804 protein-coding genes, 4 pseudogenes, 4 riboswitches and 3 other annotated features (2 of these 815 only partly in view) are annotated in these 922,746 nt (G+C 45.1%); of the genes and pseudogenes, 246 read left to right on the forward strand and 562 right to left on the reverse strand.

Annotated features, from left to right (window positions below; genetic code table 11):
• Positions 1-3,131, forward strand: partial view of a GH32 C-terminal domain-containing protein gene (locus F0220_RS16045; RefSeq protein WP_105598867.1) — the 3' portion only. The gene continues 673 nt to the left of window position 1, outside the view; the window shows 3,131 of its 3,804 coding nt (coding positions 674-3,804); its start codon lies beyond the left edge, outside the window; its stop codon occupies positions 3,129-3,131.
• A gap of 120 nt (positions 3,132-3,251) precedes the next feature.
• On the opposite strand, the gene arr is transcribed toward F0220_RS16045, so the two are convergent.
• Complete coding sequence (arr, locus tag F0220_RS16050; protein ID WP_105598868.1) at positions 3,252-3,668, reverse strand: NAD(+)--rifampin ADP-ribosyltransferase; 417 nt, start codon at positions 3,666-3,668, stop codon at positions 3,252-3,254.
• Between the two features lie 380 nt (positions 3,669-4,048).
• On the opposite strand from arr, the gene F0220_RS16055 reads away from it, so the two are divergent.
• From F0220_RS16055 to F0220_RS16095, 10 genes are all read left to right on the forward strand, one after another.
• Positions 4,049-4,531 carry a MarR family transcriptional regulator gene (locus F0220_RS16055; RefSeq protein WP_017688279.1) on the forward strand — a complete coding sequence of 161 codons (483 nt, stop codon included), beginning with the start codon at positions 4,049-4,051 and terminating at the stop codon, positions 4,529-4,531.
• 11 nt (positions 4,532-4,542) lie between these two features.
• Positions 4,543-5,127 (forward strand): nitroreductase family protein, encoded by a 585-nt coding sequence (locus tag F0220_RS16060; protein ID WP_223199701.1) that lies wholly within the window; start codon positions 4,543-4,545, stop codon positions 5,125-5,127.
• Between the two features lie 17 nt (positions 5,128-5,144).
• Entirely contained in the window at positions 5,145-5,630 is a 486-nt protein-coding gene (locus tag F0220_RS16065; protein ID WP_105598869.1) for a nitroreductase family protein, read from the forward strand.
• An 88-nt stretch (positions 5,631-5,718) separates the two neighbouring features.
• Complete coding sequence (locus tag F0220_RS32515; RefSeq protein WP_179198702.1) at positions 5,719-5,871, forward strand: hypothetical protein; 153 nt, start codon at positions 5,719-5,721, stop codon at positions 5,869-5,871.
• A gap of 368 nt (positions 5,872-6,239) precedes the next feature.
• Positions 6,240-7,106 (forward strand): carbohydrate ABC transporter permease, encoded by an 867-nt coding sequence (locus tag F0220_RS16070; protein ID WP_105598870.1) that lies wholly within the window; start codon positions 6,240-6,242, stop codon positions 7,104-7,106.
• A 17-nt stretch (positions 7,107-7,123) separates the two neighbouring features.
• Positions 7,124-8,002, forward strand: coding sequence for a carbohydrate ABC transporter permease (locus tag F0220_RS16075; protein WP_091020998.1), 879 nt, complete (start codon positions 7,124-7,126; stop codon positions 8,000-8,002).
• Positions 8,003-8,038: 36 nt separating this feature from the next.
• The gene (locus tag F0220_RS16080) at positions 8,039-9,196 is read left to right on the forward strand and encodes an efflux RND transporter periplasmic adaptor subunit (RefSeq protein ID WP_105598871.1); all 1,158 of its coding nucleotides are present in this window, start codon (positions 8,039-8,041) and stop codon (positions 9,194-9,196) included.
• Between the two features lie 40 nt (positions 9,197-9,236).
• Positions 9,237-10,568: an ABC transporter substrate-binding protein gene (locus tag F0220_RS16085; protein ID WP_105598872.1), complete on the forward strand. Its 1,332-nt coding sequence runs from the start codon at positions 9,237-9,239 to the stop codon at positions 10,566-10,568.
• 94 nt (positions 10,569-10,662) lie between these two features.
• A complete protein-coding gene (locus tag F0220_RS16090; RefSeq protein WP_105598873.1) occupies positions 10,663-13,575 on the forward strand; it encodes a hypothetical protein in 2,913 nt (970 codons plus the stop codon).
• A 310-nt stretch (positions 13,576-13,885) separates the two neighbouring features.
• Entirely contained in the window at positions 13,886-14,647 is a 762-nt protein-coding gene (locus tag F0220_RS16095; protein ID WP_105598874.1) for a pentapeptide repeat-containing protein, read from the forward strand.
• A gap of 62 nt (positions 14,648-14,709) precedes the next feature.
• Here the strand turns inward: F0220_RS16095 and F0220_RS16100 are convergent, their stop codons facing one another.
• Positions 14,710-15,672 (reverse strand): NAD(P)-dependent oxidoreductase, encoded by a 963-nt coding sequence (locus F0220_RS16100; protein WP_223199702.1) that lies wholly within the window; start codon positions 15,670-15,672, stop codon positions 14,710-14,712.
• 164 nt (positions 15,673-15,836) lie between these two features.
• On the opposite strand from F0220_RS16100, the gene F0220_RS16105 reads away from it, so the two are divergent.
• The 3 genes from F0220_RS16105 to F0220_RS16115 all read left to right on the forward strand — a co-directional run bounded on the left by F0220_RS16105 (position 15,837) and on the right by F0220_RS16115 (position 18,281).
• Entirely contained in the window at positions 15,837-16,397 is a 561-nt protein-coding gene (locus F0220_RS16105; protein WP_091021004.1) for a helix-turn-helix domain-containing protein, read from the forward strand.
• 214 nt (positions 16,398-16,611) lie between these two features.
• Positions 16,612-17,844, forward strand: coding sequence for a CynX/NimT family MFS transporter (locus tag F0220_RS16110; protein ID WP_105598876.1), 1,233 nt, complete (start codon positions 16,612-16,614; stop codon positions 17,842-17,844).
• Positions 17,845-17,849: 5 nt separating this feature from the next.
• Positions 17,850-18,281, forward strand: a complete 432-nt coding sequence (locus tag F0220_RS16115) for a universal stress protein (protein ID WP_105598877.1) — start codon at positions 17,850-17,852, stop codon at positions 18,279-18,281.
• A 163-nt stretch (positions 18,282-18,444) separates the two neighbouring features.
• On the opposite strand, the gene F0220_RS16120 is transcribed toward F0220_RS16115, so the two are convergent.
• Positions 18,445-20,001, reverse strand: a complete 1,557-nt coding sequence (locus F0220_RS16120) for a glycine betaine uptake BCCT transporter (protein ID WP_091021007.1) — start codon at positions 19,999-20,001, stop codon at positions 18,445-18,447.
• A gap of 449 nt (positions 20,002-20,450) precedes the next feature.
• Here F0220_RS16120 and F0220_RS32520 point away from each other — a divergent pair, with 449 nt between their 5' ends.
• The 7 genes from F0220_RS32520 (at position 20,451) to F0220_RS16145 (ending at position 25,251) form a co-directional block, all read left to right on the forward strand.
• The gene (locus tag F0220_RS32520; RefSeq protein WP_179198703.1) at positions 20,451-20,606 is read left to right on the forward strand and encodes a hypothetical protein; all 156 of its coding nucleotides are present in this window, start codon (positions 20,451-20,453) and stop codon (positions 20,604-20,606) included.
• Positions 20,566-20,991: an ATP-binding cassette domain-containing protein gene (locus F0220_RS16125; protein ID WP_223199703.1), complete on the forward strand. Its 426-nt coding sequence runs from the start codon at positions 20,566-20,568 to the stop codon at positions 20,989-20,991. The genes F0220_RS32520 and F0220_RS16125 overlap by 41 nt, the downstream gene beginning before the upstream one ends.
• Positions 20,992-21,150: 159 nt before the next feature.
• Complete coding sequence (locus F0220_RS16130) at positions 21,151-22,815, forward strand: hypothetical protein (protein WP_188310482.1); 1,665 nt, start codon at positions 21,151-21,153, stop codon at positions 22,813-22,815.
• A gap of 345 nt (positions 22,816-23,160) precedes the next feature.
• On the forward strand, positions 23,161-23,709 hold the full coding sequence (locus F0220_RS16135; protein WP_105598879.1) for a hypothetical protein: 549 nt from the start codon (positions 23,161-23,163) through the stop codon (positions 23,707-23,709).
• A 170-nt stretch (positions 23,710-23,879) separates the two neighbouring features.
• Positions 23,880-24,272, forward strand: a complete 393-nt coding sequence (locus tag F0220_RS32930; RefSeq protein ID WP_223199994.1) for a pentapeptide repeat-containing protein — start codon at positions 23,880-23,882, stop codon at positions 24,270-24,272.
• Positions 24,175-24,528, forward strand: a complete 354-nt coding sequence (locus F0220_RS32935) for a hypothetical protein (RefSeq protein ID WP_223200027.1) — start codon at positions 24,175-24,177, stop codon at positions 24,526-24,528. The genes F0220_RS32930 and F0220_RS32935 overlap by 98 nt, the downstream gene beginning before the upstream one ends.
• Before the next feature lie 90 nt (positions 24,529-24,618).
• Complete coding sequence (locus tag F0220_RS16145) at positions 24,619-25,251, forward strand: histidine phosphatase family protein (RefSeq protein WP_091021010.1); 633 nt, start codon at positions 24,619-24,621, stop codon at positions 25,249-25,251.
• A gap of 138 nt (positions 25,252-25,389) precedes the next feature.
• Here the strand turns inward: F0220_RS16145 and F0220_RS16150 are convergent, their stop codons facing one another.
• Positions 25,390-26,958 carry an FAD-dependent monooxygenase gene (locus F0220_RS16150; RefSeq protein WP_105598880.1) on the reverse strand — a complete coding sequence of 523 codons (1,569 nt, stop codon included), beginning with the start codon at positions 26,956-26,958 and terminating at the stop codon, positions 25,390-25,392.
• A gap of 130 nt (positions 26,959-27,088) precedes the next feature.
• Between F0220_RS16150 and F0220_RS16155 the strand changes: the two genes are divergently transcribed.
• Entirely contained in the window at positions 27,089-27,748 is a 660-nt protein-coding gene (locus tag F0220_RS16155; protein ID WP_091021012.1) for a TetR/AcrR family transcriptional regulator, read from the forward strand.
• 124 nt (positions 27,749-27,872) lie between these two features.
• On the opposite strand, the gene F0220_RS16160 is transcribed toward F0220_RS16155, so the two are convergent.
• Positions 27,873-28,130, reverse strand: a complete 258-nt coding sequence (locus F0220_RS16160; RefSeq protein ID WP_091021013.1) for a GlsB/YeaQ/YmgE family stress response membrane protein — start codon at positions 28,128-28,130, stop codon at positions 27,873-27,875.
• Between the two features lie 158 nt (positions 28,131-28,288).
• Between F0220_RS16160 and F0220_RS16165 the strand changes: the two genes are divergently transcribed.
• From F0220_RS16165 to F0220_RS16180, 4 genes are all read left to right on the forward strand, one after another.
• On the forward strand, positions 28,289-28,996 hold the full coding sequence (locus F0220_RS16165) for a response regulator transcription factor (RefSeq protein WP_105598881.1): 708 nt from the start codon (positions 28,289-28,291) through the stop codon (positions 28,994-28,996).
• 41 nt (positions 28,997-29,037) lie between these two features.
• On the forward strand, positions 29,038-30,420 hold the full coding sequence (locus F0220_RS16170) for a sensor histidine kinase (protein ID WP_105598882.1): 1,383 nt from the start codon (positions 29,038-29,040) through the stop codon (positions 30,418-30,420).
• A gap of 125 nt (positions 30,421-30,545) precedes the next feature.
• Positions 30,546-31,250 carry a hypothetical protein gene (locus F0220_RS16175; RefSeq protein WP_223199704.1) on the forward strand — a complete coding sequence of 235 codons (705 nt, stop codon included), beginning with the start codon at positions 30,546-30,548 and terminating at the stop codon, positions 31,248-31,250.
• A 520-nt stretch (positions 31,251-31,770) separates the two neighbouring features.
• Positions 31,771-32,199, forward strand: a complete 429-nt coding sequence (locus F0220_RS16180; RefSeq protein WP_223199705.1) for a nuclear transport factor 2 family protein — start codon at positions 31,771-31,773, stop codon at positions 32,197-32,199.
• Positions 32,200-32,498: 299 nt separating this feature from the next.
• On the opposite strand, the gene F0220_RS16185 is transcribed toward F0220_RS16180, so the two are convergent.
• Positions 32,499-33,068, reverse strand: coding sequence for a TetR/AcrR family transcriptional regulator (locus F0220_RS16185; protein WP_076327468.1), 570 nt, complete (start codon positions 33,066-33,068; stop codon positions 32,499-32,501).
• A 163-nt stretch (positions 33,069-33,231) separates the two neighbouring features.
• Between F0220_RS16185 and F0220_RS16190 the strand changes: the two genes are divergently transcribed.
• The 3 genes from F0220_RS16190 to F0220_RS16200 all read left to right on the forward strand — a co-directional run bounded on the left by F0220_RS16190 (position 33,232) and on the right by F0220_RS16200 (position 37,785).
• Positions 33,232-34,743: an FAD-dependent oxidoreductase gene (locus tag F0220_RS16190; RefSeq protein WP_223199706.1), complete on the forward strand. Its 1,512-nt coding sequence runs from the start codon at positions 33,232-33,234 to the stop codon at positions 34,741-34,743.
• Positions 34,744-35,048: 305 nt separating this feature from the next.
• Entirely contained in the window at positions 35,049-36,473 is a 1,425-nt protein-coding gene (locus tag F0220_RS16195) for a glycoside hydrolase family 1 protein (RefSeq protein ID WP_105598885.1), read from the forward strand.
• A gap of 133 nt (positions 36,474-36,606) precedes the next feature.
• Positions 36,607-37,785 (forward strand): MFS transporter, encoded by a 1,179-nt coding sequence (locus F0220_RS16200; RefSeq protein ID WP_105598886.1) that lies wholly within the window; start codon positions 36,607-36,609, stop codon positions 37,783-37,785.
• Between the two features lie 92 nt (positions 37,786-37,877).
• Here F0220_RS16200 and F0220_RS16205 read toward each other — a convergent pair whose 3' ends face one another.
• Complete coding sequence (locus F0220_RS16205) at positions 37,878-38,630, reverse strand: MurR/RpiR family transcriptional regulator (RefSeq protein WP_091021020.1); 753 nt, start codon at positions 38,628-38,630, stop codon at positions 37,878-37,880.
• 267 nt (positions 38,631-38,897) lie between these two features.
• Here F0220_RS16205 and F0220_RS16210 point away from each other — a divergent pair, with 267 nt between their 5' ends.
• The 5 genes from F0220_RS16210 (at position 38,898) to F0220_RS16230 (ending at position 45,377) form a co-directional block, all read left to right on the forward strand.
• Positions 38,898-40,760: a beta-glucoside-specific PTS transporter subunit IIABC gene (locus F0220_RS16210; protein WP_105598887.1), complete on the forward strand. Its 1,863-nt coding sequence runs from the start codon at positions 38,898-38,900 to the stop codon at positions 40,758-40,760.
• Positions 40,761-41,168: 408 nt separating this feature from the next.
• Positions 41,169-42,335, forward strand: a complete 1,167-nt coding sequence (locus tag F0220_RS16215; RefSeq protein WP_223199707.1) for an MFS transporter — start codon at positions 41,169-41,171, stop codon at positions 42,333-42,335.
• A gap of 402 nt (positions 42,336-42,737) precedes the next feature.
• Positions 42,738-43,301: a GNAT family N-acetyltransferase gene (locus tag F0220_RS16220; protein WP_105598889.1), complete on the forward strand. Its 564-nt coding sequence runs from the start codon at positions 42,738-42,740 to the stop codon at positions 43,299-43,301.
• A 254-nt stretch (positions 43,302-43,555) separates the two neighbouring features.
• The gene (locus F0220_RS16225; protein ID WP_105598890.1) at positions 43,556-44,131 is read left to right on the forward strand and encodes a TetR/AcrR family transcriptional regulator; all 576 of its coding nucleotides are present in this window, start codon (positions 43,556-43,558) and stop codon (positions 44,129-44,131) included.
• Positions 44,132-44,336: 205 nt separating this feature from the next.
• Positions 44,337-45,377: an NADH:flavin oxidoreductase gene (locus tag F0220_RS16230; protein WP_105598891.1), complete on the forward strand. Its 1,041-nt coding sequence runs from the start codon at positions 44,337-44,339 to the stop codon at positions 45,375-45,377.
• A 255-nt stretch (positions 45,378-45,632) separates the two neighbouring features.
• On the opposite strand, the gene F0220_RS16235 is transcribed toward F0220_RS16230, so the two are convergent.
• A complete protein-coding gene (locus tag F0220_RS16235; protein ID WP_105598892.1) occupies positions 45,633-46,652 on the reverse strand; it encodes an alpha/beta fold hydrolase in 1,020 nt (339 codons plus the stop codon).
• 144 nt (positions 46,653-46,796) lie between these two features.
• Between F0220_RS16235 and F0220_RS16240 the strand changes: the two genes are divergently transcribed.
• From F0220_RS16240 to F0220_RS16260, 5 genes are all read left to right on the forward strand, one after another.
• Positions 46,797-47,705, forward strand: coding sequence for a LysR family transcriptional regulator (locus F0220_RS16240; protein WP_105598893.1), 909 nt, complete (start codon positions 46,797-46,799; stop codon positions 47,703-47,705).
• 66 nt (positions 47,706-47,771) lie between these two features.
• Positions 47,772-48,488, forward strand: a complete 717-nt coding sequence (locus tag F0220_RS16245; protein WP_105598894.1) for a class I SAM-dependent methyltransferase — start codon at positions 47,772-47,774, stop codon at positions 48,486-48,488.
• A gap of 256 nt (positions 48,489-48,744) precedes the next feature.
• Complete coding sequence (locus F0220_RS16250) at positions 48,745-50,679, forward strand: fructose-1,6-bisphosphatase (RefSeq protein WP_105598895.1); 1,935 nt, start codon at positions 48,745-48,747, stop codon at positions 50,677-50,679.
• Positions 50,680-50,948: 269 nt separating this feature from the next.
• On the forward strand, positions 50,949-51,299 hold the full coding sequence (locus tag F0220_RS16255) for a DoxX family protein (RefSeq protein ID WP_223199995.1): 351 nt from the start codon (positions 50,949-50,951) through the stop codon (positions 51,297-51,299).
• 99 nt (positions 51,300-51,398) lie between these two features.
• On the forward strand, positions 51,399-51,824 hold the full coding sequence (locus F0220_RS16260) for a MarR family winged helix-turn-helix transcriptional regulator (protein WP_091020165.1): 426 nt from the start codon (positions 51,399-51,401) through the stop codon (positions 51,822-51,824).
• A 155-nt stretch (positions 51,825-51,979) separates the two neighbouring features.
• Here F0220_RS16260 and F0220_RS16265 read toward each other — a convergent pair whose 3' ends face one another.
• Together F0220_RS16265 and F0220_RS16270 are read right to left on the reverse strand one after the other, a co-directional pair.
• Positions 51,980-52,546 carry an NAD(P)-dependent oxidoreductase gene (locus F0220_RS16265; protein WP_223199708.1) on the reverse strand — a complete coding sequence of 189 codons (567 nt, stop codon included), beginning with the start codon at positions 52,544-52,546 and terminating at the stop codon, positions 51,980-51,982.
• Positions 52,547-53,082: 536 nt separating this feature from the next.
• Positions 53,083-53,976 carry an alpha/beta hydrolase gene (locus F0220_RS16270; protein ID WP_223199709.1) on the reverse strand — a complete coding sequence of 298 codons (894 nt, stop codon included), beginning with the start codon at positions 53,974-53,976 and terminating at the stop codon, positions 53,083-53,085.
• A 98-nt stretch (positions 53,977-54,074) separates the two neighbouring features.
• On the opposite strand from F0220_RS16270, the gene F0220_RS16275 reads away from it, so the two are divergent.
• The 5 genes from F0220_RS16275 to F0220_RS16295 all read left to right on the forward strand — a co-directional run bounded on the left by F0220_RS16275 (position 54,075) and on the right by F0220_RS16295 (position 59,286).
• Positions 54,075-54,995, forward strand: a complete 921-nt coding sequence (locus F0220_RS16275; protein WP_105598899.1) for a LysR family transcriptional regulator — start codon at positions 54,075-54,077, stop codon at positions 54,993-54,995.
• A 97-nt stretch (positions 54,996-55,092) separates the two neighbouring features.
• The gene (locus F0220_RS16280; protein ID WP_149846699.1) at positions 55,093-55,380 is read left to right on the forward strand and encodes a carbohydrate binding domain-containing protein; all 288 of its coding nucleotides are present in this window, start codon (positions 55,093-55,095) and stop codon (positions 55,378-55,380) included.
• A 420-nt stretch (positions 55,381-55,800) separates the two neighbouring features.
• Positions 55,801-56,658, forward strand: a complete 858-nt coding sequence (locus tag F0220_RS16285; RefSeq protein WP_223199996.1) for an ABC transporter permease — start codon at positions 55,801-55,803, stop codon at positions 56,656-56,658.
• A gap of 17 nt (positions 56,659-56,675) precedes the next feature.
• Complete coding sequence (locus tag F0220_RS16290) at positions 56,676-57,554, forward strand: carbohydrate ABC transporter permease (protein WP_105598902.1); 879 nt, start codon at positions 56,676-56,678, stop codon at positions 57,552-57,554.
• A gap of 46 nt (positions 57,555-57,600) precedes the next feature.
• On the forward strand, positions 57,601-59,286 hold the full coding sequence (locus tag F0220_RS16295) for an extracellular solute-binding protein (protein ID WP_105598903.1): 1,686 nt from the start codon (positions 57,601-57,603) through the stop codon (positions 59,284-59,286).
• 70 nt (positions 59,287-59,356) lie between these two features.
• Here F0220_RS16295 and F0220_RS16300 read toward each other — a convergent pair whose 3' ends face one another.
• Both F0220_RS16300 and F0220_RS16305 read right to left on the reverse strand, forming a co-directional pair.
• Positions 59,357-60,997: a response regulator gene (locus F0220_RS16300; protein ID WP_181155430.1), complete on the reverse strand. Its 1,641-nt coding sequence runs from the start codon at positions 60,995-60,997 to the stop codon at positions 59,357-59,359.
• Positions 60,975-62,705, reverse strand: coding sequence for a sensor histidine kinase (locus F0220_RS16305; RefSeq protein ID WP_105598905.1), 1,731 nt, complete (start codon positions 62,703-62,705; stop codon positions 60,975-60,977). The genes F0220_RS16300 and F0220_RS16305 overlap by 23 nt, the downstream gene beginning before the upstream one ends.
• Positions 62,706-63,028: 323 nt before the next feature.
• Between F0220_RS16305 and F0220_RS16310 the strand changes: the two genes are divergently transcribed.
• The 12 genes and pseudogenes from F0220_RS16310 to F0220_RS32940 all read left to right on the forward strand — a co-directional run.
• Complete coding sequence (locus F0220_RS16310; RefSeq protein ID WP_181155460.1) at positions 63,029-64,246, forward strand: DNA polymerase IV; 1,218 nt, start codon at positions 63,029-63,031, stop codon at positions 64,244-64,246.
• Entirely contained in the window at positions 64,243-64,611 is a 369-nt protein-coding gene (locus tag F0220_RS16315) for a YolD-like family protein (protein ID WP_091020148.1), read from the forward strand. The genes F0220_RS16310 and F0220_RS16315 overlap by 4 nt, the downstream gene beginning before the upstream one ends.
• Positions 64,595-64,963 (forward strand): YhjD family protein, encoded by a 369-nt coding sequence (locus tag F0220_RS16320; RefSeq protein WP_091020147.1) that lies wholly within the window; start codon positions 64,595-64,597, stop codon positions 64,961-64,963. Before F0220_RS16315 ends, F0220_RS16320 begins: the two co-directional genes overlap by 17 nt.
• Before the next feature lie 429 nt (positions 64,964-65,392).
• On the forward strand, positions 65,393-66,283 hold the full coding sequence (locus F0220_RS16325; protein ID WP_105598907.1) for an RCC1 domain-containing protein: 891 nt from the start codon (positions 65,393-65,395) through the stop codon (positions 66,281-66,283).
• Positions 66,284-66,635: 352 nt separating this feature from the next.
• Entirely contained in the window at positions 66,636-66,836 is a 201-nt protein-coding gene (locus F0220_RS16330; protein WP_105598908.1) for a cation transporter, read from the forward strand.
• A gap of 80 nt (positions 66,837-66,916) precedes the next feature.
• Complete coding sequence (locus F0220_RS16335) at positions 66,917-69,304, forward strand: heavy metal translocating P-type ATPase (protein ID WP_262928157.1); 2,388 nt, start codon at positions 66,917-66,919, stop codon at positions 69,302-69,304.
• Positions 69,305-69,331: 27 nt separating this feature from the next.
• Entirely contained in the window at positions 69,332-70,210 is an 879-nt protein-coding gene (locus F0220_RS16340; RefSeq protein ID WP_223199710.1) for a DUF8832 domain-containing protein, read from the forward strand.
• Positions 70,211-70,226: 16 nt separating this feature from the next.
• Positions 70,227-70,856, forward strand: coding sequence for an NAD(P)/FAD-dependent oxidoreductase (locus F0220_RS16345; RefSeq protein WP_181155432.1), 630 nt, complete (start codon positions 70,227-70,229; stop codon positions 70,854-70,856).
• A 5-nt stretch (positions 70,857-70,861) separates the two neighbouring features.
• The gene (locus F0220_RS16350; protein ID WP_105598911.1) at positions 70,862-71,065 is read left to right on the forward strand and encodes a heavy-metal-associated domain-containing protein; all 204 of its coding nucleotides are present in this window, start codon (positions 70,862-70,864) and stop codon (positions 71,063-71,065) included.
• Positions 71,066-71,098: 33 nt separating this feature from the next.
• Positions 71,099-71,338 carry a glutaredoxin family protein gene (locus F0220_RS16355; RefSeq protein WP_105598912.1) on the forward strand — a complete coding sequence of 80 codons (240 nt, stop codon included), beginning with the start codon at positions 71,099-71,101 and terminating at the stop codon, positions 71,336-71,338.
• Positions 71,339-71,476: 138 nt separating this feature from the next.
• Positions 71,477-71,794 (forward strand): metal-sensitive transcriptional regulator, encoded by a 318-nt coding sequence (locus F0220_RS16360; RefSeq protein WP_105599150.1) that lies wholly within the window; start codon positions 71,477-71,479, stop codon positions 71,792-71,794.
• 240 nt (positions 71,795-72,034) lie between these two features.
• A pseudogene (locus tag F0220_RS32940) lies at positions 72,035-72,128 on the forward strand (IS200/IS605 family transposase); the annotation flags it as partial.
• A gap of 231 nt (positions 72,129-72,359) precedes the next feature.
• On the opposite strand, the gene F0220_RS16370 reads toward F0220_RS32940, so the two are convergent.
• Positions 72,360-73,670, reverse strand: a complete 1,311-nt coding sequence (locus tag F0220_RS16370; protein ID WP_105599151.1) for an amidohydrolase family protein — start codon at positions 73,668-73,670, stop codon at positions 72,360-72,362.
• A 169-nt stretch (positions 73,671-73,839) separates the two neighbouring features.
• Between F0220_RS16370 and F0220_RS16375 the strand changes: the two genes are divergently transcribed.
• The 3 genes from F0220_RS16375 (at position 73,840) to F0220_RS16385 (ending at position 76,339) form a co-directional block, all read left to right on the forward strand.
• Positions 73,840-74,268: a MarR family winged helix-turn-helix transcriptional regulator gene (locus F0220_RS16375; RefSeq protein WP_105598913.1), complete on the forward strand. Its 429-nt coding sequence runs from the start codon at positions 73,840-73,842 to the stop codon at positions 74,266-74,268.
• Positions 74,269-74,693: 425 nt separating this feature from the next.
• A complete protein-coding gene (locus F0220_RS16380) occupies positions 74,694-75,140 on the forward strand; it encodes a GNAT family N-acetyltransferase (protein ID WP_091020142.1) in 447 nt (148 codons plus the stop codon).
• A gap of 407 nt (positions 75,141-75,547) precedes the next feature.
• The gene (locus F0220_RS16385; RefSeq protein WP_091020140.1) at positions 75,548-76,339 is read left to right on the forward strand and encodes an SDR family oxidoreductase; all 792 of its coding nucleotides are present in this window, start codon (positions 75,548-75,550) and stop codon (positions 76,337-76,339) included.
• A gap of 484 nt (positions 76,340-76,823) precedes the next feature.
• Here F0220_RS16385 and F0220_RS16395 read toward each other — a convergent pair whose 3' ends face one another.
• On the reverse strand, positions 76,824-77,081 hold the full coding sequence (locus F0220_RS16395) for a GlsB/YeaQ/YmgE family stress response membrane protein (RefSeq protein WP_105598914.1): 258 nt from the start codon (positions 77,079-77,081) through the stop codon (positions 76,824-76,826).
• A gap of 199 nt (positions 77,082-77,280) precedes the next feature.
• On the opposite strand from F0220_RS16395, the gene F0220_RS16400 reads away from it, so the two are divergent.
• The 11 genes from F0220_RS16400 (at position 77,281) to F0220_RS16450 (ending at position 99,950) form a co-directional block, all read left to right on the forward strand.
• Positions 77,281-78,933: an extracellular solute-binding protein gene (locus F0220_RS16400; protein ID WP_181156141.1), complete on the forward strand. Its 1,653-nt coding sequence runs from the start codon at positions 77,281-77,283 to the stop codon at positions 78,931-78,933.
• A 74-nt stretch (positions 78,934-79,007) separates the two neighbouring features.
• Positions 79,008-80,846, forward strand: a complete 1,839-nt coding sequence (locus tag F0220_RS16405) for a sensor histidine kinase (RefSeq protein WP_105598916.1) — start codon at positions 79,008-79,010, stop codon at positions 80,844-80,846.
• A 3-nt stretch (positions 80,847-80,849) separates the two neighbouring features.
• Entirely contained in the window at positions 80,850-82,391 is a 1,542-nt protein-coding gene (locus tag F0220_RS16410; RefSeq protein WP_105598917.1) for a response regulator, read from the forward strand.
• 153 nt (positions 82,392-82,544) lie between these two features.
• Positions 82,545-84,593, forward strand: coding sequence for a glycoside hydrolase family 16 protein (locus tag F0220_RS16415; RefSeq protein WP_223199711.1), 2,049 nt, complete (start codon positions 82,545-82,547; stop codon positions 84,591-84,593).
• A 237-nt stretch (positions 84,594-84,830) separates the two neighbouring features.
• Positions 84,831-85,244, forward strand: a complete 414-nt coding sequence (locus tag F0220_RS32525; protein WP_181155434.1) for a hypothetical protein — start codon at positions 84,831-84,833, stop codon at positions 85,242-85,244.
• 353 nt (positions 85,245-85,597) lie between these two features.
• The gene (locus tag F0220_RS16425; RefSeq protein ID WP_091020132.1) at positions 85,598-86,167 is read left to right on the forward strand and encodes a histidine phosphatase family protein; all 570 of its coding nucleotides are present in this window, start codon (positions 85,598-85,600) and stop codon (positions 86,165-86,167) included.
• A 481-nt stretch (positions 86,168-86,648) separates the two neighbouring features.
• The gene (locus F0220_RS16430; protein WP_105598918.1) at positions 86,649-88,703 is read left to right on the forward strand and encodes an alpha-galactosidase; all 2,055 of its coding nucleotides are present in this window, start codon (positions 86,649-86,651) and stop codon (positions 88,701-88,703) included.
• Positions 88,704-88,854: 151 nt separating this feature from the next.
• Positions 88,855-91,185, forward strand: a complete 2,331-nt coding sequence (locus tag F0220_RS16435) for a glycoside hydrolase family 95 protein (RefSeq protein ID WP_105598919.1) — start codon at positions 88,855-88,857, stop codon at positions 91,183-91,185.
• A gap of 100 nt (positions 91,186-91,285) precedes the next feature.
• Positions 91,286-92,818 carry a response regulator gene (locus tag F0220_RS16440; RefSeq protein WP_105598920.1) on the forward strand — a complete coding sequence of 511 codons (1,533 nt, stop codon included), beginning with the start codon at positions 91,286-91,288 and terminating at the stop codon, positions 92,816-92,818.
• A gap of 250 nt (positions 92,819-93,068) precedes the next feature.
• Entirely contained in the window at positions 93,069-97,658 is a 4,590-nt protein-coding gene (locus F0220_RS16445; protein ID WP_149846700.1) for an S-layer homology domain-containing protein, read from the forward strand.
• Positions 97,659-97,838: 180 nt separating this feature from the next.
• On the forward strand, positions 97,839-99,950 hold the full coding sequence (locus F0220_RS16450; protein WP_105599152.1) for an alpha-galactosidase: 2,112 nt from the start codon (positions 97,839-97,841) through the stop codon (positions 99,948-99,950).
• A gap of 66 nt (positions 99,951-100,016) precedes the next feature.
• On the opposite strand, the gene F0220_RS16455 is transcribed toward F0220_RS16450, so the two are convergent.
• On the reverse strand, positions 100,017-101,774 hold the full coding sequence (locus F0220_RS16455; RefSeq protein WP_181155436.1) for a cache domain-containing sensor histidine kinase: 1,758 nt from the start codon (positions 101,772-101,774) through the stop codon (positions 100,017-100,019).
• A gap of 265 nt (positions 101,775-102,039) precedes the next feature.
• On the opposite strand from F0220_RS16455, the gene F0220_RS16460 reads away from it, so the two are divergent.
• The 3 genes from F0220_RS16460 to F0220_RS16470 all read left to right on the forward strand — a co-directional run bounded on the left by F0220_RS16460 (position 102,040) and on the right by F0220_RS16470 (position 105,611).
• Positions 102,040-102,954, forward strand: coding sequence for an ABC transporter permease (locus F0220_RS16460; protein WP_373564964.1), 915 nt, complete (start codon positions 102,040-102,042; stop codon positions 102,952-102,954).
• A gap of 28 nt (positions 102,955-102,982) precedes the next feature.
• Positions 102,983-103,873 (forward strand): carbohydrate ABC transporter permease, encoded by an 891-nt coding sequence (locus F0220_RS16465; RefSeq protein WP_029880772.1) that lies wholly within the window; start codon positions 102,983-102,985, stop codon positions 103,871-103,873.
• 133 nt (positions 103,874-104,006) lie between these two features.
• On the forward strand, positions 104,007-105,611 hold the full coding sequence (locus F0220_RS16470) for an extracellular solute-binding protein (protein WP_105598923.1): 1,605 nt from the start codon (positions 104,007-104,009) through the stop codon (positions 105,609-105,611).
• A 363-nt stretch (positions 105,612-105,974) separates the two neighbouring features.
• Here F0220_RS16470 and F0220_RS16475 read toward each other — a convergent pair whose 3' ends face one another.
• The gene (locus F0220_RS16475; RefSeq protein ID WP_258170173.1) at positions 105,975-106,229 is read right to left on the reverse strand and encodes a winged helix-turn-helix transcriptional regulator; all 255 of its coding nucleotides are present in this window, start codon (positions 106,227-106,229) and stop codon (positions 105,975-105,977) included.
• A 72-nt stretch (positions 106,230-106,301) separates the two neighbouring features.
• Here F0220_RS16475 and F0220_RS16480 point away from each other — a divergent pair, with 72 nt between their 5' ends.
• Positions 106,302-106,403: an ester cyclase gene (locus F0220_RS16480; protein WP_244660857.1), complete on the forward strand. Its 102-nt coding sequence runs from the start codon at positions 106,302-106,304 to the stop codon at positions 106,401-106,403.
• Between the two features lie 136 nt (positions 106,404-106,539).
• On the opposite strand, the gene F0220_RS16485 is transcribed toward F0220_RS16480, so the two are convergent.
• The 4 genes from F0220_RS16485 to F0220_RS16500 all read right to left on the reverse strand — a co-directional run bounded on the left by F0220_RS16485 (position 106,540) and on the right by F0220_RS16500 (position 109,289).
• Entirely contained in the window at positions 106,540-107,010 is a 471-nt protein-coding gene (locus tag F0220_RS16485; protein ID WP_105598924.1) for a DinB family protein, read from the reverse strand.
• A 104-nt stretch (positions 107,011-107,114) separates the two neighbouring features.
• Positions 107,115-107,696 carry a TetR/AcrR family transcriptional regulator gene (locus F0220_RS16490; protein ID WP_105598925.1) on the reverse strand — a complete coding sequence of 194 codons (582 nt, stop codon included), beginning with the start codon at positions 107,694-107,696 and terminating at the stop codon, positions 107,115-107,117.
• Positions 107,693-108,154, reverse strand: coding sequence for a nuclear transport factor 2 family protein (locus F0220_RS16495; RefSeq protein ID WP_105598926.1), 462 nt, complete (start codon positions 108,152-108,154; stop codon positions 107,693-107,695). Before F0220_RS16495 ends, F0220_RS16490 begins: the two co-directional genes overlap by 4 nt.
• 298 nt (positions 108,155-108,452) lie before the next feature.
• Positions 108,453-109,289 carry an alpha/beta fold hydrolase gene (locus F0220_RS16500; RefSeq protein WP_105598927.1) on the reverse strand — a complete coding sequence of 279 codons (837 nt, stop codon included), beginning with the start codon at positions 109,287-109,289 and terminating at the stop codon, positions 108,453-108,455.
• Between the two features lie 342 nt (positions 109,290-109,631).
• Between F0220_RS16500 and F0220_RS16505 the strand changes: the two genes are divergently transcribed.
• From F0220_RS16505 to F0220_RS16520, 4 genes are all read left to right on the forward strand, one after another.
• A complete protein-coding gene (locus tag F0220_RS16505) occupies positions 109,632-110,090 on the forward strand; it encodes a nitroreductase family protein (RefSeq protein ID WP_223199712.1) in 459 nt (152 codons plus the stop codon).
• Positions 110,091-110,668: 578 nt separating this feature from the next.
• Positions 110,669-111,037, forward strand: coding sequence for a nuclear transport factor 2 family protein (locus tag F0220_RS16510; protein ID WP_091020109.1), 369 nt, complete (start codon positions 110,669-110,671; stop codon positions 111,035-111,037).
• Positions 111,038-111,428: 391 nt separating this feature from the next.
• Positions 111,429-112,619: a glycine C-acetyltransferase gene (locus F0220_RS16515; RefSeq protein WP_091020108.1), complete on the forward strand. Its 1,191-nt coding sequence runs from the start codon at positions 111,429-111,431 to the stop codon at positions 112,617-112,619.
• A 36-nt stretch (positions 112,620-112,655) separates the two neighbouring features.
• Positions 112,656-113,615, forward strand: a complete 960-nt coding sequence (locus tag F0220_RS16520; RefSeq protein ID WP_105598928.1) for an NAD-dependent epimerase/dehydratase family protein — start codon at positions 112,656-112,658, stop codon at positions 113,613-113,615.
• A gap of 348 nt (positions 113,616-113,963) precedes the next feature.
• Here F0220_RS16520 and F0220_RS16525 read toward each other — a convergent pair whose 3' ends face one another.
• On the reverse strand, positions 113,964-114,557 hold the full coding sequence (locus F0220_RS16525; protein WP_105598929.1) for a TetR/AcrR family transcriptional regulator: 594 nt from the start codon (positions 114,555-114,557) through the stop codon (positions 113,964-113,966).
• 197 nt (positions 114,558-114,754) lie between these two features.
• Here F0220_RS16525 and F0220_RS16530 point away from each other — a divergent pair, with 197 nt between their 5' ends.
• From F0220_RS16530 to F0220_RS16595, 13 genes are all read left to right on the forward strand, one after another.
• A complete protein-coding gene (locus tag F0220_RS16530; RefSeq protein WP_091020102.1) occupies positions 114,755-115,414 on the forward strand; it encodes an SDR family NAD(P)-dependent oxidoreductase in 660 nt (219 codons plus the stop codon).
• Positions 115,415-115,453: 39 nt separating this feature from the next.
• Positions 115,454-116,098, forward strand: a complete 645-nt coding sequence (locus F0220_RS16535; protein ID WP_105598930.1) for an NAD(P)H-binding protein — start codon at positions 115,454-115,456, stop codon at positions 116,096-116,098.
• A 43-nt stretch (positions 116,099-116,141) separates the two neighbouring features.
• Entirely contained in the window at positions 116,142-116,582 is a 441-nt protein-coding gene (locus tag F0220_RS16540) for a DsbA family oxidoreductase (protein ID WP_091020099.1), read from the forward strand.
• A gap of 178 nt (positions 116,583-116,760) precedes the next feature.
• Positions 116,761-116,952, forward strand: a complete 192-nt coding sequence (locus F0220_RS16545; protein ID WP_181155438.1) for a hypothetical protein — start codon at positions 116,761-116,763, stop codon at positions 116,950-116,952.
• 134 nt (positions 116,953-117,086) lie between these two features.
• Complete coding sequence (locus F0220_RS16550) at positions 117,087-117,752, forward strand: GntR family transcriptional regulator (RefSeq protein ID WP_091020097.1); 666 nt, start codon at positions 117,087-117,089, stop codon at positions 117,750-117,752.
• A gap of 17 nt (positions 117,753-117,769) precedes the next feature.
• The gene (ilvD, locus tag F0220_RS16555; protein ID WP_105598931.1) at positions 117,770-119,461 is read left to right on the forward strand and encodes a dihydroxy-acid dehydratase; all 1,692 of its coding nucleotides are present in this window, start codon (positions 117,770-117,772) and stop codon (positions 119,459-119,461) included.
• 303 nt (positions 119,462-119,764) lie between these two features.
• A complete protein-coding gene (locus F0220_RS16560; RefSeq protein ID WP_223199713.1) occupies positions 119,765-120,217 on the forward strand; it encodes a GNAT family N-acetyltransferase in 453 nt (150 codons plus the stop codon).
• Between the two features lie 429 nt (positions 120,218-120,646).
• Positions 120,647-121,642: a glycoside hydrolase family 43 protein gene (locus F0220_RS16565; RefSeq protein ID WP_105598932.1), complete on the forward strand. Its 996-nt coding sequence runs from the start codon at positions 120,647-120,649 to the stop codon at positions 121,640-121,642.
• Positions 121,643-122,020: 378 nt separating this feature from the next.
• A complete protein-coding gene (locus F0220_RS16575) occupies positions 122,021-122,959 on the forward strand; it encodes a VanZ family protein (RefSeq protein ID WP_091020093.1) in 939 nt (312 codons plus the stop codon).
• Between the two features lie 811 nt (positions 122,960-123,770).
• Complete coding sequence (locus F0220_RS16580) at positions 123,771-124,733, forward strand: phosphatidylinositol-specific phospholipase C/glycerophosphodiester phosphodiesterase family protein (RefSeq protein WP_091020090.1); 963 nt, start codon at positions 123,771-123,773, stop codon at positions 124,731-124,733.
• Positions 124,720-125,418 carry a response regulator transcription factor gene (locus F0220_RS16585; RefSeq protein ID WP_105598933.1) on the forward strand — a complete coding sequence of 233 codons (699 nt, stop codon included), beginning with the start codon at positions 124,720-124,722 and terminating at the stop codon, positions 125,416-125,418. Before F0220_RS16580 ends, F0220_RS16585 begins: the two co-directional genes overlap by 14 nt.
• Positions 125,393-126,709, forward strand: a complete 1,317-nt coding sequence (locus F0220_RS16590; protein ID WP_105598934.1) for a sensor histidine kinase — start codon at positions 125,393-125,395, stop codon at positions 126,707-126,709. Before F0220_RS16585 ends, F0220_RS16590 begins: the two co-directional genes overlap by 26 nt.
• Before the next feature lie 245 nt (positions 126,710-126,954).
• A complete protein-coding gene (locus F0220_RS16595; protein WP_223199998.1) occupies positions 126,955-127,374 on the forward strand; it encodes a polymorphic toxin type 8 domain-containing protein in 420 nt (139 codons plus the stop codon).
• Here F0220_RS16595 and F0220_RS16600 read toward each other — a convergent pair.
• Positions 127,303-128,367 carry a GntR family transcriptional regulator gene (locus F0220_RS16600; RefSeq protein ID WP_091020083.1) on the reverse strand — a complete coding sequence of 355 codons (1,065 nt, stop codon included), beginning with the start codon at positions 128,365-128,367 and terminating at the stop codon, positions 127,303-127,305. The genes F0220_RS16595 and F0220_RS16600 overlap by 72 nt on opposite strands.
• Before the next feature lie 262 nt (positions 128,368-128,629).
• Here F0220_RS16600 and F0220_RS16605 point away from each other — a divergent pair, with 262 nt between their 5' ends.
• From F0220_RS16605 to F0220_RS16655, 11 genes are all read left to right on the forward strand, one after another.
• A complete protein-coding gene (locus tag F0220_RS16605) occupies positions 128,630-129,967 on the forward strand; it encodes an ABC transporter substrate-binding protein (RefSeq protein WP_105598936.1) in 1,338 nt (445 codons plus the stop codon).
• An 84-nt stretch (positions 129,968-130,051) separates the two neighbouring features.
• Positions 130,052-130,948, forward strand: coding sequence for a carbohydrate ABC transporter permease (locus F0220_RS16610; RefSeq protein WP_091020079.1), 897 nt, complete (start codon positions 130,052-130,054; stop codon positions 130,946-130,948).
• Position 130,949: 1 nt separating this feature from the next.
• Entirely contained in the window at positions 130,950-131,798 is an 849-nt protein-coding gene (locus F0220_RS16615; RefSeq protein ID WP_105598937.1) for a carbohydrate ABC transporter permease, read from the forward strand.
• Between the two features lie 27 nt (positions 131,799-131,825).
• On the forward strand, positions 131,826-132,809 hold the full coding sequence (locus F0220_RS16620) for a family 43 glycosylhydrolase (RefSeq protein ID WP_105598938.1): 984 nt from the start codon (positions 131,826-131,828) through the stop codon (positions 132,807-132,809).
• 1,100 nt (positions 132,810-133,909) lie between these two features.
• Positions 133,910-134,947, forward strand: coding sequence for a LacI family DNA-binding transcriptional regulator (locus F0220_RS16625; RefSeq protein WP_105598939.1), 1,038 nt, complete (start codon positions 133,910-133,912; stop codon positions 134,945-134,947).
• 133 nt (positions 134,948-135,080) lie between these two features.
• Positions 135,081-137,543 (forward strand): hypothetical protein, encoded by a 2,463-nt coding sequence (locus F0220_RS16630; RefSeq protein WP_105598940.1) that lies wholly within the window; start codon positions 135,081-135,083, stop codon positions 137,541-137,543.
• Between the two features lie 170 nt (positions 137,544-137,713).
• A complete protein-coding gene (locus F0220_RS16635) occupies positions 137,714-139,105 on the forward strand; it encodes an extracellular solute-binding protein (RefSeq protein WP_105598941.1) in 1,392 nt (463 codons plus the stop codon).
• Between the two features lie 42 nt (positions 139,106-139,147).
• The gene (locus F0220_RS16640; protein ID WP_181155439.1) at positions 139,148-140,125 is read left to right on the forward strand and encodes a carbohydrate ABC transporter permease; all 978 of its coding nucleotides are present in this window, start codon (positions 139,148-139,150) and stop codon (positions 140,123-140,125) included.
• Positions 140,125-141,006, forward strand: coding sequence for a carbohydrate ABC transporter permease (locus F0220_RS16645; protein ID WP_105598943.1), 882 nt, complete (start codon positions 140,125-140,127; stop codon positions 141,004-141,006). The genes F0220_RS16640 and F0220_RS16645 overlap by 1 nt, the downstream gene beginning before the upstream one ends.
• An 18-nt stretch (positions 141,007-141,024) precedes the next feature.
• Entirely contained in the window at positions 141,025-147,372 is a 6,348-nt protein-coding gene (locus F0220_RS16650) for an S-layer homology domain-containing protein (RefSeq protein WP_105598944.1), read from the forward strand.
• 384 nt (positions 147,373-147,756) lie between these two features.
• Positions 147,757-149,739 carry a glycoside hydrolase family 127 protein gene (locus F0220_RS16655; protein ID WP_105598945.1) on the forward strand — a complete coding sequence of 661 codons (1,983 nt, stop codon included), beginning with the start codon at positions 147,757-147,759 and terminating at the stop codon, positions 149,737-149,739.
• Positions 149,740-150,001: 262 nt separating this feature from the next.
• Here F0220_RS16655 and F0220_RS16660 read toward each other — a convergent pair whose 3' ends face one another.
• Positions 150,002-150,922: a helix-turn-helix domain-containing protein gene (locus tag F0220_RS16660; RefSeq protein WP_105598946.1), complete on the reverse strand. Its 921-nt coding sequence runs from the start codon at positions 150,920-150,922 to the stop codon at positions 150,002-150,004.
• A 160-nt stretch (positions 150,923-151,082) separates the two neighbouring features.
• Here F0220_RS16660 and F0220_RS16665 point away from each other — a divergent pair, with 160 nt between their 5' ends.
• The 4 genes from F0220_RS16665 (at position 151,083) to F0220_RS16680 (ending at position 161,816) form a co-directional block, all read left to right on the forward strand.
• Positions 151,083-152,393, forward strand: coding sequence for an ABC transporter substrate-binding protein (locus F0220_RS16665; RefSeq protein WP_105598947.1), 1,311 nt, complete (start codon positions 151,083-151,085; stop codon positions 152,391-152,393).
• Between the two features lie 126 nt (positions 152,394-152,519).
• Positions 152,520-153,392 (forward strand): carbohydrate ABC transporter permease, encoded by an 873-nt coding sequence (locus F0220_RS16670; RefSeq protein ID WP_105599155.1) that lies wholly within the window; start codon positions 152,520-152,522, stop codon positions 153,390-153,392.
• Positions 153,393-153,395: 3 nt separating this feature from the next.
• The gene (locus F0220_RS16675; RefSeq protein WP_308737301.1) at positions 153,396-154,250 is read left to right on the forward strand and encodes a carbohydrate ABC transporter permease; all 855 of its coding nucleotides are present in this window, start codon (positions 153,396-153,398) and stop codon (positions 154,248-154,250) included.
• Positions 154,251-154,499: 249 nt separating this feature from the next.
• The gene (locus F0220_RS16680; protein WP_188310483.1) at positions 154,500-161,816 is read left to right on the forward strand and encodes a DUF5695 domain-containing protein; all 7,317 of its coding nucleotides are present in this window, start codon (positions 154,500-154,502) and stop codon (positions 161,814-161,816) included.
• 150 nt (positions 161,817-161,966) lie between these two features.
• Here the strand turns inward: F0220_RS16680 and F0220_RS16685 are convergent, their stop codons facing one another.
• Positions 161,967-163,175 carry a sugar efflux transporter gene (locus F0220_RS16685; protein ID WP_105598949.1) on the reverse strand — a complete coding sequence of 403 codons (1,209 nt, stop codon included), beginning with the start codon at positions 163,173-163,175 and terminating at the stop codon, positions 161,967-161,969.
• Positions 163,176-163,966: 791 nt separating this feature from the next.
• Between F0220_RS16685 and F0220_RS16690 the strand changes: the two genes are divergently transcribed.
• The 3 genes from F0220_RS16690 (at position 163,967) to F0220_RS16700 (ending at position 165,472) form a co-directional block, all read left to right on the forward strand.
• Positions 163,967-164,362, forward strand: a complete 396-nt coding sequence (locus F0220_RS16690; protein WP_105598950.1) for a VOC family protein — start codon at positions 163,967-163,969, stop codon at positions 164,360-164,362.
• A 29-nt stretch (positions 164,363-164,391) separates the two neighbouring features.
• On the forward strand, positions 164,392-164,925 hold the full coding sequence (locus F0220_RS16695; protein WP_105598951.1) for a DinB family protein: 534 nt from the start codon (positions 164,392-164,394) through the stop codon (positions 164,923-164,925).
• A 145-nt stretch (positions 164,926-165,070) separates the two neighbouring features.
• On the forward strand, positions 165,071-165,472 hold the full coding sequence (locus F0220_RS16700) for a DUF3888 domain-containing protein (protein WP_105598952.1): 402 nt from the start codon (positions 165,071-165,073) through the stop codon (positions 165,470-165,472).
• Between the two features lie 189 nt (positions 165,473-165,661).
• Here the strand turns inward: F0220_RS16700 and F0220_RS16705 are convergent, their stop codons facing one another.
• The gene (locus F0220_RS16705) at positions 165,662-166,267 is read right to left on the reverse strand and encodes a GNAT family N-acetyltransferase (protein WP_105598953.1); all 606 of its coding nucleotides are present in this window, start codon (positions 166,265-166,267) and stop codon (positions 165,662-165,664) included.
• A 502-nt stretch (positions 166,268-166,769) separates the two neighbouring features.
• Between F0220_RS16705 and F0220_RS16710 the strand changes: the two genes are divergently transcribed.
• Both F0220_RS16710 and F0220_RS16715 read left to right on the forward strand, forming a co-directional pair.
• The gene (locus F0220_RS16710) at positions 166,770-167,258 is read left to right on the forward strand and encodes an NUDIX hydrolase (RefSeq protein WP_105598954.1); all 489 of its coding nucleotides are present in this window, start codon (positions 166,770-166,772) and stop codon (positions 167,256-167,258) included.
• A 200-nt stretch (positions 167,259-167,458) separates the two neighbouring features.
• Positions 167,459-168,136 (forward strand): hypothetical protein, encoded by a 678-nt coding sequence (locus F0220_RS16715; protein WP_223199714.1) that lies wholly within the window; start codon positions 167,459-167,461, stop codon positions 168,134-168,136.
• Between the two features lie 690 nt (positions 168,137-168,826).
• Here F0220_RS16715 and F0220_RS32950 read toward each other — a convergent pair.
• Positions 168,827-169,101: pseudogene (locus F0220_RS32950) on the reverse strand (phosphatidylglycerol lysyltransferase domain-containing protein); the annotation flags it as partial.
• Positions 169,102-169,236: 135 nt separating this feature from the next.
• Between F0220_RS32950 and F0220_RS16725 the strand changes: the two are divergent.
• The 9 genes from F0220_RS16725 (at position 169,237) to F0220_RS16765 (ending at position 187,103) form a co-directional block, all read left to right on the forward strand.
• On the forward strand, positions 169,237-170,373 hold the full coding sequence (locus tag F0220_RS16725; RefSeq protein WP_105598955.1) for a GntR family transcriptional regulator: 1,137 nt from the start codon (positions 169,237-169,239) through the stop codon (positions 170,371-170,373).
• Between the two features lie 171 nt (positions 170,374-170,544).
• Entirely contained in the window at positions 170,545-172,770 is a 2,226-nt protein-coding gene (locus F0220_RS16730; RefSeq protein WP_105598956.1) for a hypothetical protein, read from the forward strand.
• A gap of 27 nt (positions 172,771-172,797) precedes the next feature.
• Positions 172,798-175,872: an alpha-mannosidase gene (locus F0220_RS16735; protein ID WP_105598957.1), complete on the forward strand. Its 3,075-nt coding sequence runs from the start codon at positions 172,798-172,800 to the stop codon at positions 175,870-175,872.
• 46 nt (positions 175,873-175,918) lie between these two features.
• A complete protein-coding gene (locus F0220_RS16740) occupies positions 175,919-176,812 on the forward strand; it encodes an ABC transporter permease (RefSeq protein ID WP_105599157.1) in 894 nt (297 codons plus the stop codon).
• Positions 176,813-176,824: 12 nt separating this feature from the next.
• Positions 176,825-177,721, forward strand: coding sequence for a carbohydrate ABC transporter permease (locus F0220_RS16745; protein WP_091020055.1), 897 nt, complete (start codon positions 176,825-176,827; stop codon positions 177,719-177,721).
• Between the two features lie 80 nt (positions 177,722-177,801).
• Positions 177,802-179,457 (forward strand): extracellular solute-binding protein, encoded by a 1,656-nt coding sequence (locus F0220_RS16750; protein WP_149846702.1) that lies wholly within the window; start codon positions 177,802-177,804, stop codon positions 179,455-179,457.
• Positions 179,458-179,501: 44 nt separating this feature from the next.
• Positions 179,502-181,508: a glutaminase family protein gene (locus F0220_RS16755; protein ID WP_149846703.1), complete on the forward strand. Its 2,007-nt coding sequence runs from the start codon at positions 179,502-179,504 to the stop codon at positions 181,506-181,508.
• 24 nt (positions 181,509-181,532) lie between these two features.
• Entirely contained in the window at positions 181,533-184,820 is a 3,288-nt protein-coding gene (locus F0220_RS16760; RefSeq protein WP_149846926.1) for a glycosyl hydrolase, read from the forward strand.
• A 246-nt stretch (positions 184,821-185,066) separates the two neighbouring features.
• Complete coding sequence (locus F0220_RS16765; RefSeq protein WP_105598961.1) at positions 185,067-187,103, forward strand: GxGYxYP domain-containing protein; 2,037 nt, start codon at positions 185,067-185,069, stop codon at positions 187,101-187,103.
• A gap of 226 nt (positions 187,104-187,329) precedes the next feature.
• Here F0220_RS16765 and F0220_RS33420 read toward each other — a convergent pair.
• Both F0220_RS33420 and F0220_RS16770 read right to left on the reverse strand, forming a co-directional pair.
• Positions 187,330-187,419, reverse strand: a pseudogene (locus F0220_RS33420) (putative holin-like toxin); the annotation flags it as partial.
• Between the two features lie 25 nt (positions 187,420-187,444).
• Complete coding sequence (locus F0220_RS16770) at positions 187,445-188,404, reverse strand: carotenoid biosynthesis protein (protein ID WP_105598962.1); 960 nt, start codon at positions 188,402-188,404, stop codon at positions 187,445-187,447.
• Positions 188,405-188,559: 155 nt separating this feature from the next.
• Here F0220_RS16770 and F0220_RS16775 point away from each other — a divergent pair, with 155 nt between their 5' ends.
• The 5 genes from F0220_RS16775 to F0220_RS16800 all read left to right on the forward strand — a co-directional run bounded on the left by F0220_RS16775 (position 188,560) and on the right by F0220_RS16800 (position 192,856).
• On the forward strand, positions 188,560-189,129 hold the full coding sequence (locus tag F0220_RS16775) for a TetR/AcrR family transcriptional regulator (protein WP_197997660.1): 570 nt from the start codon (positions 188,560-188,562) through the stop codon (positions 189,127-189,129).
• 45 nt (positions 189,130-189,174) lie between these two features.
• Positions 189,175-189,522: a hypothetical protein gene (locus F0220_RS16780; protein WP_105598963.1), complete on the forward strand. Its 348-nt coding sequence runs from the start codon at positions 189,175-189,177 to the stop codon at positions 189,520-189,522.
• Positions 189,523-190,583: 1,061 nt separating this feature from the next.
• Entirely contained in the window at positions 190,584-190,970 is a 387-nt protein-coding gene (locus F0220_RS16790) for a hypothetical protein (RefSeq protein ID WP_105598964.1), read from the forward strand.
• 330 nt (positions 190,971-191,300) lie between these two features.
• Positions 191,301-191,981 carry a helix-turn-helix domain-containing protein gene (locus F0220_RS16795; RefSeq protein WP_188310484.1) on the forward strand — a complete coding sequence of 227 codons (681 nt, stop codon included), beginning with the start codon at positions 191,301-191,303 and terminating at the stop codon, positions 191,979-191,981.
• A 14-nt stretch (positions 191,982-191,995) separates the two neighbouring features.
• Positions 191,996-192,856 (forward strand): IS3 family transposase, encoded by an 861-nt coding sequence (locus F0220_RS16800; protein WP_188310485.1) that lies wholly within the window; start codon positions 191,996-191,998, stop codon positions 192,854-192,856.
• 434 nt (positions 192,857-193,290) lie between these two features.
• Here the strand turns inward: F0220_RS16800 and F0220_RS16805 are convergent, their stop codons facing one another.
• Positions 193,291-194,280, reverse strand: a complete 990-nt coding sequence (locus F0220_RS16805) for a YhdH/YhfP family quinone oxidoreductase (protein WP_091020040.1) — start codon at positions 194,278-194,280, stop codon at positions 193,291-193,293.
• A gap of 112 nt (positions 194,281-194,392) precedes the next feature.
• Here F0220_RS16805 and F0220_RS16810 point away from each other — a divergent pair, with 112 nt between their 5' ends.
• The gene (locus F0220_RS16810) at positions 194,393-194,812 is read left to right on the forward strand and encodes a MarR family winged helix-turn-helix transcriptional regulator (RefSeq protein ID WP_105598965.1); all 420 of its coding nucleotides are present in this window, start codon (positions 194,393-194,395) and stop codon (positions 194,810-194,812) included.
• 162 nt (positions 194,813-194,974) lie between these two features.
• On the opposite strand, the gene F0220_RS16815 is transcribed toward F0220_RS16810, so the two are convergent.
• The 4 genes from F0220_RS16815 to F0220_RS32970 all read right to left on the reverse strand — a co-directional run bounded on the left by F0220_RS16815 (position 194,975) and on the right by F0220_RS32970 (position 197,079).
• Positions 194,975-195,373, reverse strand: coding sequence for an RDD family protein (locus tag F0220_RS16815; protein WP_149846706.1), 399 nt, complete (start codon positions 195,371-195,373; stop codon positions 194,975-194,977).
• 312 nt (positions 195,374-195,685) lie between these two features.
• On the reverse strand, positions 195,686-195,895 hold the full coding sequence (locus tag F0220_RS32960; RefSeq protein ID WP_146117078.1) for a hypothetical protein: 210 nt from the start codon (positions 195,893-195,895) through the stop codon (positions 195,686-195,688).
• A 415-nt stretch (positions 195,896-196,310) separates the two neighbouring features.
• Positions 196,311-196,856, reverse strand: a complete 546-nt coding sequence (locus F0220_RS32965; RefSeq protein ID WP_223199715.1) for a TroA family protein — start codon at positions 196,854-196,856, stop codon at positions 196,311-196,313.
• Entirely contained in the window at positions 196,810-197,079 is a 270-nt protein-coding gene (locus F0220_RS32970) for an ABC transporter transmembrane domain-containing protein (protein ID WP_223199716.1), read from the reverse strand. The genes F0220_RS32965 and F0220_RS32970 overlap by 47 nt, the downstream gene beginning before the upstream one ends.
• Positions 197,080-197,467: 388 nt before the next feature.
• Here F0220_RS32970 and F0220_RS16830 point away from each other — a divergent pair, with 388 nt between their 5' ends.
• Together F0220_RS16830 and F0220_RS16835 are read left to right on the forward strand one after the other, a co-directional pair.
• A complete protein-coding gene (locus F0220_RS16830; RefSeq protein ID WP_091019408.1) occupies positions 197,468-198,025 on the forward strand; it encodes a helix-turn-helix domain-containing protein in 558 nt (185 codons plus the stop codon).
• A gap of 54 nt (positions 198,026-198,079) precedes the next feature.
• Entirely contained in the window at positions 198,080-198,553 is a 474-nt protein-coding gene (locus F0220_RS16835) for a YbaK/EbsC family protein (protein ID WP_105599018.1), read from the forward strand.
• Positions 198,554-198,706: 153 nt separating this feature from the next.
• Here the strand turns inward: F0220_RS16835 and F0220_RS16840 are convergent, their stop codons facing one another.
• From F0220_RS16840 to F0220_RS16885, 10 genes are all read right to left on the reverse strand, one after another.
• Entirely contained in the window at positions 198,707-201,214 is a 2,508-nt protein-coding gene (locus F0220_RS16840) for a WG repeat-containing protein (RefSeq protein ID WP_105599019.1), read from the reverse strand.
• Positions 201,215-201,389: 175 nt separating this feature from the next.
• A complete protein-coding gene (locus F0220_RS16845) occupies positions 201,390-202,805 on the reverse strand; it encodes a DUF4179 domain-containing protein (RefSeq protein ID WP_105599020.1) in 1,416 nt (471 codons plus the stop codon).
• Positions 202,806-202,818: 13 nt separating this feature from the next.
• Positions 202,819-203,361 (reverse strand): sigma-70 family RNA polymerase sigma factor, encoded by a 543-nt coding sequence (locus F0220_RS16850; RefSeq protein WP_105599021.1) that lies wholly within the window; start codon positions 203,359-203,361, stop codon positions 202,819-202,821.
• A 218-nt stretch (positions 203,362-203,579) separates the two neighbouring features.
• Complete coding sequence (locus F0220_RS16855; RefSeq protein ID WP_091019417.1) at positions 203,580-203,858, reverse strand: hypothetical protein; 279 nt, start codon at positions 203,856-203,858, stop codon at positions 203,580-203,582.
• On the reverse strand, positions 203,845-205,677 hold the full coding sequence (locus tag F0220_RS16860) for a hypothetical protein (protein WP_105599022.1): 1,833 nt from the start codon (positions 205,675-205,677) through the stop codon (positions 203,845-203,847). The genes F0220_RS16855 and F0220_RS16860 overlap by 14 nt, the downstream gene beginning before the upstream one ends.
• Positions 205,678-205,681: 4 nt before the next feature.
• The gene (locus tag F0220_RS16865; protein ID WP_105599023.1) at positions 205,682-209,236 is read right to left on the reverse strand and encodes a DUF4132 domain-containing protein; all 3,555 of its coding nucleotides are present in this window, start codon (positions 209,234-209,236) and stop codon (positions 205,682-205,684) included.
• 19 nt (positions 209,237-209,255) lie between these two features.
• The gene (locus F0220_RS16870; protein ID WP_223199717.1) at positions 209,256-210,479 is read right to left on the reverse strand and encodes a VWA domain-containing protein; all 1,224 of its coding nucleotides are present in this window, start codon (positions 210,477-210,479) and stop codon (positions 209,256-209,258) included.
• Positions 210,464-212,917 carry a DUF5682 family protein gene (locus F0220_RS16875; protein WP_105599024.1) on the reverse strand — a complete coding sequence of 818 codons (2,454 nt, stop codon included), beginning with the start codon at positions 212,915-212,917 and terminating at the stop codon, positions 210,464-210,466. The genes F0220_RS16870 and F0220_RS16875 overlap by 16 nt, the downstream gene beginning before the upstream one ends.
• Positions 212,905-214,005: an ATP-binding protein gene (locus F0220_RS16880; RefSeq protein ID WP_105599025.1), complete on the reverse strand. Its 1,101-nt coding sequence runs from the start codon at positions 214,003-214,005 to the stop codon at positions 212,905-212,907. Before F0220_RS16880 ends, F0220_RS16875 begins: the two co-directional genes overlap by 13 nt.
• Positions 214,006-214,425: 420 nt before the next feature.
• The gene (locus F0220_RS16885; protein ID WP_223199718.1) at positions 214,426-215,439 is read right to left on the reverse strand and encodes an aldo/keto reductase; all 1,014 of its coding nucleotides are present in this window, start codon (positions 215,437-215,439) and stop codon (positions 214,426-214,428) included.
• A gap of 147 nt (positions 215,440-215,586) precedes the next feature.
• On the opposite strand from F0220_RS16885, the gene F0220_RS16890 reads away from it, so the two are divergent.
• The 4 genes from F0220_RS16890 to F0220_RS16905 all read left to right on the forward strand — a co-directional run bounded on the left by F0220_RS16890 (position 215,587) and on the right by F0220_RS16905 (position 219,045).
• Complete coding sequence (locus F0220_RS16890) at positions 215,587-216,792, forward strand: cytochrome P450 family protein (protein ID WP_105599026.1); 1,206 nt, start codon at positions 215,587-215,589, stop codon at positions 216,790-216,792.
• 40 nt (positions 216,793-216,832) lie between these two features.
• A complete protein-coding gene (locus F0220_RS16895) occupies positions 216,833-217,174 on the forward strand; it encodes a ribosomal protein L7/L12 (protein ID WP_223199719.1) in 342 nt (113 codons plus the stop codon).
• A gap of 170 nt (positions 217,175-217,344) precedes the next feature.
• Positions 217,345-217,629: an ArsR/SmtB family transcription factor gene (locus tag F0220_RS16900; protein ID WP_036613842.1), complete on the forward strand. Its 285-nt coding sequence runs from the start codon at positions 217,345-217,347 to the stop codon at positions 217,627-217,629.
• 231 nt (positions 217,630-217,860) lie between these two features.
• Positions 217,861-219,045: an MFS transporter gene (locus tag F0220_RS16905; protein ID WP_105599027.1), complete on the forward strand. Its 1,185-nt coding sequence runs from the start codon at positions 217,861-217,863 to the stop codon at positions 219,043-219,045.
• Positions 219,046-219,154: 109 nt separating this feature from the next.
• Here the strand turns inward: F0220_RS16905 and F0220_RS16910 are convergent, their stop codons facing one another.
• From F0220_RS16910 to F0220_RS16950, 9 genes are all read right to left on the reverse strand, one after another.
• Positions 219,155-219,910, reverse strand: coding sequence for an SDR family NAD(P)-dependent oxidoreductase (locus F0220_RS16910; RefSeq protein ID WP_105599028.1), 756 nt, complete (start codon positions 219,908-219,910; stop codon positions 219,155-219,157).
• 323 nt (positions 219,911-220,233) lie between these two features.
• On the reverse strand, positions 220,234-221,961 hold the full coding sequence (poxB, locus tag F0220_RS16915) for a ubiquinone-dependent pyruvate dehydrogenase (protein ID WP_105599029.1): 1,728 nt from the start codon (positions 221,959-221,961) through the stop codon (positions 220,234-220,236).
• A gap of 258 nt (positions 221,962-222,219) precedes the next feature.
• Positions 222,220-222,981 (reverse strand): SDR family NAD(P)-dependent oxidoreductase, encoded by a 762-nt coding sequence (locus F0220_RS16920; RefSeq protein ID WP_105599030.1) that lies wholly within the window; start codon positions 222,979-222,981, stop codon positions 222,220-222,222.
• Between the two features lie 154 nt (positions 222,982-223,135).
• Entirely contained in the window at positions 223,136-223,441 is a 306-nt protein-coding gene (locus F0220_RS16925; RefSeq protein ID WP_076317704.1) for a Dabb family protein, read from the reverse strand.
• A 438-nt stretch (positions 223,442-223,879) separates the two neighbouring features.
• On the reverse strand, positions 223,880-224,131 hold the full coding sequence (locus F0220_RS16930; protein ID WP_062834756.1) for a type B 50S ribosomal protein L31: 252 nt from the start codon (positions 224,129-224,131) through the stop codon (positions 223,880-223,882).
• A gap of 144 nt (positions 224,132-224,275) precedes the next feature.
• Complete coding sequence (locus F0220_RS16935) at positions 224,276-224,524, reverse strand: HPr family phosphocarrier protein (RefSeq protein ID WP_017688214.1); 249 nt, start codon at positions 224,522-224,524, stop codon at positions 224,276-224,278.
• Positions 224,525-224,707: 183 nt separating this feature from the next.
• The gene (locus F0220_RS16940) at positions 224,708-225,775 is read right to left on the reverse strand and encodes an NAD(P)-dependent alcohol dehydrogenase (protein WP_105599031.1); all 1,068 of its coding nucleotides are present in this window, start codon (positions 225,773-225,775) and stop codon (positions 224,708-224,710) included.
• 81 nt (positions 225,776-225,856) lie between these two features.
• Positions 225,857-227,998 (reverse strand): alpha-glucuronidase family glycosyl hydrolase, encoded by a 2,142-nt coding sequence (locus F0220_RS16945; RefSeq protein WP_105599032.1) that lies wholly within the window; start codon positions 227,996-227,998, stop codon positions 225,857-225,859.
• Positions 227,995-230,184: a glycoside hydrolase family 52 protein gene (locus F0220_RS16950; protein ID WP_105599033.1), complete on the reverse strand. Its 2,190-nt coding sequence runs from the start codon at positions 230,182-230,184 to the stop codon at positions 227,995-227,997. Before F0220_RS16950 ends, F0220_RS16945 begins: the two co-directional genes overlap by 4 nt.
• A 220-nt stretch (positions 230,185-230,404) precedes the next feature.
• Here F0220_RS16950 and F0220_RS16955 point away from each other — a divergent pair, with 220 nt between their 5' ends.
• Entirely contained in the window at positions 230,405-231,316 is a 912-nt protein-coding gene (locus F0220_RS16955; protein ID WP_105599034.1) for an AraC family transcriptional regulator, read from the forward strand.
• A gap of 34 nt (positions 231,317-231,350) precedes the next feature.
• On the opposite strand, the gene F0220_RS16960 is transcribed toward F0220_RS16955, so the two are convergent.
• A complete protein-coding gene (locus F0220_RS16960) occupies positions 231,351-232,754 on the reverse strand; it encodes an aldehyde dehydrogenase (protein WP_091019444.1) in 1,404 nt (467 codons plus the stop codon).
• Positions 232,755-232,847: 93 nt separating this feature from the next.
• Positions 232,848-233,150, reverse strand: coding sequence for an ArsR/SmtB family transcription factor (locus tag F0220_RS16965; protein WP_076331658.1), 303 nt, complete (start codon positions 233,148-233,150; stop codon positions 232,848-232,850).
• Between the two features lie 273 nt (positions 233,151-233,423).
• On the opposite strand from F0220_RS16965, the gene F0220_RS16970 reads away from it, so the two are divergent.
• The 5 genes from F0220_RS16970 to F0220_RS16990 all read left to right on the forward strand — a co-directional run bounded on the left by F0220_RS16970 (position 233,424) and on the right by F0220_RS16990 (position 237,576).
• On the forward strand, positions 233,424-234,098 hold the full coding sequence (locus F0220_RS16970) for a GntR family transcriptional regulator (protein ID WP_091019605.1): 675 nt from the start codon (positions 233,424-233,426) through the stop codon (positions 234,096-234,098).
• Positions 234,099-234,139: 41 nt separating this feature from the next.
• Entirely contained in the window at positions 234,140-235,207 is a 1,068-nt protein-coding gene (gene uxuA, locus F0220_RS16975; protein ID WP_017688206.1) for a mannonate dehydratase, read from the forward strand.
• A complete protein-coding gene (locus tag F0220_RS16980; protein WP_105599035.1) occupies positions 235,204-236,067 on the forward strand; it encodes an SDR family oxidoreductase in 864 nt (287 codons plus the stop codon). The genes uxuA and F0220_RS16980 overlap by 4 nt, the downstream gene beginning before the upstream one ends.
• Positions 236,068-236,449: 382 nt before the next feature.
• A complete protein-coding gene (locus F0220_RS16985; RefSeq protein ID WP_105599036.1) occupies positions 236,450-237,178 on the forward strand; it encodes a DUF421 domain-containing protein in 729 nt (242 codons plus the stop codon).
• 26 nt (positions 237,179-237,204) lie between these two features.
• On the forward strand, positions 237,205-237,576 hold the full coding sequence (locus F0220_RS16990) for a DUF4363 family protein (RefSeq protein ID WP_105599037.1): 372 nt from the start codon (positions 237,205-237,207) through the stop codon (positions 237,574-237,576).
• 114 nt (positions 237,577-237,690) lie between these two features.
• Here the strand turns inward: F0220_RS16990 and F0220_RS16995 are convergent, their stop codons facing one another.
• The 6 genes from F0220_RS16995 to rpmG all read right to left on the reverse strand — a co-directional run bounded on the left by F0220_RS16995 (position 237,691) and on the right by rpmG (position 241,887).
• On the reverse strand, positions 237,691-238,392 hold the full coding sequence (locus F0220_RS16995) for a M50 family metallopeptidase (protein WP_105599038.1): 702 nt from the start codon (positions 238,390-238,392) through the stop codon (positions 237,691-237,693).
• 43 nt (positions 238,393-238,435) lie between these two features.
• On the reverse strand, positions 238,436-238,918 hold the full coding sequence (locus F0220_RS17000) for a hypothetical protein (RefSeq protein ID WP_091019451.1): 483 nt from the start codon (positions 238,916-238,918) through the stop codon (positions 238,436-238,438).
• Positions 238,919-239,083: 165 nt separating this feature from the next.
• Positions 239,084-240,154, reverse strand: a complete 1,071-nt coding sequence (locus F0220_RS17005; RefSeq protein ID WP_105599039.1) for a metal ABC transporter substrate-binding protein — start codon at positions 240,152-240,154, stop codon at positions 239,084-239,086.
• Entirely contained in the window at positions 240,141-241,034 is an 894-nt protein-coding gene (locus F0220_RS17010) for a metal ABC transporter permease (RefSeq protein WP_105599040.1), read from the reverse strand. The genes F0220_RS17005 and F0220_RS17010 overlap by 14 nt, the downstream gene beginning before the upstream one ends.
• On the reverse strand, positions 240,980-241,687 hold the full coding sequence (locus F0220_RS17015; RefSeq protein ID WP_105599041.1) for a metal ABC transporter ATP-binding protein: 708 nt from the start codon (positions 241,685-241,687) through the stop codon (positions 240,980-240,982). The genes F0220_RS17010 and F0220_RS17015 overlap by 55 nt, the downstream gene beginning before the upstream one ends.
• Positions 241,688-241,737: 50 nt before the next feature.
• Positions 241,738-241,887, reverse strand: a complete 150-nt coding sequence (gene rpmG, locus F0220_RS17020; protein WP_036613813.1) for a 50S ribosomal protein L33 — start codon at positions 241,885-241,887, stop codon at positions 241,738-241,740.
• Between the two features lie 169 nt (positions 241,888-242,056).
• Here rpmG and F0220_RS17025 point away from each other — a divergent pair, with 169 nt between their 5' ends.
• A complete protein-coding gene (locus F0220_RS17025) occupies positions 242,057-242,914 on the forward strand; it encodes a stalk domain-containing protein (RefSeq protein ID WP_036673729.1) in 858 nt (285 codons plus the stop codon).
• A 69-nt stretch (positions 242,915-242,983) separates the two neighbouring features.
• Here the strand turns inward: F0220_RS17025 and F0220_RS17030 are convergent, their stop codons facing one another.
• Positions 242,984-244,183: a GTP-binding protein gene (locus tag F0220_RS17030; RefSeq protein WP_105599042.1), complete on the reverse strand. Its 1,200-nt coding sequence runs from the start codon at positions 244,181-244,183 to the stop codon at positions 242,984-242,986.
• Positions 244,184-244,406: 223 nt separating this feature from the next.
• On the opposite strand from F0220_RS17030, the gene F0220_RS17035 reads away from it, so the two are divergent.
• Together F0220_RS17035 and F0220_RS17040 are read left to right on the forward strand one after the other, a co-directional pair.
• Positions 244,407-245,447, forward strand: coding sequence for a permease (locus F0220_RS17035; protein WP_105599043.1), 1,041 nt, complete (start codon positions 244,407-244,409; stop codon positions 245,445-245,447).
• A gap of 82 nt (positions 245,448-245,529) precedes the next feature.
• Positions 245,530-246,519 carry a TIGR03943 family putative permease subunit gene (locus F0220_RS17040; RefSeq protein WP_105599044.1) on the forward strand — a complete coding sequence of 330 codons (990 nt, stop codon included), beginning with the start codon at positions 245,530-245,532 and terminating at the stop codon, positions 246,517-246,519.
• A 118-nt stretch (positions 246,520-246,637) separates the two neighbouring features.
• Here F0220_RS17040 and F0220_RS17045 read toward each other — a convergent pair whose 3' ends face one another.
• The 6 genes from F0220_RS17045 to F0220_RS17070 form a co-directional block, all read right to left on the reverse strand.
• On the reverse strand, positions 246,638-247,939 hold the full coding sequence (locus F0220_RS17045; RefSeq protein WP_036613808.1) for a pyrimidine-nucleoside phosphorylase: 1,302 nt from the start codon (positions 247,937-247,939) through the stop codon (positions 246,638-246,640).
• A 234-nt stretch (positions 247,940-248,173) separates the two neighbouring features.
• Positions 248,174-248,881: a purine-nucleoside phosphorylase gene (gene deoD / locus F0220_RS17050; protein WP_149846707.1), complete on the reverse strand. Its 708-nt coding sequence runs from the start codon at positions 248,879-248,881 to the stop codon at positions 248,174-248,176.
• A 95-nt stretch (positions 248,882-248,976) separates the two neighbouring features.
• Positions 248,977-250,155 carry a phosphopentomutase gene (gene deoB / locus F0220_RS17055; RefSeq protein WP_091019466.1) on the reverse strand — a complete coding sequence of 393 codons (1,179 nt, stop codon included), beginning with the start codon at positions 250,153-250,155 and terminating at the stop codon, positions 248,977-248,979.
• A 31-nt stretch (positions 250,156-250,186) separates the two neighbouring features.
• Positions 250,187-251,374 (reverse strand): NupC/NupG family nucleoside CNT transporter, encoded by a 1,188-nt coding sequence (locus tag F0220_RS17060; protein WP_091019468.1) that lies wholly within the window; start codon positions 251,372-251,374, stop codon positions 250,187-250,189.
• Between the two features lie 229 nt (positions 251,375-251,603).
• Positions 251,604-252,254, reverse strand: coding sequence for a deoxyribose-phosphate aldolase (gene deoC / locus F0220_RS17065; protein WP_076250397.1), 651 nt, complete (start codon positions 252,252-252,254; stop codon positions 251,604-251,606).
• Between the two features lie 226 nt (positions 252,255-252,480).
• The gene (locus F0220_RS17070) at positions 252,481-253,419 is read right to left on the reverse strand and encodes a DNA-binding transcriptional repressor DeoR (RefSeq protein ID WP_062836066.1); all 939 of its coding nucleotides are present in this window, start codon (positions 253,417-253,419) and stop codon (positions 252,481-252,483) included.
• A gap of 236 nt (positions 253,420-253,655) precedes the next feature.
• On the opposite strand from F0220_RS17070, the gene F0220_RS17075 reads away from it, so the two are divergent.
• Entirely contained in the window at positions 253,656-254,282 is a 627-nt protein-coding gene (locus tag F0220_RS17075) for an FMN-dependent NADH-azoreductase (RefSeq protein WP_091019470.1), read from the forward strand.
• Between the two features lie 279 nt (positions 254,283-254,561).
• Here F0220_RS17075 and F0220_RS17080 read toward each other — a convergent pair whose 3' ends face one another.
• The 13 genes from F0220_RS17080 to F0220_RS17140 form a co-directional block, all read right to left on the reverse strand.
• Entirely contained in the window at positions 254,562-254,912 is a 351-nt protein-coding gene (locus F0220_RS17080) for a hypothetical protein (protein WP_036613800.1), read from the reverse strand.
• An 85-nt stretch (positions 254,913-254,997) separates the two neighbouring features.
• On the reverse strand, positions 254,998-256,185 hold the full coding sequence (locus tag F0220_RS17085) for an MFS transporter (protein ID WP_091019472.1): 1,188 nt from the start codon (positions 256,183-256,185) through the stop codon (positions 254,998-255,000).
• Positions 256,186-256,267: 82 nt separating this feature from the next.
• A complete protein-coding gene (locus F0220_RS17090) occupies positions 256,268-257,485 on the reverse strand; it encodes a M24 family metallopeptidase (RefSeq protein ID WP_105599045.1) in 1,218 nt (405 codons plus the stop codon).
• Positions 257,478-258,323 carry an ABC transporter permease gene (locus F0220_RS17095; protein ID WP_105599046.1) on the reverse strand — a complete coding sequence of 282 codons (846 nt, stop codon included), beginning with the start codon at positions 258,321-258,323 and terminating at the stop codon, positions 257,478-257,480. The genes F0220_RS17090 and F0220_RS17095 overlap by 8 nt, the downstream gene beginning before the upstream one ends.
• Positions 258,316-259,233: an ABC transporter permease gene (locus F0220_RS17100; RefSeq protein ID WP_105599047.1), complete on the reverse strand. Its 918-nt coding sequence runs from the start codon at positions 259,231-259,233 to the stop codon at positions 258,316-258,318. Before F0220_RS17100 ends, F0220_RS17095 begins: the two co-directional genes overlap by 8 nt.
• The gene (locus F0220_RS17105) at positions 259,230-260,360 is read right to left on the reverse strand and encodes an ABC transporter ATP-binding protein (RefSeq protein WP_091019478.1); all 1,131 of its coding nucleotides are present in this window, start codon (positions 260,358-260,360) and stop codon (positions 259,230-259,232) included. The genes F0220_RS17100 and F0220_RS17105 overlap by 4 nt, the downstream gene beginning before the upstream one ends.
• 72 nt (positions 260,361-260,432) lie before the next feature.
• On the reverse strand, positions 260,433-261,569 hold the full coding sequence (locus tag F0220_RS17110; RefSeq protein ID WP_105599048.1) for an ABC transporter substrate-binding protein: 1,137 nt from the start codon (positions 261,567-261,569) through the stop codon (positions 260,433-260,435).
• Between the two features lie 76 nt (positions 261,570-261,645).
• On the reverse strand, positions 261,646-263,619 hold the full coding sequence (locus tag F0220_RS17115; RefSeq protein ID WP_105599049.1) for a hydantoinase B/oxoprolinase family protein: 1,974 nt from the start codon (positions 263,617-263,619) through the stop codon (positions 261,646-261,648).
• On the reverse strand, positions 263,616-265,664 hold the full coding sequence (locus F0220_RS17120) for a hydantoinase/oxoprolinase family protein (RefSeq protein ID WP_105599050.1): 2,049 nt from the start codon (positions 265,662-265,664) through the stop codon (positions 263,616-263,618). Before F0220_RS17120 ends, F0220_RS17115 begins: the two co-directional genes overlap by 4 nt.
• 41 nt (positions 265,665-265,705) lie before the next feature.
• A complete protein-coding gene (locus F0220_RS17125) occupies positions 265,706-266,434 on the reverse strand; it encodes an FCD domain-containing protein (protein WP_223199720.1) in 729 nt (242 codons plus the stop codon).
• Between the two features lie 284 nt (positions 266,435-266,718).
• A complete protein-coding gene (locus F0220_RS17130) occupies positions 266,719-267,381 on the reverse strand; it encodes a class II aldolase/adducin family protein (RefSeq protein ID WP_091019484.1) in 663 nt (220 codons plus the stop codon).
• Between the two features lie 69 nt (positions 267,382-267,450).
• A complete protein-coding gene (locus tag F0220_RS17135; protein ID WP_105599051.1) occupies positions 267,451-268,941 on the reverse strand; it encodes a rhamnulokinase in 1,491 nt (496 codons plus the stop codon).
• 125 nt (positions 268,942-269,066) lie between these two features.
• Positions 269,067-270,857, reverse strand: a complete 1,791-nt coding sequence (locus F0220_RS17140; RefSeq protein WP_105599052.1) for an L-fucose isomerase — start codon at positions 270,855-270,857, stop codon at positions 269,067-269,069.
• Positions 270,858-271,273: 416 nt separating this feature from the next.
• On the opposite strand from F0220_RS17140, the gene F0220_RS17145 reads away from it, so the two are divergent.
• The gene (locus tag F0220_RS17145; protein WP_105599053.1) at positions 271,274-272,290 is read left to right on the forward strand and encodes a LacI family DNA-binding transcriptional regulator; all 1,017 of its coding nucleotides are present in this window, start codon (positions 271,274-271,276) and stop codon (positions 272,288-272,290) included.
• Positions 272,291-272,521: 231 nt separating this feature from the next.
• Here the strand turns inward: F0220_RS17145 and F0220_RS17150 are convergent, their stop codons facing one another.
• Genes F0220_RS17150 through F0220_RS17160 form a run of 3 tightly spaced genes read right to left on the reverse strand, consistent with a single transcriptional unit; the run spans position 272,522 to position 275,176 of the window.
• Positions 272,522-273,415, reverse strand: coding sequence for an NAD-dependent epimerase/dehydratase family protein (locus F0220_RS17150; protein WP_105599054.1), 894 nt, complete (start codon positions 273,413-273,415; stop codon positions 272,522-272,524).
• A gap of 12 nt (positions 273,416-273,427) precedes the next feature.
• A complete protein-coding gene (locus F0220_RS17155; protein ID WP_091019492.1) occupies positions 273,428-274,165 on the reverse strand; it encodes a class I SAM-dependent methyltransferase in 738 nt (245 codons plus the stop codon).
• Between the two features lie 30 nt (positions 274,166-274,195).
• Positions 274,196-275,176, reverse strand: coding sequence for a Gfo/Idh/MocA family protein (locus F0220_RS17160; protein ID WP_105599055.1), 981 nt, complete (start codon positions 275,174-275,176; stop codon positions 274,196-274,198).
• A gap of 189 nt (positions 275,177-275,365) precedes the next feature.
• On the opposite strand from F0220_RS17160, the gene F0220_RS17165 reads away from it, so the two are divergent.
• Positions 275,366-275,950, forward strand: a complete 585-nt coding sequence (locus F0220_RS17165) for a bifunctional transcriptional activator/DNA repair enzyme AdaA (protein WP_105599056.1) — start codon at positions 275,366-275,368, stop codon at positions 275,948-275,950.
• Positions 275,947-276,765, forward strand: a complete 819-nt coding sequence (locus F0220_RS17170) for an SPL family radical SAM protein (RefSeq protein ID WP_105599057.1) — start codon at positions 275,947-275,949, stop codon at positions 276,763-276,765. The genes F0220_RS17165 and F0220_RS17170 overlap by 4 nt, the downstream gene beginning before the upstream one ends.
• A gap of 167 nt (positions 276,766-276,932) precedes the next feature.
• On the opposite strand, the gene F0220_RS17175 is transcribed toward F0220_RS17170, so the two are convergent.
• From F0220_RS17175 to F0220_RS17200, 6 genes are all read right to left on the reverse strand, one after another.
• The gene (locus F0220_RS17175) at positions 276,933-278,039 is read right to left on the reverse strand and encodes a Gfo/Idh/MocA family protein (RefSeq protein WP_091019500.1); all 1,107 of its coding nucleotides are present in this window, start codon (positions 278,037-278,039) and stop codon (positions 276,933-276,935) included.
• Between the two features lie 96 nt (positions 278,040-278,135).
• Entirely contained in the window at positions 278,136-278,861 is a 726-nt protein-coding gene (locus F0220_RS17180; protein WP_076217226.1) for a ThuA domain-containing protein, read from the reverse strand.
• Between the two features lie 71 nt (positions 278,862-278,932).
• Complete coding sequence (locus tag F0220_RS17185) at positions 278,933-280,105, reverse strand: Gfo/Idh/MocA family protein (RefSeq protein WP_091019501.1); 1,173 nt, start codon at positions 280,103-280,105, stop codon at positions 278,933-278,935.
• A 54-nt stretch (positions 280,106-280,159) separates the two neighbouring features.
• Positions 280,160-281,209 carry a LacI family DNA-binding transcriptional regulator gene (locus tag F0220_RS17190; protein WP_105599058.1) on the reverse strand — a complete coding sequence of 350 codons (1,050 nt, stop codon included), beginning with the start codon at positions 281,207-281,209 and terminating at the stop codon, positions 280,160-280,162.
• A 279-nt stretch (positions 281,210-281,488) separates the two neighbouring features.
• Positions 281,489-282,571, reverse strand: a complete 1,083-nt coding sequence (glpX, locus tag F0220_RS17195; protein WP_091019505.1) for a class II fructose-bisphosphatase — start codon at positions 282,569-282,571, stop codon at positions 281,489-281,491.
• A 690-nt stretch (positions 282,572-283,261) separates the two neighbouring features.
• Complete coding sequence (locus F0220_RS17200; protein WP_105599059.1) at positions 283,262-283,780, reverse strand: spermidine/spermine N(1)-acetyltransferase; 519 nt, start codon at positions 283,778-283,780, stop codon at positions 283,262-283,264.
• A gap of 123 nt (positions 283,781-283,903) precedes the next feature.
• Between F0220_RS17200 and F0220_RS17205 the strand changes: the two genes are divergently transcribed.
• On the forward strand, positions 283,904-284,494 hold the full coding sequence (locus F0220_RS17205; RefSeq protein WP_105599169.1) for a YczE/YyaS/YitT family protein: 591 nt from the start codon (positions 283,904-283,906) through the stop codon (positions 284,492-284,494).
• Positions 284,495-284,630: 136 nt separating this feature from the next.
• Here the strand turns inward: F0220_RS17205 and F0220_RS17210 are convergent, their stop codons facing one another.
• From F0220_RS17210 to F0220_RS17300, 19 genes are all read right to left on the reverse strand, one after another.
• Positions 284,631-287,210 (reverse strand): glycosyl hydrolase, encoded by a 2,580-nt coding sequence (locus F0220_RS17210; RefSeq protein ID WP_105599060.1) that lies wholly within the window; start codon positions 287,208-287,210, stop codon positions 284,631-284,633.
• A gap of 382 nt (positions 287,211-287,592) precedes the next feature.
• The gene (locus F0220_RS17215; protein WP_105599061.1) at positions 287,593-288,111 is read right to left on the reverse strand and encodes a (2Fe-2S)-binding protein; all 519 of its coding nucleotides are present in this window, start codon (positions 288,109-288,111) and stop codon (positions 287,593-287,595) included.
• On the reverse strand, positions 288,108-290,579 hold the full coding sequence (locus F0220_RS17220) for a molybdopterin cofactor-binding domain-containing protein (RefSeq protein ID WP_105599062.1): 2,472 nt from the start codon (positions 290,577-290,579) through the stop codon (positions 288,108-288,110). The genes F0220_RS17215 and F0220_RS17220 overlap by 4 nt, the downstream gene beginning before the upstream one ends.
• 32 nt (positions 290,580-290,611) lie before the next feature.
• Entirely contained in the window at positions 290,612-291,526 is a 915-nt protein-coding gene (locus tag F0220_RS17225; protein ID WP_181155449.1) for an FAD binding domain-containing protein, read from the reverse strand.
• A 272-nt stretch (positions 291,527-291,798) separates the two neighbouring features.
• On the reverse strand, positions 291,799-292,458 hold the full coding sequence (locus tag F0220_RS17230) for a nucleotidyltransferase family protein (RefSeq protein ID WP_181155450.1): 660 nt from the start codon (positions 292,456-292,458) through the stop codon (positions 291,799-291,801).
• A complete protein-coding gene (locus tag F0220_RS17235) occupies positions 292,430-293,707 on the reverse strand; it encodes an XdhC family protein (protein ID WP_105599065.1) in 1,278 nt (425 codons plus the stop codon). The genes F0220_RS17230 and F0220_RS17235 overlap by 29 nt, the downstream gene beginning before the upstream one ends.
• Before the next feature lie 41 nt (positions 293,708-293,748).
• On the reverse strand, positions 293,749-295,071 hold the full coding sequence (locus F0220_RS17240) for a 5'-deoxyadenosine deaminase (protein WP_091019519.1): 1,323 nt from the start codon (positions 295,069-295,071) through the stop codon (positions 293,749-293,751).
• A gap of 95 nt (positions 295,072-295,166) precedes the next feature.
• Positions 295,167-296,762, reverse strand: coding sequence for a gamma-glutamyltransferase (gene ggt, locus F0220_RS17245; RefSeq protein ID WP_105599066.1), 1,596 nt, complete (start codon positions 296,760-296,762; stop codon positions 295,167-295,169).
• On the reverse strand, positions 296,756-297,997 hold the full coding sequence (locus F0220_RS17250; RefSeq protein ID WP_105599067.1) for a pyridoxal-phosphate-dependent aminotransferase family protein: 1,242 nt from the start codon (positions 297,995-297,997) through the stop codon (positions 296,756-296,758). The genes ggt and F0220_RS17250 overlap by 7 nt, the downstream gene beginning before the upstream one ends.
• Positions 297,998-298,003: 6 nt before the next feature.
• A complete protein-coding gene (locus tag F0220_RS17255; RefSeq protein ID WP_105599068.1) occupies positions 298,004-299,311 on the reverse strand; it encodes a Zn-dependent hydrolase in 1,308 nt (435 codons plus the stop codon).
• Entirely contained in the window at positions 299,308-300,711 is a 1,404-nt protein-coding gene (gene allB, locus F0220_RS17260) for an allantoinase AllB (protein WP_105599069.1), read from the reverse strand. Before allB ends, F0220_RS17255 begins: the two co-directional genes overlap by 4 nt.
• 43 nt (positions 300,712-300,754) lie before the next feature.
• Positions 300,755-301,126, reverse strand: a complete 372-nt coding sequence (gene uraH, locus F0220_RS17265) for a hydroxyisourate hydrolase (protein ID WP_317451991.1) — start codon at positions 301,124-301,126, stop codon at positions 300,755-300,757.
• 5 nt (positions 301,127-301,131) lie between these two features.
• Positions 301,132-302,637 carry a factor-independent urate hydroxylase gene (pucL, locus tag F0220_RS17270; protein ID WP_105599070.1) on the reverse strand — a complete coding sequence of 502 codons (1,506 nt, stop codon included), beginning with the start codon at positions 302,635-302,637 and terminating at the stop codon, positions 301,132-301,134.
• Between the two features lie 239 nt (positions 302,638-302,876).
• On the reverse strand, positions 302,877-304,499 hold the full coding sequence (locus F0220_RS17275; protein ID WP_091019529.1) for a PucR family transcriptional regulator: 1,623 nt from the start codon (positions 304,497-304,499) through the stop codon (positions 302,877-302,879).
• A gap of 428 nt (positions 304,500-304,927) precedes the next feature.
• Positions 304,928-307,672 (reverse strand): CHASE3 domain-containing protein, encoded by a 2,745-nt coding sequence (locus tag F0220_RS17280; RefSeq protein WP_223199721.1) that lies wholly within the window; start codon positions 307,670-307,672, stop codon positions 304,928-304,930.
• A 178-nt stretch (positions 307,673-307,850) separates the two neighbouring features.
• Positions 307,851-309,239, reverse strand: a complete 1,389-nt coding sequence (fumC, locus tag F0220_RS17285; protein WP_105599071.1) for a class II fumarate hydratase — start codon at positions 309,237-309,239, stop codon at positions 307,851-307,853.
• A 132-nt stretch (positions 309,240-309,371) separates the two neighbouring features.
• Positions 309,372-310,382 (reverse strand): aldose 1-epimerase, encoded by a 1,011-nt coding sequence (locus F0220_RS17290; RefSeq protein WP_047843331.1) that lies wholly within the window; start codon positions 310,380-310,382, stop codon positions 309,372-309,374.
• A 179-nt stretch (positions 310,383-310,561) separates the two neighbouring features.
• Positions 310,562-311,371, reverse strand: a complete 810-nt coding sequence (locus F0220_RS17295) for an MBL fold metallo-hydrolase (protein ID WP_091019540.1) — start codon at positions 311,369-311,371, stop codon at positions 310,562-310,564.
• A 180-nt stretch (positions 311,372-311,551) separates the two neighbouring features.
• The gene (locus tag F0220_RS17300; RefSeq protein ID WP_047843332.1) at positions 311,552-311,824 is read right to left on the reverse strand and encodes a hypothetical protein; all 273 of its coding nucleotides are present in this window, start codon (positions 311,822-311,824) and stop codon (positions 311,552-311,554) included.
• 235 nt (positions 311,825-312,059) lie between these two features.
• On the opposite strand from F0220_RS17300, the gene F0220_RS17305 reads away from it, so the two are divergent.
• The 4 genes from F0220_RS17305 (at position 312,060) to F0220_RS17320 (ending at position 316,385) form a co-directional block, all read left to right on the forward strand.
• Positions 312,060-313,292 carry an aminopeptidase gene (locus F0220_RS17305; protein ID WP_091019542.1) on the forward strand — a complete coding sequence of 411 codons (1,233 nt, stop codon included), beginning with the start codon at positions 312,060-312,062 and terminating at the stop codon, positions 313,290-313,292.
• An 89-nt stretch (positions 313,293-313,381) separates the two neighbouring features.
• Positions 313,382-314,614: an aminopeptidase gene (locus tag F0220_RS17310; protein ID WP_091019543.1), complete on the forward strand. Its 1,233-nt coding sequence runs from the start codon at positions 313,382-313,384 to the stop codon at positions 314,612-314,614.
• A gap of 249 nt (positions 314,615-314,863) precedes the next feature.
• Complete coding sequence (locus F0220_RS17315) at positions 314,864-315,454, forward strand: RNA polymerase sigma factor (RefSeq protein WP_074095416.1); 591 nt, start codon at positions 314,864-314,866, stop codon at positions 315,452-315,454.
• Positions 315,432-316,385 (forward strand): hypothetical protein, encoded by a 954-nt coding sequence (locus tag F0220_RS17320; protein ID WP_105599072.1) that lies wholly within the window; start codon positions 315,432-315,434, stop codon positions 316,383-316,385. Before F0220_RS17315 ends, F0220_RS17320 begins: the two co-directional genes overlap by 23 nt.
• Positions 316,386-316,387: 2 nt before the next feature.
• Here F0220_RS17320 and F0220_RS17325 read toward each other — a convergent pair whose 3' ends face one another.
• Positions 316,388-316,900 (reverse strand): hypothetical protein, encoded by a 513-nt coding sequence (locus F0220_RS17325; RefSeq protein ID WP_105599073.1) that lies wholly within the window; start codon positions 316,898-316,900, stop codon positions 316,388-316,390.
• 232 nt (positions 316,901-317,132) lie between these two features.
• On the opposite strand from F0220_RS17325, the gene F0220_RS17330 reads away from it, so the two are divergent.
• A complete protein-coding gene (locus F0220_RS17330) occupies positions 317,133-317,777 on the forward strand; it encodes a hypothetical protein (RefSeq protein WP_105599074.1) in 645 nt (214 codons plus the stop codon).
• 69 nt (positions 317,778-317,846) lie between these two features.
• Here the strand turns inward: F0220_RS17330 and F0220_RS17335 are convergent, their stop codons facing one another.
• The 18 genes and pseudogenes from F0220_RS17335 to F0220_RS17420 all read right to left on the reverse strand — a co-directional run bounded on the left by F0220_RS17335 (position 317,847) and on the right by F0220_RS17420 (position 333,928).
• The gene (locus tag F0220_RS17335) at positions 317,847-319,163 is read right to left on the reverse strand and encodes a hemolysin family protein (protein WP_091019552.1); all 1,317 of its coding nucleotides are present in this window, start codon (positions 319,161-319,163) and stop codon (positions 317,847-317,849) included.
• A 382-nt stretch (positions 319,164-319,545) separates the two neighbouring features.
• A complete protein-coding gene (locus tag F0220_RS17340; protein WP_105599075.1) occupies positions 319,546-321,120 on the reverse strand; it encodes a sigma-70 family RNA polymerase sigma factor in 1,575 nt (524 codons plus the stop codon).
• A gap of 224 nt (positions 321,121-321,344) precedes the next feature.
• A complete protein-coding gene (gene gerQ, locus F0220_RS17345; protein WP_373419893.1) occupies positions 321,345-321,803 on the reverse strand; it encodes a spore coat protein GerQ in 459 nt (152 codons plus the stop codon).
• A 75-nt stretch (positions 321,804-321,878) separates the two neighbouring features.
• Positions 321,879-322,301 (reverse strand): cell wall hydrolase, encoded by a 423-nt coding sequence (locus F0220_RS17350; RefSeq protein ID WP_091019611.1) that lies wholly within the window; start codon positions 322,299-322,301, stop codon positions 321,879-321,881.
• Between the two features lie 160 nt (positions 322,302-322,461).
• A complete protein-coding gene (locus tag F0220_RS17355) occupies positions 322,462-324,147 on the reverse strand; it encodes a hypothetical protein (protein ID WP_146117076.1) in 1,686 nt (561 codons plus the stop codon).
• Positions 324,148-324,351: 204 nt separating this feature from the next.
• Positions 324,352-325,101, reverse strand: a complete 750-nt coding sequence (locus tag F0220_RS17360) for a glucose 1-dehydrogenase (RefSeq protein WP_076250310.1) — start codon at positions 325,099-325,101, stop codon at positions 324,352-324,354.
• A gap of 147 nt (positions 325,102-325,248) precedes the next feature.
• Positions 325,249-325,641: a DUF2500 domain-containing protein gene (locus F0220_RS17365; RefSeq protein ID WP_105599077.1), complete on the reverse strand. Its 393-nt coding sequence runs from the start codon at positions 325,639-325,641 to the stop codon at positions 325,249-325,251.
• A gap of 209 nt (positions 325,642-325,850) precedes the next feature.
• A complete protein-coding gene (locus F0220_RS17370; protein ID WP_091019561.1) occupies positions 325,851-326,075 on the reverse strand; it encodes a hypothetical protein in 225 nt (74 codons plus the stop codon).
• Between the two features lie 175 nt (positions 326,076-326,250).
• On the reverse strand, positions 326,251-327,408 hold the full coding sequence (locus F0220_RS17375; RefSeq protein ID WP_149846708.1) for a collagen-like protein: 1,158 nt from the start codon (positions 327,406-327,408) through the stop codon (positions 326,251-326,253).
• A gap of 311 nt (positions 327,409-327,719) precedes the next feature.
• A complete protein-coding gene (locus F0220_RS17380) occupies positions 327,720-328,313 on the reverse strand; it encodes a C39 family peptidase (RefSeq protein ID WP_149846709.1) in 594 nt (197 codons plus the stop codon).
• A 41-nt stretch (positions 328,314-328,354) separates the two neighbouring features.
• Positions 328,355-328,849 (reverse strand): AAA family ATPase, encoded by a 495-nt coding sequence (locus tag F0220_RS17385; protein ID WP_149846710.1) that lies wholly within the window; start codon positions 328,847-328,849, stop codon positions 328,355-328,357.
• A gap of 60 nt (positions 328,850-328,909) precedes the next feature.
• A complete protein-coding gene (locus F0220_RS17390; protein ID WP_149846711.1) occupies positions 328,910-329,656 on the reverse strand; it encodes a class I SAM-dependent methyltransferase in 747 nt (248 codons plus the stop codon).
• Positions 329,657-329,737: 81 nt separating this feature from the next.
• Positions 329,738-330,163, reverse strand: coding sequence for an NUDIX hydrolase (locus F0220_RS17395; protein WP_105599083.1), 426 nt, complete (start codon positions 330,161-330,163; stop codon positions 329,738-329,740).
• Positions 330,164-330,229: 66 nt separating this feature from the next.
• Complete coding sequence (locus F0220_RS17400) at positions 330,230-331,009, reverse strand: phosphotransferase family protein (protein ID WP_188310486.1); 780 nt, start codon at positions 331,007-331,009, stop codon at positions 330,230-330,232.
• 60 nt (positions 331,010-331,069) lie between these two features.
• Positions 331,070-332,248 (reverse strand): serine hydrolase domain-containing protein, encoded by a 1,179-nt coding sequence (locus tag F0220_RS17405; protein WP_258170226.1) that lies wholly within the window; start codon positions 332,246-332,248, stop codon positions 331,070-331,072.
• Positions 332,194-332,862 (reverse strand): serine hydrolase domain-containing protein, encoded by a 669-nt coding sequence (locus F0220_RS33250; RefSeq protein ID WP_105599086.1) that lies wholly within the window; start codon positions 332,860-332,862, stop codon positions 332,194-332,196. The genes F0220_RS17405 and F0220_RS33250 overlap by 55 nt, the downstream gene beginning before the upstream one ends.
• Before the next feature lie 21 nt (positions 332,863-332,883).
• Positions 332,884-333,057 (reverse strand): annotated as a pseudogene (locus tag F0220_RS32975) (class I SAM-dependent methyltransferase); the annotation flags it as partial.
• A 352-nt stretch (positions 333,058-333,409) separates the two neighbouring features.
• Positions 333,410-333,928 carry a DUF3231 family protein gene (locus tag F0220_RS17420; RefSeq protein ID WP_105599087.1) on the reverse strand — a complete coding sequence of 173 codons (519 nt, stop codon included), beginning with the start codon at positions 333,926-333,928 and terminating at the stop codon, positions 333,410-333,412.
• A 473-nt stretch (positions 333,929-334,401) separates the two neighbouring features.
• On the opposite strand from F0220_RS17420, the gene F0220_RS17425 reads away from it, so the two are divergent.
• Positions 334,402-335,247 (forward strand): MBL fold metallo-hydrolase, encoded by an 846-nt coding sequence (locus F0220_RS17425; RefSeq protein ID WP_105599088.1) that lies wholly within the window; start codon positions 334,402-334,404, stop codon positions 335,245-335,247.
• Between the two features lie 145 nt (positions 335,248-335,392).
• Here F0220_RS17425 and F0220_RS17430 read toward each other — a convergent pair whose 3' ends face one another.
• Together F0220_RS17430 and F0220_RS17435 are read right to left on the reverse strand one after the other, a co-directional pair.
• Positions 335,393-335,602, reverse strand: a complete 210-nt coding sequence (locus F0220_RS17430; RefSeq protein ID WP_017688124.1) for a hypothetical protein — start codon at positions 335,600-335,602, stop codon at positions 335,393-335,395.
• Positions 335,603-335,750: 148 nt separating this feature from the next.
• A complete protein-coding gene (locus F0220_RS17435) occupies positions 335,751-337,028 on the reverse strand; it encodes a WD40/YVTN/BNR-like repeat-containing protein (protein ID WP_181155452.1) in 1,278 nt (425 codons plus the stop codon).
• Between the two features lie 335 nt (positions 337,029-337,363).
• Here F0220_RS17435 and F0220_RS17440 point away from each other — a divergent pair, with 335 nt between their 5' ends.
• Positions 337,364-338,293, forward strand: coding sequence for an L-lactate dehydrogenase (locus F0220_RS17440; protein WP_091019581.1), 930 nt, complete (start codon positions 337,364-337,366; stop codon positions 338,291-338,293).
• A gap of 278 nt (positions 338,294-338,571) precedes the next feature.
• Here F0220_RS17440 and F0220_RS17445 read toward each other — a convergent pair whose 3' ends face one another.
• The 5 genes from F0220_RS17445 to F0220_RS17465 all read right to left on the reverse strand — a co-directional run bounded on the left by F0220_RS17445 (position 338,572) and on the right by F0220_RS17465 (position 344,925).
• Positions 338,572-339,492 carry a tyrosine-type recombinase/integrase gene (locus F0220_RS17445; RefSeq protein WP_091019582.1) on the reverse strand — a complete coding sequence of 307 codons (921 nt, stop codon included), beginning with the start codon at positions 339,490-339,492 and terminating at the stop codon, positions 338,572-338,574.
• Between the two features lie 93 nt (positions 339,493-339,585).
• Positions 339,586-340,665, reverse strand: coding sequence for a hypothetical protein (locus tag F0220_RS17450; RefSeq protein WP_105599090.1), 1,080 nt, complete (start codon positions 340,663-340,665; stop codon positions 339,586-339,588).
• A gap of 258 nt (positions 340,666-340,923) precedes the next feature.
• Positions 340,924-342,360: a branched-chain amino acid transporter BcaP gene (locus tag F0220_RS17455; RefSeq protein ID WP_223199722.1), complete on the reverse strand. Its 1,437-nt coding sequence runs from the start codon at positions 342,358-342,360 to the stop codon at positions 340,924-340,926.
• A gap of 522 nt (positions 342,361-342,882) precedes the next feature.
• Entirely contained in the window at positions 342,883-344,253 is a 1,371-nt protein-coding gene (locus F0220_RS17460; protein WP_373419891.1) for an amidohydrolase family protein, read from the reverse strand.
• A gap of 120 nt (positions 344,254-344,373) precedes the next feature.
• On the reverse strand, positions 344,374-344,925 hold the full coding sequence (locus tag F0220_RS17465; RefSeq protein ID WP_105599091.1) for a CGNR zinc finger domain-containing protein: 552 nt from the start codon (positions 344,923-344,925) through the stop codon (positions 344,374-344,376).
• A gap of 144 nt (positions 344,926-345,069) precedes the next feature.
• On the opposite strand from F0220_RS17465, the gene F0220_RS17470 reads away from it, so the two are divergent.
• The 6 genes from F0220_RS17470 to F0220_RS17495 all read left to right on the forward strand — a co-directional run bounded on the left by F0220_RS17470 (position 345,070) and on the right by F0220_RS17495 (position 351,109).
• Positions 345,070-345,570, forward strand: a complete 501-nt coding sequence (locus F0220_RS17470; protein ID WP_105599092.1) for a DinB family protein — start codon at positions 345,070-345,072, stop codon at positions 345,568-345,570.
• A gap of 84 nt (positions 345,571-345,654) precedes the next feature.
• A riboswitch (FMN riboswitch) is annotated at positions 345,655-345,808 on the forward strand.
• Between the two features lie 144 nt (positions 345,809-345,952).
• Entirely contained in the window at positions 345,953-346,933 is a 981-nt protein-coding gene (locus F0220_RS17475; protein WP_074095439.1) for a DMT family transporter, read from the forward strand.
• A 325-nt stretch (positions 346,934-347,258) separates the two neighbouring features.
• Complete coding sequence (locus tag F0220_RS17480) at positions 347,259-348,755, forward strand: amidase (RefSeq protein WP_105599093.1); 1,497 nt, start codon at positions 347,259-347,261, stop codon at positions 348,753-348,755.
• Between the two features lie 148 nt (positions 348,756-348,903).
• Positions 348,904-349,521: a DUF1989 domain-containing protein gene (locus F0220_RS17485; RefSeq protein ID WP_091019596.1), complete on the forward strand. Its 618-nt coding sequence runs from the start codon at positions 348,904-348,906 to the stop codon at positions 349,519-349,521.
• Positions 349,522-349,638: 117 nt separating this feature from the next.
• Complete coding sequence (locus F0220_RS17490) at positions 349,639-350,265, forward strand: LysE family translocator (protein WP_017688112.1); 627 nt, start codon at positions 349,639-349,641, stop codon at positions 350,263-350,265.
• Positions 350,266-350,347: 82 nt separating this feature from the next.
• Positions 350,348-351,109: a YqcI/YcgG family protein gene (locus F0220_RS17495; RefSeq protein WP_091019597.1), complete on the forward strand. Its 762-nt coding sequence runs from the start codon at positions 350,348-350,350 to the stop codon at positions 351,107-351,109.
• A 56-nt stretch (positions 351,110-351,165) separates the two neighbouring features.
• Here F0220_RS17495 and F0220_RS17500 read toward each other — a convergent pair whose 3' ends face one another.
• The 4 genes from F0220_RS17500 to F0220_RS17515 form a co-directional block, all read right to left on the reverse strand.
• Positions 351,166-352,512 (reverse strand): amino acid permease, encoded by a 1,347-nt coding sequence (locus F0220_RS17500; RefSeq protein ID WP_105599094.1) that lies wholly within the window; start codon positions 352,510-352,512, stop codon positions 351,166-351,168.
• 641 nt (positions 352,513-353,153) lie between these two features.
• On the reverse strand, positions 353,154-354,047 hold the full coding sequence (locus F0220_RS17505; protein ID WP_091020765.1) for an aldo/keto reductase: 894 nt from the start codon (positions 354,045-354,047) through the stop codon (positions 353,154-353,156).
• A gap of 134 nt (positions 354,048-354,181) precedes the next feature.
• Positions 354,182-354,955 carry an SDR family NAD(P)-dependent oxidoreductase gene (locus tag F0220_RS17510; protein ID WP_091020764.1) on the reverse strand — a complete coding sequence of 258 codons (774 nt, stop codon included), beginning with the start codon at positions 354,953-354,955 and terminating at the stop codon, positions 354,182-354,184.
• A gap of 296 nt (positions 354,956-355,251) precedes the next feature.
• Entirely contained in the window at positions 355,252-355,740 is a 489-nt protein-coding gene (locus tag F0220_RS17515) for a GNAT family N-acetyltransferase (protein ID WP_091020763.1), read from the reverse strand.
• 178 nt (positions 355,741-355,918) lie between these two features.
• On the opposite strand from F0220_RS17515, the gene xerS reads away from it, so the two are divergent.
• Positions 355,919-357,025, forward strand: a complete 1,107-nt coding sequence (xerS, locus tag F0220_RS17520; RefSeq protein WP_091020762.1) for a tyrosine recombinase XerS — start codon at positions 355,919-355,921, stop codon at positions 357,023-357,025.
• Positions 357,026-357,242: 217 nt separating this feature from the next.
• Here xerS and mobB read toward each other — a convergent pair whose 3' ends face one another.
• Complete coding sequence (gene mobB, locus F0220_RS17525; protein WP_091020761.1) at positions 357,243-357,803, reverse strand: molybdopterin-guanine dinucleotide biosynthesis protein B; 561 nt, start codon at positions 357,801-357,803, stop codon at positions 357,243-357,245.
• Positions 357,804-357,810: 7 nt separating this feature from the next.
• Positions 357,811-359,100, reverse strand: coding sequence for a molybdopterin molybdotransferase MoeA (gene glp / locus F0220_RS17530; protein ID WP_105599170.1), 1,290 nt, complete (start codon positions 359,098-359,100; stop codon positions 357,811-357,813).
• A gap of 199 nt (positions 359,101-359,299) precedes the next feature.
• Between glp and F0220_RS17535 the strand changes: the two genes are divergently transcribed.
• Complete coding sequence (locus F0220_RS17535; protein WP_105599095.1) at positions 359,300-359,590, forward strand: HNH nuclease-like protein HlpB; 291 nt, start codon at positions 359,300-359,302, stop codon at positions 359,588-359,590.
• A 112-nt stretch (positions 359,591-359,702) separates the two neighbouring features.
• Here F0220_RS17535 and F0220_RS17540 read toward each other — a convergent pair whose 3' ends face one another.
• From F0220_RS17540 to F0220_RS17560, 5 genes are all read right to left on the reverse strand, one after another.
• Entirely contained in the window at positions 359,703-360,440 is a 738-nt protein-coding gene (locus tag F0220_RS17540) for a DUF4247 domain-containing protein (RefSeq protein ID WP_091020759.1), read from the reverse strand.
• 12 nt (positions 360,441-360,452) lie between these two features.
• Entirely contained in the window at positions 360,453-360,959 is a 507-nt protein-coding gene (locus tag F0220_RS17545) for a DUF4178 domain-containing protein (protein ID WP_076317633.1), read from the reverse strand.
• Between the two features lie 23 nt (positions 360,960-360,982).
• Positions 360,983-361,384 carry a DUF350 domain-containing protein gene (locus tag F0220_RS17550; RefSeq protein WP_036613690.1) on the reverse strand — a complete coding sequence of 134 codons (402 nt, stop codon included), beginning with the start codon at positions 361,382-361,384 and terminating at the stop codon, positions 360,983-360,985.
• A 95-nt stretch (positions 361,385-361,479) separates the two neighbouring features.
• On the reverse strand, positions 361,480-362,151 hold the full coding sequence (locus tag F0220_RS17555; protein WP_091020758.1) for a PspA/IM30 family protein: 672 nt from the start codon (positions 362,149-362,151) through the stop codon (positions 361,480-361,482).
• Between the two features lie 111 nt (positions 362,152-362,262).
• A complete protein-coding gene (locus tag F0220_RS17560; protein ID WP_051447323.1) occupies positions 362,263-362,604 on the reverse strand; it encodes a prenylated flavin chaperone LpdD in 342 nt (113 codons plus the stop codon).
• Between the two features lie 155 nt (positions 362,605-362,759).
• On the opposite strand from F0220_RS17560, the gene F0220_RS17565 reads away from it, so the two are divergent.
• Positions 362,760-363,551, forward strand: a complete 792-nt coding sequence (locus F0220_RS17565) for a polysaccharide deacetylase family protein (RefSeq protein ID WP_105599171.1) — start codon at positions 362,760-362,762, stop codon at positions 363,549-363,551.
• A 107-nt stretch (positions 363,552-363,658) separates the two neighbouring features.
• Here the strand turns inward: F0220_RS17565 and F0220_RS17570 are convergent, their stop codons facing one another.
• The 3 genes from F0220_RS17570 to F0220_RS17580 all read right to left on the reverse strand — a co-directional run bounded on the left by F0220_RS17570 (position 363,659) and on the right by F0220_RS17580 (position 366,898).
• Entirely contained in the window at positions 363,659-364,333 is a 675-nt protein-coding gene (locus F0220_RS17570; RefSeq protein ID WP_105599096.1) for a 3D domain-containing protein, read from the reverse strand.
• A 2-nt stretch (positions 364,334-364,335) separates the two neighbouring features.
• A riboswitch (cyclic di-AMP (ydaO/yuaA leader) is annotated at positions 364,336-364,531 on the reverse strand.
• Positions 364,532-364,752: 221 nt separating this feature from the next.
• Positions 364,753-365,475, reverse strand: coding sequence for an amino acid ABC transporter ATP-binding protein (locus F0220_RS17575; RefSeq protein WP_105599097.1), 723 nt, complete (start codon positions 365,473-365,475; stop codon positions 364,753-364,755).
• Positions 365,462-366,898: an ABC transporter substrate-binding protein/permease gene (locus F0220_RS17580; protein WP_373419913.1), complete on the reverse strand. Its 1,437-nt coding sequence runs from the start codon at positions 366,896-366,898 to the stop codon at positions 365,462-365,464. The genes F0220_RS17575 and F0220_RS17580 overlap by 14 nt, the downstream gene beginning before the upstream one ends.
• A 210-nt stretch (positions 366,899-367,108) precedes the next feature.
• Between F0220_RS17580 and F0220_RS17585 the strand changes: the two genes are divergently transcribed.
• Both F0220_RS17585 and F0220_RS17590 read left to right on the forward strand, forming a co-directional pair.
• Entirely contained in the window at positions 367,109-368,284 is a 1,176-nt protein-coding gene (locus F0220_RS17585; protein ID WP_105599099.1) for a M20 family metallopeptidase, read from the forward strand.
• Positions 368,285-368,551: 267 nt separating this feature from the next.
• Positions 368,552-370,318: an alpha-glycosidase gene (locus F0220_RS17590; protein ID WP_105599100.1), complete on the forward strand. Its 1,767-nt coding sequence runs from the start codon at positions 368,552-368,554 to the stop codon at positions 370,316-370,318.
• Between the two features lie 142 nt (positions 370,319-370,460).
• On the opposite strand, the gene glgA is transcribed toward F0220_RS17590, so the two are convergent.
• Positions 370,461-371,903, reverse strand: a complete 1,443-nt coding sequence (glgA, locus tag F0220_RS17595; protein ID WP_105599101.1) for a glycogen synthase GlgA — start codon at positions 371,901-371,903, stop codon at positions 370,461-370,463.
• Entirely contained in the window at positions 371,900-373,906 is a 2,007-nt protein-coding gene (glgB, locus tag F0220_RS17600) for a 1,4-alpha-glucan branching protein GlgB (RefSeq protein WP_091020748.1), read from the reverse strand. The genes glgA and glgB overlap by 4 nt, the downstream gene beginning before the upstream one ends.
• A gap of 193 nt (positions 373,907-374,099) precedes the next feature.
• Between glgB and F0220_RS17605 the strand changes: the two genes are divergently transcribed.
• Entirely contained in the window at positions 374,100-375,326 is a 1,227-nt protein-coding gene (locus F0220_RS17605) for a glucose-1-phosphate adenylyltransferase (RefSeq protein WP_149846713.1), read from the forward strand.
• Between the two features lie 120 nt (positions 375,327-375,446).
• Here F0220_RS17605 and F0220_RS17610 read toward each other — a convergent pair whose 3' ends face one another.
• The 5 genes from F0220_RS17610 to F0220_RS17630 form a co-directional block, all read right to left on the reverse strand.
• Positions 375,447-376,946, reverse strand: a complete 1,500-nt coding sequence (locus F0220_RS17610; RefSeq protein ID WP_105599103.1) for a sensor histidine kinase — start codon at positions 376,944-376,946, stop codon at positions 375,447-375,449.
• A complete protein-coding gene (locus F0220_RS17615; protein ID WP_017688086.1) occupies positions 376,943-377,641 on the reverse strand; it encodes a response regulator transcription factor in 699 nt (232 codons plus the stop codon). Before F0220_RS17615 ends, F0220_RS17610 begins: the two co-directional genes overlap by 4 nt.
• Positions 377,634-378,962, reverse strand: a complete 1,329-nt coding sequence (locus F0220_RS17620) for a hypothetical protein (RefSeq protein ID WP_223199723.1) — start codon at positions 378,960-378,962, stop codon at positions 377,634-377,636. Before F0220_RS17620 ends, F0220_RS17615 begins: the two co-directional genes overlap by 8 nt.
• A gap of 13 nt (positions 378,963-378,975) precedes the next feature.
• Positions 378,976-379,701: a phosphonate ABC transporter ATP-binding protein gene (locus F0220_RS17625; protein ID WP_091020744.1), complete on the reverse strand. Its 726-nt coding sequence runs from the start codon at positions 379,699-379,701 to the stop codon at positions 378,976-378,978.
• 83 nt (positions 379,702-379,784) lie between these two features.
• Complete coding sequence (locus tag F0220_RS17630; protein ID WP_105599105.1) at positions 379,785-380,975, reverse strand: MFS transporter; 1,191 nt, start codon at positions 380,973-380,975, stop codon at positions 379,785-379,787.
• Positions 380,976-381,182: 207 nt separating this feature from the next.
• Between F0220_RS17630 and F0220_RS17635 the strand changes: the two genes are divergently transcribed.
• Positions 381,183-382,103, forward strand: coding sequence for an ArsR/SmtB family transcription factor (locus tag F0220_RS17635; RefSeq protein ID WP_105599106.1), 921 nt, complete (start codon positions 381,183-381,185; stop codon positions 382,101-382,103).
• A 49-nt stretch (positions 382,104-382,152) separates the two neighbouring features.
• Positions 382,153-382,917, forward strand: a complete 765-nt coding sequence (locus F0220_RS17640; protein WP_047843374.1) for an HAD family hydrolase — start codon at positions 382,153-382,155, stop codon at positions 382,915-382,917.
• A 35-nt stretch (positions 382,918-382,952) separates the two neighbouring features.
• Here the strand turns inward: F0220_RS17640 and F0220_RS17645 are convergent, their stop codons facing one another.
• The 9 genes from F0220_RS17645 to pdhA all read right to left on the reverse strand — a co-directional run bounded on the left by F0220_RS17645 (position 382,953) and on the right by pdhA (position 395,145).
• Complete coding sequence (locus tag F0220_RS17645) at positions 382,953-385,292, reverse strand: type IA DNA topoisomerase (RefSeq protein ID WP_105599107.1); 2,340 nt, start codon at positions 385,290-385,292, stop codon at positions 382,953-382,955.
• 125 nt (positions 385,293-385,417) lie between these two features.
• Positions 385,418-385,909 (reverse strand): ferric iron uptake transcriptional regulator, encoded by a 492-nt coding sequence (locus F0220_RS17650; RefSeq protein WP_036613667.1) that lies wholly within the window; start codon positions 385,907-385,909, stop codon positions 385,418-385,420.
• Between the two features lie 231 nt (positions 385,910-386,140).
• Positions 386,141-387,628, reverse strand: coding sequence for a glutamate synthase subunit beta (locus tag F0220_RS17655; RefSeq protein ID WP_091020740.1), 1,488 nt, complete (start codon positions 387,626-387,628; stop codon positions 386,141-386,143).
• A gap of 616 nt (positions 387,629-388,244) precedes the next feature.
• Positions 388,245-388,733 (reverse strand): dihydrofolate reductase, encoded by a 489-nt coding sequence (locus F0220_RS17660; RefSeq protein ID WP_036613663.1) that lies wholly within the window; start codon positions 388,731-388,733, stop codon positions 388,245-388,247.
• A 50-nt stretch (positions 388,734-388,783) separates the two neighbouring features.
• On the reverse strand, positions 388,784-389,578 hold the full coding sequence (thyA, locus tag F0220_RS17665) for a thymidylate synthase (RefSeq protein WP_091020739.1): 795 nt from the start codon (positions 389,576-389,578) through the stop codon (positions 388,784-388,786).
• A 505-nt stretch (positions 389,579-390,083) separates the two neighbouring features.
• A complete protein-coding gene (gene lpdA, locus F0220_RS17670; RefSeq protein WP_036613658.1) occupies positions 390,084-391,499 on the reverse strand; it encodes a dihydrolipoyl dehydrogenase in 1,416 nt (471 codons plus the stop codon).
• Positions 391,500-391,502: 3 nt separating this feature from the next.
• Complete coding sequence (locus F0220_RS17675) at positions 391,503-392,822, reverse strand: dihydrolipoamide acetyltransferase family protein (RefSeq protein ID WP_105599108.1); 1,320 nt, start codon at positions 392,820-392,822, stop codon at positions 391,503-391,505.
• Positions 392,823-392,998: 176 nt separating this feature from the next.
• Positions 392,999-393,976, reverse strand: coding sequence for an alpha-ketoacid dehydrogenase subunit beta (locus F0220_RS17680; protein WP_076210115.1), 978 nt, complete (start codon positions 393,974-393,976; stop codon positions 392,999-393,001).
• Between the two features lie 101 nt (positions 393,977-394,077).
• Complete coding sequence (gene pdhA, locus F0220_RS17685; protein ID WP_017688072.1) at positions 394,078-395,145, reverse strand: pyruvate dehydrogenase (acetyl-transferring) E1 component subunit alpha; 1,068 nt, start codon at positions 395,143-395,145, stop codon at positions 394,078-394,080.
• Positions 395,146-395,401: 256 nt separating this feature from the next.
• On the opposite strand from pdhA, the gene F0220_RS17690 reads away from it, so the two are divergent.
• Entirely contained in the window at positions 395,402-396,136 is a 735-nt protein-coding gene (locus F0220_RS17690; RefSeq protein ID WP_091020737.1) for an alpha/beta hydrolase, read from the forward strand.
• A 165-nt stretch (positions 396,137-396,301) separates the two neighbouring features.
• Here the strand turns inward: F0220_RS17690 and F0220_RS17695 are convergent, their stop codons facing one another.
• Complete coding sequence (locus F0220_RS17695) at positions 396,302-396,772, reverse strand: low molecular weight protein-tyrosine-phosphatase (RefSeq protein ID WP_105599109.1); 471 nt, start codon at positions 396,770-396,772, stop codon at positions 396,302-396,304.
• A gap of 1 nt (position 396,773) precedes the next feature.
• Positions 396,774-397,475: a trimeric intracellular cation channel family protein gene (locus F0220_RS17700; RefSeq protein ID WP_091020735.1), complete on the reverse strand. Its 702-nt coding sequence runs from the start codon at positions 397,473-397,475 to the stop codon at positions 396,774-396,776.
• Between the two features lie 182 nt (positions 397,476-397,657).
• Between F0220_RS17700 and F0220_RS17705 the strand changes: the two genes are divergently transcribed.
• Complete coding sequence (locus tag F0220_RS17705; RefSeq protein WP_091020734.1) at positions 397,658-398,299, forward strand: thiamine diphosphokinase; 642 nt, start codon at positions 397,658-397,660, stop codon at positions 398,297-398,299.
• Positions 398,300-398,595: 296 nt separating this feature from the next.
• On the forward strand, positions 398,596-399,096 hold the full coding sequence (locus F0220_RS17710) for a C40 family peptidase (protein WP_091020733.1): 501 nt from the start codon (positions 398,596-398,598) through the stop codon (positions 399,094-399,096).
• Positions 399,097-399,205: 109 nt separating this feature from the next.
• Here F0220_RS17710 and F0220_RS17715 read toward each other — a convergent pair whose 3' ends face one another.
• From F0220_RS17715 to metH, 27 genes are all read right to left on the reverse strand, one after another.
• Positions 399,206-399,910, reverse strand: a complete 705-nt coding sequence (locus tag F0220_RS17715; protein ID WP_105599110.1) for a response regulator transcription factor — start codon at positions 399,908-399,910, stop codon at positions 399,206-399,208.
• 119 nt (positions 399,911-400,029) lie between these two features.
• On the reverse strand, positions 400,030-401,085 hold the full coding sequence (locus tag F0220_RS17720) for a ThiF family adenylyltransferase (RefSeq protein WP_105599111.1): 1,056 nt from the start codon (positions 401,083-401,085) through the stop codon (positions 400,030-400,032).
• A complete protein-coding gene (locus tag F0220_RS17725; protein WP_105599172.1) occupies positions 401,082-401,849 on the reverse strand; it encodes a thiazole synthase in 768 nt (255 codons plus the stop codon). Before F0220_RS17725 ends, F0220_RS17720 begins: the two co-directional genes overlap by 4 nt.
• Positions 401,850-401,851: 2 nt before the next feature.
• Positions 401,852-402,055, reverse strand: a complete 204-nt coding sequence (gene thiS / locus F0220_RS17730; protein WP_091020730.1) for a sulfur carrier protein ThiS — start codon at positions 402,053-402,055, stop codon at positions 401,852-401,854.
• Entirely contained in the window at positions 402,052-403,224 is a 1,173-nt protein-coding gene (gene thiO / locus F0220_RS17735) for a glycine oxidase ThiO (RefSeq protein ID WP_181155453.1), read from the reverse strand. Before thiO ends, thiS begins: the two co-directional genes overlap by 4 nt.
• 17 nt (positions 403,225-403,241) lie before the next feature.
• Positions 403,242-403,904 carry a thiamine phosphate synthase gene (locus F0220_RS17740; RefSeq protein WP_219845529.1) on the reverse strand — a complete coding sequence of 221 codons (663 nt, stop codon included), beginning with the start codon at positions 403,902-403,904 and terminating at the stop codon, positions 403,242-403,244.
• A 225-nt stretch (positions 403,905-404,129) separates the two neighbouring features.
• A riboswitch (TPP riboswitch) is annotated at positions 404,130-404,239 on the reverse strand.
• A 75-nt stretch (positions 404,240-404,314) separates the two neighbouring features.
• Positions 404,315-405,865, reverse strand: a complete 1,551-nt coding sequence (locus F0220_RS17745; RefSeq protein WP_036613631.1) for an ABC-F family ATP-binding cassette domain-containing protein — start codon at positions 405,863-405,865, stop codon at positions 404,315-404,317.
• 138 nt (positions 405,866-406,003) lie between these two features.
• Complete coding sequence (locus F0220_RS17750; protein WP_105599114.1) at positions 406,004-406,987, reverse strand: hypothetical protein; 984 nt, start codon at positions 406,985-406,987, stop codon at positions 406,004-406,006.
• Positions 406,974-407,525 (reverse strand): hypothetical protein, encoded by a 552-nt coding sequence (locus F0220_RS17755; RefSeq protein WP_105599115.1) that lies wholly within the window; start codon positions 407,523-407,525, stop codon positions 406,974-406,976. Before F0220_RS17755 ends, F0220_RS17750 begins: the two co-directional genes overlap by 14 nt.
• Positions 407,522-407,920, reverse strand: a complete 399-nt coding sequence (locus tag F0220_RS17760) for a hypothetical protein (protein ID WP_105599116.1) — start codon at positions 407,918-407,920, stop codon at positions 407,522-407,524. The genes F0220_RS17755 and F0220_RS17760 overlap by 4 nt, the downstream gene beginning before the upstream one ends.
• Positions 407,921-407,936: 16 nt before the next feature.
• The gene (locus tag F0220_RS17765) at positions 407,937-408,422 is read right to left on the reverse strand and encodes a hypothetical protein (RefSeq protein ID WP_053780893.1); all 486 of its coding nucleotides are present in this window, start codon (positions 408,420-408,422) and stop codon (positions 407,937-407,939) included.
• A 62-nt stretch (positions 408,423-408,484) separates the two neighbouring features.
• Positions 408,485-410,551, reverse strand: coding sequence for a hypothetical protein (locus F0220_RS17770; RefSeq protein ID WP_105599117.1), 2,067 nt, complete (start codon positions 410,549-410,551; stop codon positions 408,485-408,487).
• Entirely contained in the window at positions 410,541-412,367 is a 1,827-nt protein-coding gene (locus F0220_RS17775; protein WP_149846715.1) for an ATPase, T2SS/T4P/T4SS family, read from the reverse strand. Before F0220_RS17775 ends, F0220_RS17770 begins: the two co-directional genes overlap by 11 nt.
• 7 nt (positions 412,368-412,374) lie before the next feature.
• Complete coding sequence (locus tag F0220_RS17780; RefSeq protein ID WP_105599234.1) at positions 412,375-413,205, reverse strand: CpaE/TadZ family protein; 831 nt, start codon at positions 413,203-413,205, stop codon at positions 412,375-412,377.
• A complete protein-coding gene (locus F0220_RS17785) occupies positions 413,202-413,915 on the reverse strand; it encodes a hypothetical protein (protein WP_149846716.1) in 714 nt (237 codons plus the stop codon). The genes F0220_RS17780 and F0220_RS17785 overlap by 4 nt, the downstream gene beginning before the upstream one ends.
• A 75-nt stretch (positions 413,916-413,990) precedes the next feature.
• Positions 413,991-415,010, reverse strand: coding sequence for an SAF domain-containing protein (locus F0220_RS17790; protein ID WP_105599236.1), 1,020 nt, complete (start codon positions 415,008-415,010; stop codon positions 413,991-413,993).
• Positions 415,011-415,036: 26 nt separating this feature from the next.
• Complete coding sequence (locus F0220_RS17795) at positions 415,037-416,515, reverse strand: serine/threonine protein kinase (RefSeq protein ID WP_105599237.1); 1,479 nt, start codon at positions 416,513-416,515, stop codon at positions 415,037-415,039.
• 226 nt (positions 416,516-416,741) lie between these two features.
• Positions 416,742-417,791 (reverse strand): SAM-dependent methyltransferase, encoded by a 1,050-nt coding sequence (locus F0220_RS17800; RefSeq protein WP_105599238.1) that lies wholly within the window; start codon positions 417,789-417,791, stop codon positions 416,742-416,744.
• 6 nt (positions 417,792-417,797) lie between these two features.
• Complete coding sequence (locus F0220_RS17805; RefSeq protein ID WP_149846928.1) at positions 417,798-418,571, reverse strand: ABC transporter ATP-binding protein; 774 nt, start codon at positions 418,569-418,571, stop codon at positions 417,798-417,800.
• Positions 418,572-418,573: 2 nt separating this feature from the next.
• Complete coding sequence (locus tag F0220_RS17810) at positions 418,574-418,891, reverse strand: thioredoxin family protein (protein WP_091020717.1); 318 nt, start codon at positions 418,889-418,891, stop codon at positions 418,574-418,576.
• Positions 418,891-419,229 carry a cyclic-phosphate processing receiver domain-containing protein gene (locus tag F0220_RS17815; protein WP_105599239.1) on the reverse strand — a complete coding sequence of 113 codons (339 nt, stop codon included), beginning with the start codon at positions 419,227-419,229 and terminating at the stop codon, positions 418,891-418,893. The genes F0220_RS17810 and F0220_RS17815 overlap by 1 nt, the downstream gene beginning before the upstream one ends.
• A 19-nt stretch (positions 419,230-419,248) precedes the next feature.
• On the reverse strand, positions 419,249-420,097 hold the full coding sequence (locus F0220_RS17820; RefSeq protein WP_105599240.1) for a deoxyribonuclease IV: 849 nt from the start codon (positions 420,095-420,097) through the stop codon (positions 419,249-419,251).
• The gene (locus tag F0220_RS17825; RefSeq protein ID WP_091020715.1) at positions 420,087-420,908 is read right to left on the reverse strand and encodes an Fpg/Nei family DNA glycosylase; all 822 of its coding nucleotides are present in this window, start codon (positions 420,906-420,908) and stop codon (positions 420,087-420,089) included. Before F0220_RS17825 ends, F0220_RS17820 begins: the two co-directional genes overlap by 11 nt.
• A 6-nt stretch (positions 420,909-420,914) precedes the next feature.
• The gene (locus F0220_RS17830; RefSeq protein ID WP_091020714.1) at positions 420,915-421,724 is read right to left on the reverse strand and encodes a TIGR01457 family HAD-type hydrolase; all 810 of its coding nucleotides are present in this window, start codon (positions 421,722-421,724) and stop codon (positions 420,915-420,917) included.
• An 81-nt stretch (positions 421,725-421,805) separates the two neighbouring features.
• Positions 421,806-421,952, reverse strand: coding sequence for a hypothetical protein (locus tag F0220_RS32540; protein WP_157116158.1), 147 nt, complete (start codon positions 421,950-421,952; stop codon positions 421,806-421,808).
• A gap of 128 nt (positions 421,953-422,080) precedes the next feature.
• Positions 422,081-423,019: a ribonuclease Z gene (gene rnz, locus F0220_RS17835; RefSeq protein ID WP_017688042.1), complete on the reverse strand. Its 939-nt coding sequence runs from the start codon at positions 423,017-423,019 to the stop codon at positions 422,081-422,083.
• Positions 423,020-423,096: 77 nt separating this feature from the next.
• Complete coding sequence (gene metH, locus F0220_RS17840; RefSeq protein WP_105599241.1) at positions 423,097-426,537, reverse strand: methionine synthase; 3,441 nt, start codon at positions 426,535-426,537, stop codon at positions 423,097-423,099.
• Positions 426,538-426,716: 179 nt separating this feature from the next.
• Here metH and F0220_RS17845 point away from each other — a divergent pair, with 179 nt between their 5' ends.
• Entirely contained in the window at positions 426,717-427,262 is a 546-nt protein-coding gene (locus F0220_RS17845; protein WP_047843398.1) for a cupin domain-containing protein, read from the forward strand.
• Between the two features lie 96 nt (positions 427,263-427,358).
• On the opposite strand, the gene F0220_RS17850 is transcribed toward F0220_RS17845, so the two are convergent.
• The 8 genes from F0220_RS17850 to F0220_RS17885 form a co-directional block, all read right to left on the reverse strand.
• On the reverse strand, positions 427,359-428,033 hold the full coding sequence (locus F0220_RS17850; protein WP_091020712.1) for a GntR family transcriptional regulator: 675 nt from the start codon (positions 428,031-428,033) through the stop codon (positions 427,359-427,361).
• A gap of 102 nt (positions 428,034-428,135) precedes the next feature.
• On the reverse strand, positions 428,136-429,770 hold the full coding sequence (locus F0220_RS17855) for an ABC transporter substrate-binding protein (RefSeq protein ID WP_105599242.1): 1,635 nt from the start codon (positions 429,768-429,770) through the stop codon (positions 428,136-428,138).
• A 35-nt stretch (positions 429,771-429,805) separates the two neighbouring features.
• Positions 429,806-430,678, reverse strand: coding sequence for a carbohydrate ABC transporter permease (locus tag F0220_RS17860; RefSeq protein ID WP_091020710.1), 873 nt, complete (start codon positions 430,676-430,678; stop codon positions 429,806-429,808).
• A gap of 12 nt (positions 430,679-430,690) precedes the next feature.
• The gene (locus F0220_RS17865) at positions 430,691-431,620 is read right to left on the reverse strand and encodes an ABC transporter permease (protein ID WP_373419911.1); all 930 of its coding nucleotides are present in this window, start codon (positions 431,618-431,620) and stop codon (positions 430,691-430,693) included.
• A 587-nt stretch (positions 431,621-432,207) separates the two neighbouring features.
• On the reverse strand, positions 432,208-432,999 hold the full coding sequence (locus tag F0220_RS17870) for an HAD family hydrolase (RefSeq protein ID WP_091020708.1): 792 nt from the start codon (positions 432,997-432,999) through the stop codon (positions 432,208-432,210).
• Between the two features lie 28 nt (positions 433,000-433,027).
• Positions 433,028-433,537 (reverse strand): hypothetical protein, encoded by a 510-nt coding sequence (locus F0220_RS17875; RefSeq protein ID WP_091020707.1) that lies wholly within the window; start codon positions 433,535-433,537, stop codon positions 433,028-433,030.
• Between the two features lie 125 nt (positions 433,538-433,662).
• On the reverse strand, positions 433,663-433,872 hold the full coding sequence (locus F0220_RS17880; protein ID WP_017688036.1) for a DUF896 domain-containing protein: 210 nt from the start codon (positions 433,870-433,872) through the stop codon (positions 433,663-433,665).
• A gap of 95 nt (positions 433,873-433,967) precedes the next feature.
• Entirely contained in the window at positions 433,968-434,345 is a 378-nt protein-coding gene (locus F0220_RS17885) for a LysM peptidoglycan-binding domain-containing protein (protein WP_076210088.1), read from the reverse strand.
• Between the two features lie 297 nt (positions 434,346-434,642).
• Here F0220_RS17885 and lexA point away from each other — a divergent pair, with 297 nt between their 5' ends.
• Entirely contained in the window at positions 434,643-435,269 is a 627-nt protein-coding gene (gene lexA / locus F0220_RS17890) for a transcriptional repressor LexA (protein ID WP_017688034.1), read from the forward strand.
• A 105-nt stretch (positions 435,270-435,374) separates the two neighbouring features.
• Here the strand turns inward: lexA and F0220_RS17895 are convergent, their stop codons facing one another.
• Complete coding sequence (locus tag F0220_RS17895; protein WP_105599243.1) at positions 435,375-436,676, reverse strand: aldehyde dehydrogenase; 1,302 nt, start codon at positions 436,674-436,676, stop codon at positions 435,375-435,377.
• Between the two features lie 890 nt (positions 436,677-437,566).
• On the opposite strand from F0220_RS17895, the gene F0220_RS17900 reads away from it, so the two are divergent.
• Positions 437,567-438,034 (forward strand): hypothetical protein, encoded by a 468-nt coding sequence (locus tag F0220_RS17900; RefSeq protein ID WP_105599244.1) that lies wholly within the window; start codon positions 437,567-437,569, stop codon positions 438,032-438,034.
• A 626-nt stretch (positions 438,035-438,660) separates the two neighbouring features.
• Here F0220_RS17900 and glnA read toward each other — a convergent pair.
• The 20 genes from glnA to F0220_RS17995 all read right to left on the reverse strand — a co-directional run bounded on the left by glnA (position 438,661) and on the right by F0220_RS17995 (position 463,680).
• Positions 438,661-439,989 carry a type I glutamate--ammonia ligase gene (gene glnA, locus F0220_RS17905; protein ID WP_036613569.1) on the reverse strand — a complete coding sequence of 443 codons (1,329 nt, stop codon included), beginning with the start codon at positions 439,987-439,989 and terminating at the stop codon, positions 438,661-438,663.
• Between the two features lie 129 nt (positions 439,990-440,118).
• Positions 440,119-440,532: a MerR family transcriptional regulator gene (locus F0220_RS17910; protein WP_017687924.1), complete on the reverse strand. Its 414-nt coding sequence runs from the start codon at positions 440,530-440,532 to the stop codon at positions 440,119-440,121.
• 82 nt (positions 440,533-440,614) lie between these two features.
• The gene (locus F0220_RS17915) at positions 440,615-441,868 is read right to left on the reverse strand and encodes a methionine gamma-lyase family protein (protein ID WP_105599245.1); all 1,254 of its coding nucleotides are present in this window, start codon (positions 441,866-441,868) and stop codon (positions 440,615-440,617) included.
• Positions 441,869-441,951: 83 nt separating this feature from the next.
• Positions 441,952-443,238, reverse strand: coding sequence for a GTPase HflX (gene hflX / locus F0220_RS17920; RefSeq protein WP_105599246.1), 1,287 nt, complete (start codon positions 443,236-443,238; stop codon positions 441,952-441,954).
• A 119-nt stretch (positions 443,239-443,357) separates the two neighbouring features.
• Positions 443,358-444,329 (reverse strand): AAA family ATPase, encoded by a 972-nt coding sequence (locus F0220_RS17925; RefSeq protein ID WP_091011956.1) that lies wholly within the window; start codon positions 444,327-444,329, stop codon positions 443,358-443,360.
• Positions 444,330-444,439: 110 nt separating this feature from the next.
• Positions 444,440-445,003, reverse strand: coding sequence for a ribonuclease FAU-1 family protein (locus F0220_RS17930; RefSeq protein WP_036672757.1), 564 nt, complete (start codon positions 445,001-445,003; stop codon positions 444,440-444,442).
• A 288-nt stretch (positions 445,004-445,291) separates the two neighbouring features.
• A complete protein-coding gene (locus tag F0220_RS17935) occupies positions 445,292-447,964 on the reverse strand; it encodes a PBP1A family penicillin-binding protein (protein ID WP_105599247.1) in 2,673 nt (890 codons plus the stop codon).
• 170 nt (positions 447,965-448,134) lie between these two features.
• Entirely contained in the window at positions 448,135-448,377 is a 243-nt protein-coding gene (gene hfq, locus F0220_RS17940) for an RNA chaperone Hfq (RefSeq protein WP_017687918.1), read from the reverse strand.
• 373 nt (positions 448,378-448,750) lie between these two features.
• The gene (miaA, locus tag F0220_RS17945; RefSeq protein WP_197997655.1) at positions 448,751-449,707 is read right to left on the reverse strand and encodes a tRNA (adenosine(37)-N6)-dimethylallyltransferase MiaA; all 957 of its coding nucleotides are present in this window, start codon (positions 449,705-449,707) and stop codon (positions 448,751-448,753) included.
• A complete protein-coding gene (locus tag F0220_RS17950; protein WP_105599248.1) occupies positions 449,688-450,473 on the reverse strand; it encodes a class I SAM-dependent methyltransferase in 786 nt (261 codons plus the stop codon). Before F0220_RS17950 ends, miaA begins: the two co-directional genes overlap by 20 nt.
• 17 nt (positions 450,474-450,490) lie before the next feature.
• Positions 450,491-452,719 carry a DNA mismatch repair endonuclease MutL gene (mutL, locus tag F0220_RS17955; protein WP_091011952.1) on the reverse strand — a complete coding sequence of 743 codons (2,229 nt, stop codon included), beginning with the start codon at positions 452,717-452,719 and terminating at the stop codon, positions 450,491-450,493.
• 21 nt (positions 452,720-452,740) lie between these two features.
• Entirely contained in the window at positions 452,741-455,548 is a 2,808-nt protein-coding gene (mutS, locus tag F0220_RS17960; RefSeq protein ID WP_105599249.1) for a DNA mismatch repair protein MutS, read from the reverse strand.
• Positions 455,549-455,933: 385 nt separating this feature from the next.
• Entirely contained in the window at positions 455,934-457,184 is a 1,251-nt protein-coding gene (locus F0220_RS17965; RefSeq protein WP_223199724.1) for a putative amidoligase domain-containing protein, read from the reverse strand.
• A 202-nt stretch (positions 457,185-457,386) separates the two neighbouring features.
• The gene (locus F0220_RS17970) at positions 457,387-457,947 is read right to left on the reverse strand and encodes an outer spore coat protein CotE (protein ID WP_062835006.1); all 561 of its coding nucleotides are present in this window, start codon (positions 457,945-457,947) and stop codon (positions 457,387-457,389) included.
• A gap of 75 nt (positions 457,948-458,022) precedes the next feature.
• Positions 458,023-459,000 carry an aromatic acid exporter family protein gene (locus F0220_RS17975; RefSeq protein ID WP_091011949.1) on the reverse strand — a complete coding sequence of 326 codons (978 nt, stop codon included), beginning with the start codon at positions 458,998-459,000 and terminating at the stop codon, positions 458,023-458,025.
• Between the two features lie 131 nt (positions 459,001-459,131).
• Positions 459,132-459,281 carry a hypothetical protein gene (locus F0220_RS32545; RefSeq protein ID WP_167544411.1) on the reverse strand — a complete coding sequence of 50 codons (150 nt, stop codon included), beginning with the start codon at positions 459,279-459,281 and terminating at the stop codon, positions 459,132-459,134.
• 67 nt (positions 459,282-459,348) lie between these two features.
• Entirely contained in the window at positions 459,349-460,140 is a 792-nt protein-coding gene (locus F0220_RS17980) for an ABC transporter permease (RefSeq protein ID WP_373419790.1), read from the reverse strand.
• Between the two features lie 38 nt (positions 460,141-460,178).
• Complete coding sequence (locus tag F0220_RS17985) at positions 460,179-460,973, reverse strand: ABC transporter ATP-binding protein (protein ID WP_091011947.1); 795 nt, start codon at positions 460,971-460,973, stop codon at positions 460,179-460,181.
• 28 nt (positions 460,974-461,001) lie between these two features.
• Positions 461,002-462,006 (reverse strand): ABC transporter substrate-binding protein, encoded by a 1,005-nt coding sequence (locus F0220_RS17990; protein ID WP_091011946.1) that lies wholly within the window; start codon positions 462,004-462,006, stop codon positions 461,002-461,004.
• 159 nt (positions 462,007-462,165) lie between these two features.
• Positions 462,166-463,680 carry a carboxypeptidase M32 gene (locus F0220_RS17995; protein ID WP_091011944.1) on the reverse strand — a complete coding sequence of 505 codons (1,515 nt, stop codon included), beginning with the start codon at positions 463,678-463,680 and terminating at the stop codon, positions 462,166-462,168.
• A gap of 349 nt (positions 463,681-464,029) precedes the next feature.
• On the opposite strand from F0220_RS17995, the gene F0220_RS18000 reads away from it, so the two are divergent.
• The 4 genes from F0220_RS18000 (at position 464,030) to F0220_RS18015 (ending at position 466,228) form a co-directional block, all read left to right on the forward strand.
• Positions 464,030-464,605, forward strand: a complete 576-nt coding sequence (locus F0220_RS18000) for a beta-class carbonic anhydrase (RefSeq protein WP_105599250.1) — start codon at positions 464,030-464,032, stop codon at positions 464,603-464,605.
• 173 nt (positions 464,606-464,778) lie between these two features.
• On the forward strand, positions 464,779-465,345 hold the full coding sequence (locus F0220_RS18005; protein ID WP_091011941.1) for a PadR family transcriptional regulator: 567 nt from the start codon (positions 464,779-464,781) through the stop codon (positions 465,343-465,345).
• 98 nt (positions 465,346-465,443) lie between these two features.
• On the forward strand, positions 465,444-465,944 hold the full coding sequence (locus tag F0220_RS18010; protein WP_091011940.1) for a hypothetical protein: 501 nt from the start codon (positions 465,444-465,446) through the stop codon (positions 465,942-465,944).
• A 5-nt stretch (positions 465,945-465,949) separates the two neighbouring features.
• Positions 465,950-466,228, forward strand: coding sequence for a YxcD family protein (locus F0220_RS18015; protein WP_017687903.1), 279 nt, complete (start codon positions 465,950-465,952; stop codon positions 466,226-466,228).
• Between the two features lie 155 nt (positions 466,229-466,383).
• Here F0220_RS18015 and tyrS read toward each other — a convergent pair whose 3' ends face one another.
• From tyrS to F0220_RS18055, 8 genes are all read right to left on the reverse strand, one after another.
• Positions 466,384-467,646, reverse strand: coding sequence for a tyrosine--tRNA ligase (gene tyrS / locus F0220_RS18020; RefSeq protein WP_091011938.1), 1,263 nt, complete (start codon positions 467,644-467,646; stop codon positions 466,384-466,386).
• A gap of 115 nt (positions 467,647-467,761) precedes the next feature.
• Positions 467,762-467,989: a binding site (T-box leader), on the reverse strand.
• 98 nt (positions 467,990-468,087) lie between these two features.
• Positions 468,088-468,537 (reverse strand): DMP19 family protein, encoded by a 450-nt coding sequence (locus F0220_RS18025; protein ID WP_105599251.1) that lies wholly within the window; start codon positions 468,535-468,537, stop codon positions 468,088-468,090.
• A 20-nt stretch (positions 468,538-468,557) separates the two neighbouring features.
• The gene (locus tag F0220_RS18030; protein ID WP_105599252.1) at positions 468,558-469,001 is read right to left on the reverse strand and encodes an Imm63 family immunity protein; all 444 of its coding nucleotides are present in this window, start codon (positions 468,999-469,001) and stop codon (positions 468,558-468,560) included.
• A 154-nt stretch (positions 469,002-469,155) separates the two neighbouring features.
• Positions 469,156-470,625, reverse strand: a complete 1,470-nt coding sequence (locus F0220_RS18035; RefSeq protein WP_105599253.1) for a protein adenylyltransferase SelO — start codon at positions 470,623-470,625, stop codon at positions 469,156-469,158.
• A gap of 341 nt (positions 470,626-470,966) precedes the next feature.
• Positions 470,967-472,283: a nucleobase:cation symporter-2 family protein gene (locus F0220_RS18040; RefSeq protein ID WP_105599254.1), complete on the reverse strand. Its 1,317-nt coding sequence runs from the start codon at positions 472,281-472,283 to the stop codon at positions 470,967-470,969.
• 323 nt (positions 472,284-472,606) lie between these two features.
• The gene (locus F0220_RS18045; RefSeq protein ID WP_105599255.1) at positions 472,607-473,377 is read right to left on the reverse strand and encodes an NRDE family protein; all 771 of its coding nucleotides are present in this window, start codon (positions 473,375-473,377) and stop codon (positions 472,607-472,609) included.
• A gap of 46 nt (positions 473,378-473,423) precedes the next feature.
• Positions 473,424-473,723, reverse strand: coding sequence for a Dabb family protein (locus tag F0220_RS18050; protein WP_105599256.1), 300 nt, complete (start codon positions 473,721-473,723; stop codon positions 473,424-473,426).
• Between the two features lie 55 nt (positions 473,724-473,778).
• On the reverse strand, positions 473,779-474,360 hold the full coding sequence (locus tag F0220_RS18055; RefSeq protein ID WP_091011927.1) for a TetR/AcrR family transcriptional regulator: 582 nt from the start codon (positions 474,358-474,360) through the stop codon (positions 473,779-473,781).
• Between the two features lie 223 nt (positions 474,361-474,583).
• Here F0220_RS18055 and F0220_RS18060 point away from each other — a divergent pair, with 223 nt between their 5' ends.
• From F0220_RS18060 to F0220_RS18070, 3 genes are all read left to right on the forward strand, one after another.
• Entirely contained in the window at positions 474,584-475,699 is a 1,116-nt protein-coding gene (locus tag F0220_RS18060; protein ID WP_223199725.1) for an NADH:flavin oxidoreductase, read from the forward strand.
• Positions 475,700-475,923: 224 nt separating this feature from the next.
• The gene (locus F0220_RS18065) at positions 475,924-476,775 is read left to right on the forward strand and encodes an AraC family ligand binding domain-containing protein (RefSeq protein WP_105599258.1); all 852 of its coding nucleotides are present in this window, start codon (positions 475,924-475,926) and stop codon (positions 476,773-476,775) included.
• On the forward strand, positions 476,772-477,701 hold the full coding sequence (locus F0220_RS18070; RefSeq protein ID WP_105599259.1) for a DMT family transporter: 930 nt from the start codon (positions 476,772-476,774) through the stop codon (positions 477,699-477,701). The genes F0220_RS18065 and F0220_RS18070 overlap by 4 nt, the downstream gene beginning before the upstream one ends.
• Positions 477,702-477,763: 62 nt before the next feature.
• Here the strand turns inward: F0220_RS18070 and F0220_RS18075 are convergent, their stop codons facing one another.
• On the reverse strand, positions 477,764-478,465 hold the full coding sequence (locus tag F0220_RS18075) for a pseudouridine synthase (protein ID WP_105599260.1): 702 nt from the start codon (positions 478,463-478,465) through the stop codon (positions 477,764-477,766).
• A gap of 204 nt (positions 478,466-478,669) precedes the next feature.
• Here F0220_RS18075 and F0220_RS18080 point away from each other — a divergent pair, with 204 nt between their 5' ends.
• The 5 genes from F0220_RS18080 (at position 478,670) to F0220_RS18100 (ending at position 484,320) form a co-directional block, all read left to right on the forward strand.
• On the forward strand, positions 478,670-479,302 hold the full coding sequence (locus F0220_RS18080; protein ID WP_091011919.1) for a DUF1963 domain-containing protein: 633 nt from the start codon (positions 478,670-478,672) through the stop codon (positions 479,300-479,302).
• A 344-nt stretch (positions 479,303-479,646) separates the two neighbouring features.
• On the forward strand, positions 479,647-480,855 hold the full coding sequence (locus F0220_RS18085) for an MFS transporter (RefSeq protein WP_091020557.1): 1,209 nt from the start codon (positions 479,647-479,649) through the stop codon (positions 480,853-480,855).
• A 90-nt stretch (positions 480,856-480,945) separates the two neighbouring features.
• Positions 480,946-482,184 (forward strand): aspartate aminotransferase family protein, encoded by a 1,239-nt coding sequence (locus F0220_RS18090; protein ID WP_091020559.1) that lies wholly within the window; start codon positions 480,946-480,948, stop codon positions 482,182-482,184.
• A gap of 277 nt (positions 482,185-482,461) precedes the next feature.
• Positions 482,462-483,511 carry a zinc-dependent alcohol dehydrogenase gene (locus F0220_RS18095; RefSeq protein ID WP_105599261.1) on the forward strand — a complete coding sequence of 350 codons (1,050 nt, stop codon included), beginning with the start codon at positions 482,462-482,464 and terminating at the stop codon, positions 483,509-483,511.
• Positions 483,512-483,582: 71 nt separating this feature from the next.
• The gene (locus F0220_RS18100) at positions 483,583-484,320 is read left to right on the forward strand and encodes an HAD family hydrolase (RefSeq protein WP_105599262.1); all 738 of its coding nucleotides are present in this window, start codon (positions 483,583-483,585) and stop codon (positions 484,318-484,320) included.
• A gap of 140 nt (positions 484,321-484,460) precedes the next feature.
• On the opposite strand, the gene F0220_RS18105 is transcribed toward F0220_RS18100, so the two are convergent.
• The 7 genes from F0220_RS18105 to F0220_RS18135 all read right to left on the reverse strand — a co-directional run bounded on the left by F0220_RS18105 (position 484,461) and on the right by F0220_RS18135 (position 510,248).
• Positions 484,461-484,643 carry a YjfB family protein gene (locus tag F0220_RS18105; RefSeq protein ID WP_105599263.1) on the reverse strand — a complete coding sequence of 61 codons (183 nt, stop codon included), beginning with the start codon at positions 484,641-484,643 and terminating at the stop codon, positions 484,461-484,463.
• A 132-nt stretch (positions 484,644-484,775) separates the two neighbouring features.
• The gene (locus F0220_RS18110; RefSeq protein WP_105599264.1) at positions 484,776-494,597 is read right to left on the reverse strand and encodes a non-ribosomal peptide synthetase; all 9,822 of its coding nucleotides are present in this window, start codon (positions 494,595-494,597) and stop codon (positions 484,776-484,778) included.
• A 35-nt stretch (positions 494,598-494,632) separates the two neighbouring features.
• Entirely contained in the window at positions 494,633-506,521 is an 11,889-nt protein-coding gene (locus tag F0220_RS18115; protein WP_149846717.1) for a non-ribosomal peptide synthetase, read from the reverse strand.
• Positions 506,522-506,792: 271 nt separating this feature from the next.
• On the reverse strand, positions 506,793-507,998 hold the full coding sequence (fabD, locus tag F0220_RS18120) for an ACP S-malonyltransferase (RefSeq protein ID WP_105599266.1): 1,206 nt from the start codon (positions 507,996-507,998) through the stop codon (positions 506,793-506,795).
• 293 nt (positions 507,999-508,291) lie between these two features.
• Positions 508,292-509,149, reverse strand: a complete 858-nt coding sequence (locus F0220_RS18125) for a Cof-type HAD-IIB family hydrolase (protein WP_105599267.1) — start codon at positions 509,147-509,149, stop codon at positions 508,292-508,294.
• Positions 509,150-509,223: 74 nt separating this feature from the next.
• Positions 509,224-509,682: an SMI1/KNR4 family protein gene (locus F0220_RS18130; RefSeq protein WP_091020573.1), complete on the reverse strand. Its 459-nt coding sequence runs from the start codon at positions 509,680-509,682 to the stop codon at positions 509,224-509,226.
• 50 nt (positions 509,683-509,732) lie between these two features.
• Positions 509,733-510,248 carry a GNAT family N-acetyltransferase gene (locus F0220_RS18135; RefSeq protein ID WP_091020617.1) on the reverse strand — a complete coding sequence of 172 codons (516 nt, stop codon included), beginning with the start codon at positions 510,246-510,248 and terminating at the stop codon, positions 509,733-509,735.
• Positions 510,249-510,468: 220 nt separating this feature from the next.
• Here F0220_RS18135 and F0220_RS18140 point away from each other — a divergent pair, with 220 nt between their 5' ends.
• Entirely contained in the window at positions 510,469-511,629 is a 1,161-nt protein-coding gene (locus F0220_RS18140; protein ID WP_091020575.1) for a S8 family peptidase, read from the forward strand.
• A 121-nt stretch (positions 511,630-511,750) separates the two neighbouring features.
• Here F0220_RS18140 and F0220_RS18145 read toward each other — a convergent pair whose 3' ends face one another.
• The 11 genes from F0220_RS18145 to F0220_RS18195 form a co-directional block, all read right to left on the reverse strand.
• On the reverse strand, positions 511,751-512,149 hold the full coding sequence (locus F0220_RS18145) for a RidA family protein (RefSeq protein WP_091020576.1): 399 nt from the start codon (positions 512,147-512,149) through the stop codon (positions 511,751-511,753).
• 314 nt (positions 512,150-512,463) lie between these two features.
• A complete protein-coding gene (locus F0220_RS18150) occupies positions 512,464-513,906 on the reverse strand; it encodes a 6-phospho-beta-glucosidase (protein ID WP_105599268.1) in 1,443 nt (480 codons plus the stop codon).
• A gap of 34 nt (positions 513,907-513,940) precedes the next feature.
• Complete coding sequence (locus tag F0220_RS18155) at positions 513,941-515,854, reverse strand: beta-glucoside-specific PTS transporter subunit IIABC (protein ID WP_105599269.1); 1,914 nt, start codon at positions 515,852-515,854, stop codon at positions 513,941-513,943.
• A gap of 445 nt (positions 515,855-516,299) precedes the next feature.
• A complete protein-coding gene (locus F0220_RS18160) occupies positions 516,300-518,237 on the reverse strand; it encodes a beta-glucoside-specific PTS transporter subunit IIABC (protein WP_105599270.1) in 1,938 nt (645 codons plus the stop codon).
• 167 nt (positions 518,238-518,404) lie between these two features.
• Positions 518,405-519,247: a BglG family transcription antiterminator LicT gene (gene licT / locus F0220_RS18165; protein ID WP_105599271.1), complete on the reverse strand. Its 843-nt coding sequence runs from the start codon at positions 519,245-519,247 to the stop codon at positions 518,405-518,407.
• A gap of 224 nt (positions 519,248-519,471) precedes the next feature.
• Positions 519,472-519,777 (reverse strand): hypothetical protein, encoded by a 306-nt coding sequence (locus tag F0220_RS18170; protein ID WP_105599272.1) that lies wholly within the window; start codon positions 519,775-519,777, stop codon positions 519,472-519,474.
• A gap of 58 nt (positions 519,778-519,835) precedes the next feature.
• Positions 519,836-520,396 carry a DEAD/DEAH box helicase family protein gene (locus F0220_RS18175; protein ID WP_105599273.1) on the reverse strand — a complete coding sequence of 187 codons (561 nt, stop codon included), beginning with the start codon at positions 520,394-520,396 and terminating at the stop codon, positions 519,836-519,838.
• 167 nt (positions 520,397-520,563) lie between these two features.
• Positions 520,564-521,721 (reverse strand): acyltransferase, encoded by a 1,158-nt coding sequence (locus F0220_RS18180; protein ID WP_146117073.1) that lies wholly within the window; start codon positions 521,719-521,721, stop codon positions 520,564-520,566.
• A 71-nt stretch (positions 521,722-521,792) separates the two neighbouring features.
• Positions 521,793-522,332, reverse strand: a complete 540-nt coding sequence (locus F0220_RS18185) for a GNAT family N-acetyltransferase (protein ID WP_105599275.1) — start codon at positions 522,330-522,332, stop codon at positions 521,793-521,795.
• Positions 522,307-522,780: a putative immunity protein gene (locus F0220_RS18190; protein ID WP_091020589.1), complete on the reverse strand. Its 474-nt coding sequence runs from the start codon at positions 522,778-522,780 to the stop codon at positions 522,307-522,309. Before F0220_RS18190 ends, F0220_RS18185 begins: the two co-directional genes overlap by 26 nt.
• Before the next feature lie 154 nt (positions 522,781-522,934).
• Positions 522,935-525,517 (reverse strand): family 78 glycoside hydrolase catalytic domain, encoded by a 2,583-nt coding sequence (locus F0220_RS18195; RefSeq protein WP_317451992.1) that lies wholly within the window; start codon positions 525,515-525,517, stop codon positions 522,935-522,937.
• Positions 525,518-525,760: 243 nt separating this feature from the next.
• Here F0220_RS18195 and F0220_RS18200 point away from each other — a divergent pair, with 243 nt between their 5' ends.
• The gene (locus F0220_RS18200; RefSeq protein ID WP_105599277.1) at positions 525,761-526,645 is read left to right on the forward strand and encodes an AraC family transcriptional regulator; all 885 of its coding nucleotides are present in this window, start codon (positions 525,761-525,763) and stop codon (positions 526,643-526,645) included.
• 13 nt (positions 526,646-526,658) lie between these two features.
• Here the strand turns inward: F0220_RS18200 and F0220_RS18205 are convergent, their stop codons facing one another.
• The 4 genes from F0220_RS18205 to licT (F0220_RS18220) form a co-directional block, all read right to left on the reverse strand.
• Positions 526,659-527,225, reverse strand: coding sequence for a 5' nucleotidase, NT5C type (locus tag F0220_RS18205; RefSeq protein WP_105599278.1), 567 nt, complete (start codon positions 527,223-527,225; stop codon positions 526,659-526,661).
• A gap of 168 nt (positions 527,226-527,393) precedes the next feature.
• Positions 527,394-528,857 (reverse strand): glycoside hydrolase family 1 protein, encoded by a 1,464-nt coding sequence (locus tag F0220_RS18210; RefSeq protein ID WP_105599279.1) that lies wholly within the window; start codon positions 528,855-528,857, stop codon positions 527,394-527,396.
• 49 nt (positions 528,858-528,906) lie between these two features.
• A complete protein-coding gene (locus F0220_RS18215; RefSeq protein WP_105599280.1) occupies positions 528,907-530,826 on the reverse strand; it encodes a beta-glucoside-specific PTS transporter subunit IIABC in 1,920 nt (639 codons plus the stop codon).
• Between the two features lie 145 nt (positions 530,827-530,971).
• Positions 530,972-531,814, reverse strand: a complete 843-nt coding sequence (licT, locus tag F0220_RS18220) for a BglG family transcription antiterminator LicT (protein ID WP_105599281.1) — start codon at positions 531,812-531,814, stop codon at positions 530,972-530,974.
• A 356-nt stretch (positions 531,815-532,170) separates the two neighbouring features.
• On the opposite strand from licT (F0220_RS18220), the gene F0220_RS18225 reads away from it, so the two are divergent.
• A complete protein-coding gene (locus F0220_RS18225; RefSeq protein WP_105599282.1) occupies positions 532,171-532,704 on the forward strand; it encodes a stalk domain-containing protein in 534 nt (177 codons plus the stop codon).
• Between the two features lie 36 nt (positions 532,705-532,740).
• Here the strand turns inward: F0220_RS18225 and F0220_RS18230 are convergent, their stop codons facing one another.
• From F0220_RS18230 to zwf, 4 genes are all read right to left on the reverse strand, one after another.
• A complete protein-coding gene (locus F0220_RS18230) occupies positions 532,741-533,841 on the reverse strand; it encodes a metallophosphoesterase (protein ID WP_105599283.1) in 1,101 nt (366 codons plus the stop codon).
• Positions 533,842-534,086: 245 nt separating this feature from the next.
• Entirely contained in the window at positions 534,087-535,505 is a 1,419-nt protein-coding gene (gndA, locus tag F0220_RS18235) for an NADP-dependent phosphogluconate dehydrogenase (RefSeq protein WP_105599284.1), read from the reverse strand.
• 60 nt (positions 535,506-535,565) lie between these two features.
• Positions 535,566-536,231, reverse strand: coding sequence for a fructose-6-phosphate aldolase (gene fsa, locus F0220_RS18240; RefSeq protein ID WP_091020607.1), 666 nt, complete (start codon positions 536,229-536,231; stop codon positions 535,566-535,568).
• 35 nt (positions 536,232-536,266) lie between these two features.
• Positions 536,267-537,790 carry a glucose-6-phosphate dehydrogenase gene (gene zwf, locus F0220_RS18245; RefSeq protein WP_091020609.1) on the reverse strand — a complete coding sequence of 508 codons (1,524 nt, stop codon included), beginning with the start codon at positions 537,788-537,790 and terminating at the stop codon, positions 536,267-536,269.
• A 112-nt stretch (positions 537,791-537,902) separates the two neighbouring features.
• On the opposite strand from zwf, the gene F0220_RS18250 reads away from it, so the two are divergent.
• Positions 537,903-538,787: a LysR family transcriptional regulator gene (locus F0220_RS18250; RefSeq protein ID WP_036672843.1), complete on the forward strand. Its 885-nt coding sequence runs from the start codon at positions 537,903-537,905 to the stop codon at positions 538,785-538,787.
• A 96-nt stretch (positions 538,788-538,883) separates the two neighbouring features.
• Here the strand turns inward: F0220_RS18250 and F0220_RS18255 are convergent, their stop codons facing one another.
• The 7 genes from F0220_RS18255 to F0220_RS18285 form a co-directional block, all read right to left on the reverse strand.
• Positions 538,884-540,899: a chemotaxis protein CheA gene (locus tag F0220_RS18255; RefSeq protein ID WP_105599285.1), complete on the reverse strand. Its 2,016-nt coding sequence runs from the start codon at positions 540,897-540,899 to the stop codon at positions 538,884-538,886.
• Between the two features lie 14 nt (positions 540,900-540,913).
• A complete protein-coding gene (locus F0220_RS18260) occupies positions 540,914-541,339 on the reverse strand; it encodes a chemotaxis protein CheW (protein ID WP_105599286.1) in 426 nt (141 codons plus the stop codon).
• 24 nt (positions 541,340-541,363) lie between these two features.
• On the reverse strand, positions 541,364-542,953 hold the full coding sequence (locus F0220_RS18265) for a methyl-accepting chemotaxis protein (protein ID WP_105599287.1): 1,590 nt from the start codon (positions 542,951-542,953) through the stop codon (positions 541,364-541,366).
• A 547-nt stretch (positions 542,954-543,500) separates the two neighbouring features.
• Positions 543,501-544,181: a hypothetical protein gene (locus tag F0220_RS18270; protein WP_105599288.1), complete on the reverse strand. Its 681-nt coding sequence runs from the start codon at positions 544,179-544,181 to the stop codon at positions 543,501-543,503.
• 207 nt (positions 544,182-544,388) lie between these two features.
• A complete protein-coding gene (locus F0220_RS18275) occupies positions 544,389-544,985 on the reverse strand; it encodes a cupin domain-containing protein (RefSeq protein ID WP_105599289.1) in 597 nt (198 codons plus the stop codon).
• Positions 544,986-545,120: 135 nt separating this feature from the next.
• Positions 545,121-546,077 carry an aldo/keto reductase gene (locus F0220_RS18280; RefSeq protein ID WP_223199726.1) on the reverse strand — a complete coding sequence of 319 codons (957 nt, stop codon included), beginning with the start codon at positions 546,075-546,077 and terminating at the stop codon, positions 545,121-545,123.
• A 134-nt stretch (positions 546,078-546,211) separates the two neighbouring features.
• Positions 546,212-547,006, reverse strand: coding sequence for a helix-turn-helix transcriptional regulator (locus F0220_RS18285; RefSeq protein ID WP_223199727.1), 795 nt, complete (start codon positions 547,004-547,006; stop codon positions 546,212-546,214).
• Between the two features lie 174 nt (positions 547,007-547,180).
• On the opposite strand from F0220_RS18285, the gene F0220_RS18290 reads away from it, so the two are divergent.
• A complete protein-coding gene (locus tag F0220_RS18290) occupies positions 547,181-548,719 on the forward strand; it encodes a hypothetical protein (protein WP_105599292.1) in 1,539 nt (512 codons plus the stop codon).
• Between the two features lie 84 nt (positions 548,720-548,803).
• Here the strand turns inward: F0220_RS18290 and F0220_RS18295 are convergent, their stop codons facing one another.
• From F0220_RS18295 to F0220_RS18315, 5 genes are read right to left on the reverse strand one after another with little or no spacing between them, the layout of a single operon-like run.
• Positions 548,804-549,526 carry a GntR family transcriptional regulator gene (locus F0220_RS18295; protein WP_105599293.1) on the reverse strand — a complete coding sequence of 241 codons (723 nt, stop codon included), beginning with the start codon at positions 549,524-549,526 and terminating at the stop codon, positions 548,804-548,806.
• Between the two features lie 10 nt (positions 549,527-549,536).
• Positions 549,537-550,550, reverse strand: coding sequence for a sugar kinase (locus F0220_RS18300; RefSeq protein ID WP_091017798.1), 1,014 nt, complete (start codon positions 550,548-550,550; stop codon positions 549,537-549,539).
• Positions 550,543-551,298, reverse strand: coding sequence for a 2-dehydro-3-deoxy-phosphogluconate aldolase (gene dagF, locus F0220_RS18305; RefSeq protein ID WP_105599294.1), 756 nt, complete (start codon positions 551,296-551,298; stop codon positions 550,543-550,545). Before dagF ends, F0220_RS18300 begins: the two co-directional genes overlap by 8 nt.
• Positions 551,295-552,404: a DgaE family pyridoxal phosphate-dependent ammonia lyase gene (locus F0220_RS18310; protein WP_105599295.1), complete on the reverse strand. Its 1,110-nt coding sequence runs from the start codon at positions 552,402-552,404 to the stop codon at positions 551,295-551,297. The genes dagF and F0220_RS18310 overlap by 4 nt, the downstream gene beginning before the upstream one ends.
• Entirely contained in the window at positions 552,382-553,431 is a 1,050-nt protein-coding gene (locus F0220_RS18315) for an amidohydrolase/deacetylase family metallohydrolase (RefSeq protein ID WP_197997680.1), read from the reverse strand. The genes F0220_RS18310 and F0220_RS18315 overlap by 23 nt, the downstream gene beginning before the upstream one ends.
• 261 nt (positions 553,432-553,692) lie before the next feature.
• On the opposite strand from F0220_RS18315, the gene F0220_RS18320 reads away from it, so the two are divergent.
• Positions 553,693-556,023 carry a helix-turn-helix domain-containing protein gene (locus tag F0220_RS18320; protein WP_105599296.1) on the forward strand — a complete coding sequence of 777 codons (2,331 nt, stop codon included), beginning with the start codon at positions 553,693-553,695 and terminating at the stop codon, positions 556,021-556,023.
• 74 nt (positions 556,024-556,097) lie between these two features.
• Here the strand turns inward: F0220_RS18320 and F0220_RS18325 are convergent, their stop codons facing one another.
• The 4 genes from F0220_RS18325 to F0220_RS18340 form a co-directional block, all read right to left on the reverse strand.
• Positions 556,098-557,114 carry a glycoside hydrolase family 130 protein gene (locus F0220_RS18325; RefSeq protein ID WP_105599297.1) on the reverse strand — a complete coding sequence of 339 codons (1,017 nt, stop codon included), beginning with the start codon at positions 557,112-557,114 and terminating at the stop codon, positions 556,098-556,100.
• A gap of 97 nt (positions 557,115-557,211) precedes the next feature.
• Complete coding sequence (locus tag F0220_RS18330) at positions 557,212-558,822, reverse strand: extracellular solute-binding protein (protein ID WP_105599298.1); 1,611 nt, start codon at positions 558,820-558,822, stop codon at positions 557,212-557,214.
• A 38-nt stretch (positions 558,823-558,860) separates the two neighbouring features.
• Positions 558,861-559,772, reverse strand: coding sequence for a carbohydrate ABC transporter permease (locus F0220_RS18335; protein ID WP_091017811.1), 912 nt, complete (start codon positions 559,770-559,772; stop codon positions 558,861-558,863).
• Positions 559,773-559,788: 16 nt separating this feature from the next.
• Positions 559,789-560,766, reverse strand: coding sequence for an ABC transporter permease (locus F0220_RS18340; RefSeq protein WP_105599299.1), 978 nt, complete (start codon positions 560,764-560,766; stop codon positions 559,789-559,791).
• 369 nt (positions 560,767-561,135) lie between these two features.
• On the opposite strand from F0220_RS18340, the gene F0220_RS18345 reads away from it, so the two are divergent.
• Together F0220_RS18345 and F0220_RS18350 are read left to right on the forward strand one after the other, a co-directional pair.
• Positions 561,136-561,747: a CPBP family intramembrane glutamic endopeptidase gene (locus tag F0220_RS18345; RefSeq protein WP_105599300.1), complete on the forward strand. Its 612-nt coding sequence runs from the start codon at positions 561,136-561,138 to the stop codon at positions 561,745-561,747.
• Between the two features lie 23 nt (positions 561,748-561,770).
• Positions 561,771-562,424, forward strand: coding sequence for a MerR family transcriptional regulator (locus tag F0220_RS18350; protein WP_105599301.1), 654 nt, complete (start codon positions 561,771-561,773; stop codon positions 562,422-562,424).
• A gap of 323 nt (positions 562,425-562,747) precedes the next feature.
• Here F0220_RS18350 and F0220_RS18355 read toward each other — a convergent pair whose 3' ends face one another.
• On the reverse strand, positions 562,748-564,100 hold the full coding sequence (locus F0220_RS18355; protein ID WP_105599302.1) for a glucoamylase family protein: 1,353 nt from the start codon (positions 564,098-564,100) through the stop codon (positions 562,748-562,750).
• 405 nt (positions 564,101-564,505) lie between these two features.
• Positions 564,506-565,573 carry an ankyrin repeat domain-containing protein gene (locus F0220_RS18360; RefSeq protein ID WP_105599303.1) on the reverse strand — a complete coding sequence of 356 codons (1,068 nt, stop codon included), beginning with the start codon at positions 565,571-565,573 and terminating at the stop codon, positions 564,506-564,508.
• A 180-nt stretch (positions 565,574-565,753) separates the two neighbouring features.
• Between F0220_RS18360 and F0220_RS18365 the strand changes: the two genes are divergently transcribed.
• Entirely contained in the window at positions 565,754-569,245 is a 3,492-nt protein-coding gene (locus F0220_RS18365) for an SIR2 family NAD-dependent protein deacylase (protein ID WP_105599304.1), read from the forward strand.
• Between the two features lie 73 nt (positions 569,246-569,318).
• Here the strand turns inward: F0220_RS18365 and F0220_RS18370 are convergent, their stop codons facing one another.
• Positions 569,319-569,582, reverse strand: coding sequence for a DUF6809 family protein (locus tag F0220_RS18370; protein ID WP_105599305.1), 264 nt, complete (start codon positions 569,580-569,582; stop codon positions 569,319-569,321).
• A gap of 129 nt (positions 569,583-569,711) precedes the next feature.
• Between F0220_RS18370 and F0220_RS18375 the strand changes: the two genes are divergently transcribed.
• Together F0220_RS18375 and F0220_RS18380 are read left to right on the forward strand one after the other, a co-directional pair.
• Positions 569,712-569,921 carry a helix-turn-helix domain-containing protein gene (locus F0220_RS18375; protein WP_105599306.1) on the forward strand — a complete coding sequence of 70 codons (210 nt, stop codon included), beginning with the start codon at positions 569,712-569,714 and terminating at the stop codon, positions 569,919-569,921.
• Between the two features lie 81 nt (positions 569,922-570,002).
• Entirely contained in the window at positions 570,003-570,983 is a 981-nt protein-coding gene (locus tag F0220_RS18380) for a serine hydrolase domain-containing protein (RefSeq protein WP_105599307.1), read from the forward strand.
• 97 nt (positions 570,984-571,080) lie between these two features.
• Here F0220_RS18380 and F0220_RS18385 read toward each other — a convergent pair whose 3' ends face one another.
• Complete coding sequence (locus tag F0220_RS18385) at positions 571,081-572,103, reverse strand: serine hydrolase domain-containing protein (RefSeq protein WP_105599308.1); 1,023 nt, start codon at positions 572,101-572,103, stop codon at positions 571,081-571,083.
• A 143-nt stretch (positions 572,104-572,246) separates the two neighbouring features.
• Positions 572,247-572,840, reverse strand: coding sequence for a TetR/AcrR family transcriptional regulator (locus F0220_RS18390; RefSeq protein ID WP_091017834.1), 594 nt, complete (start codon positions 572,838-572,840; stop codon positions 572,247-572,249).
• Positions 572,841-572,945: 105 nt separating this feature from the next.
• On the opposite strand from F0220_RS18390, the gene F0220_RS18395 reads away from it, so the two are divergent.
• On the forward strand, positions 572,946-573,959 hold the full coding sequence (locus F0220_RS18395; protein ID WP_181155468.1) for an alpha/beta fold hydrolase: 1,014 nt from the start codon (positions 572,946-572,948) through the stop codon (positions 573,957-573,959).
• Positions 573,960-574,100: 141 nt separating this feature from the next.
• Here the strand turns inward: F0220_RS18395 and F0220_RS18400 are convergent, their stop codons facing one another.
• Together F0220_RS18400 and F0220_RS18405 are read right to left on the reverse strand one after the other, a co-directional pair.
• Positions 574,101-574,829, reverse strand: coding sequence for a DUF1361 domain-containing protein (locus F0220_RS18400; protein WP_105599309.1), 729 nt, complete (start codon positions 574,827-574,829; stop codon positions 574,101-574,103).
• A 30-nt stretch (positions 574,830-574,859) separates the two neighbouring features.
• The gene (locus F0220_RS18405; protein ID WP_091017837.1) at positions 574,860-575,396 is read right to left on the reverse strand and encodes a hypothetical protein; all 537 of its coding nucleotides are present in this window, start codon (positions 575,394-575,396) and stop codon (positions 574,860-574,862) included.
• Between the two features lie 139 nt (positions 575,397-575,535).
• On the opposite strand from F0220_RS18405, the gene F0220_RS18410 reads away from it, so the two are divergent.
• Positions 575,536-576,177, forward strand: coding sequence for a spore coat protein (locus tag F0220_RS18410; RefSeq protein WP_373419867.1), 642 nt, complete (start codon positions 575,536-575,538; stop codon positions 576,175-576,177).
• Between the two features lie 242 nt (positions 576,178-576,419).
• Complete coding sequence (locus F0220_RS18415; protein ID WP_105599310.1) at positions 576,420-577,373, forward strand: hypothetical protein; 954 nt, start codon at positions 576,420-576,422, stop codon at positions 577,371-577,373.
• Positions 577,374-577,472: 99 nt separating this feature from the next.
• Here F0220_RS18415 and F0220_RS18425 read toward each other — a convergent pair whose 3' ends face one another.
• Together F0220_RS18425 and F0220_RS18430 are read right to left on the reverse strand one after the other, a co-directional pair.
• On the reverse strand, positions 577,473-578,408 hold the full coding sequence (locus F0220_RS18425; RefSeq protein WP_105599311.1) for a sigma-70 family RNA polymerase sigma factor: 936 nt from the start codon (positions 578,406-578,408) through the stop codon (positions 577,473-577,475).
• 33 nt (positions 578,409-578,441) lie between these two features.
• Entirely contained in the window at positions 578,442-578,888 is a 447-nt protein-coding gene (locus tag F0220_RS18430) for a carboxymuconolactone decarboxylase family protein (protein WP_105599312.1), read from the reverse strand.
• 406 nt (positions 578,889-579,294) lie between these two features.
• Between F0220_RS18430 and F0220_RS18435 the strand changes: the two genes are divergently transcribed.
• Complete coding sequence (locus F0220_RS18435) at positions 579,295-580,341, forward strand: aromatic ring-hydroxylating oxygenase subunit alpha (protein WP_105599313.1); 1,047 nt, start codon at positions 579,295-579,297, stop codon at positions 580,339-580,341.
• 410 nt (positions 580,342-580,751) lie between these two features.
• Here the strand turns inward: F0220_RS18435 and F0220_RS18440 are convergent, their stop codons facing one another.
• Positions 580,752-581,585, reverse strand: coding sequence for a cupin domain-containing protein (locus F0220_RS18440; protein ID WP_105599314.1), 834 nt, complete (start codon positions 581,583-581,585; stop codon positions 580,752-580,754).
• Between the two features lie 151 nt (positions 581,586-581,736).
• Positions 581,737-582,786, reverse strand: a complete 1,050-nt coding sequence (locus F0220_RS18445) for a leucine-rich repeat domain-containing protein (RefSeq protein WP_105599315.1) — start codon at positions 582,784-582,786, stop codon at positions 581,737-581,739.
• Between the two features lie 108 nt (positions 582,787-582,894).
• On the opposite strand from F0220_RS18445, the gene F0220_RS18450 reads away from it, so the two are divergent.
• Positions 582,895-583,212, forward strand: a complete 318-nt coding sequence (locus F0220_RS18450) for a hypothetical protein (RefSeq protein ID WP_105599316.1) — start codon at positions 582,895-582,897, stop codon at positions 583,210-583,212.
• Between the two features lie 95 nt (positions 583,213-583,307).
• Here F0220_RS18450 and F0220_RS18455 read toward each other — a convergent pair whose 3' ends face one another.
• Genes F0220_RS18455 through F0220_RS18485 form a run of 7 tightly spaced genes read right to left on the reverse strand, consistent with a single transcriptional unit; the run spans position 583,308 to position 588,359 of the window.
• Positions 583,308-583,919, reverse strand: a complete 612-nt coding sequence (locus F0220_RS18455; RefSeq protein WP_105599317.1) for an SMI1/KNR4 family protein — start codon at positions 583,917-583,919, stop codon at positions 583,308-583,310.
• Positions 583,919-584,362, reverse strand: coding sequence for a hypothetical protein (locus F0220_RS18460; RefSeq protein ID WP_105599318.1), 444 nt, complete (start codon positions 584,360-584,362; stop codon positions 583,919-583,921). The genes F0220_RS18455 and F0220_RS18460 overlap by 1 nt, the downstream gene beginning before the upstream one ends.
• 32 nt (positions 584,363-584,394) lie before the next feature.
• A complete protein-coding gene (locus F0220_RS18465) occupies positions 584,395-585,696 on the reverse strand; it encodes a hypothetical protein (RefSeq protein ID WP_105599319.1) in 1,302 nt (433 codons plus the stop codon).
• A 21-nt stretch (positions 585,697-585,717) separates the two neighbouring features.
• Complete coding sequence (locus tag F0220_RS18470; protein ID WP_091017860.1) at positions 585,718-586,452, reverse strand: SMI1/KNR4 family protein; 735 nt, start codon at positions 586,450-586,452, stop codon at positions 585,718-585,720.
• A 43-nt stretch (positions 586,453-586,495) separates the two neighbouring features.
• On the reverse strand, positions 586,496-587,056 hold the full coding sequence (locus tag F0220_RS18475; RefSeq protein WP_091017861.1) for a hypothetical protein: 561 nt from the start codon (positions 587,054-587,056) through the stop codon (positions 586,496-586,498).
• Positions 587,053-587,703 (reverse strand): hypothetical protein, encoded by a 651-nt coding sequence (locus tag F0220_RS18480; protein WP_091017863.1) that lies wholly within the window; start codon positions 587,701-587,703, stop codon positions 587,053-587,055. The genes F0220_RS18475 and F0220_RS18480 overlap by 4 nt, the downstream gene beginning before the upstream one ends.
• Before the next feature lie 47 nt (positions 587,704-587,750).
• A complete protein-coding gene (locus F0220_RS18485) occupies positions 587,751-588,359 on the reverse strand; it encodes a hypothetical protein (RefSeq protein ID WP_105599320.1) in 609 nt (202 codons plus the stop codon).
• A gap of 280 nt (positions 588,360-588,639) precedes the next feature.
• Here F0220_RS18485 and F0220_RS18490 point away from each other — a divergent pair, with 280 nt between their 5' ends.
• From F0220_RS18490 to F0220_RS18500, 3 genes are all read left to right on the forward strand, one after another.
• Positions 588,640-589,629, forward strand: a complete 990-nt coding sequence (locus tag F0220_RS18490) for a multicopper oxidase domain-containing protein (RefSeq protein ID WP_105599321.1) — start codon at positions 588,640-588,642, stop codon at positions 589,627-589,629.
• Positions 589,630-589,682: 53 nt separating this feature from the next.
• Positions 589,683-590,372, forward strand: coding sequence for a Crp/Fnr family transcriptional regulator (locus tag F0220_RS18495; protein ID WP_091017869.1), 690 nt, complete (start codon positions 589,683-589,685; stop codon positions 590,370-590,372).
• A gap of 190 nt (positions 590,373-590,562) precedes the next feature.
• Positions 590,563-590,988 (forward strand): YlbF/YmcA family competence regulator, encoded by a 426-nt coding sequence (locus F0220_RS18500; RefSeq protein ID WP_091017871.1) that lies wholly within the window; start codon positions 590,563-590,565, stop codon positions 590,986-590,988.
• A gap of 101 nt (positions 590,989-591,089) precedes the next feature.
• Here the strand turns inward: F0220_RS18500 and F0220_RS18505 are convergent, their stop codons facing one another.
• Both F0220_RS18505 and F0220_RS18510 read right to left on the reverse strand, forming a co-directional pair.
• Entirely contained in the window at positions 591,090-591,812 is a 723-nt protein-coding gene (locus F0220_RS18505) for a ZIP family metal transporter (protein ID WP_091017873.1), read from the reverse strand.
• Positions 591,813-591,950: 138 nt separating this feature from the next.
• On the reverse strand, positions 591,951-592,673 hold the full coding sequence (locus tag F0220_RS18510; protein WP_105599322.1) for a YwiC-like family protein: 723 nt from the start codon (positions 592,671-592,673) through the stop codon (positions 591,951-591,953).
• 71 nt (positions 592,674-592,744) lie between these two features.
• Between F0220_RS18510 and F0220_RS18515 the strand changes: the two genes are divergently transcribed.
• Positions 592,745-593,446 (forward strand): Crp/Fnr family transcriptional regulator, encoded by a 702-nt coding sequence (locus F0220_RS18515; RefSeq protein ID WP_091017875.1) that lies wholly within the window; start codon positions 592,745-592,747, stop codon positions 593,444-593,446.
• A gap of 122 nt (positions 593,447-593,568) precedes the next feature.
• Here F0220_RS18515 and F0220_RS18520 read toward each other — a convergent pair whose 3' ends face one another.
• The 6 genes from F0220_RS18520 to moaA are packed head-to-tail and all read right to left on the reverse strand — an operon-like array spanning position 593,569 to position 602,751.
• Positions 593,569-595,080 carry a nitrate/nitrite transporter gene (locus F0220_RS18520; protein ID WP_105599323.1) on the reverse strand — a complete coding sequence of 504 codons (1,512 nt, stop codon included), beginning with the start codon at positions 595,078-595,080 and terminating at the stop codon, positions 593,569-593,571.
• The gene (gene narI, locus F0220_RS18525; RefSeq protein WP_105599324.1) at positions 595,081-595,806 is read right to left on the reverse strand and encodes a respiratory nitrate reductase subunit gamma; all 726 of its coding nucleotides are present in this window, start codon (positions 595,804-595,806) and stop codon (positions 595,081-595,083) included.
• Complete coding sequence (gene narJ, locus F0220_RS18530; RefSeq protein WP_105599325.1) at positions 595,803-596,495, reverse strand: nitrate reductase molybdenum cofactor assembly chaperone; 693 nt, start codon at positions 596,493-596,495, stop codon at positions 595,803-595,805. Before narJ ends, narI begins: the two co-directional genes overlap by 4 nt.
• Positions 596,480-597,949, reverse strand: a complete 1,470-nt coding sequence (narH, locus tag F0220_RS18535; protein ID WP_105599326.1) for a nitrate reductase subunit beta — start codon at positions 597,947-597,949, stop codon at positions 596,480-596,482. The genes narJ and narH overlap by 16 nt, the downstream gene beginning before the upstream one ends.
• The gene (locus F0220_RS18540) at positions 597,939-601,691 is read right to left on the reverse strand and encodes a nitrate reductase subunit alpha (protein ID WP_091017885.1); all 3,753 of its coding nucleotides are present in this window, start codon (positions 601,689-601,691) and stop codon (positions 597,939-597,941) included. Before F0220_RS18540 ends, narH begins: the two co-directional genes overlap by 11 nt.
• A gap of 58 nt (positions 601,692-601,749) precedes the next feature.
• A complete protein-coding gene (gene moaA, locus F0220_RS18545; RefSeq protein WP_091017887.1) occupies positions 601,750-602,751 on the reverse strand; it encodes a GTP 3',8-cyclase MoaA in 1,002 nt (333 codons plus the stop codon).
• A 320-nt stretch (positions 602,752-603,071) separates the two neighbouring features.
• On the opposite strand from moaA, the gene F0220_RS18550 reads away from it, so the two are divergent.
• From F0220_RS18550 to F0220_RS18570, 5 genes are read left to right on the forward strand one after another with little or no spacing between them, the layout of a single operon-like run.
• Positions 603,072-603,305, forward strand: a complete 234-nt coding sequence (locus F0220_RS18550; RefSeq protein WP_105599327.1) for a DUF2249 domain-containing protein — start codon at positions 603,072-603,074, stop codon at positions 603,303-603,305.
• A gap of 17 nt (positions 603,306-603,322) precedes the next feature.
• Positions 603,323-603,697 carry a hypothetical protein gene (locus tag F0220_RS18555; RefSeq protein WP_091017890.1) on the forward strand — a complete coding sequence of 125 codons (375 nt, stop codon included), beginning with the start codon at positions 603,323-603,325 and terminating at the stop codon, positions 603,695-603,697.
• On the forward strand, positions 603,684-604,295 hold the full coding sequence (locus F0220_RS18560; RefSeq protein ID WP_105599328.1) for a DUF2249 domain-containing protein: 612 nt from the start codon (positions 603,684-603,686) through the stop codon (positions 604,293-604,295). Before F0220_RS18555 ends, F0220_RS18560 begins: the two co-directional genes overlap by 14 nt.
• A 13-nt stretch (positions 604,296-604,308) precedes the next feature.
• Positions 604,309-605,541 (forward strand): hypothetical protein, encoded by a 1,233-nt coding sequence (locus tag F0220_RS18565; protein ID WP_105599329.1) that lies wholly within the window; start codon positions 604,309-604,311, stop codon positions 605,539-605,541.
• Positions 605,542-605,572: 31 nt separating this feature from the next.
• On the forward strand, positions 605,573-605,872 hold the full coding sequence (locus F0220_RS18570; protein WP_036613395.1) for a metal-sulfur cluster assembly factor: 300 nt from the start codon (positions 605,573-605,575) through the stop codon (positions 605,870-605,872).
• A 227-nt stretch (positions 605,873-606,099) separates the two neighbouring features.
• Here F0220_RS18570 and F0220_RS18575 read toward each other — a convergent pair whose 3' ends face one another.
• The 9 genes from F0220_RS18575 to F0220_RS18615 form a co-directional block, all read right to left on the reverse strand.
• Complete coding sequence (locus F0220_RS18575; RefSeq protein ID WP_105599330.1) at positions 606,100-606,441, reverse strand: cupin domain-containing protein; 342 nt, start codon at positions 606,439-606,441, stop codon at positions 606,100-606,102.
• A 143-nt stretch (positions 606,442-606,584) separates the two neighbouring features.
• Complete coding sequence (locus tag F0220_RS18580; RefSeq protein WP_105599331.1) at positions 606,585-608,543, reverse strand: ABC transporter permease; 1,959 nt, start codon at positions 608,541-608,543, stop codon at positions 606,585-606,587.
• The gene (locus F0220_RS18585) at positions 608,518-609,288 is read right to left on the reverse strand and encodes an ABC transporter ATP-binding protein (RefSeq protein ID WP_017687815.1); all 771 of its coding nucleotides are present in this window, start codon (positions 609,286-609,288) and stop codon (positions 608,518-608,520) included. Before F0220_RS18585 ends, F0220_RS18580 begins: the two co-directional genes overlap by 26 nt.
• A 192-nt stretch (positions 609,289-609,480) precedes the next feature.
• A complete protein-coding gene (locus F0220_RS18590; RefSeq protein WP_105599332.1) occupies positions 609,481-610,479 on the reverse strand; it encodes a sensor histidine kinase in 999 nt (332 codons plus the stop codon).
• The gene (locus F0220_RS18595) at positions 610,476-611,189 is read right to left on the reverse strand and encodes a response regulator transcription factor (protein ID WP_105599333.1); all 714 of its coding nucleotides are present in this window, start codon (positions 611,187-611,189) and stop codon (positions 610,476-610,478) included. The genes F0220_RS18590 and F0220_RS18595 overlap by 4 nt, the downstream gene beginning before the upstream one ends.
• Before the next feature lie 83 nt (positions 611,190-611,272).
• Positions 611,273-612,247, reverse strand: a complete 975-nt coding sequence (locus tag F0220_RS18600; RefSeq protein WP_105599997.1) for a diacylglycerol kinase catalytic domain-containing protein — start codon at positions 612,245-612,247, stop codon at positions 611,273-611,275.
• A 68-nt stretch (positions 612,248-612,315) separates the two neighbouring features.
• A complete protein-coding gene (locus F0220_RS18605; RefSeq protein WP_091017902.1) occupies positions 612,316-613,359 on the reverse strand; it encodes an SPFH domain-containing protein in 1,044 nt (347 codons plus the stop codon).
• A 198-nt stretch (positions 613,360-613,557) separates the two neighbouring features.
• The gene (locus F0220_RS18610; protein ID WP_181155470.1) at positions 613,558-617,934 is read right to left on the reverse strand and encodes a glycosyl hydrolase 53 family protein; all 4,377 of its coding nucleotides are present in this window, start codon (positions 617,932-617,934) and stop codon (positions 613,558-613,560) included.
• Positions 617,935-618,189: 255 nt separating this feature from the next.
• Complete coding sequence (locus F0220_RS18615; protein WP_105599335.1) at positions 618,190-618,906, reverse strand: YceI family protein; 717 nt, start codon at positions 618,904-618,906, stop codon at positions 618,190-618,192.
• Between the two features lie 192 nt (positions 618,907-619,098).
• Between F0220_RS18615 and F0220_RS18620 the strand changes: the two genes are divergently transcribed.
• A complete protein-coding gene (locus F0220_RS18620; protein ID WP_091017907.1) occupies positions 619,099-619,785 on the forward strand; it encodes a response regulator transcription factor in 687 nt (228 codons plus the stop codon).
• Positions 619,770-621,236, forward strand: a complete 1,467-nt coding sequence (locus tag F0220_RS18625) for a HAMP domain-containing sensor histidine kinase (protein WP_105599336.1) — start codon at positions 619,770-619,772, stop codon at positions 621,234-621,236. The genes F0220_RS18620 and F0220_RS18625 overlap by 16 nt, the downstream gene beginning before the upstream one ends.
• 66 nt (positions 621,237-621,302) lie before the next feature.
• Here F0220_RS18625 and F0220_RS18630 read toward each other — a convergent pair whose 3' ends face one another.
• Complete coding sequence (locus F0220_RS18630) at positions 621,303-622,115, reverse strand: AAA family ATPase (RefSeq protein ID WP_105599337.1); 813 nt, start codon at positions 622,113-622,115, stop codon at positions 621,303-621,305.
• 561 nt (positions 622,116-622,676) lie between these two features.
• Here F0220_RS18630 and F0220_RS18635 point away from each other — a divergent pair.
• On the forward strand, positions 622,677-622,829 hold the full coding sequence (locus F0220_RS18635; RefSeq protein ID WP_076209985.1) for a DUF1540 domain-containing protein: 153 nt from the start codon (positions 622,677-622,679) through the stop codon (positions 622,827-622,829).
• Between the two features lie 202 nt (positions 622,830-623,031).
• Positions 623,032-624,489, forward strand: coding sequence for a 4-hydroxyphenylacetate 3-hydroxylase family protein (locus F0220_RS18640; RefSeq protein ID WP_105599338.1), 1,458 nt, complete (start codon positions 623,032-623,034; stop codon positions 624,487-624,489).
• A 20-nt stretch (positions 624,490-624,509) separates the two neighbouring features.
• On the opposite strand, the gene F0220_RS18645 is transcribed toward F0220_RS18640, so the two are convergent.
• Genes F0220_RS18645 through F0220_RS18655 form a run of 3 tightly spaced genes read right to left on the reverse strand, consistent with a single transcriptional unit; the run spans position 624,510 to position 626,393 of the window.
• Complete coding sequence (locus F0220_RS18645) at positions 624,510-625,076, reverse strand: nitroreductase family protein (protein WP_091017915.1); 567 nt, start codon at positions 625,074-625,076, stop codon at positions 624,510-624,512.
• Positions 625,077-625,128: 52 nt separating this feature from the next.
• Positions 625,129-625,935 (reverse strand): hypothetical protein, encoded by an 807-nt coding sequence (locus tag F0220_RS18650; RefSeq protein ID WP_105599339.1) that lies wholly within the window; start codon positions 625,933-625,935, stop codon positions 625,129-625,131.
• Between the two features lie 5 nt (positions 625,936-625,940).
• Positions 625,941-626,393, reverse strand: coding sequence for a flavodoxin (locus tag F0220_RS18655; protein WP_091017919.1), 453 nt, complete (start codon positions 626,391-626,393; stop codon positions 625,941-625,943).
• 293 nt (positions 626,394-626,686) lie between these two features.
• Between F0220_RS18655 and F0220_RS18660 the strand changes: the two genes are divergently transcribed.
• The 3 genes from F0220_RS18660 (at position 626,687) to F0220_RS18670 (ending at position 628,822) form a co-directional block, all read left to right on the forward strand.
• Positions 626,687-627,550, forward strand: a complete 864-nt coding sequence (locus F0220_RS18660; RefSeq protein WP_017687801.1) for a class I SAM-dependent methyltransferase — start codon at positions 626,687-626,689, stop codon at positions 627,548-627,550.
• 2 nt (positions 627,551-627,552) lie between these two features.
• The gene (locus F0220_RS18665; protein WP_105599340.1) at positions 627,553-628,284 is read left to right on the forward strand and encodes an RluA family pseudouridine synthase; all 732 of its coding nucleotides are present in this window, start codon (positions 627,553-627,555) and stop codon (positions 628,282-628,284) included.
• Between the two features lie 193 nt (positions 628,285-628,477).
• Complete coding sequence (locus F0220_RS18670) at positions 628,478-628,822, forward strand: MGMT family protein (RefSeq protein WP_105599341.1); 345 nt, start codon at positions 628,478-628,480, stop codon at positions 628,820-628,822.
• Positions 628,823-628,931: 109 nt separating this feature from the next.
• Here F0220_RS18670 and F0220_RS18675 read toward each other — a convergent pair whose 3' ends face one another.
• The 23 genes from F0220_RS18675 to F0220_RS18785 form a co-directional block, all read right to left on the reverse strand.
• Positions 628,932-630,443 (reverse strand): DHA2 family efflux MFS transporter permease subunit, encoded by a 1,512-nt coding sequence (locus F0220_RS18675; protein WP_091017924.1) that lies wholly within the window; start codon positions 630,441-630,443, stop codon positions 628,932-628,934.
• On the reverse strand, positions 630,440-630,886 hold the full coding sequence (locus tag F0220_RS18680) for a MarR family winged helix-turn-helix transcriptional regulator (RefSeq protein ID WP_036613308.1): 447 nt from the start codon (positions 630,884-630,886) through the stop codon (positions 630,440-630,442). The genes F0220_RS18675 and F0220_RS18680 overlap by 4 nt, the downstream gene beginning before the upstream one ends.
• A 276-nt stretch (positions 630,887-631,162) precedes the next feature.
• A complete protein-coding gene (locus F0220_RS18685) occupies positions 631,163-631,603 on the reverse strand; it encodes a MarR family winged helix-turn-helix transcriptional regulator (RefSeq protein ID WP_105599342.1) in 441 nt (146 codons plus the stop codon).
• A 228-nt stretch (positions 631,604-631,831) separates the two neighbouring features.
• The gene (gene gyrA / locus F0220_RS18690; protein WP_149846718.1) at positions 631,832-634,294 is read right to left on the reverse strand and encodes a DNA gyrase subunit A; all 2,463 of its coding nucleotides are present in this window, start codon (positions 634,292-634,294) and stop codon (positions 631,832-631,834) included.
• Between the two features lie 12 nt (positions 634,295-634,306).
• Positions 634,307-636,286: a DNA topoisomerase IV subunit B gene (parE, locus tag F0220_RS18695; protein ID WP_091017927.1), complete on the reverse strand. Its 1,980-nt coding sequence runs from the start codon at positions 636,284-636,286 to the stop codon at positions 634,307-634,309.
• A 76-nt stretch (positions 636,287-636,362) separates the two neighbouring features.
• Entirely contained in the window at positions 636,363-637,352 is a 990-nt protein-coding gene (locus F0220_RS18700) for an ABC transporter permease (protein WP_036613298.1), read from the reverse strand.
• Entirely contained in the window at positions 637,345-638,310 is a 966-nt protein-coding gene (locus tag F0220_RS18705) for an ABC transporter ATP-binding protein (protein WP_105599344.1), read from the reverse strand. Before F0220_RS18705 ends, F0220_RS18700 begins: the two co-directional genes overlap by 8 nt.
• Positions 638,311-639,180: a GDSL-type esterase/lipase family protein gene (locus F0220_RS18710; RefSeq protein WP_105599345.1), complete on the reverse strand. Its 870-nt coding sequence runs from the start codon at positions 639,178-639,180 to the stop codon at positions 638,311-638,313.
• A 292-nt stretch (positions 639,181-639,472) separates the two neighbouring features.
• Entirely contained in the window at positions 639,473-640,285 is an 813-nt protein-coding gene (locus F0220_RS18715) for a CAP domain-containing protein (protein ID WP_105599346.1), read from the reverse strand.
• Positions 640,286-640,543: 258 nt separating this feature from the next.
• Positions 640,544-641,002: a GNAT family N-acetyltransferase gene (locus F0220_RS18720; protein WP_017687788.1), complete on the reverse strand. Its 459-nt coding sequence runs from the start codon at positions 641,000-641,002 to the stop codon at positions 640,544-640,546.
• Positions 640,992-642,179: a formate-dependent phosphoribosylglycinamide formyltransferase gene (gene purT / locus F0220_RS18725; RefSeq protein WP_091017934.1), complete on the reverse strand. Its 1,188-nt coding sequence runs from the start codon at positions 642,177-642,179 to the stop codon at positions 640,992-640,994. Before purT ends, F0220_RS18720 begins: the two co-directional genes overlap by 11 nt.
• A 251-nt stretch (positions 642,180-642,430) precedes the next feature.
• Positions 642,431-643,453, reverse strand: coding sequence for an NAD(P)/FAD-dependent oxidoreductase (locus tag F0220_RS18730; RefSeq protein WP_149846719.1), 1,023 nt, complete (start codon positions 643,451-643,453; stop codon positions 642,431-642,433).
• A 62-nt stretch (positions 643,454-643,515) separates the two neighbouring features.
• Positions 643,516-644,505, reverse strand: coding sequence for an ABC transporter substrate-binding protein (locus F0220_RS18735; protein WP_105599348.1), 990 nt, complete (start codon positions 644,503-644,505; stop codon positions 643,516-643,518).
• Positions 644,506-644,636: 131 nt separating this feature from the next.
• The gene (locus tag F0220_RS18740) at positions 644,637-646,139 is read right to left on the reverse strand and encodes an AraC family transcriptional regulator (RefSeq protein WP_181155471.1); all 1,503 of its coding nucleotides are present in this window, start codon (positions 646,137-646,139) and stop codon (positions 644,637-644,639) included.
• A gap of 348 nt (positions 646,140-646,487) precedes the next feature.
• Entirely contained in the window at positions 646,488-648,338 is a 1,851-nt protein-coding gene (locus F0220_RS18745) for an ABC transporter ATP-binding protein (RefSeq protein WP_105599350.1), read from the reverse strand.
• Positions 648,335-650,107 (reverse strand): ABC transporter ATP-binding protein, encoded by a 1,773-nt coding sequence (locus F0220_RS18750; protein WP_105599351.1) that lies wholly within the window; start codon positions 650,105-650,107, stop codon positions 648,335-648,337. Before F0220_RS18750 ends, F0220_RS18745 begins: the two co-directional genes overlap by 4 nt.
• 324 nt (positions 650,108-650,431) lie before the next feature.
• On the reverse strand, positions 650,432-654,118 hold the full coding sequence (locus F0220_RS18755) for a dynamin family protein (protein WP_105599352.1): 3,687 nt from the start codon (positions 654,116-654,118) through the stop codon (positions 650,432-650,434).
• 308 nt (positions 654,119-654,426) lie between these two features.
• A complete protein-coding gene (locus F0220_RS18760) occupies positions 654,427-654,699 on the reverse strand; it encodes a hypothetical protein (RefSeq protein ID WP_017687779.1) in 273 nt (90 codons plus the stop codon).
• Positions 654,700-654,722: 23 nt separating this feature from the next.
• Positions 654,723-655,418: an endonuclease III gene (gene nth / locus F0220_RS18765; RefSeq protein ID WP_036607558.1), complete on the reverse strand. Its 696-nt coding sequence runs from the start codon at positions 655,416-655,418 to the stop codon at positions 654,723-654,725.
• A 163-nt stretch (positions 655,419-655,581) separates the two neighbouring features.
• Positions 655,582-658,320 (reverse strand): S-layer homology domain-containing protein, encoded by a 2,739-nt coding sequence (locus F0220_RS18770; RefSeq protein ID WP_105599353.1) that lies wholly within the window; start codon positions 658,318-658,320, stop codon positions 655,582-655,584.
• Positions 658,321-658,392: 72 nt separating this feature from the next.
• Positions 658,393-659,070 (reverse strand): GerMN domain-containing protein, encoded by a 678-nt coding sequence (locus F0220_RS18775; protein WP_105599354.1) that lies wholly within the window; start codon positions 659,068-659,070, stop codon positions 658,393-658,395.
• 35 nt (positions 659,071-659,105) lie between these two features.
• The gene (locus tag F0220_RS18780; RefSeq protein WP_076250034.1) at positions 659,106-660,515 is read right to left on the reverse strand and encodes an N-acetylmuramoyl-L-alanine amidase family protein; all 1,410 of its coding nucleotides are present in this window, start codon (positions 660,513-660,515) and stop codon (positions 659,106-659,108) included.
• A gap of 258 nt (positions 660,516-660,773) precedes the next feature.
• Positions 660,774-662,180, reverse strand: coding sequence for an N-acetylmuramoyl-L-alanine amidase family protein (locus tag F0220_RS18785; RefSeq protein ID WP_105599355.1), 1,407 nt, complete (start codon positions 662,178-662,180; stop codon positions 660,774-660,776).
• Between the two features lie 275 nt (positions 662,181-662,455).
• On the opposite strand from F0220_RS18785, the gene F0220_RS18790 reads away from it, so the two are divergent.
• From F0220_RS18790 to F0220_RS18800, 3 genes are read left to right on the forward strand one after another with little or no spacing between them, the layout of a single operon-like run.
• On the forward strand, positions 662,456-663,130 hold the full coding sequence (locus tag F0220_RS18790; RefSeq protein ID WP_105599357.1) for a response regulator transcription factor: 675 nt from the start codon (positions 662,456-662,458) through the stop codon (positions 663,128-663,130).
• The gene (locus F0220_RS18795; RefSeq protein ID WP_105599358.1) at positions 663,115-664,212 is read left to right on the forward strand and encodes a HAMP domain-containing sensor histidine kinase; all 1,098 of its coding nucleotides are present in this window, start codon (positions 663,115-663,117) and stop codon (positions 664,210-664,212) included. Before F0220_RS18790 ends, F0220_RS18795 begins: the two co-directional genes overlap by 16 nt.
• A gap of 51 nt (positions 664,213-664,263) precedes the next feature.
• Complete coding sequence (locus F0220_RS18800; RefSeq protein ID WP_105599360.1) at positions 664,264-665,736, forward strand: serine hydrolase domain-containing protein; 1,473 nt, start codon at positions 664,264-664,266, stop codon at positions 665,734-665,736.
• A gap of 200 nt (positions 665,737-665,936) precedes the next feature.
• Here the strand turns inward: F0220_RS18800 and leuD are convergent, their stop codons facing one another.
• The 5 genes from leuD to F0220_RS18825 all read right to left on the reverse strand — a co-directional run bounded on the left by leuD (position 665,937) and on the right by F0220_RS18825 (position 672,630).
• Positions 665,937-666,539, reverse strand: coding sequence for a 3-isopropylmalate dehydratase small subunit (gene leuD / locus F0220_RS18805; RefSeq protein WP_036607574.1), 603 nt, complete (start codon positions 666,537-666,539; stop codon positions 665,937-665,939).
• A gap of 31 nt (positions 666,540-666,570) precedes the next feature.
• Positions 666,571-667,992, reverse strand: a complete 1,422-nt coding sequence (leuC, locus tag F0220_RS18810; RefSeq protein ID WP_036607575.1) for a 3-isopropylmalate dehydratase large subunit — start codon at positions 667,990-667,992, stop codon at positions 666,571-666,573.
• Between the two features lie 360 nt (positions 667,993-668,352).
• Complete coding sequence (locus tag F0220_RS18815) at positions 668,353-669,810, reverse strand: glycoside hydrolase family 1 protein (protein ID WP_091017958.1); 1,458 nt, start codon at positions 669,808-669,810, stop codon at positions 668,353-668,355.
• A 45-nt stretch (positions 669,811-669,855) separates the two neighbouring features.
• Positions 669,856-670,716: a BglG family transcription antiterminator LicT gene (gene licT / locus F0220_RS18820; protein ID WP_411157701.1), complete on the reverse strand. Its 861-nt coding sequence runs from the start codon at positions 670,714-670,716 to the stop codon at positions 669,856-669,858.
• 15 nt (positions 670,717-670,731) lie between these two features.
• Positions 670,732-672,630, reverse strand: coding sequence for a beta-glucoside-specific PTS transporter subunit IIABC (locus tag F0220_RS18825; RefSeq protein WP_105599363.1), 1,899 nt, complete (start codon positions 672,628-672,630; stop codon positions 670,732-670,734).
• Between the two features lie 361 nt (positions 672,631-672,991).
• Between F0220_RS18825 and F0220_RS18830 the strand changes: the two genes are divergently transcribed.
• Entirely contained in the window at positions 672,992-673,912 is a 921-nt protein-coding gene (locus F0220_RS18830; RefSeq protein WP_105599998.1) for a LysR family transcriptional regulator, read from the forward strand.
• 246 nt (positions 673,913-674,158) lie between these two features.
• Here F0220_RS18830 and F0220_RS18835 read toward each other — a convergent pair whose 3' ends face one another.
• The 4 genes from F0220_RS18835 to F0220_RS18850 form a co-directional block, all read right to left on the reverse strand.
• Positions 674,159-674,344: a hypothetical protein gene (locus F0220_RS18835; RefSeq protein ID WP_017687767.1), complete on the reverse strand. Its 186-nt coding sequence runs from the start codon at positions 674,342-674,344 to the stop codon at positions 674,159-674,161.
• Positions 674,345-674,434: 90 nt separating this feature from the next.
• Positions 674,435-675,256 (reverse strand): carbon-nitrogen family hydrolase, encoded by an 822-nt coding sequence (locus F0220_RS18840; protein WP_105599365.1) that lies wholly within the window; start codon positions 675,254-675,256, stop codon positions 674,435-674,437.
• A gap of 73 nt (positions 675,257-675,329) precedes the next feature.
• A complete protein-coding gene (locus F0220_RS18845; protein WP_105599366.1) occupies positions 675,330-676,952 on the reverse strand; it encodes an AraC family transcriptional regulator in 1,623 nt (540 codons plus the stop codon).
• Between the two features lie 201 nt (positions 676,953-677,153).
• Positions 677,154-678,149, reverse strand: a complete 996-nt coding sequence (locus F0220_RS18850; RefSeq protein WP_091017968.1) for an ABC transporter substrate-binding protein — start codon at positions 678,147-678,149, stop codon at positions 677,154-677,156.
• A gap of 260 nt (positions 678,150-678,409) precedes the next feature.
• Between F0220_RS18850 and F0220_RS18855 the strand changes: the two genes are divergently transcribed.
• The 7 genes from F0220_RS18855 to F0220_RS18885 all read left to right on the forward strand — a co-directional run bounded on the left by F0220_RS18855 (position 678,410) and on the right by F0220_RS18885 (position 685,836).
• Positions 678,410-679,618 (forward strand): pyridoxal phosphate-dependent aminotransferase, encoded by a 1,209-nt coding sequence (locus F0220_RS18855; RefSeq protein ID WP_105599368.1) that lies wholly within the window; start codon positions 678,410-678,412, stop codon positions 679,616-679,618.
• Between the two features lie 64 nt (positions 679,619-679,682).
• Positions 679,683-679,897, forward strand: a binding site (T-box leader).
• Positions 679,898-679,978: 81 nt separating this feature from the next.
• Complete coding sequence (proB, locus tag F0220_RS18860; RefSeq protein ID WP_076317457.1) at positions 679,979-681,082, forward strand: glutamate 5-kinase; 1,104 nt, start codon at positions 679,979-679,981, stop codon at positions 681,080-681,082.
• Positions 681,083-681,140: 58 nt separating this feature from the next.
• Positions 681,141-682,388, forward strand: a complete 1,248-nt coding sequence (locus tag F0220_RS18865; RefSeq protein ID WP_105599370.1) for a glutamate-5-semialdehyde dehydrogenase — start codon at positions 681,141-681,143, stop codon at positions 682,386-682,388.
• Between the two features lie 36 nt (positions 682,389-682,424).
• A complete protein-coding gene (proC, locus tag F0220_RS18870) occupies positions 682,425-683,285 on the forward strand; it encodes a pyrroline-5-carboxylate reductase (RefSeq protein ID WP_036671976.1) in 861 nt (286 codons plus the stop codon).
• Positions 683,282-684,505: a 2,3-diketo-5-methylthiopentyl-1-phosphate enolase gene (locus F0220_RS18875; RefSeq protein WP_179198571.1), complete on the forward strand. Its 1,224-nt coding sequence runs from the start codon at positions 683,282-683,284 to the stop codon at positions 684,503-684,505. The genes proC and F0220_RS18875 overlap by 4 nt, the downstream gene beginning before the upstream one ends.
• Complete coding sequence (locus F0220_RS18880; RefSeq protein WP_105599371.1) at positions 684,502-685,179, forward strand: 2-hydroxy-3-keto-5-methylthiopentenyl-1-phosphate phosphatase; 678 nt, start codon at positions 684,502-684,504, stop codon at positions 685,177-685,179. Before F0220_RS18875 ends, F0220_RS18880 begins: the two co-directional genes overlap by 4 nt.
• Positions 685,180-685,182: 3 nt before the next feature.
• Positions 685,183-685,836 (forward strand): methylthioribulose 1-phosphate dehydratase, encoded by a 654-nt coding sequence (locus F0220_RS18885; protein ID WP_091017978.1) that lies wholly within the window; start codon positions 685,183-685,185, stop codon positions 685,834-685,836.
• 161 nt (positions 685,837-685,997) lie between these two features.
• On the opposite strand, the gene F0220_RS18890 is transcribed toward F0220_RS18885, so the two are convergent.
• From F0220_RS18890 to F0220_RS19010, 25 genes are all read right to left on the reverse strand, one after another.
• Entirely contained in the window at positions 685,998-687,296 is a 1,299-nt protein-coding gene (locus tag F0220_RS18890) for a multi-tm2 domain protein (RefSeq protein ID WP_188310487.1), read from the reverse strand.
• Between the two features lie 28 nt (positions 687,297-687,324).
• On the reverse strand, positions 687,325-687,777 hold the full coding sequence (locus F0220_RS18895) for a hypothetical protein (protein WP_105599373.1): 453 nt from the start codon (positions 687,775-687,777) through the stop codon (positions 687,325-687,327).
• Positions 687,770-688,270: an RNA polymerase sigma factor gene (locus F0220_RS18900; protein WP_244660843.1), complete on the reverse strand. Its 501-nt coding sequence runs from the start codon at positions 688,268-688,270 to the stop codon at positions 687,770-687,772. The genes F0220_RS18895 and F0220_RS18900 overlap by 8 nt, the downstream gene beginning before the upstream one ends.
• 248 nt (positions 688,271-688,518) lie before the next feature.
• The gene (locus F0220_RS18905; protein ID WP_105599377.1) at positions 688,519-689,223 is read right to left on the reverse strand and encodes a DnaD domain-containing protein; all 705 of its coding nucleotides are present in this window, start codon (positions 689,221-689,223) and stop codon (positions 688,519-688,521) included.
• Between the two features lie 20 nt (positions 689,224-689,243).
• The gene (gene asnS, locus F0220_RS18910) at positions 689,244-690,539 is read right to left on the reverse strand and encodes an asparagine--tRNA ligase (protein ID WP_091017987.1); all 1,296 of its coding nucleotides are present in this window, start codon (positions 690,537-690,539) and stop codon (positions 689,244-689,246) included.
• Between the two features lie 101 nt (positions 690,540-690,640).
• On the reverse strand, positions 690,641-691,846 hold the full coding sequence (locus F0220_RS18915) for an acetate/propionate family kinase (protein ID WP_091017989.1): 1,206 nt from the start codon (positions 691,844-691,846) through the stop codon (positions 690,641-690,643).
• The gene (locus F0220_RS18920) at positions 691,843-692,715 is read right to left on the reverse strand and encodes a 3-hydroxyacyl-CoA dehydrogenase family protein (RefSeq protein ID WP_017687750.1); all 873 of its coding nucleotides are present in this window, start codon (positions 692,713-692,715) and stop codon (positions 691,843-691,845) included. The genes F0220_RS18915 and F0220_RS18920 overlap by 4 nt, the downstream gene beginning before the upstream one ends.
• A 132-nt stretch (positions 692,716-692,847) precedes the next feature.
• Positions 692,848-694,350 carry an AAA family ATPase gene (locus F0220_RS18925; protein WP_091017991.1) on the reverse strand — a complete coding sequence of 501 codons (1,503 nt, stop codon included), beginning with the start codon at positions 694,348-694,350 and terminating at the stop codon, positions 692,848-692,850.
• Complete coding sequence (locus tag F0220_RS18930) at positions 694,343-694,870, reverse strand: hypothetical protein (RefSeq protein WP_105599378.1); 528 nt, start codon at positions 694,868-694,870, stop codon at positions 694,343-694,345. Before F0220_RS18930 ends, F0220_RS18925 begins: the two co-directional genes overlap by 8 nt.
• A 421-nt stretch (positions 694,871-695,291) precedes the next feature.
• Positions 695,292-695,822, reverse strand: a complete 531-nt coding sequence (locus F0220_RS18935) for a DUF5590 domain-containing protein (protein WP_105599380.1) — start codon at positions 695,820-695,822, stop codon at positions 695,292-695,294.
• 39 nt (positions 695,823-695,861) lie between these two features.
• A complete protein-coding gene (locus tag F0220_RS18940; RefSeq protein ID WP_105599381.1) occupies positions 695,862-697,169 on the reverse strand; it encodes an amidohydrolase in 1,308 nt (435 codons plus the stop codon).
• Positions 697,156-697,809, reverse strand: a complete 654-nt coding sequence (locus F0220_RS18945) for a redox-sensing transcriptional repressor Rex (RefSeq protein WP_036607616.1) — start codon at positions 697,807-697,809, stop codon at positions 697,156-697,158. Before F0220_RS18945 ends, F0220_RS18940 begins: the two co-directional genes overlap by 14 nt.
• A gap of 213 nt (positions 697,810-698,022) precedes the next feature.
• Positions 698,023-700,884 carry an ATP-dependent DNA helicase DinG gene (gene dinG, locus F0220_RS18950; RefSeq protein ID WP_091017997.1) on the reverse strand — a complete coding sequence of 954 codons (2,862 nt, stop codon included), beginning with the start codon at positions 700,882-700,884 and terminating at the stop codon, positions 698,023-698,025.
• Positions 700,885-701,025: 141 nt separating this feature from the next.
• The gene (locus tag F0220_RS18955) at positions 701,026-701,673 is read right to left on the reverse strand and encodes a tetratricopeptide repeat protein (protein ID WP_091017999.1); all 648 of its coding nucleotides are present in this window, start codon (positions 701,671-701,673) and stop codon (positions 701,026-701,028) included.
• Between the two features lie 93 nt (positions 701,674-701,766).
• The gene (gene panD / locus F0220_RS18960) at positions 701,767-702,150 is read right to left on the reverse strand and encodes an aspartate 1-decarboxylase (RefSeq protein ID WP_017687742.1); all 384 of its coding nucleotides are present in this window, start codon (positions 702,148-702,150) and stop codon (positions 701,767-701,769) included.
• Entirely contained in the window at positions 702,143-703,039 is an 897-nt protein-coding gene (gene panC / locus F0220_RS18965) for a pantoate--beta-alanine ligase (RefSeq protein WP_091018001.1), read from the reverse strand. Before panC ends, panD begins: the two co-directional genes overlap by 8 nt.
• The gene (panB, locus tag F0220_RS18970) at positions 703,036-703,914 is read right to left on the reverse strand and encodes a 3-methyl-2-oxobutanoate hydroxymethyltransferase (RefSeq protein ID WP_105599385.1); all 879 of its coding nucleotides are present in this window, start codon (positions 703,912-703,914) and stop codon (positions 703,036-703,038) included. The genes panC and panB overlap by 4 nt, the downstream gene beginning before the upstream one ends.
• 344 nt (positions 703,915-704,258) lie before the next feature.
• Positions 704,259-705,236 carry a biotin--[acetyl-CoA-carboxylase] ligase gene (locus F0220_RS18975; protein ID WP_105599387.1) on the reverse strand — a complete coding sequence of 326 codons (978 nt, stop codon included), beginning with the start codon at positions 705,234-705,236 and terminating at the stop codon, positions 704,259-704,261.
• Positions 705,223-706,521: a CCA tRNA nucleotidyltransferase gene (locus tag F0220_RS18980; RefSeq protein ID WP_223199728.1), complete on the reverse strand. Its 1,299-nt coding sequence runs from the start codon at positions 706,519-706,521 to the stop codon at positions 705,223-705,225. Before F0220_RS18980 ends, F0220_RS18975 begins: the two co-directional genes overlap by 14 nt.
• 62 nt (positions 706,522-706,583) lie before the next feature.
• Positions 706,584-707,744 (reverse strand): N-acetyl-alpha-D-glucosaminyl L-malate synthase BshA, encoded by a 1,161-nt coding sequence (gene bshA / locus F0220_RS18985; protein ID WP_091018005.1) that lies wholly within the window; start codon positions 707,742-707,744, stop codon positions 706,584-706,586.
• Positions 707,745-707,843: 99 nt separating this feature from the next.
• Positions 707,844-708,542: a bacillithiol biosynthesis deacetylase BshB1 gene (gene bshB1 / locus F0220_RS18990; RefSeq protein ID WP_105599388.1), complete on the reverse strand. Its 699-nt coding sequence runs from the start codon at positions 708,540-708,542 to the stop codon at positions 707,844-707,846.
• Positions 708,539-708,979 carry a methylglyoxal synthase gene (gene mgsA, locus F0220_RS18995; RefSeq protein WP_017687735.1) on the reverse strand — a complete coding sequence of 147 codons (441 nt, stop codon included), beginning with the start codon at positions 708,977-708,979 and terminating at the stop codon, positions 708,539-708,541. The genes bshB1 and mgsA overlap by 4 nt, the downstream gene beginning before the upstream one ends.
• Before the next feature lie 11 nt (positions 708,980-708,990).
• Positions 708,991-709,794, reverse strand: coding sequence for a 4-hydroxy-tetrahydrodipicolinate reductase (gene dapB, locus F0220_RS19000; RefSeq protein WP_036607633.1), 804 nt, complete (start codon positions 709,792-709,794; stop codon positions 708,991-708,993).
• 80 nt (positions 709,795-709,874) lie between these two features.
• On the reverse strand, positions 709,875-710,399 hold the full coding sequence (locus F0220_RS19005) for a tetratricopeptide repeat protein (RefSeq protein ID WP_105599390.1): 525 nt from the start codon (positions 710,397-710,399) through the stop codon (positions 709,875-709,877).
• Between the two features lie 50 nt (positions 710,400-710,449).
• On the reverse strand, positions 710,450-710,779 hold the full coding sequence (locus F0220_RS19010; protein WP_017687732.1) for a nucleotide pyrophosphohydrolase: 330 nt from the start codon (positions 710,777-710,779) through the stop codon (positions 710,450-710,452).
• A 172-nt stretch (positions 710,780-710,951) separates the two neighbouring features.
• On the opposite strand from F0220_RS19010, the gene F0220_RS19015 reads away from it, so the two are divergent.
• A complete protein-coding gene (locus F0220_RS19015) occupies positions 710,952-711,821 on the forward strand; it encodes a YitT family protein (RefSeq protein ID WP_105599392.1) in 870 nt (289 codons plus the stop codon).
• A gap of 121 nt (positions 711,822-711,942) precedes the next feature.
• Here F0220_RS19015 and F0220_RS19020 read toward each other — a convergent pair whose 3' ends face one another.
• The 32 genes from F0220_RS19020 to mtrB all read right to left on the reverse strand — a co-directional run bounded on the left by F0220_RS19020 (position 711,943) and on the right by mtrB (position 740,093).
• Positions 711,943-712,812: a sporulation protein YpjB gene (locus tag F0220_RS19020; RefSeq protein WP_179198573.1), complete on the reverse strand. Its 870-nt coding sequence runs from the start codon at positions 712,810-712,812 to the stop codon at positions 711,943-711,945.
• Between the two features lie 66 nt (positions 712,813-712,878).
• Complete coding sequence (locus tag F0220_RS19025) at positions 712,879-713,505, reverse strand: DUF1405 domain-containing protein (RefSeq protein ID WP_091018277.1); 627 nt, start codon at positions 713,503-713,505, stop codon at positions 712,879-712,881.
• 112 nt (positions 713,506-713,617) lie between these two features.
• Positions 713,618-714,502, reverse strand: a complete 885-nt coding sequence (locus F0220_RS19030) for a menaquinol-cytochrome c reductase cytochrome b/c subunit (RefSeq protein ID WP_091018012.1) — start codon at positions 714,500-714,502, stop codon at positions 713,618-713,620.
• 21 nt (positions 714,503-714,523) lie between these two features.
• Positions 714,524-715,195, reverse strand: a complete 672-nt coding sequence (qcrB, locus tag F0220_RS19035; RefSeq protein ID WP_017687726.1) for a menaquinol-cytochrome c reductase cytochrome b subunit — start codon at positions 715,193-715,195, stop codon at positions 714,524-714,526.
• A gap of 15 nt (positions 715,196-715,210) precedes the next feature.
• Positions 715,211-715,750: a QcrA and Rieske domain-containing protein gene (locus F0220_RS19040; RefSeq protein WP_036607648.1), complete on the reverse strand. Its 540-nt coding sequence runs from the start codon at positions 715,748-715,750 to the stop codon at positions 715,211-715,213.
• Between the two features lie 192 nt (positions 715,751-715,942).
• The gene (locus F0220_RS19045; protein WP_105599393.1) at positions 715,943-716,365 is read right to left on the reverse strand and encodes a DUF2487 family protein; all 423 of its coding nucleotides are present in this window, start codon (positions 716,363-716,365) and stop codon (positions 715,943-715,945) included.
• A 152-nt stretch (positions 716,366-716,517) separates the two neighbouring features.
• Positions 716,518-716,697: an IDEAL domain-containing protein gene (locus F0220_RS19050; RefSeq protein ID WP_105599395.1), complete on the reverse strand. Its 180-nt coding sequence runs from the start codon at positions 716,695-716,697 to the stop codon at positions 716,518-716,520.
• Positions 716,698-716,720: 23 nt separating this feature from the next.
• On the reverse strand, positions 716,721-717,227 hold the full coding sequence (locus F0220_RS19055) for a gamma carbonic anhydrase family protein (protein ID WP_105599396.1): 507 nt from the start codon (positions 717,225-717,227) through the stop codon (positions 716,721-716,723).
• 44 nt (positions 717,228-717,271) lie between these two features.
• Positions 717,272-718,390 (reverse strand): hypothetical protein, encoded by a 1,119-nt coding sequence (locus F0220_RS19060; RefSeq protein ID WP_091018018.1) that lies wholly within the window; start codon positions 718,388-718,390, stop codon positions 717,272-717,274.
• Positions 718,391-718,623: 233 nt separating this feature from the next.
• Positions 718,624-719,223: a histidine phosphatase family protein gene (locus tag F0220_RS19065; protein ID WP_105599398.1), complete on the reverse strand. Its 600-nt coding sequence runs from the start codon at positions 719,221-719,223 to the stop codon at positions 718,624-718,626.
• A gap of 43 nt (positions 719,224-719,266) precedes the next feature.
• A complete protein-coding gene (locus tag F0220_RS19070; protein ID WP_105599400.1) occupies positions 719,267-719,902 on the reverse strand; it encodes an anti-sigma factor family protein in 636 nt (211 codons plus the stop codon).
• Positions 719,899-720,492 carry an RNA polymerase sigma factor gene (locus F0220_RS19075; protein WP_036607662.1) on the reverse strand — a complete coding sequence of 198 codons (594 nt, stop codon included), beginning with the start codon at positions 720,490-720,492 and terminating at the stop codon, positions 719,899-719,901. Before F0220_RS19075 ends, F0220_RS19070 begins: the two co-directional genes overlap by 4 nt.
• A 726-nt stretch (positions 720,493-721,218) precedes the next feature.
• Positions 721,219-722,313, reverse strand: a complete 1,095-nt coding sequence (locus F0220_RS19080) for a prephenate dehydrogenase (RefSeq protein WP_074095636.1) — start codon at positions 722,311-722,313, stop codon at positions 721,219-721,221.
• A 26-nt stretch (positions 722,314-722,339) separates the two neighbouring features.
• Positions 722,340-723,440, reverse strand: a complete 1,101-nt coding sequence (gene hisC, locus F0220_RS19085; RefSeq protein ID WP_105599401.1) for a histidinol-phosphate transaminase — start codon at positions 723,438-723,440, stop codon at positions 722,340-722,342.
• A gap of 86 nt (positions 723,441-723,526) precedes the next feature.
• Positions 723,527-724,333, reverse strand: a complete 807-nt coding sequence (gene trpA, locus F0220_RS19090) for a tryptophan synthase subunit alpha (protein ID WP_105599403.1) — start codon at positions 724,331-724,333, stop codon at positions 723,527-723,529.
• Entirely contained in the window at positions 724,330-725,529 is a 1,200-nt protein-coding gene (gene trpB / locus F0220_RS19095; protein ID WP_091018026.1) for a tryptophan synthase subunit beta, read from the reverse strand. Before trpB ends, trpA begins: the two co-directional genes overlap by 4 nt.
• Positions 725,526-726,227, reverse strand: coding sequence for a phosphoribosylanthranilate isomerase (locus F0220_RS19100; protein ID WP_091018278.1), 702 nt, complete (start codon positions 726,225-726,227; stop codon positions 725,526-725,528). The genes trpB and F0220_RS19100 overlap by 4 nt, the downstream gene beginning before the upstream one ends.
• Before the next feature lie 35 nt (positions 726,228-726,262).
• Entirely contained in the window at positions 726,263-727,051 is a 789-nt protein-coding gene (trpC, locus tag F0220_RS19105; protein WP_076250003.1) for an indole-3-glycerol phosphate synthase TrpC, read from the reverse strand.
• Positions 727,041-728,081 (reverse strand): anthranilate phosphoribosyltransferase, encoded by a 1,041-nt coding sequence (gene trpD / locus F0220_RS19110; RefSeq protein ID WP_091018280.1) that lies wholly within the window; start codon positions 728,079-728,081, stop codon positions 727,041-727,043. Before trpD ends, trpC begins: the two co-directional genes overlap by 11 nt.
• A gap of 68 nt (positions 728,082-728,149) precedes the next feature.
• Entirely contained in the window at positions 728,150-729,718 is a 1,569-nt protein-coding gene (gene trpE, locus F0220_RS19115) for an anthranilate synthase component I (protein ID WP_091018030.1), read from the reverse strand.
• 729 nt (positions 729,719-730,447) lie between these two features.
• Entirely contained in the window at positions 730,448-730,825 is a 378-nt protein-coding gene (gene aroH / locus F0220_RS19120; RefSeq protein WP_105600000.1) for a chorismate mutase, read from the reverse strand.
• A gap of 5 nt (positions 730,826-730,830) precedes the next feature.
• On the reverse strand, positions 730,831-731,925 hold the full coding sequence (gene aroB, locus F0220_RS19125; RefSeq protein ID WP_105599405.1) for a 3-dehydroquinate synthase: 1,095 nt from the start codon (positions 731,923-731,925) through the stop codon (positions 730,831-730,833).
• Between the two features lies 1 nt (position 731,926).
• Positions 731,927-733,096 carry a chorismate synthase gene (aroC, locus tag F0220_RS19130; RefSeq protein ID WP_105599406.1) on the reverse strand — a complete coding sequence of 390 codons (1,170 nt, stop codon included), beginning with the start codon at positions 733,094-733,096 and terminating at the stop codon, positions 731,927-731,929.
• Between the two features lie 178 nt (positions 733,097-733,274).
• Complete coding sequence (locus F0220_RS19135) at positions 733,275-734,069, reverse strand: CheR family methyltransferase (protein ID WP_047843560.1); 795 nt, start codon at positions 734,067-734,069, stop codon at positions 733,275-733,277.
• Between the two features lie 25 nt (positions 734,070-734,094).
• The gene (ndk, locus tag F0220_RS19140) at positions 734,095-734,538 is read right to left on the reverse strand and encodes a nucleoside-diphosphate kinase (protein WP_017687704.1); all 444 of its coding nucleotides are present in this window, start codon (positions 734,536-734,538) and stop codon (positions 734,095-734,097) included.
• Between the two features lie 154 nt (positions 734,539-734,692).
• On the reverse strand, positions 734,693-735,667 hold the full coding sequence (locus F0220_RS19145) for a polyprenyl synthetase family protein (RefSeq protein WP_105599408.1): 975 nt from the start codon (positions 735,665-735,667) through the stop codon (positions 734,693-734,695).
• A 343-nt stretch (positions 735,668-736,010) separates the two neighbouring features.
• Positions 736,011-736,631 (reverse strand): UbiX family flavin prenyltransferase, encoded by a 621-nt coding sequence (locus tag F0220_RS19150; RefSeq protein ID WP_017687702.1) that lies wholly within the window; start codon positions 736,629-736,631, stop codon positions 736,011-736,013.
• The gene (locus F0220_RS19155) at positions 736,632-737,498 is read right to left on the reverse strand and encodes a UbiA-like polyprenyltransferase (protein ID WP_105599410.1); all 867 of its coding nucleotides are present in this window, start codon (positions 737,496-737,498) and stop codon (positions 736,632-736,634) included.
• Positions 737,491-738,219, reverse strand: a complete 729-nt coding sequence (locus F0220_RS19160; RefSeq protein ID WP_036607690.1) for a demethylmenaquinone methyltransferase — start codon at positions 738,217-738,219, stop codon at positions 737,491-737,493. Before F0220_RS19160 ends, F0220_RS19155 begins: the two co-directional genes overlap by 8 nt.
• A 15-nt stretch (positions 738,220-738,234) precedes the next feature.
• Entirely contained in the window at positions 738,235-739,098 is an 864-nt protein-coding gene (locus F0220_RS19165; RefSeq protein ID WP_105599411.1) for a heptaprenyl diphosphate synthase component 1, read from the reverse strand.
• Positions 739,099-739,199: 101 nt separating this feature from the next.
• Positions 739,200-739,751, reverse strand: a complete 552-nt coding sequence (locus F0220_RS19170; protein ID WP_105599413.1) for a hypothetical protein — start codon at positions 739,749-739,751, stop codon at positions 739,200-739,202.
• Between the two features lie 120 nt (positions 739,752-739,871).
• On the reverse strand, positions 739,872-740,093 hold the full coding sequence (gene mtrB / locus F0220_RS19175) for a trp RNA-binding attenuation protein MtrB (RefSeq protein ID WP_017687697.1): 222 nt from the start codon (positions 740,091-740,093) through the stop codon (positions 739,872-739,874).
• A gap of 146 nt (positions 740,094-740,239) precedes the next feature.
• Between mtrB and F0220_RS32550 the strand changes: the two genes are divergently transcribed.
• Positions 740,240-740,401 (forward strand): hypothetical protein, encoded by a 162-nt coding sequence (locus tag F0220_RS32550; protein ID WP_179198574.1) that lies wholly within the window; start codon positions 740,240-740,242, stop codon positions 740,399-740,401.
• Positions 740,402-740,467: 66 nt separating this feature from the next.
• On the opposite strand, the gene F0220_RS19180 is transcribed toward F0220_RS32550, so the two are convergent.
• The 23 genes from F0220_RS19180 to F0220_RS19285 all read right to left on the reverse strand — a co-directional run bounded on the left by F0220_RS19180 (position 740,468) and on the right by F0220_RS19285 (position 760,102).
• The gene (locus tag F0220_RS19180; protein WP_024630670.1) at positions 740,468-740,740 is read right to left on the reverse strand and encodes an HU family DNA-binding protein; all 273 of its coding nucleotides are present in this window, start codon (positions 740,738-740,740) and stop codon (positions 740,468-740,470) included.
• Between the two features lie 217 nt (positions 740,741-740,957).
• Complete coding sequence (locus F0220_RS19185; protein ID WP_017687695.1) at positions 740,958-741,944, reverse strand: ABC transporter permease; 987 nt, start codon at positions 741,942-741,944, stop codon at positions 740,958-740,960.
• Positions 741,941-743,458: a sugar ABC transporter ATP-binding protein gene (locus F0220_RS19190; protein ID WP_105599415.1), complete on the reverse strand. Its 1,518-nt coding sequence runs from the start codon at positions 743,456-743,458 to the stop codon at positions 741,941-741,943. Before F0220_RS19190 ends, F0220_RS19185 begins: the two co-directional genes overlap by 4 nt.
• Positions 743,459-743,571: 113 nt before the next feature.
• Positions 743,572-744,669 (reverse strand): sugar ABC transporter substrate-binding protein, encoded by a 1,098-nt coding sequence (locus tag F0220_RS19195; RefSeq protein ID WP_105599417.1) that lies wholly within the window; start codon positions 744,667-744,669, stop codon positions 743,572-743,574.
• A 217-nt stretch (positions 744,670-744,886) separates the two neighbouring features.
• The gene (gene spoIVA, locus F0220_RS19200) at positions 744,887-746,365 is read right to left on the reverse strand and encodes a stage IV sporulation protein A (protein ID WP_091018048.1); all 1,479 of its coding nucleotides are present in this window, start codon (positions 746,363-746,365) and stop codon (positions 744,887-744,889) included.
• Positions 746,366-746,820: 455 nt separating this feature from the next.
• A complete protein-coding gene (locus F0220_RS19205; protein ID WP_105599419.1) occupies positions 746,821-747,600 on the reverse strand; it encodes a YphF family lipoprotein in 780 nt (259 codons plus the stop codon).
• A 46-nt stretch (positions 747,601-747,646) separates the two neighbouring features.
• Positions 747,647-747,997: a 2Fe-2S iron-sulfur cluster-binding protein gene (locus F0220_RS19210; RefSeq protein ID WP_105599420.1), complete on the reverse strand. Its 351-nt coding sequence runs from the start codon at positions 747,995-747,997 to the stop codon at positions 747,647-747,649.
• 11 nt (positions 747,998-748,008) lie between these two features.
• Complete coding sequence (locus F0220_RS19215; RefSeq protein ID WP_105599422.1) at positions 748,009-748,626, reverse strand: hypothetical protein; 618 nt, start codon at positions 748,624-748,626, stop codon at positions 748,009-748,011.
• A gap of 83 nt (positions 748,627-748,709) precedes the next feature.
• A complete protein-coding gene (locus F0220_RS19220) occupies positions 748,710-748,889 on the reverse strand; it encodes a DUF2768 family protein (RefSeq protein WP_017687688.1) in 180 nt (59 codons plus the stop codon).
• A 173-nt stretch (positions 748,890-749,062) separates the two neighbouring features.
• The gene (locus F0220_RS19225; RefSeq protein WP_017687687.1) at positions 749,063-749,338 is read right to left on the reverse strand and encodes a stage VI sporulation protein F; all 276 of its coding nucleotides are present in this window, start codon (positions 749,336-749,338) and stop codon (positions 749,063-749,065) included.
• Positions 749,339-749,441: 103 nt separating this feature from the next.
• The gene (locus F0220_RS19230) at positions 749,442-750,482 is read right to left on the reverse strand and encodes an NAD(P)H-dependent glycerol-3-phosphate dehydrogenase (RefSeq protein ID WP_091018053.1); all 1,041 of its coding nucleotides are present in this window, start codon (positions 750,480-750,482) and stop codon (positions 749,442-749,444) included.
• On the reverse strand, positions 750,475-751,098 hold the full coding sequence (plsY, locus tag F0220_RS19235; protein WP_091018054.1) for a glycerol-3-phosphate 1-O-acyltransferase PlsY: 624 nt from the start codon (positions 751,096-751,098) through the stop codon (positions 750,475-750,477). The genes F0220_RS19230 and plsY overlap by 8 nt, the downstream gene beginning before the upstream one ends.
• 11 nt (positions 751,099-751,109) lie before the next feature.
• Positions 751,110-752,432, reverse strand: a complete 1,323-nt coding sequence (gene der, locus F0220_RS19240; RefSeq protein WP_076209907.1) for a ribosome biogenesis GTPase Der — start codon at positions 752,430-752,432, stop codon at positions 751,110-751,112.
• Positions 752,433-752,617: 185 nt separating this feature from the next.
• Positions 752,618-753,832 (reverse strand): 30S ribosomal protein S1, encoded by a 1,215-nt coding sequence (gene rpsA / locus F0220_RS19245; RefSeq protein WP_036607712.1) that lies wholly within the window; start codon positions 753,830-753,832, stop codon positions 752,618-752,620.
• A gap of 142 nt (positions 753,833-753,974) precedes the next feature.
• Positions 753,975-754,562 carry a lysophospholipid acyltransferase family protein gene (locus tag F0220_RS19250; protein ID WP_105599424.1) on the reverse strand — a complete coding sequence of 196 codons (588 nt, stop codon included), beginning with the start codon at positions 754,560-754,562 and terminating at the stop codon, positions 753,975-753,977.
• The gene (gene cmk, locus F0220_RS19255) at positions 754,559-755,263 is read right to left on the reverse strand and encodes a (d)CMP kinase (RefSeq protein WP_076209905.1); all 705 of its coding nucleotides are present in this window, start codon (positions 755,261-755,263) and stop codon (positions 754,559-754,561) included. The genes F0220_RS19250 and cmk overlap by 4 nt, the downstream gene beginning before the upstream one ends.
• Positions 755,264-755,366: 103 nt before the next feature.
• The gene (locus F0220_RS19260) at positions 755,367-755,591 is read right to left on the reverse strand and encodes a hypothetical protein (RefSeq protein WP_105599426.1); all 225 of its coding nucleotides are present in this window, start codon (positions 755,589-755,591) and stop codon (positions 755,367-755,369) included.
• 62 nt (positions 755,592-755,653) lie between these two features.
• A complete protein-coding gene (locus tag F0220_RS19265) occupies positions 755,654-756,307 on the reverse strand; it encodes a flagellar brake protein (protein WP_017687679.1) in 654 nt (217 codons plus the stop codon).
• A 147-nt stretch (positions 756,308-756,454) separates the two neighbouring features.
• Positions 756,455-757,801, reverse strand: a complete 1,347-nt coding sequence (gene ypeB / locus F0220_RS19270) for a germination protein YpeB (RefSeq protein WP_091018059.1) — start codon at positions 757,799-757,801, stop codon at positions 756,455-756,457.
• Positions 757,802-757,922: 121 nt separating this feature from the next.
• Positions 757,923-758,093 (reverse strand): hypothetical protein, encoded by a 171-nt coding sequence (locus F0220_RS32555; RefSeq protein ID WP_165980215.1) that lies wholly within the window; start codon positions 758,091-758,093, stop codon positions 757,923-757,925.
• 114 nt (positions 758,094-758,207) lie between these two features.
• Entirely contained in the window at positions 758,208-758,903 is a 696-nt protein-coding gene (gene prsW / locus F0220_RS19275; RefSeq protein WP_017687676.1) for a glutamic-type intramembrane protease PrsW, read from the reverse strand.
• A 43-nt stretch (positions 758,904-758,946) separates the two neighbouring features.
• On the reverse strand, positions 758,947-759,561 hold the full coding sequence (locus tag F0220_RS19280) for a genetic competence negative regulator (protein WP_076209900.1): 615 nt from the start codon (positions 759,559-759,561) through the stop codon (positions 758,947-758,949).
• A 187-nt stretch (positions 759,562-759,748) separates the two neighbouring features.
• Positions 759,749-760,102: a hypothetical protein gene (locus F0220_RS19285; RefSeq protein ID WP_047843572.1), complete on the reverse strand. Its 354-nt coding sequence runs from the start codon at positions 760,100-760,102 to the stop codon at positions 759,749-759,751.
• A 94-nt stretch (positions 760,103-760,196) separates the two neighbouring features.
• Here F0220_RS19285 and F0220_RS19290 point away from each other — a divergent pair, with 94 nt between their 5' ends.
• On the forward strand, positions 760,197-761,093 hold the full coding sequence (locus F0220_RS19290) for a polysaccharide deacetylase family protein (RefSeq protein ID WP_105599427.1): 897 nt from the start codon (positions 760,197-760,199) through the stop codon (positions 761,091-761,093).
• Positions 761,094-761,138: 45 nt separating this feature from the next.
• Here F0220_RS19290 and F0220_RS19295 read toward each other — a convergent pair whose 3' ends face one another.
• Genes F0220_RS19295 through F0220_RS19305 form a run of 3 tightly spaced genes read right to left on the reverse strand, consistent with a single transcriptional unit; the run spans position 761,139 to position 763,008 of the window.
• The gene (locus tag F0220_RS19295; protein WP_181155472.1) at positions 761,139-761,912 is read right to left on the reverse strand and encodes a metallophosphoesterase; all 774 of its coding nucleotides are present in this window, start codon (positions 761,910-761,912) and stop codon (positions 761,139-761,141) included.
• A 53-nt stretch (positions 761,913-761,965) separates the two neighbouring features.
• Complete coding sequence (locus F0220_RS19300; protein ID WP_105599430.1) at positions 761,966-762,418, reverse strand: hypothetical protein; 453 nt, start codon at positions 762,416-762,418, stop codon at positions 761,966-761,968.
• Positions 762,415-763,008, reverse strand: coding sequence for a CPBP family intramembrane glutamic endopeptidase (locus F0220_RS19305; RefSeq protein ID WP_036607728.1), 594 nt, complete (start codon positions 763,006-763,008; stop codon positions 762,415-762,417). The genes F0220_RS19300 and F0220_RS19305 overlap by 4 nt, the downstream gene beginning before the upstream one ends.
• A 335-nt stretch (positions 763,009-763,343) precedes the next feature.
• Positions 763,344-763,574 (forward strand) — a binding site (T-box leader).
• A 200-nt stretch (positions 763,575-763,774) separates the two neighbouring features.
• On the opposite strand from F0220_RS19305, the gene serA reads away from it, so the two are divergent.
• Positions 763,775-765,370, forward strand: a complete 1,596-nt coding sequence (gene serA, locus F0220_RS19310; protein WP_017687669.1) for a phosphoglycerate dehydrogenase — start codon at positions 763,775-763,777, stop codon at positions 765,368-765,370.
• Positions 765,371-765,683: 313 nt separating this feature from the next.
• Here the strand turns inward: serA and F0220_RS19315 are convergent, their stop codons facing one another.
• From F0220_RS19315 to F0220_RS19535, 45 genes are all read right to left on the reverse strand, one after another.
• Entirely contained in the window at positions 765,684-770,396 is a 4,713-nt protein-coding gene (locus F0220_RS19315) for a BclA C-terminal domain-containing protein (protein ID WP_149846721.1), read from the reverse strand.
• Between the two features lie 194 nt (positions 770,397-770,590).
• Positions 770,591-771,988, reverse strand: a complete 1,398-nt coding sequence (locus tag F0220_RS19320) for an ATP-binding protein (RefSeq protein WP_223199729.1) — start codon at positions 771,986-771,988, stop codon at positions 770,591-770,593.
• A gap of 55 nt (positions 771,989-772,043) precedes the next feature.
• Positions 772,044-772,760: a response regulator transcription factor gene (locus tag F0220_RS19325; protein ID WP_017687664.1), complete on the reverse strand. Its 717-nt coding sequence runs from the start codon at positions 772,758-772,760 to the stop codon at positions 772,044-772,046.
• Positions 772,761-772,899: 139 nt separating this feature from the next.
• Positions 772,900-774,162 (reverse strand): cytochrome c biogenesis protein CcsA, encoded by a 1,263-nt coding sequence (gene ccsA / locus F0220_RS19330; protein ID WP_091018068.1) that lies wholly within the window; start codon positions 774,160-774,162, stop codon positions 772,900-772,902.
• Complete coding sequence (locus tag F0220_RS19335) at positions 774,159-775,832, reverse strand: cytochrome c biogenesis protein ResB (protein ID WP_105599432.1); 1,674 nt, start codon at positions 775,830-775,832, stop codon at positions 774,159-774,161. The genes ccsA and F0220_RS19335 overlap by 4 nt, the downstream gene beginning before the upstream one ends.
• 14 nt (positions 775,833-775,846) lie before the next feature.
• Positions 775,847-776,374 carry a redoxin family protein gene (locus F0220_RS19340; RefSeq protein WP_017687661.1) on the reverse strand — a complete coding sequence of 176 codons (528 nt, stop codon included), beginning with the start codon at positions 776,372-776,374 and terminating at the stop codon, positions 775,847-775,849.
• Between the two features lie 134 nt (positions 776,375-776,508).
• Entirely contained in the window at positions 776,509-777,258 is a 750-nt protein-coding gene (locus tag F0220_RS19345) for a pseudouridine synthase (protein WP_036607741.1), read from the reverse strand.
• A gap of 196 nt (positions 777,259-777,454) precedes the next feature.
• Entirely contained in the window at positions 777,455-778,273 is an 819-nt protein-coding gene (locus tag F0220_RS19350) for a S1 family peptidase (protein ID WP_105599434.1), read from the reverse strand.
• A 63-nt stretch (positions 778,274-778,336) separates the two neighbouring features.
• A complete protein-coding gene (locus tag F0220_RS19355) occupies positions 778,337-778,870 on the reverse strand; it encodes a spore maturation protein (RefSeq protein ID WP_017687658.1) in 534 nt (177 codons plus the stop codon).
• A gap of 6 nt (positions 778,871-778,876) precedes the next feature.
• The gene (locus F0220_RS19360) at positions 778,877-779,503 is read right to left on the reverse strand and encodes a nucleoside recognition domain-containing protein (protein ID WP_036672256.1); all 627 of its coding nucleotides are present in this window, start codon (positions 779,501-779,503) and stop codon (positions 778,877-778,879) included.
• Positions 779,504-779,534: 31 nt separating this feature from the next.
• Positions 779,535-780,722: a D-alanyl-D-alanine carboxypeptidase family protein gene (locus tag F0220_RS19365; protein WP_105599435.1), complete on the reverse strand. Its 1,188-nt coding sequence runs from the start codon at positions 780,720-780,722 to the stop codon at positions 779,535-779,537.
• Positions 780,723-780,885: 163 nt separating this feature from the next.
• Complete coding sequence (locus F0220_RS19370; RefSeq protein ID WP_105599437.1) at positions 780,886-781,689, reverse strand: sigma-70 family RNA polymerase sigma factor; 804 nt, start codon at positions 781,687-781,689, stop codon at positions 780,886-780,888.
• Between the two features lie 66 nt (positions 781,690-781,755).
• Positions 781,756-782,463: a lytic transglycosylase domain-containing protein gene (locus F0220_RS19375; RefSeq protein ID WP_105599438.1), complete on the reverse strand. Its 708-nt coding sequence runs from the start codon at positions 782,461-782,463 to the stop codon at positions 781,756-781,758.
• Between the two features lie 62 nt (positions 782,464-782,525).
• On the reverse strand, positions 782,526-782,741 hold the full coding sequence (locus tag F0220_RS19380; RefSeq protein ID WP_105599440.1) for a hypothetical protein: 216 nt from the start codon (positions 782,739-782,741) through the stop codon (positions 782,526-782,528).
• Positions 782,738-783,112, reverse strand: coding sequence for a hypothetical protein (locus tag F0220_RS19385; RefSeq protein ID WP_105599442.1), 375 nt, complete (start codon positions 783,110-783,112; stop codon positions 782,738-782,740). Before F0220_RS19385 ends, F0220_RS19380 begins: the two co-directional genes overlap by 4 nt.
• Positions 783,113-783,190: 78 nt before the next feature.
• Positions 783,191-783,565, reverse strand: a complete 375-nt coding sequence (locus F0220_RS19390; RefSeq protein ID WP_192131001.1) for a hypothetical protein — start codon at positions 783,563-783,565, stop codon at positions 783,191-783,193.
• Between the two features lie 146 nt (positions 783,566-783,711).
• Positions 783,712-784,278: a sigma-70 family RNA polymerase sigma factor gene (locus tag F0220_RS19395; protein WP_105599445.1), complete on the reverse strand. Its 567-nt coding sequence runs from the start codon at positions 784,276-784,278 to the stop codon at positions 783,712-783,714.
• 599 nt (positions 784,279-784,877) lie between these two features.
• Positions 784,878-785,294: a Na-translocating system protein MpsC family protein gene (locus F0220_RS19400; protein WP_105599449.1), complete on the reverse strand. Its 417-nt coding sequence runs from the start codon at positions 785,292-785,294 to the stop codon at positions 784,878-784,880.
• A gap of 234 nt (positions 785,295-785,528) precedes the next feature.
• Entirely contained in the window at positions 785,529-785,726 is a 198-nt protein-coding gene (locus F0220_RS19405; protein ID WP_105599450.1) for a hypothetical protein, read from the reverse strand.
• Positions 785,695-786,018 carry a hypothetical protein gene (locus F0220_RS19410; RefSeq protein WP_105599452.1) on the reverse strand — a complete coding sequence of 108 codons (324 nt, stop codon included), beginning with the start codon at positions 786,016-786,018 and terminating at the stop codon, positions 785,695-785,697. The genes F0220_RS19405 and F0220_RS19410 overlap by 32 nt, the downstream gene beginning before the upstream one ends.
• A 156-nt stretch (positions 786,019-786,174) precedes the next feature.
• A complete protein-coding gene (locus tag F0220_RS19415; protein ID WP_105599454.1) occupies positions 786,175-787,089 on the reverse strand; it encodes a hypothetical protein in 915 nt (304 codons plus the stop codon).
• Positions 787,090-787,107: 18 nt separating this feature from the next.
• Positions 787,108-787,503: a hypothetical protein gene (locus F0220_RS19420; protein WP_105599456.1), complete on the reverse strand. Its 396-nt coding sequence runs from the start codon at positions 787,501-787,503 to the stop codon at positions 787,108-787,110.
• On the reverse strand, positions 787,500-788,060 hold the full coding sequence (locus tag F0220_RS19425; protein WP_105599458.1) for a hypothetical protein: 561 nt from the start codon (positions 788,058-788,060) through the stop codon (positions 787,500-787,502). The genes F0220_RS19420 and F0220_RS19425 overlap by 4 nt, the downstream gene beginning before the upstream one ends.
• A 13-nt stretch (positions 788,061-788,073) precedes the next feature.
• Entirely contained in the window at positions 788,074-788,865 is a 792-nt protein-coding gene (locus F0220_RS19430) for a hypothetical protein (RefSeq protein WP_105599459.1), read from the reverse strand.
• A 16-nt stretch (positions 788,866-788,881) separates the two neighbouring features.
• The gene (locus F0220_RS19435) at positions 788,882-789,835 is read right to left on the reverse strand and encodes a hypothetical protein (protein ID WP_105599461.1); all 954 of its coding nucleotides are present in this window, start codon (positions 789,833-789,835) and stop codon (positions 788,882-788,884) included.
• Between the two features lie 3 nt (positions 789,836-789,838).
• Entirely contained in the window at positions 789,839-790,903 is a 1,065-nt protein-coding gene (locus F0220_RS19440; RefSeq protein ID WP_146117055.1) for a hypothetical protein, read from the reverse strand.
• Between the two features lie 13 nt (positions 790,904-790,916).
• Positions 790,917-791,225 carry a hypothetical protein gene (locus F0220_RS19445; RefSeq protein ID WP_146117054.1) on the reverse strand — a complete coding sequence of 103 codons (309 nt, stop codon included), beginning with the start codon at positions 791,223-791,225 and terminating at the stop codon, positions 790,917-790,919.
• Between the two features lie 46 nt (positions 791,226-791,271).
• Positions 791,272-793,038 carry a hypothetical protein gene (locus tag F0220_RS19450; RefSeq protein WP_105599467.1) on the reverse strand — a complete coding sequence of 589 codons (1,767 nt, stop codon included), beginning with the start codon at positions 793,036-793,038 and terminating at the stop codon, positions 791,272-791,274.
• 59 nt (positions 793,039-793,097) lie between these two features.
• A complete protein-coding gene (locus F0220_RS19455; RefSeq protein ID WP_105599468.1) occupies positions 793,098-794,231 on the reverse strand; it encodes a hypothetical protein in 1,134 nt (377 codons plus the stop codon).
• 16 nt (positions 794,232-794,247) lie between these two features.
• The gene (locus tag F0220_RS19460; protein WP_149846722.1) at positions 794,248-798,936 is read right to left on the reverse strand and encodes a hypothetical protein; all 4,689 of its coding nucleotides are present in this window, start codon (positions 798,934-798,936) and stop codon (positions 794,248-794,250) included.
• A gap of 45 nt (positions 798,937-798,981) precedes the next feature.
• Positions 798,982-804,780 carry a hypothetical protein gene (locus F0220_RS19465; protein WP_105599471.1) on the reverse strand — a complete coding sequence of 1,933 codons (5,799 nt, stop codon included), beginning with the start codon at positions 804,778-804,780 and terminating at the stop codon, positions 798,982-798,984.
• Positions 804,781-804,881: 101 nt separating this feature from the next.
• Positions 804,882-806,018, reverse strand: a complete 1,137-nt coding sequence (locus F0220_RS19470; RefSeq protein ID WP_105599473.1) for a hypothetical protein — start codon at positions 806,016-806,018, stop codon at positions 804,882-804,884.
• Positions 806,019-806,031: 13 nt separating this feature from the next.
• Complete coding sequence (locus tag F0220_RS19475) at positions 806,032-807,951, reverse strand: hypothetical protein (protein WP_105599474.1); 1,920 nt, start codon at positions 807,949-807,951, stop codon at positions 806,032-806,034.
• Between the two features lie 11 nt (positions 807,952-807,962).
• Positions 807,963-808,373, reverse strand: a complete 411-nt coding sequence (locus F0220_RS19480) for a DUF8551 domain-containing protein (protein ID WP_076331348.1) — start codon at positions 808,371-808,373, stop codon at positions 807,963-807,965.
• 18 nt (positions 808,374-808,391) lie between these two features.
• Positions 808,392-808,808, reverse strand: coding sequence for a hypothetical protein (locus tag F0220_RS19485; RefSeq protein ID WP_105599476.1), 417 nt, complete (start codon positions 808,806-808,808; stop codon positions 808,392-808,394).
• On the reverse strand, positions 808,808-811,948 hold the full coding sequence (locus tag F0220_RS19490) for a M23 family metallopeptidase (RefSeq protein WP_105599477.1): 3,141 nt from the start codon (positions 811,946-811,948) through the stop codon (positions 808,808-808,810). Before F0220_RS19490 ends, F0220_RS19485 begins: the two co-directional genes overlap by 1 nt.
• 15 nt (positions 811,949-811,963) lie before the next feature.
• The gene (locus F0220_RS19495) at positions 811,964-813,316 is read right to left on the reverse strand and encodes a hypothetical protein (protein ID WP_105650870.1); all 1,353 of its coding nucleotides are present in this window, start codon (positions 813,314-813,316) and stop codon (positions 811,964-811,966) included.
• A gap of 100 nt (positions 813,317-813,416) precedes the next feature.
• A complete protein-coding gene (locus F0220_RS19500; RefSeq protein ID WP_105599481.1) occupies positions 813,417-814,067 on the reverse strand; it encodes an S-layer homology domain-containing protein in 651 nt (216 codons plus the stop codon).
• Positions 814,068-814,081: 14 nt separating this feature from the next.
• A complete protein-coding gene (locus F0220_RS19505) occupies positions 814,082-817,939 on the reverse strand; it encodes a hypothetical protein (protein WP_146117053.1) in 3,858 nt (1,285 codons plus the stop codon).
• A gap of 67 nt (positions 817,940-818,006) precedes the next feature.
• Positions 818,007-818,339 carry a hypothetical protein gene (locus F0220_RS19510; RefSeq protein WP_223199730.1) on the reverse strand — a complete coding sequence of 111 codons (333 nt, stop codon included), beginning with the start codon at positions 818,337-818,339 and terminating at the stop codon, positions 818,007-818,009.
• 20 nt (positions 818,340-818,359) lie between these two features.
• The gene (locus F0220_RS19515; protein WP_076331342.1) at positions 818,360-818,839 is read right to left on the reverse strand and encodes a hypothetical protein; all 480 of its coding nucleotides are present in this window, start codon (positions 818,837-818,839) and stop codon (positions 818,360-818,362) included.
• Between the two features lie 128 nt (positions 818,840-818,967).
• Positions 818,968-819,789, reverse strand: a complete 822-nt coding sequence (locus F0220_RS19520; RefSeq protein ID WP_105599484.1) for a hypothetical protein — start codon at positions 819,787-819,789, stop codon at positions 818,968-818,970.
• Between the two features lie 253 nt (positions 819,790-820,042).
• Positions 820,043-820,681 carry a hypothetical protein gene (locus F0220_RS19525; protein ID WP_105599486.1) on the reverse strand — a complete coding sequence of 213 codons (639 nt, stop codon included), beginning with the start codon at positions 820,679-820,681 and terminating at the stop codon, positions 820,043-820,045.
• On the reverse strand, positions 820,665-821,756 hold the full coding sequence (locus tag F0220_RS19530) for a glycosyltransferase (protein ID WP_105599487.1): 1,092 nt from the start codon (positions 821,754-821,756) through the stop codon (positions 820,665-820,667). Before F0220_RS19530 ends, F0220_RS19525 begins: the two co-directional genes overlap by 17 nt.
• The gene (locus F0220_RS19535) at positions 821,734-822,393 is read right to left on the reverse strand and encodes a glycosyltransferase family 2 protein (protein WP_105599489.1); all 660 of its coding nucleotides are present in this window, start codon (positions 822,391-822,393) and stop codon (positions 821,734-821,736) included. The genes F0220_RS19530 and F0220_RS19535 overlap by 23 nt, the downstream gene beginning before the upstream one ends.
• 190 nt (positions 822,394-822,583) lie before the next feature.
• Between F0220_RS19535 and F0220_RS19540 the strand changes: the two genes are divergently transcribed.
• The 4 genes from F0220_RS19540 to F0220_RS19555 all read left to right on the forward strand — a co-directional run bounded on the left by F0220_RS19540 (position 822,584) and on the right by F0220_RS19555 (position 824,549).
• Positions 822,584-823,324: a GT-D fold domain-containing protein gene (locus tag F0220_RS19540; protein WP_105599491.1), complete on the forward strand. Its 741-nt coding sequence runs from the start codon at positions 822,584-822,586 to the stop codon at positions 823,322-823,324.
• A 183-nt stretch (positions 823,325-823,507) separates the two neighbouring features.
• Positions 823,508-823,777: a hypothetical protein gene (locus tag F0220_RS19545; protein WP_036607821.1), complete on the forward strand. Its 270-nt coding sequence runs from the start codon at positions 823,508-823,510 to the stop codon at positions 823,775-823,777.
• Between the two features lie 175 nt (positions 823,778-823,952).
• Positions 823,953-824,180, forward strand: a complete 228-nt coding sequence (locus tag F0220_RS19550) for a hypothetical protein (protein WP_105599493.1) — start codon at positions 823,953-823,955, stop codon at positions 824,178-824,180.
• A 180-nt stretch (positions 824,181-824,360) separates the two neighbouring features.
• A complete protein-coding gene (locus F0220_RS19555; protein WP_146117051.1) occupies positions 824,361-824,549 on the forward strand; it encodes a hypothetical protein in 189 nt (62 codons plus the stop codon).
• A gap of 29 nt (positions 824,550-824,578) precedes the next feature.
• Here the strand turns inward: F0220_RS19555 and F0220_RS19560 are convergent, their stop codons facing one another.
• From F0220_RS19560 to F0220_RS19690, 28 genes are all read right to left on the reverse strand, one after another.
• Positions 824,579-825,346 carry a peptidoglycan recognition protein family protein gene (locus F0220_RS19560; RefSeq protein ID WP_105599495.1) on the reverse strand — a complete coding sequence of 256 codons (768 nt, stop codon included), beginning with the start codon at positions 825,344-825,346 and terminating at the stop codon, positions 824,579-824,581.
• Entirely contained in the window at positions 825,343-825,768 is a 426-nt protein-coding gene (locus F0220_RS19565) for a phage holin family protein (protein WP_036607828.1), read from the reverse strand. Before F0220_RS19565 ends, F0220_RS19560 begins: the two co-directional genes overlap by 4 nt.
• A gap of 162 nt (positions 825,769-825,930) precedes the next feature.
• A complete protein-coding gene (ytfJ, locus tag F0220_RS19570) occupies positions 825,931-826,413 on the reverse strand; it encodes a GerW family sporulation protein (RefSeq protein ID WP_105599496.1) in 483 nt (160 codons plus the stop codon).
• Positions 826,414-826,560: 147 nt separating this feature from the next.
• Positions 826,561-827,292 carry a DUF2953 domain-containing protein gene (locus tag F0220_RS19575; RefSeq protein ID WP_105599498.1) on the reverse strand — a complete coding sequence of 244 codons (732 nt, stop codon included), beginning with the start codon at positions 827,290-827,292 and terminating at the stop codon, positions 826,561-826,563.
• A 188-nt stretch (positions 827,293-827,480) separates the two neighbouring features.
• Positions 827,481-828,137, reverse strand: coding sequence for an SMC-Scp complex subunit ScpB (gene scpB / locus F0220_RS19580; protein ID WP_105599500.1), 657 nt, complete (start codon positions 828,135-828,137; stop codon positions 827,481-827,483).
• The gene (locus F0220_RS19585) at positions 828,106-828,906 is read right to left on the reverse strand and encodes a segregation and condensation protein A (protein WP_076328266.1); all 801 of its coding nucleotides are present in this window, start codon (positions 828,904-828,906) and stop codon (positions 828,106-828,108) included. The genes scpB and F0220_RS19585 overlap by 32 nt, the downstream gene beginning before the upstream one ends.
• A 104-nt stretch (positions 828,907-829,010) precedes the next feature.
• Positions 829,011-829,478 (reverse strand): 6,7-dimethyl-8-ribityllumazine synthase, encoded by a 468-nt coding sequence (ribE, locus tag F0220_RS19590; RefSeq protein WP_017687651.1) that lies wholly within the window; start codon positions 829,476-829,478, stop codon positions 829,011-829,013.
• A 102-nt stretch (positions 829,479-829,580) separates the two neighbouring features.
• Positions 829,581-830,813 (reverse strand): bifunctional 3,4-dihydroxy-2-butanone-4-phosphate synthase/GTP cyclohydrolase II, encoded by a 1,233-nt coding sequence (locus F0220_RS19595; RefSeq protein ID WP_076318983.1) that lies wholly within the window; start codon positions 830,811-830,813, stop codon positions 829,581-829,583.
• A 32-nt stretch (positions 830,814-830,845) separates the two neighbouring features.
• Positions 830,846-831,514 (reverse strand): riboflavin synthase, encoded by a 669-nt coding sequence (ribE, locus tag F0220_RS19600; RefSeq protein ID WP_105599501.1) that lies wholly within the window; start codon positions 831,512-831,514, stop codon positions 830,846-830,848.
• Between the two features lie 22 nt (positions 831,515-831,536).
• Entirely contained in the window at positions 831,537-832,640 is a 1,104-nt protein-coding gene (ribD, locus tag F0220_RS19605) for a bifunctional diaminohydroxyphosphoribosylaminopyrimidine deaminase/5-amino-6-(5-phosphoribosylamino)uracil reductase RibD (protein ID WP_167483687.1), read from the reverse strand.
• 323 nt (positions 832,641-832,963) lie between these two features.
• Positions 832,964-833,130: riboswitch (FMN riboswitch) on the reverse strand.
• 168 nt (positions 833,131-833,298) lie between these two features.
• Positions 833,299-834,606: a hypothetical protein gene (locus F0220_RS19610; protein WP_223200003.1), complete on the reverse strand. Its 1,308-nt coding sequence runs from the start codon at positions 834,604-834,606 to the stop codon at positions 833,299-833,301.
• Between the two features lie 113 nt (positions 834,607-834,719).
• Positions 834,720-835,151 carry a peptidylprolyl isomerase gene (locus tag F0220_RS19615; protein WP_017687646.1) on the reverse strand — a complete coding sequence of 144 codons (432 nt, stop codon included), beginning with the start codon at positions 835,149-835,151 and terminating at the stop codon, positions 834,720-834,722.
• Positions 835,152-835,397: 246 nt separating this feature from the next.
• Complete coding sequence (gene lysA, locus F0220_RS19620) at positions 835,398-836,729, reverse strand: diaminopimelate decarboxylase (protein ID WP_105599504.1); 1,332 nt, start codon at positions 836,727-836,729, stop codon at positions 835,398-835,400.
• A gap of 104 nt (positions 836,730-836,833) precedes the next feature.
• Positions 836,834-838,444, reverse strand: coding sequence for a spore germination protein (locus tag F0220_RS19625; RefSeq protein WP_374954408.1), 1,611 nt, complete (start codon positions 838,442-838,444; stop codon positions 836,834-836,836).
• An 81-nt stretch (positions 838,445-838,525) separates the two neighbouring features.
• Positions 838,526-838,954, reverse strand: coding sequence for a stage V sporulation protein AB (locus F0220_RS19630; RefSeq protein WP_181155474.1), 429 nt, complete (start codon positions 838,952-838,954; stop codon positions 838,526-838,528).
• Positions 838,935-839,591, reverse strand: a complete 657-nt coding sequence (locus tag F0220_RS19635) for a stage V sporulation protein AA (protein WP_105599509.1) — start codon at positions 839,589-839,591, stop codon at positions 838,935-838,937. The genes F0220_RS19630 and F0220_RS19635 overlap by 20 nt, the downstream gene beginning before the upstream one ends.
• A 543-nt stretch (positions 839,592-840,134) precedes the next feature.
• Positions 840,135-840,296, reverse strand: a complete 162-nt coding sequence (locus F0220_RS32560) for a hypothetical protein (RefSeq protein ID WP_179198578.1) — start codon at positions 840,294-840,296, stop codon at positions 840,135-840,137.
• 94 nt (positions 840,297-840,390) lie between these two features.
• Complete coding sequence (gene sigF, locus F0220_RS19640) at positions 840,391-841,146, reverse strand: RNA polymerase sporulation sigma factor SigF (protein WP_036607856.1); 756 nt, start codon at positions 841,144-841,146, stop codon at positions 840,391-840,393.
• Positions 841,147-841,160: 14 nt separating this feature from the next.
• Positions 841,161-841,616, reverse strand: a complete 456-nt coding sequence (gene spoIIAB / locus F0220_RS19645; protein WP_105599511.1) for an anti-sigma F factor — start codon at positions 841,614-841,616, stop codon at positions 841,161-841,163.
• Positions 841,613-841,966: an anti-sigma F factor antagonist gene (gene spoIIAA / locus F0220_RS19650; RefSeq protein ID WP_017687636.1), complete on the reverse strand. Its 354-nt coding sequence runs from the start codon at positions 841,964-841,966 to the stop codon at positions 841,613-841,615. The genes spoIIAB and spoIIAA overlap by 4 nt, the downstream gene beginning before the upstream one ends.
• A 143-nt stretch (positions 841,967-842,109) precedes the next feature.
• The gene (locus F0220_RS19655) at positions 842,110-843,285 is read right to left on the reverse strand and encodes a D-alanyl-D-alanine carboxypeptidase family protein (protein ID WP_105599512.1); all 1,176 of its coding nucleotides are present in this window, start codon (positions 843,283-843,285) and stop codon (positions 842,110-842,112) included.
• Between the two features lie 247 nt (positions 843,286-843,532).
• Positions 843,533-844,357 carry a purine-nucleoside phosphorylase gene (locus tag F0220_RS19660; protein ID WP_036607861.1) on the reverse strand — a complete coding sequence of 275 codons (825 nt, stop codon included), beginning with the start codon at positions 844,355-844,357 and terminating at the stop codon, positions 843,533-843,535.
• 129 nt (positions 844,358-844,486) lie between these two features.
• Positions 844,487-845,377 carry a tyrosine recombinase gene (locus F0220_RS19665; protein WP_105599514.1) on the reverse strand — a complete coding sequence of 297 codons (891 nt, stop codon included), beginning with the start codon at positions 845,375-845,377 and terminating at the stop codon, positions 844,487-844,489.
• 75 nt (positions 845,378-845,452) lie between these two features.
• Positions 845,453-845,695, reverse strand: coding sequence for a DUF4227 family protein (locus F0220_RS19670; RefSeq protein WP_076215836.1), 243 nt, complete (start codon positions 845,693-845,695; stop codon positions 845,453-845,455).
• Between the two features lie 158 nt (positions 845,696-845,853).
• The gene (locus F0220_RS19675; RefSeq protein WP_036607866.1) at positions 845,854-846,321 is read right to left on the reverse strand and encodes a ferric iron uptake transcriptional regulator; all 468 of its coding nucleotides are present in this window, start codon (positions 846,319-846,321) and stop codon (positions 845,854-845,856) included.
• 107 nt (positions 846,322-846,428) lie between these two features.
• Entirely contained in the window at positions 846,429-847,058 is a 630-nt protein-coding gene (spoIIM, locus tag F0220_RS19680; protein WP_105599516.1) for a stage II sporulation protein M, read from the reverse strand.
• Between the two features lie 162 nt (positions 847,059-847,220).
• Positions 847,221-848,441, reverse strand: a complete 1,221-nt coding sequence (locus F0220_RS19685) for an endonuclease Q family protein (protein ID WP_105599517.1) — start codon at positions 848,439-848,441, stop codon at positions 847,221-847,223.
• Positions 848,442-848,443: 2 nt separating this feature from the next.
• Positions 848,444-849,037: an NUDIX domain-containing protein gene (locus F0220_RS19690; RefSeq protein WP_105599519.1), complete on the reverse strand. Its 594-nt coding sequence runs from the start codon at positions 849,035-849,037 to the stop codon at positions 848,444-848,446.
• Between the two features lie 347 nt (positions 849,038-849,384).
• Here F0220_RS19690 and F0220_RS19695 point away from each other — a divergent pair, with 347 nt between their 5' ends.
• Positions 849,385-849,519 carry a Z-ring formation inhibitor MciZ gene (locus F0220_RS19695; protein ID WP_091018103.1) on the forward strand — a complete coding sequence of 45 codons (135 nt, stop codon included), beginning with the start codon at positions 849,385-849,387 and terminating at the stop codon, positions 849,517-849,519.
• 149 nt (positions 849,520-849,668) lie between these two features.
• Here F0220_RS19695 and F0220_RS19700 read toward each other — a convergent pair whose 3' ends face one another.
• The gene (locus tag F0220_RS19700; RefSeq protein WP_105599521.1) at positions 849,669-850,802 is read right to left on the reverse strand and encodes a M20/M25/M40 family metallo-hydrolase; all 1,134 of its coding nucleotides are present in this window, start codon (positions 850,800-850,802) and stop codon (positions 849,669-849,671) included.
• Positions 850,803-850,884: 82 nt separating this feature from the next.
• On the opposite strand from F0220_RS19700, the gene prli42 reads away from it, so the two are divergent.
• A complete protein-coding gene (gene prli42, locus F0220_RS19705) occupies positions 850,885-850,986 on the forward strand; it encodes a stressosome-associated protein Prli42 (protein WP_017687624.1) in 102 nt (33 codons plus the stop codon).
• Between the two features lie 26 nt (positions 850,987-851,012).
• Here prli42 and lipB read toward each other — a convergent pair whose 3' ends face one another.
• The 5 genes from lipB to lpdA (F0220_RS19730) form a co-directional block, all read right to left on the reverse strand.
• Positions 851,013-851,720 (reverse strand): lipoyl(octanoyl) transferase LipB, encoded by a 708-nt coding sequence (gene lipB / locus F0220_RS19710; RefSeq protein ID WP_091018106.1) that lies wholly within the window; start codon positions 851,718-851,720, stop codon positions 851,013-851,015.
• 111 nt (positions 851,721-851,831) lie between these two features.
• Positions 851,832-853,277 (reverse strand): dihydrolipoamide acetyltransferase family protein, encoded by a 1,446-nt coding sequence (locus F0220_RS19715; RefSeq protein WP_105599522.1) that lies wholly within the window; start codon positions 853,275-853,277, stop codon positions 851,832-851,834.
• Positions 853,278-853,324: 47 nt separating this feature from the next.
• Positions 853,325-854,311, reverse strand: a complete 987-nt coding sequence (locus F0220_RS19720) for an alpha-ketoacid dehydrogenase subunit beta (RefSeq protein ID WP_017687621.1) — start codon at positions 854,309-854,311, stop codon at positions 853,325-853,327.
• A gap of 2 nt (positions 854,312-854,313) precedes the next feature.
• A complete protein-coding gene (locus F0220_RS19725; protein ID WP_036607878.1) occupies positions 854,314-855,342 on the reverse strand; it encodes a thiamine pyrophosphate-dependent dehydrogenase E1 component subunit alpha in 1,029 nt (342 codons plus the stop codon).
• A 139-nt stretch (positions 855,343-855,481) separates the two neighbouring features.
• Positions 855,482-856,906: a dihydrolipoyl dehydrogenase gene (gene lpdA, locus F0220_RS19730; protein WP_105599524.1), complete on the reverse strand. Its 1,425-nt coding sequence runs from the start codon at positions 856,904-856,906 to the stop codon at positions 855,482-855,484.
• Between the two features lie 224 nt (positions 856,907-857,130).
• Between lpdA (F0220_RS19730) and F0220_RS19735 the strand changes: the two genes are divergently transcribed.
• Together F0220_RS19735 and F0220_RS19740 are read left to right on the forward strand one after the other, a co-directional pair.
• Positions 857,131-857,448: a DUF2627 domain-containing protein gene (locus F0220_RS19735; RefSeq protein WP_017687618.1), complete on the forward strand. Its 318-nt coding sequence runs from the start codon at positions 857,131-857,133 to the stop codon at positions 857,446-857,448.
• A 63-nt stretch (positions 857,449-857,511) separates the two neighbouring features.
• Positions 857,512-857,859 carry a potassium channel family protein gene (locus tag F0220_RS19740; protein ID WP_091018111.1) on the forward strand — a complete coding sequence of 116 codons (348 nt, stop codon included), beginning with the start codon at positions 857,512-857,514 and terminating at the stop codon, positions 857,857-857,859.
• 8 nt (positions 857,860-857,867) lie between these two features.
• Here the strand turns inward: F0220_RS19740 and F0220_RS19745 are convergent, their stop codons facing one another.
• Complete coding sequence (locus tag F0220_RS19745; RefSeq protein WP_091018113.1) at positions 857,868-858,080, reverse strand: hypothetical protein; 213 nt, start codon at positions 858,078-858,080, stop codon at positions 857,868-857,870.
• A 176-nt stretch (positions 858,081-858,256) separates the two neighbouring features.
• Here F0220_RS19745 and F0220_RS19750 point away from each other — a divergent pair, with 176 nt between their 5' ends.
• A complete protein-coding gene (locus F0220_RS19750; protein ID WP_017687615.1) occupies positions 858,257-858,856 on the forward strand; it encodes a thymidine kinase in 600 nt (199 codons plus the stop codon).
• A 115-nt stretch (positions 858,857-858,971) separates the two neighbouring features.
• On the opposite strand, the gene F0220_RS19755 is transcribed toward F0220_RS19750, so the two are convergent.
• The 5 genes from F0220_RS19755 to F0220_RS32565 form a co-directional block, all read right to left on the reverse strand.
• Positions 858,972-859,448, reverse strand: a complete 477-nt coding sequence (locus F0220_RS19755) for a hypothetical protein (protein ID WP_017687614.1) — start codon at positions 859,446-859,448, stop codon at positions 858,972-858,974.
• A 535-nt stretch (positions 859,449-859,983) separates the two neighbouring features.
• Positions 859,984-860,634, reverse strand: coding sequence for a hypothetical protein (locus F0220_RS19760; protein ID WP_036672336.1), 651 nt, complete (start codon positions 860,632-860,634; stop codon positions 859,984-859,986).
• A gap of 205 nt (positions 860,635-860,839) precedes the next feature.
• Complete coding sequence (locus F0220_RS19765; protein WP_091018114.1) at positions 860,840-861,877, reverse strand: NAD(P)/FAD-dependent oxidoreductase; 1,038 nt, start codon at positions 861,875-861,877, stop codon at positions 860,840-860,842.
• Between the two features lie 154 nt (positions 861,878-862,031).
• Positions 862,032-864,005 carry an AraC family transcriptional regulator gene (locus F0220_RS19770; RefSeq protein WP_105599526.1) on the reverse strand — a complete coding sequence of 658 codons (1,974 nt, stop codon included), beginning with the start codon at positions 864,003-864,005 and terminating at the stop codon, positions 862,032-862,034.
• Positions 864,006-864,249: 244 nt separating this feature from the next.
• Positions 864,250-864,423 (reverse strand): hypothetical protein, encoded by a 174-nt coding sequence (locus tag F0220_RS32565; protein WP_188310488.1) that lies wholly within the window; start codon positions 864,421-864,423, stop codon positions 864,250-864,252.
• A gap of 464 nt (positions 864,424-864,887) precedes the next feature.
• Between F0220_RS32565 and F0220_RS19775 the strand changes: the two genes are divergently transcribed.
• A complete protein-coding gene (locus tag F0220_RS19775) occupies positions 864,888-865,700 on the forward strand; it encodes a FlxA-like family protein (protein ID WP_105599527.1) in 813 nt (270 codons plus the stop codon).
• Between the two features lie 184 nt (positions 865,701-865,884).
• On the opposite strand, the gene F0220_RS19780 is transcribed toward F0220_RS19775, so the two are convergent.
• From F0220_RS19780 to spoIIIAA, 26 genes are all read right to left on the reverse strand, one after another.
• Positions 865,885-866,841, reverse strand: a complete 957-nt coding sequence (locus F0220_RS19780) for a GGDEF domain-containing protein (protein ID WP_105599529.1) — start codon at positions 866,839-866,841, stop codon at positions 865,885-865,887.
• 423 nt (positions 866,842-867,264) lie between these two features.
• The gene (spo0A, locus tag F0220_RS19785) at positions 867,265-868,071 is read right to left on the reverse strand and encodes a sporulation transcription factor Spo0A (RefSeq protein WP_091018123.1); all 807 of its coding nucleotides are present in this window, start codon (positions 868,069-868,071) and stop codon (positions 867,265-867,267) included.
• A gap of 195 nt (positions 868,072-868,266) precedes the next feature.
• Positions 868,267-869,595: a SpoIVB peptidase gene (gene spoIVB, locus F0220_RS19790; RefSeq protein ID WP_105599530.1), complete on the reverse strand. Its 1,329-nt coding sequence runs from the start codon at positions 869,593-869,595 to the stop codon at positions 868,267-868,269.
• A gap of 120 nt (positions 869,596-869,715) precedes the next feature.
• Positions 869,716-871,434 carry a DNA repair protein RecN gene (recN, locus tag F0220_RS19795; RefSeq protein WP_105599532.1) on the reverse strand — a complete coding sequence of 573 codons (1,719 nt, stop codon included), beginning with the start codon at positions 871,432-871,434 and terminating at the stop codon, positions 869,716-869,718.
• A 54-nt stretch (positions 871,435-871,488) separates the two neighbouring features.
• Positions 871,489-871,938: a transcriptional regulator AhrC/ArgR gene (gene ahrC, locus F0220_RS19800; RefSeq protein WP_017687604.1), complete on the reverse strand. Its 450-nt coding sequence runs from the start codon at positions 871,936-871,938 to the stop codon at positions 871,489-871,491.
• Positions 871,939-872,022: 84 nt separating this feature from the next.
• Entirely contained in the window at positions 872,023-872,508 is a 486-nt protein-coding gene (locus tag F0220_RS19805; RefSeq protein WP_091018127.1) for a hypothetical protein, read from the reverse strand.
• A gap of 84 nt (positions 872,509-872,592) precedes the next feature.
• Entirely contained in the window at positions 872,593-873,438 is an 846-nt protein-coding gene (locus F0220_RS19810) for a TlyA family RNA methyltransferase (RefSeq protein WP_091018128.1), read from the reverse strand.
• Between the two features lie 22 nt (positions 873,439-873,460).
• Positions 873,461-875,368, reverse strand: a complete 1,908-nt coding sequence (gene dxs / locus F0220_RS19815) for a 1-deoxy-D-xylulose-5-phosphate synthase (protein WP_105599534.1) — start codon at positions 875,366-875,368, stop codon at positions 873,461-873,463.
• Positions 875,369-875,651: 283 nt separating this feature from the next.
• Complete coding sequence (locus F0220_RS19820) at positions 875,652-876,575, reverse strand: polyprenyl synthetase family protein (RefSeq protein WP_149846724.1); 924 nt, start codon at positions 876,573-876,575, stop codon at positions 875,652-875,654.
• On the reverse strand, positions 876,550-876,807 hold the full coding sequence (gene xseB, locus F0220_RS19825) for an exodeoxyribonuclease VII small subunit (protein ID WP_017687599.1): 258 nt from the start codon (positions 876,805-876,807) through the stop codon (positions 876,550-876,552). The genes F0220_RS19820 and xseB overlap by 26 nt, the downstream gene beginning before the upstream one ends.
• Positions 876,797-878,161, reverse strand: coding sequence for an exodeoxyribonuclease VII large subunit (gene xseA, locus F0220_RS19830; protein WP_091018131.1), 1,365 nt, complete (start codon positions 878,159-878,161; stop codon positions 876,797-876,799). The genes xseB and xseA overlap by 11 nt, the downstream gene beginning before the upstream one ends.
• 10 nt (positions 878,162-878,171) lie before the next feature.
• Positions 878,172-879,029: a bifunctional methylenetetrahydrofolate dehydrogenase/methenyltetrahydrofolate cyclohydrolase FolD gene (gene folD, locus F0220_RS19835; RefSeq protein ID WP_017687597.1), complete on the reverse strand. Its 858-nt coding sequence runs from the start codon at positions 879,027-879,029 to the stop codon at positions 878,172-878,174.
• A gap of 117 nt (positions 879,030-879,146) precedes the next feature.
• A complete protein-coding gene (gene nusB, locus F0220_RS19840; RefSeq protein WP_017687596.1) occupies positions 879,147-879,599 on the reverse strand; it encodes a transcription antitermination factor NusB in 453 nt (150 codons plus the stop codon).
• A 222-nt stretch (positions 879,600-879,821) separates the two neighbouring features.
• On the reverse strand, positions 879,822-880,055 hold the full coding sequence (locus tag F0220_RS19845; RefSeq protein ID WP_017687595.1) for a DUF2273 domain-containing protein: 234 nt from the start codon (positions 880,053-880,055) through the stop codon (positions 879,822-879,824).
• Positions 880,056-880,069: 14 nt separating this feature from the next.
• Positions 880,070-880,609: an alkaline shock response membrane anchor protein AmaP gene (gene amaP / locus F0220_RS19850; protein WP_017687594.1), complete on the reverse strand. Its 540-nt coding sequence runs from the start codon at positions 880,607-880,609 to the stop codon at positions 880,070-880,072.
• A 146-nt stretch (positions 880,610-880,755) separates the two neighbouring features.
• A complete protein-coding gene (locus F0220_RS19855; RefSeq protein ID WP_017687593.1) occupies positions 880,756-881,166 on the reverse strand; it encodes an Asp23/Gls24 family envelope stress response protein in 411 nt (136 codons plus the stop codon).
• A gap of 216 nt (positions 881,167-881,382) precedes the next feature.
• Entirely contained in the window at positions 881,383-882,726 is a 1,344-nt protein-coding gene (accC, locus tag F0220_RS19860) for an acetyl-CoA carboxylase biotin carboxylase subunit (RefSeq protein ID WP_091018133.1), read from the reverse strand.
• Between the two features lie 55 nt (positions 882,727-882,781).
• Positions 882,782-883,246, reverse strand: coding sequence for an acetyl-CoA carboxylase biotin carboxyl carrier protein (gene accB, locus F0220_RS19865; RefSeq protein WP_091018285.1), 465 nt, complete (start codon positions 883,244-883,246; stop codon positions 882,782-882,784).
• 139 nt (positions 883,247-883,385) lie between these two features.
• A complete protein-coding gene (locus F0220_RS19870; protein WP_105599537.1) occupies positions 883,386-884,216 on the reverse strand; it encodes a SpoIIIAH-like family protein in 831 nt (276 codons plus the stop codon).
• Positions 884,217-884,282: 66 nt separating this feature from the next.
• Complete coding sequence (gene spoIIIAG / locus F0220_RS19875) at positions 884,283-884,921, reverse strand: stage III sporulation protein AG (protein ID WP_091018137.1); 639 nt, start codon at positions 884,919-884,921, stop codon at positions 884,283-884,285.
• 15 nt (positions 884,922-884,936) lie between these two features.
• Positions 884,937-885,767, reverse strand: coding sequence for a stage III sporulation protein AF (spoIIIAF, locus tag F0220_RS19880; RefSeq protein WP_179198579.1), 831 nt, complete (start codon positions 885,765-885,767; stop codon positions 884,937-884,939).
• 31 nt (positions 885,768-885,798) lie between these two features.
• Positions 885,799-886,941 (reverse strand): stage III sporulation protein AE, encoded by a 1,143-nt coding sequence (gene spoIIIAE / locus F0220_RS19885; protein ID WP_373419868.1) that lies wholly within the window; start codon positions 886,939-886,941, stop codon positions 885,799-885,801.
• Positions 886,942-887,009: 68 nt separating this feature from the next.
• Positions 887,010-887,399 (reverse strand): stage III sporulation protein AD, encoded by a 390-nt coding sequence (gene spoIIIAD, locus F0220_RS19890; RefSeq protein WP_017687586.1) that lies wholly within the window; start codon positions 887,397-887,399, stop codon positions 887,010-887,012.
• 32 nt (positions 887,400-887,431) lie between these two features.
• Complete coding sequence (spoIIIAC, locus tag F0220_RS19895) at positions 887,432-887,635, reverse strand: stage III sporulation protein AC (RefSeq protein WP_017687585.1); 204 nt, start codon at positions 887,633-887,635, stop codon at positions 887,432-887,434.
• A 29-nt stretch (positions 887,636-887,664) separates the two neighbouring features.
• Positions 887,665-888,183, reverse strand: coding sequence for a stage III sporulation protein SpoIIIAB (gene spoIIIAB / locus F0220_RS19900; protein ID WP_036614389.1), 519 nt, complete (start codon positions 888,181-888,183; stop codon positions 887,665-887,667).
• Positions 888,176-889,180 (reverse strand): stage III sporulation protein AA, encoded by a 1,005-nt coding sequence (gene spoIIIAA / locus F0220_RS19905; protein WP_036674989.1) that lies wholly within the window; start codon positions 889,178-889,180, stop codon positions 888,176-888,178. Before spoIIIAA ends, spoIIIAB begins: the two co-directional genes overlap by 8 nt.
• A 263-nt stretch (positions 889,181-889,443) precedes the next feature.
• Here spoIIIAA and F0220_RS19910 point away from each other — a divergent pair, with 263 nt between their 5' ends.
• Positions 889,444-890,193, forward strand: a complete 750-nt coding sequence (locus tag F0220_RS19910) for a 2-phosphosulfolactate phosphatase (RefSeq protein ID WP_091018142.1) — start codon at positions 889,444-889,446, stop codon at positions 890,191-890,193.
• Between the two features lie 82 nt (positions 890,194-890,275).
• Here F0220_RS19910 and F0220_RS19915 read toward each other — a convergent pair whose 3' ends face one another.
• From F0220_RS19915 to F0220_RS19935, 5 genes are all read right to left on the reverse strand, one after another.
• Positions 890,276-891,529, reverse strand: a complete 1,254-nt coding sequence (locus tag F0220_RS19915; RefSeq protein WP_149846725.1) for an aspartate kinase — start codon at positions 891,527-891,529, stop codon at positions 890,276-890,278.
• 190 nt (positions 891,530-891,719) lie between these two features.
• Entirely contained in the window at positions 891,720-892,277 is a 558-nt protein-coding gene (efp, locus tag F0220_RS19920; RefSeq protein ID WP_017687580.1) for an elongation factor P, read from the reverse strand.
• A 288-nt stretch (positions 892,278-892,565) separates the two neighbouring features.
• Complete coding sequence (locus F0220_RS19925; RefSeq protein ID WP_105599539.1) at positions 892,566-893,639, reverse strand: M24 family metallopeptidase; 1,074 nt, start codon at positions 893,637-893,639, stop codon at positions 892,566-892,568.
• 39 nt (positions 893,640-893,678) lie between these two features.
• The gene (gene aroQ, locus F0220_RS19930; RefSeq protein WP_036614400.1) at positions 893,679-894,122 is read right to left on the reverse strand and encodes a type II 3-dehydroquinate dehydratase; all 444 of its coding nucleotides are present in this window, start codon (positions 894,120-894,122) and stop codon (positions 893,679-893,681) included.
• A 76-nt stretch (positions 894,123-894,198) separates the two neighbouring features.
• Entirely contained in the window at positions 894,199-894,777 is a 579-nt protein-coding gene (locus F0220_RS19935; protein WP_091018144.1) for a YqhR family membrane protein, read from the reverse strand.
• 213 nt (positions 894,778-894,990) lie between these two features.
• Here F0220_RS19935 and F0220_RS19940 point away from each other — a divergent pair, with 213 nt between their 5' ends.
• A complete protein-coding gene (locus tag F0220_RS19940) occupies positions 894,991-895,983 on the forward strand; it encodes a DUF1385 domain-containing protein (protein ID WP_047843628.1) in 993 nt (330 codons plus the stop codon).
• 5 nt (positions 895,984-895,988) lie between these two features.
• Entirely contained in the window at positions 895,989-896,321 is a 333-nt protein-coding gene (locus F0220_RS19945) for a hypothetical protein (protein ID WP_091018145.1), read from the forward strand.
• 61 nt (positions 896,322-896,382) lie between these two features.
• Here the strand turns inward: F0220_RS19945 and F0220_RS19950 are convergent, their stop codons facing one another.
• The 3 genes from F0220_RS19950 to mntR all read right to left on the reverse strand — a co-directional run bounded on the left by F0220_RS19950 (position 896,383) and on the right by mntR (position 899,722).
• Positions 896,383-897,384 (reverse strand): patatin-like phospholipase family protein, encoded by a 1,002-nt coding sequence (locus F0220_RS19950; RefSeq protein ID WP_105599541.1) that lies wholly within the window; start codon positions 897,382-897,384, stop codon positions 896,383-896,385.
• Positions 897,385-897,473: 89 nt separating this feature from the next.
• On the reverse strand, positions 897,474-899,084 hold the full coding sequence (locus F0220_RS19955; RefSeq protein WP_105599542.1) for a family 10 glycosylhydrolase: 1,611 nt from the start codon (positions 899,082-899,084) through the stop codon (positions 897,474-897,476).
• Between the two features lie 209 nt (positions 899,085-899,293).
• Positions 899,294-899,722, reverse strand: a complete 429-nt coding sequence (mntR, locus tag F0220_RS19960) for a transcriptional regulator MntR (protein WP_036614415.1) — start codon at positions 899,720-899,722, stop codon at positions 899,294-899,296.
• A 192-nt stretch (positions 899,723-899,914) separates the two neighbouring features.
• Between mntR and splB the strand changes: the two genes are divergently transcribed.
• Positions 899,915-900,985, forward strand: a complete 1,071-nt coding sequence (gene splB, locus F0220_RS19965) for a spore photoproduct lyase (protein WP_047843632.1) — start codon at positions 899,915-899,917, stop codon at positions 900,983-900,985.
• A 151-nt stretch (positions 900,986-901,136) separates the two neighbouring features.
• On the opposite strand, the gene F0220_RS19970 is transcribed toward splB, so the two are convergent.
• The 16 genes from F0220_RS19970 to pflB all read right to left on the reverse strand — a co-directional run.
• The gene (locus F0220_RS19970) at positions 901,137-901,850 is read right to left on the reverse strand and encodes a cytochrome c biogenesis CcdA family protein (protein ID WP_036614418.1); all 714 of its coding nucleotides are present in this window, start codon (positions 901,848-901,850) and stop codon (positions 901,137-901,139) included.
• A gap of 48 nt (positions 901,851-901,898) precedes the next feature.
• A complete protein-coding gene (locus tag F0220_RS19975) occupies positions 901,899-902,702 on the reverse strand; it encodes a metal ABC transporter permease (RefSeq protein WP_017687569.1) in 804 nt (267 codons plus the stop codon).
• A gap of 56 nt (positions 902,703-902,758) precedes the next feature.
• Entirely contained in the window at positions 902,759-903,517 is a 759-nt protein-coding gene (locus tag F0220_RS19980) for a metal ABC transporter ATP-binding protein (RefSeq protein WP_105599544.1), read from the reverse strand.
• Positions 903,518-903,616: 99 nt separating this feature from the next.
• Positions 903,617-904,675 carry a metal ABC transporter substrate-binding protein gene (locus tag F0220_RS19985; RefSeq protein ID WP_105599545.1) on the reverse strand — a complete coding sequence of 353 codons (1,059 nt, stop codon included), beginning with the start codon at positions 904,673-904,675 and terminating at the stop codon, positions 903,617-903,619.
• A 254-nt stretch (positions 904,676-904,929) separates the two neighbouring features.
• Positions 904,930-906,990, reverse strand: a complete 2,061-nt coding sequence (metG, locus tag F0220_RS19990) for a methionine--tRNA ligase (protein ID WP_149846726.1) — start codon at positions 906,988-906,990, stop codon at positions 904,930-904,932.
• Positions 906,991-907,455: 465 nt separating this feature from the next.
• On the reverse strand, positions 907,456-907,707 hold the full coding sequence (gene yidD, locus F0220_RS19995; protein WP_091018158.1) for a membrane protein insertion efficiency factor YidD: 252 nt from the start codon (positions 907,705-907,707) through the stop codon (positions 907,456-907,458).
• 2 nt (positions 907,708-907,709) lie between these two features.
• On the reverse strand, positions 907,710-908,174 hold the full coding sequence (locus tag F0220_RS20000) for a Fur family transcriptional regulator (RefSeq protein ID WP_074095707.1): 465 nt from the start codon (positions 908,172-908,174) through the stop codon (positions 907,710-907,712).
• 338 nt (positions 908,175-908,512) lie between these two features.
• A complete protein-coding gene (locus tag F0220_RS20005; RefSeq protein ID WP_105599548.1) occupies positions 908,513-910,765 on the reverse strand; it encodes a stalk domain-containing protein in 2,253 nt (750 codons plus the stop codon).
• A 274-nt stretch (positions 910,766-911,039) separates the two neighbouring features.
• Entirely contained in the window at positions 911,040-912,677 is a 1,638-nt protein-coding gene (nagZ, locus tag F0220_RS20010; RefSeq protein WP_105599550.1) for a beta-N-acetylhexosaminidase, read from the reverse strand.
• Positions 912,678-912,705: 28 nt separating this feature from the next.
• Positions 912,706-914,337, reverse strand: a complete 1,632-nt coding sequence (locus F0220_RS20015; RefSeq protein WP_105599551.1) for a response regulator transcription factor — start codon at positions 914,335-914,337, stop codon at positions 912,706-912,708.
• Positions 914,334-916,169 (reverse strand): cache domain-containing sensor histidine kinase, encoded by a 1,836-nt coding sequence (locus tag F0220_RS20020; protein WP_105599553.1) that lies wholly within the window; start codon positions 916,167-916,169, stop codon positions 914,334-914,336. Before F0220_RS20020 ends, F0220_RS20015 begins: the two co-directional genes overlap by 4 nt.
• Positions 916,170-916,201: 32 nt before the next feature.
• Positions 916,202-917,032, reverse strand: coding sequence for a carbohydrate ABC transporter permease (locus F0220_RS20025; RefSeq protein ID WP_105599554.1), 831 nt, complete (start codon positions 917,030-917,032; stop codon positions 916,202-916,204).
• Positions 917,032-917,916, reverse strand: a complete 885-nt coding sequence (locus tag F0220_RS20030) for a carbohydrate ABC transporter permease (protein WP_076250991.1) — start codon at positions 917,914-917,916, stop codon at positions 917,032-917,034. The genes F0220_RS20025 and F0220_RS20030 overlap by 1 nt, the downstream gene beginning before the upstream one ends.
• A gap of 51 nt (positions 917,917-917,967) precedes the next feature.
• Positions 917,968-919,335, reverse strand: a complete 1,368-nt coding sequence (locus F0220_RS20035) for an ABC transporter substrate-binding protein (RefSeq protein WP_105599556.1) — start codon at positions 919,333-919,335, stop codon at positions 917,968-917,970.
• Between the two features lie 416 nt (positions 919,336-919,751).
• Entirely contained in the window at positions 919,752-920,504 is a 753-nt protein-coding gene (pflA, locus tag F0220_RS20040; protein ID WP_091018172.1) for a pyruvate formate-lyase-activating protein, read from the reverse strand.
• 89 nt (positions 920,505-920,593) lie between these two features.
• Positions 920,594-922,746 carry the 3' portion of a formate C-acetyltransferase gene (pflB, locus tag F0220_RS20045; protein ID WP_091018174.1) on the reverse strand. The gene runs 106 nt beyond the window's last position, so only the last 2,153 of its 2,259 coding nucleotides appear in the window; the start codon falls outside the window, past its right edge — the gene reads right to left on this strand; the stop codon is at positions 920,594-920,596.

Raw genomic sequence — 922,746 nt, forward strand, 5'->3', positions numbered from 1 at the left:
TGGGTACGGTGCTTTCTAACAAGGGAAAATGGCAGCCTGATATCAACGGAAAAAGAGGGACGGTAGAACAGGAGAGCAAAGCACAGCAAATCTATAATAAAGAGGCAACTGATATGGTCTATGAAGGGAATATTACCCTTCGTCCTGATTCTATTGCAGCTCTCGCATTTCGATCTTCAAGCGATGGAGCTGAAGGATATGAAGCTACTCTTACGAAGGAAGGAGATCAGGTCCGTGTAAGTTTGACGAATACAAAAGGAACAGTGATTGCAAGTTCGCAACGTACTTATCCGAGTCAGATGGGAGCCAAACATCATGTGGAAATCAAGGCAAAGGGAGATCGAATTCAGGTCTTCCTGGACGGGTACACTACGGCCGCGATTGACGTGAAAGATTCAACCTACAGAAGTGGAAGTACTGGAATCGTCGTAAAAAAGGGAACGGCTTACTTTCAGGATACTTATGTGACAGAACAGAGCCAATATTACAATGAGATATATCGTCCACAATATCACTACACACCAATACGTGGTTCAGCGAGTGATCCGAATGGACTTGTCTACTTCGAAGGAGAATATCATCTCTTCCATCAGGATGGGGGAACATGGGCGCATGCGGTAAGTAAAGATATGCTGAACTGGAAACGGCTTCCGATTGCACTTCCCTGGAATGATCACGGACATGTCTGGTCTGGGTCGGCTGTTGCGGATATGACAAATGCATCTGGTTTATTCGGAGATTCAGGAGGCAAGGGCCTTATTGCATACTACACTTCCTTTAATCCGGATAGCCCAAATGGGAACCAGCGTATAGGTTTGGCCTACAGTAAAGACCTAGGCCGTACTTGGGAGTATTCGAAGGAGCGCCCGATTGTGATCGAGAACCCAGGTAAGAGCGGAAATGAAGTTGGGAATTGGGATTTTCGCGATCCGAAAGTGATCCGTGATGACGAGAATAACCGCTGGGTTATGGTTGTGTCCGGAGGAGATCATATTCGTTTCTACACCTCAACGAATTTACTTGACTGGACATTGACAGATAATTGGGGATATGGGGATTACGTCCGCGGAGGCGTATGGGAATGCCCTGATTTGTTCCAGCTTCCGGTAGACGGAACGTCACAGAAGAAGTGGGTTCTGATGATCAGTACAGGAGCGAATCCCAAAACAGGCGGATCAGATGCCGAGTATTTTATCGGTCATTTAACAGCTGATGGTAAATTCGTGAACGATAATCCGGCGGGTAAGGTGCTAAGAACAGATTTTGGTAAAGAATTTTACGCTTCGATGTCTTTCGCTAACATGCCTGATCATCGCACAGTGATGATGGCGTGGATGACGAATTGGGACTATCCGTTCGCTTTCCCAACGTCCAATTGGAAAGGTGAACTAACCATCCCGAGAGAAGTATCATTGGTAACGACCGAAGATGGAATTCGTATGGTGCAAAGTCCAATCAAAGAATTGGAATCACTGCGTAAACCTTTGTATTCTGCTTCTAACAAGTCGGTGAGCCCTTCTTCCGGGAATCTGCTAAAAGGTATTATTTCAGGTGCTTACGAAATTGAAGCTGAAATTGAAATCCCTGAAACCAGCACAGTGACCGAGTTTGGCTTTAACATTCGTGAGGGTGCAGATCAGAAGACGGTCGTGGGTTATAAGGCAAGCGATAGTCGTATGTTTGTGGACCGAACTGCATCGGGCGAAACGGATTTTTCTAACCTTTTCAGTAAGAAACATGAAGCACCTATGCAAATGGAGAATAATCGGATCAAGATGCGTATTCTTGTGGATGAGTCTTCCCTTGAAGCCTTTGGTAACGACGGCAAAGTCGTCTTTTCAGATGTTATATTTCCGGATCCTGCTAGTAGAGCAATGAGTTTTTACGTAAAAGGTGGGAATGTGAACGTTGTTTCCTTGAAAGTGCATCAACTTGAATCTGTCTGGAATGAGGATATTCCTTCAAAAGCTCAAATAAAGATGGATACGAGTGTTCGGGAACTGGGGGTAGGCGAGTCGGATACACTGCAGGCGATGGTTGAGTACGGACCAGGTTTAGGCGTTCAACCGCTTAAGTGGAATTCCAGTAATAACGAAGTAATAACCATAGACTTGGCAGACAACTCACACGCAGTTATTAAGGCAAAAAAAGAAGGGGAGTCCACAGTCACTGTATCTACTCCGAATGGTAAAACTTCCACTAGTGTGCTCGTTAAAGTCATAGGTGGCGAGTTCCGGACAAACCTCAGTGGATGGACTAAAGATCTGTCTGCTGCTTCATGGTTAGTTAGTGAACATGGGATTCGTGGTAAATATTTTAGCGATGCGAATTATATTGCCAAAGAGAAGGCTGGGAATTTTACGTATGAAGCAGACATGATGCTCAGTGAAACAGGAGGGGCAGGTTCTATTTTGTTCAGGGCTAGCGAAGATGGTCGCAGTGGTTATTATCTGAATCTAGACCCTAACATGAAGGCAATCCGTCTGTTCTATAAAATCAATGGAGGATTTGAAGAACGGCAGGTTCTTGCAAAAGTACCATCTTTCATTCAGCCAGGTCAAACGTATAAGGTGAAAATAGAAGCGAATGGTCCGCATATTGTTGTTCACGTGGACAGTCAAAAAGTCATAGATATCATGGATGGTACTTTTGCAGAAGGCCACTTTGGACTCCATGTATTTGGCGGCTCCGCATCTTATCAGAACGTCAATGTCAGCAACGATGAACCTGCAAACATCACCAAGTCCAGCCTTGTAAATACCGTAACACAGAAATCCATTTATACAGTGAACCTTGTCAACGGGGAGCCCGTTACCTTGCAGGATGCAAGTGCGGCTTCCGTCCAGAAGTGGGTATTTGTTCCGACAGGCGACGAAGCAGATTCGTATTCGATTCGTACTACGGGCGGTCAGACGCTTGATCTGGATATAGGGCAAAACAAACTTCAGCTGTATCATTACTTAGGGTACAATAACCAGCGTTGGGTCCTTCACGAGAACAAAGACGGATCAGTTCATATTACTTCAGCTCATCATCAAAAAGCATTAGAAGTATCGGAAGATGGGACCGAACTCTTCCTAAATGAACTGAATCCATCACTTGATCGACAAAAATGGATATTAACGAAGTAATTAAAATTTATTGCATGATGGCATATCTCATAGATATTCCAATAAAGAAGTGCCGCGGGACAGGAACATTGTTCTATTCAAGTCGCTATTATAGCGGCTTTTTTCTTTTAACGAGAGGAATCAATCATATATTATATTTTTTCCTTCTTCACTTAGTTTTCTCAAAGATGTAATCATGTGATTAATCTCTTCTTCAGTGTGTCTTTCCCATGAAGCTAATTCAGCTACTATTTTAAGTGGCGATTTAGATCGATATGAACGTGTTGGGTTTCCAGGAAACCTTTTATCAGTTACGTTTGGATCACTTTCAAAATCTCCTAATGGTTCTACAATGTAGATTCTTTCTTTTGCATTAGATCTTGCCAATTCAGCACCCCATTTGGCAGCATTTAATGTTGCAGTAAAGTATATATGGTTAGAATTTTTCTCTTGGTAATTTGATAAGAACTGTGGTTCTAATAAATCACCAATTTGCAGTTCTGCTTTTGTACCATGAAAAAAAGGACCTTGATCTATGATCACTTTTTTGTCATCCATACTGATCCACCTCTTTTTTAGTATTGTATTTAGCAGTATAGTGTAGGAATTTCAAAAAAAACAGTCTATAAAAAAATAAAAAATAACGGTATAATTTAAGTAGAGAGAATGATACTGAGTCCAATAACCCAAGTTTAAGAAGACAGCCGATCAGCGTGATCGGCTGTTTTTTATTAACTAACGAGCAGCTTAAAAGATAATCCGTTCAAGGCAGGTCTCTGATTATCGAGTAGTGTTGTAATGCCAGAATATATAGTTGATAAGAATTATCATCCATGATATATTGTTAACCAGTAAACTAAATATAAGAATTTATTCAGAAACACCCCATTTTTAAAATTGATATTTTTGTTTACAAGTAAATAAGGAGCGATCAAAGAATGATCTCAAAAGATCGAACAAAACAGTTGCTTTATGACCAATTTATCCGTTTTTTACATGTGTATGAGAACCACAAGGATACAGAAATCGAGCATTTCCTAAGTATCGCCCAGCGAGAAAGCATCGAGAAAATCCCTCAGCATTTGACCGCGGTTCATATGATAGATTGCATTGGCAAGCATGAGCCCATTAACAACACGGGTATTGCCGAGGCGATGAATTTGTCCAAAGCAAGTATCACCAAAATTGGCAACAAACTGCTGGAAGAAGGATTCGTCAAACGTACGAAAATGAATGACAACAAAAAGGAGAGCTATTTCCGGTTGTCACCGCAAGGCAAAAAAATCTTTGAACTGCATGAACGTCTGCATATACATGAAGCAGAGCGCTTCTATCGTACTCTCGACAAATATTCGGAAACGGAGCTAAAAGTAATCCATCAATTTCTTCAAGACAGCAGTATAAATATTGAATCCAGATAGAACAAAGGAGAGTGAAACATTTGAGTCTGGCGGAATTGATCAGGGAGCGCAGGAGTATTCGTAAATGTAACTCTACGCCGGTGGACCAGGAGTTAATTGTAGAATTACTGCGTAAGGCTATACGGCTTCAACCATTTGTTGAGTCTGGCTCGTGGCGTGTAGTATATGCCGGAACGCCGGAAGCGCGCAAACGGTTGGTGGACTGCATGCTGGAACAGATGTCACAGAGCAAGCTCGGCAAGCTGATTCCCGGGAAACTTCTGGATGTTTTTAAAAAGAGATTTACCGATATTCCTGCCCACGTCATTGTTATGTCCACTGTAGGACCGAATCGTCTGACCAATGACCGTAATTATGCGGCTGCCTGCGGGGTGATGCAGAGCTTCCAACTGCTGGGCTGGGAACGAGGGTTAGGCATGTTGTGGGATACAGAGTCCATGATTCAGCATGAAGGGTTCTTCAATGGTATTGGCTTACGTGAGGATGAAAGATTTGTTGGGATTCTTCATATAGGATATTACGACAAAGCGCCAAGAAGTCGGAAAAGGACACCAGCCGAGCAAAAGTGGACCGTATTGCGAGGACAGTCTACATAGAAGAGGAGGATATGAAAATGAAATTGTCAGATCTGGAAGGAGACATGGACGGTCCGAGTGAGTTTTTGGAACAACCGGTATCGCAGGATCTAATCCTTGAAATGCTCAATCATGCCGTATGGGCGCCAAATGATGGCCTCCGAGAGCCGTGGCGATTCATCTTTGCCGATAACCGGTATGGGGACATCATGCAGGGATTACAGGGGCCTGCCCCTGCATATCTTCTGGTCTTGGTGAAGGAAGAGGCGGATCAACATAAGCGAGAAGAAGACTTTGCGGCTGTCTGCTGCCTAATTCAGAATTTCCGCTTGCTGGCTCATGAGCAAAGTCTGGGCGTGCGTTGTTCCTTGCATGACTGGATGTACGACCCGAGCCGTACTGAAATGTTTGGTGTACTGAGTAACGAGCGCATTGCTGCGGTTCTGGAATTGGGATACGGTGAGAATCAGTGGAAAGGAAATACGGAGTTACCTGAGACTCAACTTCATTTTGAACTGCTGTAGGGGTGGAGATGATGGGATGAGACTCCAAATGGAAAACCTCGGCTCGTCATCGTCTTGAGCCGCTTATTACATAATAAATATAGGAGGTATGATTAGGGTCAAGAAGAAAATGTCCACAGCACTCAGTGCAGCTTTAATCGTTTCTATGCTGGCTACTGGCGTAATAGTCGCTATTCAAGGTACAACAACGTTAGAAGTAGCGAAGTCAGCAGGGGATAAAAAGGTTGAAGTTATTAAATAAAGCATACGCGAGACCTGCTAGAAAGTTAAAAAAACCTCAGCTCGGTTAACCCGGCTGAGGTTTTTTTCTGTATCATTATGCATTGAAAAAATGCATGCCTAGATGAAATAAGAATAGAAAAAAAGTAAAGTGATGCTGCGGTGCAAGAACTTCTACCAAATGCCTATTAGGCGTATCTAATCGTTATTTTCCCTTTAATTCGTTAAGCTGTTCACGAAACCGCAAAATCAGTAATAAACTTTAGAATTTTTTAATATCTTACCACTATTTTCTTAAACACTCTTTTCTAAAATGAGTGGAAAGGGAGGCAAAACAGGAAACAGAATGAAAGACTAAAGTTAACAGTGAAAGGAGGAATTTAGAAAACCATGAATAAATGGCTCCGTAAGGATGCTTCGGCGGCCATGTTCTTCCTTGTGCCAAGCGGCATCGGATTTGCACTCTTTTACCTTATCCCGTTTGCCATGGGCGTGTATTATTCGTTTATGAGCCATTCGGTAGACGGTCATTTTGTGGGACTCGATAATTATCGTGAGCTGCTCGGAAGTGCTTCTTTCCTCAAAGCAGCTTCCAACACGTTATACTTCAGTACGATCAGTGTTCCACTTATGATCCTGCTGTCATTGGGGCTCGCGATGCTTCTGCATAAAAATGTCTATATTCAAAAATGGCTTCGAACAGCTTATGTGATGCCGCTTGTTGTGCCCGCCGCCTCGATCATCATGATTTGGCAGATCCTTTTTGATTGGAATGGGTCCCTTAACGCCTGGCTGGATAGTTTCGGATACGGACGGGTGGATTGGATGAAATCCGAATCGGCACGTATAGTCGTGATTATGGTCTATATATGGAAGAACATAGGTTACAACGTTATCTTATTCCTTGCCGGGCTTCAGCAAATACCGAAGGATTACTATGAAACGGCTCGTATTGAAGGTGCAGGTCGTTTACGGCAATTTGGGAGTGTTACACTGGTTTATCTGACTTCAACGATGTTTTTTGTAGTGATTATGTCCATTATTAACTCATTTAAAGTGTTTCGGGAAACGTATCTGATTGCAGGCGACTATCCCCATGACAGTATTTACATGATGCAGCACTATATGAACAATATGTTCATATCACTCGACATTCAGAAACTAACCGCAGCGGCATCCTTGATGTTTGTCAGTATACTGCTGGTTGTTCTAGCTCTGTTTGCGATGGAGCGTCGGCATCGGCAGTACATGGAATAGGAGGTGAAGCAAAGTCTGTGCGAATAGTCTACATATTGAAAAATGGTGTGTTAACATTCATCCTGAGTGTTATTGCCTTGATCTTAATATCACCTATTGTGATTATATTCACAAATTCTATGATGACAGAACTGGAAATTGGGATCAATTATGGTCTCATCGGGCAAATGAATGAATCAGCCGTCGGTAGAGATGGTGTATTTGCAAACTTGAAACTGATACCGGATAAGGTGTCCTTTGCACAGTACGGCAAGGTATTTCTCGACAACCCGAAATATCTGATGATGTTCTGGAATTCGGTGTTCATGGTCGTACCGATTATTGTAGGTCAGACTCTTGTTGCGGCTCTGGCTGCCTATGCATTCTCCAAGCTAAAATTTCGCGGCCGGGACTCTATGTTTTTGGTATATGTCATGACGATGCTCATGCCATTCCAAGTCACGCTGGTACCCAATTACATTATGGTCGATATGCTTGGGATGCTGAATACTACAAGTGCTATCATTCTTCCTGGCATCTTCGCAGCTTTTGGCGTGTTTATGCTCAGACAATTCATGCTGGACATTCCCTACGCCTATATTGAAGCTGCCAAAATGGACGGAGCAGGACATTTAAGGATATTTGTTACGATGATTGTTCCGATGATCAAGCCAGGATTAGCGGCACTTGTGATTTTGCTCTTCGTTGATTATTGGAACATGGTGGAACAGCCTCTTATTTTTTTAGACGACCCGTTCAAGCAGCCGCTGTCCGTCTTTTTATCTACGATTAATCAAAGTGACAAGGGTATCGCTTTTGCTGCATCCATGCTCTATATGGCCCCGATGGTGATGGTATTTCTGTATGCGGAGTCGTATTTCATTGAGGGTATTCAATTATCCGGAGTTAAAGGTTAACTTTTCAGTGCTGGTTTTGGGAGGAGAAGAAAGGATATGGAGTTAAATACAGGGGCTGCTGAGCAAAGACGAAAGCGAATTATTGTAGTCGTGTTCATAAGCTTTATGGGATTGCTGCTGCTCTTCACATTGTTTAGCAATACGCTGCAATCGCTGACCTTACCGAAAGTGACTACGGAGCAGCCCAAAATGGGAGACATTCAGTTAGTTATTGAAGGTAGCGGAATCCTTCAGCCGATTGCTGAAGCCAAGTTATCCGGTTCAACAGAACGGAAGACTCAGCAGATTCTTGTGAAAGAAGGCGAACGTGTAAAGAAAGGACAGAAGCTTATCACCTATGATAGTCAATCGACAAAACAAGAAATTGAACTTGAAGTAACAAATCTGGATAAGCAGAAGATCGAGCAGCAGAATTTTCAGGACCAATTCATCCAATCGTCCCTCGAAGAAGATGAACTTAAGCTGCGCAGCGCACAACGTGAAATTGAAAAAGGCAAACTTGATATTGCTGCGCAGGAGCGCAAGATCAACGAAATGAGAGAAAAACTGTCCAAAGATCAGGTACTGACCGCTCCGTTCGACGGTATTATAACGAAGTTGAACGCGGTAGAAGGACTGGCTTCCGCAGGCGAACCAGATATCATTGTCTCGAACAGCGGGGAAGGTTACAAGTTCGAGGTTAATGCGGATGCAAAGCGTTTATCCAGGTTAGGGGTATCCATCGGAGAACAGGTCAAGGTAGAGGTAGATACAGATCAAGAGCAGCAAGCCAACAGCATGGATGGCATCATTGAAGAAATCATTAATGCGGAGCCACTTATAGAGGGAGCCTCTGATAAAGGAGCGGGGATGGTAACCATCCCGCAAAAGATCCTTCGTATTAAGCTCCTCAATGCCGAACTGAAGGGAGGTGAGCAGGCTCGGATTAAAATCGAGAAAAGTTCTCTCGATCAAGGGCTGCTTGTTTCCAATGAAGCTATTCATCAGGACCGGGAAGGCACTTATGTTTTTGTAGTCGAGGAGAAGCCGGGGGCACTCGGTAATGTATTTGTTGTTCGCAAAGTCAAGATTGAGTCCAGCGAGAAGAATGACAAAGAAACGATGATCCAAACCGACATCATCTACGCAGAGGATAAGATCATTCTGAACAGTAGCGAGCCTCTGCAAGATGGTGACCGTATCCGCTTGGAATAGTGAGACGTAACAATAAGAAGAGTTCAGGAGGAATTTTACAATGAAAAAATGGCTTTTGCTCCTTTCTATGGGGGCTATTATCACGAGTTTAACCGCATGCAGTTCAGGGGGAAGTAGTACAGCAGATAAAGTGACATCGAAAGATGGAAAAACAGTGCTTACCCTGTCTGTGACAGAGTCGACCCCATTCTATCAAACAGTGGAGAAAAAATTCGAAGAGAAATACCCGGACATCGATCTTCAGATCAATGCATATAAGACGGGAGAACAATGGGGATCAGGGGAATACGAGAAGTATCGGAATTCTATGAATACAGCCATGTTATCGGGAAAAAGCATGGATATCATTGAAGTTGATGACCTACCGTTGAAAGAATATGTAAGCAAAGGTTTTCTTCTCGACATGAACGACTTGCTCAATAAAGATCAGACATTGGATAAAGACGATTTGCAAATGAATATTTTGGACGGTTTGAAGGTGAATGATGGAATGTATACCGTACCTTTGGGGTACAGGTTACGAGCATTTGTAGGAGATGGGGAAATGCTGAGCAACGCTAATGTTAAGTTTGATGATAAGACCTGGAACTGGAAGGAGTTTGAGAAGGTTTCAAAGGAAGTAATCCAAAAGAAAAGTGGTACCGATAAGCTTTATGCCTTAGCGTCCTACCCGCCGGAACTCCTCTTTCAGGAGATGCTTGTTGAGAACTACGCTGCATTTGTCGATCCTTCGGCCAAAAAGGCAACATTCGATTCTCCCGAATTTGTGAATCTGTTCGAGCAGGTTAAACAAATGTACGAGGAAGAGATTGTGACATCGGAAGAAGCAAAGCCGGGCAATCAAATGTTCAATTCCACATCAATTACGTCGCCAATTGATTTTATCGAAGGTCCCTACATGCTTTTTGATCAACCCAAGCTGCTGCAATCACCGCAGGCGGGAGAAACCGGAGATCGAAAAGGCTCGCGAGTATCTACTATAAAACAGTTCGCAATCCATGCCAAATCGCCCGTAAAGGATGAGGCCTGGAATTTCATCAGCTTCTTATTGTCGGAAGAAGTGCAAATGTTACAAGATCGAGAAGGATTCTCGATGCTTAAATCCGTGAATGAAAATAAGATTGATAATCTTCGAGAAAAAGTTAAAAATGGCGAATACAAGCTTCCAAATGGGGAGATGGCAAAAGTATCGGATGAACAGTTCGCCGTGTTTAAACAAGTTGTTCAATCCGCCGATCAATATGTAGATCTGGATGTTAAAGTGTTAAGTATTGCCGGAGAAGAGTCCGTTGCATTCTTCAGCGGACAGAAAACTGCCGAGGAAGTAGCCAAACTGATCCAAAACCGGGTCACAACTTATCTAAACGAATAGGTAAATGGCGGGAAGCAGCCTGCATTCGTGCTATGCTTCCTGCTTCACAGAATGAAAAGCGGGCAAATGTCTTTTTATACAGGGAGGTAGATTCATGTATAGGCCGAAAAAAACATATGTGACAATACTACTCACTGCCGCCGTGTTGGGTCATTTCATGGCCCTTGACGTATACGGGGCATCCACGGCTGATCACCTCGTTTCCAAATCTACTGTAGCCACGTCTGGTCTGACATTAGATCAACTGGGATCAGTTTCGTTGAAGCAGAGCGTCCATGTAAAGCTGACGGAGATGGATGTTTTTACTCAGCCAGGTGGAAGTATTCTCATATATACGCTTCGTTACAGTAACAGCAGCGGCAATAGAATGGATCTTATCGATTATTTTTCCAAGGTTTCTACGCCGAGTGGTACGACTATAAAAGGAAAAGCAGTGACCCGTGATGCTGATAAACGAACGGTGCCTGCGAACAGCAGCCTGTCTGTGACGTACTATGCAAACATTGGAAACTCGACAAAGGTCAATGGGATCAAAATTTCCATGTTCGGATGGGATTTTAACAGTACAAATTATCAGAAAAAGCTGGGACAATTCACGGTTCCTGCCCAGTACTCATCTGTAATTCCGATAGGTAAGAGCAAAAAGATCACAATAAATAATCTTCCTGTTACAGCCAAGGTGGATACCTTGCAGAGGTATAAAATTAATGGAAAAGTGTATGTTCAATTGGGACTCAGGCTCTCAAACGGAGGAACCAAAATGCTGAGTGACCCTGGATATAAAGCATATCTAAGGTCAGCGGGCGGTTCAACATTTCAGCTTGTACCCGATTCAGCCAGCTCAGGCTACAAGCTTCAGTCTCAGGAGAGCAGAGTCATCAGTTATTGGGCTGAGATACCCTCCACGATGAAGACACATGGCATGACTCTGCAGCTTGCGCAGGAAGATGAAGTATTGAAGATCCAGATCCCAGTGCAATCGTTCAACCTTCCCGATGCAGCCCCGGATGTTGCTGTAGTGCAGGGCAAAAGCACCAAGATCATGATGAAACAGCAGCCAGTCACGGTCAAGGCGGAACGGATGCAGCGAATGAATCATAATGGAAAAGTATACATGAGAGTGGCCGTTCAATATGCAAACAGGGGCAAGAAGGTACTAAGCGATCCCGGATATAAAGCACAACTGAAATCGGCCGGGGGCTCAGTATTCGATCTTGTGCCTGAGGATGATACAGGGAGCAGCTTCAAGATCCAGCCAGGGCAGAAACGAACGATATATTATTTAGCAGAGGTTCCATCCAACCTTAAAGCAGAACTTATGACGATGCAATTTACGCAAGAAGACGAAACGTTGAACATGATGCTACCCGTAAAAACCTTCAAGCTGCCAGCTGTTACCGCTGATAAGCCTGTGCCGGATTATGGCATCAGAAAAATTTCGATGAGCCATCAAACGATTGAAACGCAGCTGAAATATGCTTCTGTATATACTGAGAACAATACTGGCAAATGGAATATTCAATTCCGCATTAAAAATCTCGGTGAAAAATCCGTGAAGCTGCCAGCTTATGAGCTTTCTATTAATACGGATGAAGGCTACAGCATTCCGGTGAACGCCAAGGCAATTGACCATGTTACCCTGAAGCCGATGGAGGAGAAGCTTATTGATCTGGATGTAGATGTGCCATTGCATATGAAACAGAATACGCTGCAGCTGCAATTGACGGAGCCTGCTACGGAAGGGAAGATTAGCTTCCCGACGGCACTTTATAAAGTTCCATATGCTCAAGAAGGCAAAAGCCATCCGGGCTTAGAAGATATCATTGAGAATAGTCACGGGACATTTGGCGTGAAGCTTAGCTCATATCAGCGGCTGCCATGGGGAGATAAAGATCAGATCGTAGCCCGAATCAGCATTCGTAATACCAAAACGACGACCGTGCAGCTGCCTGTGCTGAAAGCAGCAATAAATGCTGGAATGCGGGATCTCAGTAGTACAGGCCAAATCGTGGTACAGGATAACCAAACGACCTTGGCGCCCAATGAAACCGCGGAACTCTATGTCCTTGCTAACATGCCGTATTCGTATAATTTCAATCAATTACGAATTGAGCTCCAGGAAACAGCAGGCGAAGACGTTACTAAATTTCTGTCGTTGAACTTCAACCCGTTCAACAACGCTATGAGCCTGGTTCCTGCAGGCGACGCTTATCCCATCCATACTCCAGGCAAGAAAACAGAAGTCCGTGAACGCTTGACCACCATTTACCATGATGCTAAGTCCAATCTAATGTACACGGAACTGGAAATGACCAACCAGGAAAAACGGCAATCCAAGCAGTCACAGTTAGTTGCTTACTACAAAACACCAGATAACGAGTATTTTGAGGCAGAGGTCAGCCAATCGTCCGCCAAGACCAGTCCGAAAGGAAAAAACCTGGTGACGGTCTGGAGCAAGCTTCCACTAAATGTGAATACTTCGCAGCTTGAACTGTATGTCGGAGAAGGGGTTGCGAATGGAAAGATGGCAGATGTCGGGGATGAACTCACGGGCTCTATTAATACTGTTCGTTTAGCACTTAGCCCTAGAGTTGTACAACCAGCAACGAACCTGCAACATGTGGAATTGTTTCCGTATCAGCTCAACATTACGAGAGGTGAGGGGACGCTTAGCGCAGGGAAAGATATGCTTAATATTGTTATTTATTATGATCTCTTAAGAAATGGAGATTATGAGACAGGTTCTACTGACCATAAGCTCATTATGGAAGTCATTGACCCGAGCGGGAAATCCATAGAGAAGATATTAACACTCGGTACCGATTTAACCGTTGGCAACAATAAATCATACTTCATGAACTTGAATACCAACTTCAGCAAAATCGTAACTAGTGGGACAGTTCGAATCAATCTGTATGATGAGTTCCAAGGGCGAAGAATGTTGCTCGGAAGTCAAGTCTATCCATTCATATATGAAGAGCAGGAGAATAAACCAGATAGCGAATAAAAATAATAATACACATGCTATTGAAGGACAACATCTCTGGAGATATGATACTATATTTTCGGAGATGTTTTTTGTCGACGGACAAGAACATACTCCCATCAAGGTCACTATTTTAGGCGACTTTTTATTATATCGGTACAAGTTCGTATCCCAGATACGGTCAACCTGCATTGTATGAAGAAGGAGAATGGCAGTACAATCACAGGTATGACAGAGACTAATCATGGAGTTGCGTTCCATGCCTGACTCAAAGTAGGGAACTTATATTAGTAATAACAATTCATGTCGAGGGACTGATAGGGTGATAGGGATGAGAAGACTTGAGTCGGATATGTCAGTAAACAACGAATTGTTTTCTGATATTGTCAGGTACGAACACGAAACGATAAGCGGTACGACCATAATCAACTCAAATGTTGGTTCACCCATATTTTGGAACTGTAACCTGCAACATCTTATATTTGATACCTGCGATCTTACAAATGCGAGATTTTTTGCCGGTAGTACGATTGATCATTGTACATTTATTCGTTCCGACTTGCGCTCTGTTGGCATCGCCAAAGACGAAGCTGTTTTCACCAATTGCGAATTTTCCTCCTGTGATATGAGAGGGATGACATTGGAGAACGCTACGTTTATCGACTGTACTTTTTATAAATGTAGATTCAATGACCGGATTTTACAAGCAGCGAATATCGTCAATTGTTCCTTTACCGGCAAGCTAGTGGATATTACGTTTGAGGGAAATGGCCAACAAAAGCTAATCGCCAATTTTGAAAACTGCATCCTTGACGGTGTTCGTTTTGTAAGCTGTGATCTGACGCAATGTATACCGCCAAAATCCAAAAACCATTTATATGTTGAACAGGTATCCGCACGTGTGAAAAATGCTCTGACGAAGATAGACGATGACCCTACTCTATCTGACGATGATCGGAAAGTACTGATACGCAGTCTGCGCAAGCTGGCGCAAATGGAACAATATATATTTAACACAGCGCAGATGAAGAAAATATATGGTGATTTTTTTGTTGAACAATTTTTCAGCAGTCTGGATTGTAACATTGTGTAAACAAGAGACAAAATTTTAAAAATGGATTGAAGTGAAAGGAAAGGGGCCGCTGCACCAAAACATCATAACTGATTGAGCTTGCTTTCAGGCTCTTCACCATTTTCTACACGTTTTATATTCTTTATAAAGAAATCATATCTTGTTTTATGAAATTTCCGACCATCAGGCATTCCTGCTGTATGGGGAGTAAGTATCACATTACCCAGATTCCGGAGCTCACTGTCAATCGGAAGCGGTTCAGATTCAAACACATCCAGGCATGCACCTGAAATATCCCCGTTTTTTAATGCATCAATCAAGTCTCTTTCGTTAACAATGCCGCCGCGGGCTGTATTGATAAAAAGAGTGGTATTTTTCATTTTTTTGAATGCCGCTTTGTTGATCAGCTGTTTGGTTTGCTGATTCAAGGGTACATGTACACTGACGATGTCCGATGTGCTTACAAGAGTATCGAAGTCCGTCATTTTCACAAAAGCGTCCGATTGTACAGTGGCATTTTTCGCATTCGCCAGCACATTCATATCAAAAACCCTGCAAAACGAAGCTACTTTTTTTCCAATAGCACCCAAACCGATAATTCCAATCGTTTTTCCTTTTAACTCACTCCCTGCATAGTCCAATTGATTTTCATCCATCTTGTTTTTCATGAAAGTATCAAGAAACGGTATGTTTTTATAATAAGACAATATCAGTGCCATTACGTGTTCGGCCACTGCCTGTGCATTCACTCCTCCAGCATTGGCCACCCAAATGCCGCGCTGTGTACAGGCAGGGACATCCACATTATCAAATCCTGCACCCGTCTGTACCAATTTTAATTTTTTTGCGTTAGAAAGCAGACTGTGATCCACTTTAATATGTTCAGGGATGATTACCTGGCTATCTTCAATATGATCCAACATTTCTTTTCCGGGCGGAACAATTACAACGTTCCAGTCTTGCGGAAAACACCTTGTAATATTTGATTTTGAGGTCTCGCTAAAATAGCCAACGATGAGAATTTTCATTGCTAAGCCACCTTTCATAAGCTATACCGTTCTTCGAATAAAACCCGATTGATGCACGTCATTTTATCCTTTTAATACAATTTTATCAAGAAAATCTCGCCAAGTTCTATTGAATTGGAATGGAAAAGAATCAAGATAAACAATATACTAGCTATATAGTTTTTTATTGAGGTGAATATCAAATGGATGAAATCGATGAGTCAAAACAAATTGTACTACAAATCGGCGGTGCATTAAAAAAGTATAGAAAAGAAAAAAACATGACCTTAGACGACTTATCAGAATTAACGGGCGTAAGCAAACTTACTCTGGGGAATATCGAACGTGGTGAGACAAATCCAACTTTGGCCATCATATGGAAAATTTCAAAAGGTATATCTTTACCGCTATTGGCTTTGTTCACATCAGAGAAACCTGTTAGTTTGTATCGAGCAGGGGAGGGACTGCGGTTTTCTAATGATGAGAAAAATTGGATCATTGAACCCGTCTTTAAAAGCAACGATATTGAAATGTGTCGGGCTTACTTACAGCCAAATAGCTCGTATTACCCTGAAGGTCACCATGTGAATACCACTGAAATTGCGACAGTAATGACGGGTTCCATCGAGTTACAAGTCAATGGAGAGATTTACACATTGAATCAATATGATACGATCAGTTTTCGTGCAGATTATCCGCACGCTTATACCAATCATACGAATAACGAAACAGTGCTCCATATTTCCTTAAAATATGGTTTCTAGTCGTCGAAAATTCACTTATTAAATGCAACTCCGAATTCCATGACGGGAATTCAGAGTTGTATTTTTTATTCAATTTTAGTATATCATAAAATAATTATTGTTTATTAAAGTATATTATACTATACTTTTGTTATTCGCGCGGATGTTATAGCAAAGTTTTCAGCCAACAAGTAGCAAAAATAAGACGTAATAATTCAGGAAGGAGAAATGAAGAATGCCGAATAAACAAAATAATAAATTCGTGCCAGCCTCTGCAGCGCTGATCATTCTCGGCATTATTGTTATTGCAGCTAATTTACGTACTCCCTTAACCTCAGTTGGTCCTTTAGTGGGTTTTATAAGGGATGACGTTCATATTTCAAATACATTAGCAGGTCTGATCACAACGGTACCCTTGCTTGCTTTTGCTTTATTATCACCTCTTGTACCAAAATTAGGACGGAGGTATGGGGTTGAGCGTATCATTTTGATTGCCCTAATCTTTCTGACTGTTGGTATTGTAATACGATCTTTATCTGGCGCAGCTAATCTCTTTATTGGAACAGCAGTTCTTGGATTCGCCATTGCCGTTTGTAATGTATTATTGCCCAGTATAATTAAACGGGATTTCCCAAATAAAATTGGATCCATGACAGGCGTTTACTCCATTTCAATGAATTTATCTGGGGCAATCGCTTCGGGAGTCAGTGTACCGCTAGCCATAAACGGAGGGCTAAAATGGCAAGGAGCACTTGCGGTATGGGGGATACTAAGCTTTGTATCGATCCTGTGTTGGTTACCCCAATTAAGAAATCAAACGAACCAAACAGCCAAGACGAGTCAACAGATGGCCAGCAACGATGTGAATGTCTGGCGATCTCCGCTTGCCTGGCAAGTAACAATCTTTATGGGGATACAGTCCATGGTTTTCTATGTGTTGATCGCATGGTTGCCCGAAATTTTAAAGCAGCAAGGAATTGAATCCAACCAATCAGGCTGGTACCTCTCGATCATGCAGTTAGCGATGCTTCCATTTACCTTTATTGTCCCTGTTATTGCTGGGCGTATGTCTAACCAACGTTTGTTAGTAATCATCACAACCATTTTGCTTTTGACGGGGACACTCGGACTTCTTTACGGAAGTTCCAATGTCATTCTGTTGTGGATCGTCATACTCGGAATTGGTGGAGGTTTCGCCTTTAGTTTGGCCATGATGTTTTTCGGATTGCGCACTGAAAATGCGCATCAAGCAGCGGAACTATCTGGCATGGCCCAATCGATCGGATATCTTCTTGCCGCAATCGGTCCAGCCCTTATAGGATATCTGCACGATGCAACAAATAGTTGGAACCTGCCACTTTTCATTCTTCTTGGGGCTTCGGTCTTACTCTTTTTAGTTGGTATCGGAGCAGCGAGTAATCGTGTTGTAGGTAGTCAAAATAGATACGAAATCTCACGGAAAGGATGATAACTATGTTTGACAAAATTCTGGTCGCCATTGATAAAGGTGAAATAACGAACAAACTCCTTGATGCAACCGTTGAAATAGCCCAAAATAAACAAGTTCAAGTTACCTTGGTTCATGTTAGCCAGAGTTATGTGCCAATCGGCATGACGTTTTTACCAGAGAATTTTCTGGAAGACATAATGAACGAAATGGAGAAAGCGAGTTTGGAACAGTTGTATCAAGCCAAATCTAAATTAAAGTCTGCGGGAATTAACCCGGAAACTGTTCATCTTAAGGGAGATCCCGGGCATGAAATATTGAATTATGCAAGGGATACCGAGCAGCAACTTGTTATTATCGGAAGCCGTGGGCTAAGGGGCATAAAAGAAATGATGCTTGGAAGTGTCAGCCACAAGGTTTCACAGCTATCAAGTTGCCCGGTCCTCATTGTACATTAACCCTCTAGGAACTGGAGAACGTTAATAGTATAAATAAGTGTTAGAAATCATTCCGCTTGGGGTTCAAACAGAATTCATGACAGATCTCAAAAACTCAATACCATGAAATAATAAAAAGCCCGCAAAAACGCGGGCTTTTGTTCGTTTTAACATCAAGTATACATTACCTGCCGGAAATTTCATTCAGCGAGATTTCTTGTTCCTCCAGCAGTCGTTTCAGCTTTTGGCGCTGCCGTTTTTCCTTCTGACGGCGCTCTTTGTCCTCAGCCTTTAGAGCCTTGAGCAGGGAGAAACACATACCAATAAGGACAATAGCGAACGGCAATGCGGTTACAATGGATGCCGTCTGGAGGCCAGTTAACCCCCCGCTGATTAGCAGTACTACCGCGATAGAGGACTGCATGATTCCCCAGGTTAATTTCACTCTTGCACTTGGGTCCAGCTTGCCATCTGAAGTAAGCATGCCCAGTACAAAGGTAGCTGAATCAGCCGACGTAATAAAGAAGATCATGATCAGCATTGTGGCGATGAATGCCACGATCGTGCCCAAAGGCAGCTGCTCCAGCATAAGGAATAAAGCGGTTGTTGTATCTTCCTTGACAGCCTCCGCCAGATGAGCGGCATTGAACAATTCCATGTGAAGTCCTGTTCCGCCAAAGACGGAGAACCAGATAAATCCGAAAAGACTTGGAATAACCATGACGTAAATTACAAATTCCTTTATGGTTCTTCCTCTGGATACCCTTGCGATAAAAGTGCCGACAAAAGGAGCCCACGAGATCCACCATGCCCAGTAAAATAACGTCCATGCTCCAATCCAGGTTTCTCTTGAGAACGGGGTCAGTCTCAAACTCATGTTAATAATGTTCTGCATGTAACTGCCCAAGGTCGTCGTGAATGTGTCAAATATGAAAGAAGTCGGACCAGTCACTAATACAAACATCATCAATAGCACAGCTATAACGAGGTTGGTGTTGCTCAGAATCTTAATCCCTTTATCCAGACCGGTGGTTGCCGAGATCAAAAACAGTACGGTTACAACTATGATAATGACAACCTGAGACAGAGTCGAGTTAGGAATACCGAATAAGTGATTCAGACCCCCGCCGATCTGAAGTGCACCCAGCCCAAGCGAGGTCGCAACACCAAAGATGGTGGAAATGACCGCCAGAATATCAATGACCTTTCCAAGCCAGCCTGCAGCAAGACGCTCACCTATCAGAGGAATAAAGGTGGAACTGATCAGCCCTTTGTATCCTTTCCGGAACTGGAAGTAAGCAAGCGCTAGGCCGATGACGGTATAGATAGCCCAAGGATGCAGCCCCCAGTGGAAAAAGGAATAACGCATTGAAAGTATGGCTGCTTGCGTTGTTTCGGGTACCGCCCCCTCAGGGGCAGATAAATAGTGGGATAGCGGTTCAGCTACTCCCCAAAAAACCAGCCCAATGCCCATACCAGCGCTAAACAGCATGGACAGCCAGGAAAGCGTAGAATACTCCGGCTCATCATCGTCATCCCCAAGCCTAATACCGCCAAATCGGCTGAACGCCAGATAAAAAGCAAAGACCAGGAAGAACAGTGTCGCTAGCAAATAAAACCAGCCAAAATTCTGAATAGAGAAGTTGTAGGCAACATTAGCCACATCCGCCAGCTGATCAGGAGCGACGGCTCCCCATATTGCAAATAGTGCAACGATGATAATTGTGATTGTAAATACCATGATGAGACCTCCGTTATGTAAGCTTCAGCCAACTGTTCCTTAGTATGTGCTAGTCCGACTTGTAATATTTCGGAAAGCTAGCTTTTGATAACTTAAAACAAACTGCAGTGTAATGAAACACCCGTCGGTTTATTCGTTCCCTTTTTAGTGAGGAATTAGTGACAAAGATTCAGGATTTAATTAGGATATTTGTATTAATTCAGAATCCGAGCATAATTATTTATGCATAAGAACGAATACCCATTATGGTCGCTATTTTTGCGGCTTTTTGTTGTATCACATAGACTTTTATCTGTAAATACAAGGAGTTATAACGTTCAAAATAGAATTCTAGTTTAGAGTGATTGTCTACTTCCAATATTAGTAATATTGGTCAAGTGACACGATTCACCTATTAAAGGGATATTACTTCTTATCCTTTTATGAAAAAATTGAAGGGATTGATACGGATGAAAACTAAACAATTATTAGATATGAATAATAACGTGAACAACGGCATGTACGGTTTTATTGAAATTCCAGGTAAACAAAAAATGAATTGGTTTGAAAGCGAGGAACAAATAAATGAAATTGGTCTTACAAAATGTAGAGAAGAGTTTTGGTGAAAAAAAAGTATTAGCCAATTTAAGTTTTCAATTTGAAAAGGGAAAGATCTATGGCCTTCTTGGGCGCAATGGCGTCGGAAAAACAACGTTATTCAATTGTTTAGGTGGCGAGATCCAAGTGGATGGCGGCAAAATGAAACTTGTCAACGGATCTAAAACGCGTGACTTGGAAATGGATGATGTAGGATACGTTTACTCTTTGCCACTGTTACCAGAATTTCTGACAGGATATGAATTTGTACGTTTTTTCATCGATGTTAACGTAGATGTGATTGAAGGACGAGGAAACAATATTGATGCCCTGTTTGATATGATGCACATTGCTCAGGATGACCGACATAAGCTCATTAAACATTACTCGCATGGGATGAAAAAAGTGATTTAAAAAAAGATCATATCCTAATTTTCTCGACCTATATATTGCAATTGGCAACGGATCTGTGTGATGAGTTAATTATTTTAAATTATGGGAGTTTAACACAGATTTCACCCGAAATCCTTACTCAGCCCGACTTTGAAGAACAGGTAATTGAATTATTACGGAATGAAAGCCAAAGCGGAAGTACGAAGGAGAACGCCGATGACGGGAATGATTAGTACAATTTCTCGCATATGGCAGTTACAGATGATTACGCTGGTCAACCGTTTGGTCTATTTCACGCAAAAGTTACCGTTTGTAGGTCATTTAATCAGTGAACAAACTTATGCTGCTTTTCGGACGAAACGTGCAATTGGTGCAATTGCGGTTATTTTATTATTTGTCGCTGGTTTATTGGAAAGCTTATTATATTTCGGGGGAATGTTTGTATTGCCCATGCTCTTATGGACAGAGAATGTTAATCCTACGGAGCATTTTAACCTTCTTCTTCACATGTATTTTTGCATAAGTGGCGTAATGGCTGGGGTAACGAGTGCAAAAGTGTTGGAATCAAACAAAATGAAGTATACATCTATCCGACTTATGCGGATAAACCCAACCAAATTTATGCGAGCTACGCTATTTTATCGGTATACGACATTTTTCATCTATCAAGGGATTGCTATGACTCTGGTTGCGGTACTTTTTAAATTTTCAATTCCTCATGCATTGCTGATTGTGGGAATGATGACTTTTTGGCGAGTGATATGTGAATCTTTACATTTGGCATTATTTAAATGGAAAGGCATTATTCTTGTACAGAAAATATGGGCTACGAGTTTGAGCATGTTGCTGGCACTGACTTTTGCTTACCTTCCCTTCACAAAACTAAACCTTCCTCTATTTGGATCTGTGATATTGGATCAACCGGGGCTTTTGATACTGATATCGTTGTTCGGGGCTATCTGTGGGTATGTTTTACTAAAACATACGGATTTCACATCTGCAGTGCGCGCAGTAATAAACCATGCTGATCCATTGTTAAATCCAGAAATACGGATGGCTGATCTTCAACAGAGAATGGTTCAGTCAAAAGAACATGATCTTAGTAGCCCTACGTCGTCTAACCTTCATGTCAACGAGCAGCGCACATTAGAAAAAAAGGGATACGAGCAATTACATGAAATTTTGGTTACCAGGCACACCGCTCTCCTCCGTGCACCGTTCCACAGACGTTTATTGGCTATTATGATCATAGGCATACTCCTACCTTTATTGGTACTCATTTTCAAAAATCATCTTTCACTAGATTCAATTGAAAGATTCTCACCTTTGATCATTATGTTCATGCTAAATCTGACCGTAGGTAGCCAGATTTGTAAGGCTCTATTCTACCATGTTGATGAGCCGTTGATGCGCTATCCATTTTACCGCCAGCATGCGAAGCAGCATTTTCTGTTACGATTTAGAAGTATATTAAGCATAAATCTTAAGTTAGGTTCTTGTTTAGCAGCTGTAGTAAGTGTATCTATACTTGTATTAACTGGAGGACAAGATATAAGTTCACTACTTCCTATCTGGGTTACAACCATTGCACTGGCTGTATTTTTCTCAGTACATCATCTGTTGTTATACTATGTGATTCAACCTTATACCACTGAGTTGGAAACCAATAGTCCTCTTTTCTCATTCGTAAACGGCCTTATTTCATTGAGTTTTGTTGTGGCGATGTATCTAGGACCTCCGCTATGGGTACTAACCGCTATTATCATCGTGTTGACTATAGCCTATCTATCCATTGCTGTCCTTCTCGTAACCAAATATGCTCAAAACAATTTTAGAGTGAAATGAGAAGGAGTTTCCAAAGCATTGAGTCTTAATCCCCACTAGGGCCTATGTAATGTAGGAGGGATGAGATTCAATGCTTTTTTTGATTATGAGGAGGCATTATAAAGGGGATTTTTAACAGAAAAGGATGTTGGAGAAGGGCTGAATGTTCAGCAAGTTTATTAGCAACATTGCTTCTGTTTTAATCTAATCGTTATTTTGTGATAAATGTTTTCCCTTTTTTATTGCAGGAAAATGGGAATCAGAGCACGAAATATGTTGATAATTATGCTATAAAAGTTGCTTTGTGCACAATGATGTATCCAAAGCTGGATGTGCTTGAGCAAAGAGAAAGGTGTGTCACTATCCATGAAAGAACCATCTGAACACCTCATTGCCATGCTAGGTCAGCCTTATGATTCCAGGCGTGTTCTACAAGTATTGCAATCCTTCGGTGTCAAACGTATGCCGAAGGCGAGTGATTATTTTAGTGACGACATTATTTGGTCTGTAAAGTCATCTATCCGCCTAGACGTTTATCGCTCACCGAAAATTCATGAACTGACTGGACGTGACGATCTGAACACGGATGAATGGATAATCGGCGCCGTCCATTTTCTTGCTCCTGGATCGGATGACCGAATCCATACCCCGTTTCCAGGACAGCTTCCTGCCGGAATGACAATGAACTCAACGCCAGATATGTTGATTCGTGAATACGGTCAACCTGCATTGTATGAAGAAGGGGAATGGCTCGGGGGCAGCGGTCCGTTTCTGGCTTGGCGTGAATCCGGCATCAATGTCGCCATTGAGTATGAAAAGAACGAGGACGACAGTGCAATGACATGTTATACTGCCTGTTTAGTTGGATGTATCGGCGCTTGGCGAAAGGATTACCCGGAGGTTTTTGCTCCCTGAAGAAATCAAAAAAAGAAGCACCCACGCTTGTCTGCACACCCATGGTAGGACTGAGACCAAGCATGGAGGGGCGTTCCATTCCTAGCTCAAATTAGGGAACATATATTAGTAATAACAATTCATGTCGAGGGACTGATAGGGTGATAGGGGTGAGAAGACTTGAGTCTAATATGTCAGTAAACAGCGAATTATTTTCTGATATTGTCAGGTACGAACACGAAACGATAGGCGGTACGACCATAATCAACTCAAATGTTGGTTCACCCATATTTTGGAGCTGTAACCTGCAACATCTTATATTTGATACCTGCGATCTTACAAATGCGAGATTTTTTGCCGGTAGTACGATTGATCATTGTACATTTATTCGTTCCGACTTGCGCTCTGTTGGCATCGCCAAAGACGAAGCTGTTTTCACCAATTGCGAATTTTCCTCCTGCGATATGAGAGGGATGACATTGGAGAATGCTACGTTTATCGACTGTACTTTTTATAAATGTAGATTCAATGACCGGATTTTACAAGCGGCGAATATCGTCAATTGTTCCTTTACCGACAAGTGACCTGACACAATGTATTCCGTCAAAATCCAAAAATCATCTGTATGTTGAACAGATATCCGCACGTGTGAAAAATGCTTTGATGAAGATAGACGATGACCCTAATCTATCTGAAGATGATCGGAAGGTACTGGTACGCTGTCTTCGCAGGCTTGAGCCTATGGAACAATATATTTTTAACACAGCCCATATGAAGAAAATATATGGTGATGTTTTGGTTGAACGATTTTTCAGTAGTCTGGATTGTAACATGGCGTAGATTTTCTCGAACGATTCCGTAGAATGATGAAGCGCGCTGTATAAGTTATCGCAATAATGGGGAGTGTAGAAGAAAAAAGGTGGAAGAGAAATGTTCCGATTATTCATTTTGATACCCTGTTTTTTTCTGTTGCTTGGAACAACTTATAGTGCCTGGGGAGCAGAGATTACCGGATCTTCTCTCATAAAAGATCTTCAAAAAGGCGGATACATCCTTTATATCCGACATGGAGATGCAACTGTAGGGGCAGATCAACAAAACTTTAGTCTAACAGATTGCACTACGCAGCGGAATTTAAGTGTATTGGGAAAGGAACAAGCTGAAAAATATGGCGAGGCTATCCGTAAATTAAACATTCCCCTCCAAATACCTGTAGAAGCAAGTCCTTTATGTAGAACCCTCCAAACGGCTCAGATTGCTTTTGGTACACAACAGGTAAAAGTAAATGATTTCTGGTTAAACATATATAATCTCAGTCAAAATCCGAGCACTGAAAAAATAAATAGTACATTGCGAGCATTTACAAATGAAATTGAGCAAATACCTCCGACTCATGTTAACAGAGTAATTATAGCCCACTCTTTTCCTCCCGGGATAGGAGTAGGAGAACTTGCGAGTATGGAGACCGTTATTCTAAAACCACTGGGAGATCAAAAAGGGTATGAGGTTATTGGAAAATTGACATTAGAAGATGTTTTACAGCTAGCCGGAGTGTCAAATTAGATCAAAGATTGTATTTCAAGAGGAAAAATTTAAAAAAATGGATTGAAGTAAAAAGAGAGGGGCCGCTTTTGGTGACAAAAGTTGCCCTTCTTTGATTTCCTCTTGTATTTATCTTATTTCCCGTTGGTCTTGTCCAAATCAGTTTGCCCGATATATGGAATTCAAGTAATTCGAAATTGATGAAGCATCATCAATGGAGGTACGCATTGCAATATATCCGTCAGGACGAATCAATACAAGTTCTTTACTTGTTACATCGTAAATTCGATAGGCATTACCTGCTGTGTCTATTAAACCTTCCGCTGCCCTCTCCACGTTGGATGGCAGAATATAATGTATGTTGAGTTCGTTGTTGGTGAAGTTCTTCAGCGAAGGATCGACGCTGTTTGCAAAAGCCAAAAGCGTCCAGTGTTGGCCTCGCAATAGGTCAAAGAGACTTCCTGCAAATCCGGTGCCTTGCAGGCCCGTAGCATTAGGAGCACGATCCCCAGGAAATGAACGGGTAGCATTTGTTCGAGCAGAACGACGGGTAAGCGAACTTGAGCGATAGGAAATGAGTAGCCCACTCGTCAGATCGTCGGATATGGTGCTCAACGATTGGGACAACCCTCCGCCTTCAGTCGCCGTTCCTATGACCACTCCCATCTTCTTCGTGCTGTCCTCAAGAACAGCTTGAGCCACTGGGCGGCGCTCCTCATCGTACGTGTCGAGTAAGGCGGTGTCCGCTCCTCGTATCACATCCGCCAGCTTCCAGCCGAGATTGTACGCGTCCTGCATCCCCGTATTCATGCCTTGACCACCGGCCGGCGAATGAACATGAGCAGCATCGCCGGCAAGGAAGACCCGGCCGTTGCGGTAACATTCAACCATACGAACGTTCACCCGGTAGATGGACAGCCAGGAAGCAGCCGTAAGCCGAACACGTCCGGCCCCTGCGCGACGATCAAACATGGCTTGATACGCCTCTAGCGAAGGCTGCTCTGGTTCTTCGATGTCTTCCGGAATTGTAGCCTGCAGTTGCCAAATATCGGATTTTGGCAGAGGGGTCACCCCGATCATCCCCTCCGAAGAAGTCCAGATATGGATATGGTCACGATCTAACCCTTCCAATCGTACATCGCCAAGATACCATCGCTCTTGATCGTGTGTTTCCCCAACCAGCGGTAAGTGAATAAACTTGCGGATATTGCTTTTGCCCCCGTCAGCGCCAACTACATAACGAGCGCGAATTTGCTCTTCTCCTTGTGGTGAATTCACGGTTATCGTTACACCATCCTCATCCTGAACAAGACTTATGGCTTCCATGCCCAACTCAACTTGACCGTCAAGCATTGCATATCGGTCGCGCAATGCTTTTTCTACATCATATTGAGCAATCCAGACCGGATCGCGATAGGGTGTTTCAAGTTCGGGGCTGGCTGCAACGGTAATAGACGGCTTGTCCACACTCCTGCCATCTGCGGTATAATAACGAACAGGCAAATCCACAACACCTGTGTCAATAATGTAGTGGACGGCCTCCAAATCATCCACAACTTCAAGCGAGCGAGGCTGTATTCCTTTGGCGCGAGAAGCAACGTTAAATAAGGAGCTTCGTTCAATAATACGATGGTCGATGTTTCGACGGGCCAGATCACAGGCAAGGGTAAGCCCTGTAGGACCGGCCCCGACAATAAGAACATCAACAAAAGACGGCTTGGTATTCATGAATAGAATCCTCCTTGATCATTGATTTGATATGCTACATTTGTTATACTACACCGTGCAGTGTAGTTTGTAAACAGAACAGAACTCTAATCAATTTCTGATGGTATACCTATAAGGGGGCAACGTAAGAATGGATTATACGGAAAACAAGAAAATCCGCAAAGGCTCTTCAGACAAAAGAGCTAAAATTATTGCGGCAGCACGAGACCTGTTTCTTTCCGATGGGTTTGATCGATCCAGCGTCGATGCGGTCGCAGCTAAAGCGGGAGTTTCCAAACGGACAGTTTATGATTATTATGGCGACAAACAGAATCTACTGCTTGCCGTTGTTGAAGAATCCAGTTTGGCGGTTCTTGACATGATTGAGCAAGGGATTTCAGATCACCTCTTGGAATTCGAGGATCTGAAGCAGGCGCTCATCTTATTTTGCGAACAAATCGTAGCTTCTGCGAACGGTTCGTCCGATTACATGGCTTTGATCCGTCTGGTTATGGTGGAAACCGCCAACCTGCCAGACTCGTTTTTTGATAGGCTGGATAATGCCACTGAAGAGGGGATTATCAAGAGGTTTACAGAGTTTGGACAAACCGGATTGCTCCATGTGCCCGATCCTGAAATGGCTACAAAGCACTTCGCTGCATTAACGTTTTTATTGGTATTTAATCAACCTAGAAAAACAGAGGCATTGGAAGAGGAACAAACCAAACGTATCATCACTGAAGGGGTACGTGTCTTTCTTTGCGCTTATGCGCCTCGTAGCGTTCAAAAGGAAGATCAACCATCATACTGAATGCGATTTTGTTCAAATATAAAAAAAGGACTGTAAACATTCATCTTCTATCGATGAATACTTTCGGTCCTTTTATGTTTATCCCGTACTAATAAACCACGGGATCGGTTTCCGCCTCTCTTTGTTAACGTCTTCGGAAGGCTCCGCCACGTGCCAGAGCGAAGAAGATGAGCAGGGCAATAACCGAGCCAACAATGGCTGGAATAATATGAAATCCGCCAATCACCGGTCCCCTTGGTCCCAGCAATTCCGTTCCTAACCAGGAACCGATAAAACCCGCAATAACGTTCCCAAGTACACCGCCCGGTACGTCTCGCCCAATCAAGTTGCCGCTTAACCAACCAATAAGTCCACCAACAATGAGTACCCAGAGCAGATCCATGGATTGTTCGCCTTTCTTCGGGTTTAATACAAGTTATGTTGGGTTCGTTGGAATATACCTCATCTTCCTGTTGGTGGAGGAATCTAAAGCGTCTGTGCTAATATGGGTTAATATATGATTGAAGCTGGAGAACAAGCTAGATAGGGGTGCTTGTACATTTGAAGAAAATCCTAGTCATTGATGATGAAATCGCAATTCGAGATTTAATTGAGCTGGTGCTAAGGCGAGAAAACTATGATGTGCAGACCGCAGAGGACGGCAAAACGGGCCTGCAGCTGCTCGACTCTTTTCAACCCGATTTAGTGGTACTTGACCTGATGCTGCCAGACTGCTCCGGATATGACTTGTGTAAGGTAATTACCGGAAAACGTGCCATTCCTGTGATCATGCTCTCTGCCAAAAACGAGGTAATCGACAAGGTGCTCGGACTAGAGTTAGGGGCGGAAGATTACATGACCAAACCCTTTGACAATCGTGAATTGCTCGCTCGGATCAAGGTGATTCTGAGAAGAAACGAGAGCAAGGAAGAATCCAGCGAAGAAACAGAAGTGAAATCTACACGCATCATTCATGAAGAGCTGACATTTGATCTGGAAAGCCGCAGGGTACTTAAAAACGGTGTACCCGTGTCTTTAACGGCCAAAGAGTTCAAAATACTGGAAACGTTACTCAAAAGGCCAGACAAAATTTATACCCGGGATGAGCTGCTGCAGATTGGATGGGGATATGACTTTATGGGAGACAGTCGCAGTGTGGATATGACCATCATGCGACTACGGAAGAAGCTCGAGGATAACGCGGACGAACCGAAGTACGTCAAAACGATCTATGGATTTGGCTATCAACTTGGAGGTGGCGAGGCCTGAAGTATGCAACCCGGTTACTGCTGAATTATTTATTTTTCTCCGTGCTGTCTTTTGGCATCATCATTTTTGCGGTAAATAAAGCTATCGATTACTATAGCTTCGTTACCATTGAGAAACAGATGATGGAGAAGGCAGATCTGTCGGAGTTGTCCTTCCGTGAGGTGTTGGCACAGCATAGGTCCTCGTCAGGAGAGCCCCAGACGAAGGAAATTGTCAGACTTGCTCTGGAGAAGCTGAAAGCTTCAGGCAAGGAAGTACGTATCTATGACAGCTCCAAGCAGTTGCTGGGCCTAGCTGTGGATGGCATCATCATTAATGATGGCAAACCGCTTATTTTTGACAAAAATATTGAGAAAGCACTAAGGGGCAGTTATGCCTACACCGTCACGGAAGATCATCTGCTTTATTTTGCGACGCCCATTCAGGATCAATTCTACGAAAACGCTTATGTGTATGAATTCGTGGATGACATTTCCTACTTTTATGCGATCATGGATCAAATTCGTTATATCCTGTTTGTCGGTGCAGGCGGATTTATTGTGCTGATTACGTTATCCAGCCTGTGGATTGCGCGCAACACAACCAAGCCGATTAAGATACTGCTTGGCGCTGCGCAAAGTTTCTCCAGACAGGAGTTTCGGAGAGTTCATCTAAAACGGAAGGATGAGCTGGGCATGCTGGCAGATGGGCTGGATTCCATGGGGCGGCAGCTTCATGATTACATTCAGTACCAGAAACAATTTGTCTCCAACGTATCTCACGAGTTAAAAACACCCTTGGCAGCCATTCGTGGTTTCTCTCAATACTTGGTTGAAGGGGAGACCGAGAACAAGGAGCTGCAAAAAATCTATGCTCATCTGTTGCAGGAATCGGATCGGCTCACCCGCTTGATTAATGAACTGTTGTTGCTATCCCGATTCGATAAGGCTGGTTCTAACGATTTGGAAGTCGAGAAGACCGAAATGAACGAACTAATTCAGCAAGTTGTAATGAATATGGGAGCGAAGGCTAAGGATAAAGGGATCGAGATCAGAGTTAGTCAGGCGGAGGAAGAACCGGATGATGAGGGTACGACAAGAGTGCACGCCAACGTGAATCCAATGCTGATGTCCCATGCGATCGCCAACCTTGTAGACAATGCCATCAAATATTCAGGCAGTCCATCGCTGATCGAATTGAAGTTGGAACATACGCCAAGTGAGGTAGTTATACGGATACGTGATCAAGGCATAGGCATCGCGGGCGACGAGCTGGAGCGAGTGCAGGAACGCTTTTACCGGGCGAAAAATGCAAGTACAGCAAACGGTTCAGGTCTTGGACTTTCCATTTGCAAAGAGATTGTAGAGCGGTTTAATGGATATATCGACATCGAAAGTCAAGTGGGAAAAGGGACAACCGTTACAATTGTTTTGCCTCGTGCGTAGACCTGCATCTAAACCCAAGCCTAAATAGGTAACGTTACAAGATTGGTACATTTCTGTTATGAGACTAACAAATGTTTTATTTATAATCACTTCATAAGAACAAATCACACATTTATGGAGGGATCATGATGAAATTGATAAACAAAGCTGCAGGTTTTATCGTACTAGGTGCTTTACTAACGGTGGCATTAACGGGCTGTCAATCCAGTGAAGCTACATCGCCAGCAACCGGACAGAACACTGCAAATGAACAGAACACAGGCGAAGGTGCAACAAATGCTACTGCGCCTGCTTCCGGAAGTTCTGAAGAAAAGGGTACTGAAGCTATTAAAGAAGGTTCGATGGAGAAGGAAGGCAATGTGGTGCTGAAGGAACTTGCTTTTGTCTATAATGAGCACACCATTGCGATTTCGGATACAGCGAATGAAGATCAGATGGAACAGATGCTGGGCAAACCGGATAACCTGAAATCTCATACGTACAGTGCCGACGATGGAACAAATATGGATAACTTAATCGGTTTTACGGAAAAAGTGTACACGTATCCTGGTCTGGAGATTAAAACAATCAGTATACCGAAGGGGAAACAAGACTCCATCTTTCATATCGAAATCACAGATCCTAAGTACGCGACAGTGCGAAACATTAAAGCAGGAGATAGCCTGGATACACTCAAAAACGCATACCCTGAGGGGAAACTGCTTGGTGATGGAGCCCCTGATGAGGAGGATGATTTCCGTTACGAGCCATCCAATTATGTGGATGTGATGTCGTTTCATATCAAGGATGCCAAGGTAGAGAGCATTCAGATCTTCAGCCTTCTGGACTAATATTTAGTGATCGATGTTGGCAAGCCATTCATTCGATCCACCTTTAACACCTGTATAAAATGAAAGTTAACCCTCTTACATCCTGAAAAGGAGTATTGAGGGTTAGCTTCATTTTAGGACTTTTAAATGAAGCGCTGCTTGGGCAAATGCAACCCATGATAAGCGAGTTTGCAAACTGAAACTTTGTTACGTTTCGTCCCCGATGAGCGGTTAAATCCGGCTATAGCTTCTGCGTCCAATCATGTCTGGCTACAAGCTTCCCGTCCGTTTTCTGCACAAGATCAACCTCGAACAAACGGCCCTCGATTGACCTCTCTCTGAACCTGTAGGGAATTCTTAGAGTTCTCATAAGATAGATACTAGCATTTTCAACCTCTTTTTATTGTTCGAAAATTTTCGAATTATGTATTGCAGCTATGTGGGAAGTGTGATATATTTCTTTTCAGGCCAAACAGTTCGAAAATATTCGAACTGAAACTACACTGCATAAGACAGTATAGACAATATAGGAGGTAATAACATGTCCAATACAGCAACCGCTGGCAATACTAACAATTCACTGAACACCGATGCAAACATCACGATGTTAAATAACTATTTTCGCTTGTTTGATGCATCTCGCACTGACGACCGGGCTATGAAGGATTTGTTATCCCTGTTCACGCAGAATCCTGAAATTGTTTCAAACGGTAGCAGTCGTACAGGATTCGAGGTGGTTATTAAGACTTTTTATGAATACAATAAAGACATTAAACATATGTGGGATGCATGGGTTCTTCAGCCCGACGGCAGTTATCGAACTAACTGGGCAGTATGCGGGCAAGCAGTAGATGGCACGGTGTATGCGAAGGCGGGTATAGATATTATGCGTGTGAACGAGTCAGGGCAGATTGTGTATCTGAAGAACGTGCAGACGACTGAAGATGCTTACAATGAATATAACTCGTAAGATGAATATAGGTGGTTGTTACTTCATAGGTCTCTGGTAAGCAACCATTGCTGATTTGCTACATAGTAACCCATTTTTTTGATCAGTAGGCATAATTTTTTCGACTTATATTTAAGATTCACAGCATCTGAGGCCTTCAATCGAACTATCCTAAAACCAAAGAAACCGATGGGACTTTACATAAGTAAAATGCCCATCGGTTTTTATTTTATCTCAACAATAAGATACCTTCTTATTCTGGTGAAAATATGTCATATGGGATAATTTTGCTATGTGCGTAGCGTAGAGTGAGCTTCATGCTAGTCTAACATGATTTTCTCGTTAACCATTTGATAGTAATACTCATCCATCTGTTCCGCCGTAACATCTTCTTCAAGATGATATATCCACCACGTCACAAGTAAACTAATGACCCCTGAATGATATTCGGCTAAGAGTTCTATGGGAGGTGAAAATGGTTTTCCTCTTCTTTTTAGTTCCAGAAAATCTCTTCTGGATATATCTCCGATATAGTTTTTGAAAAAGTCAGTAAATCCCTTGTCATTCTTCTGGTTTTGAACAATTGGCTCCAGTAAATTCTCCAACATGAATCTAGATAGGCTTTGCAAGGGCTGCCGAAGCCGATCTTCTATACTCATTTGTAAATAATCCTGAAGAACCCACGTGAGGGTAGCGGATAACAGCGCAAATTTATCCTCAAAATGTTTGTAAAACGTTGTACGGTGAACCATCGCTTTGTCACATATCTCATTAATCGTGATATTGCTGAATAGTTTGCCTTGCTCAGATAACAGATCTCTAAAGGCCGTAATTAACAATTTATGAGTCCGGGCAACTCTTAAATCAAGCTTTTTTTCATTGATTTTCATCTACACCACTTCCATATCGTAGTTTAACTATATACCATCCCTATATTGATTCTTACTATAAAAGAAATTTTGATTATATTGGTATTATAAGTAATATTTTGATTTTTCAACAAGTGTAGATTAAAATCTAATTTCTAGAAAGGATGAATCTTCGGTGTCCGACATGAAAAAAGCTGTGGTGATCGGAGCAGGGATTGCTGGATTAATTACTGCAAGAATGTTAGCTGATTATTATGAGGAAGTATGTGTGATTGAAAGGGATGAATTCCCTTCGGAGCCAAATAACCGACAGGGTGTGCCTCAATCTTTTCATCCACACCGCGTACAACCACGCGGCGCGCTGATTATGGAACATTACTTCCCAGGATACAATGACGAATTGATAGCATTGGGAGCGATCTCTTCACACGATGAGAAGCTTATAGTTACTAATCGATACGGTACATTAGTTAACAAGGAGGATCCTTCTTCATTTAAAATTGCATCGTGCAGCAGAGCTTTGCTGGAATGGGTGCTGCGCAAACGAATCCAAAATATCCCTCATATAAGCTTCTTAACAAGTATGGAAGTTACTGGACTCATCGTATCTGAAGACCAGCATGCTGTTACAGGCATTTATATCAAAGAAAGAAGCGGTGAAAAAAGGAAAGACCAACTTCCAGCGGATATGGTTATTGATGCTTCAGGACGTTCTTCCAAATTGATTAGGTGGCTTGATAAATTAGGGTTGAATGTGCCAGAACCAGAAGTGCTAAAGGTATCTCTTGGTTATAGCACCCGTTATTACAACATTAAATCCTCCATTCCGAACGAATGGGTGATGTCTGATTCAGATCCTGAGCAAGGTATTCGTGCAGGCATATTTACGCGCATTGAGGATGATATCGCTGGACTCATTCTTTTCAATGCTGGAGGAGATGAGTATCCGTCCACTCAGCCCGAAGAGTTTCAAGATCAAATCAAGCATCTATTTGCTTCAGATAAAATTGTGAAGTTAATGGAGCAGTTGGAGCCATTGCAAGGGCCTAGGGGGTACCGTATTTCCGAGTCTGTTCGTCAGCATTTTGAACTCATGGAAGATTGGCCCTCTGGTTTACTCGTCCTTGGTGATGCATTTTGTAGCTTTGATCCTATTCACGGACAAGGTATCACCGTTGCTGCGGTCGAAGCTGAGACTATAGGAAAGTCTTTGGAAGCAAAGCGCTTGCATCCCGATCCGCAGTTTGAACGGAACATATTGCTTCGTATGCAGCAGGCCATCGATCCGGCTTGGTGGCTTAGTTCCGTGGCTGACCTGCGTTGGAGAGGGGTAGAACATGGTGGGCCTTATGAACTGAAAGGAGTGGATTTTGCTCAGAAATATATCAACTTATTTACGAAGCAAGCGATGAAAAAAGCAGATCAGGAAAAAGATAACCATCTCTTTTTTATGCAATTCCTAATGAATGCTTTGATCCTTCCTCCAAGTGAATATTTCAAAGCGGATGTCCTGGACATGATTCTAAACGACAATGGTTCAGAAGAAGAAATTGAATTAAGAGCAGCGCTTCGTGTCCAGGATTCGGATTTGTTCCAGCAAAAATTAGATGAGATCATTCCATTATTCCAACCCGAATATGATGAAGAGATTAAGAAACTGCTGGAAACACTTGAGCCTGCCTCTTTTAATGGATAACTTATCATGATGAAGTCGTCATTTTGACGGCTTTTTTATTTTGTGTCTATTATGATGGCGTGTTAGAAGTACAGTTACCTTTGAGCTAACATGCAACAATCCTTTAAAAAAATGAAACACTACGTTACTTTTATGTTACAAATGTGAATCTCTGATACCTTGTACTAAATACGAAATAACATGTATTTTATGCATTAATCTATGTAACATAAGTTGTGAAAACAAATACATGATAAAAAACCGATAAAGCGAGATTCATTTATATCCAGATCCGCTCAAGGTTTAAAAGAAAGGTGGCTTACCAAATGAGTCAAACATTTCAATTTCCGAATGGTTTTTTGTGGGGAGGTTCCGTCTCTGCAAACCAAATTGAAGGTGCATACCAAGAAGACGGAAAAGGACTTTCCATTCAGGATATCATGCCAAACGGCATTCAGACACCTCCGACGATTGAACCAACAGAGGATAATATGAAGTTATTTGCGATTGACTTCTATCACCGATATAAAGAAGATATTAAACTTCTTGCAGAAATGGGTTTCAAAGTTTTTCGTACGTCTATAGCTTGGTCCAGAATCTTCCCGAAAGGGGATGAACTTGAGCCAAACGAAAAAGGTCTCCAATTTTACGACAACCTCTTTGACGAGTGCCGGAAATACGGGATTGAACCTCTAGTTACGATCTCTCATTATGAGACTCCTCTACATCTCGTTAGGGAATACGATGGCTGGGCGAATCGAAAAATGGTCGATTTCTATGAACGATATGTGCGAACCATTTTTGAGAGATACAAAAGCAAAGTGAAGTATTGGCTCACATTTAACGAGATTAATTCGATTCTTGAACACCCGTTTGCAAGTGGCGGGATTAACACGCATAAGGATCAACTTAGCAAACAGGCCCTGTACCAAGCGGTTCACCACGAGTTTGTTGCAAGTGCAATGGCGGTTAAAATTGGGCATGAAATTAACCCGGATTTCAAAATTGGTTGTATGGTCATTGCTATGCCGATTTACCCATTGACTCCTGACCCTAATGATATGATCAAAGTGATGGAAGCGGATCATAAGAACACAGGTTTTACGGATGTTCACGTGCGTGGTTATTACCCAGGTTACATGAAACGTTATTTGAAAGATAACGGGATTACCATTCATTTCGAGCCTGGCGACGAAGAAATTTTGAAAAACACCGTTGACTTTATTTCCTTTAGCTATTATCAAAGTAGTTGCGAAACGGCTGATCCTGCCAAGCAAATTAAAGGAGAAGGAAACCTGATTGGTGGTGTTCCTAATCCGCTCTTGACTGCGAGTGATTGGGGTTGGCAGATCGACCCCAAAGGCTTAAGGTACATCATGAATGCAATGTATGATCGTTATCAGAAGCCATTGTTCATCGTTGAAAATGGATTAGGAGCCGTAGATGAACTGATCACGGACGAAAATGGTAATAAAACCGTTATTGATGATTATCGCATTAAATATTTGAAGGAGCACTTGCTTCAAGTCGCTGAAGCCATTCAAGATGGTGTTGAATTAATCGGATATGCATCATGGGGTTGTATTGATTTGGTTAGTGCAACAACTGCAGAAATGAAAAAACGGTACGGCTTTATCTATGTGGATCGTCATGATGATGGTTCAGGAACATTGGAACGCTATCGTAAGAAGTCCTTCCACTGGTATAAAGATGTCATTCAGAGCAACGGGAGCAGCTTGTTTCGTGAGTAGCAGGTGCTAATGTTGGAACATTGTTGAATACAGATCAGCTTAAAGGCCTACAGAATAAAACTAAGAAAGGGCCGCCAGTCAGCGGCTCTTTCTTAGTCTAATAATTGATATTTGAACGATTAGGGAGTAGAAGATGAGAAGAAAAATGTTTTTAATTATTGCTTTATTTGTTGCTACATTGAATTTGCGCCCGGCTATTAATTCCATATCTCCGCTGCTAGATACGATTCGGGAGGATCTGGGGATGAGCGCTGCACTAGCCAGTTTGCTAACTTCAATACCTGTACTATGTATGGGCGTATTTTCACCTTTTGCCGTCAAAGCAAGTGGGAGATGGGGAATAGAACGAATCATAGGATATTCCCTGATCGTGGTCGGAATCGGAATAGCTACTCGGCTATTTACACAGTCTACGTCCGTTTTACTTTTATCAGCATTGATCGTAGGTATCGGGATCGCTTCGATCGGCCCGTTAACTTCAGGTTTTATTAAAAAGTATTTTCCCGATCATGTTCCATCTATGATTGCACTCTATAGTATTGCAATCACTTTAGGGGCTGCGGTCAGTTCAATGGTATCGATTCCCTTAAAGACATACTTCAACTCTTGGCAGATAGCAGTAGGAGGGTGGGCAGTCATTGCCTTTGTAGCAGCGATCATTTGGTGGATCATGGTGAAGCCTCGATCTGAATCTGCTAATGCTAATGTGAGTGAAATAAAAGAACGTCCGATAATTAAACTTCCTTGGGGAAATAGAAGCGCATGGACGCTTACGCTTTCATTTGGATTAATGGCTATGTTGTTTTATTCTTTTACAGCGTGGCTCCCGTTAATGATTCAGGAAATGGGGTATAGCAAATCCTATGCAACGCTTTGTCTGACCATATTTGTTGTCATCCAAATCCCGATTAGCTTTGTCCTTCCAGTATTATTGAAGAACTTTCCTTCAAGAAGAGTATGGATGGTTGGTGAATCTCTGTTCATGATTGTTGGGTTGATTTTATTGATGATGAATTTCATACCGATGGTTTCCGTTGTACTCTTTGGAGTTGGAGCAGGGGGCTTGTTCACCTTAAACCTGATGTTACCGATTGATTCTACAACCAATGTGAACGATGCAACTTCCTGGTCAGCGATGCAGCAATCTGCCGGGTATGTTATTGGAGCGCTGGGTCCAATATTGCTAGGCTGGATTCATGATGCTTCCAATAGTTTCACACCTGCTATGATTGGAATGATTGTGATCATCATTCTAATGATTATGACGCAAATTGCAGCAACACGAAGGAAAAAAGTAATGGAAAGCGTCTAACGTACTCATCCCATCGAGAGCCATAGTGACTTAAAAGAGAGCCCAAAAGGCTCTCTTTCTGGTCTTTATTTATAGAGAGATCGAGTTCTTTCTCATAGCTCCAATTCTGTATTTACCATTTCTTTGAAAACCTCTCGTCCCAGCCATTCCAACAGGAAAGTAACAGGAACCTGAGTGGTGATGTTCGTGGATTCGTAATACTCTTCTTTTACATAATAAGGGATACTTACATCTGATATTTTAGCCATGGTGGATTGGCGATCGTTCGTTATCGCCACAATTTTATTTTTCTCCTGCTTGATCCGTTGGAGATAAGGTAGCACAAACGGGTTTTCACCTCGCGTAGATAATGCAATCGTAACACTGTCTTTTTGAATTCTGGTATGGATGGGGTAATGAGGATCTTTTATGTACACGGAACAGATCCCTAGATTTGAGAAAAATCGGGCTCCATACTCTCCTATTATTCCGGAGCTCCCGATACCAATAAAAATAACGCTACTGGCATTAGCAATTAACTTTGCTGCCGTCCGAATTTTCTCCTCCAATTCAGGAGCTTGAGAACGTTCAAAAAACCCATACACTGCATGATGTGGACTTTTCAACTCCTGCTTCGTTAGTTTATCTTGTTGGGAAACGAGCATCTTAAGTTTTACTTTAAATTCGGAAAATCCCTCACATTGATTCTTTCTGCAAAATCGCAGAATGCTGGCTGTAGATACATGAGTTTCATCGGCCAGTTCTCTGATACGCATGTACGCCACTTTTTCCATGTTCTGAGAAATATAGTTATATAAAGATAGTTCCAATTCGTTATAGGATGAGATTTGCTCACTGGTGAACATGGATATGCACTCCCTTAGACCATAATAAAAATAATAGGTAACCTGCTTAGGCAGTATACATTACCTTTGTTTAAAAAACAACGTGTTACATTTTTGTAACAAAAATCATCTCGTGTCAAAGGAAACTAAACACTTAAATCATATATATTTTCTTTTCTGTTCTGAGTAACATGACGTTATAACATATGTTTCGCACTTCCATTATAACTGGCTAGACGCGTCCATGGTCAGAGAATACCTTATTATACGTCGAAGGAGCCTTACAACATGGATAAACAACAATTGTCCAAAGATATTCTCAAACTGGTTGGTGGGGAAGAGAATATCGATCAAGTTACACACTGCATGACTCGACTCAGATTCAATCTAAACGATAACAATCAAGCAGACAGAACAACGTTAAAAAACACACCTGGCGTTATGGGTGTAATGGAAAACGGTGGACAGTTTCAGGTGATTATTGGCAATGAAGTTTCCGAAGTGTACAGAGCACTAGTGACCAATATGAGCATGAAGCCTAACGCAGAGAGTGCTCCAAAAGGTGGAAAGAAACAAAGGAATCCGATCAGCGCATTATTTGACTTCATCTCGGGCATGTTCACGCCAATTCTGCCAGCAATTGCTGGCGCAGGTATGATCAAAGGGATCGTGTCCATTCTGGTGGCTCTTGGTTGGATGACGAATACAAGCTCAACCTATATCATTTTATCCGCCGTTGGCGATGGTGCATTCTACTTCCTGCCTATTCTTCTGGCCGTTAGTGCTGCGAAGAAAATGGGTAGCAATGTTTATGTGGGAGCTGCATTAGCGGCTGGTCTTATGCACCCAACCATTACAGCCTTGTTTCAAGAGGGTAATACATCGTTTGCAGGCATTACAGTTATTGCTACATCCTATGCATCATCGGTTATTCCCATCGTCATTGCAATCTGGATCTCTGCTTACGTGGAGAGAGCTATAGACCATGTTACGCATGCTTCACTCAAAATGATTGTTGTACCCACTGTAACGTTACTTATTATGGTACCGCTAACCTTGATCGCGATCGGGCCACTGGGTGGCATTATTGGAAACGGTTTATCTGGGGGTATCAGATGGTTATTTGATAACGCATCCATTTTTGCAAGTATTTTAATTGGTGGCACGATGTCTGTACTGATTATTACTGGCATGCATTACGCACTGTTGCCGCTTGCAGTTGGTTCGATTGCAACACTTGGTTACGATTTTATCGTTCCATTAATGTTCGCAGCTAATATGGCCCAGGGTGGTGCCGCATTTGGTGTGGGCTTCAAGTCTAAAAATACCCAAACCAAATCACTTTCATATTCTACAGGACTGACCGCTCTTATGGGAATTACGGAGCCAGCCATGTACGGAATTAACATGAAATTCAAAAAACCATTTATTGCAGCGCTCATTGGGGGCGCAGTCGCTGGAGCGTTTCTGGGAGCCTTTTCGGTTAAAGCCTATTTCATTAGCACTGTAGGTCTTCCGGGAGCTGCCTCATATGTCGGTCCAGACATTAGCAACCTGCTCTATGCACTAATTGCTGCTTTGATTGCATTCGTTGTCGCTAGCGTCATTACTTATATTCTGGGCTTCCAGGAAGAGGTACCTGCACCATCAGCAACGTCTGCAACTATATCTGTAGTAACTGAAGACACTGAATTACAGGATGAACAAATATTCAGCCCTATCAGTGGGGAAGTTAAGCCACTTAGCCTGGTTCCAGACCCTGCTTTTTCAGAAGAAATGATGGGTAAAGGATTTGCCATTCAACCTGCAGAAGGACGTGCAGTTTCCCCAGTTAACGGCACAGTATTCTCTGTTTCTAAGAGTGGTCACGCTATTGGTCTCGTAAGTGATCTTGGCGCAGAGATGCTCATTCACATTGGGATTGATACGGTAAAGTTGAAAGGCCAATTTTTCTCGCCAAAGGTACAGGCTGGAGCAAAAGTATCCGTAGGCGACCTATTGATGGAATTTGACCGTGAAGAGATTGAAAAAGCGGGTTACAACATGATTACGCCGGTCATTATTACGAATATGCATCAATATACCGATGTGGAATCAGCTGGTCGTACCAATATTCTTGAAAAAGAATGGATGTATACAGTCAAAGTTTAATCTGGTTATATCCATAACGACAGTGTTCCAAAGCATCTTTGGAATACTGTCGTTTTTGTCTTGATGTTGCATAGCAAAACCCAAAAAACTCCTTCTACATAATATTAAGCTGATACAAAACACTGCGTAACATTTGAGTAACAAATGTGATCTCATGTTAATTCAAACTAAAAGGCTGAAAGGTATATATTTATTTGAACAATAAAAGTAACATAAGTTATGCAAATGAGAATCTCTTATGGATTTAACACTGAAAGGTGGAACACAAATGAATCTAACCATTCGCTTAGGGGCTGTTTTTCTGTGGGAAAGTCTCTAGCTACTAATTCAATAGTATCTGGTTGAGAATATTTAATATATCTATTTTTCTAGAAATATAGAAATAAGAAGGTGCAATTGTTGAAAAATATGTGGAAAATATATTTATTAGCTGTAATTAGTTTTCTTAATGGATCATCAGAATATGTTATTGCCGGAATCCTGGACAAAGTAGCTGAATCTAGCAACATTTCAGTTTCTTCTGCTGGACAGCTCATTACTGTGTTCTCTATAGCTTTTGGTGTAGGGACTCCTTTCTTAATTGCTTTTACATCTAAATTAGACCGAAAAAAGCTCTTAGTTTATGCATTAACGGTATTCTCTGTTGTTAACATTTTAATTGCAACGATCACAGGATATGAGATGCTTATCGTAGCTAGAATTATTTCAGCACTTAGTGCCGGTGTTATTCAGGTTACGCTCCTTACTCTTGCTGCAGCTTTGGCTGCTCCAGGCAAACAAGGCAGTTCAATTGCTACTGTTATCATGGGAAATAGTACGGCATTAGTTATCGGTGTACCTATAGGCAGGGTTGTAGCTTCCCATTATGATTGGAACATTATCTTTATTGGTCTTGGAGTAGCCGGACTTATTCTCTTATGCCTAGCGCTGCTGATCATACCTAAAGTCGTTGCTGAAAAAGCGGTTCCTTTGCGTGATCAGTTTACGTTCATTATGCAACCCCGTATTGCAGCAGCGTTGCTGATTACGTTCGTGTGGTTAGGTTCATATTCCATTTTATTTACGTACATTTCGCCGTATCTCCTAAATATATTTAACATGAGTGATCAAGGTGTAACGGTAGCCCTGTTTATATTTGGTATTGCCAGTGCTATTGGTTCCAAAATAGGAGGACTCAGTACAGATAAATGGGGTACATTCCGTACCCTAGCTGGTGGAATGATACTCCATGCCATTGTATTACTGTTGTTCCCGTTTATAGGCCAATCCATATTTCTTCTATATATATTACTTATTTTCTGGGCACTAGCAGCCTGGTCCTCAGGTACGCCGATCCAATTTCAGCTTATAAGTCTCGCTCCTGCCGCTTCTGGCATTGTACTGAGTCTGCATAGCGCGATTGGACAAGTTGGAATGGCTGCCGGAGCTGGAGTTGGGGGTATTGCTGTCAACCACAACTTGTTGAACTATATTCCATGGATCGGTGCGCTTGCCCTTGTGATTGGCATCGTAACAACGCTGCTTGAAACTCTCTATCTAAAAGAAAACAAACGAAACAATCTTTGCAATAAATAATCACTTGTATTATCTTTCTTTGATACATGCCGGTTAACGATATACAAAACCTCTATAACAATAAGAAAGCAGCTGACCCAAGTGATCAGCTGCTTTCTTTGTTTTATAATTCATAACTCATTAACCTTAAAGAGTAATAAAGTCTGAACTATCCTACATTTTCCAGTTGATGACTTGGTCAGTATCCAACCCGAGACAATCAATAGTTACACTACAAATGTCGCGGGACGATAACATACTGCCATTGAAGTCACTATTACAGCATTTTTTGTTTTATTCATTGTTATCTGATGTTGAAGGTTTGTAATAAAATTCATAAAAAGTATAATGACTGTATTAGCCTATCGTCAGGCAAGAGAAGGGTGATCACGAAAATCTGAATTAACGCTGGAGGCGAAGGAGATGCTTGAATTAGAGTTTACTACTATAGAGGAGTGGGATGAAGCATTGTGGGCGCGGATGGAGCGAATCTATCATGAGGCTTTTCAAAGCGGTGCTAAGACAAAAGCGATTTTGCACAGTATGCTGGACCGCAAAATTGGTTATTTACACGCGGGCATGCATCATGGAGAAGTGGTTGCGATGGCTGTTACTGGACTGGAGGGGAAGGTTGCGGACCGCATCCTGATCATCGATTACCTCGCGGTTGAACAGAAGCTGCGAGGGTTGAGCATAGGGACCTGGATGCTGAAGCAGATCAGAGCCTGGGCGTTAAGGGAACACCGGATCAAAGGTATGATTATCGAGGCGGAGTTCGGGACAACGGAGGCTCATCAGGAACGCATTCAGTTCTGGCAACGCAACGGGTTCATCCTAACCTCCTATGTCCATCAATATAGAATGGTGCCAGAGCCGTATCAGGCAATGATGCTGCCACTGGATACAAATACGCATGTGCCTGACGATGGTGAAGCACTGTTTCGTTATATCAATGCTTTTCACAAGGTTGCTTACCGGAAGAGTTAGACCGCATTCAATGGAGTTGTGGAAATGAATAGAGTCAAGTTAAATATAGCACCATTCTCTTTTGTGTTTAGTTTAATGTAAGGACCATTAAAAACGGACATATGAAGAACCAGTCTTCAAACTTTGGGGAGGATCGGTGATTTTTGTTCATTTATATAAAAATTTATGTTTATCCATTGTAACCATCTTCTTTCAAATAGGATGTAAAACGATCAGTTCTTGACTGCGCGGTCAATAACTGATACATTAATCCCATGAGCAGACCAAGAGAATTTGATGTCGATCGTGTATTACACCAGTCTATGGAAGTGTTCTGGAATCAAGGCTTCAAAGCAACTTCTTATGAGGACCTTACGCGTACTACAGGAGTCAAAAAGCAAAGTTTGTACTGTGTTTTTAAAGACAAGCGATCGTTGTTCCTGAAGGCGCTGGCACTTTACCGTGAACAGGTTATAGCGAAACTGAAAGAGATTGAAGCCCTGGATTCGTCTCCCGTTGATAAACTGGATGCCTTACGATATTCCCTTCTAGACGATGAAACTGGCTGCCAAGGGTGTCTAATTGTGAATGCATCACTCGAATTCGGAACAGATGACGAGCAGGTCACACGCGAAGCTGAGCTCATGGTAGAAGAGGTTCAACTGGTATTAGAGAAGATCATAAGTAGTGGCCAGAAACAACAATTAATTTCCACCCGGTATACGAGTATAGAGCTTGCATCTTACCTAAATAACACCATTCTTGGTGTGAGAGTTATGGAGAAATCAGGTTCATCCCGTGAACAGATCGAGACGGTTCTGCGTATTTCATTTGGCATGATCATGTCTTGATCTTTTTTTTGTGAAATTCTTGACTACAAAGTCAAAAATAATTGAAGGCGGATTAAACCACCACGAAACCTTGAAGGAGGTGGGGCTTTTCGATAAAAAGCGTGTATTGATTCATTTGGAAATAACGTCTAGCTGTTAACCAGGCTGGTTGCTGTTTAACATCTCCTAGGTCAATTTATATAAAACAAAATTTGTGGAGGTTATTATGAATTATTCTCAATCCGTAGAAGCATTGTTCCAACCTATAGAGTTAGGTCACTTGAAGTTATCCAATCGGATCGTGATGGCGCCGATGACGCGTCAATTTTCTTCGGACGGTATCCCGGGTTCGAATGTTGCGGGCTATTACCGCCGCAGAGCAGAGAACGCAGTGGGGCTTATTGTGACAGAAGGGACAATAATTAATCATCCGGATGCATCCAATCAAGCCAATGTGCCGCACTTTTATGGCGAAGCTGCAATGAATGGTTGGGCACATGTTGTATCTGAAGTACATGAAGCTGGCGGTCGAATTATTCCACAGATCTGGCATATGGGAGCCAAGGGTCATGTTAATGATTATTCGGAAGCTGAGATTGCAACAATCGTTCAGGAATTCGCACAAGCAGCCTCAGAAGCGAAACGCGTTGGGTTCGATGGTGTTGAAATTCATGGAGCACACGGCTATCTGATCGACCAATTCCTGTATGAGAAAACCAACTCTCGTACGGATCGTTATGGTGGAGATATGATGGCTCGCACACGTTTTGCAGTTGAAGTGATTGAGGCTTGCCGTAAAGTAGTGGGATCGGAATTCCCTATTGTACTGCGTTTATCTCAGTGGAAGACAGATGATTATCAGGCTAAATTGGCTGAAACACCGGAATTACTGGAGCAGCTTCTCGCACCGTTGGTTCAAGCTGGAGTTGATATCTTCCACTGTTCCACACGCCGTTTCTGGGAACCGGAATTCGAAGGGTCTGATCTGAATTTTGCTGGATGGACCAAAAAACTGACTGGCAAACCAACAATTACTGTTGGATCGATTGGTCTTGATGGTGACTTTACAAGTCTGTTCACAGAAGGTAAAGGCGCAAGTAACGTCGGTATCGAGGGATTGGTACAACGACTTCAGAATGATGAGTTTGATCTGGTTGCTGTTGGACGTGCTATTCTGGTCGACCCTGAATGGGCTAAGAAAATTCAAGAAGGACGTACTGGTGATCTGGTTCCATTTACAAGAGAGGCGATGACTGTACTTACTTAATTGTAGTTATAATCATTAGGAATATGTATTAATCAAACACACCTTCAAGAGAATGAAACCTTGTCGTAAGATAGGGAGATCATCTTGGAGGTGTATTTGTAATAGCAACCAGAGTGAGTTATCCGGTGGAACTAAAGATGAAAGCCATAGAAATGAGACTGGCAGAGGTACAGGTATCTAAATGGAAAATTGCACTGTTTAGAGCAGAACAGGGAATCTTGCTAGGCCTGACAGACATCCCATGCAAGTGACGATCTATTCATTAGTGTTAAGTGACAACAAGTGTTTTAGATTGTCATCAATAAATTGATTATCGGCACTGTTGATTCCACGACCAGCAAAATGGCCCCAGATCGATTGGATTGGTTTCAAGACAGCATTAGGTATACGCTTAGCTTCGTATTCATTATCGGCCGCAGTGCAGAAGAGATCCGTGCTTCCGGGCATGATACAGGCAAAAGCTTTTATGCTATGAAGTGCTTTATCAAAGTCTCCGTTATAGGAGGGGTTTGCACTGATATCTGCATGTTGACCTGTCCATAACATGGCCAGAACATTATGCGGATCCATATTCATAAAGCTATTTTCCCAGACACCAGCTACAAAATCCTCCAATGTGTCAAATCCCATCTCACGGTAAAGCTCTTCTCTATAAAACGCATGTGATAGTCCCCATCCTGCATAGACCCGACCAACGGCACGCATGTCTGTCGAACTTAGTTGGTTTAATTTACTTGAGTCGAAGCCAACTGCAGATAGCAGGGAAGCTTTCACGCCTTCCAGGACCACAAATGTGTGTGGCCAAGGTTTGGCGATGCCTCCGAAAGATGCGATTCGTTCGACCATCTCCGGGTAACTTGCCCCCCATTGAAATGCCTGAATGCCTCCCATCGACCACCCGACGACGAGAGCAATCTTTTGAATACCGAATTTTTCGGTCAGCAGTTGGTGCTGGAATCGAACGTTGTCATAGATGGTTACCTGTGGAAAGTTAGCCCGATCGAATGGAAGAGGCGTGTTACTGGGAGAGGAAGAGAGTCCATTCCCCAGCAAATTGGGAACGATAATAAAATATTTCTCTGGATCCAGTGCCATCCCACTGCCAATAAGCCATTCATTCTGAACATGCTGATCCCCAAAAGCCGTTGGATAGACAATAACATTATCCTTCTGTTCATTTAATTTTCCGTAAGTTTTGTAAGCAAGAAAAGCGTTTGGTAACGTCACTCCTGATTGTAAGAGTACATCACCCAAATTAAAAATTTCATAATCCATCGTATAATAGCTCCCTTCAAAATGAAAAACCACATGTTCACTGTGATCTCTTGTACTGAGTATAGAGCTGTGTTACCCTCAATAAAAGTGAATATAATTCAAGATAGTATTCAATAAAATTGAAAGATGAAGGGGGATCATTGGATGGAATTGCGTCAACTGAATACGTTTTGTACGGTTGCAACAACGTTGAATTTCACACGAGCAGCAGAAGCGCTGAGCTACGTTCCTTCCAACGTCACGATGCAAATTAAAGCATTGGAAGATGAGCTAGGTGTTCGCCTCTTTGATCGGTTGGGCAAGCAACTCGCGCTCACAACTGCGGGTAAACGCTTTTTAACACACGCCCAAGGCGTTCTTGAAAAAATGGACGAAGCTCGCAGTGCTGTCCATGATAATGAAAAACTAAGTGGTACCTTAACGATAAGTGCAAATGAGGTTATTTGCTCCTACCGGCTTCCACCTGTCTTCCAACGGTTTCGTTCGCAGCATCCGGGAGTTCGCCTAATTTTCCGCTCAGTGCCGAATCAAGAGCTCAAGCAAACGCTCTTTGAGGGAACCACGGATATTGTTTATATGTTGGATGAACCCATTCGCTCGAGTGGACTTTCCGTGGAACCTTTGCTGGAAGAACATTTCCGATTGTTAGCTGCTCCAGATCACCCACTCGCCAAACGAACTGTGCTGCAATTGGAAGATTTTCATGAAGAAGTGTTCCTGACAAATGAGAAGGGTTGTCCATATCGAACGATGTTTGATCGGTCATTTGAGAAAGAGGGGATTGATAGCATTACATATTTAGAGTTTCAAAGTGCTGAAGCCATTAAACAATGTGCAATTTCAGGCATCGGTATTGCCTTTCTTCCTGAGATCGTCGTGGAGTCTGAAGTTGAACGTGGAGAACTTGTTGTCCTCCCATGGCAAATTCCGGACTTGCAGGTATATACACAGATGTTGTGGCATAAAGACAAATGGATTTCACCAATGATGTTATCTTTTATAGAAGCAACCAGGGAAATTTTTGGTTCACAGAGTGAGAATAAAACCGTATAGCTTATGTACGAGACATCAAACTGTTGAGCACAGTAAAACGCTGTTGAAAGTGGGGAAATATTATTTATGATTCCATTAGTATATGACCAGATTAACCATTGGGGAAAAGACGATGAATTTTTCCTTGCATTGTTAAAGAGACAAAAAGTAGAATTTATAGCTGACCTGGGCTGTGGAACAGGAAGATGGACTACTCATCTTGTTCAGCGCGGTTATAAAATTACCGCTATAGATCCCAATGAAGAAGCGATTGAGATGGCGCGAAGTAAAGATAATTCTGGAAATGTGAATTGGATTATAGGTGATAGTGCGGATTTACAAACCAATACCTATGATGCGGTGATTATGACAGCCAATGTTGCACAGGTATTTCTTACAGATGATAGTTGGAAGCGAGTGATCTCAGACGTATTCCGATCCCTAAAAATGGGGGGGCACTTTATTTTTGATACAAGAAACCCTTTGGTAAAAGTATGGGAAGAATGGGAGAAGGACAAAACTCCTGACTTCGCTAAAGATAGACTAAGCGGAGATCCTTTAGAAATTCACACAGAATATGAAGGGTTTGAGGGAGATATTTACACTTTCTATGAAATTGTAAAAAATACCAAAACAGACAAAGTGTTAGTTCATGAAAAAATGCAGCTGAGGTTTCGAAATCAAGAAGAATTCGAAGAGTCGCTGAAACAAATCGGTTTTTCAAAAATCAAAACATATGGTGATTGGGAATTTAAACAAGCAAATTCTGAGAATAGATCGTTTATTTTTCATTGTGTAAAATAGCAGTTAGTGAAGAAAATATCGAGGGACAAGTACCCATTGAACACAATTCTTATTCCTAAAATAACTACAGACAAATTTCATTCAAATCCATTCAATGAAATTTGTTCATATATGATGAACTGGAGTATGATGGGGGAAGGCGATGCTGATAATTATCATATAATCAATACCAAGTATAGCGTGTAATTTTATATAGGTCTAAAGCTTTTGGACCCGGCTACACAACACCATACTTCCTTGAAGGGGGACATCTGTTTTGGATGAGCAGTTTCTAGATTTATTGGCCGAGAAATATGATACGGAAGAAAAAATCATAACAGAGATCATCAACCTTGAAGCGATCTCCAATCTCCCGAAGGGAACCGAGCATTTTGTCAGTGATTTGCATGGGGAGTTTCAGGCTTTTCAGCATGTACTAAGAAACGGTTCGGGTACCGTCAAAGAGAAGATCAAAGAATTATTCCGGGAAACTTGGACGGATCAAGAAATCCATGATTTTGCGGCATTGGTTTATTACCCGGAAGAAAAAATACAGCTGGTTATAGGGGAACTGAGCAATAAACAGGCTTTGAACCAGTGGTATAGACTAACAATTGAGCACATGCTTAAGCTTATTTCTTATGCCTCTTCCAAGTATACACGCTCAAAATTGCGTAAAGCTCTGCCGGAGCAATATGTATATATTGTAGAAGAGCTTTTATACAAGACGGATTCGACCAACAATAAGGATCCTTATTACGAGGAAATATATCGGCAAATTATATCCTTGGGCCAGGCGGACAATCTCATTATCGGCCTTGCTTATACGACACAACGCCTGGTGGTTGACCATCTTCATGTGGTTGGAGATATCTATGACCGGGGGCCGTACCCCGATAAAATTATGGATACATTGATCAACTACCATTCTGTAGACATACAGTGGGGGAACCATGATGTCCTCTGGATCGGAGCCTACGCAGGTTCTCTGGTCTGCCTTGCGAATATTATTCGGATCTGCGCCAGATATGACAATCTGGACATCATTGAAGATGTATACGGAATCAATCTGCGCCCACTGCTAAATCTGGCGGAGAAATATTATGAAGACAATCCGTCCTTCAGACCTAAGTTACAGGCTGGCCATAATGTATCGGAGCAGGAAATTCTGCAGATCACCAAAATTCACCAAGCCATTGCCATGATTCAGTTTAAACTTGAAATTCCGATTATCAAGAGACGCCCATACTTTAATATGTCTGAAAGACTTTTGCTGGAGCAGATTGATTACGACAACAATGAAATCAACATCTGCGGTAAAACCTACCTGCTGGAAAACACCTGTTTCGCAACCGTAAATCCGCAGAAGCCTGAACAATTGCTGGAGGAAGAACGCCAGGTGATGGAAAAACTGCTGTTCTCCGTTCAGCATTCCGAAAAGATGGCCAGACATATGAATTTCCTCATGAAAAAGGGTAGCCTTTATTTAAAATACAATGGGAATTTGTTAATCCACGGCTGTATTCCTTTGGATGAAGAAGGAAATATGGAAGAAATGCAGATTGAAGACAAGACATATGCGGGCCGTCAATTGCTTGATGTTTTTGAGGATTATTTACGTTACGCCTTTGCACATCCGGAAGAAACAGAAGATCTGGCGACGGATATGGTATGGTACATCTGGACAGGGGAATGTTCCTCACTCTTTGGCAAGAGAGAAATGACCACTTTTGAACGTTATTTTATTCAAGAAAAAGAAGCACATAAGGAGAAAAAAAATCCTTACTACCATTTACGTGAAAATGAAGAGATCTGTCGAAGAATCTTGCAGGAGTTTGATTTGAATCCGGATCATGGACATGTCATTAACGGGCACACGCCAGTCAAAGAAATAAGTGGAGAGAGCCCTGTTAAAGCAAACGGAAAAATGATCGTGATTGACGGCGGTTTTTCCAAAGCCTATCAATCCACCACAGGCATTGCCGGATATACCTTGCTGTACAATTCTTTTGGCATGCAGCTCGTCGCCCACCAGAAATTTAAATCAAAAGAAGATGTGTTATGCAACGGAACGGACGTATTGTCTGTGAAAAGACTGGTGGACAAAGAACTGGAACGGAAACTGGTGAAGGAAACCAATGTTGGGGAGAAGCTGCTGCAGAAAATCTCGAATTTGAAGGACCTTCTGGAGTATCGTAACCCTGTTCAATAGGAATTGCGGTTAGATCGTTAAAATCACTTTCAAGCATATGTTATAGCATGTACTTGAAAGTGATTAATTTTCTAATCGACATCAGATATTATTAATTTCATTGTATGAACAATCAATTCAATACGAGTAAATTTTGGATTGGTGGTATCCTTTGAAAGGAAGTTAGTGTACTTTAAATATCTCTTAAAGGTTGACAAATTGAATCATATCACACAAAATACATGCTATAGCATATATTAATCCTATATGTACAACTTAATGAAAGAAGGATAGCTATGTTCATTTTTATTACCGTTTTACAGATTCTTTTAGGTCTCTTTTTCCTATTCACAGGAAGCAAAATTATTTCGGGTAAAATGGCCGACGAATTCAAACGATTTGGATTGCCCTCTTACTTTAATGTTCTGACCGGTTCGTTTGAGATTGTGGGAGCCATTGGTATGATCGTTGGCATATGGATACCTATTTTTGCACTTTTGGCGGGTGTGCTTCTAGGTGGAACGATGCTTGCTGGGGCGTTTACCTTGATTGTTTTAGCCAAAGACCCCATACAAAAGGCCATTCCTGCACTCATTTTGTTTGTTCTTAGCTTGATGGTGTCGATGTATCATTTCTTTTAAACGACTTATTTAAGGCATGATGGCGATATAAAGTAGTTTGTAACAATCGTTCAGATCACCTATAATTGGTGTAAGAACATGATGAATGAGGGTACAACAATGGACTTATACGATGTGACTGGTTTTTTAATTCACCGTACTGATCTTAAGCTTACAAATTATTTTATCAAACAATTGAAACCTTATAAGGTCACGCCTGAACAATGGAGTATTATTTTTTATATGGATATTGATAAAGCTACGACTCAAAAAGAGCTGGCAGAGGCAATCGATCGGGATCAAACAACTGTCGTGAGGATGATACATTCGTTAGAACGTAAAGAAATGGTTCGACGTATGATTAATGATCAAGATAAGCGTTCACATCATTTATATTTGTCTCCTAAAGGAGAAGAAGTAAAGCAACAGTTGTTGTTAACGGTCAAAGACGCTCATAATTACGTCACACGAGGGTTAGAGCCGGAGGAACTAAAACAGTTAAAAGTAATATTAGAAAAACTGTACATGAATGTGCAAGAGGATTAACCGAATTGACACGCTAGGTTTTAAAGCCCCCCAAATACATGCTGTAGCATATATTTGGGGGGCTTTAAGCGACTCTGCTTTCTTCTTGCAATTTGCAAAGCAGGTGCACTCCTGGGAACTTGAAGAAAATGAACAGACGAATGTTAGGTGAATATCTAATTGAATTTACTTTCAGGCTCTTCACCATTTTCTACACGTTTTATATTATTTATAAAGAAATCATATCTTATTTTATGAAATTTCCGACCATCAGGCATTCCGGCTGTATGGGGAGTAAGTATCACATTACTCAGATTCCGAAGCTCACTATCCATAGGAAGTGGTTCAGATTCAAACGCATCCAGGCATGCGCCTGAAATATCTGCGTTTTTTAATGCATCAATCAAGTCTCTTTCGTTAACAATCCCACCGCGGGCTGTATTGGTAAAAAGAGTGGTATTTCTCATTTTCTTGAATGCATTTTTGTTGATGAGCTGCTTGATTTGCTGATTCAAGGGAATATGTACACTGACGATGTCCGATGTGCTTATAAGTGTATCGAAATCCGTCATTTTCACCACGTCCTCAGATTTTACAACAGCTTTTCTTGCATAAGCCTGCACATTCATATCAAAAACCCTGCAAAACGAAGCCACTTCTTGCCCAATAGCGCCCAAACCGATAATCCCAATCGTTTTCCCCTTTAACTCACTCCCTGTATAGTCCAATTGATTCTCATCCATCAATCAATGCCAACGTTCCAGTCTTGCGGAAAATACGCTGTAATATTTGATTTTGCAGTTTCGTTAAAATAACCAACGATGAGAATTTTCATATCTATACCACCTTTCATAATCTATCCCATGCTAATCGTATGGAAAAGATTCCAGAATAACAATATAGCTCCTGATTTCAGTGAGTGGGGGAGTATGTCAATGTTTGATTACTCTAATAGTGGAGCTAAAGCCAAGAAAATATTAATGAATGAAATTTACGAATAGACTTGATTCTGGAAGTTGCACCTGAGACTGAAGTTCTTCTACGTACTGCTGATGTATCAGATAAGCAAGCTGTTCAAAAATATGTAGATTATACGGTTCAAAAGACGTTTTGGTAAACCTGAAGAAGTAGGCCGTCTTGTTGCCTTCCTGTTATCTTAGGCAATGTCCTGATGAGGATACCTACAATGAAGAAAAAGAGCAGGTCATCCAGAAGATGGCTTGCTCTTTTCTTGCGCTGATTTTTTGATATCTACACTTCACTTCTAACGCGATCGCTCCTACTTACCTCGACTCTGGATAATATCCACCATCTGTTTAAGCGCCTTTTTGGCTTCGGGTATAGGAAAAACGGGGAAGACATGATTCATTTTGGGATACTCGAAATAGTTGATATCAACCGATTGCCGGATAGCTTTTTCTTTGAATTTTCGGGCATCCGGAAGGAATAATTCATGTGTTCCTATAAACAGTGAAATTTTACCCAAATTTTTAATTTCCCCATGAATCGGACTGAGCAAGTAGTGTGAGTGCGGGGTTTCACCTGCATATCTTTTCCCAGACTCAACCAGCATGTCCCAGTTCAACATCGGCTCTTTATCCATCATGGCGATTACTTCAGGGTTGCTTAATGTAATATCAAGCCATGGAGACAGCAAAATAATGTCCTTTGGCTGTGGCAATCCTTGTTCCAATAAATATTGCGCAAAAGCCAAGGAAAGACCACCACCAGCAGAATCGCCCATTAAGACGATGTTTTCCGGTTTAGTTATTTTTAATACATGCTCATATACCCTAAGAACACTCTCAATTGCATCCATGTACTGATAATTCGGTGCTTTCGGGTAAATTGGCGCATACACCGTGCAATGAAGTTGCTCCGTTAAGTTGTTTAAAAAATGCCAGTGCCATATCAGTGGTTGCTCAACATATCCTCCACCAGGCAAATACAGAACAACTCGTTCGCCCGAGCGAGATTTGGATTTCAACATATACGTGTCTACCGGGAGACTGTGTTCTTTGGTAATATTATACTTCTGCTTAAGTTTGGCAGGTAATTCATAGGGCATGCTGTTACTCTTTCCGCGTTCCTCCATAAACTCATTCACATCAAGCTTCTTTTTGGTCATTCTCAGCAACAATTCGACTAAGAAACTTCGTATACTCCGCATCATATCGACCTCCTATATAAAGAATACTTGAATACAATCATAAAATATATTTAAATATAATTTAGTATCATAAATATTATTTTAAGGATAAGAGGGATGAAATGAATATTTCACAGTTGCAATATTTATTATCTGCTGCACAGTGGGGTTCATTCACGAAGGCCGCGAGCGTGCATCATCTCACCGTGCCAACGATTAGTCAGTCCATCAAACAATTGGAAGAAGAGATGGATACCGTTATTTTTTACCGTACCAAAAAAGGAGTCGTACCAACAGCAGAAGGAGAGCTTATTCTGCAGCATGTGGCAGCCGTCCTCAAAAATATTGAACACATGCAGAGTGCATTGCTCAGTTTCAAGGAAGAATCCTCAGTGTGCATCACGATTTCCACCATTCCTGGATTTGTTCCTCAAGTGGTGCAGACCATGTTGGAACTGATGAATACATATCCCACACTCAAAGTTCAGATGATCGAAGGAGATACACTAACGGTGATGAAACATGTTCAAGAGGGTTATGCGCACATGGGATTACTCTCATATAATAAAAGCCAACGCGACAACTTGTTCGAATGGGTTCCTATCGTTGAAGGCAACGCAGTGTTGATCATAAACAACCGGTCGTCATTACGCTTTTTCAAAACAATTTCACCTGAAGACTTGCATAATGAAGTATTTGTTTTATACAAAGACGAACATATTGAAAATATCGCTCATACGTTAATGTCCACTAATCTTACCAACCGTATCGCCTTGATCACGAATAACATCGATGCATTGTGCCAAATGATTGTTTACGGCAATGCTATAACGATTGCTCCAGATTTTATATTAAATGCGTTGTCTTCCACCTATCGTGAACAATTCGTAACAGTTCCTTTACAACAATTCAGCTCTGAGAAAGCCATCTTGGGGAGAATCACACGAACAGATGAACCGCTTTCTAACATGGTCGAAGAATTTACAACCAAGCTGGCTAACCTCGTGCAAAACCCAAAAGGCTCTTCGTTGGATCACCCGTAGTTCTTGAAGCTGGAGGATATATCCCCGATGCGATTTCTAAGTAATAACGGTAGTAGACATTCTGATGCAGCATAGTTTATGACGCTCTACATAGCAGATGATAACATTTTGTTTTTTTGAAGATGGTACACTTCAGGGATGGACTGCACGGATTGGTACGAAAAACCTCACAGTAACAGAAAAGGAAGCACATGAAGGGAAGTCAAGCATCTTAGTTGCCAACCGTGAACGCTCCTATCATGGACCCATGTTCTCGATGAAAGAGCTGCTTCAGCTGCCGAAAGCTGGAATTCGATCGACAGCTTACAGATCCTTAAAGCGCAATGGAATACTTGGCATAAGGTCACTGGAACATTCCAGTACAGCGATGACCCTGCTGAGCTGAAACTATTCATTGAAACGCCTTACATCTCTGAGGATAGCGTATGGCATTCTCTCTTTTGTAGGAAAAGACAAACATTAAATCTTCGTTAGTTATCACTGTAAAGTCAGAACCCTCGTACTTGTGGAGAGAACGATCCATATGTACGGGGGTTCTTTTCGTGCAAACAACAAGTCATATTAACAATTTGTTATCGAAGCTATGGTTTTATCATGTTGACTTGGAGGGAGCCAATCTATACTTAAACCTACGGAGATTAAACAGAACCTTGACTGACGTCTCTGAAACCAATAGAGAAAGAGGGGGAGCACACGAATGAGTAATGCCAAAGCCACCACACCCACCCAAGTCGATGTGATTCGTCCGAGTCCCCGGCGTACCAAACGCAAAAAAGGCTCCAGCCGAACGCTGGCACTGGATCTGATGTTATTGCCAGCAGTTATTTTGACGTTCATATTTGCGTACATACCGATGGGCGGATTGGTCATTGCTTTTCAGGATTATAAGCCCTGGCTCGGGTTTGCAAAGTCTTCCTGGATCGGACTGGAGCATTTCCAATTCCTGTTCAGTATGCCGGAGAATGTGCAGGTGATCTGGAACACCCTGATTATTGCAGGTTTGAAACTGATTGGAGGTCTGATTGCACCGCTGATCTTTGCCTTACTCCTTAACGAAGTACGAAAGGAAACCTTCAAGAAGAGTATACAAACGTTCGTTTATCTGCCGCACTTTCTGTCATGGGTCATACTAGGCGGAATTTTGCTGGACATGCTTGCAACAAAAGGTATGATCAATCAGTTTCTTGGGGCGGTGTTTGGTCTTGAACCGATCTTTTTCCTTGGGGATGGCACTTGGTTTAGAATCGTCGTTGTTACAAGTGATATCTGGAAGGAATTCGGGTTTGGTGCCATTATCTTTCTTGCCTCGCTGGCAGGCATTAATCCAGCACTGTACGAGGCAGCTGAGGTGGACGGAGCAAGTCGCTGGCAGCAGACCTGGTCCATTACGATTCCGGCTCTCATTCCCATCATGATTGTTGTAGGAACGTTGTCCCTCGGGAATATCCTGAACGGAGGATTCGATCAGATTTTCAATCTGTATAATCCGCTCGTTTACGATAAGGGAGATATCATCGACACCTTTGTTTATCGGGTAGGTCTCATCGATGGTAAGTTTGGATTCTCGGCTGCAGTCGGACTTTTCAAATCGGTGGTTGGATTCGTGCTGATCGTGATCGCATACCGTGCAGCGTATAAATTTGCGAACTACCGTATTTTCTAGAAAGGAGACCTCACCGCATGTATCATAAAACCAAGCCGTACAAAGTATTCACCGTGTTTAACTATACGTTCTTAATTTTATTATCACTACTCTGTATAATCCCGTTGATTCACATTCTCGCAGTCTCCTTCAGCGGTAAAGCAGCTGCCAATGCGAATCTGGTTGGACTCTTTCCGGTGGAATTTACACTTGATGCTTATGAGAAAACATTGGCCAATGAGAACTTCCTTCGTTCCCTATGGATTGCAATACAGCGAACCGTGCTGGGTACAATCCTGAGTATGGTTATTGTCACGCTGGCGGCCTACCCTTTATCCCGGGAGAGTCGCAGCTTCAAACGACGTAACATCTACACCTGGTATTTTGTATTTACGATGCTGTTCAGCGGAGGATTAATTCCATTCTACATTCTTATCCAGAAACTCAATTTACTCAACACGATGTGGGTGCTTATCCTTCCTGGAGCGGTATCTGTCTGGAACATGATTCTTTTATTGAATTTCTTCCGCAACGTTCCCAAAGAGCTGGAGGAGGCTGCCTTCATCGATGGTGCGGGTTACTTTCGAACATTGATCTCTGTCTTTTTGCCCGTGTCGATGCCAGCCATCGCTACACTATCCCTGTTCTCCATGGTAGGACACTGGAACGCCTGGTTCGATGGGTTGATTTTCCTGACGGATCACGAAAAGTATCCTTTAGCCACCTTCCTCCAGACGATCATCGTACAGCAGGACTTCAGTAAAGTTTCCGTGCGACCTGAAGACTTGGAGAACATCTCACAACGGACGATCAAGGCAGCTCAGATATTCATTGGCATGGCACCGATTTTGGTTGTATACCCCTTACTGCAACGCTTTTTTGTTAAAGGGATTGTACTTGGTGCTGTTAAAGAGTAAGACGGATTCAGATCTAACCAATTTAGAATGATATGGGGGAGACAACATGTTTAAAACATGGCAAAAACCGCTTCGCATATTGATGGCTGCCACAATGTTATCTGGTGTGCTCGCAGCGTGCAGCAATGAATCGACATCAGAGAACAAGCCTAGCGACAGTAATGAATTTTATTCCGCTCCGTTTGAAAATGGTAAATATGTTGAACCGGTTACCATTTCGACTGTATTTCCGATCACCAGCAGCTTGAAGTTCAAAAATGGGGAAAACATTGAAAATAACGTTCATACGAAGTGGGCTCACGATACACTGGGGATCGATATTAAATACTTATGGACGGTGAGTGAACAAAATAATGCGTACCAGACCAAACTTCGTCTCATGTTAACCTCGGGTCAGAAAATGCCGGATATTATCTCTTTCCGTGGTGACTCTACGCTAATCAGTGATTTGATCGAATCCGGTCAATTTACGGATGCGGGGGAATTATTTGATAAATATGCCTCCGATGTATACAAAAAAGCGATGGCGGAAGATCCAAACGTATGGAACCCTTATATCCGTGATGGCAAGCGAATGGCTATTCCAATTCTGGAGAACGCTTACAATAATGATCCCGTCATGTACATTCGGGAAGATTGGCTCAAGAAGTTAAACTTGAAAGCACCAACCACTTTAGCCGAGTTGGAGGCGGTGATGGATGCCTTCGTCAATCAAGATCCGGATGGCAACGGCAAGAAGGATACGATGGCTCTGTCTGTAGGTTTCAAGAATGATCTGAACACCTGGATGTCGGAATCCGGCTGGATTTTTGGCATGTTTGGAGCGATGCCTAATCAGTGGAACAAAGCCGCAGACGGTTCACTTGCCTACGGCTCCATCCAGCCAGAGATGAAACCCGCACTGACGAAAATGAAAGAATGGATGGAAAAAGGATACATTGATAAGGAAGCGGGACTTTATGATGAGCCCAAAGCAACGGAGGCGTTTACTGCAGGCAAGTCCGGTATAATCGTTGGCCCTTACTGGATGACAGGCTGGCCGCTCCCGGATCTGCAAAAAAACGTGCCTGATGCTGAGTATAAAGCATATCCACTTCCGGCCGGCCCTGACGGGAAGATGGGACGACATGGAACGCCAATAAGTACAGGAGCCGTTCTCATTAATAAGGATATGGAACATAAAGATGCATTCTTTGTATATCAGAACTATTTGTTTGATCACTGGGCTAATCCGGACAGCACAACGTTCGTGCACGGATTTGCTAAAGGTTATGATTATGACATCGCTCCAGACGGAACCGTCTATAAAGAACTGCAAAGCGACAAAATTCCTGGCGGCTGGATTGATGCGATCCGTTATACGTTGACGTTTGACGGCGCGATTATCCCTAACCTGATGATGAATACCCTGGCAGAACTTGCAGGGGGTAAAGAACCAACCACTCAGTATGAGAAAAACCTGGCAGACCGTATCCCTGAACAGATTAAGGCCGCCAAGATTGTCATTGACCAAAAAGATATTATCATGCCTGAGATGTTCACGGGTGTACCCACGAAAACACAAGTTTCCCGAGGCGATATGCTGAGCAAGCTGGAAAAGGAAGTGTTGAATAAAATCATTTATGGCCAAGCACCTGTTGATGATTTTGATGCATTTGTGCAACAGTACATGTCTTCTGGCGGTAAACAGATCACGGAAGAAGTAAACGCATGGTATGACACGATAAAATAAAAAAAACGAACCGCACTTCATGTATAAGGAGTTTCATTTACCTGTGTACATGAAGTGCGGTTTTTTAACTTTATTGCTCACGGTAATCCTGAGGCGTCATACCGAAATTATCGCGAAACACCTTGATGAAGTATTGGGAGTTGGCGTAGCCCAGTTTATCGGAAATCTCATATACCTTATCCTGCGAATGATTAAGCAGGTAGAGGGCAAGATCCATTTTGACACTTAGAATGTACTCACTCAAGCTGATGCCTTGTAATTGTTTAAACAGTTTGGAGACATAAACCGGATGCAAGGATACATGATCTGCGATCGATTGGAGACTGAGGGAGTGCAGATGGATGGAAACAAACGTCTTGATCTGATGTATGACATCATGTTGCTCATCTAAAGACTGTTCTTCCAGCTTCGTTCGCAGCCGATCAAGCATGTTTTCAGCCCAATCTGTAAGTTGGGATACAGACCGAAAAGGCATACGCGGAACCCATTCGTTTCCGACCAAATCGGATAACAGCGCATGATTTTTGTGGGCAATGTAATGAAAAGCCGATAACAATATAATCTGAATCTCATCCAGATGTTCTACAGTTTGTTCAGGCAGCGTGCTATACCCAGCCTCAATTCGGTGCAGACGTTCTTTGAATACTTCCCATTGTCCCGTTTCAAGCAAATGATTGAAGGTTGGTGGTTCATATAATATATGCAAGGAACGAATGGACACAGGACGATAGCTTTCCTGAAGGGAAAGGAAGTACCCTGTACCGTTACCTACCTGCTTTTTCAGAGCGGACTGGGCTTGCTCATACATGTCCCGGATATCATGCTGGAGTTTACCCTTCTGGCTCAGGATGACGGAAATGCCACCTTTCAGATATTCATTGACATTATGATGCAGCTGTAGGGAGATATGCGTGAGACCCTGATTCTGATCCTCCAGCTGATCCTCCAGCTGATCCTCCAGCTGATCCTGCTCCGGCAATTGCTTACTGTGACTTAACTTTAACAAGAAAACCAGATAATCGTAATGATCACGACAATGCCAGGTATGAAAAGCTGTGTTGTATAACTCACATGCGATGTTGGTCACGGCATACTCAAACAACTGCAAGCTGCTCGTTGTATGCCTGGTAAAATGTTCTTCCAGGCGTACCAGAACGAGTTGAACTTCATCTTCGGCATGGAAGGGCAGATGATAGTGTGCCAACTTGTCGTTCAAAGCATCTTCTGCATAACGATTACCTTCAATCAACTGATTCAGCAGCCTGTCCTTCAACGAAGGCAGGTGCTCGCGAAACGAGTTCATCGCCTGTTCATAGGACAAGGCTCTGCGGATTTGTTCCTCAATGGACAGCACCGTCTTTTCCAGACATGCCGCCAGTTTTTCGACATCAAGCGGTTTTAGCAAATACTCAACAACCCCGTGTCTGGTCGCTTCTTTCGCATACTCGAACTCGGCATAACCGGTGAGCAAAATACAGGGCAGGTTGGGTTTAGCCGCCTTGATCTGCCGAATCAGCTCAAGTCCGTTCATCACCGGCATTGAAATATCGGTAATCACGATATCTACGGTCTGTTCATCCAGAATGGATAAAGCCTGCATTCCGGAATATGCTTTGTGAATACGCTCGATCCGATATTCATCCCATGGAAATGAGATCTCAAGATCGTCAATCACATAGGATTCATCGTCAACCAACAGAATCTGATGCATCTGCAATATCCTCCTTATGTATAGTAATGATGCACAGGGTACCTTCATATAAGCTGGATTGAACGGAAAAGCCCGATCGTTTACCATATGTGAGTCTGATTCGCTGATTGACATTTCGAACTCCTGTTCCGATCTGTTCCTCTGGGCGGGTTAGTTCATTCATGTGTTTGCAGATCAGTGACAGTCGCTCTTCCGGCATGCCCACACCATTATCTGCAACGATGATACGGATGACCTCATGGTCCTGCTCCGCGCGAATCGTAATTTTCCCTGAACCCATGGAGGGTTCAATCCCATGTTTGACCCCATTTTCAACGAGTGGCTGCAAAATCATACGAGGGATACGGACCGAGAGAAGCTCTTTGGGTACATCGATATCAAAAGTGATCGTTTTTTTTCGCATATGAATAATGGACATGTAATGATTCACAAAACGAAGCTCTTCACCCAGCGTCGAATCCATATCTTCAATACGATGAATATAACGGCAGTAGGAAGCCAGCTCCAAGGTCATGGCTGTGACCGATTCATAATCCTTTACACTCGATTTGCTCTGGATATAGTTGAGACAGTTGTATAGGAAATGGGGATTGATCTGAGCCTGATACTGCTTGAGTCTGGCCTCTTTGACGGAAAGTTCTCCAATAAGGACCTGCTCAATTAATGTCTGCGTATTCTCAGCCATTCGGTTGAACGATCGACCCAGGATTTTAAATTCCATAATTTGAGTTTCGTCGACACGGCTGGAGAAATCTCCCCGGTCAAACCGGTCGATCGCTTTACGCAACCGAATAATGGGTTGTTGAATCTGATTACGCAGAGCCAAGATGTACAAAAGCGAAAGAAGCAGCAGGGCTACAAGTGCCAGCACAAACAGCGTATTGTTACGTGAAATCGATTGCTGAAGCTGATTGGTTGGATGATAGTCGATAAAGTACAAATCCAGAATACTTGCTTTCATATAAGTGATGAAGTAATTCCTGTCCTGAAAGGAGATTTCAAAGAAACCTCTGTCATTTCTGAGCTGTGGAACAACCTGAGCATCAGCCTGGGCAAGTCCAAGGGAGCCTGAACCTCGAATGGCTGTTTTAAAATGGGAATCATACAGCATCGGTGTTCCGGATGTATAATCAGACATCATTTTCTGCAAAACATCTAATGAGATCCTGATCTCGATATACATCGGCCCTCGATGTCCCTTGGTGAGATGTGAATAATAACCTGTACCATCCTTGTTCATATGTAATATCCATTGATCGAGCGGATCTTTGGACATGGAGAATGATAGAAATGAAAACTGGGGATCAGAAGATACCGTGTCCTTTTGATCCGGATAATACAAAATAATGGTATTGTTCCATGAGGTGGAAGCACTGTTTAATGCCAGCTTCTCAATGAGCTCCAGCTTGGCCTTGTATTTAGCAAAATCATTTCCGTAATGAAGAACATATGTATAACCTCTGACGGATTGATCCTCTGATAATGTTAGCGCATTCATTAATACCTGCTCAAATTGATTCGATAGCTGGGAGGACATGAATCGCACTTCGCCCAATTTATTCTTTTCTAACTCTCGTTGAATATCTTCCACATTTAATCGATAGATCCACCAGAAGATCAGTACAATCAGCATAAACATCAAAACTAGACCGAGTGCCAGCTTTGAAAAAATAGAGCCGTTCTCTGTGGGACACTTTTCCTTCAACATGTCATTTCCTCCTGTAGAATAAGAACGATCATCTCTAGCTTTATTCTACAATATCTAGCTTTATAAGGGGAGGGAACATGAGGACAAGGGGCTTACAAAAGACACCACTTAAAGGTGGATGTCAACGAACAGAACCCTGGAGCTGCGTAATTCTATAGTAAATGGGGTTTGTATAAATCGGACGCTCCGAATTCGATGGTCATATGCCAAATATAAATATTTACCTCTTGCATAAAGAACGTATGTTCGGTTTATAATATATAGAAACATACGTTCTTAAATGTACAGGAGTGATTTCAGTGTGGACTAAGCAGCGAACCATTATGCTCATTGATATGCAGAGTTTTTATGCTTCAGTCGAAAAGGCAAAAATGCCCCAATACAAAAATAAACCACTCGCCGTTGCAGGCGATCCAGCAAGACGTTCTGGCATTATCCTTGCCGCTTGTCCGTTGGCCAAAGCTAAAGGTGTATCTACCGCGGAACCACTCTGGCAGTCTCTTCAGAAATGCCCTGAACTGATCATTGTAAAACCTCACATGCAAGAATACATCGAAGTTTCCACTCAGATCATGTCCATTATTGAGGAATTCACCGATCTGGTCGAGCCATACAGTATAGACGAATTATTTGCTGATGTTACAGGGTCTATGCATCTATTTGGTAATGATCCAATCGATCTGGCCAAACAAATTCAAGACAAAATCTATAATGAAACAGGGGTTTATGCCAGAGCAGGGATTGGTGAAAACAAAATTATCAGTAAATTGTGCTGCGATATGATTGCTAAAAAAGCGGAGGGTGGCATTTTTCACTTAAAGAAAGAGGAGTTGCATCTTCACATTGGAGATAAGCTCATCCGCGATATGTGGGGGATTGGCTCAAGAATGGAAAAACATCTGTGGAAGATGGGTATCCGAACCATTAAAGACCTGGCGAATACGCCTCTTTCCAAATTAAGAAGCAAGTGGGGTGTTAATGGAGAAGTCATCTGGAGAGTCGCCAATGGACTCGACAATTCGCCGGTAACCGTCAACACACACAGCACACAAAAGGATATCGGAAACGGAATGACCCTGCCTAGGGATTTCACAGAAGCATGGGAGATCGAAGTGGTTATTCTCGATATCTGTACAGAAGTGTGCAGAAGAGCCCGTAAAAAAGGGCTGATGGGTAGTGTCATATCTGTGAGTGTATCGGGAGCAGATTTTGATCACCCCACTGGTTTTCACAGGCAAGTTAAACTGTCTGATCCTACAAACATAACCGTTGATGTGTGCAAGATCGCCAAACGCATATTCCATCAACATTGGGATGGGCAACCTGTGCGCCGTGTAGGCGTATCCCTGTCTCAATTATCCAATGCGGATACATATCAACTATCTTTCTTTGATGATCAAGAGCAGAAACGAGCCATTGATCAGGTGATGGACAACATTAAGGATCGATATGGCGACATTGCCATTCTTCGAGCGAGCTCCATTACGGCTGCGGGTCAAGCGATTGATAGAGCATCTAAAATTGGGGGGCATTACAAATGAGCAAAAAACTGGAGGCCAATGGATTATGGGAATCGAGCCGCATGATGCTTCCACAACATAAAGAACGAATTATACAGCATCGTACTCAAATTCATCATCAAGCGAAACCACTGATTCATGAAGATGAGTGGGAGATTATTGCTCAACATATAGATATGTCCCTCAACTATACGTTGCAAGCCACCTTTGAAGTGTTTAATGAGTCAGGCAATCGGTATATACACGGAATCGTCACTTCAGTCAGCGCCTTTGGAAAAAAAATAAAAATTGAAATGGATAATGGATTTGAATGGGTCGATTTTGATCAATTGGTCACTGTAAAGTTTGAAGAAGGAGGAGGTGTGTACGGTGAGACAAACTTCTGAGGAACTTGCACTCGTAAAGAGGCTGGTAGAGCTTCCGTATCTTTTAGGTGCTCTGGAGGTAGATAAGCATAAAATATACGCTTCAAACTTTAAAATGAAATCGGTGTATATTGATTACCTGGACGGTACCCAAAAGAAAATTGCTTTAGAGATGTACAAATCAAAACAAAGTTTAAAGGAACATCATATAAAAATCATTGAAGAGGAGAGATCCGAGCTGAGTTTAACAGTAAATTATTCGGTAAGAGGTTACCTTCACAAAATGACATTATTGTGGAGCAAAGTGAAAGTGGATGTGACCTTAATGCTTACGGAACATATGAGCGTTGATATTACTGATATGCCAACATAAACATAGAGTTAGAGCAGAATACAGTATATAACGTCATGGGGTGGATATAATACAGCTATAACCATTGTTTTCTTCTCCCGATTTGGGTAAACCGACCTTTGAAATTGAAGGGTCGGTATTTTTTGTCTCAAAATTTTGCATTGGTATATTAAACATATAAAATGAGAGAAATCACGCGGCAGATACATTTATCCATATTGTTTCGACTAAAACAAGGATGAATCCTTCAGAAGGGTGATACCAACATACCTGGATTAGTACGGCGTGGTTCCGTTATCTTGACAGCCAAGATTATTACATACAACGTTGAATAAGAGTAATATGTTGATGTCCTCTTGAGCATGTTTTCTGTGAAAGATATGAACGCTAAACGTTATGTCTTGTAGTTGAACTAACGGCGGATTTTCAATTTGTGGAGGGGAGAAAGAAATGGACTACAACAACTCACGGAATGAAGCGGTTTTTGAGACGAAACGGCTCCGTAACTGTACCATAGCGGCGGGTCGTCGTCATACCGTTGCTCTTAAATCTGACGGAACAGTAACAGCTGCGGGTGATAATAAATATGGTCAATGTAAGGTAAGCGATTGGTGCGATATCGTCGCAGTTGCAGCGGGTAATGTTCATATGGCTACGAATACAGGTAATGCCCATACCGTTGGTCTTAAATCTGATGGTACGGTAACAGCTATAGGTTGGAATAAGCATGACCAATGCAATGTAAGCGAATGGCGCGATATCGTAACCGTTTCGGCAGGTTGGTGCCGTACGGTTGGGGTTAAATCAGATGGCACCGTGGTTGCGGTGGGGCGAAATAATGAAGGGGAATGCAACGTGAGCAGCTGGCATGATATTGTATCGGTCACGACGGGTGACTGGCATACAGTCGGTCTAAAAATAGACGGAACGGTAACAGCGGTTGGTAACAATAAGTATAACCAATGTAACGTACACGACTGGGGCGACATATTAGCTGTTTCGGCGGGGTATCTTCATACAGTTGGGCTCAGATCGGACGGCACGGTATTGGCTATGGGTAGAAATAATAATGGCGAATGCGACGTAAGCGGTTGGCGCGATATTGTAGCAGTTGCAGCTGGGAGTTATCATACCGTTGGTCTTAAGTCTGATGGTACGATGGTTGCTGTGGGTTCGAATAAACATCACCAATGTGATGTAAGTGGCTGGCATGACATTAGAGCTGTTTCGGCGGGCTGTGCCCATACGATTGGACTAAAATCGGATGGTACGATGGTTGCTGTGGGTGATAATGATTATGGACAATGTGATGTAAGCGGATGGAGTATCATTCAACAATAAATAAAGGAATTTCATATCGAGGGACTAGATCATGGTCCCATTGAAGTCGCTATTTTAGCGGCTTTTTTGTTTTATCGGTACAAGTTTTATTCCCAAATCAAGGACAAGAACATGGTCCGATTACCAATCAGCGTATAAATAATCGGTTCTTCTCTCCATAAATTCATTGATCTAACGAGAAGATAGTCCATATAGGGTATGGGGGTATAAAAATATGTTGACTAATATAGGGTAGGGGGGTATTGTATTGTACAAGAGCTTGATGAGACCTGAAAAACTGGCCTCGAGAGTTTAGCCCATCGTTTAGGTCAAACTAAACCAAAAAATCACCCACAAGAAGGGACGAAATTAGATGAAAAACATTGTTTTGAATGTACAAGGTATGAACTGCCAACATTGTGTAAACTCCATCGAAGGTGCTCTGAAAGAAATCGGAGTGAGTGGCAAGGTGAACCTCAGTGATGATTCGGTTGAAGCGACGTATGATGAACATCAAGTCTCCTTGGAGCAAATTAAAGAAGTTATTGAAGAGCAAGGCTACGAAGTAGCGTAAGTAATGGACGAAGAGGGGAGTGAGTTATTTTGGCTACAGCAGAGGCTCAGACGAAACAGTCGAGTATACAAATTACAGGTATGACCTGTGCAGCTTGTGCAAACAAAATCGAAAAAGGACTCGGCAAAATGGACGGGGTCACATCAGCGAATGTTAACTTTGCTTTGGAGAGGGCAAGTGTAACGTATGATCCCACGAAAGTGGAAATGAAAGAACTTGAGGAAAAAATCAAAAAACTTGGATATGGTTCCGTATCAGAGGTTGCGCAATTCAATCTTGAAGGCATGACCTGTGCAGCATGTGCGAACAAAATTGAAAAAGGCCTGAACAAGCTGCCCGGCGTTACTAACGCTTCAGTAAACTTCGCCATGGAAACTGCCCGAGTTGAATTTTCCTCTGGTGAAGTTTCCATCGAAGACATGAAAAACAAGGTGAAAAAACTCGGTTATACGGCAATCGTCAAGCAAGACGGTACCAGCAATGGTGCAAGTGACCATCGTGCTAAAGAACTGAGTAATCAAAAACGGAAATTACTGATTGCGGCGATTCTTTCCTTGCCGCTGTTGTGGACTATGGTAGGTCACTTCTCGTTCACTTCATGGATCTATGTACCGGAATTGTTTATGAATCCGTGGTTCCAACTAATTCTGGCTTCACCAGTACAATTTTATATTGGTAGACAGTTCTATGTGGGTGCGTATAAGGCTCTCCGGAACGGGAGTGCCAACATGGATGTGTTGGTATCACTTGGTACCTCAGCAGCCTACTTCTATAGTTTATATTTAACCATTCAATGGTCAAGTATGGTTGAAGGGATGCATCATGGTCCATCCCTCTATTATGAAACGAGTGCGGTCCTGATTACATTGGTTCTTATGGGTAAATTGTTTGAATCACTTGCGAAAGGCCGAACATCAGAGGCGATTAAATCACTGATGAGTCTGCAGGCGAAGACGGCATTAGTGGTTCGGGATGGCAAAGAACTTACCATTCCAGTGGATGAAGTCATTGTAGGAGATGTTGTCCTTATTCGTCCAGGAGATAAAGTTCCTGTAGACGGAGAGGTGCTGGAAGGGATCTCATCTGTAGATGAATCCATGCTTACGGGTGAAAGCCTTCCAGTAGAGAAAAAAGTCGGGGATGCTGTGATTGGAGCTACGATTAATAAAAACGGTATTCTTCGGATCAAAGCAACCAAAGTAGGTAAAGAAACCGCTCTTGCACAAATTATTAAGGTTGTTGAAGAAGCTCAGGGATCAAAAGCACCAATTCAGCGGGTAGCCGATGTGATCTCGGGCATATTCGTCCCGATCGTTGTAGGAATTGCAATAGTTGCTTTTGTGGTTTGGTACTTCTGGGTTACACCAGGCGATTTTGCAGGTTCGTTAGAAAAAGCAATTGCGATTCTTGTTATCGCATGTCCTTGTGCACTTGGACTTGCAACCCCAACATCCATTATGGCGGGGTCTGGTCGTTCGGCTGAACTAGGGGTGTTGTTCAAAGGCGGGGAACATCTGGAGCAGACGCATAAAATTGATGCGATCCTTCTGGATAAAACCGGTACTGTTACAAAAGGTAAACCTGAATTGACTGACGTCGTCGCTCTTGGCAATGAAAATGAATTCCTGAAACTTGTTGGAGCTGCAGAGAAAAATTCTGAGCATCCACTTGCAGAAGCCATCGTTGTAGGCATCCAGGAACGAAATATCGAACTACCAGGAACTCAATCCTTTGAAGCATTTCCGGGTTTCGGAATCCAAGCAATGGTTGAAGGTAAACAGCTACTCGTGGGTACACGTCGACTGATGGAAAAGTATAATATCGATGCAAAAGCAGCTTATCATTCGATGTCACGTTTGGAAGAAGCGGGCAAAACTGCGATGCTGGTTGCCATTGATGGTCAATATGCAGGTATGGTCGCTGTGGCAGACACAATTAAAGAAACTTCGAAAGCTGCAGTAAACCGTCTGAAAGAAATGGGCATTCAGGTCATTATGATTACAGGTGACAATGAACGGACGGCAAAAGCCATCGCTGCTCAAGTAGGTATTGAGCACGTTCGTGCAGAGGTCTTACCTGAAGGAAAAGCGGAAGAAGTGAAAAAACTGCAATCACAAGGTAAAAAAGTGGCCATGGTTGGCGATGGTATCAATGATGCACCCGCTTTGGCAACTGCAGATATTGGTATGGCGATTGGTACGGGGACAGATGTAGCGATGGAAGCAGCTGATGTAACACTCATGCGCGGCGATCTATCCAGTATTCCTGATGCTATCTACATGAGTCGTAAGACTATGCGCAACATTAAGCAAAACTTGTTCTGGGCACTTGGTTACAACACCTTAGGCATTCCTATTGCAGCTATCGGTCTGTTAGCACCATGGGTTGCAGGCGCAGCGATGGCCTTGAGTTCGGTATCCGTCGTTCTAAACGCCCTGCGATTGCAACGCGTAAAAGTACGTCACTAGTCAAGTACTAGAACAGGAGCGAACATAATGATGATGAGGAGTAAAAAAATCATGCTAATGTTAACCGGTGTTTTAGCTTTCGGTGTGTTGTCTGCTTGCGGAACCCCTAAAGAAAGTGCACATACAGATGGACATGGTGGTATGAATCATACTGAGATGAAATCTGAAACTGAAGGTGCGAGTCATGATCACGCAGGGCCTCATGCTGATTCAACAGCAAATGCCCTTGAAACCTCGTTCTCCTTTGCATCAGATGTGAAGGCCAATGAAAATTCGCTTCTGACAATCCAAATCACGGACGTCGATGGTAATCCGGTTAATGATTTTGAAATGGGGCACGAAAAACGAATGCACCTTATCGTGGTGAGTAAAGATCTTTCTTACTTTAATCACATTCATCCAGATTTTAAAGGCGATGGAAAGTTTGAGATTGAAACTTCATTTCCAGCTGGTGGAGAATACAAAATCCTTGCCGACTTTGTTCCAAAAGGTGGAGCGAGCACTACACCCAGTGAATGGGTGAACGTTTGGGGTCCAGAAAAAGCCCAAGAGCCTGTTCAAGCGGATTCCAACCTTATAAAAGAAGTGGATGGTAAAAAAATCGAACTTTCATTGAATACCAAAAAGGCCAACGAAGACGTAAATCTGACCTTTAATATCATGGATGCGAAAACGGACGAAGGGATCAATAATCTGGAACAATACCTCGGTGCTGTAGGTCATGTTGTTATCCTTTCTGAGGATGCAGAGCAATATCTGCATGTACATCCAACAGAGGAAAAGGCAACAGGTCCAAAAGCAGAATTTATGACCTCTTTCCCGCATAGCGGAACCTATAAAATCTGGGGTCAATTCCAACATGATGGGGAAGTCTTTACAGTACCTTTCGTCGTAGATGTAAAGTGAGTAGAGAGGTATGAGCATGGGAGATAAAATTAAAATAGCGATTAGTCCAGCAATCCAACTTGGTGGAAGCTTATTCACTCCGGAGCAACTAGTTAAAATTGGCGAGATTACTGGTCCAGATTCAAAAGTGGAGATGACACCCTTTAAGCAACTCTACGCAGAAGTATCGATTGAACAACGAGATCAGATCAAAAATAAACTTGAAGATCACGGTCTTGAAATAAACCCTGCAGGATTTGTAACCAAAAGTCTGATCGCTTGCAACTTTTGTAGAGGTGCAGAAGAAGCAGGCATGGAAACAGCCAAAAGTTTAAATCAAGCCATTTCCGGTATCGATACGCCTACACCACTCAAGATTGGATATGCTGGATGCGCCTTAGGCACTAGTGAACCGTTGATTAAGGATATTGGGATCGTAAAGATGCGCGATAAGTTCGATGTTTATGTTGGTGGCGAGTCGAAGGGGCTTAAACCCTCCTTCGCCAAGCTGCTACATTCCGGATTAATGGAGGATCAGCTTATTCCTTTTGTTACCGCAATTATTGATTATTATAAGATACATGCGAAAGGCAAAGAAAAGTTCAGCAAATTCGTTAATCGAATGACACTGGAAAACTTGAAGTCAATGACGCTTGAAAGGGGGTGAAAACAGTGAAAGAAGCAACTGTAAAAATTCTAGGTATGTCTTGCCGTTCTTGTGTATCTAAAATTGAAGGTGCAATTAGCGCTCTTGGCGCTGAAGGCCACGTAAATTTTGAACAGGGAACAGTAGAAGTTCGATTTGACGATTCTAAAGTTCAAATCGCTGAAATTGAAGAAGCGATCCGTAAAAAAGGATATAACGTCGGAGCGTAATATATATTGAAATACAAGGGAGAGTAATTGGGCATGACGGAATCCATTCAAATTTATTCAATCCCAACCTGCAGCGATTGCAATTATGCTAAACGTTACTTTAAAGAGCGTGAGCTTCCCTATACGGATTACAATTGTGAAGAAGATGCCAAGTACGCTGAGGAAGTCTGGAAGTTGACTGGCAAACAGGTTGTTCCAACCATTGTCATTGGAGATAAGGTCTTTGTAGGCTTTGCGGAAAATCTCACTGAAATCAGCGAGTTAATTAAATAACTGTTATGACCCTGGTCAACTTCCGCGCCTGACAAGCCGTTCTCTTAGCACGTACCATGATACTTCTTGCTCCCTTTACATAGGGTAGGGGGGGATGGTAATGTGTTAATAAAGGAGTTGATCTATTTGGATGATACGATACTTGAGGCCGCCTCATGTGACCATACATCTTCAAACGAGCGGAAAAGCCATCATTCGGAGAGTACAAAGCGAAAGTTAATTAGCCGGTTGAATCGGATTGAAGGGCAAGTGCGTGGAGTAAAAGGAATGATTGAGAAGGACACGTATTGTGATGACGTATTGCACCAAATTGCCTCCATTCAATCCGCGTTGAATGGAGTAGGAAAGCAGCTTTTGGAACATCATATGAAAAGCTGTGTCATTGAACGGATTTCAGAGGGCGATCACAAAGTTTTGGATGAACTGATGATCACTGTAAATAAGTTAATTAAATAAGCTAGAATATTGGAGGTACCTCTTGTTGTATTCAGGCAAAAAGAATGTCAGGAACAAGAATATGCTCCCGTTGAGTCGCTATTATAGCGGCTTTTTTGTTTTATGGCTTTAGCTCAGTGAGTGCGTGTAACGCGCGAAACAAAAAACCACCCACTATGCGGGTGGGGGGACCTGAGGTTTGATCACCAAGACCGTTCCGATAAAATTAGATGTTCAGGCTGGGTGAAGGAATGATCTAGGGTGGCAAACAAGAGCTGCAGCCTAGCTCACACAAAAGTGGATGTGTAAATCCCACATTGTATTCACCCCGAAGTATAGACGGAAAGAAATCTATAGATACTATGTAAGTACAGTTATAGAAAGTACTCTAAATGACTATATTAACAAATTTAACGCCTTCCACTAAGGAGCTGGTAGCAGAAGGGGATCTAATTGCAACTCATTTTCGCTGGGCATCGTTCCAAAAAATTAGTAGATGGATAAATAGATTAAAGTCGAAGAGAGACTGCATTTTGCACTCCCTCTTCTTAGTGATTTTACAATTAGGAAATATAAACTACTAGTTTTAGCCTAGTTTTTGCGAACCATTGAACCACACAGATTTGATTGACAAGGTATCTGAAATATTAGTGATCGGATCACCGTTAATGAGAATAAGATCAGCACGTGCACCTTCGGTAATCCGGCCACGATCATGTAGACCAAAGCAACGGGCCGGTTTGGAAGTAGCCGACTGAAGAGCTTCGATCGGAGTGAACCCAGCCTTCACCAGTAGCTGCATTTCGTGGTGAACACTGGCCCCATGAGCAAGGCCACCAAGGTTCGGAACGGGAACCGGTGCAACATCCGTCCCTACAAGAATATCAACTCCGGCACGGTGAAGATCCATCACATTTTTAAAGCTGTTCTCCATATTGCCTTGTGGGAACGTATTGAAGCTTGAGTTCAAGATATCGATCCAATCTGGGCTTAATTTGGAATGAACTCGTGGATCATTAGCCAATTCTGATGCCGGATTACCTATAATCGATGAATTCAACACCAAGCACGGTGTAACAAAAGCTCCAGAATCAGCTATGGATTTGACCAATTCGGACGTGTACTCGGGTCTGTCGATAAACAAGTGCCCCAAACCGTCGACTCCAAAATCGATGGCTGCCTTCGATGAAAGAGCCGTCAAGACGTGGGCAATAACCAACTTATCAAATTTGTGGGCTTCAGTAACAGCTGTTTTTAGAATCTCGTCACTTAGAACAGGCAGGCCAGGTGCACCCATGACCGTTCCCTCTTCAATCATGATCTTAATATAGTCAGATCCATTCTCCACTTGGGTATGCACATGTTTGATCGCTTCTTCAACCGTCGTCACTTGAGGTATTTCGTCGTGATCGTGAGCGTAGGCGGCCAACATTGCTTCCCGGTCTTCCTCCGATAACTTCTCTAGTTCCTTTAATACAAATTCAGGTATTTCATCTCCATCAGGCATTAATTCATCTGGGTGCCCATCAGGAGCGGTAATCGCTGTACCAGCAGATCGGACGTCTGCGATGTCATCCACATTTTTAAGCTGAATTTCGCGCCCTCTTTTAGTAAAATCGCCGTTCATTTCAAGTTCTGTTGTAACACCGAATTTTAAGGCATCTCGTAATCCGCCAATTGAGGTATGAACATGTGCATCAATGAGACCAGGTATTAATGTCGCATTTTCTCCATCGATAATTGTTGCATCGCTCGGGATGTCTCCGCCCACTGAGATAATGGACACCCCTTTTATGACAATATGTCTGGGAGCAATAATTTGATATCCATCAAAGATCCGTACATTTGTAATCGCCGTAATTTCTTCTAATCCAGTATTTTGATTTAATTTCTCCATCATAAAAAATCCTCCTAATGTGTTTGTGATTCAACACTTCGGAGTATAACTGTTAGGTATCTAACAGTCAATAGTCTAACAAATGTTTGACAAGCCTACTGGGAACACTGTATATTTTAGCTACTTACAATTAGATTCCTAACAATTACGGAGGGGACGATGGACGGTCATGCATTCCCGAGAAGATACGCCTTATATGGAATTGTTTCAAATTATCGGTCTTAAGTTAAAGAAAAGAGCGGATGAGAGTATAAAAGAGTTAGGATTAAGTTCTCAACAAGGAAAAGTAATTGATTATATTTATGAGAATCAAGATAATCATATTATTCAAAAGGATCTTGCAGATCGGTTCCATCTGCGTGGGGCAAGCGTTACAAGCATGCTTCAAGGTCTAGAGCAAAAAGGTTTCATCGAACGTAAAATCCCGACCAATAATGAACGGCAAAAAAATATTTATGTATTACCAAAAGCGGTTGACTTGATTGAAGACTTCAATAACTCATTTCAAAAAGTGGAGGATGAAATCGTTCAAGCCCTTAATGACGAGGAGAAGCAAATCTTAAAGAAATTATTGATCAGAATTAATGAACGCATATAACAGAAGGGCAGGCAGAGGTAACTGGTGGCCAGAACACTGATTTAATATTGTCTAGAAAAAATTGTATAAGGACAAGAACATTAGTTCAGTGAAAGTCACTATTTATGGTCATAATCCTGTCAAGTAGACAAAAAGACGAAATTTACGCTACGACCGTTTCTCGGTATTCCACCGGGGGATGGTCGTTTGGATTATGAGACATACAAAAACTGCAATATTTAAAAATAAAAGTGAGAGGAGCATCATTAATGTTTGATGACATTGATTTCTCACCAAGAATTATTGCTTACACCTCGAATAATTTACATAACTTGGTCCAAGAGTGCTCTAAATATGTAAGGGAAATAATAGGATGAAGATAGTTGACACTTAATAGAGTAAATACTTCATCGTTTGAAAATCTTTCTATTTAAGGAGGTATATTAATGAAAAAACTTGAAATTAAAGTATCTAACTATGATCCCAAGTATGCTGAACATACAGTGAAAATGTGGAGAGATAGTAAGGAACGGGCAATTCGTCAGGCTGAAAACCATAGCTTCGAAAACCATCTATATTTTTTAAATCATATACTATCTAAACAGTATCAAATAGATTTAGCCTTAATTGATGAAAAAGTAGTTGGAATGATTGCCTATAGTGAAACTGAGATAAGCCAACTTTATATTCATATTGATTATCAAGGGAATGGAATAGGGCGAACCTTGCTTAATAAAGCAAAAGCACAAGCAAATGGAAAATTAACTTTATATACATTTGAAGTTAATAAAAATGCCCAAAGATTTTATGAGAATAATGGTTTTGAAATCACTGGTAGAGGACAAGAAAATGAAGAGAATTTACCTGATATACGATATGAATTGAAGTTGTAAAAATCGAATATAAAGTTACATTCAAAAAAGTGAACAGTCTGCAGGTTAGCTGGATGCTTGACCACCCAACCATATTCACTGGAACTGTAATCCCATGTATTTATTATCTTGACAGTAATTGAGTCTGACTCGTAATATTTGAAGTGGAGATGTAGGAAAGGGGACTCGCTGGACAATGTGGAATTCCTTGTAATGATTATCTAAACTGGATCGCTCGACTTGGTGTTTTGGTTATTACCACACGCCTCGTTTGTGATGCCGATCTGCAATCATTCAAGGGACGCGAGGAACCGTTTGATCAAACCCGGGCGCGGATACTTGATGTATCCGTTTTTGTTATACCTAGGATAATTCCATCTCCAATGAAAAATGGATTTCTCCCTCCCTTATTAAACGGAGGAAATAAAATGACCAAACTACATGGAAAAACCGCTATCGTGACAGGCACAAGCCGCCCTGGAGGGATCGGAACTGCCGTCTGCCGCACGTTGGCACACGAAGGCGCTAATGTGTTCTATACCCATCTGTACGATTACGATAAGACAGAGAATCCGGGAGATGCCGACAAGAACTGGCCGGATCTCTTCGCTGAAGAACTTCGCTCTTATGGCATTAAGGCAGCGCATATGGAGGTCGATCTTACCGATCCCACTTCTCCAGCGCGAGTGCTTGATGCGTGCCGGTCGGCTGTCGGGCTGCCGACCATTCTCGTCAACAACGCTACGTACAGCGTATCAGCTGATTTCCGTCAATTGACTGCATCACTGATCGATGCGCACTGTGCCATGAACATTCGAGGTACGTTCATGCTATCGGCCGAATTTGCGCGTATGCTGGAGGTTGAACTGGCCGGCCATCAGGCCCTTAACAGCGGCCGGATCATCAACCTTACGTCCGGTCAGGGTAAGGGGCCGATGCCTGGCAATCTCGCTTATGCCGCAACAAAAGGCGCCGTCTCCACCTTTACCGAATGTCTGTCTGCTGAACTAGCTCCTTTTCACATTACTGTGAATGCTGTTGATCCCGGTCCTACCGATACGGGTTGGATGTCAGAAGAAGTGAAAAAAGCCTTGCTACCGGGATTTCCGATGGGCAGGATCGGTCTTCCTGAAGATGTATCCCGTCTGATTGCTTTTCTGGCAAGCGACGATTCCCAATGGATCACCGGACAAATCATCCATTCTAGAGGTGGGTTTTAATTAGGAAAACAGTTCATTAACGCACGGGATACAATAGTTCCATAAAACCAAATAAAGCCGCCGATCAACAGGATCGGCGGCTTTATTCAATTACTGAGCAGTAAAGTTTAGTTATAATCAACTTTTATCACCAGAAAATAAAGTGTGTTTGGTAGAATTGTGAAGTGAAAATCACATTAACTGGAGTGGATACTATGCTTTCGAGGAAGATTATGCGAAGGTGGCGAAAGAAGCTTTACATCAATACCCAATCATTTGGGAAAAACTTGTGTATCTCGGAATGAGTGATAATGTTACATTTCAAGTTCAGACCAACGATGATAATCAAAAGTATCTTATCAAAATCCATATCTCAACGATTTCCATTCACTCAAAAGGGAATGTCGCATCAGAGCTTATCTGGCTTGAAACTTTGGTTAAAGATACAAATCTCGTCGTACCTGCCCCTGTCAGAAATTTTCAAGATGATCTGGTACTCCGCCTGTTAACGTCTTCGGAACGCTCCACCGCGTGCCAGCGCATAGAAAATTAAGAGAGCAATGATTGACCCAACGATCGCGGGTATGATATGAAATCCACCCACTACCGGCCCCCTCGGTCCCAACAGTTCATACCCTAACCATGATCCAACAAAACCAGCAATGATATTTCCGAGTACGCCTCCCGGCACGTCCCGTCCAATCAGATTTCCGCTTAACCAGCCAATTAGCCCACCAACAATGATTATCCAGATTAAATACACGAATTGGTCTCCCTTCCATTGATTTATTACAAGTTATGTTTCGTTAGGGGGAATGTTGCGGATCATCTGAGAATTGACCATGAAATGATTTCCATTTTAATCCAAGGGTAGTAAAATCGGTTGTACCACCACTCGTATGAATGCTGGTGCAGATGGGGATTGGAGATGGCGAGTATAGAAAGGAGGCGCTTAGGTGTTCATGTTTCGAAGTTCTTTTATTTTAGCTTTGTTGATGATGTGTCTGATGTCAGGTTTGGCTGCTTGTTCTGAGTCAGAGCAAGCGGAAGATAAGGGTGCTTCGACAAAGGCTGACTTCACAGAAGAGATGCAGAGCCTCAATCTGAATCTGGATGAACCGTCATGGAAGCTGGATACCACCCCCGTGAATCTAACGTGGTTCGTTGGGGCCGAATGGTACGGGCACACTTGGGGTGAAAGCCTGACTTCCAAATATGTCACCCAAAAAACAGGGGTCAATATCGAATTTGAAGTACCTACTGGTGAACCAAGCGAGATGTTATCACGGATGTTGACGACCGGTAGTCTGCCGGATTTGATAACCATCGGCTCCTGGGAGAGTGCGGTTAACAAACTTCGGGAGAGTAATCTCATCTATGCCCTGGATGAGCTCGCCAACCAGTATGATCCTTACTTTTACAAGGTAGCAGGTGATGGTGCTCTACAGTGGTATCGGCAGGAAGACGGGCATACCTATGTCATTCCTAATGATGCATACAGTCCCGAACAGATGCGTTCAACCGGCTTGACGGGAGCGAACCAAACCTTTCTCGTACGTAAAGATCTGTATGAATCGATGGGCAAACCGGACCTTAGCACGCCGAAAGGTTTTCTAAATGCACTACAGTTGCTAAAGAATCAATATTCAGTTTATAAAGGACAGCTGATCAGTCCATTTTGGGCACAGGGGAATGCATCCTATGGGATGACCGAATATTTGCAAAATCTGCTTGCAATCCCCCATGAGCAGAACGGTAAAGTATATGATCGAATGACAGATCCCGATTATATCGAGTGGCTGAAAACATTTCGTACCGCTTACGAGCAGGGCCTGATTAATGTTGATTTTCTGGTCGACTCCAGTGCACAGGTGCAGGATAAAACCCACCATGCCCAATATTTTATGATGATTCGGGAATGGACAGACATATCGGACCTCAATTCGAAATTGGAAGTCCTTACGAATCAGAATTCAACCTATATTGCTGTAGATGGACCCCGGAGCAGCAGGGGAGAATCCGCCAAACTATTCCCCGGCAGCATGGATGGCTGGATGGTTACGATGATTAGCAAATCCACGAAAAACCCTGAACGAGCCATCCGTTTTTTGACCTATCTGGCCAGCGAAGAAGGCCAAAAGGATTTATTTTTGGGCAAAGAAGGTGAAACCTGGACGATGGAGAACGGCAAACCCCGGTTGACGGCGGCAATGGTCCAGTTGCATGACACGGATCGGGAGCGGCTGGAAAAGGAATATGGCATTATGGATACCTACTGGATGCTGCGAAACCCTGCTTTCGTTAACCCGTGGAGACCAGAGCATACTCCGTCCATTAAGCAAATGGAGGCGTTCGCTAACCAACACGCCGATCTGGACAGCGGCATCTATAAGGGACTCGATCCTGTAGGAGATTCCGATATAGCGTTAGCCTGGTCACGTATTTCTCAGAATTGGGAAGAAGTGCTGCCAGAACTGATTACAGCGAAGGATGAAGCTGCCTTTGACAAAATTTTTGAAAATTTTCTGATACGTCGTGTGAACTACGGCTTTAACCAGGTGATGGAATATCGCCAGGCTGAACTGGAGCTGCGAAAATCCAAGATAGCCAGATAACCATTCCCTAATACATCGTTATCTACGAGATAACTAGTAATATATGGTATAACAAAGGTGGTGAATACATCAGAATGAAATACCTGCTGAAGAGATTCAGGAAGCTTTATCGCAATGCCCGTATATCCCAAAAGCTGTTTCTGGCATTTAGCCTGATGATTGCGATACCTGTTATTTTGATATCCTTTGTGTATATCCGTATGCAAGAAAACCAGCTATATAAGGACGCTATGGCAACGGGCAACAGCCACGTTTCATGGCTGAATGAACAATTACGCAGAAGAATGGACATGATTGAGAACGTTTCCAATACAGCCCTCACTCAAAAGTCATTTGTGGATTTTATTCATTCCAATATGATTGTGGATGGACTGCGTCTGGTAAAGTTCAAGCAAAACCAGTATGAGCAAATGCTCAATATCATTCAAAGCAATGCGATGATCAGTGAGCTTAGCTTTTACGTCGATAACCCAAACTTGTATGAAATCTGGCCTGAAATCTATCATTACAAGAAATTTTCGCCGCAGGATTATTGGGTAAAGCTTCGAGATGAAGGTGGTGCGGCTTACCGCTTATTTTCTTTTAGGGATGGTGAGCACACCTTATCCTACTATCGTCTGGTTCGCCTTCAAGGGCAGGAGCAAAAACGCCCTAGCATTATGGAAGTGCGCGTTCCCCACAGCATGTTTTTCAGCGACCTGCTACAGGAGAACAAGGGGGACTTCTTTTCGGTGTTGATGAACGAAAGTAATCCTCCCCAGTATGTTTACAATCCCCAGCATGAGTTTTCTGAGAAGTACGGGCTGGGGCTGGAGGAGATCCTTGGCAGTATTCATCGCCAGCTGGATATATCGCCGCAGGAAAGCCCACTTCAGATCAGGGTGGGAGATCAGAGTTACTATGTATTGTATCGATACATCGCTCCGTTGAACACTTATGTAGTCGATATTGCTTCCCATCAGGCATTGATGAAGGGACCGCGCAGTTGGTATGCATTTGTGGTAACGATTACATTATGTGTATTGCTGCTATTTATGCTACTCGTATCCCAAACGACGCGGCGTATTTTCCGGCGATTGGACAGCGTACTCGTTTCAATGCGTCAGGTACGGAAAGGCGAGTTGGATGCAATAATTGATACAGGCCTTGATGAGAACGAAAGAGGAGATGAAATCGATGAGGTGGCGGTGAATTACAATAAAATGTTACATGAGGTCAAACGTTTAATGACACAGGTCGTGGATAAGCAGTTAATTGCCAAAAACGCACAGTTACACTCCCTGCATTCGCAGATTAACTCCCATTTTTTATATAACGCCCTGGAATCGATCCGGATGGTGGCAGAGGTACAGAGGCAGCCTGCTATAGCCAATTCATTGGTGTCGTTGGGCTCGCAGCTGCGCTACAGCATGCAGTGGCGTAGTGATACCGTTGCTGTTCGTGAGGAGCTTGCCAATATCCAAAGTTATATTGAATTTATCAACTTCATGGAAGGCGGCAATATCGTTATGACGGCAGATCTTCCGCAGGAGATACTTCGCTACGCCATTCCCAAGATGTGTATGCAGCCCATCGTTGAAAATGTTGTTCATCACGGGGCACCTTCAGGCGGTAGCGTATCTATAGAAATTACCTTTTCTGTGGAGAATGACAGTCTGCTATTCATTAACATAAGAGACGACGGAGAGGGGTTAGAGCCTGAGATGTTACACCGTCTTCAGGCAGTACTGCGAAGCGAATCGGATACGCCGATGGTTACTAGCAGAAGTGGACTTGGTTTGGAAAACGTGAATAAGCGGTTGCAGCTTCATTATGGCAAGAATTGCGGTCTTTGGATTGATAGTGTGCAAGGTGCATACACCTGTGTAACGATACGCTTGCCTTGGGAAAATGTAAATCTTGGAGGGTGGTAGGGCATGATTAATATCCTGATTGTGGACGATCAAAAACACATTCGTGACGGCCTGCAGGCCATGCTGCATCAATTCCCTCTGGAACTGAACAACATATATTGTGCCGCGAGCGGGATGGAGGCGCTGTGCCTATTGCGGCAGCATTGCATTCACATCGTTATTACCGATATCAGGATGCCGGATATGGATGGGTTGGCACTCATGGCTCAAACCAAAGAGGAATACATGGATGTGGAATACCTCATTATCAGCGGTTATAGTGATTTTACATATGCCCAAAAAGCGATCGGGCTTGGGGCAAAGGGCTACTTGCTAAAACCTTTGAAGCGAAAGGATCTGCAAAATTCCCTGGAGCATGTATGGCAAGAGATTCAGACACGGCAGGCACTTACGCATAATATGCAGCATGTATCCCGTCTCGCCCAAGAGACCGAGAGTAAAGAATTAAGAATGTTTATGCAAGGTGCGTTAAGTGATGACGCATGGATTCTTCAGATTGAGGAAAAAAATGATCCGTTATGGCGTAATTATCGCCTAGCCCTGCTGAGGGAAGAAGTTGGCATTAACCAGCCCGGAGCCAGCAGCACCCATAGTATGGAATCCATTGCTCATCGTGTGTTTGGCAGACAAGGTTGTATTTGCCTGCAACATCGCCCATACCTGATCCTTGCGGTGGATGCGTCCATAGATCCAAGTGTTTATCCTACAGCGCTAAAGGAAGGAAATATCAATGCCATAACGGCCATGACTAACCCGATTCAGGGGTTAAAAGAACTACCAGACAGCTATAACCAAGTACTTGAGCTCTATCGCCACAGTTACTTGTTTCCTGATCAGTGCAGTATCTTCCCAGCACATATTGAGCACATGGAGCAGCAGTGGCAACTTCCCTATGAAGACTTGTATGGACTCTTCCAATCAGTTGGAACAGATAACAGTGGAATAATTACTCAGGGTATTTCTGCACTATTTCACAAAAAGGTACTGCAGCGCTATCCTATTCGCTATACCCAACAGCTCTGCGCCGCCACCGTTCAGATGATGGAGGAATACGAACGAGTTATCCGTCCTTATATGGGGGAAGACGAGCTGGACCTTGAATCATTGCGTAATCTCTTTGATTATCAAGGGATGCGTGATTATATACAAGCATTGCAACAGCAGCTGCTCCGGCTGAATCAGTTCTATTATGACTATAAGTGCAGCTATCGCCATTCGCAGGATCTAAATGAAGCCATTCGTTATATACACGAGAGTTACCATAAACCGCTGGACCTTGCGATGGTATCCAATCATGTATCGCTTAATTATGCTTATTTTTCAAATCTGTTTAAGAAGAATATGGGTAAAGGTTTTGCTGAATACCTACGAGATGTGCGTCTGGATAAAGCACGGCGGCTTCTCGCCGAAACTGATCATAAAATTGTTGAGGTGGCTGCTATGGTTGGATATGAAAGCTACAAAAGCTTTACACGGGCGTTCCGACATGTGATGCAGATCCAACCCACAGAGTACCGACAGATGATGCGGCAGAAGGCAGATTGAATCAAAAGCCAAAAAAATGGGATACCACAAAAACAATTGTACCTTTTCAGCGAATTAACCTATTCGATAGAATAAAGATATCCCTTCATGTAAGCGATTTCCTTAATGCGCATGGATTGGGAGAAGTTATTATTCTATTAAAGGAGGGCAATTATGAATCCATCTCACTTTAGGGAGAAACGCTTTATGAAAAAGGTACTCGGTATGTTGCTTGTGGTTGTGATGCTGACTAGTGTTGGCATACTGCCAGCTTCAAAGGTTCAGGCAGCGGGAACTACCGTAACCTCAATGGAGTACTTCTCACCCGCAGACGGGCCTGTTATTTCAAAATCAGGGGTTGGCAAGGCCAGCTACGGATTTGTTATGCCTAAGTTCAATGGGGGCTCCGCGACATGGAATGATGTTTACAGTGATGTAGGCGTTAATGTAAAAGTGGGCAACAACTGGGTTGATATCGACCAGGCAGGCGGTTATATCTATAACCAAAACTGGGGGCACTGGAACGATGGCGGCTTCACTGGCTATTGGTTCACCCTCTCCGCAACAACCGAGATTCAACTGTACTCCAAAGCGAATGGTGTTAAGCTGGAGTATCAACTTGTATTTCAAAACATCAACAAAACAACCATTACAGCGATGAATGCAACACAAGGTCCACAGATCACAGCAAGTTTCACAGGCGGTGCAGGCTTTACATATCCAACGTTCAACAACAATCCTGCGGTCACTTATGAAGCTGTTGCGGATGATTTGAAGGTGTATGTCAAACCTGTAAACAGCAGCACCTGGATTGATATTGACAATAACGCAGCCAGCGGCTGGATCTACGATCAAAATTTTGGCCAATTCACGGATGGCGGCGGTGGGTACTGGTTTAACGTAACGGAGTCGATCAATGTCAAATTGGAATCAAAGACTTCTTCGGCTAATCTTGTTTATACGATTACATTTAATGAACCTACAAGAAATTCATATGTCATTACGCCATACGAAGGAACAACCTTCACAGCAGATGCGAATGGTTCCATTGGGGTTCCGCTTCCGAAAATTGATGGGGGGGCGCCAATCGCCAAGGAATTGGGCAATTTTGTATACCAAATTAACATCAATGGACAATGGGTTGATATGAGTAACTCCAGCCAGAGCAAATTTGCATACTCCGGTAATGGGTACAACAATATGTCCGATGCCAACCAGTGGGGATACTGGGCCGATTACGTCTATGGCCTTTGGTTCCAGCCGATCCAAGAGAATATGCAGATTCGTATCGGCTATCCACTGAACGGTCAGGCAGGCGGAAATATTGGCAACAACTTCGTCAACTATACCTTTATCGGCAATCCCAATGCTCCACGTCCGGATGTATCCGATCAAGAGGATATCTCAATCGGAACACCAACCAACCCGGCTATCGCGGGCATGAACCTCATCTGGCAGGATGAGTTTAACGGAACTACGCTGGATACAAGTAAATGGAACTATGAAACAGGATATTATCTCAACAACGATCCCGGTACATGGGGGTGGGGTAATGCAGAGCTGCAGCACTACACGAACAACACCCAAAATGTATATGTACAGGACGGAAAGCTGAATATCAAAGCCATGAACGACAATAAATCTTTCCCGCAAGACCCGAATCGGTATGCACAGTATTCTTCAGGAAAGATTAACACCAAGGATAAACTGTCCTTGAAGTATGGCAGAGTCGATTTTCGTGCCAAGCTTCCTACCGGTGATGGTATATGGCCAGCACTGTGGATGCTTCCACAAGACTCGGTATACGGCACTTGGGCTGCATCAGGTGAAATTGATGTTATGGAAGCGAGAGGCCGTCTGCCTGGATCAGTAAGCGGTACCATACACTTTGGTGGACAATGGCCCGGGAACCAGTATTCGGGCGGCGATTATCACTTCCCGGCAGGGCAAACTATTGCCAACGATTATCATGTATACTCGGTAGTCTGGGAAGAGGACAACATTAAATGGTATGTAGACGGCAAGTTTTTCTATAAAGTCACTAACGAGCAGTGGTATTCCGCAGCTGCACCGAATAATCCGAATGCACCTTTCGATGAGCCGTTCTACCTCATTATGAACCTGGCAGTCGGCGGAAACTTTGACGGCGGCCGTATCCCGAACGCCTCCGATATCCCGGCGACTATGCAAGTGGATTATGTACGCGTGTATAAAGAACAGTAATAAAACAGCTGTTTCCATAATTAAAAAAACCGTTGATCTGATTCAGATGATCAACGGTTTTTTATTGTTCATTAGTCTGCGCGAGCTTGAGCATATGGATTAATATGGTCAGAATGAGGACAGAGTACAGTTCTCTGTCCTGGATTGTAAAGTGATGTTGTAATGTCAAAGAATGAAGTTGATAATAATTATCATTCATGCTATTTTGTTCACCAGTAAATAAGGAGCGATCACAAGATGACTTCAAAAGATCGAACAAAACAGTTGCTTCATGACCAATTTATTCGTCTTTTACATGTATATGAGAACCACAAGAATACAGAAATTGAGCATTTCCTAAGTATCGCCCAGCGAGAAAGCATCGAGAAAATCCCTCAGCATTTGAGTCTGGCGGAATTGATCAGGGAGCGCAGAAGCATTCGTAAATGTAACTCTACGCCGGTGGACCAGAAGTTAGTTGTTGATTACTACGTAAGGCTAATCGGCTTCAACCATTTGGTGAGGCTCGCTCGTGGGGTGTGGTATATGTCGGAACTTCAGAAGCACGCATACGGTTTGGTGGACTGCATGCTCGAACAGATGTCGCAGAGCAAGCTCGGCAAACTGATTCCTGTTCTTGGATCAAGAAGATATTTTTCAAGTCAGGTATGATTGTGGAACGAATATTATTATTGATGTTGGGTGGTATGGGAAGGAGTTTGCTGTGGTGGTAATTAAAGATTATGATTGGGATAACCCACTGATGGAAAAACGATGTGTAGACTTGAATAAGTTACATGAATTCGTCCAAAAGTGCTCTGAATATGTAAGGAATATGATAGGCTGAAAATAGTTGACGCTTAATAGAGTGAATACTGCATCTTAGAGAGATTAATAATTCCCAAGTGATCTCAGCTCCAATTAAAGTAATGAAATAAATACACAGAATCATGATACTTGGTAGCGAGTGTCGATGGACAAGATTAAAGCGACTTACATAAATACGTAGGAAAAGAGGGATATAAATGACTACGCTAGGATTGATACGACATGGAGTCACGGATTGGAACGATGAATATCGAACACAAGGCCATTCCGATATTCCGCTTAATGAGAGAGGTCGAAACCAAGCTGAACTATTGTCCAAAAGAATTGGCATGGAACATTGGGACTATATTTATTCTAGTGATTTGTCCAGAGCACTTGAAACAGCGGAAATCATCGGTAAGATCAAGAATATTGAAGTGAGAACAGACCCGCGCTTAAGAGAAATGAACTGTGGGCTTATAGAAGGAACGACAGAACAGGAACGCGTCAAACGGTGGGGATATGGATGGTCCAGACTAGATCTTGGTATCGAATCAAACGATGAGATTGTAAAAAGAGGAAAGCAGTGCCTTACCGACATATCATTAAGACACCCAGACCAGAAAATATTAATTGTGAGTCACGGTGCATTCCTTGGAATGACTCTGAAGAGACTCGTACCCCATGTCGACATGACAGAAAGTCTCTTGAATACATCGATTACCCTGCTGAATACAGGGCAATCGCGATGGAACTGTTCGCTGTATAATTGCACTAAACATTTATAAATCTTTAGCTGTTATCGAAAACATCATAGGCCAAGCAATGCATCGTTAAAGATGAGCTCCTAGAAGAAGTCAAGAAAACAAGAATATGTTCCCATTGCCGATTAGTTGATTAACTAAGTAAGGGCGATGGGTCTTTTTTTTATAACTGAAATACTAAAAGGCTGATTTGTCGTCGCCAGAACCTACCTTGAGCGACAGGGAGACGAGAGCACGGGCTCGAGCCTGTTCTAGATCCGAATCTTCTTGGCGCACACCCTTCATTTCAGATCGACCGCAACTTCGCTGCCTCTTCCAGGGGCTGTGTGCATAGAGGTGAAGATCAATTGTGATAACGCTTGAGTTGAGTTAAATCGCGTCATGTATCGGAAGATTGTTGCATGGAAACTACTCTATTCGGTCTTTATAATGAGGGCAGACTTGGGCAGGAGAGACATAACCGGCTCCGCTCAGGGCACAGCATGCAACAATAAGGAGGCACATCATGCTAACTAGCGATATAGCCGTACAAGTGCATCAACAGGATAATAATCTTGTAAGCGTTACAAATGGGCACGTGAGCCTGGAGATTAATCTTGAAAATGGTGAAGTGTCATGCATCGGCAATCATTCTTCCCAAGTGAAAGGCATTCGTAGTGCTTTTCGCTGGCAGGGCCGGGAATACAGCACGGATCATTATCAGAACCATGAGCTAACGACACAGGAAGATATTGTTCGAGAAGGTTTTGGAAAAGGTATCCGCTTGGTTGTTCTGCATACAGCCTCGTTGCTGCCGCAACTGGAGCAGCATTTCTATATGTATGAATCCTCACCGTATGTACTGGTGCAGACCGCTATAGCAGGTGATGAAGAGCTTAAGGCGAATCGCATGGCTGTCATCCAATCCAAAACCATATCCCTTGGCGGAGAATCCGGCCAAGATGAACCAAGCATTCTATGCGTTCCGTTTGATAATGATAAATGGGTCAGATATACGGTGGTCAAGCCGCCGCTTGATGTGGAAAGCTACGAAGCGACAGCCTTGTTCGCGCCCCAGAGCCGCCGGGGAATTGTGATGGGTTCACTTACGCATAAAGTATGGAAAACAGGGATTCGTATGCAAAGCGAAAAAAGTGGACAGCTTGAGGGACTTGATCTGTACGGTGGTGCCGTGAGTGAACTGACTCGCGATTCCCAGCCTCATGGTTATGTGAAGGGAAAAAGAGTGGAATCTCCCCTGGTATTCGTCGGGTTCTATGAAGACTACCGTGAAGGTCTTGAAGCTTATGGTCAGGCGAATACCTGGATTGAGGCTCAATTGCCTTGGGAGGGCGGTGTTCCGATCGGGTGGAACAGCTGGTCTGCGGCCATGAGTGATCTGGACTATGATCTGTATACAGCGACCAGCGATTTTCTAAAAAATGAAGTACAGCCGCTTGGATTCGAGAATGAGAATACGTTATACATCAACTTTGATGCGTTCTGGGACAATTTTACGCCGGAAGAAATGAAGAGTGCGTTGGACCGGGTACGGCAAAATGGACATAGAGCAGGCACCTACTGGACCCCATTTGCCTTCTGGGGAGGGCCTGATCAGTTCGGTCAGGTGGTTGAAGGAACGAACGGCAAATACACCTATGCAGATATCCTGTTGCGTGACAGTGAAGGCGAGATCCTGCCGGATGTAGACGGTGGTCTGGCTATTGACCCGACACATCCTGGAAACCTGCAAAGGATTGACTGGTTCACGGACAAATTCATCTCGGAAGGTTTCGAATATATCAAATTGGATTTCTTGGCGCATGGCGCGCTGGAAGGGCAGCACCACAACCCGGATATTACAACAGGAATCGCGGCTTATCATTATGGCATGTCTTATTTGCAGCATAAGCTCTCACCAGACGTAATCGGACGACCGTTTTTCATTAACTTGTCCATCGCTCCATTATTTCCTTATGCTTTTGCCCACAGCCGCCGTATTTCCTGTGATGTCTTCGGTACACTTGCAGATACGGAATACCTGCTGAACTCATTGACACACGGCTGGTGGATGAGCAATACGCTCTATCGCTACAATGATCCTGATCATTCGGTGTTGTACAAGAGCTTCAACCAGGAAGCTACCGGCTGGCATGAAGGACGCAGTCGTCTGACCGCTTCAGTTATTGCCGGTACGGTGCTCTTGCTTGGGGATGACTTCCGCAAAGAGGAAGCAGCCGAACGAGCAAAAGAATGGCTTGGCAACAAGGATATTTTGAACGTTGCTCGTATGGGCAAAACCTTCCGTCCAGTTGAAGGTGATTATGGGAAGCTGTCTTCTGACGTGTTTGTCCTGGAATCGCCGGAAGAGAAGGGTTTCTTTCTTGCCGTCTTCAATTTTGATGCTGCACAGGCTGCGGAGAAATCCATCTCGCTGAAACGGGCAGGGCTAAACGCCAATGCCCTATACAATGTGCAAGATCTGTGGGAAGGCTCACAAGGGGAAACGTCTGGAGAGCTCACGGTCTCACTGGAACCGGCGGAATCCAAAATCTTTAGATTGACTGTGAAGGGAAACTGACTGGGCGAGGTGACCATTCAAAGCCGTGATTCCATTTTAAAATAAAAACAAAGTCAAACGCGCGCTTATGTATCTCACAGATCGCGCGTTTGTCTATTTTGGGAACGAGTCTATTTCTAAAGATAATCATTATTGGACTGGAGGACATGATATGAACGATTTTACTTTATGGTATTCAACTCCTGCTACGGATTGGTCTCAAGGCCTGCCGCTGGGCAATGGTAGGATAGGAGCAGTAGTTATGGCGTCTTCGCATCGAGAGGTATGGAGTATGAGCGAGGTTACCTTCTGGTCGGGTCGGATTGAACAAGAACAGCCTTCCGAAGGAGGCAAGGCCGCACTGGAAGAGATGCGTAGCTATTTCTTCTCCGGCGATTATGACGAAGGAGATCGTCTTGCCAAACAACATTTGCAGCCAAAGAAGGGTAATTTCGGTACCCATCTTGGAATATGTGAAGTTGTTATTGATATGGAGAAGAAGAATTCGAATTCGGATGAAGGGGGAAATTTCCAACGTGAGCTGGATCTGACTCAAGCGCTTGTCGGAGCGTTCTGGAAGGATGACGACAGCATGATTCGACGTGAAGTTTTCGCTTCCAATGTCGATGATCTAGTGGTCTCCAGAGTCTGGAGCGAAGTTCCGGGTGGGGTAGCCTTTACACTCGGCTTACAGGCAGGCACGGAATCATTCAAGGTTGTAGCCTTAGATGACAATACACTTGCATTCCAAGGACAGGCAACGGAAAATGTACATAGCGATGGGACTTGTGGCGTATGGTCCAAGGGTTTAGTCAAGTTGGTTATTTCCGGGGGAACCATCACAAGTAGAGATGGTCAATTGATCGTGACCGGAGCGGATGAGGCATGGATTTATTTTGTTGTTAGTACGGATTATCGCCGTACTGATCAGGATTGGGAAACAGAGAGCGAGTCTACGCTGTTGAAGGCTTTAAATAAAGGTTATACCTCACTGAGGGAGGATCATATCCGCGATTACTGTGAGCAATTTGACAAGGTAGCTATTCAGCTCGGGGTCAAGGGGTTATCCGATCTCACTACAGATCAGCGTATTCGTTTGTTGGAACAGAGTGGTGGGGATGAAGATCCGCAGTTGTTCGCCTTGTTTTTTCAATATGGACGGTATTTGACCATCGCGGGATCTCGCGAGAACTCTCCATTGCCACTCCATCTCCAGGGAATCTGGAATGATGGTGAAGCGTGCCGAATGGGCTGGAGCTGTGATTATCACCTTGACGTAAATACTCAGATGAATTATTACCCTACAGAGATTACAAATCTGGGGAAGAGTCATCTTCCGTTATTTCGGTATATTGAGGACCTGGCACAGACGGGCAGGGAAACAGCTCGTCATGTGTATGGTTGCGACGGATGGGTCGCTCATGTCTTCTCCAATGTATGGGGTTTTACGCTGCCTGGATGGGAAACCTCGTGGGGGCTGAACGTTACAGGCGGATTATGGCTGGCTACACACCTGATTGAGCATTATGAGTACAGTCAGGATCGTGTTTTCCTTGAGAATGTGGCTTATCCTGTACTTAAAGAATCCGCGGCCTTCTATCTGGATTACATGTGTGAGCATCCTCGGAACGGTTGGCTGGTGACGGGTCCTTCCAATTCGCCGGAGAACCATTTCTATCCCGGTAATTCGAGAGAAGGGACACAACAGCTGTCCATGGGAACGACAATGGACCAGATGCTGGTGGGCAGACTCTTTGAGTTTTGTCTTCATTCAGTTGAACTTTTGAACAAAGACGAAGAACTCGGACGCAAGCTGGAAGAAGCAATTGGCAATCTTCCACCTCTACGGATCGGCAAGAAAGGCCAGTTACAGGAGTGGCTTGAGGATTATGAGGAGGCGCAGCCGGAGCATCGGCATTTGTCTCATATGTATGCGCTGTATCCGGACAGTAGGATTACACCTGACCATACACCGGAACTCAGTGCGGCAGTAAGGATAACGTTGGAGAACCGCATGGTCCAGGAAGAGTTGGAGGATGTTGAATTTACAGCTGCTTTGTTTGGACTGGGTTTTGCGAGATTGCATGATGGGGAGACGGCATATAAACACCTCTCACATTTGATTGGCGGCCTGTGCTTCGATAATCTGTTCACCTATTCCAAATCCGGAATTGCTGGAGCAGAGAGTAATATTTTTGTCGTTGATGGAAATTTCGGCGGTACAGCTGTCGTAGCGGAGATGCTGCTGCAAAGTTATGCGGGCGAGATTCACCTTCTCCCAGCGCTGCCACAGGCATGGAACACAGGCTCAATAACCGGGCTGAGAGCAAAAGGGAATGCCGAGGTTGACATCGTCTGGGAGAACGGACAGTTAATTTCTACGAACATTCAAACTTTCTCTGCAGGAACGTTCACTATTTGTTGGGGCAAACAAAGAACGATCCTTCATGCCGAAGCAGGCGAAATGTACTATTTCAATAGCGAGCTGGAGTTGGTAAAATAACGATCTATACTTGAAAATGACTTTCATTGATATGAACCATGGTCCCACGGGGGGAAAAACATATAATAGAGACAGAAAGAGACAAAGGGAGGGGACATGGATGTACAGTATTTTTTTGGTAGACGATGAAGAGCTGGGACTCGAGATGATGAGGGATTATATCCGTTGGGAAGAGATGGGGATCTATATCATGGGAACAGCGAGTAATGGCAGGGAGGCCTTGGAGAAGATTGAGGCTACCCAGCCGGATATCGTTCTTACCGATGTTCAGATGCCGATCATGAACGGTATTGATCTGGCTAGAAAGATATATGAGAGCTACGACTCGATCCAGGTGATGTTTCTGACCGGACACGATGAATTTCAATATGTAAAATCGGCTATCAACGTAGGGGCCGTGGGGTATATGTTAAAACCTTTGGATATGAACGAAATTGAAAGCGTTATCAGTAAAGTTAAACAGCGTTGTGAAGAGGTTGCAATGAAGAACCGTTCCATGGAGGCGGCCAAAGCCAATATCCTGAAGGAGTTATCTTACGAAAAAAATGAGGCTCGTGCTAATGATCTTGCTTGTAGTTACAGCCGTCTAACCCGACAACCGGAGACCGACCGATATGCAATGGCCTTGTTCAGTATCGATCCCAAGGAGGCTGAAGAGGAACAGCAAAGTCTGGAGGAATGTACAGGTCGGCTGGTGGCTTTTCTCGACCATTTCTTCAAGGCGAAAAACATGAAAGCGATCTTTGTGGATTACAAGGAAGGAGAGACAGGTGTATTTATGGAAGCGGCACAGCAGCCGGGACATTATGCGTGGGAAGACTTGGCTGAGGCTATTCGTAGTGCACTGGATTTCACGGTGACGGCTGCTGTAGGCAGACAAGAGACCGCGTTATCCCATATTCACTGTCTGTACGAACAGACGCGAACCATCTTGAATGAGCGTTTCTATGAAGGTTCAGGCACAATTATTCATGGGGGGAAGCTGTCGAACCAGTTTTATACAGAACATATGCCCCCTTTTGAACAAAAGGAATGGTTTGAGGCCATTAACCGACTGGATTTTGAATGGGCGGCACAGAAGCTGCACGGGTATATTGAGGGATTGGCAACACTGAGAGTCAAGAAAAAAATCATCTGCGACTGGTCGATAGATCTCGTGAATGAGCTGCTGGAGCAGCTTCATAAACCTGTTCCGAAGCGGGCTGAGCTATATCATTCCATCTATAATGCACTGACTCTGCATGAGATCGAGGATCTGATTCTCGGTACTGCGGAAGATGCGGTGAGCATGCTGGGCGAGCGGTTTATGGACAAAAATGCAAAATTGATTCACAAGGTCCGTACCTTCATCGATCAGAATTACAATCAGCCGATTACCATCAACAGCCTGTCTGATCAGGTCTATTTGTCACCGAACTATTTGAGATCCATTTTCAAGGACAAAACAGGGATGACAATTCACGATTATCTGACACGCATCAGACTGGATAAAGCCAGGGAACTGCTGGCAGACGGCTCGCTCAAGATTCACGATATCGCGCAGACCGTGGGCTATGAGAGTACATCCTATTTTATTTCTCTATTCCTGAAGACACAGGGCGTAACACCCAACGAATACAGGAAAAGTATATGACGATAGAGGCTGTCTGGTAATGTTGGTATTGATATGGCAAATGAAAGAGGCTTTCCTGTATGAATAGTAACATTGTGGTATGGAACATCCCCCTCCTCCTTTTTACAATTAGGCATATAGGAAAGGAAGGAGGAGAGAGGGGATTTGATTTGACAGCTCTTTATGAAAGCGATTACAAAAATGACTGTGAACCACTGCAGGAATAGGCATAGGGAGACCTAACTCAATCATTAGATAATGGAGGCATGTTATGTTGGGACGGATGATGAAAAAAGGATTTGTGTTCTTTATCATTTTTTGCTTGGTAGTTGGCGGGGGCCAGTTCGCCCGAACAGCTCACTCCGATGATATGAATACCTATGAAGCCGAAGCGGAAGGGAATACTTTGCTAGGTAACGCGATGATCTCTGATAGCCCGACGGCTTCAGGCGGCAAGAAGGTTGGAGGTATGTATCAGGGCAGTTCCTTGCAATTTAATAATATTGCTGTAAGTGAGACAGGAAATTATAAGATTTCCGTTTACTACATTTCAGGTGATTCGCGGCCATTCAATATTAGTGCGAATGGCGGGGAGAAGCAATATGAAGAACCGTCCAAGACATTCGACTGGGATACGGTGGGAACATATGATGTGACCCTTCCGTTGAACGCTGGGACCAACACAATCCTGATTGATGACAACAACTGGTATTCTCCCGACATCGACAAGATCGTGATCCGCGGTTTGGACAGTGGCCACCCGGGAGAAGGGGACGGAGACGACTGGAAGAAAAATTTGCATGGTGCAGTTATCGAGGCAGAAGCGGCCGACAATATCTTGAAAGGCAATGCCAAGGTGGTAGACAGCAGCATTAGTTCGGGTGGGAAGAAAGTAGCCGATCTGAACAAAAACAGTTCACTCCAATTTACGAATATCAACGTACCGGCAGATGGTACATATTTGATCCGAATATCTTATATCTCCGGTGATCAGCGACCTGTTTATATGCAGGTGAACAATGACACGGACGAGATGATTGATCTGCCCAAAACGGCAAGCTGGGACACGATTGGCATGTATGATGTGGAGGTATCTCTTCATAAGGGTGTCAATATCATTACGTACTCGGATCATGATTGGTACTCCCCCGATTTTGACCGAATTGAAGTCATCCCGTATACGCTTAGTTATGAAGCCGAAGATTCGGGCAATACGCTGACTGGTGAAGCGCGTGTAACGGAGAGTCCGAATGCTTCCGGCGGCAAAAAGGTCGGCTATCTGAATGGCGGGAGCTCCTTGACGTTCAATAAAATTATAGCCCCCATGACAGGTGATTACCGCGTTAAGGTAGATTATTTTTCCGGTGATCCACGGAGTTTCTATGTTCATGCGAATGGTGGGGAAGAGCAGTTCCATGACCTGCCCAAAACATCGGATTGGGATACGGTAGGTACGTATGATCTTACACTCCCATTAACTGAAGGCGAGAATACGATTACCTTTTCAGACAACAATGGCTATTCTCCCGATCTGGACCGGATTATCGTAGAGCCTGCGATAGAGACAGAACCCGAGAATCCTGGTGAAGGAGATGATGATCTGGGAACACCGGGTGACTCGCAACGATACGGGGATATTACAGTGACTGATTACACGCATGGCCTTCTGGTATCGAACGGACAATACGAAGTGTCTTATAATACCCAGACTGGATTCGTCGGTTATAGCTGGGCAGACGGACAGAAGATGCGGGGTATCTTCAGTAGCATTAAAATTGGTGAGAGTCTTGTGGAAACCAAAGGGTATGAGAGTCATACGAGCGGTGGAGCACCGCTGGAGATTCAGGATGGATTCGGCAAAGGCATCGAGTTGAGCTTTGTTCATACGTCAACTGGTAAACCAACCATGAAGCAGATTTATCGGTTTTATGAAGATCAATCGTATTTCCTCAACCGTCTGGACGCCATCAGTGATACAGAAATCCAGAGTAATTACATGTCACCAATTACTGTGAAAAACACGGGTGGTGTGGATATCGGCGTCAGCTCGGATAACCGCGTGCTTACGGTGCCTTTTGACAACGATGCATGGATTCGCTATAAATCTCAAACCATGAACCGGGCGGATACCAGCTATGAGATGACAACGGTATTCAATAACTCGACACGTAACGGTCTGGTGATCGGTTCAGTAACCCATGACACCTGGAAGACCGGTATTGACTGGAAAGGCTCAGCTAATCGTCTGAATGAATTTACTGTGTATGGCGGGGCAGCGAGTGACGTTACCCGCGATTCCCAGCCACATGGCAGCCTGTCCGGTACTGAACTGTCCTCACCACTGATTATGGTAGGTGGTTTCAGTGACTACCGCATAGGGCTTGAAGAATACGGTAAAGCCAATGCGATTATCACACCTCCGCTGGCGTTGAATCCAGTGCTGCCACAAGGTGTTCCAGTGGGCTGGAATAGCTGGGGAGCCTATGACAGCGGGCTGTCGTATCAGAATGTAGTGGATGTGTCCAATTATTTCAAGAACAATCTTAAGAAGTTCAACAATAACGGCAATGTATTCATTAATATGGATTCCTACTGGGATAATCTGAGTGATGCTGAGCTTGCCCAAGCTGTATCTGTCATTAAGGACAATGGTCAGCATGCAGGCATCTATTGGGGACCATTTGTGTATTGGGGCAATGATATGAGCCAAAAAGTAGATGGTACCAACGGGCAATATACGTATGGTGATATTGTGCTCAAGGATGCTAAGGGGGAACCTCTGCCGACACTGGACGGAGCATATGCACTGGATGTGACACATCCGGGGAGTCAAATGCGCATGAATTATTTTCTGGATAAGTTTAAATCACTTGGATTCACATTCATCAAACTGGATTTCCTAACACACGGCTCACTGGAAGGTCAGCATTATGATACAACCGTGACGACAGGAATCCAGGCTTACAATGAAGGGATGCGTTATGTCGAAGAGCGATTGGATGGGAAAATGTTTATTAGTGCGTCCATTGCACCGATCTTTCCAAGTCAATATGCGCATAGCAGACGGATCTCTTGTGACACCTATGGCAAAATCAATGAGACGGAGTACATGCTTAATTCATTGACATATGGATTCTGGCAAAATGGGACGATTTATTCCTATACAGACCCTGATCATCTGGCATTAAGCAGAGCATCAAGCTTGGAGGAAGCCCGCAGCCGGGTAAATTCCGGTGTAATTGCCGGCACGGTGATGATGGATTCCGATGATGTGAACGATCCCAAGGCACAGGAATACATGACATCATTGTACAATAACACGGATGTTCTTCAGGTGGCGCTGAAAGGCAAAGTATTCAAGCCGCTTGAAGGAAATACGAATGCAAATGCCGCAGATTCGTTTGTTCTGAAGGAAGGCAATGATTATTACCTTGCTGTATTTAATTACAACGGCAACAGTTCAGCAAACAAAACGATCGATCTGGGCCGCGCCGGACTGAATGATTCCAAAACCTATACTTTAAAAGACTTGTGGACAGGTGAATCTTCGTCAGCCACAGGTTCATGGTCCATCTCGCTGGGGCCGGCTGAATCGAAGTTGGTTAAATTGACCGAAAAAACGATTATCCCTGAAAATCCAGGCAACCCAGGAAACCCAGGTAATCCAGGAAATTCAGACACTCCTGGCAACAATGGCAATAACAACAATAATATTAGCGGAAACTCCGGCAGCACCGCTGCTGAAGGGAAAGATACAGCAACACTGGTCATCAAAGCCGATATGCTGAAAGTGGACAGTGAGGCAGGGAAAGTCGTCATAGACATCAAGGCTGGTACTCAGGAGTTGCAACTTTCATCTCCTGTCTTACGCCAACTCGGCAACCATACACTGAAAGTGAAATCAGGCAAGTTAACTTTGCAAATCCCTGCGAGTTTGTTCCAGCAGCTATTGGATAAGTTACCAGCAGGGCAACAGGATGATAGTACAATTTCCTTGAAAATGGTTCCGCTTGGCAGCAAGGCCAAGGAGGTCGTTGCAGCAGTGGAAACATCTTTCCGGTCAACGGTTTCCCTTAAGGGAGAAATCTATGAATTCAGTCTTTCGGCAACAACTAAATCAGGTACAACCGAAACACTCGCTGCGTTTGATCACCCGGTTACGCTGAGTCTGGCAGCGGAAGAGGGGTTCGACCCTTCACAGGGAGGAATGTATTATATTAACGAAAATGGAGAACTGGAATTTTTAAAATCGGATTATGCGAATGGTGTATTAACGACTAAAGTGAGCCACTTTAGCAAGTATGCTGTTCTGGAACTGAATCGGACGTTCGCTGATGTTCCGGCCAATCATTGGGCCAGCTCTGTCATCAAAGAGTTGGCGGCTAAGCTGTTTGTTGATGGCACAAACGAGGAACGATTTGAGCCAGGACGTGCAGTCACCCGCGCGGAATTCACCACCATGCTCGTTCATTCTCTGGGGCTGACCGTACCAGGAGAAGTACAATTTTCAGATGTTGCGACAGATGCCTGGTACGCGGAACCTATCTCGATTGCGACACAAGCCGGTATTGTGAAGGGACGAAGCGCAGTCAGCTTCCAGCCGGATTCACAGATTACCCGGGAGGAAATCACGGTGATGCTGATGAAGGCATATGAACTGAATGTTGGAAACGTGCCTGTTGGTTCTACCGATATCTTGTTTACCGATATGGATCAGGTTTCTTCATGGGCAGCTGATTCGGTAAAGGATGCAGCCCGACTAGGACTGGTCCAAGGCCAAAGACAGGGACAGTTTGTGCCTAAAGGGATCGCATCCCGTGCAGAAGCGGCTCAGGTCATCTATAACCTGATTTTGAAGTAAGCTTTAAGGCTGCGAATTATATCGCAGCCTTATTTTCATAATTTTGAGATGACAGATGATTTCCCCTATGGATTGTAAGAATGCGATATGGCTAATCCGCCTGCTGCTTCCTACAATAATATGTATGTTCACAACACACAGCATATAGGTACCAAAACACGGAACCTGAAAGGGGTAAACATGACGATTCAATATCATGAACAATTGCGTATATTTGCAATACAGACACAACATTCATCCTATATTTTCGGAATTAATGAGAGAGAACACCTACAGCATCTGTATTGGGGAGATCCAGTGAGTATCGAGGACAGCGCTCCGTTGCTCCAACTACAATCCCATAGCTCTTTTGACGCGGAAGTGGAAGGAGAGGTGGGGGAGTACAGCTTCTGGGGAGGAGCATCTTATACAGAGCCATCTCTGAAACTGCGGATGCCTGATGGTGTCCGCGATCTTCAGGTTAGATATGACCGTCACGTGGTCATTGAACAGGATGGCAGACAGACGCTGATTATTACGTTGAAGGATCAGGTATATGCACTTGAAACGCAGCTGGTCTATCGGGTCATCCCGGAATTCGACTTGGTGGAGCGTTATGCCAATATCATAAATACGGGTCAGGAGGATATTGTGCTGGAAAGCATGCAATCCGCAGCCTGGACTTTGCCATATCTCCATGATTACCGTCTGACGCATGTTACGGGTAAATGGTCGGGTGAATTCCAACTGCGCAATACCATTTTGACAGAGGGAAAAAAGGTACTTGAATCGCGGAGAGGTTTCACAGACGGCCATGCCAACCCATGGTTTGCCATAGATGACGGCCTTTCGACTGAAACAGGAGGTGGGGTATGGTTTGGTGCTCTCGCCTGGAGCGGCAACTGGAAGATTGTCGCTGAGAAGACGCCATTCATGCATGTGCGGGTCACAGGTGGCATCCATGATTTTGACAATGAATGGTTGCTGGGTGCCGGCGAAACGTTTGAGACACCTGTCTTTGTCGGCGGATTCAGCCCTGAGGGCTTTGGCGGCATGAGCCACCGCTTGCATCAGTATCAATATGATTACATACTGCCGCGCAGTGAAATCGGTAAAGTGCTGTACAACTCCTGGGAAGCTACCTATTTCGATGTTAATGCCCAGGACCAAATGGCGCTTGCCGAAAGGGCAGCCAAAATGGGTGTGGAACTATTCGTTGTGGATGACGGCTGGTTTGGGCAGCGGAATTCCGACCGTGCGGGGTTGGGTGACTGGAACGTGAACAAAGAGAAGTTCCCGAACGGACTTGTCGAGCTGATTGACCGGGTTCATGGACTTGGGATGGAATTCGGCATATGGGTGGAGCCGGAGTCGGTCAACCCGGATAGTGATCTCTACAGAGCACATCCGGACTGGGTATATCATTTTGAGACACGGGGACGTACGGAGCTTCGTAATCAGCTGCTGTTGAACATTTCCAAGCCAGAGGTCAAGCAATACATTATCGATTTTATGACCGAACTGCTTGGCAATCATGAGATTAAGTTCATTAAATGGGATATGAACCGGACCATTACGGAACCGGGCATGAAGGGTCACCCCATTAACCGTCAGAAAGAAGTATGGGTAAGGCATGTCCAGAGCTTGTATGATATCTGGGCACGGCTGCGAGCCAAGTTCCCGGATGTCGAGTTTGAGACCTGCGCAGGAGGTGGCTCGCGGATTGATCTGGGCATCTTTCGTTATGCCGATCAGTCCTGGCCGAGTGACAATACGGATGCGTTCGACCGTTTGAGCATTCAGGAAGGCTTCTCGTATACATACGCACCACGTATGATGACCTGTTGGGTAACCGAGTCGCCTACAGGAATGAACGGCCGCAACGTCTCTCTGAAGTATCGCTTCCACAGTGCAATGATGGGCACACTTGGTATTGGTTCCAATCTGAACGAGTGGAGTGATGAGTGGATTGGGCAGTCCGGGGAATTCATCGATCAGTACAAAGCCATTCGCCACCTGGTGCAATTCGGCAGACAATTCCGCCTGACTGCGCTTCGTCATAAGGGAGTTACCGCTGTCCAGTACAGCGATGCAGCCGGAAGTGACCATGTGCTGTTCGCCTTTCTTCACTCGCAGAAGCTGGGTGAACCGTTGCCAAGACTCCGTTTGGCAGGTCTTCAGGCTGACAAGACCTATCTCATTGAAGTGCTGGGGTTATCGGTTAGTGGACGTGCACTGATGAACATTGGGGTGGAATTGCCTCTACGCGGTGATTTCGACAGCCTGGTGTATCGCATCCTTGAGCAAGTATAACGTTCTGGAAGAACTGTTTAAAAGGAGTGCTTTGCAAGCCACTAGTGGCTGCATTGCACTCCTTTTTTATTGGATCTCTTTTTGCGGCAGACGGATCTGTACGGTAGTTCCCATACCAATTTTGCTATACACTTTAACACCGTAGTATTCACCAAATTTCAGCTTAATCCGCCGATCCACATTTGAAATCCCATAACCCCGTCCTTCTTTCTCTTCAAACAAAGCCTCAAGCTTCTCTCGCCGCATGCCCATTCCGTCGTCTATAACCGATAAGATGATACTATTGTTCTCAATGACACCCTTGATATGGATATTTAGAGGCCGATCCTGATTCCAAAGAGCGTGAATGACTGCATTCTCCACAAAAGGCTGCAGCGCAAGCTTCACGGTCGAGTAGGGCAGGATCGATTGATCTATCGTGTAGATGATGTTCAGCTTTCCCTTAAATCGAATAAGCTGAATGGCATTATAGCTCTGCGTCAGTTTTAATTCCTCATTGATGGTCAGGATACTCTTTCCTTTATTCAGGGATATCCGATAAAACTTGGCCAGATGAAGGACCATATCCTGAATCTGTGGATCTTGATGCTTTACGGCCAGAGAGGAGATCGAGCCCAGTGTATTATACAGAAAATGAGGATTGATCTGAGCTTGAAGCAGGTCAAGCTCGGCTTCCTTGCTCTGCAGCTCCTTTTGGTAGACCTCCGTCACCAGGCTTTTCAACCGGGTTGTCATCTGTTCGAATGCAAAGTGAAGCTGGCCGATCTCATCACTGCCCATTTGTTCCTCATGGGTAGGGTTGAAATCTCCCCGTTCAATGCGCCGAATCATCCGTATTAACGTCCTGATGCGTTTGCTGAATAGCGATGCGGTAATATAAATGAGCAGCAGCGCCACGCCGATGAAGCCTAGTGAAATTTTGATAATAAGCTGAGAGAGAGCTTTGGCATCCTTGATAATACTGTCATAAGGGAAAATGGATACCGTTTTCCAGCCGTTTTTGAGCGTGTTATAGACCGCTAGGGCCTTTACGCCTTGATACGTTGTATCAAATCTCCCTGAAGCCGCATCGTCAAAATGTTGATGAAGCAGTTCGGGCAGGCTTGTATTAATTAACTGTTTGTCGGCGGAGGACAGAATCATACCTTTGTCATTTATGATGAAAATATCTTTGCCGCCTGCTTCCTTTTCCATTAAGGAATAGATGACCGACTCCGAGATTTGAAAGACCAGCATCCCGTAGGGATACTGATTACTATTGTTGTTCAGCAGCCGGGCGAGTGTAAACATGGCAGGACCGTTCTCTGTCTGCGGCGTTGAGAGATGAATAATGTTCCCATAGGATTGCTGCAGCTTGTGAAACAGTTCCGTGGTCTGAACTTCGGGTGTGATCGGCCGGATATAAAAATTGTCTTTGGGCAGCGACGGATTATCCGAATAAATGAATGCGCTATCAAAATCAGGGTAGGCAGCCATCACGGTGTCAATTCGATTGCCAATGTAATTATAGACGTCCAGATAGGATGGGTCATCCTGATACTCGTTTGTCAGGTAATTGGCAAGGCGGTTATCCAAATAAATGGAGGCGGAAATGTGTTCGTAGCTATCCAGTTTGTTCTCCAGATTTTTAGTGATCTGAGCTGTTGAGTTCGTCATATTGATGTAGATCTGCTCGGTAAGTTTCGTTTTGGTAAGTTCATAGGAAAGATAAACCAATAGCATCATTGGAATGATGGTGACCAGAACAAATACCATGAACAACTTGGAACGAAAGCTCAGGTTAACAAAAGGCATGTATATGTATTTTCGATAGAATTGGCGCATCCGGAAGCCCTCTCTTGACTGAATATTCGTTGCACAGTTCATCATAGCAGAGTGAATATGGAAATCCAATCCTCACTTTGCACAAAAACATCTTTAAAAAGCGGTATCTTTCGGAGAATTCAACTATGGCGAGTAATCCGTGTCAAATTTATGATTAATAGGAGAGAAGTTGAATCAAGATATGGCCGACCATGCTGCTGTATAGAAAAAGGGAGGGTACTTAATGCATAAGGTAAGCGCTATCAAAACAGTCAGGAGCAATAACTTGATAAGCAGACTAAAAGAGCAAAAATGGTTATTCGTGCTTATGCTTCCTGCCTTCATTGCGACATTGTTATTTTCCTATGGTCCGATGTTTGGACTGTATATGGCGTTTACAAATTATCAACCGGGTGGGGGATCGTTCTTTTACCAGTTCTTCCATGCCGAATTTGTAGGTTTCCAATGGTTTGAGTATTTCTTTACTACAGGGGATTTCTACCGGGTTATGCGTAATACGCTTGCGACAAGCTTGCTCACGCTGTTCTTCGGATTTCCTGCCCCGATCATCCTCGCGCTTGTGCTGAATGAAGCGAGACAGGGATTTTTCAAACGTTTTGTGCAGACGGTTTCTTATCTGCCACATTTTATCTCATGGGTTATTGCAGCCAACATTGTGATTACGCTGCTGGCTTCGGATGGAATGCTTAACAACATTCTGGTTCTGCTGGGCATTGTCAAAGAACCCGTTGCATTTTTGCAAAACGGTCCTCTGTTCTGGTGGATTATCGCATTGTCGAACATGTGGAAAGAGATGGGGTTCAGTGCCATTATGTATCTGGCTGCAATCGCTTCCATTAATCCGGAGCTCTACGAAGCGGCCAGGGTGGACGGAGCCAGCCGATTCAAGCAAATGTGGCATATAACGCTGCCATCCATGCGCCCTACCATTGTCATATTGGCTATTCTCGCGGTCGGAGGCATTTTGAATGCAGGATTTGAACAGCAATATCTGCTGCAAAATAACACCGTACTTGAATACTCCGAAGTTATTGATATTTATGCTTACAAATACGGACTACAAAACAGCATGTTCTCTTATGGTGCTGCTGTGGGGATGTTCAAATCCGTTGTCGCCTTCATTCTTGTCCTTATCGTGAACCGGATTTCCAGAAAAGTGAACGACCAGGCGTTGTTCTAACTACAGAAGACAGAGGGGAGCGCTTGTAATGATTCTGAACCGATTCGGGGATCGTATTTTCAAAATAATTGTGTATTTCATTCTTATTCTCGTATTACTGGTTACATTTCTTCCGTTTTGGAATATACTCGTTCTTTCATTGAATAGCGCGGAAGATACGGTACGAGGCGGCGTCTACCTGTGGCCAAGGGATCTGACCTTGGATAGTTATCAGCAGATTCTGAAAGATAGCGAAATATTGAACGGGCTGTGGGTAACCGTCAAACGAACGCTGATTGGCGCACCGCTATCGGTTCTCGTCATTACGATGCTTGCGTATCCGCTAAGTCGGCGGAATCTGATTGGTCGCAAAGGCTGGAACCTGTACTTTATCTTTACCATGTATTTCAGTGGCGGACTGATTCCGTTCTACATGGTGCTTAAAGCGCTGAATATGATCGATACCTTTTCGGTGTTCATTTTGCCAAGTTTGATGAATGTCTTCTATATGATCATTGTCCGTACTTTCATGGAACAGCTACCCCATGAGATTGAAGAATCGGCGAGGGTAGACGGGGCTAACGATCTGACAATTTTCTTCCGAATTGTGATGCCGCTGACAACACCTGTACTTGCAACGGTGGGCCTTTTCCAAGCCATTGGACATTGGAATGCCTGGTTTGACTCCTATGCGTTTACCTACAGCTCAGACCTGAAGACTCTGCAGGCCGTGCTTGTCAAAATATTGAATCAATTTCAGACCGGTGGCATGATTTCCCAAACGCAAATGTTGGCTAATTCAGCCAAACGAAACGCCGTTTCCAGCGATACCATTCGAATGGCTGCTACGATGGTAGCCACCTTACCAATCGTTATGGTGTACCCGTTCCTGCAAAAATACTTTGTTAAAGGCATGACTTTGGGAGCGGTGAAAAGTTAATCTGTTCCATAATCCGGTTACAGGGAAGGCTTGTCCGGTGGTCTCTCCCTGAAAGGGGGTGGGCAAAGATCGTTTTGGAAATGCTCAATCTAGCACAACAGGAATTTATTCATTGGGAGGAATTAGGGTGTCAATGACAAAGACTAAAAAATGGATGACCATGGGAATTACAGCTGCAATAGCGGTTGGTTTGCTGGCGGGTTGCTCCTCCAATGATGGGGAGAACAATACAGCAGGTAAAGACGGGGAACAAGGGCCGATTACGCTGACTTGGTTTGATGGCAATACCAAAGGAGAACCATTTACCGATGCAGTTGCCCAGGAAATCACCAAAAAGACTGGCATAGAGATCTCCATCCAGCAGCCAACAGGTAACCCAACGGAAAAACTGAGCCTGATGCTCGCCAGTGGTGACTATCCGGATGTGGTAGTCATGAGCCGAGGAGATGCTTCCCTCGACAAATACATTTCAAGTGGGGCATTCATTCCACTGGATGAGTTAATTGAGAAATATGGTTCTGATCTGAAAGAAATGTACGGAGATACCTTGACCAAAACACGTAATACAGACGGCAAGAACTACTATCTGGCAAACTGGTATGGACTCGACAGTGATCCGGTTTTTGGTATGCTGATGAGACAGAGCCTGTTGGAAGAGTTTCTTCCGGACAAAGCAGATGGTTCACAGCCCCTCACAACAGACGAATTCGAAGCACTCCTGAAAAATTTTAAAGAGAAATACAATACGATTGATGGCAAAGAATCCATTCCGATGACGATGAACGGGGAGAACATGGGTGCGAATCTGGGCACATTCAAAGGCATGTGGGGCTTAAAAACGTATTATGACAACAACGGACGTCTGCAATATGATGTCAAGGACCCCAAATATCGCGAGATGCTGTTATACATGAATCGCTTATATAGAGAAGGTCTGATCGAAAAGGAATTTGCGATTAGCAAAACACAGACCTGGATTCAAAAGCTGACGACTGGTGCGGTATTTGCTACCCCAGGTGCATATTGGGACCCGGGGAACGGCAATGCGGCCTTGAAGAAGGATGGCGGGGAAAAGAATCAACTCTTTGCTTACAAAGTTGTTGCTCCAGGTGTAGATCCGACTCAAACGACGTTTGGCCCAAGAAGTTCGCTTGGATGGGATGCAATCGCCATTACCAAAAACAACAAACACCCGGAAGAAACGATAAAGCTGTTTAATTATCTGGCGAGTGATGAAGGACAGCATTTGCTGCTGTGGGGCAAGGAAGGCGAACAGTACACCATGGTGGATGGCAAGCGACAACCAAAACCTGAATTCCTGCAAAGCTTCAAGGATAATTGGGATGATACGGTGAAGAAAAGCGGCGTTCGCAAATGGTTATGGTTTATCAAAAATGGTCTGGACCCGAACGGACAGCCGTATGACATGGCAGTTAAATTCCAGCGCAGTGAAGTGGATGAACTGGCCATTAAGAGTCTGGGCGATTCCGTATGGGATACAGCGCAGTATGACAACCTGAATCCGGATGGGGGAACACCTCAAGCTCTGACGGCCCAGAAAGTGAAGGATATTATGGATCAGAGTATTACGAGAGCCATTATTGCCCCAAGTGAGGCCGAAGCCAATTCGGTATTCGACAAGATGCTGGAGGATATGAAAAAGGCTGGCGATGAGAAAGTGGAAGATATCATCAACGAAAAATATGCTCAGCGTATGGAACTTTGGTCTTCCAAATAATTGGATATCAACTTATAAATAAATACTTATGTCAAAAACCTATTTTTTTTAAAACCCGTTAATCTGTATGAGATTAACGGGTTTTTGTTGGGATAAAAATGATGGGGGGCGGCAGATATTTTAAAAATACATCAGAGAATTATCTAAGGGAAATCTCTCTTTTGGGTTTATCTTCATGCAGTAGTAATATTGCAGAAACTGGTGTTCAAAGATCAACTTTCTCTTACAAATCAATGGAGGACACATGAGTCCTCCATTGATTTTACTTGGAGGTGAAAATACATGATTTGTGATTCCTTGGGAGTAATAGAAGAGTTTATTCTATTTTGAAATGACCGTAAGCAACCTTTGACCTCATTCACTCTACTGAGTATCGTTTGGAAGTTCATCATTGAGTTTCTGGTACCCAAGTCCCCATGTTTCCATAGAGAATATAATTGGCTTAAGCGAATTTCCTAATTCACTTAAGCTGTATACAACTCTCGGAGGAACTTCCGCAAAAACAGTACGAATGACAATTCCATCCTCTTCCATTGAACGTAAATTTTCAGTGAGTACCTTTTGACTGATCTCCGGGATACTTTTACGAAGTTCTCCGAATCGTTGAGTTCCCTTCAAGAGATCCCTCATAACCAATAACTTCCACTTCTCGGTTTTCCACCAACACGAAAAAAAATCGAAGTAAATGCAATGAATTTTTATCGGATCTCTAATGGCCAGATTAGTGAAGAGTATGGTCAACCCGATATGCTTGGCTTGCTTCAACAAATAGGGGCAATTCCAAAAGCATAGAAACCGACCTTATTCCAACTTTAGTAGGATTTAAGGTCGGTTTGTTCGTTTAAGTGAAGGGACACTACTAATAATGTAATAAGAAAACTCAATATTTCGTGGCGAGACATTGGTTTTAACAAATCCTTTACTAATCCTAACTGTCAATAATGCTCTTGATATTTTTAATTGTTGCAAAATGCATTGCTTCATGGTAAATCAGAAAACCCAGTAATTGTTCTACATTTGTAAAGATAAGTCCTGTAGAAGACTTGTAATGAGGATTGATTTCTTCTTTCAATTTGCTTAAAAGTAGCGATTCAACCCTTTCAATTTGTTCAATTAACAAGTCGATTATTTGAGACAACGTTGGAGGCTCTATATTCCAGTCAGATGGTTTAGTTCCTGAATCAAACAACTTATTAAAATTAGCAGGATAATTGCTTTCTTGCCCAGTAAGTTGAAAAGCGAACTTCTCATGTATAACATACATGTGGCCTAGATTCCACTTTATATTGTTTTTCAAACCTGTTGGAATTATTTCCGAGGCAGAGTCATTTATATTCCTCACATAATCAATTGCCTGACGGCGAACAAATCCCAATTGTTTTGCGACAAAATTGTTCATAATATTGACCTCCGATAAAGTCGCTAATGAAATCGTTAAGAAAAAATCACTTGTTTTTTTGGGGTGAAGAAATTCCGCCAGTTTTACTAAAATACACTTTTGTGTCAATGACCAGACTTGCTTTTAGAAACATAAGTTGAGACTCGTTGTGACAGATTTGCCAACGTACGTTCAAAATAGGATTCATCATGAAGAGCTCTACTCAGAATTAATCCCCCTTGAATACTAGCAATTGTTTCCTCTGAAATTTGGTCAGCAGTCTCTTTAGAGATCCCTGTTTGAACTAGTGCCGCGCTTAGGGCTTCAATCCATCTCACAAAATATTGCCGAATAACAGCAGCGAATCGATCTCTGGTTTCGTCCAAAGCGAATGCACCAATAAGGCATATACGCTGACCGGATTGAAAATAAGTATCGACCTCTTGCCACATATGATCAATGGCTGCCCGGGGTTCATTCTTTTCGAGCGGTTCAAAAATGTTCTTGATAAACCATTGATCAATATGTGCAAGAATTTCAGCAGCCATCTCATCTTTTCCACCCGGAAAAAAATAATACAAGCTTCCTTTAGATAGACGCGTACGGGCTGTAATTTTACTCAAAGATGCGCCCTCATAACCTAATTCACGAAATACCTCAGCAACGAGAGGGATGACATCAGCTTTTTCAAAAACAGTACGAGTCATAGGTTTAACTCACTTAGGCTTGGATGATCAGCGGGGCGCGTGCCGAGAGGCCAATGAAATTTGCGATCTTCTTCCTTAATCGGCATGTCATTAATCGAAGCAAATCTACGTTGCATTAAGCCGTCATCAGCGAATTCCCAATTCTCGTTCCCATACGATCTGAACCAATTGCCACTATCATCACGCCATTCATATGCAAATCTTACTGCAATACGATTATCCGTATATGACCAAAGTTCCTTAATAAGGCGATAGTCCAGCTCTTTAGCCCATTTTCGAGTTAATAAAGAGACAATCTCTTGGCGGCCTGTTATAAATTCGCTCCGGTTTCTCCAATAACAATCCTCAGTATATACAAGGGAGACGCGCTGAGGGTCTCGGCTATTCCAGCTGTCTTCAGCCATACGCGTTTTTTGGATTGCTGTCTCAAGAGTAAATGGGGGAGTTAAATTATTCATTAGATTTCCTCGCTTTCTAAACTGTTTGTATCAGTATAAACCGATCGGTTTATAAATTCAAGTTTACATCCGAAATTCAATACAAATTTCGAAACGGTTCAGATTCATAATGTACCAAGTAGCCATCAATCATATGCATAGTGGCACTTTTTGTGTATTACTAATGATCAAGAAGGTGTTCATTCTTCATATGCATTTCCTATAAAATAATGAAAGAGCAGGACGTCTCCTCTATAGGAGACGTTCTACTTTTTCTCTCATTTTGTTCTTTTGGTTAAAATCATCAGTCGAACTTAATTTAACCCTGTAAAAATTCGATCAATGCTGCATTAAATTGTTCAGAATGGGTTGCATTAAATCCGTGTGGTCCACCTTCGACAACGACCAGACGACTGCCAGGGATGGATTCATGAGTACGTTGTCCACTCACCTCCAAAGGCACAATGGCATCTGAATCACCATGGATAACCAGTGTTGGAATGTTGAACTTCTCCAGATCCTGACGGAAATCCGTAAGGGCAAAGGCAGCAATACAATCCAATGTGCCTTTAGGTGAAGCCAGAGCTGCAATATCACGGTTATAAATACGGAATGGTTCGCTCACAAGGTCTGTACGATCTCCAGCAGCGAAAAAGTTGCTTGTAAAACCATCCAAAAATGCTAGCCGATCCGCTTTAACCCCGTTTTGGAATTCTGCAATCGTTGCATCATCCAACCCACCTTGAGGATTGTTTTCGGTTATATAGAGATATGGAGGAACCGCTCCCGCGAATACGGCTTTGGAAACACGCTCTGTTCCGTAGGTTCCCACATAACGTGCAACTTCGCCGCCACCCATGGAGAATCCGACTAATGTGGCATCGTGCAGATCAAGGTGCAGTATCAATTTATGCAAATCCGAAGCGAAAGTATCATAGTCATAACCATCCCAAGGTTGGGAAGACTGACCAAATCCACGACGGTCATATGTGATAACACGGTGGCCTGCTTCAATTAGGGCAGGAACTTGCTTCTCCCAGGATCGCCCACTCAAAGGCCAGCCATGAATCAGAATAATTGGTTTTCCCTCACCATGATCTTCATAATACAGTTCAATTGGTTGTTCATTCTCAGCGCCTACATTTACTTTAGACATAGAAAATACCTCCATGAGTTATTATATTTTTGTTCATACAGAAGCTATAAGCTCAGAAACATGAATGGGGGCTTGTTCATGGATCGCCTCACTCTCTATACTGTTTGTATTAGTATAAACCGATTGGTTTATACTTGCAAGTTTATATCTTAGCGTGGGTACTCAGTTAATCATCAACATATTCCTTTGAGAAGCGCGAAAGGTCGATGACGAATCCCACCCAAGATTATCAGCATTGTCAGCCTACTTCACAAGATGAACAAAAGAGAATTTAAAATGAGAAAACTCGTTTAATTTTTGCACGCATCGCTTGACGGTTTTGCAGGAGGGCCGAAAGGTGAAATGGGAGTTTGGCTGGTTTCCTACGATGCTGATTTGGAGAAGCATGCGAAAGGAATTCTGAGTTCTGCCGACAATGTCATTAATCTGGCGCAATTGATCAGGGAGCGAAGGAGTATTCGTAAATGTAACTCTACGCCAGTGGACCGGGAGTTAGTTGTTGAATTACTTCGTAAGGCTATTCAGCTTCAACCATTTGTTGAGGCTGGCTCGTGGCGTGTGGTATATACCGGAACTCCTGAATCATCTAAACGGCTGGTGGACTTTATGATGCAACAGATATCACAGAGCAAGCTGGGGAATCTGATCCCTGGAAAACTAATGGAGGTTTTTAAAAAGAGATTTACCGATATTCCCGCGCATGTCATTGTTATATCCAATGTCGGTACTGATCGACTGACCAATGACCGCAATTATGCGGCTGCCTGCGGGGTGATGCAGAGCTTCCAGTTGTTGGGCTAAGAACGAGGGTTAGGCGTGTTGTGGGATACAGAGTCCATGATTCAGCATGAAGGGTTCTTCAATGGAATTGGCTTACGTGAGCATGAAAGATTTGTTGGTATTCTTCTACATATAGGATATTTCGACAAAGCGCCAAGAAGTAGGAAAAGAACGCCAGCCCAGCAGAAGTGGACCATATTGCGTGGGCAGAATACATAGGAGAGAGGAGGATGTAAAAATTAAATTGTCGATCTGGAAGGTCATGGACGGTTCCAGTGAGTTTTTAGATCGAACGGTATCGCAGGATCTAATCCTTGAATTGCTCAATCATGCCGTATTGGCTCCAAATAAGTAACGAGCGCATTGCTGCGGTTCTAGAATTGGGACGGTGCAATGAGTCAATAGGGAATACTGAGTTACCAGAGACTCAACTTCATTTTGAACTGTTGTAGCAGGATTTGAACGTTTTCCCTATTAAAAGAAGGATTAAACTGAATGAGCAGAGTTATCATGTACATTCTTCTTTTCCGTTCATTTGATATAATTGATTCAAAACACTAGTTTAGAAATACGCTTAATTAAAAAATAGAGGAGTACTTATGAAAGAAGAAATTATAAAAAAATATTTCTTTATGTGGGTAAGTAGAGATTTTACGTCATTAGATACGTATTTTTCGGATGATATTATCTACCGCGAATGTTATGGAGCAATGTATGTGGGTATAGAGGAAGTCCATTTGTGGATCAAAAAAATGTTACTGAAGCAAGTTGTCTTAGAATGGAAGATAAAAAATATTCATCAAGTAAATGAAACCTTATTTTTTGTAGAATGGTATTTTGAAGCAAAAGAAAAACAACTTTATTCATTTGATGGTATATCAATGATTAGATTTGATGGAAATAAAATCCGATTAATAGAAGAGTATGAAGCTAAACATGAAACTTTTAGACCATGTAAGATTGACTAAAGATGTCGCGGGACAAGAACATGGTCCCATTGAATTGAAGTCGCTATTTTAGCGACTTTTTTATGTGATCGGTAGAAGTTCGTGTCCCGAATCAAGGAAAAGAACTTCTACCGATTGCCGAATGAACAAGAACATATTCCTTTTTCAGATTAGATATATATCTAATTAATTAAGAGTGCATAACTTCGGCAAACGCTTCCGCTACTTTCGGGGAAGGGGGAATAATCACTATATTTATTTGCGTATTTTTCACTTTTTTGTCCTCCACATGTGTACAAAGAATAAAAAAGATGCTACATTGAAATTAGTCAAACCCCCTTTATAACAAGGTTTTTTCGCATAATGACATGTCTCCTGTACAAGGACAAACGTATATCAAGGAGGGAATCAAATGTCAAGTCAAGCATTGGACCAATTTTTAAGTTCGAACATCGAAGATCTAAAGAATAAAGGTCTATATAACTTCATCGATACACTGCAGGGGGCAAATGGTCCTGTTATTCGTATTGACGGAAAGTCCCTAATCAATTTGTCTTCTAATAACTATCTGGGCTTGGCAACAGATTACCGCCTGATTGACGCTTCAGTTAAGGCGGCGCAGACATACGGGGCAGGAGCAGGGGCTGTGAGAACAATTAATGGTACGATGGATCTTCATATTGAGCTTGAAGAAAAACTGGCTCGTTTCAAAAAAACGGAAGCCGTTATCGTGTATCAATCGGGATTTAACTGTAATATGGCTGCTATATCCGCTGTAATGGACCAGCATGATGCGATTTTATCCGATGAGCTGAACCACGCTTCCATTATTGATGGCTGCCGCCTGTCGAGAGCCAAGGTGATTCGCTTTAAGCATTCGGATATGAATGATTTAAGACAGCAGGCAAAAGAGGCCAAGGAATCCGGTCAGTACCATAAAATTATGGTCATCACCGACGGGGTTTTCTCCATGGATGGTGATATAGCAAAACTTCCCGAAATCGTGGAAATAGCAGAAGAATTCGATCTGATTACTTATGTCGATGATGCACACGGTTCGGGCGTTCTCGGAGCAGGTGCAGGAACCGTGAAGCATTTTGAATTGTCCGACCGCATCGACTTTCAAATCGGTACTCTTTCCAAGGCGATCGGCGTTGTCGGCGGTTATGTGGCGGGTAAAAAACAGTTGATCGAATGGTTGAAGCTGAGAAGCCGTCCGTTTCTGTTCTCGACATCGCTACCTCCGGCTGCAATCGCTTCCTGTAGCGCTTCTATCGACATTTTGATGAATGACAAAGAACTGATCGAGAAGCTATGGGCGAACGGCAATCATTTGAAAAATGGCTTGAGCCGGCTTGGATATGATGTAGGCCAAAGCGAAACTCCGATCACACCTTGTATCATTGGCGATGAAGTAACCACCCAACAGTTCAGCAAACGGCTCTATGAAGAAGGCGTTTACGCCAAGGCAATCCTGTTTCCTACGGTTCCGAAAGGAACTGGAAGAATACGCAACATGCCGACAGCTGCCCATACCAAGGAGATGCTCGACCAAGTGATCTCTGTTTATGAGAAAGTTGGCAAGGAAATGAAGCTGATTTAGTGCATTCGCGGGAGTATATTTCGGGAGGAATGTCTTATGAACAAGATTTTGGTGACCGGGGCACTCGGCCAAATCGGTTCTGAGTTAGTTGTTAAATTACGTGAGATTTATGGTGCGGATTATGTCGTTGCTACGGATCTCAGGTCATCAGCCCACGAAATTACCCGATCCGGACCATTCGAGCTGCTGGACGTGACGAATGATAAGGCGATGTTCGAAATCGCCAAGCGGTACGAAGTTGATACCATCATGCATTTGGCTGCGCTGCTGTCGGCTACCGCAGAGGAGAAACCCCTGCTTGCCTGGAATTTGAATATGGGCGGATTGATGAATGCACTTGAAATATCCAGAGAGCTCGGCTGCCAATTGTTCACTCCAAGTTCCATTGGATCTTTTGGCCCTACGACTCCGAAATACAATACCCCGCAGGATACAATCCAGCGGCCCAATACGATGTACGGCGTGAACAAAGTGTCCGGTGAACTGCTTTGTGATTATTACTTTCACAAGTACGGCCTGGATACTAGGGGGCTGCGATTCCCAGGATTGATATCTTATATGACGCCTCCCGGTGGAGGAACGACGGATTACGCGGTGGAAATTTATTACGCAGCCGTGACGACTGGACGGTATACATCTTATATCGCCAAGGGCACAGACATGGACATGATGTATATGCCGGATGCCCTGAACGCTATTATCAATTTAATGGAAGCGGATTCATCCCGATTGATACACCGAAACTCATTTAATGTCACTGCAATGAGCGTGGATCCGGAGGCGATTGCTGCAACGATTCGGGAGGAATTTCCCGGTTTTATCCTAGATTATGACGTTGATCCGAAGAGACAGGCGATAGCCAATAGCTGGCCGCATTCCATTGATGCGACAGCAGCAAAAACAGAATGGGGATTTCATGCCCGCTACGACTTGAAGGCCATGACGAAGGATATGCTATCACAGCTAAGCGAGAGACAAATGCTTCGCAAAGCTTAAATCTATTATAAATTCACTGTGCCAAGCGAGTAGAAATACAAAAGAATCTGCATCAAGAGGAGGTTTGACGTTACCCGGACCTTTTGTTGCAGCTTCTTTTTTTTCATCCTCCATCTTGCGAGAGGAAATAAGGCTGGGTTGAAGGAACAGGACATGTTGATTACGAAATGTATCATTTACATTAAGCTAACGGGCAGAATAGTTGTAAAGCGAAGAGCGGAGGTATTAGTTTATCTTCAAGCGTACAATAATATTTTTTGAAAGTGTAATAACAGAAAAGGAGCCCTCATTCGAGGGGCTCCTTTTCTTTCCTATCTAGCCAGCTACTGTTCGCAAGCATTTATCACTTTAATCATCGATTGAAATACCTGCGGCTTTTAAGTGTCCATGAGTTAAAATTTTTCCGAATTGAGAAGCGAGTTCATTTGGAGTATAAGAAAAATCATTTTTAACCCACCATATTACAATGCCCATAAAAGTAGATGCAATATATTGAAGTAATAATTCCTTTGAAATCTTCAGGGAAATATCATCCAAGCCATCTTCCACTGTATTTTTTATAATTTCCTCCATCTTTGATTGAAAACCATAGATTCTATTCTCATCTAGTAACAATGCTCTGTAAAAGGGAATATTGTCCTTAATTTTCTCCAGTATGGTTTGCATTAGTTGTTCAAGCATAGAGCCGCTTACAGGAGTTTTGCTGCTTGAGCATTGCTTGAGTGTACTATTTAGTTCTTCTAGTAATTCGTCCATAGATACGTTTAACAAATCGGGTTTGTTCTGATAATGAAGGTAAAAGGTATTTCGGTTAATCATTGCCTTATCGGCAATATCTTGAATCGTAATTCCTTCGTACCCCTTTTCATTAAGAAGTTCTATAAACGCTTTTTTTATCGAATGTTTGGAGCGAAGGATACGCAAATCGATTTTTTTGTTCATTATGGCTCATTCCCTTAACTTTTTTTGTTAGATATACGACATTTAAGTTGAAACTGTATTTTATCTCTCAAAATCAAAATTATTAAACATTGAAGGCTGACCTTATATTCATCATAATAAACAAAAGATAAATATACAACACGTTGACCATTATTTATCTTACTGATAATTAACTCTAATTAAAGGGGAGATTTTAGATGAAAACGATAGCGATTGTTGGAGCAGGAGCAGGTTTAGGAATGTCCATCGCGAAAAAATTCGGGCAAAATGGCTTCCGCGTAGCGCTTATTGCGCGAAATGAAGAAAAGTTGAACCAACTGGTTATTGAATTAGAACAATTGGGAATCGAAGCTGCTTCTTTTCAAGCGGACATATTAAACAAAGAACAAATTGAGATGGCATTTGCCGCTATTAAAGAGAAATACGGATATATTGATGTTCTTGAATACAGTCCAACGCCGAGCTTTGACACAGTAGCGCCAACACTAGATGTAACTGAAGAAAATGCGTTATACCAATTTCAATATAATGTTTTAGGTGCTTTATCGAGCGTTAAACAAGTGCTTCCGGATATGTTGGATAAGCAAAGTGGTGCCCTGTTATTTACGACTGGAGGCTCAGCAATTCACCCGGTACCGATGATGGGCAATGTCGGAATTGCAATCTCAGGACTTCGTAATTATATCTTTAATTTGAACAGCGAATTATCGGATAAAGGGGTTTATGCGGGTCATCTTTCAATTGGAATTTGGATGCAACCGAACTCAGGAGTTCAAGATAAAATCGCTGATATTTGGTACGACATGTACACCAAAAGAGACAGAGTAGAAGAGTTTATAACTGAAGATAAAGTGTAAGTTGAATAATTTATTTTGAAGGAGATACAAGAAAAGAATATGAACATCACTGTTTTTGGTGCAAGTGGTGCAATTGGACAGCTTGTAACCCAACTTGCATTAGATCACGGAGATTTCGTTACGGCATACGTTAGAAACCCCAAAAAAATCAGTCTCAAACATCCAAATTTGAGCCTTTTACAAGGGGAAATTTCAAATACTTCAACCATCGAGAAAGCCATTGCCGAATCCGATGTCGTAATCAGCACATTGGGTCCAGCATCCGATATGTCACGAAAGCTTAAAGGCACGCCGATTGCTGACGGGCACGAACTGATGATTAGGGCTATGAACAAACTTAACAAAAAAAGGTTCATTACACTTGCAACGCCAGCTTTGCAATCAGATGACGATAAGAAAAACATGTCCACGATACTTCCAGGTGTATTAGCCAAAGTTCTCCTTCCAAACGGTTATGCAGAAATGAAGAAAATAGAAGGAATGATTAAGGAATCGAATCTGGATTGGACAGTCGTTCGAATTATTAACCCCAATGTTAAATACACAGGGCAGTCTTATGACTATTCATTCGGAGATCAATCGGCTAAAATGTCTGTTTCCAGAGAAAATGTTGGCAAATTCATGTACTCTGCTGCTCGTGACAACCAATTGATTAGAAAAATGCCTATTATTTATAACAAATAAGCTCAATAAAAATGTAGTATTCACCGATTAAGGTTGGTATGGTATGAGTATCGAGCAAGCGAAAAAGGCACATGCTGAACTTGAACAACAAGCAGCAATGATGGGTCTCGTGTATAATATCGACCAAATAAAGCCCACCAATACGTTTGATGCGCATCGTTTAACCCAGTATGCCAAATCTGTGGGTAAAGATCAGGAATTAGCAGAGAAGCTGTTCTACTCTTATTACACGGACGCCAAGCTAATTAGTGATCATGTTACTTTAGCAGATATTGCAGAATCAGTTGGAATGAATAGGGACGAGTCAATCGCAGTTCTCCATGATTCATCCAAATATGCTAGCGAAGTGCGTTCAGATGAAGCCACAGCAAAACAATTAGGGATAACAGGAGCACCTTTCTTTGTCATTGATAGAAAATACGCGATATCCGGCGCACAACCAACAGAGGTATTTTTAAAAGCTCTTAACCAAGCATCTCAATAAATAAAACCAATAAGCATTGTAAAAAAAGGTGTCGACTGCTTTTTGTCGGGACCTTTTTTTATTGTATAAGCCCTTTGATGAGAGATTCGGATAAATCCAAAGTGGATGCGTATATGCACCAAGCTGTTGATCAATAGTATCCTACTATAATTGAGTCAATGTGAGTTGAAGTAATTGAATGAAGAGAAGGACAGGAGACAAATATGAGAAAGGCTGGATGCTATGTTTCCATCCGGATTTGATTAGAAAAAGTGCTTTAGGAAGTAAAATGGATGAGTATTCTTTCTTTTCTTATGCAGCTAATGAGGCGCTTCATTTATCAGAGAAAGAGAAGGATATCGTAACCAAAAATAGTGCATATCCTCATTGAGGATTTCAACCTAAGCTCGGCTTCGAATATCCGGACAAATTAATGGAGTGAGTAATAAAATGAAATAATAATTGCTTCTCAATCGTGTATGCGATATATTGCATATAAGAATAATTGTAATGAGGATGAAAACCATGCCAATTCCTAAAGATTTTTCCTTGCCCGTCCGTATGTCCGCAAAAGAAAGAGCGTTTTCTCAGATTCAGCGATGGATCATTGATGGAACACTGCAACCAGGTGAAAAGCTTATTGATGCGGAAATGGCTGAATCGCTTGGAGTTAGCCGGACACCGATTCGGGAGGCATTTCAGTTACTCGAAGTTCAAGGCCTCGTGTCTATGCATCCAGGAAAAGAAACAAAAGTAACGAATATTGAGAAAAACGATATTTTTAAGATGTATTCAACAATGGCCGCTCTTCAAGCTTTAGCTGCTGAAATCACCGCCCAAATTATTGTTCCAGAACAGATTGAGAAACTAAGATCACTAAATTTGGAATTCGCAAGTTCCATTAAAAATGGGCAAGTTTATCAGGCTATGGAGGTGGATGAGCAATTTCATAATTATATTGTGGAGCTCTCAGATAATCCTTATGTGGCCACATTTAATACCTCTCTCCAGATTCACATTAGGCGATTTAAATATGTGTTTTTAAAACAACCTATTACAGCTACACTTGCTTCAGTCGAAGAGCATGATTTGATTATTAAAGCTTTTGAAGGCAAAAATAGTGAGGATGCTCACGTAATAATGAAACAAAATTTTATTCGACCAATGCAGGAACTGAACGAAATACTTTGAAATGAGGGGTAAGGGACATGGAAAACAAAAAAGATCTTCGTATTCGAAGTAAAGTGATCAGTGAAGGTGCTAACCGGGTTCCGAACAGAGCGATGCTGCGTGCAGTTGGTTTTCAAGATGAGGATTTTAAAAAGCCAATGATCGGAATAGCGAGTACGTGGAGTGAAGTAACACCGTGTAATATGCACATCAATGATTTAGCGGTGCAAGCTAAGCAGGGTGCACGTAATAACGGCGGTGCTCCACTAATTTTTAATACAATTACCGTGTCAGATGGGATCTCCATGGGGCACGGCGGGATGTTGTTCTCACTACCAAGTCGAGAAGCTATAGCTGATTCGATTGAAATTGTAACCGGAGCAGAGCGTTTTGACGGCGTGGTTGCGATCGGTGGGTGTGACAAGAATACGCCTGCATGTCTGATGGCTATTGGACGGATGAACATTCCTTCCGTTTATGTATATGGAGGAACCATTCAACCGGGTAATCTCGATGGTAAAAATGTAGATATCGTTTCGGCTTTTGAAGCCGTGGGTCAATATCAAGATGGGAAAATAACAGATGAACAGCTGCATAAGGTCGAATGTAGCGTTTGTCCAGGTCCAGGGGCTTGTGGCGGCATGTATACCGCTAATACGATGGCGGCAGCTGCAGAAGCAATGGGCATGTGTTTACCTGGTTCTTCTTCAACATCAGCCATTTCAGCCGATAAAGCATTGGAATGCGAAGCAGCTGGTAAGCAGGTCATCTCACTTCTTGAACAGGAAATCTACCCAAGAGACATTATGACGAAGAAAGCATTTGAGAATGCGATCACGGTTGTTATGGCTCTAGGCGGGTCAACCAATGCGTTTCTCCATCTGCTAGCGATTGCGCACTCGGTTGAAGTAGATCTAACCCTGGATGATTTTGAGCGTATTCGTTTGCGTGTTCCTCATTTGGCGGATCTGAAGCCAAGTGGTCAATATGTCATGCAGGACTTGAATGATATTGGTGGTGTTTCCGGGGTAATGAAGCTATTGCTTGCTGAGGGTTTACTTCATGGGGATTGCCTCACCGTAACAGGTAAAACGTTAGCGGAGAATTTAGCGGAATCTGCTCCACTTGAAAATGACCAAGAGATTATACGACCGCTCAATAATCCACTTAAGCCAAATGGACCACTGGTTGTACTTCGAGGAAATCTCGCCCCTGAAGGCGCTGTTGCGAAAATGTCAGGCATGAAGATCCAACAGTTCTCTGGCCCGACTAAGGTGTATGATAGTGAAGATGAGGCGACAGTAGCGATTATGAATGATGAAATTAAAGAAGGAGACGTCGTGGTCATACGCTATTGTGGTCCGAAGGGTGGACCGGGTATGCCTGAGATGCTTTCCGTTACAGCACTCATCGTAGGAAAGGGGCTCGGCGGGAAAGTAGCTCTCATCACAGATGGTAGATTCTCTGGGGGATCGCATGGATTTGTAGTCGGCCATGTATCACCTGAAGCACAAGTAGGTGGACCGATCTCGTTGCTTAGAAATGGGGATATTATTACCATCGATAGCGACATTCAGGAGATGAAGGTTGAGTTATCAGAAGAAGAGTTAGTTGCTAGAGCACAAGCTTGGGTACAACCGCCACTGAAAGTGAAATCCGGTGTACTCGCCAAATATGCTAAATTAGTTTCCTCCGCTTCCAAAGGGGCAGTAACCGATTTGATGGAATAAACCAAATACAATCGATAAATTTTAATGAGTACTTCTTCAAGTCGCTCCGCTATGCGGGGCGTCTTTTTGTTACTATCTATCACATGAACGATATAGATATTGCGATTGAAAACAGAGTTCATTATGGATAGGAGACAATGTTGAGAAGGTTATTGGAAGGCTGAACCTTGAGGATTTATTAATGCTGGCAAATATGTAGTTATTCAACCTAAAGTAAAGGAGCTTTTGTTAGAAAAAGCTCTTTTTTAATTTAAATGTACTTTGATAATTTTAAAATTGCATGGTTTAATCATTCACACAAAGTTGGCAGAGAAAGAAGATATCAGAGTTCTGCTTGATGTAAGAAATAACAAGGACTTATTTACCACGTATTTGAACCAACAAGAAAAAAAGGAAGTGTATCTCCTAGTTGCTGAAATGGATAGATCAACAATTTTGGGGTTCGGTCTTCTAAAACTTAGTAGTTACGTATCTCCCAAATTGAGTGACTTATATGTAAATGAAAATTATCGTGGCAGTGGTATTGGTTCGAGTTTAATTAGACATCATGAAAAACTTGCAAAGAAACTCGGCTATTCTGAAATATTCGTTGGTGTTGACCCAATTGGGAATCCAAAAATGATAAAGCTTATAACTAAGCTTGGATATAAAAGAATTACTGAACCATACTCAAGAACAGCTCTATTCCACAATGAAGACGGGACAACGTATGAGAAAACTTATACAAGGGTTGATTTGAAGAGGTCATTGAACTAACGGGGAACGTTAGTTCAATAAAACCAAAGAAGCAGGGTAAACCAAATGCGAGCATTTGGTTTATATTTCCAGTATAATGAAATGGGCGGAAATTGTACATTTTTTCGGGGGAAGATCTTTAGTATGTGTATAGGAAAAAACAATAGGGACTTATACAATAGAGATTGTAAACGCTTGCTTTGAATTCTGAGGATCCAATCACTGAATTACCGTAATCCCGTAATCGCCGGATATTTGAGCGCTATTCCTGGGCCAAGCGCGGGAATGCCTACATGCTGGACGATGAGGTGCCTCCCGTGTTCGCGTGCCTCAGCAAGCGGCTTCACCCGGCGTCTGCTCGGGACTGCGTGCCTCGAGCAACGGTACAGAGAACGCCAGCTCTGCTTATTATGAAGGATTCTATTATTCCAATACTAAAGGAGATGCCTTATGAATCAACAACAACTACCTAAGCCACACCAGCCGCTCGTAACCCACATCTTCACTGCGGACCCGTCCGTCCATGTCTACGAAGGCAAAATCTACATCTATCCTTCCCATGACCTCGATCATGACGAGCCGAGCAACGATAACGGCGACCAGTATAAAATGGAAGACTATCATGTCCTCTCGATGAACAACTTCGATTCTCCGGTGGTTGATCACGGCGAAGCGTTGCATCTGAGAGATATTCCGTGGGCCTCCAAGCAACTCTGGGCACCGGATGCCGCTTATAAGAACAATACCTATTACTTGTTCTTCCCGGCACGGGATCATGACGGCATCTTCCGTCTGGGTGTGGCAACATCAGAGTCTCCGGCAGGCCCGTTCACGCCGCAGCCGAATTATATGGAAGGCAGCTTCAGTATCGATCCGGCCGTACTGGTGGATGAAGACAATCAGTCATACATCTATTTCGGCGGACTCTGGGGCGGCCAGCTGGAGAAATGGCAGACCGGCAGCTTCGTGCCAGATGCAGAAGGACCTGCTCCTGACCAGCCGGCGCTTGGACCGCAAGTTGCACTGCTTAGCGACGACATGCTGTCCTTCCAGGGCAAGCCTTCCGAGATATCGATTGTCGATGAAGACGGAAATCCGATTCTGGCCGGGGATGAGGAACGAAGATATTTTGAAGGCCCATGGGTGCATAAATATAACGGCTATTACTACCTGTCCTACTCTACAGGAACCACGCATAAGCTCGTATATGCGATCGGCAAGAACCCGATGGGACCATTCACGTTCAAGGGCGAGATTCTCTCTCCGGTTATCGGCTGGACAACCCACCACTCCATAGTGCAAGTTGAAGACAAGTGGTATCTGTTCTATCACGACAGTTCCCTATCGGAAGGTGTCAACCACAAGCGCTGCGTTAAATATTCCGAGCTGAAATACAACGAAGACGGAACGATCCAGAAGATCAATCCTTATCCGGATGCCGAGTAAGCTGGAAGGGTTAGCGGAAACAGATAAGATTACAAGATAAGGCATAACATGAGGCAGCTCCTGGCGGGGCTGCTTTTTTGATAGGAGGATCAGTTGTGTCACTCAAACTTGTGAAAATTTCTGTTGAACAAAGAATATTTTTACTATGACACTATGTGTAGAACAGTAGAAAATGATTCTTTCTATTGAGGACCATTACCATTAATCATAAGAGATCACGGAGTCATGGAAGAAGGAAACGTTAGGCGCTCCGATGTAGGGACACTACAAGGCGGCGTCATCTCACCCCTGTTGGCGATTCGAATCAAGCTAAGGGGTGCATGAAACGGGTAAATAAGGTATAGTGATGGATGGAAAAATAGAGTGGAGGAGTTAACCATGGTCAAACAACGCAAGATTTTATTAACTGTAACCGTATTGTACACATTGCTTGTTCTTTATTTTATGTTCTTCGCTTTCGGCAGAGGAGAGGATTTGGAGAACATTACCCAATATACCTTTATTTTCATGCCCGAGAACTTCCTTAAGTTGCCGTCTCCATTTGATCTTCTGCATCCCAGCCTCATGAGTATGGTGGGTTTCGGGAACACTATTGCGTTTATTCCTTTCGGTATATTGATTCCATGGCTGTACCGGGTCAGCTTCGTCCGGTTCATCACCTTATTCTTCATCGCGATTCTTGTGCTGGAAACGATCCAGGCCCTTACATTCCTGGGCAGCTTCGATATCAACGACGCTCTTCAGAATTCGATTGGAGCAGCCCTCGGTTTTGGGGCGTACAAGCTTGGTTTCCGTTACCGGAGCCTCGGGCGCAATCTGGTGGCAACGGCTATATCGGGTATGATTCTTTTTATAGCTTTATGGGGATTAGGGGCGGCGGTAGACAAAATAACAACAAAAGTAGAGGGCCCGTTTGTGGCGATCAATGACTGGACGGATACTTCGGGCCATTCATCCGCTGGAGACAAGCCGGACAGCATCCTAATCAACGGACAGAAGGTACCGCTTCGCTATAACCTATATGGTGCTGAAGACGGAGATTCCAGAACGTTCACGTACAAGTCTGAGGGACAGACGATTTTCTCCTTCGATTACGGATGCCCCGAACCAACGGATTATTCTGGTAGTATCAGTGTTACTCGGGATGGCAATGAAATATTGACCGGCTCTGGAGAAGATCAGCAGAGTAATCCCGATCTATTTCCGTCGCTATTCAAAATCCCGCTTGAGCCGGGCGATGAGCTGAAGATCACGATTAAGGGCGACATGAAAGCATGGGATGTCGGGTATACGCGGATGCAGTATTTCTGGAACTGAGTGCTTAAAGGGACTTCGCCCCATTTTATCATGAATTACACCTCGCGCTTGGGTTTTCAAGCGTTTTTTTGCTTTTGAGATCGGGATTTTTCAGAAGGGGCTGTCCAAAAAGTCAGTAAAACGACCATTGGGCTGCCCCTTTATGATGGTATGTAAAAAATAGGAACAAAAATCGCAGGACCGACTCGCTGAGGTTTAGTATAGATAACTCCGGATCAGTAGTAGTTCTTTAGTATAAGCACATTAAGGATTATGACTTGCCTCCTAACTGGCAAGAAATTATTAAAACTCGTTAAACTAACGGTAAACAATAGCTAATAAAACCAATCTTCATTTTAAAATCCACTTATATACAAGCGTATAGAACTTGTACCAATTACCGATAAGGACAAAACAAAATCCGATTAACCAATTAAAGCCAGTCGGCAAGTCTGGAACACATTTATAAGATGTATTGAGAAGAAGAGAAAAAATAATGACCAGACAAGACTTTGGCAAAATCATATTAAGAATGCGAAGACCTAAAGCGGTTTTAGTAAGGTGATAGCTCGCAAATAAGGCTCCGATAATCCTCCCTAATTGATTGTCCCATAACTTGACTACAAGCTACGAGTCCCATCGAAGTATCTGAGAAACAACCATTTAGTATAAGTTGTGCTTGTGCTCCAGGGAGCTACAACGTTATCACGAGATCTGAATCTCTCGTTCAGCAATGTATACAAACTTCATAAATTCATTCGTTTTTATACCACTCCTTCTTCATTTGAGTCCTGTAGTATGACTTACATCGGGATAACGAAGGAGCAAAAGAATGAAGAAAACGATGATGTTAACTTTACTCATAATCATAACGGCAGGAATGATCTGGTGCAGCTGGGGGCTTGTTAGGACAGATCAGAATCACCCGGACTCTGCAGCTGGCACCAGCGGCTGGCAGGAAAACAGGCTTATTGCACATGCATTTGGTGGAGTTGACGGTGCTAACTATACCAATTCTTATGAGGCATTTATAACCAATTACAATAGAGGGTACCGTTTGTTCGAGGTTGATCTTGTGCAGACGACGGATGGGAAGCTTGTAGCCAGACATGATTGGTCGCAGAAGCTACAGCCGGACTTGGCCGCTCATCGCGGACAAAACGTAACAAAGCTTCAGTTTGCAAACTCGCTTATTATGGGAAGATTCCACCCTCTTACCCTGCCGGACATATTGCACCTGATGAAACAATATCCTGATTTCGACTTAATTGTGGACACGAAAGCAGGCAGCAAAGAGCAAATTCAGCAGCAGTTTGCGCATCTAGTCAATGAGGTTCGACGTACGGATCCTGCACTGCTCAACCGGGTTATACCTGAAATCTTCAGCCCGGAAATGTATGACACGGTTATGGGAATCCACCCCTTTCCAAACAAAATATATTCACTTTACAAAACTGGCGCCTCCGCCGAAAGTATTGTAGAATTCGTAAGGGACAAACAACTGACAGCCGTTGCCATGCCTGCATACCGCGTGTATCTAAACCCCAATTTAGTTCCAGCACTGAATAAGTTTGGGGTAAAAAGTTATGTTCATACTGTCAACAGCAGACCGGTAATGCAGATTCTGTCCAGGTTTGGGGTACATGGGTTTTACACGGATCAGGAAGAATCACCAGAGGAGCTGATGCTTGCAGACGCTCCCCCCGGCCATGTTGAATTTTCGGGATACATGAGTTCCGGATTAGCAAGTATAAGAAATATCGTGATGAAGGTGAGAAATAATGGCTATCAATAACATTCTTGTTGTAGACGATGAACCGGAAATTCGAGAAGCGCTCGTTATTTATTTGAAAAGCGAAGAAGTGGATGTATTAACTGCCTCTAACGGATTGGAGGCGCTGGAAATTCTTGAACAAGAAACCATTCATCTTATTATTATGGACAACATGATGCCGCAGCTCGATGGAATTAAAACGACATTTAAAATTCGTGAAAACAAAAATATACCGATCATTATGCTTTCTGCCAAGTCAGAAGATAGCGACAAGATTTTGGGACTCAACGTGGGCGCTGATGACTATATAACGAAGCCGTTCAATCCTCTAGAGCTGATTGCCAGAGTCCGATCTCAACTGCGCCGGTTTACGAATTTAGGTTCCTTCCAGTCAAACGGGGATGAGCTCATTCAAGTAAGGGGACTCGTGCTGAACAAAAGCTCGAAGACTGTTGAGATAGATGGAGAGGACGTCAGATTGACCCCGAAAGAATACAAAATTTTGGAGCTGCTGATGGAGAACAAGGGTAGAGTTTTCTCGATTGAAGAGATTTATGAGCGCGTGTGGAATGAACTGATCTTCACTTCAGAGAATACGGTTGCCGTACATGTGAGAAACATCCGTGAAAAAATTGAAATCAATCCCAAAGACCCAAAATATTTAAAGGTGGTATGGGGAATTGGATACAAAATCGAGAAAAAATAAAGCCGATTGGAAGGTTCCAATCGACCTTATTGTCATCATTGTCGCCGCGATCTTATGGATCCTCTTACTCATAAACGAGTATTCATACACGGGGTTGAGTCTGAGCTATTCAACTTCAAGTTACATTCAGGCACTGCTTGCCTTTATTATTCTTTGCTTACTGGCAAGCAGATTGTTTCTTTATTTTAAGGCACCCCACAGTAGTCGTTCCTTCTGGCATGGCAGTCTGCTGATGGATTACTTTCACATTTGGAGAATCGGTCTTAGAGCCAGTTTGCAAAACTGGAGACTAACGTTTGGTCTCATCATGATGCTTTTGCTAACCGCGATAGCCGGCATTTGTATTTGGCAGGCAGCCACATATTACAGCATATATCAACAGTTTTTTTTCATACTTTATGTATTGCTGTATGTGCTTTTTCTGGTACCGTATATCCTTTCCAAGCTTGGACGTTTCATCGCTATCATCAACGGGAGCAAAGAAATTGCTGAAGGAAATATTCAGAATACGATTCAAGATACCGGCAAGGATGCCCTATCCAAGCTTGCTGGCTATATTAACAATATGAAAGCCGGGTATCAAAGCGCGCTGGAGAATCAAATGAAGAGCGAACGGTTAAAAACAGAGCTGATTACCAACGTATCGCATGATTTGAAGACTCCGCTTACTTCTATTATCAATTATGTAGATTTATTAAAAAAAGAAGATCTGTCTACGGAGACTACCCGAGCCTATATTGAAACCCTGGACCGGAAGGCGCTACGGATGAAGCTGTTGATTGAAGACCTGTTCGAAATCTCAAAGATGGCCAGCGGTACAGTAGAGCTGGATATTGAGTACGTGGATGTAGCGACATTGTTGACACAGGCGATCGCCGAGTCCAATACCAGTATGGGACAAACGTCGCCTGTGATTCGGGAGAGGATTGCAAAATTCCCCATCCATGCACATTTGGACGGCAATAAAATTTGGCGTGTATTCGAAAATTTAATTGGCAACGCGCAGAAATATTCACTTCAAGGAACCAGAATCTATATTTATTTGGACCAGTCTGATAATCAGGTACAATTCAAAATTCAAAATACTGCTGCTTATGAGATTGATTTTGCTGCGGAAGAGTTGTTCGAGCGTTTCAAAAGAGCAGATGAATCCCGCCAGACAGAAGGCTCCGGACTAGGGCTGTCCATTGTGAAAAGCATCGTTGAGCTGCACGGCGGGGAGATCAAAATCGAGATTCATGGCGATCAATTCAACGTTATTCTGCATTTGCCCAAGCAGCGCTTAATTTAAAAGTCATAGAACTAGGTTAACCCTCATGCTCCCTTTCAGGATGTATGAGGGTTAACTTTACTTCAGGCTCTTTTCCAACCCCTTTTGCTATAAAAATAATTATAATTTTGGAACAAAATCGTTTCCTGATTACCAAGAAGAATATGCTTGCTCACATTGCGCATTACTTTAAAACAAAAAATCATGAAATAAATAAACGATAAGACTTTTTTCTCTGAGCAGGAAAACAAACTAAACTGAAAGGAATAGCAAATGAAGATAAGGTTTCAACTTCATTACGAGGAGAAATCAAACTTGATCTAAATGAAATTAAAAGAAAAAAACGCAAAAATGTAAGAGTTCCTCAGGGATACCAGATGCAGCACAAACGTGGTTTCGAGGCAAGAAAGGGTTACGGTTACGAACACAGTGTTTTAAATGTTACTGAAGATGATGAAGGTAACAGGATTGATGTTGCCGTTCCCAGAATTTCGACCGATGTCGAGGGAAAAGAACATATTCCCATTGAAGTCGCTATTGAAGCGGCTTTTTTTATTTTATCGGCACAAGTTCTTGTCCCGAGCCAAGGACAAGAACTTGCAACGATTGTCGTGTCAAGGGAAGATGAGTTGCACGGGAATAATGGCGTTCTTAGGAGAATAAGTATCTTCCATCTGTTCACGTAACAGCCTTACGGCTGTTCGTGCCATTTCCTGTTCATTCTGCTGCACATAAGCTACGCCTGAAAGATGTGGATTATCAAAAGATAGCAAATCGATATTGGAGTGATCGTTCAGACGACGGATAGCGGATGATGTAAGGCGTGCTGTTTCTTCAGTCAAGGAGAAAGCTGCCGAAATTTCACTGTGGTTCTGCAAGAATTCGCTTACATAGTCCAATGCATGCTCGCTGCGTAGAATGTTGAGAGGGATGTGACACCACAAGCTCTTGTCAATTGAGATACCTTGATCTGTATATGCCTGCTCGAAGCCAAGCGTGCGATCCTCGACGGCTGTATTGGCATTTTCAGGTGAGATGAGCGCAATCTGCTGATGACTCTTGGATAACAAATGGGATACAGCCTTATACGCACCGCCGTAATTATCGGATGTAATGGTGTACGTCTCAATGTTGCGCAGATAGCGGTCGATGAACACACACGGAAATTTGTCGAGCGACAGACGCAGTAATGATTCGTTGTACTTCTCATCTTCCGTCGGAAAAACGATCAGCCCCTTCACACCGAGTTCCGTTAGTGTACGGATGACGTTTGTTTCGATAGAGGAGGACTCTCGCGTGATGCTAAGTACCATGTTGAGGCCGGCTTCTTGCAGGAATTGTTCTGTGTAGTCAACGAGCTTTTGAATGACACGGGTTCTCATCGTCGGAATGATGAAGCCGATGAGTGGTATGGAGGACGCGCTGCCTTCGGATGGGGGAGAATGGATGCTAGAAACAACAAGACTTGAAGAGACAAATGAGCCTTTGCCTTGTACGCGTATAATTAATCCTTCGTCAGCGAGTAGGGTTAGGGCGTTCTTGACGGTTATTTTACTTACTCTGAATTCGTCCATTAGTTCTTGCTCAGAAGGAATGCGGTCTGTGGGCCGAAGCTGCCCTGATTTAATTTTCTGTATAATATTTTCTTGAATTTGTTTGTAGAGCGCCAGCTTTTTCAAAGAGTAGCATCTCCCCATAAACTTTATGATTTTATAATCAATTGGTTATATAAAGCTTATTTCATATATATTATAATACGGCATGTAAAGCGCTTACAATATGGAATCTAAGAAATTTTTGCGAAGGGGTCTTTTCTTTGAACGGTTAGAATTATGTTAAGGATGGTGGTGCCAAGGTAGATTGAAACCGCTTAAATTAACAGAACTAACTAGTCAGCCGACTTTTCAAATGCATAACACAAAAAGAGAGGATGACGAAGAAATGAAGAAACGCAGTACGTTAATCTCCATCGTTACAATCCTTATGATGTCCCTTTTTTTTACAGCATGTGGTAATGCATCTGATTCAAAAACGGAAACACAGCAATTAGGCGCTAATGCCGGTGAGAATGCAACAGAATTGTCATTTTGGACATTCGTAGATTTGCACGGCAAGCATTTGGATAAAATGCTGGGTTTATGGAACCAAGAGAACCCAGACAAACAGATTAAGTTGAATGTAACGGTTATGCCTTACGATGATATGCACAACAAGCTTTTATTGGCAGTTACAAGCGGAAAAGGTGCTCCTGATATCGCGGATATCGAGCTTGGTCAATTCCCTAAATTCCTGGAAGGTGACAACGTTCCACTGGAATCTTTGAATGATGTATTTGCACCATACAAAGACGTTGTTGTTCCTTCGCGTGTCGAGATTTACTCCAAAGCCGATCAGGTTTATGGCTTTGATTATCACGTAGGTGCAACACTTGCTTTCTACAACACTGAAATTCTCGAACAAGCAGGTGTTGACTACAAGAAAATCATAACGTGGGAAGATTACAAACAAGCAGGTATCAAGGTTTATGAAAAGACTGGCAAGTACTTAGGTACTGCTGATACATCTGCTACGTGGCAAGCATCGTTGCTGTTAGCTCAGCAAAACACTGATTTTACAGATGAAAATGGTAATCCAAAAGTTAACTCGCCTGAAATGATTAAAGCGTATGAAATGTTAGTTGATCTGCAGAAGAACAATGTTATTCATACGATCCCAGGCGGACAACCCGACACAGAAGAAGCAAAAGGCGAATACAACAAAGGCAACTACGCAAGTGCATTGATGCCTGAGTGGTACATGTCCCGCTTTGTAAACGAAATGAAGGACCTTAAAGGTAAGTATGCAATTGCTCCATTGCCTGTATTTGAAGAAGGTAATCCTCGTTCCGTTGGCTTAGGTGGTACTGGCACAGTTGTTACTAAGAGTGGTAAAGACGTTCAATTGGCCAAAGAATTTGTAGCCTTTGCTAAGCTTTCGAAAGAAGCTACTACTGAAATCTGGAATACACTTGGATTTGACCCAATCAACATGGAAGTATGGAAAGATGATGCAGTAACGAAAAACCCTGATAACGAGTACGTACAATACTTTAAAACAAATGCATTTGATACTTTGAATGAAATCAAGGACGAAATTCAAGCGATCAAATCCGTTAAAGCTTCACCGACCATCGGCAATATCTTCAATACGGTTACTTTGAACGCCATCTTTGAAGATGGTCAAGACGTGAAGGAAGCGTTGGATGAAGCACAAGCAGCAATTGAACAAGAATTGAAATAAATATAATAAGTAAATGATTTGGTTAAACCTGTCGGCAGGTATAGTAGTCGACAGGTTTAACCTTAATCAAGGGAGATTGAGAATATGATAAAGAAATTTGTATACTCTCAAAAAGTTGCACCTTATGTTTTTGTACTGCCATTTATACTCATATTTTTGATATTCTGGTTTTTTCCACTTGTAAATTCATTCGTAATGAGCTTTCAAGATCGGATGTTGGGACAGGATCCTAAATGGATTGGTGAAGCAAATTATTCGAAATTACTTACCGATAAAGTGTTTTTGACATCTATTAAAAATAGCGTTGTGTACATGTTGGGAACCTTAGTGCTGTTAATTCCTTTTCCAATGTTATTCGCCGTTATGATCAACAGTAAGTTAATGAAGGGAAGAGAGTTTTTTAAATCTTCGTTCTTTCTACCTGCGTTGACATCTGTCGCAGTTGCGGGTACCATTTTCCGCCTTACATTCGGTGAAATGGAAGGTTCATTAATGAATAGTTTGCTGGGTCTATTTGGTATAGAGCCTATTAAATTTTTGAAAGACGGAAATTGGAGTATGGCAGCACTGTTAATCCTCGCATGTTGGAGATGGACAGGTGTTAATATGCTTTACTATCTATCCGGTTTGAAAAGCATTGACAATGAATATTATGAGGCTGCTTCAATTGACGGGGCATCTGCTTGGCAGAAGTTTAGAACGATTACAATGCCATTATTGAAGCCGACCACGGTATATGTTACAACAATTAGTGTTTATGCAGGTTTAGCCATGTTTACCGAGAGTCTGATGATGTTTAACGGTAACAATTCACCCAAAAATATTGGCTTAACCATTGTTGGATACCTGTATAGGCAAGGGATTGAGCAGAATAAGCTGGGTTACGCAGCTGCAGTTGGTATCATTCTGTTAGTCATTGCTATGGTTATCAATTTAACGCAGCTGAAATTTAGTGGAATGTTCAAAAAGGAGGAGGATTAAAGTGGGCAAAAGTCAGACGAGGAGTGATTTCATCTCTAGAATAGTAATTATTTGTTTATTCATTATACTATTCGTTTTAATTATGATTCCATTCTATGCAGTGGCCCTCTCTTCCTTTAAACCAGGTGAATCATTAGTTAGATATGGTCTTAACCTAAGTTTGGATTTTGAAATCATGAGTTTTGATAATTTCATCTATCTGTTTACTGGACAACATGATTATTTTGTGTGGTTTTGGAACAGTATGATTTTAACAATCGTTCAAGTGGTTTTAACACTTTTTGTAAGCTCATTTGTTGCTTATGGTTTTGCAGCATATGATTTTAAAGGTAAGAACTTCCTCTTTATATGTGTTTTGCTCATTATGATGGTGCCTTTCGAAATACTGCTGGTTCCTTTGTATAGCCTAATTAATGATTTGGGAATGGTGAATAGCTATTCGGCAATCATTTTGCCGGGTATAGCCAATGCCGCGACAATATTTTTCTTCAGGCAATATCTAAGAAGCATACCCAAAGAAATTATTCAATCTGGGCGGGTTGATGGGGCAAACGAGTATGCGATATATTTCAGACTAATTATGCCGATTATGAAGCCATCCTTTGCAGCAATGGCCATTCTGAATGGTATGAATAGCTGGAATAATCTGTTGTGGCCATTCATGGTGTTGGGAGATCAGAGTAAATATACACTTCCAATCGGTTTGAAAACGTTATTAACTCCTTATGGCAATAACTATGATCTATTGATCGTGGGCTCCTTCTTCTCCATCATTCCAATTTTTATACTGTTCATTGCTTTCCAGAAATACTTCATAGACGGTATGACTGCAGGTGCTGTTAAAGGGTAGTAATATTATGATGAAACAGGTGATAAGATGGCAGTCCAAAAAAGAGTGTTACACGACGTACAACCATTGATTGAGCAGAGAGCTGATCCTTTTATTTACCGACATTCGGATGGTTATTATTACTTCGTAGCATCCGTTCCGGAGTATGACCGGATTGAAATCCGTAGAGCCCGGAACCTTGAGGGGCTTGTTACATCAACTCCTGTTGTGATCTGGAGAAAACGCGAGACGGGTATCCTTAGTGCCAATATTTGGGCACCTGAACTGCATTTTATTGATGACAAATGGTACGTGTATTTCGCTGCCGCACACACGACGGAAACGAATGAAGGCTTGTTCGACCATCGGATGTACGTACTAGAGAATGAAAATGTCAATCCGCTCGAAGGCAGTTGGGTGGAAAGAGGACAGGTTCGTACCGCGTGGGAAAGCTTCGCCCTCGATGCCACTACCTTTGAGCATAATGGAATCCGTTATTACGTATGGGCACAAAAGGATCCGAATATTGAAGGTAACTCTAATCTGTATATATCTAAAATGAGCAATCCGTGGACGTTGACTGGGCCGCAAACGATGATCTCGATGCCGGAGTATGACTGGGAGATCATTGGTTATAAAGTGAACGAAGGCGCGGCTTTTCTTCGCAAGGGTAATCTGGTATTCCTCTCTTACTCGGCTAGCGCCACCGATTTCAATTATTGCATGGGCCTGCTTGAAGCCGATGCGGATGCGGATTTGCTCGATGCCGCCTCATGGCGCAAGTCACAAACAGCGGTTCTCTCGACAGATGAGAGCATCTCGATGTATGGTCCCGGTCATAATTCCTTCACGGTGTCAGAGGCCGACGAAAAGACGCTATTTGTGTTCCACGCAAGAACGTACAAGAATATTATAGGAGATCCGCTGTACGATCCGAATCGTCATACATTTGTGACGGAGCTTTTGTGGACGGCTGACGGCAGACCCGATTTCCCCGGCTCTGTTGCAGCACTTGCACGTTCTGTAAAGTGAACGAGTGTCCCAACAAGGTTGGTTGATGGATTTGAGTTCGTTTATCCAACTTACCAAAGAGAGACAGTAAGAACATCGAAGGCACTCTACTGGGTGCCTTCGATTTCGCTCTACAGATAATACGCTGAACCGTACCATAAGTAGTGGTAAGTTGCTCATTCTATTTTCATTAAGCTAACGGGCAGTTTAGTTTAACAAGCTACTTAGATTGGGCGAACTGGGCGGTATTGTACAGTGCGATTAAGTGATCAGCTAGCTATTATAGCGGCTTTTTTGTTTTAAACCAATTTCTTGTCCCAAGTTGAAGACAAGAACTTGGTGTCATTTCGGATTAGGTAGATTTCTAAATAGTATGATGCTGGAACTTCCATGGCGAGATAAAAGCCACATAAATATAAGACTTCGCTTGAATAACGACTTTTCTTGTATCAGGACCTAAGGCAAGAACTTAGTATCATCGCTGAAAAGGTTAAGAACATGGTACCAATGTCGATTAGAATATTTATCTTTTCATTAAGCTAATCCGACTAGTGGCATTTTCACGAGGAATGGCTGGAATGATGCTATCTGCGCGAAACATAGGTGGATATATTAATAAATTCGTTCCGGGTGGTAATGGGCTGGATCTTCAACTATATTTACCCCTTGTGATAACTGTGTTTATTTACTCGTGCTTCATTCAAAGAAAACAAAGAATTTTTCTGGAAAAAACCTCATTTAGTTGTCTTCATATTTTCATTGCATTAATAAGCTGTTTTTCTGCTTGTGTAGTTTTACTTTTGATTTAATCCTAATTGGTGTTACGCTAGCGGGGAGCGTTAAGTTTAAACATAACAGACCAGCTGGCGAGCGGCTGTTTTTAATATGCTAAATGAGCTGTTAAGCTCAGTAGGTATGGAATTTTAAGGATACTATAAAGTCTAATAAAAGAGATTATTAGTCATAATCAACGCAAGTGTCTCAGTAAAAAAAAGTGGAAGTAAAACCCAAAATAAAGATTGCTTAATCAGTGATTGTAAGGTAAGATTCAACTATCAAAAAAATCTAAACGTTTAAACAGCTAATGAACGATGGTTCGTATGCTTAGACAGGAGAGACCTATGAGAAAAACTAGCATAAAGGACATCGCACTTAGGGCTAATGTTTCTATTGCTACAGTCTCCTATGTACTCAACGGCACTCGCAATGTGCGTCCCGAAACGCGCAGAAGGGTCCAGGAGGCCATCGAAGCATTGAATTACAAACCGAACGAGATTGCTAAAAGCCTCCAACGTAACCGTACCAACACAATTGGTGTTATTACGGAGGATGTGACTGTTTTTAACGCTCCGAATATTATCGATGGTATTAACGACTTTGGAGACCGTCACGACCTTCATATCCTGCTGGTTAACCTTAGGCTCGACAAACGAATTGGCCGTAATTTTCAAGACGTCGAAGCTTACCGTAAGTATGCAGGCAGTGCTGTATCTGAACTGCTTGGTAAACAGGTGGATGGTATCATTTACATCGGAGTTCACACTCGCGACTTGACAGGTCTAATCAATGTTGAAGGTAAACCGATTATATACACCTACGGTTACACACAAGACGATATTTCAATTCAGTATAATGATGAACAGGCATCTTATGAAGCGATGTCGTACTTGGTACAAATGGGACACAGTCGCATCGCCATTATTAGTGGTTTAATGGATTCAATCCCTTCAAGACGCCGATTAAACGGTTATTACAAAGCAGTCACCGATTTTGAATTGCCGTTTGATCCTTCCTTAATAAAGATGGGGGATTGGGAAAGAGATTCGGGCTATAGGTACGCTAACGAGCTACTCGACATGGACAATCCGCCGACTGCGATCCTGTCAATGAACGATGTTATGGGCGTCGGGGTTCTTCAGGCCGCGAAGGAAAAGGGGCTAAGCGTTCCTGAAGATATTTCTGTAGTTGGTTTTGATGATCGGGAATTCAGCGATTACCTGAGCCCACGTCTGACAACAATGGGATTACCGCTTCATGAGATGGGATATTTAGCGATAGAAACCCTTTACCGCCTAATCCATGGAGAAGATATTCAAAACCTAACCATGCCGGAATGTCGCTTGATCGAACGCGATTCCGTTCGGAAGCTTAAAAGCTAAAAAGGCGCATGCCAGTTTCCATATATAGAACCAACGCAGGTAGGCTTTGCAATACCAAAGAGGAATTTAAGTTTCTCTTTTCAAAGTAATTTAAACGTTTAACTTAATTCTGATCAATGAAAGGGAGATCTGAGTGACCATTCTTAGTAATGAAAAATTCAGGATCGAGTTTGGTGAACGTGGTACCGTTCAGTCCTTGGTGATGAAAGATGATCCGCATGAGATGAATTGGGTCGTAGATCCTCATTATTTGCAAGAGGTTGGATTCCAAGAGGATGAGGATAAGCTCTTTGGCGAATGGAGTATGCAGTTGAATGATAGGTTTGTTCAAAGCTCGATGTTTGAGCCAAATATTACGAAACATAGCACGAACCATGTTACTGTTGAGTTCAAAGATGTACAGGTCAAGATCTTGTTTTCATATTTGCTGGAAGGCGATCAATTCCGCTGGGGTATCAAACTGACCAATGAATCGGATACGAACATTAAAATTCAAGGGTTGCATGTGTGGTTTTCTCTCGCCTACATTATGTTTCGGACGCAAGATGTTTACCGTAACATGCATGAATCCTGCGCCGTATTTACGCACATCGGGGGGAACTTTGCCAAGTTTGCTGCTGTACGACGAAGTAACGACGGTCCTCATCTGGGAATCTACACGCTCAGAGGGAATACATCCACCATGGGTTCTCATTGTCGTTATTGTAACCGCTTTCTAGAGCAAGTTTCTCCATCTTTGGACGGCTTGTTATTCCACAGACTTTCTTTAGTGGAGGATGGGACCTCATTGAAAGATTTGGTACTTACCGATTGGATCTATAATGACGCTTACAACTCTTTAACGTTAACACCAGGGCAAGCGGAAAATTGGGAGTACGGATTTGTGTCATTCCAGAATCTGACGGATTTCTACCACCAAGGCAAGGTCCTCGGACATCCTCACTGGAGCTTTACACCCGTTGTGCCTGAAGGAGGACAATTCACAGCCTCAGTCCGTTTGCCTAGGGATCTTGAAATAAGGTCGTTAAAGCTATACAGTGCGCCTGGACACCAGAATGGCATTGAAGAGCAGGATATCTCCGCACTACTGGTTCCTTCAGAAAAGTCTATATCACTAGACGTAGGCTCTGATCAAATTAGCAACCTCGTCGTTGAACAGGAGTTCATAGTAACCCTACCCGCTGACGTACCAGGAGAACGTAAGCTGGAGTTGATACTCAAGGACGGACGTCGTGACATGCTGGTTTGGAATGTCCTTGAACCCGTTCATACATTGCTTGAAAAGCGAGCAGAATGGCTGGCAGTAAATAGCTATGAAGGCGGGGAGGCAGCGGTTCGGCCCCATGCGTTCCGTCCGTTATCTAACCAAGGTGAGTCACTGGGAAAATTGGCATTCTTATTGATGAAAAATGGGAGGTCTTCACCTGTTCCCGAGCAGGTTATGAGGGCGGAAGCAGCAGCGGTGCTGGATATGAAGGTGCACTGGTTCATTGAAGGTGATTTGTCCCGGCCGCAAACTTTGTACGGTAACTTTTATCGTATCTACGATTTCGATTATATTGCGCACGTTTTTTATCTATTATCACAAATGGATGAAGAGCTGCTTCATTTGCATTCTCCTTCCAAGTATTTGAAATGGGCCGCCGAAGTTATGTGTTTGCGACTTGATCCAGATTGCCATTCAGGTCAGCGAGAAAAGGACGAATCACGTCTAAATGGTGTGTTTATCCTTTACATACGTGAACTGCTACAAGCGTTGAAAGACAAGGGATATGCTGAATTACATAATCAACTACGACAGCTATGGGATCGCTTTGGTCGGGAAATGGAAATTGGTGTTCGGCACTACGGCGGAGCCGTTACAGAGCACTTTTATGATAATGCCGGATTTGGTCCAACGTGCACAGCATTATGTTTCCTTGGGCATACCGACAAGGCTTCACAATATGGTCAGCTTATTTTGGCAAATATCGGATTCAGCAACGACTATAGGCTGCAGAATCCGGATCGATGGTGGGAAGCACTATCTCCAATGATTCATTCCTTATGGGGCGGACTAGCGGCATCGTCGGCATTGGTTGCGTATGAACATCTCGGTAATACAGAATATCTGGAAGCAGCTTATCGCTCTACAATGGCAATCTTTCATTGCTATGACTGGAATGTAAAATCCACTCCGCGAAGGCTGGCGCAAGGTGAAGCCGCATCGACGTATAGTGTATCTGCACCCAACTTGAACATGCCGGAATTGTCGCGTAATCGTTTTGGGCAATCGGTGTTCGTGGGAGCAGACGATCCGCTGTTTGCCGCTTTGTTCTCCGATGTATCGGGGGATGATTGGGATATGGGTGAGGAATTAGTAGCTTATTTGCTGGGGTTTGGAACTACGACGTACCTCTATCGAGATGAAGGAGGCACTTTAAGATGTGTCAACGGATTCGTGACAGAAGAGCATGATGGTTGGACCGTGAAAAGTTATGCGGCGTATCCGTCCAGGTACGTATTCCGTGAAGAAGACTTAGAGTTCAGAGCTCACCAAGGAACGTTGCAAAAGAGCATTCGCCTGGAAAATGGAAAGTTCTGCGCTTGCCTTTGACGAGTCTCCTAACTTGGCAGTTCCCACTTGTTCTATAAAAGGAAGTACAGACTTGGTTAACGAACAGCACCATATAATCATTCGGATATGAAACAAGACCATGTTTTTAAGTTAAACGATTAAATTCGTTGACTTGAAATAAATAGCATTGAAAAAGGGAGGAAACAAACATGAGGTTTGGTAAGCGCAAGTTGGTTCTGTCTCTCGCATTAACCTTGGCTTTCTCCACGTTAGCAGGTTGTTCCGGCAATTCGGACACTTCCGGCAATGCCAAAAACGCAACAGCAGGCAACGGGGATCCGTCCGGTGGGGGCATCACCCTTGAGTTGCTGTATTGGGGGGATGACGTACAGAAGCAACTGGTGGAATCCGCTGCAGAAAAATATACAGCGGACACCGGGGTGAAAATTAATGCGCAGGTGCTGCCGGCAGACGGCACATTTGACACCTTCATCCAGACGAGGCTTCAATCCGGAGAACTGCCGGACATCAGTTACATGGGGGAAGCTGACATTCAAAAGTATAATGAGATGGGCATTTTGGAGGACATTTCCGACCTGCTTGCGGATGGAACCATTCCGGAGAAACTTCCTGCAATCACCATCCATACTCCAGAACAGAAAGTTATTGGTGTAGGCTTGTCCAACCAAATGGAACTGCTGTTTTATAGCAAATCGAAATTTGATGAAGCAGGCGTCCCATACCCACCTACTAAGGTTGAAGAAGCCTGGGATTGGGTTACCTTTGTTGCCAATGCTAAAAAGCTAACCAAGGATTCGAGTGGTAAGACAGCTGCCGATGCTGGATTCGATGCTGCATTGACTGAAAACTATGGTCTTGGTTTTACGGCAGGTCGTGAATTTCACCATTTCTGGGCAGCGAACGCCAATGGAGGAGGCATTGTATCCCCGGATGGAAAAGAGTTTCAATGGGATTCGCCCCAAACGACAGAAGGTATTCAAAAACTGGCTGATCTTGTGAACAAAAACAAAGTTGCTTCTGCCTTTAGCTACACTTGGAGTACAGGAATAGGCTCCGCTGTGGATGCGTTAAGCGGGGGTTATGCTATGGCTGTGAGCGGATCCTGGGATTTAGCAAATATCAAAGGCAATGAGGACATTGGTGTAGGTGTGCTCCCGAAAATGGAGAAAGCAGTAACCATGAATGCTGGAGCTCCACTCGTTGTGTACAACACTTCCAAACATATCGATGAAGCAAAAAAGTTCTACGCCTATATGGTTAACCCAGAAAACAGCCTAGACTTGCTGAAAAGCGGAGCATGGCTGCCCAATCAGGCGGACTGGTATACAGATCCAGCTTTAATTGATCAATGGACTGCTGATCTACCAGCTAGCGCAAAGGAAACCATCCTTAGCTATGCTACGACCGAGGGTGCCATTGTCCAATGGCCAGCGTATTATGTTCCGGCTTATTTAAAAATGAACACGGAATACGAAAAGTCGATCGACCAGGCATTATCCGGCCAGAAAAGTGTCAAAGAAATTTATGATGCGATTATGCCGGCAATTAAGTCGCTGTGGGAAAGCGGAAAGGTTTCCTAACCATAGGAAGGAAGTTTGAATTCGAAAAGAGAGGCTATGCTTATGAATCCAGAACGCAAAATCGGTTCAGAAACCGTTCCTGCCAGAAGATTTGCAAAAGGTGCCACTAAAGAGGCCATTGCCGGATATCTATTTGCTGCCCCCGCCATTATCGGATTTTTGGTGCTGACGATGTACCCAATGCTCGCCAGTTTATATTACAGTTTTCATAAAATTACGATTATGAGCGGCAGTCAGGTCATGGAATGGATTGGGCTAGATAACTTCAGGTATATTTTCAGCAATCCAAGCTCTGAATTTAAAAAATCGATTACGGTTACGCTGGTTTACGCCTTTGTCAACGTTACGCTTGTTATCGTGTTCTGCCTGATCGTTGCTTTGCTACTGAACCGAAAGTTTATTGGGAGAAATTTGCTAAGAGCTATCTTCTTTCTGCCATCTGTCATACCGATGCTTGCGACAACGATCGTATGGCAGATGTTATTGCAAAATCAGGCCAAAGGCGGGCTCGTCAACTGGGTTCTACTACAAATGGGCATTGCGCCATGGGATTTTCTCAACGATCCACTTCGGATCTTTTACACCTTGTTTATCATGAGTCTGTGGACATGCGGCGGGACGATTGTTGTATTTATCGCCACGTTGCAGGATGTCCCCGGAGAATTGCTGGAGGCCGTTGAGATGGATGGAGGCAATGCCTGGCACAAGTTTTTAAAGGTGACTTATCCAACGATTAAACCCGTACTCTTTTTTCAGCTCATCATGTGTATGATGACGTCGATCCAGATTTACACCCAAAGCGTAGTGTTGTCGAGAAATGGCGCGCCTGACCGAATGACATACTTTATCAACGTCATGATCTACGACCATTCCTTTGTACAGGTGGGCATGCGAGGTTTGGCATCGGCGGAAGCCTGGATCGTATTTCTCATCACGTTGGTGATTACGGGCGTATTGTTTTACTTTCAAGGCGCACTCAAACGTGATGATTCCATGGGCAAACGAAAGTGGGTGAGATAATGGAGACGGCACCTGCACCGATGAAATATACGAGCATCAAGCAGGCAAAAAACCGAAGAAGAGCAATTCATTTCGGCTTGATTGTGTTATCTCTCCTTCTTGCATTCATTTTTGCTTTTCCATTGTACTGGCTGTTACGCGGCGCAATGGTGAGTCATTCGGAAATATTGGCCAGACCGCCTGTATTTTTTCCGAAGGAGCTTGGGTTTGAGAATTTCAGGCTAGGGCTGGAACGGATTCAGTTCTGGCGGCAGCTATGGAATTCGGTCTCCATCGTTGTTCCATATGTCATTGGGACCGTCATAACGACCAGCTTTGCAGCATACGCATTTGCCAAATTACGTTTCCCCATGCGCGGCGCCTGGTTTGTGCTCGTTATCAGCAGTATGATGCTGCCTAGTGCAGTTACACTGCTGCCACAATTTTCGTTATATACATCGCTTGGGCTTGCAGGCAAACCTGCCCTAATTATTCCAGCCTTTTTTTGCGCAGGCGGCAATGCATATTTCGTTTTTCTGCTCAGACAATTTTTTATGACAATCCCTGCTGAACTGAGCGAGGCGGCCAAAATCGATGGCGCGGGTTATTTCCGCATCTATTACCGGATCATGCTGCCTCTCATTCGTCCTGCCATGATCGTTGTTGCACTATTCAGTTTCATCAATTGTTGGAATGAATTTTTCTACACCATGATTTATCTGAAAACCGTGGCCGATTATACCTTGCCTATGGGCTTGTACATGGTGAACGGAATGCGTATTCCAAACTATGAGCAGGTCATGGCGCTTGCACTCATCGTAACACTTCCCTGCCTGGTGTTTTTCCTGATCGGCAACAAATATTTCGTAGAAGGCATTACGTTGACGGGAATTAAAGGTTAATAAGGAGGAGACGAAGCAATGGCGACAAAGAAGAGGAAATGGGCAACAAAAATGTGGGTGGCCGCTTTGGCTACCGTCGTAACTTTGAATACAGGCATCATACCTGCATCGGCGAACTACACGACAGACTTTGTGCATGAAGGCGTAGGTACCGATTATGGCGATGCAACGTGGAAGAACAATCAGATCGTAAGCGAGCCCGTGGATTTCAGTCAGGAAACTGTCGGTCAAATGATGAAAGCAATCGAAGATTTTGATTTTGACCAGTTTGCTGCAGATCATGCCGACTTGCCATGGCTCGATAAGTTGCTGGTTAACGAGGGTGTCATCCCAGACGATAACAACGATGATGGCAGCGCCAACACGCTTTTCAGCCGGGGGAGCGCGCTGTACATGAAAACGCAGGATAACCGGCAGCTCGGTTTTGTCGGGACGGTACATTATGCGGATACGCTCAACAAGGATACGATGTACAACATAACTCTATCTACGGGAGCCGTAGCGGAAGACAAGGCTGCTCGTAAAAACTACCCTAGCCATGCTGACCAAACCTACAAGAGTGGCGGTTTGGACATCAGTCAGCGTAAATTCATTACCTCCTCTAACAGTGCTGTTACTTTACTGAAGTTAACCAATAACGGTAATGCGCCAATTACGTTAACGATGACAGTCAAATCTCCATTTGTAACGGAAACCGAGGGAGATGAATTGATCGGTAAACGGGTGGCTGCTCCAATCATGGTTGGACGCGCCGGAGAAGAGTATGTTGAAGCGATGTCCCATGTAGACGTGCATCTCAGCGGAGATGGCATGACGCCTGTTGGCAATGATTTGGTCAAAGAAATTACGGTCCCTGCAGGTACCTCGGTGGATGAAAAAGTGGTCATGGGGTGGTCGGCGGAAGAAATCCCGGCCTCGAAAACACAGTATGCTGAATTTAAAGCAAGTAATAATGAAAAGGCTTTCAGTGACCAAGTGAAGGAATACAACGAATGGTGGGCACAAAATATCCCCTACATCGATATTCCTGACGAAAATGTGAAGAAGGTTCTGTATTATCGCTGGTGGTCCAATCGCTTCAACTTGCTGGAAGCAAACATCCCCGGAAACGACTGGCAATTCCCGATGAACATGGAAGGGGTGCTGGGTTATAACAACGGCATCACAGTAAGTGTTCCGTGGGTGTTGCAAGATTTGAAGTGGCTGCGAGATCCATCTTATGCATACGGGACTTGGCTGGCCCAAGGCGAGTATTCTGAAAACGCCAACTACAAAAACAATCCGGGACGACCAAATATCTGGACGTGGGACATGATGCAAAACACCTCGCAAGTCGGTTGGGAAGCGTACAAGATTTATGGTGGCGGAGAAAAGGTATTGAAAAAATTCGCTGATTTCTCGGCAAGCGATGTGACGGGTACACTAAATCATTTCCGGGGAACCAATCCTGATTTGGTTTATTACAATCACGGACCAATTACCGGCAATGATGGAGACACGGTGTCCATGCACTGGAAAGGAAATGGAAACTATGCGCGTTTGGACGGTTCTTCCACAGCTTATGCAAACGCAGTAGCCACGCAACAAATGTACGAACAACTCGGGGATGACGCAAACGCGAAACGCATGGATGAGGTTGCGCAGCGCATTCGGAACGCCATTCTGAACAACATGTGGTACGACGAAGCGGATTTTGACGATGATGGCGAAGCTGATACGAACGGCGAAGGCAGCTTTTTGCACAAAAAAGTCATCAACCAACAAGACGTATTCAATCCATGGCGTGACAACAATATGTTTGTGTTTAACTTCGGTGTAGTGCCGAAAGAAGGGGAGGCAGGATACGAATCCAAATACTTGACCCAGTTATCCGATTACGGTGATCCAAACTATTATCCGATTTTCCCATTCTTTACGGCAGATCAGCACAGTATCATGAAACGTGTGGAAGCATTCCAGAATGGAGAGACCAGCGCATTCGGAACGGATCAGTTCGCTTGGTGCAACTTTGGAAATTACATCAATACAATTCGTGCTTCCTTACGTCATTATCCGGTGGAGAATATCAACACCGACACCTACAAAACATTGTTTGACTGGGGCGCTTGGTTACATACGGTTGAACCAGGCAATACCGATCACCTGGATTCCAATGAGTTTTTCTGGCTTGAGGATTATTTCTTCGGTACGCCTTGGACACCGCAAAATCCGCCAAACCCAAGTGGCAAAATGGTTCGTGCCTGGATTCACCACGATACGCTGGGCATGATGAATTATTCCGTCATGGAAGATATGGCAGGCATTCAGCCAAGAGCGGACGATAAAATCGAGCTATGGCCACTTGATATCCAATATGACCATTTCGCCGTGGACAATGTGCGTTATCATGATGCCAATCTGTCCATTGTGTGGCAGGACCCGGCCAAGTACAGCGATAGTGATCCATATTACAAGGATATCCCCGTCGGATACTCATTGTTCATCAATGGCGAACGTGTCATGACGACGGATGAAATGTCGCATATCATTTTTGATACAGCCACGGGCAAGGTGGAAAAACCGGACGGAGACGTGACAGGGGCAGTTGGAGACAACACAAACACCAACGTTATTTATGAAATTGGCAGCGCTGTTAATCTGGCTTCTGCAGACGATACTTCACTGGGAGGCAATGAAAAAACAGTTGATATGTTCAATAAAGCTGGAGTTGATGTGGAGCATAACGGCGTAAATCTGGCAACGGCATCTGGTACTACGGTTGAATCCAGCTATATCCGTAGCAATTCCAATGTGAACAGACTGGCAGACGGTTCTACGATTGCATCCATTAACCATACCTCGAATACTGCGTTGTTCGGCGGCTCGCCGAACCCATCTGATTCAGTTACGTTTCAATTTGATGGAGCCCAAACGGTGGATAATGTAAAAGTTTACTTTTATAACGACCGGCGGCCAAGCGGCTATGCAGCTCCACAAACGTTTGGTGTGGAATACTTGGATGCGGACGGCACCACATGGAAGCCTGTAGAAGGGCAATTCCGTTATCCGAATTATGTGGCCGCGAATTACAATAATGTTGAATTTAATGCGGTGAACACAAAGGCTATCCGAGTCCATTTTACGCATGCATCGGGCTATTCAACAGGAATTAAGGAAATTCAAATCTACAATAATGACCTGAACGTTACGCCTTCGGAGAATCTTGCACCAAAAGTGCAACTAGACCTGCCGGTGAACGTGGAGCAAGGAGCTCCATTGAAGTTGGCGCCAGTAATTACAGATGATGGTCTGCCAAGCGGGCGTTTGACGTATGCATGGAATCTAGTATCAGGCGACGCTGGTGCGGTGCAGGCAGAGGCACTGGATCAGGCGACATTGAATGTGACATTTGACGCGGTAGGCGAATACGTCTACGAGCTGAGCATTAGTGATGGGGAAGAAGTCACGAAGGTAGAAGTGCCCATCACGGTATACGTAGCTACAGCCGAATTGTCTAATGTCATTGCCAAGTTTGCAGATCGGGTATCGCCGCAGGGCAAACTTGTCCGCAATGCCGATGATTTCACGCCGGAGTCGTGGCAGGCATTGCAAGCCGCGTTGATTGAAGCCAAGGAACTGCTTGCGCGAGATGATTATTCGCTGGATGAAGTGCAGTCCATGACGAATCGAGTGCGCCTTGCTGAAGAGAGTCTTCGTTATCGTAATGCTGCTCTGTTGGCTACACCAAACGCCTCCTACACATCAGCATGGGAATCTTTAACATCTGTGAATGACGGGTATATTCCTTTAGTCCCTGGGAGCATGGGTAGCCCAGAGATCGAAACGCAGTATGGAAACTGGGGATCGCCTAACCAGAGTCATTGGGTGGAGTATACATGGAAAACGCCTGTGACCCTGTCTGGCAGTTCAATGTACTTTTATGATGATGGAGGCGGCGTACAGGTTCCTGCCGATTACGACTTTGAGTATTGGGATCAGGAGGCGGGCGAGTATGTGGCGGTTAGCGGACTTAGTGAGAAGAAAATGGAAAAGGGCAAATTCAACCAAGTCACCTTTAATGAAGTCACGACCGACAAATTACGTTTAACGATGGAAAACCAAAGCAGTTCGGTGTATACCGGTTTAAAAGAATGGCGGGCTATATCGGCCAAACCTGACGGGGAAGAACCACCTCAAACGGACCATGGAGCGATAACAGCCATTGAGCCAGCATCAGTTAATACGACCATCAACGTCATGCCTGAGTTGCCTTCACAAGTCACGGTGACCTATGAAGACAAAACGAAAGGGCTGGCTAATGTCGTGTGGGATGAGATTCCCGAAAATAAGCTTTCCATCGCAACCGATTTTGTTGTGCTTGGTAGCGTGGAAGGAACCGACCTGAGAGCAAGCCTGCGTATTTATGTCAAATACGATAAGTCCCGCCTGAAAGCGGCAATTGATGCTGCATCAGATCCTTCCGTGAACGAAGAGAACTATAGTGGCACACCCGAACAATGGCAAACGTTGCAAGCAGCTTTGCAGATGGCTAGTGACGTATATAATAATGACGCTTCAACCGAAGGAGATATCGATGCGGCATACAAAACGTTGCTCGAAGCTTTTGAAACCCTAGAGCCCGTAGAAGAACACAATGTAACTATTATTGGTATTAACATTCCAGGCGGTTCTGTGGATCAATTGGCCAAGGAAATTGTTATTCCTGAAACGACAACGCTGGAGGAACTTACAACGGGCTTAAACGTTCCCGCAAGTGTGACATTTGCGGTTTACGAATCTGATGGGTTGACGCCAGCTATTGATTTGAAGACAGGATACAAAGTGACGTTAACAGGTTCTGATCAAATCACGACGAAGACGTACACTGTCCTGAAGGTTACAGAAAATCCGCCAGTGAATACAGCTGCGCTTCAAGCAAAGCTGAATGAAGCAAGGGCGTTGAAGCAAGAACGCTACACTGCGGCAAGCTGGCAGAACTTAGCGGAAAAGATCTCCACTGCCGAACAATTCTTGACGAGCGGATCAGCTTCACAGGCTGACATTGATGCTGCGGTTATTGCGCTGGATTCTGCTATTGCGGGATTAAAACTGTTGCCAACACCTACACAGACTCCAAGCCCATCACCATCGGCTCCAACACCAGTTCCAGTTCCAGCGCCAGCTCCTACGCCTACGGATCCGAAAGAGCTTACGTCAGTTACCGTGAGCCAAGGCAGAATCGAAGTAAAGGCAGCTGCCACCGGCAAAGATGGTAAGGTCAAAGTTCAGGTCACAGACAGCAATATTAAAGCAGCGCTGGAAGATATGAAGGACGGGAAGTTAACCATTGTCATCCAAAAGGACTTGGAAACACAACAAGTCGAAGCCGTGCTTCCGTGGAAAACGCTTAGTACTACGAAGTCTTTGACCAGTGTAAGGATTGAAATGGAATCAGCCGTTTTGACGATACCTCATCAATTCCTGACTACGTTTAAGGACATCACTAATCTGGGAGTGGTCTTTGAAGCCGTCGAACCAAGCCAGTTGCCAGAACAAGCTGGAAAACTTCTTGAAGCAGACTTGGTCAGCAACATCACAGTGAATGCAGATGGGAAAAGTATTTCTTCTAAAGAACTACATGGAAAAGGACTTAGACTAGCCATGCCTTATCAGTTGAAGGAAGGGATAAAAGGGCATCAGGTTGTGGCCTTCAAGCTGAACGATGCCGGAGTGGCCCAAGCTATTGTCGGTGGTAAATATGATGAATCCACAAAAATGTTTGAGTTTAACATGGCGCAGAACGGCATGTTCGGAGTACTTGGCGTAAACGCTGCCTTTAAGGACTTGATCAATGTGAACTGGGCTGTGGAAGGTATTGAAGCACTTGCAGCCAGAGGAGCTGTTGAGGGAACGGGAGCTGGAGATTTTAATCCGTCATCTCAAGTAACCCGTGCAGAATTCCTTAAAACGTTAATGACTACATTCGATTTATTGGATAAAACAGCAACAACCACATTTAGCGATGTCAAAGAAGGGACCTGGTATAGCACACCAATCGCAAGTGCGCATAAGCTGGGCATTGTCAAAGGCAAAGCAAATGGCACTTTTGGTCCCAATGAACCCATCACCCGTGAGGAAATGGCTGTAATGATTTATCGGCTTGCAGAAAATTTAAATGTGACATTATCAACCGAAGGGGAAGATGATTCTGTGAAGTTTGTTGATTTGGAGAATCTTTCTTCTGAATCTTCATCAGCAGTAGAGGCTGTTCGCAAGGGTGGTTTAATTACAGGCATGCCGGATGGCCACTTTATCCCTAATGGCCAGACCACACGTGCGCAAGCGGTGACGGTTATTTACCGATTGCTTACAAACCTAGAAAAGTAGAATCAGGACAACTCCAAAATCAACATGTGACAAAAATAATGGTTGCCCAACATATTTTTGAGGGGCAACCATTATTTACTCTATTCATCATAAGAATAGGGAGTTGTTGTACTGACCAGTTTGTTCCACACATTATGAATGATCATTGTAATGGGATACAGAACTACTCAGCGAGGTATATGGTACGGGTGGTCTTGTTCTACCAGACCAAACTGTTGAAGAGACGAAGGCTGTGGGGAACGAAGCCCGAATAAGAACAAATGTAGCAAGGAAGGCGGTCGTGAAAGGTTGTAATCATGTAAAATTCAGTTGGAAATGATGATTTCGTCCTGATGTAATGATTTGTAAAATAAGGATATTAAAATAGAACAAGGAGAGGTTCCCATGACAAAACCAGATGTACCACACCATCCATATCCAGTGTGTAGCCATACAATCAATGATCCATTCTGGTCGCATTATATCGAATTGGTCCGCAACGTCGTTGTTCCCTATCAATGGGAGGCGCTAAATGATCGTATCGAAGGAGCTGAACCAAGCCGGGCCATTCGGAATTTCCGCATCGCTGCAGGGGAAGAAGAGGGCGTTCATTATGGGATGGTATTTCAGGACAGCGATGTTGCGAAATGGATTGAGGCAGCTTCGTACCTGCTCTCCGCGAAGCCCGATCCGGAACTGGAAGTCCTCGTGGATTCCGTTGTTGAAACCATTTCACGGGCACAGCAACACGATGGTTACCTCAACACATACTTTACCTTGCGTGAACCTGGCGCGCGCTGGACGAACCTCGCCGAATGTCATGAACTCTATTGTGCAGGACATATGATTGAGGCTGGTGTGGCGTATTATCATGCCACAGGCAAGCGCATGCTGCTGGATGTGGTTATTCGTCTGGCGGATCATATAGGCACCGTGTTTGGTACAGAGCCTGGACAATTGCCTGGTTATGATGGGCATCAGGAGATTGAACTTGCACTCTTCAAGCTGTATGAGACGACAAAGGAAGAGAAGTATCTCGAACTGAGCCGTTATTTTCTGGATCAGCGGGGAGCGAGACCGCATTTTTTTGTAGAGGAATGGGAACAAAGGGGCCGTACCCTACATTTTGGCGAGTTGGATATGGTTCACCGGCACACCTACTCCCAGTCCCATCTCCCCATTAGGGAGCAGTCGACAGCAGAAGGCCATGCAGTTCGACTGGTGTACATGTGTGCGGCTATGGCAGATGTAGCTGCTGAGACGGGGGATACATCGCTGAAAGAAGCCTGTGAACGGTTATGGAGTAACACCGTGAGTAAGCGAATGTACATTACGGGAAGCATTGGTTCATCAGCCAAAGAAGAAGCTTTTACAGGAGATTATGATCTGCCGGGAGATACGGCCTACGCAGAGACTTGTGCCTCGATTGGCCTGATCTTTTGGGCGAAGCGCATGCTTCAGATGAAGCAGGATAGTCGGTACGCAGACGTTATGGAGCGGGCCCTGTACAATACGGTGATTAGTGGAATGTCCCTGGATGGTCAACGCTTCTTCTATGTGAATCCGCTTGAAGTCGATCCGGAGATTCAACGTGTGAATCCTAATTATGCCCACGTGCGAACACGCCGGCAAGGGTGGTTTGGCTGTGCCTGCTGTCCGCCGAACATTGCACGATTACTTGCCTCATTGGATCAATATGTGTATACCCCAGTTGAGGAACAAGCTACGTTATATGTGCAATTGTACATCGGCGGAGAAGGGGAATTCACACTAAAGGGCCGGAGAGCAGCGCTAACCATGGCCTCTGACTATACCTCCACCGGAGAAGTGAAGCTGATCGTTCGACCTGATTCCTCGGAGGGAATGCAGTTTACGATAGCTCTGAGAAAGCCGGACTGGTGCGAGATTCCCGAGCTGTGGATTAATGGGGAGAAGACGGAACAGAATGGGTTTACTTTTGAGTACGGTTACATGAAGGTGACCCGTACGTGGAAAGCCGGTGATGAGATCAGGCTTCGCTTCCCTATGGAGTTGCTGCGGATGAAAGGGCACGATCAGATCAGAGCCACTTTCGGAAAAGTAGCCATACAGCGGGGACCGTTTATGTACTGTCTCGAAGAAGTCGACAATGGCCGTGGATTGCATCGCATTCAACTGCCCCGGGACGCTGAGTTTCATATCGTTAGCGGGGATCAAATGCCTCTTGGGGTGCCGGCACTTACAACCATTGGGCACCGAGTGGTATCCCATGAAGACTGGGGAACACATCTGTATCGCAGTGATGTCCACTGGGATGCCCAGCCTGCCGAGCTTTGCTTTATTCCCTATTTCACTTGGGCCAATCGGGATGAAGGAGCAATGAGCGTTTGGATTCGGGAGTGCGAATAAGGGAGGGTCTTACCAGGAGAGAAAGTGGTGAGCGAATGTAGACGGTACGATTACCGTTCAAGGAACAGTGGAACTGAACGAGTAAAATGCTGTTGCCACAACGGATGATTACCCATCCTATGGAACAAGAACCAAAAGGAGGGCTAAAGCTTGGGCTGAAAAGCGCTTCTTCAAAAAGGTAGACAAAGAGAGAAAGCGTCCGATATATCCGGGATGCGTTGTAAGATAACGCGATCTCTGGTAAGCGGACGCTTTTTATTTTTCAAGGTATCGGTTCTGAATGAGCCGGTTTATTTTCTGTGTTGGTAAACTTGCTGCGGAAGTTGGAAGGAGAGATGCCCTCTTTTTTGGAGAAACAGGAAGAGAAGTAGGATACATGATTGAAGCCGATCTCTTCGGCGATGCGAGCAACGGACCAGGCGGTTTGCAGCAGCATCTTTTTGGCCTGCTCGATTCTGTAATGCAGCAGATATTCCATGGGTGTCATCCCATACACTTTCAGCATGCTACGTGCCAGATAGTTTGGATGGTAATTGAGTTCCTTTTGCAGCAAGGGATTAGAGATCGGTAGAGGGTAATTGTGGCGAATGTAGAGTTCAATTTTCTCGGCAATCCGGATGGCGGCAACATCGGACAGTGAGGACAGCCCAAGGTCCAGATGCTGCATAAACTGCTGGAATGTCGCCTGTCGTTTCCAGTTGCGCATGGATTGAGGCTCCTGATCAAGCTGAGAGAAATGCTCCAGCAGCTCCATGTCTTTGGTTGTAATGTGCATATGTTTCGGGATGAAGATGGAACAGACATCACAGTGGTTCAGATACGCGCTTACCTTATGTGTCTCGATTAGTTCGGCCTGATTGGCAAGGCATTCGTCCATGGTCGCAGACTCTCTCCAGCTGCCATAGGTTTGAAAATGAATCCAGATCATTTCCGTTTCCGTCTCACAGGCTGCGCTGCCGTAATGGTGTCCATCCGGCTTAAGGATCAGCGCTTCTCCTTGCTTCAAAAGCCATTTCGTCCCGTTTTCACTAATGGCGAGTGAACCGCGAGTAACAACAATCAGGTCAAAGACACCGATGTCACTGCGGCTGATGTGATATTCACCGGCTTCGTAATAAGCACGTCCGCAATCTATAAAATAGGGAATGGGCGGGGTGATGAAATGAAGGATGGGCGAGTCCAATCCGGCACCTCCGAACAGGTTGAAATATTTAAAATTCATGTTGGCATCGAGCATTTATTTTTTATGATACAGCAAGTAACATAGAAAATAAAGCGCTTACGAATTTCAGTTTTCCATCCTTAAACGGAATCAGATTACAACCTTAGGAAGGGGATTGTACATGAAGAAAATGCAGGTTTGGTTAGGGGTATGTCTTCTTGTGATGGTGGTGGCTCTGAATGGTTGCAGTACAACAAAGGAAGCATCAGGCGGGACATCTGAAGAGGCAGGAAGCGGAGGAGTGACCAAACTGGTCTTCTGGACTTTTGTGGATGCCCATCAGAAATTTTATGAGAGCATGGCAGAGCAGTGGAATCAGGACCATCCTGATCAACAGATTGAACTCGAAGCAACCACGATTCCATATGACGATATGCATACCAAGCTATTGCTTGCCTTACAATCCGGTGTTGGTGCACCTGATCTGGTTGATATCGAGCAGAGCAAATTCCCCAATTTTATGAAAGGTGTACCGCAGCTGGTGGATCTGACTGACATGATTCAGCCCGAAATGAATAACATTGTGCGATCCCGGGTGGAGATCTACAGCAAGGAAGGCAAATACTACGGCATTGATTATCATGTGGGGGCAACCGTCATGTATTACAACCGGGACATTCTGGATCAAGCGGGTGTTAACGCAGATGAGATCAAGACATGGAGCGATTTCGAGCAGGCAGGGAAGCAGGTGCTCGAGAAGACAGGCAAACCAATGATCACATTTGAAGGTAACGGGAACTGGTCCTGGTGGCCAGCCATTAGTCAGCAGAAGTCGGATCAGGTGGATGCCGATGGCAACGTAACGGTGAATGCACCCATCAATATTGAAACGATGAAGTTCTTTCAGAAAATGGTCCAAGAAGGTGTTGCTGCTGTCGCGCCCGGTGCTGGACATGACACGGAAGAATACTTCGGATACATGGATAAGGGGAATGCAGCAGCAGTGTTTATGCCGTTCTGGTTCATGAACCGGTTCACCGACCACATTCCCGATCTCAAAGGCAAAATGATCATTCGTCCACTGCCGGCTTGGGAAGAGGGCGGTAATCGTTCCGCAGGCATGGGGGGGACTGCAACGTCCATTACCAACCAGTCCGCTTCAATTGAACTCGCCGAGCAATTTCTCGCTTATGCCAAACTGTCCAAAGAGGGTAACATTCAGATCTGGAAGCAGCTTGGATTTGACCCGATTCGCACAGACGTATGGACAGATGCAGCCATGAAGGAGTCAAACAAATACACGGATTATTTCGGAGATGATATTTTCGACACCCTGCTCGGGGTGAAGGATGAGATTGCTCCAGTCCACATTCGGGAGAAGTCACCTGAGGTGTTCGATGCGGTGCGTAATAAAGCGATGCCAGAGATTTTCATTAATCTGAAGGATCCTGAACAAGTGCTTAATGACGTGCAGGCTGAATTGACTCGGTAAATGGTGTGGTCGGATCGTTTTTGATATAGAGTATATAGCTTATTCCAGGTTGGAGGTTGGTCCACCGTGCAGTTGCATAAGGAAACAGCGGCTTCCGTACGCGCTAGCAGGCGCAGAAGCATCAGAATGAACTCAAGAACATGGGCTCCGTATTGGTTTGTGTTACCGTTTATCTTGTCATTTCTCATTTTCTTCGCTTATCCCTTATTTCGGGCTGGAATGATGAGCTTTCAGCAGGTTCTCCCTGGAGATGTTCAGTTTGTGGGGCTTGAGCATTACAGCAAACTCTGGAACGCCGACTTTCGGGCCGCACTGTGGAATAGCACACGTTACACCTTCTGGACGCTGCTGCTGTTGGTTCCGGTACCCATGATGCTTGCCGTATTTCTTAATTCGAGTCGCATGATGGCGCGCAATCTCTTTCGCTCAGCCTTGTTTATTCCTGCACTGACTTCGGTAGTTGTAGCAGGAGTTGTATTCCGGCTCATCTTCGGAGAACTCGACGGGGCACTGATGAATTCCATTCTGAGTGTTTTTGGCATTCCAAGGCAGCAGTGGTTGTACAGTTCGTCCCTCGCAATGGTTGCACTGGTCGTGCTCGCAGGCTGGCGCTGGATGGGCATTAACATGCTGTACTTTCTCTCCGCACTGCAGAGCATTCCCAAGGATCTGTATGAGGCCGCAGATATCGATGGTGCTGGAGTGATGAGGAAATTCACGAGTATTACGGTGCCCATGCTTAAGCCAATTACAATCTATGTGATTACGATTACGCTGTATGGAGGGTATTCGATGTTCACGGAGAGCTACATGCTGTGGGCAGGCAAACCCTCTCCGCAAAATATCGGACTGACGATGGTAGGTTATATCTATCAGCAGGGATTCCAATATTTTAATCTCGGGTTCGGTGCAGCTATTGGCATCACATTACTGGTCATCACGCTTCTGATCAGCATGCTTCAGCTGACCGTGCTGGGCATGTTCAGGAAGGAGGATTAGTACTTGGGGACACGAAAAAATAAAATTAATGCTGCTTCGCTGCTGTTACTGGTGTTGTTCGCGGGTTTGGCTGTTTTGATGTTATTTCCTCTCTATGCACTGATGCTTGCTTCACTGAAACCTGCTGCCGAACTGTTCCGGTACGGCCTCAACGTTCGATGGGACTGGGCCTTAATGAGCCTGGACAATTATAAGACGATCTTCGCCGGATCGGGAGCAGCAGGTCACTACTTTACATGGTACAAAAACAGTCTGGTCATTACAGCGCTGTTCACGGTACTGAGCCTGTTGTTTTCGTCCATGGTCGGTTACGGACTCGGCGTGTACCGCTTCAGAGGACAGAGTCTGATCTTCACCTTCGTGCTGGTTGTGATGATGATTCCGATGGAAATTATTATCCTGCCTCTGTATGAACTGACGATTAAACTGAAGCTGATTAATACGGTGTGGGGCGTCATTCTGCCTTTTGTGGTGGCCCCTTTGCCAATCTTTTTCTTCAGGCAATTTGCTCAGGGGTTGCCCAAGGATTTTATGGACGCAGGCAGAATTGACGGCTGTACCGAGTTTGGCATCTTCTTCCGCATCATGGTGCCGCTGATGGCCCCGGCATTTGGCGCAATTGCCATCTTGCAGGCCATGAACAGCTGGAATAACTTTCTCTGGCCGCTCATTGTCCTACGGACAACGGAGCAGTTCACTCTGCCGATCGGGCTGGCTTCCTTCGTATCCCCGCTGGGCAATCATTATGAGGAACTGATCTCGGGAGCCGTGCTTGCCATCGTGCCCATCTTGATTCTGTTTCTTTTCTTTCAGCGCTTCTTTATCTCAGGTCTCACGGTTGGCGGGGTGAAAGGTTAATGCAAACTCCCTCTAGAGGAAATTGATGTGTGAATTATCAACATCTTGTTAACTTGGTACACATGGATCTTGAACGTTTTAAGGACTCGATGACATCTTAACAATTTATTTCGCGGTTCTATTTTAACAGAAAGCATGAACGTCATTTTCTATTGATCGGTCAAAGGTATTTCGTAGAAAGACTTTACTTACCGGTTTAAGAGAATTAAACCCCTAATGAATATGATCACATATATACAGGAGGTTATAATGACAATGATTTCGAAGAAGTGGAAGCCGCTTATGATCGCGCTGCTCCTGGCATTTCCAAGTCTGCCGTTGCAGGTTAGCGCTTTGCCTGGGGTCGCGGTGGCTGCAGTAAAGACCAGTATCTCCAATGCCAGCCTGTCGGCCAAAGTCGGCGATTTAGGTCAGATTGAGGAGCTCTATATCAACAACAATCCTGCCAATAAACAGGGGAAGCCAATCAATTTCGTCCTGCCTAACACTACATCACCGCAGAATGGTACACAGCACCAGTGGATGGGTGAAATGATCTTCTCTTACCGTACGGGTGCCAATGGACAATTCCCTGACAACAGGGACGGCTTTGTAGAAGTTGATACCAATAAAACATTGGCTGCGGGGGGATCTACACAAGTTTCGACCATTAATCCGGATAACCCCTATATGAACAAGACCGCATCAGCAGACGGCAAGAAGGTAGAAGTCAACTTTATTGGACAGAACCTAAATTCTACAGACCAGCGGGTAATGAAGGGCTTTGATGTGAAATCCGTTTTTGATATGGAGACCGATGACGGTTCACTGCTTTGGGAAATTACGCTGAAGAACAAGAGCAATCAGTATATCGAATTCGGGGATATCGGCTTGCCGATGCCTTGGAACAACAAATACCAGACCTTATCCGATACCTATGATGACCGTGTGACGGTGCATAATTTCGCAGGTGCTGATAGTGGATATTCATATGCCATCCGCACCAGTGGTGAGGGGAACTTCATGCTCTTCACCCCAGTGCCGGAAAGCGGAGCTCGGATCGAGTATGTAGATTATTGGATGCATGAAGCAGGAGAGCGGCGTGCTGCAGATACCTTTAAGAACTGGACAGGGGACAGTGGCGGTTGGTATCCGGGACTGAACGTGCTCTATATCCACTCCAAAGAAATCCAGAAAACGGGACGCGGATACTTTACTGATGCTTCCAGCCTCGTCCTAGGACCGGATGAGTCCAAGACATATAAGTTTAAATTCTCAGCAGTCCGTGGAGGTGACAATACGCCGCAGGAAAGCGCCCAAAGCCCAAATAACAGTTCAACTTCGATGGAGGATCGCGAAGCCAATCTCCGGTCCATCCTATATAAATCAGGCATGATTGATGCCATAGCGGTGCCAGGCTTCCAGACAGCAATCAATATGCCTGTCAAGCTAGACCTGCACTATGACGACAGTATCATTGATGTACAATCCATCGATATTCAAAATGTGGCAGAGAATGATCCGTTTGATGAAGCGCATATTCCGGATATTAAGCCTGGGAAGAGCAGAAAGGAAATGGTTGACAACTCGCGGGCCGGACGTGGACTGCCTGACGGGAACCCTGGCTACAACGAATCGGTTGAGTTTGTGGAGACCAAGATCGTGAATGGCGAACAGCATCATATCTATTCACTTGAGTTTGATTCGATCGGCAACAACAGTGTGCACATCAATTATAAGCTGAAAGACGGTAACGAATGGGTGGATAAATTCACTCAATATGAATTCAATGTTCTAACCGAGCTGGATGCAATCTCGGATGCCCATTCCGATTTCATGGTCCAGAAAACACAGGATAAAAACCCGGAAAGTCCGACTTACGGTAACTATTTCGACTGGTATCTGTCAAGCGGCATGGATCTCAACACAAGCCATTGGGGAGATGACTGGAGCCATGATAACATCAACTTCATGACGATAAAGAACTATCTGGCACCCAACCCTGATGAAATTCGCTCAATCGAAACATACCTGATCGACTTCATGTGGGAACGATATATGAAGAATACTCAGGACAGCTATATCGTTGCAAACTGGCTGAAAGATTCTGGAGCGTACACCGACAAAGATAAACCTTATACACGTACCTTCTCCGAAATCATGGAAGCTACTGGATTTTTCAACATGTACCGGATTCAAAAGGCGTATCCCAATCTGATCGAGTACCGTGAATCGCCTCAGTATTATCTGGAAAAAGCATATAACATCTACGATAAGCGTGTTTCCACCGAAGCCATCGGATTCTATGGTGAGCAGCAGATCCCGGATATGATTGAAGCTCTGAAGGAAGAGGGAATGCAGACCGAGTCGGCCAATCTACAGAAGAAGTTCGCCTTCGACAAAGGACGGAATATGACTAGGGCCTCTTATCCTTACGGCTCGGAATTTGAATATGATAACACTGGTGAAGAAGGAGCCTATGCAGCAGCGAAGGCGCTGCGCACTTACTATCCTACAGACACGCTTGCAGGCGCAGCTGAGAAAAGTATGGAAATGGCTGACTGGAAAACACGCGCCATGCGCGGGATTCAACCTACCTGGTTCCATTATTCAGTGCCCGTCTTCCGCGGTGGTGAAGGCTGGTGGAATTTTCAATATACTGCGTCTTTAGCAGGATATATTATGGATGACTGGCTCCGATATGAGAATGACGGCAGATCGATGGAGCAGACCGCAATTGCACAGCAGCGCAATTATGCGGGGAAGATTTCGAACTTCAACGCCGTCAATATGGGTCAGATTTCGGCGAATTCAGTTGGCAGCACCTCTTGGAGATATTCGATGTATAAAGGAGGCACGGGCACTAAGGACGTATACGATGGCGGATCACGCGTCATGAGTAACGGCTGGAATGATTTTTCGGGCGAATCGGAAGAAGGCCTCTATGGTTCCCTTCTCAGCATCAGCTCTGATATTGTTACAGATCCGATATTCGGGCTGTTCGGATATGGCGCGCTGGTCACTGACGAAGGAAACAGCTATAACATTATGCCAAAAGACGGTTTCGGCAAGCGGATCAATCTGATCGACGAGAAAATTTACTTGGAGCTGGAAAGCGATAAAATAGAAAGCGCGAAAATTCAAAAAGATGGTGAGGGTTTTACTCTCCAGCTCCTAAATCCCTCAGGGAAAGAGCATACTTCACGGATTTTGTTCGATGGAGTGGGGATGGAGAATGGCTACTATACCATGAAGCTAAATGGTGCAGCTGCCGGACAGTTCTATGTTCAGAACAATGAAGGCGTTGCCATGTTTCAGATGGGCAGTGTGCAGCGTGCCGAATTGACCATTGAAAGATCGGCCGGCGGTGAAAATGAAGCTCCCCAAATTACTGTAGAGGTGGCGACACAACATCCACAAGCGTTAATTCCATTTATGCTTAATGGTATTGTAACCGATGATGGCGCTCCAGAAGGCACTCTGTCCTATCAATGGGAAGTGGTCAGCGCCCCGGAAGGTGGCAAGTTAACCTTTAATCATCCGAAAGCAAGTATTACACAGGCTACGGGTACCAAAGAAGGCTCCTATACCGTTAAGCTTAGCGCAAGTGATGGACAACTGACTGGCTCCAGCCAGATAATCTTCGAACTGGCTTCACCGCCGGATAAACAGCCTCCAGCAATTGGCCAAGTGACTGCTGTTCAGGATGTTGCCAATAACAGTATCGTGGTATTGTCCGGGGAAGCCATTCCTGACCCTGTGCATACCGAGGCAGAAGAACCCCAGTTGAAGTACGCTTGGGCCATCAAGCAAAAGCCTGAAGGTTCAGCAGACATTTCATTTGTGGATAGTGACAAGGCAGCGGCCTATGCACGTATAAGCACGGCAGGCACCTACATGTTTACCTTCAGTGCGGCAGACGGAGACAAGAAGGCTAGCAAGGATGTAACGATAGAGATCAAGGAAGATACCGTTGATGCTTACCGTGCAATCAGCGTAGTGATCAAGAAGGATATTGAACCAGAACTCCCCAGACATATCTATATTCTGTCAGAGGACGGGTATCTAGAGCAGGAAATCACTTGGGATGCTATTGATCCAAGCAGTTATGCTAGTGCAGGCCAATTTGAAGCCAGAGGAAACGTCAATGGCATTGCTCTGGAGGTTTGGACTACCGTACATGTCGTGAATACTGAGCTGCAAAATGCGGCGCTGACAGCCAAGGCCTCCGCCAGCTTTTCTGGTGGCGACGGATATCCGGAAGCGATGAATAACGGCATTGAACCTAAAAGCTCGGCAGATTTCTCGCCGAACCGCAGTGCCCCCAACAGTGCATGGCATAACTGGGGTAGAGAAGGAGATCCAGCATGGGTGACGTATGAATGGGATCAGCCATTCCTGGCCTCATCCATGGATGTATATGTATTTCAAGACAACGGCGGTAACTTCCGTCCAAAGGATATGCAACTTATGCTTCGCGGCGAAGATGGGAAATGGTACACCCCGCGGGACATAAAGGGATTGGGCAATGAACTTAATAAATACAATACGACTACCTTTGAGCCCGCCTATATTACAGGTGTTCGTATGGACATGAAGCCTACCGTTAATGGCAGCGGTATTCTGGAATGGAAGGTATACGGCTATACCGGAGCGGTAGATAAGTCAGAACTGATCAAGGTCTATAACTATGTAAATACATTAAATGCTTCGAACCTTGCAGATCCTGGTCTTGCGCCAATTGAAGCGGCAAAGACAGAAGCATCTGCTGTGATCAAGAATATGAATACCACAGACGAAGAAGTTACTCTGGCGCTTGAGAAGCTGCTTACGGATTTGCGTCTTCTTAGTCCGAGAGATGGCAATATGGCCTTCCTCGCAAATGTTTCTTCTAGCTATACCTCTCCTTGGGAGAGTCTGGCTGCAGTAAACGACGGAAAGAAGGATGGCAGCAACATTTCGCATTGGGGAACCTGGGGCCATGAGGGCGCAGAGGAGTGGGTGCAATATGAATGGCCGCAGGGTGCATCTATCCGAAGTTCGAATCTGGTGCTGTGGTCAGATGCCGGCGGAATCAAGCCGCCTACCCAAATTGTATATTCCTACATCCCGGCGGATAGCGTTACTAATGAATGGGTAACAGCGGGAACGGTTACAGAAGGAATCAAAGTGGTTGATCATTCTCCGACGGAATCTTCCAATCCATACACATTTGATCCAGTACTTGAGGTCAAGGCGCTGCGAGCCACCCTGACCAAGCAATCACAGGCAGGAGATAACGGTGTAGGCCTATGGGAATGGGAAGTTCACCAGGCCATATCCAGTCCTGATCGTGAGGCTCCAGTAACACCGGCCGGTGTGGCACCGTCCATTCCTGATGGAGATGACGGCAAACTGATCGGTGTGACAACAGAAATGGAGTATAAGAAGGAAGGCGAAGAAGAATATATTGCTATTTCAGGAATTGAGGTCACAGGTCTCACCGCCGGTAAATATTATGTCCGGTATATGAAGACTGGTTCGCTGAGCGCCAGCCTGGATAAGGAAGTCGTTATTCCGGAAGGGCAGACACAGGAGCAGGCTGCACCAGATGCAAGTGGATGGGTGATCTCACACGCCAATTCGGATACCGACACAAAAGGCAAAATTGAGGGTTTAAATGATACGATGGAATATCGGAAGCTGGGCGAAGAGGACTACACGCCTGTTCCAGGTTCAAGTATCAACGATCTGGAGCCTGGCAGTTATCAGATCCGGTATGCAGCCACAGACAGCCTAAAGGCAAGTCCGTCGGTAACCGTGGACATTCGCAATGAAGCTAAGGAAAACAGAGATGCACCAACAGCGGAAGGACTGGTTATTACACCGCCTACAGCGGCAGGCGGAAATGATGGCAGAATTGAAAATGTGACTGCCGATATGGAGTACCGGAAGGCCGATCAAGGTGGTTACATGCCGGTCAGTGGAACCAGCATTGAAGGCCTGACGGCCGGTAGCTATGAGCTCCGGTACGCCGGAACAGATATGAGCAATCCAAGTCCTGCTATCCTGATCGTCGTTCCTGACGGAACCAAGCAGGAGCAAAGTCCGCCGTCCAGTGCAGAGGTCAAGGCTGTAAATGTCAGTGCAGCTGGGGCCAAGGATGGTAAGATCACTGGTGTAAGTCCTGTAATGGAATATCGGCAAGTGGGAGTGGACGCTGGCAGCTGGAATGCGATCACAGGCACAGAGGTTACAGGTCTTGGTAACGGAATCTACGAAGTAAGATATAAAGAAACGGCAATTCATCATGCGAGCCAATCCCTTACTGTCGTTATCAGCAATCCAGTCATCAATCCGAAGCCTACGGAAACACCGCCGTCAACGGATGCACCTGTGTCAGTGACCACACCTTCACCGACTCCTGAAAACATCAAAGTCGAAGGGAATTGGATTAAGATTGTGGCACCACAGACGGATACCAAAACCGGTAAAGCTAAAGGAGCACCCATCCGCCAGGAAGACCTTAATAAGGCTCTGGAGCATGTAAAGGCAAATAGCAGTAATGTTAAAACGCTTATGGTGGACATACCGAAAGCAGAGGGAGCCAATTCCTATGCGGTTGAGCTTCCTGCAGCTGCACTAACCGCAGCGCATGCCAACATCAAGATCGAGATTAATACGGAATTTGGATCCGTTACAGTACCTTCTAATTTGCTGAAGTATATATCAGGTGCCAAAAGTGTGGAACTGACACTAAGCTGGCTAGATACGGCAAAGCTACATTCAGAAGTAAATTCCGTAACAGCCAGCAGACCTGTTATTGCATTCGCTGTTCAATTAGATGGAGAAGAAATGGTAGCCTTGAATGCACCGGTTGAAATCAGACTGCCTTATACTCCTGATGTTGAAGAATTGGCCAATTCCAAATACCTTACAGTTGCGTACGTGGCTGCAAATAGTACATTTGTTCAGCTACTGAATGGCAAATACGACAGTGCTCTACAAGCCATGGTTTTTCCAGCGGCAAACACAGGTCAATATGCAGTTGTTTATACGAAGAAGTTCTTCAATGATGTCATCAAGGATTCGTGGTACGCACCAGCGGTTGAAACAATGGCGTCCAAAGGATTCATCGACGGGACATCAGCAACAAGCTTTAGTCCTGGCCAAAAGGTCACAAGAGGTGAGTATCTAGCTTGGTTGGTAAGGACACTGGATCTCAAAGCAGAGTTCAACACCACCTTCGGTGATATGAAGCAAACAGACCTCTATTATGAGGAAATCGGAATCGCCAAAGCACTCGGGATCGCCCTGGGCACGAACGGCAGCTTCTATCCGGAAACGGAAATTGCTAGACAAGATTTGGCTGTGCTGACCATGCGGGCTTTGCGGGCAGTGGGGAAAACTGAGCAGACCCATACAGCTGAGGATCTCAAGAGATTTACAGATGCAGCAAACGTAGCAAAGTACGCAGTTGATGATATGGCTGCAATGGCTAAAATGGGTTTCATAAACGGGCGAAGCAATGTAACCTTGAGTCCTGACGGAACGACAATCAGAGCAGAAGCTGCTCAGGTTCTATATAAAATTTTCTTGCAACTATAATTGTAGAAACCGACCTTCATCCTGTTTTCTGCAGGTCCAAGGTCGGTTTCTTTTTTAGGGAGTGCTTCAAGCATAATGCCGTGCCCAATGTTAATTACCTATACGTAGAAAAAGCTTAAAAATCTAAACTACCCCGTTGAATCGACGTAGTTAGGTTGAAATTTGCGGTTCATCTGAAGGCTGTCGTCCACTTACCACAAGCATAATTACAGCAATGATGATAAGTATAAAGCAGAAGATAAATGAATATCGGTAACCTACAATGCTGGCTACTCCACCACCAACAAGACTACCAAGCAGTCTACCGATTGTGGATGAATTCGAATAGAGTGTGGAAGCATATCCCGGCATACTAGGCAGCAGGTCCTGAATGTAGCTAATTCCAATCGCAGAAATGACGGCGACAAAAACAGCGAGCAAAATTTGTGCTGCAAGCATTTGCCACATCTCGTTCGAGATAAGTATAACGAAATAATAAGCTCCTCCAAAAATAGCCCCGCAAAACACCAAGATTCGGTTACTATACTTTGCACTAAGTAGACCGAGTATAATCATAAAGGGAATTTCCAACGCGGCACATATACTGCTGATTAAACCGACATGACTTGTCGTACCCCCAAGATTGTTTGTAATAAAGAGAGCCGTGTTTATGCTGCTCATCCAATGAGCCGTATACATGAGTGTCAGAATGAGAAAAGGAATTAAAATATCCCGGTTTTGAGTCAGTCGGAAACTTTTTATATTCGCTTCAGCATTATTGTTCTTCATTTCTGTGTTTGATTGGAGAAACAGGAAAACAAGCAGAGCAACGAGTAGGAAAGCTCCGATCGTTCCCAAAAAAATCCCCTTAAATCCAATAGCAGCGAGTAATAAAGTGCCGATTAAAGGACCTGTAATAAAGCCAAGAGAGAAAGCAGAACGCAAGGTAGAATTAGCAAACGCACGCTCCGTAAAATGACTCTTTATCACTGCTTCTCTAGAAATAGCGAACAACTGGGGCATTCCTGGTGCACCAAGGGCAGTAAACACAGTCATGTAAATGAACAAAATCGGAAAATCTTGAATAAACAAGTATCCACTAAAGGCCAGAACATTAGAGAGAGTAGAGAAAAGATAAACGCTCTTCCGATTCAAGCCGAGATCAGAACGTCTCCCGATTAGCGTACTGATCCATATTCCTGCAATTAGTGTAACGGCTAGATAAAGACCAAACATTCCAATAGATACGCCAAGCTGTTCCGTGAAATAAATAGATAAAAAGGGGGCACTGAGTGAAATGCCCATTCCCTGTAATGCCATACACATAAAGAGTAGCGCATACGAAGGAATGGAAAATAAGCTGATAAATCGATTGATCATAGTGTAAAATTACTCCTCAGAATTTGTGTTGTGTAATTACCATACATGACCTTGCTTTATCTCGTCTAATTGTATCTTACTGGTGAATGCTTCACACTACTTTGGGAAGCTAATAAAGGCTCACATTCATGGCTGAATAGAATCAATCGTGCATCTTTATTATGTACTAAATGACAACACAAACAATATAACATTCGTGCCAAATGCTTGCCTAAACCTATCATAGACTCGTGTAAGTGTATGTACAGTAAAGTAAAGGCAGTTTCCCGGAAAAATGAGGTTCCACTATCAACAGGTAGTTATTAAGGAAATACATAGACATTTTTAAGACAGTACATGTGGAGCATGATCCAAGGCCTCATTCTGCTGTAAACTATGCTTGAAGCCACCAAAAATCCCTTACAAGATAGAGGAATGAGCACCAAATGAAGGGAGATGGGGCTGCCGGTCGACATCATAGGATCAAACGATGATTTCGCAAGCTATAAGCTCCTGCTTATACCAATGGCTTAAAACTACCTGTGAACGGTGCTTATATCTTGCGACGGAACGTGTCGAGGGACAAGAACATAGTCCCATTGACGATTAGGCGTATATCTAATCGGTATCTTGCTCCTCGATTCATTATACTAACGGGCAGGTTAGTTGAATATGAACGTCGAAACACATATTGCATACAGAAAGTTCCAACCAAGCGAAATTGAGTTACTGGATGTAGAGTAGAAGGAACGAACAAGCAAACGACCGGAATGATTCGAGAGTTTTCTAATAAATGATAGGAGCGGATGTAGATGGGGATAACTGGCTGGGGGAATAAAATTACCGAAATCACATTATTTGTGGAAGATCTGCAGCGGTCGAAGACGTTTTACCAAGAATCGTTTCAAGTATTAATCCAATACGAAGACGAAAACTGTGCAGTATTTGATTACGGTAATACATGCATAAACCTCTTAAATCAATCAAATGCACGAGAATTGATTGATCCGGCTCAGTTTGGTCGTGTCGAGGATGGTGCAAGGTTCCTGTGTACAATCCAAGTGCCCGACGTTGATCGGGTATGCAACGAGTTGGAAATACGGGGCGTTACATTGTTAAATGGGCCAATAACGCGTCCTTGGGGGCGGCGAACGGCTTGTTTTGCCGACCCTGACGGGCATATTTGGGAGATAGCGCAGGTGCTTTAACGACTATTATGTGATGGGGTGAAAACCTTATGTTAAAAAATGATTCCGTGGCTATTATCGAGCAATATAAGCGAAACCTGGCTGGATATACGATAGACCAGTTGCGATATAAATTCCAGGAAGACGTTTGGTCGATTGGACAAATGTATATTCACGTGATCGATGTGGCAGAAGAGTATATCGATCATATTCAAACTTGTACGATGGAGACTCAAGAAAAAAATGGAGGCAAGACTGAAGTCGGAACGAAGGCGTTTATCGAAAAAGTGTGGCCCGATGTCCGTGTTAAACTTGAGGAACCAGTCAACAGGACCCGTAACCCCAATAGTAAGGAAGAGATCATAGCCGGTCTAGAGCAGGTGTTAAAAAAAATGAGATACTGGGAGGAACACGTTCGCGGAACGAATCAGGCTTGCAAGGTGCGTCATGGCTGGTTTGGCTGGCTTAACGCGCGTGATTGGTTTGAGATGATTGGCATGCACAGCAGGCATCATTTGCACCAAAAGGTAAGACTTGACGAGAAGCTTGTGGAGGCAGGCTTATGTAATAATTCACTAAATTAACGGGAAACGATAGCTCATAAAACCAACAAAGCAGCTGATCAATGTCATCGGCTGCTTTTGTTCAACTAAAGGGCAGGTTAGCTTAATAAATTATCTTCATTTAGTGAAAACTACCCTTAAAAATCTGGGGATGAGGGTTTCAGAAATGAAAAGATTTATAGGATCATTGCTAACAGCCATCATTTTCTTGATGGTAATCCAGCCCATTTGTGCAAAGCCAAACGATGAACCATTGAAACGGCTTGTACTTACTTTGTTAGCTCCAAAAATACAGGAACAGATTAACCACTACTACAAAAATAAATCCACTGTAACACCTACGTTTACGCCTTTTTTGGATGGAACTGATGTAGACGTTAAATATCATTCTTCACATATTGTTGTTCAGGTTAAAACTATTCCGTATGTAGGACCTCATTTGGATGTTGGACTCGACTCGATGAGGTTTAGTATAGATAACTCCGGATCAGTAGTAGTTCTTGAGTATAAGCACATTAGGAATTATGACTTGCCTCCTAACTGGCAAAAAATTATTAAAACTCATTGAACTAACGAAGAAACTATGGCTCAATAATACAAAGAAAGCCAGGTCAACGTGATCGGCTGCTTTTGTTCAAGTAACGGGCAGGTTAGCTCAATAAAGGCCCTTGTTACGATGGGCTTTTATTGAGCTATCCAATGGCATTTGGCTAGGAAAATATCAGGGTGCTTCTTTTACTTTCTTTTGTACAAACATCTATCTTGTGTTTTTTGGGGAGTATTTTATATGGATCATATGTTCAAGAGTGCTTTTTACCTCCGGCCAGTCGTTATCCGTAATGCTATAAAAAACATTGTCATGAAATCTACCTTGAGTATCCCGCCTATGCTTCCTAAAAATGCCCTCTTTAGTTGCCCCAATCCGTTCTATCGCTCGCTGTGACCTTATGTTATTGCCGCTGATGGAAAATTGCACGCGAACTAGCGCTAATTGTTCGAAGCAATAATTTAACAGTAAAAACTTGCATTCCGTATTTACACCTGTACGCCAGTAAGTCGGTGTTAGCCATGTCCAGCCGATTTCCGCATTTTGATTGATCATATCAATATCTCCGATTCTTGTGGTTCCAATAATTTTTTCCGACATGAGTTCAACGATGACGAAAGGGAGTTGGGTGCCATGAAGCTGGTTTTGTATGGCTTGTTCGATTAAATGCTTAATATCATCATATGTTGCATTTTTTCTCCAAGTAAATTCCCATATGTTTGGATTCATTAGTGTTTCAAGTAAATCTTCTTTATGTTTAGATTCTAGGGGTAAGAGTTTTATTGTCTTGCCTATTAAAGTAACATTTTGATTCATGTCATTTACACCTCCGATTCCGTTGTGATTCATTATCTTAACGTGGTGGGATTAGTATATATTTATTGGTATCGACGTTGAATGCATTAACCGTTGAATTATTGTACTTTCATGCATCACAAATTCCTTTTAATATTGATTGGGATGAGGCTGAGGTACCCTCAATTCAAAATGGAGAAGAATATGATTGAAATGGGGTGGACATTCAGGTCATGCTTTTACTAATTATGTAATATCTCCGCCATTACCAAATAGATCAACTGCGGTTTACAACTAGTGGATGATAATAGGGATCGTTGCAGAAATGCTGACGATCCTTTTTATATACCTTTAGGGACGGTAGAGAACGAAGAAATTATATTAGAGTGATGATGCCTCATTAAGCCAACGGGCAGGTTGTTTCAATCATGCCGGCAGTATCTTTTAGAAATTCACAAAGGCAGGAAAATGTAGGAATTGTGCGGAATAAATATACAACTTTATCTTATTTGGAGGTTGTAAAATGGCGTTCCCGACACATATTGTATCTGCAGGCGGAATTGTAGAAGATGGAACTGGAAATATCCTTTTAGTAAAAGCTCATGACGATGGTTGGGTGTATCCTGGTGGGATAACTGAAGTAGGAGAAAACCTAATTGATGGCGTCATTCGTGAAATCAAAGAGGAAAGTGGAATAGTTGCCACGGTTAGCCATTTGATTAGTGTTGTTTCGAATACAGCAATCCATAAGTGGTATGACGGTGTGACTGATGTGCCTACGAAGGTCATGTTTGATTTTGTGTGTAAAGCTGTGGGTGGAGAGTTAGCGACTTCTAATGAAACGAGCGAATGTAGGTGGGTACCAAAGGAAAGTGTTCTGGATTTGGTTACTTTACCTGGAATCCGCATGCGTTATGAAGCTTATTTGAACTTTAACGGATCTGTGAATTATATGGAGTATGTAACTGCGTCAACGATAGAATTTGATGTCAAGCTTCAAAGGAGTGTTTAGTTGTATTAGGGTAAAGTGTATTAAGCAAACGGGGAACGATAGTTCAATAAAAAAACAAGGAAGCAGCTGACCAATGAAATATCTTCGTGGGTTAATGAAAAGCGCTGATGAACTAATAAGGACCAGCACAATAAAGTGGTAGTTTTATGGATATGCAATAGTCGCCGAATGGAACTTGGTATTATAAGGAGGCAGAACACATGCTAGAAGAACAGGAAATATTCGCGGGCGAAGGATATAACAGGTCGTACGCAATCGCTACGGGTATGCCGATTTTGAATCTTAGGGGTAGCATACCGCGTGAAGGTAACGGCCAACTATCATTTCCGTGGGTGACAACGGGCATAAGGATTGATAAAGAACAGATGTTGGAAACCGTTATGAAGCAAAAGACACTCGAGTATTTGTTTAACATGCAATTCAGTAAGGAGGAGATGACCGACCGCAATTTGGTTGTAGGCTGTTATGAATACAGGAATCCGAATGACAAGGAACAAATATTACTATATGCGCTGGTTTCGTTGAAGGAATTTCTCGCGAGATACGGCGATGAACGGGCATCAGAGATTCTGATGCGAGTTGGCTGCACATACGAGAAGATTATGGAGGAATGCGATGAAGCCATTGAAGAACACTTTGCAGTGTTGCGCCGGTCACTTCATTTAAAGAATTTGAGGGACAAATATGATGTCGTTTACGAGTGGAGTGAAGAGGAAGGGGTAAAGACGTACATTATCAGATACACCAAATCGAGTTATACGAAGATTAAAGCTAAATCATTCGAAGAGTTGACTAAACTCTATGACGAGCAACGTAAGAAGGATGCAAAGAAGACGTTCGCGATTCTGGAACCGTTAGAAGCATTTATGCAAGCCTAAGAAAACCGCCCCTTTACGGGGCGGTTTTTCACCATTTCATCGAAAGAAGATTCGAGGATGTCGCGGGACAAGAACATTGTTCCTTTGCCGAAATGGACACGAACTTGTTCCCATTTCCGATTAGACAAAAACCTGAATAATGAGTAGATACAACTAAGAAATGCACCGCTGAAGCAGCTAGCCAGCACAGTCCCTACACCTATAGGTCCTTTAAGAGATCATGTGTCGGCAGGTGGTAGCCGCAGCAACCCCTCGGCGAGCACTTGCGTGCTGAAGACCTGTTGGCAAATGCCCAGTGAAGCTTGGGGTTTTCACGGTTCCGACGATCGCGACGCCAAAGGCGCTGCCGAATTCCCGGATTGTAGACTCTTTTCCAATGGCTAGAGTACCGGTGCCAGTTCGCAACCTAGGTTTTTTACACTTTCAAGCAATAACTCAAATCAAGTAAACACATCATATATCTGCAACCACGTGCTGCTTGACTAGTACTGTTGAAATAATAATGAGTATAGAAATGATTGCAATAATTAAAGGTATAGTACGGTTAAAGACATGACCACCTCTTAACATTAGGTAGATTGTTAAAACGTGAATGCTTGGAAATCCGCTACATAATGCAATTAATGTTTGAAAATGGACCATTCTGTTCCGGAATGCAAGAGCAATCAATACCCCCAGATGAAAGGATACATATTGAAATGCTAGACGGGGGAATCTCTCTTCGCGATGAGCATTTGAATTTTCACCTACCCGGGATAATGGAGACATTCCCAGATTGAAATAGGAGTATCCTTGTTCTTTTGCCCACTCCATTAGATTTACAAATAAGACATCCATCGTACCATTAGGAGTTTCGTTTAAATGTCTCCTTAAATCAATAGAGATCAATCTGTTGTGGTCATAACCTGGTGCTAGTGTTGCAAAGGCAAAATTTTGCCTTCGGCATCCCGGAGCAGAGCAATAGGGAATCACTGTAATAAAGAAGGTGAGTCAAGGAATGAAGGATTGACAGGCATTATACGGTTGTTTATTGTACTTATATGTGTAAAAATATATTTTATATATAAAAATATAATGAATGAATTGGTGATGTGATTATCATGAGTACGAATGATAGAATACCGTTGTACCAACAAATTCAAGACTACATCCGCAAATTCATTGCTTCCGAAAATATGAAGCCGGGTGATCGAATACCGACAGAGAAGGAACTCATGGATCGATTTAACGTTAGCAAAATTACAGTTGTGAATGCCCTGACAGGCTTGGCTAACGAGAAATTGATTGCACGCGTCCCGGGGAAAGGAAGCTTTGTCGCGGAAGGCACAGATGCAGCAGACACCTCATTTTCTGAATTTCCGGCAGTAAAAGGAGGCAGATCGAGTACAAAAATGATTGGGGTGATCATGCCTACGATTCACGACTACTTTGCGATTCGACTCATCGAAGGGATCGAGCAGTCACTCAATCAGGAAGGCTATCGCAGCATGATCATGCTGACACATGGCAACATTGAGAAAGAAAAGGATGCGATCAGGGAGTTAAAGGCACTTGGAACTGAGGGGTTGTTAATCTTTCCTGTGGATGAAGGTAACTATAACGAGGAGATTCTCGGCATGAAGTTATCCGGCTTCCCTTTTTTGCTGATTGACCGATATTTGCCTGGCGTCGAAACCCATTACATTGCGGCTGATGGAAGGTTGGGCGTGAGGCTGGCCGTTGAACATCTATGGGAGCTTGGACATCGTGATATAGCGATCTGCTCGGATTCTCCATTGCAAACCGTCACGGTCCAGGAGCGAATTGATGGTTATATTGAAGCACTGAAGGATAAAGAAGCATTGATTAACCCTGCACATATGATTACAGATTTCAAACCACTGTCTGTTCTGAAGGATGCAGAAGCCCATCCATTGTACCGATATATCAGCAACAAGATGGTGACTGCTTATATATCGCTGAATGGCAGGCTGGGGGTTCAGATCTATCAAATGGCCAAGCAAGCCGGTCTTCGCATTCCCGAAGATGTATCGATTGTAAGCTTTGATGACCCCACTTCCATCGTGGAGGAATTCAGTATTTTTACGCATGTAAAACAATTTGAGAGAGAGATGGGAATCCGAGCAGGCAACCAGCTTCTCGAAGTCATTCGGAATAGCCGCGAGATTACAGGTTTCAGCAAAATTCTGATTGAACCTGAACTTGTCGTTCGTCAAACGACTGGAAGCTGTCCCTAATCATCATATCAATGCTTAAATTTAAGTCTTTTCCGTAGATGTACGGAAAGGGCTTTTTTATTTTTTTCTTAAAAAACATATTGAATATATTCTTAATGTATATTATATTTTGTAAAATGGTGAATATTTACAACGAAAGACCAATCCAACAGGGGCAGGGAGGTCATAGCTGTGGTTAGAGATCGGAAAGAAGAACGAACCGGATTCCAGGAATCAGCACCCTATCATCCTGATTATGATCTGCAAACGGATTTTGTCATGGTCTATGGAATGGACGATACGATGCCGCAACGTATTCAGGAATGGAAGGATAAAGGGTACGTGGTTCATTTAATGACAGGAGTAGCATGGGGGACCTATAACGACTATCTGGACGGGGAAGTAGACGGGGAAACGCACTGGGATGAAGCCCAGATGGATCGAGATGGCGAGATGATTGTCCATGGGAAGGAACCTATTATTCCTTACATGGTTCCAACGGTTTCCTTTGGTAAATATATCGCTGAACGCATACGTGCAGCTGTTGATTCTGGCGTGGAGGCGATCCATCTGGAGGAACCTGAATTCTGGGTAAACGGGGGGTACTCGGAATCGTTTAAGAGAGAATGGCAGTTGTATTACAAAGAACCCTGGAGTCCGCCTCACTCCTCACCCGATGCACAGTTTCGGGCTTCCAAATTGAAAGCGTATTTATACACACGTGTGTTAGACCGATTGTGTACCGAGATGAAAGATTACGCTCTGAAACGTTACAATCGCATCTTGCGATTCTACGTTCCGACCCACAGCCTGATCAATTATACGCAGTGGCGAATTGTTAGCCCGCAGTCTCGATTGATAGAGCTCCCCTCCGTAGATGGATATATTGCTCAAATCTGGACCGGGACATCACGAACACCGAACGTGTATGAAGGGGTGCGCAAAGAACGAACTTTTGAAACCGCTTACCTGGAATATGGTGTCATGCAAGAGCTTGTGCGGGGTACAGACAGACGAATGTGGTTTCTGCATGACCCGATCGAGGACAATCCGAATTATACATGGGCCGACTATAAACAGAACTACCTGAAGACCGTTGCTGCTTCCCTGCTTCATCCCGGGGTTTCCCATTACGAGGTCGCACCTTGGCCGCGAAGAATTTTCAAAGGAACTTATCCTTCCGATGAAGGCACGCATAAAGAACGGATTCCACCTGACTATGCAACGACATTGCTGCATGTCATGCACACGCTTGGCAACATGGATCAGGACAATATCGAAACAGAAGGTGAATCTCTTCAAATTGGTGTATTGATTGCCGACTCGGCCATGTTTCAACGCATGAAGCCTGAGCCGGAGGCACCGAATGCTGGAAAATATGACGGTACAGATCCGGAAGGATTCCAAGCGGATGGCGACACGGAGCTGCTGGATTTCTCTTCATTCTATGGTCTTGCTCTGCCATTGCTTCAACACGGAATACCTGTGAGACCCGTCCAGTTTGATAATGTGAGGCGCTATCCACATTACCTGGTTCCATATCGTGTCCTGCTGTTGAGTTATGAATACATGAAACCGGAGCACTCCGATATCCATTATGCACTGGCCCAATGGGTACAGGACGGTGGTGCGTTGATCTATGTGGGAGACGACAGCGACCCCTATCACAACATCCGGGCATGGTGGAATGATGACCAGCGCAGGGAAAGCACGAATACCATATATACCTCACCACGCGAGCACTTGTTTGAACAGCTAGGGCTTAAGGGAGAACAGGAAGGGATTCATCCTGTGGGCAAAGGGGCGGTGCATTGGCTTCCTGTACATCCGGCTGCATGTACGTCAAGTAAAGCGAGTGCAGATCAACTTCGCCAGACTGTGAAAGAAACATGGGAGAGACTACAGGATTCCAACTTCCGTTGGGAAGCCAAGCATTATTTTAAAATTAAACGTGGGCCCTACATCATAGCCTCTGTCCTGGAAGAGTCCATATCCGAAGCACCACTGGTTATCCCAGGTCCGGTGGTGGACTTGTTCGATCCTGACCTGCATGTTCGGCAAGAAGTAAGGTTGGCTCCTGGTGAGCAAGCACTGTTATACGACATTACGGCCGGAAGGCCACAGCAAGAAAAGGTGAGCCTGATCTCTGCCTCTTCCAGAATTGAAGATCTGACGATAACGAATACAGGTTTTCAATGTGTAGCCAAGGGTCCGACCAACATGCAGGCCACCGCCAGATTCTATTGCCCATTTGAACCCATATCCGTTTGCAGTATAGATCAACACCAGACTGTACCTGCCGAATGGAAATGGGATTCCAAATCGAAAACCGTACTGCTGAACTATGAGCATGGCAGCAAGAACAAGGTGGAGATTCAAGTAAGGTGGGATCGTGAGAATGCAAAAGCAAAAGCTTGATGAACGAGAGGAGAGAACAAAACAATTATGCCATATGAACCGATTAGACTCGGACATTTGAATCAAATGCTGTCCAAACTCCGTGAAGCCATATATGAGCCCATTGCCAAGCTGAATGTGACGGCATGGGTTACCCCGGAGCCTGTTCCATTTGAGGAAAGAATGTCAGGTCAGCAAATCACTCTTTCACAGAGCGAGCGTTGGGGGGAATTATGGGATTGTGCCTGGTTTTGTTTTACAGGGAGCATTCCACCGTCCGGTAGTGACGCCAAGGCTGTTCTTCTGCTGGACGTGAACGGCGAACTCTGTCTGGTGGACCACGAAGGAACGCCTGTACAGGGATTGACAACGATTAATTCAGAGTTTGAATTCACACTGGGTCTCCCTGGGAAAAGAGTTGTTGAACTGGACCATTCGTCGATAATGGTGACGGACGGAGCATTCGAACTGTGGGCTGACGCCGGCAATAACGACTTATTTGGCAAATACCAGGGCGGTACGGTAAAAGAAGCGATTTTGGCACATTGTCGTGAAGATATAAGAAGTCTCTATTACGACACCGAAGTGCTTCTGGAGACGGCAGAATACCTTCCTGTCAACATGGCGCGCAGAGAAAGGATTCTTCAATCCCTGTATGACGCTTCCATAATATTGACGGAATTAACGCCTGACCGCATACATCGCGCCAAGTTATTATTGAACGAACCATTATCACGTCGTGGTGGCGATCCTGTGCTGAACATAAGTGCGGTTGGGCATGCACATATTGATTTGGCCTGGTTATGGCCGATCCGTGAGACGATCCGAAAGGGCGCAAGAACATTCTCCACGGTGCTTCGCATGATGGAGCGTTATCCCGATTATGTGTTCGGAGCGAGTCAGCCTCAGCTATACGATTGGATGAAACAGCACTATCCCAAGATGTATGACCAGATCAAGGAACGGGTGCAGGAAGGCAGATGGGAACCGCAAGGGGCCATGTGGGTCGAGTCGGATACCAATGTGCCAGGCGGTGAATCTCTTGTACGCCAGATTCTGTACGGCAAACGTTATTTCCAACAGGAATTTGGAATGGAGATGAAGTCGCTGTGGATGCCAGATGTATTTGGCTACTCCGCAAGCTTGCCGCAGTTGTTGAAGAAATCCGGTGTGGATTACATGATGACCCAGAAGCTCTCCTGGAGTGAGTACAACCGCCATCCTCACCATTCCTTTCTGTGGGAAGGGATCGACGGTTCCTCGGTGTTAACACATATGCCACCTGAGGATACGTACAACAGTCCGGCCGCTCCACGTTCCATTGCCAAAGCAGAGCGGGAGTATCTGGACAAAAATGTTTCCAGCCACGCATTGATGCTCTTTGGCATTGGAGACGGCGGCGGCGGGCCGGGAGAAGAACATTTGGAACGGTTGGAGCGGGAGAAGAACCTGCTCGGTCTGGCGCCTGTTGTGCAGGAACCTTCCTGGAAATTTTTTGAACAATTGAATGAAGAAAGAGAGCGATTCCAGACCTGGCGTGGGGAGTTGTATCTAGAAAAGCACCAAGGAACCCTGACCAGTCAGGCACGGAGCAAGTGGTATAACCGCAAGATGGAGAAAGCTCTGCGCGAGCTGGAGTTTGCTGCTGTACTGGCTGCCCGCATGGGCAAGTCTTATCCGGCCGAAGCATTGGAGACGATCTGGAAGGAAGTGCTTCTGTACCAGTTCCATGATATTCTCCCCGGATCTTCGATTAAGCGAGTATATGATGAGTCGTTAATACGGTATGAAGCATTGCTCCAGCAGACGGAAGGCATGATCACCGAAACCTACAGCTATATTACAGATTATATCTCTTCCCAAGAGGAAAGCTCCAATTCAACTGTGGTATTCAACTCACTACCGTGGGAACGTCAGGAGTGGCTGCACCTCCATGGACGATGGCATAAGGTGCAGGTTCCATCCATGGGCTACACCGTGGTATCTGATCATGAAGATCAGGAGGTCATGGGGGAGATCGCAACTGGTATTGAAACGGATGTTGCTGCGCTGGAAACAGATTTCCGTGACACAGCCAAGGAGTACAGTATGGAGAATGACATTCTCATCGTGAAATTTGACCCCAATGGCAGCATCACCTCGATCCTGGATAAGCTGGAGGCACGTGAAGTTATCCTACAAGGACAGCTGGGGAACGACCTTCGTGTATATCATGATGAAGGCGATGCCTGGGATTTCCGCCATGATTATTCAGCGCAAGTGGGGATGCCATTAATTCTGAATGATATCCGTGAGCTTCGGGATGGTCCGAAAGTTGGGTTGGTTTTTGATTACAGCTACGGAGAATCGTCTCTAACCCAAACCGTTATTTTAACGGAGGGCAGTCGGCGTATTGATTTTGAGACGGTCGTGGATTGGCAGGAATACGGTAAAATGTTACGCACTTCGTTCCCGGTGCAGATTCGTACCGATCAGGTTCACTGTGAAATCCAGTTTGGCAGCCTGAGCAGGCCGACTCACCGCAATACGATGTGGGACTTTGCCAAGGATGAGATTTGCGCTCACCAATGGGTGGATATATCAGAACCGGATTACGGAGTCGCCTTACTCAACGATTGCAAATACGGACATCGAGCCATTAACAATGTACTTGACCTTCATTTGCTGCGCAGCAGTTCCTACCCGGATCCGGTGGCGGATCGTGCAGAGCACCAATTCACCTATTCGTTATATCCGCATCAGGGGAACCATGTTCAGGCTGAAATTTATCGAAGAGGCAATGAACTCAATATTCCGCTGCGCCTGAGTTCCTTGTCTGCACCTTCAATGGATGTAGAAGAGGAAAAGCTGCCTTACACGAAAGCATTCCTGCAGCCGGATCATCCGCACATCATGGTGGAGTCAATCAAAAAAGCCGAGGACAGCAATGACATTATCGTCCGTCTGTATGAGACCTCGGGAACCCGGGTCAAAACGAAACTGTCAATCGGTTGGAATGCTGAAGAAGTCTGGGAAGTGGATCTCATGGAGAATAACATTTCATCGCTGGAGCTTCAGGATCAAGCCGACGTAGTTTTGTCCTTTACACCATTCGAGATCATCTCGCTGCGATTGAAAGGTTAGGTTAAGGGAAAGGAGCGTTGGGAATGTGATTAAGAACAGTGTGTTAATGAAGCGAATCTGGAAGCATAAGCTCTTTTACTTGTTCATGTTACCTGGCATCATCTGGTTTTTTTTATTCTCCTATGTTCCCTTATATGGAATTCAGGTTGCCTTCAGGGACTATACCTTTGTTGGGGGTTTTACCGGAAGTCCCTGGGCAGGTTTCAAGTACTTTCAACAGTTCTTTAACTACTATCAATCCGGTGATATCATCCGCAACACGGTGATTATCAGTCTTATGAAGCTGTTAATCGGCTTTCCTATGCCAATCATTCTTGCCATTCTTTTAAACGAAATACGACTAATCCGGTTCAAGAAAACCGTTCAGACACTTTCCTATTTACCCTACTTTGTATCCTGGATTGTGGTTGTCACCCTGATGCAGAGATTGCTCACGCCATACGGCGGGCCAGTGAATGATTTGCTGGGGTCGTTCGGAACTGATCCAATCCAATTCCTGAACAATCCCACCTGGTTCTATCAGATGATTGTTGGATCGGATATTTGGAAGAACATCGGCTGGAACTCCATCATATTCATGGCTGCGATTGCAGGAATTGACCAGCAGCAATATGAAGCTGCCAAGATCGATGGTGCAGGGCGTTTCCAACAGATGTGGCATGTGACCCTGCCGGGTATACGTAATGTCGCCATTATATTATTTATTCTCGCCGTGGGTAACTTGATGAGCGCGGGTTATGAGCAGCTGCTTCTCCTGAATGGACCTGCGACCGCTGGCATGGGCAGTGTTCTCGACGTGCACGCCATTAACTCGGGTATCCGGGAAGGGCGTCTGAGCTACGCGGCAGCTGTGGGGCTGTTCCAGAGTGTAATTGGGCTGATTTTGGTGCTAACGGTCAACCGGATTGCCCGCAAAGTCAGTGATGTATCCCTGTTCTAAGGAGGTGATGTGATGACACGCAAATGGTCCTTATTTTCAGTTATAAACTATACCATTCTCGCTTTGGTCGGATTCTCCATGATCTACCCGTTTATTTACATCCTGGCGTACTCGCTGAATGACGGCAAGGATTCCATGCAGGGCGCGATCTATTTCCTTCCACGACAATTTACATTGGAGAACTATGCCCAGGTATTTGATAACGCACGCATCTGGAAGGCATACCAGATCACCATCATGCGAACCGTGCTGGGTACGTTCCTTCATGTAATTCTGTGTACATTGATGGCTTACGCGCTCTCGAAGAAATCATTGCCGGGCCGTTCATTTTTCACCTTTTACATCTTCTTGCCTACGATTTTCAGTGCCGGATTCATCCCGTTCTTCATTACGCTTCAGAAGCTGCATCTGATCAATACGTTCTGGGTGTACGTCTTGCCGCTGTTATTCAACTTCATGCATATCATCATTATCCGGACCTTTCTGCAAGGAATTCCGGAAGAGCTGGAGGAATCAGCCCACATTGACGGGTATGGGGATTTTCAAATCTTCATTCGCATCATTCTGCCTCTCTCGGGACCCGTACTGGCAACCATCTCCCTCTTCATTGGGGTCGCCCACTGGAATGACTGGTTCTCGGGTGCCTACTATGTGTCCAACAAGGATCTGATTCCGGTGCAAACCCTCTTGCAGGAGATGCTGACCGAAGCGGAGTCGCTGTCCAATTCGATGCAGCGCGCAGCACAACAGGGCGGGCAGACGATTGGCAGTTCAGGCGGAGCGGGTGCGACACCCGAATCCCTGCGTATGGCTTTGCTCGTCATTACGGTCTTCCCGATCCTGTGTATCTACCCGTTCCTGCAACGATATTTCGTAAAAGGAGTGATGATCGGTTCGGTGAAAGGTTAGGTGATCCTAACCTGGAATTTGCTGAGTTTTATCAGGCTTGACCCAGATCATTCATCATCATATTTCAGGAGGCGATTGGTTTGAACCGAATTTGGTCGAAAGGCGTATCCGTATTACTCGTGTCCATCTTGGTTGGAGGATCGTTGAGCGGATGCACGGATTCATCAGGAAACGGGAATAGCGGAGAAGCAGCTGATGGTTCATACAAACTCAAAATATTGCACAACTGGAACGGTTCGGGTGGTTCGGATAACGGAATAACGCCTGTGGAAGAAGTCATCAAGGAGAAGACTGGCGTCACGCTGGATTGGGAGTATACCAAAGGCAGTGAGACCGAGAAGGTAAACCAGATATTTGCTACGCAGGATCTGCCGGATATCTATACCGGACCCGCATGGGGGGGCGAGTTGGATGGCATTATCAAGGCGGCCAAAGAAGGGCAGCTCGTCGATATTTCCGACAAATTGGGGGACTATCCTAACCTCGCGAAATCCATTGCTGAAGAAAATGTACCCCCAGCGCTTTACGAAAAAGCAATAAATGCATATGACGGCAAAAAATATTTGCTTCTGCAAAACCAGCCTTCCCAGAATGAAGATGGCATGGATTGGCTGTACGGCTTTTACGTTCGTAAAGATATCGCGGATAAGGTGGGTATAGACCCTCAATCGGTCGTAACGAAGGAGGAATTCTATAACTTCCTCAAAGCCATCAAGGATGCCAATCTGCAAGAGAACGGGCAGCCGGTCTTTCCACTGGGTGGCTTCAGCAACGGCTGGTCCGTCGGCATCGGCAATACCATGTTCAATTCGGGTGGCAGTTATGTTGACAAAGGTGACGGAACGGTAGAGCATAACTTTTTCACGAAAGGCTATGAAGAGTACACGTTATTCTATCGGAAGTTGGTTCAGGAAGGGTTAATGGACCCGGAAGCATTCACCCAGACTGACCCGATCGCCAAGGAGAAAATCAATCAGGGCCGCATCGCCATTCTGGCCGCACACTATCCGGCCATTCTGGATGCCTCCAAAGAATATGTTACTTCACATCCTGGAAGCGATTACATCCCGATCGGCCCTTTGGAGCGCGCAGATGTTGAACCGAATCGCCCTGCGGATCTGGGCATTCAGGGCAACAACGTAACAGCGATCACCAAAAACTGCAAGGGCGCATGTGTAGATGCGGCGCTGAAGTTCCTCGATTACATGGCTTCCGATGAAGGATTTATGCTGGCAAGATACGGAGTGCAGGGCGTTCATTGGGATATGAAGGAAGGTAAACCCGTTGCCAATAAGGAGTGGTTCGATAAATTTACGGCAGATCAATCGGGTAAAGTTCGCAAGAACGAAGGCATCTCCATTGGTCTGGAATCCATCACGGGGCCTGATCGAATCAATTCGGTCGCAGGCGGAGATATCTGGGCCGATCAGAAACGGCTTGATGCCATGGAACAAGCCAGAAAAATTCTGCGTCCTAATGGCATTCATGTCATTACAGCCTATAACCCGGGCGATGTGATGACCAAAGCACCGGAATGGGAGATGCTGAAGCCTTCCATGGACCGGATGGGTGATGCCTGGAAGGAAGCAATCTTTGCGAAATCGGATGAAGCGGCGTTGGGCATTATCAACGAGCTTCGCGAGCAGCTTCGAAAGACCGGATATGATCAAGCCATGCAGTTTACGAACGAAAACTTGAAAGGGAAAGACGTAGTTACCGTTCAGATGCCGAACTGATCACCTCCATATTCTTACTTTTAATTTGAAGGAGTTGCATTCATATGACGACTGAGTTTAGACCGCCTTCCGTACCTCTGGTTACTGTGGACCCTTATTTTAGCGTATGGTCAGCCACGGACCATCTGTATGAAGATCATACCCGGCATTGGACGAACAAAACGAATGGCATGGTGGGCTTGGCGGTGATCGATGGAAAGCTTCGACGATTTATGGGGAAAGTGGGATCGGAGGAGCGTACAGCTGTCCAGGAACCTGAAGTGCTGGTGCAGACCAACCTGACTGTCCAGCCCGTAACGACTCGATATACCTTTCAAGGCGAAGGAATAGAGCTTAATGTTCAGTTCACCACACCTTTATTGCTGGATGATTTGGACCTGTTATCCAGGCCGGTGACCTATTTGAATTTTCAGGTCAAATCGATCGATGGGGCCTCACACCAAGTCAAAATTTACGTAGATGTAACAGGCGAATGGTGTGTAAACACAACCGATCAGCACGTAACCTGGGAACGCCATGTGATTGAGGGGCAATGGAATGTCATGTCCATGGGCACTGTGGATCAGCCCGTATTACAGCTTGCCGGTGATGATACACGAATTGATTGGGGATATATGGTTCTCGCTGTTCCTCAATCCTCTCATATCCAGACGGCCATTCACTCAGTTACAGGCCGCGAACAGTATGTACGCTCCCGTCAATTGCCGACAGAAGATGATCATCCTCAGCCGCGAGCTGTATCGGACAACATGCCGGTTATGGCCGCCGAGATCGATCTGGGGGCTGTCCGGGACGAACCGATATCCGAATTTCTCATGCTTGCGTATGACGATATCCATGCGATTGAATATTTTCAACAGCCTTTACATGCCTATTGGAAAAGAAATGGATTAACGTTTCATGAAATGCTATTACTGGCAGCCCAACAATACGAAGAGATTCAGCAGCGCTGTGACAGCTTTAATCTTGAACTCATGGCAGAGAGTCAGGCCGCAGGCGGTGAGAAATACCGGGATATTGTGGCGCTAACCTACAGACAGGCGATTGCAGCGCATAAGCTGGTTGCCGATGAGGAGGGGAATGCTCTATTTTTCTCCAAAGAGAATTTCAGCAATGGATGTATCGCTACGGTGGATGTCAGTTACCCTTCGATCCCATTATTCCTGAGATACAACCCTGAACTGATCAAGGGCATGATGCGTCCAATTTACAAGTATGCGATGAGCCCGGATTGGACGTTTGATTTTGCTCCTCATGATGTAGGAACCTACCCTAAGGCCAACGGTCAGGTGTATGGAGAGAATAAGCTGGAATACCAGATGCCGATTGAGGAATGCGGCAATATGCTGCTGATGGCTGCGGCGGTCAGCAAATATGAGAGAGATATCGAATTTGCTCGGCAGCATTGGGAACCTCTTACGCGATGGGCAGATTATTTGCTGCACAATGGACTCGATCCTGTAAACCAGCTGTGCACGGATGACTTCGCCGGGCATCTGGCGCACAATACCAATTTATCGATCAAGGCCATATTGGGTATTGCTGCGTATTCCTACCTGTGTGAAAAGCTCGGTTTGCAGGAAGGGGCGAAGTACCTGGAGGAAGCTCGGAACATGGCTCAGGAGTGGGTGTCCATGGCAGATGCCGGGGACCATTATAAGCTGACGTTTGACAGTCCAACCAAGTCATGGAGCATGAAGTACAATCTGGTGTGGGATCATCTGCTCGACCTGTACCTGTTCCCGAAAGAGATCGCCGCCAAAGAACTTGAATATTACATGCACAAACAAAACCGCTATGGCCTGCCGCTGGATAGCCGTGAAACGTATACCAAATCCGATTGGTTGGTATGGTGTGCCTCCATGAGTTCAACGAAAGCGCAGTTTGAGTCTTTCATTTCACCGCTGTGGGATTTCATGAATGAAACTTCGTCTCGTGTTCCCGTAACGGATTGGTATGACACGATCACCGCTAAGCAGATGAATTTTCAGAATCGTTCTGTGGTTGGCGGCTTCTTTATCCAATTACTCATGCAACAGTCTACAGACTGATGGGTGTGAAGGCAGGTGGTGAATATGAAGGCAGGCGCAGAGGAAGTCTGTGATCATTTACAGCAGCTCAAGCAGCAATTTGCGAATCCGGATGCAACGTATCGTCCGCAGCCTTTCTGGTTTCTGAATCATGCGCTGGAGAAGACCGAACTGGAGAGTCAGATTCAATCCATGTATGAAGCGGGTGTCGGCGGTGTGGTTCTGCATGCCCGGCACGGAATGCTAATCCCATATCTCTCGCCGGAATTTATGGATGTGCTGGAGTTTTGCACAGCAGAATGCAAGAAACGGAATATGGTCGTCTGGCTGTACGATGAGGAGAATTGGCCGAGCGGAACCTTGGGCGGCAGACTGACACGGGAACAACCGGAATATCGCATGCGTTATTTGAGAATAGAGGAAAAGCGATATGTACGAGATGTGCCGCAGGAAAGCTTGAAGCTGGATTTTGCCTCCCATGATCACAATGAGCTGATCGCCATCCTGGCCTATCGCGCGGTTAACCTCGATGGAGAGTGGTTGCTTCATGATGAACCGGAAAATATCACACATTGTTGGGGAGAAGAGTGGAGTCCGGGTCACGCCCATGATTCTTATATTGTTCTCGCTTGCTGGTCATGTGAGATTGCCGAGGGAATCACCTTCGCTAAAGGGTATTACCTGGATACATTGAATCCGGAAGCGGTTCAGTCTTTCATTGGGATGTCTTATGAACCGTTTCTGGCATTAAAGCCCTATTACGGATCAACCATTCAAGGGGTGTTTACTGACGAGCCGGGTCTTATGATTCACGATGGCTTCTTCGGGGTGGAGGCCATCCGAACCGCCGTTCATGATGTGGAGGCTACTTTGCCGGGGCTCGTCTTCGCTTGGACTGAGGGGATGGTCGAACGATATCAGCAAGAGAACGGGTATGATTTAATCCCGCGGTTGGGGGCATTGTTGTATCCCATGACAGACGGCAGCCGATCCACAAGGCAGCAATATTATGATACGATCACCCGTTGGTATGTGGAGGGATATCATGCCGCGATTCGTTCATGGTGTGAACAATCCGGTCTGCTCTATATCGGTCATACGCTGGAGGAGCCTGTCTGGGGGCAGGCTCGATCTCAAGGCAATCAAACCCGGGTATTGCAGCAATTCCACTATGCAGGCGTGGATTATCTCACTCCCGGCATCGGGTCAAAGGCGAATCCGCATCGCATTGTGTCCGTCAAGACGGCGGCTTCTGTCGCGCAGCTGCACAGGAAGGAACGGGTGATCTGTGAAGCCTTTGGTGCAAGTGGTCATGGTTATTCCATGCGCCAGCGGCGACTTGATGCCAATTTTATGGCCTTTTTGGGAGTTAATCTGTTTATTCCGCATGCATTCTATTATTCGTTTGCCGGGTATCGGAAGACCGACTTTCCACCGACTGAATTCAAACATGCACCCCATTGGCTGCATTATCGTGCTTTTGCCGATTATATAGGGCGATTGAGTCTGCTTGGAGCAAAAGGAAAACGAACGCCGGAAGTTCTGCTGTTATCGCCTATCCATACGGTATATGAAACCATGTTCACATCAGGCGAAGCAAACATGCAGCCTTCATCAGATGTGCTGTTCTCGCTTTTGTCAGATCGCTTGCTGCGATCATCTATCGACTACGACTATGTGGATGAATGCCAGCTTCGCGAAGCGCTCCTTGTTGAAGGAGAGGGTTTGCAATTTGATGGCCATGGCCATGGATATTCGATCCTCGTTATGCCGGAAATAGAGGTGATGTCAAGGGATGTTGCAGCCAGGCTTGTATCCTTTGTTAACCAGGGCGGCACGTTAATTGCGATAGGTACGATTCCGCAGCATAGTGAATCTTTGCGGCATGATCCGGTGTTGTTGAAGGATATCCAGCAGCTGTTTGGTACCGATCCGCCGCACGGAAAATTACGTGCTGTTGGCAAGGGGCACAGCCTCTTTTATTCCATGGATGACGCTGTTCATCAAGGCGGCCAGAGTCAGCGTCTGGATCAACTCGAAGCGTTTTGTATTCAATTAGGGGAGTTGATCAGGGAACCACCGGTAATACGATGGGATTGGATTGAAGGTCAGTCTGACGATTTGATTAGCGTCGAACGCAGAATTGGAAATCTGGTGTATGTATGGTTGATGAATTGGTCAGAGCACTCCGTGACCATTAAGCTCATTTGCGATGAAAAGAAAGGTCACTTGGAAGAGTGGGAGTTGGAGAATGGAAGAGTATGCAGCATTGACGCTGAATCGTTCCTTTCGTTCGTACCCGGAGAGCTGTGTGTGCTGTCGGTAAGCCCTCAAGAGAGCTCCTCTTTTCCGCAAGAACGTACGGATCATGCGGAGTATATAGAGCAAGCGTGCCTGGGAGATAAATCTTTTTCCACGAATGTGGTAGAGGTCATTCTGGATGAGCAGTGGGGGTTCAGGACCGCAGGCCCCAACGTTCTTCTGCTAGATCAATGGCATGTCACGTTGAATGACCGACATTCCAGGATGAACGCGACCATGCCCGGGCAAGTAAATACGTATCGCACGACATTTGGCATGACGCCAAAATTGATTGAACGGCTTCAATCCCCGCGTGGTTCGGATCGTTCCGGTAAGGCGGGAGAAGAATCATGGGGCAGGGTGGAATTGCTTCTGGATGATGTAGATCAGAACATTCCATCCCATATCGGATTTTTGCAGCGTAGGCGTAATCTGGAAATATTCGTCAATGGGGTACGTCAGGAAGCGTTAAGACACTCTTCGTGGCAGGATGGTGATTATGACAGTGTAGATCTCACTCCACATTTGTTGGCTGGTGAGAATGAGCTGGAAATTCTGACGGTTTCGTTATTGGAGCCGATGCCTGCTATTTCATTCCCAGCCTTTCTGATTGGTCCGTTCGCGATAGAAAATGATACGACGTTAAATACCGATGTGGAACAATGGGGTGGATGTTGGAATACTGCTGGCTATCCTTATTATTCAGGTACGGGTGTCTACTCGCAGCAGGTGGATCTGTCTAACATAAACTTAGCTGCAAATGAGGAGCTATGGCTGGTAGCCGAAGATATAAGGGAGACAGCAAGCCTATATGTGAATGATATTGAAGCAGGTATTCGTTTATGGCCGCCTTACCAATGGAACATAACGCCATATATTCAAGAAGGATTGAATGAAATGAACTTACATGCCGCAAATACACTGGAGAATTTGTATGGAAAGTCAGCGCTGACATCAGGAATCAATGGACAGGTGAGGTTGATCCGACGTACGCGAAGAACATCACAGACGCAACATCACAACAAATCATAAAAACATTAAAAGTGCGTGCTCAAAAAGTCAGGTTTTCAGCACCGAGAAGCTTGGATGAAGCTAGGGACAGAGTAGCGGAGCTACACGTTTTTGGAGAAAACGGCTTCGGAAGCATGTGCTTGAGAACCTACGTGAGCAACGGAAGGCCCGGCTGAATTCAAGATTCGATGTCGAAATTGCTTCTCGAGTTACCTCGTGATCAAAAGTTGACTTTTTGAATTACCTCTAAAAGGAGATATGAACTTTATGATTCGTAAATTAACCTTTTTGTGTGTTGCCCTGGTCTGTACAACCGTGTTATCGGCTAGTGCATTTGCTGCCACAGATGAGTTGAAGCATACCAACTCTTTGAAGTGGCCGCAAAATCAAGCGCTTCCAACTTTCAATAAAGTAGAACGTTTGGATGTGGCGAATGTATATGAGGAATCTGGCGATATCAAATTGCTTTTGACGACGCTTGAAGGGGTAATCAATCGAGAAAAGCCGCGAATCTACATTCAACAGAATAAAGTAGACCCTTGGCTGCAGGACTTGAACGTCCCTTATAAGCAGCATGACATCGTAATGGATGTTCTCAAGAAATATGCAAAAGAGATCAAAGGCATTATCGTATATGATCCGCAGCTGCCGGACTCCATTAATGTGGCAACGACACTTGCCGGACTCAAAAATGCTGTTGTTGCCAGTCCTGAACTGGCTCAACAATTGACTTCTGCACCGTATCACCTGTCGGTAATCGAAGACTTGCAGGACAAGTTCAAGAATCGTATGGATGCATACAACTGGCAGTATGAGCATCTCTGGAGCCAGACGACTCAACGAATGTTGGTCGGATTGAGTCCAGACACCTCCATCCCGATTCCGTCCGGAAATTTTGATTCATTCCAAACGGTTGGAGTCGAGAAGGAACAGATTCGTGATGCAAGCAACAGGAAGACCTATGACTATGACTTGTCATCCTATTTGGGAAAAGAAGCGGTCTACCTCCGCTTTAATGATGCCTTTCCTCAGGATGGCTGGGGGCCTGCCGTTCATCAAGTGACGGTGAAAGCAGATGGACAGATTCTTGCGGATTTCAAAACGGGTTCTTCTGAGGAAGAAGCATTTCTCTATGACCGACATAACTCCAAATTTTTGCCTGGTAGCGATCACCGCTTCGCAGATAACGGAAACTACTTTGTATACGAATTTAAGCCTGCAGCGGACACAAAGCAACTAACCGTGACGATCGAGATGTGGAACCAATACAAGGTATCTGCGAGCAATGTTCAACCACTCTCGTCAGAAGAAAAGGAACCTTATGGCTATCTCCGCGATTATGCTGTAGCGAACAAAGCCATGGTGTTCTGGTTGTCTACCAGTGTGCCAGAAGAAAAGGCGCTATTTGAGAAGATTCTGTCTGATGTAAAACCAGGGACACCTTATCTGGGTTGGTTCGACAATGATTTTGAAGGCGAAGTTGCTGGCATAGAACTCACATCTCGTCATGGTGTCTATGTTGTTCCTTCCGACTGGTTCCATAACATGACCGTATTTTCAGGAACAAACGTAAAACAACAGCCTGCTCCCAAACCGGTAAAATCCAAGCTGGAGAACAAAATCTATGTAACCTATACCTTTGGGGAAGGTGACAACCTGCAATACGATCAGAATCATATGCGCAACCTGTGGGCTGATCCCGCTCGGGGTAAAGTGCCCATCAACTGGACTTCCAGTCCGTTACTCTACGATGCAGCGCCTGCCATTCTAAACTATTACCGTTCAACGGCGACACCAAATGATCAGCTAGTTGCAGGCCCATCCGGAGTGGGTTACTTCAATCCAAATGTCTGGCCAACAGACACATTCCCGGAGTATCTGAAACAAACCTTCTCTTATCTGAAGAAAACAAACATGTCGTACCCTTTTGTGCTCAATCGTGAACTTGGAAAAGACGTTCCGCTGAGTGATTCGATTGCAGCTGCGTATGAGAAGAACTATAAACTTCCAGGCCTGTTCCTCGCAGGCGAGGACAAAGCCAATGTTCAAATCATGAATGGCAGCCTACCGGTTTCCATTCTGCGAGGCATCTCAACGGTGCAGGATGGTAAAGATATTTTGAATCGTACCAAGACCGAATGGGATGGCAAATCTCCAACGTTTATTTCGGTTGGGATTAATGCATGGAGCATGACCCCATCGGATGTGCTGGCGATTACGGAATCTCTTGGAGCCGAGTTCCAGGTAGTTAATGCGGACGAATATTTCTCGCTGATCCGAAAAGCGTACGGCTTTTCCAAGTAAGATGTCAAAGTGAGCTTAAGGACCTTTGGGTCGTCTACAAAGCAATCGGAAGCTGGCGATTTATAGATATTCAAATATCATTCGGCCAATAAAAGACCTGCTGGATCCTTGCGGATCCGGCGGGTTTTTGGCTTGTTAATACGTTTATTATGGTAGAAACAAGAAATTATACAATTGAAACTACATAAAGAGCAGTCGGCCGCTAGGTGGTGGTCGGAATAGACTGTTACCTTAGGGTGGGCGGTCTATTTCTTTTCATGTAAGCAAGAAGCACCAAAATTAAAATACCGAAAAGGAATAGTAATGAAAGTGTGTCTTTGCCTCAATGCTTGGGTTTATGGTTATTTCGTGATTGGACTTGCTTTTTTACCCATAATGTAAATTCCAATCCAGCCTAGCAATAAGAAAATCTGAGCCAGAGCGACCAGCCACAACACTTCCGTATAACCGCCTATAATGCAAAATATAGTATTGACTAGGGGGAACCCTACGAAAGTAAACATGATAGGAAAATCTTTTTTGGGCGTGATTGAATAATTAACCTTCCGGTCCCAAAACTTTATAAAAGCTAATGCTAAAATTCCGATTGTAATTACAGAAAGTGTAATCAACATCACCCATTGCATATTAGAGGTTCTTTCGAAGAACGGCCCCATATAATTAAGGAAGTTAGATAAAGGTGAGAACATACAGGCTAATGACAGAATGGCCGCCAGAAACGGATAGATATAACCAATTGATTTACTGTAGCCTTTCTTTTTATGCCACCATTCTCCAATTAGAATAAAGACGGTCCAATATCCCGCTATATAAATCCATCCTGTAAAATTCATCACAGGTTCCCCATAGATTTGAGGCTCACCGGCTAGCGGATAATAAGTCCATCTTGCCATGAGTCCATCTGTAGTCTGAAATATCTGTTTGACAGCCACCGGGTCCAGTGAAAAGTCAAAAACCATAGCGCTCAATCCCGTAATAAATGGTTTAGTCCAGGATGGTATATTTACAGACTTTAGAACACGCAAAGTTGAATAAATGATCAGAAACTCAATAATAGGGACAGTAATCGGTATATTAAATAACATTAAAATACTCCGCCCATAGGCGTAAAAACCTTCCCCAAGCGATGAAGCAGTAATTTCAAAAACGGCTGCGTAAAAAAACACAAAACCTATAAACTGCAGTAGAACCGTTTTGGGATGTGTTTCCTTATCAAGGATATAGAAAACCATTAGAACAGCAGCAATTAAGACTATAATATCTTGAATTATCCATACAGGTACTACAGTTATATCACCCATATTTTACCTCCATTTAAGTTTAAAAATAGAATTGAACGTTCAAATAAATTATAATTTCACTGTGTTACTTAAACAACAGGCTGTTCGATTGAGATATGTTAGTTATCATACAAACTACCTTAGATTTGTTCATTATTTTAAATTGGGAGGATATTATGGCAGACAAAAAAACAGATCACAGAGTGAGATATACAAAAATGGTTATCAAAGAAAGCCTGTTGAAGCTTTTGACAGAACGGTCTATCAATAAAGTTACAGTGACCGACATTTGCAGAGAAGCAGGGATTAATCGCAACACCTTTTATACACACTACGCTAATCAGTTTGAGCTTCTTTCAACGATGGAAAATGATCTTTACGAAGACATTAAGCAAGTTGGGATGAGTTCTTCAAATCCTCAAACGCTATCTTATGAATTATGTAAGTATATAAAAGCGAATAAAACGATATGTGAGGTTCTGTTCTCAGAGCATGGCGATAAAGAATTATTAGAACGAATCCTTTATATCAGTCACGATTTAACTATTGAACGATGGAAGACGGAATTAAAATATTTTGATCCACAATTATTTGAGTCCTGGTATACGTTCACCGCTCATGGCAGTATAGCTATTATTAAAAAGTGGGTGAGTAGTGGTCTGAAGGAAAGCCCTAGTAAAATTGCAGCTTTTATTGATAAAGCTACGGAATCCGTATCTAAAGCTTTTTATTCTGAAGAATTGTAGGATTTCCCCGCTTCTCACCAAAAAGCCCGGCAGCTTTTACGCAGTATGAGTGTTGAAACTCACGCCGGCAAGGTGTGGGGTATTGTATTCGTAGGTCATATCAAAGGAATTATCCCTATCGACGAAACTGAGTTTGGAAACGGGGCACGATTGAGAGATGCTGTCGGTACGTCAATCTATTACAAAGTTCTTCAACTTGACCGTAACTCAGCAATTTTTGGTGCATCAAGCAAACAATCTATTGACCATCTTCAAGGACTGACTTGGGATCAGCTTCGAGAGAATATGGTCATTGAAGCTAAATATAGTTCATGGGACCATTGGTTTCATCCTGAATTGCATTGGTGTTCGAAGTGTATGGAGGGGGGAACATTCTTGACTGCATCAGTTTAAACTTCTGGATGAATGCGCATTTCATGATCTAAATTGAATAATACTTGCCCTAACTGTAGATCAACAATACCTTTCTTGTTGTCGAATAGACAGTTAGAACATGCATTTCAGTGCAAGTGTGGATATGCCTGGAGCTTAGAAAATTGAATGAAACGATTGAATTCCCTGAAATTTGTCCCTATGCATATGCTTTTGTTTTTTGGAAAAAACCTCTGTTAAAGGAGAAGCATTTCTATGGCTTTAATTCGTTAAGAACAAGCTCATTTAGCACCACTTCTAATCAGGGAGCTTCTGGAGTATTTCTCTGATCAGGTCGTTAAATATCAAATGAAAGTCAGTAGAAGTATTGATATGGGGGGCTTTCCTGGATTCTTGAAAAACTGATCTTGCAGTTTTGTGAGAATTTCTTCTGTGTATGGATGAAGACCGCAGGGAAGAAAAGCAAAGAAATTAGCGTACCTTCTTGGAAGGAAATTGAGAATATGAGGGATCACTCGTTTCCAGTTGTTGCTTTCAAAAATAATTTTGATGAGAGAAGCTCATCGAGCAGCATTGAATATTATCATTTACAAAACAGAGAACCGTTGTTGACTAACAAATGCAATTGTCCGAATCAACATGAAACCGCTAAATAAGATATTCAATCAATGATATCGTATATACCACAAAAAGTTTCCATGCTGAACATAGTAATCCATGTGATGATTATAAGATTCTCCAAAATGCGCAGGCCAACCAAGTGTCGAGGGACAAGTCTGGTGCTCATAAATACACCCCAGGGCATGGCCGAATTCATGCATGACGGTTCTTTCGAACTCCGATTCCTCGGTATCCTGGTCAAACCAGCCGAAATTCATGGTTGACCCCCATATTGGACAGCAGCGTATCCGTCCCTACGGCCGAGTAGGCTTTCCCTTTGTCGCGAAAGGTAATCTATATTATGAACCAAGGATCACCCGGTACCCGGATTAATTTTTGGGAAATCGGCAAATGCGCTGCAGTGGCTTAACACGTTAACAAAAAAAGCTGCTCAAGTCTTAGGTTTATCTGGCGAGCCTAATATGTACACCAGCCTGCATGGTAATATCGGTAATGACTCTGGGAAAGCATCAAGACTCTCAACATTTAAATCTTATATTAATACCTACGAAAGATATGTAGTTGATGGCGTGGAATATAATAATAAAATGGAAGCACTAAGCTGGGGCGGAACAATTGCATCTATGGTATTATTTTACCTCACATATTCCGGCCCTGCTGGATGGGTAACCATGGTTTTAAACTCTTCTAATGCATTAACTATACTAATTGGAATTACCTCATCAGCTTATGGAACCGCTTCTAGACTTACAATAACTAAAATACAGCTCAATACCAACAATATGCTATTGATCAGGTTTATGTTCAACGATGCTAATTACGGTATAAACTACAAACCGGGCTTCTAATTTTAAAAAAAGGGGGTGAGATCATTTTTCAAAGAATAGGATACGCTGTCCCCCTATTAATTATTATTATAGCAGACATCGGGTTACTCATATTTATCCTTAGAAATGGTAATGGATTATCCGAAAGCGGAATCTTTGGTATGATACTGTTCGTGTTTTGTTTATTGACTGTGCTTATTATAATCTCAATATACCGTTACTATACTTGGATTAGAGACAAAAAATTATAATAAATGTAGTAAAGACCGCCTTGGAGAATGATATGCTCCCATCATAGTAGACAGTAGAAAAAACAAAACTTCTACCTCTACCTTGATGGGAGTTTTTGTAATGTCAAAAAGAAGCCCAATTTCATATGAAATAAAGATTCAGGTTGTAAGGCGTTGCCTGCGACATGAATCCAATCCCAACCAGGAGGCAAAACAACTGGGGGTCCATAAAAACACGGTTACCGATTGGATAAGAAAATATCAAGCAGATGAAGTGGAAGGATTAAACGAATCCAAAAGTTGGAAAGTTTATTCCAAGGAGCTACGACTGGCAGCGATTCAGGATGTACTCTCCGGGAACTACTCCGTTCGAGCTGTAACCAAAAAGTATCATATATCGAGTAAAAGTGTGTTGGTGAGATGGATTTCCAAGTATACTGAGGGAAAACCAACTCGGAAAAGGATCGGATCCTCACACATGAACAAAGGACGGAAAACCACTTACGAAGAACGCATTGAAATTGTACAATATACCCTCGCTCATGATTTGAATTATCAGAAGGCAATCGAAAAATACAAGGTCTCTTACCAGCAGGTATACGCTTGGGTCCGTAAATTTAAAACCCATGGTCAGGAAGCTCTTCAAGATCATCGTGGTCGTAAAAAACCGCTAAAGGAGCTAGATGAGCAGGAACAATTAAAGCTTCGGATTAAGGAACTCGAAGCACGTAATGAGTATCTTGAAATGGAGAATGCATTTGCAAAAAAGTTGGCAGAGATCCGGCGAAGAAAACCGCGCTAACCTTCGTTCGGCATGTGGACATCTATCGAGCGATTAAGGAAATGCATGAAGAAAAAGGATATGCGGTCACAAGACTCTGTGAGCTCGCAGGGATTGCCCGATCGGCCTACTACAAGTGGCTGAAATGGACGCCATCTACCAGAGAACTCGAAAATCTTGCACTGGCTGAAGAAGTCAAACGTCGCTACGACAAACGAAGCGGGATACTTGGTTATCGCCAAATGCGTATTCAGTTGAATCGTAAGCTTAAAAAAAGCTACAACCGTAAACGGTATTATCGCATCATGCGTGCACTTGAATTAAGAGCAGTGATTCGCAAAAAACGGCCAAATTACGTGAAAGCTCCAGCCCTTCATATCGCTGAAAATGTCATGAACCGAAAATTCCAAGCGGAGGCACCCAACCAAAAGTGGTGCACGGATGTAACAGAGTTAAAGTACGGAAATGGCCGCAAGGCCTATCTGAGTGCCATTATTGACGGATATGACAACGCTGTTGTTTCATGGGTGCTCAGCCGTTCCAATAACAATGAGCTTGTCATGAATACGGTAAAGAAAGCTTACCGAAGAAACCCGGGCGCTGAGCCGCTTTTACACAGTGATAGAGGCTTTCAATATACCTCGCTCGAGTACAAGCGACTTCAAGTGAAATACAAGTTTAGGACAAGTATGTCTCGTGTAAGCCGGTGTTTGGACAACCAGCCTATTGAACGATTCTGGGGTACCTTTAAAGCAGAACGATTTTACTTGGAGAAATATGACACGTACGACGATCTCCTGCGAAGTGTACAAACCTATATGCGCTATTACAATAATTATCGATACACCGAACGACTAAATGGTTTATCCCCTAACGAATATCGACGAGCAGCTTAACGAAGAAAAAATAAATCCCCTCAGCTTGGATAACCGAGGGGATTGCACACGGATGATTTTGTTTTTTTGTCTGTCTACTTGACAGGGTGCACTTCAGAATACCAGGCGGTCTTTACTACTTAACTTCACTCAAACAACAAACCCAACGGACATTGGCGAACGCAGTATGCCTTTCTTAGTCAAGTTCCGGTTTTGACCTTCGTCCGAATCTGCGGCTTAAGCTGATGTAAAGAGAGAGTATTATCTAAGAAAATAAGAGCATATGAATACATTACATTAATAGATATCAATTACGCCAACAGGAAACGATAGCTCAAATATACAAAGAAAGCAGTTGATCCCTATGATCGGCTGCTTTTTAGTCAACTACTTGAATGTGATGGAGGGGTAATTTATAAGAATAAAAAATACTTTCATCTGATAAATACCTCTAGCTATGCGTATTTTATAATTGTTCTCCCTAAATGGTTTCCGTGTTTTATAGCTTCAATCGTTTGAGATAGTTCTTCAAGTGTAATTTCTCTCACGAGAGTACTTTGACAGATATTCCATTCATTTGCTAATTTACCCCATATATATCCGCGGTTTTCAATAGGTACATTTACAGAATCAATGCCCAAGAGGCTGATTCCTCTAAGTATAAACGGCAGTACGGTCGAGGTTAGTTTTATGCCGCCTGCATTCCCACACATACTCATACTACCACCATAAAAAATTTGGGGAATTAATATGGAAGCAATATCTCCACCTACAGTATCTAAAACAAAATCAAACTTTTGCTTATTTAGTGGCTTAATTTGCTCACCTAATGTTTCTGCGTAAACGACATCTGTAGCACCTAAAGATCTTGCCACCTCTAATTGATGTTCTTTTCTAATTAAGGCAGAAATATTTTTGTAACCGATTTTAGATAAAATTTGTAAAGCAATACTACCTACTCCACCAGTTGCACCGGTGACTAGGATTTTAGGATTTTTATTTATGTCCATACCGTTTTTCTCTAAAGCCATTATAGAAAGAGCAGCCGTAAACCCTGCGGTTCCAAAAATCATAGCCTCTTTGGGGGAGAAGTTCTCTGGCATAGGAACAATCCAAGCTGCAGGGACCCTTGCATATTCCGCAAATCCTCCTGTATGACTCATACCAACAGCAAACCCTGTAACAATGACTTCCTGTCCCACATGGTAACGACTATCTGCTGTGTGAACAATCGTTCCACTCAAATCAATTCCTGGAATCATAGGGTAATCTCTTATAACACCACCATTTTTTTGGACAGCCAACATATCCTTAAAGTTTATTGAAGAGTAAGATACCTTAATTAAAATCTCCCCATAGGAGAGACTATCCAAATTAACAATTTCCAAACTGTAACTTACTTGACCGTTATCTTCATTTACGACGATTGCCTTGAAGTTATCCATAAAATCCCCCTTAGTTCTGTAATAGAATATTTCTGTAACAGAAATGTTTTATAACAAAATCTAACATGGTATAATAGGTATTGTCAAGATGGGGGAGAGTGGGACAGAGACTATGGAACTAAATGATTGCATGAACTTTCTATTAAGTGTTAGTCAGAACAAAGTTTTTAAATATTTCAGCAAGCTTTTAGAAGAATATGGAATAACACCGTCTCAATATGGCGTGTTAAATGTTTTATGGAGAGAAGGGCAATTAACCCCAAAACAAATTGGAGAAATGTTATTTTTAGAAGCTTCAACTGTCTCGGGGGTATTGGATAAAATGCACAAGGCAGAATTAATCGAACGTTCTGCAGATCCAAAAAATCGTAGAAATGTCTTCGTGATAGCCACTCAAAAATCTTTAGAAATCAGAAATGGTGTTGAAGCAGCAACTATTAAGTTGAATCAAAAGGTGCTTCTAAACATGACTGATAATGATAAATTAGCACTAAAAAATGCATTAAATACAATAATAATGACTGAATTTTAATATTGCTGTTCAACGAGTTGTATCAATTATTAAAGGGGGGGATTTCTTAAAAGCTTTTAAAACTAGTACATATGTACAAAATACGAGTTTTGTGAAACAGTACTAATGATTTAAAAGCTGCACAGTGATTTTTACCCCTGCACAGCCAGTTCATTCTTCGAGTTAATCCCAAACTACTTCTGTTCCTGCTATAAAATCGTGAATCGCACGTCGATCCTCACGCAAACCAACCATAAAAGCACTCACAATAACTCCGATACCCAAAGTTATTATATACACAAGTCCAGCCACGACAACTCGCATCAGCATCGTACCAATTTTTGGCGGTTCGTGTGTATCGTATTGGCGGATTCGAATTCCACATATACGTTTGCCTATGGTTCGACCATACCAGTAAACTGGTAATAAAATTGAGTATATTGCACTAAGTAGTTTGGCAATCGGCTCATCCGTATCAAAGTTACCCGTAAGCACACCTGCAATAATCACTAACGGAATTGAAATAATAAGACTATCCAACACATTTGCTCCTAATCTAATCCAAAAACCTGCTTTATACAAAATGCTTTCCTCCAAACTACAATTTTAAACTAAACGGCTAATTTACTTCATGAACTCCCTTCATTAAAATATCTAACTTTATGTACACAACTCAAATAGTATAACAGAAAATTTTACCTTTTTACGATAAAACTCCTATTTCATTTACTTGCATCTTTTGTGAATTTTATAACAAACTATCGAATTAACTTGACTGCTGTTCATATTCACTACTTACTCTTACATAATCCTTTCTAATATTGTATTTAGCTTCTGAGTCTTCATGAAAACACCATAATAATTATGTAAACTAAGAAAGCTACTCAACATTTGTTAAGTAGCCTTCTGTTTGTTCTGCATCTGCCCTCTTCGCCAAATCTTATTCTCCACAAGGCCATAGACTAAACCGGCGATGGCAAATATCCATATCGATGTCATTCGGTTCAGATGGTATCCATTCACGAAATATGGATTGTACATGAGATCAAAAACCCACAGCCCGCCCCATCCAAACCCAATCATATAGATGAAAGTTCTCATCATAGGAAAGCATACATATTTCCGCAGCAGCCATGAGATCGGGATAAGAATAACAATATAAAAAGCGACTAAATAGTGACCGAATCCCAGGATAAGCGACAAAATATATATCAAGCCCCCTAGATTACGTAAGCCGTAATACTCTGTCGTTGTAATATGGTACCCTTCAATCCTCTCAAGAACGATGAGTGCTGTAAAGAAGATCCCGATAAATATCAGTCCTAATACCATGTAACGTTGAACCGCGTTCACCAACATCAGATCACCCCAATGTCTAAACGCAGCCAGAACCGTTCAAGTTACATGATTTCGAACAAATTACACAATTACACATAGGCGTTATTAGGTTCTGTTAAATGTTAAAAGTTAATCCATCGTAAATTGCTCTAATCCAACGACTACTTCTGACCTTCCAGAATCATCGTACCCAGGCGGTCCATAAGCTCCATTCTCCCCATCGCTGTGTACGAATAATTGTAATTATCGACATTAGAGATTTCAGGCCCCATTCACCGTATAACATCTCAGCTGCACCTTTATCGGAATAGATGACCAGGTTGTTTGGATATGTCTCAATTACGGCAAAGGATTCACCATGTACAGCCGCCTCCAGCTTTTGTTTCCACTCTGCCGATTTCGCATCATACTTGGCCAGATATTCATCTTTCTTGCTTTCTTCTCCAAACGTATCTGCCAAGAATGTCAGGTGATCTCTCCAATCATAGTAAGAGTAAGGCAATGCAATTGTAGGTCCCATGATGCCTTCCAACCCAATGGAAGCTGACTTCAATTCATCAAAAGAACGACGCAGCCGTTCAAAACGTTGGCCCCCCATATTGTGAGCCTTAATCTCACGAATACCGCTCAGGTATTCCTGCAGCCGGCTGGCGGCTTCGTTTTTGGCTCGAACATGGTTCTCACTCAGTCGTGCCTGAATTGAATCCGTAAGCCATAACAGAGCCACACCTAAGGGAACCGCAATTCATAGCTACGGCCATTCTCCAATCCACCAACAGAAGCCCGCCAAAAGCAAGCACAGGAAGCACAATTGCACTGATTAGCTGCGACAGATTGTGAGAGATCGTATGCTCAACCTGACCATAATCACTCAAGATCAGATTCTTCAGATCCCCAGGATCATGTTTTCCGAAAAATCTTAACGACAGATGACGAATATGTTCGGCCAACTACAACCTTCCTGAGGCCGCGAGGCTGTATGGTGCCCGATAGGTCTTGTCATAGAGCGAGACATAAGCCGCATACTCCACCAGAAGCCACACAAACAAGATTATAAGCCCTATTGGACATATGACCTCGTCGCTTAACTTGAGAATGAATGGTGAAGTATTTACATTCTCGCCAAGCAAAAGAAGTGTTGTTGGAGAAAGTTTTCGTTTTTTATTGTATAGACAAATATGACTTCTTTGATCTGTCACTCCCGTAATATTTTCCATTTAGTATGGATAAATATGTGAAGGAGTTACTTACATCATTAAACTGTCGCCTATTGAATCCAACTGCTAGTATGTTATATTATAGTTTAAAATGCTATAACATACAAAAAGGAGTGATGCAATGCAATCGCCAGTATTAACCATTGGAGAACGGTTAAAAGAAATACGAGCAACTAGAAATCTTACACTTGAAGATGTTTCTAAACTTACTGATGTAAGTAAGCCTATGCTTGGACAAATTGAAAGAGGACAGTCTTCACCAACGATTACAACTCTTTGGAAAATCGCAGTCGGCTTAAAAGTCCCTTTATCTTTATTATTGGAAGAGCTAGAAGATGAGTGCAGTGTGGTTGATACACGGTCCAAAGACGCTATCATTGAAAATGATGGAAAAATGAGAGCATTTCCTGTTTTTCCTTTTGACCCTACCCGTAACGTAGAAATATTTTATATCGAATTTGATCCTGGATGTCACCATCCATCTGAAAGGCACCTTGATGGTGTGGAAGAATATGTTTTTGTGGTACAAGGTATGTTAGAAATGGTAGTCAACAAAAAGAAAATTGTTTTAAAAGAAAATCAGGCACTCCGCTTTCGTGCTAATGTTTTTCATTCCTATAATAATCTCTATCAAGAACCATGTATCATTTACAACATGATTTTTTACCCAAGAACATAGGCAAGTTTCATCTATGATCTTCTAGAAAATATTTTAAAATGAGGTGTGCTGATTATGGCAATTGAAAAAGTAAAAGATTTTTTTAAACAATATGGTATGGATTCTCAAATTATCGAATTTGAAGTATCTAGTGCAACCGTGGATTTGGCTGCAACTGCATTAGGTTGTAAGCCAGAGAGAATCGCAAAAACACTTTCTTTTATAGTGAATGGACAAGCTGTTTTAGTAGTTGCTGCGGGGGATGCAAAAGTGGATAACAAAAAATTCAAAGAGTATTTCAAAACAAAAGCAAAAATGCTTTCTCCTGATGAAGCCATTGATATGGTTGGTCATGCCATTGGAGGTGTTTGTCCATTTGCTATCAAAAATGATGTTTCTGTTTATCTAGACATATCTCTAAAACGTTTCGATACAATGTATCCTGCTTGCGGGAGTAGTAATAGTGCTATTGAACTTACAATAAAACAATTAGAAAAATTCTCTAGTTATTCAGAGTGGATTGATGTATGTAAAGGATGGAATGATTGATTTATAGTAGTTCTACATGGGGTAGCGCCAACATTTTGACTGTTTTATACGCTAAGTATTAACGAACATTTGCTTAAAATAGGAAAAATTCGCTGTCTTTGCTCCCTAACGTCCTTAGCGTATATTTGGTTAAAATGTTGGCTGTACCCTCAATCAACTATGGAAAGCTTTCCAGAACGAACCTTCTGTATTAATGATATCCTTGATCTGAACAAACGGAATTGTAAACGTTGGAAACCCTGCTGCATAGGGTGCGATATCATATGGGTTGAAGTAGAGATGCAGAGCATCCGCTGTGACAAAAAACGGCTGATCCGCACTAATCCCCGTATAGGTGTCCGGAAATACATACGAGTATTGAGGATCATTTTTGATCTGATCCCCCACAATCTGGCTTAACACTTTTACGTAGTCACTATTCGGCTTAAATAAATCCTTCAGCTCATACAACTGACCATTCGTCAGATTAATAATCGCATAGATCATCGTAGGCATACCATGCGCCGCACCAGCCGGGTAGTTATAACCTGTGAGTTGCAGTTGCAGCAGTTGCTGCTGATAAAACGTAATATCAAAATCACCTGTATACGTATAATCCAGCTGCTGATCCGCAGGGATCGGTTTAACCTGGGAGAGTTGCTTCAACTTGGCATTCAGCGCAAGCTGCTCCGCTTGGTTCATTAATCCTTCCACATGCGGATAATATACGAGATAGTCCCTGTTCGGTTTGTACTTCTCTTCGCGGACACGGTACGGCGGATGAAGCGGAACGATTGTATTTTGCCGCCAGATGATCTGTCCGGCCCGATTCACATACGATAAGCGCTGGTCTACATAGGCCTTAATCAGATCTGGTGCCACGACCTCCAGCGTACCCGAACCTTCTACATGCGGATACCCAGCGGCAGGTCTTCCACTAAGATCCAGCAGATAGGTTTGTCTTCCATCCGATGCGGAAGCAAGGCCGTTTTTGTAATTACCTACTTCGCGATATAGGAACTCCGTAAGTCTTCTGCCATTGGTATCTGCAATCGCGTATACAGAGCCAATGTAAGGCTGTTCCGGATTAATTGCTTGCCCCAGCGCATAACGATGCTCGCCTAGTTCGCGGATGTCATTATAGGCGGGTTGAATGATAAACGATCCCTCCGTATTAATGACACCATAGTTCGATTTGTAATCCTCTGCTGTATTAACAATCGCTTGCCCGCCGCTAAAAGGAAATGCCGATGAAAACTTGGGCTGAATACGAATATTACCCCGTTCGTCGATGTACCCATATTTGCCCGAGGTTTCTTTTTGAAAAGCAAGCAGTCCATCCCCCAGTGGTCCCACATAGGCATATGGATACGTTGCGAGCCGATGTCCATTGCGATTAATGAGTGCATATTCATTGTCCTTAATCTGCACAACTGCTTTGCCATCTTGAAAATCGTTCGCCGAAGCGAACTGTGCAGGTATCACCTCATTGCCCGACGCATCCAAATAACCATACCGACTCACCGAACCATCTGCCTGACCAGGGTTTGAATCGTAAAATAACGCTCGACCGTCGTTCATATTCGAGATATACGGGTACGCCCGTTTGGTCAGGACTATACCTTGTTCATTAATCATCTTAAATCCTTGAGAATCAATTGTTATCGCCCGTTCTTCGGAAAAGGAATTGATGGAATCGTATACAGGTTGAACGACATACTGCCCCTGAAGATTAATAACACCGGCACGACTGTCCTTCACAACCACAGCCAACCCATTGGGCTGAAACGCTTGCGCGTCATTCAATACCGGCTCAAGCCGAATGTGGCCTTGTGCATCCATATACCCCCAACGCGTCCCACTCGTAGTTCGAACGGAGATTGGATATAACCACGTTGTTACCCGGGCATGGCTTATAGGTACCATCGCCTGCTTAATTTTCTTTTCGAGCTCTTGTAGTACCTCTCTGGAAGGATACGCTTCCGGGAAACTGAGTGCCTTCTGAACGGAAGCGAGTGCTGCCGGATACTGGCCGGCATGGTACTGAGCATCCGCAAGGTAATACCAGTAAAAGATATAATCAGGGTATTGCTGGGTTAGTTGCTCGTAATATTGCACCACTTTGGGATAATAGGTTGCATATACATCCGGTGCAGGAACCCATTTCCCATTCTGCCATCGGATAATCTCCACACGATAGGCTTCCCCTGTATCATGAATCCAGAGTGCAATCTCCACCTTGCCATCTCGACCATGTGGACCAGGAATATCTATAATCTCTGCATAGCTATAGTATAGATCGTCAGGCGCCAGATCTTTGAGCCCGGATTCCGTCCAGTCATATACGGCAAGCTTAGACCAAATAGAACCAATCCGCCAACCGATAATGAGATTATTCCTTGCCGTTGAAGTTACAGGGGCTCCAGTCATTAAAGTCACCCCGTACCCCAATCCCTTGATTAGTGCCATCTTGATCCAGTGTCCTTGAACAAATTTCAGAATGAGCAGGTACAGCTCACCATTCAACTGGTAGACTGCAGCAATCTCTGGCATACCATCACCGGTAAGATCTGCCGCGTAGATCGCTGGATGTTGAACAGGTTTATCAATAGTGACGACCGTTGCACCAGCCGGGATATGTTGATTCACAATTTGCGTTAACAGCGGTTCGCTCATGGACATCTCAGTTTCCTCCCTTATGACCGCATTCGCCTAATGGTATGCTTCATAAATCGGGATATGACATGTAATTCATTTTATATAAGTTGAACTAAAGAATACTCACACTTACCACTCTTATGACAGAACAAACTTCCGATCGCATTTACCCCCCCGATTCTTTGATTCACTTTTCATATTATCTATCTTGCAAAGTTACTTTCTCCCCATTGAGTAGCAGATAGCTCACATCATTCACCGGAATGGTCTTAGGGGATATCCACTTAATGAGATCCTGATCCAGCTGGAGGAAACCAGATTTGCCAGTCAACTTGGTACCATCCTTCAGGTGAACTTCAATACTCAGATTCTCCATGCGAATCTTGCTCCGAGCCTCACCTGTAAGTGTGACGCCAACTGCGGAAAGGGTTACATTTGCCTGTGAGGCTCCATTTGCATCAAGCTGAACGTTTCCTGTTTTACTCAAACCATTTTGACTCAAGTTAAAGGTCGTTTTCCAATTCCCTTGAACAACTTCACTAATACTCGTAAAGCTGCCTTGAAGTCTCAGCTTATCTAATTCGTCAACAGCAGACAGATCATACACAAACTCCTCATAATCTCCTCCATACCCGACCCCATCTTTCATATAATGTCCATAGCTAACGGAATATTCAGGTATATCGAGCTTTCGACCTTGCTCATCCGTGAAGTAGAAATATCCATGATTATACTCGCCAATCTCATTATCCGGATTAATCTGAATGTGTAACTTGCCATCCACAAAACCCATATTGGAAATATGCATCCAATCAATACCGGAAACGGGGACATTCGTTACATCTTGATGCAGTACCGGAATTGGATCATTTTCCATATGAATATCGGTTTTACCTCCCAAGCCACTTATACGATCTTGATCCACGATATCGTAGTTATTGTTTTGCTTTTCTTGGAACAACTTCTCCCAGTCCACTTGTACGTTGTAACCATCTCGAAGAGATGTACCTGACATTAGCGTATTAATCTGAACGGTAATCCGATTTTTGCTGACTTTTCCTTGAATGAGGAATCGAACAATAGCCGTTTTATTAGCTTCATCATAATGAATAATTTGAGCGTTGTTTGCATTACCTCCGGTGACCCTGTAATCATATACATCCAGCGTCTCGTCAATACGTTGACCCGTCAGATCTGACAAAGAAACATAGATTTCCGTTGTATCTCCGTCCCTGACAGCACCTATAACCTCCATTCGAATCCCTTGATCTTCACTCACCTGATGAACAGACTGAAGAATGCCAATCCGATCTGCACCTAGAAAATGAAGAATAGAAGGCAGGTCAATGATGCCCATGGATGCAGCTGCCCCTGTAACAAGACATAACGATAACGCAGCGGTTACAGGAATATAGATGGCTTTGCGATACCTTTTTCTTTTATTCATGGACTTCTTGGTCTGTGCGGATGGAGCGGATGGATATAATACAGGTGGATAAAATGATGAATCTGATCTCGTAATGGTCGGTGGTTCATTCAGCGCCAATTTATCATAGAACAACTTTTTAATATTAAAGAGGTTCTGCTCAGTGAATTCTTTGTCGGATTTTCGCATTTGATCGCCTCCTTTATTTCCTGTTCATCCACCATGTCCTCAATCGTTGCCTGGAGCGATAAAGCTTGTTATGGACTTGCCTAACGTGTAGGGACAACGCTTCCGATATCTCATGGGGTCTCTGTCCTTCGTAAAACCGACGTTTCATAATCTCCCGTTCCGGTTCTGGAAAAGAGTCAATCATTTGATTAAGTTCCGTATACGTCTCTTTACTAATCATCTGAACCAACAAATCATCCGTTTGCACCGAATGAATCTCCTCTTCATATGTAAGTTCAAATCTTCGATTAAGTTTCCGGTAGCGATCAATCGCTTTATGTTTTGTGATTGTTGCAAGGTAATTTTTCAAGCTACTTCGCCCAGATTGGAATGCATCCGGATTCTGCCAAAAAGCAAAAAATGTATCTGCTACGCATTCTTCAATCTCTTCTGCCGATGCACGATGTAGGATGGAATAAGCAATCTTCCATAACAAACCTGCGTAGTGGTTCATCACCCATTCCATGGCTTCAGGATCACGATTCACTACGGCCTTCCGTATCTGTTCTTCTTCCACGATTATGTATCCCTCCCTTCCATGCTCATATCACGAATGCTCGTGTTGATCCGTGCTTCCTACCTATATTCGTTTGGCAAATGACTTTTACTTACTCCACGATAAAAAAAGATTTGCAGTGACCTAGAGGTCTTCTGCAAATCTTCTATATTCTATACTATATCTTATTTATTACATCATATCGCTTCATGTGCCTTCGCTTGGAATACTAACCAATATTACGCCTCTTCTTGCACACTGAGCTGTACATATTGGGTGAGACGACAATACTGAAATAACAGCAACTCTTCATTACCTTGTCCAAGAGCCACGCTACGCCCTTCCTTGATGAGGTGATTCAACAACTCATACAGGAAACTCATCTGCAACCGCGAGGATTCCGCTGCGAGCTGCTCAAGCACCTCAATATCCCGGATCGTAAACTGGGATAACCCGCGCAGCAGCAACTCTTCTGACCAGCCGTTAATTCTCTGCATGAACTGATTATATTCTTCCAAGTCTGCCCATCCTCCCATTACCGATATCCAGTTTCAGACTGAGCACCGTTTGACCCTTCAGGAAACTGATTGGGCTAATCCGTTTGGGTTCCACACGCACAAAGGCATAGAAGTATTCAAGCGATTGGGAACCATATCCTGACTCCAGTCTTTGGATCATCGCCTGCCAGTCCGATGAATACGGGAGAGTGAGTGCCAGTCTTTCCCCTTCGGTATTCTCAACTGTCAGGACAAGCTCCTGCGTTTGTTTGACAAAGTTATGGTCCACAATTCGAGCAACTTTGATCACAGCCAATCGTTCTTTGGGAGCAGCAAACAAGTCGAACGATCGCGATTCCTCTTGAAGTACAGAGTTTACATCTTGCATGGTTTTGCCCAGATTCAACGTTTCCACACCCGTTCGTGGCAAAATCGCAAGTTTGGCACCTTCCCCGGAAGAGATCCGGCGTTCTTCATTCACTTTAACGGAATGGAATTGAACTTCTTCGCCCACGAACTGGCGAAAGGTCAGATTAGGCAGCCATGGTGTGAATGCACCATAATGCTCTGTATATGAGAACTCCTGATCATCATAATATACAGCACGTACATCGCTATAGGTGTAGATTTCCTCATCATCGAAGCAATAGAAGTAATAGGTGATTCCACGGAAACCGGATCGTGTCTCCCACGCATCAGCTCCCAGTCCATACAGGTGAAGTGAAGGAACCGTAAAGTATTTACTTCGAAAACTGCCAATGAGCTGACTCTGCTGAATGACAGACACCTTTTCTTCTTCAAGAACCCGGAGTGCAAGATACAGCTTACTTATCCGATCCAACATGGATTGCATGGAGAAACGTATATGTCTGTTAAAAAATAACTGTAGTTCCCCTTGAATCCCTCGCAAATTGCGTTCTATGTCAGGCAGGTTGCCACTATGAGCTGCAATTGCCAAAGTCTCCAGTTGTGCCATGTAGGACTGAGGAAGGCGGGCCAGTCCCGTCTTCAACAATCCTGCGAGCATCATGCGACATTCCTGCACCGTCTGCAGAGAGAACTTGGCTTCGTACACCCTTCCACTTAATGCATCCGTATCATCCAGCCCTTTTAGTGAACGATATCGTAGCAAAGCTTCAAGCTTGGCCATTTTCCCGGCTGTCTGCGGCAACTTGCAAAGAGCTTTCGCAAGACTGGCTTCCTCGGTAAAAGACACCTCCATATCCTGACTTGTCAGCTGTACCGTAAGAAGTGAATCTACGATGATCTTCACCTCTTCAGGGTACCTTAGGCGGAATACAACTTCCTCCAACATGGAAGCGCTATATGGTTTAATTAACACGCTAAGGTCAGACTCCGTCATCCAGTGAAAGCGAGACTCCATTTCAAGAGATGGCGAATGCGAAACTACGTTTGAATCATCCCTATTTGATGCGGAGTTTGATACTGATTCTGTTACTGATACGTCTTTTGATGCGTCCAACGAATCGTTATCCGAAATCCCTGAGTCTTTATCCAGCACATGGTTTTCATCTGCACTCATCGAATCCTCTAACGAAAGTTCCCGTTGATCATATAGAATTGCAATCAGCACATGCTTGCAGATATGCTCTGACGGACAGGAACAATTCCAATGATCCAGCGTATTTTCAAGCGTACATTGTGTCCCGTCACTGAGCTGACAACTCACAGATGATTCATTCCATTTGTACGTTACACTTACACCATTGTCCAACTCTTTCAAAGACCTTTTGTACAACCCTTTGTTGGCATACCGAATCAGATAATCCTCTGTACACAGCTTCGAAAAACTTCGGAATTTCTCTTTGAATCCACTCACGTCATCAACGCCCCGTTGCTCTCAATATATCGTAGATCGTTTCACTGAATACTCGACCTGGAACGTTGCCCAGAGCAATCGGTTTGTTGTCCCCATAGTAATAATATTGCTTGTTATTCGGTTTGAAGAAATGAAGGGATTCCAGGGTAATGTCATCCAATCCCTCGTAATACGTGATGCTCGTACCGCTGAATTGTAATTCTGCAACAAGATCTCCGTACTCTTTATAAAATTCATGATACCAGCCGCCGTCCTGTGCCGGCCCTTTGATCCAGCCATATTTCTCCAGTGCTTTGGGGAAAGCCGTTGGTGAGAAATCAGACTCAGGCAGATGATCGTATTCATTCTTCGTTTTATCCTCATCTTCCGGCTGGTGAATCTCACGATTCAGTTGCTCAAATGGCTGCTTGATCTCATAATCCTCCAACTGCGTTGTCCAACCTTCAAGCGTTACCTGATCCAGTTCCAACGGATGTATAAGTCCCACCTGCGCACCCGAAGGCAGATCAACCTCGTCTTCATCCACGGAATTGAATGTGCCGTCCTCCATATAACGGAAGGTGCTGATCAGTGCGCCATCCTCATACGTTCCCCAGATCAGACCAACAGCAAATTTTTGCATAATGACATTTTGTACAAACAAGGCTTTCCACTCATCGGCAGACCACAGACGTTGTTTGGATAATGATTCTTCCAGACGCTGCGCCTGAATGTTAACCATGGATTTGAGATCTTTTTTCAGCTGTGTGAAACGTGCCTTGGACTGTGCTGCCAGATCAGCATCATCTTTCTGTGCAGGAGCAGGCAGACTCTTCACGGATTTGCCCGTTTCTTCATTGAGAACAACCACTTGCAAGTCTCCATTGACCTTAACCAGGAAGGAGCGCTCTCCGTAACTCAGCTGCATGGTTCCTTTTTCATCAAAACCCAGTGTAGTGACAAGTCGATCTTCCAGTTGTTCCGAGGTAAGTCCCATATTATCGGCTGCAAGCTGCAATGCTTCTTCTGCTGCACCTTTCACCTGACGGTTCTTCACGCCACGTTTGATTTTGTCAATCGCCATAAGAGCGGATGGATCTTTCAGATAAGCAAGCACTTTCACAGCATCTGCTGCAATCGCCCCACGACTGTTTTCTGTCCATTCCTTAATTTGCGGAGTCAGAATATTTACAATCTGAATATCGCCAAAAAGTGCTGAAACATACATCACCCACTTTTCTTTCGCGGGGGCACCTTCCTGAATCCAGACCTGAAGCAATTCACTTGCAAAACGAACGAGTGATGCCTCACTTACGTAGTCCCGTAATTCATTTAATCTTTCATTGGGTCCTGACGTGTGATCCAGCGATTGCACCATAACATATAGCTTAATTCGGTCATCTAACGGCTGATTGTCCTCTGTTCGCATCAGGGAAGGGAGATCTTTCAGGGACAACCAACTTAGTCTGGACAGCTTTTTGTTATCTGCCTGATCAGCAAGCGCAGCATGAGCATACTCCGGGCTCAGATCTGCGGTATTGAGCAGAATTTGAATCAAGTTCTTCCAGTCCGCTGCCTTCTCTTTCTTCAAAAGCTCACCGTACAGCTCCTTGCTATTTTCCAGACTGCGGATTGCGGTCAGAGCCATCTCTTTGATTCCCGCTTTTTTCTCCGAGAGGTATACGAGCGTATACAAGTCCTGATCAGGAATCCGGTTGAATTCGGCTAAAGCCACGCCGCTCGCCTTCTTGGACGAATCCTGTAGTCCAGCACGAATCGCTTCGGCCAATATTTTCTTCGATAACTCATCACGCTGTTCAAAGGTAATCTCCAGAATTAGAATGCGCGTATCCGTTGGCAGTTTCTTGTACTGTGTCAGTGCATAGTCCAGATTCTGCTGAATGATTCGGCGGTATTCGTCATGTGGCATGGATTTGTATCTATAGTCGGTCATACCATTAAGTGAGATCAGGCTGGTTAGCAATTTCTCACGTTTCACTTCAGGATCTTGCCCATAACGTTGAAGAAGCTGCTCTCCACTAAACGCGTATGAATTGTACATGTCTGAGACGATATCCAGCGTCCAATCAGGATGAGTGGTCAGGATTGCGAACCTGCGCATCGCCTCTGAGTCCAAGGGCAGAAAACTAATACTAATGAGGTTGTGAACACGCTTCTTATCCCGATTCAGTTGATTAAACAACCCGCGACTATTCGGGTCCTCCCAATATTCTTCAAGGGTGTTTTCCCCACTTAAATATCTTGCAATCGCAATTCCTTGACGTCCCCCGTCCAAAGGATGCCGCAGAGCGTTGAATACCGCTTGCTCCACTGACTCCTCCGCATTAGGCAATGCCAATCCTTGATCCTCCATGAATTTCTGAATGCAAAGTTTGAGGAATGGCGGTTTGATCATCTCGTATGCTCGAATCGCTTGTTCAGGACGATTTGCGATCGCGGATTGTAGCATGTTCCAGGATACCGTGTACGAATTAAGCTCGTCCCGCAACATTTCAACTAACTGATAAGGCTCATCCAGAGGCACAAGTCCAGCAAGCAGATCATTTGGACTCTTTGCTCTCGGGTCCATACTTAGCAGGTAACTGCGAACTTCAAGTGGATAAATCTCATGTAACTGATGCAGGGTGTGAAGCAAAACATGCCCAATCTCACTATTTGCATCAAGAAAACGTTGTTTACCTCCACTAATGTTAATCAGGTACAACAAGGCACTGCTCACCAGTACCATCGTTTGATGGAATACAGCGTGTGAACATTGCTCTTTTGGAGAGAAAGACGTATTGGGATATAGCTCCGCTATGAGCTGATTACGCTTTTGCTTGAGGAATTCATCCTTCAATTCTTGGGAAGATCCGTTATGCTTCCCTTGAATATTACTGACCACTACAGGTTCAATCAACGTATGTAGCTCTTCCCGCAACTTATCTGGATCATTAGCCATCACATGTTGAAACAACGCTGGCAACGATTGAGCAGAAGATTCAACCTCTGCATGAGAAGGGGTATTACTTAGCTTCGAATATAGCTGCAGGAGCATTAATGCATTAATGACATCCCGATAATTCCCCTGACTGTCCGCTTTTTTGGAATCAAAAAGCCACTGGGCACGTTTTAATTTACTCTTCAATTCAGCCAGAATTTCGTTCTCGCCCGCAAACTGTTTGATCTTCTCCAACCGGGCCAACAACCCGCCCATGCGATCAGAACTTTTGCTCTTCCCGCTTAAGCCGTAGGCTTCTGAATCATTTCCCATACAGATGGTAAAGGCATCCGTTCTCCATGTATTTCGTTTGGAATAAGTCGATTCCAGATATATCACAATAGCCCCGGCACGGTAAAAGATGTCGCCGTCCTCTTTTTTGGCGAGCTTCATGAGCAGATCAATCGTCTGATACACATAATGACTCGAATTTCCCAACATATCCGGGAACTTGTCTGATGTTCCCAAGACATAATCAATAATTTCGGAGCTTCGATCTGTTTTTAATGAATACTCGTTTGAACAAGTTACTGCGAATTTCTCCACCAATGTTTCTACTGCACGGTCTGTGGTAAGCATTACACATTCCTCCTCAAATTTAAGTGATGATCTCGCCAATCCAATCCGCAAGCTCGTTTGGGGTAATTGCGGCTACATGTGCGCCCATATTGGTCAACGTCTGTGCTGCATGTTGGTTATAGACTGAATCCCCGTTAAAATCGAGTGCGGTGAGAACCAGCAATTTGCATCCTGCATCGATGATATCTTTACACGCTTTGTACATCTGCGCGATTGGATAGCCTTCCTCCAGATCGCTGACAAGAATAAAGATCGTTTTGCCTGGATTATCGATTAACGTCTCTCCGTAACGCAACGCTTTGGTAATATGTGTCCCCCCGCCGAGCTGTACATTCATGAGCACGTCTACCGGGTCCTCCAGCCTGTCGCTCAGGTCAACCACCTGTGTATCAAAAATGAATAATTTCGTGCGCAGCGCATTCAAGCGATAAAAGATGCTGGCCATCACCGAACTGTAGATGACTGAATCGAGCATACTGCCGCTTTCGTCCACACCAATAATAATGTTCCACTTGTTATGCGGCTGTATATTCCCGTCGAAATAGAGACGATCAATCACAAATCTGCGCTTATTTTTATCATAATTTTTCAAATTTTTGGTGATGGTTCGTTTGAAATTCAGATTGCGCAAGGAACGTACCGAACTGGAGGTATAACGACTGCGCTTGCCCATGATACTGGCTCGAGTCTGAGATTCCAGCTTGCTGCGGAGTTCTTCAACCACGGTTCGAACGATATCCTTGGCGCTCTTTAACACCTCACCTTTCATCCGTCCTTTGAACTGCATAATGTTCTTGAGCAGATTCATGTTGGGTTCAAGGGATTCAAGCAACTTTTTGTCCGTTAACAATTCTGTCAGCCCATAACGATCAAGCGCCTGTTTCTCCAATATTTCGACCGTTGGTTTGGGGAATAGATCCCTGACCTTGTGCAGCCATTTCGGTACAGTCAGGTTAGACGCACCGCGTCCTCCCTCTTTTCGATAACCTTGTTCTTCACCGTATTCACGGTTATAGAGATACCCCAGAATCTCATCGATTTCCGTATATTGAAATTCAGCCGAAGTATATTGGTCTGTATTACACAACCCTTCTTCAGCGGATTCACCGAGAATCAGACGCCATCGATTTAAGGTTTCAGCAGAATGTTGATCCCCTCGGTTGCTTCCATCCGGATTGGAACTTTCATTGATTTCTCTGGTTTCGTCCGTGCTCCGATTCGCTTCATTCATATTAGCTTCCATGCGGTAAACTCCTTTCGAAGCGCTTCATCCCACGTCTTGGACTGAATCAGCATCTGTTCATCGACTGCTGCCCTCAACATTTCCTCTGGCTCAACCTGATGCAGACTCGCCACCCGTTCAGCAATCAAGCCTGTCTCCATTGGTGTAAAGTAGGTGAATGCCAACCGCAATTCCGGTACCATACTGATGAAGTCGTCGTATGAGAGCTGTTCAATCAGATAATTCAACTCAGACAAGAGCTGATCCTCATATAAAAAAGCATCACGTGCTACAGTGAATACTCCCTGTAAAAAAAGTGCCGTTTGACGGGTCTGATCCGGTGTACCATGGATATAACCGCGAGCACGATCAACAATCTCATCTCTGGTCCTGTCGCCGAGCCCTGAGGAAATAGCCACACACACACCCTCCAGCTGAGCCGGAAGCTGGTGATCCGACAGAAGCTCATTTAGATGTATTCGGAATGTCTCATCCTGAAAATGCGCCTCTGATGACTCCGCGAGCATGGCTAGTAACTTCAATCCCTGAATAATGGCTTCATGCTCATCCGGGTTGGCTCTGGAGAGCTGTAACAGCTTGTCTACGGCATTCCTGTAAGCCTCAGATACCAGCTCAGGGAGTTGTTGCTCGTCAGATAATCCCAGTAGCCTGCGGTGCTGATGAATTCGGTTCAAGACATGCAGACTGTTACATAAGGAAAGGAAGTTCCCATCGGTTCTCAGCGCCGAGCGCACCTGTTCATAAAGCTTCATCGCTGTGTCCTGAAGTCCCATGAGCAACGCTTGAAGCATGAGTCGGGCAAGTTCACCGCTATGATGATCCGGTATGTCTTGCATCTGTTCTTCCATTTTGCGTGTGGCTGCTCCAGCAAGTGTTCCGCCATAAAGAGAGTTTTCTATCAATCTGGCTTCAATACGGGATGAGTACATATAAACCCAGGTTTCGCGCACGAGATTCATGTCCCGTTCTGCGATCCAGTCCGGCCCCGATTGCCGTTTCGCAAATTCCGGAACCAGATAGGTAATGCATTGAATCAATTGGCTTATCTGACGGTGCTCCGGTTTCGCATATAGATCCAGCACTTTCTTGTGTTGTCCTGTTGTGCGGATCTGCAGTTTGTGTCCTGTACAACGGACTTTGAAGTCCTCCACGATGGGAATACTGAATGAATTGGGAGCTACGCTTCCAATGACGTCTCCTGTCAATAACTGCTGAAGCTCTTGCAGCGGTTTATCGGTCGCTAGGGTAAGTTCCCCCTTCACAAAGGAAGAGAGTGCTGCATCCATCAACTCATAGACGCCGCCTTCCCTTTTTCCTCGAAGCCCGGCAAGACCCTGAATCATGCTGTATGCCTCAATTGCATCACTGGTTGATACATGTTCGTGACCGTCCCGTAATTTGCGCATCAGCCGAGATAACAAGTCCAGAGCCGTTAGATTGTACGGTGTACTCTTCTTGCGAAGCAGCTGGTTCCAGATCTGATCGTAATAATTCACATATGGCATGCCGCTTGCATATCCATTAAGCCGATCCACTTCAGCAAAAGTATAGACCATCGGATACATCTGTTGGTGAACCGCACTTTGTTGAGACGTACCTGGTTTACCTTGCCCATCCGAACGTTGGTCTGCATGCTGTTTATCCATCTCTGGCTTTTCCAATTCTGTTTCATGTTCCTCTGACATCAACAGTCCATACGTATGAAATCCACCGGTAATGACAAGCACACGATCATGCTCTTGCACCGCTTGATTAATACGTTGTTTCATATGTGCTTCTCTTATCAGATCACCTGAAGACTGTAATCGTTCCGTGGCATAACACATTCGGGATAAAGTACAATATGTGAATACATCCTGCACGAATGCCTCAGTAGACTTCTCCAGGCCACCAATCTCAAACACCTTTTCCCACAATTCATCAAAACTGCGACAGTTTGTTTTTTGACACAACCGGTTAATGAAATCAGACCCCGCAAGCAAGGTTTCGTCCTGGATGGAGATCTCCTTTTGTTCTGTCTGCCCGGATTTGGATGCACGAGTGGAGAAGTGTTGATAGTCCAGATCAATAAACTTCGCCGGAATGTCCAGCCGTTTTGCTTCTTTCAAAGCTACATATTCAGGCGAATAACGAAGCATCGGATAATAACAGGCTTCTCTCTGCAACTCACTCTCATAGGTGTAGTACAGACTGACAGGAGGCAAGGTTGCCTCATCACTCAGAACCGAAATTAATGGATTACCGCTCTCTGGTCCTTCGATTAGAATGATATCCGGCTTGTACTCTTCGATTAATCGTAATAAGTGATATGAACATGCAGGGCTATGGTGTCGTATTGGGTAATAGACCGTATGATTACTCAGGTTATAGACATGGGACTTGAACAAGGATTGTAACTGATCAACATCAGGGTCCAGAACTGCTGTTAACCGATCCATTTTCTCTCCTCATAATAGTCCTTCCACATTCTCTCTTCCCTGGAACGCTCTTTAACAACCTTGGAGAAGTAGGTTTTGAGAATGGACAGATCCTTGTCGTTTTCCTTCGCAATGGTCCCGAGCATGTTCTGCACTAACCGATCCAGCGCAATAGCCTTATCTTCGTAGTAATAGGAAGTCATCGCACTCTGGACATAGACAGACACCGCTTCCGCCGTACTCATGGAGGCTTGAGGTGTATCAAGCTTATAACCTTCCCGTGTCATACCGGTGCGCAGTTCCATAAATGTTGTAGCCAGCAATTCAACCACATCCGGGTTAATTTCAATATCAATTCCACTATGTAATAACAGGCTTCGTGCCTGGGATTCAATAATTTTGGCTTCCATTTTCACGTTATGAATGGGCTTGATCGTTTCGAAATTGAACCGCCGTTTCAAGGCACCACTCATCTCGTTTACACCTTTATCCCGAATATTGGCTGTAGCAATAACGTTAAATCCCGGCTGGGCAAACAGTACACCGCCATCCAGTTCAGGAATGCTCATGACCTTGTCACTGAGAATACTAATCAGACTATCCTGCGCTTCGGCGGGACAACGTGTAATCTCTTCAAAACGGGTAAGAATGCCTTTCTTCATTCCGTTATATAACGGTGATGGCACAAGTGCCGCTTCCGAAGGGCCTTTATCAAGCAACATGGCGTAATTCCAGGAATACTTGATCATATCTTCCGTCGTGCCTGCCGTACCCTGAATCGTATTCAGGCTGGTTCCGGAGATTGCTGCGGTCAGCAGTTCGCTAAGCATGGTCTTGGCTGTCCCGGGTTCTCCCACGAGCATTAATCCTCGATTGCCTGCCAGAGTAACCACTGCACGTTCAATTAACACGTCATTGCCATAGAATTTGCGGGTAATCGGGATCTCTTCTCCATTCAATAATGCAGGCTTATCCCTGCCTATAATAAAATCGCGCACATAGGCGGGAGATAACAGCCAGTTCGGGGGGCGTTTCCCCTGATCTTCCTCTCGCAGCGCGCGTAATTCAACCTCGTATAATGTCTCGGCGGGTGGCTTAAGCATCTCCATCGTCAAGGTGTCTCCTCTCACTTAAACAGATCGTATGTTCTTATTCCTATTATTTTATCACAGCCCTCGAACAACTACCCCGTAAAACGATAAAAATGGTTGAAACGTCCTTCTTATCAGCACTCTCCCTATGTCCATGGACATAGCCTCTAGCGCAAATATGCAGGTGAAATATCCTTACAACCGTGCCAACACACTGGTTTCGGATCTTAATCAGCATGCTTATTACCCATGTAAACGCATTGTAGGCCATATGACCTCAGGATTCATTACACTTTCGATCATGTGTTTCAACCAAATGAAGCTGAATATCACAAAGAAAACACAGGCCATTAGCAGCCTGTGTCTTCTATATGTTCAAATTTCACCCAACATCTATAAATTTTAATCGAAACTAATCAATCTCTCAGAATTCCCTACTTACATTCTACGCCCGCATGAAGCGGAATACAGCTCGTACCACTCATATCGGGTAAGCTCAATATTCGTTGCATCACGACAGGCCAGAATACGTTCTGGTCGAATCGAACCAATGACAGGTTGTATCCCTGCTGGATGCTTCATTAACCAAGCCAGTACAATAGACTCCGGTGTCACCCCACGCTCCTTGGCCATTCGATCAACCAGTTGAGCCGTATGCTCAATCTCCGCGCGCTGTCCCTCAACTACCCTGCCAGTAAATCGCCCCTGAGCAAGGGGACCCCAAGCTTGCAGTTGAATATGCTCTGCCTGACAATATTCCATCGTGCCATAGGGAAACACGTTGTCTCTGGCTTGGGGCCGATTAACTGTCACACCGGCTTCTACGAATCCGATTTTATCCAGACTCATCTCCAACTGGTTCACAATCAGGGGTACTTTACTATGAAGCTGAAGAAGGCGAATCTGTTCAGAACCCATATTGGACACACCAAAATGGCGCACTTTACCGGAATGATGCAGCTCAGCCAGTGAGTCTCCAATTTCTTGCGGATGGGCGAGCGGATCAGGACGGTGTAACAGCAAAATATCCAGATAATCGATCCCGAGCCGTTCCAGGATACCGTCCACACTCGCCAGGATATGTGCACCTGAAGTGTCATAACGCTGCGGTCCTTCATCATCACCCACAAGACGTATGCCACACTTCGACTGTATAATGATCTGTTCACGCAAACCAGGAGTTTCGGATAAAATTCGCCCCAATACATGCTCTGCCTTACCGCGTGTGTATATATCCGCCAAGTCAAAATGGTTTATGCCTATTTCGATAGCCGCTTCGACCGCTCGATGACCCTCCACGACAAGATCTGAAGTAATGGGGAGCCCGTCCCATTCGCCCCCAAAACGCATACAGCCAAGAACCATTCGACTTGCCGGAATCCGGTGTTGATGCAAAGGAAGTTGTGTGTAAGACATGTCAGCGTTCACCTCGTTTTCATTTTTACCAAGCATAATAACCAATTCTATCTACCATGTCTTCTTCCATCTTCCTCTATTTTCCTGCTCAATCATCCACTTGGACCAAAAACAAGGTTTCAAAAGCTTATGTATTGAATATATAGAGGGTGCAGGTATTATCTAGGAATATGAGAGGAGATTATGCATTTGAACCCGAATGAACCCAACGAATCCTCAAAGTCAGGAATTTTCACGAAAGAATTCACGCATAACCCTTACCCGGTGTATGAAAAGTTAAGAAAAGATGAGCCCGTTTTCCGAGTCATGTTTCCTCAAGGAGAATTCGGCTGGATGATTACCCGATACGAGGATGCAGTCCAGATTCTGAAAGATCCTCGCTTCAGCAAAGACATGGTCCGACGTTACGGCGCTGACAATCAAAGCATTTTCTCGAATAATATGTTGTTCTCCGATCCGCCAGATCATAAACGTCTTCGCGGACTGGTGCAGAAAGCGTTCACGCCCAAACTGATTGCAAACATGCGAAGCCATATTCAGCACATTGCTGATGATCTGCTGGACAACCTCCCGTCACAGGATAAAATGAATCTGATCGATGACTTTGCCTTCCCGCTGCCCATCATTGTTATTAGTGAAATTCTGGGGGTCCCTGCCCAGGATCGTGATCAATTCCGCATATGGTCCAATACGGTAATTGATGCTTCCACAGCCGAGAGCGCTGAGCTGTTTGAGCAGCATTCCAAGGAGTTTACGGATTACCTTACGGCTTGGTTCGCCAAAGTACGTCAAGACCCGGGCACAGATCTGATCAGCCAGCTCGTCATTGCAGAAGAATCCGGGCAGCAGTTAACTGAACAAGAACTGCTTGGCGTTGTCTCTTTATTAATCATTGCTGGTCATGAAACAACCGTTAATCTCATCGGCAATGGGATTCTCGCCCTGCTGGAGCACCCTGAGCAACGCGAACTGCTGATCAAGCAACCCGAGCTTATTCACAATGCTATTGAAGAGATGCTGCGTTATAACGGACCGGTGGAGTTCAGCACATCCCGGTGGGCTCTTGAAGATATTGAATTCCGTGGACAGCATATTGCTCAAGGTGAACTTGTCATCGTTGCGCTTGATTCCGCCAACCGGGATGAACAGCAGTTTAAGGATGCTGATATTTTCGATATCACACGCGAGAAGAGTTCGCATCTGGCTTTTGGCAAAGGCATTCATCTCTGCCTGGGAGCGCCGCTTGCTCGTCTGGAAGGTGAGATTGCAGTCAGCACACTTCTGAATCGTTTTCCAAATATACAGCTTCAGGCAGATGTGAATGAACTGGAATGGAGACCTGGCATGATTGTTCGTGGTGTCAAGGAAATCCCGGTTCAACTTAAATAATGGCCAAATATGAACAAATGAGAGCGAGGCACATGACATCATGGAAATGAACACCTTGGTATGGATCGTTCTGTCGCTTCTGATCCTTGTATTGTTGGTTCGAGTCACCAGCCTGCAACGCCAATTGAATGAATTGAAAAGAGATGTGGAGCGCCTGGAGAACGGTTCAACCGTCAGCGCCCGCTCCGATTTCAATTACACCTTGTCGCCCAAGGAAGCATCTCCTTCCCAATCAAACCCACCGGGTCAAACTGATCTGGATTTGGAGCTGCTTACACTTATACAACAAGGGAAAAAAATTATGGCGATCAAACGACTGCGTGAAGCCAGAGGTCTTTCGTTGAAGGAAGCCAAAGACTATGTTGATTCCCTGGATCGGTAATATACAACTCACATAACTCTCGGGGGAAGTTACTCCAGACTTTCGGCTGTTAACACAGACGCAGTAGAAATTATGGAATCTTCGTCCGAGAGTTTACTTTTCAAATGACATATGCTACTGTATTTCTATATTACTAGAAATAAGAAATAAAGACGAAAGGACGGATCATTATGCAATCAAACTCGAATGAGATTGAACAAGTCGTCAAAATTCATAAAGCACTGGGCGAGCAAACACGGTACAAAATCATTCAGATCTTATCGGGCGAAAGCAACCTGTGTCCTGCCGATCTGGAGAGCCGCCTTGTTACGGTTGCCCTATCAACTCTGTCTCATCATCTGAAACAGCTGTCCGATTGCGGCCTGCTTACATCGCAGAAGAAAGGTACTTATATCTACTACAGCCTGAACACGGAGACCGCACAAAAGTTTGTTCCCTATCTGCTAAATAAATAAAAAAAATTTGAGTTATATTTCTATATAATTAGAAATATTGAAACAACGCACGATATTTATTAGTAGAACTAGGTCACTTAAGTTTACGCTTATACCATTATTCATTATCTAGGTTGTAACATCACCGTTCGTAGATCGGTTGCATTCAGAGCATCCATGTCTTGTTCTATCGTCTTTATTTCTATATTTCTAAAAATATAATAATTATAATCAGAAAGAGGTTATGTTTCCATGTCTTCTACGCTCAAAATCTATGTTCTTGCCTTGGTCAGTTTCCTTGTAGGAACGTCCGAATATGTCATTGCCGGCATTTTGGATCGCATTGCAGATACCATGAATATCTCTTTAATCGCTGCCGGACAGCTCATTACGATTTTTTCACTCGTATATGCGCTAGGTACACCTGTCATTATTGCACTGACTTCGCGCTGGGACCGTCGCAAGCTGTTGCTATACTTCCTCGGTCTATTCGTTGCGGCTAATGTTCTTGCCTATCTGTTGCCGGGTTATGGACTGTTCGTCACAGCACGCGTGTTGATGGCTTTGGGCGCGGGCGTTGTTGTTGTCACGGCATTAACGGTCGCTTCCCAAATAGCGGCTGAGGGCAAACAAGCTAGTGCAATCGCCACAGTAATCACTGGATTTACGGCTTCCCTGATTGTTGGTGTTCCGCTCGGAAGGCTCGTTGCTGCATCTTGGGATTGGAAACTCGTTTTTGCCGGCATAGCCGTTCTTGGAATCCTCGCCATGCTGGTAATTGCGGCCGCCATTCCGCCTTCCAAAGCAGAAGCCCCTGTTCCACTGAAGAAACAACTGTCTTTGCTCAAACAGCCACGAATTGTACTGGCATTGCTGGTGACCTTTTTCTGGTTAGGTGGTTATTCCATTGCCTACACGTACATTTCACCTTATCTTGTATCCGTTTCAGGAATGAGCGAAGCACTACTCAGTTCAGCTTTACTCGCATTTGGTATAGCTAGTCTGATCGGTTCAAAAGCAGGAGGATTCGGTGCTGACCGTTTGGGTGTCAAACGAACGCTGATCACAGGCATGACATTGCATATCGTGAGTCTGGTCCTGTTGAATATAACAGCAAGCTCTCATCTCGCTGTCTTCCTTGTTCTTATTTTGTGGTCTTTTGCCGCATGGTCCTCAGGTCCAACTCAGCAATATAACCTGGTCACCATGGCTCCGGAATCCTCTGGCATTATGCTAAGCCTGAACAGTTCGGTGATGCAACTGGCGATGGCTGCCGGCGCAGGTATTGGTGGAATTGCTGTCAGCAGCGTTTCATTGTCATCCATCACCTGGATTGGCGCTGTCGGGGTTGCTGTTGCCATCATCATCGTTATAAGCTCGTATCGTTCAGCGCCTTTCAAAAGTACACAAACCAATACATCGCACAACAGTGCATGATATGAATTCGTAGTACAACAGACAAACCAAAAAGAGAGGTCACTGTATGCATACAGAGGCCTCTCTTTAAACATTTTAACGACTATTCTATTAAGGATAAGCAGAACTCTTATTGGGCCGTAACTGCACCATCGATCGGATATACTGCACCATTGATATACGGCGCTTCATCTCCAAGCAGGAAGGAAACCAGGTTAGCAATCTCTTCAGGTCTTCCCAGACGTCCGGATGGAATGCTATCAACGGTTGCCTTGAACACTTCAGGGTTGTCTTTACCGAACTGAATGACCATCGGCGTCTCAATTGTACCTGGAGCAATCGCATTTACACGAATGTTGTCCTTGCCATATTCAATTGCAGCAGTACGCGTCAAGCCAACCACGCCATGTTTGGTTGCTGCGTAAGGTGCGACTGCGGGTACACCAACAATACCAGCTGTGGAAGCCGTGTTCACAATGGAACCCCCACCTGTTTTGAGCATTTCCGTAATCACATACTTCAACCCGTAGAATACACTTCTCAGGTTAATATCAATAATCTGGTCAAACTGCTCGATCGTATGTTCAATCAACTTGATCCCAGGACCCGCAATCCCTGCATTATTAAAGAACATGTCGATTCGTCCGAACTCTTCGACTGCTTTTTTCACATAATTCTCAACTTCAGGTGCTTTACTCACATCTGCCTTTACAAAAATAGCTTTACTTCCCAGCTTCTCAATCTGCTTAACCGTTTCAAGACCTGTCTCTTCGACAAGATCCACAACAACAATGGATGCACCCTTCTCAGCCAGCTTGAGTGCTGCTGCTTGGCCCAATCCACTTCCTGCTCCAGTAATAATGGCTACTTTTCCTGCGTGACTCATGTTGATCTCCTCCATGTGTATGTGTCATCTTGTGATTGGATCGATGAATACGATATGAAACGTACTTACATGCAATGATGCAATATGTAGGACAAAAATGGCATAAAACCTTCTTGACTTTACCTATTCTAATAGACTTTCGACATAAAAACAAATCATATAATATGCATTCATACTATATCACGCGTCACATTTTCAGCATTTTTATTGAAGGAGCATACAACTATTACGCCTTGTTGCATGCTCCTCTTTTACATATACAATATCTTTTAAGTCAGTATCTCTACAACTTCAAATGGTGCATATCCGCTTATCAAAACACTTTAACGCAGCAAATTCGTTTTTGCCAATTCAATAATTTCGTCACCGCGTCCGTTGAGCACAGCTTTCATCATCCATAAGGTGAATCCTTCCGCCTGTTTGATATCAATCTTCGGAGGTAAGGACAATTCCTGACGATTCACCACCACATCAATCAACACAGGACCGTCATGCTGAAGCGCACGCTGCACAGCTCCCTCCAGTTCATCCGGATCCTCAACCCGAATACCTTCCATGCCCATGGCTTGAGCAACCATCGCAAAGTTGGGATTGACAAGCTCTGTTCCCGATTCCAGGAATCCGGCAGCTTTCATCTCCAGCTCAACAAAACCGAGTGCCCCATTATTAAACACCACAACTTTGATCGGCAGATTATGCTGTTTCAGTGTCAACAGATCACCCATCAGCATCGTAATACCACCATCACCCGACAACGAGATGACTTGTCTGCCCGGATCAGCGACCTGAGCGCCAATTGCCTGTGGCAAAGCGTTTGCCATCGTACCATGACTGAATGAACCGAGCAGCCTGCGGTTGCGGCTCATCTCGATATAACGGGCCGCCCATACTGTCGGCGTACCGACATCACAGGTGAAGATGGCATTTTCAGCTGCGGCATCACTAATGACTTTGGTCAGGTACTGCGGATGGATGGGCTTTTTACCCGGTTTTCCAACGGCCAGCTCGTCCAGATCTTTACGTACTTTCACATAACGATCCACACTTTTACGCAGATGTTTGTCACTGTGTTCCTCTGTCAGATAAGGAAGCAAGGTTTCAATGGTCGCTTTTACATCCCCACATACGCCGTAATCCAGCTTCGTGCGCCGACCCAGATGGGAAGATTGAATGTCGACCTGAAGGACTTTCGCATCTTCGGGATAGAATTGACGATATGGGAAATCCGTCCCCAGCATTAATAGTACATCACAGTCCATCATGGCATGATAACCGGATGAATACCCAATTAGACCCGTAAGACCCACGGAATAAGGGTTCTCATACTCCAAATATTCCTTGCCTCGTAGCGCAATAACCATCGGGGATTTCAAACGATCAGAGAGTTGCATAAGGGGCTCCCGAGCGCCCGCGCAGCCTGCACCGCACAATAAGGTAATTTTTTTGCCTTGATTCAGATATTCCGCCAGTTTCACAAGTTCAGGCTCAGAAGGATGTACCACTGGATTAGTCGCATGATACACGTGCTCAGGTACAGGCAGATCCGCTGCTTCAAGTCCTGCTACATCCCCCGGCAAAACAACGACGGACACACCTGAACGTGCCACTGCTGTCTGAATGGCCATCGTCAGAGAACGCGGCATCTGTTTTGCTGTTGTAATGACTTCACAATAATCGCTACATTCCTGGAACAGATACTCCGGATGGGTCGCTTGAAAATATTCACTGCCAATCTCGTCACTTGGGATATGTGCAGCAATGGCGAGTACAGGAACACGATTGCGGTGGCAATCGTACAGACCATTGATCAGATGCATATTACCAGGACCACTGCTACCTGCGCAGACAGCGATACTTCCACTGACCTGAGCGTCCGCCCCGGCAGCAAATGCAGCTACTTCTTCATGCCGTACATGAATCCACTCGATCTTCCCCGAACGACGAATGGAGTCGAGTACCGCATTCAAGGAGTCTCCAACAATGCCATATATGCGTTTGATGCCAGCGTTCAATAAGGATTCAACCAGAACGTCCGCGACTGTTTTTTTCATAATAGGTGGGTCTCCTTTAATTGCTCATTTTGATTATGTTTCCACTCGGTTAATATACCTATTCTTATACCCCAATCTTCTGAAAACCGAACCAACCCAATATGTATGTCTGGATATATGAAACAAAACCGGCCCCTTAAACCTTTATTCCAGCCACAACAAAAATGCCAAAAAATCCGTTTGTCATTTGACAAACGGATTACAGTTAAACTAGGTTTATTTGTTATTTCATGTGAATTCCCGAATCCCAAGCGTACACTAGATGGCAGGCATCACATTGCCACCACTTACCGGGATATAGGCACCCGTGATAAATGAGGACAGATCCGAAGCGAGAAAAGCTACCGCATTGGCGATTTCCTGATCTTCACCCCTGCGTTTGAGTGGTACAGTCCGCGTATATGCCTCATCATGTCCAGGCTCACTGGAGCGGTCACGTTCGCTAATTGTCCATCCAGGTGCTACCTGGTTCACGGTAATCTGATACTCGCCAACCTCCTTGGCCAGCACGCGATATACGCCATCCATTCCACGTTTACCAGCGGTGTAGGCCGATTGGTGAGCGAAGTTTTGCATCGCACATTCGGTATTAATGCCAATGAACCGCCCGGATCTGACGTTTTGCATATGTGGTATGAAAGCTTTGGCAAGATACACACTCTGCATGACACAGGATTCAAACTGGCTCAAGTAATCTTCAGGAGACTGTTCCAACACCGTTGTCCATTCATATTGAATGACCGCATTGGCAACAACGATATCCACACCGCCGAGGACAGGCTGAATTTCATCACGCATCCGAAATGCCGTATCCTGCTTGGTAATATCCCCCTGTACAATTACAGCCTTACGACCGAGTGCTTCAATCTCACCTTGAAGCTCCCGAGCCTTGGTATCATTATTTATGTAATGTAGAGCCAGATTGGCGCCACAGGTTGCCAACGTGCGGGCGATGACTCTCCCCAGTTGTCCGGTTGCGCCTGTAACCAGAGCCGTTTTTCCTGAGAGATCCAATTGCATAACAGTGAAAACCTCCTTAAATTTCATTCGATTCGAAAACGATTTCGAAAATAAGGTATTTTTGTTCATTAATTACGCATTATTCAGAGAGATATACAGCATTGTTCAATGCTGTATATGGTAGTTCAAGTTTTTTTCCTCTATGTGGAAACTATTAATTATGATGTTGAATAAGATCAATTTCCTGGAAGCGACTGACTTCCTTTTCCCAACGCTCTTCTACATATTGACGGTGAACCGGGTGATTGTTGTATGCATCATACGCAGCCTGATCCGCAAAGACCATCGAGAAGCTGTAGTCAAACTCATTCTTCTCACTTACCTGTTTCAGAACCTGAAATTGCTCTACGCCAGGAATGACAGCCAGTGCATCCGAACTTTCCTTCAAAAAGGCTTCGGCCTCCGGTGTATCTTTACCCGCGTAAAGTGTAAACGTTACCATATGTGTGATGCTGCTCATCTCTATTTCCTCCTCCAATATGTTCGTACTCGTTTCCTAGTGTACATCCGAATGTGTTGTAAGCGCAATAATTGGTTGAATTAATTTTTAATCAGATGGTTATCTCTATATAAATTGAACTAAAGAATATTTACACTGGTCACTTCGATGACAGAACAACCTTCCGATCGCTGTTATCCCCAGATTTTTTTGATTCCTTCTATAAAAGGGGTAAATTCGGGGATAGCTTATGCTTCCGATGTAGCTTTCTTGCAGAAAGCTTGTAGGCGAACGCTACGCTTCTTCAGGTTCTTTCTGTCCTCTCCGTTTTGTGTAAATGTTTAGTTCAATTTATATAGTTACAAATATTAATTAAAAATCACAAGGTTTTACCCTGAATATGTACACAAAAAAACCTCAGGACAAATCCCGAGGTTTTCTTGTAATGTATGGATAAACTTATTTGTTGATGTTGTATTTACGGTTAAATTTATCAACACGACCACCGATATCCACGTTTCTTTGTTTACCAGTGAAGAACGGGTGGGATGCGGAACTAGTGTCCACACGGATTACTGGGTAAGAGTTACCGTCTTCCCATTCCATAGTTTCGTTAGAGAACTTCGTGGAAGAACTCAGGAATTTGAAATCAGCACTTGCATCGTAAAAAATTACGAGTTGTGTCTTTGGATGGATGTCAACTTTTGGCATAATCTATTTACACTCCTTTAATATGGGTACTTCTTTAGAATCAAACTACATTTTATTATACTCTTTTTTCGGACAAAGTACCAGCAGGATTTGAGGAATAGCTAAAAAAATTATGATATCTGTGATTTTACACCTAATCAGGTGTCACGCCGTCCCTTTCTCCAGTACATTCAACATGTACTCCAAAGCCTCCAGTTCATCCCTGCCTCTTGTCTGTAATCTGACAACACTACCATATCGAATGGGTAGTAACGCCATTCCAAGCAGGCTTTTGACATCTACACGATGCTCATGCTCAGACTCCATATACGACAAAATAATATCCGAGGAAAAACGCGACGCTTGAGAAGATACCGACATCAGATCATCCCGATGAAAATCAGCGTGTATCATAAATTCATGTACTCTCACAACCTTCAGTTCCTTTCGCTAAGTACTTATTCACCAATATGGTGTGTATCCATTTATATATTAAAATCTTCATGAATTATACCATGTTATGGGAGCTTGACCCATACTTTTTTGCAAAAAAAACAAAAAAAGAGTCCTATACCGCAGGACTCTTCCAGGTTGTTCTTACATACCGTTCGGATATACCATGACCTTCAGACTGCCGCTTTTATTGTGTAATGCGCGCTCCATCGCCTGCTGTGTCTCTTCAAGTGGATAACGATCTGTAATCAAGGACATCACGTCATGCTGGCCGGAGCTCAGGAACTCAATTCCTGCCGGATACGTATTGGCATAACGGAATATGCCATAGATATCAACTTCATTGTCCGCAATAAATGGAACATTGAGTGCGATCTCGTCCTGTGCAGGCAGGCCCACAATCGCAAGTTTCCCTCCACGTCGAAGTGAATACAGAGCAGATTGTAGCGCCTTTGGATTGCCCGCTGTTTCCCATGCGGTATCCACACCAACACCACCTGTTAACTCGCGAATCACAGCCAGCGCATCTTCATTCCGCACATTAATGGTATGCGTGGCACCCATGCGGCGAGATGCTTCCAGCCTAACATCCTCCAGATCCGTTACTATGATCTTCTCTACACCGAAAGATTTGGCAGCAGCCACGGCCATGAGTCCAACGGGACCCATGCCCATAATCGCCAGGGTTGTACCCGGAGCCAATTTGCTGCGGCGTGCAGCGTGAATACCAACGGAGAATGGCTCGTTCATAGCTGCTTCCTCATAAGACAGATGATCCGGGATCGGGAATACCATATCTTCACGCATCACCATGTATTGTACAAATGCCCCATCCACCGGAGGGGTCGCCAGAAATTGTACATCCGGACACAAGTTATAACGACCTTCCTTACATGCCGTGCAGCGTCCGCAAGTCACGCCAGGCTCAATAGCAACCCGATCCCCTGTTTTCAGACGTGATACGTTCGAGCCAACAGCAGCAATGATCCCCGCACACTCATGTCCCAAAATGATCGGTTTCTCCACCACAAATCTGCCAATGCGTCCATGTTCAAAATAATGCACATCCGAGCCACACACCCCGACAGCCATCACCTGGATTAACACCTCATCCGCTGCCGGTTGCGGGACGGGTTGTTCCTCAATAATAATGTGTCCTGGCTCTATCATGACAGCGGCCTTCATCGTCTCGGGCAGTTGATGTTGTCCCATACGGTTCTCCTCCTCATGTATGTCCATGCTGTCTATTGTACATCAAAGATAACAAGGTATCTTCTTTCTTCACATCACCAATCAATAGATTGTTCTGCCTTGTTCATCCGCAATGCCGCTCTTGCGATAAAAGTACGTATTGATCATGTCCCGCCATTCCTTCGCATGTTCGGCCTGGTTGTCCTGTAATGAAGCAACTTTACTGAACATGACCGGGTCGATTTTGCCCTCCAGCCCTCTCCATGTCTCGGCTAACGCCTCCGCCTGCACAACACCTTCAAAGTGTGTATCATAAATATGCTGAATGACCGTTTTACCCGAATGCAGAACATGGGTGTACGGCACGTGATGGAAAAATAAGATCAACTCATCCGGACAGGTGTCTACGGACTCATAACGATCAGCATTCTCAGGGTGATACTGTGAGGTATATCCTGTACCGCTGTTCACGGTTCGATCTACACCAATGCCATGACAATCGGCAAAGTGATACGTTCCCCATTTGGAATACTCATACCCATCTACATTCGGCCCGTAATGATGTTCCGGATTAACCATCCAACCCACACCGAGAGGCGCAGTGTAATTCTCATAGATATCTAGTGAAGTCAAAAGCATGCCCGTAACTTGCCGCACAACTTCGTCTTCATGTCCAAATGTGAGTCTCACCCACTCATCGGCAATTTCTTCCGCGGACAGCTCCGGGTTCCACGCAAGTCTTCCATATCCATATAAATTCGCCTGCGCGAGTGGATGTCCTGTCCAACAGGCATCTGCACCAATATTGGATACTGCGGCGAAGCCGCTGTGAGGTCGTTTATACAGAGAACCATCCGCAATGCGTTTGATCTCTGAACCTTCGCCTTTGGCGTATGTGTCAAAGTCCAATACTTCTTTCCACTGGGGAACCAGATAACAGAGATGACGCTGTTGCCCGGTATATTCCTGTGTAATCTGGAATTCAATCACCTGATTCGTATTCTCCATGGCTCCGAACAACGGGGATACCGCCTCCCTCACCTGAAAGTCCATCGGCCCGTTTTTGATCTGCAAAATGACATTTTCAGCAAAACGCCCATCCAGCGGCGTAAAGTGGTCATAGGCTGCACGTGCACGGTCAGTGGAACGGTCCCGCCAGTCCTGCTTGCAGTTATAGACGAAGCAACGCCAGATGACCAATCCACCGAAAGGCCTAAGGGCTTCAGCCAGCATGTTCGCACCATCGGCATGATCACGGTTATACGTGAACGGTCCCGGACGATTCTCGGAGTCTGCCTTGATCAGGTAACCGCCAAAATCCGGAATGGCTGCGTACACCTTGGCCGTTTGCATGTTCCACCATTCCCGTACCTGCGCATCCAGCGGATCTGCCGTACGTAACCCACCAATCTCGATTGGACTCGCGTAGTTGGCGCTCAGGAACAATCGAATACCATACGCTCTGAATTCAGCAGCAACCTTCGCCACATCGCTAAGATAACGTTCCGTCAGAAACAGACTCTCACGGCGGTGTACATTGACGTTGTTGATCGATATGGCATTAATGCCTGTCGAAGCGAGCAAACGTGCGTAGTCCCTGATGCGGTCCAAGTCCAGTGTGAATTCCCCGTTATCATAGAAAATGGAGTCTCCTGCGTAACCACGTTCAATGCTGCCGTCCACGTTATCCCACTGATTGATCATCCGTAGCGCATTGGTAGGCTGCTCTGTAATGAAACTCCATTTACTCACAGCGACATCCGCCTCACTTGCACTTCCTTGATCCATTGTCAGTTCCCGAAGCAGATGGAATGCACCATACAATACACCTTGGGGAGTCTCTGAACCAATGACCAGCACACCCTCGCTCTCACGAATGATGTACCCTTCTCCTTGAACAGCAGAACGCTCTGTCTCACTGAACGACGCAGCCACCGAATCGCTCCCTGTCCAAGTACCGATTCGTATGGCGGGATCGGAATCGTGATTGTGCCGCTCACTTTGCTGAGCATCAGACAGCTGACTGACTGTCGGTTTCACGCCATACAGCTTCTCCAGTCCCCGTGTAAGTTCGGTCAGCGCTGTTGTGATTACGCCATGCTTCTCTTCCGCCAGTATCCGCTTGCTCCACGGAGGAGCATTCTTACGGGCAATTCCATTCGCTTTTGGCAATTCGGAGTGATACCCCAGCCATGCATCATACTGTGGACCTGACAAAGCAGATTGAACGATAGATTGGTTCATTGTACCGCCTCCTTGATAGCATAGATCTGTGCAAGGCGATTCCCTTTTCCTTCGAGTAGCCATAGAATCGACGTTACACCACGCGGATAGTACTTGCTGCCAACTGCTACACCAGACAGGATCTGGTCACTCCAGCACCAGTAGGATTCCTCCGGATGCAGCAGCCAGTTGACATGAGCGGCGTCTGCTGCCTTGCCTGTCTCATTCCATTCCACACCCAGCAGCTCTCTAGCGATGAACTGGGACAGATAGATTTTGCTCAGCCACGAGTTATTGCTTGTTGAGGACAGTTTCCAGCCACCATCTTCGAACATACATGTTCCCGGTACAAGAACCGTCTTCAGATGAGTTTGGAGTGCTTTCAGATAAGGTCCAAAACGACCATTGACATCCAATGCTGCTTCACAGCCTGTAAAGTAAGGGAATACAAGACCTTCAATCGCCGGAATGATTCTGGAATCATTATTTTCTGCAATAACAGCTGGAATGTAGCCGCCATCCGTCAACTGTGCAGCAATACTGGCTGCGCAGCGATCCGCCTGAAGCCCTGCTTGATGTGACAGATCCGCCAACTTCTCCGTTGCGAACAGCTTCTCCAATGCAACATAGACCGCCCAACATTTACCCGCCAGATAGATATTATTGCGAGACTGACCCAGTGACACATCCAGGCTGTCGTAAGTTGTAATTTCTGCTCCACCTTGGGTACGGCTGCTATCGAGACCCATCAGACCGTTACGCTGCTCCGCGTTAGGATGGTCACGATTAAGCATACTTTCGAAGCAATCCTGGATAACAGGAAGCATGTTTTTCACAAATGCTTGATCCTGTGTCTGTTCAATGTATACGGTCGCGCAGCAGAGCCAGTTCACCAGTTCCTCGTGGCTCATCTGTGAAAAGCAGTCGTCAATGCCAACCAGTTCATATGCCGAGTGTCCAGGGCGTGAGAACACGTTGGCAACACCCATATCATGGGTAAAGGTAATTCCGCCCGGATGTAACTTTTCTTCCCCCGGGAAACGAACCTGATCGGTATAACTGTATCGTTTGAAAAACCACTCCAGCTCATTACGCACCGTCCATGGATTCAAGGCAAGCTCGAAGTACAACTGATCAACCGTCAGATCAAGTGTGTTCATCATCCGATACTCCCCTTCGTTCACCACCCAGAGTGGTTCGCCATCGGCATCCAGCAGTTGGGTACTGGCATAATAGCTGTGAATGGAATGAGCAAGCATGAATGATTGATCTTCGGTCAAAGCCGCTGTTCCAAGGCGCTGTTCAACCTCTCCACAGGATGCAGTCAACTCACTGAAGCGTTGGAGTGCATACGCTCCTGCTGCCTGAATATCGGAGAAATAGCGCGTATACCAATACATGGTGTCCATTCCAGTTGTCACAATGCCCCCGCGATAGAAACATACGGCGAATTGATACGTGCGTTTCTCTCCAGCCGCTACCTCCATCAGTAGTGCAGCGGTTGAGCCAAGTCCAAATGCCAGATTATCCGTATGTTGCTCCTGCAAGAGTTTCTCCAGCGTAAATCCGCGTGCTGGCCACAGTCCGTCATCTGCCGACATAATCGCTGTAAGTCGACCTTGTCCCACACCTGTAATGGAACCGCCCTCCGGTCCCCCGATCAGACGCATCGCAGAGTACGGATCATTGCCCTGATAGCCAAAATAGGCTTTACGTGCTTGTTGACCTTGCGTATTGTCAATCGTCATCTCTACCAATACGGCAGGTACGAGTGCATCCATTAAGGCTTCACGCTCTCCACTTGTTGGATCAGGTACTGGACGTACAGGCGAGTAGATACGGAACGTCAGATCTCCTGCAGTCCATGTATCCGTACCTGAGGTGAATTCACGGGTAATCTCTTCATCACGAAAAGCCGCAATCAGAGGTTGCGGAACTTTGGACGCTTTGGTCAGCGCCGTGTCCCCATTTTCCAACTTCTCTACATCATAACGGCTGCTCTCATCCTCGGAAGCTTCATAAAAAGGAAGCGCCTGATAATTCTCTCCATCGCGAGATTGTAATCCAATATATACATTCTGGTCTGCCGGTTTGCCGAGCTCAAGACCCAGCCCGCCTTTGGCTCCTTTGTATCCCAGTGTGAAACTCGCAAAAGCACCGATCGGTGCGTGATGCGCATTATAAAAGATGGATTTCGATGTGCTCACGAATCATAACCCCTCTCAAAATCGTTTGCATACGTTTTCATTAGCCCCATCCTAACACGTGGTTCCACCTCAGACCATGATCAAATCAATCTGATATTTACCCAAATCAAGCTGATAGACTATAATGGATTAAAGCGGTTACACAAAATCATTCCATTTGATATTAGTGCGTAATCAAAATCACACATTTTTGAACAACCTCTATAAAGGGGGATCTCCCATGTCTTCAACGTATTTACCTCCTGCTTTGGGAGAAAGTGTCCATGAAGTTTTTTATCCAGATGTGCAAACAACGGTCAATCTGTTCGCCATTCATTTACGGAGTGTTGGTACGGACTGGGATTATCCGGCGCATGAGCACCCTCAATATGAACTGAATTATGTTACCGAAGGCGAGCAACGCATGATGGTGAACGGTACCCTATATATTCAAAAGGCTGGCGAACTGCTCCTGATTCCACCGGGAAGCATTCATTCCAGTCAGAGCCATAACGGCAAGGGATTCACGTATTTTTGTATGCACTTTGATATTGATGATCAGTTGTTCCTATCGTTGTTGGCACGCATCAAACAAGTACGATTCAGCGCGGATAGTCCGGTTACACAGCAGATTGAGCCAGTTTTACGCAAATTGATGTCATCTGCGGATGATGAAACAACAAATACGATGGTGCAGCGTATGCAGCTGCAATCCGCAGTATTCGAACTATTTGGCCATCTGTGGGAGGCGGTCTCGCAAGAGGCAGCGCAATGGTTTACCGACGGACATGAAAAGATCGAACTCGCCCACCAGATTCGTAATCGATTGCAAGGCCTGATGAGTCAGCAATTCAAACAGGGACATGAATCGAATGGTCACTATGGCATTGATGATATTGCAGCAGAGCTGGGCATCAGTTCTTCTCACTGTAATCGCGTGTTCAAGCAGGTGTTCGGTCAGTCTCCACGTGCTGTATTGTCCCAATTGGTTTTGCATGAAGCGAAGCTTCTTCTGGGCAATCCGCAGCTGTCCGTTCAGAATATTGCCGTCATGCTTGGTTATAAGGATATTGCCCATTTCAGTCGTCAATTCAAGCGCTGGTCCGGCATGTCACCATCCCGTTACCGACAGGAACAGCCTGCTCTGGAATGAAGTCCAGTAGCAGGCTGTTTGTCTTTCTTATTTTTTATTTCAACAAACGCTTAATCAACTTCAGCTTGTTATCATACGGTGGATATAGAATTGGCAGATTCAATTTGGTGCTTTTTTTCAGTACACTTTTCAGATGGGAGAAGGTTTCGAAGCTGTACTGCCCATGATACGAGCCAACACCAGAATGACCAACACCGCCAAACGGCAGACGTGGATTCGCTACATGTGTGATGGTATCGTTAATGCAGCCGCCTCCAAAAGAAACTTCGCGCAGCACTTTGTCCTGAACCCGGGTGTCGGAAGTAAACAGATACAAAGCGAGTGGTTTCGGCCGCTTTACGATTTCTACAATCGCTTCATCGAGGTTACGGTAGCTGATGATCGGCAGAATCGGTCCAAAAATCTCATCTTCCATCGTCGCTGCATCCCAAGACTCCGCATCAATCAGTGTAGGTTCAATAAAACGATCTTCCTCATCCGAAGCTCCCCCATATATCACTTTGGCCTGATCCCGCTCAATCAAATTCGTCAAACGTTTAAAATGTCCCTTGTTCACGATTCGCCCATAGTCCTTGTTGTGCTGGATATCCGAACCAAAGAAGGACACGATTGCTGCCTTCATCTCCGTAATTAACGGTTCCTTCACGCGCTCATGCACAAGTAAATAATCGGGTGCGATACAGGTCTGTCCTGTATTGAGCAGTTTGCCCCATATAATGCGCTCGGCCGCTACTTTGATATCCGCCTGTTCATCAACGATGACCGGACTTTTGCCTCCCAGTTCTAACGTAACAGGAACGAGATTTTTGGCAGCTGCCTCCATCACAATCTTGCCTACCGGTACACTGCCTGTAAAAAAGATATAGTCGAATGGCGCGTTAATCAGCGCTGTCGTTGTATCTTTTGCACCATCAAGCACTTGTACGTATGAGGGTTCGAACACGCTCGCAATCATCTCACGTACAACAGCGGACACCGCAGGTGTATTCTCTGACGCTTTGAGTACGGCTGTGTTGCCTGCCGCAATAGCACCTACCAATGGTTCGATTAAGAGTTGAAATGGATAATTAAACGGTCCGATGATCAGAACCGCCCCGTAGGGTTCGGGTATGATATAACTTTTCGAACCCAGGAGTGCCATTTGCGTTTTCACTTTAACGGGTTTCACCCATTTATTCACTTTACGAATGGTGTGTGTGATGCTATCCATCATAAATCCGATCTCGGTTGTGTAGGATTCGAACTCACTTTTGCCCAAATCCTGATAGAGAGCTTCTGTCAGTCTGGATTCGTACTTTTGAATGGCCTGTTTCAGTTGGGTCAGACGGGCAATTCGAGCTTCTGCCGATCTTGTGGCCCCGGAACGAAAGAACTGTCGTTGCTGCTCCAAAATCTGTTCAACTTCATGACTGGTTACTTCCTGTATCGTCGTTGTCATAATATATACATACTCCTCTGTTTATTATGGATCAAATGTTTAAACATACGAACCTATAAAGCACATGCAAAAGCATGTTTTGTCACGATTAATCTACAGACACTCTTCTTCCAAAGCAGCTACCAGTTCCTTCAACAGTTCCACCGATGCATTCAATGAAGCCGAATAATAACGCTGTGTGCCCTTCTGTTCCACAGATATAAGCCCCTTCTCTAACAACAGCTTGAGATGATGAGATATAGCTGGCCGGGATAGGCTGGATTGTTCGGTAATTTCATTCACGGTCATTCTGCCCTTCTCGGTGAGTGTCAGCAAAATGGCTTGACGATGGTTGTCACTTAACACCTGAAATAACGGAATACAGGTTTGAAAAACACTAATTGCTTTTTGTCCCATGGTTTCACCTCTATACTATTTCTTCTTCATTATTTCTACGTATATTTTCTCTGTTTGATGTCTGTTCGTTTAAACATTCGAACCTTATAAACTGAATTCTACTCTCCATTACCTTGAACTGCAAGTGAATCATCAACTAAATTTAATATAATGCCGATAAAGCGCTTCCATACTACCATACAAGTATGGTAGTATGTCAATGAAGGAGTTGAAGTTGTGGAATATACCCCAAAGTTATCATCCAAAGCCGGTTTGTTGCCTGTTGCGAGTAGTATGTCTTCCATGAATAAGCAATCTTACTCAACGCGAGATGTCGTATACTTCACGCTGAAACAACTCATTTTGAGTCTGAAAATGCCTCCGGGAACAGCTATTTCTGAGAAGGAAATTTCGCTGGAGTTCCAAGTCAGCCGGACACCTGTTCGAGAAAGTTTTGTAAGACTTGCACAGGAAGGTCTGCTGGAAGTGTATCCACAGCGTGGCACATACGTCTCTCTGATTCAGGTCGATCTCGTTGAGGAAGCACGATTCATGCGTGAACAGCTCGAACGAGCCGTAATCAGGCTCGCCTGCGAGAACTTTCCGAACGAACAGATGATGGCACTTGAACAGAACCTTGCGTGGCAACAGGAATGCAGGGTCAAACCGGATGATGAACGAATGTTCCAATTGGATGAGGAATTCCATAGCACTCTTTTTGCAGGCTGCAATAAAAGCAACACCTGGACTGTTATCCAGCAGATGAATGTACATTTGAATCGAAGTCGCATGTTACGCCTGTCCTCGGACCACCAGTGGGATCACCTGATTGAACAGCACCGGTCTATGGTCAAGGCCATTCAGCAGCATGATGCCGACACAGCAGAGCGACTGATGCAGGAACACTTGCATTTAACTGTCACCGATTTGGCTGTCCTGCAGGATACATATCCGTCCTATTTTCAATGACTGAATTTTTTCTTCCTACTATTCATGATGAGGTGAACGTGATGAGAATGGTTTTTCGCTGGTTCGGCGAAGGCAATGATACGGTAACGCTGGATCATATCCGGCAGATTCCGGGTGTTGAAGGTATTGTGTGGGCACTGCACGATGTTCCTGCTGGCGAGGAATGGCCGATGGACAAAATACTCGCTGTCAAAACAGCAGCGGACAAGGCCGGGTTACATCTGGATGTCGTTGAGAGTGTGAACATCCATGAGGATATCAAGTTGGGCCTGCCATCAAGGGATAAATACATTGCGAACTATATTAAAACGATGGAGAAACTGGCTCAGGTGGGTGTGAAGGTCATCTGTTACAACTTTATGCCGATCTTCGACTGGCTTCGCACGGATATGCACAAGGAAATGGAGGATGGCTCAACTGCCCTCTTCTATGAGCACAGTAAACTCGCAGATATAGAACCTCTAGAACTCGTTCGACGCATTACGGAAAACTCCGCACTCACCATGCCAGGCTGGGAACCGGAACGATTGCAGTATTTAACAGGTCTGTTCGAAGCCTACAAGGATGTAACTGAGGATCATATGTGGGAGCACGCACGTTATTTCCTGCAAGAGATTATGCCTACAGCCGAACGGCTGGGGATTCGAATGGCCATCCACCCGGATGACCCGCCATGGCCAATTTTTGGATTACCAAAGATTATTACAAGTCAGGAGAATGTTCGGAAATATTTGAATCTTTATGATAGCCCTTACAACAGCGTGACACTATGCAGTGGCTCTTTGGGAGCGAATGCTGATAATGACATTATCGGGATGATACACGAGTTCAAGGATCGGATTCCATTTGCCCACATTCGTAATGTCAAAATCTACGAAAACGGCGACTTTATCGAAACCTCACATCGCAGTCAGGATGGCAGTGTTGATATTGCGGGGGTTGTTGAGGCTTATCACGATATCGGTTATGAAGGTTATGCAAGACCCGACCACGGTCGTCATCTCTGGGGAGAACAGTGCCGACCTGGTTATGGACTGTATGACCGGGCTTTGGGGATCATGTATCTCTGGGGCGTCTGGGATTCCCTGCAAAGGAGGGCAAAAGCATGAGTGAACACCAATATGAACGCTCATCTCGTCTCAATGGCAGAACGGCTGTAATCACTGGAGGTGCCGGAGTACTATGCCGCTCCATGGCGGAAGAACTCGCTCGGCACGGTGCAAGTGTAGCCATCTTGAACCGTACTGTGTCCAAGGCGCAGGAAGTTGTAGCTGCGATTGAAGCTGCCGGTGGCAGAGCGATTGCTATTGCCTGTGACGTAACCCAGGCCGATAGTGTGCAAGTGGCGGCAGATACTGTGCTGGAACAGCTTGGGCCATGCGACATTCTGATCAATGGCGCGGGTGGCAATAACGCCAGTGCCAACACCACAAATGAAATTTTCAGATTGGAAGATCTGGAAAAGAGCGATGTCACTACTTTTTTCGATGTAAGTGTAGAGGGGTTTCGTCAGGTGATGGATCTGAATTTTGTCGGTTCCCTCATCCCTACTCAGATCTTTGCAAGACATATGATAGAGCGCGATGTTCCTGCCACTGTCATTAACATTTCTTCCATGAGCGCCCCATCGCCCATGACGAAAGTTCCAGCATATAGCGCTGCGAAGGCAGCCATTAACAACTTCACGCAGTGGCTCGCCGTTCATCTCGCCGAATCCGGAATTCGTGTCAATGCTATTGCACCCGGGTTTTTCCTGACTGAGCAAAACCGTAATCTATTACTCCAACCAGACGGCTCACCAACGGAACGTTCCAGTAAAATTATTGCTCATACACCCATGCGCCGCTTTGGCAAACCGGAAGACCTGCTTGGCACATTGATGTGGCTTGCGGATGAAAGACAGTCCGGCTTTGTCACTGGCACAGTCATTCCGGTAGATGGTGGATTTATGGCGTATTCCGGTGTATAACGATTTATTACACTGGCACTCCGATGAAAGAACAACCTTCCCATCGCTGTTATCCCCAGATTTTATCGATTCACTTTTCAGAAGGAGAAATCCGGGGATAGCATATGCTTCCGATGCAGCTTTCTTTCAGAAAGCTTTTAGGCGAGCGCTTCGCTGTTTCAGGTTTTTTCTTTCCTCTCCGTTACGTGTAAATGAATCAGTTCAACTAATATAGGTATTTAATGAAACCGAAGCTTGGGATACATACCCAGGTTTCGGTTTTTTGAGTTCAAGCATAAGATCCTACAGCATAGGAAAAGCTTGTTATAATACGTGTTCAAAAGCAAACTTTTTAAACAACCTCTTAATACAGCTACGGTGAAAAAAGGAAGGTGATACATATATGATGGAAGAAACATGGGTTGTTGCCGTACGGTCTATTATTGCCTTTCTGACCCTGATCATCTATACAAGGGTGCTAGGCAAGCAGCAGATGGGTAACTTGACGTATTTTGATTACATTAACGGTATTACAATCGGTTCCATTGCGGGTACGTTTGCAACCGATCTCTCGTCCAAGGCGTGGATTCATTTTGTGGCCTTGACCATTTTCACAATCATTACGATCATCTTTCAGTATATTACGCTGAAAAATCGCACCATTTCCAAACTAATGGACTCTGATCCTACATTGATCATCCAGAACGGTAAAATTCTCGAACAGAACCTGAGTAAAATGCGAGTCAAATTTGACGAATTGACCATGATGTTGCGGCAAAAGGATGTATTTGATATTACAACGCTGGATTATGCGATTCTGGAACCGGATGGTAGCCTCTCGGTTGTTTTGAAACCTGAGAATCAACCGGTAACCGCCAAAGACATGCATATGCACCCGCCCAAGAGCAAGCTGATGACCGAGATTATCATTGATGGCCTGCTGATTAAGCAAAATCTGGAGGAAAGAAATAAAGATATCAACTGGCTCAGTGAACAGCTTAAGAAACAAAAGATCACGATACAGGATATTGCTTTTGCCGCCATATTGCCCAATGACAAATTGTATGTTGATCTGTTCGAAGATAAAATCACCGAAAAAATCGATATGGGCGATTATGAGGGACCTTTCTAAACTCTTTACTTCAAGGAGGCGGTTGAATGAAAACGCGTTTCTGGCTGTTATATGTGCTTCCGATCTTCCTCATTCTTGTGTTCGTTGCAATTATGGCTAGCGGAGCCTTTCTCAAAAAGCCCTTTGGCAACGATGATCGCTTGCTTGAATCTATACAAATATTAGAGAAACAGGTTGAGGGTAAAAAATGGACTGAAGCCAAGTCTCAAGTCGATTACGCAATGCAGGCCTGGGAAAAAATCGTCGACCGCATTCAGTTCAGTGTGGAGCGTGAAACAATATATGATATTCTGGGCACCCTTGCTCGGATCAAAGGCGGCGTTGCGGCAGAGGATGATAAGGCGATTATGGAAGAGATTTATTACTTTTATGTGTTATGGGATAATCTCGGAGATTAGGTTCGATATTTTTAATATCAGACTTTAATATCAGATGTAAGTCCATAAACAAAAGGCACTATCCTTTTATGAAGAAAGGAAGTGCCTTCTTTGCTTTTATATAACTTATATCCGTTACGCTCTTCGTAATCCCCGAGACCGTGACGGTCGCGAAGTACCTTCTTTGCGGAAAAAGAGACCGAGTGCTCCCTTGGCACACCATAGTGCAAACAAAGCAAACAACGTTCCCCAGAATAACGCCGGAAGGAATGTCTGCTGAGCGAGGTTCGCTGCATCCCCTGCCCGTGAAGGCTGAGTCCATGACATGAATCCAACGTATACAGCACTCACGACCGACTCTTCCAGCGTAAGAAACGCCAGTATCAGATAATAGAATTTCACGATCTTGGCGCCAAAAATCATCATGACAACGTTCAGTACGATGAACCCGGTCAGCCATAACATGCCGAACTCCCCTCTTACATATAACAAGAGTGACACCAGAGCGACAGCCGTCATAATACCGAGTCCCCACATGTGCAAGCCTTTGCGGTATAAGTAAAACAACAGCAAGGCGAACAGTGATGCACTGATATATCCCGCCAGAGAAACCAGGATCGATCTGCCTGGCGTCAGCATGGAAGAGTAAGTTACACCACTATGATCAGCGTATAATTCAATGCGCAGCACTTTACCGGACAATACTAGTGTCATTAGTGCATGACCGAATTCGTGAATCATCGTATCCAGGTTACGGAACAAGGACGAAAATGGGATGAATCGTGTAAGAAAGACGGAGCCTAGTAGAAAAAGTATCGTTTTGACCCACTTATTCAATCGTGCCATACCTCCTTTACCTTCAAATAAACAAGCCTATCCCTTATACTACGCTTTTTTCACTTGATTCGTTTCGGCTTCCAAACTGTAGGGCACAGTGCTCCATCCACCAGCAGAAGCTCCTATTGTGTCCAATGAAAAAAGAAGACAGATCATAGCGGCCCTTTTCGGCCTCTAGCGTAACGAGCAGTCGATTCCGCATCCGACGGAGAGCATAGTGTACGAATTGATCTGCAACCTCACTTTGTATCAGGGTAACATAAGCATAAAGGGAATGATCGACAGGTTCATCAAGCGGACTCACCCCTGCACATGAAAATTCCGTCCTCACGCCCGCACTCTGAAGTATGGACAATGCCTTCACGAGTTCGGCATCAACTTCAACACCGTTCCAAATCTCTATTTTCTTCGCGGATACTGTATGTTTGTCACGTTCCGTCCAGTGCATCAGCTCCAGCTTCCGCCGTCTCCACAGATGGGCAGGCTGTTCACTTAACAGCACTTCATGTTCCTCATTTAAATTCATGCAATGCGTCCTCCTGTTCTCCTCGATCCGGTCACCTTATTCAACAAAGAGAGAGCACATCCCTGTGCTCTCTGCTTTGCAAAAAGGCAAAGGAATGGCGATCCATTCCTTAGCATGTTGTATTATTGTACCTTTTTCGGTGAGAGGCATCAAATCGATCTTTTATTATTCGTTCAGCGCCAGTTTCAGAGCCTCCAAATTTTGTCTCATCACGCTGATGTAGTCCATTCCCGACGCTATCTCTTCCTCGGTAAGTCCCTCAATCGGGTTCAATACAGCCGTTTTGGCTCCCACTTCACCCGCGATCGTCTCAGACACTTTGGATGAAACCAGTGTTTCGAAGAAAATGGTCTTCACCTGATGCTCTTTTGCAAAATCAATGACAGATGCCATCTGCGCTGCTGAAGGTTCTTGCTCAGGAGACAACCCTGCGATGGGCACCTGTTGCAATCCATATTCCTTGGCAAGGTAGCCAAATGCAGCGTGTTGTGTGATGAAATCCTTGCGTTTGCTATCCGTCACAGCCGCTTTGAAGTCCTGATCCAGTGACTCCAGTTGAGCAATGTAAGCATCTGCATTCTGCTTGAACTGTTCAGCATGTTCCGGGGAAGCCTGCGCCAGTCCTGCTTCAATATTGCGCACTTCTTTTACAGCCAATGCAGGTGACAGCCATACGTGGGGATCAAGTCCACCGTGATCGTGATCATGTCTTTCTTCTGCCTCGGCGTCATGATCGTGGTCGTGTTCTTCAGCAGTTGCTTCATCTGCATGATCGTGGTCATGCTCTGTTGCCTCTGAATCTTCATGATGGTGATCATGCTCTCCACCTTCAAGCAGGTTGATGCCCTTGCTTGCTTCCACCTGAATGAGCGAAGCGTTGCTTAGACTTCCGGTGACCTGATCCATCCATGATTCCATACCCGCACCGTTGTATACAAGCACATCCGCTTTTTCAATGCTGGCAATATCTTGTGGTGTGGGCTCCCAATCATGAGGCTCCATTCCTGCTGGAACGAGGGTTTGCACCTCTGCCAGATCACCTGCCACATTTTTGGTGAACTCGTACATCGGGTAGAAGCTGACCTGCACGTTTAATTTTGCGGTTTCCGTCTCGACTGGAACGGAAGTGCCTGTCGAAGCTGTATTTGCATCAGAAGCGGATTTTTGTCCGCAGCCTGCGACGATAAGTGTAAGACTAAACAACAATCCGAGCGTAGCTTTTTTACTGAATTTCATGTGGTGTATTCCTCCTAGAATGGTTGATCAGGATGACGTGCTGTGATTTCGTTTCTTTACGATGACGTTTGCGATTATATCGTGCAATCAGCTTTTGCGCTGATATTCCAGTCAACAGGATGACCAACAGGATGAGTGCAATTGTTCCTCCCGGTGGTGTATTTAGATGGTAAGATGTTGTGAGTCCGCTAAAAATACCGATTAATCCTGTAATTACCGCTACAATGATGGCTGCTGTAAAACTGCGAGACACTCGGAGTGCCAAGGCAGCAGGCAATACAATGAGAGCAGACACCAGTAACACACCGACGATCGGCATGGCTGAAGCTACAGTCATTCCTGTCAGAATGGCAAAGGCAAACGATAAACCTCTCACCTGAACGCCCCCAATGGAAGCTGTCTCTTCATCAAAGGTAAAGTTATACAACGGTCTTCGGAGCAGGATGAAAAAAAGCAAACCTATGACACATACTCCGGCCATCATCCACAACTGCATATCGCTAACCGCGACAATAGATCCAAATAAGTATGAACTGAATGTCTTGGACAGATTGGTTTTGAGACTCATCAACACCACAGCAAGAGCCAGCCCTGAAGTCATGATGATCGCCACAGGTACCTCGCTGTAGGTTCGGTAACTTCGCCGAAGTTGTTCAACCAGTAATGCACCAATAATTGCAATCGCGAATCCGCAGATCACCGGGTTAAGATTCATGACCGAACCGAGCGCAACCCCTGCGAGTGAGACATGGGATAACGTGTCTGCCATAAGGACCTGCCGCCTGAGCATCAGATATACCCCGAGAATTGGAGCGATGACTCCAATCAGTCCACCTGCCCAGAAGGCACGTTGCATGAATTCGTATTCAAACACTGCCATTCCTCACTTTCTTGCCGCTCCAAAGTAATCGTTCGATCCAATCGATCTCCCATCTCTTCCAGTCCGTGAGTAACCATAATAATCGTTAACCCATGAACATCAGCATAGTGGCGCATCAGATTGTAAAACCCTTCACGGCTGTGGCGGTCCATTCCCGTTGTTGGCTCATCCAGTACCAGAACCTGCGGTTGCCCAGCCATAGCTCTTGCAATACAGATCCGTTGCTTTTGTCCACCGGACAGCTCACCGACACGTGTATTCCGATATTCCCACATGCCAACTTCCCGCAGACTGCGTTCAACGATGGCATCCTGCTCTGCTGTGAAGCTGCGGAATAGTCCCAGCCTGGTGTAACATCCTGACCGAACAAGTTCAATCACCGTACTGGGAAATCCACTATTGAACGATGCAACCTGCTGGGGCACGTAACCGATATTGAACTTGTTCCCACGTTTCAACTGCGGATTCATATGTATCGTGCCGCTCCAGGGCTTCAATAGCCCTAGCAGCAGCTTTAACAGGGTCGTTTTGGCAGAACCATTGGGACCTGTGATGCCTATGAACTCTCCCACATGGATATCCAGCGACAGTTGATCAATGACCGGCTCTTTGCCATATCCAAATACAACATCACGCATGGATGATAGAATCATGCCAATCCCTCTTTTCGTAAATATTACGATTTAAAAACAACAAAAAAATTTTATCTGGTTTCCCGGTGGATCGTCATTTTCTTCAAACGTGGGGAGTATTTCTTCATCTCAAGTCTCTCCGGATGGTTCCGTTTGTTCTTGGTTGTTGTGTAGTTGCGGTCCCCGCACTCGGTGCAAGCTAAGGTTACAATGACTCTCATGGTTGTTGCCTCCTCTTATTTAATCGTAATTATTACTATTTAATGATAGTAGCCTATGCCTTTTCTTTTGTCAACTCCATATCTGCGAAAGTAAAATTTTGTATGCACATTATAATTACATATGATATACTGCTTTGGTATCATTATACTTTACCTACGGAGGAACTAGATGAAGATCAAAAAATCAACTTTTATTGGGTCATTGGTAGCATGCAGTTTGGCTTTCGGTGCCCTCGGTGTAGCAGCTTCAAACGGAATTCAAGATATTGAAGCAGCACTCGACAGCAACATTAGCTTTAAAGTAAACGGTTTGTCTTGGACACCCAAGAATGAAGCCGGAGACAAACTGAATGCACTGGTATATGACGGTGATGTTTACCTGCCTGTAAGTACCACAGCAGAAGCGCTGGGAGCCAACGTATCTCTGAATGTTAGCAACAAAGTTGTAAGTATCACTAATTCAGGTAGCGGTAAGTCAAGCAGTTCGAGTAGTAATAACAGCAGTACAGGTACCAAAGGTTCTGAAGATTCAAGTAAACCAAGTAGTTCAAGTAACTCAAGCACTTCTGGCTCAATCAAGATGACTGGAACTGACGCTCAGATGATAGTCAAATTGCAAAAAGAATCTTTAACATTGATCAAAATGTATGGTAAAGCACTTAAAACAGGAAGCACTAGTGAATTTGATAAATACATAGATGCTAAAGTTATTGAAAATCCCGAGATCGACATTTTTGATCTGGGTAAGCAATCCCAGAAAGATAAATTTAAGACTACAGTCAAAGGTATCATTGCAGCAAATGATAAAAAAACGCTGACTAAATATGCTGATCAGTTGATTAATGTGAAATCAGCTGATTTTAAAGTGATTGCAATGAATGACAAAACCAAAACAAGACACAGTTACAAAGCCATTTATTATCCACAAGGATGGACAGGTTCCTATGGAGTGTACCTTACCTTTGTGTTTAGTCCGCAAAAAAGTGGCAACGGTGATTTTTATCTTGGCGATTTGTACTTTAGCTAAAGTCCTTAATACATTATAATCATTGATCTTCAGGGGCATTATTGCACTTGAAGATCTTTTCTTTTCACTTCAACTCCACGCTGGAAAAGGATCTTTCAGTTCACGCCGGTTCATCCCCATTTCCTCCTCCGTAAGAAGAGTCTCATCCAATGTACGTTCAATCTCTACCCGATCCATATCAATGCCGATAAATACTAATTTGGTTACACGGTCACTCCACTCATCATCCCAGTCTGGTATGCTTGGCAGCGTGTCGCCAAAATGAAGTTGCCTTTCCTCCTCACTCATCGCACCTACCCATATTCCTGCGGGCGCAAGCTGCTTTGATGTGCCTGCATGACTGAAAGAGATCGCCATATGGTTCCTTGTTGCCAGCCACATCAGGCCTTTGGATCGCACGATATTATCTGGCCATTTCGCAATCCAACGCAGCAATCGTTCCGGGTGGAATGGACGTTTACGATGATAGACAAATGAATGAATTCCATATTCTTCAGTCTCCGGGGTATGTTCCTCTTTCATTAATTCGCGGATCCAACCCGCGGACTGGCTTGCTTTTTCAAAATCAAAACGTCCCGTATTCATTATCTCTCTCGGATCAATCTGCCCATGTGTTGTTCGAATGAGCTTGGCTTCCGGTTGCATGGCATGTAGTGCCTTCTCAAGCTTCGAAAGTTCTTTCTCCGAAACCAAATCACATTTGTTCAGAATCAGCACATCACAGAATTCCACCTGATCCGTCAGCAGATGAACGATTCCGCGAACATCGTCCTCCCCCGCTTGTTGTCCACGATCCTTCAATGTCTCTTTGGAATAAAAGTCACGCCAGAACTGAGCAGCATCGACTACCGTAACCATCGTGTCGAGTCGGGTGAATTTCGTCAAATCAATGCCAAGTTCCTCGTCGATATACGTAAACGTCTGCGCAATAGGTACCGGCTCACCAATACCCGTCGATTCGATCAATATGTAGTCAAAAGAACCATCAAGCGCCAGCCGCTCAACTTCTTTCAGCAGATCCTCCCGTAAGGTGCAGCAAATGCAACCATTGGACATCTCTACCAGTTTCTCATCAATACGTGATAATCCTCCACCATCTCGTATTAAACCTGCATCGATGTTAACCTCACTGAGATCATTAACGATAACAGCAACCCGCATCCCCTCGCGGTTATGAAGCACATGATTGAGAAGTGTAGTTTTGCCTGCACCCAAATATCCACTAAGTACGGTTACTGGAACCCGCTGTTGAACCTGCTGATCTGACATTTCTGCTTCCTCCACTCTGTTTAAGTTGTAACCATAATCGTAATTATTACAATTAAGGATGATCAATCCGAACTATACCGCAATTTTCTTTAGGTTGTCAACTCTAATATGATGAAGAATCTTGATTAATCGTAAAAATGTTGATTAGAACCTAGGAATGATGTATGTTGCCGCACGTACAAGCATATATTTTAGCAAAGTCCTAGTTGTGGAGGTCTGTTTCATGAAAATGGCAGCCAATCTGAAGCTCCTGTCCTTCCTGGTACCTTGTGCATTTCTTGTTCCCGTGTTGATCACAATGGCTCCAGACTTGAAGGAAGCATGGAACAGTGAAGCTTTGCAAAATATGAAAACCGTATTCATAGGTATCTTTCTTGAAGCCGCACCATTTCTGCTCATGGGTGTGTTATTGTCCTCGCTCATGCAATGGTTTGTATCCGAAGAAATGGTCCGCAAACTCACGCCCAAGAATCCGATCGGCGGTGTGCTGGTCGCAGGGTTGCTCGGTATTATTTTTCCCATTTGTGAATGTGGCATGATCCCGGTAGTGAGAAGGTTGATGCACAAAGGCATGCCAGCCTATATTGCAGTGACGTTCATTCTGAGTGGTCCCGTAGTCAATCCCATCGTATTTACCGCAACCTTGCTCGCCTTTCCCTCCCATCCTGAGATTACCATTGCCCGCATGGGACTGGCCTTTGCCGTAGCAGCTTCCATAGGCATGCTTGTGTATGTGTTTGTTCGTCGAAATCCCCTTCGGTTGCCAAAAGTCGCAGTGACAGAGGTCAAGACACATCCTGGATTTAAAATGGCTCAACCTCATGCTCATGCACACGCAAATGCTCATGACCACAACCATGTGAAAAACTGGCGCAGCTTCTTCATTCATGCCGGAGATGAATTCGTCGATATGAGCAAATATCTGGTGATCGGTGCCCTGATTACAGCCTGCATCCAGACATTCATTAGCCGCAGCGATCTCATCTCACTTGGCAATGGCCCTATTGCCTCCTATGTGTTCATGATGGGATTTGCATATGTATTGTCTCTCTGCTCCACGTCTGATGCGTTTGTGGCTTCTGCGTTCTCACATACGTTTGCACTTGGGCCGCTGGTATCCTTCCTTGTGCTTGGTCCAATGCTGGATTTCAAAAGCACCCTGATGCTGCTCTCGACCTTCCGTACCCGGTTTGTTATTGGTCTAAGTCTAGCCATTATCACGCTCGTCTTCGCCGGCTCGTGGTTGATTAATCTGCTGGTCTAAAGGTTGAGCAACATACTTCATGACCTAAATAATTAATCTCATGAACTTTCATCCTGACGATTAATAGAAATGAGGTGATGTTATGAACCACACGATCTATACGGTGACCAAACCTCCTGTTCCAAGGTCACACGTCATCCAATGGCATAACCTGATCCGTGCGGTCTGGATCGGCGGTCTTGCGGTATACATTATTCATTTGAATTCAAGTGACTCGCTTCATTATTATTTGGCTCCTACCATGCAAAAACTGCTATTATGCTGCCCTGTTCCCTTAATGTTTATTGCCGTTATCATGGCATGGCATGGACTGTTCAGTAGTAACGAAGTTCATTGCGACTGCGAACATCCACCACCTTCCGGATTCCTACGCAGCTCAATGGTATATGGTCTGATAGCCATACCCTTGTTGCTGGGGTTTCTGTTACCTGATCGGGCTCTCGGCAGCTCTATGGCCAGTCAGAAAGGGATGTCTCTCACCTATGCACCTCCCGAGATTCGTCGAAAAGAGCCTATACCTGAAACAGCAAAATTAAATGTACAAGATCTTGCACAGCAAAAACAGCAACAAACCGCTGTTACATCTACATCGGCCACCAATGTGCAATTTGTACCGCCGGATGAGTATAGCCGCGAATTCGCAGAACTGGCTGAGAAGTTGTATGCAGAACAGGTCATTCGAGTCTATCCTGAAATTTTCTCTGAAACACTCGGTACGATCGACATGTTCCAGCGACAATTTGCAGGCAAAGATATCTCGTTAACCGGGTTCGTTTATCGAGATAAAAGCATGGATCATGAATCACATTTTGCACTGGGACGATTTCTCGTCATGTGCTGCCCCGCGGATGCAGCTCCCTTCGGCGTGATGATTCACATCCCAGAAGCGAATAGCTTCCCTACAGATAGCTGGGTGCAAATCGATGGTAGCATCGGCTCTGCCCAGGTGAACGGTAAGGATACAATTGAGATTCGGGCAACAAAGGTGACACCTGTGGCTGAGCCATCCACGCCTTATATTTATACCAACGCGGACTCGGTGATGGCGTATGAGAAAATAAAGAGCCAGTAGTTGCTCGCAATAACTAACAGCATACTTTTCAACGACAAAAAGCCCCAAAGCTATGGATTACATCGCTTTGGGGCTTTCATGTTCAGTCAGACATGAGATTAAATCTCGTCTGCTCTGATTATTCCGTTACGATATCATGAACCAATACAGGAGCATCGGCATGATCTGCAATTGTAATGTTTTCTTTGATCTTCGCGATGACATCTGCTACGTCTTCACGATTGGCATGGATCGTTACGAGGGACTCGCCCGCTTTGACTGGGTCTCCGACTTTTTTGTTCAGCATCAGACCAACCGCGAGATCGATCTCAGACTCTTTTGTTGCACGGCCTGCGCCGAGCAGCATTGCTGCAGTTCCGATCTCGTCAGCTACGATTCCGGCAACATAGCCGTCTTTGTCTGCTGGGACTTCAACCAGATATTGTGCTTGTGGCAAACGATCTGGATGATCCACAACCGAAGCGTCTCCGCCTTGGTTTGCCAAGAAATCTTTGAATTTCTCCAGTGCTTTACCGTTCTGGATCACTTCTTTCAATTTCTCCTCAGCATGCTCCAAGGAATCTGCCTTGCCAGCAAGGAATACCATCTGACGTCCAAGTGCCAGACACAGTTCTTCCAAATCTTTTGGACCTTTACCTTGCAGTGTGAGGATGGCTTCTTTCACTTCAAGCGCGTTACCAATCGCCAGACCCAGTGGTTGGGACATATCGGAGATAACAGCCATCGTTTTACGGCCAACATTGTTACCGATGCTTACCATGGCATGTGCCAATTCTTTAGCATCTTCCGTTGTTTTCATGAATGCACCAGCACCCGTTTTAACATCCAATACGATTGCATCAGCACCTGCTGCAATTTTCTTACTCATGATGGAGCTGGCGATCAGTGGAATGGAGTTAACGGTAGCTGTTACGTCACGCAGTGCATAGAGCTTTTTGTCTGCAGGCGTAAGGTTACCACTTTGTCCGATAACCGCAACCTTATGTTCGTTGACGAGTCGAATGAACTCTTCTTTTTCAAGCTCTACGTGGAAGCCAGCAACGGATTCCAGTTTGTCTGTTGTACCACCCGTGTGACCAAGTCCACGTCCGGACATTTTGGCAACAGGAACATCCAGCGCAGCAACAAGCGGAGCGAGTACCAGTGTTGTTGTATCGCCCACACCGCCTGTGGAGTGCTTGTCTACTTTGATACCTTCGATAGCGGACAGGTCAATCGTTTCACCGGAATTCACCATCGACATAGTAAGATCGGCACGTTCCTTGTCTGTCATATCTTTAAAGAATACCGCCATCGCCCATGCGCTGACTTGATAGTCGGGGATTTCTCCTTGTGTGTATCCTTGAACAACAAAATCAATCTCAGCTGTTGTCAGTTCTTTTCCGTCGCGTTTCTTGGCAATAATGTCAACCATTCTCATGATGATCTCTCCTTGTGTGTGTATTGATTGTATAGAACACTTTGTTGTTTGTCCGTTCCGGCTCCGGATCGTTCCTTCGATCGCTGTTGTCTCCAAGTTTTTTTGATTCCATTTGCAATGGAGAAAACTCGGAGACAAAGGCGAACGCTTTGCTTCTTCAGAATCGATTCCGGGTCCTTCACTACGTGCTTAAAACAAAAGTTTCGATCCACATCAATTGATTATGAATAACAATTACAGTGTGATTGCTGTGTCCAAAGCAACGATCATCATGTCGTTGAACGTTTTTTGACGCTCTTCGGCAGATGTTTCTTCCCCTGTCAGCAAGTGGTCACTTACCGTCAGGATGGTCAGTGCGTTAACACCAAACTTGGCAGCGATGGTGTACAGTGCTGTTGTTTCCATCTCTACGCCGAGTACGCCGTGCTTCATCAATTTCTCAGTGATGGAACGATCATCGCGGTAGAAAGAATCGGAACTGAACACGTTACCGACATGAATCTTCATGCCTTTAGCTGTTGCACGGTCATATGCTTCTTTCAGCAGAGAAAACGTAGCGATTGGGGAGAAGTCATATCCACCAAATACATGTTTGTTCATGCTGGAATCGGTACATGCTGCTTGTGCAAGGATGACGTCACGTACACGTACATGCTCCTGCATACCGCCACAAGTCCCTACACGAATCAGGTTTTTCACGCCATATTCGCTAATCAATTCGTTAGCATAGATTGCAAAAGACGGAATGCCCATCCCTGAACCTTGCACCGAAATCCGGTGGCCTTGATATGTACCTGTGTAACCGAGCATTCCACGAACCTCGTTGTAACATACAACATCTTCAAGGTACGTATCTGCAATATATTTCGCACGCAGAGGATCTCCTGGCAATAGGATTGTTTCTGCGATATCTCCGGGTTTTGCTCCAATATGTGTACTCATGAATGAATCTCCTCCAGTTATATATTTAGTCTATTATGATGGCAGGAACCGGAGCAGCCTCAACTACTCCGACATCCCCTATCCAGTTTTAAAACCTATTTCAAATCTTTAAGGAAGCTGGTGCCGTATTCCGGCATTTTCACTCCAAAGTTCTCGGCTACAGTTGCGCCAAGGTCAGCAAATGTGCTGCGCAGATCAAGCTGTTTGCCCTCGCTGAAGCGCGGAGAGTAGGCAAGCAGCGGTACATATTCACGTGTATGGTCTGTACCACGGTAAGTTGGATCGTTACCATGGTCAGCTGTAATCAGCAGCAGGTCATCGTTGGTCATTTTGGCAAAAATCTCTGGCAGCCTTGCATCATAGTCTTCAAGCGCCTGAGCATAACCTTGCGGATCACGACGGTGACCGTACAGGGCATCGAAATCAACCAGGTTCAGGAAGCTGAGTCCAGTGAACTCTTCATCCATCGTTTGGGACAACTTGTCCATGCCGTCCATGTTAGAGACGGTACGAACAGCTTTGGTCACACCTTCACCATCGTAGATGTCCGCGATTTTACCTAGGGCAATCACATCAAATCCGCCATCTTGCAGTTCATTCATAACCGTACGACCAAAAGGTTTAAGTGCATAGTCATGACGATTCGCAGTACGTTTCCAGTCACCGTTCTCACCTACGAATGGACGTGCAATAATGCGGCCGAGCATGTACGGATCTTCAAGTGTAATTTCACGGCAGAACTCACAGATCTCATACAGTTCTTTCAATGGTACAACATCCTCATGTGCTGCAATTTGCAGAACCGAATCCGCGGATGTATATACGATGAGCGCGCCAGTTTCAACATGCTCCGCACCCAGCTCATCCAGAATTTCCGTGCCGCTGGCCGGTTTGTTACCAATGACCTTCCGGCCCGTTTTCTCTTCAATGCGCTGAATCAACTCATCGGGGAAACCATTCTCGAACACACGGAAAGGTGTATCAATGTAAAGACCCATCAGCTCCCAGTGACCTGTCATGGTGTCTTTGCCTCTAGATGCTTCCTGCATCTTGGTGTAATACGCTTTAGGTGTATCCGCTACAGGGACACCCTCAATTTCTTTGATGTTGGACAGTCCGAGACTGGCCATGTGAGGCATTTTCAGACCTCCGCGTTCACGTGCAATGTGACCGAAGGTATCTACATCAAAATCATCAAATTCTGCTGCATCCGGCGCTTCGCCGATCCCTACAGAATCCATAACAATCAGATGTACTCTTTTAAAAGTTGACATAACTTTAAGCACTCCTTCCAAATAATCCAGCTTACAAGAACAGTCCAGTAATAATCGCTGACAGCACGCTGACGAGCGATGCACCGTAAAGCAGCTTCAGACCGAAGCGGGCGACCACATTACCTTGCTTCTCATGGAGTCCCTTCACCGCACCTGCAATGATACCGATGGAGGAGAAGTTGGCGAACGACACGAGGAAGACGGATACGATACCCGTTGTTCTGGCAGACATTGCAGTCTCCTTCAGATTAAGCATAGCGACGAATTCGTTGGATACCATTTTGGTTGCCATAATACTTCCTGCCTGAATCGCTTCTTTCCATGGAACACCCATGATGAAGGCAAATGGTGCAAACACATAACCGAGTAGCTCTTGGAACGAAATGCCAAGCACCGAGCTGAAAACTCCGTTAACAAGTGCAATCAAGGCAACAAAACCGATTAACATCGCAGCTACGATGATAGCAACTTTGAATCCATCCAGGATGTACTCGCCGAGCATTTCGAAGAACGATTGTTTCTCTTCATCCTGCACTTCCAATATATCTTCTTCTTCCGTCACCCGATAAGGATTAACGATCGAAGCAATGATAAAACCGCCAAACAGGTTCAGTACAAGAGCTGTAACCACATATTTCGGCTCGATCATGGTCATATAAGCACCTACAATGGACATCGAGACCGTGGACATCGCCGAGGCACACAAGGTGTACAGCCGATGTTTTGGCAACAACCCAATTTGTTTTTTCACAGAAATGAACACTTCAGATTGCCCCAATACAGCCGAAGCAACCGCGTTATATGATTCCAGTTTGCCCATTCCGTTGATTTTGCTTAATACCAGACCAATATATTTTATAACAAAAGGCAAGATTCGGATATACTGCAATATCCCAATGAGTGCCGAGATGACAACAATCGGCATTAGGACGTTCAGGAAGAATGGAACACCGCCAGTTGCGTCTTCAACCTTCGTCAAATCTCCGAATACAAACGCAATCCCTTCATTTGCATAATCAAGCAAACTTTTAAATACGGTGGCGAAGCCGCCAATCAGCCATGTCCCGATCCCTGTATTCAGCAAGGCATACGCCAAGATCACCTGTAAAACAACCATTACGGCCAGCGGCCGGTAGCGAATCTTCTTTTTGCCGTTGCTTGCGATATAAGCCAGTCCAAAAACAACGAGTAAGCCGATAATGGCAATTAGAAATTTCATTTGATCTCTCCTTTGAAGGTAGTTAAGCCGGATGTGGAAATTCAGCTCAAAGGGCTCTTAAGCATTCTTATCAGTAATCTTTCAGAAAACTTATGAAGCGCTTACAATAAGTTCCGTTAATTAGAATTAAGTGTAATTTGCATTCCCTGTACCTGAGTCGAACGCCCAAGTACAGAGAATATAATATTACTTTTATTTATTAAGCTTTTTTCTTGATAAGATCTTTTGCTTAATAAGACGATGAAGACTGTTCGCCCTGCATAATCTTCACGCCAGAGCTTGCACCGATACGAGTCGCACCCGCTTCGATCATTTTTTGCATATCTTCCAGACTACGTACGCCACCGGAAGCTTTAACGCCAACATCAGGACCTACAGTACGACGCATCAAAGCGATATCTTCTGGCGTTGCTCCACCTGTGGAGAAACCTGTAGAAGTTTTAACAAAATCAGCTCCAGCTCGCACAGCTGCCTGACAAGCACGTACTTTCTCTTCATCCGTCAACAGACAAGTTTCAATAATAACTTTCACCAAAGCTTTACCCGCAGCCGCTTCAACAACAGCACGAATATCTTGTTCAACGAAATCATCTTTGCCATCTTTCAAAGCACTGATGTTGATGACCATATCGACTTCAGTTGCACCTTTAGCAATCGCATCTTTCGTTTCGAAAGCTTTTGTCTCCGATGTAGATGCTCCCAGAGGGAAACCAATAACGGTGCAGATATCTACGCCAGAACCCTGCAACTGCTCAGCAGCATAAGCAACCCAGCCTGGGTTAACACATACGGAAGCAAACTGATATTGCTTTGCTTCTTCGGTTAACTTGGCCATTTCACTTTGCGTTGCGTCCGCACGAAGCAACGTATGGTCGATCATTTTAGCTAATTGTGGTGTAGTCAATTGAATCTCTCCCTTATCTGAACTAGTTATTTTCTATACCCTTACACTAACATGAACATATGTAAAAATCAACTTGAACTTTTGTTCACAGTTACACTTGTATTTCTTTCTTCGTTATATTTTCTTCCTAAAAAAGCAAAACATCCGCCCCTTTTGTGTGGCAGATGTTGTCAACCATATCCAATTGAAATTAAATTTGAAATTAAAATCGAAGTAATGCCTGCGCTGTGTACTGGTCCGTGACCAGAATATTTGCGTAATGACCTTTGAGCGCGGCGTGAATGGCTTCAATTTTGCGTTGTCCCCCGGCAACAAGAATTGATTTTTCCTTATTTCTCAACTCGGCTAGATCAATTCCAACGGTTCTGCTGTTAATCTCTTCACTAATCAACTGACCTTCCGCGTCGAAAAAGCGTGAACAAATGTCACCTGCACCGGAGTTCATCAGCAATTGTTGCTCTTCTTCATTGAAGTAACCGAGCCTGAACAATAATGCATCTTCTTTCACAGTACCCACAGTAAACAAAGCAATGTTGGCCTGTCTGCCAAGTTCCACGATTCTACCTATATGCCGATCCGCTTCCACCATGTTTTTCACTTCAATGTTGTCGAAAATAACAGGCAGCGGCAGATACCTTGGTACCGTATGGAATGCCTCAGCGAACAAATGAACAATCTCAGCGGCATACGTATTGACATGGGAGTGGCTTACGCCCCCCTTCAATTGCACGACTTCGACACCCTTGACCTGCTTGGGACGAAGTTGGCGTGCTACAGCATGCATGGTTGTTCCCCAAGTCACCCCGATAATATCTGCATCCTGAACCGTCTCTTGAAGATAATCCGCTGCTCGTTTGCTGATATGCTTCTGTATTTCCTCATCACTCTTCAACGGGGCAAAACACACAAGTGCCGTATCCAGATCATATTTTGACTTAAGTTCTCCGGCAATGATGTCGATATCCTCCAGCGGGTCCATAATTTCAATCCGGACATATCCACGATCTTTGGCGTACTGAAGTAACCTTGATACGGTTGGACGCGACACACCCAACCTTGCGGCAATATCCTGCTGGCTATAATCGGACTGATAATACAATTTCGCTGCTTCAATGCTTAATCGTTGCTTCTCCAGGTCCATTCCCATGTGCGCTCATCTCACTCATCCTATTGTCTTTGGAAAATAAATACTCGTCCTGTATATTATACATGGATTGAGTATCTGGTCACTATATAGCATCCAATTCAGTATCATGATCAATCCATTCATATCCCTTTCTGACGTATAAAACAGGGGAAACGATGCATACTACTGCGGTCGCTTCATCATTGCCAAGATCGCTTCACCCCATTAATCGCACAGAGAGGAAGAACAACATGTCTACCTTATTGTATATTACTGCCCATCCTCATGATCACGAAACCTCCTTCAGCATGGCTACAGGCAAAGCGTTTATTGATGCGTATCGTGAAAGTCACCCTTCTGATGAGGTTGTTCACCTCGATCTGTATCGTTCGGATATTCCGCATATCGATGCGGATGTCTTTAGTGGTTGGGGCAAACTGCAATCGGGCAGTGATCTGACTGCTGAAGAGCAGACCAAAGTAAGTCGTTTGAATGAACTGTCGGATCAATTTGCCGCAGCAGATAAATATGTTTTTGTAACACCGATGTGGAACTTCTCGTTCCCTCCTATTCTGAAGGCTTATGTGGACTCGATCTGCGTAGCTGGCAAAACATTTCGTTATACCGAACAAGGTCCTGTTGGACTGTTGTCTGACAAAAAAGCGTTGCATATTCAGGCTCGCGGTGGTATTTATTCCGAAGGCCCAGCGGCTCAGATGGAATCCGGTCATCGTTACTTAAGCATTATCATGTCATTCCTCGGTGTGCCGAAGCTTGATGGCATTTTTGTAGAGGGGCATAATCAGTATAAAGATCGTGCAGATGAGATTAAGCAACAAGCTATAGAGCAAGCACGCACTGTCGCAAAACAGTTTTAAAAAGGTAGTTCAAAAAGTCCGCTTTTGATTACGAATTATGCCTAGGGCATCATCAGCATCGAATATGGGATTCACCCGAAATATCCGTTGCTCACGTAGCACCCTACGCTCCGCTACTCCATTTCTAGCTTCATCCCATCTTCTCGGTACTGAAAACCGACCTTTTTGAACACTCACTTAAAGTGTAGTAAAACAATCAAAACATAAACAAAACCCGCGTGCGTCCCGGAGATATTCCCAGGAAACACGCGGGTTTTCAATGTATAATCAACCTAGAGCTTATTGATGTCCAGCGCTGGCACGGCTCATGGTTTCAAGTTTACGTGTGATCGCATGACGGTCTACTTTCAATCCCCAGATCATTTCAATAATCTGCTCTTTCTCCTCAGGACTGTCGGCATGCTTCAGTTGCATTAACAGATCATGCATTTGTTCATTAATGCCTTCAAATTGAATCCATAAATCCTGTCTTACCTCTTTGGAATCCAGATGATGATTGGCATCGACTTCTTCCTTCAATGCTTGCAGAATAGCATCTTTCCATTCGTCATCACCCAGCTGTTTCGCAATGTTCAGGAGATCCAGATAATCGTCAACAAGAAGTGAGTTCAATTCAGCATGTGTTTTCATCGTTTATTGCATCCCCTTTTCGTCCATTTACCAAGTATTATACTCGGTATTTCAGGATATGCAATAGCTGTCGTAAAAAGTTGCTTTATGTAACCTGTCCCTTTAACCTGTGAACAAGCAAATTACACAAGACAAAACCGATCAAAACATACACACCAATCAAACCCACAATGCCTATCCATCCAAGATGACTGTAAAGCAGTCCGCCTCCTGTTCCACTTACGCTTGAACCAAGATAGTAGAAAAATAAATACAACGCATTGGCCTGGGATTTGTGCTGATTGGCCACGAGTCCAACCCAACTGCTTGCGATCGAATGGCCACCAAAGAAACCAAAGGCAAACAGAGCGAGTCCGATAATCTTGACCCAAAGCGCTGGATGAACGGTACAGACTGCACCCGCCAGAATAATTCCCAGCGCGATTCCAAGCACATGTGATCTGCCGTAACGATCTGCCAGTCGGCCCATCCAGGTGCTGCTTACCGTGCCCATCAGATATACCACAAAAAGACTTCCAACGATAGACTGGCTAAGATGATAGGGTTCACCCGTTAATTCAAAACCGATATAGTTGAACAGGGTCACGAATCCCCCCATCAGGAGAAAACCGAGTCCATACAGGCATAACAGCCTTGGATTGCCACATTGTGACCACAAAAGAGGTATTGGATTTTTGAATCCAGGTGCAGCTTTGACAAAATGACGGGATGGCGGAATGACAAACCAAAAAATAACGGCTGCACACAGTCCAAGAATACCAATGAAACCCACAGCAGCGCGCCAACTGAACCAATCTGTCACCACACCGCTGATGAAACGGCCGGCCATGCCACCTATTGAATTGCCGCTGATATATAGGCCCATAGCATAACCAAGACTTCTAGGCTCAATTTCTTCTGACAGATATGTCATGGCTATCGCTGGCAACCCCGCGAGTGCCACACCCTGGAGAATACGAAGCAGAAGAAGCTCCGTATAACCCGGGCTGAATGCGCTCAGCAAAGCAATAACAGAAGATATCACCAGTGCCGTTGTCATAATAAAGCGTCGGCCCACAGAATCAGACAAGGACCCGATGAACAGCATCGTCAGTGCCATGGCGATCGTTGTAACCGATAACGTAAGACTGGCGTGTGCCGGCGTAATGGAGAATGCGTCGCTAATCTCAGGCATCAGGGGCTGGAGGCTGTAGAGCAAAGCAAAAGTGACAAAACCTCCAGCGAACAGTGCAAGGCTAATGTTACGAAACGTCTTCGTTCCCTGCTGAATCATGGATGTTCCAACTTTCTCAGTAAGAAAGCTTCTTGGATCGACTGTGGCCTGATCGCCGGTCAGTGAAGCCTCCCATTTATCGTTATTTGGTGAACAGTTTCCGCTCCATATGGGTCAGAAACTCATAACCATCTGGCGTTACGACTATTGTATCCTCGATTTGGAATCCACCAGCACCTAGCTCGTAATATGGTACCTCAACACATAACACCATACCGGGCTCCAGTATCCGCTGGTCAACCGGGGAGAGGGTTATATCGTCGTACAGTTCCAACCCGATAGCATGTCCGACATGCTGACGTCGGTAATGTGGAATCCCTTCACGCTGTACGCGAGATACTGCCGCATGGAATACTTCCGACGCCTTGACGCCAGGGCGCACGGTTTCAAGTGCCGTCTCCCATCCACTTTTGACTGCATCAAAATGCTTTTTCATCCAGGCGGTAGGCTCCCCTGCAACAACCGTGCGGCCCGTATCTCCCCAGTATCCTTCCAGCTGCAGGCAGAGGTCGAAACGGACCTGATCTCCAACCTCAATCGTATGAAAATAATTTTCAATGAGTGGCAACGCACTGCGTGGCCCTGCCCCTACCGCTGTCATTGCCGGAGTTCCACCTGCTTGCATCACAGCCAGACGATAATGATCGGCAAGTTGCTTCTCATGAACACCTGCGGCAATCAGGTCAATGAGTTCCTGCTCAATCCGTTCATTTAATTGGGCAGCCTGACGCAGTTGCTCGATTTCAAAAGGTGTCTTGACCAGACGGATTTCTCGGAACAACTTATATGCGGGAATTACCGGTCTGTCAGGAGCCTCCTCCTTGATTCTCGTCAGAATATCGGGAGCAATCCGCATCTCATCGATTCCAATCGGCTGATCTTCGATCTCAAGCTGATTTAATGCAGATTTAAGTGCTTCAACAGGACCTGGATGAATAACCGTCGTCTGCAGGAGAGAATGAAAGAGATCAATGTCGTCAGTGGAAGGTTTGCCTTCGATCGAACCTTCTACGAAGAAATCACTATAGGCAAATATATCCACCCCCGTGATACCAAACTGGGCTACAACGCCCAACCGATTCGTTGGAATGATGATACACGGCTTAGCAGATCTGTCGGCAGGCAGAACCGCATAAATCTGCATGGTCCAGTTGCTTGCACGCAGTTGGGACCCGATGACATAGTGTATGTTCTCCGGAGTAGTTGCGATCAGGGCACTTAGTCCCTGCGCTTTCATCACTTCTTCCGCCCGATCCCGATTCAGACCTGAGCTATGGGATAGATGCTGTGAATTATTCATTTTGATCCAGACCTCCTTTTGTTTTCCTGCGACCAAACAAACTTTCAAGTCCTGGTACAGAGCGCAGCACTAGTTTAATCGTCATAAACAGAGCCAGCGCAAACGCGATCAGAACGACAGACACAACAGCAATTGTTGGGTCCTGCCATTTCTCCATATACAGGAATAGCTGTATTGGCAACGTGTAGCTATCCTGACGGAGCAACAGCAGTGCAGCCTCAACCTGATCGAAAGTGAAGACAAAAGCGATTGACCCTGACAGAAGCAGGGATAGTCGGAGCTGTGGCAGCGTAATTGTGAAAAAAATGCGCATCGGCCCTGCGCCAAGGTCCGCGGCAGCTTCACGATGAGCCGGGTGCAGATTAGCTAACGCACTGCCCACAATAGTGAGCACAAATGGAAGCACAATGACCGCTTCACCCAAAATAAGCGCAAACAGTCCGCCGGCAATATGCATTTTTGAGAATAAAATCAGGTAGGCGATACCCAGTGTAATCTTTGGCATAACCATCGGAGACACAAAAAATGCCCTTAAGATACCCGAGCCCGGGAAAGGGTATTGCACGATTGCTAGCGCTGAAAGTGTACCTGTAATCAAAGCCAGCAGAACCGCCCCTGTCGAAGCAATGAGACTGTTCTTGAATGCATCGAGAAACTGGGTCTGCTCACTCAAATTGGCGTACCATTTCAAGGTGAGACCTTCTGGCGGAAATTTGCTGGCTGAACCTGAGCCTACAGATGTCAACATAATCATCAGCAGTGGCAACAGCAAATAAATCGCTACGGCACCCACAAAGATATAGAGCATCAGCTTGGTGCCCCTGTTCGACTTAACCATATGCCTGACCTCCCTTACGGGAACGACGGAACATCAACATTTCTGCTCCTTTATTCACAAGTAACGAGACAACAATGGAAGACACAAGTAAGAACAGGCTAGCAACCGCAGCCATCGGCCAGTTCGTGTCCAAGGTTCGCTGGTATATAAACACCGGAAGTGTCATGACTCTTCCCCCACCGATCAGTTGAGGTGTGGTGAACGCGGTGAGGCATAACGTGAACACAATCTGTACCCCGCTTGCTATACCTCTTGCCGATAAAGGCAGGGTAATGGTCAGGAATGTTCTCCAGCTGCCCGCCCCCAGATCCTGAGCAGCTGCCTTTAGAGAAGCGTCACTTTGGGACAACACATTCAGAATCGGGAAGACCATAAATGGCAGGAAAATATGGACAAGGGCCACGACAACACCTGTCTCGTTATATATCATGCTGAATCCTTCCTCGGTTAGCCCTAGACGGATGAACAGCCAGTTCATGAAACCCTGTTTGGACAGCAACAGCTGCCATCCATAAGAACGTACAACCGCACTGACCAGTAGCGGTAGGAACGTGAGCAGCAGCAACATTTGCTTCATGCCAGGCTTCTTTAGACCGGCTATGCAATAGGCCAGCGGATATGCAAGCAGAAGACTCCATAGCGTAACCTTGAAGGCAATGCGAAACGTTGTCCCAATCAGCTTCCAGTAATAAGGGTCGGACAGAAAAGCACGATAAGCGCCTAAATCCCAGCCCCGAATAAGCTTTCCATTCTCATACATATCAAAGCTATATCTGCCAAAGATCAGCAATCCGCCCAGATAAACGATGCCCATCAGAGCAAGCGCTGGCAACAGAAGCAGCAACCGGGTTACCCATGGGCGGTTTCCAAAGGAATACAGATTCACGATCTGTTCCGCGATCCGGTTCATATTCTTGCCCCCTGTACACGGTCATCAATGGGTTCGGACAACAAGAGTGCGTCCTCTGGGTAAAAGCCAATTAGTATTGGCTCACCTGGACTATAACGTGAAGCTCCCCGCTGATGCAGCACACTGGCCTGAACTAGAAAACCTTCAGCAATCTGCACACTGTATCGAATATTTGCTCCGCCATAGACCGCTTCAATCACGTGTCCATCCAGCTTGTTTAGGCAATGAGTTGCATCTTCTCCAAGTCGAATATACTCATTGCGGATCGATAAGGAATGTCGTGCTCCCACTTTTGGTACGGCATTGCCATCACTGACTTTCACCAGCAATGAATTGCCAAAACATTCTACCCGAATTCCATTGATATCATCTCCTAACACTTTCGTCTCAAAGAGGTTGGTGTCTCCAATGAACTTGGCTACGAAACTATCGGCCGGTCTTTCATAGATTTCATCAGGGGTTGCGTATTGTAGCAGCTTTCCGGCGCGCATGACGCCAATTCGGTCAGACATGTTCATGGCTTCGCTCTGATCATGCGTTACAAAGATAAACGTTCCGCCGAACTCACGCTGGATGCGTTTCAGTTCACGCTGCATATCTAGACGCAGCTGCATGTCCAATGCCGAGAGAGGTTCATCAAGCAGCAGCACTTCGGGCCTGTTGATCAGTGCGCGAGCAATGGCGACGCGTTGGGCCTGCCCCCCGGACAGCTCGGATACAGCACGCCTGCCATAGTCTCCGAGTTGGACCAGATCAAGTATTTCACCTACCTGCCGTTGGATATCGGCTTTTGGTAGCTTCTTCACCTTTAGTCCATAGGCAATGTTGTTGAATACATCCATATGAGGGAACAACGCAAGCTGCTGAAAAATCATATTGCTATTACGTCCATAAGCCGGAATGCCGGTAACATCCCGACCTCCCAGCATAATGTTGCCCTGATCCGGTTGCTCAAGTCCGCCAAGCATTCGAAGCAATGTGGTTTTGCCACAGCCACTCGGACCAAGCAAGGAAACGAATTCTCCCTTTTTCACTTGGAATGTTACTTGATCAACGGCCGCTCGCTCACCATAACTCTTCGTGACTTCCCTTGTTTCAATGGATATGGTCTCTTGTCCGCTGCTCATCTCTGATTCCCTCCCATCGATTCCGGGTTCAGAACAGAACCCGGAATCGTTTTGTGCCTGGCAACAATCCTTTTATTGAAGCTTTATTTTCACGAGTCGATCCCATAGTTCCTTCCAGGAAGAGCTGTTCTGTGCGAGCACATCCCAGTCTGGATTAATGCCGCTACTTTGCGTTTCAACGGAGAATGAAGGATCATCCTTGTACTTGTCTGGAACTGCAGCTGTCGTACTGGTTACCGGCGTACCCGTCGCCTCTGCGTATTGTGACAGCGCCTCTGCGCTCAACAATTCGTTAATGATTTCGTTTGCAACACGTGCCTGCTCAGGTGTTGAGCCCTTCACGACCTGAAGTGTGTACGGGAAGGAGATGGCACCTTCGCTTGGATATGCTACGGCCAGTGGAGAACCTCCATCAATCCATGTCTGTGCAACCTGTGCACTGAATGGGGCAATGAGTGCATCACCTGACTCCAGCAGCGCTTTCAGCTGATCATTGGATGAAACCAATGTGCCAATCTGGTCACTGCGATCTGCCCAGAACTGGAAGGCTGGCTCGGGATTTTCATAGGATGCGCCAATTTCTTGACCTTTGGTAGCAATAAGCGGGGAGATATAGGAATAGAACATGTAATCCCAGAGCGCAGTTTTTCCTTTGAACTCCTCGTTATCCCACAGATCGTTCCAGCTGGTAGGCGGCGTTTTTACCAGGTCTTTGTTATATACCAGGGCGAAGCTCGAAACGCCCCAGACCACACCTTTATTGTCTGGCTTGTGGAAGGACTCCGGGATATCCTTGATATTGGTTACGATGCTTGTATCTAATGGCTCCCACATGTCATCGTTCAAACCTTTAGCCGTCGCATCTGCATTGAAATAACCGAAGTTGACGACCGGATTGTTGGCATCAGCCTGCTTGCCTGCCACCATCTTTGGATACATTACCGAATTGGAGGACTCCTCAAAAGTGACTTCAACGTTGGGATGTTCTTTCACATACTCGGCAACCACTTCTTTAGGAACAACATCCTGATTGGAACCGGCCCAGATAAACATCGTCAGCTTAACTTTGTCTGCGCCTGCTCCTGAAGAATCACTCTCTCCGGCAGTATTACTTGAGTTACCGGCTCCACCACAAGCGGAAAGCACCAATGTACTGGCCAGTGTCAGTGAGGCGAGGCTGAGAAAGCGTTTTTTGTTTGATTTAAACATGCATTTTCCCCCATCCATGTAGTTGGTTTTACGGTTTTATCGATAAGACGGAACTAGATATCCTCCATACACTTGATCAATTCAACCCTATTTGCTGGCGTATCCCTTCCATAATGTCTGAGATCTCCCGTGGATCTACTGTTAGGGATTCCTTACGTTTCTCCTCTACAATGCCCATGGTCTGACGTTTCAGGTAGTCTCTCAGTGCAAGCGGAGCATTCAGCAATGCCTGATTCAGCGTTACCTGCATCTCATCGCTCCATATGTCTTCAAATTGTTCCCGCGCCTTGCCATAGGCGAACTCCTCCTGCTGACGCACTCGCTTCGCTCTCATTTGTTCAGTATCGCTCTCGTTTAGCTCCAAGCCGTCAATCACAACACCGTATAACTCAAGAGCTTTATCCGTGGATACCAGCCCTCTTCTTACATCTTCCAGAACCAGACGAGAATCACGTTCATACGGATCGCCATATCCGCCTCCGCCTTGCGAAAGGAACGTAACCGTTTCTCCAGGCTGAAGTAACAGCTCATCAATTCTTCCCAGATGATGCTCACTTGCACGCCCAGCATTTAAAATCGCTTCTCCATGTGAACCTACGCCGCCACCGAGCCTGCCCCACGGCTGAAACTCCATACGCTCCATGTTTCTGGCCGTCATCACAGTATCCGGTGTTAGAATTCTGACACACAGGTCAATCCCGCTTCCACCCCGGAAGGTTCCTGCACCTGCCGAGTCAGCACGAAGACCATAATGCTCGATTAACACAGGCATCTCGGATTCAACCGTTTCCGCAGGAATATTCCGTAGATGACCGACCGCAAAATCCATGCCGTCAATCCCGTCTTTCATCGGCCTAGCTCCGGAACCTCCGCAGATCGGCTGAATTACGCCCACCTTTTTCTTGCCATCGGATGCATCTGTCATCGCCATCATGACAATGCAGGCTTGTCCAGCTCCTGCCGCGGGGACCATATTGCCCTGAGCTTTCCCCAGGGCTCCCGTGATTACGTCCATCAGCCGAATAAAGGTCGCGGCACGTGCCCCAACAGCTGCCATCGGCTCAGGGTTGAGTACAGAAGCAGGCGGTGCGTTATTTCGCACCATGCGAATCATGCCCGAATTCCACGGAATGGTCGGATCGAGTGTACGGAAGTAACGAATGAGTGCGGGTACCAGCATGTAATGTCCCTGTTGATTGTGGGTAGGAATATTGAATGAAGCCCTGACCTGAGGATCGGTGCCGCTAAAGTCCAGATGAATGTCACTGCCCGCGATCGTCATTTTGCATCGCAACCGGATGGGATATCCTCCGGACCCCTTCTCCAGGTAGTCCCAGAAGTCATAGGAACCATCCGGAATATCCTGCACGATGGCACGGGCCTTCAGCTCGGCGTACTTCAACAAATGTTCGATACCCTGCTGAATTTTTTCCACGCCATAACGTGCAATAAGTTCCTGAAGCCGCTGCTCTCCCCGATTTAAGGCAGCCATAAGCGCTTTGAGATCACCAAGATTTTGTTCCGGAATTCGGCTGTTGTCCAGAAACATGCGCAGGATCTGCTCGTTCAGAACACCAGCTTCATATAGCTTGACTGGTGCAATCCGAATGCCTTCCATATGAATATCGTAGGCGCTGGGAGATACACTCCCCGGTACCTTACCACCCACGTCAGAAGAATGAACAAAGCACATGCCATATGCAATAATTCGCCCTTCGTGAAAATAAGGCTTGATGAGATGAATGTCTGGAAGGTGTGTGACCATGCCTTTGGTGGAATAAGGATCATTACATATGACGAGATCCCCTTCCTTCCAGTCTTCTATACTGTTAATGGTCGCAGCAGCAGGAATGCCCAGGGACAGATTGTAGCCTGTCTCCAGCGGCGAGCCGAACGTTTCTCCGGATGGAGATAAGAGGTAGGTTCCAAAATCGCCCGTTTCTTTGACAAAAGCGGTGAATCCTGTGCGCAGAACGACATTCGCCATTTCTTCCACGGCGGCTTGAATCCGGTTGTTAAAAATCTCAAGAAAGACCTTGTCACCGATCATGCTTCCACCTCCCCAATCACGTTCCCGTGAGCATCCCGGTATACCTTAAATCCAGGCGGGATAAAGATCGTTGTATCATATTCCTCCACAATAATAGGCCCGGGGATGGGAGCAACCACCGATGGAATCTGTCCCCTTTTCAGTACCCTGGCTGTCTGCTGTACATGGTCAAAGGTAAAGATCCGTTCTTCCGCCTCACTCTCATCGAATGGCAAATTTACTGGAACTACCGTGTTATGAGTAGGCAAAACACCAACAATGGTCGCTCTGAGACTTACAAACATAACCTCTGCCTCTGGCTGACTAATGCCAAACACGTTTTGGTAAGATGAATGGAATTTCATTCCTGCCTTTTTAGGGTCTTCAATTTCTTCCAATGTCAGCGTGACCTCAAGATCAAATGCTTGTCCTTCATAGCGCATATCCGCACTGTATAGGCAATAGATATTGTCCAGCTTGACACCGCCTCGCGCTTCCTCATCGATCCAGCTACGTCCCTGGTTTTCCAGTTCAGCGAAAAGAGAACCTAATTCGCCAGACACCAAAGTCTGGGTGCTTTTATGTAACGTATAAACGAAATCATTGCGAAGATTGGCAACCGTGCAGCCCATGGCACACAGCGTTCCCGGAGATGGCGGGATCAGCACTCTGCCAATGCCTACCTCACGTGCCATCAGAAAAGCATGCATCGGGCCAGCTCCACCATATGCGAGCAACGTAAAATCGCGGGGATCAACACCCTTGCGAGCCATTAGGGGAGAAAACTGGGCATACATATTGGCGGTTGCCACATCGAGAATGGCTTGTGCGGTATGTTCAGCATTCAGTCCAAGCTTCTCTCCCAGATTGGATAGAGCACGCTCTGCAAGTTCGGGATACAGACGCATTTGTCCACCAAGGAAACGATCAGCATGCAAGATACCGAGCTGTAGATAGGCATCTGTGGTTGTCGGCTCTTCTCCCCCGCGCTGATAGCAGGCCGGACCCGGGTTGGCTCCTGCGCTACGTGGTCCAACCTTGAGTACGCCTACGGAATCAAGCCAGGCAATTGAACCACCACCTGCTCCTATAGCCGTTACATCAACAGCAGGAATAATGACAGGAAAATCACCAACCTTGTTCTCGGATGAATAGGTTGGTTCTTTGTCAATGAGAGCAACGTCAACGCTTGTCCCGCCCATGTCAAATGTGATGACCTGATGAATCCCAGCTCGTTCAGCGATATGGGTCGCGGCGATTACGCCGGAAGCAGGCCCGGATAGAAGCGTGCGTACCGGCTCATTAGCCGCTCTGGCAGCTGTCATGATTCCACCGTTGGACATGGTGGACAGCAAGTTGGCTTTGAGGCCATATGCCTGAATCCCTTCTTGCAGACGCAGGAAGTAAGACCCCATCCGTTCACCTACATAAGCGTTCATCGCCGTTGCGAGTGTTCGTTCGAACTCACGCTGTTGTGGCCAGATTGCGCTGCTTCGGCAGATGAACAGTTGTGGATAACGTTCCCTGATCAGATCTTCCGCAAGCTGTTCATGCGCAGGATTCACATAAGCATGCAAAAAACTGATGGCCAAAGCTGTAACGCCATCCTCCACCAGCTCATGCACCGCTTGCAACAGCTGTTCTTGATTCAGTGGCTGGAGTATCCTCCCACTCGCAATCACACGTTCATCAACTTCCTTAACGCGATGTCTCGGTACTAAAGGATCTGTCTTGTCACCGTACAGATTGGTTGTATCCTCAAGTCGCAACCGCCGGATTTCAAGAATATCGCGGAATCCTTTAGTGACCAACAGGCCTGTAACGGCACCATTTCGTTCGATTAACGTGTTGACGCCAAGTGTTGTTCCATGCACAAATAGATCAATCTCACGAATGTTCACGCCATTCGCCTTGAGTTGATCAAGTACGTTGAAAATCGCCTGTTCTGGAGCTGCTGCAATCGATGGCGTCTTCAGCGCCGCAATCACCCTGTTCTGATGGTCCATCACCAGTGCATCCGTGAAAGTACCTCCGATATCTATACCTAAACGATAGAGTGTGTCCACAAGCTCAACTCCTTTAACACCGGGTTTCGTTCAAAGGTGTTTTATTGGTTTTGCATGGCGAAATAACGTTTGACATCATTAATCATTTGGTTAATATGGTTCACCATCGCCGCTTCAGCCTGCTCTGGAGAGCCGGCTACAATAGCATCCAGAATCTGCTGATGGTCCACAACTAATTCACTTCCTACTCTCCGGCGAATATATGCTGTCTCCAGAAAATCACGGCTTGTCTCCCATACCAGTTCAACCGCGTGCAGAAGAATTTGGTTTTGCGCAGCATAAGCCAGCAATCTGTGAAACTCCCGGTCCTGTTCGTATGGTATAATATTCTTGGAAAGCAATTCATGCTGGTTCACAATCGATGCTTGCAACAGTAATATGTATTCTTTCGATGCACGCTGTGCTGCCAGAGAAGCAATCTCCCGCTCAAGTGCCCTTCTGGCAACGAGAACATCCACTAGAGCCTTTTCCCCGGAATGATTCAGCATCTGAATTAACTGTGAATTCACGCTTTTTTGCTGCAACTCTCTTTCTAATATATTTATTCGATCCAGACCCTGTTCGGTCAAAGTCCTTCCCTTGCGGCCTTCCAGAACTGTAAAACCTTCAACATCCATCTCCATAAGTCTTCTTCCGATGGTTGCCTGACTCAGACCATACGTTTTGCCCAAAGTATGAACCAACGTACTGGCCCCGATGGGAGCGCTGGCGTCTCGAAGCTGCTTCAGCAGTTCGTATTCCAGCTCCATTTCGTTTAGCTCAGGACCCACTGCATTCACCCCCCTCTTAAATACTTAATTGTTATTTATTATGCTTTTAGTTGTTACTCATTGATGATTAACGATAGTATAACTTCAAGCCATCTCAGTTTCAACAAATCTCATCAAATTAGTACGAATTATTCACTTCCGCTTTAATATTACGTTTTCTAATTCGACATTAAAAAAGAGCATTTCACATCCTTTATTCCAACGTTTAGCCGGAGGATGCAAACTGCCCTTAAGGTAGTAATATTTTGAACCATGAACACACTCACAAATGAACAAATAAGGTCTCAGGACTTGAGTTGTTGCAATAACTGCACACGGTAGGCTTCACTTTCAAGCGATTGAATTTCCTTATATTCTTCGGCAGTAAGCACTTTGGGTTCCCCGGCTGCTTTTGCGATCATATATACCTTCGCGCTTTCTTCCACTACCTGGGTGCGATAATAGGCTTCGCGGAGGTTTTTACCCGTTGTGACCAATCCGTGATTGACGAGAATGAGTGCCGTATGTTCTTCTACCTTTGCTGAGACTGCATCGGCAAGTAGTTTCGTCGTTGGCAGAACATATGGAACGAACCCGATATCGCCCACCAAAGCCGACTGATCAGGGAACAAGTGTGGCAATTCATCGAAAACAAGACTAAGTGCAATCGTATAGGCCGGATGCGTATGCACAATGGCTTGGATATCAGGATTCACACGATAACTGTACAGATGCATCAAAACTTCGGAAGAAGGGCGTGTTGTTCCCGCACGAGTCTCTCCTGTCTCGATATCAATGGCGATCCATTCGTCAGGCTCCAGATCCTCAAGTGCATAACCACTCGGAGACAATAACATCGTTCCCCCAGAGCGAGCGCTCAGATTCCCACCGGGTCCTACCACCAACCCTTGGGCAACTGCTCTGCGGGCATATTTCGTCAACTCTTCCCTTATTTGCTGTTCAGACATGTTTTCTCCACTCCTCATACTTTTCTTTTTAGCATTTTGCGTCCATGCTCATTGCATTAAATCTGTTCATTACCTTTTGATTTGATTCAGACTTTGGTAGTTTTCATAAGCTTCCTGCCACAGCTCTGTATCCTCAGGCTCATAGGTCTCGGGGGAAAAGGAAGCAGCCATGACCTCCCGTACCTCGGCCAAGCTACTCACTTCTCCATGCGCAAGGAATTGCAGCATGCAATTCCCGGCTGAAGTCGCCTCTGCCGGGCCTGCCACCACCGGGACACCGGCTGCATTGGCTGTAAACTGGCATAATAGTCGATTGTGTACACCACCACCAACCATATGAATGACACGAGGTCTTGTACCTGTAATCAACTGCATTTCATCCAGCGTCTGTCTGAATTCCAGTGCAAGACTTTCCAGAATGCAGCGTACAATCGCTCCAGTCGTTTCGGGCACTGTCTGTCCGGTGAGACTGCATTGTTGCCGTATTCGTTCAGCCATATTCCCTGGCGCCAAATACACGCCATCTCCCGGCGATACATAACTTTGATGCGGCGTTGCCAAGGCAGCCAATTGAATCAGTTCTTCATGTGTAAAAAGTTGATTCTCCCGCTCCCATTGCCGTTTGCATTCCTGTAGCAGCCACAAGCCTGAACGATTTTTCAGGGTGCGTACTTTTCCACTTACCGTCCCTTCATTCGTGAATCCCCGTGCACGACTTCGATCATCCAATACAGGTGTATCACGCTCCACCCCCATCAGAGACCAGGTGCCACAGCTGATAAAAGCGAAATCCGAATCATTCGCAGGGATTGCTGCCAGGGCAGATGCCGTATCATGTGAGCCTACAGAGACTACCTGCATCGGTCCAGTCCGTAACTCGGCGCACAACTCATTTGTTAAATCGCCCAGCACGGTACCCGGTTGAACGAGTTTTGGAAATAATGTTTCCGGTATACCGAGACGCCCGATCAGATGTTCATTCCAACGCGCCTCACCTGCATGCAACAGTCCACTGGTACTTGCAATCGTATACTCACAAGCCTGCTGACCGGATAGATAATAGTGAAACAAATCCGGCATAAATAACATGCGTACATCCGGACGCAAACCTTCGACATGCTCTCGCACACTGCCTAGCAATTGGAATACCGTATTGATTTGCTGCGGCAGAACGCCGGACATGGCGTACAGTTCTTCTTCTTTCACAAGGTGCAGAACTTCTTCCATCCACTGCGCATTGCGTGCCTCCCGATAGTGACGTGGATTCGAGCATAATCTTCCCGCCCCATCTACCAGTCCATAGTCCACTCCCCACGTATCCACAGCTATAGAACGGACCGTTGGAGAGATGCCTTGCGTCCCTTTCACAATGCCTTGTTTTAATTCATGAAAAAGTCGCAAGAAATCCCAATACAATCCATCGCCCAGCTGCACGGGTACGTTGTTGAATCGATGAACTTCTTGTAACGAGAGTCTGCTTCCATCAAAAGAACCCCGGACTACGCGTCCACTCCCAGCGCCGTAATCGGCAGCAAGCACATGTGTTGCTTGATCGCCCATTTTTTCAAGCCTCCTTAACTCTACGCGATAAGCCGTATTCGAGTTCTGAACGCAGCTTTCAAGAGAACGCCATGTTACCTTCAATTCATAAGGAACATGGCGTTTGACAGGAATGGAACTTTATTTTAACGATATAACGGGCCAAATACACTGCAAGCACGGTAGTCTGCGCTTTCCGGCTCACTTGTGCCGAACAATCCCCATGCACGCGGACGGAAAATCTCCGATTCAGGTACATTATGCATATTTACCGGAATGCGCAGCATGGAAGCCAGCGTAATCAGATCAGCACCGATGTGTCCATACGAGATGGAGCCATGGTTAGCGCCCCATTGATTCATGACCTCGTATACGGAAGTAAACGCTCCCGATCCGGTTAGAACAGGTGCAAACCAGGTGGATGGCCAGGTAGGGTCTGTCCGTTGATCCAGCGTATCATGCACATCTTCAGGCAGATCGACCGTGTAACCCTGAGCGATTTGCAGCACCGGACCCAGTCCTTTGACCAGATTCAGACGTGTCATCGTTACAGGCATGCCACCTTTGGTCAGGAAATCCGCTGAATAGCCGCCCCCGCGGAAATATTCTACGGATGCCGGTCTCCAGGATGTTGCTTTTAGGCAGTCCTGTACTTCCTCATCTGTAATTTCCCAGAATGGCTTGAGCACAGGCTTCCCATCTCTGGACTGTTGTCCGGTGCCATCCAAGGCTGCGGAACCGGAGTTAATCAGATGCAAAATGCCATCCTTCGCGTTTCCTTCCAACTGGTGCCCCGTCACACGCTGTACCGAATCCGGACTCCAATACGTGCGCACATCAGCAAAGATCTGTGCCGTATGTGTCAGCAGCGAACCGAATAACATCGATACCCCGTTCAGGCTGTCATTCTCCGTTGCAACTAGATAAGGCGCACGTTTGCCATTCCAGTCAAAGGAAGAGTTTAATATCGACTCCAGAAAATCTCCGTTAGGTGAATGATCTGTCCACTGCCGTTGTCCCTGGAAGCCGGATACAATCGCGTGGTGGCCCATCGATTCCTCTGTGAAACCAAGCTCAGCCAATCTTGGATTGCCCGCCATCAAGTCACGCACAATTTGGGTCATTTTCACAACGGTCTCCCATTCGTACTCTTTGCGTTTGCGATCCGTTTGTAGATGGGCAGCGTTGTTGTCCGGACCTTCGTTACAATTCTCCTTCACCCAGGCCAGTGCGAGCTTATACTCTTCAGGATCGTAGATTTCTTCTTCAATACGACGAGTGAGCTCGCTCATATCCACATATTCGTTTCTCATGCCCAGATACTCTTGGAAAAATGAATCGTTCACAATCGAACCTGCAATCCCCATGGATACCGATCCAATGGACAGATACGCTTGCCCTTTCAAGGTAGCGGCTGCCAGACCCGCACGGCTGAACCGGAGTAATTTCTCACGCACGTCATCGGGAATTGTTGTATCCCCGCCGTCCTGAACATCCTCTCCATAGATCCCAAAGGCCGGAATCCCCTTCTGTGCATGGGCAGAGAGAACTGCCGCCAGATATACAGCACCCGGACGTTCAGTTCCGTTAAAACCCCAGATAGCTGTTGGAGTGGATGGTGACATATCCATCGTTTCCGTACCATAACACCAGCATGGTGTCACGGTGATCGTTACGCCCACGTTGGAACGGCTGAATAGTTCTGATGCTGCGGCCGCTTCGGCCACTCCGCCAATACAAGTCTCGGCCACAACACATTCCACCGCGGACCCGTCAGGATAACGCAGTTCGGCTGCAAGCAGTTCCGCAACAGATGTCGCCATCCGCATCGTTTGCTCTTCCAGTGACTCCCGAACACCCTTGCGTCTTCCATCAATCGTGGGACGAATACCAATCTTGGGGAAAGCCTGCTTATAACGATAATCCTGATGTGTCATACTGGAATGTCCTCCTTCAATTCGTTTCATAGAATTATTTGGGTTGAATTGAGAAACCTTCTGTCTGATCCATATGCAGTGATTGGAATGAGATAATGACGGAAATACAACCGATACCCGGGTGGCATGCAAGAGCTGCATACACAGATTATCAAGAGCATTACTTGGAATTGAATGCGTTTACATATTTAAAAAAAATACCAATAAACCATTTCATTAATCAGCCTTGTATGTAGTTCCTCTTTTCAAGGAAATGGAACGTGCATGAGCGAATTCAACGAAATGGTTTATGTAGTAAAGACGTTCAGAACCCTTTAGGGTTATCGGTAACCCTAACATAGCATGAGCCTATCTTGCTGTCAATTGGCATTATCCTATAGAATGGTAAGACTATGTTGCGGAAAGGTTAGATTCTAATGATTACCATTTACGATATTGCCAAAAAAGCCAACGTCTCCGCCATGACGGTCTCCAAAGTCATTAATCATACAGGCCGCATAAGTTCCGCGACACGCGAACGTGTGCAACAGGTGATCGACGAACTGGGTTACATCCCGAACTCCAATGCACGCAGTCTTGTGCTTCAGCGAACCCAGATGCTCTCGCTGCTTATTACGGATATTACCAACCCTTTTTATACAACACTCGCCCGCGGTGCTGAAGATGCAGCCCATCTTCGTGGGTACCGTCTTTTATTTGGCAACAGTGACGAGGATTACCATAAGGAAAAGGACTACGTGGATGCAATTCTGTCAACTCGCGTCGATGGTGTACTCTTTGCCCCTGCAGGAGATCGTTCTCTCACTCATCTGAAACAGTTGCAGGAACGTCACATTCCGTTTGTCTTTCTAGACCGAACCGTCCCTGGCATTACGTCAGATGTCATTGCCGGAGATAGCCGGGAAGGTGCGATTGAACTGATCCGATATCTGGTGCAATTGGGGCACCGGCGCATTGCACTGGTCAATGGTTCTTCAGAGGTTTCTACCGCCAGACTGCGGGAGGAAGGTTATGTAGCGGGTTTGCGTGAGGTCGGAGTTGATATCGATCCCGAACTTGTGCTTCGAACCGGGTACCGGGATTTCAGCGATGAAGAGGGACTGGATCAACTACTCTCACAACCGGAGAAACCAACAGCCATTTTTGCCGCCAACAACATGCTGGCGATTGGGGTCATCCGGCTTTTGCGCAAACGAGGACTACGTGTGCCAGAAGACATCTCTGTCGTATGCTTCGACGATCTGGATCTGGCTTCTGCTTTTGATCCTTTCCTGACTGTAGCAGCACAGCCAGCATATGACTTTGGGTTTCAGGGCGTACAGATGCTGATTGACCGGATTGAGGGCAAGGCCCCTTCCGAAGCCCAAACCGTCATTCTACCATCAGAACTGCGCATACGGGCTTCAGCTACTGCTCCACGTGAGCAAAAATAGAGTTAAGCACCAGAGTTGACTAAATATTATCGTGTAAATGATTAGTCCCACCTATCTAGATTAGCTCCCGTTCCAATTCGAAAAAATGTACAACATGAACAGGGTGCACCGGAGACTTCACTCTGGTTGCACCCTGTTTGATGTTCATACGTTGGAATGACCCAATTCGTCCGAACCGGTTGGTTCGTCAGATTCATTCAGTTTCATTTTGGTTCCATCCGAGCCGATATTCTACCGCTCCGACTGTAATGCGAGAGCAACCTCACGAACGAGTCCCGGGAACCAGTCCATCAGAGGTTCGAACGTATATCCCGCTTGTTCTGCCTTGGTCGTCACCATCGTCCATGATTGCTCAACGCCGAAGGGTGACATATCTTCTTTCACCGTTTCCATGAGGATCTGGGACTGCATGCCCGTGACCGTCTCGATCAGATGTATCATGGCTGACAGCGTAATTGCACCCTTGGAAGCTGCATTCACTGGACCGGTAATGGACGAATGTCCAAGCCAAGCGAGAAATCTTGCCGCTTCAGTGGAATTGATAAATCCAATCTCCGCATCCGGATTTGGCATGCCGATCGGTTTTCCTTTTTGCACATGTTCAATATGAAAATGGAGTCTTCTCGTATAATCATCAATCCCGAGTACAATGGGAATGCGCATCGCTACAACCGGGAAATCCGCTACTTGGAAAAATACAGCCTCTGCAAGCCGTTTGCCTTCTCCATACGAAAAATCCTCCGCACTCCCATACTGTAATGGATATGTATACGGGTCAAAATCCGTTTCCTTAAATCCAGGTTTGGGATCACCGTACACCGAGAGTGTGGATGTCAGAACGTATCTTTTGGTGCGTCCTGCAAAAGCTTCACATGCCGATTTCGCCGCATTTGGGGAGTAACAGATATTGTCGTACACGACATCCCACATGTCTGTCTGCGCAACCTCTGCCAGAGATTCCGGGTCTTCACGATCCATCTTGATTCGGTTTACTTCGGGTCCGAAGTCAACATCCGTTTTACCACGAGTGGCGACTGTGATCTGAGACTTCCCTTCCCACAGCAAGTGATCCACCAGACGTTTACCGAAAAAACGTGTACCCCCAAGTATAAGGACTTTATTCATCCAAAAAACCTCCTATCTTGTTCGATTATGTTTAACAATGTGAAGCATGGTGTGAGCGTTCCGTTGAAACTCATATGAAGTTGGTTCTTCGGATACCGTGCACCCACGCTCTTCGAGTATTAATTTTAACTCATCCATGTGCTTGTAACGTTGGCCAGACAGATCCACTGTTGGAAAAATGCGAACCTCTCGTTTGGTCACACGCAGTAGTTCCATCACGGTTGCAACATGAAAATCAACATCCAATCGATCCGCGTACGTAAACAGGAAATGGGCGGATAACGTCAGATCAAATTGTCCATCCGCAAAGGGTAGATCCGGGAGCACAGACGCCACATAACGGTCAGGAAACATTCTCATATCTGCGATGCAATCTGTGATGGCACGAGTTCGTTCTTCCTTTAACCCCTGGATTGATCCAAATTGATCCCACACATATATGTTTTGCACGGGTTCCATCTGTTTCATCGTATGCTCAATGTCCTGATATCCCTTTACTTCAAGCTCGTCGATCCCGTATTCGTAGGCAATATCTACCGCTACAGGGTCTGCACCCAACTTGCGCGCCTGACTGCTGAACGAACATGCTCCGCCGGGACAATCCAGAATCGACTTGCCAGTAATCTCTTCTACCGTTAAGTTGAACATCTTCATATATTCCTCGAAGGTTCTTCCTATGAAAACAATCTGTGACAGTTCCAAACCACCAGAATCATTGGAGGGTTTGTTGCTCTGCTCATCTCTGCTCATCTCGTCTCAGCTACCTTTCCTGTTTTTGAATCAATCGTTAGGGAACACAAGCCCAATCTGCTTCCGAATCTGATCCATGACCTGCATCGTAACATAGGAGCGTTCATACGTGTTCATGTCAGACTCCTTTTTGCCTTCCTGAACCAGATTCACGAACTCCTCCACTTCATAATACATCGCCGGATGGTTTTGTTCGACTGTGAGCTGCTCCACCGTACCGTCATTGTAACGTATCTCTGCATGTTCCGGTGAGCCAATCTTGTCAATGATGATGCTGCCCAGTTCCCCCATAATTTCGCTTGGTACATGAGAATTGGAGATTTTGGAGTATGTAACAACCGCATCCATCCCATCATAATCCAGTAGCACACTGCCTTGTCCATCCACACCAGATTCCAGCATCATCGCTTGGGATTGAACCCGATTAGGTGCACCGAACAACGTAATCAATGGATAGAGACAATACACACCGAGATCCATTAACGCCCCATTAGCGAGTTCAGGCTTGAACGCGTTCAGGACAATCCCCTCTTTGTACTTGTCGTAACGCGAAGAATACTGAGAGTATCCTGCTACATATTTGCGGACAGGACCGATTTTATACAGGCTCTTCTGCACCATTTTGAACTGGGGGACAAGGGTCGATTTCATCGCTTCCATGAGCAGAACCTCGTGTTCTCGTGCTGTATCGATTATGCTCCGAACTTCGGCACTGTTTGCAGCCAGAGGTTTCTCGCACAATACATGTTTACCGTTTCTCAGAAAAAGCTCAGCCTGCTCTGCATGAACCGTATTTGGTGTGGCAATGTAGACTGCATCAATCACATCACTTGCTGCCAACTCTTCCAGATCGGTGAAGCGGTGTTCAACATCATATTTATCTGCAAATGCATTAGCCTTATCTTCAGTTCTTGAATACACGGCGGTTAACTTGAATCCATCAACCTGTGCTGCGGCTTCGAGAAGCCTTTCTGTAATCCAGTTGGTACCCACTACTCCAAAACGAACCATGCTTACCTACCTCTTTCATCTATAAATTTCATTTGAGATATAAACCACTTCCATCTTGTATATTGTAGCTCATATTTCGTTCAGATTGAAGGAAGGTACTTTATCCCAGATATTGATATCTTGCTTTTTAAGTTGAAACTTCGTCAATCCCTTGGAACTAGGGGTATAATTAGAGATGAGGTGATCACCGTGAAAAGTCCAGATCAAGATCGCATACTGCCCGAATCGATAGATGAAAAATACTGGCATGCCATCATCAACAACGATAATTCTTATGATGGAACGTTCTTTTACGGTGTGCAAACAACGGGTATTTTCTGCCGACCTTCCTGTAAGTCCAGAGCACCCAAAGCTGAAAATGTGCTGATATTTCAACATGTTGAAGAAGCGTTGGCACGAAAGTTCAGACCCTGCAAACGTTGTAAACCAACAGGCGAGCGGGTACCTGATCAGGAGTGGATATACGGGATCACGGATTACATCGAACATCATTACGCCGAACCTCTAACCTTGGATATCCTTGCCACTGTAAGTCATGGCAGTCCTTATCATCTGCATCGTGTGTTCAAGCGGATTACAGGTCGCACACCGGTTCAATATATTCAGGATAAACGAATGACCGAAGCCCGGAAGTTGCTTGAACATACCGGACTTACCGTCACCGATATTGGCCGCCATGTCGGTATACCTAACTCAGCTTATTTCATTACTGTATTTCGCAAACACACAGGTCTCACACCTGCACACTACCGCGAAAGGCATGAGAACTTATGAAAACCAACCTTTCTTACAAAATACCCAAAACGTTACTGAACAAAGGAACAGGCTTCCTTAATGGATATACACATACGTTGAATCCTTACACAGGCTGCGCCTTCGGTTGTTCCTATTGTTATGTCAGACAGATGCCTGTCTCCTTATTTCGCAAAGAGGATTGGGGGAGTTGGGTGGATGTGAAACAGGAGGCCTCCCGAGTGTTCGCCAAAGAATTGAAGCGTGCCCTGGCGAAAGGCAAAGTCACTCTGTTCATGTCATCCAGTACAGACCCGTATCAACCCGCTGAGTACAAGGAGTGTATCACGCGTTCATTGCTTGAAACGATGGTACAGTATCCGCCCGATTTTGTATTGGTCCAAACCCGCAGTCCCCTCGTTACCCGGGATATAGATCTCTTACTACAGTTAGGAGACCGGGTTCGGGTCAGCATGACTGTGGAGACGGATCTGGACGATATGCGCAAGCATTTCAGTCCTTCCGCTCCCCCAATTGCAGGCCGATTACGTGCATTGGAACAGTTGCGGGATGCCGGAATACCGACACAGGTTGCGATTGCTCCCGTATTACCCAGCAGTGAACAGTTTGCTGCCGTCTTACGACCGCTGGTTCGGCGCGTATGTATTGACGATTATTTCATGGGCGATGGTAGCGAGGGTAAGCGCACCCGTCGACTCGGCATGGAGTCGCTCTATCAAGAAGTGGGGATGGAGCACTGGTATCATCCAGAGGCGTATCAGACTGTTGTTCAACGGATGAAAGACTATTTTCCCGAGGATGAAATCTGGATCAGTCAGGCGGGATTTGAGCCATAAATGACTATATAAGTTGAATTAAAGAATATTTACACTGGACACTCCAATGACCGAACAACCTTCCGATCGCTGTTATCTCCAATTTTTCTTAAATTCAATAAAAACAGCCCCTTTCCGTGTTCGAAGGAAAGGGGCTGTTGGTCATGATATAAGCCATGATGGCTATCTTATTTATCCAATGTATACAATGGCAGATCCACCGGCAATGCAGCCGGGCGCTGACACGAGCTTTTCATCTGGTAAAAAGTCTGCTCATCTGATGAATCATGGAATGCCCACATGGCCTCAAGTACGTGGTATGCCAGTTCCCCGCTCGCACGGTGTGCACGTCCACTTTGGGCTGCATAGGCCATATCTGCCACACCGATGCCGCGTGTATTTTCCTGATATCCTGGGAGAAGCGGAACTTCCGTCCATTCATGTTCACCCAGCAAGCGGTAACGAACCGGACCGCCGAAGGTGTTGGGATCAGGTACCTGCAATGTGCCATGCGTGCCGTATATCTCAATCGGTGGCAGTGCACTTCCGCCAAATACGTCAAAGCTCGTAATTAGCGTGCCAATGGCACCCTGCTCAAACTGCAACAGACCCGTAACGTGAGTTGGAATTTCGACGGGAACCACTTGGCCTCTCTTTTTCTCACTCGTAATCGTCCGTTCTTCCATGGCTTTACCTGTCATGCCCGCAATGGACTTGATCGGTCCCATCAGTTGAACCAATGCCGTGAGGTAGTACGGACCCATGTCAAACATTGGCCCACCGCCTGATGCGTAATAAAACTCCGGATCTGGGTGCCAGTGTTCATGACCACGGCTCATCATAAATGCGGTTGCCGCAACCGGCTTGCCGATTACCCCTTCTTCTACCAATTGAAGTGAAGTCTGGATACCTGAACCAAAGAAAGTCTCTGGCGCGCAGCCCACGAGCAATCCTTTACGCTTCGCTGTTTCGAGCACAGCCTGCCCTTCTTCACGGGTAACAGCGAGTGGTTTTTCCACATAGACATGTTTGCCTGATTCAAGCGCCCGCAAGCATACATCCGCATGAACGGAAGGAATCGTCAGGTTGATGATCAGCTCAATCTCAGGATCAGCCAAGATTTCATCCACGCTGTATACGTTTGGCACGTTATAGGCTGCAGCCTGCTCCTCTGCACGTTTCCGATCAAGATCCGCAACAGCAACAAGTTCCAGCACCTCGAACCGGTGACAATTTTCCATATAAATACCGCTGATTTTACCGCAGCCAATAATGCCTACTTTCATTTTTTTCATGCTTGGGGCTCCCTTCGCCGTGGATCAGAAATGGTTTATCCATTGAGGATGAATGGTTGACACTGAAGTTACGTTTACGATCAAACTACAATCTCATTAGTTCTGATTGTCCGCCATACCTGTATACACTTCGGTTGCTGAACTTACTCGACTCTTGGCAAGCTCTTTGCCTGCTGCTGTCCATTTGAATCCACTGCGCATCATTTCAGTCACGGGTTTCATGTCTACAATGTCTGCATGGTGTCCCAGTGAGTTGTAGAATACTCGCCCTGCGCCCCAGCGTTTCGTCCATACAACAGGCATATCTACGGGTCCATTCGCTGCATGCGGACCAGTCACCACGGGGAAACGAGTTGTTGCCAGCACTTCCACTGCCGGGTCTACGTGCAGGTAGTACTGTTCACTTTTTACCTGAAAATCTTCAATATGATCCAGTAACGGGCTAGAGCCACGTTTCATGTTCACCATGTACTCCACACCATCGTTACCTGGATGAGCAACCCATTGTCCACCCGTCATAAACTGCCAGTCTACGTTATTTCGGAAGGCATCACACATCCCGCCATGAAGACCAGCCAAGCCCACACCGCTCTGAACAGCCGCTGATACGTTATTGACCAATTCCTGCTCAATCTGTCCCATCGTCCACAATGGCACGATCAGATCCAGACCCATCAGCTTCTCTGCATCCGCATAAGACTCCAACGTATTCGAGACTTCAACCTCAAACTGCTCTTCCTTCAAAATACGCTCAAAAATCGCTGCTACCTGCTCCGGTTCATGTCCATCCCAGCCGCCCCATACAATCAGTGCTTTACTCATCGTTTATTCACTCGCTTTCAACTAGTTTAGTTGTGCTCAACGCTAATCCTGACTTACTCCGCCTTGCTTACTTACATCTCTTCAAGTGTCACCCAGCGTCGCTCCGTCACCGAACGTTCTACCGCTTCCAGTACAGCCTGACAGGCGACCCCATCGTGGAAACTCGGTGATGGTTGTCGTCCTTCAGAGATCGCAGTTACCAACTCCAGCATTTCATGCGTGAACGTGTGCTCGAATCCAATCGTATGTCCGGCAGGCCACCAGGCTTCGGAGTACTTGTGTGCCGGATCGGTTGCCAGTACACGGCGGAATCCCTGTACGTCCTCTTCATCCTTTGTAAAATATACTTCCAGTTCGTTCATCCGCTCAAAATCAAACCGTACACTGCCGAGACTGCCATTAATCTCAAACGAGTTCGTACTGCGATGCCCCGCTGCAAAACGTGTAGCTTCGAAGCTGCCCAGCGCCCCTCCTGCGAATCGTGCCAGGAACAACGTAGCATCGTCGACGGTCACTTCTCCTTTCGGTGCATCCGCATTCGAACTGCCCTTTGCACTCAGCCCGGTCATCTCTGCTGCAAGTGGTCGTTCTTTGATAAATGTTTCGCTCATGCCGATGACTTCCTGGAATTCACCAACAAGGAAACGAGCCAGATCGATTAAGTGCGCGCCCAGATCCCCATGGGAACCAGAGCCAGCCACTTCTTTTTGCAAACGCCATACCAGCGGGAACGAAGGGTCCATGATCCAGTCCTGCAAGAAAAAAGCACGGAAATGATAGATCTTACCCAGTCGTCCGCTCTCCACCAGATCCTTCGCCAATTGCACCGCTGGTGAGAAACGGTAGTTGAACCCGACCATATGTGCGACTCCGGCCTCCTCTGCTGCCTGAAGCATCTCACGCGAATCCGCGAGGGACAGAGCAAGTGGTTTCTCACAAAACAGATGTTTGCCCTGACGAGCTGCTTCCAACGCAATTTCCTTATGGGCATCACTTGGCGCGTTAATATCAATCAGATCGATATCATCTCGCTTCACCAGTTCACGCCAATCTGTTACACTTTCGGACCAGCCGAACTGATTCGCTGCCTCCTGCACTCCCTGCTCGTTACGTCCACAGATCACAGACATCTCGGGCTGCAGCGGAGCAGACGGGAAAAACATCGGCAGACTGCGATAGGCATTACTGTGGGCCTTCCCCATAAACTTGTATCCAACCATTCCGACACGAAGACGATTTGACATGGTCATTTCCTCCTTTGGAATAATAAAAAGTCTTTCAATTTGTGTACCAATAAACTATTGACGGATAGAAGAAGCACGGATGATCAGTTCGGTAGGCAACAACGCTCTCGCTGATTCGGTTACCGCTACAACAGAGTTATTCGCTTTATGTGTATCACCCACAGACCCATGCATAAGCTTCGATACTGCAAATTCACCCATCTCAAAAAATGGAACCCTGACGCTACTCAGCGGCGGAACCGCCATCTCGGCGGCATCGGAGTCGTCATAACCCACAAATGCCGGAAAATCCGCAGGCCCTATTCCCCGCTCACGCAAACCATGCATGACACCAATGGCCATCCGGTCATTGGCCGCAAATACAGCATCAATCTCATGTAGGCGATCTGCTACAATCGCTGCCGCCTCAATGCCACTTCGTCTACTATAATTCCCCTCAAGCAATAGACTCGGGTCCAGCTCCATACCTGCTTCTTGCAGGCCAAGACGGACACCTTCCATTCGCTCCTGGCTGTTGGAGTAGCTGTCCGGACCATTGAGAAAAGCGACTTTGCGATATCCCTGATCCGTAAGATGACGTATGGCAAGCCTGCTTCCTTCCACATGATCCGCATCCACTTCCGTGAATGATTGGCCCTCAAAATGCTGATTCATGACACAGAACGGGTGTCCTTCCTTGTGAAGCTGCTGCATGGCCGCCAGTTCTTCATGATCGTCTCTGGCACCTAGGATAATGCAAGCGTCCACTTTCTGACGCCGGAACAGATCCGTATAATTCATTACTTCACCGGGTGTCCGGAACATAACCAACAGGTCCATGCCATTGTCTCTGGCTTTGCTTCCAATCCCACTCAGCATTTCCGAGAAAAAATACGCCGAGAACAGATGCGCCTTCGGAACATAAGGTAATACCACGCCAAGGTTCCCGCTTTTACTTCTGGCAAAACTGCGAGCAAGAGCGCTGGGCACATAGCCTAACTGTTCAGAAGCTTCAAGAACCTTGCGGCGTGTCTCTTCTTTAATAGGACCTACCCCATTAAGCACCCGGGAGACCGTTGCCTCGGAAACACCCGCAAGATCAGCCACTTCTTTACGAGATGCCATGATTTCACCCCCTTCTAGCTCACCTATAAATGATGTAATAACTAAAAATCGATATTTATGTACGCGCGTACATTTTCTCATGCCATGTAACCGTTGTCAATGCTTTAAACAAAAAATAACGAGAGCTCGGGTAAATCCAAGCCCTCATTATTATCTTGCCAGAGATGGTACTTTCATTGAATCCGAGCACCCTGTAACCTTAGGGGGTCCAAGTTACTTATCAAACACACTACAACGATTACGGTTGCTGCTATTTGTACAATTAATGGGGAGTGCAGCTCACAATGTCGTTGTAACGCCAAGATCAACGGAGGATTGACTAAACTCAGCCTGCTCCATCGTTTTCACAAGATTCGGAATGCGGTCCGATGGTTCAGGCGTGGATTGAAGCTGTCTTACTTTGTGCAGCACTTCTTTGTTAGGCAGGAAGTGTTGGGAACGAATGAATCGAATGGTCTTCGTTTTGGCACGCATGACAATCGAATCCGTCTCAGCCCGATCATCCGCAAGATACCGTACCCCTCCCAGAATCTCACCTGGCGTCACACCTGTTGCAGCAAAAATGACATCCTCTGTGCCGATCATATCCTGCATCGTTAACACTTTGTAAGGATTATCAATTCCCATCTGCAAGCAACGTTGGAATTCGTCTGCGTTGGCAGGCATCAGACGACCTTGAATCTCACCCCCAAGGCAAGATAGCGCTGCAGCAGCCAGCACACCTTCTGGCGCTCCTCCAGATCCGACATAGAGATCGATACCCGCCTCCGGGAAGGCCGGTGCCATCGCCCCAGCAACATCACCGTCACTGAGGAACTTGATCCGTACACCGACCTTGCGTAGAGTCTTAATTGTGCTCTCATGGCGCACACGATCCAGAATCATCACTGTCAGATCCGAGATGTTTTTGTTCAATGCGGCAGCGGCTTTCTCCAGTGTGACTTCAACCGGGTCTTCAATGCTTACCTTGCCTACAAGCGCAGGCCCTACCGCAAGTTTCTCCATATACATGTCCGGTGCGTGGAGCAGGTTACCTTTTCCCGCCACTGCAATAACCGATAGAGCGTTGTTTAGTCCTTTGGCCACGATTTCTGTACCTTCGAGCGGGTCTACAGCCACGTCAACCTCAGGCCCCTCAGCGTTGCCCACTTCCTCGCCGATGTACAACATGGGGGCTTCATCCATTTCTCCTTCACCGATTACCACCGTGCCGCGAATGGACACGGAATCGAACATGGCGCGCATGGCCAAAGTAGCCGCTTCATCTGCACTGTTCTTGTCGCCTCGTCCCATCCAGGGTGCTGAAGCTAACGCAGCCAATTCTGTTACTCTGACAATTTCCAACGCCAGTTCGCGTTCCATTTTTCCCACTTCCTTTCCAATTTCCAAAAGCATAACGTGAAAGCGGTACTAAATCCATCGCAAATCCATATGAAATTGATCTATAAAAGGCGTAGTAGCGCCTTTCGAACGATTCATACCTTATTTATCCAATTAATATTTTGATTGATTCTGCTCCTTTTTTCGGCTGGTTTTAAGAGTCCAATCCTCCTGATTTCTTACTTGAAATATTAATTTTATTTTCCATTTTCCGCTCGAAAACTAAATAATTCAACATGGTGGATTAACACGTCCGTTTCACGTGCAAAAAGTTCTTTTAACATGAGGTATATACAACTTATATTCTGATTATTAAGACTTAACCTTATCTAACAGACTACAAACGAAAACGATTTTCGGCTGACTGTCCAAACGTAGAATTAAACTAATAAATTATATTGACGATCCTTGAGATCAGCCTATTACCTTCACGATTATTGAGCAAAATTATACTGCCAGTTATGTATTAATCAGGCCTTTAACTTTTACTAAAGCCATAGATGCAGCTTATGAAGGTCATCGAAAATAATAAGTTTACATAATATTTATTATGTATTAATATTCGTCAATTTCTTCATTTTATGATTCAACGGTTCTGGCAAAACATAAAAAAGCCCGAAAGAATTCTGCTCAATAGCATTTTTCTCCCAAGCTTTTCCCTCGATGATCCAGTTACAGTAGCGTTTTGGTCATTATCAAATCAATCTGTTCCTCATCTCCCATGTAAAAAGCATGGGCTCCTGTCTGTACAAACCCCATCTTTTCATAAAAGGCGATAGCATTTTCATTTTTCTCCCACACACCTAACCAAATATTTGTTTTGTGATGTTCTTTTGCCATCGCTATGGCTTTATGGAGCAGCACTTTACCAAGGCCATGTTTTTGGAACTCTTTTTTGATGTACACCCGCTCGATCTCAAGGGATTCCACGCTCATCTTCTCAGACTGCGCATCATTGATATTCACCTTCATGTACCCAGCAACTTGATTGTTGACATAAATAAAAAGAAATTGCGAATCCGCCATGGACAGTTCCGTTTCCAATTGCTCCCGATTAAACGCCTTTTCCAGATAAGCTTTCATATTTTCGGGTGAATTTTGCGCTTTAAACGTTTCATTAAACGTCTCATAACTAATCTCCTGCAGTTCACATACATGTTCAATGGTACATCTCTCTATACGAATCGTCATCTATATTCACATTCCTTTAACAAGTTAATCGTTTGTTGCAAATGCAATAAAAAAGGGTTACATTGAATTTAGCTCAATTTTGTTGTATTTGCAACATAATATTAAAAAAGAGGTTGAATGAATTTGAAATATGTACTTTTTGTCGCAGGTATTCTCATCTTAACACTTGGCATTTCCCTTACCATCCAATCTGAATTGGGTACCTCACCGTTTGATGCACTTCTGGTAGGGCTGTCACATCATATAGGGCTAAGTGTAGGTAGCTGGGAGGTCATCATTGCTTTCCTATTAATTGGATGTAATTCGCTTTTGCAGCAGCAAAAACCCGAGTTTTTGGGACTCGTCACCGCATTCATTACTGGTGTCGGGATTGATATCTGGCTTTATGTATCTGATTCCTTGATCACACCCGAAGTTTGGTACAGCAAATTAATGACTTTTGTCATTGGTTTAGTGATCATAAGTATCGGCACGGCAATTTATTTACAGACCAATTTTGCACCCATTCCGATTGACCGCTTAACATTAATTTTGCGCGAAATCACGCGAACCCCCTTATTTGTATCGAGAACATTGATTTACTTTGTATTTTTGATGCTGGCATTCCTTTTTGGTGGACCGATCGGGCTTGGTACATTATTAACTGTGTGTTGCGCAGGTCTGCTTCTTCAGTTCATCATGGGCCATACGAAAAAGATAATAGATCGCATATGAACAGACATGGATACATCGTCACGTTCTAGAAGTGATAAAGAACATTCCGTCTAATCGGTGTACACCTTCTACACCATAAAAAGGCTGAATCAGAGGTTCAACCCCTGATCCAGCCCATTAAACGTGCTACCTACCTTTACGGCTCAATTCCCCATACCAGCTGACCGTTCACATACCCGGTGACCTTATCATGGTTTGCGAACTGACTACCAGATGCCTTAAACGAGTAATCATTAGTCTGTGTGTAATTCGTCCAATTGTTTTTGGAAAAGCGAGTTTGAACCTCTGCGCTCTGGCCCGCATTCAGTGATCCCGCTGCACTTGTAAAGCCCACTTCAAGATAATGATCCGCTCCGGCAACTGGAGTCGCCAGTTTAACGAATTGGCTCGTTACATTTGTGCTGCCCATACTGGCCCAGTCGGACCAGAAACTCTGAGCTTCCTCCCCGTCAATTGTATAGTAATACCGGAGTTTTACATCACTTAACGGAATAGCCGAATTGCCTGAGTTGACCAATTTGAATTTGGGTGAAATTCCGTTGGTGGATGCAATTGTATTGCCGTTAAAAGCTTGAATCGTCAAATCCCCTGCTGGGACAGTAACGGTGCTATCTATGACGTTCACCGTTAGCACAGCGTCATTTCCTCCATTGAAGTGAAGGGTCAATACGTTCTGGCCCAGCGGAAGCGTGGCAAGATAGGATTTGTTCAGAACAACAGCAGAGCTGGATGCTGTATAATTCTGACCCGCTACAAGCGTAGCATTCCCCTTCGTGATGCTTGTGAGCTGACGGCCGTTTAAGGTGAGAGATACGGAAATATCCTGTGCGGGATTCGTCGCTTTATCAAATGTTGCATTCACAGGAGAAATCACAGCATTTGTACCCGGTGTTGAATCCACAATTTTGACTTTTAACACAGGGTCCTGACCTTGAATAAAATCCAGAACAATCGAATGCTCACCAACTGGCAGGGTTGCCAGATAAGCTTTTTTCAGCAGCAATGTGCTTCCGTTCAAGGTATAGTCTGTCGTTGCGGTCAACGCATTGTTGCCTGCCCGGAGAGCAGTTAGCGTATTGCCGTTTGCATTCACGGTTACGGTTTTATCGCTTTGATTGGGTGTGTATTTGTCAAATTCAACGTTTCCAGGTGTGATGGATGCACTGGGGTTGGGATTGTTAACCTTTAGATTTGGCAGCTCATCCAACGTAATGACATAATCACTTTGATAAAGCGTTTTCAGTGTTGCCGGGTAATTAAATGCAGAACTCATCAGATGCTCGCCATACCAAGGACAGAAGTACAGCCATCCTGACTTCTCCTCTGTCAGATTTTTCACGCTTGGAATCGTGTCGTTCTCCGTCATCGCTACCATTTTTGTACCGCCCGTCAACTCAACAAGCTTATAGAAAATCGAGGTAATCGCATCCTCATTGGGCACGCCCGACAAACCGTCATAACGGTTGTAGATCGTATTGTATTTGTCGTATCCGACAAGATCTACCTGGTCATCACCCGGATACCAAGCCGGAGAAGTACTATATACATAGCTGTTGTAGGTCCAGATCAGATTGTGCAAGCCATACGTCTCGGTCAGTTCGGTATAGAGCAGATTCCATAGCTGTTTGTATACGTCTGCGCCTGCCGAAGCCCACCAGAACCATGCGCCTTCCCCGTTCAGCCCGCCGTTGCCTTCTGCTTCATGATACGGACGGAAAAGCACTGGCACATCGTTATCTTGCAAAATCAGCAATTGTTCGGCCAGATCCTCGATGGTCATCATCACGTACTGATACTCTTTCGTACCGGGAATTACCGCATTTGCTGTATTAAAATTCGTTTCGGTTGGCTTGTACGTAGCTTCTTTCCAATCCACAAAGTCCCCAAGCTCATACGTATTGAAATTACGAGGCACATTGATATGCCAGGAAGCTGTTGCAATACCTTCACGGTTATTCACCCAATCAATCATGCGATCGGTTGTGCCGTCCTCCCAACCATACAACGGATTATAGTTCATCAGATCAAAGCCACGGATAGCCGGATACTTTCCGGTCAAATCATGAATCCACTCGAATTCAAGCCCTGTATCTCCGTCATTCCCTCCTCCGTAGATCTCTTGCTGACCAGAAATAATGTTGTTTCCGTATACCTCCGTTAAATAATTCATCAAAATTTGAGTTTCCGGTGTAGCTTCAGGATCAGTGAGAACTGGCTGCACATTCAGGGGATCCAGATCAGCATGATCCACTGTAAAAGTATCAAAATACGCGAAGCCCCAGCCAGCCTTCAGCTCAATCGTATTGACACCCTGATTCAGCTTGTGAAAGCCAAAATCGAAGTCTGACCATGTTGTCGTGTAAGGCAGCATGTACGCACCTTTCGTAACACCATTCACAATTAAATTTTGTGACCTGCCATCTGCACTGAGCTCCTGCATATATCGTGTGGAGATTGCGTACATGCCGGTTTCCGGGACAGTAACTGTGAAGGTTAATGTGCCAGAGTTCTGCATCCAGACAAATCCGGCCCCTGAGAATCCGGGCTTGGGTTGTCCATAGATTGAAGTAACCACTTGAAGATCCGGGGTGAGCTGCGCATTTTCGCTTTCGATGGTGAACAATGGTGTGTCTGCATGAACGGGCGCTGTCATTAATCCAAGCAGTAGGACCAATGCCAGCATCATTGCGGTTGCCTTTTTGAGCAAATTTTTCATCAATTCCATCTTCCTTCCCAAGTGAAATATGATAATGAAATGTCAATGAACCCATTCATGATGGCGCTTTCATTGTAAACATAGCATGCACATCAATATTTGTAAATATATGGTGAATACGAATGTTGGTAATTCTTTTGTACCAGTACTTTGAGTGATATTTTTTCTTCATTCAACCCAAATTGATAAAAATCGAAAACGATTCATTATCTAACCAGAATCGGGCCTAAACCTCATCTCCCGTTATATGATTTCACTTGGGAAAACCTAAAAAACAAAAAAAGCATTCCTGGATCGAATGCTTTTTCAAAGAATGATTCTTCAATTCTCCTTGTTCTTGTTTTTATGCCTACGTCCTACGTCCTACGTCCTGCGCACCAACTCAACTAACGGTTTCCTGGGCAGACGTCTCCTTTGTCGCACAGCGTTCCCCTGCCTTGCGTACCGCCCGAATAATGCCACCATAGCCGGTACAACGACACAGATTCCCGCACAATCCCGTTTCAATCTGTTCTTGAGAAGGCTCAGGATGTGCATCCAGTAATGCCTTGGTTGAGATCACCATGCCCGGAGTGCAGTAGCCGCACTGGAAGCCACCTTCCTCCACAAAAGCCTGTTGAATCGGATGCAGAGTGCCTTTCTCATCCCCTTGCAGACCTTCAATCGTCATAATGTCACTTCCCTCACATTGATAAGCCATGATAAGACAGGAGTTCACAGGCTCTCCATCCATCAGAACCATACATGCGCCGCATCGACCGACTTCGCAGGATACTTTGGTACCCGTTAGTTGCAAATGAGTCCGTAGCACATCGACAAGCCGGGTCGTTTGCGCGATCTCCAGATGTTTCTGTTCGCCGTTCACAACGGCTGTCCAGTGACTCTCAAGTGGTTTACTCATGACGGGCTCACTCCTTCCTGCAAAGGTACATTTAAAGGTCTGACCAGTTGTTCCCTCGGTACAGGAAGACGGTTAACCCATACGCCTGTCGCCTGATGTATTGCGGCAGTAATGGCTGGCGCAAGCGCTACGGAACCAATCTCACCGATCCCCCTCGGTCCAAACGCATCACCTTCGGGTAAGTCTTCAATAGCTTCAACCTCCAGATTGGTATGAATATCCTGAATGGTTGGGATCATATACGTGTCAAGATTAGTGGTTACATAACGGCTGTCCTGCATGACCGCATCCTCGGTCAACGTGAATCCCAGCGCCATGACACTGCCGCCTTCAATCTGTCCGATATAGCCCATAGGGTTGATAACTGGACCTGCCGCAACAACATGGCGCGTATCCAGCAGCTTGGTTTCTCCGGTCAATGTATTTACTTCCACCTCTGCCGCAACCGCTGCATACGTATACAAATAATGCCCGCCTACCACGTTGTCTGGCGTAGTTGGGTAATCAAACTTTGTATCGAAAATCCATTCATCGGCTTCGCCCTGCGTTGCGAGTTCAGCATACGAAACCACAAAGCCTGATGAGACACTCTCTTTCACCAGGTGTTGAGATAAACCTAAATAACTTTCAGCAGTTTGATCACTTTCATTCCCTATAGCAGACGTTTGTTTTACGCCTTCCAGGGCCAATGTTACTTCCTTCTCACTCTTTCCTGTCCCTTGCACATCTGTTTCTACTTCTGAAGTTTCGGCAGGAAGCTGGCCTTTGCGCCATATTCCCCCAGGCCCTGTCACCAGTTCATCTGCCGGAACGCCGGACATTTCAGACGCGACATCGAGAACACGGGAACGAAATGGAATCTGCAAGCGTTGAAGAGCCATCCATGCCATCGTTGTTGAACGTGAAGCTGTGCTTGATCCGCTGTGTGGCACACGATCCGTATCTCCAATGATGATACTGAGATCCGATGTACTGCATTGGAATAGATCACATAACATAATTTCCAGCGTTGCAACGAGCCCCTGACCAAATTCCTCGTAGCTGAACGCCACCTCAATCTTGCCTTCGTTATTCAGGGACAGACGGCCTCCTGCAGGATCTGGAATGCCATAACCCAGCCCTGCACCGTGCATGGCGATGGCCGCTCCGACACCTCGTTTGATCCACGGCGGCAGAGTAGGATCTGCGGGGGAACTCTGATGTTTTTGCCACAGTTCGGAGCGATCCAATGCCTCCCATACTTGGGACAGTCCATCCGTGACCAGAATGCGTTGATTCAGCGGTCCAGGATCATTTTTTTCCCTCATATTACGCCTGCGGAACTCCCAAGGGTCCATGTTCATGATTGCTGCAAGCCGATCCATCTGGCCTTCCATGGCAAAAATCGCCTGGTTCCCACCAAATCCGCGAAACTCACCCGACAATCCATTATTCGTATACACAGACACACCTTCCACATCCACATTCGGAATGGCGTATGGTCCAAGGCAATGTTCGGTACAGAAGTTCAGCACGGGTGCACCCAGGGTGGCATACGCTCCCGTATCTGCTGTAATACGGACACGATGCGCTTGTATGATACCTTCTCGACTCATACCGGTCTGCATTTCAATCTTCATTGGGTGCCGTTTCAGCCCTGCACGCACGGATTCTTTACGTGAATTATGCATTTTCACAGGACGTCCGCATCTCAAGGCCAGCAGTGCACCATAAGGCTGTACGTTGAGTTCATCTTTTCCGCCAAATGAACCACCAATCGGTGAAGACACCACGCGAATATCTTCTTCAGGACAGCCAATAATGCGCGCAAGCTGCATCCGATCCTTATAACCGTGTTGCGTTGCCGCAAATACATTCAGCCTACCCTCTTCATCCGGGACAAACAGGCCACCTTCTGTCTCCATGTACGCATGCATCTGGCGAGGCGTATAATACGTCTCTGTCACGATATGATCACACGTGGCAAAAGCTTGCTCGGCGTCTCCACGTTTGATCTCCGTCCGATGCAGCACATTACCTGGACCATGCTCATGCAGCTCTGGTGCGCCGGGAGCCAATGCAGCGTCTGTGCTATTCAGCGGAGTGAATTCCTCATACTCTACGCGAATCGCATCCAGCGCAAGTGCCGCACGTTCCGGGGAATCCGCAGCAACCGCTACAATGGCATCCCCAACATAACGGACAATATCCTCGCAGAACACGGGCTGATCCGGGGTTGCTATGCCAAAACGATTCAGACCAGGTACATCTTTGGAGGTCAGAACCGCATAGACACCTTCCAACGCCTCAGCTTCCGAAGTATCTATAGACAATATGCGAGCATACGGATATTCGCTTCGCAATACTCTGCCATGAATCATGTCAGGTAGCGTCATATCCGTCAGATATTGAAGCTGACCTGTTACTTTGGGTGCCCCATCTGGCCGCAGGTGCCAGCGTTTCCCGCTCTGTTTCCGATTCAGCAGCATAATCCTCTCCCCCTTTGCTTGATCCCTTTTATCTATACGTGAAGTGCCTCCCATAGCCCGGCGCCCAGCAGGTTGCCTGCGGTCTGTTTACGATAATGTTCCGTTGCAAATGCATCGCCATAAGTCGTAAATTCGTCAGTCACAGCTGTTGTAAGAGTCGCCGCTTGCATGACAGAAGCTTCGCTGTTAAGAAGCTGTTGTTCTGACTCCAGAAGTCTCATTGCCATGCCTGAGCCCCCGCCTGCAGCAATCGCAATCTTAGTCCAGCGATGATCCGAATCAATTTCACCGTATAACGCAACCGTCACCAGCGATGCACTGAACGTCTCCCGTCGACCCAACTTGCGGTAAAAGGAAACTTCTCGTGCAGCAGGCTTGTGCCCACTGTCCACATCAAGCAGAGAGGACGGTCTCATCGGGATATGAATCGAGATTAATACGTCCCCTGGGTTACGCCTGCCATCCGGTCCACCCTGAAGCCAGGAAGACACACTGCGGATTTCAATTCCGCTATCCGTCAACCAGTGCAGCTCCGCATCATATACAAGCAAAGCAGTCAGTGTATCCCCTACTCCGGACACAATATTCCCGCCAATGGTTGCCACATTACGAATGGAAGGGGCAGCAATTCCATTCACCGCTTCTTGCAGGATCGGCAGTTGATACAGCAACCCTTGTGAAGCACATTCCTTTAATCGGGTCATTGCGCCAATGACGATCTCATCTCCACGATTAGATATCCCTCTCATTTCAGGAACACGAGCCAGGCTTATCATGTGTTCAGGTGCAGGAATCAAGCCTCCTTCCCACTGGGTTCGCAGCAATGTTCCGCCTGCCGTGAAACAACATATCCCCTTGAGTCTACTTCTTAACGTTTGGAGTTCTTGCAGGTTCTCAGGCTGCCATACCGATGGCAATGCTCCAGAACCGTATGCCGGTGTTACCATCGCCGCATCCCCTTTCTCTCTCTTCCATGGGCAGGACATTCAACCGTCTGATCCAGATAATTCTTCAAATCATATGAGAGTTAAGCAGCAACGTCAATTACCTTCACATCGTTTTGGATAAATGTATAAAACCTGTGTTCTATTTGTGCTTGATGCATTATGATCTATCAAAAGCTAACATGAAGTTTCTTTCACCACACGTGAAAAAAAGACAAACAGGCCAACCAGACTGCCTGGCTGACCTCATCATGTAATTAAATTATACATAGTCATTAATCTTCTCCTGTTATATAGTCTGCCTGCCCCGATTCATATACATGATTCAAAATGCGTTCCAATTCCGGTTCTGTATCCGCGTCCCAGAAACTCGTCTCAGACAGTGGTACATGTACTCCTGAATAATTAGCGCTGCGCATAATCTTGCGTGCCCCCTCATCTCCATGCAGAGACAACAGAGGACCGAACATATGGGAGCGAAAAGCAACGGGCGGCTTGCCACCCTCACCGTCGGTAGCTGCCACATAGTCACACAATTTGTGAGTCGCCAGTGCTGTAGTCACCCGATTAATATCCTTCGCTTTTAATAGAGGCTGATCACCCAGCAACATGAGAATGCCCTCCGGTTTGTACTCCATGGCCGACAACACGCCAGAATGAAGAGAATTCGCCATGCCGCAGGCATAGTCTGCACAGACAACAATTCGAAGTCTCGCTGTGGGATGATAGGCATAAGTGGCAGAATCAATCCATTTTACAGGCAGCCATGCCAACGAATCTTCCGGTTTGACCACACAGACCACTTGATCCAGCTCCGAATTCAGCGCAGCTTCCAGTGACCATGCAGCCAGTGACCTCCCGTCTGGCATGACAACCGAGAGTTTATCCCGACCAAGGCGACAACTCTTACCTGCTGCCAGAACTATGCCCGTCATTCGCATGTGCAACGCTTCCCTTCTGCCCCACCTCGGAACTCAAGGAAGAAACCTTATGTTTACATGCGATCAATTCCGCTGCAATGCTGATGGCGATCTGTTCGGGACCGTCCGCCCCGATGCTCAAACCAACGGGAGAATGTACATATTTCAACGGTGGTAAACCATCCAGCAGACGGGCTGTTCGTGTTTTGGAACCCATGATCCCAAGATACGCATACTCACAGTCCACTAACATCTCCAACAGTTCACGTTCGCGGGGGAAATTGTGACTCATCAATATCAAATAATCCCCTTTGGTTACCTTTAACAGAGGCATGATCTCACATGGGAAACCCAGTACGAGTTCGGTTTCAGGGAATCGTTCCGAAGTGCATAAGGACTCTCGCCAATCGGCTACCACTACACGGAATCCTGCGGACCGGGCGAGTCTGGCAACAGGAATAACATCATTTCCGGCTCCGATGATAATCAGGCGAGGTTTGGGTGTGTACTGTGAAGTAAGTTGCTGCGGGAGATCCCAGGGATTCGTTGAAATCGCATCGTTAGTCGGTATATCAGCCTCAGAGATATGTTGTGAATCACCGGACGGAGTGGTAGAGTGAGATCCGTTTGACGTAGCAGGTACCCTTTCAGGCACAAGCGTAAGGCGAGGTATATCGCGAGAATGTTGTGTTAATGCCGTATGTTCATGCTTGATATTCCCACTGCTGTGTTGTACATCAACCTGCAATGAAGTTAGATTATAATATGCCACACGATCATGAGGGGGGACGAGCGAAGGACGCAAGACTGGCTGGTGCCCTTTTTCCGTAGGCTCAATCCGTTTCCATCCATATTGAACCCTTGTGTAATCATCTTGGAACGTTCGGGTTAACGCTGTTGCAGCGCCGGATTGCAAACACTCATGCATCTTCTGCAACGTAGATCGGAGTTCACCACACACTGGTTCAAGCAACACAACAACGAGTCCGCCGCAGCCAATCGTCTCCCCCCAGGACAGATCATCCTCGGGACGCATGTCGTACTCCGCGAATTCCATCTGGTTTGTATCCAGCACATGGCTCACCCGGGCCTGAAGATCACTCTCCAGGCATCCCGGACTGATACTGCCATACATTTGGCCCTCCTCGGTCAACAGCATAGAGACTCCCTGCTTACGGTAAGCATGACCCTCTACCTTGATCGCTGTTGCGAGCACACAGCGCATTTCACGGGCTGCGATTGTACACAGATCATGCATTTCCATATCGGTCTCCATCCTTTCTAAATTGCATACGTTTCCTTCGATCAGATGCGCTTCATCAATCTCGCAATGCTTTTATCCGACTCACGCAGCACAATACCACGATCAATTGTCTGAATCTTGCGATTCTTTAGTACAATGCTGCCATCGATAATTACGGTGTCCACACAACTACGTGTTGCGGAATAGACCACGCGTGAATAGACATCCGTCTCATAAGAAGGGTACGTGTGAAAATCATCCAGATCCAGCAGTAACATATCTGCCTTTTTGCCCACTTCGAGACTGCCAATTTCCTTCGACAAGCCGAGCACCTCCGCACCACCCATGGTAGCCATGCGCAATACGGTCCGGGCATCCATCACCGTTGGACCATGAGGAATCTTCTGCATCAGCGCTGTGAGGCGCATCTCCTGAAACATATCCAGATTGTTGTTACACGCCGCACCATCAGCCCCGATCCCAACCGCGATCTGACGATTCAGCAGATCCGGAATATCCGCTACTCCGGAGGAAAGCTTCATATTCGATCCAGGACAGTGAGTGACTTTGACTCCGCGCTTGCGGATGATCTCTTTCTCTTCCTCACTCAGCCATACACAGTGGGCCAGCACCAATCTTGGGGTAGCCAGACCAATATGATCGAGGTATACGATGTTACGCATTCCGCGTTCGTGTTCTACCAGTTCGATCTCTCCGCGATTCTCGGAGGCATGGGTGTGGACTTTGACATGATATTTATTGGACAGGTCGCGGACCTCTATCAGCAATTCTTCGGTACACGATACAACAAAGCGTGGACAGAACGCATATTGAATGCGACCTCCGCCAAACCCGTTCCATTTCTCCAGCAGATCCACACTCTGTTGCAGCGAAGTTGCTGTATTCTCACGCAGAGGTTCCGGAACCTCGTCTCCATGATCCATCATCACCTTGCCGGAGATGACCCGGATGCCGCTCTGTGCCATCGCCTGAAACGCCGAGTCCGTGTGATGTACCGTCTCCATATCCAGAATCGTCGTGGTTCCGCTGGAGATCAATTCGCCAAGTCCGAGCATTGCTGAATAATACACGGACTCCTCATCATGCGCTGCTTCCAGCGGCCAGATCCGTTGACGGAGCCAATCCATCAGTTCCAGATCGTCTGCACGTCCACGGAACAAGGTTTGACACAGATGAATATGCGTCTGGATGAAGCCCGGTAGCAGCACTTTGCCGCGAGCATCAATGACCTGGTCAGCCTGAACATCGATATGCGTTGCAATCTCCTTGATTTTGTTATCCTCGATCAACAGATCTCCAATGAACACTTCTTCTTCTGCATTCATCGTCACAAGCTGTGCGCCTTTCAGCAGGATTGTTCCCATGCCAATCTCCCCTATCTGTGTCTGTCTATATAGTACAACTCATACATACTTACACTTGCACTCCGATGACAGACTAACCTTCCGATCGCTGTCTGTTACCATCCAATAGCTATACCATCGCCTCTGGGGTCTGCCGCGCCACTAATCATGCCGTCCTCACGAATGACAATGCCTTGCGACTGTCCCATAATACCGTCCCAAGGTGCTCTCGCTTCAACGTTATGTCCCCACTGGGCAAGGGTTGCACATACATCATCATGATATCGGTTCTCCACACGCATCGTATCGCCTTCTTCGCCCCAGGTACGTCCGTACACCCAACGCGGCAAGCTGATTGCTTCCTGAATGTTCAGCCCGTAATCAAGCACTCCGGTAAGTACCGATAATTGTGTCTGCGGCTGGCCTTCTCCCCCCTGTGTACCCACGAGCATATATGGTTTGCCATCTCGTGTAACAAGGCCCGGCATGAGCGTGTGGAATGAGCGTTTGTTGGGTTCCAGAACGTTGGCATCCCTCGGGTCTAAGGAGAAAAACGACCCCCGGTTCTGCATGATAACCCCCGTATCCCCTGGGACATAGGCTGCACCGAAGTCAAAATACAGGCTTTGAATGAAGGAAACGGCATTGCCTTCGCTATCAACAACCGCTGCATACGCCGTGTCCTGACCTATCGTTTTGGACAAAAACGGCTGTGCCACAGGTGGAGCAGACTGAATCTCATTCCACAATTGGTCTCCGTAATCCTTGGATAACAGATGTTCCAGCGGAATGTCTCTGAAATCCGGGTCCGTCAGATATTGGTCACGATCACGAAACGCCTTTTTTACCACTTCCGCCATCAGATGATAAAATTCCGGTGAGGTACGTGCTACAGAGGACAGATCCGTATGCTCCAGCATATTTAACATCATCAGCATCGAGAATCCCTGCGAGTTTGGCGGCATCTGATAAACTTCATAGCCACGATACCCCGTACTGACCGGTTTCACCCACTCTCCACGATGCCCTGCAAAGTCCGCTGGTGCAAGCATGCCCCCATCCTCACGAATAGCCGAAGTCAGACGATCCGCAAGTTCTCCTGTATAAAAAGTATCTCGCCCTTCCGTCTGAATCAGACGAATGGAGGCAGCAAGATCAGGCTGGATCAGCAGCTCACCTTCCTGCAAAAGTGTACCCAAAGGCGCAAATACCGCTCGCAGCGGTGTATGCCCCATGATGAAATCTTCATCCCTTTCCATCCACAGTCGGAGATTCCGGGATACAGGGCATCCTTTTTCTGCATACTGCGCAGCAGGTTCAAGCAGTTGCTCCCACGGTAACTTACCGTACCGGGACCAAACTTCCCACCAGGCATCGACCATTCCCGGAACCGTGATGGCACTAAGTACACCGCGCTGAGGAATAGCACTCATACCCATCGCTTTGAACGTTTCCGCATGAATGCCCGCGGCTGAGCGGCCACTTCCGTTATAGGCGGTAATCTCACCGCTGGCTCCATCATGAATCAGGAAGAAGGCATCCCCGCCAAGTCCGGTCATATGCGGATATACCACACCCAGCGCTGCACTGACCGCAACAGCAGCGTCATAAGCATTCCCGCCCTGCTGGAGGATGGAGCTTCCCACTGCACTCGCCAGATAATGAGGAGTAGTAACCATGACCTCTCTGGAGATTGGCATCTGATTTAACATAAAGCGCCCTCCTTCCCTGCATACACATCCAATGCCGCCTGCACTGCTTCACCGGCTGGTAATACGTAACGATGACGGAGAAGAACAGCTTCCAGCGCTCCCAGCACATGAAGTACATTCTTGCGTTGGCAGCTGAATCCCATGGTACCGATCCGCCAGATTTGCCCTTTCAACGGGCCAAATGAACTGGCAATCTCAATGCTGAAATCGTTTAGCAACATGCTGCGCACCGACTCACCATCAATCCCTTCCGGAATAGTAATACAGGTGACCACCGGAAGTTTACTGGACATATCCCCGTACAGTTGCAGTCCCATTCCCTGTATTCCAGCGACCAACGCACGTTCATTCACCAGATGTCTCTGGAACCTGGCCTCCAATCCTTCTTGCAGCAGAATACGTAATCCTTCGTGAAGACCGTAGAGCATGGAGGTGGCTTCTGTATGGTGGTTCAGCCTGGCCGAACTCCAGTAATCCTGCAATTGGCTCAGGTCAAAATAATTGCTGGCAATGGTGCGGCCTTCTGCCCGCGCACTGGTTGCGTCTCGGAGTCCGCGTTCAACGGTTTTGCGGCTCATCAGCTTCTGTTCCACACGACTGTTGTACGTGAGAGGTGCCATCCCTGAAGGAACGGACAGGCATTTCTGCGTTCCGCCCATCACCGCATCCAGATACCAGGCATCCGTCTCCACCGGCGTCCCGCCAATGGTTGCTACAGCATCCACAACGAGTAAAATATCAAGGTCGCGACAGGCTTTGCCAATCTCGGCAAGGGGCTGCATCTGACCGGTGGAAGTCTCACCATGAACCATCGCAACCAGACTCGGTTTATGGGCATGGATCGCCTTGATCACCTCTTCCGGATCAAATACCGTTCCCCATTCCGTTTCAAAAAAAACGACCTCTGCACCACAGCGTTCCGAGATTTCAACCAGCAGATGTCCGAATCGTCCGTAGATCGGGACGAGAACTTTGTCACCGGGCTGGATCAGACTGACCAACACAGCTTCAATGCCTGAACGCGATGTGCCATCGACTGGATAACACCACTCGCTATCTGTCATATATAACTCACGCAGCATCGCCATCGTCTCGTTCATCAAGGACGTGAACTCCGGGTCAAACTGCCCGAGGATCGGAAAGGATAATGCTCTGAGTACGCGTGGATCAACCTCAACGGGGCCCGGGGTCATAATGGTCCGCAAGGACGGAGATAACTCTTTATAGTTGGACATCTGCATTCAACTCCCGTAACCGTATTTATAGAGTAGCCGGACCAGAACCCGAAAACCGTGCAGCAGGTCAGCTTCAGCTGTATATTCAAGTGGATTATGACTGATACCGTCCTGACTCGGCACAAAAATCATGGCTGTCGGACAAGCTGGCTGAAAAATCTGCGAATCATGTCCCGCACCACTTGGCATTAGCCAATAGGACAACTGCTCCTGCTCACAGGTATCTTGGATGTCTGAGATCATCTGCGCGTTCATGGGAATGGGTGTGACGGATAGATGCTCTTCCCAATCCAATCCGAGCTGCTGCTCGGCTGCGATACGACTAAATGCCTGGAGCATATCCTGCCAGCAGCGATCAATACTCTCCTGCCGGATATGGCGGATATCCAGTGAAAACACCGCCCGTGCTGCAACCACATTCCCAACACCCGGATCGGCTGTGATTCGCCCAACCGTGGCTACCAGCGGTTCTCCTGCTTCCAATGCGACATTCCTTACGGCAGTAATCATCTCAGCTGCTCCAGCAAGTGCATCTTTGCGCCAGGACATTGGCGTTGTTCCGGCGTGATTTGCTTCTCCGCTGACGGTGATACTGAAACGCTTCTGACCTACAATATCGGATACAACGCCAATCGAATGTCCGAGACGTTCCAGAACCTGACCTTGCTCAATGTGAAGCTCAATAAAGGCACCATATTTTTTTGCGGCCGGTCTATATGCACTATCGGGTCCAAAGCCCGCATCGCGGATCGCTTGTGCAAAGGTAACGCCGTCTTGATCCTTCAGATGCTCTACATCTTGCAGAGACGTTATTCCTGTTATACTGCGTGAACCCCAATATGCAAAAGGGAATCGACTTCCCTCTTCTTCGCATAACGATACCACTTGAAGTGTGCGCTTCGGTGCTCCAAAATGCTTCTGCAAATACTCCAAAGCAAGGACACCCCCCACCACACCGTAAGCACCATCATATTTGCCACCATACACCACAGTATCCATATGTGATCCGGTCACGATCGGTAATTCTTCAGCACCATTCGCTGATCCCTCACCCTCGCCCTTCAGTGTGCCATACAGATTACCGGACTGGTCGAATTCGGGAGAAAGTCCTTTCTCCTGCATCTTGGCTGCGAGGGCATGCTGTGCTTCACACCAAGACGAGTCATACAACAGTCGTGTGACGCCGCCCTGTGCATCCGCACCATATGTCGACAGCCAGTCAAGCATGGCTTGCAGCTCCACCTGTTCCACATTTAGCAAAGGAAGCTGTGCGTTATTGGTACCGGATGACCGGTATACTCCAGACTCCGTCATGGCGTCTCCTCCGTTCCCGCTTCGATGGGAATAGAAGAATAAGCCGCAATGTGTTGCCCGACAGGCACAGGAGATAACCCGGATTCCGAGTTGTAGACGCGCTGACCACGGCAAAATACATCTGCAATCTGACACTTAAAGGTACGTCCCACATAAGGGCTCTGTTTATGCGTGTAGAGCAGATCTTCCGTGTTCAGGGTCGCGCTCTTACCCCAGTCAATCAGAACCAGATCTGCATCCATGCCAATTGCAATCTCCCCTTTATTCTCCAGACCAAGCCTTCTGGCAGGCTGCAGAGAGAGCACTCTTCCGAGCAACGGAAGGTCGATATTTCGCTGAAGATGTCCTTCCTCCAGCATGATTAGCAGTGTGCTTTGTGCCCCGGATATGCCGCCCCAGATTTCAAAGAAGTTATCCGATTGTTTCATGGATGGTGGGCAAGGAGAATGGTCTGAGGCGATAACATCAATCAATCCTGAAGTCAGTGCATCCCATAACTGCTCCTGTTCGGAAGAGCTGCGCAGAGGTGGAGCGCATTTTGCTACAGCACCCAATCGGACCACATCCTTCTCGGTCAGCGTCAGATAATGAGGACATGTCTCTGAAGTTACGTTTTGCCCACGCCGTTTGGCTGCTGCAATCAGATCCAGCGCTTCCCGGGTGCTGATATGCACAAAATGCAGCGCACACCCGGTCTGTTCGCCGTATTTCAACGCTCGGGCAACAGCGACGACTTCAGCTTCCACAGGACGAGACCGGATATAATCCATCGGTTCCGTCTTTCCCTCTGCGATGCTTCTCGTAGCAAGTTCGGCAACGATGCCTTCGTCCTCTGCATGAAGTGCCAGCACACGGTTTAATGTTGCAAGTTCTTTCATCCCGTCCAGCAGGGTATGGTCATCAGCTCTGGCAAAGATGTCCTCCCCATCTCCACCCGGCTCGGACATAAATGCCTTGAATCCCGCAGCCCCCAGCCGTGCCAGTGGAGCAAGTTCATCCCGGTTGCCGGGAACCAAACCTCCCCAGAAAGCAAAATCAACATACGATTGGTCTGCGGCTGCTTTCATTTTCATCTCCCATGCTTCCGGCCTTGTGGTTGGCGGTACGCCGTTAAGCGGCATATCAACATAGGTCGTGATTCCCCCTGCGGCAAGGGCTGCCGAACCCGATCGGAACCCCTCCCAACTGGCGAGTCCGGGTTCATTGAAGTGTACATGAATGTCCACGACACCCGGCATCACTGTAAGCCCCTCAGCTTCTATGATGCAAGTTGCTTCAGCAGCGGTCAGCCGAGTGGACAGTTCCGTAATTTTCTCACCCGTAATGCCAATATCCAGTTGCTCTACCCGATCTTTCAACACCACCCGGGCCCCCCGGATGATGGTATCAAACGTTGTCATGTGGATGACCCTCCCCCTGAATCCGAACCGGATGCGTGAATTCTCAGCTTCCCCGGTATGTACTGTAACCTCCTGGAGCAATCAATAATGGAATATGGTAATGGCTTGAGGCATCAGATACGGCAAAACGAATCGGAACAATTGTCCATAATGCCTGCCCCAGCTCCTCCAATGAACGATGTGCGTAATAACTCTCGACATGGAATTGAAGCTCATATATCGCTGGCTCCAACTTGCCTCCATCCAGCAGCGGTGCATCCAAACGCCCATCCGCATTGGTCACCGACTCAGCTACTTTTGTCTTGTTTTCCTGTTCTCCATCCCTCTTCAGGGTATACAGTTCGATCCGAACACCCGCAGCAGGCACACCTTTGGAGGTATCCAGCACATGTGTTGTAATTCGGCCATCAGACATCGACATTAGACGTCACCTTCTTTCCCGGCGTCACGGCCGTCTGTTTCCAGATCATCCCTTGTCATCGAGAAACCCTGGAATCCATAAGGTGGTCTCGGTTCGGTAAATACTTTGCCTTCTCCCTCTTTCACTTCCTCCAGCACTGTTTCCCAAGTCCGATTGTTGGATTCAAATGAAACTTCACTCAGTTGCTCAAATCGACTTAACAACCTTCGTCCAATCTGGTAGATCAGATGTTGAATGGAAGCGGATCGACACTCATGAAACACCGCAGCAGCCAAATCTCTGACCTGTTCCGCCGCTACATACCGTCCACGCTGATCATCCATGCCATCTCTCGGATCTTCATAACGCCAATTGATGTTCAGGAAAATAAATAACGGCCGATCCCATGTCTCTGGAAGAGTGGTATATTCATCCTGCATAAATCCGGCAAATTCACTGCCTTTGACCTTGATCAGTCTCAGATCGGCTACACCACTGAAATGGTTGCTTAATTCGATCGAGTCTCCTGTTCGTTCTGCTTCCACGGCAGCTGTCGCACGATCATTCTGTGAATAACGAAATACGAGCGTACTCGGTCGATAACTTCCTTCCAATCCAATGGGTATATCTTCAAAAGGGATCTGGTCCGCTGTCATCTGAACCTTGCTCATCTGCGGATACGTCTCCAGGAAACGACGGCTTACCAGCGCAAGAAATCCTTCCACCGTTGCCCCTGTATAATCCGCTGCATGTTTGAGAATGAAATTTTTCATTGAATCGGTTGCGACCACCAGCGAATTATCCCCTTCTGCAAAAGAAGGCAAGAATTCATCACCCTGCACAGCGACCTTAATGTTTAATCCAAACAGAATATTGCTGCGTCCCATGAACGGCGATTCCGGAATGGACTGTATGCCCGTCAACGGTTTGGCGTAGGAACGGTACATCCACACATCCCCTTTGCCGTAATACATGGTCCGCTGCTGCACTGCGGCTGGCTTGCTGACGAACTCATGTTCATGACCGATCTGTGCAAGCCATTGCTCCAAACGTATGCCTGCAATCTTGAATACTTCCTTCAATGCAGTCTCGAATTCCTCTTCCCTTCCTCGGCGATGACGTTGCCTCATGGATTCGAGGATGGAGCTTGCGGTATGGCCTTTTACAGCCAGTATGAATGAAAAGCCGAATTGGCTTGTATATGCTTTGTTTAATTGTTGAAGTTCGTTGTACTGCTCTTGTGAGAGTGAATCAAGCCCTGCTCCAGCTTGTTCCTGAACGGAATTGCTGCTCATGCTGATTCGCGCTCCAAGATCCGGGTGATTTCGAAGCAACTGCAACTTCACCTGGTCATCCGATGCCTGAACCACATTCTTCATCACTTTCATCATCTGTTCAAATGAATCGAAAGGTCGTAAAAGCCCGGAACGTTCAGCCACCCATGGTGATTCCTCAAATAAGCCGCCAAACGTATGCACGAACTGCGTGATAGACCAGTTGTTAACAAGTTTAATTAAGTCGCTCATGTTAGAACCTCCGGTCTGTTGTGGATTATTGTTCTTCATTCTAAGTGTCGTTCAATGTCGCGACAACAATATTTACGCAATTTTGTAATATAACATAACATCAGAGTTGTGATTTGTTTGCTATGCACGGGAAGTTCAGCTTTTATTGTCCTTAAACATGAAAAAACCGCATTCCATCAAGGGAATGCGGTTCATGGGTCTGAGACCCAGTAGCATTGTCATCTTGCACAATGCGCGGTTTAGAGTTGCACATTGTGCGGTCTTGCAGCTGCTTTGTCCCGCACAAACTTGCGGAAGGTGAATACCAGCTTTAATTTCAGCAGATCATTTGTTTTCTTAAAGTCCATTTGCAGCAAGCTGCCGACTTTCTCCATACGATAAGTGACTGTGTTACGATGCACAAACAGCTGCTTGGCAGCTTCATTGATCAGTCCATCATTCTCAATAAAGGACTCCAATGTATTCATCAATACCTGATTGGGATCACCATCCCTGGCAAGTAACGGTTCAAGTACTTTATTGCAGTAATTCTCCATGATGTTATCCGGTACATGTTGGAACACATAGGCAAATTCGAGCATTTCAAATTGCAACGCACGGTCTTTCATGCCGAATCGACGAGCCAGTTGTCGGGTATCCAGACATTCCTGATACGCTTCACGGAGCGATTTGGGTTCGTGTTTCATTTTGCTGATCCAGAAACGCGGAGCCGGTGCGCCTTTTGCTTCTTGTGCTGCCAGCACATCACCGAACCGGTTCAACAGAAAACCTGACAGTTCCTCTCCATAGTCTCTCCCTGTTGGACAGGTATAGATGGACAGAATGCCATCTTCAATCTGAAAATGCTGTGAGGCCGTGAATTGCATCAGCGGATTGTATTGTAATTCACGATGAATCTGTTTAAGCAGCTTTCCCTCGGCAAAGAGAGTCGGCTCAAGCGTGATCAGTACGCACTGATACGTTCCCTGGAACAGATGTACACCTTTGTTTTCACTCAAGGTGGTCAATTCCTGAATAGTCATTTTGTTATCCAAATACTGTGAAAGCAGCGTACGCATCTCATCTTGAACGGTCGGATTAATATGCTCGCGATAAGTCATATCCATATAAAATGCCAATACATCGGCAGCCTGTTGGAACAGCTCCTCCTCTGCCCGAAGCGATAAGGCTGAATCGGTAAACACCAGCAACGATCCGTATTCTTCATCATTTTGCTTGATCGGTACGCGATGACAACTACCCTGATTCCATTTCACTCGGTGCATGACCGATTTCCATGGCCAGCCCTGGGTTACAGCATCTCCTGCAATGCCTTCACTACCATAAAGCACATGCCCACGAGAACCAATGACGGCAAGCGGATAGTTCAGCACCGTGGCAAGTTCGGCAAACACATTCCGATGTGGCTGTTGTTGCAGTGCAAACTGCATTAATTTTTTCTGTTTCTGCACAACCTCATGCAGCAATCGGTTGCTACGTTCATGTTCAGCCTTGAACAAGGCATTCATCTGGTCCGAGAAAGTGAATTGAAAGGGGAGCTCAAGCAATGGTAACCGAAGCCGATCAGCTTCCTCGACAATACCTTGGGGAATGGACTGCCAGAAACGTCCCAGTTTGATGCCGAGTCCTGCACAGCCGCGTTCATTCAAACGTCGCATCAAACGTAGTGCATCCGTCTCACTGTCTTTCATAATAAAAGCGGTAGTGAACAACATTTCTCCGGATTTGATCCAATCCGCGATATCAGGAGCGTCCATGACATTAACGGATTTCATCATCCGTGAAGTCCCTTCTCCACCCGCAACCAGTTTGGCCTCGGACAACGGGTATACCTGTAAAGCCTCTTTAACCGTAAGTTGCATGGACACTACCTCCCATATATCTAACACAATATAATCTCATTCTGATTAACGAAACTAATTTTTGTATAATTTTTCTAGTTAAATCCATATTCATGTGTTTAATTTTTTATTTGTTGTTAAGTATTATAACATCAAATTTCTAAATAAAGCTCACACGACAAAAAAATAAAACCTATGACCTAATTACAGCGCACTTTCCTGTAATCGGCATAGGTTTTATTAAAATTATTATGATCCACATAAGTTGAAGTAATCCATTTACACGATAACGGAGAGGGCAGAAAAAACCTGAAAAAGCGAAGCGCTCGCCTTTATCCCCGGATTTTCCCCTTTAAAAAAGGGAATCGAAAAAATCTGGGGATAACAGCGATTGGAGGGTTGTTCTGTCATCGTAGTGTCAGTGTAAATAACTTTTAGTTCAACTACGATCAGATTTCCATGGTTTCGTGATTCATCCATAATTTCATACGGGATAATACATCTTTGATATTCAGTGGTTTGCTGAGATAGTCCGAAGCACCTGCTGCAATACATTTCTCCCGATCCTCTTTCATGGCCTTGGCTGTCAGCGCAATAATCGGAAGCTGAGTCAGACCAAGTCGTTCACGGATCTGGCGAGTTGTCTCATAACCATCCAGTTCCGGCATCATAATATCCATCATGATGATATCAGGCTTGACGCCTCCACGCTCCAACAATTCCAGACACTCGTACCCGTTCTGGGCTGAAATGACATTCATACCGTATTGCTCAAGAGCGTTAGCCAGCGCATATACATTTCGTATATCATCATCAACGACAAGTACTTGGCGTCCGCTGAGCAACGCTTCTTCCAGAGGTGTCAATAAAACATCCGATTGTTCGGAAGTTATTGAAGGAAGCTTATTGACCTGAGGTGTAGTGGTAGCCACCTCATTCAGGAACAACCGCGATGCATTCATAGTCTCAGGTTCATCTCTTCGCAGTGGCAGGAACAGCGTGAACACACTGCCATGTCCTTCACGACTTGTTGCCGAGATTGAACCACCCAGCAAAGTCGCAAGCGATTGAGAGATCGACAGCCCAAGTCCCGTTCCGCCATATTTACGTGCCGTAGCCCCATCCGCCTGTTTGAATGCATCAAAGATCTGCAGAAGTTTGTTTTCCGCAATGCCAATCCCTGTATCACTGACGGAGAAAGCAATCACGTCGGTCTCTTGGTCTTTCAATTCAGGATGAGCCAGACTCATTTTGGAGATGGTTAAGGCAACTTCACCCTCACTCGTGAACTTGAATGCGTTCGAAAGCAGATTTCGGAGAATCTGGTGCAATCTCATCTCATCCGTCACGATGGTTTCCGGTAAAGGACTTTGGAGCTGAATCCGGAAATCTATTTTTTTCTGTTCCGCTGTTTTCAGGAAATACTGGTTCATGACTTCAGGTAGACTACCCAGATAGACATCATCAAAATCCACTTCCATCTGTCCGGCTTCCACCTTGGATAAATCCAGAATATCATTGATCAGATTCAGCAAGTCCTTACCAGACTTGTGTATGACCGAAGCATAGTTCTGCTCTTCACTATTCAAGTGTTGGTTTTTATTTTCAGACAATATTTCCGACAAAATCAACATGCTGTTAAGCGGTGTCCGCAATTCATGGGACATGTTCGCCAAGAATTCGGATTTGTACCCCGAGCTTGTTCGTAACTGATCTGCCACAACTGCAAGTTCATCGGCTGATGTCTCAGCAGCGCTCTTCTGTATTTCCAAGCGTTCATTAAGCATATGAAGTTCTTCGGTCTGCATTTGTAGTTCCTCAGTTTGAGACAGCATTTCTTCGGTCTGAGACTGAAGTTTCTCCGATTGTGCCTGTAATTCTTCATTCAGAACTTGTGACTCATCATATAACTGCTGTAATTTCATGCGAGTGACAGTCGAGTGTAAAGAAACACCAAAAATGTCCGTCAGTTCTTGCATCAGCCTCATATCATTCTCTTGCAATGGCTTCATTGAAGCAAGCTCAATGACCGCAATCGTTCTGCCTTCGAAGAGGACCGGTACTACGGTAAGTGATGTGGCAGATGTATATCCGAGACCCGAAGAGATTCGAATATAGTTCTGTGGCAAATCATTCATACGTAAAACTCGCTTCTCCACAGCACTTTGACCTACCAGCCCCTCACCCGGGGCAAGCGACACTTTACCGAGCGAACGTTCTTTCTCTCCATCCGCAGCATATGCAGCCACGCGCAGCAGTCGATTGTCTTTCCAGTAATATAAGACGCTATAGGGAACTTCAAACAACATGGCAAGCTCGCTCAGGAACAAGCGTGACAATCCCTCCAGATTGGTCGGGTTCTGTAAGAGTGTCGCAATGCCTGTGATCTGGTCCTTGACCCGATTCTGTTCCTGTACTTCATCCAGTAATTTGTTGGTTTCGTGACCCAGGTCCCCCACTTCATCATGTGTCCGCACCTGAATTCGCTGCTTCAGGTTTCCACCTTTGGAGATATCACTGATGGTTTGCATAACATCTCGCAACGTTTTGACGATATTTCCTGATATCACAATCGCAGCTGCAATGGATAACGCTGCAATAATCCCCCACAGCGTATACATAATCGTCAACAGCGTGGAGCTGCGTCTGGCAAGTTCACTAACCCTCGCCTCGGTCAGCGCGATCTCTGTGTTACGGAAGGTTGTAAGTTGAGAGCGCAGTAGATCAATTTCTGTTTTACCCGGATCAGATTGAAAGAATGCAACAACTTTGGCTTGGTCCCCTTGCTTTTTCAACTCCACCAACGGCTCCCCAGCAATCTCGATCCAGCGCGTAATATGAGCTTTGATGCTTTGCAGACTCTGCTGCTGCGAAGGATTGTCACTAATGAGAGCATTCAACTGATCATAGTTGGAACTCCACTGGGATAGGCCTTGGGAATAAGGCTCCAAGTAACTTTCATTGCCTGTAATCATGAATCCACGCTGTCCTGTCTCCATGTTCAAGACATTTTTTTCAATCGCGTTGGTCAGATTATGTACTTCCAGATCATGATGAGAGATAAAATCATTTTCCTTCTGTAACACATTAATTTGGGCCGTAAGCACTAGCAGAACAACTCCAAATAAAAGCACAACCACAAGATAGCCCAATAGAATTTTGGAGCGTATCGTAAATCTTCTCGTTTTAGACAACGCGGAAACCTCCAAATATATACGAATCCCATTCAATTATATTAAAACTGGTGCATATGTAGTTTATATGGATACGTATAGTCTGACAAGCTTTAAGTTCATCGGTAAGCATAAGAAAAACGACCTGCTTGTGCAGGTCGTCCTCTTCAGTGATCTATATTGCTCATTTGGGCTGATTTTAGGCCTTTGGAGCGATCATTTTGGCCGGATCGACATATTGATCAAATTGCTCTTCGGTAAGCAGGCCCGTTTGTAACGTCGCCTGTTTCAAAGACAAGCCTTCTTTATGCGCAAGCTTCGCAATTTTGGCTGCATTCTCATAACCAATATGCGGGTTGAGCGCTGTAACCAGCATCAGCGAATTGTTCAGATTATGTTTAATCTGATCCAGGTTAGGCTCAATGCCTACGGCACACTTGTCATTAAACGCAATAATGGAGTCCGCCAGCAGTTGTACGGATTGCAAGAAGTTATAGATGATAACCGGTTTGAATACATTCAGTTCAAAATTACCCTGACTTGCCGCGAAACCAATCGCTGCATCATTACCCATGACCTGCGTAACCACCATAGTAATGGCCTCGCTCTGAGTTGGGTTGACTTTACCCGGCATAATGGAGCTGCCTGGCTCATTCTCAGGAATACGGATCTCGCCCAGTCCACTACGAGGACCACTGGCCAACCAGCGGACATCATTGGCAATTTTCATCAAATCAGCTGCAAGCGCTTTAACGGCACCGTGCGCATACACAACTTCATCATGACTTGTAAGTGCGTGGAATTTGTTTGGTGCAGATACAAAATCTTTCCCCGTATGTTTGCCAATCTCCTTGGCAGTGAAATCCCCAAAATCCGGATGAGCATTAATGCCCGTTCCGACAGCTGTACCGCCAATTGCAAGCTCCTTCAGATACTGTACACTTTCACGGATCATACGCTCACTCTTGCCCAGCATGGCTTCCCAACCACTGATCTCCTGGCCAAGCGTAATTGGTGTTGCATCCTGGAGGTGAGTACGTCCAATCTTGATAATATCCTTGAATGCCTCCGACTTGTCTGCAAAAGTGGCTTTTAATACCGCAATGGCAGGCAAGAGTTGATCCTCAACAGCCAGAACACCTGCGACATGCAGAGCCGTTGGGAATGTATCGTTGGAGCTCTGGGACATGTTCACGTCATCATTTGGATGCAGACGCTCTTCCTTACCCTTTTGCTCCAGCAGTTGGTTCCCCAGATTGGCAATCACTTCGTTCACGTTCATATTGGATTGTGTTCCACTTCCCGTCTGCCATACTACCAGTGGGAAATGGTCATCAATTCGGCCTGCAATAATCTCGTCTGCTGCATAAGCAATAGCATCGGACTTAGCCGCAGATAATTTACCTAATTTATGGTTACTTGCCGCAGCACTTTTTTTCAAAATGGCAAGGGCACGGATAACTTCCATCGGCATATGTTCACTGCCAATCGGGAAATTCTCCTTGCTGCGCTGCGTCTGAGCTCCCCACAGCCTGTCGGCTGGTACTTTCATTTCGCCTAACGTATCTCTCTCAATGCGGTATTCCACTTGCTTGTCCTCCTCCAAAAAGATGGTTTGGGTCTCTACAAAGCTTGTGTATCTCGTCATATTATACATGATTTACGAGCAGGTTTTCACCTTTTCGACAAAATTGTAAGCGCAGCGCAAAATGAGCGTGAATTATTTTTGTGACGCAATTGGATACAATCGGCTGCTCTGTTCGAATAGTTCACCTGGTTCCAAACCGATCAATCCGATTTCTTCTGCAGGTATGCCTTCAACATTAGGAGCGTTAACCAGGTTCATCTGTGGTTCAGGACAGAAGAATTCGCCACCCATGTTATTGTTCCAGATCATCCAGTGCTTGTAGGAGGTACCCACATCGTATACCAGTTTGTCTCCAGTACGGTGATCCGTAAGTTCCATATAGTTACGTCCATTCTGCGGCTCCGCAGTGTAATGATTATCCATGGCAGCAAAGAACGGACTAACCCCGTCTTTTTTCAATTGTTCTTCCTCAGGTGTAAGCGGTTGAAATTGTCCTGTTGGCAGAGAACGCTCATTCAATTCACGACGTTGTCCAATCGTAACTTTGGCCGTGTAATCCGAGGCCTGACTGTCCGGTGCAAAAGGTACAGCAATCGCCGTGTGGAATGCAAACAAATTCGGCATATATTCAGTCCCGTTGTTGCGGACGATCAATTGTTGCTGAAGTCCTTGGCTACTCAAAGAGTAACGGAGCGTCACTGTGAACGTAAACGGCAGGTACTGATGGAATGTATGCCCTTCTTTCACGTCCTGGCTAAGCAACACATAACTCTCCAGCTGATCCGAACCGTATCCCTCAACCTTCCACTCGGCATCATGCAAAAATCCATGCAAATGGTTACCTGTAGCCGGTTCGTTCACAGGCAACTGATAAACTTTACCATTCCAGGGGAAACGTCCATCCTCATAACGGTTTGGTGGAGAAAGAATCGGAATTCCATAGACCGCAGGTGCAGCCATAAATTCATCCATCTGATCCTGATTCGGCTCTCTCAAGTAACGGAAACCCTTTTCTGTATCACGAAAAGCAACGAGGTTGGCACCCACGCTAGGAATAACTGCCGCTTCAAACTGATTAAAACGAAGCCAAACGGCCGGAATCCCTCCAAATTGTTCTTCAAATGCTGCATTTTGCTGTGTCATCGTTATATGTACCTCCTGCATACTAAGGTTATATTATACGGCTCGACTATATCATGCCCGAGCGCAAAATACCAATCTATGATAGAGAACAAATTCATAATAGAAAAACAAAAAAGACAGGAAAAAGACAGCTGCAATACGTTACGGCTGTCTCTGCTGTCTTTCATATGATGGTTCAATTAATCCACATATTTTCCTTGATCCGGCACAGTGCTCTCTTCAAAGTCCAGATCAAGCCGCTTCAAGGATGCACTCAGCATATCTCCGCTCAAGGCATGCCCATGCCCGGTAATCGCAAGTTTCGGTTCCAGATGCCTTATATGCTGGACAGATTGATGAGCAGCCTGCCAATCGGTTGTGAAATAAGATGGTGGGCCATGCAACTGTTTGTCCTGAAGCAACACACTCCACAGCGACTCCTGCTTCACTGTGATGATTGCGTCTCCCGCAATTAACAAACGGTCTGCTTCCCGAAACAGCGACACATGTCCAGGCGTATGACCTGGCGTGTGCACCCATTCCCATCCTGAGACGCCTGGAACGGAATGATCTTTGGGTAAACTGAATATCCGATCATCCAGATTGATTGCCTCATTGGGATAAGCGAATGACAACCTGGACATCAAACCTCCACCTACAGAAGGGTCCGCTGGCGGGTAATCTTTTAATCCCGTTAAATACGGAATTTCAAGCGGATGAGCATACACTGGCACACCCCAGAATTGTTCCAGTTCAATAACGGTCCCTACATGGTCGAAGTGACCATGCGTCAATATGATTGCAGACGGCGGACCTTGAAATCGTTCTGTTGCAACCTGAACAATATGATCTGTGAACCTCGCCATTCCGGTGTCCACGAGGACCCAGTTCCTGCTTCCTGGCTCTCCGATGAACACGACATTCACGAATAGTGTACGTAGACTGAGAATATCGGGCGCGACTTCTTCAAGTCCCGTCAACCCTTCTGTAATCAGATTGTCAGATGCCATTCACGGTTACCTCCCATTAGGCGGATTGTCTCTCTGGTTCCATTCATCTCGTAGACTTCCCTTTTCTGGATCATCTATTCAACATTTCCAATAAAATAGACGGTATACACCCTGTTTCGGGCATACACCGTCTAGTATAGTCATCGACACAACACAATAGAACAAGAACATCTCGGCTAGTTAAGCCGGAAATGCCTCCAAAGCAGCATCGAGCAATTGATTGTACAGATCGTCATCATTTTCAAGCAACTCGTCCATACGCAGTAACTCTTCTTCATCACCGGATTGCTCCGTGAAATGCAAGCTATAGTCCCAATCTTTTCCGTTCTTGCTCATGAAGGTAATCTCATATACTGACTTTTCGCCTTCTGTGCGGTAAACGGTATTTCCCACGTATCCTTTTTCACCTTCACGGCGCATTTCAGCACTTATAATTTCAATATTCACAATCATTCTCTCCTTTAATCTTTCATCTACAGGCGGTCTCCAACATTTCTGGTAAACCTAGTTTGGTAATTATTATTGGTTAATTGTACAATATATAACGTAGCAACGTATACCTTATTCAATGAAGGAACCATTCTGAGTCCTTACATAGTTGTAATGAGGATTATAAATACGTGTTTGACCAACATCTATAATAGCCAACAAGCTACGATATTATTATCACATTGGAGGAAAAAATAGCATGAATACTTTTGAAACGAATCTTCAGCAATATGCTGAACTGGCTGTACAAGTCGGTGTCAATGTCCATCCAGGACAGACACTCGTGGTAAACGCTCCAATCTCGGCAGCACATTTTGTACGACTGATTGTCAAAGCAGCTTACGGTAAAGGTGCGAAATTGGTCAAAGTAAACTGGAGCGATGAAACCGTTACACGTCTTCATTACGATCTTGCACCTGATGAAGCCTTCTCCATTGAACCGAAATGGTTTGCAGCTGAAATGACTGAACTCGTTGAAGAAGGTGCCGCTATTCTGCACGTCATCGCTGAAAATCCTGATCTGCTGAACGGTGTAGCTCAGGAACGGATTGTTACCAGCCAAAAAGTGCGCGGCAAAGCGCTCGAAAAATATCGTTCTTATCAGATGGCTGACAAATTCAGCTGGTCTATCGTAGCCGTTCCTTCTCCGGAATGGGCAGCTAAAGTGTTCCCGGATCTTCCAGAAGCACAACAAGTCGATCGCCTGTGGGACGTCATTTTCAAAACCGTACGGATCGGTGAGCAGGATGCTGTTGCCGAATGGAAAACCCATTTGCAAAACCTAGATTCCCGTGCTGATCTGCTGAACAACAAGAAATACAAGAAGCTTCACTATACAGCTCCAGGCACAGACTTGACCATTGAACTTCCAGAAGGCCATATCTGGGTATCCGGTGGAAGTGTGAATGAGCAAGGACATGTCTTTATTGCCAATATGCCTACGGAAGAAGTATTCACGGCTCCGCTGAAAACGGGTGTTAACGGTGTAGTTCGCAGCACGAAACCACTGAGCTATGGCGGCAACCTGATTGACGGATTCTCCCTTACATTTGAGAACGGTCGAATCGTAGATTACACCGCTGAACAAGGACTGGATGCACTCAAAAACCTAATCGAGATGGATGAAGGTGCACACTATCTGGGTGAGGTAGCCCTCGTTCCACATCAGTCACCAATTTCAGATACCAATATTTTGTTCTATAATACTTTGTTTGATGAAAATGCCTCCAACCATTTGGCGATTGGTAATGCCTATGCCTTCTGTCTGGAAGGTGGTAAAACGATGTCCAAAGAAGAATTGATTGAACGTGGCATGAACTCCAGTCTCACTCATGTTGACTTCATGATTGGATCCGGAGAAATGAACATCCACGGTGTGACCTCCGAAGGTGCGGAAGAGCCGATCTTCCTGCAAGGAAACTGGGCATTTTAATCCCGTTTGATGTGATTTAGGAGAGAGGAGATTACTCCTCTCTTTTCCTGCGTCAACAGGTCAAAATTCAACAATTGGAGGGAACTCACATGTTAAGTTTTGAACAAAAAATGGATCGTTACGCTGAACTGGCTGTAAGAGTAGGTGCTAACGTGCAGCCAGGACAAGTATTTGTCATCTCTGCGATGATTGATACCGCTGAATTCGTACGTTTGCTGGTACGAAAGGGGTATGAAGCTGGCGCCAAGCAGGTGATTGTAAAATACGGAGATGAAACCGTCAATCGATTGCGGTTTGAGATGGCCCCTGAGGAATCCTTCCAGGAGCCGCCGAAATGGCATGCAGCGGAGCTTGAAGAACTGGCGGCCAATAATGCAGCCTTTCTAACCGTATTGTCATCCAGTCCAGACCTGATGAAAGGTATTGACCCGGAGCGGATTTCCACCCATCAGCGTACATTTGGTCAGGCAATGGCCAAGTACCGTCAGTATCAACAGGCGGATAAAATGAGCTGGACGGGTGTGGCTTGTCCTTCCCCCGATTGGGCAGCCAAAGTATTCCCGGATCTCCCGGCAGCCGAGCAGGTTAGCCAGCTGTGGGAAGCCATTTTTTCTGCAGTGAGAGCCGATCTGGAGGACCCTGTAGCGGCTTGGGAACAGCATATCGAACGACTGGAGACCAAAGCCGTTGCCCTGAACAACAAGAAGTATCAAGCATTGCATTTCCTCTCACCGGGGACGGATCTTACTGTCGAGCTTCCAGAAGGTCATATCTGGGCGCAGGCAGGTAGCGTGAATGAGCAAGGCACCCCTTTTGTCGCCAATATTCCAACAGAGGAAGTATTCACTGCTCCAGCCAAACATGGCGTTAATGGCAAAGTGTCCAGCACCAAACCACTCAGCTATGGCGGCAGTATCATTGATCGTTTTTCACTCACATTTGAGAACGGACGTATCATTGATTTTCATGCCGAAGAAGGTCAGGATACGCTGGAAAGACTCATTTCCATGGATGAAGGATCTCATTACCTCGGCGAAGTCGCTTTGGTTCCCTTCCATTCACCGATCTCTGAGAGTGGTATCCTGTATTACACTACATTGTATGATGAGAATGCATCGTGCCATCTTGCGATTGGCAGTTCCTATGCATTTAATATCGAAGGGGGCAAGACGATGTCTCCCGAAGAACTTGCCGCTCGCGGCATGAACTCCAGCATTACTCATGTGGATTTCATGATGGGCTCTCCCGAAACGGACATCTACGGTATTACGGCAAACGGCGAACGTGAAGCCATCTTCCTCAATGGAGACTGGGCATTCTAACAGATAACGGTTGATTTCTCCCCCGTTATATATTTTCACTGAAACTGTCATCCAGGCTGTCTTGCAACCATGTGTTCATGGTTGCAAGACAGCCTTTTTATTAATTTTCAGCAAACTGTCCTGGAGGCTGCACACGCTCACTCCATCTGGTTTTTCTCGGACCAACCTCCCATTGTATCGTTTCCATATTATGTTGTAAAATGTAATGATACCAATGTTTGTGGATTGTTCACCAGAAAGGAGAACATCATGGCCAATCGGCTCCAGTTATTACTAGCCTCAGATTTCCATAATTTAGGCTCTGCACTTCAAGAAGAAGTGTATTATGAATATTATAATATGGTACATGGTCTTATCGTTTATATCATCAAGGAGCGTGCTGCAGCAGAAGATATTATTCAGGAAGCTTTTATCAAAATTATTAAAAACAAACCCATCTTTGAAGACGAGGTCAAACTGAAAGCCTGGCTCAAGGTTGTCACACGGAACACAGCTATTAATTATCTGAGAAAAAATAAAAATAACCGTAACCAATTGGATACGGATAGTGTTTTTATAGATATGGAGACGATGAATCAGACGGCAGCTTCCGTGGAAAGCATGGTAGAAACGCAGATGATGGAAGAGTCCATTGAATATTATCTCGGACAGCTCAAACCGGAATATCGTGTACTGGTGGAGTTACGGTGGAAAAAAGGTCTCTCCTACCGAGAGATGGCCGAACTGCTGGATACCTCCGAAGACATTGTGAAGCAACGCTTGTTCAGAGCCCGTGGCAGTATCAAGAAGAAATTACATAAGGAATGGGGTGGAAGCATTGAGCAAAGGCAAGTCCGATAAAAACGTGGAGCAATACGATTCAGAGCTGGAAGACGAATATTTCGACGCTGCGTTTGACCTAGCTTTTGATGAAGCTTTCCATCAGGCCGTTTCTGCCCCTTCCGCCTCCCATACCGAATCTATGCAGCAATCCTGGCAGAAGGTACAACGGGAAATTAACAGAATTGGTTTACGTAAAAAAAGAATACGTACCTTGCGACTTTCAGTTGTCGTAGCTGCGTCCGTGACCATCGGAGCCGTTATTTTCAGCCTGCCATCTGGTACGCAAGCGGTATCCCCTTTTGTGCAATCCATCAAAGATTGGGGTAATGGCATGAAATCCATTATCATCGAGGATCGCACGACCCATCTGGGGGCTGATCCATCAACAGCCAAAACGCCTCCACCACCGGAAACCAGCTTAGACGACATTCTTCAATTACAAGAAGAAGAAGCTCTTAATACACCTTCGTATGAGTTATCGAGCCATCTGCTTCGTCCAGTACTTGTTACGGAAGAGATCGCACGCGAAGGGTTCATGGGTGACTTTCTGTTATCCAAGGCCATTCCCGAGCGATTCAACAAGGTCAAATTCGAACTCGTGCTTGATACTGAAAACCCTGTGAATCCAGACGATTATTATGAGTCCACACAAATGAGAGTTCAATATACCAGTGAAGGCAAGAGCATAGAGGATGAGATCATCCAGTTTGATTATGTCTATGTCATGCCTGGGGAGAAAATTGAAGGGGCCATGCTTCGTGATATGAGCACCGTAAAGCTGGCGGATGGCTCGGAAGCACTGATGTATATCGGCCCACCCTATAACTCTTTTCAGTGGATGATGGGTTCCAACAATATGAGTCTGTTTGGAACCCTTTCGGAAGAAGAAATGACTGCGATTGCCAACGATTTTCAAGAGCAAAAGTTTCCCGGCAGCACCCGTCGATAAGATCAGAATAACACAGTGCCAGAGACATGTTTGCTTGTTTCCGTGGTACTTCCATCATACGCTGTATGAATACTGGTAACGCGATAATAATATCCTGGCATAACGGTCCAATCCGATGCGGCATTCAGTAAGTTTGTATTCGTTGCATTGTTGGAATTCATTTTAAAAGTTACCCATGCTGTTCCTGTCCAGCGCTCGAGTCGATAATCTACGGAAATTGTCTTCATTGCTGTATATGTCATGGTCTTGGTATTGACGATAGCCGATAGTCCACCCCCAGGAATGACTGCACCGACCGCTTGATAGATATGTCCAAGTTCTCGAGTGTTAGCAAGCGAATGGATGGATGGTTCCGGCGGAGGTGGGGGTGTAAGAGCACCAGAGGACACGTTGATCATCGGGCTTGCAAAGGCTGGTTCGGACGTAGGTATAGCTAGGATTGTTGGCACCATTAACAAGGCAACAAGGGTTATTTTTAGCATAGATGCTGCACTCTTTGTTTTCATTTTCCGCATATTGATCCATCCTCCGGTTCCATATTTGATTTTGTGTAAGGGTATAAACGGACGGATCGGGTGACAGGTTTCAAAAAAAATTAGACGCTCCGATGTTTCTGTCGGCAGCGTCTTTTATCTTTGCATGCATCTCCAGCATGGTTGAAACCTAAATTATTCCAGCCCGTATGTATTGGGTAATGGATTCACGAAACCATATTAACCAACAAGATTTGCAAATGAGGTATATAACTTGAGTAAGCTTCAATCCAAATCCAAAAGGCATCGTCAAAGCTCCAATCCGAATGAACTACACATCGAAGTTTCCAGCTCGTTCAAACGTTGGCTTATTATCTTGGTGAGTGCGCTTACCGCAGGGACCTTAATATATTTCTTGGCTACAGCTCGGGAAAGCTGGATAAGCATGGGGATTGACCGCTATGTATTGCCCTTTATGATCTGGGGACTTGTACTGTCCCCCATCCTTGCTTTTCTTTTCCTCAAGCAGAGCGGACGAACCCTTTCCCATGTCAAATTTTTACGTGTTTTCGGGATTGCTTTCTGCCTTCTGCCTCTGGTACTTCTGTTTTATGTGCTACCCGTAACACTTCGCATGGTGAATGATCACTTAACCCAGTATAAACAAAATCCGGTGTTATCCACCACTAAGGTGGGGGACTACAATTCCTACGAGGTTACTTTCGTTGACATGTACGATATCATCACGATAAAGACACCGACGACAACCAAATCCACTCGAAAAAAGCTGAATATCCAGCATGATCTCGCTCCTGGAGAGAATGTTTATGTTACTTATAAGCGAATTTATATCAAAAATAGCTTGGTCACAGAGAACCGTTACGCCGATATTGTCATTCACGCACCCCAAGAATCATGAGCATGCAAAGAAGCTGTACGATGACCATTACGTCACCATACAGCTTCATTTGTACCGATTTCGATCTGGCTATGCGCCTTCTTCTTCAACCAACAGTTCCAGCTTAATCACATTCACTCGGGAAATCCGCTTATGCTCTGTCTCTTGAATGACAAATACATAACCCCCATACTCAACCGATTGACCGACCTCAGGTGGAATGGCATCTACTCTGGAGTATAACCAGCCCCCGATGGTGTCGTAATCGGCACGATCCATCTCCAGTCCGAATCGTTCGCTGACTTCTTCAATCAGCATCAATCCATCAATAGAGTATTCCATCTCATCCACTTGCTCAATGGCAGGACGCTCATGGTCGAATTCATCCTGAATCTCGCCTACGATCTCTTCCATGATATCTTCAAGTGTGACAAGCCCGGAGGTTCCGCCGTATTCATCAATCAGAATCGCAATCTGTGTCTTGCTACGCTGCATACGTTTGAGCAGATCACTGATGAGCGTGGTATCTGGCACAGCCAGGATGGGCCGGATCACGGAGATGGTATCCGTAAGTTGGGATCGCATCAGATCCTTAATGTGAATAAAGCCGATAATATGATCCTTGTCTCCGTTATATACCGGATACCTTGTTCGCATACTCTCACTGGCAATCTCCAGATTCTCCAGCATGGACTCATTGGCATTCAGACAGATCATTTCCGTCCGTGGAATCATAATTTCACGGGCAGTTGTATCCGTAAAATCAAATATATTATCAACAAGTGCTAATTCAGTGTTATCAATTAAACCGCTCTTATTGCTTTCTTTCATCAGAATGCGTATTTCATCTTCGCTATGTGCAGAGTCCATCTCCGAAGCTGGTGCCATTCGGAACAGTCTCAACAAGCCGTTAGCCATACCGTTCAGTGCCCATATGAATGGATACATTAACTTGTAGAAGAACGTTAGCAAAGCCGCAGACCACAACGTGATCGTCTCAGACTTTCGAATCGCCATCGTTTTGGGAGCAAGTTCTCCCAGTACAATGTGCAAGATCGTAATAATCACAAATGCAATGGCAATAGAGATTCCATGAACGTAGACTGGTCCCAGTCCAAATGCGGTAAACATGGGCTCTAACAGATGTGCAATTGCCGGTTCTCCCAGCCACCCGAGTCCCAGTGAAGCCAAAGTTATACCTAGTTGGCAAGCTGACAGATATGCATCCAGATTACGTACGATATTGGAAGCATAGATGGCATTTTTGTTGCCTGTTTCCACCAAAGCCTCAATCCGGCTTCCACGAACTTTCACCATCGCAAATTCCGCCGACACAAAGAAACCATTCATTAATACAAGTAAACCAATTATTACTAAATTTAAAATACTCGGTAAGGGGTCACTCAAATTTTCATCCTATTTGCCGTCATTCTTCGGCAAATAGGTCCACCTCCTTCGAAAATGTAGGATATTAGCCATTCTGCCGTTCATATGCAATTTCAACTTCCCAATGCTTCCACCTCCACCTTGTTCTGTCGAATAACAAAGATATGCTTCTTTTATTATATAATTCTACACTACACAGTCAATCCGTGTCCTATGACAACGAAATGGCACAAACGCCTTTTTTCTTTAACAAAAGTCTCGATTACGCTGTTTTATTTACATTTCACAAACATTGGTTTAAGGAAACCAAAGAGAGCATCCTCGCTCATGCTTCCGCATGGCTGGATACTCTCTTTATGCAATACTGTTATTTTCTCCAGATTCTATCCGCTAATTACGATGTCTACTCAATCTCCACTACGGTTTCCGAAGCGGGGTTCCAGCGCCAATTGGCTTGTTTCCCGCTTGGGTTATGCAATCCACCGATCCAGAATTCATCCTGCTTCAGCAGTGCCCAATCGACTTCTCCATTCAACACCTTAATTCCGAGTTCCGTTAGTGACAGGACTCCGTCACGGAATTTTTCATCATGCTGCTTGAAATTAGGGAAAGTGGTTGCACCGCTCATCTGAAGAAGGGCATGAGGTCTTTCTGTCATCCGCCTCAGATGTGCCCAGTACTCAAGATCACCCATCCCGAGAATATGCAGCTTGTCCCCTACCTCGTGAAATAATGAATACGGATGCTCCCCACCTGCTCTAATGGTCTCTAGTGTTGTCTGCTCAATGAGCCCCAGACCGTTCGATACAGATGGCAGACGGGACAAATGTGCCTTAAAGGCAGCTTTCGCAAAGGGTAGCGCAGAAGTGTCTGCCTGCAAGTAATCCAGATGATGCCGGAAATCAGTCGACGTATAAGCTTCCCAGAACTGTGCACCGGCTTGTAGCTCCTTTTTCTCAATCAGATGCCAACTGCCGGACAGACGTTCCATCTGTGTGGAAGTAAGCTGTCCCAGTCCTCTAAAATGCTCAATCTCTGGATACGAGTCAATGCAGAGCAGATTCAATTTCGTATTCTGGAGTGCTTGTCCTCTGAAATAATGCAATAGGTAAGATAACATCGTCTGATCATAGAGATCGTATTCGAACCATAAGACAATTTCCTTGTATTGTTGAAACGAATGCAACTTGCGTTCAAGCTCCTCAATCTTCAAGTATTCCGTCTGTGGAATGCCCAACTGCTGCTCTAACACGGATGCCCGATTCTGCCGCTCCTTTGTACCTCCCATCTCTTTGGCTACCGGGCCGAACGTATACAACTCTCTCCATACCAGGATGTCTCCCTGAATCCCACTCTCTCTTAAACGATTGGCAGCGTGATCCCCATTCATAATGTGTAACAATCCTTTTCCCCCTTCATACAAGTCACTGAATACAGAGACCAGATCCCTTACAGGCATAGAACGCTTGAGTTTGGATCGGGCATCGAACAATCTTTTCTTTAATGCAGGTACCTTGACCCCGAGGAAATCCGATATTTCCTTGAGCGAGTATCCTTCCAAATAAAACAGTTCAACAGCAATCCGCATCGATGATGGCAGTATTGCAATGGAATTACGAAGCGTACGATGCATTTCATTTTGCACCGCTTGTTTTTCCGGATCATGCGCCTGATCCTCTTCATGGAATACATGCTCCAGCTCCTGAACTGGAATCATCGTATGCTGCTTGCGTCTTAGCCAGCGATAACACTGCCTCTCCACGATCACCTTGAACCACCCGGGAAAAGCCTCAGGAGCTTCCAGCTTGGACAGATTGCCAAAGGCTTCAGTAAACGCCTCCTGTACGACATCTTCAGCCCAAAATGTATCTCCTAAACGATTGTAGGCAACAGCAAGAGCCATCCCGCGATATTGAGACATCAGTTGTGTGTAAGCTTCGGTTTCGCCCTTCATCGCTCCTTCAATCCATGAATTCAATGCTATGGACTCCCTTCATATAAGCATGTTGCTTGTTCTATTCATGTATAAGTGCCATGTTATCGCCAAAAGGTTACGTATGACTCTAAACTATAGTAACCTTCGTATATATGTTTATGTAAAAAGCTGTCCTGTCTGCGGATTACCTCCACATTCAGGACAGCGAAGTAAATCATTATGTGTTAAACATGTCAATTATCATTCAAAATGATGCGGGCCAATGATTATCTGCTTGGAGCTTGCGGGTAATTGCCTACCACTCCTGGATATTGATACAACAACGGCTCATCAAATGTAGCATAGTCAAAGTTGACCATCAACAGCATGATCCGTCTTCCAGTCTTCGGATCGCTGATAATAATATGGTCACGGCCCGCTGCTTCAATAATACCTTGGAATATGCGAGCATTCCATTCTTTGTTACCTTCGTATGTCATGTAGAATGTACCGAATTTACCAAGGTTCAAACGTAGAATATTCTCAATGTACGATTGCTCAAACTGTGGAGCCGTTGTCGTAACTACAGCACCCGTAGGTGTCATTGGACTTCCGCTGGATACGAGTGGCGGTACGCTAGTCGAGCTAGGGGATACCATCCCTGGTGTTGGCGACATGGAAGGCATTCCGTTACCGATTTTGTATGACGTACCTTGAACCTGAGAATTGGCTTGTTGACCCAACACAGAATTCGCTTGCTGACCCAGTGTTTGAGTCATTGGTTGATAAGGCTGATTAATCATAGTGATTCCTCCCAAAATTTAATATACTTCCGGACAATCGTCGCCTGTCGGACTGAAGAAACAATGTGCTTTGAAACGTCCTGTATTTTGCTGGTCATACCACGTTGGTGGGCAGTCGCCCACAGGTCGGAAAAACCACAATGAATTGCTCGCTGGCCAGATGCGCTCTCCATTGATCACCCGTTGTGCGAGACGAATCTCGGACTGTCTTGCCCGTTGGTAAAAGTACCCCTTCTGTGTTGACTCGTAGCCTCCTGGATTCTGGAATACCATACGATTGATATCGCGAATATCCTTAAAGTCCAGACAATCCGCCAACACCCGGTTCACACCTACATTGCCCACAAGCAACATACCCTGTTCGCCGTCACCTTCAGCCTCTGCCCTCATGAGCCTAGCCAGCAGCTTGACGTCCTCTGAGTTGGCTTTAATAACAGCCATAGTCTGTTTCCTCCCTTGTTTCAGCTGTTCATCACCGTACATCGTATTGTGCAGGAGCCCATTCGGTGACACGATTCCATCTTTTTTCCATAAAAAAAAGCCCGGAACCTCACCCAAGGTGAAGTTCCGAAGCAAGTTATTTCTTATAATACTCGCCTGTTTAAGGCTTGGCTTCAATCCAATAATCATAGGCATGTACAATATTGCCCTGGTAAGCCTGATGTTCGGCCAGCAGATCCGGAAGCTTGGCAAGCTGAAGTTCCATCTCCGCTGCCCCTTTCTCATAAAAAGAAATATGAGGACCTTCGTGGTTCTGCTTCATTTCTACCGAAATCATCAACCTTTTTCCCAGACGATCTGCAATCTCCATCTCCTGACTCACAACAGCAGCAATGCCATTGGACCCTTCGGCCTGATTACGGAATGCCATCATCGACACATGATCAAGTGTATCAATCATGAACTCTGTCACAGACATGTCTTTTCCCGGCAACGGGAAGGTATCCAGCCATACAGCAAGGTCTGCACTTGTTTCGAGATCACTGTCCTTCTTCGTTTCTTCCTGGAAAAATGTAATGTTGGCAGCCCATTCGGTCAGAAGGGTGTCCCGACTATTCTCCCACTCCGGCAAGGTGTAAGGCTCAATATCCAGATGGATGCCTTCAAATCGTTCATCCGGCTCGGATTCCGCATTATAGTTTTTCACATAATCAATCAAGCGCTTAATGCGTGGACGGTTCTCCTTCTTGCCCCAGATGGGGTGTCCACCCATCGCATGGATCTCGATGCCCTCTGCTTTTGCCCGTTTCACAAAACTGCGGTAACTGGAATAGGGTTGATCCAGATCTAACCGCACATACAACCAGTTAATATTCTGCTCTCTAGCAAACGCTAGTATGTGATCTCCCCCGTCATTCGTCACCTGAGAGGCCTCCCAGATATACGTTCCCCGAATCTCTGGCTGATTGGATGGAATCTCCGGTGATGGCAGTTCTGACGGCTCCAGTTGTCCCCAGTATACGATGTCATGTACAGCAGAACCGACGTAAGATGTATGTTCACTGAATGCGGAGGCAACTTCTTCAATAACGCTTTCCAGCTGCGCTGCACCTTTACCGGCAAAAGTCGTGAATTCCTCGCCAGGCATTGGCTTGGTGTTCAACCCAACGGTGACGCTCACATTGCTGGCATCGGCCCAGTTCATTTCCTGTTCAATTAAACGTATAATACCATTGTTCCCTTGCGCGTTATCACGGTAAGCGAGTAAAGTGACATGCTCCACTCGTTCAATGAACCAACGTGACAATGGTTCGTTATCTGCATCCTCAGAGATTCTATTTCCTGTGACGGTATAGGAATCCAGCCAAAATGGCAGGTCAATATTCACTGCAATTGCGCCATCCTGTCTCACTTGCTCAAATAACAGATTCATATTGGCTACCCAGGATTGTACCAGTGGCTTGGCATCTTCTTTCCAGGCTGGTAACACATAGGGCTTGATATCCAGATGTATGGCATCAAATTGCTCGTTGGTCTCAGCAGCTTGATTGTAATCACTTACCCACGACGCTAATCTTAGCATGGGGCCTTCACGGCCACTGAGCGCCCAAGATGGATCGCCTCCCAGCGCTTCAACCGCAATACCCGCACGGCTTGCTTTGGCTATAAACGTCTGGTATACCTCCTTGGGCAGCGACATGTCTACATTCACGTACAGCCTGTTTATCTTATGTTTAGCTGCATTGGCCAACAGCTCATCTCCGTTGCTAACAGACTGTGCCTGCCATACCCAGGCCGCCCGTATATCTGCGCCGTCAGCTTCAGCAGGTGACTCATTCCCTATCATTATCATCCCTCCGATCAGCAATAACAGCCAAAATACCTTCCGGGATTGTTTCCCGAACATATACTCCCTCCATTCTTCTACTGTTGTAAAATCACATTTATTATAGCAACCGAGTTATTAAAAACAAATAAGCCCAAGTGCTTAACTTGGGCTTATTACTCTTAAGTTGGGACAGCTTAGGGCTCGCCCGGCTTAATCCCGGTTCTAGTCCTCATATATCATTTTTCGGGTCATGCCTCCATCAATAACGAGGTTGGTCCCTGTGACAAAGGTATTGCTTGGATCAGACAAATATAGACAAGCACGGGAGATATCCGAAGGAACACCTACACGACCGGAGGGATGCTGTTCATGATCCTCCTTTTTCAATTTCTCCACGTCACCTGTCTCAATCCATCCCGGACTGATACAATTGACCCGAATTTGGTCCTTGCCCAGTGAGACCGCCAGCGCATGTGTCAGAGCTACAATCGCCCCTTTGGATGCGGCATAAGCTTCGGTATCCGGCTCAGACATCAGCGCACGGGTAGAAGCCATGTTGATAATGGCACCCCCGTGTTCATTGCTTTTCATATGTTTGGCTGCTTCCCGACTCGCCAAAAAGCAACTTCTCACATTGGTATTGAGTACATCGTCCCATTCTTCCAGCGTCAGCTCATAGGGTGACTTCCACTTGGCGAGTCCCGCATTATTCACCAAAACATCAATTTGCTTGAATTCTTCCACGGTTGTACGAAAAAGATTCGTAATATCCTGCTCGCTCCGAACATCACATTGAACAAAGATGGCTTCTCCGCCTTCATTACGAATGGAAGCTGCGGCTGCCGCACCCTCGGCTTCCTTGTGATCGGCAAGTACAACTTTGGCTCCAGCGACCGCATAAGCCTCAGCCACACTTCGTCCTATCCCTTGAGCAGCACCGGTTACAACAACGACCTGATCTGTAAATGACATATTGTTTGCCTCCTCTATGGTAATGATCCTTCGATCATAATCTTATTAAGCCTCTTCTTATATAAAAACACGTTAGGCCCATTAAGAAACGCTTGTCCAGTAATTAATCAAAAAAAGCTCACGCCATCCTGGCGCAAGCTGCTCAGTTTAACCCCGTAGGCGTTCAGAATATACGCGATTATATCGCTCGAAACCTACATAACGCGTTCCTTTGAACGAGAGCCGTCCTTCATCCCCCTCAGCGCACAAACCATACTCTTCGCCATCGACTTTGAATTCAAGCCGATCTCCACTTTCTACTTCAAAGGTGACGTAGTATAACGTTCGTGCTGTACTGCCCGGTTCAGATTGCGACTGACTCATCTTCATCCGTCTGCTGGTGATTCGTGAAGGCACGGTCAATAGCGGCTCCGAGTTGTTGCGTCCCCACTTCCATACCTCCTTTCCCATCGACAGAAGGACTATACCTATAATCAGAACAAATACAACCGGAAAGACGGTTCCAAACAAATCAAACATCCAGGATGATTCAATGCCCATGTCTCTCCCTCCGTTCATACAACTTAGGACAGCCGGAGTCTTGACCCGTCTCCTGTAATGTATATGCACGTAAACAAGGAACTTGTTATCGGGATTGAAATCGAACGGGTTCGAAGGGAAAACCCTCCGGCAGAATACCGAAGGGTTGTTTCATACGAAAATAAGTACTATTTCATTATCTAATACATTGCTTAACTAGCAGCCCTGTTTTACTTAAAGGTTGTTGCAAATCGATGATCCAACAATATAACCTGATTGACCTGTCCCTCTTTTGTCAGCATAAACGATGCACGATAGATAGCCAGATCATCTTTTTCAGCTTGCAGCCCTTTCTCATCCAGGAATGTTTCCTTCTGAATATGATAGGCATAATCGATATTACGTTCAGATTCGACTAAAACATGTTGCTTGCCATACAGTGACGTTTTCACCATTCCTCACAAAACAAAAAGAGTATCCGATATGTAGTTACTCCTGTACCATTATCCGCTCCAACTGAGATAACAGCCTCAGGTAAAACACTGCTATCTCAGTTCAAGCAAACCCATGTTACCGTTGTGGATGCATATTTAATAAAGTTGAGAAAAGTTTGCTAGCCTGTTAACGGACTCATGCTAATTGTGTGATCACAAGATGTGCGGATACAGGTCTAGTTCCGCCCGCAAGTGGCGTGATTGTTAATGCTGTAGCATTACCAGCCGGGTTCCGCACGGTCAGAATAGAATTAATCACGGTTGTCTGCACCAAAGCCATATCAACAATCTGAGACGTTCCCGTTGCTCGCCCAACTACAGTAGGAGCCAAGTCTGCCCCATTGAGAGTTAAGATTAATTGACCTGCTTCATTGATACTCACCTGGAATAAAATCTGATACGTACCAATGGCTGCTAGATTGAATGAACTAGGCCCCGTGCGGGCGATAGTTGTTCCACTTGTTGGCCCATCCTGAGGAAAGCTTACATCCGTACCGGGAGCAACCGTTGCTGCATTATCAGGTGGCATCAGTGCGAAAAAGTCAGCGAATCCCAGCACGCTTCCGGATGCTCCTGTTGCACCTGTAGATCCTGTTGCCCCAGCAGGACCAGCTACTCCTGTCGCTCCTGTCGGGCCTACTGCTCCAGCAGGACCCACCGCTCCTGTTGCACCGGCTGGGCCTGCCGGGCCTACTGCTCCAGCAGGACCTACCGCTCCTGTTGCACCGGCTGGGCCTGCCGGACCTACTGTTCCAGCGGGACCTACCGCTCCTGCTGCACCGGCTGCGCCTGCCGGACCTGCTGCTCCTGTCGCACCCGTCGGCCCAACTGCTCCAGCGGGGCCAGGAAAACCTTGAGGTCCAATCGCTCCGGCAGGGCCTGGATTACCTTGCGGACCTTGTGGCCCTACAGCCCCTGCTTCTCCCGGAATCCCCTGTGCTCCCATGGGTCCAGCAGGTCCGACCGGACCTTGAGAGCCTACCGCTCCAGCAGGACCAGGCTGTCCCTGAGGTCCTTGTGGTCCAGGTGGCCCCCCCGCTGGTCCTTGGGCTCCAGGCGGCCCTTCTGCCCCTTGTTTACCTGGAATACCCTGTACGCCCTGTACGCCTTGTATACCTTGTGGTCCTGTTGGGCCAACGACAGTAGGGGTAGATATGTTCACCTCTGGAGGCGGACATTTTACTTGAACGAACTTTTTAACGACTTTCAATCGGCGGTCTTTTCTTTTAACTTTACATGGATGTAATGTTGCCTTTTTTCTCTTCATACGTTTTTTCACTTCTGAATGACTCACCGTGTGGACACCTCCCTATGGACATAGTTTAACGTACGTATGTAGATGAATAGATGCGTGGACGAACAACCAATTTAATTAAAAAGCTTATCTGATTTATAAGAAAAACTATAAATTCGGTAGCAACTGCCCATACGTTTTATCTATACTTCATAACCATCGATTAAAGCGAGCTTGTTTACGTGAGGAGATTTGTTCACAGAAAAACTCATGCCAATTGGGCATGAGTTTCATGTTTTAACCATGCAGATTTTTCGAATAATGCCAATTCGTTCGTTCAAAGTAAATACCTTTCCCTTGAGCGGGACTTCTTAAGTCTGCTTCGGATGTACGACGATATATGAGTTTTGACAAAAGGGTAACCATGACCCCCATACCGTGTTGAGTTCACTTATGCTGATTTTTCGGTTGTAATACTCTTCATCACAATTAATCTTGTGATCTAACGATTCTGCCAAGTAAAAATGCGTTTCATCATAACCAACGACGGGAACAAAATGCAAATAACGTTGTTTGGCATGTACTCTAATAAATAAAATAACAGGCACCCCTTGGCTGATCTGTTTCTTCAACGTATTCACATTTCCACGTAAGTACATTGCCTGATATCCTAGTTTCCTGAAAAAAACAACAACTGCTTTGGGGTATACGGTTCCATCTAGTAATTTGCGAGGATAGGTCTCATAAAGCTTAGTTCCGTTGGACTCCAAACCGAAATGTCTCAAGACGAACGCACTGGAAAATGCAGCACATTCGTAGTTTTTCTGAATATCCAACCGATTTGAAGATTGAATGTAATATGTGCTTGGTACATTGACTGTGTACATGCGATCTTTCTTAGGAAAACTGAAATAAAAGGAGATCACCCAGAGAATAATCAACCAAAGTAATACATTGAGAAACAATTCGTGACCTCCTTCGTCTCATCAAGATGTCTTTTAGATGTTCATTCCTCGCACCAGTTCTTTAAAACCCATTTTTTAATTTGTTCAGCTACTCCCACTGCTGTAAGCTCTGTCGTATCAATTGTTTGCATTGGCGGGTCAAATGCAGTTTTCGAATTTTGGAGTAGCCAATTTGCAAAATTCTTGTGATCTTCGATCGAGTTTTCATCCCACCCACGAGCTCTTAAACGCGTCTCGCGAGTAACGTCGTCACAATGCAAATTCATATATAGAATTCGATCAAATCGATCTATGTAATCTGACAATGCAATGTTTTCCGGCACCATCGTTCCACATAGAACAGTCCCTCGTCCACTTAGGGATATGCTATACGCAATCCTCAACCAATTCTCTTTGGCAATCTGCCAATCCACATTATCGATGATATCCATATCAAAGACGTCAAATTCGGGAAGCTGCTTGCGAACAAACGAAGAGATCGTTGTTTTTCCTGTTCCACTTGCGCCCGTCACTATAAATAGCGGTAATTTTCTCATAACTAGCTCCTTTAGTTAAAATAAAATTTGATAGTCCGCTCTCCGATTCACTTCATTTAATCATCGTTTTCTTGCTTTAATCACAAAGGTAACAGGTAACATCTTCGCTCTTTTAAGGAGATTATCGCTATTATCAAGTAATTGCATGAGATCCTCATCGGATTCCTCGATCATTTGTTCAATGACAAATTCCGCTTTCGCCAATGCATTGATATAGGTTGATATTTGACGATCCGCTAAAGTTAGTTCACCCTGAACAAAATCAGGAGATACCGCATACCATGATTCATCAGAATATGGCTTATTAAAGATAAATCTATCATTTTCTTCAACAACACATCTATGAATTGGATGAGACCAACTGAAAATAAAAATGCCATCTTTCTTTAAATAAGAAGCGATTCGGCTGAAAGTACCTTGAAGATCAGTGGTCCAACCTATGGCGTAAATCGAATACACAGCGTCAAAATAATTCGTAGGAATACCACATTCCTCTTCCATAGGTGAACATATCAATGTTGCCGAAATACCGTGTGTACTCAAGTGTTGTTGTGTCTTTTCTATCTGTTTCTGGGATATATCCATACCCCATAGCTCGCCAGCTTTGTGGTCTCCATGATACTGCAAGGATTGACCATCTCCACAGCCCATCTCTAACATCTTTAATCCTGAGACATCACCAAAAAGTTGGTGTTTTTCTTCTGAGATAAACGCTCCATAATGTGGAAGCACGATCGCTCTCAAAAAGTCATTCCCTTTTGTATTCCAATAGAAGCTGTTTGTTTCATAAACACTGTTCTTGTCCATCTGTTAACCTCCCTTTATACACTACATCCAGAACATCACTTGTTACCCTCGTTGAAATATGTAATCTCATTTCCGGAAACATTAAATATTATTCTTATCACTGAACTCAATGCAAAAAGGTTGCATCTCAGGGTTCAAGCAATACTCTATTCTTTCTCTGAAGTTTTTCCATTCGACTTTTAAAATCGCTTTTTCAATTGGAAAGAAACCAGAGTCTAAACTCTCAGATGATGTCGTTAATTCCCCGCCTATCGGTCTTGCTAGAAATAATGTGTTACATATTGAATTTTCGATATTCTGAAATATTCCACAAAACTTGATGATTTCAATGTCGATGCCAGATTCTTCTTTCGTCTCTCTAATTGCAGCTTGACTAAGAGATTCTCCTTCTTCTACTTGACCACCTGGCATTTCCCATCCTCTTCGCGGCCCTCTAATAAGTAATAATTCATTTTTGTCGTTTATCACGATTGCAGCGGCAGATAAGATGTGTTTTGGAGGGCTCATTTTTTCGACTCCTTCTAAAGAGATTGGATATGCATTTGAAGAACGTAATATAAAAACAAAAACACACTAAAAGAAGTTATATATCCCGTCTTCAAAATAATTGTACTCTTCATCCGTGACTCTTAACTTTCCATACCCCTTATAAAATATTACTTTATCTCTTTCATTATCAAACGCATTAGGTTTTGGTCTAATGGCTAATGCTACATCATATCTTGGATCGCCATAAGCGGCACCTGCCCAGTCAATAACTCCAACAATATTGCAATCATTAACTAGCACATTATCTATAGTAAAATCTCCATGAATGAAAGTGTTCTCTATTGGTTTTGGTCTTGCTTCTTTCAACTGTTGAAGTAGTTCTGCTGATCCGTCTACAGCAAAATGATTTAGATTATATTCTGCTTTGTTAAGCATTGTATCTAACCAGGGACTGTCATTGTTCAATAATTCAATGGGACAAGAGCATTCATGTATTTTCTTTAAACAAAGCCCAAAGTTAAAAATCGCTTTTTCTTTACTTTGGAGGTCAGGCATCTTAGCGAGAAATTCTCTTAAACTTATTCCGTTAATATAATCCATCAGAAGCCATCTCGATGTGTCCTCCGTATGAAATGAATATACCTTTGGAACAGGGAGTCCCGAATGATGAAGGTATTGAAGCACCTTATATTCATCGGATAACCATTCATTATATAGATCGTTTTCTGTCTTCTTGATGATGTACTTTTGGTCAAACGTATCCAGTATAGCCACAGTAGAAGTATGACCCTGCTTAGGAAAAGTGATTTTCTGAACTTTCCCTATATGTTCTTTTATTTCAATTGGGAGATCTTGAATGTTCATAGTTTTATCCTTTCTACAATTACATGCCCTTTTGATCATGTTCTCGTCGATAATTTCGCTCTAAAAGTACAAATCCCATCCCATAATAAAAGCAGCAAATAGGAAAGCCGACATGCCAGACATGATGTATACCGCCTTTTGCTTGTTACTGTAACTTCTCTTCAGCAGTTTGTAGAACATCAAGACAAGGTACGCCACAGCTAGAATTACATAAAGCAGGTTTAAAATGAGATGTATGCGTAACGAAGAATAAGGGGCAAAGCCTAAGGCGCGCATGAATAATAGGATCGTATTCAAAATGAATGCCAGACTGGCAATATTAATGGCAATATGATATTTATCAAATCCTGTGCCGGGTCTTTCCCAGTTTTTTAATTTGTATTTGGATAACCGAATAAAATAGCCAATTATAGCTCTCAAACTGAGCAGGATGGCTACTGCAAGAGCAATGAAAGATGCTTTGATCAAGTATATCGTTAAATTGGATATGGGCAAAAAGTCATTATAAGACATAGAAACCTTCTCAACAGTGCCATTACGCTCAACAGCATTTGCAAAATTACTAAGGTCAAATGTGGTATACTTCTGCAGACTTAACATTGAATACGCCTTCGTAAAACCGGAAACGACCCGTCGCGCAGGCAGATAATATCCTCCACTCTCAGATGTAACCGAATTTGTACTGAAGCTACTTCCAAACACCTTCTGGACAAGACCAATGTTATAAGCCATTTCATTTGACTGGTTTGTCATGACCACGAATCCAAAATTAGACTCCGGATCAAAAACAAATTTACTTGTAAATCCCGCCGTACTTCCAGCGTGTTCCAGTACAGGCACCCAGTACTCTACTTCAAAGAAACCATGTGCAATACGAGGAGTAGAAGTCCCATCGTAATATAGACTGGTTGACAGCATCTCGTCTAACGTTTCCTTGTTCGTGAATAATAAATTGCTATGATCCACCGGCATTAAGGCTGCGAGAAATTTAGCTGCATCCTCTGCTGTACCAATGGCGGCCCCCGCAGGGTATAAGCTTATGTATGCTCTGTTCTTAGGGATGAGTTTCAGACTCGTGGTGTATCCTTGAATCTCATTTCTCTTTTTCAAGACGTTTAGATTATCATGCTGTGACGGGTGAATCGAAGTTTCTTTCATATTCAGCGGTTTAAATATATGTTCATTTACATATTTATTAAAGGGTTGTCCGCTCTGTAATTCAACGATGTAAGCAGCCATAGCCGTACCATAGTTTGAATAAGCAACAACACTCCCAGGTTTATCGATCTGCCTTGGTTCAAATTTTGTAAAGCTTCACCTAATTCCACAATATCACTCTCGGATGAATACCATAAATCGATCAATCTATCCTCCCATCCTGCGTTATGATGCATAAGGTTCATTAGGGTAATGGGAGCATCATATTCAAGCTTCTTTAGAAAACCTTCTGGTAAATAGTCCTGAATATCGGTATCCAAATCAAGCTTTCCCTGTTCTACAAGCTGCATAACACTCGTCCAGACCAATAGTTTAGAAGTTGAACCCCATTCAAATACAGTAGAGGTGTCTGCCTTTCTCTGTTGCTCAAGATCTGCGTATCCATAGGCCTTATTTACAATAGTCTCACCGTTCTTGATAGCTACAACCGAAACGGCAGCGGTGTTCTTCTGATTCGTAGCCATATATGAATCAATCGTTTCCTCTAGTGAAGACAACGCAATCCTGGAGGGCGTAGTCTCCACCTTCTCTACCTCAGCGTGCGCAGGTACCGCACATGTCATAATGATTAAAGCGAGTGACAGAAAACAAGTAACTGCTTTGTTAACATAGTAATATTTTTGATTAATCTTCATTGGCTACCCCCTTATTATCTACTATAGTTTTCGTGCCTTTACCACAAAGGTTATAGGGAGCATCTTTGCTTTATTGGCAAAATCATCGTTTTGCATTTGCTTTAATCCTTCATCAGATTCCTCAATCAATTACTCAATGGCAAATCCCGCATTTGCCAACGCATTCACATAGGTTGATAGTTTACGGTCCGATAGTGGTGGCTTAAATCAATTCCACATTTTGAGAAAATCACCTTAATTATTTATATAATAACCTGTGCTGCAATATTTGCGAAGTACATTTAAAAGCGCATACATTTCACTCCAAATCAAAAAAAACCCTCCCGTAGGTGCGTTCTCCGTGAATATAGGCTAAGCGTATATCAGATCCATCTTACTATCTTTTCGCTGACATACGTTTGTAGTTGTACAAGCTGATTTATTGCTTCCTATCTCAGTTTCTAATCCTCAACAATAAGTGGTTACTTATTAATCCAGCACCATAATTTATTTTAAAATATAAAAATCCCTGCTAACTTTTATCGTCAGCAGGGATTTTTATAAATTTTTAAACCCCGACAGCTTCCGGTCTTTTCACTTGAAGAGGCGGAGGAATAAGCCAGCCTTTTTCTTTACTCATTTGGAGAATACGAAGGCCTAAAGCGGTTTTAGTAACGTGATATTTCGCAAATAAGGCTCCAATATCTTCTCTAATGGATTGGCCCATAACTTGACTACAAGCAACTAATCCCATCGAAGTATCAGACGCAATTTTTGCAGCTATCTCCGGATCTGTAAACCTTGCACCAACAGGAATGTCTTCCAGTTTTACTGGAGGTCTTTCAGGTAAAACTGGCGTTGGAGCAATTCCGTTATCAGTGAGGAGGGTGTCACACTCTTTAATCTCAAGTTTAGCTTGATCAATCAGTGCTTCCAATGTTTTTTTCAAATCTTTATCTCCTGCATGATTAGAAAATGCTTGGTAAAAGGAAAGAGCACCCTTAGCGACCATTGAACATTGCCATACGCTGAAAATTTCACCATAATGCATAGGTTCATTTTTTGGATTACCACTTAATATTCCCATCATAACAGCTCCTTCATATTTTATTTCCCACCAGAACTATAGTTCCATGTTCCGGAGATACATATTCATAAGTAATAAAATACCTATTTTGTAAGGAATGGTTTTTGGAAGCGATATAATTTTGTCTCTAGACAAACTAAGTATCAATAGAGGGAAAAGTTCATCCCTCTATTTGATTTAACTATCAGCAATCGTTTCTTTTCAATTTAATTACTAGCTGTAGCATCTAGATCATCACTGATTTTATGTAGATGTATGATTAACCAATGGTTGGTACTATATCATTTGCAGTTTCCCATTGTTTCCACCAGAGATCTGCTTGTAAAGCGACATGAATGCAAGGCGGTACTCTTGTCCATTGACAGTTTTTTACTGTATATATCCATCTGCGGAGGCTACGGAAAGTCGGATAATTTTAAACTTCTGGGTATACTACAGCAAGTCAATTCAACAACGTTAAGGAGGATGAGCTAATGAAAGAAGAATTGAATTACGGTACAGATTATAAGTTTGTCCCGGTAACTTCAGTTGGAAGTGGTGTAGGGACTGAAATATTACCTGATTTATTTTGCTACACTATCCAAATTGTAAATATCTGTTTAGTGGGTAACCCGAAATCTGACGAGTTCGTTTTAGTAGATGCCGGAATGCCAAAGTCAGCAAATGAAATAATTTCTGTCATTGAGGAACGTTTCGGTGCAAACAGCCGGCCCAAAGCGGTAATTTTGACCCATGGACATTTTGATCATGTCGGAGGGGTGATCGAACTCGTAGAACACTGGGGAGTTCCGGTTTATGCACATCCGCTAGAGCTCCCCTTCCTCACAGGGGTAAAAAAATACCCGGAACCAGACCCTACGGTTGAAGGTGGTTTGGTAGCGAAGATGTCGCCATCCTTTCCCAATGAACCAATAAACCTTGGAAGTCATGTACAAACGTTACCCGCGAACGGAAGTGTACCCCATATGCCAGGATTTAGATGGATTCATACCCCAGGACATTCTCCAGGTCATGTTTCGTTGTTTAGGGAAAGTGACGGAGCGTTAATCGCAGGTGACGCCTTTGCTACTGTAAAACAAGAGTATATGTATAAAGTATTAAATCAGGAATTAGAGATAAGTGGACCCCCTCGCTATTTAACAACAGATTGGGAAGCTGCAAAGCAATCTGTTGTTAAACTTGAGAGTTTAAAGCCATTGATTGCTGTAACTGGTCATGGACTACCGATGTCTGGTGAATTACTAACAACAAGCCTGAGAAAACTGGTTAATGAATTTGACCGCATTGCCGTGCCGGATTATGGAAAGTATGTAAACTAATTTTCCTCTTTGAGCATTGTACTGTGAAGTGTTAAATATGAGTGCGCTGTGGAAATGTGATTTTTTCAGTTGTTTTCAAAAAAAGAAAGCCCCCTGTTGGGGGCAAAACGTTGATATATCAGCTTTTTGTGATCAGTTTTGATTACTATGCGTACATCAAGTCCATATACCCGCGAGTTACATCTCCACCTTCAGCTGGTTCGGGTTGGTCTGCCTGTGCGTGTTCTGCCATGCAAGCCTTCACTGCATCCTCTGTTGTACAACGATTGGCATCGTCACATGTGTAGCATAATTGAAGCATGTATCTGGTTAATTCATCCGCCTGCGTGAATTGAGTTTGACCGTTGGTTCTCATCTTCATCACTCCTTCTCTTGTTGAGTTAAATATATCACCTTCTAGTGGATTTATTTGTGATTTATTTCACAAACTAAACAAAAAAAGAAAAGGAACCCTTAGGCTCCTCTCCTTTCTCTTATCTATTCACAACGATAACACTCTACGTTTATAGTACTTTCCAATGTACACCGCCATCTACCGTTTGCAATAACAACGATCTTTTGGCATCTGTATTTTCAACCAATATCCAGCCTAGCTTGGGGTTAACCATCTGAATCTTCACAATTTCCGGATAATCTTCGAGAATTTTCTCCAGTACACTGCTTGCTGGAAGTGCACTCCACGTTTTGCCCGCATCCTTGGTGTGGTAGGTTATGCCCTTTTGCATCGCCCAACCTTCCGATGCGTTCAGAAATACTGGTGAAAGGTTACGATTCGGACCCGTTTGTTTGTTTAAAGTAAAATTGGACAGCTTCCAGCTCTTTCCACCATCGGTGGTAAAGAATCCATTAAAGGTCGTGCTCTCTCCTTGAGAACAGGACATGGACATCCAGGCTGATTGCACTTCACGTCCAAAAAATTGTGGTGAACTAACACTGAAATTACCACACCCGTTAAATTTGTTTCGATCAAAGAAGGATGGCCCAGTATTCCAGTTCTCTCCGCCGTCTGATGTTACATACAACTTCGGTGTGCCGAACTCCAGCGCTGTTAAGAAACCATGTTTTGGATCCGAGAAAGTCATCCCCGTGGTGTATCCACGTTTGGAAATCTCTTCTGCTTCCTGTTTGCCATCTTCATCACTGGATGACATCCGATTCCAGGTAATTCCACCGTCCTCGGTAAAGTAAAGTTTCTTATCCTGTTTACCAATAGCGGTATCGTCCGTGGTGAGAATCCATCCTTTTTCAGGAGATACAAATGAGATCGCAGTCACTTTATCCGTCTTGGACAGAGAGGACAGGCTCCAAGTTACGCCCCCATTGTTGGTGCGAAGCACCATGGTATCTGTTCCACCCATACCTTCACGAACAATCCAACCATGTGCACGATCTACAAAATAAATGCTTTGTCCATATTTAGGGTTAGCCGGAAACTGTACATTTTCCGAAGGTGAAATATTGGTCCAGGTCTTTCCCTGATCCTGAGTGTAGTACAGGCGCAGCGCATTCCGCGTCACACCCCACGCCAATCCCCCGTTGTCATTGAGCAACTGAAAATCGGTTAATCGGGTCTGTATCTGGTACTTGGCCATATCTGCAGATTCTGTACTGTTTACAGGGGGAACAACAGTTAATGTCTGCCCTGTATTCCCGGCGTCCTCTTGCTGCTGCGGAGGTTCTGCTACCGGAGGTTGATCTGAGTCGGTGCATGCAGCGAGTAAGGCTGCTATACCTATAGACAGCAATGCTGTCTGCGCGATTTTGATCCATTGCGAACGCAAGTGGGTTCCACCTCTCTCATCCAATATACAGGCGCGCATGCCTGTCCTATGGCGTTATATTTACGATTCATCAGAATCCACTGCTCCTATTCTAACACAAACCTTATGTAAAAGGCTCATTGCCTACTCTTGGTTGGCCCGTTCCCTTTTTCCAACTCATACTCTGGGCTATAGGTCGTACATTTATTACCATTAATTTCATCCTAAACTGTTTTTCGACGGAATAATTAGTAAAAAGACATGAAATGTGAACTATTTTATAGACAACACTCGCTTTATATTCTCTGATCCCTTAATATGGATGGGAGTATAACCCAAAAGGAGTGGATATGAACATGACAAATAGTGCAGCATTGAAACCAAGTCGTGTCGTGATTGTAGGCATGGGTGCGGTGGGAACAACAACGGGATACACGCTAATGTTGAGACAGCGTTCGTCCGAGTTGGTATTTGTGGATGTGAATCATGATAAAGCAACCGGCGAAATGCTGGATATGAACCACGGTCTTCCGTTTACGGGTGGCGTGAAAGTATGGGCTGGCGATTATTCCGACTGCAAAGATGCAGATATCATTATTATTACAGCTGGTGCTTCCCAGAAGCCAGGTGAAACCCGGATTGATCTGCTGAAGAAAAATGCAAGCATTTTCAAAGATATTATAGAGCGTATTACTGAAGTGAATTCTCATGGTATTTTGCTGATTGCAACCAATCCTGTAGATATTTTGTCCTATACTTCATGGAAACAAAGCGGATGGCCTGCTTCCCGTGTCATCGGTTCAGGTACATTGCTCGATAGCGCACGTTTCCGTTACCTGATTGGTAAGAACAAAGGGATCGACCCGCGTAGTATTCACGCACACATTATTGGTGAGCATGGAGATTCCGAAGTACCCGTATGGAGCCTGGCTAACGTTGCAGGAACAGATCTGGAATTGGATGAAGAAACACAGCGGGATATTTTTGACCGTACCAAAAATGCAGCGTATGAGATTATTAATGCCAAAGGAGCGACTTCCTATGCAATCGCCCTTGCTCTAGACCGCATTGTAGCTGCAATTCTCGGCAACGAAGGCTCCGTTCTGAACGTATCCACTTACCTTGAAGACTACAATGGTGTATCGGATGTTTATCTGGGTGTTCCATGTGTTGTCGATCGCAACGGTGTGCGCGAGATTCTGCCTCTTCCGCTGAATGAATCCGAGAAAGTGGCTTTCCAGGCATCTGCTAACAAATTAAAAGAACAGATCGCTGGATTGGAATAATCCTGCCACAAAACACGCAACCATTCATGGTGTGAACGATTTAGCATGTTAAACGTTGTGAATTAAGATATCCGCGCTAGCCAAAAGAACCATTTGTTCTTCCAGAGAGAAGAACAAATGGTTCTTTTGTTTGGCTTCTATTTATATGCCTATTTAGTTATCAGATAATCAGTTTACATAATATTAATTATGTTCAAATCTCCACCATCAAATCAATAACAAAAAAAGCCTGTCACTTGGACAGACTCCTTTTTGTGTTAAATATTAGCTATTCACTTCTAATATGACGGAAGTTTAACGTCCAGCAGAGCCATAGCCTCTTCTTTCTCCCTGCTGGTGACGTGTGTGTACACGGTTGTTGTTTGAATCGACGCGTGACCAAGCAGTTCCTGCACCGTACGCAAGTCGGCTCCACGCCGTAACATCATGGTCGCGAAGGAGTGACGCAGCTTATGACTGGAGTAGTTTTGACGTTGATTGGCTGGTGATTCCTGCTGGAAGCGTTCAAACGTTTCCGTAGATATGAGCTGGATACTGCGAATAGACAGTCTTTTCCCTTTTTGCGAGACAAATAACGCTTCCTCTTTTGGCCTCCAAGGATCGAGACGCTCAGCCATCGCTTGAGATAATACTTTTGCCACGGTCTCCGGTACAGGGAGCGAGCGCCATTTACGACCTTTACCAAATACATCCAATGTACGCCGCTCCGCATTATAGTCTTTGCAATCCAACGCATGCACTTCTCCGACCCGTAATCCCATATATCCCATCAGTAGAAAAACAGCCAGATTACGTGTGCGATACTTCCCATCTACCGACTCCAGAAAACGTGTCAAACCACTTTCATCAAGGAAAACGGGCGCGCGGTTTTTCTCGGTTTTGGATTTCTTAATCCCAAAAGCCGGATTATTCGTTAACAATTCGAGTTCAATGAGGGACTTGTAAAAACAGTTCACCGCCGCATGTTTGCGATTTCTCGTGGCATCACTAACCCCACGCTCCCGCGCACGTGACAGAAAAGACAATACATGCAGCTTTTTGACCTGCTCCAGTGACTTTCCTTGAATGGAGACCAGGAATTCCACCACGTCACCCGTGTATGATTTTACCGTATGGCCTGTATATCCGGCGTCCTTCATCCATATGTGAAAAGCTTCTAGCTCGTCCGCATATTGCTCCTGAATCTCCTCGGTCATCATCTGTCTACGTCACCTCGATTCAGTTAAAATTGACTATGATTATTTACACGGGCACTGCGATGACAGAACAACCTTCCTAAGTTGAACAGTGCTCTACGCTTCATCCACAATGACAATGTCAATCAGCGGAATGATCGCTTCGGGTTTGCCTTGACTACGGGTAAGTACAAACGATGGCAATGGATTCTCGTGCAGGCCATTCACGGATTCACAGATCTGAGTATATAAATCCATGTGCAACGTCTCGCCTTCACCCGCCACATCAATGACAGGCCAATCGTTCTGAACGCAGGCAGGCCAGTAAGCTAGTTCATTCGCAGGTACGATACTTAATTGTTGAATGGACGGATCAATACGGTAGATCCCTTGCCGTTCAGGTTCATCACCCAGTTTGTCCATGGCAAGTATTCCAGCCGACTGCTCATCTGGTGCAGAATAGAGTGAATAACACCACGGAGTCACGCCCCAGGCAATCGCCATCAGCCCCTCTTCCAGCAAAGTATCCGACAGTTCACCTTCCGTAAATTGTTCGATCAGATTGTGGTTACCTGGTCCAATCAGTTCCTCCACACGCTTAGCGAGTCGAGGCAGGTCAGCGAGGATGAATCCTCCTCTGCCGTAGGAGTCAAATACATGATGGTTTCTGCTCCACACAGCTTGAGATGGCGAACTCAACGACGCTGCTTCTGCCGGAAAAAGCGATATAAATGTGGTAATCACCTGCGCGTACTTAACCATTGCAATCTGCTCAGGTTCGAGTGCACCTTCAGCAATACGTGGTGTTTTCATATGCAGGGAGATTCGAAGTTCGTATTCCCCTTCTATAAATTCTGACCAACCAAAATCAACAGAATGTTCAACGCCTTTAATAGAAGCAATGGAGATCGAGCTATCCGGTTTCAGGTTAACAGCATACTGCACGTATGCTAACTCCTGACCGTAGATGATATTGGCATCCTGACGATTGACGGGCGAATCCAACTGTTGTGCAATGACAGATACCTTACGTCCATCCTTCAGAAGACGCTGCGGATCAATATCCAACTGCAATCCGTCTTCACGTCCTAATTGTGAAACAATTAACTGCGCCTCTGCAAGTACGGATGAGTCAGCTAGTGCAAATCCAAAAGCTACATTTTGATGATCTGAATTCGTATGTAATGGTGTGTTCATGATACATCCCCTCTCTTATGTCTGATGGCATGTCACATCCCCAAATATATTTCATATTTGGCTAAGCCGCAACCCCTCCCCTGTGATTAAGTTGGTTACGTCCCTTATTACTTACCCATATATGAAGAAAATTCCAACCTTCCCCTGCTGTTATCATCCTTTATCTTTCTATATAAAAAATCCCCATCCCGCTTCGCCTAAGCGATACGAAATGAGGAAAAATGAAGATGTTCTCGGTTAAAGACCTTCTCAACTAATCTATTTGTCCTTCGCTCTGAACGCACTGGAGATCCGGCGTGCCGGATTCAGATGACTGTAATGCCGTCCATACGCAAAGTAGATAATCAATCCGATGATCAACCAAGCAAAAAACGTTATCCATGTCAGAGCCGCAAGGCGTGTCATCAGGTATACACAACCCAAAGCACTCAGAATCGGAATCAGTGGCACAAGTGGAACGCGGAATCCGCGTTTGAGATCAGGGTTATTTTTACGCAACACAATAATGCCCAGACTTACAACTGCAAAAGCAAACAACGTTCCGATGTTCGTAAGCTCCGCTAAATGTCCCAACGAGATGAATCCGGAGAACAAAGCCACGATAATGCCTGCAACCCATGTTCCTACCGCTGGTGTCTGACTCTTGCCACTAACCTTGGAAAAGACCGGAGACAGCAGTCCGTCACGAGACATGGAATAGAGCAAACGTGTCTGACCATACATCATGACCAGTAATACGGTCGTAATGCCGGCAATCGCTCCAAGAGATACAATCCAGGACAATCCCTTCAGTTGAACAAATTCAAATGCAAACGCAACCGGATCACTTACATTCAACATGTTATAAGGTACAATCCCTGTGAGGATCAACGATACAACAATGTAGAGAACGGTACAGATTGCCAGTGAAGCAATAATTCCAATCGGCAAATCCCGTTGTGGCTGCTTAACTTCTTCTGCCGCTGTGGAGACCGCATCAAAACCGATATAAGCAAAGAATACGGTTGCTGCTCCCGCAGTTACACCTGAGATACCAAAAGGCAAAAATGGCTGCCAGTTGGTTGGCTCTACATAGAAGACACCCACACCAATAAAGATTAACACCACGATAATTTTAATGGCTACCATGATGCCGTTCGCACGAGCCGCCTCTTTTACCCCTCGGGTTAGCAGGAAGGTGATAATTAACGTAATGACCGCAGCCGTGATATCAAAATAGGTTCCCTTTTCCGGGCTGAACGCACTCGTCAGTGCATGTGGTAACTCCAATCCGAATCCGGACAATAACGTCTGGAAATATCCAGACCACCCGCTGGCTACTGCCGCACTCGCGAATCCATACTCCAATATTAGATCCCATCCCAGAATCCAGGCAATCACTTCGCCAAAAGCCGTATAACTATACGTGTACGCACTACCCGATGCCGGTATGCTTGATGCAAATTCCGAGTAACATAATGCCGCGAATGCACATATGATACCTGCCAGTAAAAATGATAATACAAGTCCGGGTCCGGCATACGTTGCGGCAGCTACACCGGTCAGTACGAAAATGCCTGTTCCAATAATGGCACCTACCCCGAGTGTGGTTAAGTCCAACGGACCGAGTGCCCGTTTCAATGCACTGTTGTTATCGCCCCCGGAGGCAATTGGTTTTTTGCGAAATAATGAAGATCGTTGTTCGTTCTCACGCATAGTCATGTTCCTCTCGTCATGAATCTTGAATGTGCTATGGATGTAGCAGAGATTGGATGCCTTCCCATCTGTTCTATGAAAAAGTCATTTGTTCTATCTTATCGATCACCTATAAAAACCTATCGAATTCTACACGTTATCGCGTTGCTTGGTTAAATTTATTTTTAAGGATCTCTTATTTTGTTCTTTTTTCGCGAAAATTATCATGAACTGTTGCACGGGGATGAATATGAAAATCGATTTAAAACAAAACTGCGTATAATTTATATTATGCGCAGTTTTTATAAGCCTTATTTTATATAAAAAATATCCTTAATGCCTTGTTATCTGAAGTTACGAGAATGAGAGCTTTTTTCGTCTTTTTCCGCTGTCTCTTCTTCCGTTATCCTGTCTATTTCGACGATATGCAAGCATGTAAAAGAGCCACATCGCATGATATGGCTCTTCCTTTCCTCTTTATACAGCTAAAGGTGTATATGAAAATACGAAGTAAATATTTCTTGGCTTTTATGAAAAAGCGAATTATGAAAAAGCAATTCTCTCCGCGTCCGACATCCGGTATTGGGATAATAAATAATCTTTGCTCTGCATTGCCGCATGACGAATCGCATCTAAATCAACATTCAACAGCTTACCCTCTCGCTTCACAAGGCGACCTGCCACAAACACGGTATCCACATTGGATGGATTAGCGAACTGAACGACAGCGCCGATTGGATCATGAACGGGGAACATATTCAGATCGGTGGTACGAATCATGATCAGATCCGCTTCCTTTCCTGGGGTCAGCGTTCCGACCTTCTGCTCCAATCCTAATGCTTGGGCACCAGCCGAAGTTGCAAATCTCAGTACTTGGCTGGACTGCAAGTTCAACTCACCAGGCATCTCACCCTGCTGCAAAAGTTGTTCATTGGCTCTGGATCGTTCAGCTTGAAGTGCAAACTTCATCTGCGAGAACATATCTCCGCCTGTGGACGTTACCACATCTACACCAAGTGTAGGGGTTCCCCCATGTTCGAGAAAATAGCCGGTGGCCGGATATCCATGACCCATCATCATTTCAACCTCAGGTGTGACCGACAAGGAAGCGCCGCTATCTGCCAGCATTTTGTATTCATCCATGCCCATGGTGTTACCATGAACGATATTCACCCGTGGACTTAACAGTCCCGCTTCGTACAATTGACTAATCGAGCGATCCACAGATCCCCAACTGCCAAATCCTGCATGCATGGAACAGATGGCATCCAACTCTTGTGCTAGCTCGATCTCTTTTACCGTTGTATCCCAATGACTGAACTCCGGACCACGAATGGCAAGCCCATAAGTAAGCAATTGATCCCGTGATGAAAAATAACGTTCTTTGACTCTTCTCACATCATTATTCGAATACGTGAGTTGACTATCCCGATTCCAGTAGTCGGTCTCACCAGGGACTCCGTGAGCAAATACCGCCCGAATGCCAGCATCCTGAAGTCCACGAATCAATTCATCCGTATGGTCAGGGGAATACGGCATGCTCCAATCCATTACTGTCGTAACTCCTGCATTAAGCGCTTCCAAGGAACCAAGTAGGTTGGCAATATAACTATCTTCTGGACGGAGCTTGCTCCCCATCGCACCATAATAGAGATTCTGCAAATAAACGGGTAACGACCAGTTGGTTCCCGCTGTTTTGACAAGGGATTCCCACATATGCCGATGCGTGTCCACCAGCCCAGGCATAATAATCATCGATGAAGCATCAATGACCTCCGCACCCGGAATATCCAGGTCGGGCTGGATCGCCATGATCAGTGAATCCTGAATCAGAACGTCCGCCCTCTTATACTGTCCAATTCGAGCATCCATCGACAACACACAGCCATTTTTCAACAGATAACTTGTCCGCACAAGACACATCTCCCATCTAATTTGGTTTGAAAGACGATCACATCCTGCTTACGAATCCGTACTGCTTCTGACTATTTTTTCGCTAGTATATATACATTATATAGTTATTGTTAGTATTTATCAATTTTGGGATTTGTGTTTCGCCCGAAATCTTCTGACCTTCATCAGGTTGCCGCACATCTTATCATCACAGTACTTCTGTGTTCTGCTTCGGGTAACATCATAGAACATCCAGCGACAATCCGAATTATCACAGATCCGAATCCTACGCCCTTCTCCCTCCACCAAAGTTGTAGCAAAGTCAGCAGCTACCTCAGCCATAACCTGATGCCAATGTGCTTTTATAGCTACCAGTTGGAGTTTCATTTCCTGATCAATTGTAGTCAATGTTCTTTTTAAATGCCCTGCTTCCATAACACCATTCAGCCACTGTTGCTCTTCATCCGTTAATGATGCTCCAGAAGATAAGCGAGCTCCAAGAGCCATCAATTCGTTCCTGAAGTTTCTCATCGACAACTCATCTTCTGGAGATGCAGGGACAGAAGCGTTAAGTTGCCATCGATCCAGAAAGTCTTGCTGCCAGCTCGCCTTCCCGAGTCTGTCCTCCGATCGATCTCCCCCACGCCAGTCGTGATAATCGCTGTTTACAAAATCGGTCCAAAGTCTGTCCATGTCTACCTCCGTTTAATGTAACTACCTTAATTCAATAAAGGTGGTTACACCCTGCCTTTGATGTGTTATATTAAGTGTAACCTCATTAATCAGTTTTAGCTAGTTACATCATACATCACAATAATTCTCAAGGAGGAAACGGCAATGACGAAAACAACAGCATTAGATGTGTTACTGATTCAAAAGGATAATACATGGGATCAATGCAATTGGATTGTACCTTTGTCGAAATCCTTGGAGGGTCTTACAGCAGAACAAGCAGCCTGGATTCCACCCTCAGGGGGATTAAGCATCTGGCAGTTGGTTAACCATATGTATTATTACAACCATCGCTTATTGTGTCGCATGCAAAGTAAGGAGCCTACCCTTCCTGCTGTAGACTCCAATGAATACACATTTGGGAATCCGGGAGATGCAACGGATGCAGCTGGTTGGAATACACTGCTACAGGGTACAACTCGATTAGCCCAGCAGTTGCGAGATCAATTGGCTGCACTCGAAGAGTCAGATCTTGAAGCCGCATATATGGACTCCGAAGAGAAATGGGCACACGAACTGGCTCTTTGGGTACTCCATGATGCGTATCACGCAGGTCAGATCGTGCTTCTTCGCAGACAGCAAGGAAGCTGGAAAATCGTTTTCTAAAAAAAATGCTTGAACTGCTAGCGCTTACAGGAATAAGATGAACTTATTAATGTTACAGCTTGTTTAACACACTATATAATTGAATAGGATCTTCGGGGTAGGGTGCAATTCCCAACCGGCGGTGATGTTCTTCGGAACCAGCCCGCGACTCGCTATTTGTTCTTAACGAAGGACATTTAGCGACTGACTTGGTGTGAATCCAAGGCCGACGGTACAGTCCGGATGAGAGAAGATCAACACATTGACATGCCGTTCACGGGAAGGCCTCTTTCCTGACGCATGTCCTTGGATGAGCCCCCGTTTATTTGGTATATACCAAAACGGGGGCTTCTGTCGATTTTGCCAACTGAAGATTCCGTGTTCTGACGAAGGAGTCCTGAATATGGAAAAGACATCAGCAGCATCACCTGTTTACCGCAAGGAACGAAGTAATACCGGATTCTGGCTTGTAGTTCTCGGCGCCGCCTTATGGGGGGTCGACCCACTCTTCCGCATTATTTTGCTAAATACGATGACATCCACGCAGATTGTACTGGTGGAACATATCATCGTCAGTCTTATTGCCATTCCCGTGCTATGGAAATTCCGGTCTGACCTGAAAAACCTGCGCGCTCGCCACTGGATTGCCGTGATTTTTATCTCATGGGGAGGTTCAGCACTTGCAACGGTGTTGTTCACCATGGCACTAACACATAACGATCCGAACACAGTTCTATTATTGCAAAAAATGCAACCACTCTTCGCTATCGTGCTGGCTAAACTGTTATTGAAAGAAACGTTGCCTCGTCGCTTCGGTGGATTGTTCTTCATAGCATTAGCAGGAACCTACCTGCTTACATTTGGCTTCACATTGCCATTAGGTAACTGGGACAACTGGATTCATGCTGGAAGCTTGTTATCCCTTGGGGCCGCTGCCTTATGGGGAGGTTCAACCGTTATGGGACGATTGATGCTGGGTCAGGCGCGTTACGAAACCGTCACCTCTCTTCGTTTTGTCGTTGCTCTCCCGCTCCTGATTTTTATGACGTGGAACGAAGGTGCGGCATGGACGTTTCCGTCCGGAACGGGTGAACAGACCGCTGTCATCCTCAACATTCTCGGTCAGGCATTGTTACCAGGTTTGCTCAGTCTTCTGTTGTATTACAAAGGTCTGTCGTCAACCAAAGCTTCTGTTGCAACACTCGCAGAACTTAGCTTCCCGATGGCGGGTGTGTTGGTGAACTGGATCGCTTTCCGTACGCTGATTACATGGGAGCAGTTGCTTGGTTTTATTTTAATCTGGGTGGCCCTCTTCGCCATTTCCAGACAGCAGGAAAGATCATCAACTGCGGCGGATGCTGCACCGAAGCTGCGTACAGAGTAAGTGGATATATCCGAGGTTCTCCTATAAACAAATAGTCAAATATAAAAATAAAACCATTGCATATCAAATTAGATGAGCAGTGGTTTTTTTATTTCCATTTCTCGATGTTACTCGATCATTTTTTCAATTAGCAATATAAGGTATTAACCCTGTCCTTTATTTCTATATCGCAAATACAAATACTCCCCTCTTTTCCCTCCAACCTCATAACGGATATGCATATCATCGCACTTCGTCTCTTCTATGTTTTGTCTTTTGTCTAATCCGGTGGTACGATGACATATGGAATAAACAGATGAATTATATTCAGAGAGGAACGATCATAATGTCTTCATTCTCATATACCTCCTACGACGCTATAGGTTTGGCTGAACTGATCCGATCCCGGGAAGTATCCCCGGTTGAATTGCTGGAAGCGGCGTTTGCACGCCTTGAAGAAGTGAATCCGCAACTTAATGCAGTTATTCGTACATATGAAAATCGTGCACGGGAGGAAGCCAGTTTGGTTCGCCCTGGAGAACAACCTTTTGCCGGTGTGCCCCTGCTCCTGAAAGATATCTCGCAATCCTTGGAAGGTGAATTTCTCACTTCAGGCTCCCGTCTGTTCAGCGAGCATCGCGCATTACGCAATTCCAATTTTGTCACTCGACTCCGTGATGCGGGTTTTATCATCATAGGACATACGAATACGCCCGAATTTGGCTTGAAAAATATTACGGAGCCCCGCCTCCATGGCCCAAGTCGCAATCCCTGGAATATCAATCACTCTCCAGGTGGATCTAGCGGTGGTGCCGCTGCCGCTGTAGCTTCGGGTATTGTTCCTCTGGCCGGAGCCAGTGACGGAGGCGGTTCGATTCGTATCCCGGCTTCCTTTAGCGGATTGTTTGGATTGAAGCCAACCCGCGGGCGCACTCCTGTAGGACCGGGAGTTGGTCGTCAATGGCAAGGCGCATCGATTGATTTTGCCCTCTCTCGCTCGGTTCGGGACAGTGCTGCATTGCTTGATACCTTACAAGTCATACAGCCTGAAGCTGCATTTCATGCGCCACTCTTTCCAGGCAGTTACTTGGCAGATATGAGCTATCCACATCAACGCAAACTGAAAATTGCATACACAACCGATTCGCCCGTAGGTACACCCGTCAGCGTAGAAGCCAAAGAGTCTGTACTCAAGCTCGTTTGCTGGTTGGAAGATCAAGGTCATCATGTTGAAGAAAAACTCAGTCCAGTCAATGGAGTTAGGTTGATGGAGAATTATTACATGATGAACAGTGGTGAAATGGCCGCGATGATCTCTTCCATGGAACGATCCATGGGTCGGGCTCTGACCTCCGATGATATGGAGATTGAATCCTGGGTTCTGGCTGAAGCTGGAAAAAAGGTGTCCGCCGCGGAATTTGTACATAGCTTAGCTGAATGGGATGTAGCTGCAGCTCAGATGTCCACCTTGTTTGAGCGTTATGACTTCTATGTCACACCCGTTAATGCTTTTTCTGCGCCTAAGATTGGAGAATTAACACCTCAAGACGAACAGATCCGTAATCTGATGCGAATTAGTGAGTTGGACAAGACCCAGCAGCAGCAACTCATTTATGAAATGTTTGAGCCCAGTCTTACGTATACACCTTTCACCCAGCTTGCAAATCTGACCGGCCAGCCTGCGATAAGTGTACCTCTTCATATGACACCAGAAGGTTTGCCAATGGGTGTACAGGTTATGGCAACCAAAGGCCGTGAAGACTGGTTGCTGCATCTCGCTGGTCAGTTGGAAACATCCGAACTTTGGATTGGGATGAAAGGTAATCCTCTGTTCCCAGCATAAACGCAATATTTTACACGTTTCTGATGAGTAATCTTTCATCCACTCTATTCTTATTTTTCATATTCGCATGCCTACATTACTTGCTATAGTGCATGAAAGCAATGTCGTCTCCGCATACTGAAGTAAAAAGACATCGGAGGAGACAGTGATGAATTCAACGGAATCTCATAAACAATCTATTCACATTCCTGCCAAGACAGGCTACGCTCTTAGAGTGAAAAAAGGCTCACTGATCCGTATAACTGATTTGGAAGGGCAGCAAGTGGTTGACTTTGTCGCTTATGATGCACAGAATATTAATAATCGGCTTGATCCCGGGGTAACCCTCGATGTCCTGCGCAATTACAGAATTAAACCGGGGCAATGCCTGTATTCCAACCGTTATAAACCTCTCATTTCCATTGTCAGTGAAACTGTAGGCATTCATGATTTTTTCAATTCGGCCTGTCGTCCGGAAATGTATGAGGTCTTATATGATAAAAAGGACCATCCCAGTTGTTATAATAATCTGAATACTGCTCTTGAACCTTTCGGTATCTCTCCCCCGGATCAACATTATCCTTTCAATCTGTTTATGAATTCCGTAGTAGATGGTGAAGGCAAAATTGATGTTATCGCTCCCGAATCATGTGCAGGGGATTATGTTGAAATGGAAGCTTTGATGGATCTGATCATCGGTTTATCGGCTTGTCCGTGCGAGGAAAGTTCTTGCAATGGCTATCATTGTACACCTGTTCAACTCGATGTGGAGTCGCCTGCTGGTTAAAGTGCTATATCCTCACAGTTTGTTCTAATTCACTCCTTGCGGGAATACGATGACTTGTACCCATTTTATGTGACTACTGGTACAATTCGTCGAACCCGTTAAGGAGTGAACGTATTTATGTCTGTACTGTTCAGTTATATTATTCTGGGAATATCATTGTCCGCTCCAATCGGTCCGATTAATGCTGCTCAACTGGACCGTGGAGCTCGACATGGATTCATGCATGCCTGGATTCTAGGACTCGGAGCTATGTTTGCAGACTTGGTGTATATGCTGCTGATTTATTTTGGAGTTGCCCATTTTCTGGACACGCCGTTTATGCGCTCTTTTCTCTGGTCATTTGGCAGTTTTATTCTGATTTACACGGGAGTGGAAACGCTCTCGAAGCTGAAACAGGGGATTCAAGGTACATCTACTGCGGAGGCGACTGTTCGAAAATCGTTTATTTCTGGCTTTTTGATGGCTCTGTCCAATCCACTGAATATTTTGTTTTGGCTTGGGATCTATGGCTCCATTCTCGCGACAACTGTAAAGCATACGGACACCGCTCATTTACTGCTCTACAGTTCAGGCATATTTATTGGCATTCTGGTGTGGGATGTCATTATGGCTGGAATGGCCAGTCGATTCCACAAACATAGCAGTGAAAATGTATTGCGCTGGATCTCCATCATTTCGGGAATCTGCCTGATCGGATTTGGTTTGTATTTCGGTTACGAAGCTGTGCGTTCCATATTTTTCTGACAATAAAATCAGGCTGGACAGTCACCCAACTTCCCCCACATTAATACTGTAACGGTATCATGTGGAATGGAGTTGGGAATCAATGGCGGAGCTGTATAGTGCCGACGAAATAAATAGTTTATATGAGCGTCTACCATCTTGGCAGCAGGACGCTTATTCGCAATTTGCAGATATGATCGCCGATGAAAATAATACGTATCCATGTGTACCTGGACGAATGGGATTTCTGTCCGGACATTTGAGGTATGGCTTTACGTGTGACCCCCGATCTGAACAAGCTGCCGAAGATATGGCGGATCTGCTTAGACAATATGGTCCTGTATCCAGAGACACCGGTCATTACGCTTCCATGGTTGTGATCTGTGATACGCCAACTGATCTGAAAGATCATACAACGGTAGAGCAATATCAGACGTTATTCTGGCAAATGCTTAATCGGGTAAGTTCACACGATACCGAGCCGTGGCCAGAACATATTTCAACCGATCCTCATGATTCATCATGGGAATTTTGCTTTGGCGGAGAGCCTTACTTTTGTTTCTGTGCAACTCCTGCACATGAACTCCGAGCCAGCCGGCATTTTCCTTATCTCATGTTTGCTTTTCAACCACGGTGGGTATTCGAATCCATTAATGACAATACCCCTCTTGGCCGTAAAATGAAAACCTTGATTCGCAAACGTCTCGCTGCGTATGATGCTGTACCTGCTCACCCTTCGCTGATGTGGTATGGTCAGCAAGATAATCTGGAATGGAAACAGTATTTCTTGCCTGATGATGAGCAGACACCCTCCAAATGTCCATTCATGCGGATGAAGCAAGCCCTAGGCAAGTTGACGAAATAATCTTAAAGCACTCATTAATCCGTTGTGCGACATCCACGAAAGTTGCTGAAAGGTACTTATGGTTTGGATGGTGCTGACTGCGGTGGTTTCGAGCCACGAACCTTATGAACAACATACGTGATGATCCCAAGAAATACGACAAGTCCCACACTTGCCAGCAGACCCGTTCTGCTGGCTTTTTCCATCGCTGTTCCGGCCACAGCGGCCACAATTAATACCATGGCAATCCACACTTTGATGCGATTCCACTTCACAGGCTTCATTTTTTTAATGTACGTGATGCAGATGAGCAGCCATGTATACATTAATACCAGACTACCTGCTGTCGTCACATATTCAAACAAACTCTTGGGCATCCATAATGCCATCAAGGTAGACAGGACTAATCCAGCCGCTGTACAGCACAATGCCTGAAGTGGCATGTCCTTTTTTCCCCAGGTCTTCGTGAACAGCTTTGGTGCATCTCCATCTTCTGCGAGTTTCACCAACATGGACGTAATGGCATATAACGAAGCCACCATCGTCGAGAATCCGGCTATAATCAGAATTCCGTTGAGAATGTGGACCACAACGGTTAATCCAATGGTTGACATGGCTTTGACAAGCGGGCTTTCATCTGGAGTTAACTGAGTTGAAGGCACAAGCAACAGGATCAACGCAATTGAAATCACATAGAGTGTACTCACCGATAATAACATTACTCGACCTGATTTCACTGCATCTTTTGGTTCTTTCAGGTTAGCTGCCATCAACCCCATAACCTCGATCCCGGCAAAAGCAAAGAATGCATAGATGAAACCGGTCCATACGCCTTTACCCCCATGCGGGAACCACTCATTCTTCAATTGCTCTGGTGTCACTTTTACCGGTAGCCAACCTAGACAAGCCGCTCCTGCTATAGCTATAAATGCAACCGTTGCAGCAAGTTTGATTACAGCAAGAATATTCTCCGTTTTGGTTAATCCCTTTGCTCCCAGTGCAGCAATGAAGAGACCTATAGCGGCATAGATCGCAACAAATGTCCAAAGCGGAAACTTGGGAAACCAGAATTGAGAGAACAGCCCAAGTGCCGTTAATGAGCTGCCCATGATGAGCATTTCAGAGAACCAGTACATCCATCCACTACCAAAACCAGCCCAAGGTCCGAATGCTTCGCCTGCATACGTTCGAAAAGCGCCTTCCTTTGGATCTTCTGCGGTCATCTGTGCCAGCGCACCAAATACAAAGTAAGTACCTGCTGCCGCCAGCACCAACAATATAAGTACGGATATCCCAGCCCAATGAATCGCCAGACTGGTCCCTAGAAAAAATCCCGTTCCCAGTGTGCAACCCGCGCCAAACAGGGATAAGCTGACCCAACTTAGTTTTTCGTCGTCGTTTTTACGGTGTTGCTGACTTTTCATGAAGCTCCTCCTTCTACCTTATCCCCTTACGATTTACAGGTCATGGAGGTTTTATGTCTGTATTGCCAAAAAGAATTATTATTAGTTTACATAATATTTAATATGTTTCATTTATTCTGATGATGCTTTTAAGCTGTATGCTTTTTAAGCTGTATGCTTTTTAAGATCAGAATAAAGATATATTTTCAATTCTATTTAAATCCGCAAAAAAAGTGGTTGACTTCAATCGCTTAGAATGGTTTTCCTTTTAAACATGGTGGTGCGTCAATGTGGCTATATGAGAGATGGTAACTAAGGTGGGAAAATGATCTCTCTATTGTGAATTTTTCATATGTTGAAATTTTATAAAATAAGTCGTTATTTCTTTTAAATTGAACGTAGACTGTTACTTTTTCGTATTTTCTCAATAGCTTCGTCGTTTTTTATAAATTTAGTCGTTTATAAGAAGGGCTGCCTCCTGGGATTTTTCCTTTTTATCCTTTTTCACCAGTTTTCGAACTAGGCTGACGTATAGGCATTATCCCCTAAAATTTATCGCAGCCTCTGTTCGAATACTGTTATGAATTTTTCATATATTGAAAATATTTTATGTTGGTCATAAAAAAAGCCGCCATAAAGGCGACTTCGCTAATATTTCCAATTTAAGTCCGGCCAGTCCAATCTGTTCCGGCGATTTCTTTCCATCGTGTTCTAATCTCATCATATATTTCCTGTGGTAATGTGCCTTTAGCCACAAGGTCGGCATTTTGCTGCCAGCGATTGGGCTTGGCTGTTCCTACAATAGCCGTATCTACTCCTTCGGTACTTAGCGTAAAACGCAGTGCTGTTTCCACCGCTGCCTGGGCATCCTCACCCAGAAAACCATAGTTAAGTTCACTTAAGCGCTTCCAGTATATGAATGGATAAGCCTCTTCCGAAAGTGTTTCATACGTCCAGGCCGCATTGGCAATAGGTCTTTTGGCCATTACTCCCATGTTTCTTTTTCTTGCCTCAGGCAACGTAAGATCAATTGCTTCCTGATCTGCGATATTTAATGAAGTCTCCAGGCTGTCAAATACTCCGGTCTGAATCGCATATAGCGCATCTGTTGTATCCCCACTATATCCGATAAATCTGGTTTTTCCCGTTTCCTTGGCACGTTGCAGTACTTCGATTACTGCTCCTTGTCGGAGTACTTCTTCAGAGCAGCTATGCAAATGGATAACATCCACATAGTCTGTTTTCAGCCGTTTCAGACTGCGTTCAATCGTTTGCTCCAGTACTTTGGCATCCCAATCCGGACCTTCAATCCCGGCAGCATGTCCACATTTGGTGAACAAATAGTAGTCATCACGCCGATGTGACAGCACCTCACCGATTAATTCCTCGCTGTCACCGTAACATTCAGCCGTGTCTATCACGTTTAATCCAGCATCCAGGGCACTATTCAGCAATGTCGCTACATCCGTTTTGGATACATTTTTGCCTATTTCCGCTCCGCCAAATCCAAGTGTACTTACGTTCATGCCAGTATTACCGTACTTGCGCGTTTCCATGGTTATCTTCCTCCAAGTTCAGTGAATTGGGTACAGATAAATAGAAATACAGATTAACTTCAACTTCCCTTATGTTATTACCCATGAGTTGGTTATGCCACCCACTTTTCCAGACTGCACCCAAGTTAATTTATTTAGAAACCATAAATGGACATTCCACCGTCAACCAACAACGTTTGACCCGTTATATATCCCGCTGCATCTGATGCCAGGAATACAACTGGCCCTACCACTTCTTCCAGTTCTCCCACTCGCTGTAGCGGTGTACGACTTACAATTTCCTGCAAATACTGGGGATCATCCAGCAGCTTTTCAGTCAAAGGTGTTCGGAAATACCATGGCCCTACTGAATTGACACGGATTCCATACTTTCCCCATTCCAGTGCGAGCACTTTGGTCATATGAATTAACGCAGCTTTGGTCGCACCATATACAACCCCTGTCCGCAAAGCCGTATGCCCACCTACCGAAGAGATGTTAATGATCTTCCCAGTCCCACGTTCTTTCATATGCTGACCCGCTAATTGCGAAGCAAAAAAAGCCGATTTTAAGTTTGTCTGCATGATGGTCTCCCACTGCTCGTCCGTAACTTCAAGTGCTGGTGTCCGTATGTTCATACCTGCGTTATTCACCAGAATGTCCAGACTACCCATCTCCGAGATCGCCTCTTGAAACGTCTCTTCCAGTTGTTCTTTTGATGTCACATCCGCAGTCAGAGCTAGCGCTTTACGCCCCGTCTGTTCATAGATGTAGGCGGCTGTCTCCTCAATTTCTTTCATTGTTCGGGATACAAGTACAACGTCACTGCCTGACTGGGCAAGTCCTATCGCAACTGCTTTTCCGATCCCTCTCCCCGCGCCTGTCACCAGTGCTGTCTGTCCATCGAGATGGAATGTGGGTACGTTCATGTGACTCACTCCTTCATCAGATTTATAAGTTGAACTAAAGATTATTTACACTGACACTACGATGACAGAATAACCTTCCAATCGCTGTTATCCCCAGATTTTTTGATTCCCTTTTTCCGAAGGGGAAAATCCGGGGATAGCTTATGCTTCCGATGCAGCTTTCTTTCTGAAAGCTTTTAGGCGAACGCTTCGCTTTTTCAGGTTTTTTCTGTCCTCTCCGTTATCGTGTAAATGATTAGTTCAACTTATATCGCATTCATGCAAATACTTGATATGTAAGTAAACCCCGATGGGAATCAGGTTACAAAATACTGGCTTGGATTACCCAGTTCCGGATGGAACTTCTCTCGAAAGCGGCCTCCGGTATAATCCCCTATAATTTTTCGCCAGAACGCCTGCGCAATGACATTGTTACGAACCTGGGTTACTTTCCATCTTCCTGGAAAACGTCTAAACAGCTCATAGGCTGCCCGAGTACCCAATCCACTGCGCCGATATTTTTGCATCACAAAAAACTCAGTCAAATAGTAGTCATTATCCTTACTACCAGGCTCCAATTTCTCCACCAGAGCAAACCCTGCAGGTGCCCCGTCACTTGTAATCAAAAAAGGAAACTTGCGGTCTTCTTCTGCCCAGAATGCCTCCAGACCCGGATATTCCGGAAAAATGCCGTTACTGTCCACATCAATATTCAGATATTTGGTAAAATCATATAGATAAAATTGCATTAAATGCCGAATCACCTGACTGCGTTCCCGGGGAACCAGTTCTATTTTCATATTCATCCGGTTCACCTCCTCTGCTTTACGTATACTAATTACTTTAAAGGTTTACGCGCCGAAGGGCAAGGAAGCATCCCCTACTTACTGCCTGCTTTAGTGAACAAGCTGTGAGCATGTAAATTATGGTACACTAGAGCATAGAATACGATTAAATTGAATATTCATTTTATATGTTTTTCACATGGAGGTGTCGAACTTGACCAACGTGCAAAAAGAGATTGATCGACGCAAGCTGGATGACAAACTACCTTCCATGCCTTGGTTCGTTCAGCAATTCATGGACTACAAGCTGCCTGACCTGTCCCCCTCTACCCTGCTCGAATATCTGAGAGATTACGAAGCTTTCTTCGGATGGTTGCGAGCAGAAGGGCTGTCCGAGGCAAGCTCTAATAAAGAAGTTACCTTGACTGAACTGGAAGTCCTACGCATGGATTCGGTTACCGCCTATCGGTTATTTCTCACAACCAAACGGGAAGGAACCAATTCCAGAATTACCGTCTCTCGCAAACTCTCTTCCCTTCGATCCCTTTTCCATTACCTGAGCCAGATTGCGGAAGATGAAGACTTTTATCCTCTGCTGAAGCGGAACATTATGGCCAAAATCGAGATCAAGCGTACCCATAAACCCAAGGATACCGCTGCCAAACTCAAAGGTAAAATTCTGGAGGAAGAGGAACTGCTTGAATTTATCGGCTATATTCTTGAAGGTTACGCTGTTGATATGGAGAAGAACAAACAGGCACTGTATTCCCATGAGCTCAACAAAGAACGGGACGCCTGCATTGCCAGCCTGATCCTCAATTCAGGTTTACGGGTGTCGGAAGTTGTCAACCTGAACGTCGATGATCTCGATCTGAACAACAAACTCCTGTATGTTTATCGCAAAGGTAACAATGATGAGACGTACAAAACCCCCGTTTATTTCAGGGAACAGGCCAAGGACGAACTTGCGACTTATATGAACCTGCGGCAATCACGTTACCGTACGCCCAAGCGGGAGAAAGGTCTGTTCATTGCTTTGCGCAACGGAGATTCGGAAGGCAGCCGAATGACCAAAAGAGCGATCCAGGCCATGATTATGAAATACGCCAAACGTTTTGGCAAACCATTCTTGACCGTGCACAAATTACGCCATTCATTCGCAACCGACTATTATCTGCAAAATGATATTTACAAAACGAAGGAGCAGCTTGGACACGCTTCTACAGAAACGACCGAGATCTATGCTCACCTTACTGATAAAACGATGTCCGAAGCCATCGAACGTCGTACAGAAGATGGGATGTAACATCCCGAACATAATAAAAGCAGCAAGCCGTATCAAGGATTTCGATCCGAGAAAGGTCTGCTGCTTTCTGTTTTTTTGCATCATTCAAGGAGAAGAGCACAAGCAGAAATAATTTAGTTTACATAATAAAAATTACGTTATATCCAAAGGCGATCAATCATACTCTCTGTACATTCAATCATATCCAGCGATTATAATATCCCACTTCTTGACGTTTCTACGATTCGACTTCACCATTCTGCCTACACTCGCTCTCAACCATCGCTAACAACGCTTTGGCTAGATCCTCCGTTTCATGAACCGAGTACCATTTTATATCTCTGCTTACGGTGCTCCGCTCTATAAACTGCTCTGAAGGTAACCATGAGATCACACCCACTACCCCTTCAAGCTGATCAACCAAGGTCAGATCTTTCTCCTCTCGGACCATCACGAATTTAGGATAAGAAGCATCCTTGAATCCTTCAACAACAATCCAATCATAACCGGGCAGATGACTTAACATATCCTCAAGCTTGGTTGGCTGTCGCTTCATAATCGCAGTACGTTTCTCTGACATAACAACCACCGCCGAGGCCCCAGCCTCTCCAAATCGATACGAATCCGTTCCTTCTTGATCCATCTCAAAATGGTCATGTCCATCATGCTTAATTGCTGCTACTTTAAGTCCCATAGAAGAAAAGTGCCCGATCAGCGCGGCTGTCAGGGTTGTCTTGCCCGTGTTTTTGTATCCAACAATCTGTATGATATGTGGTTTTGTATCACTCATTGTAGTCATCTACCACTCACCTCACATGACCTGAGGGCAGTTTGAGAATGCGTACCTGCTCACCCGCAGGAATGCCTTTTTTCTCAGGTGGAACAACAATCAGGCAATCACTGTCCTTAATGGTGATCATCACGCTGGATTCATCTACACGGGCAGCAGCCGGTATCGCGTATACCATGCCGTTGCGGATCTCTGTGCGTCCACGTACGAAACGTGTAAAATTATTAACTTTGGTGTACTCTTCTTCCAAGATCGCAGTCCATTCTTCCATATAAGGATGAGCATCCGCCTGCATGGAACGTATGGTTGGGCGAACAAACAAACCAAATCCTACAAAACAAGCCCCCGGGTTACCCGAAAGCGCAAAAAGCAATTTATCTTTATATACAGCAGCTGTAGTCACACTGCCTGGTCGCATCGTCACTTTGTTAAACAACATCTCCACCTGTTCTTCCAACACAAGTTCGCCCATAATATCATAATCCCCGACGGATACACCGCCTGTGGTCACCACGATATCATTATCTTGAATGGCTTCTTCCAGCTTGGCCCTTGCCGTATTCACATCGTCTGCAATAGAACCGTACATCACAGGCTCTCCACCTGCTTCAACAACCAGAGAGCGCAGCATGTAACTGTTGCTGTTCCGAATTCGACCTGGTTGTAATGGCTCATCTACATTAAGCAATTCCGTGCCGGTTGCAAATATCGCTACCTTTGGACGTTGAAATACGGGAACTTCTGCTATGCCAAAAGTAGCTAAAACAGACTGCTCTCCTGCCCTGATGATCGTTCCTGCTTCGAGCAGTTGCTGTCCCTCTTGGACTTCCAGTCCGATTGGGGTGATGTTAGCACCCGACAATATGTGCCGTTTCAATGTAATCCACTGTTCTCCGTCCTCTACCTTGCTCTCGGTCATCTCCATCATAACTACCGCATCCGCACCTTCCGGAACCTGTGCACCGGTCATGATGCGAGCCGTCGTACCTGAAACAATGGTGTGATCCGAGGTGTAGCCGCAAGGAATTTCATCAATTACTCGAAACCAAACTTGATGATCACTCGATGCATCTATCGTATCTGTACTTATAATCGCGAATCCATCCATACCCGATCTCCGAAAGAATGGATACGGATGGGGTGCCTGAATCGCCTCTGCAAGTGTGCGGCCATGAGCAGATTCAAGATGAACTTTCTCTATGGAGCCTACAGTAACTCTTGCAGCTATTTTGGCTTGGGCATCCGGTACCTGTACAGCTGTTCGATTGAATTTGGCAGTTGTCATATCATGTGAATGTGAGTTCATTTTCAAAAGTATTCTTACCTCCTAAAGACTATCATCCTTTAAGAAAGTGTAGCCCGAATACTGTAAGATAACAAGTACATCACTATTGAATCCTGTGACAAAATCTTATTTCTTACAGTTGTAACATTCCTTGACCTTTGTTCAACATGAAAGGCATCTTGTCTGCCCATAATATAATTGTCAAAGGGAGGCGATGATCATGATTAATCGATGTGAATTATGTGGAAGAGAACCTGTGAATACAACCGTTCATCATCTGACACCCAAAGAAATGGGCGGAACATTGCTGCCAACAGCCAACCTGTGCATCCCCTGTCACAAACAGATTCATTCGCTATACACCAATCGCGACATTGTAACCCTTGGTCTCACGGATCTGCAATCCTTGAGACAGGATGAACGAATGATTCCATTTATCCGCTGGATTCGCAAACAGCCAGCTACAACGATTCCCCGTGTACGTAAATCCAAGCATGTTCGCAAATCGTAAATCAAAAAGAACAGCTCCAAGGTCATGTGCCGGCGAGGTGAATCCGCCTTCCCTTGTCACTGTTCTTAAATGAATTATGCGATTGGCAGCCATTCTTATGATTAGATGTTTATTATCTTCGCCTCTTAATTCGGCCGCCGCCCACTCTGGTTTTCGGTTTTTTGTAGGATTTCTTAGGTGAATCAAACAACCCACCACTGCTCTTATTGCGATCAATGGTTCCCTTGCTCTGATCCTTGTTGCGGTTGAATAATCCTCCGCCAGATCCCACGCTTGAATCTTTATCGCTTCCGCGCCTTGTAATCGTACCTTTCCGATCGACAGTAATAGGTGGAGCAAGCTTCTTGTCATTACTTGTTGGCGTACGGTAAGATCCTGCACTCGGTTTATACGTATCTTTATTGGTATACCCCCGATAGTTGCCGTAACCTCGCCCGCCAAAAGAATCAAAAAGATTACCAATTAATGTAGCGGTGAGGTAGCCTTGTAGAAAAGATGAATCGTAGTTCTGCCGAACATATTCTTTGGAGTCCACCTCAACCAAGGTATCCTCCGGCTTGTTCGGGTCTTGTTGCAGGTGATAATACTCGTCCTGATACACGAGGAACATACGCTCTGTGTTCTCTGCCGAGATCTGATCCGGTTGCCTTTGGTCAGACAATTCCTGAGCCACTTCTGGAACGGTGCGGTCCGAAGCCCGGTACACATAAGACGTTGAGTTACCACTGCCGTTAACCGATTCAAGCGGATATGTGTCCTGAACAGAAGGTGCTCCGCACGCGGACAACAGAGACATCACAAGGCTGAGGACCAGCATTAATTTTAATCCATGTGCCAAGCGTTTTTTCATTGGGAACCTCTCCTAGCTCGAACGAATCACTTTGATATCCGCAGGAAGAATGGACTCACCCTCATACAGTGTAAATCTTCTGTCTTGCCACTCCACCCGAAGAAGCATATTATCATCCGACTGATACTGCCATACCAATTGTTCTCCAGCCTGGCCATATGGAGTTCTACCTGCCGTTGATACCATGCCTCCATACTCTTCCTCCAGATGATATGCGCGTCCATCCAGGTCCAGCAATGTGGGCACCTCATCAGGTGCATCAAGCCTGCCATCAATGGGTGTATATAGAGCGTAACGTGTGAGTTCCCGTTCTTCGATATGCAAATATCGAAATGCGGTACCATCCTGCAGCGTGAGCACAACTGCATTTCGAGCGCGATTTTGTACCCGACCAACGACTTCATAAGTAACCAGAGAAACCTCACAGATATCACCAGGTGCAAGCTGAAGCATCGTTTTCTCTGCCTGCGGTGGTTCAGGTTTTGTTAGTATTCCTTTAATTCGTTTCCATACACTCATGAGAATTACTCCTGTTCCTTATCTTATAAACAAGCTGCAATAATCAGTGCGCCCACGATATGTAAAGCGCCAGAGAACAATCCGTATCCTGTCTTCCCTTGTTGAATTCCTGTATCCAGATCCAGATTGGCCCATTTGCGAATCATAAAGTGTACAACACTCTCCAAAATCAACAAAATGATAAAGGATACAACGGAGACCAACAATGCTTCTCCAAGATGACCAGCCGTAGAAATGGACGTAGCGAGTACATACCCTTGTGCAAATAATTTCATAACCATCCGTGTAGTAACGGCCATATTGCCAGCCTTAACTTCAGCAAAATCCTTATATTTCGTGAACAGTGAATCTACATACATCAAGACAAACAGCAAAACCGAACCAGATCCGGTCCAGACCAGCATCGCCAAAATATTCAAATCCATTTACACAGCCCCCACATATCAACATGAACCGCATTTAAAAGCGAAGGAGAAATACTCTTCTCCTCCGCTGGTTAACCCTGCTGACAACCAAGGTATTAGTTCTTATTATCGTACTGTTTCATCAATGCTGCGAGTTCGTCTTCAACAGCCTGATCTTTACCCAACTTCTCGAACTCTTCATCCAAAGACTTGCCTTTGGAAGACATTTCGTTACTTGCTTCCGCCTGTGCTTCCATCTGCATCATTTTCTCTTCCATACGCTTCATACCAGCACTTGCAGTATCAGAACCAAACCCATTCAACGCTTTGTTGATTTCAGTTTGGGCTTTTGCTGCATTGTAACGTGCTACCAGTGTTTCGCGTTTGTTCTTCATTTGAGTCAGTTGCTTACGCATCTCGTCGAGCTTGCCACGCAGGTTATCTGCCGAAGCCTTGTTTTGGTCATAGCTGGTTTTGTACTCAACCATCTTCTCCTCAGCAGCCTTTTTCTCTTCCAGGGCACGTCGAGCCAAATCCAGATTCTGAGCACGTGCCGCCGTATGCGCCTGCTCTTCACGTTTCTTCACAAGAGCTTCCTGCTCTTCGAATAACTGCTTGAATTTCTTCTCAATGGCGATCTGTTGAGCTACTGCCTTCTCTGCATCTTCCAAATCCTCTTGCATGTCACGGATATATTGGTCCGTCATCTTGATTGGATCTTCCGCCTTGTCAATAATGGCGTTGATGTTAGACATGGTTAAATCACGCAAACGTTTGAAAATGGACATTATGTTATTCCTCCTAGTCGATATTACATCGTATATAAACATACATACGTAACAATCTACAACTCGTTTCAATTTTAGCAAATAAAATCAAAACATTCGATGGCTCTTATGTCAGGAAGACCGTTTATCTTTGTTCAGATGATCCTCCATCAACCTCTCTGCAGTCTGCACGATTTCGTCGATCTGCATCCGCGTGATGGAATCAAAATGAATACCCATGATCACCGTAACAGTTACTTTCAGCTGCAGAGCAGCCTTTCGGGCAAGCCGCTCACACAGTTCTTGTTCCTTATGCCCAGGAATATGTACCGTCGTCCCGCTGACGCGCTCATGATCCACGTAGAACGTAGCTACGGCGCCAATATGCGCCTTTCCTCCGGTAACGAGAAAAACCTTATCTTCTCCTGCTTCAATCACCTGTAAACGTATGGATTTCAAATCATATGTACTCATACCCATCCACCTATCCTTTTCTATATATGTTATATATGGAGGAATTATGGCTGTCATGAGCTAAATCGGCAATGAAACTTCTCACACTGCGCATATTTTATGGAACCCCCGGGTATACCAAGGAGAACGTCATTTTGGAAAAGGAGGCCGATATTATGCGCGTACGCCTCATTATGCTGATGGTTATCGTTATTTTTCTCGGAGGATATCATGCTCCAGTTTCAGCGCGGGAAGTTTCAAGCCCGCCAAGTGAATCAGTATCAGGTTCGGATTCTGCGGAAGAAGAACAACTGACATTGGGACAGTTACGTCAAAAATATGCCGATACGTTCAAAACCAATGGTCCTTCAACCAAGAAGGTTGCACTGACTTTCGATGATGTACCTGATCCACGGTTTACTCCACAAGTACTGGATGTATTGAAGAAATACAATGTCAGAGCTACATTCTTCATCGTGGGTAGTCGTGCTGAGAAACATCCGGATCTTGTGAAACGCATCGTTAAGGAAGGGCATATGGTTGGTAATCACAGCTACAATCATCCTGAATTCAGTAAACTGTCGATGAATGCCTTTCGCAAACAAATTTTACATACCGAGGATATTATTCGACGTTTGGCGGGATATACGCCCAAGATGATTCGGCCGCCTTATGGAGACATTAATGAAGAACAGCTGAGATGGGCTGCCAAACAACACTATAGCATTGTGAACTGGAACGTAGACTCCCTGGACTGGAAAGGCCTTTCAAAAGAACAGGTGAAAGATAACATCCTGTCTGCCGTGAAACCCGGCTCCATCGTTCTGCAACATGCTGGAGGCGGTGTAGGATCAAACCTGAACGGCACGGTTGAGGCTTTGCCTGAAATCATTGAAGAATTGCGTAATCGGGGATATGAACTGGTCACCTTGGACGAAATGTTGGGATTGCCAAAGGCCAAAGATTAGGATGACCGTGATACCAAATAATGAGAATATTAAAAGGGTGCTGTTCAATCGCGAATTAGCGACTGGCAGACACCCTGTTTGAATTCATTTTAAATGTTATTTTCTCTCTACTTCAGAATGTACAGCTCGATATCCTGAAAACCAAATGAGCTTACAGACTGTTTGCTACCCGGGATAAAGATATCAATCCGGTGACCTTTGATTGCACCGCCCACATCTCGCGCTGTGGCTACAAAAGCCTGTTTTGGCAATCCTGGATGGCTATGACCAGTTACCAGTACTTTGGTTCCGAGTGGAATTACACTAGGATCAACTGCAATCGTGCCCAGTTCAAGATCATTTCCGAAATAATCGACTGCACCCCAGCCTCCATTTTCAGACGGATCTGCAGAGTATGCCGTTGCTTTTACGTTCACAGCTTTGCTGTAATCGAATGTTTTACCCCAGGCTTGAACAACTTTGTTATCTGCGTTAACGTCCAAGCTCGCTGTAGTAACAGTCTTCGCTTGGGTCTTGCTCTCCGCTGCCGCAGCGGCTGCTACATTGTTTGACTTACCGGGAATCGTAATTTTCAAACCACCATAAATGTTGTAAGGCGAAATGTCGTTGTTTGCTTTAACTAACGTGTTAATTGCTACTCCGTATTGTTTCGATAAGGTGTAGAAGGTATCCCCCTCTTTGGCCACATGAACTGAATCGGCGTGAGCCGGAACGGCTTGAATGAGCATTGCTGTTGTCATTAATGCTACTGCTGTTTTGGCTATACGTTTCTTGTTAATCATGGTCTTCCTCCCTCATTGTGCCTGCGAAGTTAGTTGTCGGATTCGGATGAGGAGCCCACCCTATAGGTTCATCATTACATTTGAAACGATATGTACCCCTAATTCACCCCAAGCAGTGTGCTGTAGATCTTCCCCTGCACAATCTGCATCGTTACATCCCCCGCACTCCCTGTCCGGAAGTTTCGGCAGAGTTCAATATATCACAATTTTGTAACCTGAACTTGTAGTAATTCTTACCAAATGGTTTTAACATGTGTAAGCACGTGTAAGAATACTGAATACTCTAAAACTGTTGGGCGAGATGTCCCCTATATATTTGGTAACAGAATAGTTACTTTTCCGAATCCTATATTTGATTATTTTCAAACAAAAAATAGCGTCACCGACTCGAGGTCAGTAACGCTATTTAATCACTTCATTTAGAGTACTTTCGCAAGAAAATCACGTGTGCGTGAATTTTTCGGTGCTCCAAACACCTCATCAGGTGTTCCCTCTTCCACAATAACCCCGCCATCCATGAACAGGATCCGGTCTCCCACTTCACGTGCAAAACCCATCTCATGGGTTACGATGACCATCGTCATCCCGCCTTCTGCAAGACGTTTCATGACATCCAGTACCTCACCGACCATCTCGGGGTCCAATGCCGACGTAGGCTCGTCAAACAGCATGACATGAGGCTGCATGGCCAATGCTCTAGCAATGGCGATCCGCTGCTTCTGTCCACCGGACAGCTGATTCGGGAATGTATCTTTTTTATCATACAAGCCCACGGTATTAAGCAAATCAGCAGCAATTTTCTCCGCTTCCAGAGTGGATTGTTTCTTCACTTTAATCGGAGCAATCGTAATGTTTTGCTCTACCGTTTTGTGTGGGAACAGGTTGAAGTGCTGGAACACCATGCCCATTTTCTCACGAGTTGCGTTAATGTTATGCTTGGGGTCCGTGATTGACACGCCTTCAAAATCAATCTCTCCTGAGGTAGGCTGTTCCAGTAGGTTCAAACAACGCAAGAATGTACTTTTACCTGAACCGGAAGGACCGATGACCACGACAACCTCACCTTTGCCAATCGTCACGTTTATGCCCTTAAGCACATCGTTATTACCATAAGATTTGTGTAATTGTCTAACGTCTATCACTTGCACTCAACTTCCTTTCCAGTCGTCCCAGCAGCTTGGACAAAATGAACGTCATTACAAAGTAGATGGCTGCTGCAATCAAAAATGGACTCAATCCTTGGTACGTAATGTTTTTGACAACACTTGCCTGATACATAATATCCACCATACCGATAACGGAGATAATGGAGGATTCTTTAATGATAGTTATGAATTCATTACCAATCGCTGGTAATACAGCTTTGAAGGCTTGTGGCAATATGATATAACGCATCGCGGCGCCTCTTCCCATACCTAATGAACGCGCTGCCTCCAACTGACCACGATCCACACCTTGGATACCCGCACGGAAAATCTCCGCCAGATAGGCACCACTGTTGATTGAAAGTGTAATGATACCTGCCTGAAGTGCAGTGAAGTTAATGCCAAAGCTCAGGGAAAAACCATAGTAAATAATCATCAATTGTACCAGCATCGGTGTGCCACGGATCACTTCAACGTAAGCTGTACCGATCCAGCGCAAGATTGCAGCGTCATGCAAACGGAACAAACAGATGATCAATCCAATAATTACCCCGAAGATAACCCCAAGTGCAGACAACAGAAGTGTGTATCCTACACCTGTAGCATAGAAACTTTTATATTCCCAGAATACTTGGAAAATATTTTGTGATTTGTTCGCTTTATCCGCCATTAAGAGGCTGGCGTCCGTCACCATCTGATTGATTTTATCTTCACTTTTCAATCGCTCCAGTGTTCCATTTACTGCAGCTAGCAGCTCGGTATTACCTTTGCGAATCCCGATTGCCGCTTCTGCTTGCTCTTCGTCCGGAACAGCAGCAGCAAGTCCAATGATATCGTCCAGATAACCTGCAGCAACGGTATCTTCAACGATTGCCGCGTCAATGCGTTTTGTTTGCAGTTGAAGCACAATATCCGAGATTTTATCAAGCGCAGTAAGCTTCGCTCCTGGAATACTCTGTCCGATCGTTTCCTGAATGGAGCCTTTCTGAACGCCAATTTTCGCATTTTCAAGTTCTGCCATGGTTGGATATTTGTCTTTATCCACATTGCGAACCATAATCACTTGTTTTGATTTATAATAGGTGTCGGAAAAATCGATACTTTTCTTCCGCTCATCCGTCGGCGTCATACCTGAAATTACCAGATCAACACGCCCGCTCTGCAATGAAGGCAGAAGACCGTCGAAGCCCATATCCTCAATCACAAGTTCTGCGCCAAGATCTTTGGCAATCTCTTTGGCGATCTCAATATCGAAACCGACGATTTCATCTTTGCCATTAATCACTTTATGGAATTCATAGGGTGCAAAATCGGCACTTGTACCGAGCACCAGCTTTTTACTGCTTGAATTGTCTGTAGTCCCACTTGCAAGTGCCACAGGAACGGCAGTTGTCAGCAGAACGACAAAGGTCAGCAGCATTATGGTGTAACGACTTATTAATTTCAACCTTGTTCTCTCCCCTTACAATACTTTGTATGCTTCTCATGTTGATGACTGAGTCATTATAAAGTACAATGCATGATTATGCAATGCATTTTGGCATTACAAATCTTGACTTGTTTCTGAAAAATTGAAGCAAACATGATATAATCAATGAATTATTTTCATTTTTGCATAAGGAGTTTACTAATGACAGCTAACAAATCACAAATTCTGACGGTTATTGATCAATATGCTTCCCGTTTTAAAGCCATTTCATCATATATCGGTGCCAACCCCGAACTGGGAAATGAAGAGTATCTCGCTTCTGCCCGTTTGAAAGAAGAACTGGTCTTCCACGGTTTCACTGTAGAGGCTCCAATCCTTGGACTGGAGACAGCCTTTATCGGAACCTATTCAGCGGCCAAACCCGGCCCTACCATTGCATTATTGTGTGAATATGACGCCTTGCCGGAGATTGGTCATGCTTGTGGTCACCATCTGATCTGCATGATGAGTCTTGGAGCTGCTGTTGGGCTGAAATCCATTCTGGATGAAGTAGGTGGAACGATTAAAGTGTTTGGCACCCCCGCTGAAGAGACACGTGGTGCCAAAGTACCGATGGCTGAAGCAGGTTTGTTCGATGACTGTGATGTCGCTCTCATGGCGCATCCATATTATGCCTACGAAAAGTCAGGCAGCTCGCTGGCTATTGATGCAGTGCAATTTGAATTCCATGGCCGATCTTCACATGCTGCTGCAAGTCCGCACGAAGGTATTAATGCTCTTGATGCCGTCATTCAAACGTTCAACGGAATCAATGCATTCAGGCAACAAGTGAAAAGTACCGTTCGCATTCATGGAGTGATCAACAACGGAGGTCAGGCAGCTAATATCATTCCCGACTATGCTTCAGCACAATTTTATGTACGGGCAGCAACTCGCAAAGAACTGAATATCCTCACAGAACGTGTGATTCAGATCGCTGAAGGTTCTGCTCTCCAGACAGGATGCAAGCTGGTGACATCCAACTATGAAACGTCCTATGACGAGATGGTTACCAATGAAGCATTCTCAGCTGCGTTTAGTCAAAATCTGATGGAACTTGGTATCCCCCAAGAAGAGATTGTGAGTGGTAATGATCACGGCTCTATGGACATCGGTAACGTTTCCCTGAAATGTCCTGCAATCCATCCCTACATTCGTGTTGTGGATGAGGTTCATACCCTGCACTCCATAGCCTTCCGTGACCTTGCACTTCAGGAGCGCGCGCTGGATGGCATGATTCTGGGAGCAAAGGCACTTGCTACAACAGCCTATGACGTACTGAGTCAGCCAGAGCTGCTTCAAACCATCCGCACGGAGTTTGAGCAAGCTATTCGCTAAAATTCACTTTCAACATGTTATATAGGGGTGCCCTGAACAATCTTGAATTCCAAGCTGTTCAGGGCACCCTTTTTTCTAAATTAGCTGTAAGTATATTCAGCACAAAGCTGGAAATGCTGTGAAAGAAACCTTTGAAAACGATGAAAACAATACATTTTATTACAGTAAATGTGATTCATTTGCTGGCTAACTTGGTTAATTATAACTATAAGTGCGTGTTCTAAAGACCTGTTTTTATAACTTATCCTATATTCAGGAGGTGCTGTCATGCTGCTCGAAGCCATGTATCATGTTCCTCGTGACAAATGGGCTTATGCTTATAATTCGTCTACCATACATCTGCGCGTACGAACCAAACGTAATGATGTGCAATACGTGACTGCACTGACCGGAGATAAGTACGATTGGAACGGAACATACAAGGAAATTCAATTGGAGAAGGCTGCTTCGGATAACATGTTTGATTATTGGGAGGCTGCCGTCAAGCCACAATTCAAACGTCTCACCTATATATTTCGGATAACTGCCGGTTCAGAAGATGTTTTTCTTGCGGATAATGGAATTCATTATGAAACCCCCTATCCAACTGGAGGATATTATGAATTCTCGTATATACATGAAATTGATGTGTTTAAGGTGCCCGAGTGGGCCAAAGAAGCTGTCTTTTATCAGATCATGACGGAACGGTTTGCTAATGGAGATCCAAAGCTGAATCCAAAAGAAACTCATGACTGGGGTGGCAAACCTGAGTTGGACAATTATTTTGGTGGAGATCTGCAAGGTGTGCTGGATCATCTGTATGACTTAACTGAACTTGGCGTGAACGCCATTTACTTTACCCCGTTATTCCAGGCCAATTCTTACCACAAATACGACACGATTGATTATAAAAAAGTCGACCCTCATTTCGGCGATAATGCCCTGCTCAAACAATTGACAGAAGAATGTCATCGCCTGGGTATACGTGTCATGCTTGATGCGGTGTTTAACCATTGCAGCGAAGACTTCCCTCCTTTTCAAGACGTACTCCAGAATGGAAAAAACTCTAAGTATGCCGATTGGTTCCACATCAATGAATATCCGGTTCAGATCAAGGACGGTATACCAACCTACGATACATTTGGGTTCTATGGCAACATGCCCAAGTTCAATACAGCCAACCCTGAGGTTAAGGCATATCTACTGGATGTAGCTGAGTACTGGATCAAGGAAATTAAGCTGGATGGGTGGCGTCTGGATGTAGCGAATGAAGTGGACAACCATTTCTGGCGTGATTTTCGCAAGGTTGTTAAAGCAGCGAATCCTGAAGCCTATATTGTTGGTGAAGTATGGAGCGACTCCTTGACCTGGCTTATGGGAGATCAATTCGATTCCGTCATGAATTATCCATTTGCCGACAAAGTACTTCAGTTCTTCTGTGGTTCAATGGACGGTTATAACTTTGCCAACGAGATGGGTTCACTGATTATGCGCTATCCGCAACAAACCAACGAAGTGATCTTTAATATGCTGTGCAGCCATGATACCCCACGACTGCTCACCCGGTTAGGAGAAGACAAACGCCGATTAAAGTTGTCTGTTGTATTTCTTTTCACCTATATCGGTACACCTTGTATCTTCTACGGCGACGAAGTTGGGATTAGTGGTGATGCTGACCCGGATTGTCGAAAATGTATGGAATGGGACCCCGCCAAGCAAGACAGAGAATTGTATGATTTCTATCGTCTGATGATCGATTTACGCAAAAGCAATGAAGCCCTGCGCAAAGGACGCTTCCGATTCCTTAAGGCTGATCACCATGATCCCTGTATTGTGTACGAACGTGTGGATGACAACCTTCACTTTACCGTATGGATGAATAATACACCTCAAGATCGAACGCTTTCTCATCCCATGGAAACGAAAGACTGGAAAGATGCATTAACTGAAGAGCCTGTGTTTCCAACCGATGGAATGATGAATATTAAGCTTGACCCCTATGGGTACCGCATTTTGTATAGACAGCTTGACCCTACAACCATCCTACACAACTGAGGTTTGAATTCAGACAGTCATCTTAAAAAAAGAAAAACACTTCCACCGTCTCAGATGATACTTCATTCTGAACTTTGGAAGTGTTTTGTTTTTTAATTAAAAAAAGCCACAGCAGGAATGCTGTGACTCATTCAAAACTACATCAATTTACAGGGTCAAGTGTGATCCGACGATAAATGTCCATATATTCTTCAGCTGAGACGTTCCAGCTGTATTCTCCGCCCATTGCATTTTTCACGATTTTCTTCCAGTGTTCTGGCTGTTTGTAGATCTCCTCAGCACGCCGAATGGTACTCATCATGTCATGTGCGTTAAAGCTTGTGAATGAGAAACCATTCCCTTCTCCAGTAAACTCATTGTATGCCTGCACAGTATCGTTCAGACCGCCTGTTTCCCTTACGAGAGGCACACTACCATATCGCAGAGCCAGTAGCTGACTAATACCACATGGTTCGAACCTCGATGGCATCAGGAAGATATCACTGCCTGCATAGAAACGGCGGGATAACCCATCGTTAAACGTGATCTGGGCAGACATTTTGAGTGGATAACGATTAGCGGCTTCACGGAACCAGTGTTCATACATCGGCTCTCCTGTTCCCAGTACCGCGAATTGAATGTCATCATAGTACAGCAATTCATCCAGGATACGGCAGACCAGGTCAAGTCCTTTAGAGTCCACGAGCCTTGTCACCATCACCATAAGTGGTACATCAGGACGAACAGGAAGTCCAAGTTCCTTTTGCAGCTCAATTTTGTTCTCCGTTTTCTTGGACAGACTTGTTCTGTACTTCACTGGAATTTTGTTGTCCGTTGCCGGGTTGTAACTCTTGGTATCAATCCCGTTCACAATCCCGCTGAAACGATCTCCAAGCGAACTGAGCAGTCCGTCTAGTCCGTAACCATAATAAGACGTTTGCACTTCCTGTGCGTATGTTGGGCTTACGGTTGTCACATGGTCAGCATACACAATTCCTGCTTTCAAGAAATTGACGTTACCGTAATATTCGGCTCCATCCACGGTGAAATATCGATCGTCCAGTTCAAGGATATCACTGAATAACTCATGCGGGAATACCCCTTGGTACAACAAGTTATGTATGGTGAATACCGTACGAATATCACTGTAGAATGAATCATGTCTGTAATGGGCTTCAAGCACTAAAGGAATCATTCCTGCATGCCAGTCATGACTGTGCAACACGTCAGGCTTGAACTCAATCTGTGGCAACACTTCGAGAACTGCACGGTTGAAGAAGGCGAAACGCTCGCCATCATCCATATAACCGTACACTCCATCACGCCCAAAATAATACTCATTATCCACAAAATATACTGGAATCCCATCATGAACCAGCATTTCTATTCCACAATAGGGTCTGCGCCAGCCAAGAGGCACATCCGTTGTAATTACGGGCTGTAATGCGTCTTTATATTCATCGGGAATACCCTTGTACTTAGGCATAATCACCCGCACATCTGCCCCGTTCTTCTTCAATGCAAACGGGAGAGCACCAATTACGTCAGCAAGGCCTCCTGTTTTGATAAATGGATGTACTTCAGCAGCAGCAAATAGAATATTCATGCCTTTGTCCTCCTCTTCGGTTTGAGCGTGTTGCTTTCATTTTTATTCTTCGTTTTTGAACTGACGGAAGTTATGCTCGCAGGTGATTCATCCGTTTTCCGACGTGTGTTCTTTTTTAGAATCACGATGCTAAGCGGAGGCAATACCAATTCGAGACTATGCGGATGCCCATGAAAAGGAATCTTTTCGGTAGGCAGTTGCATATCATTAGTAATGCCTGAACCGCCGTAAACGTAATGGTCACTGTTCAGTACTTCGGTATACATACCGGGACGCATGACACCAATCCGGTAACGCTCCCGCTTGACCGGCTGAAAGTTAATGAGCACAAGGAGTGTATCCGCAGGTTTTTTTCCTTTGCGTACGTATGAAATGACACTCTGGTCCTGATCATCCGGAGTGATCCATTCATAACCGTCCAAGGAATGATCAAGCTCCCACAAAGCTTTTTCACTCAAGTACAGGTTAGACAGCTCACGCTCAAACTTATGCAAATTGCGGTGACTGTCATAATCCAGCAAGAACCAATCCAGTTGATCCTCATCTTTCCATTCGATGAACTGGCCAAAGTCTCCACCCATAAACAACAGCTTTTTCCCTGGGAAAGTCATAAAATAGCCCAGAAAAGCACGCATGCCGGCAAATTTCTGCTCATAAGTTCCTGGCATCTTGTCGAGGAGCGACTTTTTGCCATGAACAACCTCGTCATGTGACAGAGGTAGCACATAATTTTCAGCAAAGGAGTATACGACCGGGAAAGTCAGCAAATGATGTTTGGAAGGACGCTCATGAAAATCAGATTCCATGTAATCAAGCGTATCGTTCATCCAGCCCATGTTCCATTTGTAGTTAAAGCCCAGACCACCTTCATCTACAGGTAAAGTCACCATTGGCCATGCACTGGATTCTTCAGCCATCATCAATGCATAAGGGAAATACTTGAACACTGTCTCATTCAGCTGCTGCAAAAAGGCTACAGCTTCCTTGTTCTCAAGACCACCTTCATCATTGGTACGATATTGTCCTGGCTGCTTCTCAAAATCAAGCCGAAGCATACTCGTAACCGCATCAACACGGAGTCCGTCAAAATGATACATCTCCATCCAATATAATGCATTGGAGATCAGAAATGAACGAATCTCAGGTTTCGAATAGTCAAAGCTAAGTGTACCCCAGCCTGGCTTCTCTGCTAACATCGGATCTGCATACTCATACAAAGGCGTACCATCAAACATACGCAACCCATGAGCGTCTTTGGCAAAATGTGCAGGTACCCAATCAAGCAATACGCCAATCCCAGCCTGATGTAGTGTATCCACCAGATACATCAGATCTTTTGGATGCCCATAACGACTAGTCGGCGCATAAAACCCTGTGTTTTGGTAGCCCCACGAAAGGTCATATGGATGCTCACTGAGGGGCATCATTTCAACATGTGTATATTTCATTTCTAATAAGTAAGGAACAAGCAAATCAGCCATCTCTCGATAACTATAGAGGCTTCCGTCTTCTTTGCGCTTCCAGGTTCCCATGTGCATTTCGTAAATATGTAGAGGTTTGTTATACATGGCACGTTGTTTGCGTCTCCAGGCTCCATCATTCCATTTGTACCCTTCGATCGAACTGGTGACAGAGGCTGTCTGAGGTCGAACCTCTGCTTGAAACGCATATGGGTCCGCTTTGAGCAATTCTGTTCCATCTTCCGTTAATATACGGAACTTGTATAAAGTTCCTTCGCTGATTTCCGGAAAAAAACGACTCCAAAATCCTGATTCGGGTATCTTATATAAAGGTTCCTTTTCGCCTTTCCATTCATTGCGGTCCAGAGCCAGTCCTACTTCTACGGCATTTGGTGCCCACACGGTAAAGCGATACCCCTGAAGGCCATCGCAAGTCTCAGGCTGCGCGCCCAACATTCGATAACTGTGATGAAGGTTACCTTCATGAAATAAATAAATATGCTCCGGCAATATGTCCGGGTGTGCTAACGGTTGAATGGCCAAGAGATCACCTTCTTCTCAAGAAAATAGATATAACAGTAACCATTACCCCAGTCTAGCCAAGTTGAAAAGAAAAATGCGGTGAATTAGAAAATGTTGTACATTTTCAGAATTTTTACAGTAACAATCGTTTCATCTGCTCTACTTTGCGTTAATGATGTACTACAATGCACAATATTTTGGGAGGGAAACGATTATGTTTAATAAAGATTGCATCGCTATGCTGTTGGCGGGAGGAGAAGGGAAGCGATTAGCCCCTTTAACCTCAAGTATCGCAAAACCCGCTGTACCGTTTGGCGGGCACTACCGGATCATCGATTTTCCTCTCAGTAACTGCGTAAACTCAGGGATCGATACTGTAGGAGTATTGACGCAGTACCAGGCGGAATCTTTACACGATCATATCGGTGGAGGAGAACCATGGGGACACGGTAACTCAAGTGAGGCAGGAATCTCCTTGCTTCCATCTTATCATACAGGAAATGACGAATACTTGGGAACGGCGGATGCTATTTATAAAAATATCGACTATATTGATCAACAAAACCCCGAAAATGTTCTAATTTTGTCGGGTGACCATATTTATCATATGAATTATCGTGATATGTTGGAGGCTCATCAAGCCAATAATGCCGCAGCAACGATTTCAGTTATGGAAGTTCCATGGGATGAAGCACATCGCTTTGGGATCATGGCTGCCGATGCTGATTTGCGTGTAACCGAGTTTGCCGAGAAACCGGCTGAACCAAAAAGTAATCTGGCTTCAATGGGCATTTACATGTTCAAATGGGATTATCTGAAACGCCATCTCATGGAAGATGCCGCTAACCCTGAATCCAGCCATGACTTCGGTAAAGATGTCATTCCTCAAATGTTGAACGAAAATAATCCCCTCTTTGTCTATAACTTTAATGGTTATTGGAAAGACGTAGGTACGGTTAAGAGCCTATGGGATGCACATATGGATCTGTTACACAACGAGGAAGACTGGAGTCTGCAAAAAGAAAACTGGCCGATGTTTACTCGCGACTGGCGCTCCAAACCAAGTGCTTACAAAGCAAGACATACAAAGATCGAACATGTTACTTCCATGATTCACGACTCTTGTGCAATCGAAGGTCGTTCAGAACGTTCCGTTATCTTCTGCGGCGCAGAAGTGGGTAAAAGCTCTGAGGTTAAAGACAGTGTTGTTATGCCTAACGCACGCATAGGCCGTGGGGTTCACATCGAACGTGCCATCATCGGTGAAGGTGCAATAATCAAGGACGGTGCAATCGTTAAAGGTACGGCGGATGAAATTGTAGTCGTTGGACCTAACGAGATCATCTCTGCCAAACCTGCAGTCCGTACACAACCTGTTCGTATGTTGAAAGAAGTATATGAAAAAAGTGGACGCCTGCGCACTGGTGAACTTTCTTCATAATGAAGTAAACATAATATGTAAAAGGCGAGCCTCAGATGGCTCGCCTTTTTTTGTGTTATGGATGTTATAAAGTGTACATGTTCGATCATCAGGTAGAAAAATCGCTTATCTTTTAAAACCTTAAGACTTTTCTAGATCCGATTTTGTATCGCTTGCTGTTCGCTCATCTGTGACTTCAGCATCACCAGACGCGGTTACAGGTTCTTCTGGACCCATCTCCTCAGCCACAGCCGGTAATGTAACCGTCACGGTTGTACCAGATCCAAGTTCACTCTGCATCGTGATGGTTCCCTCATGCAGTTCTACCAGTTCCTGCGTAATCGCAAGCCCCAGTCCCGTTCCCCCATTCTGATGATTCACCTGGAAGAAGCGGTCCCGCACTTTAATTAAGTGTTCCTCACTGATGCCGATACCGGTGTCCTGAACAGCTGCAATGATCTGACCATTCTCCTCTTTGACCGACAAGAAGATCCAGGAATTCTCATGTGAAAATTTGATCGCATTATCCACAACGTTTAAAAAGACTTGTTTCAGTCTGTTGCCGTCTCCATGGACATTATAAGCACGAGTCTCGTCCGTTTCCAACTTGAGATGGACCTGTTTTTGTTCCGCTTTGGCCCAGACATTCAACATCGTTTCCTGTACAATTTCACGAATGTTGACGGTTCCTTTGACCAGCTTCATCTGATTCTGCTGCAATTTGGAGAAATCCAGCATCTCTTCAACAAGTCCAATCAGTCGTTCGGTTTCCTTGGAGATAATACTCATACCGATACGGGTTTCTTCCGGATCATAACCGCCTGAATCCAGTGTCTCGCTCCAGCCTTTGATACTGGTCAAAGGTGTTCTTAATTCATGTGAGATGGAAGAGATAAAATCATCCTTGATCTGATTACTCCGCACAATCTCATGTGCCATGAAGTTAAGTGTTGATGCCAATTCGCCCAGTTCGTGCTTATAATTCCCTTTAACCCTGACATCCAGCCGTCCTCTGGCCATTTGGGCAGATACTGCGGTGATGTTGTTGATTGGACGTACAATGGAATTTGCCATACCAATGCTGATGATCAACACTATAGCAAGCACGCCAACACCGACCGCAGCGGCAAGTAGCCCCATATTCAACAGCTTTGAATTCACATCTTCGAGTGATGTCAGATATCGAATAACATAAGTATTTTCGCCGCCCAGATCAAACTTGTGTGAAACGGCCATGACGGATTCTCCAGTACCTGGTTGTCTTCCAATCCAGCGTCCCATATCCCCATTCAGAGCCTGCATAATATCACTGGTTTGCAACACAGCACGGTCAGATTCAAAAGCAGTCGAACTCGCCAATACGCGCCCGTTCAGATCCAAAATTTCCAATTCAGTATTGGACAATGCCAAGTTCACAAGGAGTCTGGACAGATTATTGCCATCCTCCGTAGTATTCTCACGAGCGATCGGCTCGAAAAAGTCCTTTGAATTAGAAATGTGGGTACTAATCGTATTGTAGATACTCTCATAATAATACCTTTGAACTGCCAACATAAATACGAATTCGACCAACAGCAGAGCGAGAAAAACTACAAAGAAATAATGTAGTACGATCTGCCGTGTAATGCCTTTTTTAATCATTGCTCCCGGCCCTTCCATTTGTACCCGTGACCCCATACTGTCTGCAGGTATTCGGGCTCGGAAGGATTGTTCTCAATTTTTTGGCGCAGACGACGAATGTTGACATCCACAATTTTTGGATCACCCATGTACTCTTTTCCCCATACATGATCTAACAATACATCGCGGCTGAGCGGTGTATTTTCTTTTTCCAGGAAAAATTGAATCAAGGAAAACTCCGTTGGAGTCAGCTCAATGGCTTCATTCTGTTTCTTGAATTGCTTCGAGATAAGGTCCAGTGAAAATGGTCCGGACTGGAACGTAACCTTCGCCGCAGTTTCCCGATGCACGTTCACACGACGCAACAATGACTGAATACGTGCAATCAACTCTGTTGGGCTGAAAGGCTTGCTGACGTGATCATCTGCACCAACGGAGAGTGCGTACACTTTATCCTGTTCCTGAACTTTCGCGGTCAGAAAGATGATGCCCAAACGTTCATTGGTTTCACGGATCCGTCGACACACCTCGAATCCATCAATACCTGGTACCATGACATCCAGCAGAGCCAGATCAATATCCGGTACTGTCTGCAGTATGCGAAGCGCTTCATGACCGTCACCCGCTTCAAGCACTTCGAATCCGTTTCTCTTTAAATTAATCACTATAAAACTGCGGATGGATTCTTCATCCTCAAGAATAAGTACTTTACTCATTAAGTTCTCCCTTTCTATTCAGCTGAGAAGTATTGCTCAGTGCATCTTTACCCGCCTCTGATTGTGCTACCCGTGAAGCAATAACCCGATCTTTGGTACGCGTAATTTCCTTCCAGCTTTTACCCTTCTCCTGTTCCCACTTGGAAAGGGTGAAATATTTGATCTCTGCTACGGTTTCGTCCGTATCAATCATTTTAAATCGAATATATTTTTCCTTTTCCGATTTGGTATCAATAGTGATCTTACCGTACCACTCTGGTTTGAGATTTAGATGAAATAAATCAGCATCATCCCGGAATTGGAATGAGACAAATTTCTTGCTGTCTTTGCCATCCCATTGATAATAGGTGTAAAACCACAACCGAGAGTCAAATACGTAATGCTCCCAGCCTTTCGGAGTCTCTTTAAGTCCAAACTCAATAATACCATCATTATCAACATCACCGCTTAAAATTTTGTCATCTCTATACGTTTGATCCGGTGATTTGAAAGCATTGACTAACTTGTTATCTTTAACATACATAATTTGCGAGAAGGAACTCCGATCATCCAGCTCGGCATCCAGTACAATGCCCATCTGTCCTTTGGCGATCTCTCCGCCCAGAGCATTATAAACTTCTTTAACGGTATAATCGGTCTGTACCCGATCAACTTCCTTGAAGCTGCCATCTTCGTACTGATATAACGCAATCGTTGCAAAACCGCTGTTGTTCAGCGAAATGATAACAAAATCACTCTTACCATCTCCGCTCAAATCCAGCGTGTTCCCCTGCGCATCATCAATGATATATTGATTATACGGAACTCCACCCAAGACCTGCTCCAGTGCCCCGCCCTTGTACGAATATGCAGTCAGGGCCTTCTGCTCCTGCAGACTTACACCAAGAATAATATCCGGATTTCCGTCATTCGTAATATCCAATACTTTAAAGGATTGCAGCTCATTTCCCGGCACATCAAATGTAAGTTTTTTAACCCAAGTGCCTCCCTGCTCTTCCAAAATCATGCCATGGATTCGTACATTCTCATTTGGTGTCTCATAAAAAACAATCGCTTCCCGAGTTCCATCCCCGTTCAGGTCTTCCACCCGAATCATGCTGGTATTATTCATATCCTTGGGACGAATCAATGTACTCTCTGGCGGCAGTTTAACCTGAACCACGTTGTACAGTTTCTCCTTATCGGTGGACATCATTGGTTTTCTCATCAAACCCTTGGGGTCACTTATGACTGTGCATCCGCTCAGAACAGAACCAAGCATAATTGCCATAGTTCCTGCTGCAATGAAGCGTCCCCACCGTGAATTAAACAATCTCATCACTCTTTTCAATAGTTTAAATCTGGTTTTTTTCTTGCTGTGTCAGTCTTCGTCCACGAATATCAAAAGCGATTTTGCCGTCTGCCAGTCCCCAGATTCGCGTGGCATGTTTCTCAGCAAGTTCAATAGGCAATACTGCAATGACCGTTGCACGTTCTTCTTCACATAATTTGCGCAGCGTTTCCAGCACCGAATCTGCTGTATGAGGGTCAAGACCAATTACAGGTTCGTCGGCCAAAACCACTTTGGCACCATGAGCAAGTGCTCTTGCAATGGCAACACGCTGCTTCTCGCCACCACTGAGCTTCTCTGCGATTTGATGTGCTTTATCGAGTAATCCCAATCCTTCGAGATAATCCATAGCACCCATATAATCATCGGAACGTACCATACCGGTTACCATTCTCCATACGGGAGTCTGACCCGATCGTCCGATTAATACATTTTTAAGAGCCGTACGTCTCGGAAATAATTCTGGATTCTGTTCCAAGTATGCCCATTCCCGTTTGATTTTTCGTTTTCCAGACCAGCCTTCTTTCAAAATCTCAGCACCATCCACCGTAAACCGGCCGGAATCCCATTTTTCCATCATGGCCAAACATTTAAGTAACATGCTTTTACCACTACCGCTTGAGCCAACTACAGCTATCATCTCACCCTGTTGCATATCAAATCGAATATCCCGTAGAACGGGAACGCGGTCCACGCCAACGGATTTACTCAAGTTCTCTACTCTGATCATCGCGATGTCTCCTCTTGTCCATGTTTTTCCCTACCACTAGTGTACTCGGAAATGGACATCAATTTCCATGCGAACACCAGCTTCTATTTTAACACAGATTCGAACTCAGGTTTACGACGAAATAATAAACCTGCCACGCCGAAAAGAAGGTACATGATTCCCAGCAATGTGAACATGCTTCCTGGTGAAATCCAGTTGATCATCTGACCGCCCAGATTCGGTCCAATAATACTTCCAATCGTGAAATGAAAGGAAGCCACAACGTTGGCTGCAGGCAGCAACACTTTAGGCAAAATGTCTGCGGCATAAGCCAGGCCCAGTGAGAAAAAGGAACCGACCAGGCCACCTGCGATTGTTAACAATACAAGCGTCCACCAGAAATGCGTACCTGCGACTGGAACCAGCATGAAGATGATTCCTCCGCTGATGCCCGCAAACATTAATACCTTCTTTCGCCCATATCGGTCACTCAACATACCCAAAGGCAATTGAAGGAACAAACCTCCAATCCCGATAAAGGGAAGCAACGACGAAATCTGATCAGTGTCGAACCCAATACGCAGGCCATACACGGGGAAGTTACTATTCATGCCAGCCTCCATATATCCGTATAAGAGTGCTGGTAAAAGTGCATACCAGGCCCATGCCAGACTTCGACGGAAGCGACGTTCCGGCAGTTGGCCATGCTCTGCTTTTTCCGGTTTCGTATTCGGAAGCTTCATTAATACCAGTATAAGTACTGCTGCGATACATATGAACAAGACCCAGAAAGGGACAGCATCACCAAAGCCAAGCAGCTTAATTCCCAGTGGACCAATACTGAATCCAAGACCGTAGGACATGCCATATAGTGATATGTAGCGTCCACGCTTTTCAGGAGCGGTAACAAGTAGCACCCAGAGCTGAGCCGCATAATGAAGTGCGCTGTCTCCTATTCCAACGATCAGACGCAATATGAACCATATTTTAATATCTGGAAAATACGGAAATAGTATTAATGGGACCATGACTAATATCAGGCCACCTACAATCAGCTTTTTGAACCCTAATGCTCCCAATAACCGTTCCGCAACGAGAGTCATGGCAAAAGACCCAATGTACAACGCGGCGGCGTTTAATCCGTTTAAACCTGGCGAAACCCCTTTTTGCTCCAAAAAAATCGAAAGCACAGGCAGCAAAAGCCCCTGACTTATTCCCGCCACCACAATAACCGTAATCAAAATGAGATAGTTGGCTGTCGAGTGTGATAGTTTGGGACGAGTAATCGATGACACGAATTCATTCCTCCTGCGAGCACACAAAGAAAAATCGCCATCGCTGACGACTTTTGTATGGTATACATATGGTTTTAAACTGCTATTCAAAGATCAGGGCTTTGCCCCGGACTTGAACATTATAGTGGACAACGCCCTGCAAAACAAGCCATAATAGAGGTTAAGTCGCTGCGTACATTTAGATGTGACGGGAGGATTCTGCAACATATGGCTTATCATGTGAAAATTGATGTTTCACCGATATATGAAATGCTTAACAGCTTTCTGGTTTATGTCACGAAAAAATGGATTCAGCATCTGGATATTGGTCCTGAATGGATTCTGGAGGTGGAAGGCAAACTAAGTTCCAATGTACGAGCTGCTCTCGCACCTGCTGCCACTTGGCCTTTTGATGATTTTGATGTTTTGTTTGCATGGGCAGCCTATCAAAATGATACATCGGAGAATCGTGATTTCCTGGACATGCTTGCCGGAATGACAGCGGAAGACCTGTTTGCACGCGTGTCTCCTCTTCTGCCGGCTCTTACAATAGAAGAATCTACGCGCATTCGGAACAGTTATGTCCCATTATTGCGACTATGGGATGAAAACTACTGTCAGAATATGAGCGAAGATCAGCGTGTGTGGCTTGAAGAAGATGCCGAAGAAAAACGCATTTTGCTTGATAAAATGGGACCTGAACTTCTTATTGAATATGCTACAGCGGGCGTTCTTGTTGAACCGATGCCTGGACTGAACGAAGTCATCCTGTTTCCAACGGTGCACAATCGCCCTATTAATATGTACTGTTTCTATGAGGGTATGATGATCATGCAGTATCCCGTAGATGCACCAGAAGAGAATGAAGACCAGCCCCCAACATGTCTTTTACGTTTTACCCATGCACTAGCTGATCCCGAAAGACTTCGCCTGCTTCGTTACGTATCGGATGAACCCAAATCCCTCGCTGAGATGTGTGAAGAACTGGGTAAAGACGAAGACACGGTTAAAGACCAGGTGATGGCGCTTCGCATCGCAGGTCTGCTACGGACCCATCTGCTCGGAAGTAACCGTAAAGAGAAATACAGTATTCGGCCGGATGGCGTATCTGAGTTGAATATGTTCCTGGAATCCTATATTCGCATTTAATTTAGTTGAACCATTGTGGATTTACTGGCTACAAGGAGTGAGTTAGATCATGAAAATAATGAAACAACATATTTTGTTTGACCTTGATGATACACTCGTATATTGCAACAAGTACTTCAACCTGATTTTGGGAGAATTCTTTGAGAATATGCAAGAGTGGTTTGATGGACATTCTCTGACAACACAAGAGATTCGGGAAAAACAGCTGGAGATCGATGTAACCGGAGTGAACAAGCTTGGTTTTGCGAGTCATCATTTCCCGCAATCCCTGATTGATACCTATCGTTATTTCTCCAGCAAGTTCGCCAGATTAACCTCTCCCAGAGAAGAGTCTTATCTGAGTAAATTGGGTATGAGTGTGTACGATCAGGAGGTTGAACCCTACCCTCATATGGTTGAAACGCTTGAGAACCTCAAAGGTGCCGGACATTCCCTCTACTTATATACGGGCGGCGAAACCGTGATCCAACAGCGCAAGATTGATCAGATGAAACTCTCGGCTTATTTTGATGATCGGATCTATATCCGACAACACAAAAACGTTGAAGCACTGGAAGGCATTCTGTCTAACGGTCCGTTTGATCGTCGTGCAACTTGGATGATCGGTAACTCACTGCGGACAGACATTATGCCTGCGGTAAAAGCCGGAATTCACAGCATTTATATCAAACAACCAAATGAATGGCAATACAACATCGTGGAACTTCAACCTAATCCGGAAACATCGATGTATACCATCACTGCACTGGAAGAGGTACCAAAAGTCATACACGAAAATATACAACAGCAGCAACAAAAAAGGACCCTTGGATAAGGGTCCTTTTACTGTATGTTAACTGTTAACTAACATCAAGCATCCTGTTTCTCACCAGATAACTTGCCTGTTACTACGTCCTGCAAAATAATCCGTGCCTTCACCGTACTCCCGTCTTTTCGTTTGAACGACAGTACTTGGGTACTGCCCTTCTCAATCAGCGATTTTAACATCGTACTGGTGATTTTCTTGCCTGCATACTCTTTCCAGACCACAAATGAACAGCCTTCCTTGAAACGTGAGCATCCATAACCCTTCTTGCCCTCTATAATCTGACCCGTACAGCCGGGAGAAGGACAAGGTGCCAGTAACTCTCTCACTCCGGTTGGGCTCGCAGTTGAGGAAGGTGCCTTGGTGGTCGTGCTTTTCCCACTGCCAGCTCTGGACGAAGATGCCGAAGTCTGACGGGACGTTTTTACAGTTGAACTGCCACTAGCCGTCTTGGCAGATGTCCTTGTATTGCTGGCTTGGGTTCTGGCTCCCTTGCCTTTCCCCCTGCCTGCCCGTGAATCTTCTCCAAAAGCATCTGCTGGAGCAGGAGCTTGTACACGCACTTTCTCAATGATGGACAAGGTGAATTTCTTGACGTTCTCCATGAACTTGTCCTGACCCGCCTCACCTTTGGAAATCTGATATAATCTTCTTTCCCATTGCCCGGTCATCTCAGGTGAAGTTAACAGATCTACACCCGCACGGCGAATCAACTCAATAGCTGTTCTGCCTTTGAGCGTTAACTGCATTTTCTTCCCTTGCAGCGTAATGTAACCTACGTTTTTGAGGCGTTCAATTGTAGCCGCACGTGTAGCCGGAGTACCCAGACCACTATCTTTCATCGCATCTCGTAGCTCTTCATTCTCGATCTGCTTGCCTGCACTCTCCATCGCTTTGAGCAATGTTCCCTCGGTATAACTTTTGGGAGGCTGGGTCGCCTTCTCCTTGAACTCACTCTTCGTACATTGAACAGGCAATTCAGGTTGTACAGCAAAAGCCTTGTCCGTCCACTCTTCAGCTTCCTCATCCTCATTGCCGTTTTTCTTGGTCTTTTTCTTGCCTGCACCGCTCTGTTCCTGATCTCCAGAACCAAGAACCACTTTCCATCCGAGGGACAGCAGCTCTTTGACAGATGTCTTAAACTGATGTTTCTCCACTTCGGTGAGCACGGTATGTTGCTTATACTCCGCCGGAGGATAAAAGTGAGACAAGAAACGCCTGACAATCAAATCATAGATGTTCTGCTCATCCTTGGATAAGGTACCTGGTCGCTTCAAAGTAGGTAGGATCGCATGGTGATCCTCAACCCTGCTCGGATTACATACCCCTTTATTATTCTTATGAACAAGCTCTGGCTTGGCCCCTTGCGCAAGCTCACTATAGGTACCATTTTTAAGCAGGTTTAGTGTTTTGTGCATACCTTCAATATTCTGTTCTGTAACATAGTTGGAGTTTGTCCGCGGATACGAAATCACCTTGTGTTTTTCATACAAGGCCTGTGCAATATCCAGTGTTTTTTTTGCTCCATATCCGAACTTGGCATTGGCTTCACGCTGTAAAAGGGTCAGGTCATACAAACGATACGGATACTCCTTCGTCTGCTTTGCTTCGTATTTGGTAATCTGCCCTGTCTTGCCCTTCACACTGGCTGCAATGGCCTCTGCTGCCTCCGCATCGGTCAACTTATCTCCCTGACGCAGTCCCCGGTACTCGACACCTTCCTGCCGAAACCAGGCAGCTACTTCATAAAAGGTCTGTGACTGGAACGCTTCAATCTCTATTTCACGATCATAGATTAGCGCGAGTACCGGCGTCTGAACACGACCTACAGACAACAATGCATTATGGCGGGTTGTAAACGCCCGTGAGGCATTCATTCCGATCAGCCAATCGGCTTCACTTCTGGCGCGAGCAGCATGGGTCAAATTTTCAAATTCAGAGGCATCCTTCAGACCATCAAAACCACGTCTAATGCTCTCTGCCGTCAAATCCGATATCCATAAACGCTTTACAGGCTGACGCAGCTTCAATTGCTGTTGTATGAGGGCGAAGATGTACTGACCTTCTCTCCCTGCATCGCAAGCATTAACGATCGCTGAAGCCCGTTTTGCCAGTTCTCCAATCATTTTAAGCTGATCTTTTGTCCTCGGATTGGGTACAATCTTGAACTGATCGGGTATGATTGGCAGGTCCGCTATATTCCAGCGTTTGTACTTTGTATCATAGGCATCCGGTTCAGCCAGTCCAAGCAAATGCCCTATCGCCCAAGTGATGATGTAATGCTCACCCTCCAGATACGTGCGATTGTTCTTGGCCTTTGGTTCTATGACGGCGGCAATGGTTCGACCCATGTCGGGTTTTTCCGCTATAACCAGTGTCTTCATCCGTCCATCTCTCCTCCTTCACCGTCCGCATGACGGCAAAAAGGGGCATTCCGCCGACGGAAGCCCCTTGCTTCTGAAACTCATTATATCAGATTTTGGATTCGGGAGCACCTTCCCGAAATGAATTATCCTGCTGCTTGTTCCTTTAGTACATGCTTTTGTCTGCACTCTTTACATACACCCTGGAAATCCAGACGATGATCCGTAACAGCAAAGCCATACTGACGCTCGATTTGTTGTTCCAAACGAAGCAGACCATCTTCCATAATCTCTTCCACTTTACCACATTCTGTACAGATCAAATGATGGTGGTGATGGGAACCGTCTGTACTTCGCAGATCAAAGCGCGCAGCGCCGTCACCAAAGTTAATCTTTTCAACGACCTGAAGGTCACTCAGCAGTTCGAGAGTGCGGTATACGGTAGCCAATCCAATCTCAGGGAACTGCTCCTTAACCAGGAGAAATACTTCCTCTGCGCTAAAATGATCCTTTTCATGTTCAAGCAATACACGTACAGTAACTTCCCGTTGTTGTGTTAACTTATATCCTTTTTCAACCAATTGATTTTTAATGTGAAAAATCTGTTCTGAAATGGACTTGTCCCGGTTACTTGCCATAGCAGGTCGCACCTCCGATTTATATTCATTGAAATTTACGTTTATCGTACGAATTCATGGTTTCAGTTAATCCTTATTTATAATCATTATAATATAATAATAAATCTTTATCACTTAAAAAGCAATGATATTGCTCACACTTACATGAAATATGTAGTCAGATTGGTTAAAATAACAGCAAACAACCCTCGCTGATCGCGAAGGTTGTCAATGATATCTTGTTCTATACTTTTACACCAAAACCGAAGCACCCATCAAGTATTTGTCCACTTCACGAGCAGCCTCACGGCCTTCATTAATTGCCCATACAACCAAGCTTTGACCACGACGCATGTCACCTGCTGCAAATACTTTATCCACATTGGTGTTGTATTTGCCGTAACGTGCCTTAACGTTTGTGCGACGATCTGTTGCAAGTCCCAGTTGCTCTACCAACGTTTGTTCCGGTCCATCAAAACCAATGGCAATCATGGCCATCTGAGCCGGGAATACACGCTCTGTACCTGGAATCGGCTGATAAATCTTGCGACCAGTCTCATCCACAATACGCTCGATCTGTACTGTATGCAATTCTTTGAGGTTCCCCTCATCGTCTCCGACAAATTTCGTTGTCATGATGGAGAACTCACGCGGATCTTGACCAAACAACGCTTTGGCTTCCTCTTGCGCATAATCAAGTGTGTATACGTTCGGGAATTGCGGCCAAGGGTTGTTAATGCGATCACGTTCCATAGGCGCTTGTGTATGCGTACCGAATTGAGTGATCGTACGACAACCATGGCGCAGCGATGTAGCCACACAGTCAGATCCTGTATCACCGCCACCAATGACGATAATATCTTTATCTTTAGCGGACAGATATTGACCATCTTCCAGATTGGAGTCCAGATAACTCTTAATGCTGCCATTCAGGAAATCCATGGCGTAATGAACGCCTTTCAAGTCGCTGCCTTCAATATTGAATTCACGCGGCTTCGTTGCACCACCGCACAATACAACAGCGTCATATTCATCCACCAGTTGTTGTGCTGCAATATCTTTACCAATCTCGGTGTTCGTAATGAATTGAATGCCTTCTGCTTCGAGCAGATCAACACGACGTTGAACTACCTTTTTATCCAATTTCATTGTTGGGATACCGTACATCAGCAATCCGCCGACACGGTCCGAACGCTCATATACGGTTACCGAATGTCCTGCCTTATTCAACTGAGCCGCAGTAGCTAGTCCCGCTGGACCTGAACCTACCACAGCTACACGTTTACCCGTACGTTTTTCAGGAGGCTCCGGAACCACCCATCCTTCTTCGAAACCTTTTTCAATAATTGCTTCTTCAATCGTTTTGATGGTTACAGGCTGACCAATTAAGCCAACTGTACATGATCCTTCGCAAGGAGCTGGACAGATGCGACCTGTAAACTCTGGGAAATTATTCGTTTTGTGAAGGCGTTCAAGTGCTTCTCTCCACAGTCCGCGATATACAAGATTATTCCATTCTGGAATCAGGTTATGCACGGGGCAACCTGACGTGCCACCAATCATATCTATACCTGTATGGCAATACGGGGTACCACAATCCATGCATCGTGCACCTTGTGTTCTGAGCTCTTCTTCAGCCATGTGTTTATGAAACTCTTCCCAATCCTTAATCCGCTCCGCTGGCTCACGATCTGTTGGCAGTTGACGTTTGTATTCCATAAATCCAGTAGGTGTAGACATCTTACGTTTTCCCCCATCCGTTCTTGTCTTAATCCCTTCATGTGCATGGTTCTATATGAAATGGATTACTCATTACTTGAGTTTTTGTCTATTGTATCACAAAATCTTCTCGAAGATATTTCAATTATAGTAGCATTTACTGTACTGAATATTAAATGGATTATCCGCATAATTATTTGTATTTTATACATCATATCTTTCAAGTCTACCCATGGTCAATACCCTTATTTTGGTGTTAAATGCGGTTCTGAACTGCGGAATCTGGTGTGTGTTAAAGAAACAAAAGGTCGAAACGTTAAGTGAATGTTAGATAATTTATCATCATATCCAACATATTTTGCTATAAATCGTTCTCAATTCCGAATATCAGACTCGTTTTAGGGCTTCACAACGTTAAAACCTCAAAACTTTTACACTTTTTTACTGTTTAATGCTTGGTCGTATGTATATTATACATAAATACCAATTAATCATGTTATATTAATGTTATATGTATTCCAATTTAAACAAGTGACTCTTTTTTTTATAAAAGAAAAGACGCTGTTCACGAATATTTCGCAATCAGCGCCTCTCATCATACAAATACGACCGAAGTCAGGAATTTCTTATGCCACATTTACCGTTTACGTTCGTAAAATTCAAATGTATACGCATGAACATTTTTTTCATCCTGTTCGCCTTCAATCTGTTCAATCAGTTCCCATTCGGACCAGTCCACTTCAGGGAAAAACGTATCTCCCTCAAAATTCTCATGAATTTTGGTCACCACAAGACGATCTGCAAGTGGCAGGAACTCACGATACACTTGGGAACCTCCAATTACGCACAGTTCCTCACCTTTGGTTACACTCAGACCCTCTTCAATCGTATGTACGATTTCAGCCTGTTCCACCTTGTAGTTCAGATCTCTTGTCACTACGATATTACGACGCTGAGGAAGCGGCTTACCGCCAAAAGATTCCCACGTATTACGTCCCATGATAATCGTTTTGTTTAATGTACGTTGTTTGAAAAAGGCCATATCCTTGGGTAAACGCCATGGAATCGAATTATTTAATCCGATCACGCCGTTCTCCCCCATTGCCCATACCAATTCAATACTCATGGGTAATACACTCCTTCAATCCAAGTCTCTTGTCGAGATTGAACACATAATTAGACTGCAATTGGAGCTTTAATGCCCGGATGATGCTGATAGTTCTCAAACTCGAAATCTTCAAACTTATAATCAAAAATAGAATCCGGCTTACGTTTGATTACCAGCTTAGGTAAAGCATAAGGTTCACGCTCCAGCTGAGTTTTGACCTGATCAACATGGTTGGAATAGATGTGAACATCCCCACCAGACCAGATGAAATCACCCACCTCAAGGTCACATTGCTGCGCGATCATATGAGTCAAGAGCGCATAACTCGCGATGTTAAACGGCAATCCGAGGAACGTATCTACGGAACGCATCGTAAGCATACATGATAATTTACCCTCTGCAACGTAAAACTGAAACGCAAAATGACAAGGTGGAAGCTTCATATGGTTGATCTCAGCCACATTCCATGCGCTGACAAGGTGACGACGCGAATCCGGATTATTTTTGATCGAATCAATGACTGCAGAGATCTGATCGATCTTCTCCCCATTAGGTGCTTCCCAAGTACGCCATTGTGAACCATATACCGGACCGAGGTCGCCATTTTCGTCCGCCCAGTCGTCCCAGATCTTCACACCGTTTTCTTTCAAATAAGATATATTGGTATCGCCACTCAAAAACCACAACAGTTCATGAATAACCGATTTGAGATGAATTCGCTTGGTTGTTACCAGCGGAAATCCTTCGGAGAGATCATAACGGAGCTGTCTGCCAAATACAGATTGTGTTCCTGTTCCTGTACGGTCTCCTTTATGCACGCCGTTGTTCAGAATATCCTGCAATAAATCGAGATAGTTTTTCATGTTGATATCTCCTCACACTTTTATTCGTACTAAACTAAAGATTATTTACACTTACCACTCCGATGACAGAACAACCTTCCGATCGCTGTTATCCCCAGATTTTTTTTGATTTCCTTTTCCAAAGGTAAAATCCGGTGATAAAGGCGCAGCGTATGCTTCCGATGCAGCTTTCTTTCAGAAAGCTTTTAGCTCCGCTTCTTCAGGTTCTTTCTGTCCTCTACGTTCTCGTGTAAAAGATTAATTTAACTTAAATACTAAATACATAGACCGTGATTGGCTTGGAGCCACATCATAACTGATCATTACTACAGTGTACCACAATTAAGTTGTTGGATAAAATCAATTCACTAAAACTTGTGAGCGTGTAAATTTTCATCATATTACATACATGAGTATCTTAAATTTCTCGGCTCTTGCTCAGAAAAAAGAGACGAATAACGCGTTAACGTCATTCGTCTCTTCTGATATACGTATAATGCCGGACGGATCTGAAGCTTAGATGATCTTAACGGGAGATGATGTGGATCGGGTGACCCATAACCAATTCCGCAGCTTCCATCACGATTTCGCCCAAAGTTGGGTGAGCGTGAATTGTGAGAGCCAGATCTTCCAAAGTAGCGCCCATCTCAATTGCCAAACCAAGCTCAGCAATCAGGTTGGAAGCTTCCAGACCTACGATTTGGCAACCCAATACAAGGCCGCTTTCTTCGTCAGCTACGATTTTCACGAAGCCTTCAGCGTGGTTCAAAGATACAGCACGGCCGTTACCCGCATAAGGGAATTTGCCAGCTTTTACTTTGTAACCTTTTTCTTTAGCTTCTTTCTCAGTGTAACCTACGCTGGAACACTCTGGATCTGTGAAAACAACAGCTGGCATACATTTGTAGTCAACTACAGATGGTTGTCCTGCGATTGCTTCAGCAGCCACTTTACCTTCATAAGAAGCTTTGTGTGCCAGAGCCAGACCAGATACGATGTCACCGATAGCGAAGATGTGAGGAATGCTGGTACGACCTTGGTGGTCAACTTTGACAAATCCACGCTCGTCAACGTCAACACCAATCATGTCGAGACCAAGTTCTCCATCTGTGTTTGGACGACGTCCAACAGTTACCAGCAGGTAATCTGCAGTTACTTCTTTGGACTCACCATTTACAGAGTACTTAACAGTTACATCTTTATCCGTTTGCTCAGCACTTTCAGCTTTTGCACCCGTTACGATTTCGATGCCTGTTTTCTTCATGTTTTTAGCCACGAGGCTAGTCATGTCTTTATCGAAACCTGGCAGTACTGTATCCAAACCTTCGATTATTGTTACTTTCGCACCGAATTTGGAGTACATTTGACCAAGCTCAGCACCGATATATCCGCCACCAATAACGATCATGCTTTTTGGTACTTCAGGCAAGTTCAGAGCTTCTGTCGAAGACAGAATACGTCCGCCAAATGGGAAAGGTTTCAGTTCGATTGGACGGGAACCTGTTGCAATAATTGCATTTTTAAATTTGTAACGCGGAGACTCGTGGTCATTGAATACACGAGCTTCGTTTTCGTTGATGAACATGCACTCACCGTTGAAAACTTCAACTTTGTTGCCTTTGAGCAAACCAGCTACGCCGCCAGTCATTTTCTTAACAACACCGTTTTTGAACTCTTGAGTTTTGCTGAAGTCCACTTTTACGTTCTCAGCAGAGATACCAAAAGCTTCACCGTGAAGTGCAGACTCATATTGGTGTGCAGCAGAGATCAGGGCTTTGGATGGAATACATCCACGGTTCAAACAAACACCGCCCAGTTCGGATTTGTCTACGATCAATACGCTTTGGCCCAGTTGAGCAGCGCGGATGGCAGCTACATAGCCGCCAGGACCCGCACCAATTACTAATGTGTCGATATTGAGAGAAGCGTCGCCTACTACCATATCTTACACCTCCATAACAAGCAGCTCAGGGTTAGCGAGCAGCTGTTTAATGTAATTCATAAAGTTTTGTGCTGTTGCGCCATCGATGATACGGTGGTCAAAGCTCAGGGAAAGAGCCATTACAGGTGCTGCAACTACTTCGCCGTTTTTGATCACTGCTTTTTCGCTGATGCGTCCTGTTCCGAGAATAGCAACTTCAGGGAAGTTGATGATTGGAGTGAAGAACATACCGCCAGCAGAACCAATGTTACTGATGGAGATTGTGCTTCCTCTCATTTCATTCGCGCTCAATTTGCCCTCACGACCACGAGCAGCCAAATCACGGATAGAATCAGCAATCATCCAGATGGATTTACGATCAGCATCTTTGATAACAGGAACGATCAAGCCGTTGTCTGTATCTGTAGCGATACCGATGTTGTAGTATTTTTTGTAAACAATTTCGTTAGCTTCTTCATCAATCATAGCGTTCAGAGCCGGGAATTGGCGGGAAGCCGCAACCAGTGCTTTAACGATGAATGGCAGATAAGTAACTTTTGTTCCTTTTTTCTCTGCAATTGGTTTCATGCGAGTACGGAAAGCAACCAATTCAGTTACGTCCACTTCGTCCATGATTGTAACGTGAGGTGCTGTGTAAGCCGATTTAACCATTGCATTAGAGATTGCTTTACGGATACCTTTGAATGGTACGCGCTCTTCTTCAAGGTATTGATCAGCTGCAGCCGCTGCTGGTGCGGATTTTTTCTCTTCTTGAGCCGGAGTTTCGGAAGATGCCGCTGCGGAAGAACCGCCACCGTTTTTGAAGGATTCAACATCTTCTTTGGTTACTTTACCGTTGTTGCCAGTTCCGTTAACCTGTGCGATGTCTACACCTTGTTCGCGAGCAAATTTACGCACGCTTGGTGTTGCCAGAACGTCTTTGGCAGGTACTGCCGGAACGCTGTTGTTGCCGCCTTCTTTAGCTGCATCCGAGCTGGAAGCTGCTGCAGAAGAACCGCTTGTGTCAGCTCCGCCTTGCGCTGCATCTTTCTCTTGCTCGCCTTGATCGCCAGCAGGAGCGTCGTCTTGCTCAGGAAGTTCGCCTTCTGCATCGATGATCGCTACAACTTCACCAACGTGGCAGACTTGACCGTCTTTAGCGAATACTTCTGTAACTGTTCCGTTAACCGGACAAGGTACTTCTACAACCGCTTTGTCGTTCTGTACTTCCATGATGATGTCGTCGTCAGTTACTTTGTCACCGACTTTGATGTGCATCTTGATGATTTCGCCTTCGTGCAGGCCTTCGCCCAATTCAGGGAATTTATATTCAAATTTAGCCAACTGAAAAACCTCCTTGATTATGTGCTCAATCCTGAAAACAACCCTTAACTCCAAGAAACAACTGTTACTGCTAATGCAAATAACTGTTACTCAAGGGGCTAATGGCTGTTTACAGTGCAGCTTGCGCTGCGGTGTGAATCACCATACTGCGCCTTGCGGCATGTCAGATGATTAAATTAGAAATTTACGACTTTGTTAACCGCAGCAACGATACGCGCCGGGTTAGGCAGCCATGTATCTTCGATTTGTGCAAATGGATATACAGTGTCCGGACCAGCTACACGCAGAACCGGTGCTTCCAAGTGCAGGATTGCTTTTTCATTGATTTGGGCAATGACTTCAGCTGCAACACCTGCGCTCTTTTGAGCTTCCTGTACAACAATTGCACGGTTTGTTTTCTTAACGGAAGCAACGATAGTATCGATGTCGATCGGGCTAACCGTACGAAGGTCGATAACTTCAACTTTGATTCCTTGTTTTTCGAGTTCATCTGCTGCTTTCACAGAAGTGTGAACCATCATACCGTAAGTAATGATTGTTACATCAGAACCTTCACGAACAACGTTCGCTTTACCCAACTCAACAACGTAATCTTCTTCAGGCACTTCTGCACGGAAAGCATGGTACAGGTTCAAGTGCTCCATGAAGAATACAGGATCGTTATCGCGAATAGAAGCGATCATCAGACCTTTTGCATCGTAAGGGTTAGAAGGAACAACGACTTTGATACCTGGTGTTTGCGTTAGCAGACCTTCCAGGGAATCTGTATGCAATTCTGCCGCTTTTACACCGCCACCGAATGGTGTACGGAATACGATTGGAGAATTGTATTTTCCACCGGAGCGGAAACGCATACGAGCAGCTTGCACTACCATTTGGTCAAGGGCTTCAAAGATAAAACCAACGAATTGGATCTCAGCAACCGGACGGAAGCCTTGAACACCCAGACCTACAGCCAGACCACCAATAGCGGACTCAGCCAGTGGTGTATCAAATACACGCTCTTCGCCAAACTCTTTTTGCAGACCTTCCGTTACACGGAAAACGCCGCCTACATTACCTACGTCTTCACCGAAAAGCAGAACGTTAGGATCACGTTTCAACTCCACGCGAAGCGCATCACGGATTGCTTCTTTCATGTTCATTTGTGCCATTTGCTTCATTTCCTCCTTAAACATTGACAGTTCACATTTGAATTCGTACATGTATACCGGGACATTAAAGTCGCGGATGTTTATGCTTTATCGGAAAAAACTTATTGGAAATCAGCTTTTTGCTCTTCCAAGTGCTTAGGCGTTTGTTCGAACATGCTGTCGATCAAGCCTGAAATCGTCATTTTCTCGGTTTTTTCCGCTTTTTTGATCTCTTCGTTCACTTTAGCTTTTGCTTCTTCTTTCACACGTGCTGTATCTTCTTCAGTCCAAAGACCTTTTTTCTCCAGATATTTAGCGAAACGTGCGATAGGATCTTTAGCAGACCATTCTGCCTCTTCTTCTTTTGTACGATACTTGGAAGCATCATCCGAAAGGGAGTGAGGACGGAAACGGTAAGTTACTGCTTCGATCAATGTTGCGCCTTCTCCGTTACGTCCACGTTCAGCAGCTTCCTGAACAGCTTTGATAACAGCGAAGATGTCCATACCGTCAACTTTAACACCTTTGATACCTGCTGCTACCGCTTTGTGAGCGATGGACAGAGCTGCTGTTTGTTTAGCAAAAGGAGTTGTGATGGCATAACCATTGTTTTGTACAAAGAAGATAACAGGCAGTTTGTATACACCAGCGTAGTTCAGACCTTCGTAGAAGTCACCTTCAGAAGAACCGCCATCACCTGTGTACGTGATAACAACTTGTTTTTGTTTCTTCAATTTGTAACCCATAGCGATACCCATTGCATGCAGAATTTGTGCACCAATGATGATTTGTGGCATCAATACATTAACGCCATCTGGAATTTGTCCACCATGTTGGTGTCCACGGGAGTACAAGAATGCTTGATAAAGAGGAAGTCCATGCCATACGAGTTGCGGAATGTCACGATAGCCAGGACATACAAAGTCTTCTTTTTCAATTGCAAATTCACTACCAACCATTGTAGCTTCTTGACCAGATACTGGAGCATAGAAACCAAGACGACCTTGACGGCCCAGGTTTACTGCACGGTCATCCCAAGTACGGGTAAATACCATGCGGTACATAATTTCTTTTAATTGATCATCGGAAAGTGTAGGCATCATGTCTTTGTTAACAATTTCGCCGTCAGGAGACAGCACGGACAGAGCTTCTACATCCTCTGTATACACTTCATAAGGAACCTTGCTCATTTTTTTCTTCACCTCAACAAAAAATTTGAATATCAAGTTCCGCTGTTATAATATTATTATACACCTGTTTCACTCCATACGTCAAAGAAATCCGTAATTTTTTTATGTTTCCTGCCGGATTGTATGTATAACAGGGGCTTAATATTGGTATAACAGCATAATACATGATTGCGTGTTTGACCTAACCCCGCACAAGGGTAATCTTACCGTATTGCGCGGTCGAATGCAAAAAATTAACCGAGAAAGGTGACGTTTTATGACGGATTCCCGCTATTTGAAACGCACGATTGTGAAGGAAGAGATTGAAAGTCGCTATCTCGGAGAGAAGCGAACGCTCCGTATTTACCTCCCTCCGGGCTATAACGAATTGCTTAGCTACCCTGTCGTATATTGTCAGGATGGCGAAGAATTTTTTAATTTCGGACGAATTGCTACAACAGCTAACCAAATTATTCTGGACGAAGGAGCCGAACCTTTCATTATTGTAGGGGTTCAGGTCGATGTGTCTGTGAGAACGCAGGAATATGCTCCATTTGGTGATCGGTTCAAGGCATATACCGCTTGCTTCGCTGAAGAGATTATTCCCTATATAGAAGAGAAATATCCTGTGCGCCGTTCTCCGCAGGAACGCATTCTTGCCGGAGACTCGCTCGGTGGCAGTGTTTCGCTTCATCTTGCTCTGTTATATCCGGATCTGTTCACACGTGTGATCAGCATGTCTGGCGCTTTCTACTCTGCTTCTCAGGAAATCTATGCCGCAGCTGAAGATCTGTCTTGGCTCTCGATCTGGATGATTGTTGGTTTGCAGGAGACTGATTTTGAGGCAGACACGGGTACGTATGATTTTGTTCAATTAAACCGGGATACTCGAGAATTGCTGGAAAAACGTGGTGCCCTCGTCTCCTACCAGGAGAAAGACGGAAAACACCAATGGGGTTTTTGGCAGAAGGAATTGCCAGAAGCATTACTTTATTTTCTCCAGGAAAGATAACAGGACCACACTAACAGGCGGCTGAAATGCCGCTATTGTTTTCCACCGCAATGATACCGCTTACAATTGTAATCTGAAAAAGAAGCAGGATATCCTGCTTGCTTTAAGTGCTCTAATCCTGCTTCTTTGTCGAATTACAAATTAAGCATGAATTTCGTTTACTTTTTAGGCTAAGGAATGTTCGGCTTCAATCTTTTTCAACAGAACATCGCAGCCTGCGTTAACCAGCTCGTACACCTCTTCAAAATTGCCTGTGTAATATGGGTCAGGTACTTCTCTGAGTTTTTCATCAGGAAGCATGTCCATGAACTTGATGATGTCTGCATCAGCTCCGCCTGGAACATTGCGTATATTATCTGCATTAGAATTATCCATAACCACAATGTAATCAAACTGAGTAAAGTCTTCGCTGGCGAATTGTCTCGCTGCCATGTTGGCATAAGAAATCTGGTACGAATCCAGCAATTTCCGAGTCCCTTCATGTGGAGGTTTACCAACGTGCCAGTCGCCTGTACCCGCTGAGTCCACGCGAATCTGGTGTTCTAGCCCCTTCTCCAGGACTTTGTGACGCAAAACGGCCTCAGCCATTGGTGATCTACATATATTGCCCAGACATACAAACAAAACATTAATCATATTAATCCCCCTTGCTTAACGTACCTTGAAGTACCGACGATGTTGGCTGTGTCACAATGCTCTCCGGCTGATGACTGACGTTCCCGGTCTCAGATGGTACGAGCGAACGACGTGGCAGTTTCCATTTATAATGTACAGAACACATCCGGAAGAACACAACTGCCGCAAAACAAAATAATAATCCAGCATTCGTTGTTAACCAGCCCATACCTATGACAAAACCAGCTGTCATTGCCCATACAGCATAAATTTCGTCACGCAATACAAGCGGTTTACGTCCAGCAAGCACATCACGAATAACGCCCCCACCAATACCGGTCATTACTGCTGCAACGATAACTGCGCTAATGGGATGTCCCATGTTCGCAGCGTACAGCGCCCCTTGAATTGCAAATGCTGCGAGTCCGATTGCATCAAACAACGCCTCTGTTCGCTTCCAGTGACTAATCCACTTGAGAGGTAATATAAACGCAATCGCTACAGATACTAAGGCTAACATAATAAGTGATCCCTGGCTCCACAGTGTCGTTACAGGTATACCTATAAGTACATTCCGGATAATCCCGCCTCCGAATGCCGTGACAAGTCCAAGCACTAGTACACCCAGAATGTCATACTCCTCTTCCATTGCCACGAAAGCGCCGGACATTGCAAATGCGATAGTGCCTATAATGCTGAATACTTCAAAAATGTGTAAGTCCAACCTGTTCAAACCTCACTTTTCAAGTCATCTCCATGTCGCTCTACCCATTGTATCCGCGAGCACTGAAATTGTGCAACCACATTTTGTGGATTATACTGGTTTGGTGAATATATTTGTACAGGTTCCAACATTATATTTGAACAATGAACTATTTTTCTCTGAATTAGGAAGGATGAAATAAAATGACGGTGAAACGGATAGTTATTTTTACAGGCGGAAACTTATCTGTAGAATTACTTCAGGAAATACGAGAAGATGATATGATCATCGCGGCCGATCGCGGTGCATTATTTTTAATTGAACACGGCATTCAGCCTCACATTGCAGTTGGAGACTTCGACTCCATTACTGAAGAGGAACGTATCATTGTAAGCAACAATAGCATTCGGTTCATTACATGTGACCCTGTTCATAAGGATCTTACTGATACAGAAATGGCTTTTGAGACAGCGCTAGATTACGAACCTTCTCACATCTTAATGTTAGGTGCTACAGGTACACGTATGGATCACACTCTCGCTAATGTACATATCATGGTTCGCGCGATGCAACATCATATCTCCTGTGCCATTCAGGACAAGCACAACTACATGACACTGACAACATCCAACGCTGTGGTTGAGCACCGAGACTATAAATATGTTTCTCTGCTGCCCTTGACTCATGAAGTTACAGGAATAACTCTAGATGGTTTTATGTATCCGCTAGATCAAGCCACCATTCGCATGGGACAATCCCTGGGTGTAAGCAACAAGCTCTTAGGTTCCTCCGGTACAGTCACTATTGATAGTGGCTTATTACTGATTATTCAGAGCAAAGATTGAATCTATTCGTATGCTTCATAGTTATTTATTACGTTTTTGTAACCAGTGATTCAATGAAAAAAATAGGTTCACACATAATAAAGACCCTTGATCTTCAAGGGTCTTTGTTGTTTCATCATTATTCTTCATCCGTCAATGATTAATTTTTTGACATTTTTAATCATATTTTAATAAACATACCCAAACCATTGTGGCGCAAGGGATTACACTTCCCTATCCAATTTCTAGGCTGTTACAAAGCTGTTATACTCGCTCTAGCAACTTAACGAAAACGAATTTTGGAGGTACTAACTAACATGAAAACAAACATCTTTGTCCAAAAGGCCGTAACCGTCGGGTTGTGCGCTACACTAGGTTTTGGAGCTGTATTAATGACTAACGCACCTGTTGCACAGGCAGCAACTGCTTCTGTATCCACAGGTCAACAAATTGTTAACTATGGCAAAAAATTCACTGGAACTCCATATAAATTTGGTGCTTCAACATCAACAACCAAGGTTTTTGACTGCTCTTCTTTTATGAAATATATTTTCAAAAAGTATGGTGTAGATTTGCCGCGCACTTCCGTGAAACAATCCAAAGAAGGTAAAGCTGTGTCTAAAGCTAATCTGCGTGTCGGAGATCTGGTATTCTTCTCCAGTGGTAGCCGTTCTACTGGTTCCAATGTCACTCACGTAGGCGTATATGCCGGGAACGGCAAGATTCTGCATACGTATGGATCTCCAGGCGTAACCATCTCAGATCTAAACTCCGGTACTTGGAAGAGAACGTATGTTAAAGCTCGCCGTGTACTCTAGAACTTATCATAGCTAATCAGTAAGGACCGGAGGTTACTATCCGGTCTTTTATTTTTACCCTCTTTTTGCCACACTCTAAACTGGTGATTCATGGAACTAACTGCGTAATCTAATTTTTATCATGCAGCATATAACCGATCCCACGCACAGTATGAATCAGTTTTACACTCCTTCCTTTATCCACCTTAACCCTCAGATGTTTGATATACACATCCACAACGTTGGTATCCATCGCATACTCATATCCCCATACTTCCCGCAAAATATCACTCCGGGTACATGCTTCATTCACATGCAGGGCCAGATATTCCAGCAATTCGTATTCTTTTGGCGTTAATGTCAGGTATTCCCCCGCACGATTTACCCGCCTCGAACGCAAATTCACTTTAAGATCATGGACTACAATTACTTCTTCACCCTCTGGTGATGCATTCGCAAAAACACGCAATAAGTTTCGTATTCTGGCAAGCATCACGTTCAAGTGAATGGGTTCCTCCATCACGTCATTAGCTCCGTAATCCAGCCACTCCACGATGAATTGAGGAGATGCGTTAGACGTGATAACCAGTAGAGGTATAACTTGACCTTTATCTATCCATCGTTTTAACTCTAATTTCTGAGCCTGGCCACAATGTTCCTTCCCCTCTTCCCGGTCTACCAGGATGATCAGGTTAATATGCAGCAACGAAGGCTCGACGGATTGGTTTAGTTCAGACCACTCCATTCGTTGCACTTCATACCCTTCGCTACATAAAACATCCTGAATAAGGCTGACCCGCTCTCCTGCTCCAATCAGCAAAATGGCTGTTTTCACTCTTTTTCACCCGGCCTGTCTCTATCCCCACTGCTCGTACCAATGGTTGGTACAGATAGCATGCCGTAAAATGAAAAAGTCCATTCCCTCAAGGGAACAGACTTTGCTTCTTTCTTGCTTTAACCAAAGTAACGATGGACGAGCGTACGTGCTTCAGCTGTGTCTTTTGTTCCGTGTACGAGGACACGTCCATCTTGGAAAATGACCATTCTATGGACTCCTGTTGTAAAAGAAACCAGAAACGGATTGGATTCCACTTTTCCTTCTTGAAGCCTGTTCAGACGATCCGCTGTATGTTGAAGATCCAGATTCATACGCCGTGCAGGTCGGATCTGAACGGTGTCCCTGCCACACAACACATCGGTTTTCTCCAGATTGGACGCAGAAAGATATGGATACGTTGCTGAAGTGCCGCAGGAAGGACAGTTTTGCTTTTTCGCACCATCCACATTAATGGATATGTATTCGTTCCTCCACACGTCAAATGACAATAACTTACGTCTCAATGCATTTGCATTGCCGCTAAGTAACTTCATCGCCTCTGCGGTCTGATTCGCCGTTACCATCTGTACTGCTTGAGGTATGATGCCAGACGTATCACAGGTATCTCCACCCAGAGGGACTTCACCCAGCAAACAATTTAAACATGGCGTATCTCCAGGCATAAATGTATAGGTAATACCGTAACTACCTACGCATCCACCATAAATCCAGGGAACACGGTGCTTCTGTGCCATGTCGTTAATGAGTAGTCGGGTATCAAAGTTATCCGTTGCATCCATGATCAAGTCGGTATGCTGAACGAGTTCTTCCAATTCATCTACTCTGACGTCCAAAACTTTCCCTTCCACATGAACCGTGGAATTAATGGCAGATAAACGTTTTTCCGCCGCCATTGCCTTCGGTATCCGCTCAAGCGCGTCCTGTTCTACATATAATTGCTGCCGCTGCAGGTTACTCCACTCCACATAATCACGATCCACAATCGTTAAGTGTCCGACTCCTGAACGAACTAACGTTTCTGCAATTCCTGTTCCGAGTGCGCCAGCCCCTACAATTAAAACTCTGCTGCCCTTTAATCTGGCCTGGCCTTCCTTGCCAAGTGGCGCGTACCGTTCCTGTCTGGAATAACGATCGGCCTGTTCTGAGGATGAAGATGTTAATTGATCTGTCATGTATGAACCATTCCTTCCACCGGACTACTGGCTGCTGCATAACGCTTTACTGGAATCATGCCTGCCTCATATGCCAGTCTACCCGCTTCTACCCCCAATCGCATCGCTTTAGCCATGCTCACTGGATCCCCTGATCCGGATACGGCTGTATTTAACAATACGCCATCTGCACCAAGTTCCATCGCATAAGCAGCATCTTTTGGGGAGCGCAACCCTGCATCCACAATCACAGGCACAACGGCCTGCTCAATGATGATCTCAAGGTTATAGGGATTGATAATGCCTCTGCCAGCTCCGATGGGAGAAGCGCCAGGCATTACAGCATGTACGCCAAGCAATTGTAGCCTTTTGGCCAGAATGACATCATCTGAAATATAAGGCAATACCGTGAAGCCATTTTCAAGCAAAATTTCGCAAGCCTTGTACGTTTCAATTGGATCTGGGAGTAACGTCATTCCATCTCCGATGACTTCAACTTTTATCATATCACAAAGTCCTGAAGCCCGCGCAAGCTCGGCAATCCGCACCGCCTCTTCCGCAGTGGAAGCCCCTGCCGTATTCGGAAGAAGTGTGTATTTGTCCAGATCCAACGTATCCAGGAAATGCTTCTGATTACGTTCCTCCAAATTCAGACGACGAACAGCAAAAGTCAAAACTTCCGTTTCAGATGCTTCCACAGCCTGACTTTGCACTTCCAGATCCGAAAACTTGCCTGTTCCGAGCAACAATCTGGACTCAAACGTATATTTACCAATGTTCAACATCATCAACCGCCTCCTACAAAATGTACAATCTCAATTCGATCGCCTTCTCTTAATGCCGTCGTTTCATGATACTCACGGGTTAAAATATGCTTGTTCAGCTCTACAACTACAGTCTTGACTTGCAGATCAAAAGATTTAAGCAGTTTATCCACACGATTCAATCTGTCTTCAATCTCCATCCGTTGACCATTAACGATGATATTCACTGCACCACTCCCTTTCTGTTCAATCGCTCCGGACTCAGCGCCTCAATTCCGAGTTCTTCTGAGATTTTGCCAGCGAGCAACTCAGCGATAAGCCTGCCTGTTATCGCACTAAGCAAGATACCGTTGCGGTAATGCCCAAAGGCGGCGAACAGCCCGGGTATACTCTTGCAAGCACCTATATAAGGCAATCCATCTGGAGTTGCTGGTCTTACGCCTGCCCACGCTCGTATAAATTGCGCTTCCTTCATCCCAGGCACCCAGTGGGTAGCCGCTGTTAGCAGCTTTTGAACACCCTGTACAGAAACGTTCAAATCCGTTCTGCCTGGCAGACTGGTTGCCCCAAGCCAAACTTCGCCATTGGCTTTGGGAACAATATAGATATCCTCTGCATAAACCGTTCTGTCAGGTCTGTACCCTGCATGTTCATCTGAGAACTGAACGGCAGCTATTTCACCTTTCACCGACCACACAGGCAAGCTCAGATTTACATGTCTCATCAACTCTTCACTCTGTAATCCAGCCGCTATAATGACATGTTTGCATTTCATCTCACCGATCGATGTGGTGATCCCCTGAACGCCGTGTTCGTTTGCTTGCACACGTATATCCTGTATGTCCTCCATAACCCGTGCTCCCAATGCTTGAGCGGATTCGGCGTATGCCTTCGTTAGATGGATTGGAAGAATTTCACTCTCGTAAGGTCTGTAATAGGCTCCATACGTATCTCTGTTGAGCCATGATGCCTCCTGTTGCACAACGGAACGATCCCACCATACCTCATCAGTAGAAGCAGACAACGCAGACTTCCGATTGTCCTTATACCTACTTAATTCACTGTATGAACGAAAAGGAGTTAGGAATCCCTGGCGTTGCAGGCCAGTCTCTACCTCACTGAGTGTAGCCATTAGCACCTGTTGTTCGATAAGTAACTGTCTACTCTGCCTGGCGAGCTTAGCCATCAAAGGATGAGCAAAATCCTCACTATCTGCCGCCAGCATTCCAGCCGCCGCGCAAGAAGTGCCTCCTGCAATCGCCGAACGCTCCAGCAACAGCACATCCTGTCCACGGGAAGCAAGCTCATATGCGATGGCACATCCAACAACGCCTCCGCCTACAATAATCGTTTCTGCATGAATCTTATCCGGTCTATCAGTAATGATCTTTTTCATCCTCTCATCTCCTTGATTCAGCGGCTCAGACCTTCTGTAGCAACGATACCCTGCCTTAATAATGCAGCCGCCCGATCCGGGGAAACGCTCGCCCATACATTCGAGATCACAGCAACTCCCTGTGCGCCTGCAGAGCGAATAGCGTGAATGTTTCCCGGTTTGATTCCCCCAATCCCCATGACAGGAATGGAGACACCAGAGCACACTTCAGCCAGAGCATATAATCCTCTTGGTTCAAGATCAGGCTTACTGTTGGTTGAGTAGACATGCCCGAAGAAAAGGTAATCGGCTCCCCGTTCTTCAGCGATTTTTGCCTCATCGATTGAATGAACAGATACACCCAGACGAATTCGCTGGACATTGCTTATAACAGCAGGGTTGTAGTTACGTATAGCCTCTTGCCCCCAATGTACACCGCCATAGATGTCATTCTGTGGTGGCAGTTCTGAACCATTGATAACGATGCGACAAGATGGAACGCCAACACCACGCAGACTTTCAGCCCAACCGATCTTTTGTTGCCATGAGAGTTGTTTCTCTCGTATATGGATGTAGTCCACCCATGGCCAAACGTCCTTTGCAGCTTTTACAAAAGATGCTTGATTCCCTACACCCGTAGATACAACATGCAGTTCAAATGATCCGTGTACACGTTCATGAGAAATTACCGTACTGTTCATCTCCTTCCAGGCGTGAATGCTATGAAAACACAAAAAAGCCACTCCCGTAGGGGAGTGGCTGCGTGTTAATTATAGGACCAGATGACTGACTGAAGCATACAGTTCATTTCGTGTAATAAAGCTATAGACCTTATAGCCTTAACGTTATACACGCAACTGCATGTTTCAATTCGTTAAGCAGACGGTTGAAATCCTTTCGAATTGCCGTTGCTCACGTCATTCACTGAAACGCGCTCGCCACTTCCCTACGCTGGTATGATCCAGATCAGGTGCAAAGGGTCCGGAATCGCATTCTTCCATCTCAGCCGCATCGTGCGGCCCCCCTAGTGTTCATATGAAGTTGTAGCCTATGTTACCATAGACGGATTTTTTTGTCACCGTCATTTCTGTTAAACATGGTCTTGAATCTTCTAGTTTTTCTCAGACCATTCTTCGACATTCCATGTTTTGGTAACCCAACCCTCGTAGAAATCAGGTTCATGAGATACAAGTAACACCGTTCCCTTGAATTCTTGCAAAGCACGCTGCAACTCCGCTTTGGCTGTGACATCGAGATGGTTTGTCGGCTCATCGAATAAAATCCAGTTGCTTTCACGCATCAAAAGTTTGCATAAACGAACCTTGGCTTGTTCTCCACCACTCAGCATGTTAAGCGGACGGGTAATGTGCTCATTTTTCAACCCACAGCGAGCGAGATGACCCCGGACCTCATTCTGGGTCAAATGTGAAAACTCATTCCAGACGTCCTCGATAGGCGTGATATTTCCAGCACGAACTTCCTGCTCAAAATAGGCCGTTTCGAGATAATCTCCCAAAAAGGTCTTTCCACTGAGTGGAGATATTTTGCCTAGGATAGTTTTCAGCAGTGTCGATTTACCCACACCATTACAACCTACGATGGCAATTTTCTCACCACGTTCAATTGTCATCGTCATTTTGGGCAGCAAAGGATACGTATATCCAATTTCAAAATCAATGCCCTCAAAGACCGTTTTGCTGCTCGCGCGGGCATCCTTGAATTTGAACGTTGGTTTAGCTGCTTCATCCGGACGATCAATACGTTCAATTCTGTCCAGCTGTTTCTCCCGGCTCTTCGCTCGACCTGAAGTTGAAGCACGTGCCTTGTTACGCTGAATGAAATCTTCCTGTTTCTTGATGTACTCTTGCTGCTTCTCGTATGCATCAATATGCTGGGCTTTATTCATATCAGCCATCTCGAGGAACTTGTTATAGTTCGCTGCATATCTCGTTAATTTGGCAAATTCCAAATGATAAATGACATTTACGACTTCATTCATGAATTCCGTGTCATGGGAGATTAAGAGGAACGCGTGCGGGTAGTCCTTCAGGTAACGTGACAACCATTCAATGTGTTCTACATCCAGATAGTTGGTCGGCTCATCCAGCAAAAGCGCTGTAGGTTTCTCGAGCAAAAGCTTGGCAAGAAGCACCTTGGTACGTTGTCCACCACTTAGAGCTGCGACATCTCGATCAAGACCAATTGCGGACAAACCAAGACCATTGGCCATCTCTTCCACTTTTACGTCAATCAGATAAAAGTCGCCCTGTTCCAGTTGTTCCTGAATATCGCCCATCTCTTCCAGCAACTGCTCCAGCTTATCTGGATCTGCATCTGCCATCTGGTCCGTAATATTCATCATTTCTTTTTCCAATTCAAGCAACGGAAGGAATGCATCCTTAAGGACGTCACGAATGGTTTTGCCTGGCGTAAGCTTCGTGTGCTGATCCAGATATCCATAACGGACCTTAGGTGTCCATTCCACTTTTCCACTATCTTTAAGCAATTTACCGGTAAGGATGTTCATTAATGTTGATTTACCCACACCATTGGCACCAACAAGTCCTACGCGCTCTCCGGCAAGTAAACGAAACGATACATTTTTAAATAACGTGCGATCTCCAAAATTGTGACTTACGTTCTCTACTGACAATAAACTCATAAGATGAGGTTGCTCCTATCTATTAGACATTACTTTTGTTATTGTTCCGAAACCCTATTCTAGCACAGGTCCCGTCTTTTCTGAAAGTAATGTAAACAGTTCAGGAACCTCTTACATGATTTTGTCATGCAGGCTACCCTAACGATTAGAGCATTTATATTCGAAATAGCCCTGTGTAGCTGCTTGTCTTGCGTCTGTAAACACCTCTTCAGCACGGTAACCATTACCACATGTGGAGGGATAGTAGTACTTGATACCCGTTAAAGGATCTACCCCACCTACGATGGCGGTTTTCTTCACAAGTCTGCCTCCACCAATTGCGTAATTGTTGATCTTCTGGTCACCCACACCTATACCTTGGACAAAGGCCATAATCCCTGTATCGTTAATGGAGTTGTACCAATCTTCCTGCGCAATCAGGGGCATCGTAAACGTATAGGAAATACCGTTCTTTCTGGCAAACTCATTATGGCGGTTAATCACATCAGCCAGATCACCCTGAACAGTAGTCACAATCCGGCTTTGTCTAACTTGCTCAAATACGCTGGTATTCTGAATTAAAGGAATCTGTGTGGTTGAAGCCAGTTCTTTTTGGAATCCCTCAATCCATTTCCCTGCGCTTGCGTCAAAAGCATGTACGTAGTCGTCCATTGTAAAGTTAATACTGTTACCATCAGAATCTGAATATGTATAAGGTTTCTTGGGACTCCACACTTGCCTGAAAGAATCTTCACGGTGACCCGTCATCTCTGTTTCTGTGGACAACATATAATATCCATCATAATCCAGAATAACCACGGCAGGAATGTAATTAAACATGTTTCGAATAGCTGCGGGATCATCCTGAATCCCCATATTCAAAGCCATCGTCTGCGTAAATGTCAACAAGGCAAGCTCCTTGTCCGCTTTAACAAACTTGGTTGAATCATAACCTGCTTCATCATTTTGTTTCTCATTCTGATGCATGACTGCACCTGCATCCATGACTGCAGTTTGAAGTGCAGATCTGTATCGTTGGCCAAGATATTGAGCCTCTTCGGCATCTTGGGTATGGAGTGAGATGATCCAGAAGAGCGGGAAGAAGATCAGCACAAATACAATGGATAGCTCAGTAATCTTCATTGAGGACCATACCTCCGTATGTTACAAATACTGCTGAAGCCTGAGCCGTGCCACTCAACCATTCACGAATGAGCATGGAAGGTGTACGATTTGTATTCTGGAGCGTCACGGTGAAAAAATCCCCTGTCATCATCGTATATCTTCGGCCGGGATCATCAACCGGTATCACCCCTGAGGATGGGAATAGTCTTTCTCGAATCTGAGCTGCATAATATCCATCCTGCACTACCTCATAGGTCCCGTTAAAACTGTTATTGTCCATCGGGTCCGTATAATGAGGTACATATTTTTTATGTAAATGTTCCATCGACACCTCATACAGATTGCCCGTCTGTGCCAGTTGCTCCTCAAACTCAGTCAACATTCGAGGTGAGATATATCCTTTCGTGCGGACAGCATCAACAAAACGTGTTACATTCTGAACAGCCGTCATACGTGTTATATCATCCTGCCGATCGGCTGTTTCAGCAGCTGGATACACATAGAGCAGAAGGACTGCGAGCAATACGGCAAGCAGCTTGGATGCGGCATTAATCAATTCATACTGGCCTCCTTCAAAAAAACAATCTTGAGCAGTTCTCCAGTTTCATTTCGTATAAACTCCGGTCTGTAGGTAGCATCGAGCTGGACAGGAATAGTCGCTGTTTTGCTGACAAGTGGATCGATCACATACGATGTCCCATCTACCTCCACAGGAATGCTAGTGCCTGTCATCTGTCTCACAGTATGCAACACTTCCGCACCACTATACTGATACGGATTGGTGGTATGCAGTGTTGTTGCCAGCCGACCTTCCATACCTGCTGTTGTCCGTACTCTGTCATTCAATGAAGCTGATAAAATCTTAACATTCTGTTGCCCGTACAGGCAGGCTGTCACAAACAGGACAACCGCCGTACAAAACAACATGAGATGCTGTGTATTCCGGGACATGTTAAACCAACTCCTGTCAGGATTGCTGGAAGATCAGCCCTCTTACCACGTTGGATCGGTCTTTTACGATAATGGCTTTGAATTTACCACTTGGATTGACATATTGATTGTCCTTTTCACTCATGGTCTGGTTAATAATCCCCACTTTATCGTCAGGAGCAATAACCGAGCCGTAGTCCGCATTATTGAGATCCTGTGAAATGTTCAATTGATTGCCGTACCATTGACCCCCTTTATTTTTACCTGTAATGACTTGAATACCGAACTGATCCTTGTCCGCATATTTACGCAACGCATTCGTTACCTGTGATCCACTGATGGTTGTTCCGTCATACACGGTAAATGCAGCCTGAGACAACTCGGTCTGGATATCAGCAAAATTGTTCTGGGCCGTCTTGGTTGCCTCCTGAGCCGAAATAAACAACAGAACTACAATTGTGATCAAAGCGATTGTTAAGAATATCCCTGCCGCCACCTTTAAAGCGCTTGATGCATTGTTCATGATAAATCCTCCCAAGTTATAAGTTATTAAATTATTTCAGACTGTCACACAGATGAATTGTGCTAAAGTTTCTGAATTTGTTCATAATAAATGTTCATCTGCAAGAAGCTCATACCAACCAATGGAATGACAAGGTACAAAAAGATTAGGGCATACATAGGAGTAAATCCGATGGTTCTCCCCCATGATGCTTTGACATCAATCATCTTGCTGTACTCTTGCTTTCGTTGTTCAAAATAGAATGCCATCATGCTCTCAAGATCATCGAAGGCTTCACGTATTGAGATTTTGCCAAGGGCAAGCTGTAATTTATCAACCAGTCGCTGGAACTCGGGCAAGCCCGCCTCTTCCTTTAATTGTTCAAGTGCAAGCTCTGGACCATGTTCAAAATGCAACAAACATTTTTGCAGCGGACGCTTGAAAATGACGGCAAATCGATTAAGCCATTCCAATATCTCCTCGACGGACATTCGGTCCATCTCACGCAAAATGGATATCACTGTCTGGAATTGATAGATTTCATGTCGCATATCCAACCTTCGCATTTTCCGTTGAAATAACATGAGCCATACAGGCATGTAATACCCTGTTACACCCATAAGAATGGCTATAATCATCTCCCACCAGCGTACATATTGTTTGTTATACACCTCAAGTTTCTGCATAATGCGCGTGATGGTCTCATTCTGGGCATCATGGTCTAACTGAACTGGAGATAACTGCTGTAATGCTTTGGAGACTTCTTCGTATGTAGCTCCTCGGTTCATTTCTACACTTGCCAACACGGATTGATCTAACGCTGTTTTTTCCTCAGCTTTCCTGAGATCCGCTTCAGCCATTGCACCAAACATTCGATCATCTCGGATCGGATCATACAAGATGTGGTTCCGTTCAACCTGGTGCAACAGCAAGATGCAACCCATTGTAAGGACCAAACAACCTGCGAATAACATCACTCGTCGAATGGCAAACCATTCGTATTTCAACTCTGAGCTGCTCTCCCTCATGAGCCGTATCGTTTGACTGTACTGTGCACTGCCAGGTTTCGCTGCAAACAACATCGCCAATTTCCGTATGAAGGTCTGCCTGTACAGAAACTGATCCAACCATGAATGCTTATGCCCTGACCGGTAAGGTGTCTCATCGTATTGCTGGAGCCTTTGCAGAAGCAAATAAGCAAGGATGATGATGACATAGATTGATATTTTGGTAATAAAACCAATTTTGCTGCGATAAAATTCATCCATCGTTGGAAAACTGACTCTGGCCCAGCGTTCGATCGGAGCGGTGAATAATACCGGAGCGAGCGCGATGATATTAAGTCCTTTGAGCAGGTAATCCAATTTATCACGCCGCAAAATCTCCAGATGAATCTCCTGAGTCAGGTTACCCAGTCCTTTAAGATAAATAGAGCCTTGTGCTCTGTCCTTATCCCCAAACTCCATGACCATATAGGAAACGCCGGCGAATCCTTTGAGAAAACGGTTGGGAGCCACTTCATAATAACGCTCAAGTGCTTCATTCGGATCTGGAGAAGTTAGAGCTTCGTAGATCAGTCTTACTTGTTCTGCTGCTTCTCCCGTACCTGCTTCAGCGGCTTCATAGAGCGCTTCCTCAACCATGCCATGCTGGTGATACCGATGCCTTACATCTGCAAAGAGATCCAACATCTGCACCAGCAACCTTTTTTCCATACGACTGAGGCACATATCCAATACCAGGCTGTTTAGTACCACAGCACAGAGTACGGAAAGTATTACAAAAGCGATACCCGGCTGCAGAAGAAACAGAATGACACTTATGCCTCCATAACCTCCAAGAATAATCAGAACCACTGTCATCGTCAGCCTGCGAAGTGAAGGCTCATCCCCAACATGGCGGAATGAAATACGTTTCTGCACCTGTAGAATATAAGCTGATAGCAGTGGCACTTTCATTCCAAGACGGTAGGACTGCAACAAGATTGATCCCAGTCCCTTAAATCCCTTCCCGCTAGGAGCAAAAATCACGCCGGATTGACTTGTTGAACCACCTCCTCTATGACGTAACATACTTAAAACCAGAAGTGTGATCAGCAAACCTCCTGCACAAATACTTAATACGAGGAGCAAAATCCATTTAATTGTCATGCTGATCACCCCAGTGTTGCTTCATAAACTGTTCAAACTTCTCGGCATCCTGTAATGTCATCTGTTCTCGCATATCCACCATGCTTCCAGAGGAGATTGGAGCTGTTGCAACATACTCTCCATCTCTGTACTCCACAACATTATGAAATGTAAAACCTGCCCTCTCTTCCACGCTATCACCTTGATTCGCACGAGGAAGACACTCCGTAATTCGTTCGATATATCTTCGTCCCTCAGCATCTTTCTTCATATGAACATCAAAGTTAATTACACTCACAACCTGCTCCTCAGCAATATGCTCATGCTGGAACATACCTGTCTTGAGCAAGGAATTACGGAGGGAGAAGACCAGATCACGAAACGTTTTGGCATGGTGGGTAAACAGGGTGAACAGACTGGCAACCTGAGACATTTGAATCATCCATGCGGCCACCTCATCACTCGCAACTTCACCGAGAATATTGACGGTACCATCCGTTTTTTTCTGCAAATCAAGCCCTTGTTGACCTGAAATGTGTTCAGTCTCTCGGAAACTCAAAATATTACGTCGGCTATAGATCCGTCTTAATTGAAGTTCAAACGCCATCTCCTGCACCCGAAGGGTGTACGATGCATAGATGTGTTTGACCATAGCCATAAGCAGCGTCGTTTTGCCAGAACCCTGTGCTCCGGTTACAGCTGTGATCCGACTTCCTTTCATCAAATATTGAAGCAATATAATTGGCAGATCTGCGTTGTTACCCGTAATCAACTGTTCAAGTGAAGCATTCGGGATATCGAACTTCCTAACGAAGAACGCCCACGATTCTGCGAAAGGAGGTCTAACAACTACGACACGGGAGCCGTCTTTCATCTCGTTCACCTTGTAGCCACTTGCTTCCGACAACTGTCCGGGATAATTGTATTTGTATATATTCTGGCATACCCTTTTCAGTTCACGAATACTGCCGAAGGACAGAAAGGATAGATGAATGGACTTACCTTTATAGAAAATCCAGACACTTTCCATGCCGCTAAGCGGTTCTACATGTGTAGCATCCTCCAGTCCCTGATCCAGCAAATCATTCCATGATGCCGGTTTTCGAAGTCCCATATTATGAACAGCATCAAGCATACCGCTAACACCACCACTAACGCCGTCAATACGTTGGTCCCTTATCTCATCAACAACCGAGAATCCTTTATAATGCTGATAGATACGTTGCACGATGATATCCGTCTTTTCTCTGAATCCAAGCTCTCGATATTCGCACTCGAAAACATAGTGAATGTCTTCCTCGGAAATATAATAACTCCCTCCGTCCTCCGTACCTTCCTCCATTCTCAGCCTTCCCAGATCGTAGGTATCAATCATTCGGGAGAGTGCATCCACACCGAATTGCTGTCGGTACAGATAAAACACAATTTCGAATCGGTCCTGAATCGTCAACAAATCTGGTTCTGCAAACAAAATAACTTCATCTACATTGGATTTGTTCAGCCCTATGCTTCGGGTCAGGAGATCCCCTATCAGATTTTTGACATACGTTTTGTCGCTGATACTGCCTGAGACACAGCCCTTCAGTGCTTTTCTCATCTCGGCACGTTGATTAATTCTTCGACGATATTCTTCTTCATGCAGACCCGCATCCGCGAGCTGACTATGACTAAGCTCATGAAGTGAGTTCTTCACCTTCTCAATCAACATGTCAATCGTGAAAGATTCCTGTTCAGGAACACGAGCATTCTTTTCACGAAGAAACGTTCTATACTTGAACCAGATATAAGTCAGGCACAGAATCAAAATCAAACTTATCCATATGGTATTCCAGAGCATCGGAGGTTCAGGCTCCCCTTTCCAGCCTCTTCAGAACTGTGCGCATACCTGCACCGTCCATAATCAGGCGAGCGAGTTCGCTCATGCTTGCAGCAAAACTCCCTTTACGAATATCCTTATCCTCAGTCAAACTTTCCAACTGCAAATATCTAGCAACATCTCGCCGATTCATTGCATCCAGGTATCCGGTTGTGTACGGTATCGCAGATATCGTGCCTTTGTATCTGAACTGGCGCCGAATATTGGAAAGCGTTGCACGGGAATGCAAATCGTATTTGTTAATTACAACATGTATATTCTTATTGTTCATTCGTTCTGGCAGGATCTCTTCAAAGAACAACTCCAGATTTCGCATATTTTGATCGAGATTAATGACAACATAGTCCGCTTGTTGCAGCTTGAGCTGTGAGTCAACACCAGCATGATCCGCATCCAGAAGAACCAGATCATAATACTCGTTAGCTACATTTAGCAGCTTTTTCACAGTCTCACCATGTTCCTGCGGGGAACGTTCCATCTCATCAGTTCTTCCGGTTAGGAAATCAAGTCTTTCCTTCAGAAGTGGCTTGGTATAATCCCTGAGATTGTGCTTATTCAGACTTCCGCTCGAATGCAGCCGTTCAATCGCATCCCAGCCACCCTCTTCGAAGGAGAACATAAAATCCTCTGAATCCGTATCTTTGGACGGTAGAGCAGCTTCTGTGCCAGTTCCGGCGAGGCCTGCATTAACAAGTAACACTCTTGTCCTGTAGTGAAGCGCCATCGCATAAGCACTAATTAATGTGCTCGAAGTGCAACCTGTTCCTGCAAAAGGGCTCCAAAAGGTAATGGTGCTCATGCTCTCATCCTCTCTGCTTCTTTCATCGCACGGCGACTGCGAACACTTTCCCAACCTGTTAACTGCTCGACCACGCGACACAACGAATTTTTGTAATTTCGTGACAAAGGTCCAAGATGAACTCGGCGATGATGCTCATTCTCAAGCTTAACCGCAGCTGTTAACTCATCCCACGGAAGCACTAAGGATTCTCCTGTCCATACAAACGGACTGCCCTCCAGATACGCCCACAGATAACGAGCTTCAAGCTTGCAGTCAACCCCGTTAATTAAGATCCGCTGAAATGACAGCTCACCAGGTAATGATTGTTCTTCAAGCAACCGCTTCAACCAGCCCTTGCCACGTTCCAGATTGTAACGCTCATAATCACTCACCCAGACTCTTACATCAGCATTCAGCCAGAGATTACGGGAAGCAAAGTGTGAGGTCTCCATGTCATATAACACATAGTCATAACTGTCTAATCGCTCTCCATTTACTTCAAGATGATTCTCTACAGCTGCTGAAGTGACAAAATGACAAGCGATATCAAATCCTTCAAATTCCGTAATTCGCAAAGACTGCTTACTGTCACCTACACCGTACCCATACTTCTGTTGTAAGGTTCCATCTACGAGCAAGACCTTGTTGCCTGTCGAAGCCAATATCTTGCATAGATATAACATCAGATCATTTTTCTCACATAAACCCGCAAAGATCCATGTATGCATAGATGTTACAACTCCTTTCTTATTCCAAAACTCCTTGTTATCTGAATTATTCTAAAGTAAACCTCGGATTTCGCTCTATTCTCCACCCGTTAGCAAGCGCTGCTGTTCTGTTTGTAAAGCTTCAGCAGGATCATTTATGCTTCCAGAATTAGCTCCTGCTCCGTTTCCTGAACCATCATTCCACATCACTCCATCCGACGTTGCCGGATTATTTGATGATGGACGACTGTTATATGTAACTGAGGATTGTGCCACATCCTGTTCAACCCCTTTTGATGGTGCTGTCATGGAGGCGGCCAGTGAACTTTCAAGCGAACTTCGCACCTGTCTGGATAACTCCTGCTCGGCTCGTCGAACAATATTCGGATCACTCTCCAGCAGTTTTAATACTTCTGAATTGGCAGGATACGTCGCGATTGCAGGTGTCTGAAACTGTGGTTCTACATAGGTTAAGGCATAGATTGAAGCTTTATGTAAATAGGCATCTACAATTGCACTTGAGAGTGACAGAATCTCTTCCTCCGTCATCGTAATCCATAAGGTAGCTGCATTAAGTCGTTCCACTTTTTTCTTCGATAAGAGAACATAGTCCTGTCCGGTAGGGAATTGGATACGAACATCAATAATATCTCCCTTAACAAGGGAGGACGGCAGTAATACAACTTGCAGCTCTCGATTTCTTAAATCGGGCGGAGCCGGTGTATCCTCATACACCATCTCAGTGGTAATGGCTGTTCCTTTTTTTAACTCTATTTTGGCCACTTGGCCTTCCATCTGCTTAGTACTGGACCAGAGATTTCGCGGTGCTTGTGCATCCGGAACAGCAATGAGCTTCAGATCCTCCGGTAATATCGGTTCACCTGCTTCAATATCCCGAATCGTAATCCATCCTTGTGCTCCCGAATCCCATTGTTGCTTTAATTCAGCTTCCTTTTCCTCATATGCCGATAAATAACGGGCTTCTACGGCTGACTTGACATCACTCATCGTTTTGACATTGTAGATAACATATCCTCCGAACACCAACCCTACAGCTCCTGCTCCGATAAGTCCGGCATAGATCAGTTGACGGCTTTGTTTTCTTAATTTAGACAAAAGAGGCTCTCCTTTCGTAATCTCTTCTAATCATGTACTTTCCTTCGTGAAAAGAACGAACGTTTCTTGGGCTGCTGTGCCATCATGTGCGTTAAAATATGAGAAAACACTTTATCCATCTGTGCGTCCTTGTCAAAAGGGTCAATATGTAACGGCAGCCCATATACACTCGATGTATCCAGAGCTTTCCGAATGCGCTGAACTGCTTCACTTGCTGCCAGAGGCAGACAATATATCCATTTCTCTCGTGGATACCGATGATGTGTTCGAACAAAAGCACCAATCTCCGCCTGTCTCCATTCGGCACCTGAGCCTATAACAATAGGCAGATCTGCACGCAGGAATTCTTCAAGCCGGTTCTGGTCCTGACCACTACCAAGATCCATCACGATGAATTGATAACTCCCCCCAAGCAAAGACAAAATATCCGCTCGCCCGGATTGTTTCCAATAATGCACACCATCCACTGCAAACTGTCTGCCTGCTGGCACCGGTTTACCCGCTTGAGCGATTTGTTGAATCCTTGCAAAGGATTGAGAGCGAGGTGACATTTCTATCACAGCTACTTTGAAGTTTTGCCTTTCGAGATAATGACTGATAGCTATAGCCGTGTGGGTAACCCCTACACCAGATGAAGCACCAGTCAGGGCAATAACTCTTGTTCCCCCATTCAATGTCATCGTTGCATCTCCACCGGGCATTGTTCCGCCGGGTATTCGGAGCAGTTCCTTCCTTACCTCATCGGCAGATTGGAATCGCTCCTCGGCATTATACCTTAACAGTCTTCTCGCCACAGGGATGTATGTCCTCGGAACATCACTCCGGATAGAGCTTTCTACACCCTGAATCCATTCCGTATACGCCCCACTTGTCATAAGATACAGCAGCAATGCTCCGAGTCCATATAGATCTGAACGCGCATCGGTCTGACCCGAGCCATATTGTTCTGGAGCGGCAAAACCAACGGTTCCCAACTTAACGGTATCTTCAGCATTGTGCGGTTTGTAACTTCTGGCGATGCCAAAATCAATTAATCTTACTTCATGTTCCGGGGTGATCATGATATTTGATGGTTTCAGATCCCTATAGATCACAGGTGGATTCAGATTATGCAAATAACTCAACACATCCAGCAATTGAAGTACAAGCTCAGTCAATTGCTCCATCGGGATCTTCCCACGACACTGCTTGAAATACTCACTGAGCGTTAACCCGTCGATGTATTCCATCACCAAGTATGTGTACCCGTCTTCATCCGGGACAAAAAAATCAACAATTTGCGGCAATCTTGGATGGCAAAGTGATGTCAGAAGAGCGGCTTCCGTCTCCATACTGCCTTCATATGGCATAATCGTTACGCTTTCTTTAATTGCCCATATCTTGCCCGGCAACTTCAGATCCTCCGCCTCGTATACATGGCTCATTCCGCCTGTTCCCAGAATGGATACGATACGATATCTACCTCCCAGCAGGCTTCCGCGTTCCAGCCTGGCCGGATGTCTCATACCAATTCCTCCTTCAATACACAACAAAAAAGGGAAAGCTTCACCGAAGAAGAACAGACCGGATATCCGGTTTCGTTCACTTCGGGATGCTTTCCCTCAGGTTTGTTATGGTTAATATTGGTATCATTATAGTACAGGCAGGAATAGATTGTAAAGCACAAAATTTAATGTGCTTTATCGAATCAATTTCATAATACCCTAACTGCTTTAATCAAGGCTAGATCTCTTAATATTTGACCATATAAAGTGTAATCTCTTCCCGGTTATGGAACAACTGCTTGGAACGTTGAATCTGCATCCGCGAACGCTCAAACGTATCGATAACATCCTTAATAAGTGCGAGCGGTTTTTTATGCAATAACTTCACGGTAACAATCGCTGTTCCCCCAGGCTGAAGGCTATATAGAAGATCCGACACAAGTCGGCTCATCAGCTTCGGACTCCAACTCATATCACATACGAGCAGATCGAACTCTCCTTCGCGGAAGCGCACATCCCCTGCATTTTTCTTCAAAAAAGTTAGTTTTGGTGATGCCAGCAGCGTTGCGTCCATCTTCGCCGGATCTACCGCCGTTACTTCAAGCCCACGTTCAAGCAGGAAGGAGGTCCATCCACCTGGTGCTGCACCGATATCAAGTGCCTTATGAAATGAAGTAAAGTCAATGCCAAACGTTTGCTCGGCTTCAAGCAATTTGAACTTAGCACGCGAGATCTGCCCATCTTCTTTTTGAAAACGTACGGCTCCCCCGCTCCAGTCTGACAGGTTCTGTTCAGGTCTGGATATGCCAGCATACAACATATCATTCGCAGCAAATACAGAAATGACATATTCAGCATCACGTACAACCCACTCACAGCCTAGCTCATCCAGCTTTTCAGTTAGCAGTTGCTTCAATGAGGCTGCATTTTCTTGCCAAAAGGACCCTTCTGTCTTCCGCACCTGCAGCACGACAGGGGTACCGGTCAGTTCCTTATGATTCAACACAAATGCAATCAATTTCTCAATAGACTTCTCCGAATCTTCTGTATTCTCCTGAAACTGAACAGGTTGAATATGACGTAAAAACGTTGGATACTCTGCCCACAGCTTATCTGCAACTTCTTCCTCCGCTACAGGCAGACCCGCAAGCAGTATTTCTCCTGGTACGAGTACCGTGCTCTTCACCGCTCCAAACGTACGGCGCAACTCTTCCTGAGCATAAGGGGCAAAGCCATGATTGGCCGTGCAGATAAAACGGGAGAAGTTGCCTTCTTCCCAAGACGATTGTGTACTCAAATTGTGTTACCCTCCAGAACGTACGCGTATCCACGGACGACCATTATCCCACTGGATATCGACCGGAACATCGTACGTATGCTTAATTGTATCTTGTGTCAAAACTTCATACTTGGGGCCAGCTGCCGCGATACGTCCATCGCGGATCAAGGCCACATGCGTAAATAAAGGTACGATCTCTTCAACATGATGTGTTACATACACAACTGTAATGTTACGCTGGCGCAGACGATCAATCTCAGCCAGCATTTTCTCACGTTCATATAAGTCTAGTCCGGCACAAGGCTCGTCCATAATCAGCAATTTGGGCTCAACCATTAATGAACGAGCAAGCATGACTTTTTTGCGCTCCCCTTGGGATAACGTTCCAAGCGGGTTGTTGGCCAAGTTGGCAAAGCCCATGTCATCTAACAAACTCATTGCCTTTGCTTTTACTTCATCAGGAATTGTCTGATAAAAACGCAAAAAAGCATAAGCTCCTGTAGCGACGACTTCCCATACCGGATCTCTGGGTGTGAGTTTCTCAATCAACGTTTGGCTGATATAACCGATTTCCTTACGTACTTCCCTGACGTCACATTGCCCATACAGATTACCGAGTACTTCAATACGTCCCTGGCTTGGAAACATATATCCATTCATCATCTCCAACAACGTTGTTTTGCCAGAACCATTCCGACCCAGAATAACCCAATGTTCGCCTTGTTCAATGTGCAAATGTACGTTATCCAAAATCTGATTCTCTTCTCGTCTAAGTGAGACATGTTCCATCGAGATTATACTCATTTCAGCACCACCTTCCGGATCTCCGAGAGCAAATGCTCCACAGAGCTCATCCGATAAACCATTTTTGGAACATCTTGTTGGCCATCAAAAAGCATCACTGCTGGAACGCTTGAAATTTGAAATTGTTGTACAAGTTCAGGAATATCATGAATGTTCATTTCAGATAAAATACCTTCTGGCAGCATGTGCTCAACGACCTCTAACATACGCCGTGCTGCCGCACATGTCCCACATAAAGGGGTATATATAAATACAGCCTGTGGCATGCCTTCCCATACACTACGCATTAACATTTTGGATGTAATTGGCTTCATTAACTTTCTTCTCCCGCAGCAACACGCAGCATGACCTCACCCGTCATTGGTCCATTATGAATGGTTACCGAATCCGGTTTATTGCTATATAACACCTCGTACATCTGGCGTTTCCCAAACATACTGGACGTATGCAAATAGATCTCGCGCGGAAATAAACCTTCTCGTACAATAGATGCCGCGACCTCACCGCCATTGGGCGAATCTGGACCAAGCTCATAATCCAGAGACAAAATGTCCACGTCACCTTCTCTTAGCAGCATCAGGCACTCTTCTGCATTCGTTGCCAGAACAAAACCTTTCGGACATGCCCGATAGTCATCCAAAAAAACATGCATACAATCGCTCCTCTCCCCATTATAGCCAGGAACGCATGAGCGCTATATCATCACGGTGCGTTCCATCTTCGCCCGTTTCTGTCTCGAGCACAACAACCGCATTTTGGAACTCAGGCGCCTTTAACAATGCTTTCATTGATTCATTTCCTATATATCCCTGTCCGATCCTTGCATGTCTATCCTTAGACAAACCAGATGCATATTTGGAATCATTAAAATGTATAGCAGCAACATTATCCCAATATCCGAGCATCCTGCCCTTATCGAGCATCGCCGCTTCGTTTCCTGACGACCACAAACCTGAAGCAAAAGCATGGCATGTGTCAAAACAAAAAGCAATATGCTCCGGATATCGGCTTAATTTGCGAATCTGTATCATTTCTTCCATTGTCGTGCCCATGGGGCCATGATCACCTGCCTGATTCTCAAGCAGCACCTTCGAATGACCATTCCAATTCTCCAAGGCGGTATCCAGACAATGAATGAGGTTCTGATAACCCTCCAACGGATCGTTTGTTTTGATATGTCCAAAATGGACCACCGTCCCAACGGAACCGCAAGCATTCGAAATTTCAAGATCATTGCGAATAGAAGCTATTGTGGCATGAAACCCCGCCTCTCCACGGGTCATGCCCAACGCCGGATTCGTGGGATAGGGTGAATGGGCAATCGAAGCAAGTCCATGCTGTTCACACCAATCCCTGCACTGCTCAGCATCCTTGAGGTCCAGACTTTTCAGGCTGAGACTACGCGGGTTCTTCGGAAAATACTGAAACGCCGTAGCCCCCATCGCATGTGCTCTTTTGGCTGCCTGAAGAAATCCACCTCTGGTGCTGACATGTGCCCCAATTCCGGTTTTAGGCTTCATGCTGGCATTTCGGACAGAAGAATGCCTTCTTGCCCGTAATTTCCACTCGTTCAATTGTTCCCCCGCAGCGCGGACAAGTCTCGCCTTCCCGATCGTATACGCGACATTGCTCGTCAAAACTTCCTGTCTTCGTATCCCCTTGCATCAGTGGCATTTCCATATAGCCACCCTCAGAAGCTGCTTCACGCAACACGGACTGCATCGAATGGAACAAGCGCTCCGTCAACTCTGGTGAAGTCGCGATGTTCTGCGTTTTAGAGCTTGGTCTCAGGCCGGCAGCAAAAGCAATCTCATCCGAATAACAGTTGCCAATTCCTGCAATGATATGCTGGTTTACCAATGTTGTCTTAAGTGTACCCCGACGACCTTTCAACAAAGAAGCAAAACGTTCCACGTTCATCCGTCGATCCAAAGGTTCAGGTCCAAGATCAGACATCGCCTCTTCGGTTTCTTTCGAAGTAAGCAGATGTAAATAACCCAAGCGCAGACCAATGAAGAACAAAATGTGATCGCCAAACTGGATTTCCACTTGTGTGGAACGATCAGGGCGTTCCTCTTCCGTGCCCCAGAAAATCATACCGCCCAACATGAGGTGCAGCACCAGACGTTTGCCATTAGCCAAGTGGAAAATCAGATGCTTCGCGCGGCGCTCAACAAATATGATGCGATTACCTGTAAGTTCATTGATGAACAGATCAGGCTCCGTATTTATCGTTTTATCGCGGTTAATTACAACACCTGTAATCAGTAGATCAAGTATTTCCTCGGACAGCAAGGTCCGGTAATTTTCCATTTCCGGCAGTTCCGGCATCGTACATTACCCCTTTTTGGAAGCTTGGTCTGCCTCTTGCGACAGCCACTCCATCAATTTATGCAAATCTTCAAACACATGATCAGGTCGAGCCTTCGCTGCTTGAATGTGTCCATCCATATTATCCCGGGTTGTCACACCGGTAAGTACCAACAGCGTCTCACAACCTGCTGCCACTCCAGCTGCAATATCGGTTCGCATATTATCTCCGATCACTGCCACTTCATGAGACGCCAGGTTTAGCCGGCTAATGGCCGACTTCATTATAACACTCGATGGCTTGCCTATGACTGTAGGATGGACTCCGGTCGCGGCTTCAATTGCTGCTCCAATAGTCCCCGCTCCAGGTGTCAGTCCATCATCGGAAGGAAGCTGCAGATCCGGGTTGGTCATGATGAATTTTGATCCCGCATTAATCCACCTTAGCGCCTTGGTCAGTTTATGATAGGAAAATTCACGATCAATCCCCTGTATCACGTAATCTGGTGCATCTTCCGTCAGCTGAAGTCCTGCTTCTTCTATGGCTTCCAGCAGTCCTGCTTCTCCAATACATGCCACTTTTGCACCCGGGGACTCTTCAGCAACATATTCAGCAGCCGCCACAGCAGAAGTACATACTTGAGACGCGTCGGCAGGTATGCCCATCCCGTTCAAATGATCTGCCACACCTTGTGGTGTACGGGAAGAATTATTTGTTACGAATAAATACGGCTTTCCTAGCTCTTGCAGTGTTCGAATAAGCTGATCGGCTCCTTCGATACGATGTCTGCCATGATAGAGCGTACCATCCAAGTCAATCAGATAGGCCTTAATCACACACAGCACTTCCTTTCTTCATTCCATTAACGTTTCATGTCCTTAATCATTTACCTCGAACTTGAACGCGAACCTATGTATTCAGGCAAAAAATAATGGCTTGCTGGCATATGCACGCAACAAGTCGAACCGGATCGAACACCGACGGTTTAACTCGCGCGTCTTCTGTACAAGCTTGTCATTTCCTGCGCTTTCCCGGAAAATAATTTGAATCATTTCCCTCTTCATATTGCCCATCCTACACGCTTTCTGGCCAGATTGCAAAAGGGACCGCGGGAGTTCCTCTCCCTCAGTCCCGTGCAATTACCCGGATCTTTATATGACGTGTTTAACCGTGAACTGGTTCGCAATCAGGGTTAAGATTCTTGCTTGCGATGCACGACAGGAATAAGCTGGTGTTCGTTTGCAAGTCTGGTATTCGGGAATACGGACTGCGCCTCTTCCAAAAGTGGCTGAAGTTGATCCTCATCCTTATAGCGTGAACTGAAGTGAGTCATGATTAGTTGCCCTACATTGGCTGCTCTAGCCGCTTCTGCCGCTTGTTTAGATGTACTATGATAGTACTCATGCGCTGTATCAGCCAAGTCATGCATGAATGTAGCTTCATGCACAAGTACATCTGCATTGATGGAAAGTGGCTGTACGTTGTCACATGGACGTGTATCACCCAATATGGTGATAACCATGCCTCGTTTTGGCGCTCCCAATACATCTTCTGGACGAAGCGAATCACCGTTATCCAGCGTAATGGTTTCTCCACGTTTCAGCCGGCCGAACAATGGGCCTGGTTTCAAACCGTATTCCGCCAGTTTGGCTGGGTCCAGGCTTCCTGGACGATCTTTTTCCGTAATCCGGTATCCATAGCTGTCAATCCGATGCTCAAGCAAAGCAGCTTCCACGATAAAACTGTCATCCTCGAACAGGACGCCGCCCGTATGTTCCACGATATTCAAATCATAGTTAACCCGGGATTGGCTAAGCTCCATTGTTGTACTGATCATTCGTTCCGTACCTGGCGGACCATATACGGTTAATGGTGTGGTGCCACCTTGATAGGCTCTGCTTGAAAGCAGTCCTGGAAGTCCAAATACATGATCACCATGCAGGTGAGTAATGAATATTTTCTCCAATTTACTTAGTTTAAGCGGAGAACTTAATATCTGGTGCTGCGTTCCTTCCCCGCAGTCAAACAACCACAAAGCTCTGCGCTCATCCAACATGCGTAGCCCAATGGAAGTTACATTCCGTTGAAGCGTAGGTACACCAGCATTAGTTCCCAGGAAATATAGTTCCATTCTGGATCGCACCTCTTTCTGTTGCCAGCAAAAAACCTCCGACAATGCGGAGGGCTTTGCCTGACACTCTACTGAATTTATGCCTTCTCTACATTAAAATACTTAGCTTGCGGATGGCTGAATACCATCGCTGATACGGAAGCTTCAGGTTCCATCATGAAACCTTCCGTCAATTCCACACCGATATCCTCAGGCTGCAGCAACTTGAACAGCGGTCCTTGGTCTTCCAGATCCGGACAAGCTGGATATCCAAAAGATACCCTGATCCCTTGATAACGTGCACCGTGACGTTGCTTCATGGTCATCTGGGCAGAATCCGGGAATCCCCAGATATCTCTCATCATATGATGCACACGTTCAGCTAATCCCTCTGCTACTTCAAGCGCTACGGATTGCAGAGCATGCGAGCGAAGATAATCCCCTTGATCTTTCCACGCCGTGGATAGTTCACGTACACCGTGTCCGGCCGTAACAACCATGAAACCAACGTAATCCATCTGACCAGATTCAACAGGTTTCAGGAAGTCGGACAGGCACAGGAACGGCTCGACTTTTTGACGTGGGAACGTAAAAGTATGCAAAATATTGCTGGTGTCCTTTGGATCATAGATGATGACGCTATTACCACTGGACTGAGCCGGGAAGAAACGATACATGGCATGCGCCTGAATAATCCCGTCACGAACAGCCTCTTGCATGATATCATCCACGACTGCTTTCAGGTTAGTAGCCTTCTTATCACCTGAAGCAAGCAGTTGTTCTACTGAACCGCGCAACCCCAGATGATGTCCAAGCAACATCTGCATGTTCACATATGGCAAGATATGTGATAATGGGTAGTTACGCATCGTATGCCGCTCCAGATCAGGCGGGACAAGAACCGGGTTATCTACAGCGATATCCGAACGTTCCACTCGCGTAAGGGCTGGAAGAGTCTGAACAGCTACAGCACTTGAAGCATCAGCTTCTTTTTCTGCTTCCATCTCCAGTTGCATCGCTTCACGTGAAACGGGGTTCATCAATTTGTTCGCCAGATCCAGACCGTCCATCGCGTCTTTAGCGTATACAACCATTCCGTTATATTCAGGACGAATGCGATTTTTGGTGAATTTACGTGTTAGCGCCGCTCCACCAACCATAATAGGCACATCAATACCTGCTGTTCGCAAATCCTGAGCGGTAAGAATCATCTGTTGCGCTGATTTTACCAATAGCCCCGAGAGGCCGATAGCATCGACTTTTTCTTCTCGGTACGCCTCAATGATACGTTCTGGTGGTACTTTTATACCCAAATTAATGATCTGGTAACCGTTATTGGACAGGATGATCTCAACCAGGTTTTTACCGATGTCATGCACATCGCCCTTGACAGTGGCCAGAATGATCTTGCCTTTAACCGAAGTCTCGTTCTTCTCCATGAATTGCTCCAGATATGCTACAGAAGCCTTCATAACCTCCGCACTCTGCAACACCTCAGCTACAATTAACTCATTGTTGTTAAAGAGACGACCTACTTCCTCCATCCCCCGCATCAGTGGACCGTTAATCACTTGAAGTGCTGTGTATTTGGCAAGTGCCTGTTCGAGATCTGGCAGCAATCCTTCTTTACTTCCTTCTACTACATATGAAGCGAGACGCTCTTCTAATGAAAGGTTCGAGATTTTTTCCTTCTTCTCAACCTTCTTGTTACGGAACGCCGCTACGAACGCCGCCAAAGTTTCATCATTTGTGTTATATAAAAGCTCTTCCGAGAGCCTGCGTTCTTCTTCTGGAATGGACGCATAACGCTCCAGTTTCTCTGTGTTCACGATGGCATAGTCGAGACCTGCTTTGGTACATTCATACAAGAATACAGAGTTCAGCACTTCACGACCTGCTTCAGGCAGTCCGAATGAAATGTTACTGATCCCGAGTATCGTATGACATTCAGGCATCGCTTCCTTAATCACTCTTATACCTTCAATAGTTTCTTTGGCTGAACCGATGTACTGTTCATCTCCCGTACCAACCGGGAACACCAACGTATCGAAAATGAGGTCTTCTGGTTTGAGACCATATTTGTTCACCAGCAAATCGTAAGAGCGCTTCGCTACGTCAAGCTTGTCTTCCCGACTAATCGCCTGACCCCGTTCGTCAATCGTTCCGACAACAACCGCACCACCATATTTATGAAGCAACGGCGTAATCAGCTCAAATTTCTCTTCGCCATCCTCAAGGTTAATGGAGTTAATTATCGCTTTACCTTGTGAGTACTGAAGGGCCAGATCAATTACTGAAGCATCTGTCGTATCAATCATGAGAGGAACCTTAACTTTTTTCACAACAAGTTCAAGGAACTTCACCATGTCTTCAGACTCTTCGCGGTCTGGGTCTTGTACACAAACGTCAACAATGTGCGCTCCATTTTTCACTTGAGCACGTGCAATTTCCGAAGCTTCTTCATATTTGCCCTCTACAATGAGTCGTTTGAATTTCCGTGATCCCAGCACGTTCGTACGCTCACCAACCATGTATGGACGATTGTCCTGTTCAATGTAGATTGGTTCTATACCAGACAATGCCGGTGGATGTGTTCCGTTCATTTCTCTTGGGGGATACTGGGCAAGTGTATCGCGCATCGCCCGAATATGTGCAGGGGTTGTCCCGCAACACCCACCAGCGATATTCAACCAGCCCTGTTCGGCAAAAGCACCAATCTTCTGAGCAAGCGAGTCTGGTGACTCATGGTAATTACCATTCTCATCCGGAAGACCCGCGTTCGGGTAACAACTAACGGCAACCGATGCCATAGCGGAAAGTGAGCGAATGTGATCACGCATGAACTCCGGACCTGTAGCACAGTTTAGTCCTACCGAAATTGGGTTAAGGTGTTCTAAGGATATATAAAAGGATTCGATGTTCTGACCTGCAAGGGTCGTTCCCATCGGTTCTATCGTTCCTGATATCATCAGGGGCAGTGTAACGCCACTCTGTTCGAAGGCCTGCTGAATTCCAATGCTGCCTGCTTTTACATTGAGGGTATCCTGTGAGGTTTCGAGTAGTAGCGCATCAACGCCTCCCTCTATTAAAGCAAGCGCTTGCTCCAAATAACTGTCGATAAGTTCCTGGAACGTTACTCCCCCAGTTACAGACAGTGTTTTGGTTGTTGGTCCCATCGCACCTACCACATAACGTGGAGATTCAGGTGTAGAGAAACGATCAACCGCAGCTTTCGCAATTCTGGCTGCTTCCAGGTTAATCTCGCGTGCCCGATCCTGAATATCGTACTCAGCAAGCACAACGGATGTCGCACCAAATGTATTAGTTTCAATTAAATCGGCGCCAGCCTCCAGATATTCTTCATGAATGCGCTGGATCAGCTCTGGACGAGTAAGCACTAACATTTCATTACATCCATCCAGATCTTCGCCGCCAAAATCTTCGCCAGTCAGATCAACTTGTTGAATCATGGTCCCCATTGCACCGTCGAGGATTAATATTCGTTGTTTTAATGCATCGTGTAGACTAATCTTATCCAATATCTTCACCCCCGCAAAACGTTAGATCTTAGTTTAACAGAAACTAACTTAATGTGAAAGATCGGGTTTGGTCCCGAAACATGGCGGGTTTGCGCGAATATGAACGGAATTTGAGAATCGACAAAAACAAAGCAATCCGATATAATTCAATTAAACCAAGTGGAAAAGAGGGAAAGAACATGGCTGAAATTGTTATCCGAAATACGAACGAACGCATCACTGGTGACGAAAATGTTCGAAATTTCTTGAACAAATACGAAGTATTATATGAGAAGTGGGACGCTTCCAAACTGAACACTGATCTGCAAAATAACTTTGGATTAACTGATGAACAGAAAACCGAGGTTTTGGAAACTTACGATTACGAAATCAGAGATTTGGCTGCACGTCGCGGGTACCAGATCTGGGATGTCATCACGCTGTCCGAACAAACACCCGATATCGAAGAAAAGCTGGCCAAGTTCGAAGAGATCCACACCCACGCTGAAGATGAGATCCGTGCAATTGTCGCTGGTAAAGGAATCTTTGTTATCAAAGCTACAGATGATGTGGGCTACTTTAATGTAGAACTGTCTCCTGGAGACGTTATCTCTGTACCTGAGAATACACCGCACTTCTTCACTTTAATGGAGAACAAACAAATAATTGCTGTACGTCTGTTCATCGAAAAAGATGGCTGGATTGCAGATCCATACCCTGATCCTACTTTTATCAAACAAGCCTAACACTCTCGTGTTACAACTTGCTTAACCAAAACCCCTGTTCAATTGAACAGGGGTTTTCGCTTATTCATATGGAGAGTAGTATACAACATCGGTGCATTATATAAAATAATGCGGGTATTTCGCCTTAATCGATTCCTGTTCAATAACAACTAGTCTAAGGTGAGCTTCCATCACCTGAACAGCTTGCTCGGTCTGACGTTCTGTGATAAGACGATAAATCTCTTTGTGCTGGGAGATAATGACCTCCAGGTTGGAGTCTTCCGCTAGACGTAATAAACGCAACCGATTAAACGGAATATTCAGTTGTTGCAACATTTTCCATGTTCTCAGCTTACCCGTGCCCTGGAACAAAATCTGATGAAACTCTTCATCCAGTTCAAAAAGCCGATAGAAATTGTTTTTCCCTATACAGACTTCCTGCATTGCAATGTTGGTTTCAAGTCGAAATCTGAACTCTTCAGGAAAAGAAACACAAGCCAAAGTCACGATTTCCTTCTCCATCTTCTCCCGCATAAACCTGCCTTCTTCCACATGCTCCAGATTAATATGAGAGACGATCGTCCCACTCTGGGGAATAATGTCCAGCAGTTCTTCTTCAGCAAGCTTCATAAATGCTTCTCTCACGGGTGTTCTGCTCACCTGCAGTTCATCTGCAATCTCTTTCTCCGAAATCTTGGTACCCGGCTTAAGTTCCAGATGAAGAATCCGTTCTTTTAACAGGTTATATGAATATGCCCGGGTCGAGCCTCTAATTTTTTGATTAAGTGACATGCCTAGACCTCTTTCTATCAGCCGTATTCATTCATCTTAGCACAAATTACCGTTCCACTTATATATCGGTGTGAAACGGTAATCTGGCCAGCATCAACTATATTATTGCTTGTTTTCTTTGTAGGCTTTGTACGTATCATTTGCCAGTTTCAGATAATTAGACAACCCTTGGCTATCCAGCTCTTTGGCAAACGTATCGAATTCAGACAAGTCCCGCTCACCCAAGATAAATTTAAGCGTATTTTGATCCGAATAATCTTTAAGTGGTGTACTCAGAAGCGTCACCCGTTCACGGTCCTCAGAAGAGTAAGGAATCGGTGGTTCTGCCGGGATCACTTCCTTGGTATCCTTCATGTCTTGTTGGAATTTCAACTCTTCTTCACTAAACATCGATTGCAGCAGATCTGTGGTACCACCATAGGCAAATACTCCACCAGAGAAACCAAAGTCAATACGCAGATCTTTCGTTCCTTTCGGATTCAAGCCATTGTAGTTCACGTCTTCTACCAATTTACGTGTTCCGCCCTCTTTGGTAAATGTTTCGCCTTCAACGCCCCATTTGGCGAACTCTTGACCCTCATCGCTGTAGTATAACCAATCAATAAATTGCATAATAGCTTTGAAGTTTTCGCTTTTTTTAATTTTTCCGGATATCATGACACCGTTTTCAAGTCTGGAGCCAGACATTAATTGCCCTTTTGGTCCACCAGGTACTGTAATCTTTGCAACTGAGTATTTACCTTCTCCCAGCGTTTTGTTCATATCATTTCGGTGCAGCACCACCGTTTGGGAATTACCATTAATCATGAATGATTTGCCGGATACAAATTTCTGTACAGCCTGATCATCATCCTGTGTGAAACTTTCTTTGTCCAGCAATCCTTCGGATACCAACTTGTTAAAGTACGTTAGCATCTCTTTGTATTCTGGTGTTGTAGCCGTGTACACAAATTGATCCTGATCTTCCTTATACGTCAATCCGTTACCAAAACCCCATCCAGCCTTGGTACCAAAGCCGGTAGCCGCAATACCTAATGTGCTATTAAATTTGAAACGGTCCGAGAACGGAGTGGAATCCGGGTACAGCTCTTTGAGTTTCTTTGCTGCGTCATACAGTTCATCCCATGTGGTTGGGATAGCAATGTTATTTTCTTCAAAAACATCTGTTCTTACGATTAATGTATAATCTGGCCATACTTCTTCATGCAGACCCGGGAGTACATAATACTTGCCATCTTCCTGTCGAAGTCCTTCGATTTCTTCTTCCAATCCCCATTTTTCCACTTTATCCTTGAAGTTGGGCATCAAATCAATATAATCACTAACGGGCAGAATCGCACCGGAGGATACAAAAGCAGATTCTTCACCAGGATAGGTCTTTGGAATAACCAGCGGTGCATCACCAGAACTGATTAGAAGAGATCTCTTCTGAGAATAGTCACTCATAGGAACAATCGTTGGCTCAAGTGTAACACCAGTCATTTCAGTCATCTTTTCGAAAAGCAACCAGTCTTTTTTGTACGGATAGGTAGGTTGATCACTATACAGTATCGATAGATTAAACGGCTCACTCGCCTTGAATGTATCCCCTACATTGTACGTCTCCATCGCTGCCTTGGTTTGAACTTCAGTGACGTCACCTCCAGCTCCAGTACCGCTGCTACATGCTGCCAGAACAACGGTCATCATTGATGCCAACACCATTTTACCAACAAACTTACGTGGTTTTTGATTCATTTAGGTTATCCCCCTGAATTTGGTTTAGGTTGACCTTACTGCTTAACAGACCCTAACATGATACCGGTTACAAAGTATCTTTGGACAAATGGATAGATGGTGAGTATCGGCAAGATGGTGAGTACCATCGTTACTGACTTAATATTGGCAGCAATCTGTGTCAGGTTATCAGCTGAGGTTGCACCGGCAGTCGCCCCGCTAGTCGCTCCTGCAATCATATTGCGCAAATAAATGGTGACCGGGAACAGTTCTTTTTTGTCCAAATACAGAAAGGCTGGGAACCATGAATTCCAATGACCTACTGCGTAGAACAGCACCATGGTTGCCATAACTGCTTTACTTAGCGGCAATATAATGCGTAGCAAGATCCCGTAGGTGTTCAAACCGTCAATGGAGGCAGCTTCCTCCAATTCTTCAGGCATATTTTCAAAAAATGACTTCATGATCAGCATGTTGTATATGCTAATTGCGCCAGGAACAACAAGTGCCCACATGGTGTTGTTGAACCCAAGGGAATTAATCAACACATAGTTTGGAATCAATCCACCACTGAAGAACATCGTGAACACGGCGAACATCGTCAAAAACTTGCGACCCATCAACCTCTTTTTGGACAGGGCATAGGCGAAAATAGTCGTCATGAACATGGAGATTAACGTACCTACTACAGTGTAAATAATTGTATTTTTATAATTAGTCCAGAACATGCTGTCACGCGAGATGGTCTTATACGTCTCCACATTGAATCCTCTTGGGAACAAACTAACCTTACCCGAATTAATATACGACTCACTACTGAAGGATTGTGCCACGACATTTAAGAATGGATAGAGCGTTATAAATACCACGAACAGCAGAAAGATGACATTGAATACTTTAAATACCTTATAAGATCTGGATTCCTGCATGATGCTCCTCCTTTACCATAAGCTTCTTTGTGTCAGTCTGCGTGAGATGGCATTTACGGAGAACACCAGAATCAGACCGATCAGCGATTCGAACAAGCCAATTGCGGTAGCATAACTGAAGTTACTGGATTCCAGTCCGACCCGATACAGGTAAGTGGAGATCACATCAGATGTCTCGTAGATCAGCGGGTTGTACAAGAGCAAGATTTTTTCAAATCCAACAGCCAGGAAATTACCCATGTTCAAAATCAATAACGTCACAATCGTTGGCAAGATCCCTGGTAACGTTACATGAATCGTCTGCTTCCACCGGTTGGCACCATCGATACGTGCAGCTTCATACAAAGAATCATCAATGGTTGTCAGTGCAGCCAGATACAAAATCGCTCCCCAACCCATACCCTGCCATACCTCAGACGTGATATAGATTGTTCTGAACCACTCAGCCCGCTGCATAAAAGGAATATTGTCTCCGGTGAAGAAAGCCACCAGTCCATTAATGGAACCATTCACTGCTGTCAGCTGCAGGATCATACCTGCAACGATAACGATAGACAGAAAATGAGGCAGATAAGACGCAGTCTGTACAAACTTCTTGAATCGTTTACTTTTCACTTCGTTAAGCATCAAGGCAAAAATGATTGGAACCGGGAATGTAAAGAGTAACGCAAGTCCGCCTAACATCAGCGTATTACCGAATACTCTCCAGAAGGTAGGGTCCTCAATGAACATTCTGAAGTACCTTAATCCAACCCACTTTTCTCCAAATATACTTCCCCCGGGAACAAAACGTCTGAACGCAATCACATTACCAATCATCGGTCCATATTTGAAAATAAGGAGATAAATGATGGGAAGGATTAATAGTGAATACAGCTGCCAGTCTTTGCGGAACAAAGTTGCTGCCGTTCGTAATCTGCTCTCTTTACGTAAAGATGTCATGGTTAACGTTGTTTTAGCGGTTTCCGACTCCATGTGTTTTCACTCCGATCCAGGACTTGATAAGTAAGAGTAATTCATGTACATTTCCCATCGTTTCTCCTCTTATAGAAGACAACAGCTCCTTTAACTTCACCCCCACTACGAAATAGATAATTGCCAAATGTAAGCGATATCAATTTGATGTATTATGTAGAATCACACAATCCAAGGTGCTTTACATCATTCATTAGCACTTAATAAGTGGTGTGATCTCCAAATCGAAAGAAGCTATTCTAAAATATTAAGCGCTTACAATTAATCGAAAATAATAAGCAATAACTCCCTGCTTCCCTTTAATGAAGTAAGTCAAAAAGAAATTGCTTAGGACAATCTAAATACTAGTCATACTAGTATGTTAGTTATATTTTAATCCAGCTCCCCCCTAATTTCAATAACTTTTAGCAAAATAAATGAAAATCTCATTTAACAAGGTAACTTAGTCGATAAAATCAAATAAAAAAACATTGGTAACTTCAAGAACGATATCATCGTTCATTGAAGCTTCCAATGTTTCAGGGTGCTGAGGTAAGATGTTATAGCTGATCTGCTCAGAACTTAGCAATAAGTTGATCTAATTCGGATAAATGCGTGATTTCATGGTCGGGCGCATACGTTTCATTGTTGGTCTTATGCTCACGGTTAATCCATACGGCTTGGATGCCTGCTGATAGAGCACCACGAATATCCGTCGTCAACTTGTCCCCAACCATCATGCTCTCTTCGGGTTTAACACCCAGTTTACTCAAAGCATGCTCAAATATGGACGGATCTGGTTTTCCTTTTCCAAAGTTACCCGAGATAATAATCTCATCAAAGAAAGGAGTCAATTCAGGTACACCATCCAACTTCTCTTGTTGCAAAGCAGGACAACCGTTCGTTAACAGCAACAGTTTGTATTTCCCTTGTAATTGACGCAAAGTATCCATCGTTTCTTCGTACACATGAGGTCTGGATCTACGTTCTACTCCAAACTGTGCGGCCAGTTGTTCAGCAAGATCTTCCCGATCTATACCCAACTTCAACAAGCCACGACGCCAGGATTCTTTACGGTAAACTGGAGCAAGTTGTTCCAACTGACGGAACTCAGCTTGATCCCCACCTGTAAAGTTGGCCCAAAGGCCTTCAAACGGATTGATTCCAATCATTTTGGTAAAAGGAAAGGTCTCATAAGATTCATACAGTGCACGTGCCTCGTTACGAACAGCTTCTTCAAGTTCCTCCGGTTTGACCCCAGTCTCTTGTGCTGCAATTAGACAAGTCTCATGAAAAGCTTCTCGAACACTACGCTCATCCCATAATAAAGTATCATCCAGGTCGAACAAAATCGCTTTTAACGCCATTCCGATCATCTACCCCTTTATGAAATAATTACTTTTCGACTGTTTCCACGGTGATCTGGTGTGCTTTTGCAAATTTCAGCAAACGTTCTGCAATCGCATCTGTATCGTAACGGTTCAATAACTTGGTGAACACCCATCTTTTCCCGCGACTGTTATGTTCGATAACAACTGTACCCGGTTCAATTCTGAATTTGACGATATCTTCAACCCCGATTGAACGTTCACGATTACCCTTCGTCGTTATAATCCGATTACTGCTAATCTTGATGTATGGACGGCGAAGCATGAAGATGACTGCCAAAAATACGTAAAGCAGCATGGTCACCCAGTCCCAAGTTGTCATTGGAGCTTGCACAAGGAATGTGCTCATAAACAGATACAAAAAGGCGAGACCGATCAAAAATATTGGGAACAACAAGCTGCGTCCCTTAAAGACTTCTTCACCTGGTGTACCAGTGATTGGTTGACCACTTTTTTTGCGTTGCTGATTTAACTGCTTGGAATTTTTCTTAACCGTTCTCTCGAACGAACGCGACATGTGAATCCCCCTTATGTGTCTTTGTATCGGCTTACATAATTGCAAACCAACATTTCCCCCTATAAATTGCACACTCAAAATAACAGGAAGAAACCTAAATATCATAATGATATCATTAGGTTTCGTTAGTGTTTGAGTTTGCCTTGGTGGCCTTTGTCATTCTCATCATCAACAATCTCAATGGTATCCAGTTGTTGTCTGAAATTGCTGCGAATATTGCTCAAATAAATCTCTCTTAGCTCGGCACGTTCAGCAAGTTCTTCCTCTGACAATCCAGTGGACTTTTGCTTACGAGCCAATTCGTTAATGCGTGCTACCAGACTATCTATATCCAAGCTTGTCCCCTCCAAAAATACAAAGTCATATTAACTTTGCCATTATAAAGGCTGCTTGTCAAGCTGACACGCGCTAACACTCATTGACGTGCATTTTATTCTGCAAATTGCGGTAGAGCTAGTACTTGACCCACTTGGATGGAAGTCGTATGAAGTTGATTCACTTTCTTAATTGCTTCTATATAAATACGTGTATCCATATTCGTCGGTTTATGTTCCAAAGAAATACTCCATAAGGTTTCCCCTTGTGAAACGGCAATCTTCCCTCCAGGCAGAACATCATTCTCATTGCCAGCAAATACAGTTAAAACGGTGCTGCATCCAATAAATATAATCATAGAGGTAATTGCTACCTTTAACATCCATGAAGAAATCTTGAAACGCGCTAAAACCTTCTTGTAGTTCCCTATGTTAGACTTCACCAGTTCCGAATTCATTGGTTCATAAATGCTTTGATAAGTAGAATATCTCATTAAATACCCGCCTCCAAACGTTTGTTCCTATCTGTTGAAATCAATATAACACGAACACTTGTTTTGTTCAATAGATTTTCAGAACAATTGTTCGCTTCTTTTTTAGAAGGAGAAATTTCTTATTTCACTTCCTTTTGCAAAGCATTTGCAGTATTATGCTCTGACTTTTGGACAATTACTGTTCTATAAGTTAAAAAACACTGATTTAATGCTATTTTATTTAGAACTTATGTTTGTACGAACGGAGGTTCTATGTTATAATTTTCCCAAACGTTACTAAAATGGGGTTGATACGGTATGTCGAAGATATCCAGCAGGCAGCAGGCTATTCTGGAGTTTATACGAAATGAAGTCCGGTTGAAGGGGTATCCTCCTTCCGTACGGGAAATTGGTGAAGCGGTTGGACTGGCTTCCAGCTCAACAGTACATGGACATTTGGATCGTTTGGAGAAAAAAGGTTTGATCCGACGCGACCCTACCAAGCCAAGAGCCATTGAGCTTCTGAGCCAGGAAGAGTCTGAGCATTCTCATCAATTTGCTCATAGCGTTGCACGTATTCCTGTTGTTGGTAAGGTTACAGCCGGGGTTCCAATCACTGCAACCGAGAACATTGAAGACTACTTCCCTCTTCCTACACATTATGTAGGCGAACAGAAAGTGTTTATGCTTTCGGTAGTCGGAGATAGTATGGTGGAAGCTGGAATCGTTAACGGAGATTACGTTATTGTCCGTCAACAGCAAACTGCTGATAACGGTGATATCGTCGTTGCAATGACTGAAGACGATGAAGCTACAGTGAAAACGTTCTATAAAGAGAAAGATCATATTCGCCTTCAACCGGAGAATGCGACCTTCGAACCTTTACGTTTGAAACATGTTAGTATTCTGGGTAAAGTCATTGGCCTTTTCCGAGATATTCATTAATATTTAACTTGAGTAACAAAACTAGATGTAATGAAATACGAAAGAGGTTGCCCTGATGAACAGGGCAACCTCTTTTTTTCATGTTTATGTTATTTATGCGGCTAATTATTCACTGCGTTTCAGAACACTCTTGTGATGCGAGAACACATCAAAGCTCTGTTGTCCGTGGTATGAGCCCATACCACTCTCTCCGACACCACCAAACGGGAGATAGTGTGAAGTCATATGAGAAAGTGTGTCATTAATACATCCCCCACCGAAGGATACTTGATTCAGAACCTGATCCTGCAGTTGCTCATCCTGTGTGAAGAGATATAGCGCCAATGGTTTTGGCCGGCGAACAATCTCATCCAGCATAGGATTCAGGTCACTGTACGTAAACACAGGAAGAATCGGACCGAAGATCTCTTCTTGCATCACAGCTGATTCCCATTTCACATCTCCAAGTACAGTCGGCTCAATGAGCAACTGCTCACGTACAGAACGCCCACCAATTAGCGTTTTGCCATCTGTGAGGAATTTCGACAACCGATTAAAGTTACGTTCGTTGACAATATGCGGGAAATCAGCGTTTTGTAACACATCATCCCCAAATTTATCTTTGATCTCTGCGCCAATCAGATTGATCAATTCGTCATGAACTTGTTCATGTACAAGCAAATAATCCGGAGCAACGCAAGTTTGGCCTGCATTCAGGAACTTACCACGAACAATACGCTGGGCCACCAGCTTCAGATCTGCATCACTATGCACAATAGCCGGACTCTTACCACCCAACTCAAGAGTTACAGGAGTCAAGTGCTCCGCAGCTGCCTTCATCACAATGCGACCAACACCTGTGCTTCCTGTGAAGAAAATATAATCAAACTTCTCTTTCAACAATGCTGTACTGGCCTCAACTTCTCCTTCCATAACCGCAATATACTCCTGAGGGAAGATCTCCCGAATCAGATCATACGTTAGACGAGATACGGCTGGTGTTAATTCAGAAGGCTTGATAACTGCACAGTTACCGGCCGCAATTGCTCCAATAAGTGGGCCAAAGGCCAGTTGGAACGGATAATTCCAAGGTGCAATAATAAGCGCCACTCCGTATGGTTCCGGGTAAATGGTACTCACCCCATCCGGCATAGCCGAATTGGTTGGGACTTGTTTGGGTGCAGCCCATTCCTGCAGGTGTTCTAATGCAAAATCCAGTTCACCCAGAACAATGCGAATCTCGGAACCGTATGCTTCCGCCTCAGATTTGTTCAGATCAGCCCGAAGTGCATCTTGAATCCGTTGTTGATACTTTTCAATTCCCTTTCTAAGCTGTTGCAGCGCATTAATCCGATACTCGATATTTTTAGTTTGTCCTGTATAAAAAAATGTACGTTGTTCTGTCACTAGTTGTTTTGTCTGATCCATAATAACATCTCCAATTAATTATTTAAAATTAAATTGTTCAAAATTTAATTAAAGTATACCTCTTTTATATGAAACTTTCAACATATAGTTGAAACATTGATTTGAAACTATCTGAAATTTGGTAGAAGTTTTAAGATATGAGAAAGCTATTATTCTTTTTAATGCAGGTATCCAGTGATTATAGCGAATTATTGGCATTATTAGAATTCATCTTTATTTCCACAGAAGATTATATGTACTGAGATCTGAAGAGATAGATGTAGCCTTGTAGATCTTACGCATTCAATGTCAACATCTGCCAACATATGTCCTAATTGCGGATAACATCGCGGACGAGGAGAAGTGGTTTCTCTAATTCAATGATTTGTGATTTTATCATTGGGTTTGTTTGCATAGTAAACAAAGGAGCCGGTGAAGATGGCTCCTATTTTTGCACCCTATACTCGAATGTATCACGAAAGTTTCTCTTTCCCATGTTCTTAATGGATACTGTGCGCTACGCTTCTACTACTCCTCCATAGTCAATGTTTTAGTACATACCAGATAGATACCCGAACCTACATAAGGCTACCGGGAGGAAATCATCTTTTATAATAATGTCTTATATATTTTTATCTTATTATCAACCAAACCTATTAGTTCGATAAAAGGCATGTTTGTTGCAAAAATAGATCATTACTATCAATTAGTCAACCTTAGCATTCCAAAAGAATATCCATAAATCCAACATTTTACAACTATATCATTTACAAATAACGATCTTATATGGTATATTTAACCATGGTTGGCCAACCTAATTATGTGAGATCTACTCGATATCTTTAATTTCAAATAACAACTTAAAACAGAATCTTACTCTATTGGTTCTAGTATATTTGGGAGGTTTGAATATGAAAAGATTAAGAAAATTCTCTATTTCTGTTATGGCAACTGCTTGTCTATTAGCATTCGGTTCCAGCTCTGCATTCGCTAAAACTGGTTGGGCTGATTCATTTGAGACAGCAGAAGTGATGTACTCAAGTGTAAACCAGTCTTCTGGATTTAGCGCAACACAGTATTTAGATAGCATGAGCGACAACGATTTTTATGTAGTCGACAACACAAACGGTTCATCCGAAATCACATATTCTGTTATAGCCACTCCACCAGCTAACTTCGACATTGTTATGGGTGTTATTAAAATGAATGCAAGCGGGGCGATCCTGTCCATTCAAATGGATAACTGGAATGGACGGGGATACCCTGAGGCAATTAGTTGGAATGCTAAACCTGGTGAGAAGGTTTACTTCAGAATTATGGATAACGGTATCAACAACTATAACGAGCCTTATACAATTCAATTCACAAAAACCAGCTAAATAATATTTTAGTAGATATTCAATGGCTCCCCGCTATATTAATGGGTGGCCATTTTTTTATACTTTGTCAATAAGGATGAGTACAGTGAAACATTCATTTTTCGTTTTCCAGAGAGAATGCCCTTTAATTTGTTGAATTGTAACTCAAGAGAATTTTTCATCGAGTCAATATTGCTTATTCAGATTGAGAAGAGCTTTATTATCTACTATTTAAATGAAGTAATAATTTAGTGATCGAATCAATTTATTCTCTCTGATTGACATTTTCCATCAAATTCTCGGAATAGCTATGCATCATATTTTATCATTTTCAAAGTTTGAACGAAGATTTTTTACTCATGGTTAGGAAACAGAATTCAATAGAATATTTTAAGGTTCGTTATTGAATCTAAAGTTATCAGAATTTTACAACATTGTGATCTTCCCTCCCTTTCCGTTCACTATCTCATACCTGCGTGGTTCTTTTACTTGAGTGCGGGGAAGATATGAAATTCACTGAAGAAATTTTCGAATAGAAAAATATTTTGTGGGCATTTTGTGGGCACTTTGATTTTTCTTTAAATATATAGGTACTTGCCCACAAAAAGAAAAACCCCTCAGCGCTAGAGCGCCAAGGGATTGAGCTATTAGTACAACGTGATATATTGATCGCGTTCCCATTGGTGGACTTGTGTTCTATACATATCCCACTCAATTTCTTTCAGCTCATAGAAGTGAGCCAAGGCGTGGTCGCCGAGAGCATCACAGATTACTTCGCTGCGGATCAATTCATTCAATGCTTCTTTCAGGTCAGCTGGCAAGCTTGGAATGCCTTCTTCCACACGCTCTTCTTCTGACATGATGTAAATGTTACGGTCAATCGGAGTTGGTAAGGAAAGCTCACGTTTGATTCCGTCCAGACCTGCTTTCAACAGAACAGACAAAGCCAGGTAAGGGTTAGCAGCCGGATCCGGGTTACGAACCTCAACACGTGTACTCAGACCACGGGAAGCTGGAATACGAATCATTGGGCTACGGTTACTAGCAGACCATGCTACATAACAAGGTGCTTCATAACCTGGTACAAGACGTTTGTATGAGTTCACAGTTGGGTTAGTAATTGCTGCAAACGCACGTGCGTGCTTCAGAGTTCCAGCCATGAAGTGACGAGCAGTTTTGCTCAGACCCAACTCGTCCGACTCATCAACGAATGCGTTCTCATTGCCTTTGAACAAGGATTGGTTACAGTGCATACCGGATCCGTTCATACCAAACAGTGGTTTCGGCATGAATGTAGCATGTAAACCATGCTGACGTGCAATCGTTTTAACAACGAGTTTGAACGTTTGGATCTGGTCAGCTGCTTTCAGAGCATCAGCATATTTGAAGTCGATCTCATGCTGACCTGGAGCTACCTCATGGTGGGAAGCTTCGATCTCAAAGCCCATTTCTTCAAGTGTGATAACGATGTCACGACGACAGTTTTCACCAAGATCCGTAGGCGCAAGGTCGAAATAACCACCTTGGTCATTCAGTTCGTTAGTTGGATTTCCTTTTTCGTCTGTTTTGAACAAGAAGAACTCGGGTTCAGGACCAACGTTAAAGGAAGTGAATCCCATATCTTGGGCTTCCTTCAGGTTTCGTTTCAAGATGCCACGTGGATCTCCTGGGAACGGATTACCATCCGGAAGATATACGTCGCAAATCAGACGTGCAACACGGTTCTCTGCAACCCATGGGAAAATAAGCCAAGAATCTAGATCTGGATAGAGGTACATGTCGGACTCTTCAATACGTACATAACCTTCAATGGAAGATCCATCGAACATCATTTTGTTATCCAGAGCCTTAGTCAACTGACTCACAGGAATCTCAACGTTTTTGATAGCTCCAAGCAAATCAGTAAATTGCAATCGAATGAATCGTACGTTTTCTTCTTTCGAAATGCGGAGAATGTCTTCTTTTGTATAACTCACTATAACCTCTCCCTTTCTTATCTGCGTATTTGGCTTGCCTGTTATATTTGTACATTAGAAAGTTCCACGGGTCAAGGAGTCTCACACCAAAAGTGCATGTTTTCCCCTCACTCGCCAAGTTATGCGAATTTAGTTTTTATTAAAGAATCGGGAAAGCTCTCCCTGAATGAGAGATACTTGTCCTGGTCTCTTACCTGATACAAGCTGCTGCTTCAGCAAGCGGTGCAACTGCGTATCGGACAGCTCTCTGCGTTTAACTTCAGTATCTGGCGTGATAACTGTAGCTTCCTCGGATTCTTTCGAAACAGGATTCATCACTTGTTTGATGCCCGCGATGTTAACTCCTTTTTCAATCAAAGCCTTGATCTCTAGCAATCTCTCTACGTCATTAAAAGAGAATAACCGTTGATTACCTGACGTTCTCGCAGGAACGATCAAGCTGTGCTGCTCATAGTAACGAATCTGACGTGCAGACAGATCCGTAAGTTTCATTACAATACCAATTGGGAATAAGGCCATATTTCTGCGGATTTCATCACCCATGTTCATCAACCTTCCAGTCATCTATTCTTCACCCTATTGTACATTTAGTTATTACCAAGTGTCAATGACGTGTTAGATAAACTCACAATAATTTACGATCTTTCATCGTCTGTAACGCCATTAAAACGCCATATTTGACATGAGAGTACGTTAATCCGCCTTGCATATACCCGATATACGGCTCCCGAATAGGCGCATCGGCTGATAATTCCAGACTTCCACCCTGAATGAACGTACCTGCCGCCATAATGACAGGGTGCTCATAACCCGGCATATCCCACGGTTCAGGAACCACATGACTATCCACAGCTGCTGCACGCTGAATCCCTTGCACGAAGGCGATCAGATGCTCAGCAGAGCTAAACTTAACAGCCTGGATCAGATCTGTGCGAGCTTCATTCCAGGCGGGTTTGGTTACAAATCCGGTTTCAGCAAACATCGCAGCAGCAAACGTACTTCCTTTGATAGCTTGTCCTACAATTGTCGGTGCCATGTAAAGTCCTTGGTAGATGCCACGTGTTGTCCCCAGCATTGCTCCCACCTCTCCCCCAATTCCAGGGGCTGTCAGACGATAAGCTGCCAACTGTACGTATTGTTCCTTCCCACATATGTATCCACCAGTTTCCGCAATGCCTCCACCAGGGTTCTTGATCAGTGACCCGGCCATCAGATCAACTCCGACTTCTGTCGGTTCACGTTCCTCCGTGAATTCACCGTAACAATTATCTACGAATACGATAACATCTTCCTTCATCGCTTTAACACGCGTAACCATCTCAGCGATCTCAGCAACGCAGAAAGAGGAGCGCCAGTCATAACCCCGTGAACGTTGAATCCCAATGACTTTTGTAGCTGGTGTAATGCTTTTTTCAACTGCTGCCCAGTCCACTCCACCTTCATCAGTTAAGGCCGTCTCACGGTAACCGATGCCAAAATCGCGTAATGAACCTGTGCCATCACCGGGTTTGCCAATAACTTTATGCAAAGTGTCATAAGGCTTACCCGTGATGTACAATAATTCGTCACCTGGACGCAAAACGCCAAAGAGAGCTGTACTAATCGTATGAGTACCTGAAGCAAAATGAGGACGCACCAACGCGGCCTCCGCGCCGAAAACATCAGCATATACTTCATCAAGCACTTCACGCCCACGATCGTTATAGGCATAACCTGTTGAACCTGCAAAGTGAAAATCACTTACTTTTCGCTGTTGAAAAGCATTAATCACCTTCCATTGATTGTGATCTGTGATCCGATCAATCTGTTGCAGTTTTCCTTCAATCTGACGCTCCACTTGATGTTGAAGTTCAGATATTTCTGAATCAAAGCTTACCATCTTACTTCATTCCCCTTCATAGCACGAATCTGACGTTGAATAGCCATTATCGTGTAACTTATCACATCAATATGTCATGAGTATTACGCTTCAATAAAATTTTCGAGCATATAACCAAATTTCTCATATTCACCTTTTTGCAATTCAACTTCATAAATGACATCATTCTCTTCAAAGCTGGTATCCACCACATCACCAATTTTGTAGAGTATGGACGTTAGATCACCACGTTCTGCTGGAATACGGAAGCGTTTCGTATCACCTGTCAGCTCTATCTGAATTAATTCACGGATTTTAAGCAGATCCTCAGAGTCTAATGCGCTTACTTTAATATGGCCTTTATCCAATGGAAGCATCTCAAGCTGCTCTGGTGTACATGCATCTTTTTTGTTATACAGTACTAACTGCGGCTTGTCCCCTGAACCAAGTTCTTGCAAAATTGTGTTAACCGTCCGCATTTGATCTTCGCGCATAGCTGATGAGGCGTCCACAACATGCAGGATGAGATCTGCTTCATTCACTTCCTCCAGCGTTGCCCGGAAAGCTGCAATCAGATCATGTGGCAGATTTTGAATAAAACCAACCGTATCGGTAAGGACGATTTCTTTACCACTTGGAAGTTCCATGGTACGTGATGTTGGATCCAGAGTAGCGAATAGCTGATCTTGAATATACACATCTGCAGCCGTCAACTGCTTGAGCAAGGTCGATTTGCCAGCATTGGTATAACCAACAAGTGCCACCTGTACAATACCTGTTTTTTTGCGGCGTTCACGATGCAATTTACGATGACGAGTCAATTCTTCCAAATGACGCTTCAGATCATCGATACGACCACGAATGTGACGGCGGTCTGTCTCCAGCTTGCTTTCACCCGGGCCTCTTGTTCCAATTCCGCCCCCGAGTCTGGACAGGTTCTTGCCATGACCAGACAACCGTGGCAGCAAGTAACTATGTTGAGCCAATTCCACTTGAATAATACCTTCTCTAGTGTTGGCCCGTTGTGCAAAGATATCCAAAATCAGTTGGGTACGGTCAATAATTTTGAGATCAAGGGTTTCTTCCAGATTACGAACCTGCGCACCTGACAATTCCTGATCAAAAATAGCCGTAGTTGCTCCGAGTTCCTCCGCGATTGCACGGAGCTCTTCCACCTTACCTTTACCAATGAACCATTTGGTATCACGTTTTTCCCTGTTCTGAGAAAGTACACTTAGCACTTCCACTCCAGCTGTCTCGGCAAGTTTCACCAGTTCCTCTAAAGAGTACTCAGGGTTGATACCTGTACGTTTTACATCATCCGTAACAAGACTCACCAAGACGGCGCGATCTTTTTTGACCATATCAGTATCATGTGTGCCATTTGTCATGTATATGTTCACTCCCTCTAATTACTATTCCGTTGATATTCATTTCCACGAATATGCCATGGCATGCCTTAAGCCGAACCGGTTGGCCCGGCCGGCTGGTGTAAAAACTATATTATCGCTTACTTTCGCTCAAAGTTCAAATCCTCTGTACGGATTGTCATCAGCTCCAGTTTTCCTGGGCTGCCTTCCGTGTATTGTTCCAACAAACGAACCGCCTGATGCCTGATCGAACGCTCAATGGCATTACGAACGTATCTGGCGTTACTGAACGCATGCAGCGAATCATTTTTTTCCTGAAGCAAATGTTGCTTTAGCTTGAGTATGGTCTGAGGCATTAGAATATAATCACGCTCTTTGGCCATAATCTCAGAGATTTGAATCAACTGATCAATGCTATAGTCTGGAAACTCCACTTGAATGGGGAAACGGGAAGGTAATCCAGGGTTCGTCTGGAGAAAAAAATCAATTTCTTCCGAATACCCGGCAAGAATCAGTATAAACTGATTTTTGTTATCTTCCATGGACTTTACAAGCGTATCAATAGCTTCCTTGCCAAAATCCTTCTCTCCCCCGCGGGCCAAACTGTAAGCTTCATCAATGAACAATATCCCACCGAGTGCCTTCTTGACCAAATCTCTTGTTTTCTGCGCCGTGTGACCGATATATTCCCCAACCAGATCCGCACGCTCTACTTCAATAAGATGCCCTTTACTCAACACACCCATCTTCTGAAAGAGTTTGGCAACGATCCTCGCCACGGTGGTCTTACCGGTCCCCGGATTGCCTTTGAAGATCATATGATACACGTGCGCACCACTAAGTAAACCTGCTTCAGTACGCATCTGAGCAATCTGTAGAAAAGCATAGATCTCAAATACCAAGTCTTTGATATTTTCAAGTCCAACCAATTGCTCCAATTCACCCTGTATCTCCTGAAAGTGCGCATGTTTGGTTATACTCTTGGCTGCCTGTACTGCCGCTGCTTCATCTTTGACCAACATCTGAGGTTCCTGGTTACGCAACACAATATTAATTTGTCTGGATGGTCTGCCTCCTGGTTGCTCTCCTGCAGCCATGACCCGTCCGTTCATTCGCCATCACCTCTATTTTATCGGGCTGAACTCTCCTGATTATTAATGTATTCTATCAGGTGCTCCAATATTAGAAGGATCATGAAGAATTCTACGGATAAGTAGATGTCTCAAATCTGAATGTTTTTTCGAAACTCTCCGTTCTCAAACAAACTCGGCCTATGCTTCAGTGATAACTGAAAGTATGGGAATACATGGGCATCAATGGCATGTAGCAGTTCCTTTGCAGTCTTGTTAGCCAAGTCATAATCACCGGTCGTAATATGCTTACGTGACAGTGCATCTTCAAGCTCATCTTCATCCAGCAAAAATACTTCTCCATCTTTCAGTACAACGACATCCAGATACAGGTCATCAAACCAAGGAACGCCCTGATCGGTTATCCCCTGACTACGACATGTATCAATGTACCACTCTACAATCCGTTCCTGATCGTCAAACATCGCCGTAACAACAAAGTGCTCTCCCTTCGGATAGTATTGCAGCCAGGAATAACCTTTATCTGCGATACAGAAGGTACTGCCTCCATAAGTTTTCCACAAAGGTTCTTTTAAATCCTGTATGGTGTACAACGTAATATAACCTGTGAAAATTTTGGATTGAACGAACCGGCATGTGAATTGTCGGTTCGTAATCCGGCGCCAGTTCGCGCGGTCCCCGAATTTCCGTTTCATACGAACCCCTCTTTGCCGACTACAGGTCCGTGACCTGCTCTGATGTTATTGGTGAACAATGTAATAACGTCCGCCTGATGGATTCCAGCGCTCTGGGCCCGCCCTTGCACAACGTATTACGAATAGTTACAGCTTACCATATTTAAGGTTTACACTCAAAATCAAGCTTTGTCCCACCTATTCATCAAATCAGCTTCCATTGAGAGTTGTTCCGTATAACAAAAAAACTGCTTCACCGGTTTTCCGGGAAGCAGTTTTTTCAATGTAGTTATTTAGTGATTTAATGGCTTAGCCGCCGGTACCAGCTTGAGAATCTACAGGTGCATCTGTTCCTCCAGTATCCCCACTTGTTCCGCTGTCCGGAGTTACAACCTCGCCCGGCGTTGTTACGCCCCCATCATCGGAGCCTTCATCGGTACCGCCTGGCTCTGTTGTGCCCTGACCAGGTGGGGTCGTGTTTCCTCCCCCAGGTTGACCGTTTCCTTGGCCGGGTCCACCGTTATTGCCACCGTTGCCATTGTTTCCGTTATTACCATTACCATTTCCGTTGTTGCCATTTTCATTTCCATTACCGTTATTACCGTTCGAGTTGCCATTATCCGGTGAACCATTGTCCGGATTCTCCGTACCTGGCTGCTCAGGATCTATCTCTGTTCCAGGGTCTATACCAGGATCAGGTTCCTCCGGCGGCATTTCCTGTGCTTCAATCATCAAGGAAATGGTGTTGGAAGGATCCGTCTCAAGTCCTGATGCCAGGTCGTAAGCTGTCACATAGTACTCATAGGTTAGACCAGGCAACGCACTTAAATCTTGTGCATTGGTCGCTCCTATTGCATCAATGAGATGAGTGAACTGGGCTTCCGATGTTTCTTTCCGATAAATCCGATATTGCGTACTCGCGTCACCCGTTCCAGTCCAACTCAGAGAGACGGTTTGTGCATTTGGATCGTATGATCCACTCAGCCCACTAACGGACAGAGCCGGCTTTTCTGGTTCTTCCACTGGCGGAGGTGCCTGCCCTCCAGCTGGTGCTTTGAATTGCTTCACTGGAACGCCTTTTAAAGCATCTCCCATGACTTTGGCAAAGAAAGCTGCCGACAGCTTACTGCTGTTCTTAAGCATATGATTAGCATCCGGATTGTCGTAGCCCATCCAGACTGCGGCAGTCCATTCCGGCGTGTATCCAACAAACCATACATCACGGTTGGCACTGTTGCCAGAGATACCACTTTGAACAGTTCCTGTTTTACCCGCTACCGGACGATCCAGACGCGCTGAACGCCCTGTACCGTCATTAACAACGTTCTGCAGCATCTGTGTAAGCTGATACGCATTTTGCTCACTCATGACACGCGTTGTGTCCGAATTATCGTGTTTGTACGTGGTTTTGCCTGCGCTATCCTTAATTTCCTTAATCGAATAGGCTTGACGGTATTCTCCAAGGTTAGCAAATGCACTATAGGCTTGCGCCATTTCCAGTGTATTTGTACCTTTACTTAGACCACCGAGGGCAATCGCCAAGTTTTTGTCTTCATCTGTCAGCTGTATACCTACACTCTTGGCAAAATTAATGCCTGTGTTAACGCCTATTTTATCAAGCAGCCAAACCGCAGGAATATTTTCCGACTTCGTAATGGCTTCCGTCATACTGATCGTTGAAGAATATCCATGCAAGTTACCAGGACAGTAGTTACCAAAACATTGCTTCGCATTACTCAGCGAGGAGTTGGCACTGTAATTGCCTGATTCAAGCGCCGGTGCATAAGACACAATCGGTTTAAAAGCTGAACCTGGTTGTCTTCGACTCTGCGTTACACGGCTATAACCTTTAGTCTGATAATCCCGTCCACCCAAGAGGGCAACGAGGCTACCATTCTCATGGTTCATGATAACCATGGAGCCTTGGACCTGTTGATCGTCTTTACTTGCCTCGAACAGATTATCATCTGTAAAAGCAGTTTCCATGGCTGTTTGAGCCTGAGCATCCATAGTTGTATAGATTTTGTATCCGCCGATATTCAAATCATCTTCCGTTTTGCCTGTTACACGTTCAGCTTCACGGAGCACATAATCGATAAAGGCTTGATATTTCTGATCTTTTTCTGGTCGCTTGTAGTTATAATCTACTGCTTTAGCTTTATCCATCTCTTCCTTCGTGATGTAGCCTTGTTCATACATTAGCTGGAGTACAACACCACGCCGTGCCTTGGAATCGTTTGGATTGCTCACCGGATTGTAGGCAGAAGGCCCCTTGGGCATCGCGGCGAGTGTGGCAATTTCCCACAATTCAAGCTTATTCAAATCTTTTTCTCCAAAATAAAATTCAGATGCTGCTTTAATCCCGTAACGCTGATGACCGAAGAAAATCCGGTTCAGATACATCGTCAGGATTTCGTCTTTTGTGTACTTGCGCTCTAATGCCATGGCAATCGATACTTCCGTTGCTTTACGGAAGAACGTTTTGTCACGGGACAAGAACATGTTCTTGGCAAGCTGTTGGGTTAATGTACTACCACCTTCCACCATGGAACGAGCCATGACGTCCTTAACCGCCGCACGCCCAATGGACCAGATATCCACGCCCTGATGATCGTAGAATCGCTTATCCTCTGTTGCAACAAAGGCTTGCTTCACCAGCTCAGGAATATCATCTTCTTTGACGGGGTCAAGCTTCTGAATGGATAGCTCCCCCATTAATTGGCCATTGCGATCATATACTTTTGAAGTTTCATTAATTGTAGTTTTGTCCTTGTTGGCTTTGAGCAGATTTTCACCACTCACCATAATAAATAAATATCCGCCTAGTGCACAGAATATGGCGATTGCCATTGTGAAAAACAGTGTCCATCCAACGCGTTTACCCGTAATTTTTTTCTTTTTAGAGGTCTTCGGCTTCGCTTTTTTGGGTGACTTGTTATTGTTGTTGCGATTGTTAGACCTCGACAACGGATCGTTTGGCATGTTACCTCCTGACTCCCTTTCGGTTGCATAATTTCTAATCGTCTGTAGGCTCAGGCATATATTAAACATATTTTGCCCGGAATGAAAAGAACAACCCTTTATTCAGGTTGCTCTGTTTCAATACCTATACTTGTAGACGAAATGGTTGGTGAAAAGGTTTCGTAATTTTTTTAAGCTTCGCCACTGTTATCTTGCTGCATCAGCGATACGCTGCGTTGCGGCGTGAACGTGGAGATGGCATGCTTGTAGACCATTTGCTGGCGTCCGTCGCTGTCAATGACGATCGTAAAATTGTCAAATGCCTTGATCGTCCCGCGGATTTGGAAGCCGTTGGTCAGATAGACCGTAGCAGGAATATTTTCTTTCCGCAGTTGGTTCAAGAACGTATCTTGGATGTTGATGGACTTGTTCATTAGCCGTACCCCCATTGGTTCATTTGAATTCGTGTTCAAGTAATATTCAATATCGCTGAGTAGCTTTCGTGCTATTATATCATGAACAGTTTCATATAATCCACAAAAACCCCTTGTCTGCTATTTTACACCCATTCTTGGCGAGGCGAACAAATAGAAGACTTATCCATTATACACCGCTTGCCAGTTTTGCAAAAGAGGGACAAACTCTTCATTTTAAAGCTCATTTATTCATTGTTTAGCGAATCCTTAATCTCAACAACCTATTCTAGTGATAAATAAAAACCTCTATCCTTTTGATAACCAAAAGGTAGAGGTTTACATATCTTGATCTATTCGATGCCTGTCAGAAGAATACTAATCATCGCTCAAATCAATCAAATTTCCGTGTAATCAATTCACTTATCTGCTTGTATTTTCCTTCAAAATCCTGGGTATCCGTCATGTCCACCCATTTAATATCCTTCATATGGCGGAACCAGGAAAGCTGCCGTTTGGCAAACCGGCGCGTATCCCTCTTCAACCACTCCACCGCAGCTTCCCAACTCACTTCCCCTTGCAGGAACGCTGCAATCTCCTTATATCCCAGTCCTTGCATGGAAATATGACCTCTGGCCACTCCTCGTTCCAACAAACATTTCACTTCATCTACCAGACCTTGTTCGATCATCAGATCAATCCGTTCTTCTACCCGGGCATACAACTTCTGGCGATCCATTGTCAAACCAACAATAAGAAGGTCATAAGGTGACTCTTTCTTCTGTACTGCCAGCTGATCAGACCACTTCTCGCCTGTGAGGTGATGGATCTCAAGCGCACGTACAATTCGCCTTTGGTCATTCGGATGCAGACGATCTGCACTGACCGGATCAACTTCCCTCAATCGATCATGAAGGGCCTGTGCGCCATGTTGCTCCGCATAGCTGAATTGTTGCTCCCTAAATGCTTCATCCGAACCACTATCGGAAAATTGGAAGCCGTAACATACCGATTCCACATACAGACCGGTGCCACCTACAATAAAAGGCATTTTACCACGTTCATGGATTTCACTAATCAATCGGGTGCAACTCTCCTGAAACTCTGCCACAGAATACGGGTACTCCGGTTCATGAATATCAATGAGATGATGAGGTACACCCTTCATTTCTTCAGAGGTAATCTTGGCTGTTCCGATATCCATTTCACGATATACCTGCATTGAATCCCCTGAGATAATTTCACAATTGAAAGCTTGGGCAAGCTCGATGCTCATTCTTGTTTTGCCTACTGCTGTTGGTCCAACCAACACAAGCAGTTTGGGTTTTGGTTTAACTTCCACGTTCAACATTAATCACTCCGTACAGGGTTTTTGCATTCGCCCGATCAAGTATTTCAAATCCGAGCCTGTCAAACTCCGCGCTGCCGCGCTTTTCTTTCATCACTACCCGTTTACGGGCAACCCGTTTCGCTTCCATAATGCTCTGTTCATCCAGCGCGTGAGCATTTGCATAATCTCGCAAGGGCTGTATAGCACTTGAATCCATCATTGGTTCACGGAACATGGGGTCAAAATATACGGTGTCACAGCTTCGATCCGGCATGGACCGGAGTAACTCAAGATGATCCACATGCCGCAGATCTATGCGCCGGAAAGCCTCATCCACCAAGGGCTGATTGCTCTTATAATGAGACATGCCCTCCAGCAACAGGGTATAGAGCGGTTGAGAACTTTCACAGGCGATGACTTGTCCACTCTTCCCAGCCGCAACCGAAAATACCAGCGCATCTGAACCGAGTCCAGCGGTACAATCAACAATGGTGTCTCCTTCGAGTACTGCACCAGCTTCCAGCATAGGATCGGCTTCACCTCTCAGAACACGTTTAGCGCGAACAAATCCCATACTGGGGTGAAACTCAAGCTCCGTCGCATCTTTGCGAAACAAACGCGCTCTGCCATTGAGCACGACCAGGATTTCGTTGATACCATAATGTTCAATCAGTTTGGGTAAAGATGTTCTATTGCGCGGAACGTAGGTACCTCCTGTCGTTTCGGCGAGCTTACGTGCACGCTCCACCTGAGAGGCTATCTCCTTGTCACCGGTTGTAATGTACATAATGTCCCCCTAAATAGCTACATCACTCGTTTAAATAATTTTTCCAGATCATACGTTGAAAATGAAACCACAATCGGCCGCCCATGCGGACAAGTGTACGGCTGCCGACAAGAACCCAGACGCTGAATCAGCACTTCTGCTTCCTGATCCGTCAGCTTCTGGTTAGCTTTGATAGACGCCTTGCAGGAACACATGATGGATGCAGCTTCTCGCATTTTGGCTACATCTATGCTGCGTTCGCTTAGAACCCATTCGGACATCTCTTCGATAATGTCTTTCTCATCCCCTTTGGGGAACCAAAACGGATGGGAGCGCACACGGAACGTCTGTCCACCAAAATGCTCCAAATATACACCCGCCTGTTCGAACCAGGCCAGTCTTGTTTTCAGCTTTTCCGTCTCCGAAGGTGTAAACTCCAGCGTAATCGGCAGCAGTAACTCTTGTGAGGCCTGGGCAGGGTTACCGAATTTCTCGTAATAGTATTCATAATTCACACGTTCATGAGCGGCATGCTGATCAATCAAATATAAACCTTGATCATTTTGCGCGATCAAATACGTACCATGATGCTGTCCAATCAGACTCAGCTCAGGAAATTCGGGCATGGATGCATCCGATTTAATGGCTGCAGCAAGTTTAGTGGCATCAGGTAGACCTGAGGTTTTCCACGTCCGTTCGCCTCTTGCAATCGAAGACGGGTTGTAGGTTGACCGAGCTTCCCTAACCGGTGAATTTACAGATTCGGAGCGATACGTAGCTGGTTTACCTTCAGCCAACGGTTTTTCTGTTGCTCCACGATCCCCACCATCTTGAGAAGAGAGGTCAGATTTGGGAACAGTTTCGGTAGAACTTGTACTTGAACTTGTACTTACATCCTTAGTACCTTCCTGCACTTTAGAGATTGTCTGCCCCCCATCATTACTCGCCCCCTTCTGCAAAATATCCTCGTTCCAACTTTCTAACTGCTCAGGGGGGTGTGTAACCTCAGGTGGAGCTTCGGGCAAAGGCACGGTTTGTTTCTGTTCAGATACCGGCTGTACTGCGGACACATCCGCCGGAGCATCCAAATCCAGATCATCATCTTCCGTAGTCAACTTTAACAATGCATTAGAAGGTTTCCCGAGTGGACCTTCTTGCCCATACCCTTCTGCATCAGACTGGTCTTTCAGCGGACCACGTGGAAAGAGAAATTGTTCCTGAATAAAGGAACTATCGTCTCCACGTCGAATCTGCTGTTTTTTGACCTGTGGAATTAATACCTCCTGCCGGAGTATACCCCGCAACGTCGTCTCTATAAATTCATACAGTTCTGGTTCCTTGCTGAAGCGAACCTCCAACTTGGCTGGATGCACGTTCACATCCACAAGAGAGGGGTGCATCTCCAACTGCACCACGACAAGTGGAAAGCGATTAATGGGCAGCAAGGTATGGTAGGCTTTGAGAATCGCCTGATTGAGACCGTAATTGCGAACAAATCGCCCATTAACAATCGTTGACATACCATTACGATTCGCTCGTGTCCATTCTGGCAGGCTGATCAGCCCGCTCACCCGGTAATCCAGACTTTCACCCCGGATGGGAAGCATCGCTTTGGCAGCACTTGTCCCATAGATCGCTGCAACCACTTGCAGCAGATCGCCATTACCCAATGTCTGAAGCAACACATTCTCATTATGGCGCAGTCGGAACGAAATGTTTGGGTGAGACATCGCCATTCGGTAAAGGACATCTGATATATGTCCCAGTTCCGTCTGGATCGTTTTCATATATTTGAGTCTGGCAGGTGTATTGTAAAATAGTTCTCTCACTGCAAAATCTGTACCTTGGGGTGAGGTTGCATCTTCATGAGAGACAAGGTTCCCGCCTTCAATCACGATGCGGCGTCCTCGCCCGTCATTGTCACTTGCCGACAATACCTCTACCTTGGATACTGCCGCGATACTCGCCAAGGCTTCTCCACGGAATCCAAGACTTGTGATCTGGAACAGATCTCGGCCATGAGCTATTTTGCTGGTCGCGTGACGATAAAAGGCGGTTTCCATATCCTCTGGCTCGATACCTGAACCATTGTCTTTGACACGAATACTGAGGAGTCCGCCCTCTTCCACCGTCACTTCAATCTTGGTGGCGCCTGCATCCACCGAGTTTTCGAGCAACTCTTTGACAACTGAAGCAGGCCGTTCGACCACTTCACCCGCCGCGATCTGGTTGGCAATATGTTCATCAAGCACATGTATTTTCGCCACAGGTTTTCCCCTCCCTTATACTCAGGATAATTGCTGTGCCTTCAATTTGAGTTCATTCAATATCTGCATCGCCTGAAGAGGCGTCATATTCATGACATCGATATCTTTCATCGTACGGATGAATTCTCGCGCTGGTTTATCCACCGCAACTACATCCGGTTTCGTTGCCACATTCGGCTCATCATCCCCAAAGATGGACAGTTGAACCACATCCGAATGGTTTGCGCTGGACTGTGCTTTGCTGTTTGATTTCTTGGCATGCTGCTTCCCAGCCCCGGTCGAATCTTCAATAGGAGATGTGTAATCTGCACTTTCCGCAGTATCATGCTCCCGGAGCATAGACGCTGAATCCGTGTGTTGGAGCTCTCCATCTTTTAATTTCAAGCCTTCTTCCTGCTTCTCGTTTCCGATATATTCACTGCCCACCGCAACCTGAGCTGCCGCATGTTCAAACCCATGCAAAAGTCCATTCGCCCGCTCAATAATACTATCAGGCAGACCTGCAAGGCGCGCACAATAGATACCATAACTGCTGCTGGCTGCCCCGGCAATCAATTTGCGCAGGAAATTAACTTTGTCACCACTCTCCTGTACCGCCATGGAGTAGTTGGCCAGCTTGTCCAGACTCTCCTCCAGATGAGCAAGCTCATGGAAATGAGTTGATACAAGGGCTTTACAGCCGATGATATCATGTACATATTCAATAACAGACTGAGCAATAGCCATGCCTTCGCTGGTTGACGTTCCCCGTCCCAATTCATCGATTATAATCAGACTGCGTGGTGTGGCTTTGTCCGTCATGACCTGAATGTCGGCCATCTCCACCATGAATGTGCTTTGTCCACCAATGAGATCATCCGCGGCACCGATCCGTGTGAAAATACGATCCATGATCGGCACTTCCGCCTGAGCTGCAGGTACAAAACAACCCACTTGTGCCAAAATGGAGATTAAAGCGACCTGTCGCATATACGTACTCTTACCAGCCATATTTGGTCCAGTAATCAGCAGAATACGTGCCTCTTCCTTGGTCATTGCCGTGTGATTGGCAATAAATGCGCCATCTCGCATGACCGCCTCAACGACCGGATGGCGTCCTTCTTCCACAACCAGATCATAACCGTCGGTCAACGTGGGCCGTACAAAGTTGCGCTCAGCACTGATCACCGCAAAAGATTGATACACATCAATTTCCGCTACCTGTTCAGCCAGCTTCTGCAATCTTGCAATCTCTTTGTTCAGCCGCTCGCGCAGCTCTGCGAATAGTCCATACTCAATATCAACCATTTTGTCCTGAGCTTCGAGAATCAGCGTCTCTTTTTCCTTCAACTCCGGCGTAATATATCGTTCTGCATTGGCAAGTGTCTGTTTACGTTCATAACGTCCCTCTGGCAGCGCGGACAGATTGGACTTGGTGATCTCGATATAATAACCAAACACTTTGTTATATCCAATCTTCAGCGATCGAATGCCCGTCGCCTCACGCTCTCGCGCTTCCAGCTCTGCAATCCACTGTTTCCCGTTGACCGAAGCCTCACGCAATTCATCCAGACGTTCATGATACCCTTCACGAATCAGGCCTCCGTCCCTTACCGATACAGGCGGCTCGTCCACAATGGCTTGCCCGATCGCTTCACGCAGATCATTGCAATCATCCATCGTTTCGGCAATATGTTGCAGTGTTGCGGAAGATGATCCTGCGCAATGCTGACGGAGTCCTGGAATTTTCTCCAGCGATGATTTGAGCGCATTCAGGTCACGACCATTGGCATTACCAAACGCAATTCGGCCTACCAAGCGCTCCAAATCATAGATGTCTTTGAGTTCTGCACGCAGGTCCTCACGCAATATAAACTGGTTGTACAACGTATCCACTGCTTCAAGACGCTCATTAATCTTCCCTTTTTGCAATAATGGCTTATCGACCCAGCGACGCAGCATTCTTGCACCCATGGACGTCTCGGTCCGATCAAGCAACCAGAGCAATGAACCTTTTTTGGAGCGTTCACGCACGGTTTCAACCAATTCCAGGTTCCGGCGGGTAAACGGGTCCAAGATCATATAATGATCCGGCTCATACGTTGAGATTTGGGTTAATTGTCCCAGAGAACGTTTCTGTGTCTCACTCAGATAGGAGAAAAGACGTGCAATGCACGCTTGACGTTCAGGCTCTAATCTTGCCCATACAGCCTCACCAAACTGCTGACGGACCAGTTCTTCCTTATTCTTTGTCCACGCCGTGTAGACCACAGGGCGACCGATTGGAGATGCCTCGGCTTCTACCGTTTCGAGCAGCGCTGCATCCCCCACCAGCTCCGATGGTTCATAGATGCCGATTTCATCCTTAAGCCATTCCTTGGAATATGGTACCGAAGTCACATACAACTCACCCGTTGACAGATCACAGGCCGCGAGCGCCAGCGTATTTTGATTACCTGTAAGACACACCATGTAGTTATTGGACTTGTCCCCTAGTGTTTTGCCTTCCATTACCGTTCCGGGTGTAACCACACGAACAATTTCACGTCGTACCATGCCTTTGGTTACACTGGCATCTTCCATCTGTTCACATATCGCAACTTTATATCCTTTTTCAATCAGACGCTGTATGTAATTGTCAGCCGAATGATAAGGTACACCGCACATCGGGATTTTGTCATCCGTGCCCCCGTTACGTGCAGTCAGCGTGATCTCAAGTTCACGAGCAGCATTAATCGCATCCTCGAAGAACATTTCATAGAAGTCACCCAGTCTAAAAAATAAAAAAGCATCTTGTGCTTCGGCCTTCACTTGCAAATATTGTTGAATCATTGGCGTATACTGAGCCATGATGAATATCCTCCATCCCGTTCCTATAATGTCAGGAAGAAACGCGTCCTGGAAGGACAATAAGACGGTCAGGCACTGTGTTTGCGCCTCCGCCTTATGTGTTGGCTAATCGCCACTTCCTTCAAAGGTTGCTGCTCCATATCTTCCGTAGCTCTCACTTATAAAGGTTGTTCAAAAAGTCCGCTTTTGATTACGAAGGATGCCTAGTGGCATCATCAGCGTCGAATATGGCATTCAGCCGAAATGTCCGTTGCTCACGTAGTTTTCCTACGCTCCGCTACTCCATTTCTAGCTTCATCCAATCTTCTCGGTACTAAAAACCGTTCTTTTTGAACTCGCACTTAAAAAGACTTGTTTCTTATTATATCAAAAAAACGTCCGTACTTCATGAACCTGCCCGAATATTCCAGAGTTTGCGAATATCGCGGCTCTCATCCCAAGTTCTTCCCAGTTTTAATTGAAGGAGTAACGGACACGCGTACCGTTCATAACGTGCATATCCATCCAACCTCTTCAGATCATCTACCAGAGTTGGAATGTGTTCCTGAATCACTTCGCGCTTTCCCTCATAAAAAGCGGCATGAACCTCAGCTTTCGCCAACGGACGCTGCCGTAATTGAGTATACCCGCTCGCGATCAGACCTGCCAAGGCCACAACACCTTTCGCAACAAGGGGCGACACAAGAAAGCTGGGTAACGTACGGTACTCAAACCCACCATAGGATTTCAGGCGAAAATCACCAAGCGCTCCATAACGGGGTCGTCTTCCCGATCCACGTGGGTCTTGCAGAAATGCCAGTGGCAATGCCAGATAATTGTCCAGTGCACGAAGCAGTTCCCCGGTAAGATTCACCCCGCTAAAATGAATATGACCACCCAGAGGTAACCCCCGTTGTGGCATCCCTCCTGCCTGCCAGATGAGCGAGTGATCACTGATGCTGCGGGAAGCGGCTGCGAATGCCCTCATCAGATGAGCCAGCAGTTCTCGTGGTTCGGAGCTGGGAGCAGGCCGCAATTCGGCAACCGGATATATGCGCCGTCCACCAATCGTCACGGAATCACAGCCTGCCATTCCTGTACGTTCAAGAAATCTGGAGGCGGGTACGATTTTGGATTCCGGCATCTGCACCAGAAGAAACTCCGGGTCCATGCCGAGTATCGGAGTGGGTCTGTGACTCTGCTCCTCATCCAGCAGTTCCTGATGCTGCTTCCAGCTTTCCCTATAGGTAGCAGCAAGGTTGGTCACCCCTTTCCAGGGACACGGGTCAATCGAAATCACTGCACAGCCGCCATTCCCTGAGGATTCCATTCGAACAGCTCCATGATCCAGTCCTAACGTATACAGCGTTTTGATCGCAAGTCGTTCTACGCGCTTGAACAAGGTTGAACTCCCTTCACGCTCCACCAGAGTTTCCTGTGCCCCTCCCATGCCACTAGTATCCTTGCGTTTGATCCGGATCGCCTGCAGACAACTTATCTCTACGTCATAGCGTACACGCAAGCCTGGTTCACGTTTGCGCCGATCGTGCAGTGACAATACTTCAATGCCTGCCTGTTTCAACCGTTCTGCACGTTGTCCAGAAGTCATCCTTTCATATCGTCGCAGCGCTTCCTCCGCTTGTTCCATCACATTCATTACGTCCCCCCTCCCGGATCATGCAACCAAAAATAAAAATAACCCCGCAATGCGGAGCCTTCCCGTGAAAGGTATTCCAGGCACATTGCGAGGCTCGTTACCACCCATTTTTCAATATTTAAGAAGAAAGAGGGCTTACGCCCTCTTCACCGCGCCTTCTGGCGCATATGATACCTTAGGTTATCCATTACAGGCGTCAAACTCACAGTTCATCGTCGAGCAGATCGGGATCGAGATCGTCATAATCTCCATCGCCACTGCCAAAGTCATAGTCCTTGTCTTCGTAATCACCGCAACCATCTGTGCAGACCTTCACACAAACTTTGGTTTCGGCAACGAGTTCCACAGCGAATTCCCGTTCAACCCGGATAATTACACTGCTTCCACCTGCTGATACTGTGGCTTCCACACAGCTGGGTTCCTGCGTTGCATCCGCAGATACCTCCACTGTGGAAGTCCGGTGTTTCGGGTCCAGATAGGACAAAGGCACATGTTCTACATACGAGACCGTTTCTTTGGCTACATCCGTCTGCGAATTCTTGTCGTAGGAATACCAAATGTTGATATCGTAAGTACCAATAACTTCAATTCCGTCACCCGCTGATACGGCTTCATATTGGTGGTTGATAATCCAAGCCCCCAAAATACTTGTCGGACCATTTGGCGGAGTCACGGTATGTGTTACGGTAGAGAACTTACGACCTTTGCCGCAGATCGCCTTCGTGATAATCTCTCTACATTGATGTTTATGACTCAATGACATCTTTAAACCTCCTCCATACAATCATTCACTACAAGTGTATGCAGGGCATTCGTCTAGGGTGACAACTATTTTCTATTATTCGTTTGTAGATTGGGACCGGTCCGAGATTGGGGACGGTGCTTTGTCCTTCTTCGCGACTTTCAGATACAGCGCGAGTTCACGGCACAACTGGAGAATTGCGGAACGAATCTCGAATTCTTCCCTTGTATCCGGCAGCTCCATACGTTTGAATTCTTCTTGCACATTCGCAAGAAGTTTTTCAGTTCGTCCGGTGTAGGATTCAGTAAGTACATCCTGACTAAGCTGATCGAACAGTTCCGATACCATTTCCGCATGTGGCATCTTCTGATAGATCTGGGACACCAGATGCATCATGTGCTGGATGGAGTCCAGCTGCGTTTTGCGCATATAGAAGTAGACACTCCATTCCTCATTCGGATGAATCACCTGATTCTCCAGAGAACGCTTGGCAGCATCAATACCGCCAAGGATCGCTTGATCTGCTTCAATCAGCTCTCTCCCCGCCCATGCTTCATTGGGATTACGCAGCGTGGCCGCAAATTCCTTGAAAATCTTCGAGAAGAGTTCATCGATTCGTTTGCGAATGCGTAGCATCTGTGGATCCGCTGCCGGCATATAGGCCAGGTTAACCACCATTGCGGAACCAAGACCAATTAACAACAAAGCAATTTGTACGAGGACGACATGCACGTCCATCTCCCCGCCGCCGAACACCCGAAACACAACAACAGAACCTGTAACAATACCTTCTTTGAAGCCTACCCGGACAATAGCCGGGAATGCGATCAATATGTATACCGCCAGCACCCAATAATGGAAGCCTAGAAAGTGAAAAAGTACACTTGCAAATAAAAGTCCAACTACGGAAGCAAAGAACCGCGCCGATATGGTGCGAATACTTCGTTTTCTCGTTACATCCACGCCAAGAATGGCAAGCAATCCCGCTGATGTTGGTCCCGGCAAGCGACACCAGTCTGCAATCAATACAGCCATTAATGCGGCGATTGCAGTTTTAATTACCCTAAAACCCATTTAACATTCCATCTCCTCTAAGCTGCAAAAAAATTCTTAGCCAGCTCGTCGCCTCATTCATTTATGATGACTAGTATGTCTCATCCAAATGTAAACTAGACGACATCAACCGACATGCGCATGCATGCCGGTCACAGCAACACGCCCCGAATGAGGGACGCTGGCAAGTTAGATCGTTGCGACAGAACCTCAAGGCCCTCTTCTCCAATCATCGCATTCATTCCGGATCTGCGCGGAATAATCATACTAAATATGGTACTTGATTTTACAGTATCGGGCAACGTGACACCCCTTGTGAAATTGTATACATACCATACCCGGTCACATTACGAGTAAAACACTTCCGAATCACCTGCGGCCAGCCAGCATTTTGCGTTCTGCATAGACAACAAGTTGGTACATGGCTGTTGCAACTGCAGCAATAATTAACAGACTCGATAATACAAGTGTGAAGTTGAATACCTGAAATCCGTAGATAATGAGATAACCGAGCCCTTGTTTGGCGACCAGAAACTCACCCACAATTACACCCACCCAAGCCATGCCAACATTCACTTTCAAGGTGGATACAATCGCCGGAAAAGAAGCAGGTAATACAACTTTTGTAAAAATCTCGGAACGGTCCCCACCAAACGTACGAATGACTTTAATATAATTGGGATCGACTTCATTGAAGCTGTTATACACCACCAGTGTCGTGATAATGACCGTGATGGACAATGTGGTCATGACAATCGCTGTAAAACCCGCGCCGAACATCACAATAAAGATCGGGCCAAGTGCTACCTTTGGCATACTGTTGAACACAACCATATAGGGGTCCAACACTTTGGACAAAAAAGGAGACCACCAAATTAAAACCGCAAGCAAGGTTCCAACGAGTGTTCCCAATAAAAAACCAACTGCCGTTTCCCCTACGGTTACCCCAACATGTGCCCACAACTCGCCACTAGCGATGTCCTTGCCAATCTGGACAAAAACTTTACTCGGATAACTGAACAACAACACATCAATCCAGCGAAGTCTGCCTGCCACTTCCCATAGCAAAAACATACATACTAGCATAGATAACTGTACGGCAAGCACTTGATGTCGCCATCTGGCCACCTGCTGAATATGATTCCGATGCAGCTGTCCCATCCATTCGTCACGCTTTTCCTGCTTCGGATTCATTGGATTCACGCGTCTTCTTCACCTCCCCCGGACTGATCCAGTTCACTCCACAATGCCTGAAACAACGCATTGAATCCTTCTTGCTCCCTGGCATGAAACGGCTGAGATTTACGAATTCCATCGGGAATGATAAATTCACGACGGATGCGGCCCGGATTGCGATCCAGTACAATGACGCGGTCACTGACCGCAATGGCTTCAGACAAATCATGGGTGACGAGAACAGAAGTTTTGCCAAACTGTTTTAACGTGTCCGAGACCAGATCCTCCAATTGCAGCTTGGTTTGATAATCAAGTGCCGAGAATGGTTCATCCAACAATAAAATTCCCGGATCGGTTGCCAGCGTGCGCACCAGAGCCACTCGCTGTCTCATGCCTCCTGAAAGCTCTGAAGGGTACTGATTCTCTGTTCCGGCCAAGCCCATACTTATCAGCAGTTCCCGTACACGTTCACGACTCCGTTCATCCAATCTGCCTGTCAGTTCAAGACCGATCAATGCGTTATCGAGAATGGTCCGCCATGGAAACAGATAGTCCTGTTGAAGCATATAACCAATCTGTGATGAGGGACCGCCAACGAGTTTCCCTTTAACCTTAACCTCTCCTCGGGTGGGTGTGAGCAGCCCGGCGATGATCGACAACAATGTCGTTTTACCGCATCCACTCGGTCCAACCAGACTGACGAACTCTCCTTTTTGGATCTCCAGACTCAAGTCCTCAATCACCAAGGAAGCTTCCCGCTCACTGACGTATACTTGAGAGATCCCCTCCAGTCGGATCACACTTTCGGATTCAGGCATTCTGCTCACTTCCTTTCCTGAATACCCATTACTTTGATTTCGTGGCTTCTTCCGCATAGGCATTATCCACAATGGCATTCAAATCCACGCGTTCTTTCAACTCTCCCGCAGCACTCATGACATCCAGCAGATTGTTCCACTCTTCCTCATCAATGATCGGGTCCGTTGCATAGCTGCCCTGTTCCTTATAACGGTTTACACTACTGATCAAAATGGCTGAATCGATGTCTTTGAAAAAAGGAGAAATGACCTCCGCAATCTCTTCAGCACTGTGGGAATCTACCCATGCCTGCGCTTTGTGCAGACCATTCGTAAATTTCTGTACGATATCCTTATTGTCATTCAGATAACTCTGTTTCGTCATGAAGACGGTATAAGGCAGACGACCACTTTCTGTTCCAAACGATGCAACAACCTTGCCCCGATCTTCTTGTTCAAAGATGGATGCCTGGGGCTCAAACAGTTGAACATAATCTCCCGTACCTGAGGCGAAAGCAGACGCAATGTTGGCAAAGTCCACATTTTGAATCAGCTCTAGATCACTTTGCGGATCAATGCCATGTTTGTTCAGTGCGAACTCCCCTGCCATTTGCGGCATACCGCCTTTGCGCTGACCGAGAAATGTCGAATCCCTCAGTTGCTCCCAATCGAAGCTACCTTCTGTGTTACGAGCGAACAGAAATGTACCATCCGTCTGGGTGAGCTGGGCAAAGTTAATGACCGGATCTTCCGCTCCCTGCTGATAGACATATATGGACGTCTCCGCTCCTACCAGTGCGATATCCACTGAACCTGCGAGTAATGCCGCCATCGTTTTGTCACCGCCAGCAGTCGTCTGAATATCCACCTCAAGTCCCTGCTCTTCAAAAAAACCTTGAGCCACAGCCACATATTCCGGTGCGTAAAATACCGAACGAGTCACTTCGCCAATCGTAATCTTGGCTTCATTCTCTTCCTTATTACAGCTGGTGAGCGCCACAATGATAATCAGCAGAATAACGATGCCCCGGACGAACCATGGCGTGTATTTCATGTTGTTTCCCTCCTTCACTGGTTTCAGCAGTTTCTCTCTATTATGGATATGCCGATGCCCAACAAAAGGTTAAGAACTTAAATGCAAAAAAGAGCCGGGCAATGATGCCCGACTCTTCAGCTCTTCGAAATGTTATTCAATATGTTATATATGGGTTACCTACAGCTTGTAAATCTCGGCGTATTTGGCTTCCAGATAATCGGCCAGATAATCCGGGTTCAACTCTTCACCCGTTACGGCAACAATCAATTCGGAAGGTGTGCGACTTTTGCCATACCGATAGATCTTGTCTGTAAGCCATTCCTTAATTGGAATCAGATTACCTTCGGCAATAAGAGTATCAAACTCCGGCATTTCCTTGCGCAATGTATGTAGAATTTGAGCTGCATACATATTACCCAGAGAATACGAAGCAAAGTAACCAAAGTCACCACCAGACCAGTGAACATCCTGAAGAACGCCGTCTCCATCATTCGTTGGCATAATACCGAGGTATTCCTTGTATTTTGCATTCCAGGTCTCCGGGAGGTCTTTCACTTCCAGACCATCGTTGAATAACATTTTCTCGATCTCATACCGGATAATAATATGCAGGTTATAGGTCAGTTCATCCGCTTCAATCCGAATGAGTGAACTCTCCACCCGATTGATTGCACGATAGAAATCTTCCAGTTCAACCTCGCTCAGTTGCGGGAAATGCTGCTGCAAATCTTTATAATAACGTGTCCAGAATGGCAGGCTGCGACCAATCATGTTTTCCCAAAGACGGGACTGTGACTCATGAATCCCCATGGACGTTCCTTCGGCAAGAAGGGTACCCGCCAGACTGTCATCAATATTTTGCTCGTACAGGGCATGTCCGCCCTCATGCAGTGAACTGAAGACTGCGCTTGCTACATCATCTTGCAGATAATGTGTTGTGATCCGCACATCACCCGGGTTAAGACCCGTTGCAAAAGGATGAACACTCTCGTCCAATCGTCCAGCTTCAAAGTCATAGCCCATTTGTTCCAAGATGAACAGACTGAATTTTTCCTGCTGTTCGGTGTCAAACAACTGATTCAGGAACTCTGTATTTGGCTTGTTTTCTGAAGCATTGATCTTCTCTTGCAAAGGTACCAAACGTGCTTTGAGGCGAGCGAACACAGCGTCCACTTTCTCAACCGTCAGATCTGGTTCATACATATCAAGCAACGTATCATAACGTGTATCCTTCACACCCCAATAATCAATAAACTCCTGTTTGAGCTTAACGATATCTGTCAGATATGGGGAGAACCCGGCAAAATCACTGTTATGCTTGGCATCTTCCCATGCCGTTTCTGACTTGGCCGTGAGCACGGTATATGCTTGCACTTTCTCAGGCGGTACAGACTGACTGCGATCATATTCTTTCTTGCAATCTTCAACCTGACGACGATCTATATCTTCGAGCTGTTCCAATACCGCTGGAGTCGTTAATGCATCCAGGTAAGTCTTCATGTCAGCCGAGGTTTGCAGCTTGAATGCTTCGGTGGACAACATACCCAGCGTCTCCGAACGTGTCGGAACGCCTTTTTTCGGCGCACCTGTGCGCAGATCCCAGTGAAGCAAACCAATGGCTTCATGATAGCTCTTAATTTTACGAGCCAGATTACGGAAGGATTCCAAATGTTCCTGTGTTTGTTTATCCATTGTTATCGTTCACCTCTTCAAAAAAAATGTTATACCCTATTGATGATACTTTTTGCATTGCGTATAATCAACTTTTAACAGATGAAAATTGCATTGTTCTCCTAAAGATACGTGTTCCAAAAGTCTGGTTTTCATTACCGAGAAGATAGTAATTGAATTTAACTTCGATGCTGATGATGCCCTTAGGCATGATTTGTAATCAAAAGTGGACTTTTTGAACAACCTCTAAAGGGTTCGAGTAATGCCATCTGCTGACCGTGAAATACTATTAAAGCAAAGGCGCGTAGGACAAGCTGCATCATATGCAAGTGGCCGTGCTCGTCGTATTGGATAACAGGAGGCAATGGACATGAACAACATTCAAGAGATTTTGGCTTACAACAAATCATTTGTCGAGACCAAAGAATACGAAAAGTATACGGCTGGCAAGTTTCCAACCAAAAAGATGGTTATCATCACTTGTATGGATACACGTCTGGTGGAATTGCTGCCCAAGGCTATGAACCTGAAAAACGGTGATGTGAAAATCATCAAAAACGCAGGCGCAATTATCTCTCAGCCTTTCGGGAGTGTAATGCGTAGTGTACTTGTCGCCATCTATGAACTGGGTGCAGATGAAGTCCTGGTAGTGGGGCATACGGAATGTGGTATGGCTTCCCTTCACGCAGAAACCATGATTGGACATATGGTAGAGCGTGGTGTATCGGAAGAAGTCATGACTACTCTGGAGAATTCGGGGATCCGTTTGCAAAAATGGTTGCGCGGGTTTGACAGCGTCGAAGAAGGGGTAAAGCATACTGTGGAAGTGATCAAGAAGCATCCTTTACTTCCTCCCAATGTACCCGTCCACGGCATGGTTATCGATTCTGCCACAGGTGAGCTTGATCTTGTCGCTGAGGGGTATAGACAACAGGCATCTCTCTAAATGGTTTGGAGTGCGGACCTTATGGTTCGCACTTTTTTTGTCTAAATTAAGGCAGTTGTTCTGTCAGGTTGTCAAACCATACAGTTTCAGTGTACACTTTTTATGAAAGCGGTCAAAGAAAGTAAAAACGATTGTTCTCTCTGACCTAGCCCTAATATTAAGGAGACATGTGCATGAACATACTTTCCTACGGATTACTCGGGCTGCTTACCCGCGAGGAGTCATCGGGCTATGATCTGATGCTGAAAATCCAGCCTCATTGGCAGGCGAAACACAGCCAGATCTATCCCCTCCTGTCCAAGATGGAAAACGATGAGTTATTGGCCTCCCGCTGGGTACAACAGTCTGACAAACCGGACAAGAAAATGTACGCAGTTACGGAAAAAGGCATTGAAAAGCTCTTGGAATGGATGATTACTCCTGTTACCGCACCGGTTACACGCGATGAATTTAATTTGCGTATTTTGTGTGTTGGCATAGCGGAAGACGGAAGCATGAGACGCATTCTGAATGAGCGTAAAAGCTGGTTCATGGAACGCATACGTTATTTCGAGGATCTGAAGTCACGTATACCTCAGGATAATCTTCGTGTAGGCAACCGAGATTTTGGAAGCTACATCCTGGTACAAAAAGGGTTAATGCACGCACAAACAGGCCTGGAATGGTGTCATTGGGTTACCCAATTGCTTGATGGCCAAGCTGCAATTCAAGACCCAAGTCCAAGCGTTTCGGAAGTTTAATAAAATTTGAAACGTTCCTGCAAGTTGACCGTATTACATGAGTAAGGCCCATTTTTGGGCGATTCAAACAAATTAATCGGGGGGTTACGATCTTTACAATGAAGAAAAAATTTGGATTTAAACATCTAATGATGGTATTTATGGCCTTTACATTATTGTTCGCAACAGTGGGAGTAACGAATCCGGATTCTGCGGATGCAAGACGTGGTGGCGGATTCAAATCCGGTACAAAAAGTTATAGCAATACACCTAAGAAATCCGACTCCAACAGTAACGTGAATAAATCCAATTCCGGTAATAATTCCGGTACTGGTGCAGCTGCAACTCGTGGTGGATTCTTCGGCGGTGGCGGAGGATTCATGAAAGGCATGATGCTTGGTGGTCTTGCTGGTATGATGTTCGGCGGATTGTTCGGTGGCATGGGCGCTCTGGGTAACATCCTTGGATTGCTCGTGAACGTTGCAGCAATTATGTTGATTGTTATGCTGGCTATGGCACTCTTCAGAGCCATCTCCAATCGTCGCAAACCTGCAGCGGATGGTCGTTATGACCGTCGCAATGATCGTGATGACGACCGTAACAGAAACGGACGGTACTAATCTCTATGGTTCTGAGCATGGATGAAATTGTGAATGCAATCTGTATTCATATGGCAGAACGTAAGGGTGTACGTCCAACCGATGTGAATGTAGAACTGAGCTGGGAAGAAGATACAGGTTATTCCGCTGAAGTTTGGATCCAAGGCCGTAGTCAATATCTGGTGGAGTCCAATATGATTGAAGCGATTCTTCGTTACCTGCACAGTGAATACAACATCCGGGCGTACCGTGAGAACGTACGACTTGATCTGGATGAAGAGATCACAGCGATCGTTAATCAATAAGATAGGTCAGTCACTGGCCTGATATACGAAAGACCGCCTCCCCTCTGTCGCCTGACAGAGATGGAAGGCGGTCTTTTTGTTTCTTTATTTGTAGCTTTATTTGTACTCTAATGCAGTCTCTATATGTGTCTGTGTTACATTCTACTTCTTGGAAACTACGATTGAAGTTTAACCAGGCTGTAGTTCTTCTTACCTTTACGGATAATGATGAATTTACCGCCAATGGCGTGTTCTGCCGACACCGTGAATTCAAGCTCCGTGATTTTCTCACCATTCATGGAAATTGCACCTTTGGTGACATCCTCCCGCGCTTGGCGCTTGGATGGCTCCAGACCCAGATCTACGAGCCAATCCACAATATTTTTGGCTTCGCCGTCCGTTTCAAAGGTAGGCATTTCCTTGAAGCCCTGCTCGATTTCGTCTGCGGTCAGGGAACGGATATCACCACTGAACAGCGCCGCTGTAATACGTTTAGCCTGTTCAAGCATTTCTTCGCCGTGTACGAATTTTGTCATTTCTTCCGCAAGTGCTTTCTGTGCTTCACGTCTGTGCGGCTCTGTCTCTACCTTTTCAGCCAAAGCTTCAATTTCTTCTTTGCTCAGGAAGGTAAAGTATTTCAAGTATTTGATCACATCACGGTCATCTGTGTTCGCCCAGAACTGGTAGAATTCAAATGGTGTCGTTTTGTTCGGATCAAGCCAGATTGCGCCGCCAGCTGTTTTACCGAATTTGGTTCCATCGGATTTAAGCATAAGTGGAATGGTCAGACCGTACGCCTTCGCTTCAGATCCTTCTTTTTTACGAATCAGATCAAGACCACTCGTGATATTCCCCCATTGATCGGAACCGCCAATTTGAAGCTGTACATCTTCGTTCTGGAACAGGTGCAGGTAGTCGAGTGATTGAAGAATCTGGTAGGAGAACTCAGTGAACGAGATTCCGCCTTCCAGTCTGCTCGCAACTACATCCTTAGCAAGCATTGTGTTGAGGTTAAAGTTTTTGCCGTAGTCACGCAAGAATTCAATGACATTGATTTTGTGTGTCCAATCGTAGTTGTTCACCATGCGTACCTGATTATCCCCGTCTGTTACGAACAACTTCTTCATCTGCGCGGTCAGTGCATCCACGTTCTCCTGCACTTGCTCCATCGTTTGCAAAGAACGCTCTGCCTGACGACCACTTGGATCACCAATCGTGCCTGTAGCTCCACCAATCAAAATAACCGGACGGTGTCCTGCCAGTTGAAAACGTTTCAGCATCATGAAGGGAATTAAATGTCCGATATGCATGCTATCCCCCGTAGGGTCAACACCGCAGTACAAAGAAACGGACTTCGTTTCAGTCAATTCACGTAATCCCTCTGCATCCGTTTGCTGGTTAATGGCGTCACGCCACTGTAGTTCATCAATAATATTCATTCGTATAACCCCTTTTCTATCCTCAAAATTCAGTCATGATCTACGTTAATTTACAAAAAACACACTGGAACGGCTTTTTTGGACACAAAAAAATCGCCTCCTTGTCTTCATTAGACACAGGGACGATTATCATAACCGTGGTACCACCCAAATTGCATGGATAACACATAACCTTAACACGCTATCCATACCACTTTTGGCAATATATCGTTTGCCCATCCGCTTGGCATTACCCAAGTACTCCAGAGTGTAATTCGCAGCCCTTGTATGTATCAGGTTCCATCAACCCCTGACTTTCTGTAACAGGGACAAAGCCGCTACTGCGCTCTATCAACGTGATTCATGTATTCAATTTATAGCAAGTATAGCCGAACGTTTCAGTCATTGCAAGACCAAGTATTAATCTTCGAACAGAACAACGGATGCGTAGTTGAAACCAGATTATATAATCATCATGTTCAATTTTCCGTGATAATAACCATAGGCTTTCTCCGCGATCTGATCCTCATTGTTCCAAAATTGCTGATCCAGTTCATCTAACTGGTGCTCTTGTTCCTTTGTCAGTAATTTAGGAATGTCCCATAGTTCAGTAAGCCTTTCATCCTCTTTCAGATGCTCAATGCAGCCGTATGGTGACGTTATAATCTCCACAACTTGAGTCGCACCAATGATATGTAATGCCCGCAACGCGTAACGGTATACTTCTTCCCCCCAGTTGCAGAAAAACTGTATAAAACCACCATTAAAGACATCCGCCTCTAACAGCCATAAAGCAGCAACGTCCTGCTCGTTCGAAGTTAACGATGCCCAGCCCTGTTCAGATTCATTCTTTTTTTCGACAAATAACACAGCATAGTCATGCCATACATCATTAATATCTTGCTCACTCACGTTACACACCTCACTTTTCTTTATGCCATGCTCTCTAACTCCTGACGTTTACCCGTCTGATGCCAATGTAAATACGGATCACCGATCTGCTGGAAAGCTTCCTGAACACCCCTGTTCAGTTCCTTCATGACTTCATCTGTATAGTTCAAATGCGTCTGTTTATTATCCACGCCATGTCGTTCCAACAATCCTACATGCGTCGCGGTGAAAATAATATCTTCCAGCAGCCAATAGATGACTTCCTCTGGCTGTTTTACTCGTTTCTCTAACGAGACGAGACCACGTTCGTATATTCGAACAATATACGTATCTTTTCCACACTCTACATAGGGTACACCATCCCATTTAAAGGTCTCAAACAAGCGGTTAACATAGTTCTGCATCTGTTCTCTAGGGAAGAATGTAAGCTTTAAAAGCTGTATAAGGATGTCTGCCAATTGTTGTTTGCTTAACATGTTGGACATGAATGCACCTGCCTCTATAAAAGTAAATCTCTATTTCTCTAATTATTGCATGATAATCTCCGAATTCAATTCCCATGATGGATTTTAACATCGATGACAGAATGAAAAAATGAAAAGACTGCCCAAGGCAGCCTCCTCATTCCATACTGTTCAATCAGGTCCCACAAAAAGTCTGATACGAAGTATTGCATTGTGCAGGTAGTTCGGCATATTCAGCCTGCTCAGGTGAGTATGCGAACGGGTCTGAAAGAACCTTCAAAAGCTTCTGCATCACGCTAAGATCTCCGTGGTTCTCCGCTCGCTCAAGGGCTTCCTCGACCCGATGATTGCGGGGAATGACGGCTGGATTGCTTGTTCTCATCAACTGCCGAGAGACTTCCTTCCCCTCATGCTGTCTTTCCAATCTTGCTTGCCAACGTTCATGCCATTCCGAAAATTCTGTCGAGGCATACATTGTTATCCCTTCCAATGTGTCAATGGTCAACGCCAGGAACGTATTGGTGTAATCCGCACTATGCTTCTCCATGAGTTCGAGGAGATCCTTGATCAGCGCTTCATCTTCGGCTTCTTCATCCAACAAGCCCAGTTTGGCACGCATCCCCTTAAGCCAGTGCTGATGGTACAATTCAGAAAATTGTGCGATAGCATCCTGCGCAAGTTGCACTGCCTGCTCTTCATCTTCATGCAACAACGGCAGAAGTGTCTCGGCAAATCGAGCCAAATTCCACCCGGCAATATAAGGTTGATTGCCATATGCATAGCGACCTTGTCTGTCAATGGAGCTAAATACGGTCCCAGGATTGTAAGCATCCATAAAGGCACATGGACCGTAATCAATGGTCTCACCACTAATGGCCATGTTATCCGTGTTCATCACACCATGAATGAAACCAATACGCTGCCATTGGGCAATGAGAGCCGCCTGCCGTTTAATCACTTCCTGAAGGAGCAAAAGATAACGATTTTCGGCTTGAGCAACCTCGGGGAAATGTCGATGCAACGTGTACTCAGCCAACGCCCGAAGATCTTCAATAGACCCCCATCTTGCTGCGTACTGAAAGGTTGCCACCCTGATGTGACTAGAAGCAACACGGGTCAAGATAGCCCCTGGCCGCTCTGTTTCGCGGATAATGTTTTCACCTGTTGATACCACAGCCAGACTGCGTGTCGTTGGGATCCCCAGTGCATACATTGCTTCACTAATAATATACTCTCGCAACATTGGCCCTACAGCAGCACGTCCATCTCCTCCACGGGAGTAGGGTGTTCTTCCTGAACCTTTCAGCTGGATATCCACTCGCTCGCCCTGTGGCGTAATCTGTTCTCCCAGCAGCAAAGCACGACCATCACCAAGCATGTTAAAATTGCCAAATTGATGTCCTGCATAGGCCTGAGCCAAAGGCTCGGCTCCTTCCGGAATCGAATTACCTGCAAAAATTTGCGCCCCTTCATCACTGTCAAGAGACTCCACATCCAGTCCCAAGCCGGATGCAAGCAGTCTATTGAAAATGATCAGCTTTGGTGATTCAACAGGCACCGCACCCTGACTTGTAAAAAAGGGTTGCGGTAACTGCGCATAACTATTCTCCAAGTTCCACCCTTTGTTCAACGTTTCTTGTTGCATGTGATCACAACTCCTTTTCTGTACCAGAGATATCCCTTGGTTATATTGTAGCCTTGTGAACCAATGCTCATTTATGTAGTCGCATGGAAATTCAATTCAAGAGGATGTTGACTTAAACGAACATCTAAAATGTTCTTGATGAAACTTTAGCATATTTGCATTCCTTTTGCATTCCTCATGAATAGTCACTTTGATAAGGGAACCACCACATTGTTGGTTTCGCGCAAAAAAATCCAAGAAGTTTTTTGGCCAAGTGGAGTCATTTCCTTTCATTCCACTTCCCAGAGAAACCTTCTTGGATCTGTTCCGTTTACCCGATGACATGTATGTTATTACAAGAATTACGTATGTGCTTCCTGAACCTGTACGGGTTGTACAGGCAAGCTTTCTTTTTTGAAACCGAGGTTAAAGAAGACATTGAGCAGGATCGCTGACAGGCTTCCCGTAATAATACCATCACTAACAATAATCCGAATACTTTGAGGAAGCTGGGCAAACAGGTCGGGTACAGCAGTAACACCGAGCCCAAGTGAAACGGAGCAAGCCACGATCAACAGATTGGATTGTTTGCCAAAGTCGACGTTTTGCAGCATTTTGATCCCGGATGAAACAACCATTCCGAACAGGATAACAGTCGCTCCCCCGAGGACAGCACTTGGAATAATGGTTGCAAAAGCAGCTACCTTCGGAATGAGCCCCAGAAAGACCAGAATACCTCCAGCTGCAACAACAACATTGGTCGTTTTCACTTTGGAGAGCTGAACCAAACCAACATTCTGTGCAAATGTATTGTATGGAAAAGCATTGAATATGCCGCCAAGGACAAACGCGAGACCTTCTGCACGATATCCCCGTGCCAGATCGTTTTCGTTGATCGGTTGATCACAGATTTTGCTCAAAGCCATAAATACACCTGTTGATTCGATGATAACCACCGTACCTACAATAATCATTGTAATGATTGGGCCGATTTCGAAGGTAGGCCATCCAAAGTAAAAGGGTTGAGGTAAATGGAACCAGGAGGCTTCCTGTACAGAGGCAAAATTCACTTTTCCCATGATGGCTGCGATGAGGGTTCCCACGATAATTCCAAGGAGAACAGCCAGGGATTTAACAAACCCGCGAGCATATCGATTCAGGATTAGAATAAAAAGTAATACACCAAATGAAAGCGCCAAATTATCCAAACTTCCGAAATTCTCACTGTTTGCTCCACCCGCCATGTTTTTAATGCCGGTTGGGATTAGCGCAAGACCGATAATGGTTACCACTGTACCGATCACGACTGGCGGAAACAATTTGACGATTTTGCTAAAAAATACGGCAAAGATGACGATAAATAACCCCGCTGCGATGATCGACCCATATATGGCAGGAATTCCGTATTGCGATCCAATCGCAATCATCGGTGTCACCGCTACAAAAGAACTTCCGAGCACCGCTGGCAAACCAATCCCCAAGTACTTCCCTTTTCGTGCCTGAAGCCATGTGGCAATCCCACACGTTAACAGGTCAATGGATACCAGATACGCCAACTGCTCTGCAGTCAGATTTAGTGCTCTGCCCACAAGCAAAGGCACCAGAATCGCTCCCGCATACATCGCGAGTACGTGCTGAATCCCCAGTGAAAAAACTCTCATCTTTTTGGTTTCTTTCATCCCACGTTGCCCCCCTGAAATTAGAATCAACAGAACCACTGCAAAATCATGTTATGTTGATTCACATTATATAAATTATTCAGGGAAGTTCCATGATTCATAACATAGAATTGTGATCAGAGATAAAGAGCCCAACTAAAATTGGGCGTGTTATACAAAAGGTACTCTCATACCGATTATTCAGGTTATATTAGTTGACACATAAGGTTGGATAGCCCTCTTTGACTCTCCGAAGAAAAGAAACATGAACGTGAGATTTAACTTCAGTACTTCAATGTTTAATACATATTTCTGAACATCACTTGTTTCATCTTCTCAGCTTGTCAGTTGAGAAGATTGATGTTAAATCGTTGCTCCATTACTTCTCCGTTCTGGTGAACCATCTCCGTAAAAAACACTTCTTCTCTATTCATCAGAACAACGGATGAAGCTCTGGTCCCATAGTCGAATTTTTCACTTTTAACGAAGATGGGAGAAAGCAAACGCTCCCATTCCATTGGAACACCTGTATGGGGGAGAAGCTCATCCACTGAAGGGTCAGCCATTTGCAGCAAAACTAATATTTGTTCTGTCAGGGTAGCTTCGTCCTCCCCTTGGATGATTTTCTCCAGCCCTTCTTTTCCACGTTTTACCTTGGGCCAATCTGTATTGATCAAGTGATTACTAATCCCGTATATTCCCGGTTTCAACTTCATCACAACATTGCCCACATTAGAATAATAATAGAGGTCGTCAGGATCACCCACTAACAAATTGTAGCCAGGAAAATCATTGCGACTTTGCTCCGCACGGTGCATATATTGCTCAGGTGTGGACGTTCCCTTCAAAAAATCAGCAACCAGATCTCCTCTTGAGCCCTTGGCATGTACCTCTTCATTCGGATCACGATAATTCGTAACAGCAGCCAGACGCCCACCTTTGGTTACGCCCATCCAGGTTCCCATTTTCGACAAATCCCGGCCAGCCAATATATGAGGATGGTCTTCCCAATAGTGTGCTTGAGCCGTAGGTCTGTTATAGAATTCATCCCTATTTGATCCCAGTATAAGCGGATACGTTGGATGCATGTTGTAAGCTAATAAAATTAAACACATAGAAATCTTCAACTCCTATATTGGTTAAACCTCTATAATTTCCACTTTATATCGCATAATCAACGACAATTACATCTTCCACCCAACCATCCAGGGAAGCCACAAATGCCTGATGAGCAGGATGCGGGCCATAAGCGCGCAATGCCTCCTGATCTTCAAACGTCACTCGCAAGCCAATTGTGTAACCTTGAATACGGTCCGTTTCTTCCGTGACATTGATCCCTGCGGTCAGCCCGACAATCCCCGGGATTTGATCCTGTAACGCGAGTAATTGGTCCACCAATTCCTGCTGTTTGGTTAATGTGGTTTTATCGTTAAATTTAAAAACAACCAAATGTTCAAACATCTTGTTATTCCTCCTATGTCCATTCGAATAGTAAATGTAATTTCGTTAAATGAAGTCAATTCAACAATTCCAATCCGCCCATCATATAGGGGACCACTCTGTTGGCTAATTCAACCGGAGATTCCTGCCCGCCTTCAATATTCCATCGATACGTCATTCCATAGATCGACCAGCTTAGCATCGTTGCAGTAATTTTCAGCGTTTTGTGATCTACATCCCCCGCTACTTTACTCATTAATTCAAGAAGGAATTGCTCCAGCTGTGTCTTGATGTTTTCTTCAATAATTGGTGCAACTGTCTCATATTTTTTGATGCATCCATTACTTGAGACGTGATAATCACATAATGAAAATATAAGCTGCTCTATGGTTTCGGCTGATAACCGGGCATCCGGGTCCACCCTTTTGGTTACATATTCCATAAAAGCATCCGATAACAAGGCTTCAAGCAGTGCATATTTATCCTGAAAATGGGCGTAAAATGTAGCCCTGTTAATTGTGGCTTGTTCTGTAATGTTTTGAATCGTAATGCTGTTGAAATTTTTAAGATTCAATTGGTTTAAAAACGCATCCAGAATTAATTGACGCGTGCGAATTACACGCGGATCATTCGAGTTTGGAGACAATACACCAGACATGTCCCAATCCTCCTTTGTACACAAAATATTTGGTTAGACTCCTTCATTATAGATAAGTGTTATTTGTTCAACAAGTGAAAGTGGGTGCACAGACATCATACAATAATCAGTGTCTTTCGCTTAAGCAACAAAATGCTCCGATTGTTGGTTGAGCACGCCTATACACCTTGTTAAGATTGCACTCGTACCCGCTTGAAGGTGCATAATAATGGAGGTGCTTAGTTTGAGTAATCAACAACATAACGTTATTTCTACGGAGTTTCTGTTCCAACCATACACTGTTCAAAAATTAACCCTGTCCTCACGCATCGTCATGTCCCCCATGGCTCGTGCCTTCTCCCCGGATGGTGTCCCTGGCCCCGATGTAGCCGCATATTATCGTCGGCGTGCCAAGCATGGTGTTGGACTCATTATTACCGAAGGTGCGACCATTGAGCATCCATCAGCATCAAGTGAGCCTAGAATCCCTCATATGTATGGAGAAGCAGCTCTTCAAGGCTGGGCTGAAGTGGTCGAACAAGTCCATGAAGCCGGCGGCAAGATTTTTCCGCAGATTTTACACATGGGAATCGTTCGTCCTTCAGGATCTAACCCACACCCGGAAGCTGCATCACTGAGTCCATCGGGAGTTGATATGGAAGGTACGCAAGTAGGTGCGCCTATGACGGAGACAGAGATCGCAACGGTGATTCAAGCTTATGCTGATGCAGCAGTTAATGCGCAACGCATCGGTTTTGACGGAATTGAGCTTCACGGTGCACACGGGTTTCTGATCGATCAGTTTTTCTGGAAAACAACGAATAGGAGAACGGATCGCTATGGCGGTGACCTTCAAAAACGAACTCAATTCGCGGTTGAACTTGTCATGGCAGTTCGTGCTGCGGTAGGTCCTGATTTCCCTATTGCGATGCGGATTTCCCAATGGAAGATGAATGATTATCAAGCCAGACTGTTCGAAACCCCCGAACAATTGGAACAATTCCTTCGTTTGTTAGTTGACGCAGGTGTAGATATCTTTCACTGCTCGACACGACGCTTCTGGGAGCCCGAGTTCGAAGGATCTGATCTTGGATTTGCAGGTTGGGTAAGAAAACTGAGTGGCCGAACCACAATTACCGTTGGTTCTGTGGGTATGCCAGATGAGCCTGAAGCAGGAGCAGATGAAACAACACATCCAGGTATGGGCGAACTCATGAAGCGATATGAGCAGCAGGAATTTGATCTGGTAGCTGTGGGACGTGCACTCCTTGGCGATCCGGCATGGGCTGCCAAAATACGTGAAGGACGCGTATCCGAGATACAGGCTTTTACACCTGAAGCACTCGCTACGTTACACTAAGAACAATTTCTTATTGTTCAAGAGATTTTTTCTCCCCTATATATAGGTTTGAACTCATAAATAAACTATACTAAGCAAAGGGCTCGCTTTCCTCCGGGATTGCGGGTATTTTGTTTTTAGAGATATCTGTCCGTTTAAACACTTCGAGCAATAGCAATATCGTTCAAGAAAATTCCTTCTTTGCAACCTATAATGACCTTAACATACCAGAAAGAAGGTGCATCATGACTCGGGAAGTCCGGACTGTCGTTTTTGATACCGACTTACATCTAGAAGCTTATCAATTTGAAGGCATTATGCAGAAGTTTCCCAATCATTTTCATGACTATTACGTCATTGGATTTATTGAACAAGGCAAGCGACACCTCGTCTGCAACAACGAAGAATACATTTTGAATAGTGGTGATATGATTGTTTTTAATCCACATGATCCACATGCCTGCGAACAGGTCGATGGCAGAACCCTCGATTATCGCTGTATCAACGTCCAGCCTGAGGTTATGCGAGAGTATGCGAGAGAGATTACTGGACAAGCTTACTTGCCACGGTTTACATCCCCCGTTCTCTACCAAAGTGAACTTGTGGGTTCCTTGCACGAGCTGCATCAGATGATTCTGGAAGAGCAATCGGATTTCTGCAAAGAAGAATTATTACTCTTACTACTGGATCAATTGCTGCGAGATTATTCGGATGCTGAACCGCCTGTATCCACGCAGGATGTAACCACAGAGGTCAGGCACATATGTGATTACATAGAAGCGCATTACATGGAGAGCATTTCGCTGAACGAGTTAGCCGATTTGACGGAGATGAGTAAGTATCACCTGCTGCGTTTATTCACTCGCCAGAAAGGGATAACCCCTTACCGCTACCTGGAAACCATTCGCATTAATCAAGCTAAACGTCTGCTGGGACAAGGCCTGCTTCCGATTGAAGTAGCCGCACAGACCGGATTCAGTGACCAGAGCCATTTCACGAATTTTTTCAAAAAACTGATCGGCCTGACGCCGAAGCAATATAGACGTATCTTCAACCATGATGCGGAATTGAAACGAACTATAGATAACCTCGTATGACGAGTCATCATAACACCAATGCCGCTACCGGACATTTGCTCGCCTTATTTACCATATTGATCTGGGGAACTACCTTTGTCTCGACGAAGGTCCTGTTGATTGATTTCACTCCTGTAGAAATTTTATTTTTTCGCTTTCTGATCGGCTATTTGGTACTCGTACTAATCTATCCGCGTTCACTGCGGACCGCCTCATTCAGAGAAGAATGGTTATTTATCGGAGCAGGAATATGTGGAGTAACTCTATATTTTCTCATTGAAAATATTGCACTGGTGTATACGACTGCTTCCAACGTGGGTGTTATTGTCTCCATTGCCCCGTTCTTCACTGCCGTGCTCGCACATTTCTTCTTAGATGGTGAGAAGTTAACTCGCCGCTTCATTATCGGATTCGGGATTGCCTTGAGCGGCATCCTACTTATCGCACTGAACGGCAGTTTCATTCTGCAACTGAATCCGATAGGTGATCTACTTGCTTTCATAGCACCTGCGGTATGGGCGATCTACTCTGTGTTAATGCGGAAAATTGGCGAACTTTGTTATCACACCATTGGTGCGACCCGCAAGGTATTCTTCTATGGCCTGATCTTCATGCTGCCAGCTCTATTCCTGTTTGAATTCCATTGGGAACTCGGACGCTTCACGAACATGACCAATCTCTCCAATATTCTCTACCTCGGTCTGGGTGCCTCCGCGCTGTGTTTCGTGACCTGGAACCAGGCTGTGAATCTTCTCGGAGCTATCAAAACGAGTGTATATATCTATCTGGTACCTGTCATTACTGTCGTGTCATCTGCACTCATTCTTCGGGAACAGATCACTTGGGTGATTGTAATTGGGGCGTTCTTAACCCTATTTGGCTCTTACATTTCAGAGCGCAAAGGACACAAGCTTAACAACAAAAACACTAATCCGCATAGGGGTTAGTGTTTGCTTCATTTTTCACTGATATATCGTGGTTGGCCACCGTTGACATGCGCAGAATTCATTCATTTTATCTCATTTAATTGAGACATCAGAATCTCCAGTTCCTCTTGCTCCAGATGACGCCATTGTCCCCGCTCCAGTTGATCCAGCGTAATATTCATAATTCGCACGCGCTCCAGCTTCAGGACTCGGTACCCCAAGGCTTTGCACATTCTGCGGATCTGCAGATTGAGACCCTGTGTCAGAATAATACGAAATACATTGTCACTTTGCCTATACACTTCGCAGGGCTTGGTCACCACGTCCAGAATTTCAACGCCTTCAGACATGGACTTTACAAATTCGTCAGTTACGGGTTTGTCTAAAGTCACTACATATTCTTTATCATGATTATGCTCCGAACGCATCATCTTGTTCACAATGCCTCCGTCATTCGTAAGCAAAATCAACCCCTCAGATGCCTTATCCAGCCTGCCTATCGCAAATATGCGAGAAGGATAATTCATATATTGAATGATGTTCCCCTTCACATGTTCTGCTGCTGTGCAGACAATACCGATGGGTTTATTCAGAGCAATGTAGACAGGTTCGCTGTCATTACGAGGAATCTGCTTGCCATCAATGAGTACCACATCGTTAGGTTCAACTTCCGCCCCTTTTTCACATATCCTGCCATTGATCGTTATGCGTCCGGCTGCAATTAAACGGTTCGTTTCCCTGCGGGAGCAGAATCCCGTTTCACTTATGTATTTGTTAATTAACATGTGTCACCACTTCTCATCTATAGTATTGCCACTGGTGCTTAGAGTGCTGGTACGTTCATTCGCTTCGTGCAATGAGTTAGTACCTTGTACTGATTTTCATTCCACATCATCTCATTTATACTGAAACGAAGCAATGAATGGTTATATAAAAACACATACAACGTTACCTAGGAAAGCCAAAATACACACTGGAAGGAGTTTCTCATGTACAAAGTTACTCGATTTATAGTTGACCCCGATGATCCAATCCAAAACTCTGGCATGTGGATTGGTGGAGAAATGGCATACGTTGCAGACTGGCCTCTCAACCCTGAGGGGCAGCCTTTATTACATCTGTTCTCCATCAATTGCAATACACTTTCACAGCAGGTCCATATCCCTTCTTTACCACAAGATAAATATATCTCGGTCTTCTCAACCTACTCCGCCTCCGAATACTTTCTGGATCAGGTAACCTATACGGGAGATGAGCTGGAATGGAACGAGAATATTCTCGCCGGATGCACTTATGTCTCGGTAACTTCGCATCCACTCACTTCCGTATGTCCCGTTCCACCCATTCCGTTAAGCCGCGTACGTTTGATTGAAATGGAGTTAGACGATCAGGAATTCCCTGCATTCTCATTTTTCTCTCCCAATTTACCAAACGGTGTGAAAGGAATTGACCATCTGCTAGAGGAACATCAACTGGTGTGTCAAATATATTCCGGAGATTTTCCTGAGCCTTATCGGGATATATTGGGTCTTCCCGATGCAAACGGTTATTTATTTTTGCGAAGTGGTCCGGCGTCTGTTCACGCACCATTCGATGGAATTTTCTTTGTACAGACTGCTTAATAGCGATACGTGGAAGTCAGGTATCATCATATAAAACGGCTAATCAGAACGTTTCCCGTCTACTCAGACAGGGAACGTTTTTTTATATATGCACGTTTTACTATTCTCGATCAATACAGATGCCAAACCCTGTTAAAAGGTCATATGGATTGGATCATATGTATCCTTTCGACACGAAATCGTTTTAGAAAAAAATATAACACAAAAAATATTTCCAACCTTCAAAACTTAACATTATTTTACAATAAAAAGCATGTACATTTGGGCATTTATGGTATAAGTTATATATGAAATAAACATTAATTACATAATATAAAATTTTTATCCAACTAGGAGGTGGGCTTTTGAAAAGAATATTCGCTCTAAGCTGTGGTTTTTATCTGTTAATCGGCATAACCAGCGTTGTGCTCGGTGCACTTCTCCCTGTTTTATTGTCACATTATGAACGCGGTTACAGTGATGGCGGATTTTTGTTGTTTCTGCAGTTTCTTGGATTTCTTGTCGGTGTAATTGTAGCTCCTGCCCTGACAGCCCGTATCGGAAGAAAAGCTATGCTGACCCTTGCCCTGATCTGTATTGTAGCCGCTTATACATTACTCGGTTTTTTACCATCCTGGTCTGTAGTTCTTCTTCTCACGATTATCGTAGGTTTCGGTTCAGGTATCATCGAACCCTCTGTAGGTGCATTCACAATCGAATTCACTGAGAATCAAAAGGCGGTCGCCATGTCCAAGCTGGATGTCTTCTTTGCTCTTGGAGCACTTCTCATCCCGGCTGTTGCTGCTTTATTCATCTGGATGGATCTGTGGCATCTTACTTTTTATACGGTGGCCGTGTTGTCACTGGTTCTCATGCTGCTGTGGATCACTATGCCCCGGCCAGCCGCACTTTATCTGGAACAGGCTGGCGAGAATACAGTGACACATGCAGCAGGTAAAGCCCAATATTCGAGAAAACATCTGGGTCTGCTGACGATCTTTGTCATCTTCTTTTTCATCTACATGGGATTGGAATTGGGATTGATGAACTTCCTGCCCTCCATACTCGTAGAACGACTGCAACTTCAGGAATCTGTCGCATCGCTAAGTGTCTCCATCCTGTGGATTGCGATGATCATCGGTCGTCTTTTCTCCGGAAAAATAGCCGAATCGGTCAACTATATGCCTTTCCTGATCTGGAGTACGGTTGGCACGCTTTTGTTTACGGTCGCTATGGTATTTGTAACTGGACAGTGGGCAACGTATGTGCTCATCTTCGGAACCGGTCTGTTCATGTCAGGGCTGTTCTGTATCGCACTGGTCTACGCAAATGTTCTGATTCCCGGTATGACCGAGCGGACAACCAGTATCCTGATCGCATCGGGTGGTATTGGAGGTGCCATCTTGCAGTATGTGACTGGATGGAGTATGAGTACAGGACCTGTCGTGAATACAATCTGGATTTTGGCTGGATTCTGTCTGATCCTGCTGCTCACATTGATGGTCTCTCATCTATGGACTGTAAAAAATAATGCAGTACGTGCTGCTCTCGCACAACATAGCAAGGAAATGTAAACATCCTTTCTTAAGGGAGGTGATGCCCGCATCATCCGGGATTGTTGAGCTTCGTTCGAGCTAGTACACCATTATATTGGAGGAAATCGTATGCAAACTTTAACCAACAACCGCTTCATAGCCGGAAAAGGGATTAAGTTGATTGACGATTCAGGTGTTGAATACCTGGATGGCGTGTCGGGCACGTTCAATCTGTCACTGGGCTATAATCACCCACATGTTGTCAGCAAAATTCAGGAACAAGTCGGCAATCTGACGCATATGTCTTCCTCCTTCACCGAACCGTACGTAAATGAAGTACTTGATCACTTAATCGAATATGCTCCAAACGACATTAATGCCGGATGGATGCGGGATATCACTGGTTCAACTGCCAACGAATGTGCAACCAAAATTGCACAGAAGTATACCGAATCGACAGACATCATCAGCCTGTATCTGTCCCATCATGGGCAGACCCAATTTGCCACCGGGATTTCGGGGAATGCCTTCCGGCGGAAACGCTTCCCCAATTCGGCTGTGGCTAACGCTGTCCATGTACCTGCCCCATACTGTTATCGTTGCCCATTCAAATCCTCAAATGGAGACTGCGGCTATCAATGTGTTGAAGCTATATCTGATGCGATAGAATATGCAAGTTCCGGCTCAGTCGCCTGTATGATTATTGAACCCATTCTCGGGAATGGCGGCAATATCATCCCTCCCGCCGGATATTTCAAACGACTGCGTAAACTGTGTGATGAGTACAATATTATTCTCATTGCTGACGAAGTACAGACAGGAATCGGTCGTACCGGAACCATGTTTGCCAGCGAACTGTTTGATATCCAGCCTGATATGATTACCCTTGCCAAAGGTCTTGGCGGAATTGGCGTACCTGTTGCTGCTGTATTAATGCAATCCCGATTGAATGTGCTCGAAAAGCATGAACACTCCTTCACCTCAGGAAGCAATCTGATCTCCGTAACCGCTGCCAAATCTACCCTGGAGGTGGTATCTGAACCTGGATTTCTCGATGCCGTGAAACGCAAAGGTGAAATTCTGGGTGAATTGCTGCATGAATTGGCTATGAAATACCCAAGTATCGGGGAAGCTCGTGGTGTCGGGTTAATGTGGGGGTTGGAGATTGTAGGTGACGGTAATGAGCCGGATATGCTAAAAACCAATGCCATTGTTGACCGCGCTTTTACAGATGAGCATCTAATCTTGAGAAGTTCAAGATATGGATTTGGCAACGTTGTTAAGGTCCGGCCTTCCCTTACCACAACCGAAGACGAACTGGTTGAGATTGTGGAGCGGCTGGATTCTGTGCTTGCCAGCGTTCATTAAAACATTTCAATGCAACTGTTCGAAGTGGTCGTTTCGGTTACGAATCGTTCTTATGATCGCTGTTATCCCCGGATTTTTTTGATTCCCCTTTTCCCAAGGGGAAAATCCGTTGATAGCGTATGCTTCCGAAGCAGCTTTCTTTCAGAAAGCTTTGAGGCGAACGCTCTGCTTCTCCAGAATCGATTTCGTCCCCTTCACTACTTTTGTAGCTTGTCAGAAACTGCTTTAAGATGAATCGCTATATTTATATTTTATATAATTACAAGGAGGTTATATCATGCTTGCATTGGTATACAAATCGGCATGGGATGTTGCACTTGAGGAACGACCTGTCCCGGAAATTACAAGAGATAATCAGGTGTTGGTTCGTATTCGTGCGACAGGTGTATGCGGTACCGATCTCGGTATTGTTAGCGGCAAATATCACGCGGTCCCTTCGGTCATTCTCGGCCATGAGTCTGCTGGCGAAGTCATTGATGTTGGCTCTGCGGTAACGACATTGCAACCGGGCGACCGGGTTGTGATCGACCCAACCTACTATTGCGGACAATGTGACATGTGCAGAACAGGCAGACAAAATCATTGTACACATAAGTCTGTAACGGAGACAGGTGTAAGTGCTGACGGGACATTTACAGATTATTATGTGACCGAAGATCGCTTTTTGTACAAATTAAAGGATCATGTGAGCTATGAGGAAGCGACATTGACTGAACCGCTCAGTTGTATGCTGACGGGGATCAATCAGATCCATCTACTGCCGAATTTCAGAACGATCATCCTCGGCGCAGGCCCGATTGGCATTCTGTACAGCTACGCGCTCGCTTCCAAAGGTGTTACTGGCTGTCTGGTCGACATCTCGGAGGAACGCTTAGCGATTGCCGGCTCCATTGCACCAGATCGTTGGCAGGTTCATTCTTCCTTCGAAAATGCAATAGAATCGCTTTCACCCGCAACCCATCAGGTCGATATGATTGTGGATACAACAGGTGTTGTAGGTACACAAGTACTCTCCCAGCTCGCCAGTGGCGGTTATCTGATGCTGGTAGGTCTGAGAGATGGAAATACGTCCTTTAATCCAAAAGAAGTCGTGGACCGCAGTCTGAAAATTATTGGCTCCATCGATTCTCTGGGCACATTCGCAACAGCACATTATATGATTGAGCAAGAGATCATTCCGGCGAAAAAAATCATCACCCACTCCTTTCCGTTAGAGGATTACGAAGAGGCATTCCGCACACTTGGCTGCGATATTCAGGGACGTACACTTCAAGCCTCTTCACATGCCATTAAAGTTGTGCTGCAATCCAGCGGTTCCAGTTTCTAAAGTCGAAAGCTCACCATGAATGGATTAGATTAGAGACATAGGTATACACAATCCTTGAGGAGGAATACAACATGGTAGCAAACCAAGAGTTTGGCGGACTGGGAGCGGCCGATGATGACATCATTCAAGCAGTCATTTTTGATATGGATGGTGTACTGATTGACAGCGAACCGATATATTTCGAGATTGAGCGCAGCTCTTTTGCCCATTTTGGCGCAGTGATGACCGAAGAAGAACACCATACTTATGTTGGAGTTACGCTGGAGTCCATGTGGCAGCAAGTATTGGACAAACATCAACTGACAGGTACGTTAGATGAAGTATTGGCTTATCATCAGCATAATGTGATGCAAACCATGCTGGCTCATTCCAACTTGACGGCAATGCCTTCCGTGGAACGCTGGTTAAGCTGGCTGCACGAACAACACATTCCCATAGCCGTTGCTTCTTCCTCTCCACGTGCACTGATTGATTTGATCATGAACAAGACTGGACTTGGGCGATACTTTGAGGTACGAATGACCGGAGAGGAAGTCGAGAACGGCAAGCCGGCACCGGATATTTTCCTGACCACAGCTGAAATGATTGGCGCATCCCCGTCCAATTGTCTGGTGATTGAGGACTCTCGTAATGGTGTTCAGGCGGCCAAAAGTGCAGGCATGCGCTGCATCGGTTATCACAATCCGGGATCAGGCAACCAAGACTTATCCAAAGCCGATCTTCAGATTTCCAGTTACGATGAGTTATGGACCTTGAAGGATACGTTGTCCTTTGAAGGCAGATTGCCAAGCCTGGCGAAGCTACGCTAGCCGAAGTAAGTCTGGAAGTAAACGCCTAAACATATCTATGGAAAAAACAACCCGACCCGCTTCCATTCTTTCGAATTGGAGCGGGTCGGGTTTTGCTTGCTGCAATGGGTGTTACATTAAAACACATGCTGTAATATCAACTAAACCGAAAGATCGAGACTTCCACCCAGATTGGGATGAGGAGCAGGCACAGACTTCAACATTTCCGTCATCTGCTGGCCTTGCTGCTGTGCCATGTCTTTTGTAATTGACATCACTTGCAAGCTTGCCGACTGTACGACTGAAGCTTGGCTCATTGCCATTGATAATGCTGCAATATCCATGATCTTCACTCCTTTCAATTCGGGTCACTTAGGTGTACTTATTATATATCGGTTAGCATGGAGTATTTGTTAAAAAATAACCCCAATGTCTTCGATTCGTTGGAAACGAAGACATTGGGGTTTACGAATGCTCTAATAACTGGACGATGTAATCAATCCAAGTTCGTTTATTTTAACTTCGGGGTTACTTGTCACTTGTTGAATCATGGAAATATAGTGTTTTTGAATCTGTTCAACGGTTGATAGGTCATACACTTTGGCATTGTACATCAATATGACCTTCATGTTCTCATGGGGCTTGATGATCAAAGTAAAATCAAAACTATTGTGTTCTGTCCCCCCAACATTCGTAATCTCCAGTGGTACTTCACCTTTTTTGCCCAAATCCTCCATCTGATCATTCACCGGGAAATTCTGATACACCACAACATGGTTAATCAGAGATTGTTTCTGCTCGGTCAGATTTTGAATATCATACAACGAAAACGTATCATATGCATGTGAATCCACAGCCTGTCCTTGGGTCCTCTTCATTAGGGATGTGAATGATTCATCGCCCTGAGCCTGGATACGAACAGGAATCGCATTAATAAATAATCCAATCATGCTCTCGATCCCAGGAATAACAGGAGGTCTGCCTGACACAACACTTCCGAATACAACATCGTTGCTTTCATTGTATTGCTGCAACAATACACCCCAGGCAGTCTGCACTAATGTATGGAGCGTTACATGCTGCTGTTCCGCAATCTGTTTCATTTGTTCGATTAGTACATCATCCAAATAACAGTTCAGTGTTCTGGAATCCTGTCTTTCATGTTTTGGTTTGATTTTTTCTCCAGGCAGTTTCGTTTGCCCCTCATAACCATCCAAGTAATGACTCCAATAGGTTATTGCTCCTTGATGATTTTGCTGTTCCAACCATTCAATGAATTGACTATAAGGTGTCAATAGCGTCACTTGAGGCTTTCTATTCTCCCGAATCGCAAAGTAATTCTCAAATATTTCTTTGCTTACCAGAGACATACACCAGCCGTCCATCAAAATATGATGAAAACTCCATATGACGCGGTATTCCTCATGCTTTGTTCGTAAAACAGACATACGTATTAGCGAATCTCGTTGTAAGTCAAATCCTCTGGCCTTGTCTTGCTCGATATACTCGTCAACATACGTTTTACGTTGCAGCTCACTTGTGCCAGCTACATCTTCATAGTGAAATTCAAATTTCTTCTCTTGATACACGATTTGAAGAGGGAGGTCCGCGAAATCACTGTAAAAATTAGTTCTTAATATCGCATGCCTTTGCATTAATTGATCCAAGCTTCGCGCAAAAGAAGTCACATCCAAATCTCCACGCATGTCAAACATGATTTGTACAAAGTAAGCGCCGGAAATTGGATTCCGTTCACTTTCGTACAACATTTCCTTCTGTAATGGTGTAAGTGGATACACATTTTCGATTCGACCGATGTGCCCGGTTTGTTCCACGATTTGATCCAATTGATCAATGGTTAATGACTTGCATGAAATATCACTTGGCGTAAGCGCGGTTTGTTCCTTCGTTACACAATGTTCAACGACTCTATTAAGACCTTCTTTATAGAGATAGGCCAATTGCTCCATCGTTTCCCGGCGATATTGTTTTGAACTATAGTTAATGGACAGCGACAACCGACCCTCTGTAACAATGCCATTGATATTCAGCACAAAAGGTCTCTTGTTGTTTTCACTTACGGATGGTCCGCTGGAATAAGGCGAGAATTTAATGCCATCTTGGCCCGAATCCTGATTCACCTGTCCCATATAGTTGAAACTAATTTCGGGATTTTTCTCTAACTTGAATCCTTCATTTCCATGTGACAAATACCTCGAAATCCCGTAACCAATGCCCTTGGTTGGAATCTGGCGCAGTCCTTCCTTGACGGTCTTAATCTTCCTTGATAAGTCAGCCCCGGACTCCATCGTAATCATAACGGGGTACATGCTCGTAAACCATCCTACTGTACGCGTAATGTCCAGCTCTGGCAGGATGTCTTCTCTACCATGCCCTTCCAGATTTACGAGGATTTCTCCCACGCCTGTCCAATCATGAACAGCCATTCCCAATGCCGTCAGCAATAGATCATTAATTTCCGTATGATACGCATGATGTGTTTGCTTTAATAATTGCTCGGTTTCCGCTGCTGTCCAATGAATAGTGATCGTTTCACTATCTTTGCCAATCGTCTCAGTACGAGCCATATCTTTAGGCAACGGGCTTAGCTGGGCATGCTCCACATTTCTCCAATACTGATTCTCTTGCTTCATCACTGCGCTATCTGCAAACGCAGACAATTGTTCTGCCCATTGTTTAAACGAGATCGTTTTTTGAGGAAGCCGGATTTCTTGACCTCTCAAGAACTGATCTTGCCCTGTCTGAATATCTTCATATAAAATACGCCATGATACCCCGTCTACCAATAAATGATGGATGGCAATAAGCAGGTGATCCCCTTCAGTACATTGGAACAACCCAAGTTTGATCAAAGGTCCGTGAGACAGATCCATACCACTCTGAATTTCTTTTGCTTTATTTTCAATGAATGATGCAGGATCAACCTCATTCTTCAGGTCAATGATCTCCAGACTGTATAATCCTTCTTCGTCTGCCCCTCGATTCCACGCTTCATATCCGCCTTCAGGCGCTTGTCGATAAAGGATACGGAGAGCATCATGCTGTTTAACGATCTTATTCATGATGCTGTGAATAAAGCGAACATCAAACCCTTTTTCACGAAAGAACATCATTTCCTGATTGTAATGATGTGCGTCCACCATATTTTGATCAAAAAACCAGCGCTGAACAGGTGTCAGCTTCACTTGTCCCGTAACTTCCCCTTGGTCAGAAATAGTGCTCACAGATGTAACGTGTTCACTCAACTCTGCTACTGTTGGATAGGTGAAGAAATGCTTCATTTCCACTTTATACCCTGCTTGGAGCAGTCGTGAGGAAACTTGAATACATTTAATCGAATCGCCCCCGAGTTCAAAGAAATGATCAGATGTGCTAACCTTTTGAACACCAAGCACAGCTTCCCAGGCAGCGACGATCGCTTGTTCTACAGCGTTTTGTGGCGCCATATACTCGGTACCTTTTTGCATACGTTCTTGTGGAGATGGCAATGCCTTTCGGTCAACCTTCCCATTGGAAGTTAACGGTATATGCTCTAAGTGAACAAAATAAGACGGGATCATATAATCCGGAATTTCATCTGCTAACACCATTCTGATTTTCTTCGCTGTCAGTGAGCTGTCGCCTTTCCAGTACGCACACAACTGCTTCGAACCATCCTCATGCTCACGGGCAATAACGACCGCTTCCTGAATGGAATCTATTTGCAAAAGCGCAGTCTCCACTTCGCCAAGCTCAATTCGGTAACCGCGAATTTTCACTTGATGATCGATTCGTCCCAGATATTCAATATTTCCATCCGGCAGCCATCTTGCGGCATCTCCAGTGCGATACATTTTCCCATCTGTAATCCAGGGATGATCAACAAATTTCTCTGCGGTTAAATCAGGTCGGTTCAGATAACCTCTGGCAAGGCCCTCACCAGCTACAACTAATTCTCCCTGAACACCGATTGGTTGAAGGCGTTGATGTTGATCCAAAATATAGGTCTGCAACGTCGGGATTGGTTTGCCAATATTGCTCTTTCCAGCATGTATTTCAATGTCGGTTATTTCCTTATACGTTACATGAACCGTTGTTTCGGTTATCCCATACATATTAATTAACTGGATAAATGGATATTTCAGCTTCCAGTCCTTCAATAACAAGGGATTGAGGGCTTCTCCTCCAAAAATCACTTTTCTTAATTCCAAATCTGCTTCATGATCTGACAGTTCTTCCTGAAGAAGATGATAGAAATACGTTGGCGTTTGATTCAAAATCGTCACTTGCTTGTCTTTTAACAATTGTAGAAATTGTTCCGGACTTTTGGCCGTCATTTGAGGTACGATAACCAGTTTTCCTCCATAGAGTAATGCCCCGTACATTTCCCATACCGAAAAATCAAAACAAAAAGAATGGAATAATGTCCATGTATCTGATGCGTTAAAATCAAACAAATTCTTACTATTGAACAACAATCGCACCACATTTTTATGTTCAATACATGTCCCTTTTGGTTTACCTGTCGTTCCTGAGGTATAAATTACATATGCCAGGCCTGTTGGTACAGCAGTCATTCCCAAGTTGGAATGATCTTCATGATAGGACTCAGGTAGATCCATGCAAACGACCTCTCCTGCAAAAGAGATGCGTTCTTGCAAATGACTTTGCATTAATAATACATGTACACCCGAATCCTGTAGCATGTAGTTTATACGATCCTCTGGATATTCAGGATCAATCGGCACGTATGCGCCCCCCGCTTTCAAAATCGCAAGGATTCCTACAACCATGTCTAGCGAACGATCAGCGATGATCCCGGTTAACTGATCATTTTGAATGCCTTTAGCCTTCAGCATTCTTGCCAATTGGTTGGCTTTCTCGTTCAGCGCTTGATAGGTCAAATGTTGATCCTCGAATACAACCGCAACGTGTTCAGGAGTTCTTGCCGCTTGATCCTCAAACAGTCCATGAATTGTCTTGTCCATTGGGTATTCAGCCATAGAATCATTAAACTGCTCCAAAATTTGTTTTTTCTCCTGTGTTGTAGTCAAGTCAATGTCATGGATAGGGATAAGCGGATTGTTGACCACTTGCTCCAACATCTGAATCAAGTGACCTTGAATGCGTTCTACGCTTGCCCGATCATAGACGTTAGCATTGTAATAGAACATGAATTTCATGGATTGGCCTGGTTTAATAATCAGGTTAAAATCATAGTTCGTTTGTTCATCTGCTTCTACATTCGTAATCCGAAGGGCTGTCTCTTCCTGATCCCCAAACTGTTCCATAATGCCCTGTACAGGATAATTCTCAAATATCAGGATGTGATCAATCAAATTTTGCTTTTGCGATGTTTCCGCTTGAATCTCGTATAGCGGATACGTGTCATGTGGATGCGAAGCGACAGCATATTCCTGATTCCGCTTCATAATCGCTGCAAATGTCTCGTTACCTTGAGTCTGAATACGTACAGGAATGGTATTGATGAATAAACCAATGATTCGCTCCACTCCAACAATCGCCGCAGGTCTGCCCGACACCACGCTTCCGAATACAACATCCTCACTGCCGTTATAGATCTGTAGTAACATTCCCCAGGCTGTCTGCATGAACGTATTCAGCGTCACCTGATTCTGACTGGCCACTTGTGCGATCTGTCCGGTTAATTCCTGACTAAGTGTACAAATCATATGCTCTGAATGATATTCATTACTCTTCGTAATGGAATGTTCTTTTGGCAAAGTAGTCTGCTCATCATAACCTTGCAAATAGTCACGCCAGTATTTCAGGGACTCTTCATGATCTTGGTTGTCCAGCCATTCAATATAGTGTTTGTATGGAATTGTACTCTTTGCCTCCAGTTTTCGTTGTTCCTGAATAGCAAAGTATCCATCAAACAACTCTTGGATTACAAGAGATAGGCACCAGCCATCCATCAAAATATGATGATAATTCCAAATGAAACGATAGGTTTGGTCATGCGTTTGCAAGATCGAAATACGCATTAACACATCCTGAGACAGGTCGAAACCTTTTATTTTATCTGCTCTTGTATATTCTGCCACGTATGCTTCACGATCTTTTTCATTCATCTCACGCAAATCTTCGTATACTAGCCCATTCCGTTTATGACGGTATACCACTTGCAGGGGGCCATTCTTCCATTTGCTATGAAAATTTGTTCTGAGAATGGAATTACGCTGCATCAACTGATCCAGACTCTTCGTAAAAGCTTCCACGTCTAACGAGCCATGAAGATCGAGCGTCGTTTGAAGGAAATACGCTTCCGATTTTGAATGAAGCAAATGATGAAAGAACATGCCATTTTGCATCGGTGACAAAGCATATATATCTTCGATTTCACCAATATGCTCAGATTCTTGAACAAATCCTTCTAATTCTTCAATCGTAATTCCTTTTAACGTTAGATCACTTGGTGTACATTCCGGCCTCTCTTTTGTCACACAATGTTTCACGATTTCTTGCAGATGATCTCTAAAATATGTTGCCACTCGCTCCATCGTTTCTTTTTGATATTGTGTGCGACTATACCGAAGGGACAACGTCAATTTGCCTTCCACAATTAAAGCATTCATATCGATAAGAACATTTCTTCTGTGATTGTCGCTTGCTGTTATTCCGCCTGGATAGGGAGAGATCTGCATCCCACTATTCTGAAGATCCTGATCAAATTGTCCCAGATAGTTAAAACTAATTTCAGGATTCAAGGTATATGGAGTTTCTTGCTGATGTGCACTTAAATATCTTAAAATACCATAACCAATCCCTTTTTTAGGGATTTGACGAATCATTTCTTTGTTTGTTTTGATGAGAAAAGACATATTAGAACTTGCTTCCATATCAAGTACAACCGGATACTGGCTCGTAAACCATCCAATCGTTCGTGTAATATCGAGATCCGGTAAAATTTGTTCTCTTCCATGTCCCTCCAGATTGACCAGCACTTTATCCATGCCCGTCCATTGGTGAATAGACATGCCTAATGCATGGAGCAGCAAATCGCTAATCTCCGTTTTATAAGCACGATTCGCTTGTTTTAATAATTGTTCCGTTTCTGCCGCTGACCATTCCATCGTGATCTCTTCACTGTCTTTTTCCAGTGCATGATCCGCTTCAAAATCTGTAGGTAACGGCTTATAGGTTACTTTTTCAATTTCGTTCCAATATGCAATTTCTTGCGTTATCGCATCACTGTTCGCATACAACTGGAGCTGTTCTGCCCATAATTGGAATGAAGCCGTTTTTTGCGGTAGTTGAATGGGTTGTCCATCACTTAATTGTTCATAGCCCCTCGATAGGTCTTCGATCAAAATTCGCCATGAAACCCCGTCGATGACTAGATGGTGAATAACGATGAGTAAATGGTCTCCGTCTGCACATTGAAATACGCCCAGCTTCATCAAAGGTCCACGTTCCAAAGTGAACATGCTTTGCATTTCATTTGCCTTCTTCTCGATTTCTTGAGACGGATCTTCCAATGACTGGAAGTCCATCACTTCAAGTGTATATAAGGGGTCCTTTTCCTGCCCTTCATTCCACGCCTCATAACCCTGTTCTGTAAGGCGATATGCCGTACGAAGTGCATCATGATGCTCACTCAGTTTATCGAATACACGGCGAAGTGTGGCTTCGTGAAAACCTTCTTTCCGATACAGCATCACGGACTGATTATAATGATGGGCGTCCACCTTGTATTGCTCAAAAAACCAATGCTGGATTGGAGTCAGCATTACTTTACCAGTGATGATTCCCTGTTCTGACAGGGTACTTATGGGTTGAACATAGGGAATCAAGCTTGCTATGGTTGGATTTTTAAACAGATGATCCATCTGCACCTGGTAACCTGCTTGATATAATCTTGAAGAAACCTGAATGGATTTAATCGAATCTCCTCCAAGCTCGAAGAAATTATCCAAAATCCCAATGTTCTCTACCCCAAGTACCTCTTCCCAGATCGATACAAGTTGTTGTTCCACCATCGTTCGGGGTGCTTCGTACTCCTTTCCCTTTAACATATGTTCTTTGGGAGCAGGCAGCGCTTTGCGATCTATTTTCCCGTTAGACGTGAGCGGCATCTGATCCAGCTGTATAAAATAGGACGGAATCATGTAGTTTGGCAGCTGCTGGGACAGCGCCTCCCGCAGTTCCCCGATCGTGATTGCATCCTCTCCTACCAGGTATGCACATAATTGTTTGGTTCCCGTTTCATCTTCTCTGGCTATGACGATGGCCTCTTTTATCTGGGTACTATTTAGAAGAGCCGTCTCCACTTCACCAAGTTCAATCCGGTGTCCACGAATTTTCTCTTGATGATCTACCCTTCCTATATACTCTATGTTCCCATCGGGCAGCCATCTTGCGAAGTCACCTGTCTTGTACATTTTTGTTCCCGAAACAAATGGATCATCCACGAATTTCTCCGCCGTCAGTTCTGGACGGTTCAAGTAACCTCTGGATAGCCCTGCTCCGGCTACACATAACTCTCCCTGAACTCCAATAGGCTGCAATTCATTCCGTTCTCCTAAAATGTAGACTCTATTGTTCGCAATAGGCTTCCCGATTGAGATATTTTGATCTGCCGACTTGATCGACAGAACTGTGGATACAACACTGTTTTCGGTGGGCCCGTACTCATTACACACTTCGATACGTGGATTGATGCGCTGCAATTTGTGTATTAAGGCAGGAACAATCTTCTCACCCGCAGCCACCACATTTTTCATGGATACCCAATCTTCCGAGCTTACTTGTTCCAAAAGGGTCATCAAGAAACTGGGTGGACTTTGGATGTGCGTGATTTGCTGTTTTTTGACCATCGTATTGATGGCTATAGCATCTTTGCACTGTTGCTGGTTTAACAAATACACGGTCGAGCCAGATATCATCGGACCAAAGAAATGAGTAATAAATGAATCAAAAACGAAAGGATTCAGCATTAATACCCGATCATCTCCGGTAAAATGATAAAAATCCGATTTCCATTGCAGGGAGTTCACAATGCTGGCATGTTCAATCATCACGCCTTTGGGATGACCTGTTGTTCCAGACGTGTAGATCATGTATGCCAAATCACTGGAGATCGCTCCATCTACCAAATTTAAATGATGATCATGGTGATTTATTTCAAAATCCAGAATGACACATGTCCCTGCAAAATGTTCAGGTTTCTGTATATGACTTTGATGCAGCAACCAAGCCACTTTTGAATCCTCAAGGATATAGTGAATACGGTCTGCCGGATATTCCGGATCGATTGGGACATATGCCCCGCCAGCTTTTAAAATACCGAATAAACCTATGATCATCTCAAGTGAGCGCTCTGCCATAATGCCAACGAACTGACCCGCCTGCACCCCCTTAGCTTGAAGCAATCGGGCCAATTGGTTGGATTTTTGATTTAACTCTCTGTACGTTAACTGTCTATTCTCAAATACGACTGCCGGATGGTCCGGTGTTCGTTCCACCTGTTCTTCAAATAATTGATGAATCGTCTTGTTCTGTGGATACTCAACCCTTGTATCGTTAAAGTCATATAACAGCTTGTTTCGATGAAACTCTGATAACATATCAACTTGACATAGCTCCAGATCAGGTTGGTTTAGAACTACGGAAAATAATTGGTCAAGATGTTCAACAATTTGTACCATATAATCCCGATCATAACGATCATCATCATAAACTAATCTTAACTGAATGGAGTCGTTCTCCAGATCAAAGTGGAACATTGTCGTCGCTTTTACGTGATTTTCATCAAGGGCAGGATGAATTTCATTCAACGAAACCAAGGTGTGAATTAGAGGTACATGGTTCGAATCATACTGAACATTTAAACGTTCAACCATTTTTCTGAAAGGGATTCGTTGATGCTGAATGGCTTCCGTTAAACTGATCTTCACTTGATTAAATAAGGATTTGAATGACATTACATGATTGATATTATTTTTTAAGACAAGAACCTTATTCGAGAGCGATAGATCATTGTTCTTTTCTTCCATCGTTGGTATGCCAATAATCATCTTGGTTTCATTCGTGTATTTATATAACAGGCACTGAACTCCGGTTAATAATATCGTGTAAATGGCCATAGGAGCATTTCGCGACATGGACTTGATTTTATGTGAAACATCGGCTGACAAAGACTTATATATATCATTCTGGTGCTGCGTATCGTCTGGGTGTTTGGAGGTTGTCTTGCAATAAGGCAAATGAACAAGATGATCCTCATCTTCAAATCGGCTTGCCCAATACGATTCCTGTTTCTTAAAAATAGACATACGGCACCCCGATCACTTTATATTTTTAGGTTAGCTTAGAAGAAATCTACTTCAATTAGATCAGCCAGCGTATCCTCATCTATTAATTCTTCAACCAATTGAATCTTCTTGATTTCAATATGAGGGTCGTTGACAATCGTTGTTAATATGACCAACAGATTTTGTGACATCGCTTCAATCGTTGTTTTCTCAAATAAAATCGTACTGTATTCAAAGGCCACTTCTAACTTGTGTTGCAATTCGGTAACATACAACGTTAAATCGAATTTGGATACTCTCGTATTTGGAGCATAAGGCTTACAGGTTACCCCATCCATCTGAATCTCTGAAGCATCTGTATTCTGCAATACAAACATGGTGTCAAACAACGGATTCCGCCGAGCATCTTTGGTTACATTCACTTTCTCAATCAATTCTTCAAACGGATAATCCTGATTCTCATATGCGTTCAACATATTTTCTTTGACTTCCAGCAGATACTCCGTAAAAGTTTTATCCGCGGCAGGATAATTTCGAATAGCCAGTGTATTCACAAACATGCCCATGACCGGCTCCAGCTCAGCATGTGTCCTGCCTGCAATCGGCGTACCCACGATGATATCTTCTTGCCCGCTGTATTTAGATAATAGAATGGTATAGGCGGCTAATAGAGTCATATATAACGTTGTTCCTGTCCGTGCTTCCACGTTCCTTAAGCCTGGAAGGATGTCTTCTTGCAAAACAATGTCCAATACATCTCCCGCATAACTTAGGGTTTCAGGTCTTTCATAGTCTGTTGGCAGATCCAATAGCGGGATACTCTCATCAAACACAGTAAGCCAATACTTCTCCTGCTTTTTCATCCGCTCACTATGAAGCTGTATTTGCTGCCATTCAGCATAGTCCTTATATTGAATTCGAAGAGGAGATAGCTCCTCTCCCTTATAGAACTGGCTAAGTTCAGTCATCAGAAGATGCACGGATAGTCCGTCTGCAATGATATGGTGGAGATCTACCAGCAATACATGACGCTCCTGCTGAAGTTCAATAAGTCCCACCCTCATAAGAGGTGCTTGCCCGAGATCAAATGTGCGAACAAACTGTTCAATGCGATCTTCGATCTCTTCTTCCGTTGACTCGATCAATTCAATTCCAAAGTTCACTTTAGGGTATACGATCTGTTTCGGTTCTCCGTGTATGACTTTGAATGCGGTCCGAAGCGATTCATGACGATGAATCAATTGTTGGAATGCTTTTTCCAATCGGATCCGATCAAGCGATCCTTCCAGCATAAACATACCTGACATGTTGTACATGAGTTCCTTGCCAGCTTTGATGCTCATAATGTACATTCTCATTTGGGCCGAAGAAATAGGATAATACTCTTTTTCCTCTACTTGAGGAATGGACACTACTACATCCTGTTCCATTTGTTCAATAGATTGAGCCATCTGTTCAATGGTCTGCCATTCAAAGACGTTTCTAACCGATATACGGATATTCAGCTTTTGATTGATTTTGGCGGCCAGCTTGGTCGCACGTAAAGAGTTGCCTCCTACATCAAAAAAACTGTCTTTTACACTGATTTTTTTCACGGCAAGCACAGCCTGCCAAATAGGCAGCAACTGTTTTTCCACCCCAGTTTGGGGTTCTATATATTCACTTCCCGTTTGTATGTTTTCTTCTGGACTCGGAAGCGATTTGCGATCGATTTTCCCGTTCGATGTCAGAGGCATGTGATCCAAGTGTATAAAGTAGGCTGGAACCATGTAATTCGGCAACACCTTAGAGAGGCTTTGTTTTAGCTCTCCCACCGTCAGCGTGGAATCCGCTGTAAAGTATGCACATAACGATTTGTCCCCGTGATCATCCTCATGTGCAATGACGATAACTTCTTTCACACACTCTAGATCTAACAGCGCCGCTTCGACTTCTCCTACTTCGATCCGGTATCCGCGAATCTTAATTTGGTGATCCATTCTTCCCAAATACTCGATATGGCCACCGGGAAGCCATCTCACCAAATCTCCCGTTTTGTACATTGTCGCTCCCTGGACAAACGGATCACGTACAAATTTTTCTGCTGTCAGCTCAGGTAAATTCAAGTATCCTCTCCCCACCCCATCGCCAGAGATACATAATTCCCCTATGACGCCTACAGGCTGAACTTTGCCATGTTTGTTCAATACATACAGGCGATTATTTCCTAATGTTCGACCAATCGGTAGGTGAGCTCGTTGATTCGCTGTATCCAGGTGTTCTGGAAGTACACGGTATGTCGCAACATCCACACAACATTCTGTTGGACCGTACACATTAATTATGGTTGGAGGCGTTTTATGATTGAGAGCAAATAAGGATGTGATTTCATTTACACTTTGCTGAGAAAGAGCTTCACCGCCAATGAGCATATATTTTAGCGATATGCCTTGAACGTTTTTTGCCTTCGAAAGTAATTTCAGGTGCGCAGGCGTACCGTCTGTCAAATCAATTTGGTGGTGCTGATAATAATTCATTAAATCTTGTCCATCCAGTACTGTGTCCTTGTCTACAATAAACAAGGCATGTCCTGACAGCAGTGCGCCAAAAATCTGCTTCACAGATGCATCGAAATAGTAAGGCGCAAGTAAAGCAACATGCATACTACTATGCTGATCATCTATCACTTGACTGTACAACGCTTTAACCAAGTGATGAACCTGACGATGTTCGATCATCACACCTTTTGGCATGCCTGTTGTGCCTGAAGTATAGATCACATAAGCCAACTGCTCGGAATTCCCCGCTGGTTCCAGATTCGACAGATTAGCTGCATAGGTTTCTTTATCGTCCAAATCAATCATTTTTCCATTAAACGATACCAACTGCTTCAAATGCTTTTGCGTGACTAACAACGTGGCCCCCGAATCATGCAGGATATAGCGGATACGCTCGTCAGGAGAATCCGGATCAATCGGTACATACGCCCCGCCTGCTTTTAGAATGCCAAAGATGCCAACGATCATATCAATCGAACGATCTGTCAGAATACCTACAAATTGATCCTGCTGCACTCCCTCAGCTCTAAGCGTATATGCCAATTGATTCGCCCGTTCGTTCAGTTGACGATACGTCCATTGCTCATCTCCAAAAGCAACGGCTAATTGATCGGGTGTCCGTTCCACCTGTGCTTCAAATAATTCCTGGATGGTCTGATCACGGGAATATTCTATGTTGGGTTCATTAAAGTCATATAAAAGAACGTTCTGCTCATGTTCAGACAGCATTTGAATATCGGACAAGACAATATCCGGTTCGATCACAATGTCTCTGAGGATGTTGAACAGATGTGTTTTCATTCTGTCGATGGTATCCCGTTCAAACAGCTCCGTCTTGTAATTAAAGTGCATTTCCAGACACTCGTTATCATCCTCAACGATGAACATCAGGTCATATAACGATACACCGACATTTAATTCTCTAACTTTAAAGCTGCAATCCTGTTCTTGCCGTTGATTCAACGCGGTATTTAAGAAGATATACATCGTATTGAAAAGTGCTGTCCCGGTTGTATCCCGATGTGTGTTTAAATTCTCTACAAGGTTGTCAAAAAGATAGTCCTGGTTATCCAATGCATCCAGGGATTGTTTTTTTATTTCCTCGAGATAGGATCGAAACGACTTATTCCCCACCGGCTGTGATCGAATCGCTACCGTCTGGATAAAGACACCTATCATATTCTCGACATCCGGATGGTTCCTTCCTGATGTTGGCGTGCCTACAATCATGTCTTCTTGTGCTGTGTATTGATGAAGCAGCACATTATACGCTGCCAATAACACCATAAACATCGTAGTTCCCGTTTGTTTCGCAAGCTTCTCCAGCGACTGCTTCAAGTGTGCGTCCAACACAAATGACAATCTTGAACCTGCCGAAGTTAAATGAGCTGTCCGAACAAAATCAGTAGGCAGATTAAGGTTCGGGAGTTCTCCTTTGAATTGATCCAGCCAATATTTTTCTTGCTGCTTATAAGACTCTCCTGCCAGAAATTCTTTCTGCCAAGCTGCAAAGTCTTTGTATTCAACCTCAATGTCCGACATGTTTCTTCCGTCATACACATCAATCAGTTCATTCGCAAGAATGCCAACGGAATATCCGTCCGATATAATATGATGCATCTCAATGAGGATCTCTACATGATCATCGTCTATACGAATGAATTCGGCACGTATTAACGGCGCTTTGGAGCAATCAAATGGTTTGGCAAACGTCATAACATGTTGTTCGAATGAAGCAGAGCTTTCCTGAGATCGTTGTACTTCAAAATCAATCGTTGGAGCAATACGCTGGTAAAGCTCTCCATCCATCAGATGGAAACTGGTGCGAAAAGCTTCGTGACGGTGCACGATTTGTTCCAATGACGAAATTAGTTTAGCTTCATCGATATTTCCTGTGACCGTGATATGGCCGCACATGTTCTGAAACACACTATTTGGCTCAAATTGATCCAAAAAGTAGATCCGTTGTTGTGCAGATGACGTCTCATAGAATTCCTTGACGTCCAATGCCTTAATCGGAATGAATGTTTCCTTATTCTCGCCTGTAATCAGACTCGCTAGCTCCTTCAGACTTTGATTGTTGAAAAATTGAACGATTGAAATTTTATGATTAAGCTGCTCATGTACCTTTGAAAGCATTACTGTCGCCTTGAGCGAGTTTCCTCCGAGAACAAAAAAGTGATCATGTCTCCCCACTTGATCAAGCGATAATACGTCCTCCCAGATTAAAGCCAGCTTTTTCTCCACGTCATTGACTGGAGGCTCGAATATGGCTGCATGATTAACGTGAGGAAGACGCTCCGTAACAAACCGATTATACATTCCCTGTAATTGGTCCTGTTGCTCGGATGAGAACAACGTCAAAGACGAAATTTCAGCCTCTGGATGACTCACCATATGTTGCAGCAAACCTTTAAATCCTTCAGACCACAGTTTCATCATCTCAGGTCCAATGAGATCGGTATTGTAATCAAAATCCAGGTACAATTCATGGCTAACATCCGTAATATTAAGAAATAAATCGTAAGAAATATGTTTGATCGGATACGACATGAATTCAGTCTTGATATTTTCAAATTGAAGATGATGAATCGTTCTGTCCATATTGAATAAAATCCGGGTATCCGGTGCAGTCATAGGAGCAAGCTGTTCGGATACGAGGGTCAATGGAACATGCTGATGCTTCATGACAAGAGCCAGCGTTTCCTTGAGCTGAAGAACATGGTCTACAATGGACTGCTTCGTTAACAAGGCATGATGAACAGGTACAATGTTGACACAGTTGCCAATCAGCGCATTTTTTTGCATATGAGACTGACCCGCTGTAGGCACCCCGATGACAAGGTGTGATTGCCCTGTTAGTTGATGCAAATATAAATGAAACGCTGCAAACATCGTTACAAACAAACTGCTCTTATTATTGATACTTAACGTTCGCAAAGACTCTGTTAATTGATTATCCAACTTGATGGAATATCGTTCACCAGCAAATCCCTTGGGCACATCATCAGACGGTGCCGATGGAAGTGTAAAATTGGGATAGGATAAGGAGAATTGCTCCCTCCAGAACTGAATTCCTTGGGTAAATGCCCCTTTTTCATGCTCAAGTCGTTGCCACGTTAGGTATTCACGAAATGGAGTCGTTTCAGGCAATCGAACGGGAACCCCTCGGACCAGAGCAGAATAGGTATGTTCCAACTCTTGAATAAATAAAGCAATCGACCAGCCATCAGCAATAATATGATGAAATGTCAGTACCATAAAATGTTGATTTGCTGCCAGCTTAAGCAAAGTGATTCTAAAAAGCGGTTCCCCAGACTGTAAATCGAAGGCTTCATTTGCATCGGCAGATAACCAATTGGAAATTTCATGTTCTTGGTTCTCACCATCGTGTGCTGAGAAATCCAGCCATGTGCACTGAAACTCCATTACAGGCTGAATTTGTTGTGTTTCACGATCGGCATGAATGACTGTTCTCAGAGCTTCATGACGCTGTGTAATCTGATTTACGGCCTTATCCAACGCAGAAGGTTTCAGTTCGCCTGTCATTTTTAAAATAACACTCTGATTTAATGCAGCATTTGCATCTTCCCCATGTAATGAAGTTAATAACAATTGTTTTTGCTCTAAAGAGAGAGAGTATTCCGAAATAGGCGTGCTACCAGGGATAAATTCCCACTCACGGAGTTCATGGATCGTCTCTTTTACGATCTTGATGATGGTATCCATGTCTTCCATTGAATGCGCAGTCGATATAAAACAGTTACGGCCTTCCCAAATATATAAACCTTTATACATTAAATGGTAGAAGAATAATTCCATATCTCCAAATGATATAAATCGAAATAATGATCCATAGTTCACCATTTGCATCGGTACATTCGCTGTTTTGAAAAACGCATTTAATTCTTTAACAAGATAATCTGTTTTTTCATTTAATTCCTTATATAAGGTTTCTGCTTCAGATTGAAGATACTGTAGTACCGTTAACATCACTCTCATCGTAAGAGGGTGTGTACAGAAGGTTCCACCGACAAACGTTTTCTTATCTGCATCGGAAGGGTAAGAATCATCACCAAAGTTCCAGGTTCCACCATCTACCGGATTCATAAATTCAGCCTTACCCGCGACTATGCCAATAGGCAGCCCGCCACCGACCACTTTCCCATACGTAACCAGATCTGCTTGAACACCAAACCAATCCTGTGCTCCACCCAGACCAATTCTAAATCCAGTGATGACCTCATCGAAAATAAGTGCAATCCCAAATTGATTTGTTATTTCTCTAAGTTCCCGTAAGAATTGTGTTGGCTGCATATCAGGTCTTCGACTTTGCACCGGCTCTACAAGCACAGCAGCCAATTCATCACCCAGGTTCTGAATTATATCCAGGGACTGCGGATGGTTATAATTAAGAATAATCAAATCTTCCATAGCGCTATTAACAATACCAGGAGCCATAGGCAGCGCAGACGATAAAGCATCCCCAGGATTCGCTACACCCAACACCCCATCATGTGTACCATGATATGATCCGGAAAATAATACAACTTTGGAACGCCCCGTTGCCGCCCGCGCTAAACGAAGTGCAACCATGACAGCTTCTGTTCCTGAATTATAAAATGCGACACGCTCTACACCTGTCAACTCGGAAATTTTAGCTGCGACATCTCCTGCCAAGTCTGACATAGGGCCCAATGGAGGCAATTGTTCCTGGAGGCTGTCTGCTATTACATTTTGAATAAAAGCTGGATTATGGCCAAATAGATTTACACCAAATCCCATCGTCAGATCCAAATACTCATTCCCATCCAGATCCCATAACTTAGATCCCTCTGCACGTGTTGAAATAATGGGATACACCATTTCCTTCCAATACGAGCGAAATCCAGACACATTGCGATTATTCGCATGAACCAAACGTGTTTGGCCTGTTTTTAATTTTGAACCTTTGGTTCTTGCGGTATACTTGGCTATAAATTGTTCAACATACTGGTTCTGAAGCGGTGATAATCCGCTCTCTTCATGAATCTTCAACGATTGATACGGTATAAAAGGTTTGGCTTCCTTCGATTCCGAATTGGGTTGGATTTCTTTGGTTGGTTTGGTCTCATGATGTTTCATTTCCAAAAGAGGCGATTGAACAGCATTCATTTGCTCGCCTAACAACACATTCAAACTTTTTAATTGGGACTCCATGAGCTGAATGGCAGACATCACAATTTGTTCCGACACATTCCCTGATGATTTTGCCGTGTTTATATTGTTCACAGATGCCAGATTTCGTTGTTCAGTATGCTCCTGAACTGTTTGATTGTTTATATTTTCAGATACATCATGATGCTTTATATTCTCTGACACATATTTAACTAAGGAATTAATATTTGTAAGGGTTTCAAAAAACATTTCCATCGGGATATCCAAACGGAACAGCTCTGAGATCTCCTTCTGAATTTGCACAAGAATAATGGAATCCAATCCCATTTGGAGAAAATGAGCTTGATGATCCAGCTCTTCCAACTTCAAACCAGATGCACGACTGATACTTGTTTTAATCTTTAATTCAATATCGTTTGCATTCATCTCCATTTGAACCTCATTCCTCTCTGACCTATGTCCCGCTGGTATCTGATGTTTGACTTCAATCCAACACCGCTTCTGTTCAAATGGGTATAAAGGTAATGGAATTTTCCGAATGACTTCATGATTATAAAACCTTTCCCAATCAATCACTGCCCCCAGTGTAAATAACTTGCCGAGTTCATTTAAAGATTCTACCTTGCCCTGAGCATACAGATGATCGGTAACAAGCGTCTTGTCTTTTTTGGCATAACCAAAATAAACATTGGGCAGTTTACCCTCTCCGTTTGCAATTCGTTGCAATTTTTCATGTAATTCTTGTGTACTCGTGACTACGATGGCAAGCCGATAATCCAGATTAGCCCTTCCCGTACTGGCTGTATAACAGATTTGTTGAATGGAAACATCCGTGTGATCGGTTAGATATTCTTGATACGTTCTGACCAGTTCATCCAGCGCCCGTTCGGTGGCAGCAGACAGAACAAATAGATGAGGCTCTTGGGACATGCTTTTATCTACTGTTTTGGAAGGAACATATTCTTCGAGAACAACATGTGCATTCGTACCACTGAAACCAAAAGAACTAATCCCGCATCGTAATGGACCCTCTTCTTCACCAAAAGCCATTAATTCCTGATTCACATAAAAAGGGGAGGCTTCAAACTTAAGCAAGGGATTAGGCTTGTCAAAGTGAACCAATGGTGGAATCTTTCTCTGTTGAAACATAAGAATAGATTTAATTAATCCAGCGATTCCCGCCGCTTCAAAGCCATGTCCAATGTTAGCTTTGGCAGATCCGATTGCACAAAATTGTTTCCGATCCGTATATTTCTCAAAAGCTTTACGCAAAGCATTGAACTCAACCGGATCACCTAATTTTGTCCCTGTTCCATGTGCTTCAATAAAGTTAAGCGTATCAGGAGAAATGCCGGCTTCTTTCCATGCCTTTTCGATCACATGGGTCTGTGACTCCGGGTTAGGTGCTGTGATTCCTACCGTCTTGCCATCCTGATTAATCGCACTTCCCTTAATCACACCATAGATATGATCTCCGTCCTTAATCGCTTGCTGCATTGGCTTCAACATGATCGATCCAACACCTTCGCCAAATCCCGTGCCGTTGGCATCTTCGCTAAATGTTCTGGTCAATGCATCTGGAGATTCCATATCCAGTCCGATACTTATTGGTAATAATGCCGTTCGAATGCCTCCTGCGATTGCCATTTCACAATCTCCAGCGAGCAATCCTTTACATGCCATGTGGACAGCAACAAGTGAGGAGGAGCAAGCGGTATCAATCGTTAAGGCCGGGCCCTTTAAATTCAAGAAATATGCAATCCTGCTCGCCAGTACAGATGGTAAATTTCCAATGATATAATTTTTGAGTTCTGCGGGGTAACTCGCCGTCACCAGCCGTTCGTAATCATATCCAACTTTGGAATACCCCACGTACACGCCCACATTTCTTCCATTGATTCCTTCCCCTGCATACCCGGCGTCTTCAATCGTATGCCATGCCGTTTGCAAGAACATCCTTTGATTCGGGTCCATAAATTGAGCGGTTTTTGGGGTTATGCCAAAGAAAGAGTAGTCGAATTGATCAATTTGATCCAAGTAACCACCCTTGATCCATTGAATTTCGCTCATTTCACTTCGCATGGATTGTATATAATCCGCTGCGTCTATTATCCTACTTTCAGGGTAGTCCCGAATGTTATGTGTTCCATTTTCCAAAACACGCCAAAACTCGCTTGCATTTGATGCACCAGGGAGATTCAAAGACATACCGATAATAGCAATATCTTTGGATGACGTATGATCCTCTTGAGTTTGGTTGACTTTCACGGTCTCGCTGTAGCCTCTGGACAGATATGCTGCCAATTCAGTTATCGAGGGATAGGTAAAGAGGTCCGTAACAGCAAGTTCTTCTCCGTATTTTTGTTCTATACGTTCAGCGATTTGGGCCAGCTGTAATGAAGTTGCACCCATATCAAAATAGCTATCCTCAAGGTCAACCTTTTTCCCAACCAGCACTTCAGAAAATAGTGAAGTTAATTCACGTTCTATGACTCGAACCGAAACAGCAACCTTTCCTTTTGCCTTGTCATTGTCATTCTTGATCCAGTCATGGATGAAAGCAGATTCTGTTGAGAATTTGCCTGCTTCATACTGCTTGGCTAACTGATACCGCTGGATTTTCCCACTTGTTGTTTTGGGTAATTTTTTGATGGGCAGTACCTCTTTGACACTCCATCCCCCATGTTTGTATAGGTGTCTTTTGATTTCTTTAATATGAGGCAGGAAGTGTTCGATCTTTTTTTTGTACACGACAAACAAAACAATTTCTTCACTTTGACTATTCGAATCATACACACCACAAGCAGCAACTCTTCCGAGTTCAATATCATCTAATTGGATGGCGACACGTTCAATGTCATGGGGATATACATTTTTACCATTGATAAAGATAATGTCTTTTTCCCGCCCTGTTACAACCAGTTTTCCGTTCATGATGAAACCCAGATCTCCTGTATTCACCCATCCGTCGTGCGTTAATAACTTCTCCGTTGCTAGTGAATTATTATAATAACCTTGGGTGACGTTATCCCCCTTGATTTGAATTTTTCCAATAACCAAATCGGGAACACTGTTCATTTCCTCATCGCAAATTCTAAGATGGCAATAATCAATTGCTTCGCCAACGGCAACAAATGATGCCACATGTTGAGCATGTTTCTCGACTTCGATGACACGCTCCCCTAAGTTCAGATGATCCCGGTGAACGTACACCGCAGTAAATTCTTCTTCTACCTTGGGAAAGGAGACGGCAACAGAGGCCTCTGCTAATCCATATACGGTAAACATGGCTGTTTTCTTTAAGTGATATGCTGACAATACATTTAGGAATTCATCACACACTTCGGGTAATATAGGTTCCGCCCCATTATAGATGACTCTGACAGATGACAGATCCCATCCCTCCGCTTTGTCTTCGCGAAAGAAATTCAGGAAGTATTTATAACCAAAGTTAGGGGAAGACAGTATGGTTGCTTTATGTTCATTTACTTTTTTCATCCATAGAATCGGTTTGCGAATAAATAATTCCGTTGGGAGCAAGTACTGATGAATTCCTGCCACGAGGGGTACGAGATGAAATCCAATCAAACCCATATCATGGGTAAGGGGCATCCAGGAGAGAAAACTATCGTTTGAACTAATTTGTGTGCCATTAATAGCAGCACAAGTATTATAAATCAGGTTTCTATGGGTGAGCATAACGCCTTTCGGATCCCCGGTTGATCCAGAAGAGAATTGAATAAATGCCAAGTCATCAGACTGAGGTTCAACTATATTATTAATAGATTCATAATGATATATGGTGTCTTGGATCAGATCCGTTCTGACTTCTAATTGATGATGGAAATCAAACATGTCATGTTCCAAAACAAATCTCTTCATTTTATCCAGCACCTTCTCAGATGCAATCAGGAAAGGGTTATTTAGCAAATTCCAAATACGGCATACTTTCAAGTTTTGTTCTTCATCTTCACCAATACTTACAGGGATAGGGATCATTCCACCGAGTATACAAGCCCAGAATGCGACTAAAAACCGTTTGTTTTCTTGAATCTGAAAAATAATCTCTTGTTTAGGTTTAATTCCGATGGCTTGTAGATAACCTAAATACCCTTGTGCCTCAGTAAATAATTGATGATAAGATATAAAAGTTTCACGTTTGTCCGCATCGATAAAACGAATACCTCGGTCCGTTATTTTACCTCTGTCGCGGATAATATCCACTAATGTTTGAAACTGATTAGTATACATATCTCTCCTCCAAATGAATCATCTCTAACATGCTTATCTAATTATTTACACATATTTCAAGCAAAATTTTACCATAGAAATATATGTAAAATCAATCAATTTATTGTTACTTTATGGTAAAAAATAGAGATTGATTTTTGGATTATTGACATATTTATTACCAATATCTGAAGCTTCAACAAGTTCAGATGCATTAAAAGACAAAAAGACTACCTTATAAAAAGGCAGTCTGTCGCTGTAATACAGATCTTGCAAAAGAACAGAACGAGTACTAGATTGCATCAATCAACGCGGTTCCATCCAATGGAATTTTTTTTGCTATAATAATGGAATGACATACCTGTAGAGCATCATTTATCTCTTCTTCACTAAGTTCATATTCATTGTTGTTTACTTGTTCCTTTGCCCGTTGTAATTGGTGAAATAATGGCTCAACCGTTTGGGTGTATGATATCGAATCTGGGTTATAATTCCGTGAAATCAGTGCGGTTACTGTTAGTTCTGATAACAACTTTTTACGAATCGATATTCGTTTATTTTTCCTTTCTTGTGTATTGGTAAGCATTAGTAAATCGGAAGGCTGGCTTAGCGAGTAAGGTACAATACGCTTCGTTATTTTGCTCGTAAGACTAACTAACACATGTTTAGAACCCAACTCTATAACTTCAGTAACCCCATTTGCAACCAGATAGAGCATAGACTCTGACCATCTTACAGGCATCGTCATCTGCATGTTTAAATAATCAACGACAGATCGATCAGACTCATAGGGTGCTGCTGTAACATTGGAAATAATCGGGTATATTGCATGGGCATATTGATATTGATCCAATTCAACTTTGAATTGTTCTGCTGCGGTTTGCATCATGGGAGAATGATAGGGACCACTTACATTGATATAAGAATGTTTCGCTCTCAAAACTTCTGTCCTTTTAATAATTTCTTGTATAGAGTGCCGATGTCCCGAAATGACAAACTGCTGGCCAGCGTTCATACAAGCCACACAAGCAGGACGCTCGATCGTGGAAACTTGTTCGCATATGTTTTGAAGTGTATCTAAATGAATACCTGAAATGGCGGCCATGGTACCTTTCTGATCCGAGTCTGCATTGTGCATAATACTCCCTCGTTGTCTTACCAGTTTAATGGCGTCATGAAATGAGAGAACACCTGCGCATACCAGAGCCGAATATTCTCCCAAACTATGCCCAGCCAAATAAGCGGGTTCCATCCCTATTTCTTGCATATAAACTTGATAAGCAATGACACTAACAGTCAAAAGTGCAGGCTGAGCATTCATTGTCATTGTCAAATCAGCCATGCTACCTTCAAAACATAACTTTCTCAAATCGAAAGAAATGGCATCACTGGCTTCTTCAAATAACTTCTTAGCCACATCGAAGTTATTCCAAAAGTCTCTACCCATCCCAACCATCTGAGAACCTTGTCCAGGAAACAACAGAGCTACATTACTCATCCAGCATCCTCCATGTATCAACTTTATATTTCATGCACTTCGACAACATAAAACCAATAAATTCCTTGTTTTCAAAATTTATAATAAACTTTCATTAGGAGTTATGCAATAATAAAGTCAAAAGGAGGGTCATCTATTTCTATGAACGGAAACTCACGATTCTCCTTACCTGGAATCCTATACTGCAACGGACGTGAAAAAAAGACCCTGCAATAATATATGCAGGATCTAAAATAAGTTTTGGGACAAAGGGTGTACGTATTACCCGTTTTCCAGATTGTCTCATTACTTTATCAAGTGATCAATCCATACTTCACAAAACTATGATACAATCCATCTTCCTCTACTGTTCCAGTAATATCATCTGCAATGGCTTTCAGACCTGGCTTTGCATTACCCATGGCAATGCCGATGTTACAAAATTCCAACATCTCGGCATCATTCATGCCATCACCGATGGCAAATGTATCTTCTTGGGACATGCCCAGATGCTTCAGCAGATCGGCGATCGCAATGGCTTTGTGAATGCCAGGGATCATCAGTTCACCACTTCCTTCACCAAAGATCGGCACAGTGCACTGAATGACTTCGAATTTCCCTTCAAACTCTTGCTTGATTCGCTCAAACGGGATAGCTGAGCTCTCCAAGAAACATACTTTGTTCACATCATCCTTGTACAGATCGGCCTCTCCATACGTCAATCCGGCAATAAACGGGTGCGGTTTCAGCTCCTTCTTCTCTCTGGCTACAGGGTCATTCTCCACATCGCCATAGATACGGCGTTCCAGGTGAGGTTGAAGATTGCTACTCGCGTACAATGCCGAATTGGATTCAAGGTAGAAGTCAATGCCATTCTCATTAAAGAAATCGACCATATGTCGAACATCTTCCGCTGTTACCCTTTTGTGATATAACACATCCTTGCCAAACTCAACATAACCCCCACCTGCACCAATCAGACCATCGAATCCGACATCCCAGATGGAATCATAAATTTCTGCTTTGGATCGGCCTGTACATAAATAGAGCAGATATCCGTTCTCTCTGGCCTGTTTACAAGCCTTCTGTGCTGACAACGGAATGTTTCCATCATCGTCGACCAATGTGCCATCAATATCAATAAAAACAATTTTTCGCTTCGTTTTGTTCATCTGCCTAGCCCCCATCATGTATGTTGTTTATGTCTAACCGTGCGAGTGCCGACAGGCATTTTCCTTTTACAAAATTACCTATTCCGTGGTGTTCGCTGATCGATCAACTTCTCCAAAAATTCGGCAAAAGAATCCGCGTATACTTCAGGTTCCCCATTAAAATAATCCAAACGCATCACTTTGTACTCTCCAAGGTGATCTGCCGTCCGCGTATCAAAATAGTAATATTCATCTTCGTCCGGTACAAACAGTTCCAGCTTCCCTTCCTTCTTCGTGTCTTCGTCGGCAAGTCGGTATCTATACAAAATATCAGTGTCCGCATACTCTCGGTGTTCTGGAGGCGATATGGTCAGAATTCCGGTTCCACTTAACATCGCTATGCCATAATTCAGAAGCCACCAGCGATAGGACGGAGGTAACGGAAAGCCCAACTCCTGTTCAATTTCGGTAATCCAGCTCTCTTGAACTTGATGATTCGGGAACCAGCGTATAACCTCGGTATGCTCCAGTTTCTCAATCAGACTTGAATACATGGATAGATCTCCTCCAATACCATTGTAATGTCATTTGGTTATGATTACCTTCATCCCAACTTGTCCATATGTACAGTTTGCCAGTCATCATTTTCCTCAGCAATAACCGTATACCCTTGACGTTTCCAGAAATCTACGGCTCCTGGCAAGAAGCGATGTGTATGCAAGTAGAGTGTCGTATAGTGCATATCCTTCACCACATTCTCCAGTTCTTTTACCAGCAGGGAACCAATGCCGTATCTGCGATACGCAGGATCTACATAACATTTCACAATTTCGGCTGCGGACTGGGCTGCATATCGGCCGTCCACGGCCTGAATACGTCCATCATATGGTAATATCCCAATCGTTCCGACGATGCCCGCATCCCCTGTCATTGCAACAAGAAAAATCGATTCATTGGATTCCAGATAATGTTCTGTGAACTGCTCGAAATCCACAGGTAACCTCGTGTGATCCATCATGGGAAACACTTCTCTGCGTACACGCATGGCAAAATCAATGGCATCATGAATCTGGTGTGCCTGAACTGGTGTGACTGTCGGTATACTCTGAAGTTGTGTCAATAAATCCACATTCCTTATCCTCTGTATTAGGAGCTACCTCTCGGCCCTGCCTTAAATCTTGTTCATGCCAAAGCGGCTCACTTCATATCATCTTACCGAATTTATCCCTTCCTATCAATCTATCTACACTACTAACCAAATTAAAAACATGCCCTCACAGTCTGATAGAGTTCGCATACGATAAGGCGTGTCACAATCCATGTTGGAGGGAGAAACGCAAATGTGGTTATGGTTAGGTGTTTTTGGTTTCATTTCGCTAGCAATAATCGTGTTCGTGTATCGTTTTCTGGACCAACGTGCCGAGAGCAAGTTTCACCCACATGCCCCCAAGCAGCTCTTAGTCAAATTCAAGGAAGGTACAACACCAGATGAGATGCACACCCTTCACAAAAAAGGGAGATGTAAAGTCGCGGAAACATACGAGGATTTGGGTTGGTACCGTGTGGAATCCCGCAAAAAAATGCACCGGATCCTGAAACATTACAAAGATCATGAGTTGATTGAACATGCAGAGCCAAATTACCTTGTTGAGGCTTCCTTCACCCCTAACGACCCTTTCTTCCCTTACCAGTATAACCTGTCCAAAATCAATGCACCCGCTGCATGGGATATCACTCAAAGTAACAGCTCTGTTAAAATCGCCATTATCGACACTGGTGTACAGCTAAACCACCCAGAATTGGCTTCCAAGCTCATCCCCGGTTACGATTATGTTGATTATGATAATATCCCTGAAGACGGGAACGGACATGGTACACATGTAGCAGGGATCGCTGCTTCTGTTACCAACAATGGGGTGGGCATCGCAGGCGCTGCACCACTTGCATCCATCGTTCCGCTCCGGGTCCTGGATAACAACGGGCAAGGAACGGTCGGTAATGTGGGTAACGGTCTTGTCTATGCTGCCAATAACGGTGTACAGGTGGTTAACCTGAGCCTTGGTGGTCCGATGGGAGACGCATTCCTCCAAGCTGCTGTGCAGTATGCCTGGGATCGTGGAGCCGTAATTATTGCTGCAGCCGGCAACGACAACACTACATTCCCGATCGTACCCGCATCGTATCCCAACGTCATAGCTGTCGCTTCAACCAATCCTTCCGATCTCAAATCCAATTTCTCCAACTATGGTTCGTGGGTCGATATGGCTGCACCAGGAGATACCATCCTATCCACCTATCTGGGTGGTTCCTATGCCTACCTAAGTGGAACATCCATGGCAGCACCACATGTGGCTGGAGTAGCTGCACTTCTCGCTGCACAAGGTAAAACCAATGCCCAGATTCGGGATGCACTATGCTTTGCTTCTGATCCAGTATCCGGCTCCGGAGTCTACTGGACGTATGGACGATTGAATGCCTATCGGAGCTTACAGGTGCCATAATACACCTACTATCGCTCATGATTGCACACAGGGCATATCCTTTCCATTTTTACACAAATTAAAAAACGAAGGGGCATCTGTAAGTAAGATGCTCCTTCGTTTGGTTAAAAAGTATTCGAGGTTAAACTTTTGCTGCCCAAAGCTCTATTTCAATTTTAATCTCTGGTAAACCTAACGCCGTAATATATCCAATCGTCATTGCAGGATAATCCGTACTAAATAATTGTCCCCACTCGGCATATAAGAAATCCCAATCGATTTCCTCGGTTGCCCATACGTTCACTTTGATAATATGTTCAGCATCTAAACGCTCAGATTCGAGCACTGTTTTAATATTATTAAATGTATTAGTGACTTGCTCATTCAGACTCTCTGGAAAAAGTCCATTATGATCTGCTCCAATTTGACCCGAAGTCACAAATAACTCTGCATTCCTCGGGATTCTTGTAATATGCGTGTACTGCCCTACAGGAGCTGGCATTTTTTCTGGATTTGTTCTAGTAATTTTGTCCATATTCATCTGGATTACCTCATCATTCTTAAGATTTTTCTGCGTTATTTCCTAGTTTCCTTCCGATTTTGGGCAGACTTCACCCTTGGAATAGATTCTAGAAAAAGACAGCAGTGGAGTATCCATATCCCGAAGATATAAACGCAAGTGATTTTTTCTTCATGAGTGGATGCTCCTCCCTTCTTAAGTGACAAGCTTCTCTTCATTTCTTTATTATATCGGAAAGCCACATCAGGGGTCAAATTCATCCCCTCATAAACAAAGAGCAATCCCGTTATAACGAGACTGCTCTTTGTTTATTCTATAGCATCGAACACCTTGTATTAGAAATATTGTGCGCCATTACTTGCAATGACATCTTTGTACCAGTGAAAACTCTTCTTTTTCACTCTGCGAAGTGTGCCCGTACCATCATTATTTCGGTCTACATAGATATAGCCATAACGTTTCTTCATCTCTCCGGTACCCGCACTGACCAGGTCAATCGGTCCCCAGCTTGTGTAACCTATCAGCTCGACACCATCTTGAATCGCTTCAGCCATCTCGGCAAAATGACTATTCAAATATTCGATGCGATAGTCATCTTCAACGGAGTCATTGTCTAACAACACATCGGTTGCGCCAAGTCCATTTTCTACGATAAACAACGGTTTGCCATAGCGGTCATGAAGCTGATTACATGTAATACGGAGTCCTTTGGGATCAATGGTCCATCCCCACTCGGAAGCTTGCAGATAAGGGTTCTTCACCGAACCAAATACATTGCCTTCTGTCGAATCTTTCAAAATCTCAGGGTCTGTACTGGTACAACGGCTTGCATAGTAGCTAAAACCAATATAATCGACTGTATTCTGCATCAAGATATCTTGGTCTTCTGGTTGCATCTCAATCTGAATGTCATTTTCTCTGAAAAATCTTTTGGTATAACCCGGATATGCTCCCTTCGACTGCACATCGATGAAGAAGAACGACTCGCGGTCTTTCTCCATAGCCTTCCATACGTCATCCGGGTTAGAGCTATATGGATAGACCATTCCAGCCGCTAGCATACAGCCGATCTGTGCACCAGGAATAATCTCATGACAAGCTTTAACCGCAAGTGCACTGGCTACCAATTCATGATGTGCTGCCTGATACAGAACCTGATCTTTGTTTTCACCATCCTGCAGAACAATACCCGCTCCAATGTACGGAAGATGCAGCAACATGTTGATCTCATTAAACGTCATCCAGTATTTCACTTTATTCTTGTATAGATTGAATAGCGTCGTCGCATATTTCTCAAAGAAACCGATCATATTACGATTCTTCCAACCGCCGTAAGTCTCGACCAGATGCACAGGTACATCGAAATGACAGATCGTCACAACAGGTTCAATGTTGTATTTCAATAACTCATCAAAGACATCATCATAAAATTGTAAGCCTGCTTCATTTGGTTCCGCTTCATCCCCATTAGGGAAAATCCGTGCCCAGGCTATTGAAAGCCTGAGGCACTTGAATCCCATTTCTGCAAATAACGCAATATCTTCCTTATATCGATGATAGAAGTCAATGGCTTCATGTGAAGGATAGAATTCCCCTGTTTTTGGCTCATATGAATCCAGATTACCCAGAGCAATATTCCATCGATTCGCACCAATCGGAATCAGATCTACCGTTGTTAAACCTTTGCCACCTTCCAGATAGGCACCTTCCAATTGATTCGCTGCGGTTGCTCCTCCCCAGAGAAAATTCTCCGGGAAGGCTGTAAATTTTTCATTCATTGAGGAGTACCTCCTAAACCATCTGTAATTTCAATTAGCTTAATACCGTGATCAATTTATCTTTCTCATGAACAGATGCATCTTTCGTTCCTACAACGTCCAGATAATTGGAAGTATTCGTGACAATGATCGGTGTAACCGTCTCATATCCTGCATCCTTAATCGCTTGCAGGTCAAACTCAACAATCAAATCACCTGCGTTAACACGGTCTCCGTCCTTCACATGGGTTGTAAAATATTCACCTTTCAGCTTCACCGTATCCTGACCAATATGGATCAGCATCTCTACACCATCATCGCTTACAAGACCAATGGCATGTTTCGTGCGATATACCGTTTGAACAATACCCGTAATTGGAGATACCACTCTACCGCTGGTTGGACGAATTGCAATCCCTTTACCCATGTGCTCTCCTGCAAACGTTACGTCATTAATATCTTTCAGTGCAACGACTTCACCAGCCATTGGGCTTACAATTTCGTATCTGCTGTTCGGATTTGGATCAAGTACAGGTACTGGAGCTGGTTTAGCTTCTACTTTGTCTTGGAATCCAACCACATACGTCAGAATAAAACCAAGGATGAATGCAATGCCACATGCCACCAGAGCCATATAGAATCCGGAATCAACACCTGTAGCTTTATTAATGAAGCTTGGGAACCCGAATACTCCCAGTCCACCAAAGATGTATAATTTCGAACCAGCTAATCCCAAAATACCGCCACCGATACCACCTGCAATACAGCTCATGATAAACGGTTTTTTCAGTGGAAGTGTCAGACCGTAGATGGCTGGCTCAGTTACACCGAAGATACCCGATATGAATGCAGGAATACCTAAAGATTTTAATTTCGTATTCTTTGTTTTGAACATCACTGCAAGCACAGCACCAATCTGTGCAAAGGAAGCTGCGAATGACATTGCAATTATTGGGTCAGCACCAGATGTACTCAAGTTAAGAAGCATGACAGGAACAAGTCCCCAGTGAAGACCAAACAATACAAACACTTGCCACAATCCACCAATAACCAAACCAGTAATAACTGGGCTTAATTCGTAGATACCTGTTGCTCCCGCCCCAATCAACTGACCCGCCCATGTGGATACTGGACCAATAAGAATGAACGTTGCTGGAACGATAACGAGTAAAGTAAAGAATGGAACAAGGAACGTGCTTACGACTTTAGGAATGATATTTTTGAAGAATCTTTCAATTTTAACAGCGAAGAAAGTAGCAATAATGATTGGAATAACCGATGTTGAATAGCTCATCAGAATGACCGGAATCCCCAGGAACGTGATGTGAATCGGTGATTCAAACAATGAACCTGCAAACAGAGTGTACAATGGATCCCCGGCAGTCAACCCAGACAACGTAGGATAAACTAACGAGGCGCCTATCGCCATACCCAGGAACGGTGAACCGCCAAACTTCTTGATTGCCGTGTAACCAAGGAAGATCGGGAAGAAGTAGAACAGACAGTCACCCGTTGCATTCAACAGTTGATACGTTCCGGAAGTATCCGTAAGCCATCCGAATGATAAAAACATCGCTGTAAAACCTTTAATCATACCTGTTGCAGCCAGCAAACCGAGTAATGGTGTGAACACACCGGAGATCATGTCGATAAATCGACTGAACAATCCAACTTTCTTGCCTGAGTTGTCTGCTTCCTCTTCAAACTGACCTTCGGTTGGGAAATTCCCCGCCTTAACAACTGCTTTATATACATCCGGCACTTCGTTGCCGATAACGACCTGATATTGTCCACCACTTTGCATGACAGTAATAACACCTGGCAGATTTTTAAGTTCTTCCGTTTTGGCTACGCTTTCATTTTTCAGTTTAAACCGCAGTCTTGTTACACAATGGAATACGCTGTTTACATTGTCTCGACCACCTACACCTGACAGAATGTCCTTAGCTAATTGATCGTAGTTGCTCATTGTAATTCTCCCTCTCTAAGTAGACTCCCCATGACTTTTGAAACAAATAAAACCTGAACCACTGAACATACACAACATACCGGATCGTCCGGAAATCAGTCGTGTTATTCAGCAATTCAGGTTTTGCCCTTAACGGTTGCAACCCTGTAAGGCTGTACACATTGGTATTTAATTATTTGGATAACGAAAGTAAGTTACATTCCATACCCTATGAACTAAGGATGGTCGGCATTGCCTGATTGAACAGTTACAATCCGATTGATGTATGCGCTTACTTCTTGAACTCATCATAGTACATCTGAACTACGTTTGCAACACTTATTTTTATTAATTCCACAAATACATTGGAGTGACCAAAAATGAAAAAAGAGACCCCTTCGAAAGTATCGAAATGGTCCCTTTTTTTTCATGATGTTCACATTTATAAATACGCACTAAAGCAGAATTAACCAATAACCGTAACCAATTTATCCTTTTCTTGCACTTCACGATTTGTTGTAGCAACCACGTCCAAATAATCAGCCGTATTAGTTACAATAATCGGTGTTACGGTCTCATAACCCGCCTCAATAATGGCTTGCAGATCAAATTCAACGATCAGATCGCCAACACTCACACGATCTCCATCTTTCACATGGGCAGTGAAATGCTGACCTTTGAGCTGTACCGTATCCTGACCAATATGGATCAGAATCTCTACACCTTGATCATCTACAAGTCCAATCGCATGTTTGGTACGGTAAATCGTCTGTACCACACCATTAATCGGGGATACAACTCTCCCACTGGTTGGGCGAATAGCAATCCCTTTACCCATATGTTCACCAGCAAATGTAGCATCATTAATTTCTTGCAAAGGAACTACCTCACCCGTCATTGGGCTGGCAATTTCGTAACGATTGTTCGGATTAGGCTCAAGTGCTGCCTTCTCTTCTTTTACTGGCTCTGGAGCCTGTTTGGCAGCCTCTGGATTAGCAGGATCTTTGAATCCTACAAAATAAACGAGAACAAAACCTAGTACAAAAGCAATGATAGTGGCAATCATGGCCATCCAGAATTCATAGTTGATCCCCTCTGTGGGACTAATCAGCGCTGGAACACCAAAGATTCCTGAAGCAAATACAAACATTTTGGAACCTGCAAAGCCAATAATACCACCAGCGGTTGCAGAAGCAATACAACTCATAATAAATGGTTTTTTCAGTGGCAAAGTAAGACCATAAATAGCAGGCTCAGTTACACCGAAAATCCCGGACACAAAGGCAGGAACACCCAGTGATTTGAGTTTGGTATTTTTCGTTTTAAGCATAACCCCAAGAACGGCACCAATCTGAGCAAAAGAAGCAGCAAACATCATCGCCAGAATCGGATCTGCTTTCAGAGTGGACAGATTGAGCAACATGATTGGTACGATACCCCAGTGTAACCCGAAGATAACCAATACTTGCCACAATCCACCAACAACAATACCAGTCACCAACGGACTCAAGTCATAGATGCCCGATACCCCGGCACCAATCAGCTGACTTGCCCATGTTGCGATTGGACCAATCAAGAGGAATGTTACAGGTACAACAATCAGAATGGTAAAAAATGGCGTGAGGAACGTTCTCACAACAGAAGGAATGATCTTTTTGAAGAATGCTTCTACCTTTGCTCCAAAATAAGCAGCAATAATAATCGGGATTACGGATGAGGAATAACTCATCAAGATCACGGGAATACCCAGGAACGTGATGTGAATCGGAGATTCAAACAATGTGCCTGTAAATAACGTATATAGCGGCTCTCCACCGCTAAGACCGGATAAGGTCGGATATACAAGTGATGCTCCGATGGCCATCCCGAGGAATGGAGATCCACCGAATTTTTTCATAGCTGTGTAACCCAGGAAGATTGGGAAGAAGTAGAACAGACAGTCTCCTGCAGCATTCAACAATTGATATGTTCCTGAAGCCGGGTCCAGCCATTCGAGAGAAGTAAACATGGACAGGAAACCTTTGATCATCCCTGTTGCAGCAAGCAAGCCGAGAATTGGTGTAAATACACCCGAGATCAAGTCGATAAACTGACCCAAGAGACTCTCTTTTTTACCGGAAGATTCTGACTCATCAGTTGAGACCGGTTCATCCGCATTCATATTACCCACATGTAACAAGGCTTTATACACATCAGACACTTCGTTACCCACAACTACCTGGTATTGCCCCCCGCTTTGCATTACCGTTATGACTCCAGGTAGATTTTTGAGTTCGTCTGTTTTGGCATTATTGTCATTTTTTAATTTGAAACGAAGTCTGGTCGCACAGTGCACTACGCTGTTAATGTTCTGTTTACCACCAACGCCAGACAGAATGTCCTTGGCTAATTGCTCGTGTTTCATGAAGTCTTTTCTTCCTTTCTGGCTAGACACGGATTCAAAGCATATTGGAGAGAATAAAAAAACCTGAACATCTGAATGTATGGAACATCCGGTTAACGGTATGTTCTGTCATTCAAGCGTTCAGGTTTTGCCCTAGTGGTTGCAACCCTGCAAGCTGATCTATGGGATTATTCAGTAGTTGCATTCACAACTCTCTCAATATGGATCGTTAAGTACATCAATTCTTCGTCAGTTAGTTGATACGTGTAGTTGCTTTCAATGAATTTCTTGATTTTCTCCGAGCACTTGTGCGCTGCCGGATACTTTTTCTGAATCATCAGGAACAGTTCATCATCGTTGTTGCTCTTGTAATGTTTTCCCTTCACCAAACGTTGAGCGAAAAACTTCAAATGCGTCACAAAGCGATAAAATGTCAGTGAGTTCTCATCAAAATCAATTTTGAAATGATACTTGATGATTGTCAAAATTTCTTGCATGACCTGCGTCATACTCTTGATGTTGGGCATTTCCTCATTCAACGCTGCATTGACAAAGTGAAGTGCCATAAATCCGGCTTCGTCCTCGGGCAAGATCACACCAAACTGATCACAGATCATATTGAGCGCTTCCATTCCGACTTCATATTCCTCTTTGTATAACTGCTTTGTCTCCCAGATCAACCCGTTGCGTATAGGCAGATTCTTACGATACCGCTCAATGGCAAAGTGAATATGGTCTGTGAGATGTAAGTAGATGCTCTCATTTAATTTCTTGCCAAGTTTTAGCTTGGCGTAAGCGATGATTTCCTCGGATACTTTCATGTATTCCAAAGGAATGCTTGAGATTAATGCCTTGAAGTTTTCCTGAATATCTTCATTCTGTAAAGTAAATATCTTGTCGATATGCTGCTCGGAAACCATATCACCCGCCCGCTTCTGATAAGCAATCCCCCGGCCAATGATAATAACTTCCTGTTGTTCGGCATTCATCGCAACTACAGCATTATTGTTCAGCACCTTCTCGATTTTCACTTTATCACTCCAATATACAGAAAAAGACAAACCAATCCCTTTTCTCAAGGTATACGGCTTTGCCTGATTCAACAGTTACAACCCGATATGTTGTACGCGCTTCCCTCATATTATTACAAATTTCTACACAGTGCAACATAAAGTTAATATCGTATTAGCATGACTCCCGATCTAGGTATATATACTCACAGGAGTGAGCAAATCAAGAATTATTTTACAGGGATTCACGGTTTATTGTTTTTGCTTTCTTTCTCCAGTTCCGCTTCAATTCTTCGATTAATCATGTCCATCTGTTCTGAATCCAAACGATCGACTTGCGTGTATTCTTTATCCATCTCATACTCCTGCGCCTCGCCTTTGTTCATTAGTCCCAGTTGATTCTTGATGTCTCGGATATCTTCACGCATATGCATCGTTTGGCGGTAATGATCTATCACAAGGGCGAAAACAATGCCCCCAGCCAAAATCGGACCGAATGGGATCAGATAACATAAAACAAGTCCTATGAGCAAAAATAAAACAAAGTACATGATGTAATGCCCCTCTCATATAACATATCTACCCTGCTAAGATAAACGTTTCATCAGGTTATAAATTAAATCGTTCCTGAATTAACTTTGCCACCTCATCCGGGCTCTTGTGTGTGTTATCAATCCGTATGTAGTGCTCATGCTTGATTTCTCCCGGTTCCGAGTTCAGTCGATATAGCTTCATCGTATCAAGTAAATCTCGCTCAGACCAAGCTATGTCACGTTTTGTTGGCTTGTGTAGCAGGCGATGCGGACTTTTATTGCGCTCTAGTCTTTCCGATGCATCGGCCTCCAATTCCACATAACAGACCTGACCCCCTTGGGATGTAAACAACTCACTGATCTTACGGATGTATTCACCATCTGACTCCGCGTCCAAAGCCCACACAAATGTGAAAATCAAACCCGGCAGGTCACTCTTCGCCACTTCCTCGAAAATCTCCTGACGGAACAGACTCACCAGTCTTTTGCCTTGTGGTGTACCATAGCTGAAGAAAGGAGACACCATTTCAATCGTCATGTGGTTATGAAACAATTTTAGCTTTGTTATCTTCTCCAGCTCTTGCCCCACCGTCATCTTGCCCACAGCCTGTGGGCCAAAAATAATCACTAATTTCATTTTCGATCACTCCTGACAAGGTAGCGTTCATTCCATTAATTCAATTTTATGGACATTAAACTCTATGATACCTCCTTTAGTGCAAATAAAAAAGAGGTTTCAAGTGAATCCCTCAATGCGTGAGGGCTTGAAATCTCTTATCTTAAATTACATATGTTTACTTATACTTACCGTCCGATCAGGACCCATCCCCACTTCATCCGGCGCAATCCCATTGCGCAGATCCATGAGATCAGGAGAGTAACAACATAAGATAGGATGATACCCACGCTGAAGTGTCGAGCCAGGTCATCTGTAAATTCACGTCTCCAGAAGAGCAGTACGAGGGGATGCATTAAAAACACACCAAACGCAACTGTACCCAAGGAATCCAGAACATGCGTAGCTTTACGAACTTCCGTATGTTTTCCTGCACCCAATCGTTCACTAAAGATCAGCAGGAGCAAGCAGGCTGACAACGTAAACAGATTTCGGAACAGGAACAGCACGGTATAGGTTACCACCGGATATGCAGCAAAAGCGGTTTTGATATAAGCATTACCATATATAAAAATGGCACCTCCGCTCAATAACGCAGCTATAAGTACATAACGGTGAGTATACAGTTTCTTTAATGCCCACTCAAAGTTCAGCCCAACCCATGCGCCAAATCCAATCACGATCAGATAACTGGGTAACAAACTTCCTGTCCGTTCGAAGTGAAACTGCAAATGTAGTGCATAAAAGATCGCTTGACCCGCAATAAAGAATAATGGCAAATAACGATTAAACAAACGATGGCGTGTAAGGGACAGAAGCCACGGAAAAACGATATAGAATTGAAGAATAATCAGAAAAAAGTACAAGTGCGTATGAGCGGTTCCCATCACTAATTGTTTGGCAAATTGAACACCATGGGTCAAAGGTTCTTTGCCCGCAAGCAACTGTTTAATGGCAAAATAGATAAGGGACCACACCACATAGGGTACAAATACATTGAATAAACGCTTTTTATAAAAAGCGAGCATCCACCCCTTCTCATTCACCTTGGAGCTGTAGTTGTAGAACAAAACCAGGGATGACAGGAACAGGAACGCTGGAACGGCAAATTGCAAAAACGTGTTCCAGAAATAATACACATCATGATCTAATGTATTCTTGGGGTAATGCGCAACTGCTGTTGAAGTCGCATGGATCGCTACCACTGCCATAATGGCAAAAGCACGATAGAGATCCAGATACTCAATTCGCCGGGGCCGATTAACCGGTTGATTCATAAAGATAACCTCACTTGTGCCTGATATGGGATGATAGTTTCCGGCCGCAATCCAGATTCTATGCTTCATTTTAATCAGCACACGAGGGTAATACAATCATAATCCATATTATTTTCGTTATATTACACCATTATTCTGCATTATTCGACATTTTCTATCCAGAATCGTTCAACAACGTTGCCATTGGATTCTACATAGTCTACATCCTTGATGCCACCATTTCGAAGGATAACCCTTCTGGATGGCTCATTAACCGCATCGCATACAACCAATACTTTGGAGATTCCTAGCTCTCTCGTTTTCTCCAAAGACAGCCTGAGAATTTCGAAACCATAGCCACTTTGCCGCTCTCCTGGACGAATGCCATATCCAACATGCCCTCCACTGTTGAACAATTTGTCGTTAAGCTCATGCCTTATATTGACGGCACCCACAATTTGTTGACTCTCCGTGACCAGCCAGTATGTACTGTCTTTGACCCAGCCTTCCGGGATGTCGATCCCTTGTTCATTGCGCTGCAAAAACGCCAACATCTCATCAAACGCAGAAGGATCTTTGGAAATGACCCACGGTACCATCAACTCTCCACTTCTGACCCAGTCTTCATAAAATGCCAAATATGCTTCCTTATATGCTCGTGATGGTTTAATTAATCTAACTTGTTCTTTCCCCATGATCATTACATCCTCCTAACAGATATTGATATTGCCACGTTCTCTCTTCCAGGACACGACGTTCTTGCTCTTCCATCAAACAGTCATAAAAGATAGCTTTCACTGCATACGTTGCGGCATGCACCGCATGGTCTTTCACATGGGCCGTTGCAGCTGCATGCCCCGCCGCACGAGATGCAGAAGAGGCAGCGACATTATCCAATTCTCGTGCAGCAGCATGAGCTGCAAAAGCCGCCTTTCGAGCATCAACCATGGCAATTTCTCCACGGATCCAACCTCTTCCTGCATCAATGGCATCACGGGCGCGGAGATCCTCCGTCTTTTTCTCAAATATATACAAAGCACGTGCCGCACACTCCGCAGCCCAATAGGCCAATGTATGGTGATCCTGTTTCTTAGCCAAATCCTCTATTTCACTACGTAAAGGCGCATCTTTGAATGCAGGTTTTGCCATGGTCATGCTCCTTTCATTGTTCAAAAACTACAAATTCACTCTCAGACAAGTTCGAAAAAGGACCTGCGTGTGTGCAGATCCTCTTCAACTGTACAGCTTACCACTTATTCTATCATTATACGGACTCTGTCAATGCAGACTGTTGAATATCTCGTTACTTTTTCGCATCCGTGACTTTGTACGTGAATCGGTAACTCCCAGATCCAAGGGTGACTTCAACATCGTCTCCAATGTTTTGAATATCCTGAACTCCACTCATCTGATCCAACTGATCCAACGGTTTCCCTTGCTCCAAAACGATCTGTGCACCTGCTCCAGGAAGACGAACAGTACCTCTCGTATTGGCGGGAATGTGCACCCGAGCCTCCATTTCACCCTCCGCCAGCCGGTGCCAGCTTGAAGCAACTTGACCATACATCGTCTCCAGACTCGCTTCCACCCAATCCAGTCCAGGTCCGGGTTGCGGCTCGATATGCACCATTCGGAATCCTGGCTGATGTTCATCGGACCGGATGCCAGCAACATAACGATACAACCATTCTCCAATCGCACCGTACGCATAGTGGTTAAATGAGTTCATATCAGCACTCCAGAGACTCCCATCCTCTTTGATCCCATCCCAATGTTCCCAGACAGTCGTTGCGCCCTGAGTCACCTGATATAACCAGGACGGATAATCCTCTTGAAAAAGTAATGTATAAGCCAGGTCGTGAAGACCTGCATCACTCAATACCGGATTCAGATAAGGTGTGCCCACGAAACCTGTGGTAAGATGATTGCCCGCCTCTTTCACGAGTTTTGCCAATTGTTCGCCAGCACGAGTTCGGGCAGTGGCGTCCAACAGATCAAATTGGAGGGCAAGAACATGTGCTGTTTGCGTGGGAACAGCAATTTTGCCGGCTGGAGTGACGAATTCGTTATTAAACGCAAGAACAATGTTTGTATGCAACTTTTTGTAATATTCAGCATCATCTGTCTTTCCAAGTACCTCAGCCGCTTTTTGAGTTAACGAAACCGAATAGGCATAGAATGCAGTTGCCACATAGTCCTTGTCCGTTGCGCCAACATAACTATCGGGCTTGGAATCTAGTCCCAGCCAATCGCCAAAGTGGAATCCCGTGTTCCACAGATATGGGTTATCGCCCTGCCCGTGAATGTACTCAATCCACCGCTTCATACTCTCATATTGCTCAGCCAGTATTCTGGCATCTCCATACATCTCATAGATGGTCCATGGACAGATGACTGCTGCATCCCCCCAAGCGGCGGAGGAATGACTGGTGTCACCCCATCCTTCTGAAGTGGAACTTCTCAGATCCGGAACGAAGAATGGAATACCTCCATCTTCTCCCTGATCCGCTGCCAGATCCCGCAACCATTTTGTGAAGAAGGGTGCCGTATTCATCAGGTAGGAAGACGTGCGGACAAACATCTGTGCATCGCCAGTCCATCCGAGTCGTTCATCCCTCTGTGGACAGTCTGTCGGCACATCAAGGAAGTTCCCTTTTTGCCCCCACAATATATTGTGATGCAGTTGGTTCACCAGTGGACTGGAGCATGAGAACTGACCTGTTTGCTCCATATTCGAGTGCAGCACTATTCCGGTGAATTCATCCAGACTAACGTGTTCCGGGAAGCCAACCAGTTTAACATAACGGAACCCTTGGAACGTAAAATGCGGCTCAAATGTTTCCACTTCATCCCCCTTGCAAGTGTAGCGAATACACTGCTTGGCGGCGCGAAGATTTTCGGTGTAGAAGTTGCCTTCATGATCCAATATCTCAGCATGATGCAGCTCAACCGTCTGACCAACCTCACCTTGAATGCTAAATCTAACCCATCCCACCATATTCTGTCCCATGTCTATTACACGATCTCCCAGTGGGGTTGTTAACAAAGCGATTGGCTGTAGCTGTTCTACTTGGGTGACGGGTACGTTCTCCTGCGCAACGATGATATCTTTGGGATGATCCAGTACGTTCACAGGTGCCCAATTCGTCTGAGATGAATCCGACCAATCAGACTCCATTCGTGCATCATACGTCTCTCCCATATAGATGTCCGACATACGAATGGCACTTGAAGCAGCCGTCCACTCCCCATTGGAGAGAATACATTCCTCTGATCCATCTGCGTATTTCATATGCAGTTCCAGCAGCAATGCGGACGTTGAACCAAATATCTCCCGTTCTTTGTTCCAGCCAAGATATCCTCGGTACCAGCCATCACCCAGATTAGCACCTAATGTATTCTGTCCATCCTGAAGCAGGTGGGTAACATCATAAGTTTGATATTGTAATCGCTTACGATAAGAGGTCCAGCCAGGTGTAAAATAATCTTCTCCTACTCTTGTGTTGTTCATATGCAACTCGTATAATCCAAGTGCTGTTACGTATATTCTGGCAGACGTAACAGGTTGTTTTACATTAAACTGCTTGCGCATACGCGGGCATGACGTATCTCCATCATCTGATGGTTGAGCTGTGATCCATTCTGCTTGCCACTTGTTATGACGATCCATAAGTCCCATCTCGAAATAAGCCGTTTCGGACCATCCCGAATCATTTCCTGCATCATCCCATGCCCGAATCCGGTAATAGTATCGCGTTCGCGGAGAAGGCTGAAACGGGTTTAATTCCACATGTATGGATTGATCCGTAGTTATCTCGCTAGAATCCCATGCAATTCCATCAAAATCTTCCGTCAATGACAGCTGAATCTGGTATGCGGATTGCATGCAGTTCCGACGATCGGATTGCAGCTGCCAGCTTAAACGCGGTGATTTGACATCAAGGCCTATCGGATTGTTCCTATACTCACAACGAAGGTGACTAACGTTGAACATCAGTAGATCATCCTTTCCATCTTGGCTTCCCATTCGGGGTTACGATATAATTATATCGATCCTGCTGTCGTAAATACCCGGTAATCCGGACTATTTCATCCGGTAATTCAGCCATCTGTGCGAGGAGGTTGCATTGTGAATTCATCTGTACAACTCATGAAAAGCGAATACTTTCTACATAATCATCTGCAACTTTTTGTCAATCGTTGCTCTGAAGATTTTGTGCTTCCTTTTCACGCACATGAATTTATTGAGTATAGCTATGTTGCCGAAGGAAAGGGCTTTCATCATATCGGTGAAGATATCATTCCCGTGACAAAAGGCATGCTGTTTGTCATTCCTGTTGGTGTTCCTCATGTCTTTCGTCCTGTAAGCACAAACGTAACCGAGCATCCATTAATTATATATAATTGTCTGTTTAATGCTGATTTGATCAACACGCTGACAGCCATCATTCAGGAAAAAGAAATCATTCAACATCTGATGAATCTGGGACAAAATCAAGTTCCTTATATATCCGTTGTGGATCACAACGACCGGATTGAAGAACTAATGGTGAAGCTGTACCGTGAATCCTCCGTTCCGGGAATCGGTTCCTCTACCATGTTATACACCCTGGTGAGCCAGCTGGTATTGATGACCTACAGACAACTTTATCAAAAGGAACATGATGTAGAGAATTATTCCACCGGTTTTGATTACATTCTTCATTATCTCAAACAACACGTAAGCAATCGTATTCGGATGTCTGATCTGGTCCGTGTATCGGGCTGGAGCGAGAAGCAAATTGGACGAATGTTTCTTCGGCATACCGGACAGACCTTTAGCGGCCACCTGCAACATCTGCGCATACAAAAAAGCTGCGAAATTCTAAAGAATTCACAGCACAAAGTCAGCCTGATTGCAGAGCTGGTCGGATATCGGGATATGGATTCATTCTATGCCGCATTCAAAAAAATAACAGGCGAAACACCTCTCGCCTATCGCAAAAAATCCAGAGCATTGCACTCTGGACAATAAGGTTAACTAACTTTCAGACATTAACAACCTGTAACACTTCATCTATGTATGCCTTGGCTTCTTTCCATGAAGACATCAACGGAAAGTTGTATCGCTCACGCTCCTGTATATTCCACGGATGCGGGATACAGATAACCTTTTTGCCGTCCTCATGCGCGGGAATCAGGTTATGTGCTCCATCATCAATGAGCAGATCGAAACCGAGCAAGTTTTTTCTTTTGCATGTAATAAACTGTTCAGCGGTTATAAAAGGCATGTGCTGCTGAAGCCAGTTCCACTTCTCAACGACTGTTTTTGGTTCTGCTGCCGTCACGACAATGACATCATAAGCATCGTTCAGCTTTCGCATCTCATCTACAACATACTCGTCATATAATTCCAATTCCTCGAACAGACCCGGCCGACCATAAAATACATCGTGCGTGCTCTCTGGATGACGCAAATGAGATGTATCCCAATGAATCATATCCTCATACCGCAACGGATGGGTCGGGAAGTTGAGGTTGTTGTGATATATGGCCCGCTTGACCAGATGACATATCGTGTCATCCATATCTACAGCAATAATAGGCTTCTTCATGGTTATCCCTCCCCCAATACGATCACAGTATACCATCCAGTATGTTATGAAGTCATCCTTTTTACTTTGAAGTGCCATTAGCGCTGATGAGAATCCTGCGAGATGATAATAAAAAGGCACCCCGATGACGTAACACTAGCTACGCCTGGGGTGCCTCTTTTGATTAATTTATTCCAAGTTTTCACCATTAGAGGCGATGACTTTTTGGTACCAACCAAAGCTCTTTTTCTTATATCGATTCAATGTGCCTTGTCCGTTGTCGTCCTGATCCACGTAAATCACGCCATAACGCTTGGACATTTCCGAAGTGGATGCACTGATAATATCAATCGCTCCCCAGTTGGTATATCCCATCAGGTCCACACCATCCATAACGGCTTCTTTCATTTGGGTAATATGTTTTCTCAGATAATCAATACGGTAATCATCGTTGATGGAACCGTCTGCTTCAACCGTATCTTTCGCTCCAAGTCCATTCTCTACCACAAACAATGGCAATTGGTAACGATCATACAGTTCTTTCAATGCAACGCGCAAACCAATCGGATCAAGCTGCCAGCCCCACTCCGTACGCTCGAGATTCGGGTTCTTAATCGTGCTGTACAGGTTACCACCCGTCACTCCATATTCCTCTGGATTTACTGCGGACACCAAGGATGTGTAATAACTGAACGAGATGAAATCAACCGTGTGCTCACGCAGGATCTGCTCATCCCCTGGTTCCATGGCAATCGTAATCCCGTTCTCTGCCCAATACCGAGCCATGAACGTTGGATAACTACCACGAACTTGTACATCCGTATGCAGCAGGTTCAGCTGGTTATCGATCTGTGCTTGCAGCACATCCTCTGGCTTCGATGTCGCCGGGTAGTGAATCATGCGTGCAAGCATACATCCGATCTGGAAGTTCGGGTTAATCTGACGTGCTTTTTCTGTTACCAGGCTGCTGGCTACAAATTGATGGTGAAGTGCCTGATAGGAAGCCTGCATCGTATTCTCCACCCGGTCTTCAATAATACCTCCGCCTGTGAACGGTTCAATAATGGTCGTGTTAATCTCATTAAACGTCAACCAGTATTTTACTTTGTCTTTGTACCGGGTCATTACGGTTTCCGCATATCTCACAAAATGTCCAATCACTTCACGGCCAGCCCAGCCGTTATATTTCAGTACAAGTGCCATAGGCATCTCATAATGCGAAAGTGTTATCAGTGGTTCGATATCGTATTTCCGGAGTTCATCGAACACTTCGTCATAGAAGCGCAGTCCCTCTTCATTTGGCTCGGCATCATAACCATTCGGGAAAATACGCGGCCAGTTGATGGACAGACGGAATGTCTTGAAGCCCAGCTCGGCAAACAGCGCAATATCCTCTTTGAAACGGTGGTAAAAATCAATCCCGTAACGCTTCGGATAACCTTCCGCGCTATGATGTGCCATTGCTTTCTCAACCGTTGCACTGGTAACATGCATCAGTTCTCTAAGGTTGGTGTAGTCCTTTTTCTCAAAATAAGGAACCATGTCGGCCGTCGACCATCCTTTGCCGCCAGCATCGAATCCACCTTCAGCCTGATTGGCGGCAATAGCGCCGCCCCACAGAAAACCTTCCGGAAACCCTTGTCGATTCATCATCCGTATCTCTCCTTCTTTTTTTGAATTTGTCTATTAGTCCTAAGATGGTTTAGATTTCAGCTTTCAAGACGTCTTCACCCATCGTGATTTCGCCCAATTTCACAGGTAGAACCTGCTTGTAATCTGCCGTATTGGTAACAACCATAGCGGTTGTAATATCGTATTCTTTGGCAATCTCGGCCAGTTCAAATGTGAGTAACTTGTCTCCAGCTTGTACACGTGCTCCTGTAGCAACATGTGCATCGAAGTACTGTCCACGCAGCTTCACCGTGTTAATTCCAACATGAATCAACAATTCCATTCCGTTATCACTACGGACAACGATCGCATGTTTTGTTTTGAACACATTCATGATGGTACCTGTCACTGGAGATACCAATTCGCCCACCGTTGGAACAAATGCCACACCTTTACCCATCAATTCATCACCGAATGTTGGATCGTTGACTTCTTTGAGTGGGATGGATTTACCTGTCATCGGTGCAACAGCTACTGCATCACTCGTTGGTGTTGGATCGCCCATGTCTTCCATGTTCACGGTTGCGGCGTCATTGGAAGTTACTTTCGCTGGTGCAGAAGAAGCACCTGGTGAGAATTGAGCTAACGCCTCTGCGTCTCCTTCTTCTTCCTTAATACCAAATATCGTAGACATGATTGCACCCACGATAAAGGCCAAAATCATCCCCCCAAAGGAATACCAGAATGTCTGTCCGATCAGGGAAGGAAGTCCTGGGAGACCACCGTTACCCGCAAGTACATACGCTTTCGCGCCAAAAGCAAGGGCGAATCCGCCACCCACTGCACTACCAATCATGGCTGCGGCAAATGGTTTTTTGTATTTCATGTTAACCCCGTACATAGCCGGCTCCGTTACACCCATGAGTGCTGTGAAGCTCGTTGATAATGCCACGGTTTTGAGTTTTTTATCTTTTGCCCGGAAGAATACGCCGAGTGTCGCACCAGCCTGACCCATATTGGAGATAAAGGTCAGTGGCAAGAATTTATCAAAGCCCAGTGTAGCGATATTACTCAGGATGATCGGCACAAGTGCATAGTGCATTCCTGTCATAATAATGAGCGCCATCGCACCGCCAAGAACAATACCTGCAATCAATCCGCCTTCATTCAACAGCCAGTTGATGCCGCCAGACAATCCGCTACCTACAAATGTACCCAATGGACCGATCGCAATCAGCGTTACCGGAACCATAACAAGTAAGGTAATCAGCGGCACAAGCAATAGCTTGAGTGCAGCAGGGATAACGCGGTCAACCCATTTCTCAACATAAGACATCAACCATACTGCAAGAAGAATCGGAATAACGGATGAAGCATAACTTACTGCTGTAACCGGAATTCCCAAAAATCCAACCGATTCACCGCTAGATAACAATGCTGTCATGTCTGGATACATGAGTGCTGTACCTAGTGCAATCGCAACAAACGGGTTACTGCCAAATTTACGAGCAGCGCTGACTGCTATCAGTAAAGGCAGGTAATGGAATACGCCGTCACCGATGGCTGAAAGAATACGATACGTATCCGTTCCGGCGGACATCCAACCTACGGACACGAATAGTGCAAGTAATCCTTTGAGCATACCTGCCGCAGTAATCGCTGGAAGCATTGGGGCAAAGACACCTGCGATTGTTTCAAAAATTTTCAGTACTACATTTTGTTTTTTATCCGACTTTGGCTCTTTATTTTCTGTACTTTGCTGGATTGCCGGATTTTCCTCCACCATGGCATCGAATACTTTTGCCACATCATTACCGATAATGACTTGGAATTGATCGCCGGAAATATTCGTGCCCATGACCTTATCCAGTTTCTTGAGTGAGCCGTTGTCAACTTTCTCGTTGTCTTTTAGATCAAAGCGCAAACGTGTGACGCAGTGATAAACTGAGTTAATATTGTTTGTTCCCCCAACGGCTTTAATAATTTCCTGCGCCGTTTCCTGATGTTTCATGATGTTTTCCTCCTCATTTTTCCAATAAAAAATACCCGAACGAATATAGCGCAAAATGTGGCGCCATCTCATTCGGGTATTGCCTGATTGAACAGTAACAAGCCCATAGGGTATACAGTTGTAATTTCATTCTATTGCGTGGACTTTAAGCATCCCGCTTGGTTTTCATCAGACGTTCCAGATGGAGCGTTAGATATAACTGCTCAGAGTGAGTCATGTCATACTGATAGTTTTTATGGATAAAAGTCTCGATCTTGCCAATACATTTGAATGTCTCCGGATAGTTTTTCCGAACCACTTCATACAAATACTCCTCGGCATCATCATGTGAAGAATGCGTAATGACACGCTGACAGAAATATTTCAAATGGGTGATGAAGCGGAAATAATTAACGCTATCTTCATCCAATTCGATATTGAAGTGATATTTGATGATATTCATAATCTCCTGCAGCAGCTGCATTAGATGGGTGACATCGTTCATGGAATCATTGACTTCCGCATTGATGAAATGTAAGGCAATATTACAGATTTCATCTTTGGGAAACTCAATATCCAATCTTTCCTTCAGCAAGGTCAGTGCTTCTCTGGCCACATCATACTCCGCCTTATAGAAGTGCTGAACTTCCCAAGAAAGTGGATTACGAGTAATCATTCCTTTTTCCAAGCGCTGAACAGCAAAGTGAATGTGATCAGACAGCGAGACGTAGATCCCGTCACTGATGGTTTTGTTCAATTGCGTTCGTGCCAGTGTCACAATATCATCTGTTGCCTGCAGAATCTCAATCGGCACTTCAGCTACGATGGATTTGAATTTCTCATAAATCGATGCATCCTGAAGACGAAATACCTTCTCAATCCGCTCTTCATCAATCTCATCGCCTGCTTTGAACTTAAATCCGATACCCCGGCCGAGGATCAGCAGTTCCTGATTTTTGTCATCCACGGTACTGACAATATTGTTATTAAATATCTGTTTAATAATCATTATGGACCCACCTGGTTTTTTTTGAGGAATAAAAAAGGGCAAAACCAAAACAGAAATAATAAAATCATTTCCATAGTGGTTTTGCCCGCATTACCGGTAACAAGCCTCGGATATAATTTATCATAACCTGAAAACGGTGTCAACCCAAAAATACTACTATTGCTATTACACTTCATTCCCTTACATGAGTCTTCTCCCTAAGCTTCCACGTTTAAGGGTGCATATGCTTTAGTATTCACATTTTGGAGCAGATTCAAACGAAATATTCCCAACGACTCATCGCTTGAATTGAATGAGATTATAACTAAAGTAAATGTTTTGAAGGATTTTTCACCTTAAATAGAGAAATGATTTAATTGAAGGAAGTAATTTTAGATAAAGGGGATTTATTCGTGAGGGACAAAGTAAAAGGATTACTCATTGGTATCACAATTGGATCAATGCTTACAGGAGTTACAGCTTATGCAGCATCAGGAACGCCCATAAAAGCTTTACTACAGAAAGTAAATATTTATGTAGATGGAACAAAGAAGTCGACAGCTAATGCAATAACTTATAACAATACTACATATGTACCAGTTAGAAGCATAAGTACTGCACTTGGTGAGAACGTAGCTTTAAAGTCTAACAATCTGTACATTGGCAAACAACCATTAGTTAAACTAACAGGGAATCAAGCGTTTGAACTGTTATATAAAAAAATTAAGAAAGAAATCGAAATGTATAGCCTAACTGTTGGAGAGGAATCCAAAGACGGAGATTTTTATGTAATGCGTTCATTCTCAGACAGAGAAACGTATGAAGTGACTTATGGCCTTTACTACATCCACATGTACACAGGGGAAGTCTACGAATGGAACTTCAAATCCAAGAAAATGGTTAAACTATAGTTATTAAAAGGCCCTTCTCTCGAAGGGCCTTCATCATTACTGGAACGTCACATTAATCTGCACAATCTCCGAACGACTGCTTGTACGAATTGGAGGTCCCCAGAATCCAAATCCGGAGGTTACGATGGAATGCATGGAACCCTTTTGCAGATAGCCCCAATCATTCTCGTAAATAGCCTGTGTGATGAACTGAGCAGGTGCAATCTGACCGCGGTGAGTATGACCGGATACCACCAAATCTACATTGTTCTGTTCCGCAATATCCAGATCATATGGCTGGTGATCCATCATAAGTACCGGTTGGCTCAAGTCCGTATTTTGCATTAAAGTAGCCACTTCTGCACGATCCTTCTCTGTCCGGTCTTTCCGTCCAATGAGAGTGATCTTGTCATCCAGGACAATCTTGTCATCGTACAGAACTTGCATGTTGCTCTTCTCCAGCGCAGCGATCAGATCTTCAATCGGACCATCAAACTTGTCGTGATTCCCGAGAGAAGCATAAACACCGTATGGGGCCTGAATTTCACTGATAATGTCGGCAATTCCGCTATTAAGGTACATATCCAGATTGTCATCAATAATATCTCCAGGATACAGTACCAGATCCGGCTTCAAAGCATTAATCTCCTCCACCATGCGTTTGGCATGTGCGGGACCAGATAGAAGTCCAAAGTGCATATCGGCAGCCATAACAATGTTGAGCTTGTCCACACCTTCTACTTTTTTATCAATCTGGATATTATATGTTCTCACTACCGGGCTGTAAGCATTGAAAATCCCATAACCCATTGTGGACACTAACAGCACCAGCGTAACGACACCCGCCCATTTCTGTGTGTGATGTCTAGGAATACGGGTTAACTTTAACAACCACATCGTCAGGTGGACGACGGGCAGGATCAACAATAACAACGAGAAAATCGCCAGCCAGTAAGAACCGATGATTCCGAGGAACGAAATGCTTCCAAATACCCGTGCCAAAATGAAGGAAACGGCAAGGAATACAAGCGCTATAATATAAAACCATCGAAATCTGGCGGACACGATAGGCTTCATCCAACTCCAACCGCTCCAGCCTATGTAGAACACTAATAAACCGTATATCACTAAAAACAATATACCCACTAATACAAACATGCCCGGTCTAACCTCCACGTCAATAAGTTGTATGCTTAATTTTTATCACGGATGTAATTCCGTCTGAACAAGTATAACGTAGTTGAAGGGTCAGATCATCTGTTTGCCAAACCCAGATTCGTACATTTTATTACAATTTGATGATATTCAAATTCAACCCATTAACGAGAAAAGCATCCCTGCCGCTGCCCTGAATAGCTAAATTCAAGGACAACTGCAGGAATGCTATATTTTCGGAATTAAAATTACTCGTTTGTGTCCATCCACTGGAAGTGGAATGAACCTTCTTTGTCCACACGTTTGAATGTGTGAGCACCGAAGTAGTCACGTTGAGCTTGCAGCAAGTTTGCTGGCAAACGCTCTGTACGGTAGCTGTCGTAGTAAGAAAGAGCGCTGGAGAAGCCAGGTACCGGAATCCCTTGTTTTACAGCAGCCGCTATAACTTCACGCCATGCACCTTGATAAGATTCAACGATGTTTTGGAAGTAAGGATCCAAGAGCAGGTTTTTGAGTTCTGCATCTTTGTCATATGCTTCTTTAATGTTTTGCAAGAATTGCGAACGGATGATGCAACCGCCACGGAAGATCATGGCAATGTTGCCGTATTTCAGATCCCAGCCGTATTCATCGGAAGCTGCACGCATTTGTGCAAATCCTTGTGCATAGGATACGATTTTACTTGCAAACAATGCTTTACGCACGTTCTCAATGAACGCTTTTTTGTCGCCAGAGAATGCTTCAGTTGCTGGTCCACTCAGGATTTTGCTAGCTGCTACACGCTCGTCCTTCATGGCAGACAGGAAACGGGAGAATACAGATTCCGTAATCATGGACAATGGAACGCCGAGATCCAGCGCACTTTGGCTTGTCCATTTACCTGTTCCTTTTTGTCCAGCCGCATCCAGAATAACGTCAACCATTGGTTTTCCTGTTTCTGGATCGTATTTGGAGAAGATATCTGCCGTGATTTCGATCAGGTAGCTGTCCAACTCCCCTTGATTCCACTCGGTGAAGATCTCATGCAACTCTTCAACGGAAACGTTCAATACGGATTTGAGCAAGTGATAAGCTTCACCAATCAACTGCATATCTCCGTACTCGATACCGTTATGCACCATTTTCACATAGTGTCCGGCACCGTCTGGTCCGATATATGTGCTGCAAGCGTCATCGCCGACTTTAGCGGAGATCGCTGTCAGGATCGGTTCTACCAACTGATAAGCACTTTCCTGTCCACCCGGCATGATTGCAGGGCCTTTCAGTGCGCCTTCTTCACCACCGGATACACCTGCTCCGATGAAGCGGAACCCTTTTTCTTCCAGTTCTTTACTGCGACGTTGTGTGTCAGGGAAGTAAGCATTACCTCCGTCGATAATAATGTCGCCTTGATCCAGATGAGGAAGCAGTTGTTCGATCGTTGCATCTGTTGCTTTACCTGCTTGTACCATGATCAGAATTTTGCGCGGAGATTCCAGGGATTCCACGAATTCTTCAATGGTGAACGCACCTGTCAGGTTTTTACCTTCTGCTTCTTTCAGAAGATCGTTCGTTTTCTCCGGGGAGCGGTTAAATACCGCTACCGAGAAACCTTTGCTTTCAATATTCAAAGCCAGGTTTTTACCCATTACTGCCAATCCAATAACACCAATCTGTTGTTTACTCATTATGTCCTCCCAATACTCCATTATTTATATAGTAAGTTGAAACGAATGAATGGTTATAGATTATTGTACTGTTTTTTTCCAGTCCGCTGCAAATTTGTCCATACCTTGATCTGTCAGCGGGTGTTTGGAGATCTGTTCAATAACGGAGAATGGAACAGTAGCAATATGTGCTCCAGCCATCGCTACACGTGTAACGTGATCCGGATGTCTTACGGAAGCCGCAATAATCTGTGCATCCAGGTTATGTGTACGGAACAATTCAGCAATTTTGGTAACCAATTGTACGCCATCCTCAGAGATATCATCAAGACGTCCCAGGAATGGAGATACATATGTCGCACCAGCACGAGCAGCCAGAAGCGCCTGGTTCACAGTGAAGATCAACGTTACGTTGGTTTTCACACCTTTTTTGGTCAAGTAACGGCAAGCTTCAAGTCCTGCAAGTGTCATTGGCAATTTGATCGTAATGTTTTTGTCGCTGTTGTTAATTTTGATCAATTCGTTCGCTTGTGCAATCATATCTTCAGCAGTAAGGGCATCTGGTGTCACTTCCGCAGAAACGGACTCCACTTCAGGTACCAAACGCAAGATTTCTTCAATACGATCTTCGAATTTCACGCCTTCTTTGGCTACCAAAGATGGGTTTGTTGTTACACCAGACAATACACCGATTTTGTATGCTTTTTGAATATCTTCCACGTTAGCTGTATCGATAAAAAATTTCATGATTTAATTACCTCCAGATATAATTTTTTTATGGTTTAGAGATTCGCATTAACCGCCAAGGGTATGCTATTTGTAACTAAAGACTCCTGATCCGCTGGCTCATCAAACCACCAGTGGTGACCATCTTCTTCAAGCATAACATCTGATTCAGCCGGACCATAGCTACCTGCAGGATACAGGTGAAGTGGCAACAGATTTTCCTGGAATGCATCCAGAATGGGTTGCACCCACGCCCATGACAATTCTACTTCATCCCAATGGGCAAAGAATGTTGGATCACCCAGCAAAGCATCACGAATCAGATTCTCGTAAGCTTCCGCAAGGTCACCTTTATCCGGAGAAAGATCGATATGAACCGGTTTGAATTCACCTTTATTCTCAGGATCACTTGCATTCAGTTGCAATGTCATGCTCTGATCCGGACTCATCTCAATGACGAGCAGGTTTGGCTTGGAACCCTTGTTTTTCAGCACATTTGTCTGTCCTGAAGGTTCTTTGAATTCAATCACGATACGTGTTGATTTCTCCTTCATTCTTTTACCCGTGCGAATGTAAAACGGAACACCACGCCAGAAGAAATCATCAATTTGCAATTTGGCAGCAATGAATGTGTCATTCATCGTATTCTCGGCTACACCCGGTTCAGCAGCATAAGCATTGACCGGTTTACCTTGAATGCTGCCTTCTGCATACTGTCCACGGATGATGTTTGCGCCCACAGTTTGTTTTTGTAACGGCTGGATCGATTCCATAATGTGTTTTTTCTTCAATCCAACCTTTTCGGAAGTACTGTTGTATGGAAGCTGAATCGCCATCATCATGAGCAATTGCAACATATGATTCTGGAACATGTCTCGCACTGCACCAACATGATCATAATAGGATGCACGTTCTTCGACACCTACAGTCTCATTCGCCGTAATTTGCACATTGGAGATGTAACGGTTATTCCATAACGCCTTCATGATTGGGTTACTCTGGTGCAACGTCTCCAGACGCTGTACCATCGGTTTGCCCAAATAATGGTCAATCCGATAAATCTCTTCCTCCGTGAATGATTCGCTTAATTTGCGATTAAGGTCTCTGGCGGACTGCAGATCGTGACCAAATGGCTTCTCGATGACGAGGCGTTTCCAGCCCTCTGTGGAACCCAGCCCACTTTCTTGAATATTCTCGGCAATCGGTTCGAAAAATTCCGGACCAACCGAGAGATAAAACAAGCGATTGGACGGAATGCCAAGCTCAGCTTCTCTTTGTTCAACTAATCCCAACAACTTTATATAATCTTCCTTATGGCTTATATTCAATACACTGTAGCGGAAAGCTTTCACAAATGACTTCACAACTTCAGGATCCGCTTGGCGTCTGGAAAATTCATTTAATGATTTTTCCACTTGTGCCTGAAAGAATTCATCAGACCACTCTCTACGCCCCAGACCAATCAATGAGAAGGTTTCAGGAAGCTTCTGCTCAAGATATAAGTTATATAAGGCAGGATATATTTTTCTTTTGGCTAAATCGCCAGTAGCACCAAATAAAACAATGGTAGTTGGTTCCATCTCACCGTTCTCCTTCCAAGTAACTCTGGTTTCTTTGTTGTAGTTACACTATAATACGTTTTATAGCTATACAAGTAATTAATATATTTCACAGGAGCTATAGACCACATCTATGACTACAAATTACGAACTATATAAAGTCTTTTATTGGGCCGCCAAAACGGGAAGTTTGACACAGGCTGCGAAAGCACTGTATATCACTCAACCCAGCGTCAGTCATGCCATTAAGCAATTGGAAGAGAGCTTTGGTCTCACCTTGTTTTATCGAAATTCCAAGGGTGTAGCGTTGACACAGGAAGGTGCCAGTCTGTACTCCTATATTGAACAATCCCAGATTCTGATCTCACTTGCGGAAGAAAAAATGGCCGCACTGAAGAATCTCGACAATGGTGAATTGAGAATTGGTGGCAGTGACTCCCTGTTCAAGCATTACATGCTGGCGTATCTGGAGGAATTCCACACCTTGTACCCTAATATCAAGCTACATCTGAGTCATGGAACCACGCCGGAAGTCATTACCTTTCTGAAAGAAGGCAAGATCGATCTTGGTGTTGTTCGGATGCCCATTGTTGATCCACAGCTCGAAGTCAGGGAAAGCATTCAGTTGAAAGACTGTTTTGTAGCCGGGGAACGTTATGCTCAGTTGAAGGGTAAAGTCATGACACTTGAGATGCTTCTGGAGCATCAACTGATTCTCTTCTCCCGGAACAGCCGGGTTCGGATGGCTATAACTGAGTTGTTTAACAGCTATAATTACACGTTGAAACCTGAGATTGAGGTTGGTAGCGTTGATCTGTTGATTGAGTTTGCGCGTCGAGGACTGGGTATTTCCTATGTCACACGTGAGTTTATCTCCAAGGAGCTGGAGGAAGGTTCTCTCTTCGAAATTCAACTTGATGTCCCGCTGCCCCCTTCCCATGTGGGGATTATGACCAAACGCAATATGCCGATCTCTCTGGCTGCCAACAGGTTTATGGATCTCATTTTCAAATCCTGAGTGGTCACCATGTCAAAAGGTACAACAAAGAGCCCCACCATCCAGTATGGATGATGAGGCTCTTTGGCTTGCATAATGTATGTGTTTATCTAACGATTAAAGACTCACCAGATAGGACGCGTCCAATATAAGGGCAACCTTACCATTACCGAGGATTGTTGCTCCAGATAGATGGCTCATCGCTCCCAGATAAGTACCAAGCGTCTTAATAACGACTTCCTGATTGCCTATAATCTCATCTACAGCGTATGCTGCAATTTTGTCAACGGAACGCACGATCACCAGTGGAATGGTCTTAGATTTGCGGTCCGTTCGTGAATAGTTAAGCCTGTCGCACAGTCGGTGAAAAGGTACTATGCGTCCATGATTCAGGATCGCTTGTTGCCCCTGAATCATCTGAATATCTTCAGGTGAAATTCGAACAATCTCAGCAACATTATACATCGGCAAAATCAGCACACGACCCGATACTTTGACTAACAGACCTTTAATAATCGCCAAAGTGAGCGGTAAACGAATCGTAAACGTGGTACCAACACCCACCTCCGTATCAATATCAATGATACCGCTAAGCCGCCCGATCTGGCTGCGCACAATGTCCATTCCAACACCGCGACCTGATACTTCACTTACAGAAGAAGCTGTGGAGAAGCCGGGCTCAAATATGAGATGTACAGCCTCCTGTGTTGATAGACGTGCAGCCTGTTCCTCACTAATGATGCCTTTGCCCAAGGCGGAAGCCTTGATCTTCTCCCCATCGATACCTTTGCCATCATCCGAATACCGAATAACGACATGATTCTCTTCATGGAACGAAGTTAAGGTAATACGTCCCTTGGACGGCTTGCCTAACTCTCCACGAACCACTGCGCTTTCAATGCCATGATCAGCACTGTTGCGGATGAGATGAATTAGCGGGTCACTCAATTCTTCAATAATCATCCGGTCAAGTTCAGTCTCTCCACCTTGAATAACCAGTTCCAGATCTTTACCAAGCTTCTGCGCTAGGTCACGAACCAATCTCGGGAAGCGACTGAATAATTGATCAATAGGTAACATCCGTGTCTTCATTACACCTTCTTGCAGTTCCTTGATAACCCTGCCCATATGATCAGATACTCCACCAATACTCTGGATGAGTGAGGAAGACTCCTTACGCGCGCCCGATCCACTCAGATCTGCTAGGGATGTCTGATCAATTAACAGTTCACCGACCAAATTCATCAAATGGTCCAGACGTTCAACACTCACACGAACTGTAGGTTGAGCAGCTTTCACTTTCTCATCTGGCCCAGTTGTATTCAAGGCAGGCAAGCGCTGTTTCGTTTGCTCTGTTTCTGAGATTAATTCAAGTGGTGCAGAACCGGCTGCAACCTCATTGGATTCCAGCAGATATGGATCAATCTCCAGCATATGAATATCCGAGTCTGAAGACAGCTCTGCCTTAAGCTGCTGGGGATCCTTCGACGTTGCTACGATGATTATGAACTGACCATAATGATCATCTTCATTCTGCGCGCCCGGTTGACTCTCCATGAGCGATGTAGCGACAACCGTACCACAGATGTCCTCAATACGTTGGCGCAGAATATGATATCTGGCCGCTTTCATCATGCACTTCTGCTCCAGCACGATATGAATGGACAATAACTGCTTACCTGACACTATAGCCACCTGTGCCACAATCGATTCTGCTGATTGCAATTGAGGTACTTTAAGTTGCCCGACTACTGCCTGGGTCTGAATTAAATCCTTTATTTCTCGTACTACTGCTCGAAAATCTCCATAGGCTTCCCCACGTATGTACTGATCACGAAGTACCTTCATGGCGTCCAAAGAGCGAAACAATGTATCAATTAGCTCCGAAGTCATCTCCGGTTTTTTCTCCCGGACCCATTCAAGAGCATACTCCACTTCATGCGTGAGATCGCTTAATTCTCGGAAATCCATTGTGGATGCCGATCCCTTGATGGTATGAGCTGCCCGAAAAAGCGTCTGAACCAGTTCAACAGAAGGCGAGAGCTCCAATGCCAGTAAAGACTGATCCATACGTTCCAGTTGATCATTCAGTTCTTCGATAAAGATGTCACGGTAGGCAGACAAATCCATCATTCGTATATACCTCCCTAACCGCCCAATATTTCGTCCAGTTTCAAAATGCCCACAAGCTTGTCTTCCTGTTGACCCACACCATGGAATAAACCTTCACGGTTACGACCATATCCGCCGGTTGGCGGATGTATTTCCGAATATGTGGTTACCTTGTTCACGCGATCCACGATCAAGCCAATATATTCATCCTGATACCGAACTACGATAATTCGAGTTGCTCTGGTATCCGGTTCATCCGGTATACCCAGCAGGTTGCGCAGGCTCATCACACATACAACCTTGCCACGCAGATTAACTACCCCTTTGATCTCTGGACGGCTGAATGGGATATCTGTAATGCTGAGCATTTTAATAATTTCGTGAATTTCTTCGATTCGAATGGCGCAAGTCTCTGCACCTACCGACAGCTCAATATATTGTTCCTTCTGAAGTGAAGACATCGATTCACCCTCAATTCAATTTTATTAATTTGTTTTGAAGGCAGCTGCCGAATTCGCCAGTTCTTCCGCCAGATGTGCCAGAGACTGGCATGTTGCTGCCGTCTCTTCAGACGCTGCTGCGGATTCCTCACTGGAAGCCGAGATGGATTCAACAGAGCTCATCACCTCTGCGGCTTGGGCTGCTTCTTCTTCACATGCAGCAGCAATTTCGTTTACTTTCTGTGAAGAGTTATTGACCATATCAATAATCTGATCAAACGCCTGTCCAGTCATGGAAGACTGCTCAACACTGGCTGCTACGGCTTGCACACTTTGTCTCGTATTTTCCTGCATCGCTTTGATGATGGCTGTAATTTCTTTGGTCGCCTCGCTGCTTCGTTCTGCAAGCTTCCGGACCTCATCTGCCACTACGGCAAATCCTCGCCCTTGTTCTCCCGCTCGTGCCGCTTCAATTGCTGCATTCAGCGCAAGCAGATTGGTCTGCTCAGCGATATCGTCAATCACCTCAATGATGTCACCGATTTTACGAGAATCATCTTCAAGTTTGGTCATTTTCGTATTAACAGCTTGCATACCTTCCAATGAAGTCTGTACTACAAGTCCACCTTCACGTGCAGTCTTCACAGTGTCATTGGACAATTCAGCCGCTTCTTCGGCACTTGCAGCGACGGAGTTAATGGCAAGTGAAAGCTCCTTGAACAATTCGGAGATGTTTCCTGCCTCGCTGGATTGGCTTGTGCTGGTACTTGCGATTTCCTGTGTACTGGCCGAGATCTGTTCCGAAGAAGCAGCAACACTTTGGGAGTTCATCACGATATTGTTGATTAACTCTTTCAGGTTGTCGACCATACGATTCAGTGCTACGGCCAGTTGACCCACTTCATCTTTGCTGGAGATGTCTGATTTGAGGGTAAGATTACCATTAGCCACTTCCGTTGCCAGACCCAACATGGACATGAGTGGTTTCGAAATCGAGCGAGAGATGATATATCCAATGAGGATACTAAAGAGTACAGATGCGACCACCATAACAATCGTTACCGCAAATGCTGTGTTGTAAGCTTCTTCAGACTTGATGTTAGCTTGTTCTGCGAGGGTTACATTGAGGTTCACCAGGTCTGCGAGTGTTTGTACCACCTCATCGCCAGGAGGTTTCAATGTCGCTTTCAGAAAAGCGATAAAAGCGGCATCACCCTCTGATATCGCCATAGTCACGCCCTGATCATACAGTTTCATATAACTGTCGTACTGGGTATCTAATTTACGAAGCAGTTCCATTTCTTCCGGAGTAGTAGCAAGAGGACGGTACGTAGCAAGTCGCTCCTCCATGGATTGACGAATTGTAGCGATATTTTCAGTAATTCGGGTCTGTTCAGCTGCCACAGTTTCGTAGTTCAAATCACGCACGTTTACCCGCATCCTCTGATAATCAACCTGGGCCGAGGATAGTTCTCTGACCGAAATCAAATTGTTGTTATACATCTCTTGCATTCGTTCATTCGTACTTCTCAATGTTACTACGGAGTAGACCCCAAGCGCCGCAAGGATTATCGACACAATTAAAAATGCTGAGATAATCTTTGTTGCTGTTTTCAAGTTTCCAAACCACTTCATGTAATCTCCTCCTAGGCATCTTAGTGTCCAGTTATGTATATAACGCTATGTAAACCCTTCTCTTGGTCGCGCTCCAGACAACTTACGATCTATTTCGACATAAATATATTAAAACTGAATAGAAGATTTTTATTTATACAAATTTGCACTATTATGAATTTTTATTTTGGATATAAAGAATCTACTTTTTAATATTTTTTATACTTATTTCCTATCAAATAGTTATTACAACTTACACATATACGTATAATGAACAATTTTCATTGACATACACATACATCTCCATACAAACCTTCATGTAATATGGTATTCTTATATTTACACAAGAAACTGTATAGTTCATACGTCTAACACATATCATATTCCATCAAAAAAAATATTTTCTTTTAATGTTTTCATACCCATTTCATGACTTAAGTCTAATAAATGCACACTTATACTGAGTCCAATTTCCCATTAAAAAAAAACCAAACCTGAATCAACAAAGTTTGGTTTTGAAGCGAAAAACACACTCTTTAAATAACATAAAACCCATTTAAAACTAATTTTATGTGTTATATAACTGATCCAATTCCATTAAGCGTTCCTTAATCCTGTGCGGAATAATATCAAACAGATTATCCCATGTCATGAACATCTCCGGCTTTAATAGATATTCTTCGAACTCCATGGTAGGTACGAACGCTTTGGTCTTTAGATAACGTTCCACCTGAGCATCAATCTGTTCATTCGTTTCAAAATAACCTTGGAATAACTCATTCACAAGTAGCCCATCACATCCAGCTTCGGCACCTGCTGCACTATACAGGTTTGGCAATAACTCAAATACAACCGGAAGTGGTGAGAAAGCATGTTTGCCAGGCTGCGAGTACAGACATACATGATGTCCAACCACATTGACCCGTTCCTTCAACAATCCACGCAGAACCTTCCCATGAAAGCTCGCTTCACAGTCTACTACCTCTCCGTTATGACCCACATATATCCATACATGCTCCATTTCGTACAGATGTCCAATCTCATAATCCCACCAAATTGCATATTCAATTACATATTGTACTACCTCGGTCGGAAACTTAATGTCCCTTCTGAACGATGGTGAAGGCCCAGATTGATGTAACACAGAAATGCCAACAAAATCCGGATAAAAGGGTTCGTTTCTATCAAACATCAAGATAGGTGCATAACTCATTGCAGTTTCAAGTGTTTTCATTTCTGACATGTTCATTCATGAGTCCTCCGTTTTTGTTGGATGTTCATACTATACTAACAGAGAACGTAACACACTGACTCAGGCATTATGAATTTTTTTCTAATATAATGCCAACCCCTCCATGAACTTCATACAATAATCACATCGACACGTCAAAAAACCTGCAACTGTTATTCTCCAGTTACAGGCTCTGTACTTATATAATGAATAAGGAATTTTGAATTATGATTTCAGCTTATCGGATGGTGACACGGACGTCTTGGAAGGCGAAGTCGATTGATCAGAAACCTGCGTATCACATCCTATTGGAGGGCCCAGAATGGCATCATTTTTAATGGACGCAACGGCTTTGGCATACGCCTCTTCATCCAAACAGTACGCGCGGTGAGCCACTTCCGGCGGTGTAGCTGCCAAGAAATCCGCTCCAAACACAATATCAGGAGTTGGTTGATCAAAGATAGTTAATACATATACATCATCTGTCTCAGCAACAAACCAGTGAAACCAGCCTTTCGGAAATACCACAACCTGACCTGGTTTCAGACGATATGTCAATCGTTCACGCGTAAACGGATTGAAGACTGACGCTGTAACTTCACCGCTGATAACCACGATCATCTCCGTGACATTGGTGTGCCAGTGCGGCTGCACAATGATTCCTTTGCTTAAGTACACATTGAAGAAACCATTCGCAATGGTCGGCAGCTGTTCTCCAAACAACTGGGTTACATAGTTGCGTGAATCCCTCTGATAATTGACCACCGCATTGGAATCGGCAGCTAGCGGAACATTTGGAGCTTGCAAAATCGGATTCATCATACGATCATTTCTCCTCCTTGAGCATACATCTCATTGTTGTACTGTATGCCGGAGAGTAGAAAGATAATACCGATGACCTGTTATACATTCTTTTTCATCCGAAACTGCTGGTTTCTTGTATCTTGTCTTAAGGAGCTAGACTTGGCCAGGGAATCTGCCTCCAGCTGCAATGCCTTGGGGTGATATGCGATCAATCTGCTTCATCTCTTCATCCGTAAGCGAAACTCCTAACGCGCCTAAGTTCTCGTGAACTCTATCCAAATTACGGGTCCCCGGAATCGGAACGATATGTTCTCCCTTTCCAAGTAACCAGGCTAGAGCAAGTTGAGAAACCGTGCATCCTTTTTCCTTAGCCATCTCTTGGATCAATCCAACAACCTCCAGATTTTTCTGAAAATTCTCACCTTGAAAACGCGGATAGTGACGACGATAATCGTCTTCCGGCAAATCATCTATAGATCGGATCTGACCAGTCAGGAAGCCACGTCCCAATGGGCTGTATGGAACCAAGCCAATGTTCAATTCATGCAGGACAGGCATAATCTCATCCTCAAGTTCTCGACTCCACAAGGAATATTCCGTCTGCAACGCTGTAATCGGATGAACAGCATGTGCACGACGAATGATCTCTACCGGCGCCTCGGACAAACCAATATATCGAATCTTCCCCTGTTGAACCAGATCGGCAAGTGTACCTACCGTCTCTTCAATGGGGGTATTCGGATCAGGACGATGTTGATAATAGAGATCGATATAATCCATTCCCAGGTTGTAGAGACTCGCATCTACTGATTTTTTGATGTAGGCTGGATCTCCCTTGGGACCCTGTGTGTGCGTAATACCGAATTTGGTGGCAACAACAACGTCAGATCTTCGGCCCTGAAGCGCACGCCCAAGCAGTTTTTCATTCCCTCCAAATCGCTGTTTTTCATACTCTCCGTACAGATCCGCCGTATCAAACATAGTGACTCCTGCATCCAATGCACCCTGAATGGTATGTACCGATTCGTCATTATCCGGCATCATCATCACACCCAGGCCGAGCCCAGATATACGTAATTTGTCATTGCCTAACGTTCTTGTCTTGAGCATGAGGCTCCCTCTTTTCATATTAAAATAGAAACGATAAATAGCTACGTTGAGCTTAAGTTCATTCTATTTCACTCCCGAGACCCCAACCACACTCCGTGTATGCTAGTAAAGAAATTACTAGTCTATTCAACCTTCTACATGACAACAGGAACATAAATACAGCAATGAATGCCTGATTGGCTGTTCAGATTATTCATGGAATAGATATCGTACGCATGTACAACACCATCTGCCCGATCCGTCGTTTCAAGCAGCACACGATTGACTTGTTTTAATTCGACTTGGTGCAGGTTCCAGATCGTTCGGAAGTCCACACTTTCTTCACTCAATTGTTTCACGATTCTGGCAAATTCGGGGTCACTCGGATACTTATCATAATACGTACGGAAAACAGCTACCGAGTGCCGCGCGAATTCCTCCCAGTTGTGCATACGCTCCCTGAGCGTTGCATCTAAAAATAAAATCCGCATCATTAAACGCTCATTCATATTCATCGACGAGAAGTTAAAGAGGTTCGTATCAGCTGCTTCATTCCAGGCAAGTACCTCAGACCGTTCATTAGTTATAAAGGAAGGATGAGTTAACTGGCCAATAATGCTCTGCCAACCTGGCTCCAGCTGTGAATACGAAGCAAGGAATTCATGTTCCGTATTCGGGTCCCATAAGTCAAACAGATGACTCTTCTCTTCCGGCGTTAACCGGAGCGCGTTCGCTATACTTTGCATTACTTCTCGTGAAGCTGCTAACTCCCTACCTTGTTCAAGCCATGTGTAGTACGTTGCGCTGACACCAGCCAGTACCGCTACTTCTTCCCGCCTTAGCCCCGGTGTTCTTCGCTGTCCATATGATCCTGACAATCCAACTTGTTCCGGTTGAATGCGGCTTCTCCGTGATTTCAAAAACTCACCCAGTTTTTTGTTACGGCTCATACCTGTATCCATAGACATCGTTCCTTTTTATAAAAGTATTCAAGCCTATTCGACTCTATCCCAAAATGGTAGTCTCTGAATGACTTTGATATAATTCATCTATTATTAGTTCTGCAGAATCCTTGGTTTACAAGTAGCTTAGCATCGAATGGTGCAGAACGAAAGGAGCATAACGTGATCCCCAATATTGGAGATGTGTACTGCGTGTACGCCGAAAAATTACAACAATACACCGCCTGCCAGGTAATTAGGCTGAAAGAAATGGAAGGTAAACCTTCCGACACGCTTGCCTCTGTTCTTCAGTTGGATTGGACAGGTGATCAACTGCCTAATGAAATGCAGCTTCATCAGATGAAACCACTGATCTGTAATTTCTATTTCTGGCATGATCGACTTGCCCATAGTTTCGTGAGTGCTAATGTTCCTTCACAGTATGTGCTTGCAGGCAACATCCCTCCTCTCTACACCGAGGAAACGAATACGTATGGTGGAGGCTGGCCAATCGGAGAAAGTCTCTATCTCCAGCGCGAATGGGAACGTATCGATGCGCACCGAAGAGCACAGTTCAAACAAGCCGCGGATGATGACACACAAATCATGGTTGGCGATCGTGTAATGCGAAGCAGTACGAGTACACTCCGTGAATTCAGCCCAAAGTCTGCCGAAGAGGTAGCCGAACTTGCAAAGCTGCCTTGTCTGACACATATTGAAATGGATGGGTACTCGGAATCAATCTTTCCATTTATAGAGGAAAACCCGTTCATTAATGAACTTCATCTCTCTAATCATGGTCAAACAAAACTGGATATCAGCAGGAGTCACCTGACCAACCTTATTGTGGATGTCAGCGGGTTGAAGGAGTTAATTTTGAACTCAAAGATGAAGAGTCTGAATTTCACAGGTGAGCTGTCTCCTGGTATGCATATTGTGGCGCATGAAGACGGTAAATGCATCACTCTCAATGTTCCATCAGGCCTGCCACAGGTTACGGGTATCTCACGACTTGAAGGTCTGTATATCAGAGAGATCACGGAACTCAATCTGGAGCCACTTGTGCAGTATTATCCTGAACTTTCAGAGTTGCGATTTTGGGGTAAACCCGGCAAGGTATCCCATATAGAATCGATTCAGCACTTGGCGAATTTGCAAACATTTACTACATATGACCTGTTCGGCTTCAATGGTGAACAATTCCCTGATCCAGAGCAACTTCCAAAATTGGCTACGCTGTGGCTAACCAGCCTGCCTGCCGATGCAGCCAAATCGATCAAAACAAAATATAAAAAATCCGCTAATTCAGGCCTTGATATCGAGATCACCAAAGCACGCAAACCGGAGTGGCTTGCGGAGAACCTGAACAATCCGTTTCGGGATTGGGATGGGCGTGACCACATCAAGGCAGCTCACGCAAAAAAAGCAGCTCAATTGTACAAGCAGTGCTTAAAGGAAATCCGTCAATTAAGTCAAGTCTCCATCGATCAGGAGTCTCTACACAAACAGCTCGTCTCCATGGTTGAGAACTACACACAGACCTTCAACAAGATGGATGCCAAGGCCGGCTTTATTGAAACTGTTGAGCGGGAAGAAATTTATGTTGTTCTAACGGAGTTACTGAATCAGTTACAGGAGAATTTGGAACTGCGTCAAGATGATTTGATTAAGGTCAATCACGAGGAATTATATGAGGTATTTGATCGTTTGAGGGATTTCTAGTTTACGCAAAAAGGGTCCTGTTATGAATATTGCAGGACCCTTTTTAGTATGAATACGATTTCTTTCACGATATGTCCGCCGGCCTCAAGTGTCATAACTAACCAGATAATGATGAAGTTCCGTGTTATAACAGCCGATACTGTGCTCAATTAATCTGCCTTCTTCGTCGAAGGAGTTACGAAGGCGCTTGAGCAGATGCGTTCCCGGGGGGATTTTCAGTAGTTGGCATACCTCAGGAGCTGCCGGCTCTACAAAGAAACGGTCTTTGAAGCTCTCCAGCAAAATGTCGTTCTCCTCCAGTGAATCATACAGCGATTGGATGTCTGCATTCATTGCTTCCTTGCCTCCGCCGGGCAATGCAGCTGCTGCCAAGAAGTGTATCAGATGAATATAAGGTTGTCCGTTAAGAATATAGAGCCTTTCAATCCGCTGGCAGTACGGCCCGTAGAGACCATATTGCTCCGTTCCGGCATCATTGGTCAGTAACCGGGAATTCAGAACTTTCTTTTCAAGCTTATGGCCCTCTTCTACGAGAAGTTCCGTAAACCGTTTGCCCTTTGAGAGCTTCTGATGAGAGGTATTGCGCATCACTATCGTTCCAACACCGCTTTTCTTCTGCACGTAGCCTTCCTGGGACAGCTCTTGGACCGCACCGCGGACTGTCATTTTACTGACCCCGAATTCCTTTTCGAGCTGTGGTTCGGAGGGAATGATGCTTCCGAGAGGATATACACCATGTAGAATCCGATCTTTGAGAATTTTTTGGATTTGCTGATATAAAGGACCTTGCTTGCGCTTTAGGGACACTCACTGTTCACTACCTTTCAACATCTGAGGTATGGTCCGACAGCGCCCGAAGCACCTCATTCTCGGTAAAAAGCGCTGTATCACCTTGTGTGGTATGGGCCAGCATCGCTGCCGCCACTGCCATATTAACCGTATGTTCCTGTGGATATTGCTGCAATTCCCCATGGATGATGGCGCTGGCAAACACATCGCCGGCACCAATCCGGTCGTACACCGGGAATGTTAGCTTGCGGGAAAATACGAACGTACCTTGATGATAGATATATCCTGTCAAGGAATGCGTATGGTCCGCGTTAATCTCACGGTGGGTTCCTGCTACCGTTCCGATTCCGAAGCGCTGTGCAACTTCAGGAATCGCTTGCTTCATCTGTGTTATTCTATCATATTCTCCGGTTCCAATGCCAAGAATACCCATCGCATCCTTCTCATTCATTAGCACCAGATCTGCCAGCCCCAGCAGTTCCTCATAATGCGGGCGGGCCTTGACATAACCATCCGTTCCCCATAACGCAGGACGGTAATTACAATCAAATACAACCTTGCCCCCAGCACTCTTCATTTCCTCAGCAAGCCGTTTCATCTGCTTGCGCACGCCATCATTCATAGCCAGCGTAATGCCACACAAATGAAGAACGTCGATCCGGGAGGCAAGATCTTTCATATCATAATTGGCCGCATCCGCCGTATTGAAACTGCTGCCCAGCCGGTCTGTGTAAGTGACTCTGCCTGGACGTGCTCCAAAGCCATTCTCCAGAAAATACATCCCAAGGTGTCTACCGCCGTGTCTAATAAGAGAGGTATCCACCCCAAGCTTGCGCAGATAAGCGATAGCCGCTTCGCCCACCGGAGTTTCCGGCAAGGTCGTAATAAGAGCGCCATTATGGCCGTATCTGGCTAATGCTGCCGTTACATTCACCCCGCTGCCGGAAAAAGAATACTCCAGCCTGCTGCTCTGGACCAGCGTTTCGTAGCCCGGAACCTGCAGCCGCATCATCACTTCGCCAAAAGCAGCAACCCTAGGCATACCGATCCACCAACGATTTCATTGTTTCCAGCAGTCTGTGGACATCCTGTACGTTCGTACTCCCGGTCTGTGAATCAATAATTGAAGAATAGACATGTGGTATAACCTGAGGTACACCTGCCTGTAGTGCAATCTCTAGAATGGGTCCAAAGTTATCCAGATCAATTCCGCCAGTGGGCTCCAGAGCAAAATTCGCTTCCCCACAAGCCTTGGCAACCGCACGGTACTCCTCCTCCAAATTCAATCCCTGCATCGGATAATATTTGAGCGCGTTCCCTCCCATGTCACGAACCAGTGCAATCGCGGCATGAACCGGAACAATGGCCTGCGGAGTGGTTACTGAACTAACAGGGCCAGTCGATATATTTACATAGCCTGGCTGCCCGCACGGAGATACCAGGCAGTTAATCCAACTATCTTTAGGTCCCAGATTGGCACGGGTTGCCCCCACTGCCGGGAATACCTGATTGATATGGCTTCCCGGGTAGCTCGCGGCAATCTCGGCCACAACTGCAGCCTGACGGCTGTCTCCAGCCCCAAGTCCGATGGATACGGCTTCTTGAATAGCCTGACCATATTCAGTCATGGCAACTACGGCTTCCTCCGACGTAGCATAATTTTTGGAGAGCACACCCACAAGTACATAACCTTCCGCAGCCTCGTATACATCTCTTGCGTTCCCGATACTTCCTGCCAGTACATTAATTGCCGCCCTATTCTTATACAGACACTGCTGAATATGACTCATTCTGGTTTGCCTCCCACGATTTCATGTATTCTGCTGACGATGACCTGCAAATCATCCCCTTGCAGCGACCTTGGATCAATATCGAAATACCCCTGATTGACGCCATAGTCTCGGGTATATACCGCAATTACACCTTCACGAAGCTGGTCATTCACTTTCTTCGCATCCACCCCAGCAAGAGAGGAATCAATCTGTACACGTCCTCGGAAAATCGATCTGCCGGCTTCATCCTGCACGATGCGGACTGAAACACCAGGAAGTCCACCAAGTGGCTGAAGAGCCTCCAGCGTTTGCTTCTCTCGTTCACTATTGTCCGCTTTGTCCTGGTATTCCTCCAGAGCTTGAAGTAACCCAAAAATGGTCTCTTTGCCAACCTTCATGCTGCGGCCAATCCCGTGCAGCTGTACCTGTAACCACTCCACATATTTCTTTTTGCCGGCGACAATGCCGGAAGTAGGGCCTTCAATAGCTTTTGACCCGCTGAAAATGACCAGATCCGAAAATTGGATATATTTGCGCAGATCCTCTTCCGCTGCCGCATCCACAATCAGCGGCACCCCTCTACGCTGTGCAACCTCCCAAGCCTCTTCCACCGAAATCATGTTTTTCTGAACAGTATGATGCGATTTAACATAAAGAATGGCTGCAGTGTGTTCACCGATCGCCTGATCGATATGCTCCTTGCGGCCTTCATTCGCATATCCGACTTCCACTACCCGGCCGCCACCAAGGAATATCATGGTTTCAACTGGCGCTCCATATTGCACATTATGTCCCTTGAGCATAATAATTTCATTATTCAATATCGGCTCCTGGTGCAGACGAAGGCTTAGACGCGGATCTCCGGCGGTCACAATGGCTGCAACCGACAACGCAATACCGCTGGATGCAGAGTTCACCACAACTGCGCTTTCCGAACCAAGTAACTGTGTAATATATTCTCCGGATTTGTTCACAAGTTCCGCAATTTCCACGTACCGCTGTCCGCCCTGTTTCATCGCATCCATGACTGAATCCGTTGGTGCAGAAACGCCAAGGATGCTCATTCTTCCACTGGCATTAATAACACGCTTCAATCCATATTTAGCCTGTAATGAGTGACCCATTAGCAAAGACTCCTTTAACCTCAATATAGTGTTGCGTGACCCGGACATCTCCTTCCGAGTCCTCAAGTTGCTTTTCTCCTGCTTCCAGGGAAAACAAAGTCAGGTTTGCTGGCTGTCCCACCCTGATCTTCCCGAGCTCCGGCTTACCGAGCCACTCCGCTGGACTTCTTGTAACCGCGCGAATGACCTCTTCCAGACTGTAGCCGAGGTACAGAAATTTCGTCAGCACATTCGCCATACTGTATACCGGACCATTCATACGGTTGCCTCGGTAAATGTCCGTACTGATTGTATTTAGTGCAATGCCTGCAGCCTTGGCCTGTTCTGCAATCCGGAAGGAGAAGCTCGCTGTTCCATGCCCCACATCCAGATGAACTCCCCGAGCAGCCGCATCCAGTAATTCTTGCAGCGGTGTGCCGTCCGGATGAAACAGATTGTTGGACTTTCCGTTAAGGTAATGGGTGATTACATCGCCCGAATGTAGTAACTCCAGCACATCCGAGATCGCGGGCGGAGCAGAACCGATGTGAACCATGAGCGGTAGCTTCGTTTCTTCCGAGAGTGTGCGTGCGAGCTTGAGCGGTTGTATACCGCTGTCTTTGACAACACTTTCGCTGATGCGGGCTTTCAGACCAACAATGAAATCAGGATAAGCCGCTACCGCCTCCAGGACCTTGGCCCGGTCGATCCATTCCAGCTGCGACAGTTCATCCGTCCGTTCGAGCCCGATCCTTGAAATATTCAACAGAGCAAATACTTGTGTAGCAGCCTGTAGTCTTGCGGTATAGAAAGCTCCAATTCGGTCTGCACCGCAGCTTCCGGCATCTACAAGCGTTGTTACCCCCTGCTTCACACCAATTTCGTCGATATCATCGCCATAGGGATCAAGGTCCTGGACGGCATGTACATGCAGATCAATCCACCCACTGGACGCATATAACCCTGAACAATCCAACTCAATTTCTCCTTCAGCCTGGCCTGGCGGTGACATGGCGGTGATGATCCCGTCCTGAATGGCGATATCCATGATCCGCCCGTCAACAAGCTGCAAATTGCGCAGCACATTCTCTGTGCCCACTCATCCCATCTCCTTTTTCAACCCCGGTATACAGGCAAATTTCAAAAATGATTCATGACATGAGATCTGTATTTCCAAATCGTTAAAATAAGCCTGATGAGCTACTTCATTTCAAAGATTATAATGTTATAATGTTTATACTAGCACAAGTGTAATCCAGAAGAGAACAGTGATTTTAATCCGAATATCTTAACATTGGAGGACTGCTTCATGGCAAATTCGGCACTCAAGCCATCCTTGCTCGACAGATTCAGGCTCAGCTGGAATCATTTCAAATCAAGGCTTCTGCTGAAATATGCCTTTTCTTACATTCTCATATTTCTTATCCCTCTGACAGGTGTAACTATTTTTATATATGAAAACGCTGTCAAGGGATTGCGTGTTGAGATTGAACAAGCAAATGTCAATCAGCTTAACCAGGTGAAGAGCACGATAGATAACCGGATGAATGAACTTCAGGAAATAGCGGGGAGAATCGCCTATGACAAACACTTGACACCTTATATGGTACAACATCCCTATTACAGCTTGGAGGCGATTCAGGCGCTGGCCAATTACAAAGCCAGCAGCAGTATTGCAGAGGATCTGCTTCTCTATTTCCATAACGATTCCCACATCTATTCGCACCGCGGTTTGGCTAATCTTGATGTCACCTTTGCTAGCCTCTATCAGTTCGAGCATTGGAGTCTGGAAGATTTGCGGCAGGATTTGAATGAAACCAGGCAGCCCCTGGTCCGTCCCGCTGAGAACGTGAAGGTTAATTCCCGAATGGAGCCGATGCTCGTCATGCTTGTGCCCGTCAAACCTAACGACCCGTTTCCATATGGTACCGTTGTATATTTAATGAAAGAATCCAATCTTACCGGGGTTATGGATTCGATTTTGAGTGATTTTTCGGGAAGTAGCTATATATTCAGTCCCTCCGGAGAGGTGTTGACCGCGAACAGCCATGGCATCAGCCTTCCACAGGACGAAATTGAGAACTTAGCTACACTTGCGCCTGGTATCCATAATTTGAAGATGGACGGAGAACAATACTCCGTTGTTTCTGTTCAATCGGAAGAAAATGGCTGGACCTATGTAACCACCATGCCAAGCTTCCAGTTCTTCAGCCGTGTCGCCCATGTCCAGACTCTGATCCTGATTGTCTTCTGCATTACTGTCATTACCGGTATAGCTGCTGCGCTGCTGCTAGCCAAACGGCAGTACCATCCAATCAGAGATTTGATGGACAAGATGAGAGGCAACGGCGATGATGCTTCCAAGCTCCACAATGAATGGGAATGGATACGACAGACCCTACACAATTACAGTGCGAAAATTGATTTTCAGGAGCCCTTCGTCCGTAATCAGTGCATGCTGCTGTTACTCAAGCAAGGCAAGCCGGATGATCCGGAGATCGAACAAATGATTCTGAACGCCGGATTCCGGCATCCTCAAGGACAAGGCCTCTATTTCTCGGCTATATTGTCTTGGGATGATACTTTGCCTGGCGACAAGTGCTGGCAGGAACGCCTTCTGTTGCAGGATATACTTAGCAATGTATGTCTTCCAGGTACCGGTGCTCAGATCTTCGGCGTAGAATTCTCGGTCAAAGACCAGTTTGCTCTGATAATTTCACTTCCCGGTGATGTGGAGAAGCCGATTCAAAACCAATTGGAAGAGGTAATTGAAGCCATTCTATTGGTAATCCGCGAGCATTCGCAGCTATCTCTGAGTATCGGTGTCGGCACGGCATACGGGGACTTGGCCCGTCTTAATCAATCCTTCATTGAAGCTGCTACAGCTCTGGAGCATCGGATCATCCAACACAGCGGTCAGGTAACTTATTTCGAGCAGCTTGCAGAGCTGAACCCTTCTACTTCCGAGAGCTTCTGGATTCCACGCAAATCCATGCTGAAACTGGAGCAGAGCCTTAAGCAGGGCAACGAATCGGTAACCGTGCAACTGATTACCGAAACCATTCATACGATCAAAAATGAGCCATTACAGGTTCATCTACTGCGCTGCATCTGTTTCGATCTGCTGAACGCTTTTCTACGCACCGCCTCCGAGCTTGGTATGAACGAGGTGTTCGCCAATATGTCAGAACTGACTGCCTTTGAAACACTTGAAGATCTGGAGAGTCGTTTGCTCTGTCTTGCTGCTGACATTTGCGCGCAGGTGGAGCTGAATACGAAGACAAGCGAGTCTACATTAATGGATGATATTCTGGTTTACGTGGATCAACAGTTTGCAGACTACACACTCAGCCTAGAGCATGTGGCACTTAAGTTTGCCATTTCAACTTCTTATTTAAGCCGGAGCTTCAAAGAGAAGACCGGCCGCAATTTCTCACAATATATCTGGCAGCGGCGTGTAGATGAAGTCATGCGGCTGCTGGAGAATACTAGCGCACCGCTCAAAGAAATTATCGAACAGGTCGGTTACATGGATGCGCCAAATTTCATCCGCAAATTCAAAAAAGAAATCGGTTTAACGCCAGGGCAGTATCGCAAGGAACATGCCTCGAGAGGAGCTACTATTAAAAGACCTGTTTAAATTGGCGGAGCTTCCGCACCCTCTGTACTACATTCTTATATTTGAAGATATCGCTTCATTTATGGTTTATTTAGCTACTGCCCTTCCTGGAGGATGTGTTCTACCAACTCACCCAGCGGAACAGTTGCAAGGGCAATCGCCGTATCTGTTACCCCGTAATAGATATAGAGCAGTCCATCTTTGACCACATTTCCGGTTGGGAAGATGACATTTGGAATCTGGAACCCAAATTTCTCATAATACGTCTCTGGCTCCATAATAAAATGATGTGTCCGGGCAATGATTTTCTCGGGCTGCTCCAAATCCAGCAGCATGGCCCCCACACGGTAGACAATGTCTTCATCAACGCCATGATAGAGTACCAGCCAACCCTTGTCCGTACGGATCGGGGGCGTAGAGCCCCCAATCTTACGCGATTCCCAGGAGAGGTTCTGGGCGGTAGCAAGCAGCTTGGGCTCTTCCCAGTTCACGAGATCATCGGAGTAGGTAATCCACATGGCCGCCTTATCCGTACCGTAGGCTTCCCCTACATATTCCTCAGGGCGGCGCAACAGTACGAATTTGCCACCTATTTTCTCAGGGAACAGAATGTTGTCCCGGTCATTAATCTCAAGAGGTGTCGTGTCCGCCACATACTCCCAATCCAGCAGATTATCTGATTTCAAAATGGAGGACCGGGTTAGCCAATGTCCCGCCTCGTCCCCCCACCCATCCGGATATTCCGGAATAGAGCGAAGGGGGACGCCTGCCCCGGTAGGGTAATAACTCATGGCACAGGGACGAAGGGCGTAGTTCAGATAGAAGGTTCCGTCAATTTTGACAATCCGCGGGTCCTGCACACTACCATAAGGGAATCCCAGCATGTCTGGCGTCACAATGGGTTCATCCTTCACGTGGGTAAAGTTCACCCCGTCTTCACTCTCTAGCAGACCCAAATAATTTTTGCATGGAGTTAGGGAACCAGCAGTGCGCTCAATCATATAAAATTTACCGTTATCGATGATGACCGCAGGGTTGAAAACCGTAACCTTACGCCATTCATAGTCGCCCGGGACAACAATGGGATTATTCGGATGTCTCGTGATTTGCATGTCTATTCCTCCTGCATCTGCATGAATATTCAGGGATGCGTTGCAACCTTATATCTCACCTTTTATTTTTACAGCAACTTTCTTCGCATGGACCTGATTAGTTGGATTTCCAACGATCATAGGCAGCCTGATTGATTTCAACCATACGCTCTCCGCCCATTTTTTTGACGGTCGCCACATAATTGTCCCAACCCGTAAGCGGCTCGGCTCCAGTGATGAATTTCGCCTCCATCTGATTCACATATGTCTTCAAATCAGAATTCAGGCCACTGATTTCGGTCTGCTCTTCCACCGTAAGGAACAGTGTGGGATACGGAATCCGTGCGCCTTTATCGAGAAGCTTCTGCTTGGTCTCCTGCTCTACCCAGAGGTCAAAGTCTGTCTTCAGCCCCTTATTAATATCATCCATGGACAGGGTAGGAGCGGGAATGCCGTAGTTAGGTGTCAGCGTTGCCCGATAATCTTCCATTTCCTTACCATCGGGTACCGGCAAGTAACGTTTGACCCGGTTATCTTTGTCAGTGTACTCCCAGAGAGTGCCCTCTGGACCTTTATTGAAGAACATGGCACCTTCATACGAATAGAGATAATCCACCCAGCGCATAGAGGCTTCCGGCGCAGGATTACTCTGCGTGATAGCAAAGGCGCCGCTTGTAATCCCCCTATTCTTTGCAATCGCTGGAGCAGCAACTGATTCACTGTGAACAGGTGCAAACATCGGATCCGCCGTCGAAGGTTCTCCACCTTTGCTCATGTAGGCATGCCAGTCCGAAAAGAGGGCGATTTGATTGTTCTGTGCTTTGGCCTTCTTTTGCTCCGCTGTTTGTGAGAAGCTCTCATGATCCAGCAGATCTTCAGACCACAGGCGGTTCATATAAGTCAAATACTCCTTGTAACCTTCTTCAAGTGGTGTATAATGCACCTTGTCCGCATCATCCACATAAATTTCTTCTTCATAAATGCCGAAGGCACCAAGCAGCCATGTACGGATATCGCGGAGGTTCGCAGCGGGTGTTGTCACCGAGGAAATCGGAATTTCATCGGCTATGCCATTGCCGTTGGGATCTTCCTCTTTCACACGCTTCAGATAGGTATACAACTCCTCTGTCGTTTCAGGGAGTTTATCGATATTCAGCGCCTTTAGAAAGTCCCCGTTATACCACATCGGATTGCGGTACCAGTGCTGGCTAAGTTCTACTACTGGCAAGGAATAGATATGCCCGTCCGGTGCAGTTATCGATTTGCGGACATCCGGATTCTCCTCCAACAGCGCCTTGAAATTCGGAGCATACTTTTCAATCAGACCCTCCAGTGGAATGAGGATACCCTGCTCTCCGTAATTCATCTGCTCTGCAGTTGTCAAACCGGCAGCATAGAGGATATCCGGGTAATCTCCACTGGCGAGCACCAGATTTTTCTTCGTTTCGAAGCTATCCTTCGGTGCGTTCTTGTATTCCAGCTTAATACCGGTCTTCTCTTGCATCTGCTGAAGCACAGCCATGTTCTCCCAGTTCTGAATCCCTACATCTGGCGCCATAAGCGACAAAGTAACGGGTTCGTTAACAATCGGGAAACCTTCATTGTTCACAGCGACTTTTCCGAGATTGTTGTTCGCTTCACCTTCGTTTGAACTGCTGCAGCCTGCCAGTAATGTAATAACTAGAGCCGAAGATAACAGAAGCTTCCATGACTTGCGTGTGGTTGGCATTTATAATTCCTCCCTTGATTTCATCACATTTTAGCTGTTTAACCTTTAACAGAGCCTATCATGACCCCTTGGACAAAATAACGCTGCAGGAACGGATAAATTGCCACGATAGGCAGTGTGGAGACAACAATGACTCCATATTTAATCAGGGATGCCGTTTCTGCCTTATTATTCATGGCGGTGGCCACCTCGCCGTTGATGGAAGAGCCCGTCGTTTCCGCTGTCATTTCCTGAAGAACAAGGATCTGACGCAGAACCATCTGCAGCGGATACTTCGCTTCATCATTTAAATAGATCAGGGACGGGAAGTAGCTGTTCCAGTGGCTGACCCCATAGAACAGGGCCATAACGGCTACAATCGGTGCCGACAGCGGTAGAACAATGCGAATGAACAGCTTTAGATTCGTACAGCCGTCAATATGCGCTGCTTCCTGAAGTTCTTTCGGAATGGTCGTCTGAAAAAAAGTGCGGGCCACGACGATATTCCAGACCGAAGCGGCCACCGGCAGGACCAATGCCCACATGCTGTTCATGAGTCCAAGATTTTTGACCAGCAGATATGTCGGCACGATTCCGCCGCTGAAGAACATCGTGAACAGAATGAGGCCCATGAACAACTGGCGCCCGACAAAATCAGATCTGCTGAGCGCATACGAGGCCGGCAGAGTGACGGCGAGATTGAGCAGAGTGCCCACCACTGTGTAGATAATGGTGTTCCAGTAACCACTCCATATCTTTGGGTTCTCAAACACAAGCTTGTATCCGTCCAGTGTTACATTTTTCGGGAACAACCACATCGCTCCCGAATTGACGTCCTGCGGCGAACTGATTGAAGCGCTGAGAATATAGATGAGCGGATAGAGAACAACCAGCATTGCCAGACCCAGATAAATATAAGTGCTGATCAGAAAAAGCTTGTCCCCCCGAGATTCTTTCATCGCAGTAACCAAAGACTTCAACTCCTTTCTACCAGAGGCTGTTCTCGCTGGTGCGTTTGGCGATCTGGTTGACCGTAACAAGCAAAATAACGTTGACTACCGAGTTGAACAATCCGACAGCTGTTGAGAAGCTATACTGGGCGTTCACCAAACCGGCGCGGTATACATAGGTGGAAATTACATCGGATGCTTCCATATTGAGTGAATTCTGCAGCAGCAGAATCTTCTCGAAACCAAGACCCAGTATATTACCCATATTCAAGATCAGCATGATCGTAATCGTGGGTAATATCGTCGGCAGATTGATATGCAGCACCCGTTTAATTCGGCTTGCTCCATCCATAATGGCTGCTTCATGGAGCTGGGGATCTACGCCTGACAAGGCTGCGAGATAAATAATGGTTCCCCACCCGGTGCTCTGCCAGACGCCGGAAAATACATACACCGTCTTAAACCATGCGGGATCAGTCAGAAACTGTGCTGGTTCAAGACCAATGAATTCGATGAACCGGACAATCATTCCGCTTGAGGGTGATAAAAAGGTAATGATCATACCTGCCATGACAACTACAGAAATGAAATGGGGTGCATAGGTGACCGTCTGGACCGATTTCTTGAAAGGGCCGTTGCGGACTTCATTGAAGGCCAGCGCCAATATGATAGGCAACGGAAATCCGATGGCAAGTTCATAGAAGCTGATACTGAATGTGTTCCAGAGCAGATCCCAGAAAAAATAAGAATTGAAGAACCGTTCAAAATGGTCAAAACCAACCCACTCGCTGCCTGTAATTCCTTTTGAAGGTACGAAATTCTTAAAAGCAATCTGAATGCCGTACATCGGGCCATAATGAAAAACAAGGAAGTACAACAACGCGGGAAGCATGAACAGATAAAGCTCCCAGTTTTTCCAAATTCTCTTGCCAAGGGAGTTCTTCTTCAATGAAGGATTTACGGATACTACTGTGTGACTCTCCTTCACTTTCTCACTCCTTTCTATGTCTTTCATTACCTACGGTTATGTTACTGCTTTGCATTCTTGCTGACTCCATTTTGGTAACGCTTACAATTCGAAGTATAGTGAAACGAAGATGACACGGTAAATATGTAGGTTCTGCATTGTCACGATAGGGTGTGTAAAACCGCGCTACTGCGGTACTTTTCGTTCAGCCCTGATGTGGATGGTTGCAGATGGAGCAAGGCTGTAAATATGTGAATTACGAACCTCCTCCACGTTGCAAAAGAAACATATTGTGATCACCGAGCAAGAATTCAAACGTTTGTTATGAGTAACTGATCAATACTTTGATAAAAAAAGCTGTTGCGGAGGACGTTACGTCACAATCTACAATGAAAAAAATGTGATAAAGGAGTTTTCATGATGTCTGAGACCCATACAAAGGAACATTACAAAATACTGCTGATCGCATTACTAACGCAATCAGCTTTTCTATTTATTGGATTTATTTTTATTGTTTTTTTTAAGTGGGGAGGAATATTACCATTTATAGCTTCCCTATTCATACCAAACGAGATTAGTGTATTATCCGCAATCATCATCGGTCTTATTTTTAGTTTATTTATTACTACGATTGTTCTAATTACATTTATCAAAACAAGAACAGAACTCCCTAAAACCGAAGGGTCAGATATGATTAAAAAAATAATGATTCAACCAAGTGGTATAGCTTTAACGGCGATAGGTGGTATATTTGAAGAATTCTTTTTTAGAGGGGTCCTGATCGGATTATTTATTGGATATTCTTTGTTCCTGGATTGGCTCGTCATTCTAATAAGCACTTTTCTATTTTGGATAATACATGTTCCTCAATATAGAGGAGCTACAGGTGTCCTTATCGTTGTGTTTGTGAATGGTTTGATTTTTGCACTGCTCTTTTATTTTACCGGGTCGTTAATTCCCCCAATCCTTGCGCATGTCATTTATAATATTTCTATTGGAATTATTCTGGCACGAAAATACAAGAACTGATTATTTGAAAAGAGGGACGTTAGATGCAATTAACAGTGAGTAAATTTGCAAAGCTGGCGGGCACAACAGTTCGTACGTTAAGACATTATCGACAACTTGGCATATTGGTTCCCTCACAAAAGAACGAAAATGATCATCATGTATATATAAATGAGGATTTTAAAAGGCTGCATGAAATTCAATTGTTGCAAACTCTAGGACTTTCATTAAACGAGATTAAAGCCGGTTTGGATAATCCGCAATATTCTTTTGATGAAATAATTAAAGTTCAAGAACAATCGCTTAAACATAGGAGAAAAGCTATTGATTGTTCTTTGGCATTAATTAAACGAATAAAATGGTTAAAGGAAAAAGATCAATTCAATGAATTAAACTCAGAATTACTCATGTTACTTATGAACTCGATGCGTGTTGAGGAGGACCAAAAGAAGCTACTTCAAAAGTATGTTTCTACGGATATTATTGAAAAGGTGTTCCCAGAGGATATCTCTAAGCAAACTTACTTGGATGAACAATTATTCAATTTGGTATTGCTTGTCCATCGAGCTACCCTACACGATCTTAAACCAGATCATCCTTCCATACAGCAACAGTTGAAGGATATCATTACAAATACCCAATTAAATCACCTGATTCTCAATGACGAAGAAAAGAATGAAGAACTTTATAAAACGTAAAACCCTATTAGTCGTTGATCCCTAAGCATACCATGGATTTTTTGACAGAGGCATTTGAGGTATTAAATACGAAGAAGAAATCTTCTCTATAGGATCTTGATAACTACTAATACAACTCTGGAAGTCATTGCATCATTCATGAGAAAAACCACTCCTTTCACCCAGCCTAAACATCTCAAGTTTACCGGAAGGCTCTTGGCGGTTCTCGCTACGGATAGGAGGTTTAAACCTAAGAGACGGTTCGACAAACGCAAATGGAACGAAGCAGAAAACACTCTGCTTCGTTCCGTTTAAACAATCGGTATGGCAAGTTTTCCTCCCCTTCATTGAATAGAAAAAACTTCTTTTTTCAACAATTCTTCTGGCGTCTGCCCTATCACATCACTGTGAAAATAATCGCGTATAACACCGTCTTGAAGATAGTTAGCGATCGACACCATAATCATTCCTTGATCCAGTGCCAGATAAGCTTTTGCGAGTTCTCCCGTTTCAACATTGACTGAGTCATAGAACCCATACTTGCCAAACATTTTGAATTTCTTTAAAGCTTTAATATTCTTTCGAACAGCTTCAGGGGCATAATCCAGGGCAAGGAATGTTGCGTGTGCTGTAACCGTTGCTCCATCTTTATAACCTGAGGTCCCTAACGGCGTTGCTGCAAACTCACTGTAACCTGTCGGAGTTGCAGAAGGTGAAAAGCCCCATGCTGCATACCCTTTTTCTTTGGCATATTCGATCTGCAATTCAACATGACGCTGATTGTTCAATCCCAAAGCTTGAGTACCCAGGTCTTTTTCCTTTATAACCATACCGGGCATAAGAGCTTCAAACATACTGCCTCCCCAACTTGGCACGAACTTTTTATCCTTGTATACATAACTTCCTTCAAACACATCCACTCCATCGTACTTAACGGATTTGCCTTGAGGAATCTGAGCTTGCCAATCCCATTCTTGAGGTAATGTGCGATACATCTTCCACCAATGCTCTTGGGGAACATCACCTTTCCCAATGGCAATATAGCTGCCTACACGTGGTTCCGTGTAAAACATTCCATAATGGTGATCCGTCAGTGCGCCTTTAGCCACATCATAGCCTCCGCGGAATTGGCCGACTTCAGGATCATATAACGGAGTATAATTCATATTTTCGACCAACTCGCTTGTTGCCCCATGAAGTTCTTCATAGGCTTGCCCAACAACAATTAAACCAGCGGATAACCAGCCATTATCGACTTGGGATATAAATTGTCCCCAATCTTTCTTCACTGTACCGTCATCTGTGTTATACCAGTTATAAAATAAGCCGTTCCACTTTTCTAACTTTTCTAGGGAATTGATAGTCGTTTGCAGGCGATGTACTGCTTCTTTCTTCGAAATGATACCCAATTGTTGCGCTGAAACGGTGCTCATCATATACATGGCGATGTTCGTGGGCGAGGTACGTTTAGCTTCTTCTGTCCCTTTTTCAGTGAGCCGAACTTCATCGTAAGTCAAGCCAGTGTTCTGATCCGTATAGTCCTCAAAAAATGTATAGGTCTTATATGCAATCGCTTTCAATTCTGCTCGAAATCCAATTAAATTGCTTGAGTCACCTGCTGAGGCCATAGGAGTTAAAGATAAGTTAGCGAACAGACAAAAAGTTAAAATGAAGCTGAATATTTTTGCTTTTTTCATGATGTTCTCCCTTCAAATGGATTCGAAACGTTTCGTGTATATGTTATCATAAATTTCCCATTTCCGTAAACAAGAAAATAAAACGCTTACAAATTCTGATTATCATAAGAATAATATATTAATATAAATTCGAAACGTTTCATTAAGTAAGCCAATCTCAATTTCATTGAAACTGAGTTGCTCTGGTTCAGGATGGGGATGGGTGAGATAATATCAAAGCACATACATGATATTTGTTGCCACGGTTATAACATAATTTGGTATTTTACCATTAAGACTTTATCACACACTATCGTACTTTTTTTCATATGATATTTTTCCTATATTAACATGTTCGTAATAGTAAAGAACCTCTTCCGTATGATCATAGGAAAGAGGTTCATGGAATTCTCGTGCATACTCCATCTAATTCAGGATATCCTCTATAGCTGTAGCTGGATTTAACATGAACTCTTCATATGTAGCTATCGTTCCGTGCTCTTGATGTTCAATGTCTGCATATCCAATCATTTTTTTGCTCGGATTCCAGACTATCAGGATATGTGAATATTGATCGATGTCCGAAGAAATACGCAGTAACTTATGTCTGCCCATTTTCATCTCCACCGTATCGATCAGATGAAAGAATTCTATATATCGGATGCCTGATTCACAATCTTGCAAGTCTATTCTTCGGAGTCCACTAGTTAGAAAATCAATAAGTTGCTGCGGAAGTTTAAATGACTTTAATGCTTGCAATTTGTTGCTCATATCATGAAATTCTTGAGGTTCATGCCCCTTTAGATATTCAGCCATTTCTTCATTTTTCTGACTCACTGCAATTGTGTACGCTCGCTCTCCATCCTTCTCCTGAATGGTCACATCTGCTCCCTGGTCCACCAGATATCGAACCATCTTCATGTTATTAAGTCTTGCAGCTACCGTGAGAGGTGTCGCCTTATACGGGTATACCATATCCGGTTCATTGTAATTGACGTCCAATCCTTGATCCAGCAAGTACTGAATTGTCTTCATATCGTGATCAGCTACCGCTTTGCGCAACGTTTTGCCTCCATATTTACGAATATCCAACCCCAGTTCATTCAGCACGGTTATATTCTTTTTGTTACCATAGTAGGCTTCATCATATGCACTGGATTTGACCCGATTAAGGCCATTTAACTTTGCACCGTGTTGGTACAGGTATCGCACCATTTCTTCTCCACAGTATCTAACTGCCTTCAGGATCGCCGGATTATTTTTGACATTCAGATTAACTCCATGCTCGAACAACAACTTAACCACTTCCAGTTGATTGCAGATTAAGGCAAGGTCTAACGGCGTTAATGCTATGTATTTGCTGAGTGTGATCTCTTCTTCGAGACCCATGCCCTGCTTAATGAATTGTTCTACAGCACCGGTATCTCCCTCATATATTGCCCTAGCTTGATCAGGAAGCGTTTCGAACGATCCTTGATTTCCGATTTTGAACAAAGGTGCACCCTCCTACTACTAATCAATTTTATATTTAGTTGAATTTATGAATGGGATATAATATAAAATAGTATTATTATAACCTATCACTAATTTAAGAGAATTGTCGAATTCTCATATTAGAAATATAAATTTTCATTTAAATATTTTTAAAAAAATACATATTCTAGGAGAATAACTATGACCAAGGATGTTGAAGAATTCTTTCAAGAAAATCTTGATATGTATCCTCATTTCAAAAAAATAAGAGATAGATTGTGGTCAGATGATGGAAAAAGCAGAGTTACAGTAATGGTTGGTGCTGGGTTTAGCTTAAATGCTAAAAAGATTGAAGATTCTTTTAATGGCATGGCCCTCTGGCATGATATTAAAGATGAACTAACTAAAAGTTTGAGCCACAAAGGAGACCTTAGCAATGTAGATGTATTAGAGATAGGTCAGTTATATGTTAAAGAGTACGGTAGAACCAGTCTAGATGAAGCTCTTAAAAATGCTATACCAGATAACAATTACGAACCTGATAGCCTCCATTTTGATTTATTAAAACTACCTTGGAGCGATATTTATACAACTAATTACGATACTCTTTTAGAACGTGCTAAAAGCCATGTACATGAGAGAAATTATCAAACTATCTATGATATAAGTGACATTCCAAATTCAGTTCAACCTCGTATCATTAAGCTTCATGGTAGTTTCCCTGCAAATAGACCTTTTATTTTCACTAAATCGGATTATGATAATTATCCTGTAAAATTTAGTCCATTTGTAAATATGGTTCAGCAGTCAATTATGGAAACAACTTTTGTATTAATAGGTTTTTCAGGAGATGATCCTAACTTTAGTAACTGGACATCATGGGTGTCGGAGAATTTAGGCGAGCACATGCCTAAAGTATACATGCTTGGTTATGATCAAGAGCATCGTGGAGTTGAATTGGAGAAGAAGGGGATAACATTAATCGACTTTACAAGATTATACTCAAGCAGTTCAAATCCTTTTAATGATATGTATACAGATATATTCCGTTTCCTAATGAACGAATCAAAAAAGAAAAAAAATGAATGGCCACATCGTATATTAGATGGAAGTCTTAATAATTTTATTTACAATCGTAAAAATTATCCTGGCTGGGTAGTATTACCGGATAGCATACGAAGATCAAATGCCCTCAAGTTGCATAATCTCAGCAATCATTTTTTCAGTAACTTTAATGAAGACAATATTAGCCAAGAAAAAATAAATTTAATAAATGAATTTCTCTGGTATTTTAACATATTTTCAATACCTCTTGATTTTAATAAACATCGAATTCTCGAAAGTATCATAGGAAATTTTGTCTCATCTAACGATTCAGATATTAACCTAAATGAAATAAAACTTGTTCTCCTTAGAGAAGCTAGATTGGATTTTGATCAAGGTAAGTTCAATCAGTATTTTGATATCTTAAAAGACAGTAAACTGAATTCGGAGCAACGACACCTTCTTCAGTACGAAACCATTCTCAATTTGTTAGCACTAAATAAGGTCAGTGAAGTACTAATTGAATTAAACAATTGGCAGGTCACGGATAATGATTATGAATGGAATATCAAAAAAGCTGTAGTTTATTCTAATATAAAGCAATTGCAAGTTGCAGAAAATTTACTCGAACTCAGTTTATTAAAAATAAAAAAATTATTAACAATTGATAATGAAAATTATAGATTACTATCTCTTGAAAGTGTAGTGCTCCATAATTTAGAACGCATTACTAATAAACGTGGTTACTACTCAAAGAGATTACGTGAAATTAATTCTCATAGCTGCAATTCAAACAGTGAACTTGAAAGAACATGGTTATCTGTTAAAGATTATAATTATGATTTAGGTAACAAAGAGACTTTTGGATTTGATCCCAGAACTAGAAAGTCTAGTTCAAAATTTGGTGATTTTATGAGTCAAGAAATTTTAGACTCTTATGCGGCTTTAATTTTACAGGAAGAACTTGGACTCTACTATATACGTAAAAGATTTGAAATTGCACATAAAAACATTAGCATTATTCTTCCCAACTTCTCACTGACAAAGGGATTATATTATGCAAACAATAAAGATATTGGAGATATTTTCACTAGACAATTTGTTTATTACCTTAAATCTCCTCAGTTAAAAATAATCGAGTCTATACTAATTAATTCCCTTATAGAATCTTCTCCACTAGTTCCAGTTGAACATGCAATAGAGATTTTATCACGTGTATATTTTGCATTCTCTTCAGAAAAACAAATACTTTTTGATGAGATGATTTTCGAGCTAATTGAAAACAAAAAAATTTATAGTATATCTGAGGTTGAGCTTTATTCGAACTTAATTCAAAGATTAACTTTCTCGAAAACATACCATTTAAAGAAAACTTTCTTTGAAAAATTACTAGTGGCTCTTGATAATAATTTCGTTGAAAATAGCTTAAATTATTTCTTCGATCCTTTTCTTATATTTTTATCAATTAATGACTTAACACCAATTAAATTAGAAATAAAAGAGGAAATAAAATCTAATCTACTCGAAAATGCTAATGAAGAGAGCGCACTAATAAGGTTAGTTTTTCTTTATCAAACGCAAAACCTGACAACAGAACAAGAGCATCAACTAGCATTAATTATTAACTCATTGCCCTCTAATCGTTCTTTCGGTTTTAGTAATTTTGTATTTCAAAGTACTTTTGAATTTATTTTTGACTCCATTAATTTAAAACAAAGAGAACCACTTCAGATTATCCAAGATTTTATCATTAATAAAGAGATCCCGAAGTTTACAAATAATGGGGTGATAAGTGACGGTTCAGCATTTGATAATTATTTTAAAGAATTCTCATCAATTATAAATAAAACTTTAGAAAAAAATAAAGAGATCCCAATGGAAATACTCGCGGAATGGCTAAGTAAATTCTTTTATTGGTGGGACTCTCAAAAAGCAATTTTATTAGGAACAGAGAATGAAAGAAATTGGTTAATTCGTTCACCAGATTACTTAATATTATTAGTTCAATATCTCAGTTACACTATTCTGAAAACAATTCCTTTGGATTATTTAGATAGTAAGCTTAAAGAAAAATTAAGCTCCCTTATTAATGAGATATATCACTGTAAAATTTATTGTTTTGTCTACCTTCTTCCACAAGCAAAGAGGCTACATTTAGATTTGAATTTTACAACAAGTTATGCTGATTTAATTTGGAAATTTCCCGATGATTCAATTAAACATGCTCTACGTGCATTACCTAGCTATTTAGAGTTAATTATAGAAGGCCATATTGATGAAGAACCTACTACTCTCTTAAATCAATTATTTGAAATATTAAAATACGGATCACATACAATGAAACTAGCAGCTTGTGATGCTATCCTTCAAACTATAAAATCAAAACCATTGATTTTTTCTAAAGAAGATTGCGTGTTTTTGATTGAATTCTCCAACAATAACATTGATTTTATTATCGAGAACGATGATTTAATCTTGTCTCAAGATGAGTTCGAACTACATGCAAGTATTTCATCTTTAGTCACTCAATTGATTATTATGAAAAGTGAAGACGTTGGTACCGAACTGGATCATTGGAAAGAAATCATTAAAAATCATCGTTTACCGGAGATTAGAATAAACTCTGATCACTTTATTAAAACAAGTTGATCCCATAAAAGCCTACTCTATGCGAGTAGGCTTTTTATATAAGTATTGATTTCTAGCTAATTCTTACCTACTCTCATTGAAAAACTTCGTTCGTAACTAATGTCCCTATTTTAAATCCTGTCACAAATGCCTCACAAGAATTAGTGGAATTAATATTATCTATCATGTCTAATAGTTCCTCCAACTGTTTAAAGTCACCCTCCGAAAGCTTTTTCTGAAATTTTTCGATGTAACCTGTAATCTCCTTATTAATAGATCGATACTCCGAACCTTTAGGAACAATATTCTCTTCTGGTCTCAGATTACCATAATAGATTTCTTCTAATATGCTTTTCATTTCAATCCCTCCCTAATAATCTTTTCACAGTAAAAACTCATTAATTAGCTCGGTTTAATTTTATGCGAAAATTGCATAAAAATCAATATGCAGTTTCCGCATAGAGTAAGCTGATCAAGGGTGATATCTATGTATATAAGAATTCGTGATCTAAGAGAAGATAAAGATCTGACTCAACAACAAATGGCTAAGATGCTGAAAATTTCTCAAACAACATATTCTCGTTATGAAACTGGCGCTTTAGATATTCCAAGCTTTGTTCTTATCAAGCTGTCTGAATTCCATAATGTGAGTGTAGACTACATACTGGGACAAACTAACAATCCCAAACGATGTTAAGTCTACATCCTTCAAATGCTCTAGAGCGATAACGTGCTATCACAAAATCCTATTACAAATCAACCGTACAGAAAGGACACTATGAATCCTTCATCACTGTCAGCCAAATTACAACTTATCATTCCGCAGCTGGATCTGCGAAGCTGCCTCGTCAGCGTACGCGGTGAGATTATGTACGAACACTACCGCAACCAAGAGGCTGCGACCGATATTGCAAAAATCAATTCATGTACCAAGAGTGTGCTGTCCGCACTCATCTGTATAGCGATGTATGAAGGCTTGTTGCCAGAGGCATCAGCCCCAATCTCCACCTTTTTCCCACAGTTGACATCCGATCCTGACCCGCGTAAGCCAGCAATCACTCTGGAACAACTGCTCACCATGACAGCCGGATTCAACTGGGATGAGTTCGGTGGGCAAAATTCATTCCCTCGAATGACCCGCACCGATCATTGGGTGGATTTTACGTTGGAACAACGGTTAAGTCATGTACCGGGTACACATATGGAGTACAACTCAGGAGTATCACAGATCCTATCCGCCATTCTGATGCAAAATGCAGGTATGAATGTAGCCGAGTTCGCAGAACGTTATCTCTTTGACCCGCTAGGAATTAAGGATTATGAATGGGAAAGCGACCCCCAAGGTGTACACACCGGCGGATTCGGCCTTAAGATGTTACCCGTAGATCTGCTAAAATTCGGTCAGCTATTTCTACAGCAAGGGATGTGGGAGGGTAAGTCTCTCATTTCAAGTGATCTCGTATCCCGTTCGACTCAGCCATTCATTACAGTCAGCCCACCTAATTACGGCAGTTATGCTTGGCATTGGTGGGTCGATGTCTATCCGAATGAAAGGTCTGACGCGGAAGATATTGCTACTGAAGACACGCAATCCAATCTCCATTACTATTACGCGCGAGGGTTTGGTGGTCAGTATGTATATATTGTCCCTGAGCTGGAACTTGTTACGGTGTTAACCAATGACAAACGAAAGAAAGAGAAACCTCCACTGGATGTTTTCCCTCGATTAATCGCTCCTGAGCTGTGGAAAATGTTATAAATGCAGGCCGCTCTTTTATGTTGTTCGACCAATGGTTAGACCAATGAACCCCCAACCTGATGTAGGATAACCAATCCATAGGCTGAGGGTTTATTCGTTATGCCAATGCTTCTTCGATGGCAACCGTGATTGGATACGGACCAGACTCTTGATTAGAGAGCACAACCAGTTGTAGATCAAAGTCTGGATACACGGAAGACATGAACGACACCCCTGGATCAAACCCCATGACATGAAATTTAAAAATCTCCTCCCCCTTGCGGTCAATCCAGATCCCCTGCCCATAATACTCTTCATCTTCTTGATGAGCATGTGGAGTTAATAACTGCCGTGTTGTCTCAGCATTCAACAATTGGTGACCCAGTAAAGCATCCCAGAATCGAATCATATCCGGCGCGGTAACATAGGCCCCACCATCTGATCCACCTTTGACAGGAATGGAGAACATATTGGTGTTCCAGGAGCCATCTTCATGATCGATATACCCTAAAGCTGTGTTGCGCGGGAGCTGATCTGTTACGAAATAACCGGAGTCCTTCATGCCACAACTTTTGAAAATGTGCTCTTCCACATAATCTGTAAACGACAGTCCTGAATGTTGTTCCACAATAAGCCCCAGCACAATGAAACCCGCATTGTTGTAGTGAAAACGTTCACCCGGAGCAGACTTCATCGGCAGATGCTGAAACATGGGCAGAAAGTCACTTAAACGCCGCATCGCGTAGACGGGTCTGTCTTTCCATAATTCTGAAAAGTCATCCATCACTTCTTCATCGAAATAATCCGGAATGCCTGACGTATGTGTTAACAACTGCTGAATGGTAATTCCTTCGTCCCATAATGAAAACTCCACATCCAACACATCGTCCAGCTTGGAATCGGCATACAACTTACCCGCTTCAATGAGTTGGCATATACTCACTGCCGTGAAGATCTTACATCCTGATGCAATGCCGAACCGTGTGTCCACCTGATTGGCAAGCTCTTCACTGCGATTCGCATAACCACGTTTCATATTCAAAAGGGTTTTCCCGCCTTGTAGGAGTAATACAACACCCGAAAAATTCACGCGTTCCATGAATTCTTCTACTTTTGTTGTCAGCTCTAATACATTCAACATTTTGTTGTTCACCTACTTGTCTATGTATTCATTACATTCTCATTCTTAATTCTTCGTCATATCCTGCATACCTGCCATATTTTCATAAAAAGAAGGATTACTCCCTTATAAAAGGAAATACCCCTTCTTCATACAAGGTAAGACTAAGTTGAACAAAGTATGCTCAAATGCTGTTCAATCACTTGTTCTACTCGTTTTACTGTAAGTCTATCTGGCTGCATTAACATATGAATGGCGAGTCCATCCACAAGAGCATATAACTTCTCTATCTCCATCTCGGCATCCAGTTCAGGATGTGTCATCCCCTGCTTTTGCAACTCCTGAACCACCCATTGAACCGATCGATACATCCCCTGATGCATCTCATCACTTAACTTTTTTAATTCGGGGTACACCAATAATTTGGCTGTAAACGAAAACCATACCTCCATTTCCATCATTCTATCTTCATCCAACGGGAGAAATTGCAAGAGCAGATTCTTCATATCCTGCATTACAGATCCACTCATCTGTAATGCCTCCACCCTTTTCTGTACCCTTTCTGCAAAAAGATTCATGCAAAAGGTGAACAATTCGGCCTGTGTGGCAAAATAATGACGCATGGAACCTACAGATAGTCCCGCTTCCTTTGCTATATTGCGAACTGTAGCATGCTCCAGTCCATGCTCTTGAATGACCCGGATTGCTGCATCAGCAACGATTTTCCTCTGAGCTTCATGATCTACGATTTTTGGCATGACAACATTATACACCAGACTTCTATTTTAGTAATACACTGTGCTATAATATATTTTAATACATTGTACTAAATAAAAAACTGTAGGAGAGGAATTCATAAGATCATGCTTACAACTATTCCAACCAAAAAACGAAAGAGATTCAGAATTTTCATTATCATGGTGAAGCTGCTCTGCATAGTGCTACTACTAATTGGTGCAGCATTCCTCTATGAGTGGTTTGCTTCTTCGCAGGCCAAAAAGGATTTTCCACCTCCGGGTACGTTAGTTCAAATCGGCGGTTACCAACTGCACATTCACAAACAAGGCAATGGCTCGCCGACCATACTTATGGAGGCTGGAAGTGGTGAGACGAGTTTGTCGTGGAGAGACATTCCTGCGGCACTCGCCCAACATGCAACGGTGGTCACATATGATCGTGCAGGATATGCCTGGAGTGAATCTGCCCCTACAGAACGTACAGGTTCGAATATCGTCAAAGAGCTACATGCAGCTCTGGAGAAGGAGAATATTCAGGGACCTTACGTTATGGTAGGTCATTCCCTTGGTGGTATGTATGCCAGACTCTTTGCACAGACCTATACAAGTGAGGTTCAGAGCCTTGTCCTCATTGACGCGAGACCTGAAAATGATGAACAGAATACAAAGGCTTTGTTGGAACAGGCTCAGTTTCAGGGAAACCCGTCTGCCTCCTTCCTATCCTTACTGAAGTTATCCGGCGCTTTCAGATTATTTCCAGACTTTTTGCTGGATGGTCTGGTTACCAAGCAAGATCGAGATACTTTTGTTAATGTGATTGCCACGCCCTCCTTTTTTCATGCCAAAGAAGAAGAAGCCTTACTCGCCCATTTAACAGAAGATGCCATTCGTGGCCAAAATCTTGGATCAATACCTGTACGTATCATTGCACGCGGACGTCCTCAAGACTATGCTCAAGCAGGGATTTCGGTTGAAATGGGGCAGAAGCTCGAATCCATATGGCAATCGGGGCAGCATAACATGTTGAATATATCGAAGGATAGTCAGCTCATCGTGGCCACCCGCAGTGGTCATATGGTTATCCACGATGAACCCGAACTGGTTGTGAAAACAATCCTTGCGTTAATCTCTGATAAGTAGAGGTGTGTTTTTTCAGCAGATCCAGGGCTCGTTATAATGTTAAAGGGCTGTTCCAATAGCCATGTGTATGACTTGGAACAGCCCTTTAAGCAATATATTAAGATTAGTTCTATTTGGCTGCATGCCTCAAGGCAACAAAATTTAGCGCAACGCTTGCAGGTCAACCTCAGGACTTCCTGCACTTTTCTGCGTTTCACGAGGAGACCTCGTGTTAACCAGGTAATACAGTGTGGCGTAGATTGTCATGATAAACGTGCCAAAGAACAGACAAAACGCAAGTGACGGGCGGCTTACACTTTCGTGCATCAGCTCAACCAGCGTCTCGCGATTCGTCAGTGCATCCCAGCTATTCAGTCGATATACACGTCCAAGCAATACCCCGTAACTTCCCAAAGCACTACCTGCGAGTACAAAGATCCAGGATGCCCAGCGTCCAATTCGGTGATAGATCACTTCCTGAAGCTGATACATGGACAAGAAGCCAAGCAGGAGCCCCGTCCAGACAAACATTAAAACAACACTCAAGTCGTACCAATAGGTGTAGTCCACTCCATTTCCACCATAATACCGGGAACTTCTCGCTGTCAGATGAACCAAATCCGTAACAATGTAAGAAGAGTTCGGGAAAAATAACAACCACAGCAGACCACTTGCTATTGCAAGCCATGCGGCACCTTTCCATTTCGCATCACTTAGAAGATAGGCTGCATAAGAGAACACAAAGGGAATCCAGCCCAAAAACAGATTCCAGATCAGGAAGCGGAAATAACGCTGATCCAGCCAATCTGCGGCTACATAGTGCAAGCCAAGCGTTACTGCTGTGACCACACAAAGGAAAATAAATATGCGAATATAATTCAGTTTTCTCAATGATTCTGACCTCACTTGATAAAATTCAAATTAATTTCGAAAATATCGGATGATTTCTTCCTTGTTCTTTTCAACACGCAAATTCAATCCACGTTTATCCTTTAATCCATACTGCTGTAATTCATGGCCTGGATCAAGCACCAACGGTTTAGTCGCCACATCGACAAGCAAGTCCATCGTCAATTGATAGGTTTCCCGTATCTTGTCCATTGGCAGAGAGGATTCATACCGTTTAATCAGCTCAATCAGACGTTCAGCATACATGAGACGAACCATACTGTCCGCACTCTTCATTTGTCTTGAAGCAAATGCTGTAATTGCCGTAATAATACTGGGTTCTGTCCGATGTTTGGCAATCAACGCAAGCTCATCCACCGCATCCCAATTCATGATAGACAGCTCGGAACTTAATTGTTGAATTCGCTCCCCTATCCATTGTTCCTCTAACGCTTGGGGTACGTTCCATCGCTTATAGTCCGCATACACACCTTCTCGATGCATCTTTACAGCGCTCCCGTAATATTTGACAAACACATCCTTGGCTATACTCCAATCGGTCTCTTCCATCTTTAACCACCACCATGCCTATTCCTATTTGTGCGTACGCTTTTATCCATACACAATACATAAATTTACTACTCTCCAAGCATACTAGAATCATACCATTTACCAAAGGAGAATCAAATTACCAATGAATCCGAATTCGATGAACCCACAGAATGTAGTACAACCTACTTTAAACGCAAATCCCAATGTTACGCCTAACATGAATCATGGCGGTCATGAGATGTTCGATGTGCATGAGATCCTGTCCTCCACCATTAATGTGCTGGATCAATATATGATCTTCCGTACATTCGTGCAGAGCCAGGAACTGATTGGCATTCTGGACCGGCAGTATAACTTCATTTTATCCCAGTACAATCTGACAGCAGAGTGTTTTGCATCCGGACAGAAGCCTCATCAAGAGACAGCTACCTATATGATCCCCAACATGGTACCACCGGTATATGGCCTTAAGCCATCAGCACCGAAAAAACCAAACCAGAGCCTTGCTGACGTAAAGGATGCCGGAATTAGCGGTCATATGCTGGGACTGATCAAGTCACATGCGAGTTTGCTCGGCATGTCCTGTAGCGAGATCACAAATGGAACGGTTCGCCGAGTCATCGCTTCGCAGATCCAGCATTTTATCGAGATGGCCTATGAAATTTTCATGTTCCAGAATAAAAACGCCTATTACCAAGTACCTCAACTCACCCCAAGTGATACACAACAGATGCTTCAGGCATACATTCCAGCAACCGGAGCACCTCAGATGCCTAACAGCAATAAACCACTTCATTAAGTTAGAAAATAAAGTCTGAACACCTAGAACAGTCTCTTCAACCCATTTGGGTTTTAGGGGCTGTTTTTTGGTTATTTACAATCATTTTCCTACTGAAGACTCTTGATTTGGTTACCAGAAACTGGTTTAATCAATGACAAACCCGTACTTAGTCCACATACGGATCATACATATAAAATACGGTGAAATGCCGTTAAACGAGAATTCAAATGGCTTTTTCTTCATTATGGGGAGGTATACGAATGAGATGGAAGCAACCTGCTAAACTTGGTTTACTGGCTATGGCTCTCGGCTGTACTGCCATCGGCTCAACACTTACGACTTCAACAACGCTGGCTGCACCTGTTCCCGCTTCCAAAGCGGTGTATCATCAATTCCAAACGTATCGAACGGAAGCAGTGAAATCCACAGCGAGTGTGGCTAAAGCACGTAAATACCTGATGAATCATATCGATAAAGTCGGTCCTTGGCAGGCAACATTAATGACCCTGCAATTGGAGAATATGCAGAATATGAAGCTGGCGGATATGGATAACCAAATGTATACGGAACAGTTTCAACAAGCCCTATCTCAGGCCCATGAACAACTTGGTTACGAACAGAAGCTTACATACAGTCGTCTGCTGAAAGAAATTAAAGATCCGTCAGTGAGGAAAGTTCTGCAGGAAGCATCTGATCTCGGGTTCAAACTGGAAACCAGTGAGGGCTTGTATTACCCTATCATCAATTATGAGATCTACCAAAAGTTCAAACCTTTTGTTAAGGCTGATATTGCTGCATATATCGACATTATGGCTACGGAGTCCAATCAGATGACCACTTCGGATGGTGGCATTATCATTTCCTGGAACGAATTAATTCAGCGTACATTGGAGAAAGAAGCCTTTTTGAATAACTTCCCGAATTCCAATCGCACATCAACAGTGAAGCAGTGGTTATTTGTAGAATATGTGTTTTACGGAAGTGACAACACGCCTGCATATGATTGGTACACGGATGAAGAAATTCGCACCATGGACCCTGAGGTGAAACAGGCTTACGAGAAAGCTTTGGCTAAGCGGGAGCCTAATACGGGGAGTGTTCTTCTCGATACCATGGAAAAGATTTTGCAGGTTCTGAATCAGAACAATGATGAGCTTACACCTGAAGTCCGAGCAATCATTGAATCTGTTGAACAACACTTTGCCCTTGAATAATAAGGTGGAGCAAGTCACAAATGGAGTGCAAAAAAAGCGGCAATCCTCGGAACAGAGGTTGTCGCTTTTCAGTTTACATCTCGAGTCCTTACGTTCTGATCAAAGAGTTGTCGTGCATACCGATGTAAGTTTGTTCGGATTAACGACGAGATAGATGCCCTCAATCCGCTCTCCGGAAGGGTCCAACTCCAAACAGAGCACCTCGGACAACTGTCCTTCTTTCATCAATGCGAGTTGAAGCTCGCCATTAATCCACATCGGTACCCATTCTCTTTCACGCAATCGCGTAAGGACTCGCCGTGAGGTCAGGAGTGCAAGCACACCTTTGTGAACATGCATCGTTCTCATCACAGTATGCACAACGCCACCGCCATCTGCTGTAAATACAGGCTGATCTGCCAGTAACTCGAGCATCGCAGCGACATCATAACGAAGGAAAGCCGCTGTAAAACGGCTAAGCAATTCACCCTTGGCGATCATATCCGCATCACTCTGCTCGATCGGTGGAAGTTTTTCAGGCAAGTTCCGTCTGGCGCGGCTAAAGATTTGACGGCAGTTACTCTCCGTTTTGCCCAGCCAATCCGCTATTTCAGAATAGTCATACTGGAAAGCTTCACGAAGTACAAAAACAGCCCGTTCAACAGGCGAAAGCCGCTCCAACATGACCAGATAGGCGTAAGAAATCAGCTCTTTCTTCTGCATCGTTTCCTCTGGTATGTTTCCCGCTTTACTGTCTGCTATCGGTTCCGGAAGCCACTCTCCAACATAATTTTCCCTCTGGTTGCGGGCAGAATTGAGCAGATTCAAACTTCGGTTCACCACCAATCTGGCGATATAAGACTTCGGATTACGAATATCTTGAGTAGTATTGCTCTGAATCCCCGCAAAGCAATCCTGAACCATATCTTCAGCTTCTACCACACTGCCGAGCATGCGATAAGCGATTGAAAATGCATAATTTTTATACCGAATATACAGCTCACCAACATCCAGAGAAGACACTTCTGGCTCATTGGCGTGGAGATTGGAATTCATAAGAATGGCCTCCTCTGGCATGGTGCATGTATTTTAGTTAAAGCAGCCCGGATACATTCCTGTTGTAATCGCAATCCGGTTCCAGTTATTAATCGTGTTAATGGCAAGGATCAGATCCACCAGTTCGGATTCACTGAAATGTTCACGAACCTTATCGTACAACGCAAGGGGTACACCGTGTTCCGAGATACGGGTCACCGCCTCAGCCAGCTCCAGCATAACACGTTCTTGATCCGTGAAGAAAGACACTTCACGCCACACACTCAGCAATAGAATATGATCCGCATAATCTCCCAGTTTCATCAGATCTTTGGCATGCATATCGAGACAAAAGGCGCAGCCATTGATCTGAGACACACGGATTTTTAACAACTCATACAATACTTTATTATCAAATTGCCCGGATATATACTGCTCCATCGCCATCATCGCTTTAAAAGCGCCTGGACTCACTGCTCTGTAGTTGGTTCTTAAATTCATTTCATTCGCCTCCGTCATTTGGTTTACATACTGTAGACAAACGACGGCCGGGATCTGTGACATTTTTGCGAAAATCTTTTTATTCCCACAAGAATGGTTGCTCAACTAACGAATATTCACACTGAGATTCTGATGGCAGGACAACCTCCATGGAGTTAATAATCAGTAATGGAAAAACATACTGAATGGTTGTTCTCTTTTCTACAATTAACATCTAACGTAAGAAAAATCCGCTTTTTTCCGTATCCATGTACGGTTTTTGCTGTACCGTTTGTGATTTCAACCAAAAGTAGGTTGGATATATTGATAATTTGGACAAAAGAGTAGTAACATACGGCTAATAAAGTTAACTTTTCTGACATAAGAAAGAGAAATGTTTATTCATATTGGCAAGGAGTGTTTTACTATGATAACTTCCAACGCAAACCGTAAGGTGACGTCCGAATTGCCTAGAGGTTGTACATTCACCGCTGAAGACTGGCATGTATTATCACAATATTGGTATCCGGTAGCACAAGCTACCGAAGTAACAGACCACCCCCTGGCTGCTCAATTACTCGATGTGAAGCTGGTTCTCTATCGAAGTAATGATCAGGTTGTCGTAGCCAAGGATCTTTGCTTTCACCGCGGGGCCCCACTTAGCAAAGGCTGGGTAGAAAATGGTGAGATTGTCTGCCCTTATCACGGCTTCCGTTACAATTGTGAAGGTAAATGTACCGCAGTACCTGCACACCCAAGCTCCAAGATCTCGCCTAAGCTCAAACTTATCGTGTATCCGGCAGTTGAACGTTATGGCTTAATCTGGACCACTTTGGCGGGAACGGAAGAACAGATCCCCTCCTTCCCTGGATGGGATGATCCGGATTATATCAATATTTTGCCACCCAACTTTGACATTGCCGGTTCTTCTGGACGACAAATGGAGGGATTCCTCGATGTATCCCATTTTGCCTATGTGCATACGGAAACGTTTGGTGACAAAAACAACACAGAAGTCCCTCAATACAAAGTGAAACGTGAAGGTAATGAGTTACTGGCCGAGTATTGGAGTACGGTGAGCAACTATGGCAAAGGGCAAGATCTGGTTGCTCCAGAAGGTTTCCAATGGTTGCGTGAGTTTCGGGTATTCCCGCCTTTTGCGGCTTCTCTGACGGTACATTTCCCAGGAGACGACAAGCTGAATATTCTGAATTGTGCTTCGCCGATCTCTGCTCGTTATACCCGTCTATTCTGTCCAATCACACGAAACTTTGACAAAGACGCTCCTATTGAAGACACAATCAAGTTTAACTTGCAGGTATTTGAAGAGGACCGCGAGATGGTCGAGTCACAGAAACCGGAGGATCTGCCCCTGGATCTGCATGCCGAGGCCCATATTCCCGCTGACCGTACTTCAATTGCTTATCGTCAATTATTAACGGAAATTGGTTTGGGCCGAAATTACACATCGTAAGTAGATAGTATATAAGTTCAACTAATGAATATATTTACACTGGCATTCCGATGGAAGAATAACTTTCCGTTATCATGTAGATGTTTAGTTGAACACATATAGCCTCATTTAAAATTGTAAGGAACTCCAGACATGTTATTTCCCATAATCCCCGATATAAACACGTCAAACGGCTGTTTATTCTGATATAAGGTGTCTCAGATTCTTTAGATTTCTGGGCACGCTTCAAATCCTTGATTAAGACGACTACGATTCGTTAGCGCCTCATGCTTAGCTCTAAACACGGCTTTCCGCAAGTATGAAGACATCCTTAATCAAAAAAAGAAGCGTTCCTTTGCGGACGCCTCTTTTGCTTTACCTAATTCAACTGAATTACCTATGTGTATTTGATAAACGTTGCCTAATAAACGTCATCTTTCCTCTTGAATATTCGTATTCACAGGAAGCTCTCTATAATACGGGCAACCCGGTTCGTGGATAATACGTGGATCGACCCAAGTCCCCCAGTACGGAAGACGGTTTACGTAAGGTTGCATATTGGGCTGAGTATTTGGTGGCATGTTGGGTTGTGCATTGGGTGGCATATTCGGCTGTGTGTTTGGTTGCATGCTGGGTTGTGTGTTTGGTTGCATATTTGGTTGTACATTAGGCATTACGTACGGCTGATGATTCACATTCGGAGCACTGTTAGAGTTTGGGGCAGTGGAAGTCATACAATCTGCCGGCGGGCCAATAATCACTGTTTTTTGAATGGGAGCCAGCGCTTCTTGAACTTTTTTCTCATCTAGACAGTACGTATAAGCCAGAAGTTTGGTAGGTGTAAGTCGCAAGATGTCTGAGCCAAATATCGCTTCAGGCACCGGTGCATCGAAGATCGCCAGTAGATGGGTTTGATCTGCAGTAGCCACTTCATAATGCCACCAGCCTTGAGGTACATTCGCCACTTGCCCCGGAGTAATCGGGAAATGAAGCAACTCATTGGTAAACGGATTGATGAGGGACACGACGGCAGAACCGCTGATGCAATACACCAGTTCGGTTGCATTCTGATGAATATGAGGTTCTACCACATTGCCCGTGTTGAGAAAAATATCCAATAAAGAAGTATTGCCCAATGTGTTTAACTGGTTGATGGAAAGAGAGTTTATATAGTTATCCTCATCCTTCTTGAATAACGGATTCTTGCTCAAATCGTAAGTAAATTGGGTGGTGGGTAAAGTATAATCCATGTATGAGGTTGCCAAAATAAAACTCCTGCCCTTCGCTCTCGGTTTAGGTCATAACCTATATGCCAGCTTATGCCCAGCGCCCAGATACGTGAGCCCATTTCCGCCAAGTTTTCATCGCATAACAAATATCCCTGACTCAGATACACGGAGCAGGGATATTTGGCTATTATAATTTTTCTTCGTCGGAGATGTCCTCCCAACTGATCCCTAATGGAGTACTGTTCAAATTTACACTCTGAAGCCAGGTCATTCGCTTGACTATGTCCGGCATTCCTTCAATTAAACTATTCGTTATACTCAGATAACGCAGTTTCTTCAACTGCTCCAGTTCGGGTGGGATTTCACGAATGCCAGAGTAACTTATATCCAGACTCACAAGTTCGCTCAATTCACCAATCTCGGCTGGAATATGTTTCAGACCAAGATCCGACTTCTCCTTTGGCTTCCACCCGGTAGGAACATGATAAGAACTACCGCAATAAATTCTAAGCTCTCGAAGTTGTTTCAATTTTCCAATGTCTCGGTGAATACCTTCCAAATCCGCTGTCATGATCTCCAATTCTTCCAATGATGTCAGTTCAAAAAGGGCTGGAGGAAGTGTATAAATATCCTGCTCAAAAATCGTCAAACGTTTCAAGTGCTTTAATTCCCGAATCCGTTCCGGAATCTCTTTTAAGTAATGTGAACTAATATTCAGCACATCGGTTTGATGCCTGATTGCATCATCCAACAGTCGATGAATATCTTTCTGACGATTTAAATCAAAAAACAAGCCTGGAATACGCTCCATTAGCTCAATTGCTTCTTCTTGTGTAATGTGCATGCCATACATATGCTCATGAGCAACCGTGTAGAAGTAATCACTCCCATCCTCTTTCAGAAAACAAAGATCGTCCGGCAATGACGGATATAACCAGTCATGAAAGCGATTGGCTTCCTCCTTAAGGACCTGCCCGGATTCAGGCGTGCAACGATATATGTAATAGATGCCTTCTGCATACATGGCGCCACTTTGCATCATCATTTCTTCCATCGTACTGTTTTCAACTAGATACGGCTCAAGTCTCTGTAACACTTTGGCAACCCTCTCAGGTGTATCTCCCTCAACATACTTTCGGTCAACCAGCATAAAACGATCTGTCTTCTGGATCAATTCGTCAATCAACAGTTCATAGGCAGTTCCTCTTGGATCGGTGTGAAAAGCTACGGTTACCATATGCTCCCCCTCATGACTCTATATTCATTATTCTTCAATCTGCTGTATCACCTGAAACCATTGTGGCATAGGCTGATATCATCAATCCAGTTATTGGAGGCTTGTTACATGGCATACGGCCCTGGTTCAGTATCATCCCCGCAACCTGCGGGTTATCCTTACCCTTATTATCCACCCACACCGTATCCCTACCCTTATCCGTATCCATATCCATACCCACCCATCGTTCCTTTTCCACTACCATATCCGATCGGTGGTCCTTGGTGGCACGGTGGCTATCCCGGCGGTGGTTACCCCGGTGGACACCCTGGTCATTTCCCAGGAGGTGGCTATCCCGGCGGACCTCACGGCGGTCCAGGTGGTCCAGGTGGACACGGAGGACCTCCAGGCGGAGGATTTCACGGACATCGTTTCTTTCAGTGGTAATCATGAGACTTATCCAAAATCCAGGTTCAGATCAGATGAAGAAGCTGCTTCAGCAGCTTCTTTATTCATCTAGAACTATCCTCTAATCGTTTAGATTAATAGGTGATCTCATCCATCACCTTCAGATTTCGGTTCGACATGTGGAGGAGATCCGTGAAGGTAGGTGTAAGGTAATAAACAAAGTCCGGATCATGCACGTACATAATAATCTGTCCATACGTCCCTTCCTCCGTTGGATCAAAATCGAGCATCAGATACAGTGAACCTCCCGCGATCGTTGCAAATGGAATCCATGGTTTGTGGAACAGGTACGGCTTAATCTCAGGGTCCAACTGGCTGATCTCTTCCGCAGAATAATACTCTTCCAGCTTCTCATCCACTTCACAGAAGTATTGTTTGGTCTCTCGAATCTCTTCCAATGACATAAGATAAAATGGCGTACAACGCCCAGCCTCAGCATCACCCGGGTACAGCACATGCAACCCATAGCCACTACCATCTTTGCCTTGGTAAAAGGTACGAAAATCGCCAGGTAGCCTAATTCCATACTCCTTTTCGAATATATCGAGACTTTCTTCGGATGCCCCTTCCCGATGTTGATACTCTTCAAACAATTGGCGAATCTCTTGATCCTGTATTTTCTCATCCAACAAGCGATTCAGCTCGTCAATAAGTACGTTTAATGTTACATTCGACTCCGGTTTCACTAGACCTCCCCTTTCTTAGCTCCGCCATTCTCTTCTTGCACATATTGATGATATTCCCAAAACGCTTCTTCCTCTCCGCCACCTTCGATCAGGATCATGACTGCGTAAGATAACAAATTAAGCCATTGTTCCATCAACACTACCTGCTCGTCCGAGATGAGATTGTTTCTGCGGAGCATGCCCTCGGGTTCAACGGCCCAGGCACGTGCCATATGAGTAATTCCCCAAAGACATGCCATGACTCCCCGATCCAGTGAAGGCTGTGCAAGTTCTGGTGCCAGAACACGTAATATCTTCATCAATTCATGAAAATTCTCCTCAATCAAATGTCCGCGAAATGGGCGCAGACTGCCAATAAAACCGTTCTCCATCTTGGGATGACTCAGATCATCATAGTAAAAAGCATGACATTTTAATAACATTACAGCCTCTTCACGTTCCATGCCTTCACCCCTAAACAGGTCATAATGCTACCTCACCAGCGCAGAGGTTCTTCTCCACGCCACAATACATACCTCTCCAACTCACGAAAACTGCCTGTACCGATCCCGTACTCGTCCATTTCTTTGGAACAAAGATCGAGCACATGCAACATGCCACCATACGTGCCAACTGCAAGTTTGGACTGCCCTGGCGATACGGCGAGAGAATAGATGGTACTTCCCACAAAATGACGCCATACTTCCTTACCCTCGCCATTTACACAATATAGATAACCATATGCATCCCCCAGCACCATGCCTGCCTCTATTTCCACCGCTGCATACACTCGTGCATTCTCATCCATGACCGGCCAATCTTCCTTCGTTTCGTTGCCTGCAATTGATTCCAGCGGGACCTGTATCGTGACCCCATTATAGAAATGACATGCGTTAAACCAGACGCTCTGCTTAGCACTCATGAATGCGGCATAATGAGGGTAACTCGATTCTGGATAGAGGGAGTAAGTCTTGTTCACCTGACGGTCCATCACCATATGATTGCTCCCTTGGCTACCATAGGCAATCCATCGGCCATCCCGAGATACAGCAGCATGTCCCATATCTATCTGTGTATCCTCTAGTTCGTACTCTTCAATCTCTGCCAGATCGGGATGAAGCAAGGTCACCTCAGCTTGTGTGACCAGATATATCCCGTATCGTGAATGTATAAGTAGTGCCCTGCCTTCATCCATAGGTATAAGTCCCTCTAGTGTACGTTCGGGATGCTCACAATCAGCAAGTGATTCAATTCGAGGTGAGGACGACTGTATCCGGGATTGAATATCTACCCAACGATATGTCGCTATCTCTTGTCCTTCCAACTTGCGATCTGGCTGACGAATGACACGAATCCCATCCGGTCCTGCAAGCGCATAGTCCAATCCGTCTGATGAGCAACCTGCAAAAGTATACGAAGAAATCAACTGCCATCCGTGCTGATCCATCGTATAGATCTGACCATTCTCTGTGAAGATACCCGTGTTACATACACACGTTTCTTCGTTCAGATAACCTACAACTTTGACCGCCTGCATGGAAGCCTGAAACGCCTCATTCAGCGGCCACGTTGCTGCGGGCAGCTCACGTCGGAGCACCTCCAAGTCACCGTGGAGATTGGCTTGTCTCACCATATGGAATACTTCAGTACTCATTCCGCTTCTGGAGTCTCCCTCCAACTCGGATTCATCCGGTTGCTCTCCCTGCATACTTCTCTGGACAAATGAATTGACATCCTTTGCATAACGCTTGCCTTCATTGCGCCATTGTTCCGCAATGTCTTCCTTTAACCAACTCATAGGTGTCCCTCCACTCTGCCCCTATTCATATGCCGTACAATAATGTGCCTGCAAGAACAAACTGATTTCGTTATCCGTTGCCTCCTCCGCACCATTCTTTTCTTCATAGAACAGGGCAACTTCTCTCCCAGCAGCATAGTTAAATCGTAAATATCCTCCCATCGACACCATGAACATCTTGCACATGTACTCATTCTCCAACACAGCGTCCCACTTAAATTCTGTTTTGCATGTATCGGCGAGTTCCTTCATGGAGCTTCCCTGTTCCGTGCCTGAAAAATGGTAAAATGTATGTTTCCGCAACTCATTCCACGGCTCAAAGTAAAGTGGCGTTATTGGATTATCCTGATGGTAATACCCACAATAGATCCGATCAAGCGTTTCGCCAAATTCAGTCTCCGAGCATGTCCATAAGGTGATATTCTCATCATGACGCGGTAGCCACAACAGTCCCTCAACTTCCGGATGAACAGCAAGGAAATCTCCATCTACAGAACTGCCGATGGAGATGCACTGCTCAAGTTGATGTTGACTTATAGGCGAATCATCCGTATGTATCCAAAAATCATATTCCACAAAAGGCTTCAACACTTCTGGGTCTGGCCTCTGCACATTCATCCATCCCGTATATGTACCTTCCCCGTAGTGTTCAATCCAGGTGCGGTATGACAAAGGTAGCGAGATGGCGTGCTGTTGTTCAAAGTGATCCAGTTCCTCCGCTGGAACCGGCTTAAGTACACGGGATACAATATACATTTGTCGACATCTCCCATCTCAATTTGGTTCATTCGCTACAGATCTAAGCCAGTTCTTCCTGTACAATGTCAGTCTGTACCCCTTTACGATTCAGAATACGAATGGCAAAGGCATCATATCCATCACGTTTGACCTGATCAAAATGCATGCGCTCTCCCGTAATCAGTTCATATGCACCATTTTCATCTACATCTTCGCCGAACTCTTCATCCCATGGCACATTGTAGTAGGCCGTCAATTCCACCTCAAAGATGTCCTCTCCTTCAACATCCAGATAAGGGCGAAGAGGTCTGTCACGTAGTGATTCTTCCGAATAGGTCTCACATAACATGGCATCATATCCGTGCTTGGCGGCATCAATGAGCAGATAGCGTTCACCTGTAACGGTATGCTCCGCATATACAAGAAGCGGTGTCGAATCATGCCAGGTAATCAGATCATCTTCCATCAAGTCACCATAATAAAAAATATGGAATTTATCATGACCATCACTCGTTTGAAGTTTGCCTTTCCACTCCACTTCCTCGGAATTAATGTCGTTGTCCTTTCTTGTCAAACCTTCCAGATAAGCAGGTCCGTGTTGCACACCATACTCATTCATCATCTCGCCTCCGATTTGTTCATTCGAATAGTAACTACTTTGTGCTCCTCATCCACCGTCAGTTTCACATCGATGTTTAGCTTGTCACGGAATAGCGCCGTAATATTGATATAAGGATCCCGGGCAGCTTCACTACTACCGCCACTGTTACGGCTCATTCCCTGATGAATTATGGACTTCACCAATTCGTTATCCGCTTTGCCAGTGTTATCGTAGGAGTAAATCACCTGCCCATCCTGATCATACAGATTCAAGACCGTTGAAAAATCATTGGCGTTCTCATACTGTTTCTCGGTCTGTACGTAGTTGTGGTCCGTATGTTGATAGTTTATAGTACCAGCCAGATATGGATTGTCCCCACCGGGCTTCACTTCATACTCCCGATAAGCCAGATTAAACAGGTATTGGATATGACTCATATCGATCCGGTAATAAAACTGACGGTTATCCTCTTGTTTATCCATCGCCGCAAAACTGTTAATCAGCGGCCAGGCTTCATAGGACTTCCCTTTAACATCAACCGCGAGAGCATAGTCAGATAGGACTGTCTGTTTTTGAAATATGCCATAAGTCTGTAAAATAAAATAAGCCGGAATCATCAACATACCCAGAATGATTGCAAAAATAGTTAATTTAAATCGTAGTTTCATGTTCTACTCTCCCTTGCAGCTTTAACGCTTCATCTTCGCTTTCAGTCTCATCCAGTCTTGTGCTGAAGCTTCGACAGTGTACGAACAACCACATCCCTGTTCTTCGCATCCTTAATATAAGCCGGGATACTATGTGAAGCCGTTCTTATAGGCATATTTGCATGTTTTACACGCAGATCTGCGGAAACATAAGCGATGAGATAATTTAGGTGCTCCCGATTCACAGCCCATATTATTTTTCCTCTGAAATCATCCATAAAGTATAATTCCAAACCGAACACTGGATCTTTCCCTGCACGAATCTCGGAAAAACACCTTCCGTATATCGGCTTGGCATGTAGCTCAACCTGATTTACAGAACCACAATGCGGACATTCCACATGCGTTGATCGGTGAGACGTCTTCTTCTCGTCTGTGACTTCCATGTTGAACCAGCGTTCACATACAGCACAATTCCCCTTGGCTTTATATTGATACACTGATTCTTCAAGAGCTTGAGCGTAACATACAAAACACTTCCATCCCAGTTGATTGTTCCGTTTTTCTATAGATGCGCGCCCACCGCATTGGGGACATTTCACATCAACCTGCTCGCCCCGACGAAGTACCGAATAGAAACTGTACTTATACGCACCTTCATCTTCGAAACGTTTCATTCCGTATCCACCCTTCCTTCTGTAACTAAGATATACACAGCCTGAAAATACGTAACATTTACCAATCCATCTCTCTAAAATTATATGTAACTCCGTTCCTCAGCACAAGAATGGAAGCAAGATTGTTGGAAATACCTCTAATACGACATACCCAAGTGTGTGCCCCGTCACACCAGCTCCTGCCTCAATAACGTAATCTATAACTACATAACTACTGAAATGAAAGAAAATCTGCTTTTTGGATTGTGAAAAACATCACTTGAGTAAAGGTTGTGCAACTATGTTCTCCTTACTGAATGTATATAAATGGTCACTCGTATTCGCCATATTCACAGCAACTCTCTCTCACTGTAGTTCCGCCGATACAGTTAAACCTGTTCACAACGATGAAGTCTCCTACTCTGCGGCCAGTCAACCTCCGGTGGACCCAATCATTCGCAGAGAAGGAACTACGGTATATATTGAAATGACGTCCCAGGTTACAGATGTCGAAATCTCCGAAGGTGTGATCTATAACGCTTGGACATTTAATGGTACCGTTCCCGGACCCGTCCTGCGAGTGACCGAGGGAGACACCTTGGTGTTCACGTTGAAAAATAAAGATTCCAGCCTGCCTCACTCCATGGATTTCCACGCTGTACATGCTGCTCCCAGCAGCAAATTTATTGATGTTATGCCAGGCGAGGAAGGCACGTTCACCTATCCCACCTCCTCACCCGGTGTATTCATGTATCACTGTGGAACCAAACCGGTTCTTGCCCATATCGCAAACGGGATGTACGGCATGATTATTGTGGAGCCCAAAGCTGGATACCCTTCTGATCACTTGATTGATCGTGAGTATACCCTTGTTCAGAGTGAATGGTACAAAGAGCATGATTATGAAGCTTTTTTGAACGGAGAACCGGATTATGTCGTATTTAACGGCAATGATTATGGATTAGTTAAACATCCCCTGTTAGCCAAAGTAGGAGATACGGTGCGGATCTATGTCAGTAATGCCGGACCCAATGAAGTCTCATCCTTCCATATTGTCGGTACCATTATGGACCGTGTGTATACCGATGGGAATCCACGCAACATCCAGTATGGAATACAGACGGTTATGCTTCCCGCAAGTGGTGGAGCTGTCGTAGAGTTCACCGTGACCGAAGAAGGCGATTATGCGATTGTAACCCACCAGTTCAACCATGTAGCCAAAGGCGCTGCCGCTGTTCTGCGTGTGACCAAGGATGGTACTGATCATGGTGGACCCGCGATGTCTCACTGAGACATGACAATAGATAATGGCTATACCTATCCTGAACAATTCGAGGTGATTAAATGATGATCTGTACACACGAAGCGAAGGATGCCTGTTTCTCCAAAGTATCTCTGTTCCAGCATCTTGATCCAGCCGAAGCTGCATTGCTGACCTCCCTTCTGCATACCCGCAAATATAACAAAGGCGAAGTTGTCGTTCAGGAGGGCGAACGCTCAGATACGCTTTACGTGGTTCATCAGGGATGTGTAAAGTTATCCAAATACAATGAAAATGGCAAGGAACATATTATCCGGTTTCTGTTTCCCGGAGATTTCTTCGGACAAGATTCCCTGTTACACCAAAAACCACATGCCGCGAACGCCGAAGTTCTGGAGCCTTCGGCCATCTGCTCTATCAGCAAGCATGACTTTGACCAGTTAATGGAACATGATCCAAAGCTTGCTTATCATTTCCTGCTTGCCATTTCCAATCTTCTCCGTGAAACCGATGAATGGAACAGCTCGCTCAGTGCGATGACAACGGAACAGAAGATTGCCAAGTTGCTTTTGTATTTTCATACCCGAAATCATGCAAGGCATGAGATCCGTTTGCCTGTTTTCAAAAAAGATATGGCACTGTTGCTTGGCATCACCCCCGAAACACTTAGTCGTAAACTCGCCACGATGCAGACCCAGGGACTGCTTCAGGTTACAGGGAACTGCATCCTTATTCTTCAACTGGAGCAGCTTAGGGAAATGGTTCCGTTCTGAACTAAAGATTATTTGCACTAACACCACGAGGGCAGAATGACCTTCCCATCAATGTTAACGTGTGAATGATTAGTTCAGCTTATATAGCTTTGGGACAAGTATTATATTTCACATTGGATGTGAGTATCGTCACAGTGAAGCTTAGCGTTACAGTATACAGTTAAGAAAAGATTTACAGGAGGTTTATACGATGAATACGGTTGTTAAATTGGACAAACAGATCATTATGCACAAAATGCAGGAGCTATGTTCACTGCTATTACAAGATGAAGGCTACAAAGAGATGCGGGACATGATTGATCAGTTTGCAGCAGATGAGCAAGCCACAGCCCAGTATGAGCGTTTTATGGAAAAACACCAGGCACTGGAGGAGAAAGAACGACAGAACATTGAATTGCTTGCATCTGAAATCCAGGTGTATGAAGAGGAAGAACGTGCACTCTATGATCATCCCCTCATTCGTCGGTTTATCTATGCTCAGCGGGAATTCAGCCAGCTGCACCAGCAGATCAGTCACTACTTCACGAAATCCGTGGAATTGAACCGCCTGCCCGAAGCCAATGAACTAGGTAAGGAAGCTTGCGGGTGCGGAGGAAGCTGTTCCGGCAACCATTAATATCATCCTTTTGGTTAAATAATCAAAAAGAGTATCCGATCAGAAATCACTCTGTTCAGATACTCTTTTTATATAAAGTGATTGGAAGCTTGTTCTGTCCTCTATAGATCCAACAACAGCGATACGAGCAATCCCATGGATGCAATCAAACCCACAACAGGTCCGCCCTCTTCGAAAGCCTCCGGCATCATGGTAGAGCAAATCATAGCAATGATTCCGCCACCTGCAAATGCACCAATTGCTGCCCCCATCTCCTCTGGAAGCTGTTCCAGAAACAGATATCCACCCAAAGCCGCAAGCGCGGAGATCAATAGTACACTCAGCCACATTAATATAATTTTGCCACGACTGTACTTGCCCTGCAGTCCAACCGTACTGGAAAGACCTTCAGGAATGTTGCTGACAAAGATCGATACCACCAGCACCACACTGACACCGTTGCCAGCCAGCAAGCTGGCTCCAAGCATGATGGATTCCGGGATAGCGTCCATTACCGTGCCTGCAAAGATACCCAGGCCGCTTTGATTCGAGTCTCCTGACCTTCCCGAGCGTTTGCGCCCTGCCCCTCCCTTTGCAGAAACGAGCAAGTCAAACAGCGTATATACGACGGCACCCGCCGTAAATCCAATGGCTGTAGGGATAATCCCTCCATCATTCAGCGCATCTCCGAGTAGTTCAAAGGTAGCTGCCCCGATTAATGTACCTGTCCCAAAAGCCATAATCCAGCCAATGACTCGTTTGGGAATCTTCAGAAACAATGCTGCGAGTGCGCCTATGACAACCGCTGAGGCAGAGATGCCGCCCCACATGAATGCAGTCCACATCTGGGCCGACCCCTCTCAAGTTCAATTATGTTCTATCATTCCATTAACCTTGGCTGACGAATCAAAAACATTCCTGCGACGTTGTGACCTATATCACCTGCTGTGTTCAATAATCACGCTATGATGAAATGATGCGGATTACAACAGAATGGACCAGAGCAAGAACTGCACGGCTCCAATAATTTCGATAATTCCCACCTTCATAGGGCGCAGTGTTTTGCCTGCATATATGAAGGTGCGCCCAGCGGAATAGACATACGCCAAAGACATCCATGGATACCCGATCACCATCGGTATAATGATTAGAAGGATATGTACCAGGCGAGTTAGCATCAGCCAACCCTTATTCGTTCGCTCTCGAAAGACCGATTTCACAAAGAACGTACTTCCTGTAAAATGTAAGAAAGAAAACAGAACTACGATCGCCATGCCATAGTCCCAGTGCCCGCCTCCAATGAGATAGGCAGCTGCGCCTCCAAGAGAGAACATTAGCATGGCACACAAGTCATTGGTAAGCGAGCGTTCTACTTTGTTTCTCACATGCCAGATGTTCACAAGCAACAGTCCGCCCAGTACAGGGCCGAAGAATAACAGCGTGGACTCACCAAGAATGGGTGGAATAAGACAGATTAGAGCCACTGTACCGTAGATTGCAGCCCATTTGTACAGACGATGTTGATTGGCATTTCTTTTCAGGGACTGCAACAAGGGATACGCGGTTAGATATAGTCCAAGCCAGGCTACAAATAAGGGCACATGCAGCCAATGCGGTCCACTTGCAATCACACCTACCAGAAAAGGCACACTAACCATGGCCCAACCGCCATGTTCATGAGGGATAACGATTGTATTGGTTTTCACTTCACAGTTAACCTCCTAGGATTGAATGATGTCAAAGTTCAGAAATATGAAAACAGAGAGGAAAGATTCTCATGAGCAGGGTAAACAAAGATTCAGCAGCGGAGTTTCTACAACAGTTCCCCATCTTCCAGGACCTTAGCCCTGAGGAATTAAAGCAGGTCGAAGATATCGCCATATCTAGAAGCATTCACAAGAAAACGGTCATTTTTAGCGAAGGTAGTGAAAAAGAAGCTGTTTTTTTCATCCGTACGGGCATTGTAAAAGCTTACAAAACGGATGAGAACGGGCATGAACAGATTGTCTCTTTCCTCAAAACAGGAGATATGTTCCCGCACACCGGCTTTTTTAACGCACACCCCTATCCGGCTACCGCTGAAGCGATTACCCCTACTGAACTACTGGCCATACCTGTCCGATTGTTCGAACGATTAATGCTGGGCACTCCATCGATTGCGATCAAAATCATGCGTGTACTCGGAGACAAAATACGAGAATTACAGGATAAATTGCAAGTACTCTCTGGTCAGGATGTGCGCAACCGTGTGCTTTCTTTCCTCTTAATGCTTGCAGAGCAACACGGACAGACGGTCGGAGACCAGATTATCATCAACCTGCCCATGACACATCAGGAGTTCGCCAACTCCATCGGAACAACAAGGGAGACAGCAAACCGACTTCTAAACCAGCTTACGAAAGAGCACTTGCTCGAAGTGGATCGCAGCCGAATTATCATTCTTGATTTACAAGCATTGAAACAACAAAAGGATGCATGATCATCAAGCTCCACTAGGGTTACCCCAATTCCTTACACCAATCTCTGTGTGCAAAAAGAGACCTTAACGCCTGCAATCGATGTTAAGGTCTCTTGCTGTATGCACAATTACCGATACATGTATCAGGCGATTGTGAGCTCTGGCTTGCCCATGTCACTGAACATGCCCGCATAATATTTGACTTCGCCTGCTTCATTACGGATTGCCGTAATACTTAGCCATTCCTGATAGATGTCTCCATTTTTCTTCCGATTCCAGATCTCTCCTTGCCAATATCCTTTTTCACGTAATTCCAGCCATAATTGGTCATAGAAACGTTTATCCTGCTTACCGGATTTCAGCAGACTTGGCTTCTGTCCAACCGCCTCTTCAGCACTATAACCAGTGACCGCAGTAAAGGCCGGGTTCACGGATGTAATCACACTGTTCGTATCTGTGATCAGAATGGCCTCAATGGTACTCTCCAGAATGCTGGCAGATAACTGAAGCTTCTCCTGGTAGAACATCCAGATCACAAGTACAAGACTGACCAACGCAATCTGAGACAAAGCCATGAAACCAATGGCATAATGACCCGTCATGCTGTACAACAAAGTCAACATCAACGGAGGGAAGAATCCACCCAGTCCCCCCATAGCGGAGATCATTCCATTCGCTACACCTGGTTGTTTGACGAAATACATTGGCACTAATTTGAAAATGGTTCCGTTACCTGTCCCTGCGCATAATGCCACAGTCAGACATCCAATCGTATAGATATAGAATGATGGCGCGAAGGATAATACAATCGCTGCAATCGTTAATCCGCCGAACACAAACATTAATATTTTGAACGGATTAAATCGATCTCCAAGCCAGCCTCCAATAGGTCGCATGATGGTAGCAACGAGAATAAATCCCGCTGTACGAATACCTGCATCGACTTTGTCCATCTGGAAATGACTGACTAAGAAATTTGGCAAATATACCGTAAATGCCACGAACGAACCAAATGTCAGAAAATAGAACAAACAGAGCAACCATAGTTTATTGTTGCGTGATATGGCCTTCAGCTGCTGCATAAGTGGAACATTAACACGTGTTTCCTTTTTGTCTCCCAGAGCAAAATTCAGCGCTGCCATTCCTAGTAGCAGAATACTGTAGAGCAGAACCGTCGTAGACCATCCCATACGATCAGCGATCAGCGGGGCTCCAAATGCAGACAGTGCTGTACCCAGGTTACCAATTCCGTAGATCCCGTTAACAAACCCATGTCTCTCTTTCGGATAGTATTTGGGCAGTGAAGTTACACCGACGGAGAAGACAGCTCCACCAATACCGAGGAACAGTCCACCAATCACCAGATCACTGAACGATGTCGCACGGCTAATCCACCATACAGGAGCCAGCAACAGGACAAAGCTAATCATGAAAATATTACGTGCTCCATATCGATTCGTCCAATAACCAATTGGAATGCGGGCAATCGATCCGATCAATACGGGAATTGCTGTTGCCCATGCAAGCTGGGAAGATGTAAGCGCAATATCCTCTTTAATAAATGGCATCAGAGATGACAGGATAACCCATACCATGAAACCAAGAACCAGACTTGCGGTTTGCAAGGGCAGTTGAACCTTTCCTTTATGTTGCATTTACATCGCCCTTTCCTTTTTTTGTTCCTGATTCGGATACACAGCTCCATCTCTTCTGCGATACAACACATAACTGCGTTTCAGATAACCCAGTGGCATACTTAACATGTGAACCAGACGAGTAAATGGAAACACGCAGTACAGTACAAAGGTAAGCAGAATGTGTACTTTGAAATTCAGCGGTACCGTCTGCATCAGAACCGGATCAGGCTGGAATACGATCAGACCGCGCAACCATGGATTAATCGTTGTTCGATAGTCGAAACCTGTGTGATTCACCGCATTGGCCGAGGTCGCTAGTATCCCGGTGACAACGACAATGATCAACATGACAAGGGCCAGCCAGTCCCCGATGCTGCTTGTTGCCCGCACCCGGCGAACAACATAACGGCGAACCAGTAGAATGACTGCACCTGCAAATGCAATGATCCCCGCAGGCAGTCCTCCTGCGATAGCCATCAAGTGATATCCTTCATCACTGAGGCCGATCCAGCGATAGAACTCTACCGGAACAAGCAAACCGGCAATATGTCCACAGATTACGGCGAATATTCCGATGTGAAAGAGTAAGCTGCCCCATTTTAACATGCGTTTCTCCAACATCTCACTGGACTTGGACGTCCAACTGAAGGGATTCGTCACATATCTCCAGATCGTTGCCGTAATACAGAAAACAATGACCATATAGGGAAGAGCGCCCCATAACAACAGTTCCAGTGTACTCACCGATTCCCCCTCCTCATCTGAGCCGCGATCTGCATAAGATCTTCAGGTTGTTGGTTAACTGCTTCTTCTTGTTTGGGTACATCAGGAGCTGGAGGCTCAGGAATGACCTGTAACATCAGACTGAGCAATGGTCCATATGGGCTGTTCTGTCCGGTAATGCTCTCGGTCATCGTGACCAGAGCTTTATAGCAGCTGGAGAGCACACCCAAGGCATCTTCCTCAGGAGCCTCAGCCACAAATTCAAGCACCATAGGCAGATAATCCGGCAACTCACTTACTTCCATATAAAATCCTGCAGCTTCATATCTGCGTTTCAATTCAATCAGAGCCGGGCCCCGATCCCGCTCATCGCCATGAAGAACATACGTGAGATAGAGGTTACACTTTTTATCAAAATCGAATGTACGAACATAGGCATCCTGCCACTCAATCGAGCTTACTGCCTGTGCTTCATCTACAAATGTCAGCAAGATCTGGTTCACCGTCTCATCGGAAATGGACTGTATAGCTTCCTTCACTCCCTGCAGCCCTTCTCTCCACACTGTATCGGGATATTGCAACAGATAGGAGATCAGTTTACAGACCATTCTTCTTGTATTCGTATCGTAAACCAGAGCCTGACCTGTTCCTTCATTGAGTTCGATCGTCATCGTTGTCGTTGTCTCCTCTCCCATCAGAATACTCCGCAAGAACCTGGCCCCCCTGCAAAATCAAGTCCGCAGTTGCCCTGTTCGCTGAAGAGATCTTCCACTTCCTCACGGTGAGCTGGCGGGATGACAAAACGGTCATTGTATTTCGCAATAGCGAGCAGTCGGTACATGTCCTCCACTTCCTGAGCATCCATGCCTACTCTTTCCAGTAATTCCGATTCACTGGTCTTGCCCGTCTGCTGGTTACGCATGTGAATGCGCATAACTGCCATTTTTCGCAGTACTTCACGGATTCGATCCGTATCTCCTGCCGTAAGCAGATTGGCCAAATATTCCACTGGAATACGCATGTTATCAATCGCCGGGAAAATATCATTGGCCTCCAGCGAACTTCCCTGTCCCTCTACCCGATTGGTAATCGGGCTAAGCGGTGGAATGTACCATACCATTGGCATGGTGCGGTATTCTGGGTGAAGCGGGAGCGCAATTTTCCAGTCAATAACCATTTTATAAATAGGGGACTGTTGCGCTGCAATAATCCAATCCTCTGGAATTCCGGCCTCGCGCGCTTCGCGAATCACCTCAGGGTCATTCGGATCAAGGAAAATATCCATCTGGGATTCATAGAGATCCTGATCATTTTCAACCGAAGCAGCGGCTTCAACACGGTCTGCATCATACAGCATCAGGCCGATATAACGGATACGTCCCACACAGGTTTCGGAACAGATCGTTGGTAGACCCGCTTCAATCCGTGGGAAACAAAGAGTACATTTCTCGGCTTTGTTTGTCTGCCAGTTGAAATAGACTTTTTTGTAAGGACAGCTCGACACACAGAATCTCCATGCGCGGCATGCATTTTGGTCGACCAGTACAATGCCGTCTTCTTCCCGTTTGTACATCGCTCCGGAAGGACAGGAGGATACACAGGCCGGGTTGAGACAGTGTTCACAGATCCGTGGCAGGTACATCATAAATACCTGTTCAAAATCCATTTTGATTGAGGCTTCGACACCCTTCATATTGGGATCTTCCATCCCCGTTACATGGGCACCTGCCAGATCGTCTTCCCAGTTCGGACCCCACTCCAGATTCATATATTCACCCGTAATCTGGGATTTCGGTCTTGCTACAGGCTGATGTTTTTTCTCCGGACTGTTCGTCAGTTTCTCATACTCGTATGTCCATGGCTCGTAATAATCATCAATGGTAGGCTGATCCGGATTATGGAAAATGTTAAGCAAGCGTCTTGCCCTTGTGCCGGACTTCAATTCCAGTTTGCCATTCTTCATCTCCCAGCCACCGCGATAACGCTCCTGGTCCTCCCATTGTTTTGGATAACCGACCCCTGGCTTGGTCTCCACATTGTTCCAGTACATATATTCTGCACCTGGACGATTAGTCCAGGTGTTTTTGCACGTTACACTACATGTATGGCACCCTATGCATTTGTCCAGATTCATGACCATACTGACTTGTGCTTTAATCTTCAAGCCAATCCACCTCCTGCAGTTTTCTTATGATGACATTGAGGTCACGCTGGTTACCTGTCGGGCCATAGTAGTTGAAGCCATAACTTAACTGGGCATAACCACCGATCATATGTGTTGGCTTCACATGAATACGTGTCGGACTGTTATGTGTACCCCCACGTGTCTGTGATATTTTGGTACCCGGAACGTTAATGTGACGGTCCTGAGCATGATACATGAATGCCATGCCGCGAGGAATACGGTGTGTTACTACGGCTCTGGCAACGACTACCCCGTTACGGTTGAAACATTCGATCCAGTCGTTGTCGACCAGTCCGGCTTCTTCTGCATCTTCGTAGTTCATCCAGATTGTTGGGCCACCTCGGAACAACGTCAGCATCGGCAGCGCATCATAGTACATACTGTGGATTGACCACTTGTTATGCGGTGTCAGGTAATTCAGGACAATTTCTTTGCCACCTTCGATCGGACGTTTGCTGTTCGGATGGAACGGCGTATGCTTCAACACAGGTTTAAATGTCGCTAATGTCTCTCCGAACTCACGGAGCATCGCATGATCAATATAGAACTGCTGTCTGCCGGTCAATGTACGCCATGGAATCAGGCGCTCCACATTGGTGGTGAATGGCGAATATCGGCGTCCGCCTTTTTCAGATCCGCTGAATGCAGGCGAGGTAATGACCGTTTTCGGTTTGGAAGTGATCTCGTCAAATGTAAAACATTCCTCAGACCGTTCCTCAGCCAAATCTTTCAGATGTAATGCCGTTTTCTGTTCCAGCGCTTCCCACGCACGTACGGCCATCTTGCCATTCGTTGTACTGGACAAGGTCAGAATGGCCTCCGCAACATTGCGGTCGGTGCTCAGATCCGGACATCCTTGTCCAACGCCATCTTTACGGTGCACGCCCAGAATACCCTTGAGTTTTTCATACTCTTCACTAGCAGACCAGGATATGCCTTTGGTACCGATTGGTTTATCCTTCACCACAGGTCCTAGACTGATCATTTTGTTATATACGGCAGCATAGTCACGTTCCACGACCTGAATATGTGGCATCGTTTTACCCGGGATTGCTTCACATTCTCCCGCACTCCAGTCTTTGATCTCTCCGTACGGTTGAGCAAGCTCATCCGGTGAATCATGCAAGAGCGGTGTAGCAATGATCTCCTTCTGCGGCCCATCGAATTGCTGCGCAGCCATCTCGGAGAATACACGTGCGATTTCCTTGAAGGTATCCCAGTCGGAACGGGATTCCCACTGCGCGGCTACCGCCGGATTGAATGGATGAACGAACGGATGCATATCCGTACTGCTCAGATCGCTTTTCTCATACCAGGTCGCTGCTGGCAGCACAATATCGGAATACATCGCTGTTCCTGCCATACGGAAATCCATATTGATCATCAGATCAAGCTTGCCTTCCGGTGCCTCATCCACCCACTCCACATGTTCTGGGCGCAATCCATGATCGTCATCGTTCAACAATCCGTTCGTAGCACCGAGTAGATGCTTGAGGAAATACTCATGTCCTTTGCCAGAACTTGAGATCAGATTTGCTCTCCAGACAAATAGCACACGTGGGAAGTTCGCCGGATCATCCGGTTGCTCGATCGAGAACTTCAGATTTTTGTTCTGTAACTCGGAAGCAACATAAGCACCAATCTCTTCCTTCGTCGTTGCTCCGGCCTGCAATGCATCCTGATGCAGATCAATCGAGTTGCGATTGAATTGTGGATAGGATGGAAGCCAGCCCATACGAGCAGCCATCACATTATAATCGGCTACATGCTGGAACCGGGGTTCACCTTCAAGCGCCGAAGTCAACTCTTCGACTTGGGTCTCCTCGTATCTCCATTGATCTGTTGCAAAGTAGAAGAAGGATGTTCCGTTCTGCAGACGTGCAGGTCCGGTCCAGTCACGAGCAAAGGCAATCGTTTGCCAGCCTTCAGCCGGACGCAATTTTTCTTGACCGACATAATGGGCCCAGCCTCCACCATTCACACCCTGACAGCCAGTCATCAGAATTAGGTTAATTATTGCGCGATAGATAACGTCGGAGTTGTACCAGTGATTAATACCTGCTCCCATGATGATCATGGACCGACCTTGGGTATCGATGGCATTCTGTGCAAACTCACGGGCAATCTGCGTAACCGTTTCTTGATCTACACCGGTAATTTTCTCTTGCCATGCAGGGGTAAACGGTTTTTCCTGCGGTTCATGCAAGATGTCGTCTCCACGGTTAATACGTACACTCAACTGTTCTCCATTAGTGACAACTTCTGTTGAATCCGCAGAGCGGGTCATTTCTCGTTCGACTCCGTACTTCGCAAGCACAAGATCATATACGGCTGTGACCATGATCCATCGATCCTCAAGCCATATTCGACGTACAGGAATCTGACGTTGCATGATATGTTTACCTTCGTCATCAAAGTAGGGCAGTTGAATGGTGACGAGGTCGTGGTGAACACCGAGCAAGGATAATCTTGGATCAATCGGCTCACCGTTCTCTACGTGTTCCATTTTGAGATTCCATGTGCCTTCTTCGCCCCAACGGAAGCCCAAACTTCCTTTTGGCATGGCATAGGTTCCACTGTTTTCATCATATACAAGCGTTTTCCAAGCCATATTATTGCCTGTGATGCCCAGATCTTCCCCAACGAGAAATCTGCCTGCTGTGTGTACGCCATCTTTTTCTTCTACAATCAGCAGATTTGGAAAATCAGTATACTGTTTGGCATATTGCATGAAATAGTCCGTAGGTTTTTCAATGTAAAACTCTTTTAGAATGACATGGCCCATAGCCATCGCCAGAGCGCCGTCCGTCCCTTGTTTTACCGACATCCACGTATCTGCGAATTTCACATACTCCGCATAGTCCGGGCTGATGGATACCACTTTTGTTCCCCGATAACGTGCTTCAGCCAGGAAGTGGGCATCCGGTGTCCGCGTCATTGGCAGATTCGAGCCCCATACCAGAATGTATCCCGAGTTGTACCAGTCACTGCTCTCCGGTACGTCCGTTTGATCACCCCAGATCTGAGGTGAAGCCGGTGGTAGATCCGCATACCAGTCGTAGAAACTGAGCAATGGTGATCCCATCAAGGATAAGAACCGTGATCCTGCTGCATAACTGACCATCGACATGGCAGGAATCGGTGAGAAACCAATAATTCGGTCGGGTCCGTATTCTTTGATCGTATGAATCAAAGAAGCTGCAATAATCTGTGTAACTTCTCCCCAAGACGCACGAACCAATCCACCTTTACCACGTACGGATTTATATCTTTTTACTTTTGCAGGATCATCCGCAATGCTGGACCACGCTTGGACCGGGTCACCATGTGTCTGAAGTGCATCACGCCACATATCCAGCAGCGCACCACGTACGTAGGGATGTTTGACACGCAGTGGACTGTACAAATACCATGAAAAGCTCGCTCCACGCGGGCATCCCCGTGGTTCAAATTCCGGCATATCCGGTCCAGTTGAAGGATAATCGGTTGCCTGCGTTTCCCAGGTCACAATGCCATCCTTTACATAGATCTGCCAGCTGCATGATCCGGTACAATTGACTCCGTGTGTGGAACGTACCACTTTGTCATGCTGCCAGCGGCGGCGATAGACATCTTCCCAGTCCCGATTAACCGGGGACATTTCACTCCAGCCCTCCGCACTTTTTTCACGTTTGGCAAAATATTTGAGTTTGCCCATCCAGGGCATGCTTTTGTTACTCATTGTTGTCCTCCCACAAATGTGACCTGTTAATGCAAGTCTGAATCTTGAACTGCGGTTGCTAACCTCCGATTTGCGACATATTTCGCAACGTTGGCGTGCCGTCGATCTGTTGCCCGTTTAAGGCTTTTACCATGTCATGGGTTTCGGGTTTGGCTCCGAGTGCCTTGTAAAATAAGCCCTGAACCGCCTTGTCATCACCTACGAGTGGACGAACATTGAACTCATCCGACCAGTAGAGACAAGGTTTGATATTTCCGTCTGCCGTCAGCCTGAGTCGATTGCAATTTCCGCAGAAATGACTGCTGACCGGATGGATCAGACCAAAGGTTCCAGCAGCTCCCTTTATGCGGTAACTATCTGCGGGACCATTGCCGTAAACTTCACCACAGCTTTCGTAGTTCCATGATGCTCCGCATGTTTCCAGCACATGTTCGAGTGGTAGATATCCTGATCTCCAGCCATCACCACTGTCACCTATAGGCATGTACTCGATAAAACGAATATGAATGGGTTCATCCCGGGTCATCCTCAGAAAGTCTTCCACTTCATCGTCGTTCACGCCTTTCATCAGCACCACGTTCAGCTTGATCGGATGAAATCCAGCCTTTTGACTGGCTTTAATGCCATCCAGCACACGCTGCACCTTGCCGCCCCGGGTAATGCTTGCGAATCGTTCTGGCTTCAAAGAATCCAGGCTTATGTTCACCCGTGTTAGCCCCGCAGCCTTCAGCAGATCCGCATAGGCTGCCAAATAGATGCCATTGGTTGTCAATGCGATATCTTCAATTCCTGGAATGGCGGACAACATGGCAATCAGTTGATCCAGACCCTTGCGAACAAGAGGCTCCCCTCCAGTTAAACGCAATTTCCTAATGCCTAATGGAGCAAGCGCCTTAACGATGGACGTGATTTCTTCATAGGACAGGATTCGTTCTGTCGGTTCAAACTGCATTCCTTCCTCCGGCATACAATACACACAGCGGAGATTACAGCGATCCGTAACCGAAATTCTTAAGTAATCATGTATTCTTCCAAATGGGTCCATTAATTTCGATTCCATACACGTACCTCCCTTCTCTAGGGTGCTGTCTTCACATCAGCCGAAGGAGGGAACATACTTCCTCTCATCGAGTGTCATCTTGACGCTAAATATAAGGATGTCTCGTTCGCTCAACTGTGCAAAATATCACAAGAAGTGAAACATAGCGCACAAGTGCACATCTATATATGCTCCGTAACCCTTTTCCAAACAGGATTGTGGGCCAAATAAGGCAAAATTATGGCAAAAGGAAATGTGTGAGCAGGCTCACAAAGACCCCTCTTCACATTTTCTATAATCAAATTGCAACACCACACTATCCCTATTTGGAGGAATGACACATGAACACATATGCAGCAACTATTAATGCCACGGAGTATCCACCGCATTTGAAACATAAAATTATCTTCGAAACGTTTGATCAGCTGCAACCGCAGGAATCCATGCTGCTTATTAATGATCACGATCCAAAACCGCTACGATTCCAGTTCCAATCCACACATCCTGACGGCTTCAACTGGGAGTACATTGAACAGGGGCCTACAACGTTCCAGGTCAAAATCAGCAAATTATAGATTGGAGCTGAAGCGCTATGGCGCACGTTGATATTATTGATGACACTACACTTCGCATCACGCTGCGGCTGGAAGATGCCACAACCATGATTCAAATGGCACAGCGTGAGCAAGTGGAATATGCACAAGAGATCATTACCATTTATGAAAAAATGCCTGTGTTCGAATATACTCATTTCTGTTTTTACGCCTATGATAGTGCGAGACTTTTTGAGCGTGTGCTCGGAATGGATCCCAAAGCATATCTGTCCTTCTCCCTCGATGCGCCGGAGTCATTCTTCTATGCTCTGTATGGTGGTATGGTAGCCCTGTATGAATCATCTCTACAGTTGGTACAGCAGGCGGATGTAGCTGGTGCAGGATTGGATGTGAACGCACATGTCTCCATCTGAAGTCCATATTGTTGAATTGGATGTGCGTTCTCATCTGAGTAAAAAGCTGGAGCCGTTTCAGTTGATCATGGACACGGTCAAAGGCCTTCAACATGAAGATGTATTTGTACTACACGCTCCATTCAAACCAACGCCTCTGCTCGGTATTCTCAAAATGAAAGGGTACTCCAATTCATCAGAACGCAAGAGTTCAGATCACTGGGTCACCACATTTGTGCACAAAAAAAATAAAACCAGTGCAGATACCATATCTGCAGCGGTTTTATCCGGTACGCCCCCAAAGACTGAACTGGATTCGGTTTCAGGTGATACCTCATTTTCCTGCGAGGGCCGTCCAGAAGAAATTATTGTGGAAGCTGAGTTCAATCCATCTTCTCAGGCTCCAACCGTCGTACTTGATAACCGGGGATTAGAACCACCTCAGCCGATGATGCGAACGCTTGCGGCACTGGAGCGTTGCAAGCCCGGGGATGTCGTGTTGATTCATAATGACCGTGTGCCTGTATTCTTGATTGAGGAACTTAACAATCTGGGTTGTCTCTACACAGTTGCAGATCAGGCGGATGGTACAGCCAAAGTGAGAATTGAAAAAGGGTAAGGAGGCGAAAGCCATGTCCAGGTTGCCGTTTCTTTTTATCATCACGGGCATCTTTGGATTTGTAATGTATCACGCATTCTCCCTGCTCTCGCTGACAGGCTGGCTTGGTGATGAACTCAGAGGACCCGAAGGCTGGTTTCATGCCCATCTGTTTGTGCTCGGGTGGGCAACCATGCTGGCTATGGGTGCCGTTTATCAGTTGATACATGTTATTTTGCAATCCAATATCTACAGTCTGTTTCTCGGTTATTGTCATTATTTCTTGTTCAGTATTGGAATCGTGGGTATCTTATACGGCTTCATTCATGCAGATGTCATCTGGATTGCCGTTTCTGCTACACTCGCGCTTTCTGGCATTCTGTTGTTCGGATGGAATATGGCCGTTACCCTCTTCCGTGCCTCACAGTGGAATCCGGTAACGATCAGCGCAGCTTGTTCCTGTCTTTATCTGGTTCTTACCGGGCTGTCCGGTATGCTAATGGGTCTGAATTTTGCCTTTGGTGATTGGAATAGTCTGCATGAACGCTTATTCGGCGCACATATCTGGATGGGAACACTTGGCTGGTTTGGCATGTTAATTACCGGCTTCAGTTACAAAATGCTTCCCATGTTCTACTTATCCCACGATTATTCCATTCGACTGCAAAAAGTGGTCCTGGTTCTGTGGAATGCAGCTGTAGTTACAGGTGTTGTCGCATTTCTGACAGGTATTAAGGGAAGTCTGCTCTGGCTCGCGCTCCTACTTCTAACCGCAGCCCTTCTCTTCTATGTGTATCACTTGGAGCAAATTCAGGAGAAACGGCACAAAAGTAACCCAGGTCCGGGCATCCGCTGGTCTGTGTATGTAAGCCGTGCGTTGGCTGTATATGCTGTTGCCCTACTGATCTATTCCTCGCAAGGGACTGAACTACTGCTCCATCCACGTGTTGTTCTGCTGTCTGGATGGGTATATCTCGGGGGCTGGGTGTCTCTCACCATACTTGGTTATGCCTCCAAAATCGTGCCCTTTCTATGGTGGACCCACAAATATGGCAAGCAGGCAGGCAGACCCGGAACACCGCTGATGGCAGGTATGCTAAGTGAACGGTATGTCAATTGGGGTATGCTCGCCATGGTCGCTGGAAGCCTTTTGCTTGTCAGTGGAATTCTGATTAATCTGGCAGAGGTCATGATGGTTGGAGGGACGATTTTGTCTCTTGTCTCCATCGTTTATATAACAAATATTGCTTTGGTATTCAGACGTTAATGTTAATAAAATGGACTGGAGAGTGAACATGATGGAACAAACCACGCATTTGCTGGAATGTCTCAAGGAAGTATATGACCCTGAATTAGGTGTCAATATCGTTGACTTGGGTCTGGTGTATGAAGTAAGGGAAGAGCCTGAACGGGTACATGTACGGATGACGCTGACTACACCAGGTTGCCCGCTGCACGATACAATTGTTGGTGCGGTGAAATGGGTTTTGCAGGAAAATACAAATAAGACTGATATTGATGTTCAAGTCGTGTGGGAGCCACAGTGGTCTCCACAGCTGATGTCGAATGAAGCCAAAGAAATGCTGGGGTACTTCTAGGCACTATGACTATAGACCGGATGCATGAACAAATTGCTGCCGGAATACGAAAAAGCGTACTTAAATCTGATGTTCTCAGACCCAGGTATGCTTTTTGTTTTTCGAAGGAAGCCACACTTGGTCAATGTATTCTTGAATAAAAAATAAATAAGGAAACTCCAGAATAGAGTTTCCCTTATATTAGTGCCGATCAGTGAATCATTCTATCAATTCCTTGATATTAGATCTTAGATGTCCTTTGCATACGATGCTGCTGGAACTTTATTTAATACCACGAACAAACGAACCTCCTGATCTCCTGTATTATGGAATGCGAACTCCACCTCACCGCCACAATGGATCACATCCTCTTGTTTCACCTCTTGTTCCTTTCCATCCAAAATAAGAGTGCCTGTGCCTTCGACAACCAGCAAAATAACGTCTGTGCCCGGATGTTTATGAACGGGAAGCTGCTGACCTGGCAGAAAATGAAGTACAAAGGTCACTCCATCACCCTGTTGGAATAAAATCCGTTTTGTGAAACGGTCCTCGCTGAATGTTTTGACTTCTTGCAATGACGTAATACTCATGATTAATCTTCCTCCTCGATAATATAATCTGTGAATACATTCATCTTATCGCAAGAAAACCCGCATTTCCTTGATCTGAATCAAGGAATGCAGGCAATGAACAGATCATGGTCGGTCCCTATGACCGTTTGTTTCTAAGATAGTTACACCATCATTTTGCGCAGAGAAGATACATATCTGGAACGAATAACAAAGAAATAAAACGTCTGTGCAAGTACAAAGGCACCAAATACAGTCAACAGCGGCATCGTATAATTGGTAATACCGAATTCAGTAAGAAATGGCTTAACCACGACCAAAGTTTCAATGATAGCTACTCCGATCGGTAAAAAGAACAGAATAGCAATCTGAACGGTGGATGATCGTTTCATCTCCTGGAAACTGAGACCCATTTTCGAAAGAGAATGCACCATCTTTCCATCCGCTTCAAGATCGGTATGCAGTCTGAAATACAGAAAGCTTGCGGAAGAGATCGAGAAGATTAATCCGATAAATATGCCCAAGAAGGTAAATAGTGCTGTCCCCTGTCTGAATCTTTCAAAATCACCGTACCGCGTACTCAGATATCCAGAGTGGTTATCCGTTGAAGCGTTGCTACTCCGAATGGAATCCGCGGAGAATAGAAGCTGATCGCTAACCATGGCTTCCGAGGAGTGGCGGTCAGGTACAGCATGACCCCATGCAGGAATCTGATACAGATATTTAGCAGATATCATATTCTCTTTGATCTGTTGGGCAATCTCTTCATACTTCTCATCCGGTAGGACAACTACACCTGTAGCATAGAGTAGGGTTCCAAACTGTGGATCGATATCTGTATCCGTAACCCGAGCTTCCAGTGGGCTCGCATTCAGACTCAACGTCAACTTGTCTCCCTTCGCAAAATTACGAAATCTGTTGCGCTCGATCTGACCCTGATCCTTCTCATTGCGGGTATCCACAAATAAGGCAGATCCGGCATCCAATTGGAACATCTTTTTCCCTTGTGTCAGATTGTATTGGTTGTAGTGACTAAGCGGCATAACCGAGACAGCACTCTGATCTGCAGCGGACCAGAAATATTCCAGATATATCTGTTGATAATCCAAGCCTGCAGCTTCAAGCATCGAATCAATAGCGCTCATATCCAATTGCTCTGCTGGTCTGAAAACATTGTATTGAATTGGAAAATCATTGTTTGTAAACTGCTCCCGGTTCTCTTGATCCAGTGACAAAATCACAACTGCACTCATCGAAGCAATCGCAATCACTACCGTCACCATAAAGAGCATCCGAGCATTATCCTTCATTTTGTAACTCATCTCTGAGATCCATAACAGACGAGTACCATGCCATACCGTTTTACGATTACGCTTCAATACCCGTATAATGAGCACGGAAAGTTGTGAGTAGAAAAAATACGTCCCTGCGATGCCTGTCACTGCTGCGAGCAAGATCGTACCGCCACTCAATTTACTGCGGAGTGCTACAAATCCGATTGTAAGTAATGTCAGGCCCAGAAGTGAGAAGAACCACGAAGCTTTGGGTTCTTTTTTAGGTTTGCTGGTCCCCGTCAAAAGTTCTAACGTCCGTTTGTTTCCGATAAATACCAATGTGAAAAGTGAAATGCAGAAAAATAATAACAGAAAGGCCCCGATCGTAATCAGAATCGCTTTCACCGGAAAATAAAAGGACAGATCATCCATCCCGATAAAACGAGTGGTTAACATCAGGAACAGCTTGGACAACAACATGCCTCCGCCGATACCGGCAATAATGGACAGACAGCCGATCAACATATTTTCCAATATGACCAATTTCCGAATCTGTCCAGGCTCCGCACCAAGTATGGTCAGAATGCCAAACTCCTTGTTCCGTGATTTGAGAAAAGCACTGATGGAATACATAACAAAGAAAAATGCAAACACATACACGATAATCGAAGCGATCTGCATCCCCGTAGCGGTAGTGTCACCCATTGGCAACTCTGCCACATATGGATGATAGATAAATACTGCATAAGCGAAAAATATCATGACCATAAACACACTGCTAAGAAAAAAAGCAATATACGCTCGCCCATTGCGGCGAATGTTATTAAACGCGAACTGAGGAAAGCTCATGTGAATTCCCTCCCCAGAAGGATAAAGTATCAATGATCCGCTGGAAGAACGTCTGCCGATTATCTCCGCGGTGTACCTCCGCTGCCAGTTTCCCGTCCTTGATAAATACGATTCGATTGCAATAACTTGCAGCAAGGGGATCGTGTGTCACCAGCATAATGGTCGTTTTCTCCTGCTGATTAATCTGTTCAAGCGACTCCATGACAGCCTGAGATGAAGTGGAATCCAATGCACCAGTGGGTTCATCCGCCAATACAATCGAAGGCATATTGATCATGGATCTCGCAATGGCTGTGCGCTGTCGCTGTCCACCCGAGATTTCGTACACTCGTTTATCCAGAATATGATCAATCCCAAGCTTGGCTGTAATACGATGTAGTCTACTCTCCATCTCCTTCAGTTTGACCTTGTCCAGCGTCAATGGAAGTACAATATTCTCGGCAACCGTCAGCGTGTCCAACAGATTGAAATCCTGAAAGACAAACCCGAGTTCCCGACGCCGGAACATGGCAAGTTCTTTCTTTTTCATATCAAACGGGTTCATGCCATTAATTAGCACCTTGCCTGAGCTGGGTTCATCAATGGTAGAGACCATGTTTAACAATGTGGTTTTGCCACTGCCGGACGGGCCCATAATACCCACAAACTCACCTTGTTTGATTGTCAGATGAATATCACTAAGGGCTTGAGTCTGCACTTTGCCCTGATATACTTTGTTCAGTCCCGATACTTGTAACATTTCCATGCATAATTCCCTCCTAATCCATCATTCTTTATACGTTAATTCTATTCTTATCCTAACTGACCTCCCCTAACGGTGCTATCGAATTACCTTAAACTTCCCTTACAGTACGTTTAAGGTTCTGTTCCCCTGCCTCCATAACTTATTGTATCTATAAAAAAAACACCTCACCCATGGCTGTGGGCAAAGCGCTCTTTATTGCGGATATTTCGAATGAATCCAGCTAAATCTGACCAGCGTTCCCTTATTCAGCTCCGAAAACAACTCTACCCGGTTATCCAGACGTGCACTGATCTCACGAACCAGATATAACCCCATCCCTGTGGATTCGTGGTATTGCCTGCCACGTTCACCTGTAAAATAGGGATTGAACACACGATGAATATCCTCGGACGAGATGCCGATTCCCTCATCCTGAATGTCCAGGATTGTACGCTCTTCCTGTTTATAGCCGGTAATGATCACTTTTTTGCCTGATTTGCTATCGGAATAGTTCACGGCATTGGTCAAAATCTGGGTGAACATGAACCGTAGCCACTTGGAATCACTGTATATCTGAAGGTCGCCCTCCATCCGGATATCCGGCGTAATGCCTCTGCGAATAAACAAACGCCGGTTCTCTGCAATGCTACTCCGAAGCACCTCATGCAGAGACAGCAGCTCTACACGAAAATCCCCTTCGAACTGTTCAAGCCGTGATGAATGCAAGACCATCTCAAGTCCTTTGCGCATTTTATCCAGCTCATCCTGAATACTGCCAGCCGTCTCATCGTCCACATCTTCCAAGGTCAGTTGGATGATGGACAAGGGCGTCTTCATCTGATGAACCCAGCGATTCATGAATACCACCTGCTGATCCTTGCTAGTACGTAATTGACCCATCTCGTTCTGCCGATTACGCTCCAGTTCATGTAACAATTCCTGGATGGCTTCCGCCACGACCGAATTTCCAAGCGTTTGGAAAGGCTCGTTTACCAGTTTACGTGGTTGTTCAAGTAGACGATAATACGCTCGTAGCTGGAGGTAACGTATGACCAGATAGATCAACAGCACAACAGTACTGATCAGCATGCCATAAAGGACAATCTTCATCGGACGGCCCTCACCAGAGAGCCAGTAGACACACGGAACCAGCAGCATCTGTAACACATAAATTCCGACTAACAACAGGTGGTCTTTCAGGAAAAGTCTCATTTCCCTTTTCCCTGTGCGGATGAATCCAGATCCAATACACGATAACCCGCTCCGCGAACCGTCTCCAAAATCTCTTCTGCACCCAGCTCCTTCAACTTTCGGCGAACACGTGTAATATAGACATTCAACGTATTATCATCGATAAAATGCTGATCTTCCCACATTTGCTCTAACAATTTTTCTCGGCTGACAACTCGGCCTGCCTTTGCCATTAGTGCTTCCACCAGTATCGCTTCCTTCTGTGTCAGCTCTATTGAACGTTGATCATATTCCAGTACAAATCGCTCAGGATAGAGGATCATGGGACCATTCGTAACTGTTACTTCCTGCTGAACAGCAGCGTAAGAACCATAGGCTCGGCGCAGCTGACTGCGGACTTTGGCAAGCACAACTTCATATTGAAAAGGTTTTGTAATATAATCATCCGCTCCATGTTCCAACGCCATAATCTGATCCATACCACTATCACGAGCCGATATGAATAAAATGGGACATATGGAATGTGTGCGTATCTGCCTGCACCAGTAGTACCCATCATATTGAGGCAAGTTCACATCCATCAGCACAAGATCCGGTTCCATCTTCACGAATTCTTCCAATACATGACGAAAATCTTCTGTGACCTGTACCTGGAATCCATTTCGGGTCAGATAAGCCGCCAGCAATCCTGCTAGCTTGGCATCATCTTCAACCAACAATATCGACTGCATCGTTAACCCTCTTTCCGTTTCCTGACGTCAGTGTATCACATCTAGTTACCCATTCTAGTCGGAAACGGCTTGAAAATAAAGGGTCAGACCACGAGACGTCCCCTCTTCTCTGCCAACCCAATGATGGCTTCCACCCCTGAGTTAAATTCAAGAAAGTCCTGCTCTACCCCATCGCTGAAAATAACACCGTCCTCTGGCATCTGGGATACAATGTGCAGTGGTTGATTCGAATGGATCTGTCCAAACACGAGATTAGCAGCAGTCGTTCGACTCGGAAAAGGTTCACGTACTGAAAAATATAAGTAAGGCGCATCCCAGTTAAAATGATTCAGCTCCTGCCTGCTTCCATGAATGGATGAGGATGCAACAGCAACCTCATCTTCAGAATTCATGTTCTGCCATGCAGCGGACCCTACAATTCCGGTGGCTCCGGCCAGCACACTTTTGAACCAGCCTGTCGATCCCATGCCTGTGGATACAATGATGCCACTGGAAGATTGTTGTTCTGCGGATGAACCCAAACGCACTTCATAACGTGCCGATACATGCGTCTTCCGACCAATGAACAGATCATTGACACCATATAGATACTGTCCATCATTCAGTTCCACTTTGGCGAGAGTGACTTCTTTCAAGGTTCGTTGCTTTCGAATGACATCAGGAACAATGAAGCTCAGATCTTCCACGGTAAAAGGTAATAACACGCCATCCCACCGCATCGGGTCCGGGTTCACACCTATTAGCGGCTGCTCGGTTACGTATTTGAGGGTATTGGCTACAAGCCCATCCTGTCCAACCACGACCACGATATCCTGCTCTCCAAAGATAAAATTAGGCACATGTTCTCGATCAATTGTTTGAACCCGTCCCAATTGACCCAGTTGCTGCTGTGCCTGCTGCACAGATAACCGATAACGACGGTCTTCCTCCATATAATCACTGAAGTCTGCGCCCAGACGTTCAATATAAAACTGAGCTTGCTGCACCGTGTTATATCGAACCACCAACTCTTCCAGTCGGGTCCGACGCTTAACGAGAATGAGCTTGTGTTCGCTCATTCGATCGTCCGGCGTAGCCTGATGACGTACTGATTTCCCTGCTTGCTCTGCCTCTCTTGTTCCTAATCTCATCGCCCTCTACCTCCCTGATCTCTGCCCGGCGCAGGAGACATCAATCCCTGCAACAGATCCGGCGAGATATTAAGCTGTCCGATCTTGCCTGCATTTTCGGCCAGTTCCTGGAATGCTAGTGCGATCAGCTTATCAGAATTCATGCCCATATTCGCCATTGCTTGCAGTACATTTGGTTGTACATTTTGCAATGAGTTCATCACGGCAGCAATCTCATACGCTTTGGCATCTGCCTCGGCATTGTGATTGGCAATGGTCAATTCAATCAGTTGCTGCTTACGTTCCTCCATCGCTGTATTGAACTGAAGCTGCTCCTGCTCCATCTCGTTTTGTTTCTGTTTCACCGAGCGTTCTGCCTGCAATTGGGTCTCACGAATTTGCTGTTTCTTTGTCTCCACGGCAATTTCGGTGTTCAGTTCGTTCTCCTTCACTCGTCTCTCCTGTTCAATCGATGCATTGCGACGCACATACAGCGCTTCATCTGCTTGACGTAAAATCTCTTCCCTCGCTTGTGCTTCCAATGCACGCATCGTCTCTTTATTGGGCAGAATGGCCAGGATGGATAGACTCATCAGCTCAACGCCCAGTTTCTCCAACTCTTCACTTTGCACAACTTCGCGTTTCATGCTGCTTGCCAGCCGTTCACTGGATTGAATGGCCTCCTTCAACGGCATTTTCTCCAGATATTTCTTGGTTAGTACTTTCGCTGTGGTGATTACCCGTTGGTCCAGTTTGCCGGGGTCGTCTGAAATATACCGATTCTTGCGCAAATTGTATGTGTAATTCAGGCTCTGTGTTATTTTCAAATAATCTACAATGCGATAACTTAGCTGTCCCTGCACAGTAACGGTCTGATAGTCCGCCGTAATCTCTTCGAACATAAAAGGTACATCCACCGAGGACACGGGTAGCACCACTACCGATGTGGTGGGCTCATAATAATAGAAGGACAATCCAACACCCTGACGTTTTACCTCACCATTTTTCACTTTCATTACATATTCACTGGGTTGAAACTTTGCAAATCGAAATCCAAACATGGCTCATTCCCCATTTCTTAATATTGTCGTTTTGATATTATCGAAATGATAACAAATGAATTCGATATTGTCAATACGACATTAACAAATGATTCATATGCCTATGTAGAGAAAGGGATGACTTCTGAACCTCTTTTTTTCCGCAAAACAAAGAGACCGAATCAGTTGATTCGATCTCCTTACCTGCTTTGTTATTTTCTAATACAGTTGTTCCATTAATCTGGCGATTGCAACAGCTCCCTGTGCACGGTTCGCTGTTTCTTTCGGAGCAAACGTGCCATCAGGCATGCCATTTAGCAGTCCAAGTTGTTGCATCGAGGCTACAGCCTCTTTGGCGTATGGCGCGATCTCATCGTTGTCTACAAACACCATATTTTCTGGTACAGAATGGGTTGCATCCTCACGTTGCACAACTTGAAGAGCTCTATTCAGCATAACGGCCATATCTTCTCGTGAAATCCGTTCGTTGGCCCCGAAGCTTCCATCCGCTCGGCCTTGAATAATGTTCATCTCAATTCCAAGTCGTACTGAATCGGCATACCACTGCCCTTCCTTCACATCTGTTGGGACCGAAATAGATGGATTCGGCTGGCGTGTATCACCAATACCTTTAATAATCATTTGCAAAAATTGTGCTCTGGTCAGTTCACCTTGCGGGGCAAAACGAGTTGCGCTCATCCCCGAAATAACCCCTTTACCGTAGAGGTTCTGTACCTCTTGGATTGCCCAATTGTCATTTTGCAAATCATGTAATGGCACTTCAACTTCTGTAATGACATAACTGCCCGATTCCAGCGGTTTGAACGTCATCGTTTTGGTCTTGTCATCGTACTTGGAATACGTAACAGGTTTCATTTCTCCACTTGGAGATATGGAATGTACAACCATAACTACATCATTTTTTTTAGGTTGCTCCACATTGGATAGAGCAACTTCAACCGCTCTGTTTGTCCATTGCAATGGCTTATTGTTCATTAACAAATTCACATCAACAATCGCATGATGACCGATTGCTGCTTTTTGAGATGTGGATAGTGCATCTGTTGATCCTTTTGCCACTACAATGTCGAACGTTCCCACAGTCTCTGCAATGGTTAGCGGCAGTGATTTGAGAGGAACACGAACGGTAGTCTGTCCTACGACTACATCCAGAGATTTTACTTCCTCGGAACGAACCCATGCTGCCAATTGACTTGCAGCCAATTGGAATGTGACTGTCTCGGCTGTGTCAGGTACATCTGCAAGCAGCTTCAACGTACGATTTCCTGCATCCATGGACTGCAGTGCCTGAGTTAATTGGGATGCATCCGGACGAATCGAATACTTGTCATCCCCAGTTGCTGTTCCTTTTATCGTGATCGAACCCTTAACTGGCGGATTCCCAGGTTCAACCGGTGGTGTTTCAGCCGGATTCCCCGTTGAAGGAGCTGTTCCCGGGTTGGAAGGTTGTGAAGGTACGCTTGGTTGTGATGGCTGACCAGGGCCAGGTGTACCATCTTGACGCACAAGCTTACTCACAGCATCTTGTAACGACCGATCCGCATTGCTTACATCTTGCGTTGAAGATTCAACATCCAGCATGAACGCCTTCGCTTCAGAAAGCGCCTTACTGAATACATTCCAGCTTGAAGTCGTGTAATCAGTTTGTTTTAATTTCTCAGCGTTATCTACAGTAACTTGCAGTGCAGATTTGTCAGCCGGGTACGTACCGTAAGCTTCAAATTCCATGAATCCTACCCATGTAGGACCTGCTGTAATCGTTACGCGAATATAACGTCCCTCCGTGCCTTCTGGAAGAACATGGCTAGGTGCGGTTGATACAACCACATCACTTGTGGTGTCCACTACTTTCACAAAATTTTGGTTGTCATTGGACACTTCAATCTTGTACTTGATACCGCCACTCCACATCGACATCTCGATCTTGCGAAGGTTAGCGACTTGTCCCAAATCCACTTGCCACCAGCTTCCGATACTCTTATCCGTTCCCCATGAAGTGTTCGGATTGTTGTCAATTGCACCTTCAGGAGAGTTGGCTTGATTACCTCCTGTCCCTGCACTACTTGAAGCCGTTGCCGTTTTGCCCGTTGTTAAAGCCTCCAGAGAGACCAGATTAGTAAAGGCTTGTTTCAACATACTCAGTGCTGAATTCACCTCAGACTGGACAACAGCTTGGTTATCTCGGACCTGAATCGCTACCTTCAAAGATTGTTGCAATACAGACCAGCTCCGGCGTGTATAGGAAGATTCATTCTGCTGCTGCATTTGTTGAATGTACTGGTGCAGTTGTGTTTTGTCCACATTGGATAGACCTTGAATGGCATCATGCAAACGTTTAACCGCTGTATTCGCATCCGTCTGTGTTGTTCTTGGATCATTCAAGACCTGCTCAGCGCCTTCCAGCGCTTTGGTCAATACCGCCCAAGTGGCCGCAGACCAGTCAGTCTGCTGATACGTACGCGCTTCCGCTATTTTAGCTCTGAGCTCGTCAAGCTGCGGGGCGATAACCTGCATCTGCTGCATCACACGTTCTAGTGCTGTTGTCGCTGCATCTGTATCTGCTTGCGTTACCCCACCCGGCGTGTATGCCTGACGATTTACGTCATCCGCTGCCGAGATTGCCGGAGCCAGAGTCCCCCAGCTTTCCGGAGTAAAATCAGTCTGTACCAATGATCTGGCTCGTGTAAGTGCCGCATCCAGTTGCTGGCGGTCTGCGGGCAGAAGACTCAATCCACGTTTGTACACATTCAGTGATGGCAAGGCACGTCCTTCGTAGGAGTATCCACCATTCTCAGGAAATTCATCATAGTCGAACATGGCGTGATTTTCCCATGCATCTCCCTCGGAATCAATCCAGCCTACATTGGCGGCAATCCATGCGGGCTCCCAATAGAAGAAGCCTGCTCCGCGGTTTTCCGGCACGTCAGCAATCATATCCATAATGCCGGCAATAGCATCATATTGCCCCTGTACCGTTGCAGGGAATGTTGCTCCCCCAACATGAAGCGCTTCATCCGATCCAATGATATTACCGTGTGCATCCCCGTTTTTATATGAAAATGGATACGAAGTCTCGGCAATAATCACGTCTTTTTTGAATTTGTCAGATACTTTATTCATGGTCTTCTGCACATCTGCAAATGTTCCATGCCAGAACGGATAATAGGAAAGTCCGATGATATCGTACTCCAGTTCGCCTTTCTCCAGCTCACTGAAATACCAGTCGAACGTATCCGCCTTGCCGCCTTCTGCGAGATGAATCATGATTTGAACCTTATCAGCGTTATTGGTGATCTCTCCTTCTACTGCACGTACAGCATCAATTCCGCTTTTCAGCAATGCAACATTTTGCTTAAAATCCACGTCGCTGCTCAAGCCGTTCAGAACACCACTGTTGATCTCATTACCGATCTGCACCATATCAGGCATGGCGTCCTCTGCTTTCATGTCTCTCACAACTTCAAATGTATAGTCGTATACGGCCTGTTTCAACTCATCAAATGACAGACCTTCCCATGCCTTTGGACGAAGCTGCTGTCCTGGATGAGCCCATTCGTCAGAATAATGGAAATCAAGCAGCACTTTCATGCCTTTTGCTTTCACCCGTGCGGCTAACTCAATTACATCTTTCTTATCGTTGTAGCCCCCTGATTTCTGTGGATCATTCCATAGACGAAGACGTACATAATTGACACCGCGATCCTTCAGTATATCGAGCAAGTCCCTTTCTGTGCCATTACTATCCAGATACTTCCCTCCATTAGCCTCAATGGCAGTTAAGGTGGAAATATCCACTCCTCTTACGTAATCCGTCCGGTATCCTCCAACTGATACAGTGGCCTCCGGTTGAAGAGGGGCTCCATATACTGCACCCGTCACGGTAAAGCTGCCCGCATGTGCGTACTCTGAAGGGTCGATACTTTCCCATTCCACTGGAACCGAACCAGATTTGGCGTTCAGATACTTCGCTGTCACTTTTGTTGGCAGAACAGGTGCAACCCCAGCTACTGTATTGACCTGAACAGCATCGTATCCGGTAATGGTTGCTGGATCAATTTTTTCCTCTTTTCCCCAGACTTTAAGCTCGGATATCCCCGGCCACCAAGTTGCTCCCGCATAGTACGGAATCGTAACCTTCACATACTGGACAGATGTACGGGTCTGGAATTCTTCACTGGCGACAGTCTGTTTTATATCGTTAGTCGTTTGGTCCACAACAGTCGACCAGTTGTTACCATCATCAGATACTTCAATCAAATATTTTACAACTTGGTCTTTGTCCTTCCAAGTCAACTCCGCTCCGGAAAGCTCATATGGCGCACCTAGGTCTATGGTCAACCAATGAGGATTGCTTTCAGAAGAAGGTGAGCTCGCACTCCAGTGAGTATTCACATCACCATCCACCGCCTTTTCTTTTTGTCCCTCATACAATAGATCTTGCTCACTTACCGTAACCGCCTTGTTAAGTGCCACGTTCACTTTTGCATCTTCCGCAGCCGCTGGACGAACCATCAGTCCCAGATCACAGAACAGCATCAGTAAGACCAGACAACCACTTATGTACCTTTTATTCACTCTTGATCTCCCCCTTTTTGTGTTTGATTGTGCATGGATCAATGAATGTAATGAATCCTCCTCATTGTAAGCGCTTAATAGTGGTGGATAACACGGCATTTTCCAAAGGAAACAGCAGTTATTTTAACAATATGATCGCGAATAAGTTACATTTGTGCTATAAGAATCACATGATTTGTAAGAAACAAAAAAATCTGTCCGTGCACCGGAATGCGGATGCAGAACAGATTTTTAGGTATATGATCGTTGCTATACTTATTTGGAGAGTTTTAATTCAAGCTGTACCTGAATATCATTTTCTGTCGAAAGCACAACCGAGTGCGGATTTTTCATTCCGAAATCTTCGAAGGTTACCATCGATGTCGCCGACAACAACACTTCGTTATTCTCATAAGCCGCTTTTGCATCAAAAGTGACTTCTTTTTCGATACCTCTAACGGTTAAAGTACCCTTCATCTTGATATCAACCGTTTGACCTACAGGCCATTCAGCGGGTACCCCTTCAAATGAAGTCGCTGTAAATGTAGCTTGTGGATATGTAGCAACGTCGAAGAAATCGGCTTGCTTCACGTGACCATCACGCTGTCCATTCCCGGAATCAATTCCATCCATCTTGATCTGTCCTTCTGCCTTCATCTGAGCAGCATCGTCTACATTAATTGTCCAATTCCCTGTTACCTGCTCGTCCACAAAGTTAACGGTCTCCTGTGATGTGGTTACGGAGAAATATACTTTGGAACCTTCGCTGATGCTCCAGTCTCCGTTCAGTTGCTCTGCTCCTGCAGTTTCATTGGCTACAGGCGCTCCTGTGCTATCTACAGCTGTTGTGGATGTCGCTGTGCTCGCAGGAAGCACCTGCTCAATCTCCACGTTGTTTCCCAAGTAACTGTTTGTGATATAGTAACCACCGCCACCGATTACGGCAACCGCCGCTACACCTGTTATAAGCCATGCTTTTGCTTTCTTGTTCATCTCTATGTTTCCTCCAGTACATGATTGTTTAGGTTGCTTCTTGGAGTGAATCATATCAATTGAATGTGTCAGGAAGAAGTCAAGATAAGACAAGTCCCATATTTTTTTGAAATCCGTAATACAGGATTGGCTTTACGCTCTAGCTCATGTAAAATCAGTACAAGTTTACAAAGCGAAAGGAGAACGCTTTTCTTGAAATCCATACTTATCGTCGAGGATGAGCAAGCTATTGCACGAGTATTGGCTGCTTATCTGAGAAAAGCAGAATTTGAAGTTCATCATGCAGCAGATGGACCGACTGCACTTACCCTTTTTGATACCGTAACGCCTTCCCTTGTATTACTTGATGTGATGCTGCCAGGAATGGACGGATGGGATCTGCTGCGGATTATTCGTGAAAAAAGTGCTTGTCCCGTGATCATGCTAACCGCACTGGATGACATTTCAGACCGTCTCAACGGACTGAATGCTGGTGCTGACGATTATATGAGCAAACCTTTTGTACCGGAAGAAGTGGTCGCCAGAGTTAATGCGGTGTTGCGTCGTAATCCACATTGGACCTCAGGTGGCAAAGAGAAGCGTTCCTTTGGAAATCTCGTCGTTGATCTTGCTGCCAAGCAGGTGTTGCTGAACGGAGCAGAGGTTGCACTCACACCTCGTGATCTGTCGTTACTGTTCTTCCTGTCCGATTATCCGAATCGGACATTTACCAGAGATCATCTTATTGAACAGGTATGGGGGATGGACTATGATGGCAGTGACCGTGCTGTAGATCTATCGATTAAACGACTACGTCAAGCCCTCTCCCACTGGTCGCCAGATACGGGAGAAATTCGGACGTTGCGAGGAATGGGGTATCAATTTTGGATCGCCAACTGAAACAGAAGAAACCCAAACGAACGATATCCATTCTGTCACACTGGACACTGCGATATTTTCTCATTTTGTGCATTGGTTTCACGATTATTGCGGCAGGGGCACTCTACTGGATTCGAACAACTTCCATTGAGAAAAGCCTCAAAACCGCAGAACTGCTTGGTCTCGAGATTGCCGATCATGTGACCAGTGAAAATAATATGCTTCGGGTTCCACCCGATCTGGACAGACTGGTAACCAAGCGAGAGAAACTATTTAATACAGATCATTATTTTTGTGTCATGATCTTGGACAACAACAATCAATTGATCTTTTCCCAGCCTAAAATGGAGCAAAAAGATGTGCATTATCGACTGTCAGACGACTATCTTGAACCTCGAAACAACAAATATGCAGGTGTAACGGTCAACATATCCGAGGGCGATCAAACCTTGGGTAAAGTGTGGGTCATGCAGTCCAAACAATCCATTACATTTGGTCCAGAGACGATAGGGCTCGTGGCTCTAATCCTCGGAGGACTAATCCTCTGTGGATGGTTTACAATCTATCTCCTGTCCAAAAAGTTATCCAGACCGATTCGTCAGGTCGCCTATGCCGCTGAACAGATTCGAGGTGGCAATTATGATGTGAGTCTTGACTTGGATACACGAGAACGTGAGATCAATGAACTTGTAAATTCATTTCGCGATATGGCTACTCGTCTCCAACAACTCGAAGAATGGCGTACACTTTCGCTGGCAGGGGTAAGTCATGAACTCAAGACACCGGTAACTTCCATCAAGGGGCTCGTTATGGCAGTACGTGACGATGTCGTGAGTCCACAGGAAGGTAAAGAATTTTTGGATATCGCTTTGAAAGAATCTGAACGCATGGAGCGAATGGTCGCAGATTTGCTTGACTATAACGCCATGGCTGCAGGAAGTGTTGCCGTTCGCAAGGAACGGACGGATCTGAAATTGTTGGTCGGTGAGATCATCTATCAGTGGAAGATTGCGTATGAGGACAAAATGCCAGAGGTTCAGCTGCACGCCCCTCCGATTAACTTCTTTACCATGGGGGATGCTCTCCGCATTCAGCAGATCATTGTCAATTTGCTCAATAACGCACTTCATGCCACAGCTCCTGAACAAAAGGCTGTCTTCGATATTTATCTAAGTACAGAAGAACAGATGCTGTACGTTGATGTTAAGGACCACGGCACAGGCATCGCAGCCGAAGAACAACCCAAAATCTTCGAACGGTTCTATCGTGGAGAAATCAAGAAACGTCGTAACCGCGGTCTGGGTCTAGGATTAACATATAGCCGGCTACTCGCTCAGGAACAGGGCGGTGAACTGACACTTGTCTCCAGCAGCCCGGAAGGCAGCATGTTCAGATTAAGCCTGCCACGCTGGACTGCAACACAAGAAGCTATGAATACAGAAAAAGCATACGGTGCAGCCGTTAAAGTGTAACGTCGCAGCATGCTAACATGACAAATAGCCCAGGATTCCATTCAGGAGCTTGGGCTATTTCAACACTCAACACTCTAATACACGTGGCCTATATTCATCGTAAGCATCCGAAATCAGTTGCTTACGAAGTGTACTGCTGGCAATGATCGCTTTCCGTTTTGCTTTCAGAACGATCTGCTCTATATCCGCATAACTGCACCCTGCCAAGCGTTCACATATGTAATCTTCCAGCCGGGTCTCCTGTTCAAATGCCCCCACCAACTTGCTGATATACAATCTACGACTTGAATCATCAGGCATACCGTAGGTCATCTTCGTATCAAACCGCCGCCAGATGGCGTGATCCAGTTGGGTTTCCAGGTTCGTTGCAGCCACCAGAATGCTGTCCCCATCGAATTCGTCCAGACATTGCAATAACGTATTGACGACACGAGCCATCTCTTTCACTTCATCATTGCTCTCACGTGTCCGGCCTATGGCATCAAATTCATCCAGAAATAACACACAGGGATTCATTCGTGCATATTCGAATAACTTGCGTACATTACTGCCCGTCTCCCCAAGATAGCTATGAATGATCGCATCTAATCTCACAAGAACCAATGGCAGATCAAGGCGCTCCGCCAGATGTGATGCCGTTAATGTTTTTCCCGTACCGGGTGGCCCGAACATGACCATTTTGTTGGGGATTGATACATCATGCTCTCTGAACTTCTCTTTCATGCCCAGAATGGTGACAAATTCATTAATGATGCGTTCATTTTCAGCGGAAAATACAATATGCTGGGCTTTAAGTCTACACTCTTTCGGCGTGTAAAAAGCAGCCATATCGATCCCTTTCGCGCGGGGAATCCGGTTCATATGGTTTATTTTGCTCATCTATACACATGCTCCTTCATTTATAGTTTCAGTCCGTAATTCAAGTTATATAAGTTGAACTAATAAATATTTACACTGACCACTTCGATGTCAGAACAACCTTCCGATCACTGTTATCCCCAGATTTTTTGATTATTTCCCTAGAGGGGAAATCCGGGGATAAAGGCGAAGTATATGCTTCCGATGTAGCTTTTTTTCAAAAAGCTTTTAGCTCCGCTTCTTCAGGTTCTTTCTGTCCTCTCCGTTTTCATGTAAATGCTTAGTTCAAGTTATATAGAATCATTCAGACTATTAATAGTAATAATTACTATTAAATAATAACATACTACTGCCTTTTTGCAAATATAACCACAACACGTCCACTATTTTGCCACAGATGGGGGCATTTGGTTGCAAGCTTCAATAAAATTTGCTATTCTAAGTGTGCATCGTTGTGTATAACGCAAAAAAGCCCTCCGAATTTCGTGAGAGCAAAAATTTTCCAGATTGGCAAGCGGCAACTTGTTATATCCGGATCTTTATACCAACGACTGTAATCCAATTAAAGTGAGGTTAACAATCATGGCAAAAGACGTATTGTGTGAAGTTAATTCCTGTCGTCACTGGGCTCAAGAGAACAAATGTAACGCTTCTTCGATCTACATCGTGAGTCACAGTAACAAAGAAGCAAGTCAGTCTGCTGAAACAGACTGTAAGACTTTTGAAGTAAAATAAGTAATCTCATGTGATTCACTTAAAGGAGCCCTTACCGGTTCCTTTTTTCTTTGTCTATTGTAACAAGAATGATAATTATTATCAAGGCCTAATCTGTAAAAATCCTTCTCACCTCTTAAATGCACATTGGACAGATGACCTACGTACACTACGTAAGAAGTCAGTATGCCCATGAACGATTAGAACCAAGAGGTGAATAACAATGCCTGTTAAAAGTGGCACACAGTATCGCGAACGAATTGATGCACAGTCCGTCCCTTGCTGGTACAAAGGTAACCTTATTACTGGAAAACGCTCTGAACATGTAGCATTTGCTGGTTTAATGGAGACTCAGATGTACATGTATGATCTGCAATCTGATCCTAAATTTGCAGAAACGATGACGTATGCCTCCCCTGCAGACGGCAAACCGGTGGGCATATCCTTCCTGCCTCCAACCAGTGCAGACGACCTCCGTAAACGCCGGGAAGGGATGAATATCTGGGCAAATGTGCATCATGGCTTTCTTGGTCGCTCACCCGATTACATGAATACAGCCATCATGTCCTTTTACACAGGTGCGGATCTCCTGAACGAATTATCTCCCCAATATGCAGAAAATCTCAAGAATTATTATGCCTACTGCCGTGATCATGATATTACGCTATCGCATGCCTTTATCCAGCCATATGCCAGCAAAATTTCAGGGCAATTGGATGCCACTGAGGATGCTATTGCCGCAAAGGTCGTAGATCGTACCGAGGAAGGTCTCATTATTAGCGGAGCATTCATGATGGCTACACAAGCTGCCACTTCGGATGAGATTTTTGTCTATCCGTCCCCTTCTCCTGCCCCATTTGATGACGAAAATCCATTTGCATTCTCCTTTGCTGTCCCCAATGATCTTCCGGGTATCAGTTTGGTATGCAGGGATACCTACGCAGCTGAATCTCACACCAACTATCCCCTGAGCTCCAGATATGAAGAAATGGACAATATCGTCATCTTTGACCGGGTGCTCGTTCCGCATGAACGAATATTTTTTGCAGGAAGTGAGGAAATGTCCTCGCGTCTCTTCAGTGGCAGTAACTTTCATATTCACGCAGGTCATCAGGTATTGTGCCGTTATATTGCCAAGACGGAATTTGTTCTCGGTACAATTCAGCTTCTCACGGATACTCTCGATCTGAATACGGAAGCACATGTTATTGAGAAAACTGCACGTCTGTTCGCAGGTCTTGAATCGTTAAAAGCATTGGCTTTGGCCGCAGAGGCAGGTGCCATACCAGACGGAAGAGGATTTGTATTACCTGCACCCAAACCATTGATGGCAGCCAATCTGCTTTTTCCGAAACTTTATCCTGAGATGATTGAAATTCTGCAACTTTTGGGCTCGAGCGGGGTAATTATGATCCCTCAGGAAGAAGAGTTTCAATCCGATATCGCTCCTTCACTGAATATATATCTGAAAGGGAACGATATGGCTTCTTATGAACGCAATGCTCTGTTCCGCCTGATCTGGGAGCTTGGGGCTGGATCATTCGGGGGCAGACAGACCCAATTCGAACGATTCTTTTTTGGCAATGTCCTTACAGTATCCAATCGATTATACTCCGTATATAACAAAGATCAGACGAATCGTCAGCTCGTTCGTGATTTTCTATTCAACACCAGCAAATAAGAGAACTAATGAACATTTTTTTATACCAGATGGTCATAGACCGTCATCAGTTCAGAGGCTGGTCTGCTTGCATCCATATCCCGCAATGCAGGCTGGTCTCCGTAACCGATATGGAATACCCCCAGAACCTTCTCTTCACTTGTCAAACCCATCAAATTCATAAACACAGGATGTTGTTGATAATCATTAATCTTCCAGACCGCATTCAAACCCTGTTCCGCAGCCAGAATACTAAAGCGTTTGCTCCAGGCTTTGGCCGGCAGAAGATGATCCTCACGGGCATTTTTAGGCGCCACGACAACCAGATGGGTAGGGATTGCTTCCGTGTATTGATATGTAGCCCAGTCGCCGTAGCGATCAGCCAGATGCGGTGGATAGCTCTGTCTGACCGCTTCCAGATAAAGCTGTCGTCCTTCGCCTGCAAACAACATAAACCTCCAAGGTTCTGAACTCATTACATATAATGAAGGATCTGCTTCATCAAGCAACTTTCGTATAACCGACTGGGGTACTGGCAACGGACTGAATTCGCATGTTCCTGCACGTCTCTTGCCGCTGCTTATATCTTGACTTAGACCGGTAGACATGGTAACTTTCCCTCCTCTATCTACATGATATATCGTTATCCTTCAATCGCCTTCACATCAACCATGTTTTCTTCGGTTCAACGGCTTCCGTTTTCCAGCGATCTACCTCTTCGTGGATGCGCGCTTTATCACGCGTCGTAAACTGTTCTGACTCCACCACTTCTGCTTGCGGCATGCTGTCACGTATCAAGCGAATGTAGTCCATGGAACGTATCAGAGACTGGCGTCCAGGGATGTACCTAATTTTGCGTCCTTCCAACAAACAGTATATCTCGATCATACCCGGTAATTTTCCGAAAGCTTCCCAGCAGAATGCACTGACCATATGCTGAAACGCCTCAACTACGTTTGGATCATGGACAACCATATATTTTTGAATAAGCAGCGAATCCCAGCCTTCTGGTTGCCAGGCCGCCTGAAATATCATCGACAAATGCATGGATAATGAAGGTAACTCCGTTCTCCACTGTTCAAAAAGAATGGCTGGATGCTTCAGATCATCATTCATTGCAATAGCGAGTGACAATTCATCTGTAATCTTGTTCTTCACATCCCAGTAATGGAGAACAGATTCGAAACCATCCGTCTTTCTGGGCCACCACTTCTCAAGTAAATACTGCACGGGTACTTCTTTTCGAACATCGGGGTCGAGACTGTAGAAGGCATTGACCGCATGGCTCACCGCATATTGTACACGGTGCCTCCATTGCAGTGGAAAACGCTGCTCAGACACTGGTTCAGGGCGGATGAATCGGTGTGGGCTGCGCAGCATTTCTTCCAATCTGTAATCTTCAAGCAGACGTTCAGGAAGGTCATTCCTTCCGACTGGCATCGCTGCCTGAACATTATGTCTTAACATGATCTTTAGGATACCTGTAATCCGGCAGCAGCGAAGCGTTTGCCAAAGTCACGGCATGTTTCTTTCTCCTGCTCAAGCGGACTATATTCAATTTTCAACATCTCTGGAGATACCTCCGCCCCACGCTCTTGCAGCTTGGCAGCCGCGAGATCAACTGCACCGCAGAACTGCTCATATGAGGTGTCACCACTACCAAACACCGCAGCTCTCTTACCACTTAGGTCAAGCTCATCCAGCTCCTCATAGAAATCAAGGAATTCATCTGGCAACTCCCCATCTCCCCAGGTGTACACACCGATCATGAATCCGTCATAGTCCAATACATCAGATGCATTACAATCCGTTACGGATTTCAGATCTGCCTCGTGGCCTCCCTTTGTAATTCCCTCCACAATCAGTTCTGCAATTTCTTCTGTATTTCCTGTCATGCTTGCATAAGCCACTAACAATTTAGCCATCTATTTTTCCCTCACTTTAATTTGATCATGTAATATTCTCTCTATGAAGAAAGAATGAATTTTGGATTAACAAAATCATATGTGATAATGATTATCATTGTCAAATTAATTTTTTGGTTATCTTTGTTTTTCAGTATATGGGGCATGTTGGATTTCAACACAGCTAAAATACTTCATCCTTTAAGGTCAGTTGTAATACCTTCCTCCAATGATCCCGTCCCCCAACTGGCGTACAAGCCCTTTTTTGTTGTACAATAGTATCCAAATGACTTTTGAAGGATGGATAAATCATTATGTACGTAGCTAAGAATTGGAAGGACTATGAAGTAATCGATACAGGAGGCGGCGAGAAACTGGAGCGTTGGGGAGATGTGATTTTACGCAGACCCGATCCACAGATTATCTGGCCCCTCGAGCAAGAAACCAATGAATGGCGTCAGGTGCATGGTCACTATCATCGCAGCTCTTCCGGTGGCGGTAACTGGGATATGAAAAAGCCCATTCCCGAGCGATGGACGATCGGATACGAAAACTTGAAATTCCACATTAAACCTACCAGCTTTAAGCACACTGGCCTGTTCCCTGAACAAGCTGCTAACTGGAGCTGGATGATGGATAAAATCTCCAATGCAGGACGTCCTATTTCTGTCTTGAACCTGTTTGCCTATACAGGCGGAGCAACGGTAGCCGCAGCTTACGCAGGCGCTTCTGTTGTTCATGTGGATGCAGCTAAAGGCATGGTTCAATGGGCCAAGGAAAATGTTCAATTATCCGGACTGGCTGATCGCCCTGTTCGTTTTATTACAGATGATGTATTCAAATTCGTACAACGGGAACAACGTCGCGGAAATCGTTACGACGCCATTATTATGGACCCTCCTTCATATGGCCGAGGCCCTAATGGAGAGACATGGAAACTGGAAGAGAACCTATATCCTTTCTTGAAGTCATGTATGACGATTTTGTCGGATAATCCATTATTCATGCTGGTTAACTCCTACACTACGGGCATTTCCTCTACGGTTCTGCGCAACATGTTGACCATGACGATGTCTGCTCAGTACGGTGGTGACATTACTGCAGGTGAAATTGGTCTGCCGATCACACGCAGTGGTCTGGATCTGCCTTGTGGTATTCTGGGCCGTTGGGAGTCTTAATCATGTCAGAACATCGGCATGACCACGATGCAATTCCGATTCTGTTTGAAGACAACCATCTGTTAGGCATTACGAAGCCGGTCAATGTACCTACACAGGAAGATTCATCAGGTGATCCGGATTTGCTTACATTACTGAAGCAGGATCTGAAAGAACGATACAACAAACCCGGTAATGTTTATCTCGGGTTAGTACACCGACTTGATCGTCCTGTTGGAGGGGTAATGATTTTTGCCAAGACTTCTAAAGCAGCTTCGAGATTGTCCGAGACTGTGCGGGGACGTCATTTCCGTAAAATATATGCAGCTGTTGTACATGGCAAGTTGCCTGCACAGCAGGGAACGTTAAAACACACGCTCCTGAAAGATGCACGTACAAATACCGTTACTGTTGTACCTAAAGGTACGACTGGCGGTAAGGATGCCGTTCTGGATTACCGTGTTATCGGCGAGACAGACCGTTACAGCCTCGTCCATATCGAACTGCACACCGGCAGATCTCATCAGATTCGGGTGCAAATGAAAGAAATCGGTTGCCCTCTGTACGGGGATCAGAAGTACGGCGCAAGCGTGAATAAACCCGGGCAACAGATTGCTCTATGGTCTGCGATTGCAGCTTTTCCTCATCCAGTTACCAAGGAAGAAGTTATTCTGCAATCTTTACCTGCAAGAGAATTCCCCTGGGCAGAATGGCCCGCTGCCGTGTACCAAAAAGCTTTTGGACAATCTCAATAAGTACATGTTCAGCAAGACTGGTTTTCAGTACCGAGAAGATGGGATCAAAAGCGGTTTTATCGAACAACCTCTATAAGTGCACAGGATCAGGTTAGATCTGTCCATACAACGTGTCGTTCAGATTCTGTATCTGAACGACACGTTTTTTCATATTTTCAGTTATATACCTAAGATACAGAGAGGAGACATCCTGATGACCCCGTTTACCAAACAAGTCATTGCGATCATCGCGGCGATTCCCGAAGGTAAAGTGATGACGTACGGTCAGATTGCAGCCCATGCTGGAAGTCCGAGAGCGGCGAGACAAGTCGTCCGTATTCTGCACTCGATGAGCCGCAAGGAACGTCTGCCCTGGCACCGTGTTGTCAACGCAAAAGGCGAAATCTCCATACCGGACGAACACTCGCGCATGATGCAGGAATCAGAACTGATTAGCGAAGGTGTGGAGTTTCAACTGAACGGAACCATTAACCTAAAACAGTTCGGTCATGAGCCCGATCCTGTATTTCTTATCGATCCAACGATCCAGCCCGAATAATAAGAGTACTCTCCTCCTATCGCGCACACCAAAAAAAGAGAACTCCGGCAGTTAGGGTTACCCCATTTCAACTGCTAGAGTTCTCTTTTTTGGGTTTTTCTGATATTCGTTATGCTGTAGCCGTCGCTTTTTCATGTTCTACAGTAACAGGTTCAACAGCCGGTTTCGTTTTACGAATAAAGAACGCCATAATTAAAGCAACCAAAGTCATTCCGGTAGCCACGATGAATGCATAGTTAACACCATAAATCGTTGCATCTGCTGTAGCAGCTATCATCGCTGTCTTATTATTAGGATCAACCTGACCCGCAGCCACTGCATCCGCCAGATGTGTTTTGAGCTTGCTGCTCATGATGGTAACGAGAATGGCTGTACCAATCGCTCCGGCAACAGTACGCAAAGTGTTGGACATCGCTGTACCATGTGCGTTCAGACGTTGAGGCAGTTGATTCAGACCTGCTGTCTGGATTGGCATCATCAGCATCGACATACCGAACATACGAGCCGTGTAGATAAACATCATGTAGCCGTAGGTAGTATCGATTGCCAGACGACTCAGTCCAAACGTTGTAATCGCCGTAATGGCAAGACCTGCAACCGAAAGCCAGCGTGCGCCCACTTTATCAAATATGCGACCTGTAATTGGAGACATAATCCCCATCAATATCGCACCGGGCATCATCAGAAGTCCTGATTCAATCGGTGAGAATCCACGAATGTTTTGCAGGAAAATAGGGAGCAGGATCATACCTGCAAACATCGCCATTGTCACGAGCATGTTGATAATCGTTGTTAAAGTATACATGTTGTATTTAAAAATACGGAACTCAAGGAGCGGATGATCTGTTGTCAGTTGACGAATAACGAACAGAATCAGGGATATCGCACCTACGACGAGACATCCAATGACAATTGCACTGCCCCATCCATCGGTACCCGCATCACTGAATCCGTAGAGCAAACTACCAAAACCTAGTGTAGATAAAATAACGCCTGGATAATCCAGTTTAGGTCTGGATTGACGTGTTACGTTTTTGACAAAAGCAATACCAATTGCTGTTGCAATAATAGAGAATGGCAAGATGATGTAGAACAACAATCTCCAGGAATAATGTTCAACCACATAACCTGAAAGTGTAGGCCCAATCGCAGGGGCCAGAATCATCGCGATCCCCATGGTTCCCATGGCCTGACCGCGTTTCTCAATCGGGAAGATGGTCAGGAATACAACGGTCATCAGAGGCATCAGGATACCTGCACCTGCCGCTTGAATGACACGACCTACCATCAGAATGGTGAAGGTTGGACTAAGACCACAGACTAATGTACCTATGGTAAATAGAGTCATGGCTGTAATGAAAATTTGACGTGTTGAAAACTTGGCAATCAGATATGCCGTAACCGGAATCAGAACACCGTTGACAAGCATATAACCCGTGGTTAACCATTGGGCTTTGTTTGCATTGATCGCGAGGTCTTCCATGATTTTAGGAAGAGCTACGTTCATCAGGGTTTGGTTCAGGAATGCCACAAAGGCACCAATTAACAATGCCGCTACAATCGGGCCTTTCTTGATGTTGTCCATCGCGGAGGATGGAGCTGCAGCAGTAGTCGTACTCATATGTTGTTCATCTCTCTTCCTTCTAACTTTTCAATCATTTGACTATGAATTCTAAGTAGGTGCTCTAGGTCTTCCTTCGATATGTCCAGAATGGGTGACACTCTTTCCATCCACAAATGGTGCGTTTCCTGTTGGGCCTGTTCCCCTTTATCCGTAATCTGAAGTTTAACGGATCGGCGGTCAGCATCCGAACGTGTCCGAACGATATACTCGCCTTTGACGAGCCGCTCCACAACAGCGCTCATGGAACTGCTGCCCATATGACATAGCTCAGCCACTTCGTTGATGCCAATGGAAGGACGCTCCCTCAGGATGGATAACACCATAAACTGAATCGAAGTTAGCTCGATCTCCTTGTTTTCATTCCAAAATGCTCGAAAGAGCATTTGATTCACCTGCCGGAACGAATTAATAATATAGAATACTTCATACGTATCAGTCATTGATTCACCCTTTTACTTTTGGAATATAATATTTCGTACACGAAATATCAGGGGAACAATTATTTATTATAACAAAAATATTTACATAGTCAACTCTTTACATATGAATTCACAAAAATAATATTAGGTCATACTAACTGTGTTACATCTCATGCTTTTACTCAACTAACCTGGACACAGTGTGTAGCATATGTAATTTGTAAATAAAATAACCATAGGGCTCCTGCATGAAACGAGCAGGCACTCCTATGGTTATTCAGAAGAATCAGCATGGTATTATACCGAAGTAGATAAGGCAGGCTCTTTGGCTTTGGGTGTTGTCATTTTGCCTAACAGATATACCAGCAATTGTTGATTGTGCATCGAAATGTTACTGAGAACAGAGTTCATGAATTCATTACGGATGGTGATTCCCCGCTCTGTCTCCATTCTTCCTTTCTCTGACAGAGATACCCACACAATGCGTCGATCCTGATTATCCCGATTCCTGCGAATCAGATCATTCTTCTCCATCCGATCGAGCAGCATGGTTACAGCAGCTGGTGTAGTCGACAGATAAGGAATCAGATCCGAAGGTTTCATCTTCTGATGATCTTCGAGTACCTCCAGAACAGCCAGCTGAGCCTCCGTTAATGAGGGTGCCAGCTCCTGATCCATATGCAATTTATAATCTTTGGTCAACCTGGACCAGCACTTGGCAAAATCGGAATTATACATCTTCCATCGCTCCTCTCTGCAACCGGTTATCACTTCACCTGCTTAAGTTTTCGCGCTCCAAAGCCGCATTCCTGCTGCCTTTTTTCAATTTCCTAGCGATCGACCGTAATCGACGAAGGTTGTTAAACTTCGCACGAATGCCCTCTTCTAATCCGCCTTTGAACAACAAAAAAAGACTCCTCGCATGACAGGATTAGCTGTTCTGCGAAAAGTCTCGTTTGTTTGTTTTTATGAAGATGATGCTGGTTGATTCTCATTGAAGTCCCTTAGAAGTTCAACGATCTCGTCCTGTTTGTCCACATGAACGATCAGCTTGCCAATATGTTTGCGCTCTGTAATCGGAACACCTTCCGAAGAGATCGGGAAGACTTGGCCTTCTTTGGTCATTACAGTGATCTTACGTTGCTCTTTGCAATAAAACGCTCCAGCAATACGGCTACCATTCGGTTTCACACGTTTGCCTTCTTTGAACTCAAATGTGGCAAGCCCTTTGCCTCCACGGCTCTGTATAGCGTAATCCAGAAGTAACGATCGTTTACCATATCCCAGATCGGACAACACGGCAACTTCACCTTCATCTCCTTCTACCCATAGAGCCGATACAACTTCATCTGTATCTCTTAACTGAATACCACGAACACCACCTGATACGCGTCCCATTGGATTGACTTCATCCTCTCGGAAACGAATTGCCATGGCTTCTTTTGTAATCAGCATAATATCTTGACCACCTGTACTTAGATGTACGGATAACACTTCATCGTCCTTGCCCACTTTACAAGCCGCAACTGCACCGGACCGTTTGGTAACGTAATCCTTCAGTTCCGTTCGTTTCACCTGTCCTCTTCGTGTGACAAAGACGAGACTCTGATTCGGTTCTTCGAAGGATTTCACAGCAAGCACACTTGCAATACGGTCATCTTTCGCAAGTGGAATCACGTTCACAATGGCTGTGCCCGGATCTTTCCACTTGAATTCAGGTACCTGGTGAACAGGTAACAGGAAGTACTGACCTTTCCTCGTAAAGACAAGCAAGTTCTCAAGCGTATTTACTTCCAGAACCTGAGCGATATAATCGCCATCTTTTACTCCACTTCCGCTCCGTTCACCACCAGAACGTGTAAAGGACTGCATGCCTGTACGTTTCACATATCCCTCTTTGGATAACGTAACAAATACATCTTCCGCATTCACAAGTACTTCGAGATTAACCTTAAGTTCTTCCACTTCACCCTGGATCGCAGAACGACGGTCTATGCCGTATTTCTCACGAATCTCCATCAATTCCTTGCGGATGACGCCGATTAGCTTGCGGTCACTATCCAGAATGGATTGTAATTGTGCAATCTTTTTCATCAGTTCACCGAGTTCCTTCTCCAGAGAATTGATCTCCAGATTCGTCAAACGGTACAATTGCAACGTAAGGATGGAATCTGCTTGGCGTTCCGTGAATCCAAACATCCACATCAGGTTGTTTTGGGCATCTTGACGGTTCTTCGACGCTTTGATGGCCGCAATGACCTCATCAAGGATGTTAAGTGCTTTTACCAAGCCCTCGAGCACATGCGCACGGTCCTGCGCCTTCTCCAGCTCAAACCGGGTACGGAAGGTTACAACCTCCCGCTGATGGGCAATGTAAGCCTCGAGGATCGATTTCAATCCTAATTGGTGAGGTGCTTTATTCACAATCGCCACCATATTGAAATTATAGGTGACCTGCAGGTCGGTTTTCTTCAGCAAATAAGCCAAAATACCTTGTGCGTCAGCTTCTTTTTTCAACTCAACCACGATTCGCAGACCTTCACGTCCGCTCTCATCACGCACTTCAGCAATACCTTCAACCTTCTTCTCAAGTCGGATGTTCTCCATCGCTGTAACCAGACGAGATTTCACGACCTGATAAGGAATTTCGGTAATGACGATCTGCTGTTTGCCACCGCGCATGTTTTCAATCTCGGTTTTGGACCGGATATAGATCCGTCCCTTACCTGTGCGATAGGCATCCAGAATGCCGTCACCGCCCATAATCAATCCGCCTGTTGGAAAGTCAGGACCCTTCATAAACATCATGATTTCGTCCAGCTCAATCGACGGTTTCTCCATCACAGCGATCGAGGCATCAATGACTTCACGCAAATTGTGTGTAGGAATCTCCGTTGCAAATCCGGAGGAAATACCGCTGACACCATTAACCAGCAAGTTCGGATAACGGGATGGCAATACAACCGGTTCTTTGGCCGTATTATCAAAATTATCCTTAAACAGAACCGTCCGTTTCTCGATATCGCGAAGCATCTCCATCGCGATGGGCGACAAACGGGCCTCCGTATACCGCATCGCCGCTGCCGGGTCATCATCCTGTGATCCCCAGTTACCATGACCGTCCACGAGCACATGGCCCATTTTCCATGGCTGAGCCATCCGCACCATGCCCTCATAGATGGATGAGTCACCATGTGGATGATAATTACCCATTACGTCCCCAACGGTTTTGGCAGACTTGCGGTAAGTCTTGTCAGGCGTATTACCTGAATCGTACATGGCGTATAGAATACGCCGTTGTACTGGCTTCAACCCATCCCGGACATCCGGAATGGCTCGATCCTGAATAATATATTTGGAGTAGCGACCGAAACGGTCCCCAACGACCTCTTCGAGAAAGGCCGGCATAAATTGTTCTGATGGACTCATTCCAAGCACCTTCTATTCTTCGTACTCTGTAAAGTCGACGTTCTCTACAATCCAGCGTTTCCGCGGATCAACCTTATCACCCATGAGCGTAGATACACGACGTTCTGCTTTTGCTGCATCAACAATCTGTACCTTCAGCATCGCACGAGTTTCCGGATTCATTGTTGTCTCCCACAGTTGATCCGGATTCATCTCACCAAGACCTTTATAACGTTGAAGCTCAACATTATTACCGAATTCCTTCATATAATTCGCCAGTTCTTCATCCGTCCATGCATATCGAACACTCGCAAGCTTACCAGACTTACGAGTAAGTTTGTACAATGGCGGCTGAGCAATATATATTTTGCCTGCATCAATTAAAGGCTTCATATAACGATAAAAGAAGGTCAACAGCAGCACCTGAATATGTGCGCCGTCCGTATCCGCATCGGTCATAATGATAATTTTGGAATAATTGCTGTCTTCAACTGCAAATTCGGTTCCTATGCCCGCCCCGATCGCCGCTGTAATGGCACGGTATTCTTCATTTTTTAGAATGTCGGCCAGCTTTGATTTTTCCGGATTGAGCGGTTTTCCCTTGAGCGGCAGAATAGCCTGAATCTTCGAGTCACGTCCCTGTTTGGCAGAACCACCTGCGGAATCACCTTCAACAATAAACAACTCATTTCGGGTAAAATCCTTTGATTGCGCCGGCGTTAGTTTGCCGTTCAGGTTGGAACTCTCACTGCGTTTCTTGCCTGTACGCATATCATCACGTGCTTTGCGTGCTGCTTCTCTGGCTCTGGAGGCTTGAACCGCTTTGCGAATTAACGTTTGAGCTACCTGCGGGTTTTCTTCCAGAAACCTTTGAATATTTTCGGAAACGACCGAATCCACAGCACTTCGAGCGGAAGCGCTGCCGAGCTGATCCTTCGTCTGACCTACGAACTCAACATCTGACATTTTGACACTGATGACGGCCATCATACCTTCACGCAGGTCATTACCTTCGAGGTTTTTGTCTTTTTCCTTAATCATGCTGGTACGCCGTGCGTAATCATTCATTACACGGGTATATGCAGCCCTGAATCCGGTCTCATGAGTACCGCCGCCCCGAGTAGGGATCGAGTTCACGAATGAAGCCAGTGTTTCCGTATAACCCGCGTTATACTGGATTGCCACTTCGACTTCAATGTCATCCTTCTCCGCATAGAAGTGAATAACATCATGCAGCACATCTTTATTTTCGTTAAGAAAAGCAACAAACTGGCTTGCTCCGCCTTCATACATGTATTCATCCTGATTGCCCGAACGTTCGTCCTTGAGCACAATTCTCAGACCCGAATTCAGAAAAGCAATCTCCTGAAGACGTTCTGCCAATGTATCATAATTAAATTGAATACCGCTCTGGAACACCCGAATATCCGGTTTAAATGTAACTTTTGTACCTGTCCGATTGGTATTGCCCAACACTTCGAGACCGGAGACCGGTTCACCGACATGTTCAATCCCTTTTTTGTCCTTCCAATACTCGAATCGCTGACGATGAATCTTGCCATCACGGAAAATCTCGACTTCAAGCCACTCGGACAATGCGTTTGTAACTGACGCACCTACACCGTGCAAACCGCCTGATTTTTTGTATCCTGATCCACCGAACTTTCCGCCTGCGTGCAAAATCGTAAACACGACCTGGGGAGTAGGAATCCCTGTTTTATGTATACCTGTCGGAATTCCCCTTCCGTTATCCTGAACCGTAATAGAACCGTCCTTATGCAGCGTGATATCGATTTTGGAGCAGAATTTGGCGAGATGTTCGTCGACAGCGTTGTCGACAATTTCCCATACCAAATGATGTAAACCTGAAGTGCTGGTGCTGCCGATGTACATCCCCGGCCGTTTCCGTACCGCCACCAACCCTTCAAGTACTTGAATGTCGTCCGCGTCGTAGCCTGAAGACCCCTGTCCTCCGCCTGTCGAACCTGCCGACATATCGATTTGCTCGACCATTCATGCTCCCCCTTCTTAACTTGCAACTAAAAAAATGCCTAAAATGCAAACAGATGTTTTCTTATCCTTGTCCATTTTAATTCAAGATATCCCGTTTCGTAAAGACAAGGAATGACACAATGAGTGAAGCAATGCCCCAAACACTAAGCACAATAAGGGAAAAACCTAAATTCATACCCTCGATTGGAGGTAACCCGCCAGACAAATAATTCGGAAGTTCGAGGTTAACCATGAACAGATACTTCGCTGTCTGCCAAGATGCTGCCATACTGGTCAAGATTGTTCCTGCAATCAGCGCGGCCATCATGATAACGATACTTGCAGCAGTACTGCGCACAAGCACGGATACCATAAATGCAAGCATAGCCACAATTACACTCACAAACCAGATCAGTCCTGCCTGCATAAGCATATACAACCACTGGTCTACAGCATGCACTGCCGACATATCGACATCTGTTCCCACAACTTTGAATCCTGTGAAGATTGGCATGTTAAAGCCTTTATAACCAAAAACCGCACCCGATATGACATAACATATAATGTAGGCGGATACCACGATGATCGAAACAAACATAATCAGCGTAATTAATTTACTCAAAAGCACTTTCCAGCGTCTAACCGGACGCGTTAAAAGCATTTTAATCGTCCCTGTCGTACGTTCACCAGAAACAAGATCTGAAGCAATAGCCATGATTAACAGTGGAATAAACAATCCAACCGCGTTGTTCATGAACTCCCGCGTAAAGGTAACACCACCCGGTTCTTTGGGATTGATGTCATTCTCAAGATAATACTGCATCTGCTGGATATATACTGTTCTATATTTTTTGTACTCTTCAGGTACCCGATCGCTACCGAGCGAATTTTGGTTGTCTGTGATGGCCTGTTGCAGTTCAAGACGCCAATCGCCGCCAAACTTGTCGCGATTATTCTCCGCAGATTTCATCTGGGCATACGTAAACATCGGTACGAGGACCGCAAGTACAATAAATATAATATAAAGCCGTTTTTTCTTCACCATCTTAATCGTTTCATTGCGGATCAGCGGCATGATATTACTCAATGGATTCACCTTCTGTCATTTTTAAGAATAGTTGTTCAAGCGTAGGCTGGATCCGCTGTACCCCTTCAACCTGAATACCTGCTTGAACCATCTGCTGCACCAGATCAGGAATTCGATCTTCATGCATCTCGGCAACCACAGCGTTCGGACCAAGGCCCGCAACAATGGTATCATCCATCACATCCGCAGGTCGACCTACCAAAGCAATTCCTGCATCCTGTAACATCTTTTTGCCTTGCTCCAGTGGTGAAACATGCCATATGGCCAACTTGGAATGATCTTCAATCAGTTCGCTTACACCTCCAACGGCAAGCACACGCCCAGCACTGATAATGGCTACTCTGTCACAGAGAAGCTGAATCTCACTTAACAAGTGACTGCTGACAAATACAGCCATACCTTCGCTGGCAAGTTGCTTAATAAAGACACGAAGTTCCTTAATGCCTTTTGGATCAAGACCATTTGTCGGTTCATCCAGAATGAGCAGACGCGGTCGCCCAAGCAGTGCTTGTGCAATACCAAGCCGTTGACGCATACCCAATGAGTAAGTTCTGACTTTATCGTGAATCCGCTGATCCAGACGCACAATATCCACAACTTCCTGAATTCGTTCATTGTCCACACCTGGTTGCATGCGGGCAAAATGCTCCAGGTTCTCCCACCCTGTCAGATATGTATATACCTCCGGATTTTCAACAATGGAGCCTACATACTTCAAAGCACGCTCAGGGTCTCGATTCACATCATAACCACAGACTTTAATTTTTCCTTCTGTCGGTTTGATCAGATCGACCAGCATCCGTATCGTAGTTGTTTTTCCGGCACCGTTGGGACCGAGAAATCCGAAGATTTCACCAGGTTTTACGTCAAATGTAACGTCTTTAATAATCCACTTGCGTCCGATCCGCTTTTTCAGATTCTGTACCGATAGGACGGAATCATACTGCTGCTCTGCCATTTAATTTCCGCTCCCTTCTGCCGGTGTATCTGTCTGGAATTCCTGTGCAATCCGAACTGCAATTTGCTCATAACCTTGTCCGTTGGGATGGAAATGATCTGACGAGAGATACTCCCCCAGATGATTTTCAAACAAATCAAATGTAGGGACCAGTGTCATCTTGTCCTCGTTGTTCAAAATAGCCAGTGCAGCGTCGTTCCATGCAGCAACCACTGCATTACCCGGCTTCTCCAGTTCCTTCACATCGCCAAATGGATTGTACAACCCTATGTACGCAATCTGTGCATCGGGATTGATTTCTTTTACTTTCTTCAATATCTCTTGAAGGCGTTTGGACGTTTCCGGTAAAGCCGCTGCCAGCTGCTCTGCTGTTGGCGGATCTTCCCCCTGTAGAACTTGCCCTCCCTGGAACAGATCATTCGCGCCAATCGAGAGCAAAATAAAATTGGACTGCTGTAGGACATAACGTACGCCTTGCTCATCGAGTTTTTCCAATAAAGCATCCGTTCTCAAACCGTTCACACCCAGATTGTTAAGAACCTGAACGTCATATCCTTTATCTTTAAGCAGGTTCCCTGCACGTCTCACAAAACCGAGTCCCTCATCATCCCCCGTACCTCTTGCCAGGGAATCGCCAATGACGGCCATCCGAATCTTGCCATTTTCCACTACAGCGGGTTCTCCTTCCTTATCCTTGGATGGAGCAGTTGCCTCCTGGCCTGTAGTTAACGCTGAATCTCCCTCAGGGAAAATCACGTCTTTTATAGCGTATCCAAATCCAAATAACAACAACAAGGTTGCCAAGATGGATACTGTACTGACGGTTCTCCAGATCCATGGTGCTGAATCAAGGCTTTTTTTCTTTTTCATCATCACATCTCCGCTCATGTACACCAATCCGGGTGCTTAATAATTTATAATGACTTTACATTAAGGCGTGTCTAAAAATCCGCTTCCTTCGGAGTTTTCAGACACGCCCTGATGATGCTATTCCTAAATAACATAAATGTTCTGTCGTTAATTTGCAAATTTTGCCGTACATTCGCAGAATTCATTTTCTATATGTCATTTAACGGAAAAAAGGTTATGCCATACACAGATTTCAACTGTGCTGGCATAACCTTGTGGAAAAGAAAGTTCATACTTTCTTCATTATAATTGCTTATTTACCGATAAACTCTTGAGCCCAGTATCCGTTGTAGAACCCTACACCGATATGCGTAAAGTTTTTGCTCAGGATATTGGCACGGTGTCCTGCACTATTCATCCAGGCTGTTACAACTTCCTGAGGTGTTTTTTGTCCTTTGGCAATGTTCTCACCTGCATAGCTGTAAGTTACTCCGAACTGTTTCATCATATCAAACGGAGAACCATACGTAGGTGACTGGTGATCAAAATAGTTATTGTTGCTCATATCTTTTACTTTGGCTACAGCTACTTTGTCCAGAAGAGCATCTGAAGTCAGAGCGTTCAGACCTGCTTTGGCACGCTCAGCGTTCACAAGTTTTACAACTTGCGTAGCAAAGTCGGATTGTGTGCTTTCGCTACCATTATTACTTGTATTGTTACCTGTATTACCTGTGTTTCCCGTATTTGAAGGATCTTTAGCCGGTGTAGTTTCCGGTTTTTCTTGAACTGGTTGTGTTGGTTTAGTCGGTTGCTCAGGCTTAGTTGTAGGCTCAGCAGGTTTTGTTGTTGGTTGAGTTGGTTTTGTTGTCGGCTCAGCAGGTTTCGTCGTTTGATCAGGCTGCGTAGCAGGCTTATCTACAATTTGCCCCTCGGATACGTTATATCCATTTTCTTTGAGCCATTTCTCAATATAAGCTTTCAAGCTGTCTGTACTTGTAATTTTGTACGTTGTGATAGTCTTATATGTTGAATCTGCAGCAGACGCGGAAGCAGGAAGCATTACCCCTACGGCCAGTACGGCTGTCAGACTACTCGTTACGACAGTTTTCATCCATTTCTTTTTCAAATTCATTCATCTCCTTAAAAATAGTTATTACAACTTTGTAATTAATACTCTAGCAGTATATCAATTCGACAGGAGATTGTGAACCTATAAAATATGGAAAAGTAACTTTTTTGTCATTTTTTAGCCATAAAAAAAGACATTCAGACTAACAAAGTTAGTCGAATGTCGCTTCACCATCTATTTATCATTCACCACACCAGAATGTGCAGATCAGGATATCATGAGAATTTCCATGCAATAGAAGAAACTTTATTTATACTATAGAAGAACTTTACTGAACCGATAGCCTCTCTTCTGAAAACCAATGTGCTCATAAAAAGAGTACGTTGTCGAAGTCACTTCACGGTTTGCACCCGTGACAAACAGTTGTTTACCACCTTGCTGTCTGCCCCAATCTTCGGCACGAGCCATCAGACGACGGCCAATCCCACCACCACGATGTTCTTGACCTACAATCAGGGAAGTAATTTGTGCGGCAGGTTCTGGATAGGCATGACTTTGCACACATTGCAAGCCAATCACACCAATAATTTGTTCATCCACTTCGGCAACAAGCATGCATGCGTTTGGATTGGTTTCCAAACATTCAATACGTTCTTTCATGACATTGGTTGTTGTCGGATAGCTGACCTCTCGCATCAGTCCCGTTACCGCTTCAGCATCTCGTAGTTCACACTCTCGGATCATCAGTACAGGGGCCTCAACATTATTGGACATGATTTACCTCCACTTTCAGCATATTAGCGGCTTGCACCGCTGTTTTACGAGCTTCTTCCACATCTTGACCAGCACTTAAGGCTACAGCCATTCGGCGTCCTACTTTGGTCTCAGGTTTGCCAAACACACGAATCTGAGTACGAGGAAGAGCCAGTGCTTCTTCAATCCCGCCTACAGTAAAGTCAGATGTTTCATCATTAGCCTTCAGCGTTGCTGAAGCTCCCGGTGTCAACAGATGTACACCTGTGACCGGAAAACCAAGAATTGCACGTACATGCAGCGCAAACTCGGAACTGTCTTGCGTCACCATTGTAACCATACCTGTGTCATGTGGACGAGGAGATACCTCGCTGAACACAACACCATCCGAGGTCAGGAACAACTCCACTCCGAACAGTCCATAACCGCCAAGTTCATCTGTGACGGATTTGGCGATATGACAGGCCTGCTCCCATTGCTCAGGAGTCATTGCATGAGGCTGCCAGGATTCGACATAATCCCCATCCTTCTGAATATGGCCAATCGGAGGACAAAATACGGTGCCTGATACAGACCTGACGGTGAGTAGTGTAATCTCACTGTCAAATTGCACAAAGCTCTCCACAATGACACGAACGGATTTGCCGCGAGCCCCCGAAAGAGCAATGTTCCAGCAATCCTCCACGTCGCCCGGTGTTCGGCATACACTCTGCCCTTTGCCGGAAGAACTCATTAATGGTTTAATGACACAAGGTGTGCCAAGCTCACGTACGGCTTCCTGAAGTTGTTCCAGGTTGTCCGCAAAAAGGTAATCAGCTGTCGGAAGTTTCAATTGTTCGGCTGCAAGCCGACGGATGCCTTCGCGATCCATCGTTAGACGTGCAGCTCGGGCAGTAGGTACTACACAAAATCCCTCTTCCTCAAGCTCCAGTAAAGCTTCTGTTGCAATAGCTTCAATCTCAGGTACGATGTAATGAGGTTTTTCTTTACGGATCAATTGTTTCAAAGCTTCGGCATCCAGCATGTCGATGCAGTAAGACCGGTGCGCGACCTGCATTGCAGGTGCGTTCTCATAACGATCAACAGCGATCGTCTCTACTCCCAGTCGTTGGGCCTCAATAACGACCTCTTTTCCCAATTCTCCACTGCCTAGTAGCAGCATTTTTTTGGCTTGAGCCGTAAAAGGAGCACCCCACATGTTCTTTCCAATCCTCCCAAAGAGAAATCTTCTATATCTGTCTCTCTATTTTCGGGGTTTTGGTTAAAGATTGCAAGAGTGCTCCCTATTTTTCTTGTGAATTTTACAAGATTTTTTGTGTTTTTTCGATCAAATTTTACAATTATCGCTTACAGATTCGTCAACCTTTCCATTCCTCCCAGAAATAAGGATATGTTGAAACAGCAGATTATAATATTCCAGTGAACATGAATAAGCAAACAAACCCAAGTTTAGAACCTTGGGATTTGCTTGTTTTTTTCTCTGAAAATTTCATTATGGGAGGAGACGTACGCCATCATGGGAGCATCTGGAATCAAGTATTTTTTCGCACTATTTACAGCTAAAATCGCATCGTTGAAGGCTCCGGCAATAAGTCTGACTTTGCTATCGTGAGTTGCACAATCCCCTGCAGCAAAAATACCCGGGAGGTTCGTCTGTGCATGGTGACTCATTAGAACCATTCCATCATCCATTTTTAAGCCACAACTGGCAAGATCACTTAAATTGCTTTTATATCCATGACTAACTACGACTTCATCCACATCTAACAATACATTTTCCTGACTCTCCATATGCGTAATTACAACCTGATGGATACGTTCACCATGATTATGAAGCCGTGTGATGCTATATGGTGTTCTGACATCCGTTACATTGTTCATCTCGCTAACATTGCGTTCCATTGCACGAAACTCATTTTTTCGGTGGACGACCACTACGCTCCGTGCAAGTTGAGCAAGTTCAATTGCCCAATCTACTGCACTATTGCCTCCTCCTGAAATGAGCACACGCTTCCCGGAAAAATGTTCTGGATTTTGCACGGTGTAATGAAGATTCTCATGCTCATATTGAATCGGCTCCTGAAGCTCCAATTTCTGAATTTCTGCGATACCTCGGCCTACTGCGACAATGATTGTACGCGTATAGTGTATGTCGCCTTCAGCAGTATACAGAGCCAAAATCTCGTTGTCCAGCCTGGCGAACCGATCTACTTTGCAATTCAATTCAACCGTTGGATTAAAGGTATTCGCCTGCTGAACCAGATACTCAATCAACTTTGAACACTTCATTGGTGGCAGGCCACCCACATCCCAAATAGTTTTTTCGGAATAGGTATGCAGAAAACCACCAAGTTGGTCTTTGCCGTCAATGATCTTAACTCTCATATCACGCATCCCGGCATAAAAGGCCGCATATAATCCTGCCGGTCCGCCTCCGACGATGGTCAAGTCATAGATATCTTCCTTATTCATTTTGGACACATCCTGTTATTTAGTAGTGAATTTAGAGATATGTGTAACATGAACCGTTTGCCTTATTTATTTTTCTCTTCAAAAACAGCTACAATGTCATCAATAACATACTCGTCAGCCAGTGGAGACATCCCCAGATTGAGCCATTCTTTACCACCAACCATGTACACATGATCATTTTTGACTGCTTTCAGATTTTTCCATAGTGAAGTTGCCAACATCTCTTCAAATTTCTTCTTAATTTCAGGATTCTTATCGTCATCCAGTTGAACGATCAAGTGATCTGCATCGTATTCAGGCAACACTTCCATGGATACGGACATGGCAACTTGATCTTTCGGGAAATTCGGGAGCGGATTCATACCCAGACGCTTGTGCACGAAGTTTCCACGGTCAAGGTTCTCCCCGTGAAGGACGATTTCTTTTTCCATGACTCTAATATAGAGAACTGTTTCTTCTCCGATCATCTCGTTTAATTTGTCGGCTGCAACTTTTTCCTTCGCTACCAAATCTTCAATAACCTTTTCTGCCTGTTCTTCTTTGTCCAGAATTTTGGCAATATCACGCAATTCGTCCCGCCAATCATCACGTTGTGGAAGAAGTACAGTCGGTGCAATCAGAGAAAGCTGATCATAATCCTTTTCGGACCACCAGTCAGGAGCTATAATCAAATCAGGCATTGTCTCCATAACCGCTTCAAAATTCGGCGTTCGTGCGATGCCCATTTTCATGGTATTCGCGAATGGCTCTTCCAAATAAGAAGGATGATCCTCGTGATAGTTCTGCACAGCAACAGGTACGATGCCAAGTGCATACAAAAACTCAGGATATACAAGGGACAGACCCACTACTCTTTGTGGTTGAACCGGGATTTCAATTTCTCCCATCTTTGTAGTCACTTTTTTTACCTGACTTGTTTCTGTTGGGGATGTATTGGCAGAACCAGTCTTCTGGCCTTCGCTCGTAGCCTCATCTTGCCCCGTTGCACCGCAAGCCGAAATAATGAGCACCAACATCATGGTGCATAGGACCGTTAACCATCTGAATCTCATTCTTTATGTACCCCCTATATGGCATTTAGTTATGACAACGTCTAATTAATAATAATTATCATTATCATTTGATATAGGAGTAAGTATATTAAAATATGTTCAGGTATGATATTGACTATTCAGACTTTTTGCTATGGACGATCTTGCCATAACTTTAATATTTCATCCAACATAAGCTCATGAGTAAACGCAGTGTAGTCCAGCAGGACGCTCGACAAAAGGATATCCATTCTGCCATTCTGTACCGCTAACAACGCAAGCCATTCTTCAGACTTACGCACAGCAGACCATGTCTGCCTGGATGTCTCATCATCACCCACAATCAGTAATATTCTTTCCACGTTGAGAACAGATAGCTCCTTAATGGTCACTGTGCCCCGTTCCCAATAAGTCTCAACTCCTTCGGGACCCTCCATTTGCATATCAACGTAAAAAACGGAAGCAATGCTCCTTGGGCCTAACATCTGCAACGCTTCACCATGAACTTTGAGTACAACCAGCCTGTCTTTTCGTATGAAATCTGTAAGTTGATTCTTAATGATCTTTGCCTTCTCTTCATATCTTTGAAGCCACACCTCTGCAATATCCGACCTGTCCAAAAAGCTTGCAACATATCTCAAATGTTCTCTCCAATCGCTTTTTCCCCAAGGGAGGTCACACACAGGAGCAATGGATTGAATCTGACTTTGCGGAGTCTCTGACTCTGTCCCAATCGTAATAATATAATCAGGTTTAACTAATCGAAGCTGTTCCAGCCAGGTGGTCTCACTCTCTGCGAGTGGCATAACTTTGTCCGTTTCATATTTACGTCTATAATAGTATGTCCACGGATGACTTGCTGGCGCGGCACAGGGAATGATCTGCAATGCAAGCAGTATACCAATGCTCACAGAATGAACTGCAGCAATTTTTTGTTTGCTATTACGTATAAACGCTGCTGGTGGAATGCCAGAGATTTGCTTGAATTTACGCCGGAAATACGTCTCATCCTGATAGCCCACGTACGATGCCACATCCTTGAGTCGATAACTGTGATCATTTCTCATTAAGATCTGGGCTTGTTTAATTCGATATAGCGTTAAATAGTCCACTGGACTGTAACCATACCTTTTCTTGAATAAACGCATGAAATGTCGAGGGCTCATTCGTGCCACATTTGCTAATTCCTCAATGGTTAATCTCTTTGAATAATTCTGCTCCATGTAGCCTTTAACATGTTCAATTGGTGAAGCCAGATCCGTCTTTTCGGCACAGGCCACGTCGTAAAACATTGTATACAATAGTTCTTGAAAACGAATCTGACCATAGTACCTTTGCAAACCATCCTTCTTCAATGTGTGATGGTAAATCATCTGACAAATCACGCCAACAGCAACGGGTGAAGATGAGCTGACCTCGCCATTCACTTCATTACGTAAAAGTTGCTTCATCATCTCAAGGGCTGTTCCACTCTCCTGCTCCAGTGCGTACATGACATCAAAACTCATGTGATACACACCTCGTTCGTCCAACGAATGCACATTTGCCTCAACCAGTTGCCCCGGGAAGCCTACATACAGTCCGCCCGCCTTCAATTCAATGAAACTGCCATCTATCTTTAACCACCCTTGTCCACTGGCTACAAATAATAACATGTATGTTTCAATGAAGTGTTTCCTCAGAAGCCACTCCGTCGCAGGATCACTCGTATAATTCACGTGAAGGAGCCTAAAATTCATATGATCCAGGTGATCCAAATGCTTTGAATTTATTTCGTTGTTGTCCATCTGCATTGATCTCCCTCCAACCATGAACGATTGTATTGATTTCATTCTTCAAAAATATAACATACCACACTAACGAATAAAAAAAACACTCCGGCTATCCTCTAACCTGTCTTCAATGGATAAGATGCACTTATTATTGAAGGATCAGGCTAAAAAACACCAGAGTGTTATAAGTTCATATGTGTTCAGACGCTTCACAGGCGTCCGAAGGTTTCATTACAAAAATCTGTATTGAGCTTCTATTAATCCATTATAGACGCCTTGTTTTTGGATCAGCTGCTCATGGTTGCCCTCTTCTTTAATTTCACCATGATCCAGGACGATAATGTTATCTGCATTCCGGATGGTTGAGAGACGGTGAGCGACCATAAAGGACGTTCTTCCCTGCAACAGCACCTTCAACGCTTCCTGGATTTTAAGCTCTGTCTCCGTATCAATACTGGCTGTAGCTTCATCCAGGATCAGTATGCGTGGATCAGCAAGCAGCGCACGGGCAAAGGATAACAGTTGTCGCTGTCCCATGGATAATACGTTCCCGCGTTCCTCAACTTCGGTATCATATCCGCCAGGCAGCTTCATGATGAACTCATGTGCATTGACTGCTTTGGCTGCGTCCTCCACCTCTTCATTCGTTGCATCCAGTCGTCCAAATCGAATATTGTCACGAATCGTCCCCGAGAAGATGAAGGTATCCTGTAATACAATGCTGATCTGGCTGCGTAAACTCTCTACCGTTACATCCCGCACATCCTGTCCGTCAATGGTGAGACGTCCGCCAGATATATCATAGAAACGACTGATCAAATTGATGATCGTACTTTTACCTGAGCCCGTATGACCAACAAGTGCAATCGATTGGCCCGCAGCCGCCGAGAAGCTGATCCCTTTCAGCGCCTGTCTGCCCTTCTCGTATTCGAAAACAACATTTTCAAATGCGATATCTCCTTTAATAGAAGGAAGTGGCTTGGCACCTGGTTTATCCGCAATACTTGGTTTTTCATCCATGAATTCGAAGATACGCTCCGATGATGCCATCGCAACCAACAACTGATTGTACATCTGTCCCAGACGGTTGATCGGGTCCCAGAAGTTGCCGACATAGTTGGCAAACGCGACAAGTAACCCCACGGTCAATTGACCATCCTGAATCAGATAGGCACCAAACCAGAAGAGGATTAATGTCCCGAATCCGCCGGTAATCTCGATCAGTGGTCCGAAGCCCTGGTTCATTGCTGATGCCCTATCCCATGACTTTTTGCTGGACAGGTTCATGTTGTCAAAATACTTCATGTTCTCTTTTTCCTGTGTATAAGCCTGAGTCACTCGAATCCCCTGAATGGATTCATTCAAGTGGGAGTTAATCCGAGAGTTCTTCATGCGCACATCCTGCCAAGCCCGACGGATCAGCACCCGAAGTTTGGTCGAGATGATAAACATGATTGGCACCGTAATGATCACGGCAAGACCCAGTTTCCAGTTAATCAACAGCAAGATCACAATGATCCCGAGCAACTGTACGCAGTCGATCATGACGTTAACTGCACCATTGGTGAACAGATCCTGAAGGGAGTTAATATCATTTGTAACACGTACCAGTACGGAACCTGCCGGTCTTTTGTCAAAAAAGTTAAAGGATAGCTTCTGGATATGCTTGAACAGATCCGAGCGAAGATCATAAATAACACGCTGTCCGATAATGTTCGTCAGTTTGATCCGGTACGTATTCGCAGCCCATTGAATCAGATACAAAACAAATATGGAGCCTGCGATAAGATAAAGCATAGTCATGCTTGGCAACCCCGTTGCCGGTGCGATGGCCCGGTCAATTGCCAGACTGATCAGAAACGGTACGGACAATTTCGTAATGGTACCCAAGATCATCATTAGAATAACAAGTGGTAACAGTTGTTTCGCATAGGGTTTCATGTATGCAAACAAACGTCCGAACTCTTTCCAGTTAAACGGTTTTTCAATAATTTCATCGTCCTGATACACAAAGCGTTCATTCAGTTTCTTCTCAGAGGCCCCTTTGGCCTCGCGCCTGTCTGCTATCGTTTCGGCACTCATGAATTCACCTGCTCCCCAGCCTCCCGCTTACCGCGGGCAATATAATCTGCATATTGAATTTTATAAACATCCTGATATGGTCCAGGCACTTCAATGAGTTCGGTATGTTTGCCACGTTGTACCACGCGACCTTCATCGAGCACTAGAATCTCATCTGCATGTCGTAGTGAAGAAATACGGTGTGCAATAATAAATGTCGTTCTGCCGCGCATAACTTCCTGGAAACCGGATTGAATCTCGTGTTCTGTCTCCATGTCCACGGCGCTTGTTGCGTCATCAAGTACCAGAATTTTCGGATTTTTCAGCAAAGCCCTTGCGATCGCAATCCGCTGTTTCTGTCCACCCGATAAACCCATACCGCGCTCACCAACCACCGTGTCATAACCGTCCGGGAACTCCATAATGAAGTCATGTGCCTTGGCCAGCTTGGCTGCACGGATGATCTCATCCATGGTGACGTTCTTAAGCCCGTAGGAAATATTATTGCGAATGCTGGATGAGAACAGGAATGTTTCCTGGAAGACAGAAGCGATCTGACTCCGCAAACTGCGGATACCTATATCTTTGATGTTTTTACCATCCAGCTTGATCGTTCCCGAGTTCACGTTATATGCACGCATCAGAAGCTGAATGATAGTCGATTTACCTGACCCTGTTCCCCCGAGGAAACCGATTACAGAACCGGGTTCAGCGTCAAAATTAATATCGGTTACTGCGGGCATTTTGTTGCCGTAGGCAAAGGTAACGGATTCAAATGTCACATGACCATTCACTTGGTCTGCTTCCACAATGACCGGATCTTGCGTTTCTTCCACGTCCACTGGCGTATTGAGCAGTTCGAGCACCCGTTCACCTGAAGCTTTGGATTGCGTATAGTTGTTGATATGGAACCCAAGGTTCCACATTGGACCGATTATGTACCAGATCAAACTGAAAAAGGCAACGAGTTCACCAAGTGTCAGCGTCTTCTGTATAACCATTCTTCCACCAATCACCAGCAACAGCACGATACTCACCGAAGCAAGAATCTCCATGATCGGAAAATAACGACTCCACAATGTTGCCGCATGAATCTGATTTGTTTTGTAACGTTCATTACGTGTAGAGAATTTCTCCACTTCATAAGGCTCACGTGCAAAGGATTTTACCGTACGTACGCCAGTGATATTCTCCTGTACCGCTGTTGTCAGTGAACTGAGCGCCAGCCGCATCTCCTGAAACGCAGGGTGAATTTTGGATTCGAATCTCAGCGCAACGAAGGCAAGTAATGGGATGCATATGAGCGTGAACAGCGTCAGCTGCCAACTCATGGTCATCATCATGATTGCGCCGAATACGACCATCAAAACCATGTTGAGAATCTGGGCGAAACCAAATCCGATAAAGTTACGGATGGCTTCCAAATCTCCCGTGAGGCGGGACATCAGATCACCTGTCTTGGCCGTATCATAATAACGGAAGGATAAAAATTGAAGCTTTTCATAACATGCGTTACGAAGTCTGTACGCCAGGAAGTTACCCAAGCGTCCTCCAAAAAAGCCATGTAAAAACTGCATTCCCGCTTTCAAAATAACTACACCTAACACTGTCAAGGCAATTATGGGAACGTCTTCAAAAGTTCGCGGAACAATGATGTCATCAATCAGTATCCTCAGCATGTAAGGATACACCAACCCAAGTGCGGTCGCTAAGGCGAGGAACAAGATTGATACAAATAAATACGTTCGCTTTTCCCAAAAAAAGATTTGCAGTTGCCTAAGAACATCCATGTTTCTCCTCCTCTTATGTCGTTCAAAAATACTATGAACATTTATGAAGTTTATCACCGTACCCCATTCGCGGCAAAGCGAATAACAGACCATATTCTGCCTGCTTTCAGCTTATTGACGCATTAACGAAGGTAAATACCCACCTTTCAATCAAATGTTTGAATATTCTCTTTATTTCAGGTTGTTCGTACCAAAAAAAGGCTCCCTATATGCCTTTTCGGCAGGGGCCTTTTTGGGTTGATTTTCGCAACATTTTCAATGTGTTGCTGTATCATTCATTTTGTTTTACAAAGACTTCCAGAGAATACGTGTTATGCCGCGATTTTAACTGCGTTCAATCTGTTCCAGTTGGTTAGACAAGCTGGTCCATTGCTCCGCCGGAATTCCGCTCTCCAGTGTATCTTGAATTCCACTCACCGCCTCGTCCAGACGTTCTTCCAACTGACGGGATTGGTGTTGCAATGATTTACAAATCTGGTTGTCATAAAACTGAATCAGTTTGTCTTGCGCAGCAGGAAGAACTTCAATGATCATCTGTTTGAGGACAGGATCAAGTGCCTCTTGTAAACGCTGACGTCCATCTCCTTCGAAGAACTGTTTCGGATTGCGGAAATAATTCAAATAGCTTTTCCATCCAGACGGTTCTTCCAGACGAACTTCTTCAAGCACAGGTGTACTCCAGCGTTCGTTCAGTGGCAGTGACACATCCACGCCCCCTGATAACTGTCTCACCTCATCTATACAATCCGTAACTTGCTTCATCAGCCAGGTCTGACCTGCCTGTTCAAGTCTAAGGGTTGTGGCGAGCAATTCCTGCTCCAGTTCAATGGCGATCATGCGTAACAGTTCACGTCCACAGGCTGCAAAAGCCATCTTCAGATTGCCTCGATCCTCCCGAAGTACGGATGGATGGAATGCTTCTGCCATGAATAGACCAAGGCGATAGGCAAGTCGTTGCCGCACATGGAAGAGTAATTCTGCTGTTTCCTGTGACATTTCTTCCTTCATGGATCTTGCTGCAAGTTGCTGTATGCGCTGGCGTGACTGTCCCTGGATGGTCTCCAGTTCATCCCGCCGCTGCTGCAAAGCTTCCTCCCCTTGAGCCGCATCCTCCGCGCGTTTCTTCAGCCGTTGAATGACACGTGCCATCTCTTCGGAAGCTCCACCTACCGCAAGGTCGGCTAATTCTCTGCCTGCAAATTGGTTGAACTCTTCCTCAAAACGGATAAAACCGGATTGTTCAAGCAGCTTCGAATCACCTGCCATCTTGCCTTCCATCGCAAGTATGCTGGATACCGGGAAAAGTCGTGGTGCCCGAATTCCATTACTGCGCAGTTGGGTGCTCACATGATCGAGCACCTGCTCCAGTTCTTCCTCAGAGGAAGAGAGGTCACTGGCATTTACAACAAAGAACATCTGATCCATGGCAGAACTATCCTTAACACGACCCAACTGATTCAGGAACTGGCGATCTCCTTGGGAGAAAGCATGGTTGTAATACGTTACAAAAATGAGTGCATCCGCATTCTTCATATAATTGAAGGTTACACCCGTATGACGAGCATTGACGGAGTCGGCTCCTGGTGTGTCGACCAGCACAATACCCTGTTCCGTTACATCGCAACTGTAGTAGAGATCGATACTGTCTACAAAGCAGGACTTCTTCTCGTTTGCGACAAAATTACGGTAACCCTCCAGATCCACCAGTACATCCTGACCTAACTGGTCCGCTGTTTCTTCCCAACCGGCTGCCGCTGCCTGCAAAAAGCTGTAATGAGGGCGCCCCGCCGGATGCACATCCTGAGGTGAGAGGGACCGTACTCGCTTCTGCCACTCCGCTCCAGGCTCACCCAATCCGAGCAATCGGAAGGAATAGCCGAGGTCTTCCTGGAAGGCGTCCCGGGTCTTCATGCGGACCCGGGCTGTTCCATGCTCCGCGCCCCCTGCAGGAGCCATGATCCGGTTAATCGCCGCTGTTGTTGGATGCGGCGAGACGGGTAGTACAGCTTCGCCCAGCAACGCGTTGGCGAAGGAGGATTTGCCAGCGCTGAATGCTCCGAACAGCGCCAGTGTGAACGTGCCGCCCGCAAGCGAAGCCGCGCGTGCACGCAGATCCCGTACCGCCGACCCCATGGCGGGGTACGGCTCCACCAGCGCAGCAGCGGCTTCAAGCCGTGCCGCTGCTGCGTCCAGGCGTCGGCGGCGTTCAGCGCCAGCCGCCGACGATGGCCCAGGCACCGCCGCCGCGACTGCGCGCTGCTGCGGCGGTGCCTCTGACGTCTGTGGCTGCGCAGCCACAGACGTTGACGTGCCCGCATGCGAACCGGAAGCTTCGCCCGGTTCAGGCACCGCGGGCACGTGCGGGCCCTTCACCTCCGGCAATAGCCCGGAGGGGAGGGGGCCCGCATCAGGCAGCAGGCTGCGCAGCCCTGCTGCCTCTGCGGCGGCGCTGCGCTGGAGCGCCGTGTAGCGCGCCGCCGCCGCGGATTGCGCGAGCAACGCTGCGCGGCTGGCGTCCAGCGCCTGGAGCGCGGCTTCGCCTCGCGCGCCCAGCGCTTCCAGCATGCGGTCGGCCAGCATCATGGCCGACCTGCGATAGCGGGCCTCAATCTCGCCCCGCACATCTTTGCTGAATTGAATCACATACTCTGGAGATACCTCTGCACTGGCACTTCGTTTCATCTCCAGCAATGCTTCATCTACAGCAGGCAGCTCCGAATTGAGCGCCTGCTCCCACTCCGCTCCCCATACCTGATGGGATTCACCCAGCTGCCTAAGCATCGTACGAATATGTACTTCCACTTGTCCGGAAGCCTGATCCTGTAATAACCGCACCAGTTCAGAAGCACGGCGTTGTTTCTCCTGCTCGGTTTTGCCGCCTGAGAACAATAAGCCTACCCTGAAACCCGGTTTACGGCTCTCCAAATAGGCAGCAGCCGACGCGCGAATATCCGCAGGAGTAAGATTTGCATTCGCCAGAAGAGGCTCAAGCTCTGCCCGGAATTTCTCACGCACTCGTGAAGGCCCGGTACGAATGTCTTCTGCTTGTTGATCGAGAAGCTCCAGCTCCCGTTCCAAGCGTTCAATTCCTTCCTTGCCACCAATCTCATCCAGCAGAGAATTTTCTTCATCCTCACGTTTCTCCGCTTCTCTCGTCAGGTGTTGCTCCGTTACATGACTGGCCGAACTTGCCAAACTGTGCGTAATTAACGCTTCCTTCTCTTGCATCATGTGTCCAATGAGTTCCGGTAGCATATCCCACTGGTTGTAGCGATGCTCCTTGTCGCGGAGGGAAGTAAACAACAGTCCGTCATATCTAACTTCCCAGGCTGCAAATATAGCTTCGACCCCTTCGGTATATTGCTCAAAAGAAAGCTCACGTTCCCGATGCTTGTCGATCTGGTTTACGATCAAAAACAAGGGTTTGCCCCAATCCGACAGACTCTTGGCAAATGAAAGGTTTGTCTCGGACTGGACATGATTATAGTCCATGACATAGAAGACCACATCCGCCAGATGGAGCGCGGAATGGGTCGCAAGACTGTGCCCCCGATCTGTAGAATCCACACCGGGTGTATCCAGCAGAACAGCATCATCCTTCAGCAGGGGAATATCATCCCATACCTCAATGGAACTGTACGCTCCCCCATTTTTGCAATACGCCTCCAATTCCTCTGGAGAAACTTCAAGTGTTCCTGCTCCATTGTCAGCGCTTACGTTTGGCGTAGTATAAATAAGTGCTCTCGGCTTACCATTACGTATAGATACCACATTCGCACTTGTTGGCACGGGACTTGAAGGCAGCACTCGCTTACCGCACAAACTGTTGATGAGACTCGATTTGCCTGCAGAGAAATGACCACAGAACGCAATCGTCAGATGTTTCATTTCCGCCTTGCTGATTAAATCCGTTATAGCCTGTACAGCTGTATGGTCCCCTGTCTGCTCCATCGCTTCACGCAGCGGAAGCAGAGGTTTGGCCATTTCTTTTGGGTAATCTGTTCTGGACATGACTGGCCTTCCCCCTGGCTCCTCTAATTTGACATCCGTTTCGACGTCTATCTCTTTTACAACATTTATTTTAACATTATCAAGTTTGAATTTGAACGGTTGGAATTGAATATACATAAATGAACGTATAAATCTATAAACTAAAAAAAATAAAACCGAACAAGTCGGTTTTATCTGTAATACTCTTTATACTCGGCATTTAGCAAAATGCTTAAGCCAAGTGTCTGTTGCATGAATGCGATGCGATCACTTTAACCACAACGATCCTCATGACATTAATACAACAGACCCCACAGTGTAATCACTTCTTATGAAACTGCATTCTCCATGGAAGGCAGCAAGATTTCAAATACTTGTCCATGTTGCAGAATTGTAATGTCTCTGCCTTTGTCTCTCATAACCACAACTTCTGGTTTAACGGACATACGCTCCAGATAATGTTCAGGCACGTCGCCAGAATGGCTTACTGTGATACCTTCTACTTCTTTTTCTTCATTTTCAGCCATTTCCTGTTCAACGATTTGTTCAAAAATATCGGAGAAGGCCTCAAAATTGTCAGTGTACACGGAAATGCATTTCATGATTATTCATCCTTTTCTGCTCATTAATTTATTTTTCGTTTTCGGGTGGTGACACGTTCCTTATCTTTCCTGATTTGGGACGTTTTCATACGTTTTTTCCCTTCCCTGCATATGTCCAGCAATGGACAGATATGACACGCAGGGTTCTGTGCCTTGCAATGGTAGCGTCCAAAAAATATAAACCGGTGGTGAGTTAAAGTCCACTCATCCCGAGGTACGCGCTTCATTAGTTTCTTCTCGACTTCAAGTACGGAGTCATCCCAACCTGCAAGCGCCAGCCGCTTGGATACACGTTCAACATGAGTATCTACCGCAATTGCCGGTACACCAAACGCATTGGAAACAACTACATTCGCGGTTTTCCGCCCGACACCTGGTAGTGTCACAAGCTGATCATGTTCCTGCGGTACATCACCGCCATACTGCTCTATTAGAATTCGGCACATGTTCTGAATATGCTTGGCCTTGTTCCGGTACAAGCCGATTCGCCGAATATCCTGTTCCAACTCTTCGAGAGGAACCGCCAGATAATCTGCCGGGCTTCTGTACTTCTGGAACAAATCTGCGGTTACCTTGTTCACCGTTTCATCGGTGCACTGGGCAGACAAAAGGACAGCTACCGTCAATTCAAATGCATTGCTGTGATTTAATTCGCAATGTGCATCAGGAAACATTGCTTCCATAGTTTCGAGTATATGCCTAACCGTCGCTGCATTCATGAAGAGCTACCTCCCACAAAATGACTCCACTCTGCGGAGCCTTACTTCGAAGCTTCATCCGAGTACTTTGCGGGGACCTCAAAAAGCTTGCAAAAAAAACGTCTTGATGCGGGAAAGATCCCGTATCAAGACGGTCATTCTTTTGATCCTCGAAAAGAAACGATTACTGTTTTTGAATCTCCAGAATAACATTGTTCAGGAGATACAATACAATATTATCATTATCTCTGAGAGATTGCACGCTTAAAGTATTGTCACCCTGGTGAACAAAAACACTTGATCCGAGTGCAAAACGATAGTTTGTGTCTGCTGTCGTTTCCCGTTTAACCAAAATCTGGTTACCCACGCCATCATAAGACCAGAATTGTTTGCTCATGACAGTTAGTACTCTGAAGCGTGTGGAATTATCCGTATCTTTTGTCATTTCGACACGATCTCCAACCGTAAGACTCGTCAGTGAAGTTAATGTAGAGCCAGATTTCACGACTTTAACAGCACCGCTAACAGGCACGGTTTCAGTCTGACCGTTAAACTGCTTGAGCGTTACGGATGAAGCATCCACCGCTGTAACTTCAGCCAGCGTACGCTTCACGACTTGAACCGCCTTTGGCGTAGTTCCTTCAAACGTTACATTAATCAAGTTGCCTGCTGTCAGTTGTGAAGGCGTGATCGTCTGACCACTCTCTCCTGTCAGTATTGCTTGATCCACGTAGAACTGACTTGTCAACAGATCGGATTTTACTCGAATACGACTATTTGCTTCCAAGGCAACCACTTCGAATTGAGCCACAGTGTTCAGTGCAACCTTCTGCACTACATCCTGATTTGCTCCAAGCGTTACAGTCACTTTGTCACCAATCTTCAAATCTCCCAGACTTGCGCCCGATTTGTTATAGATCTCAACCGTAGGTAAGGTAGTATAAGGCACTGTAATCGTCTGATTACCAGACAACAAACTGATTTTTCTGCCCGATGTGTCAATGTTGTTGATCGTACCTTCGTACTTGTAAATCACTTTAACGGACAACGCACGTGTTCCCACATAGGTCAGATCCAATTTGCGACCATCATTTAAAATCGACTCCAGACCAGCCAGTGTAGGTTTGGTCGAATTGTAGTCCAGTTTGGTTTTTTCGTCCAATGTAAATACAAACGGTTTTTTGTTGTTGTCCAGTACGGTAAGTACCTTTGTTTTGCTGTTGTAAGATACAACCGTTACTCCGTTCATAGGTTCCATTTGACGTCCAATCACCTGAATACGCGTTACCTGATCGTCAGCGTTCAATGACAACTCCACCTGATCCCCGTTCGTTGCATCTGTGATGAGATCATTTAGCGTCGCATCCTGAATACCATTAATAATAACTTCCGGCTTTTCAGTCAGCAATTTCGCCTCAAGGGAACCCCCTTCACGTTTGAACGTTAACGTGGACTGGTTGCCACCGATCTCAACCAATGTTCCGCGCACAGATTGCTCCACACCTTGAGACAATGTGATAGTTTGCAAAACACTGTCCTTTACGGTGTATTTCACGGCACTGCCGGCTTTGAGATCGGCCACTGACATGATACGGTTTTGATATGTGATAAGCAGATTGTCATTGTATGCAAACTGCTCTGTTGCACCCGCTGCATTGACAAGTTTGATCGTTTTGCCAGAAGTGGATACTTCAGCAACTACGCCATTGTCACTCTTGTTCACAATGCCGGATTTCACACGAATAGCAACTGTTTTTTTGTCAGCCGAGAACGTCTCACGCTGTACTTCGATGATGCTATCTGCCGTAATATCGGACAGTTTGATTGCATTACCATTCTGATCGATGAATGCAGTTGCCTCATCATAACTGTACGTTTCGTAATTCTCGCCCACAAAGATACCAATTTTATTACCAGACAATGAACGTGCAAATGTACCTTCAACGCTTTCCACCTGTGGTGTAGCATCAACCACTTCCACATAGGAAGCCCCACCTGCCGAACCCACAACCATAACTTTTGTATATAGTTTCACATCTGTGGATGAAGCACGCGTCTCACTGTCTTTCGTAAAGTAAGGCGTACTGCTGTTCACTGCGAAGTTAACGGCTTTGCCGTCCACAACCAGCGTGATCTGCCCATCTTTCAATCCAGTCACATAACCCGTGGAAGTGTTCGGATACTTTGTATCTGTTAGCGATTCACCACGACTGAAGAAGGTAGCCAGTTGAGCACGGGTTACGGAACCAGTTGGATTGAATTTGTTGCCTTCCACACCTTTGGCCAGATCCAGGCTAACAGCCAGATTGACATAACCTTTACCACTTTCGGAAATACTTGCATTATCAGCAAATCCGGTAGATTGATTGTTTTGTGCCTTCGCTTCAGCATCCTTATCCAATGAACGGATTAACAATTTCGTAATCCATTCCCGTGAAGCAGGTTTTTGACCCCAGGAGGTCTTGGATACATCCACCGTTGATTCTTCCGTTTTGTCAATCAGTCCCAGTTGAAGTGCCAGCGCGACATATGGCTTGAAATAATTTCCCACTTCCATGTTTGTCGGTAATGCCGCAGCCGTGTCGGTATTCAACTGGCCCTCTTGATTCATAAAACGGATTGCCATCGTTACAGCTTCTTGCTGTGTTACCGCGTCTCCTGGACGGAACAGGCCGTTGTTACCGAGAAGAATGCCTTGATATGCCAGTTTGTACACATGTTTTTCAGCCCAGTATCCGACCTTGATGTCACTGAACAAACCAGTTGGTGCAGCCGTATTTGTTATTGCAGCAGTCTGACCCTGCCCCGTTTCTGTTGATTCTGCTGCCATGGCAGCTCCGCCGGCGCTAAGGGCCATCATGCCTGCAAGCACGGCTGATACTACTTTTTTAGAGTGTGATGTATGGTTATATTTAAAAGTCACCTATGATTCCCCTCTCTCATGTAAAACGACCCATATTCCGTGGATTCACGGTACAACAGCCTGTTGCACAGCCTATTCGGATCTTGTCATTGGATGTTCAAGATCCACATGGCCCATCAGACTCTCCGTCTGCTGACCATCCACCAGTAAATCTAGTGATTTTACTTCATCAAACTGGAAGAACGTTTGTTTTAGAGCATCCAGCGCATAAGATTCTCCACCTGCTCCAAGACGTGCCGTATCTGGCATATGAATATCCAGCGTAAGAGCTCCATCCTTGAACTGAACAGACTTCAATTCAATTTCTTTAGACCACAGCGGAACAAGTTTAGCGTCTTTGCTCTGTTGCAGTGATTCAAAGGCAGCTTTATATTTGGCATCATCCGATGCGTATGAAATCTCTGCCGAAGCTTTGTGCAACTCCAGTTCTTCTTCATCCGTATAGAATACAGTGATCGTTTTCTTTTCATTACTTTCGGAAGTTGTTGGCGTGTCCGTAGACGTTTCGCTTGGCGGATTAGTTGTAGTCGTTTCCTCCGAACTGCCTTCCGTGGATTCTGTTGGTGTTGTGTTCTCTTCTGGTTCAGCAGTTACCGGTTCGGTAATTGTTTCGCCTTCAACCTCGGTCACATTGTTTTCCGTTCCTGCGCCTTGCGTCTGATTCGGAGCCGCTGTTGGCTTGCTTCCACATCCAGCAGCTACTGCCATAACCGTTACCAGCAAGGCTGCAATCCATATTTTCTTGTTCATTCTAACTCCGCCTCCTCAACATAAGGGCTTGTCCCTTATTTAATTCCCAGATACTCCTTGATTCCTGCAACAATACCTTTGGCAACACTGTTCTGGAAACTCTCCGTGAACAGGGCTGCTTCGTCGCTCTTATTGCTAAGGAATCCACCTTCCAGCAGAACTGCTGGCATTGTCGTTTCACGGGTCACATGGAGACTTGCCGTTTTCACTCCACGATCTTTCAGTCCGGATGACTGCAAAAGATACTTGTGCATCACTGTAGCAAGTGCTTTACTGTTGGAGCGTGTATAGAATGTCTCTACACCGTTCGCAGCAGTAGGGCCACTGTTAGCATGAATGGAGATGAAGATATCCGCTTTTATGTCTTGTGCAATCTTCACACGTTCTTTTAATGCCAAAAATGTATCATCGCTGCGCGTTAACACAACGTCAATTTTGGATTCTTTTTTCAACAAGGCTTCCACTTTCAGAGCCATTGCCAGATTGAAGTCTTTTTCACGTTTACCAGTTACACCGATTGCCCCAGGATCCTGATCTCCGTGACCTGCATCGATAACGACAACTTTTTTGCCATTATTACCAACTGGAGGAGCAGGTGTACCACTTTGATTGTCGAGGTTAATCATAACCAGCCCGGAATCATTTTGCACACTGTACCCTTTTGAACTGGACAGATCGATTACAAAACGAATTGTAGATGGACTGTTGCTGTATAACGAGTAACGAATCTTCGATACATCCGGATAGCCGCTAACGACGAGTTGTCCATTCTGGTTGCTGTCTAGAGCCTGTCCTTCACTGAATGAATCAGCAAATGCGGTATTCGGCAAGTCTATAACGATTCGATCTGGTCCTGTCATCGTGAAGACGTTCGGCTTCGTACTTCCGCTTGTTGCAATCATGAAGCGGTTGTCGCTGAAGCTGATGCCGTTCACCAGTACAAGACCTTCTTGATCCGATCCTCCGCCTTCATTGCCAGAGTTCGGAGGTGTGGTTGTCCCGTTTCCGGAACCTGAATTCTGGGTAACTAATGTTACCGTCTTCGTGGTATTGTTCCAACCCACCTTAAGACCCATTTCCTCACCAATAAATCGGAGAGGTACGAGCGTAGTACCATTTTTCACGAGTGGCGGGGCATCCAAGTTTACGTTACTGCCGTTCACCGTTGCCGTCTTCTGTCCAACAATCATCTGCATGGCAGTGTTGTCTTTGCTAATAGTCACTGTTTGCGTTTGCTGCTTCCACTCCACGCTATATCCAAGATTTTCGGACACAACCCGGATCGGAACCATCACCTTGCTGTTGATAATTTCCGCTTTTGTATCCGATGGCTGTACGATTTCTTTTCCGTCTAGGATAATTTTCGTGTCTGTTGCTGCGTGACTATAGCCCGGGAATACGAGCCCAAAGACAAATAACAGTACCAAAAAACCGAACTTCTTCATCCTTCACCCCTACCATTCTCATATTTTTTTGCCGCATGTTGTCATTTTCCAACTCCGACTGACCGCTTGGGCATTACCAGACACCTATTAGACGCCCCTCGCTCTCAAAAGTTGCGAATATATTCCAACATAACAGAAAAAAAACGTTGTCAGATCAAGCTTTTTTTACATTTTAATGTCTTCTTTTTTCCTTATTTATCAAGTATACATCTCCAAACAACGTAATACCCTAACCTTCATATTTGCGCAAAATCCACTTTACAGTCCCAAAAATTCAACAATACCGTCCACAATCGCCTGTGCACATTTGTCCTGGTATTCTTCTGTGAGCATGACTGCTTCATCTGTAGGATTACTTAAAAAACCAAGTTCAAGTAACACTGCAGGCATGGTTGTTTCACGCGTCACATGCAGACTAGCCGTTTTAACCCCACGATCCTTGAGTCCTGTTACAGGCAACACATATTTGTGAAGAGTGTCAGCCAAAGTCTTGCTTTCTTTACGACTGTAGAGCGTTTCAATGCCGTTTGGTACCGGTGTAGTAAATTTGTTTCCATGAATGGACACAAAAACATCTGCCTGATTCAATTCAGCAATATCCACACGCTGTTTAAGTGAAAGTTCTGTATCATCCTGGCGTGTAATGACCGTTTGAATATTTGGGTATTGTTGAAGGATTGCCTGTACCTTCAGTCCTACAGCCAGATTGAAATCCTTCTCATAAGCTCCTGACAAACTCACTGCACCCGATTGACGACCACCATGTCCCGGATCAATGACCACAATCGTTTTACCATCATTGGTAGGTACTGCCGGTTGGCTTGTCGGTTCTCCATTCGTGGCTGTCAGGTCCACGAGCAAGACATTGTTATCTCCAACAGACCATTTGGCTGTAGCCGTCTGATTCAGATCCAGAACGACACGCACGGTAGAAGGCGATTTACTGAACATGGCATAACGGACTTTGGAAACTATTGATGAATCTGTAACGATAATCTGTCCACTGCCATCCGGATTAGATGCTTGTCCCTGAATGAATTCCTGAGAGAACTTCGCTGAAGGCAGATCAACAATAATTCGGTCTGGCCCACCAATACTGGATACTTTGGGGCTAATATTACCGTTTGTTGCTACAATCAACCGATCTCCGCTGAAGCTGATGCCTTGAAGTTCTGTCAAACCATCCGGGACAGGTGCATCGACGGGGTCACTGTCACCTTCCGTTTCAACTACAGGAGGAATACTAAATAGGCTTACTGTCTTGGTTCCATTGTCCCAGCCAACACGTAGACCCATGCCTTCCCCAACAAAGCGTAACGGAACAAGCGTAGTTCCCTGTTTGATCAGTGGGGGCGAATCCAAGTTCACCACGTTTCCATTCACTGTAGCTGCATCTTTGCCAGCCGTCATTTGGATCATGCTGTTTCCTTTTTGAACCTGGACTGACTGAGTTTCCTTCTCCCACTTCACCTTATAACCCAGGTTCTCGGATACAATTCGAATTGGAACCATGACCGTTTTCCCGATATTCTCTGCAGGTGCACCCGTCTGCTGGTTAATGGTTACACCGTCGAGTACAATCGAGGGAGTGGTGTCTGCATGGGCCATGATTGGGAATAAACATAGGAACAGAAGAAAAACGACTGCTGCCGACCATTTTTTCATACCTCATCCACCATTCTTTTTGTCTTTTGAACATCCGACCTGATTCTCTGCAGCGTAACATCAGTGACAATATGTAACCTTCCATAATCTACTAATCAGTTTATCAGATATTGTCTGATCATCCGGTTACAACGTTGTCATATTTAGTCGGAAACAGAGTGGCAAAAAGGTTACTTTCTCCATCGTCTAGTTCCCGAAATCATATGAAAATTACATTCCTCATCCATTTTTGCTATGCTGAGTTCAAATACTTGATTACAGGAGATTGAGACTTGATGCCTAAAATACTGATCGTGGATGATGAAGCAGATCTTCGAAAGCTACTGACTGATTATTTTGAAATTAACGGATATTCCGTGATGACGGCCAAGGACAGCCGGGAAGCGCTGCGGAAAGTGGAAAAACAACCCGATATCGTTTTGTTAGATATCAACATGCCTGAACAGAACGGACTTCAATTATGTGAGAAAATTCGGGACTTCGTCTCTTGCCCGATCTTATTCTTAACGGCCCGAATCGAAGATGCTGATAAAATAGCAGGTTTTCGTGCCGGAGGCGATGACTATATCCTGAAACCTTTCAGCATTCGCGAGTTGGGCGCCAGGGTCGAAGCACATATACGCAGGGAACAACGAATCCAAACTAAATCTTCGGTAAGGTTTAACAATGAATTGGTCATTGATTATACGGCTAGGGAGCTCTACTACCTGGATAAGCGAATTTCACTGCCAAAAAAAGAGTTTGATATTGTCGAATTGCTGTCCACGCATCCTGATATGGTGTTTGGAAAGGAACGCATATACGAAAAGATTTGGGGCATGGACGAGCAAGGCGACAGTAATGTGATTGCAGAGCATATCCGGCGAATTCGCTACAAATTAAAGGAATATGGCTGTGATAATCAAATCGAGACCGTTTGGGGAGTAGGCTACAAATGGCCAAGTTCATGACTAGACTCCTGTTTTTAAAGCGATTGTCCTTACTGCACTCTTTTATGCTGTTGTGTGTGGTCACACTCGTTGCCGTGCTGGCCGTTATAACTATGGAGTTTGCTTGGGCGGAGAAGCTGCGGCTACGTTTCGGAGAAACGGATTGGGTCATGCCCTCCCTCGTCACGGCGGTTCTGCTCACCGTAGCGACTGGAATTGTCACCATGGCCGTTCTATTTTACAGATGGAAGCTAAAACGTCCGCTGGAGCTATTAAAACGAGCATCCGAGAACATTTCAGCCAACGATCTAGATTTCCGCATTTCCTATGACAGCCAGGATGAGATGGGCGAGCTGATCGCGCTATTTGAAATCATGCGCTCACAATTGGAAAAAAACCTCAAGACACTTTGGCGTTCGGTTGAAGAGCGCAAGCAGATCAATGCTATTTTTGCCCATGATCTGAGGACCCCCCTGTCCGTGTTAAAAGGAAACGCCGAGCTTCTCGCCACCTATCTTCCCGAGAAGAAGTTGTCGGAAGAAAAGGTGCTCGACCTGATCCATACTATGAACCTTCACATCTTGCGTCTGGAGAGTTATGCAGAGGCCATGAACTCCATTCAGAGACTGGAGGATGTGCCGTTGAACATCCAATCGATGGATACGATCTCATTGACGGCTTTGCTGGACGGCAGCGCTGAGCAAATCGCGAAACAGTACGGCATACGTTTTGTCTCTTCCGTGGAATATGATAATGCCTCAGTGCATGTAGATCCCTATCTCGTCATGCAGATTTTCGAGAATATAGTGGCTAATGGGGCAAGATACGCAGCCAGTCAATTAAACGTTCACTATGACGTGCAAGGGGGCATTATGAAGATTACCGTCTCCGAGGACGGTCCTGGTTTCTCTGACGAGGCCCTGAGTAAGGCTATACTCCCTTTTTACCGAGGCGAAGTATGGGATGCGAGCGAACATCGCGGGCTGGGCCTTTACGTTTGCAAGGTGTTTTGCGAAAAACAGGAAGGTAGTCTTCAGATTGCAAACGGTCCTGACGGAGGTGGAAGCGTGACGGCAAGTATTGGGACGCAAGTTGATAAATAGTTGAAAATGATCTGATAACATCTCCTTATCTTGAATTCGAGGAGTGTTATCATGCTAAAACTGAAAAAAATGATGTATATCACAATTAGCTGCTTGTTGTTATGTATCGCGTGGGCGAACCCCTTATCCGCCAATGAAACCAGAGACAGGACAGAAGTTCTGCAGGAGATCGATGAATATATGAATCGGAGCATGAAGGCCAATCACATTAAGGCTGCTTCACTGGCGATTGCCAATAACGATGAGGTCTTTTACGCAAAAGGCTACGGGACATTTGCAGATGGCCAGAAGGTTACGGGCAATACCCCTTTTCCCATTGCTTCACTTAGCAAGTCCTTTACTGCATTGGCCGTTCTGCAGCTGGTGGACAAGGGGCGGATCAACTTGGATGCTACTTACGCTTCCTATTTTCCAGAGCTTTCTCCACAGGATCCCCGCGTTCTTGACATCACGGTCCGTCATTTACTGAATCAGACGAGTGGTCTCAATGACAAGATAAATCCCGATATGACAAAGACTCCGCAATTCCAATCACTGTCGGAAGCGAACCAATTATTAAACACGGTTCAACTTGCCCATATCCCCGGAACGGCCTACAGCTATCATAATCCTAATTACGTGCTGCTGGCGAACCTCGTGGAAAGTGTTAGCGGAGAGCGCTTTTCGGATTACCTGAAAAAACATATTTTTGAACCGCTAGGAATGAATCATACCTTCAGTGTCAGTACAACGCAGCAGTTCCATGAGAATAATACTATCCCGCTAGGACATTACCTGAGTTTTGGACGCTCTATAAGTCAATCCGAACCGCTTTGGTTCATTGAGGGCCCCGCCGGCATCGTTTCAACTGCAGAGGACATGTCCCTTTGGATGCTTTCCCAATATCACGGCCACCTCGTTTCCCCTGTGCTGATGAAACAATATCATTCCGCAGGAGATATCAGTCCATACGGCATGGGCTGGCTTGCAAACCAAGATGCTTCTAGCGGCCAAACGATCTCCCACAGCGGCATTTTCTGGACCTACAAGTCAGAAGAACTGGTTTATTTGAACGAGCACATGGGCATTGCCGTAATGTTTAATTCTGGTATAAACGCTTATGTGAATTACTCGGCATTTATTGATGGAATAGCGGATATTATGAGGGGGCAGGAACCCCAAACCTCTTTTGTAAACGGTCGGAATATGGAAACGATTATGATTGCGCTGATCATCGCTACGCTTGCATGGGGCATCTACGCCTATTTTCGCATACTTCGGAGCAACCAACGCCTAACGATTAGCAAATTGATTCTGATCACAGTGGGTAGACTGATCCCGATTCTAATTCTCTTGTCTCTGTTCCCATTGGTTACATTTATCGGCGGAGGACGTGTGCTGCCATGGTTTGGTATCTGGACTACCCTATCAACTCCAATCATATGGCTTATGGTTTGGTCACTTGTGAATTTCGTGCATTTGGCTTGTTATATCTATGTCTATTTTCAGAATACAAAAAACGACCCTTTGGATTTACCTCAGTAATCTATTTTTAGGTTTATCTATTTAGTCGGCTGTTGATTGTATCTGTTGAAGTATTCGACCAAAAAAAATGAGAAGTTCTATATATAGCTGACTTATTAAGCTAATTTAGCTTCTGAAATTACAAAAAGCTTCTGCCTCACCGATGGGAACAAGGTCCCTTTGGCGAGGCAGAAGCTTTCTACTATACGATACTTTAACGATTAACCGAACAGTTTTGCCGCATGGCGTTGTTCGTAAGCAGCGATCTCATCATCATGTTGAAGAGTCAAACCGATATCGTCCAATCCTTGCAACAGGAATTGACGACGATGCTCATCCAGATCAAAATCGATATGCAGTCCGTATGCATCAGTAATCGTTTTGTTTTCCAGATTTACATTCATCTCATAGCCTTCATGTGTCGCTGTACGTTGGAACAAGTCTTCAACTTGCTCTTCTGATAGCTTGATTGGCAAGATTCCGTTCTTAAAGCAGTTATTATAGAAAATGTCTGCATAAGATGGAGCGATCACACAACGGAATCCATAGTCCAAAATCGCCCATGGCGCATGCTCACGGGATGATCCACAGCCAAAATTGGCACGTGAGATCAGGATGGATGCCCCTTCATAACGAGGTTTATTCATTTCGAAGGAAGCATTATTGTTGCCCTCTTCATCAAAACGCCATTCATAGAACAAAAATTGTCCAAATCCGGTACGTTCAATCCGTTTCAGGAACTGTTTCGGAATGATTGCGTCTGTATCTACATTGACCCGGTCTACCGGTGCAACGATGCCTTGTAATGTTTTAAATTCTTCCATATTAAACGTTCTCCCTTCTGTCTGTTATAGATTAGATCGCTGCTTCTGTTTTGAAATTCCAATCCCGTACGTCCACAAAGTGACCCTTAACCGCTGCTGCTGCTGCCATTGCCGGAGATACCAGATGCGTACGTCCTCCGCGTCCTTGGCGTCCTTCAAAGTTACGGTTGGACGTCGAAGCACAACGTTGACCTGGCTTCAATACATCCGGGTTCATCGCCAGACACATGCTGCATCCCGCATCACGCCATTCAAATCCGGCTTCCGTAAAGATTTTATCCAAACCTTCTTGTTCAGCCTGAATTTTAACACGTCCTGAGCCTGGTACAACAATTGCTGTAACCTGACTGGATACCGTGTGACCTTTAGCCACTTGTGCTGCTGCACGCAGATCTTCGATCCGACCATTGGTGCAAGAACCGATAAATACATAATCAATTGGAATCTCGGCGATTGGTGTTCCCGGTTCAAGTCCCATATATTCAAGCGCTTTTTCAGCCGCTTTGCGTTCGTTTTCTGTAGGCAATTCAGCCGGAACAGGAACTTTCGAAGAAATGTCGGTTCCCATGCCAGGGCTTGTTCCCCAAGTTACTTGCGGAATCAATGTCTCCACATCGATTTCAACCACATGGTCGAACTCGGCACCTTCATCGGTTACAAGCTGTTTCCAACCTTCAACAGCTTCATCGAATTTGGCATCCGCTGGTACGTATTCACGTCCACGCAGATATTCAAATGTTGTTTCATCCGGAGCGATCAATCCTGCTCTTGCTCCACCTTCGATGGACATGTTGCAGACCGTCATACGCTCTTCCATGCTCAACTCACGGATGGACTCACCTGTGTACTCAATAACATAACCTGTTGCAAAGTCTGTACCGTATTTGGCAATGACTGCGAGGATCATATCCTTCGCGGTTACACCCGGGTTACGTTTGCCGACAAAACGAACTTCCATTGTTTTGGCTTTTGCTTGTTGCAAACATTGAGTTGCCATAACGTGCTCAACTTCACTTGTTCCGATTCCGAATGCCAGTGCGCCAAACGCACCGTGTGTGGACGTATGACTGTCACCACATACAATCGTTTTACCCGGGTGAGTCAGACCCAGTTCAGGTCCCATAACGTGTACAACGCCTTGATCAATCGTGTCCAGATCATACAATTTCACGCCGAAATCACGACAGTTTTGCGAAAGTGTATCAATTTGTTGTTTGGAGATAGGATCTGTGATGTTGAAACGGTCTTTCGTTGGAACGTTGTGGTCCATTGTTGCAAATGTCAGTTCAGGGCGACGAACTTTACGTCCGCTCAGACGAAGACCTTCAAATGCCTGTGGAGAAGTTACTTCGTGCACCAGATGCAGATCGATATACAGAATGCTTGGTTTGCCTTCTTCTTGATGAATTACGTGATTTTCCCAAATTTTCTCAAACATCGTTTTTTTACTCATCATTTTCACCTCATTATAAGTTCGGTCCTTGGAAGAGCCTCTGTTTTCTTTAAAAAGTGAAGCTCTTGAATGACATAAATATATCACCCTGTCCTTCATTGTTCCAAGATATAATATCTATAGATGTAATAGGTTTAACCTATAATGAGAGAAAGACAAATAAACCACTGCTCGTCGCAAAGGTTTCAATTGATAACAATTATCATTATCAGATACGTCTTATACTACGTTTCCGCTGCTTCGCTGTCAATGCTTTTTATCTAGAACATAAAAAACAGCCCTGAATCCAGAGCTGCTTTGCTAGTTTCTGTTATGAAATGAAAAGACGCCTTCTATGAGACTGCTTGTCCGACTACTGTATTACAAACCGTTTTTTGCAATCACATCTTTGTACCAATAGAAACTCTTCTTTCGTTTTCTCTCCAGTGTTCCATTGCCGTCATTATCCTGATCTACATAAATAAAGCCATATCGTTTCTCCATCTCTGAAGAAGAATAACTAATCAGATCAATTACTCCCCAACTGGTATAGCCGAGCAGTTCAACACCGTCCAGAATCGCCTCATGCATCTGTTCAATGTGAGAGCGGAAGTAATCAATACGATAATCATCCTGAATGCTACCATCAGCTTCAATCGTGTCTACCGCCCCAATTCCATTTTCAACGATAAACAAAGGCACCTCGTAACGACTATACAGTTCATTCAGTGAGATGCGCAGACCTACCGGGTCAATCTGCCAGCCCCAATCATTCGTTTGCAGATACGGGTTCTTCACCCCTCCAGTTGTATTGCCACTCACCTGCTCCAATCGGTCGCCATCCACACTTGATACCAGGGACATATAATAACTGAATGAGATAAAGTCCACAGTGTGTACTTTCAGAATCTCTTCATCCCCCTCAAGCATATCCAGGTTAATCCCTTTTTCGGCAAAAAATCTCTTCGTAAAGTACGGATACGCTCCACGCACCTGTACGTCCGTAAACATAAGATTGAATTGATTATCCCGGGAAGCAACAAGTACGTCTTCGGGATTACATGTATGAGCGTACGTTGTCAGTTTGGTAAGCATACATCCGATCTGGGAACCGGGAATGATCTCATGACAGTATTTCACTGCGAGTGCACTCGCTACAAATTGATGGTGTAACCCCTGATATACAGCCTGCTCCACATTTTCGAAACGCTCCGGCACAATACCACCACTCGTAAACGGATGGCGAACAATGCTGTCAATTTCATTAAATGTAATCCAATACTTCACTTTGTCCTTATAACGGGTGAACACGGTTTTGCAAAAGTGAACAAAATACTCGACGACTTTCCGATCCGTCCATCCACCGTGGTGATTCACCAGATACATCGGCATCTCATAATGCGACAACGTAATTAATGGTTCAATCCCTTGTTTCAGCATGCCATCAATAACGCGGTCATAGAACTGCAAACCGGCTTCATTCGGCTCTGTTTCGTTGCCATTCGGGAAAATTCGGGTCCAAGCAATAGATAAGCGCAACGTTTTGAGACCCATCTCCCCAAACAGGGCTAGATCCTCCTCGTAACGGTGGTAAAAATCAATGCCTCTGCGTTTCGGATATTCTCTGTCCGAGGTAGACTCCATCGCAGTTTTGATCTGTTCTTCATTGATCGCATTATGCTTTTTATACTCACTCTTGGCTACACCTTTTCGATAGATAGCAATGTCGGCTGTAGACAGACCTTTGCCATCCACATTCCACGCTCCTTCTGCCTGATTGGCAGCAATCGCTCCTCCCCATAGAAAATCTTCTGGAAACGTTCTTGTTGTATTGGTCATTGTGTATTCCTCCTTGGATTATCTCTGTAACTCTTTGATTCTTGCTCAATTGCGACTCATGACCCGATTGATATGAATAATCAAATACATCATCTCTTCATTGGAGATCGTATGTTCAAACCGTGCTTCAATATAATCCTTGATTAGCAATACGCAGGCTTCCTCCTGCGGATATTTATTCGCGATCTGCTCAAAGAGCTCATGATCCTGCGTGTTTAACGTTTTATGTTCAAAAAGCCGTTGAATGAAAAATTGCAAATGGGTCAAAAAGCGTGAATAGTTGATGCTGTGTGTATCCAGCTCCACTTGGTAGTGAATTTTGATAATATTGAGTACATCCTTGACGGTATTGGTCATCATCATGACCTGATTCATATTGTCATCATTCTGCTGCGCATTCACGAGATGAAAGGCAATATTCGCCGCTTCCTCTTCAGGCAGGGAGAGTCCAAGCTGTTTTTGAATGAGAGACAGACCATGCAACCCGATGTTGAACTCCTGTGGATAGAACTTTTTAACTTCCCACAACATTCGGTTCTGGATCGTCATATTGTCCTTGAATCGCTTCATGGCCATATACAGATGATCCGTTAATGCGACATAGAGATGATCACTCATATGGCGGGACAATGTATGTTTGGCATGGGAGATGATTTCGTCAGCCAGAATCAGATATTCTTTTGGCGTTTCCTTCATCAGAGCGGTGAGATCCGAAGAGATCATTTCATTTTCAAGGACATAGATCTTCTCGATCTCATCCTCGCCCACGACATCTCCCGGTTTGCTCCTGTAGCCGATGCCCTTTCCCATCACAATAATTTCCTTGTCATCCTCACCACGTCTGGCAAGAACAATGCTCGAATTCAATATTTTTATGACTTCCATATCAGGCTGCCTGCCTTTCATTCATATTTCAGCGAGTTATAACACCGTAATTAATGGTTTCCCCGGTCCTGTTGTCGCCGCAGATTCATTGCCCAGCACCTCCAGATAATCCGAGGAATTGGTCACAATTACAGGGGTCGTGGTGTCATAACCTGCGGCTTGTATAGCTTCAAGATCAAATTCAATCAGGAGCTGACCATGAGAGATCTGTTCTCCTTCGTTCACTTTTACATCAAAATGCTGGCCTTTCAGTTTCACCGTATCCAATCCGACATGAATCAGAATTTCTACACCTTCTACCGATCTCAGACCGATGGAATGTTTAGTGCGGAACACCGTCTCAACGTTACCATCAAACGGGGCAAACACCTTGCCAACACTTGGCTGAATGGCCATACCTTGTCCCATGGCTTCTTGCGAGAAGGCCTCGTCCTTCACCTCTCTTAATGGCAGAACTTTGCCTTCCAGTGGAGCAAAAACGATCTTTTTCGATTTGATCCCTTTGGATGGCTGGATTTCAGATTCGCCTCTCGCTTTGTTTGTAGGACTGCCTGCTATCGACACTGCTGTTGGAACAACATCCTGAAATCCAATGACATATACAGCGACAAACGCGACAAGAGCAGAGATCAGCATGGTAATGATCGCATAGATAATATTCATATGATCTTCACTGATAAACATAGGCATAGATGCAATCCCCGGACCCACGGCAGCATATGCCTTGAGATTCACAATACCTGCGAACAACCCAGCGACTCCGGCGCCGATCATGCAGGCAAACAGCGTTTTCTTGAGCCTTAAATGTACACCGTAGAGAGCAGGTTCCGTGATACCGAATACACCTGAAATTCCTGCAGACAAAGCGACTTGTTTCAACTTGATGTCTTTGGTTTTGAATGACACCGCCAGTGCGCCTGCTCCCTGCGCCATATTGGATGCCAGCATCGCGACCAGCACCAGTGTTTCATATCCAGGTGAAGCCAAGGCTGCGAAAATAATGGGATAAAATACTTTATGCATACCGAACATGACAATCAGAGGCATCAGTATAGCCATAATGACAACGGTCAACCATCCAATCTTATCCTGAATCCAATAGATCAGGTTGGACATTCCCGTTCCGAGATACATCCCCAGAGGTCCAAGTACAATCAGGGCAACTGGAGCAACAATGAGAATAACAATCAAAGGTTTGAGGAAAATTTTTACTGGTCCTGGTGAGATCTTGTCCGCGAACTTTTCAATGTAAGACATGAACCAGACCGTTAAAATAATCGGTACCACGGATGTCGCATATTGAACGGATGCAACAGGTATGCCAATAAAGGACACCGGATCTTCCCCCCCAAGCAGACCAATCATATTCGGGTGTAACATGATTCCACCAAACAGAACGGCAACAAAGGGGTTCGTTTTAAATCTATTTGCACTGGAATAGGCCAGTAGAATCGGAAGAAAGTAAAAGGCAGCATCAGACATGACACTCAAAACGGTATATGTCTGGCTCTCTTTAGACATCAGGCCGGTCACGGTCGCCAGTAGCAAAAGTGCCTTAAGCATGCCCGAGGCAGCAATGGCTGGGATAATAGGTTGGAAAATGCCTGCAATGACACTGGCAAAAGTATTAAACAGTCCTTTGGGGCTATAATCCGCTTTTTGTTTCTCCTGAATTTCGTTTGATTGCCGAGTATCCATCATCTTGGCAAGTTCATTGTAGACGTACGCGACGTCATTACCGATAATAACCTGATATTGTCCGCCGCTATTCACTGCGCCAATAACACCATCAAGGCTCTTAATTTCTTGGGTCTTCGCCATATCCGGATTCTTCAGGGTAAGTCTGAGCCTGGTAGAGCAATGAATTAACGTGTTGATATTATCATTGCCACCGACCAGCTCCATAATCGATTGGGCTAATTGTTTGTGATTCATGGTGCACCTCCGTTTCTTGATGGGAACAAAAAAAGACCTAAAAAGGGCAGGAAAAGAGAAACTCTTCCCACCCAATCTAGGTCTTGCCTGCCGAACAGTAACACGCCATCGTTGGATGAATGTTATTCAATTATATGAACGAAAAAGAATATGAACATTTGAAATGGTTCTGTGCTAACACTTGAAACTGGTACACATGAAAACGTTGATTTTGTTTTACCCGGGTAAGTGGTTCTTATTAAGCGTTTTCAAAATTAGTATAGCAACTCTTCTGATGGAGTGCAAGCGGTTAAGCGAAATTAATGATTTCTTTATCTGTAGTGATATAATGGTGGCATAACGAAAGGAATGACCAATGACGATGGAATTCAGACAACTTCAATATACGTTGCAAATTGCGGCCGAACGCAATTTCTCCCGGGCAGCAGAGAAACTGCATATTGCTCAACCTTCATTAAGCCAGCAATTATCCAAATTGGAAAAAGAATTGGGTGTGCTGTTGTTTCAGCGTAATACAAGTACCGTGGAGTTAACCCATGCGGGTGTTACGTTTGTCGAGCAAGCCCAGAAGATCGTAGATGCCGTGGAGCTATTGCGTCAGGAAATGTCAGACATCTCCCAGCTTCGCAAAGGTAAAGTCGTTGTGGGCAGCATGCCGATCACGGGTTCACACTTGCTCCCACACGTGCTTCCAGCTTTCCAACAAGCTTATCCCGAGATTGAGGTTACCTTATTGGAAGACTCCGGGCTTACGCTTGAGAAATTGACAGCAAGCGGCAAAGCAGATCTCAGTCTGTTATCTCTTCCTTTACAAGAGCCAAGTCTCGCCTACGTTGCCATTGGAGAGGAAAAGATTGATCTGGCAGTTCCCCCGAATCACCCTTTGGCACGCAGGGCAGATCCGGAGCATCCGATTCCTGTGCGAATTGAAGAGCTTCGTGATGAACCCTTTGTTGTATTGAAAAAAGGACAGGGTTTCCGCAAACTTACATTTGATCTCTGTGAGCAGGCTGGTTTTGATCCCCAAGTTGTGTTTGAGAGCACAAATATTGAAACCGTTCAGTCGCTGGTCGCCACAGGCATGGGTATTACACTGGTTCCACGCTTTATTGCCCGTGCGCCGCGCAGTGAATTCGTACCTGTGTACGTGCCGCTTGCTGAGCCAACTCCCAGCAGAACACTTGTTGTGGCTTATCGTCAAGGAAGAGTACTGTCAAAGGCAGCCGAAGCATTCATCCATACGTTTCAACAAACGGTGGCCGAACTGTCAAAGGGAAACTAAGAAATTGCTCTATGTTAAAGGTACATTTCTTTAGGTACAATTCATACTGAACCAAAACAAAGGCTTGACCCTTATGGGCCAAGCCTTTGTCATATACTCGTTTCCTGCATCCGCAGGATAGAGTTCTTACATTGCAATCACAGTAACTGGTTACAGTACAATGTTGCTTGTTAAGTTGTTTAGCTACAATGCTAATTTATAATGTTAACGTAGAAACGTACATAAGAAAACTTCATGTCTGGCGGTTTATTTACGCAAATTACGATCGCTTGTCAGCCTGTTTTGCTGATTCATTACACGGCCTTCGTCCTGAACAGTTGAATCAGGGGGTGATAGCCCTCCTGCTCCATTCTCTAAGAATGCTCTTAAGTGATCTTCCCTTGTGTTATCCTGTTCCAGTCTCCTGAGCGTATCTTTCACATGGTTGTCCATTGATTGATCATCTCCTTGGTAACGGGATAGTTATCATTACCCGCGCCCTGGAAGAATAAACACTTTATCTAAAGAATTTTATTTCAATTTTTATTTTTCGCCAAAATAAACGCCAGGTCGACGGTCTTCAAACACGGGAATACGCCCGCGAACCTCATCTACCAGGGAAGGGCGAATGATTCCAGTCACGATCTCTTCCCCTTCGCCACCTTCAGCCACAATCTCACCCCACGGATCAATGATGAGAGAATGTCCGAAAAACTCGGTGTCCCCCCCTTTTCCCACACGGTTACAGGCGATCACATACATTTGGTTCTCAATCGCTCGTGCAGTAAGTAACGTACGCCAGTGGTGCAGACGAGGGTTCGGCCATTCGGCCGGTACAATCAATGCTTTGGCACCATTCAAAGCAAGTGTGCGGGCTAGTTCCGGGAACCGGATGTCATAACAGATCGAAGCACCCGCTGTAAGACCGTTCTGCAATTCAAAAATTTCAGGTTCCGCACCTGGCTGTAAATATTTCTCCTCGTCCATTAGACGGAACAAATGTAATTTATCATATCGTGTTACCTGTTTTCCTTCACGATCATACGCGTACATTGTATTGTATATTTGACCATCCCGTTTCTCGGCAATGGAACCGCCAACGATGGAAATTTGATGTTTTTGAGCAAAAGCAGACAGCCATTCCCGAGATTTCCGGCCTTCCGGGTCAGCGAGTTCATGAATTTGGTTCAAAGCGTATCCGGTATTCCACATCTCAGGCAGCACAGCCAGCCCCAGATCCGGATATTGTTCTACCGCACGCTCAAGCAACGTCTGCATATGTTTATGATTGGCCTCAGGGTCTCCGAGTTGAATATCGCCCTGAATCAGGGCTACACGCATTTCTCCCTGTTGTTTTTCTGTCATGACAAGCACTCCTCTGAACCGTAATACCTGCTATCATAGCTTGATCCTCTTGAGGACTGCAAGCCTGTTTTTATTATGAACTTGCACACAACAACTCAGGCAGCAGGGTCAACAATCGATCACTCGTGAGCGCATCACCCACATTCCATGTTGACTCCTCCACAGGGTATACCCGTCCATTCTGCACAGCCGGAAGGGCCTTCCAGCTGGGACTTTTCATTAGCATCTCTGTAGCCTGTCTCGCCACGAATTCCTCAGGCAGCATAACAAATACATGATCTCCCGCATACTGACGTACCGCTTCAGCCGAAATTTCCTTATAGGCTCTGCCCGCTGCAAGTGCTTCCTTCACTTTGGTAACTGGCCTGAATCCCATCGGATGATATAACAATGGCGCCAGACCGATATTGCCCATAACAAATAATCGTGCACCCCGATGATATGTAAATACCGAAGCCGTTTCCCCCTCTTCAATCACAGTATGGATCTTCGCCCACATCTGCTCAGTACGCTCCTCATAGGAGGTTAGCCATTGTTCAGCCTGAGGTTGTCTGCCAAACCAGCTGCCCAATCTGCGCATTCGTTCTTCCAACGTGGCATGTGAATTGTAAGCAAGCGTCGGAGCAATCCGGTAAAGTTGTTCATACTGCTGTTCATTGCTGCTATCAAAAATAATCAAATTCGGCTTCATTTGAACAGCTGCTTCCACATTAACCGGAGCAACCGCGTCATAGGTCTGATCTCCCAATATCTGAATACCCAGCATCAGCAGATCCCCAGCCGAATCTCCGTAATACATAATTCGCTCCGGGTTTACTGGAATATTCACATCATGACCCAACCAATCTTGTACCAACGTCTGCTGCTGAATCGATCTGTCATATTGACGAGGAGATAATCCGGTCATTTGGCGAAAACGCCTGCTGAAATAATACTCATCCTTAAACCCTACGCGACTCGCTATATCCCGAAGTGGTTCATCTGATTTGCGAAGCCAGTCCTTGGCATGTTTGATGCGTACATGATTTACATAATCGAGCGGCTTGTGACCCGTGAGTTGTCTGAAAAGAGTCGTAAATTGTACAGGTCTGATCTCCGCAAGACGTGCCAGTTTCTGTACAGTGATTTCTTCAGCATAATGGTCGTCCACATACTGAATCGTACTGTGTAGTCTTGCTTCCATACTCTGTTCCGTCTTTGGAGAAGTGTACCGGATAATGATCATCTCCATCCATTTTTGGAACTGTGCATTCAAATGACTGTATTCGGCATCTGTTTTATAATTCCGAATAACATACATTTGCTCAAGCAGACCACTTAACGGAGCATAGGGATAACCATTCAATTGGTTTCTGTGCTCAAATACAGGGCGGGTAAAGAGCTCGGGATCACCCGTCAACACATGAATAACATCAAAAGCCATTACGAAATATTTCAATTCCAAGTTGTTACGATGTTCAATCTGGTGCCCCTCTCCCGGAGAAAGCGGATAAACACATCCCGTAGTAAACGGAAACTGTTCATGTCCAATATATAAACGCCCATCCCCTTCTTCGCAGATCAGGAAGGCATGTTTCTCGCAAGCAACTTCCAGCATCACCTGTTCAGGTGGTTCAATTCGTCGTACCAGATGATCCAGCCGAAACATGAATGCTGAAAAGAACAACGCTCCCCCATCGGCATCCAAAGCCTGCATGTCGGTTCACCTCGTTTTTCTAAAATGAGAATAATTATCAATCATTCTGTATGGTCTGATTATAAGCGAGCGATGGTCAATAATCCAGATATGAGTTTATTCAGCAAAAAAGAGCCTTCAACGAAAGGTTGAAGGCTCCTTTTACTTTTTAAATCCGCATTACTCAAAGGTGTTACCAGTGCCTTACTAGCTCATAACTAATTATTGGATCATCTGTTTTGGCAGCTCTTGTAACAACCACTCCCTGGAAAGGGCATCACTAGAAGCTTTGACGATATCAAAGCGGTATACTTTTCCTTCTTTCACCGCAGGCAGGTTCTTCCAGATTGAACTATCTAGCAATTCTTTGGTGGATTGCTTCGCATCGTCGGTCACAGGATCCAGAATAAATATCCGATCACCGGCAAATTCAGATAATTTTTCAGTCGAAATCTCTACAAATCCCATGTCTTCATCCAATACTTTCTGGATTTCCGCGGTTGGCTTCAGCCCGTCTTTTCCGTATAACAACTGTGGCAATCCTGCACCCGCCATGACAAACAGACGGTTCCCGGGATACATGGTGAATACCGAAGCGGTCTCCCCTTTTTTCAATCCGTTCTCATGAAGTTGCGTCCACATCTCTTCAGTCGCTTTTTGATGAGCCGTAATCCAGTCCTCCGCTTCTTGCTTCTTATTCAACAAATCGCCAAGGATACGCATGCGATCTTCTATTAAACCAAACGAATCAAATGTAACCGTGGGTGCAACCTTCGCGATCTGATCATATTGACCCTCGTCACTGTTGGAGAAAATGATCAGATCGGGATTCAGGTCTAACGCCTTTTCCACACTGATCGGAAATCCTACATCTTCTGCCTGAGCAACCTGATCATCGAATACGGTTCCCTCTTGACGAAGTATGCCGACAGGGACAACACCAAGCGCGAGCAGATCCCCTGTAACTTCTCCGTGATAGATAACTCGCTTCGGATTTACAGGAACCTCTACTTCATGGCCTGTCCAGTCTTTGAATATCCGGGTCTCGCCTTCATTCGTTTCTTCCATTGCAGTCGTGGTCTCTGTCGTTTCTGTGGCTGCTTTGGATTCATCTGTGCCGGCAGCAGGTGTTGCAGCCTGATTTCCACAAGCTAGTAGCAAAATGGATAACCACGTTACTGTAAATAATACTGCCGTATTTCGAATGCCCTTTTTCATTTCTATTTCTCCCCCTATATCACGTGCGTTGTGGAATGAATTAATGATATTGATTATCATTATCGGATATTATCATAAAACATGGCTTCTCTTAGCTCAATGGACAAAACTAAATGAGTACTTTCAGTTTTGTACAATACTCTGCTCTTTGCTCCTATGTACTGTCTATTCAAATCGATTTCCCTCTATACAGCTCGGGATTGGCGTGATAAATTAATGAGAACTATTTGCCATTTTTAATAACCGGAGTGATGAATATAATGACCCATCCAGACCATATAACTGCTCGTTCAGCTTTTAAGATACCAACTTCTGATGTAATGACACAGCTGCCAACGCAATTTTTTGCTACCCTTGTTCAAAATGTAAATCGTGAAATCGCAAGTGGACATGATGTAATCAATCTGGGGCAGGGCAACCCGGATACACCTACACCACCTCATATTGTGAAAACACTGCAAAAGTCGGCTGAAAATCCCCTCTACCACAAATACTCCCCTTTTAGAGGGTACTCTTTCCTGAAGGAAGCTGTCGCCAAACGTTATAAGGAAGATTACAACGTTGATCTGGATCCCGAGACTGAAGTAGCCATTCTGTTCGGAGGCAAAACCGGATTGGTTCAGTTACCTCAAGTCCTGCTTAACCCCGGCGACACCATTCTCGTTCCCGATCCAGGCTACCCGGATTACTGGTCTGGTGTTGCACTCGCCAAAGCTAACATGTCATTTATGCCTTTGCTGGAGTCCAATGCATTTCTGCCGGATTACGAAGCTGTTACAGCCGAAGATCGGGAGAAGGCCAAGCTGATGTTCCTGAACTATCCCAACAACCCAACGTCAGCAACGGCTCCCCTTTCGTTCTACGAAGATACCGTTGAATTCGCCATTCAAAATCAAATCGTAGTTGCCAGTGATTTTGCTTACGGTGCAATTGGATTTGACGGACATCGTCCCGTAAGTTTCCTGCAAGCCCCTGGTGCCAAAGAAGTGGGCATTGAGTTCTATACGTTATCCAAAACGTATAATATGGCTGGATGGCGTGTTGGATTCGCATTAGGTAATGCAGCGATTGTCTCTAAAATTAATCTGCTTCAGGATCATATCTATGTTAGTCTTTTCGGTGGGATTCAAGCAGCCGCAACGGAAGCACTTACTGGATCTCAGGAATGTGTCACTTCGCTGGTTTCACGTTACGAATTCCGTCGCAATGCATTTTATGACGCTCTATCATCCATTGGCTGGCAAGCTTCGAAACCCGCAGGTTCATTCTTCAGCTGGTTGCCTGTACCTGCAGGTTATACCTCAGCTTCATTTGCAGACTTGTTACTACGAGAAGCGAAGGTGGCCGTAGCCCCAGGTATTGGTTTTGGTTCGCATGGCGAAGGTTATGTGCGCGCAGGACTGCTAAGTGATGAAAACCGATTACGCGAAGCTGTCGAGCGGATCGGCAAGCTGAATTTATTCAAGTAATTTACAGGACCATAACCCCTTTGCATATGCCAAGTTTCCATGGTATGTTATAAGAAATATTGAACGAAACGTGATGACGGGACCAGTAAGAGAATATCAGTCGCGCCCAGAGAGTAAATTCCACCCTGCTGAAAGAATTTACCGCGACTCTTCTCTGAAACCTACCCCTGAGCGGCCTGTTACGTGCAGGACAGTGCCTTCTGTTACAGGGCATGAAGCCGGATGATCTAATCATCAATAAAGGTGGTACCGCGGAAGTAACGAACTTTCGTCCTTTTTAACTAAAGGGCGGGAGTTTTTTTTGTACCGCAAAAGCCAGCTCCAGAAGCACTAATTAATCATGTTTAAGGAAGTGAAACCATGACTTCACGTATTGTAGTTAAGATTGGAAGCAGCTCGCTTACAACGGAAGAAGGCGGTCTGGATCGCAGTTCGATCACTTTTTTTGCCGGAGAAATTGCGGCATTGGCTGATCAGGGCCATGAAGTACTTCTGGTCACCTCAGGAGCGGTAGCGGCCGGATTCCGGGAGATTGGTTACCCTCAGCGGCCCAAACTGCTACATGAGAAACAAGCCGCAGCGGCCGTTGGGCAGGCATTACTGATGCAGGCATATCAACAGGCTTTTGCAGCGCACCGCGTTACTACGGCGCAAATTCTGTTAACCCGCACAGACTTTCACAGTCGTAAACGCATGGGTAATGCAGGCATGACCGTGGAAGAGCTGCTCAAACAGCGAGTGATTCCAATTTTCAATGAGAATGATACAGTGTCGGTGGACGAATTGAAGTTTGGTGATAACGATCTGTTGTCCGCGTTGGTTGCAAACCTGGTGAAGGCACAGCATCTGATCATTCTTACGGATACCAACGGCCTGTACACCGCAGATCCGCGTAAAGATCCATCTGCCGTGCGTTACGACCGTATCCCCGAGATAACGGCTGAAATTTATGCTTTTGCTGGTGGTTCAGGTTCAGCGGTTGGGACAGGCGGAATGCGATCCAAAGTCGATGCAGCCAAGGTAGCAACCCGTGGAGGCGTACCTGTATTCGTGGGAAGTGTGAAAGAACCCGGAGATATGCAGAAAGCGGTTGATGGCACGGGCAAAGGAACTTACTTTGAGACACGACTCGCTTCGTTATCCCGTAAAAAGCAGTGGCTTGGCTTCATGTCTACTCCGCTGGGAACCGTCGTTGTGGATGATGGTGCTGAAGAGGCCCTTGTCCATGGGGGCCACAGTCTTCTGCCTGTAGGGGTCAAACGCGTACTTGGAACGTTCCATGCCGGAGACGTCGTAGAGGTCATTGGCATGGATGAAACCTTGCTCGGTCGCGGTATTGTCAATTATGATGATGACCAGCTTCGACTCATTGCCGGACTTCCCAGTGGCGAAGTGATGAAACAACTCGCTAGCATCCACAGGCTTGAGGTTATTCATAGAGACGAATGGATTACGTTAAAATAAAGATGAAGCTATATAGTGGTCGAAATACTCAACTTTATATATATGAGGAGGAATTAAGATGAGTGAAGTCAGAGAAAAAGCCATCAAAGCCCAAGCCACGGTTCCACAGCTGAACCGATTGAATACAGAACAGAAAAATGCGGCCCTGCGTGTCATGGCAGATGCATTGATTACAGAGACGGATTCCATCATTACGGCAAACGCTGAAGATCTGGTACGAGGCAGAGAACAAGGTACGCCGGAATCCATGCTGGATCGGCTCGCACTTAATAAGGAGCGCATTGCTGGCATTGCTGAAGGATTACGTCAGATTGCAGATCTGCCTGATCCAGTCGGCGAAGTGTTAGAGACATTTACCCGTCCAAACGGATTGCATGTTGAAAAATTAAGAGTGCCGATTGGCCTAATTGGCATCATCTACGAAGCTCGTCCGAATGTAACTGTAGACGCAGCTGGATTATGTCTCAAAACAGGTAATGCAGTGCTTCTGCGCGGTGGCTCCTCTGCCCTGTCCTCCAATCGTAAAATTGTGGAGGTGCTGCATCAGGCACTCACAACGACAGACATGCCTGCTGATGCTTTGCAATTGGTTGAAGATGCAGATCGTGCTTCCGTAGATGAGATGCTCAAGTTAAACGGACTGCTGGATGTTATCATTCCACGCGGAGGGGCTTCCCTCATTCGTAATGTGGTTGCCAATGCAACCGTACCTGTTATCGAAACTGGGGCAGGCATCTGCCATACCTATGTGGATGAATCAGCTGATCCAGTTATGGCAGCCGAAATTGCCATCAATGCCAAGGCACAACGGCCATCCGTATGTAACTCCATGGAAACGTTGCTGCTGCACGCCGCATATGCAGAAAAGCATCTGCCTGCTCTTGCCGAGGAATTCCGTGAGGCCAATGTAATCTTGAAAGGTTGCGATACCGTGCGCCGACTTGTTCCTTCTGCCCTTGAGGTAACCGAGGAAGACTATGCGACCGAGTACAACGACTACATTTTAAATATCCGGGTGGTTGAGAACCTGGACGAAGCGATGCAGCACATCGCACATTACGGAACCAAACATTCCGAGTGTATCGTAACCCGTGATACAGACCATGCAGAGCGCTTTATGCATGATGTGGATACAGCAGCCGTCTATCACAATGCGTCCACGCGTTTCACCGACGGATTTGAATTTGGCTATGGAGCCGAAATCGGAATCAGTACCCAGAAACTGCATGCACGAGGACCAATGGGACTACCAGCACTGACGTCAACCAAATATCGGATTACAGGCAATGGACAGATTCGTCAATAATATCCCAGCACCAGTTATATAGGAGGAACGATTAATATGAGTCAAGAGCAACAGACGTTATTACAACAGAAGATTACTTTCCACGGAGCAGGCGCGATGGCCGAAGCCATCGTGCGCGGACTCATCTCCCGCCTAGTCGTTCGTCCTCAGGATATTACGATGCTGAACCGCAGCAACCAGAAACGTCAGGAGGAGCTCAGCACCCGTTATGCTGTACATACCGGAACTGCCTCGCAATCCTTGGATCACCTTGCCTCCACTCCGGTCATTGTACTCTGTATGAAACCCAAAGATGCTGCCGCAGCGCTGCGCGAGCTTGGTCCGTTGTTATCACCTGATCAACTGATCGTGTCTGTCATTGCCGGATTATCGATCCGCACGATGCAGTCCTTGCTTGGTCGTAAACAGCCAATCGCCAGAACCATGCCGAACACATCCAGTACCATTGGACTTGGTGCAACCGGGCTTGCCTTCTCTGCGGAGATTACGGATGAACAGCGCAGTACGGTAATGACCATGTTTGAAGCGGTTGGTATCGTGACCATCGTGCCTGAAGATAAACTCGAAGTGCTCACAGGGATTTCCGGAAGCGGCCCTGCTTATGTATACTATTTAATGGAGGCCATGATTGCCGCAGGTATTCGTGGTGGCTTATCCAGCCAGCAATCTCGTGATCTCACTGTTCAAACGGTGCTGGGCGCGTCACGAATGGTACAACAAACCGGTTTGGAACCGATGAAGCTTCGTAGTGATGTGACATCCCCAGGAGGGGCAACGCAAGCAGCACTGAAGACGCTGGACGAAGGAGATTTCTTTGAAAATGTAATCGCAGCCGTCAACCGCTGTGCAGAGCGCTCACGGGAGATGGGAGCTGCTTTGGAAGGGGATTTAAAATGAATAACATGTGCACAGCCACATATCGTCTGCACGATGATCATGCAGACTTTCGCAAGAAAGCTCAGTCCATCGCGATTGGCATGACCGTGGGTAGCTGGACGGAGTTGCCACAAGCTCAGCGTGAAGTGATGCAGAAGCATCTGGGTGAAGTCATAAGCGTAGAAGTCCATGAAGCTGATGGAATGGCTGCGGGTGAGCGTTACGCTGACATTACCATCGGATATCCTGATATCAACTTTAGCCGTGATATTCCTGCCCTGCTCGTGACGGTCTTTGGCAAAATCTCAATGGATGGCCGGATCAAATTAACAAAGCTTGGTTTCTCGAATGGTTTCCTCAGTGCATTCCCGGGACCCAAGTTTGGACTGAATGGCGTTCGTGATCTGCTTGGTGTGCATGATCGTCCACTATTAATGAGTATCTTCAAATCAGTTATTGGGCTGGATGCAGATGAACTTCGTGAACAATTTATTCGTCAGGCACTTGGGGGCGTTGATCTGATCAAAGACGATGAGATCCTGTTCGAGAATAAATTGACACCTATCGAAAAAAGAGTCGAGGTCTGCATGAAAGCTGCCGAACAGGCACGCCAGGAGACTGGCAAGAAACTTCTATATGCAACTAATCTCACTGGGCCTACATCTCGTCTGAAAGAGCAAGCTGAACGCGCCATAGGTGCAGGAGCCAATGCCCTGCTATTCAACGTATTGTCTTACGGATATGATGTGCTGCATGAACTCAGCAGTGATCCTGACATCAATGTGCCAATTATGGCTCATCCTGCTCTTGCAGGCGCACTGTATCCTTCACCACATTACGGCATGTCGGCTTCGGTTGTACTTGGTCAGTTGATGCGTCTTGCAGGTGCCGATCTGGTGCTCTTCCCTTCTCCTTATGGATCAGTAACGATGCCGAAGGAAGAAAATATGGCGATCACGGAGCAATTACTGACAGCTGATCTGCCAGTACGAACCAGTATGCCAGTGCCTTCAGCCGGCATCCATCCAGGCCTTGTACCGCTCATTTTGCGCGACTTTGGTACAGATGTCATCGTTAATGCTGGTGGCGGTATTCATGGACATCCTATGGGCACTGAGGCAGGCGGACGTGCATTCCTGCAAGCGATTGAGGCAGCTCAGCGTTCCATTCCACTCGCGCAATATGCAACCGAGCATCCGGAGCTAAAAAGCGCATTGGACCTGTGGGGTGGCGAGCGATGAGAAGTGATAAGAAAACAGTCATTTTCTGTGACTTTGACGGTACGATTACCCTCTCGGACAATATCGTAGCGATCATGAAACATTTCAAGCCTGAGGGCATTGAAGCGATCATGAAAGATACGATCGAGCAAAAAATCTCGCTGCGTGAAGGTGTTGGAGCCATGTTTGCTCTTCTGCCTGCATCGCAGAAAGATGAAATTGTGGAGTTTGTGCTTGGACAAGCGGGGATCCGTGAAGGATTCAGCGAGTTTCTTGACTACGTTCGCAGCGAAGGGATCGAATTCAATGTGACCAGCGGCGGCATGGACTTTTTCATTGAACCGTTACTCGCACCATTTCATATCCCGCAGGATCACGTCTATTGCAACGGCGCTGACTTCTCTGGTGAAACCATCCGGATTGAATGGCCGCATCCCTGCCAGCTTCCTTGTGAGAACGGCTGCGGCATGTGCAAAACGACCGTGATTCGTACCTTCCCGGAAGATCAATATAATCGAATTCTTATTGGAGACAGTCTGACTGATTTTGAGGGTGCAAAGATTGCCGATCTAGTATACTCCCGCTCCATTTTGACGGACAAATGTATTGAGCTGGGTGTAGACCATGTGCCATTCGCTACCTTTTACGATATCATCGAAGATATGAAACAGAAGCAAACACAAGGAGTGCTGTAAACGATGGGCTTTGAAAAGATTACATTGGAACACAAACGTCAGGTCCTTGAAGAACTGGCTGATATTAAAGCGTTGTTCGCCAGTCGTAACTGGTTCCCCGGAACAAGTGGCAATCTGTCGATGCGTGTAGGAGACTTTGACCCGGAGCAATTTTATTTTGCGGTTACCGCCTCAGGCAAAGACAAATCCCTTCGCACACCGGAAGACTTCCTTTTTGTGGACAAGCACGGCAAAGCGATTGAGACAACAACGTTAAAACCAAGTGCCGAAACGTTGATTCACTGTGAAATCTATCGTTTGACCGGCTGCGGTGCTGTATTTCACGTGCATACCGTGTTTAACAACCTGATAAGTGAATTCTTTGGAGCAGATGGACACATACCGATTCAAGGAATCGAATTGATTAAGGCTTTCAACATTTGGGAAGAAAATGCGGAGATTCGTGTCCCCGTCCTGCCTAACTTTGCAGATATTCCATCTATCGCTGAATTGGTGCCAGGTGTACTTGATACCAACGTACCAGGGATCTTGCTTCGGAACCACGGTATTTATGCCTGGGGTAAAGATGCTTTTGAAGCGAAACGTCATCTGGAAGCGTTCGAGTTCCTGTTCGAAGTGATGTACCGTCAACTTCTGCTGAAGGGCGCTACGAAATAGCAATCATTTATTCAAAATCAAAGCTGCAAAACCAAAAACACGCCAGAGGCTGGTATACATAGCCCTTGGCGTGTTTTTATGTTGTGGGATGACATGCAATGAAAGGTTTCTTTGTCATCCCAGCGTCAGTAAAATCATCCTTAATCCACTTCGATTACAACTTACAGTCGATCATCCCGATCCTTGAATAAAAAGAGGCTATCCACTTCTTCGTCATTCCGATGAATCGCATGATTGGTGCCTATACCCCGTTGCTTACCGAACAGCAGCTTCAAGCCGCCAAAAATGAGCAGCAAGGATACAATGACGGTGTTCAAATAGGAACGGATCTCATACGTCATGAATGCATTAGGGAAGAGCTCATTCAGCTGTGGAATGACAAGACGGATCGTCAGGTAATATAGACCCAGCGCGGCAATTCCGAATCCAATCAGGCGCTGATGGCGGGCCCAATCCTTAAAGATCGGCTGATCGATCAATGGCTCGCGTCCATAGCGACTGGAGCACTGTAGCCCGTCAAAGAAACTGTAGAACCAGATCAACGGTATCATGAACAGGAACACTGATAAGTGAAGCAGGTCCAGAACATAGATGCTGCCCAGGAACAGGAACATCAATTGCATGCCTCTTTTTTGCAAACCCAGATATAGATGACCCGCACCTGGAAAAGCAGATAGCAGCGTCGCAAGCACTTTACTGCGTCGTCCGGCTACTCTGCCCATCTCCAATTCCTCGAATAACGTCCGATCCTGCAGTACCTCTCCAGCCTGCTTACGGTGGACATGCTGCACCGCATCAAACATGCAGTATACCCATATTACAGGCAGAATGAGCAGGAACATTAGAAACACCGATTCATTGGTGATTGAAGCTACAAAAACCATCATGGCAAAGGAACCAAAAAACGCCATCAGAAACGACAACCCGCGATGCAACAATCCCAGATGAAGATGTCCCAATCCAGGAACAAATGAAAGCAAAATGGTAAAGAATCGTTCTCCCTCACTGCCTTTTCGGTACATGGGTTGACCATAGGGCCCCTCGGGCACACCATACACTCCACCATGATCCTGATGTGGCTCCTCCTGATCCATCTGTCCGAGAGGCTCTTCCTGGCCAGCATATGCTTTCTGGTAAGCGGCGCCTTGATGGAGACCACCGTAATGTGTCCCATAACCTTGGTAATGAACTTCGTGCAATGAAGGGGCACGGAGTAGAACGATAATCATATCCAGCATGCTGATACACCAGAAGAATATGGCTCCAAGGAACCCGGCAATCATCAATTCCTTTTCATCAGTCAACAACGCCAACATGATGAAGCCAATGCCTGTTCCAAAAAAGAGTAATGGATAGACCACAGCTCTGGTAGGCCGTCCCCAATACATAAAACCGAGACCTGGTATCAGGTTTAATAGAAATGCGAGTAGTTTGTTACGATCTGAGTGCACAGTCGTCATCCTTTCTTTTCAGGCAATGCAAAACTATTTATGGTTTAGGCTTGAAGTTATCCAGCCATGTAGTGGCTGCCTCCGTCCATTTCTCGGAAAAAGACCCTCTGTGGTCGCCATCCTGGAACTTGTGATATGGTGCTACCTTGTCAAAAAGTCCAGACGAGAGGAAGATCAATGTCAAACAGGCTGCTACCGCGTAATGGAACACTTTATGATCAAGCCAGCGCCGGTTTCGTCCAGCACGGGATTTGCGTTGTACCTTGGGTGATTGAATGCCCTCAATCCGATGCATGACTGAATCCGCAAACCCTGTTGGGTCATGTAGCGGAGGCAGTTCTCCGTGGATACCAAGCGCTTCCAGATAGATGTCCATCGCATCCGGATCTTCCATCAGAATCTGTTCCATTTGGTTCGCTTGAGTTTCACTCATATGGCCTTCAATATAATCAGTCCATTGCGCAGCGGTATACTTCTCCTGTTTACTCACGCCATTCATCCTCCTTCCAATGTTTTCGAATCCACTGCCGTGCACGATACAAGCGGGATTCCACGGTCTTCACAGCCACCTGTGCATCACTGGCAATCTGCTCATAATTTTTTTCGCTTAGATAATACGCAGTGATAATGTCACGATGCTGAGCAGGCAACTGATTAATTCGTTCGCGAAGTTTATCCTGACGTTCTTCACGAACGAGACGGGTAAGAACGTCTTCATCCCGTCCGGGCAAATTGATTATTTTTTCTTCTCCACCCAGATCCTCAGCAGTTCGTCTGCCCAGCTTGCGTTTGGCATCAATCGCTTTGTGAAAGGCAATTCGGGTTAACCACGTTTTGAAACCTTCAGAACGGTAGTCGGGGAGAGACTTATACATCTGTATGAACGCCTCCTGAGCTGCATCCTGTGCTTCCTGATCGTTCCTGAGTACGGAATAGGCCACATGGTATACATGCTGGCTATACTTATCAATCAGAGTACGCATCTGGGATGTATCTCCTTGACGGATTTGTTCGATTACGCGCGCTTCATCAATAACTCTCCCCTCCTCTCCAATACAATAGACGACAGCTTGTGTGTTAACCCCTGCGTGATCTATCAAATTTTTGTAAAACAAAGTGAAAGCATTGCCTGAAAGGTTGATGTTACTGATCACTCATCTATTCTATAATCCAAAAAAAACAGGCACAGAATGACTTCTGGCCTGTTTCTTGTGTCTTGCCTACACTTGAATCAACGTCCACCATTACGAAACCGCTGCGTGTATGCCTTCGCGTCTTGAACGGTCTTGACACGATTACGGCTCCACTCAAGCAGTATTCGATCGATATACCGGAAATGTACTTTGCCTGCAAAAACCGCTTCCTTCAGAGCCATTAGAATCAATTCCTCTTGGTAACGGTCCTGATCCAACCAGCCGGATATCGTCTCACACTCCATTGGAGAGAGCGGACGTCCGAATTCTTTTTCAAAGATGGAGAACATGTTCCGTTCTTCCTCTTCTTTTTGAACACTGTTCGAATCTTGACGTGCTGTACTGATGCTCAGCTGCTCCGCACGGAATGCGGCTACTTCTTCCGCAGTGCACGCTGCAAGCTTGGCATATAATCCATGTAAGTCATATCGCTCGTACTGGATGTCACGTTCCTCGTCACGATGCTCGTCAATAGCGATATATCCATCCCTCATCAGACGTTGCAACATTCTGGCAATACCTTCAGGTGCAAGTCCCATACGCCCAGCAAGCTCTTCAAGCGTCGGAAACTCATTGAACTCCGCCTGACGGAACCCTAGCAATTGAATCAGAAGAAGCACTTCTGCATCTGATAGGCCAAGCTGGTGATAATAACGTAACAAGGCATAAGGCAGATGGGCTGTACCCGAAGTCATGCCATAAGCTGCTCCATCCAACCAAGCTTTCGATGTGGTGTCTTCCATAGACGCTCCTCGGTTAAGCATTAAGGGTACAGACGATAGAGCATACGTGGGAATGCGATTGTTTCACGCACATGATCCAATCCACAGATCCATGCTACCGTCCGCTCCAATCCCAGACCGAAACCGGAGTGAGGAACCGATCCGTATTTACGCAAATCCAGATACCATTGGTAAGCTTCATCCGAGAGATTGTGCTCCTCAAAACGTTGTTGCATCAATTCCGGATCATCGATACGCTGCGAACCGCCAATAATCTCTCCGTAACCTTCTGGTGCAATCATATCAGCACAGAGAACAACTTCAGGACGATTTGGATCTGGTTTCATGTAGAAAGCCTTGATTCCAGCAGGATAATGTGTGATAAAGACAGGTGTATTGTACTTCTCAGCAATAGCTGTTTCGTGCGGTGCACCAAAGTCTTCTCCCCAAGGAATATCAAAACCTTGTCCATGCAGGAATTCAATCGCTTCATCATACGTAATACGCGGGAATGGAGCTACGATGCCTTCGAGTTTGGATACGTCACGACCGATAGATTCCAGTTCTGCACGGCAGTTTTTCACCACGGATTGAACGACATGAGCGATAAATTTCTCTTGTACGCGCAGACTTTCCTCGTGATCTACAAATGCCATTTCCGGCTCTATCATCCAGAACTCAATCAAGTGGCGACGTGTTTTGGACTTCTCTGCGCGGAATGTTGGACCAAATGAATATACCTTACCCAGCGCCATGGCTGCGGCTTCCATATACAATTGACCACTTTGTGTCAGATAAGCATCTTCATCAAAGTATTTGATGTGGAACAGGTTCGTTGTTCCTTCCGCAGACGATGGTGTCAAAATCGGAGGATCAACTTGTGTGAATCCGTTACCATCAAAGAACTGCTGAACAGCGCGAATAATCTCTGCCCGAATCACCATAACAGCACGTTGCTTCGTAGAACGAAGCCACAGGTGACGATGGTCCATCAAGAAATCAACACCATGCTCTTTAGGCGTGATTGGATAGTTTTCAGTCAGATGAATGATTTCGACCCCAGTAACAGTCATTTCGTAACCGGACGCACTGCGAGGTTCTTCACGAATAATCCCTGTAACATACAAAGAACTTTCTTGTGTCAAGCTCTTGGCATTGTTCCAGATCTCTTCGCTAACTTCACTTTTTACAACAACCCCTTGAATATATCCGGTTCCATCACGCAACTGCAAAAACTGAATTTTGCCGCTGGAACGTTTGTTGTTAATCCAGGCACCGATCGTTACGGTTTCGCCCACATGCTCGTTCACATTACGAATTACACAATTCGTATCCATGCCATATCTCCCCTTGATTCCTGAAATTTGAAAATGCAGCGGACAGGCTGTTGCCTGTCCTCTGCACTTCCTTGCCATTCTATATTTACTTTACAGTTAGATTACTGAGAATTCAATACGATTCGATGCGTATCGCGAGCAATGACCAATTCTTCATTCGTTGGAACAACGAGAACATCAACTTTCGAGTTCGCAGTTGTGATGCGACGCGGCTCACCAGAACGGACTGCGTTCAGGGCTTCGTCCAGCTCAACGCCAAGATACGTAAGCTGTTCACATACTTTTTGGCGAAGTACAACGGAGTTCTCCCCTACACCAGCTGTGAAGACGATCACGTCTACACCGTTCATTGCAGCTGCATATGATCCGATGTATTTACGCAGACGGTATTCGTACATTTCAAAAGCAAGCGTGGAGTTGGCATCGCCATTCTCCATACCTTCCGTAATCTCACGCATGTCACTACTGATTCCGGAGATCGCAAGCAATCCACTGTGTTTGTTCAACATGGAGTTCACTTCGCTTACACTCAGTTCTTCCTTGTTCATTACATAAGGTACGATGGCTGGGTCAAGGTCACCCGAACGCGTTCCCATCATCAGTCCCTCTAGTGGAGTCATACCCATCGAAGTATCAACGGATACGCCACCTTTAACTGCTGTTACACTACCACCGTTACCGACGTGACAAGTGATGATTTTCAGATCTTCCACTGGACGATCCAGATATTCAGCAGCTGCCTTGCTTACGAAATCATGGGAAGTACCATGTGCGCCGTAGCGACGTACTTTATATTTTTTGTAAAGTACACGCGGAATAGCATACAGATATGCTTTTTCCGGCATCGTTTGATGGAACGCCGTATCGAAGACCATTACCTGAGGCACACCTGGCATATTTAATTCAGCCGCACGAATCCCCATCATTGCTGCAGGGTTATGAAGTGGAGCCAAGTCGAACAAACGACGAATTTCAGCTTTGGCAGCATCATCTACCAATGCAGATTCTTTAAATGCTTCACCACCGTGAACAACACGGTGTCCAACAGCTTGAATTTCACTTACAGAATCCAGTACACCATTTTCTTTATGAGTCAAAATATCAATGACTTTACGGATCGCTGTTGTATGCTCCAGAATCTCGCTAACTTCTGTAACATCCTCGCGGCCTGTCGGTTTGTGTGTCAGAATGGAGGAATCCATTCCGATCCGTTCCACCAAACCTTTGGCCAGTACAGATTCGTCAGTCATATTATACAGTTGATATTTGAGCGAGGAACTCCCCGCATTAATTACGAGTACTTTCACAGTCGGTCACCATCCTTGTCGTACTTGAAGAATCCTTCGCCTGTTTTGGCACCCAGGTGTCCTGCACGCACCATTTTCTTCAGGACTGTAGAAGGACGATATTTCAATTCTCCGAATTCACGGAACATTCTTTCGAGTGCAGCTTCAACAGAATCCAATCCAAAACGGTCAGCCATTTCGAGTGGTCCATGTTGGAAGTTGTATCCGATACGCATTGCATCATCGATATCTTCAGCAGATGCAACACCTTCTTGCAATACATGCAACGCTTCGTTAATCAGCAGGCAGATCAGACGGGAAGTTACGAAGCCAGGGGATTCATAGATCATGACTCCTTTTTTGTCTGCTACTTCTTCAACAAAACGTCTGGTCTCTTCGAATGTTGTATCCGAAGTTTTCAGTCCACGAATAATCTCTACAAGATCAACCCGGGATACCGGGTGAATAAAGTGCATACCAATAACACGCTCTGGGTATTTGGTCGAGCTTGCAAGCTCGGTCAAACTCAGCGTGGATGTATTACTTGCCAGAATGACATTGCTTGGACAAACTTGGTCCAGTTGGCTGAATACTGCTTTTTTCGCATCCAGATCCTCTGAAATTGTCTCAATGACCATGTCGCAAGTTCCAAGTTCAGCTAAATGAGCTACCTTGGTAATACGGGAAAGAATCAATTTCTTCTCCGCTTTTGTAATCGCCCATTTCTCCAGTTGTTTATCCAGATTGGTTTCGATCATGTCATAGGCATGATCCAGCTTTTGTGTTGTGTGCTCCACGAGAAGCACATCAAGTCCTTTGGCTGCGAGCATCTGGGAAATACCTTGTCCCATCGTACCGCCGCCGACAACTCCTATTTTTTTGAAAAACATGGTTCTGCTCCATCCTTTCGGTTCTCTATTCTCTATTGTACCCTGTTCGCCGAAAATTACAAATTTCGACCCAACATATAATAATATCTTAGCACGAGTGAAATGTAAAAAAAAATAACCAGCATAAATAAATTATGCTGGTAGAAGGGCACTGTCACGAAATTGACAACGAAATTGCTCGCCAGACAAAACTTCCTCACGAATCAAGATGTCCAGTGAATTGTCGAAAATTGTCCGTTGTTCTTCAAGCAACCGCTTTGTCTGTTCCATCAGATCTTGCAGAATCAATTTATTCTCCCGCATGAGTTCTTCGGTTGTAACCATATCCATGTTCACAATACCAAGTGAAGTCAATCCCGAAGCCATCATGGTCTGTACGACATTCGTTGCCTGATCAAAGTCATTGCGTGACCCAGTGGAGCGTCCACCGTAGTACATTTCCTCCGCAGCGGCTCCTCCGAGTGCAATCATGATCTGCTCTTCCAGGAAACGCTTCGTATAGAGGAACTGTTCCTGTTGCGGGTTGTGACGTACATATCCCAGCGCCTGACCACGCGGACTAAGTGCCACCTGACTAACACTGCCTGGACGAACGAGTTCAGCCATAATGGCATGTCCCAATTCATGAATGGCAACCCTTTTCTTCTCTTCCACACTGGACTCACGGTCCGTCTTCTCACCCATCATGACTTTATCAATAGCCAGGGACAAGTGCCGTTGTTCAATGTGTAACAGCCCGTCCCGCATGGCGTATATTGCTGCTTCGTTCATAACACTTTCAAGCTGCGCACCGGAAAACCCATATGATTCCTCGGCTGTCTTCTCCAGATTAACTTCCTCCATCAGAGGTTTGTTCACCGCATGCAGTTCAAGAATGTGCTTTCTGCCCTTTTTGTCGGGCAAGTCCACTTGAATGTGACGGTCAAAACGTCCCGGACGTGTCAGGGCACTATCCAGCATTTCTTTGCGGTTTGTTGCAGCTATAACCAGAATTCGAGGTGTCTCAGAAGAATAAATTCCATCCATCTCCGTCAAGAGCTGATTCAGAGTCTGATCATACTCGCGCTGTTGACCACCTTCACGTTTACCCCCGATGACATCAATCTCATCGATAAATATAATGGCATTTTCCTTATTTTCCTTGGTGGCACGGGTTCTCGCATCCTTGAATAAATCCCGAATTCTGCTGGCACCCACACCAACATACATTTCCACGAACTCACTACCCGATGCTGCTACAAATACAGAATCTGTGTAATGGGCAGCAGCCTTGGCCATCAACGTTTTCCCTGTCCCTGGAGGGCCCGTCAGCAAGATCCCTTTTAACGGACGAATTCCGAACTTCCGAATTTCTTCATGTTTGATGAGAAAGTCAAGTGCTTCACGCAATTCCTGCTTGGCACTGTCCTGACCTCCAATTTCTTCAAAAGTAAGCTTCGAAGGTCCTTTCTTCTTCCGTTTACGTTCCTGTGCAGCGCCTACTGTAATCCCGCCGCGCATTTGCATCATGAACAGCAGACCACCGACAACCGCCGCCGCAATAAGAATCGGAACAATATTAACACCCGTAAACGCAAGGAAAATAATCAACACAGGAAAAAATCCGATGGCAACTTCTTTTGTCCATTTAGGCATTAGGCCACACTCCTATCTGACCGGGCATACGCGGCAGAATAATAAACTTGCTGGCATCTCCGTCACTGAGACTGACATATACATTGTTGTCATCCATAGCTGTATTCACCTTAATCCCGTTCGTCGCCATCTTCGACAACGTTGGTGTAATCTCGGTGTACTGCTTGTTCTCCATCGCCTGGGCTACGGTAAACATGGCATCACCCCACCAGTTCTCAAGCGCCTCGTTGGAATGATCCACAACATCCAGCTTTAACGAGCGTGAACCAATCACCGTCTGTCCTTCTTTGTGAATATATTGTACCAGTCTGCCCAAATCAACATCCGGTTGCAGATCCAGTTTCAATTGTACGTCATTGCGGTTAATAGTTAATTGAACGTCATTGACTCCATCGTACTGGGTAACCATCTTTTCAATCGGATTCTGCACGGCCACCTGACGATATACAAACCAACCTCCAAACAACACAACGGCTGAAATGACGGCAGTTAAAGCAATAGGCAATACTTTTAGCTTCAAGTGAATTACCCCTCCCAGATTTTGGCCCAACCTACTGGCTTATTGGTATATACGAATATGTGCACATTGACTCCTGCGATAATTTCGACAGGATTATTTGTTTTGAATGTAACTGTGAGTACATATCTGAGTATATCACATCGTATATACATTTTCGAAGGCGAAAATATGAATAAATTATTAATTTTAACTATTTAAATTATTTTCATAACTCACTAAAAATAGATTTTGTAACTAGATATAGACAAATTGAATCGTTTTGATCTATATCTACCCTTGATTGAAGCAGCTAAAGGTATTATGAAATTGATTTATTTAAATCAAAAATGTTTACAGGCAACACAAAGAACCGGTTCAGTCGGATATCCGTCTGCCGGTTCTTTCATTTCTCTAATTCTCTAGTTATGTCACTCTATTTGTACTAGCTGTTCGGTAGTGTGTAGACCAGGTCCACCTGTTCTCCATTGCTAAAACGATAAAAGCGATAGTGGTTATGCGTACCGTCTTTATAATACACTTGCCACACATATATTCCATTCACAACTCCGGGCATGATTCGTTTAATCTCGCCGGCAGGAACTTCAGAACTGAAGCGATTGCGGATCTGCGCTTCGGACATGCCATTCTGCAGCAGCTCACTGTGTACAGCGTTTGCACCCTTAGCCGGTTGATTGTTTGCATCGAATTTAACCCAGACCATAACATCCTGGTTATCCTTATTTTTGCCGATCAGGGTCCAGTAGATGTTGTCAGAGCCTTCTTTGTCTCCCCAGATGTACTTGCGCAATTCATCATAGGATGTAATGCCCAGTTGCTTCTGTGCTGCCTGCATAGCGAGAGCTTCTTCCTTACGCTGGTCCTGCGTGACATAGACGTAATAACGCTGAAGTCCAAACAGAATCAGAACCAGTGCAAGCAGCGAAATCCATATCCACTTCTTTTTTTTCTTCAAAAGTCGAACTTCCTTTCCCTATGATGCTCTGTCCTGCAATTAACGAGCAAGCAGACCATCAAATGCCAATTGAGCCTCACGCAAAATGCGTTCTTCATCCAGCGTCAGACATTCGCCGTGTTTGACCACTTGTTTTCCATCCACCCATACGTGCTCAACATCTTTGGCAGAAGCCGAGTAGATCGTATGTGAGATCAGGTCTGTATGTGGATAGAAATGTGCCTGTTCAATGTCAAGAGCGATAAAATCAGCCTTCATGCCGACCTCAAGTGCTCCGGTATTGTTCAAGAAAATGGATTTGGCACCGTATGACGTTCCGAGGAGTAACGCTTCGCCTGCTGGCACAGCCGTCGGGTCACCAGATACACCTTTGTGGATCAATGCAGCCAGTCTCATTTCCTCGAACATATCCAGGTTGTTGTTGCTTGCCGGTCCGTCTGTTCCGAGTGACACGGTAACTCCTGCTTTCAGTAACGCTGGTACCCGCGCAACACCGGAAGCAAGTTTCAGGTTACTTCCCGGGTTATGGGATACAGCCACATCATGACGGGCCAGAATCTCAATCTCTTCGTCATTCAGATGCACCGCATGTGCAACCAGGGATGGACGTGAGAAAAAGCCCAGTTTCTCCAGATGTGCCACAGGACGCAGTCCATAATCAGCCACGTTCTGCTCCACTTCACGAAGCGTTTCAGACATATGTGTATGGAGAGGAAGGTTCAGGTCGTTCGCGACCTGCACAAGCTTCTCTATGTAGTCAGGAGGGCATGTATATGGGGCGTGTGGCGAGATTACAGTTGTAATGCGACCATCTGCCTGTCCATTCCACTCACGTGCAAACGCTGCCGACTCCTCCAGTTTCCGCAGTTGCTCTTCTTCCGAGCACAGCCCGATTACACCACGTGCCAGTGCTGCTCTAACGCCGGATTGCTCCACAACTTTGGCAACTTGATCCATGTGATCGTACATGTCCAGGAAAGCTGTAGTTCCGCCTTTCAACATTTCAAGCACCGATAGCGAAGTTCCCCAATATACGTCTTGTGAAGTCATTTTCGCTTCCATCGGCCACATTTTTTCCTGCAACCATACTTGCAACGCAAGATCGTCTCCGTGCCCTCTGAGCAACGACATTGCTGCATGACCATGCGTATTGATCAGACCCGGCAGGAAGAACAGTCCTTTTCCATCCACTTTGGTACAATTTTTGTCTCCATCCGGCAATGTCTCACCAATATGCACAATCTTGTCATCCTCAACAACCATGTATCCTTGAACCACGTTCCATGTTGTGCCGCCTTCATTAACGGCAAATTTGCCGTTGTGAATTACCCATCTATTTGTTGTCATCTTCCTCGTCGTCCTTTCCAGTCTCCAAGTAATAGGCCAAACTAAGCAGATCCGTTGTAAAGTCAGCATGGTGAATGCGGATATGCGGCGGTGTTTTTAGAATGGTTGGTGCAAAATTAAGAATCGCTTCGATTCCGGATTCAATAAGCTGATCGGCTACATTTTGGGCTTCCGTATCCGGAACCGTGATAATTCCGATGCGGATGTTTTCTGTTTTAACCGCTTCCGTCAATTCATTCATTGGTTTTACCGTCAAACTGTTAATTTGACTACCAATCTTCGGTCCATATGCATCAAATACAGCAACAATCTTCATGTTGTCTTTCAGATATGCATTGTAGTTGGACAAGGCTTGACCGAGATTACCCGCTCCTACCAGAGCTACATTAATTTGCTGATCGATTTTGAGAATGTGACGAATTTTCTCGATCAAATAGGATACATCATACCCGATCCCTTTACGACCAAAATCACCGAAGTAAGCCAGGTCTTTACGAATTTGGGCCGGATTCAGATCCAGCCTCTGTCCAAGCTCTTGAGAAGAAACAGTAGCCACCTCACGCTGATGCAACTCGTTCAAATAACGCAAGTATACAGGCAGACGTCGTACCACCGCTTCCGAAATTTTATCCGATTTCATTCTTGCTCCCCCTTACCAAGGCCACGATAAAATAATAGATGAAAAGATGAGCATTCTGTATAAATTCAAAGATAGACGTTGTATACAGAATGCTCCTTGTAATTTAGGTTATAAGTTCTTACGTGCAACTGCTTTAATCGGATACGGAAATATCTAATAAAGTTTAACGCCAAACGATAGTGTCATGCAATGATATAACGAACAAAACAACCATTATTCTTGTTCATTAACAGGTTTTTCCAACCACTCGGTAATTCGTGGAACCATCTGCTCCGTGAGCATGTGCTCCATTTTGGGACCAGGCAAAGAATATAAAAAGAATTTACCATAGTACGCTTCAATCACCCGTGTATCATAAACAATGACAATTCCTCTGTCTTTCGCTGTACGCACCAACCGGCCAAATCCCTGCTTGAAACGAATGACCGCTTGCGGCACGGACAGTTTCATGAACGGATTTTTCTTCTGTTCCTGAAGCAGCTCACTCTTGGCTTCCACCAACGGATGATTCGGTGGCTGGAAAGGCAGTCGCACAATAGCGAGACAGGTTAGCGCCTCTCCCGGGATATCTACACCCTCCCAGAAGCTGCTTGTACCCAGAAGTACCGTAGCTTTGGCATCTTGGAACCTGCGAGTCAATTTGGAACGACTTCCACTGTCAACGCCTTGCCCAAGCAACGAGATGTCGTTACCAGATAGCGCCTCCTTCAGCGGATCATAGACCTGTCGCAACATCTTGTATGAAGTAAACAGAACCATCATGCGTCCACGCGTGGCAATTGCCGTCTCTGCAAGTGATTGCACCAGCATATTGACAAAGTGCGCATCACCCACACTGCCCTTCACACTCGGGAAATCACGCGGAATCACCAGAAGTGCCTGATCGCGATAGTTGAAAGGTGATGGCAGCATCGACGTTAACAACCGATTATTCTCGGAAGCTTCCTGCAAGCCAAGCTGTTCAATCATGAACTGGAATGATTTATCTACCGAAAGCGTAGCCGATGTAAGCACAACACTTTTCTTTTTATCAAAAAATAAATCCTTAAGTTGTGCACTGACATCTACAGGTACAGCATACAGCTGGAGAGATTTGCTGCGGAATTGACCGCTGGCTTCCATCCAGTACACCGTTTTGGCATCATCCATACGCATGAAGAAACGCAGATTCTCCTTCAATGTGGTCAGATCTTTCAGCAATCCTGTAATGTCCGTAATCAGACTATCCGATTGATAATCATCCTGATCCTCTTTCACTTCAAGCAGCAATTTGTCCCCTTTGCGAACCAAATCGCCCAGAGTCACATAGATCTGGTTCTCCAGATCCTGCAACTCCTGCCATTTTGCAGGTTTCTGAGAAGCTTTCAGACGCAGGGAAAATTGCCCCGTCTCTCCCGGTGAAGCATCACTTCGTTCAGGCAACAGACCGAACAAGGCATCACTCATACGATCCCACAGCTCCTTAACTTCAAGAGCGAGCGGGAACATCTGATCCACCATGGAGCCCCATTGCACCGAATTTTCATGCCCGGATAACTGCGAACGAAGCATAGGCAGCTGTCCATTACGACTGTCTTTAAACAGGCGGGTCAGTGTATGAACCAAGGTGAAATATTTCATATGCATTCCAAGATGTTTACCAGCGACATCCTCCAGATGATGTGCTTCATCGATCACAAGACTCTCATAGGCTGGCAGCAGCTGATGCGCGGCTTTCACATCCGTAAATAATTTGGAGTGATTGGTGATTACAATATCAGACAACCCGGCCTCATGTTTGGCACGATGGTAGAAACATTTGCGGAACCATGGACATGATCTTCCCAGACAAGACTCAGATTCGCTCTGTACCGTCTCCCAGAAGTCCCCTCCGCGTCCGCTAAGGTTAAGTTCCTCATCATCTCCGGTTTCGGTCTGCGTAAGCCAGACAATCATCTGAGCAGCTGTGAAATAATCCTCTTTAGGTGTGGCGAATTCACGTTTATTGATTTTGTGTTCAAATTTGCGCAGGCACAGGTAATGTCCACGTCCTTTGAATACAGCAGCCTTAAACGGGAACGGAACCACTTGAGTCAGCATCGGAATGTCCCGCTCTCTCAATTGCTCCTGCAGGTTGATTGTATGCGTGCTGACCATAACTTTCTGTTCTTGCTTCACACTTTCGTAAATAGCAGGCAAGAGATAACCCAGAGATTTACCAGTGCCTGTTCCTGCTTCGATCAAGAGATGTTTCTCTTCATCCAGGGCTTGCCTTACACTGCTGAACATCTGAGTCTGCGCTTCACGCTCTTCGTAATGATCCAGCGTATCCTTCAGGTTCTCCCGAACCTGGTCCATAAACTGTTCGAAGCTTACACCATCGAGGGGGTTAGCCTCCCGCTCATCGCGTGGTGCACCTATATCAGTCCAATCACTTACATTAAGAGCAAGCTGACGATAATAGGTATGTCCGTCCAGATCCTGAATCGGCTCTGCTTCCTTCTCACTGCGCATTCCGTCCAAAAACCAACCCAAGTCACTGTCTTCTGGTGCAAACAGATCACTGAGGCGCTGAATCGTTATGAGCGGTAATTCCTTTAACTCATCCAGACATTTGAGCAGCACATAGGCTGTCGCCAGTGCATCACTGTCTGCCTGGTGAGGGCGATCATGTTGAAATCCAAATTCGGAAGACACATAACCAAGTTGATAAGAACCCAGTGATGGGAATGTAATCTTCAGAAAATCAATCGTGTCCAGAATGCGGCCAGTGAACGGCAAATACCCGCAACGGTCAAGAGCATTCTGCAAAAAGTGAAAATCAAAAGCGACGTTGTGTCCAACAAGCACCACATCATTAAGCAGCGGAACCATCTCCATCATCATCTCTTCGAGTGAAGGAGCGTCCGCCACATCTTCATCGGTAATACCCGTCAACCCCGAAATAAACGGGGGAATCGGTACACCAGGGTTCACATAAGAACTATATATTTGAGTTATGCTGTAGTCATGATCTATGATGGCAAGTCCGGCCTGTATAATCTCACCGTCGGACTGCGTGCCGGTTGTTTCGAAATCCAATACGGCAAATTTCATTGCAATGTACGGTCCCTTCCATTCCAGTCTATGTTACAGCATAGCAAAAAAAAGGGGATTTGAAAATTAACTGACAAAAAAGCGGTGTCCCCGCCGCTATGCCAAAGGAGGGAACACCGTTTTTTGTCGCCGAATTCCCGCTTAATGAAGGGTCGTCAGCTGATTAGCATATTGCAATTTTCCCCTGTTCAACCTGCAAGCTTCCATGTTGTACAGTGGTTCGGTCAATGTCGGGTCATACTGAAGGGCCTGTGCAAAGAGAGAGCATGCAGCTTCGGGATTCGCAAGCTTGGCTTGAATACAGCCCAGGGCGTTACATACAAGCCCTTTTAATCGAGGAGAACCCTTAAGGTACATGATCTGCTGCAAATGTGTCCCGGCTTCCGCCATTTGTTCCAGATTCAGATACGCGAGCGCCAGGTAAAAACGTGTCAATGCACTCTCCGGATGGTCGGTCACAACCCGGGAGAACTGCATGATCGCCTGCGGATACATCTGTAATTTGAAATAGCCCTGACCTCGACTGAAACATTCCAGATGGAGTTCAGGCAGAGCAGTAACAGCTTCCTGTTCCGGTTCAAGGGAAGTAGGCTTATCCATCTCCCGCTCCCTCACCTGGCTCATCTTTTCTTCAAACATCAGCCATTCATCCAGCATTCCGTCACTCATCCGCTTAAGCAAATTCCACTTTTGCAGCAATTCCTGTTTGTTTAGGCCTTCAGCGGAAGGATAGCTCTTGATAATTTCATCTAACATGTCGTTCATTTCTGCGAAAACATGCTGGAACATCGATGCATCCCCACCCTTGAAAAAATGGATTAGTGCAGTGACCTGTACTCATTTTTTGCTTCAAGGGCCGATTTCATTCTCCTTACCAGTCGATTACATAATTGTTGCGTGGACTTCCTGTTTCATTGTTTGTACAGGTTTATTCTGTCCATCTACAAACACAACGGTGGGTTTGTGAGTATTTGCCTCTTCTTGCGACATCATGGCGTAAGAAATGATAATGACGTTATCTCCAGGCTGCACCAGACGTGCAGCTGCGCCGTTAAGACATATGACCCCGCTTCCGCGTGGTCCTGGAATCACATAAGTTTCCAGACGTGCACCATTGTTGTTGTTCACGATTTGCACTTTTTCGTTTTCCATCAAGTCGGATGTTTCCATCAAATCTTCATCTATGGTAATGCTACCCACATAGTTCAAGTTGGCTTCCGTTACCGTAGCCCGGTGAATTTTGGATTTCATCAGTGTTCTAAACATGGGACAGTACCTCCGATTTTTGCAACCTTATATTGTCAATCAATCTTGTTTTTCCGAATTTCACCGCAAGTGCAATGAGCAGATCATCACGTCCTTGAACTTCTTCCTGATCTGCGAGCGGCTCCAGGCTTGGAAAAGCCTGAATCTCGGCGTAGTCGATAACCGCAAGTGGTGAGGTTGCAATCTGCTCGTGCAGAATACGACGGATATCTGCGGCGTTTATAGCTGCACCTGTATCTGCGGCTTCCTGAGCTGCACGCAGTGCCTTCGACAGAACCAACGCCTGTGTACGCTGTTCAGCGCTAAGATAGACATTTCGTGAGCTGAGGGCAAGCCCATCCTCTTCGCGAACAATTGGACAGGGTACAATTTCTACAGACATATTCAAATCATTCACCATCTGTTGAATGACCGCAACCTGCTGAGCGTCTTTCATACCAAAAAATGCACGCTGTGGCTGTACGATGTTGAAGAGCTTGGAGACTACAGTTGTTACCCCATCAAAATGACCCGGACGGGAAGCACCACATAAGCGATCCGTCAGTTTTGAGACAGATACCGTCGTTTGCGTTGCCTGTGGATACATCTCTTCCACAGAGGGAATAAATACGATATCCACTCCTTGTGAGCGTGCTGTTTCCACATCTCTGGCTTCATCCCGCGGATAGCTGTCAAAATCTTCATTAGGGCCAAATTGAATCGGATTAACAAATATGCTTAATACCACGATATCGCTCTGTTGTCTGGCTGCCTGCATCAAGCTTGCATGACCTTGATGAAGATAACCCATTGTTGGTACCAGACCTACAACGGATGTATTGGACCTAATCGCTTGACGCTTCAAGCTTAGTTCCTGTCTTAACTCTGCGATTGTCCGTAATACTTTCATGAGTTACTCCCCACCTTTTCCTTGCGTTGTCCGCCGTACAGTTGATCCAAAACACCATCCGCAACATTGAATACATGCTCTTCGGCCGGGAACGAACGATCTTTCACTTCTTTCACGTAAGCTTCGATGCTGGTTCTGATTAATGTACCCACATCTCCATAGGTTTTGACAAAACGTTTGGGCGTATACGGAGAAGCGTATTGAACCACATCATGGAATACCAGTACCTGACCATCACAGCCTCGTCCTGCTCCAATTCCTATGGTAGGGATGGATAGTTCCTCCGAGATCGCCCGTGCAACTTCTTCCGTAACCAGTTCAAGCACAATACCGAACGCACCAGCAGCTTCCAAGGCCTTGGCTTCGTCCATCAGACGTTTCGCATCCGCTGCATCCTTGCCCTGAATGCGGTAACCACCAATCTGATTAACCGATTGAGGTGTCAGTCCGATATGTCCAAGAACCGGCACGCCTGCTTGCACGACTGCTCTGACGGTGTCCGCTATCTCAACTCCGCCTTCCATTTTAACCGCATGGGCATGCCCCTCTTGCATCAGTCGACGTACACCCTTAAGCGTCTCATCCACGCTGCCATGATACGTCATAAAAGGCATATCAGCCACAATAAATGTCTTCTCAGCACCGCGCACAACGGAACGTGTGTGGTACACCATGTCGTCGATGGTCACCGGAAGCGTCGAATTATAACCCAGTACTACATTGCCAAGTGAATCGCCGACCAGGATCAGATCGATACCTGCTTCCTCTGCTAGGAGTGCTGTTGGATAATCGTAAGCCGTGATCATGGTAAGCGGCACGCCATCCTGCTTATATTTTTTCATTTTCACAATATTCAATGCTTGTTTGTTCGCCATTTTCTCTCATGGCTCCTTTCTTCTTTTCAAATAAACGCAACAAAAAAACCTTTTAGTTTTCCACTAAAAAGTCCCGAAAAGTCAAAAAAGAGTCACTTGCGATCGTCCCTTCTGTCTCGGTCCTCTTCGGCTCAGAGCAGAATCCAACAACTCACTTAAACGTATTTCATTCTTGCACTGCGGTCTGCTTATATAAAACACATCAAAGCAGAGCAAAGGTTACTGTAACGGGAGTGCAATTCGGTCTGCATTAGCCGATATCGCCTCACGAACACAGTATACCAAAGTTCTGCTCAAACTTCACGTCTTATGTTCATTTTACCAGTGAAAATTCGACAAATTGTTTATGATTTCCAGGAAATCTCACCAGAGATGATTAGTGTATGTTCTCCATCGTGCTTCTCCACGATAAGTGCTCCAGAAGGGTCAAGACCGATTGCCTTCCCTTCAATGACACCATGAGGATTCGTCACTGTAATCTCTCGATTCATCGATACGGACAGGGCCTCCCATAGGGCTGAGATTACGCCAAATCCTTCTTTTTGATACAAAAAATATAACTGTTCAAGCTCCGTCAGAATGGCAGCCGTTAGTTTGGTGCGATCTACGGATTGCCCCGTCTCCATCTTGAGTGAAGTAGCTATAGTTGTCAGATCTCCCGGATAATCCTCGGGATCAAAATTCACGTCAACACCTATACCTGCAATACAGTATCTGACTTCATGATCTTCCACCGTGGATTCAAGCAATATGCCACATACCTTGCGTCCATCAATCAACAGATCATTTGGCCATTTGATGCCTGCATCAGCTCCTGAACAAGCTCGAACGGCACGACATACAGCCACACCTGTTAATAAAGTTAGCTGCGGCGTGTGCTGAAGTGGTAGATCAGGGCGTAACAGAACACTCATCCAGACTCCTTTACCCGGAGGAGAGAACCACTGTCGACCGAAACGTCCTCTTCCTCCTGTTTGTTCTTCCGCAATGACCACAGCACCTTCTGCCTGCCCTTGCTCAGCTAGCTTGAGAACATCCCCTTGCGTAGACAGGGTCGAGGCCAACAAAACAGCCTTACGGCCAAATACGGTTGTATCCAGTGCCAATTGGAGGCCAGTAGCATCAATGCTATCCGGCTTCGTTACCAGACGGTATCCTTTGCGGGATACAGCTTCAAACTCATACCCCATGTCTCGCAACTTGTTCACATGTTTCCACACAGCGGTCCGACTGATGGACAGATTACGGCTAATCTCTTCACCCGATACGAATCGTCCTTCTGCATTTAATAACATATGTAACAGATCTTCATGTTTGGTCATCTTGAACCACCCGCTTCACTTCTGCACTTAGTGCTTCATGCTGATTCGCTATCGTTCCAATCGCTGTTTCTCGTAACAAATGTTTCATCAGTTGCCCCAGCCAAGGCCCGCCTTTGCGCTGCACCATTTGTAACACTTGTTCCCCTGTGATATCCAGCTCTTTCAAGTCATGCACAGAAATCGATTGACTCCATTCGGCTGCAAGCTCTTGAACCAAAACAACCTGCATTTCTGCCTGTTCGGATTGATTCCGCCATCCTGCTGGCAGTGTAGACTGTATTCTAAGCCAATCATCCGCCGCCTGAACACCACAAGCCAGAACAGTAACAATCCAATCGGAACGGAGACTGACCGTATCCTTCTGCTCCTGAACGGAAGTATGAATCAACTGCTCCACCTGAAGGACCCCTGTTATTCGAGAACGATGTTCATTGGAGAATGTCCACTGACGTAATAATACATCTGCTTCATCCTTGCTATAACCGCCAGCAATCAGGATGAGTGACCAACGGAGCAACACATGCTGACCTGACAATTGTTCCAGATTGGATAACAACATCTTGTTGAATCGGGCCGAGCTTATCGGAGCTTTGATATGCGCAAGCGCATTACTTCTGTATAACAGTTCCAACCCTCTTAATGGATGCGGTCCCGACATCATTTTTACCATCTCGGTCCGTACCCGTTCCATCGCTATATGTTGAAGCAGGTCCTTCTGCCTTACAAGACCCTTCCACGTATTATGAGCAATTTTGAAATCGAATACCGATGCAAACCGGACACAGCGGAGCATCCGCAGTGCATCTTCACCAAATCGTTCCATCGCAGAACCTACACATCTGACTCGCTCTTCCTTGATATCTGTCTGTCCACCGAACGGGTCAACGATTGTCCCAGTGACGTCCATGGCAAGAGCGTTCATCGTGAAGTCACGCCGCTGTAAATCTTCCTTGATATCCTGAACAAATTGAACTGCAGCAGGTCTGCGGTTATCCTGATATTCGGACTCTGTTCGAAATGTGGTCACTTCAAAGTAATAACCGCCTGAACGAACGGTAACCGTACCGTGCTGCAAACCTGTAGGAATACAATCGTCAAACCGTTCCATGACTTGCTGAGGAGAAGCAGATGTCGTGATATCCATATCGTCTACAACTCGTTCCAGCAATTCGTCACGAACGCAACCACCTACCCAATATGCCTTGTAGCCATGTTTGTTTAATGTTGTGAGTACATTCTCACTTTGCCTTGCCATTTCACGATCAACCTGTGTCCATTGAACCACCACATATCACCTCTTCTCTTGCCTGTTGTGGTATCCACAGTATGATTTCGTCTAAGAAATGATTAACCGCAAATCGGCTTCAGATTCGGAACTTCCCTTCCCAACACCCGGTAATATATCTGTTCATATTCATGCCGAATAGCATCATTGCAAAAGTCGTGATGCGCGCGCTGAAGACATGCTTCCCTGAACTCAGCAGCCAAACGATCGTCCGTCAATAAACGGATGGTGTTCTCGGCCATGGATTGTGTATCCCCAATCGCGGATAAGAATCCCGTCTTACCATGTAAGACCAGTTCCGGAATTCCTCCGGCCTGTGAACCGATCGTGGGTACGCCACAAGCCATTGCTTCGAGCGCCACAAGTCCGAAACTTTCCTTCTCCGATGGAAGCATCAACACGTCAGCCATGGAAATGACCTGAGCAATGTCATCCTGTTTGCCAAGGAAATGAACTTTATCATTCAAGCCGAGATCATTAATCTTCCATTGCATCTTCGGCAAATCAGGTCCTTCACCAACAAATAACAGTTTGGCAGGAACCTGCTCCTGCACCTGACGGAAGACCTCTACCACATCCTGAGTTCTCTTCACCGGTCGGAAATTGGAGATGTGCATTAATATTTTTTCGTCGGGCGCAGCAAAGTCTCTTCGCAGACTCGCAGCATCCCGAGGATAATATATTCGTTTGTCAATAAAATTATAGGTTAGATCGATTGGGCGCTGAATATCCAGCAATTCGACCGTTTCCCGAATCAAATCTTGTGATACGGCAGTAACCGCGTCACTTTCATTAATGGCCAGACGGATCAGATCCTTCAGAGATTCATCCTGAGCCAGAACCGTAATATCCGTTCCATGTAACGTGGTAACCACTTTAAGGCCGTCCCCTACCATTTGTTTCGCAAGAAAGGCACATACTGCGTGTGGAACGGCGTAATGAACATGCAGCAGATCCAGCTGCTGTGACTTAGCCACCTGAGCCATCTTTGTTGCCAGTGAAAGGTCATACGGAGGGTAACGGAAAACATAATAATCATTTACTTCAACTTCGTGATAAAAAATATTTTTCTGGAACGTACCCAGTCTGAACGGGATACTGTTGGCAATAAAATGAACCTGATGCCCCTGTTCGGCAAGTAATTTGCCCAGCTCCGTTGCGACAACGCCAGACCCGCCGAGGGACGGATAACAGGTGATGCCGATTTTTAGCTTTTTATCCATCCTGTGGACGCTCCTTTGATCTCCCGCTTCATGCAGGTTGATATCTTGCAATGGAATAATGAAACCCTTCGTTTCATTAAACGTAAAATGTAAAATCGTTTATTGGGCACCCGAGCCAAATTGATGAACCACGTAAGGTGTAATTGTAGCAAAACCTTCTGCAAACGGGATGAGACTACGCTGTCCGAGCAAGGAATCACGGGCTCTTACACGTTCAATATACCCTTGATTCAATGGCGTTGAGACCGCTCCGTCTCCCAGTTCGAATTGGGAACGATAAGAGAGCAATGAAGCTTCTTTATGCTCATAGTGTTCCGTAATATCGACAATCAAATCCGTAGGCCCGATGTCATTAATAAAGTAAAAATAAAGTTCCTTCACCTGCACGGCAGGCATGTCCGGCATGTAGTTGCGAAGCTTGGCGTTAAATACAGCCTCCTGCACAAGCTTACTGCAATTGACATGATCCGGATGACGATCTTCCCAATACGGAGCAAACACCATCCGAGGGGCATGACGTCGTATCTCAGCCGTCACCGCCTGTACATGTTCAGGCGTAAGATATAAGCCACGATCAGGAAGCCCCAGATTCGTTCGACACGAAAGACCGAGGACGCGGGAGGCTTGCTCCGCTTCCTCGGTTCTGCGCTCTACTGTTCCGTTGGAAGACATCTCAGCACGAGTCAGATCACACACGCCTACTTTCAAGCCGGCAGCGGTATGTTTGGCAATCGTTCCACCCATACCAATCTCCGCATCGTCTGCATGTGCTCCAAAGATGAGAATATCCAGACTCATTCGGAATCACCTGAATTCAATCCAGCCTCCGGCTTGTACTTATGTACCAGCTCTCTCCAGGCAAAATCACCACGATCCAGAGCCTTAACCAGAATCTCAGCGGTTGCGATATTCGTGGCAAGGGGAATTCCCTGCACATCACAAAGACGTAACAACGCATTGATATCCGGCTCATGAGGTTGTGCCATCAGTGGATCTCGCAGGAAAATAATCAGATCCATCTCATTTTGCGCAACCAAAGCTCCAATCTGCTGATCTCCGCCCAGTGGGCCTGATTCGAATCGATGAATCTTCAGAGATGTTCCTTCCATAATACGAAGGCCTGTTGTTCCTGTAGAATATAATTGATGGTCCGTAAAAACAGGCTCATATGCCGTCACGAAGTTAACCATCTCTTCTTTTTTACGATCATGGGCGATAAATGCTATTTTCAACATGACAATCTCCTTTAGTCGATAAAGTGGTCAAATCCGTAGATCATTCCTGTATACTCCATAACCTTTTGCACACCAATCTTAACACCAGGCATATAACCTGCGCGCTCGTAGGAGTCATGCCGAATTTTGAGTGACTGTCCATAGTCTCCGAAAACAACTTCCTGCTGCGCGAATACGCCAGGCAATCGTACACTGTGAATTCGGAAGCCATTGTAATACCCGCCCCGTGATCCTTCAATCGTTTCTTCCTCATTTGGATTACCTTGACGAAGTTCTTCCCGATTGGCAGCAATCAGTTCCGCTGTTTTGATCGCAGTTCCGGAAGGAGCATCCAGCTTCTGATCCCCGTGATATTCGATAATCTCCACATTTGGCATATGTTTGGCAGCCTGTGCTGCGAATCGCATCATCAAAATGGCACCAATCGAGAAGTTAGGGGCAATAAGCCCTCCAATTCCTTTGTCCTGGCACTGCTTGTCCAACTGTTCGATCTGCTCCGGCGTGAAGCCGGTAACACCCATGACAGGTCTGACTCCATGACGGATCGCGATCTCAGTATGTGCAAACGCAAATTGTGGTACTGTAAAATCAACCATAACCTGCGGTTTTGTTTCGGCAAAAGCCATTTCGATATCATCAGTCACCAGCACCCCACACTCTGGCAAACCAACAAGGGTTCCTGCATCCGTGCCTGCTCCGGAGCGGTTGACAGCCGCTGCAAGCTCCAATTCCGGGTCCTGAAGTACCAATTTCACAACTTCACGGCCCATACGGCCAGCCGCTCCGATCACGGCAACTCTGATTACTTCACTCATATTGACTGCATCTCCTCGCTATGTTGGATCATATCGTTGAATCCATTTCTACTCAAAAGAAATCTTTGCAAAATGAATTCTTATTGAATGGATTTCATACGTTGCTTGATTTCCTGTAACATCTGATGCAGTTGCCCATTCTGCGGATCCATCAAAATCGCCTCACGCAGCGCCTGAATTGCATATTCAAATTCATTCAAATCACTGTAAGCCAGCGCAAGCATAACATGAGCTTCCACTGAGAGCGGATCAAGTTGGACCGCTTCTTGCAGAAGCGTAGACGCTTCCACATAGCGCTCCTGTGTTGCAGTACCCGCCTGCTCCAACAGCAACTTCGCTCTGGAGGTCAATTGTTTTGCTTCCAACGTCTGCAGATGCAAAATATACTCTTCTGTTCCTGGCGACAATTCAACCGACTTGCGTGCATATTCAAGCGCCGGAACCAGATGTTTGCTGCGGGCGTGTGTAATGGAACAGCGATAATATAACTCCGCATGTTTTGGATAAGCGTGAATGGCTGACTCGAACCAACGAATCGCCTGCTCAAAATCATTTTGTAATATACAGCGATAAGCCTGCTGCATATATTCTTCCGGTTTCATCATTAAGCTGACCCTCCCCGATCGGGTGATGGTACAGCATATGTAATCTACGCCTAATCGGTGTTTTTGGGAGTCCACCGATTGGCATCGCGGGTGTTAAATTTATGCATGACTTTATCGTGCGCCTCAGCCAGATCAATTCCCAGTGAGTTCGCAAAACAAATCGTGATAAATAAAATATCTCCAAGCTCAAGTTCAATGGAATTGGCTGCTTCGGAAGATTTCTTCGGCTTCTCGCCGAATTCATGATTCACTTCTCTGGCGAGCTCCCCAACCTCTTCAGACATCCGGGCCAACATGGCCAGAGGACTGAAATACCCCTCCTTGAACTGGGAGATATACTGATCAACCTCACGCTGCATTTCTGCGATGCTTTTCTCCATGAGAACGGATTCTCCTTTTGAAATGATGTCGTATTTGTTCCTAATAATATCAGTTATTTAGATTCACTTCCACCATCATCATCTACAAATCATTTTTAAAGAATCAATAAACAGGTATACTAGATGGGAATGATTGCTTCTTCATTCTAATTTATCTACAGCGAGGGATCTTATGAGCACTGCCAAAACCTGGATTCAAGTTAAACTGGTTCTTCCCATCGTGCTGGGTACAACCTTATATGCCTTTGGGCTCCTCTATTTTATTATCCCCAATCAGCTTATGGAAGGCGGCCTTACTGGGGTTACGGTGCTGATCAATTACGCTTTTGGCATCTCACCTTCACTTACAACCTTGATTCTGAATGTTCCCCTCTTTCTGATCGGGCTCAAAATTTTGGGCGGCAGACAGATGATCTATACGGGTATCGGAATCGGGGCACTAACCGTTTTTCTATGGTTGTTTGAGAAGTTGATTCATCTGGGCTGGATTGAACCATTACATACCGAGAATGACTTACTGTTAGCTGCACTATATGCAGGTGTCACCCTTGGAGCCGGTCTTGGCATTGTATTCCGTTGGGGTGGAACGACGGGCGGTTCAGACATCATCGCTCGTATTCTCAACCGCAAGTATGGATGGAGTATGGGCCGAGTATTACTGGGCATCGACTTCGTCATTATCGGGCTCTCTCTCATCTACATCCCCAAAGAAAAAATTCTGTACACGCTCGTAGCTGTATTTATCGCCTCTAAAGTCATCGACTTTATTCAGGAAGGTGCATATTCTGCCCGGGCATTTATGATCATTAGTGACCATGCGCCCGAGATTGCTGAGCAGATCACACGGGATATGGATCGTGGCGTTACCCTCATTCCAGCCATTGGCGCGTACTCTAAACAGGCCAAACACATGGCCTACTGTGTGATCTCCAGGCAAGAGTTCAGGCGTCTGCAGACCATTGTACGTGCCATTGACCCCAGAGCTTTTGTCATCATCAGCGATGTTCACGATGTACATGGAGAAGGTTTCAAAGAAAGCTGATATAACACAGAAACTACAAGAAAACCTCTTTTTACATGAAGAGCCGTTAGCGTGGCTGTTCATGTGGAAAGAGGTCTTTTTTTATATACCACTTATAGACCAGGATCAAGTTCATATCCGATTAGCGCCGAAAAGGAAAAATCCCCTGCTGCTGCGCACGATATTTTCGATATCCGGCGTAACTTAACGTCGCCACAATGACCGAACTAATGAGCAGTCCGGCTGCCCTGCGATCAGGGCCTTGTACAAAAGGTACAAAGGCACTCTCGTCCTTCTCGCGACCAAATAACTGGTTTACCAGTTCCTCCCCATGGCCCACCATGCTCTTTAACTGAGCCAGATCAGGTTGCTTGGCAGCGGTAAGGCCTTTGGTATGAGATAACCAGGCGTCCATCTGAGCAATCTCATACGGTTCACGGCGAATCAGTGCGGCAGGACGAATCGTCTCATAATGCTCCTCCAGAACGGTGTAACGGTTTGCCAGTACGGCCGCAGTTTGCCCTTGATTTGTAGCAGCGGATAAAGCGTCCAGATCGTTTTTCACAATTTTATAATACTGAAGCCATAAAGGCTTGGTTGGATTCGCGAGACTATCTGCTGCAAGTCTGAGTTTGGCAGAGGACTGCTGAAGAGAAGCATCGTCATTTTTCACCTTCACAACGGCTTGTTTCACTTCAACAATGGTTTCGGACAAGGCGTGAATGCCCTCAACTGTCGTTTGTCCCTCAAAGGAAATATGCTCCAGACTTTTACTGATACGCAGAATGCTGCCTCGCACTTCTTCAATATTATTCTCGAGCGCCTGTCGATACAATATGGCTGCTTCCTCATTCAGTTGTGCAATTGAATTGCTTGTGGACACTTGCTGATCTGAATTCAAATTCAATGCTTCACTTTGCGCGGATACACGATATGCTAAGTTCGTCCAAAGCAACAGAGCCATGAACGATACCACCAGTAAGCCAGTTTTGATCCCAAACGTTCTCTTCATGGACATCCCTCCCACCACCAATGTATGGCGGGGGACAGTTCATTAGAACAAGCTCAAGATCGGATATTAGGTTCGTTTCGCTTGTCTTAAAGCCAGCCACGCGCACAGAATGCTTACCAGTGTCAGTCCGAATGTGAAATTACGCACACCATCTACATGATCATAGAGGGATGCGGGTAACCAAGGGTAAATATCATATGTATAATCCATCGTATCATTCAATAGTGTCCAGAGACCTGCAACGACAAGGGAAGCCCAGCGGAAGCCGAAAAAGCGTACATAAATAAGAGCTTCAATGGCCATCGCACTATGCGAAGCAATCAACATCCAGTCTTGCCAGTGCTGTGTACCACCTTGCATCCAGCCAGCGAAAATAATGGATACGGCCCACACGCCATATTTCACAGATGTGACCACGGCAAGCGCCTGAATCACATGTCCGATCCGTTTGATAATGATGGACCGTGGTGGGTACAAGACCCATAACAATGCTAAAGTAAAAAACAAACTCGCTGTTGGACTATCTGGCACAAATACGATCTGCCACACCGGCTGCTCCGCCAGCGTCAATTTCATTTGCTCCCCGTACCAGATGTATCCGTATACCGTTCCTACCGCATTACACCAAAATAATAGCCACAGGAAATAACGATTGGTCAGAAATTCCCTACTCCAGAAATACGATAAAGCCACATTCCCTGCCCCTTCCTTGATCATATATTGCGCACGATACAGTGCTGTCCAAAAAAACACTTCAAAAAAACCTGACCGCATAAACGATCAGGTTTCATTGGTTATTTCGATTTTACTGTTCTGCTTTCTGTTTCGCAAGCCATTCGGTCAGATGAGTAATCTCTTCATCCGTTACACCTTGAGCAATCGCTTGATCGTACATCGCAGGCATCTCGTTATAACCTTCTTTGATAATAGTCAGAATCTCTTCCTGACTGTGCTTGTCACCCACACCCCGAAGTGAAGGTCCACTTGCGCCCTTCATATCAGCCGCATGGCAGCCAATACAACCGGCCTTCTTGTACGTTTCCATTGCAGGATCATCCTGCTCCACGATCGCAACTTCCTCTTGCTGTCCGGGTGCGTTGGAAACTGGTGGGAGCCCCTGTTCACGCCTCTCCAGTGCTTCTTCTTCACGTTGAATATGCTCAGGCTTCTGTCCACTTGCTTCCAACTCATGCTCGTAATGTGTCCACGCTACATTCGTCAGATAGAATACAGAAATGACCGACAAAATCATCAGTGATGAAGCAATGGGGCGTTTATAGAAACGCCTCTCCTTACCTGTGTCCAGGAATGGTGCCAGCAGCAAAGCTCCAAAAGCGACTCCGCTGACTCCCAGTACCCCGAGCAGAACGTAATCGCCCGATGCGTATGGATACTTCAAGTACTGATACAGAAAAAGGAAGTACCAGTCCGGCATGGGTATAACGGATGCGCTTGGATTGGCCGGATACCCCAAAGGTGCAGGTTCTGAGATCGTTAGTACCAGAATCCCCACCAATACAACGACACCAACCATCCATTCTTTCAGCAGGAAGTTGGGAATAAAGGCTTCTGATTTGCCGGGATACGCCGTGTAATCAGGCGGGGTAATAAATCCCGCCCCTTTACGGACCCGTGAATCACCGACAAAGATAACCTTTTCCTCATCATCCTTCTTATGTCCGTGAGCCATTGCGATTCCTCCCTTCTCAGTTTATAGTGGTCCCGAAATGCCCTGTCTGCGGATCATGATAAAGTGTCCGACCAGAAGCACCAGAAGCACAGCGGGGAGGAAGAATACGTGCAGGGCAAAGAATCGGGTTAGTGTCTGTGCACCAACAATCGTACCGCCTTGCAGGAATTCTTTAATAATCGGTCCCAGCCAAGGAACCGTATTGGCAATCTCCAGTGTTACTTTTGTTGCAAAATAGGCTTTGTTATCCCATGGCAACAAGTACCCTGTCAGCCCCAGGCCCAACATGACGAAAAAGATCAGCATGCCGACAACCCAGTTCATTTCACGCGGTGCCTTGTAAGAGCCTGTAAAGAACACACGCATCGTATGTAAGAACATCATTACGATAACCAGACTGGCTCCCCAGTGGTGCATGCCGCGAACAATTTGGCCGAAGGCTACTTTGGTCTGCAGATACTCCACACTTGCGTAGGCATTGATAATATCAGGTACGTAATACATGGTCAGGAACATGCCTGACAAAATCTGAATAACAGTAATAAAGAACGTCAATCCACCAAAGCAGTACACGAATGCGGAAAAGTGATGAGCCGGATTTACATGCTCTGGAACTTCATGATCCGCAACGTCCCGCCAGATTGGCGTGATGTCGAGACGCTCGTCAATCCAGTCATAGACATTTTTAAACATCTGCGTTCACGCCTCCTAATTCACTCGGGTGTTCGGAACAATGTCGCCCAGATATACCCAACCCTGCTCTTCCTTGACTACGTACTCATCCAGCGGTTTGGGGGCTACGGCAAGATTCTTCCCTTCCTTGTCATAGTGCGCGCCATGGCAGGGGCAATGATACTCGTCAGGGTACTGCTTGTCACTATTCCAGCCTACTGTACATCCCAGATGTTTACAGATAGGTGAGAGTGCATAAATTTTACCCTGCTCGTCTTTGCGAATCCACGCCACTAACGATGCATTACTCAGATACCAACCATCCTGTTGTTTAAGTTCAAAGGTGAATTCTTGAGGCTCATTCGTAATTTTGCTGATTTCAGCTACTTTGACAGAGGTGCCTTCTCCCTTATGTTGCAAAATCGGGTCCACCGCAAAACGGACCATAGGAAGGATTGCACCGGCGGCCATGTAGGCTGTAGCTCCACCAAGCGTGTACGTCAAGAACTGCCTGCGTGACATCTCCATGCGGCTTGGCAATTTCAATGAAGCTTCGTGGTCATGCTCACTGCTCATACTGTCTCCAACCCCCTTTTTCAGCCAACTCTCTCAAACGTTTTCATTTTCATAAATTCCACGACTTACTAGAACATACATAATCATATAGTAGCCCTAGAACACCGTCAAGAATTTGTCACACATTTTTAAGGTTCAATTGTAAGCGTTATTAAAAAATTGTTGGTAAATTGTCACATTTGTCGCTAAAAACTATTTTTTCCACAACTCTCGTATCTTTTCCCCTACAAATCTCGCAATCCCTTCTTCTCCAACCTCATGAGTTAAGACGGACCGACTCAAAACCAGATCAGCAGCTGGAATGTCCATGCCATCTAAATGACCATCTGATGTCATAATAACCACATATTTGAATCCTGAAGATTTAAGCTGTGCGGACAAGGAATTTAATGTCATTGACAATTCCGAATTAGCATAATGAAAGGCTGGATAAGTCATGATTCTCCCTTTGAAAGGAATTTCGACCAGATCCAGAAAATCTCTCAGCCGCTCCAATGCCTCGGTAGCTTCAACTGGCGACTGCTCACCGCTAATAGCTGTGTATGGAATAAGGCATGTATCCAGATAGAGTTGCAGTTCAGCCCAGCTGTCTTGAGTCATCTCACTGAATTTCAATTCCCTATATCCCCTCTCTATCCATTTTATTCCCATATTATATATGACCATATCTTATAAATCCAGACATTCATTTCAGAGTTACACATATCAAAAAAGGAAATACGCCTCTGCGCATTCCCTTTTATCTCAGAAAGGATATATTTTGCCTATCAGTTTATGGCCCTCAGTTCATCCGTCAGACTCCGGAAAGCTACTTCGTCTCCGGTAGCTAACGCTTTATCGATTTCCAAATAGAGCTTCTCGCTGCGCTGTTTGCGAAGCGCTTCGTCCCAAACCATCTCAGCTGCCAGCCCCAACATGACTTCATACGTAACTTTCATTTTATCCAATAGGATGCACCTCCAAAACGGATTTAAGAGCTCCTATATTCTTTTCCTTTGGTAACATAACCCAGTGAAGTTCTGGACATCCGCTCCAGATCGGCATCAGTCAGCTCACGTATCACTTTGGCAGGTGTCCCCAAAGCAAGAGTATAGGGCGGAATTTTACTATTCTCAGTAACAACAGAACCGGCTCCAATCAGCGTATATTCGCCAATATCGGCTCCATTCAGCAGAATGGCGCCCATGCCGATTAATGATCCTGTTCCAATAGAACAACCATGAATGATCGCTGTATGTCCTACTGAGACATCATCTCCCACAATCAAAGGTTGATCAGTATTGACATGCCCGACAACGTTATCTTGAATATTACAGCGCTTTCCAATGATAATAGGAGCCAAATCAGCCCGCAGGACTGCATTGAACCAGACGGAAGACCCTTCTCCCATTCTCAAATCACCGATCAGTTTTGCACCTTCAGCCATATATACTGAAGGGTGTAACTGAGGTTGTAGACCTTTGTATGGAATTATCATTATTATCACTCCTTAATTTGGGAGTGATTTTAGCAACTTGTCCTTCACTTGTCAAACATAATAGGCGTAATGTCTCCTGAGATGGAGCGACAGGATGCAGCAAGACGTGTGCCCCAGGCTGTCATTTGTATCGTCCGGCCTTCCTCATGTTCCCCAATACGGACCATGCCAAGATGCAACATCATTTTAACAATTCTGTTATCATAAATGGCCTCGGCCGTATCATAGTAAAACGGCTGAATGAACGGACCGATCTGACGAAACAGCGACTCGGCGGTTGACCATTCCTGGGCACATTCGCCTGTCCAATACACAATAGAGGACAGATTGGGAATAGCACCTTTATACAATCTTAACCAAAACCTAAATAGCTGTATCATTTCGGCTGTTTTCTCAGCTGCCAGCTTGTCTTCTCCAGCTGGTGATAACTTCAGCGTGCCTTGCTCCTCACGAACCAGCCGATGGTGAAATGCATAGTCGTAGAGAAGTGCGAAACGGTCCGGGTAATCCTTGAAGGAACGGCCATATCCGAATCTCCATCCACCTTTGCCCACCAATTCCTCACTAATGTGAAGATGCTCCATAATCTGCTGTTGAGAGCGACGGTACATCATGCCTTCGGCGTTAAGGGCAATTTCGTGCTGCTGGACATACTGCAGGAACAACTTGAGATCATCCGCTAAGAGATGATATTCATCCCGATACATGGGTGGTTCCGTTGTTTTGGTAATCCCTGCTCGCAGATGTGTGGATAACACATCCCTGAATCTTAATTTCAGATCCTGGGGTACCTGATACAAATACCTGGTCTGCTGCGTTGTCCCATTGAACAACCATCCACTCTTATTAAAGCGAACGATGAGATCACGTGGACTCGCGCCAGCCTCACTCTCCTTTTTGTCCATCGATTGACGGGCTATGGCAATGAGTTCTTCCATACCATAATACTGGCGAGGATCAAACAACAAGTTGTTCAAAAAGCGCTGATCTGCTTGATTCAGTTGACGTACCTGCTGCTCAAAAAAGGGTCTGCTGCCCAATGTAGTGAGAATACTCTGGATGAGTTCATGTTTGGAATTGGGCTTGCATTCACATTGGTAATAGTCTGCTATTCGATTAAGCTGGCCAATATCGGCAAAAGTAAGCATATCCGCTAGATTCATGGGTCCATCGCCTCGCCCGTTAACTACTTCGACTGTTAATTCGGAGCCTGAAATAGTTTGGTTTTGTAAACATCGTTGACGGAATTCCCATAATCTAAACCTCTTTTTGGAAATCTTTTATGTTTTAAACCATACTATGCCCCGAGTTGGTCAATCAGAAGAAAAATGAGAGGTTTGAAATCATATAAAGTCTTTATTTCCCCATAAAACGCAAAAAAACAACCCAAGTTGGATTACTTAGGTTGTTTCGCTGTGTCCAAAGACAGATGTCGTGTGCAATTATACAACAGCGGACTCCAGTCATCACGTTCCTTTTCCAGGATCGTCAGTGACAGGTTTCCAATCCGTTCTGTATACCGATCTTTAAACAAGGCTGTTAACAGGTTGGCTAAGAAAGCTCCGTGAGTGACAATGAGTACGTTTTGGTCCGGATAGGCAGACCATAGATCTTCCAGAAACGCCAGTGCACGAATCTGGATATCCGCTATCTGCTCCTGTCCCAAGTCCAATGTCTCCCAGGCTTGGCCCCAACGGGCAACCCGTTCTTCTGAAGTCAGACCTTCAATCTGACCAAAAGCCCTTTCTTTCAACCGTGCGTCCGGCTCAAGCAAAGGTACATTCAACAGCTTGGAGATAATCTCCCCTGTTTCCTGTGCCCGCGATAATCCACTTGTGATGATATAGTCCCATTGGTATTCTTCCTTCAGCAGACGTCTTCCCAGGCGCTCTGCCTGTTCACGACCTTCTCCATTCAGAGGAATATCCGTCTGACCCTGTATACGGCCCGCCGCATTCCAGTCTGTAAGACCGTGACGAATAAGCCCGATTCGCACTTACATCCCTCATTTCTCCACACGGCGAATGAAAGGTTATTACCTATGCACTCGCACCTTGTTTGCGTTTATTCGTTGTTCGATGCATACGTCCAAGAGAAAATAACGCCATTCCTATTGCAAGTAAAGAGAGTGCCATCCAATACTGCGGATAAGCGGGTCCCATGCTCACAACAAAAGGTTCTATGATACTTCCTCTGTCCGCTCCAGTCATGTTGTAATGATACATTCCAGAGGACGATGGTCCGCTTCCGGCAACCCCTGTCTCCAGAATACCCGTAGTAACAACTTTGGTTTGCTCAGCTTCTGATACGTCTGGCTTAAACATTGCCATATACAGAAAGCTGCATAAAAAAATAGCCAGGAACGCGGCAATCCACAAAGACATATGCTTGCGGATCACAGCAGAGAAACGATTAACCTTTACCTCTTCCGGCAGTAACCATGGAGACTCCGCGTAGATCCGGTCCATCACGTTACGGTTCACTCTCTCTGCTTGTTGTTCTGTCACTGGAACCGGAATGCTGTGCAGCAAGATCTGAGCTTCTTCCCAGACCTCAAACTGCTCGGAGCACTCTTCACAACCAGCGAGATGAGCATGAAATGCAATCCGCTGAGGATGAGTTTCCGGCAAGTCCCAGACCAGTGCAAACAGTTCCTGGGCTTCATTGCAATTCATCGGTTCTTCATCCCTTCATATGGCTCGTACACCGGTTCGAAGAAATAAGGTTCCAATTGAGTTTTTACGCTTGATCTTGCTCTGAATAATAGCGATTTCACAGAACTGACGCTCTGCCCAAGAATATTCGCAATCTCTTGGTAGTCTAGTTGATCATACTCACGGAGTATAATCGCAGAACGCTGCTTCTCCGGTAAATTGTTAATCGCATCCCTAACCAGCATCACCCGCTCGCTGCGTAGTACAGCATACTCCGGTGTATTCTCCGAAGGAGCAACGGGAACAATCCCGCTCTCTTCAAGTGGGACATTTCCGCTGCGCTGTTTGCGAAGCTCACTCAGTACCGTATTTCTCGCAATGGTATATAACCAGGTTGAGAATGAGGCATCCACCTCACGGAAAGAGTGCAGACTGCGGAACGCCTTATAGAAAGTCTCAGAACAGAGATCTTCCGCAAGCAGCTCCATATTGGAACTTTTCAACATATGATATACGAAAGCCAGTATTTTACGCTGATAACGACTCATCAGCTCGGAATATAACTCCAGGTTACCTTCCTTGATCTCTCGAATCAACTGGGAATCCGTCATTTGAGTGCGACCCCTCCTCGCCCATCCATGTGCTTCTCCCCGTTCGACTCTATCCATGTATTACCGAACAGGCACAAAAAAGTTGCGGTTCTCACCGCATATAAAAAGCGTTCAGCGCCATAACTGGCCTTCCCGCCAAATTCCCCTATGTAATGGCAATTTCCCCAACGTTTCTACATTAACAGTATTTATTGTACAACGGTCTGCATCATCCTGGCAAATCCATTGGTATTCACAAAACCCGACCTGTCATTCATATGCGGTCATTTTCACGTTCATGACTTCATTTTGAGCCTTTTTGGTAAGCCTTGCTTATATAGACGGACAACATACCGAAAAGGTTACAAAAATGTGATATTTATTTGATCTAAGGTATCCTAACAGATTAAGGAGGGAGATGTAAATAGAGGATGTAAGTTTAAATGTAACTTTTAACATATCAATACCTTTCCCATAACTTTTTAAGACAAAAAAAAGACCGCTTACATAAGCGGCCATTGCTCACGTGGAGCAATACAGTTATTGGATAGGAGTGGAGAGAAACCATACTGTACCCTTATTATATGTATACGTTTTCATTTTGTCAACACTTTCAGTAAAATTGTTTGAATTAATTATATCTTTCGGTAATTCAGGATAATACATCCTTTTTTTCTGTGACTGAAAATCAAATAAGAACTCCTATATAACCTTACAAAAAAGAGGGCTTTCGCCCTCTTTCTCGTCTTATATCCACACTTGATAGCCTAAGGAATCCAATAACGTCTTGGCTCGTTCCATATCTTCTTCCTGACGGAAAGACAGACGCATAATGCCCGGCACATCCACCCGGTTTTCGATAATCTCCAAGTTGCTCAAGTTGATATCATTTGCTCCAAGCTCAGTTGCGATCTTACCGATCATACCCGGTGCATCCTGAACATCAGTATACAGATCAAATAACGGCGATATCATGCCTTTGCGTCGTTCTGGTAATATACTGCGGAACTCGCGGGCCTGACGGAATGCCTCCTCTATACCTTCACCGTTCTTATGCTCCAGCATATCCGTAAAGGCCGTCATCTGGCTATTCCAGTCCTTAAGCAAGCCCAGCAGTACATCACGGTTGCTAAGCAAGATATCTCTCCACACAATCGCATCACTGGACGCAATCCGGGTGATATCCCGGAAACCACCTGCAGCCAGCATTTTATACAGTGGATTCGACTCATTATATTCACGCACCTGATTCACCAGCGCAACAGCAATAACATGTGGCAGATGACTAATCGCCCCCACGATGTCATCGTGCAGCAGAGGCTCCACACGCACGATCTGTGCCCGCGTATACGCAAGCAGCTCAGACAACCTGCTATAGGCTTCCTCAGGTACATGTTCTGAAGGAGTCAAGACATAGTATGCATTCTCAAATAACACGGCTGAGGCCGCATCTACGCCTGCGCGCTCCGACCCCGCCATAGGGTGACCACCAATGAAGTAAGCGTCAGTCAACCTCACATGCTCGGCACAAGCGGCAATGGAAGCTTTAGTGCTTCCTACGTCCGTGATGATACATCCTTTTTTCAATGGCAGCTTGGAGAGCTTTTCGAAATAGGATTCAAGCAAACCTACGGGAACGCACAAAAAAATAAAGTCGGCATCCTCTACCGCTTCTTCCAGAGAGAGCGTAGCATCATCCACTACACCGCTCGCTATGTACTTGTCCTTCAGTTCATCCAAGTGGGCGTAGCCCATCACGGTTACACCTGGCTTGCCTTTGAAGCAGAGCGCCAGTGAACCGCCGATGAGTCCTACACCAATCATTGCAATTTTTAGTTTCATGGGTCCTCACTCTTTCATCGCCAGTATTAAGGGCGTGTTACCGCCTTCTCAGCCAGCGTGTTCTCCAGTGCCGTGACAAATGCACGGTTCTGTTCTGATGTTCCGACGGACACACGAATGTAAGTTGGATATACGTGGAATCCTGAGCGAACGATAATGCCTTGTTTGAGCAAAGATTGGAACGCAATTGCCGAAGGCATATTCAGATCAACCATAATGAAATTACCCTGTGAAGGGAAATACGACAATCCGAGCCGTGTAAATTCATTTTGCAGGTAATCCCGATCCGTTGCATTCCGCTTCGAGCACTCTTGAACAAAATCCTGATCCAGTAGTGCAGCGGTTGCAGCAACCTGTCCAAAACGTGAGGTGTTAAACGGTTCACGTACACGGTTAATCAAATCAATAATTTCGGGACGTGCAATACCATATCCGATCCGAAGCGAAGCCAAACCGTAAATTTTGGAGAATGTCCGCAGGATGACCAAGTTCGGATACCGTTCGATCAATGGTATACTTTGCGGGTATGCTTCATCGGTTACGAATTCATAATAAGCTTCGTCCAGTATGACCATCACATGAGCAGGCACACGGTCCATAAAGGCTGTAAGTTCCTGCTCGGAGATAATCGTACCTGTTGGATTATTTGGATTACACACCCATACTGCTTTGGTTTTGTCGTTAATTTGCGCGAGCATCGCGCTCAGATCATGCGTGCCATCTTTCAGAGGTACTTCGATGGACACGGCACCCTCAATATCTGCATTGCTTTTATATACAGAAAATGTCTGATTTGCCATGATGGTCTCGTCACCCGGCAAGAAGAAAGCTCTCGTGATCAAAGCAATAATCTCATCGGAACCACAACCAAATATTAAGTTGTTCCGTTCAACGCCAAGATGCTTCGCAAGAACTCCCGTCAGCTCAACTGAGCTACCGTCTGGGTATATGCTTATATTAGTCATTTCTCTCGTAATGGCTTCCAGAGCGGCAGGAGAACTGCCGTACGGGTTTTCGTTGGAGGCCAGCTTGATGACTTGTTCAAGCCCCAGTTCACGTTTCACTTCTTCAATCGGTTTGCCCGGCTGGTACACAGGCAGATTGACAATCTGGGATTTCGGTTTCAACCCGACCGCCTCCTGTTATTGAAATAATGTTAGACACGAATCAGCGTGCACCTTACGTGTCCAAAAGATGTCCTTTCAGGACATCTCTATCCCTTTAATTGTGCCACAAAGTTGCGAATTTGCAACAGTCCCGCTGCACGCGTATCCGGATTTTCAAGCAGAGGAATCGCATCTTCCACTTGACGAACAATGGCACTACCTACAACAACGCCATCGCAGATGCGGGAGAAATGTGCCACCTGCTCATGACTGGAGATACCAAAACCTACCGCTACAGGGAGGTCTGTCAGACTTTTCACCGTCTCAATGAAGCTTTCAACGCCATCAAAGAAAGAAGCTCTCTCTCCGGTTACGCCAAGAGAAGATACACAATAGATAAAGCCACTCGCTCCCGTTACAATCCGCTCAATCCGGGCATTAGATGTTGGTGCAACAAGCGGCACCAGATGCACACCAGCACGATTTGCGCGTTCTCGCATCTCTTCCGCTTCCTCAATCGGCAGGTCCGGAATGATCATGCCACTAATATCGTGTTTGACCAATTCATCAAAGAATACATCCAGTCCTGTCTGCAATACCGGATTATAATAGGTGAACAGTACAAACGGCAGTTTCACACCTGCCTTACGAGCCTTTGCAGCGGTTTCCATAACCGTACGAATGGTAATCTGGCTTTTCAGCGCACGTTCGGAAGCACGCTGAATGACTGGGCCATCCGCAAGCGGATCGGAATAGGGAACACCCAATTCCAAAATATCCGCTCCAGCCTGTTCAAGCTCCTTGATGATATCAATCGTTGTGTCCACATCCGGGTCTCCCACGGTTAAGAATGGAATAAGTGCCGTACGCTTCTGTTCCTTCAATTGCTGGAAGGTCTGGTCCATCAGATTCATCCCAAGTCACCTCCCGTGTATTTCATGATGGATTCAACATCCTTGTCTCCACGTCCCGACAGACAAATGACTACAATATCATCTGCTGTTAGTTCAGGCGCCAGTTTGACAACTTGGGCTACCGCATGTGCAGACTCCAGAGCAGGAATGATTCCCTCCGTCCGACATAGGAGTTGCAGGGCATCCAGTGCTTCCTGATCCGTGATCGGTACATATTTTGCCCGTTCAATATCCTTGAGATAGGAATGCTCCGGACCAACACCCGGATAATCAAGTCCGGCCGAGATGGAATGCGCTGGCTGAACCTGTCCATACTCATCCTGCAGCAGGTAACTCATAGATCCCTGGAATACACCATGCGTACCTTTGGTCATCGTCGCCGCATGATACTCGGTTTCGACCCCTTTGCCTGCGGCTTCAACACCAACAAGTTTCACATCCTCATCGCCGATAAATGGATAGAACATACCGATCGCATTACTTCCGCCACCGACAGCGGCTACAATCACATCCGGCAAACGTCCTTCGATCTCCTGAATCTGACGACGGGTCTCATCACCAATCACACGCTGGAAATTCCGCACCATCATCGGATATGGATGAGGACCAACCACTGATCCGAGCACATAGAACGTATCCTCCACATTGCTGACCCAGTAACGAAGAGCTTCATTACCAGCATCCTTCAGTGTCCGTGTTCCGGACGTCACCGGAATCACTTCTGCTCCGAGCAGTTTCATCCGAAATACGTTTAACTGCTGACGCTCTGTATCTTCTTCGCCCATAAATACTTTGCATTCCAGTCCAAGCAATGCGGCTACGGTTGCCGTTGCAACGCCATGTTGACCTGCACCTGTTTCGGCAATAACTTTCTTTTTGCCCATCCGTTTGGCTAACAAACCTTGTCCAATGGCGTTATTAATTTTGTGCGCGCCTGTATGATTGAGATCTTCACGTTTCAGATAAATTTTCGGTCCGCCCAATCGGCGTGACAATTGCTCTGCATGATACAATGGCGTTTCACGTCCAGAATACTCGCTTAGCAGATAGTTCAGTTCCTTGTTGAATTCCTCATCTTCAGAGAAGTGGCTATATGCCTCCTCCAACTCTATGAGTGCGTTCATTAGTGTCTCAGGTACAAAGCGGCCTCCGAAGTGACCGAAACGCCCGTGTTGATCCGGCAATTGATGTGTCATGCCTGCTTCACCCTTTCTACGAATGCTGTAATTTTGGCAATATCCTTCACACCTTCAGTCTCCACGCCGCTGGATACATCGACGCCGAAAGGTGCATATGTCTGTATTAGTTGTTGTACATTGTCTGGCTGCAAACCTCCTGCAACGAACAGAGCAATTTCGCGACTTTTTGCCCATTCAGCATAGGCAGGGATTCGCTCCCAGGCAAACGTCTTCCCGGAGCCCCCTCCATATAGAGGATCATGGGTATCAAGCAATATCGCATCCACGAATTTATCATAAGTATCAAGAGCCCTTATGGCTGCATCATCAGCTTCCGGTCCCGTTTCATCTTTGGGAAAAGAAAAAACTTTGAACACTTTGGCATTCCACCGTTGCTTCACCTGCTGGCAAAATTCCGCAGTCTCCTGTCCATGCAGCTGAATAACATCCAGGTGAGCAATGTCCATAATGTGTTCCAGTTCATCAAGCGTAGGATTCACAAATACACCCGCAAGCTTCGGCCGATCATAGGCAGACCATTCGAACAACACCGTTCTTAATGCAGCAGCCTGCTCGGGTTCGATTCGGCGGCGTGATTTGGCAAAAACAACACCAATGTAATCCACAGGCAAGTTTATCATCGATTTTAGCACTTCAACGTCCTGAAGTCCACATATTTTTACGGCCGCTGGCAGCGGGTTTCTCCGTTCTGACATACTGTCGCCTGTGCCATCGTGTATGGAAGTATTCATCATTTAGGTCCCATCAGATCATATACAGCCGCCTCGACATCATCCTTGCGCATGAGATGCTCACCTACGAGAATACCATGAACACCGGCCTGGATCAGAGGTACTGTTGATTCTGGTCCGTCAATACCACTTTCGCTAATCAAGGTAACGCCACTTGGAATCAATTCCATCAAATCCAGTGTCGTGTTCAGACTGGTTTCGAATGTTTTCAAATTCCGATTGTTGATGCCCACTAGTGTTGCCTGCGGAATCTCCAATACCTGCTCCAGTTCTGTTCGGTCGTGGACTTCAATCAAGGCATCCAGCCCCAAACTTTTGGCAAATTCCAGATATTGACGAATCTGTTCAGGTGTCAGAATACTGGCAATCAGCAGTATCGCATCCGCACCCAGTAATCTTGCCTCGGCAATCTGTCGTTCATCTATAATAAAATCCTTGCGTAATAGCGGAATATTCACCGCTTGATGGATCGCCTGCAAGTACTCATTGCTCCCTTGAAAATACGACACATCCGTTAATACGGAGATGCAATCTGCACCTGCTCGCTCATAAGCAGCAGCAATCTCTACCGGATGAAAATCCGGGCGAATCAACCCTTTGGATGGCGAAGCTTTCTTCACTTCAGCAATAAGGCCGAGTTTGCGATTGCGTCCACTTGATAGTGCTTGTTCAAACCCCCGGGTTGCGGGTAGTTGTTCGATTTTTTGGATAGCCTCATCCATACGAAATGTCTGTGCCAATACTTCAACTTCTTTATGTTTGGTTGCAACGATTCGATCAAGATACATGACTGTACGCCTCCGTTGTATGAATTAACTGTTCAAGCTTCCCGGCAGCTTTGCCCGAATCTACCGCTTCTGCGGCAAGTGTGACTCCTTCAGCAATGCTATCTGCAAGACCGGATACATAGATGCACGCTCCGGCGTTCAACAGAACAACATCGCGATAGGCACTCTGCTCACCCTGGAAGATCCTCTTAATAATTTCGGCATTCTGTGCCGCATCTCCTCCAAGCACCGCTTCGAGCGGATGCATGGACAAGCCCATATCACGTGGATCAATATCATAGGTATGCACTTCACCATTGCGAAGTTCAGATACCTGAGTCGGTGCCGAGATACTGATTTCATCCAGACCATCATGGCTGGCCACAACCAACGCTCTTTTGAGACCAAGGCGATTCAGTACTTCAGCAATCATCGGCGTCCGGGAACGATCATACAGGCCAAGCAATTGGCGATCTGCTCCCGCAGGATTGGTTAATGGTCCGAGCATATTGAAAATGGTACGAACACCCAGCTCTTTTCTTGGTCCTGCCGCATGTCGCATGGAAGGGTGATATACCTGGGCAAAACAGAAGCAGATTCCGATATCATCCAGACATTGTCTGGCCTGCTCCCCGTTCAGATGGATATTTACACCGAGTGCCTCTAATACATCTGCACTACCCGCTTTGCCTGAAGCTGAACGGTTGCCATGTTTGGCGACCCGAACCGAGACGGCCGAAGCAATAATGGCGGATGCTGTGGAAATATTGAATTTGTGAATACCCGATCCACCTGTTCCACACGTATCCAGCAAGCCGCTACCATCCGTTAGAATTCGTCCGCCCTGACCACGCATGGCTTCAGCAAAACCGGTGATCTCATCCACCGTTTCCCCCTTCATCCGCAGTGCCATCAGCAAACCTCCGATTTGAGCCGGCGTTGCTTCACCTCTCATAATCGAGTACATCAAATCTCTTGCTTCTGCTTGCTCCAGATGGCTGCCCTCTAGAATCTTCGCCAGGCCATTCTTCATGCCTTCCTCACGAGTGATCTCAGCAATGGGGGTTCCAGGGTTCTCATTCATTATTGGGTTTATGTTCATCTCCGGTCTCTCCTCTCTCAGTTCTTAGCGGCCGCTGGTGTGACAAAGTAGTCTGCATTGGCCAGTCTCAACGTGCTGTCCTTTTCTTTGGCAGGAAACATTGCTTCTGCTGTTCGAATCGCTTTGAGCAATGCTTTAGCTTTGTTAACCGTTTCCTCATATTCATTCTCAGGCACAGAATCCCATACGATTCCGGCTCCGGCCTGTACATATGCTTTTCCTTTTTTGAAAATAATCGTACGAATCGTAATACAGGAGTCCATGTTACCCGAGAAACCAAGGTATCCGATTGCTCCTGCATAAGCACCCCGTGCCTCTTTCTCCAGTTCCGCGATAATCTCCATTGCTCGCAGTTTCGGTGCACCGGATACGGTACCCGCTGGCAAGCAAGAGAGGAATGCATCGAAGAAATCCTTATCTTCTCTAAGCTCGCCCGTAACGTTGGATACCATGTGCATCACGTGAGAATACCGTTCAATCTCCATGAACATGTCACACTTCACACTGCCAAAGCTGGATACCCGGCCCAGATCGTTACGCCCCAGATCAACCAGCATCAGATGCTCCGCGCGTTCCTTCTCATCCTGGAGCAGATCAGCAGCGAGTGCACGATCTTCCGCTTCGGTTGCCCCCCTTGGACGTGTGCCTGCAATCGGTCGTGTCTCCACACGATTCCCGTCCACCTTGACCAGCGCTTCAGGCGAAGTACCCACGATAATCTCATCATCCATTTTGAGGTAGTACATATAAGGTGATGGATTCAGGGTCCGAAGCACACGATACACGTGAAGCGGAGAAACTTCCGTATCAATGTGGAAACGCTGGGATAATACCACTTGAAAAATATCACCTGCGCGAATGTAATCTTTGGCTTGCTCCACATTACCGATAAACTGCTCTTTCGTGAGGTTCGAGCGGATGTCACCCAGTTCAATGTCTCCCGGAATGGAACGCGGATTCAGGTTCTCCCCTGGTCCTTGCTGCTGCAAACGTTCTGCGGCCTGCTCCAGCTTCTCCGAAGTCACTGCATACGCTTGACGTATCTCGTCATCCGTTGCACCGTCCTTGACGTGTACATTACCAACGAGCAACATCTGCTGCTTCACATGGTCAAACACGATAATCTGGTCACAGAACATAAAACGGATGTCATCCATATTCAGATCATCCAGCGCGTGGGCTGGAAGCTTCTCATAATAGGACAGCAGATCATATCCGAAGAAACCAATTGCCCCACCTGTGAATGGTGGCAGTTCATCATCTTTTGGACTGCGGTACTTACGCAGCAGTGCTTTCAGTTCTTCGATCGGTTTGCCTGGCAATTCACGAGTCTTCCCTGCTTCTTCTACAACAATCCGGCCCTTCTTGGCCGAAATCATCAGGAACGGATCTGTACCGATGAACGAGTATCTCGCCCATTGAATACCACCCTCTACACTTTCCAGCAGGAATGCCCGGTCGTTGTCAGCATAACGGCGGAATATACGAATCGGAGTCTCCATATCTGCCAGAATCCGTTTGACTACCGGAATCAGATTATACTCATTCGACATTTTCAGTACTTGATTAACGTTTGGCGTTATCATCAAATCACGTCCTTTCAGATTTATATAAGTTCAACTAGAGAGGTTTACACTGAACACTCCGATGACAGAACAACCTTCCGATCGCTGTTATCCCCAGATTTTTTTGACTCCCTTTCTAAAGGGAAAATCCGGTGATAGCGTATGCTTCCGATGTAGCTTTCTTTCAGAAAGCTTTTAGGCGAACGCTCCGCTTCAACAGGTTATTTCTGTCCTCTCCGTTTGTGTAAAAAGTTTAGTTGAACCTATAAGGGTAGAAGAAAAGGTTATATGTAAAAAAAACCTCTACCATCAGGTAGAGGTTTGGTTATAAGCTGTATTCAACAGGGTGATGCTTCATAAATAACAAGTCCCTATACTTCGCCGTCGGATTATTCACAGGTCGCTGAATTAATGCATCTCACATCATCCAATTCGGGAAAATATATCAGTTATAACACTTCAACTACTCATTCCAATATTTCGTAAAATATAGGAAAGTGCATTGATTGTGTTTATACCAAAATAATATATCAAAATAAAGATGTCCAATGACACGTTTATTTTCCCTGTTCCTGTTACCTATTCCGTAGCACGACGTACCGTGAATCAGTTGACCGGTTTCTGTTGCCCCGGTTACCACCCACTGGACTCTGCTAATACTCCACTAGCTCAGCTGCTCTCAGCTCAATCTCTACTCTACTCAACTGGTTCTCACTATACATCATTATGATCGGTTTGACAACCCACTACTTAAGAGCCAGAAGGTGTTGCCAAATCCGGACGTAATGCCTGTGCACCGTTTAGATACACATGGTTGATTTCATTCTGAGCTTTGTTTGTATTGACATGCACCATGAAACGAATGCACTGCGCCAAGGCATCTTTAACAGGAACCTCCAGTGCACACATTAGTGGTACGAGTTCCCAGCCATCCAGTTGGCGAATAGCTTTTGCCGGGAATGCAGCATCCAGATCCCCAGTTAACGTAATCCACACACTGCAGATATCTTCCGGTTGGATCTCATTGCGATCCACGATCTCCTGCAACAATACAGCCGTTTCCTTCAAAATCTGTTCTTCGTTGTTCTGCGTGACCGTTGTAGCCCCGCGAATTCCCCGTGTGACCATTGCTGTCATTCTCCCTTCCTGAGCATTTCAATGACGTCCCGAACTGCCGACACAGGTACGTCCTTCACAATTCTTGCAGCCCCAATCCGATCAGGAATGATAAACACCATATGACCTTCACGGAACTTTTTGTCATGCATCATCGCTTCCATTAGTGCATCCGTGTCGAGATGCGCAGGCATCGTTGTTGGAAGGCGAAGTGAACGCAACATGCGGACTGTATCTTCATAGAGCCCTGCTGGCGCACCAAGCTTCTCACCAAGCAATGCTGATCCAGCCATACCGATCGAGATCGCTTCTCCGTGCAGGAATTCTCCATAACCGGCAATCGCTTCAATGGCATGACCAATCGTATGTCCCAGGTTCAACAGCGCACGTTCACCATTTTCCCGTTCGTCTCTGGATACAATCTCTGCCTTAATGCCACATCCACGCTCCAAGCCGTATCCAAGTGCTTCCGGATTAAGCGCAAGCAGTTCTTCCGCATGTTCCTCACACCAATGTGCAAAAGCCTCATCACGGATCAGTCCGTGCTTCAACATCTCTGACAACCCCGCCGATACATCTCGCGACGGCAAGGATTGAAGTGTGTCCACATCATAGAGTACAAGCTCGGGCTGGTGAAATGCACCGATCATATTTTTGGCCAGCGGATGATTGACAGCCACCTTGCCGCCTACACTGCTGTCATGCGCCAAAATCGTTGTAGGTACTTGAACAAACTTGATTCCACGCATATATGTAGCGGCAACAAAGCCAGCCAGATCACCTACGACACCACCACCTAGGGCCAGAATCGCAGAACTCCGATCCAGTTTGCCTTCGATCGCAACGGTCATCATATCCTGATACACCGAAAGGGATTTCGATGTTTCACCAGCGGGCACAACCGCCGATACGACTGTATAACCAGCCGTACGCAGCGTTTGCTCCAAACCTGACAAGTATTTGGGAGCCACATTTTCATCTGTAATGATGAGTAGAGGACTTTTTTTGGTCAAGCCATATTGCTCAAAATATTGAGGGGCTTGTGCCAATAGGCCGCTACCAATCAGAATCGGATATGAGCGTTCCTCCAACTGTACCGTCAGCTGACGCATATTAGTAATTCTCCAGTTGAGCGTTATAATTAGCAACATTGGCACGGATCTCTTCCATGGAATCCCCGCCGAATTTCTCCAGGAATGCCTTGGCAATTTCCCACGCTACAACATGCTCCATAACCACACTCGCTGCTGGTACAGCACAAGCATCCGAGCGCTCAACCTGAGCCGTAAATGCTTCTTTTGTATCAATATCGACACTTTGCAGTGGCTTATACAACGTTGGAATCGGCTTCATCACACCACGTACAACGACTGGCATACCGTTTGTCATACCACCTTCGAACCCACCCAGACGGTTGGTTGCCCGGTGGTAGCCGCGCTCGTCCGTATGCATGATTTCATCATGCACCTGTGATCCCCGAATGACTCCAGCTTCGAATCCGATACCAATCTCTACACCTTTGAATGCATTAATGGACATTACGCCTTGAGCGATTCGTGCATCCAGCTTGCGATCGTATTGAACATAACTACCAAGACCAATAGGTACACCTTCAACGATACATTCCACTATTCCTCCGATGGAATCGCCTTCTTGTTTAATCTGGTCGATGTAGGCTTCCATCTTCTTCTCTGTCTCAGCATCCGTAACACGTACAGAGGAAGCTTCTGTCACTGCGATCAGTTCATCAATCGGAAGGTCCTGATATGGAGCTTCGATCTCTCCAATACGAAGTACACGTCCAGCTACCTTGATTCCGAATTCAGCCAGGAATTGACGTGCAATGGCACCACATGCCACACGTACCGTTGTCTCACGTGCACTGGAGCGCTCCAGTACGTTACGCAAGTCTTTGAGATTATACTTGAGTCCACCGTTCAGATCAGCGTGCCCTGGACGTGGACGATGAACGCGACGTTTTTCTTCGTCACTGCCTTCAATCGGCTCAATATTCATAATATTCTGCCAATGTTTCCAGTCGTTATTTTGAACAACCAGCGCTACCGGAGCACCTGTTGTATATCCGTGACGGATACCACCAACGAAATTCGCCTGATCCTTCTCGATCTGCATCCGGCGTCCACGGCCATATCCCTTTTGGCGGCGGTGAAGCTGGAAATTCAGTTCTTCAAAATCAATCGTCAAATTACTTGGCAATCCTTCAATAATAGCGGTCAATTGGGGTCCGTGCGTCTCCCCTGCGGTTAAATAGCGTAAACTCATAATACGTTCCCCCTTTAAACTGTTAAACTTCACATTGCTAAAATCCCATAATTTCTTTGCTTATTATAGTATAGCTGACCGGCTTTGACAAGAAAGTCGGCTCTTTCTTGTACTTGGTATACAAATAACCGCCTGAACACATGTACATGTGCTTCAGACGGCTGAACAACCATTATCATTATTTTTTCCGATAGAAGAATGTCTCTGCTGTCTCCAGACCATATTGTCCCGGGGAGAAGATCTGCTCCGTACTACCCACAAACAAAATACCGCCTGGACGCAAACTTGCTGCAAATTTATGATACAACAGATTTTTGGCTTCCTCGGTAAAATAGATCATGACATTTCGGCACACAATCAGATCGTACCCATCGTCAAAACGGTCCACCAGCAAATTTTGTTTCATGAACTTGATCGAATTTTTGAGTTGCTCATCAATACGGTATACCAAGCCATCCTGCTTGAAGTAACGGTTCGCCGTTTCCTTTGGCACATCCTTAAGTGAGCGTTCCATATAACGCCCTTCCTTGGCTTTGGCCAATGCGCCTTCATCCAGATCACTTGCCGTAATGGAGCTGTCCTTCAAAATGCCCATCGTGTCCAGAATCATGGCGAGTGTATAAGGTTCTTCACCTGTTGAACAGGCTGCACTCCAAACTTTAGCACGACGCTTGGACCCCAGCAGCTCAGGCAGAATTTCGTCCCGCAGCACTTCCCAACGATTGGGATTACGCCAGAATTCCGACACGTTAATCGTCATACGATCAAGGAACTCGTAGAACAATGATTTATCTTTCTGCATAGCTTCAAAAAAGTTAGAAAATGTATGAAACCCGTTTTTGTTGCGAAGTGTGGTCAGCCTTCTTTTCATCTGGCCTTCCTTGTATTGAGCAAGATCAATGCCTGTGCTCTCTTTGATTTTACGAATGAATCCGGTGTAATCCGGGTCTAGTAGTTGTTCTTGCTCCAGCATCGTGTATCACCCTTTTGGCTAATAATTACAACCAGGCTGCGATGCTCTTGTCGTATACCACCAGTTCATCTGAAGCAAAGAAATTTGCTGCTTCACGGGAAGCACTTTCCGGTGAATCTGCCCCATGAATCAGATTATGTGGTGTGTGGCTGGCGAAGTCTCCGCGAATGGTACCCGGAGCTGCTTCCTTCACATTGGTTTTTCCGATGACGATGCGCGCAAGCGCCACAATATCGTCGCCTTCCCACACCATGGCAAATACAGGCCCAGATGTGATAAAACGAACCAAATCATCGAAAAACGGTTTACCCTCATGTTCAGCATAATGGCGTTTTGCCTGATCCTCAGACATCTGTACCAATTTGCCTGCCACCAACTTAAATCCTTTGTCTTCCAGACGGCTAATAATTCGACCGATCAATCCACGCTGCACACCATCCGGCTTCACCATCAAAAATGTACGATCCATCAGCTCACTCCTCACTCACGGTTCAAAGTTAATCACTATGTAAACGCAATCCCTCTGATTGTAACATACATGTCCAAATCCTCCCAATGAGGAATCTCACAGTTCTGTTCATCTTTGGGTATGAGTAATACGAGAGTTGAAGGTCATACATTGTTTAATGCGTACGTTTAACCACAAAATGAGCGATATCACGCAGGTTTTTGGTCGTCTTGATGTTAGGTAGCTGATCGAGAGCATCGAGCGCTTTCTTCATATATCGGTCAGCAAGGGCTTCTGCTTTAGCAATTCCTTGACTTTGGCGAATCATTCCAATTGCATCCGATGCACTTGCCCGTCCTTCTTCATGCTGGACACGGGAAATCTCCTTAAGCAAAGGTTCCCGCAGATTGGATTCTTCTAGGGCATAAAGTACAGGAAGAGTGATATTTCCTTGCTTCATGTCACTGCCAGGTGGCTTGCCAAGTTGTTTCTCGGTACCTACCAGATCAAGTACATCATCTTGGATCTGGAAAGCCATCCCCACATTGTATCCGTACGTATACAGCAGGGAAGAAACATGCTCAGGCGCACGTGTAGCCAATGCCCCTAACTGACAGCTAACGGCAATCAGAAGTGCTGTTTTGCGGCGAATCCGCAGCAGATAGTTACGAACACTTTGTCCCGTATTGAAAAAATCGCGAATTTGCTCCATCTCACCAATGGACATCTGTACCATAGCTTTGGCAAGGATACGATGAATAGCTGGATCGGATAATCCGGCAGTCATTTCAAGTGCCTTACCGTAGATATAGTCTCCTGTGTACATGGCAATCCGATTATCCCATTTTGACTTCACCGTGGGTTTGCCACGGCGTGTCTCCGCATTATCAATGACATCATCGTGAACGAGGGATGCCGAATGAATGAGTTCCAGCGGAACCGCAACCAGCTTCAGACGTTCAATGTCGTATGTACCAAATTTCCCACCAAGTAACACAAAAACAGGCCGTAACCGTTTTCCTCCTGCTTTGAGCAAATGAAGTGACGTTTCACTCAGCAGCTTCTGTTCTCCTCGAACACTGCGATACAACTCTTTCTCAATGTAATCCATGTCCTTTTTTAACAACCCGAAAATATCCAATAGTTTCATTCGTTCACCCGTATCAGCGTATTGTCAGTCCATAAATTCATGCTTACCTTCCCCTCCAGCAAGTCGGGCCTGCAGGCATTACGAAAAACCCGGCTTACCGTTCTTGCTTGTGTTGTTCTATAAGGTAATCTAACGTGTTTTTCTTCTCCGAATGTCATAGCCGACACCCGAAAATTAAACTCTGCGACTTGTTCTGAAACAAAATACAGAAGTTGCCGGAGCATGGGTCAAGACTGTGGTTCATGAAGACTCACCATCAGTGCTCACCAATACCCCGGGATTCGGGGGACAAATAAACCGAGCAACACTTTGGCAAAAAACAGCCTTGTATCGAACTCAGTCGTTATCCCCGTTCATCCGGTTCTCCCCATCTTGTAAACAGTTGATGTGGGATGCGCAAGCTATCCAGCACTTTCCCCACCAAAAACAGAATCAACTCATCCATAGTCTGAGGTTTGTAATAAAAAGCAGGCATAGCCGGTATCATTCGCACACCAAGACGAGAAAGCTTCAGCATGTTCTCCAGATGGATTGCATGAAGAGGCGTCTCACGTGGTACGAGGATCAATGTTCTTCCCTCTTTCATCATAACATCGGCTGCGCGAGACATCAGATTATCCGACGATCCCTGCGCGATGGACGAAAGAGTTCCCATCGAACATGGCATGATAATCATGCCATCGGCCAGATAAGAACCACTTGCAATGGAGGCCCCTATATCACTCACAGGATGATAGATCAGAGAACCGGCACGGTTGCCGAATTTTTCTTCCAGCACTGCGTCCCGATTCGTCACATCCCAATCCAATTCTTCTTTCAGTACACGCCACCCTGCATTGGATATGACCAGATGAACGTTATATTCCAAATCAAGCAGCGTTTCAATTAATCGAATGCCATATATGCTGCCACTCGCTCCGGTAATTCCGACAACCAGTCGTTTATTGTCCGGCTGCTGTACCATTTATTTCACCGCCAGATCAATCAGAGTGAACGTAAATACGATTAAACTAAGCAAACTGTTCATGGTAAAAAACGCCGTTTGAACACGGCTCATATCATTAGGCGATACAATATAGTGTTGATAGAACAGAATTCCATACGTCACCAACATGCCTGCGCCATACCACCAGCTCAGATCTGTCATCAACAATAACGCAAGAAAACCAATTGCAGTAATCACATGGAAGAACTTGGCGATCTGCAAGGATTTAACCAGGCCAAAACGCGAAGGTATGGAGTGAAGACCCTCTCCCTGATCGAATTCCAGATCCTGACATGCATAGATAATATCAAAGCCCGCTGTCCAGAACACAATCGTAACGTACAGCACAATCGCTGTCCAATCCATCGTTCCTGTTACAGCTACCCAGCCACCAAGTGGTGCCAAACCAATCGTCATTCCGAGAACGACGTGGCATAACCATGTGAATCGTTTGGTGTACGAATACAATACCAACATAAACACAGCAATAGGCAACAGCTGCATGGATAATACATTAAGATTGGATGAGGCCCAGAATAACAATACAAATGAGATAATGACAAATATAACAACTTCCCCATTTTTCAACAGTCCTGCCGGGATGGCTCTCATCGCGGTACGCGGGTTTTTACCATCAATCGCTTGGTCAATAATTCGGTTCAAACCAAAAGCCGCACTACGTGCGCCGACCATCGCAAGCAATACCCACATGATCTGCATCCAGCTTGGGAAGGTATTATTCACTACCATGGAGCCGAGAATGGCCCCCATAAATGCAAAAGGTAAAGCAAAAAGCGTGTGTTCAATCTTGATCATTTCTAAAAAGATGCGAATTTTCCTAAACATGCTGATTCTCCTTGGTTCCAATATGCAGTGCCGCGATACCTCCGGTCAGAGGGTAGGCCTGCACTTGTTGTAATCCAGTTTCTGCAAAAATGTCTGCCAGTTCCTGCCTTCCTGGGAAAATGGCCAGTGAGTCCGGCAGCCATTTGTACTGCTCAAAACTTTTAGCAAACACTTTGGCAAGATTCGGTAAAACCTTCTCAAAATAAAAATAATAAATGCCTTTAAACGGCTGCCATGTTGGCTTGGACAATTCCAGGCACACAACCATACCGCCCGGTTTGACCACACGTTTCATTTCAGACAACACTTGCCTGAGATCAGGTACATTGCGCAGCCCGAACCCAATCGTCACATAATCAAATGAATTGTCTTCGAAAGGAAGTGACATGGCATTTCCCTGTGTCAGGGTAATCTGCTTCTGACGTTGCACCGCATTGATCTTTGTCTGGCCAACCTCCAGCATGTTGCTGCTAAAATCAAGTCCGTGCATGTGCCCCGTTTCACTTGCCTCTGCCATAGCAAGCGTCCAGTCACATGTGCCGCAGCACAAATCAAGACCGGTATCGCCTTTGGACATATTCATCTTTTTCATGGTGAATTTACGCCAAGCCTTATGCCTGCGGAAACTCAGAATATCATTCATGACATCATATTTTCCGGCTATACTCTGAAAAACCGAATGGACATATTCTTCTTTCGGTTTGGTCTCTCCGCTCCCCATTCGTCTGTCTCCCCCTCAATCTTCCCTTACTGCCGCATGTGAAGGCTGCAAATATGCCAAGTAAGGCTCTAGAATTGCATGTATCTCATGCAAGCCCATCCGCCCTTCCTCGTCTTGCAACAACAGTTGAATGCGGTGTGTACACTCGCGAAGCTTGTCCAGCAAAACCTCGCCAACCCTATGCTTCAGCACCATAGCGTTCCATGCACGTGCATCCGGTTCAGAGTGACGCAACACATTGCGCTCATCGTCATTACCATGCTCGTATATGTGCCAATATGCATAGCTATGAAGATATTGTTTTGCGTCATTCATCCGCTTCAGTTCTTCCACGATCGTTTCGCAGGAGCTGAATTCGGTCAACAGGCTGTTCCATAATGACTCTTCGTTATGTTGAATCATGCCTGTAAATGAAAGAAACAGCTGCATCCTCAGCTGTACCGTTTCACGCAAGTATTCATCAGCCGAAACGAGAAGCTTCTTCATCCGTTCATACAGCGTCATCTTGCGTGCGTTCACTCCGGATACAGCACCACTGAGTTTGCCAATCATTTCAATTCTGCCCGCTTGGGCAAGCAATTGATAAAAACGGCTACTTAAATAATCCCCGGCGAGTACATTCAACTGACGTGAACGCATCTCCTGCTCTTTCCGCTCACCGGAAATGGTATCGATTCGATCATGCGTATCCATGGCCAACTGAACGAGCGAAGTTGCAAGAGCATATAACTCTTGATGCACCTTTTCGTCTGTGCGGCCCACAAATACCTGCAACAGACGTGCCCGGCTATCCGGAAATGATGGGATTTCCGTATGTTGTCGAATCATGTCGTAATCCGTATATTTCTTTGCTAGTTGGGGTACGCGATATGAATTCATTCTCAGCCTCCGAGCCTTAACATTGTTAAACCATTTCTGCACTACAATCTTATATATTATAGCATATGTTGAACGGGCACGCACTGAATCCTGCTATTCTATTACCCCTGACTTGTCATTTCGAATTGCTTCTTCCAGAGTTCGGTCTCCATCAAATGAAACCAGTCCTTTAATTCATCTGAAAAGGCCGCACTTTTCCAGTTCCGTAATGTTTCAATCGCATACAGAGGCCACTCTCCACGCCGAATATCAGCAGCAAGCAACAGATGTCGTTTATGCATCCATTCATCTTCTGCCATCACACGCAGCAGCACCTGATCCACGTTATCCAGACTCCGAAAGCCCAGATCCGCCACAGTTGCCATGTTCTCATAGATTTCAGTGTAACTTGTACCCGTTCCTTTAACTTTGAGGTCCAGTGTCAAAATGGACTGTTTCCATTCCACTCTTGCAATGGGAGTTGATAGCTGCATGGAGCTTAGCACATCAACCAGATTGTCATTCGTTAGCTGAACTGGATGATGTGATGCAGAGGCAGTCTGTACGTTGTCCCCGCCCCATGTACGCATATGTAAGGTTTGTATCGCAACAAGCAGAAAGACCGCCGCAACCGTTGCCAGTATTGAAGCAGTAACAATCATCCGCGGTTTCATATACGCCTCCCTGCCTTTACCTGTTAGTGTAGTCTGTCCGGTAAAGGCTCATACCTCATTGTACAATGAAAAAAAGCAGGCTATGCCTGCAATCTTCATTTGAATGTATTCAATCTGTCATTACTCCGATTCAATCTGTCCATGCTTGGTAATAAGCGTGGCTTTGCCCCGGATTTTAATAGCTGAAGTATGGGTGGTAAATTGGGCAAACATCACTTCACCCTTGTCCAATTTCTCGGTGTGGTGAAAACGTGTATCCTGACCTCGGGTTAATCCGATCACCTGGACACCATTTTCCTCTGCCTTAATTACAATATAATCATTGCCGGTTGGATGATCCATCACGCATGTCCCCTTCTTTAGTTCGATAGCGTTAATGATGATTAAGATTGTTTCATTTGTCAACCTGCGCCTTATACGAATGACCGTAAGAATCGGCTACCCTCGGGTCATACTACAGTTGTACAGCCACAGAAAGGAGAATCTGTATGAAGTACACCCCTGCCGCACTTACAGACGAGCATATTCATCAGTTAAAAGAAATCGAACAGCATCTGTCTGCAGCTGCTGGCGAAGAACTCATTCTGGTTGCTTATACCGGGCAACCGGAGGATCCTGAGCACTCGGATAACCGCAAGAATCATCGTTAAAGGGCAAAAGAAAAGGCCGTGAACAAGTCACGGTCTTTTTGTCGACATATGGAATATGTAGAAATCTTATTTAATTCCGTCTTTGAGCGCTTTACCTGGTTTGAATGCAGGAATTTTGCTCGCAGGAATTTCGATTTCTTCACCTGTTTGCGGGTTGCGTCCTTTACGTGCAGAGCGCTCGCGAACTTCGAAGTTCCCAAAACCAACCAATTGTACTTTATCTCCGCTTTGAAGAGCCTCAGAGATTGCTTCGAATACGGCATCAACCGCTTTCGTTACATCTTTCTTGGACAATTCAGTCGCTTCAGATACGTGTGTAATCAAGTCTGATTTGTTCATTTGTTTTTCACCTCCTGTATCAATGTCCTGAATGTTATACTGTGTTTCCGTTTTATAGCGAAATATACGTTCATACGCAAAAAATCTACGTACATCTTGAGCGCTGAACACAAATCTCCGCCTGCGGTCAACAGTCATTTTCGGCAGAATGTCGCCTGAAACCACAGGGATTTCAGACGCCGAACAAATTTCATACTAATACAGACAGCCCACAATTTCAAGTCCGGTTGCGGTTTAAGACGTAAAATGTAACCGCCAGGGCAAGTACGAGTACCCCACCTTTTACAATATCATGTGTGAAATACTGTACGTTCATCATCGTCAACCCGTTCACAAGAACACCAATCAGAACCGACCCAATGAAGGTTCCGATGACATTTGGTTTACCCGCACCAAACACAGAGAAACCGACAAATACTGCAGCTACGGATTCCATTAACAACGGTGATCCCGCATCGATTTGCCCAGATCCTACTTTGGAAGCATAGATGATACCCCCGATTGCTGCAAACACTCCAGCGGCTACATAGGCGAGTGTACGCACCTTTTTCACCTTGATTCCAGACAACCGTGCAGCTTCCTCATTACCCCCTGTAATGTACATCTGGCGACCATATTTCGTATACGTCAAAAAGATATGCACACCTATTACCGCAATAAGTAGCATGATAACCGATATCGGCATACCAAGCCATTTACCCTGCCCAATAAGCAGGAATGTCGGGTCCATCTCTCCCGCAGCTTTGCTCCCGTCAGGGAACTGCATGTGATTGTAAATGGTATATCCCTGTGCATACGTTTTGTGAATACCTCCGATGATGTACATCGTGGCAAGGGTGGCGAGCAAATCCGGAATACGCAATTTTACAATGAGCAAAGCGTTCAGTAAACCAATAACAGCGCCAATGATTAGAGGCACAATAATTACAATTGCCAGTGGTTGTTGATACCAAATCATTAACGAAGCAGTAACGACGGTCGTCAATGAGACAGTCGCCCCTACCGAGAGATCAAATCCATCAACAATGAGAGATAACGTAACACCGATCGCTACAAACGTAACGATAGAGATCGAGCCCAAAATATCGGTCAAGTTACTGTACGTAAAGAAATAAGGCAATTTAATGCCGAAAAATGCAATAACACCTATGATGACTATAATCGCCCCGTAACGGAACGCAAAATCCAGTGATTTATCCTTCATGATTGCACCTCTTGTCCACCGCTTGCATAGTATAGCAGCTGTTCTTGGTTAGTCTCGCCTCGTTTGAACTCTTTTACGATAACACCTTCGCACATGACAGCGATTCGGTCACCAATTCCCATGCCTTCATCCAGTTCACAGGTGAAATAGATTACCCCCTTACCCGCCAAAGCCAGTTCATTGATGATGCGAAAAATGTCACTTTTTGCCCCAATATCTACGCCTTTGGTTGGCTCATCAAATATAAATACATCCGCTTCCGCATTAAGCCATTTACCAATGGCTACCTTTTGCTGATTACCACCGCTTAGATATTTCACTTCCTGTTTCACGGACGATGTTTTAATTCCAAGCTGTTTCACCAATGACTCTGCATTCAGACGTTCCCGCTTGCGGCTTACGAAACCTAATGTACTAAGACGACTAAGCAAAGGCAGGCTCAAATTCCGTTCCACGTTCTCCTGAATCAAGATTCCTTGTTTACGTCGCTCCTCCGGTACAGAAACAATCCCCAGAGCCGCCGCATCCGCAGGCTGAGACAGGCGGAGATTACGGTTGTTAAGCCGGATCTCGCCTCCCTCCAGCCGATCTGCACCAATCAGCAAACGAGAGCTTTCCGTTTTACCCGCGCCTACCAGACCCACCACAGCGAGGACTTCACCTCGGCTTACAGAGAGGTTAACACCTTTGACCTTCACTCCACGACGAAGCCCACGCGCCTCCAACAGCAGTTCCCCCACGGGCGCTTCCGTCTTCGGAAACTCTTCTTCGAATGGTTTGCCCAGCATCTGTGTAACCAAATCGTTGATCGTCAGTCCCTTTGCTTCACCGGTAAATACGTGTTGCCCATCTCTCATAACCGTAACGCGATCACAGTGACCCGTCACTTCAGCAAGACGATGGGTAATGAAAATGCAGGCTACGCCCCGATCCTTCAGGAGATGAACAATTCGGAAAAATGCATCCGTTTCTTCCTGGCTCAGCGGTGCAGTCGGTTCATCAAAAATGATGACTTTGGCATCCTGGATCAAAATCCGTGCCAGCAGTATCATCTGTTTCTCTGCAAGTGTCAGATCGGCCACTTTTTGGTGAACGGATATGTCCGTCCCTAATTGCTTCAACGCCTCAACCGCGCGCTGTTGCAGCTTCCGTGGACTTTTCCACCAACCTCCAGCAGATGAGGCCAACTGATCCAGCATAATGTTCTCCGCAGCCGTCAGCTGTGGTACCAGTGCCGCATCCACTTCCTGATAGACACAGTGAATCCCACTTGCCTTAGCGTCTCCCGGAGAACTTAAATGAAGCGCTTGTCCACTCAATTGAATCGTCCCCTGATCCAATGGATAGGCACCCGACAAAATCTTCATTAACGTGCTCTTCCCGGCACCATTGGCACCCAGCAGCGCATGAATCTCCCCGCCTTTTACAGAGAAATCCACATCCTTCAGTGCAGGTATACCTGAAAACTGCTTGTGGATGTGTTCCATTTGAAGCAGAATCGGTGCAGTGCTCATGATGTTAACCTCCAATCGTTCCCTTCCGGGAGCATCCCTTTTTTCATCCAGACCATACATATCTTCATTTGTTTGAAAAAAGCGCGCCTTGCGGCGCGCTTCCCATACGCTGCTTATTTAGCAGTAATTCCGTATTCGCTCATCCAGTCCTTGATTCCTTGTGTGCTGCCACCCCATCCTTCAACGAACTCTGACAGCTCCGAAGTGGAGATTTGTTTATCTGGCAGAGCTTCACGTTGAACATAGACCGGGTTAAGCACAACTGCATCTTCCGTCTCGTCCCCGTTCAGTTTTTGATAAGCATAACGTACCTGGACGCGACCAATATCCGTTGGATCAACAGCCGCAGAAGCAACCCAAGGATTTTTCGGGTCCTGAATCATTTGCAGATCCTCGTCACTCATATCGATACCATACACTTTGATCTCGTCACGTCCAGCTTGTTGAACCGCACGCGCTGCACCTTTGGCGAACTCATCCCATGCAGTCCATACAGCTGTAATCTCACCTTTTGGATATTGCTTGAGAATAGCTTCCATTTTGGCTTGAGTATCCAGCGCCGGGTTCTGTGCAGAACCGAATGTAGCTATTTCCTTGATGTCCGGATTTGCTTTCATGAATTCACCATATGCTATCTGACGGCGTTCCATCGGTGCAAAACCAGCTACCCATACTTTGACAATATTGCCTTGTCCATTGATATCTTTTTTCATTTGCTCCAGCGTCAGCTCAGCCATCTTCTGGTCATCCTGCGACAGGACTGTAGCTCCTGGAACACTGATAGCTGCGTCAAACACGACCACTGGTATTTTCTGTTCTACTGCCTTCTTCACGCCTGGCTCTAATAGGGAATCCCCATGATCCGTGAGAATGGCATCGAATTTTTGGTTAATAGCGCTATCAAGCAAGGATACCATCTTTGCTTTGTCATTATCGGCAACAAACGTTGTCAGTTCTCCACCGAATTTTTCGATTTCTTCTTTTACACCCTGCACATATTGCTGCGAGAAAGTACCTGTATTGAATTCCATAATAAGTGCAATCCGCTTGCCGCTAAGTGGGCCTGTGACCGCTTCCGTTTTTGGTTTATCATCTGATGCACCCGAAGCCGGAGTGGCTGCCGGTTCTTTTTTGATTCCGCAAGCGGACAGCGCCAATGTAAATACTAATAACACACTCAACCATACCCATTTTGTCTCTTTTCTTTTCATCTCTGTATCCCCCTGTCCACTCTCTGTGATCTCAATCACAATAGTTGAATATTAATATAACGGCTAATCCCTAGTATGTAAATGGGTTTTAGCAATTTAAAGCTAAAACTCGCTAAGTTTTTTCGAAAGTACTATTCTTCCTATCCATTTCATCCAAAATAAAGAAATCACATAAAAAAGACCGCGAGGGGATGCCCCCTTACGGTCTTTTGATGTTTTACAGAATGATAGCGATCAAGCCGCCCGAACCTTCGTTAATGATTCTTCCCAGCGTCTCTTGCAATTTGTATCTTGCATTATCCGGCATCATGGCAATCTTGCCCTGGATACCTTCTCGCACAATGGAGTGCAGCGAACGACCAAACATGTCTGAATCCCATACCTTGATCGGGTCGTTCTCGAAATCCTGCATCAGGTATCTCACCAGTTCCTCACTTTGTTTCTCCGTACCGATGATTGGAGCGAACTCCGATTCCACATCAACCCGGATCATGTGAATGGACGGTGCCGTTGCTTTCAGACGTACGCCAAATTTGGTGCCCTGACGTATGAGCTCAGGTTCATCCAGAGCCATCTCTGCAAGAGATGGAGCAGCAATGCCGTATCCGGTCGTTTTGACCATCTCCAGCGCTTCTGCGAAGCGGTCGTATTCTCTCTTCGCATGCGAGAATTCCTGCATTAATTGTAGCAGATGATCCTTACCGCGAATCTCGATGCCAACCACTTCCACGAGAATCTGATCATACAGTTCATCCGGCGCGTACAGGTCAATTTCGGCTACACCCTGCCCCATATTCATGCCACTCAGGCCTGCGCGATCAATGAATTCATATTCCATGAACTGAGCGACAACCCGATCCACATCACGAAGTCTTCGAATATCCTTAACGGTATCCCGTACGGAGTTTTCGTAGTTGCTACGCAGCCAGTGAGTCTCATTGAGTACCATAACCCAGCTCGGCAAGTTTACATTCACTTCATGCACAGGGAACTCATAGAGCACTTCACGAAGTACACCCGTCACATCATCTTCCGTCATGGTCGCTGCACTGAGTGTCATCACCGGAATGTCGTATTTGGCAGCAAGCTCACTACGCAATTGCAGGGCTTCTTCACTGCGAGGACGAGTGGAGTTGATGACCAAGACAAACGGTTTACCCACTTCTTTTAATTCCGCAATGACCCGTTCTTCAGATTCCACATAGGAACTGCGGGCAATTTCGGCGATTGTGCCGTCTGTTGTTACCACAACACCCAGTGTAGAATGCTCCTGAATAACTTTGCGAGTACCAATCTCGGCAGCTTCCTGGAACGGAATTGGTTCCTCGAACCAAGGCGTGGAGATCATGCGTGGACCATTCTCATCCTCGTATCCCTTGGCTCCTTCCACCGCGTAACCCACACAATCCACCAAACGTACATTGACATCGAGTCCTTCGGCCACCTTGATCTGGACTGCGTTATTCGGTACAAATTTTGGCTCGGTTGTCATGATGGTTTTGCCTGCCGCACTTTGTGGAAGTTCATCCACTGCACGGGCACGATCAGCCTCGCTTGTGATGTTAGGCAATACGATCGTTTCCATGAATCGTTTAATAAATGTTGATTTTCCCGTCCGGACTGCGCCGACAACCCCGAGATAAATATCCCCTCCGGTCCGCTCAGCTATGTCCTTAAAAATGTCCACTTTCTCCAATGAAATCCCCTCCCTAAATTACTCCGAAGGAAAAATGCTAAAGAGCATCCGCTTCGTTTTTTCAATCAGAAGACTGAAATCCCTGCAACGGTAGAGCCGCCTTTGTGAGTGCCCGGAAGTCGTCCGCCGCCGAACGTTGCATTCTGATGAAACCGGCGAGAGCGGCGTTAACTCGTACATGCAATTGGACTAGTATCATCTTATGTATCCGTATGCGGCAATATGACGCGTATTTTTGTTTTTTTATCTTATGGTGATGACATTAGGAGAATCCCCCGATCTCGGACTGCGCGTCTTTATTTCAATCTACTTTATGAGATCCATGAAGCTTTTATGACGGTTATTGCTCATACGGTCAAAAGAAAAAAGAGATATCCCTTATTTGGAATATCTCTTTTTGAAACCATTAGTGCCATGGTGGTAATACAGCTAAATCATTTGAATTGCAACCATGCTTATTTTATTGGCTGGGCAACCGGCGCATTATTTTTCCAATTGTAGAAAACGGATTTTACAGGTACGAAGTAGGAGTGTTCCACCAGCAAATCCCGAACATCTTCAGTCTCTGCTGGAGACACGTCAGACTTTTCCACTGCCTGCATAATATCAAAAGCATAATCTACATAGACCTTGCCTTTGTCATCCATCATAAAAGGTAACGCCTGACCTGAATATACACTATTCAGCGTAATGGAAGGTGTGCCCGCCTGTGCAGCCTGCTCCATATCCACAGCATATAACCCCGGATACAGTTCTTCCCCGCTTGGTAGCTTATTGTTATGTACGGACATATATTGATTAACCATTCGTTGCACATCGTTTACTTTCTGTACGGTCAGAAGATCCATCACTTTAACGGTCGGATTCACTTCTTCGTCCTGAATAAGGAAGTAAGCGCTCCCACCACTTTCAAAAGCAGTCCCAGGTATTTCATCCAGATACCCCAGTTGTTTCAACTTGGGCAGATCTACTCTGAACTTTTCATATTTTGGCGTTTCCATATCTGCATTGATGATTGGCAAAATTCCCTCATCTTGCTGGAATGCCTCGACCGCACTCTGAATACGGCTCACGCTTTCCCGATAGGCTATCTTAGGGTCCGAATTGCTCTGGGATGGATACATACAACCACTTGCTGTAAAAGCAAACAACAGGAATAACAGCAGACCGCCCGTCTGTTGTTTCAGACGCTGCCGTCTGCTTCCTTCCACACATTTTGCCTTGTTCCTAATCATTCGTGTCCTCCTTGAATAACTCATTAGAGAATCAATGTCATAACGCTCAGAACCAGTCGTCTTCCTCTTGTTGACGTTCCAGTTGTTTCCGAATGGCTGCCTTCAGCGGATCCTCTGGAACATGAACCGATAGAGATCCACACACCTTGGCCTGACAGGACAGTCGTGTACCTGCTTCCAACAGTGAACCCAGCTTGCGCTTTTCTGCATCTGTTGGTGGATACAGTTCCGCCCGATGTTCTTCATCCACATTCACTTTGCACATCAGGCAAGCCGCTTTACCATCACATCGGGTCGTAATCTTGACTCCAGCACGTCGTGCTGCATGCAGAAGTGTTGCCCCTGGTTTGAGCGCTATCGATTTGTTCATAGGTAAAAAAGTAACTTTATAGTCCATTATGTTCCTCCCTACTGTGACCATGCAAAGCCAACAAGCTCTTCCACTTCGGCTATGAAGCGGCTTGTCCATACATTTTGTTGACTTAAAAGCATCATTATAGGTTGATGGGCATGTGGTTGCTGTCGCATCTGTGTCGCAATGGGGACATAACGATCTTCACGACCTCGTAGCAGATTAAACAACAGCTCATGCGCAAGCGGCATCAGTCGCAGGGTATATGAACCCACTTGTGCTACTGGTGCATGCGGAGCAAGTACATGTTCAATCTCGATGCGGTACCAACTTTTGCGAGCCCATATTTCGAAACCACCAACCAGTTCCAGCGCACATTCACCCACCTGATAGTGGCTCAGCAGAGAAGCATACGGTCCCGTCTTGTCCACTGTAGGCTCGTCAAGCATTTCCCCTGGAGCGCTACGGTGGAGTTCTTTAGCAGCAGCGACATCCGCATAGATATCAATATCTCTCGGAGCCTGTTGCAACTCCACCCCTTGAAGCAGCAACCCACAACTTCCTCCAAGTAACCATGTCTGTGGCTGTGTGTTCCAGGCTTTGGCCGTTTCCAGCAAAGCCGCGTGTAATTCCGGATAATGCTCTGTCCGACCCTCCGTATCATGCGGCCCCATAGGCTCACACTCCCCTCATCCGTGTTCATTGTGTCAGTTCTTATGATGCGCTTATGCGGATGTTATCTTTCAGGCATGGGAAATCAGGTCAGAGAAGCGATTCCACCGAAAAAGCCAATCAGCATAATCAAAAATGCAATCAGAGAAAGAATCCCCCGTACAATACCTTTTGTTTTGGCACGAGCAAACGTAATCAGGAATACAGATAGTCCCATAATGAGGATGGCCACCAATGACAGCCACATCTTGTCCATTGCGCTCATAATCCAGCAGTCTCCCCTTCAGTCCGATATTCATCACTGACACTGTGACAATTGCAACCATTATAACACGAAATTCAGCTCAACTTTCCAAAAAAAAGACAAAAAAGCAAGCCGGCAGAAGCCGACTCGTCTTTTTGTCTTACTGGATCACCTGTACATGCAGGTGTGATCTATTATTTTTTCATCATCATTTTCATTAACGATTCCATACTGCTCGGATTTAATCCGCTTTTCTTGACCGCACTCACAATATCCTTAACCGTATCCTCAGATACCGGAACTTTCGCCATGGCGGATACTTGTTTGATCAACTGGCGCAACTGAGCTTCATTCTGAATCGTCGTTGGTTTCACCGTGCTTGCCAATTTCTTAACGGCACCTTCAGTTATCGTTTTACCCGTTTTCTTGTTGATTGCATTCAGTGCATCTTTCGAAATGTTGTTACCCATTCGTCTCCCCTCCTCCGGCAATACTCATGTGTATAGTATGAGTCTGCTACAGAAAAGGTGAATAAGCTTCTTATTTCACAAGGTACCCTTAGGCTGATTACAATCAGGAATGCCATTGCTCCCAGGTTTCAAGTTTCATGACTTCCATTTCAGTCTTCGGGTCACGTCCCATCAAGGCTTCAACCGCATCACGCGGCTGTCTCTCCTGGAATAAAACGTGATATAACTGGTCCGCAATTGGCATTTGCACACCGTATTTTTGGGAGATGAAGTAGGCAGCTTGTGTAGTTCGAATGCCTTCTACAACCATGCCCATGGACTTCAGAACATCATCCAGCTTCTGTCCCTGGCCCAACATGGAACCTGCTCTCCAGTTCCGACTGTGCTGACTTGTAGCCGTTACAACCAGATCCCCGATTCCAGCAAGTCCCGAAAACGTTAGCGGATTTGCTCCCATCTCAACACCAATACGTGTGATCTCTGCCAAACCGCGTGTTAGCAAAGCGGCTTTGGCATTATCACCAAATTGAAGACCATCCGACATGCCTGCACCAAGAGCAATGATATTTTTGAATGCACCCGCCAGCTCAACACCAATCATGTCACGATTCGTGTAAACCCGGAAATAGGCATTCATAAACAAAGCTTGGGCAGACTCGGCAGATGACTTATCCAGTGAAGCTACAACCACTGTCGTTGGACAACGCTTCACCACTTCTTCCGCATGGCTTGGGCCAGAAAGAACAACAACACGTCCTTCTTCACATTCAAGCTCTTCTGAAATGACTGTGGACATCCGTTTAAGGCTTTCTGTCTCAAAACCTTTGGTTGCATGAATGACTAACATCTCAGGCTTGTAATAAGCCTTAAGCTGGTTCGTAACTGCACGCATGGCTGATGAAGGCGCAACAATTAACACAGCTATAGCGCCTTCCACCGCAGCTTCCATATCAGTTGTTGCTTGAATCCGTGGTGAAAGCTCCGCATCCGGAAGATAGCGTGTATTGGTGTGCTTGTTATTGATTTCGTTAGCCTGGTCTTCACCACGTGTCCACATCATCACATCCAACTGATTGGCAGCGAGTACACTGGCCAGAGCCGTTCCCCAGCTTCCAGCGACCAGAACAGCAACTTTTTTAGACAACTCGTTTACCCCCTCCAGGGTTTTTCGATCCCAATTTATTTTCCTGTCCTTTGGCGAGCTTCGCAATATTGGTACGATGTCTCCAGAACGCAAACAGACAAATAATCAGACTCCCCCAGAAGATATTCATTGAATATCCGGGTAATACCAGAATAAAGATGGGTGTAAATGCTACAAAAATCAGAGACCCCAATGAAACATAGCGTGTCAATATAATAGACAGAATGGCGATCACCCCAGCACATAACGCAGGTAGGAAAGCAAGACTCACCAGAACACCAATGGCTGTGGCAATGCCTTTTCCTCCACGAAAATGGAAGTAAAGCGGCCAGTTATGTCCTGCAATGGCTGCTATACCACTGAGTGCAGGAATCCAGGCAGAACCGTCGCTCAGCCAGATTCCTATCCATACAGCTGCAACACCCTTAAGTACATCAAGTAACAGAACAGCAATTGCCGGTCCTTTACCCAAAATACGCAATGTATTGGTAGCTCCCGCATTTCCGCTTCCGTGCTGACGAATATCGATCCCCCGTATCGCTTTGGCAAGGAGGACACTAAAGCTGATCGAACCGAGCAAATAGCTCAGTACAATCGCTGCGATTTGTAAAATCACACACTTCTCCCCTAACTTTCGTCGGACTTCTTCCGAGTAAATATGCGAATTGGTGTTCCTTCGAAATCAAACGCTGCACGGATTTTATTCTCCAGATAGCGCTCATATGAGAAGTGCATCAACTCAGGGTCGTTCACGAAAATAACCATGGTCGGCGGTTTAACTGCAACCTGAGTCACATAGTTAATTCTCATTCTCCGTCCTTTATCTGTTGGCGGAGGATTAATCGCAACCGCATCAGACACCACATCGTTAAGCAGATGTGTCTGCACACGTAACGAGTGTTGCTCTGCTACACGTTGCACAACCGGCAACAGTTTTTGTAAGCGTTGTTTTGTGAGGGCTGACAAGAATACGACCGGAGCATAAGTCATAAACAGGAAGTGATCCCGAATTTTTCTCTCAAACTCTTTCATCGTTTTGTCATGCTTCTCTACTACGTCCCATTTGTTCACAACAAACAATGATGCTTTACCAGCTTCGAATGCATATCCTGCAATATGCTTGTCCTGTTCAATAATGCCTTCTTCACCATTAATGACAATCAGAACAACATCTGCACGCTCAATCGCACGCATAGCCCGCATTACACTGTATTTCTCAGTTGTTTCATATACTTTACCACGCTTACGCATACCTGCTGTATCAATCAGCACGTAACGTTGGCCGTCTTTTTCAAAAGGTGTATCAATTGCATCCCGAGTCGTTCCAGCCACGTCACTTACAATGACACGCTCTTCACCCAGAATAGCGTTAACCAGTGAAGATTTACCCACATTAGGACGTCCGATCAGAGCTACACGAATGACATCTTCATCGTAAGTCTCTTCCTCAAGTTCTGGCAACTTCTCCACAATTGCATCAAGCAAATCACCTACACCTGTACCGTGACTTCCGGATACGCCGATGGGATCACCGAAACCAAATCCATAAAACTCATAAATGAGCTCACTTCGTCCGATATTATCCACTTTGTTAACGGCTACAACAATAGGCTTGCCTGAGCGGTAGAGCATCTCTGCTACCTCTTCATCCGATTGCGTAATACCTGCTTTTGCATCACACATGAATACAATAACATCCGCTTCTTCAATAGCGAGCTCTGCTTGCATCCGAATCGATTTTAAAATTACATCTTCACCATCAATTTCGATACCACCTGTATCAATGATACTAAATGGTTTACCGTTCCATTCACCGATTCCATATATGCGGTCACGGGTAATGCCCGGCTTGTCTTCCACAATGGCCAGTCTGTCGCCGATGATCCGATTGAAAATGGTGGATTTACCCACGTTCGGTCGTCCGACAATTGCCACAACGGGTCTTGCCATACATTCCACTCCTCCTGTCCATACTTACGATACTCATCATAGCAAAAAAGAAATGTCTTGGCTAACGTTTCATGCCAAATTACTCGCAATAAAAACAATCGGCGAACCCGCCTGGGGCTCGCCGATCTTGCTTTTGTTATTCAGCAAAATATGCAGTATATAACTTAGAACCATGCATTGTTAACTTATTTGAATTTGCTGAGTTTGTCTCCAAACAGTTCGCCAAGCGTAGTGCTCATACCTTGATTGTTCAAGGAAACGTTTGGATTGTTGATTTCTTCACGCGGAGCGTTGTTTCTTGAAGGTCTTTCTGATTTTTGTGGTTGAGCTGGAGCTTCTTCTGTTTCTTTGATGCTCAAGCTTACACGTTGCTCAGAAGGGTTCATGTCCAAGATTTTAACTTGAACTTCCTGTCCTTCTTTCAGCACTTCATGAGGAGTGCCGATGTGTTTGTGGGAGATTTGCGAGATATGCACAAGTCCCTCAACACCAGGAGCGATTTCAACAAATGCACCGAAGTCTACCAGACGTTTTACAACACCTGTTACGATATCGCTGGAATTGAATTTTTCGCTTGCTGTTTCCCAAGGACCTGGTTGAACAGCTTTCATGCTCAGGCTGATTTTGCCTTTTTCAGGGTCAACTTTCAGCACTTTCACACTAACTTTATCACCTTCAGACAGTACGTCGGATGGTTTTTCAACGTGTGTCCAAGCCAGCTCGGATACGTGAACCAAACCGTCAACTCCGCCCACATCAACGAATGCACCGAATTGAGTCAAACGTTGTACTGTACCTTCGATCACTTGACCTTCTTGCAAACCAGCCATTACTGTAGCTTTGTTTGCTTCGAATTCTTGCTCCAGTACGTCTTTTTGGGAAAGGATCACTTTGTTGTTCTCACGGTCGATCTCTTTCACTTTAACACGCAGTGTGCGTCCTTTGTAGTCGCTGAAGTCTTCAACGAAATGGCGTTCAACCATGGAAGCCGGGATAAATCCACGTACGCCCACGTCTGCTACCAGACCGCCTTTAACAACATCACCTACAACAACTTCGAATACGTCTTGGTCTTCAAAATGCTTTTGCAATTGATCCCATGCGTTTTCGCTGTCGATTGCACGTTTGGACAGAACGAGTTTTTCTTTCTCGTCGTCGATGCTAAGAACTTTAGCTTCAACTTCTTGTCCAACTTCTACTGCGTCAGACGCGCTGTCAACATGTAATGAAGACAGTTCACGAATTGGAATGACACCGTCATATTTATATCCAATGCTCACATAGGCTTGGTTATCTTCCAATTTGACGATGGTTCCTTTTACGGTATCTCCTTTTTTCAAGGAAACGAATTGATCCAACTCATCTTGGGTTGCTTCTTGATTTTTCATTTCTTCCGACATGTCAAATACCCTCCTCAATTCAAAAACCCCATTATATTCAAACCTGCCTGTAGCAGAGTTCAAAACACTTTCATCACTGAGTGCTCAAACTTTAGTCTCCCTCAAAAATATGGAAACATGCACTCAGCTACCGACGAAGCCATTACTTGCTTGGCACGCCCGTTTGCACCATTTCGTTAATCTTGGACATAATCTTTTCAGTCGCCTTCTCCAGAGCTTCTCCAGATGGGTCTTCCTTGAACTCGTCCAAACTTACTGGTGCTCCATATACAACTTTCATCTTACGAAAAACTTTGTAGTTACCGATAATAGCAGTAGGAATAACTGTAGCGCCACTGCGGAGAGCAAAACTCGCTGCCCCTTTTTTGCCGATACCTCCATCATTGTGACGGCTTCCCGAGGGGAAGATTCCAAGCACTTGACCATCACGCAAAATATTGAGTGAGGTTTTGATGGATTCCTTGCTGACACCTCCACGTTTAACGGGGAAAGCGCCCACGGCTTTAATAATTCGGCCGAGTACCGGAATTTCAAACAATTCGCTTTTGGCCATGAAACGCACCTGACGGCGAATTTTGATACCAACGGTTGGAGGATCGAGGTTACTAATATGATTGGAACATAAAAGTACGCCGCCTTCTTTCGGAATATTCTCCCGTCCAACGGCCTCCAATCGGAAAAGAATGGTATAAATGATCCGCAGTAATGTGCTGCAAAATGTGTAAATCATAGACCGATCTCTCCTCTGACCATTGTGCAATAAGATACGATTTTGTCAACCACTTCATGAATGTTCATCTCCGTTGTATCAAGGACGATAGCATCCTCAGCACAACGCAATGGGGAAATTTCCCGATTCTCATCCAATCTGTCACGGGTGGCAATATCTCGCTCCAGCTGTTGCAACGTCAGTCCTTCAGAGGGGTCCAGTTCTTTGAAGCGGCGAAGTGCACGCTCTTCGACACTGGCAGTCATGAAGATTTTCACTTCCGCATCGGGCAGTACTGTCGTTCCGATATCGCGTCCATCCATGACGACGCCCTTGCGCAAAGCCATTTGCCGCTGAGTATCCACTAATTGCGTACGCAGCCCCTCGATTTGCGCATATCGGGACACGATTCCCGTCACTTCACGGGAGCGGATTTCCGAGGTTACTTCTTCCCCATTACAGAACACTTTCTGTCCGTCGGGATCCGGTTGTAAATCAATGACCAGCTTTTGGGCTTCCTGAAGTACCTGTGCCACTTCTTCCGGCGCAATATCTTTCCGAAGCATGTGCAAGGTTACCGCACGGTACATTGCGCCTGTATCGACGTATACATACGCGAGCGCCTCTGCAACCAATCGGGCCACCGTGCTTTTCCCGGCACCGGCAGGTCCGTCAATTGCAACGTTCATTTTCCCGTTCTCTGATGTGTTCTGGCTTGCCAACGGGGCATTCCTCCTCAAACGATAAACCTCAATAAAAAAACAGGCATTGCCTGCATCGTGAAAATTATACCACACTCTACACATGGATGCAAAAACAGACAAATCAACGATGTTCGTAATCATTCATCGTTTGCACTTCAATTGGCGTTCCTTCCAGGCGGTCAATGGTGGTCAAATTCTTTTTGAAGCCTGGTACCAACAGCAGCAATTGATATACCACAAGCAGGATTAGAAGGACTGTAATCAGAATCGTAACCTTTCGTTCCATTCGCCTGGAGAAAACATAATAAAGTCGTTCATATCTGCGGGTTGCCTGACGATGATTCATGGCAATGCCTCCGTTTTTTCATTACGGTACCCGCAGTCCCTTCTTCTTATGCCACAACATTCCTATTTCGTACGGTAGTCCAATTGTCGTTCGAAACAAAACTTGATAATTTTCTGGCGCTCCGAATCTGAAATCTGCACAAATTTCAGCATGCATAGCTGTCTACCGGTTTCCAGGGTTTTGATCCGCACAACTTCAGCTTCAAAATTCACATGTTCAATGGTTGAATTCCGGTAGGGAACCAGCAACCAGCATTTCAGTTTTTGACCTTCAGCTATTGAAAACCCCGTTTCGCCGTAGATGGACAATCCACCGCCACCAATATCTTCAGTCAATCCGACGGCACGGGTCAGATCTTCACTCTGGATGGCCAATTCGAGGTTTGCATGAACACGAAGAAAGCTGCGCCGTTGTATTTTGGATATATCGCTCGGAAGCGGTTTGCGGATACGGACAAGACGGACCACATCTTCCTCAAATCCCGTGACATAGGTATTAAAATAATGCCGGACCCCATCCTCCGTAATATATGAAATGGACAATTCCTCTCCGAAAAAGAGCCTTTTCAGACGGCTGCTTCCTTGTTGCATCGGGACCTCAATCAGAAAACTGCTGTCATCCATATCTGCAATGCGTGATTTGTATTCTTTGTGTTCCTCTTTTTCATCTGCAGAAGCAATCTGGATGTATAAAATTTCATTTATTTTCGGAAACAAGCTGTTCACCGCCACTTTATGTATTTATCTTCGTATGTACAAGGACTATTATACCATGACCTTTCTCACATTGAACAAGAAAAAACAGACCACATTGTGGTCTGCCGCAGTTATTCGCACAGCTTAAAATTCAGATTATCCATCTTTTTATGAGGTTGCATTGACCGGTTTGATCTCTTCAACCGCTTCTTCCATTCCTGTATTCGCATTAATGTATATCCGGTAACGAGAACCGTTAATTTTCCCTCCGAATTCATAACACAACACTTCTTTGCTGTAATCATTCTCAATCAGGGATTTGCGAACATAATTTTCTTCGAACTCCGAATTAAGCTTTTTCCGCGCCTGTTGCTCCGTAAGAGTTGCTTTCGGAATTTTGCGCTTGTCATTATGTTCGTACACAAAGTCACTCGCCTGGAAGCCGGTTACTTCGCCTGTATCCAGTCCTACACGAACTGACATTTTCTCAGGATAAATCAAAGTGTCCCCTTGCTTACGCACATAAGTAAGGTTACCCAAATTACCAAATTCATCGTAATTTACAGCTTTCATATCTTTGTAACCTTTGTTCATTAGAAATTGATCTGCTTTAGCCATGGCATTCTGACGAGACACTTTTTTGGTTCCGATTGGACGCGTATCACTGTAAGAGATCAGCATTCCGCCATTACGAGTGAAATCCATCATCAGTTTGCCATTGTTGGCATGATCAATCGTGGCAGTGTAGGACTCCCAGTCTGTTCCTTTACCGTTCTCCTGCACTTGGATTTTGCTACGATCCGCATCAGAGAATTTTGCAGCCTTGCTCTGAATCTGTTCTTTGGTCACCGGTAAGCCGCCCAGTTTCTTGACTGATCGTTTTGCATAGATATTGGATACGGAAGGACCCCAATCAAGCTCCGGGTATTCCTGTACCTTTTTGTTCACTGTACGAAAACCATCAACAATCGTGTTGTCCATGGTTTGCTCTTGTGTTGCCATGGCAGTCTCTGCATCCATCCAGCGCAATCGGTCCGTCAGCACTTTTTGCTGCACATCCTGCAGATTCTTGGTAATCTCGGATGAATTCTGATACAGCTTTTTCAGGTTGCCCATTTCCTTCTCACTTAGTGGTTCGTTCGTCAAGTCACGCATCGACGCCCGATAGGCAAAGTTGGAAATACGCGAGAGAAACTCCTCTGTCTCGTTAAATGGCAGCATGGTGAGTGGCAGTTGGTTGATCTCATTCTGCGCTTCACTGGTGAGTCGCCATACATTCATCAAACCTTTGCGATGCATCCCCTGTGATGTAGAGTGAACCGCCAAGGTGTTGCCAATCTCCGAATGCAATTTGTCCATATGAAAAGATAAATCGTGAAAGGCACGCTGATATTGATTCTCTGCCTTGATCAGAATTGCATTCTTCTCCTGATTCTCCTGATAGCCCCACACGAGCGCACCGACCAGCAGAACCGCAAATATCGGAAACATAACTGAACTTAATCGTTTATACATCGGTAGAGTCTCCTTTCTTCTAAACCACTACCTCTATTGTGGATCGAAGAAAGATCTCTTATGCATGCGATTTCCAGTCCTTACACAAGCAGGCTGCTAAAGTACCGTTTGGGTCCTCCTTTTAATTCAGCTGAATCCCAGTTGCCATGCCCTCTTCTTCAATTTCGAACTGGTCTCTGTTATCACAGAGGCACTGCTTGAATCCCGTCTCAATTCGGCCCCGTTCTTTCTTGCCTCGTAATGTAAATCGCTCACCGCATTGTTTGCATCTGATTTTAATTTTAATTCTCATCACAACGATCTCCGTTTCTGTTGGTCATTCCCCGGGAGTTTATCTGTAAAAATAAAAACACACCGGAGCCATAGGCGCAATATGCGCTTTATGTCCACCAGTGTGTCCGTATTTTTATAATTTAACCTCTTCCTCCCGCTTCACAAAACGAAAAGGAGAACGGTTATTAGCTCGTGTGATTTTACCCATTGCCCCATACCACAGGCCCGCCATTAGCGGCGCTATAAACCACAACCAATGATTCACCATGGTGTTCATGATGACGTCGTACAATGCATGCCAGAAAAAAGGTAACACCAGAGAAAGAACCAGATACCACCGCTTTTTCTTACCACCGATAAACTTGGCTTTACCCATATAATAACCCATGATTACCGCAAACATAGCGTGCCCTGAAACAGGGAGCAGTGCCCGAAGGAACATGGCTGAGACGGATGCATTCCCCGCAAAGGCATACAACACATTCTCAACAGTGGCAAATCCAAGTGAAACAGCGACTGCATATAAGATGCCGTCATACGGCTCATCAAATTCGGTGTGATTATAGATGATATGATAAAGTACGAACCATTTAACAAATTCCTCCACACCACCTGAGATCATAATGGCCTCAAGATAAGGATTATCCCCGAGCCACATCATCATGCCACGCTGAATAATCATCACAGGCAGTACCATCAGTATCCCCATGAGGAAAACCCGCAATACCATATGAAGTGGCTCATAATCATAACGGTCTTTCAGGTAAAAGTATGTTAACAAGGCGAGACCCGGAGCAACTGCTGCCGCTAAGACCGAAAACAAAAGCACCGAAATTCCCTCCTCTGACTAAAGACGCGATTACAACTAGAGATTAATCCTGGCGTTTGAAGTGGGTGCAGATAACATCAATCGCTTGTGCAGGAATAACAACCTTACCATACTCTTCCATAACTGCCGGAGTAACTGAGGAGCCTTCGCCAAATTCAGCAAGCAAGGCAATCAATGCCGCATGTTTGGTGGAATCTACCTCATCTGGCTCCAAATGCAAGAACCACTTGTCTTTATAAGAATAAAGTCTCCCAGCATCCGTAACATGCTGACGCAACATATGTGCAGCTTCAATGAGCACTTCAAAGTCCTTGAATGCATAAACGATGGAATCGCTTTGCTCGAGTGTAACTTCCATTTCATATACTTCTTCAGGAAGATCATCTTCATGACCTGAACCATATTGTTGCGGATCATATTTTCCACGTGTGACAATGACAACCATCCCTTGAGCGGGAAGTGCGAATACTTCGACAGCGAGTGGACCTGTGGCATCAAATCCAAGTTCGGAATAGGCCTGATCCATCATTTCAGTGAACAGTTCATGAACCTTAGGTATTTCCTGCCACATATCTTCTTTTTGTATTCCGCGCTCGCTCAGATCGTCAAAGGTCAGGAAAATCCGTATCTTATCGTGACTTAGTCGTTCTATTTTCATACAGGATCTCCCCTTTATAAGCAAGTCTTATAACAGATTATGAAGCACAAAACAATATGTGCTGAAAATAAATCTATGTAGTTATGTTATCATTTTATACCTCTAAATGCACGAAGTAAAATCGACAAAAAAAGAATCATTCCACAGCCAATCCAGACTGTGGATGATTCTAATTGGAGGTTTTGGTTTATAAACCCGGTACTGTTGTGTTTGTTTGACTTAAAATTTGCTCAACTTCATGCTTCACATCCGGATTGGTGCGAATAAAATCTTTGAGCATGCTCATATTCGCTTCTTTTTCCTGCGGTGTGATTGCTCTTGCAGTCTTTGCTGCCGGATTTTTGTGGGATTCACCATGTTGATTTTGCTTGCTTGTGAACCCGTCCATACCCGGGAAAGTCATCTCCATCATCTTATGTTTTGCCTGATCCATCATATTTCGTGATGAACCCGATGACATCATGGGCAATTTGCCTTTGGACAGCCATGAACTGGCTGCAACACCAATGACAATGCCCCAAAAAAAGGATGACGTCTTCATTACACCAACCTCCTTCAAGTGTTAAAATCATATTTAGTGTTTGCGGTAGTGAGCAATCTCATTCCGTATAAATACAGGAAAGCGAGTTGAAATCATGTTTAGACATACCGCCGCATTGATCATTGCTGCAAGTTTGCTGCTGTCAGCTTGTGGGACAGCGGAAGAAAAAACATCTGATAATCCCACACCAGCGGGCGAATCAACTACCACGGTTCAAGAAGAGCAAGGTAACTCTAACCCAACTAAAACAGGAGAACCTGGAACTGGTGTGCCCGAGCCTTCAACGGAAGATTCAACTGCGACAGAAGAAGAACCTGAATCTTCGGAGAAGGTTTCAACAGAAAAGAAAGTGGAAAAGACGTATCATATGAATGAAAATTATTATATTAAACCAAACGTTGAAGCGAGCCCAAACAAAGTGGTCTTGTTAACTTTTGATGATGGACCCAAAGAAGAAAAAATGATTACTTCACTGATCGACACTTTAGATAAACATAACGCTAAAGCGATATTTTTCGTCAATGGATATCGGGTGAAAAGCCATCCGGAATTGCTCAAACTCATACATGAACGGGGTCAGATTGTAGGCAATCATGCCTGGGATCATGAGGATCTCAAAAAAATGTCCAACGCTGAGGCGGCAAAACAGGTTACAGATGTCCAAAAAATAGTGAAGGATACCATTGGTGAGGAACCGCAATTCTTCCGTCCACCTTTTGGGTCGGGAAATGATGCACTGAAGGCTGCTGTGAAGAAAAATGGTATGTTATATATGACTTGGTCTAATGGTTCGCTCGATTGGGATAAAAGCACCAAAGACAAACCTGAAAAAGTCATCCAAAATGTACTGGACCAGTTAAATCCCGGAAGCAATATTTTGATGCATGAGTTGCCATGGACGGTTGAAGCATTGGATGAGTTGCTGACCAAGCTAGAAAAAAAAGGCTATTCCTTTGTTGATCCGCGTGCAATTGAATTGGAAGCTCGTTAAATTGTAATTTTGCGCATTAAAATAAAACAGCCTTGATCCAGTGGATCAGGGCTGTTTCTCTGTGAGTGCTGTTTCTGCGGGCACTCTTAACGTGATGATATGCATCTCCGCAGGACAACCTAGTCGGAGTGGAAGATGATTTGTACCGTATCCTCTGCTAACAAGCATTTTGCCTTCTTGGTTAACGTCCTCCGGACTGCGCTTCAGGGAGTACCACCCGTTCGATACGGGATGATACGCTTTGCTCAGGAACACAGGTCCGAAAAATGGGATTACCAATTGTCCCCCATGTGTATGACCGCTTAAAATAAGATCTGCATTTTCTTCCAAACGAAGGGCCTGCAAAGGATCATGAACGATAGCAATTTTGCATAAACGGTTACCGATCTGCTGTAGTAATACATCGCCCTGTTTGGAACGATAGTCTATGCCGATCAGGCTCAATCTGTCGTTGCCCCTTTGTAGATATTCCACATCATCCTGAAGGAGCTTAACGTCCGATTCCCGAAGGACTCGCGCAAGTTGAGCGGTACCAGCCCTCTTGTCATGGTTGCCATACACCGTAAATGAAGGAGCAATGTTCGATAAAATTTTCATGTTATGTCTAACTATAGACCATGAGATTCCTTTTTCCGCAACATCCCCGCCGATGAGAACCCAGTCCACCTTGTTTTTTACGTTTTCCAAATCCTTCTGCTTCAGCTTGCGCTTGTGAGTATCGGATACATACAAAATCATAGCCCCGTCAAAGGATGTTGGCAGATGAGGCACTTCAACCTCTTCTTCAATCATTTGATGAATATGGGCTTCTCGCCACATATGAAAAAGCAGTAAAACTCCCATCAAAATGATTAAACCTGCGAGTAAAAACATTACCACGGCAAGGGAAGGAACGTATTCAGAGCGGGTGCCCCTTCAACCCCCCACCAAACCAGACTAATCGTTAACATGACAAAAATAAAAATGAGTGAATTAACAAACCTCTTGCTCAATTTTAACCGACGTGAAGGATGTAATTCTGTCCGTGTAGGAAGCGAACCCGCTTCGGGGATCGATTCTTCCGTTGAATTTGGCGTTTTTTTGGAGCGTGATGGTGCCCTTTGAGGAAGTACTGGACTTTCCAGTTTTTCTGTATAAGGCTTGCGCTGTGATCTAGGTAAAGAAACGGAAGTAATTGGTGTGATTCCGCCAACCTCAGCAGCTGCTGCCGTTTCAGCAACGATGCTTACTTGAGAAGCCAACTGACGCTCGGATTTCTCTTTTTTATCCGATTGACGATGGCGCTGACTGCCATATGTCTTCATTCTACTTAATGGCTGATTCATGATCCCCTCCGAAAACGTATCGCTAATCCGGACACCAAATCAATAATAAAGTGACATAATATAGGCGCCCATAATGTGCCGGACTGCAAGTAAATCCAACCCAATCCATAACTTGAGACAAACACCCAGCCTGTTGGAATCCAGTGGCGCAAATAACGAATATGGATAACTGCAAATAAAATACTTGTCCAGTAAGGACCGATGGCATGTTGGATGGCTCCACGGAATAATAATTCCTCACACACAGCAACAATGGCTGCTATACATACAATGTGCCAGATCGGACGCCCACGGAACAGCATCTCGTTAATTCCACCGTCATCCATGCTTTCCTGAGGTATAACATACGACAGTACCAAGTCCATAACAAGCATTATTCCTGCAAGACCAAGACCCCACCATATAAATTGGTAATTGTCAGGCCATGCGAGTACATCTAACAAGTTTCGTTTCTGCAATAAGATCCACACAACTCCGATAATCAGTGTCAGACCTTGTGTAAAGTATAGATTGATTAAAAGCAAACGCTCGGTAAGCTGCTGTGGCTCAGCCTTCTGAATCTTGAACTTGGGAAACTTGAATTTTTTCATCGGATGCGTCTGTCCTCTTGAGTTAAATTTGATGGATAACAATTACGTTGTCCAATCGGATAGTATACTAAATGATAGCCAAAAAACCAATTAGGTTCAAGACCTGCCCCAAGTCCTGGTTAGATGTCATTGCCATTACTTCATTAAAGCAGTAAAATTTAGTTCACCAAACAGCTTACTTTCCATCTTCTTGTGGTAGGTATATTAACTATTGTATTACTTATGGTGACTCTGTTTATGTGTGAATCTAAAGACATCTGCAAAACATTTTAAAACATTTAAGCCTATTGACATGCTCATGTCAGCCATGATACATTATGAAAAAATTAGTCACGTTAAACACGATGATGGAAAAAAGACGTTGCTTCGTCTTACAGAGAGCCGATGGTAGGTGTGAATCGGTGGCAGGCAAATGGTCTTGAGCGCTCCTGAGTTATTGCATTGAAATTGGAGTAGGTGCAATCGGTTTAGACCCGTTATCCTCTTCGGTCTTCATTGACCGCTAAGACTGTCGTTGCGAAACGGCGGTGAATTAGGGTGGTACCACGACAACTCTCGTCCCTTATTGCGCAAGCAGTATGTGGATTGAGAGTTTTTTGATTTATTTTAAAGGATATCTGTGGGATCACTCTATTTGCTTCACCTTCCCCCTCTGTTGCGACACCGCGTTGTTGGGCGGAAGAATCAACCTGGTTTTAAGGAATACCTCTTCGCTGAGGTCAGTTCCTTGACGATATAGATACACATACCTAAGGAGGAAGAAACCATGTACAAAGTGTTAGTGTCGGACCCAATCAGTGATCTGGGGATCCAGCAACTGGTGGATGCAAATGATGTTGTTGTTGAGAAGAAAACCGGTCTTAGTGAAGATGAACTTGTTGCCATTATTGGTGAATATGATGCCCTCTTGGTTCGCAGCCAGACTCGTGTTACAGATCGTATTATGACGGCTGGTACCAACCTCAAGGTGATCGGACGTGCAGGTGTTGGTGTAGATAACATTGATCTGGAAGCTGCTACACAGCGCGGTATCATCGTTATTAATGCACCTGATGGCAATACCATCACAACCTGTGAGCACACGTTTGCCATGATGATGGCATTGGCACGACACATTCCTCAGGCATACGCCAAGACAATTCAGGGTACGTGGGATCGCAAAACCTTCCTGGGTGTCGAATTAAGAAACAAAACGCTCGGTGTACTGGGCATGGGACGGATCGGTAGTGAAGTTGCCAAGCGCGCCAAAGCATTTGGAATGGACATTCTTGCTTACGACCCGTTCCTCACGGAGGAGCGTGCCGAGAAGCTGCAAGTGAAGCTGGCTAGTGTAGATGATATCATTCGCAATGCGGACTTCATGACCGTTCACACGCCATTAACACCGGAAACACGGCATATGATTTCACGTCCACAATTCGAAGTGATGAAAAAAGGCATGCGTATCATTAACTGTGCTCGTGGTGGTGTAGTTGACGAGATGGCACTTGTCGAAGCCATTGATCAGGGTATTGTTGCTGGTGCAGCATTTGACGTATTCGAAAGCGAGCCGCCAGCCGCTGATCACCCGTTCCTGAATCACCCAAGCATTATCGTTACGCCTCACCTTGGTGCGTCCACAGTAGAAGCACAAGAGAACGTGGCTATCGATGTATCGGAACAAGTTCTTCATATTCTGCGCAACGAACCGTTCAAGAACGCAGTTAACATGCCTGCTGTTGCACCAACCGTGATGAACAAATTGCAGCCGTATTTCAAACTGGGTGAAACGTTGGGTAGTTTTGCAGCACAGATTACACAAAATGCAGTGCAGGAGATTCGTATCGACTATGCTGGTGAACTTTCTGAAGTAGATACTTCTCCTCTCACACGTTACATTGTGAAAGGGATTCTCGCCAGACATTTGGGTGGGGAAGCCAACATCGTTAACTCCATGCATCTGGCCAAAATCCGTGATCTGAATGTGGTTGTAAGCCAAACCTCAACAACTAAAGGATTTACTAACCTGATTACCGTAACATTGGTTACAACTCAGGATGCTGAGGAACGCCGTGTAGCGGGTACACTCCTTGCAGGTTATGGAGAGCGTATCGTTCGTCTGGATAAATTCCCGGTAGATATCGCTCCAGAAAGTCATCAAATCTTGATCTCACATAACGATAAACCAGGTATTATCGGTCGTGTAGGCACACTGCTTGGACAAAACGATGTCAACATCGCATCCATGCAGGTTGGACGTAAAATTATTGGTGGTGCAGCGATCATGATTCTGACCGTAGATAAAGCTGTTCCAAAAGATGTGCTTGTGCAGCTTGCTGCGCTGCCTGAGATTAATACTGCTGTTGAAATCGTGCTGGAATAATCATACGTATTGTAAATGTATAAGAAAAGACAGGACCCTCTTGGTTCCGTCTTTTTTTGTCGCGAAGTAAATTACGTATTCATTTCAATTTTAAAGTAATTCTAATGATGGTGAGTGATACTTCTGGCCGTGCGGAACTTACTCTTTCGGTCGCCCCAAGCACCTAATATTGGATTGACCCACTATCTGGAAAGAAAGAGAAACCCAAGATCTAAAAATGATCTGGGTTTCTCGACAATCTGATGCACTAATCCCATAAGAGTTCCATTTCATTTGCCCATTAGGGAAATAGTCTTAATACGTTATCGAACTATTAACTTAACTGAATAATGTTTAGTGTAGATCCCGGAGGAGAAAGAATAGCTGTGCCAACAAGCCCGAATAATTGTAACTGTATTGTTGAACCAGCGGTAACGGTAACCATAAAGTCAGACTGCAGCTGACTGAGAGAAAGCACTGGAGATACTACACTCGCTGGAATAGCTGTACCGTTAAGTAAAACCCGAGATTGGATAGCAAGTGCAGCTGTCAGATTTATTTTGTATGAGATATAGTAACGACCTGCATTGGCAAGCGTGAAGGTGTCATTTGTCCCATTGACGGTTATACCTGTGCCAATATTTTGGTTATTCGGTAATGGAACGAGTGTACCACCCAATATTACAACAATCGTACCATTAGTGTTCTCAGCAAAAGCCGAGTTAGATGTTACAGATGTTCCCGTTGCTCCTGTAACTCCAGTTGTCCCTGTTGCCCCCGTACTTCCCGTTACGCCAACTCCGGTGGCCCCGGTAATACCTGTCGCTCCTGTTTCCCCAGTCGCACCAGTTGCCCCCGTGCTTCCCGTTACGCCGACTCCTGTGGCTCCGGTTATACCTGTCGCTCCTGTTCCCCCAGTCGCACTAGTTGCTCCGGTACTTCCTGTTACGCCGACTCCCGTGGCCCCGGTTATGCCTGTCGCTCCTGTTTCACCAGTCACACCAGTAACTCCGGTACTTCCCGTTACGCCAACTCCTGTGGCTCCGGTTATACCTGTTGCTCCTGTTTCACCAGTGGCACCAGTTGCTCCGGTACTTCCTGTTACGCCGACTCCCGTGGCTCCGGTTATACCTGTCGCTCCTGTTCCCCCAGTCACACCCGTTGCCCCCGTGCTTCCCGTTACGCCGACTCCCGTGGCTCCGGTTATACCTGTCGCTCCTGTTTCCCCAGTCGCACCAGTTGCCCCCGTGCTTCCCGTTACGCCGACTCCTGTGGCTCCGGTTATACCTGTCGCTCCTGTTTCCCCAGTCGCACCAGTTGCCCCCGTGCTTCCCGTTACGCCGACTCCTGTGGCTCCGGTTATACCTGTCGCTCCTGTTTCCCCAGTCGCACCAGTAACTCCGGTACTTCCTGTTACGCCGACTCCTGTGGCTCCGGTTATACCTGTCGCTCCTGTTTCCCCAGTCGCACCAGTAACTCCGGTACTTCCTGTTACGCCGACTCCTGTGGCTCCAGTTATACCTGTCGCTCCTGTTTCCCCAGTCGCACCAGTAAATCCGGTACTTCCTGTTACGCCGACTCCCGTGGCTCCGGTTATACCTGTCGCTCCCGTTTCACCAGTCACACCAGTAACTCCGGTACTTCCTGTTACGCCGACTCCTGTGGCTCCAGTTATGCCTGTCGCTCCCGTTTCACCAGTGACACCAGTAAATCCGGTACTTCCTGTTACTCCGACTCCCGTTGCTCCAGTTATGCCTGTCGCTCCCGTTTCACCAGTGACACCAGTAAATCCGGTACTTCCTGTTACTCCGACTCCCGTTGCTCCAGTTATGCCTGTCGCTCCCGTTCCACCAGTGACACCAGTAAATCCGGTACTTCCTGTTACGCCGACTCCCGTGGCTCCGGTTATACCTGTTGCTCCTGTTTCACCAGTGGCACCCGTTGACCCGGTACTTCCCGTTATGCCGACTCCTGTGACCCCAGTTATACCTGTTACTCCTGTTTCACCAGTGACACCAGTAACTCCGGTACTTCCCGTTACGCCGACTCCCGTTGCTCCGGTTATACCTGTCGCTCCCGTTTCACCAGTCACACCCGTTACCCCGGTACTTCCTGTTACTCCGACTCCCGTTGCCCCCGTTATACCTGTTGCTCCTGTTTCACCAGTGGCTCCGGTTAACCCTGCAAGACCCGTCGCTCCCGTTTCACCCGTTGCACCTGTTAATCCGGTACTGCCGGTTACGCCAACTCCCGTTGCTCCGGTTATCCCTGTCGCTCCTGTTTCGCCAGTGACACCAGTTACTCCTGTTACACTTACTCCTGTGGCTCCTGTAATTCCCGTCGCCCCAGTCACCCCCGCAACACCAGTCGCTCCTGTTACGCCGGATACTCCTGTTTCACCAGTACTTCCTGTCACTCCAACGCCAGTTGCCCCCGTCACACCCGTTGCTCCCGCTCCAGCGATCAACGTGTAATCCGGCGATGTGCCCGGCGTTCCGGTTGGTGATGCTACATTAGCAATATACGTACTGCCGTTGAACGTTACAACCTGACCCGCTGGATACGTTGGGGCTACGACTGGATCGAATGGTACAATGCCACTTAAACCTACACCTGTTGCTCCTGTTACGCCGGATGCTCCGGTACTTCCTGTCACTCCAACGCCAGTTGCACCCGTCACACCTGTCGCTCCTGCGCCCGCAAGCAACGTGTACTCCGGCGATGTGCCCGGCGTTCCGGTTGGCGATGCCACATTCGCAATATACGTACTGCCGTTGAACGTTACAACCTGGCCCGCTGGATACGTTGGGGCTACGGCTGGATCGAATGGTACAATGCCATTTAAACCTACGCCTGTCGCTCCTGTTACGCCCGATGCTCCCGTGACTCCGGTACTTCCCGTTACTCCAAAGCCGGTTGCTCCTGTAACACCTGTTGCTCCCACGCCCGCAAGCAATGTGTAATCCGGTGAAGTCCCCGGTGTTCCGGTTGGCGATGCTACATTCGCAATATAGGTACTGCCGTTGAACGTTACAACCTGACCCGCTGGATACGTCGGGGCTACGGCTGAATTGAATGGCAAGATACCACTTAAACCTATACCTGTCGCTCCTGTTACGCCGGATGCTCCGGTACTTCCTGTTACTCCAACACCAGTTGCACCCGTCACACCTGTTGCTCCAGCGCCAGCAAGCAACGTGTAATCTGGTGAGGTACCCGGTGTTCCCGTTGGTGATGCCACATTCGCAATATACGTACTGTCGTTAAACGTTACAACCTGACCCGCTGGATACGTTGGGGCTACGGCTGGATCGAATGGTACAATGCCACTCAAACCTACACCTGTCGCTCCTGTTACGCCGGATGCTCCGGTACTTCCTGTCACTCCAACGCCAGTTGCACCCGTCACACCTGTTGCTCCAGCGCCAGCAAGCAACGTGTAATCTGGCGATGTGCCCGGCGTTCCGGTTGGTGCTGCTACATTCGCAATATACGTACTGTCGTTAAACGTTACAACCTGACCCGCTGGATACGTTGGGGCTGCGGCTGGATCGAATGGCAAGATACCACTTAAACCTACGCCTGTCGCTCCCGTCACTCCTGATGCTCCTGCGACTCCGGTACTTCCTGTTACTCCAACTCCAGTTGCACCTGTTACACCCGTTGCTCCAGCGCCAGCAAGCAATGTGTAATCTGGCGATGTATCCGGCGTTCCGGTTGGCGATGCTATATTCGCAATATACGTACTGCCGTTAAACGTTACAACCTGACCCGCTGGATACGTTGGGGCTACGGCTGGATCAAATGGCACAAGGCCTGTCAATCCCGCCCCGGTTGCTCCCGTTACACCTGTGGCTCCTGTAGGCCCTGCACCTGCAAGCAATGTATAGTCTGGAGAACTTCCTGGCGTACCCGTTGGCGAAGCGACATTTGTAATATAAGTACTGCCACCAAACGTGACGATTTGTCCAGCTGCATATGTTGGTGCTAATGCGGGATCGAATGGCACGATGCCGCTTAATCCTGCACCTGTGGCTCCAGTTGCACCAGTCGCCCCCGCAGCAGCGATTAATGTGTAATCCGATGAAGATCCTGGTGTTCCTAGAGGACCATCTACACTCGTAATGTAAGTACTACCGTTATACGTAATGACTTGACCTGCTGGATAACCCGGGGCGAGCGCTGGATTAAATGCCACGGCTCCTGTCAAACCAGCTCCGGTTGCTCCCGTTGCTCCATTCGTTCCACCCGACAGCAAAAGAGTGTAGTCTGGAGAACTTCCGGGTGTACCCAAGGGACCGTTCACATTGGCAACATAAAGACTACCCTCGTAGCTTACTACTTGACCTTGAGCATAAGTTGGTCCCAGTGCAGGATCATATGCAGTAATATTGTTCAAACCCACACCAGGTGCTCCTGCCGGACCCTGTGCTCCCTGTGGACCAACTGGGCCGACCGGTCCTACTGGTCCAATTCCTCCCGGTGTGCCAGTAGCCCCTTTCACCCCAGGGACTCCCGGGACACCTGGTACCCCCGGGACTCCTGGCACTCCCTGGGGGCCGGCTGGTCCGGTAATCCCTCCAGTTCCAAGAGTTGTCGTCGCACGGCTTAGCGATATGGAGATCGATCGAATTAATCCTACAAGTTTATCTTTTTCTGCAGGTGGTGCTTCCAGAAGCAGCGTCACACTTAACAAGTCATCCAGTAAGTTTTGAAAGTTACCTGCGAGATTAATAAGAGGAACAGGGACAACCTCTGAACCTGCAATCGTTAATTCCAATACGGCTTGTAATTCTGCCTTTACTCCGGCACGAAATCCGGATTGATTTACAAAAGTAAGTAACTGGCGTAATCCATTCTGTAATGACAGTATATTGGCTGAAATCGGCTGACTAATTGCAGCAGGAATAGCCACAGCCAAAGAACGCAGTATGGATTCAAACTGCTCCAGTTCGCTTGTGGTTATTGGAATAAACGGAGAGCCTGCTCTAAAAGATCTGCCTTCCAGGAAAGCTTTAATATTGACCCTTTTTCGATCATCGGACATGCTTAGCTCAATCCTCCTCTATCTTGCTTGCTTTTCAAGCTTATGTAACATAGGAAGGAAAATTATCTTGGACACTCTTTTTAGTCAAAAAAAGACTAATCTTGTTCCACGTTGAACAAGATTAAACGGTAGTCTTCAACAAAAAAACACCCTCCATAAGAGGGTGTTTCCGCACTTTTTGTATGAAATTCAGGCTATTTCGATGAATCCAAGGGAAATTGCAAAATAAACTCTGTTCCTTCGCCAAGCACACTATTGACGGTAATCATACCTTGATGCGCATCAACAATATTTTTCACAATCGCTAAACCAAGCCCTGTACCCACACTTTCTCCCCGAACACGAGCCTTGTCTGCTTTGTAGAATCGTTCGAAAATAAATGGCAAGTCAGATGAAGGGATACCTACACCCTGATCCTTCACAGAAACTCTGACAAATGGAGCACGAAGATAAGTGACCCGCTCTGCTGAGATCATTACATTTTTGCCAGTAGGTGTATGTCTGAACGCATTATCCAGCAAATTCGTAAATACTTGCTCAAGTCGATCCTCATCTGCTTGTTGAAGTTCAATGGTTGGCTGTTCGAACTCAAAGTGCAGTTGAATTCCCTGTTCTTTTGAACGCACCGAGAACTTCCGATATACACGTTCAAGTAATTCTCCAAGGTCAACTTCCTTCATCACCATGTCCGTGTGTCCAGCTTCCATCCGGGCAAGATCAAGCAAGTCTTTAACCAATCTGCCCATCCGGAGGGACTCATCATGAATGACCTGGATCAGTTCTTCGCTCTCTTCCGGTGAGGTTGCCATGCCGTCCAAAAGGGCTTCACTGTAGCCTTGCATCATGGATAGCGGTGTTCGTATCTCATGAGATACGTTAGCCACGAAATCACGCCGCATTTTCTCCAGACGCACTTCTTCGGTTACATCTCTCAAGACAGCCACAGCCCCTCTGATAACACTGTCAGCATACAACGGTGCCATCTGAACAGACCAGACACCTTGCTGTACGTGAACATTGGAGTTCTGGTCTCCACCTTGCTCCATCACCATTCTGAACAAAGGGAGAAGGGGCTCAGGTACATCACGCAAAGTCTTGTCAGACTGCTCGGATTCTTGTCCTTCGTCCATTCTCTCCCAATCGAGATCATACCATGCCTGCATGATCTTCTCTCCAGGCGGATTCGTCAGAATAACTTTGCCTTCACCATCAAATGTAACTACCGCATCGGTCATGCTGCGAAGCACACTTGCCAAATGTTCCTTCTCATGGTTAAGGTTTCGAATATTATCTTCCAGTTGGGCAGCCATATGATTAAATGTGTTGGCAAGTTCACCAATCTCATCACTCGTTACCAGGGAGAGACGTGTTCCGTAATTCCCTTTGCGAATCGCATTGGCTGCCTGAATCAATTGCTGCATGGGCTGCGTTATTTTGGTGAATAGAAACAATGCAAAAAACGTGGTTAAACTGAATCCGATTATACAGATATAGGTGAACAACCGCTTAATATCTCTGGATTCGGATTCTGCAAAGTTCGTATCAATGTAGGGCAGCAAAAAAAGACCCAGCGCAATAAGTACACAACCCACAAGGCAGATAATAGTGATCCATAACTTCCCGACCAGTGATCTCCAGAAACTAAAACTACTTCGGTACTTCCAGTTTATAACCCACACCCCACACCGTCGTAATCATGGCCGCCGATTCAGGCGATACCTTGTTAAGTTTCTCGCGAAGACGCTTCACATGCGTATCCACGGTACGAAGATCGCCAAAGAATTCGTAATTCCATACATCCTTGAGCAATTCTTCTCTGGAGAAAACTTTGTCGGGAGATGTTGCCAGGTAGTGCAGTAATTCATATTCTTTTGGTGTAAGACTAATCTCTTCGCCACCAGCGGTTACCCGGTGGGCATCATGCTCAATAACCAGATGCGGGAACACGATGTTGTTACTCGAATTGCTCTCCTTGGAGAGATAAGCTGTCGCGGAAGATCGACGCAAAATCGCTTTGACACGATAAATCACTTCACGCGGGCTGAATGGTTTTACAACATAGTCATCAGCGCCAACTTCGAAGCCTTGAACCCGGTTAATCTCTTCACCTTTTGCAGTGAGCATCAAAACCGGCGTTGATTTCACCTGACGAAGACGGGTACACACTTCAACTCCATCCATACCTGGTAACATCACATCAAGCAAAATCAGCCCGTAGTCCCCTGCTGTTGCTTTACGCAGCGCAGTTTCCCCATCCTCGGCTTCATCGATTTCATAACCTTCTTTTTCAAGATACATTTTTAAAAGCCTGCGGATTCTCTCTTCGTCATCCACGACCAGTATTCGATTCTCATGTTCAGCCATGCCTCTCCAGCCCCTTTGCAATAACTCCTCATCACTTCTATTATGTTCGATCTGGCGAACAATATTTGAATACCCTTCAATAAAAAGGTACATTTGTGTTTCCCGCTTCTAAACTCAACCTTTGCAATACGAGTCTGTCCTAGTCCGCACCAGCGTAAGAATGTAATCCAGCAATGATCAGATTCACCCCAACTAGCGTAAACATGACGACTAGGAAGCCAAGAACTGCAAGCCATGCAGACTTCTGACCTTGCCAACCTCTGGATAAACGCAAATGCAGATACACACTATAATATAGCCATGTGATCAATGCCCACACCTCTTTGGGGTCCCAGCCCCAAAAACGACTCCAGGCAATCTGAGCCCAGATCATGGCAAAGATTAATGCTCCCAGCGTAAATATCGGAAAACCGATGGCAATCGCACGATAACTTATCTCATCCAGATCATCGGCATCAATTCCATCCATCATTGGCTGTAACGCTTGTCCAAGTGGTCTGCGTACAAGAAGTCGTACAATTCCATATAGGATCAAACCTACAATAAGTGACCAAACCACCGTATTCAGCTTGCGCCCGGCATTTACGCCGTTCATCCAGGAAGGCGTCTCAAGTAAAGGTTTTTTCATGCCAAGAAACGGTGTCATGCTCTCCACTTCGCTATTATATGGTGCAAAAATCGGAGGCATGCGATAATTCACTTTCTCTATTGTACTATTTTCCTGTACCTCTGTGTCAATGCTGACCGTTTTCTGTACAAAAACTGCCTCGTAACCAGCTGCACGAAAGGCAAATACCGTCCCGATAAATCCGATAACGACGACGATCGTAACCAGGGTGAATTCAACCCATCCTCTTTGCCGTCTTGAAGACTTGTCTTTACCACTGAAATCAACCGTACGGAGCAAATACATGAACCCTGCGGCAAAACCCACGGCGAAGAATGCTTCACCAAGTGCAGCCAACGTCACGTGAATTTTCAGCCAGATGGACTGAAGTGCCGGGATTAACGGCTGTACCTCCTGAGGAAATACAGCAGCGTAAGCCATTATAATGATGGTAAGTGGTAAGGCAAACAAACCCAGTAGTGACTTCCGATATATGGCGTATACAACGATAAATGCAACCATGATCATCATGGACAGAAAAGACATAAACTCGTACATGTTACTAACCGGGATATGCCCTGCCCCAGCCCATCGTGTTGCAAAAAATACAAGATGTGCTGCCAAAGCGACAGTCGAGGCAATGAAAGCTCGTTTACCCCAGCGATTCATATGGTCCAGAGGATCACGATTGCTCCATTTTTTGCCCATTACCGCAACACCATATAAAAAGAATGCGGCACAATAGAGAAAGAAAGCTACGATAAATGCGTCGCTGCTGAAATCCAATAAATTCATGCTTGGTTCCCCCCGTTATCCAACGACTTCTCTTCCACTTCCAAATTCATTTGTTTCAAAACAGCCGCGACTTCACGCCTGAAGCCAAACCAGTTTTTGTTGGTATGTCCACCCAAGGTAAGCTGTTGATCATCAAAACGAATCCAGATGCGGCGATGATGCCAATAAAAACCCATGACCAGACCCAACATGACAATGCCGGCTCCTACCCACACAAAAGGCATTGCTTTATCCACGCGTATATTGAGATAACTTACGGATTGAATAATATCAACCTTGTCCATGCTGTCTACTTCCAACTGTAAAGGAATCTCTGCTCCGATCAGCTGTTGGTTAATTGCATCCTGCTGAAACCGTTGCTTATCAATCTGCTTCGCAAAATAAAGATACTGTATCCCCTCTTCCGGCAGATTCGGTCCCTTAATGAGAAAGAGAAAAGCAGGTGCATTAGGTGAAGGCGATTTTGATTTGGGCTGACCATTCTCATCCAATCCAAAGTCCATGAACTTTTCCTTTACGGTCAGTTCATAAGGACCCGCTTCAAATGTTTTTTGGGTATCGACCATATCAATCTTAATCGCCCCATATACTTCACCAGTCTTTGTATTGACCAGATCCGGCGTTACGGACCGAATGGTAGGTGTGAGATCATAATCAAACTGATATGCTTTCAGACCGTTATAATTTAATGGATGATTCACACGAACATCATGTCTGGCCACCTCAGCCAATTGAGGTTTTTTCGAAAGATCCGAACAATCTGCTGTACATTCATATAAAACAACTTTTGTTTCGAACAGTTTTGGAACGGTCTTATTCAGGTTACGGAATTGCTCAGGTACTTCTTCCTCACTGTAAAATTCAACATTAAACTGTTCATTTTTCAGATACATCGACGTATTCGGGATCTTTTTGATCTCACCTTCTGGAAAAGCAACATGCTCATCCAGATTCAGGCCAGGTAGCCCTCGTGCGAGCACCGCCAGCAGAAATATAATGAGTCCAATATGGATGACATATGGGCCCCATCGACTGAATCGCTGTTTCTCGGCGAGCAAAGCATCACCTTGGGTGTGCACTCGGTAGCCTTTCTTTTTAAGCGGCGTAACCGCTTTCTTAATCCAGTCTTCTGGTGCCTCTTCGATATATCCTTGGTACACCAGACGCTGTCTCGTCAGAAATTGCGTATGTTTACGTATTTTCTGTTTATTCAGTGCTTTGTAGAGCGGTAGGACGCGATCCAGACTGCATATCACCAATGATGCACCAATCAGCACCAACAGCAAGATAAACCACCAGGATTCGTATGTATGGGATAAACCCAACAGATAATAGATATGACCCAACTGACCGTATGTTTCTTTGTAATAAACGGAAGGATCAATATTTAAAAATGTACTTTCTTGCGGATAGATCGTACCAAGCATAGAACCTACAAGCGTGAAAACAATCATATAGACGGCAATTTTGACGGATGAAAAAAAGTTCCATATGCGGTCAATGATGTTGGGATTACTGCGCTGTGAACGGCGCGCCATGCCATCATAACGCATTTCCAGCACTTCATTCGATTTAGCTTCAGACTCCAGTATCGGTTTCCCACATGCTTCACATAGTACAGTGCCAACCGGATTCTGGTGTCCGCACTCACATTTGGTATTTTGGAACACGAATAGACCTCCTATCAGGGCTGCTTCGCCAGTTGCGAAATTTGAGCGTCAAGTGTGTCCAAATCAAGTTGCCCGATATGAATGGTAGAGATTTTGCCCGTGTCGGACACAAAGAATGTCGTTGGCATCGGAGAGATCCCAAAATCACGAACCGAGTTTTTCTCACGGTCTAACATGATTGGAAACGTAACCCCAACCTGCCGTACAAAATTATCCACGGTCATCTGGTCTTCTCCAACATTAATTCCGACAAATTGTACTCCCTGGTCCTTCCATTTGTCAGCTTGCGCCTGAAGTGCAGGCATTTCTTTAACACAAGGTTCACACCAAGTGCCCCAGAAATTGATCACCATTGCTTTTCCTTTGTACTCATCAGACGTATGAACTTGACCATCCAGGCCCAGCAGTTCAAAAGAAGGAGACTTATCCCCTTCCTTTGGCTTGCCATTCGAGCCGGATACCGATGTGGTAATCGCATATCCGCCCAACACCAGGATCAATAACAAAATGACGATTTGCACCGTTCTTCTTGATTTGCCCATGTGCTGCTCCCCTTTTAAGTGACTGTAGCATTCGCATCTTATTGGTCTAAGACAACTGTGAACATCCTATGAACAATTATAGCGAATTTCGTCACAAAACTGCGGCGGTTTTATGAAAATTATGTGTCCTCACATTACCTTTTTTTCATTTTTTTGGCTGGTTCTGATTGTGCGAGGGTAATCAGGTTGTTGACTTCCTCTTTGGTCAGATGACGTGTCAGACCACGTTTCAGGTTTTGTAGCAAAATACCACCAAACGAAATCCGTTTCAGACGGGTTACCGGATGGTTGATTGCCTCGAACATACGTCTAACCTGACGGTTACGTCCTTCATAGATCGTAATGGAAATGACCGACTCATTAGCCGCTGTATCCACATCTTTGTACTCTACCTCTGCAGGAGCCGTCATGCCGTCATCCAGCATAATGCCTGTCTTTAATTTCTCCAGAGCTGTACCATGTGGCACACCTTTGACCGTTGCGTGATACGTTTTGGGTACGTGATGCTTCGGATGCGTCAGCAAATGTGCAAACTCACCATCATTGGTAAGGATCAATAAGCCCTCTGTGTCATAATCCAGACGACCTACAGGATATACGCGTTCCTTGACACCTTTCAGGTAGTCGGATACAATTTTCCGACCTTCCGGGTCAGATGCACTTGTGATTACGCCTTTTGGCTTGTTCAACATCAAATACACTTTTTTCTCACTGCGGATCGGTTTTCCATTAACCGTAATCATATCCTCTTCGGGGTTCGCTTTTGTACCCAGTTCGGTTACGACCTCCCCGTTAACTTCTACTTTGCCGGACAGGATTAGTTCCTCGCTTTTGCGGCGGGATGCAATGCCTGCCTGTGCGATAATTTTTTGTAATCTTTCCATGTTTGTCATGTCACCTCACACTAATGATACCCATCAAACAGGGAAATCACAAGGATAATCCAAGGATTTTGTTAACTGGCGACACGAATATGTATTTTAGGCTACCTCCCCCTTTGAGATTGACGCAAAAAAAGCCTGCCTTTACACGACCTGTTGAACACAGATGGCGTAAAGATAAGCCTTTTCCTCAAATCATTTAATTGGAAACTTTTCCGGCAACTGCAACTTGTTTTTTGGGAGGTTTAGTACTCTCTTTAATGAAAGTCTCCAATGTCTTGGAAGTAATATAATAGGTACGTCCACCGTACACAAATGTCATCATCCCAATGACCCGGTTGTTCTGATCCAGAACAGGGCCACCTGAATTACCTTGGGCCATGGATTTCACAATACTGCCGATTCCCTTTTTACCTGGAACATCCGAAGCTTGAGAACTAAACACTCTGCTTTTGGCTATCGTATTGAAGGTTGAAGGAAAATCTTCATCCAGGATGACCAGATCACCAGCAGGATTTTTGGGGAATCCAATCGTATAGACAACCTGGTTATCCCTCGCGTTTGCAAATGTGACCGGTTGGGCGTCTATTTCCTTGTCCAGCTTCAGCAGCGCCATGTCTGTCACCGGATCTGTCTTCATAATCTTTGCCTTTACAGGCTTTCCTAAGGAACCTGGGCTCGCAACAGTCAGTGTGCCTTCATCACCATCAGACAGTTCAGCAAAACTCTGAACGACATGGTAATTCGTGAGCACTTCATCCTTCGAGATCAGTATCGAGGTACCAACATCATAATATACCATATCGGGTTCATCCTGCTTGACCAAACGTACATTCACGACTGGAAAAGAATCTGCCGTAACTGCCATTTGTGCACGCAGCTGTTTATCGAAGTAACCTGTAAAATGTATCGTCTGAACGGCTTGAGCTGCCGCCAGCCCCGTTGACCCTGCGAGCATTGCAATAGCAAGCACGCCTGTCATTCCGACACGGAGCATTCGTTTCCAACTCTTCTGCATGTCTCACTCTCCTCCGCTATTATTCTAGCATATCTAATATATCGGAAGGAAAGGAGATATCTTTTAACCAAAAACGAGCAAACAAATGGCGAGGGCAGCAATAAAACCAACGACATCGGAAAACAACCCTACTTTGAGTGCATATCGACCGTTCCGTATCCCTACAGCCCCAAAATAGACAGTCAGCACATATAATGTGGTGTCTGTACTCCCCTGAATCGTAGACGCCATACGTCCGATCATAGAGTCGGGACCATGGGTTTTGATCAGATCGGTTGTAAACGCCAGAGAGCCTGTCCCCGTTAAAGGACGCAATATTCCGAGTGGCAACACTTCGCCTGGAACACCCATCCAGGACACCAGCGGAGCGAACAGACTAATCACAAAATCCAATGCACCCGAGGCACGAAATACACTGATTGCGACCATCATGCCCACGAGATGCGGAATAATACTGATTGCAGTGGAGAAACCATCCTTGGCCCCATCAACAAAGGATTCGTAAACCGGGACCTTTTTGGTAAACGCATATAATGGAACAAACGCGATAATAACCGGGATGGCCCAGACGGAGATCCAGTTGATGAAGGTTAACAAAGGTGCTCATCCTTTCATGCCGGGATTGCCACTTTTCTGTATGCGCGGCGGTTTGTGTAAAGCCCTGTTCCGATACCAGCGATCGGCGATTATAGCAGCAAGTGTAGCGATAATGGTAGCCATCAATGTTGTTCCCACAATCTCTGTAGCATTGGCAGAATGATAGTTTAAGCGGATGGCGATCAGCGTTGTCGGAATAATGGTAATACTAGCCGTATTCAGAGCCAGTAAGGTGCACATGGCAGGAGAAGCGGTTTGTTTGTCCGGATTAAGCTCCTGCAGCTGTTGCATGGCTTTGATTCCCATTGGAGTAGCCGCATTTCCTAGCCCCAGCAGATTCGCACTCATATTGGAGAGAATATAACCCATCGCCGGATGATTTTTGGGCACATCGGGGAACAGGAAACCCACAACCGGACCGAGCAGCTTGGCAATCCGGGCCAAGAGGCCAGCATCCTCAGCCATTTTCATCATACCCATCCAGAACACAAGAACACTAATCAGTCCAAAACAGACCGTGACTCCCGTTGCAGCCCCATCAAAAGCAGCTTGCGTGACTACTTCGATATTGCCGTTGACGGCTGCAAAAGCAAATCCGATTAAAATCATGAGCAGCCATATTAGATTAATCATGGATGATATCCTCCCTTCAATTGCGATTTAGCTACGGAGACAACAGGTGGCTTAACACGGCACGCCATGCAGCTGCCCAGGAAGAGACATCACCTATTCCACCCAGCGTTGCATCTTCTGTCTTCGGTTCAGGAGGAATATAACTGCCTTTGCGATACACCGGAATTGAGCCAACAAGTTTTCCGTCAAGTTGCATATCAATGCGACCTGCCAATCCGAACGAAGGATCTGTCGATTGTTCCTTGCCATCCGTTTCCGACTGTCCTCGATTTTCGTGTAGTATCAATTTCTTGGTCAATGAGCCTTGTTCACTTTTAGCCAGTGGGTACCAGAATCCCCGGCCCGTAACAACATCTGTATTTTGCACAGGCTGTTCTTGCTTCGCGATCTCTACCAACGGGAAGTATTCAAACCCGAAATCTAGCATCCGAGCATGATCGTTCCAATCGTTTCCGTCGTTCAGCGTTACTGCGGCGAGCTGCTGTCCATTACGTGTAGCGGAGCTGACCAAACATCTGAAAGCTTTCTTTGTGTAGCCGGTTTTAACGCCATCTGCACCTTCATACATCCGCAGCATTTTATTTTTGTTATGCCAAGAGTATTCCCAGCTTTCATTGGGGTTCGGTGCGGATTTGTCCTCCGTGGCTACGATGCGTTTGAACACCGGATTGTGCAACGCATATGCCGTTAATCGGGCCAAGTCATTAGCTGTAGAATAGTGACCTTCTGCATCCAGTCCATGAGGGTTCATAAAATGGGAATGGGTCAGGCCGATTTGCTCCGCTTTTTTGTTCATTAACAGGACAAAGCCTTCTTCCGATCCACCGACATGTTCTGCGATCGCAGAGGCAGCGTCATTGCCTGAACGGAGCATTAGCCCGTACAACATGTTTTCAAGCGTCATCTCTTCACCTAACTTCAGATAGAGAGACGATCCTTCTTTGGCAAAAGCCGTGGGAGTCACTTTCACTTTCTCATCCAGCTTGCTGTGTTCGATCGCTACAATCGCCGTCATGATTTTGGTCAAGCTGGCAATCCGCAGTTCCTTATCCCCATCCTTGCTGTATAAGATCCGGCCTGATGTGACATCAATGAGAGCAGCGCTTTGCGCATGTGTAGACGGACCTTGAATTGTTGCCTGGGCTTGAGTAACCCCTAATGAAGACAGCAAGAAGACAGGGATAAGCATGCATGCAAGAACTTTCGTTATTTTTCGCATCAATTCATTCCTCCGGGTCACTTGGAATCTTGTACTATCTTATGTCCGGACAACTTGGAGTATGTCCCATCGGGCAAAAACAGCAAAAAATCCCTCACGCTGGGATGCGGGAGGGACGTTATCTATGAGACGTTATATAAGATATGAAGGGCTGAGGCAAAAATCATGCCTGATCCTTTTTATCCAGCATTTTAGCTACTTTTCGCATAATTCTAGAGACCCTCATCTGGCTAATGTCTTCCATATCTGCTGTCTGAGTTTGATTAAATCCTTCTACACGATGCTTGAGTACAGTCACTTCTTTCTCACTAAGCTTGCGCTTGACTGAATCAATAACCGCATCAACGTATAACTTGTCCAGAATACCTTCTTCAATGTTCTCCCCACTATAGATAGTATCCATCAAAGTCACGGATTGAGTTTGTTGATCATCAGCACCTACAGGCTCATCCAGGTACTTCACACCTTTACCCACCTGGAGTGCTTTGTTGACCTTATCTTCCTCCTCATCCAGCAGCAACGCGATTTCATGTGCTGGTGGCAGGTAGCCCATATCGTGCTCAAGTCGATTGATTCGGTTGATTAATTCCGTAGCTGTGCGAGTTGGACGAATAATGCTTGCGCTATCTCTTAGAAAACATCGGATCTCTCTGACAATCGCAGTGACAGCAAACGAACTAAATTTCACGCCACGCCCCGTATCAAATGCCCTAATCGCTTTGATGAATCCCAGACGGCCCAGTTGAAGAATATCATCCTTCTCTACACAATGATTCTTAATAATCATTTCGGGCTTTCCAATATACTTATGAACAGAATGCCAAATCAAGTTCTCATTGACCAAAATACAATCCCCGAGGAAATGCTCATCGAGCTTACAACGTTCAATATTTTCTACTTCATCCATTGTGTAGTGCTTCTTATCTACCTGCAAATTCGTACTAATATGTTCTGGAAATTTTCCCATTTGGATCTCCCTATGTAAAATTGATAAACTATACTATAGTATTCAAATTCTATTGTTAACTGATGTTTATTGTCCTTTTTTGATTATTTCAAGCATTTTTTTATGGTGCTCCTTCACTTGATTGTAGTACCAGGAGCGAGCCTTTCCCTTAGCTACGTTTCCTTCTCCCTGATTGTACGCAATGGTTGCCGTACGAAGATTTCCGTCGTACTTATCCATAAGATATTCCAAGTATATAATGCTTGTCCTAATATTCGTTTCAGGCTGATGTAGCTCCTGTTTACTCACTCCAAACGATTTCGCTGTGCTTGGAAGAATCTGAAGTAAACCAATCGCTCCATGAGATGATACACTTTCCTCTAACATCCGGCTCTCTTGCCACATCATAGCCAGAATCCAGACGGAATCGATATCCGTATCCTTCGAATATTGAACTACCCACCTCACATACTTCAGCAGCTTTGCCCGGCTCACTGTTTTCTCATGATGGAGTTCTATATACTGCTCAAGCATATCAGTCATTTGTATTTGCGCAGGAGCAACCGATGCATCTTTAACTTGTTTTCCCTGCTTTTCTTGCTTCTCTTGTTTTTCTTGCTTCATTGGTTTTACTGGCTTTATCTGCTCTTCTTGTGTTACTTCCTTTAATCTCTTGGAGTCAAGCGCTTCTTCGCCGATCGGTTTGTAATTTCCTAATGCTGATAGACTCCCGTATTGCGAAGCCAATACCACAACAGCAATAACAATACCTATTACTCTTTCTAAAGTGAGCAACAGATTCGCCCACCTCCTTACTGAAAGCCTCTATATTATAGAAGGAATAATCTCATACAACGTTAGGATTGGTCTTGTTCACTTGGTTGATATACGATGATTGCCGCAAATTCCAACGTGCTGCTGGATGGTTCAACGGTGGAGGTAAACTCCAGTCCGGTAACGAACGTGTGTGGCTTGGATAACATCCATGCGTTGATTAATTCTTCCACACCTGCAGCGCTAGCGGACACAAACGTTTTTACAGCTAAATCCGAGGCGTAGTTTAACACCTTCATTGCTCTTCACCAGATGAGTCTTGTTCCTCTTCCTTTTTCTCTTCAATGAGTTGATTAAACTCCTCTTCGGTCAGTTCATGAATCTCCAATTCATAAGCACTTGTCAGAATGTACCCCATACCATCCGTTAAATGAACGTTATAAAATGTTTGTGGTTCTTCATGGAAGGTACCCTCTTCGTAGTTGAATCCAATAACGGCTTTTTCGTAACCCGCTACACTGCCAGCAAACCATACGTTGGCCTGGGTTGTTGCGCCGGTTGGCGTCTGGATTTCATGCATATTGGTCGGCGCGTGGATATACTTTCCAATCATACTGGCTACGATTTCTTCCGTTAATTTATCTTCTTTTGCTTTGATCACATGTGTCATTGAATTATTCCTCCATTAATTAAAGTCTCGCGAATATTCTTGCCCTTACATTCTCTATACGTGTTATAGGAGCAGCAGTTAAATTGGAGCCGCAGATGAAGTATTGGTTCCGCTGCTTAGGACCATATAGTTCGTCCGCATATGGTGTACAGCCACGTCCAGATCAGCCACTCGTTTGGAGACAAAGTCTTCAATGACAGGCTCCAATGGCCTGAAACCCACAACCAAGATCGGCTTTTTATGTATATAAGCATGATGCATGATCACAATATCAGTAGAGGTCAAATGATCCATATCCAGATTAACCAAGACGGCATCAGCCTGTACCACTACTTTCTCAATGATCAAGGCATACTCCCTGTTGCTTAAATCAGAAGCTGTCGAAGAATCATGACTTGCCCAAGCGATATCCGAATACCCCTCCAGACGTTCCACAGAAAATCCTAAAACCACCACACTAAGCATCTTGTTCCGCCTTCCTTTCTGTACTAATCACTCTATACGACATAAAAAAGCACCCAGTTAAGGGTGCTCTCTCTGTTCTATGTAGGTTACTGATCTATCTTCATCAAACTTAGGCTATTAATTGCCACTTATGACTACAATGCTTCGTATTTCTCACGAATCGCTTTCCATAACTGGGATATACGTGCCTTGGATACACCTAGCATTCCTGCAATCTCTACAAATTCATACCCCGAAGTCCGAAGCTTAAAGATTTGTTTCTCACGTTCGTTCAGTCTCATATTTTCCATAATATCTGTTACAAACTCAAAATTCTCATAAGCAAACCCAGCATGACCAAGCGCTAATGCGATATCTGAGCCTTCCGATTCATCGCCACCACCCTGATCCGTGCACATGATCTGTACAGCGTTAACCACACTGAGATTTTTCTCAGACATGCACTTGCGGTACATGTCCTTGATTTTATTTTCGATAAGATGATCAACAAACGTCGACATTTTGGCTTTTTCTGCATCATACTTGTCCAGGGATTTAACTAATTTGATCATAATCTCCTGGGTCACATCTTCTTTCTCCATCCCGGCAAACGTTTTACCTCTAAGCTTGTGACGACACTTCTCCTGAGCTTTATTCAGGAACATGTCTATATCCCCAATCTCAAATAAATCATCAAAACCCATAGCAGTTGTAGCAGGCATTATACATTTCCCCCATTAACTATTTAATTATTAGTAGTTCGTATTCTTTCTTCACAATCTAGTCGCTATCCAGCATGATCTTACTCTATATTCCCGCTATTGCTCCCGAAATCTCATATACCTTATGTAGTCTTATTTACACAGAATTGAAGCTAATAAGCCTAATTACATACAAACGATCAAGAAATCTCCCTTTGATCCGCCTCCCTATTCCCATCCTATTACATTCAGAATAACAAATACGAACTAATGTTCGCAACATTTATTTATTTCGTTCGCTTATATGTCTTTTACTGACTATATACGAAGTATACGGTGAAAGGTAAAGCAGCATTTTTTACAAACAAAAAGACCAACACAGAGCGCACCACTGGAAAATACCAAAATGGTGGAATGTGTCGGTCTTGGTCTGACATCTATTTCGTCCCAATTACCGAAGATATGGCCTTCAAGTTCTTTAACAAGGTTATAGGCTTCGTCAAGATTATTAATCTATTCGATCGCCATAAGGGTAGTATAAGGAAATATGTAGGATATTGTCAACAACAAAAATTAGTTCCTAAGAACCTGTCCAGTATTCAAACGTTAGTTCATAGGTCTTAAGGCATCTTAATCTCATCATTTTTCAGCAGTACTTCAACATCCTTGTTCATCTTGAAGACTGTAATCTGCTCTGCAAAATCATGGCCAAAAAATGTTGTTTCGATGTCTTCGATCTTCAGACCCATGTTGATATAGGAGAAAACGGGGTTGAAATCTTCTCTCATCATATGTGCTAGCTTCATCTTGTATTCGGCGAAAATTTGACTTGAGTGTGATTGCATATGTTCCAGCATAAACGCTTCAGGCTTGGTGAATTTTGCTGTAAACTTTAAGATGATAAAATGATTCATGATAGAGACTCTGGTATCTACCGGCCCGCGTTCAGTAAAATCTTTTCTTATTCTGGATGCCAACTTTGCGAGCTCTCTTTCCAAGTCTTTTATCTCAATGTCCCATCCCTCCTTGCCAATCATCCTGACCCCTTCTACTGCCCCTGAACATATGAATTCAACCTAGTTTAATCAAAACTGCTTGTACAAGACAAGTTTCAATGGATGCATTAAATCAATTCACTATCAACTTTTCATGAAAAAGGAATAGACCCCAGAACTAGGCTTGGGGTATATCACTTTATTAACTATATTTTATAATTATTCAAATAAAATAGCAGTTAGTGCTGAAAAGCTAACATTAGTTAGCTTATACGCTTAATTTATCATTTCATTGGTGAGCTCTATTTTGAGCAGGCTAAACGCAACCAGGTTCAAAATGACATTGGCACCATAGTCTCTTTCGATCAAATCGAACGCTTCTTCCGTTGCTCCAACCAGATCCTCCTTATCGGAGGTCATCTCGGTAGTGACAATTTCCTCATCATTCAGTGCAAAGGTCAGCCTGTAAAGCATCTGTATTCCCCTCCTTAGAGGTCAATTCAATATTTCGCACATCGGTAAGATCAATGATATGAACCACATCGTCTGTATCTTCCAACGTGATCGATTTTCCCTCGTTCTTGTGTTTGGTGAATAGTCGGCGATATTCTTGCTTAACCTCATCCGCAGTTAACGGGATTTCGCGTACGATCTTATCCGAATCTTTCTCTTTCTGTTGTAATCTAGGATTATCTTCTATCCAGTTCACCGTCTTTTTCTTCCCACTTCCCTTGAAATAGAAATGAGCAGTAAGTTCAATATTCATCGTATACTACCTCCCGGAATAATTACGTTTTCATACTACTTTCTCTATACGTCTTATCCAAATAAGTGTTAATGCTAATCTTCATATGTAGATGTGGGATACACAAACTATTTCGTTGTTAAAAGAAAAAAGGACAGCACATGCTATCCTTCCGTATTAGTATTTCTTAACCGCTATACGATTGCCGTATGAATCATATATATATTGGAAGTTGGTTTGAACAGGTGTTGTTCCCATCCTGGTGATGGACTTTGCCACCATTCTTCCCTCATCATCATACTGATAGATGACATCAACCAAAGTAGGAAGCTGCACGAAGTCCACACCGTCATATCGGTAAATTTCACCAATGGAAGTGACCATGAAAGATTCATCTTGTGCATAACCTTCTGGAGAAGCTGGCATGATCAGTACAGGTTCTCTGACCAGCTGCTCGGTGTAGTTGTCTGTAACGACTTGTCGAATAACTCTTCCCTGCATGTCAAAAGCAAAATATGTAACTACATCCGTATAATCTACCAAATCGCTGATCGATTCCCACGGATCAATGACATTCAGGCGTTTTCGTTCAGCCCAGGTCATACTCACATGCGTTTCTCCATCGTTGATCATATCGGCACTGTGTGTGTCAGGATGTTTGTAATGATTGGCCTCAAGCTCGATGTTGGACAACTTTTCACGTTCGTTCAGAGTCATGATAACGTTATAACTTCCATCTGTTAACATGTCTGCACTGTGTGTATCCGGATGAGTATAGATCACCGTTTTGGAACCATTAAGATTAATGATTCCATTCTCGGGATGGTTTGAAACTCGATCACCACCCACCTTTACATATTTCCCACCGCTGTATGTATAGGTCGTTGATTCATTTTGATTGCTTGAGTCTTGGCGTACCAGATACAATCTTCCTGCTTCACCTAAGGTTGGCAGTTCAGTTTTGAGTCTGACCGAGACCACGTTTCCTACTGACACTGCGTCCAGTCTGCCATCAAGTGAGGCATAAGAATCCCTGGCTTGTTTAACTTCACGTTCTACTTTGGCAGCTTTGCTGAATGAAACAATATCCATGTGGTGGTCCTCCTCCTCCTACCTCGTAGTCAATCCAACGACCTCGATATCGAAGTGGGCTACATCTGTACCCAGATTTTTTAACGACAAGTGAAGTGTTGAAGTCCCATCTACGTCCTCATATGGCAAATCGATCATATCGTAAATCCCTTCCATAAAATTCCCCGTCGAGTATTGGGCATTGTTGAAATAGAGAACCTCTGGATGTGGACCCGCACTGTTCAAAACATGAACTTCCATATTCGTCTCTCTGGACGGAATGACCCTAATCGTTTTGATCATGAATCGAGGATGTTCCATGGGAATATCAATCATTGCCTTCGCCCCACCGGCAACATACTCTACTCTTTGGGCAAACGATACCGGCAATAGCACTTTTCTCATCTCCTCCATCAGTTTCCATGTCCTGTTCAAGAGTCTTCCCTCCTTCTAGGAATATGCGTATCCGGATACCGTCGTGGACGAAGATGATTGCCAGATGTGTTACCACTTCCGCTGTAAGACCAATCCCCCCACGTTTTCCCCACTAACCCCGCTTGCTGGACAGGAATTTTGACCTTAATGCACCAATCAAGCCCCGCAAAATTTTGTTTTGTTTTTAGGCCTCTTATGGTGTCTCGAATTAAACCTGCTCCACTGGATTGGGTCAAAAATTGATGCTTCAGTATCATATTTTTTTCATTAGGAATTCCCACTCTGGTTCGTGGCCCATAAATATACTTATCCGTAACGTATCCAATCAATTGATCATTATGGTTGTCCAGCATCCTCCATGTACCCCAACGGTAGATGTCAATTAATTCAGCCGTAGTGGATAACGTTCCTAATGAATAGACTATTTCCTTACCTTCAATGGTGACCGGAACAGCATCAAGATCGTATCCAATGCCATGGAGAACTGCCGCCTTACTCTGGGTATAGAGAGAACCGCTCTCGGCGGTCCCTACAACTTTCCCTTGATGTATAGCCATGTCCATCACCACCTTAATTCATCAGGACAGCAACCGTAGCGCCTGATAAGAAGCTCTGTCCACCAATCGACAGTGAGTATACCTTAATTGTTTTAGTGCCCACTTTGATCTCATCTCCATGAGAAACTCCAGCAGAAGGTACCGCATAGATATCAATAAGCTCGCCTCTAGGGCCTTCCACACCATTACACATAATAACCGGAGCAAGATGATAAAGAGACCCCCACCCTGGATTAACAGGAAGCATGGCAGAGTAAGCATCATAAATGTTATTCACCATCTGTTTATCTTTATCACGCAACGTCCGGATACCATTATCCCCGTTGTAGCTGAGGCCAACACTCAAACTCGAGGAATCTGTCTCTGTGGCATATCTGTTCAGAATTCCGAAGTAACCCAGATTGGATATACCGGTGACCGAGTTCACATCCCCCTGCAAGTAAATAATAATACGGTTTGGTTGAACTGAAACTTGGTAATCGATTAATAGATTCGTATCAACCGCACTCGTATGACATAGAAAGTCCTTTTTCACTTCGGCTCTGCCCAAAGGAATACTACCATCTGTTGCCATCACATCTTCAGCCACACTCACGGTCAATTTGTTTCCCGTAGTTTCCTTCGTGTTTCCAACCTCAAGTCTGAAGAACAGTTTATCAGAACCCGTTGTGCCCACCGATTTCAGCACGATCACACTCGCTGTCTCGTAAAAAATGGACCAGGGAGATCCCGCAATCGTTTTAAAACCTTGAACAATATTCGCGAATAATTCATTCATCTTAACTTTGCCTGTGAAAGTAGCCATTCCTCTTAAACACCTCCTATATTTGGAAAAGTAACGCTCTTTGCCCGCCACCAAGCAGTCTGGCACCATGGAAAAACTTCGGCCTTGAATACACAGGAGCTAGGTTCGAATTGTAGTAATAACGTCCATAATCTGTATTCGGATAATCCTGGTCTACCACATGAAACACGTAGTACTTGCCATCATTGCCAAGATCCAGAATTGATCCATCGGGGTGCTGGGCACTGTTTTTAAATACAATGGAACGCATACCCTTGAATTCACCCCTAGCTCCTTCAGATGGATGATAGACCATGAAAGGCGTAACATAGTATCTGGAACCCACACCTGGAGAAGGAATCGACTCAGTTCCAAAATTGTACAGTGCATACTCCGTTCCATTCCGTGAAGTCATCACAACACCTCTCGGTGTATTATATTGATCTGATGTGTTGTTATCCGAAGCGGATAAAGGCATATGTGGGAAAACGCCATAAAATTTATCGGCAATCGCCGGGTCTTCTTGCTCTAGTGGCTGGCATTTACCTAGGAATATTCTTACGGGATAAGCTCGTTCCGGGTAGTTCAGACTCTCTCCGTGAATAAACAGGATATCCTCATTCGAAATTACTGACCACTTATAGTTCACATTGTACTGCACGTTATGACACATAAATGGCGTTTCCGTCATGAATTTATCTGTGTCCACTGGTGGATTTACGAATAGATCTGGTGATGCCACATTGCTTCCCAGGTTCTTCAGCCCCCAACGAATGTTGACTCCTCTTGCATGCGCCCATACACACATGGTAAAACGCATGGATGTATTTTTTTTATTGGTAAGCAGCGCATTTCCCCAGTTGGCATAGGTTGTTTCGGCAGTATGTACCGTATCCCAGTAAGGATCGAGCGCATCTTTCAATGTGTTAACAAGTGTTGAAGTAAATAAGCTTAGCGTACTGGTAAACTCGTGTCTGCGAATCATGGTCATGCGCTACACCTCCTTCTCAATTTCGAAAAGCAGCACCCGCTGCCCACCACCGAGAAGTAAGGGGGAATCGAAGAAGTAGGGTTGACCATTGTAGTAAGCTCCATTAGTTGCAAAAAATCCCTGATGAGTTGCCGGATGCTGCTGAACATTCACATGGAATACATAATAGCGCTCATCCCCCAGATCAAGAATTGAACCATCCGGGTACATACTCGAATTTCTTAGTACGGCAGTACGTATACCGAAGAACTCTCCCCTTACTCCTTCCGTTCCATGCCAGACATAAAAAGGAGAGATAAAGTACCTTCCACCTAAACCCGGAGAAGGAACTTGAGAACTCGTTGAGAAATGATATAACGCATTACTTGTACCATTTCTTGATGTCCTCACGTAGCCTCTGCCTGTATTATGCTTCAATTCAACACCAGCAATATTCATCCCAACTGGATAATGACCAAAAATCCCCACAAAGTCATTTGCTACAAGTGGATCTTCTTCCTCAAAAGACTTCATTCTGCCAAGATATAATCTAACAGGATAGGCTGCATCGCCAATGTAATTTTGTGCCTCACCAAATAAATAGATGTAATTAAAATTAGTGAATAGAGTCCACTTCCAGTAAACATTAGGAGCATTAGATAAATTTGAATACGCTTCGTTAATGCAAGTATTCAGAGGAATTTCGGTTACAGCACCTACATTGGTATAAAGATCAGGTTTCACAATCGAACCATTATTTCTCAAACCTGTTCTAAGCATATAACTCCTAGTGCAATCTCTGCTGTAATTGGGTGTATAAAACCTAGAAACATTCATACTAATTGTGAAGAACATACTTGGATCTTTTATATTTTGAGCCGTAAGAGTGCCCAGATTTGCATCACTCCTACTAGGATGAGTCCAACTCCTTGGAATTGAATATTCATTAGATGGTTCATAAGTCCAGTTCCAATGTATATCCCCATACAAATCTTGACTAACTGTTTTGTAAAGCTCAGCAATCAAATTGGAAGAATAAGAATAAAACTCATACCGACGCAGGGCACCTAATAAAATATTTTCAGCCAACTACCTCACCTCCTTAGGCACCAAATCGGATTTTCATTTCGTGAAAGATGTTCTCTTTAAGTACGGTTAACAGAATTGATTTCACCATGTCGCTTCTCTCTGTTATGAGATTCTCTTGATAAGACTGCTCTTTATCCTCAGCTCCATCCTCTGATTCCACACCACTACTAGCAGCCTCATAAATTTCAGGTAACCCTTTTAGTGAAGGCAGAAACTTATGAGCCACATTATCAAACAGGATATTGCTTTCAAAAGCAAAGATCAGGATTTCAATTTCCTCTGTACTGAATGGCTCTAAGTGATTGCCCACTAATTTATCCATAATCGTATGTAGTGCAAACTTCACATCCTGCACGGTCCTCGTCACGTCAAATCACAACCTTTCTGATTTTTACTTGTTTGATGTTACCACTAGCATCGTATTCAAATGCCTTCTGCACTCCCTGGCCGTCATAGATCATGGTCTCAGTCTTAACGGAACCATCGGCATTGTAGGTAAACGATGTTTTCTTTAATAGCTGCGGAGTCAAGTCCACAGAGAACACTTCTTCTGACTCGATGTCACCATTGGAGAAGTAGTTATACACGACATCGAGCTCAAGTGTACTTCCTTCAAGAAAGACAAGCCTCCTCCGGATGTCCGTGTCATCGAAGGTAGCACCACCTTGAAGCACATAATACTCTGCACCGTTGTTGATTTCGCGCAGTACTTTACCCGTAATGTCACGCTGATACTCAATAGACTTGATCTGCCCGTTACTCTCGGTAACTTCCTGTCGTTCTAGATTTCCATCCGGGCTATAGAAGTGCTCAATGATACGGTTAATTCCTCCATCAATCTTCTCGGTATGTACTTTCCCATCTGGATAGTAGGTATATTCGGTTACCGAAGTGGTGTTAATAATAGACCCTCGACCAATGACTGTTACTCTGGCTTCCTTAGGCACATCAAAAGTAAACCGTATAAGCGTATCGTTATATTCAATGTAATCGTCTCCTGCATCCATGCGTATTCCATCCAGAAATACCTCTGCGGAATTCGAACCAATCACATATCTGGGCACTTGAAAATCCCTAGTCGTCGACAACCTGCTGTTAGGAGCAGAAGTGAAATGAAATACGGATTGATGCTCCATGGTGCCTCGACTCTCAGCGAGTTCAAGACGACTCTGCATGTTGTCGAGTCTGTCCTTGAGAGCATCATAGACGACTCCGTTTTTATCTTCTCTTGAAACCACAACTTCTTCAGCAGTTGCTTCTAATTGGGCTTCCATCGCTTCGATCGCCGTATGATGTGAAGCAATTGTTGCGGTCTGCTCACCAACGGTTTTTTCCAGATCATCTACACGAACTCCCAATACAGACATGTCATTTTCAATAGAACCCTTTGTTAAGAAATACCTGAAATCCAAAGCCGTAAGTGAAGTTGTTGGAGAAACTCCGACATCGAGTCCACCAATGATCATGGCATCCTTGGGCTCTTTTTGATCTGAACTATAAGAGTACTCCCCATTTTCATGAAGGAAAATATAATATGTTGTGTTTGCCACAATGTCCGGGATGCTGAATGTCTGAGTAAACTGATCTACAATAATCTTGTTGATACTGGCTCGTCCTGCATTAATCGTAACTTGAACACTGTTATTTGTATCTAGATACGTGGGGTTGGTAACACTGAGATCCTGAATGGGTTGCTTCGCTACAACTTCAATCGCTTTCTCCAACGTATCAAATCGATGATCTATGGATGCCTCTGCTCCACGTGCTTCTTTTATTTCCGTCTCCGCGAGGCTCAATCTCTTCTCATGGTCATCCTGACTCTTGGAAAGGGTGTTGACATCTGTTCTTGCTGTCAGAATATCCTGCTGAACATCATCCAGTCGTGAGCTGTTTGAGATAACCTTAGTCTCGACATCGCCAAGTCTTTGCTCATGATCTTTTACTGCATCTTGGCTATCGCTTGCAGACTCTTCTACGAGTGTGATTCGGTCGCCTAGATTGGGTTCAGACCCTCTGGCTTCTTCCAACTCTGCAAGATAGGCATCAATCTCATCATGCGTACGGACCCCAATATCACTCAATTCCTTATGACTCTTGGCGGATGATCGATGAGACTGGTTAATTCTTACTGACATTTGACCACCTCCATTCATGCCTTACATGATCTATACGTAATTACTCCAATTCGATTAAGTCATATGTATGTCGAATACATCTGTAGCGAAAATTTGACCTGGGAAGCATACCTGTCTTGAGATTCTTCCCTTTCCATTCGGAGCCAGAATGGATAGGACGCTCCTGGCAAAATAGTAAACGCGGTGATCGAGTAACTGAAGGACCCAGGAATGCCTTCAACATCAGGCGCAATCTGCACTTTATCCGTCCCGCTTGTGAGCGCAAAGGTTACATTTTTAAAGTCTCCTGATATCATGGGGTTCTTAGCAAACATTCGAACTTCTTGTGTAGCAGAACCACCTGCGGTTAAATAGCCTAGAAACCGATCCGTGTTAGGATAAAGAAGCACATCGAAATCTTCTCCTGTTTCAGGATTCGACTCTTTGTAATATAAATCTGGTGTAACCTCAAAATACATTAAGTCTCCCTTGTATAACTTAATAGAATCCATGGCCTGAAACCGATTTCCATCCGGAAGCCTAATCCCGAAATTGCCCTCAAACGGATATGGATATGGATCCATGTTAAAATGTACAACCGTTTCTTCAGATCGGCATACCCTGGACTCAAGCACAACACCCTTCTGATCGATTAGATCAACCACAGTCCCTTTGGTTAGATTGTCTACGGCAATAGATGTTCCTTTGTTAATTCGAATATACTGAACATGCATGGGGTGATCTCCTTCACCCTTCAGATAGAGACCAATCTTAGGAGCTCCCACCAGTTCTACAGAACCAATGATGTTCCAAATCAAGCCATCATCTGACCAATACGCCGTATAATAGTTATAATCTCGAATCAATCGTATCCACGGATAAGTCTTCAGCAAAGGCTTTGGCAAGGACATATCCAAAAACTCTTCAATCTCCATGTAATTATGTTCGTCTACAAACACGATAACTCCACCGTAGCATCCCTCTGTATCGGGATTGTAACTATTCTTCACATCCATGACGAATTGCTTCATATCCGTCAGAGGTTTATAGAACATATACAGTGGATCTTGACCATGTTTGAGCACCAGGCTGCCACTACCCGCTTCATAGCGAGTAGCATCGTTAGGGAGTACTTCCCATTTGGAATCCAGGTTGGAGCTTAAGAACGCATCCTCATAAATCCTGCCTGACTCTTTCAGTCTCGCAACACCCATACAGATCCTCCTTTCTTTACGTGAATAACCAGATGCGTTTACCGATTACACACATCTTAGGCCTTGCTTTCCAAACTTCCAGCAAACATTTAATAAGCGCTTCAACACACTTGTCTCCCCCACCACCTTCGCAGTAAGGAATGACATAGACGTCATCACAGATCCAGTTGGTCAGTTCCATCCAATCTAGATTAGCGTATTCGTAACTACGCGTACCCACTTCCTGAAGCGAGGTGAACACCCATTTGAATTCATGTTTGCCCTTGGGCACTGGATGTGAAAATGTATAGTATCCACCCTCGTGGGTGGATGTTTTGATCAGCTCATTGTCAATGAAGAAATCCAGCTGACAATCAAACGGTTCAGGTACCCACACCCATCTTTCGTAGGCTTTGAAGTCATACACCCGGAAGGTGGTCAGATATCGTTTTCCTGTCCAATCGCTAATTTGCCCCTTCTGATCTGTTGTAATCTCCACCTTATACTTGCTATATGGCTTGGGAGCCAGATCATTCAGTTCGAAGCCACGATACCCATCCCCGTAATACTTTTCATCCCATAACACTTTTCCGTCCTCACGTGTAATTTTTACGCGCATATTACTGATATCGCAGCCGCCCATCCAGATCGGTTTGTTATTCCAAACTTCAAAGTGAGTCACCTCAGCCCAGGATGGATCTAATTTGCTAATATCGTCAAGTTGCATCGATCCGCCCCAGATCATCGCTCCATCTCCCGGGCAGCCCTGCTCAAATCGAATGCGGATCTCGTAATTTTTCTTCTGATCTGAGGTATTCTCGACTTCAATGGAGATGATCTGATCATCTTCATTTGTGACTGGTCGAGTATCAATTACTTGGCCTTCTTCAAGAGTTTCAATGACAATTTTAGTTCCCGAACAAGCTCTACTTGTATTTTTATATAAACGAATTACATCGAGCCAGGCATGACTTCCACCATCTGGCGCAGTCGTAACTGGTCCGGGCGGATTCCATGAGTCTTCACTTGGATGCGGAGACTCTCCTTCTCCATACAGTAATCCCTGAGCGTCTCCGCAGAAAGCATCCCATGTCTCAATAAAGCTCCCCCCGCTAAGAGTGAACCCACCAGCATCCAATCCAGATGCCGTTGTTTCACCCTTTTTTTTGTGAAGGGTATACTCAATTCGATAGGTATGACCAGGTGTTAAAGTTTTAAAACTGTCTGTAAATTTTCTAGGCTCTCCATTTAATAAATTATAAGTGGCACTTCCCGCTTTCATATCTAGTGTTAAATCCCATATTACTGCTTGTACTTTCGTTTCATAATCATAATCGGGATACCCAATCAAACTATTTTTATTCTTACTGTAAGGGTCTTCAGTATGTATCTGCAAATTACCAATAGTCGCATGATAGCGGACATTTTGCTTGTTTTGATCATCATCTGGATAGATATCCGTGACACCAATACTTACTGTATATCTACCTGGTCGGGGTACATTAATTACATCAGATTGATAGGATGCTGCCGATCTTTCCCAAAATTCATTGGTGAAATTGTCATAATCAACAGTGGTACTATTGTATCCTCTGTTATTATTCTCTTCATGGATTAGCTTTTTTTGTTTTGACTGACCTTCAGGATAGAAATATACTCTAAGTTTAGCTCTTGGGTTCTTGTCTACAAGGTAACTAATAAATTTGTAGTTAAGTCTAAATTTGCCTTCACAATGAAAAGAAATTTCTATTTTTTTCGTGTACTTACTATCAAAATCAGAATCCTTATCTCCTGGCTCTGTACCTTTAACGTTTATAGAATAATAAGGTGTTCCTAAAAATTTAGGGGGTCTTACTCCTGAACTTGGAATGATAGTTGGAATAATTTTTCTTAAACCCTGAACTTTGTTATTTTTCACCGGATAAACGGTAATTTGCTCACTGTATAAGATACTTCCAGTAGGTGGAGCTTTAAAATACCGTGTGACTGTTTTACCTTCATCCAGCACTTTAATACCCTGCATACCATTATCACTATAAATTAATCCATCGTTCTTCCATCCCCACTGGCTAGACTGTGCTGAGTTTCCGTCATATGGGACTTGCCCATATTCAATTTTATGTGTTTTGGTACCTGCTAGAAAACATCTTTGTCCAAAAGGATCTGTGACTTTATCTCCTATTTGATCATTTCCTGGCTCATTTTCACTGCTATTTCCAGAATCTCCCGAACTTCCTGAACCTCCGAAACCAGGAGTATACGCCTTCCCATCCTGATATATCCAGCGAAATATATGATTACCAGCAGGAAGGGGGTACATGCAATCTGTACCTTTATCACCGTTAGATCGACTTCCTGTCCATACGCTGATGCCATCTATCTGTAATTCTAACTTCTCCCCTGTATCAAAGTCGCCACCATACTGCCAGCATATATATCCAGAGTTATTCATTGAAGCTGTAAATTCACAAATAAAATTTTGGTTATGTCCCTGCGCCCACATTACACCATCTCCAACCGGGATTGGATCAGGGGGATTGTCAGGGTTATATTGCGGAGGTTTGATATCTTTCCATTTCCAATCACCAATAAATTTCAAAGACGGTTTATAAACATCCTTCTCATTAAATAACTCTCCAAATACTTCTTTATCTCTTGAAGTCCCTTTATCTGGGTCATAATTGGAATCCATTGCAGGATAGATTCGCATGTGCTCTTTAATTTTTAATTTGGCACCAGGATTGAGCTCTGCCCTGTATGTAATCGTGTCTCCATTTGTTTGTGTAGATGCTCCAGCATCGGTTACATCCCATCCTCGTGTCACATCAACATATGAACCTAGCGGTGACGTTGTACGGTATGTATTACCAGTGTTATTACCATAGGTAAACAAATGATTCTTCTGATACTTGAATGGCTCCTCTGTCAATCGATCTTGAATATTAAACTCTATGATGTTGTGTCCAGCCTCTAATGGAATACGCACTAGTTCCCTAGCACTTTGCATGGAGGTATAGTGTACTAACATTCCGTTAACTTTCACTTCAAAAGCTTCAGTCGGTCTTAGCGAATGCGCGTAACTGAATACAAACCACCCCTCATGATCTAATATCACCTCTGTCTGTGCTATCATTTTCCCTTCCGTTGGTTCGTCCAAACGTAAAATATCTTCTTTACGGATCCATCTCGGATTTCCCGACATTAACCATTGATATTTCCCAATACCTTGTCCAAGATGAGACGGCTCCCAATGATCAATTTCTCGCGGAGGACAAGTTACTTCGAGCGCACCTCTCAAGTCCACCGTCGTATCCGGCCCTGCAACAATTTCATATTCGATTTTAGCCTGGTTGGTCTCTGTTTCTGAATATTCTCCATTCAGTATCCACTCCACACCATGCAAGGATCGAGCATAACTACCATGATCTCCATCTCCGCGTTGACTCCGCTGAACGAATTCATCATCAAAAAACAACTGATAATCATGATCGGGATACGGCTCTTCATCCACACCCATTTTGTATGCAAATGAAACCGTACCATCACATTCGTTGTCCAGATCCATCGTCATGGTTTTCTTACGCAAATCATCCGTAATGAACTGTCCTTTAAAATGGGCCTGTGCCACACTTTGCGGTGATCTTACAACCCAGTTTCCATACTCATATACGTCCTCACCATCCAGATCGTAATCTTTTGGCGCAGGCGGCTTGCGTGTATCCACAATCTCAACAACTTCAACATCCTTGATATAAATACCATTGTTCTGCCATACTTCAGGTCTCATTTTACGGATCAGCCAGTCGAACTTGTACATCTGTCCTGGCTGCAACGTAAATGCAGCTTCTTGCCATCCGCTATTCTCGCTCCATTCGCCCCCAACTTGCTGCCCATTAATATAGAACAGCATGCCATTACCGCGCTTGGCACTAGCCAGGTACTTGAACCTGATCTGTCCATAACGCTTCACACGCCAGTTAAATGTGATTTTGGATGAGTTGCCAATCTCCAGAAGCCCTAAATCCAGTTTTAAGATCATCTCTGATCCAGATTGTTCATTCCGGCCTACGGAGTGGACAGCTACCCATTCCTGATCTTCCGTTGAAGATACATATCTGAAGAAATCAGGGAATTTATTCGAGAACGGGACGTCCTTTTTCATTGAAAAGAGCGGAATCTCATATACGGTTGCATCAAAATGATTAAAGTAATTCCCACTAAAATGATGGTAGTAGGGTGCCGGACAAACGGGCAACGATACACCATGATGACTACCGCCAGGCTTCTGAGCATTTTCAAGAATCTTGTGAATACAATCTTTAATCATCTGCAGTACTCGCTGATATTGTGTTTTATCTGGAGGCTGCTGTTGTTCTACCCACCATTCAATCCTGCGATACATATTCCACAGTGCTTCACGGCATCGTACACTCGCATACCACGACTTATCTTTCAGATATTGCTCAATGATTTGATCAATACTATTTTCCAGTGCATCCAATTGAACCGTCTGCCATCGTCCTATCTGACCGTAACCTGGATCACCCAGAATAGGATTATTTTCTTCGCCATGCCGGTCCGTTTCACTCCTCGGTGCATTGGGACTCTGCGGTAAATACGCAGGGTTATTGGGGTTGCCGTAACTTTCGTCCGCAATCTTCGCTCTCATATTCGCGAACAATACACCTTTCTGTGATTTGGAGAACAAACCAAATGTATGACCCATACCAATCACCTCCCAATCTCTCTATACGACAAAAAGAGCACCGAGTTAATCGGTGCCCGTCAGATCATATTGCAATTTCGAGTCTGTGTAGATTTGGAGTTTGTTTTTCATGACAGACACGGACAATGTATACCATTTATCCTTCTCCCACTTAAAGGGTTGCATCGGAGAACCCACTGCAGTTGGATTGCCAGCAACGATTTTGTATAGCTGCATCGGCGTTCTCATATCCAGACTGTTATCGCTATCTCCTCCGTGAACCATAAACATCCAATAATTATTTTCATCGAAGTATTTGAAAATAATTCCTGCGCCATCCCCATCCGTACTTGTATCTACCTTAAAATCAATGGAGAACTTATACGTCTCAGCCAGGAAATTATTTCGGTACCATCCGCTGATGTTCTTCGTATCTTCCTTGGAATAAAACTTTCCAAGCAATTGATCCCGATCCCAATCGCCTTGACCGAATTTAGTCCAATCGTCTGACTGGGATAATTCCAGCGCATCCATATCCTTGGAATACGGATAGTACACATTAAACGGATCATTCGGATCATAGTCCTCTGGAACACCCAATCCCCCTTCCCAATCTTCAGGATCCATCCCTCGATCGAGCAGATCTTTCGAGTAATCGAATATGAGACCCTGTGCCATGGTATCCATCATTGGAATGTAAGCCTCAGTGGATTCCCGTTCAGCCACCGGGTGATCCGTCAGTGTGAAGCTCTCACGTGGTTCCATCTTGGCTTCGTGATACATTTCCATAAGATGAGCTGTTCTCTCGGGAAGGAACGCGTGCAACTGTTCCAGATACTCTGCTCTTTTCTCAGGTCTTTCAGCGAAAATAAAACCTGTGATGACTTGAGAACAGCGTTCTTCAAATGAAGCCATGAGAGAATCAGGATCCTCAATTTCAGACAATCTGGCGTTCGCTATACCAGTCGGCAACTCTCTTTCTATGCTGGATTCACGTTCCACAGTTTTCCCTTTAATATCATCTTCACTAAGATAACCCGGGTCTATTAATTTACTACCAAAGCTCTCGCCGTCATTAACAATGTAACTTGAGTATGAAAGACTATTTCCGTACCTTAACTCGTCTCCTGAGAATGCAAACCTCTGGAGTGAGGTCCCATATATCCCATCAAAATGCTCACCGGCTCGTCCCCCCCCAACACCACTTTCCATTTCATGTGAATGACCATATCGATCCATTTTCCCCGCTGCGAATTGCTCCCATTCCAGAGTCGTGCTTCTTAACAAGTTCATTCCAGAATCCAATTGATGGTTATACGCTTCATAAGAACTTCTGGAGCTCATGAACGAGTTATCTTCAATATGAACGTCTCTCGTTTTAAGGTAAGCATATTCGCTTTGGATCAGGTCTAGCTGTTTATATTGGAAGCCAACCAGTTCCATGTCCAAAATGGATTCATTAAATTCCTTGTTTCCGTCGAACATGTCCTGATCCAACGATCCATTTCGCAGTTTCACTACATCATTGATCGTCTCATGGGTATGCGCCCATCTTTCAGCTTTTACCCCCAAAAGGTTGTCATGCAGGAATGCTGATCTATCCTCTTTATTTAACTCAAGCGTTTGGGTCACATCAGCTTCTTTACCGTTTTTAAACGCATGAATTTGCACATCAATAGTGGAATCTTTGGCATTTTTCAGACCATACATGTTCTCTTCCAAATATCCATATTGCGGTTTGTCAGCGAGCAGATTCTCCTCCAAATTGCCGTACTGAGGTTTATCCGCTGAGAGCACGATTTCTGTTGTTCCATACTTCAAGTTTGTTCCACCAACAATCTCAACCGGAACATCACCGTATTTCAGATTCGTTCCGCCAACAATCTCTACAGGTATATCTCCATAACTGAGCCCCGTCCCACCCACGGATTCCACTGGAACATCTGCATATTTCAGATTTGTACCGCCTAGTGGTAGCGTGAGGTCCATGTAACCATATTGCGGTTTATCCGCTATAAGTTGTTCTTCAAGATTAGCAATCTTTTCAATAATGCTATCAGTTGTCTCATGAAGGTAAACGTCATGAGTATGCTTATAGGCAAGAATCACATCATAATCCAGTGCCGAATCCTTTGTACTCTTTATCGAATCATAGATCAGTTCAACCAAGTTGGTATCTCTGAACCCTTTACCACCGTACCAACCCTCACCATGCAATTCACTCAAGCGTAACTTGACAACTTCACTCTCAATCTCGTGGACTGATGCCTCTTTCACGATTCTTGTAAAATGGTTATCTTCAAGCATGAGGGATAATCTGTTCATGTTATCCGAAATGATTTCAACGTTCAATTGTCCTTTGCGCATGATGGAATGAGCCGTCAGCATATCGTCAAGCTTCGCAGATTTCATTACAGTAGTGGCTAGAGATATCTCATCTTGCACCGATCCATATCGAACTACCCTAATCGCTTCAGGAGCATTATTTATCAAAGTGGATTCCCAAGCTTGCCGCATACCTGCATTAAACTCAATGTCCATCGCACTTTCTCTTGCCCACAATGAACCAAGCGTATATCCAATTTCAGCTACTCCCTCTCGATATTTTGCGCTGCTTGTGGAATAGTCGTTGCTGAGCAGTGCTGATCTCCATTCCATAGTCGCCAGTGAGTAATCGATATCAATAGCTGCCTGACGTGGTTCAATCATGCCAATAGAATAGCTCTCATTCAAATACAACTGTCTGATCTTGGCTGTGCCTATGGAGTACTCACCACTGATTAAACCTTCTCTTATTGGATTAGTACCCATAAGTTGTTGATCATACGAGTATCCCTCACGAGTCTTTGACGTTCCAATAGCATATTCGCTGTTCAAAAGCATCTGGCGCAAGTTCGTGCCACCCATGGTGTATTCATCATCAATTATTCCATATCGATACCGGGAAACCCCGCCCATATTAAATTCGGTATGAATCACACTCACACGGTTCATGTTGGAACTCACGATATGATGGTCGAGAGCCATTCCGTTCCGTTTGTCTTTCACACCTATCCCGTATTCATCAAAGGCTTGTCCTGTGCGTTCAACCTGACTTCCTTCATACGCTGGGTCATCAGGGAATAATCCCCCTCCAGGATTCAGATAACCTAATGAATCTTCTAACTCAATAATAGCCGGTCTTGCATTAAAATCGGCGCCGTAAATGACTTCCGTAATTTCGCCATGCTGATCTTCCTTTACTTTCACTCCCTCGAAAACGTCTGTCTCTAGTGTGGAGTTACGTCTGTCGAGTTCGGCCAATCGAGATTCATCTTCAAGTACTGTTATGCTCAAATCTTTGGATGCTTCTGAGAGTCCCGTACCTATATCACCAAGCTGAGATTCCTTCGCACCTTCGAAATTAAAGGAAATGATGCCTGATCTGCTTCCTTCTTTATCAGCTGTTAAGATCCCACAATCGATTAACGCATCTACCCGCTCTCTAACCCCAGCCAAAAACGGTTCATCGAAATAAAACGAAGCGTCTGCATTATTCACAGCTTCCATCATCATTTCCAGGATGACTGCCGGACTGTTCTCCAAGATCTCCCCGACGATAAATTCCTCGTCCAGATATCCAGGGTATGCTTTATTCCCCAACCATCCTCCACCAACCAATTTGTCCAAAAGCTCATCCCGAATCATGGTTGGTCGACTACTTTCTCGGATAGATTGCAGGATCGTTTCCAGATGTAACTTTTTACGATCTCTATGTAACACAAGTGGTTTCTCTGTCAGATGTACATGCTTCTGTTCGTCGTTCTTTCCATACGAATTTAGCTTTTCGAGCATGGTAGAACGTAATAATTCTTTGTCAGCCAAATGGTCCTCAGACTCAGGTAACCACAAATCATGAGCCAACGCTCTTTCTGCCGTTGTTGAACCAGCCGTATAACTTTCAAAGAATGCTTTTCTTTCTGCACCTTCTTCGCTGTTCGGGATGTACAAATTCTTTTTCTCTGTTTTTGCAGTATGGAAGTTATCCTCAATATAGCTGTCTAATTTGTTTTCCCTTTCACCAAGTGAATGCTTGTTAAGTACTTCAAGAGCCTCTACATTCACTCGTTTGCCCAGCCTACTTTCCCTCTCCACATACCCAGGAACCTTACTGATTCTTCTGCTCTCCTGCAAATCTCTGAAAACAAAGCCGTACTCCGTACTTTCACGATAAGCCTGTTCTGCCTGTCGGTTCACCTCACTATGGACTACATAAATCCGTTGTGCCTTTGGACGCTCATGCTCAATATACATTTTCTCCAAATAAACTCTTTGCCCCGTAGTCAGATCACCTAAGACGTTCATATCTTTCGTTTGATCCCGAGCTGCCCAAGGAAACTGCCTTTCCACATCCGTAATAGTCCCTATATCTCTGGATGCCAGAATGATACCGGATGCTGTAGTTGCCGGATGTTTGTCAATCATTCTGTGAGCTTGGAGCGGATGCCAAAGGGTATCACTCGGACGAAAGACTAACGCATTTCGATGTTGGTCACGGCTACTTTGACTGAGATCATCATGAAAGTAAAGTTGCTTGTTGACTTCTCGCGTACTTCTCATTTCGGTATGCAGAACAGTGGGGTACTGACGTTCCTTCAGTTTGGCAAGTACATTCTCATGAGTTGTCATTTCATTCTTAATAACCCTCGTAGCCTGATTCAGTTGTGAGCGAAACATATTCTCTTCGATCTCTCTCATTGCTTGAACAATATTGCCTGTAGTCGTTCCACCAAACGTTGTTTCTCGCATAGCTGTCCCTAGTGTTTGCATGAGTGTCAATTGGGATGTGTTAGAGATTCTTTGGGCTAAAGGCAACGTGCGATCAAGGTGCATATACTTTATTTCCTGAAAGCGACGTATATATGCAGTAGACATATCAGAGAGAATAGATAATTGCTGATGATCATCTACTCTTTTCCCAATCATGACAGCTTGTTCGGCAAATGTTTCTTTATGACCATCACGTAAACCTAGCAGATCCCGATATAGAAATTCCACATCTTGTTTGCTTACCTTCCTGGATTGAAGACTACTCTCCAGTTCTGTACTTCTGAAGTGGTCCTGAATGGCTTCTAGCAAAAAATCATTTTGTGTCCGGCGTCCGATGATCTTCTCCACTTTCTCGAAAACCTCTGCCACATCCATATCCGGTTTGTCGTTTCGAACAGCGTATATCCATTGCTTAATTTCCAGTTCAGAGCTGCTATCTTGCTCCGCACTATCTGCATAATCCGCAATCATCCCAAATTCACTAACCCTGAAACTGATTTTTCCTGGCTCCAACTTATCCAGATTCTTCACAAAGTTACGAGTTAGACCCAAATTACGGACAATCTTTAACTCTTTATCGTTATCTACTCGCCAGCCCTCTGACATATTTTCATGAATGAATGAATCCTTTAATCCTCCGGGCCTGTGGCCTTCGTCTTGATGATCCATTTCCAAAGCTTCAATTAACGCAGATCGCTCCATTTCGAACGAAAATTCCATGACATCGCCTTGCTTGGTAGCTGAGCTCGATCCTTCCATGGAACTGTGCAAAAGTCCTTCTTTATCCTGTTTAGCATCACTTAGGACAATAAATCGTTCTTCTCCTTCCAGATCCTTGCGAATCGCTTCCACAAGTTGATGATTAAACCCATGTGAGATCGATCTTGCCATGTAGAAATCAAGCATCAGGACACTTGGATACCGGCTGTAAGGCATATATATAAATCGATAATCCTCAGGCCTGCTTCCTGTAGTTCCGACTGTAAACAGGTAACCGTACTGAGTTGTCGTGTAATCTATAACGGTGAAATCAAACTTATTGACTACTTGACTCACGTCACTGCCCCCCTTCCAACTAAAAAAAGGGAACCCTGAGTGGAGTCTCAGAAAGTTCCCTCTCACTGAATCTATACGACTCAGCTTTGATTCAGTTTAACTTACGCCGTATAACGGACTTCCTTCAGAATAGCTACACCCATGCGTTGGTTGGCAGACAGATTCATGAAATTCTGTGCCGTATCGGTATCAAAGTAACGATACACCTCTTGGTCCCAAGACTTGCCTTCCACATCAATAATTAACTCATCTAGATGAAGGATATTATGCTTCGTAACCGCGATGCAGTTATCGAATTGACCGCGGTAGCCCTCGTAAGGGTGAACCACGTAGATCGGAGACAAGTGATATTTGGATGTCCATTTGGACGCTTGGAAGCCTTGAGGCTCCAGTTCCAACCCCGTATCCCCCAATTCCGGATCTTGATAAGCTTTCCCCTTCGGTGGAGCTTGAGTAATAAAGGAAGGATAGTGCTGCTGGAATTCAATACCTGATTTGGTTTTCAACATCTGAAGTGTGTTGTTACCTGCAGAAGTATATTGACCGTAGTAATACGTTCCTGTTGTTGCAATCTGAGAGATATCTGGTTCTTCGATTACTGCTCCAGCTGTCAGCATTACGTTTCCGTCTACGTCATTCAGGTTGTATTTGAACGGTTTCAATGCACCTGCATACAGGAAGGATTTTTTGTAATCAAGGAAGTTTACTGCTGGGTCCGCAACGAGAACCATCGCCAAACGATTGTTCATGACATTTACATACATGTATACAGGTTTTTCTTTATTCCGATCCGTTGGTGTATAGTTTTCCAGTGCCCATTGGTAGAGTACCGGATGTCCTGTTAGCTTGAATGTAGGGCGAGTGGTAACTGGTAGTGTAGTTGGTTCGCTGCCTTCCAATCCTTCAAGCAGCTGAACAGTCAACGTACTATGCTCCTCATAGGCGGGAACTGGTGCAACAACGCGTGGTACCAGAGCATGATTAATGAAACTTACATAGAAATGTTTAATAATCGGTGTTGCTTGTGTTCCAATGGTCATGATCCCGCGAAGAATAAGTTCCTGAATACGGTCACTACTGTCCTTTTCCTCGTAGAATACTTCCCACAGATTTTGTTCCTGAGACTCGCCTGCAGTGGATTCAAATGGGAAACTCTTAAACCCTGTTACTTCCTCTTTCAGTTTTGTCAACACGTCCTGTGAAGTGGTGATTGTTTCTACATATTTAAAATTTGCCATTATGTAATCCTCCTTATTTTATCTCTTTCAAAAATGCAATCGTAATTACATCTGGTGATGGGGAATGTTTGAATAGATTCAACGGACTCTTGATACTGAAAAACTTGTAAACCTCTGTCCATGTACCCAACGCAGGTTTGGAAGGATCTTTGAGAATTTCTGTATCTACGATTAATTCATCGCGATTGACCAAGTTATGGTCGTATATCGCAACTACACCGTCCATATAACCCCGATATCCTTCTGCCTGATGCACGAGGTAGATTGGACTAGCATGATACTTTCCTGTCCAGAGGGATTTCTGGAACCCATCTGCATCTACAATCAATTTCGAAAGACCCGGGGGAAGTTTACCCACAGAAGGATAGTTCGGAAGATGCGAAATAAATGCCGGGTAATACCGCTGGAACAAGACATTACTGCGTGTCTTCAACATGGACATGGAGTCCATACCATTTGAAGTGTACTCACCGTATTTGGCATAGATATCCGGATTAAGATCCGTGAGAATATCATTTTTCGTATAACCTGTCATATCTGTTCGCAGATCACCCATGCCAACGGTGACACCAAAGTTTCCTCCATGGTCGTAATCATTGAACGGAACGATCTTGCCTATGTATCCAAAACTGCGGTAATAGCTATGAATATTCGGTGAAGGATCACCTTCCAGAACAAGAACTACTCGATCATTGTTTACCGATAAAGTGTAAGCTACCAGGTAATCCGGTCTGCGTTTTTTGTTAGGCAACCATGAGGTTGTAGAATGTCTGCCGTGGAAAAAGCGAGCTGCCGGACTTACGATCTCTGTCTTGCCATCATAGTCCAACTTCCACTTCGTGGACGGTGGGATGAATGTTTTGACAATCGTATCTGTGTTCCACATCTCGTAAATGGCTTGTGCCTTGGCTTGATCTATAACTGTAGGCGTTAACCCCGGTTTAACCGTAGCTGGATCACAAGCTCCTCTGTATGTGGTCGTTGAATCTCCACTTGTGTTTGTACCTTCAAACTCTTCACCATAATAAATATTAATATAGTTCCAATCATTCGTAGGTTGTTCCAACATTACAGAGTACTCTCGCACAGGAATACCAGTTGGTACAGTTGGCGTACCTTTAACTACTACTCTAGAAGGCACATCATGAACAGGATCTGCAGTATAATAACGCTCAGTAAACGTGTATTTTGATTTACCGGGTTCCACGAGACTGTTCTTTAAAGTTGTCCATGGACTATAATAATCGTAATATCTTACATACTCCCACTGATAAGCCGTCTTAAGAGCATAGTTCCAGTCATCCGGAAGTTCCGTAACCAGTTCAAATTCATTCCAGTCATCCAAGTAAACTACTTCATCGGTACTAAGAGTTTGTCTCTGTTTTACGATATACGCAGAAACACCATCAGGTTTAGTAAGATCTGTGACCAAAATAGCAAGTTGATTAGGAACGTCTACAAAAATATTAGCCCCTGTCTTATCTGTATAAGAAAACTGAACGACCTGAACCTTTCTTCCCGTCTTATAGTTACCATAATCCTTATCTCTTACTTTAGGTAGTTCACTACCCTCTACAACTGGATTCCAATAAACTGAACTCACTTCGTAAAGAAAACCATCATTTTCAACAGCAGGTGTTCCATTCTTGAATTTAAGTTTACTGTAGTCAGGAATTTTAATCACATCATACAAATTACCATCCGTATGAAGGTACTTCCCTTGGATATTAGGCCGAGTTTTAGGGGTATAGGTTACCCAATAATCTTGCTCTGCCTCGTATACCTTCTCCCAGCGATTGGCGTCAATTCCGCCCTCTACTCTGGGAATATCAGCACCTACGATTTCATCGGCCAGCGTGTTGATCAATTTTTGTGCTTCCGACTCTCCGTCAATATAAGCGGCAAAGTTCGTCTGCGGTTTTTGCAGTGCCATCGTCACCCTCCTTATCTCAAAAATTTGATGTTGTACCAGACCGACTTGGCTTCAGCCACCGCGTTAAAAAAGTCAAACGTGATGGTCGTTCCCGCCGGAATCGGGTAGACAATTCCGAAACTGTTCCCCATGGAAACCGACTCGGGAAGTTCCTTCGCATAAATGGTGCGGCAGACCTTTTCAGTCCCGATCGTCAGCTCCCAGTAATCGCCGACACAGTAGTGACTCGCAGCAAACGCAATGCTCAGAAACTCTGTGTCATACGCCAAGGTGAACGTATCAGACTTGGTGGTCTTCGCCGCCGGAATGTCCAACATCTGTCCCCTAATGAACGGGATCGTCTTTTTACTGAAGTGTGGGTACGGCAGCTCGCGCACTTTGTCGATGACGCCACCCGCGATGTAAGATACATTAAATGCCATGGAACCACCTCCTACATGTTATATACGACTTACGCTCGTTCCAGTTAAGCGTCCTTCGTCATCATAATTTAGACCAATATTGTAAGTGAACATGGACTCTCCAGATGCATCATATGTACGGGCTGTCACCTGCGTTAGCCTAAAATACTTGTAATAATCATAATCCGGGTGGGAGTAGCCCACCCCGGAAGGAAAATCTTCCTCATCCTCTGAGCCAAACTTCATCCAGATCGATACCTTCCATGCCGATTCATACAAGAGGTCTGCTCCAGTCACCCGGTCCGGGTCCTGCATGTGCTCCCGATATAATGTAACGGAAGGCTCACCTTCAAGAGGGGAAACATTCGAATTTGAGATACTGTTATATTTGCGAAGTTCCCGGTGGATGAGATCCAGCACGGGAAATACAATATTTTCATTTACAATGCCGGCCATTACACCATCACGCCCTTTCTTGCCCACATCATATCAATGACCTGTAACATGCCCCGGTCGACCGAATAACTGGTTTTAATACTTTTAATCGTATATACAGCTCGTGTGGTGGTCGTTTTATCCGTCACAATGACGTTGTCGAGCAGATCAAGCGCAGGATTGGCAGGTATGGATACCTGTAGCGTACGACACATGCGTTTCATGTCAAAAAAAGCTCGTTCTGCCACCTGTCTTTTGGCTTCAACCGTCTTCGCCCAAGGAACGGCCAGCACCATGGTTCGGATTTCTCCTTTGAGTTCGAGCAAAATCTCCTTGTCCACGAAACTGCTTTGACTAGCATTCGAGTCGATAACAACGATGTGACTTCTTCCTCTGGAAAAATCCGTGGATTTGGTAATGGAGATCAGATTGTCATTCTCGGAAAACTCTGCCACGACCGGTTTGTCATAATTCAGGCGCTCCAGTCGGTATGTACCATAACGGTCACAGTAGCTTCGATACGGAATCTCCGATATAACCTCCTGAACGGCTTCCGTAACTTTGCCTGACCATTGCTCAAACGTCCTGCCATACTCCTCAATAAATGGATTAAGCCATCCGTTCGGTGTCAGCACTGTACTTGCGTCCTTAACTTCAAACTCACCTTCCTGACCCGGTACGGGAACAATGACCCTGCCCGTCTTCTGATTCACCTCAATCAGATAGGTCTCGTCAATCACGTAGTCAGGATAAGAGCGATCCTCACTGGTTGCCCTCCAACCGACCATACCTGCATGTTTAACGAGATCTAGTACAACCGTAGATTTGACCCAGGCCGGCTTTTCAAGCTCCACAGGCTGAGCGGGTGTTGGTGTAACTGCCGGAGTGGAGGTTGCTGTAATAGTCCAGCTTGCCGGGTCTGCGAGCATCTCCTGATAATAGGTCCATACCTTGTCCACCCAATTCTCCCGATCCTGACTCCAGGTCATCGGAGCAATGTCTCCACCATTATGGAAATAAAGTACATCCGCCTTGGAACTCACTTTTTTCCCTCTTGAAGCCAGTGCCTTGGACATCCGTTCTGCTCCGCGCTTCATTTGCTCTTGAATACCTGCGTATTTCTGAGTACACGGTCCCTCACTAGGACAGCCGTATCCAAGAATAAAGCTGCCGTTCTCATCTTTACCCTTACCTTGTGTTCCGAGAACGGTCTCATGCCTGCATATCGCAAGCAAAAACTTGTGATCAGGTACACCATACGCCGCAGCTTGGGCCTGTGCAGCTTGAATAATGGTTGATGTCCGGTCCGTGCCAACTGCTGCAGGCGGCACCGGATCTGGTACATTATCAATCTCATCTACTTCTGGATAGGCTTTTTTCTCGGAAATGACCTTCTCGATAATACGCTTATACATATCTCGGGCTGTAATCTCCAGCGTGGAACCCTCGCCATTGATGTCCACCTTGTCAATAAGCCCCGTAAAAACCCGCATCATGTGCTGACCATATCCCATATATATACGTATCGGTGTATTTTCACTCAGAACCCCGATATGGAATCCGTTCGCGAAATAAGACCATGGAGACGGTACGCCCCCAAGCTCAGGAAAATGAGCAGGATTATAATCGGGGGAGAAGAATCCTCTCGGATTGGAGATCGTCAGCCGTGCCTCCCGAGCTTCAGAATCAAACTGATCATCAATTTCGGCACTAATGATATTGGGCAGAACCTGCGTGTCCATATAAACAAAAGACCCAACCTGAATAACATCCGTCTCGATCCTTCTATTATTGATAAAATCTGTGTAGCTGTTCGTTTGATAATATCCTTTAGATGGATCGAGCCCTTCTTCACTCTTTTGATTCTTCAACGGAGCAGGCAACAACTCTTGTATGCGAATATAATCAATGGCGAATTTTTTATACTTCTTACTCGAAGCAGGAACAGACCCGGTTGGGACAGTGGAGTTTTGTTTGCCCCCATAGGTCACCTTAATCTTGATACTCTTGGCTTTTGCAGGGATCACAATATTATTCAATTCCGTCAGTTTGGTCAGATCATATGCCCCGTTAAACTTATTGACATAGGCATACGTTTTACCATCAATCACCACCGCGAAAGAATCCCCTTCCACTTCACTGAAATTAGTCCCCATTCCAATACTAAGCAGCCCTTGCGTGGGCATACTCAGTTTTGTCACGTTAATCTCAAATTCAGCTACGGCGGCTTTGCCTTCAAAGGTGTATAGCAATTTGCCTCCTGAATCAAACATAGTCCAGCCCGATTCAATCTTGGCATAATCCGAAAATTTCAATCCGATTGTATAAACGTTTTTCTCATGCCAGTTTCGCTTGTCGAACTTCTCATTCAGTTTGATCTCTCCAGGATATCCCTCGACCTGAACCGGCTTTACATCAGTAAATGTTGTTTTCGCATTTCCGTGCAATTTGCGCTGTCCCTTGAAATACAATTGAGGATTAACTGCCTTACCACCTTCTCCAGTTCTCGTTGTTGGATTGACTCCTTCCCAAATTTCAAAATGCAGATGTCGTCCTTTGCCCGCCGCACGTTCAGCCGCGGACACCTTATGACCACCAGTATATACGCCACCCGTATTGCCTAGCGTTCCAATGACAGCCCCTTGAGCTACTTCATCATCCACCAAACAGAGAATTTCTTTCAGATGAAAATATTTGGTGATTACACCGTTTGCATGTCTTATATTTACGGCATTACCAGCACCCTTTGTTTTACTATAGGATATTCGAACAACTTTTCCGGCCCATGCAGCCAAAATAGGCGTTCCAATGTCATCATACAAATCAATACCTTTATGAATTCTTGTACCTTTATCACGAGGAGAGCCAAAATTATCTGTAACTGTAATACTATCAATCGTTTTACCTTTAACCGGAAAAAAAATCTCCTGAGCATTCGCTTGAGTCGAACCGTTATATGTACCATTACTCGACTCATCCACCCAAACGGATTCTGTACTGATGATGGGTACCTGCTCGGTTACGATATGCCTGAACTCCTCTGTCCGTCCCGGGATAAATGCCAGCCGATCTACTTCGACCCGGATATTGGGAAGCGCTCCTTCCCCCAGCTTCAGACGCTGGGATAGCACATTCATAACCTCATCCGAAATTGGAATCATATTGTAATCTCCCCCTTACTTGAATCGCTCGATGGTCCATTTCATGAATCGGTCCAGGAATGCTACAGCTTCAGCTCGTGTCATTGCGGAATTTCCAAGGAACCATATCTCTTCCTCGTCCGTACCACCTACAGGTCTGCCCATATCCGTGACTACCGCTGCACCATCCATCTTTTTCTTGATAGGAATGCCATTAATGAGTGGATCATTGTTCGCAAATGTTTCGTCTTCCATTTCCGAGACGGCTATTTTCCAAAAGGCATCCTTGGACTGTTCTACCCGCTCACCTTTGTTTTGATAATAAATGGCCGAATCTTTGCCGACGTCTGCGAACCTCTCGCTCACATCTTTGAGATAATAGAACGTCACTTCGTCGCCTTCTGAGAAAGGTTGATTAAAAACAACCGTGTGGTTGTCAATTTCCGAATAAGTCGGTGTTTCTTGGACTTTATCTTTTTTTTCGTCTTTGAATTTCACTGTAATTTTAAGTTTCTTTTTACCGGCCGGATAATTGCCGTTAAGTCTAAAAACCCGTTGTCCCTGAAATGCCGTAATAGGCTGATTAATCTCCGTCGTTGGTGCTTCCATGTCCGTAAATCTGGCATAGAACACCTTGCGTAACTTATTAATCAGATGAAAGGCTTCTCCCCGCTGTATAATGGCATTAGGAAAGAAACAATTGTTGTATGCTGGTTTGAGGGTTGTCGCTTTGATATTTTCACTCATGAACTTGTTATTCTTTGTCCAATAATTGAACTTGCAGGTGACACCGTTCAGATTAAAAGGAAGAAACACCGAGCCCCCCGGGCTGACACAATATACATCCGTTCGGTAACCAATAGCCTTTGTTGCAATTTTGGTAACCGCCGCGGCATCCCCCATGGTATCACCCCATACCTCGGAAGGAATACTGAGTCTGCGAAGGGGTTGGCCTGCAGCATACAAATATTCCTGATGATTACGACTGAATGGATCGTAGAAATAGGTCGTCGCTGCACTAAGTTGAGCTCTCGGCAGATCTCCAGTCCAGGACACGGGTGGCCTTTTCCAAGCACTGTCCAGCAACGGTTCTCCATAACTACAGAAGGACACCACCTGTCCTGCTTTCACACCGGTATACAACTCCACATCGGTTAATCCCTTACTATTGGTTTCAACCGTTTGGTAGATCGTTTGAACCCCATCAATAAACACATACAGTGGATTGTCATCTGTTGGTTTAATCAGCACAGGCAGACTGAATGAGGTTTGTCCCGCTTGCCCCTTGATTTCTTCATATACAAAAGGTTTGCCTTCCTCAAACTTGTTGTAGTTGATCCCGGCAACAAAGACTTCACCATCATCCAAAACCATATTCGTGGCTTCCATAACATCGTTATAGAACCAGTCCCCTTCGTTTACATCAACCCATTTTCGTATGATAAACACCTCCTATCTTTAGAATAGACAGAAAAGAGAGTAGGTCACCCTACTCTCGAATTGTTCGTTCCAGCAGACGCTTGGTACGCATCAGAAAAGTAACAAACTCTGCTCTGGTTATGAAGTTTTCCGGTCTGAAATATAAAATGGGTGTGCCATCCAATTGTGTTACAACCGTCAGTCCCAAATCAGCCAAGCGTTCAATGGAATCTCTTGCCCAGTGGTCCTTGCCTTCTGTCGTCTGTAAATCCTGAAACTGTATTGCACTCTTACGGTCATAACCATCTTTTTTGATCAGGGTCATGGTCAATTCGACCTTGTACCCCTTCTGATCTTTATCCATCGTATCCTGATGGTAGAAAATAGGGTCAACTTTGATGGACTCTACTACACCAACATATATATTGCCCTTCTCATCATAAAATTTGTGTGTCCAGCCTACGTACATGGCGTAGTCGTGATAGGATTGCTTATCTTTAAACAGGATGTTAATGATCGCCTTGTACGAAGACACACCCATCTGATGAAAATGTGAGGGAGCATTAATCATTTTAATTTCCCTCACTTGCGGATTGGGCGAAGGTGAAGAGTACGGATCAATAATTCTTCCGTTTACTGGCTCGAACTTCATGCCTGTATCTACATACAGCTTTCTTTTATACCGGTCATTAACTAAGCCAAACGGATTTTGCTGAGTCATATCAGAGTTCCTCCTTATCTACTATATCTAGGGATATGATTCGTTCCCATTCCCGCACCAACATTGCCGGACATTCGGTTTGCAATACCAGGACTGTTCTGCCGCAGTGTCTTGTCCAACGTAGATGTCAGTCTCTCCACATCTTTTGTGTTGCCTGTCATATTGTCGATGTTCACATGAACCGTGACATCCCCCGAACCAACCATCACACTTTTATGTGTATTGTTCGTGGTCATGTAATCAAAGTAATCCATGACCTTAAGACCTGCTGGAATGTTGAATGAAGATATCGGTTTATCCATTTTTTTGCTAATTTCATACAAATTTTTGGACTGTTCTACACCCAATGATTGGATTTGTTTAAAAATCTGCATATATTCATCCGAGCCCGGTTTAAACACACCACTATTCAGCAGATTTTTCCAATCTTGCTTGATCGAACTTATTTGTGAGTTCATTTCTGATGCACGGGATTTGTTCAATGCAATTAATTCTGGTGCATCTTCCTTACCCCCATTAGCCGCCAGGAGATCATACATTCGTTTATCATAGTCCAACTGCGTCAACTCAAACTGATCATTCATCTTGCGTCTAAGCTCATCAATTTGGCTGTTTTTGACACCATTCAGTTCAAGCTCTGATTGTGCCTTCTGCTGTTTCTTCTCATTGATCTCCAGGCCCAGTTCATCTTTCTCCTTACCTTCAGCCATCTTGTCGTACGTCTTCTGTAAACTTGCAATGGCCTTATCGAAGAACTTGATATTTTCTTGCAAATATTTCTCCATTAGCGCGCGCATCTGACCAGAATCTTCGCGAACACCACTAATCAACAGACGGGATCGAGTGACTTGGTAATTGGTTTCGTTATCACTTGTCGATTTATTAAGCTGCCGATTAATCTTGGCAATCATTTCATCAATGCCATTGCTCTGTGGCTGAGGCGTATAGCCGTTAGCAATGGTACCTATTCCTCCCGCAGCAGGAATATACTGCATTTGAGGTTGAATATATTGTATCTGCGGTTGTTGTTGTTGTTTGCTGTCCCCAGGCGGCTTTCCAGACTCTTTATCCATTTGAATCTGGGCTTCTTTTTTCTCCTGCTTGTAGTTGTATTCCTTGCCCAGTTTCTTCTCAACTGCATCTCCGCCGTCTTCGCTCCATACCGCCTTAAATCCCTTCCAGTAATCCCCGAACTTATTATTGGTAGCATTGTTACCAAATAGGCTGCTGATTCCTCCCTTAACAACTGCATCCATTCCAAGGTTAAGGCCTTTCCACACTTTACCTACAACTGAAGACTGCTCCATATCTTTAAAATCCTTGGCCAGTTCCTCTTTATTTGTTGCACGAATACTTTGCTTCTCCGCTTCTGACTTACCCATATTACTCAGCGGATCAACAAGACCGGACACTACATCCACAGCAGTCATGGCAGCACCAAGATAAGGAACAGCTTTTAGGGGTTTCAGTATAGACTTACCGAACTTGCCGAGCTTTGCTAATTTCCCTGGAATGTCTCCTTTTTTCTTACGCTCGCTTGTAATATCACGTTGGGTAAGGATATCTCCAGGGGTTCCATCAGGTTTATCCGGACCTCTTAGTACATTCCCGTCCTTGTCACGAATAGGTGCATGACCGTTAAAAAATGCTTTTTTACTGCCGACTTCTTTCATATCTTCGAATCTCTGTTTTATCCCTCGTCGCTTGGGCTTGTCCTTCTTCTTCTTGTCTGAACCAAAATCCATAACTTCCTCAATCTTTGATTTAGCCATATCCTTAATTACGTCATTGATAAAATCTTGATGTCTCTCTAAAAAAGGTTTATTTGCTGAATCTTCCTTGTCATCCTTAACAGGGGATCCACCACTTCCTGCACCTGGAACAACTAACAATCCTCCTGGACCACTCATCATACTCGCGAGCTGAACCTGTTCGAGTTCCTTCAGTTTGGATATGTATGCTGTAGCATCGATCATGCCTTGTCTAAAAGAAGCATTTAACTCATTGACTTCCGTTCTCAATGTGGAGAGAACATCGTTCAATAGAGTTGACTGTTTACGTAGCTTCTGGATCTCGGATTCGTAGCGCTGAACATCGGTTGAACCGTATGTAAACTCAGCATTAAGGAAATACAACTTGTTTCGTAGTTCAACTGCATCCAGGTCCATGTCATCCATCGCCATCATCAAAACTCTAGCTTGGTGTTCAAGTTGCATCATTGCTCTACTCGTGTCATCCAGTTCTCGGCCTAGTAATTCAAGACTTCGCTTCGTCTTTGCAATCTGAATATCGAGTGAATGCATTTCTTCTCGCAACAAAAGAAGTTCTCGACTATACGTTTTGACTCGCTTCTCAGCTTCGTCACGTTCTTCTGCATGAATGGAAGAAGCCGCTGTATCCCCATCTTGTACAGCCTGATTGTACATATTATGTTTATGATCTCGGGTTGTCCGAGCCTGAAGTACCTCATCTTGCTTAACTGCGGCCCTACTTTGAATTTCTGTTCTGCGATGTTCCAGAGTCTGCAGACGACTCTGCTGTCTGCCCATTTCCTGCGCTACACCAGCACGTTGCACATCCACGACTCGAAGTGGCTCGGGAACATCGCTCCCCGTATTTTCGACTTTCCCTGGATCCGCATTCGTAGCATTGTATCGCTTCTGATCGCCTTCATTCATCACTTCACCGAACTTATCCCACGCAACCTGAACTCCGACTTCATCCATAATTCGGTTAAGCAATTCCATATGATCAACAATGCCACCCGTACGATCTCCAATTAACCGCATGACTGCGATAAGATAATCGCCCATCTCGGCAAATTCCTCTTTCAACCCTTGCATCGCCTCATGTGTTGCAATCTGAAAAGTGATTTCGATCTCTCGTTGTCGGAATTGAAGGTTGTCTCTACTGCCAGTGCGCTGATGGATCGACGCGTCTGCATCCGTAGCCTTCAATTGTTCAGCAAGAAGATCGAATCTAACTCGATTCGATGCAAAGCCCTGCTGAGGATGATCTCCTTTTGACTGAACCAACAATCCAGCCTTACTAATCCAGTTGGCTAATGCATCCTCTTGTGCAAACGTTTCATCAGGGTTCCCAACCTTTGGAAGGGTCTGACGCATCATATCCATCAAGTCCTGAATGCCAACATCCAACATCGTTGAAGCTCTGATCATCATGTCTGTGACTCGGGACAGATCAAAGCTACTGCTTCCCCATGCCGGAGTAACAGCTTCCAGACCTATTGCCGTCTGTTCTACATCCATATTGCCCGCTGAATGCAGCTTGGCTACTTCTTCAGCAAACGCGACAGCTTCAGATGAATGATCATAATTACGAGAACCAATACGATAGGCAAGACCCACATCTTCCTGATCCATACCATGTTGCAGTGCAATTCTTTGCAGATTTTTGACCGTTCCGGTTTGTGTGAATTGCCCTCTGTCATGCGTTGTCCCAGACGATCTAAGCTCCAAATTTTGGTCGGCTCGGCTTATCTGTTGATCCATCTGCTGCGACGAGTCAAGGGATTTCTTAAGTAATGTTGATGAGTACCCCTTGGTTTCACCTGCTGAAATATATTTCATCGTATTCATCACGGAGTCTATCAACCCCTGTGAGCCAGCTGCAGACACATCCTTCATTTCACTGAACGCTCCACGATAAAAGTGCTCCAAATCGGTCGTCAGTGTTTCAATCATTTGCGACTGCATATCACTTCTGATTGTCTCCACTCGTCTAATCAGTGTGCTAACCCCTGAAGGGGAACTCTCTTTCAGTACTGCGTTTTGTCCAGTTAATTGATCCTTATCCGTTAATATTTCTTGTGTTAATGAATGTTTATCTCCTTGTCCTTCTGTTTCAGTCAAAAGAATCACCGCCTTTATGCATAAATCCCGTTCTACCTTCATTTAGGCAAAACGGGATGTCTCTCTCTTATCCTCCGAGCGCTTGTGCAAGCATACCGATATCATCTTCAGATATCTCCGTGTAATCCTCGTCATTGAAGGTTCTTTTACGTCTGACGGTCCCATCTTCTTCAACTTCCTCGCCCCCACCGCCACCGAACATGCGAAGAGGTGCTGTCATAAGTTCAACCTCAAATTGAATATATTTCTCGGCTGACTTGCACAGCTCCGCAACCTGAGGGAGTGTGTACTCCCAAATCTCCCACTTGTTCAGCCCACAGTGTTTATGGAGGGTGAAGAAGATTTCTCCCCAGTGAACGGGTTCCTGTGTTTCCGTATCACGGATTTCGGTTCCCTCCAAAGACTCCCCCTCGGTGCGTTCTACTTTTTTAAACCATTGAGTCCAATGAGCATATCAATGACTTTACGAGCTGTGTTCAGATCAAGGTACTCATCCAGATACTCTCGATTGATGATATACTCACCATGCTCATCTTTGGTCACGATATGTGGATAGTTTTTGAATGCCATTGCCAATACATCAAATAGATCCTGCTGCCGCTTTTCGTCCAGTTCGTCATTCTCAGTGGGAATGAAATTAAGAATAATGGCATCAATATTCACCGTTTTCAGCAACTTCATCAGACGGCGTGCATCCTTCAGGTTACATGGCGGAATACGATATTTCCGTCGATCCCGCAGCGTAATAATCTCATCATCTTCAAAGAATGCACGCTCAGCAGCTTCCACTTCCTCCGGCGTCACTCGTTTGTTCTCCGGATCATCCTTGATTCGTTTCGCTGCTTCCTCATTCAGCTTTTCGGCCAGTTCACGCTCTGCTTTTTCTTGTTCTGTTTCCATGTATTTAAAGACCTCCCCAGGACATTCTCCCCTATATAATAAAAAACCTGGCAAGGCAAGGCGCTGTGAAGGGGAGGACACAGATGCCGTTTGATACCTTGCCAGGAGCAATCAACCTTATTTAAATATTAGATCTTGCTTGGTGCACTGAAGCGTTTGATACTGCCAATTTTTCCGTCAGCACGTTCAGGATCAAGAATCTGCAAGGAGATTGCAGATGCAGAAGCGGCAGCACGCTGAGCATTGATGCTGAATGTTCCTTTTGCACGACACATGTACAACTCGGTTTCAACCCCTGCATACGAACCATCTTTTTGCTGGAACGTACCGTGATGAATAACAGAGATCGGGAATGGGACTTCATCAACCAACAGATCAACCATGTCTACAATTTGGTCTCGCTTGTAGTTGAACACAACCTCTTTACCGATATGGGCAGCATTCAGAATAACTACATCATTCGCTTCGTCGTAGAAGAACGCATTGGGTTCCACGGCCGTTCCTTTGGAAGTGAGTTGTTTCAGCAACGTGTTGGAATCTTTGAGACGAACCGTAATGTCACCGTTACTTCCATAGATATCACTCGCATGCTTCGGTTTGGCTTCCGCAAATCCAGAATTGGACACGCCTGCAGCCACTGTAGACTGCTCATTCAGTACCCATACATAAGACTTCACTTGCTCTTGTACAGTTGAACCCATCATCAGCTGGATCGCATCCAGATCGAATTTGGCATCTGTTGCCGACACTTCAATCGATTTGGACTTCACCAGTACATCAATGGCGAACAGACCGTCACCACCAAAGATGTCCTCAAGCTCCACGTTAAGGTCAATTTTCAGATCTTGCAGGGTACCCAGGGTAACTACCTCAATTTCGCCCATCGGATCTTTTGGAAGGCGTTTAGCCATGAACGTACCTACACCTTTGATAATCATTTTTTTAGCCATTGAATAGTCCACTCCTTAGGATAATTATGTAATTTTAGCTACTGAGACTTGCTTAAGCCGGGATCAGGTTAAATGACTTGATGATCGGGAGATCCTTCGTTAACCTGTCTGGCTATTGGCCGTCTCTGCTTTTTATAGTGTAGAACGCTATCTTCATTCCCTAACGATAATGTAAACGAAATATATTGAAGTACGAATTGCCCTGTCATCCTTGCAAAAGGAATAGCCCTATATCTAATCAAAGAAACGACCCCTACATCAGAGGGGCCGTTCTGTTTGGCAAAGAATCAATAATTTGCGCTACCTGTTCTGCACGTTCCTTGATCTCAAATTCATCGGCAGTAACCAGATGAACATGCGAGCAATATTTGCCATGCTCATAGATTCTCTCGGGAGTAATAAAGACAACGTCAGCAACAGCTTCCATCTTGTGCTTGTGCTTCTCATATTGATCCGGATCGGTCAACGAATCAAATACGACCAGATCAGGATATGCTGTCTCGACCGAACTTGCCAGCCGACTATCGTTCACCCAATAGATTACGCGATCCCCCTGAAACAGCGTACGGACATTCTGGCCCACACGGGCTACGACAAAGTTTGGAAGCTCCGGATGAGGATACTCCAAGGCATCTACCTGATAGAACTCATCACTGGAGTTGATATATATTACATTGAAGCCTACTTCCGCGAGTGCTTTTAACAGCCGCTGTGGTCGACGCCCGAATCGTTCACTATGGAAATCGATCGCAGGCAGATATACAATCGTTGTATTCGTGTTTGGGGTGTATGTCGTAACATTGAACTCCATCGCATCAATCTCTATTTTTGGAAGCTCCATTGGCAGAGTCGTTGATTGACTACCAAACAATCGTTTAAATATCTTTTTCATGATTTCTGCCTCCCATCACCTGATTAATCATCCTCACGGCATCCACTGCCCTGCCATCCCAGCTATTAGACTTAGCCACCCTTACTCGTGCTGCAATTTTGGAAGCACTATTTTCACGAATCGCTTTCTCCAACATCACCCCGCAATTATGCTGATCCATAAAGTAAGTTACATCGCTGTACTTATGAACAATCTCCTCCATACGCGTTGTCAACACAGGTTTGCCCGCAGACAAATATTCATAATACTTGATCGGATCGCAGCCCCGGATCATCTCTGTCAACTTGAATGGCACGATACAGACATCGAATTGAGCAATGTAGGCGGGAAGCACTTTATAATCTTTGTGCGGAAGACAAGTCACATTGGGATGCACAATAATTTTTTGATAGAGGGTATTGTTTCCAATCAAAACAACACGATATCCCTTATCTGCAATAGCGGTAATCAGCGAATAATCCACCCACGATGCCATTGCACCGTGGAAACCCACAATCTTTTGCCCATCATGAACATCGGGGAAGTCGGCCGGTTTGGGCAGAATGACTCGCGCTTTCTCAAAATGTTGGTAATCTGCCCCGTTAGGGCACATAAAGATTGGTTTGCCGTCATGTTTATGTGCCTCGTACATCACCTTGGCAGTCGTGGCAATAAGATCTGCACGGTCAAAACATTTCGGGATGTAGGATTTCCATACAGCAAACTCATCAGCGGAATTATCAAGGTAATCAAATACGGTAAAATCAAACTTTCGTCCATCCGAATAATTGTACTGACCTGGATTCGAGAACCAGAGTACCTTCTTTCCTTTGACCAGGTGATCGTAGTTCACACCTTTCTGCACAAGGAACAGATCCTCATTTAACTTTTCAATCGGACGGCTCTGCTTTCTGTACGTTTCTTCATTGATAAAGATAGCCCGTATACCTGGAATATTGGAGAAGGCAGTCATCAATTGCTGAGGACGTTGAAACAAGAGGTTCCAGTCAAGTGCGGGCGGGTAGACAATGGTCATTTCTATACTTTCAAAAACCGGATTTTCTCGTTGTTTTCTACGAAGCAACCAATTGAGCAATCAACTCCACCCCTTCCGCATAGGCATGAACGGGACGCAAACGAGTATCTACAAACAGTTCAAATCCCAATCTTCTAGCTTGCTCACAGAATGGTGCATCTTCACCTGTTGGATGAGAACCATATCGAACCCCTGCTTCGATCACTTCACGCTTAATCAAATATACGGCACCTGTCAGTTCTACCGGGAACAAACCCGCTTTGAACTCAGGTATATGTTTTCCGCCGATCATGGCATTATGAGCCTTTAACTTTGGGTGATTCCGTATAAGCATGGAGCATACATCTTTGTCATTATCCATTAACTGCCCTAGGCTACCCCCGGGAATAATGATATCCGTATCAATTGAGAACAGATACTCACAGTCCGATTTCAGAAACTCATCCAGAAGCATATTTCTCAACAACGCCAGATTGTGATAGGAATATTGTCCACGTATATGACCATATGTTCTCCCCAGATGATGAGTTAGATAAGGAATCTGATGACAATCAAGGATATGCTCCGTCTGATCTTCACTATCATTCAGGATATACATATAATGCTTCTGCACTGCTTGTTGCTCAAGCGATTGCAAGTGTCGTTCCATAATCCAAGCCCGGTTTCGTACAGGACTACCTATAAATACGTTTTTCACAGTCCATCCCCTCTCCCTTTTTACATAGTCTAGACTGTTGCTCTATAACCTTCGCACATTAAACAAAAAAGGAGTGATTCCTCAAAAGAAGAGAGAGAACGAAGCATTTTTCCTATTCTAGTACAGAAGGAGTTGATGAATATGTATACCAAACAAACCATTATTCACACATGGAAAGAAGGTGACAGGCATGCTGGGGAGTGTAGAATTAATCCACAACTGGTTCCAAATGGCCTCTGATGGAGAAGCCCATGCTTCTGTTCGATTTGGGGATGCTTCCAACACCATTCTGGCCCACGATGCCGTTCTAACTATGGATTTCATTAAGTCTCATTACGGCTGGTTGAACGATCCTACCTATTGCGGGATAACCTTGCCCAACGCGAGTGCGAGAGAAATTATTGTACACTGCCTGCGAAAAGCGGATTACGTTGGACACCTGATCCAAACAGATCACTGGTATTTCAAGCCATTATTTGATATGTGCCTTGCATATTACAAAGTTGAACCCAGAGAGACCTTCTATGCTTTTGAGAATAATTACATCGCCCGATTTAAGTTATTCTATGAAACTTTCAAGACCATGACTATTCTGATCTGCGGAGCCAAGGCCGAGCAATATCGAGAAATTCTGGAGCGGAGATACGGGTGGACAAGCATCGTGGGAACGGTGGACTGCCCCTCGTGGTCTCATGTGAGCACAGCATCCAAACAAATGGAACATATCTACCAACAGACACCGTGGAAGCTTGCTCTGGTGTGTGCAGGTGCACCCGGTAAGGTACTGGTTATTAAGGCCAAAGAACTGCAAACCGTAGGTGTTGACTTTGGTTCCGGAGCAGATGTTGCCATTCAAGCCGACAGCGAAAATCTGAACGCATGGGATTACAACGGATTTCCTGATTATTGGGAAGGCAGACCCAAAAAATGACCCTCTCCGGGTCTTTTTTATTGGATAAAACGGTGATTCCAATCCGATTTTATTGATTTAGTGGCTGTTGATAAATTAAACTATCTGCCTTATTATTGTTAAGATAACTCCTAATCTAACCTGGTTTAAACTTGCATGAAGAGGAGCTCTGCTAAGATATTCAAACCGTTGGAGGGAAATGTAATGGCGTACTCGCAGTCAAAGACCGAAATAGTAGCAACACATTTACGAACAAGATTTATGGAAGGTAACGTGGAGGGACATGAGATCGTTGTTGCCTTGATCAGTATGGTCAAAGCTGAGAAGATTAATTTAGATGAGGTTGCCCCTATTCTCTCTACAGTCTTTTTCGAACAACCGCAAGGTATTCTGTTGGCACTCGAAAAAGCTAGCACTCTGATTGATGATGAATTAATTGATTCCATTCTCCACGAAGTAAACGAAAAAGCTTAATCTTACATACAAAGGGAGAGCTTATCATCAGATATTAATTTACAACAACCAGTTATTCTCTCCACACTTTTAGATTAAATAGATTCATCACTGAGAAATTGGACCTTCTCGTTATTTTCTGTCCTCCTCCGCTTATTCTAGTAGTATTACGAAGGAGGGGACACCCATCGAGACAGTGAATAAAGCCATTTTATTTTTAGTAGTTATTGAAACCATGCTTGAAGCGCTCCACCATACAGAAGTAGATCAGACAGAACTAGTGGATTCGCTTGTTATGTTAGGTTTTGATCCCATTGAGATGTTGTACGAGACAAATACCATTAGATCTTTCCAAAAGATATGCAGGGCTTTCGCAGAACTCCATCTTACAGATGAGGCCCTGGACACGTTCTCAAAAGAGTAGTTACATAAGCAGAACCCCACATCACATTCGACGTGGGGTTCTGCTTTTTTTGAATTTCGAACCCTTTTTGAACCGGATCAGCTTAACCTTCCCCATCCTGCCTCGTATAGGTCATCTAGGGACCATGGACATCTCAATCGCCCCTGTTGACTCTGACTTAATAAACGAAAGGATGGTTGTATGAGCTCACCCACACCAACACATGTGATGGAGACCAATCAACTCGCTGTTATTGGAGTCGTCGATGAATCCTCGATTCAGACCCAATATGAACTTGAGTATCCTGACCATATCGTGATTATACAACATTTTTATTTTTTGAAAAATCCGGCACACTTTAACTCCTGGTTAACCAGGAGGCATCCTTAGCTCCTAATCAATATGTACTGCTCTCGCGGTTAGGACTTTTTACGTCTGCGCTCATCAATTAAAACTTTCAGTAACAACAATTCTCCATAGGTTAACTTCTTCTTGCGTACCTTCTCTACCCATGCCCAATCTTCAATCACCTTGTCGTTGTAGGCATCTTCAATGAACTGATCAAGTTCATTCCAGGCCCATTGTGCATAATCCAGAACCGTATTCATATCATCATCCTCCGTTACTGATATTTCTTGTAGTGGGTTTAGTTTTATATGTACTGCTTGCTTAAATCTTTCATATTCACCTGGTTGCTTAATCCATGGCAATGGGCATTCCTTCCATCCAACCACTTCTTTATGTGTGAAGAAGACGGGTGGAAAGCCTCGTTGCCTGATTAGGTATACCGCGAGGTCTACAACGTTATTGAATGTATCTTCATGGATACTGCCATCCTTTTCAATGCACATCTCAATGCCCACTGTACTATTGTTCGGATATGTCCCAAGTTTGGCCAGAGCTTCCTTCGTGTATGTTGCACTCCCGCAGTGATAGGCCAGTTCATCATCCGGGAGACTGTTATATATCGAAGTTCGATCTACCGAGAAATGTGCACTTGCATAACGACCTTTCACTGCTTTATTGGAATCTTGCTGTGCCAGACTTGCAAAGTATTTGCTAATGTTCTTCGCGGGCGCCCCGGGAGAAGCCGTATAATGCATCACAATCCCACGTTTTGCTTTTAATTTCAGTCCGGCTCGGCTGTATTTATTCACAGGTATGTAATCCTTAGTGATCTGTATCATGACATCTTCTCCTTATCTTCAACTTGATCTTCATTCCCTCGAAGCTTAAAGAGTGCTGAAGTGATAAACTTCGGTACAGGCAGGCCCAGTTTTCCCATGTTCTCCAAAATACTGATTCCTTCGGTACCAATGATGAACATTAACATTGCATCTCGCATAAAATCATTTGAATTGCCTGCAACCATATCCAGTTGATGTGCAATAATGACAAAAACAAATGTCAATGACTTACGAGCAAGCCCCCACCATCCAACCCTGCTGGATAACTCCTTCCTATACCATGCAGACAGCACCCCTGTGATGTAATCCAGCCCCACAAAGATGGTCACTGCAATAAACAGGTGATCAATTCCTCCTACCAAATACACGACTGCCGATAGCAGCCAGCCAAACAAAACCATAAACACGGTATCTCTGTGCATTAACGTTCCCCCTTCAATAACCTATTTCATGTCTAGGTTAGGCGGATCATAGACATAAGTCTCATGAAATACGGAAACCACCGAAAAAACACCTCACCATTCGCTGAACAAACAGCAAAAATCCCTCACGCTGGGATGCGGGAGGGATCATGACCAACTGATTCAGCTATAGGTTGAAGGATCTGGTGTTACTGGTACATCTGTTGTATTCGTTGGTGTTGTATTACGTTGGAACATGCCTTGAATTCGATCAAGAACATAAGGCGTAGAGTCAATGAGTTTCTCAAACAGATGTGTGGAGTTATCGAGTGGCACAATGTGTACCCCCTGTTTACCTACCACCAGGAACGCAATAGGACGTATGGATACACCGCCGCCACTACCGCCACCAAATGGAGAAGCCACTTTTGCTGAACTGGCATGTTCAGCAGAGGTACCCGTAGCACCACTTTTGCCATTACTTTCTCCATTGACGTGAAAATCACTACCACCGGCAGCAAATCCGAATCCCACCTTACTGATTGGCAGTATCACGGTACCATCTGGTGTTTCAACTGCATCGCCAACAATTGTATTGACATCCACCATGGCCTTGATATTTTCCATAGCGGTTTCCATTAAGCCTTGAATTGGATGATCTGACATTTTAATTCCCTCCAGTTTCAATGTAAGCTAGGTTTGATCTAACCATATCATCCCCAAACTTGAAGGGACTTATGTAAATAAGCATTTTAAGTACACTCACCGAACCCCAACCTCATATTTCCAAAACAGGTCGGCTATAATGGGTTTTTACAGAGTTGTCCCACTAAGTTTCTTCTTTTGCTTCTCCTTATGCCTGCGGCGCTGTTCCTGAAGAAGTTTGAACCACATCCGCCATCCGCCTTCGACTTGAAGCACACGGGTGAGTAGTGTAACTCCAGCGATCAGAACGGCTGTAATCCGAATTTTCGCTCTGAAATCCAGATCGGTTCTAAATTCCATTTCATCGGACCATACCGGCATAACCTGAAGCACGGGTGTTTCATCAAAGCGGATCTGATAGGTGAGAAAACCAATAATAATGGATTTGATACTCCACACCCAGCCCGTAAGCACCGCTGTATATGCTGCATCACCAACGCCGATGTGGGTAGCCCAGGACAGTTGGGTCATATGTACGCGTGTGAGTGTTTGCTTAAGCCACAGCTTGAGCGCGTCTGTTGCCCTAAGCATAATTTTCACATCTTTAGCCCACTTCTTGACTTTGCGTTTGTTGACCCGCTCACTTCCCTGGGCCTCGCCTCTCGAATGATTCATGGATTTTTCGGTCTTGACCAGAAAACCTTCCTTCATATTGCGAAAAACAATACTCGGGATCTCATAGTTAATCCGCACAATTCCATAGAGAAGACGAACATTAATATTGGCGTAATCATCACTTTTATGTTTACTGAATGTAAAATGTACATGAACATTTGAGATGAGGACTGCGGCAATCAGCAATGCGAACAACAAACCGATTCCTCCAAGCCAAATCAACACAGGCCTTACCTCCAAGCCCTCAATTCTTTTCTCGTCTAGTATGGCACTCTGAATAGGAAAAAATTCACGTCTCACCTAAAAATCCCATTACATATTTATTTGTAACCTGTTCTATTCACCATTTATCTAAAACAATGCACAAAAAAACCGACTCCACTGATGGGTGTCGGTTAGTATGAGCTAGCAAATTAGAGTGAAGAATCCGTATTATCGTCTTCGTTGTCGATATGACTTAGGTCATCCGCCGGATCAACACTTTCCGGTTCCAGTTGTTGCAAATCCAGTTTGTTGAATAACAGTTGTGTCTCTTCTTCCAGGTTTTCCGAATCTTCGAACAAGCCTGGTTCCGGGAGGTCTTTAATTGAAGCCAGTCCGAAATAATCCAGGAATGATTTGGTCGTTCCATACAGAATTGGTCGTCCGATGGCCTCGGCTCGTCCCACTTCAATGATCAGATCCTTATTCACAAGCGTATGGATGGCCCGCTCCGATTTTACACCGCGGATTTCCTCAATCTCTACCCGTGTAATCGGCTGACGATACGCCACAATGGCCAGCGTCTCCAGAGCCGCCTGGGATAAGGACGTGCGTGCGGGAGAGTATGCCAGTTTCTCGAAATATACAGCGTGGTCAGGCAAGGTGCCCAACTGAACTACACCAGCGATCTTGAGAATCTGTACACCTCGTCCCTGCTGTGAAAATTCATGAATCATCTCCTCAATCGCGTCCGTTACAAGCTCCACTCGCTGGTCGACGATCTCGGCGATTTGTTTGATACTCAGACCTTCTTCTCCGGACAAAAACAGCAGGCCTTCAATAATCGATTTCAATTTCGGAAAATCCATGATTCTTTGTTTCCCCTCTCCACTCCATAACGATATCCTCAAACATCCGTTCCTGATAACAGACAATCTGCTTCATCTTCATCAGTTCCAGCACCGCCAGAAAAGTGACAACAATCTCATGGCGATAGATATGCTCATCCATCAATTTGGAGAATAACAGTCTGCCTCCCGGCCCCATACTTTCCAAAGCGCCGATGACATCCCGTATCCGATCCTTAACCGAAATCTCATCCCGTTTGATTCGGGTTACAGTTGTGCGCTTCTCAGCCTTGCGTAGCGCCTTCTGAAAGGCTGCAATCAGGTCAGAGGTGTGTAAACCCTCAACCGGGTTCGATTGGGCTTCTACGGGCATATAGGGGCGCAGATCCTCGGGCTCTTTGGAAAATATAAGGCTGCGTTCCCACTCCCGTTCATGAAGATGACGCGCAATTCCCTTGTACTTGCGATATTCTATCAGACGTGCAATCAACTCTGCACGTGGATCATAATCTTCTTCTTCCATAAAATCATAATCCTCAAAGTCCTCAATTACCGGTGGTTTGGGCAGTAAAAGTTTGCTCTTGATCGACAGCAATGTTGCTGCCATAACCAGAAACTCACTCGTAATATCCAGTTCCAGTTCCTGCATCGAATGCAGATACGCCATGTATTGATCGGTAATATCGCTGATGGGAATATCCTGGATATGAATTTCAGCCTTATCAATCAGATGAAGCAGCAGATCCAAAGGCCCTTCAAAAGTCTCCAGTTTGTATGTAACTACCGTCACTAGACGAATCCTCCCGCCAGAAAAATACAAAACCCTGCTAAGCCGTCCGAATCCGGTTTCCCGTGTTCGTCTGCGCAAAGCAGGGCACTACTATTAAATAAGCACTATTTTAGCTGTTTCGTCAAGTTTGCCATCTCAATTGCCGCCGTAGCTGCATCCCAACCTTTGTTACCCGCCTTGGTTCCGGCACGTTCAATCGCTTGTTCAATATTTTCTGTTGTAACCAGTCCAAAGATCGTAGGCACGCCCGTTTTCAGGTTAATTGCCGCTACCCCTTTAGCCATCTCGTTGCAAACATAATCGTAATGCGTAGTGGATCCACGAATGACAGTTCCCAATGTAATCACCGCATCATACTTGCCACTCTCCGCCATTTTCTGCGCAATCAAAGGGATTTCGAACGCACCTGGAACCCAGGCTACATCCACTTCATCATCCTGCACGCCGTGACGTTTGAATGCATCGAGAGCTGCGCTAAGCAATTTACTGGTAATGAATTCGTTGAAACGTCCAACGACAACTCCATATCTGGATCCTTCTGATACTAAATGTCCTTCGAAAAATTGTGGCATTCAAGTCATCTCCCTAACGGTATAATGTAATGTAAGTAACGGAAATCCCTAAGTAATCTCTTCCATAAATTACATGGTGAACGTTGTTCATCTAAAATATATTTACTGTTCGTTCTGCTCGATATCATCAAACTTGAGCATATGTCCCAGCTTGGCTTGCTTCGTATGAAGATACACCGTATTGTCCTCGTTCTCTTCCATCTGGATCGCAACACGCTCTACGACTTCAAGTCCATATCCTTCAAGACCTTTAATTTTACGAGGATTGTTAGTTAGCAATCTGATCTGACGAACCCCAAGGTCTTTCAGTATTTGAGCGCCAATTCCGTAATCACGCAAGTCAGCAGCAAAACCCAAACTCAGGTTTGCATCAACAGTATCCATACCTTCCTCTTGCAGCTTATAGGCTTTGAGTTTGTTGATCAGGCCAATACCCCGACCTTCCTGTCTCATATAAAGCAGTACACCATTGCCTTCCTCATGAATCTGTTTGAGTGCCGCATCAAACTGCGGACCACAGTCACAACGATGCGAATGGAATACATCACCTGTCAAACATTCAGAGTGTACACGTACAAGTACGGGTTTGGAACCATCAATCTCACCTTTAACCAGAGCCACATGTTCCTTATTGTCCACAGCGTTTGTATAAGCCACCGCTTGAAACTCACCAAAGTCCGTTGGCATACGCACAGCCACTTCACGTTGAACCAGCTGCTCTTTTTCGTTACGGTAACGAATCATGTCCTGAATACTGATCAGCTTCAGATCATGTTTGCGGGCAATCTCCTGCAGATCCGGAAGTCTGGCCATTGTGCCATCTTCCTTAATTACTTCACAGATAACGCCAGCAGGGTAGGAACCACACATGATAGCGAGATCTACAGCCGCTTCCGTATGTCCAGCACGACGAAGTACACCGCCGTCTTTTGCAATGAGCGGGAACATGTGACCAGGCTTACGGAAGTCCCCGGCTTTCGCCTCAGGATCAATCAGACCTTTCACGGTAATAGAGCGTTCATGTGCCGAGATGCCTGTTGTCGTATCTTTGTGATCCACAGAGACGGTGAAGGCTGTTCCATGGAAATCCGTATTTTGTTGAACCATCGGTTTCAGGTTAAGTTCGTCCGCACGTTGTTGTGTAATCGGAACACAGACCAGACCTCTACCTTCAGTAATCATGAAATTAATGACTTCAGGTGTCGCCTTTTCAGCCAAAGCGATAAAATCGCCTTCATTCTCCCGATCTTCATCATCCACAACAATGACGGGTTTGCCACGCATGAGGTCATATATGGCTTCTTCTATTGTGTCCAGAATGGATTGTTCTGACATTGGTCCACCTCCAGTTAATTTCTGTTCTCTATTTATGCAAATCCGTGATTGGCGAGAAAATCTTCACTGATACTGCGCGGCTTGCCAGTACCCGTCTCCCGATGCCCTCTCCCATACTGGAGCAGATGATCCACATATTTGCCCAAAATATCGCATTCGATATTAATGGTATCCCCTGTCTTTTTCACATTTAGTACAGTTTCACCAATGGTATGCGGGATAATGGAAACCGTGAATGCGGTATCCGATGTATGGACAACGGTCAAGCTAATGCCATCCAGTGTAACCGATCCTTTGGGGATCAGATATTTGAACAACTGGTGATCATCCGGCTTGATCTCAAACACAATCGCATTCTGATCACGTGTTATACTGCCAATCACTCCAGTACCATCGACATGGCCCTGAACGATATGTCCGCCAAAACGACTGCCGGATTGCATGGCCCGCTCCAGATTAACTTTACTGCCAGATTGCAGCTGACTGAGATTGGTATGACGATAGGTTTCAGGCATTACATCGGCGGTAAAACCTCCACCTTCGAGTGTTGTCGCAGTTAAGCACACGCCGTTCACTGCTACACTATCACCAATCTTCAGATCGTCCATGATGGCGGAAGCTCCGATATTCAGGACCATCGCTTCGCCTTTCCGACCAATACGCCGGATCTGACCGACTTCTTCCACCAAACCGGTAAACATGCTGCCGCCTCCCCTGTTTTATTTATTCAGGCCACACCGGAATACCGCCAATGCTGATATTATCTCCAACTTGTTCGATCTCCAACTGATTCAATTGAATCGCCTGATTCATACGTTCCACACCCTCGAAGCGGAAGCTTCCAGGTGTATCATAACCGCCTACAATCTTCGGTGCGATAAACATGAGCAGTCGATCGACCAACCGTGCCTCCAGCATGGCTCCATTCAAGGTGCCTCCACCTTCAAGCAAAATCGAACCAATCTCACGCTCACCCAACTTGCTAAGTCCGTTTAACAGATCCACACGTGGTCCAGGACCACAGCGTATAATTTCGACGCCGTAGGCTTCCAAACGTTCAGCAGCTTCAGGACTGGCTTCGTCTGTTGTCAGCACCCATGTTGGAGCAAGACCATCCTTAACCATTTTGGCACCTACGGGAAGACGTAACTTGGAATCCACCACAATGCGCACTGGACTAATGCCTTCGACTTGCAAACGGGTAGTAAGTTCCGGATTATCGGCAATCACTGTGTCGACGCCAACCATAATTCCCTGGTGACGATGACGAAGGGCATGCACAATCTCACGAGCGGGCTCGTTAGAGATCCACTTGCTGTCTCCGCTGCGAGTAGCAATTTTGCCATCCAAAGTAGTAGCCGTCTTCAGTGTCACAAAAGGTAGACCTGTTGTAATAAATTTAATGAATTTTTCATTCATGCGTCTTCCACGCTCACGCAGTACGCCAACTTCAACTTCAATGCCTTGTTGACGAAGCATGCTTATGCCCCTGCCGGATACTTGCGGATTTGGATCTTCACAACATACCACAACACGTTTCACCTTTTCATGAATCAGGCGTTCACTACAAGGTGGCGTCTTGCCATAATGACTACAAGGCTCAAGTGTAACGTATACCGTACTTCCTTCTGCATCACTGCCTGCCATGTTAAGTGCATGCACCTCTGCATGCCCGGTTCCACGTTTCAGATGGCTCCCCAGGCCTACAATACGACCCTCTTTCACAACTACACATCCAACGACCGGATTGATCCCCGTCTGTCCCTGTGCTCGTTCCGCCATATCCAATGCCAGTGCCATATAAAATTCATCATTGATCATTTCCAAATCCGTTCACCCCGCGGTTTAAAGTCTTGTTTATTAAAAAATCCCCGTCGAACAATCAGTTCGATGGGGATGATGAGAGACAAATGTCACCAGCAGGAGTGAAATGGATACAGCACGCCAACACTTTGCCCAAAACCTCATTTCGGGCAAGTGAAAATAGACACATACCTTAATGAACATCAATTACAGGTAAAGAGCTTTCATAGTGCGGCATATGTATGGAACTGTCCGGCGTAACCGGATCTTCCCTGCACAGTGCAAGACATTACAAATCGTGACTGTGCAGCAATACTCCTGCTGAATGCAAACCTGTTAGGTCTGCACCTCTCCTTCTCCCATCCAGACTATACTGTCGGTTCTGGAATTACACCAGATCAGCCATCTGCCAAGGGCAGACAGGTCACGGACTTTGCATGAAGTGCTGGACATGTGTCCTTACACTTCCTGCATCACCGCCGGTAGGGAATCGCACCCTGCCCTGAAGGATTGCTTTCGTTATTACTTGGATGTTAGCACTTTAATGCCAAAAAATCAATTGTTTTTTGTTCCTTTTTGTCACATACTAACTTTTAATAAGCTAAGAAACAACAAAAAACCGCTTCCTCTCAAGGAGGCACGGTTTTGGCTTGGAGGCCCATTTCATATCAATCGTATCATTCTACATATCAGGAAAACACCAGCTCGCCATATGCTTTAATTCTTTGGCATTATGAAAGGGAATACGGTCAGGTTCTTGCAGGGGCGAAGTCGGAAGCGGGAACTCTCTTGCCACCCTTCTGACCCAACTTGTGGAATCGATCGCAATAGCCGAGCATTTCCAGCGTCCATTCGCTCTCGGTCGAAACGTCCCATGCAAATCTGCTTTTCCCGGCATCTCTGGAAAGACTCCATCCAAATATTCAACGATGACACGCTTGTCTCTGACTTCATGACAATACACCGTCACCCATACACCTTCCCGGACCCGAACAGCATACACATCTCCAGACTGTACCTCCCCGGTACCTGCATCAGGAGATGCCTTTGGTACTTTTCCACGAACACTTCTCTTCTTCTCCAATGCCCCTAAGATCGTGTCCTTTACAGCTGGACTCTCATCAGGCTTATCCGCAAGAGATATATTATTTAGATCAAAATCATGAAATATCTTGTTCAGGTTGTTCTCATTAATTCCGACAGATGAGTCCCACCATGCCAGAGGGGCCTGAACTTCAACCCGAACATTGGGGCGTGCGTCACGTTGCATGTAAGAGGTGAATTCCGTTATCATTCCAGGATGTTCCGGCGTATCCAATATGCCAATCAGAGCTAACGTCTCAAGCAAATCACGGTACGCATATTCCTTCTGTGTAGGCAAAAGACGTTCCTTCTTGAGGGCTACTGCTGCCTTGCTGTAACGAGTTTTGGGAGGTAATTCGCGCAGCACCGTTAACACCGCACGGAATGTCCAGCGGTCGTAATCATTGGCTATTGGAAGTTCCTGCGCGGCAGCCAGCTCTCGAAGTGCCAACACATATCCAAAAGGATCACCATCCAATGGGGTTCCATTGGTCATCCGCCAATACCATTGCAGCGTCGTGTCGGTTGCTTGATCTACACTAAATCCGCAAATCTTGCAAGTGTTCGAAGATGGATATGGCGTATGTTCATGGCTTGGCATACTGCTCGCAATAAGCTTGCCCGTAAGCAACGAGCGCCAGATCATGGGTGCGGACCACAAAGAGGATACAAAAGCCTGCGCTGCATCATTGATCGTCCATTGATTTGCAACTTTTTTCAGCTCAGCAATCGTTTCATCATGTTGTGGACGTACAAATCGATTCGGTTCATGCCCGGCTGCCTCAAGCGCTTCTCGATCCTTTACGGATAGACTATCCGGAACGACATGCCGCAATGCCTGAAGTTCTTCATCCCACAACGTGCGCTCACTATAAATTTGTTTTAACAAAAATAGCTGAGTAACCATATCCAAGGTTTTATTCATCCTTTCTAATCAACGATTTCAAATATGTAAAAAAATAAAAAAAGTGCTTCTATAAAAGAAGCACTTCATGTTTGGATCCAGTTAAGGTGAAGGTATTAAGCTTCTACAACTTCAACAGTTTCCATTTTGTCTTTACCTTCTAAAGCGTCCACGAACTCCATACCTTTAGTTACTTTACCAAATACAGTATGTTGTCCATCCAAATGTGGTTGCGGTTGGTAGCAAATGTAGAACTGGCTTCCACCTGTGTTACGGCCAGCATGTGCCATAGCCAGTGTTCCGCGCTCATGTTTGTTCGGGTTAATTTCACAGTTGATTGTGTAACCTGGGCCACCTGCACCGCTACCGTTAGGGCATCCGCCTTGAGCTACAAAGCCCGGGATCACGCGGTGGAATGTAAGACCATTGTAGAAACCGGAGTTAGCCAGTTTCTCAAAGTTTGCTACTGTGTTTGGAGCTTCTTGATCGAACAGATCGATCAGAACTTCTCCGCCGTTTGCCAATTTAATTTTCGCTTGTTTCGCCATATGTAAATGACTCCTTTCGTATTGACCATCGTTAATGGTGCCAGAACGCATGACCCTGGGTCAAGCATTACAGCACTTTTCTTAGTGTACACCGAAAATGTCTGGATCGCAAAAAAAACGGCAACTTTTTTCATGATTTAGCTCAAATACGCAAAAAGCAGACGAAAAAGGAAGTTCCCTTTTCATCTGCTTCAACTTTAAGATTGCTATCTTAAATAATGCAGAATCGCATTATCTTTTGACGAATTAGCGAGTAACTGGCTGTTTTCCAATGCGTGCTGGTACCAGGTCATTCTGGATGATATCCTGATACGTCTCACGGCGTACCACGACATCTCCTTGACCGTCTTTGACAAATACAACGGCCGGACGACGAAGCCGGTTGTAGTTGCTCGCCATGGAGTAGTTATACGCGCCTGTGCAAGCTACAGCGAGCAGGTCGCCACTTTCCACTTTTGGCAGGTCCAGATCCCAGATCAACATATCGCCACTCTCGCAGCATTTACCCGCAACAGATACCGTTTCCTGAGCAGCCTCATTCGCACGGTTGGCTAACACAGCTTCGTACTTGGACTCATACAAAGCAGGACGCGGGTTATCGGTCATACCACCATCAACGGCAACGTATTTACGCACGCCTGGAATGTCTTTGCTTGTTCCAACGGTATACAGCGTTGTTCCCGCTTCACCCACTATGCTGCGGCCTGGTTCAACCCAGATCTCAGGTACGGCATAGCCGATTTGAGCAAAATGATTTTTAACGGCATCTGTAATAGCCTTCACATATTGTGCAACTTCAAGTGGCGTATCTCCATCGATATAACGGATTCCGAATCCACCACCAAGGTTAACCACTTTGAAAGCAACATTAAGACGCTCATATACACTTGCTGCAAATTCAGCAACACGTTGAACAGCCATCTGGAAGCCTTCAACTTCGAAGATCTGGGAACCGATGTGGGAATGCACACCGAGCAATACCAGGTTAGACTGCTTGGAAGCCAAATCAATCGCTTCAAATGCTGTACCATTGCCGATATCGAATCCAAATTTGGAATCCGTTTGACCTGTGGAAATATATTCATGCGTATGGGCCTCAACACCAGGCGTCACACGAAGCAAAATGTTTACTTTACGATTTTTGTCCGCTGCTACAGCCTGCAACAGATGCAATTCATTGAAGTTATCAACAACAAAGCATCCAATCTCTGCATCAAGAGCCATTTCAATCTCTTCCAGCGTTTTGTTGTTACCGTGGAAGTGAATGCGCTCAGCCGGGAATCCTGCTTGCAGTGCAGTAAACAGTTCACCATCAGATACAACATCCAGAGAAAGTCCTTCTTCAGCTGCAAGTGCACACATCGCCATTACACAGAATGCTTTACTTGCGTATGCCACTTGGAAGCCCAATCCGGAAGCACGGAATGCTTCCATGTACTCTCTGCAACGCTCGCGAACCAATTGCTCGTCCACAACGTACAGTGGAGTTCCGAATTGTTCTTTCAGATCTGTTGCATCCACTCCGCCAATCTCCAGATGCCCTTGCGCATTTATTTTACTTGTACCATGTAAATACATAATCTGCATTCCTCACTTTTTTGTATACTGGAACAGTTGCTATTCCAATGATTTTACACCAGTATATCAAATTAGGCAGCGAGATGAATGGATTTTTCGGAAGATCATTTGTGTTTTTTACTTTTTCGCAGTTCACCGTCCGGATCATCGGACATTTTGGTGTTATCACGGGTCTTGTTAAATGATGGACGTTTTTTATTTTCCAGCAGGGGTAGCCGGAATAGAAAGTTGCCCAGGGCCTTTGCATTAAACGGTATAAAAGGCCAGAGATACGAAGAATTGTACGATCGGTGAACGGTGAGTGCCAATATGAGCAGTGTACTGCCCACGACCAATCCAGGAACCTTGAATATCGCTACTGCAATGAGCAGAAACAACCTGACCAGCCTATTGGCAAGTCCAAGCTCGTAACTCGGGGTGGCAAACATTCCAATGGCTGCGATCGCCATATAGAGTACAACCTCATTTACAAAATATCCTGTTTTCACGGCGATATCCCCGACCAGAATTGCCGCGATCAGGCCCATGGCCGATGCGAGAGGTGTAGGCGTATGAACCGCTGCCATCCGTAATAAATCGACACCAAGTTCGATTAGGAGGAACTGTAGAATTAGCGGCAGCTTTACATTTTCCTGTGGACCAATAAAGTCGAGTCCCATCGGTTTAATCGAAGGTTCAATAACCATGAGAAGCCATAGTGGTAGCAGAAACAGTGAAATAAGAATCCCTGCAAAACGCACCCAACGTAGATACGTTCCCATCAGTGCCGTCTGTCTGTTCTCCTCCGCATGTTCACACAGGTCGAAGAAGGTCGTAGGCAGAATCATTACACTGGGGGATGTATCTACGAAAATGACGACTCGTCCTTCCAGCAAATGAGCAGCTGTAACATCGGGTCGTTCCGAATAACGGACGAGTGGGAACGGATTCCAACCTTTGTTGATAATCGCTTCCTCCAGTTGTTTATCGGCGGCGGGAATACCATCGATATCGACCCGCTGAATTTTCTCACGGACTGAGTCCACCTGCACTTTATCCACAATATCATCAATGTACACCACGCAGACGTCCGTTTGTGTTCTCCGCCCCACCTGCATAATCTCAAACTTTAGTCCAGGGTCGCGTATTCTGCGACGCACTAATGTTACGTTGGTCAGGAGCGTTTCGGTAAAGCCGTCTCTGGAACCTCGGACTACCCTCTCCAATGAAGGTTCTTCGGGTGAACGTACCGGGTAACTCCGGGTATCCATAATCAGGACCGAGCGATCCCCTTCAACGAACAATGCACTCATACCCGTAAGGACCTTGTTGATGACCGCACTCATCTTCTCGACTTTTTCCACCTGTATATGGGGAATGTATGAGTCGAAATAAGATTTTAGTGCGTGCTCGGATACCTGATCAGGCGTAAGATATGTTAACCTTTTTAATACTTCCAGTAGGATCTCATCTTTGGCGAAACCCGTTAAAAGAAGCAATCCCACATGTTTGCCACCCAGCACCATCTCTCTCATATCCACGTCAAAGGATTCCCCAAGTCCGAGAACTTGCTTGAGCGTGTTTTTATTTTCACTCATGCGTGGGGAGATATCATCGTTTTCCTGCCAATATTGTACGGATTCCTCAATGCTGTCGGACATCTCATTTTGTTTTTTCTTATTGTACGCTTTCTCCTCTTCTTCCTTCTGAATCTCATAAGCAGACTTGTGTAACATCTCTTCCGTTATACCTTCACTATTTTCCTGGCCTGCCTGCTCTGTTCGTTCATCCATCTTCCATCCTCCTATGGCCACGAGTTACCGCTGATATACAAAAAAATCAAACAGGGAACCTGTCATTTTACCCAAAATCATGGCGAGCAGTAATCCAAACAAATAAGGTTTCATGCCCAATCGTTTGGCTAGTACGGGCAGTACATTGAGTACCTCAGTGAGGGCCGCAGCCAGCAGACCGATGAACACGCCACAGAACAAACCAACAATCGGGCTGAGCAGCAGCACCCCATGCATTTTCCAGTGCCAGAAGTCCGCCACCGTCCCGACCAGTGAACCACCTATTAGCGCCCCTTCGTACCAGTGAGTCTTGTCATACGATTGCGTAAGTTGAGCCAACCTGGGAATCATATCAAGCACCAGAATGAGCGCAATTACGCCGCTTCCTACGGCAATTCCCCCTGCAATACCCAATACAATGCTGATTGCTCCATTAAGAACGCTCATCCGCATTCATCTCCCTGCGTTCCTGCTCGTGCATCCGTTCGCTTTCTTCAATCACCACATATTTATCTACATTTTGCTGGTATAGAAACATCTCCACTTCAAGCGGGGTAGGTTCCTCATTCCACTTTTTCTTGAACAAATGATTAAAAAATACTGCCATTCCGAATCCAATGCCAATGGAATACGCCACTTGAAACAGATAGGGATGTTCGTCCCGATGCCCAGTCAGCATCTCCACAATTCGAATCTGTACTTCCTGCATGTTCACATCGGCATGAAAATTCATAATGGTTAAGGCTGATCCAAAGAACAGCAGCAGCCAAACCAGAATGAACAGGGACTTGGAAGGTTGACCATTTCCCGCAATGACTTCAACCAACGTATGACCTGATCCCATCAGTTCCACACTTACCTCCGGCAAGATGTGCCGAATTTGGGGAATAATCTGCAATATATCAATGAGGATCAGATTGCCATCCTCCGGTCCAGGGCGCAGCAGTTCAAGCTCCAGTAGCCTGCCCTCCTGGTCTTCAGCAGAAGTCAGTACATGTGCAATATCTCCAAGCTTGACTGCTCTGCCCCTCTGGATGCGAATACGGCTGCGTAGACGAATATAGACCATTGGAGTGGGTGTCTGGGACATCCAAAGCACTCCTTTACTGCGTAATTTAGGTTAGTATTTGAAGAATGTGCAAATTTATTACAAACGGGTTGGAAAAAGATCGGGAGGTGGGTGGTGGCGCTGCGGGATGGATCGGTCATTGGTCGCTGTTGCTCGGGGGGGGGGAGGATACACGCAGACACTCCGACGGCAGACCAACCTTCTGATCGCTGTTGTCTCCAAATTCTTTTGATTGATTTCTCAGTGTTAGAAATTTGGAGACAAAGGCGAACGCTTCGCTTCTTCAGGTTTAATCTGCCGCCTGCGTTGCTTGGCATCCTTAGATGAGCCCTCACGCTTCGCTCCTTTTGACCGATTCCATCCCTCCGCTGCCCATCGTCCTCCCGTTTCCAAACGTTTGTGATAAATATGCTGGGGAGTGGGCAGGGAGGGATTTAAAAGTTAATTTTTTGGGGTCAATTTCCTTAAAACTTCAGGAATCTCCGGATTTATCATCTGGATACGACTTAAACTATTACTATGTAGAACTTTGGAGACAAAGGCGAACGCTTCGCTTCTTCAGGTCTAATCTGCCGCCTGCGTTGCTTTTGCATCATTAGGCAAGCCCTCACGCTTCGATCCTTTTGACCGATTCCATCCCTCCGCTGCCCATCGTCCTCCCGTTTCCAAATGATTGTAATAGATATGCTGGGGAGTGGGCAGGAAGGGATAAAGTTTTTCTAACAACAAATAACCTCCCTCGCCATAATGCGCGATAGAAGGTTGTTAGTTGTCGTATATTGGTGTATATGCACCAATATTGTTGTTGCAATCCACGAAATCACTGCGCGATCTGGTCGCGGATGGATTGCAGTATTTTTTTCTCCAGACGTGATACCTGCACCTGAGATATTCCCAGCCTGCTGGCAACCTCGGACTGGGTCTGATCCCGGTAATACCGAAGATAAACGATTAACCGCTCCCGCTCACTGAGACCACCGATGGCTTCGTTCAGCGCCAGCTTGTCAAACCAACGTTCCTGAGACTCGTCGGCAATCTGATCCATTAACGTAATGGGATCACCATCATTCTCAAATACCGTCTCATGGATGGAGGTCGGTGGTTTGTTCGCTTCCTGGGCAAATACCACTTCCTCGGGGGTTACCCCCAGCTCTGCGGCAACTTCCTTAATCGTTGGTAAACGATCCAGATGTTTGGACAGTTCGTCCCTTTTTTTGCGGACTTTATTCGCCATCTCTTTCAGTGAACGACTGACCTTCAGGGTACCGTCATCCCGCAGAAATCGCTGGATTTCTCCGATGATCATCGGTACCGCGTAGGTTGAGAACTTCACGTCATAACTGAGATCAAATTTGTCTACTGACTTGAGCAGACCGATACAACCAATCTGGAACAGATCTTCCGGATCATATCCCCTGTTCATAAAACGCTGTACGACGGACCAGACGAGTCTGATGTTGCAGTTCACCAGCGTATCCCGTGAGACATGGTCACCCGACTGACTGAGCGCAATCAGCCGTTTGACCTCGGCATCGTCCAAATAGGTCTGTGAAGATGGTTTCACTTCAGCATCCATAAGAACACCAACCCCTAATTATACAATGCTTTCTTGGATTCAATCCTTTTTTTCATCTTGATGGAGGTGCCTCTGCCGGGCTCACTGCTGACTTCGAATTCATCCATAAAGTTTTCCATAATGGTGAAGCCCATGCCCGACCGCTCAAGTTCGGGTTTGGACGTATATAACGGCTGCTTGGCCAGTTCAAGATCTTCAATTCCTTCACCGCGGTCTTCCACAATAATTGTGATCATGTCTTCCCGAATCTCGGCCTGGATAGATACCACACCCTCGGAGTTGTTGTTGTATCCGTGGATGATGCTATTGGTCACGGCTTCCGAAATGACCGTCTTCAGATCACTGAGCTCGTCCATCGTTGGATCAAGCTGAGAGATAAACGCAGCAACGGTTACCCGTGCAAACGACTCATTCTCTGACTTGGCCGCGAATTGCAGATTCATGAAATTTGTCCCTGTTGCTTCATTCATGAGACGACCTCCAGACCTGAGAGAGCAGTTCCCTCATTTTCGTATATCGGCATAATCTTGAACAGACCCGACATTTCCAGCAAACGGTACACTGGCGAATTGACGTCACAGACCACCATCTTGCCACCTTTATTCTTAATGAGCTTGTATCTTCCCAAAATGACACCCAGACCCGAACTGTCCATAAATTGCAGATCTTTCAGGCTGAGTACGAGATGCTCGCTTTGTCTCCGCTGGATGGCTTCATCCATCTGCATCCGTACCATGTCAGCTGTATGGTGATCCAGCTCCCCGGATAATCGTACAATCAGAATCCCGCGATGGTGTTCCATTTCCACATGCAAGTTCACGTTTGCCCACTCTCCTCCCTGTCTTGAACAAGGATTTCTACGTATCCAAAGGCTTTTCCTGCCCCACGACAAAACTAGAAGAAAACCCCTATTTAACTACAAAATATGTTCGAAGGATGCGAACAACTCGCGTAATTCGCCTTTTAATCAAACAGGGTAGACGTTGTCCGCTTAAACAGCTTCCACCAGTCAGCTTTATTCACGTCCTGTGGAGCCTGAATGTCGAATTCCTTAATGACGTCATTGCCCTGATACACCACCAGTTTACCTATGCTTTGCCCAGCCTTGATCGGAGCTTTCAATTCTTTGGCAACCAGCAATTCATGCCGGATATCATTGGATTTGGCTCCTTTGCGCATCAGCACACTATAATTTTGTGTGGCATTCAGAGGTAACTCGGCAACTTCACCTTTTTCAATTTTCAGACTACCCAGCAGATCCCCTGCCTTGTAGAGCGCCTTCATCGTATATTGACTAAAGGCATAGTCAAACATCGAAGACACCTCACTGTTCCGTGTTTTGGTATTTGGTTCACCGAGCACCACGGAAACGACACGCAGTCCGTCCTTGGACGCTGTAGCGGACAGGCAGAACTTCGCTTCAGAAGTGTAACCTGTTTTCAAACCATCTGCCCCTTGATAAAAGCGAACTAGCTTGTTCGTGTTCACCAGCCAGAATGGCTTTTCCGAATCTTTGCGAAGGTAATCCTGATATGCACCGGTGTACTTCGTAATTCCGGAATGTTTCAGCAGTTCACGGCTCATGACGGCAATGTCGTGGGCTGACGAATAATGATTATCGACCGGCAGACCGTTACAGTTGGCAAAATGAGTATCCTTCATGCCAAGCTCCTTCGCACGCTCATTCATCAGCTGTACAAAGGCTTCTTCCGAGCCAGCGATCTTCTCAGCCATAGCTACCGAGGCATCATTGCCCGAAGCCATTGCGATCCCTTTTAACATATCGTCGACCGTCATTTCTTCCCCTGGCTCCAGAAAGATCTGCGAACCGCCCATGGAAGCTGCATATTCGCTCGTTCTTACTTTGTCCGTCAGCTTCAGCTTTCCTGAGTCGATCGCTTCGATTGTAAGCAGCATGGTCATAATTTTTGTAATGCTCGCCGGAGGCAGCTGATCATGACTGTTTTTCTCATAAATGACGGTCCCCGTATCTGCATCCATTAAGATCGCAGAGCGCGCCGACGGGGCCAGATCAGTTCCTCCTGCTGCCTTCGGTGTTTCTTCAGCTAATGCCGTTGATGCCAAAAGGGACAGCAGGATACAAAGGGTCATGAACGATGCCATTATTCTTTTCTTCACAAGGTTACCTCCTCAAATGACTTGCTTACTGCATGTTCCATGCATGTACTGCTAATCATTGTCGGCCCTTTTCCAGTAAATTATTCCATGTAAAGAATGATTTCCCGAACTTTTATTGAAAATGTGGTCAAAGCAAAAAAACGCACTGCACTTAACGAATGAGTAAGCGTACGTTCATCACAACAAAAAAAGGTTACCCCCGATGATTTCTCATCCAAAGAGGTAACCTTATCTACTCAAATCTTGCTTACATTTGTGGAATAACCGCCACTACCAGCGCCAGGAACGACTCACGCACACGTTCCGTCGTCTCCATCACCTCATCATGTGACAGCGGCTGATCCAAAATTCCTGCAGCCATGTTGCTGATACAGGAAATACCCAGTACTTCCAGGCCTGCGTGGCGTGCCACGATCACTTCAGATACAGTGGACATGCCCACTGCGTCTGCGCCCAATGTACGCAGCATTCTGATCTCTGCCGGTGTCTCGTAGTTTGGACCAAGCATACCTGCGTAAACCCCTTCACGTACGTTAAAACCTTGTGACGCGGCCGTATCCTTCGCCAGCGCACGCAAACGGCGGCTATATGCTTCGGACAGATCCGGGAAACGCACGCCCAGTGCAGCGTCATTTGGTCCGATCAGTGGATTTTTGCCTGTGAGATTTAAGTGATCAGAGATCAGCATCAAGTCGCCAGCTTCATACGACGTATTCACACCGCCTGCAGCATTGGTTACAAGCAGGCTACTTACACCCAATTCTTTCATAACCCGTACCGGGAAAGCTGTCAATTCCGGACCATATCCTTCGTACATGTGGAAACGGCCTTTCATCATCACGACTGGACGACCTTTAATGGTTCCGACCAATAGTTCACCTTCATGTCCTTCTACTGTGGACACTGGAAAATGCGGAATATCCTGATAAGCGATACTTACGCCATCTTCAATCAGTTCTGCCAGTACGCCAAGACCCGAACCCAAAATCAAACCGACTTCCGGCTTAATGGAGCTTTTGCTTTGAATATAAGATGCTGCTTCCGAAATCATTTGTTGGTTTAATGCTGTCATGCGATGTATGTTCCTCCTTGAGTTGAAACGATCCGTCTTATGTATAACGGCGTTTGAATGTATTCATTTTATTTTATCCTAAATCGGCCCAATGTTCCGCATTTATTTGTGAATGCCATGCGTCAAAATCTATCTTGCCCTCGGATGATGGGTTTCATAGATTTCTTTCATGGTTTTGCGACCATGATTGCCATATTGTTGTCCAGGCTGCTCCACGTGACCCAGCATGTCTTGAACCGCACGTGTATCCGCCCCATTGGCAATCAGGTGTGCCGCAAAGGAATGACGCAGCGTATGCGGCGTAATTTCTTCCGAGATTCCCGCATCCACCGCCGCTTTTTTGAGCAGCTTCCAGAAGCCCTGTCGGGTTAAACGTCTGCCAGATACATTCACGAATAGTGCCTGCTCGTCCGAATCGGTTTTGAGCAACTTATTGCGGAATTCCTCCACATATACACTTGCCCAATGTGCTGCTGGTGCACCGATGGGAAGGATACGTTCCTTGCCCGCCCCACCGCATCGTATAAAGCGCATGCCAGGCTGAACATCCCGAATGTCAAGGGCAATCAGTTCCGAGACCCTAATGCCTGTAGCATATAATAGTTCAAGCATGGCTCGATCTCTTACACCCTGCGGTGAACGAATATCAGGCGCTGTCAGCAGTTGTTCGATCTCCTGGATACTTAACACCTGTGGTGGCGTCTTGTCCGCCTTGGGAGCTTCCACATCAAACGTAGGGTCCTGTATAATATCACCCCGCCGCATCAAAAAATGAAAGTAGGAGCGCAGAGATACGATGCTGCGGGCAATGGTTGCATTGGCACGTCCTGCCTGTTTGAGCTGACCCGCAAACAGAACGACATGTGTGCGTCTGACCTGATCGGCTTCGCGTATGCCATATTCCTTATCTGCAAATTCAATGAACTTGTCCACGTCTCGGAGATACGATTCAAGCGTGCTGCTCGACATCCCTTTATCATCTTCCAAGTATAAGGCATAGGCATGTATCGTCTGTTTCATGTACAACGCTCCTCAACTGACAGATCTGCCACTCTGGCAGACTGCTCCCGTATTTGCATCCCTGGCTGTTTGAAGCTACTCCCCGTACCAATAGAACAAACGGAGACGCTCTGCCATCGTAGGACGTCCTTCTCCATTACCCGGCCAATCCGTTTCCTGAAATACTTTGATTGCATTGCCAGTTGGCATCTGATACTGATCCACAGGTGAGATCCAGCCATTAAACAGATCCAGAACATGATAGAACAGATAAACTAATGCGGCAAAAACTATGATAAATCGAATAAAACGGAGCCCTCTCCGCACTGATATAATCATGGGCGCGTCCCCTCCTGATTCGAATCCGGTATTGTCCTTGAATCAGGGTATGTCCATAAACAGAGGTTTATGCCATTCGGGGGAAACTCCAGATCATGTCCGGTGCCAAAAAAGCTCTCCCGTCAAAACCGCCGGTGAGAGCTTGAAGATATGCTATGTTATTCTTCATCTTTGGGTTTCTGTTCATTTTTAGCTTTGCAACGATAACAAATTCCATGAAAGTCCAGTCGGTGATCTACTACCGAAAAGTTGAATTCCCGCTCCAAACGCTCTTCAAGCGGTCCAAGCCAGTCTTCACGTATTTCATCCATACTTCCGCATTGAACACAGATTAAGTGATGATGGTGATGCTTGGATGTATCTCCGCGCAGATCATAACGCGCTACACCGTCGCCGAAGTTGATTTTCTCTACAACATGCAGCTCACTCAGCAGTTCGAGGGTACGGTACACGGTTGCCAGACCGATTTCGGGAGCCTTTTCTTTAACGAGCATGAATACGTCTTCTGCGCTCAGATGATCTTCTTCATTCTCAAGAAGTACTCTTAAGGTGGCTTCCCGCTGGGGCGTTAATTTATATCCTTGGGACTGTAGTTGCTGCTTAATTTTATCAATCCGTGCTTCCATTTTCTCCCTCCCCCTAGGAAATCACTGCACACTGCAACTTAACCCACTCTTTTCATTATAGGGGGAGTGCGTAATTAAAGTCAACATTTTACACTATACGGTACACGTTAGGCCGGCAGTAGCATTGGCGTGACCCAACGCATCATCGCAGGTGTAACCCATGTTTCAAAAGACGCTACGCCGAGCAGCAATGCAGCCATAACCAAAGTTAACACTATATATGAAGCAAAAGGCCTTTGTCGACCAGGTGTTCGCTGCATCAAAACACGATTGCGAATGATGTATAACGAGAACGTCATCGCCGCCACACTGCAGACCAGAAGGATCGGAATGACGAACAAATTATGCGGTGCCACGGACACCAGTGCAAACAGCAGCCCTTTCCAGGAATACTGTCCAACAAGGTACCCTACTGTGAATCCAATGAGCACACCTTTCAAAAAATCCAGAACCAGTATACCGGGTAGTCCAACGACGGATAAACCCAGAATAAAGATCAGACCTACCCATTTCAGATGAAGCATGGCAATGTCCCAATATGCCCCGGTCTCTGTCAGCTGTGCACTGTGCTGCACGGTCATGAAGAAATTGCCGAGATAACCCTCTAGATCCTGACGTTGCTCAAGAGATAATGCGTTCACCATGAGTGCGCCAAAAATGACGCCGACCAGAAACAAGACAGCCACGAATACATATAACGAAGTCTGACCTTTAAATGTAAAGTAGGAAGTGCGCATACAGGTACGAGTCCCCTTTCCGGTATCATGCTGCAAGGATTCTCAGTTACATCCTCATAGTCATTCTTATGAACCGGAATGCACCTGTATGACTTCTTGTCCAGATTGGACCTCTGTAAAGCGAAAGCTATATGAGTTGAACTACAGAATATTTCCACGGGGTCACTCCGAAGATTTCACCTGAACAGCAACCTTTCCGTACGTGCCGCCACCTCCGGAGGACAGCTCCAGTTGTCCGTTCCGTGCAGCCACAATCAGGCCTGCCAGCACAGGTCCAACAACCGCAGCAAGTTCTTCCTCACTGGTGCGATGAAGTACGTTCATTTCTGTACCAAAATGGTCCAGTAGTTGGCGCAGTTTGGCTTTGCCAAGTCCGGGGATGAACTCCAGTGGTACCTGATAATGATAGGCTGGTCTGTTTGCAGGAACATGAGGACTCTCCCGATCAGAGATCGCCAGGATGCGATCCAGCACCCCCTGCACCAGCTTCAGACTGCCACAGTGAGGACAGCGCTCTGCTGACATCGCTTGCTCGTCCATAATGCTGCCACATGCTGCACAGTAGGTACGGTGGTATTTGCCCAGCCTTGGATTCAGTCCATAATTGGCCGCAATTTTCCTGCCAGCTTCTCCTTGAAGTGCCATACGGAATTCATCAAATGAAGGGGCAGCAACTTGCAGTTCGTTATACTCCCGTCCAATCTTACCGAGTGAATGAGCATCCGAATTGGTCAGAAACGGTACATGATCCAACTCCCGAATATAACTGGCCATGGATGAGTCCGAGCTTAACCCCAGCTCTACCGCATCCACGAGACTAGTATCCAGCACATCGCCCATACGGGGCGATGTACTGCCATAGATGCCTTTGTGCGGTGTAAATACATGTGCAGGCACAATAAGCCCACCACGTGCCTTAATCTCGGCTTGCATCTCTAGAGCGGGCACGTATACCCGCTGAGAACTGAGATTCACATTTTTCATATAACGTTTCATCCAGTCCGTGAAGGACTTCATCGTTTTCAGATCACGGAAGTACGCCAGCATATGGAACTCACGCATTCCAGGCTCGCGCAGCTCAATCTCTGTACCCAGCAGAATGGTGGTGTCCTGGTAGGCAATGCCGCCTCCCTCAATCTCGGACATGGTACCACTCTCCAGCAATTGTTCAATATCCATCTGTACAACCGGAGAATGACAATCAATAACACCAAGCAAATGAATTCCTTTGCGATCCGATGCTTCCCGAGCGATATTCTCAAATGTAAGATCGCGACTGCCGCTGATTTTTACGGCCTCACCGCGAGAGGTTCGTCCAATGTGAATATGCAGGTCTGTATAACAGGGCTCCCACATCGTAGACGTTTCCAGTTGGTCATTCATCTCTAGAACCGTCCTGTCGTTCTGTAGAGGTCCCACGCGTACACAGCCATCATCGTTTTGGCATCGCTAATCCGGTTATCGTCCATGAGTGCGTAGGCTTCCTCCAGTGTGATCTCGGATACTTCAAGAAATTCATCTTCGTCCAGCGCCATGTCCCCTGCTTCAAGCTCTTCTGCGATGTAGAGATGAATGATTTCATCTGCGAACCCCGGTGAAGTATAGAACGACCGCAAATGACGTAGCGTCTTGGCCACATATCCCGTCTCTTCTCGCAATTCACGTGCTGCTGCAACCTCTGGTTCTTCACCCGGGTCCAGTTTCCCCGCAGGAATCTCTACTTCGGTACGTCCCATTGCCTGACGATACTGATCCACAACAAGCATGCGATCCCCATTCAGAGCAAGGACAGCTACCGCTCCAGGGTGTCGGATTATCTCACGTGTAGCCGTCTGGCCGTTTGGCAGTTTAACGGTATCGACTTGAAGTGAAATCACTTTGCCCTCGAAGATTGGCTTGGTGGATACGGTCACTTCATCTAGTTTTGGATTGGCAGGTTGTGCCGCGTGGATGGATTGAGCAGATTGGTTTGGCTTCATTTGTTCTTCAACTCCATATCGTTGGATTATATATAAATGGACTAAAAATATTTACACTAACCACTCCGATGACAGAACAACCCTTCGATCGCTGTTATCCCCAGATTTTTTGATTTCTTTCTCTAATAGATAAAATTTGGTGATAGCTTATGCTTACGATGCAGCTTTCCTTCAGAAAGCTTTTTGGCGAACGCTCCGCTTCTCTTGGTTATTTCTGTCCTCTCCGTTCTTGTGTAAAGGATTAGCTCAATTTATATATTCGCTTAATGTATAAATCTCTGATTTGGGGCATATGGTGAGCGTATAGAACTCTCACAGTAAATATAAACAAATCAGGGGGAATTTTGATGAACAGTTATTTGACGCCTAAATCCGTACACGTGGTAGGACAAGCCCGGCAAGTACAGCTCATACTCAAACAATGGTTGCGCGAGTGGGGCCCGGATGCCAAGTTAGTCGATCTGCTTGCTGGACGTAAATAAACGAATCGAAACATGATTTTGCTTCCTTTTGACCTTAAATTAACGAGTCTTCTTCCTTGAAATATAACATGAATTCGCAAAAAGTCCGAATCCGTATAGACCGGGTTCGGACTTTTCTGTAACAACAAGTTAGGAACATGTGCTCAATATTATTTCTTGTCTGCTGCCGTTTCCTGAATAATAGCCACGACCACCTGAGACAACTTCACAATATCTTCGGCACGAATACGTTCTTTGGTTGTATGAATATCCTCATACCCTACCGCCAGATTCACTGTCGGAATGTTGAATCCGTTAAAGATATTGGCATCACTGCCACCACCGGAAGCAAACGTACTTGTCTCCAGTCCAATACTGCGGATGGCACGCTGTGCAAGTTGTACAACTTCGTGTTCATCATGGAAACCAAACGCAGGGTAAAGAATCTCACTTCTGAATTCAGCTGTTGCACCGTATTTGCGACATGTTGTTTCGAGCGCGTCACGCATCTGTGCAACCTGCAATTCAACTTTCTCCTGCACAATACTGCGAGCTTCCGCTTCAAGCTGTACAAAGTCACACACCACGTTGAGTGCTGATCCACCTTGGAATTTACCGATGTTCGCTGTCGTCTCATCATCAATTCTGCCCAGTGTCATCGCTGCAATCGCTTTGGCTGCAACTTGAATGGCGCTGATCCCGTCTTCCGGGTTCACGCCCGCATGGGCAGACTTCCCATAGATGCTCATTTGAATTTCAGCTCTGGCTGGTGCAGCAACACAGATCGTACCTACAGCTCCATTAGAATCCAGCGCATAACCGAACTCGGCATCGATATCCTTCGGATTCATGGCACGTGCACCCACCAGGCCAGACTCTTCGCCGACCGTAATGACAAATTGAATTTTACCATGTGGAATCTTGTTTTCCTGGATCACACGAATCGCTTCGAACAATGCCGCAATCCCTGCTTTGTCATCTGCTCCCAGGATCGTTGTTCCATCACTGCGAATCCAGCCATCTTCACCCAGTTCAGGCTTGATTCCCTGTCCCGGCGTCACGGTGTCCATATGACATGTGAAAAAAATTGGTGCAACCCCTTCAGTTCCTTCGGCTTCCCAGGTGATGACGAGGTTTCCGGCGCCATGTCCGGTTTGCTCCATGGTATCATCCTCATAGACATGAAGACCGAGATCTGTAAACTGTTCTTTTAACACCTTCGAGATGTTCTGTTCATTTTTCGTTTCGCTATCAATCTGCACCAGTTCCATGAACTGATCGATAACACGTTGTTGTTTAATCATAGGACTTTCCTCCCTCTCGTGGATACGGTACAATACAATTACTATGGCTTGTTTACTTTATGTTGAAAGGAGTTCTCTCATCATGCAAAAAAAGAAATGGTTCAAAATCATTATCTATCTCATGCTGATCGCCATGATCGGGTCTACCCTTTTCATAGCTCTCGAACCGTTGCTGTTTGGATAGCAACCTAAAGCCTTTCGACGGTCTGTTTACAGACGTTGAAGGGCTTCTTTTTCCGTGACCCAATTAATTTGATATGGAAAAATACGATTAAAGTACGGAACAATCTCCTGCGCTACCTGCTCCACCGAATAAGACTTGCCCGTTATATCCTCGAGTGAGGTAACGCCATACTGCTCAATCCCACAAGGAACAATCCCCTGAAACCCTGCATGTTGAATGCCTGAGCTGATGTTAAAAGCAAACCCGTGACTGGTCACAAAACCGCGGCGGTGTTTGCAACGATTAAACTTGATGCCGATTGCAGCAATCTTCATATCGCCAATCCACACACCCGTGTAACCCTCTTTGCGTCCTGCTTCGATGCCCTGGTCTGCGAGATAATCCATAAGTACCTGCTCAAGTTTCCGTAAATAGCCGTGCAGATCCAGGTCTTCATCCCGACCAAGAATCAATAACGGGTAACCTACCAACTGACCCGGGCCATGATAAGTAATATCACCGCCGCGGTCAATTTGAAACAAAGAAATCCCTTGCTCACGCAACTCTTCCGGACTGAGAAGCAGATGCTCCGGATGATTTTGTGAGCCGATCGTATACGTAGGCGGGTGTTGTAAAAGCAGCATCTGCTCCGCTCCCTCGCCCTCGTCCAATCGCTGCACAATCGCTTTCTGGCGGTTCCAAGCCTCTTCATAATCAAGCATTGGTATGTATGCAACATCCAGCGGCTTGCTCATGATTCCCCACACCCTTCTGCTTCAGGTTCAGTGTACAATTGAGCACCTGTCCGTAGACAGCAGGAAAAGTGCACGGCCTCCGGCACATACACTTCCCCGACAACTATTTACTTAATACACCTTGGTCTCCATGGTATATCCTTCAAGGTTTTCTTTGACACGTTGCAAGAAACGTCCGCTGATTACACCATCCAGGATTCGGTGATCAAGCGACAGACACAGGTTAGCCATCGAACGAACAGCGATCATATCATTAATAACCACTGGTTTCTTGACAATCGACTCGAATGTAAGAATCGCTGCCTGTGGATAGTTAATGATCGGCTGGGACAGGATCGAACCAAATGAACCTGTGTTGTTCACCGTGAACGTACCACCTTGCATATGGTCCAGCTTCAACGTACCTTCACGTGTTTTGCGAGCCAGTTCATCCACTTCACGGGCCAGACCTGCAATATTTCGCTGATCGGCATGTTTGATTACGGGTGTAAGTACGGAATCTTCGGTTCCTACCGCCATGGACAGGTTAATGTCCCGTTTGACGATAATTTTGTCCACTGCCCATACCGAGTTCATGATTGGGTAGTCTTTAATCGCGTTAACGACTCCCTTCATCATGAATGACAGATATGTCAGATTGATGCCTTCCTTACGCTTGAACTCATCCTTGAGTTTATTGCGCAGCATCACAAGATTTGTTACGTCCACTTCAATCATTGTCCATGCATGCGGGATTTCAGATACGCTTTGACGCATATTCCGGGCAATGGCATTACGCACAGGGGTAACATCGATGAAATACTCCGATCTTCCCTGGCCGCCACCTTCCACTTCGATCTGTGGAATTTTCGGGCTTTCGGTTAGATGAATGCCTGAATGTCTCACAGGAACACCTGCATCGGACGCTGAGATCGCTTCTCCAGCGGTTAAACCCATTTCTCCATTTCCACGATTCACTCCGCTGAATGGAGAAGCAGACGGCACACCAGAAGGTGTATGCTGTGCTGCTGCAGATGATGCTTGTGCAGACGATCCAGCCGCGTTACCTCCCTGTGCAACAAATGCCAGCACATCTTTGCGGGTAATACGACCACCGGCTCCAGTGCCTTGGATGCTTTGCAAGTTCAAGCCATGCTCTGCTGCCAAGGATTGCACTGCCGGGGAATACCGATTGCGCATCGGCTGGTTCGGGTCATGTGCTGCTGTATTTGAGGCGGCAACAGGAGTGTGGCTAGCATGTTGCTGCACTTGCTCCTGTTGCTGCGATACTTGTGTTACTTGCTCAGCCGCTTCTTCGTCAGAAGCTGCGACCTGCATGCGGCAGATTGCTTCACCAACAGCAATCGTTGTGCCCTCTTCCACCAAAAGGTCACCCATAATTCCATCCACAGTGGATGGAATCTCGGCATTAACTTTATCAGTGATTACTTCACAGATCGGCTCGTACTGTTCCACACGGTCGCCCGGTTTTTTCAACCATTTGCCTATGGTAGCCGAGACCAGCGATTCCGCCAATTGCGGCATAATGACCTCGATCCATTTCATACGTTCAGCCATTTGATTATCACTCCAAACTTTACTTTTAAACGATCCAAAAAACGAAATTAAAACTCGGCAAGTGTACGCATTGCTGCTTTGGCTTTGTCCTTGCTCAGCATGTAGAATTTCTCCAATGTTGGGCTAATTGGCATGGCCGGCACGTCAGGTCCGCAGAGACGCTGAATCGGTGCATCCAGTTCAAACAGACATTCCTCACTAATAATCGCGGCAACTTCGGCACCTACACCACCCGTTTTGTTATCTTCGTGTACGATCAGCACTTTGCCTGTCAGACGAGCGGAAGCAATAATCGCTTCACGATCCAACGGTTGCAATGTGCGCAGATCCAGAACGTGTGCTGTAATGCCTTCTTCACGTTCCAGCTCCTCAGCAGCCTGCATTACAAAATGCAGCGGCTGACTGTAACCGATCACTGTAATATCCGCACCCTCACGAAGTACGTTGGCCTTACCAATCGGAACGATGTAATCATCTTCAGGCACATCTTCCTTGATAAGTTTGTAGCATTTTTTATTTTCAAAAAAGAGTACCGGGTCCGGGTCGCGAATAGCGGCCTTGAGCAGTCCCTTAGCATCGTATGCCGAGTAGGGAGCTATAATTTTCAGACCAGGTGTACCAAAGAAAATCGATTCCGGACATTGGGAGTGATACAACCCACCGAAGATCCCGCCCCCAATCGGTGCACGGATAACAATCGGGCAGCTCCAGTCATTGTTGGAACGATAGCGAATTTTCGCCGCTTCACTAATGATCTGGTTGGTTGCCGGCAGCATGAAGTCCGAATATTGCATCTCGGCAATCGGCTTCATGCCATACATCGCTGCACCAATGGCAACACCTGCAATTGCGGATTCAGACAAAGGTGTGTCCATCACTCGCATTTCGCCGAACTGATCTTGCAGCCCTTTAGTTGTGGTAAACACACCACCTTTGAGACCTACGTCTTCACCAAGGATAAAAACATTCTCGTCCCGTTCCATCTCTTCTTTCATCGCGAGACGGATTGCATCAATATATTCCATCACTGCCATACTTACCGTCCCCCTTCTTCGCTGTCCGCATAAACGTGCGTCAGAGTGTCCTCAGGTTTAGGATATGGCGCGTTGTCTGCATATTCAGTTGCTTCTTTCATTTCCATCGCAAGCTGGGAAGCCAGATCCGCATCCCGGGCTTCGTCCCAGATGCCACAATCAATCAAGTAGTTCTTCATGCGAGGAACGCCATCTTTCTTCCAGTTCTCCTCAACTTCCTCTTTGGTCCGGTAAGCCAGATCATTATCGGAGGTGGAGTGAGGTGACAACCGATACATCATCGCTTCAATCAGTGTCGGGCCTTCTCCGGCTATGGCACGGCGACGTGCTTCCTTCACTGCAGCATATACTTCTAATGCATCGTTACCATCTACACGCAGTCCGGGGAACCCGTATCCTTGTGCTCGATCGGATATTTTGCCGCTCAACTGCTTGTGAATCGGTACCGAAATTGCATATTGATTGTTCTCACACATAATAATGACAGGCAATTTATGCACACCTGCAAAGTTGGCTCCCTCATGGAAGTCACCCTGATTGCTTGATCCTTCGCCAAAGGTAACAAAAGAAACAAATTCTTGCTTCTTCATTTTGGCAGCCAGTGCAAATCCAACAGCGTGCGGAACCTGTGTTGTAACCGGGCTTGAACCCGTCACTATCCGCAGCTTTTTGTGACCGAAGTGACCCGGCATTTGCCGACCGCCACTATTCGGATCTTCTGCCTTCGCAAAAGCAGAAAGCATCAACTCACGCGGAGTCATGCCTACCGCCAGTACAAAACCGTAATCGCGGTAATAAGGTAAATAATAATCGTGATCCCGATCCAGACCAAAAGCAGCGCCTACTTGCGCAGCTTCCTGCCCTACACCGGATACGTGAAAGTTAATTTTGCCAGCCCGTTGCAAAAGCAAGCAACGCTCGTCAAACTTGCGCGCGAGCAGCATGTATTTGTACATATCCAATACTTCACCATCGCTAAGTCCCAGCTGTTGATGCCGGTGGACCGCGTCTGCAGTACCTTGTGAACTCATATGAGGTACCTCCTTTTAATCAGAGCCTGTGCCACTCTTACTACCCGATCTTATAACCTGGTACTAAGACTTGGCTTAACCTTATTATAATCCCTTTTACCCAAAAAAGGAAAGGACCTTTCTCATAAGCTTGTTTGACTTACATTCCAATGGCCTTTCCATCGACCGCCAACATGGCTTCACCCATAATTTCCGACAGAGAAGGGTGCGGATGAATGGTTTGTCCGACTTCCCAAGGTGTGGCATCCAGCATCTGAGCCAGAGAAGCCTCAGCGATTAATTCCGTCACATGGGTGCCAATCATATGTACCCCCAATATATCATTCGTCTTGGCATCTGCGATCACCTTCACGAATCCATCCCGACTTCCGTGAATAAGCGATTTGCCAATAGCCGAAAATGGGAACTTGCCTGTTTTAATGTCATAGCCACGTTCTTTGGCTTCTCGCTCGGTGAATCCGATGCTTGCTGCTTCCGGACGTGTATACACACAGCGCGGGATGCGATGGGATTCTACGGCATGTACCGTTTCGCCCGCCAGATGATCGACAGCGAGAATACCTTCATGACTTGCGGCATGTGCAAGCTGCAAACCGCCGATGCAGTCACCAATGGCGTAGATGTGACCTTCACCGGTCTGTAACTGTTTGTTCACAGCGATGAACCCACGCTCCAGTTTGATATCTGTATTTTCAAGTCCAATATTTTCGACATTAGCTTGACGTCCAACTGATACGAGCATTTTCTCCGCTCTCAGCGTTTCCTGCTTATCGTCACCAAGCTGCACATCAATCTGGATGCCCTCTTGATCTGTGTTATATGTTTCCGTTAGAACAGTGGCACCTGTTAGGAAACGAACACCTCGTTTGCCGAGCAATCGCTGCATTTCTCTGGCAACATCCTCATCCTCGGCAGGCAACACGTGAGCAGCTGCTTCTACTACTGTGATGTCTACGCCAAAGTCATTCAGCATGGATGCCCACTCCAGTCCAATCACGCCCCCACCGACAATGATGAGTGATGCAGGAAGTTCATCCATACGCAGGGCTTCGTCGCTGCTCATTATGAATTTACCGTCCGGTTCCAGGCCCGGCAACACACGAGGACGCGAACCAGTGGCAATGATAAGATTGGTTGGAACTACCGTATCCATCTCTCCATCTTCAAACTCCACAGCGACTGCTCCGCTCTGCGGTGAGAAGATGGATGGTCCGATGACGCGACCTTTCGCGTGTACAACCTGGATTTTATTTTTTTTCATCAAATACTGAACGCCCTGATGAAGCTGTTCGACAATTGCATCCTTGCGCGCCTGTACTTTGGGAAATACAAGTGTAGCTCCAGCTGTCTCGATACCATACGTCTCGCTCTTCTGGATCTCGGCGTATACTTCCGCACTTTTCAGCAAAGCCTTACTCGGAATACAGCCACGATGCAGACAGGTACCGCCAAGCTTGTCCTTCTCAATGATAACGACCTGTTTTCCCAGCTGTGCAGCCCGGATTGCGGCTACATATCCACCGGTTCCTCCTCCAAGAATTGCAACATCACATGTAATTGGCATCTCTCATGCTCTCCTCTATGAATCAAATTTCAATATCATTTATGATGGCTTGAATCATGGTTTAGCTTATACCCTCTATATGCCATTGTACTCTCCTTGAGCGGTCAACTCAAAGTTTGAAGCAATCACACATGGACAGCCTATGCATTCCAAGCTATGATGGAATCAGGTATGATCTGTAAGCGTAACCTTTATTTAATGTCGACTTTGGCAGAAAGGGTATAATGCTCATGAATACAAGATTGGTCTTTGCGCGTTTTTTGGCGATTGTTGTTCTGGTCATCCCCGGTTTAATGGCAATGAAGGGTTTTCTGATGATGAAAGATGCCCTGTTCCTATATTATGCCGAGCACGGGAACGAACTAATTTCACCAGGTTTCCAATGGCTCTCCTTTGGCGGTGGACTTGTCCTTTTTGCCGCAGGTATGAGTTTTCTGGGAGGCTGGATCTTGTTCCGTGACCGCAAGCGTAATTATGTAGGTCCCCGTTTCCGGTCCAAAAGTGTACCCGAAAAAGCAGAGACGCCCGGAAGGACTCCATGAGTCCGGGCTTTTTGTGTGTTTATACAACACACCGCCTACTTTACATAGACAGGATGGATCATCATGGTATCATTTCTAATCACGTTACAACGATTGCTCAAAGGCATTTTCCATGCGTTCAAAGACCCCAAGTTTCTGGCTCTGTTTGCGTTAACGACAGCAACGTTGCTGTCAGGCACTTTATTTTACACTCGTGTTGAAGGTCTGCACTGGATCGATGCGTTATACTTCTGTGCGGTTACTCTGACTACGGTGGGACATCCTGAATTTGTGCCAACCACCGGATTCAGCAAAGCCTTTACCGTAATCTACATGTTTGCAGGCATTGGTCTCACCTTTGCCATGATTGCCAGAATTACAGCAGGTATTCTATTCCCTCGCAAATTAAAGACAGAAGAGGACCCGGAGTAATCTCCGGGTCATTCGTATAAGGCATCCCGCAGTTTGGTAGACATACGTGATTCTTTGGAAGAAGACTTCAAGATTGTTCTACGCAAGGTAAGGTTACTTGCCTGCAGTCTCTCCGCTTCTGCGAACAGTTCTGCAAATAACGCCTGCGCTGCTTCATCTAGAGCCCCCTGTTCTTTCAGGCTTTCATATCGCTCTTGAAGTGATGTTAATGCTTCACTCATACTAAACACCTCTTTTCACAACTCCTGTTAACTAGCTGCCGTAACCAATACCTTAACAATCCATATAGTAACACAAAGCTGCGCAGATTAGTTCTGGCTCTTTCCAAAGATTTTGTGGTACTCTGTAATGGTCGCTTTTTTTGTTGAATCCCGTATGTGAGAGGAGTAGCAGCACCGTGCAAACAGGACGTATTACCGTAATTACTGGACCCATGTTCAGTGAAAAATCCGGTGAACTCATTCGCCGTTGTCAGAAATTAATACAATTTGGCCGTAAAAAGGTTGTGGCCTACAAACCAGCCGAGGATAATCGGTTTGCCCAGGACGAGATCGTAAGCCGAATTGGTTATCGACTCCCTGCCCATTCCATTCCCCGGCAATTAACCCCGGAATCCGTAGAAATGATCTTGAACCAAACCATAGATGCTGATGTTGTTGCATTTGATGAAGTACAATTTTTCAGCAGTGCCATTATGGAACTTGTCTCGGAGTTAGCGTATTGTGGCAAACATGTCATTGTGGACGGACTTAATATGGATTACCGTGGTAAGGAATTCGGATATGTCGGTGGTTTGCTTGCCATGGCAGACGACATTGAGAAACTCTCGGCTTTCTGTGCGGTATGTGGCAGCCCGGATGCAGCCTTTACGCAACGTATCGTCAATGGGGAGCCCGTTACCTTGGGTCCGGTTGTCATGATTGGCGATTCAGAGGCTTACGAGCCACGTTGTCGTTGCTGCTTCATTCCTCCTCACAAAGTTGAATGCTCATCATAATTCCTAAAAGTCTTAGATAACTTCCAAAAAGGCCCCTTGGGGCTTTTTTGTTATGGAGCAAACATTCGCACAAAAAAGCACCGCTTCGCAGCGATGCTTCCAGAGTCACTTCCCGCTAGTCCCGGGAAACAAAATATTTGTTGGTCATGTAGTAAGCGTCACCACGCGACGTTTCCACCATTCCTTTTTTGGCATCCAAAAATACAATCTCTTTACACTTTGTACAGTACCATTTTGTGCGCTTGTATGGGGATTCCGTCACATAAGCCGTGCCACATTTACAATCAATCTTCATTAATAACTCGGTTGATTTATAAGCACTGGACAAGCGTTCCAGGTTATCCTGCTGCTGTGTAGGCATAATGGTCTGCTGATAATCCGATAAATGATTTTGAACCTTGAAATCTGCTACCAATCCTGCATTCAATCCAAAAAACTCCTTGCCAATTTCGGTCACGAAGCGCTTCTCATTTCTGTAGCAATCCAGCCACTCAATAATCTGCTTATTAGACAGTGGAACCGTACCCTTGATACCGCTGTTTAAGGTGTAGGTCATGATGTATAAAGTATCGTCTTGTCTACCTGAGTACATTAGAATCCTCCTTCGAATACATTTGCTAATGTACTACAAAAACGCGCATAAATCAAAAAATTCTTATTTCCTGAGCGCATCTCTTCTTATTAAATGGGAAACATTCCACGTTCATCCGCCAAAGACTTACAAGAACTGCATACACCTGAAACATTTCCCTGTGGAGCCGCATAATGCACGACCGATTTAACGTTTTTCTTGCATATGGAACAGTAGTGCCTCCTTTCCTTTTTTGGGATATAGTCCGATAGCTTAACCACGTTTTTGTTCGGTCGGAATCGTTGTAAGAAACCCGGCCATTTCATCTCGCTTCACTCTTTCTTGTTCGTCTACTTTGTAGTCATTTTTTTACTCTGGGCTAAAAATCATCTCGCCTTTTTTTATGTATACGATTCCAAGTTGTGCGTTCCTATCTCATAATCTATTCGACGTTTTGGGCGTTTTTCCTGTTTTTAATCTCTACACATATAAAAAAAAACCGACAGAACCTGCTCTCCTTTTTTTCGGGAGAACAGTATTTTAGTCGGTTGCAGCCTTATTTATAAAAAGTTCCCAGAACGTCCAGCTCTGATGAGCGCTCAATTCGAAATGGATAGATATAACCCTGATTCATTCGGGTAAATTTGCGGCTCCACAGATCCAGTCCCGATGTGAACTGATAGGCCTGATATATAAACTTGGAGCAGTAATTGCGCTCAATACTGCGCAGATTGGTCTGCAAACGGTAGAATTTCACCTGCTTGTAATGGTCATGTACCCACCCGGCTGCTTTCATTCCTGCCTCATTCAATCTGGAACGGAATACAATGAAGCGATCTCCTTCATAAAAACGCGTAAGATACCACTCTAATGAATCAGCAAAAACAGGCCCATAAGGGTGCACATGATACACCTTGCCGTCGAGACCAATAATGCCCATATGCCCGGCGTAATATGTCGATTCCGAGCTTGGCGTATACACAATATCCCCTGGCTCCAGCTTCATTTCGCCCAATACGTTAATAGGCAAGTCCTGATGCAGCCGTTTGGCTGCTGAACGTTCACGCCGCCCTTCAACCAACAAGCGATGAAGCGCTCCAGCCAGTGCGAGATACATTTCAGACCATTTGATCTTTTTTTTATCAGATCGTTTGAACCACCGCTGGATGAAGGTGAAACCTCGTTGTGGCTGTGATCCCTTTTTCATACGCTGCACTCCACTCTGATCTAGTTGTTGTATCTTGATGTCATTCTACAGTTTCTCAGGCTTATTATAGACATTTGGTGGTTCATGTTCAATTCTAAGCGTGTTCTATCTTGTGCCATTATGCCTTCTTATTACCCATTTTATGCAAAAAAAGATGACTTCGGGATTAACCCGAAGTCATCTTAATATAACCGATCACAGACCTTTATTCTTCTACAACACCAAGAGCTTTATTTTTCTCCTTAAAGCGACTGTTATGGGAAGAAACATAAGCCACTTTTTCCGCTTCAGGGTCCATGTAAAGCTTCGCACTGTTTACCGCTAGGGCTGCATCAGTGAAAGTACCTGCAATCAGGTACAGTTTGCTACCATAATTTACAAAGTCACCTGCGGCAAAAACACCAGGAATATTGGTTTGCAATCTCTCCGTTGTAGTGACATGCCATTCGCCAAGATCAAGTCCCCAATCCCGGATTGGACCAAAGTCACTCTTCATGCCATGGTTTACAATGACAGCATCGACTTCAAGCAGTTCAGTTTCACCTGTGTCCACGTGTGAGATGGTCACCTGTTCAATCACATCACCACTCATACTATGCAAGGTCTCTACCGCATATGGTGTACGGACATCTACAGAGGATTCTCTCATACGCAGTACATTACGCTCCAACCCGCCAAAGCGGTCACGACGATGCACCACCGTAACTTGCTCTGCCAGTGCTTCCAGTTCATTCGCCCAATCCACAGCAGAGTCGCCTCCACCCGAGATCAGCACGCGTTTACCACGGAATGGTTCTAGTTCCTGTACGGTATAGTGCAGATTGCTAACCTCATAACGGTCTGCACCTTCAAGCTCCAGCTTGGCCATTTTATATATCCCATATCCGATTGCCATAATGACGGTACGTGTCCAGTGTTGCTCACCTGTTGCAGAAGTTAACAGAATCGTGCCATCAGGTTGACGCTCGAATCCTTCGATCTGTTGTTCAAACACAAGGGTTGGCTCGAAAGTTCGAGCCTGTTCTTCCAATTGTTTGATCAGATCCTCACACAGAATTGGTGTCACACCTCCAACATCCCAGATCATTTTCTCCGGATAAAAGAGCATGCGACCGCCCAATCTGTCACGCGCCTCAATCAACTTGGTCTTCATATCCCGCATGCCGCTATAAAAGGCAGAGTACATGCCCGCAGGGCCACCGCCGATAATGGTTACATCATAAAGTTCCAACTGCTGATTCATATTAAAAATACCTCCGTTAATTCGATCCAGAACATCGAGTATTTGATATCGATTCTCATTATCACTTAAATCCTAGTTTAATGGTAATCTTATCAAATTACAATGACTAAAAAACAAACATTTCTTGTACAAAACTTCTGCGAACCGCTCTTTACTATTGCGCTCTTGGAGCCGCCAACATCTTTTCTACGACAAAATCAAGTTGTTTATTGACTGAATAGATATCGGAATAATAGAAAAATTCAAAATCAATCTCGATCAGACGGCCTTCCTTAACAGCCGGTATGCTACTCCAAATTGGATCATTCGTAAGGTTATCTGCCCCTTCATACACCGAACGAAACACATAATCACCGATATACTCAGGCAGTACTTCCATGGATAAGTTGGAGCCTCCTGCTTCCGAAACCACATCAATTTTCTTTTGCACTACTTCCGGAGCTTTCATGTCCAAGTACTCATATAGTGCCTGAGAACCTCGGCCATATTGCTTGCTCTCTACAACGACCATACCTTTCAAACCGCCCTCCACAATGGAAACCGTTTTATCCAATATGCCTGCATCTGCAAGTGTTTTCTTGCTTTCTTCAACTTTGCTGTTGAGATTAGTGATTAATGTCTCGGCTTCCTGTTCTTTGCCAAAAACACTCGCTATACTCCGGAGTCTTTCTTCTGTAGTCATTTTCTCGTACGGAATATATACCGTAGGTGCGATATCCTTTAACAACGAATACGTCTCTTCTGAAGGCGCAATAATCAGATCCGGATCGAGGTCTATTACAGCTTCAGGATTCGGTTCAAACCAGGCACCCAGTGAATTTACACCTTCAAGTTCACCCTTATATGCAGCTCCGGCGAATACTTCTGAGGTAGCGATTGGCTTAATTCCAAGTGCGACAACATCCCCCTGGAGATACAATACAACAACCCGTTTCGGATTCGCTGGAACAACCACGTCACCTTTAACCGTTGAGACCGTACGTGTTTCATTGTCTTTGTTCGTCTGGCTTCCAGTGTCCGATGACACGGCCGTACTGCTGTTATTGGAACTGGCACCCGTTCCTTCGCCAGCTGCTGGTGTTGTTGCAGTACCTGAAGAGCAGGCTGCGAGGAGCATCGTTATGCTCAACAATGCAACCATGATCATACTGGAACTTGTTTTTCTTCTTCTCATTGGTGTAGACCCTCCGTCTATATATTGATAATGATTCTCATAATCAATATATCCCGACTTCCATCTTCGGCCAATGGACGATTCAGAGATTTGCAATGGACGATCCTCTGTTCGAGCTTCTTCTCTCATCTTTCGTTGATACAGAATCGGAGAGATCCCCACATGTTTTTTGAAAATACGACTAAAATAATACACATCCGAATAACCCACTTCTGTTGCAATTTCACTCAGCGTTGCATCAGATCGTACAAGCAGATTCCGAGCCTTGGCGATTCGGGTCTGAATTAAATAATAAATTGGACTGTAACCCGTCTGTCGTTTGAATTGCATGGATAAATGTCGGGAGCTGTAGTTGAACTGTTCAGCCAGGAAATCAAGCGTCACCTGTTCCCTATAATGGTTCTGTATATAACGAAGTGTTTGTTTCACCGGGTCAGCAAGCTCTGTTTTAATCTCCTGCTCTGCCAACTGAACCATCATTTCATGAATGAATTGGTAAAATAAACTTTTTGTATGAAGCAGATCCAGACTGCCAGATTGAATCCATGCACCCTCAAGCTCATCAAGGTAACGTAACAACCCCAGCGGACTACTTGGCGTAAATCCATATTGCAAAGAGAACGGTGCAACCTCTGGCTGTGCCAATAACCACTTTTTGCGAAAACTAGGAAAGGCAAGGAATGCTCTGTAATAGAGCAGAATATATTCAAAATCTTCGTTGGTTTGGATATCCAGTGAAGATCCTTTGGCCCCATGAAGCATGTAAAATCGCTCTGCATTGTAAGCTCTACCATCCATTTGGAGGTCAGCGGAGCCTCGAATCGTATATATAAAAGCATTTGCCGGAAGTGTGTAGGAACTCAGTTGTGCCCCTGCCTCCATAACGATTCGTCGTATATCCAGAACCTTAACAGCGGCATGATTCCAGCATTTCATCTGTTCGTCTAATTGCATCAAATACTCTCCAATCCCAGCCTCACCCGGAACAAAGGCCTTACAAGGTCATCATTCTGCCATACATCCAATAACATATATGTAGCAGAGGTTTACTAATGTACCTTTATTATAAATGATAATAATTTTCATTATCAACTGTAATTTAGAGTGGAAGAATTGGATTTCATCTCATCCATCACTTGTTACGCTTATTCTTGTTCAGAGATCTTCGTAAACCACGCAGCCAATTCCTCTGTTTGATTCAATGTTGCAATCGGGTCAAAGTACCATGAACGTCCGGGCTCCAGATAAACACACGATCATTTTTAACCCATCCAGTGAACTCCAGACAAGTTTCGATTTCAACTCTTCCAGGGTCAGATTGTTCGCTGTTAGAATAATGTAATCCTCCACCAGGCAGGTTTGTTTTGTACATCAAGTAATATAGGCGCAATCAGGATTCGCCTGCTTGAATCACCAACTTACTTCCTTTTGCCCCATGGATAATATAAAAGCGACTCACTTCATATGTTTGCTTGTCAGCGTCACTCCAGCATCACCCTGAATGGTGAGTACAAAGGTACTTGTTGGAAATTTGTAATTCATCTCTTCTTATGCCTCTAATTCCATGTAACGAATATCTGTTATACTCACCGCAGCATAGTTCCAGAGGATATAATAATCATTCCACATTTTGCTAACCCATCTCCGTCTACATAGATTGTGTCTGAACTTCCACTCACTTAATAATAAACATTATCAATTATTATGAGGAAGTACGCAATACATCCGACGCAAAATGAATCCATTGCGATGAAACAAGAGCTATTCAAATCCTTCTCTTAACATCCGATATATGTAAATAGAACCATGATAGAGAGTAGAAGGAGAACAGTGGATATGAATTCAATCTCATCTGCAACCAAAAGCAGTTTCACTCCCGGGAATCAAGTCTCCAGTCGGGATAAAGAAATACAGGGACTCATGCAGCAGAAGGTCCGGCTCAATGAAGAAATGCAAAGTGTAAAAACCAATGACGAGTTGGATACCAAAACCAAAGCTCAACGAATTAAATCCTTAACAAGCTCCATTTCCCAGATCGACAGCCAGATTACCCAAATTAAAGCTGAAGAATTGCAAGAAAAGAACAAATTAAGACAGCCCGAAAAGACTCAACAGCAACAACCCAAACCAACCGACGAGACACAAGCCCCTTCACTCGATCACCTGATCAAGCATAGTCAGACTTATGATCAATTGGGTAAGCTGGTCGGTTTACGTGATCGCATGCAGGGCTCCATTCAGACCACCGAAGGAGAAACCCGCTTCGACCGACTTGTTCTGGAGATTAATCCTCCTACAAATGATCTCGATCTCGGCAAATCAAAGATGTTGGAAAATTCAGAACGCACCGTCTTTCAGGCAAAGCGAGAGACCGTCCAAGACATCAACTCCCAGTTAAACAAGGTTAATCAGAAGATTGGGGAACTGGTGGAAGAGATCCATCAATCCGCGCCTAAAGAATCGGCACAACCTCCCATCTCTGCAACATCTGGAGAAGATAATCAGGAAGTAAATGAAGGAAAGAAAACGGGAAGTAAGGAGCACCCATCAGATGGCGGAACCACAGATCAGGAATCAGGAAACGGCCCGCAAACTACGGCTTCTACATCTCCTGCTGCTTCATATCCATCCGTCGATATTCGAATCTGAGTACTCTTTGCTCTAACATACTTATATGTATACATAATGAGGTTGAAGTGTTTTTGCAACACAGCACTCGACTCGCATCACATAATAGATAAACCGCTATTACAGGTGAATAACTCCTGATAAGTAGTGGTTTTTCTTGTATCTTTAACGTTAGTAGTTGAGCTACTATGAGTATTTCTTATCTCTAGCACAGAGTACTGACGTTATCATTTGCACAGATGATACTGCCAGCAATCGCTTTACAACCTTTTTTGATGCGTGTGGCATCATCAATAATCTGATCTATGTTTTCATATTTTCGCTTGCTATTGGTTACAACGGCGATGGATACCGACACCAGAGGAATGGGCCGATTCAGCCCGGAGCGTCCTTCCCCCAGAACATATTGATGATGCCAATCATGTTCGTTGTAGAATGTCTTTTTCATTTCCTCAAAACCTGAGATGACTTCCTCACTAATAAGTTTGTAATCATGGTGATTCAGGATCGTAATAAAATCATCACCACCGATATGTCCAAGAAAAGCTTCAGGGGGAACAAATAGCTTACGAAGCAAGTTAGCTGTCGCCTGAATAAGCTGATCCCCCAATTTGAAGCCGTAGCTATCATTGTAGGATTTGAATTGATCGAGATCAACGTACAGTACACTAAAATGGTCCATCTGAAGAGCCTGAGACAGCCTTTCATCTATAATATGATTACCTGGAAGACCCGTCAGAGGGTTCATAAAAATCGCCATTTCAGCCCGTACATCTGCAACAGCAAGTAGCAAACGTCGAATACTCACAGCTCCCAAGAAACGTTCTCCTGACGTGACCAACACAAGATCATATATTTCCCCTTCATCTCTGTCCATGGCTAGAACACTGACATCCGTAATCTGTTCCGAATAATCCACGACCAGTGCCTGCGTGTTCATCACCAGTTCTACAGGACGTCCCATATACAGATTATAGCCATACTGGGTGCCAATCTGCTGAAAGAATCGGGCCCGCATCATTAATGACACACACCTCTCCCCCATAACAGCTATACCTTCCAGACTAGGTTTGGACTTAAAAAGATGATAGACGATATCACATTTTGTATCAGATTGTACTACAGGAATTGGTTCAGCAATCTCGCCTATTTGCGTAAACATACGATTCTACTCCTCTGTTCGTAGCATCTATCCGAACTTTCAAATATATATGTAGGTCTTTGTCAATGGTCACATCGTACCACTTTCTACTTGAAAAAGCGTTAACTGAGAGTAAAAGTTTATGAATTATTTCCTTTATCTGAATTTTGCTATAGGGAGCTTTCTTTAATGTAGAAACTCAAAATTCAGAAACAATCATTCAAAACTAAATTTCATCATCATGTTCTGTGTTATTTCGTTATGCAAAAATACCGTCATTTACTGGATATCTTTAATCCAATAATTGACGGTATTCGTTGGCATATATTACAGAAGTTTATCGGCATGAAATGAACGAATTCAGATACAGGCCACCAAAATCCATTTGGCTAGAATCTAATCTGAATTCAAACTATAATTGCCAGCTCACTACTCCTGACCGTTTCAGCTTACCTTATGCTCAATTCTCAGCTTGTCAGCGACCATCGCGATGAACTCGCTATTTGTTGGCTTCGACTTGCTGATATTGATCGTGTAACCAAACAAGTGGCTGATGCTGTCGATGTTACCACGAGTCCATGCCACTTCAATCGCATGACGGATGGCACGTTCGACGCGGGACGGCGTGGTTTTGAATTTTTCGGCAATCGCTGGATACAGTGTTTTGGTGATTGCTCCCAGAATTTCGATATTGTTATACACCATCGTAATAGCTTCGCGCAAATACTGATATCCCTTAATATGCGCAGGAACGCCGATTTCATGTATGATGGACGTAATGCTTGCATCGAGATTTTTATGTTTGCCCATGGGCACAACATTGGATTTCATGAACATGGATGATCCATTGCTCGTCGACATCGCGGTCTGTGTTCCAACCAGTTGACGCACACGATTCGCAAGCACCTCCATGTCAAACGGCTTGAGAATATAATAAGAAGCTCCGAGTTGCACGGCACGCTGTGTGATATTCTCTTGTCCGAATGCCGTAAGCATAATGACTTTAGGCTGTGGAGACAGGTTCAGGTTGCGCAAGCGCTCAAGCACACCCAGACCGTCCAGATGAGGCATGATAATATCCAGAATCAATACATCCGGCACATCCCGAGTTTGCTCCAGCAATTGCAGTACTTCTTCTCCATTGTATGCAATACCGGTTACTTCCATATCTTCCTGTTCAGATATATATTCGGCAAGCAAATTCGTAAATTCACGATTATCATCGGCCAGCAATACCTCAATTTTTTGCAAAACGGTATCCTCCTTTAAATTAAACATCGTTTCGTACATTTCCTTACACGTTTAATTTTCGACACAGCGAGTTAAATTCCTCCTGTCGAAAATTATTTTTCTTTATTTTTTTTTCTTGATCCTATATAATAAATAATTTATTTCATTATCCGATATATTATGTTTGCTTTCGACAAAAAAGAACCTCAAGGCTGTTTAACCAGCCTTGAGGTTCTTATCGTTTTCCTTTTTCATCATAACGCCAGCATCTTGTAACATCCATTCAATGAAGCAACCGTAACCCGATTTCGGATCATTCACGAATACATGAGTAACTGCACCGATCAACTTACCATTCTGTACAATAGGGCTGCCACTCATCCCTTGAACGATACCTCCGGTCTTATCCAGCAGTTTCGGGTCCGTGATTCGAAGTACCAGACCTTTTGTTGCTGGTTCGGTTTGATCTGCCACATGAACAATGTCAATGGAGAAGCGTTCAACTTGTTGACCGTCAACCACGGTAAGTATTTCGGCCGGTCCTTCCTTTACTTCATGAGAGAAAGCAACGGGAATACCTTTCGAATACAAACTGTGCTCAGGATTTCCGGACATTTTACCAAAGATACCAAAAGCCGTATTACGTTCAATATTGCCCAAAATTTTGCTTTCCTTGAGGAAATGAGCACGTTTTTCACCCGGATCACCGGTCTCACTTTTAGAAATGGACGTCACATTGGATTGAACGATCTGACCACTACCTACAACAATAGATGTTTGTGTGTTCATATCTGTAATGACATGGCCCAGTGCGCCGTATACGCCCTGATCTGGAGCATAGAAGGTAAGTGTGCCAACACCGGCTGCAGAATCACGAATGTACAATCCAAGCCTCCACGCTTGATCCTCGGAGTCATACGCCGGAGTTAATCGTGTCTTCACCGTTTCCTTACCACGTTTTAACACAACATCAATACCTTTTTTACTTTTCCCTGCAAGTTCAACGGCTTCAGAGACACCTGCTACGCCATCAAGACGTTTACCATCCATATGCGTAATCAGATCTCCGAGCTTAATGCCTGCGGTTTCTCCTGGCGATACACGCTCATCCTGCCCAGAGTGGACCAGATGATGACCTACAACCAGAATGCCTGCCGATTTAACTTTGACGCCAATCGTTTGACCCCCGGGTACAACACGCAAATCCGGTATCACATTCACATGGACTGTTTTGACCGGAATTTTACCCCACAACTTTAACGTTAATTTGGCATGTCCCGTTTGTTGAGGGTGAAGATGCAAAGGTTGTTGCCTGGTAACATGCATCGCTGCCTGATCATCCAAACCAACGATATCTGGTCGATCTACAACGGCGCTTGAAACAGCAGGTACAGCGAGCCGGACATCCGCTTGCCTGCCAGCAAACACCTGCAATTCATCCGGCAGTGAAGCATAACTTTGCACAGGCTGAATGGCCTGGCTAATCACACAAAGAAAGAAGGCAAATAAAAGACCTAGCAATTTCTTCCTGAGGGGGGAATTCAATGGCTGTCACACTCCCTTTGCTTCTTTCGCTTGACGAAAGGTGGTCGCCAATTGCGTACCTATAAGATAACCTCGCCCCCAGGCTTTTATTACTGTCAATCATTACGCCAGCCGTCCGTTTCACCCTTTTTTGGCTTCCGCCAAATTCAGCATTTCCTGTGCGTGATGCAGCGTTTTTTCTGTAATTTCCACGCCGCCCAGCATACGTGCCAATTCCTTCACTCTGCCTTCGTCTGACAGCGATTCCACCTGCGTCATCGTCCGTCCATCGTAAACATGTTTCTCAATGAGATACTGATGATCTGCCATACAAGCCACTTGTGGTAAGTGAGTTATTGAGAAAACCTGACAAGTCGAAGACAAGCGGAACAGTTTTTCCGCAATGGATTGAGCTGCTCTACCACTAACTCCGGTATCAACTTCATCAAAAATCAACACAGGTATCCGGTCATGTCGTGCAAAAATACTCTTCATCGCCAGCATCATTCTCGACAACTCACCACCTGAAGCAATTTTGCCAAGTGGTCGTAATGGCTCGCCCGGGTTCGGCGAAATCAGGAATTCCGCATTGTCCGCACCCTGACGATTCAGACGAATACGACGTCCATTCCATTCAATGCCCTTCGGATCTTCGAAAGGAGTAATCTGAACACGCAACGTAGTCCGCTCCATTTGCAGATCCTTGAGTTCGCTTTCCACCTGTGCAGCAAGTTCCTCGGCGCATTGTTTGCGAACCTTGCTAAGTTCTTCAGCAGACTCCATCACAAGGTTAAGCATTTTGTCACGTTCAGCTCGCAATTTCTCCAGCCGTTCGTCCTTGTTCTCCAGTTGGTCGGTTTCATGGCTAATCTGATCATAATAACTCAGAATAAGTTCAACACTGTCCCCGTATTTCCGTCTGAGGCCAGAAATCAGATTCAGCCTTTGCTCCACTTCTTCCAGCCTTGCCGGATTAAATTCAATCTTCTCCCGGTAATCCCTTAATTGAAATGTCGCATCTTCCAATTGATAAAATGCGGATTGCAATTGTTCTACAATGGGTTGCAGTCCTTTGCTATCATATCCAGAAATGTCTTCAATTCTTGAAAGAGCAATGCTCACAGCTTCAAGTCCGCGTTGACCACTGAGCAGATCATATGCACCAGCAACACTGTCCATCATTTTCTCACTATGGGATAGTTTGACCCGTTCTTCCCCGAGTAATTCATCCTCGCCTCGTGTAAGGCTTGCCGCTGAGATCTCCTCAAGCTGAAACCGATACATGTCCAAGAGTTGATATGCCCGCTGACTGGACTCCTGAAGCGCACGCAGTTCTTTTTCCGCCGTGATAAACTTGCTGTAGCGCTCCTGGTACTTCGCTTTGATCGGTCCGATTACTTCCGAGCCATAGGTGTCGAGAAGCCCCAGATGGCTCTCAGCGCGCAGCAAACTCTGATGTTCATGTTGTCCATGAATATTGATCAGCTTCTCGCCTACTTCCCGCAGCATGGTCAGATTGACCAATTGCCCATTAATGCGGGACGTACTTTTCCCCTGTGTGTTCAGTTCACGTCGAATGACCAGATGCTCTTCAGGCTCACAATGGATACCCAACTTCTCTAATGTCTGCCATACCGGATGACTTTGCTCCATCTCAAACAAGGCTTCCATCTCTGCCTTCTCACATCCGTACCGGATCAGATCAGCTGAACTTCGTCCACCGGCAATTAAGCCAAGTGCATCTATAATAATCGACTTCCCTGCACCCGTTTCCCCTGAAAGTACATGGAATCCCGGATGGAATACAACGTCCACTTCTTCCACCACAGCCAAATTACGAATCGATAACGTAACTAACATCTGCAAAAACACCTCCGGATGACTAACTCAGAAATTATGTTTTTGAACCATTGATTAAGCAATGTAACCCATGATCCGCTCAATAACGGTCACACTGTTACCTTCAGTCCGGCAGATAATCAGAATGGTGTCATCTCCACAAATCGTGCCCATGACTTCATTCCACTCAATATTATCAAGCAGAGCTGCAATGGAGTTGGCTGTTCCTGGCAAACATTTCATCACAACCAGATTGTTTGTGTGATCAATGTGCAAGAAGTTGTCAACAAGTGCACGCTTCAACTTTTGAATCGGATTATATCGTTGATCTGTCGGCAAAGAGTACTTGTATCTTCCGTCATCCATCGGAATCTTGATTAACAGAAGTTCCTTGATATCCCGGGATACCGTCGCCTGAGTCACCTGAAAACCTGATTTGCGTAGTGCTTCAACCAGATCATCCTGGGTCTCAATTTCATTTTGACTAATGATTTCACGAATTTTGATGTGCCTTTGTCCTTTCATACATGCCTCCAGTTAAATGTATTGCAATAAAGCAGCATTTGTAATTCGCCGCAGACTTTGCCCTGCAATGTTCATTCTTTTATATTAGTCCAGATCATCCCCATCATACACATCTTCCTGATAGTCCATGAGCCTGATTAACTTAATATCGGAATCCTCCACGTCAACATACAGCAATCCTTCACAGCCAGGATATAACAACAGGTAATTGAGGAAGCGATCCCTTAGCGCAGGGCCGGTCATTTCAATTGGCTGTCTGCGACGAGACGTTTTCACGAGGTATCTGAGATCCTCACGTTCTGCAACATAATCAATGAATAATCTGCTGTAATAAACGGATTCATTGGCCTCAAAAGCCAGAGGAACCTTCATTTTGCCACCGATGACTTCGTAACCCTGTGCTTCAAGCAAATCCAAGGCCGGGGAATCCTGAATCTTCACGTTCAGCTGCATTCCAGACAAGCTTACCGGCGTCGGTCGGTTCACCCAATTACGCAAGCCAAAGAACAGCCACAAGATCAAACAGACAGCAAGTACACCTATAACGATTGTGTCATATTGACCATCCATTATCGCTCACCTCGAAGACATATTCGAGGTTCAGTAACGATTTCCCTTTACCTCAATCACCTTTCCAGCGAAAAGAAACCCATCTTATGATGAGTTTCCCGTAAATGTATGAGCTGCTTCCTTTGCAACTTGCTCCGCAAGTGCGTCAAGTGAAGCTGGATCGATCTCTGGTTGTGTTGCCTCTGGTGCTTCCAGACGCCAATGTGCGAGAAATTCTATATTACCTTCTCCACCGGTTATCGGTGAAAAAGTTAAACTCTGCAGATGCAAACCAAGTTGACTGGCAAAATGAAGCATCGTCTGCAATACATCCTTGTGTACCTTCGTATCACGTACCACACCGGACTTGCCTACTTTTTCACGCCCTGCCTCAAATTGAGGTTTAATCAATGCAACGATATCTGCAGGTTGTTTCAAAAGAGCCAGAAGTGGCGGCAATATGATTCGCAGTGAAATGAACGACACATCAATGCTCGCAAAGTTCGGCACGGGTCCCGTCAGATCTTCAGGAGTCACATAGCGGAAATTAGTTCGTTCCATAACAGTAACCCGCTCATCATTACGCAAAGACCAGTCGAGCTGATTATACCCCACATCAATAGCGTAGACGTGAGATGCGCCATGCTGAAGTGCACAATCCGTAAATCCACCGGTGGATGAACCTATGTCGAGCATGACAAGTCCATTCATATCAAGGCCGAAATGACGGATCGCTTTTTCGAGCTTTAATCCGCCTCTGCCGACGTAGGGATGTACCGAGCCTTTAACTTTTAGCTCGGCTTCCCTTGGAATTTTCATGCCCGCCTTTTCGATCGGCTCATTATTGGCATATACCAGTCCAGCCATGATTGCAGCTTTTGCCTTCTCACGACTTTCATAATAGCCCTGCTCAACCAGCAGAACATCAATTCGTTCTTTCGGGAGTGACATGTCTGTCTCCTATCATGTAAATTTACGAAGGAAAACGTGTTTTGGGTATGCCATAAGATGATTGAACAGCCATCTTGCGCAGTTCAGCACATACATTTTCAACGGTAAGACCCACTTCCTCACGTTGTTCCTTAATACTGCCATGCTCGATGAAGCGATCCGGAATCCCCATCAATTGTACATGAACATCATGCAGTCCCTGTTCTGCATAAAATTCCAGCACTGCACTACCCATGCTGCCTGCTTGAGATGTTTCTTCAAGTACAATCAATTTGGTGCCTCGAACAGCTAAATCACGCAACATTTGCTCGTCAAGAGGTTTCAGGAAGCGAGCGTTGATTACGCCAGCTGTGATACCTTCCCGCTTCACCATCTCCGCTGCTTCTTCTGCAAGCTGCACCATCGATCCTGAAGCGATGACAGCATATCCCTCCGATGGACGCAGTTGCTCCCATGATCCGATTGGAATCGAAACAAGTACATCATCCAAAGGTACACCGACCACATTGTTTCGTGGATAACGGTAAGCAATTGGACCTTCATTATAATCAAGCGCCGTTTTCATCATATGACGCAATTCATTTTCGTCTTTTGGCATCATCAGAACGATATTTGGAATATGACGCATAAATGCCACATCATACACCCCTTGATGTGTTTCCCCATCCGGACCAACAAACCCGGCACGGTCAATGGCAAACATCACGTTAGCGTTATGTCGGCAAATATCATGTACGATCTGATCATATGCACGTTGCATAAACGTAGAATACACGGCAAAGACCGGCTTCAAGCCTTCCATAGCCAGTGCAGCACACATGGTTGCCGCATGCTGTTCTGCGATCCCTACGTCAATCATGCGGTCAGGAAATTCCTTACTAAAAGGAATGAGACCTGATCCTGTAGGCATTGCTGGCGTTACAGCTACGACCCGCTTATCCTGCTTCGCAAGATCAATTAACGTTTGACCAAACACTTCCGTGTACATCGGTTTCCCCACAGCTTTCAGCACTTGACCGGATTCAATTTTGTACGGAGAAATCCCGTGCCACTTGTGTGAATCGGCTTCTGCTGGCTGATAACCTTTGCCTTTGGTCGTGAGCACGTGAACGAGCACAGGACCATCAACGTTATCAGCCTGTTTGAAGGTTTCAATCAATTTGGGAATATCGTGTCCATCAATCGGACCCAAATACGTGAAGCCCAGTTCTTCAAAAAGAACACCTGGTACCATCATATATTTGACACTATCTTTGATCCAGCTTGCCGATTTGGCCAAACGATCCCCAATAGCAGGAATTTTTTTAAGCATGCCCTCGACATCATCTTTCGCTTTCAGATAATGACGATCCGAACGAATTTTGCTCAAATATTTATGCATGGCCCCAACGTTTGGAGCAATGGACATTTCATTATCATTCAGAATAACCATCAGTTTTCTCTGCTCATGACCGATATGATTGAGAGCCTCAAAAGCCATACCACCTGTAAGCGCTCCATCACCAATCATCGCGATAACTTGGTTGTCCTCACCCTTCAGATCACGTGCAAGGGCCATCCCCATCGCAGCGGACAATGAAGTACTGCTGTGTCCAGCTTCCCATACATCATGTTCACTTTCGTTGCGTTTGACAAACCCGCACAGGCCGTTATGTTGACGCAATGTATCAAAGCGATCCATACGCCCTGTCAGAACTTTGTGCACATAAGCCTGATGCCCTACATCAAAAATCATTTTGTCTGCTGGACTGTTATAGCAGTAATGCAGGGCTACCGTGAGCTCAACCACGCCTAAGTTGGGTGCGAGATGCCCACCTGTAACAGACAGTTTCTCAATCAGAAACTGCCGGATCTCTGCCGACAAAAGGGCAAGATCATCCTGAGACATCGACTTTAGATCACTGGGTTGTTTAATTTGTGGAAGCAGCACGAGAATCTCCCCGCTTTCCTAGATTGTTTAGTTATTGTTGTAAATCGATATATACATTATGAATCAAATGACATTAAATCATTATAACATAAAAGAACAAGAATCATAATTTACTGCACTATACTCCCGATAACGAGCATTCTCGCCAGCAAGTTACTTAAAATTCTTCTCCATATGTATTCCCGCATCCACTGAGGACAGACTTTTCCCATCTAATCGGAAAAAGGACATTACATTTATTACACGGTTATACAGGTTTTGAAACAACGCGTTTTATTCGAATCTAATGGTCTCGACTCATCAGATAATCTGCAATTTCCAGCAATCTGGATGCATCAGGTAACTCGGCTCTTTCAAGTGCATCTTTTGCAGATTGGGTAAGGGATTTCACTTCATCTAGAGAAGCGTCCATGCCAATAAAATAAGGATACGTTACCTTCTGCTGATTCACATCGCTCTGTGTTTTTTTGCCCATCTTCTGCTCGTCACCCGTCAGGTCGAGAATATCATCCTGAATCTGGAACGCCAGCCCCAAATCACGGCCAAACACACGTAAGGCTTCCAATTGTCCTTCCGTTGCTCCACCAATTCGTGCTCCAGCAATGAGTGAGAAAACAATCAGGTCACCCGTTTTGTGCAAATGAATATATTGGAGCTGTGAAAGATCAGTCATGCCTTGCTCACCTTCCATATCCGCAACTTGGCCGCCGACCATGCCTCTTGCTCCAGCAAGTTCGGACATGTCCTCTACGATGGACAGCAGCGCATCTGCCGCCACACCACTACGGCGTCCAGCTTGAACAATGCTATAAAAAGCATGGGTTAACAGCGCATCACCTGCCAATATGGCTGTTGCCTCACCATATACCTTATGATTCGTTAATTTTCCCCTGCGGTAATCATCATTATCCATAGCAGGCAGGTCGTCGTGGATCAGTGAATACGTATGAACCATCTCCACGGCGCAGGCTACCGGCATTGCAGCTGTACGCTGTGCACCGAAGGCTTCCGCCGCAGCAACGACCAGAAGAGGACGAAGGCGTTTACCTCCGGCCATGAGTGAGTACTGCATCGCATCCGACAACGATTGTGGTACATCCCAGTGAACAGGAAGCGTGTGTTTCAACGCTTCTGTCACCTCAGCTGTAACCTCTTCGAGGTATGCTTGAAACGAAGGACGATTACTCATGGACTTCACCGCTCTCATCGTCAGCAGTTCCGAAAGGCTTCTTGCGAAGCTCTCCATCTTCTTCTACGATCATCTCGATCTTGCGTTCCACTTGTTCCAGCTTCAGTCCGCAAAGTTGCGAAAGCTTCATCCCGCGTTGAAACAGATCGATGGCCTGTTCCAACGGAACATCACCATGTTCCAGCTGACCTACGATGTCTTCCAATGCCGCCATTGCCTCTTCAAAATTCAATTCCGGTTCATTCGCCATGGGTATTGTCGTCCTCCTTCATTCCCCAAACCTGACAGTCCAGCTGTCCGTCTGATAATTTAATCTTAATTGAATCTCCAGGCTGTACATCCTTCGTTGACTTGATCAATCGCTGTTCTTGCTCATCATAGACAAGGCTGTATCCCCGTGACATGACTTTAAGCGGGCTAAGCGCATCCAGATGCCGCACAGATGATTTCCACTGTTGTTGCTTCGATCTGGTTATAGACCTGATCGCAAGTTCCAGTTGTCTGCGTGCTGCCGCATTCTCACGGCGTGCTGCATTGACCTGCTCACGAGGATTGAATCGTTGCAGTGCTGCCCGCAGACGCTCCTGCTTCTCTCCTGTCCATTTCATACGCGTATCCACTGTTCTCAAAAGCCGTTGGTGCATCATATCCAGTCGTTCCGTATGCTGCATCAACGTACGTCTTGGATGCACCAGCACTGGCGAACGCTGTAATCTTGCGAGCCGTTCACGATTATGTACAGCACGCTGACGTAAGCTGTGCTGTAACTGGCGCTGACGTTGTCCGATCTGATCAAGCAACTCAGCTCGATTAGGTACAGCTAATTCAGCTGCTGCTGTAGGTGTAGCCGCACGCAAATCGGCTGCAAAATCAGCAATTGTGAAGTCCGTTTCGTGCCCAACCGCAGAAATGACAGGAATATCCGAAGCGACTATTGCTCTTGCCACAATCTCCTCATTAAAGGCCCACAACTCCTCCAGTGAACCGCCTCCGCGTCCAACGATAAGTACATCGGCTTCTCCCATCCGGTTCAAGTTGCCAATGGCTTTGACAATGGAAGGTGCTGCACCTTTGCCTTGGACCAAAACAGGATACAAAACAACTTTGGCAGAAGGGTATCTACGCTGGAGTGTGATCATGATGTCCCGCACCGCCGCTCCCGTCGGTGAAGTTACAACCCCGATGGTCTGGGGATAACGAGGGATCTGTCTTTTTCGCGAAGGTGAAAATAACCCTTCATCCTCAAGCTTTTTCTTCAGCTGTTCGTAAGCCAGATACAGACTTCCAATTCCGTCCGGTTGCATCTGGGTAGCGTAGAATTGATACTGCCCATCCCGTTCATACACCGAGACATTACCACGGGCAATAACCCTTGCACCCTCCTTCGGTACAAAGGGTAATCGCTGGTTATGGGACGCAAACATAATCGACTTAATCCGACTGTCCTTGTCCTTCAATGTAAAATACATATGGCCGCTGGAGTGATGTGTGAAGTTCGAAATCTCCCCGCGTAGCCAAACGTCCGACAGGACCTGATCCGATTCCAGTTTCATTCGAATATACCGGTTCAGGTCTTTGATGGAGTAGATCTTTTGATCTGCCACAGACAAAACCCTAGGCCAATCCGTGAGCGCGCTTGGCAGCGATCAATGTATTTTGCATCAGCATTGTGATTGTCATCGGACCAACACCACCTGGAACGGGTGTAATTGGACCAGAAACTTCTTTCACACTCTCGAAATCAACGTCTCCTGCCAGTTTGCCATTCTCCAAACGGTTCATGCCGACATCGATAACCACAGCACCCGGTTTCACAAAATCAGCATCCACAAAGTTTGCACGACCGATGGCTACAACTAGAATGTCCGCCTGGCGTGTAATTTCTTTCATGTTGGCTGTACGGGAATGACACATGGTTACTGTCGCATTCTCACGTTGGAGCAACAGGGATACCGGTTTGCCAACGATGTTGCTTCTTCCGATGACTACCGCATGTTTACCGGACATTTCCAATCCAGTGCGCTTGATCAGTTCAATTACACCCGCTGGGGTACATGGAAGCAGACTATCGTCCCCAATAACAAGATTACCAACATTGACTGGATGGAACCCGTCTACGTCTTTATCCACGGCAATTGCATCAATAACCGCTTTCTCTTCGATATGTTTCGGTAGTGGGAGTTGCACCAAAATTCCGTTAATGGATTGTTGATTGTTCAGCTTGTCCACCAGCGCAAGCAGATCTTCTTGGGACGTATCTGCATCCAAGCGATGCACTTCGGAGTAGAAACCGAGGTCGTGACATGCTTTTTCTTTATTACGCACATAGACTTGGGATGCCGGATCTTCCCCGACGAGCACAACAGCCAGACCAGGTACTACCCCCTGTTCGCTAAGCTGTTTTACTTCTGTTGTCATGCTTGCGCGGATCTCTTGGGATACTTCTTTACCGTTAATAATAGATGCTGTCATTGTACTCTCTCTCCCTTATGTGAATATAAAATTAGAGGTTGTTCAAAAAGCCCGCTTTTGATTACGAAGGATACTGAAAACCGGTCTTTTTGAACACACACTATAATTAATCATAACTTAAGATAATTTTGCTTTAATGGCGTCAACTTCCTGAATCATGCGTCCAAGTACACCATTGACGAATTTACCGGATTCTTCTGTACCAAAATATTTGGACAGTTCAATCGCTTCATTGACAGATACCTTTGCCGGGATGTCATCACGGAACACCATTTCATACGTGGACAGTCGTAGAATCTGGCGATCTACACGTGACAGACGGCTAATCTGCCAACCTTTCAAATAATCCACAAGCAAACCGTCAATGGCTTCCTTATTGTTCCAGGCTCCTTGTACAATCTCAGTAACATAAGTACGCATTACATCTGCATCGCGGATAACTACTTCAGTTTCATTATCTTCAGCAGCTTCATTGATCAACATGTTCACAGCTTCTGCTGCACCTACCTCATTCATTTCCATCTGATACAGACTTTGTACTGCAATTTCCCTTGCCAAACGTCTTTTCATGTCCTGCCTCCTGCAGCGCTCCGCCTGGAGCGTCATCATGCTTATTTTATAATCCATGCATCCATCTCATCAAATCCTGTATCGGTTAGATCGATGGATTACACGGTATTGTTATTGTTATCCCTTTTCACAAAAAAACCTGCAATACGTTTCCTCCAAAAAACGGGCAACCTAAACTACAGCTCTATTTTCGGAAGAAACATATTGCAGGGTTCAGGTAGGTCACTTAAACGGACGCCAGCGATCGCCCAGCCATTGTCCCCACTCCCTCCAGGGAATGGACGAACCCAGCTTCGAATCGCTTCGTCTGCCTAACGTATAACCAATGAACACCAAGAGTGCAAAGAACAACATATCCCAAAAACCGATCCATACATAAAGAAATCCAAAAAAGATGCCGCCGATAATTCCGGTAATTCGGCCTCTGTGACTATCCCAAATCTCTTTCCACAGCATCAGTGAAACTCACCTCATTCCACTCGACTCTTGTAGTTAGGCGACTGGGTCACATTAGCGATATACACCGTGACAAAAGAAACCGGGATGCCCGTAATCTCTTGTACATGATCATGAATCGCCTTTTGCAGATCAGAAGTCAGCGCAGGAATAGGTGTCTCACCATCCACTACTGCACGGATCATAATCTCCAGTCCTGACTCGACCACACGTATGCGTGCCTTGACATCACGTACTCCCCGGAAACGGGAAGTTGCCTTCAAACAGAGATTCTCAATCGTCTCCATCGAAATCTGTACATCACCAAACTCAGTACGTTGATCTACAGACGGCAACGATGCACGCTCACGCCGAACCGAGATGTAGAAAAATCGCAAACTCAGGATAAACAAAATCGCTGCTGCAATAACCGACGCAACAATAACGTTTTGTTCCTGCTGGTAATTCAATTCGTAAGGCAGCACACCGCTAATCAGAAGAATGACGGCTGCCGATATTGCTCCAACGCTTATGCTGTATATAAACAACAGAAGCCGATCCAGTATTTTAGCCACGAACTGCACAGCCTCCCTTGCTCACTAACATGACTTAACCTGTTCACTAGCAAAAAATCAGATCCTCATCTAGCTTTCGCTATAATGAAGACCTGTCCAAGACGGGATAACCCCCGGCAGATGATGCCGGGGGAATCTGTCTTCTTTTATTTTACACGCTGACTGTTCAGGTCGATCTCTTCCACTTTCTCGGTGCTCTTGAACTGAACGTCATGAATGTGCACATTCACTTCATTCACATTCAATCCTGTCATGTTCTCGATGGAACGTTTCACGTTCTGTTGAATCTCCGTAGCTACCTGTGGCAGACGGTATCCGTACTCGATAATTACAGAAACATCAACTGCAGCTTCACGTTGGCCCACTTCAACTTTAACGCCTTTGGAAAGGTTTTTGCGACCAAGCAATTCAGCAAATCCGCCAGCGAATCCACCACTCATGCCTGCAACACCTTTCACTTCAAGGGTCGCCAATCCAGCAATCACTTCAATAACTTCAGGTGCGATCTGGATTTCACCGATATCCGTTCGTTCAAATTCAGTCGGTAGTGTACTCATAACTGTTCAACACACCTTTCGCGAGATAAGTTTGCGGCCATCCGTCAGGGCGCTGGACTCAGGTTAATCAACCTTCAGACCCTTCCGGTCCGGCTTTACCGGAACTCCTGCAAACATCCGCGAGGTGCGGGCTTATCCTTTGCAGGAGACATGCGCTCTTATTATTCATACTATATCATTTGGGCTACATTATGACAAACAAGCCCAATATACCTTTTAAATCTCGTTTTCCTCAAGAAATTTGATATCAAAGTCACCACGAATGAACGTTGGGTGCTCCAGCAATTTCTGATGGAAAGGAATAGTTGTAGATATGCCTTCAATCGCAAATTCCCCAAGCGCACGCTTCATCTTGGCAATCGCCTCTTCACGATTCGCTCCCCACACGATCAATTTTGCGATCATGGAGTCATAGAAAGGTGAAATGGTATAACCCGGATAAGCAGCACTATCTACACGAACGCCAGGTCCACCTGGTGCAAGGTAGAATCCGATTTTGCCTGGTGATGGCATAAAGTTACGGTCCGGATCTTCTGCATTGATACGACATTCAATGGACCAGCCATTGATAACCACGTCTTCCTGACGGAATGAGAGTGGGTTGCCCTCAGCTACCGAGATCATCTCACGGATCAGATCCACGCCAGTAACCATCTCGGTTACCGGGTGCTCTACCTGAATACGCGTATTCATCTCCATGAAATAGAACTCGCCATTCGGGCTGAGCAGGAACTCCAATGTACCCGCTCCCGAGTAGTCCACAGCAAGGGCAGCCCGTACCGCAGCTTCACCCATCAGTGTGCGCACATCTTCGGAGAGAATCGGACACGGAGCTTCTTCTACCAATTTCTGGCGACGACGCTGAACAGAACAATCACGCTCTCCCAAATGTGCTGCATTTCCGTGTTTATCAGCAATGATCTGAATTTCCACGTGTTTCATACCTGTCAGGAATTTCTCCAGATATACACCTGCATTGCCAAATGCCTTTTGTGCTTCCTGCTGAGCAGCGGTAATCTGCTTAATCAGCGTTTCTTCATCTTCGGCAATACGAATTCCCTTACCTCCGCCACCAGCAGTAGCTTTGATAATGATAGGATATCCGATGTCTCTAGCAATCATGATGGCTTCATCCATATTTTCAACAAGGCCGTCTGATCCAGGAATAACAGGTACTCCTGCATCTTTCATCGTCTGTTTGGCAACAGCCTTGTCTCCCATTTTGGTAATGGCTTCGGGTGAAGGACCGATGAATGTAATGTTGCAGGAACCACAGATTTCTGCAAAGTCAGCATTCTCCGCCAAAAAACCGTAACCAGGGTGGATTGCATCACATTCCGTCAGTGTGGCTACACTCATCAGGTTTGTGAAGTTGAGGTAACTGTCCTTAGACAGTGTCGGTCCGATACAATAAGCCTCATCTGCAAGACGAACATGCAGAGAATCTTTGTCCGCTTCCGAATAGACGGCTACCGTTGAGATGCCGATTTCACGGCAGGCACGAATAATACGTACCGCAATCTCTCCACGGTTCGCAATCAGTATTTTTTGAAATTTCATTTCGTTTTGTCCTCCTTCGAAGCTCATGCGGTTAGCTGTTAACCAGCTATAACGGTTATTCCGGTTTCACCAGGAAAAGGGGCTGCCCATACTCGACCAGCTGTCCGTTCTCAACCAGCACTTCAACGATTTCTCCCTTGATGTCCGCATCAAGCTCGTTCATCAGCTTCATAGCTTCGATGATACATACCGTTGTTTTCTCAACAACTTTATCACCAGCGCTCACAAAAGGACCTGCTTCCGGCGAGGAAGCTCTGTAAAAAGTACCTACCATCGGAGATACAATTTTATGTAAATGACTTGTAGTATCGACCTGCGGTGCAGCTTCATTTACCACTGCTGCCGGCTGTACTTGCGGAGCAGCAATCATTTGCGGTTGCACAGCAGCTGCTTGAACATACTCCGTTTTGCCCGGTTTGCGGATCGATAACCGTGATCCTTCATTTTCAATTTCCAATTCTTGAACGGAACTTTCATCTACCAGTTTAATCAGTTCTTTGATTTCACTCAATTTAAACATTTCCATTATTCACTCCTTCGGCATCATGCCAGTCTCACTAGGACGGTCATATGGCTTTATGTATTATATCATAATCATTAAAAATGGAAAGAGCCCGAGAGTACAACCAGCTCCCGGGACTGCATTTCCATGATTTGGATTACTGTTCTGTGACGTATTGCACGCTGATTTTGTTCTGTGAAACCGCCAATTCTTTCATCACCAGATCCACAATGGATACCGCCTGTTTTACATCCAGTTTGTCACTGAGGACCACAACTTTATACTTGTCGGCATCTTCTTCAACGATCGCATTAGCGAACTGTTGAGAGAGCGTCTCTTCAATGCCAGTGATTTTAGCTTCTTTTTCTTCCAGTGTGCGGAGTTGCTCCGTTGCTTTGGCATTCTCCTCTGGCGTTTTGCTCAGATCACCTGCTACGGTCATCAGTTCCTCATACTTGCGATTGTTGCTCTCTTCACGCTGCCATTGGTAGTTCTGGAACTGGCTGCTTGCAGATGCTGTCGTATTCTGCTCTTCCATTTCCTTGAGGACTTCCTCATCTGTCTTCGTTGCAGTGCCTCCTGCCTGACCGTCTGTCTCCGGTGTTGTTGTTGCCCCTTTGTCGGTCTCTTTGTTGGTTTCTTTGCCTGCCTCACCCTTATTCTCGCCTGGTTCGACAGCAGGTGTTTTCTCTGTATTTCCAGCTTCTTTACCTTCTGAAGCCGCCGGTTCTTCCACAGCGCCAGCCGCACTTGGATCACTTTCAACTTCGCCGCTATTCACCACTTCATTCACAACCAAACCTTCTGTAGGATCAAGAATGCCTGCCGTCTCCTTGGCTTCCCCTTGCTTGATTCCATCCACTTGCTGACTGTCAGCCACCGGCGCGTTGGCTGGACCGGAATCTTCAGTGAACAGATAATACGCGGACAAAATGACCATCAGACTCAGCATGGAAACGAGCCATACCGTTTGGCGTTTGTTATTCATTAGAACTTCCTCCTCAAATTAGCTTCAATCTTATGAGAATTGAATCTTGTGATTCAACACATCAGATTAGTCTTGTTTGCGCGGTACAACCGAGATCCGGTAGGCTGCCACATTCAGTCCTTTTTCCACAGCATCGGTTATCAGGTCCTTCACAACCTTGTTCTCTGCACCCCTGGCAACCACAAGCACCCCACGGATCTGCGGTTTGAGCTTTTTGGTCACTATAGGTGTCTGATCCCCTGATATTTCGTACGTAATAATCTCGCCATCACGGGTATATTGCGTCATATGTCGCTTGCCCCCGCTAGCATCAGTTTCTTCGGTAAGTTGCTGAGAATCCTTCACATTCCGCTGAACGACTAATTCCTCTGTGGAATCCACGGTAACCATCACATCAACCGTTCCCACACCAACAATGTTTTCCAGCACACCTTTGATTTTGTCTTCAAATGCAATTTCGATCGCCTGAAAAGGATTCTGTTCTGACGGATCACTCTGTATGGATGCCATGGATGTTGCCGGGTCCGGTGGTTCCCGACCGATATTTTCGGAATCAATTTTTTTGACATTGACGAAGGAATTGAACAGCATGATTCCCACCCCGATCAAACCCAGGATAATCAGCCAGCGGAAGGTTTGATTTCGCCTTGCCCCACCCTCTCCGCCACCCATCCAGGTTTCCATCTTTTTGAACCATTGTTTCATCGGACACCCTCCTTCTCAGAGCACTTCAGCACTTTTTGGTTCTGTCACTTGAACGTTGTTTGCATCAACATCCCACTTTTCAGTCAACAATGTAATAATCTGCACCGCATGTTCGGACCTTGTGGATGTCTCACCTTGCTGCTTCGTCTCATCTGTCTGATCACGTATAACAGGTTCGGAAGACGCTTCATTTCCATCACGTTGCCCTCTACTCACATCAATCTGTACATCAGGCACTTCAATCTGACCGATCTGGATGGGCTGCTGTATTTGATGTGTTTCATCCTTCTCGGATTCTGTGTCTGTTCCAAATATGGGTTGTGTATTGGCAGCGATTTCTTGCTGCCCTGCCTTCACTTCTCCTCCTGCATCCTCTCCGGCCATCTCGACCAACACACGCTGGATCACAGGCAGTTCGACGGATGAGGCAGCTTCCATCTCGGTTTCATATTTACTCATTGCCAGCTGTACCTCTACGGATCGAACCTTCGCTCCTGTTGTTTCTTCAATCTGGCCTTTCATGACATTAGCCAGTTCTTTCGCTGTCCATTGTAAGGATTGTTCCTGTTCACCCGCTTGCAGCCGCTTGCCCTGAGCTAATATCTGTTCGAGTGTTGCATTCCCATCCGATGGCGCATCCATTGCCGACATTGCCCGTTTCAGTTCGCCAACCGGATCACTTTTGAGGAGCTTAGTTATGGGAGATAAAAGGGTCAGCAGGATGAGAAGGCTCAGCACAAGCTTGACATAACGTTCCATGGATCGATTGGGCAACAGCATATCCACAAAAGTCGCCAGCAGAACGATCATAATCAATTCCTGGAGCCAGTTGCTCAGCCACCCCATCCTTTCCATCCCCTTTCTTGCCAACATACATTCAGCGCATCATGACAGTCAGATTGCCCGCGGTCAACAAGATGGTAATTGCCAGAAAAAACATCAGCCCGACGGCTGCGAGCGCCGCAAATACGTAGATCATACTCTTGCCGATGGCCTGGAGGCATCCTACAATCGGGGTGTCTCCAAGCGGTTGCATAATGGCACCAGTTACGTTGTATATCAAGGCAAGAGCCAGGATCTTGAGTGCCGGAAAGGCACATAGAAACAAAATGATGATCACTCCGGTGAGTCCAATTGCATTTTTGACAAGTAAAGAAGCTGTAATTACCGTATCCGTCGCATCCGCAAATGTTCTGCCCACGACAGGGACAAAATTGCCTGCGATGTATTTGGCGGCCTTCAGGCTAACTCCATCCGCTACGGAGCCCGATGCTCCCTGAACCGAGATTACACCCAGAAACATCGTCAGCAGGATACCCAGCAGTGCCACACTAATATTGCGCAGGAGGTCTGCCAGCTGTGTCAGCTTGTACTTGTCAGACAATGAACTGACGAGATGCAGAACAGCTGAGAAGAAGAGTAACGGGAATACCAGCAAGTGAATCAACGTACTCACCAGATGAATCATGAAAATGATGAGTGGATGTGTCACCGAGACGGTGATGACATTACCCATGGACGCAAGCAGTGTGAATAACAAGGGAACCATGGCCATCATGAAGTTGATCATGCCAGTTATGGCATCCTTGGCGTATCCAATCGCCACACTGAAGCTGTTGATTGCAATAATGATGATGACCATATAACAGATGGAATAGGCGATTTTGCTAATATTATTTTTCTCAAATGCAGTCTGAAGCGTCTCCAGAATCATGCTGAGTACGCTTAACATCACAATCGTGACCAGAAGCTTGCCATTATATAAAATTTCATGCAGCATGAAGGTTCCGATCGCCACAAACACTGATTTCAGGCTGAACCCTTCATTGCCGGGGATTAACATATCCATGAAGGAAGGGGTCTTCCCTTCCGGGAAGAAACCACCGTATTGTTGCATCAGTTGATCCCAGTATTTCTCCACCTGATCCTTGGGAAGCTGATCGGCCTGCTGCTCCATCCACTCACCGGAAGGCGAGGTTGCAGTAACCTGTCCCAGGATACCAAACAGAAAACAGAGCATCAGCACAACCGTAAGGCGCCACTGCGGCTTATGATGCATTGATTTCATATGAAGTCCGCACGCCCTTTCTACACCGGCATCAGCTTCATGACGGTTTCGATAATAATGCTGATGATCGGTATAGCAAGTACAAGGATCAGTACCTTACCAGCCAGTTCGATCTTGGACGCAATGCTCTCCTGACCTGCATCCCTGACAATCTGTGCGCCAAATTCAGCGATGTACGCTATGCCAATAATTTTCAGCACCGTTTTCAGATAAATACTTTCCATGCCTGAATTCTCGGCAAGCCGCTTCAACACTTCGATGACTGCACCGATTTTGCCAATCAACAACATGAAGATGACAATGCCGGTCGCGGCAGCAATCAGAAAAGCAAACATGGGTTTCTGTTCCTTAATAACCAGAATGAGCACTGTTGCGATGAGCGCCAAACCTACAACTTGGATAATTTCCACAGGTCACCACCATCCGGCTTCATGACCGTTTTTCATTGAAAAAGAAATATCGATTTGATCTCTTGTAGCAGGCTGTCCAGCATACGGACCACCATGAACAATACAACGACAAATCCGATTACGGTCACCCAGTGAGCCATATCTTCCTTTCCCATTTGTTTCAGTACCGTGTGAATCATGGCGATGATGATTCCGATACCCGCAATTTGAAAGATTGCGTTCACTTCTAGATTCATGACCTTGGCACCTCACTATCCCGGCTATTTCAGAAGATCAGAATGACGATTAACGCTCCGACAAGCATCCCGAGGCTTCGGCTCATTCGTTCATATTTCATTTGATCGGCCTGAGCGCGAGATTCCTCATGCATTAGTTGTTGAATGGCTAACGATATATGTTTGGTCTGATCCTGACGGTCACTTGTGCCAAGGCTGAAGCTTAGTTGCAACATCACTTCCTTCTCGTCAGCCTTCATGGCCGATCTTCCCCACGCCAGATCCACGCCTGACTGCAGACTTTCCCGGGCAGTGAGTCCATGAGGAGGTTCCATCTGTGTAGCTGCATGAAGAAACAGCGTCTTTACAGGTTCTTTGGTCTGTGCTCCCATCTTGCCCATGGCATCGGGAAGTGGAGTGAGCCCATAGTTAATCTCCGTCATTAGTCGCTGGAGGGCTGCAATCAGTTCTCGCAACTGTCTCGGTCTTAATGCATACTGTCTGGCCTTGTAAAAACCGGCGAGGGTGCTGGCTAACAGAATAATTACCGCACCAAACATGTTAACCAAAGGCTTCACCTCCTGCCCCGGTCTGCTGCAACCCACGCATTTTGCCATCAGCCAGCCGAAAGGTCATGCCCCGGCTCGTCCGTTGCAGCTGGACATAACGTTGAAACATCTGCTCCGTAATTAAGGTTCTGAGGGCGGGTCTGGCCGACAGCTCCGATAGGTCACGGCCATGAGCAGTCGCAATCACTGAGACTCCTGCATGCAGGGCTTCCATCACCGCTTCGGCATCCTCCGGACGACCGATCTCGTCCACAATCAGGACATCGGGCGACATGGAGCGAAGCATCATCATCATGCCCTCAGCCTTCGGACAACCGTCCATCACATCTGTTCGGGGACCTACGTCGAAGCCAGGTACTCCTTTGTAGCTACCAGCGATTTCGGACCTTTCATCCACAATGCCCACTTTCAGACGCGGACGTATTCCCTGAACCAGTTCAGTTCCCCCTGTAAGCTTTGTACCACTGCTAATTTGTCTCGCCAGATCTCGCAGCAACGTCGTTTTCCCTTGTTGTGGTGGTGATAGGATCAACGTGTGCAGGACCTGTCCGCTCTTCATATCGAGAAGATAAGGAAGGATACGATCAGCTACTCCATGTACCTCACGGGCTACCCGAACGTTAAACCCGTTGATGTCACGCAGGTATTCGACACGCCCACCGCTCAGTACCGTTCGGCCAGCAAGCCCGATTCGATGTCCTCCAGGTATGGTGATGAACCCTTTGCGCAGTTCCTCTTCCAATGTATAAAGTGAATGGTTACTGATCAGATCCAGCAACCTGTGCGTCACTTCTTTCTGAGGAACATACGCTTCTTCAGGATTCCCGGTTGGACAACCTTGAGGTGTCAGGAAGTGGTATGTGTTGCCTGCATTAATCTCCAGGGGTCTGCCTTCACGAATACGTACTTCCTCCACTTGTTCCAATAGAGCGGGTGGCATTCTTCCAAGAATGGTTCGGATCGGTTCCGGAAAAAGTTCCCTCCAGTTCACCTTCATGAGTAGGCTCCTCCAACCTTGAGATCATTTGGTTCACACTTCTGGCGCTTGTTCATATCTCAAGTTTATGCCTGTACATTTATTTTATGACGCTGAAATCTATCAATTCTTCAGAATACGGTTGAGAGTTGAAACCATAGATGCACCTTCTGTTCTAGGCACCCGTCTAGATGTTCATGCATATAGTAATTGCAGATAGGTAAGTTCCATTCCGGTTCAAAACAGAACTACCGATCCCCAGATACAGAAAGGAGTTGTGGGGAGTGCGAGTTGATGTCGTTGGCAATGTGAATGAAGTACGTACTATTGATATTGCAGGGCGAAGTGCAGTTGTCATTGATGTATTGTGTACGACCAGTACAATTGTTACGGCTCTGGCGTATGACGCTTTGGCTGTGATTGCCGTAGAGACCGTTCCACAAGCCAAACAAATGGAAGTGAAAGATTGCATTCGAGGCGGGGAGCGTTTTGACAAAAAAATCACCGGATTCGAGGTGGGTAATTCCCCCTATGAATATATGACTAAGGACATTGCTAATAAAACGATCATCCTGACCACAACCGATGGAACCCGAGCCTTGATTAAAGCTTCCAGGGCGAAACATGTACTAGCTGGATCATTACTCAATGTCAGGGCTGTCGCAGCAGTTCTCTGCCAACTTCAACGAGATGTATTGCTGTTATGTGCGGGGAATCAGGATGAATTTGCACTGGAGGACGCCTTGTGTGCTGGATGTATCATCGACGAACTGCACCGTCAATCCTGCTCTCCCATCCAACTAAACGATCTCGGCATAGTACTTCATCAGGCGGTATCCCAATGTCAGGAGAGCATCCCGGAGCTGGTGCAGGGATCTGTTAGCGGGCGTAGGCTTGAAAAGTTAGGCAGGGTCCATGACATTTCATATTGTTCTCAATTAAACTTGCTGGATTGTGTTCCCGAGATGGGGGAGGGGAACCTCATGCAACCATATAGAGGCATACGCGGGGAAAAGATGTTCAAGTTGATGTGAGAATGGCCATGAGAAAAAAAAAGGTGTACTGCTGCCCGTTGGCAACAGTACACCTTTGCTAATTTACATACACAGAAGATACTTATCTGCGATCTTGAGGTCCACCGATAACGGCTTGCTCGGCAGTGTCGAGATCATATGCTGTATGCAATGCCTTAATGACGTCATGCAGCTTATCTCCGTCAATAACACAAGATACTTTGATCTCGGAAGTGCTCACCATCTTGATACTCACGCCTTCAGCGGAAATAACTTTGAACATCTTCGCAGCTACACCCGGGTGACTGACCATACCTGCGCCAACAATGGAGATTTTAACGAGGTTCTCCTCAGATGTGACTTCACGGTAAGGCAAGCGGCTGTGAAGGCCTTCAATGACACGTAATGCGTTCTCACGGTCAGACAGCGCCACAGAGAACGAGAAGTCCGCTTTGCCATCCATCACTCCGCTCTGAACGATAATGTCCACATCCAGCTGATTGGATGCAAGCGCACCAAATACTTCGGCCAGAACTCCTGGTACATCCGGCACACCCAGAATACTGATGCGAGCCACGTTTTTGTCATAGGCAATACCACTAACCACTACGCCTTGTTCCATTGTTGCTTCCTCCTTCACAACCGTTCCTTCATTATGGTTAAAGCTGGATCTTACAATTAAAGGTACACCGGAATGCTTCGCGTACTCTACTGCACGCGGATGCAGCACCGCTGCTCCCAAATTAGCAAGTTCCAGCATTTCGTCATAGGATATTTCCTTCAGCTTGCGCGCAACCTTAACGATCCGCGGGTCCGTAGAATAGATTCCGTCTACATCCGTATAGATCTCACACGCATCAGCCTTAATTGCTGCCGCCAGCGCTACAGCTGTGGTATCCGAACCACCACGACCCAGCGTTGTGATCTCGCCGTCTTCCGTCATGCCCTGGAAGCCTGCAACAATAACAATGTTTCCCTCGGCAAGTGCTGCATTCACACGGTCAGGTTGAATGTCATGAATACGTGCTTTTCCGTGAACCGGCTCTGTGCGGAATCCCGCTTGCCAGCCCGTAAACGATACTGCCTTACGTCCAAGCGCTTGAATAGCCATCGATAACAAAGAGATCGAAATCTGTTCTCCTGTCGTTAAGAGCATATCCATCTCACGAGCAGGCAGATCACTATTCAGTTGTTTTGCCTGATCAATCAAATCATCTGTTGTATCCCCCATGGCCGAAACCACGACTACGCACCGATGTCCTTCATCAGCTTTTTCTACAACACGTCCGGCTACACGCTTCATGCGTTCTGTATCTCCGACCGAGCTGCCCCCAAATTTCATGACGTACAATGACAACGCAAATCCACTCCCTACCTTGTGCAGTATGCATAATTAATGTCCATCGTCATTATTCTCTACGAGAAATGACTTTAACCCAGTATATTACGAAAGCGCCTGATAGGCTAATCTTTTTTCGAAAAAACCCTCTGCCAAAGGAATGGCAAAGGGTTGTTAATAACCTTTTTTAGCTTACAAGCTGTGAAAGTTACGCACGGGAAGAGTATTTACCTTCACGTGTGTCAATCAGGAGAACGTCACCTTCGTTAATGAACAAAGGAACCTGTACGTTCAAGCCTGTTTCCACTTTTGCATTTTTGGTAGCGCCTTGTGCAGTGTTACCTTTAACACTTGGCTCAGTCTCGATAACTTTCAACTCAACGCTTGTTGGCAAGTCGATTCCCAGGATTTCACCTTGGTAGCTAACAATCTTAACGACCATGTTTTCTTTCAGGAAGTTCAATTCCCATTCCAGTTGATCACTAGTTAATGTGAACTGATCATATGTTTCGTTATCCATGAATGTGTGCTCTGTACCGCTTGCATATAGGTAGGATACGCCACGGTTTTCGATGATGGCACGACCAATCGTTTCGCCTGCACGGAATGTTTTTTCAACGGTGTTACCGTTACGCAGGTTTTTCAATTTGGAACGTACGAAGGCAGCGCCTTTACCTGGTTTAACGTGTTGGAAATCAAGCACGGTATAGATATCGTTATCTACTTGCACGGTCAAGCCTGTTTTAAAATCGTTTACTGAAATCACAAAAAATCCCTCCTGATATGGTTAAAAGTAGGTGATATAAGACGATGGATTAATGTTATATGTAAAATGAGCCCAAGAATGGCCACCTCGTTCACTTCGATTGCAGTACCATCCTCGGATCGCTGTTATCCCCAGATTTTTTGATCCCATTATCAATGGGAAAATTCGGTGATAAAGGCGAACGCTTCGCTTCTTCAGATTGGTTCTGCACTCTCCGTTATGGTGAAATTTCTTATTTCCAATTTAAATAACACATTAAAAATCGTCTTATATCCCTGTGGCTGTAATTTAGCCGATTACGGTGAACTTCTTGTCCGACTTCGTTAGAATATGAATACCCGTCTCGGTAATCACTACATCATCCTCGATTCGCACGCCGCCAAGCCCGTCAATATATATACCCGGTTCAACGGTAACAACCATACCCGGTTTCAATACATCGTCGCTAAGCTTGGACAAGCGTGGAGCTTCGTGAACTTCCATACCCAGGCCGTGGCCTGTGCTGTGTCCGAATTGATCTCCATATCCGTGACCTGCAATGATATCACGAGCCAATGCATCTGCTTCCCGTCCGGTCATGCCCGGTTTCAGGTTCTCCAGCGTATGTAACTGAGCTTCCAGTACAATGTCATAAATTTTGCGCAGCTCAGGTACAGGTGTACCTGTTGCAATGGTACGTGTCAGATCTGAACAGTATCCGTCCAAAAGTGCACCAAAGTCAAATGTAATTAACTCATTCTGTCCGATGACCTTGCTGCTCGCTACACCGTGAGGCATAGCAGAACGTTCACCCGATGCTACAATGGTGTCAAACGAAGAGGACGTTGCTCCATGTTTACGCATGAAAAACTCCATCTCCAGATCCACTTCACGCTCCGTCATACCTGGTTTTGCAAACTGCAAAACGTGGCTGAACGTGGCATCCGCCAGATCTGCTGCTCTCTGCATAACCGCGATCTCATCTTCATCCTTGAACATACGAAGTTGCTCCACGATCCCGGATACAGCTTCCAGTTCGATAGATTGAAGTGCTTCAGCATAAGCGGAATGCGTGCCAAATGTGACGCTATCCTGCTCGAAGCCCACTTCTTTGATATTCGCGGATGTCAGCAATTCGCGCACCGTATCCATCGGCTTAGCTCCATGCTCCACAACGGTAAATCCTTTGGCTTGCTGAGGCGCTTGTGACATATAGCGGAAATCAGTCAGCAGATATGCATCCTGTTCCGTAATCAGCACATATCCCGCCGAGCCTGTAAAGCCCGTCATATAACGACGGTTAATCGGGTTTGTAATCAGCATTGCAGTGAGTTCATGCTCACGCATGGCTTCACGCAACTTATTTACTCGTTTGTTTTCCATCGGTAACCCTTCTTTCTCTCACATTCCCGGGTTCCCGGCTCAGGTTTGTTTGTCCAGATGACGCACAAGAGCCAGCAATCCCAGTTCATAGCTTACTTCGCCAAATCCGGCAATCTGCCCGATTGTTTCCGCTGCAATCACTGAATGATGTCTGAACGCTTCGCGTGCATGAATGTTGGATAGATGTACTTCAACCGTAGGGACTTTTACAGCATTGATTGCATCACGTATAGCATAGCTATAATGGGTAAATGCTCCGGCATTCAGTATTATTCCGTCTGCCTCACCCATCGCTGCATGAATGCGGTCAATGATGTCCCCTTCATGGTTCGATTGATAAAAAGCGATGGAGACGCCAATTTCGTCAGCCTGTCTGCGAATTTTGTCCTCAATATCCTTCAGACTAAGCGTTCCATAGATGCCCGGTTCGCGTACACCAAGCATGTTCAGGTTCGGACCATTGATCACAATAATTCGTTTCATCGCTGCTCCACCCTCTCTGCAAATAACCATCTGCTATTTTAACACAGCCATTGCCGGATTGAGAAGCTTTTTTGCGCTATGCCCCCGCTTGCTCCGGCTCGCGTTTGCGTTCGTCCGTGTACTCCATGGCTACCGTGTAACCAATGAACAGCCCCCACAGCAAAAAGAAACAGAGTTCCGTGATGATTGAATCCCACGTTAAACCATTCAAAGGTTTCATCATCCCCAGTTTGGGTCCTACCAGGATAAAGAGAATCAGCCACCAGACGATTCCATACACCATGCCGGGTAACGGCCCTTTCAGTTTTCTAATCGTGAACGTGTATAACAAGGATGCCAAGATGGAAAAGACGATAAAAAACAGCCAACCTGTCAAATGTCCTGCTGCGGTATATATATATTCATGTTTGAAAAAAGGCTCGGCCAGAAATCCGACAGGTACAATCGTAAAATGCAACAGATAGAATAGCCAATGCAGCCCACCCCAGATAAAACCGGCAAAAAAGCCAAGCTCTAACGCAAAGGAAAATGGCTTGGTGTAGTAGTGTGCTTGACCTTGCCTCTGGGTAGGGCGCCTGCCCTTGTACTTTGGCTGCCGCTCATTGGGTCGTTGACCTTCATCTTGTGATGTATCTTCATGCTTACGTTCTGTCATCGATATTCTCCTTCATTCAGTTGATAATCCCGCATTATGCCTCAAATTTCCGCTCCGATTCTACGAGGTAGTATGTTCAAAACAGGACAATCTTAACAACATCCTTCAAGGTTTGACTCACAAACTAGAAATTGGTCTTAAAATTCGATACAATAGGGTTATTAAACTGCCTTTGATCGCGAAGGCCTAGAACAGAATAGGAAGGTGAATAATTTGCCTCAACAATCCAAGCCTGTCAGCTATGGGGGGCAAGCTGTCATTGAAGGCGTAATGTTCGGTGGGAAACATGTCAACGTTACAGCTGTTCGTAGAAAAGACGGCGAAATTACGTATCTGGAAGTTCCCAAGCAAGACAAGTCCTGGGTCATGAAATTGCGGCGGATTCCTTTATTACGCGGAATTGTCAGCATTATAGATTCAAGTGTCAAAGGTAGCAGACATCTCAATTATTCTGCTGACGCCTATGCTGATGATGAACTGGAACCTGAAGAGAAAGCCAAGCAAAAAGAGAAAGAAGGTTCGGGCTGGAGCCTAAGCATGATCATTGGTGTGACCGCCGTCGCCATCCTTTCATTCCTTTTTGGTAAAGTTGTGCTCACATTGCTTCCTGTTGTTATCGAGAATTTTCTATTCAAAAATGCATTCGACAATCAGTTTCTGCATAATTTACTGGAAGGCGGCATTAAGCTGATCCTGTTACTCGCTTATCTGTGGTTAATCTCACAGACACCGATGATTAAACGTCTCTTCCAGTATCATGGGGCGGAACACAAAGTAATCAGCGCACATGAAGCTGGTGAAGAACTGACACCGGAGAACGTGCAAAAGTACAGCCGACTGCACTACCGCTGCGGAAGCAGCTTCATTATGTTGACTGTCATTATCGGAGTGTTTCTATACTCCCTCTTCACGTACGATAACCTCTGGGAACGGATGGGTCAGCGTCTGTTGTTATTGCCAGTTGTGCTAGGCATTTCTTTTGAACTGTTAAAGCTCACGAATTCGGTACGTGATATTCCTGTACTGCGTTATCTTGGATACCCGGGATTGTGGCTGCAATTGCTGACAACAAAAGAACCGACCAACGAACAGGTAGAAGTATCCATTGCTTCGTTTAACCGTATGCGTGAGTTGGATGCCAAGCTTGCCAATGTCTCTGCTACGTCAGAAGTACCTGTTGCAACACTCGATCCTGTGAAAGGGTGAATGATATGAACAAGCAGGCAATCTTATTTTGGACGTTCATCGCACTAGCTGCTGTTGGAGTCTTGACTTGGCTGGGGAACGCTAGTCCATCCAGGATCATTATTCCTCTGGTCGTGTTCGGAGCTGTATTCCTGCTGTACAAATATCCGCCTCGTCGCTGGGCAAGCAAAGCCAAAACACCGAAGATTAAACCATCGGCACGAACCATGGCGAAAGTTAATGCACAGTCCAGTGCCAGAAAGAGCAGCGGCTCTTCAAAGAAACGCAAGGATTATCCTTTCCAAGTGATTCAGGGACAAAAAGGGAAAAGCGATGAAGATATACCGAAATTTCACTAATATCGACTGAACATACAAAAAAGCAGTTCTCCCAACATGCGGAGAATTGCTTTTTTCACGTTTATACAGGAATCAGAGGTGGAGCTTCTGCTTGTTTCTTGCGCAATTCTTTTCTTTGTTTGTCCAGCTGTTCATCATACATTTTCATATTCCATCCGTTGAAAAATTCGTTCCCTGCTGTTGCGCCTGATCGATATAAGGCTGTGCTGTCCTGTAACGATAAATGAAATTGCGTCGGTTTAATGCCTAGCGTTGGTATCTTCACTGTCCGAAACCGGTTAATCTGTTCGATATAGCGTTCATCATGTGCTGTGAGCATCGTCTCTACAAGGGCCTGAAGCATGCTTAGCGGTCCTTTAATCCGGGCAGGTTCTACTTCCGTCTTCCCTACCATTTTGAATCCGACAACCGGAATAACGTCTCCTCCTCGTTCCGAGCGATCACCATCGAAGAGCCACAACGGGAAATTGCTAAGCAATCCACCATCCACGACATAAACGAACTGATCTTGAAAAGGAAGACCTTTGGAAAATATCGGCGACTTGCGTATGACTACCGGATCGAAAAAATATGGGATACTGCAACTCATACGTACCGCCTTTGCAACATCCAGCTTCGCAGGGTCAATGCCGAACCGCCGAATATCGTCTGGCAACACCAGAATGGTCCCATTGGATATATCGGATGCGGTAATAAGCAACTTGCCTAGTGGCAAGTCAGCGAATGTGCGAATCCCTTTTTGCTCCAGCATCTTGCGAATCCATGATTCCAATGCCTCCCCCGAATACAAACCTTTCTTCAAGAACAGCCTCGCTGCGGGGCCAATCCATCGGGTATTAAATATGGGGGAACGACGCAGCAATGAAACAAAGGGTGTATTCTCGATAATGACTTTCATCTCTTCGGCCCGGTAACCCGCCGCTAGCAGAGCAGCTACAATGGAGCCGGATGATGTGCCAGCCACCCGATTGAACTGAATGCCACAATCTTGAGCACCCTGCACAGCACCCGCAAGCGAGATTCCTTTGACGCCTCCACCTTCAAACACCGCGTTAATTAACACAACAAAACCCCCGTTCTCCAGGCAGCCACGTTTCTACTGCCACTCTATGAGAACAAGGGTTTGTCTTATAACTGTATCGTTAAAATGTTCTAGAGACCATAGTACGCTTTTAATTTGGCAATTACGCCGAGAGGATTCTTCGTCAGGTGCTGTGAACTAAAGAAAATATCCCCTTTGACCGAACCATACTTTTTGTTGTAGTTCAGCTGATCGATGATCTCCTGTGAAGTCTGCCAGCCAATTTCCGGCGTACCTAACTTATAAGGAGAGTGACCGATATACAATTTTACATTTGTATTAGCCACTTCATTCGCCCACCAGTCCACAACTTTGTCGTATCGGGCTACACTCAGTGTCATACTCCAATATACCTGCGGAGCGACATAGTCGATCCACTCCTGGTTAATCCATGTCCGCACATCTGCATTCATGCTGTCATACGCGGTTACTCCCGCTTTGGTATCAGAGCCAGTCAGATCAACGGATTTATTACGCCATACACCAAATGGACTAATTCCATATTCAACGTTACCTTTCACCCTGTGAATGCTCTGTCCGAGCTGCTTGACGAACTGATTAATATTGTCCCGACGCCATTCAGCACGGTCTTTGGTATTCAATGTGTTATAGGTTTTGAAGGCTGCATCATCATTAAAAGTCACATTGGATGGATAGAAATAATCATCCAGATGTACACCATCAATATCATACTGATTGACCACTTCCATGATCGTATCGATAATATGCTGTCTGGCTTCCGGGATACCCGGGTTAATGTACATTTTGCCGGATGCATTCACAATCCAGTCGGGATGAAGCTTCGAGATGTGGTTTGCAGCCAAGTTTGATGTACTTGCTGAGTTCGTTGCTCTAAACGGATTAAACCAGGCGTGGAACTCCAAACCTCGTTTATGTGCTTCCTCGACCATAAACGCGAGGGGATCATAACCTGGATCTTTACCTTGTGTTCCTGTCAATACGCTGTTCCAAGGTACCAAACCTGAAGGATAGATGGCATCCCCATTGGCTCTCACTTGGACAAATACAGCATTAATGCCCATACCTTGCAACGTATCTAGCTGTTTCGTATACTCCTGTTTTTGCTTCTCTACATTTCCCTTGGCACCGGATGAAGGCCAGTCTCCATTCACAGTGGAAATCCAGGCTCCCCGCATCTCTTCAGAAGCTGGTACAGTACCCGTGCCTCCAGGCTCCGCTGGGGTTACCGGGGTTGGTTCAGGAGTTGGGACTGATTCGTCTCCTGTGTACAGATCAATGGTCTGGGCTGCTTGATTCCAGTTCACTCGAATGCCCAGGTTCTCACTGACAAATCGAATGGGTACCATGACCCGACCTTGTTTCAATTCGACCGATGCATCCAGACCAACTACAGCGTTATCCACGGTTGCCTGCTGGCGCCCGCTCGTCATAGAGATGACCGAATCAAATTTCTGAATGGTCACGGTACGAGTAGCTTGAGACCATAGAACAGACGCACCCAGTCCTTCGCTAATAACACGCAGAGGTACCATCGTTACATTTACTTTGGGCAGGATGTAGGGTGATACATCCGATTCCAAACGGTTGCCGTCTAGAAAAATAGCGATTTCCTTCTGCCCGGCCGCTTGTGCCGTCATGCCTGCTGTCTGTAATCCAAGTACAAAAATGAGCAGCAGCATCAATCCTTTACGAACGTTCATTAGTGCAGTCCTCCAAAATCATTATAAATTTGCGGTAAATTCTACTAGTTTAATAGACGCTCCTACCGTTCGTTTAGTTGCGATAATCACCAAATTATGGTGTGATTGCACACAAAAAAATGCTTCCTGCCATTGAAACGGCAAGAAGCATCCTTTGATCACAGGATACAATTCATTATATATCACCATGTGTATTCCACTGCTGAAACTTAAGACTCCGTATTACTCATGACATCCTGAAGGTTTTTGAGGTCACGCAACCGGCTCTCATCCTGACGGAAGTATTCAACCAAGGACTCAATGCATGTAATGGAGTCCCAGCTCAGATGATGTTCAATGCCTTCAACATCATTGTAGATATTTTGTTCCTGAACACCAATCGTTGTCAAAAATTGTTCAAGCAGATGATGGCGCTCCATCAAACGTTTGCCCATCTTTTTACCTTTTGGCGTAAGCACCAGTCCGCGGTACTTTTCGTAGATCAGGTACTCGTCTTTGTCCAGCTTTTGGATCATCTTCGTCACCGATGAAGGATGTACTTCCAGTCCTTCAGCTATATCAGACACACGAGCATAGCCCTTTTCATCAATTAATTTGTATATACGCTCCAAATAATCTTCCATACTGGGCGTTGGCATCTGCTTCCCTCTTTTCTCTCTGACCGGCCCCTATTCGTGCCTGGTCCCTATCTTATAATGATACATGTTATCAATACGCATTGGCAAGTCCTGCACAGTTCAGAGCGCGCTGTTACACAAGTAATTGGCAGGCGTGACTTCTCCCCAAACGAGGCAAACTAAGCAAAGTTCCGCAACGAAAGGAGTGATTTCGTGAGTACAAGTGTAGCCTCTCCGCCAGTTCGTAAAGCAAAAGGTACTAAACCCTTTATTCCCGATTTGGTGTATTTTGAACCCGGTGCGCTGGAATATGATAAAGGTAAACGGATTATGGAATGGGTCACATCCAAAAACATCCCTTATCAAATGACCACATCCCATAACCGAATCACAAACCTGCCCGGTGAAACCGAACAAGAAAAGTATCGGATGGCGAAGCGTACTCTGGTCGTTGGTGTGCGCAAAACACTCAAGTTTGACCAGTCGAAACCTTCAGCGGAATATGCCATTCCCATCTCTACCGGCTGTATGGGGCACTGCCATTATTGTTATCTTCAAACGACACTTGGTGCGAAACCTTATGTCCGTGTCTATGTTAATACCGAGGAGATCATTCAGGCAGCCAAAGGATACATCGAAGAACGCGCGCCTGAAATCACACGATTTGAAGCCGCCTGTACATCTGATCCCGTAGGACTCGAACATATCACGGAAAATTTAAGTGACTTGATCCGTTTTATGGCGGAAGAAGAATATGGGCGTTTGCGATTCGTAACCAAATATCATCACGTTGATCCATTGCTGAACATTAAGCATAACGGCCATACTCGTATCCGGTTTAGTGTCAATTCGGATTATGTTATCAAAAACTTTGAACCGGCTACCTCCAGATTTGAGGAACGCATTGAAGCTGCTGGCAAAATTGCACACGCCGGTTATCCCCTGGGATTCATTATCGCTCCTATTATGTGGTATGAAGGCTGGGAAGAAGGATACTCGGATCTGTTGCAGAAGCTGGCAGATACGCTTCCAGAGGAAGCAACCAAGGATCTTACCTTTGAGATGATCCAGCACCGTTTTACCAAAACGGCCAAAGCAACCATTGAGAAACGTTATCCTAAAACCAAGCTGGAGATGGATATCGAGAAACGTAAAATGAAATGGGGCCGCTGGGGCCAGTACAAGTATGTGTATAAAGATGACCAGCAAGATGCGCTGCGCGAATTCATTACGGAACGGATCTTTGAACATTTCCCACTAGCCAGTATTGATTACTTCACCTAAACGAAAAACGCGACTGCCCGTAATGATATGCTCGTATAGGCAGGCATTTATAACAAACGATTAAAAAGCAGGTTACATGACCCAGAGTGACTCTGGTTAACATGTAGCCTGCTTTGTCATGCATTTTTAAATTCAAATTCAGTTCATCCGTTTAAATAATCATCCAGTCTGGTGTAATCTGCTGCAACCAGATCGTAATCTTGGTCATCTGATCTGTAAAAAGCAATACCCCAAGGAACAACATTAATGCTCCCCCGACTTTCATCATGACATTGGAATACCGTAAAATCCAGCGTGTCGATCCAATGAAAAAGGCCAAAATGAAGAATGGGATGGCAAACCCTGCCGTATAACCTGTAATCAACGCCAACCAGGTTGTGGGCTCACTTGCAGCCATTGCAATGATCGCTGTTAGAATAGGGCCAATACAAGGCGACCAACCTGCTGAGAAACCGATACCAAATATAAAAGAGCCCAGATAGCCTGCTGGTTTCCATTTCATATCCAGCTTGCGTTCCTTCATCAGAAACTGCGGCTTGAACACACCAAGCAAAAATAACCCCATAAGCATAATCAAAATCGCAGACAATTGCCGAATCAGTTCTCGGTTATCATTGAAAAATTGGCCAAACAGTCCAGCACCAAGGCCAAGCGAATAAAATACAGCCGAGAAGCCTAAAATAAACGCCAGCGTATGCGTCATGGTCTTAAAGCGGACTTCGCGCTGATTGCGGTCATCCTTCAATTGTTGCACCGTCATCCCTGTAATGTAGGAGAGGTATGATGGATACAGCGGAAGACAACATGGTGATATAAATGAGACCAAACCTGCTACAAAAGCCATCCATACATTAACATCAGGCATGAAGCGGTGTCTCCCTTCCCCGGGCTCACGTGCTTGCTCGTTCAGTCGTCAGGCTCGGAACCCTTTTTTTCCAATCATCGTCAGAATCAGCATCATGATCAGCAGTAATACAATCGTTGCTCCAGGTGCGAGGTTCCAGATACCTGCTACAACCAGTCCAAGGACTACGGCAATTTCGCCGATCACCACGGACAAAATAATAGCAGATTTAAAACTTCGAGCCATCAACAGGCTGACCGCTACCGGAATGGTCAATAGCGCTGACACCAGAAGCGCACCAACAATCTTGATCGCCGTGCTTATGACAAGTGCTGTCATCACAGTGATTAACATGTTCAGAATTCTCACAGGCAACCCTGTAACCGCTGCCGCATCTTCCTCAAAGCTGAGCAGGAAAAATTCCTTATGTAACAATGCCACTACAATCACCACGATCAGCGTAACCACACCTACAAGCTTCAGATCCGTAGCGTCTAATGTATATATACTGCCGAACAAATAACTCATGACATCTGCATTATATCCTTTGCCCAGCGTAAAGAACAAGGAAGCAAGAGCCACGCCACCGGACATGATAATGGCGATCGATAATTCGGCGTAACTCTTGTACGCTTTGCGCAACTTCTCTATCGCAAATGAAGCAAGTACGGCAAATATCAAGCCCACCGCAATGGGATACACTTCGATCAGGAATCCAAGTGCAACCCCGGCAATGGTCACATGAGACAAGGTGTCCCCGATCATGGATAACCGCCGCAAGACCAGGAACAGTCCGATTAACGGAGCGGTAATGCCGATTAACAACCCACCCGCCAGCGCACGCTGAAAAAAATCACTCATTAATATTTCCAAAACAAACACGACTCCTTCGGCCTTACTTACTCTAATCTAATGGGCCATACATACGGCTAGCGTACCTGTGCAGTAGTATGTTGCAGATTGGTCTCTGCACAATCCTGTACCTCATGCGAATGACGGACATGAAAATTAATTTTGCCATTCGTTACGGCAGCTTCAGAACCCAGATAACTCTCCATCCGATCCATATCATGTGACACCATCAGAAAAGTCATCCGGTGATGTTCATGCATATGGGTAATCAGTTCAAAGAAACTGGCCTGTGATTCAGCATCAATACCTACTGTGGGTTCATCCAGAATCAACAGATCCGGGTGATTGATAAGCGCTCGTGCAAGAAATACACGCTGCTGCTGTCCGCCGGACAATTGGCCAATTCTTTTGTTCGCCAGATCTTCAATGCGCATAACCTGCATCGCATCCGTGCACTGTTGCTGACATTTGCGAGACATACGACGGAACATGTTTTTGTTATTGTACAAACCGGACATGACCACTTCACGAACGGTCGCAGGGAATAACGGGTTAAATGCATTCTTTTGAGGTACATACCCGATTCGTTCCCAGTCCTTGAACCTGCGGATCGACTGTCCGAATAGTTTGATATCTCCCTGCGCAGGAGGAAGAAGTCCTACCAGCATGCGCAGCAATGTCGTTTTACCCGCCCCATTGGAACCTATAATCCCGACAAAGTCCCGTTCCTGGGCCATAAAATCGAGATTCTCAATCACTCGCTGGTCCCCGTAGGAAAATGATAGTTTCTCGATCTCTATAATTGGATCATGACATAGTGGCATGATTTGCTGCATGGCAAAGCCGCCCTTCTTTATATATAAGAATCCCATAGCGTCCTAAGAGCCTTCACCGCGAACGGTAAAGACTCTTCGACCTGAATCCTTCATTCTATCTTATTTTAATGCGATCAGCAGATTTTGCAAATTTTTCTCCATGAGGGTGAAATAATCATCCCCGTTTGTTGCCTGCTCCTTGGTCAATCCCTCAACCGGATTAAGGACCATGGTCTCCACGCCTGCTTCACTTGCCAGTGTTTTCGCCAATTTGTCAGATACCAGCTCTTCAAAGAAAATGTATTTGATGCCTTCATCTTTAACCAGTTTCGCAAGCTTCACAATATCCTGTCCTGTCGGTTCAGCATCCGGGGAAAGTCCCATAATGGCATGCTGGGTTAATCCATAATCACGTGCAAGGTAGCCAAACGCTTGGTGCGAGACAACAATTTCGTTGTTTGGTACGTTAGCCAATTCATCTGTAAAACGTTGATCCAGCGTCTCAAGCTTCGTACGAAGCTCTTCATAACGTTGTTCGTAACCTGCTTTGTGATCAGGATCTGTTTCGACCAGACTATTTTTGATGTTTTCAGCCATGATCATGGCCGATTTCGGACTAACCCACGTATGTGGATCAATATGATGATCAGCGACATCTTCACTGGTAGCCTCATCTGTATGTTCATCCGCATGCTCGTCTTCGTGCTCTTCACCGTGACCGTGCCCATCATCACCCTCAGCGGTTAACAGCTTAACCCCTTCGCTGACGGCAACAGACTTCACCTTAGTATCACTATTCAGCGACTTCAGGAAATTCGGCACCCATCCTTCCAGTCCAGCTCCATTATAGAAAAACAGCTGTGCCTTGGACGTATTAACAATATCCTGACTCTTCGGAGTCCAGTCATGTGGCTCTACTCCCGTTGGCAGCAGGTTAATGACATTGGCATCCTCACCACCGATTGCCGTCGTAAAAGCATATACAGGATAAAATGTCGTCACAACGTTTACCTTGCCTTCCACAATCTTCGCACTATTGGAACTATCCTGCCCACACGCTGACAATACCAGCAAAGTGAGAATAAGGAAACCCGTCCACAGTAACTTCATGTTACCTCTTTTGCTCGTCTTTCCTGTCCGGTTATCCTGAACTTGATGTTGCACTTTATAAAATGTCATTATGATTCACTCCGCATCTCTTAATCGTAAACATTACTGAAAGAATTATAGGTAACCTGAACCTACTTGTCAAGCCATCTCGTCCTATTCATTCTTTCCTGAAGTACGGAGTTCATAACAGTATATGCTTGTTCTCTTCCCGTCAGATACGAATTATATCAATAAAAAAGGGACCCGAATTACATCGGGCCACCTTGAGTCATAGTTACGACAGAATTTGAATCAATTTAAAGGTATTATGAAATTGATTCTTTTTATTTTACTTGTGCGCCATTAGGCATGTTGTCTGGTACTGTAGCCAGTGTGAGCTGGTCGCCATGTGATGCTGCAAGGATCATACCCTGAGACAGTTCACCACGAAGTTTCACCGGTTTCAGGTTAGTCACACAGATGACTTTGCGTCCAACCATCTCTTCTGGCGAATAGAACTTCGCGATGCCAGAGACGACCTGGCGCTGCTCATAACCCAGATCGAGCTGCAATTTCAGCAACTTATCCGCTTTTTTGACAGGTTCGCAGGCAATGACTTGCGCTACACGCAGTTCAACTTTGGCAAAATCGTCAATCCCGATCTCTTCCGTACCTTCTGGTGCGGTTACCGGTTCAACAGCTGCTGAAGCTCCAGCACCTGCTTGACTTGCTTCAGGCTCTGCTGCTTTTTGGCCACCAGTCATTGCTTCGGAGATATAAGCAATTTCCTGTTCGGAATCCAAACGAGGGAAGATTGGATCACCTTTTTGCAATACGTTTCCAGTTGGAACCAGACCCCATTGCTTGGCTGTATCCCAAGCCGTAAGTTCACCTTCCCGAATGCCTAGCTGTGCCCAGATTTTATGAGGAGCACGTGTCAGGAACGGTTGCAACAGAATGGAAGCAATTCGCAAGCTTTCGATCAGGTGAGCCATAACGGATGCCAATTCATCGCGTTTTGCCTCATCACGAGCCAGTGCCCATGGCTGCGTCTCATCAATATATTTGTTGGTGCGACTGACAAACTGGCTGATCGCTGTCAGTGCTACGGAAAACTGCAGGTTTTCCATCGCCTGTTCCACTTTTTCCACCGTAGCATGGCCTGCTTCTTCCAGAGAAGCATCAAATTCCGTTACATTCGAAGCAAACGCAGGGGCTTTGCCTTCAAAATATTTGTCTACCATGGCAACGGTACGGTTCAACAGATTACCCAGATCGTTTGCGAGGTCGGAGTTGACACGCTCTACAAAGCTCTCTGGTGTAAATGTACCATCCGAACCAAACGGTACTTCACGCAGCAGGTAATAACGCAGTGCATCGAGACCGTAACGGTCAATCAGAGTAACTGGATCAACAACATTGCCTTTGGATTTGGACATCTTGCCATCCTTCATCAACAACCAGCCATGTGCAAACACTTTCTTCGGCAAGGGCAGATCCAATGCCATCAACATAATTGGCCAGTAGATTGTATGGAAACGAACAATTTCTTTACCTACCAGATGTACATCCGCAGGCCAGAACTTGTTATACAGAGATGCATCGGATGAACCGTAGCCCAGAGCTGTAATATAGTTGGACAATGCATCAATCCACACGTAGACCACGTGTTTTGGATCGCCTTTAACTTTGACGCCCCATTCAAATGTAGTACGTGATACAGCCAAATCTTCAAGACCCGGCTTGATGAAGTTGTTGATCATCTCGTTCTTACGAGATTCCGGCTGAATAAAGCCCGGGTTCTCTTCATAATATTTCAACAAACGATCTGCATATTTGCTCATACGGAAGAAGTAGGATTCTTCTTTGACCAATTCAACGGGGTGTCCGCTATCCGGGCTCTTGGCTGAGATAATCTCGCCCTTCTCATTCTTCTCTACATCCACCAGTTGAGTCTCCGTGTAATACGTCTCATCCGGAATGCTGTACCAGCCTTCATACTCACCTTTGTAGATATCTCCCTGTTTCAGCAAACGGTCAAAGATATCCTGAACGACGGTTTTGTGACGCTCTTCGGTTGTACGGATAAAGTCGTCATTGGAAATGTCCAGCTTGTTCCACAGTTCTTTGATCCCCACAACGATATCATCGATAAAAGCTTGCGGAGTCTGTCCTTTCTCCTGTGCCTTGCGCTCAATCTTCTGGCCATGTTCATCGGTTCCTGTCAGATAATGAGCATCATAACCGCGTAGACGCTTGTAACGAACCATCGCATCTCCCGCCACAGTTGTATACGCATGCCCAATATGCAATTTGTCACTCGGATAATAAATCGGGGTTGTCAGATAAAATGTTTTTTGGTCAGCCATGAATGACTTCTCCTCCTTCGAATGTTCCTGCTTCATGTGATCCCTTCGTCCAAAACAACTAAAAAAGAACACAAAAAACTCCCGCCCCTATGGGACGAGAGTTGCTCTCACGTGTTACCACCCAAATTCCCCATGTTTTTCGCAAAACACAGGCTCTGTCGGTCCTTCGACCGCCCATTAACGCTGGATCACGCCTCAGCCTTACGACAGCAGCTCTGAATTCACTGTCTGCACGCTCGAAAGAGGTTCCTCCGGGACCATATTCCATCCTCCTCCCAGACCGGTTCTCAGCTCATCCGGCTCTCTGCACTGGGGGTGTGTCTGTACTTATCCCTTCACTGGAAATCATATAGAAGTTGTTCAAAAAGTAAAACCAGACTTTTTGAACTCGCATATATAGGAAAAATATACTGAAATGCGGACCCTTTTGTCAAGTGGACAGCATCCTCAAGTTCAATCCTGGCCTGTTTCCAGGCCACCCGAATACTTCAGGCTATAACGTTACTCTGATACCAGAGTAGACTTCTCCGCCTTTGGTGGCACCAGATCTACACCGCCTGGATGAAACGGGTGACATTTGGCAATACGTTTCGCTGTTAACAACGAACCTTTGAGCGCACCGTGCACTTCAATCGCCTCCATGGCGTAAGCCGAACAGCTCGGATAGAACCGACATGTTGGCGGTGTTAATGGAGAGATATAGTTGCGGTACACCCGAATGGGTGCCTGAGCAATTCTGCGCGATAACTTCATGGTCAGTGCTTCCCATGAGCGTGTTGATGTCCCGATGCCGCTTTGGCCGGAGCATGCTCAGCACAGTCCTTGCAATATCCAAACACCTCGAACTTGTGGTCTACAACCTGAAATTGCTCAGGCGCATCCGCAAGCTGCATCGGGCAAAATATAATAGGATATGTCTTCTGACACTTCAGACAGATCATATGATGGTGATGATGATCTTCACTACAGTGAGCTTTGAATTTAACGCCATCTTCGAAGATGACCTGTTCCAGTACACCCAGTTCCTGCATCACCCGTAAATTACGATATACTGTGTCAAAACTCAGTCCGCTGTAAGTCTTACCCATATATTCATAGACGTCCTTGGGTGTAAGATACCCTGGAGACTCGGCAAATAACCGGGCCAGTGTTTTCCGCTGATCGGTAATGCGAAGCCCCTGTGAGGACATGGTCGAAATAATCTGTTCTGTCGACAGCATGATCTAAAGCACCTCCTGTCATACGAGCATTTTGCATCATTCATAGAGCGACAGTTTATTCGGCAAAAGCGAAAACTTTTGCTTTCTTGTATACCTCTAATAATGCATCAAATTACGATTAGAGTCAACGAAGACACCGGGTTAGGTCATTCCAACATCACATAAAAAGGACTCCATGCACATGCATTGCCATTAGTCTAGCTTGAACTAATGACATTACATTTTGATGGAGTCCCTTCCTGACGGTTCAGATGATCAATCGTTCGGGCGACTTTTAGGGTGAACGGGTATATATGATATAAGCTTTCACTCCAAACCGTCCGTGCATGTTCATGTTATTACTTTTCAGCCGGAAGCGGCGTGAACAGCAGGTTAACAGGCAAGTTACTTCCTGGTGCCGCCGAGAAGAGAATGGTTACACTCTCGCCGTACGAACCTGTGCGATACATAACGCTTTGCTCATTAGGTGCAGTTACAGATTTACCTGTGGAAATCTGAACGACCTGTCCATTCACGAGTGCCACACCTGAATATCTGCCTCCACGAGGGTTAAATGAAATCAACGTGCGTGGAGCAACATTATTCAATGTAATTTTGTACAATACACCGAAGTTACCTGCGTTGGACGCTTCCGTGTAAGCCATAGGGTCCGTTCCCACAAGGTTTGGATCACTTGCATTGTCTCCAAGTGGAAGACGTGCAGGTTTCGACCCTACTTCTTGATCGTACGTAATGATCCGTGTTGCATTTGGATAGGTACCACGGTTGTGAACTCCATCACGATCCAGAACCGGCAGGCTCGACAACACTTCCATCGGGTCCTTGTTTTCTTCAATCATGATAATGTTGTAGTCCAATTCATAATCACTGAATACATCCGAATACAAGGAAATGACTTGTCCCTGTTTCATCGGAAGAACGCTCAGATCATTGAGAATCAGCTTGCTTTCTCCTGGCTGGATGTAGACTTTCTTTTGTCCGGTACCATTCTGCATGGATTGGAACCAACGGTCAATGGACAGCTTTCCAGCTACCGTTGCAAAAGGAGACGGTCCTGCAAAACCCATGTTTTGCTGGTCAATCGACGCCGTGTATGCATTGTTGTTTGTCGCTACAACATACATTTTTACGTTTTTGCCCGTGTTGTTCACATGGTGAATCATGAAGCGTGTCTGTCCGAAGGAAGATTCCTTGTACACAATACCTTCCGTATTCACGGTTTCCGGGCTGTTACTGCGGATCAGCAGACTTGGTTCATCATAATAAGTGAAAGGTACTTTCTCCAATGCTGGTACTCCACCACCGTCAAAAGTGAACTTCTCACCAACTGGTGTGAACAATTGATTGAAGTCAGTCACACTATAAAGTGTTTCTCCCGTAATATTGATCATCTTGGTATAGCTATCGCTAGCACCATGTTTATCAGTAACTGTAATCGTTACGGTCTTCGGTCCTGGAACAAAGAATGCAAGTGCATTGTTATCCCATTCGGTTTTAACAATTGCATTCTCATCATCTGTGCTTTGATCAATATAAGTGATTTTCTCACCCATTTTGTATTCTTCTTTATCTGTCGTAAACATTGCGACAGGTGGCAGATTCGGTCTTTCAACCTTAATCGTAACCGAATACGGATCACTCCACTGACCACTTGAATCCTGGACCGCATAGGTTACTGTGTATACACCTGGTTGGTCGAATGAATCCTGACGGCCTGTCCAACGTTCATCTACAATGCTGAGTCCCTTGGGAGAGCTGGATCTGGTTGTGTAGGTTACCTGGTCTCCGGCAAAGACCTCTTTTTGTACCGTGAAGCTTGCCACCGGTTTGGTACTCAGATTCAATACAACCGTTTTGGCAGATTGATTTACTTTATACGAAATGTCCAGAGCCTGTGTAATTGAAGTCAACGGCACCATGAACGTATTTTTTTGTTGATAAGCCGCGCCCTTCATCGTTCTGGACACACCATTAACGGTATAGATCTTGCTGTTTGTTTTGAAACGCAACTCATCTTCACCACTAATAATGATTGTTTCTTTAGTTGTGTTATCATATTTGACATCATAGCCAACCCGATCAACGAGAGCACGGATCGCTACATAGGATACACCATTTTTAACAGCCATCGGCTGTCCAGCAAGATACGTTTTGCCATCTTGCATCATTTTATTACTGTTCATATAAAGAGTGAGGTCTCCACCCCCGCCTCCAGCAACAGATGAACCGCCTGTAGATGGTTGCTCCACTTCTACTGGTGCAGGTGCTGGTGTTTCCTCAGCTGTACCTTCTTCGTCCGTAGGTTCAATTACCGGCTCAACAGGAGTCGCGTCTGTTCCTGTAGGAACATCTGTCTCAGGGTTCACTTCTTCAGTTGTTTCATTATTTGATGTTGGCGTGTTTGTTCCGGATTTCACTTCGGATTCCGCGATGGTTTGTTCTTTCTTCACAACCTCCACGGATTTAACTTTGGCTGTATTCACTGATGTAGTATCGCTCTGATCTGCTGATTGTGCATTGGCAGGAATCACTGCAAACGCCTGAAACACAGCAAAAGCGGTAAGTATGGACAATTTCTTCTTCAAATTCATTCTTTGTCTTTGGCTCCTTCTGCTCCCATTTTATAAATATCCCCCTCAAAAAGTCATATTATTAGACGCTTGGAACCGGGAAAAGTTGCTAAAAAGTTAAGAGGAGAATTGTAAACTTTTAATAGAAGGAAAATACTATGAAAATAGTTATCTATCAATTATCTTTTTAGCTTTCATATCCCAAAATTAGCCAATAGAAAATTCCAACAAAAAAATCTCTCCAGGAGATGGTCAATCAGCACCATATCGCAGAGAGATATAAGGATTGATAGGTCTAGCGCAAACGGACAGGCAGACTTCCTGTTGGCTGCAGTCCACCGGTTAACACATGGGACAGTACCCGAACAACTGCAGGTGTATTCTCATACGTACACACATAACTTCCCGGCCTCGAAATCTCCAGCAGATCATATGGATTGCGCAGAGCAATGACAATCAGCGAATGATTCTCACTCAGCTTTTCAACCAAATACTGTTGCCCTTTCGGAAGATGACCTGCAGATGTGTACGTACACACGATAACTTGCTCACTTTCCAACACTTCACCCAATATCCGATCCGCTTCATCATAGGTGGGCTGAGTAGTAATTTTGTGCTCACGAACTCTGCCTCGCAGCTGCGATAACGCCATACCCAACGATTCTGTATGGGACCATGGTTCATCCACCTCTGTCCGTTGCACAACCTCAGGCCAGATGACATATACGTCCTTCTCTGGGTTCAACGGCAGCAGCCCATCATTATGAACGATTGTAATACTGCTTGAAGCAATCTTGAACAACGTCAATTCGTTGGGCTCAGTGGGTTTAGTGGATTCAGTGCAATCAACAGGTCCAACATTGGTTGCTTCGACCGTTTCACTCGCTTTCGGCGAAACCAGATGATCATTCTGCTGGCCGCAGCGCTCTCTTTTCCATGTCATAATGCGTTCCACCGCCTGATGAATAACCTCTTCCGAAATGCGCCCCGTTCGAACTGCTTTCACAATGGCTTCCAGCGCAGCAACCTGATCTTGCAAGGTATGACTCACCAGAATCAGATCTGCTCCTGCTTCCACAGCACGAACGGCAGCTTCAGCTACCCCATATGGCTTGGATATCGCATGCATTTCAAGACAGTCTGTAATAATAATGCCTTCAAAACCCATTTCTTCACGTAATAGGCCCGTTAACACCTTATGCGACAACGTTGCCGGAATGGGCTCGGGCTCAATCGAAGGGAACATCACATGAGCTGTCATAATAGCATCAACTCCGGCCTCAATCGCCCGGCGGAACGGTAACAACTCCATCTGTTCCAGCCTGTTTCGATCATGAGGTACTGTAACCATACCAAGATGAGAATCTACGGCGGTATCTCCATGTCCCGGAAAATGTTTGGCAGTAGCAGCTATGCCCTGTGATTGATATCCGGTGATGGCTGCTACGCCATGAGCAGCCACACTTTCAGCATGTTCACCATACGAACGCACACCAATGACCGGGTTAAGCGGGTTGTTATTCACGTCGACCACTGGCGCAAGGTTCATATCAATACCGATGCTTTTTAACTCACGACCCAGAATTTGGGCACACTCCAGGGTATATTCCGCATTGCCTGTCGCACCAAGCGCCATATTACCCGGCACTTGGGTCATTCCCTCTTTGTCAATCCGTGCAACCATGCCACCTTCCTGGTCCACCGAAATCATGAGTGGTAGGGCCCCCGCTTCAGCAGCCATATCTTGCAGTTCGGCGGACAGCCGTGTCAATTGATCTACACTTTCGACATTGCGCCGGAAATAAATGACACCCCCGACGTGATAGTCACGGATTAAGCGAGTAATCTGTTCATCTGCTTGCTGACCGTGAAATCCACACATCAACAATTGGCCTACCTTTTGCTCCAATGTCAGATCATTCAAGGGTTTCATTTGACATCTCCTCCCGTTTCCCTTGCTACTACAAACCCAATTGTTTACTCTGCCTGTACTCGGAGGGTTTCATGTGGAAGTGTTTATGAAACACCTTGGAGAAGTAACGGCGCTCCTTGAAACCTGTTGCTTCCCCAATCGCTGTAATGCTCCATTCGGTTGTACTCAACAATAAAGCGGCACTTTCCATCCGTTTCTGCGTCATGTATTCCACAAAAGTAACACCCATTTGAGTTTTAAATAGCTGGCAGAAGTATCCCGGGCTGATTCCGAGCCAATCTGAGACTTCATCTATTCCCAAGTCCTGTTGCAGTCTGGCGTTCATGTAATCACATGCAGATCGGATTAGTTCCGCTATCGAGGGACGCGGTTGAGTTTGTTTACCTTGACAGGCATGAATAATGACCTCTGCAAGTTCAATCAGTTCTCTCATGGATACAGCCTCTTGCAGCGCATTCCAGAAATTCACTTCGTCCTTTTCAGCCATGACATTGACTTCGCGCAGTTCCCGAAGCATGTGTACTAGCATATAGCGAACATGGGTTTCATCTATCTTGTCTATTGATTGCTCGGCATTCCCCATTCGCTGTTTAAGCGCTTTCATTACATCTTGTAATCCTTGTTTATTCCATTGTCGAATACACCGTGTGATAAGCTCCAGATCGTCTCTTGTTATCCATGTACCGCCCCTTTTGGAAACCTCATGATCATACGATAATGAAGATCCCGCGCAGCCCGAATTCAATACCTTGTCTTCGCTTTCCGAATGTGTCATTAGAATTCTCTGACAATGCTGGTACCGTTCAAGGATTTGCTGTTCCAGTTTTACGAGTACATGATCCTGAACTACCCTTGCTTTTACACCTGAATCCATGGACAATATCGCATTCAATTCAATTAATAGTTGATGTGCCAACTCCTCTGACTGAAGTTTCCACTCGCCCGATGCGTCTAACAAGATGCACCACTCTCCTTTGCGGGTAGAAAGAACCTGGCAGCCATTAGAGATTCTATCCGTAACTTCCCTAAGCATGGAACTTATTGCCTCATGCCATCTTACATGCTGGACCTCGGACCAGCCGATGGAATGGCGAAAATAACCGACTACATCCACCAACAGCACCGTATAGCCTACAAAAGGAGGCATGAATTGAGGCACAGAAACAGGATCAGAAATCTTCATCTGGGCTTCTCCTCGCAACAAGTCCATCAACTGTTTATGTCTGATCCAACTTTCCATCTCTTGGCTGCGATAACGTTGCGATTCGTTTTCCAGACGTCTCTTCTGGATCTGTCCGACAAGCTCTCGCAGTTTATGTTCCAGATTCAAATAATCAATTGGCTTACATATGTATTCATGTACGTTATACTTGATAGCGGTTCGAGCATATTCAAACTGCTGATACCCGGTCAGTAAAATAATTTCACACGTTTCACCCTGTTCTCGCAGCAAACGAATAAGTTCCAATCCATCCATAGACGGCATCCGAATATCACACAAGAGAATGTCTGGATGACTTTCTGTTACTTTCCCCAGCGCTTCTACACCACTTCTCGCGGTACCTGTGATTTCAATCCCCATCTCTTCCCAGGGTAAAATATATTTCAGATTCTCCAGAATCGGCAGCTCATCGTCAACCAGCATTGCAGTCAGATTCATCCGGCTTCCTCCTGCTCATATAATGGAATGATGCATCGAATAACTGTGCCATACCCCGGTGCTGAACATATAAATATGCCATACCCGGCCCCGTATTGAATACGAATTCGATCTGCCACACTTCGTAATCCCAATCCCCTTCGCTCCGTTATGGACGATAATGATTCCGCCCCTTCCGCGAGCATATCTTCCGGTGGATCTTCTGCCATATACTCAAATCGTGCGAGCATTTCCTGGGGAATACCGATCCCATTATCCTCAACACATAACACCAGATGACCCCGTTCTGCATATGCGCTTATCCGCAGTACACCTGGATAGGTGATCCCCTCAAACCCATGTTGAATGCTATTTTCCACCAGAGGCTGGAGGGTAAGCTTAAGCAGAATTGAGCTGTATAAATGGGGTGGAATGTCAATCTCATAGGTGAACAAATCACTGAACCTGTACTGTTGAATCTCCAGATAACTCTGCAAATGTCTTATTTCCTCACCCAGCGGAATCTCTTCCTGATCCTGAATGCTGATACGAAGCATATTGCCCAGCCTGGTTACCATCTCGCTTACTTTGCGCCCCTCACCACGCAATGCCAAACCATTGATCGATTCCAATGTATTGAACAGAAAATGGGGTTTGATCTGGGCTTGTAGTACACGTAGTTCTGCCTGGGCCTTCTGCTCCTGCTCTGCCCGAACACGACGGAATAATCCCCCGATTCGATCCAATAGCTCATTGAACCCTTGTGCAAGCAGTTGCATCTCGTCAAAACCTTTTCCTTCCACCCTCGCATTAAAATCACCATCGTCCACACGACGCATAAACCTTACAAGTACAGCAATGTTGCCCGTAATGCGATTCATGAAAAATAGATTAAAGATCATGGCAGCGAACAGGCACGACAGAATAATGATGACAGACCAACCTGCAAAGGCATTTGTTTCCGCAGATAAGGCTTCCCATGAGGTCACACTGACGAGACTCCAGTTATAGTTCTTCAGATGATATTGCGAAATAATGCTTTCCTTGCCGTCAAAGACCGTTCTGACACTGCTAAAGCCGGGACCGTACCTGCCGGATTCAGCACCAAGGTTTTGCATGTTCTCACCGTTATATATACCTGCAGGATCATAAACGATCAGTCCTTCTTCATTAATTAACAGGAACGACGTATCCTGTGCCGAATCGCTGATTTGCAGGTGACGGAAGATCCGGTCAATCTCTCCTTTTTTAATCTGAACAACAAGCACGCCGATATTTTGAAAATAACTGAGTTCTTTGACCAATCTGATTTGGGTGAAGACAGGTTCTACCCCGGTTAATTCGGGATATTCCAGAGGTGCGAGCCATTTAGGCACACCATTGAGTTGCTGAATTTCGTTGAATAAGGGATGCACTTTGAATTGCTGAAAAGGAAGGGCTTGAAAGTTTTCTTTGGTGAAAATGGAGACAATTTGATTATTTTCGGACGAACGCAAATCATATAAAAAGGCATAACTGATGAACGGATAATTATATAGAAGGGAACGGAAATTGCGCTGGCTGGCATTCAGGGATAACTGATTACCGGTCCCCAGATCCTGCTTGGTCGGATCTTTGGCGTTCAATGCCATTTGGAAAACCGATGTGGCTATCCCGTTGTCGGTCACATTGTTAATCTGCTGAAATACATTCTCAATATTGTAGCTGATAGCCTGAAGCGCATATTCGGCCTGTTGATTGTATTTTTTCTCAATCGTATGTGACGTGACCAGAAACATGCCAATGCCAAGCGCACACATCGGTACAATGATCAGCAGCAGAAATGCCAAGGCCAGCTTCATTCGCAAGTTCATATCCCGTTCTCCCTATTCACTGGTTCATGGTATTAACCTTTGACACCACCTGCAGTTACGCCTTCTATAATTTTCTCCTGGAGTATGGCGTAGATCACAAGTACAGGTACAACGCTGTATACGATACCCGCCGACATCTGGGCATAGTTCATTTGATATTGATCCCGAAACTGGACCATGCCCACGGGCAGCGTACGCAATTTATCGGTGGATAAGAAATAGTTGGCGAGTAAAAATTCGTTCCAGTTCCCGAGGAAATTAACGATAAAAACGGTAACAATAGCCGGAACCGTAAGAGGTATCACTATTTTAGCAAAGATACCCGGGGCCCTCAAGCCGTCCATGACCGCCGCTTCTTCAATTTCTCCAGGTAGAGAACGCATAAATGCCGCCAGTATAATAATGGTAAAAGGGATCGCATTGGCCACATAGGGCACAATCAATGCCAGATGTGTATCCAATATGCCCATTTTGCGTACAAGCAGATAGATCGGCAGCATGAGTGCGTTGTTGGGAATAAGCATGCCCGCCAGTATCAGGCTGTACAGAAAAAGACTCCACTTTCGGTGTCTCATCCGGGTTACGGCAAAAGCAAACATGGCACCGAGCACAATTGTACACGCCGAAGACAGAATCGAAATGTACAGGCTGTTCCAGAAATACGTGCCAATCTTTGCATTCACCCAGGCCTCCACATAATTGTTAAACTCCCATGTTGTAGGCAAACCGAATGGATTCAGGGCGATTTCATTGTTATCCTGCTTAAAGGACGAGAAAATCACAAATAAAAAGGGAAACAAAATCGCGATCAAGTACAACATTAACAACACATGAGGTATACTACTTTTTATGCTTTTCGGCATCAATATTCCACCTTCTCGCTCCGCCTCGCCACTAGCAGTTGATACACCGCAGTGAGCACAAGCGTCAGAGCAAAGATCAGCACTGCAATGGTATTTCCATAACCATATTTGAAGTTGGTAATTGCATATTTGATCATGTATGTCGCCAGAACCTCGGTGGACCCAGCGGGCCCACCTTTGGTCATGACAATCACGATGTCGGCTGCTTTCATGGCACCTGCGATGGACAACATGATCACCACCGAAATGATCGGCCGGATCAGCGGCAACGTAATTCGCATTGCACGTTGTACCGCCGTTGCCCCATCAATTGCAGCCGCTTCATCCAGATCACGGGGAATCGCCAGTATGGCCGCCAGCACCATGACAATGTAAAATCCCGTCCACTGCCAGGCATTGGTCACCAAAATGGACAACATGGCAAATCGGTTATCCGATAACCAGTAGATTGGATCGATGCCCAGCACATGAAGCATTTTGTTTAACAGTCCGATATTCGGTTCATAGATGAATCCCCATAAAATACCGATCACGGCTGTCGACATGATGGATGGTAAAAAAACAGCTGTTTTATACAGACCTTTCAGCCTTTTCACATTGGCAATCAGAAGCGAAAACAGGACGATTAGAGGTACCTGAATCAGTACCGAAAATCCGATGAAAAAGCCGTTATTCCGTGTGGAAATCCAAAATCGTTCATCGGTCAGTGCCTTCACATAGTTGGATAAACCCACAAAACGTGGCTCAGCCGATACCCCATTCCAACTCGTCAGACTGTAATACAAAGAGCTACCAATAGGGTATAAGAAGAACATTACAAACAGGATTAGGGCTGGCATTACAAAGAGCGTATAGATTAACGGGCTGCGGAGTGAAGTATTCATGGTCAGCCTCCTTCAGTCACTTCAACGATCGCAGTTTCAGTTTGGATTGATTTATTCCACTGAAGCGTTTGCTTCTTCCTGTACCTTTTGCAGCTCTTCTGCCATTTTCTCTGGCGTGGTCTGCCCACCAATCAACTTCTGGATTTGCAAATTACTGATCTCTGTTGTCACATCCGCCTGCACGAGTGCATCAAATGCCGGGAACGACGTCTTGGACGCATTAAGCACGGCCACAATTTCTTTCATCAGATCATCGGTAATGCTATCGGTTAACACTTTCTCATCCAGCTTCATGGCAGGCAACACACCATCTTCCACAAGGCCGCGAACCTGCATATCTTCATTGTAGAAATTTTTGATAAAAGCTTTAACGGCTTCCAGCTTCTGCGGATCATCCGCCACGGCTGCCGAGAATCCATATCCATTGTTCACATCCCGCATCAAGGAAGTCTGATCACCTGCTCCGTTCTCTACCGGAGGCATATTAAAGAATCCAACCTTGCCAATGAGCGATTCACCGCTCTGACCTTCCTTGAATACAGATGATTTCCATGTTCCGTCATACATTAATACCGCTTCTCCACTTGTAAATTGCGTGGTATATTCGGCATACTCGAAGCCCAGTTCACCTTTTTTGAAATAACCCTTATCAACCCATTCCTTGTGTTTGGCAAAACCTTGCACAACACCCGGGTCGGTCCACTTCGCTTCACCTGTTGCAAACTTTGCGGTAATCTCCGGCCCGGCATATCGGGACCACAGATGGTTGGTTAACATAAGCGGTACCCAGCCCGCCTTGGATGCGGAAGCAAGCGGCACTTTGCCATCAGCCTTGATCTCGGCCAGTATATTGTCCAATTCAGCCATGGTGGTTGGGGCTTTCCATCCTTTTTGTTCAAAGTACTTTTTATTATAGAAAAAACCTTCGCCCGAACCACCAATTGGCAGTCCATAGACTTTGCCTTCATACGTGAACGGTTCAAGGGATGTAAACTGGTCCTGAATGCCCAGCTCTTGCAGGATTGGCGTCAGATCAAGCAGCATACCTTCCTTAGCATAAACTTTGGAATCTGGGCTACCGAACAGTTCAAATATATCGGGCGGGTTGCCTGCCGCCATCTCTCCGCGAAGCTTCTCCTTACGATTCACATCGGATTCGACGCCATCCAGCGTAAAGGTCAGATTGGGTACCTCTCCCTCAACTTTGTCCACAACATCCTGCAGAATGGCCAGTCTTTTCTGTTTGTCGGCCCCCACCTGTGTGTGGCGAAGAAGCATCTCAACCGGTTCCTTACTTGTCTCCTCCACAGGTGTATTGCCTGCGCCCTGTTGTGGCTCGTTACTTGAGCCTGCACATCCCGCCAAAGTCCATGAAGTGATAAGCAATAATGAAAGCAGCAATGTCATTCTTTTTTTCATCGGGTTGACCCTCCTCAAGATATTGAGCATTTGGCTTTACACTCTGATTATAAAAAGCCGGAGCTTACATCGTAAGGATGACAATTCATCAATGGAGGGATAAAATCCTTCACTGGACAAAAAACAGCCCCTGCGAAGTGTATTCGCAAGGGCTGCTTGGTTGGTATATACGTTGAACTTAAGAATATTTACACTTGCCACTTCGATGACAGAACAACCTTCTGATCGCTGTTATCCCCCTATTTTTTTGATCCACTTTTACAAAGGTGAAAATCTAGGGATAGCATATGCTTCCGATGTAGCTTTCTTGCAGAAAGCTTTTAGGCGAACGCTCCGCTTCTTCAGCTTATTTCTGTCCTCTTCGTTCTTGTGTAAATAGTTAGTTCAAATTATATACATCCTGCATATAAAGGTAATTACTTATCGGAACAAGCCACGCCAGCCGTTTCCTGGCGACCTTGTTCGATCAGGCGATACGCTCGCTCCACTTCTTCTTCACTTGGCGAAGGAACTCCATCCAGTGGATATACTTTACCGAGCGCCTCCCATTTGTAGATCCCCATCTGATGGTATGGAAGAATTTCGAACTTCTCAACGCCATTCAATGTTCCGATAAACCGTCCGAGGTTAAGCAGATCCTCTTCCTCGTTATGAATGCCAGGCACATACACGTGGCGTATCCACATTTTCCGACCTTGCTCCGATAACCACTTGGCTGTTTTCAACGTTCTCTCGTTGGATTTGCCTGTCAGCTTGATATGTTTCTCGTCATCAATATGCTTGAGATCCAGTAGAACCAGGTCTGTGTTATCCAGCAGATCGTGAATCCGTTCCGGTTCGTTAAATCCGTTGCTGTCCAGTGTCGTATGCAATCCCCAGCGACGTTTCACTTCTTTGAAGATTTCAGCTACGAAGTGAGCCTGCAACGTTGGTTCTCCGCCAGATATCGTGAGCCCGCCTCCGGAACTACGATAGTAGGATAGATATGGCTCAATCTCAGCCAATACCTCCTCTAGCGTCATTTCTTTTCCACCATCCAGCGCCCATGTATCAGGGTTGTGGCAATACTGACATTTGAGTAGACATCCTTGCATAAAAAGCACAAAGCGGATGCCTGGGCCGTCAACCGTCCCGAAAGTTTCGAGTGAATGAATATGTCCGTTAACCATGCTGCCTCTTCCTTTCTGTATCCGCATCCGCTGTGCGTTTAATATGAGTTGGAATGTCTTGCTCTAGCGGTCTTCTACTTGCAAATTATCTACATCGAACCATGGAACGTACGGTTGATGACATCCAACTGTTGTTCACGAGTTAATTTAATGAAGTTAACAGCATATCCAGATACCCGTATAGTCAGTTGTGGATAGTTTTCCGGGTGATCCATCGCATCAATCAATTGCTGACGATCAAATACGTTAACGTTCAGGTGATGAGCGTTTTGACCGAAGTAACCATCCATCATCGCAGTCAGATTGGATTTACGTGTAGTCTCCTCTTTACCCAATGCTTTTGGCACGATGGAGAAGGTATTGGAAATTCCGTCAAGACTGTGTTCATAAGGTAATTTGGCTACAGAGCCAAGGGATGCCAGTGCACCTTTTTTGTCACGACCATGCATTGGGTTCGCACCTGGAGCAAATGGTTCACCTGCTTTACGACCATCCGGTGTAGTCCCTGTTTTCTTACCATATACCACGTTGGAAGTGATCGTCAGAACGGATTGTGTTGGAACTGCGTTACGGTAAGCTTTGTGCTTGCGAATCATGCCCATGAAGTTCTCGACCAGTTCAACAGCAATGCTGTCTACGCTGTCTTCATTGTTACCGTAACAAGGGAAGTCTCCTTCGATTTCAAAATCAACGGCGATGCCTTGTTCGTTACGAATTGGTTTTACTTTGGCATATTTGATTGCACTCAGTGAATCTGCTGTAACCGAGAGACCGGCGATACCACAAGCCATCGTACGTACAATGTCACGGTCATGTAATGCCATTTCGATACGCTCATAGCTGTATTTATCGTGCATGTAGTGAATGACGTTGAGGGTGTTCATATACAGTTTCGCCAGCCACTCCATCATTGGTTTGAAGCGTTTCATAACCTCATTGTAATCCAGCACTTCGCTAGTGATGGCAGGATACTCAGGTCCAACTTGTGCTCCGGATTTCTCGTCACGACCACCGTTGATCGCATACAGGAGAGCTTTTGCCAAGTTGGCACGAGCGCCGAAGAATTGCATTTGTTTCCCGATCTTCATAGCCGATACACAGCATGCAATACCGTAATCGTCACCATAGATTGGACGCATCAGATCATCATTTTCATACTGGATTGAGCTGGTTTCAATGGATACTTTACTGCAATAATCTTTGAAAGCTTCTGGAAGTTTCGTGGACCAAAGTACAGTCAGGTTCGGTTCTGGTGCAGGACCCAGGTTGTGCAGTGTATGCAGGAAACGGAAGCTGTTTTTGGTTACGCGTGTTTCACCATTCACTGACATACCACCGATGGACTCAGTCACCCATGTTGGATCTCCACTGAACAGTTCGTTGTAATCCGGTGTACGCAGGAATTTGACAATCCGCAGTTTCATTACAAAATGGTCAACCAATTCCTGAGCCTGTTCTTCGGACAAAATGCCCTCTTGCAGGTCACGTTCAATGTAGATATCCAGGAAAGAAGATACACGTCCCAGTGACATCGCAGCACCGTTCTGTTCTTTGATCGCAGCGAGATAACCGAAGTACAACCATTGGAACGCTTCTTTTGCTGTTGTCGCTGGTAAGGAAATATCGAACCCGTGCATATCGCCCAATTGTTTCAATTCTTGCAATGCACGAATCTGTTCAGACAATTCTTCCCGCAGACGAATGACATCTTCATCAATGACATCAACTTCGAGTGCGTTCAATTCGCCTTTTTTGTTACGAATCAGGAAGTCTACCCCGTACAAAGCTACACGACGATAGTCACCGATGATCCGGCCACGGCCGTAAGCATCTGGCAGACCTGTGATAATCCCTGCTTTTCGCGCTGCACGCATATCGGAAGTATAAGCATCGAATACACCTTGGTTATGTGTTTTGCGAATGTTCGTAAATATATCAATGACGCCTTGAGGCAATTCGAAGCCGTATGCTTCACATGCATCAATCATCATCCGGATTCCGCCTGTTGGTTGAATGGAACGTTTGAACGGAGCATCGGTCTGAACGCCGACAATCTGCTCTTTGGATTGATCCAGATAACCTGGTTGGTGAGAAACAATAGTCGCTGGTGTGTTCACATCAACGTCAAGGACACCGCCGTTATCCCGTTCTTTTTTGGTCAGATCAGATACGATCTCCCACAATTCTTTGGTATTCTGGGTTGCATCTGCGAGGAACGCTTCATCACCGTAATACGGAGACA

The sequence above is a fragment of the Paenibacillus sp. 37 genome (assembly GCF_008386395.1).
Lineage (GTDB): Bacteria > Bacillota > Bacilli > Paenibacillales > Paenibacillaceae > Paenibacillus > Paenibacillus amylolyticus_B.

Bases quoted from the DNA above. Each gene is read 5' to 3' on its own strand.
- F0220_RS16725 (WP_105598955.1), top strand. From the start codon at position 169,237: ATGAGTACGAATGATAGAATACCGTTGTACCAACAAATTCAAGACTAC.
- F0220_RS18685 (WP_105599342.1), bottom strand. From the start codon at position 631,603: ATGTATAATTCCGATTTTGCCAAGTGCTGGTCCAGGTTGACCAAAGAT.
- F0220_RS17180 (WP_076217226.1), bottom strand. From the start codon at position 278,861: ATGAGTAAAGCACTGATTGTATGGGGCGGCTGGGATGGACATGAACCG.
- F0220_RS19410 (WP_105599452.1), bottom strand. From the start codon at position 786,018: ATGAATATTGAACTTACTGCTCATTTCTATTTCAAGGGAAGTGGGAAG.
- F0220_RS18045 (WP_105599255.1), bottom strand. From the start codon at position 473,377: ATGTGTTTAATTTTATTAGCTTACAACATGCATCCAACGTATCCGCTT.
- F0220_RS19675 (WP_036607866.1), bottom strand. From the start codon at position 846,321: ATGGAAGCACGGATTGATAAAATTAAGCAGCAACTACAGTCCCAAGGA.
- proB (WP_076317457.1), top strand. From the start codon at position 679,979: ATGACTTCACGTATTGTAGTTAAGATTGGAAGCAGCTCGCTTACAACG.
- F0220_RS18800 (WP_105599360.1), top strand. From the start codon at position 664,264: ATGCTAAAACTGAAAAAAATGATGTATATCACAATTAGCTGCTTGTTG.
- F0220_RS16275 (WP_105598899.1), top strand. From the start codon at position 54,075: ATGAATATTTCACAGTTGCAATATTTATTATCTGCTGCACAGTGGGGT.
- nagZ (WP_105599550.1), bottom strand. From the start codon at position 912,677: ATGAAACCCTTGAATGATCTGACATTGGAGCAAAAGGTAGGCCAATTG.
- F0220_RS17550 (WP_036613690.1), bottom strand. From the start codon at position 361,384: ATGGATTTGAATATTTTGGCGATGCTGGTCTGGACCGGATCTGGTTCG.
- F0220_RS17390 (WP_149846711.1), bottom strand. From the start codon at position 329,656: ATGGACAAGAACAGTGTTTATGAAACAAACAGCTTCTATTGGAATACA.
- F0220_RS16105 (WP_091021004.1), top strand. From the start codon at position 15,837: ATGGATGAAATCGATGAGTCAAAACAAATTGTACTACAAATCGGCGGT.
- thyA (WP_091020739.1), bottom strand. From the start codon at position 389,578: ATGAAAAACTATCTCGATTTATTGCAGGATATTCTGAACAACGGCGTG.
- F0220_RS16980 (WP_105599035.1), top strand. From the start codon at position 235,204: ATGAGTGAACACCAATATGAACGCTCATCTCGTCTCAATGGCAGAACG.
- F0220_RS33250 (WP_105599086.1), bottom strand. From the start codon at position 332,862: ATGAAGATTAATCAAAAATATTACTATGTTAACAAAGCAGTTACTTGT.
- F0220_RS17385 (WP_149846710.1), bottom strand. From the start codon at position 328,849: ATGAGAAAATTACCGCTATTTATAGTGACGGGCGCAAGTGGAACAGGA.
- F0220_RS18940 (WP_105599381.1), bottom strand. From the start codon at position 697,169: ATGACAACAAATAGATGGGTAATTCACAACGGCAAATTTGCCGTTAAT.
- F0220_RS19540 (WP_105599491.1), top strand. From the start codon at position 822,584: ATGCTGGGGAGTGTAGAATTAATCCACAACTGGTTCCAAATGGCCTCT.
- F0220_RS19955 (WP_105599542.1), bottom strand. From the start codon at position 899,084: ATGAACGTTCGTAAAGGATTGATGCTGCTGCTCATTTTTGTACTTGGA.
- F0220_RS17570 (WP_105599096.1), bottom strand. From the start codon at position 364,333: ATGATTAACAAGAAACGTATAGCCAAAACAGCAGTAGCATTAATGACA.
- F0220_RS16580 (WP_091020090.1), top strand. From the start codon at position 123,771: ATGAAGAAAACGATGATGTTAACTTTACTCATAATCATAACGGCAGGA.
- F0220_RS16230 (WP_105598891.1), top strand. From the start codon at position 44,337: ATGAATTATTCTCAATCCGTAGAAGCATTGTTCCAACCTATAGAGTTA.
- glpX (WP_091019505.1), bottom strand. From the start codon at position 282,571: ATGGAACGCGAACTGGCGTTGGAAATTGTCAGAGTAACAGAATTGGCT.
- F0220_RS18080 (WP_091011919.1), top strand. From the start codon at position 478,670: ATGTACAAAGTTACTCGATTTATAGTTGACCCCGATGATCCAATCCAA.
- F0220_RS18755 (WP_105599352.1), bottom strand. From the start codon at position 654,118: ATGTCCAGAACAGATTACCCAAAAGAAATGGCCAAACCTCTGCTTCCG.
- F0220_RS17095 (WP_105599046.1), bottom strand. From the start codon at position 258,323: ATGGTTAAGTCGAACAGGGGCACCAAGCTGATGCTCTATATCTTTGTG.
- F0220_RS17705 (WP_091020734.1), top strand. From the start codon at position 397,658: ATGACGGTGAAACGGATAGTTATTTTTACAGGCGGAAACTTATCTGTA.
- F0220_RS16760 (WP_149846926.1), top strand. From the start codon at position 181,533: ATGAAGGCAGGCGCAGAGGAAGTCTGTGATCATTTACAGCAGCTCAAG.
- F0220_RS16690 (WP_105598950.1), top strand. From the start codon at position 163,967: ATGGGGATAACTGGCTGGGGGAATAAAATTACCGAAATCACATTATTT.
- F0220_RS16970 (WP_091019605.1), top strand. From the start codon at position 233,424: ATGTCTTCCATGAATAAGCAATCTTACTCAACGCGAGATGTCGTATAC.
- F0220_RS18955 (WP_091017999.1), bottom strand. From the start codon at position 701,673: ATGTTCCAGCATGTTTTCGCAGAAATGAACGACATGTTAGATGAAATT.
- F0220_RS32960 (WP_146117078.1), bottom strand. From the start codon at position 195,895: ATGATGAGAACTTTCATCTATATGATTGGGTTTGGATGGGGCGGGCTG.
- F0220_RS18205 (WP_105599278.1), bottom strand. From the start codon at position 527,225: ATGAAGAAGCCTATTATTGCTGTAGATATGGATGACACGATATGTCAT.
- F0220_RS17505 (WP_091020765.1), bottom strand. From the start codon at position 354,047: ATGGAAACGCGCAAGTACGGTAATACTGGCATGAACGTAAGTACACTT.
- F0220_RS18230 (WP_105599283.1), bottom strand. From the start codon at position 533,841: ATGTTTGTATTAGTGGGTATATTGTTTTTAGTGATATACGGTTTATTA.
- mtrB (WP_017687697.1), bottom strand. From the start codon at position 740,093: ATGGATCATCCAACCGGCAATGATTATATTGTAATTAAGGCAGAGGAA.
- F0220_RS20005 (WP_105599548.1), bottom strand. From the start codon at position 910,765: ATGAATTTGAAGAAGAAATTGTCCATACTTACCGCTTTTGCTGTGTTT.
- F0220_RS19055 (WP_105599396.1), bottom strand. From the start codon at position 717,227: ATGATAATTCCATACAAAGGTCTACAACCTCAGTTACACCCTTCAGTA.
- F0220_RS18675 (WP_091017924.1), bottom strand. From the start codon at position 630,443: ATGAGTACGACTACTGCTGCAGCTCCATCCTCCGCGATGGACAACATC.
- F0220_RS16550 (WP_091020097.1), top strand. From the start codon at position 117,087: ATGCCAATTCCTAAAGATTTTTCCTTGCCCGTCCGTATGTCCGCAAAA.
- F0220_RS16300 (WP_181155430.1), bottom strand. From the start codon at position 60,997: ATGCATCAGATTCTGTTGGTTGACGATGAATCCTATGTGATTGACGAT.
- F0220_RS16695 (WP_105598951.1), top strand. From the start codon at position 164,392: ATGTTAAAAAATGATTCCGTGGCTATTATCGAGCAATATAAGCGAAAC.
- F0220_RS17615 (WP_017688086.1), bottom strand. From the start codon at position 377,641: ATGAGTAAAGTACTTATTCTTGAGGATGAAGAATCCATCCGCAGTTTT.
- F0220_RS19545 (WP_036607821.1), top strand. From the start codon at position 823,508: ATGGCGTACTCGCAGTCAAAGACCGAAATAGTAGCAACACATTTACGA.
- F0220_RS16955 (WP_105599034.1), top strand. From the start codon at position 230,405: ATGTCTTCAACGTATTTACCTCCTGCTTTGGGAGAAAGTGTCCATGAA.
- panC (WP_091018001.1), bottom strand. From the start codon at position 703,039: ATGAAAGTATTACGGACAATCGCAGAGTTAAGACAGGAACTAAGCTTG.
- F0220_RS17745 (WP_036613631.1), bottom strand. From the start codon at position 405,865: ATGAGTTTATTGTCAGTAGAGAACGTAAGTCACAATTTTGGAGATCGC.
- F0220_RS20030 (WP_076250991.1), bottom strand. From the start codon at position 917,916: ATGAATACTTCACTCCGCAGCCCGTTAATCTATACGCTCTTTGTAATG.
- F0220_RS17030 (WP_105599042.1), bottom strand. From the start codon at position 244,183: ATGTCAGATCAGCAGGTTCAACAGCGGGTTCCAGTAACCGTACTTAGT.
- F0220_RS17005 (WP_105599039.1), bottom strand. From the start codon at position 240,154: ATGAAATTCAGTAAAAAAGCTACGCTCGGATTGTTGTTTAGTCTTACA.
- F0220_RS18750 (WP_105599351.1), bottom strand. From the start codon at position 650,107: ATGGATGTTCTTAGGCAACTGCAAATCTTTTTTTGGGAAAAGCGAACG.
- F0220_RS18575 (WP_105599330.1), bottom strand. From the start codon at position 606,441: ATGAGTATTACGTCATTGCAAGAAGTCAAAACATTCAGCGAGGACCGT.
- F0220_RS19595 (WP_076318983.1), bottom strand. From the start codon at position 830,813: ATGTCAGAACAATCCATTCTGGACACAATAGAAGAAGCCATATATGAC.
- F0220_RS17220 (WP_105599062.1), bottom strand. From the start codon at position 290,579: ATGCTGCTGAATCGGAAACAGAGCGGGAAACGCTGGCACCTGCGGCCA.
- F0220_RS19010 (WP_017687732.1), bottom strand. From the start codon at position 710,779: ATGGAGAAAAGCATCGCAGAAATGCAGCGTGAGGTTGATCAGTATATC.
- F0220_RS17910 (WP_017687924.1), bottom strand. From the start codon at position 440,532: ATGGGTGATGAAATCCGCAGAAATATGGCCTTATTCCCAATTGGTATT.
- F0220_RS16875 (WP_105599024.1), bottom strand. From the start codon at position 212,917: ATGGATCGGTTAACAGCAGTTCTGGACCCTGATGTTGATCAGTTACAA.
- F0220_RS17090 (WP_105599045.1), bottom strand. From the start codon at position 257,485: ATGAATAATTCACAGCATCTATCCCATAGCTCAGGTCTGAATCGGGAT.
- F0220_RS18250 (WP_036672843.1), top strand. From the start codon at position 537,903: ATGACTACAAATTACGAACTATATAAAGTCTTTTATTGGGCCGCCAAA.
- F0220_RS18130 (WP_091020573.1), bottom strand. From the start codon at position 509,682: ATGTATTCAAGTCTGATTGAGAAACTGGAGCATACCGAGGTTATACGC.
- F0220_RS16445 (WP_149846700.1), top strand. From the start codon at position 93,069: ATGTTGGGACGGATGATGAAAAAAGGATTTGTGTTCTTTATCATTTTT.
- F0220_RS18210 (WP_105599279.1), bottom strand. From the start codon at position 528,857: ATGATGAATCGACAAGGGTTTCCGGAAGGTTTTCTGTGGGGCGGCGCT.
- F0220_RS32520 (WP_179198703.1), top strand. From the start codon at position 20,451: ATGAAAACTAAACAATTATTAGATATGAATAATAACGTGAACAACGGC.
- F0220_RS18330 (WP_105599298.1), bottom strand. From the start codon at position 558,822: ATGCCAACCACACGCAAGTCATGGAAGCTTCTGTTATCTTCGGCTCTA.
- F0220_RS17040 (WP_105599044.1), top strand. From the start codon at position 245,530: ATGAACCACACGATCTATACGGTGACCAAACCTCCTGTTCCAAGGTCA.
- F0220_RS16795 (WP_188310484.1), top strand. From the start codon at position 191,301: ATGTCAAAAAGAAGCCCAATTTCATATGAAATAAAGATTCAGGTTGTA.
- F0220_RS32565 (WP_188310488.1), bottom strand. From the start codon at position 864,423: ATGTACAAAACAAACCTGCCTGGTGGAGGATTACATTATTCTAACAGC.
- ccsA (WP_091018068.1), bottom strand. From the start codon at position 774,162: ATGAATTTATTGGATTTCAGCAGCGACGCATTTATCGTAGCTTTCTTT.
- F0220_RS16545 (WP_181155438.1), top strand. From the start codon at position 116,761: ATGAAGAGAAGGACAGGAGACAAATATGAGAAAGGCTGGATGCTATGT.
- F0220_RS16640 (WP_181155439.1), top strand. From the start codon at position 139,148: ATGAATCCAGAACGCAAAATCGGTTCAGAAACCGTTCCTGCCAGAAGA.
- F0220_RS18795 (WP_105599358.1), top strand. From the start codon at position 663,115: ATGGCCAAGTTCATGACTAGACTCCTGTTTTTAAAGCGATTGTCCTTA.
- F0220_RS18550 (WP_105599327.1), top strand. From the start codon at position 603,072: ATGAACACATATGCAGCAACTATTAATGCCACGGAGTATCCACCGCAT.
- F0220_RS18075 (WP_105599260.1), bottom strand. From the start codon at position 478,465: ATGTTAATTAACAAATACATAAGTGAAACGGGATTCTGCTCCCGCAGG.
- F0220_RS17060 (WP_091019468.1), bottom strand. From the start codon at position 251,374: ATGAAATTTCTAATTGCCATTATCGGCTTACTCGTTGTTTTTGGACTG.
- F0220_RS16910 (WP_105599028.1), bottom strand. From the start codon at position 219,910: ATGAGTCACGCAGGAAAAGTAGCCATTATTACTGGAGCAGGAAGTGGA.
- F0220_RS18495 (WP_091017869.1), top strand. From the start codon at position 589,683: ATGATGATCTGTACACACGAAGCGAAGGATGCCTGTTTCTCCAAAGTA.
- F0220_RS16665 (WP_105598947.1), top strand. From the start codon at position 151,083: ATGAAGAAAATGCAGGTTTGGTTAGGGGTATGTCTTCTTGTGATGGTG.
- F0220_RS16490 (WP_105598925.1), bottom strand. From the start codon at position 107,696: ATGACTCGTACTGTTTTTGAAAAAGCTGATGTCATCCCTCTCGTTGCT.
- poxB (WP_105599029.1), bottom strand. From the start codon at position 221,961: ATGAAAAAAACAGTCGCGGACGTTCTGGTTGAATCCTTATTGAACGCT.
- F0220_RS16070 (WP_105598870.1), top strand. From the start codon at position 6,240: ATGAATAAATGGCTCCGTAAGGATGCTTCGGCGGCCATGTTCTTCCTT.
- F0220_RS19315 (WP_149846721.1), bottom strand. From the start codon at position 770,396: ATGTCCGATGATCGAAAAAGGGTCAATATTAAAGCTTTCCTGGAAGGC.
- leuD (WP_036607574.1), bottom strand. From the start codon at position 666,539: ATGGAAGAATTTAAAACATTACAAGGCATCGTTGCACCGGTAGACCGG.
- F0220_RS19985 (WP_105599545.1), bottom strand. From the start codon at position 904,675: ATGACATTTTATAAAGTGCAACATCAAGTTCAGGATAACCGGACAGGA.
- F0220_RS18340 (WP_105599299.1), bottom strand. From the start codon at position 560,766: ATGAAAGACATAGAAAGGAGTGAGAAAGTGAAGGAGAGTCACACAGTA.
- F0220_RS16100 (WP_223199702.1), bottom strand. From the start codon at position 15,672: ATGAAAGGTGGCTTAGCAATGAAAATTCTCATCGTTGGCTATTTTAGC.
- lysA (WP_105599504.1), bottom strand. From the start codon at position 836,729: ATGTATTTACATGGTACAAGTAAAATAAATGCGCAAGGGCATCTGGAG.
- F0220_RS17485 (WP_091019596.1), top strand. From the start codon at position 348,904: ATGAATTCAACGGAATCTCATAAACAATCTATTCACATTCCTGCCAAG.
- F0220_RS16095 (WP_105598874.1), top strand. From the start codon at position 13,886: ATGAGAAGACTTGAGTCGGATATGTCAGTAAACAACGAATTGTTTTCT.
- F0220_RS17425 (WP_105599088.1), top strand. From the start codon at position 334,402: ATGAAAGAAGAATTGAATTACGGTACAGATTATAAGTTTGTCCCGGTA.
- proC (WP_036671976.1), top strand. From the start codon at position 682,425: ATGAGTCAAGAGCAACAGACGTTATTACAACAGAAGATTACTTTCCAC.
- F0220_RS17765 (WP_053780893.1), bottom strand. From the start codon at position 408,422: ATGAACAATGCATCAAGCGCTTTAAAGGTGGCGGCAGGGATATTCTTA.
- F0220_RS19290 (WP_105599427.1), top strand. From the start codon at position 760,197: ATGTTTAGACATACCGCCGCATTGATCATTGCTGCAAGTTTGCTGCTG.
- F0220_RS16775 (WP_197997660.1), top strand. From the start codon at position 188,560: ATGGCAGACAAAAAAACAGATCACAGAGTGAGATATACAAAAATGGTT.
- gndA (WP_105599284.1), bottom strand. From the start codon at position 535,505: ATGAGTAAACAACAGATTGGTGTTATTGGATTGGCAGTAATGGGTAAA.
- F0220_RS18190 (WP_091020589.1), bottom strand. From the start codon at position 522,780: ATGGCAAAACCTGCATTCAAAGATGCGCCTTTACGTAGTGAAATAGAG.
- F0220_RS19490 (WP_105599477.1), bottom strand. From the start codon at position 811,948: ATGATTCCAATTTCGGATGAGGTTATGAATGTGCTATCCCAGCGTCTG.
- F0220_RS17690 (WP_091020737.1), top strand. From the start codon at position 395,402: ATGACGGATTCCCGCTATTTGAAACGCACGATTGTGAAGGAAGAGATT.
- mobB (WP_091020761.1), bottom strand. From the start codon at position 357,803: ATGACTACAATGAGTGATACAAAACCACATATCATACAGATTGTTGGA.
- F0220_RS18615 (WP_105599335.1), bottom strand. From the start codon at position 618,906: ATGAACAAGAAAGCAAAAGCATGGCTTATAACAGGTGTAGCGGCGGTT.
- F0220_RS18100 (WP_105599262.1), top strand. From the start codon at position 483,583: ATGGTAGCAAACCAAGAGTTTGGCGGACTGGGAGCGGCCGATGATGAC.
- F0220_RS19285 (WP_047843572.1), bottom strand. From the start codon at position 760,102: ATGAAGACGTCATCCTTTTTTTGGGGCATTGTCATTGGTGTTGCAGCC.
- F0220_RS19685 (WP_105599517.1), bottom strand. From the start codon at position 848,441: ATGAATGACCAACTGGAAACGTCTACGATGTGGGAGCCCTGTTATACA.
- pflA (WP_091018172.1), bottom strand. From the start codon at position 920,504: ATGGTTAACGGACATATTCATTCACTCGAAACTTTCGGGACGGTTGAC.
- F0220_RS16280 (WP_149846699.1), top strand. From the start codon at position 55,093: ATGATAACATTTTGTTTTTTTGAAGATGGTACACTTCAGGGATGGACT.
- F0220_RS17405 (WP_258170226.1), bottom strand. From the start codon at position 332,248: ATGGCTGCTTACATCGTTGAATTACAGAGCGGACAACCCTTTAATAAA.
- F0220_RS16405 (WP_105598916.1), top strand. From the start codon at position 79,008: ATGAAATACCTGCTGAAGAGATTCAGGAAGCTTTATCGCAATGCCCGT.
- F0220_RS18415 (WP_105599310.1), top strand. From the start codon at position 576,420: ATGAGATGGAAGCAACCTGCTAAACTTGGTTTACTGGCTATGGCTCTC.
- F0220_RS19070 (WP_105599400.1), bottom strand. From the start codon at position 719,902: ATGAATTGCAATGAAGCCCAGGAACTGTTTGCACTGGTCTGGGACTTG.
- F0220_RS16210 (WP_105598887.1), top strand. From the start codon at position 38,898: ATGGATAAACAACAATTGTCCAAAGATATTCTCAAACTGGTTGGTGGG.
- F0220_RS17025 (WP_036673729.1), top strand. From the start codon at position 242,057: ATGAAGATCAAAAAATCAACTTTTATTGGGTCATTGGTAGCATGCAGT.
- F0220_RS19690 (WP_105599519.1), bottom strand. From the start codon at position 849,037: ATGAAGCCAAACCAATCTGCTCAATCCATCCACGCGGCACAACCTGCC.
- asnS (WP_091017987.1), bottom strand. From the start codon at position 690,539: ATGGATACGAATTGTGTAATTCGTAATGTGAACGAGCATGTGGGCGAA.
- F0220_RS19845 (WP_017687595.1), bottom strand. From the start codon at position 880,055: ATGCTGTGGAAAGAGATTTGGGATAGTCACAGAGGCCGAATTACCGGA.
- F0220_RS19980 (WP_105599544.1), bottom strand. From the start codon at position 903,517: ATGCAGCAAATCATGCCACTATGTCATGATCCAATTATAGAGATCGAG.
- uxuA (WP_017688206.1), top strand. From the start codon at position 234,140: ATGAGAATGGTTTTTCGCTGGTTCGGCGAAGGCAATGATACGGTAACG.
- F0220_RS18470 (WP_091017860.1), bottom strand. From the start codon at position 586,452: ATGTATATTGTATCCCGTGTACTTAAGCCGGTTCCAGCGGAGGAACTG.
- F0220_RS19280 (WP_076209900.1), bottom strand. From the start codon at position 759,561: ATGAAAATAGAACGACTAAGTCACGATAAGATACGGATTTTCCTGACC.
- spoIIAB (WP_105599511.1), bottom strand. From the start codon at position 841,616: ATGAATGAAGCAACAGGGACAAATTTCATGAATCTGCAATTCGCGGCC.
- F0220_RS18505 (WP_091017873.1), bottom strand. From the start codon at position 591,812: ATGTGGACTGCATTCATGTGGGGCGGCATCTCTGCCTCAGCGGTTGTC.
- F0220_RS18450 (WP_105599316.1), top strand. From the start codon at position 582,895: ATGGCATACGGCCCTGGTTCAGTATCATCCCCGCAACCTGCGGGTTAT.
- F0220_RS17075 (WP_091019470.1), top strand. From the start codon at position 253,656: ATGTCTACCTTATTGTATATTACTGCCCATCCTCATGATCACGAAACC.
- F0220_RS17560 (WP_051447323.1), bottom strand. From the start codon at position 362,604: ATGAGTACATATGATTTGAAATCCATACGTTTACAGGTGATTGAAGCA.
- F0220_RS18555 (WP_091017890.1), top strand. From the start codon at position 603,323: ATGGCGCACGTTGATATTATTGATGACACTACACTTCGCATCACGCTG.
- F0220_RS19160 (WP_036607690.1), bottom strand. From the start codon at position 738,219: ATGGGGAGCGGAGAGACCAAACCGAAAGAAGAATATGTCCATTCGGTT.
- F0220_RS19760 (WP_036672336.1), bottom strand. From the start codon at position 860,634: ATGAAAAAGGGATCACAGCCACAACGAGGTTTCACCTTCATCCAGCGG.
- F0220_RS19615 (WP_017687646.1), bottom strand. From the start codon at position 835,151: ATGGCGAAACAAGCGAAAATTAAATTGGCAAACGGCGGAGAAGTTCTG.
- F0220_RS18845 (WP_105599366.1), bottom strand. From the start codon at position 676,952: ATGCAGGCTTTGGATGCCGATGGGGGAGCGTTGTTCTTTTCAGCATTC.
- ytfJ (WP_105599496.1), bottom strand. From the start codon at position 826,413: ATGTCAGATCATCCAATTCAAGGCTTAATGGAAACCGCTATGGAAAAT.
- F0220_RS18425 (WP_105599311.1), bottom strand. From the start codon at position 578,408: ATGAATTCCAATCTCCACGCCAATGAGCCAGAAGTGTCTTCTCTGGAT.
- F0220_RS18010 (WP_091011940.1), top strand. From the start codon at position 465,444: ATGAAGAAAAAATTTGGATTTAAACATCTAATGATGGTATTTATGGCC.
- F0220_RS16525 (WP_105598929.1), bottom strand. From the start codon at position 114,557: ATGAACAAAAAAATCGATTTGCGTATCCTTCGCTCCAAACATTCGATA.
- F0220_RS18840 (WP_105599365.1), bottom strand. From the start codon at position 675,256: ATGACAGAAAAACAACAGGGAGAAATGCGTGTAGCCCTGATTCAGGGC.
- panB (WP_105599385.1), bottom strand. From the start codon at position 703,914: ATGGCGAACAAACAAGCATTGAATATTGTGAAAATGAAAAAATATAAG.
- F0220_RS17515 (WP_091020763.1), bottom strand. From the start codon at position 355,740: ATGAATATGAAAATAGAACTGGTTCCCCGGGAACGCAGTCAGGTGATT.
- F0220_RS17975 (WP_091011949.1), bottom strand. From the start codon at position 459,000: ATGGGTTTTAGGGTAATTAAAACTGCAATCGCCGCATTAATGGCTGTA.
- F0220_RS18835 (WP_017687767.1), bottom strand. From the start codon at position 674,344: ATGGACAACCATGTGAAAGATACGCTCAGGAGACTGGAACAGGATAAC.
- F0220_RS19740 (WP_091018111.1), top strand. From the start codon at position 857,512: ATGGTATCATTTCTAATCACGTTACAACGATTGCTCAAAGGCATTTTC.
- F0220_RS16865 (WP_105599023.1), bottom strand. From the start codon at position 209,236: ATGCTTACCACAGACCGTGCAGTAGAAACATTGGTGGAGAAATTCGCA.
- F0220_RS17000 (WP_091019451.1), bottom strand. From the start codon at position 238,918: ATGAATTTAAATGAGGAACATGAAGTGCTGTTAAGTGAACAGCCTGCC.
- F0220_RS16330 (WP_105598908.1), top strand. From the start codon at position 66,636: ATGAAAAACATTGTTTTGAATGTACAAGGTATGAACTGCCAACATTGT.
- F0220_RS19300 (WP_105599430.1), bottom strand. From the start codon at position 762,418: ATGAATCAGCCATTAAGTAGAATGAAGACATATGGCAGTCAGCGCCAT.
- F0220_RS18350 (WP_105599301.1), top strand. From the start codon at position 561,771: ATGCAATTAACAGTGAGTAAATTTGCAAAGCTGGCGGGCACAACAGTT.
- F0220_RS19805 (WP_091018127.1), bottom strand. From the start codon at position 872,508: ATGGATGGTCAATATGACACAATCGTTATAGGTGTACTTGCTGTCTGT.
- F0220_RS17995 (WP_091011944.1), bottom strand. From the start codon at position 463,680: ATGGATAAACAAACACAGGAACATTTGGAATCCTTCCGTAATCTGGCT.
- parE (WP_091017927.1), bottom strand. From the start codon at position 636,286: ATGGTCGAGCAAATCGATATGTCGGCAGGTTCGACAGGCGGAGGACAG.
- F0220_RS16215 (WP_223199707.1), top strand. From the start codon at position 41,169: ATGTGGAAAATATATTTATTAGCTGTAATTAGTTTTCTTAATGGATCA.
- aroH (WP_105600000.1), bottom strand. From the start codon at position 730,825: ATGGTCACACGGGGAATTCGCGGGGCTACAACGGTCACGCAGAACAAC.
- spoIIIAE (WP_373419868.1), bottom strand. From the start codon at position 886,941: ATGCTCTGTTTTCTGTTTGGTATCCTGGGACAGGTTACTGCAACCTCG.
- F0220_RS18605 (WP_091017902.1), bottom strand. From the start codon at position 613,359: ATGTTTGGATTTCGATTTGCAAAGTTTCAACCCAGTGAATATGTAATG.
- F0220_RS19015 (WP_105599392.1), top strand. From the start codon at position 710,952: ATGAGCACTGCCAAAACCTGGATTCAAGTTAAACTGGTTCTTCCCATC.
- F0220_RS17210 (WP_105599060.1), bottom strand. From the start codon at position 287,210: ATGAAAAATTTGCTCAAAAAGGCAACCGCAATGATGCTGGCATTGGTC.
- mutS (WP_105599249.1), bottom strand. From the start codon at position 455,548: ATGGCTCAGTATACGCCAATGATTCAACAATATTTGCAAGTGAAGGCC.
- F0220_RS17785 (WP_149846716.1), bottom strand. From the start codon at position 413,915: ATGCATACATGGATCTTTGCGGGTTTATGTGAGAAAAATGATCTGATG.
- F0220_RS17420 (WP_105599087.1), bottom strand. From the start codon at position 333,928: ATGGGAATATTAAGTGGTAATCCAAAAAATGAACCTATGCATTATGGT.
- F0220_RS16065 (WP_105598869.1), top strand. From the start codon at position 5,145: ATGAAATTGTCAGATCTGGAAGGAGACATGGACGGTCCGAGTGAGTTT.
- F0220_RS16740 (WP_105599157.1), top strand. From the start codon at position 175,919: ATGAAGCGAATCTGGAAGCATAAGCTCTTTTACTTGTTCATGTTACCT.
- F0220_RS16925 (WP_076317704.1), bottom strand. From the start codon at position 223,441: ATGAGCAGCATCACACATATGGTAACGTTTACACTTTACGCGGGTAAA.
- F0220_RS17310 (WP_091019543.1), top strand. From the start codon at position 313,382: ATGTTAAGTTTTGAACAAAAAATGGATCGTTACGCTGAACTGGCTGTA.
- F0220_RS19630 (WP_181155474.1), bottom strand. From the start codon at position 838,954: ATGCGGATGAGCGTTCTTAATGGAGCAATCAGCATTGTATTGGGTATT.
- glp (WP_105599170.1), bottom strand. From the start codon at position 359,100: ATGAACTCACATTCACATGATATGACAACTGCCAAATTCAATCGAACA.
- F0220_RS19210 (WP_105599420.1), bottom strand. From the start codon at position 747,997: ATGGACTATAAAGTTACTTTTTTACCTATGAACAAATCGATAGCGCTC.
- F0220_RS17160 (WP_105599055.1), bottom strand. From the start codon at position 275,176: ATGGTTCGTTTTGGAGTAGTGGGTACCAACTGGATTACAGAAAGGCTT.
- F0220_RS17535 (WP_105599095.1), top strand. From the start codon at position 359,300: ATGATTAATCGATGTGAATTATGTGGAAGAGAACCTGTGAATACAACC.
- F0220_RS19525 (WP_105599486.1), bottom strand. From the start codon at position 820,681: ATGAAAAAGATATTTAAACGATTGTTTGGTAGTCAATCAACGACTCTG.
- F0220_RS16205 (WP_091021020.1), bottom strand. From the start codon at position 38,630: ATGTTCACCAGTGAGCAAATCTCATCCTATAACGAATTGGAACTATCT.
- F0220_RS19295 (WP_181155472.1), bottom strand. From the start codon at position 761,912: ATGTGGCGAGAAGCCCATATTCATCAAATGATTGAAGAAGAGGTTGAA.
- F0220_RS17870 (WP_091020708.1), bottom strand. From the start codon at position 432,999: ATGGCGTTAAAAGCGATTTTGTTCGACCTGGATGATACTTTATTATGG.
- F0220_RS18745 (WP_105599350.1), bottom strand. From the start codon at position 648,338: ATGAGTGCCGAAACGATAGCAGACAGGCGCGAGGCCAAAGGGGCCTCT.
- F0220_RS16505 (WP_223199712.1), top strand. From the start codon at position 109,632: ATGGGAGTTTGGCTGGTTTCCTACGATGCTGATTTGGAGAAGCATGCG.
- F0220_RS17680 (WP_076210115.1), bottom strand. From the start codon at position 393,976: ATGGCACAAATGAACATGAAAGAAGCAATCCGTGATGCGCTTCGCGTG.
- trpB (WP_091018026.1), bottom strand. From the start codon at position 725,529: ATGACACATCAATTGCCGGATCAACACGGGCGTTTCGGTCACTTCGGA.
- F0220_RS17455 (WP_223199722.1), bottom strand. From the start codon at position 342,360: ATGCGTGAGAACGAACAACGATCTTCATTATTTCGCAAAAAACCAATT.
- F0220_RS17150 (WP_105599054.1), bottom strand. From the start codon at position 273,415: ATGAATAAAGTCCTTATACTTGGGGGTACACGTTTTTTCGGTAAACGT.
- F0220_RS16845 (WP_105599020.1), bottom strand. From the start codon at position 202,805: ATGCGAAAATCCGACAAAGAATTCACTGAGCAGAACCTCTTTAATATT.
- F0220_RS16380 (WP_091020142.1), top strand. From the start codon at position 74,694: ATGAAAAAACTTGAAATTAAAGTATCTAACTATGATCCCAAGTATGCT.
- F0220_RS17010 (WP_105599040.1), bottom strand. From the start codon at position 241,034: ATGGCAGTGTTTGAATACGAATTCATGCAACGTGCCTTCTGGGCAGGT.
- F0220_RS18815 (WP_091017958.1), bottom strand. From the start codon at position 669,810: ATGACCAATACAACAAGAACGTTTCCAGAAGATTTTCTATGGGGAGGA.
- F0220_RS17695 (WP_105599109.1), bottom strand. From the start codon at position 396,772: ATGATTAATGTTTTGTTTGTATGTCTGGGCAATATATGTAGATCACCA.
- miaA (WP_197997655.1), bottom strand. From the start codon at position 449,707: ATGTTGAACGTGGAAGTTAAACCAAAACCCAAACTGCTTGTGTTGGTT.
- F0220_RS18640 (WP_105599338.1), top strand. From the start codon at position 623,032: ATGCCTGTTAAAAGTGGCACACAGTATCGCGAACGAATTGATGCACAG.
- F0220_RS19495 (WP_105650870.1), bottom strand. From the start codon at position 813,316: ATGGAAGCCACGAATATGGTTTTGGATGATGGTGAAGTCTTTGTTGCC.
- F0220_RS16710 (WP_105598954.1), top strand. From the start codon at position 166,770: ATGGCGTTCCCGACACATATTGTATCTGCAGGCGGAATTGTAGAAGAT.
- F0220_RS18905 (WP_105599377.1), bottom strand. From the start codon at position 689,223: ATGGAAGACACCACATCGAAAGCTTGGTTGGATGGAGCAGCTTATGGC.
- F0220_RS19480 (WP_076331348.1), bottom strand. From the start codon at position 808,373: ATGGCATTTAATGTATCTTACATCGCGGGTGGCGTCATCGACAAAGTG.
- F0220_RS17935 (WP_105599247.1), bottom strand. From the start codon at position 447,964: ATGCCAAACGATCCGTTGTCGAGGTCTAACAATCGCAACAACAATAAC.
- F0220_RS18405 (WP_091017837.1), bottom strand. From the start codon at position 575,396: ATGGAAGAGACCGATTGGAGTATAGCCAAGGATGTGTTTGTCAAATAT.
- F0220_RS16325 (WP_105598907.1), top strand. From the start codon at position 65,393: ATGGACTACAACAACTCACGGAATGAAGCGGTTTTTGAGACGAAACGG.
- F0220_RS16425 (WP_091020132.1), top strand. From the start codon at position 85,598: ATGACTACGCTAGGATTGATACGACATGGAGTCACGGATTGGAACGAT.
- aroC (WP_105599406.1), bottom strand. From the start codon at position 733,096: ATGAGTTTACGCTATTTAACCGCAGGGGAGACGCACGGACCCCAATTG.
- F0220_RS18255 (WP_105599285.1), bottom strand. From the start codon at position 540,899: ATGATGGATTTGTCTGCCTACCGTGACATCTTTATCGAAGAACTGAAT.
- F0220_RS17225 (WP_181155449.1), bottom strand. From the start codon at position 291,526: ATGGTAACACCGGCATACGGTTCTGGAGCATTGCCATCGGTATGGCAG.
- F0220_RS16535 (WP_105598930.1), top strand. From the start codon at position 115,454: ATGAACATCACTGTTTTTGGTGCAAGTGGTGCAATTGGACAGCTTGTA.
- F0220_RS19170 (WP_105599413.1), bottom strand. From the start codon at position 739,751: ATGAAACCGCGGATGATTGTTACTGCTTCAATACTGGCAACGGTTGCG.
- F0220_RS17965 (WP_223199724.1), bottom strand. From the start codon at position 457,184: ATGAATGTGATGGAACAAGCGGAGGAAGCGCTGCGACGATATGAAAGG.
- F0220_RS17650 (WP_036613667.1), bottom strand. From the start codon at position 385,909: ATGGCAAGTAACCGGGACAAGTCCATTTCAGAACAGATTTTTCACATT.
- F0220_RS19100 (WP_091018278.1), bottom strand. From the start codon at position 726,227: ATGTCAGAACGGAGAAACCCGCTGCCAGCGGCCGTAAAAATATGTGGA.
- F0220_RS18170 (WP_105599272.1), bottom strand. From the start codon at position 519,777: ATGTACTTTGTTTTATTTTTGCTCATAGGACTTGTTTTATGTTATCTG.
- mntR (WP_036614415.1), bottom strand. From the start codon at position 899,722: ATGCCAACGCCCAGTATGGAAGATTATTTGGAGCGTATATACAAATTA.
- F0220_RS18460 (WP_105599318.1), bottom strand. From the start codon at position 584,362: ATGGAACGTGAAGAGGCTGTAATGTTATTAAAATGTCATGCTTTTTAC.
- F0220_RS18880 (WP_105599371.1), top strand. From the start codon at position 684,502: ATGAGAAGTGATAAGAAAACAGTCATTTTCTGTGACTTTGACGGTACG.
- F0220_RS18375 (WP_105599306.1), top strand. From the start codon at position 569,712: ATGTATATAAGAATTCGTGATCTAAGAGAAGATAAAGATCTGACTCAA.
- F0220_RS20025 (WP_105599554.1), bottom strand. From the start codon at position 917,032: ATGCCGAAAAGCATAAAAAGTAGTATACCTCATGTGTTGTTAATGTTG.
- F0220_RS19565 (WP_036607828.1), bottom strand. From the start codon at position 825,768: ATGCACAGAGATACCGTGTTTATGGTTTTGTTTGGCTGGCTGCTATCG.
- F0220_RS16960 (WP_091019444.1), bottom strand. From the start codon at position 232,754: ATGACAACGACGATACAGGAAGTAACCAGTCATGAAGTTGAACAGATT.
- F0220_RS18945 (WP_036607616.1), bottom strand. From the start codon at position 697,809: ATGAAATCGGATAAAATTTCGGAAGCGGTGGTACGACGTCTGCCTGTA.
- F0220_RS18410 (WP_373419867.1), top strand. From the start codon at position 575,536: ATGAACCCACAGAATGTAGTACAACCTACTTTAAACGCAAATCCCAAT.
- F0220_RS16240 (WP_105598893.1), top strand. From the start codon at position 46,797: ATGGAATTGCGTCAACTGAATACGTTTTGTACGGTTGCAACAACGTTG.
- F0220_RS16055 (WP_017688279.1), top strand. From the start codon at position 4,049: ATGATCTCAAAAGATCGAACAAAACAGTTGCTTTATGACCAATTTATC.
- F0220_RS19340 (WP_017687661.1), bottom strand. From the start codon at position 776,374: ATGGGCAAATCAAGAAGAACGGTGCAAATCGTCATTTTGTTATTGATC.
- bshA (WP_091018005.1), bottom strand. From the start codon at position 707,744: ATGGATAAAAAGCTAAAAATCGGCATCACCTGTTATCCGTCCCTCGGC.
- F0220_RS18925 (WP_091017991.1), bottom strand. From the start codon at position 694,350: ATGCCTAAATGGACAAAAGAAGTTGCCATCGGATTTTTTCCTGTGTTG.
- F0220_RS16120 (WP_091021007.1), bottom strand. From the start codon at position 20,001: ATGGTATTTACAATCACAATTATCATCGTTGCACTATTTGCAATATGG.
- dagF (WP_105599294.1), bottom strand. From the start codon at position 551,298: ATGAGTCATATTCAGCAGTGTCTGTATAAGAATAGGGCGGCAATTAAT.
- F0220_RS16520 (WP_105598928.1), top strand. From the start codon at position 112,656: ATGAACAAGATTTTGGTGACCGGGGCACTCGGCCAAATCGGTTCTGAG.
- F0220_RS17770 (WP_105599117.1), bottom strand. From the start codon at position 410,551: ATGACAATTAAATGGATTTTGCTCCTCGTATTAAGTATTTGTGCAGGA.
- F0220_RS19475 (WP_105599474.1), bottom strand. From the start codon at position 807,951: ATGGCACTGCAAAAACCGCAGACGAACTTTGCCGCTTATATTGACGGA.
- F0220_RS19610 (WP_223200003.1), bottom strand. From the start codon at position 834,606: ATGGTTACTCAGCTATTTTTGTTAAAACAAATTTATAGTGAGCGCACG.
- F0220_RS17045 (WP_036613808.1), bottom strand. From the start codon at position 247,939: ATGAGAATGGTTGACATTATTGCCAAGAAACGCGACGGAAAAGAACTG.
- F0220_RS16870 (WP_223199717.1), bottom strand. From the start codon at position 210,479: ATGGAAGCTAATATGAATGAAGCGAATCGGAGCACGGACGAAACCAGA.
- F0220_RS16840 (WP_105599019.1), bottom strand. From the start codon at position 201,214: ATGTCCATGAGCGAACCGCTGTTAACGCAAATTGTGAATCAACATATC.
- F0220_RS19040 (WP_036607648.1), bottom strand. From the start codon at position 715,750: ATGAGCAGTGAGCATGACCACGAAGCTTCATTGAAATTGCCAAGCCGC.
- F0220_RS18705 (WP_105599344.1), bottom strand. From the start codon at position 638,310: ATGGCAGAGCAGCAGTATGATTCCGTCCTATCGGTACAGAATCTGAAA.
- F0220_RS17820 (WP_105599240.1), bottom strand. From the start codon at position 420,097: ATGAAGCCTAAAACCGGAATTGGGGCACATGTCAGCACCAGAGGTGGA.
- F0220_RS18175 (WP_105599273.1), bottom strand. From the start codon at position 520,396: ATGAAATTAGTGATTATTTTTGGCCCACAGGCTGTGGGCAAGATGACG.
- F0220_RS19185 (WP_017687695.1), bottom strand. From the start codon at position 741,944: ATGAAGGATAAATCACTGGATTTTGCGTTCCGTTACGGGGCGATTATA.
- rnz (WP_017688042.1), bottom strand. From the start codon at position 423,019: ATGGAACTATATTTCCTGGGAACTAATGCTGGTGTACCTACGCTTCAA.
- F0220_RS17865 (WP_373419911.1), bottom strand. From the start codon at position 431,620: ATGACATCTTTACGTAAAGAGAGCAGATTACGAACGGCAGCAACTTTG.
- F0220_RS18105 (WP_105599263.1), bottom strand. From the start codon at position 484,643: ATGGATATTGCAGCATTATCAATGGCAATGAGCCAAGCTTCAGTCGTA.
- F0220_RS18760 (WP_017687779.1), bottom strand. From the start codon at position 654,699: ATGAAATGCATTTCCGTGTACACTGACAATTTTGAGGCCTTCTCCGAT.
- F0220_RS17980 (WP_373419790.1), bottom strand. From the start codon at position 460,140: ATGGGACAGCTGCATCGGAATCATATTCAGCAGGTGGCCAGATGGCGA.
- F0220_RS18435 (WP_105599313.1), top strand. From the start codon at position 579,295: ATGATAACTTCCAACGCAAACCGTAAGGTGACGTCCGAATTGCCTAGA.
- F0220_RS16340 (WP_223199710.1), top strand. From the start codon at position 69,332: ATGATGATGAGGAGTAAAAAAATCATGCTAATGTTAACCGGTGTTTTA.
- F0220_RS16670 (WP_105599155.1), top strand. From the start codon at position 152,520: ATGAACTCAAGAACATGGGCTCCGTATTGGTTTGTGTTACCGTTTATC.
- F0220_RS17215 (WP_105599061.1), bottom strand. From the start codon at position 288,111: ATGAGTAAACCACTTGAGAGTCACTGGACAGCCGTTGTGAACGGCGAA.
- der (WP_076209907.1), bottom strand. From the start codon at position 752,432: ATGGCAAGACCCGTTGTGGCAATTGTCGGACGACCGAACGTGGGTAAA.
- F0220_RS17235 (WP_105599065.1), bottom strand. From the start codon at position 293,707: ATGGAAATGCATGATCTGTGTACAATCGCAGCCCGTGAAATGCGCTGT.
- F0220_RS16920 (WP_105599030.1), bottom strand. From the start codon at position 222,981: ATGCAATTGGATCTCTCAGGAAAAACGGCTCTGGTTACAGGCGCAACC.
- F0220_RS16415 (WP_223199711.1), top strand. From the start codon at position 82,545: ATGAATCCATCTCACTTTAGGGAGAAACGCTTTATGAAAAAGGTACTC.
- F0220_RS19460 (WP_149846722.1), bottom strand. From the start codon at position 798,936: ATGGGTCATACATTTGGTTTGTTCTCCAAATCACAGAAAGGTGTATTG.
- F0220_RS19945 (WP_091018145.1), top strand. From the start codon at position 895,989: ATGAACAAGCAGGCAATCTTATTTTGGACGTTCATCGCACTAGCTGCT.
- F0220_RS20020 (WP_105599553.1), bottom strand. From the start codon at position 916,169: ATGAACTTGCGAATGAAGCTGGCCTTGGCATTTCTGCTGCTGATCATT.
- F0220_RS17990 (WP_091011946.1), bottom strand. From the start codon at position 462,006: ATGAAATACACGCCATGGTTCGTCCGGGGCATCGTTATTCTGCTGATT.
- xerS (WP_091020762.1), top strand. From the start codon at position 355,919: ATGGAGGTGTCGAACTTGACCAACGTGCAAAAAGAGATTGATCGACGC.
- F0220_RS18395 (WP_181155468.1), top strand. From the start codon at position 572,946: ATGCTTACAACTATTCCAACCAAAAAACGAAAGAGATTCAGAATTTTC.
- F0220_RS18480 (WP_091017863.1), bottom strand. From the start codon at position 587,703: ATGAAACTACGATTTAAATTAACTATTTTTGCAATCATTCTGGGTATG.
- F0220_RS16515 (WP_091020108.1), top strand. From the start codon at position 111,429: ATGTCAAGTCAAGCATTGGACCAATTTTTAAGTTCGAACATCGAAGAT.
- F0220_RS16090 (WP_105598873.1), top strand. From the start codon at position 10,663: ATGTATAGGCCGAAAAAAACATATGTGACAATACTACTCACTGCCGCC.
- F0220_RS16260 (WP_091020165.1), top strand. From the start codon at position 51,399: ATGGACTTATACGATGTGACTGGTTTTTTAATTCACCGTACTGATCTT.
- F0220_RS16180 (WP_223199705.1), top strand. From the start codon at position 31,771: ATGTCCAATACAGCAACCGCTGGCAATACTAACAATTCACTGAACACC.
- F0220_RS19030 (WP_091018012.1), bottom strand. From the start codon at position 714,502: ATGGCTCACGGACATAAGAAGGATGATGAGGAAAAGGTTATCTTTGTC.
- F0220_RS16470 (WP_105598923.1), top strand. From the start codon at position 104,007: ATGACAAAGACTAAAAAATGGATGACCATGGGAATTACAGCTGCAATA.
- F0220_RS16495 (WP_105598926.1), bottom strand. From the start codon at position 108,154: ATGAATAATTTAACTCCCCCATTTACTCTTGAGACAGCAATCCAAAAA.
- F0220_RS16735 (WP_105598957.1), top strand. From the start codon at position 172,798: ATGCCATATGAACCGATTAGACTCGGACATTTGAATCAAATGCTGTCC.
- licT (WP_105599281.1), bottom strand. From the start codon at position 531,814: ATGATTATTAAACAGATATTTAATAACAATATTGTCAGTACCGTGGAT.
- F0220_RS18645 (WP_091017915.1), bottom strand. From the start codon at position 625,076: ATGTCTACCGGTCTAAGTCAAGATATAAGCAGCGGCAAGAGACGTGCA.
- F0220_RS19165 (WP_105599411.1), bottom strand. From the start codon at position 739,098: ATGAATTCATATCGCGTACCCCAACTAGCAAAGAAATATACGGATTAC.
- F0220_RS17445 (WP_091019582.1), bottom strand. From the start codon at position 339,492: ATGATGACCGAGGAGATTCAGGAGCAATATGCGGACGAGCTAGAAGCT.
- F0220_RS18735 (WP_105599348.1), bottom strand. From the start codon at position 644,505: ATGAGATTCAGATGGTTAACGGTCCTATGCACCATGATGTTGGTGCTC.
- F0220_RS16335 (WP_262928157.1), top strand. From the start codon at position 66,917: ATGACCTGTGCAGCTTGTGCAAACAAAATCGAAAAAGGACTCGGCAAA.
- lexA (WP_017688034.1), top strand. From the start codon at position 434,643: ATGTCGAAGATATCCAGCAGGCAGCAGGCTATTCTGGAGTTTATACGA.
- F0220_RS17395 (WP_105599083.1), bottom strand. From the start codon at position 330,163: ATGAGCCCTCCAAAACACATCTTATCTGCCGCTGCAATCGTGATAAAC.
- fsa (WP_091020607.1), bottom strand. From the start codon at position 536,231: ATGAAATTTTTTATCGATACAGCTAACGTGGAAGATATTCAAAAAGCA.
- F0220_RS32515 (WP_179198702.1), top strand. From the start codon at position 5,719: ATGATTAGGGTCAAGAAGAAAATGTCCACAGCACTCAGTGCAGCTTTA.
- F0220_RS18570 (WP_036613395.1), top strand. From the start codon at position 605,573: ATGGAACAAACCACGCATTTGCTGGAATGTCTCAAGGAAGTATATGAC.
- F0220_RS17360 (WP_076250310.1), bottom strand. From the start codon at position 325,101: ATGTCATTTACAGATCAGGTCGTTGTTGTAACCGGTGCTGCTCAAGGG.
- F0220_RS19190 (WP_105599415.1), bottom strand. From the start codon at position 743,458: ATGAGCACTGCACCGATTCTGCTTCAAATGGAACACATCCACAAGCAG.
- F0220_RS17035 (WP_105599043.1), top strand. From the start codon at position 244,407: ATGAAAATGGCAGCCAATCTGAAGCTCCTGTCCTTCCTGGTACCTTGT.
- F0220_RS18485 (WP_105599320.1), bottom strand. From the start codon at position 588,359: ATGAAACGTTTCGAAGATGAAGGTGCGTATAAGTACAGTTTCTATTCG.
- F0220_RS17720 (WP_105599111.1), bottom strand. From the start codon at position 401,085: ATGACAGATCAATTAACATCTTCATCCTCAGAACAGGCCGATCGTTAT.
- F0220_RS18670 (WP_105599341.1), top strand. From the start codon at position 628,478: ATGACCCCGTTTACCAAACAAGTCATTGCGATCATCGCGGCGATTCCC.
- F0220_RS18355 (WP_105599302.1), bottom strand. From the start codon at position 564,100: ATGAAAAAAGCAAAAATATTCAGCTTCATTTTAACTTTTTGTCTGTTC.
- F0220_RS18390 (WP_091017834.1), bottom strand. From the start codon at position 572,840: ATGCCAAAAATCGTAGATCATGAAGCTCAGAGGAAAATCGTTGCTGAT.
- F0220_RS17290 (WP_047843331.1), bottom strand. From the start codon at position 310,382: ATGACACAGCAAAATGCAGCATTTGAAGAACAATTTGGAGGGATTCCG.
- F0220_RS16835 (WP_105599018.1), top strand. From the start codon at position 198,080: ATGGCAATTGAAAAAGTAAAAGATTTTTTTAAACAATATGGTATGGAT.
- F0220_RS17845 (WP_047843398.1), top strand. From the start codon at position 426,717: ATGGCTGAAATTGTTATCCGAAATACGAACGAACGCATCACTGGTGAC.
- F0220_RS17545 (WP_076317633.1), bottom strand. From the start codon at position 360,959: ATGAGTGTATGGAAACGAATTAAAGGAATACTAACAAAACCTGAACCA.
- F0220_RS17885 (WP_076210088.1), bottom strand. From the start codon at position 434,345: ATGAGATATTCTACTTATCAAAGCATTTATGAACCAATGAATTCGGAA.
- leuC (WP_036607575.1), bottom strand. From the start codon at position 667,992: ATGAGTAAAAAAACGATGTTTGAGAAAATTTGGGAAAATCACGTAATT.
- F0220_RS19970 (WP_036614418.1), bottom strand. From the start codon at position 901,850: ATGCCTGATGTTAATGTATGGATGGCTTTTGTAGCAGGTTTGGTCTCA.
- trpA (WP_105599403.1), bottom strand. From the start codon at position 724,333: ATGAATCTGATGGACCAGACCTTCCAGCAATTGAAGGAACAGAAGCGT.
- F0220_RS18095 (WP_105599261.1), top strand. From the start codon at position 482,462: ATGCTTGCATTGGTATACAAATCGGCATGGGATGTTGCACTTGAGGAA.
- F0220_RS19515 (WP_076331342.1), bottom strand. From the start codon at position 818,839: ATGGAAACAGAACAAGAAAAAGCAGAGCGTGAACTGGCCGAAAAGCTG.
- F0220_RS32935 (WP_223200027.1), top strand. From the start codon at position 24,175: ATGCTACGTTTATCGACTGTACTTTTTATAAATGTAGATTCAATGACC.
- F0220_RS16175 (WP_223199704.1), top strand. From the start codon at position 30,546: ATGATGAAATTGATAAACAAAGCTGCAGGTTTTATCGTACTAGGTGCT.
- F0220_RS17185 (WP_091019501.1), bottom strand. From the start codon at position 280,105: ATGTCAAATCGTCTTCGTGTCGGAATGGTTGGATACAAGTTTATGGGG.
- F0220_RS16500 (WP_105598927.1), bottom strand. From the start codon at position 109,289: ATGTCTAAAGTAAATGTAGGCGCTGAGAATGAACAACCAATTGAACTG.
- F0220_RS19925 (WP_105599539.1), bottom strand. From the start codon at position 893,639: ATGGAAAACAAACGAGTAAATAAGTTGCGTGAAGCCATGCGTGAGCAT.
- F0220_RS17495 (WP_091019597.1), top strand. From the start codon at position 350,348: ATGGCGGAGCTGTATAGTGCCGACGAAATAAATAGTTTATATGAGCGT.
- F0220_RS16375 (WP_105598913.1), top strand. From the start codon at position 73,840: ATGCATTCCCGAGAAGATACGCCTTATATGGAATTGTTTCAAATTATC.
- F0220_RS18285 (WP_223199727.1), bottom strand. From the start codon at position 547,006: ATGAGCCGTAACAAAAAACTGGGTGAGTTTTTGAAATCACGGAGAAGC.
- F0220_RS17950 (WP_105599248.1), bottom strand. From the start codon at position 450,473: ATGTACATTACAACCGGTGACAAGGAGATAGCCTCTCAGGTGGAGCGT.
- F0220_RS19405 (WP_105599450.1), bottom strand. From the start codon at position 785,726: ATGCTTTACAGGCTGACCTTTGCACTGAATGATGAGGAAATTGTCACT.
- F0220_RS19380 (WP_105599440.1), bottom strand. From the start codon at position 782,741: ATGAAGGTGTTAAACTACGCCTCGGATTTAGCTGTAAAAACGTTTGTG.
- ypeB (WP_091018059.1), bottom strand. From the start codon at position 757,801: ATGTATAAACGATTAAGTTCAGTTATGTTTCCGATATTTGCGGTTCTG.
- F0220_RS16765 (WP_105598961.1), top strand. From the start codon at position 185,067: ATGATTCGTAAATTAACCTTTTTGTGTGTTGCCCTGGTCTGTACAACC.
- F0220_RS19725 (WP_036607878.1), bottom strand. From the start codon at position 855,342: ATGAGTTCACAAGGTACTGCAGACGCGGTCCACCGGCATCAACAGCTG.
- F0220_RS17240 (WP_091019519.1), bottom strand. From the start codon at position 295,071: ATGGGAACAATCCTGCTGAAAGGCGCACAGCTTGTGACGATGAATGCA.
- F0220_RS19150 (WP_017687702.1), bottom strand. From the start codon at position 736,631: ATGGTACAGCAGCCGGACAATAAACGACTGGTTGTCGGAATTACCGGA.
- F0220_RS18580 (WP_105599331.1), bottom strand. From the start codon at position 608,543: ATGAGCTTTCCTCAGTTCGCGTTTAATAACATTCGCCGCAATGGGCGA.
- F0220_RS17145 (WP_105599053.1), top strand. From the start codon at position 271,274: ATGATTACCATTTACGATATTGCCAAAAAAGCCAACGTCTCCGCCATG.
- F0220_RS17565 (WP_105599171.1), top strand. From the start codon at position 362,760: ATGCGCGTACGCCTCATTATGCTGATGGTTATCGTTATTTTTCTCGGA.
- bshB1 (WP_105599388.1), bottom strand. From the start codon at position 708,542: ATGAGTCTGGATATTCTCATCTTTGGAGCACATGCAGACGATGCGGAG.
- F0220_RS16270 (WP_223199709.1), bottom strand. From the start codon at position 53,976: ATGATGCGGAGTATACGAAGTTTCTTAGTCGAATTGTTGCTGAGAATG.
- F0220_RS17295 (WP_091019540.1), bottom strand. From the start codon at position 311,371: ATGGCATCTGACAATCTGATTACAGAAGGGTTGACGGGACTTGAAGAA.
- F0220_RS17875 (WP_091020707.1), bottom strand. From the start codon at position 433,537: ATGTCGCGTTCGTTCGAGAGAACGGTTAAGAAAAATTCCAAGCAGTTA.
- aroQ (WP_036614400.1), bottom strand. From the start codon at position 894,122: ATGAAACGAATTATTGTGATCAATGGTCCGAACCTGAACATGCTTGGT.
- F0220_RS16945 (WP_105599032.1), bottom strand. From the start codon at position 227,998: ATGAACCAATCTATCGTTCAATCTGCTTTGTCAGGTCCACAGTATGAT.
- F0220_RS16435 (WP_105598919.1), top strand. From the start codon at position 88,855: ATGAACGATTTTACTTTATGGTATTCAACTCCTGCTACGGATTGGTCT.
- F0220_RS19755 (WP_017687614.1), bottom strand. From the start codon at position 859,448: ATGTACTCAGGTAGACAAGACGATACTTTATACATCATGACCTACACC.
- deoD (WP_149846707.1), bottom strand. From the start codon at position 248,881: ATGAGTACACATATTGGAGCAAAACCCGGAGATATCGCAGAAACAATC.
- F0220_RS17100 (WP_105599047.1), bottom strand. From the start codon at position 259,233: ATGAACCGGATCGCGGAACAGATCGTGAATCTGTATTCCTTTGGAAAC.
- F0220_RS18585 (WP_017687815.1), bottom strand. From the start codon at position 609,288: ATGGAAATGTTACAAGTATCGGGACTGAACAAAGTATATCAGGGCAAA.
- F0220_RS19260 (WP_105599426.1), bottom strand. From the start codon at position 755,591: ATGAATCATCGTCAGGCAACCCGCAGATATGAACGACTTTATTATGTT.
- F0220_RS18650 (WP_105599339.1), bottom strand. From the start codon at position 625,935: ATGTTAAGACATAATGTTCAGGCAGCGATGCCAGTCGGAAGGAATGAC.
- F0220_RS18110 (WP_105599264.1), bottom strand. From the start codon at position 494,597: ATGTCTATTTTTAAGAAACAGGAATCGTATTGGGCAAGCCGATTTGAA.
- F0220_RS19700 (WP_105599521.1), bottom strand. From the start codon at position 850,802: ATGATTAAACAACAACGTGTTATCGATCAGTTCATGGAACTGGTGCAG.
- fabD (WP_105599266.1), bottom strand. From the start codon at position 507,998: ATGAGTAATGTAGCTCTGTTGTTTCCTGGACAAGGTTCTCAGATGGTT.
- ribE (WP_105599501.1), bottom strand. From the start codon at position 831,514: ATGTTTACCGGTTTGGTGGAAGAAGTCGGTCAGATCCGGCGTATTGGT.
- F0220_RS19810 (WP_091018128.1), bottom strand. From the start codon at position 873,438: ATGTCACTCCCGAAAGAACGAATTGATGTTCTGCTGGTTGAGCAGGGC.
- F0220_RS18900 (WP_244660843.1), bottom strand. From the start codon at position 688,270: ATGCGTACTCTGATTGATAAGTATAGCCAGCATGTATACCATGTGGCC.
- F0220_RS17015 (WP_105599041.1), bottom strand. From the start codon at position 241,687: ATGATTCTATCATCCATGCGTGATGTTGTATTTGGATATGGCAAAGAG.
- ahrC (WP_017687604.1), bottom strand. From the start codon at position 871,938: ATGAAAGGACAAAGGCACATCAAAATTCGTGAAATCATTAGTCAAAAT.
- accC (WP_091018133.1), bottom strand. From the start codon at position 882,726: ATGAAATTTCAAAAAATACTGATTGCGAACCGTGGAGAGATTGCGGTA.
- F0220_RS19395 (WP_105599445.1), bottom strand. From the start codon at position 784,278: ATGCCTGCTACAACTGCTATGGGTTTTGATGATTTATTTGAGATTGGG.
- F0220_RS16685 (WP_105598949.1), bottom strand. From the start codon at position 163,175: ATGATCAATCGATTTATCAGCTTATTTTCCATTCCTTCGTATGCGCTA.
- F0220_RS19305 (WP_036607728.1), bottom strand. From the start codon at position 763,008: ATGAAAAAATTCAAGTTTCCCAAGTTCAAGATTCAGAAGGCTGAGCCA.
- F0220_RS19435 (WP_105599461.1), bottom strand. From the start codon at position 789,835: ATGACCATGATTCGCAGACACGAGTTTACCAGTACGCTAAGCTTATTT.
- F0220_RS19020 (WP_179198573.1), bottom strand. From the start codon at position 712,812: ATGAAGAGAACGTTTGGGATCAAAACTGGCTTACTGGTGGTATCGTTC.
- F0220_RS16715 (WP_223199714.1), top strand. From the start codon at position 167,459: ATGCTAGAAGAACAGGAAATATTCGCGGGCGAAGGATATAACAGGTCG.
- ndk (WP_017687704.1), bottom strand. From the start codon at position 734,538: ATGGATCGTACATTTTTGATGGTGAAGCCGGATGGTGTGCAGCGTGGA.
- F0220_RS17985 (WP_091011947.1), bottom strand. From the start codon at position 460,973: ATGCCTGAATCCGAAAGTGTGATCCGACTGGAGGGGATCTCTCAAGTA.
- spoIIIAC (WP_017687585.1), bottom strand. From the start codon at position 887,635: ATGAATCTAGAAGTGAACGCAATCTTTCAAATTGCGGGTATCGGAATC.
- F0220_RS17250 (WP_105599067.1), bottom strand. From the start codon at position 297,997: ATGTCCAACTATAAAGAGTTATCTCCGTCCTTGCGGACCATTATGACC.
- F0220_RS16160 (WP_091021013.1), bottom strand. From the start codon at position 28,130: ATGGATCTGCTCTGGGTACTCATTGTTGGTGGACTTATTGGTTGGTTA.
- F0220_RS16635 (WP_105598941.1), top strand. From the start codon at position 137,714: ATGAGGTTTGGTAAGCGCAAGTTGGTTCTGTCTCTCGCATTAACCTTG.
- F0220_RS17175 (WP_091019500.1), bottom strand. From the start codon at position 278,039: ATGAAAAAAATGAAAGTAGGCATTATTGGCTGCGGTAAAATCAGCGGT.
- F0220_RS20035 (WP_105599556.1), bottom strand. From the start codon at position 919,335: ATGAAAAAAAGAATGACATTGCTGCTTTCATTATTGCTTATCACTTCA.
- F0220_RS18500 (WP_091017871.1), top strand. From the start codon at position 590,563: ATGAATACGGTTGTTAAATTGGACAAACAGATCATTATGCACAAAATG.
- F0220_RS16225 (WP_105598890.1), top strand. From the start codon at position 43,556: ATGAGCAGACCAAGAGAATTTGATGTCGATCGTGTATTACACCAGTCT.
- mgsA (WP_017687735.1), bottom strand. From the start codon at position 708,979: ATGTTGAAAATAGCATTTATCGCCCATGATCGTAAAAAAGAAGAGATG.
- F0220_RS18780 (WP_076250034.1), bottom strand. From the start codon at position 660,515: ATGAAGAAGTTCGGTTTTTTGGTACTGTTATTTGTCTTTGGGCTCGTA.
- F0220_RS17655 (WP_091020740.1), bottom strand. From the start codon at position 387,628: ATGTCTACACCTACTGGATTTATGGAATACAAACGTCAACTGCCAACA.
- F0220_RS18345 (WP_105599300.1), top strand. From the start codon at position 561,136: ATGATGTCTGAGACCCATACAAAGGAACATTACAAAATACTGCTGATC.
- F0220_RS17450 (WP_105599090.1), bottom strand. From the start codon at position 340,665: ATGAACACACCATTACATACGAATTCAGATCATCAAAATGTAGCTTTT.
- lipB (WP_091018106.1), bottom strand. From the start codon at position 851,720: ATGAGCAAGCCGCTGGATGTTGCATACATACCAATGCTTGATTATGAA.
- F0220_RS19180 (WP_024630670.1), bottom strand. From the start codon at position 740,740: ATGAACAAATCAGACTTGATTACACACGTATCTGAAGCGACTGAATTG.
- F0220_RS18005 (WP_091011941.1), top strand. From the start codon at position 464,779: ATGAACATACTTTCCTACGGATTACTCGGGCTGCTTACCCGCGAGGAG.
- F0220_RS18540 (WP_091017885.1), bottom strand. From the start codon at position 601,691: ATGAGTAACAAAAGCATGCCCTGGATGGGCAAACTCAAATATTTTGCC.
- F0220_RS17635 (WP_105599106.1), top strand. From the start codon at position 381,183: ATGGCTTATCATGTGAAAATTGATGTTTCACCGATATATGAAATGCTT.
- F0220_RS16900 (WP_036613842.1), top strand. From the start codon at position 217,345: ATGCAATCAAACTCGAATGAGATTGAACAAGTCGTCAAAATTCATAAA.
- F0220_RS19770 (WP_105599526.1), bottom strand. From the start codon at position 864,005: ATGCAATTAGACGAACAGATGAAATGCTGGAATCATGCCGCTGTTAAG.
- F0220_RS16370 (WP_105599151.1), bottom strand. From the start codon at position 73,670: ATGGAGAAATTAAATCAAAATACTGGATTAGAAGAAATTACGGCGATT.
- recN (WP_105599532.1), bottom strand. From the start codon at position 871,434: ATGTTAGTTACGTTATCGATTCGTAATTTGGCTGTGGTGGAAGAAGTG.
- F0220_RS18600 (WP_105599997.1), bottom strand. From the start codon at position 612,247: ATGAGCGAACACAAGCTCATTCTCGTTAAGCGTCGGACCCGACTGGAA.
- F0220_RS17710 (WP_091020733.1), top strand. From the start codon at position 398,596: ATGAAAACAAACATCTTTGTCCAAAAGGCCGTAACCGTCGGGTTGTGC.
- F0220_RS18310 (WP_105599295.1), bottom strand. From the start codon at position 552,404: ATGGGTCACTCATTACAGGCTAAATATGGATTGAAGCGTGTTATTAAT.
- F0220_RS17780 (WP_105599234.1), bottom strand. From the start codon at position 413,205: ATGAGCACCATTACCTTTTGGAGCCCTTTTGCAGGAACAGGTTGCACT.
- F0220_RS19820 (WP_149846724.1), bottom strand. From the start codon at position 876,575: ATGAGAGCGGTGAAGTCCATGAGTAATCGTCCTTCGTTTCAAGCATAC.
- F0220_RS19715 (WP_105599522.1), bottom strand. From the start codon at position 853,277: ATGGCTGAACGTATGAAATGGATCGAGGTCATTATGCCGCAATTGGCG.
- F0220_RS17305 (WP_091019542.1), top strand. From the start codon at position 312,060: ATGAATACTTTTGAAACGAATCTTCAGCAATATGCTGAACTGGCTGTA.
- F0220_RS17140 (WP_105599052.1), bottom strand. From the start codon at position 270,857: ATGACACATCAGGATTATCGTTATAAGCAGGCTTTCCCCAAGATTGGT.
- F0220_RS16110 (WP_105598876.1), top strand. From the start codon at position 16,612: ATGCCGAATAAACAAAATAATAAATTCGTGCCAGCCTCTGCAGCGCTG.
- F0220_RS17255 (WP_105599068.1), bottom strand. From the start codon at position 299,311: ATGACGGAGTCTGGAGTATACCGGTCATCCGGTACCAATAACGCACAG.
- F0220_RS17795 (WP_105599237.1), bottom strand. From the start codon at position 416,515: ATGAGACATCCGGCCAGGCTGGAACGCGGAAGCCTGCTGGGAGGTAGA.
- tyrS (WP_091011938.1), bottom strand. From the start codon at position 467,646: ATGAATATTATTGATGAACTACAGTGGCGTGACGCCATTAACCAGCAA.
- F0220_RS16285 (WP_223199996.1), top strand. From the start codon at position 55,801: ATGTTATTGCCAGCAGTTATTTTGACGTTCATATTTGCGTACATACCG.
- moaA (WP_091017887.1), bottom strand. From the start codon at position 602,751: ATGGAATCGAAATTAATGGACCCATTTGGAAGAATACATGATTACTTA.
- F0220_RS19855 (WP_017687593.1), bottom strand. From the start codon at position 881,166: ATGAGTACACTACCGACTGAATTTGAACGAACGGATATCGGTGAAATC.
- F0220_RS17475 (WP_074095439.1), top strand. From the start codon at position 345,953: ATGGAAAAGACATCAGCAGCATCACCTGTTTACCGCAAGGAACGAAGT.
- F0220_RS18050 (WP_105599256.1), bottom strand. From the start codon at position 473,723: ATGTTTGAACATTTGGTTGTTTTTAAATTTAACGATAAAACCACATTA.
- F0220_RS19935 (WP_091018144.1), bottom strand. From the start codon at position 894,777: ATGACAGAACGTAAGCATGAAGATACATCACAAGATGAAGGTCAACGA.
- F0220_RS17540 (WP_091020759.1), bottom strand. From the start codon at position 360,440: ATGAAAAAACGCTTGGCACATGGATTAAAATTAATGCTGGTCCTCAGC.
- F0220_RS16810 (WP_105598965.1), top strand. From the start codon at position 194,393: ATGGAACTAAATGATTGCATGAACTTTCTATTAAGTGTTAGTCAGAAC.
- F0220_RS19250 (WP_105599424.1), bottom strand. From the start codon at position 754,562: ATGATTTACACATTTTGCAGCACATTACTGCGGATCATTTATACCATT.
- F0220_RS16880 (WP_105599025.1), bottom strand. From the start codon at position 214,005: ATGGAGATGCTTAAGCCACCCGCCGAGACATTATACGAGGTTGAATTA.
- F0220_RS17480 (WP_105599093.1), top strand. From the start codon at position 347,259: ATGTCTTCATTCTCATATACCTCCTACGACGCTATAGGTTTGGCTGAA.
- F0220_RS18560 (WP_105599328.1), top strand. From the start codon at position 603,684: ATGTCTCCATCTGAAGTCCATATTGTTGAATTGGATGTGCGTTCTCAT.
- F0220_RS16190 (WP_223199706.1), top strand. From the start codon at position 33,232: ATGAAAAAAGCTGTGGTGATCGGAGCAGGGATTGCTGGATTAATTACT.
- F0220_RS18850 (WP_091017968.1), bottom strand. From the start codon at position 678,149: ATGAAAAAGGGCATTCGAAATACGGCAGTATTATTTACAGTAACGTGG.
- F0220_RS16135 (WP_105598879.1), top strand. From the start codon at position 23,161: ATGAAAGAACCATCTGAACACCTCATTGCCATGCTAGGTCAGCCTTAT.
- F0220_RS18890 (WP_188310487.1), bottom strand. From the start codon at position 687,296: ATGACGACTGTGCACTCAGATCGTAACAAACTACTCGCATTTCTATTA.
- F0220_RS17200 (WP_105599059.1), bottom strand. From the start codon at position 283,780: ATGACGATTCGTATAGAGAGATGTACCATTGAACATGTATGTGAACTG.
- F0220_RS19345 (WP_036607741.1), bottom strand. From the start codon at position 777,258: ATGGAAAGATTACAAAAAATTATCGCACAGGCAGGCATTGCATCCCGC.
- F0220_RS19660 (WP_036607861.1), bottom strand. From the start codon at position 844,357: ATGACAGCATTAAACCAACAAATGATTTCGGAAGCAGCATCTTATATT.
- F0220_RS16400 (WP_181156141.1), top strand. From the start codon at position 77,281: ATGTTTCGAAGTTCTTTTATTTTAGCTTTGTTGATGATGTGTCTGATG.
- F0220_RS18655 (WP_091017919.1), bottom strand. From the start codon at position 626,393: ATGGCTAAATTGTTAGTGGCTTATGCAAGCATGACAGGAAATACAGAA.
- F0220_RS19350 (WP_105599434.1), bottom strand. From the start codon at position 778,273: ATGCAGAAGAGTTGGAAACGAATGCTCCGTGTCGGAATGACAGGCGTG.
- F0220_RS19060 (WP_091018018.1), bottom strand. From the start codon at position 718,390: ATGAATCTAGCGGATATGCTTACTTTTGCCGATATTGGCCAGCTTAAT.
- F0220_RS17465 (WP_105599091.1), bottom strand. From the start codon at position 344,925: ATGGACAGACTTTGGACCGATTTTGTAAACAGCGATTATCACGACTGG.
- F0220_RS16625 (WP_105598939.1), top strand. From the start codon at position 133,910: ATGAGAAAAACTAGCATAAAGGACATCGCACTTAGGGCTAATGTTTCT.
- spoIIIAF (WP_179198579.1), bottom strand. From the start codon at position 885,767: ATGGGGTGGCTGAGCAACTGGCTCCAGGAATTGATTATGATCGTTCTG.
- F0220_RS16805 (WP_091020040.1), bottom strand. From the start codon at position 194,280: ATGGATAACTTCAAGGCAATCGTCGTAAATGAAGATAACGGTCAAGTA.
- F0220_RS18185 (WP_105599275.1), bottom strand. From the start codon at position 522,332: ATGATCATGGGGAAAGAACAAGTTAGATTAATTAAACCATCACGAGCA.
- F0220_RS18315 (WP_197997680.1), bottom strand. From the start codon at position 553,431: ATGGATATCGCCATTCAGGACGGGATCATCACCGCCATGTCACCGCCA.
- spoIIM (WP_105599516.1), bottom strand. From the start codon at position 847,058: ATGCGCACTTCCTACTTTACATTTAAAGGTCAGACTTCGTTATATGTA.
- purT (WP_091017934.1), bottom strand. From the start codon at position 642,179: ATGTGGGGTGCTCCTTTTACGGCTCAAGCCAAAAAAATGCTGCTACTA.
- F0220_RS16305 (WP_105598905.1), bottom strand. From the start codon at position 62,705: ATGTTGAAGGAAAAGTGTCCCACAGAGAACGGCTCTATTTTTTCAAAG.
- pucL (WP_105599070.1), bottom strand. From the start codon at position 302,637: ATGAGCGACTTAATTAAACTTGTTAACAACTGGTCTATCACGCAGTTC.
- F0220_RS18865 (WP_105599370.1), top strand. From the start codon at position 681,141: ATGAGTGAAGTCAGAGAAAAAGCCATCAAAGCCCAAGCCACGGTTCCA.
- F0220_RS16125 (WP_223199703.1), top strand. From the start codon at position 20,566: ATGAAATTGGTCTTACAAAATGTAGAGAAGAGTTTTGGTGAAAAAAAA.
- F0220_RS17155 (WP_091019492.1), bottom strand. From the start codon at position 274,165: ATGAGCAGAGATGAGCAGAGCAACAAACCCTCCAATGATTCTGGTGGT.
- F0220_RS16940 (WP_105599031.1), bottom strand. From the start codon at position 225,775: ATGGGACAACATCAACTGCCCGAGACGATGAAGGCCGCTGTCATGATA.
- F0220_RS16930 (WP_062834756.1), bottom strand. From the start codon at position 224,131: ATGCCAAAAGTTGACATCCATCCAAAGACACAACTCGTAATTTTTTAC.
- F0220_RS19445 (WP_146117054.1), bottom strand. From the start codon at position 791,225: ATGGATAAATTAGTGGGCAATCACTTAGAGCCATTCAGTACAGAGGAA.
- F0220_RS18040 (WP_105599254.1), bottom strand. From the start codon at position 472,283: ATGAAAGAAACCAAAAAGATGAGAGTTTTTTCACTGGGGATTCAGCAC.
- F0220_RS18115 (WP_149846717.1), bottom strand. From the start codon at position 506,521: ATGTATACTAATCAGTTTCAAACATTAGTGGATATTATCCGCGACAGA.
- F0220_RS18855 (WP_105599368.1), top strand. From the start codon at position 678,410: ATGACCCATCCAGACCATATAACTGCTCGTTCAGCTTTTAAGATACCA.
- F0220_RS16780 (WP_105598963.1), top strand. From the start codon at position 189,175: ATGAGTGTTGAAACTCACGCCGGCAAGGTGTGGGGTATTGTATTCGTA.
- F0220_RS18630 (WP_105599337.1), bottom strand. From the start codon at position 622,115: ATGAGCAAAATAAACCATATGAACCGGATTCCCCGCGCGAAAGGGATC.
- F0220_RS17105 (WP_091019478.1), bottom strand. From the start codon at position 260,360: ATGAGCAGCGGACAAGAGACCATATCCATTGAAACAAGGGAAGTCACG.
- F0220_RS17810 (WP_091020717.1), bottom strand. From the start codon at position 418,891: ATGAAGCCAATTACATCCAAAATGTTAATGCGTAGTGTATGGGAAGGC.
- F0220_RS19220 (WP_017687688.1), bottom strand. From the start codon at position 748,889: ATGAGCGCAATGGACAAGATGTGGCTGTCATTGGTGGCCATCCTCATT.
- F0220_RS17740 (WP_219845529.1), bottom strand. From the start codon at position 403,904: ATGAACAGTACGGTAATTTCTCATGAACGTGTACACGGATCATTTGAA.
- F0220_RS18730 (WP_149846719.1), bottom strand. From the start codon at position 643,453: ATGAATAAGGAAGATATCTATGACTTGACCATCGTCGGAGGCGGACCG.
- F0220_RS19455 (WP_105599468.1), bottom strand. From the start codon at position 794,231: ATGGGTGTTGCGAGACTGAAAGAGTCAGGCAGGATTTATGAGGATGCG.
- F0220_RS18475 (WP_091017861.1), bottom strand. From the start codon at position 587,056: ATGATGAATGAGTATGGTGTGCAACACGGACCTGCTTATCTGGAAGGT.
- F0220_RS17350 (WP_091019611.1), bottom strand. From the start codon at position 322,301: ATGGCTGTTATTAAAGCCAACTCAGAGGACGTCAAGCTGCTGGCTAGG.
- F0220_RS16540 (WP_091020099.1), top strand. From the start codon at position 116,142: ATGAGTATCGAGCAAGCGAAAAAGGCACATGCTGAACTTGAACAACAA.
- F0220_RS16430 (WP_105598918.1), top strand. From the start codon at position 86,649: ATGCTAACTAGCGATATAGCCGTACAAGTGCATCAACAGGATAATAAT.
- F0220_RS19870 (WP_105599537.1), bottom strand. From the start codon at position 884,216: ATGAATAACAAACGCCAAACGGTATGGCTCGTTTCCATGCTGAGTCTG.
- F0220_RS19225 (WP_017687687.1), bottom strand. From the start codon at position 749,338: ATGGGTAACAACATTTCGAAAGATGCACTGAATGCAATCAACAAGAAA.
- F0220_RS19135 (WP_047843560.1), bottom strand. From the start codon at position 734,069: ATGCTGGAGCAAGAACAACTACTAGACCCGGATTACACCGGATTCATT.
- ribE (WP_017687651.1), bottom strand. From the start codon at position 829,478: ATGCCACAATTTTTCGAAGGACATTTAGTATCAGAAGGATCCAGATAT.
- allB (WP_105599069.1), bottom strand. From the start codon at position 300,711: ATGACAACGTTTGATACCATCATCCGGGGGGCCCGGGTGGTGTTGAAA.
- licT (WP_411157701.1), bottom strand. From the start codon at position 670,716: ATGAAAGGCAGGCAGCCTGATATGGAAGTCATAAAAATATTGAATTCG.
- F0220_RS16585 (WP_105598933.1), top strand. From the start codon at position 124,720: ATGGCTATCAATAACATTCTTGTTGTAGACGATGAACCGGAAATTCGA.
- F0220_RS32930 (WP_223199994.1), top strand. From the start codon at position 23,880: ATGTCAGTAAACAGCGAATTATTTTCTGATATTGTCAGGTACGAACAC.
- F0220_RS17855 (WP_105599242.1), bottom strand. From the start codon at position 429,770: ATGAATCAAAAACCACGTAAGTTTGTTGGTAAAATGGTGTTGGCATCA.
- F0220_RS19365 (WP_105599435.1), bottom strand. From the start codon at position 780,722: ATGCGAAAAATAACGAAAGTTCTTGCATGCATGCTTATCCCTGTCTTC.
- F0220_RS19780 (WP_105599529.1), bottom strand. From the start codon at position 866,841: ATGTTTACGCAAATAGGCGAGATTGCTGAACCAATTCCTGTAGTACAA.
- hfq (WP_017687918.1), bottom strand. From the start codon at position 448,377: ATGAACAAGTCCATCAACATCCAAGATACGTTCTTGAACCAACTGCGG.
- F0220_RS18515 (WP_091017875.1), top strand. From the start codon at position 592,745: ATGAGCAGGGTAAACAAAGATTCAGCAGCGGAGTTTCTACAACAGTTC.
- F0220_RS18975 (WP_105599387.1), bottom strand. From the start codon at position 705,236: ATGACCAAACATGAAGATCTGTTACATATGTTATTAAATGCAGAAGGA.
- F0220_RS19430 (WP_105599459.1), bottom strand. From the start codon at position 788,865: ATGGCTACTTTCACAGGCAAAGTTAAGATGAATGAATTATTCGCGAAT.
- F0220_RS16485 (WP_105598924.1), bottom strand. From the start codon at position 107,010: ATGAACAATTTTGTCGCAAAACAATTGGGATTTGTTCGCCGTCAGGCA.
- accB (WP_091018285.1), bottom strand. From the start codon at position 883,246: ATGTTTAAATTGAGTGAAATCAAAGAACTGATTAAACTGGTAGATGAA.
- F0220_RS19735 (WP_017687618.1), top strand. From the start codon at position 857,131: ATGCTCATGAATACAAGATTGGTCTTTGCGCGTTTTTTGGCGATTGTT.
- F0220_RS18180 (WP_146117073.1), bottom strand. From the start codon at position 521,721: ATGAAGCATAGAATCTGGATTGCGGCCGGAAACTATCATCCCATATCA.
- qcrB (WP_017687726.1), bottom strand. From the start codon at position 715,195: ATGTTTAAAAATGTCTATGACTGGATTGACGAGCGTCTCGACATCACG.
- F0220_RS17070 (WP_062836066.1), bottom strand. From the start codon at position 253,419: ATGGACCTGGAGAAGCAACGATTAAGCATTGAAGCAGCGAAATTGTAT.
- F0220_RS17355 (WP_146117076.1), bottom strand. From the start codon at position 324,147: ATGATAGGGAATGAGTCACCTGCTGAAGCTGACGGCGCAGATATACGG.
- dapB (WP_036607633.1), bottom strand. From the start codon at position 709,794: ATGAGTGAAGTAATCAGAGTTGCCGTGATCGGAGCGGCTGGCCGTATG.
- F0220_RS16655 (WP_105598945.1), top strand. From the start codon at position 147,757: ATGACAAAACCAGATGTACCACACCATCCATATCCAGTGTGTAGCCAT.
- F0220_RS18710 (WP_105599345.1), bottom strand. From the start codon at position 639,180: ATGAAAAAGAAAAAAAGCCTTGATTCAGCACCATGGATCTGGAGAACC.
- F0220_RS18265 (WP_105599287.1), bottom strand. From the start codon at position 542,953: ATGAAGTGGTTTGGAAACTTGAAAACAGCAACAAAGATTATCTCAGCA.
- F0220_RS18490 (WP_105599321.1), top strand. From the start codon at position 588,640: ATGTTCTCCTTACTGAATGTATATAAATGGTCACTCGTATTCGCCATA.
- F0220_RS18635 (WP_076209985.1), top strand. From the start codon at position 622,677: ATGGCAAAAGACGTATTGTGTGAAGTTAATTCCTGTCGTCACTGGGCT.
- F0220_RS16355 (WP_105598912.1), top strand. From the start codon at position 71,099: ATGACGGAATCCATTCAAATTTATTCAATCCCAACCTGCAGCGATTGC.
- F0220_RS19470 (WP_105599473.1), bottom strand. From the start codon at position 806,018: ATGGCAAATTTTAAATATGTAGAAACAATCACCACTTCACAGGACGTG.
- F0220_RS19075 (WP_036607662.1), bottom strand. From the start codon at position 720,492: ATGACGGATTCCCAGTTGATTCGAGAGATCAAGGAAGGTAACCTGGAG.
- F0220_RS16890 (WP_105599026.1), top strand. From the start codon at position 215,587: ATGCATTTGAACCCGAATGAACCCAACGAATCCTCAAAGTCAGGAATT.
- F0220_RS16965 (WP_076331658.1), bottom strand. From the start codon at position 233,150: ATGGGACAAAAAGCAATTAGTGTTTTTCAAACCTGTATTCCGTTATTT.
- F0220_RS16645 (WP_105598943.1), top strand. From the start codon at position 140,125: ATGGAGACGGCACCTGCACCGATGAAATATACGAGCATCAAGCAGGCA.
- rpmG (WP_036613813.1), bottom strand. From the start codon at position 241,887: ATGAGAGTCATTGTAACCTTAGCTTGCACCGAGTGCGGGGACCGCAAC.
- F0220_RS17115 (WP_105599049.1), bottom strand. From the start codon at position 263,619: ATGATCGGTGACAAGGTCTTTCTTGAGATTTTTAACAACCGGATTCAA.
- F0220_RS18140 (WP_091020575.1), top strand. From the start codon at position 510,469: ATGTGGTTATGGTTAGGTGTTTTTGGTTTCATTTCGCTAGCAATAATC.
- F0220_RS18055 (WP_091011927.1), bottom strand. From the start codon at position 474,360: ATGTCTGGTGTATTGTCTCCAAACTCGAATGATCCGCGTGTAATTCGC.
- hflX (WP_105599246.1), bottom strand. From the start codon at position 443,238: ATGACAAATGGCACACATGATACTGATATGGTCAAAAAAGATCGCGCC.
- F0220_RS17580 (WP_373419913.1), bottom strand. From the start codon at position 366,898: ATGCTGCTGACCTTTGTCGTTCTGCTGACAACTGCCGTTCCTGTGGCA.
- F0220_RS18385 (WP_105599308.1), bottom strand. From the start codon at position 572,103: ATGTTGAATGTATTAGAGCTGACAACAAAAGTAGAAGAATTCATGGAA.
- ggt (WP_105599066.1), bottom strand. From the start codon at position 296,762: ATGTTAAATCAGATGCCAATCTCCAGAGAGGTCATGGTTACTACTCCT.
- F0220_RS16345 (WP_181155432.1), top strand. From the start codon at position 70,227: ATGGGAGATAAAATTAAAATAGCGATTAGTCCAGCAATCCAACTTGGT.
- F0220_RS16790 (WP_105598964.1), top strand. From the start codon at position 190,584: ATGTACACCAGCCTGCATGGTAATATCGGTAATGACTCTGGGAAAGCA.
- F0220_RS17470 (WP_105599092.1), top strand. From the start codon at position 345,070: ATGACGAAAACAACAGCATTAGATGTGTTACTGATTCAAAAGGATAAT.
- F0220_RS19215 (WP_105599422.1), bottom strand. From the start codon at position 748,626: ATGGGGCCGCATGATACGGAGGGTCGGACAGAGCATTATCCGGAATTA.
- F0220_RS16295 (WP_105598903.1), top strand. From the start codon at position 57,601: ATGTTTAAAACATGGCAAAAACCGCTTCGCATATTGATGGCTGCCACA.
- F0220_RS16315 (WP_091020148.1), top strand. From the start codon at position 64,243: ATGAGCAAAAAACTGGAGGCCAATGGATTATGGGAATCGAGCCGCATG.
- F0220_RS19520 (WP_105599484.1), bottom strand. From the start codon at position 819,789: ATGGCTAAAAAAATGATTATCAAAGGTGTAGGTACGTTCATGGCTAAA.
- F0220_RS19415 (WP_105599454.1), bottom strand. From the start codon at position 787,089: ATGGATATTGTTTCATTCAGCAAAGCTGCCAAAGTAGAACGTGAAGTT.
- F0220_RS17815 (WP_105599239.1), bottom strand. From the start codon at position 419,229: ATGCATGTTTTTTTGGATGACTATCGGGCATGTCCGAAAGGTTTTGTT.
- F0220_RS17860 (WP_091020710.1), bottom strand. From the start codon at position 430,678: ATGCAGGAATCCAGATCTTATAAGGTATTTAAAGTATTCAATGTCATC.
- yidD (WP_091018158.1), bottom strand. From the start codon at position 907,707: ATGAAGTTATCGCGCAGAATTGCTCAGGCACCCATTCGGGTGTACCGC.
- F0220_RS16705 (WP_105598953.1), bottom strand. From the start codon at position 166,267: ATGAATCAAAATGTTACTTTAATAGGCAAGACAATAAAACTCTTACCC.
- F0220_RS18145 (WP_091020576.1), bottom strand. From the start codon at position 512,149: ATGAATATGGACAAAATTACTAGAACAAATCCAGAAAAAATGCCAGCT.
- F0220_RS19625 (WP_374954408.1), bottom strand. From the start codon at position 838,444: ATGTTACACAAGTCTGCTTATGAGATTCAGAAGGAAGAAGAGGAGAAA.
- F0220_RS16755 (WP_149846703.1), top strand. From the start codon at position 179,502: ATGACGACTGAGTTTAGACCGCCTTCCGTACCTCTGGTTACTGTGGAC.
- scpB (WP_105599500.1), bottom strand. From the start codon at position 828,137: ATGGATTTTCCGAAATTGAAATCGATTATTGAAGGCCTGCTGTTTTTG.
- F0220_RS17085 (WP_091019472.1), bottom strand. From the start codon at position 256,185: ATGATTCAGCAGGGAACGAAGACGTTTCGTAACATTAGCCTTGCACTG.
- F0220_RS18665 (WP_105599340.1), top strand. From the start codon at position 627,553: ATGTCAGAACATCGGCATGACCACGATGCAATTCCGATTCTGTTTGAA.
- arr (WP_105598868.1), bottom strand. From the start codon at position 3,668: ATGGATGACAAAAAAGTGATCATAGATCAAGGTCCTTTTTTTCATGGT.
- F0220_RS16080 (WP_105598871.1), top strand. From the start codon at position 8,039: ATGGAGTTAAATACAGGGGCTGCTGAGCAAAGACGAAAGCGAATTATT.
- spoIIIAA (WP_036674989.1), bottom strand. From the start codon at position 889,180: ATGAAGGTGAACTGGAGGGAACTTTTTCCGGAACCGATCCGAACCATT.
- F0220_RS17555 (WP_091020758.1), bottom strand. From the start codon at position 362,151: ATGTCCATTTTCAAACGTTTGCGTGATTTAACCATGTCTAACATCAAC.
- F0220_RS18195 (WP_317451992.1), bottom strand. From the start codon at position 525,517: ATGCAATCCGCATACCAGATTCAGCTGTCATTGACGGAAGATTTTGAT.
- F0220_RS18160 (WP_105599270.1), bottom strand. From the start codon at position 518,237: ATGAAACACGAGCAATTAGCCAAGGACATTCTGTCTGGCGTTGGTGGT.
- F0220_RS18380 (WP_105599307.1), top strand. From the start codon at position 570,003: ATGAATCCTTCATCACTGTCAGCCAAATTACAACTTATCATTCCGCAG.
- F0220_RS19485 (WP_105599476.1), bottom strand. From the start codon at position 808,808: ATGGCCGGCATTGTAAATGAAAATATTGTATTTCCCGTGCTGGATCTC.
- F0220_RS19670 (WP_076215836.1), bottom strand. From the start codon at position 845,695: ATGATTATATCAGTGCGGAGAGGGCTCCGTTTTATTCGATTTATCATA.
- ilvD (WP_105598931.1), top strand. From the start codon at position 117,770: ATGGAAAACAAAAAAGATCTTCGTATTCGAAGTAAAGTGATCAGTGAA.
- F0220_RS17970 (WP_062835006.1), bottom strand. From the start codon at position 457,947: ATGTCATTGAGTCATAAACATCAATGTAGAGAGATTATCACGAAGGCG.
- F0220_RS17130 (WP_091019484.1), bottom strand. From the start codon at position 267,381: ATGTCTGAACAGCAAATAAGGGAAGAGTTGACGAAATATGCCCGCAGA.
- F0220_RS18720 (WP_017687788.1), bottom strand. From the start codon at position 641,002: ATGTCCAATAATGTTGAGGCCCCTGTACTGATGATCCGAGAGTGTGAA.
- F0220_RS19145 (WP_105599408.1), bottom strand. From the start codon at position 735,667: ATGAAACTATTGGATATTTTCGGGTTGTTAAAAAAGGACATGGATTAC.
- F0220_RS17585 (WP_105599099.1), top strand. From the start codon at position 367,109: ATGACAGCTAACAAATCACAAATTCTGACGGTTATTGATCAATATGCT.
- F0220_RS18465 (WP_105599319.1), bottom strand. From the start codon at position 585,696: ATGAGTTGGTTAAAGGAAGACATTGCGGAACAATGGCGCAATGAAGGC.
- spoIIIAG (WP_091018137.1), bottom strand. From the start codon at position 884,921: ATGAAACAATGGTTCAAAAAGATGGAAACCTGGATGGGTGGCGGAGAG.
- F0220_RS18430 (WP_105599312.1), bottom strand. From the start codon at position 578,888: ATGAATTTAAGAACCAACTACAGAGCAGTGAGTCCAGGCGCTTTTAAA.
- F0220_RS17430 (WP_017688124.1), bottom strand. From the start codon at position 335,602: ATGAGAACCAACGGTCAAACTCAATTCACGCAGGCGGATGAATTAACC.
- F0220_RS18150 (WP_105599268.1), bottom strand. From the start codon at position 513,906: ATGAATGAAAAATTTACAGCCTTCCCGGAGAATTTTCTCTGGGGAGGA.
- F0220_RS18830 (WP_105599998.1), top strand. From the start codon at position 672,992: ATGGAATTCAGACAACTTCAATATACGTTGCAAATTGCGGCCGAACGC.
- pdhA (WP_017688072.1), bottom strand. From the start codon at position 395,145: ATGAGCAAGGTTCCTTATGAAGTGTATACAGAGGATGTAGAAGCTCTG.
- F0220_RS16385 (WP_091020140.1), top strand. From the start codon at position 75,548: ATGACCAAACTACATGGAAAAACCGCTATCGTGACAGGCACAAGCCGC.
- F0220_RS17440 (WP_091019581.1), top strand. From the start codon at position 337,364: ATGACAAATAGTGCAGCATTGAAACCAAGTCGTGTCGTGATTGTAGGC.
- F0220_RS18785 (WP_105599355.1), bottom strand. From the start codon at position 662,180: ATGAAAAAATGGTCGGCAGCAGTCGTTTTTCTTCTGTTCCTATGTTTA.
- F0220_RS16575 (WP_091020093.1), top strand. From the start codon at position 122,021: ATGGTCAAACAACGCAAGATTTTATTAACTGTAACCGTATTGTACACA.
- F0220_RS19695 (WP_091018103.1), top strand. From the start codon at position 849,385: ATGAACAGTTATTTGACGCCTAAATCCGTACACGTGGTAGGACAAGCC.
- F0220_RS16265 (WP_223199708.1), bottom strand. From the start codon at position 52,546: ATGGATGAGAATCAATTGGACTATACAGGGAGTGAGTTAAAGGGGAAA.
- F0220_RS17300 (WP_047843332.1), bottom strand. From the start codon at position 311,824: ATGATTGTGAATATTGAAATTATAAGTGCTGAAATGCGCCGTGAAGGT.
- F0220_RS17510 (WP_091020764.1), bottom strand. From the start codon at position 354,955: ATGAACGTACCCACATTCCATCTCGATGGACAGACAGCACTGGTGACA.
- F0220_RS16185 (WP_076327468.1), bottom strand. From the start codon at position 33,068: ATGAAAATCAATGAAAAAAAGCTTGATTTAAGAGTTGCCCGGACTCAT.
- F0220_RS32525 (WP_181155434.1), top strand. From the start codon at position 84,831: ATGACTTCAAAAGATCGAACAAAACAGTTGCTTCATGACCAATTTATT.
- F0220_RS19080 (WP_074095636.1), bottom strand. From the start codon at position 722,313: ATGAAACTAAAAATTGCAATGATTGGTGTAGGACTCATCGGCGGTTCA.
- F0220_RS17325 (WP_105599073.1), bottom strand. From the start codon at position 316,900: ATGCGGAAAATGAAAACAAAGAGTGCAGCATCTATGCTAAAAATAACC.
- F0220_RS17590 (WP_105599100.1), top strand. From the start codon at position 368,552: ATGCTGCTCGAAGCCATGTATCATGTTCCTCGTGACAAATGGGCTTAT.
- F0220_RS16530 (WP_091020102.1), top strand. From the start codon at position 114,755: ATGAAAACGATAGCGATTGTTGGAGCAGGAGCAGGTTTAGGAATGTCC.
- folD (WP_017687597.1), bottom strand. From the start codon at position 879,029: ATGACAGCATCTATTATTAACGGTAAAGAAGTATCCCAAGAGATCCGC.
- F0220_RS19765 (WP_091018114.1), bottom strand. From the start codon at position 861,877: ATGAATCAGCAGTTGGAACTTTATGATGTAACCATTATCGGCGGTGGC.
- serA (WP_017687669.1), top strand. From the start codon at position 763,775: ATGTACAAAGTGTTAGTGTCGGACCCAATCAGTGATCTGGGGATCCAG.
- F0220_RS16650 (WP_105598944.1), top strand. From the start codon at position 141,025: ATGGCGACAAAGAAGAGGAAATGGGCAACAAAAATGTGGGTGGCCGCT.
- F0220_RS17760 (WP_105599116.1), bottom strand. From the start codon at position 407,920: ATGTCCCGGAATACACAGCATCTCATGTTGTTTTGTACGGCGGTTGTC.
- F0220_RS18090 (WP_091020559.1), top strand. From the start codon at position 480,946: ATGCAAACTTTAACCAACAACCGCTTCATAGCCGGAAAAGGGATTAAG.
- F0220_RS17110 (WP_105599048.1), bottom strand. From the start codon at position 261,569: ATGTTTAAATCAAACAAAAAACGCTTTCTCAGCCTCGCCTCACTGACA.
- F0220_RS18740 (WP_181155471.1), bottom strand. From the start codon at position 646,139: ATGTTATTATTTGTAGCCAGTGGACAAGGGTGGTTAAAGATAGATGGC.
- F0220_RS16115 (WP_105598877.1), top strand. From the start codon at position 17,850: ATGTTTGACAAAATTCTGGTCGCCATTGATAAAGGTGAAATAACGAAC.
- F0220_RS18660 (WP_017687801.1), top strand. From the start codon at position 626,687: ATGTACGTAGCTAAGAATTGGAAGGACTATGAAGTAATCGATACAGGA.
- glgA (WP_105599101.1), bottom strand. From the start codon at position 371,903: ATGAATATTCTATTTGCTGCTGCTGAAGTACATCCATTTATCAAAACA.
- lpdA (WP_036613658.1), bottom strand. From the start codon at position 391,499: ATGGTAGTAGGCGACGCTTCTCTCAATATCGACACATTAGTAATTGGT.
- F0220_RS16150 (WP_105598880.1), bottom strand. From the start codon at position 26,958: ATGAATACCAAGCCGTCTTTTGTTGATGTTCTTATTGTCGGGGCCGGT.
- F0220_RS17365 (WP_105599077.1), bottom strand. From the start codon at position 325,641: ATGGGCATTGAATCATCCTGGATGTTTGATTTGTTTGGAACCGTCTTT.
- F0220_RS16480 (WP_244660857.1), top strand. From the start codon at position 106,302: ATGAATTTTTATCGGATCTCTAATGGCCAGATTAGTGAAGAGTATGGT.
- F0220_RS17775 (WP_149846715.1), bottom strand. From the start codon at position 412,367: ATGCTCTGGAATACCATATGGATAAGTTTGATTTTGATTCTGTGCCTG.
- F0220_RS16610 (WP_091020079.1), top strand. From the start codon at position 130,052: ATGATAAAGAAATTTGTATACTCTCAAAAAGTTGCACCTTATGTTTTT.
- F0220_RS16200 (WP_105598886.1), top strand. From the start codon at position 36,607: ATGAGAAGAAAAATGTTTTTAATTATTGCTTTATTTGTTGCTACATTG.
- F0220_RS18595 (WP_105599333.1), bottom strand. From the start codon at position 611,189: ATGCAGTCGATATTGTTGGTTGAAGATGATGCCAAGCTAGCAGGATTG.
- F0220_RS17605 (WP_149846713.1), top strand. From the start codon at position 374,100: ATGTTTAATAAAGATTGCATCGCTATGCTGTTGGCGGGAGGAGAAGGG.
- F0220_RS19205 (WP_105599419.1), bottom strand. From the start codon at position 747,600: ATGATTAGGAACAAGGCAAAATGTGTGGAAGGAAGCAGACGGCAGCGT.
- gyrA (WP_149846718.1), bottom strand. From the start codon at position 634,294: ATGAGTCCATCAGAACAATTTATGCCGGCCTTTCTCGAAGAGGTCGTT.
- F0220_RS16465 (WP_029880772.1), top strand. From the start codon at position 102,983: ATGATTCTGAACCGATTCGGGGATCGTATTTTCAAAATAATTGTGTAT.
- F0220_RS17930 (WP_036672757.1), bottom strand. From the start codon at position 445,003: ATGAAACGGAAATTCGGGGACCGCGCGAACTGGCGCCGGATTACGAAC.
- F0220_RS19325 (WP_017687664.1), bottom strand. From the start codon at position 772,760: ATGGCTGAACATGAGAATCGAATACTGGTCGTGGATGACGAAGAGAGA.
- F0220_RS17400 (WP_188310486.1), bottom strand. From the start codon at position 331,009: ATGAACATTCAAGATCTCCCAATTGAAATAAAAGAACATATAGGGAAA.
- F0220_RS17825 (WP_091020715.1), bottom strand. From the start codon at position 420,908: ATGCCGGAACTGCCGGAAATGGAAAATTACCGGACCTTGCTGTCCGAG.
- F0220_RS17850 (WP_091020712.1), bottom strand. From the start codon at position 428,033: ATGTCACTTAATCAAAAAATTAGAGGCTCGACCCGGGCATATTCATAT.
- F0220_RS17315 (WP_074095416.1), top strand. From the start codon at position 314,864: ATGGCCAATCGGCTCCAGTTATTACTAGCCTCAGATTTCCATAATTTA.
- F0220_RS17135 (WP_105599051.1), bottom strand. From the start codon at position 268,941: ATGGGCGATCAAGCAACACATGTGCTTGCTGCCGATTACGGCGCTGGG.
- F0220_RS19195 (WP_105599417.1), bottom strand. From the start codon at position 744,669: ATGAAAAGAAAAGAGACAAAATGGGTATGGTTGAGTGTGTTATTAGTA.
- F0220_RS17645 (WP_105599107.1), bottom strand. From the start codon at position 385,292: ATGAAGACACTGGTTATAGCGGAAAAACCCGACATGGGTCGAACCATT.
- F0220_RS17610 (WP_105599103.1), bottom strand. From the start codon at position 376,946: ATGATTAAAAAAGGCATTACACGGCAGATCGTACTACATTATTTCTTT.
- F0220_RS17750 (WP_105599114.1), bottom strand. From the start codon at position 406,987: ATGAAGATTACTGAGCTATCCATTGTATTTGTGCTGATCTTCTTCCCG.
- F0220_RS18325 (WP_105599297.1), bottom strand. From the start codon at position 557,114: ATGCAAATCACGAGACATCCGAATAATCCCATTGTTGTCCCGGGCGAC.
- F0220_RS17625 (WP_091020744.1), bottom strand. From the start codon at position 379,701: ATGATCAGAGTAGAGAACTTGAGTAAATCCGTTGGCGTGGACCGCGTT.
- F0220_RS16455 (WP_181155436.1), bottom strand. From the start codon at position 101,774: ATGCGCCAATTCTATCGAAAATACATATACATGCCTTTTGTTAACCTG.
- F0220_RS18875 (WP_179198571.1), top strand. From the start codon at position 683,282: ATGAATAACATGTGCACAGCCACATATCGTCTGCACGATGATCATGCA.
- F0220_RS16905 (WP_105599027.1), top strand. From the start codon at position 217,861: ATGTCTTCTACGCTCAAAATCTATGTTCTTGCCTTGGTCAGTTTCCTT.
- F0220_RS17925 (WP_091011956.1), bottom strand. From the start codon at position 444,329: ATGAACGGACGGGTCATGGCTGCAGGAGAGCAACCAGGAGGCAGACCA.
- deoB (WP_091019466.1), bottom strand. From the start codon at position 250,155: ATGTCAACTTTTAAAAGAGTACATCTGATTGTTATGGATTCTGTAGGG.
- F0220_RS16830 (WP_091019408.1), top strand. From the start codon at position 197,468: ATGCAATCGCCAGTATTAACCATTGGAGAACGGTTAAAAGAAATACGA.
- F0220_RS18125 (WP_105599267.1), bottom strand. From the start codon at position 509,149: ATGAACAAAACGAAGCGAAAAATTGTTTTTATTGATATTGATGGCACA.
- F0220_RS19005 (WP_105599390.1), bottom strand. From the start codon at position 710,399: ATGATGAAACCGGAAGAATATATGCAGCAGGCTTATCGCTGTATATTA.
- F0220_RS18920 (WP_017687750.1), bottom strand. From the start codon at position 692,715: ATGTTTTTCAAAAAAATAGGAGTTGTCGGCGGCGGTACGATGGGACAA.
- F0220_RS16885 (WP_223199718.1), bottom strand. From the start codon at position 215,439: ATGCTTGGTAAAAATGAAAACGAGGTGAACGCTGACATGTCTTACACA.
- F0220_RS17500 (WP_105599094.1), bottom strand. From the start codon at position 352,512: ATGAAAAGTCAGCAACACCGTAAAAACGACGACGAAAAACTAAGTTGG.
- F0220_RS18790 (WP_105599357.1), top strand. From the start codon at position 662,456: ATGCCTAAAATACTGATCGTGGATGATGAAGCAGATCTTCGAAAGCTA.
- F0220_RS19385 (WP_105599442.1), bottom strand. From the start codon at position 783,112: ATGACACATGTGATCAAAGCAAAAGAAGATAAATTAACGGAAGAAATC.
- F0220_RS17895 (WP_105599243.1), bottom strand. From the start codon at position 436,676: ATGGATCAGACAAAACAACTAGTGACAGAACAACGTACATTTTTTTAT.
- F0220_RS16290 (WP_105598902.1), top strand. From the start codon at position 56,676: ATGTATCATAAAACCAAGCCGTACAAAGTATTCACCGTGTTTAACTAT.
- nth (WP_036607558.1), bottom strand. From the start codon at position 655,418: ATGAATGCAGCGACGGTTAGGCATATACTCGAAACTATGGAAGCAATG.
- F0220_RS16565 (WP_105598932.1), top strand. From the start codon at position 120,647: ATGAATCAACAACAACTACCTAAGCCACACCAGCCGCTCGTAACCCAC.
- F0220_RS16245 (WP_105598894.1), top strand. From the start codon at position 47,772: ATGATTCCATTAGTATATGACCAGATTAACCATTGGGGAAAAGACGAT.
- F0220_RS19400 (WP_105599449.1), bottom strand. From the start codon at position 785,294: ATGATTGGCAAGGAGGGATGGGACATTGAGATAAAAGACTTGGAAAGA.
- F0220_RS18365 (WP_105599304.1), top strand. From the start codon at position 565,754: ATGACCAAGGATGTTGAAGAATTCTTTCAAGAAAATCTTGATATGTAT.
- F0220_RS18885 (WP_091017978.1), top strand. From the start codon at position 685,183: ATGGGCTTTGAAAAGATTACATTGGAACACAAACGTCAGGTCCTTGAA.
- F0220_RS17640 (WP_047843374.1), top strand. From the start codon at position 382,153: ATGAAAATAATGAAACAACATATTTTGTTTGACCTTGATGATACACTC.
- F0220_RS17490 (WP_017688112.1), top strand. From the start codon at position 349,639: ATGTCTGTACTGTTCAGTTATATTATTCTGGGAATATCATTGTCCGCT.
- F0220_RS18000 (WP_105599250.1), top strand. From the start codon at position 464,030: ATGAACAACATTCAAGAGATTTTGGCTTACAACAAATCATTTGTCGAG.
- F0220_RS16235 (WP_105598892.1), bottom strand. From the start codon at position 46,652: ATGGATTATGAAATTTTTAATTTGGGTGATGTACTCTTACAATCAGGA.
- F0220_RS18030 (WP_105599252.1), bottom strand. From the start codon at position 469,001: ATGTCCAACATGTTAAGCAAACAACAATTGGCAGACATCCTTATACAG.
- F0220_RS18270 (WP_105599288.1), bottom strand. From the start codon at position 544,181: ATGAACATGTCAGAAATGAAAACACTTGAAACTGCAATGAGTTATGCA.
- F0220_RS17190 (WP_105599058.1), bottom strand. From the start codon at position 281,209: ATGGCATCTCGTAAAGAAGTGGCTGATCTTGCGGGTGTTTCCGAGGCA.
- F0220_RS18280 (WP_223199726.1), bottom strand. From the start codon at position 546,077: ATGCTCAAGACAAGAACGTTAGGCAATGACAAATTACGTATATCTGGG.
- F0220_RS16985 (WP_105599036.1), top strand. From the start codon at position 236,450: ATGATGGAAGAAACATGGGTTGTTGCCGTACGGTCTATTATTGCCTTT.
- F0220_RS18590 (WP_105599332.1), bottom strand. From the start codon at position 610,479: ATGAGACTTTTCCTGAAAGACCACCTGTTGTTAGTCGGAATTTATGTG.
- F0220_RS16605 (WP_105598936.1), top strand. From the start codon at position 128,630: ATGAAGAAACGCAGTACGTTAATCTCCATCGTTACAATCCTTATGATG.
- F0220_RS19560 (WP_105599495.1), bottom strand. From the start codon at position 825,346: ATGATACAGATCACTAAGGATTACATACCTGTGAATAAATACAGCCGA.
- F0220_RS17900 (WP_105599244.1), top strand. From the start codon at position 437,567: ATGAAAAGATTAAGAAAATTCTCTATTTCTGTTATGGCAACTGCTTGT.
- F0220_RS16745 (WP_091020055.1), top strand. From the start codon at position 176,825: ATGACACGCAAATGGTCCTTATTTTCAGTTATAAACTATACCATTCTC.
- prli42 (WP_017687624.1), top strand. From the start codon at position 850,885: ATGCAAAAAAAGAAATGGTTCAAAATCATTATCTATCTCATGCTGATC.
- aroB (WP_105599405.1), bottom strand. From the start codon at position 731,925: ATGCGTCAGCTGACGGTACAGTTGGAGGAACGCTCATATCCGATTCTG.
- F0220_RS20015 (WP_105599551.1), bottom strand. From the start codon at position 914,337: ATGAATCTGACTGCAATGCTGGTTGACGATGAGCTGCCGATTCTGGAG.
- F0220_RS16220 (WP_105598889.1), top strand. From the start codon at position 42,738: ATGCTTGAATTAGAGTTTACTACTATAGAGGAGTGGGATGAAGCATTG.
- F0220_RS17370 (WP_091019561.1), bottom strand. From the start codon at position 326,075: ATGGTGAAAACGTCACTGTATGGCAAGCAACATGTTTTAGTCGAATCT.
- trpC (WP_076250003.1), bottom strand. From the start codon at position 727,051: ATGTATCTTGATCGAATCGTTGCAACCAAACATAAAGAAGTTGAAGTA.
- F0220_RS18565 (WP_105599329.1), top strand. From the start codon at position 604,309: ATGTCCAGGTTGCCGTTTCTTTTTATCATCACGGGCATCTTTGGATTT.
- F0220_RS16130 (WP_188310482.1), top strand. From the start codon at position 21,151: ATGAAAGCCAAAGCGGAAGTACGAAGGAGAACGCCGATGACGGGAATG.
- nusB (WP_017687596.1), bottom strand. From the start codon at position 879,599: ATGAAAAGACGTTTGGCAAGGGAAATTGCAGTACAAAGTCTGTATCAG.
- F0220_RS16310 (WP_181155460.1), top strand. From the start codon at position 63,029: ATGCTCATTGATATGCAGAGTTTTTATGCTTCAGTCGAAAAGGCAAAA.
- F0220_RS19665 (WP_105599514.1), bottom strand. From the start codon at position 845,377: ATGAAACAGACGATACATGCCTATGCCTTATACTTGGAAGATGATAAA.
- F0220_RS19720 (WP_017687621.1), bottom strand. From the start codon at position 854,311: ATGGCAGTGATGGAATATATTGATGCAATCCGTCTCGCGATGAAAGAA.
- F0220_RS16935 (WP_017688214.1), bottom strand. From the start codon at position 224,524: ATGATACACGCTGATTTTCATCGGGATGATCTGATGTCGGTATCTTCT.
- F0220_RS16155 (WP_091021012.1), top strand. From the start codon at position 27,089: ATGGATTATACGGAAAACAAGAAAATCCGCAAAGGCTCTTCAGACAAA.
- F0220_RS18775 (WP_105599354.1), bottom strand. From the start codon at position 659,070: ATGAACAAGAAAATATGGATTGCAGCCTTGCTGGTAACGGTTATGGCA.
- F0220_RS18015 (WP_017687903.1), top strand. From the start codon at position 465,950: ATGGTTCTGAGCATGGATGAAATTGTGAATGCAATCTGTATTCATATG.
- F0220_RS20000 (WP_074095707.1), bottom strand. From the start codon at position 908,174: ATGCTGTCGACAGAACAGATTATTTCGACCATGTCCTCACAGGGGCTT.
- F0220_RS32550 (WP_179198574.1), top strand. From the start codon at position 740,240: ATGAAGTACACCCCTGCCGCACTTACAGACGAGCATATTCATCAGTTA.
- F0220_RS16700 (WP_105598952.1), top strand. From the start codon at position 165,071: ATGAAAAGATTTATAGGATCATTGCTAACAGCCATCATTTTCTTGATG.
- thiO (WP_181155453.1), bottom strand. From the start codon at position 403,224: ATGAAAAAGATCATTACTGATAGACCGGATAAGATTCATGCAGAAACG.
- zwf (WP_091020609.1), bottom strand. From the start codon at position 537,790: ATGGAACCAACTACCATTGTTTTATTTGGTGCTACTGGCGATTTAGCC.
- sigF (WP_036607856.1), bottom strand. From the start codon at position 841,146: ATGGATGCTGAAGTGAAACCATCTTCACAGACCTATTTGGACGATGCC.
- F0220_RS18825 (WP_105599363.1), bottom strand. From the start codon at position 672,630: ATGAATCACAAACAATTAGCCCAATCGATTATGGAGCTGGTCGGTGGC.
- F0220_RS19775 (WP_105599527.1), top strand. From the start codon at position 864,888: ATGAATTCAATCTCATCTGCAACCAAAAGCAGTTTCACTCCCGGGAAT.
- F0220_RS16085 (WP_105598872.1), top strand. From the start codon at position 9,237: ATGAAAAAATGGCTTTTGCTCCTTTCTATGGGGGCTATTATCACGAGT.
- F0220_RS18520 (WP_105599323.1), bottom strand. From the start codon at position 595,080: ATGCAACATAAAGGAAAGGTTCAACTGCCCTTGCAAACCGCAAGTCTG.
- F0220_RS19500 (WP_105599481.1), bottom strand. From the start codon at position 814,067: ATGACTCAGCAAAATCCGTTTGGCTTAGTTAATGACCGGTATAAAAGA.
- F0220_RS16620 (WP_105598938.1), top strand. From the start codon at position 131,826: ATGGCAGTCCAAAAAAGAGTGTTACACGACGTACAACCATTGATTGAG.
- F0220_RS18275 (WP_105599289.1), bottom strand. From the start codon at position 544,985: ATGATGAATCCGATTTTGCAAGCTCCAAATGTTCCGCTAGCTGCCGAT.
- F0220_RS32555 (WP_165980215.1), bottom strand. From the start codon at position 758,093: ATGAGAATTAAAATTAAAATCAGATGCAAACAATGCGGTGAGCGATTT.
- F0220_RS18445 (WP_105599315.1), bottom strand. From the start codon at position 582,786: ATGGTAACCGTAGCTTTTCACACCGATCCAAGAGGAACTGCCTATGAA.
- F0220_RS19450 (WP_105599467.1), bottom strand. From the start codon at position 793,038: ATGTCAGTAAGAATTAACCAGTCTCATCGATCATCCGCCAAGAGTCAT.
- F0220_RS16990 (WP_105599037.1), top strand. From the start codon at position 237,205: ATGAAAACGCGTTTCTGGCTGTTATATGTGCTTCCGATCTTCCTCATT.
- F0220_RS16680 (WP_188310483.1), top strand. From the start codon at position 154,500: ATGACAATGATTTCGAAGAAGTGGAAGCCGCTTATGATCGCGCTGCTC.
- F0220_RS17080 (WP_036613800.1), bottom strand. From the start codon at position 254,912: ATGAAAACACATGCTGAATTGAACTCACTTCTTGTTGACGATTATCTG.
- F0220_RS16410 (WP_105598917.1), top strand. From the start codon at position 80,850: ATGATTAATATCCTGATTGTGGACGATCAAAAACACATTCGTGACGGC.
- panD (WP_017687742.1), bottom strand. From the start codon at position 702,150: ATGTTTAGAACACTGATGAAATCCAAAATTCACCGGGCTACGGTAACG.
- F0220_RS16895 (WP_223199719.1), top strand. From the start codon at position 216,833: ATGGAAATGAACACCTTGGTATGGATCGTTCTGTCGCTTCTGATCCTT.
- F0220_RS17915 (WP_105599245.1), bottom strand. From the start codon at position 441,868: ATGGTAAGCTTTGATTCAGAAATATCTGAACTTCAACATCAAGTGGAG.
- F0220_RS19370 (WP_105599437.1), bottom strand. From the start codon at position 781,689: ATGGGAAAATTTCCAGAACATATTAGTACGAATTTGCAGGTAGATAAG.
- uraH (WP_317451991.1), bottom strand. From the start codon at position 301,126: ATGTCTGATGGCCGAATTACAACACATGTGCTGGATACCTCCAAAGGT.
- F0220_RS18300 (WP_091017798.1), bottom strand. From the start codon at position 550,550: ATGCCTAGGGTTGCTGCTTTTGGCGAAGTGATGATGCGGCTGCAGGTT.
- F0220_RS17660 (WP_036613663.1), bottom strand. From the start codon at position 388,733: ATGAGTATTGAATTGGTATGGGCAATGGGGGAGAACGGCGTGATCGGA.
- F0220_RS32540 (WP_157116158.1), bottom strand. From the start codon at position 421,952: ATGAAGAGGGAAATGATTCAAATTATTTTCCGGGAAAGCGCAGGAAAT.
- F0220_RS19635 (WP_105599509.1), bottom strand. From the start codon at position 839,591: ATGTCCCAGACACCCACTCCAATGGTCTATATTCGTCTACGCAGCCGT.
- F0220_RS18065 (WP_105599258.1), top strand. From the start codon at position 475,924: ATGACTCGGGAAGTCCGGACTGTCGTTTTTGATACCGACTTACATCTA.
- deoC (WP_076250397.1), bottom strand. From the start codon at position 252,254: ATGATCGACCATACGTTGCTTCGTGCGGACGCAACGCAAAGTGAAATG.
- F0220_RS18680 (WP_036613308.1), bottom strand. From the start codon at position 630,886: ATGACTGATACGTATGAAGTATTCTATATTATTAATTCGTTCCGGCAG.
- F0220_RS16770 (WP_105598962.1), bottom strand. From the start codon at position 188,404: ATGGGTGATATAACTGTAGTACCTGTATGGATAATTCAAGATATTATA.
- F0220_RS19155 (WP_105599410.1), bottom strand. From the start codon at position 737,498: ATGTTTAGGAAAATTCGCATCTTTTTAGAAATGATCAAGATTGAACAC.
- F0220_RS16440 (WP_105598920.1), top strand. From the start codon at position 91,286: ATGTACAGTATTTTTTTGGTAGACGATGAAGAGCTGGGACTCGAGATG.
- F0220_RS18070 (WP_105599259.1), top strand. From the start codon at position 476,772: ATGACGAGTCATCATAACACCAATGCCGCTACCGGACATTTGCTCGCC.
- F0220_RS18155 (WP_105599269.1), bottom strand. From the start codon at position 515,854: ATGAGCAACTACGATCAATTAGCTAAGGACATTCTGTCAGGTGTAGGT.
- F0220_RS17275 (WP_091019529.1), bottom strand. From the start codon at position 304,499: ATGCAACTTACGGTTAAAGAGGCTTTACAGGTATACCCGTTGTCCGAG.
- metG (WP_149846726.1), bottom strand. From the start codon at position 906,990: ATGAAGCAGGAACATTCGAAGGAGGAGAAGTCATTCATGGCTGACCAA.
- F0220_RS18370 (WP_105599305.1), bottom strand. From the start codon at position 569,582: ATGAAAAGCATATTAGAAGAAATCTATTATGGTAATCTGAGACCAGAA.
- F0220_RS18035 (WP_105599253.1), bottom strand. From the start codon at position 470,625: ATGCAACAAGAAACGTTGAACAAAGGGTGGAACTTGGAGAATAGTTAT.
- F0220_RS19745 (WP_091018113.1), bottom strand. From the start codon at position 858,080: ATGAGTGAAGCATTAACATCACTTCAAGAGCGATATGAAAGCCTGAAA.
- F0220_RS18320 (WP_105599296.1), top strand. From the start codon at position 553,693: ATGGCAAATTCGGCACTCAAGCCATCCTTGCTCGACAGATTCAGGCTC.
- F0220_RS19555 (WP_146117051.1), top strand. From the start codon at position 824,361: ATGAGCTCACCCACACCAACACATGTGATGGAGACCAATCAACTCGCT.
- F0220_RS17725 (WP_105599172.1), bottom strand. From the start codon at position 401,849: ATGTTGAACATTGGTAAATATACGTTTGAGTCCAGATTGTTGCTCGGA.
- F0220_RS18260 (WP_105599286.1), bottom strand. From the start codon at position 541,339: ATGTCTTCACTTCAGAAGGAACAATATATTGAGCTGTCGGTAGGTGCA.
- F0220_RS17230 (WP_181155450.1), bottom strand. From the start codon at position 292,458: ATGACGGGCATAGTTCTGGCAGCAGGTAAGAGTTGTCGCCTTGGTCGG.
- xseB (WP_017687599.1), bottom strand. From the start codon at position 876,807: ATGGCGAATGAACCGGAATTGAATTTTGAAGAGGCAATGGCGGCATTG.
- lpdA (WP_105599524.1), bottom strand. From the start codon at position 856,906: ATGCCAATTACATGTGATGTTGCAATTCTTGGAGGAGGAACCGGTGGA.
- F0220_RS19425 (WP_105599458.1), bottom strand. From the start codon at position 788,060: ATGGCTATACATCAAGGGAAAGTTGTAGGGACCGCCGAGAGCGGTTCT.
- trpE (WP_091018030.1), bottom strand. From the start codon at position 729,718: ATGATAACGCCAAACGTTAATCAAGTACTGAAAATGTCGAATGAGTAT.
- dinG (WP_091017997.1), bottom strand. From the start codon at position 700,884: ATGAAATTTGCCGTATTGGATTTCGAAACAACCGGCACGCAGTCCGAC.
- F0220_RS18215 (WP_105599280.1), bottom strand. From the start codon at position 530,826: ATGAAACATCAGGAAACGGCGCAGGAAATTATTAAAGCCGTTGGGGGA.
- F0220_RS17170 (WP_105599057.1), top strand. From the start codon at position 275,947: ATGAAAACCAACCTTTCTTACAAAATACCCAAAACGTTACTGAACAAA.
- F0220_RS19360 (WP_036672256.1), bottom strand. From the start codon at position 779,503: ATGATTAATCTAATATGGCTGCTCATGATTTTAATCGGATTTGCTTTT.
- F0220_RS16510 (WP_091020109.1), top strand. From the start codon at position 110,669: ATGAAAGAAGAAATTATAAAAAAATATTTCTTTATGTGGGTAAGTAGA.
- F0220_RS16450 (WP_105599152.1), top strand. From the start codon at position 97,839: ATGACGATTCAATATCATGAACAATTGCGTATATTTGCAATACAGACA.
- rpsA (WP_036607712.1), bottom strand. From the start codon at position 753,832: ATGTCGGAAGAAATGAAAAATCAAGAAGCAACCCAAGATGAGTTGGAT.
- F0220_RS16195 (WP_105598885.1), top strand. From the start codon at position 35,049: ATGAGTCAAACATTTCAATTTCCGAATGGTTTTTTGTGGGGAGGTTCC.
- F0220_RS16145 (WP_091021010.1), top strand. From the start codon at position 24,619: ATGTTCCGATTATTCATTTTGATACCCTGTTTTTTTCTGTTGCTTGGA.